Below are 912,034 nucleotides of genomic sequence, written 5' to 3'. Positions count from 1 at the left end.
CAGGACCTCGGCCTGTTCGACTCGCTCACCGTCGCCGAGAACTTCGCGCTCGATGCGGGCTTCCCCGTTCACCAGCTCGGCGGGATCCGGTGGCGCGCTCTGCGTTCACGGGTGGGAAGGCTGCTTGAGCGGCACGAACTCGCAGTGAGCTCCGACACCCTGGTCGGCGCGTTGCGTCCGGCCACCAAGACGATGGTCGCGGTTGTCCGGGCGCTGCAAGACCAGGAGGGCACCGAGCACATCCTGATGCTCGACGAGCCCACCGCAAGTCTGCCCGACGCCGAGTCACGCGCCCTGATGGACACGCTGAGGCGGCGAGCCGCGGCAGGCCAGACGATCGTCCTCGTCAGCCATCGGCTGCAAGAGGTCCTGGCGGTCGCCGACGACTTCACGATCTTTCGTGACGGCCGAGTCGTCAGCCGACTGGAAGCCTCTTCCCCGTCGGAGAACGAGCTCATCGAACTCATGGTCGGTGAGGCTCTGTCCGATGAGGAGGTGAGCCCGGCGACGATATCGGGAGAACGGGTTCTGGAGTTGTCCGCGGTGGTGGCCGGACCGCTGACCGGGCTCGACCTCGAGGTGACGGCAGGTGAGATCGTCGGCCTTGCCGGGCCGCTCGGATCAGGGCGTTCTACCGCCCTCAGCGTGATCTTCGGATCGCACACCCCGTCATCGGGTGAGGTACGTGTCGGTGGGCAGGTCATGACCGGGCGAACCGTCGCGGAGATGATGCGTGCCGGCGTCGCGCTGGTGCCCCAGGATCGCGGACGCGATGCGGCCTGGCCCGCCGCGCCGGTGGCGGAGAACATGACACTCTCGGTTCTCGGCCGGTACTTCTCGGGCTGGATGCGCGATCGCGCATCCAGGGCGGACGCCCGGGACCTGATCGGCCGCTTCGCGATCAAGACGCCATCAGTCGCCGCGCCTCTCTCGGCTTTGTCCGGCGGTAACCAGCAGAAGGTCGTGCTCGCACGCTGGCTGCGTCGAGACCCCACCGTCCTGCTGCTGGATGAGCCGACCCAGGGAGTGGATGTCAGATCGCGCGCCGACATCTACCGACACATCAGAGAGGTGGCCAGTCGAGGATGCGGTGTGCTCGTCGCCTCCTCCGACTTCGAAGAACTCGTCCGCGTGTGCGACCGGGTGGTCGTGCTCGCCGACGGCAAAGCGGGGCCGTCACTACCTGTATCCGGGCTTAGCGCGAACCGGATCACCGAACTCGTTCAGAAGGGAGTCCGGCTGTGATGACGGGCGAGACCGCGTCCTTGGAAGTCGTGACAGACCACCAGTCGGAGCCGGCCGAACGGCGTGGACTCGCTTCTTGGACGGAGGCCGCCGAGCGGTATGCACTGGTCGCCCTCCTAGCGGCGGTCGCGTTGTTCTTCTGCTTGTTCCCCGAAAGCTCCTCTACCTTCCCGACCTCGGCCAATCTGAGGATTCTCGCGGCCAACCAGGCGGTCACCCTGCTCCTGGCGCTGGGCGTGCTGATCCCATTGGTCTGCGGGCACTTCGACTTCTCCGCCGGCGCCGTCGCGGCGGCGTCGTCGGTGGCGTGCGCGGGGATGATGCAGAACCACCACGCCCCGCTCGTTCTGGCGATACTGGTCCCGGTAGCCGCGGGAGCGGCCATCGGCCTGGTCAACGGGGTGGCTGTGGCGATCTTCGAGATGAACGCGTTCGTTTCCACGCTGGCCACGGCCACCCTGCTGGGCGGGCTCATCCAGTGGTACACCGAGGGACAAACGATCAGCACTGACATCGCACAGGGGCTCGTGGAGTTCGGATCGGGGGTCTGGCTAGGAGTCCCGCGTCCGGTCTACCTCGTTGCCCTGATCGCTCTGGCCGCTTGGTACCTACTGAGCCACACCCCCTTCGGGCGGGCCCTGTACGCGATCGGCGAGAACGTGCGCGCCTCCCGGCTGGTCGGCATCCGGACCAACCGAAGCGTCATGCTGACCTTTGTTCTGAGCGGACTGCTCGCGGGAATCGCGGGGGTGGTCCTGACGGCGAGGACCGCAGGAGCCACTGCGGATCCCGGCACGACGATGCTGTTCCCCGCGCTGGCCGCCGTCTTCCTCGGCGCCACTGCCATCCGTCCGGGCAGGTTCAACGTCTGGGGCACCGTCTTCGGTGTCGCTCTGGTCGCCGTCAGCGTCAGCGGGCTCACTCTCGCGGGCGCCGCCGACTGGGTCGACCCGGTCTTCAATGGCGTGGCTCTGGCGGTGGCCGTCGGCCTCTCCAGCTTCCTGCGCCGCCGGAGCACACCGAGTTGATCGCGACCGAACGGCGCGGTGCCCCAGACCGTAGTCGGGTCTGGGGCACCGCGCCGTTCGGGATGCGGCAGCGATCGACTGCTGCTCAGTGAGTGAGAGGCTCGCCGGACAGGTAGCGGACCTCGAGGGCGACGCGAGTAAAGCGCCACCCCGCCTCGGTGCGGCGCACTTCGCAGCGGTACCAGCCGGCTCCGTCGGCGTGCCGGTAGGGGTCCGAGGCGTCCAGCACGTGGGCGGCGATGAGGTAAGACCGTGTAGTGGCGGTGTCCCCGTCGATGGCGATGGCGATGGCGTGATTAGAGCTCACATGGTGGGTGCCCGCGTATCTTCCGAGGCTCTTCCCGACGAAGTCGGCCATGCCCGCTCGGCCGCTGTGGAAGATCGTCGGCGAGATGGACAGCACGCCGTCCTCGGCGTAGGTGTCCGCGTATGCTTCCCAGTCGCGGTCGTCCAGCGCACGGGCGAACTCGATCAGCAGGTCGCTGATGGCCGCGCGGTCGGTCAGCCATCGCAGCTGTTCGGCTGGATCGGTCGGTGGGCTGACGAGCGGCATGAAGTCTCCTCTGTGGTGTCAGCGGGTCGTGTCGAGCCCGGCGAAGGTGTCGGTGACCCAGTCGGCGATGTAGGAGCTGACGTGGGGGAGGTGGTCGAGGCCGATGTGTTCGGCGCCGCCCTCCTCGCGGGTGAAGATCCGCAGTTCGCGCTTGGGGCTGTTGACGGCCTGCTCGTAAGAGCGGCGGGCGTAACGCACCGGGATCTGGCGGTCGTGTTCTCCGTGGCAGATGAGGAACGGCACGGTGATCTGCTCGACGACGCCGTCGAGGTTGACGCCGTCGGCGAAATCGATGAACTCGTCGATGTCGGTGTGGCCCCACACCCACAGGACGTGCTCCCAGTAGTGGGGGACCGGGTGCTCGCCCTCGCGCTGGAGGCGGGCATGCTGGACCGCCCCCCAGTCGTGATTGGCTCCCCAGGCGACGACCAGGGCGAGCCGCTTTTCGAAGGCCGCGGCACGGGGGGCGTAGTAGCCGCCGAGGGACCAGCCGGCGAGGCCGATCCGGTCGGCGCGCACGTCATCGCGGGTTTCCAGGTAATCGACGCAGGCGGTCGCCCACGCCTCGGTGTCGATGCGCGCGGTGAGGTTCTGCATGCGCAAAGCCTCACCCCCGCCGGGGCAGTCGACCATGAGAGTGGAAATGCCTCGCTCGGCGAGTTCATGGGAGAAGCCGGACAGGTACTGGTGCTCCTTCGTGCTGTCCAGGCCGTTCCAGAGGATCATCACGGGTGCAGGCGCCTGGTCCGCTGCGGGAGCCCGGGTGAAGTACGCGGGCAGGCTCGTCTCCTCGTAGGGAATTTCCACGCGGGTGGTCAGCGGGTCGTTGAGCGCGAAGGAACGCTGGAGCAGGTCCAAGCAGCGCTGGTAGGTGGCGAGCCTCTCGGCGGAGTGGGCCCCCTGCATCCGCTCGGCGTTGACGAGGTAGTTCGTCGCGCGGGCGAAGAACTGCCCTGCGGTGCGACGGTGGCCGGCCTTCTCCGCGACCTCGCCTTGCGCGACCAGCGAGTCCGTCAGCTCCGTCCAGACACGCAGGAAATCCCCCGTTCCGGCATCGGTTCCGGCTGCGGCGGCGTCCTTCAGCGGCCGGCAGGCGCGGTCGACCTCGTCGATCGTTCCGCCGCTGTTGAGCGCCGCGACGACGGCAAGATTCCAGACGTAGTTGCCGGGAAAGTACTCGAACACGGATTGTCCTCTCAATGGTGTTCGGTCCGGGGGGAGGACCGGCCGCGGCTCTCGATGAGAGCCGCGGCGATGGTCAGTGGTCTTCCGGGAAGACCGCGTCGCGGATCGACTTGACGCCGCCGTGCGCCGTCATGCCCCCGTCGACGGGGATCTCCGCTCCGGAGATGAAGGATGCTTCGTCGCTGAGCAGGAACAGCACCAGCGGGGCGACCTCGTCGACTGTTCCGGTCCGTCCGAGCGGGGTCTCGTTGACGTTGGCGTCTCGGAACGCGGGAGCGGCGGAGGCCGTCATCGGCGTCTCGATGTAGCCGGGATGGACGGTGTTCACACGAATACCGCGCGCCCCCAGCTCCAGGCAGGCGACCTTGGCGAGGCCGCGCAGCGCCCACTTGCTGGCCGTGTAAGCGGCGGGAAAGTGGGCGGTGGTCGCCGCGACGGAGCCGACGCAGACGATGGATCCACCTGAGGGCATCATCGGCGCGAGCGTCTGGATGCCCAGAAGGGTCCCCGCCACGTTCACATCCATGACCCGCGACAGGTCGGCGGGGGCGAGTTCGGTGATCCGCGCCCGCCAAGTGATTCCGGCGTTGGCGACGAGGCCGTGGACCCGACCGTGTTCGGCCTTCAGATCCTCTGCGAGCTCTTGCCAGCCTGCGGCGTCAGAGACGTCGAGCCTCCGATACGTCGCGCCCGGCAGTTCCTCGGCCGGCGTGTCGCTGAGGTCGACGGCCACGACCGTCGCGCCCTGCGCTGCCAGAAGCCGGGCCTCGGCCGCGCCTTGGCCCTGCCCGGCACCGGTGACCACGACGACCTTGCCTTCCATCCGGCCGGTCACGCCCGCTCCCTCCTGCGGGAGCGGGGGCGGGCAGGACGGACCGGTGGCAGTTCTACGCCGGGCACGATCCGGTTCCGGATCGTGCCGATGCCCTCGACCGTCATCTCGACGATGTCGCCGGGACGCAGCGGCGGCGGATCCTGCTCACCGCGCCGCCCCCAGAGCTCGGCCAGGCAGCCGCCGTTACCGCAGGTGCCAGAGCCCAGGACGTCCCCGGCCCTGATCCAGGTGCCGCGCGAAGCGTAGGACAGCAGATCCTCGAAGGGCCAGCCCATGTTCGACAGAAGATCACGGCCGATGAGGGTCCCGTTGACCGACACGCTCATCTCCAGCTCCAGGAAGCCGTCGGCATCGTGGAAGGGGGCGAGTTCGTCGGCGGTGACCAGCCAGGGTCCGAGGGTGCTCGCGAAATCCTTGCCCTTGGCGGGCCCGAGTGTCACCTTCATCTCGCGCCTCTGGAGGTCGCGGGCCGACCAGTCGTTGAGGATCGTGTACCCGAAAACGTGGTCGCGGGCCTGGTCCGGCGAGAGTGAGGTGCCGTCGAGGCCGACGACCGCGGCCACTTCCAGCTCGAAGTCCAGGACCTGTGAGCCGGGAGGGACCGCGACGTCGTCGTGCGCGCCGACCAGCGCGTAGGGATTCGTGAAGTAGAACGTCGGAGCCTCGTACCACTCGGGCACGACGCCCCCACCGTCGCCGACACTCGCGACCACGCCTTCGACGTGTTCTTCGAAGGCGACGAAGTCGCGCACCGTGGGCGGCTCGAGCGGAGGTAGCAGACGTACGGACTCCAGGGAGACCGGGTCGTTGGCCAACGCGGCATGGCCCGCCGCGAGCGCGGCGGGCAGGCCGGACCTGACCAGGTCGATGATGGTGCGTCCTTCCGGCAGGGCGTGCAGGCCGGCGTCGGAGACGACTCCGGCCTGCACCACCCCGGCGGATTCCCAGGTTGCGAACCGCATCAGGCAGGGGGAGCCGAGAAGAGCGGGTCGGGGGTGTTCCAGAGGGCCTTGGTGATGAGCTCGGTCATCGGCCCGGCGGTGCCCCACTGGTCCTGGTTCTCCGGCTGGCTGATGTCGTAGACGTGCGGGTGCCAGGTGTCCTCGTCGAGGGTCTCGACGCCGTAGGTGTACTCGTGGCCGTTGCCGTGCGGGTCCAGGAAGTACATGAACAGGTTGTCGCCCGCCATGTGCCGACCAGGCCCCCAGATCTTCTCGGCACCGGCCCGGATCGCCCGGCCGCCGCCTCGCATCCACTCCTCGATGCCCCGCATCTCGAAGCTCACGTGGTGCACCGAGGCGTGCGGCGCCCGGGTGATCGCCAGGTTGTGGTGGTAGGGGTTGCAGCGCATGAAGTACATGAGCTCGCCCATGGCGGGGTGCCGAAGCGTGTCGGACAGGTCGAAGCCCAGGTGCCGCTCGTAGAAGGAGCGGGTGCCTTCGGGATTGGGCGAGTTGATGACCGCGTGGGCGAGGCGGACGGGGATGGCCTCGCGCTCCTCGACCTTGCGGTGCTGCCGGGCCTCGACATCAGCCGAGATCTCCACGACGCGGCCGTCGACGTCGAAGAAGCGGAAGCCGTAGCCGCCGCCGGGCGTCTGCAGAGAGCCAGGCTCGGTGATGAGCTGGACGTCAGAGGAAGCCAGGTTCTGGGCGAGGGTGTCGACGTCGTCGGGGGACTCGGAGCCGAAGGCGAGCAGGTCGAGGCGCTTGTCCTCCGACTTGCGGAGCCGGATCACGTACTGCTCGGGGGAGCCTTCGGCGGCGTAGTAGGTGATGTCGCCGTCGGTGCCGACGTTCGTGAGTCCCCAGGTGGACTCGTAGAACTGGCGCTGCTTGTCGTAATCGGGCACGGCGAAGTCGACGTGCCGCAGATGGGTGATCGGCCGCTTGGGCATGATCGTCTCCCGGTTGTCTGAAGGTGGATGGGTGGACTAGGGGCGCTGGCTGACGGTCGCGGCGATGGATCCCATGAGGCCCGGGACGTCGGCGTCGGTGACGTGGGCGAGCTGCCAGGCCACGAGCTGGAGGGAGCCCTCGACGACCGTCTTGACCCGGTCGTAGCGGCGGTCCATGAAGGTGTCGAAGAGGCTCTGGTCCAGGGTGTCGGCGGCGAGCAGGAGCTCGGCCAGGACCCAGGCGTCCTCCAGGCACTGGGCCGCGCCCTGGGCGAGGGTGGGCGGGCAGGCGTGGGCGGCGTCACCGATCAGGATGGTCCGGCCGCGGTTCCACGGACGTTCCACCAGGAGGGACTCGAACCAGGTGTAGTTGATCCGGTCAGGGTCGGTGATGTCGGTGCGGATCTCCTCCCACGCTCCGCCGTAGCCCTCGGCCAGCGCCAGCATGTGAGCGGGCTTGTCGGCGTCGTTGATCGACTCGCGCGGGCGGGCCTCCTCGACGAGGTAGGCGTACATGGTGTCGGCACTGGTCGGGCAGTACCCGGCGATGAAGGCGGGGCCGCCGTAGATGAGGTCGGTGCGCTCGATGTCCTTGGGCCGCTTGGTGTGCACCCGCCAGATGCCCATGCCCGCGGGCTTCGGGCTGACGTCGATGCCGATCAGGCCGCGGACTTTGGAGCGGATGCCGTCGGCGCCGACGACCAGGTCGTACGTGCCGGTGGTGCCGTCGGAGAAGGCGACCAGGACGCCGTCGTCGGTGTCGGTGAGGGCGTCGACGGTGAGGCCGGTGCGAATGGTCGTGCCTGCGGCCTGAGCTTCCTCGTTCAGGATCGCCGACAGTTCGGGGCGGTTCATGCCGAGGGTGGCCGGCAGGTCGTCGCCGCCGGTGCGGGCGTCGGGGATCTCGGCGAGGAGCGAGCCGTCGGGGGCGCGCAGACCGAGGCTCTCGAAGGGGAACCCGACGGCCGAGACCTTGTCCCAGACACCGAGGTCGCGCAGCACGCGCAGCGCGTTCCCCTGAAGGGTGATGCCGGAACCGAGGGCGTTCAGGCTGGGCTTGATCTCGGCGATCTCGACGGCGATGCCGCCTCGGGAGAGCAGGATGGCGAGCGCGGATCCTGCGGTGCCGCAGCCGATGACGAGGACGTTCTCTACTGCTGCCATGGGGGCCTCACTTGACTGCGATGGGGTTTACGGGGGAACCGACCGCGCCGGTGACGGGGATGGGCGCGGCGGTGAGCAGGAATTCGTAGACGCCGTCGGCCGCGCAGTGCTCGGCCAAGGCGTCCAGGTCCCACATCTCGCCGATGAGCAGGCCGATGTGGGGGATTGCGACCTGGTGCAAAGGCTGGAAGGCACCTTCGAACTCGTTCGGGCGGACCTCGAAGCCCCAGGTGTCCGTGGCGATCGCGGCGATCTCGCTGTCGTGCAGCCACTGCGCGGTGGTGAACGACAGGCCAGGGGCGGCGCCTCCCGCGTAGTCACCCCAACCATCGCGCCGGGCGCGTGTGAGCTGCCCGGTGCGCACGAGGACGATGTCGCCGCGGCCGACGACGACGTCCTCCGCCGCGATGACGGCCAGGAGATGCTCGGTGGTGATCGCGAAACCGTCGGGCAGTTCGCCGTCCGTACCGAGGTGGCGTCCTGCGTCCAGGAGGACGCCACGGCCGGTGACGGCGGCGGCCATGTGCTCGATGCCGGTGACCCTGTCGCCGTCCGAAGTGACGACCTGCTCGGCGGCCCTGCCGTTCCAGGCCTTGCCGTGGTCGAAGATGTGGCCGAGCCCGTCCCACTGGGTGGAGCACTGGAGGGGCATGGCGATCACGTCGTCCGCGCCGCCGAACCCGTGCGGGAACCCCTGGTGGCCGAGAACGGCGTCGGCGCCGGTGTCGAGCATGGTGTGCACTGGGTTGGTGCGCCTGCGCCATCCCTTCTGCGGGCCGCCCATCTCGAATCGCTGCGACAGCGAGAACGACACGCCCTGGCGCACGAGTGCCGCCGCCTCGCGGCGCTTGGCCTCATCGAGGTAATTGACGGTGCCGAGCACGTCGTCCTCGCCCCACCGGCCCCAGTTCGAGCATGCGACGGCCGCGGCGGCGATCGCTCCTTCGGGGTCCGCGCGATCCACGATCATGCCTCCAGCCAGGGCGAACGAGGCGGGCACAGATTTGTTTCCAAGGGATTTCCTCCGTTCTGTGTCCCTTATGGTGAGACAAAGAGCACAATCTGGGAAATCGATTCCACTGATGAGCGCATTGGTCAAACTGATGGGAGCGTCATGCAGCTCGCGAGTCTCGACCTGAATCTTCTGGTGGCGCTGCGGGCGCTGCTGGAGGAGCGCAACGTCACGAGGGCCGGTCAGAGGATCGGCCTCAGCCAGCCTGCGGCGAGTGGGGCCCTCAGCCGTCTGCGGAAGCATTTCGGAGACGAGCTGCTGGTCCGCCAGGGCAACGGCTATGAGCTGACACCGCTGGGTGAGTCGCTGCGGATCCGCTCCGCCAGCGCCTACCGGATCTTGGACGAGCTGTTCGCCAGCAAGGCGGAGTTCGACCCGGCGACCGAGGAGCGCGAGTTTCTGCTCTTCGCCTCCGACTACGTGATCGCCGTCTTCGGTATCGAGCTCGCCCGCGTCCTGAGTCTTCGTGCGCCGAACATCCGGCTGAGGTTCGCCAATGTCGATCCGACGATCGTGGAGAACCCCCAGGTCGCGCTGGCCGGCGTCGACGGGATGCTCATGCCGCACGGCGTCATCAGCGGGTTGCCGAGTGCGGACGTGTACGACGACGAGTGGGTGTGCATGGTCGCGGACGACCACCCCGATGTCGGGCCTGTGCTGACGCTGGAGGACCTCAGGCGACTCCCCTGGGTGGCCTATCAGCGGCCCTACGATGCTCCGGTCGTGCGACAGATCGCGATGTTGGGCCTGGAGCCGCAGATCCAGGTATCGGTGCACAGCTTCGTGCTGCTGCCGGAGTTCGTGGCGGGCACGCGCAGGATCGCGCTCATACAGCGCCGACTCGCTGAGAAGTTGCGAGGGAGGGCCCCTGTCCGCCTGCTGCCCTGCCCCTTCGAGGCGGTGCCGGTCAAGGAGGCGTTGTGGTGGCACCCCATCCATGATCACGAGCCGGCGCACATGTGGTTCCGCGAGATCGCGGTGCGAATCGGCAGGGGGCTGCCAACCCTGCAATAAAGTTCTACGAAGTATTGACGTCACATGATGAAAATGTAGAGTGTGGGCCAACCGAGGAACTGGGAGGGCCCATGGCTCGCTTGGCCGACACTGGTCGTGTCGAGTTTCAGACGGATCCGTCCCGCTACCGCCACTGGCGTTTGGCGTTTGACGGTCCTGTTGCCACACTCACGATGGATGTAGATGAACAGGGCGGACTCGTCCCGGGCTACGAACTCAAGCTGAACTCCTACGACCTGGGCGTCGACATCGAGCTGTACGACGCCGTGCAGCGGCTGCGCTTCGAGCATCCGGAGGTCGGCACGGTCGTCGTCACCGGCGGCAAGGAGAAGGTGTTCTGTGCGGGAGCGAACATCCGCATGCTCGCCGCTTCCACCCACGCCTGGAAGGTGAACTTCTGCAAGTTCACCAACGAGACCCGCAACGGCATCGAAGACGCCAGCGCGAACTCCGGCCAGACCTACTTGGCCGCGCTCAACGGCACCGCCTCCGGCGGAGGCTACGAACTCGCGCTGGCGTGCGACCACATCATGCTGATCGACGACCGGTCGTCGATGGTCTCGCTACCCGAGCTGCCACTGCTGGGCGTGCTGCCTGGGACCGGCGGCCTGACCCGGGTCGTGGACAAGCGCCACGCGCGCCGCGACCTCGCGGACTACTTCTCCACCAAAGCCGAGGGCGTGGGCGGCAAGCGGGCCGTCCAATGGAAGCTCGTGGACGAGGCGGTGCCCCGCGGCACGTGGGACGAGTCCGTGGCGAGGAGGGCCGCCGAGCTCGCCGCCAAATCCGACCGGCCCGCAGAGGCCGCCGGAATCGCGCTGCCTCCTCTGCAGAAGACCAGGTCGGCGGACCGTATCGGATACCGGTACGTCGAGGCGTCTCTGGACCACGGACGGGGAGTCGCCGAGATCACCCTGCGCGGTCCGGATGCCGAAGCGCCCGCGGACGCTGCCGCCGTTCACGCCCAGGGCTCCGATTTCTGGACGCTGGCGCTTGCGCGCGAGCTGGACGACCTGATCCTCGATCTGCGAGCGAACGAGTCAGGGCTGGGAACCTGGGTCATTCGCACCCGCGGCGATGCCGGACGGGTCCTGTCCTACGACGCCCTGCTGCTCGCGAACGCCGACGACTGGCTGATCCGCGAGATCACGCTCTACCTGAAGAGGACCTTCAAGCGCCTCGACGTGACGAGCCGCAGCCTCATCGCGCTCATCGACCCCGGTAGCTGCTTCGCCGGCTCCCTGCTGGAGCCTGCGCTGGCCGCGGACCGCTCCTTCCAGCTCACCGGCGTCTTCGAGGAGGTCGACCCCGATGCGGAACCGGCGGCGCTCACCGTCGGCCCGATGAACCTGGGCCCGCTGCCGATGGGCAACGGCCTCACCCGTCTCGCCACGCGCTTCTGGGGTGACCCCGAGGCTCTGGCCGCGGCAGAGAAGTCCGAGGGCGTTCCACTCGCGGCCGCTGATGCCGAGCGGCTCGGCCTCGTCACCTTCGCCCCCGACGACATCGACTGGGACGAGGAGGTGCGGATCGCGATCGAGGAGCGCGTGAGCTTCAGCCCGGACGCGCTCACCGGCCTGGAGGCCAACTACCGGTTCGCCGGTCCGGAGACCGTGGAGACCAAGATCTTCGGGCGTCTTTCGGCCTGGCAGAACTGGATCTTCTACCGCCCCAACGCGTCCGGGTCCGAAGGCGCTTTGCGCAAGTACGGCACCGGCCAGCGCGCCGACTTCGACAGGGAGCGAGTCTGACCATGACGATCAGCGCCGACTACTCCGAGAAGATTCCCAACAACGTCGACCTGCACGAGGACCGTCGGCTCCAGCGGGCCCTGGAGTCCTGGCAGCCCAACTTCCTGTCCTGGTGGGACTCCATGGGCCCGACCCTGCCCACCGAGGACGTCTACCTGCGCACGGCGATCAACGTCGGACGCGAAGGCTGGGCGCACTTCGGCCACGTCGCGATGCGCGACTACCGCTGGGGCATCTTCCTCGCTGAACGCGACCCGAACCGGCGCATCGCCTTCGGCCAGCACAAGGGCGAGGCGGCCTGGCAGCAGGTCCCGGGCGAGTACCGCGCCGACCTTCAGCGCCTCATCGTCATCCAGGGCGACACCGAGCCCGCCTCGGTCGAGCAGCAGCGCAACCTCGGGGCCACCGCGCCAAGCCTCTACGATCTGCGCAACCTTTTCCAGGTCAACGTGGAGGAGGGCCGCCACCTGTGGGCGATGGTCTACCTCCTGCACGCCTACTTCGGCCGCGAAGGCCGGGAAGAGGCCGAGGAACTGCTGCACCGCAACTCCGGCAGCGAGGAGTCCCCCCGGATCCTCGGCGCCTTCAACGAGGAGACCCCCGACTGGCTCTCCTTCTTCATGTTCACCTATTTCACCGACCGGGACGGCAAGTACCAGCTCGGCACGCTGAAGGAATCGGCGTTCGACCCGCTCAGCCGCACCTGCGAGTTCATGCTGAAGGAGGAGTCTCACCACATGTTCGTTGGGACGACCGGCATCGACCGGGTGGTCCAGCGGACAGTCGAACTGATGCGCGAGCACGACACCGATGAGGTCATCGGGCACGGCGGCATTCCCCTCGACATCATTCAGAAGTACCTCAACTTCCACTACTCCGTCTCGCTCGACCTCTTCGGTTCCGAGACCTCCACCAACGTCGCCAACTACTTCACCGCTGGGCTCAAAGGCCGCTGGTCGGAGGAACGCCGCTCCGACGACCACAAGCTCACGCAGGAATCGATCCTGGTCGACGCCGTCGTGGACGGTCGAGCAGGCCAGACCGAGGTGGCCGCGCTGGTCGGTCTCAACACGGACCTTCGCCGCGAGTACATCGGCGACTGCCAGAACGGCGTCAACCGCTGGAACCGTATCCTGGAGGACGCCGGGCTCAGCATGCGGTTCCGTCTGCCGCACGTGGCGTTCAACCGGCAGGTCGGCGCGTTCGTCGGCGTTCAGGCCACCCCTGACGGCTCGCTCATCCCCGCCGACGTGTGGGAGCGCGAGAAGGGCAAGTGGCTGCCCACCGAGGTCGACAGGACCTACGTCCGATCCCTGATGCAGCCGGTTTACGAGCGCGGAAAGGTCGCGGCCTGGATCGCGCCGCCCCGCCAAGGAATCAACGGCAAGTCCTTCGATTACGACTACGTCCACCTCGCCTGAAAGTCGAAGGCCGCACATGAGCGCACCCTTCAACGCCTCCGCCTACCTGCTCGACCGGCATGTCGAGCAGGGCGGCGGCGCCCGGCTCGCCCTCACCGGGCCCGGCGGAGACATCACCTACGCCCAGCTCCACGACCGCGTCGTTCGCACCGCGAACGGTCTGCGCGCCGCCGGACTGCTCCCCGAACAGCGCCTGCTGATGTTCATGGCCGATACCCCGGACTTCGCCGCGGTCTTCCTCGCCGCCATGCGGATCGGCGCTGTTCCCGTCCCCGTCTCCACGATGCTCCACGCCGACGGGCTGGCCGACCTGCTGCGTGACTCGAGGGCCGCCTTCCTCGCCATCACCTCCGCCTTCGCCGCGGTCGCCGAGAAAGCCGTGGCAGAGGCACCCGAACTGCATGCGGTGCTGGTGCCCGATGGCGTCTCACTCAGTGCTTCCGTGCCCGTCCATCGACTGACCGACTTGGCCGCGTCCGAACCGGTGGGAAAGCCTTACGACACGCAGGACGACTCGCCGGCGTTCTGGCTCTACACCTCGGGAACGACCGGCATGCCGAAGGCGGCAATGCACCGCCATGCGTCCATCCGCGTGGTGTGCGAGACCTACGGAGACCAGGTCCTCGGGATCCGACCGGACGACCGCTGTCTTTCCGCCGCCAAGGCGTTCTTCGCCTACGGTCTCGGAAACTCCCTGCTGTTCCCGCTCGCCGCGGGTGCGACGGCCATCCTGGAGTCTGCCCCGTCGCGGCCGGATCTGCTGGTCGAGCGTGCCACGCAATACGGAGCGACCCTCTTCTTCGCCGGACCCACGTTCTTCGCGAACATGCTGCGTGCGGACGTTCCGGCTGATGTCCTTTCCGGCGTGCGCCTGACCACCTCGGCCGGCGAACCTCTGCCCGCGCCGCTGTACCAGCGCTGGACCGACCGCTTCGGGATCGAGATCCTGGACGGCATCGGCATGACGGAGATGCTGCACATCTTCCTGTCGAACAGAGAGGGTGCCGTACGCCCCGGCACGACAGGGCAGGCCGTTCCCGGATACGACCTCCGGATCCTGAACGAGCTCGGAGAAGAAGCCGGCGACGACGAGCCCGGAACGCTCTATGTGCGCGGCGAGTCCACCGCGACCGGCTACTGGTCGCGCTATGACGCCTCACGTGAGGTCTTCCAAGGCGAGTGGCTGAAGACCGGGGACACCTACGTCCGCGATGCGGACGGTTACTACACCTGCCTGGGTCGCACCGGCGACATGATCAAGGCCAGTGGGATCTGGGTTTCGCCGGCCGAGGTCGAGACGCGGCTCCTCGACCACCCGGCCGTCGCGCAGGCGGTGGTCGTCGCAGCACTCGACACCGACGATCTAGAGAAGCCGGTCGCGTACGTGGTGGCCGCCTCTCCGGTATCCGAAGACGAGCTGATCTCCTTCTGCAGAGAGGGGCTTCCGTCCTTCAAGCGGCCTCGCCGTGTGGTGTTCGTGGACTCCGTGCCGACGACCGCGACCGGAAAGGTACGCCGCGTGGACCTGCGCGCAGCGGCAGTCGAAGTCCTTCGCACCCCGGAGGAGAACTCATGAGCATGTTCGCCAGCGACCTCGTCGTCATCGGGGCCGGTCCTGTCGGCCTCTACGCCGCTTACTACGCGGGCTTCCGGGGTTTGAGCACGACGGTCGTGGACGCGCTGCCCGAGGTCGGCGGCCAGATCTCCGCCATGTATCCGGAAAAGCCGATCTACGACATCGCGGGCTTCCCCGCCGTCCTCGGCCGGGATCTGGTCGCAGCGCTGAAGGAGCAGGCCGACCGGTTCTCCCCCGGCTACGTGTTGGGGGAGCGCGCGGACGGCCTCGTACGTGACGACGACGGAGCGCTCACGGTCACCACCGCGGCCGGCACCGCGATCCGGTGCCGGTCCGTGGTGATCAGCGGCGGCATCGGCGCTTTCACGCCTCGCCCACTCCCTGTGGGGGCCGACTGGCACGGACGAGGCCTGTCCTACTTCGTCCCCTCGCTGGAGGCGCACGCCGACCAGGACGTGATCGTCGTCGGAGGTGGAGACAGCGCTTGCGACTGGGCGCTCAGCCTGGCGCCCATCGCTCGGTCGGTCACCCTCGTGCACCGGCGCGGTGCCTTCCGGGCGCATGCCCACAGCGTTGCGCAGGTCATGGCATCCGCCGTTGAGGTCATCACTGACGCGGAGGTCAAGCAGATCGGCGGAACCGGCCAGATCGAACATGTCGAGATCAACGGGCCGGGCGGCTCCATCGTTCGACCCGCCCAGGCAGTGATCGCGGCCTTGGGCTTCACCGCCAATCTCGGTCCCATCCGGCAGTGGGGGATCGACGTGCAGGGAAACCGCCACATCCCTGTCGACACCGCCATGTCCACCAATGTCCCAGGCGTCTTCGCCGCCGGCGACATCACCGACTACCGCGGCAAAGTGCGGTTGATCTCCGTCGGCTTCGGCGAGGCGGCCACGGCCGTCAACAACGCCGCGGTTCTGATCAACCCCGAGGAGGCCTTGTTCCCGGGCCATTCCTCCGACGCGCTACCTGCCCCGGCGTGACCTGAAAGAGGAAAGCACGATGCCGTACGTCATCGCCGCCGCCTGCATCGACGTCATGGACCGCTCCTGCGTCGAGGAGTGCCCCGTCGACTGCATCTACGAGGGGGAGCGCAAGCTCTACATCAACCCTGCCGAATGCATCGACTGTGGGGCCTGCGAGCCCGTCTGCCCGGTCACCGCTATCAGCCAGGACCGGCGGGTGCCTGTTGAACAGAGCGGATTCGTCGCAGACAACGCCCGGTTCTTCGCCGAGCCGCTGCCAGGCCGAGACGAGGCGCTGGGCATGGCGGGCGGAGGCAGCACGCTTGGTCCGCTCGGTGTGGACACCGAATTCGTCACCGCCTACAGGGGGGACTGATGCTCGATGGAATGCCGCTGATCGATGTGCACATGCACGCTGCTCGGCTGCCCACGCTCAAGCCGGCCTGGAAACAGTGGGCCCACGACTTCGGCGACGGCGAGGTACTCGACAAGGTCTACGACGGCGACGGCAGGATCGACCCGAAGCGCTTCGCCGACTACCTCGACGGTGAAGGCGTGGACATCGCGCTGTTGCTGAGCGAGTACAGCCCCAAGGCGACGGGTGTCCAACCGGTCGAGGACCTCCTTCCGCTGACCTCCCATGATCCGGCGCGGATCAAAGCCATCGCGAACATCAATCCGCACCTGCACCATCCGGTCGCTGAGGAACTCCAGCGGCAGCTGGACCTCGGCGCCGTCGCGTGCAAGCTTCACCCCGTCCACGCCGGGGCGGCCGCTAACGACCGGAGCCTGTATCCGGCTTATGAGCTGTGTCAGGCGGCGGGTATTCCGCTTGTCGTCCACTGCGGGACCAGTACCTTTCCAGGATCTAGCAACAAGTTCGCGGACCCTGTGCTTCTGGACGACGTCCTGCGGGACTTCCCGCGTCTGCACATTGCGCTCGCCCACGGCGGGCGCGGTTGGTGGTACGACGCCGCCGCGTTCATGGCGCTGTCGAACGACCATGTGTGGATCGAGCTCTCGGGGCTGCCGCCCTCGCGGCTCAAGGAGTACTACTCCAAGCACAACTGGAACCGCCTCACGCGCAAGATGATCTTCGGTACGGACTGGCCGGGAGTGCCCGGCATCAGCCGCAACGCCCGAGCCGTCGCCGCGCTCTGCCCCGACGCAGAGACCGCCGCTCTGGTTCTGGCAGGGAACGCCGCCCGCGTCTATCACCTTGATTTGGAGAGCTGATGGCGATCTACGCGCTGGGCACGCGTATCCCTGAGATAGATCCGCGGGCCTACGTCCACCCTGACGCCACCGTGATCGGATCGGTCAAGATCCGTGCTGGAGCGTCGATCTGGCCCGGCGCGGTCCTGCGCGGGGACTACGGCTCGATAGAGATCGGAGAGTCCACCTCCATCCAGGATGGGAGCGTCCTGCACACGACCGAGGAATGGCCGACGCTCATCGGTGACCGGTCCGTCATCGGGCACAACGTCCACCTTGAGGGATGTGTGATCGGCGACGACTGCCTGATCGGCTCGGGGTCGATCATCCTGAACCGCGCGCTCGTCGACTCCGGCGGAGCCGTCGGTGCGGCGGCACTCGTGCCGGAGGACGGAAGGGTCCCCGCGGGGCACATCGCGGTGGGCGTGCCGGCTCGGGTGAGGCCCGCGCCTCGCGGCCTGGGGAGTTGGATCAGCGATGCCGTCGCGCTCTACGAGGACAACGCCGAGCGCTACCGGACCGGCCTGCGCCGCCTCGACGAATAGGAAACTCATGCACCAGACCATCGCCGTCGTGGGCGCCGGAACCATGGGCACGGGAATCGCCCAGGTCGCAGCCCTCGCCGGCCATCCCGTACTGCTCATGGACACCGCGCCCGGTGCCGCCGAGCGAGCGGTCGCCCTCATCCGAGAGCAGGTAGCGGCGCTCGTAGAGCGGGGAAAGCTGACTGCGGATCCGGAGACACTGCGCCTTACAGCCGCTGACGATGTCGACGCACTCGCCCCCGCCGACATCGTCATCGAAGCCGTCATCGAGGATCTCGACGTCAAGCGGCGCCTGTTCGCCGAGGTAGAGGCAGTCGTCACGGCGGACTGCGTGCTGGCGAGCAATACCTCCTCCCTCTCGCCCAGCGCCATCGCAGCCGGGGTCGGCCGCCCTGACCGTGTGGTCGGGCTGCACTTCTTCAATCCCGTGCCGAGGATGAGGCTGGTCGAGGTCATTCCAGGGGCCGAGACAACAGAGGCAGTCGTCTCCACCGTGATCGACCTGGTCACAGCGTGGGGCAAGACCGCAGTGCGTGTGGCGCCGACCCCGGGCTTCATCGTCAACCGGATCGCCCGGCCCTATTACGCCGAGGCGTGGAGGCTTCTGGATGAGCGCGCCGCGGCGCCCGAGACCATCGACACGGTGCTTACGGGGGCGGGAGGGTTTCCCCTGGGCCCGTTCGCGCTGATGGACCTGATCGGCCATGACGTCAACGAGTCCGTCACGCGTTCTGTCTGGGAGGCACTCGGCTTCGACGCGCGGTTCACCCCGGCGCCCGCCCAACGGGCCTTGGTCGCGTCGGGGAGACTCGGGCGCAAAAGCGGCCGAGGCGTCTACCGCCATGACGTTGCGCCCCCAGAGCCGGCTCGACCAGCGGACAAGGCGCCGTGCCCCCTTGAAGTCGTCGACAACGGAGCTGCGGATCTGCACGTTCTGCTGGCACGCTCTGGTGTCGCCGTGCTGGACGGCGGGCAGGATGAGCAGACCCTCGTCCTGCCGAGCGGTGCCATCCTCATACGCAGCAAGGGCGTGACCGCTACCGAGCTCGCCGCCGAACACGGCGCTCCGGTGGTTGTAGTGGACCGGACCTTGGATGACGCGACCGCCTCGGCCATCGCGGTGGCGGCCTCTGATTCCTGTCCATCGGCCGCACTCACGGAGGCGACCGGCCTTCTCCAAGCGGCAGGACTGGACGTCTACGTGCTGGACGATATCCCCGGCTTGATCGTGACCAGGACCGTCGCGATGATCGTCAATCTGGCTGTGGAAGTAGTGCAGCAGGGAATCGCGAGCGCCGAGGACGTGGATACGGCCATGCGACTCGGTGCCGGCCACCCGCTGGGCCCGATCGCTTGGGGCGATCGGTGGGGCGCAGGAACGGTGCACGAAGTCCTCGCTGGGCTGCAGCGCTCCTACGGGGACCCACGCTACCGGCCAGGCCCGCTCCTGCGCCGACGCGCCCTCGCCGGAAGGACCCTGGCATGAGCCGCCTGGTTCGCGTCGAACGCGAAGGCTTCTTGTGGTGGATCGGTCTCGACAGGCCGGACAAGCACAACGCGCTGGACCAGGCGATGGTCGCTCAACTGGATGAGGTCCTGACAGAGGCTCGGCGGACCCCGAGCGTCCTTCTCATCCATTCCACGACCCCGGGTGTGTTCGCGGCCGGCGCCGATATCGCCGAGCTACGTGACCGGGATGCCGACGCTGCTCTTCTCGCGATCAACGCGGGGCTCTTCGAACGCCTGGAAGCCCACCGCTGGCCCACCATCGCTCTGATCGATGGCCCTGCCTTGGGTGGCGGCTGCGAACTCGCCATGGCGTGCGACCTTCGGGTGGCCTCGCCGCATGCGGTGTTCGGCCAGCCCGAGCTGTCCCTCGGCATACTCGCTGGCGCCGGTGCCAACTGGCGTCTTCCCCAGCTTGTCGGTCCATCCACCGCTCGACGGATGCTCTTCGCAGGAGCACGCCTGGACGCAGCCGGGGCGCTGCGCGCTGGGCTCGTCGATGAACTCGCCGATGACGGGGCCGACCTGCTCGAACGCGGCAGGACACTCGCCTCCGCCATAGCCAAGAGGTCATGGCGCGCGCTCGAGCTGACGAAGCTGGCCCTTCGCAGTACCCGCCCAGCGACGACCACGTTCGACCTCGCGGCGCAGGCATTGCTGTTCGACAGCGAGGAGAAGCACACCCGGATGACCGATTTCCTGGAGCGGAGAAGACGATGACGCAGGCACTGCGCAGCTACAGCGAAGACCGATGGCAGGAGGGCTCGGGCGAGCCCCGGCCTCTGCTGGACGCCGCCACAGGGGACGAGGTCGCCCTGTTGCCTTCCGCCGGACCCGATCCCGCGGCAATGCTCGCCTACGCCCGCACACACGGCGGACCCGCGCTGCGTGCGCTCACTTTCACGCAACGCGCCTCGGTGCTGAAGGTCCTGGCCAAACACCTGAGCGGTCACCTGGATGAGTTCGCTGCGCTCAGCGCTCGGACAGGAGCGACCCGCCGCGACACCGCAGTGGATGTCGATGGAGGGATCGGCACGCTGGCCGTCTACGCGAGCAAGGGCGCGCGTGAGCTTCCGGATTCCACGGTCCTTGCCGATGGGCCGGTAGAGCCGCTCAGCAGAGGCGGACTGTTCGCAGGCCGACATGTGCTGACCGCGCGTCTCGGCACCGCCGTGCAGATCAACGCCTACAACTTCCCCGTCTGGGGAATGCTGGAAAAGTTCGCGCCGGCCTTCCTCGCCGGCATGCCCTCCGTGGTGAAGCCCGCTGGTCCGACGGCTTACCTCACCGAACTCGTCGTGCGCCGGATCATCGAGTCGGGACTGCTCCCCGAAGGCGCCTTGTCTCTGCTCTGCGCGGGCCCGGCCGGGCTTCTGGAAGCTCTCACCGAGCAGGACACCCTTGCCTTCACCGGATCGGCCGCGACCGCCCTGAAGCTGCGAACGCATCCTGCGGTCGCGGGCCGCGCCGTACCGTTCAACGCGGAGGCGGACTCGCTCAACTGCTCCATCCTCGGCCCGGATGTAGCCCCCGGCGATCCCGAATTCACGCTCTTCGTGGACCAGGTCGCCGAGGAAATGACAGTGAAGGCCGGCCAGAAGTGCACCGCGATCCGGCGAATCCTCGTACCCGAGGATCTGGAGGTTGCGGTGACCGACGCACTCGTCGCACGGTTGGCCGAGGTGGTCGTGGGGCATCCCGCAGCGGAGGGCGTCACCATGGGCCCGCTGGTCGGCCTGGCGCAGCGGGACGAGGTTCGCGCGGCCGTCGCCCGGCTCGCGTCGGAGGCCGTACCGGTTTTCGGAGATCCCGATGTGGTGGAGGTCCGCGGAGCTGATCTTGCTCATGGCGCGTTTATGTCTCCGCTGCTGCTGCGCGCGGACTCGGCAGCGCGTGCACCCCACGAGGTCGAGGCGTTCGGTCCGGTGAGCACCCTGCTGACCTACCGAACGGTGGCCGAAGCCGGAGAAATCGCGGCACGCGGGGGCGGGAGTCTCGCCGGCTCGATCGTGACCGCCGACCAAGGTATCGCGGGCGGACTGGTCACCGCCCTCGCTCCCTGGCACGGAAGGCTGCTCGTCCTGAACCGGAACAACGCCGCCGAATCCACCGGCCACGGAGTGGCGATGCCCCAACTCGTCCACGGAGGCCCGGGAAGGGCAGGAGGGGGCGAGGAACTCGGTGGCCTGAGAGCCGTCCGGCATTATCTTCGGCGTACGGCTGTCCAGGGGCATCCAGACTTCCTGGCCACACTTGCATGAAGCCCGCCCGGTCGCGTGATCCAGGCACGCCTCTCCCTATCCTGGTGCGATCGCGGAACAAGGAGTGTCATCCCCGGCCATGAGCCCAGACGAAGAGATCACGGCTGTCCCTTCCCTCAGCCGTCGCCAGCAGACCGGAGTGAGCAGCGTCCGATCCGTTCTGCTGACGGTTTTCGGCGAGTACGTCCTGCCGCGCGGAAGCACCGCCTGGACCTCGACGCTCCTGCATGTGTTGGCAGGCCTCAACATTGAGGAGAAGGCCGCACGGCAGGCCCTCAACCGGATGGCGGCCAACGGCTGGATCGTGGCGGAGAAGTCGGGCCGACGAGTGCGGTGGGGACTCACCGACCACGGCCGGGCTCTGCTGGCCGAAGGGGCGGAGCGGATCTACTCCTTCGGCCGGGACCGGGAGACCTGGGACGGTCGATGGCTGGTTCTGCTGGCCAGCGTTCCCGAGAGCAAGCGCGAGCTGCGGCACCAGTTGCGGAACGGTCTCACCTGGGCCGGGATGGGCAGCCCGGCGCAGGGAGTGTGGGTCACTCCTCACGCCGACCGCGAGGCCGAGGTCACACAGATTGTTGAGAATCTCGGCCTTGCGGACTCTGTCTCGTCGTTCTGCGGCCCGTTCGCCGCGATGGGCTCAGAGCGCTCGATGGTCAACGAGGCATGGCACCTGGACGAGTTGGCAAAGGAGTACGAGGAGTTCCTCGCTGAGTTCGCGGGTCTGCGCCCCACCGAAGGGGACGGCACTCTCCTGGCCCAGGTGCGCCTGGTGGACTCCTGGCGCCGCTTCCCCCGGCTCGACCCAAGGCTTCCTCCGGACCTCCTGCCCCCGCACTGGATAGGCCTCCGTGCGGCGAACGTCTTCGAGGACCTGCATGATCGCTGGCACCAAGCCGCCCAGGCTCGGTGGTCAGAACTCGCCGACGACTGAAGCTCCAGACAGGTCTTCTCACCGCGAATCGGTGAGGAGGCCTGTCTCGAATATCAGATCGTAGAGTTGCCGAATCTGCTCTCTAAAGATTCTGCGAGCCTTGGGATCGTCCGGCCGGAGGCGCGCTCCATCCCGGGTCAGCACGCCGCCGAAGAGGAATCCCTGCACGCACCAGATGACCGAGTTCATCAGCAGCTGATAGCCGGGCTGGAGTGCAACCTCTGGTCCGACGACCGCGGCGATTCGATTGATGAACTCGTTCCAGCGATCCTCGACCTCAGGTAGGTCGGCGGCATCTCTGAGCCCGCGATGCTGCAAGAGTGCCAGAACATCGGGATGGTCGATGTGGTACTCCATGATCTGTTCAAGATCTCGTCGAAGGTCGCCGCCGCCCTCCTCTCGAGCGCTTGCGATCTTCTCGAGAAGCCTGTTTCTGGACTGGTTGAAATCTTCAATGACCGAGCGATAGATCCCGGGCTTTCCACCGAGTGCCCGCACCTCATGCGGAGTCTCTCCTGCGGCGTCTGCAATCATCTGCACCGAGACAGCGTCGTAGCCCAGTTCGGCGAACAGTCGCAGCGCGACCCGCTCGACTTCCCCTAGTCGAGGGTCTGAGCCAGTGGAGTCGCCTCTCATACGACCAACTTAAATCCACTCCCGATCATCGGGTTCCCAAGAGGCGTACAACATCCGACAAGATCATGTGTTGGGACTGTTCCGCGAAGGGTGTGACTCAGAGAATCTGAGGAGACACTGTGAGCGAGGATTCCCCTGAGATCGTGGAGGCCGGTCTGTCCGGTTCGCGGCAGGACAAGCAGAAGCAGCAGTCGGAGGAGCGGGCGCTGGTGGGCCGGCTGGTCGAGGCGGCCCAGGCCGAAGGGCGGGAACTCGTCGGCCGGGACGGGATGCTGGCGGGGCTGGTCAAGCTCGTGCTGGAGACCGCGTTGCAGGGCGAGATGGACGCCCATCTCGGCCGCGGCCACGGCGAGATCACCGACCCTGGCGAAACGGTCAACCACCGCAACGGAGCCCGGCCCAAAACGGTCGTCACCGATGTCGGGCCGGTCGAGATCCAGGTGCCGCGGGACCGGGACGCCTCGTTCGAGCCGAAGATCGTCCGCAAGCGCCAGCGGCGGCTCGGCGGGGTCGACGACATGGTCCTGTCTCTTTCGGCCAAAGGCCTCACCCACGGAGAAATCTCCGCTCACCTCGCCGAGATCTATGGGGCGGAAGTGTCGAAAGCGACCATCACGACGATCACCGACCGTGTTCTTGAAGGTATGGGCGAATGGCAGAGCCGGCCCCTCGATGCGGTTTATGCCGTTCTGTTCATCGATGCCATTCACGTGAAGATCCGGGACGGGAAAGTCGCGAACCGGCCGATCTACTGGCGCGTCACGCAACCTTGCTGGGGTAACTGGTCCAGGAGCGGATCGGGGAGCTGGCGGCGAAGCTGGTCTTGGGGCGTGCGTGCTGGTTGTGCCAGCGGATGTAGGCGGCGATCGCGGTGTTCTGCTCTTCGTGGCTGCGGTGGTCGGTGCCGTTGAGGGCGAAGTAGCGCAGGGCGGCGAACTCGGATTCGATCCAGTTCAGCCAGGAGCCGTAGGTCGGCAGGAAAACCAGCTCGACGTCGTTGGCGGTCGCCCATGTCCTGACCTCGGGGTGTTTGTGGGGCGAGTAGTTGTCGCAGATCACGTGCAGGCGCTGGCCGGGCCATCGTGCGCGCAAGGACTTGAGGAAGGACAGGAACTCCCGCCATCGCTTCCGGTGCCGGATCCGGTAGTAGATCCTGCCGGTGGCCAGGTCGAGTGCGCCGAGCATGTGCCGGACCCCGTCGTTGCGGTTGAACGTGGCACGCAGCCGGGCCGGATGCCCGGCGGGCCGCCAGGTCTTGCCCTTGCGCGGCATCAGGTTGAGGGGCCCGAACTCGTCCACGCAGATCACCCGCCCGCCCTGCGGCGGGGTGTCGTAGAGGGCCAGAACGGCATGCATCTTGGCGATGAAATCCGGATCGTTGCTGCTCTTCCAGGTCGTGGTGGTCTGCCACGACACCCCGCCGGCCTTCAGGATCCGCCGCAGGTGCTCAACGCTGAGCGACGTGACCAGCCCGATGTTCTCCAGGTGGGCGGCGAGCTTGGCCAGGCTCCACGTGGAGAACGCGGTGATGCCCCACTCGGAGGGGGTCGTCCGGGCGATCAGGCAGATGCGCTCACGCACCCACTCACCGATCCGTCTCGGACGGCCCCCGCTCCATTTTGGGTCCAGCGCGTCGAACCCCCGCTCGTTGAACGCATGCACCACCGAGCGGACATAGTCGTCGCTCACCTGCATCAACGACCGGATCGCAGCCGCCGATTGGCCTTGGGCGGACATCAGGACCACGATCGCCCGCCGCAGCTTCACCGGGTCCTTCGCCGACCGGGTGATCCGCTGAAGCCTCCGGCCCTCCTCCATCGACAACGCACGCACGAACACCTCGGGCTTACGCGCCACGACCACCTCCCAGAACAGGCCTGGGACAAGGCTCCCGCGCCCACCCGCAGAGATCAAATAGCCCAGGAACGTTCAGGGACGAGCCACTACCTCGTCATCGGTGTCACCGCCGACGGGTTCCGGGACATTCTCGGCATCTGGGCCGGCGACGGAGGAGAAGGCGCCAAATTCTGGGCGCACGTCCTGACCGAACTCAAGAACCGCGGCGTGAAAGACGTGCTCATGGCCGTCTGCGACGGGCTCAAGGGCCTGCCGGAGGCGATCAACGGCACCTGGCCGCAGACCGTCGTGCAGACGTGCATCGTCCACCTGCTGCGGCACACGTTCCGCTACGTGCCTCGCCAGCACTGGCCCAGGCTCGCCGAAGCACTCAAACCCGTCTACACCGCCCCGACCGAGGCCGCCGCCCTCGAGCGCTGGTGCGAAGTCGCCGACACCTGGGGCGGCCGCTACCCGGCAATCGTCCGATTGTGGGACAACGCCTGGCCCGAATTCGTACCTTTCCTCGCCTTCGACATCGAGATCCGAAAAGTCATCTGCTCGACGAACGCCATCGAATCGGTCAACGCCCGTATCCGCCGGGCCGTCCGCGCCCGAGGCCATTTCCCCAACGAGCAGTCCGCCCTGAAATGCGTCTATCTGGCGCTGATGAGCCTGGACCCGACCGGCACCGGCCAGGCCCGCTGGGGACGCCGCTGGAAAGCCGCCCTGGGCGCCTTCGACCTCGCCTTCGACGGCCGCCTCACCCGCAACCATCACTGAACAGCAACAACAACCTGTCCCACCATTCGCTAAACAGACCCGGTGCTGTGGTTCGAGCGGATGTGGGTGGGCCTGACCCCGGAGGACCCGCGGTACCGGCCGACGGTGGACGGCGGCCTCTGCCTGGAATTTCATTCCGGTGTCCCGCTGCGGATGCCGGAGGAGACCTTCTCCACCCCGTTCCCCGAGCCGAAGGACCCCGCGCCGGGCGAGATGATCCGCATCGTCTCCCGGTCGGTGCTCGTCCGCGACCTCGATGCCACCCTCCGCCTGCTGTCCACCAACCTGGACTGGGAGCCGGTGGGCTCGGTGGAGTTCCTTCCGGAGGAGGGCGTCCGGCGGGCCCGGCTCGGCTTCGCTCTCGGGCACAGCGCCACCGTCGACCTCATCCAGCCGACCCGCTGGAACTGCGACGCCGGCCGGTATCTGTACACCTGGGGTCCCGGCCCCTACTCCATCCAGATCGCGGTCAACGGCCTGGAGGCCAAGAGCGAGGACCTCAAGGCCCGCGGGACCGGCTTCTCCTGGGTGCCGGACGGCACGGTCGCCGAAGGCCGCCGCCTCCGGGTGGATCCGCGCGACCTCGACGGAACCCTGATCGAGTTCACTGCGTGGGAGCCCGCGACGGCCAGCGTCGGCTGACGGAGCCTCCGGGCCCCGCGCTGGTCGGTCAGGCGGAGCCCGGCTCGGGTTTGGCCCTCAGCGGCCCCGCATGGGGCTGTCCGGAAACGGGGGTGCTGCCTGGCTGCGCCAACGTGTTCTCCCTGGGTAGACGGGCGCGTCTTGACGCGTCCCTTAAGCGATATCTATAGTACAAAAACTGTTAAATCTGTTTAACTGCGACGGGAGAGTGGGATGCCTCTTCAGGACCACATGAAGCTGATCTCGGTTGATGACCACCTGATCGAGCACCCGCGGGTGTGGGAGGACCGGCTGTCGGCCAAGGACCGCGAGGCCGGGCCCCGGATCATCGAGAACGAGAAGGGCCACCAGGTCTGGACGTACGAGGGCCGCATCTACCCGGCTATCGGGCTCAACGCGGTGGCGGGCAAGGATCCGCGGGAGTGGGGCTGGGATCCGGTCCGCTACGACCAGATGATGCCCGGCTGCTACGACCCCGCCGAGCGCCTCAAGGACATGGATGTGGACGGCGTTTACGCCGCGCTGTGCTTCCCCTCCTTCCCGAGGTTCGCCGGCACGCTGTTCCTGGAGGGCGAGGACAAGGGCCTCGCGCTGCGCTGCGTCCAGGCGTACAACGACTTCATCCTCGACGAGTGGAGCGCCGTCGACCGCGACCGGCTGATCCCGCAGGTGATCCTGCCGGTCTGGGACGTCGAGGCGAGCGTCGCGGAGTTGCGCCGGACCGTCGGACTGGGCGCCAAGGGCGTCAGCTTCATCGAGAGCCCCGCGCCTCTTGGGCTCCCGTCTTTCCACACCGACCACTGGGACCCGCTGTTCAGCGCGGTCGAAGAGGTCGACGTGCCCTTGTCCCTGCACTTCGGGACGTCCGGAACCCGCCCGTTCACCGCCCCTGATGCCCCCGAGGCGACGTTCATCTCGCTGATGGGCCTCAACTCGATGAAGGCCCTGGTCGACCTGTGCTTCTCCCCGGTCTTCCACCGGCACCCGAAGCTGCGCGTCTCCCTGGCCGAGGGCGGTATCGGCTGGATGCCCTACCTCCTGGAGCGCGCCGACCACACGTGGGAGCGCCAGCGCTTCTGGCAGGACATCAACCAGGAGGTCCGTCCCTCCGAGTTGTTCCGGCGCAACATCTGGGGCTGCTTCATCGTCGACGGCGTCGGCGTGGACCTGCGCCACTCGATCGGCATCGACCGGATCATGTGGGAGGCGGACTTCCCGCACTCCGACTCCATGTGGCCGAACAGCAGGAAGATCCTCGCCGAGGCCATGGCGGATGTGCCCGACGCCGAGGCGCAGGCCATCGCCGAGTTGAACGCGCGCCACGTCTTCCGGCTGGAGAACTGAGCATGGCCGGCGACGCCGAGCACGACCCGCTCGCCGACGAAGCGGACCTTTTGACGATCAAGGAGGCCCGCGCCCGGGTGGTCGATGAGATCCGCGAGACGGAGCGGCTCCTGGAGACCTCGGCGGGTCCGCGGAGGGAAAGCCTCAACCGTCGCCTGGAAGCGCTCAAGAGAGCCGACGCGCGCTTCACCCGCACGGATGGCGGGGCGTGAAAAGGCTGGGAACCCCGTACAGGTGGTCATGATCGAAAGGCTGGACGGTATGGAACGCATGGTCTTCGCTGAGGAGCACGAGGACTTCCGGGAGGTCGTCGCCCGCTTCTACCGCGAGGAGATCGTCCCCGAGTACGCGGCCTGGGAGGCCGCCGGGGCACCGCCGCGGGACTTCTGGCGGCGGGCGGGCGAACTCGGCCTGCTCGGTCTGCAGATCCCGGAGGAGTACGGCGGCAGCGGTGCGGAGACGTTCCTGCTCAACGTGATCCTCACCGAGGAGTGCCAGGCGGCGGGGGTGGCGCTGGGCGGGCTGCGGGTGCACACCGACATCTGCATGCCGTACTTCCTGCGCTACTGCACCGAGGAGCAGCGCAAGCGGTGGATGCCGCGCCTGGTGTCGGGTGAGGCGGTCGCGGCGCTGGCGATGTCGGAGCCCGGCGCGGGATCGGACGTCAAGTCGCTCACCACCCGGGCCGTCCGCGAAGGCGACCACTACGTCGTCAACGGGGCGAAGACCTTCATCTCGAACGGCTCGTCCGCCGACCTGGTGATCACTGCGGTGCGGACGGGCGCGGAGGGGACCCGCGAGGGCATCAGCCTCCTGGTCATCGAGGCTGACACGCCCGGATTCCACCGGGGCCGCAATCTGCCGAAGCTGGGGCTCAAGGCACAGGACCTGACGGAACTGTCCTTCACCGACGTTCGAGTGCCTGCCGAGAACCTGCTCGGAGAGGAGGGCCGCGGCTTTGAGTACCTGACGGCGAACCTGGCGCAGGAGCGGTTGTCGATCGCGGTGAACAGCCAGGCCGCGGCGGCGCAGGCATTGCGCACGACACTGGATTATGTGCGCGAGCGCAAGGCATTCGGCACCACGGTGGGGGCTTTCCAGAACACCAAGTTCGAGCTGGCCGCGTGCGCTACCGAGGTGGAGGCGGGGCAGGCCCTGCTCGACCGCGCGCTCCTGCTCCACGAACAGGGACGGCTCACCGGCCACGATGCGGCGAAGGTGAAGCTCTACTGCACCGAACTCCAGGGGCGGGTCGTCGACCGCTGCCTGCAACTGCACGGCGGCTACGGCTACATGCTGGAGTATCCGATCACCCGCGCCTACGCCGACGCACGTGTCTCCCGCATCTACGCGGGGTCGAGCGAGGTGATGAAGGTGATCATCGCCAAGTCGATGGGTCTGTGAACCGCGCGGTCAGCCGGCGGCACGCTTCCGGCCCGGCTTGGCCGCGGGGGCTGAGGCCGCCGTCATGGACTGCCACATGACGGCGACGCGCTTGGCGGTCTCCTCCGAGCCGGTGGTGGGGATCAAGTAGACCGACAGCACCAGCCGGATGAAGACCTCCGCGAGCTGCCGCTTGGTCATGGACCCGTCGCGGATGGGCGGCGCGTCGCGCAGCACCGGGTCGAGGAGATCGGTGACGAGGCTGAGCAGCATCCCGACCTGCCGGGTGAGGAGCTCCAGCGCGAACGCCGGCTCGGCCTCGATGAGCTGCATCGTCGCAGGGTGCTCGGTTCGGTAGTCGAGCATCGCCTGGAGGACGACCTCAAGGCGGGCCGCCGGTTCGGGGTTCGTGTCCACCGCGGTGACCAGCGTGTCGCGGATGGCGCGTTCCACGTGGTCGCCGACGGCTTCGAGTACCTGCTCCTTGCTCTTGAAGTAGCGGTACAGGCTGCCCCGGGAGATGCCGGCCTCTTCGCAGATGTCGCTCATCGAGAACTTGCGCACGCCATAACGGGCGACGGCGCGCATGGCACCCTCGATGATCTTGTCTGACATCCCGGTGCTTGAGGTCACTGATCAACAGTACCATCATTATCTGTAGATACTGTGCATTCCTGCTGTGATGAGCGTCAAAGCATTTCAATGGATTCGACGAATTGTGTCAATTATGTGTCGCTCCTCTTGGATCCTGTCCGAATGCTGGGACGTGGCGAGCGTACGGTCCGGCGGATGATGCGGGACTCGGCTGGCGAGGTTCAGGCCAGGCGGCGCGACCCGCCTGTGAACTGGGTGATCTCGGCCTGGCTTTCCCCGGTCTCCTCGTCCGCACCATGAACGGAGAGCGCGGCGCCGTTGAGGAAGTCCCAGACGGCGGCGACGCGCCGGGGGAGCTGTTTGGTTCGGGTGGCCGGGACGAGGAAGGCGGCAAGTCCGATGCGGTACACGAGCTCGGCCAGTTCGGGACCGGTGATGACCCGGGCGCGTACGACCGCGGCCTCATCGATGACCGGCTCCAGCAGATCGGCCATGATGCGAACCGTGTCGGGGAGGCAGCTGTGCAGGAAGGTCAGCCCCAGGTCCTGGTCGAGCCGGATGATCTCCAGCGCCTCTGGACACGCCTCCCCGTAGCCCACGATCGAGTCCATGACGACGCGCAGCCGGTCGGCGGCCCGCGGTCGCGCCGCCACGGCGGCGCGCATGTGCTGCTCCCACCGGTGGAGCGCGTGGTTCGTGAGTGATCCGAGGACGTGGTCCTTCGAGGGGAAGTACCGGTAAACGGTGCCGCGGGAGACGCCGGCACTCTCGCTGATGTCGCTCATGGACATCTTCCGGATGCCTTTGCGGGCGGCGACGCGCATGGCCCCGTCCAGGATGCGGACGACGGTGTCGGCGTCGCCCCGCGGGGTCGTGCTCGGTGGGGTGGGCATGCCCTCGTCCCTTCGACGTCCGGCTGCTCAATCGAGTCTTGAACAGTTTAGACGGTATCTGTTGGTTTTTGCCGCCTTCGGCGATAGTAGGGCAGCGGCGGGCATGGTCGGAAGGGGTGTGGGAGTGGCGTGCTCCAACTCACCCATCGGTGGAGCTTCCCGGAGTTCGGCTGCGCTGAAGGGTGCACGCAGCCATCTCATCTAGACGAATTATACATTTTATGTGTAATCTGTTCCTCATTGCATGATCGTCGATCGTCGTGAAAGGAAGGCCGATGAGGTCTGCCCGTGTACACCGCCATGGCTCTCCGGACGAGGTCGTGGTCGAAGACGTCGCTCCCGCGCCCCTGAACGGGTCCGCCCAGGCGAGGGTGCGGGTGCACGCCGCGGCGGTGAACTTCCCGGACGTGCTCGTCATGGCCGGCAAATACCAGGTCTCGGTCCCGGTGCCCTACACACCGGGCTGTGAGTTCGCCGGAGTGGTCACCGCGGCCGCGCCTGACGGGTCGGGTCCGGCCGTCGGCGACGCGGTCATCGGTTTGGTAACGCACGGGGCGTTCGCCGAGGAGATCGTCATCGACTCCGCGCGCCTGACCCGGATCCCGGCCGGGCTCGGCTGGCACAGGGCCGCGGCCTTCGGAGTCACCTATACGACCGCCTACCACGCGCTGCGCACCGTGGCCGGCGTCAGCCCGGGCGAATGGGTCGTCGTCCTCGGCGCCGCGGGCGGGGTCGGCCTGGCCGCCGTGGACGTCGCGCGCGCCATGGGCGCCCGTGTGCTGGCCGCCGCGGGCGGCGAGGACCGGCTGGAACTCTGCCGTGCCAAGGGCGCGGAGGCGTGCGTGGACTACCGGACCGAGGACCTCAAGACCAGGATCCGCGAGCTGACCGGAGATCGCGCCGCCGTCGTCGTGGACCCCGTCGGCGGCCCCTATTCAGAACCCGCTCTGCGGGCGCTCACCCCGGGCGGCCGTTTCGTCGTCGTGGGTTTCGCGGCGGGGGAGATCCCGCGCATCCCGCTGAACCTGGTCCTGCTGAAGGGCGTGACCATCGCGGGGGTGGAGAACCGCACCATCCTGGAGCGGATGCCCGAAGTGGCGCCGGCGCACCGGGCCGAGGTGCTGCGCATGCTCGTGGACGGGCGGATCGACCCGCACGTGGCCGCCGTCTACCCGTTGGAGAAGGTCGCGGACGGACTTCGCGACGTCGCCGAGCGGCGGGCCGCAGGAAAGATCATCATCGAGATGGCGCCGTGACCGGCGGAGGAGGACCCATGGGGGACCTGAAAGTGGACCAGGTGCTCGTCGAGACCACAGGCGGCATCATGACCATCACCATCGAGCGCCCCGCGGTGCGCAACGCGATCGACCACCGGACCGCGGTGTCGATCGGGGAGGCCCTGGACGAGCTCGACGCCGACCCGAACCTGGCGGTCGCGGTCGTCACCGGCGCCGGCGGGACCTTCTGCGCGGGTATGGACCTGAAGGCATTCGCCGGCGGGCAGCCGCTGCCGCGCACCGAACGCGGCTTCGCGGGCATCGCCGCCCGGCCGCCGCGCACCCCGATCATCGCCGCGGTGGAGGGCTACGCGCTCGGCGGCGGTTGCGAGCTGGCGCTCGCGTGCGACCTGGTGGTGGCCTCCCGGAACGCCGTCTTCGGGCTGCCGGAGGTGAAGCGCGGGCTCACTGCGGGCGCGGGCGGCCTGTTCCGGCTCCCGCGTCGTATCCCTTACCACGTCGCGATGGAGTTGATCCTCACCGGACAGCCGTTCGGCGCCGAACGGGCCGAGCACCTTGGCCTGGTCAACCGGCTCACCGAGCCCGGCGGCGCGCTGGCCGACGCGCTGGCGCTGGCCGGGACCATTGCCGAGAACGGGCCGCTGGCGGTCGCCGCGTCCAAGCGCGTCGTGGTCGAGTCCCAGGACTGGCCGCAGGCCGAGGCGTTCGAGCGGCAGGCCCCGATCCTCGACCCGGTGCGCGAGTCCGAGGACGCGCTCGAAGGCGCGCAGGCCTTCGCCGAGAAGCGGCGCCCGGTCTGGAGGGGCCGGTGAGCACAGCACTGGTGCCCCGCGCCGTCCGGCTGGGCCCGCAGGAGGAACAGCTCCGGGCCGAGGTACGGGCCTTCGTCGCCGAGGAGCTGGCCGCCGGGACCTTCCGGCCCCGCTCCGACAGCTGGCTGACCGGCTGGGACGAGGCGTTCAGCCGCAGGCTGGGCGAGCGTGGCTGGCTCGGCATGACCGTGCCCCGTGCTTACGGCGGACATGACCGGACGGCGCTGGAACGCTACGTCGTCACCGAGGAGCTGCTGGCCGCGGGCGCCCCCGTCGCCGCGCACTGGATCGCCGACCGGCAGACGGCGCCGGCCCTGCTCCACTTCGGCACCGAGGCGCTCAAGACCCGGTATCTGCCGGGCATCGCCGCGGGCACGTGCTTCTTCGCCATTGGCCTCAGCGAGCCGGACGCGGGATCGGATCTGGCCGCGGTCCGCACGCGAGCCGTTCGCGCAGAGGGCGGCTGGCGGCTCACCGGGACCAAGGTGTGGACGAGCGGCGCCCACCACGCACATGCCTTCGCCGTCCTCGCGCGCAGCTCCCCCGCGGAAGGCCGGGACCGCAAGAGCGGGCTCTCACAGTTCGTCGTCGACCTGAGGTCGCCCGGAGTGACGATCCGGCCCATCCGGCTCATCAACGGCGCCCACCACTTCAACGAGGTGGTGCTCGACGACGTCTTCGTGCCCGACGAGATGGTGCTCGGCGTCATCGGCCAAGGCTGGAATCAGGCCACCTCGGAGCTGGCCTTCGAGCGCAGCGGCCCGGAGCGGTACCTTTCGACATTCCCACTGCTCACCGCACTGGTGGGCGCGTTGGCGGACGCGGGGACGGGCCGGGCCGAGCTCGGTCGACTCGTCTCGCGGGTCTGGACGGTCCGGCGCCTGTCCATCTCCGTGGCCGCGGCGCTGGACCGCGGCGAGGTGCCTGAGGTGGCCGCGGCCCTGGTGAAGGACCTCGGCACACGGCTGGAACAAGAGATCATCGACGCCGCGCGGCTGCTCGTCGACGCGCGCCCCGATCCGGGCGCCACCGACGGGCTGCCGCGGCTCCTGGCCGACGCCGTCCTCATGTCGCCCGGCTTCACCCTGCGCGGCGGCACCAATGAGATTCTGCGCGGCGTCGTCGCGCGAGCGATGGGGATGAGATGACCGACGAGCTTCGGCTGCTCGCCGATACATGTGATGACCTGTTCGCCGAGCACGCGACCGGGGGAAATGCGCTCTGGAAGGCGTTGGAGGGCTCCGGGCTCACCCTCGTGTCGGTGGCGGAGGAGGCCGGGGGCGCGGGAGGGACGCTCAGAGAGGCGGCCGTGATCGCCGCGGCGGCGGGTGAGCACGCGGCGGACGTTCCGGTGGGGGAGACCGCGCTGCTGGGGGGCTGGCTCTGCGCGCTCGCCGGGCTCCCGCTGCCGGCCGGGCCACTGACGGCCGAGCTGGCGCGGTTCGACGTGCGCCGGGAGGGTGCGGGCCTGCGGGTGCGGGGAGAGCTGGCGGCGGTGCCGTGGGGACGCGCGGCGCGGACGCTGGCGCTGGTGGACACAGGTGAAGGGTCGGTGGTCGTGTCCCTGCGGCCGGACCGCGATCTCGTGCGTGAGGGGATGAACCTGGCGGGCGAACCGCGGGACGATCTGCGCGTCGACGCGCTGGTGTCGGCTGAGGAGATCGGCACCGTCCCGGGCGGGGCGGTGGTCGAACTGCGGCGCAGGCGGGCGCTGCTGCGGACGGTGCTCACCGCCGGTGCCGCGCGGAGGGTTCTCGCGCTCACCCTGCGGCATGCCGCCGAGCGCGAGCAGTTCGGCCGTCCGCTGTCCCGGTTCCAGGCCGTGCAGCAGCAGGTCGCCGAGCTCGCCGCGGAGAGCGCGGCCATCGGGGCGGCGGCCGACGCGGCGGTCGAGGTCTGCGCCGCCGAGGGCTCCGCGAGCGCTCTGGCGGGGACGGCGGTGGCAGCGGCGAAGGTCCAGGCGGCGAGAGGATCGGGCGTCATCGCACGGATCGCCCACCAGGTGCACGGGGCGATCGGGTTCACCGACGAGCACGTGCTCGGACGCCTCACCACCCGGCTGTGGTCCTGGCGCGACGAGGCGGGCACCGAGGCCGCCTGGGCCGCTGAACTGGGCGAGTCGGTCGTGGCCGCCGGGCCCGGAGGGGCGTGGAGCCTCCTTACCCAAGGAGGCTGACCGTGTGAGGGCGGGGCAGGAGCGTGCGCTCCCGCCCCGCCTTCGCCATGACTCAGGCGGATTCCGGTTCGCTGATCCGGCATCCCTCGGCGTCGTAGCGGTAGATCCCGTGCCCGGTCTTGCGGCCCAGCCGTCCGGCGGCGACCAGGTTCCGCAGGGTGACGGTCGGCTTGAAGCGCTCGCCGAGCGTCTGCTCCAGCGAGGTGAGGATCTTCAGATAGGTGTCGAGGCCGTTGAAGTCGCCGAGCTCCAGCGGGCCCATGGGGAAGTTGAGGCCGAGCCTCAGTGCCCGGTCGATGTCCTCGGCGTCTGCGACGCCCTCCTCCAGCATACGCAGGCACTCCAGGCGGACGATCGCGCTGATGCGGGAGGTCAGGAAACCAGGGCTGTCCTTGCGGCAGACGACGGTCTCCTTTCCGAGGCCGCGCCCGAACTCCACGGCGCGCTGGATCGTCCGTTCGTCGGTCGTGACGCCTTGGACGATCTCGACGAGCCGCATGAGAACGGGCGGGTTGAAGAAGTGCAGCCCGACGACCCGGCCGGTGTCTCCGGGGATCGCGGCTCCGATGGCGGTGATGGACAACTGCGAGGTGTTGGTGCCCAGGAGCGCGTCCGGGGCTGCCACCTTGACCACCTCGCGGAACACGTCGCGCTTCACTTCAAGATCCTCCACGACCGTCTCGACGACCACGTCGGCGCCGGCCGCGCCCGCTGCCAGGTCCGTGCCCGGGTGCAGGCGGCGCCGCACGGCTTCGGCCTCCGCGGCGCTCAGCGTGCCCTTGGCCGTGAACCGCTCAAGGCTCGCCCGGGTGGCGGCTTCGGCGCGAGCCAGCTGTTCAGACGAGGTGTCGATCAGCGAGGTCTCGTGCCCGGCCGTGGCGCACACCTGCGCGATGCCCGCGCCCATGGTTCCCGCCCCGATGACTGCGACCTTCATGGTTCTCCTCCTGAAGCAGGACAGTGGTTGAACAATTTAGATTATATCTGTTTAATTAGTCTCATTGAAGACTAGGCTGGGCTCATGCCTGCCATCGACCCGGTTCCGCACCGGCACCTGCGTCCGGTTCTGCGCGAGCAGATCGAGGCCGCGCGCGCGTCCCGCGCGCTGAGCAGCGATCTCGCCGTCCGCATCTGGGCGCACCGGCCCGAGCTCGCCGAAGCCCAGCTGGCCCTCCTGCGCGCGCTGCACGAGCGCCGCATCCTGGACGGGCGGCTGGCGGAGCTGGTCCGCCTCCGCATCGCCGACATCAACGACTGCCGGGCCTGCAAGGCTGGGCGCAAATCCGACGACGTCACCGAGGATGACGTCCAGGCGCTGTCGGCCGACCGCTCCCGGTTCACCGACCGGGAGGATGCCGCCTTGCGCTTCGCCGAGACGTTCGCCTTCGACCACACCCGGATCGGGGACGCCGACCTGGCCGAGCTGGGCCGGTACTTCTCCGTCCCGGAGATCGTCGAACTCGGCATGTTCGCGGCACAGATGGTCGCCTCGGGCAGGCTCGCCCACGTGCTGCGCGCGTACGCCGACGATGACGTTCCGCCGGTCCTCGGGGCCTGAGGGGCCGTTCCCGGACGTCTCCTCAGGCCCGGCCCGGCTACGGGCGGGGACCGACCGTGTTGCGCAGCGTGCCGATCCGCTCGATGGTCACCTCGACGACGTCGCCGGGTTCGAGATAGCGACCGTCCTCATGGCCCACACCGGCGGAGGTGCCGGTGAACAGGACGTCGCCGCAGGCCAGAGCACTGCGGGCCTCGACGTACTCGACGAGATCACCGACCCCCCATGCCATGCTGGAGGTGCGGTCGGACTGCCGGACCTCCCCGTTCACCGTCAGGCGCAGCTCCAGGTCGGGATGGTCGTCACCGAACTCGTCACGCGTCACGATCCACGGGCCGACTCCGCCCGTGGCGTCCAGCGCCTTGGCCGAGAACATGTCCATCCCGGTGACCGAGCCGCCGAACTGGAGGTCCCGCGCCGAGACGTCGTTGCCGGCGGTGTAGCCCAGGACACTCCGGCTCGGCGCGGATCGGTCGATGGAGGCGGCGCCGATGACAGCGACGAGTTCGGCCTCGTAATCGAGGGCCGAGGTGAGCGCCGGGTAGGAGATCTCCGCGCCGGGCGCCAGCAGTGAGCCGTAGGGCTTCAAAAAGGCTGCGGGCCGCTCGGGCATGGTCAGGCCCAGGCCCGCGACATGCTTGGCGTACGTTGCGCCCACGGCGACGATCTTCGCGGTGGGCTCCACGGGCGCCAGCGTCCGCAGGCCGGCCAACGGCTGCGGCTCCCCGGCCAGGCGGGCGGCTGACCCGGGGTCGCCGGTGAGCGCGGGAGCCCAGGAGGAGAACCCGCCTTCCAGCGGACGGCACGTTCCCTCGTCCAGGTTCAGGACGGCCCAGAACGCGCCGTTCTCCCCGGCGAACCTTCCGATCTTCATCAACGGCTCCTTCATCTCGACGCCGGGCGGGCCGGACGACACCTCGGCCGCATGGCCGGTGGGTGATCGACGGGTCCGCCGCCTAGCGCGCTGCTCCGATCTAGTATGAACAGTTAAGGCGAATATTGACTAAATTGTCCAGTCGTGATCGTGTGTCGCCCGAGCGGCGAAAGGGGAGGTCTGATGGCCCTGCACGGGCTGGAACTGCATCACCGCGCTCTCCGGGTGCCTCCGGAGGCGATGACGGTCCACGTCGATTTCTACCGTGACGTTCTGGGGCTGGCGGAAGCCGCGGACGCCCCTGAGGTCCCGGGGATACCGATCCAATGGCTGGACGCCGCCAACGGCGTCCAGGTCCACCTGTTCGGAGCGGCCGGTACGTCCCGGTACGCGGCACGGCCGGACCGGGATCCGTTCATCTCGCACCTCGCGTTCGGGGTGCCGGACATCACGGAGGCCGTCGAGGACCTCGTTCGGATGGGCGTGCCGCACTGGCACGTCGGCCGGGGCGAGCGCCGCCAGGTCTTCGTGCGAGACCCGTCGGGCGACCTGATCGAGCTGCACCAGTCCGGCCTGTGCCGTTGTGTCAGGACTCCGCGATGAGCGGCCGGCTCGGCCCGCGTACCGACGACGGGACCGACCCCCGCCTCGCCGAGGTCTATGCCAAGGCGGCGGGACTCGCGGGGGGCCTGCCGGAGATGTACCGGGTGCTCGGCCACGCACCTGAGGTCCTTTCCGGCTGGCTCGACCTGGCCTGGAGCCTGCGCGCAGACGCCGCCGCCGACCGGGGGCTGCGCGAGCTGGCCATCCTCCGGGTCTCGGCGCTCATGGGCAGCGACTACGTCTGGCGCAGCCACTGGCGGCCGGCTCTGCGAGCGGGGGTACCCGAGGGAGTGCTCCAGGCCATGCGCGACGGCGGAACGCCCGCGGACCTGACGCTGCTGCAACGGTCCGTCCTCGCGCTGACCGACGACCTCGTCGCCGATGCCGACGTGGCCGACACCACCTGGGCGGAGTTCGTCTCGCTGGTCGACCCGCGCGAGGCGGTGGAACTCCTCATGACGGTCTCGTGGTACTGCTGCGCGGCCCGGATGGCCTTGGCCCTGCGGGTCCCGCTGGAAGACCACCACCACGCGGTGCCGGGGCTCACCAGGACACGGGCCTGACCGTCGGTGCGCGCTTCGGCTGGAGCCTGCTGCCACCGCTCGTCCCTGTACCGGTCTTGTCGTCGGCGCAGCGACCTCCAGGGGTGGCGGAAGGTCGTGTCATGCCTATACTAATTAGACATAATTTGCGCTTTATGTTCTGGAAGGTGGGTCGTGCGATACGCGACATTCGAGGTGGAGACGCCGGTGGGGCCGGTGCGGAGGGTCGGCATCGTCACCTCGGCGGGTGATCTGCTCGACGTGAACCTGGCGTTCGCGCACACGCTCGCCGGACGGGTCGACAGGTCTCGGGCCAGGGCGATCGCGGACGCCCTCGTGCCGGCAGACCTCGCCGTCCTGCTGGCGAACGGAGAAGCCGCCCGGGAGGCGGTGCTCCGGGCGGCCGACCTCACCGACGCCCCCCTGGACGCGCTCAGCGCGGGCGGCGGCCGGCTCATCTACCGACATGAGGAGGTCCGGCTGCTCGCCCCGCTGCCCTCACCGCCCTCCCTGCGCGACTGTGCGGCGTTCGAGCAGCACGTGAAGAACTCCACTAGGGGCAACGTCCCGGCGGAGTGGTACGAGATGCCCGTTTACTACAAGGGGAATCCGCGCTCGGTGGTGGGGACCGGAGCCGATGTCGTCGTCCCCCGGGGAGCCGAGCGCCTCGACTACGAGCTCGAGTTCGCGATCGTCATCGGCCGGGCGGGCCGCGACGTGCCTCCCGAAAGCGCCGCCGCGCACATCGCCGGGTACACGGTCTTCAACGACGTTTCCGAGCGCAGGCAGCAGTTCAAGGAGATGCGCGGCGGACTCGGGCCGGCCAAGGGCAAGGATCGCGACGGCTGGAACGTCCTGGGCCCGTACCTCGTCACCGCCGATGCCTGGGACCCGGCCGAACCGCACACGATGGTCGCCCGAGTGGCCGGTGAGGTGTGGAGCCGGGGCTCCACCGACAGCATCCACCACTCGGTTGCGGAGATCGTGAGCTACCTGAGCAGGGCGGAGGAGCTGCGGCCAGGCGACGTGATCGGCGCGGGCACCGTCGGCTGGGGTTCCGGCCTGGAACTGGGCCGCTATCCGCAGGCGGGCGACCTGGTCGAGCTGGAGATCGACGGGCTCGGCGTTCTCGCCAACCGTTGGGTGGCGGCATGACCGGTGTGCTGGCGGGCCGCACCGCGGTCGTCACCGGGGCGTCGCGCGGGACGGGGCTGGCGATCGCCCTCGCCCTCGCCGCCGAAGGCGCCCGCGTCGGCCTGCTCGCCCGGCCGGGCCCGCACCTGGACTCCGCAGCCTCTCGGCTCGGCGCCGCCGGCCTGCCACTCCCGGCCGATCTCTGCGACCCGGCCGCCGTCCGCGCGGCATTCGCCCTGGTTCACTCGGAGTTCGGCGGCCTGGACATCCTGGTGAACAACGCGGCCATGGCCGAGCCGCACCTGGTCGAGGAGGCCACCGACGCGGAGCTGGCGCGAGAGGTGGGCACGAACCTGCTCGGCCCCCTCTACACCACCCGTGAGGCGGTGCCGCTGCTCAGGGCCTCGAGGTCCCCGCACCTGGTGAACCTTTCCTCTGAGTCCAGTGCCGACCCCTTCCCGTACCTGCTCGTCTACGCCGCGACCAAGGCTGCTCTGGAACGGCTGACCGAGGGCCTGGCCCACGAACTGCGGCCCGACGGCATCCGCTGCACACTGCTGAAGGTCGGGCGGACCGAGACCACCTTCAAGGACGCCTGGGATCCCGAGCGGCTGCGCCGGGCGGTCCTCGCCTGGGAGGAGGGCGGATTCCGGGCCCGGGTGTCGGGCTCGGCCGCGCAGCCGCCGGAACGGGTGGCCGAGGCCGTGCTCTTCGCCGTCACCCGCGAAGGCGGATCGGTCATCGGAGAGCTGAGCGTGCGGTCGTATCCCGACGAGTTCCTTGAGAGGCAACCATGAGTGAAGTACTGTCCGGTGTCCGTGTCCTGGAAGTGGCCATGTGGACATTCGTCCCGGCGGCCGGCGCGGTGCTGGCCGAGTGGGGCGCCGACGTCGTGAAGGTCGAGCACCCGGTGACCGGGGACCCGCAAAGAGGCCTGGTCAACTCCGGATTCCTGCCCTCCGAGCAGGGCGGGCTCGACTACATGATGGAGGTGCCCAACCGCGGCAAGCGCAGCATCGGCATCGACCTGAAGTCCAAGGAGGGGAGGGAACTGCTCTATCGCCTGGCCGAGCAGAGCGACGTGTTCGTGACGAACTTCCTGCCCGCTGCGCGCCGCGCCCTCGGGATCGAGGCCGAGGACATCCGCGCGCGCAACCCGAGGATCATCTACGTGCGCGGGTCCGGGCACGGGCAGCGCGGGCCGGACGCCGAGAAGGGCGCCTTCGACTCCTCGACCTACTGGGCCCGCGGGGGGATCGGGTACACGGTCTCACCGCCCGAGGACCCTTATCCCGTGCGCATGCGTTCGGCCTTCGGCGACGTCATGGGCGGCCTGTCGATAGCGGGCGGGATCGCCGCCGCGCTCTTCAACCGGGAACGGACCGGCGAAGGTTCTGTCGTCGATGTGTCCCTGCTCGGCGTCGCGTTGTGGAATCTATCGGTCGACGTCGCCTCCGCTCCGCTGCGACCGGGGGAGGACGTCTTCAGGTACGACCCGGAGAACCTGGTCAACCCGACTGTCGGCATGTACCGGACCGCGGACGGCCGTCACCTCAATCTCACCCTGCTCCAGTCCGACCGCTACTGGCGCTCGTTCACCGCGTGCCTCGGCCGCCCCGACCTGACCGACGACCCCAGGTTCCGCGACCACGCCTCGCGAGGGGCGAACTCCCGCGAGTGCACCCAGACGCTCAAGGAGATCTTCATGAGCCGGACCCTCGCGGAGTGGGAGGAGGCGCTGGCGGACTTCGACGGTGTCTGGTCGCCGCTGCGCACCCCGCTGGAGGTGCACGACGACCCGGCGGTACGGGCCAACGGACTGATCCGCGAGGTCGTCACGACGAGCGGGCGCACGCTGTCCGTCGCGGCCAACCCGGTGCAGTTCGACGAGACCCCGCCACAGACGGCCGGTGCCCCCGATCACGGCCAGCACACCGAGGAACTGCTCCTGGAACTGGGCCTGACCTGGGAGGAGATCATCGCGCACAAGGACGCCGGGACCATCACCTGAGCGTGCGCGCGAAGCGAAGGGGGCGGGAGCATCTCGATGCTCCCGCCCCCTTCATCATGCGGTCACGTCCGCCCGCACGTCATCGCCTTCGCGTCGCGGCGGTGAGGACCTCTGGCAGGGTGCCGGTGGACGCCTGTGCCCAGGACTCGAAGGAAAGGGTCGCCTCCAGGCCGTGGTCGGTGAGGGCGACGGCGCGCTTGATGTCTCGGGCCAGGGCGGTGGGCAGGGCGGCGAACCGGTCCGCCATGGCGAGAGCCTCAGCCAGGGGATCCTCGTGCACCGCCAGCGCCAGTCCTTGCCGGACCGCCTCTTCGCCGGTGACCGTGCCGCCGGACAGCAGCAGGGCGAGCGCGCGCTCTCGGCCGAGAGCGCGCACCAGGAAATAGGTGGCGCCGCCGCCCGGGTGCAGCCCGATCCGGCTGAAGGTCGCGCTGAAGCGGGTGTCCGGTGCCGCGACGCGCAGGTCGCAGCACATGGCCAGGTTCAGTCCCGCGCCGACGGCGTGGCCGCGGACCGCCGCGATCGTGGGGATCTCCAGGTCCCGCAGGGTGAGGAAGCCCTGATAGACACCGCTCAGCCGGTCGCGGAGCACGCCGACGGGCGGGGATCCGCCGAGGAGTTCGGCAAGGTCGGCGCCGGAGCAGAACGACCGGCCCGCGCCCGTCACGACGAGGGCGCGCGCGTCCGGATCCGACCGCACGGCGTCCGCAGCCGCGAGCAGTTCGTCCCGCATGCGCAGGCTGATCGCGTTGTGCCGGCTCGGATCGTCCAGCGTGAGCAGCCGGACGCCGTTGTCGCGCGCCTCCAGGCGCACAGTCTGCTCGGCCACGGGTGCACTCCTGAGTCAAATAAGACGATATTTGTCATTAATGTATCAGCATGTGCCCTGTGCCGTCCCGGCGGGGGACCGGGCCTATTCCCCTGGCCGAGGCCGCATCACCTGGAGGTCGCGGCCTCGGCCGACTGGCCGCGCAATCGCGTGAGCAGGTCGGCCTGCCGGGCCCTGTACGCACCGACCGACGTCAGTTTGATCTCCTCGTAGCCCCGCACCAGATCGGGCGACTCGGCCAGCTCCAGGAGGACGGGGCGCACGTCGGGACCGGCCGTCTCCAGGGCTTCCAGGATCGTCGCGCGGTACTCGGTGATCAGGCCACGTTCGACCCGCCGGACCTCGGCGAGGCCGAAGGGATCGAGGACGGTGCCCCGGACCCGGCGCGCCTCCCGCAGGAGCCGGAAGACCGGTCGGAACCAGGGCCCGAGGGTGATCTTCTGCTGCATTCCGACGGCGCGCAGGACAGGCGGGTGCAGCCTGTAGGAGACGCGGCTGCCCGCGCCGAACTCGGCCTCGGCCGCAGCTTGGAGGGCGGGGTCGAGTGAAAGCCTGGCCACCTCGTACTCGTCCTTGTAGGCCATCAGCTTGTACAGGTTACGGGCGACTGCCTCGGTAACGGAGGTGGACCCGTTGTGGCGTTCGGCCTCCAGTTTCCGCACTTGCTCGACGTACAGTGCGTAGCTCCGGGCGTAGGAGGTGTTCTGATAGTCGATGAGATCCGGGACACGGAGATCGAGGACCCTGGCCAGCTCCCCGCCTTGTTCCGCCGAGACGAGCGTGCGGACGGAGGCCGCCTCCGGTATAGGACGACGGTCCACGGAGGGTGGGGCCGGTGGGGACAGGACGGCGTCGACCCCCTGCGGATCGGCCACCACCTGGCGCCCCCTGCGGAACGCTTGAAGGTTCCGCTCGACGGCGACCCCGTTGAGCGTGATCGCTCGCTCGATCGAGATGGAGGACAGTGCGAGGGCCCCGGTTTGGAAGGCGGCGCCGAGCTGGAGGACGTTGGCGTACTGGTCGTCGCCGAACAGCCGCTCGGACATCCCGCGCGCGTCCAGGTAGACCGAGCGGGCGACGGCCGCATCGACCGCCGAGCGGATCCGCTCGCGGGAGGGGAAGGACGCCGACGTATCGACGACCATGCGTCCGGTGGGCACCTCGGTCGTGGAGACCACGGCGGTCGTCCGGTCGGCGCGCGCCGCCCGCAGGTGGACGGGGTCGGTGCCGACCAGGGAGTCGCAGGCGAGGTACAGGTCGCACTCGCCGTCGGCGAGCTTGGCGGCTTGCTGCACGACCGCCGAGGTCACCTTGACGTCGGAGACGACCGCGCCGCCCTTCTGCGCCAGGCCGGTCTGGTCCAGGGTGCGCACGTGCCTGCCCTCGACGACGGCGGCGGTGGCCAGCACCTGGGCGAGCGTCACGATGCCGGTGCCGCCGACTCCGGTGATGCGGACGGTGAAGTCCGTGCCGTGCGCCGCCGCCGCTGGATCGGGCAGTGCATCGGCGGGCAGATCCGGCAGATTCAGCACGGCGGCCGGCGCGCCCGGCACCACCGTGATGAAGGAGGGGCAGTCACCGGACAGGCAGGAGTAATCCAGGTTGCACGAAGACTGGTGGATCCGGGTCTTGCGGCCGAACTCGGTGGCGACCGGTTGAACGGACAGGCAGTTGGACTTGGTGCCGCAGTCCCCGCAGCCTTCGCACACCCGCTCGTTGATCATCACCTTGGCGTCCGGGGTGGGCAGCTTTCCGCGGCGCCGCTTGCGGCGCTTCTCGGCCGCGCACTCCTGGTCGTGGATGAGGACGGTCACTCCCGCGACGGCCGCCAGTTCCTCTTGGACCGCGAGCAGGTCGTCGCGGTGCCGGACCTCGACACCACGGGGCAGCGGCCTGCGGCCCGGCCGCGTCGGCGCGTCGGAGGTGATCACGACTTTGGCGGCGCCCTCCAGCAGGAGCAGTGCGGCGATGCGCTCGACGGGCAGCGCGCCCACGGCGTCCTGCCCGCCGGTCATCGCGACCGTCGCGTTGTGCAGCAGCTTGAACGTGATGTTCACGCCCGAGGCGACGGCGGCCCGCACGGCAAGGCTGCCGGAGTGCGTGAAGGTGCCGTCGCCGATGTTCTGGACGAAGTGCTCCTGCTCGACGAACGGCGCCATCCCGATCCACTGGGTGCCCTCGCCGCCCATCTGCGTCAGCCCTACGACGTCGCCGACCTGTGCGGCGTCCATGAACACCGCCATCGTGTGGCAGCCGATGCCCGCGCCGACCAGAGTTCCCTCCGGCGCCTTGGTGGAGGAGTTGTGCGGGCAGCCGGAGCAGAAGTACGGGGTCCGCGCGAGCAGTGGAAGGCTGATGCGTTCGCGCCGCCCGCGCCGCCGCCAAGCGGCGACCGACGGGATCTCGCCGTACGCGCTGAGGCGGCGCGCCAGACCGCGGGCGACGGCGTCGGGGTCGAGTTCCCCCAAGCCGCTGAACAGGGTCACGCCGTCCGGATCGGACTTGCCGTGGACGGAGGGCGCGTCCGTGCTGCCGTAGAGGATCTGCTTGACCGCGGCCTCCACGAAAGCGCGCTTCTCCTCCACCACGACGATCTCGCGCAGCCCCTCGGCGAAACTCCGGATGACGGACGGCTCCACGGGATGGATCACGCCCAGTTTGAGCACGCGAATGCCGTGCTCGGCGAGTGCCGCCTCGTCCAGGCCGAGAGCGTGCAGCGCTTGCTGCAGATCCAGGTAGGGCTTACCCGCCGCGATGATTCCGATGCGGTCGCCGGGCGTGCGGGCGACGATCCGGTTGACGCCGCTTTCTCGCAGGTACTGCTCGGCGAGCGGAAGCCGCACCTCGTACAGGCTGCGTTCCAGCTCCATGAGGTTGCGACCGAGCAGGTGGGCACTGGGCCGGTGCGTGTAGGCCCCATCCGGCGACGGGGGAGGGTTCCACTCGGGGCGCACGACCGCAGTACCGGCGGCGTCGGCGACATTCGTCACCAGTTTCATCGCGGTCCACAGTCCGCTCGCGCGGGACAGCTCCACGGCGTGCGGCCCGAAGTCCAGGACGTCCTGGGAGTCGGCGGGGAAGAAGGTCGGCATGGCCAGGTCGGCGAGTGCGAGCTCCGAGGCGCACGGCACGGTCGAGGACTTGGCCACGGGGTCGTCGCCGACGAAGGCGACCGCACCGCCCGCCGGGCTGGTCCCCGCCAGGTTGGCGTGCCGGAAGGCGTCGCTCGCGCGGTCCAGGCCGGGGGACTTGCCGTACCAGAAGCCGGTCACCCCGTCCGGGACGAGCGCGGCGGCCTCGCCGGCGAGCTGGCTGCCCATCACCGAGGTGGCCGCCAGCTCCTCGTTCAGCCCCGGCCGGTGCACGATGCCGTGGTCGGCGAGCAGCGGCGCGCGCCTGGCCAGCTCCAGGTCGAAGCCGGCCAGGGGGGACCCCTCGTAGCCCGAGACGAAGACCGACGTCCGGCGCCCCCCGCGCCGTTCGTGCCGGACCCGGTCCAGTAGGACCCGGACGAGCGCCTGGACACCGGTCAGGTAGACCGTGCCGTCCGCGCGCGTGTAACGGTCGTCGAGCGTGAAGGGTGCGGGTGCGGATGCGGCTTGCATGGGACATCACCTGGAGTCTGCGTCGACGGGATGAGCTGGTCAACTGGCACAGATGTTGAGCCTTCCAGTGGACAAGGTCAAGAAGACATTGCCCTGGTATGGGCCATTGGCCCACTATGGGATGCATCATCGGATCGGCAGAAGGCCAACGGCACAGCATGGACGCTCTGGACACGGCACTGCTCCGGCTCCTCCTGGAGGAGCCCCGCGCGGGCATGCGCGAATACGCCCGCGTCCTCGGAATCGCCCGGGGCACGGTGCAGGCGAGGCTGGCCCGCCTGGAGCGCGAAGGGGTGATCGCGGGGTATGGGCCGCGCCTCCAGCCGTCGGGTCTGGGCTATCCGGTGCTCGCCTGGGTGAACCTGCACCTGGCGCAGGGCCGGCTCGACGAGGTCGTCGGCCTCATCGAGCGGATGCCCGAGGCGCTGGAGGCGCACACGATCGCGGGAGGGGAGGGAGACCTCATGTGCCGGGTCGTGGCCAGGGACAACGCGCACCTGGAGGAAGTGATCCAGCAGCTTCTCAGGATGCCGGGGGTCGTGCGCACACAGACCCAGATCGTGCTGCGGGAGCGGGTCCGCCACCGCATGCTGCCGCTCGTCGCGCAGTTGGATCGTAGGAGCGCCGCGCCGGACCGCTGACCTGGGACGCCTCCCGTTTGCCCGGGGCATGCTCCGCAACGGATCCGGTCTTTCCGGTGGGCGTGCGGCGCGGGGTCACTTAGCGGGGTGCGCCACCGTCTGTACACCGTTGGCAGGGGGTTCCTGGCCGCGCGACGCGCAGTTGAGGCCGAGCATGGCGCGGGCGAGGTCTTCGGGGTCGGGGGCGGGGGGCAGGGGGGCGGTGGGGGGTGCGGCGAAGGCTTGGAGGAGGTAGCCGATGAGGCGGCGCCAGGAGTCGGGGGCGGCGGTGCGGGTGGCGGCGATGACTCCGGCGTTGGCCATGAGGAGGAGGACGAGGTCTTGTGAGACGAAGTCCTCGCGCAGTCGTCCGGTCGTCTTGGCGCGTTCTACCAGGGTGAGGAAGCCGGTGTAGGCGCGGTGGCGTTCGGTCTCCATGAGGGTGGCGGTGGGGAAGGTCATGGTGAGGAGTTCGGCGAAGCCGCGGTCGGCGGCCTGCATGGCGCTCACCGTTTCGACGTAGCCGGTGAAGCCGTGCCAGGGGTCGGGGTCGGCCAGGGCGGTCTCGACGGCTTCGACGTAGCCGTGCATGGTGTCGGCGAAGACGGCGTCGATGAGGTCCTCGCGGGTGGGGAACCGCCGGAACAGGGTGGCGATCCCGACCCCTGCGGCCCTGGCGACCGAGGCCATCGAGATCTCGATGCCGTCGGAGGCGAAGGCACTGCGCGCCGCGTCGATGATCCTTTCCCGGTTCCGCTCGGCGTCCCTGCGCAGTGGCGTTTCGCGGTGCTCCTGGGCGGGCCGGTCTGCGTCGGGGCGGTCCGAGGTCGTCATGACCTCATCGTAACCAAGCAGCTGGAGAGGGCTTTCCGGATCCTTGCAGGCCTTGCTCGCCGCGATGTTCGTGATGGCGGGCGTGATGAAGTCGACCCAGCCGAAGGACAAGCTCGCCGAGAAGCTGCCCTGGGTGGAGGACTTCTCCACCGGCGCCGTCAGGCTCATCGGCGTCGTGGAACCGGCCGCCGCGCTGGGCCTGATCCTGCCCGCCGCCCCCGGCGTCCTGCCGATCCTGGCCGAAGTCGTCGCCTGGAGCCGTTTCGGCCCCTGTCCCGTCAGAGGGCGGGTGGGGACGCGATCTCCTTGCGGATGATGGGGGCGACCTCGGTGGCGAACAGTTCGAGGGAGCCACGGACCATGGTGGCGGGCAGGCCGCCGAGGTCGATCTGGCCCATGAAGCGGTCGTGGCGGAGGAGGGCGTGCTCGGTGAGGATCTTGTCGATGACCTCCTGGGGGCTGCCGGTCATGAGGGCTCCGTAGGGCCCGGCGGCGTTCTCGAAGTCGGCGGGGCCGATGAGCCAGCCGCGTCCGCCGGGCGTCTTCGGCCGGAGGTATTCGCGGTAGTAGGGGTACAGTTCGCTGCGCGCCTGCTGGGAGGTTCTGCCGACGTAGAAGTGGCTGGTGAGGCCGAAGCGGAGGGCGGCGGGGTCGTGTCCGGCCGCGGCGCCGACCTGGCGGTAGTGCTCGGCCAGCGCGCGGGCGCGGCGGATGTCCCCGCCGATGAGTCCCAGCACCATGGGCAGGCCCAGCTGCGCGGCGCGTTCGATGCTGGCCGGGCTGCCGCCCACGCCGATCCACAGCGGCAGCGCTTCCTGCTGCGGGTAAGGCGGGACGGGCAGATGCCGCATGGGCGGACGGGACGGACCGGCGTAGCTAACGTCGTCGGGCCGGTCGCGGATGGCCAGGAGGAGGTCGAGCTTGTCGGCGAAGACCCGGTCGTAGTCGGCGGGATCGACGCCGGCCAGCGCGAAGGCTTCGAGGAAGGCGCTGCGTCCGGCGATGATCTCGGCGCGTCCGTCGCTGACCAGGTCCAGTGACGCGAAGTCCTGGTGGAGGCGCACAGGGTCGAGGGTCGACAGGACCGAGACGGCGCTGGTGAGGCGGATGCGGGTGGTGGCCTGGGCGGCGGCGGCCAGGGGGATGGCGGGGTTGGCGACGGCGAAGTCGGGGCTGTGGTGCTCGCCGAGTGCGAACACGTCGAGCCCGGCCTGGTCCGCCGCGACCGCGTAGGAGACGATCTCACGGGTGCGGCAGCCCGCGTCGTGCAGTCGCCCGGTGGCCGGGTCGGTCTGCAGGTCGGACAGGGACAGGACGCCCAATTCCATCGGGCCCTCCTTCGAAGCGGGATCTCATTTGCTGATAAGCCCTCCGGAGGGTCCGGCGCGACCGGTCCGGACCGGGTGGGAGGGGCGGCCTCCAGCCCCTCCGCTCCACGGACGAGTTCCGCACAGGCGGAGGGATGGGGGCGTCTGAACGTCAGGGCAGGGTGATCGCGAGCTTGCCGACAGCTCCGGAGACGAAGTCGGCGAAGGCCTGAGGGGCCCGCTCCAGCGGGTAGGTCGCGGTGACCGGCACCCGCAGCACGCCGGTGGCGGCGTCGGCGGCCAGCCGGTCCAGCGTCGCGTGGTCGGGGTAGGCCATGACCGGGACGACCGTCAGGTTTCGTCCCGGCAGCGCCTCGGCGCTCAGCCCGAGGGTGGAGGCCAGCCGACCGCCGTCGGCCACCAGGTCGGCGATCGCCGACCCATCGCCGGCCAGGTGCAGGGCGGCCGCGACGCCTTCGGGCGCGAGTTCCTTGACCTGGGCGGCGAGGTCGCCGGTGTAGTCGACCAGCACGGCCTTTCCACCGCTCAGGTCGTTAACGAAGTCGGCTTCGGCACCGGGACGGGCGGTGGCGATCACGCGGGCGCCCCGGGCCAGTGCGTACTGCACGGCGATCGCGCCTACGCCACCGGTCGCGCCGCAGATGAGGACGGTCTCCCCGTCGGTGGGGGCGACCGCGTCGACGGCGTTCAGCGCCGCCGTCCCGGCCAGGCCCAGCGCGCCGGCCTCGGTCGCTTCGAGGCCGGCGGGGATTCGGGCCAGGCCCACCGCGGTCGGGACACTCACGTACTCGCCCAGCGATCCGGCGCCGAGGGACGGCTTCATCACCACCCCGAACACCTCGTCTCCGACCGCGAATTCGGTGACGCCCTCGCCCAGCTCGGCGATCGTCCCGGCGAAGTCCTTGCCGATCACCAGGGGGAACGTGTGCTCCATCATCCCCTGCAGGTGCCCCGCCGCGGTCGCGGCGTCGAACCCGTTCAGCGAGGAGGTCGCCACCAGCACCAGCACCTCCCCGGTCCCCGGGCGTGGCTCATCGACCTCGGTGACCTGCGGAGCGGCGGGCACGGCGTCCAGCGCGACAGCACGCATCGGATCTCCTCACATCAAGTGGAACGGCCTATCCGTTTCTCTCACCGACTGTAACAGGACAATTGGAGAGGTTGTTCCAATTCGCACGCGATGGGGCCGTGGGAGGTGGGGGCGTTGACGGATGCCCGCGATTTGAACAGAATATGTATTATTCGTTCAATCGGGAGGTCGTCCCTTGTTTCAGTTTCTGCTGAGCGCCGACTTCATGGTGCCCGACCCCGACGCCACCGCCGCCCTGTTCGTCAAGGCGCTGGGCGTCAAAGAGCATCCGCGCTGGCGCCAGGCGTTCGAGGACCACCCTTACGTCGCGCACTTTCTCCGGGTGCACCGCTCGCTCGCGGTGGCGCCGACGAGGATCGAGCCGCAGGGCCATCTGGAGCGGCCCAACCGGGGGGACCCGTTCTTCCCCGAGTTCCTGAAGTCCCTGGAGGACTTCCAGGGGCCGCATCGGCCCATCAAGACCCACTCGCTGGTTCTGCTGGCCGACGACCTCGACGGCCTGGTCTCGCGGCTGACGCGGCGCCGGCTGCCGTTCCGCATCGCGCCGATGACACCCGACATGCCGTGGGTGCGGCTGTGGGTCGGCGTCACGCCGGAGAACCCGCGCTACGAGCCCTCGGTCGACGGGGGTCTGTGCATCGAGGTCCTTCCGGTCGAACCCCTCCAGATGCCTCCCGAGACCTTCGCCGCACCCGAACCGCGCGATCTCGGCCCGGGTGACATGGTCCGGGTGACGGCCCGCGGGGTGCTCGTCCGCGACCTCGACGAAACGCTGCGCCGGTTGTCGGCGAACCTGGACTGGGAGCCCGCAGGGCCGGTGGAGGTGCTGCACGAGGACGGCTGCCGGCGGGCCGAAATGGGCTTCACCCTGCCGCACAGCGCCTCGGTCGACCTGCTGGAGCCCACTCGCTGGGACAGCGAGACCGGGTCCTACCTCAACACCTGGGGGCCGGGGCCGTACTACACCCGGATCTCGGTCAACGACCTCGGCGCGAAGGCCGCCGACCTGGAGTCGCGCGGCACCCCCTTCACCTGGGTGGAGGAGTCAGAGGCGGTGGGCGGGCCGCTGATCAAGGTCGCCCCGGAGGCGCTCGACGGCGCGATCTTCGAGTTCCACGAGCATCGGGCCTGACCCCCGATGCGCGGGGGCAGGGGCGGCGTCCGTCGAGGACACCGCCCCCGCCCGCCTCTGGACATCAGGGAAGCGGCGGAAGCACGCGGAGCCTGGGCACGGACCTGTCGTCCGGGAGGCTCGTGGACCCGCCCACCATCGACCAGAACGCCTCGACCCGCCGGTCGAGGCGATCGGCGAAGGGGCCGGCGTCGTCGTTCGGGACGAGGAAGTCGGAAATGCCGATGCGGATGAGGAGATCGGCGGTGTCCCGGACGGTCAGGTCGCCGGACCGCACCGCGCCGGCCGTCTGCAGGACCGGGGCGAGAGCGAGTTCGATGGCGCTGACGAAGTCATGCATGTGCCGGTTGAGGTAGGTCAGAACGTACCCGGGGTCACGGGCGTAGAGCGCTTGGGACTCGGGAAGCCCGAGGCGCGTGCCGGAGAGGCTGTGCATCACCCAGTGCACGTGGCGGCCGGGGTCGGGTTCGCTGCTCAGCAGCTCCCGCAGCACGATCTCCCAGCGGTGCCGCACGTTCTCGTTCATGCACTCCAGGAGCGCCGCCCGGCTGCTGAAGTACCGGTAGACCGTTCCCCGGGAGACACCGGAGGCGGCGGCCACCGCCCTCATCGACAGCCGCTCCACTCCGCTGACGCTCGCCGCGGAGAGCGCTCCCAGAAGGATGCGCCGGACCACCTCATCCGGATGCCTCTCGCGTGGTGGCAGGCTCAGCATCGTCGCGCCCAATCCCGACTCCCTCCTCACTCGCCCGGGCGCCTTGGGCGCCCGCTTCGCCCTGTCCGTGCGCTCAGGGGTGTGCGGACCGGACAAGTAGGACGAGAAATGTGATTTATGTCGCATGGGCGAGCCTACGGTCCACCTGAGGGCGGGTCAATGCCTGCTGTGACGTCCCGGCCCGGTTCCGGCAGTGTTCCACCCGCTTCCTTGGCGATCCCTGCGGTTCAGGCGTTGACAGAATTAGGCACTATCACCAGTATCTGTCTTATCTGTATGTCGATGGCGGGTGGTGGGTCCACGCGTCCGGTGGCGTGGTGAGGAGTCTTCATGGGCCTGGTCGAAGGCAAGGTGGCGTTGATCACGGGCGCGGGCGGTGTGATCGGCGCGGACACGGCCAGGCTCCTGGCTGAAGAGGGCGCCCGGCTCGTCCTCACCGACCTGCCCACGAGCCGGGTCGCGGAGATCGCCGCGGAGCTGACCGGCCAAGGCCACGAGGCGATCGCACTCGCCGGGGACATCACCGACGAGCAGACCGCAATCACCCTGGTCGCCGGCGCCGTCGAGGCGTTCGGCCGCCTGGACGTCCTGGACAACAACGCAGGCGCGACCTACCTCTCGGGCTCCGACGGGGACCTGCTCGGTACGACCCGAGAGCTGTGGGACACCTCGACCTCGATCAACGTCACCGCACCGATGATGCTCGCCAAGCACGCGGTTCCGGCGATGATCGCGAGCGGCGGGGGCTCGATCGTCAACATCTCCTCCGCGCAGTCGCTGCGCGGCGACGTCCGCAACACCGCCTACGCCGCGGGCAAGGGCGCGCTCAACGCGCTGACCCGCCACATCGCCGTGCAGTACGGGCCGGACGGGATCCGCTGCAATGCGATCGCCCCCGGGCTGATCGTGGGCGAGGAACGGCTGCCGTCCTTCCCGGCACCGGTGCGGGAGATGTTCGAGTCGAACTGCTCGGTGCAGCGCCTCGGCCGTCCGCGCGACATCTCCCACGCGGTCCTCTACCTGGCCTCCGACCTCTCCTCCTACGTGACCGGCCAGGTGCTGACGGTCGACGGAGGGATCACCGACCAGCTCGCGACCGTCGGGCCCACCCGGGCCATGGCGCTGACCGCGATCTCTACGAAGGGTTGACAGCAATGGCGCAGAGCACGCCGACGCCGGCCGAGCTGATGGCCGAGATCAGCGAGTCGTTCAACGCGAGCACGATCGAGAGCCCTTACGAGAAGTTCGCGGAGTACCGCGAGAAGGGCTCGGTCCACCACGGCGACATCCTCGCCGAGTTCGGGACCACGTCGATGGCGGCGGGGTTCAACGGTGAGCGCGACGTCTACTCGGTCTACGGATTCGAGGACTGCCTCGCCGTTCTGAAGGACTCCGAGACCTTTCCCAGCGAGGCCGTCAGTGCCGCGTTCCGCCCGCTGCTCGGCAAAGTGATCACCGGCGTGGACGGCGCGGAGCACACGCGCCTGCGCAAACTCCTCATGCCGGGCCTCGGCCGCGACAACTTCTCCGTATGGGGTTCGACGATCGTCGATCCGGTCCTGCGCCGCCTCGTCGGCGACCTCAAGGACCGGGGTACCCGTGCCGATCTCACGGCATTCGTCGTCGACTTCCCGGTCCGGATCGTCTACGAGATCCTCGGTTTCCCGACGGAGGACGAGGCTCGGTTCCACGACTTCCAGACCAAGGCGCTGACCATTCTCCTCGGCTTCGGCACCACTGACCCGGCCAAGCGGGAGAGGGCCGCCGCCAACCGTGAGCGGGCCATCGCCTCGGTCAAGGCGCTCTACGACGACCTGCTGCCCATCGTTCAGCGCCGGCGCGCCGAAGGCGCGACCGGCAACAGCCTGATCGAGCATCTGCTGCGCACCGAAGTCGAGGGCGAGTCGTTGACCGATGACGAGGTGGTCGTCTTCACACGGTCGCTGCTCCCGGCCGCCGCTGAGACCACGACACGGTCCTTCGGCAACGCACTGGTGCTGCTCCTGAACCGCCCCGACGTCCTGGCACGGGTCCGTGCCGACCGGGGCCTCGTCGACAAGGCGATCACCGAGGCGACCCGCTACGAGCCGGTCTCGGTCATGGCGGCCAGGACGACGGCGAGGGAGGTCGTGCTCGGGGGGGTCACCATTCCCGAGGGCGCGGGGGTCTCCGTCGTGAAGGGGTCGGGTCTGCGCGACCCGAAGGTCTGGCCGGACGCCGACGTCTTCGACGTGGACCGGCGGATGAACAAGCCCAACATCGCCTTCGGCTTCGGGCCGCACACCTGCATGGGGATGATGCTCGCCAAGCTCCAGATGGGCAAGGCGCTGAACCTCCTGCTCGACGAGCTGCCGGACCTGCGGGCCGACGACGAGGCCGAGCCGATGCGGATCCGCGGCGCCAACCTGCGCCAGGCCTCGGCCATCACTGTCCGCTGGGACTGAGACGCGAACCCATTCCTGCGAGGAGGAGCAACACATGACGATGGAGATGGAACGAACGGCCACCGGCCCGATCCTGTCGGACGGGACGCCGCTGGCCGATCTCATCGACCTGGAGCGGCACGAGGTCTCGCTGCGGCTGCTGACGGACCCCGAGGTGTTCCGCCTGGAGCTGGACCGTCTGTTCAGCCGGGTCTGGACCGTCCTGGCCCATGAGACGGAGATCCCGAACGCCTTCGACTACGTCGCACGCGACATCGGTCTCGACCCCGTGATCGTGACCCGGTCGCGCGACGGCTCGATCAACGTGGTGCACAACGTCTGCAGCCACCGCGGCATGCAGGTCTGCCGCGCCGAGGCGGGCAACGAAAAGCAGTTCAAGTGCCCGTACCACGGCTGGAGCTTCAATGAGCAGGGCCGGTTCATGGGCTCGCCCGTCGCGCGGGAGAACATGCACGGTGAGTTCCGCGCCAAGGAGGAGCTGGCTCTGAAGAAGGCCCGCGTGCAGACCTACGCCGGTTTCGTCTTCGCCACCTGGGACCAGGAGGCGCCTCCGCTGGAGGAGTACCTGGGCGAGATCAAGTTCTATCTGGACCTGATGTTCGACCGGACCGAGTCTGGCCTGGAGGTACTGGGCCCGCCGCAGCGCTTCGTCATCCCCGCGAACTGGAAGTGCCCGGGCGAGCAGCACGCCGGAGACGGCTACCACGCGATGACGCTGCACCGCTCGATCAACGAGCTCGGCGGATCGGAGTCCGACGACTCCTCGATGTACGGCATCGACGTCAGCGCCAACGGCCACGGCCTGCGTCTGATCGACCGCCGCAAGGGCAAGTGGAAGAACAACCGGGAGGCCGTGCTCAAGGCGCAGACCCTGCCGCCGTTCGAGAAGCTGCGCACGATCATGCTGCCGCCCGGCTTGACGCCGGAGATGGCCGAGGAGCTCAAGGACAAGCTCACCGAGGACCAGATCAGGGTGCTGGCGGACTACCCTCCGAGCGTCGGCGGGCTGTTCCCGAACATGGGCACCTTCTGCTTCGAGTTCCCGACCCCGATGGGCATGGCGGCGATCATCAGCTGGCACTCCTTCGTCCCCAAGGGGCCCGACGAGTTCGAGTTCGTCAACTGGTTCCTCGTGGAGAAGGACGCGCCGCAGGAGTTCAAGGACCTGATGCGCCGTGCCGCGACGCTGGGACTGGGCACCACGGGCTTCGTGGAGACCGACGACGCCGACACCTGGCCGATGATGACCGAGGCGTCCAAGGGCTTCATGGGCCGTCGCGGCACGATCAAGTACGGGGCGCTGACGGGGGAGGACCAGCCCCTCACCGGCTACTGGGACAAGGGCGAGTTCCCCGGCGGCGGCCACCTGTACCCGGGCTTCACCAAGGACGACTCGCAGTGGAACTGGTGGCTGCGCTGGCGCGACTTCATGCTCGGCGAGCCGTGGGGCCCGGACGCCCACCACTGACCGGAGCCTGCGAGCGAGGAGGAAAGATCATGACCGAGACCATCGAGAAACCGACGCAGGCCCCGCCGCAGGACTTCGGCAAACGCGTCAGCTCCGGCGACCCGCGCTACGCCGAGGTGGTGGACTGGCTGCACGACGAGGCCGCCCTGCTGGATGAGGGCCACACGATCGCGTGGACGAAGCTCCTGTCCGAGGACATCGTCTACCGCGTCCCGGTCCGCCAGACGAGGTTGCGCGACGACACCGCACCGCAGTTCGCGGACAACATGTTCCACTACGACGAGAACCACACGACGCTCACCATGAAGATCCTCAGGCTCGCCACCACGGCCAGCCCGTGGTGTGAGAACCCCGTGTCGCGGTCCCGCCGCCTCATCACCAACATCCGGCTCTTCGAGGGGAGCGCCCCGGAGGAGTTCACCGTGGTCAGCTCACTGCTGATCACCCGCAGCAGGCATTCCGAGCCGCACCCCCGGCTCATGTCCGGGGCGCGCCAGGATGTGCTCCGCCGTGACGGCGACGGCTTCCTCCTGGCCGCCCGCACGCTCTACATGGACCAGAGCACGGTGGGTTTCCCCAATCTGACCGTCATCTTCTGAGTGGAGAAAGAGGAGAGCCCCGGGCGAGCTGCCCGGGGCTCTCAGGGGTTCGGCCTCGCCGAGGGATCAGCCGCCGTCGAAGGCGGCCAGGTCCGCGGGGCGGGACTGGTAGCCGGGGATGTGGAGCCCGCCGTCCACGTGGAGCAGTTCGCCGGTGATGAAGCGGGACATCTCCGAGGCCAGGAAGACCACGGCCGGGGCAATGTCGTGTTCGGGGTCGCCGTTGCGGCCGAGCGGTTTGAGCGCCGCGGAGCGGGCGGCGAAGCCCGGGTCCTCCGCCGCGTATCGGGCGAAGGCCGTGCCCATCGCGGCCGGCGCGACGGCGTTCACCCGGATGCCGTAGCGCCCCCACTCGTGGGCGGCGCTGCGGGTCAGGCCCTGGACCGCGGACTTGGCGACGATGTAGTCGCCGTTCAGCCAGTTGCCGGTCTGGACGTCGATCGAGGTGAAGTTCACGATCGAGCCGCCGCCGCGGGCCGCCATCAGGGGCAGGACGGCCCGCATCGCCCACCAAGCGGCCCACAGTCCCGAGTGCAGCGTCCCGTCGAGCATCTCATCGGTCTTCTGCTCCAAGGGGAGGCGCGGCGACAGGGTGATCGCGTTGTTGACCAGGATGTCCAGCCCGCCGAAGGCCGAGGCCGCCGCCTCGACCGCGGCGAGAACCTGCGCCTTTTCGCGGACGTCGGCCGGTACGACCACGACGTCGTGGTGTTCCGCGCGCAGATCCGCGCAGCGCTCCGCGTCATACTCGGCCACGACGACCTTGGCGCCCTCCGCCACGAAGCTGGTCACCACGCCCCGGCCGATGCCCGCGCCGCCCCCGGTGACCAGGGCGACCTTGCCGTCGAGAAGCGCCATCGGCATCTCCTTCCGAAATCCGTGCAGGAACGGCTGCGGCGTCCGGCCGGAGCCCGGACGCCGCAGGAGTGGCTTACTTGGCGGTGAGACCGGCGTCGATCTTGAGCACGCCGCCCGTGAAGTACCTGCCCGTCGCGTCGTCGGCGAGGAAGAGCACGGTCTCGCTGACGTCGGCGGCGGTGATCATCTCGACGGGGAGGAGGTTGGTCATGTCGCCCAGGACCTCGGCGTTGGCGGCCATGAACGGGAAGGCCTCGGGGTTGTTCAGCATCATCGGCGTCTGCACCCCGGTCGGGGCGATCGCGTTGACGCGGATGTTGTACCGGCCGAGGTAGTTGGCGTACATCTGGGCGAGGCCGATGACGCCGAGCTTGGCCACGCCGTAAGCGTCGTCACCGCCGTTCGCGGTCGTCTTGCCCAGCAGCGCGGCGGAGCTGCTGGTGAGGATGAAGCAGCCGCCCTGGCCGCGCTCGACCATGTGCGGGTAAGCGACCTGGAGGGCGTTGCGGACGCCGCTCAGCATCACTCCGATCCCGACCTCCCACGCCTCGACGTTGTCGCGCTCGTGGGTGTTGAACATGACGATGCCGGCGTTGGCCACGACGGTGTCGATATGGCCGAACTCCGCGACGCCCTGGTCGAAGGTCTTCTTCATGCCGTCGTGGTCGCGCACATCGCACTTGAAGGTCAGCATGCGGCGGCCCGTCTCCTCGACGAGGCGCTTGGTCTCGGCGAGGTCGGCCTCGGTGGCGAGGTCGTAGGGGACGGCGGCGATGTTCTCGCAGATGTCGATGCCGACGATGTCGGCGCCTTCCCCGGCCAGGCGGACGGCGTGCGAACGCCCCTGCCCTCGACCCGCACCGGTGATGAAGACGACCTTGCCTTCCATCCTGCCCATGGGTCAGCCTCTCTTGCCTGATCCCGGCACCGGCCGGGACCGGATGTTCTGGGCTCCGCGACGCGGAGCGAGCCAGAATATACATAAAAAACGAATATTGTACAATCAGTCTCTACCTCCCTACGCTGTCAGGTGAGAGCGGGCGGAACCCGCCGCACGGGCGCGGCCCCGCATGACCCGAGGAGACACATGGACCGGCAGAGGATGCTCATCGACGGTGAGCTGGTGGCGGCCGAAGGCGGCAGAGAATACGAGAACGTCAACCCGGCCGACGAGCAGGTCATCGGGACCGCGCCCGACGCCACGGCCGGGGACGTCGAGCGCGCCGTGGCGGCGGCGCGCCGCGCCTTCGACGACGGCCGCTGGGCCGAGGACGTCGAGTTCCGGCGGCACTGCCTGCTCCAGCTTCAGGAGCGGCTGCGCAAGAACGTCGAGGAGATCCGCGGCGCGCACACCGCGGAGTCGGGAATGCCCGTCAGCCTTGCCCACTCGCTGGGGGTCGACGTCCCGATCGACGGGCTGGGCTACTGGCCCGGGCTGCTCGGGACCTACCAGTGGGAGTACGAGCTTCCGCCCGTGGAGTTCATGGGCGCGAGGTCCAAGCGGGTGGTGCGCAGGGAGGCTGACGGCGTGGTCGGTGCGATCACCCCGTGGAACTACCCGTTCCAGCTGAACCTGACCAAGCTCGGCGCGCCCCTGGCCGCGGGATGCACGGTCGTGCTCAAGGGGGCCCCGGACACCCCGTACTCCGCCACGCTCCTCGCCGAGGCGGTCGCCGCGACCGACATCCCGCCCGGCGTCGTCAACATCATCACGACCCAGGACAACGCCGTCGCCGAGATCCTGACGAAACATGCGGCGATCGACCATGTGACGTTCACCGGCTCGACGCAGACGGGCCGCCTGGTCATGCGCAACGCGGCCGAGACCATCAAGAAGGTCTCCCTGGAGCTCGGCGGCAAGAGTGCCACGATCGTCCTCGACGACGCCGACCTGGCTCAGATCCTGCCCTTCGCGGCGGGCATCGTCTGCATGCACGCGGGCCAGGGATGCGCCCTGATGACCCGGGTGCTGGTGCCGGACGCCCTGATGGGCGCCGCGGCCGAGATCGTCAAGGCGGTCTTCGCCCAGTTCCCCTACGGCGATCCGCGCGATCCGGGCACCATGATGGGCCCACTGGTCAACGCGCGGCAGCGCGACCGCGTCCTCGGCTACATCGAGACCGGGAAGGCCGAGGCGGAGCTCATCGTCGGCGGCGGCCGGCCCGAAGGGTTCGACAAGGGCTTCTGGGTCGAGCCGACGGCGTTCGCGAACGTGCCCAACGACGCGCGGATCGCCCGGGAGGAGATCTTCGGCCCGGTGCTCTGCCTCATCGGCTACGAGGACGAGGAGGACGCCATCCGCATCGCCAACGACTCGCCCTACGGCCTGTCCGGCTCGGTCTTCAGCGCCGACCTCGACCGCGCCCTCGCGGTCGCCAAGCGCATCCGTACCGGGTCGATCGGGGTCAACGGAGGCGGCTTCACCGCTCCGGACACGCCTTACGGCGGCTACAAGCAGAGCGGTGTCGGCCGTGAGTTCGGCGTCGAGGGCCTGGAGGGCTTCCTGGAGACGAAGGCCCTGGGCATTCCCGTCCTCTGACCGGACCTCGGCGGCGCGCGGCGCCCGCTCCGCTCGCCGCCGAGGCACTCCCATATTGAACACTCTTGACGATTCATGTTCAATATGGCTAGATAACTGCTGACTTCGACGTGACGAGGAGAGCCGATGCTCATCGACCTGCACGCCCATCAGCTGACCGCGGGCCTGTTCAACCAGCACGAGCACTGGGGTCCCTTCTGGGACAACGGCCTGCGGATCGGCGACTGGAAGCTCGGCAGCAAGCGCAAGGCGCCCAAGCACCTGGAGGAGATGCTTGAGCGCTGGCAGCCCGAGCCGCGGCTGGCCGCCATCGACGCAGCGGGCATCGACAAGATGGTGCTGTCGATGCCGCTGCACATGGTCGGCTACCACTACGAGACGGACTTCGCGGTCCGGTACGCGGCGAACGCGAACGACTCGATGGCCGAGTTCTGCGAGCACAACCCGGACCGCTTCTACTTCTGGGCGCACGCGCCTCTCCAGGACCCGGTCGCCGCGGCCAAGGAACTGGAGAGGGCCGTCACCCAGCTCGGTGCCCAGGGGCTCATGATGGGCGCCCGGAACTTCGGCGGCCGTGAGGTGTACGACCCGGCCTTCCGCCCGCTGTGGGAGAAGGTCAGCGAGCTGGACTGCCTCGTCTTCGTGCACGGCTACAACCAGTCGGTCACCTGGGGCGAGCAGGCCTGCGACGACCCCTTCGACACCACCTCGATCGTCGGCATGAACAGCGACGAGACGCTCTTCTACTGGTACCTCACCAACGGCGGCGTCTTGGACGACTTTCCCGACCTGAAGGTGCTGATCACCCACGGCGGCGGCTTCGTGCCGTTCCAGCTGGACCGCTTCAACATGACGAACAAGACGATGGCGCCGGACTCCAAGAACAAGAAGGAGCTCATCGAGTACAACCCGAACTTCTTCTACGACCTGGACATCCACAGCCCCTTCATGCGCCGCGCGATCATCGAGGAGGTGGGGGTGTCGCAGGTGCTGTACGGCGACAACTTCTCCGGCGCCGACGTGCACGACGGCGACCTCACCGAAGGGCTCGGCCTGTCTGAGGCCGACCGCGACAAGATCCGGTTCGAGAACGCCCTGCCGCTGCTCAAGCTCCCGGAGTCGGGCATGAACCCGGACGACCTGCGCAAGCAGAGCACGCCCGGCGCGGCGAAGTAGGGCCGGCCATGGAGATCGTCGGCCTGGGCTACATGGGGCTGGAGTCGAAGAACACCGAGGGGTGGCGGACGTACGCGCCCGAGGTCCTCGGCATGGCGGTGCGCCCGTCGGACGGCCCGGCGCTGCTGCTGCGGATGGACGACCGCAACCACCGGATCGCGATCCGCCCCGGAGACCGCGACCGCCTGAGCTACATCGGCTGGGAGCTCCTCAACCGGCCCGCGTGGGAGGAGGCGCTGCAGATCCTCGCCGCCGAGGGCTACGCACCGGAGATCGCCGACCCGGGCCTCCGCGAGGAACGCGCCGTGCACGCGATGGCCTGGATCCACGGCCCCGACGACGTGCGCCACGAGTTCTACTACGGCCACGGATTCGACTCGCACACGTTCCTGCCCGGGCGTCCCCACAACGGGTTCGTCACCGGGGAAGGCGGGTTCGGCCACGTCGTTCTCACCGTCCCGGCCTGGACGGACGAGCTGAACCACTTCATCGAGGACGTCCTGAAGTTCAAGTGGTTCGGATCCGGGGCCGACACCGGCAAACGCCGCTTCTACCGGCCGCGCCGCAACCACCGCACCCACGCCATCGGGTACTCCATCGTCCCGGGCGTGCTCGGTCTCCAGCACGTCGGCATTGAGGTCCACGACCTGGACGATGTCGGCATCGCCTACGACAGGGTGCTGGAGCGCGGCGACCCGCTGATGGCGACGCTCGGGCGGCACACCCAGGACCCGGTGATCTCGTTCTACGCCTTCACCCCGTCCGGTTTCCCCCTGGAGTACATCAACGCGGGCGTCGAGGACAGCGAGGTCCATCCGTTCGTGGAGGGCAAGCCCGAGAGCCTGTCGATCTGGGGACACAAGTTCAACCCCGACGCTCCGAAGCCGAGCACCATGTACTCGGCCGCGGAGTCCGTCACAAGTGACAGTTGAGACGTTTCCTGTGTTCTCTGAAGAGGAAGGACGTGCCCTCATGGTGAGTGCGGTCGGCAAGCCGGGCGTGCGGCTGCGCAGCGCGGTCTCCGCGGTGGAGATCGTCGTGGTGCGCCCGGCCGGAGGCGTCACCCTCCAATGCGGCGGGTCGCCGATGGTCGAACTCGACGACACCGGTGCGCCGGCCGATCCCTCGGGCGAGCAGGTGCAGCTCGGCAAGCGCTACTTCGACGAGGAGGCCGGGCTCGAGGTGCTCTGCACCAGGGCCGGCACCGGCCCGCTGAGCGTGGAAGGACGGCTGCTCCAGGCGCGTGTGCCCCGAGCCCTGCCGTCCTCCGACTGAGGGAGGGCCGATGGACCTCACCCTCCTGCTCGACATGGCGGCCGACGGCGTCGCCGAGCGCGTGGTGCTCGGCGACCGGGCCTCGGGGCTGACGGCGTCGGACCTGCGGAGGCGGGCCGCGGGCGGAGCCGCGGTACTGCGCGACCTCGGCGCGAGTCATCTCGTCTACATCGCGGCGAGCGGAGCGGCCTTCCCGGTCTCGTTGTTCGCGGCGAGCCTGGCGGGCATCCCGTTCGTGCCGCTCAACTACAGGCTGTCCGCCGGGCAGCTCGCCGCACTGGTCGCCGAGAACGAGCCCGCGTTCGTCGTGGGCGACCGGGACGTCCTGGACGCGATCGGGGCTCCGGAGGGCCGCTCCACGACACCGGACGGCTGGCTGGAGCTGGCGCGCGAGCATCCCGGCCCGGCCACGCCGATGCCGAACGACCCCGAGTCGGTCGCGCTGCTGCTCTACACCAGCGGCACCACCGCGGCCCCCAAGGCCGCGGTGCTCCGCCACCGGCACCTGGCGTCCTACGTGCTCACCACGATCGACTTCGCGGGCGCGGCGCCGGATGACTGCGGGCTCGTCGCCGTCCCGCCCTACCACATCGCCGGGGTCGCGAACACGCTCACGAACCTGTACGCGGGCCGCCGGGTGGTCCACCTGGGCCGGTTCAGCCCCGAGGACTGGCTCCGCACCGTGGAGCGCGAGGGGGTCACCCAGGCCCTGGTCGTCCCCACGATGCTCGCGCGGATCGTCGAGCACCTGCGGGAGACCGGGGAGCGCCCGCCCGCCGGGCTGCGCTCGCTCGCCTACGGCGGAGCCCCGATGCCCGCCCGCGTGATCGAGCAGGCCCTGGAGCTGTTCCCCGGAGTCGACTTCACCAACGCCTACGGCCTGACCGAGACCAGCTCGACGATCGCCGTGCTCGGTCCGGACGACCACCGCGCGGCACAGGCGGGTACGAGCCCCGAGGCACGCGCCCGCCTGGGGTCCGCCGGACGGCTGGTGCCCGACCTCGAAGCGCGGATCCTCGGCGCCGACGGCCTGCCGCTCCCGGCGGGCGAGATCGGGCTGCTGTACGTGCGCGGGCCGCAGGTGTCGGGGGAGTACCGGGGAACGGCCGCGGTCGGCTCCGACGACTGGTTCGCCACCCGAGATCTGGCGCACCTCGACGACGAGGGCTACCTGTTCCTCCACGGCCGTGCCGACGACACGATCATCCGCGGCGGGGAGAACGTCGCCCCCGCCGAGATCGAGGCCGTGCTGGAACAGCATCCGGCGGTCGCCGAGTCGGCGGTGGTCGGCATCCCCGACGAGGAATGGGGTCAGCGGATCGCCGCCGTCGTCGTGCCGCACCGAGGGGCGCGGCCCGAGCCCGAGGAACTGCGCACGTGGGTCCGCACCCGGCTGCGGGGGTCGAAGACCCCGGACGTGGTGCGGCTCGTGGCCGCGCTGCCGCGCACCGACACCGGCAAGATCCTCCGCCGCACGCTCGTCCACGAGCTCGGCGCCGTTGACGTCACGATCCCCAGGGAGACCACCCCATGACCATGAAGGTGCTGATCGACTCCGAGAAGTGCTGCGGATACGGCATCTGCGCCGAGATCTGCCCCTCGGTGTTCAAACTGGACGCCCAGGGGTTCGTCTTCGTCGAGGGCGACACCGTTTCTGAGGAGGAGGCACAGGCGGCGATCGAGGCCGCGGACGCCTGCCCCGAAGTCGTCATCACCTTCCAGCAGGCTTGAGAGGAACGCCATGAGCACCAAGACGATGGTCGTCATCGGAGCGGGACCGGGCATCGGTCTGGCCGTGGCCCGGCGGTGGGGCGGCGAGGGATACCGGATCGCCCTCGTTGCCCGGCAGGCCGAGCGGCTCAGCGGGTTCGTGGACCGGCTCGGCGCCGAGGGCGTCGAAGCGGCGGCATTCCCGACCGACGTGACCGACCGGGCGGCGCTGGCCGCGACCCTGACGGAGATCAAGAAGCGCTTCGGCCGGATCGACGCGCTCTACTTCGGCCCCCCGGCGACGTCCGGGACGATGGTCGCCCCCCGCGACTTCACCGTCAAGAACACCTCGATCATGCTCGACCTGGTGACCGCCGCGGTCGCGGCGGTCGAGTTCGTCCTTCCCGAGCTGCTGGAGCGCCGTGAAGGCGCGCTCCTCTTCTGCGTCCCGATGTCGGCCGTGGAACCCGTGCTGTTCAGCGCGAACTACGCGATGGCGTGCGCCGCGCTCCGCAACTACGCGCAGAGCCTGTTCGTCGATGTGCACGCCGAGGGCGTCTCCGTCGGCGTCGTCACGATCGCCGGCCTGGTGGTGGAGGGCGACTCCGAGCGCAGCAAGTCGCTCGCCGCCACGGCCCGCAGGCCGGGCGACCGCGCCTGGGACGAGTACCGCGCCTTCCATGAGGATCTGGCCGCGCATGTGACCTCCGGCGAGGTGGCCGACGCCTTCTGGCGGCTGGCCGCGGACAGCACCGAGGTCGAGGAGATCCTGGGCAATCCGGAGATCTGCGCGCGGCTGCGCGCGCAGGCGCTCGCCGGGACTCCGGCCACATGAGCGCCGTCATCGTCGAGGCCGTCCGGTCCCCGCTCGGCCGCGGCCGCATGGCCAAGGGGGAGCGGCCAGGCGGCTCGCTGTCGGAGCTGCACCCGGTCGATCTGCTCGCGCAGGTGCTGCGGGGGCTCGTCGACCGCAGCGGCATCGACCCGGATCTGGTCGAGGACGTGATCATCGGCTGCGTCTCGCAGGCGGCGGAGCAGGCCTTCACGCCCGGGCGGCTCGCCTGGCTGGGCGCGGGCCTGCCGGACTGCGTCCCGGGCGTCACGATCGACCGCCGGTGCGGGTCCGGCCAGCAGGCGATCGAGTTCGGCGCGCACGGGATCATCGCCGGCGCCTACGGCGCCGTCGTGGCGGGCGGCGTTGAGTCGATGAGCCGGGTGCCGATGGGCTCGGCCCGTCTGGACGCGGACGTCTTCGGTGCAGGAGTCGCCGAGCGCTACGCCCCGGGCCTGATAGGCCAGGGCGTCGCCGCCGAGCTCGTCGCCGCGCGTTACGGGATCTCCCGGGAGGAGATGGACGAGTACGCGGCGCGCTCACACGCGCGGGCCGCGGCGGCCGCGGCCGTCATGGCCCGTGAGATCGTTCCGGTGACTGCGCCCGGCGCCGACGGGGAGGCCCGCGCGGTCGCCTCGGACGAGACCATCCGTCCCGGCACGACCGTCGAGGCGCTGGCGGCGCTGCGCCCGTCCTTCACCGACGCCGCGGCGCTGGGCCGGCATCCGGAGATCACCTGGTCGGTCACGGCGGGGAACTCCTCGCAGATCACCGACGGTGCGGCCGCGCTGCTCCTCATGAGCGAAGAACTGGCCGGACGCCTCGGGCTGCGGCCGCGGGCGCGGATCGTGGCGACCGCGGTCTGCGGCTCGGATCCGGTGATGATGCTGACCGGTCCCATCCCCGCGACCGAGAAGGTGCTGGCGCGGGCGAAGCTGAGCCTTGAGGACATCGACCATGTCGAGGTGAACGAGGCGTTCGCCAGCGTCCCGCTCGCCTGGCAGCGCCATTTCGGCTTCGACGGGGATCGGCTCAACCCGTCCGGGGGCGCGATCGCGCTCGGCCATCCGCTGGGCGCCTCCGGGGCCCGTCTCACGACCACGATGCTCGGCGCCCTGGAGGCTTCCGGGGGCCGGTACGGTCTGCAGACCATGTGCGAGAACGGCGGCATGGCCAACGCGCTCATCATCGAGCGCCTTTGACCCTGCCGCCTGTCGTCCTCTGCTCAGGCGTACTCCTTCGCCGCTCCTTCTGGAGCGGCGGGGGAGTACGCCTTCGCCAGTTCTGCGAGATCCTCGGCGGGGTCGATGAGCCGGGCGATCGGTACGGGCAGGCGATCGGTCATGATGCGGCGCACGGCCCGGACGTCGTCGGCGCGGTTGAAGGCGACGCATCCGACCGGACGCCCTTCGCGGGTGAGCAACGCGGAGAAGGCCCAGCCTTCGACGTCGCCGCGCAAGTTGACCTCGTCGGTCGGCTCCGGCTTGCCGGTGATCTGGATGGTCAGGTCGTACTGGTCGGACCACACCCAGGGGACCTCGGCGAACTCCGCGCTGCCGCCGGCCATGTTCTTCGCGGCGACCTTGGCCTGATGCTGGGCGTTCTGCCAGTGCTCGACGCGCATGCGCCCGCCGAGATGGGGTTGCGGCGCGTTGGCGACGTCGCCGATGGCGAACACATCGGGCACCGACGTTCGGCATCGCCCGTCCACCACGATTCCGTCGGTGACCTCGATCCCCGCAGCGCGGGCGAGTTCGTCGGCGGGGACCATCCCGATGCCCACGACGATGACGTCGGCCAGGTGCTCCGCACCCCCGGAGGTGCGGGCCAGGAGCCCGTCAGGCCCGTGCTCGATCGAAGAGACGGTGACGCCCGTGCGGAAGTCGACGCCGCGCTCGGTGTGCAGGCGCATGTAGAGGCCGGCGAGGGCAGGCGGCAGCAGCCGTTCGAGAGGGGTGCGCTGACCTTCCAGCACGGTGACCGAGCAGCCCAGCGTGATGGCGCTCGCGGCGACCTCACCGCCGATGAATCCGCCGCCGATGATGATCACGCGGGCGCCGGGCCGGAGCCGTGCGGAGATCGCCTGCGAGTCCTCGAGGTTGCGGAGCGTGTGGACACCGGGAAGTCCCTCGGTGCCGGGCAGGGCACGCGGCCGGCCGCCCGTCGCGATGAGCACCTTGTCGTAGGTGAGCCGTTCCCCTGTGGACAGGGCGATGGTCTTGGCCGCGACGTCGAGCGCGGTGGCTGCGACGCCGGTCCTCACCTCGATGTCCTTCTTGTCGTACCAGGCCGGTGGCCGCAGCGCGGTGCGTCCGGGGTCCTCCTCGCCGCGTAGGACGCCCTTGCTGAGGGGCGGTTTGGAGTAGGGGAGGCGCGGTTCGTCGCAGAGCACGACGACGCGTCCCTTGAAGCCCTCCGTGCGCAGTGCCAGCGCCGCGGTCCCGCCGCCGACACCACCGCCGATGACGACGAACGTCTCGGTCACGTTCTCTCCCTCGCTTTCGCCTGTGCTGAACATATTCTCCGACTTGTGTTTAATTATCCTGCTCGGGAGGCCTGAGAAGTCACTCGAAGACGGTGATGACCTTCTCGGGACAGGCTCGCGCGCCCTTGCGGGCGGCCTCCTCCAGTGCCGGGTCGAACTCGCGCCCTCGGCCGGCGATGTAGCCGTCGTCGTCGAGCTCGAAGAGCTCGGGGGCGACGGCCGCGCAGCGTGCGTGGCCCTGGCAGAGGGCGGGGTCGATCTCCAGTCTCACGGAGCCTCTCCAAGGTATTGATACACATCGACTAATATGTGTTTAATGTGTATCAGACGCTGTTCGTGAGGAACAAGCCCGCCAAGGAGTTCTCGATGACCGAGCCGCAGTGCCCTGTGAAGTCCGTCAACCTGGCAGAGCTGCCGATGCAGACGGAGGAGGGACGGGCCGCAGGCTGGCGGACCCTCGTGGAGGCGGGTCCGGTCGCCGACGTGAACGAGGCGTTCATGGCGACGAGTGACAGCGCCGTCCAGTACGTCCTGCAGAACTACGAGCTGTTCTCGTCGGTGCACGCCTACGACATCCTGCAGAGCCCGGTGCCGCAGCCGCCCCTCATGTTCGACCCGCCGGAGCACGTCAGGTTCCGCCGGATCCTCGCCCCCTTCTTCAGTCCGGGCGTCGTGTCGAAGATGTACGGCGGGCTGCGCGAGCAGGTGCGCGAGCTCATCGCGCCGCTCGCCGCCGCGGGGGAGGCCGATGTCTTCGGGGGCCTGGCGGTCCCCTTCCCGACCCAGGTCTTCCTCGAGCTGTTCGGGCTGCCGCTGTCCGACCGCGACCAGCTGATCGAGTGGAAGGACCGCATCATCAAGTCGACCGACGTCCGCGGCCTGGAAGGCGGGGACGCCGAAGCCGGCATCGACCTGATGAGCTACCTCGTCACCAAGATCCAGGAACGCAAGGGTGACACCTCCAACGACGACCTGCTCACCGCCGTCGTCAATGACACCTCGCCCGAGGCGCTCACCGACGAGGAACTGCTCGGCCTGTCCATCCTCATGATCCAGGCGGGCCTGGACACCGTGACGCAGAGCCTGATGTTCATGTTCGCGACCCTCGCACAGCAGCCGGAGCTGCAGGCCCGCCTCGTCGCCGATCCGAAGCTGATCCCGGACTTCATCGAGGAGAGCCTGCGCCTCAATCCGGTCGCCCCCTTCCCGCCGCGCGTCGTCACCCGCGACACCGTGGTCGAGGGCGTCACCGTCCCCGCCGGGAGCCGGATGACGGTCTGCCTGGGCGCCGCGAACCGGGACCCGGGCCTGCACAAGGACCCGGACGAGATCGTCCTCGGCCGCGGAGAGCGGCACTGGGCGTTCGGCGGAGGCCCGCACCGCTGCCTGGGCTCGCACCTCGCCCGCGCGGAAATGCGGCTGGTCCTGGAGGAGTGGCTCAAGCTCGTTCCCTCCTTCTCCCTCAATGACGACGTCGAGCCGCGGATGGTCTGGCCCACGCCGCTGCTGAGCCTCGAAGAGCTCACCCTCGTGTTCCCCCCGGCCTCGGTCTGACGGTGCGCCGCACGAGTCCGCGTCCCCGGTCCCGCGTCCGCGTGGAGCCGACGTGACCCAGCACCTCACCTTCCTGCTGCTCGGCCTCGGCAACGGCGCCGTTTTCGCGGCCCTTGCCGTTGCCCTGGTGCTCACTTACCGCAGTTCAGGCGTGGTCAACTTCGCGACCGGCGGCATCGCCCTGGTCACGGCCTACACCTACGCGATGCTGCGGCAGGGCGAGCTGCTCAGCCCGATTCCCGGAACACCGAAGACGATCCACCTCGGCGCCCCCTGGGACTTCTGGCCCGCCCTGATCGCCTCCGTTCTCGTGGCCGCCGCGCTCGGCCTCGTCCTCCACCTGCTCATCTTCCGGCCGCTGCGCAATGCGCCCCCTGTGGGCAAGGCGGTCGCCGCACTGGGCGTCTCGCTGTTCCTGACGGCGCTGATGGCCGCCCGCATGGGTACCGAGGCCGTCACGGTCGAGGCGGTCTTCCCGACCGGTGTCTGGCAAACGGGCTCGGTGTCGGTGCCGAGGGATCGCGTCTACCTCGCCGCGGCCATCGTCGCCGTCGCCGTCCTGGTCGCCGCGGTCTTTCGCCACACCCGTCTGGGCCGCGCCACGAAAGCCGTCGCGGAGAGCGAGAAGGGCGCGTACGTCAGCGGCGTATCCCCGGACCGGGTGTCGGCCTACAACTGGATGATCAGTTCCGCCGTCGCCGGTCTCGGCGGCATCCTGATCGCGCCGATCGTTCCGCTGACCCCCGTGGCCTACACGATGTTCCTCGCGCCGGCGCTCGCCGCGGCCATCGCCGGGGGATTCACGAGCATTCTCGTGGCCGTCGCCACCGGCCTGGGCATCGGCATGCTCCAGTCGGAGGCCCAGTTCCTGCCGAGCCTGCACGCATGGCTGCCGAGCGCGGGCCTGCCCGAACTCGTGCCGCTCGTCCTGATCCTCGTGGTGCTGGTCGTCCGGGCCGCACCTCTGCCCGGACGGGGCGCCGTCATCACGGCGAACCTCGGCCGGGCGCCGCGCCCGCAAGGACTCCTGTTGCCGACAGTCCTTTCGGCGGCTTGCGGGGTCGCCGGCCTCGTCGTCCTGAGCGGTGATCTGCGAGGCGGCCTGATCGCCACGTTCATCTACGGGATCATCGCCCTTTCCAGCGTGGTCGTGACGGGATACGCCGGGCAGGTCTCGCTCGCGCAGCTCCCTCTCGCGGGCGTGGCCGCCTTCCTTCTGGGCCCGATCACGGTCGGCTGGGGGCTGCCCTTTCCCCTCGCTCCGGTGGTGGCGGCCCTCTGCGCGACCGTCGTGGGCGTGATCATCGGCCTGCCGGCGCTGCGGCTGCGGGGCCTCACAGCCGCGGTGGTCACCTTCGCCCTCGCCGGGGCGCTGGAGGCCGTCTGGTTCCGCAACCTGGACATCGTCGGGGAAGGCGTCGCGGTCAAGGCTCCGTCCCTGCTCGGCCTCGACCTTTCGGCGGGCGGCGGCGCGGACTTCCCTCGGTTCACCTTCGGCCTGGTCTGCCTCATCGTGCTCCTCCTGGTCGGTCTCGGCGTGGCCCGCCTGCGCACCAGCGGCCTCGGCTCGCAGATGCTCGCGGTGCGGGCGAACGAGCGCTCGGCCGCCGCGGCCGGGGTGGACGTCGTCCGGATCAAGATCATCGCCTTCGGTCTCGGCGCCTTCATCGCCGGTCTCGGCGGCTCGCTGCTCGCCTACAAGCTCGGCACGGTCACCTACACCCCCTTTGCGGCGATCACCGGCCTCGCCTTCTTCGGCACCGCCTATCTCGCCGGGATCACCTCGGTGTCCGGAGGCGTGTTCGCCGGGGTGCTGGCCACCGAGGGCCTGATGTACGTCGTGCTGAACCAGGTCTTCACTTCCGGGCACTGGTACGAGGCCATCGGCGCGGTCCTGCTCGTCCTCACCGTGATCATGAATCCTGAGGGGATCATCAGCCAGCTGCAGGGCGCCATCGAGCGGTGGCGGGCCCGGCGCGCCGTTCCTCCTGATGAGCCCACGAGCCCAGACGTACCAGTCGATCCGGGTGGTGCCGTACCGACGGTCATCGGTGCGCCGCTGCTCGTCATCGACGGCCTCACCGTCCGGTACGGCGGCGTGACCGCGGTGGACGGGGTGAGCCTTGAGGTCCACGCGGGTGAGATCGCCGCCCTCATCGGCCCGAACGGCGCGGGCAAGACCACCGCGATCGACGCGGTGAGCGGGTTCGCCGCGGCCGAGGGCTCCGTCCGGCTCGACGGGCGCGAGCTCGGCGGACTGAAGCCCCACCAACGAGTCCGTGCCGGTCTCGGCCGGACGTTCCAGGCGATCGAACTCTACGACGATCTGAGCGTCGCCGAGAACGTCACCGTCGGGCTCACCGCACAGGGCCGCGCGACCGCGGGCGGAGATCCGGTCCGGGAGGTCCTCGCCCTGCTAGGCCTGACCGGCTTCGCGGAGCGCCCGGCGGGGTCGCTGTCCCAGGGGCAGCGACAGCTCGTCTCGATCGCCCGCGCCGTGATCGGCCGGCCGCGGATGCTCCTGCTCGACGAGCCCGCAGCCGGGCTCGACAGCACCGAGAGCCTCTGGCTGGGCGAACGGCTCCGGGCGATCCGCGACAGCGGCATCACCATCCTGCTGGTCGAGCACGACATGGGACTGGTCCTCGGCCTGTGCGACCGCGTCCACGTCCTGAACTTCGGCGGGCTCATCGCCTCTGGCAGCCCGGAGGAGATCCGGGCGGACCCCGCGGTCTCCTCGGCCTACCTCGGTTCCTTCCACTCCGGAGCAGTCGCATGAACGACGTCACCGCCACCGCGCAGTCGCGGCCGGGCACCGGGATCCGCACGCCGGTGCTCGCAGCGATGGGACTCGGCGCGGGCCATGGTCCCGTTCGGGTGATCCGCTCGCTGGATCTGGAGGTGCATCGGGGGACCGTCCTCGGGGTGCTCGGGCCGAACGGCGCGGGCAAGACGACCCTGCTGATGACGCTCGCGGGCCTGCTGCCCCGCCAAGGGGGCTCCGTGCGGCTCGCGGGCACCGAGCTGCCGACCGGGCGGCCCGCGGTGGTCAACCGCGCCGGACTAGTGCTGGTACCGGACGACCGCGCGCTGTTCACCGGCCTCACCGTCCGGCAGAACATCGAGATAGCCCGGCGCCGGGACGCGGCCCTGACGTTCGACGACGTCTTGGACCTCTTCCCGGCCCTGGCCCGGTGCGCGGACCGGGCTGTCGGCTCGCTGTCCGGCGGTGAGCAGCAGATGCTCGCCATGGCCCGTGGGCTCGTGCAGGATCCCAAAGCCCTGCTGATCGACGAGATGAGCATGGGCCTGGCGCCCGTGATCGTCGAAGGGCTGCTCCCGATCGTCCGGCGCATCGCCGACGAGACCGGCGTGGCCGTGGTCCTCGTCGAGCAGCATGTCCGGCTCGCCCTCGAGGTAGCCGATGAGGCTCTCGTCCTCGTCCGCGGAGCCGTCGCGCTCCGCGGTACGGCCCGCGACCTCGCGGCCGCCCCCTCCGCTCTCGAAGCCGCCTATCTCGGGGATGGCGGCGCGGGCAGCGGGCACGAACCGCCGGGCAGCCCTGCCCCGGCGCAACGACAAGAAGACGGGACCGTCTGATGAGAACCACCCCCCGAGCAGGACGCGTGGCCGTGGCCGCCGCCGCGCTGCTGGCCCTGGCCCTGACCGCCGCGTGCGGTGCGGACGCCGGCACCGCCGACGGCACGGCCGACACCCCCGCCGCACCGTTCGACTTCGGCGCCCCCAACGCGGCGACGGGCGCCCCGATCAAGATCGGCTACGTCAACGAGGGCCAGAGCGCCGCCCTCGATACCACCAACGAGGAACGGTCGGCCAAGGCCGTCTCGGACTACGCCAACGCCTACCTGGGCGGCCTGGCGGGGCACCGGATCGAGCTGGTGCCCTGCCAGATCAAGGGCACGCCCTCGGGTGCCCAGGCCTGCGGCAGCAAGTTCGTGCGCGACGGCGTCGTGGCGGTCGTCGGCAGCTCGCCCGGCCAACCCTCCCCGGTGATCCAGCAGCTGGGCACGGCCGGGATCCCGTTCGCGGCCAACCTGCTGGCGGAACAGCAGGCTCTGCGGGCCGAGAACGTCTTCATCTTCGGTAACCCGCTGTCGGTGTTCGGTACTCCCGCCCAGCACGCGAAGCAGCAGGGGTACAAGCGGGCCGCGATCGTGGTCATCGACGTCCCCGGCAGCGCCGCGCCCGCCAAGCAGATCGCGCCCATGATCTTCGGCAACGCCGGGGTGCAGCTCGACGTGGTGCTGGTCCCGCCGGGCACAGCCGACATGACCCCGCAGGTCCAGACCGCGCGGACCAAGAACCCGCAGCAGTGGTTCGTCCTGGGCGACCCGACCTTCTGCTCCACGGCCGCCAAGGCGTTCCAGACCCTCGCGGTCCCCGACGCGCTGCTGTTCGACTCGCGATGCCTCGGCCAGAACGCCGCGAGCGCGCTGCCGGGCATCGAGAAACTGAAGTTCGTCTCGACCTACAGCACCGACCCGGCGGACGCCGACTACGCCCTGATGCAGGGGATCTTCGCCGAGTACGGCGGCGTGGAGACCGACGGCAGCTCCCTCACCGCCTTCCAGGCGATGCTGAGCCTCGTCCGGGCCGTAAATGCCGCGGAACCGACCGAGGTGACACCGGCCTCGGTGGCCGCGGCCCTGAAGTCGGCCCCGGCCGTGGACTACCCGCTGGGCCATGGCATCAAGATCCGGTGCGACAGCCCGCTGGCCGCGATCTCGCCGAACATCTGCTCCACCGGGGGACTGCTCGCCGACGCGGACGCGGACGCCTCGCTCAAGAACTTCCAGGCGATCGACGCCGGACCGCTTTACGCGGCCCCGGCCGCTCCCGCCGAGGACTGATGTGGCGTCCCGCGCGGAGGTCGAGGAGGCCTTCGCGCGGGTCGCGGCCGAACTGGGCGGTCTAGACGCCCTTGTCCACGTCGCGGGCGTGGAGACCCGCGCACCGGCCGAGCAGATCACCGACGCGCAGTGGGATCCGGTTCTCGACGTCAGCCTGCGCGGCGCCTACCCACGCCCGGATCGAGGCGCCCTGCCCACACGAGGAGAGTCCGCGACATGACGTACTCGTCGAGGCGTTCGGCGCCCACGGGCCGGAGATCGTCCTGGAGGAGCAGATGAAGATCGTTCGTTATGCGGTCGGCGGTGTCCCACGCTGGGGGCTCCTGGAGGACGACGACCGTATCCGGCCGATCCGGGGCGCGATCGGTGAGTGGGCGCCGGACTTCGTCGCGTCGGGCTTCCGGAATCTTCCGACCGGGGCCGGGACGGTCGCCCTGCGCGGGGTCCGCCTGCTCGCGCCCATCGAGCCGACCGCGAAGATCCTTGGCGTCGGGGCGAACTACTGGTCCCACCTTGAGCGGCTCGGCCGCACCGAGCGGCCCACCCACCTGGCGTCCTACCTCAAGCCGGTCACCGCGGTGATCGGCCCGGACGACGTCATCCGCAACCCGGCGATCACGCGCGAGCTCGACTACGAGGTGGAGCTCACCGCGGTCATCGGAAGCCCGGTCTCGCCGCTCACCAACGACCCCGTGCCCGCGCTGCTCGGCTACACGGTCGGCAACGACGTGAGCGCGCGCGAGTTCCGCAAGGGCGACAAGGGGCCGGACCTGCTGAGCATGAAGGCCAACGACCGGTCCACGCCGTTCGGCCCGTGGATCGTCACGGCCGACGAGTTCCCGCCGGCCGAGAAGCTCGATCTGCGGATCGTCTGCAGGGTGAACGGAGAGGTCCGCCAAGAGGACACGACGCGCCGGATGCTGTGGGGGGTGCCGGAGATCCTCGGCTTCTTCCGTCCCCGGATCTCGCTCGTCCCCGGCGATGTGGTCCTCACCGGGACGACCTGCGGGGTCGGCTTGGAGGACGGCCGATTTTTGCGGGCGGGAGACCTCGTGGAGACGGAGATCGAGGGCATCGGTGTGCTGCGCAACACCGTCGGCGAGCACGGCGTGCTGGGCTGAACCGGAGGGTGCCCGGCCCGCCGGGCACCCTCGGGAGGGACATCCGGCGGGCTCGTGCCCTCTCAGCGCGGCTTGGTGAGCAGCAGGCAGCCGCCGTGCGGGCCGCCGCCCGCCGCGGCCAGGGCGACCTCTGCGCCATCGACCTGCCGGGCCCCGGCCTCACCCCGGATCTGGAGGCACGCCTCGTAGAGGTGCCCCCACCCGTGCAGGCGGCCTGCTGAGAGCTGGCCGCCGCTGGTGTTCAGCGGCAGCGCGCCGCCCAGGGTGATGTTCCGGCCTCCTTCGACGAACGCCGGCGCCTCGCCCTCGGCGCAGAAGCCCAGGGCCTCCAGCCACACCAGGGTGAGGAAGGTGAACCCGTCGTAGAGCTGGGCGGTGTCGACGTCGGACGGTTTCAGGTCCGTCCGGCTCCACAGGTGCCGGGCGGCGTCCTGCGCCGCCATCTGGGTGGGACGGCGCCACTGGTCCCACTCGGTCCTGGCCGAGACGGCCGAGCCGACGGCCTCGATCGCGACGGCCTGCGGCGCGTCGCCGGCTGTCTCGGCGGCGGAGACGACCAGGGCGACCGATCCGTCGGCGGGGACGTCGCAGTCGTAGAGGCAGAACGGGTCGGTGATCATCCGCGCGCCCAGGTAGTCGTCGATCGTCAGCGGCGCGGTGTAGATCGCGGCGGGGTTGCCGGCGGCGAACCGCCGCGCGTTCACCGCGAGCCAGCCGACCTGTTCGCGGCGGGAACCGGTCTCGTGCAGATAGCGCTGGTAGTTCAGGGCGAGCCAGTTCGCGGCCGAGACCGCGCCGAAGGGCCGGTGCCACTGGAGAAAGCCGGTGACGCCGCCCTGGTCGGCGCCGTTGGTGAGGACCCGTTTGCCGGTGCCCTGCGCGGTGGCCTCCTCGGTGGTGCGGTAGACGAGGACATGCCGGGCCATGCCGGTGGAGACGGCCATCGCCGCGGCCATCACCGGGGTGAACTGGCTCGGCCCCTCCTGGCAGGCGAGGTGCCAGGACAGCTCCAGATCGAGGGCGGACTTCACCCGCCAGGGACTTGGACCGTTGAAGCCGGGGGCGGCGGGGTACTCGCCGGGCCACGCGACGAGGCCGTCGATATCGGCCATGGTCAGGCCGGCGTCGGAGACGGCGGCCCGCGCCGCCTGGACGGTCAGGTCGAGTCCGGAGCGGCCGAGGCGGCGGCCGATGTCGGAGCGGCCGATCCCGGTGATGGCGGTGTCGTACTCGAACTTCGTCACGCTGCGGCTCCGGTGTTCACGTCGGTGTCCGGCTCGAAGAGGGGGAGGAAGACCTCGCCGTGCCGCTCGAACACAACACGGACGCGCTGCCCGATGCGCACGTCCTCCGGATCGCAGTTGATCAGGCGCGTCATGAGCTGGAGTCCTTCCTGCTCGTCCAGCTCCACGATCGCGACGACGTAGGGCGGCTCGATCGCGGGGAGGAACGGCTGGTGGTTGACGGTGTAGCTGAAGACGGTGCCCCGGCCGCTGACCGGCGTCGGCACCGGGGTGTACTCGCCCTTCGGCCCGCTGTCCGGACGCGGCGGATGGATCCAGCGGCCCGTGCCGGGACACCGCTGGACGCGCAAATGCCCGTCCGCACCGGACGTCCAGAAGAAGCCGGTCTCCGGGGTGATTCGGGGGAGGGGGAGTTCCCCGGCCGCGCGGGTCATGCCGTCTCCTATCGGTCGGTCTCTCATGTTCTATACAGTAAAGACTAATTCTGTCATATTTGGCACATTGTAGGTGGGTCTGTTGCGAGCTCTCGTCATCCCCGGGCATGGCGCCGCCCAGGTCCCGACCACGTGGGACGAGCCGGACGAAAGGAGGGAGCGGTGCTGATCGACGTGCGTACCGCGGGCTTCTCGGACTGGCCCGCGAGTTCGACATCGCGGTGCCCTCGACGCGCTACCCGCTCGATCGGGCCGACGACGCCTGGCGGGCACAGGTCGCGGGCCCGCAACGCCAAGGTTCTCGTCGAGGTGGCCGAGGAGCGCTGACAAGGACGCCGGCCCTGGTTCGGCGCAGAGGAGCACCGGACCGCTTGGCGAGCGGCCGCCCTGCCGTGGTCGCAACGACCCACCACCCCCCACTGTTCGGAGGTCAGAAATGAAGCTGATGGAAGGTAGAGCCGGGCTCGTCACCGGAGCAGCCGCGGGTATCGGACGGGCGATCGCGCTCTTGTTCGCCGCCGAAGGCGCCAAGGTCGTCGTGTCGGACATCAATGAGGCCGGCGGCACTGAGACCGTCGATCTGATCACCGCGGCGGGCGGCACAGCGTCGTTCCTGCGCGCCGACGCCTCCGTCGAAGAGGACGCGCGGACGCTCGTCGCCGCCGTCGTGGACCGTTATGGGGCGCTGGATTGGGCGGTCAACAACGCCGGACTGACGGCGCCGGTAGCCCCGGTCACCGAGCAGCAGGGCGAATGGTGGACCAAGGTCCTGTCGGTCGACCTCGTCGGCGTGATGTTCGGTCTGAAGCACCAGATCACTCAGATGCAGGCCCAGGGTCGCGGCGGGGCGATCGTGAACATCGCATCCACCGCCGGGATGACGGGTCAATTCGGGATGTCGCCGTACGTGTCCGCCAAGTGGGGTGTCATCGGGCTGACCAAGACCGCCGCGTTGGAGAACGCCCGCACCGGCATCCGTGTCAACGCCGTCGCTCCAGGTATTACCCGTACCCCCGGCATCGACGCTTGGGCCAGCGAGGTGCCCGACCAGGCCGCCGCCGTGCTGGACCACATACCCGTAGGCCGCGCCGCCGAACCCGACGAGCAGGCCCAGGCCGCCTTGTGGCTGGCCAGCGACAAGGCCTCCTACATCACTGGGATCGCCCTGCCCGTCGACGGCGGCCACACCATCGGCGGCTGACCAACACAGCGCTGCCGTACCACCCGACCGTGCAGGCCGACGGGCATGTGCGCCATCTCGAGCCCACACAGGGTCCCCGGCAAGCGGCCTTGCGCCGCTGACGTCCGACGGGTGGTGCGGCGCGCTGAAGGATCAGAGATCACGCGGTCGGCCCGCGACAGCTCCTCGCCGCCAAGGCGGTAATCGGATAGGGCTGTCCAATTCTGTCGCTATGCTGAATCGGAAAGCCCTTTCCGTTTCTGGGGCCGCGGGGCGGCCCCGCTTCCCGAAGGAGTGCACTATGCCCACGATCGCCATCGTCGGCGCGGGTCCCGGTATGGGCCTGGCCATCGCCCGGACGTTCGGAGCCCAGGGCTTCGATGTCGCGCTCGTCGCGCGCAACAAGGAGAAGCTGGACGGCCTGGTCGCCCGGTTGGGCGCGGAGGGCGTCACGGCGGCGGCGTTCACCGCGGACGTGCTGGACCGGGCGTCGCTCACCGCCGCGCTCGCCGCGGCCGCGGACCGGTTCGGCGGGATCGACGTGCTGGAGTACTCGCCGGCCCCGCAGGTGTCGGACCCGGCCCTGGCCCCGGTGCCTCCGACGGCCGCGTCGCCGGAGAACCTCCAGTCCCAGATCGAGTACTACCTGTACGGCGGGGTGGCCGCAGCCCAGGCGGTGCTGCCCGCGATGCGGGAGGCGGGTGCGGGGACCCTGCTGTTCACCACCGGCGGCGGTTCGGTGAACCCGATCCCGATGCTGGGCAACGTCAACGCGGCGGCGGCCGCCCTGCGCAACTGGGTCCTGAACCTGCACAACGAACTCACCGGCTCGGGCATCTACGCCGCCCACGTCGCGATCGGCGTCTGGATCGGCGAAGGCGGCCCTGCGGGCTTCCCCTCGGCCTCCGCCGAGGAGATCGCCCCTCTGTACTGGGACCTCTACGCCAAGCGCGACCAGGCCGAGACGGTCTTCCTCGGCTGAACGCCGTCCCTGACCCGGCGGTCGGAGCACCTTGCTCCGGCCGCCGGTTCTTTTTGGGCGTGGTCTTCCTCACCCCGATGCCCTCTGCGCTCCGGTCGTGCTGACTGTCTGGTTGAATACTGACCTGTCGGTCAAATTCTGTCCGTTGGGTAAGAGGGGTCCGAAATGCAGCGTCCCACCAGAGCGCAACTGAACGAGGGGATCGTCTCCACGGCCGCCCGGCTCTTCGCCCGGCAGGGATACGAGGCGACGAAGCTCCAGCAGATCGCCGAAGAGATGGGCTACTCCAAGGCGGCGCTCCTCTACCACTTCAAGTCCAAGGAATCCCTGCTCGTCGCCGCCATGGAACCCCCGGCCCTGGCGGCGGAGGAACTACTGGAGGACCTGGAGGGGCTGTCGGCCGGACCCGAGCGCGACATCACGGTGATCACCCGCCTCCTCGACCTGGCGCTGGAGCACCGGGAGCGGCTGATCCTCTTCCTGAGCCTGGCCGGCTCGCTCGGCGGGGCCCCCGAAGCCGAGCGGTTCGCCGAGAGCGCCGACCGCGTTCAGGCGCTCCTCGTCCCGCCCGGCGCACCGTTCGAGCGCCGTGTCCAGGCCGCGCAGATGGAGGGCGGGATGCTCGCGGCGGTGCTGAAGTTCACCGACGTCGACATCGCTGAGCTGCGCGAGCCCCTGCTGCGGGGCGCCCTGCGCTGCATGGGGCTGGCGTGCGCACCCGAATCCGGCGCCTGAGGCGCCCGAACCACCCGTCGCAGACCGAGGAGATTTTCCGTGGCCACACTGCTGTACCGACTCGGAAGGGCATCCTTCCGCCACCGCACGCGCGTGCTCGCGCTGTGGCTGGCGATGCTCGCGCTCGGCGGTGTCGCCGCCGGGCTCCTGCACGGACAGACCTCGGAGCGGTTCACGATCCCCGCCTCCGAGTCCCAGACCGCGCTCGACCACCTGGGCGAACGCTTCCCCGGCGCCCACCTGGACGGCGGTACGGCCAACGCCGTCTTCGCCGCGCCCGAAGGCCGGAAGATCACCCACCCGGACGTCAGAGCGGCGGTCGAGAGCACGCTCCAGGCCGTCCGCGCCCACGACGACCGGGTCGTGTCCGTGAGCGACCCCTATGGGGCCAAGACGCTGTCGGCGGGCCGGACCCACGCGATGGCGCAGATCGGCTACTCGGTCGCGGCCCAGGACGTCGGCGAAACGGGCCGGGAAGCGCTCCAGGAGGCTGCCGCGCAAGCACGCCAGGCCGGCCTCGAGGTGGAGTTCAGCGGGCCGGTCTACCAGGAGAACCCCGGTGTCGGGCCGATGGAGGCCATCGGAGTGCTGGTCGCCTTCGTCGTCCTGTTCATCACGCTCGGCTCCATGGTCGCGGCCGGACTGCCGATCCTCACCGCGCTCATCGGGGTCATGGTCGGCCTGTGCGGCATCCTCGCCGCCACCGGCTTCACCGAACTCAGCTCGGCCACGCCCGTCCTGGCGCTCATGCTGGGGCTCGCGGTCGGCATCGACTACGCGCTCTTCATCGTCTCCCGCTATCGGCAGGAACTCGCTGCGGGACACCCGCACGATGAGGCGGCGAGCCGGGCCGTGGGCACCGCCGGGGGAGCCGTGGTGTTCGCGGGCCTGACCGTCGTCATCGCACTCGTCGGCCTCGTCGTCATCGGAATCCCGTTCCTCACCGCGATGGGCCTCGCCGCGGCCGGGACCGTCACGATCTCCGTCCTGATCGCGTTGACCCTGCTCCCTGCGATGCTGGGATTCGCCGGCGCCCGAATCGGGCCCGCGGCGGCGCGGCACCGGGTGACGCGAGGGCAGCGCTGGGGACGGTTCGTCACAGGACGCCCGGCCCTCGTCCTCTCGGCGGGGCTGCTGGCGGTCGGCGCCATGGCGGTCCCGGCCCTGTCGCTCCAGCTGAACATGCCGGATGACGGCGTCGCCGCCACCGACACCACCCAGCGCGCGGCCTACGACATGATCGAGGAGCGCTTCGGTCCGGGGGCCAACGGCCCGCTGCTCGTCGAGGTGGACACCGGCAAGGGCGGTGCAGGCGTCGCCGCCACGGAGGCGACCCGGATCATCAGCGCGTTCGACGGTGTGGCCGCGGTCGCGCCGCCGACCGTCAACGCCGCCGGGGACACCGCCATCATCGTCGTCATGCCCAAGACCGGCCCGACCGACGAGACGACCAAGGAGCTCGTCACCGCCATCCGGGGCACGGCCGACGACTTCCGCCAGAGCCAGGACGCCGAACTGCGGGTGACGGGACAGGTCGCCGTCAACATCGACCTCTCCGAGGCCGTCGCCGACGCTCTGCCGACCTACCTGCTGGTGGTCGTCGGCCTCGCCATCGTTCTGCTCACCGTGGTCTTCCGCTCCGTGCTGGTCCCGCTGAAGGCCGCGCTGGGCTTCCTGCTGTCGGTGGCGGCCTCCTTCGGAGCCGTGGTCGCGGTGTTCCAATGGGGCTGGCTCGCGGACGTCTTCGGTGTGCACGAGGCCGCCCCGGTCCCCAGCCTCCTGCCGATCATCCTGATCGGTGTGCTCTTCGGCCTCGCCATGGACTACGAGGTCTTCCTCGTCTCCCGCATCCACGAGGCCCACACCCACGGCAGTACCCCGCGTGAGGCCATCGAGGAGGGCATCGGGCACAGCGCAAGGGTCATCACCGCCGCCGCCCTCATCATGTTCGCCGTCTTCGCCGGTTTCGTCATGCTCGACAACCCCATGATCAAGGCGATGGCCTTCGGTCTCGCCGTTGGCGTCCTCGTCGACGCGTTCATCGTCAGGATGGCCCTCATCCCCGCCGCGATGGCCCTGCTCGGCAAAGCCGCCTGGTGGATCCCCCGCGCCCTGGACAGACGCCTCCCGCACCTCGACATCGAAGGCACCGACCTGGAGTCCGCCCTCGCGCCCCCGCTCCCGGACAAGGAACCGGCCGGAACCGTGTGATCGACCGGCGGAGGCGAGACCCACGTCGACCGCGGAGCTCCGGAGGAGGTCCGCGGCCACCACCAAAGGTCGAGTTCCACGCTGCCGCAGACAACAGGACGTTGTCTGCGGCAGGACCCTCCGCTCAGGAGCTCTTGCGGACCGTGGCGGGAACGCCGGGCTAGGCCGTCCGGGGCCGGGCGAGTTCGGCGCGGATCTGCGGGAGCACCTTCGTGCCGAGCAGTTCGATGCCGCGCAGGACATCGCGCTGGGGCATGCCGCCGACGTCCATCTGGAGGATCTGGCGAGTGTGGCTGAGCAGGCCGTGGAGGTGGAGGATGCGGTCGGCGATCTCGTCGGGGCCGCCGGCGAAGACCATGCCGCCGGGGCCGAGGGCCGCGGAGCGGTCGGCCCGGCGCGGGGCCGGGCGGCCCAGTTCGGCCATGCCGTCGGCCATCATGCGGTGCTCGTACTCCAGGTAGGTGGAGCGGGCCTGGGCGCCGGTGTCGGCGACGAAGCCGTGCACGGCGACCGCGATGTCGGCTTGCTCGGCGGGGTGGCCGGCCTGGGTCCAGGCTTTGCGGTAGGCGTGCCCGTACTGGGCCCAGTGCTCGGGTGTGCCGCCGAGGATGCCCAGGAACATCGGGAGCCCGAGTTCGACGGCGCGGTAGACCGAGCCGGGGCTGCCGCCGGTACCGAGCCAGATCTTCAGCGGCTGCTCGGGCCGCGGGAAGATCGTGGCGTTCTGGAGGGGGCGTGTGCGGTGGGGGCCGTGCCAGGTGACGTTCTCGCTCGCGTTGACTGCCATGAGCAGCTCCAGCTTGGAGGCGAAGAGCATGTCGTAGTCGTTCTCGTCGTGGTCGAACAGCGGGAACGTGATGGTGGACGATCCGCGTCCGGCGACGAGTTCGATGCGTCCGGGGGCGAGGGCGGCGGCGGTGGCGAGTTGCTGGAAGACGCGGATGGGGTCGTCGGTCGGCAGGACGGTGACCGCGGTACTGAGCTTGATCCGGCTGGTGGCGGCTGCTGCGGCGTTGATGAGGGAGGTGGGCGAGGACAGCGGCATGGTCCGCATGTGGTGCTCGCCCACGCCGAAGTAGTCCAGCCCGACCTCGTCGGCGAGTTTGATGGCCTCCAGCACGTCGCGGATGGCCTGGGCGGTGGGGCCGCGGCTTCCGTCGGCCTGGCGCGGGGTGTTGCCGAAGGAGTAGACGCCGAGTTCGAAGGTCATGACAGGGTTCCTGGGCCTAGTTGCTGATGGCGGGCATGGAGCGGCTGTAGCGGGGGTCGGTGAGCTGGCCGATGAGGAAGGCGGCGATGTCGGCGCGGCTCATGGCGGAGCCGATCTTGTCGTGGCCGAGGTATCCGGCGCGGATGCGGCCGGTGCCGGGCTTGTCGGTGGGGTTGGTGATGCGGGCGATGGTGTAGTCGAGGCCGGAGCCGGTGATCGCCTCGGTCATTCGGCCCAAGTCGGTGAGGGCGTTGGGGAAGGCCAGGCGGGCCATGACCGGCAGGACGGTGTGCTTCCAGTGCCTGGCATCGCGCGGGTCCGCGAGGGAGGGGGTGGCGAGGCCGATGATCCGCCGGACTCCGGCGGCCTTCATCGCATCGACGATGGTGCGGGTACCGGCGGCGAGCGGCCCGGCCGGGGTGGAGCGCTTCAGCGACGGGCCGAGCGCGCTGACGACGGCGTCGCTGCCGGTGACGGCGCGGCCGACGGCGTCGGTGTCGGACAGCTGACCGGTGATCACGGTCAAGTGGGGGTCGGTGCGGTGCACTTTGGAGGGGTCGCGGGCGAAGGCGACGACATGGTGGCCGTGAGCCAGGAGCTGGTCGACGACCAGGCGGCCGATCTTGCCGGTGGCTCCGAAGACGGTGACGCGCATCAGGGACTCCTAGAAGGGGTGTGCTTTGGGGGCGACGACCCAGGGCAGGGGCACGCCGTGGCGTGCCCCTGCCCTGGGTTTCCTAGAGAGAGTGGGGACCGAAGCGTCCCCAGGCGACGAACGCCGCGGCGACGAGCAGAACGGCGTTGAAGACGATCGCCTGCGGCTCCTTGCGGCGGACGTGAGTGATGATCGCTCCGACCATCACGACCACCAGACCCGAGGCCGCGAGCGGGGTGAGGATCGGGACTATGCCGGTCGCGGCCGGGAGGACCAGGCCGAGCGCCGCGGCGAACTCGACCACGCCGATGAGCCGCACGATCGGGGTGGAGAAGTCCTCGACCCACGGGAGTGAGCCGACGAGCTTCTCGCGGGGCTGGGTGGACTTCATCACGCCGGCCATACCGAACATGGCGGCCAGGATGCCCTGCACTATCCACAGGGTCACGTTCATCGGGGGCTCCTTACAGGAAGGGGGAGAGTGTCAGGAGCAGGTGACGGCGAGCTTGCCGAGGGCTCCGGCGCCGAACGCGGCGAACGCCTCGTGCGCCTGCTCCAGCGGCCAAGCCGCGGTGACCGGCACGCGCAGCGCGCCGGAGGCCGCCAGGTCGGCCAGCATCGTCAGGGTCCGGGCATTGGGGTCGGCCATCACCGAATGCGCGGTGATGTTCTGGCCCGCGACGGCGTCGGGGCCGAAGCCGAGGGTGGAGGCGATCTGGCCGCCCGCCCGCAGCAGACCGGCGAGCTGGGCACCGTCACCGGCCAGGTGCAGCACCGCGTCAACGCCCTCGGGGGCGAGCCTGCTCACCTCTGACTCCAGATCGCGGGTGTAGTCGACGATCTCGGCCTTCGGTGCCAGGCCGGTGACGAAGCCGGCCTCATCGCCAGGGCGGGCGGTCGCGATCACCCGCGCGCCGCGAGCCGCGGCCAGCTGGACCGCGAGCGCGCCGACCCCGCCGGTCGCCCCCGAGACGAGCACCGTCTGGCCCTCACCCAGGCCGACCGCATCGACGCTGCCCAGGGCCGCTGCCCCGGCCAGGCCGAGCGCACCCGCCTCCTGCACCGACAGGCCCTGCGGGATACGGGCGATGCCGTAGGCGGCGGGCACGGTCACGTACTGGGCGAGCGACCCGACCTCCAGGACCGGCTTCATCACCACACCGAACACCCGGTCGCCGACGCTGAAGCCCTTGACGCCCTCGCCGAGCCCGGTGATCGTCCCGGCGAAGTCCTTGCCGAGCACCAGCGGGTACCGGTGCTCCATCGCCCCCTGCAGATACCCGGCGGCGGTCGCGGCGTCGAAGCCGTTCACCGACGCCGACGCCACCGCCACCAGCACCTCCCCCGCCGCCGGACGCGGCGCGTCCACCTCGCGGACCTGCGGGGACGCCGGAACCGACTCCACAGCCAGAGCACGCATGAGATCTCCCAACATCAATCGGAAAGGGCTTTCCGTTTCCTTCGCCGACTGTAACACCTCAACTGGAAAGCTTCTTCCATTTGCGGACTATGATGGGCTGCATGAGCAGCGCCGATGACAACACCCCAGGTCACAGCCTCTGCCCGGGCGGGTCTTCGCTGCGCGTGGACGCGGAACGCAACCGTGAGAGGATCCTCGCGGCAGCCCGTACGACGTTCGCCGCCGACGGGATCGACGTGCCCATGTCTGCGGTCGCCCGCGCCGCCGGGGTGGGCATCGCCACCCTCTTCCGGCGCTTCCCCACCCGCGCGGACCTCCTGGACGCGGTCTTCGCCGACACCATGCGCGCCTACGTCGACGCGGTCGAGACCGCCCTGGCCGACCCCGACCCGTGGCACGGCTTCGCCGGCTACGTACAAGCGGTGTGCGCCATGCAGGCCGCCGACCGGGGGTTCGCCGACGTCCTCACCATGACCTTCCCCGCCGCCGCTCACCTGGAAGAACTACGCGCCCGCGCCTACGACGACTTCCGCAAGCTCATCGACCGCGCCAAGGCCACCGGCCGCCTGCGCCCCGACTTCGCCTCACAAGACCTCGTCATCCTGCTCATGGCCAACGCCGGCGTCATCGCCGCCACCGCCCAAGCCGCTCCCGAGAGCTCCCCTCGCCTCGTCGGCTACATGATCCAAGCCTTTACCGCTCCCCAGCCCGACACCCTCCCGCCTCCACCCGACCCGGACGCCCTCGCCCACGCCATGCTCGGCCTCAACTGCACCCGAACCACCTGAACCACCACTGCCTCCGGAGCGGCCCGGGCCCGCATCGACTCCGTGAACTACGACGCGGCTCCACCCCGAAAGACCCGGCCTCCCGCTCGCGGGCCGCAGCGTGCGCGGCATCAACAGTGATCTAGGCGCAGGGAGATGAAGTGCGATCGGAGCGGTGCCCGGGTCGGAAGGGGCCAGACCCGCCACGACATGGACAGCGGAGCGCCGAGTGCTGCGGCCGAGGGGCTCTCGTCAAGCGTTGGCCGCAGGGGTTGGTGCGGTGGGTGCCTTGATGGGGTCGGGTTGTCTTCCGCTGCGGTTTTGCGGCGGAGGGTCGGGAGGAAGAGGGCGATGGCGGTGGCGATCAGGCCGACGGCGAGGCCGACCCGGGCGCCGTCTTCGGACATGACGGCGTGGCCGGCGGTGAGGGTGATGGTCATCTGGGCGATGACGACGCCGATGACGGCGGCGCCGATGGAGGTGCCGAGGGAGCGCATGAGGGAGTTGAGGCTGTTGGCGGCGGAGGTCTCGCTGCGGGGGACGGCGCTCATGATGAGGGCGGGCATGGCGCCGTAGGCGATGCCGACGCCGGCCCTGATGATCATCTGGCCGTCGACGCCGACAACCCGCCCCTGCGCATCCTGTTCGGCTCCCAGCCCGTCGGCATCGTCACGCACCTCACGCCCAGCGCCTGAAGACCTGGTCCGACTGGGAACACGTCTCCCACGCCGCCCAGGGCTGAGCGCTGCAGCCCCGGCCGTCCTCGCGAAATGCCTCTGCGAGGCCTCGTTGCCAAAGCCGACGGCCGCCTCGGCCTCGACACCCCAGACTGCATCATCGCCGTGCTCGACGCGACTTCGCCAACCAGGGCTGATGCGTTCTCGTGAGTTGGGACGGCGGGGCGGCTGAGCTGGTGTGGGGAGGGTCCCCGGTGAGTGAACGACGAACGCGACCTCCGATGATCTTTGGTGCCTAAGCCAGTCGATCATGAACAGGGGCCGCGTCCGCGTGCCATCTTCCCCGATCGACGTACTCGTTCGCCACCGCGAGGACGTCGTGCTGCCCTGCCCACCCGAAGAGCTCCCCGACCTGCCCGCACTCGCTGACCTGCTGGACGCTCTGCCCGACCCGCGTGACCGTCGAGGACGCCGTTACCGGCTGGGACCGCTGCTGACGTTGTGCCTGCTCGCGGTGCTCGGCGGGGCGACCTCACTCGCGCGCATCACCCGGTTCATCGCGGGCTGCGACCCCGCCCTGCTCACAGCACTCGGACTGCGCCAGGGCGCGGATCTGCCGGCGGCCAGCACACTCGGCCGGCTACTGGCCCGCCTGGACGGCGACGCCCTGGACGAGGCGGCGGGCGGCTACCTCGCCCGGCTGACCGCCGAACACCCCGGCGACCTTCCGCCGGTCGCCATCGCGGTCGATGGCAAGACCCTGCGCGGCAGCCGCACCGACGGCACGGCCGTTCATCTGCTCGCCGCGGCCCTGCACCACGACCAGCTCGTCATCGCTCAACGCCAGGTCGAGGCCAAAAGCAACCAGATCCCGGCGTTCGCCCCGTTGCTCGCCCCGCTCGATCTGGCCGGGAAAGTCATCACCGCTGACGCTCTGCACACGTGCGCCACGAGGCGCCCTGTTATATCCCCGGTTCAGCCGGGAGGAATTGGAGGAATATTCCTGGGATCGATGACTTACCCGGACCCGCGAGGGCGAGGGGACCAGAGCATGTCATTGAGCCTTTTTCATCACAGGGTGAGGGCGGCTTCGCGGTTTTGTAGGACGCTGATGGCTTTGGCGAGGTGGCCGGCGCGGTGGGGGCAGCAGCGGAGTTTGGTGAGGATCTTCCATGACTTGAGCTGTGCGTTCGCGCGTTCGCCTGGGCCGCGGAGCTTGGCGTGGGAGCGGTTGGCCTGCTTCTGCGGGGCGGGCTTGTCCTTGCCCTTGTACGGGACGAGAATCGCCGGGTCGGCGCCTATGTAGCCTTTGTCGGCCAGGACCAGCAGCCCGCAGGTGGTCAGGGCGCGGATGATGCCCCAGTTGCGGGCGGCTGTCAGGTCGTGGATCGAGCCGGGCACAGCACCTGACACCCACACGATCTGCCCATCCGGACCGGCGATGACCTGGAGATTCATGCCGTGTTTCTTGTGTTTGCCGGAGTAGAAGAGCCGGTCGGCGCGCAGCCGGTCGATCGGGATCAGGGTGCCGTCCAGGATCAGATGCCCGAGCCCGTCCTTCTTCGCCCGGGCGAGCGCCTTGTCGAGCTTGGGCGAGCGGGCCGACAGCCTGCCACGACCTCGTTCACGTACCTCCACGCGGTCGTCGTCCCGACCCCGAAACCCGCTCCGAGCTGCTGATACGTCTCACCCTTCTTCAAATACGCGACCGCCATCAGCGCCTGCTGCCCGGGATTCAGCGCCCGGCCCTTGCTCCTCAGCTTCACCCGCTCCCGCCGGACGAGCCCGGCCAGGTAGTTCAGGGTCGAGCGCGACAAAGGCAGCGAAGCACGATAGAACAGCACGTGAAACCTCTGGTTGCGGGGGGCGGAGGTCAGAGACCACCTCTCCTACCAGGGGTTTCTTCACGTCCGCAGCCAGTCACACCACCCGCGATCATGTCGTGATCAGCAGCCCGGACAAGACTGCTGGAAAAGGCTCATTGGATGCGCTGCCCAGAATGCAGGGCTATCGGCTGGAGAGAGACGGCGTACTGCGCTTGTGATCAGGCAAGGCGAAGCACCTACGGGTGCACCGAACCCATTGCTGACCCGCCCTGTCCCTGGATCGGTACGGGTTTCAGGCCTTTGCCACCCGGCTCCCTTCATGCGTAGCGGGACTTTGCCAGGCGATGGTGGGAGAGCGTGCGATAGGACGCGCGATGATCCATGCGTGGAGACGTACGGTCGCTGGACCGGCTGCCGCACGGATCTGAGAGGGTCTTTTGAGAGGGATTGTCGGTGATGCGGTTGGCCGTGTCGGTGAGGGTTGTGTAGCGGCTTGTTGACCCTGGGTGGTGTCTGGGTTGCTGTGGGTGCATGGATGTGGAGGGTGGCCGTAAGGCGTATCGCAGTGATCTGTCCGATGAGCGGTGGGCGTTGGTCGAGCCGTTCATCTCGGCGTGGAAGGCGCGGCATCGGTCGGTTTCGGGGCATTCGGGGCGGTATCCGATGCGGGAGATCGTGAATGCGATCCTGTATCAGGAGCGGACGGGGGTGCAGTGAGCCTTTTTCATCCTGGGTGCGGGTGGGCTGATCACAGCATGGCCGCGGGTTCCCGGAACGGCCTCAAACGATAAGAAGCCCCTGGTAGATGGGTTGATCACCACAACCAACACCCGTCTCGACCAGGAGCTTCGGTGCTGTTCTATCGTGCTGCCGTCGATTTGTCGCGTTCAACGCTGAACTACGTCGCGGGGCTGATCCGTCGGCATCGCAGGGCGATCGGTTCGGCCTGGCGGCTGCTGAATCCAGGCCGGCAGGCGCTGCTGGTGCTGGTCCACCTGCGCAAGGGAGAAACGTTCGCGCAGTTGGGGGCTGGTTTCGAGGTGTCGATCTCGACGGCTTGGCGGTATGTCGAGGAGGTCGTCGCGCTGCTGTCGTCCCGGTCGCCGAAGCTGACACAGGTGCTGCGCCGGGCCGTGCGGGACGGGCTGCACCTGCTGGTCATGGACGGGACACTCATCCGCACCGACCGCGTCGCCGCAGACCGCCCGTACTACTCGGCCAAGCACCGCCACCACGGCGTGAACATCCAGGTCATCGCAGGCCCTGACGGGGAGATCCTGTGGACCTCGGGCGCGCTGCCCGGCCGGACGCACGACCTGACGGCCGCACGGATCTGGGGCATCCTGCGCGAGCTCCACAAGACCGGAATCACTGTCCTTGCCGACAAGGGCTACCAGGGCGCCGAGACCCGCGTGGTGATCACGCCCTACAAGGGCCGCGGCAAACCCGCCTCCCAGAAGCAGGCCAACCGCTCCCACGCCCGCCTGCGCGCACCCGGCGAACGGGCGAACGCCCAGCTCAAGTCATGGAAACTACTCCACCGACTCCGGTGCAGCCCCTCCAAAGCCGGCCACCTCGTCAAAGCCATCGCCGTCCTCGCCAACCGCGAAGCACGATGAAAAAGGCTCAGTGGGAGTACCTGCCGCATGATCTGCCGCCGATGTCGGCGGTGTACTACTACTTCGCGGCGTGGCGGGATGACGGGCTGACGCAGACGATCCATGACCTGCTGCGCTGCCGGGTGCGGGAGAAGGCCGGCCGGGGCGAGGACCCGTCGGGGGTGGCGATGGACTCCCAGACGGTTCACGCCGCGGCAGGGGTCCCCTCGGAGACGACCGGGCTGGATCCGGGCAAGAAGTCCCGGGGCCGCAAGCGCGCCATCGCGACCGACACGCTCGGCCTCATCATCGCGGTGGTCGTGACGGCGGCGAGCGTGCACGACAACGCCGTCGGGATCGAGCTGCTGGACCAGGTCGCGATCGACAACCCGTCCGTGGAGGCGGCGTGGGTGGATGCGGGGTTCAAGAGGCAGGTCGCCGACCACGGCGAGATGCTGGGCATCACCGTGGAGACGGTGCAGCGTGAGCCCGGCACCACGGGGTTCGCTCCGATCCCGAGACGGTGGGTGGTCGAGCAGACGTTCGGCACGCTGATGCTGCATCGCCGGCTGGTCCGCGACTACGAGAAGACCACCGCCAGCAGCCGGGCCCACGTCTACTGGGCCGAGACCGACCGGCTCACCCGCCGCCTGACCGGCACCACCAGCCGCTGGCGCGACCACGACGCTCCGGCCCTTCCCTCCGTCATGGCCGCGTGAGCGACCACCCGCCCCCGCTGCCCGAGCCGCTGCTGAAGCACCTGACCGGCCTGCTCGATGACGCCCAAGCCGAGGTCGACCGGCTCACCGCCGAACTCGAAGCCGCCCACCAGCAGCTCACCCGCCTCGACGTCACCCGCCAGACCCTCCTCGACCTGCTGCCCGCCACCCCGACCGAACCCGACCCGCCGCAACTCCCGCCCGCCTACCAGGACCTCCTCGCCGTTCTGGCCCGACACCCCGACGGCCTGCACGCCCGCGAAGCCTGCCTCGCCCTCGGCCTGCCCCACACCCACAAAAACACCGTCGAAGGCACCCGAGCCAAACTCAAACGCCTCGTCAGCCGAGACCTCGCCAACGAACCCAAACCCGGACTCTTCACCCTCAAAACACCCAAGGCCTAACGGAAAACCCTCTAAGAGCAGCGCGGATCTTCGCCCAGTGACCTGCTATTTTGAGTGTTGGGAACGTGCACCGCTGAGCGAAGCTCCCCTGCAGGTCTCCCGTGAGGGCAATCCCTGACCCTGCCCGCGAACGTGGCGCGTTTCACTCATCTGGAGAGCCCGGGAGCGGACAGGAGGGTCGAGGAGGCTCAGCTTGACGGCGCTGAGGCTGGAGTCCTCCTTCGCGGAAGGGCAGGCGACCTGGGCCGCCTCGGGCCGCAGCGAGGTGGTGAGGGCGACATCGTCGAACCCGAAGCGCGTGGCGAGATCGTCGTCTGCTGCGGTCTCCAGCCAGGCGACCCGCTCCAGGGTTAAGTCGCCGGAGACGAGGCGTTCCAAGGCTGATGGCAGCAGGTCCGGCGCGACCTCGACCAAGAATCCGAGGTTGCCGCGATTGACCCCGAGCGCTGGCACCTGGCGGTCGATCACCAGGCGCATGGCGCCATCGCCTCCCAGTGCGATGACCACGTCCACGCGGGCGAGGAAGTCGGTGTCCGGCACGGTCTCGATACTCTCCGGCATTCGGTGGCGGTCGACGTCCCGCACGAGCAGGCGGACCCGCGCTAGCGGCCGAACGCGAGGATCGTGCCGACTGAACCCCAGACCGGCGTCATTGGGTGCAGATCGACGCCCACTGTGCTTCCCCACAGCTCAGCCGCCATCCGCCCACCTTAGATCGCCGCACTCGCTGTGTCGGCCGCGGTATAGTTCGGCGCGTCGCCGGACGAAGGCGACTCTCTTGGATGCCCGAGGTCAGCGGCTGAAGCCGTCGAGGAGGGCGTTGACGCCCAGGGACCAGCGGCGGTCGATGGCGGTGGGGCTCGTGCCCAGCCGCTGGGCGGTCTCGGCGCCGGCCAGGCCCAGGGCCAGGGCGAGGACGACGTGGGCGACGTCGGTGGGGTCGCCGTGGATCCGGCCGGCGTCGACGCAGCGGGCGACGCGGTCGACGACGAAGCGGCGGACCGACGCGCCAGCCTCCACCTCGACGGGGCCGGGGTCGAAGTCGCTGAATGGCCGAGAGAACATCACCTCGGCGAGCACCGGATTGTCCTGGACGAAGGACCGGCACACGCCCACTGCCTCGATGAGGTCGGTACGGGGGTCGTCGGTGTCGACGAGGGCGCCCAGCCGTCGGCGGAGCAGGCGGAACCCGGCGAAGAACACCTCTCTGACCAGTCCGCTCTTGTCGCCGAACAGCTCGTAGACGGCGGGCGTGGACGTCTCGGCTGCACGGGCCACGCCGCGGGCGGTGAAGCCGCTGACGCCTTCGCGCACAAGGAGGTCGACTGCGGCCGCCAGGACGTGTTCGCGCAGCTCGGCGGTGCGCTGCTTGGGTCTGGGCACGAGCACGATCCTACCGGTTGCCTTGATTTAGTAACATCGTTACGTAACGACGTTACGATTAATGTCAGACGACCGCGCGAGCGAACCCGACCAGGAATGAGGACCGATGGACTTCACGCCGACAGAGTCCCAGCGAGCACTGATCGCGGAGGCAGAGAATGCCGCGGAACCGTGGCGGAACCAGGCGCTCCAGATTCGGCAGCACGGCCTGGACCACGGCGAGTACCGCCCGGATTTCTGGCGAGACTACTGCGCGGCGGGGACCATGGCCGCGCTCGTGCCTGCCGAGCACGGGGGTACCGAGAAGGGGCTTCTGGCCACCGCCTTCGCGATGGAAGCATTCGCCGTTCGCGGCCTGGCACCCACGCTGCCGGTCCTGACCCACGCCGCCGCACGGCTGATCACCGTAGCGGGCTCCGCGGACCTGAAGGCCCGCCACCTTCCTGGGATCGCCGACGGCTCCCTGCTGATCGGACTGGCGTTCACTGAGGCCGAGGCGGGACACAACTTCGCCCGGATGGCCACTTTCGCCGAGCGGGAAGGCGCCCACGTGCGGGTGAACGGCGCCAAGTCCTTTATCTCCGGCGTCGAGATCGCCGACCGCCTGCTCCTGGTCACCCGGTCGCTGACAGCCGAGCAGCGCGCCGAGCACGGGCTCCCGTCGATGGCGGGATTCACCGCGCTGCTCCTCGACCCGGGCGCCGCCGGGGTGACGCTCACCGAGCAGCGACTGGGCGGCCGCGAGGGACTGCGGCAGTGGCACGTGCGGCTCGACGACGTCCGGGTGCCCGCGTCTGACATCATCGGCCTCGAACATCAGGCGATCACCAGCCTGTTCGACGCCCTGAACATCGAGCGCATCCTGTTCACCGCGATCTCCCTCGGATCCGCGGCACACCTGCTCGAACTCGCCGTCGGCCGGGCCCGCTCCCGCACTGTCTTCGGCGACCGGCCCATCGGCTCCTACCAGGCTCTCCAGCACCCGCTCGCCAGGATCGAGGTGCAGTTGAACGCGGCAAGGCTCCTGGCGTACAAGGCCGCCGCGCTGTTCGACGCCGGAGTCGCCTCCGCCGAGGTCGGCGCCGCGGCGAACATGGCGAAGATCATGGCCGCCGACGTCACCTACGCGGCCGCAGACCAGACCCTCCAAACCTTCGGTGCGGAAGGCTGGGACAAGGAGCAGGGTTTGGTCGACCACTACCTGGACGCACGCCTGTTCCGCTCCACCCCCATATCTCAGGAACTCGCCCTCAACTTCGTCGCAGAACACGTCCTCGGCCTCCCCGTCCATCGGCGATCACCGTCGGCCGGGACGCCGTCCTCCTGAAGACCCACGGTGTCCTCCCCCCGCGGAGATAGGCGCGACCTCGGTGCCGAGCAGTTCGAGGGAGCCGCGGTTCATGCGGCGGGGAGACCGACGAGGTAGATCTGGTCCAGGGGCCTGCCGAGTCAGGCGCGCCCGGCGGGCGTCTTCGGCTGGAGGTACTCGCGGTAATAGAGGTACAGATCGCTGCGCTCCTGGATGTTGCCGCCTCCCACGCCCATCCACGGCGGCAACACCTCCTGTCCGATGGTGAGGCGGGACGGGCATGTGCGCATGGGAGGAGGGGACGGGTGAAATCGTCCTGGACGTGCGCGGGTTCGGGGGGCTGGCAGAAGCGAGACGACGCCGGGGCGAGAGGTCCTCGACCCGTGGCCGTCCTGAGGCGAGCTGCTGCTTGAGGATGCCGCCTTCGGCGAGGCCGTTACGCCCGCCCTCGCGCTCGGCCGAAGGCCTCGCCGCGGCTGGATTGAATTGTGCTTTTAGTGATCGCCTATTCGGCCGTCGGCAATGAGGTACATTGCGCTCTGCGCCATGTACCTCATTGCATAATCGGACACTTATCCCAGGTGGTTACCGGGCGAAGTAGTGAGGTCGGACACGTATATTTCACGTGTTCGTATCCTGGCAGAGTGAGGTTCCATATGGCGGTAAGTGCTTTTTCTCAGGAAGGCTCGTCGCTGCCTCTTGCCGGCGTCCGGGTGGTGGACATGGCCGAGGGAAAAGCGGAGATGTGCGGGCGCTACCTCGCCGATCTCGGCGCTGAGGTCATCCGGGTAGAGCCCCCAGGAGGCGCAGCATCACGCTTCCGCGAACCCGTGGTGAACGGTGTGAGCCTCTACTTCGCCACGCGAAACGCAGGAAAGCGTGGAATTGTCCTCGACTTGGAGAAGGTCGATGACCGCGCGCGGCTGCTGCGACTTTTGGAGACCGCCGACATCTTCCTGGAGACCGAGCGGCCGGGGGCGCTGGACGAGTTGGGTCTGGGTGCGCGGACTCTGCGGGAGAGCCTGCCGAGCCTCGTCGTCGTCTCGATCAGCGACTTCGGGCAGACGGGCCCCTACCGGGACTGGGTGGCGACCAACTGGACGCACCTTGCGATGGGCGGTGTCCTGTCCCGTTCCGGGATGCCGGGCAGGCCGCCGCTGATGCCGCCCGGCGGGCTGGCCTACGAGTCTGCCGCGGTGCAGGCCGCGTGGGCCGCCCTGCTCGCCTACACGAACCGGCTGGACACCGGAAGGGGGGACCACGTCGACTGCTCGGTCTACGAGATGACGGCGCAGTCCCTCGATCCCGGTTTCGGCATCGGCGGCTCGGCGACGGGCGGGCGGCCGCCCTACGAAGGACCCCGCGGGCGCCCTCGTCCCGGCCTGCTCTACCCGATCTTCCCCTGCGCGGACGGCCATGTGCGGATCTGCCTGCTCTCCAAGAGGCAGTGGCGAGGGATGTTCGGCTGGCTTGGTGAGCCCGCGGAGTTCGCCGATCCGGAGTTCGACAAGCTCCACGTGCGGTTCAAGGCCGCGGAACGTCTGTACGGGCTTATCGGACGGTTCTTCGCCGAGCGGGGCAAGGAGGAACTCCTCGCGGACGGTCAGCGCCTCGGCGTGCCCATCGCGGCGCTGCTGACGCCGGCGGACGTCCTGCAGAGCGAGCACTTCCTCGCGCGCGGCGGGCTCGCCGACGCGGAGATCGCACCGGGCCTGCGCGGTCGCGTCCCCACGGGATACGCGGAGATCAACGGGGTACGCGCCGGGTTCCGGCACCGTGCCCCCTCGGTAGGAGAGCACACCGCCGAGGTACTCACCGGAGAGGCACCTGCGGACGAAGCGTCCTCCGCCTCTGCCTGGATTCCCGCCGGCACCGAGCGGCGACGGCCGCTGGAGGGACTGCGGGTTCTGGACCTCGGGGTGATCGTGGTGGGCGCCGAACTGGGCCGGCTGTTCGCCGACCAGGGCGCCGAGGTCATCAAGGTGGAGAACAAGGCGTTCCCCGATGGCAGCAGGCAGTCGACGTCGGGTGCGGAGATCAGTCCGTCCTTCGCCTGGGGCCATCGCAACAAGGTGAGCCTGGGGCTCAACCTGCGCTCTTCCGAGGGCGTCGAGCTCTTCAAGCGGCTGGTCGCGGAGTCCGACGTCGTCCTGTCGAACTTCAAGCCGGGGACGCTGGAGTCTCTCGGGCTCGGGTACGAGGTGCTGAAGCAGGTCAATCCGCGTCTCGTCATGGCCGACAGCAGCGCGCTGGGTTCAAGCGGTCCGTGGAGCCGCCGGATGGGATACGGCCCGCTCGTCCGGGCGTCCGCCGGCCTGACAGGTCTCTGGCGCGACCTCGGCGTGGATAACGGGTTCTGTGACGGGGTCACCATCTACCCCGACCACATCGCCGGGAGAGTGGGGGCGGTCGCCGTCCTCGCGCTGCTGATCGCCCGCCGCCGGTCGGACCGGGGCGGCACGGTGAGCGTGTCGCAGGCCGAGACGATCCTCACCCAGATGTCCGACGACTTCCTGCGCGAGTCGCTGGAGCCCGGCTCGTTCCGGCCCCGGGGGAACACCGGTGAGTGGGACGCGCCGCAGGGCGTCTACGCATGCGCGGGAGATGACGAGTGGTGCGCCGTGACGGTGCGGGACGACGCAGACTGGCGTGCGCTCTGCTCCGCCATCGAACGGCCCGACCTGCTCGAGGACGTGCGTCTCGCAGGATCCGCCGGACGGGTGGCGCACCGCGCGCTGGTCGATGAGGCCCTCGGCTCCTGGACCGCTGCCCGCCCGCCCCGTGCGGTGATGACCGGGCTGCAGGCGGCGGGCGTGCCCGCGGGCATGATGCAGCGCGTCGTGGAGTACCTCGACGATCCGCAGTTGCGGGCCCGGGACTTCTTCCGCGAGCTCGACCAGCCGGGGCTCGCCGCACCGCTGCCCACCGAGAACGCGCCCGCCACCTTCCAGGGGCTGGCCGATCCCGAGCTGCGTCCCGCGCCCCGGATGGGGGAGCACACCCGGGAGGTCTGCGCCAAGGTCCTCGGCCTTTCCGACGCCGAGATCGAGTCCCTGCTCGCCTCCGGCGTGCTGGAAGAGCCCGCATGACCGGACGCACGCGGAGGACGGAATCCCGCGAGGAACAGTACGCCTGCGAACGACAGTTTAAGGAGGGGAGACCATGAGCGAGGAAGCGGCGCTGGTGGAACGGCGCGGCCATGTCATGGTGATCACGTTCAACCGGCCGGAGGCGCGTAACGCCGTCGACCTGGCGCTCACGCGCATCGTGGGAACGGCGCTGGACGAGGCCGACACCGACGCGGAGATCCGCGCCGTCGTGCTGACCGGAGCCGGTGACCGGGCCTTCTGCGCGGGCGCCGACCTCAAGGCGGTGGCGCGGGGCGAGTTCAGGAGCGAGGGGCTCCCGGCGCACTGGGGTTTCGCCGGGTGCGTCAAGCACCCGCTGGCCAAACCCGTGATCGCGGCCGTCAACGGCTTCGCGCTCGGTGGCGGCACCGAGATCGCGCTATGGGCCGATCTCGTCGTCGCGGCGGAGACCGCCTCCTTCGGCCTGCCGGAGGTCAAACGCGGCATCATCGCCGGTGCCGGAGGCGCGTTCCGGCTCGCGGCCCAGCTGCCGCGCAAGGTCGCCATGGAACTGGTCCTGACCGGCGAGCCGATCGACGCGCCGACCGCCCTGCGGCTCGGCCTGGTCAACCGGGTCGTCGCACAGGAGAAGGTTCTGACCGAAGCGCTCGCGCTGGCCGAGGCGATCAGCGTGAACGCGCCTCTGGCCGTCCAGGCGTCCAAGCGGATCGCGCGCGGGATCAGCGGCGGCGACGTCGCGGCCGAGGCCGCGGCCTGGGAGCTGACCGCGGTGGAGACCGCGCAGATCATGCGGTCGCGCGACGCCAAGGAGGGTCCGCGGGCCTTCGCGGAGAAGCGCGCTCCGGTGTGGGAGGCCCGATGACGAGCGGAGGAGCGAGGATGAACAGGTCACCGGCGATCGTCGGTCTCGGCATCACGGAGATGGGCAAGGTCTACGGGCGCAGCGCCTCGGACTTCGCGGCGGAGGCGGTCCGTCTGGCCGCCGCGGACGCGGGCGTGGGCCTGCACGAGGTGGACGGCCTGCTGACGAACGCGGGGATCGGCGGCGACATCGGCATCGGGCTCCAGCGCGACCTCGGGCTGCACGACCTGCGGGTGCTGTCGTCCGTCCAGTCGTTCGGGGCGTCCGCGGGCGCGATGGTCCAGTACGCGTCCATGGCGGTGGCGTCCGGCATGGCCGACGTGATCGCCTGCGTGTTCGCCGACGCACCGCTGAAAGAGAAGGTCGCCGGAGGCGCGGCCTACGCGGCGACGTCGCGGACGCCCAGGGGCTGGCGGGGCCTGACGGCCGCTTCGGGCATGCTGGGCGCCAACCCCCAGTACGCGCTGGCCGCCCGCAGGCACATGGAGACGTACGGGACGACGAGCGAGCAGTTCGGTGCGATCGCGGTCGCGCAGCGGGCGTGGGCGGCCAGGAATTCGCTCGCCCAGATGCGGGAGCCGATCACCCTCGCCGACCACCAGGCGTCCCGGTGGATCACCGAGCCGTTCCATCTGCTGGACTGCTGCCTCGTGAGCAATGGGGGCGTTGCGGTCATCGTCACTTCGGCCGACCGCGCGGCGGAGCTGCGGCAGCCGCCCGTGCACGTGCTCGGCTGGGCGCAGGCCCACCCCGGCTACGTCATGGGCCGCGACAGCCGGTTCGGGCTGGTCAGCGGTGCCGCCCAGGCGGGCCCGGCGGCCCTGAAGATGGCCGGCGTCACGCTGGCCGACATCGACGTGGTCGAGCTGTACGACTGCTACACCTACACGGTCCTGGTCTCCCTGGAGGACTACGGCTTCTGCGCCAAGGGGGAGGGCGGCGCGTTCGTCGAAAGCGGAGTGCTCGGCCCGGAGGGGTCACTCGCCGTCAACACGGGTGGAGGACAGCTGTCCTCCTATTACATGTGGGGGATGACACCGCTATCCGAGGCCGTCATTCAGGCCAGGGGACAGGGCGGGGAGCGCCAGGCGCGGCGCAACGATCTGGTCCTGGTCAGCGGGAACGGCGGCATCCTCGACCACCACTCGACCCTCGTCCTCAGCCCACGAGCACACTAGGAGCACAGCGATGACCGTTGGAATCGTGCACCGGGACGCCCAGACCGCGGAGTTCTTCGACGCGGCGGCGCGCGGGGAACTGCTCATCCGCCGCTGCGGTGCCTGCGGTGCCTTCAACGCCCCGCAGGTCCTGGCCTGCGAGCACTGCCAGTCGGACCGGCAGGCCTGGGCCGTGGCGGCGGGCACCGGGACCGTCGTGTCGTGGACCGTGGTGCACGGCCGGGCCCGTGGTGACGCACCGCCCTCCCGCACATCCGTGGCGATCGTCGAGCTGGACGAGGGGCCGTGGCTGCACGCCCGCCTCACCGGACTGGAGCCGGAGGCGATCACCGCGGGCCTGAAGGTGGCGGTCGCGTTCGAGCGGCCCGAGGGCGGCGAGCCCGTCCCGACCTTCCGTCCCCGCTGAGCTGAGAAGGAACGACCATGACCGTAGATCACACAGCCGCCCCGACGTCCGCGGACGTCTCCGAAGTAGAGCTCGTCGCGCTGCTGGACGCGCAGCGGTCGGCCTTCCTCGAGGAGGGGCCGCCGAGCGTACGGGTCCGCCTCGACCGCGTCGACCGGCTGGTACGGGCGGTGCTGACCCACGCCGACGACCTCGTCGCGGCGCTGAACGCGGACTTCGGCAACCGGCCTGAGGCGGCCAGCCTCAGCGCCGACATCCTCGGCTTCCTGCCGTCGGTCTCCGAGATCCGCCGGGACCTGGAGGAGTGGGCGGCGGACGAGCCGGTCCCGGGCTCCGCGGAGCGGGGGACCCCCACCTTCGTCCAGAAGCGTCCCAAGGGCGTCGTGGGGGTGATCGGGCCGTGGAACTTCCCGATCGCGCTCGTGGTGCAGCCCGCTCTCGAGGCGCTAGCCGCGGGCAACCGGGTGATGATCAAGTTCTCTGACGTCCCCGCCCGCACCGCCGCGGTGTTCGCGCGGGCCGTCGCCGAACATCTCGCTCCCGAGGAGGTCACCGTCGTCGAAGGCGGCCTGCGCACCGCGGTCGCCTTCTCCTCGCTCGCGTTCGACCACCTGTTCTTCACCGGCTCGCCGGCGGTCGGCAGGCGCGTCGCGGCCGCCGCCGGGGCTAACCTCGTCCCGGTCACCCTCGAACTGGGCGGGAAGAACCCGGTCGTCGTCGCGTCGGATGCCGATGTCGACACCGCCGCGGAGCGGATCGCGGCGAGCCGGATGATGAACGGCGGGCAGCTGTGCCTATGCCCGGACTACGTGTTCGTCCCGCGGTCCGCGGTGGACGACTTCGTCGCCGCGTACCAAAGGCATATGGCTCGCTATTTCCCGACCTACCGCGACAATCCCGAGGTCACGACGATCGTCAACGACGCCAACTACGCGCGCGTCGCGCACCTCATCGACGACGCGGTCGCCCGAGGGGCGCGGGCCGTCACGGCGGTCTCCGACACCGGCCGCGACAGTGCGGGCAGGCGGATTCCGCCCACGCTGCTCCTCGGCGTGACCGACGACATGGAGGTGGCGCACGAGGAGGTCTTCGGGCCCGTCATCTCGGTGCTGCCCTACGACGACCCGCGCGAAGCGATCGCCTACGTCAACGCCCGTCCGCATCCGCTGGCGGCCTACTGGTACGGCGAGGACACGCCGGAGTTCCGCGAGTTCCTGCGCCTGACGACCTCGGGTGGAGTGACCCGCAACGACATGGCGCTGCACTTTGGGGTCGAAGGAGTCCCCTTCGGAGGCGTCGGCCAGAGCGGGATGGGCGCCTACCACGGCAGGGCGGGGTTCGAGACGTTCACCCACCGGCGCGCCGTCACAGCCAACGCCCTCGGGTTCGGCGTGGCGCCGAGGAGCGTGCCGCCCTTCAGCGGCGCGGCGGTCGCGGCGATGAAGGAGAGGATCGCCGCGGCGCTGGACGGCTGAGGCGGGTCAGAGTGCCAGCGGCGGCCGGTTCTCCGGGGAGCCGAGAGCGGAGACGATCCTCTCGACGACGGAGCCGGCCGCCTCGGCGCCGTCCGCCGGCGGCGCCCATGCGACGCCCACCTCGAGCCGCAGCGCGGGCTCGTCGAGGGGGACCAGCGCGACGCGCGTGCTGTCGAAGATCCGCCGGCTCAGCGAGCTCATCGAGACCACCGTGACATCACGGGAGCGACCGACGAGGGCGGCGAGCTGGACCACGTCGCTGTGCGGGAGCTCCCGGAGCCGCGTGGCTCCGGCCTCGACCAGGTGGCGGCGGAACTCCGCCATGGCGAGCGGCTGGACCTTGGAGGAGCCCACCAGGATCCGGCGCTCGGCGACGTCCTCGATCTTGAGGGTCGGACGTCGGGCGAGCTCGTCATCGTTGCGCAGGGCGATGCCGAAGCGGTACTCGGCCAGCCGGATCGAGGCCAGGCGGGCGTCGCCAAGGGGGAGGTGCACCACGGCCAGGTCGAGCTTGCGGTCCGCCAGCAGGCGGAGCAGCACGGCCGAGGGCTCCAGGGTGATCTCGGGCTCCGACTCTGAGTCGACCTCGTGTGCCGTCTCCAGGACCAGGTCCAGGACCTGGGGCGGCGCCAGCGGCGTCGCACCGATCCGGAGCGGCTCGGGGAGCGGAGGTGCCAGGGCGGGGCCGAGGCGCCGCAGGGCCTCGAAGCGCTCCAGCAGCTGACGGGCCGGTTCGAGGAACCGCCGTCCGAACGCGGTGAGTTCCACCTGGTGGTAGCGGCGGTCGAAGAGATCGGTGCCGAGTTCCTTCTCCAGGTCGCGGATGTGGCGGCTGAGCGGCGAGGGCGTGATGTGGAGCCGCTCCGCCGCCCTGCCGAAGTGCAGCTCCTCGGCCACGGCCACGAAGGAGCGCACGTGCTGGATGTCCATCGTCGCTCAGCGTACCCATGTCGATTCAACGGGTGGCGTCGCCGGCGCGGAAGGGACGTGCTCCATCGAACCTCCCGGGTCGCGGCGGCTATTGAGGATGTTCTTCCTTGAAATCCAAGATCTGCAGGTGGAGGTCCCACAACGGCGCGTCGAGGATGGCACGGCCGAGGTCAACGACTTCGGCGCCGGCGGATCGGACGTCGCCGAGCATCCCGGAGGTGACTCCTCCGGCGAAGGCCAGAACGAGGTCGCCGCGCAGGCCGGCTTCCGTGAGCGCATGGTGGACGTCCGCGAGCATTCGCAGCTCGCCGGTGTCGACCATGACGATCCCGGCCCCGGCACAGGCGGCGTCCAAGGCCTCGGCCACCGAGGCGACCTGGACCGCGACCGGACCGTGGTCCAGGAGGACCGCCGAGTGCACCGCGGCCTTCGGGCCGCCGAGCAGGCCGACGACGTTCTTGTCGACGTAGACGAAGTCGCCGTCCACGAGCCGGGGGGTCACGCCGCCCGCGGCGAGGCCCTCGCGCAGCAGGGGCTTGAGCGGCGCGGGAAGCTTCTTCCAGCCGCCGCACGCTATGCGGAGGCCGTCCGGGCACGCCCGCCTCAGCTCGGCGCAGCGCCGTGCGACACCACCCGCGTAGCCCAGGGGACCGAGCACCCGGTCCTCCGCGGCGGCGAGTTCGGCGGCCGTCCCGACGATCTCCACCAGGGCTCCGCCGGAGGGAATGGACTCGCCTTCCTCCACCAGCACCCGCCATCGCCCTGCGGCCGTTTCGCCGAGGTCCTGGTCGAGCCGGCCGAGTCCGGCGGCGATGCCGGGCTCGGTGGCCGTTACCAGCGCGCGGTGGGTACCCGGAATGTCCTGGAGCAGTTCCTGCGTCAGGTTGCGGAAACGCGGAGGGGCGGTCATCTGTGGTCGTGCTCCTTCTTCATGGACATCCGGGTGCGGAGGATGCCGCGGAGCCTCTCGGCGATGGCTTCGGCGAGCCGCGGTGCGGGCCAGCCGCGGTCCAGGCCCGGGATCAGGACCTCCATGGCGGCCCGGACCTCGTCGTTCGGGCCGGGAAGGCAGACGATGCGGCTGCCCTCGTACTCCGCGACCGCGATGCGGACCCCGTCGCGGACGTGACGGCCGTGGCCGGGCTCGAAGTGGCACAGGTAGGGAGTCGCCGCCTCCGGGTCGAGGAGCAGGGCCGCGTCGACGGTGCGGTCCTTGTCCTCCGCGCCGACCCCTCCCGTGGTCACCACGAGCCCGTGGCCCCGGTGGACGGCCGCCCTGATCGCGCCCGCGATGAGGACGGTGTCGTCGCGCAGCGCGCCGCCGAACTCCGGCAGGAAGCCGGAGGCCTCCAGAAATCCGGTGATCGTCTCCCTGTTGGTGTCGCGGATCTCACCGGCGACGACCTCGCCGCCGGTGGAGAAGATGACGGCTCGGCGGCTGACCCTGGCCGCGATCTGCTCGGCGATCCGTTCGGCGGACCGGAGGGTCTCCTCCATCCGGCCGTCGGCCGCTATCCAGCCGAGGATCCCGTTGGACGCGACGCGCGCGTTCTCGCCTAGGCGCACCCCGCTGATCGAGCCGAGCCGGGTCAGCAGCGCGTCCTGCCGGTCGAGGAGCTGATGCGGGTAGAGGGTCGGCCGCAGGATATCGAATGTCAGCACCCGGTCCAGGTAGTCGGTGACCAGGACCTCCTCCCGCGCCATGTCGAGGACCTCGGCGGCGGCGTCGGCCAGCTCTGACAGGTCGGCGCCGTCGAGGTGGACGTCGGTGATCCGCAGCTCCTTCTTGTCCAGAAGGTCGTAGGAGGCGCTCACTGCAGATCCAGAGGGTCGATACCGCGTTGTTTGAGCCACATGGGGAGAAGCTCCTCTTCCACCTGCCTGTCGACCGCGGGCGCCAGGTCGATCAGATGGCGGGCCATGGACGGGCTGACATTGAGCGCACCGTACGTCCCGTCGAAGACGATGATCTTGTCGGTTCCGCCGCGTTCGACCGCGGTCTCGACCGCCTGGAAGAGGTCGTCCGCCTCAGTCGCATGGTCCAGGAACATCGGGTTGCTGAAATCGTGCCGCATGGCGTCGGCCATCTCGCGGTTGGCGATGATCAGCGGATACAGCATGGCCATGCTGGTGAAGTTCAGCCCGATGAGCGCCTGGTTGAGCACGATCGCCTTGATCGATCTGCTGAAGCCGGCGGCGACCGCCTTCTCGACGGCAACATCGGCGTCCGGCCGGTCGAGGTCGAACCAGTCCACGGCGTTGTAGAAGAGATGACCGAAGATCATGCCTCCGGCGTGGATGTAGTACGGCCACTTTCCTCCGTCGACGACCGCGACGCACTCCTCCACGGCTCGCAGGAGCGTCAGCATCTTCCCGTAGGAGCGGAGGATGTTGGCGATCATCCGGTCGCCGAGGGACCGCAGGTCGTTGTCGGCGTCGACGGCCAGCACTCCGTCGGGAGAGGTCACGAGCGTCGTGCTGAAGGCGAGCTTGGACCGCACGAACTCCGAGTCCGCGATGGCGCGGCCGATGAAGTTGCCGCTGCGCGGTCCCATCGTGATGTGGAAGATCGAGCGCGTCTCCATCCGGGCGTAGGACATCCCGAACGGTTTGGTGATGCGGTCGATCGCGCGGTGCACGTAGACCTCGCGAGGGTCGTCGTAGTGCGCGTGGATGATCCACTTGGCGTCGTAGACCTTGCGCAGCCCGTAGAGGGTGCCCATCGCGGTCTCGATCGCGACCCCCTGGTCCAGCGGTGTCGCACCGCGGACGCGGCCCTCGAAGCGCCGGTCGAGTTCGTAGTACTCGATCAGCTCCTCCGGTTCCTTCGCGCCCAGCCACGCGATCACGACCAGCCGCACCTTCCGGCAGCCGGTCCTGCGTTCGATCTCGTCCTTGATCGCGGTGAGCATCTCGGCGTACGCGTGGCCGCCGAGCATCCCGAACCCGTGCTCGGAGCAGAGCAGGTTCACCGTGTCGTTCTCGCCGATCATGGCCATGTCGACGGAGGCGAGCACGGCCTCCGTCGAGCGGCGGATGGCGGAGACGTCCGGACCTCCGTGGTAGGCGGCGGCGGGGATGTCGGGGAAGAGGTCGCGGACCTGGAGGGAGACCAGACCCGGGATGTCCTTTCCGCGGTCGGCCTGGGGAGGCGGCCCGTAGACCGTCGGCATGACCTCGGGGGGTTCCGCGACGGGGGCGAACGACGGGTTTGCGCTCACGGGGTGCTCCTCGCTTCTCCGCTCCGGGCCGCCCCTTCAGGGGACGCTCCGGAGGATTGCCGTTTGGCGCGGGCCGCGGCCTGCTCGCGGCGCAGGGCGAACAGGGGGTAGGCGTCGGCCGCCGCCTCGTCGATGTCGAGCAGGATCTGCGCGGAGTCGTACCGCCGCACCTTGGATCCGCTCGGGTCCACCTCGTCGCCGGTGCGGGCACGCAGCACCCTGCGCATGGGGACACCGCAGTAGAGCAGGCAGCCGGAGGCCGCCCCGGTCGCCAGGGCCAGTTCCTCAAAGGTCGAGGCGCCGTTCAGCGCCGCGGCGGCGAGTTCCTTGACCTTGGTCGAGCTGCAGAGGCACGCCATCTGGTCAGGGTCCAGGCCGGCTGCCTCGCAGAGGGCGTTCAGCTCGGCCGGATCCACGGATCTGGGGCTCGTGCGCACCTTGCGCGGCACCTCGCGCTCGGCGATCAGCATGGCGTCGTCGTCGCACACGTCGACGCAGCGGAAACAGGCGATGCACTTGTCGTTGTCGACGACCGCGATCTCTTCCTTGCGCGGACCAACCATGGTGATGGCCGCGGTCGGACAGGCGCGTTCGCAGCGGTAGCAGCCGGTGCAGTTGGCATCGACGATCTTGATCTCTTGCCTGACGATTTTCATGGGCCGTCCCAAGCCTGTGGAGGTGCGAGCAATGTAACGGTCATTTACATTGGGGGTCAACGGCGGGCAGGATGGCTTCATGGGGAATGACTCAGTGGCAAGGGCGAAGATCCCGGATGCCCGGCGCTACCATCACGGCGCCCTCGTTCAAGCGATGCACCAGGCCGTGCTCGACGTGATCGCCGAGCACGGGCTCGGCGCGGTGACGATGGCGGAGTGCACTCGGAGGGCCGGAGTGACCGGCGCGGCCCCTTACCGGCACTTCAACGGTCTCGACGACCTGCTGCTCTCGACGGCGCATTCGAGCTACGAGAACTGGAACGCACGCCGAGGGCAGCGCTCGATCGACCTGGACCGGCCACAAGACGCGCTGAACGACCTGATCGTGGACTTCTTCGACTTCGCCAGAGACGAGCCCGGCGCTTTCCTGCTCATCTTCGACAGCGGGTTGCAGCGCCACTCAGCGCTGATCGATCGATGGAGCCGCGAGGGATACGACCAGTTCGTGCAGATCATCTCCGCGATCAGCGGAGCGCCCGTCGAGGAGTGTCACATTCCGGCGCTCGGCGTCATCGCGGTCGTCTTCGGCCACGCCAAGATGGCGCTGGCGGGGTTCTCCCGGGTCTCCGTCGAGAAGGCGGCCGAGCTGTCCATCGCCGCGATCGAGCTGCTCCTGGACGGATTCGGGAGGCGGTACCGATGAGCCCTGCCACGGAGGAGGAGTTCGTCCAGCTCCGGCTGGATCATCATCGGGGTGTCCGGACCGGGGTGGCGGAAGCGGTGTACGCGCCGGGAAAGACCCCCGGTCAGTGCGCCGAGGCCGTGCACGGCCTGCTGCACGGACCGGGTACGGGGCCGGTGATCCTCACCCGGGCCGACCGGGAACAGGCGGAGGCCACACTGAGCCGGAATCCGGGTGGGATGTCGGTGCAGACCGGACCCGACACCGCCGTGCTCACCTGGCGGACGTCTCCCGCCCGCGCAGAACGGGTCCCCGTGCTCACGGCGGGCACAGCCGATCTGCCGACGGCCCGAGAGTGCGAGGCCGTGCTGTCGGCCTACGGGGTCCGTCCCGATCTCGTCTGCGACGTTGGAGTGGCCGGCCTGCACCGGATCCTCGCCGAGGCCGACCGGTTGCGCGACGCCGACCTCGTCCTGGTCGCTGCGGGAATGGAGGGAGCCCTCGCCAGTGTGGTGGCCGGGATGACCGACGCCCCCGTGATCGCGATCCCCACCAGCCCCGGCTACGGGGCCTCCCTGGAAGGCGTGACCGCGCTGCTCGCCATGCACGCCTCCTGCAGCCCGGGGATCACCGTGGTCGGCATCGACAACGGATTCGGAGCGGCGTGCGCGGCGGTGCGCATCCTCAATCTCGGTGCCAGAACCCGCGGCACGACCGAGACCATCACCGGGAGCGGAACATGAACGCACTCACCCATGGCGAAGACTTCCCGCAGGAGGATCTCCGGCGTCGCATCGACCGGCTCGCCGGGCTTCTGCTGGACGCGGACTCGCTGCTGGTCGCGTTCTCCGGGGGCGCCGATTCGGCCTTCCTGCTGGCGGCGGCCGTGCGCACGCTCGGTGCGGGGCGGGTGGCCGCGGCGACCGCCGTGAGCCCCTCGCTTCCGGCCGAAGAGCTGGAAGACGCCCGGCGGTTCGCCGCGGACCTGGGAGTCCGGCATTTCGCCCCGCGCACCCAGGAACTCAGGCGTCCCGGATACGTGCGCAATGACACGGACAGATGCTTTCACTGCAAGGCCGAACTGCTGGACGTCCTCACGCCGCTCGCCGGGGAACTCGGGCTCGCCGCCGTGGCGACGGGAACGAACGCCGATGACGCGCTGGACCCGTTCCGGCCGGGGATCCGTGCCGCCGCCGCTCGCGGGGCGGTGACCCCCCTGCGTGATGCCGGGCTGACCAAGGCCCAGGTCCGCGCGGCTTCCGGGGAGTGGGGCCTCAGGACCGCGGACAAGCCGGCCGCCGCCTGCCTGTCCAGCCGTGTCGCCTACGGCCTCCCGATCACGCCCGCGAGGCTGTCGAGGGTGGGCGCCGCCGAGCGATCGTTGCGCCAGGCCTTGGCGGAGGCGGGCGTTCCCGTCCGCAACCTGCGGGTCCGCGATCTCGGCGACATCGCCCGGGTCGAGGTCGACGCGGAACGGATCCAGGCCGTGGAGGCAGCCGGCGTCCTGCGCGCCGTCACCGGCTTCGAGCACGTCGAGCTGGACCGGCGGGGGTTCCGCAGCGGTTCCCTCAACGAGGGTCGGACCGCGGTGGAGGCGGGATGAGCGTGGGAAGGACCGCCTGGCTCGATGCCACCGGCGGCATCAGCGGCGATATGCTCCTGGGCGCCTGCGTCGACGCTGGCCTGAAGCCCGCCTTCCTCGAACACGTGGTGGAGGCGTTGCGGCTACCCGAAAAGATCACGATCCGAGCGCGGGAGACGCGACGGGCGGGAATGCGCGCCACCCAGGTCAGCGTGGGCACCGAGGACGGGCGGCATGAACGCAGGCTGAGCGACCTTCTCGAGATCCTCGCTCGCGCGGACCTTGACGAGGAGACGCGCGCTCGGTCCGGTGAGGTGTTCTCGGCCCTCGCGGTCGCGGAAGGCCGCGTGCACGGCCTGCCCGCAGACCAGGTGCACTTCCACGAGGTGGGCGCCCTCGACACGCTCGTCGATGTCGTGGGCACGGTCGCCGGGCTGCGGGAACTCGGTGTCGACCGGCTGTACTGCAGCCCGATCGGTCTCGGCGGCGGCCGTGCCGCCACCGAGCACGGCGTGATCCCCATACCGGGGCCGGCGGTGCTGGAGCTGCTCCGCTCGGCGGGCGCCCCCTGCTCCGGCGGTCCGGTCGAGTCGGAGCTGGCGACTCCGACCGGTGTCGCCCTCGCAGTCACCCTCGCGCACTCCTTCGGGCCCATGCCCGTGATGGCCCCTCAGTTCACCGGGGTGGGCGCCGGTGGCCGCGACCACGCGGGCCACCCGAACGTGACCCGCCTCATCATCGGCGCGGAGCCCGGTCCGCAGGGCCCCGCCGGTCAGCACGGCGGAGGCGTGCTGCTGGAGGCCAACGTCGACGACCAGGACCCGCGGCTGTGGCCGCCGACGCTCGCGGCGCTCCTGGACGCCGGTGCCGCGGACGCCTGGCTGACCCCGATCCTGATGAAGAAGGGGCGGCCCGCGCACACCCTCTCGATCCTCTGCGAAGAGAGTCGTACCCCTGCGGTTCTGAGGGTCCTCTTCACGCACACCACCACGATCGGCGTGCGCCGACACGTGGTCGCCAAGACCGCCCTCGCGCGCGAGGAGGTCCGTCTCTCGGTCCTCGGCGGGCAGGTACGAGCGAAGATCGCCTCGCTGGAGGGCGAGGTCGTCAACGTTTCGGTGGAGTACGAGGACGTCGTGGCCACCGCCCGGACCACCGGGCTGCCGCCCAAGCAGGTCCTGGACCTCGCGCGAGCCGAGTGCGCGGATCTTTATCCCGGGTGTCCTGCCTGACGCCCTTCCGCTGCCCGGACAGCCCGAACAGCCCTTGAGAAGGAAGTGCGCCCATGACGGAGGCGATCGATCGACTCGTCGCGATGCTGGACCTGAAGCCGGTGGACCGCGACGTCTACAGCGGTGAGAGCCCGGCTGACCCGGTGCAGCGGCTCTACGGCGGACAGGTCGTGGCCCAGGCGTTGCGCGCGGCATCGGGCACGGTGCCCTCCGACCGCCTTCCCCATTCGCTCCACGGCTACTTCCTGAGTCCGGGTCGCCCGCTCGTCTCGGTGACCTACCGGGTGGATCGGATCCGGGACGGGCGGTCCTTCTCGCACCGGAGAGTGACCGCCTGCCAGGAGGATCGTGAACTGTTCACGACGAGCGTCTCGTTCCACGTACCGGAGGTTGGCTTCGCGCACGAAGACCCTCTTCCGGACGTGCAGGGACCGGAAGCCCTGGTTCCGCTGGAGGAGGAGCTGCGCGATCGGCTCGGGGACGCCGTGCCGCCGCTGTCGCGTTCTGAGGCCTTCGATCTCAGGTACACTGAGCCGCTGCGGTGGTCGCCTCAGGACGTCGAGCCGCTGCCCGGCCGTAGCAGGCTGTGGATCAGGGCGAGAGGAGTGCTTCCCGACGACGAGGTCCTGCACCGATGCCTGTTCGCCTATGTCAGCGACCTGGCCTCGCTGGACGCCGTCCGCCGTCCGCACACGCCGCTCTGGGGGCCGACCAGGTTCACGGTGACGAGCCTCGACCACTCCCTCTGGTTCCACCGGTCCGTGCGCGTCGATGAGTGGCTGCTGATAGACCAGCACTCACCGGTGGCGGGAGAGGGTCGCGGGCTGGCCTCCAGCAAGGTGTTCACTGCCGACGGAACCGTCGTGGCCGGTATCGCCCAGGAGGGACTGTTCCGCTAAGGCCGGGCGGCCCGGATCCGGTCATCACCGGTTCCTTCGCGCCTGCCGGTTCCGCCGGAGGATCTCCCGGGTGTCGAGTTCCTCGTCTCCTGGGAACCGCGGAGCCTGCACGCCGAACGCGGTGGACAGCTCCTCCCACCGCTCCCGCGCGAGCTCGACCACCGGAGGATGGGTGAGGATGTAGAAATCCCCGCGGAGGATTCCCTCCACCGCCCGTCGGCCGACCGCGTCTGCGTCCATTCCCGCGGCCAGGACAGGGTTCGGTTCGGCCGAGCCCAGCCGGGTCGCCACCATGCCCGGGCACAGCACGCTGACACCGATGAACTCGGGCAGTTCCCTGCGCAGCACGTCCGAAAGGCCGAGCACGGCATGCTTGCTGGCCGTGTAGGCCGCGGCGCCCGTGTGGGGGATGCCGAGGCTGTTCTCCGAGCCGGTGTTGAGGATGTGCGCCGGGGTCCCCTGTTCGATGAAACGCCGCCCGAAGACCGAGCACCCCTGCCAAACCCCGACGACGTTCACGTCCAGGACCCGGCGCACCTCCTGCTCGGCGAGATCGACGAGACGCCCCACGGGAGGCAGGACACCCGCGTTGTTCACCATGACGTCCACCCGGCCGAAGGCCTGCCAGGAGTGTTCCGCCAGGGCCTCGACCGCGGCGCGCTCGCGCACGTCGCACTCGACGGCCAGTGTGCGCACACCGATCCTGCCGAGCTCGCCTGCCGTGATCTCGGCGGCACTGCGGTCGACGTCGGCCACCACCACGTGCGCACCGGCCTGGGCGAGTGCCCGGCCGATGCCCGCACCGATGCCGTTCGCACCTCCGGTCACCACGGCCACCTTGTCATCCAGACGCTCCATGGGCATGCTCCTCTCTAAGGTCATGATAGGCAACCTAGTGAGCTATGTCGCCCTCTTGCTTTTATCTGGTCGCCGGTTTCCGGCGGCCGTGCGTCGAGAGCAGGCGCGCCGGCGTCAGTCCGGGAGGGCGGCGCGTGTCATGGAAGCGGCGAGGACGAAGTCGACGATCGGGGTGACGTGCTCGGCGACCTCGTGGCGGGCCTGTTCGCGCTGGTCCTGGGTCATCGACAGGGCGTGCATGAGGACGGCTCCGTAGAGGGCCTCGGTAAAGGATCGCGTGTGGATGCCGGAGGGTAGCTCGCCGCGGTCGATCGCGCGCTGGACCATGCGCTCGGCACCGTCGCGGTGCATGGCGACGATCTTCTCGTGAAAGCGGGCGAAGGTCGCCGGCTCGGTGGAGGCGTCAACTTCGATGCGCAGCGTCACCCATCCGGCGGGGTACAGGAAGTGCTCTAGGAGGGCCGATGCCAGTGCCCGGGTGTCGCCGTGCAGGGAGCCCGTGTCGGTGGCGACCAGGGGCTGGGTGTGGGCCTCGATGGCGTCGAAGAGCAGGTGGTCCTTGGTGGGCCAGCGGCGGTAGAGGGCGGCCTTGCCGACCCTGGCCTGACGTGCGACGGCGTCCAGGGTGAACGCCGCCCAGCCGGTGCGGGCGTACACGTCGAGCGCGGCGGCCAGTACCCGAGGGGTGAGATCGGGGTCGCGCGGACGACCGGGCCCCGTCGTGCCGTCGCCCACCTTCCACCCTCCCCGAGATCGCACACCGAGTATGCCCCATCTATTGCAGACGCAAATCGTCCGTATTATGGTGTGACGGCGATCACCTGGTTATCTAAGTAGTTCTGGTTGCGGGTGTTCGCCGCTCGTCGGATCACCTGCCCGGCCGCGGCGCGCGGCCGTGAGCAGGCGCAGGACAGGGAGGCCGATCATGCACATCGCCATCGATCCCGAGCGCTGTCAGGGGCATGCCCTGTGCCTCATGGCGGCGCCGGATCTCCTCGACTTCGACGAGGAGGCCGGACGCGCCCTGTCGACCGGCGACGAGGTGCCTCCGGGCGGAGAAGCGGCGGCCGGGCGTGCCGCGGCGACCTGTCCCGAGCGTGCTCTCACCGTCCGAGGCTGATCCGTCCCCCCAGCAGACAGGAACCGAACCATGACCGACGTGGACTTCGACCACCACTCACCCGACTACGCGGAGAACTGGCGCGCGATCAACGAGGACCTGCGGTCCACCTGCCCGGTGGCGCACAGCGGGGCGCACGGCGGACTCTGGGTCGTCAGCCGGTACGACGACGTCGCCGCGGTCGCCCACGACGACGCCACCTTCTCCTCCTACCAGGAGCTGCCCGACGGCTCGCGCAACGGAGCCACGATCCCGGCGTCGGCGCTGCGGCAGGTGCCGATCGAGATGGACCCGCCGGAGTTCTTCGCCTATCGCAGACTGCTCACTCCGTGGTTCTCCCCGGGAGCGGCCAAGCAGTGGCGGCCCTACCTGCGCGAGGTCACCACCTTCTGCGTCGACCGGGTCATCGAGACCGGAAAGGCCGATCTGATCGGGGACATCGCCGCCCCGGTGCCGGCCATCCTCACCCTGAAGCTGCTGGGCCTGCCCGTCGAGGACTGGCGGCCCTTCTCCGACGCCGTGCACGCGATGATCCACACGGTGCCGGGCACCCCCGGGAACGAGGCGGCGATGACCGCCATGTTCACCCTGATCGGGCAGATCACCGAGACCATCGCGCGCAGGCGGGCCGAACCCGCCGACGACCTCCTCTCCCACCTGGTGCGGGCCGAGATCGACGGGCGCCTGCTGAGCGACGAGCGGATCCTGGAGATGGTGACGCTGGTGATCTTCGGTGGCATCGACACCACCACCAACCTGATCGGCAGCGCCCTGGAATGGCTGGATCGCAACCCGGCCGAACGCACCAGGTTGCGGGAGCGGCCCGAGCTGATCGCTCCGGCGGGCGAGGAGTTCCTGCGCTACTTCTCTCCCGTCCAGGTGCTGGCGCGCACCGCCACCCGGGACTGCGAGGTCGGCGGGCAGCCCATCAAGGCGGGGGAGCGGCTCCTGCTGTCGTGGGCGTCGGCCAACTTTGACGAAGCCGTCTTCGACCGGCCCGAGGAGGTGGTGCTCGACCGCTTCCCGAACCGGCACCAGTCCTTCGGTCTGGGCATCCACCGCTGCCTGGGCTCCAACCTGGCCCGCGCGGAGTTCGCCGTCGTGCTGGAGGAGGTGCTGCGCCGGCTGCCCGACTACGCCATCGACGCGTCCGGCGCGCGCCACTACCCCACCATCGGGATCGGCAACGGGTGGATCACGCTTCCGGCGACGTTCACCCCGGCGGCACCTGAGGGCTCCGAAGCCCTGGCCTGAGCGGCCCGCTCGACGAAGCGGGCCCCGTCCATCGGCGGCGCTTAGCGCGCCGCCCCCTGAGAAGAGGAAGTGACGTCATGACGACGACCGGGCAGGAAGTGGACCGCACGCGTCCCGCCGTGCATCTGCGGATCGGCGCCGAGCGCCTGGAGAAGGGTTCGGGCGGCGTGTACGAGCACGTCGATCCGGCCACCGGGCAGGTCGACGCGCGGATCCCGCTGGCCGGGGTCGCCGAGGTCGACCAGGCAGTCCGGGTGGCGCATGAGGCGTTCGCGTCGTGGCGGCGGACGCCTCCGGCCGAGCGCCGCCGGCTGCTGGCGCGGCTGGCCGACCTGATCGAGGCCAACGCCGCCGAGTTCACCCGGCGGGGCACGCTCGACAACGGAACGCCGCTGATGGTCTCGGGCGGCTTCGTGCCGATCTCGGCGGAGTGGACGCGGTACTACGCGGGGTGGGCCGACAAGATCTCCGGGGACGTGACGGCCTCGCCCGGCGACACCGGCGAGTTCGGCTACACGCTGCCCCAGCCGTACGGGGTGATCGGCGTGATCATCACCTGGAACGGGCCCCTGGTGTCGCTGGCCATGAAGATCCCGGCGGCGCTGGCGGCCGGGAACACGGTGGTGGTCAAGCCCTCGGAGCTGACGCCGTTCTGCGGTGAGCTGTTCGCCGACCTGGTGGCCGAGGCCGGCATCCCGGCCGGGGTCGTCAACATCCTGCCCGGAACGGCGGAGGCGGGCGCGGCCCTGGTGGCGCACCCGCTGGTGGAGAAGGTGACCTTCACCGGCGGGCCGGAGACCGCCCGCAAGATCCTCTGCGCCTGCGCCGAGCAGATGAAGCCGTCGGTGATGGAGCTGGGCGGCAAATCCGCCAACATCGTGTTCGCCGACGCGAATCTCGACGTGGCATGCGCGCACGGGGTGATCCTGCCGGTGGCGACCATGTCCGGGCAGGGCTGCGCGTTCCCCACCCGGATGCTGGTGCAGCGGGAGATCTACGACGAGGTGATCGCCAGGGTCACCGCGATCGCCGAGACCATCACCGTGGGCGACCCGTTCGACCCCGCCGTCCTGTCCGGGCCGGTCGTCAACGCCGCCGCCGTCGACCGCATCACCACGATGATCGAGCAGGCCGAGGCCGACGGAGCACGCCTGATCACCGGTGGCGGCCGGCTCAGCCTGGACGGGGAGCTGTCCGGCGGGTACTTCATCGCGCCCACCGTCTTCGCCGACGTGGACCCGCACTCCCGGCTCGGCCAGACCGAGGTCTTCGGTCCGGTGCTGTCCCTCATCCCGTTCGACACCGAGGAAGAGGCGATCTTCATCGCCAACACCACCCGCTACGGCCTGTCGGCCTATATCCAGACCGCGGACCTGGGCCGCGCGCACCGCGTCGCCGAGGCCCTGGTCACCGGAGAGGTCCTCGTCAACGGCGCGCCCAACCTCGCAGTGCACCGACCGTTCGGCGGGCTGGGCCTCAGCGGTTTCGGCAAGGAGGGCGGACGCCAGGGTGTCGAGGAGTTCCTCCGGGTGAAGGCCGTCGGCATCGCCATCGCCTGAGGCCGGCCCTGCTCCACCCGGGTCCAGCGCGGCCCGGTCCGCACATCACATGATCACGCAGTGAGGAAGCACCATCATGGAAACAGGTCTGGCAGGCAAGGTCGCCTTCATCACCGGGGCGGCCCGGGGACAGGGCCGCGCGCACGCCGTGCGGCTCGCGGGCGAAGGCGTCTCGATCATCGGCGTCGACATCTGCGCCGACCTCGCGTCGATGGACTACCCGAACGCCTCCCCCGCGGACCTGGAGGAGACGCGGAAACTGGTCGAGGCCGCGGGCGGCGGGATGGTCGCCCGCGTCGCCGACGTCCGTGACCAGGCGGAGCTCAAGGCGGCGTTCGACGCGGGCCTGGCGGAGTTCGGCAGGATCGACATCGTGATTGCCAACGCCGGGATCGTGAAGTACGGCGAAGAGGACCCGGTTGCCGAGTGGCGCGACATCATCGACACCAACCTCACCGGGGTGTGGAACGCCTGCCGGGTCGCGATCCCCGCGCTGATCGAGGGCGGCCGCGGCGGCTCCATCGTCATCACGAGCTCGTCCGCGGGTCTCAAGGGCGTCGGATCACCGCTCGCCGCGTCGCAGGCGTACACGGCGGCCAAGCGCGGCCTCGTCGGTCTCATGCAGGTCTTCGCCAACGACCTCGCACCGCACGGCATCCGCGTCAACACCGTCCACCCGACGGGCGTGCGGACCGGGATGATAGAAAACGACGCGTTCAGGGAGGTGGCCGCGGCGCTCGGCTCCAACCTGTCGGCGATGCAGAACGCGCTGCCGGTCGCCGTCCTCGAACCCGAGGACATCGCCGAGGCGGTGGCCTGGCTGGTCAGCGACCGGGCCGCGTACGTCACCGGCATCACCCTCCCGGTCGACGCCGGCTTCACCGTGCGCTGAACCGGCTCCGACGAGGAGCGGCATCGGACGGATCGTCCTTCTTCCACGCCGGAGGAGGAGGGGCGATCCGCCGGGTCAGTGGCCGGGGTCCGGCGGACCGGTCGCCGCGCTTCCACGCCGGTCGAGGCGCAGGCGAGGCCGAGCATGGCGCGGGCGAGGTCCATGGGGTCGGGGGCGGGCGGCAGGAGTGCGGCGAAGGCTTGGAGGAGGGAGCCGATGAGGCGGCGCCAGGAGTCGGTGGCGGCGGTGCCGGTGGCGGCGGCGTTCACCGCCGACGTGCTGGACCGGGGGCGTCGCTGACGGCGGCCCTGCGCAACCGGCTCCGGAAACCTCCACAACGAACTCATCGGCTCGGGCGTCCACGCCGCCGACGTCGCGGTCGGCGTCTGGATCGGCGAGGGCGGCCCCGGGGGCTTCCTCTCGGCCTCCGCCGAGCAGATCGCCCCCTGTACTGGGACCTCTACACCAAGCGCGACCAGGCCGAGGATGCTTTCCTCGGCGGACTTCGTACCCATCGGAGGCCGGAACACACGTGCTCCGGCCGTCGGCGCCCGAGGCCCGCGCGAGGGATCGGCTGGTGCGGGCCGGAGGCGGTGGGGCTGCTAGCGTCGGGCGGGAGACGACGTGGGTGAGGGGTCATGGCGCAGGAGGGGACGGCCGCCGCAGAGGGCGGTGCGAGCGCGGTCAAGGCGCGGACGGTGCTCGCGGCGTCCCGGGCCGTGGTGGAGCTGTTCATCGAGCAGGGGACGACGGCGTTCACCATCAAGGAACTCGCGCGGCACGCGGGGGTCTCGGAGCGGTCGTTCTACCGGTACTTTCCGCGCAAGGAGGACGTCATCCGTCCGTTCTTCACGGCGGGGGCGGAGCGGATCGCGGCCGAGGTGATCGGCCGCCCGGCGGACGAGCCGCTGGGGACGTCGCTGTCGCGGGCGTGGGCCGAGTCGTGGGCCGTCACTCATGTGGACCGGTTGCGGGCCCTGCACCGGATCTTCCGGGACGAGGAGAGCTTCCGCGCCCAATGGCTCCAGGTGATGACCGACAGCGAGCGCCTGTGGGCCGAGGCCATCGCGGTCCGGCTCGGCATCGACCCGCGCTCGCGTCGCGCCGTCCTGGCGGGGGCGATGGTGGCCACCGCGGCGCGCCTGTCGACGCAGCCGCTCGAAGGGGACACCGGAGAGGAGGGCCCGGAGAAGGTCTTCGCCGACGCCCTGGAAATGCTGGCCCCGGCGCTGTCCGCCGTCACGGAGAAGTGACGCCGTGAGGCACGGGACCCGGCGCGGCGCGCAGGGCCCCGTGCGACAGGTCGGAGGTCAGACCGCGGACCAGCCGTTGTCCACGGGGAGGACGGCCCCGTTGATGTTGCTCGCGGCGTCGGAGGCGAGGAAGACGATCGCCGCGGCGATCTCGTCGGCCTCGCCCAGACGGCCGGAGTTCAGCTTCGCGTAACCGCTGACGGTGCCGGGCCCGAGTGCCGTCGGGTCGGCCCGCATCTCGGTGACCAGGTTGGTGGCGACGCCGCCGGGGGCCACGGCGTTGACCCGCAGTCCCTTGTCCCGGTACATGACGGCCGTCGACCTGGTGAGCCCGATCAACCCGTGCTTGGAGACGGTGTACGCGGTCCCCGCGGCGCTGCCGCGAAGGCCGGCCTCCGACGCGGTGTTGACGATGACGCCGCGCCCGGCGGCGAGCAGGTGAGGCAGCGCGGCGCGGGTCATCAGGAACGGGGCGGTGAGATTGACGCGGAGGACGCGCTCCCACTCGGCGTCGGTGACGTCGCCGATCGCGGACATCGTGTCGTAGACGCCCGCGTTGTTGATGAGGACGTCGAGGCCGCCGAATCCGTCGACGGCCGTCGCGACGGTCCGCGCGACGACGTCCGGGTCGCTCAGGTCGCCGACGGACACCTGGGCGGTGCCGCCGAGTTCCGCGACCTCGCGGGCCACGGTCTCGGCGCGGGCAGGGTCGAGTTCGGCGACGACGACACCGGCGCCCAGGGCGGCGAACCGCAGCGCGGCTGCCCGGCCGATGCCGGATCCGGCTCCTGTGATGAGGACCGTCCGGTGGGTGAAGTCGGCAGTGGGGTTCATCGGATGCTCCGAGATGCGTTGTACGTGGTGGACGCGGGGTCCTGGCGGGGGAGGGCGCCCCGGGGCAGGGGCGCCCCGGGGTCACCTCAGGGGTGCGATGGCGACGGTCTTGGGCCGGATGAACTCCGCGATGCCCTGGTAGCCGCCCTCGCGGCCGAACCCCGACTCGCCCTGCCCGCCGAACGGAGTCCAGGGCTGGACGACCGCGGCGCCGTTGACGTAGACGGTTCCGGCCTCCAGCCGGTCGGCGATGCCGTGGACGCGGGTGACGTCGCGGGAGTGGATGTAGGCCGCGAGCCCGAACTCGGTGCCGTTGGCGATCGCCACGGCCTCGTCGTCGGTGCCGAACCGCATGACGGAGATGACGGGGCCGAACACCTCGTTCTGCGCGAGCGGACCGGCCGGGTCCACGTCGGTGAAGATCGTCGGCTCGACGAAGCTGCCGTTCGCCAGGTCGCCCCCGACGGGGCGGCCGCCGGTGGCCAGCTTGCCGGAACCGTCCTCGCGGGCCTGGTCGATGACCCCCAGGATGCGCTGCTGCGCCGCCTTGTCGATCACCGGCCCGAACAGCACGCCGGGCTGCGACGGGTCGCCCACCGGCAGTGCCTCGGCGGCGGCGACGAGCTTGGCCACCACCTCGTCGTACACGGGGTCCTGCACCAGGACGCGCGAGCCGAGGATGCACGCCTGCCCGCTGAGCGCGGACAGCCCCATCCGGATCGTCTCCGCGGCCGCCTTGTCCAGGTCTGCGTCGGCGAAGATGATGTTCGCAGACTTGCCGCCGAGCTCCATCACCGACGGCTTGAGGTGCTCGCCGCAGGTCGCGAGGATCTTGCGGGCGGTGGCCGGGCCTCCGGTGAAGGAGATCTTCTGCACCTTCGGGTGCGCCACGAGGGCCTGGCCCGCCGCGGCGGTGCCGGGCACCACGGTGATCGCTCCGGCGGGGAGGCCCGCCTCCTCGGCGAGCCGCGCGAACATCTCCGCGGTGAACGGCGTGAACTCCGACGGCTTGACGACCACGGTGTTGCCCGCCGCCAGCGCCGGAACGACCTTCATGCACAGCGACGCGAGCGGAACGTTCCACGTGATGATCGCGCCGATGACCCCGTACGGCTCGGGCTGGCTGTAGGTGAAGTCGGTGCCCTGGACGAAGGAGCCCGAGACCGAGCCCTGGAGCTTGTCGGCCCATCCCGCGTAGTACGTCAGCCAGTTGACGGCGAGGCGCACGTAGCGCGGTCCGCCGATCACCGGGCTGCCGTTCTCCAGCGCGGCGATCCGGGTGAGCTCCGGCTCGTTCTGGAGGATCAGCGCGCCGAGCCGCAGCAGCGCATCCCGCCGCTGGTCGGGGCGCAGGCCGCGCCAGGCCGGGAAGGCCGCGGCGGACGCCTCGACGGCCTCGGCCACCTCGGCGGCCCCCGCCAGCGGAACCCGCGCCTGCACCCGCCCGGTCGTCGGGTTCACGTGGTCGAACACCCCGCCGGACCCGTCCTGCGACTTCTTCTCGCCCAGCCAGAGCCGGACCTCGGGCAGGGACGCGGAACTCGTCAGCGTGCTCACGCGGCACCGCCCTTGAGGACGAGGTTGGCCTCGGCACCGGCCGCGACGGGCCGGCCGGCCTTCGCGGCGAGGGCGACGGCGGCCTCGACGGTCTCGCGGTTGGTCATCGCGGTGGCGCCCGCGGTGTCCTCGACGCCGACCCGCAGGTGGCCGCCGAGCTCCAGCGCGCGCACGGCGATCTCGGAGTCGAGCAGGACGCCTCCCTGGATGCTGACGATCCAGGGCAGGTCGCAGCCCTCCATCATGGAGAGGTACATGTCCAGGGCCTGCCTGGTCGGGGGCAGGCCGAAACCGGCGGTCGGCCAGCGGTCGCCGCCGAGCTGGTACTCGCCGCCGAAGTACAGCTTGATCATGGACCCGGCCGGGAACATGCCCTTGGCCGCGTAGGCGAGGATCCAGCGGAGATTGCTCGGGTCGTAGACGCCGAGGCTCAGCGGGGTGCCGGTACCGCGAGTGAACTCGACCACCTCGTGCGCCGAGGCGTAGTCGGCGCCGCCCTGGACGTGCCGGTTGGGCAGCCCGTCGTCGGTGAGCATGCCGAACTGGGTGAGGCCCGGGTCGAGCGCGGCCATGGTGAGGGCGCCCGCCGCCGCGAGGGCGGGCAGGTGGGCGTTCTTCTCCTCCATGATCCTGTCGCCCGCGAGGTAGTCGTTGTAGACGAAGGCGTCCGGGTACGCCTTGAGCAGTTCGCTCTCCACGTGAACGACCTGCGCCACGGCGTCCTCGCGGGTCTGCCGGAAGTCGTGGTGGTGGTGGACGATCGCCGCGCCCGCGGCCAGCGACTCCGTCGCCTCGTGGATGATCTGCTCGGTCGTCTGCAGAGGCTGGCCCTTGCGCAGCGGGGTGATGGCGGCCTCGATGACGACGGGGCCGGGGGTGGTTGAGCTCATGGAGCGCTCCTCACAGAGAAGGGTGACCGTCCGCGATCGCGATCAAGAAGACCGCTCGACCCGGACGTCGACCGACGCTACCAGCGTATGGCAGTTTCTGCCATGCCTTGGTGGCAGAAACTGCCACCGCCTGATGTCTCCGGCTGCGGAGCGCTGCCGGCCGGTAGGGTTGCGTCTTCGTTGAAGCGTGAGGTCGGTCCGTGGAAATCCAGCAGCTGAAGAGCTTCGTCCTCGTCGCGGAGCACGGGTCGTTCTCCGAGGCCGCCCGGGCCCTGGGGCTCTCGCAGCCGTCCCTGTCGCAGGCGGTGAACCGGCTGGAGATCGAGTTCCAGACGGAACTGTTCGTCCGCACCGCGCGGGGTGCGGTGCTCACCCCGGCGGGGGAGCGGCTGATCGCGCCGGCCCGCCGCGTGCTGGAGTCGGTGGACCTGACGCAGGCGACGGTGGACGCGCTGCACGGGGTGATGACCGGGACGGTTCGGGTGGTCGCCTTTCACTCGTTCACCACCGAGGCCGCCGATGTCATGGCGGCCTTCCGCAAGGCGTTCCCGGAGGTCGTGCTGAGGGTGCACCGGCCGGAGAACGACGACGCCGTCGCGGGCCTCGTCGCTGCGGGCCTCTGCGACGTGGGCTTCGCCCGGGTCGGTGAGGCCGGGCGGACCGGGCACGATGTGGAGATCGTTCCGGTGGCGGTGGAGGAAAGCGTCGCGCTGGTCCCCGCCGGGTCGCCTCTGGGCGGCACCGACCGGCCGATCACCCTGGCCGAGGTCGCGAGCCTCCCGCTCATCGTGGCTCCGCCGGGAGCTGTGGCACGCACCGCCATCGAGAAGCTGTTCGCCGCGAACGGCGTCGACTACCGAGTCGCCGCGGAGAGCGAGCACCACGAGACGAGCCTGGAACTGGTGCGCGGCGGCGTGGGCGCCTACCTCACCACGCGGGGCGGGCTGCCGGGCGGCGCGGGCCGCACGTTCACCGTCCGGCGGCTCTCACCCCGCCGCGAATGGCCCATCGGCCTCATCCACCGGAAGGGCACCCTGCCCCCCGCGGTGGCCGCCTTCGCCGAGACAGCCCTCTCCTTCTTCCAGGCGCGGTCGCCGGAATCGTAGGCGTGCGCAGCCGTCCCCAGGGGGCGGCGGCGCACGCCGTGTTCACTTCCCAGGGCCTCGGTAAGCGAAGAATCCCGACACCGACGCCTCGGCCTGCGCCGTGGCGTTGCGCCGCTGCGCGCCGAGCAGGACGGTGAGCCGTTGCTCCGACCGCCGGGCACGGGCGGCGGACTCCTCGTCGGCGCCGTGCCGGTACGCGGACAGGTCCGCCCGCAGCGCGTCGATCTCGCTGCGCAGCCGTTCGGCCGCCTCGTCGCGGGTCAGCAGGTCGTGGTCGTCTTCGAGCGGCTGGCCGCTGGTGTCGGGCATCTGACCTCCCATAAGCTATTGCTATATGAGCCAGAAGGGTATCTTATATTACTTAGATCACCTAGTTGAGGAGTCCACCCCATGCCTCTCCAGGACCACATGCAGATCGTCTCCGTGGACGATCACCTCATCGAGCACCCCCGGGTGTGGCTAGACCGGCTTCCGGCCAAGTACCGGGACGCCGGGCCGCAGATCATCGAGACGCCGCAGGGCCACCACGTGTGGCGGTTCGAGGACCAGATCCACCCCTACATCGGCCTCAACGCGGTCGCGGGCAAGGAGCCCAAGGACTTCGGGATGGAACCCGTCCGCTACGAGGACATGATCCCGGGCTGCTACGACCCGGTCGCCCGCGTGGCGGACATGGACGTCGACGGCGTCCATGCGGCCCTGTGCTTCCCGTCCTTCCCCGGCTTCGGGGGAGGCGTCTTCCAGCGCGGCAAGGACAAGGACCTCGCTCTGGCCTGTGTGCGGGCGTGGAACGACTTCAGCATCGACGAGTGGTGCGCCGCCGCCCCCGACCGGTATGTCCCGCTGGCGATCCTCCCGACCTGGGACGTCGACCTGTGCGTCGCCGAGGCCGAGCGCGTCGCCGCCAAGGGCGCCCGGACCGTGTCGTTCCCCGACAGCCCCGTCCCCCTCGGCCTGCCCTCCTTCCACGACGACGCCTGGGCGCCCCTATGGCGCGTGTGCGAGGAGACCGGGATGCCGGTCAGCCTGCACTTCGGCTCCAGCAGCTTCGTTCCGGGGTTCTCCTTCAGCGGTTCCCCCGCGGTCTCGACGGGGGATCTCAAGCCCGCCTCGACGCCGTTCGCGGTGGCGATCGCGCTGTTCGCGAGCAACCTGATGTGGTCGACCGTCGACCTGCTGTTCTCCGGGCAGCTGCAGAAGCACCCGGACCTGAAGTTCATGCTGTCCGAGGGCGGCATCGGCTGGATCCCCTACATCGCCGAGCGCTGCGACTACACCTGGCTCCTGCACCGCCACTACCAGGACATCGACTTCGACGCCCGCCCGTCGGAGCTGCTGCGCGAGCACTTCTGGGGCTGCTACATCGACGACCGGTTCGGCCTGGCCAACCGGCACGAGATCGGGATCGACCGCATCTGCGTCGAGGTCGACTACCCCCACTCGGACTCGATGTGGCCCAACAGCCGCAAGGTCATCGCCGAGACCCTCGCCGACATCCCGGACGACGAGGCCCACAAGATCGTCGAACTCAACGCCCGCGAAGTCCTCAACTTCCCGCGCTGACCGGCACGACACGAAAGAACGATCATGAGTACCAGACCGCTTCCGCAGCCGACCCTGGCGAGCGCGGACTTCTGGGCGGCGGGCGCGGACGGCGAACTGCGCGTAGCCCGCTGCACCGACTGTGGAACCTACATGCACCCTCCACTGCCGCGCTGCCGGTCCTGCCGGAGCGCGAACGTCGCGATGACTCCCGTGTCGGGCAAGGGCGTCATCGCCGGGTTCACCGTTAACCACCAGCAGTGGCTTCCGGATCTCCCGCCCCCCTACGTGGTGGCGGTCGTCGCGTTGGCCGAGGACGACGGGGCACGGCTCACGACCAACATCGTGAACTGCGCGCCGGAGGACGTGCACGTCGGCCTGCGGGTCAAGGTGATCTTCGAGAAGGCGGGTGAGGTCCACCTCCCCCTGTTCGAGCCCGACGACGGAGCGCAGGCCGCGCTCGGGGACGGCCCGATCCCGGAACCGCGCGCTTACGCCGCGGCCCTGCGGCCCATGGCGAGCCCGCGCAAGTTCGAGGACAGGGTCGCCCTCACCGGTGTCGGCCAGTCCGCCGTCGGCAGGCGGCTCATGGTCGATCCGCTGTCCCTGACGGTCGACGCGTGCATGGCGGCCGTCGAGGACGCCGGGCTGACGCTGGAGGAGATCGACGGACTGGCCACCTACCCCGGCGCCGCGCCGGGAGGCATGTCCGAGGGCGGGGTGATGGCCCTGGAAGAGGCCCTCCAGCTCCGGCCGACCTGGGTGAACGGAGGCGCCGATACCCCGGGCCAGATCGGCTCGATCACCTCGGCGATGCTGGCGGTCGCGTCAGGGCTGTGCAGGCACGTCCTGTGCTTCCGGACGGTCTGGGAATCCTCCCACTCCGACCTCCTGCGCTCGGGGCGCTGGTATGCGGGCGGCGGCCGTGCGAGCGGCATGATGGAGTGGCGGCTTCCCTTCGGGGCGGCCTCCGCCGCGAACTGGATCGCGATCCAGGCATCGCACTACTTCCACCGCTACGGCGGCGACCGGGAGACGCTGGGCCACATCGCGCTGAACGCCCGCGCCAACGCCGCGCGCAATCCCGAGGCCGTCTACCGTGACCCGCTGACGATGGACGACTACCTCGGGGCACGGATGATCTCCACCCCGTTCGGCCTCTACGACTGCGACGTCCCCGTTGACGGGGCGATAGCTGTGATCGTCTCGGCGGTCGAGACCGTCCCGGACCGGCCCAACCCTCCGGTCCTTGTCGAGGCCGTCGGCACCCAGATCATGGAGCGGCTGAGCTGGGACCAGGACACCCTGACCCACCTGCCCCAGTCCCTGGGGCCGTCCGCCCACCTGTGGAGCCGCACCTCGCTGCGGCCCGCCGACGTCGACGTCGCCGAGCTCTACGACGGGTTCACCTTCAACGCCCTGTCCTGGCTCGAGGCGCTCGGCTTCTGCGGCTTCGGCGAGGCCCGCGACTTCATCGACGAGGGCCGCGGCATCGCCTTGGACGGCCGTCTCCCGCTCAACACCCACGGCGGCCAGCTCTCGGCCGGGCGGCTGCACGGCTACGGCTTCGTCCGTGAGGCCATGCTCCAGCTACGCGGCGAGGCCGAAGGCCGCCAGGTCGACGGAGCCCGCGTCGCCGTCGTCACCGCCGGCGGCGGCGTCCCCTCCGGCGCGCTGCTCTTGCGCGGTGCCCGATGAACCACCGTCTGACAACCTCGAGGAGAAGACCATGACGAAGCCGTTCACCGGGATCAAGGTTCTCGAAGTCGCCGCGTGGACCTTCGTCCCCGCGGCGGGCGCGGTCCTCGCCGATCTCGGCGCCGACGTCATCAAGGTAGAACCGCCGAACGGAGACCCGCAGCGCGCCCTGATGAACCTGCTCGCCCAGTCCGCCGACGGCGGCAAGGTCGCCAACCCGTTCCTGGAGATCCCCAACCGCGGCAAGCGCAGCATCACCCTCGACCTGAACGCGGAGAAGGGACGGGAGACGCTTCTCCGCCTGGCCGAGGAGTCCGACGTCTTCCTCACCAGCTACCTCCCGGCCGTGCGCGCCAAGCTGGGCATCACCGCGGACGACCTGCGCGCGGTCAACCCGAACCTGATCTACGCCGCCGGATCCGGCTGGGGCCGCAACGGCCCGATGGCCGACCAGGGCGCCTACGACCTGGCCGCCGCCTGGGCGTCGTCCTCTATGGCGTTCAAGATGAGCCGTGGCGGCACCGAGCCGATCTTCCAGCCCGCGGCCTTCTTCGACCTCCTCGGCGGCAACACCATCGCCGGGGCCGTCGGCGGCGCCCTGTTCCACCGCGAGCGCACCGGTGAGGCCGTCGACGTCGACGTCTCGCTGCTCAACATGGGCATGTGGGCGCTCAGCCCCGACATCACCGCGGGGCCGCATGTCGGACAGATCGGCGCGCCGCCCCGCGACGCCGCCCCCAACCCCGTCGTCAACAGCTACGCCACCGCCGACGGCCGCTGGCTCTACCTCGTGCTGCTCCAGGCCGACCGGTTCTGGGCCGAACTCTGCCAGACCATCGACCGTCCGGACCTGATCGAGGACCCGCGCTTCACCGACCTGCCGACCCGTGCCGCCAACGCCCGCGAGTGCGTCGCCGAGCTCGACGCGACCTTCGCCCGGCACACCCTCGACGAGTGGCGCACCCGCTTCAAGGACTTCACCGGAGTCTGGGCGCCCGTCCTGTCCCCGGCCGAAGTGCACGACCACGTCCAGGTCTCCCCCAACGGCCTCCTGGCCTCCCTCGAATCCAACGACGGCGCCCCTTTCCGCCTCCCCGTCTCCCCGATGCACTTCGGCGGCGAGCCCGGCACCCCGGAAGGCCCCGCCCCAGAACTGGGCCAGCACACCGAACTCCTCCTCCTGGAGAACGGCTTCGACTGGGACCAGATCACCGCGCTCCGCGAAGCCGGCGCTTTCGGCTGACCTCCGCCCGACCCACCCCCGAGGAGGATTCATGAGCACTGAGCCGACCTACCGGCTCTACATCGACGGCGCCTGGACCGACGGCGACAGCGATGAGCGGATCGACGTCGTCAACCCGGCGACCGAGCAGGTCATCGGCCGGGTGCCGCAGGCGACGGGCGGCGACGTGGCGCGGGCGATCCGCGCCGCGCGCCGCGCGTTCGACGAGGGCCCCTGGCCCGCGATGCCGGTCCGCGAGCGCGCGTCGGCCATGCTCCGCATGGCCGACGCGATGGAGCGGCGGATGCCCGAACTCGTCGAGCTGAGCATCGCCGAGGCCGGGTCCACCCGCGCGCTGGCCGAATCGATCCAGATCGGCGTCCCGATCCAGCACTTCCGCGACATGGCCGAACGCGTCATGTCCGCCTTCGCCTGGGAGCGGCCGGTGGCGCCCACCGCCGGTCCGGGCATCAGCCAGGGCGTGCTGCGCCGGGAGCCGTTCGGCGTCGCCGCGCTGATCTCGGCCTACAACTTCCCGTTCTTCCTCAGCATCATGAAGCTCGCGCCCGCGCTCGCCGCCGGGTGCACCACGGTGCTCAAACCCGCGCCGACGACCCCGCTGGAGTCGCTGGTCCTCGGCGAGATCGCCGACGAGGCGGGACTGCCGCCCGGAGTCCTCAACGTCGTCACCGGGGACGTCGAGGCGGGACGGGAGCTCACCACCCATCCGATGGTGGACCTGGTCAGCTTCACCGGGTCCGACACCGTCGGCCGCCTGGTGTACGAGCAGGCCGCCCGCACCATCAAGAAGGTGGTGCTGGAGCTCGGCGGGAAGTCCGCCACCATCGTGTGCGAGGACGCAGACCTGGACAAGGTGCTGCCCGAAGTGCTGTTCGGCATCACCGTGCACGCCGGGCAGGGCTGTGCGCTCCACACCCGCACCCTGGTTCACCGGTCCCGGCACGACGAACTCGTCGAGAAGATCGTCGGAGCGCTCGGCCACGTCAAGGTGGGAGACCCGGCCCTGCCGGGCACCATGATGGGGCCGCTCATCAGCCGCGCCCAGCGCGAGAAGGTCGAGAACCTCATCCGCGTGGGCGAGAAGGAGGGTGCGCGCATCGCCTTCGGCGGCGGCCGTCCCGCCGGCCTGGACAAGGGCTTCTTCGTGGAGCCGACGCTGTTCACCGGCGTCGACAACGCGATGGCCATCGCGCAGACCGAGTTCTTCGGTCCCGTCGGCACCGTCATCCCCTTCGAGGACGACGCCGACGCCGTCCGCATCGCCAACGACAGCCCCTACGGGTTGGCCGGCTCGGTCTGGGCGGCCGATCCGGCCCGCGCCTACGAGATCGCCAAGCGGGTCCGGACCGGTTCGGTCTCCATCAACGGTGCCGGGGGCATCTCCCCGCACCTGGCCTTCGGCGGCTACAAGAAGAGCGGTATCGGCCGCGAATGGGGCGAGTTCGGCCTCGACGAGTACCTGCAGACCAAGACCGTCAGCTGGGGCGCCCGTTGAACACGATCTCCGAGAAAGGAACACAGATGGGCAGAGTGCAGGACAAGGTCGTCTTCATCACCGGGGCGGCGCGGGGCCAGGGTCGGGCACACGCGCTGCGGCTCGCGCAGGAGGGCGCCGACATCATCGGGGTCGACCTGTGCGCCGACATCCCCACCAACGACTACGCGCTCGCCACACCGGAGGATCTGGCGGAGACCGTCCGCCTGGTGGAGAAGCTCGGCCGCCGCATGGTCGGCCTGAGGGCCGACGTCCGCGACCCCGGCGCGCTGAGGGACGCCGTCGCCCAGGGCGTCGCCGAGCTGGGACGGCTCGACGCGGTCGTCGCGCAGGCGGGGATCTGCCCGCTCGGCACCCAGGACCCGCAGGCGTTCCTCGACGCCGTCGCCGTGGACTTCAACGGCGTGTTCCACGCCGTGCAGGCGGCGCTGCCCCACCTGCCGGACGGTGCGTCGATCGTCGCCACGGGCTCGGTCGCCGGGCTGCTGCCCGGCGGCACCGACAACCCGGCGATGGGCTTCGGCGGCCTCGGCTACTCCTGGGCCAAGCGCGCCGTCGCCTCGTTCGTCCACGACCTGGCCCTCACCCTGGCCCCGCGCGGGATCCGGGCGAACGCGGTGCATCCCACGAACACCAACACCGCGATGCTCAACAGTGATGTCATGTACCGGCAGTTCCGGCCCGATCTGGCACACCCGACCAGGGACGACGCGCTGCTCGCCTTCCCCGCCATGAACGCGATGCCCGTCGGGTTCGTCGAGCCCGAGGACATCGCCGCCGCGGTGCTCTTCCTCGTCTCGGACGAGTCCCGGTTCGTGACCGGCCTGCAGATGCGCGTCGACGCTGGCAGCTACGTCAAGAACCGACCGCAGCAGCCGGTCTTCTGAGCCTGATCAGCGTCTGGATCCGCCTCACCCTCCGTCCGATGGCCGGGGCACTCGTGCTCCGGCCATCGGCATTGTTTCGGGGGCGGCCGTGCAGCCCGATCTTGACAATATGTTGTCGATTCGACAATGTGTTGGCATGTTGTCCGATGCGCATCCGATCGCTGATCTCATTGACGAAGTGCTTCGCACACAGGCCCGGTTGCTGACCGCGACCGCCGACTTCGGGGCGGGGGAAGGGCTGACCGGGGCGCAGCTGCTGGTGCTGACCGCCGTCGTGCGGGGGGACAGGCCGCCGACGGTTCCGCAGATCGCGCGGAGTCTCGGGCACTCCCGGCAGGCGGTGCAGCGGCTCGCGGACGCGTTGGTCGAGATCGGCATGGTCGAGGCCGTCGACAACCCGGATCACAAGAGGGCCCGCTTGCTCGTGCCGACGGAGCGCGGGCGTGCGGCCTACGCGGCGGCCGACGCCGTCAGCCGGACGTGGGCGGCGGAGGTGACCGCCGGGCTCGATCCGGCCGCCCTGGCCGCGGCCACCGCGACGCTCCGCGAGATCAGGACCCGACTGGAGACCGGCACCACCCCCCGGTGACCACACGAGGAGAGCACATGTGGGATTTCAGTACCGACCCTGAGTTCCAGAAGGAACTCGACTGGATGGCGGCCTTCGTCCGGGAGGAGGTCGAGCCCCTCGACCTGCTCTTCCCGGCCGGAGGCGCCCCGTACGACGTGCGCGACGAGGCCGCGCGGGCGATCCTGCGCCCGCTCCAGCAGCAGGTGAAGGAGCGCGGTCTCTGGGCCTGCCACCTCGGTCCCGAGCTGGGCGGAAAGGGCTACGGCCAGCTCAGGCTCGCGCTCATGAACGAGATCCTCGGCCGCTCCTACTGGGCGCCGACGGTCTTCGGCACCGCCGCGCCCGACACGGGCAACGCCGAGATCCTCGCGATGTTCGGCACCGACGAGCAGAAGCGCCGGTACCTCCAGCCACTGCTCGACGGCGACATCGTCTCGGCCTACTCGATGACGGAGCCGCACGCGGGAGCCGACCCGAAGGAGTTCACCTGCCGGGCCCGCCGTGACGGCGACGGCTGGGTGATCGACGGCGAGAAGTGGTTCACCTCGAACGCCCGGTACGCGGAGTTCCTCATCGTCATGGCGGTGACCGATCCCGAGGCCAGGCCGCACGAGCGGATGTCGATGTTCGTCGTCCCGGCCGACACCCCCGGCATCGAGATCAAGCGCAACGTCGCGACGATGGCCGAGCGGGACGAGCTCGACGAGGGTATCCACGGCTACATCCGCTACGACGCCGTCCGGGTGCCCACCGACGCGCTGCTCGGCGGCCCCGGCCAGGGGTTCGCCGTGGCGCAGGCCAGGCTCGGCGGCGGCCGGGTCCACCACGCCATGCGCACCGTCGGCCAGTGCCGCCGGGCCTTCGACATGATGTGCGAGCGCGCCCTCTCCCGGCGCACCCAGGGGGAGCGGCTCGCCGACAAGCAGGCCGTCCAGGAGCTCATCGCCGACTCGTGGATCGAGCTGGAGCAGTACCGGCTGCTCGTCCTCCAGACCGCCTGGACCATCGACAACCTCCCGCACGGGGCGGCCCGGACCCAGATCGCGATGTGCAAGGTCGCGATGGCGAAGGTCTACCACGACATCGTCCGCAGAGCCGTCCACCTGCACGGCTCGCTGGGCACCACGCACGAGACCCCGCTCGCCGCGATGTGGATGAGCGTCCCTTCGCTCGCCCTCGCCGACGGGCCCACCGAGGTGCACAAGACGACGATCGCCAAGCAGAAGCTGCGCGAGTACACCCCCGCGCCCGGCCTGTTCCCCTCAGAGCACCTCCCGCCCAAGCGCGCGGCGGCACGGGAGCGCTACGCCGCCGTCCTGAAGGAGCACGGCCGGTGAGGACCCGCGACGCGCTGGGCCGGCCCGGAGAGCCCGAGGAGATCATCACCACCGCGCTCTACCTCGTGAGCCCGGAGCCCGTCACCACCGGCGCGCCCCTGCACGTGGACGGAGGGCAGTACTGATGTCCGCTAGCACGGCGGAACTGATCGACTCGTTGCGGGCCAGGGCGACCCGCGCCGCGCAGGCATGGGCTCCGGGAGCGCGGATCTCGGAGGTCCGACCGCTGACCGGGGGAGCCTCCAGCCTCACGTTCATCGCGACCGTCGAGGGCGGGCCCGCGCAGGAGCGGTCGGTGGTCCTGAAGGTGGCGCCGCCCGGCCTCGCCCCCGTGCGGAACCGGGACGTCCTCCGCCAGTCGCGGGTGATGTGGGCGCTGCACGGCCGTCCGGGGGTCCGGGTTCCGCGGGTCCTGTTCGAGGACGCCGGGGAACCGCCGGAGATCCCGCCCTTCCACGCGATGTCCCTCGTCCCGGGCGAGTGCGTGGAGCCTGTCTTGGAGGACGATCGCGATCCGGCGGGCCGTCCGACGGTGCGGGCCCGCGCGCTGGACGCCGCCGGGGTCCTCGCCGCACTGCACCGGGTCGTCCCCGCGGACGTCGGCCTGGCGGACGAGCCCGTGGTCTCCCTCGCCGAGGAGATAGACCGGTGGACCAAGGCCTTCGCCACGGTGCCCGCGGACCTGCAAGGCGACTACGAGCGGTGCGCCCGCGCCCTGCACGCGACGATGCCCGCGCCGCTCCCGCCGGTCGTCAACCACGGGGACTACCGGCTGGGCAACACCCTGTGCCGGGGCGACCGGGTCGAGGCCGTCATCGACTGGGAGATCTGGTCGGTCGGCGACCCCCGTGTCGACCTGACCTGGTTCACCTTCTTCACCGACGAGGGCCGCCACCCCGCCGCCCCGTCCGGCGACCCGACGGGCATGCCCACCGGCGGCGAACTCCTCGACGCCTACCTGACCGTCGCGGGCCTCGGCACGCCCCCCGACCTCGACTGGTTCACCGCCCTCACCTATTACAAGGAGGCCGGCGCCACCGCCCTCCTCATCAAGCGCGGCCGCCGCGCCGAGACCATGCACCCCGCCATCCGCCGGATGATCCCCGCCCTCCCCGGCCTCCTCCGCGAGGCCGAACGCATCCTCGACGGCACCGGGCCGCGCCGTCGGCGCTGAGACCCGGAACCGTCCATGGAGGTGAGGCCCACGAGCGCAAAGCTCGTGGGCCTCACCGCCGTTCATGGAGACGTCCTAACGGGTCATCGAGTGTTCGATCACCTTGATCAGGACCTCCTTGACGGATTCGCGGTTGCGGACGTCGCAGAGGACGACCGGCGTGCCCGGGTCGAGGTCCAGGGCGATGGCGATGGTGTCGGGGTCGTAGCGCTCGGCGCCGTCGAAGCAGTTGACGGCGACGATGAACGGCAGGCCGCGCTTCTCGAAGTAGTCGATCGAGGAGAAGCAGTCGGTGAGCCGCCGGGTGTCGGCGAGGACGACCGCGCCGACGGCCCCGATGGCGATCTCGTCCCACATGAACCAGAACCGGGACTGGCCCGGGGTGCCGAAAAGGTAGAGGAGCAGACCTTCGCGGATCCGGATCCTGCCGAAGTCCAGGGCGACCGTGGTGGTCGTCTTGGACTCGACGCCCGAGGTGTCGTCGACGGCGGTGCCGAGGTCGGACAGGTCCTCTTCGGTGCGCAGCGGACGGATCTCGCTGACCGCGCCGACGAGGGTCGTCTTGCCGACGCCGAAGCCGCCCGCGACCACGATCTTGAGCGTGACCGGGTCGTCGGGCTCAGAGACGCCGTAGGCCACTGATCACCTCCCTGAGTAGGTCGTTGCCGGGCCTGCCGTGCCGGGACGGCGGAGCGCCCGTGGAGATCAGGCCCTGAGTTCGGAGATCGCCGAGCAGAACGCGCATCACGCCCAGCGGGAGGTTCAGCTCGTAGGACAGGTCGACCACCGGGATCGGCCGCGCGCACCTCCGCAGGATCGCCATGTGCTCCGGCTCCAGCAGCGAGGGATCGCCCGCCAGACCGGTGGCGCGCACGACCGTGATGAGGTCGAACAGGTCGCCGGTGGACGGGATGCGTCCCTGGACGACCGCGAACGGCCGGACGATAGGGCCGGAATCCTCTTCGAGCCAGTGCTCCTCGGGTGGATCCATAATGCGACTCCTCCTTCGCTCAGCGGGGGTTCAGCCGGGGGTTCACCGAGAGGTGCGGGCCGACGCGCTTGACCATGAGCGTCATCTCGAACGCGACGAGGCCGACGTCCGCGTCGGCGTCGGCGAGGACGGCGAAGCACGCGCCCCTGCCCGCGGCCGTGACGAAGAAGAACGCCGACTCCATCTCGATGACCGTCTGGAGCACCGCGCCGCCGCCGTAGTCCTGGCCCACGCCGCGCGCCAGGCTCTGGAAGGCCGACGCCGTCGCCGAGAGGCGTTCCGCGCTCTCCGCGCTCAGGTCGGCCGACCGTGCCAGCGGGAGGCCGTCGCTGGACAGCACCAGGGCGCTTCTGATCTCGTCGACCCGCTGGGTCAGGTCGTTCAGCAGCCAGTTCAGCGTTTCCACGCCGTCACCCTTCTCTTCCGGGCTCGGTGTTCCGGTTCGCGTCGGTGCGGCCTCCGCGCTGCACGGGGGCCGTGCGCCCGCGCGCCCAGCCGCGCTGGATCGACGACATCCGGGACCGCACCTCCTCGGGCGAGCGCTCCACGACGGGCGTCTCGCGCTCCTCGACCGCCGCGGGCTCGTCGCGGAGTTGAGGGTTGAGGCTGGCCTGGCGGTTGCGGCGGGGGAGCCCGCCGTAGGTGCCCGCGGTGGCCGCGGGCGCCTGCCCGGCCTGCAGAGCGGGAGGCACGGGCGGAGCGGCGGGCGCGGGCACCGGGGCGGGCTCCGCGGCCTTCCAGCGCGCGTCTCTGTCCCGGCGGGGCTCGTCGACGGGTTCGGGCACCGATGTCCTTTCCAGGCGCTCGTCGGCGGCGGGGGGCGGCGGGGTGTCGGGCTCGCCGGAGTCCTTCGCGATGAGGGAGTGGGGGAGGAGGACCACCGCGGTCGTCCCCCCGTAGGCGGACTTGCGGAGCGAGACCTGGATGCCGTGCTGGGCCGCGAGGCGGCCGACGACGAACAGGCCGATGCGGTCGGCGTCGGCGAGGTCGAAGGTGGGCGGCTTGCTGAGCCGTTCGTTGATCTCGGCGAGGAGTTCGGGTTCCATGCCGAGGCCGCGGTCCTCGACCTCCAGCACATAGCCGTGGCCGACGACGTCGCCGCGCACGAGGACGCGGGAGGGCGGGGGCGAGAACGCGGTGGCGTTCTCCGCGAGTTCGGCGACCAGGTGGACGACGTCGGCTACGGCGCCGCCGTCGATCGAGATCGGCGGCATCTGCTCGACCTTGACCCGCTTGTAGTCCTCGATCTCCGACACCGCGGCGCGGACCAGGTCGACGATCGCGATGGGCTTGCGCCAGGACCGGCCGGGCGCGCCGCCAGCCAGGATGATGAGGCCCTCGGCGTGCCGCCTCATGCGGGTGGTGAGATGGTCGACCTTGTACAGGCCGTCCAGGGTCTCCGGGGCGCTCACCTTGCGCTGCAGCTCCTCCAGCAGCTTCAGCTGCCTGCGGACGAGGGACTGATTGCGCCGCGCGAGGTTCAGGAAGATGAGCGCGATGCGCCGCCGTAGCTCCGCCTGGCCGGTGGCCGCTTCGAGCGCGGTGCGCTGGACCTTGGCGAAGGCCTGGCCGACCTGCCCGACCTCGGTGGTCGTGCTGGGAGGGGGCGCGATGGACTCGCTCTCGATGTCGACGTCCTCGTTGCGGCTGAGCCGGTCGACGACGTCGGGCAGCCTCTCGTCGGAGAGCGTGAGGACCGAGCCGCGCAGCGACGTCAGCTCCGCGGCCAGGCGCCTGCCCAGCCGGATCGACAGGAAGCCGCCGCCGAAGACGGTCGCGAGTCCGAGCACGCCGGTGAGGACCAGCCGCAGAATGATGTCGGAGGTCACCTCGTCGGTGAGCGTCGTGATGCCGGTGGACATCTGCAGGAGGACCCGCTGGTGCTCGACCTGGACCTGGGCGGAGGTCTCCTGCCATTCGGCCAGCGACACCGCCGGGCGGGTGCCGGCGATGATCTGGTCCTCCATGCGCTTCAGCCGGACGGCCGCGGGCGTGGCGAGGACCTGCTCCGCGGCGGACCGGCTCTCCACGGGCAGCCGCGGCAGGAGCTCCTGCGCCGTCGCCCGCTGGTGGGCCACGATCGCGGCGAAGAGCCTCCGGTCGGCGGCGGTCGGCCGGCCCTTCGCCATGGCCCCGGACAGCAGCGTCGTCTCATGGGTGATCATGCTCCGGACGCGGGCGAACGTGGTCCCGTCGATGCCCGCCTGGTAGACCTCGGCGGTCACCTTGTTGGGCAGCTGCTCGACGAGCCCGTCGACCTGCTCGATGAGGGCGTCGTAGTCGCCCATCACCGTCCGCCAGTCGACGCCCCGGTCCACCTTCGCGCGGAGCTCGGCCAGCTTCTGGAGCCCGGTGCCGGTCTCGGCGGCGACGGTCTTGAGTTCAGTGCGGGCCCAGCCCTGGAAGTCGTCCGACGCGATCGCCGCGTTCAGCGCCGTGACGGTGGCGTCGGTCTTCGCCCTCTGGGGGGCGAGTCCCGTGCCGCCGGCCGCGCGGTTCGCGGCGACGTACTGGACCGAGACCTGCCGCTCGGTCTCGAGCATGAACAGCGCCGCGCTCGTCGGCGTGATGAGGGTCGTCGACTCCGCCTTGGAACGGAAGTAGTTCAGCCCGTCGCCGACGCTGGTGACCGCGGCGAAGACCCAGACCACCACGAGCGAAGACAGGGGGATCAGCAGCAGCGTGAAGATCTTGAATCGGATGGATCGTTGGTGGGAGCTCATAGCGCCCGTTTCTCGAGGGGGTGCGTTCGTATGGGGAAGAGACACCCGATCCGGACGGGCGCGTTTCGCGAGCGGGCGGCGTGCGGATCTCCTCTCGTCCGGTGTCCGCCCACGCGGTTCCGACGCGATCTCGGGTCTCTTTGAAGAGAAGTTATCTATCTAAGTAACCTTGGTCTGTCAAAGTTTTGCACGGAAAAGTTGCAATAGATGCGATGAATCGGAGTTGATGTTCCTTATGTCCGCAATGCCGAAGTCCCGGCCGGTGGGTACCGGCCGGGACTTCGGTGTTCTGCGCGATCCGCTGCGCACCGCCATGCGGGGCGCCGGATGGATCAGGGTGAGGAGGGCTGCGGGGCGAGCGCCGTCCGCGGTTCAGCCGCGGTCGCGTGTGCGGGCTGCCTGCGGGTCAGGGGAACGAAATTGAGGATCAGGAAAGCGAAGAGCCAGATCAACAGGGTGGTGAGGTGTCCGCCCAGGGTCCGGGCGTCGAAGTAGAGGACGGAGCGGGCGGTCTCCAGGACCGCGGGCATCGGCAGGACGCCGTGGAGCCACTGGAAGAAGGACGGTTCCATCCACACTGAGAGCGCGCCGCCGGAGGCCGGGACGCCCATCATCACCAGGAGGCCGATTGCGGGAACCGCGGCGATCTGTGCCAGTGCCGGGTTGAGCCTGCCGAGCGGGCTGAGCAACCGGGAGAAGAAGACGGTGAACAGGGCGCCGGTATAGGAGGCGAGCGCGCCGAGCCCGATCAGCTCGGGGTGCCCGTCGATCGCGCCGATGATCGGGCCGACCGTCAGCCAGATCGCGAAGCCCATGAACACCGCCCAGCCCCCGGCGACGATCGCGAACGGGCGCGGTCGCATCAGGTGCGGCACCACGGCGCCCGCGACCGGGACGAACAGCACGCCGGAGAGGATCCACCCGAGGGTGAGGTACAGCGTGGACACGCCCGCGCCGTCGGAGGCGGGCAACGGGGCGATGTCCTCCTGCTGGAGCACGACGCCCTTCGCCGCCGCGAACCCGCTGATCACCGTGGTGAGCGTCTGCATCTGGCTGGCGCCGGCTGCACCCGCGACGTAGAGGGCTGCCTGGCCCTTGCCCCGCACGGACGGCCCGGCGTAGGCCCCGGCGACTTCGCGCTTGAGGATCAGTTCTCTGGCCTCGTCCTCAGTGCCAACGGTGCGCAGGTCGAACGCCTCGCCGGTGGCGGCGGTCAGCTGTCCGGAGAGCAGATCCGCCTGGGCATTGGTCGAGGCGATCACGGCGAGCGGCATGTGGTTCGGTCCGGGCTGGTGCATGGCCGTCAGCATGGTGCCGACCATCATCACGACCATGAGGAAGGGGAAGAGCCCGACCAGGACGTACTTGACGGCGGGCGAGGAACCCCTGGAAGGGACGACGGCGTGCTGGCCGCTGGTGGTGGAGGACATACGGGAACCTCGCGGGAGCTCGTGGAGAGATGTGGTGGGAGTGCCGGCCCAGCCGGGGCCGTCAGGCCGTCACGGGGACGGCCGCGGCGGCGGCGTCGGCCGCCTCGTCCGAGGCGGTCTCCTCGTTCTCGGTCAGCAGGTGCTTCGGGCGGCGTCGGCGGCGAAGCGAGTCCAGCAGGACCGAACCGGCCGCGGACACCGCGCCCCACAGCGCGAGGACCAGCAGATGGCCGCTCACCCCGTCACCGCCGAAGTACAGGATCGAGCGCAGCGCCTCACCTGCGGCGGGACCCGGCAGGACTCCGTGCAGCCATTCGAAGAAGCCGGGCATCGCCTTCACCGGCATGCTGAGGTTCGACGCCGGGACACCCAGATACAGCAGGATGAGGACACCGAAGATCGCGCCGAGTCCGCCGACGAGCCGGGTGATGAAGCTCTGCGCCAGCCCGACCGAGAAGATCGTCGCCCAGCCGAGCCCGAGCATCTGCCACGCGTGCCCGCCGACGGCCCCGATGACGACGTCGGCGAGAAACCACACCACGAAGCTCATCAGCGCCGCCCAGACGGCCAGGAACACCGGCATCCGGCGCAGGGTGAACACCTCGGGCGCGCCGTGCGAGACCATGGTCACGACCATGTATCCGGCCAGGACCCAACCGGTGAGGATCATCAGCGCGGAGATGCCCATGCCGTCCTCGGGGGGCAGCGGGGCCAGTTCGCGGTGCTCCAGTTGGAAGCCCTGCTGCGCGGCGATCGCGGTGAAGGTCGCCTGCATCATCGAGGCCTGGCTCATCCCGGCGGTCTGCGCCGTGTAGAGGACGGCGGGGCCGCCCTGCCGGGTCGGCGGCTGGAACGCCGCGCTGATCTCCCGGCGCTGGAGCAGGCTCTCGGCCTCCGGCACGGTCGCGACGACCCGGGCCTCGACAGGCGAGTTCTCGGCGGCGTTGAAGCTGTCGGCGAGAACGGTGGCCTGCCCTCCAGCGCCGACCACGGCGACCGGCAGATCCCGCGGCGTCGGCGCGTGCATCGACGTGGTGTAGACGCTGACCAGCATCATCACGAGCAGGAACGGGATGAGCCCTGCGAAGACGTACAGAACCCCCTGCGGGGGCTTCTTTCGCGTCTGCTCGGCGGGGACGGTCTCCGGCATCGTCATCAAGCGGTCTTTCCGGGCTGGACGAGAATCTTGACGTGCTGGTCCGGGGCGCCGAGGAGGGCCTCGAAGCCGTCAGTGACGGCCCGCTCCAGCGGGATGCGGTCCGAGATGAGGGCTTCGGGCCGGAGGCGGCCGTCGGCGATGGCGGCGATCACCTGGGGGAAGTCGTCGCCCCGGTAGGCCATGCTCCCGGTCATCGAGGACTCGAACAGGAGCGTGCCGGGGTTGAACTCCAGCGGGCGGTGCGGGGCGACGAGGACCGAGCGGCCTCCCTTGCGCAGGACGCCGAGCAGGCCGTCGAGTGCGGGCTTGCCCGCGCCGGACGACTCGAACGAGGCGTCGACGCCCGCGCTGTTCGTCACGTAGCGGGTGATGGCGAGAAGGTCGTCCGACAGGGGGTCGACGACCACATCCGCGCCCTGGGCCTGCGCCGCCGCCCGGCGGGCGGGGTTGGGCTCGCTGACGATGGCGAGTCCGGCGCCCTGGGCCTTGGCCGCCATGAGGACGCCGAGTCCGATCGGGCCCGCGCCGATGACGGCCACGGTCTCGCCGGGACGGAGGCCCGAGCGGCGAACCGCATGCCAGGCGACCGCGAGCGGCTCTATGAGCGCCGCGGCCTCGGTCGTCACGCCTTCCGGGAGGACGTGGACGCGGTGGGCGGGCACGACCACGTTCTCGGACATCCCGCCGCCCCATCCGTTGATGCCGATGAAGCCTGCGTTCTCGCAGAGGTTCGTCTCCCCGCGCAGGCAGGCGGCGCACGTTCCGTCGAAGAGCGTCGGCTCAACAACGACTGGCATGCCCGGTGAGACACCGGTGACGTCCGGCGCGCACTCGGTCACGACGCCGGAGAACTCGTGGCCGATGACGTGGGGCCCGGTCTCCGCCGTCACAGGGTGTGCATACTCCGGCGGGTACGGCGGCTCCTCGTAGAAGTGGAGGTCGGATCCGCAGATCCCGGCCCACTCGATCCTCACCCGGACGGTCCCCGGACGCAGGTCCCGGTCGGGGACCTCCTCAAGGCGAAGATCTCGAGGGCCGTGGAGACGCAGTGCGCGCATGGATGGACTCCTCATCTCCCTGGCGGATTCGGCGCCGGGGCGTCAGTGCTCGCCTGGGGTAATTTTGCAGACAGATGTCTGCGAACATCCTTGATGATAGGTTCGCAGAACACTGTCTGCAAAATCGGGGGTTCTGATTTGCCTGCGCGCCGTGAGAAGGGGGTGCCGGATAACGCGATCCCGGTGATCGCGTACCAGACGCTGCTGCTGGGCAGGCACCGTCATGGGCCCGCTCTCCGCCCCGGCGGCGGCGCGGCCCTGGAACGCAGCGCGGTCATCCTGCTGAGTCGCATACAGGTGCAGGGGCCCATGTCGATCAGGCGGTTGAGCGAGGCCTTCGGGCTGGACGCCTCCACCGTCAACCGACAGGCGAACAGCATGATCCGCGCGGGCCTCCTGGTGCGCATGCCCGACCCGGACGCCGGTATGGCCCGGCTGCTTCGGTTGACTCCAGAGGGGGCGCGCCGCCTCGCGGAGGAGCGCGCGGCGAATGCCCGCAGCCTTGGAAGGGTTCTCGCCGCGTGGACACCGGAGGACACGGCGGTGTTCGCCGAGTTCCTGACCCGGTTCAACCAGGATATCGAGGCGCTCTCCGGTCGGCCGTGGCCCGATCCGGCGGCGGCACCGCGGACCTGATCGAGCGCCTCCGTGTCGCGGCCGGAAACGCATCCGGCGCCGCGGGCTCGGAGGGAGCCCGCGGCGCCGGATGCCGGGCGCCTTCATGAGGCGCTCGGACGGCCCGTTGAGGTGGGCCGTCGGTGCGATCAGCGGTTGCGCCAGACCGGGGGGCGCTTCTCGGCGAAGGCGGTGGCGCCTTCGCGGGCGTCCTCGCTGGTGAGGATGGGCTCGATGATCTTGGCCTGGTGAGTGAATGCCTCGTCGGCGGGCCAGGAGCCGGCGCCGACGATGATCTCCTTGGTGGCGGCGACGGCCATTGGGGCGTTGGCGGCGATGAGGGCGGCCAGTTCGCGGGCCTTCGCCAGGGCCTCGCCGGGGGCGGTGACCTCGGTGACGAGGCCGTAGCGCTCGGCGTCGGGGGCGGTGAGGAACTCGCCGGTGAGGGCGAGCCGCATCGCGACCGAGTAGGGGATGCGGCGGGGGAGGCGCAGCAGGCCGCCCGCGCCCGCCACAAGGCCGCGCTTGACCTCGGGGATGCCGAACTTCGCGTTCTCGGCGGCGACGACGAGGTCGCAGGCAAGGACGATCTCGCAGCCTCCGGCCAGGGCGTAGCCTTCGACGGCCGCGATGACGGGCTTGCGCGGCGGCTGGGAGGTGATGCCAGCGAGGCCTCGCACCGGGTGGACGACATTCTCTCCGGCCACGAAGGCCTTGAGGTCCATGCCGGAGCAGAAGGTGCCGCCCGCGCCGGTGAGGACCGCCGCGGTCAGGTCGTCGCGGGCGTCGAACTCCTCCAGTGCCTCGCCCACGCCGATGCTGACCGCGCGGTTGACCGCGTTGCGGGCCTCCGGCCGGTTGATCGTGATGACGGCGACCCCGTCGACGTGTTCCACCAGGACCGCATCGGACATGCTCTTCTCCTTCGCCACGCCCCAGTGGGCGACCTTCTCATCTAGAAGGCTAACGTAGTAATCTATGTTCTGGATGTCTATCACGGCTCGGTAAGGGAGAGACGCATGGCGCTGATCATGAGCGAGGAGCAGGAGGCGCTCGTCGAGGCGGTGCGCGGCTGGCTCGCCGACCACACGACCCTTGAGCGGGCCAAGGCCGAGGACCCGATCCTGTTCGCCCTCGAAGACCTCGCGGCGCCCGCAGCCCTGGGCCTCACGGGACTCCTGCGGGACGGGGGCACGCACGCGGACCTCGCCCTGGTAGCCGAGGAGCTGGGCCGGGCGGGCTCCCCGCTTCCGCTGGGGCAGGCCGCGCTGGTCTGCGCCGCCCTAGACGAGCTCGGCCTCGCCCCCGCCCTGGCCGACGAGATCGCGGAAGGCCGGATCCTCGCGGTGCCCGCCCTGCCCGACCCCGACGGCGCACCGATCACCGCTGAGCAGGGCCCGGACGGGTCTCTCGTGCTGCGCGGCACCGCCCCGTTCGTCGTCGGCGGCGCCTCCGCCGCCTTGTTCCTGGTCGCCGCGGTCGGCCCTGAGGGAATCCCGGTCCTCGCTCTCGTGGAGGCCCTCGCGCAGCGGCGCACCTCGATCGACCTCACCCGCGACATCGCGAGCGTCGAGTTCGCGGCCACCCCGGTCGCCGCCGGCCGGTGGCACGCGGCCGATCACACCCCGATCACCGACGCCGTGGCGCTGCACCTCGCCGCCGACGCGCTCGGCGCGGCGAGCCGCCTGCTGGACATGACCGTCCGGTACGTCAAGGAGCGCCGCCAGTTCGGCCGGGTGATCGGTGGCTTCCAGGCGGTCAAGCATCACTGCGCCGGGATGGCTTTGGACGTCGAGTCCTCGCGGGAACTGCTGCGCTACGCGGCAGAGGAGCCTGGCGACCGGGTCCGGGTGGCGTCCGCCGTCTCCTACGCCAAGGACGCGTGTTCGCGTGTCGCGGGCATGGCGCTCCAGCTGCATGGCGGCATGGGCTTCACCTGGGAGCACGACGTGCACCTGTTCCTGCGCCGCGTGAAGGCCGATGAACTGCTCGGCGGAACCCCGCGCGAGCACCGCGAGCGACTCGTCACGCTGACGGTTTGAAGGCATCCGCCCGGGGCGTGGTCCGGGCGGAGTAGGGCCCGGTCCCGCGATCGGCGGGACCGGCCTTGAGTTCTCGGGGCGCGAATCGTCTGGGCTGGCTGAGCGCCCCGGGTCACGGTGGATCCCGGGACCGGCCTCATAGGGGCCGGACCGTCCCGGGATCCACCAACACGGGCTTCAGTCCAGGACGTCGAGAACGCGGGTGGCCTCTTCGCCGGCGAGGACGAGTTCGTCAGCGAGTTCGAGGTGCTTGCGCCAGAAGCGTTCGGCCTCGTCGGCCCGGCCCAGCCGGACCAGCTTGATCAGTTTCTCGTAGGCGCGCAGGGCGCGGTGATAGTCCTCGCGGACCTCGCCGTCGACCGGAGGGTTGGCCCGGACGGCCCGCTGGGTCTGCCGCACGATGATCTCGTAGATCAGGCCCGCCATGAGCGCTAGCGTCTGGTTGCCCGACAGCTCGACGAGGCGCAGGTGGAAGACGGCGGAGCCAGTGGCGAAGCGCTCCGGGTCGGCGAGGTTCTGGCGCTCGTCCTCCAGCGCGCTCTCCAGTGCCGAGTACCGCTCCTCGTCACCGGTCAGGGCGAGTAGACGTGCGGCGGCGGGCTCGATGGCGCTCCTCGCCACGTACACGTCGGACAGGGTGGCGGCGCCGAGCTGGAGCAGCAGGCCCGCGGGCCGCGCGACGGCCTCGGCACCGGGCACAGTGATCCGTGCCCCCGTGCGGGAGCCGCGGCGCAGCTCGATCAGGCCCTCCGACTCCAGAACGCGGAACGCCTCGCGCAGGGTGGGCCGGGAGACACCGAAGTGTTCCATCAGTGATGACTCGTGGGGGAGGAAGTCCCCGTCCGACAGTCCGCCTTCCACGATCATCCGGCGCAGCCGCCGTGCGACCAGCTCGCCTGTCTTCGGCGGCCGGACATCGGAGCCGCGCTCCAGTTCGGGCAGTGTCACCGGACCCAATCCCTTCCTCTGGACCCCTGCGGGGCCCTTTCCTCATCTACCTGGTGAACCAGGATAGCTACTCCGGCCGAGGGCCCTTCAGCGAGTGTGCCGCTCCCCGTCCCACTCGAAGCCGCATCTCGCTATGGTAGATAACCTAGTAAACCATGTATGCTTCGTTTGTTCTTAGGAGGTGACCGGGTGAATCCGGATTGGCTGACACGACTGCGGGAGTTCCTCGCCGCGCACTCCGGCAGGCCCCCGCGCGGCAAGAAGGAGCGCCTGGCCTGGGCGCGTGCATTCCACGCGGACCTCACCGACGCGGGACTGGCCGCCCCCGGCTGGCCCGTCGACGCGGGCGGGATGGGGCTGGAGCTTGCCGACCAGCTCGCCTACCACCGCGAGATGACGCGGGCGCGCGCTCCCAAGCACCCGTGCGGGCTGTCCTTCATCGTCGCGCCGACGCTCATCAAGCACGGCACACCCGAGCAGCGCGAGCGGTTCCTGCGCCCGATCCTGCGGGCCGACGAGCTGTGGTGCCAGGGCTTCTCCGAGCCCGGCGCCGGCAGCGACCTGACGGCCCTGGCCACCCGCGCCGTGCGCGACGGCGACGAGTACGTCGTCACCGGGCAGAAGGTCTGGACGTCGATGGGCGACCAGGCCGACTGGATGTTCGCTCTCGTCCGCACCGGCGAGCCCGGTCCGGCCGGGATCAGCTATCTGCTGATCCCCATGGACGCCCCCGGCATCACCGTCCGGCCGCTGCGCGACATCACCGGCGGCGCCCACTTCGCCGAGGTGTTCCTCGACGAGGTCCGCGTCCCCGTCGCCAACCTCGTGGGGGAGGAGAACGGTGGCTGGGCGATCGCCCGCACCAGCCTCGGCCACGAGCGGGCCACCGCGTTCCTCGCCGACGAGTTCCGCTACCGCAGGATCGTCGACGAACTCCTCGCGCTCGCGGGCACGACCGGAGCCGCCGACGACGCCGTCGTCCGGCAGTCCCTCGCCCGGATCGAGGAGGGGGCGCGCATCCTGGCCGCCAACAGCCGCCGCGCGCTCGATACCGTGCTCGACGGCGGTGACCCGGGCGCCGCGGCGTCGGTGAACCGCCTGGTGAAGTCCGAGTTCGAGCAGCTCCTGCACGAGGTCGCGCTGCGCGTGGTCGGCCCAGACGCCGTCCTCGGCAGCGCCGCCGCCGAAGCACCCGAACACGGCCGCTGGACGTACGGCTACCTCATGACGCGCTCGTCCACGATCGGCGCGGGCACCGCCGAGATCCAGCGCAACACCATCGCCGAGAAGGTCCTCGGCCTGCCCTCGCACCGGGGAGGTGCCTGATGTCCGGGCTGGAAGACGAACTGCGCGACACGGTTTCCGCGCTGCTGCGCAAGCGCTGCACGCCCGAGGCCGTCGCCGCCCTGGCCGACGGCCCCGAGCCCTACGACCGCGCCCTCTGGGCGGAGCTGGCGGAGATGGGCCTGCCCGGTCTCGCCGTTCCCGAGGCACTGGGCGGGGCGGGCCTCGGGCTGTCGGCCGCCGTCGTGGTCCAGGAGGAACTGGGCCGCAGCATCGCCCCGGCGCCCACGGTGTCCCTGGCCGCGGTCACCGCCGCCGCCATCACCGCGGGTTCGCGGGGAGAGGCGTGGATCGAGCGCCTGGTGAGCGGCGAGACGGTCGCCGCCGTCGCCGCGGGCCGTACCCCGTCGGGCTGGACGGCCTGTGACGAGGTGAAGGCCGAGCGCGAAGGCGACGCCTGGAGGCTGCACGGCCGAGTCCCCGTCGTCGCCGAGGCGCTCGCAGCCGACGTTCTGCTCGTCGCCGTCGAAGGCGGTGACGGCCTGCTGCTCTTCCTGGCCGCGCCCGCCGAGGTCACCCCCGTCGACTCCCTCGACCCCACCCGCCCGCTCGGCACAGCGGTCTTCGACGGCCCGGCCGAGCTGATCGCCGAAGGCGCGGGGGCCCGCACTGTCCTCGACGCGGCCGAGCGGACCGCGCTGCTCCTGCTCGCCGCCGACGCCGTGGGCGTTGCCGCCGCCGCGACCGACCTGGCCGTCGACTACGCCAAGACCCGGCATCAGTTCGGCCGGGCCATTGGCTCCTTCCAGGCCGTCGCGCACCGCTGCGCGGACATGTTCGTCGCCGTCGAGTCCGCCCGCGCGCTCGTCGCCGCGGCGGCGTCGGCCTGCGACGAGGATGCCCCCGACGCCGCGACCGCCGTCGCCCTGGCCGCCGCCAACGCCCTGGACGCCGCGGTCACCGCGACCCAGGGCAGCGTCCAGGTCCACGGCGGGATGGGCTTCACCTGGGAGCACGTCTCCCACCGGCACCTGCGCCGCGCCAAGGCCGCCGAGGCCCTCATCGCCTTCCCTGACAGGCTGCGCGACCGCGCCACCACGACTCTCCTGAACTCGAAATGAGGAACACCATGCGCGACGCCGTGATCGTCGAAGCCGTCCGCACCCCGGTGGGCCGCCGCAACGGCGGTCTGTCCGGAGTGCACCCCGTGGACCTGTCCGCCCACATCCTCACCTCCCTCGTCGAGCGGACCGGGGTCGCCCCCGAGCTCGTCGACGACGTCATCTGGGGCTGCGTCCAGCAGGTCGGCGAGCAGGCCAACAACATCGCGCGGAACGCGGTGCTGACGGCGGGCTGGCCCGAGTCCGTCCCCGGCACCTCGGTGGACCGCCAGTGCGGCTCGTCCCAGCAGTCGGTGCACTTCGCCGCCGCCGGTCTCGTGTCCGGCCAGTACGACGTCGTCGTCGCGGGCGGCGTGGAGAGCATGTCGCGGGTCCCGATGGGCACCTCCATGATCGACGCCAATCCCTACGGCGACGGGTTCCTCCAGCGCTACGGCATCGCCATGGCCAACCAGGGCGTCGGCGCCGAGATCATCGCGGAGCGCTGGGGCCTCAGCCGGCAGCGGCTCGACGAGTTCTCGCTCGCCTCGCACGAGAAGGCCGCCGCCGCCATCGACGGCGGGCGCTTCGACGCTCAGATCGCCCCGTACACGCTGCCCGACGGCACCGTCGTCGCGATCGACGAGGGCGTCCGGCGCGGCGGGACCGTCGAGGGCCTCGCCAAGCTCAAGACCGTCTTCAAGGAGGACGGCGTCATCCACGCGGGCAACAGCTCGCAGATCAGCGACGGCGCTGCGGGCCTGCTCATGATGACCTCGGAGAAGGCCGCCGAACTCGGCCTCACCCCGATCGCCCGTGTCCACACCGCGGTCCTGGCCGGTGACGACCCCGTCGCCATGCTCACCGCCCCGATCCCCGCCACGGTCAAGGCCCTGAAGAAGAGCGGCCTCAACCCCGAGGAGATCGGCGCCTACGAGGTCAACGAGGCGTTCGCGCCCGTGCCGCTCGCCTGGCTCGCCGAGATCGGCGCCCCCGACAAGGCGCTCAACCCGAACGGCGGCGCGATCGCGCTCGGCCACCCGCTGGGCGGCAGCGGCGCGCGCATCATGACGACCCTCGTGCACCACATGCGCGACAACGGCATCCGCTACGGCCTCCAGACGATGTGCGAGGGCGGCGGCATGGCCAACGCCACCATCATCGAGCTGCTCTGAAAGGGGGGACCTTGTCCGCATCGATCACAGAAGCCCACTGGCTTCCGGGACAGGTGGCCGCGCTCGACGGCACGGCCCCCGAGACCCCCGTCCTCGAATTCCACGAAAGCTGGACCACTTGGGGCGACCTCGCGGCGATCGGCGCGGCCGTGGAGGCCGAACTGGTCCGCCTCGGCCTCGGCCGGGGCGCCCGTGTGGGCGTCGTCCTGGAGAACCGGCCCGAGTCGGTCGCCGTTCTGCGGCTGACCCTCTCCTCCGAGCGCTGCCTGACCTCGTTCAACCCGCTCCAGCCCGCCGAGCGGCTCAGCGCCGACGTGCTGCGCACCGAGGCCCCGGTCGTCTTCGCCTCGGCCGAGGTGTGGACCCTCCCCGGCTTCGCCGAGGCCGTCGCGACCGTGGGCGGTGCGGGCTTCACGCTCGACGGCGTGAAGGTCGCGCCGGTGGACCTGCCGGACGTGCCGGAACGGGGCGAGCCCCGATCGGTGGCGCCCGGGGTCGCGGTGGAGCTCACCACCTCGGGCACCACCGGCACGCCCAAGCGGATCCCGCTGACCTACCGGCAGATCGAGTCGGCCCTCGGCTCCGCGGACGGCCACATGGCCGCGGGCGGAGGCGACCGGGCGCCGTTCACCGGCGGGATCGGCCTGCTCACGACCCCGATGGTGCACATCGGCGGCCTGTGGTCGGTGCTCCACGCCCTGGTGCAGGCGCGCCGCCTGAGCATGCTGGAGCGGTTCACGGTGGACGGATGGCGGGACATGGTCCGGCGCCACCGGCCGAAGGTCTCGGGTCTGCCGCCCGCGGCCATCCGCGCCGTGCTCGACGCCGAAGTGCCCGCCGAGGAACTCGAAAGCCTCGTCGCCATCAACGCCGGGGCCGCGCCGCTGCGCCCCGAGCTCGCGGACGCGTTCCAGGACCGCTACGGCATCGCGATCCTCATCGTCTACGGCGCCACCGAGTTCTCCGGCGGCGTCGCCGGCTGGTCGCTGCGCGACCACCGGACCTGGTGGAAGGACAAGAAGGGCAGCGTCGGCCGTCCCTTCCCGGGGGTGGAGCTGCGCGTCGTCGGCGACGACGGAGCCGCGCTGCCCGCGGGCGAACAAGGCGTGCTGGAGATCAAGACGCCGCAGGCCGGCGGCGACGGCGACTGGATCCGCACCAGCGACCTCGCCCGGATCGACGCCGACGGCTTCCTGTTCCTGGTCGGCCGGGCCGACGACGTCATCATCCGCGGCGGGTTCAAGGTCAGGCCCGCGACCGTCGTCGAGATCATGGAGCGGCACCCCGCGGTCGCCGAGGCCGCGGTCGCGCCGCTGGCCGACGCCCGCCTGGGCCAGGTCCCTGTGGTCGCCTTCGAGACCACCCGCGGCATGGAGACGCCCGCGGAAGACGAGCTGCGCGCCTGGTGCCGCCAGGGGCTGATGCCCTACGAGGTTCCCACCCGTTTCCTTCCGGTCGAGGCGTTGCCGCGCAGCGTCTCGCAGAAGGTCGACAGGGCCGGCCTGCTCGCCCTGTTCCACCCCGAACAGCCCTGAAAGAGGAAGACCATGGAACGCGAGATCTTCGAAGACGAGCACCGGCAGTTCCGCGCGGCCGTGCGCGAGTTCGTCCAGCGCGAGCTGGTCCCGAACGGCGAGAAGTGGGAGAAGGCCGGGCTCGTCGACCGCGAGGTCTTCGTCAAGGCGGCCGAGGTGGGCCTGCTCGGCTTCAACGTCGAGGAGGAGTTCGGCGGCGGCGGTGTCGACGACTTCCGCTTCAACGCGATCATCGCCGAGGAGATGTCCTATGCGCGGGTCAGCGGTCCCGGCTTCGCCCTGCACAACGACATTGTCGCCGGATACCTGCGGCGCCTGGCGAGCCCGGAGCAGAAGCAGCGCTGGCTGCCGCCGTTCGCCGCGGGCGAGGAGATCTGGGCGATCGCGATGAGCGAGCCCGGCGCGGGCAGCGACCTCAAGGGCATCACCACCACCGCCGTCCGCGACGGGGACGAGTGGGTGATCAGCGGCGCGAAGACCTTCATCTCCAACGGAATCAACGCCGACCGGGTGATCGTCGTCGCCAAGTCCGACCCGTCCCCCGACGCGGGGAGCAAGGCGTTCTCCCTGTTCGTGGTCGAGCGCGGCATGAAGGGCTTCGAGCGCGGCCGCAACCTGGACAAGATCGGCCTCAAGGCGCAGGACACCTCCGAGCTGTTCTTCGACGGGGTGCGGGTCCCGCACGCCAACCTGCTAGGCACTGAAGGCCGCGGCTTCTACCACCTGATGGAGAACCTGCCCGAGGAGCGCCTGTCGATCGCGGTCTCCGCGGTCGCCGGGTCCCGGTCGGTGCTGGACGAGACGATCGAGTACGTCAAGACCCGCACCGCCTTCGGCAAGCCCATCGCCTCCTTCCAGAACACCCGGTTCGTGATCGCCGAACTGGAGACCGAGGTCGACATCGCCCAGGTCTATCTGGACCGGTGCCTGGAGCGCGCGGTCGCCGGGACGCTGACGGACGTCGAGGCGGCCAAGGCCAAGTGGTGGACCTCCGAGCTCCAGCAGAAGGTCGTCACCAAGTGCCTCCAGTTGCACGGTGGATATGGCTTCATGGCCGAGTATCCGGTGGCGAAGGCGTTCGTCGACGCACGGATCCAGACGATCTACGGCGGCTCGACCGAGATCATGAAGGAGATCGTCGGCCGCTCGCTCGGCGTCTGACGGAGAGGTTCGAGGAGGAGCCGTCATGGATCTGGAAGAGTTCCGCACCGAAGTCCGCGCGTGGGTCGCCGAACATGCCCCCGACTTCAAAACCCGTTCCGGTGTGCGCAGCCCGGAGGACGAGCACGAGCTGAAGGCGCTGCTGCGCTGGGTCGCCGATCTGTACGCGGCGGGCTACGTCGGCGGCGACTGGCCCGTCGAGTTCGGTGGCGCCAAGGACCACGACCCGATGCACGACGTCGTGGTCCGGGAGGAGATCGCGCGGGCCCGCGCACCCATGCCCGCCTCGGGCAGCGACCTCGCCGCGCACGCGATCATCGGGTTCGGCACCGACGAGCAGCGCCACCGCTACCTGCCGCCCATCCGGGAAGGCCGGGAGCTGTGGTGCCAGCTGTTCAGCGAGCCCGACGCGGGCAGCGACCTGGCGTCCCTGCGCACCACGGCGGTCCGCGATGGCGACTCCTGGGTGGTCAACGGGCAGAAGGTCTGGACGACCAACGGCCACTGGTCGAACCTCGGCTACCTGCTCGCCCGCACCGACCCGGACGCGCCCCAGCACAAGGGCATCAGCGCGTTCGTGGTCGACATGCGGCTGGTCGGCATCCAGGTGCGCCCGCTGCGCGAGCTGACGGGCACCTCGGACTTCAACGAGGTGTTCTTCGACGCCGTGCGGCTGCCCGCAGACGCGATCATCGGCGCTCCCGGGCAGGGCTGGGCCATCGCCAACGCCTCGCTCGCCGAGGAACGGGCTGGAGTCGGCGCGTCGGTCGTCCAGCTCCAGCTCGCTTGGGAGGACCTGGTCACGCTCGCCAAGGCCGTCACCATCGGCGGGCGGCCCGCCGCAGAACTCGACGACGTCCGCCAGGAGCTCGCCAGGTTCCGCACCGAGGTCGACGCCGTCACGATGCTCACCCGGGCGTCGATGGAGCGGTGGGAGGCCAAGCGGGAGAAGGTCACCGACGCGCCCATGTCCAAGCTGATGTTCAGCGAGGTCAACCTGCGGCTCGCCGAGTACGCGCTGTCGCTGCTGGGCGGCCGGGGCGTGCTCGCCGAAGGCGACTCCGGCGCGTTCGACGAGGGCCGCTGGCAGGACGCCTACCTGTACGCGCGGGCCTATACGATCGCGGGCGGCAGCTCGGAGATCATGCGCAACATCATCGCCGAACGGGGACTCGGCCTGCCCCGGGAGGCACGCGCATGAACCTCACGGAGATCGCGGCCCGGCATCCGGACAAGCCCGCGATCGTCATGGCGGGCTCGGGCGAGACCCTCACCTACGGGGAACTCGACGCCGCTTCCGTCCGGGCGGCCCGCTTCCTCGCCGATGAAGGGCTGTCCTTCAAGGACCACGTCGCCCTGCTCTACGGCAACGGGCTCGCCTTCTACCCCGCGGCCTGGGCGTGCCAGCGTTCGGGCCTGTACTGGACGCCGGTCAACCACCACCTCACCGTGGAGGAGGCGGCCTACATCGTCGCCGACTGCGGCGCCCGGATCCTGCTGGCCGACGACGCCTTCGCCGACCTGGCCGCCGAGATCGGGAAGGCCGTGCCCGGCGTCCGGGTCCTGACGGCCTCCGCCCTGGCCGAGGGGGCTGCCGGATATCCGGCCGAAGCACCCGCGGGCGAGCGCGAAGGCACGTACATGTTCTATTCGTCGGGCACGACCGGGCGGCCCAAGGGCATCCTTCCGGCGCTTCCCGGCAATCCGTTCGGTACCGGCCTCCCGATCGACCACAACCTCGGCGCGATGTTCGGGTTCGGCGCGGACACCGTCTACCTGTGCCCCGCGCCGGTCTACCACGCGGCTCCTGCGGGCTGGTCGCTGGGCACGGTCCGCAACGGCGGGACCGTCGTGCTCATGGAGCGCTTCGATCCGGCCGAGACGCTCGCGGCGATCGAGCGGCACCGGGTCACACACGCGCAGTTCGTGCCGACGATGCTCATCCGGATGCTGAAGCTCTCGGGGCGAGGGGCCTACGACGTCACGTCGCTGCGCGTCGTCGTGCACGCCGCCGCTCCGTGTCCGCCGGACATCAAACGCCAGGTCATCGACTGGTTCGGGCCGATCGTGTGGGAGTACTACTCCGGCAGCGAGGGGAACTGCTTCTTCCTCATCGGCTCCGAGGACTGGCTGGCGCATCCCGGGTCGGTAGGCCGGGCGACCATCGGGACCGCCCACGTCTGCGACGACCTGGGCCGGGAGATGCCGGTCGGCGAGGTGGGCACGGTGTGGTTCGAAGGAGTCCCCTTCTTCGCCTACCACAACGATCCCGGCCGGACGGTCGAGGCGCACAACGCCCGCGGCTGGTCGACCCTCGGCGACGTCGGACGGCTCGACGCCGACGGCTACCTGTACCTGGTCGACCGGCGCACCGACCTCATCATCAGCGGCGGCGTGAACATCTACCCGCAGGAGATCGAGAACGTCCTCGCGGCCCATCCGGCCGTCCTGGACGTCGCGATCGTCGGCCTGCCCGACGAGGACCTCGGCCGGCGGGTCCACGCGCTCGTGCAGCCCGTGGACCCGGACGGCGCCGGGCCGGAGCTGGCGGAGGAACTGCTCGCCCACTGCGCCGAGCGGCTCGCGCGGTTCAAGACCCCGCGCTCGGTCGAGTTCGTCGCGGACCTGCCGCGCACCCCCACCGGCAAGCTGCTGCGCCGCGCGCTCACCGGAAACGACACCACAGACAAGGGGAGGACCCCGTGAAGCTCAGCACCACCCTGCCCTACGCGGCCGATCCGCGCACCGTCCTGGAGACCGCCGTGGCGTGGGAAAGGGCGGGCCTCGACCTCGCCTGGGTCGCCGAGGCCTACGGCTTCGACGCCCCGTCCCAGCTCGGCTACCTGGCCGCGCGGACCGAGACGCTCCTGCTCGGCACCGGGATCCTCAACGTCTACTCGCGGACCCCGGCCCTCATCGGGCAGACCGCGGCGGGCATCGACGCGCTCTCCGGCGGGCGCCTGATCCTCGGGCTCGGCGCGTCCGGACCGCAGGTGATCGAGGGCTTCCACGGCCTCCCGTACGCCAAGCCGCTCGCCCGGACCCGCGACGTCGTCGAGGTCGTGCGCAAGACGCTGCGCCGCGAGGCCGTTGTGCACGAGGGCCCGACCGTCACGCTGCCGCTCCAGGGCGGCACCGGCCTCGGCAAGCCGCTCAAGCTGCTGGCGTCGCCGGTCCGCAGCCGGGTGCCGATCCATGTCGCCGCGCTCGGCGGCAAGAACGTCGAGCTCGTCGCGGAGATCGCCGACGGCTGGCTGCCGCTGTTCTTCCTGCCCGAGCGGGCCGCGGAGACCTTCGGCCCGGCCCTGGAGGCCGGAAAGGCCAAGCGCGACGCGTCGCTAGGCGAGCTGGACATCGTCGCCGGGGGCATCCTCGCCATCGGCGACGACCAAGCCGCCCTGCGGGACCTCGCCCGGCCCCAGCTCGCCCTCTACATCGGAGGGATGGGCGCCAAGGGCCGCAACTTCTACAACGACCTCGTCCGCCGGTACGGCTTCGAGGCCGAGGCGGAGAAGATCCAGGACCTCTACCTGTCCGGCCGCAAGAAGGAGGCCGAGGCCGCCGTCCCGGACGAACTCATCGACCAGACGAACCTGCTCGGCCCCGAGGGCTTCGTCAAGGAGCGGCTCGCCGCCTACCGGGCGGCGGGCGTCACCGTACTCAACGTCGACCCCCAGGGCGACGACCCGGCCTCCCTCATCAGCCGCGTCAAGTCCTGGCTGTAGCCGGGCCCCCTGCGTCCTCGTCGAGGCGGTCCTCCGGCCGTATTGCCCGGATGGCGGGCGGTGCCCGGGACCGCGGACCGCGCGATGAGGCGGGCGCGGCGGCTGGTCGGCGGTCGCCGCGACGTTCCGGGGCGGGTGCGTCAGCTCTACCTCGGTGAGGAGGGCAAGGCGCACCCCCTCAGGGGCGATCCCACCGAGGCCACAAAGTGTACCCTTTTCTGGATTTTCACAAGATCCTTGGATTTGATCCAGCGATCTGGCCAAATTAAGCATACTTTTCTCTCCCCATGAGGAGGGTTCGCGACCTATAGTCGGGACCCACCCCCTGGAACACCCGTCCGCCTCCTTTCACCCCATAAGGAGATTCCATGAAGCTTCGGGCCGGTCAGCAGCTCGTCAGCGCCGTCGACACCACCAAGCTGATCGTCGTCCGGGCGCCCGGCGAAGAGGTCACCGTGACCTGTGCCGGGGTCGCCATGCACGACCCTGCGGCCTCCGCCCCCGAGGGCGCCGCAGCCGACCCCGCCCAGCAGGACGGCTCGGCCCTCGGCAAGCGCTACGCCGACGAAGCGCTCGGCATCGAGCTGCTCTGCACCAAGGCGGGCACCGGCACGCTCGCCGTGAACGGCGCGCCGCTGGCGCTCCAGGGGGCCAAGGCCCTGCCTGCCTCCGACTGACCCCCCGTTTCCACCCCACCTCACCGGAGCGTCCGATGAATCTGACGATGCTGCTCGACATGGCCGCCGACGGTTTCGGCGACAGGATCATCGTCGGCGACCGCGAGGCCGGCTTCACCGCCGAGCGCCTGCGGGCCCTCGCGATCGGGGCGGCGAGGGCCGTCCGCGACCAGGGCGCCGACGCGATCATCTACCTGGCGGTCAACGGCCCTGCTTTCCCCGTGGCGATGTTCGCTGCGGCCTACGCCGGGGTGCCTCTGGTCCCCGTCAACTACCGGCTCGGCGCGGACCAGCTCGCCGCGCTCCTGGCCAACCATCCGGGTGCCTACAAGATCGGCGGCGACGGTGGTGTCTCCACCGAGGAGTTCCTCGGTGCGGCCCATGAGGCGGCGGGCGACGAGCCCGAGCCGCTCGACCCGTCGGCCCCGGCCGTGCTGATCTACACCAGCGGCACGACCTCCGCGCCCAAGGGCGTGGTCTTGCGCCACGAGAACCTCGTCTCGTATGTGTTCGGCTCGGTCGAGTTCGCCGCCGCCGAAGCCGACGAGGCCGCGCTCATGAGCGTGCCGCCGTACCACATCGCCGCCGTGTCCAACGTGCTCACGAACCTGTATGCGGGCCGCCGCTTCCTCACCCTCCATTCCTTCAGCGCCCCGGAGTGGCTGCGGCTCGTGCGCGAGCAGCGGGTGACCAACGCGATGGTCGTGCCGACCATGCTCGCCCGCATCATGGACGATCCCGGCCTGGACCGCTCGGTCCCGTCCCTGCGCGCCTTGGCCTACGGCGGCGCGAAGATGCCGCCGCGCGTCATCGAGAACGCGCTCGCGGCCTGGCCCCACGTGGACTTCGTCAACGCCTACGGACTCACCGAGACCAGCTCGACCGTCGCGGTCCTCGGCCCCGAGGACCACCGTGCGGCGTTCACCTCCGACGACCCGGCGGTCCGCGCCCGGCTGAACTCGGCCGGCACCGTGCTGCCGACCGTGGAGCTGGAGATCCGGGACGAGGACGGCGCGATCCTCCCTGCGGGTGCCACCGGGAGGATCTTCATCCGTGGAGACCAGGTCGCAGGCGAATACGCGGGCGTCGGTTCCACCGTCGACGAACGCGGCTTCTTCGACACCCGGGACGCCGGACGCCTCGACGCCGACGGCTACCTCTTCGTCGAGGGCAGGATCGACGACACGATCATCCGCGGCGCTGAGAACATCGCCCCGGCGGAGATCGAGGACGTCCTGATGCGCCACCCGCACATCGCCGACGCGTGCGTCGTGGGCCTGCCCGATGAGGAGTGGGGCCAGCGCCTCGCGGCCGTCGTGGTGCCCGTCCCAGGCGGCGAGGTGAACCCGGACGAGGTCCGCGCCTACGTCCGCGAGCGGCTCCGGTCATCGAAGACTCCCGACACGATCACCTGCTGGCCGGACCTGCCCCGCACACCCACCGGCAAGATCCTTCGGCGCTCGGTGGTGGACGGCCTCATCCCCACCGCGTGAGGACCGTCGGAAAAGGTATCGGCCCCGGCGAGCGTGCTCGCCGGGGCCAATCCCTTCCGGTGCCGAGTGCCGCTCGAGGTGCTCGCGCCGCTCCCCTCGCCCGCCCGCTAGCGCGGCAGGAAGAAGGGGACGTCCTGGAGAGCCCGGAGCGTGTCGTTCAGGTGGGTGCAGGTAGAGGTGCCGGTGAACTCGGCGCGTATACGGGCGCGCAGGTCGGCGAGCGGGGTTCCGGCGAGCCGCCGCGCGGAGGCGAGGGCTCCCGGGCACTCGGTCCATGGCAGTACGCGCGCGGTGGCCTCGCATCGGCTCAGCACGCCGTCGCGGGCCTCAGCGGCCACTGTGTACTCGTGGATGACGGTTTCGGTGCCGTTAGGCAGCACGTAAGAGTCCCGGAAGAGGACGTCGATCGCTGTGCCGCCGGGGCCGGGCGCGACGTCGATCCGGCGCGCCCGGCGCATCGAGTGCGGCGGGAGCGGCGCGTACAAGTGCCAGCCGAGTGGGTCCGCGGGATCGGGCAGCGGCGGTGCGTCCGGGCCGGTGACGATCGGCGGCCGGCCGGTCTCGACAAGGCCGCTCATGAGGGTGCCGTCGGTGACGAAGCCCGCGCACTGGTCGGCGACGAGGCCGAGGCGGTGCCCGCCGGGCGAGGTGTCCAGAGGCTCGTCCCGCGCGGCGGCGGCACCGACCGCGTGCCCGGAGACGAGGGCGGCCACCGGAAAGTCGTCCAGCAGTTGGTAGAGGGGACCTCCAGACCCGGCGAGCCCGGGTTCCGCGGTGTCGAGACGCCGACGGAACCCGGACCCTACGGTGGCCCCCACCAATCCGGCGAGCCCGCGCAGGCCCGGATCGGTGGAGAGGCCGGTGAGGAGCCAGCCGTCGTGGTAGTCCACGTCGGCCCGAACCTCCGCCTCGGCGCGGGTCTCGGTCCCGCCCGAGCCGTTCGTCGCGAGGTCGCGGCCTTTCCCGATGAGGAGAAGGGTGCCGTCGATCCCCGCTGGGCGCAGCATGTCGATCGTCGTGGTCCTGCGCACCGATCCCGGCGCGCGAGGCGGCGTCCCCATGGTCGGTTCGTGGATGCCGTGCCTCGGATGGAGTGGGCGGGGGCGGGTCATGGGGATCCCCTCTTCGGCCGGTTCGGACGCTCTTCCATCCTGTCGTGCCGGTGTGAAATTTGGCAAACACCTAGCTAGCTAGGTGTTCGATGTCCACATCATGTCACCGGGTGAGTGCCTTCTGGCCTGGGATTATCTCTAACCCCTTCCCAAAGTTTTGAATTCATGTACCTTAATACCGTAATCTCCATCACACCCCGGGAGGAACCATGACCACGTACCAGCAGGAGACCGCTTCGGGGCCGCTCGCCGGCCTCGTGGTGGTGGACGCCTCCTCGACCCTGCCGGGTGCCCAGGTCAGCCAGTTCCTTGCGGACTGCGGCGCGGAGGTGATCATGGTCGAGCCTCCCGGCGGTTCCATGGTCCGCCAACTGCCCGGCTGGCCTGCGCTGCTCCGCGGAAAGCGCAGCGTCACCCTCGATCTGCGCGACGCCGCGGATCAGGAAACCCTCCGCGGCCTGCTCCAGGGCGCCGACGTCTTCGTCCACACGCTGCGTCCGGGTACCGCCGAGCGCATCGGGCTCACCGCAGAGGCGCTCGCCGAGAAGTACCCCCGTCTCGTCACCGCCCACATCACCGGCTGGGGTTCGGACTCCCCTTGGCGCGACTACAAGGGCTGGGAGGGCCTGGTCTACGCCAAGACCGGCGCGATGTGGTCCAAGCGGCAGCTCACGCTGCGGCCGGGCCCGGCGTTCGTCACAGCGCCCTACGCCTCCTGGGGTGCCTCACAGGCCGCGATCCACGGGGTACTCGCGGCGCTGCTCGAACGCGACGTCAGCGGACGCGGCCAGGTCGTGGAGTCCGATCTCGTCCGCGGCCTCGGCGCCCTCGAGGTCTACAACTGGTTCTACGAGCTGGTCCTGCACCGCTTCCCCGGTGCCTTCACCCCGATGGACGTCGCCTACGACGACGACGGCATCCCGCAGGCCTACCTGATCTTCGCGCTGCTCATCGCCAGCACCAAGGACGGGACCTGGCTCCAGTTCGCCCAGACCGCGCCCCGGCTCATGCAGGCCTGGCTCATCGAACTCGGCCTTGCCCAAGACCTCGCCGACCCCAAATGGGCCGGCTTTCCGATGCTGCCCACCGCGGAACTGCGCGGCGAGTGGTGGACGACGATGCTGGAGCGGGTCCGCGAGCGGACCTTCGAGGAATGGCAGGAGACCTTCGAGCGCAACCCCGACGTCAGCGCGGAGATCTTCAACACCCCCGACGGCTCCTTCGACCACCCCCAGACCGTCTTCGACGGGCGCGTCCAGGTCGTCGATCACCCGGAGCTCGGCCCGGTCCGGCAGAGCTCGACGCTCATCCACGCCAAGGGCGCCCCTCTCGTACCGCTGCGCCCTGCGCCGTCCGCCGGCGCCGACGACGCCGCGCTGGCCGCCCTGCTCGACGCCGCCGCAGCCCGCCGCGCGACCGGCGCGCCCTCAGACGCACCCGCGACCCTTCCGCTCGAAGGCATCACGATCCTGGAGTTCGGGTCGATGTTCGCCGGGCCGTACGGGACCACGGTGCTTACCGACATGGGCGCGCGGGTGATACACGTCGAGACGCTGGAAGGCGACAACATTCGTAGCCTCGTCGCGTTCCCCGAGGCGGGCGGCGCCAAGGTGATGCAGGGCAAGGAGAGCCTCACCGTCGACCTCGCGACCGCGGAGGGCCTCTCGATTGTGCACGAGCTGGTGCCGCGCGTGGACCTGGTCGTCCAGTGCTTCCGGGGCGACACCGCCATCCGCATGGGCCTGGGAGAGGAGCAGCTGAAGAAGCTCAACCCCGGCCTCGTCTACCTGAACGCCCCCGGCTACGGAACGACGGGCCCCTACGCGGGCAGGCCGGCCTACGCGCCGTCGATCGACGCCACCGCGGGGCTCTCGGCGACCGACGGCGGCGGTGTCCGTGCGTCCTCCGACATGGCCGAGATCAAGCTCCGCGCCGCGTCCCTGCACGCGGCGGGTGCGGTGAACTGCGCCCAGGCCGACGGCATCGCGGCGCTCGCGGTCGGCAGCGGCCTCCTGCTCGGGCTCTACGCCAAGCGTCGCGGCATCGAGCTGCCCGACCTGACCACGACCATGCTGGCCTCGGCGCAGCAGTCGGTGATCGTCCTCAACACCCAGTACGAGGGCCGCCCGGAGCTGGAGCAGGTCGACGGCGACTTCCTCGGGCTGCACGCGCTCTACCGGCTCTACCCGGCGGCGGACGGCTGGGTGTTCCTGGCCACCCCGTACGACCACGAGTGGGCGGCTCTCACCAAGCTGGCGCCCTTCGCGGCGCTCGGCGGCGACGCCCGGTTCACGACGCGGGAGCTGCGCAGGGCGCACGACGCCGAACTCGCCGAAACCCTGGCGGGGATCTTCGCCGGACGGGCCAAGGCCGACTGGGAGGACGAGTTGACCGCCCAGGACGTCGGCTGTGTCGCGGTCACCGAGGAGAACCTCGAATGGGCCATGCAGGACGACGCCTTCTTCGACGCGGGCTACTGCGTCGAGGCCGTCAACCCGATCTTCGACGAGCACCGCAGGCTCGCCCCGATCACCCGCTTCTCCCGATCGCGGACCAAGGCCGACGCCGGCTGCACCCTCGGCCAGCACACCACCGCGATCCTGCGTGAGCTGGGCTACGCCGACGACCGCATCACCGACCTCCAGGAACGCTCCGTGGTCGGCGGCGCCTGACCCGCGAAGGACTCCGGGTGGTCGTCGCGTCCGGGCGGCGACCGCCCCTCGTGCCCCGGTCAGGCCGTCGCGGTCCCGTCGTCGGGTGCGGGCTCCCGGGGCTCAAGGAGAGCCTGGGTCTCCGCGGAGACCGGTGCGGTGATCATCCCGACCCAGGCGTCGACATAGTTGTGCAGCTGGAGCTCGCTGATGCGGTGGCCCGAGCGGGCCTGTTCGCCGAGCAGGTTGAGCACGCTGTTGTACAACTGGACGGTCCGGCCGCGCCGCAGCCGCTCGGGCATGTCGCCGAGTGCTCCGCCGACGAGGTCCTGCATCTCCTCCTGGGTCCAGTCGGCTACGTCGGTCGGCCAGTACTCGGTGTTGGCCCGCGGATCCTCCGACAGCCGGGCCAGGAACGGCACGAACATCTCGCCGTCGCGGATCGACTCGACGAGCGGCCGGACCAGGAGCCAGACCACCGCGCGCGGATCGACATGCCCCTCGGCCCGCGTCTGCTCCAGCAGCGTGTCCCGGCGCTTGTCGAGCCGGCCGCTGCGCCACTGGATCAAGGCGCGCACCAGGCCGGTCTTGGAACCGAAGTGGTACACGGTCACGGAGGCGTTCGACTGCCCCGCCTCCTGCTGGATCTCCTTGATGGTCACGGCTTCGACCCCCTTGGCGGCGAAGAGCCGTTCGGCGGTCTCCATGAGGAGAGCACGGGTGCTCTCTCCTGTCACGTGGCGTCGGCGCGGGGTCGTCATGGGCCAATTCTAATCGAAGGTGATTAGAAAGTCTTGACAGGCCCCGGCCATCTGGAGGAACGTTCTGATTGCACCGATCGCATCGACGGTGACCGACACATCCCTGGAGCACGACATGGCGAAGATGTGGACCAACTCCGGCGACTCCCACTTCCTTGAGCCGGACGACGTCTGGACGGCCCGGCTGCCCAAGGCGCTGGCCGACCTCACCCCCAAGTCGCAGAAGGACCCCGACGGAGAGTGGGAGACCGTCTCGGTCGACGGCCAGACCTTCCGCCGCAAGCTGCCCTCGTCGGCCGCGACGATGTTCATCGAGGAGAGCCACAAGCCGCAGGGCGTCCGCGACCCGCGCGCCCGCCTCGGCGACCTGGACAAGGAAGGCGTCTGGGGAGAGGTGATCTTCCCCAGCCTCGGCATGTGGGCGTCCACCTTCCGCACGCCCGAGCTGCTCAAGGCCTGCATGCGCGCCTCGAACGAGTACGCCCTGGAGGAACTCGTCCCCGTCTCCGACCGCTACGTCGTCACCGGCCAGGTCTCCACGCTGCGCGTCGAGGACGCCGTCTCGGAGATCGAGTGGCTCGCTGAGAAGGGCTTCAAGGCGGTCTTCCTGCCGACCACCCCGCACCCGTCGGCGCCGGACTGGCACCGCAACGACTGGGAGCCGTTCTGGGCGATCTGCGAGTCGGCCGGGATCATCCCCGCCTTCCACATCGGCACCGACCCCGTCGACATGACCAGCGGTGGAGCCGGCCAGGTCTACCGGGGCCCCGGCGGCGCGGTCATGAACTACACCGAGACCACCTTCTCCGGCCAGCGCGCCGCCATGAAGCTCGTCGCCTCCGGAGCCCTCGACCGCCACCCCGGTCTGCGCATCCTCATCTCGGAGGGCGGGGCCACCTGGATCCCGTTCCTCGGCGACCGGCTCCTGGAGGGCTACCGCCAGCACCACATGGCGGTGCGGCCCAAGCTCTCGCGCGACCCGAAGGAGATCCTGATGACCCAGGTCTACGCCTCCTTCCAGCACGACGAGACCGCCGTCGCCGCGCACGACGCCATGGGCTACAAGAACGTCATGTTCGGCTCGGACTACCCCCACATGGAGGGCACGTTCGGCCACACCCAGAAGACCCTCGAAGGGCTCTTCGCGGGCGCCTCGCAGGAGACCGTCCACCGAATCACCCAGGGCGCGTTCTACGAGCTCTTCCCCCAGGTGCCGCCGGTTCCGGCCACGACCGACGCGATCGAGGGCTGAGCGACCTTGAGCACCAGCGGACTGCGCGACGTCGCCATCGTCGGCGTCGGCGCGACGGACTACTACAAGCGCGGCGAGTCCTGGCCGCGCACCACCACCGAGCTGGCGTGCGAGGCGATCCTCGCGGCCTGTGAGGACGCGGGCATCAGCGTCCGCGACATCGACGGATTCGCCTACTACTCCGGCGCGGGCGCCGGATACGGCGAGAAGATGGACACCCCGGACTTCATGGAGACCCTCGGGATTCCCGAGGTCACGTTCACCGCGTCGCTGACCTCCGGTGGCGGCGGGTCGGCCGGCTCCATCGGGCTGGCGAGGGCCGCGATCGTCGCGGGGGACGCCACTCACGTCGTCACGGTGATGGCGCTCCAGCAGGCCAAGCAGCGGCTCGGCACCGTGTTCGCCGCGGTCGCGCCCGACCCCGTCAACTCCTTCCTCCAGCCGAGCGGCCTGGCGGGGCCGGGGCACCTCATGTCCGTCCTGGCACGCCGCCACATGCACCTGTACGGCACCCGCCGCGAGGCGTTCGCCGAGATCGCGATCTCCAGCCGGACCAACGCGCTCACCCGGCCGAAGGCCCGGATGAAGAAGCCGATGACGCTGGAGGACTACTTCAACGCGCGGATGATCGCCGAACCGCTGTGCCTGTACGACTTCTGCCAGGAGACCGACGGGGCCGTCGCCGTCATCACGACGAGCCTGGAGCGGGCCCGGGACCTGCGGCAGAAGCCCGTCCCCGTGGTCGGCGTCGCGCACGGCGGCAGCCGGGACTGGGGCCGCGCCTTCGCCTGGATGGGCATGCCGGACGAGACGTTCGCCTCCGCCGGCAACAAGGCCATCGCCGACCGCCTCTACAAGCAGGCGGGCCTCGGCCCTTCGGACATCGATGTGGCCCTGCTGTACGACCACTTCACGCCGATGGTGCTCATGCAGCTGGAGGACTACGGCTTCTGCGAGAAGGGCGAGGGCGGCGCGTTCGTCGAGTCGGGCGCCATCCGCTACGACGGCGGCTCGCTCCCGGTGAACACCCACGGCGGCCAGCTCTCCGAGGCTTACATCATCGGCATGACCCACATCGTGGAGGGCGTCGAGCAGATGCGCGGCACCGCGATCAACCAGGTGGCGGGCGCCGAGCATGCCCTCGTCACCGGCGGCCCCGCCAGCCTCCCGGTCTCCGGGCTCATCCTCGGAAGGGACTCCTGATGACGACCGCCACCGCGACCGCGCTGCCGAGCGACTACGTTCAGATCACCACGAACCCGATCACCGAGCCGTTTTGGGAGGCCGCCAAGGAGCGGCGCCTGGTCGCCCCCCGCTGCTCGGACTGCGGCACCTTCCGCCTGCCGCCGACACCGTACTGCCCGTCCTGCCAGTCGAAGGCCGTCGACTGGACGGAGCTGTCCGGCGAAGCCGTGATCTACAGCTTCGCGGTGGTCCACGGCTTTCCCGGATACCCCGACATCACGCTGGTGCCGGTCGTCGTCGACCTGCCTGATGCCCCCGGCGCCCGACTGATCAGCAACCTGATCGGCGTCGACCCCGCCACGGTCGAGATCGGCCAGCGCCTCACCGTCGACTTCCACCCCATCACCGGCGGCTGGCTGCTGCCGGTCTTCCGCCCGGCCCCGAAGGACTGACCGCCATGAGCGACCACGACGACAACAGCCTCCACGAGAAGCCCCTGGAGTTCCTCCAGAGCATCGGCAACACCGGCGGCTGGTGCGACGGGCAGGCCATCATCCCCTCCGCCGACGGCACCCACTACGACTGCTGGTGCTCCTGCGGCGAATGGTCCGTCCAGGCCCCGACCACCGAAGAGGGCCTCCACGCCGCCCGCATCCACACCGGAAGCGTCTCGGCATGACCTCCCAGCCGAACCCCGAACCGCACAAGGGCTTCGGCGACCTGGGCGAACGCCCCTGGAAAGCGGCGGGCCTCCCGGCGCACCCAGGGGCGGACCCCGCCGCCTACGGCCGCAGCTGGGAGACGCTCGCCAACGCCCTGTCCGGCTTCCTCGACGCTCTGGCCGAATCCGTCCCCGGCCGAGAAACCGTCGAGGCCTTGGCCGCCGATCTCACCACCTGGTCCGACAAGCTCAAGCCCCTGGCCTCTCCTGAACGCGACCGCGTCTTCGGTCGCCGCACGGACCTCCATGGCCGAGGCCAGTCAATGTCCCCGAAGCTCGTCGTGATCCGCTCCGACCGAGATTCGGTGGAGGGAACGGTCCACTTCGGCTCCTACTTCCTAGGCGGCAACGGCGCCGTCCACGGCGGCGCCATCCCCCTGATCTTCGACGAGATCCTGGGCCGCCTGGCCAACTCCGCGGACCGCCCCCCATCCCGCACCGCCTACCTCCACACCGACTTCCGCTCCATCACCCCCATCGGCCCGGACCTGTCCATCCGCGCCTGGTTCGTCAGCGAGGAGGGCCGCAAACGCATCCTCCGCGCCACCATCCACCACGGCGACACCCTCTGCGCCGAAGCCGAAGGCCTCTTTGTGGCCCTGCGGCCTGGTCAGCCATGACCCGTTCACAGGGGGTCGGTCCACCGGGCAGTCGGGCGCGTCGCTGCGGCTGCTGAGGTGATGGAGTCCCGCGCAATCCGAGGCAGACGCGGTCGTACTCCGGAAGGCACCCGAGGACGAGGGTTGTGTCGTAGGTCACTCTCGCTCATACTTGGTTAACCTAGATGACTTTGAAGCTGAAGTCGTCTTACTTGAGGAGAGCGATGCGCCCACTACGACCCCTCAAAAGGACCTCCTCCCTTCTGGCATCGGCCGTCTTGGCCTCGGCCGCCCTCACTACGGCGGGACCGGCCGAGGCGGCGATCCGCGCCTGCACGGTGGCGGCGGTCCAGAGGCTCGCCCCTGCCGGGACGGCCATCACCGCCGCCGTCCGAACGGCTGGCCCCGACCACTGCCTCGTCGACGGGCACGCCACCGTGGCCTCGCCAGGACCCTGGGATATCAAGTTCCGTTTGGCGCTGCCCGACCGCTTCGCCAAACGGCACTTCTTCTTCGCGCAGGGCGGCTCGGGCGGCGGGATAGTCCCGTGGACCGGTCAGGACGAAGGGAACGCCGCAGCACCTCTGGACTACGACTTCAACGAACTCTTGGGACGGGGCTTTGCCGTCACCTCGATGGACAAGGGCACGTCTCCGCTGCACTCCCTCGACTTCAGCTGGCAGGCCGACCCCGTCCAGAAGCTCAACTGGGACAACCGGGCGCTTGAGACCGTCGCCGCGGTGACCCAGGGCCTGACCCGATCCTTCTATGGGACTCGTACGCTGCACCGGTACGTCTCGGGCTGTTCCGGCGGCGGCATGGGCAGCATCAACAACCTGAGGGTTCACGATGGGCGCCGCTTCGACGGAGTGATCGTTGGATCGACAGTGCCTTTGTCCGCGGCCTCCGCTCTTAGCTGGGCACGGATTCTGAAGCGCATCATCCAGAACCCGGACGGCTGGATTCCGCCTCAGAAGCTCCAGGCCGCGCAGAGCGCCATCCTTGCGGCGCACGATGGCGACGACGGGGAGATCGACGGGATCATCGCTGATGGCCGAGGTATCGCGGTTCGCGACGAACTGCTCTCCGAGGCAGGATTCACCGCTGCCCAGATCGCGACCTTCCGGCTCGTGACCACCGACTGGACCTACCACGGCCTCGACGAGCCCGTGCGCGTGCCTGGCTACAGCGTGACCCGCCCGGCGACCTGGTCGGCGTGGTTCGTCGGAGCCGTACCGCCGCCGTGGAACGTGGCGTCGTTCACCTCTCCGTACGGCTTCCTGGTGGCAGAGTCGTCGTTCCGTGCCACCCTCGGCACCGGTGTCGCAGACCTCGACCTGGACGATCCTGCGGTGCACCGTGCCATTCAGTCCGGCACGGCGGACGGCAGCTCTGACGGCGTCTACGACTTCACGGCGTTTCGCGACTCCGGAGGCAAGCTCCTCACCTACTTCGGCGTCGACGACCCGGCGATCCCCTACGAGTGGAGCGAGGCGATCCAGCGTGGAGCTGCGGCCTACGAGTCGGCCACGCCCGGCCTGGACCGCTGGTATCGCGCCTACCTTGTCCCCGGTTTGATGCACTGCTTCGGCGGCGTCGGCCCCTCCGATGTGCCGGAGCGCATGTTGGACGCCATGGTGAACTGGGTGGAGAAGGGGCGAAAGCCACAGGCGATCACCACCACGCGGGAGACGGACGGCCGCACCTTCATTCTTCGCCCCGAGAGACTCCGACGCCCCACCAAGGGATGAGAACTCAGACAGGACATGCCCACCCGGTGGTCCGATCGACGGCAGCGGCCTTGTCGGTCACATCACCTGGCTAGAAGCGCACGGCCGGCCGAGAGCTTCGGCGGCTGTGCGCTTCCATTACTACGCTCAGCACTCGTCGTGGCCTGGCTGGAGCCCCTGAGTACCGCCCCGACGCACCTCTAGCATAGATTACCTAGTAATCTTTGTGGGTCTTCTATCGGAAAGGCAGCGTGTCATGACGAGTGTCGACCTGGCTTCGTTCATCCTCCGGATCGCGCTCGGCGTCGTCCTCGTCGCGCACGGCTGGAACCACGCTTTCGGTGGTGGTGGGCTAGCAGGCACCGCCGGTTGGTTCGCCTCGATCGGGCTGCGGCCGGGACGGCTCCACGCTCTTATGGCGACCGCGACCGAACTGGGGGCTGGCGCTCTGCTTCTGCTCGGCGTCCTGACCCCGCTGGCCGCCGCGGGTGCGGTCGGCACCATGATGGTCGCCCTGGTCACCGCCCATCTGCGCAACGGCTTCTTTGTCTTCCGCCCCGGCCAGGGCTACGAATACGTACTGATGATCATTTTGGCGGCCTGCGCCACGGGGGCTCTGGGCGGCGGCGCGGTCTCGGTGGACGGTCTCCTCGGACTCGACGACGACCTGCACGGCTGGGCAGGGCTCGTCCTCTCAGCGGGAGCGGGAGGGGCCGGGGCGGTGGCGCTGCTCGCTGTCTTCTGGCGGCCCGCAATGATCGCCGAATCGGAAGCGCGGGACTGAAAGTGAAGGCCCCACCTCGCAACGGAGAGGTGGGGCCGTTCCCATGTCGGTTCCGAAGCTGGGCAGCGGACAGGGGCGCCAAGGCCGTCAGAGTGAAAGCGAAGCGCGGAGCTCTGCGCGGAGCTCGGCCTTCTTGACCTTGCCGAGGGGAGTACGCGGAAGCTCCGTGCGGAGCTCGATGCGCTCGGGTGTCTTTTGGCGGGCCAGGCCGGAGGCAGCGAAGTGGGCGCGAATGGTCTCCAGGGTGGGTGCCGCTCCAGGGCGGGCGACGATGACGGCCGCGACCTTCTCACCGTAGTAGGGGTCGGGGATGGCGACGGCTGCGGCGTCGGCGACGCCGGGGCAGGAGAGGAGGACGTCCTCGACCTCGCGGGAGGAGATGGTCTCTCCGGCGCGGATGATGATGTCTTTGGCCCGGTCGGTGATGGTGAGGTAGCCGTCGGCGTCGAGATGGCCGATGTCACCGGTGCGGAGCCAGCCTTCGGGGAGCCAGGTGTCCTCGTCCAAGGAGTCGTCGAGGTAGCCGACGAACTGCTCGGGGCCGCGGCAGACGACCTCTCCATCGGTAGCGGTCGGGACATCGGTGCCGGCCTCGTCGACGATGCGGACCTCGGTGCCGGGGGTCGGGCGGCCGTCGGTGAACTGGCGCTTGTCCAGAGGGTCGTCGTGGCGGCCGGAGGAGATCGTGGGGTGCTCGGTCGAGCCGTAGGAGCGGAAGGCGTTGATGCCGAGCCGGTCGGCACGGGCGACGAGTTCGGCGGGCACCGTGGCGGCCCCCACCAGGTACTCGCGGAGCGTTCCGAGGGGCGCGCCCGTTTCCAGGGCGTCCAGCAGAGTGGCGAGGTGGATCGGGGTGCCGGAGGTGTAGGTGACGCGGTACTCGGGGATGAGATCAAGCGCTCGGGCAGGGTCCCAGCCGTCGAGTACGACGGTGGGCATCGCGTGCAGCAGAGTCCGGAGAAGACCGCACAGACCGGCCACATGGCCGACGGGGAACGAGGCGAGCTGCACCGTGTTTGCTCCGAAGCCGAGGAAGCCCCGCTGGCCGTCTATCTCCGCGAGTACGGCGGCGTGGGTGTGGCGAGCGCCCTTGGGATCGGCCGTGGTCCCCGAGGTGTAGCAGAGCAGCGCGATGTCGGCGGAGGAGACGGACGCAGGCTCCAGGACCGCGTCCGACTCGAGTTCCGCCCAAGGCAGTGTTCCCTCAGCGGGCTCGCCGACCATCGCGATCAGGTCCAGGGTAGGGGCGGCTTCCCGAAGCGCGGGGATCCGTGAGCTGTACTCCAGGGCCCGCCACCGGTCCGGCAGGACGAGGGCACGGGCCCCGGACTGGCGCAGGACGAAGGCGATCTCGCGCAGCCCGTAGATGTGCACGACGGGCAGCAGCGTGGCGCCGGTGAGGAGGACCGCGGCATAGGCGACGGCGGCCTCAGGGCGGTTGGGCAGCTGGACGGCGACGGTGTCGCCCGGTCCTATGCCGCGCTCGCGCAGCCCTGCGGCCACCCGGGACGCGGCGGCGAGCGTCTGCCCGACAGTGCCCGGCACGATGCCTTCAGGAGTGTCGAACACCAGAGGGGAGCCGGAGTCCGCGGCGGCCGCCGCGAGCAGCCTTCCGGCGAGTGTCGTCGAAACCGAGTCCATGAGAGCGGTCCTTCCCGGGGTGGTGGAGCGGTTGCCGATGAGCACGAAGGAAGAGGTGGCGGGTCCGCGGCCGCACGGCCGCGGACCCGCCGAGGAGAAGCTTCGGGACGTCAGGTCAGGCCGTCCTGACGGCTTCCTGGATGCCGTGGGCGAGGTGCAGGACGAGGTCGGGGTCGGAGATCCCGAGGGCGTTGACCGAGTAACGGCCGACGATTCCGGCCCCTCTGGCGACGAGCTTCTTGGGTACCTCGTCGGGCGTCCCGACGACGGCGAAGGTCTCCAGCACCTCGTCGGGGAGCCGCTCGCCCATGCGCACCCATCGGTCCGGGTCACGCCCGAGGGACATGTGGTGCAGCTCCTCGCCGAGGTCCTCCCAGCCGTGCAGGGCAAGGACGGGAAGGTAGGCCGGAGTGGAGGCGTAGAACGCCAACTGCTCGCGGACCACTTTGGCCGAGGCCGCCCACTCTTCATCCGTCCTTCCGGTGACCATGAAGGAGAGATCGACGATCTCGAAGCCGACGGGGACCGTGCCACCCGCGCCGCGTGCGATCGCCGGGACGGTGACCTCCCGTAGATAGCGCTCGGTGCTGAAGCCGTGGACGAGGAGCCCGTCGGCCACGGCGCCCGCGGTCTCGCACATCTTCGTGCCGACGGCGGCCACGAACACCGGGGGAGGAGGGCACTCCGACGGCGGCGTGAACATCGGCGTCATCAGCGTGTGCGTGTAGAACTCGCCGCGGAAGTCGAGCTTGTCGCCCGTCTCCCAGGCCTTCCAGATCGCGCGCAGCGCGGTGACGAACTCGCGCATGCGCGCTGCGGGCGACGACCACGGCATCGAATACCGACGCTCGATGTGGGCCTTGATCTGGCTGCCGAGGCCGAGGATCACTCGGCCTCCGCTGTAGTCCTGCAACGCCCTCGCCTGCGTGGCCAGGGTCATCGGGGTACGGGCGAAGGCGACGAGGATGTTCGTCATCAGCTCCACCCGCTCCGTCACGCCTGCGGCGACGGTCAGGTGCAGCAGCGGGTCACTGCTGAGCTCCGGGGCGGAGATACCGTCGAGTCCCGCCTCCTCCGCGGCACGGGCGAGGGTCACGGTGTCGGCGAGCCGCTGGCCCGGACCCATGATCGGCAGCGCGATCCTGGGGGAGGTATCAGGCAACGTAGTCATCCCAGTTCTCGGAGAGGTAGTTGAGGAACACCGGACCGACGGACTCGGCGACGAAGTGTTCGCGCGGCTTCGGCTGGACCAGGCGGAACTCCGGATCGGCGAGCGCCGCCATGGGAAAGTCGTGGTGCAGGATCGCGCCCGCGCCGATCAGAACGAAGTCGGCGCCCTTGTCCAGGCACCAGGCGGCATCCGAAGCCGAGCCGATCTTCCCCGCGACGCCGAGCCGTGTGCCGCCTCGTGGCAGGTCGGTGAAGTGTTCGATGAGGAGCCTGCCGCGGTGTTCTTCCTCGTAGGTCTCCTTGAACGCGTCCCACAGGGACATGTCGAGGTAGTCGAGGAGACCGGAGTCCAAGACGTCGGCGGCCACGGTGCGGGCTTCCACCAAGGGGATGCCGTTGCGCTCGGGTGTGAGGCGAAGGCCTAGCTGGAAGTCCGAGCCGGTCGACTCCCGGATGCCGCGAAGGATCTCCAGCAGCATCCTCTTCCGGTTCTCCAGCGGGCCGCCGTAGCGGTCGGCGCGGGTATTGCGGGGGCTGAGGAACTGGCAGACCAGGTAGCCGTGGGCGCCGTGCACCTCCACGCCGTGGAAGCCGGCCTGCTCGGCCCGGACGGCCGCCGCCACGTAATCCGCGACGACCTGCTCCACCTCAGCCGTCGTCAGGGCACGAGCGTCCTTGGTGGGATCGTCCCAGGGCGCGATCACCGGCACTCCGGAAAGCCGGGAGTCCGCCCGTCGTCCGGCGTGGTGGATCTGAAGCGAGGACACACTTCCCGCCTCGGCGATCCCGGCGGCCAGCCTGGCCAGACCGGGCAGGAACCGGTCGTCCCAAGCGGCGAGCTGGCCCGGGAAGGCCTGACCCGCCCGAGACACGTGCGCGGAGCACGTCATGACCATTCCGAACCCGCCCTCGGCCCGCCGGACGAGCCACGTGTACTCGTCCTCTGAGAGCGTTCCGTCGCGGTGGCTCTGCATCGTGGTGAGCGGAGCCACCGCGAACCGGTTCGCCCATTCCGGTCCGTGCGCGAACGCCAGGGGAGAGGAGAGCCCGGCCTTCACGCCGACAGTCACGAGAAGCGCTCGATCTCGTACGCGAGCAGGTCGGTCAGGTTGTCGGCCGGAGGGGTCGGCAACGTCACGGCGGCGTCGCGCGTCGGCAGGAGGACGACGGCGGTGCCGGGGGTGGCGACCTGGCCGCGCTGGTTGGTGCAGGCCAGTTCCAGGTGGACCTCGTGGCGGCCGTCGACGACGGTCTTGTCGACGACCTTTCCGGTTACCCAAATGGTGTCGCCGATGTAGTTGAACTTGCGGTGCTGGCAGGACAGCTTCCACAGCCAGGCGTCATCGCCCATCCAGTCGGTGAGGGCGTGGGTGAGCCAGGTTTCGCGCATCGCGCCGTAGTCGTAGCTCATCGGGATGCCGAGCTCGCGGGCCCGCTCGGGCTCCCAGTGCAGGCGCTGGACGGTGTCGGGGATGTTCCGCGGGTTGGCCGGGTACAGGCCGGGGACCTTGCGCCGGACGCCGCGGGCGATCCCGAAGGCGCCGGGGGCGGTGAGCTGCATGCCCCAGCCGATGTGCCAGGTGACGACGTCGGTCACCGTGAGCGGGCCCTTGACTCGCGGCTGGATCTCGTCGCCGACCTGGACGTCCTCCCAGTACCGGGTCTCGGCGCCGCGTCGGGTCTCGGCGTCGTAGGCGGCGTCGATCTCGGCGAGCTGCTCGTCGGTGTAGGGGCTGGTCAGGTCGATCGGGTCGGCCTTCTTGGCGTTCGCGGCCGAGGTGTGCCGCTCGGCGTTGATCCAAGTGCCGCTCTGGACGCAGTGGATCTCGCCGCGGCCGTTGGCGAACAGGAAGTCGTTGGTCACGTGCGCCGTGCGACCACCGAACTTCGAGGCCTTCTCCTGGACACCGACCTGGGCCCGGACGACGTCGCAGCGGTCACCGAGGACCAGCGGCCGGAACCACTGGAACTCCATGACGGCCTGGTAGGACCCCAGTCCAGCGAACGGGTCGCCCTTGAGCAGCGCCTTCTGCTCCGGGGTCACCGGCGGGGAGGCGTTCTCGCCCATCGTGTACATGAAGTTCGGCGGTGCGATCAGCCCGCCCCAGCGCGTCTTCTTGCCGTACTCCGGATCGCACCACAGCGGGTTGGAGTCCCCGTAGCCGTAGGCGAAGTGCCGGGTGCCGTCCGGGGTCACCTCAAGGTTGTGCGGGCTCAGTGGGCGCTCGGGAATGCCGATCCGCTTGCGGGACCGCTCGAACGCTGCGTCGGTCAGGACGCCGAACTGCTCTTCCGTGCTCACCTGTGCCTCCTCAGTGGGTGTCAGGGGGATTATGTTATAGTTCACTCACTAAGTAAACTAGGTTGGAGGAGAGCGATGGAGTTCGGACTACCCTGGCCCGGCGCTGAGGTCGCCCGGGAAGCCGAAGACGCGGGCATCACCGCCTTCTGCACCGGAGACTTCGTCGACAACGACGCCTACGAGGTGCTGGCCGACATGGTCGCCAACACCCGGACGGCCAAGGTTGGCACGGGGATCGCCTACGCCTTCTCCCGGACGCCCTACGCCCATGCGAGCGCGATACGGACCCTGCACAAGAAGGCGCCCGGACGGCTCTTCCTCGGCCTGGGTTCCGGCGCCTACTCCATCAACCGGGACTGGTTCGGCGTCGAGGCAGACAAACCCGTCGCCCGCATGCGTGACCTCGCCGGGGCCGTCCGCGCCTGGCTGCACGCCGAGAACGGCGCCAAGGTCGAGTACGAGGGCCCCTACTACCGGGTGAGCGCCCGGGTCCAGGCCCCAGTTCTAGGCCGACTGGACGTCCCGGTCCTCTTCGCAGCCTTCAACAAGGGCATGGCCGCCGCGGCCGCCGGCCATGCTGACGGCTTGATCGGCCACGGCCTCTTCACCGATCGTTGGTGGAGGGATATCGTGCGCCCCGCCACCGCGAACGCCCCCGAAGGCTTCACCGAGCACGGCTGGCTGATCACCGCCGTCGACGACGAGGCCCCCGAGCGCGCCATCCGCGACGCCCGCCGCATGGTCGGCTTCTACCTGACGGTGAAGACCTACGACCCCTACGTCGAGCACCACGGCTGGACCGAGGAGGTCGAGCGCCAGCGCGACGCCTTCCGCAAGGGCGACATCGACGGCATGGCCGCCGCCGTCACCGACGAGATGCTCGCGGAGATCACCGTCTGCGGCACCACCGCCGAGGCCCGCGCCCAGCTCGCCAAGCGCCAGGCCGAAGGCTCACTGGCCCGCGACCTGACCTACCTCGCCGCCCCGTCCTTCCTCACCAGCGACCGCCGCCGCGCGACCTACGCCCGCAACAGCCTCGCCCTCCTGGAGGGCTGAGGTGAGCCACGTCGAATGCGTCTTCTCCGACGGCTGCGCCCGCATCACGCTCGCCGACCCCGAGCACGGCAACCCGGTCCACCGGGAGTCGGTGGGAGAGCTGTTCGACGCGGTGCGGAGCGCCCGCCGCGACGGCGCCCGAGTCATCGTCCTTGCGGCGCAGGGCCGGTTCTTCTCCGTGGGCGGTGATCTCGGCGCGTTCGCGCGCAGCGCAGACGTGGCCGATTACATCGATGATCTCGCCGACGCCCTGCACCGCGTGGTCAGCGAGCTGGTCCGTGCCGAGGCGATCGTGGTGTCCGTCGTTCAAGGCCATGTCGCAGGCGCCGGCTTCCCCCTGGCCGCGGCGGCCGACATCGTCGTCGCGGCCGAATCCGCCCGGTTCAGCCTCGGCTACACCAAGGTCGGCCTGAACATCGACGGCGGCGCCAGCATGCTGACGCACACACTCGGCCTCCACCGCATGCTCCGCGTCGCTCTCCTCAACGACACCCTGACGGCGCAGGAAGCCCATGCCGCCGGGCTCATCGCGCGTGTCGTGCCGGACGCGGACCTCGCCAAGACATCTGAAGAACTGGTGGCCCAGCTGCTGCGCGGTCCCGTCGGTGCACTGGCGTCCACCAAGCGCCTCCTGCGCGCCGCAGTAGAACCCGACCCCGAGAGCGTGATGCGCCGAGAGGCCCTGGCGATCCGCCTCAACGCCGCTACCCCCGACGGACGAGAGGGCGTCACGGCGTTCCTCGAAAAGCGCCCGCCCATGTTCGAGTAGAAGATCGGTGAGGTCGGGCGCCGGATCTGTGGCCCCGGCGCCCGACTGTCTCAGCGGACGGAGAAGCCCGCGTCAAGGGCCCATTGGGTGCCGGTGATGTAGTGGGCCTCGTCGGAGACGAGGAAGGCGACGGCGTTGGCTATGTCCTCGGGCTGGAGGATCTGGATCGGCAGGGCGTTCTGCATCTGGGAGACGTTGCTGCCCGCCGCGGCGGCCATCTTCGCCATGGCCGGGTTCATGGTCATGCCGGAGAGGACTCCGGTCGGGTGGACCGTGTTGACCCGGATGGATTCCGGGGCGTACTGGTTGGCGAGGACCTGCATGTAGCCGACGAGGCCGCGTTTGGCGGCGGTGTAGGCCTGAGCGCTGGGCTCGTCGGACGCGGTGCCCTTGAGGCCGGCGCTGGAGCTGACGAGGACGATCGAGCCGCCGCGGCCACCCTCGCGCATTCGGCCGATGGAGGCCTGGACGGTATTGAACGCGCCGGTCAGCAGGACGTCGATGGTGTCCTGCCATTCCCGGACGGGGTCGCGGCTGTCGCCGAAGCGGATCATGCCTGCGTTGGCCAGCACGATGTCGACCCTCCCGAACCGGGCGTACCCGTCCTCGAACGCGGCGCGCAGGCCCTCTGCGTCGCGGACGTCGGCCTTGCGGGCGATCATCGTGCGGCCCTCGCGCTCGACGAGGAGGCGGGTCTCCTCCAGGTCCTCCGGTGAGGCGCACGGGTAGTTGAAGGTCTCGATGTCCGCGCAGATGTCGATGCCGATGATGTCGGCGCCTTCGCGGGCCAGCCGGACGGCGTGGGCGCGGCCCTGGCCGCGGGCGGCCCCGGTGATGAAGGCGACGCGGCCTTCGAGTGGGCTCATGGTTCTTCTCCCGGATGCCGAAAGGTCAGTTCAGGCCGATGGCGATGGACTTCAGGCGGAGGAACTCCTCGAATCCGGCCCGTCCGCCCTCCTTGCCGACGCCGCTGATGCCGATCCCGCCGAAGGGCCGGTGCGCGGCGAGGTTCATGGCCCCGTTGACGAGGACCTCGCCGGTCTCCAGTTCCGCGGCGATGCGGGTGGCCCGCTTGAGGTCCCGGGTCTGGATGTACGCCGAGAGCCCGTAGCGCGTCGCGTTGGCGATCTCGATTGCTTCCTCGTCGGTCTGGAAGCGCGTGATCGCGAGGACGGGGCCGAAGACCTCGTTCTGCGCCAGTTCGGACCGGGGGTCGACGGCTGCGAAGACGGTCGGCTCGATGAAGTATCCGGGCCGGTCGAGCCTGCGGCCCCCGGTCACGAGCGTCGCCCCGTCGGCCTGGGCGCGCTCGATCATGCCCATGATCCGCGAGACCGCCGCCTCGTTGACCACCGGCCCGTTAACTGTCCCGGGATCCAGCGGATCACCGGTCGTGATCGCGCCCGCGAGGTTCCGCACACCCTCGACCACCTGGTCGTAGACGGACGTGTGGACGAGCATCCGCGTCGGCAACGCGCAACCCTGGCCGGTCAGCGCGCCGACGGACATGAACGTGCCGTGGAAGCAGGCGGCCTCCAGGTCGGCGTCCTCCAAGATGATGTTGGCCGACTTGCCGCCCAGTTCCAGGACGACTGGCTTCATCGTGGGCGCGCACGCCTCAAGGATCTTCGTCGCGGTCGCCGGGCCGCCGGTGAAGCTGACCTTCTTGACCAGTTCGTGCGTGACCAGGTGCCGCCCCGCCGCGGCGTCGCCGGGAATTAGGTTGATGACGCCGGGCGGGAACCCCGCCCGCTCGACGAGGTCCATGAACAGCTCGCCGCTGAACGGCGTCAGCTCGCTCGGCTTCACCACGACCGTGTTCCCGGCGGCCACCGCCGGGGGCACCTTCATGGCCAGCGAGATCAGCGGCCCGTTCCAGGTGATGATGACGGCGATGACCCCGTACGGCTCGGCCAGGGTGTACCCGAGCTCACCGTCCTGCAGGGGATTCCCGGTGACGTCGCCGATCATCTTGTCGGCCCACCCCGCGTAATAGCGGGTCCACTCCGAGGCCAGGGGCGGGAATGCCGCACCGCCGGTGACGGATGTGCCGTTGTCGAGGGCGCCGAGCCGGGCGAACTCCGCGGAGTGACCGTCGATGAGGTCCGCCAGGCGCAGCAGGTGGGTGCGGCGCTGCGCGGGGGAGGCGCGCCGCCAGCCGTCGTAGGCCGCGTGCGCGGCTTGGACGGCGCTCTCGACGTCCTTCTCGCCGGCAAGCGGGACGCGGGCATTGGCAGCGCCGGTCGCAGGGTCGATGTGGTCGTGGAAGCCTCCTGCGCCGGTGCCGAGTCGCTCACCGCCGATGTGCAGGTGAACGGCGGGAGGGGTGCGGTCGGTCATGATGCCCTTTCTGGGGTGGCCGGCGCGCCGAGATAGGCCGCTTCGAGGTTTTCGGGGTCCGCGATCAGGTCAGCAGCCGCGCCGCTGAGGACCTGCTCGCCGTGCGCGAGGACGACGGCGGTGTCGGCGGTCTGCAGCGCGAGTGAGACGTGCTGCTCGACCAGGACGACGGAGGTGCCGGTCTCGTCGGCGACCCGGCGGATCACCGGCAGCAGGCCCTGGACGATCACCGGTGCGAGCCCCATGGACAGCTCGTCGATGAGCAGCACCTTGGGGTCCTGGACCAGCGCGCGGCCCAGGGCGAGCATCTGCTGCTCGCCGCCGGACAGGGCTCCCGCGTTGACCTTGAGCCGCTCTCGAAGCCGAGGGAAGAGGTCGAGTACGTCGGCGACCCTGCCGCGCCGGACCGCTGCGAGGCGGAGGTTCTCGGCGACGGTGAGCGTGGTGAACAGCGATCGGTCGTCGGGCACGAGGACCAGGCCCTGCCGGGCGGCCTGCCTGGGCTTGCCGGAGGGCAGATCGGCCCCGTCAACGCGCACGGTGCCTTCCCCGTGCCGGAGCAGACCGGAGAGGGCGAGCAGCGTCGTGCTCTTGCCCGCCCCGTTGGGGCCGAGCAGGGCCAGCACCTCGCCTGCGCCGAGGCGCAGGTCGATCCCCCGGATGACGGGGGCGCGGGAGTACCCGGCGGTCAGGCCGGTCACCTCCAGCCGGGCGGCGGTCATGAGGGGACCTCCTCGGTCTGGGCAGCGGGCTCCGGTGGGTGGGCGCCGCCGAGGTAGGCCGCGACGACGGCCGGGTCGGCCTTGATCTCCTCGGGGGTGCCGACCGCGATGACCCGGCCGAGGTCGAGTACGACGACGCGGTCGCAGACGTCGAGGACGAGGCCCATGTCGTGCTCGACCATCACCACGGTGACGCCGCCGGACCGGGCTGCCCGGAGCCGTTCCCCGAGCCATCGGCTCTCGGCCGAGTCCAGTCCGGCCGCTGGTTCGTCGAGCAGGACGACCTTCGGCCTCCCGGCGAGGGCGCGGGCGACCGAGACGAGCTGGCGGCGGCCCTGGGAGAGTTCGGCGACCGGGCGGTCGGCCACGTCGGTCAGTTCCAGCGTGCCGAAGAGCCGGTCGAGGTCGGGCTCCGGCGCCCTCCCGGCGCCGGCCCGGGAGACTGCGGCGACCGTGCCGACCAGGACGTTCTCCCGCACGGTGAGGTCGTCGTACAGCTCGATGCCCTGGAAGGTGCGGCCCAGGCCGCCCCTGCTGCGCCGGTGCGGGGGGAGCCCGTCGAGCCCGCGGCCGTCGAGCGACACCGAGCCGGTGCAGCGGGCGTAGCCGGACAGGGCGTCGACCAGGGTCGTCTTGCCCGCGCCGTTGGGGCCGATCAGCCCGAGGATCTCGCCTTCGCGGACCTCGAACGACACGTCCTCCAGCGCGACCACCCCGCCGTACCGCACCCCCACGGAGCCGACGGTGAGCACCGCGTTGCCGGGGGGCTCCACCGTCTGGAGGTCAAGGGCCTGCGCTTCCGCCGCGGGTCCGGGGGAAGGCCGCTGCCGGAACCTCGCGGCGAGGTCGTGGAGGGGGCCGACGATGCCCTCGGGATTGCGGATCACGGTGACGACCAGCAGCAGGCCCATCACGATCCCGAAGTAGGTGCCGAATCCGATCCAGCGGTCGAGGGCGAGGAACACGATGCCCCCCGACGCGATGAGGCCCGCCGTGATCCCGCCCGCCACCGAGGAGACGCCGGCCAGGTACACCATCGCGAACAGGCCGATGCCGCCCAGCGCGGTGAACGAGGAGGCTGACGCCACGTTCTGCTGGTAGCCGATCAGCGTGCCGCCGATCGCCGCGATGAAGGAGCCGATGGCGAACGCCGCGACCTTGACGCGGCGCACGTCGATGCCCGCAGCCGCGGCCGAACGCTCGTTGGCCCGCACCGCCAGCATCGATGCCCCGAGCCTGCTGGTGCGCAGCCGCGCCGTCCCGAGCGCGACCAGGGTCAGCACCGCGAGGCAGAGCAGTCCGAAGGCGATGCGGGGATAGCCCTCGCCCGCGCCGATGCCGAGCTCCATCCCGAAAAGTGACGGGGGTTCTATCGGCGCTCCGGTCAGGCCCCCGTTGAAGTCGGCGTTGCGGAACCAGGCGGCCTCCACGGTCACCGCCATCGCGAGAGTGACGACGGCGACCGGCAGGCCGCGCAGGCGCAGCGCGGGCAGTCCGACCAGGACACCGATGGCGGTGGCGATCAGCGCCGCGAGGATCGGGGCGACGGGGAAGGGCAGCCCGGCATCGGTGGTGAGCCGGGTCAGGGAGAACGCCGCCACCCCGGCGACGGCGAGCTGGGCCAGCGAGACCTGGCCCGCGTAACCGGTGACGACGACCTGGGACAGGCCGAGGACGCCGAAGACGAAGCTCGTGATCACCGCGGCGCGCACCGAGCCATCGGTCGCCATGAGCAGGACGACCGCGGGTACGAGCGCGGCAAGGGGCAGCAGCACTCCGCGTGGCCGCGGTGCCCGGCCGAGCGAGGGCGGGAGGAGCGAGCCGCGCCGGGGAAGCCGGTCACCGCGCAGGACGAGCAGTATGAGGATGACGAGCAGGGGGATCAGCTCGGCGGTGCCCGCGGAGGGGAACCAGTCCCAGGTGGCCTGAAGGTAGGTCGCCTCGGACTGGAGCATGCCGATGGCCAGCCCGGCGAGGATCGCCGGGCCGAGCCGGGTGAAGCCGCCTGCCAGCGCCGCCGCCAGGGCGGGGACGATGAAGAGCGTGTAGGACAGCGGGATCAGCGGGACGATGGGCGCGATGAGAATGCCGGACAGTCCGGCGACGACCGAGGACATTGCCCAGTTCATCGCCGCGATCCGGTCTGGGGACAGGCCCGAGACCAGTGCGCCCCGCTCGGACTCCGCGACCGCCCGGGTCGCCAGGCCGAACCGCGTGAACCGGACCGAGAGCGTCAGGGCGACGCCGAGCGCGATCACGATGCCCGCGAACCAGAGCCGGTCGGCGGGCACCCGGACGTCGCCCCAGGTGTAGACCGATCCCGGCAGGATCTCCTGCACGGAGACCGGGTTCGTCCCGACGCGCTGGGCGAGCAGCGCCTGCACCAGCAGCATGACGCCGATGGAGGCCACCGCCTTGGCGACGGGCGAGGCGGCGCGGAGCGGCCGGAACACCAGCCCGTAAAGGAGCAGACCCAGCATGGCCGCGACAGCCAGGGAGACGACGAGGGAGAACAGGAGGGTCTGCGGCGCCCCCAGGCTCAAGCTCTGCTTGAGCCCGGGGACGGGCAGGAGCAGTTCGCCCTTGCGCAGGAAGGCGAAGGTGTAGGCGACGTAGAGGGCGACCGCGCCGGTGGCGAAGTTGACGACGCCGGAGCTGCGGTAGGTGACGACGAGGGCCATGCCGAGCGCGGCGTAGACCGCGCCGCTGCCGAGACCGAGGATCAGGAAGGCCAGGTGTTCGGTCAAAGAGATGGGCGCTTTCTCTTCGAAGGTGCGCAGGGCATCGGGCTCAGCCGAGCAGGTCGACGTTCGACGGCGTGCCCTTGGCGTCGAGGTCGCCGACGAGGACGAAGTTCGCGCAAGGGGCAGGCAGGCCGGGGATCGCCTTGCCGTCGCAGGTCATCGTGGCGCCGTGCGCGAGGGGGACCGGCACGTCCTTCGCCGTGCGGAGCGCCGCGGCGATGGCGTCCTTGGTGGGCTCGCCCTTCAGACCGGCGACCGCCCTGATGAAGCCGAACATGGACTGGAAGCCCGACTGCGCCGCTCCTTCGGTCTTCTGCCCGGGCGCGTACTTCGCCATGACCGCGCGGTAGAGCCTGGACTCGGCGTGGTCGCCGCTGGCGTCGGTCGAGGTCATGAGCTTGGCGCCGTCCATGACGTCGCCCGCCGCCTCGACGGTGGACGAGTCGAGGCAGGGCGTGATCAGCAGCTTGTCGCCCTGGTAGCCGACCGTGCCGAGGCCCTTGAGGGTCGAGGTGCACATGGTGGCGTCGCCGACGACGCCGACGGCTCCGGGCTCACCCTTGAGCCCGGCCGCCACCTGGGAGGTGGCGTCCGGAGTGCCCAGCGGGATCGGCGTGACGGCGATGTCGACGCCAGCGGCCTTGAAGGCGGGCTCACCCATGGCTTTGGCTCCCGCGACGACCGCGGTGTTGTCGGTGACGAAGAGGGTGAAGGACTTGTAGCCGTTCTTGGCGGCGTAGCCGGCCATGCCGGTGAGGATGCCGGGGAAGCCGCCGGTCCAGAAGAACGCCGGGTCGCCCGTCAACTCCGAGCCCGCAGCGCCGTTGTATCCGGTGTAGGAGATTCCGGCTTTGGTGATGATGGGCGCCATCGCGTCGCCCTGGCCGCTGTTGAGGACGACGACTCCGGCGACACCGGCCTCGACCATCTGGTTCGCGCAGCCGGCGGCCGAGGTCGCGTCCTCCTTGCTCTTGCAGATGACGGCCTCGATCGGACGGCCGCTGATGCCGCCCAGGTGCTCGTTCGCGTAGGCGATCGCGGCCTCCGCCGCGATCCGGCCTTCGGGCTGGGAGATCGCCGGCCCGTCTTCGGCGTTGATGATGCCGATCTTGACCGGCGTTCCTTCGGCCTTCCGTCCGGCGAAGGTCCCGTCGGGCGCCTCGGAGAGGGCGGCGTTGTCGGTGGCGACGTCGTTCGCGGCGTCCTCGGCACAGGCGGTCGCGCCCAGAAGGACGGCCGCGACGACGGCCCCGGTGGTGAAGCGGCGCAGGGAGCTGGTGTGCTGCATGGGGGTGGCACCCTTCACGTATGTGACTTAGAACACTAGGTTCACTGGCTGAGGTGAAATTAGACGCTCCATCGCCGCTGTGTCAATGAACGGGCGGGTGCCGAGGGCCGGTTCTGAGGGGTCCGCGGTCAGTGATCGGCGCGGTATCGGCCGCACATGAACAAGTCGATGCTCGACTTCGTGCAGTTCAGCCAGTTGTTGACATCGGACGTCCTTTCGGCGAGATTGGCCGCGACAGCCAGCACGTGCCTTCGAAGGGGGCTGAACCTCTGGAGCGCCGGCTACCGGAGCAACTCCTCCCCAGCGCCACGGATGGGGTCTTCGGGCCATCTGACGATTACCTGCACCCGTGATTGCGTCGATCACTTCAAGCAGCACCACGGCCTGCTGGTCGACGGCATCTTCGGGCGGCCAGCAGCGCAACGCCGACGTCTGGGTGGTCGGCTGCGCCGACAAGATCTCCTACAACTGATCGGCGAAAGCCGCCGAACAGGAACTAATGCCACCAGGTGGTGAGGGCTTCGAGGTGGCGGCGCATGCGGTGGCGGGCCAGGATCTCGTCGCCGTCGAGGAGCGCGCTGAGGACGCGTTCGTGGATGTGCGCGACCTGGGCCGCGGTCTCCTGGGCGGGGAGGGCGGGGATTTGCCCGGCGCTGTGCCGGATCCACAGTTCAGTGAGGATGCGCTGGAAGAGCGTCAGGACGGGGTTGCCCGCGAGTTCGGTGAGTTCGGTGTGGAAAAGGTCGGCGGGGCTCCGGCCGTCGGCCGCAGGCTCGGACGTACGCGCGATCGCGGCGCGCAGCCGGCCGGCCACCTCGGGGTCGGTGCGTCGGGCCATGACCAGCCGGAGCGCGCCGAGTTCGATCGCGTCCCGCACCACCCGCAGGTCCTCACCGGTGACGCCCTGGTAGTCGAGGTACAGCGCCATGGTCTCCACGGTCGCCCCGGGGTCTGGTTCGGCGACGACGAGTCCGCCGCCGGGGCCTCTGCGCGTCCGGGCGACCGAATGGTACTCCAGCAGCCGGACCGCCTCGCGGAACACCGCACGGCTGGCGCCGTAGCGCTCCAGCAGGCCGGCCTCGGACCCCAGGACGGTTCCGGCGGGCAGAGCACCGTCGGAGATCTCGCGGCCCATCTGGTCGGCGAGCACCTCCGCGCGCTTGCCCTCGGGCGGAGGTTCGATCTCCATGGGCCAGACGGCCTCGGTACGGCCGAGCCACTCCTCTACCTTGGCCAGGTGGGCGGTCAGATGAATCTCCGCGAGGCTGGAGTCGCCCGCGATCACCGCGTCGACGATCTGGCCGTGGTCCAGCCGCGCCGTTTCGATGGCAGCCTCGGCCACAGGTCCGCTCGGCACGGTGTACCTGGAGTTGAGCCGGATGAGGATGTCGATGAACAGCCGGAGTGCGGGATTCCCGGACAGCTCGCCGAGCAGCGTGTGAATCGGATCCGACCACCGCTCGGCGGTGTTGTCGTCGTGGGCCGCAGCGCGGAGTCGCGTTACCCCGTCCTCGGTGAGCCGTGCCGCGGCGAGAGCGGCCGCGTGCGGCTCCAGCAGCAGACGGGTGTGCACCACCTGCTCGATCGTGGTGCCCACGTGTCCCAGGTAGATGAGCGCGGCCCGGGTGGGCGCGCTGGTCTCGGGGGCCGTGACGAAGAGGCCGCCTCCCGGTCCTCTGCGCATCGCCGCGACTTGGTGGTGCTCCACCAGTCGCACGGCCTCGCGCAGCACGGACCGGCTCACCCCGAACCGGTCCTGGAGGTGGGGTTCGGCGCCCAGGTTGCGCCCGACGGGCCAGCCCAGGGCGATGACCTCGTTCTCGATCAGGCGGGCGAGCCGGGCCGCGAGCGTCTCGGGACGCATGCCCACCGCCGCCATGATCTGCTCCCTTCCGGGGGTTGAGTGCCCTCAGTTTAGTGGGGAGAGTCCGGTCACCTGCCCGCCTGCCGCTGTGATCCTTCTTATCCGTGTCCCTAATCGTTCGCGTGGCTCGCGGTGCGAAGGGCCGGTCATGGCGCGACAGCGCACGACGCAGTCGTGCAGCAGGGCGCGGCGGTGGTCGTGGTCGGGCAGCGGGATCGTCGGCCTTCGCGGCGTAGAAGGCACTGGCGGGCGACCACGTCCACGCCATGGCGATGATCAGGCCCATCAGGTCGGCGGGGTCGTCCTCGCACACGCGTCCGGCAGCTCGCGCGGCGTCGATGGCGGCGATCTTCGGGCCGTTGGCGGGCTGTTGGCCAGGCGGCCAGTCGGGCGGCGCTCCAGCCGCAGTCGGGTTGCGAGGCACGCCACCACCACTACCTGGCTGGCGCAGAACCCTAAGGTGTCTAACATAGTAAACTATGTTAGACACCTTAGGGCAGACGGCGAGGAGTGGCGCAGTGGGGCTCATTCAGGATCGGGGAATCGAAAGCGGGTCGCGGCTGGATGCGACGCCGTCCCCGCGCGCGGCTGGCGGCACCGTAGGTGGGCGGCCACGGGAGAGGCCCTCGGCGGAGAAGGTCCGGCCGGGGGTGTGGAGCGTTCCGGTGCCGCTGCCCGGTGCGCCCGGGTATGTGCTGGTGTACGTGCTGGAGAGTGACCGGGGGCCGTATCTCGTCGATGCGGGGTGGGATACGCCTGAGGCGCTGGTGGCGCTGGAGGCGGGCCTCGCGGAGATCGGGACTGCGGTGGGCGAGGTCCAGGGCGTGCTCGCGACCCATGCCCACCTCGACCACTTCGGCATCGCGGGGCGGGTGCGCGCGCTCTCGGGCGCCTGGGTCGGGCTGCATCCCGCCGATGTGCCCGTGCTCAGGCACTTCGCGAGCGATCCTGCGGGCCGGGTGGAACGGCTCATGCGCAGGGCGGGGGCACCCGAGGACGCGATTGCGGGAGCCGTGGACAACCTGGGACGCGCCCCTCTCGACCTCCCGATGCCGGACGTCGAGCTGCGCGACGGCGCATGGGCGCCTGTGCCCGGACGACGGCTGCGGACGATCTGGACGCCCGGCCACTCACCGGGCCACCTGTGCTTCTGGGAGGAAGGCCAACGCCTCCTCTTCTCCGGCGACCACGTCCTGCCGCGGATCGTGGCAGGGCTGCCGGAGCCCTCCACGCCGGAGCACGATCCGCTCGGCGACTGCCTCGACTCCCTCGACAAGGTGCGGGACCTGCCGGCCGAGGAGATCCTCGCCGCGCACGAGCACAGGTTCACGGGCCTGCCGGGCAGGGTGGCCGAGATCAAGGAGTTCCACGAGGACCGGATCGCGCGCGCGTTGGCGGCCGTCGGAACCGAGTCCGTGACCGCCTGGGAGGTGGCCGCCGGCGACCTGCGCCGCAGCCGGCCGCTCGCCGACCTGCGTGGCTTCGCGCTGAGTGTCGCCCTGTCGGAGGCGATGGCCTGCCTGAAGCTCCTCGCCCGCCGCGGGCTGGTCGTCGAGCACGGAGGTGCGACGGAACGGTGGTCGAGACCGGGCCTCGGGTAGCGCGGCCCCACCGCTTCGTATGGGTGCCATCAGGCCGTCCCGTCGTGGGGCGGCCTGCTATCCGTGCCAATGCCGAAACCGAACGGCCGGGGACGAAGCCTTCGTCCCCGGCCCGCGGATGCGGAGCGAGGTACTAGCCTCTCCTCGATTCCGAGGTGCCTGGGGTGTGCTCAGGGACGCGGATCAGTCCTTCCTGCGCGACATTCGCGACGAGCCTGCCGGAGCCGTCCGACATCGCGCCCCGGCACAGCGCCCGGCCGCCGCCCGCCCACAGGCCCTCCTGGTCGTAGAACAGCCAGTCGTCGGCCCGGACCGGCCCGTGCAGCCACAGCGTGTGGTCGAGGCTGGCGAACATGATCCGGTCGTCGATGGTCGGCCGGTGCGGGGGCAGCGCGGACGCCAGGAGGAGCAGGTCGGAGGCATAGGCCAGCACACACGTGTGCAGCAGCGGATCGTCCGGCAGCGGGTGCGCGGAGCGGAACCAGAACCGGTGCACGGGAGGATGGCCGCCCTCCGTCGCGGTCCGGCCGGGGCCCGTGGCGAACCGCACTTCGAGCGGCATCTCCCGGTGCATCCGGTCGAACCACTTGCGGGTCTCGGCGTCGGCCAGGGCCAGGGTCTCCTCGGAGGAGACCAGGGTCTCCGGGCCGGGACGCGGCGCCACCGCGGGCTCGTGCCGGTATCCGGGCTCCGGGACGTGGAACGACGCGGTGAGCTGGAAGATCTGCTTGCCGTGCTGGAGGCCGATCGAGCGCCGGGTGCTGAAGCCGGCCCCGTCCCGGGTCGCCTCCACCCGGTAGAGGACGGGCTCGGACGGGTCGCCGGGCCGCAGGAAGTTCGCGTGCACCGAGTGGACCGGACGGTCGGGGGGTACGGTGCGGCCGGCCGCCATCAGCGCCTGGGCCACGACCTCCCCGCCGAACATCCAGGCCGACTCGGTGGGCGTGCCCCGGCCGCGGAACAGGAACTCCTCAAGGCGTTCCAGTCCCAGGATCTCGGTCATGCCCGGTGCCGTGGTCGTCACCGGGGGGCGAAGCGCTGCCCGGCGTCCAGGCGGAGGCACTGGCCGTTGAGCATGGCGTTGTCGACGACCGCGAGGGCGAGCTTGGCGTACTCCTCCGGGCGGCCCATGCGGTGCGGGAAGGCCGCGTCCTTGACCAGGGCCTTGGTGGCCTCGTCCGGGATGGCGGCGGTGGCGCCCGTCGCGAAGAGGCTGGGGGCGATGGCCAGGACCCGGATGCCGAGCGAGCCGAGGTCGCGGGCCATCGTCAGCGCCATGCCCGCGATGCCGGCCTTGGCGGCGGTGTAGGCGACCTGCCCGATCTGGCCCTCGAAAGCGGCGATCGACGACGTCATGATGATGACGCCGCGCTCGTCGTCCTCGGGCTCGTTGCCGCTCATGTGGGACGCGGCGAGCCGGGCGATGTTGAAGCTCGCGACGACGTTCAGGTCGAGGGTCTGCCGGAAGGCGTCGAGGCTGTGCGGGCCCTTGCGCCCCAGGGTGCGCTCGACGGTCCCGCCGCCCGCCGTGGTGACCACGACGTGCAGGCCGCCGAGTTCCGCGACGGCGGCCGCGAAGATGCTTTCAGTGCCCTCAAAGTCGGTGATGTCGACGGGGTGGAACGTCGCCCCGATCTCCTTGGCGACCGTCGCTCCGTCCGAGGAGGGGCGGTCGAGGATGGTGACCGTAGCGCCCTGTGCTGCGAAGAGCTCGGCGGTGGCACGTCCCATGCCGGACGCGCCACCGAAGACCGCGACCTTCTTGTTCTTGATGTCCATGACCTAATCATAGTACTTAGTTCACTATGTTCAGGGCCCGGGGGTGGGTCAGCGCAGCGTCCAGTCCGGCTTGGTGGCCGTGGCCCGGTCGACCTGCGCCATGCCGATGGGGTTGCCGATCTGGGTGTAGGACAGACCGGTGCGCAGGGCCTGGGTGCGTCCGGTGTCCAGGGACTCCCAGATTGCGCGGACGCTCCCCTGGATGGCCGCCGGAGGCTTGGCGGCGATGGCACGGGCGATCTCGTCGCCCCGGGTCCAGAGCCGCTCCTGGTCGACGATCTCGGTGACCAGACCCACCTGGAGCGCGCGGGCGGCCGACATGCGCTCATCGAGCCCGAGCAGGGTCATGCGCAGGACGTCGCTGAGCGGGATGCGGCGGGAGAGGCCGATCGGCTCCAGCGCGGCGGTCATCCCGTAGGTGACGTGCGGGTCGAAGAACGTGGCGTCCTCGGTGCAGATGATGATGTCGGACTCGTTCAGCCAGTAGAACGCGCCGCCGGCGGCCATCCCCTGCACGCAGGCGACCACGGGCTTCCAGACCCGGTTGAGCTTCGGGGACAGCTTCTCGCCCGGGTCGTCCTGGCTCCACAGGTTCGGATGCTGGAAGATGCCCTGCCGGACATCGACCCCGGTGGAGAACGCCCGGTCTCCCGCCGCCCGGAGGACGACGACGTGCACGTCGTCGTCCTCCCGGACGGTCTTCCAGACCGCCGAGAACTCGTCGCACATCGTGTCGTTGAAGCTGTTCAGCGCGTCGGGGCGGTTGATCGTGATGGTGGCGACGTGGTCGGACACCTCGTAGATCAGGGTGGTGAGGTCCATCGGATCTCCGTTTCTCGCGGCGACGTGCGGGTGTCGCCTGGTCTTACGTCAGTGAGCTTGCCGGACGGTGCCCGAAGCGAGCAGTTCCGCCGCGTCGGCGACACCCCACTCGGTGAGCACGGCGGACGAATGGGCTCCGCGCGGCCCCAGATGCCGGGCTGGGGAGGAGGGCGTCTCCGAGAAGCGGGGAGCGGGGGAGGGGACGGGAAAACCGTCGACAGCCGTGTGCGCGGCCCGGGAGCGGAGATGCGGGTCCGAGGGCGCCTCACCCCAGGTGAGGACCGGGGCCGCGCAGGCGTCGCTGTGCTCGAAGCGCTCCGTCCACTCGGCGCGGGTGCGGGTGGCGAAACGGGTCGCGAAGGCGGCGCGCATCTGCGCCCAGCGGTCGCGGTCCCACTGAGCGTCGGCCCATTCTGGGAGGTCGAGGAGACGGACCAGCTCGGCATAGAACTGGGATTCGAGGGCGCCCACCGTGAACCAGCCGCCGTCGGCGGTCTCGTAGATCGAGTAGAAGGGAGTGCCGCCGTCGAGGAGGTTGTCGGCCCTGCGGTCGGTCCATCCGTTGGACTGCCGTTCCGCCCAGATCATCGCGGCGAGGTGGGTGGCGCCGTCGACGATCGCCGCGTCGATGACCTGGCCCCGGCCCGTGGCGCGGGCGGCGTGCATCGCGGCCAGGATACCGACGACGAGGTAGAGGGACCCGCCGCCGAAGTCTCCGACGAGGTTCAGCGGGATGGACGGCGGTCCTTCGGCGGGGCCGATGGCCGCGAGCACGCCGGTCAGGGCGATGTAGTTGAGGTCGTGCCCGGCGGTGCGAGCTCGCGGGCCGGTCTGGCCCCAGCCGGTCATCCGCCCGTAGACCAGCGCGGGGTTGCGCGCGAGGGCGGCCTCAGGCCCGATTCCGAGCCGCTCGGCGACGCCGGGCCGGAAGCCCTCGATCAGGATGTCGGCCTTCTCGGCGAGGCGAAGGACGGCCTCGGCGCCTTCCGGGTGCTTCAAGTCGATCACGACCGATCGGCGGCCGCGGTCGAGGACGTCGGGGAACGCGGGTTCCGTCGGCCTGTCCACACGCACGACGTCGGCGCCCATCTCGGCGAGGAGCATCGCCGCCATCGGCGCAGGGCCTATGCCTTCGAGTTCGAGGACGCGGACACCGGACAGGGGTCCCTCGCTCATCCAAGCCTCCGCAAGATCGAGAACCTAGTAATCATGTGCTGAATCCAGGGGTCTGGAAGCCGGCCGTGTCGCCCGTACGAGGCCGCCATGGGCCACAGCCCCGGTCAAGGTCGGGCCGAGGCGGGAGGCCGGTCCGTACCGTCAGCGGACCGGCCGGGCGTCCACCGCCTGGGCGGGGTCGCCCCGCGGCGGCGGACGGTCAGCGGGGCGCCATCCGGATGGCGCCGTCGAGGCGGATCGTCTCGCCGTTGACATAGGCGTTCTCGATGATGAACTGGGCTGTGTGCGCGTACTCGTCGGTGGTGCCGAAGCGCTGCGGGTTCGGGATCGCCGACGCCAGGGACTGCCGGACGTCCTCGCGGAGCGAGGCGAACAGCGGGGTGTCCATCAAGCCGGGCGCGATGGTGTTCACCCGGACGTTGCGGGAGGCCAGGTCCCGGGCCGCCACGATCGTCATGCCGACGACGCCGCTCTTGGAGGCGCTGTAGGCGATCTGGCCGATCTGGCCCTCGAAGGCGGCGACGGACGCGGTCAGTACGATGGCGCCGCGCTCGCCGTCGACCGGCTCGTTGGCGGCCATCGCGGCGGCGCCCAGCCGCAGCACGTTGTAGGAGCCGATCAGGTTGACCCCGATCACCCGCTCGAATCCGGCCAGGTCACCGGGCTCGCCGTCACGGCCGACCACCCGGATGGCGTTGCCGATCCCCGCGCAGTGCACGAGGGCCCGCAGCGGGCCCGCCTCCCGGGCCGCCGCGATGGCCGCCTGGACCTGCTCGGTGGAGGTGACGTCGGTAGGGACGAACCGCACGTTCTCGCCCAGTTCCTCGGCGACGCCCTGCCCTTGGGAACGGGGCAGATCGGCGATGACGACGTGGGCTCCGGCTTTGGCCAGCCGCTTGACGGTGCCGAGGCCGAGACCTGAAGCGCCGCCGGTCACGAGCGCGCTGATGCTTTCGATGCGCATGTGAGGAACCTCCTGGGAGGGGAAAGGACACGTCCAACATAGACTACTTCGTAAACTATGTGTTGTCCGGCGGTGCGGGATCGGACGTCGGCTGACGGAGTCGTCCGGGGGAATCCTTGGTGTTCGCTTGATTCGGGCATGGGGCGCGTGGTGCTTAGGCTGAGTCATGGCTTCGGAGAGACCGGCCGATGGCGTCGACCCAGACCTGGTGGTCGTCTCAAGAAGGCTGTTCGCGGCTCTCGGATACGACGGCACCAGCGCGGAGATGATTGCCGATGCCGCGGGCGTCGGTGTCGAGGCGATAGCGGCCGCCGGAGGCAAACGCGCCCTCTACGAGGCGGTCATGGAAGGGCTGAGCCAGACCTACCTCAAGCTCTACGAGGAGGCGTTCAGGGACCTTCCCGCTGGTGATCGGGGAAGGCACGAGTGGCTCGACAGGGCCATCGACCTGCATGTGGCGAATCCGGAGCTCGCCTATCTGTGGCAGCATCGCAGTCTGTCCGACGCTCTGGACCTTTCGGACGTCGAGGAGCGCTTCCGGGCTCCGGCACGGCGGCGCCTGCGTGGGCTGTTCGGTCAGGAGTACCCTGACCAGGGCCGGTACGAGATGGTCACCAGCGTCTTCGAGTGGTGCGTCTACGGCTTCGTGGTGGGCGGGATCTTGCATTCCGAGAAGCCGGGCAACCCGAAGGACCCGCGGGAGGTCACGCGGTTCCGCTCGTACATGCACCACCTTCTGGACCTGGTGATCCAGGACCGGGACGCCAGGCGGGCGCCCTGAATCCGCCCGTGACGTGACTCAGCCCGTTGACGTGCCGGTCCGCACCGGCCCCGCCTGGAGGCCGACGAAGCGGCGCACCTGCTGCCAGGCAAGTTCCGCCTGCCGGTCAGGGGGGATCTGCGCCGTCTCCCTGGCCCATGATCGGACGAGTTCCGTCACCCCACCGAGGATGAAGGCGGAGAGCGCCCGGTGATCCTCCGCGGTGAGCTCGTCCCTCCGCTCCTGGATCAGTCGCGTGGCCAGCTCTCCGCAGGCCGGCGCCAACTGCTCGCGCCACAGGTCGATCACGGCCCCGAAGAGGGTGCTCCCGCGCAGATGCTCGTGATGGGCGCTGCGCTCGGCCACCAGGCGGGTGATGGAGGACAGCACGATCGGGACGCCGTCGATCTCCTCGGTCCGGGTGTCGAGCGCCTGCAGCAGATCGCCGCGCAGCGCCGCGATGATCGCTGTATCGCGGTCCTTGAAGTGCTCATAGAAGGCCTGCCTGCTCACCCCGGCCGTCTTGATCAGCTCGGTCACCGAGATCGTGTCGACCGGCCGTTCCGTGACCAGTTCCAGCGCGGTGCGCTCGATGATCCCCCGGACCCGGACAGCCCGCGGATCGGTGCTGCTGCTGCGCCGCGGCATGGAACTCCTGTCGTAGACATCGTTCTTATAAGCGTAGCGTTGATTTCGTAGACGAATGTCCTCAAAATCGGCACAGGCTGGCCCGCGGGATCGTCGCTCGGGGCGCCTGCCTGGCGCAACTCCGTGCTGGGCGAGGTGCTGGCTGTCCGACGGCCGTCGAGGAAGTGCTCGATCGCCCCTGTCATCGGCAATGAAAGGCAACTTAGATAACTTTGTCTCCACCGCAAGTCGGCTGACGAGGAGAGTCCATGAAGCTGAAGGGCAAGGTCGCGCTGATCACGGGCGCGTCATCAGGGATCGGGGCGGCCACCGCCGTGCTCTTGGCCCGAGAGGGAGTGGCCGTCGCGGCGGCGGCGCGGCGCGCCGACCGGCTCGCGCAGCTCGGCGAGCAGGTCGCGGCGGAGGGCGGCACTCTGCTGCCGCTCGAGCTGGACGTCACCGACGAGGAGAGCCGCTCCGATGCGCTGGCCCGAACCGTCGACGAGCTCGGCGTACCCGACATCGTCGTCAACAACGCCGGGGTGATGCTGCTCGGCCCGGTCCTCCGCGCGGACCCGGCCGACTGGCGGCGCATGATCGAGACCAACGTGCTCGGCCTCATGTACCTCAGCCAGAGCGCGTTCCGGCTGATGGCCGAGCGGCGTTCCGGCGACATCGTCCAGGTGTCGTCCGTCGCCGGGCGCAGCGCCGCCGCAGGATCGGCGGCCTACAACGCCTCGAAATGGGCGGTCAACGGGTTCAGCGAGGGCCTTCGGCAGGAAGCACTGCGCTACGGCGTACGGGTGAGCGTCGTGGAGCCGGGCATCGTCCAGACCGAGCTGCCCGACCACATCCCCGACGACCGTACGCGTGCACGCGTCCAGGAGGCTTACACCGCCCTCACCCCGTTGACCGCCGAAGACGTCGCCGAGGCGATCGTCTACGCCGTGAGTCGGCCTCCGCATGTCGCGGTGGGCGAGCTCCTGATCCGTCCGGCGGAGCAGCTGTGACGGGCGTGCGGGCCACCCGGCCGCGGCCCGAGGTGCTGCGCATCGAGCTCGACCGGCCCGATCGCCTCAACGCTCTCGACGTGGACATGGTGGACGCGCTGCACGCGGCGCTCAAAAGTGCGGCCGGCGATCCGGAGTGCCGGGTCGTGGTCCTCACCGGCGCGGGCCGCGGGTTCTGCGCCGGCCTTGACCTTGACGGCTATGGCACGCCGTCGGCATCTGAGGGCAAAGGGGCCGTTCAGTCGGGCCTGATGGTGCAGCGCCACATCTCTGGGCTGGTCCAGCGCATGAGGCGACTGCCGCAACCGATCATCGCCGCGGTGAACGGAGCGGCCGCGGGCGGAGGGTTCGCCCTGGTCTGCGCGGCGGACCTCAGGATCGCCGCACGGAGCGCGGTCTTCGCGGTCTCCTTCATCAAAGTCGGCTTCTCGGGCTGCGACATCGGGACGTCCTGGATGCTGCCCCGGCTGGTGGGGGCGGGCAGGGCGCACGAGCTCATGATGACCGCGAGACGCTTCGACGCCGAGGCCGTCCGCATCGGCCTGCTCGCCGATGCAGTGCCGGACGATGAGCTCCAACGGCGCGTCGACAAGGCGGTCGAGGATCTGCTGGCCGCGCCCCCGCTGTCGCTCTCGCTCACCAAGCAAGGGATGTGGGCCGCGCTGGAGATCCCGTCGTTCGACGTCGCCGTGGAACTGGAGAACCGCCAGCAGGTCCTGACGATGCTCACCGCCGACCAGGGCGAGGCCATGGCGGCCTACCGGGAACGGAGGAGCCCGGAATACCGGGACACGTGAGGGCCGGGTGCCGTCCCGGAGCAGCGGGACGGCACCTTTCCGGTCAGCTCAATCGGAGTAGCTCGGCGTAGTTCGGTTCGCCGGTGTGCGCGAGCAGGCCGCCGTCAACGACCAGGTTCTGCCCGGTGATGTAGCTCGCCTCGGACGAGGCGAGGAAGGAGACGGCGGCGGCGACCTCGGGGGAGAGGCCGGCACGGCCCATCGGGATGTTCCGCCGGAAGACCTTGACCATCGCGGGGGCCTCGAAGGCGCTGCCCGGCCCCGGCTTGCTGTTGATGGGTCCGGGAGCGACCGCGTTGACCCTGACGCCGTCCGCGGCGTAGTCCACCGCCATCTGCCGGGTCAGGTTGACGACCGCGCCCTTGGCCGCGCCGTAGGCGGCGAAGCCGTAGTTGCCGCCCAGGCCGGACGTCGAAGTGGTGTTGACGATCGTGCCCCTGGTCGCGATGAGGTGGGGCAGGGCCGCCCGCGAGCAGTAGAAGACTCCGTGGAGATCGATGCCCAGGACCCGATGCCAGGCCTCGTCTGTCAGGTCGCCTACCCGGGCGACGTTGCCGATGCCCGCGTTGTTGACCAGAACGTCGAGGCGGCCGGTGATCCGTACGGCGGCGTCGATCAGGGCATCGACCTTCTCCCGGTCGGACACGTCGACCGGGAGTGATGTCGCCCGGCTTCCGAGATCCTCCGTGACCTCTTTCAGCCTGGTCTCGTCGAGGTCGGCGAGCACCGTGTGTGCGCCCTCGGCGTGGAAGCGCCGTGCAATGGCCTCACCTATGCCGTTCGCGGCTCCGGTGACGATGACCGTCTTGCCCTCGTGACGCGTGACGTCCATGTCTTCTCCAGCGGTTATGCGTAGTGTGGAACGCATATTACTGGCAGGATCCGCCATAAATCGCGTCAGGGGGTCAGGCCCGACAGGGCCCTCGCGCAGGCAGTGCGGATCATCTCGTCCAGAGCAGGGCCGCGCTCGCCGGCGTTCCGCCATGCGTAGTCGCGCAGTGCGATGTCCAGGGCGGCGGCAAGCATGGCCCCCTCCACTTTGACTTCGAGCACCTCGGGGTCGCGTCCTGAGCGGTTCGCCAGCGCCGTGGCGATCGCGGGAACCGCTTCGCTCGTGGCCCGTGCCCAGACGGCGCGGAGAGAGGGCTCGTCGCGTGCCAGGCGCACCAGGTCGATGGTGAACAGGATCGCTGTTTGGCCTGTGGCGACGAGCCAGGAGGTGTCCGTGAGGACCTCGGCGAGCGGCGCCTCCGCCGACGCCTGCGCCAGATGGTCGGAGAACTTGCCGATCCCGAGCGTGAACAGCGGGGTCGCGCAGTCCTCCTTCGTCGCGAAGTGGCGCCAAAGAGTGCGCTGCGAGATGCCGGCCGCCTCCGCGATCTCCCCGACGGAGGTCGCCTCTACGCCCTGCCTCATGAACAGCCGGACTGCGGCTTCGGCCACCCGTAGCCGCACCGCCTCCTTGTCTGCCTCCGTCAGCCGGGGCCTTCCCGCCATTCTCAACCTCCAATTTATTGCTGAGTGTGCCAGAAATAGGAAAGAGATCAAGGTCCGGGGTAGGTATCGCGAAGTTGCATCAGCCCGGCGACGTCCTGGACCGGGTTGCCCGGCGTTCACGCCGGGGCCGAGCGTTCTAGGACGGGTCCGGTGGCGCGGAGCCGAAGCCGGTTGCCGCGCGGTTCAGGCAATCGCGAACATGCCGCAGGTAGGTGTCGAAGGGCTCGTCGGGCTGCCAGGCATGGTAGGCCGTGGACACGGCCGCGGAGGCGAGGTTGAGCTGAAGGGCCGTGGTGAGCTCTTCGCCGAGGCGGGTGCGGGAAGCGGCCCAGCGGCGCAGGTCGCCGCGGAACTGTTCGCTGAGGTCCTGGCTGGACTGCGCCAGGGCGGGGGAGTTGGCCTTCAGGCGGCGTTGGAGCGGCATGCGGTCGGCGAGGCGCTCGTTGAAGCCGATCATGATCGCGGTGAGCGACGCCCACAGGGGTTCGTCGGTGGGGCGGGTCTCCATGAGCGCTTGCCAGTCGGCGCGTTCTTCGGGGTCCTGGTCGAAGACGACGGCTTCCTTGCTCGCGAAGTAGTTGAAGAACGTCGCCCGGGAGACGTTCGCCGCGGCGGCGATCTGCTCGACGCTCACAGCCTCGTATCCGTGTGCGTCGAACAGGTGTAGGGCGGCGGCACGGATGGCGCGCCAGGCCTCCAGCTTCTTGCGTTCGCGCAGGCTCATCGATCTCCCTTCGCGGCCAGTCTATCTGCTTTGGACGGAGTCGATTTTTAGACTAGATCTAATATTCGGTTAGGGTGGTGTCAGGCGTTCCGCAGGCTACGCGCGGTCGCCGATTCCAGCGCGTTCCGTCGTTCAAGGGGACACATCATGAGCAAGGTCTGGTTCATCACCGGCACCTCCCGCGGCTTCGGCCGCACCTTCACCGAGGCCGCCCTCGAGCGCGGCGACAAGGTCGCGGCGACCGCCCGCGATACCTCCACCCTCGACGATCTGGCCGCCAAGTACGGCGAGGCGATCCTGCCGCTGCCGCTCGACGTCACCGACAAGGCCGCCGTCGGTGCGGCGGTGAAGGCCGCGCACGAGCGGTTCGGCCGCCTGGACGTCGTGGTCAACAATGCCGGCTACGGTCTGTTCGGCATGATCGAGGAGCTGACGGAAGAACAGCTCCGCGCCCAGGTCGAGACCAACCTCTTCGGTGCGTTCTGGGTCACCCAGGCCGTCCTGCCGATCCTGCGCGCCCAGGGCAGCGGCCACATCGTGCAGATCTCCACCATCGGCGGCATCGGCGCCTTCCCCTCACTCGGCGGCTACCACGCCAGCAAGTGGGCCCTGGAAGGCTTCTCCGAATCCCTCGCCCAAGAGGTCGCCTCCCATGGCATCAAGGTGACCCTCGTCGAGCCCGGCGGCTTCGCCACCGACTGGGCCGGCTCCTCCGCCGTACATGCCGCGCCCAACCCCGCCTACGACCACATCCGCCAGGCCATGGCCGCCCGCAGCGGCGACGCCCAGTACGGAGACCCCGCCGCCGCCGGCCCCGCCCTCCTGGAGATCGTCGACGCCGAGAACCCGCCCCTGCGCGTGCTGTTCGGCTCCCAGCCCACCGCCATCGTCAAGCACCTCTACGCCCAGCGCCTGCAGACCTGGTCCGACTGGGAACACGTCTCCCACGCCGCCCAGGGCTGAACGCCGCCGAGTCAGCCTATGCGAGTGAGCTAGGCTCGCGGCCGTCTCGACAGGTGCGGTACCGGCTCTGGTGCCGCACCTAGGTCTCCTTTCTCGCCGCAGCATGAGAGTGCGGCTCTGGTCGGGTATGACCTCGGTGATCGGGCCGAGTGAGCGGGACGCGTTCTTCGTCCGGTCACCGGTTCGAAGGCCGTGCCTCGACGGCAGAGCAGACACGGCGAGGCAGTCATAGACGTTCCGCGTGGGTTCCTACCACGGCGGTGGGCCGGATTCGAGCCCCTCGCCGCCGCTCCATCACAGCGAGGGCGCTCGGATTCGGCATGGCGCCGAGGAATGTCTCGCCCTTCTCTGACGCGGCTGTCGTGGCCATGCGGAAACGGATCACCGTTGTCCTGGCTGGCTGAGGCATGACTCAGAGTTTCAGCGGAGAGCGCGTGCCGGTGGCCTTGAGAGTCGAGATCACTTTTGAGAGGACGGGGTCGTCCACTCCTTGGCCGGGCCCGGGGGAAGCCCAGGCGACGCCCGCTTCGACCCGCACCGAGGGTTCGTCGAGGGGGACCAGGGCGACCCGGGACCGGCTGAAGATCCGCCGGCTCAGGGAGTTCAACGACACCACCGTGACGTCGCGCGAGCGTCCGATGAGGGCCGCGATCTGCACGATGTCCGTGTGCGGCAGTTCGCGGATCCTCTTGGCCCCCGCTCGGGCGAGGTGACGGCGGAACTCCGCCATGACGAGCGGCTGGACCTTCGAGGAGGTCACCAGGATCTGCCGGTCCGCGATATCGGCGATCTTGAGGCTCGGCCGTTTCGCCAGTTCGTCGTCGCCGCGCAAAGCGACGCCGAAGCGGTATTCGGCGAGCTTGACCGACTCCAGGCCGGGGTCACCCGGAGGAAGGTGCACTACGGCGAGGTCGAGTTTCCGGTCCGTCAACTGCTGGAGCAGAGCCGCCGAAGGCTCCAGGACGATCGTGGGCTCGACGTCGTCCTCGGCCTCCCGAGCGATGCCGAGGACGAGATCCAGAACCTGGGGAGGAGCGAGAGGGGTCGCTCCGATCCGGAGCGGCTGCCGAAGTGACGCACCCTGGGATGGGCCGAGACGGCGCAAGGCATCGAAGCGCCCGAGAAGATCTCGAGCGGGTTCGAGGAACTTCTGCCCGAACCCGGTGAGCTCCACCTGGTGATAACGCCGGTCGAAAAGATCGGCGCCCAGTTCCCGCTCCAGGTCGCGAATATGGCGGCTCAGGGGAGAGGGGGTGATGTGGAGCCGCTCCGCCGCGCGGCCGAAGTGAAGTTCCTCGGCCACAGCCACGAAATAGCGGACGTGCTGTATCTCCATTGTTCCCCAGAGTACTCGTCGTGTTCGAAGATCGAGTCCTCGGTCGCGCCGCAGGTCGCTCCTGATCATCGGCTCTGTCGCGGCCGACGTGCCGCCCAGCCATAACCTAGCAAACTAGGTTTGCCCGCTCGGGATCGAGATATCACGGGCCGTCTACCCGGCATGGATTCCGGCCCGACCGACGGAGCCAAGCCTCAAGCGCCGGATTCGGGGGGAACCGGCCATGTCAGCAGGGCGGCCGCCGCGTCGAAGGCGCCGTCCGGATGACCGCTTTCACAAGATCAGGGAACGCCGTCGGGTCCACGCTCGTCCCCTCGGAACTATTGATCGGCGGCCGGTGGCGACCGGCCTCCGACGGTGCGAGATTCGAGGTCCGCGACCCCGCCACCGATCTTCCGATCGCGGGGGTTGCGGACGCCTCTCCAGCAGACGGCCTTCTGGCCCTCGAAGCCGCTGAGGACGCTGCCGCAGACTGGCGTGCGGTCCCACCGATCGAGCGCGGGGAGCTTCTTCGACGCGTGTTCGAGACCATCACCGAGCGCAGGGAGGAATTTGCGCTCGTCCTGTCCACGGAGATGGGCAAACCGATGGAGGAAGCACGGGGAGAGGTGAGATACGGGGCCGAGTTCCTCCGCTGGTTCAGCGGGGAGGCCGTCCGGGTGCACGGCCGTTACTCGGTTGCCCCTGACGGTGCCAGCCGACACCTCGTGCATCGGAAACCCGTAGGCCCGTGCCTGCTCATCACTCCGTGGAACTTCCCCCTTGCCATGATCACCCGCAAGGTCGGACCGGCTCTCGCGGCCGGCTGCACCGTGGTGCTGAAACCGTCGGAGCTGACTCCGCTGTCCGCCCTGCTGACTGCCGAGGTGTTCCAGGCCGCCGGGCTGCCGCCCGGCGTGCTGAATGTGATTACCACCACCAAGGCGGCCTCGGTGGTGACGCCGCTGCTGCGTAGCCACCGCCTGCGCAAGATCTCTTTCACTGGTTCGACCGAGGTCGGGCGCCGGCTCCTGGCGGACAGCGCGGGCACGGTTCTGCGGACCTCGATGGAACTCGGCGGTGATGCGCCGTTCCTCGTCTTCGAGGACGCCGACATCGAAGCGGCCGTGGATGGTGCCATGATCGCCAAAATGCGGAACATGGGCGAGGCGTGCACTGCGGCGAACCGTTTCCTGGTACACGAGAAGGTCGCCGAAGAGTTCGCTGCCGCTCTTGCCATGCGAATGGGCGCGCTCACCGTCGGCCCTGCCGCGGACGAAGGATCCGAGGTAGGACCGCTGATCGATGCGCGAAGCAGAGACAAGGTGCACGGGCTCGTCACAGACGCGTTGGACAGGGGCGCGCGTCTGGTGACCGGCGGTGGACCCCTACCGGGTCCCGGGCACTTCTACGCGCCGACGGTGCTGTGCGGCATCCCGGCCGACGCCCGCCTCATGACTGAGGAGATCTTCGGCCCCGTCGCGCCCATCCTCACCTTCCGTGACGAGCGTGAGGCGATCCGGCTCGCGAACGCCACGCCCTACGGGCTCGCGGCGTACGCCTACACCCGAGATCTGGGACGGGTAACGCGCCTCACCGAGGAACTTGAAACGGGGATGCTCGCCATCAATTCGGGTCTGCTCTCGGACGCGGCGGCTCCTTTCGGCGGCGTCAAGCAGTCCGGGCTCGGGCGCGAGGGGGGCGCGGAAGGGATCGCCGAGTACCTGGAGACGACTTATGTCAGGCTGCCGGGCCCGGTGAGCTGACACATGCGACGCCGCCCGTGGGCGGCGTGCTCGAACCGTGGGCGGGCCTTCGTCTGGGACTGCGAAAGCCCACCCACGTGTGACGGCAGCATGGACCACTGTGGCACCGGTCCTCACCAGGAAAGATCAATCAATAGAGTGTACTCTTAGTGCGATCAGGGTGATTGAAGCGCGGAAATGTGGCTCATTTAGAGTCCTCTTTGGCCTGAGGGTCGACTCCCGGTAGCCCGGTGCCGGGCTCTTCCCGGCGGCCGATCCGCCAGTTCGCTCGTCGCTTTACCGCAGGAGGAACAATGAAGTACACCAAGCTCGGCTCGACCGGCCTGGACATCTCCGCGATCGCCGCCGGTGCCATGACCTTCGGCATACCTGGAGTCGGCTATCCCGAGTGGACGCTCGACGAAGAGGCTTCACGCCCGCTGATCAAGCTGGCCCTGGATGCGGGAATCACCTTCTTCGACACCTCCAATTCGTATTCACTCGGCACCAGCGAGGAGATCCTCGGGCGTGCCCTTGCCGACTACGCCGATCGCGACCGGATCGTCATCGCCACCAAGGTCTATGGCCGCATGCATGACGGCCCCAACGGCCAAGGTCTGTCCCGCAAAGTGATCCTCACCGAGGTCGATCACAGCCTGCGGCGTCTGGGAACCGACTACATCGACCTCTACCAGATTCACCGATTCGATTCGCGCACCCCGCTCGAGGAGACCCTGGAGGCGCTGCACGACGTCGTCAAGGCAGGCAAGGTCCGCTACCTCGGTGCCTCCTCGATGTACGCGTGGCAGTTCGCCAAGGCGCTGTTCCTTCAGCAGGCCAACGGCTGGAGCCGTTTCGTCAGCATGCAGCCTCATTACAACCTCATCAATCGTGAGGAAGAGCGGGAAATGCTCCCCCTGTGCGCCGACCAGGGCATCGGCGTGCTTCCGTGGAGCCCGCTCGCGCGAGGACGGCTCACCCGGGACTGGGATGAGCAGACAGACCGCTCCCGCCGCGACGGGTTCGCCCAACACCTCTATTCCGCGACGGACGTCGCCGATCGGGCGGTCGCAGACGCCGTCGGCTCCGTTGCCGAAGCGCGCGGAGTGCCGCGAGCCCAGATAGCCCTGGCCTGGGTCAGCAAGCACCCGGCCGTCGGTGCCCCCATCGTCGGCTTCTCGAAGCCCTACCAACTCGAGGACGCCATCGCCTCCCTCGACATCACCCTCACCGACGAGGAGATCACCCTCCTGGAGGCGCCTTACGTCCCGCACCCGGTCGTCGGCTTCGGATGACCGGAGCACAGGGTGTCGAAGGTTTCTTCGGGGAGCGGTGCCGTGTTCGTTGAGGTTGGCGGCAGAGCGGCTGGTGTCCTGTGCCCGGTTGCGGGCGAGAGGGCTCATAGGGGGTGTCGCCCCGGTGTCGATGCGTCTGTGTCCAGCATGCAAGCTTGGTCTGAGCGGGCGTACGTCTTCCACGCTGCTCAGGGATGAGTGTCGGCGGCTTGCCGTGCATGGGCCAACGAGCTCGCAGTCGGCTCGGTAGGTGCGGCGCCGCACCTACCGTCGCTTCTTCGTCACGTTGGTCGAGTCGCGCAGGACGAGTTCTCCGTCAGGGATGGTCGGTGCATTCTCGGGGGGTGTCCTATTGAGGTGCGCCATGATCGTCGAGACGAGTGCGGGAACGAAGGCGGAGGGGTCGATGCGGACGGTGGTGAGCGGCGGGCACGAGAGCCCCGCTGCAGCGATGTCGTCCGCGCCGATGACAGCCAGGTCTTCGGGGACGGTGACTCCGGAAGCGCGTGCGGCCTGCAGGAGTGCGAGGGCGACCTCGTCGTTGTAAGCGGCGACGGCGGTGACCTCGGCGGAACGCCAGGCTCGCAGCGACCGCTCGGCTTCTGTTCCGGGCTGTGCGCCGAGGGCGAGCGGCGAGGGCAGGCCGTAGCCCGCGCACACCTGCTGGACCCCGCGCAGTCGCGATTCGGCGAACGTGAACAAGGATGTGTCGGGCACCGTGGCGTACCCGAGACGGGTGTGGCCGGTCTGGATGAGGTGCTCGGCCTGTATCCGGCCGATCATCTCCTGATAGGAGTGCGGCGTCCGGCTGTCATCGCCGAGGCCGAACGTCATATGCGCGATGCCGGCGGCGTCGAGCGCCGCCGAGTCGTCATCGTCGAGGTCATCGACGGTGATGACCAAGGCAGGGGTGACGCTCCTCCACAGGTCGGACAGGTGGCGGTTGGATGTGGCGCGCGGGTGCAGAAGGTAGGTCAGCCCGTGTTCGGCAAGTGCCACGGAGATCGCGTCCATGGCCTGGGCGACGGCCTCGCCCGTGGACCAGTTCGGCATCAGGAACAGGATGATGTCTGAACGGCCTCTGCGCAGCGCCCGCGCTGTGGCCGAGGGCTGGTAGCTCAGCTTTCGGGCGGCGGCGATGACACGTTGGCGGGTGGTTTCCGGGATGGTCTGCCCCGGCGTTTTGTTGAGCACGAAGCTGACGGTCGAGCGCGACACCCCTGCCTCACGGGCGACGTCCGCAATGGTGACGCGCTTGCTCGGCGTCGATTGGCGGGGCATTGCTGGCTCCTGGGTCGTGACACGCGCCGTCCGGCACCGCACCACGATAACGCTCCGGTCGTACCTGTTGACAAAAGACCTATCGGGGTGGGATTGTCCTGGGCACGCTAAATCGATTTAGTGCAAGCATCCCCTGCTCAGTAAGCGGAGAACCCCATGTCCCACCCCGATGGACTCTCCACGCCCGCGCACCGCGAGGCCGAGGGCGCTCAAGACCCGCCCGTCCCGATCAAGGGCCTGCGCCGCCTGATGGGCTGGATCATCCCCGCCAACCTGGGGGTCTTCCTCCTGTGGGGAGCGATCCCCGGCGTTCTGCTGCCGCAGCAGATCACCGTCTTGTTCGGCGAGGATGACAAGGTCGGCGACCTAGCCCTGGTCGCGACTATCGGCGCCCTCGCGGCGATGATTGCCCAGCCCATCGCCGGTCAGGTCTCCGACCGGACGCGCTCGCGGCTCGGCCGCCGGGCGCCGTGGATGGTCCTCGGCGCGCTCGCCGGAGGACTGGCACTTGTCGGGCTGGCCTTCGCCGACTCGCTCGTCGGAGTGGCGATCGCCTGGATGCTCGTCCAGATCTGCTTCAACTTCGCGCAGGGCCCGCTGAGCGCGGTCCTGCCCGACCGGGTCCCGGTCGCGCGCCGCGGCACCTTCGCCGCGCTGACCGGGATCGGCGTGATGTTCGGCGCGCTCGGCGGGCAGATCCTGGGATCGCTGTTCTTCGACAGCGTCACCGCCGGCTACCTCGTCTTCGCCGCGGTCCCGCTGATCGCCCTCGGCCTCTTCACCCTGTTCAACCCCGATCAGCCCAGCACCGAGGCGGCCCCAGAGCTGTTCCGGCTGCGTGACTTCCTGGCCGCGTTCTGGGTCAGCCCGGTCCGGCACCCCGACTTCGCCTGGGCCTTCCTCGGGCGCCTGCTCCTCTACACCGGGTACTTCTCGGTGACCGGATACCAGCTCTTCCTGCTGACCGACTACTTTGACGTCGCCGAGCCCGAGTCGAGGATCCCGATGCTCGGTGCGATCAGCCTCGCCGGAATCCTGATCGCCACCGCGATCTCCGGACCGCTGTCGGATCGCGCGGGACGCCGCAAGCCGTTCGTGTTCGGCTCCGCGATGATCACAGGGCTGGCACTCCTGCTGCCCTGGATATGGCCCGACGTGACGGCCTGGACGCTGATGACATTCGTCTGCGGCTTCGGATTCGGGATGTTCCAAGCGGTCGACACCGCGCTGATGAGCGAGGTCCTGCCTTCCGCGAAGTCGTTCGCCAAGGACCTCGGCGTGGTCAACATCGCCGCCACCTTGCCCCAGACGCTCGCCCCCGGGGTCGCCGGAGCGATCGTTCTCTCGTTCGGCTACGCCGGGTTGTTCCCCGTGGGAATCGCCTTGAGCGTGCTCGGCGCCCTGGCGGTCTGGCCGATCAAGGCGGTGCGGTGATGGCGGCCCCCATGCGGCACGGGCGACTTCGGCGCGTGCTCGTCTGGACGGGCGCGGTGCTCGGCGTCCTCGTCCTCACCGTCGCGGCCCTGGCGTGGTGGTTCGTGTGGGTGCCGACGCCGGACAAGCCCGTTCTGGCGGTCAGGGAGACGAGCGCGTCCATCACCGTCGACGGCAGGCAGCGTCGCTACGTCACGGTTGTCCCCGACTCGCTTCCGGACGGCGCCCCGCTGTGGGTGGTGCTGCACGGGGCGAACAACACGGTCCCGCAGATCCGCGCCTTCACCGGTTACCGCCTGGAGGAACTGGCAGTTGAGAAGGGTTTCGCCGTGGTCTACGCCGAAGGCTACGAGAAGACGTGGCACGACTGCCGCACGGCTACTCCCTACCCCGCCAGGCGTGAGGGCGTCAACGACGTGCACTTCGTCGAGGAACTCGTGGCGACGGTGACGTCCCAGAACCGCCTGGACGCCTCGCGGGTCTACGGCTTCGGCTACTCCAACGGCTCCCACATGCTCTTCCGGATGATCGCGGAGAGCCCGGGGACGTTCGCGGGGATCGTCGCCAACGCCGCCGAGCTCCCCGCTGACGGCAACAACGAATGCACCCCGTGGAACACGCCGGTCCCCGTCATGCTCGTGGAGGGCACCGGCGACCCGGTCAGCCCCTACGACGGAGGAAAGGCCGGCGCGTTCGGGCAGAATCTGGGCCTTGTGCGCTCCGCCGAGGAGAGCGCACTGCTGCTGGCCGGAGTCAACCGGGTCACCGACGGCCCGGTCCGCACGCTCGTCGGTGGAGATCCCGGCGAGGACGGTTCGGTGACGCTCACCGAGTACGGAGCCGGAACCGCGCACCCGGTGCGCCTGTACACCGTCCGAGGCGGCGGCCATATCGTGCCGAATTCGGTCGCCCGGATGCCGCGCATCATGGGCGGCTCCACCGAGCACCTCGACTCCCCACAGGCCGCCGTCGACTTCTTCGAGGGACTTCCCTCCGACAGCCGGACACGAGAAGGATCATGAGCATCCACCACGACACCGACCAGACCCAGGACCCGATGGCGGCGCAGGCCAGACGCATCGTGCAGGCGCTCGATCCCGCCGCGCGGGTGCGGCTCCTGTCGGGCGCGGGCATGTGGTCGACTGAGGAAGCGCCCGGCGCGCCCGCCGTCGTGCTCGCGAACGGGCCGAACGGTGTGGGCAAACAGGTCGCCGACGCCGACCACGTGGGCATCGGCGAGACCGTGCCCGCCACGTGCTTCCCCGCCGGCGCGGCGCTCGGCTCGACCTGGGACGAGGAGCTGCTCGAAGAGGTCGGCGCGGCGATGGGTCGCGAGGCGCGCGCCGAGGGGGTGGGCGTCCTGCTCGGTCCCGGGCTGAACATCAAACGGCACCCGGGCGGAGGGCGCACGTTCGAGTACCTCTCCGAAGACCCGTTCCTCGCCGGGAAGGCGGCGGCGGCACTGGTACGGGGTGTGCAGTCCGAGGGGGTCGGCGCGTCGGTGAAGCACTTCGCCGGCAACAGCCAGGAGACCTCGCGGATGCGCCTGGACTCGGTGATCGACGAGCGCACCCTGCGGGAGGTCTACCTCGCCGGGTTCGAGATCGCCGTGCGCGAGGGGAGGCCGTGGACGGTCATGACCTCTTACAACCTGCTCAACGGCGAGCACACCGGCGAATCGCGTCACCTGCTCGCCGAGATCCTCCGTGGCGAGTGGAGCTTCGACGGCCTGGTCATGTCCGACTGGATGGCGGTTTTCGACCGCGTCGCCGGAGTCAGGGCCGGGCTCGACCTGGAGATGCCCGGAGGCCGTGGCGCCTGGGACGCGCGGGTGCTGCGCGCCGTCGACCTCGGCGAACTCTCCCAGGACGACGTCGACAGGTCCGCCGCACGGGTCGTCGCCCTCTCGCTGCGCGCGGAGCAGGCCCGGGCCGAAGCCGGCCCCGCCGCCGTGGACCGGGACGCCCACCACGCGCTCACCCGACGGGCCGCGGCGGCTGGCACCGTCCTGCTCACCAACGACGGCCTGCTCCCGTTGTCCGCGCTTGGCCGCGTCGCGGTGATCGGAGCCGCCGCCGAACACCCCCGGTTCCAGGGCGTGGGCAGCTCACGCGTCAACCCCTGGCGCACCGAGACCTTGCTCGCCGCGCTGCGCGACCGGTTGCCCGAACTCGCCTACACGCCCGGCTACGATCCGGTCACCGGGACGTCATCGGGGGAGCAGCGGCAGGCGGCCGTGGCCGAGGCGTCGTCCGCCGACGCGGTCGTCCTGGTGCTGGGCGTGCCGGCCGGTCTTGAGGCCGAAGGTGTGGACCGCACCGATCTGGCCTTCCCCTCCGACCTGAACGATCTCGTAGGCGCCGTCGTCGCCGCCAACCCCCGCACGGCCGTCGTGCTCGTCAACGGGGCGCCGTTCGAGCTGCCCTGGGCCGACGAGCCCGCGGCCCTCATCGAGGCATACCTGGGCGGGCAGGCGGCGGGCGCCGCGATCGCCGACGTCCTGCTCGGAGACTCCGAACCGGGCGGCAGACTCGCCGAAAGCCTCCCGGTCCGGGCCGCCGACCTGGCCGCCTCCGCCGGATTCCCGACCACGGCTCCCACCCAGGCCCTGTACCGCGAGACGTCCAATGTGGGCTACCGCTTCCACGACACCTGGGACGTCGCGCCCAGGTTCCCCTTCGGCCACGGGCTGACCTACACCTCGTTCTCGTACGGCACACCGCACGTCACCGGGGAGGGTACCGACCTTGTCGTCACCGTGCCGGTCACCAACACCGGCGCGCGGGCGGGATCGGAGGTTGTGCAGCTCTACGTCCACGACACCGAGTCCACCGTGCACCGGCCCGCGCAGGAGCTCAAGGGATTCGCACGGGTGAGGCTGGCCCCCGGACAGTCGTGCGACGCCGAACTCCGGCTGGACCGCCGCTCCTTCGCCGTCTACGACGTTGCCACGGGATCCTGGCTCGTGGAGACGGGCGGTTTCGAACTGCGCGTCGGCGCCTCCTCGCGCGACATCCGGGCGAGCATCACCGTGCACGTCGAGTCGGACGACGTCATCACGCCCGTACCCGCGCCTTCGGGGCCCGTCGCCACCGGAGAGGAGATGGCGGCGCTCCTTCAGCGCCCCGTCCCGGCTCTCCGCCCGCTCCTGCCGTACACCACGGACTCCACCATCGAGGACCTCGCCCAGACCTGGCTCGGCCGGAGGCTGCGTTCCCTGCTGCTCGTCGCCGTGCGCAGGCAGGTCCCGACCGGCGGCGACCAGGCCACCAAGGCCATGATCGAAGCCGTCCTCGCTCAGATGCCCCTACGGGGCCTCGTTGCCGCAGCCGACGGCCGCCTCGGCCTCGACACCTTGGACCGCATCGTCGCCGTACTCAACGCAACTTCCCCGACCGCCCGCCGAGCCGGAGCCCGGCTCCGGAACACTTCCGCCCAACGGTCTGCATGAGTACCTCCCGCAGGCTCTGAGGCGTGGGCCATGGCCCGCGGGCGGTTCACAGTTTCACCGCCGCGACGGAAAGCATGATCACTCTTGCCCTGGGGGAGCCTCACTACCTTTGGGCAGCCAACCCAATGGCGGCGACGTTTCAGATGCGGTCATCGCGCATCAGTCCTAAGAATCGAAGATCTCTTCGAGGGCATCGGCGAGGGTGGTGTCGTGTTCGTCGAGGATGGCTGCGTATCGGCTGGTGACGGTGAGGTTGCCGTGGCCGGCGCGTTGGCGGACTTTCTGGAGGTCGACGCCTTTGGCGATGGCCCAGCTGATGCCGGTGTGGCGTGCGTTGTAGGGGGTGAACCCTTCGGGGAGACCTACGGCAGCGCGCGCGTTCTCCCAGAACCGGTTCCAGACCTGGGTGCTGAGGAACTCGGTGCCGTCCCGCCGCCAGGTGTCGACTCTCTTGCCGCCCTGGTCTCGCTGTTCGGCTGCGCGTTTCCTTCGCCAGGCGCGTTGGTAGTCGGCTGCGTAGGCCTTGCACTTGGCGCAGTCGCACTTGAGGGAGTAGCGGGCGCCTTTGGTGCCGTGCTCGTAGACCGCCCCTGAGTTCGACACGAGCGGAGGAAGCTCGTCTTCTTGTTCGGCTGGGGGAGTGGGCCGGTGGTAGGCGAACATCCAGTTGGGGAAGAGCAGGTCGTCGGGGCCGATGTCGTGTTCGTCGATGTGTTCCTGGATGGCGTGGCACATGTTCTTGGAGATGGTGAAGCGTCGCCAGTCGCCGTTCTTGGGGTTGGGCCGGGTACCCAGCCGCTGCGGCCGGTGGGGTTGTACTTGGCGGTGATGTAGCTGGTGGAGCGGGTGATGTTGATGAGCTGTTTGCCGAAGTCGAAGTCCCGCGGCCGGAACCCGATCATCTCGCAGCGCCGCGCCCAGGTCGTGATGTTGAGCCGCGCGTACAGTCGCGCCGGCGGATGGGAGAGGGATTCCTCGAACCGCCGCCACTGGTCATGGTCGGCCACGAGGATCGGCTTGCTGGGGGACTGGGGGAGCCGGATGCTCCTGATCGGGTTGTCGCCGCGGTATCCCTCGTCGAGCGCCATCTGGCACATAGCCGACAGCACCTTACGCGTCGCCAGCACGACGCCCTGGGTCACCTCCTGCTCGGGCAGCACCTTGATGAGCAGGTTGTAGAAGGTCTCCCGCCCGATCTCACTGATCCGCAGATGCCCCAGGTAGGGCAGGATGTGGTTCTTGACGGTGTACCCGTAGTTCTGCCGCGTGCCGGCCCCGACCGCATGATCGGGCAGGAACCTCCCCATGCAGAACTCGCGAACGGTCGCCTGCGCCTTCTCCGCAGGACTCGTCTCACCCAGCTGACTCCGGACGTGCCGCTCCTCCTTCTCCGCGACCTCATACGCCCGCACGTGCGAGTCATACGTCCCCGCCGACCGAAACCCCCCGTCAACCGTCTTGTACATCCCGGTGTAGCGCGGCTTCCCGCCACGGCCAACACGCTCAACGACATAGGCCAAACCACGGCCCCTTTCAACAATCTTCTCTAATCCATACCGAACCCGATGCGCGCAGTCCGAGAACCATTGCGCCATCGCAGCCGGGAGGTTGACTTGGACTAGAGCATAGGAATGGAGCGACACTCGATTTGTCGCCTGCCCGCTCGCCGAAATGAGCTGGCTACGGACTTCTGTAAATGAGTGGCTGCATGTGCAGTCCAGTGCAGAAGAACCAGCAGAAAAGTTTATCGACCCGTAACTTCAGGGCCGCTCGGTTCGGAACCGTCCTGGGCGCGTGGGCGAGGCGGCGCCGACCCCGCGGGTGATGGAGGGCTGGAGCGCAGACCGGACGAGCGCAGCGAGTACCGGTTGCGCGCAAGCCCGCGCCCGCGAGGATCGAAGCCGCTGGCCGCGCGCTCCAGAGGAGACTCTGCAGTGAGTCTTCAGCAGTCTCGGTGGAGCGCCCAGAAGTTCTAAACAGCCAGGCCAGTAGCGGCAGGCCAGGCACATGGCAGCTCGGTGAGCTGGTGTTTCAGCGGAGGTCGTTCGGTTCGCTGCCACTGACACCTGGTGACTATGAACATGCTCCGCGCTACTTCTCGGGCTGCAATCAGGTAACACTCACCAGATGATCATCGTTAGTAGCCGTATAGTCGCAGAGTGGTGCCTGAATCCGTGTCTGGCCTGCCTAGCCCCCCGAACAGCGCGGTTATCTCGGCTGGCGAAGTGTTGTCGTCGGCCATGCCTTCTGATGACGCCGGTCCGCAGACGGCTGATCGCTATGACTGGCAAGCTGCTATGGCAGCAGCCGACGGCTTGAAGATGTACGAAGAAGCCCTAGACGACGGCGGTCGGCTGCGACCTGGGTGCGAAGACTGGATTCTGTGTGAATGGCAGGAAGATTGGGTTCTGATCTCTGATCAGGACATCGAGCTGGTTTCTGGTAAACATCGTGATCCCTCTGCCGGTGCCTATACGACCGTCAACAAGCTTGCTGATGACGGAGGCTTGGCGCATCTGTTCAACCGGTGGGCTGCGATGAAGGAGAAACCGTTCTGTCGGCTGGTGACCTCTGGCGGTGTCGGGGCCGGTGAGGCTCAGCAGCTCTTGACCGCGGCTCTCACTCTTCGAACCATGAAGCCACACACCCCTCCTATGACGGAGTTTGCGCACAACACGGTGGTGGAGAAGCTGCGGGATGCGATCGGCGCTTACTGCAAGTCCACCAAGCTTCGATGGACCGGAGATGACGAAGCGCCCGCGGTGCCGGATCGCGAACGTGATGCCGAGACAGCGCGATTCCTGGCGGCTTTGACGATCGACCACGAGCGGATCCACCGTGATCACGTGGAGTATGCAGCGCCGACGATGTTCGTTCAGCCGGTCCTCGACAAGATGGGGGTGAGCGCACCGGCGGCGGCAGTCTGGAAGGCCGTACTGGACGTTTTCCGCAGTCGCATGAGAGGCCGCGGGCCGGTATCTGCCGGAGAACTGCCCACTATCCTGCAGCGCGGCTACACCTTTCAGGGTTTCCCCTCAGACCTCGCCCGGATGCTCAGCAGGCGCAGCATCACCATGCTCGACATCCAGCAAGCGATCGAGGTCGCGGTGAACAGGCCCATCGGTTACCAGCAGCTTCCCGTGCTGCGTCCCTCCTCCCGTCTTGAAGTGAAACTGGAGGCCGGCGGCTGCTCCGTCAACACCCTCGAACGAGCGATGAGCCTGCGCTCGGACTACCGGGATTACTGGAGCGGCCGCGAGAGCGGTGACCCGATGGCCCGGATGGAGCGCCGCCGCCTGGAGAGGCTGCTTCAGCGCATATGCGACCAAACCACTGACGGGCCGAACCTACTGGGAACTCTCTTGTGGAGACGGCTGGAAGAAGCAATCAACAGCCTAGATCCCTCCGTTCTTCCAGCAGGTATGGATCCCGAGCTCGCTATGGGCGGGATCTGTGATCTGACCGACCGGTGCAAGGTGTGGTTCAGCCATCGGTTCGATGTGGACGCCGTCTTGGCGGCCGACAGCGTAGGCGAGGGAACGCGATCATGATCGAACCTGATGCTGAGGAGCTCGTGCTTCTCCGAGAGGATCTCGCCTATCACCAGGCCCGGGTGCTGCTACTGGTGACAGCCGTCTCGGATCTGAAGGAACACGGACGCAAACTCGATGGCCTGACCAAACTGGCCAAGCTCGACTTCCTGCTTCGCTACCCCGCGCTCGCGCCCGACGTCCTAGACCGCCTAGACCGCACGGACCCACGGCTGCATCTTGATGTTGAAGAGACACAGGCACGCACCGAAGTCGAAGCACCGATGACGCGCTACAAGTACGGCCCTTGGGACGACCGCTACTACGCCATCCTTGGCGCGTTGATCGGCCGGGGATTGATTCGCTACACCCGCGCGCGCAAAGGAAGCGTAGCGGTCGCTGCGACCCCCGATGGACGCCGGCTAGCAAGCCAGCTCGCCGCCAGCGAGGAGTGGAGGGAGATTGCCGACCGCAGTGCTGTCATTGCCGAGGTCTCGTCGGGACTCACCGGCAGCGCGCTGAAGAACCTTATCTACGACCGATTGGCTGATCTCATGGACCGTCCCCATCGGCAGGTGATCCGGTGACCACACGCTTTCGGATCGAGACCATCCAGCTGGAGACCACCAACGGTCCGGTCCAATACGTGTTCAGCGCTGACCTCACCGTGCTAGCCGGGCCTTCCGGTGCTGGCAAGACCACACTTCTAGAACTGATCAAGTTCGGGTTCGGCGGCACCGCCACCCTCGCAGAGGTCGCTGAGCTGCACGTCGAGTCGGTTGGCCTGCTCGTTCGGATCGGTGACCACCGGCTACGGCTCACTCGCAGCCTCGACAGGGCGAAGCGCAAAACCGTACGCGTCTTCGATGTGATCGACCAGCAGCAGCTCCCCGACCACCATGTCGGCGCCGGACAACCCAGTCTCAACTCCCTGCTGCTGAACTGCTTCGGCCTACCCGACGACCTCCGAGCTGCCGCCAGCGGCAACAGCACCCGGCCAGGCAACCGCATCACCTTCAACGACATCTTCACCTACCTGTACATCCCGCAGAGCCAGATCAACCGCGACATCGCCTACAGCCGCGAAACCGTCCGAGAACCCAAGCGCAGAGCGGTTTTTGAGCTCCTGTTCGATCTCGTCAGCCCCGACCTGCTCAAACTGCGCTCCGAAATCAACGCTTTGAAGGGTGAGATCGCCGATGCTGAGGCTAGGCGCGACACCGTTGTGCAATTTCTTCGCGACAGCGGCACCAGAAGCCGAGATGATGCCCTGGGTGCCCAGAACGCGGCTGAGCAGACCCTCACCCGGACGCAAAGTCGCCTGGAAGAGCTGCGCGATGCAATCGACCCAGTGCTCGACCGGGAAACCCAGACCCTCCGCGACCTGCTGACCGAAGCCGAACGCGGCTTGGCTGACAGCCGAGCCGCCGCGATCGACCTAGCTCGCCGACAGGCCCATAACAACGCCGAACGAACCCGGGTTCAAACGGACCTCGGTCGGCTCAACCGGATGCGCGATGCGGGCGAGCGCTTGGCCGACATCGAGTTCACCGTGTGTCCCCGATGCATGCAATCCATCAAGAAACGCACGGTTCCTGCGGGGTCATGCCGACTGTGCCTCCAGAGCGATCCGGTCTCCACGCCGACTGAACATGATCATTACGAAGTGCGGCAGCTGACCGAACAGCTTAGCGAGATGAGCATGCAAGAGCGCATTCTCTCTGAACAGCACGCGGTGGTTCTCCGGCTGAGCGAGGAGCGCGAACGTCTCATTTCCTACCTGACCAAGACCCTCGAAGAACGCACCTCGCTCCGCGTCTCCCCGCGACTGCAGGCATTCACCGATCTCTCGAGCCAAGCCGCTGCCGCAGCGGCAAATAAAGAGCGTTGGGAGGCTGTCCTTCGGCAGTGGGATAGCGTTGCAGACCTAGAAGCCGCCGCTGATCAACTTCGCGTTGCGCGAGAGAACTCAAAGAGCAGGCTCAACGCGGCGACCCGCGAGCTCGATGAACGTCGAGCGGAGGTCATCGAACAGGTCAGCGTGGAGTTCGACAAGGCTGTTCGCGACATCGCTATCCCAACGATCACTCAGGCGTCTATCGACCCTGAGAACTACCTGCCCGTCATCAACGGAACGGTCTTCTCCAGCAAGAGCCAATTGGCGGGCGGTGTTACCACCGCCACTCAGATCGCATACTGGTGTTCACTGCTCGCTGTTGCCGTTCGCCGCAACGATACCTTGTACCCGGCCTTTCTTATTATCGACAGTCCGCGCCTCGCCCTCAATACCGCCACGAACGTCGCCGCAGCAATGTATCGAAGACTCACCACGCAGGCTGATGCCCGGCCAGGAAAGCTCCAATTCATCATCGCCGACAACGAACTTCCTGACACGTACCGAGGAAACCAAGCACAGATCGACTTCGACTACGACCATCCCACTGTCAGCACCATCGAGCACCCAGGCCCTGCCCAGGTTGCCCGCATCGCCACCGGGGAACTCGAAGACATTTAGCGTTGATATCGGTTTTGAGTACGAAAACTATATTTCGTATTTTGTTCCCGGCCTGGCGGCCCGCCAGGCCGGCAGCAATGGGGCGTGTGATTATTTTCAGCCAAAAAGACGGCTCTGTGGGCCAGGATTGCCCAACGCAATGCCCGTGCAGGCAACGGCCGCGAATATCGGGCTTGGCACGCATCGCTGGAAGCTCGAATGCACTATCTCCTGGCTTTTGGAATGCGGCCGCACTCTCTGCAAGGTCCGCAACGGACCATGTTTGCAGCCGACATAGTTCTCACAGCCGCACTTGCGTGCTACCGAAGAATCTCTCCGAGTACCCCGTGAGACATGGCCTAAGTAACTCAGCGTTATGGGAGGTCGGTGGCCTCGTGCGGCTCCTGTTGACCGGCGCGCTACCCATAGGGGTCGAAGCTTCGTACCGGATTCGTTAGATCATTTGTTAGATGACCGAAAGGCACTCGGGACGACTGGGCTCCACTAGTCAGCGTCTAGTATTCTTCTGACCTGCTGTTCTATGGATTCGTGTGCAGCCCAAAGGGTCCATGATCTATTTGGGCCGGCTCCAACGAGATCATGAAAATGATCATTAGCCGGGATCTTGGATTGTAGCTCTGACCAGCGGTTTTGGCTGCCGTTGGGACTCTGCCCTGTGGGCCGCGGCGGTAACCGTGTTAGCGAAAAAGTTAGCGGCCTGATCGCGATGGTGATGCGGCGCACCGGGTGTCAGGGAGTGGTCGCGGGTTCGCTGCTGTCCAGGGCGGGGGAGGGGAGGGCGATGAAGGTCTCTCCTCCCTTGCCTGTCGCAGGGGCCATTCTGTTGGTTCTTGGGTGGTTTTGCTGTGGCCTCTGGCCAGGTTTCACGAGTTCGGGTAGAGCCGAGCGGGCTTGAAGTGGTGGCGGGCAAGGTCGGCGCCGAGAGATCGTCTGGCCTGGTGGCCTGGGTGGTGGTCGAGTCGCTACGGTGGTCTCATGAGCGCTCTGCCGGACTGGATGACTCCTCCGCGGGAGGAGGGATGGTTCGCCGAAGATCTCGACCGCCTCGTTGAGGCGCCACGTCACACCGAGCTGATCGATGGAGCACTCGTCTTCATGATGTCGCCGCAGCGGGCCTGGCACGGCCGCCTCGTCACGGCCTTGACCATGGCCTTGATGGAGCAGGCGGGGGAAGGCGTCGAGGTTGAGCGGGAGATGACGATCCGGCTGGACGCGCGCAACCGCCCGGAGCCCGATCTCTTGGTGACGTCCGCGCCCTACGATCCGAACCGCACCTGGTTCGCGCCGCAGGACGTGATGCTGGTCGTGGAGGTCGTCTCACCGGAGTCCGCGCACCGGGACCGCACCGTCAAACTTCGCAAGTACGCAGAGGCGGGCATCCCGCACTACTGGTGCATCGAGGATGAGGGAACGACGCCGGTCGTGAACGTCTATGAGCTGGATGCGCCGACCAGGGCCTACGTGGCCGCCGGAATCTTCCGAGACGTCATTGAGCGTCCTGTGCCTTTCGAGATCAGGCTGGATCTGAAAGGTCTCCTGCCTCGCTCGGCCCCGGGAGAAGCGAGCAGGGACGCTTGACGGCACAGGGCTGTCGCTCCAATCGGCGGCCCGCTCGTCGCCTGTCCCCGAGGGGTGGCGGAGTCGCGCGCAGCGGGTGCCAAGGGGCCGTGCTGCGCGGTCGGCGTTGGCGCTCAGGGCGGACCGTTCATCGCGCAGGGAAGCTCAACCCATGGCGCGGCAGGGCTCGTGAGTAGACTTCTCGCCATGTCGGAGGGGTCGGTGGATGATGCGGACCGCGAGGCGGTCGAGCGTTTCGTGTCGGTGTCTGAGCGTCGGCTGTCTCGTGAGGCGGAGCGGTCTTTGTGGTTGAACCGTGCGGTGGTTGCGGAGTTGGAGTCGGACGCTGATCGTGTGCTGGGGACGGCTCGTCGGAATCTGGAGCGGATGCGGGGAAGGGAGGGGTGGGGGCATAACCCCTGGTTCGTGCGGTGGAGGATCGTTCTGGATTCCGGGGTCGATGCAGTGATCGAAGTGCTTTTGTCGCGCGATCCGGAGGCGGTGGAATTGCGGCAGAACACGCCTTTCGCGGGGGTGCTGGCCCAGGAGGATCGGGAACGCCTCCTTGCGGAGTTCGGCAGGTACTGGGCTCGGGTGAACAAGCGGTCTGCGGAGCCGACCGAGACTAGTGTCGAGGGGTGAAGCGCGAAGAGTTGGACGACCTGCTGATACTGATCAGCAGGCTCGGCGGAGAGATTCTGGTGGTCGGTAGCCAGGCGATCCTCGCGGCGGTTCCGGAAGAGCGGCTTCCCGCTGAGGCGACGGCGTCCGTGGAGGTGGACGTGGCGTTCCTGGATGGTGACGAGGAAAGTCGGACATCGTTGACGGTGCGCTCGGTGAGTACTCGCGCTACCACGAGGAACACGATGTCTACGCTCAAGGCGTTGGGCTGAACACGGCCAAACTGCCCGAGGGCTGGAGGCAGCGGCTTATTCGCTTCGAAGGACTGCCGAATGAGGTCGTCGCCTACGCTCCCGAACCACATGACCTCGCAGCAGCGAAAGCCATTGCAAGCCGAGAGAAGGACGCGACCTACGTCCTGTCCCTGATCGCCGCAGGCATCCTCGACCCGAATATCCTCTCCGAGCGCCTGACCCATATGCCAGCAGAAGTGCCACCAGAGATGGTCGCGCTGGTATGGGGACAGATCGCCCATCTGCGGACCGGCGGCAGTACCACCTCCGCTGAACCGAGTCCCTGAGACACCCTCGAGACCTCCATGCCTTCGCCCAGGAGTGCCGACGGGTTTCGTTGCAGCCGAGCCTGATCTCCTCAGCAGTGAGTCCACGAAATCGGGGAAGATCATGTCCGTCGCACTGGGGGAAGCCCAGCTACCGTCCCGCTCCTACTGACGCACTGACCAGACTCTGCCGGCGCAGTCCGAGATCCAACGCGCGCTGCGGACTACCTGGCGCAACGGTAGCTGGAGGCTGCTCAAGGCTCCGTTCGGGGGCCGGAAGGAACCACCGCGGACGACGTTGCCGCAGCCGCCGGGGCGGCGAAGGACGCGGACGTCGCCGTAGTGGTCGTGGGCGAGCGTACGGGCTGGGTCGGTGACGTGACTGCTGGAGAGCAGGTCGATCGGCAGACCTGCGCCTTCCGGAGACCAGGAGGACCTCATCGCCGCGGTGGTCGCGACCGGGGCACCCACCGCCGTGATCGTCGTCAGCGGTCGCCCGCTGCTGCTCGACCGCATCTGCCGGGGCGCCGGCGCCGTCATCTGGGCGCCGCTGCTCGGCCCCGCCGCCGGGCTCGCCCTCGCGGACGTCATCGTGGGGAACACCGCGCCCGCAGGACGGCTGCCGGTGTCCTTCCCTGCCTCGATCGGGCAGATCCCGGTGTTCCACGGCAGCTGCGTGGGAAGCGGGTATGACACCCCTGGAGGCGAGGACGACTACGGCTACATCGACGGTTCGGCGCGTCCGCTGTTCCCCTTCGGCCACGGTCTCGGCTACGCGCAGTTCGCCTATGGCGATCTCGAGTCCGCCGCGTCCGAGGTCCAGCCGGGAAGCTGGTTCAACGTCACAGTGGAGATCCGGAACACCGGCGACCGTGAGGCGGACGAGGTCGTGCAGCCACGGTAGATGTCCGGAGGGCCCGCACCGGGTGTACCGGTTCGGCCGGCGGACGCACCGGCGCGAATGCCGGCCCATGCCCGGCGCCAGTCCCCGTTCTTGGGGTGGGGTTTGTGGAACCAGCCGGGTTCGCCCGTGGGGTGGTATTCGGTGGTGATGTAGACGGTGGAGCGGAAGCTGACCTGGATGGTCGAGCGTAGCTGTCATCGCGTGCTGAACGAACCCTCCGTCGAAGACGATGAGCGTCTCGCCGTCGCCCGTTACCCGGTAGCTCAGAGGTCGATCTTGAGCGGACGAGGGGACGTGAGCGCAGGAATGCAGTCGGCCGGAAGGGGATCCGTGGAGAAACGCCACGGCCGCCGCCCATCGGCGGAAGCGGCCGCAGCGTTTCCCTCCCTCGGCCGTGCCCGTCCGGATCGACGCGCACGGTGCGCTGCGTCGTCGGTCAGCGCCGGGGGACATCGGCGAGATATTCCTCCCGCAGCGTGCGTTTGAGGATCTTTCCCGCCGCGGTTCGCGGAATCGCCGGGGTGAACTCGAACGACCGCGGTGCCTTGTAGCCGGCGATGAGACTCTTGACGTGGTCGCGCAGTTCCTGCGCGGTGGTCTCGGCGTCGGCGTGCAGAACGACGACACCGTGGACCCGCTCGCCCCACCGCTCGTCGGGCAGCCCGATCACCGCGCATTCCACGACCGCAGGATGCGAGCTCAGCGCGTTCTCCACCTCGGCCGAGTAGACGTTCTCACCTCCGGTGACGATCATGTCCTTGATCCGGTCCACCACGTAGAGGTACCCGGCGTGATCCATGTAGCCGGCGTCGCCGGTCCGCATCCATCCCGCGTCGATCGCAGCGGTCGTCTCGTCCGGCCGGTTCCAGTAGCCCTGCATGACGTGACCGCCTCGCACGACGACCTCGCCCACGCAGCCCGGTCCGGGTTCGGCGCCCGCCGAATCGATGATCTTCACTTCGGTATGCGGGATCGCCCGGCCGGCCGAACGCAGGCGGATCCCTTCGGCGTGGTCCTCCGGAGTCAGGAAGGTCGCCAGGCCCGCCAGTTCGGTCATGCCGTACGCCTGCGTGAACCCCGCACTGGGAAAGGCGGCCATGGCTCGTTTGAGCAGCGTCTCGGAGATCGGTGACGCACCGTAGAGGATGGTCTCGACGCTTCCCAGATCGAAGTCGGCCGTCGCCGGGTCATCGACGATGGCCTGGATCATGGCGGGGACGAGCGTCATTCCGGTGACGCCGTTGCGTTCGATCACTTCCAGCAGCATCCGGACGTCGAAGCTCGGAACCATGACATGCGTGCCGCCGACGAGCAGTTGCACGTTCCAGCCGGTGAAGTCGGCCAGGTGGAACATCGGGGCGACGTGAAGGTACGTGCCGCCGCTTCTGAACAGTGCCCGGCTCGCCCCAGCCCCCAGGGCAGAGGTGACCAGGTTGGCATGGCTGAGCATGACGCCCTTGGGGAAGCCGGTCGTGCCTCCCGTGTAGAAGAGGCCGGCGAGCGCGTCGCCGCCGCGACGCGCGTCGCCGACGGCGTCCGATTCGGCGATCAGCCGCTCGTAGTCGAGCATCCCGTCGGGCGTCGGCCCCTCACCGCAGTAGATCACCGACTTCAGGCCCGGGTGGGCACTGCGCAGTGCGGGAACGAGGGACGCGAAGGCGTCGTCGACCACGAGGACGGCGGTCTGGCAGTCGTCCAGCGAGAAGACGATCTCGGCGGCGCTCCATCGGGTGTTCACCGGGTTCAGGACCGCGTCGGCCCAGGGCACGGCAAGGAGCAGTTCGCTGTAGCGGTCGGAGTTGAGCGCCAGGATCGCGACGCGGTCTCCCGGAGAGACCCCGATGCCCTGGAGTGCTCCGGCGAGCCGCGCGACCCGTTCGCCCACTTCGCCAAAGGTCCGTGCCCGGTTCTTGTAGATGGTCATCACCGCGTCGGGCGTCTGCTGCAGCGAACGGTGAAAGCCCTGTGTCAGATACATGATTACCCTTCCTTCGCGGCACGGCGGTTCACGAGTACGACCCGCCTGCGGACGCCCGTTCCGTCAGCGACGGCATCGGCTCGAATCGTGCGCCGTACGTCCTCGCCAGGTCGTTGCAGCGGGCCGCGAATCCCGGCAGACCGCCGTGATACCGGTCGGCGTACCGGAGCACTCCGCCGGTCCAGACGGGGAAGCCCACGCCGCGGACCGATCCCACGTTCGCTTCGGGAGCCGAGCGGACGACGCCCTCGTCGAAGCAGCGGATGGCCTCCAGCGCCTCGCTGAAGAGCAGGCGCTCCTGGACGTCGGCGAAGGCGATGTCACGTTTGGCGTCGCCGAACATGACGCTCAGGCCGCTCCACAGCCCTCGGCGCCTGCCGCGATCGTCGTAGTCGTAGAAACCCGCGCCGCTCTCTCGACCGGTGCGCGCGCACTCATCGATCAGGCGGCGCAGAATGTGCCAGGTCGTCGATTCCGCGCCGTCGACGGCGCGGCCTTCGCTGATCTCGTCGCGGATCCTGAGCATCAGCGGCAGCGAGAGGTCGTCGAGCAGGGCGAGGGCACCGACGGGGTAGCCCGACTGCGTGGCGGCCCTTTCGATCGAGGACGCGGGGACGCCTTCGGCGAGCAGGAGCAGCGCCTCGTCGAGGAACGCCTGCAGGACGCGGGTGGTGAAGAAGCCGGGCCGGTCGCCGACGACGATCGAGGTCTTGCCCAGCTGCCGGGCGAAGTCGATCGCCTTGGCCAGGGCCTCCTCACCGGTCTTCTCCGCCGTGACGATCTCGACCAGGTCCATCTTGTCGACCGGGGCGAAGAAGTGCATGCCCACGACGTTCTCCGGAGCGGGGGCGCTTTCGGCCAGGCTTGCGATCGTGAACGCGGAGGAGTTGGACAGGACGAGCGTGCCGGGCGCGAGCCGGCCGGCGACGGCCGCCAGCAGGCTCCGGCGCCGGGCACCGTCGTCGAAGGCCGACTCGATCAGGACGTCCACGTCCGTGGGGTGTCCCGTATCGAGGTCGTCGGCGACGACCGTGACGCTCACTCCGGCGTCCGCGCATGCGCGGGCGACTCCTTCGGCGACGGGTCCGCTTCCCAGGACGAGGGCCTTGGACGCCTTGTACCTGGGACGGTCCGACCGCTTGTTCGCCGAACGGCCGATGACCCGAGGATCGAAGAAGGCCACCTCGATGATGTTCGACGAGATCTGGCTCCCGGCGAGCCCGGCGCAGTAACGCGACTCGATGGCCTGCGCGTTGTCGAAGTCGACCTGGGCCCCTTCCACGGCAGCGGCCAGGATGGCCTCGGCCGCCGGGTCGGGTGCTCCCCGCGTCTTCTTGCGCAGCACCGCGGGAAGCGTGGCGAGCAGACTCGCCGTTTGGGCGTCTCTTGGTGCGCCGCCGGGGATGGTGTAGCCCGGCTCGTCCCATGGCTGGACGGCGCGGGAGCCGGAGCCGATCCGGCGCTTCGCCGCGGCCAGGAGGTCGTCGGGTGGCACCACCTCGTCGAGGAGGCCCGCCGACAGAGCGGCGCCGGGGGCGAACCTGGTGCCGGGCAGCAGAAACTCGGCCAGCGCCCGCTCGATGCCGAACATGCGGACGGTGCGGACCGTCCCCCCGGCTCCGGGAAGGAGGCCGAGCGTGGATTCGGGGAGCCCGACCAGGACCCCTGGGTCGTCGACCGCGATCCGGTGGTGACATGCCAGCGCGATCTCCAGCCCGCCGCCGAGCGCCGTTCCGTTGATCGCCGCGACGACCGGACGCCCGAACGTCTCAAGGCGGCGCAGGTCGGCCTTCAGCTTGTTGAGCATGGCCTCCACGGCCGGGACGTCCCCGGGGCCGGCGGCCACGAACGAGGTGAGGTCCGCTCCGGCGAAGAAGGTCTTCTTCGCCGAGGTCAGCACGACTCCTGTGATGGAGTCGCGTTCGGCCTCCAACCGGTCCAGGACCGCCGGGAACTCGTTGGTGAATCGGTGGTTGGCGGTGTTCGTGGAGTGGTCGGGGTCGTTCATCGTGAGCACGACGACGCCGTCAGGGTCGCGGTGCCAATCGAACATGGGGTGCTGAGAAGGCATCTCGGGTGACTCCTTGGGGACCGAAGGTTCGTGGGGTGGCGGCATCGGGGTCATACGCGCTCGATGAGGGTCGCTACGCCCATGCCGGCGCCGATGCACAGCGTGACCACCGCACGGCGGGCGTTCCGTCGCTCCAACTCGTCGACGACCGTGCCGATCAGCATTCCGCCGGTCGCGCCCAGGGGATGCCCCATCGCGATGGCTCCGCCGTTGACGTTGACCTTCTCCTCGGGGATCCGGAGGTCCTTGATGTACTTCAAAGCGACGGCGGCGAACGCCTCGTTGATCTCGAAGAGATCGATGTCCTCGACGTCCAGGCCTGTGGTGGCGAGCAGCTTGCGCGTCGCGGGAGTCGGGCCGGTGAGCATGATCGTCGCGTCCGCTCCCGACGTTGCGGTGCCCACCACCCGGGCTCGTGGAGCCAGGCCGTACCGGGCCCCCGCACGCTCTGAACCGACCAGGACCAGAGAGGCGCCGTCGACGATGCCCGAGGAGTTCCCCGCGTGGTGGACGTGCTCAATGCGTTCGACCCAGTGGTAGCGCTGGAGAGCGACCGCGTCGTAGACCTGCTCGCCGAGCTTCGCGAACGAAGGTGACAGCTTCGCCAGCGATTCCAGGGTCGTCGACGGGCGCATGTGCTCGTCCTGCTCGAGCAGCACCGAGCCGTTGTGATCCCGCACGGGGATGATCGACTTGGCGAAGTGGCCACCAGACCAGGCCGCGGCCGCCCGCTGCTGGGACCGTACGGCGTAGGAGTCGACGGACTCCCGGGTGAAGCCTTCGATGGTGGCGATCAGATCCGCTCCGATTCCCTGGGGGACGTAACCCGTCGCGAGGGCGGTGGCGGGATCCTCGGCCCATGCGCCGCGGTCCGAGCCCATGGGTACACGGGACATCGACTCGACCCCGCCCGCGAGCACGATCGAGTCCCAGCCCGAGCGCACCTTCTGCGCGGCGATGTTCACCGCCTCCAGGCCGGAACCACAGAAGCGGTTGACCTGCAGACCACCGACGGTGTCCGGCAGGCCCGCCGCGAGAGCCGCGATCCTGGGCAGCACGGATCCCTGGTCGCCCAGCGGCGACACGATCCCCAGGACGATGTCGTCGATCGCCGAGGGGTCGAGAACGGGGTGCCTCGCGAGCAGCCCTTCGATGAGACCGACCACCAGCGAGATCGGCTTCACGGTGTGGAGTGCGCCGGTCGGCCGTCCCTTTCCTCGCGGTGTGCGGACGGCCTCATAGATGAAGGCCTCGTTGAGTTCAGTGGACACTGTGTGTTCTCCGTTCTGAGCATCCTCCGGGACAAGTCGGGATGTCGGCCGGGCGGGCGGCGTACCTCGTCCTCATGGCGGCCGTCATGGCGTCAGGCCCATGTCACGCCCGATGATCTCCCGCATGATCTCGTTCGTCCCGGCGTAGATCGATTGCACCCGGGAGTCGACGAACGCCCGCGCGATCGGGTATTCGCGCATGTAGCCGTATCCGCCGTGGAGCTGCATGCAGCGGTCGGCGACTTTGAACTGGAGTTCCGACACCCACCATTTCGCCTTGGCCGCCTGCACGGGGCTGAGCTGGTGCCGAGTGTGCAGGTCGATGCAGCCATCGACGTAGACGCGTGCTATGTCCACCTCGGTCCGCAGCTCGGCGAGCACGAAGCGGCTGTGCTGGAAGGAGCCGACCGATCGCCCGAAGGCCGAACGCGATCGCACGTAGTCGAGCGTTCCGCTCAGCATTCCCTCGGCGGAGGCCGCGGCCATGACCGCGAGCGAGAGGCGTTCCTGCGGAAGGTTGCGCACGAGCTGGAAGAAGCCCTGACCGTCTTCCGGCCCGAGACGGTTGCTCTCGGGAACGCGGACATCGTTGAAGAACAGCTCGCTGGTGTCCTGCCCGTGCAGTCCGAGCTTGTCGAGGTTCCGCCCGCGCTCGAACCCGGACATGTCCCGCTCGATGACGAACAGGGTGAGCCCGCGGTGCCGGTCCTGCGAAGTGCGCGCCGCAACGACGACGAGATCGGCGTTCTGGCCGTTGGTGATGAAGGTCTTCGAACCGTTGATCACATAGTCGGTGCCATCGCGGCGCGCGCTGGTCTTGATGCCGGCCAGATCGCTGCCCGCCTCCGGCTCGGTCATAGCGACTGCGGCGATCGACTCCCCGGAGGTGAGTCCCGGCAGCCACCGAGCCTTCTGCTCGTCGTCGGCCAGCTCCAGGAAGTACGACGCGGCGACGTCGTTCTGCAGCGCGAGCCCCAGGCCGACCGAGGCGTAGCCGGCCCGGGCGAACTCCTCGTCCACGACGGCGCTGAAGCGCCAGTCGTCGACGCCGGCGCCGCCGAACTCGGCAGGCGTTCCGAACATCAGCATGCCGACCTCGCCCGCGGCCCGGTACAGGCTCCGATCGACCAGGCCCGCTTCCTCCCAGTCCTCGTAGTGCGGAGCGACCTCCTTGACGATGAAGGCCTGGACGGTCTCCCGGAACGCCTCATGCTCACCGGTGAAGACGCTGCGTGACGTCGATTCAGCCATGATGGTCCTTTCGTTCTCCGGCCGCGGCGCCCGGGTTCCGCCGCCAAGGGTTCCCGCCGAGGAGGGCGGAGCGGATCTCGTCGCCGTGCTCTCCGGGTACGGGCTGCCGCCGCGGATGAGCGGGGGGCGTCCGGTCGAAACGCGGTGCCGGTGCGGGCTGCGGCACACCGTCGACGTCGATGAAGGTCGCACGGGCCCGGTTGTGGGCGTCCGTCAGTGCCTCCGCGGGCGTGAGCACGGGAGACACGCAGGCATCGGTGCCTTCGAAGATCGCCAGCCACTCTTCGAGCGTTCGGCACTGGATGATCTCGCTGATCCTCGACCTCATCGCCGGCCAGAGGCCGGCGTCGTCGTGGCTTGTGATCCAGTCGCTCTCGAAAGGAACCCCCAGGCCGTTGAGAAAGGCCCGGTAGAACCGGGGCTCGATGGCTCCGACGCTGAGGAAACGGCCGTCGGCTGTGGCATAGACGTTGTAGAAGTGCGCTCCTCCATCGAGCATGTTCGCTGCCCGCCGGTCGATCCACAGTCCGGCGGCCCGCCATGTGTGCAGCATCGTGGTCAGCAGCGCGGTGCCGTCGGTGATGGCCGCGTCGACGACCTGGCCCTCGCCGGTCCTCGTGGCGTGGTGGACGGCCGCCAGGAGACCGAAGGCCAGGAGCATGCCGCCCCCGCCGAAGTCCCCCACGATGTTGAGGGGGATCACCGGTGTTCCCTCGCGCGGTCCGATCGGTTCGAGGGCGCCGACGCGGGAGATGTAGTTGATGTCGTGCCCGGCTCGGTCGGCCAGCGGACCGGTCTGGCCCCACCCGGTCATCCGCGCGTACACCAGTCTCGGATTGACCGCATGGCAGTCCTCCGGCCCCAGGCCGAGCCGCTCGGCTACCCCGGGCCGGTATCCCTCGATCAGGACATCCGCCGAGGTCAGAAGCGTTCTGGCGACGTCGAGGTCCGCGGGGTTCTTGAGGTCGAGCTCGATCGACCGGCGATTGCGGTTGAGCAGGTCGAGCTTCGGCGGTACCGGATTGCCCGCGTGCCCGCCGGGCCGGTCGATCCGGATGACGTTCGCGCCGAGGTCCCCGAGCATCATGGCGGCGAACGGTGCGGGGCCGATGCCCGCCAGTTCGACGACCCGAAGACCCGTGAGAGGGCCTCTACCCGTGCTGCCGGCCGTCACCGGTGCCCTCCACCGCGGCGGAGCACTTGCCTGGCGATCGCGTGCTTGTGCACTTCGGTGGGGCCGTCGTAGAGACGGAAGGCCCTGATGTCGCGGAAGATCATCGCGACCGGGGTCTCGTCGGAGATGCCGATGCCGCCGAGCACCTGCACGCACCGGTCGGCCACCCGGAACAGTTCTTCGGACACCGCCGCCTTGACCATGGAGCTCTCGTGGCGGCCCTTCTCGCCTTGGTCGAGCCGCCAGCATGCCCACCAGATCGCCAGCCGGCACTGCTGGAGCGCGATCTCGTTGTCGGCCAGCATGAAGGACACGCCCTGGTGCTCGCCGATGGGCTTGCCGAAGGCCGTCCGGGTCCGTGCGTGCTCGACGGCGATGGCCTGCGCCCGTTCGGCGGCGCCGAGCCAGCGCATGCAGTGGGTGAGACGGGCGGGCGCCAGGCGCATCTGCGCGTAGCGCAGCGCGTTGCCGACCTCGCCGAGGAGCGCGGACTTCGGTAGCCGCAGCCCCTCGAACCGGACCACGCCATGCCCTTCGACGTAGTTGCGGTCCATCGTCGACATGACCCGTTCGATGACGATTCCCGTCTCGTCACCGCCGCACAGGAAGAGCGTCGGCCCGTGCGGTCCGTGCGGGTTCGGCGGCACGTCGGCCATGATGATCCAGGTCTTCGCGCCCGTCGCCCCGGTGATCAGCCACTTCCTGCCGTTGATCGTGTAGCCGTCGCCGTCGAACTCGGCGGTCGTCGACAGCTGCGCCGGGTCCGAACCGGCGCCGTCCGGTTCGGTCATCGCGAACACCGATCGCTGCCACCCGTCGATGACCGGCTGGAGGTAGGCGGCCGTCTGCTCCTCGTCGGCGATCTTGGCGAGCAGGTACATGTTCCCCTCGTCGGGCGCCGCGCAGTTGAGCGCCACCGGGCCGAGAGTCGACCAGCCGGCGGCCTCGTACAACACGGCCTGTTCCACGTGGGAGGGCTCCCGGCCGCCCAGACGGCGCGGCGCCTGGAAGGTGAGCAGCCCGCGCTTGCGCGCCCGCTCGACGAGCTCGGCGCGCAGGTCGTCGGTCGGGCCGTGCTGGGTCAGCCGGGGATCGGTCTCGTAGGGAACGATCTCCTCGACGACGAAGGCACGGATCTCGTCTCGCAGGGCAGCGACGTCGGAGGGGATGCTGAAGTCGATCATTGTTCTCCGTCCATGAGGTGTGTCGCGCGCTCGAACAGGCGCAGGGTCATCGCGTGCAGCTCTTCGCCGGTGCGCTGTGGTGCCTGGCCGGCGGCCGCGCGGGCATGGGTGCCCTCAAGGACGATGCCGAGCTTGAAACAGGCCAGGACGATGTACCAGGTGAGCGCGTCGATATCCCGGCTGCTGCGTTCCGCGTAGCGGGTGCTCAGCTCGGCCGCTGACGGCAGCCCGGCCGACTCCATGAACGCGCCGCCGAAGATGGTCGGTGCCTGAGGCAGCCGCCAGGTGGCGAGCAGCCAGCCGAGGTCCAGGAGAGGGTCCCCGATCGTCGACATCTCCCAGTCCACGATCGCAGCGATCTCGGTGGAGGACCGGTCGAACATCACATTGGCGCAGTGGAAGTCCCCGTGCAGGATTCCGGCCTGCCACCTGCTGGGACGCCTCTGCTCCAGCCAGGTTGCGACGTCGTCGAGGCGGGGGATGTCCGGGCCGCCGTAGCCGGGGAACCGTCGGTAGGAGTCGAGTTCAGCGAGCCAGCGGGGAACCTGTCGTTCCAGGAAGCCCTCCGGCTTGCCGAAGCCGGTGAGCCCCACGGCCTGGTGATCGACGGTGCCGAGGGTCGCGAGCGCGTCGACGATGTTGAAGGCCATCCGGCGCCTGAGGCTCGGGTCTGCGGCGTGCGGGGCGGGAAGTTCGAGGCTCGGGTTGAACCCCTCGATCGGGTCCATCAGGTAGAAGACCGCGCCGTCCAGCAGCGATGGGTCGTCGCACGAGGAGATGAGTCGGGGATGCGGGACAGGGGTGTCGGTCAGTGCCGCGAGGACTCGGGTTTCGCGCAGGATGGCGTCGTTGCTTCGCGGACGCAGGTGGCGCGGGCCTCGGCGCAGGACATAGCGACGTTCGCCCCGGCGGAACGACACCATGATGTTCTGGGTGCCGCCTCCGAGCGGCCGCACTTCGGTGAGCGGCGCCGAGCCCAGTCCACGACCGTCCATCCATGCGGCGACCGCGAGGAGTTCCCGCTCTGTGAGGCCCGCGGGCGCGGTGGCGATCAAAGCCGGGCCTCCGAGCCGAGGACGGCCGGCTCACCGGCGATGCTCGCGCGCGCGGCCGTGTCATCGGCGTCCTGGATGGTCTTGGCGAGCCCGGCCAGGGTCTCCATGTCTTCGGGGCCGCGGACGCCGATGGAGAACTCGACATCGGTGACGACGTCGGAGAACCGCTCCAGAAGGCGCTGCCCGATCTCGTCGTAGGTTCCGATGACCGCGAACCGATGCAGGACGGAGTCGTCGATGAGCGCCGGGAGTTCCTCCCAGCGCTGTTCCTTCGACAGCAGCTTGGCCTCGCCGGCGAGGTCGCCGAGCCCGAGGTGCTCGAAGGCCACTGCGTATCCCGGGGTGGAGGCGTAGAAGGCGATGCGCGCGCGGGCGTCGCGGACCTTCGGCAGCAGCTCCTCCTCGGTGCGGGCCGAGGCGACCAGCGGCTTCATGCACACCCTGAAGGAATCCAGGCTCCGGCCGGAACGCTGCGCCCCCCGTCGGACGGCGGGCAGCATGACCTCCCGGATGTAGGACGGAGTGCACACCGGATGGGGCCGGATCCCGTCGGCGACCTCCCCTGCCACGGCGCACATTCCCGTGTTCACCGAGGCCAGGTGGATGGGAATGTCGGGGTTCTCGATCGGCCCGGCATCGAACAGCGGCACCATGAGCGACAGGTTGTAGTGCTCACCGGCGAAGTCGAGCGGGGTACCGTTCTGCCAGCAGTTCCAGACGGCGCGCACCGCCTCGACGTACTCTCGCATCCACGGTCCGGGGGCCGACCACGTCATTCCGTAGCGGCGCTGGATGTGGCCCCGCACCTGGGTGCCCAGGCCCAGCGTGAACCGCCCGCGGGAGAGCTTCTGCAGCGTCCACGCGTTCATCGCCATGATCGTGGGGCTCCGCGGGAACGCGATCGCCACGGCAGTGGTCAACCTGAGCCGCTCGGTCCGCTCGGCCGCCAGCGCGAGGACGGTGAACGGGTCGTCCTTCGTCTCCTCGACCGCGAGACCGCCGTAACCCAGGTTCTCCAGTAGTTCGGCGTTCTCGGCGACCGACCAGATGTCCAGTGGCGTCTCCGGTGTCCGAAGACCCGGATCGACTTTTCCCAGCGGGAGCAGGGTCTCCAACCGCATAGAACACTCCTGACGTCGTGATGATTCGTGACACGACGTTAGGAGCGGGACCTATCGGCGGACAGGACCGAATCTGCCGAATCGCTTCACCGATGCGCTCAGCTTCCCGCTGTCCGGTCCTGCGGCCGGAGCCGCTGCGTCAGTTGCTCGCGGTACTGGCTGGGGCTCGACCCCGTCCATTGCCTGAACGCCCGGGTGAAGGCGCGGGCTTCGGCGTAGCCGACCAGCTCACCGATCTGTTGAACGGGCATCGAACTGTTGATGAGCCGCTGTACCGCTATATCGCGGCGAATGTTCTCCTTGATCTCGCGGTAGGAGGTCGACTCTTCGCGAAGCCGGCGGCGCAGTGTCTGCTCGGTGAAATTCAGATGCCGGGCGACCTCCGCCAGTTGAGGGAACTCGAGGGGCAGCGTCCGGGTCCCGAGGAGCAGGGTCCGGACGCGCCTGGCCATGCTGGTCTCGTCCTCTGGAACGACCATGAAGCCGAGCGGCGCCACCGAAAGGAACTTCTTCATTTCTGCGCGCCGCCGGACGACCGGCTGCTGAAGAAAGTCCCGGTCGAAGCACAGCGAGGTCTCCGCGGCGTCGAACACGTGATCGCAGCGGAAGATGTAGCGGAGCTCGTCTGCGTAGGTCACTGGCCTGGGATAGGCGAAAGTCGCCTTTACCAGAGGAGGTGTGGCACCTGCGAGCCAACCGACGAGCCGGTACCAGATGGTCATCCAGAACTCGAGAAAATAGTGCTCGGGATCCAGCTCCGGACGGCTGAACCTGATTCCGAGCCGGATGCAGCCTGCGTCTTCTGTGAGCGTCATCCCCAGAGAGGAGTTGACCAACTGATAGAAGAGAACACCTTTGCGCAGGGCTTGTTCCAAAGATGGTTCGGCCAGTACTCCGTAGGCCATCAGGGCGAAGGTGCCGGGCTTGGCCGGGCGGTCCAGAAAACCCATCAACTCGTCGTCCAGCGCGTACCAGATCAACTGAACGAGACTTGCCAGCTGCTGGACGTCACCACGCCAGCCGGGGTCATCGACCTGCTCTCTGGTCAAGCCTACCTTGGCAAGGAGGAAATCCCCATCTATTCCCCTGTCCTCGGCGGCCCTGATGGTCTCCTTGAAGTAATGCGAGCATGATGTCGGCATCGTTCCATCCGATGATCACATGGCGATATTCGAGATGTCGAACCGTCAGGCGGACAGCCGCCGGTCGTTCGGCATCCACGCCATTCATTCTTTCGATGACCCTATGGCACTCCTCGCGGCACCGTCGTCGCCGGGCGGTGCGGCGCAAGTCGTTCCCGGCGTCCTCGGGTCCGGCTCGACGCTGCGGTGGGGAGACGCGTCCGGGCGGAGGGCAGAGCACGGAAGCCCTCGACCGCACAGCCGGAGATCCCCCTCATCGAGCCCGGGTGCTCGATGGTGGCCCGTGGGCACCGTGACCGATTCGGTGAGTCAAGGGGAGCGGTTCAGTCCTGTCATTGAGAGGTACATCACAGCGATAGTTGCTCCTGTCCATCCTGCGAAACATGCCCTGACGTGGCACTTCGGCGAACTTCGCCGAATCGGTGGATCGCAGCGGAACAGGAGGGAACCCATGCCTGGCTCACCAGAAAGACCACCCATACTCGCGGAGGCGGCCCGCGCGTACGACGGCGACGTGCCCTGTGGCGCGGACTCCGTGGCGGTGAGGGCTCGATGACCGGTGAGATGCGAACGGTGAGCGCACGTCGGCAGGTGCGCGGGAGCCTGCTCCATGCCGCTGAGTCGATGAGCGTCGACGAACTGCGGGCGTTGCAGCTGCGAAGACTGCGGTGGAGCCTGCGGCACGCCTATGAGAACGTTCCGTTCTATCGCAAGCGGTTCGATGAGGCCGGCGTCAGGCCGGAGGACTGTCGCGAACTCACGGATCTGGCCGCCTTTCCCGTCACGACCAAACAAGATCTTCGCGACAATTACCCCTTTGGCATGCTCGCCGTCCCGCGCGACAAGATCGCAAGGGTCCATGCGTCGAGCGGGACCACGGGTGAACCGACCGTCGTCGCCTACACCGCGGACGACATCGTCACCTGGTCGGATCTGGTGGCCCGGTCGATCCACGCGGCCGGCGGGAGGCCGGGCGACATGGTGCACATCTCCTACGGCTACGGCCTGTTCACCGGCGGCCTCGGCGCGCACTACGGAGCCGAGCGGCTGGGCTGCACGGTGGTTCCGGCATCCGGAGGCATGACGGCACGGCAGGTGCGGATCATCAACGACTTCCGGCCGGACGTGATCATGGCGACACCGTCATACATGCTCACGCTGATCGAGGAGTTCGAGCGGCAGGGCCTCGACCCGCGCGAGAGCTCCCTGCGGGTCGGCGTGCTCGGGGCGGAGCCCTGGACCGAGGAGATGCGCGCCGAGATCGAGGAGCGCCTGGACATGGACGCCCTCGACACCTACGGCCTCTCCGAGGTGATCGGGCCGGGCGTGGCCCAGGAGTGCCTTGAGACGAAGGACGGACCGCACATCTGGGAGGACCACTTCCTGCCGGAGGTGATCGACCAGGACACCGGCGCCTCCGTGGCCGATGGCCGGAGCGGAGAGCTGGTCTTCACCTCGCTCACCAAGCAGGCGTTCCCGGTGATCCGTTATCGCACCCGGGACCTGTCGGCCCTCATGCCCGGGACCGCGAGGCCGGCGTTCCGGCGGGTGAGCCGGGTGGCCGGGCGCAGCGACGACATGATCGTCCTGCGCGGAGTCAACCTCTTCCCTTCGCAGATCGAGGAGCTCCTGCTGCGGTCCGCCGACCTGGCTCCGCACTTCCAGCTCGTTCGCTCGAAACGCGGTCATCTCGACGACCTGACGGTGCGCGTCGAGCGCCGTGCCGGCACCTCCGAGCAGCGCGGCGCAAAAGCGGGCGACGAGCTTCGCGCCGCCGTCAAGGCATCGATCGGCGTGACCGTGAAGGTCCAGGTCACCGATCCGTATGTCATCGACCGTTCCGAGGGCAAGATGCGCCGGATCATCGACGAACGGCGCTCCTGAGCCGACGGTCAGCCCACCCTCCCGCATCCGTCTCCCCACCCCCGTTCACCCCCATGATCGGAGTACCGATGACCCTTCAGGAGAGCGCCGCCTCTCGCGTCAATCCCCTCAGACCGGCCATGGCCAGCCTTATCGGCACGGCCATCGAGTGGTACGACTACTTCGTCTACGGGCTCGCCGCCGCCGTCGTGTTCGGCCCGCTCTTCTTCCCCGAGTTCTCGCCCACGGCCGGCACGCTGGCCGCCTTCGCCACCTATTCGGTCGGATTCCTCGCCCGTCCCGTGGGCGGCGTCGTCATGGGGCACTTCGGGGACAGGGTAGGCCGCAAGACGATGCTGGTGACCTCACTGCTGGTCATGGGCACCGCGACCATGTGCATCGGGCTTCTCCCGACCTACTCCACCATCGGGGTCTGGGCGCCGGTCCTCCTGGTGGTCCTCCGCTTCGTGCAGGGTCTCGCGGTGGGCGGCGAGTGGGGCGGAGCTGTGCTCATGGCCGTCGAACACGCACCGCAGTCGCGCAAGGCCTTCTACGGAAGCTTTCCGCAGATGGGCGTGCCGGCCGGCCTCATCCTCGCGAACCTCGTCCTGCTGGGTGTGTCGAACGCGGTCGGCGACGCCGCCTTCCTCGCCTGGGGCTGGAGGCTGCCGTTCCTCGCCAGCGCCGTGCTCGTCATCGTCGGACTCTTCCTGCGGCTGAGCGTCGAGGAGAGCCCTGCCTTCCTCCAGATGACCGAGCAGGAGCAGAGACGGCTTCCGATCATCGATGTCGTCCGCGACCACTGGCGCAAGGTCCTACTGATCTCGGGAGCGTTCATCGGGATCAACGCGGTGGCCTACGTGTTCATGACCTTCCTGCTCACCTACACCACGCAGGTCCTGAAGATGGAACGGAGCACCGTCCTCACCATCAGCCTGGCCGCGGCCGGGGTCTGGCTCCTCGTCACGCCCTGGGCATCGATCCTGTCGGATCGCCACGGACGGCGCCGCGTGCTTCTCAGCGGATCCATCGCCTTGAGCGTGTTCGCGCTCGTCCTGCTCCCGGCGGCCGACACGACGCGCCTGCCCCTTCTCATCGGCGCGGTGCTCGGTCTCGCCGTGACGATGGGTGCGGTGTACGGGCCGATGGCGGCGCTGTTCTCCAGCCAGTTCCCCACACCGATCCGGTACAGCGGCACGTCCCTCGGCTATCAGATCGGCTCGCTCCTGGGAGGCGGCATCGCGCCCACCGTCGCCACCGCGTTGCTTTCGGGCTACGGCTCCAGCACCCCCATAACGGTGTACCTGGTCGGCACCACCGTCATCAGCCTCGGCTGTGTCGCGGCGCTGGTCCGGTCGCAGCCGGACGCCGCCGGGGTCAGCACCTCCGACGCTCACAGGCGAACCGGCGCCACAGGATGACGAACGCGGCCCGATAGAGCGGCTGCGCGCGCATTCGTCAGATCTGTCGCATCATTCAGTCCCTCCGGAAGTGCCTGAGTCTCCGCAGATCCCCATGGCGTGGGGCTCCGTCCGGAAACTCAGGCACTTCCGCGCGTGCAGGTCTTGGGTTCCCCGCGATCTGCGCAACCAGTGTCGTGCTAGGACCGACCGGGGGCGGTGCGGGTGCGGGAGAGCCGGGCGCGGAGCCGGGCTGCGTCCTGGCCGGGAGGAAGGCCATAGGTACTTCGGTACTCGCGGCTGAACTGGGTGGCGCTCACGTAGCCGACCGCCTGCGCGATCTGGGCCGCGGTGGCGTCGCCGGAGGCAAGGAGCCGCCGTGCCTCCTGCATGCGCAGGTGTTTCTGGTACTTGAGCGGGCTCATGCCCGTGGTCGCCTTGAAGTGCCGGTGCAGGCTGGCAGGACTCATCCGTGCGACCGCGGCGATCGCGTCGATGCTGAGCGGCTCCGCGTAGCGTTCACAGATCCATCGCGCCACCTGGCGTACCCGGCTCGTGGTCGAGTCCGCGAGCGACCACCGGCGCAGGACATCGCCGAATGAACCGCGCAGCAGCCGGTAGAGGATCTCGCTTTCGATCCCGGGGGAGAGCGGGCGGATGTCCTCAGGCGTGTCGAGGAGTTCGACCCGGCGGGTGACCGCATCGAGGAGTTCCGGCGTTATCGGTGCCCGGACCTGCCCGGTGACGGCGGCTGGGGTGACCTGGCCGGTCTCGTCCAGTTCGACGAGCAGGTCGGCGACCGCCCGGTCGTCGAGTCGCATGACGGCTGATCGGTAGGGGACCTTCTCCAGGGCGGCGGTGACGGGCAGGTCGATCGTGGTGAGGAGCATTTCGCCGGCCTGCGCGACTTCGCTGAGGTCTCCCGCGGTGGTGCGTTTCGCACCGGCGGCGACGAAGCAGATCATGGGCTCGTACAGCTGGCCGACGGGTTCGGCGGGCTCGTCGACCGCGACCAGGGACAGCCGTGGGATCACGGTGTCCGAGGCCGGTCCCACACAGTGCCGGTCGATTGCCGCGGCGAGACGATCAAGCATTGCGGACTTCTTCCCTGAGAGGATCAGGCAATCCTATGCGACCGCTGCCCCATGCCCTCCGGGCTCCTCGTGCCTAGCGTTGGGAGCATGGAACAACACACGACGGACCTTCCCCATCGGGCTCTGGGCGGTCAGGGCCTGGTGGCCGGGGCGATCGGCCTGGGCACGATGGGCATGACCATCGCCTACGGGGCGCCGGACGAGCGGAGCAGCATCGGCACGATCCGCCGCGCTTACGAGCTCGGTGTCACCCTCTTCGACACCGCCGAGCTGTACGGTCTGGGCACCGGGAGCAATGAGCGGCTCCTCGGCCGCGCCGTGAAGGACTTCCGCGACGACGTCCTGCTTGCCACCAAGTTCGGCTACGACTTCCGCGACCCGTCCCGGATCGCGATCGCCCTGGACAGCCGTCCCGAGCACATCCGCCAGGTCACCGACGCCAGCCTCCGCCACCTCGGCACGGACCACATCGACGTGCTCTACCAGCACCGCGTGGACCCGAACGTCCCCATTGAAGATGTGGCCGGCACGGTCGGAGAGCTGATCGCCGAAGGCAAGGTGCGCTACTTCGGGCTGAGTGAGGCCGGCCCCGACACCATCCGGCGCGCCCACGCCGTCCACCCCGTCTCGGTGCTGCAGACCGAGTACTCGGTGTTCGAGCGGGCTGTGGAGGCCGACGTCCTGCCGGTGGTCCGGGAACTGGGCATCGGCTTCGTGCCCTACTCACCGCTGGGCCGCGGATTCCTCACCGGTGCCGTCAAGCCGGCCGCCGAGTACCCCGCCGACGATATGCGCGGCCAGGACGACCGCTGGCAGCCCGGCAACTACGAGAAGAACGTCGCCGCGGTCCACGCGCTGACCGCCCTGGCCGAAGGCAAGGGCATATCGGTCGCCCGGCTTGCCCTGGCCTGGCTGCTCGCCCAAGGCGACGACATCGTGCCGATCCCGGGCACCCGCAGTCCGCAGCGCCTTGAGGAGAACGTGGCTGCCGCGCAGGTCACCCTCACCGCTGCGGACCTCGGCCGGATCAAGGAGATCCTGCCGCACGGGGCGGCCGGCTCGCGGTACTCCGATGCGATGATGCCGACCTGGCGGTAACGGACGACCAAAGTTGCCGGCCGAATCGCCGATGAGCCGGAGCGACCTGTGCTCGCGGACGTGGCCAGGTCTCCAGCCACGTCTGCCGACCTGGCGAACGCACATCCGGCGCCACCGCTCGCGCGGGGCCGCCTCGGCTCGTCGGCTGTGAGGTTCGAACCGGTTCCACCTCGAACGGCAGGGGTCTCGCCAAGGCCGTGGGCGCATCGGTATGGGAAATTCTCAACCGCGCCGCGCATTCTTTTGATCTGCTTGTTCCGGCGGCCGACGGCTGGAAGGTAAATTCCATGTCAGGCTCCAGAAGCTTTCGTATGCGTCGAAAATTGCGGTCTATCCTGAGGGTAGGGTGAGCGAGTCGGGGGAGTCGAAGTGACCGGGGAAGAAATAGCGCAACGAATCCGGCTGGTGGCGCGCAGGTTCTTCGCGGAACTCGGATACGACGGCACGGACCTGAAGACGATAGCGGATGCCGTTGGGCTGAGCATGGCGGAGGTTCAGTCGGCCAGCGGAGGGAAGAGAGAACTCTACCTCCGGGTATTTCGCGACCTCGTCGACGAGCAGGCAGAGTTCGTCGCCCCTGCTGTCGCGGAATTCACCCAGGATCTCGATGGCGTCATCCGTCTGATCGACAGGTACGTTTTTTACAATATGGAGAACCGCGAACTCCTGGCGTTGTGGGTTCAGCGCTGGCTCTCGGATGCCGCGGACTTCAAAGAGGTCGAGAGGATATTCTGGGCACCGCCGGCCGAGCAGTTGGCCGATGTGATGCGCCCGGCGCTGCGCGAGGATGTGGACGTCTATCCCGCGATCTGGATGATCGTCTGGTCGACCTATGGGTTCCTGACCGGAGGCATGCTGGTCGAGGGCGCTGCGCGCCTTCCGCCTGACTCTCCCGAGGGCCGTCGCCGCTTCCTGGCACAGATCCACCGATACCTCGCCACTCTCGTCCCGTGAGCGCTCCGGCTTCCGGCGGGCGAGGCCTCCGTCGAGATGCAGAGGGAGATGGCCTTGTGGCTCTCAGGGATCCGTGCCTGAGCAAGCGCCTAGGGTAGAGCCGTCGTGTTCGCGAAGGCGTTGAAGTACCGAATCGCCAGCGCGAGCTCCACCGGATTCCGACTGACCGGACCGCCGAGGATCTCCTCCACCTTCGCCAGCCGGTACCGCACGGTGTTCGTGTGGATCTCCAACGCCGCAGCGGCATCGTTGGCGGTGACGTGCGAAAGGAAGCTGAGCGCCGTCTCGCGAAGGCGTGCCGCGGTGACCGTGTCGTCGGCGAGCGGCCCGAGCGTCCGCCGCGCGAACGCCATGGCTGCCTCGGGATCCTTGTCCAGGAGGACAAGGATCTCGACGTCCTCGTAGCACGTCACCGCAGCGGGCGACCCTGTCCGCTCGCAGTGCGCTCGGGCGGCCACGGCCTCGTGATGCGACCGTACGAATCCCGCCAGGCCGGATACGGAAGTACCTACGGTCGCGCGAACCCGCAGGCGACTCAGCAGGGGTTCGCTCCGCAAGAGCGCCTTGAGGTCGAGCGGAGACGTGGAGCTGAGCCAGCACCACAACTCGCGATCGCTGGGCGGCACGGTCAGCGGGTGGTGGGCGCCGACGGTGCGGCTCAGCCGCAGTGCCGCGGTCTCCAGCGTGGAGAGCGAGTCGTGGGTATCCGAGAAGAGGATCAACGCCGTGCTGAACCCGGAGATCGGAAAGCCGCCGAGTTCGGCCGAGACCCGGCTTGCCTCCGGCGCCCGGCCGTCCAGCACATTGAGGATCAACTCGAGGCGGCGAGCCTTCGATCCTTGGCCCAGACGCTTCCGTTCGGCCTCGTAGACCTCGACTGAAGGTCCGACCGACCCGTTGAGCCACTCGCTCGCCCGGCTCCAGAAGAACACAAGGAACTCTGAGGGTTCGACGTCCGGAGGCAGGTCCCCGAGCATCTGGGTGATGTAGTCCCACGTTGATTCGAGAGCCACGCGGTACATCGTGTACAGCGTCGTCAGCGGGATCCTCCGACGCGCGATCTCGGCCGCCAGTTCCGCTGCCGGCTGGACCAGGTGAATCTCGTGCGGCGTACCCAGAAGATCGGACAGGAAGCGGGTCCAGTGCGCTTGCGCGGCACTCCGCATCAGCTGATGCAAATGCGGGTCCGACCCGAGTTCCGGGCACCGCGCAAGAATCGCCGACGCGAATCGCTTCACGCTGGCTTCTGTTGCCTCGTGTCTCAGTTCGGCGCTGACGAAGTTAGCCAGCCAAGCCCTCAGCTCGCCACTTGTTTCGGTCACGTTTCCATTGTCTCGCAATGGACGGTCATGAGGGTTGTGTGTTTACCACAACATCGTTCCGCAACTTGGCTCCAAGGCACGAGATTGTGGTCACACATCTCGGCCAGAGTTGCGTCCGGAAGTCACGTCGCCGCACCCGATGCCGACTACTGACTCCCAGCAGGTCGCAGCGCAGAACGGAGTTGAGACATGGTCGAGCAAGCAGACGTCGTCATCGTAGGCGCCCGATGTGCGGGTTCAGCCGCGGCCGCCGCCTACGCCAAGGCCGGCCGCCGAGTCGTCGTGGTCGACCGGGCGAAGTTCCCCTCGGACGTGCTCTCGACCCACACGATGTTCACAGCCGGGGTGAAGGAGCTCGAGAGGATCGGAGCACTTGATGACGTCCTGGCGCTCCGGCCGCCGGCCGTCACCCGCGCCATCGCCGAGTTCGACAACGGAACCGACGGGCGGGCTACATACGAAGAGGTCTCGGACCCCTCCACGAGCGGCTATCTCGCCATCTCCGTGCCCCGCGTCCAGCTCGACGAGACACTGGTGCGGGCGGCTCGCCGGGCCGGTGCCGACGTGCGCGAGCAGTGCACGGTCACGGGAGTCCGCTGGCGAGGCGGTCGCGCCAGCGGCGTGACCTACCGAGATGCCGAAGGGCGACAGCGCGAACTGGAAGCCCCATTGGTCCTCGGCGCTGACGGACAGCAGTCGACCGTGGCCTCGCTTGTGGGCGCGGAGAGGCCGTACAGGTTCGCCCACAGCAACCGTGGCGCTGTGTACAGGTACGTCGAGGACCCCCTGGCAGACGGGCCGGAGACCACCACGATGTACCACTGGCGGGATGGCACCTCACTTTGCTTCATCTTCCCGACCTCCCGGCCCCGCGAGCTGATCGTCGTCTTCCTCGTCGACCGAGGGGAGATCTCCCTCGCGCGAAGCGACCCCGAGGAATTCTGGCGGCGCAAGCTCGTCGACCACCCGGCCGCGGCGGAGCGGCTCCGCGGATCATCGGGAGGATCCAGGCCCCGGATCACCGAGAACCTCGCTTCCTACTTTCGCCGAGCCACCGGACCCGGGTGGGCCCTGATCGGCGACTCCGGCCACTTCAAGGACCCCGTGCTCGGTCAAGGGATCCGGGACGCCATGTGGGCGGGTCGCACGATCGCCGAGCACACGGCGAAGATCCTGGATGACCCATTTCTCCTAGATCGCACCATGCGGCGGTGGGAGCACGAGCGAGAGAAAGACTGCAAGTTCGCCTACCTCGCGGGCATCCACCAGGGCCGCGTGCAGCGCGAGACATCCGGGATCGTCGCGCTGGTCCCTGCCCTGCACGACCTGCGCCTCCCGTTGGTCGCCGCAGCGGGGGCGCGAGGCCGCGAACTCGGCCGATCGATCGAGCTCACCCGCCTTCTCGCTGCCGTCGCCTCGGCACTTCAGAGGGCGCCGGACCGTGGGGCCGTCATGCGCGACCTCGTCCGAGAAGGGCGACTGGGGGCGAAGATTCTGATTTCGACGCGCCGCCGGGCGTTCCGCGACTCGCGGCAGGTGACCGAGATGGAGACCGCCGAACGGCCTTGGAACGGAGCGGGCTCATGACAGAGCTGATCATCGCAGCGGTCCAGCCGCGCCTCGTGCCAGGCGACGTCGAAGGCAACCTCCGGCGCGTTGAGGAACTCGTGCGCGGCGCGCACGGCCGGCACCGGCCGGACCTCATCGTGCTCCCGGACTCGATGACGTCACCGCAGGGTGGCACAGTCGACGTCGACCGGGTCCCGCGGCACATCGACGGGGCGCCGCTGAACCTGCTGCGGCAACTCGCCGCCGACCTGGGGTGCGCCATCACCGGGGGAGCATTGTCGGTGCGCGGCGGCCACACGTTCCAGACCTACATGCTCGTCGAGCCGGACGGTGTGATCTACCTGCACAACAGGTCCGTGCTGGCTTCGAGCGAGTACGCGTGGTGTCGCGCCGGCACGGCACCGGGTGTGCTGATCAGCGATCTGCTCGGAGCCCAGCAACCCCTGGGACTCGTGTCGGGACCCGAATGGGCCTCTAGCGCTGTGGCCAGGGCACTTCACGAACATCGCGTCGGTCTGGTCGTCGGGGGACTCGACCTGCCGATGAGGCGGGGCAGGCGGAAGGGCGGACGTCGCGCCGCCCGTGAGGCGGCGATCCAGTTCTCCCGTTGCCTCGGAGTCTCGACCGTGATGACCGGACACGCGGCCGCCGGGCTCGGGTCACGCATCTGTTCGCCGGACGGAACCGTCCTGGCCGAGCTCGGTCACGAAGAAGGGGTGATCAGTGCGGCGGTGCCCATAGGACGCCACAGGGTCGCTTCGATTCCTGGAGCAATGTGGCAACCCGGCCCCATCGGGTCGCGCGACCTCGGCACCGGTACCCGCATTGCCGCAGGCGCGGCGACCTACTGGACCCGTTGGGCGCGCAACGACTTCCCATGGCAGGACTCAGCACACAGTGATCTTCCAGACGTCATCCGACCCGACCTCCCCGCAGCGGCGGGATCTCCTCAGCAGAAGGGGGAGACCGACGACTACCTGACCCTGACCGTCGCCAAGCGGCGCTTCCCTGCCGAGGGCGTCGTACATCTCACCCTCCGAGGTCCTGACGGAGCACCACTGCCCGCTTGGCGTCCCGGCGCGCACATCGATCTGCTGCTCGACGATGAGATGGTCCGCCAGTACTCGCTCTGCGGGAACCCCGGCGACCCGCACTACGAGATCGCCGTGCTCCTTGAGCGCCAGGGCCGAGGAGGGTCGGTCCGGGTTCACGACCGACTCGATGTCGGGGAGAAGGTTCGCGCACGGGGTCCCCGCAACCACTTCGAGCTCGAGGATGCCGAGCACTACGTGTTCATCGCCGGCGGTATCGGAATCACACCGATCAAGGCGATGGTCGGTGTCGCGCATGATCGCGGTCGTTCGTTCCGGCTGTTCTACGGCGGTCGATCCGAGGCGAGCATGGCCTTCGCCGACGAGCTCGCCGAGCGGTACCAGGAGAGCGTTCTGCTCCAGCCGGAGGACCGCGACGGACTTCTCGACATTCGGGCGATCCTGACGGATTGCCCGAAGGGAACCCTGGTGTACTGCTGCGGGCCGGAGGCGCTGCTCCGTGCGGTCGAAGCAGAGATCCGGCGGCACCCCTCGCTCGGGTTGCGTCTCGAACGGTTCTCGTCGCTGCCCGCGGACGGCGGCAGTGACGCCCCGATCGAGCTGACGCTCGAGGCGAGCGGCCTGTCCCTCACAGTGCCGGCAGGAACGAGCGTTCTGACCGCGCTGCACGAGGCGGGCGTCGACGTCGACTACTCATGCCAGGCGGGCGTCTGCGGGAGCTGCGAAGTGAGCGTACTCGCCGGAACTCCCGAGCACCGCGACGCGATCCTGACCAGCTCTCAGCCGAACGACCGAATGCTCCCGTGTGTCTCTTGGGCGCGCACGTCCCACCTCACCCTCGATCTCTGATCGGAGACCGAGATGACGACGAGCCCGAAAGGAAGGTCCGAAATGAACAAGCCCAGTGCCTCGCTCCAGGAGGAGCTGCTGGCCGAGCGCGAACTCGCGCCCGATGACTACCAGCGGCTGGTCGAGTCCCGTCTCGACTGGCCGATCGCCGAAGGGCTCAACCTTGCCCATGAGTGCTGCGACCGCTGGGCTTCGGATCCTCAGCGGGTGGCGCTGACCGTGCACCGGCCCGACCGGACGTCGCGCTCGTGGACCTACCGGCAGCTCATGGACGCCTCGTGCGCGCTGGCCAATGTGCTGCATGACGCCGGACTCCGGCGGGGCGACCGGGTCGCGGCGCTGCTCGACCAAGGCGTGGAGGCCTATGTCGGAGCCCTGGCGGCATGGCGGGCAGGGCTGGTCTACGTGCCGCTGTTCGTCGGTTTCGGGGTCGACGCGGTGGCACAGCGGATCGGCACGGCGGAGGTCTCCGCGGTCTTCGTCGACGTGCGATACCGGGACGTCTACCGCGGCGCGTCCGAGCAGCTTTCCGAGAGTCCGCTCGTGCTGACCGTCGCGGCCGCGGAGAGCACGGGCCGTCACGCGTCGGACGTCGACTTCTGGGAGAGCATTCAGGCCGCGGACTCGATCTTTGAGACGGTCGTGACACAGCCTGACGAGTGCGCATCGCTCGTCTTCAGTAGCGGGACGACAGGCGAGCCCAAGGGATGCATGCAGTCGCACTCGGTGGTGCTGCCGCTCCAGAGCTTCCTCCGGCACACCGTGGCCCCGAACGAGGACGAGGTGATCTTCGCGGGAGCCAACCCGGGCTGGTCGTACGGCCTGTACACCGCCGGCCTGATCGTGCAGTCGCTCGGTATCCGGCGGGTGGTCTACACCGGCACCTTCAACCCTGCCCAGTGGCTGCGCGTCATGGAGGAAGAGCAGGTCACCTTCGTGGCGTCGGCGCCGAGCGCGTTCCGGGGACTCATCGAGGCGGCCCGGGCCACCGGGCCGCTTCCCGCATCGGTCCGCGGCGGCATCAGCGCCGGCGAGCAGCTCCTTCCCGTCGTCGCCGACGGTTGGCGAGAGATCGGGGGCGGGCGGCTTCAGGACGGATACGGTTCGAGCGAGGTCGGCATGGTACTCGCCGACCTGGCCTTCACCGAGCCGTCGTCCACAGGCGCGACCCTCAGCGTGGTTCCGGGTTTCGACGTCTCCCTGCTCGACGAAACCGGACAGCCCTCGACCTCCGACGGTGCCATCGCCCTGCGCGACATGCGCTGGCCGCTGCTCGGTTACAGGGGCCTTCCGGAGGTATGGGCCGACAGGTTCGTCGGCCCATACCTGACCACGGGTGACCTCGCCGTCCGGGACGACGAGGGTCGATACGTGGTCGTCGGCCGAGCCGACGACCTGATCGTCACCGCCGGGTACAACGTCGGCCCTGGTGAGGTCGAGAACATCATCCAGACCCTCCCGGGCATCGTCGAGGTGGCGGTCGTGGCGGCGCCGGACGAGCGGCGGGGCTCGGTCGTGCGAGCGGTGATCGTGGTCGACGGGACCGTCTCGAAGGATGCGCTCAGCGACCAGATCCAGGAGGTGGTGCGGGCCCAGTTGGGCCGTCACGCCTACCCGAAGGTGATCGACTACGTCGAGGCCCTTCCACGCACGGAGACCGGAAAGGTCCGCAAGAACGTGCTCCGCTCGCAGCCCGGGGACGGCGCCCGGTGACCGCGGAACTCGACGGCGTCGTCGACCTCTCGGCCCTCCGGCGCTGGCTCGACGTCCAGGGCGTCGGGGAAGGAGAGGTGGCGGACGCACGTCTTCTCACCGGGGGTACCCAGAACCTGCTCGTCCGCTTCCGTCGAGGCGACGACGACCTGGTCCTGCGACGCCCCGGCCGCCGACCGCGGCAGAACGCCAACAAGCTGATCCAGCGTGAGGCCCGGGTGCTGCGGGCTCTCCAGCCGACCGCGGTTCCGCACCCGGAGTTCCTCGCGGTCGGTGAAGACGAGTCGGTGGCCGGCCCCGCCGCCTTCGTCGTCATGCGGGCGGTGGACGGGTTCAACCCCGGCGAGTGCTTGCCGCAGGCGTACCAGAGCCCGGACCGACTGCGATCCATCGCCGACCAAGGGATCACGACGCTCGCAGAGATAGCCAAGGTCGACTACGAGGCATGCGGGCTCGGCGACTTCGGGCGACCAGAAGGGTTCCTGCACCGGCAGGTCGACCGCTGGGCGGCCGAGTACTCGTCCTACCTGGCCGTCCCCGAGTACCGGGGGACACGGCTGCCCGGATTCGACCATGTACGCGACTACCTCGCGACCCGAGTTCCCGCGACGTTCAAGGCCGGGCTCATGCACGGTGACTACCACCTGGCGAATCTGATCGTCGAGGATCCCGGTGGTCGACTGGCCGCGGTGGTCGACTGGGAGATGAGCACGATCGGCGACCCGCTTCTGGACCTGGGGCGCTACCTCGCGATGCTTCCCGACGAGCACGGGGAGATCGTTCCCTCCGCCGAAGTCGCGATGGTCGCCGGAGCGATGTCACAGGAAGAGCTCGTGCTGCGGTACGAGGAATGCGTGGGCCGCTCGGTCGCCGACCTGGACTGGTACGTCGTCCTGGGCGCCTTCAAGCTCGGCATCATCCTCGAAGGCACTTACGCCCGTGCTTCGGCGGGGAAGGCCGACACGAAGGTCGGTCTCATGCTCCACGGTGCCGCCGTCAATCTCTTCGACCGCGCCACCCGAATCGCGCAGGAGGCGGCATGAGCGACCACAGGGACGCGGGGACCTCCCCGTTCAGCGGTTTCGACCTGACCGGCCGCACCGCGCTGATCACCGGTGCGACTCGCGGTCTTGGTCTCGCGATCGCCCGGGCGTTCGCCGGCGCCGGCGCCGACATCGTCGTTTCCAGCCGGAAGGAGGACGCGTGCACGGCGACGGCAGAGGAACTGCGCGCCGACCATGGCGTGAAGGCGTGGGCGATGCCGTGCAACGTGAGCTCATGGGACCAGTGCACTGAGCTGGCCCACCGAGCCGAGCAGGTCACCGGCGGCATTGACGTGCTCGTGAACAACGCCGGCCTGTCGCCCCTCTACCCGAGCCTCGGTGAGATCACCGAGGCCCTGTACGACAAGGTGATCGGGATCAACGTCAAGGGACCGTTCCGCCTCGCCGCCTTGATCGGGGAAGCGATGGTCGCCCGCGGGCGCGGGTCGATCATCAACGTCACCTCCATCGAGAGTGACCATCCATCGGTGTACGCGCTGCCCTACGCGGCCGCGAAAGCGGCTCTCGCCAACACCACGATCGGGTTGTCCCGGGCACTCGGTCCGCACGTCCGGGTCAACACCATCAGTCCCGGACCGTTCCTCACCGACATCTCGAAGGCGTGGGACATGGCGAAGTTCAACGCCGCAGCCGACCAGGCGATCTCGATGCGTCGTGCCGGGGAACCCGGAGAGATCGTCGGCGCGGCCCTCTACCTGGCATCCGACGCGAGCAGCTACACCACCGGAGCGACGATCCGCGTCGACGGCGGCGTCTTCGGCACGCTCGGATGACCGAACGACACTGAAGAAACAAGGAGCACCCCATGACTTGGAGTTTCGAGACCGATCCGGAGTTCGCCGCAGAGCTGGAATGGGTCGACCGGTTCGTGCGCGAGAAGATCGAACCGATCGACCAGTTGGTGCCGGACCCGTATGATGTCGCCGACCCGCTGCGGAACGAGCTGTTCAAGCCGCTTCAGCAGGAGGTCAAGGACCGGAAGCTCTGGGCGTGCCACCTCGGGCCCGAGCTCGGAGGCCCCGGCTACGGTCAGCTCAAGCTCGCGCTGCTGAACGAGATCCTCGGACGGTCCCGGTCGGCCCCGACCGTCTTCGGTACCCAGGCGCCCGACACCGGCAACGCCGAGATCCTCGCGCACTTCGGCACAGAGGGCCAGAAGGAGCGCTATCTGGCCCCGCTGCTCGACGGCCAGATCGTGTCGTGCTTCTCGATGACCGAGCCGCAGGGCGGAGCCGACCCCGAGGTGTTCACGACCAAGGCCACGCGGGACGGCGACTGCTGGGTCATCAACGGCGAGAAGTGGTACTCGTCGAACGCGCGCCACGCCGCGTTCCTGATCGTCATGGCGATCACCAGCCCCGACGCCGAGTACCACCGCCGGTTCTCGATGTTCATCGTGCCGAGCGAGACCCCGGGAATCGACATCATCCGTCACGTCGGGCACACCCCGGGCGTCGACGGGAGCCACGGCTACGTCCGCTACACCGACGTCCGCGTGCCGGCCGACCACGTCCTAGGCGGCGAGGGAGAGGCGTTCGCCATCGCCCAGACCCGGCTGGGCGGAGGACGGATACACCACGCGATGCGCACGGTCGGCCTGGTCCAGAAGAGCCTGGACCTGCTGTGCAGGCGAGCGCTTTCCCGGGTGACGAAGGGCGAGCGCCTGGCGGACAAGCAGAGCGTTCAGCACGCGATCGCGCACTCTTGGGCCGAGCTGGAGTCGTTCCGGTTGCTGGTGCTGCGCACCGCCTGGAAGATCGACCGGTACCAGGACTACAGCCGGGTCCGCGGCGACATCTCTGCGGTGAAGGCTCTGATGCCGAAGTTGCTGAACGACGTCGCGTCGCGAGCGCTCCACCTTCACGGGTCCATCGGGGTGTCCTCGGAAATGCCGTTTCTCGAGTACATCTACGAGGCGTTCACGATGGGCCTGGTCGACGGGCCCACGGAGGTGCACGAAGGAGTCCTCGCCAGGGCCGTCCTGCGCAACTACAAGGCCGATGAAGACGTCTTCCCGCCGTACCACCTGCCGCTGCTCCGCGAGCAGGCCGAGGCCGCGCATCAGGACGTGCTCCTTCGCCATGCCGCGGCCGCGGGCCGGCCCGAGGGGCACGGGGAGGCGTCCCGATGACGACCAAGGCGAGAACCTCGGACCCCGAGAGCGGTGTGCCCGGCCTGGGTCGGACGATGTCCGGGCTGCGACGTGTGTTCGACTCCGGACGAACGCGGAGCCTGTCCTGGCGAACCCAGCAGTTGAAGGGCATCGTCCGCCTCGTCACGGACCACGAGGCCGACTTCGCACAGGCCATCGCATCCGACCTTGGGCGAGGTGCGGTCGACGCCTGGCTGGGCGATCTCGCGCCCGCGAAGACCGAGGCCGAGTACGCGATCAAGCATCTGCGCGGCTGGGCGCGTAACCGGCGTGTCAGTCTCCCGATGAGCCAGCTGCCCGGATCGGGCTGGATTCAGCACGAGCCGTTGGGCGTCGTGCTCGTGATCGGACCCTGGAACTACCCGGTGCTGCTGAATCTCGCGCCGCTCATCTCGGCGATCGCGGCGGGCAACTGTGCGGTGGTGAAGCCGTCGGAACTCGCGCCGGCGACCTCCCTCCTCCTGAAGGGGCTGCTCGGACGCTACGTCGACCCGGAAGCGGTCACCGTCGTCGAAGGCGACGGCGCCACGACGCAGGAACTTCTCGGACTCGGCTTCGACCACGCCTTCTTCACTGGGGGAACAGAGGTCGGACGACGGGTGATGGTCGCGGCGGCTGAGAAGCTGACACCCGTGACTCTGGAGCTCGGCGGCAAGTGTCCCGTGATCGTCGCGGCGGATGCCAAGCTCGGCGTCACCGCTCGCCGGATCGCCTGGACGAAGATGATGAACGCCGGTCAGACGTGCGTTGCGCCCGACTACGTCCTCGTTCACGAGAAGGTCAAGGACGAATTCCTCACGCTGCTCCTCAACGCGATGGAGGAGATGCGCGATCCTGGCGAGACGTTCCAGCGGATCGTCAACGAGCGTCACTTCGACCGGCTTTGTGACTACCTCGCCACCACAACAGGCTCTGTCGTGGCCGGTGGTGAGTACGACAGGCCGACCCTTGGCCTGGCGCCGTCCGTCGTCGTCGACCCTGACCCGGCCGACACGGTCATGACCGAGGAGATCTTCGGCCCGATCCTCCCGGTCCTGTCGTACCGGACCCTGGACGACGCGGTCTCGTTCGTCAACGCGCGGCCGAAGCCACTCGCCATGTACCTGTTCTCGGAGACGTCATCGGTCGAGCAGGCGCTGATCGACCGCATCCCTGCCGGCGGGGTGGTCGTCAACCACGTCGCGATGCACTGCATGGTGCCGCAGCTGCCGTTCGGCGGCATCGGCAACAGCGGCATGGGTGCCTACCACGGCGAATGGGGCTTCCAGACGTTCAGCCACCGCAAGGCCGTGCTGCGCAAGGGGACGCAGCTCGATCCGCAGATCGTCTATCCGCCCTACTCCAGCAGCGACCTCCGACTGCTTCGCAAGCTCTTCTGACCGGCGGCGGGCCGGCCCTTCGAAGACGTGCCAAGAAAGCGAGACACGATGAGTCCGAAGCCGTTCCCAGGGCGATCCGTACGCAAGGCGGCGCTCGACGTCACGCGGAACAACCTGATCGAATACTGCCGCGCCCTGGACGCGGATCAGTGGCTTCAGCCGAGCAAGGCGGAGGGCTGGTCCGTCAAGGACGTCGTAGCCCACCTCGGTGGGAGCTGCCGTGTCATCTTCTCGCCGGGCTCGGCCGCGATGATGACGACGGACGACATCGAGGACTGGAACGAGAAGGCGGTGGCGCAGCGCAGGGAGTGGCCGTCATGGAAGGTACTCGACGAGTTCGAGACCTGGAGCAGGCGCGCCATCACCCTCGGAAACGCCGTGTCTTTGACGCCGATGGCGCATGCCAGGGTCCCGGTGGGCGAGATCGGGACGTACCCGGTCGGCCACCTCATGGCGGGTGCACCGGTCTTCGACCAGTTCACCCATCTTCACCACGACATCGCGCCGGCCGTGGGCCAGACGGCGCCGAGGCCCAGCACCGACCAACTTGAGGTCGCCGTTGCATGGATGGTCGCGGTGCTGGCCAACCAGCTGCGCAAGGCGCCCATGGCGTGGGTCGGGGGCCCGGTCAACCTCGAGCTGACCGGCCCGGGAGGCGCGGCGATGCACATCACGTCGGGCGGCCTGCTCAAGGCGGGGGCCAGTTGGGCACACGCCGCGACGATCACTGCCGGTGCCGAGTCGTTCGTGTCGTGGGGGACGAAGCGAACGGCGTGGAAGGACGGCAAGGTCGAGCTCGGCGGCGACGAGTCTCTGGCGGCCCGAGTCCTGGACGGCATCAATGTCGTCTGAGCGCAGCCACGTTGCCCAAGCACCAAGCGAGAAGGAGACCCAGCGATGAAGGCCCTCGTTCTCCAGGAACTGGTCGGCCCTGCCGGGCTTCACTATGTCGACACCCCGGAGCCGACCGCAGACGACCTGGTGCACATCGACGTCCATGTCGCAGGCGTCAACTTTCCAGACCTCCTGCTGATGAAGGGCATGTACCAGCAGAAGGCTGACCCGCCGTTCATTCCTGGCTCCGAGGTCTGCGGAACCGTGGTCCGAGCGCCGGTCGGCTCCGCCTGGTCCCCGGGCGATCGAGTCTCCGCGCTCACCACTGTCGGCGGCTATGCCGAACGGGTCGCCGTCGATCCGGGCCTTGTCGTCGCCACGCCGTGGCAACTGACCGATGCCGAGGCGACCGGTCTCTTGATCAACCACCAGACCGCCTATTTCTCGCTGGTCATCCGTGGCGGGCTGCAGGCAGGGGAAACCGTCGTCGTCCTCGGCGCCGCGGGCGGTATCGGATCGGCCGCGGTGCAGATCGCGGCGGCTCTCGGTGCGCGCGTCATCGCAGTCGAGAAACGCGAGGGCGTCGAGGAGTTCGTCCGCTCGCTAGGGGCAGGCGACGTCGTGCGGGCCGAGGACGGCTGGGCGGCAAAGGTCACCGAGCTCACGGGCGGCGCGCACCTCGTGATCGACCCGGTCGGCGGGCCGCATCTGGAGGAAGGTCTGAGATCGCTGCGTGTCGGCGGACGCCTGGTCGTCGTCGGCTTCGCCGCTGGAGCCATCCCGACGATCGCCGCGAACCGGTTGCTTCTTCGGAACGTCTCGACGATCGGCGCGGCCTGGGGAGCGTACTTCCTTGCGACCCCTGGTGCGCTCGCGACGGTCGCCGCGGCTCTCGAGGCATTGGTCGAAGACGGCCTGCGTCCTGTGCTGACCGCGACCTACCCCCTTGCGGAGGGACGAGCGGCCGTCGAGCTCCTGGAAGCCGGCGGAGTCGTCGGAAAGATCGCGATCGCCGTCCGCTAGGCCGTGTTCTGGGCCGATCCCATCGCATGGTCGTCTCTCGCGTCCATGATCGGATCCTGGAGTCGGCGGGCCTTCATGGTGCGGCCGCTCGATGGTCGGCCGCACCGCCACCCACCCCCGGCATCTTCGGGTGCCGCATACGGCGCCCAGGAGGGCCCCTCCATGTCCTTCCCCGGACCGACGCGTTCCTCGCGCGGGGGTGTTCGCAAGCATTCCGTGAGCCGGCGGATCAGCATGCTGCTGGTCCTTCCCCTCATTTCTCTCGCCGCGTTGTGGGGTTTCGCGGCACAGCAGAGCCTTGACCAGGCCCTCGAGGAGATCCGCTTCACCTCGGTGGTCGACGACGTCGCCCGGCCGCTCGGAATCCTCGGCGTCGCACTCCAGCAGGAAAGGGCGGCGGCGACCCGCACCCTCGCCATTGGCCCTGGCGAAGAACCCGCGTCCATGCAGCAAGCCGCGGCCGCGACCGACGAACAGCTCGAGGTGTTCCGCAAGACAACGCTGCCCGCGGCACGCGACATCCTCGATCCGGCGGCACTCGAGGCTTTGCGCACCTTCGAGACACGCTTGGGCGGGTTGCAGGAGCTCCGGGATTCCATAGCGTCCTCAGCGATCACGCCGATCGCGGTATTCGACCGGTACTCCGCGCTGTTCGACGGCACCAGCAGGGCTCTCCGAGACCTTGCGTCACATAACGATGCGGGAGTGCTCCAGATCACGGTGACCCTGGTCTCCCTCTACGAAGCCCGTGACCACCTTCTCCGCGAGGACCTGCTGATCACGCTCTTGCCGGCCCGAGGTGGGCGTATGCCGGCCGAGGCGCATCTCCGGTTCACCACGGCGGTCGCCGACCGTGCGCAGGCCACCGAAGCTGCGTTGGCCGGGCCGAGCACCACGGTGCAGCGCATGCTGGAGGAGGTCGTCAACTCCCCAGGACATGCGGCTTACGAGGCCCTGGAAGGTGAGGTCAGCGAGAATCGATCGGTGACCGCGGATGTGATCACCCACTGGCGCGCTCAGGTGCCCGAGCTGGCCGAGCAATGGTGGAGAGCACAGCTCGCCGCCATCGCGGAGCTGGCCGAACAGACGGAGAGCGCCGGGCGTTCGACCGTGGTCCAGCTGGCGATCGTCGGCGGTGTCGGCCTGCTCGCCGTCCTCGTGTCCTTCTTCATGTCGATCCGCTTCGCCAGGCATCTGACGTCGGAACTGCAGGCCCTTCGCGACAACGCACGCCACCTGGCAGAGAAACGCCTGCCCAGCGTCATCGCGGCGCTGAGAAGAGGAGACAAGGCCGACGCCACCGAGCACCCCACCTTCGGCACCTCGCAGATCACCGAGGTCGCCCAGGTCGCCGATGCCTTCACCATCGTCCAGCGCACCGCGATCGACGCCGCGATCGCGGAAGCACGCATCCGGGGCGGGCTCAACCACGTGTTCACCAACCTGGCCTGGCGCAGCCAATCGCTGCTCCACCGCCAGCTGCGCATGCTCGACGCCATGGAGCGGCGCACCACCGACGCCACGGAGCTGGACGACCTGTTCAAGCTCGATCACCTGACGACCCGGATGCGCCGCCACGCGGAAAGCCTCGTCATCCTGTCCGGCGCCACGGCCATGCGCGGCTGGGACGCGCCCGTTCCCTCGAACGACATCATGCGCGCGGCGCTCGGCGAGGTCGAGGACTACGCGCGAGTCGAGATCACCGGCACGACCTCGGCCTCACTCGAGGGCAACGCCGTCGCCGACGTCACCCACCTGCTCGCCGAACTCATCGAGAACGCCACGGTCTTCTCACCACCGAGCACCACGGTGGAAGTCCGTGCCGACCTCGTCGGCAACGGGCTCGCCATCGAAGTCGTCGACCGAGGCGTGGGCATGGACGCCGACGACCTCAAAGCGTTCAACCGCAGGCTCGCCGAAGCACCCGAGTTCGACTTGGCCGAAAGCAACCGCCTCGGCATATTCGTGGTCGCCCGCATCGCCGCCCGCCAGGGCATCAAAGTCACCCTCACCCCTTCGGTCTACGGAGGCATCACCGCAGTCGTCCTCATCCCCGGCACCCTCGTCGTTCAGGCCGGAAACGAGGTACCTCCGCGTGAAGCCCCTGTACGCGCGCCCATCGAGCCGCCGACCGACCAGCCTGCACCCGCGAGATCGCAGAAAGCGGCATCGAGTGGCACGCTGCCTCGGCGAACACGCCGTACACCTCCGCCACCCAGGCCAGTTATCCCACCCGCGCCACAGGCGTCTGCGTCCGACCCCGGCCGCGCCGAAGCCAGCCGCTCGATGCTCACGGCCCTCCAGGCCGGCTGGATGGCAGGCCGCCAGGCCAACGGCAGCAATGGGACGGACGATCCCCGAACCGCATCACCCCAGGAGGACAGATGACGCAGACCAGATACCCCCAGGAACTTCACTGGCTCCTTGACGACCTCGTCCGCCGAATCGGCGAAATCAGACAAGCGGTCCTCGTTTCCCGAGACGGTCTCCTCATCAGCGCTTCAACCGGCATCCCCCAAGGTGACGCGGACCGGCTCGCCGCAGTCTCATCGGGCCTCCACAGCCTGGCAGGCGGTGTACGCGAGCACTTCAGCAAGACCGAAGTCAAACAGACCATCGTCGAGCTGGACGACTCCCTCTACTTCCTGGCAGCCGCAGGAGAGGGAACATGCCTCGGGGTTCTCGCAGACGCCGGAGGCAACATCGGCCTGGTCGGCTACGAGATGGCCACCTTGACTACGAGGCTCCACAAGCACCTGGGAGTCGCCGCCCGGATCACGCGTCCCCACACCTGATCCCGCTGGCCACATCCGCAGTGAGATCACAAGCGATCGACAGCGGGTCGAGGTACCCAGATCAACCGACATCCCGCTCAGCGCCGGGTCTGTTTAGCGAATGGTGGGACAGGTTGTTGTTGCTGTTCAGTGAGCCTTTTTCATCCTGGGTGCGGGTGGGCTGATCACAGCATGGCCGCGGGTTCCCGGAACGGCCTCAAACGATAAGAAGCCCCTGGTAGATGGGTTGATCACCACAACCAACACCCGTCTCGACCAGGAGCTTCGGTGCTGTTCTATCGTGCTGCCGTCGATTTGTCGCGTTCAACGCTGAACTACGTCGCGGGGCTGATCCGTCGGCATCGCAGGGCGATCGGTTCGGCCTGGCGGCTGCTGAATCCAGGCCGGCAGGCGCTGCTGGTGCTGGTCCACCTGCGCAAGGGAGAAACGTTCGCGCAGTTGGGGGCTGGTTTCGAGGTGTCGATCTCGACGGCTTGGCGGTATGTCGAGGAGGTCGTCGCGCTGCTGTCGTCCCGGTCGCCGAAGCTGACACAGGTGCTGCGCCGGGCCGTGCGGGACGGGCTGCACCTGCTGGTCATGGACGGGACACTCATCCGCACCGACCGCGTCGCCGCAGACCGCCCGTACTACTCGGCCAAGCACCGCCACCACGGCGTGAACATCCAGGTCATCGCAGGCCCTGACGGGGAGATCCTGTGGACCTCGGGCGCGCTGCCCGGCCGGACGCACGACCTGACGGCCGCACGGATCTGGGGCATCCTGCGCGAGCTCCACAAGACCGGAATCACTGTCCTTGCCGACAAGGGCTACCAGGGCGCCGAGACCCGCGTGGTGATCACGCCCTACAAGGGCCGCGGCAAACCCGCCTCCCAGAAGCAGGCCAACCGCTCCCACGCCCGCCTGCGCGCACCCGGCGAACGGGCGAACGCCCAGCTCAAGTCATGGAAACTACTCCACCGACTCCGGTGCAGCCCCTCCAAAGCCGGCCACCTCGTCAAAGCCATCGCCGTCCTCGCCAACCGCGAAGCACGATGAAAAAGGCTCAGTGATGGTTGCGGGTGAGGTGGCCGTCGAAGGCGAGGTCGAAGGCGCCCAGGGCGGCTTTCCAGCGCCGACCCCAGCGGGCCTGTCCGGTGCGGGTGGGGTCGAGGCTCATCAGCGCGAGATAGACGCATTTGAGGGCGGCTTAGATTCAGGGAGTCAACGCAACACCCGCTATGGCGAGGGGTTTTGTGTTGGGACGTCCGGCGATATCGGTCGAGGTTCAACGTTCGTTCTGGTCGTGGATTCGTAGAGGCGAGATCATCGACGTCGCTGCCGCTGCGGTCGGCGTGTCGAAGACGGTCGGCTGGCGATGGTTTCGTGAGGCTGGCGGCGTGATGCCTCCACAGTGGTGCGAATGCTCGACTCGTTCTGCTCGGTTGTCGTTTGCGGAGCGGGAGGAGATCGCCTGTCGCCAGGCGGCGGACGAAGGCGTACGAGCGATCGCCAGGGCGATCGGGAGATCGCCGTCGACTGTCAGCCGTGAGCTTGCCCGGGGGACCCGCCGACCGAAGACCGGATACCGGGCGACCGTTGCTCAGGCGCTGGCCGACGAGCGTTCTCGGCGCCCCAAGGTCGCGTTGCTGCGTCGAAATACCCGGCTGGGTACCCATGTCGAGCGGCAGTTGCTGTTGAAGCACAGTCCCGAACAGATCAGCCGGAGGCTGCTGATCGACTTCCCCGACGATCCGGAGATGCGCGTGTCTCGCGAGACGATCTATCAGTCGCTCTACGTTCAGGGACGAGGCGCGCTGAAGCGCGAACTGACGCACTGCTTGCGGACAGGTCGCGCCCTGCGCAAACCCCGGCGCAAAGCCGATGAGCGCCGCAGTCGGCATGCCGGTGCCGTCTCGATCAGAGATCGGCCCGTCGAAGTCGAAGACCGGGCAGTCCCGGGCCACTGGGAGGGCGATCTGATCACCGGGGCCGGGAACGGCTCCGCCATCGGAACGCTCGTCGAGAGGGCGACCGGATTCGTCATGCTGTTGCATTTGCCGCACACCCACAAGGCCCTCGACGTTCAGGAAGCGATGACGGCGACGATGACCCGGCTACCGCGGACCTTGCGCCGCACTCTGACCTGGGACCAAGGGCAGGAAATGGCCAACCACGTCCAAATCGCAGCGGCGACCGACATGGACATCTACTTCTGCGATCCGCATTCGCCCTGGCAGCGCGGGACGAACGAGAACACGAACGGCCTTCTGCGGCACTTTCCGAAATTCACCGACCTGTCCGGATACCACCCGGACTACCTAGAATTCGTCGCCGCAGAGCTGAACAACCGGCCGCGCAAACGCCTCGACTGGCGCAGCCCCGCCGAAGCCCTCAAACAGCTACTCTCAGACCCAGAGATCAATCCACCCGGTGTTGCGCTGGCCAGTTGAATCCACCCAGTGAACCTTTTCCAGTAACCTTTCGCGGCTGCTGGTCACAGCATGGTCGCGGGAGGTGTGGCTGGCGCGGGACGTGAAGAAGCCCCTGGTAGGACGGGTGGTCTCTGACCTCCACACGTCCCCGACCAGAGGCTCCGCATGCTTTTCTATCGTTCTTCGCTGCCGTTGTCGCGTTCGACCCTGGATTACGTGACCGGGCTGGTGCGCCGGCACCGTCAGAAGGTGCGGAGCAAGGGCCGGGCCCTGCCGCCCGGCCGCCAAGCGCTCATGACCGTCGCTTACTTGAAGAAGGGTGAGACGTATCAGCAGCTCGCGGCCGGTTTCGGAGTCGGAACCACGACCGCGTGGCGCTACGTCAACGAGACCGTGATGCTGCTGTCGGCGCGCTCGCCCAAGCTGGAGCGTGCGCTGGCCAAGGCGAAGAAGGACGGGCTTGGCCACCTGGTGCTGGACGGCACGCTCATCGCGATCGACCGGCTGGCCGCCGACCGGCTCTTCTACTCGGGAAAGCACCGGAAACACGGCGTGAACCTGCAGGTCATAGCCGGTCCAGAAGGCCAGATCGTCTGGGTCTCGGGCGCGGTCCCCGGCTCGATCCACGACCTGACGGCGGCCAGGAACTGGGGCGTGATCCGCGCACTCGACGGCTGCGGGCTGCTCGTCCTGGCCGACAAGGGATACACCGGCGCGGGCCCGCACATCCTCACGCCCTACAAGGGCCGAAACAAGCCCGAGGCACAGAAGCAGGCCAACCGCTCCCACGCCAAGCTCCGCGGCCCCGGCGAACGCGCAAACGCGCAGCTCAAGTCATGGAGCATCCTGGCAAGGCTCCGCTGCTGCCCCCACCGAGCCGGCCACCTCGCCAAAGCCATCAGCGTCCTTCAAAACCGCGAGGCTGCCCTCTCAGCGTGGTGAAAAAGGCTCACTGTGCCGTCCAGGGGCGGTGCATATCATAGCTCGTCCGTGATAGTGATAGCGTAAGTCGTCAACATTAGATTCTATAGTGAAAATAGGGCAGAATATCATTTTGCTTGGCCCGTTTCGGGATCTTGAAGGAATGACAATAGGTCATCTATTGCCTCTCTTGACCGTTCGATCTGAATTGGCGACAGTGGAATCACTCCGTGGACGATTTCATTTCTGAAACGCCGAAGGCTTTCGTATTCTTCCATGAACGGCTTCGGAAATATTTCAGCACGTCGAACTTCACTTGAAATGATCGGCCCGTTTCGTGCTCGTCGAATGTTGCGAATATCGAAAGCGGTTCGGATTGCTTTCTCGAGGCTGATCCATTTGGTGATAAAATTTCCTACCTGCTGTTGAATTTCCGGTGAATCATCATATTTAGGGTAGAATTCTTCATATAGCCGATATCGACTTCCATCCTCAGACAGCAGAGAATCAATAATCTGCTCAGCCAGGGGCCGGTCTTCGAAGTTGCCATGAAGGTTCTCCATGTACTTGGAAAGCGCCTCTGGAGTATTTATTTCCTCGCGTGCAAGAAGATTGAAGAGGACGTCAACACGGCCGAGGCCCGATTCATTAACCGATTGGCCAAGACGATTATGTGCTGTCTTGATCAAGTGAGATGCTAGATCGTAGTGGTTTGTGAATCTTTTCTCTTCCTGCACTCTGGCTTCGCCGGCTCGCTGGAGTACCTCAAGAGCAATTTCCCCAGATAGAACTAGCCCATTGAGCTGATCGAGGATTGAGTGCTCATCTTCAGAAAGATTTCCGGCGAGGGGCTTATAGATAAGGTCGTGCTCAACCTCGGACCATGCATGCATTAGGATTGAGGCGACTTGGATCTCGATACCAGCTTGGGAGTAGCGCTTGTCTATCTCGCTTGAAAGATCCTGCTCTCGGAGGGTTACTCGATAGTGAGTTGCAGAGTATCCAGTAAATTTCTTTCCGGGGTTCTTTGAGTCTTCCTTGGGAAATGTAATTTCTTTGCGAACGTGGAATATTTTCTTAATTGACCCACCGACTTGCTCTCGCTCGGCAGGAAAATATAGGGCCACGCGCACTCCGGCCAAATCGACGATGTCGTTGAACATGTCTTCGATGGTTTCATAATTGTTTGCCTCGTGGCGTTGCCTGCATTTTTCTCTAAGTCTGGCTATTGACTTTGCCCGGAAAGTAACGATAGATCTAATTCCCGCCGATTGTAGATTTTCCTCAAGGAGCTGGGCTGCGATTCTGGCAGCTCTATCATAATAATCATACTCTTTAGTGTATCTGCGAATGAATTCATCAATCAAATCCACGTTTGGCTCCTATGCTTAAATATGATGTAGATCCTGCAGCTTAGTCGTTCGCGTCAGCGGACGGTGGGAAAACAGGAGATCGTCTCGGGTGGGAAATCCCATTTCGGACCTAAAGTTCGAATTTTCGAGCTGTCGCTCAGGGACTCCCTGGCTGAGGATGATCAAGTTGGCCATGTATCCAGGTGGCTTTGACAACAGCAGACCAGCATCGCCTTCTGTTAGGAGGCCTACGTGTGGCAATGAGATCTCCTGGTGGGGGCGATGCTCTGACTTGCTGATGGATCGCTTCGCCGAGCTCGAGAGGCGGTGGTGTGGGCGGGTCCGCAGCGAGATTCTGGCTGCGGGCGGCCTTGAGTTCCTGGGCAAAGGTTGCGTCGTCGATCCAGCGAGTCGGCGGCGGCCGTCATCGATGCCCGGCGCGGCCTTCCAGTCGCGGTCGAGGTAAACATCGCGGACGTCCTCATTCTCCTGGCCTCGGAAACACGGGCGATCCGCGCCTACAAGAGCGCGGATTCCAGTGCATCGCATCCGAAGGCCTACCTAAGCGGCAGTGCCGACGCCGTGCGCCACAAACTGCAGGCAGGCGAGGACGCCTTTGTCGCGTCTATCAGCCACGAAGCCGCGTCCGAAGATCGATCTATCAGAGAGAGCCGCTTGTAGGGTCGCAAAGGTTCGAGAATTGAACATCTGTAGCGCACGTGTTCTGTAGCCTAGGATTACGCTATAGGCCCTTGGACGATAGAGTCATCCGCTAAACAGGCTCCGGTGCAGCGCTGAACGCCGGTGGCAACTACTGAACGTCATGGTTTGCGGAGCTCTGCGCTCACGCTTCCGATCGTCAAGCTTGTTACGGTCGTCGCTTGTGATGCGTCTATCTTGTAAGATCATTTGTTAGACGGAGCAAGACCAAAGCAGCGGAGGAGGCTCCACTGGTCGGCAGGATCCGGGTCGCCTACCTGCTGTTTCGTGGACTTTTGTGTAGGGCAGAAGGTCCGTGATCCATTTGGGCCGGCTCCAACGAGATCATGAAAATGATCATCTCCCGCGACCTCGGATTGTAGCTCTGGCCAGGGGCTTCGTCTGTTTTGGGGTCTCTTCCCGGCGGGCCGCCGCGGTAACCGTGTTAGCGAAAAAGTTAGCGGCCTGATCATGGTGGTGATGCGGCTCACCGGGTGTTGGGGAGTGGCAGTGAGTTCGCTGCTGTCCAGGGTGGGGAAGGGGAGCGCGATGAAGGTCTCTCCTTCTCTGCCTACCGCAGGGTTCGTTCTGTTGGTTCTTGGGCGTTTTTGTCGTGCCTTCTGGGTCCGGTTTCGCGAGTTCGGTGGAGCCGAGCGGGTTCGGGTCGTGATCTGAAGGCGGGCGGCGGTGATGCCCTTGGCTGCCGGCTCGGCCCCTCCATCTGCATGGGTGTGGCAGGTCGAGGGGCGCCTGACGTGCTCATCGGCTTGTCTGGTTGGCGCTGCTCGCAGGAAGGGTGTGCTCGCTATACTTCGGGCTATGGCAGCTGCGCTTTCGGAATCGGCCTCGGGCCCGTCGGGCCGGGTGCCTGACAAGAGCCCCAAAGCGATCCGTGCTGCCCTGCTGCCTGAGGAGCGCGGTGACTTCGACCGTGAGTACCGCGGGGTCATGGCCGCTGCCACTGAAGATCTCGATCTCGCTCCGGTCCTTGAGTTCATCGAGCGTTGGTGGCGGGTCGCGGTGCTGTCCATGGACGTCGAGCGCCATCGTGCGGCACTGGACGTCGTTGCCCGCCTTGACCGTGGTGAGCAGGTTCCCACCGGTTCGGCGGTGGACATGATCCGGGCACGGCTCGCCGCCGAAAAGTGACCTACATCGTCGAGGAGACCGACGCGGTCCTCGAAGCGCTCGCCCATGTGCCGACCGACGGCCTTGAGGGCTACCTGGAGCTGCGTGCCTCTCTGGAACTCGCCCCCTGGGGCGGTGAGCCTTACAACCGGAGCAATCCGGCGGCCGCCAATTCCAGGACCATGAGCTTCGCCGATGGCCGGGGCCTGGCCTGGTACCTCATCCTTGAGCATGAAGAAGACGATCAGCGACGTGTCGTCATCGTCGCCATGACCTGGACCGGCTGAAGCCGCGAGCACACCAGTCGCGACGCGGCATCTCTCGCGAGGCGCATCGCCGGGCCCTTCAGACAGAACCACACCAAGCTGTCGTCGCGCTGGGGGAAGCTCAGTCAGGTTCCGGTGCGCAAGTACTCGATCGTGTTCCGCATGCGGTTCGCGAGCCTCCCGGCGGTGTCGCGGTATCGGTTCGCCGATTCCTTCGGCGCGCTGGGACCTCTGGGTGAGCGCGACTTCGATTCGGGAGGTGACCGGGAGGGCTCGTGGCGTGGTGGGTCGCGGTGTGAGGGGGCGCGGGGCGGTGGGGTGTGGATGCTGCGGCTCGGATGTTCGTCGCCATAGCGGACACTCTGCGCTAGCTGGGCTGATGCGCGAAATGCAATGTTCGCTTCAGGTGATGCGGATGAGGCATCATGCCTGCATGGAGCTCAAGACGCTGCGGTGGTTCCTGTCGCTGTGTGACACGGAGAACATGCGGGATACGGCGCTGGCCGAGCGGGTCAACCAGTAGTCGCTGTCGCGGGCGCTGGCGCGACTCGAGGACGAGCTGGGCGTCGAGCTGTTCGATCGGCATGGACGGCGGCTGCGGGTCAATCGGTTCGGGGCGCTCTATCGCGATCACGCGGCGCGGGCCGTCGCCGAGTTGGAGCGGGCGCGGCTGCGGGTCGAAGCGCTCGCGGATCCCGACACCGGGCTGATCCGGCTCGGTTTTCTGCACTCCACCGGGCGATGGCTGGTGCCGGAGGTGCTGCGCGACCACCGGGCCGTCACGCCGGGGATCAGGTTCGAGCTCCGCCAGGGTTTCGGTCGCGAGCTCTACGCCTGGCTGAGCCACGGCGAGACGGACGCCGCGCTCGTCACCCCGCCCCCGGACGACGCGTCCGCCCGCTGGTTCTCCCTCCGCGAGCAGCCGCTGTTCCTCACCCTCCCCGCCGACCACCCCCTGACGTCCCGGCCCGACCTCTCCCTCAGGGACCTGCGAGCGGAACCCTTCATCGCCCTCGGCCCCACCACGGACCTGCGCCGCACCTTCGACGAGATGTGCCGCGAGGCCGGATTCGAGCCGGTCATCGCCTTCGTTAGCAAGGAGATCGCCACGGTCAGGGGCCTGATCGGCGCGGGTCTCGGCGTCGGCGTGCTGCCCGTCCCCGAGCCCGGCGGCGTGGGCAGCACCGTCTACCGCCCCCTGCTCCCGGCCCGCCACCGCCCCATCGGCCTCGCCTGGGACCCCCGCCACGCCCAGACCCCGGCCCTCGCCCGCTTCATCGACCGCCTGACGTACGGCTAGCCCCGCAGCTTTCACGGACGGGGAACCGCCGGGACACGCCGAGGAAACACGCGCGGCCTACCTATATCTGTCAAGCGACAGGAATTAGCCGACGTGCCTTTTCCCCGTGTTCTCCGAGAAGGCGGAAAAAAGACAACGGCGGTCGATTTCGTGCACGGCCGTAATCCACGTCCATTATCGCGGTCGAATTGCCCGGCGGTAATGGAGCCTTCCAAGCCATTAGCCGATAAGATCGAGAAATTCGTTCACCGCCGGATTGGCCCCCTGTCCGGCGTTCGGCCAGCTCACCCCCGACCCCCCTCAGTGGAAGAAGGCCCGAAGAACCATGCGATTCCTCCCCCGACTCCGGACGGGCGCCGTACTGGGCGCCCTGCTGCTGGCCGCCTCGCTGACGGGTTGCGGCTCCGACGCCAAGAACAGCGCGTCCGGCGAAACGATCACCCTCGGCTTCTCCGCCTGGCCCGGCTGGTTCCCGTGGCAGGTGGCGGATGAGAAGGGGCTGTTCGCGAAGAACAACATCAAGGTCGAAGTGAAGTACTTCGACTCCTACACCGACTCGCTCCAGGCCCTCGCCAGCGGCGCGATCACCGCGAACAGCCAGACCCTCAATGACACCCTCGCCTCGGTGTCGGGCGGGGCCAAGCAGACCATCGTTCTGGTCAATGACAATTCGACCGGCAACGACCAGATCATCGCCGCCCCCGGCATCAACTCGATCGCCGACCTCAAGGGCAAGACGGTCTCGGCCGAGCAGGGCACCGTCGACCACTACCTGCTGCTGCTCGCACTGAAGAAGGCCGGGCTCAGCCCGACCGACATCACTTTCAAGCCGCTCACCACCGACGCCGCCGCCGCCGCGTTCGCCGCCAAGAAGGTCGACGCCGTCGGCGTGTTCGCGCCGTTCACCACGACCGCGCTCAAACTGCCCGGCAGCAAGGCGATCGCGACGTCCAAGGACTTCCCCGGCGCGATCCCCGACCACCTCGTGCTGCAGAACTCGTTCGTCTCGGCGCACCCCGAGCAGGTCCAGGGCCTGGTCCAGACGTGGTTCGACACGCTGAAGTGGATCAAGGAGAACCCGGCCGAGGCCATCCAGATCATGGCCAAGCGGGCGGGCGTCTCGGAGTCCGACTACAAGTCCTACGATTCCGGCACCACGATCTTCGACCTGAAGGAGAACGTCTCGGCGTTCGGCACCGGCACCGCGCCGACCAACCTCGACTACCAGGCCAAGGAGATCTCCTCCTTCCTGGTGTCGGCGAAGCTCGCCGACACCGAACCGTCCCTGGACGGCCTGTTCGACGCGAAGTTCGTGGAAGCGGTCAAGCAGTGACCACCGCCCTCAGGCAGCACCGGACGCCGCTTCCCCGGCGGCGTCCGGCCCGCCCCCTTCCGGCGCTGCTCACCCTGGGCGCGCCGGTCCCGCCGCGCGCGGTCTGGCTGCTGCGGGCCGCCTCCGTGCTCGTGCCGTTCACGCTCTGGCTGCTGGTCAGCGAAGCGGGCTGGGTGCAGGCGGAGTTCCTGCCCACCCCGTCCGCGACCTGGTCGGCGGGCTGGGAGATGGCCAAGTCGGGGCAGCTCGCCGACGACGCCTGGGCCAGCTCGTCCCGGATCCTGTGGGGGTTCGGGATCGCGACGCTGATCTCCGTCCCGCTCGGCATCCTCATGGGCGCCTACCGGTCGGCGCACGCCGCGCTGGAACCGGTGATCGGCATCCTGCGCTACCTGCCGGCCAGCGCGTTCATCCCGCTGCTGGTGATCTGGCTCGGCATCGGCGAGAGCTCGAAGATCGCGCTGCTGGTCATCGGCGTCGTCTTCTTCAACACGCTGATGACGGCCGACGTCGTCAAGGTCGTCCCGCGCGACCTGCGGCAGGTCTCGGCGACGCTCGGCGCCCGCCAGAACGAGATCCTGCGCCGGGTGATCGTGCCCTACGCCCTCCCCGGCATCCTGGACGCCCTGCGCGTCAACTTCGCGGTGGCCTGGAACCTCGTCGTCGTCGCAGAGCTGATCGCGGCCGAGTCGGGGCTCGGGTACCGCATCGCCCGCGCGGGCCGGTTCCTCCAGTCCGACAAGATCTTCGCCGTGCTGATCGTCATCGGGATGATCGGGCTGGCGATCGACGTCCTGCTGAGACTCCTCCGCGACCGGATCGGAAGGTGGCAGCCATGAAGCGCCTGGCCATCACGGGTGTCTCCCGTGACTTCGGCGGAGCACTCGCCCTCGACGGCATCTCCCTGGAGGTGTCCGCGGGCGAGTTCGTCTGCATCGTCGGCGCGAGCGGATCCGGCAAGTCGACGCTGCTGTCGCTGATCGCCGGACTCGACGTCCCCAGCCGGGGGACGATCACCCTGGACGGCCTGCCCGTCGAAGGGCCCGGCCCGGAACGCGGCCTGGTCTTCCAGACCGGCGCCCTGTTCCCGTTCCGGACCGTCGAGCAGAACGTGGCGTTCGGCCTCGAACCGCTCAGGATCAGCAAGGCCGACCGGCGCGAACGCGTCGCCTGGTACCTGGCCGAGCTGGGCCTCACCGGCCTGGAGAAGCGGCTGCCCAAGGAGCTCTCGGGCGGCCAGCGGCAGCGGGTCGCGATCGCCCGCGCGCTGGCGTGCGAACCGGAGGTGCTGCTCCTGGACGAGCCGTTCGGCGCGCTCGACTGCCAGACCAAGGACGACATGCAGGTCTTCGTCCGCAAGGTCTGGCAGGACACCGGCACCACGATCGTCATGGTCACCCACGACGTGGAGGAGGCGGTCTTCCTGTCGCAGCGGATCGTGGTCCTGGCGACGTCGCCGGGCCGGGTCGCCGCCGAGCTCCCGATCACCCTCCCCGACCAGCGGGACCTCCCGCTGAAGCTCGCCCCGCATTTCCTCGACCTGCGCGCCAAGGTCGAGAGCCTGGTCCGCGACCACCGCTCGCCCTCCTACGCCTGACCCTCCGGCGGCGCCCACCGTTCCACGGGACGGAACCGTGCCCCCGCCGCCGGAACGCACGAAGAGCCCGCCTCCCCGAGGCGGGCTCTTTCGCGAACGCGGGACGTCAGTGCCGTTCGGCCTGGATGAACCGCGGATCGAACAGGTCGTTCAGCGACGCCTTCATGGGGGAGAGCTGGTTGTCGACCAGGAACTGCGACAGCGACCGCGCCTGGAACGGCAGGCTCGTCTCCGTCGCGGTGTCCGACCGGAATGCCTCGACGTTCTGCTGCAGCGTGAAGATCGAGGTGCCCGAGTCGTAGGAGGTGTAGTCGGCCTCCGACACGCCCGCCCGCTTCGCCATGATCCGCAGCGCCTCGGCCCGGTGCGTCTTGATCCAGTCGAGCGTGTCGAACCAGGTCGAGACCATCGCCTGCACCTTCTCGGGGTGCTTGCGCAGGAACGCCCCGGTGACGACGAGCAGGTCGGGGATCGCCCCCGGGAACTCCTTGGACGTCGCGATCGCCTTGCTGTCCTCGAGCTGCAGGGCGGTCGTCGTGAACGGCGCGAACACCCCGACGGCGTCGAGTTTGCCCTGGTAGAAGGCCTCCGCGGCGGCGTCGGTCGCCATCGGCTCGAACTTGACGTCCTTGAGGCTGAGCCCGGCCCTGCGCAGCGCGAGCGTCAGCAGGTAGTGGTCGACGGTGCCGGCCTCGGCCGCGACCCGCTTGCCCTTCAGATCGGAGATCTTGGTGATGCCGGGCCGGGCGATGATCTGGTCGTTGCCGGTCGAGTTGTCGTTGACCAGGACGGCCGTGAGCCGCGCCCCGTCCGTCACCGCGGTGAGCGTGTCGTTGAGGGTCTGGCTGTTGGCGTCGATGTCGCCGTTGGTGAGCGCGGTCAGGCTGTCGGTGTAGTTGTCGTACCAGCGCAGTTCGAGCTTCAGGCCGTGCGCGGCGAAGAAGCCCTTCTCCTGGGCGACCTGCCAGGGGAACCAGCCGGGCCAGGCGCTGAACCCGAGCGTCACCGGCCGCTCCTCGGCCTCCGGCGTCTGGCCGGGGAGCATCGAGCAGCCGCCGAGGGGGAGCACCGCCAGCAGGACCGCGGCGGTCAGCGACCGGGTGGAACGGAGCATCCTGGCCTCCTAGCGGGCGTTGAAGATCACGCTGTCCAGCAGCGCGATCAGGACGTGTTTGACCGATTCGCGGTCCCGGGCGTCGCACAGGACGACCGGGGTGCGGTCCGCGATGCCCAGCGCCTCGCGGATCTCGTCCAGGTCGAACCGGTCGGAGCCGGGGAAGTAGTTGACGCCGATCGCGATCGGGATCTGCGCCTCCTCGAAGAAGTCGAGCGCGGGATACGCCTGGTCGATGCGGCGCGTGTCGACCAGCACGATCGCGCCGATCGCGCCCTCGATCAGGTCGTCCCAGAGGAACGCGAACCGCTCCTGGCCGGGCGTCCCGAACAGGTACAGCACGATGCGCTCGTCGACGGTGATCCGGCCGAAGTCGAAGGCGACGGTCGTCGTCGACTTCGCCTCGACACCGGTCGTGTCGTCGACGCCCGCCGAGATCGACGTCATCGCCGCCTCGGTGGTCAGCGGCTCGATCTCGGAGATCGCGCCGACGAACGTGGTCTTCCCGACTCCGAAACCGCCCGAGACGATGATCTTCGCCGAGACGATGGAGGTGAGGGTTTCAGAGTGACCGAACACCTTCCCGGATCCTTTCCAGCAGGGCCAGCGAGAGGTGGCCGTTCAGGCCGGCCTGCTCATGGACGGTGAGGTAACGCTCGGCCAGCAGGTCGGCGATCAGCACCCGGGTGACGCCGAGCGGCACCCCGAGGCTCGCGGCGATCTCGGCGACCGACAGGGGCCACTGGCAGACCTCGACGATCCGCCGGCGTTCGAAGCTGAGCGGCGCCGACAGGGCCGCGGGGATGGCGGTGACCAGCGTCTCCACCCGGAGCCGGTCGTCGGCGGGCCGGGTGCGTCCGCCGGTGACGATGAACGGCCGGACGAACTGCTCGCCGGGGCCCTCGTCGGTCGGGACGGGCACGGTCGGGGGAGTGCCCGGCACGGCGGGCTCCGGCCCCTTGCGGTGCTCGACCGTGCCCGGCGGCCAGGGCGGCTCGTCGCGCCGGCCGTCGTTCACCGAAGAACCTCGTTCTTCAGCTCCGCGACGATCTCGGGCGTGAGGAGGGCGCCGAACCGCTCGCACAGCACCGCGATCTCGTGGCCGACCAGGCCCAGATCGCATTCGGTGGTCGCGACGACGCCCAGGCAGCTCCCGTCGGAGATCGACGAGACCAGCAGGAAGCCCCGCCGCATCTCGATCATCACCAGCTTGAGGCCGTCGAACCGGTACCGGTGGGACGCCGTCCGCGAGAGGCTGACGAGCCCCGAGATGATCGCGGCCAGGGGTTCGGCGGTCGGCCGGTCGAGACCGTCCGACATCGCCATCAGCAGCCCGTCGGAGGAGACGGCGACCGCGTCGGCCACCCCGTCGGTCTCCTTCACGAACCGGCCCAGCAGCCAGTTGACGTTGCTGATGTCCTGCGCGGTTTGGGACATGGCGGGGGCTCTCCTCCATCACTGCGGCTCATCGCCGGTGCGGGTGTCGGCGTTGTTGTAGCCGAGCCTGAAGCTGTCCAGCATCTGCCGGACCTCGCCGGGCGTCCGTTCGGGACGCGCCGGGGGACGGGGCTGCTCCGGCGTCGCGGGACGTTGCGCCGCCCCGGCCCGCCGGGTGCCGGGGGTGCGGGGCTGCCGCTTGAGCAGCCCGTTGCGGGTCGTTTTGGGGGCGGCGTGCCGGGGCCCGCCGCCGGGCTGGCCCTTGGCGAGCGGTCCGGCGAGCGGACCGGGCGCGAACGGCGTCCCGCCGGTGGAGCCGGGCGGCTGCGGCGGCATCCCGCCGGAGTACGGCCCGTTCGGCGGTTGCGCCGACAGCGCTCCCGGCGGCACCGCGGGATGGGCTCCGCTGCCGTGGGACGCCGAGTACGCCCCGCTCGTCTGGGAGCCGCCGGGGACGGCCGGGTACGCCCCGCTGCCGCCGTTCTGCGCCGCTCCCGGGTAGATCCCGTTCGGCCCGGTGCCGGGCTGCGCACCGCCCGTCTGGGAGTCGCCGGGATAGACCCCGTTCGGTCCGGTGCCCGGGTTGGCACCGCCGTTCGGCGCGCCGCCCGGGTAGATCCCGTTCGGTCCGGTGCCGGGGTTCGCGGCGCCCGGCTGCGCGCCGTTGGGGGACGCCGGGTGCGCGGGCCCGGAGCCGTTGGACGACGGGTGGGGCCCGCTGCCGTTCTGCCCGGACGTCCGGTCGCCGGGGATCGGCGCGCTCAGGTAGGCACCCGAGGTGTGCGGCCCGACCCCGGCGCTGACCGGCACCTGCTGCCGCGGCGCGGCCGACGGCTTGCCGGGCTGCTCCAGCAGCGACGTCGGGATCACCACGCGGGCGGTGACGCCGTTGAGCGGCGAGTCGTGCAGCCAGACCTTGATGCTGAGCCGCTGCGCGAGCCGGCCGACCACGTAGTGGCCGAGGTCGCGGGTCGGGCTGACCAGGAAGCTCTCCTCGCCGGCGAGCCGGGCGTTCGCGACGGCCATCGCCTCGGCCGCCATCCCGAGCCCCTGGTCGACGATCGCGATGTGGTACTCGTTCCCCGCCGAGCGGGCCTGCACCTCGACGGCGAGGTCCGGCGGCGAGAAGGCCAGGGCGTTCTCGACGAGTTCGGCGAGCAGGTGGGCGATCTCGGCGGCGGCCGCGCCCTGCACCATCGCCTTGTCGGCCCGGCGCAGCGTCACCCGGCGGTAGTCCTCGACCTCCGCGAACGCCGACCGCAGGACGTCGCCGACCGACACCGCGGTCGACCAGCGCCGCGGGCTGTGCTCCCCGGTGAGGATCAGCAGCGATTCGGCGTTCCGCCGCATGCGGGTGGCGAGGTGGTCGAGCTCGAAGAGGTTCGCCAGCTGGTTGGGGTCGGCTTCTTCCTTCTCCAGGGCGGAGATGAAGCCGAGCTGCCGGCGGACCAGGTTCTGGTTGCGTCGGCCGAGGTTGGCGAGGGATTCCGAGGTGTTGTACCGCATGACGGCCTGCTCGACCGCCAGCCGGACGGCCGTCTTCTGCAGGTGGTCGAGCGCCACCGCGACCTCGGCGAACTCGTCGTCCCGCTGGGCGAGGACCGATCCGGCGATCACGTGCTGCATGACGGCGCCGGGGTCGTCGGCCGCCTGGACGCGGGCGACGGCCTCGGGCAGCCGCCGCTCGGCGACGTCGTGGGCCTCGCCGGTCAGCATCGTCAGCGGGCGCATGATCGACCGGAAGGTGTACAGCCAGAGCAGCAGCGCGACGATCAGGCAGGCCAGTGCGAGCAGCGAGTACAGGAACAGGCCGCGGTCGGCGTCGCGGTGGATGCCCGCGACCCGCTGCCGGATGTCGTCGCCGAGGTCCCGCTGGATCTCGCGCAGGTCGTTGCCGATGGTCGTCATCGCGGCCGACCACTGCGGCGAGCTGAGCTTCAGCGGGCTGCCGTCGGCGCCGAGCAGCGCCTTCTGCTCGAAGTTCTCCGCCAGGCCCGCCTGCGACGTCTTGAGCGCCGCGGTCAGGTCGCTCTTGCGCTGCTCGGACGCCGTCTGCCAGAACCGGTCCAGCGCCTCGATCTTGGTGGCGCGGACCTCGGTGAAGCGCAGGTAGTCGTTCTGGGTGAAGTAGCCCTGGGCGAAGACGCCGCTGAGCTGGCTGCGCTCCAGGGCGACGGCCTCCTTGGCCTCACCGAGGGAGTGAAGGCTCTGCAGGTCGCGGCGGAGCGCCTGGTCGCTCTGGCCGAGGTCGCCCTCGGTGGAGAACCCGTTCAGCTTGACGATCGCCGAGGTGTAGAAGTCCAGCATCTCGGTGCGGTTCAGCCGGCCGGAGTCGGCGGAGTCGCGGATGAAGCTGAGCGTGTTGAGCCCGGCGAGCGCGTCGGAGACGGCCCGGGCGCTCGGCGAGGTGCCGCCCGCGATCTGCTGCTTGAGCGACTGCTCGTTGACGTCGGTGGCCCGGCGCTGCGCGTCGACCTGGGAGCGGAACTGCCCGGCGCCGCCGAGCAGAGAGCTGGTCAGGGACCGTTCCCGTTGCAGCGAGTGGATGAGGTCCTGGGCGGACAGTTCGAGGCCGACCAGGCGGGAGACGGCGTCGGCGTCACCGGAGATCCGGACCTGGTCGGCGACGCCGAAGCTCGCGACCGTCACCAGCAGCGAGGTGGGGACCAGCACGATGATCGCCAGCCGGGAGCGGATCGTGCGCCCGCCCCGCAACCATGAGCGTCCCTTCCGGCGGCGTTCGCCAGGCGGAGCCACATCTCCATTCATGTTCCGGATCCCATCTTGTTTCGGACCGACAATCACGAATCGGTGAAGACCTGAATGGCCGTCGCTCTGGTGCACCAATCTAACTGGGCGACCACCAGCCAGAGTAACGATCCGGACGAGTTTTCACACCTCTTTATAACGGCAGTTATGCGGGAATTCGAAAGAAAGGTACGCCAAAATGGCCAGACGTGCTCAGTGAAGTGACTCCGTAGACTTCTCTCGCTTCGTCAGTCGTTAACGGAGCTCCTTTGCAGCGCCGCCGCGACCCCATCCCAGAAACGTTCTCTCGCACGGAGTGACCCGGCGACCACGGAGGCGCACTCACGCCATTTCACGGAGTCCTCTCCGCAGAGATCCGCCACCATCCGCATCGCCATCGGAGTGTGCTCGCCCGCATCCACCTCGATATGGCGGGACAGGTAATCGCGGAACAGCTCCAGACGTCCGTCCGGATCATCGATCGCGGCCACCCGCGAGAACATCTCGGGGATGAGATCTTCCCTGCCGAACGCGAATGCGGCGGCCTTGCAGTGCAGCGGCGCGTTATCGATGACCTGGAAAGTCGCCAGCGTGAACTCGGCCGAAGGAGTGGGGACCGACGCAATGGCGAGCGCGTCCGGCACATTGTTACCGGTGCGTAGGAGTTGCAGCAGATCCAAGATCGGTTTCGTGTCGGCGCCCGATCGCTCCATGGCGGCGAGATAAAGCTCGAAATGGCTCGTGTACCCGCCGGCGAGAGCGTCGCTCTCCTCCACCAGCACGATCTCGTTGACCAGCCGGGTGCTGACGCCCGCGGCCCGCGGCGTCCAGGGGACGTCCACACAGGTCAGCTCGCGCTGCAGCGACTTCAGCAGCGACATGAAGTCCCAGACGGCGAACACGTGGTGGGCCATGAACGTGGCGACGGCCGCGTGGTCGTCGACCATCAGGTAGACGGGGTGGCCCGTGACGGCCTTACGCTCGGCCTCGACCAGGCCGCGCAGCTCGGTGATCCGCGGCGGGTCCTCGGCCCAGGAGTAGCGGGACGGCGCCGTCATCACGCCTCCGCCGCGCGTTCGCGCAGCCGCGACCGCAGGATCTTGCCGGCCGGGTTGCGGGGGATCTCCTCGACGAAGATGAACCGGGTGGGCCGCTTGTAGGCGGCCAGCCGCTCCACGCACAGGCCCACCAGCTCGGCCTCGTCGACGCCCTCCGGCCCGGACGGCTGGACGAACGCGACCGGCGTCTGTCCCCAGTAGGCCGACGGCGCGGGCACCACGGCGACGTCCGCGACGTGCGGCGACGTCCGCAGCGCGTGCTCGATCTCGGCGGGGTAGACGTTCTGGCCGCCGCGCAGGATCAGGTCGTTGCGCCGGTCGACGACCCAGAGCAGGCCCGCCGGGTCGACGCAGCACAGATCGCGCGTGTTGAGCTCGCCGCCGGGGAGGGTTTCGGACGTGGCGGAGGGATTCTTCCAGTAGCCCTTCATCACCCCATCGCCGCTCAGCCGCAGCTCGCCGATCTCCCCGTCGGGGAGGGTCGCGCCGTCGGGTCCGGCCACGCGGGCGACGGTGCCGAGCATCGGGCGTCCCGCGCAGGCCGCGCCGGGGACGGGCGGCGCCGACGGCTTGTCGTCGGGGCGCAGGGTGAGCGCGGGCCCGCCGCCCTCGGTGATCCCGTAGATCGTCTGGAGCCGGCCGCAGAACCGTTCCGCGGCCTCTTCTGCCAGGTCGGACGGCATCGGCGCGGCCCCGTGCAGCACCAGATCGAGGGCGCCGAGGTCGGTCTCGGCCAGCGCCCTGGTCTCGAGGATCAGGCGGATCATCGACGGGACGAGGAAGGTCTGGGTGACCTGCCAGGCGCTCATCGCGGTCAGGCAGCCCTGCGGGGTGAAGCGGTCCAGGACGCACACGGTCGCGCCCGCGGCCAGGTAGTCCAGCGCGATCACCATGCTGCCGTGGAACAGCGGGCAGGCGTTGAGGTAGATGGCCGAGGGGCCGGATCCGACGTCGGCGAGCCACGCGTGGGCGTTGGCCGCGAACGACCGCTGGTCGACCACCACGCCCTTGGGGCGTCCGGTGGTCGCGGAGGTGTGCAGGATCGCGGCCGGCGCGTCGAGCGTCGAGCCGCAGGCCGGAGCGGCCGCGTCGGGCAGCCGCTCGATCTCCTCCAGCGCGACGGCGGGCAGGCCGGGCAGCAGCGCGGCGAGCCGCGTGCGGGCGGCGTCGTCGCCGATCAGCAGCACCGGGTCCAGCGGGGCCAGCACCGCCGCGATCTCGGGGTCGGTGAGCGCCGGGTTGACCGGCGCGGCGACCACCCCGGCGACGGCGCAGGCGAAGTAGGTCTCCAGGATCTCGACGCGGTTGGCGCCGATCACCGCGATCCGGTCGCCGGGCGCGGCCCGCTCGGCCAGCAGCGCGGCCAGCGCGTGGACGTCCCGTTCGAACTCGCGCCACGAGACGTCGCGCCGGACGTCACGCAGCGCCAGCGCGTCGGGCCTGCGAGCGCGGTGCCGTTCGATGAGTGATCCGAGCCACATCTCACCTCGCCCCCTCGAGCAGGTCGGCGACCGCGCGCACGGACGTCAGGCCCGCCAACTCGTCGCCGGTCAGCGGCCGGCCGAGGACGTCCTCGCAGCGCAGCCCGACCCGCACGATCTCGCCGGAGTCGACGCCGCCGAACGCCAGGTCGTCGTCGTCGGACAGCCGGTCGACGACGGCCGCCAGATCGACGCTGTTCTCGATCAGCGCACGGGCCGCGGATCTCGACTCGGAGGATGACACGGAGATCACCTTCTTGGAGGGGGGAGGCTCGGGGAGGGGCTGGTGCGACCGAGCCGTTAGTGAAGAGGCGTGTGGGAGTTCCGGCAATCCGTACGAACCCCAACTTTTTTGCAGATTCCCCCAGATCGCGCCCGAGCCATGCCCCCGTGTCCGGTTCTGTGGCATTTATGGTGGTTGACCGACTGTTTCAGGGCGGTAAACGTTCCTGGCCGGATGTTGCCGCATTCCGGCCACGTGTGGTTTGGTGCGCAGTGCTCCAGGCGAATCAGTGTCCGTTCTAACGGGAGCGCGGATGAACAACCCGGTAACCGCACACCACGACGACCCGACGTTTCTCGTACGCCGTGCACAGCGTGGAGATCTCACCGCTCTGGCCACTCTGCTGCAACAAATCACCCCGTTCATCGAACGCATTTGCCGTCCGATCGCGAGCCAGGACACCCCGGACGCGGTCCAGGAATCCCTGATCGTGATCTACCAGAATCTCGGTGCCCTCGAGAAACCGGCGGCGATCTACTCATGGGTAAGGATCATCGCGCTGCGAGAGGCGATCCGCGTCGCGCGGATCGCGGGACGAGTGATCGCCACCGACGTGATCGAGATCGTCGGCTCGAACTCGCCCCAGCTCGGCACCGAGATCCGTGACGTCCTCGGCCGGCTGACTCCAGAGCACCGGACGATGTTGACTCTCCGTCACGTTCAGGAGTTGGACGAGCAGACGGTGGCGAAATCGCTTGATCTTCCGCTGGGAACTGTCCGGTCACGGCTGTTCCGAGCCCGTCGGGCATTTCGCGACGCATGGGAAGGAGAAGCGGCCGCGGGATAACAAATTCGGTATTGGTGGGAATGTAATCCACTGAACCGGCCTCTGTTATGTCGTGCTGTCTCAACTGACCGATCTCACAACGCGGCATCCCCGGCGGTTCCTGTGGGCGGCCGTCCTGCTGGTCGTCGCCGGTCTGCTGGCCGGCACCGTGGCGTCGCTCGCGATGACCATGGGCCTGGGCGACTACGACGACCCGGCGTCGCCGAGCTCCGCCGCGCGCCGCGACGTGCTCGCCGCCACCGGCATAGACCCCGAACAGGGGTATCTGGTGCTGATCCGGCTCGACCGCGCCCTCGACCCGGCCGGGCCGCCGCCCGCCGAGGTCACCAGGGTCGAAGGGCTCCTCGCGGCACGTCCCGAGGTCCGCTCCGTGCTCACCTACGCCTCCGCCCACGACCCCCGGATGGTCGCGGCGGACCGGCGGTCCACGTTCGTGGCCGCGGCCGTCGGCTCCTTCACCGGGAACCACGAGCGGGACGCCGTCGCCGCCGTCCAGGACGCGCTGAAGGCCGACCCGCTGCTGGCGGGAAAGACCTGGCTGGGCGGGCCGACGACCGCGAACGTCCAGGTCAGCGCCGTCTCCACGATCGATCTGGCGATCGCCGAGACCGCCGCGTTCCCGATCCTGCTGATCCTGCTGCTGTTCGTCTTCCGCGGCGTCGTCGCGGCCGTGCTGCCGCTGATCGGCGCGGTCTGCGCGATCGCGATCGCGATGCTCGGGCTGGCCGCCGTCATGCCGTTTCTCAAGCTCTCGATCTTCGCGCTGAACCTGCTGCTGGCGCTCGGCGTCGGGCTGGCGGTCGACTTCAGCCTGCTGATGGTGTCCCGGTTCCGGGAGGAGCTGGCCGCCGGACGCGACGTCCCGGAGGCCGTGCGCGCCACCGTCGCGACCGCGGGGCGGACCGTCCTGTTCAGCGCGCTCACCGTCGCCGCGGCCCTGGCGACGCTGCTGCTGTTCCCGCAGCGGTTCCTTTACTCGATGGGCCTGGCCGGAGTGCTGTGCACGGCCGCGGCCGCCGCGTTCGCGCTGGTGCTGCTGCCCGCCCTGCTCGCCCTGCTCGGCCACCGGGTGGACCGCTGGGCGCCTCGCCGCCATGGGCTGCCGCCGCGCGGCCGCTGGTACGCCTTCGCGCACGCCGTCATGCGCCGTCCGGTGGTGTTCGGGCTGGCGGCCGCCGCGCTCCTGCTCGCCTGCGGCGTGCCGTTCACCAGGATCGCCTTCACCGGCGTCGACGCGACCGTGCTGCCGTCGAGCGAGTCGGCCGGGCAGGTCAGCCGGGAGCTGGCGGCGGCCTTCCCCGACGCGCCCGGCAGCCCGATCCGCCTGGTCGTCACCGCGCCCGACGACGCCGGGCCCGCCCTCACCGACTACGCGACGCGGGTCCGCGGCGTCACCGGGATCACCGCCGTGGGCGCGCCCGAACGCCTGGCGCCGGGACTCTGGCAGCTCGAGGCCGTCCCGGACGGGCCGCCGCTGAAGGCCGCCGCGCTCTCGGCGCTGGACCGGGTGGCGGCGCTGCCCGCCCCCTACCCCGTCCGGGCGACCGGACAGACCGCCTGGTTCGCCGCCATGCAGGACAGCCTCGGCGCCCACCTCCCCGGCGCGCTGGCCCTGCTCATCGCGACCACCCTCGTCCTGCTGTTCGCGCTGACCGGCTCGCTGCTCCTCCCCGTCAAGGCGCTGATCATGAACGGGCTGTCGCTGTCGGCGGCGCTCGGCCTGCTCGTCCTCGTCTTCCAGGACGGCCGCTTCGAGGACCTGCTGGGCTTCACCGGCCAGGGCGCCCTGGAGTCGACCGCGCCGATCATCCTGTTCGCGCTCGTGTTCGGCCTGTCCACCGACTACACCGTGTTCCTGCTCAGCCGGATCAAGGAGCACCACGACGCCGGGCTCCCCACCCGGGAGGCCGTCGCCGTCGGGCTGGAGCGGACCGGCCGGATCGTGACGATGGCCGCCGTGCTCCTGGCGATCGCGGTCGGCGCCCTCGCCCTGTCCCGGCTGGCGTTCATCAAGGAACTCGGGCTCGGCGCGGCCGTCGCCGTCCTCATCGACGCCACGATCGTCCGTGCGGTCCTCGTCCCGTCCCTCATGGCGATCATGGGCGGGCTCAACTGGTGGGCGCCCGGACCGCTGCGGCGGCTGCACGCACGCCGCGCCGAGCCGATCCCCCTCGTCGTCCTCTCGCCCGATCCGAAGAACACCGAGGTGGTGCAGCTCCGATGACCCTCCACTATCCGCTCGACGCCGTGACGGCCCGCTCCTGGCGCTCGGCCGTCCGGCGGCTGATCCCGACCCCCGCCGCCCACCGGCGCGCCGACGTCGGCCGGGACGCCGCGCGCTCCCTCCTCGGCTGCGACGACGCCACCCTCGACCTGCTCCTCGAAGCCGGGCTGCCCAGCTCCGGCACCGGCGACGCCGCCCGCTTCGACCGGTTCGACCTGATCAACGTCGCGATCTACGGCGGGGCCGGGCGGAGTGTCCCGGAGGCCGCCCAGCGGTACGTGCTCCGGTACGCCGACGGGCGTCCCGATTCGTGGACCGAACCGCGGCGCTGGACGCTCCGCTGGCTGCTGCGCTGCGCCGACCAGACCTGCGAGGGCAAGTGGCGGGTCCGGCTCCCGACGCCGGAACTGTTCGGCGGCTCCCTCACCGACCCGCCCGGCCCCGACCCCCTGGAGACGACCGGACCGTCCGTCCGGATCACCACCGGGGCGGTCACCGCGGGGCACCGCGCCGAGGTCCGCTCCCCGGTCGCCCGCGCCCTGTTCGACGAGGTGCTGACCGAACTGGAGACCGGCCGGCTCCGCTACCAGTGGCTGCCCGCCGACCTCGGCGCCGACCTGCCCGGCGCCGTCGCCAACGGCACCCTCGACTGCGTCGCCGCCGCCCTGCTGCTCGCCGAACGCGGCCGCGAACGGGGCCTTTCGACCCGGACCCGGCGCGGCCGGATGCTCGGCATGATCGCCGTCGACCACGCCTGGGCCGAGATCCGCGACGACGACGGCCGCTGGCTGCCGCTCGACCCGGTCTTCGCGCTGCTGGGCGGCACCGGCAGGACCGGCCCGGCCGCCGCCGCCTTCGCCGCGTTCTGCGCGGGCTCCGTCCCCGGACGGTTCCTGCCGTGGGACGTCGCCGCGGGCGCCCCGCTGGCCGAGCACTCCTGCGGCGCGTGGACCGAGACGTTCCTGGCCTCACCGGCCTGACCGACACCACAGGGGGATCTCATGGCCGACGAGCCGATGGAACTGGAACTGCGGTACCGCGACCTCGCGCCGCTGCGCACGGGGGACGGCCGCGAGACCTACTACGAGATCAACGGCACCGCCGGACCGCACGTCACGGTCGTCAACAACTTCTTCCTGACCGCGCCGATGTGGCGGAACTACACTGGCCGGCTCGCCGAGCGGAACCGGGTCGTCACCTACGACCTGCGCAACCAGGGCGCGTCGACCGCCGACCCCGGCGTGATCGCCTGGACCGACCACGTGGCCGACCTCGGCGCGGTCCTCTCCGCCGCCGGAGCGGACCGCACCTACCTGGTGGGGACGTCGATCTCGGCGCTGATCTGCCGCGACTACGCGCTCGCGCACCCCGACCGGGTCGCCGGGCTGATCCTCGCCGGACCCGTCTGCACGCCGTCGGGGGGGCTGCGGCGGCGGGCGATCACCCGGTCCTGGGCGAACTCGATGGAGCACGGCGGCACCGCCGCGCTCTGGGACCACCTGTACTCGATGGTCTTCGGCGAACCGATGATGCGCGCCCTCGGCACCGCCGGCTACCTGGGGCTGCGGGAGGCGTTCACGGCGCTGCACGCGGCCGACCTCGTCGCGCCGAACCTGCGGTCCTCCCTGGACGCCTCCGACGACCCCGCGCTGCTGGGCGAGCTGACCTGCCCCGTCCTGGTGATCGCGGGGGAGGAGGACCCGCTGTGGAGCCCGGGCGCGCTGGCCGAGACCGAGCAGCTGATCAAGGACGTCAGGACGATCTGGCTGAGCGGCATCGGCCACCTGCCCTACATGGAGGCGCCCGAGGTCTTCGAGCGGGACGTCCAGGAGTTCATCGACTCCGTGGAGGCGCGCGGCGAGCGGGGAACGGTCCCGGTGCTGCGGCGCCTGCTGCGGGCGGTCGCCCCCGGCGCGGCGGACCTCGCCGACCCCGACCTCGACACCGCCGCCCTGGCCTCCCTCGGGCTGGACTCGTGGGGCTATGTCGCGCTGCTGTCGTCGATCGAGCGGGAACTGGGCGTCGCGTGGGATCCGGACGTCCCGATGAGCGCCCTCGGCTCCCTCGCCGCGATCGCCGGGCACCTGGGGGAGCGGCCGTGACCCACCTGCTCACCGGCGCCACCGGTTTCGTCGGCGCGGCGATGGCCCTGGAACTCCTCGACCGCACCCCGGACGACCTGCGCTGCCTGGTCCGCGGCCCCGACGCCGCCGCCGCCACGCTGCGCCTGCACAACGCGCTCAGCCACGCCGCCCGCCTGTACGACCGCGCCGACCTGATCCCCGCTATCGCCGGCCGGACCCGTGCCGTCGCCGGCGACGTGACCGAGCCGGGCTGCGGCGTCGACCCCTCCGCTCTGCCGCCCGTCACCGCGGTGTGGCACGCCGCGGCGTCCCTGCGCTTCGAGGACCGCTACGCCGCCGAGATCCACACCATGAACGTCGTCGGCGCGGGCAACGTCGTCGACCTCGCGAAGGCGCTCGGCGGGCCGCCGCTCAACCACGTCAGCACCGCCTACGTCGCGGGCGCGCGGACCGGCACCGTCACCGAGACGGTCGCCGACCCGGCCGTCCGCACCCACAACCACTACGAGCGCACCAAGATCGAGGGCGAGCTGATCGTCGCCCGCTCGGGTCTCGACTGGCGGATCCTGCGGCCCAGCATCGTCATCGGCCACTCCCGGACCCTCGCCGTCACCTCCTACAGCGGCATGTACGGGTTCCTGAGCGCGCTGCTGGTGTTCCGCCGGACCGTGGAGCGGAACTTCGGGCATCTGCTGCGCTTCAAGGCGATCCCGCTCATCGCCGACCCGGACGCCCCGCTCGACTTCGTCCCCGTGGACCTGGTCGCCCGGGACTCCGTCACGGTGGGCCTGCACGGCCCGTCCGAGACGGTCTACCACCTCACCAACCCGGCCGCGCCGTTCGTCGGCGGCGCGATCGCCGAGCTCTTCGAGTCCACCGGGCTGCGGCCGCCGCGCTACGTCACCGGCGACGGCCAGTTCACCTCGATGGACCGCAAGCTCGACGACGCCGTGGAGTTCTACTCCTCCTATCTCGCCTACGCCAAGACCTTCGACCGGGCCAACACCGACGCCGCCGCGGCGGCCGCCGTTGTCCGCACGGACGCGGAGTTCCCGATGCCGCCCGGCACCGTCCGGCGGTTCGCCGACTGGTACCTCGAGCTGATCCGCGCCGACGGCCGGGTCTCCGCCCCCGCCCGCCAGCTCTTCGCCTACAGAACGGGACGACGATGACACTCACGATCACGGGGCGCGACAAGATGTTCCACCCGGGGCTGATGTTCCAGCGGGCCGCCTACCGCTACCCCGGCACCGCGATCCGCCTCGACAAGCCGCTCGATCTCGCACCCGAGCTGGGCACCTTCCTCAAGTACGAGGACCTGGCGTTCCTGGTGGAGAGCACCGCGGCCAGCCTGCGGGCGCACGGCGTCCTGCCCGGTCAGAAGGTCGCGGTCTACAAGAGCCAGAACGCCGACATCATGCTGCTGGCCTGCGCGATCGCCCGGGTCGGCGCCGTCCCGGCGATGCTCGCGCCCGCCCTGGACGGCGGGACCGTCGCGGAGATGGCCGAGTTCCTGCGGCCCGAGCACCTGATCTCCGACGCGGCCAAGCTGATCGACAGCGACCTGGACCGCAGCACCTGGACGCTCGCGCCGTCCGTGCTGCTGGTGGGGCGGGCCTTCAACGGGCTGCCGCTGCTGCGCGAACGCTACGGGCGGCCGCCCGCCTACCCCGAGACCGAACCGTCCGACGTCATGATCATCACGCACACGTCGGGGACGACGGGGCTGCCGAAGCTCGTCGCCCAGTCCCGCAGCGGGATGCAGGCGCACGTGACGATCCAGCGCCGGATCGCGCGGGTGCTGCGGGTCCGCGAGCCGTACGCGCTGTGCATCTCCTTCGTGCACGCCCGCACGTACTCGGCGCTCGCGATGGGCTTGGAACGGGGGCTGCCGTTCGCGTTCCTCACCGACTCCTCGGTGGGCAGCGTCCGGCGGATGTTCGAGGGCTTCCGGCCGGGCCTGGTGGAGACGCACCCCAACACCTACATCCAGTGGGAGGAGCTGGCCGAGGAGCCGAACGGCCCGCTCTCGCAGGTCAAGTTCTACATCGGCACGTTCGACGCGATCCACCCCCGGACGGTCAAGATCCTGCTGGGCGCCTCGAACCGGCGGCGCGCCATGTACTTCCAGGCGTACGGCCAGTCCGAGACGGGCCCCGTCACCGTCAAGCCGTACTCCCGCTGGCTGTGGACCCGTTCCGAGGGCCGCTGCGTCGGCCACCCGATCCCCGGCGTCACCCGGGCCCGCATCGGCGAGAAGTCCGACGGCCGCATCGGCCCGATCGAGGTCCGCTCCCGCGGCCAGGCCCGCACCTACGTCGGCCAGAACGACCGCTGGCGCCGCAACTTCACCCCCGACGGCTGGTGGGACATGACGGACGTCGGCCACCGCGGCCGCCTGGGCTGCGTCCACCTGCTCGACCGCGAGGTCGACCGCGCGGAACTCCTGGAGAGCGTCCTCAAGGTCGAGGACATCGTCATCAGCCGCATGCCGGAACTCACCGAGGCGATCGTCGTCCCCCTCGACGGCTTCCTCCAGCCGGTCGTCTGCACCCGCCACGACAAGCCGCTGGACCTTCCCCGCTGGCGCGAGGCCGTCGCCGACCAGCCCCCCATGGCCAAACCCCTCCAAGCCCACTGGACCGACCTCCCCACCACCGCCACCTGGAAGGTCAAGCGCCTCGAACTCCGCACGATGCTCATGGAGGCGGGCTACCAAGACGCGGCCCGGTGCTCCGGCCTTCAGGCCGGGGGTGAAGGGCCGCCGCGAGGTCGGGGCCGTCCAGGCCCCCGGTGAGCACCTGCTCTAACCTGGCCGGTTCTGCTGCTCGATGTACTGGCGGAGCAGGGTGAGGGGCGCGCCGCCGACAGTGCCGGCGAGGTAGGAAGCCGACCACGGTTTGTTCGCCCGCCAGTAGTGGGCGGTCAGTTCGGGGAATTCCTGTCCAAGCACGAAAACACCGTGCCTGCCTGTTCTGATGTCGCTGTGGCCGTCCATGGCCCAAGGTTAAGATCGGGGTGTGCGGTTGCGGTACAACTTCCGGCTCTACCCGACGGTCGGTCAACGCGAGGCGTTGGCTCGGGCGTTCGGGTGCGCGCGCGTCGTCTACAACGACGCGTTGCGTGCACGGGAGACCGCACGCCGGGACGGACTGCCGTTCCCCAAGACCGGCGACCTGTCCAGGACGCTCATCACCCAGGCGAAGGCCACGCCGGAGCGTTCGTGGCTGGCCGAAGTCTCATCGGTGGTTCTTCAGCAGGCGTTGCGGGACCTCGATACCGCCTACCGGAACTTCTTCGATGGTCTGTCGGGCAAGCGCCCCCGCATGGGTGCGCCTGGGTACCGGTCGCGGAAGGACACGCGGCAGACGGTCCGGTTCACCGCCAACGCCCGCTGGCAGATCACGACAGGCGGGAGGTTGCGGCTGCCGAAGGTCGGAGACGTGCCTGTTCGCTGGTCGCGTCGTCTGCCGTCGGTTCCGTCGTCGGTCACGGTGATCAAGGATTCGGCGGGCCGGTACTTCGCGTCGTTCGTGATCGACGCCTCGCCGGAACCCTTGCCGGAGACCGATGCGGTGGTCGGTCTGGATCTGGGACTCACCCACTTCGTGATTCTGTCGGACGGTACGAAGATCGAAAGCCCGCGTTTCCTGCGGCGGGCCGAGAAGAAACTGAAGAAGGCCCAGCGGGATCTCTCCCGCAAACAGAAGGGTTCGAAGAACCGGGCGAGAGCACGGGTGAAGGTCGCCCGCGCTCACGCGAAAGTCACCGACGCCCGCCGGGATTTCCACCACCGGCTCTCCACCCTGCTGATTCGCGACAACCAAGCGATCGCCGTGGAAGACCTGGCGGTGAAGGGCCTGGCCCGCACCCGGCTGGCGAAATCCGTGCACGACGCCGCATGGTCGCGATTCGTGACGATGCTGGAGTACAAGGCCGCCCTGTACGGACGGACCGTGGTGAAGATCGGCCGGTTCGAGGCCACCTCGCAAGTCTGCTCGATGTGCGGGGTCAAGGACGGACCGAAGCCGTTGAACGTCCGTGAATGGGAGTGCCCGCACTGCGGGACGGTCCTGGACCGGGACGTCAACGCGGCGGTGAACGTCGCGAAGGCCGCCGGGCTGGCGGTTTCGGCCTGTGGAGCGCAGGTAAGACCGGGAGTGATCCCGGCGCAGCGTGACGAAGCAGAAACCCACTCCAAGCTCACACCCTCACCGGTGTAGCAGGGGAGAATCCCCTCCCTTCAGGGAGGGGAGGAGGTCAAGGCTTGGAACGCATGACCCCCGCCTGAGCACTCCGATTTTCCCCGAGGTCCTAACGCTGCGCGGCGGCGGCCTTCAGGGTCGCTAGAAGGACCTCGGGGGAACTGTCCTTGTCGAGGAAGCGGTAGGCGCCGGCGGCCAGGGCGTAGGCGCAGAGTTCGCTCTGGACGCTGATGGCGACGGTGGGGATCCGGAGTTCGCCGCTGAGGGTGCGCAGGAGCCGGAGGCCGTCGCGTTCGCCCGGGAGGAGGACGTCGACGAGGGCGACGGTGGGGGAGTGCTCGCGGGCGCGCTGGACGGCTCGGGCGGCGCCGCGCTCGGCGGCGACGACCGAGAAGCCGGCGCTGCTGGACAGGAACGCGCGCAGCGCGCCGAGCACGCGCGGGTCGTCGTCCGCGATGAGGACGCGGACGGTCGTCTCGTCGTCGCTGTGCAAGCCGCCTCCCAGCCCGGCCGACGCGTTCCGGAACGGAACGGCGAGACCTCTAGTCGACACTGTCGGGCCTCTCGCGTCGAGAGGTGAATGCCGTAATCTTCCCGCGACAAATGTCCCGAATTGGAGTGTTTGGTTACGGTCCGGGGGCGATCCCCTCACGGATCGCCCACAGCGCGGCCTGGGTGCGTGAGACCAGGCCGAGCTTGCCCAGCATGTTGCTGACATGCGTCCGGGTGGTCCGTTCGCTGATCATCAGAGCCTTCGCGATGTCGCGGTTGGAGTGGCCGCGGGCGACCAGCTCCAGGATCTCGCGTTCACGCGGGGTGAGGACCGCTCCGGTTTCGGCGGGCTGGCGCAGCGACCTGGTCAGCTTGCCGACCACGGCGGCGTCCAGGTGGATCTCGCCCCGGTGCGCCGCCCGGACCGCGACCCCGACCTCGTCGGCGTCGGCGTCCTTGAGCAGGTAGCCGGCCGCGCCGACCTCCAGCGCCAGATGGACGCGCTCGGCCTCGCTGAAGCTGGTCAGCGCGACCACCTCCACCGCCGGGTACAGCTTCTTGATCTCCGCGGTGGCGGCGATGCCGTCCATCCGCGGCATCTCCAGATCCATCAGGACGACGTCGGGCAGCGCCTCCTCGGCGGACAGGAAGCCCAGGAGGTCCAGGGCGTGCCTGCCGTCGGCGGCCTCGCCCACGACCTCGATGTCGTCGAGCATCCCGAAGAAGAGCTGGAGTCCCTTGCGGACGACGTTGTGGTCGTCGACGACGACGACGCGGATCGGCTCGTCGGGACCGCTCATCACATCTTTGTGCATGGCTTGTTCATCACTCCAGGGCTGCGGTTCCCACATCGTCTCGGCCCGGTTCGGGCGGGTGCAAGCACCCCGGGATAACGGCCCGGACGGTGGACCCTCCGGCGGAGCTGGCGATGTCGAGCCGGCCGCCCAGCCGCTCGGCGCGCTCCCGCATGCCGTCCAGGCCCAGATGGCCCGGATGCGGCGCCCCCGGATCGAATCCGACCCCGTCGTCGCCGACCTCGACCGTCAGCGCGGTGTCCTCCTCTCGCAGCCGGACCGTGATCCGGCTCGGCGAGGCGTGCTTGATCGAGTTGTGCACGGCCTCCTGCACGATGCGGAACAGGTCCTGCTCGGGCCGTTCCGCCAGCGGAAGCCGGTCGGGCGGGGCGTCCACCTCGATCGCGATGCCCTCGCGGGCCGCGACCGTGGCGACGTGCCGCTTCACCGCCGCCGACAGGCCCTCCTCGTGGAGCGTGCCGGGACGCAGCTGGAAGATCAGCGCCCGCATCTCCGACAGCGCGCTCTGGGTGAGCGCCCGCAGCTCCGACAGGGTCGGCGCGACGGCGTCCTTGCGCTCCCAGTCCGACCGCTGGACGGCCAGCTCCAGCGCCCGCGTGTGCAGGTTCATCGAGAACAGCGCCTGCGAGACCGAGTCGTGCAGCTCGCGGGCGAGCCGGTGCCGCTCTTCCAGCGCCGCCACCTGGGACGCCTCGTCCAGGATCTCCTTGATGGTCTCGGCGGGCATCGGATCCTCGCGGGTCACCGACGCGATGACGAACCGGGCGCACGCCGGGCCGACCGCCCCGGCCATCAGCGTCTCGACGTGCTGGACCAGCTCGGGATCGGCCTCGGAGTCCCGGTTCGGCGGGACGCCGTGCTCGGTGAACGCCCGTGCCGTCCCGGCCGGGCCGAGGAACCGCTCCGCCAGAATCCGCAGGTCGCCGACCGTGACCCGGCCGTACCAGCGGCGCGTGCCGGTGGTGTCGTCCAGGGCGTCGACGAACACCGCGGCGTCGGCCAGGACGGCGGCACTCGGCCGCTCGGCCAGCGACACCGCGACGTACAGCCCGACGTTGACGAACATGCTCCAGAACATCGCGTGGCTGATCTCGTCCATGCCCGACAGCCCGAACAGCGCCTGCGGGCGCAGCCAGTCCTGCTCGAACAGGCCCTGGTCGGTGAGCGCGCCCGGCAGCCAGCCCGCCTTGTCGAAGGTCGGCAGCAGCAGCGTGTACACCCAGACCGCGAACCCGGCGGAGAGCCCGGCGAGCGCGCCGTGCCGGGTGCCGTACCGCCAGAACAGCCCGCCGAGCACCGCGGGCGCGAACTGGGCGACCGCGGCGAACGACAGCAGGCCGAAACTCACCAGGGGGAGGCCGCTGCCGAACGTCCGGAAGTAGACGTAGCTGGCCACCATGATCACAATGATCGCGGCCCGCCGGACGCCGAGGATCGTCGGCGTCAGGTCGGCGCGCTCGCGGGAGCGGGTGCGCAGCAGCAGGGGCAGGACCAGGTAGTTGGAGATCATCGTGCTGAGCGCGACGGTCTCCACGATGATCATGCCGGTGGCGGTGCTGAGGCCGCCGACGAACACCAGCAGCGTCACCAGGTCCGAGCCCGCCGACAGCGGGATGGCCAGCAGGAACGTGTCGGGGTCGACCGCGCTGTGCGAGCCGAAGCGCAGCAGCCCGCCGAGCGCGATCGGCAGCACGAACAGGTTGATGACCAGCAGGTAGAGCGGGAACAGCCACATCGCCCGCAGCAGGTGCCGCTCGTCGGTGTTCTCCACGAACGTCACCTGCCACTGCCGGGGCAGCAGGATCACCGCGAGCATCGACAGCAGGATCAGCCAGACCCAGGTGCCGTAGGAGCCGCCGTTGCCGCCCGCGGTGAGCATCGCGGCGGTGCGGGGCGTGGCCTCGGCGAGCTCGAACAGGTCGCCGAAGCCGCCGAACACCCCGAACACGACGTACGCGCCCGCGATCAGGAAGATGATCAGCTTGAGCACGGACTCCATCGCGATCGTTGCGACCATGCCCTCGTGCCGCTCGGAGGCGTCCAGGCGGCGGGTGCCGAACCAGATCGCGAACGCCGCCAGCAGGAACGTCAGGTAGAGGCCGGTGTCCTGGACGAACGAGACGTGCGCCAGCTCGTACTTGGTGGGCACCCGCGGATGCAGCCGGATGATCTCGCAGCTGTTGGAGACGGTCTTCAGCTGGAGCGCGATGAACGGCAGCAGCCCCACCACGGTCAGCACCGTCACCAGCGCGCCCAGCGTGGTGCTGCTGCCGTAGCGGGCGGAGATGAAGTCGGCGAGCGAGGTGATGCGGTGCCGCTTGCTGATCCGGATGATCTTCCGGATGACGGCCCACCCGAGCGCGAACATGAGGGTAGGGCCGATGTAGATCGGCAGGAAGCCGAGGCCCGAGGTGGCGGCCTGCCCGACGCCGCCGTAGTAGGTCCACGAGGTGGCGTAGACGGCCAGCGAGAGCGCGTAGACGGTGCCGCTCTTGATGATGCTCCGGCCGGCGGCCGCGCGCCGGTCGACGTAGTAGGCGACGACGAAGAGCGACAGCAGGTAGACCCCGGCGACGACGGTGACGAAGGTGTCTCCCAGCATGCCTACCCCTGACTTCGGCGCGACGTGAGGAGCGCGATCGACACGATGAGGACGGCCCAGCAGGTCAACAGGTAGGCCCAGACGAGCGGGACGCCGAGGAAGAGGCGCCCGTGATCGAAGATCATGAGGAGCGGGGGAGAGAAGAGAAGGAAGCCGAGCACCGCGAGGGCCACGAGACGCGAGGAAAGGCGGTCGTCCCGGCGATTTTCCATGATTCACGGTAAATCTGGGGGCCGCTGTTCTCAAGAGGGAACACCGCGTGATCATCAGAGCTACGTCATTTGACGTAGCGGGGTCGCCGGAACGGCCATCGCGGGGTTCCCCGATTGCGCGGCCGGGTTCGGTCAGGCGTCCGATGCCCCGAACCTCGTTCGGGAGCAACCTTGTGTCAGCCGCCGACAACCGGCCGGCCCGGGTCCCAGCGGGAACCGCAGCGCGAAAGAAGACCCCCCATGCTCGAATCCATCCAGATCATCGGTGCTCTGTGCGTGCTGCTCGCCTACATCGCCGCACAGGTGAAGCTGACCGGGCAGGACTCCTATCCGTATCTCGTCCTCAACGTCGTGGGCTCGGGGATTCTGGCGCTGCTGGCGCTGGACGGCCGCGCATGGGGCTTCCTCCTGCTCGAAGGCAGCTGGGCGATCGTCACCGGCATCGGCCTGATCCGCCGGCTGTTCTCCGCCGAACCCGACATCGAGCAGATCCGCTGGAGCGACGTCGACATCCGGCTCTGACATCCGGCTCAGGAATGCGGGGGGAGCGGGCCGCCACCACAGGGCAGGTGGCGGCCCGCTCCTCTATCGGGGGGATCAGGGGAGGGCGGGGACCGGGCGGAGCAGGGCCGTCCGGTCCTCGCGCAGGATCCGGAGGGTGGTCGGCCGGTCGGGGTAGCAGCGCAGGAACATCTGGGTGAAGTGGGTGCCGTAGTGGAGCGGGTCGCCGCCGTCGAGCGGCGTGAACTCGGCGTCGAAGGAGGGCTCGTGGAAGTAGGCGATCGAGTGGCGCTCGCGGGCCGACAGCTTCGCCTGGTGCGGGGTCGACAGCAGGTCGCCGCCCGTCAGGAACTGCAGGATGTCGCCGGGGAAGGCCGTGATCGTGCCGGGCACGGGAGTGACGTGGTGCCAGGGCTCGACGTCCTCGTACACCCCGGCCGTGGACTCCTCCGGCAGCCAGTTGCGGCCGCGCGGCTCGCCCGGGACCGGCGGCCGGACGTAGAGGCCGCCCGCGTCGTCCTGGACGGTCAGCACGAGCATCCCGTAGTCGGTGTGGACGCCCAGGCCGTGACCGGTCTCCTCGGAGGTCGCGGGGTACCGGAGCGAGCGCAGGTGGTGCCAGCCGTCGCGGGTCAGGTCGAGGAAGACCGACGGGTCCCGGCTCAGGCCCAGCGCGACCAGGGCGAGCACGCGGTCGCCGACGTCCCCGAGGCCCCTCATCAGGGCGGTGATCGTCCGGCGGTGGTGCAGGCCCGGCCAGGGGACGGGGCCGTGGCAGGGGAGCCCGGCCAGGACGCGCGGGTCGTCGTCCGGGACGTCCTTGCAGACGGTGAAGACCTCGCAGTGGTCGGCCTGGCCCGCCGTCATCTCCTCGCCGGAGCCGGCGTATCCGCTGTAGCTGCGGTCGTCGGTGTAGCACCGCTTCGACGACGCCGGGAGCGCGAAGAAGCTGCGGGCCGCGGTCAGCGCGTGGTCGACGGCGGGCGCGGCGGACGGGTCGAGGGTGAGCAGGAACAGGCCGTCGCTGCGCCAGGCGGCGAGGAGTTCCCGGCCGAGGGCACGGTCGGCGGCGCTGCCGGTGACGGTCGCGGGCAGGGTGAACACGCACGGGTCGAACATGGGATCTCTCCGGTGGGATGGGGCTCAGGCGAAGGTGAGCCGGGGGCCGGACCTGACGGTCTCCTCGTAGTCCGCGACCACGCGCTGGTGGTACTTCGGCTCGACGGGGACATAGATCTGGTCGGTGTAGCTGGTCGACAGGACGACGCGTCCCGTCGAGGGATCGGTGAAGTCGGCGATCCGCTCGAACAGCGGGTCGTCGGCCGCCGAAGCGGGGTCGGTGTCGTAGATGACGAAGCCGGGCACGAGCGAGCGCGCCGACTCGTGGAACCGCAGGTGCCGGTCGACGGCGGCCAGGCTCAGCCCGCCCACCAGCGCGACGACCTGCCGCAGCCTCGTCGCCTTGAACCGCCATTCCGCGCCCTCGGGAATGGCGTAGGTGTAGGTCCTGCCCTTCTTGATGTTGCCGGTGACGACCCCGGTGAACGGCCCGGCGGCGGACTGGGCGCCGTCGGGGGCGGCCGGGTCGAAGCCGAGGAGCACGATGTCGGAGCCGAGGTCGGCGGTGGCGATCCGGGTCGTCCGGCTGTGTCCCTCCAGCCGGATGATCTCGGCGGTGGTGAGACCGCGCGGGGCGGCCTCGGCGAGCGTCGCCTTGACGACGCCCTCGATCTGCTCGGCGAGCGCGGCCCCCACGCGGGCCACGTAGTCGCGGGTGCTGGCCGACTCGGCGCGGCTGCGGTTGAACGCGTACTCCAGGTGCGCGACGAACTCGCCGTAGTCGGGCGCGGCCGGTTCCCGGTCGACGCCGAGGACGAGCAGGTCGAGGCTGACGTCGAGTTCGCGGGCGATCGCGACGAGCATCGCCAGCCCCGGCGTGGCCTTGCCGCGCACGTACTGCGACAGGGCCGACTCCGAGATGTGCAGCCGCCGGGCGAACTCGCGCCGGTTGCCGCGGTACCGCTCGTCTAGCAGGCGCCGCAGCACGGAGGCGAACCTGATGTCCTCCATCGGCGGCTCCTTCCGCTCCGGCCTGTACGGCGAGCGTAACCCCGCCGCCCGCCGCGGAATAGAGCGGTCGTGCGGGGGCGGTGAAGGGCTGCTTCGGCGGTGCGGGCCGGGTGGGACGGGAGCGCGCTGGGGGATCTCCGGCGGAAGCACGCGTCGTCTCGGAGGGGCGGTGGTGAAGCGACGACGAAACGGGTCTAGATCGGGGGTGAGGAGAAATCGGACAGGAGGGCCAGGGCAGTGGTGCGGAGGGCGGGGAGGTCGGCTTCGGGGACGCCGGCGACGCGGAGGGCGGCGTCGGCGGTGGCCTCGGCGAGGACATCGGCGTCCGGGCGGTCGCGGCGGATCAGGATGACGGCCTCGACCAGCGCGAACACCAGGTCGGCGCGGACGTCCCGGTCGGGCAGGCCGGTGGTGAGCGGGGCCAGCAGATCGGCGTAGGCGTGCTTCAGCGCGGCCCGCAGCTCGGCGAAGCCCTCGATCCGGTCGGCCTCGGGCAGCAGGTAGAGGGCGCCGAGGTTGTGCGGGCCGGAGCACAGCAGGGCGACGTCGCTGCGGCACAGCGCCCACAGGCGGGCCCCGGCGGGGGCGTCGGCGGCGGCGAGGGCGCGAGCGGCCTCGAGCGACGGGCGGACGGTGCTCTCCAGCAGCTCCGCGAGGATCGCCTCCTTGCCCTTGAAGTAGTGGTACATCGACGCCTGCCGGATCCCGGCGCGCTCGGCGACCTCGCGGGTGGTGGTCGCGGTGTAGCCGCGCACCGTGAACAGCTCGGCGGCCGCCGACAGGACCTCCTCGCGCGGCGACAGCCCCGTCACGGCGCGCTCGACCGCGCGCGGCCTGCCCACCCCTCGCTTCTCCATAGCCACCTCGTCCCGGCCCGCCCGCTCGGCCCGGCCCACCTGCTCGTCCCGGCCCGTCCCATGATCCTGGCACAGCGCGGGCGCGTGCTCGATCCACATGCCCGGTGAGGTGAGCGTTCCGGGTGGGGAACGGAGGGGACGCGCGGGCGGAAACAAGCGGCTCATATCTATCTGTCAACCGACAGGAATTGCCCCCGGGAGCCACGATGTCCCTCACCGCACCGCCGCCGTCCGTCGATCCCGCCGCCGACGCGACCGTTCTCGGTACCTTCGGCTACCGCCAGGAGCTGCACCGCAGCATGGGCCGGTACTCGCAGAAGCCGGTGTCGGTCAGCACGCTCATCCAGAGCGTCTCCTGCTCGCCCTGGTCCAGGGTCACCTTCTGCTTCTCGAAGTAGGGGTCTCCGAGGCGGGGCCACCCATCGGGGCCCTCTTTGACGAGCCGGGCGACCGGCCGCTCCTGTGCCAGGTCGAACCCCATGGGCAGGACGGCGTCGCCGCCCTGGTTCTTGTCCACGAACAGCGTGCCGGACAGCGGCTCCCGGCATTCGGGCACCGCGGTGATCCCGGTGACCCGAACCGGTCCCGGCCGGTTGCCCTCGATCTCCAGCTCGATCTCGGATCTGCCGACATCAACGGCCCCGCGCTTGCGCATGTACTCCCTGCCGGGCAACTCGACGCTCGGGTTCTCGTCGAGTCCGTTGAGTTCGGCCAGATCGGCGAGGTCGATGTGTCCCGCGAACGCCCAGCTCTGGCCGTCGATGATCTGCTGGGTCACCTTGGTCACGCGCAGGGCCTCGCCCGCCGGACGGCTTGCCGGCAAGGGCTCGTTAAGGCGCAGCTCCCTGCTGATGTAGGACTGCCCGACCGTCGCGCCCAAGCTGACCAGCCCGCCGACGAGCGATCCCATCACGATGAAGACGAACTCGCGGGTCTTCCACCAAGGAGGGGAAGGACGTCGGCCCGAACCGCCCCGCCCAGGCGCTCGTCCACTCCCTGCCGCACCCTTACGACGCTTCTTCCCCGCGGCCATGGCACCCCCATCGCGGCCAGATGGCCCCGATCATGGTCCGCCGCAGCACGACACACAAGGTCATGAGACACACCCGCCCCACCCGCACCGGTCCCCGGTGAACGGGCCCCGCCCGCAACGGGACTCCGTTCCGACATTCCTCAAGCCCCTAGCCCCGCGGGAGGTGGTCCTGTCCTCATCTGGTTCGTGGAAGCCCTGCCACTCCTCCAAAGCCGCTGCGTACACTTCCGTGGTTTGTTCAGGGACACGGCCGGTCGGGCCCTGCATCAGGGCCTCCGTGGCATACATGAACTACATGGTGGACGAGCCCCGAGACTTCTGTCCCCTACGTCGCTCAAGCCCTACATGGCAGACATGAAAGACGGTCCTACGGCACCCCAGATAACCTCGGCTCTTGTCGTGGCAGGGCCTCTACCGCAGATGAGCGGAACGCCTGCCGCTCGCCCGGGGTGGAGGGTTTGATGGGCGCATGCCTACCTCCCAGGTTCCGTACTCCGAGCAGGCCGAGTCCTCCCAACGCCGCACGTCCCGCTTCGAGGCGTTCGAGGAGGCCGTGCGCCTCGCTTCGCGGTGGGCGCAGCTCGTGCATCCCCCGAACGCGGGAGGGGATCGGCCCAGCGTGCGGCAGGCACGCGATGTCCTCTACCGGGAGAAGATGCATCTGATCGGCGACGCCGCGAAGCTCCGCGTCGAGGAGCGATGGCCCGGCCTCTTCGACCAGAGCAAGGACAGGGAGGCGTGGGTCGTGGAGATCGCGCTGCGGGTCGCTGTCGAGCTGGGTCTTCCCGACGAGGCACGGACACCGAAACCCGCAACGTCGCACCTGCCGCTCGCCGACAGGGCCGAGCCCGCCGAGGAAGTGGAGCAGATCATGGTGCTGCTGCGGCCCCTGGCGCCCGATGCGATCGAGGACGTGCTCAGGCACGTGACTCGTCGCCTGCTCGAAGAAGACCTGTACAAGAGCGCTGGTGACCCCGCGCACCCCCGGCAGGCGGCGAGTAGGGCCCCACGCCCGTAGGAGGCCTCAGGTCGCCGCGCCGGACGGCCAGCGCGGAGGCATTAGAGCCGGCGGATGCGTTACCACGATCTTGTCAAAACGGGCCTGGACTCCGGGTCGGGTCAATGGCGCTCGCTGGAGTTCATCGGCGGGCCGCAGTACCTCGGTGAGGCCGTCGACGGCGGTGTCCACCGGATCGAGGTCCTGGAGCACGCGCAGCGGTGGGTGTTCACCGATGACGTGCAGATCGGCCTCGCCTACGGCCTGACCGCCGACGGCCTGGACGTCAGCGACCTGCGCTCCGATGAGGTTCTGTCCCGCTATGTCTCGGATCTGGCGGCCGGGACGCTGCCCTGGCAGCGCACCCACGCCGGCTCCTACATCCGCGTGTTCTGGTGGGTGGTCGACGGCCAGTACATAGGCCGCATATCCATCCGGCCCGACCTTAACCCGGGCGAGATGCACGACAACCACATCGGGTACGCCATCCGGCCGACCCGCCGCCGCCAGGGCCACGCCAGCCGGATGCCGGCCGCGGCCCTGCCCCTGGCGTTCGCGCTGGGCGTCGACCCGGTCGTCATCGTCTGCCGGTCGGGCAACCTCGCCTCCCGGCGGGTCGTGGAGAACAACGGAGGCAAGCTCCTGGCGGTCCTGGACGACCGCCACCACTACGTGTGCCACCAGCCGCCCCCCACCTCGCCATGACGGGCTCATCCCCGCCCACGCCGCTGTCGGCTCGCCGTCAGTGCAGGATCAACGCCATGAAGTGCTCGTCGACGAGGTCTCCGTCCACGGCCATGGACGCACGCCGCAGGCCTTCGACCTGAAAGCCGACGCTGCGGTAGAGCGAGATCGCGCGAGCATTGTCGACGCGGACGGTCAGCTCGACCTTCCGGAGCCCGGCGTGCCGGGCGTGCTCCACCGCGGCCTCAAGGAGACGGCGGCCGACGCCGCGGCCCTGGTGCGAGGCCCGCACACCCATGCGCAGCTGCCCGCGGTGCCGCACCCGCGCGAACGGCATCACCTGCACATCGGCCAGGCCGGTCGCGACCGGCCCGTCCCAGTCGACCACCCGGAACGACGACCTCGGCAGCTCCGCGCCACGCTCACCGGGCGCCGCGAGCATGAACGTCGACTCACTGTCCAGCGCATCCCACAGCTCCACCAGCGCCTCGTCGGCCACCAGCGGCCCCACCTTCACTGCCATCCCGCCGCTCCCCTGGTCGTGTCCCCCTAGTGTCGCCGCACCCGGCCGCCATCCTTCCCAGTACCCGCCGATCTACCAGCCAGGCCATCTGCTGCTGGCCGCTGAAAGTGAGGGTGGGCGCCAGGAAATGGTGGTGGGTGCCCAGGGGACGTGGTGGGCGGGGATCGGCACGCGGGCACCATCGTCGCGGGCCCGGGCAGCAGGAGGCCGGAGTCCTGGGGCATGGCGACTGCGCTCAGGTTCGCAGCCTTGTCCGGGTTCGCCTCATCGCAGTCGGGCGTGAGGGTCGCCAGGGCGCCGCCGCCCTGGACCGCCGCGTAGGAGATCTCGTTCTCGTGCATCAGCGACAGCCGGCCCGTGCCCGCCCTGCCGAACCAGCTGGCCGCAGGTCGGCGGCATGGCCGTTCGGGTAAGGGATGTCTGGCGGGTGTGCTGCTGTTCAAGTGGCCGCGGGCGTGAGAATTTCAGTCTGTTTCCATGATCGTCAGGGTCGTGGGCCCGTCGGGTACGGCCCTGCGGTAGGACAGACCGGAGGAGACCCCCTCATGTCCCCCATTGCGCTTCCGTCCCGCCGAAGGCATCGGTGCGGGCCGCTGGCCGCGGTGCTGCTGCCGGTCGCCGCGGCGGTGTTGGTGCCGGCGTCGGCCGCCCACGCGGCGTCGTCCACCACGTGCACCGGTACCAGCCACGTCGTCTACAGTCCCGGCCTGACGCTCACCCCGCAGAACGTCACCGCGACCGAGACCGACACCATCACCTCCTGCATCTCCACCGACCCCACCATCACCGGCGTCATCACCGGCGGCCCGTACTCCTACCCCGTCCCCGGCGCGTCCTGTAACGCCGTCCAGCTCAACCCCGCGGGCGGCACGCTCGTCGTCGCCTGGAACAACGGGCGGACCTCCACCCTCACCGGCCTCATCGGCACCCTCACCAACACCGCGGGGATCCTGCAGAACACCGCCGTCGGCACCGTGACGGCGGGCGAGTTCACCGGCGCCACCGCCGTCATCACCTGGATCTACCCCTTGGTCAACCCGCTGCAATGCCTGCTGCCCGGCGGCCTCACCGTCCAGGACGGCACCACCGCCCTCCAGATCACCGGCCTGTGAACGTGCCCGGATGAGCAACGCGAACGAAGAACCGGGCGGGTGCCGCGTCGCGGAGCACGCTTCGGCCGGTGATACGCGGACCCGGCCTCGCGGTCGCGCGGGCCGGTCCACCACCGCCCACGGCATCCCGGCCCGCGGACCGTCCGCGAACCGGCGAGAAAAGGAGTCCTGATGCGTCTGCGTTCCCTGCTGTCGGCGCTCGCGCTGGCCGGAGGCCTGATCGTGGCGATCGCCGCCCCGGCCTCGGCCCATCCGACCCTGACCGTGACCGCGAGCCCGACCACCGTCCCCGCGGCGACCACGACCACGATCACCATCAGCGGGACCTCCAACGGCAACTACTCCGGCGCCCGCATCGACGTCTCCGCCACCGGCGGGACCGGCGGCACCACCGGGACGCTGCCGTCCTTCACCTCCATCTCCTCCTTCAGCGGCGGCCTCACCTCCGCCACCGAGGTCGGATCGGTCGATCGGCTCGCCCTGCCGAACCTGACCAACGGGCAGGCGTTCAGCTATGACCTGACCGTCACCGTCGACTCCGCCACGGCGGCGGGGACGTTCACCAGCCGTGCCCAGTTCTACACCTCCGGCGGCTCCACCACCGGAGCGGTCAACGGTCCCGTCATCACCGTCACCCCCGCCGCCCCCGACCTGAGCGCCATCAAGCTCAGCTATGGCTACAAGGCCCTCACCCAGACCCTGAACTTCAACGCCTGGGCGTCCAACATCGGCACCGGCACCGCCACCAACGTCACCCTGACCAAGACCGTCAGCCCCTCCGGGCTCCTCACGTCCGCCATCGGCGCCGGATGCACCGGCGGCGCCGACAACGAGACCTGCCCGCAAAGCGACGTCCCGGCCGGCGGCCTGCTGTCGACCACCTTCCCCCGGACCGTCAACCTCCTCGCCCTGGGGAACTACACCGTCACCATGACCTTCGCCACCCCCGGCGACACCGACCCGACCAACAACTCCGCCACCTGGACCTGCACCGTCCTGACCGGCCTCATCGTGACCTGCACCTGACCCACCACACCAGCGCCCCGGGACCCACCGCACAACGGCGGGCCCGGGCGCCCCCACGTCCGATTCACACGCCGGCGACCTGAACGGCGGCTGGGTTCGTTCAGGACGTGGCGGTCGAACCGCGGGCCAGGGGCTACGTGGCGTACATGAACTTGATGTTCCCCCGTTAAACCGGGGGAACATCAGCTGCGGTGTGGTGACCGTCAGGTCGCCGTCGGAGACCCCGCACCCGCCGCACCCCTGGTGCACTCCGGCCAGGTGTTCTTTCTCTGGGCGCCCCTGAACTTTGCCGATCAGCGTCTGTACTTCATGTCGATGGAGGACACCGAAGGCCGTCCCTGGTCCCGGACTACGGCCCTGCTCCCCGTCATCGGAGCGGACGACCCCGTCTCGGCCCGGAGGCCGGCATCCGGCAGCTGCCGCACGCCGAGTACGCGATCCGCTGGGCCCCCGGCCTGCGCCGCTCGAACGGCGCGACCCTGATGCTCCCCGGACAGGAACACCCCACGGTGGAACTGGTACCCCTCTTACGTTCCGCACGAGGGGCGCCGGCTACCTCCACCCGCACTGGATGCACGGCCGCTGGCACGGCGACCTCTCGGTCGGCGCCGAGGAGTTCCCCGTCGCAGACCTCGACAACCTCTCCCTCCACTTGATCCATGTCCAGCAGGTCGTTCGCGCGACCTGGGGAGACCGCACAGGCCTGGGCGTCCTGGAACAACTCGTCATCGGCCGCTGCACCCCGGGAGGCCTCCGTGACTTTTTCGACGGAGCCCCCGCCTGACCTACCCCTTTCCGCGTCGTGGAAGGCCGCAGGCCATCCGTCCGAATACTGATCGGTTCCAAAGCGGCAAGAGATAGGAAAAGGCAACTTACGCCCATCGGAACAGTCCCGCGCCAGGGTCTGTTGAGCTAAGGGTTCCGTTGCGCGATTGGATCACGGCCCCTGTCATGGTGGGTTCCGTGTCGGCGGCGCCGGCTTCGAAGAGAAGCTGGGAACGTGGTGGAGGTTCCCGGCTGGACGGACCGGTGACTCTCGTGAAGTCATGCACGGCGACGCAAGCCCGCGCGTTCCAGCCCCGGCGCCGGCCGACGGGCCCGCTGGAGTGCGGTCATGAGGGTGAGCCATTCGCTGAAGAGACCCGGGCAGTTGCTCCTGCGGTCACTTGCTCGCTGCGGAGGCCGAGCGGGCGATGGCGTGTTCGAGGAGGATCGCCATCACCTGCTTGCTCGATTCGCGGTTGCGCGCGTCGCACAGGAAGATCGGGACGTGGCCGTCGATGTCCAGGGCGGTGCGGATCTCCAGTTCGTCATACATGTCGGCACCGTCGAAGCAGTTGACGCCGATGATGAAGGGGATGCCTTCGGCTTCGAAGAAGTCGATGGCGTTGAAGCAGTCCTCCAGCCTGCGGGTGTCCGCGAGGACCACGGCGCCGAGGGCGCCTCGGGACAGTTCCCGCCACATGAACCAGAAGCGGTTCTGGCCGGGAGTCCCGAAGAGGTAGAGGACGATCGAGGGAGTGATGGTGATGCGCCCGAAGTCCAGCGCCACGGTGGTCGTGGACTTGGCCTCCACCCCTTCGATGTCGTCGACCTCGAGCCCGAGTTCGGAGAGGCGCTCCTCGGTCCGTAGCGGCCGGATCTCGCTGAGCGAGCCGACCATGGTCGTCTTGCCGGCGCCGAACCCGCCCGCGACGAGGATCTTGACCGCGCGAATGGGTGCTCCGTCGGCCATGCCGATCTCAGAGTTCGCGAATTCCATCGAGTACCGCCTGAAGCAGAGAGGTGTCGGGCCGCTCGGTGGAGGGCGGTGCCGATCGGAAGATGAGATGCCCTGAGTTGATCAGGTCGCCGACGAGGACCTTGGTGACGGCCACGAGGAGGTTGAGCTTGCCCGAGATCTCGGCGATCGAGATCGGGCTCCGCTGGCAGAGTTGGAGGATCTCCTCGTATTCCCGGTCGAAGGAGGAGAAGTCGGCTTTCGTGCGCACGGCGGTGACGAGGGTCAGGATGTCGAGTTTGTGCGTGTTGTTGCCGACCCTTCCACGGGTCATGGCGAACGGCCTGACGAGCGGTCCTGGGTCGCCGATGGCCCAGTAATCATCCGGTCGCGTCATGAGCTGTGGCTGGGCTGCTCGATGCTGCTTCGAGGTCTGGTCGAGAAGACCGGCCCCACCTGCTGAACGATCACATTCATCTCGTAGGCCATCATGCCGAGGTCGGCGGTGGCCGAGGCAAGGAGCGCGAGGCAGGCGCCCTCACCTGCCTCGGTGACCACGAGGTAGCCTCCCTCCAGCTCGATCACGGTCTGGTGGACACGCCCCTTGTCGAAGGTGCTGCCCACCGAGCGCGCCAGGCTCCGGAGCGCCGAGGCCATGGCGGCCAGATGTTCCCCGCGTTCCCGGTCCAGGCTGCTCGAACGGCCGATGAGCAGACCGTCGGCGGACAGGACGACGCCGTGCTGGGCGCCGATCAGTCTTTTCATGAGGTCGTCGAGAATCCAGCTCAGGCCCAGTGTCTCGGCTTTGGCCGCGTAGTCCATGATGTTTCTCCGGCTGTTCGTCTGCGTTGGTCAGGGAAGTTCAGGTGAACGACCCCGGCGTGTTCCCCCTGCCCTCAGCCGGTCGTAGCATTTCTGCTGGTCAGTAGCTCGGCGAAGACTTCTTTGGGTTTGAGGTAGCCGAGGATAGCTCGGGGCCGGTTGTTCAACTCGTCGGCGACGGCCTGCAGATAGTCCGGGTCATTGGTGATCGTGGTGCCTTTGGGGAAGTACTCCCGCAGCCATCGGTTCGTGTTCTCGTTCGTGCCGCGCTCCCAGGGGCTGTGGGGGTGGGCGAAGTAGACCGGCAGGTCTGCTTTGAGGGTGATGGATGCGTGGGCGGCCATCTCGGAGCCGCAGTCCCAGGTCAGCGACCTGCGCAGCACCTCGGGCAGGCCCTGGACGGAGTTGATGACTGCCTCGGAGACCGTGGTGGCGTTGCGGGCGGCGAGCGGGACGAGCACGACGAACCGGGAGACGCGCTCGACCAGGGTGCCCACGGCGCTCTTGCCGTCCTTGCCGATGACCAGGTCGCCTTCCCAGTGTCCGGGCACCTGCCGGCCTGCGGCGTCTGCGGGGCGTTCCTCGATCCACCGCATCCCGGCGATCCGCGGAGCCTTGCCGACACGACCGTGGGCGGGCTTGCGGCGGGTGCGGCCCGAGCGCAGGGCCAGGCCCTGGCGGGCGAGCTCCCCCTTGGGCAGCGCGTAGATCCAGGCGTAGACCGCTTCATGAGACACACGAACAGCCTCCTCGCCAGGGTGCTCCAGCGGCAAGCGCCCGGCGATCTGCTGCGGTGACCAGCCCTGCTTGAGCAGTTCGACCACCACCAGCCGCAGGTACGGATCAGCATCCATTCTGCGCGTCTTGGGCCGTTCGCGGTCCGTCGCCGCGGCCCGCTCCGCCCGCTATGCCCGGTACTTCTCCCGGCCGCCGTGCCGGCGGATCTCCCGCGACACGATGCTCGCGCACCGGCCGACCCGTACCGCGATCTGCCCGTTCTCCAGCCCTTCGGCGATTCCCCGGGAAATCTCCTCCCGATCCTCCAAAGTCGGCATTCGACGCACAACCACCACAGCAGATCCCCCCGGCTCGGCTCGCCGAGAGAACTACCAGCCAACAAGATCAATTGCTACGACCGATGGAGGGCAGGCTGACCTGCGGATCCATGTCTCGTGGAGGCCTTATCGCGTGTACTGGCGCGGCGCCTGTGTTAGCGAAAATGTTAGCGGCGGGTGGGCGATTCCTGCGCGGAGTATCGGGTGTCAGGGTGTAGCCGCGTGTTCGTCGCCGTGTCAGGGAATGGAGGGGGAAGCGGAAGCGGTTTTCCTTCCCCGGTCGGCGAAGGGGCGAGCTTGTCGCCTTTGGGTGCTTCTGTCGTGTCAGTTAAGTCGGGTTTCGCGATTTCGGGTAGAGCTGAGCGGGCTCAGGCTGGGGTCTGAGGGTGGGAGAGGGGTGCGGGTGACGCCCTCTACCTGCTGCCTAGGGTGATGTCCAAATCGCTGCCGCATGCATGCTTCGCCACGCTGGGGCTGAATGATCGTGATGCAGTCGGGCATCCTGGTCGTTCCGCTCGGCCGTTCTCTCACCGGCACCAGGTTGATCAGGTTCGGATGGTGCCGGATGAGCGTCCTGGCCATCGGGGGTGCGCTCGCGCGTCCGATCGTCGGCTTCCCCCTGCCCGGGGTGCGGCAGGGGGGCCCAGGGTGGAGGGCACTGGACGCATCCGCTCGACGACAAGCTTGCAGCCGATGTACGTGATTACGTACACTCTTAGGTGGAGGGGATACGATGCACCCGATGTCCGCGAGCGAGTTTCGTTCGAACCTGGCTGCAGCTCTGGACCGCGTCACCGAAGATCTCGACGAGATCATCGTGACCCGGCCAAACCGCGACCCTGCCGTCGTGATCAGCTTGCGTGAGTACGAATCCCTGAAGGAGACGGCGTTCTTGCTCGGCATTCCCGCTAATGCGCGCCATCTCGCCGCGTCCATCCAGAGTCTGCGTGGCGGCCAGGCCGAGCCGCGTGAGCTCATCGAAGACGGGGACCCGGAGTCCGAGTGAAGATCCTCTTCACACCCGAGGCCTGGGAAGACTACCTCTGGTGGCAGCGCAACGACCGTGCGACCCTCAAACGGCTGAACCGGCTGATCGAAGACATCTGCCGCAACGGTTACGAAGGTATCGGCAAACCCGAGCCCCTCCGGCAGAACCTGGCAGGTTTCTGGTCGCGTCGCATCACCGTCGAACACCGCATCGTCTACGCCATCGAAGCCGACACCGTCCAGATAGTCGCCTGCCGCACACACTACGAGTGACCGGACCGAAGCTCTAGAGTACCGGCTGGGCCGTGACCACCGAACCCAGAACCAGGCAAGCGGCTATTGAGCTTCCCCCGTGGTTACGGACAGCTGTGGCCGGGGCCGCAGAAGGACGCGCGTTCGAACGCCCCGGAGGTGCTGCGCAGGCGGTAGACGCGGGCCGCATGCCCGATTCCCGGTTGCGCACTCCCGTCGAGCAGGAGGTGCTCGTCGTCCTCCCAGACGGCCGATTCCCCGAGGACGGGTTCGGGCAGCCGGAAGGTCCGGGACGGCCCGCTCAGGCTGTCCCGGATCAGGACGCGTGCGGGGTCGTCCTCCGCTACGGCGAAGGTCCGGGTGCCTGACGGGGGCACACCAGGTCTGATCGGTATCAATTCCTCCGCTGTCCGGATGTGCTCGTGGCTTCCGTCGACCAGGTCGATGAGGTGGAGTTCCCTCTCCCGACCCCGCCGTCGCGGGGCACGGCTGACGGCGGCGAGGCGGCGGCCGTCCGCGGAGACGGCCTCCGGGCTCTCGTAGGAGCCTTCGCCGAGCGGCAGCCGCGCTCCGCTCCAGGTCACCAGGTGGAGCCCGTACCGGTGCAGGACGATTCCGTGCGGTGTCTCCCAGGCGCTTTTCGGGCCGTGGCAGCACAACATGAAGTCGGGGTCCTCGTGCGCGTCGACGAGTTCGACCGCCTCGCCGTCCCTCCAGGCCGTCAGCATCCCGTCGGCACCGATCACTCCGGCGGAGGGAGGAGCGCCGACGCGCACCGCCGCATGCGCCTGGGTGATGCCCGGATCGGGCACCGCACGGTACCCGTAGCCTTCGCGAACGAGCAGGCCCTCATGGACGAGGATCTCCAGCGCCTCCACCAGCGCGCCGCCGTCGTTCAGCACGGCCTCGTCATATCCGTACGGCCGGTGGAAGCGCAGGATCTCCGCAGGCGAGACGCCCCGGCCCCGCCACGTCGCGGGACGGTCATCGGAGGCCGCCACCGCCGCCTAGCGAAGGGCCCGCAGAGCATCGAGCACCGGCCCTCCCCGGTCGTGCACCCACCACGGACGGTCGAGCGCCCGGCCGCCGCGGCGGCCCTGCGACTCTAGCGGGTGGCCTTGATCGAGCCGAGGAGGGCGCGGAACTGCGGCGCGGACACGGTGAGGTGGCCGCGGTGGACGTGCTTGGAGTCGCGGAGCCCGACGGTAGCGCGACCGAGTCCGGCGACTTCGACGCAGCTCTGGCCTTGGGAGTTGCTGCGGCTGGCCTTCCGCCAGACGGGGGCTGACATCAGATCGTCTCCAGGAGCTTGCGGACCAGGTCTCGCGTCTGGTCTTCCGGCAGAGCGAGGTTCCCCAGCCGGTCGTAGCGGAGCGCGAACGATTCTACTTCCGCGACGTCGGAGACCAGTCTCCAGCCGAACACGGCCTCCGTATAGGCCATCGGCGGGGACCCGTCGCCGAACTGCATCAGCTCGAACGATCCGTCCAGGCCCGCGTGGAATCGTCCGCGCGGAGCGACGCGCAGGCCCACGGTGCCCAGCTCCGACAGCTCCAGCAGGTGGGCGAGCTGGCCGCGCATGATGTCGTGGTGGGCGATGAACCTGTCAAGGACGCCTTCGTCGATGAGCGCCCACAGGTACTGGCGCTGGCCGGACAGGAAGCGCTGCTGGCGTTTCAGGCGGTCGGCGAGCAGCCGCTCCACGTCCTCCTCGCTGGAGCCGCGGGCTCCGCTTCGGTCGCCCGGTGGCGTAGCCGAAGGTCGACGTCGAGGCACCACGACAGGTCCCGGTTGTGCTCCAGCCAGTCCCGCACGGCGTCTTCGACTTTGTGCCGCATGCCGTCGGCCCTACCCGCCGCCTCGACCGAGGCGGCGACTCCCCGCGCTCCCGTCAAGGGCGTTCGCCGGGCGGCCCAGGCCTGCGATGCGGGCCTTGTCGGCTGGGTGAACCAAGCGTACGTTCGGGTTGTCCAAGTGATCGATTGGAGTAGCCGTGGCCGACGGTACACGCGAGCGGATCATCACCGAGTCACTGAGGTTGTTCGCCGAACGGGGGTACGCCGGGACGTCCGTCGCGGCGATCGAGAAGGCGGCGGGGCTGTCGCCGAACTCGGGGTCGCTCTATACGCACTTCGGGTCGAAGGAGCAGGTGATGGCCGCCGCCGTGGACGGTGCCGTCAAAATCGCCGAGGCCGGGTTCGCCGTGGCGCCCATGCTCGCGCTGGACGACCTGGAGGCGGAGCTCACGCTGCTGGCGCGCGGCTCGCTCATGCTCATGGACGGCTGGCGCGACCTCATCCGCGTGATGATGAAGGAATCAGACCAGTTCCCCGCCGTGATGGCCGACGTCCGGGAGCGGCTGTTCGTGCGGTCCTACCGGTTCCTGGTCGGCTGGCTGGCCGAGCGGGCCGTCCGCGAGCAGCTTCCCGAGCAGGACTTCGAGTCCATCGCCACGATCTGGCTGGGCGCCATGGAGAACTACTGGGTGACGACGAACGTGTACGGCCGCCGGCCGTTCGACCTGGACGCCGACAGGTTCGTCCGGCAGTGGGTCGCCACCCTCCTGGTCGCGCTCGGGGCGCGCCGGTGACCGCCCCGGCGTACACGGGCCTCTCCTCGCCCGAGGCCATCGCCGACCCGTACCCGTACTACGCGTGGCTGCGCGAGCACGCGCCCGTCCACCACGACACCGCCGCGGACGTGTGGGTCGTCAGCCGCCACGAGGACGTGATGGCCGTCGTGCGCGACCACGCGCGGTTCTCCTCCCATCAGGGACTGCCGGTCGACAACGACCCGTTCAACCCGAACCCGGCGCCCCCGTGGGCGGCCGTGGTGCTGCGGCGCGTCCAGTCGGTGCGAGTGCTGCTCACCACCGACCCGCCCGACCACACGATGCTGCGCCGCCGCGTCGCCAAGGCGTTCACGCCGCGCCGGATCGCCGCGTGGGAGCCCCGGATCCGGCAGGTCGCCGACGAACTGGTCGCGCGCATGGCCGAGCGCGGCGGCCCCGCCGACCTGGTGCGCGACCTGGCCTCCCCGCTGCCCACGACGATCATCGCGGAGCTGATGGGCATCCCCGCCGAACGCCACCGGGACTTCAAGCGGTGGTCCGACCAGCTCATCGACGGGCTGTTCACCGGCGGCAGCCGCGCCGGGATGATGCGCGGGCTGGCCGCCATCAGCTGGTTCTTCCTCCGGACGGTGCGGCGTCGTCGCCGCGAGCCGGGCGACGACCTCATCAGCCTGCTGACCGCCGAGGGCGACGAGCCGCTGACCGCCCCCGAGCTCGTGACGTTCTGCGTGCTGCTGCTGGTCGCCGGCAACGAGACGACCACCAACCTGGTCTCCAGCGCCATGGCCGCGCTGTTCGCCCGCCCGGAGCAGTGGGCGCGGATCGTCGCCGACCCCTCGCTGGCGGAGGCGGCGGTCGAGGAGGCGCTCCGCTTCGACGGCCCCGCCCAGGGCCTGCTGCGGATCGCCACGACCGACGTCGTCATGGCCGGGGTGACGATCCCGGCGGGCGCGCGGGTCCTGGTGCTGCTCGGCTCCGCCAACCGCGACCCCGCCCGCTGGGAGTCGCCCGACGAGTTCCTGCTGGACCGCCCGAACACCCGCGACCACCTGGCCTTCGGCACCGGCATCCACTACTGCATCGGCCACCTGCTGGCCCGCATGGAGGCCCGCGCCGCGCTGGAGGCCCTCGCCCGCCGCCTCCCCGACCTGTCCCCGGCCGGCCCGCCCACCCGTATGACCAGCCCCGTCCTCCGCGGCCTCCGCACCCAGCCCGTCCGCCTCTCCCCACCATGAACCCGACACCGACCGCCCCGAAACGCTCCCCACCGCGCCGACCGCCCGGACGCCGACCCGCTCAGGTGTTCCACGCCCGCCCCAGCCATAGCAGCCCACACCGCCCTGATAGCCTGCGGCGACTTCGGAGAGTAAAGAGGGTTTTGCCATGGCTCGTGTGCGCTGGTCTGCTTGCGTGGCGATCGGTGCCGCTCTGGTGGCGGGTACGCCCGGGACGGCGTTCGCAGGTACCGGGCTGCCCGCCGATCTGGCGCCCGAGCTGAAGCCGGCCGGGAAGGTCTTCACCTTCACCTCGCCCCGGACGTACCGGCTGTGGCTGACCAAGCGCGGCCAGATCTGCTACCGGATCAAGGTCGGCACCTGCTTCGACACCGCGCCGGGCTGGACGTGGGGGCCCCGCGGCAAGCACGGAGGGGCCGCCGGGGTGTTCCGGGTCGGCGGTAAGGACGTGCTGGTCGGCTCCCTCAGGAGCAAGGTCGGGTCGGGTGCCGTGCTGGTCGGCAAGAAGGCGGTGAAGATCAGGATCCACCGGGCGAGCGGGACGAAGCGGTTCTGGTCGGCGCCGGTGACCGGCCGGGTGAACCTGGCCAAGGCCAAGCTCCGGTTGAAGGGCGTCAAGGGCCGCACCCTGGAGACGATCGGCTTGAACACCCTGGACAGGTACACGAGCCCGACCGTGCAGACCTCTTCCGTGCCGTTCTTCGACTACACCTCCGGCGGGGAAGAGGGCAGGGCGCGGCTTGCGATCGATGGATCCCTGATCCAGCTCACCACGGTCTCGGAATCGCAGGAGGGCACCTCCGAGCGCCTCTACTCCGGAGAGGCGATCACGGCGGCGACCGCGTTCATGCCGAGGTTCTGGTGGTGGGGCGTGGCGGATGAGCGGGTCGCGTCCGCCGAGATCGTCCTGAACGACGGGCGGAGGTTCCCGGTGGTGTTGAAGCCGGTCGGCAGGCTCCAGGGCTACTACGTCCACCTGCCCGAAGAGCGGGGCCTGCGCACTCCTGACAAGGGCGACAAGGTCATCGCCTACGACAACACGGGCAAGCTTCTGGACACCGTCGAACTCGACGACGAATCGTTCCGCCGCCGCTGAGCACCGAAAGCCGCCGAGAGCCTCGGTCGATGCCCTGCTCGTGGTCACTGGTGACGGCCTCGCTCCCGCCGCTCATGATCTGATGTCGATACCGGCGGAGGTGGTGAATGCTCTACGAGATCGTGTTCAGAGGTCTGACGGTTGACCGGGACGATGTCGAAGACGCGCTGATCGAGGAGTTCGCGGCTGAGAGCCAGGAGCCGGTCACGGGAGCGGGGACCGGTACGGGCGGGTGCCACCTGGACCTGGAACTGCCCGACGACCTCATCGAGGACGCTGCGATCGAGCGGATCCAGCGGGTCCTGGCGGAGCTCGACGTCCTGGACGTCGCGCGGATCATCCCCCGCCCGTGACAGTCCGCAACCGGTGAGAGAGGCCCGGCCCCGAGCTCTGCGTCGGAGGCCGCCCTCCCACGCCGGAGCGGACCGATCGGATGGTCCTGGAAGCCGACGAGGTGGTGGATGTCGGCGCGGGCGCGGCCCGCTTCGGTGATCGGGAGGACGCCGCCGTGGACGTGGTCGGAGTTCGTCGCGCGCGGGTCTCGGCCGGACCGGTCGATCGTCTGCGCACGAGTCGGAAGCCGCCCGCCGTCGGGGTCATCTGCAGGGCAGGACGGGGCGCTCGGCGAGGATACGGCGGGCGCGTTCTCTGGAAAGGTTCTTCGAAGTCCAGCCATCGGGCTTTTCCAGGTCGCGGGCGATCTCTTGGAGGACGCAGGAGCGGCGGGGTTCGGGGAGGCGGTCCAGGGCGGGGACGGCGTCGGCGGAGAGGCCGTTGAGATAGGGCACGACGACACGCTCGGCGCGGGCGAGACGGTCGACGTTGCGGGAGGCGATGAAACCGTCGGGGTTGATCAGGCCGAGGAGCAGGAGGCCGGCGGCGCCGGTGGCGGCGACCGCGCGGGGCAGCCAGTTCGCCTTCATCCGGATTCCGGCGACGGTGATCATCACGATGACCAGGCCGAGCCAGAGTTCGAAGGCGTGGACCCACAGGCGCAGACGGGTCCAGCCGGAGGACTCCTCGTAAAGGTAGAGGCGGCGCAGGGCGACCGCGACGACGACCAGCGTCAGCACGCACAGGGCGCCGAGCAGGAGGCGGATCAGGGCCGCGGAGGAGACGGGGCGGTGCCGGACCGCGATGGCGATCACGGCGAGGACCAGCACGGTGACGACGACCAGCTGGAAGAAGCCCTGGCGGGCGTATGAGGAGTAGGACACTCCGGCCGGCAGGGCGGCGTGGTCGAGCAGGACCCGGGCCTGCACCGCGCAGAAGGCCAGAAAGAGCAGGTTGAGGGAGAGGAGCGGCACGGCCCAGGCCCAGCGGCCCGCAGGGGTGCCGGGGGCGGGAGCCAGTTCCTTGAGCCGGGGCGGCGTGATCGTGAGGTAGGCGAAGGCCAGCACCAGGCTGGTGATGATCAGGAACCAGAAGGTGCGCGCCAGGATCGAACCGAGGCCCAGGTCCGGGAGGAGCGCCGAGATCATCTCGCTGAAGGCCGCGTCGGCGCTGGTCAGCAGGGCTCCGAAGACCAGAAGCAGCAGACCGGCCAAGCCCGCCGTGCGGAACGCGGCAGTTCCCGTGCCCCGACCCGCTTTGGCCGCCGAGGCGATGCCCCGGCTGGACCACGGAAGCATGGACACCAACGCGCCCGGCAGGGTCAGCCCTCCGCCGATGACCTCGAACCAGCTCCGTCCGCCGACCAACGCATACGAGAGCAAGGGCAGCGCCAGCGCCGTGGTCAGCACGAGCAGCCAAGGAGCGTCGCGCAGGACGGGCATCAGCACCAGTCCGAGGCCCAGGGTCGCGAAGACCAGCCCGGTGCGGTTGCGCAGGGTCAGCCGGCCGCGCAGGACCGGCAGGAGCGCGAGCACCATGGCGACGGTCGTCAGGGCCGCCCCGATGCCGGGTTTGCCGTTCAGAAAGGTCGCTCCGGCGATTCCGGCCGCGCCGGCCGGCAGGAGCACGCGCAGCGTGGCAGGACCGGAAGGGGCGGGCCAGGCACGAGCGACCCGCTCGTCGGTGTCGTTCATGAACTGGGTCAGGGCCGGCGCGAAATCGCCGGGATGGGGTCCTGGCGCGGACGGTTGCGGCGCGGGTGCGGTCCAGTCGGCGGGCATGGCGGTTCTCCGGTGGTGAAGGGGGATGGTCACACCGATGTGGCAGCCGGTTTCGGTGTCGAGGACGGCGATGGTGCCGTGGTGGAGGTCGACGGCCCAGCGGGCGATGGCCAGGCCCAGCCCGGTGCCGCCGTCGGAGGAGCCTCCCCGGACGAAGCGCTCGAAGACCCAGGGACGCTCGGATTCGGGAATCCCGGGCCCTTCGTCGATCACCTCCAGGACCAGCTCGGTGAGGACGATCGAGGCCCGGACGGTCACGGCGCCGTCGGGCGGGCTGTGCCGGCAGGCATTGTCGACGAGGTTCGCCACGACCTGGAAGAGCCGGTCCCGATCGGCGTGGGCCGTCAGCCCGGCCTGTACCACCAGGACCACGGGCGCGGAGGCGCAGACCTCGGCCAGGAAGTCCCGTACGTCGAAGTGCGTGAGCTCCAGCGGGACCGCTCCGGCGTCGACCCGTGACAGGTCGAGGAGCTGGGTCACCAGGCGTCCGAGCCGCTCGGTCTGGCCGACCGCGCCCTCCAGGACCGCCGGCGTGGCCGGGGTCACGCCGTCGGCAACGTTCTCCAGTACGGCCCGGAGCGCGGTGATGGGGGTGCGTAGCTCGTGGGAGACGTTCGCGACGAACTCGCGCCGCTGCCGGTCGACCTCGGCCAGGTCGGCGGCCATGGTATTGAACGCTTCCCCTAGCTCGCCGACCTCGTCATTGGAGGTGACGCGGACCCTCCGGTCGTACCGGCCGCTCGCCATGGAGCGGGCCGCTGCCGTCATCTCCCGCAGCGGCGCGGTCATCCCGTGCGCGATCAACTGGGTGACGGCCATTGACCCGAGCACAGCGACCGGCAAGGTGATTCGCCCCTTGAAACCGATGTAGTAGCCCCATTTGACGAGCAACGCCGAGGTGAGCGCGGTGAACATCGCGATCACCCCAAATTTGATCTTGATCGACCGCAGCGGGTCGAGCGGGCGCGGCCAGCTCACTGCCGATCCAGCGCGTAACCGACGCCGTGCACGGTCCGGATCCAGGAGGTGCCCAGCTTGCGCCGCAGTGTCTTCACATGGGTGTCGATCACCCGGGAATCCGACGAACCCACCCAGTTCCATACCGCTTCCAGCAGAACGGACCGGGTCATCACGGTGCCGGGATCACGGGCCAGGCAAGCCAGCAGGTCGAACTCCGTCGGCGTCAGATGGAGTTCGGTTCCCTCCAGATGGACCCGCCGCGCGGCTTCGTCGATCTTGAGTTTCTCGTGGGCGACGGCGGCCGTCACAGCTGAGCGGCGCAGCAGGGCCCGGATCCGGGCGACCAACTCCCGCATGCTGAAAGGTTTGGTCACGTAGTCGTCGGCCCCGACGCCGAGGCCCACCAGAAGATCGGTCTCGTCATCGCGAGCGGTCAGCATCAGGACGGGGACCGGCCGGGCCGCCTGCACCTGGCGGCAGACCTCAAGGCCGTCGAAACCGGGCAGCATCACGTCGAGCACCAGGAGATCGGGCAAGAAGGAGGCCGCCACGGTCACCCCGGCGGGACCGTCGGCGGCCGTCGCGACCTCAAAACCCTCGACTATCAGCCGTTCGGCCACTGCCTGAACGATGGTCGGGTCGTCCTCGACGATGAGAATGCGCTGCGCTGCCACGGAGGTGAGCGTATGAGAACCCTGCGGGGGCTTCGTGTGCCGAATGTGGAGATTTGGTGAAGCTCCACGCCCTACGAAGTCAGCGGCGCGGCACCAGGGCGTCGGTGAGGGTCGCACCGGGGGAGCTCAGACTCGGTGCTGAATCCTGAGTTCGAGAGCCGTCTGTCGGTCTCCTGACGGCCGCTCGCCTCGGCACGGATGTCGTGTCGCCGAGTTCGGGAGCCGCCTGGCATCGACGGCGTGGCGGCATACGTGCCGCCGCCGCGCCACGGTGCCCGCCCCGGGGCGTCAAGGTTCACGGGCTGCCTTCTGGGCGGGAGGTCGTCGTGGCACGCAGACCCGGGGCGTCGGGTAGCCGGGTCGGGTGGCGGGGGAGTCGACGCCGATGCGCCCACGCGCGTCGCGGGTGTGACCTGTCCTCCCGGACCTGGCCGCCTTCTTCGCGGGCCGGCCCCGCCGACGGAGCGGCGCGGATCGGGAGGCGGCGCAGTGGGTCTGGGTCCGTGCGCCGGCCGCTTCGGTCAGGGGTGGGGGTGGCCGAAGGAGTCGCAGGCGATGGCGACGATGTGGGGGCGCCAGGCCGAGGGCTTGCCGGCGCGGTGGGCGGCCAGGACGAGCATCGACACGGCCGAGAACGCCGCGGTGATGCGCAGGAGCCGTTCGGGTTCGGGTTCGGGGCCGCTGCCGAAGGCCTCGATGAGGATGCGGGTGTCGCCGCCGGGCGCGTCGCGCGCGTCGGTCTCCAGGAGGGTGTGGAAACCGAGGGTGAGGGAGAGCAGGCCGGGGTGCGCCTGCGCCTGGTCGACGACGGTCTCGATGACGGCCCTGTCCCGCTCGGGCCCCGGCGGCATGTCGTGGACCTGGCTGTAGACGTCCCGCTGGAGCTCCTGGCTGCGCCGGACGACGGCCTCGCGCAGCGCCTCCTTGGACGGGAAGCGGTGCAGGAGACCCGGCTTGGACAGGCCGACGGCGTCGGCGACGGCCCGGATCGACGTCAGGGGGTATCCGTGGCGGGCGAACAGCCCGGCGGCGTGGTCGAGGATGCCCTCGTCGATCTGCTGCCGGAACGCTCTCGTCACGACGGACATCTTGCCTTTCGCCCGAAATTCCGGTAGATCGACCGACCGCTCCGGTCGGTAAGCAGACCGGTACGTCGAGGAGATCAATCATGGCCGGAAGTCTCGAAGGCAAGGTCGCCTTCATCACGGGAGCGGCGCGCGGGCAGGGACGCGCCCACGCGGTACGGCTGGCGCGCGAGGGCGCCGACATCATCGCCGTCGACATCTGCGCGCAGATCGAGACGGCGAACTACGATCTCGCCACCGAGGCGGACCTGGCCGAGACCGCACGGCTCGTCGCCGAGCTCGGCCGGCGCGCCGTCACCCGCGTCGCCGACGTGCGGGAGCGGACCCCGCTCACCGTCGCGGTCGCCGAGGCCGCCGCCGAGCTGGGCGGGATCGACATCGTCGTCGCCAACGCCGGCATCAGCCTCGTCGGGCCCGAGGTGCCGATGATGGGCTGGTTCGACACGGTCTCGACCAACCTCAGCGGTGTCATCAACACCCTGGAGGCGGCGTTCCCGCACCTGCGGGAGAACGCCTCACTGATCTGCATCTCGTCGATGGCGGCGATGATGGAGGGCATGGTGGACAACCCGGCCGCCGGCCCGGGCGGCGCGGCCTACGCCCACTCCAAGCGGGCCGCGTCCCGCCTCGTCCACGACCTCGCGCTCCAGCTCGCGCCCCGCTCGATCCGCGTCAACGCGGTCCTGCCGGGCAACATCGACACCCCGATGATCCGCAACGAGGCCCTGTACCGCCTGTTCCGCCCCGACCTGGAGAACCCGACCTGGGAGGACGCCCAGCCCGGCTTCCAGGCCATGCACAAGCTCCCGGTCCCGACCCTGCAGCCCGAGGACATCTCCGAGGCCGTCCTGTTCCTGGCATCCGACTCCTCCCGCTACGTCACCGGCCTCCAGCTCAAGGTCGACGCGGGAACCCTCGAACGCGCCCGCCGGGTCGATGCTCGCCATGACCGCGCGTGACCTGCTGGCCTTCGCGCGTCGTCTGGTCGAAGACGGGCTGCGGGCGATGCGGGAGCCGCAGGTCGTCCTGCCAGGCATCGGCTGGGGGACGGCCTAGGGGCTGGGCGGGGAGCTCTACGACCTGCCGGGCGGCCCGGCGTTCGGCCACGACGGCAACACGATCGGGCAGTCGGCCGTCCTGCGGATCGATGCGGGCCGCGATCTGTGCGTGGCGGTATTCAGATCCCGTGAAGCGGCGGAGGGTCAGTCCTCGGCGGTGGTGGTCCAGCGGGTCTGCTGGGCGGAGGGGCGGGGCAGGGCGCCCTGGGCGAGGATCTGCTCGTGGATCTGGTCGAGGGCGGTGCGCAGGGAGGGCAGCAGGGCGGGGTCCAGGCCGTCGAAGAACAGCCGCTTCACCAGGGCGGCGTGTCCGGGGGTGGCGTGGCGCAGTGCCGCGGAGCCCTGCGGGGTCAGCACGGCGTCGGTGGCGCGGGCGTCACTGCTCGAAGGGAGGCGGTCCACCAGGCCGCGTGCCTCCATGCGGCGTATCTGATGGGACACGCGGCTGCGCTCCCAGCCGATGCGGATCGCGAGGTCGGTGACCTGGAGCCGTCGGCCGGGGGAGTCCGCCAGGGCGTTGAGGACGTGGAAGTCCTGATGGGAGAGGTCTTCTTCGGCCTGCAGCGCGCGGTTGATCTCGTAGTCGAGCCGCAGTGAGACCCGCATGTAAGCGAACCAGGTCGCCTCCTGCTCGGCGGTCAGCCTGTCGTCGCGCCGACCGGGTGCCGGCTCGGTCGCGCGGTTCCGCTGGTTCTCCGCCTTCGTCATGTGCCCGATACCTCCCGAGTCCGAGTGCTCCGGCCGCGGGCCTGCTGGAAGGCACGGAATTAATTACGTGACACATCACGTTAGACGAAGCATGAAACATCACGCAAGCGGGAGAGTGGAAGAGGGAGGGAGGCGGCGATGACGAAAGCGATCATGACCGGTGACCACGCGGTCGCCCGTGCGGCCGTCCGGCCGGTGGGCGCGGTCATCGACGCTTCCGGCGCCCTGTGCGCCCGCCGCCGCGGTCGATCCGGCCGGGTGGTCACGCCGACCGACGCCGCACGGAACCGCCGCGGGCCGGAGACCGGCGAGCCGCGGACCGACGTCCTGCCGTCCACGCAGGGCTGAGACTTTCGACAGGAGCATCATCATGGGTCAGCTGGACAACAAGATTGCCCTGGTCACCGGTGGCACCTCGGGCATCGGCCGGGCGACGGCGCAGCGGTTCGCCGAGGAGGGCGCGTTCGTCTTCGTCACCGGCCGCCGCCAGGCCGAACTCGACGCCACGGTCGCGATGCTGGGCGACCGCGGCCGGGGAGTACGCGGGGACATCTCCCGCGCCGAGGACCTGGAGGAGATCTTCGCGCGGATCCGCGAGCACGGACGCGGCCTCGACGTGCTGTTCGCCAACGCCGGAGGCGGCTCCTTCGCCGCCCTGCCCGACGTCACCCCGGAGCACTTCGACCGGACGTTCTCGATCAACGTGCGCGGCACGCTGTTCACCGTGCAGAAGTCCCTCGAACTGCTCAACCCGGGAGCGTCGGTCGTCCTGGCCGGCTCGACCGCGGCCACGAGCGGCACGGCGGCCTTCGGCGTCTACGCCGCGAGCAAGGCCGCGATCCGGTCGTTCGCCCGCACCTGGGCGGTGGAGCTGGCCGGACGGGGCATCCGGGTGAACACGATCGTGCCGGGTCCGATCGAGACCGAGGGACTGCGCGGCCTCGCCCCGGATCAGACCGCGGCCGACGCCCTGGTCCGCGAGTTGGGAGAGTCCGTGCCGCTCGGCCGTCCGGGCCGCCCCGAGGAGGTCGCCAACGCCGTCCTGTTCCTCGCCTCCGACCAGAGCAGCTTCGTCACCGGCAGTGAGCTGTTCGCCGACGGAGGCGACGAACAGCACTGAGGCCTGTCTCAAAGCGAGGTCTGGAGCCGGTCGTTGATGATGGCGATGTGGAGGACGGCTTCGTAGCGGGCTGCGAGTTTCTCGTAGCGGGTGGCGAGGTCCGCTCCGGTCACCCGAACGAGTCCGCGGCGCTGGCCGCGGTGGCGGGCAAGAACCTCCTCCTCCTGCCCTGGCGCCGCTGCCACCAGCAGCAACACGCGACACAAGCACTCGAATGCGAAGCGGTCCCAGTGACCTGCTTGAGCCGGGGTGCAGGCGCACGGGTCCCGGAGCTACGCTGCGACCACCGCCACCGCCACCGGTGGCGACGGTCGCAGCGGGCAGGCGGGTCAGGCGGTCTGCACCCAGATCGGCTGCCAGTCTGTGAGGTCGTGGTAGCGGCGGAGCTCGGCGAGGCCGGAGCGGTGAGCACGTTCCCACCGGTTCGGCGGTGGACATGATCCGGGCACGGCTCGCCGCCGAGCGGTGACCTACGTCGTCGAGGAGACCGATGCGGTTCTGGAAGCGCTCGCCGATGTGCGGACCGATGGTCTTGAGGGCTACCTGGAACTGCGTGCCTAGCTGGAACTCGCCCCCTGGGGCGGTGAGCCTTACAACCGGAGCAATCCGGCGGCCGCCGATTCCAGGACCATGAGCTTCGCCGTTGGCCGGGGCCTGGCCTGGTACCTCATCCTTGAGCATGAAGAAGACGATCAACGACGTGTCGTCATCGTCGCCATGACCTGGACCGGCTGAAGCCGCGAGCACACCAGTCGCGACACGGCATGTCTCGCCAGGCGCATTGCCGGGGCGCTTCAGACAGAACCACGATCAAGCTGTCCGTCGCACGGGGGAAGCTCACACCCTGCTGAGACGGCTGGCAGCCGCTCCCGGTCTCACAAGGAATTCGGAGCCGGGACGCACTGGGGCGTCCCGGCCCTTATCCCACAAGGTCGACGGCGTCGCGGCTGAGGCGTTCCGCAGGCGGCCTGGCGTTCCTTCTGCCGGGCCACCACACGCGGTCTCCCACGTCGATGATCAGGGCGGGGATGAGGAGCGTCCGGACCACGAGGGTGTCGAGCAGGACGCCGATGGCCACGATCGCGCCGATCTGGAGGGCCATCACGATCGGCAGGGTGATCAGGGTGGCGAAGGTGGCCGCCAGCACGATCCCGGCGCTGGTGATCACCCCGCCGGTGACCGTCAGGGCGGTCAGGACGCCCTGACGGTGGCCCCGGACGGCGACTTCCTCCCGTGCCCTGGTCATCAGGAAGATCGTGTAGTCGATGCCGAGGGTGACAAGGAACAGGAACCCGTAGAGCGGCAGCGACGGTATGAAGTGCGGATGCCCGAGGAGCTGCATCAGCAGCCCGGCCGCGCCCATCGCCGCGGCGAAGGAGAGGACCACGCTCGCGGCCAGCAGGATCGGGGCGACTACGGCCCGCAGCAGCAGGACCAGCACCGCGAGGACGACCACGAGGATCAGCGGGGGCACGACCAGGTTGTCGTGATGGGAGGCCCGTTCGACGTCGAGGGTGGTCGCGGTCTGGCCGCCGACCAGGGCGCCTGTGCCGTGGAAAGCGTTCCTGAGGCGGTCGACGGTGTCCTTGGCGGCCTCGGAGTCGGGCGGATCGGCGAGGACGGCGTCGATCCTGGCGGTCCGGCCGTCGGCGGAGATCACGGGTGCGCCCACCGAGGCCACTCCGCGGACCTTCGCCGCGCCCGAGACGGCCCCGGCGGAGTCCACCGGGACGATGATCCGCGCCGGCCCGGACGCGCCGCCCGGATAGTGCTGCGCGATGAGTTCTTGCCCGACGACCGATCCGACCTTCTCGGTGTAGGTCTGCTCGGCGGTCAGCCCGGGCCGGAACCCGAGCACGCCGAGGGACAGCACGGCGAGGGCGAGCGTGCTGAGCACCCAGATCCGGCGGGGCCGCCGGTCGACGAGCGCCGCGGCCCGCTCCCAGACCCCGCCCGCCCGGCTCCGCGCCTTCGGAGCCCGGCCCGCGCGCGGCACGAACGGCCAGAACACCCAGCGGCCGAGCAGCACCAGCAGCGCGGGGAGCAGCGTGGTCATCACCGCGAACGCGACCACGATCCCCGCCGCGGCGATCGGCCCGAACCCGCGCACGTCGTTCATCCGCGCGGCCAGCAGGCACAGCATCCCGACCGTGACGGTCCCCGCCGAGGCCAGGATCGCCGGGAACGAGTGCCGGACCGCGACGGCCATCGCGGCGAACCGGTCCTCGTGCCGGTACAGCTCCTCGCGGTAGCGGGCGATCAGCAGCAGTGCGTAGTCCGTGCCGACCCCGAAGACCATGATGAGCATCAGCGCGGTCGCGTCCTCGGTGACCGTGACGCCCGCGTGCTTCCCCAGCAGGAAGACGATCCCGGTGGCGATCTGGCTGGCGAGGCCGACCGCGAACAGCGGCAGGATCCACATGGACGGGCTGCGGTAGGTGATGAGCAGCAGGATCGCGACGACCAGGGCGGCCGACAGCAGCAGTGTCGTGTCGGTGCCCCCGACGGCGTCGGAGATGTCGGACAGGGCCCCGGCCGAACCGGTGACGGCCGTCTCCAGGCCCGGCGGCGCGTCCTCGAGCCCCGCCTTGACCCTCTTGACGACGGCCTCGGGGTCGCCGTCCTTGCGCAGGGGGAAGGAGACGAGGAGGGCCTGACCGTCGGCGCTCACCGCGGTGGGCGCGATCCGGCCGTCCTTGGCGAGGGCGGCGAAGGCCGTCCGGTCTGCGTCGGCCGCGGCCCGGTCGGCCGGGGTGAGCCCCGTGGCGCGGACGTAGACGACCACGGCCTCGGGGGTGTCGGCACCGGGGAAGGCCAGCCGCTCGGCGAGCAGGGCCCGGGTCGCCTCGGAACTGCGCGGCAGCAGCAGCGCGGGGTCCTTGGAGACGATCTCTCCCGACCTGCCGGCGAGGGGTATCAGCAGGGCGGAGACGGCGGTCCACAGCGCCAGGGCGCCCCACGCGAGGAGGCGGAACCGGCTCACGGAGCGGGGCCGGTTCATTCGACGCTTCGCAGGATCTTCTCGATCGCCGCGGTGCGGGACCTGAGCTCGGCCAGGTCGGCGGCGGAACGCTGCTGGGCGTCGAGGGTGGACTCGGCGAGCTGCTCGAACCGCTGGACGAGCTGGCGCAGGTCGTCGGCCTGGTGGGCGCCGAGCTTCTGCTTGCGGGCCTCGAGCCAGCTCGAGATCACGATGCCGATCAGGATGGTGGCGATGAGGAACATGCCCAGGAAGGCGGTCACCTCCGGCCAGGCGATCGCCTCATCGGCGGCGACGGTGTTCACGACTTCTCCTTCAGGGTCAGGGTGGTGACGGCCTCGGCGAGGGTGCTCGCGGTGAGGCGGACGTCGAAGTCGGCGACTTCGTAGTACTTCATGGCTTTGCCGTCCTCGGAGAGCTCGAGGCTGCCGACGATCAGGCCGACGGCCTCCAGACGTTGCAGGTGCATGTGAAGCAGGGGGCGGCTCACACCGATCACGCGGGCGAGGTTGCTCACGTAGTCACGGCCGTTCGCCAGCTCGGCGACGATGCGCAAACGCAGGGGATTGGACAGCGCAGCCAGCATTCCGACCAGCTCGTCGCCGGTCGGCGGAGTGGCTGTCATGTCGCTCCTTCATGTGTAAGAAAACTCTGACAGGTGGAAACATAACATTTCCATCGGAGGTCGGGGAGAGGGCTCAACCCTGAGATGTCCCTGAGTCGACGCGGTCGACGAGCAGCGCCAGGGCGGCCGGGGGACGGGGTCCCGTGGCGGCCCAGATCCATCTTGATCCTGCTCTGTGCCCATCCCGTCAGCAGAATCGTTCTACTCACCACCGACGACATCACCACCGGCACCGACGGCGAGGTGCTCCTGAAGCTCGGAGACCCGCCGACCCCAGTGCCCGAGCCGTTCGCGAGTTTGCTAATCGAGTACGCGGAGGGCCCGGCAATCCGTCAGCTTGGCAGCGATTTCCATCGAGCTACCTCGGCCCTCACCGCAGCGGCTTCATCAGCCTCCCGAGCCCGATCCTCGGGAGAGAGCAGATGGATTGCGAGCTCATCCAAGGCTGAGCTTCCCCGCGAGATGGGGCGGGGTGTGTCGATCTGCTTACGGCAAGAGCTTGGTGAGAAGGGCGCGAAGTTCTTGCGCGCGGTCCGGGCCGAGGACGTCGTCGATGTAGCGCTCCATGCTCTCCAGGGCTTCACGCACTACAGGCATGCGGGCGCGGCCGAGGTCGGTGAGCTGCAGGGCATAGCGGCGTCGGTCGTGCGGGTCCTGGCCGCGGGACACGATGCCGGCCCGGACCAGTTCCTCGATGAGCGATGCGACGGCGGGCTCGGTCAGGTGCAGGTATCGGGCCAGTTGCTCTTGCGGGCAGGGGGCGAGCCGGTCCAGCGCGGGCAGCAAGGCGAAATGGCGGGTGCGCAGGCCGTGCGCCGCGAGCCGATGATCCCCAAGACGGCGCAGGCGGTAGTGGGCTTGAGCTATCAGGTGCTCGATGCTGCGGATGGCGGATGGCCCGTCGTCGGCGACGAGCATGGTCAACAGCGCGGTGAGGCGCCGCCGTTCGAGGTCGGTGAGCGCGGCGGTGACCCGGGCATCGCTGTCGGCGACGGCTTGGCGCATACCGTCCAGGGCGGTACGGCCCGCCTCGGTCAGCGACAGCATGTAGGTGCGGCGGTTGGCCGGGTTGCGAGTGCGGACGATATGGCCCGCCTCTTGGAGCCGATCGAGCAGCCTGACCATGATCGTACGGTTGATGCCGAGTCGGTGGGCGAGGTCCTGCTGGGAGGGAGCGTCCGCGTCGGCGAGGATGTCGAGCACCACGAACTCGCGCGACTGGGGCCCGTCCTTCACGGCGTGAGCGGTGACGGTCGTGAACACGCGGCGCATCAGGTGACCGGTGGTCGCATGCAGCGGTCCGGATTCGTCGTCGACGACGTTTCCTGCCTGGTCGGGCACGAGCCTCACCTCCGGGCGTGATGTTAGCAGGCTGATGCTTCTGTCAGTGATGGTTGCATCAGAATTACTTGGGAAGTTGACAGTTGGAGGAGTGTAGATCTAGGTTCCAGGTGCCAAACCAGCGAAGGGTCTAACGATCATGCACACTGTCGCCGTTCTCGACTCCCACCTCGCCTACATAGAGACCGGGCAGGGCGAGTCGCCCGTGGTGTTCCTGCACGGCAGCCCCACCTCGTCCTACATCTGGCGCAACGTCATCCCGCACGTCGCCGATCGCGCCAAGGTCCTGGCCCCTGATCTGATCGGGATGGGCGCCTCGGGAAAGCCCGACATCGGTTACCGCTTCGCCGACCACGCTCGCTACCTGGACGCGTGGTTCGAAGCCATGGAGCTGAAGGAGGCCGTCCTGGTCGGCCACGATTGGGGCGGCGCACTGGCCATGGACCGTGCCGCACGCCACCCCGACCAGGTGCGCGGCGTCGCCGTCCTGGAGACGTTCCTGCGGCCGCAGATGTGGGCGGAGCTGCCGCAGGACGTGATCGACCATTCCAAGGCGCTGCGCACCCCCGGGCTCGGCGAGCGGCTACTGCTGGAGGAGAATGCCGCCATCGAGTTCGCCCTGCCCCACCCGTTCGCCATCAAGACAGGCCTCAGCCCAGAGGACCACGACGTCTACCGCGCGCCCTACACCGACCCTGCGTCGCGCCTTCCGCTGCTCCAGTGGCCTCGCGAGATTCCCTACGACCGCGAACCGGCCGATGTGGCCGAGCGCATGGACACCTACGGCGAATGGCTCGCCGGCAGCCCCGAGGTGCCCAAACTTCTCCTCACGGTCGAGGAGGGTGTCGGTATCGCCTCCCCCGAGATCGTGGACTGGGCTCGCCGGAACATCGCCGCCCTCGAAATCGAAGGGATCGGACCCGCCGGCCATCAGGCTCCCGAGGACCAGCCCCACGCCATCGGCCAGGCCATCGCCGGCTGGCTGAACCGCCATCACCTCATCTGAGCTGGCCCGGCGCAGCTGCAACGCCACCAGCGCGACCAGCAGCTCGCCAACATCCGCCGTATCCACGGCCCGGAGAAGGAAGCGCTGGGAGTCCTGGCCATTGAGATCGAACTGGTCACAGACCACCCCTCCTGAGCGCACCACCCGGATCGGAACGACCATCCGCGCTATGCCGACGCCACCAGGCCCGCTAACGCGACTTTTCGTTCCGATGCTGGTCGACCCCGTTTCGGGCGGTGCGGATCGCGGGGTCGGTGACTTCGCCGGGCGCACGGTGTCCGATTCCTACAAGACCGCCGTCCATTGCGTCGATACGTTGACCTGCATGAACCTATCTCCAGACCAGATCTTTCGACCTGGTGAGCATGCGTATGACCAGGAGCGGGTGGGGCTCAACCGGGCTGTGGAATCGCGTCCGGCGTGCGTGGTCGGCGTGGCCGGTGAGCAGGACGTGGTCGCCGCCGTGCGGATGGCGGTGGCGCAGGGCCGGGCTGTCGGTGTGATGGCCACCGGCCACAGCCCGTCGGTGGCGGCGGACGGCGCCGTGCTGATCAACACCGGGCGGCTGAACGGTGTCGAGGTGAACCCGCAGGCCAGGTCCGCCTGGGTGGAGGCAGGGACGCGTTGGGGGCAGGTCGTGGAGCGGGCCGCCCCGCACGGCCTGGCTCCGCTCAACGGCTCCAGCCCGAACGTGGGCGCGGTCGGGTACACGACCGGCGGTGGCGCGGGCCTGCTCGGCCGCCGCTTCGGCTTCGCCGCCGATCACGTACGGCGGCTGCGCGTGGTCACCGCCGACGGCCGTCTGCGCGAGGCCGGCCCTGGCAGCGACCCCGATCTGTTCTGGGCGGTGCGCGGCGGCAAGGACAACTTCGGCGTCGTCGTCGGCATGGAGATCGAACTGTTCCCGGTGTCGCGGCTGTACGGCGGCGGCCTCTACTTCCCCGCCGACGCCACCGGCGACGTCCTGCACGCCTACGCCGAATGGACCCGTTCGCTGCCGGAGCACATGGCCTCTTCGGTGCTGCTGGCCCAGAACCCGGACCTGCCCGGCGTGCCGGCGCCGTTGCGCGGCAGGTTCGTCACGCATGTACGGATCGCCTTCAGCGGCACCGAAAGCGGAGAGGAACTGGTGCGTCCGCTGCGGGAGATCGGCTCCACCTTGATGGACACGCTGCGGGACATGCCCTACGCCGAGGTCGGCACCATCCACCACGAGCCCACCGATGCCCCCTACGCGGCCTATGACCGCAACGTGCTCCTGCACGAGATCGGCAAGGACGCGGTCGACACGCTCCTGGCCCACGCAGGACCAGACGCGCAGCCGCCGTTCATCACCGAGCTGCGGCACTTCGGCGGCGCCTACGCCCGCCCGCCCGAGCTCCCCAACTGCGTCGGCGGCAGGGACACGGTGTTCTCCCTGTTCACCGGCGCGACGCCCGCCCCCGGGAGCCGGGAGGCGCGCGACCGGTTCCTAGCGGGCATGCGTCCCTGGAGCACCGGTGGCACCAACATCAACTTCGCCGGTGTGGAGGACACCGACCCGGCCATCGTCCGCACCGCCTACCGGCCCGGCGATTACACCCGCCTGACCGAGCTCAAAGCCGTCTACGACCCCGGCAACGTCTTCCGGATCAACTTCAACATCCCTCCGAAGGGGGCGCCGGCATGACGGCGCGGCCGGATCCGCATCCCAACCTGCACACAACCACAATCACGGGAGGAAGTCTTGCGGGTCGGAATAGGGCTGCCCGCCGCCGTGCCGGACACGGACGCCACGGTCATCGGGAACTGGGCCGCGGAGAGCGAGGAGCGCGGCTTCGCCTCCCTGGGGGTGATCGACCGGCTGGTGTACGACAACCTGGACCCGCTCGTCGCGCTGGCCGCAGCGGCGGCCCGAACTGAGCGCATCGAGCTGTTGACCACTGTCCTCAACGCCGGTTACCGCGGCAACCCCGTACTGCTGGCCAAGCAGATCGGCTCGCTGGAGCGGCTGTGCGCCGGACGACTGACCGTGGGCCTGGGCATGGGCGGTTGGCCCGAGGACTATGCCGCCAGCGATGTACCGGTGACCCGGCGCGGCGCGGCGTTCGAGGCGGGCCTCGCGGCGATGCGCGCCGTGTGGCGCGGGGAGACGACTGGAGCATCCGGCCCGGTCCCCGCCCTCCCTGAAGGCCGTCCCGGACTGCTCCTGGCCGGTCTGGTACCCGCCGGGTTCGCTCGAGCCGCCCGCCTGTCCGACGGCTGGGTGGCCCCGTCCTTCGGCCTGCGAACCCTCGAACAGGGCGTCGAGGCCGTCCACCGGGAATGGACCCGGGCCGCACGCCCCGGACGGCCGCGCATCATCGTCGAGCGCTACTTCTGCCTGGGGCCCGGCGCGGCCCAGACCGCCGAAGCCTACGTGGCGCACTACTACGGCCCCGACTACCTTCCTCACATCCAGCCCGACCTGCTGACCGGCCCCGACCGGCTACGCCTGGAGATCGCCCGCCTGACCGCGGCGGGCGCCGACGACCTGGTACTGCTGCCCTGCTCGGGCGATCCCCGGCAGATCGGCCTGCTCGCCGATGCCCTCGACCAGACGCGCCGGACACCGGCCAAGGAGGCGGCGCCATGAACTCCCACGACCGGAATGACTTGGCCGGTTCCGACCTCACCGATCTGGTCAACGTTGGCCGGGCGGTGGCCGGCTACTTCGCACGCGTCGGGATCACCCGCAGCGCACAGCTGACGGGCAGGGACCCGATCGAGGTGTACGAGCAGATGTCGGCCGCCTGCGGTGAGGCCCTGGACCCGTGCCTGCTCGACACCATCATGTCCGCCGTGGACCAGGCCGAAGGACGACCCGCCCGCCCATGGTGGCACTACACCCCAGAACGCAAACGGCTGCTTACCGCAACCAGACCCACCACCAACGAAGACGCCTAGAACAAGGAACATACAAGACCAGCCCCTGCCCGGGATCGGGACCCGGTCGGGGGCAGGCAGCGTGCACGGCCGGTCACCTGCACCCGCCTGAAGCTACTGGCAGGTACCGCCAATGGCGGTCCACAGCTTCCCCAACCCTTGCACTTCGGGGTGACCGCGAACATCCTCGACAGCCTCGGCGTCACCCGCGAGAAGGTCCGCGAAGCCAGCGCCCGCCTGTTCGAGCCCGCGGTGATCGCCGACGGCGCAGGCCGGGAACGCCGGGTCGTCGGCGACGGCGAAGCCGAACAGGCCACCGCCCAAGCCCGCCGATCGGCCGCCCGGCGCGGCCAGTCCCGGTTCCGGTCCGAGCACGTCCTGTTCTGCCTGGCCGACGACTCCGGGTGCTCGGCCCGCCGCGTCCTCAATGACGCGCAGCCGCCGCAGATCCAGATACCGGGTCCGGCGACGAGTGCCCGGACGAGCCGCTCCATCGCCTTGTCGTCGTTCTGGAACTCCGCGACGATCGCGAGCTCGTCCACTCGTAGTCCGGCGCCGCAGCAAGCGCGTTTCGGGTGGAGTCGGTGAGCGTGCCGGCCTTCAACGCGGCCCGGATGTGGGTGCGGTTGCCGAGGTCGACGGTGAGGAGCGCACGGCCTGTGTGGTCGGAGGTGATTGTCGGGGTAGAGGACGAGGTCGAGGTCGAGGTCGAGGTCGAGGTCGAGGTCGTGGCCGTCGGTGACGGCGCGGGCGACGAGGACGTCGGGGTAGGCGGCTTCGGCCAGGATCGGGCCGGTCGTCCACGTCGCGGGATTCGGCCGAGAACCAGGTCGCGGGCGGCGTTGGGGCGCATGCAGCGGGCTGGGCGGTGCGGCCGCGGACGGCGAGGGCCGGGCGCGGCCACACCGCCACTCCAGCGGCTCTCCAGGCGCGATCACCGGGATTTTTTCGGCGCGCAGGTCGAGCGTGAGTGCCGCGTGCCCGCTCAGGTGATCGCCGGCCTGCCTGTTCGCCGCCGCGACCGTGCTGGGCGGCCCCCTGGACCGCTCGGTAGCACTGACCAGTGCTCGGACCAGGGACTCTCCCGGGTACCGGCCGGGTCGCCGGCGATGAGACTGGCCGCATGATCCCTTGTATCGAGGTCCTCCGCCCATCGCGATCGACAGTCCTCGGACGAACCACCGAACAGGATCCGGCCGTCAGGGCGCCGCTGCCGGGCGCTTTCCGCCGGGATCGATGAAAGGAGCGGGGGTGGACTGGTTCTGGCCGCCGATGGCGTACATGGCGTACCTGACCGGATCATTCGACACGACGGTATGGCCGATCACCGAGCCGGAGGTCCACCAGCGCCCGGTGGCCGCCGCCGAGCGCTCGCTGATCGAGGTCGTCTACGGGGTGATCGCTGCCGAGACGTCCTGCGCGAGGTGCGGAGCGCCTCTGGGTCCGCCTCGCGTCCGCAAGCGCGCCTGGCCGCTCCGGGTCACCGCGCGATGCTCCGGCCCGCGACGGCACCGCCATCGGGCCGACGTTCTCCGCACCTCGGAAGGGCTGCGCACCGGCCCCCTGACGATCACCCGACCGGCCCGGGAGCACCCGTGAAAGTGACCTTCGACTCGGTCCACGCCCTGGTCAGGGCACTTCGACAGGCCGCCGAAGCACATGCCCGCCACAAGGCGGAGCACGGCCATGACGACCCGGGCTGGCCCGCCTGGTACGCGCATCACATGGCCGGTGAGCAGACGGGTGGGGAGGCCGTGCCCCCCGCTGCTCCGCCCGATCGGTTCACCCACCTGCCCCCGCCGATCGCGCTGGAAGACACGATCGCCGGCCACCCAGCCGCTGCTCCGCCCGACCCCCAGGGCGGCCGCGACCCCGACCGCGACTTCCTCCTCCGGTACGGCGGCACGTGACGGCCTAGCGCACCTGCCTGCGGGTAGTGCCCAGGGTCCGGTGAGGATCTCCCGTGGGCCGGCTTACTCTGCACCTCTCGGCAGGGCCGTCCGATCAGCTCGTGCGGTCGCGATGGTGGCTCCGACGATGACGCGGCGCCGGGGATGAATGAGGACTCGGGCTTCTCCCCGGCAGTCCCGGTCGTATCGCAGGGCGCCGGCGACCCGCCGTCCGGCCAGGCGTTTCTCCGGAAGACGGCCGAGAGGGCGGGGCCGCCCTCTCGGCGTTTCGTGATGGTGTCAGCGGCCGGGCGCGCGCTGCGTGACCTCCTGGAGGAACCACTGGTTCCCGTCGGGGTCCTGGAACGACGCGAATGAGCCGTAGCTGGCGCGGTCAGGGTGGAGGCCGGGCACCCGCTCCGCGGTGCCGGGGTGGTGGAACGCCCCGGTGATGTCCCGGAACGGGCCGCTGACCTCGACCCCGCGGTCGGTCAGTTCCCGGCGGGCGGCTTCGATGTCGGTGACGATCAGGTGCAGCCCCAGGTAGGTTCCCGGTGCCGTGGGGGTCAGTCCGTCGCCGAAGATGATCGAGCATTCCGAGCCGGGCGGCGTCACCTGGACGACCCGGTATCCGGCCCGGACCCGGAAGTCCGCGTCGAGACGGAATCCCATCCGGTCGAGGTAGAAGAGCTTCGCGCGGTCCACGTCCGACACCGGCACGACGATGACTTCCAGCTTCATGTCCATGGCTGGGTTCTCCTTTCCGAAGGGGGTCAGCGGGTGGCGAGTGCGGCTTCTTGGATGACGTCCGCGACCAGGCCGGGGTGGGAGACCGCGACGGAGTGCGACGCGGCCACCTCGGTGGTGCGGGCGTGGGCGCGCTGGGCCATGAAGCGCTGGACCGCCACCGGAATGTTCAGGTCCTCCGTGGTGAGAACGGCCCAGCTCGGCTTCTCCCGCCACGCCGCGACCGTGGCCTTCTCCTCCAGCGCCGCCTGGGCGATCGGCCGCTGCGCCGCGGCCATCAGCGCGGCCTGCCGCGCGGGGACGTCCGCGGCGAACTGGTGGCGGAACCTGTCCTGCTGGATGTACAGCTCGGTGCCTGCGGTGCCGTCCGCGTTCGTGACGGGGACCGGGTCCAGCGCGTCGGGCAGCGTGGAGCCGGGGTACCGGTTCGTCAACTGAAGCGCGGTCTCACCCGGGGCCGGCAGGAACGCGGCCACGTAGACAAGCGCCTTGACCTGCCGATTGCCCGCGCCGGCCGCGCTGATCACTGACCCGCCGTAGGAGTGGCCGACCAGGACGACCGGGCCGTCGATGTGCGTGATCAGGCTCCGCAACGCGGCAGCGTCGGAGGCCGGGCCGCGAAGCGGGTTGGCGGCCGCGACCACCGGGTAGCCGTCGCGGCGCAGGTCGGTGATGACGCCGTCCCAGCTCGACCCGTCGGCGAACGCGCCGTGCTCGAGGACTATGGTCGGCTTCGGGCCTCGGTCCGTCGCCCCGTGGGGCGCGGCGCTCGCCATGCTCGCGAGGGGGAGGAGACCGACGGCCGCGACGGCGACCGTCGTGAGGGTACCGGCGATCAGGCGCCGTCCGCTCCGGCTCTTGGTGGTCGACATGGGAGATCACCCTCCAGTGGTTTTCCAGCGGTGTGAACCTTGCGGTCACCACTTTCGACCGCGTGTCTTCGCTTCACATCGGTCATCCGACGCAGCGTCAGATGACCGATGTGCGGAGGCCGGCGCACTGGCCAGAGTGATGGCGTCAGCTCGCTTCTCCTGAGGAGAGATCTTGAAAAGACGGCTTCTGGCGATCGCGGTGTCCGGAGTGGGACTCGCGGCCGCCGTCTACGCACCGGTGAGCGCCGCGACGGCTCCGGCGGACTCCGCCAAAACCCGGTTCACCTGCTCCGCGGGCCACGTGACCGCCCCCGCCGGCACCGAGGTGGAATCGGTGACCGCGGACCTCCTGCCGGCGGGCACCTTCCAGGTGCCCGGAGAACCGCCGCTGGGCGGCTACCCGGTGCCCGACGTCCCAGCCCGGTGCGAGGTGACGGTCACCCTGACCCACCCGGGCGCCGACGACCACGCCACCGTGCGGGTCTGGCTGCCGCGGAGCGGCTGGAACGGGCGCTTCCAGGCCCTCGGTGGTTCCGCCTATGCCGCCGGCGACAGTGGCGGCGGGCTCGCCGCCGCGATCCAGCAGGGGTACGCCGCGGCCACCACCGACGCCGGTGTCGGCGGAGCACTCGACACGAGTTGGGCGCTGAACGACTCCGGTCAGGTCGACACCGCGCTGCTGGAGAACTTCGCCGACCGCTCCCAGCACGAGATGGCTCTCGTCGGCAAGGAGGTCATCGCCGACGTCTACAGTAAGGCCGCCTCCTACTCCTACTGGAACGGCTGCTCGACCGGCGGCCGTCAGGGCTACATGGAGGCCCAGCGCCATCCGGACGACTTCGACGGCATCCTGGCGAACGCGCCCGCCGTCAACTGGAACCAGTTCGAGGTCGCCTCCCTGTGGCCGCAGGTGGTGATGAACGAGAAGCGGACCTACCCGAGCTCCTGCGAGTTCAACGCCTTCAACCAGGCCGCGGTCAAGGCCTGCGACGGGCTCGACGGGATCAAGGACGGCCTGATCGGCGACCCCGGGCGCTGCGACTATGATCCGCGCAAGCTCATCGGCACCAAGGTGGTCTGCGACGGTGCGCAGACCACCATCACCGCGGCCGACGCGGCAGTCGTCCGCAAGATCTGGGACGGCCCGCGCAGCACCTCGGGCAAGCGGCTCTGGTACGGGCTGCCGATCGGCGCCTCCTTCGACTACCTGGCCGCCTCCACCGGGACCGACGGCACGGTCCACGGCGTGCCGTTCCTCGTTCCCTCGGCGTGGGTCTCCACGTTCGTGAAGAAGCAGCCCTCGTTCGACACCTCCAAGCTCACCTACGCCCAGTTCGAAAAGATCTTCCGTCAGGCCCGTGCCGAGTACGACGACGTCATCGGCACCGCCGACCCGGACCTGTCCGCCTTCCGTGACTCCGGCGGCAAGCTCCTCACCTGGCACGGCGGAGCCGACCAGCTGATCCCCACGGCCGGCACGGTCGACTACCGCGAGCGGGTCGAGCGGGCGATGGGCGGATCGAAGCGGGTCGACGACTTCTACCGGCTGTTCCTGGCCCCGGGCACCGCGCACTGCGCCCTGTCCGGCAAGACCGACGACCTCGCGGCGCTGACCGCGTGGGTCGAGGACGGCAAGGCTCCGGACACGCTCCCCGCCACCCTCACCAATGCCGGTGGCGAGACCGTCGAACGCGACCTGTGCCGCTACCCGAAGGTTTCGCGCCACACCGGCCGCGACGCCGCCGACGGCTTCCGCTGCATTCCGGCCGCGCGGCACTGATGCACACGGCGGCCCAGTTCGGCCTGCCGCCCTGGAACACGCGCCGGGGGGTGGTTCAGCGGGGCTGAACCGCGGCGCGCAGGGTTCGAGCCCGCATCCCGGGGGGATGCGGGCTCGAACGTTTTCCCTGGCCCGTCCCCGGCGCCCCCGTACCCGGGCCCCAGCGACGGGTGCACCCCAGGGATCGGCCAGGGAGTCCTCCTGGTCCGCTCGGGTCCCTGATCGGCGAAGGTGATCGATATCGGTTGAAGGGCCCGAGGTCGATCGTCGGGCGGGGAAAGGAATGGGGGCGTTGAGTCAGTCATGATGACGCTGATCGGCCGGGAGAGCGAGAAGGAACAACTGTCCGGCCATGTGCGGGCCGCGGGCGGGCGATCGCTCGTCGTCATCGGAGAGTCGGGGGTCGGCAAGACCGCCCTGCTCGACCACGCGGCCGAGATCGCGGCGCAGGAAGGCCACCTCGTGATCCGGGCGACCGGTGTCGAGGCAGAATCCGACCTGCCCTACGCCGGGCTCCACCAGCTCCTCAGCGCGCTGCTCCCCGACATCGCCCGGCTGGAAGACGGCCGCCGCGCGGTCTTCGACGCGGTGTTCGACGCGGTCTTCGACCGGACGACTGCCGAGCTTCCCTCGGTCATGATGCTCGGCATCGCGCTGCTCGACCTGCTCTCGCGTGTCGCCGCGAAGCGGCCGGTGCTGCTGGTCCTGGACGAGGGCCATTGGCTGGACGGCTCCAGCGCCGACGTCCTCGGGTTCGCGGGCCGACGCATCTCCGCAGCCCCGGTGAAGCTGCTGGTGGCCGTCCGGGCCGACGTCCCCTCGCGCTTCGACGCCGCGGCACTGCCGGAAGTGCCGGTCGGCGCGCTCACGGACGAGGACGCGGCGCTCCTTTTGGACCAGCGCCATCCGGCTTTGCGCAGGCGTGTCCGCCAGGTGGTGCTGGACCAGGCCCGGGGGAACCCCCTGGCACTGCTGGAGTTGCCCGCCCACGTCGCGGGCTCCGACGGCAGGATTCCGGAGGACGCCTTCGGACGGCCCGGCGTGCCGCTACCGAGGCGGCTCCGGCGGCTGTACGGCACTCGCATCGCGGCCCTCACCGACGCGGTCGGTGCGGAACTGCTCATGGGAGCCCTCGACGGGGTCGGGGCGGGCTTGGGCGACCGGAGCCGGGAGCCGTGCTACCGCATGCGCGAGGTCGACGAGGCGGTGGCCTGCGGCCTGCTGGACATCGAGCCGGTCACCGGCGATGTCACCTTCCGGCATCCGCTCGTGCGATCGAGCGTCGTGCAGATGGCCACTCCTGACCAGCGCCGCGCGGCGCACGCGGCCCTGGCGCAGGTGCATCGGGACAACCCCGAGCGTCACGCCGTGCACCTGGGGATGGCCGCGGTCGATCCCGACGGTGAGGTGGCCGAGATACTTGAGGCGGCGGCCGGTGGCGCGACGCGGCGCGGTGGCGCCATCGCGGCCGTGGGTCTGCTGACCCGCGCCGCCGAACTGAGCGAGAGCCCCACCGACCGATCCCGAAGGCTCAGCAGGGCGGCCTTCGTCGCCGGGCACACCGCCCGTCTCGGCCAAGCGCACCGGCTCGTGCTGTCCGACCTTGCCGCAGGGCCGGGCCCGTCCCCGGCCTCGGTCGTGGCCACCGCCAACTTGGCGCTGTTCCAGGACGGTGCCGCGCACTGCACCCACCGGCAGGTCACGGCGGCGATCGAGAGCCTGCGCGACAGTGGGCAGGCCCGCTCCGCCGAGACCATCGACCGTCTCGTGGTCCTCCTGATCACCATCAGCCAGTACGCCGCGGACCACACCCTGTGGGAGACGACCCGGGATCTCCTGGATTCCCTGGGCGATCTGGTGACCGAGAGGTCGCGGATCTACGGCAGCACCTGGAGCGACGTGGTCCGGCACGGGAGCGGATGGTCCGAGCCGCTGGAGCGGGCCGCGGCGAACCTCCAGGACCAGGAGCCCTGGGATGTCACGCGCCTGGCCGTCTCGGCGTACCACCTTGACATCCTGAACCAGTTCCGGCCCCATCTCCAGCGCGTCGTGACGCGCGAGCTGGAGACCGGTGCGGTGCTCAGCGGCATGGTCATGCTGAACCTGATCATGCTGGAGCAGCTGGCGGCCGGCGAGTGGGACGCCGCCGAGGGCACGGCGCAGCGCGCCCTCTCGCTGGAGACCGAGCATGGTCAGGAGCTGCTGGCCCACCAGACCCGCGCTCATCTGGCGCAGCTCGCGGCCTTGCGCGGGCAGGCGGGACGGGCGCGGGAGCTGCAAGCCGTGGTCGACTCCTGGGCCCGGCCGCGCGGGGTCGGGTTCCTGACCCAGATCGTCGATGCCGCAGGTGCGGCGGCCGCGTTGAGTGCCGGTGACTACGAGACCGCTTATCTCCACGCGGTCGAAATCACCCGTCCGGGAACCTTTCAGCCGTGGTCCGGTCAGGCCGCACGCACCCTGCTCGACCTCGTCGAGGCGGCCCTCCACACCGGGCGGGCGCAGGAGGCCCGCCTGCACGCGCTCGCCGCCCGCGACGCCGGCCTCACCGACCTCTCGCCACGCTTGGCCCTGATCACCTACGGGGCGCTGATGATGACCGCCGACGATGAGAAGGAGGCCACCGAAATGTACGAGTGCGCCGAATCCCACCCGGCCGCGGCGCGATTCCCGTTCGAACTGGCCCGGATCCGGCTCGCGCACGGGATCCGGCTCCGCCACGTGCGGGACCGCGCGGCGGCGCGGCGGCTCCTGGTCCGTGCGGCGGAGTCCTTCGAACGGCTCGGCGCCGGCGGGTGGGCGGAGCGGGCCCGGACCGAACTGAGGATCACCGCGGCAGCCCCGCGCGCCTCCACGCTGAACCTGGCCTCGTTGACGTGGCAGGAACGGAGGATCGCCGGCCTGGCCGCCAGCGGAATGACGAACAAGGAGATCGGTACGCGGCTGCACCTGTCGCCGCGGACGGTCGGCTCACACCTGTACCGCATCTTCCCCAAGCTGGGCGTCACCAAGCGGGCCGCGCTGCGCGACGCCTTGAGCTGGGAGGACGAGCTCACCGCATAGGTCTGACCGGAGTGTCTCGGCGTCATCCGACCGATGTGCCGGAACCAGCCCTGAACGACAGTGAGAGACGCGAACGGCTACACAAGGAGGACAAGACGTGATCAGCAGGCGCAGCTTCAGCAAGGCGATCGGTCTGGGCATGGGCGCGGCGACCGGGGTGGCCGGGGTACTGGGCGGCGACTCGGCGGCGGCCATACCCCGGGCCATTCCGATGATCCCCCCGGGCACGCACACCGCCTTTCCGAAATTGAAGCAGGTCCGGGCCGGAGTGCTCGACATCGGCTACGCCGAGCGGGGCCCCGCCGACGGCCCGGTGGTGATCTGCCTGCACGGCTGGCCCTACGACATCCACAGCTTCGTGGACGTCGCTCCGCTGCTGGCCTCGGCCGGCTACCGGGTGATCGTGCCGTATCTGCGCGGCCACGGCACCACCCGGTTCCTTTCATCGACCACCATCCGCAACGCGCAGCAGTCCGCGATCGCGCTCGACATCATCGCCCTGATGGACGCCCTGAGCATCCGCAAGGCGGTGCTGGCGGGATTCGACTGGGGATCGCGCACCGCCGACATCATCGCGGCGCTCTGGCCGGAGCGGGTCAAGGCCCTCGTCTCGGTGAGCGGATACCTGATCACCAACGTCCAGGCGCAGAAGAACCCGCTGCCGCCCAAGGCCGAGCACACGTGGTGGTACCAGTACTACTTCGCCACCGAGCGGGGGCGCCAGGCCATGGAGACCGAGACCCTGCGGCACGACCTGTGCCGGCTGGTCTGGGACGAGGTCTCCCCGACCTGGGACTTCGACGACGCCACCTTCGAACGCACGGCGGCGGCCTTCGCCAACCCCGACTACGCCCCCATCGTGATCCACAACTACCGCTGGCGCCTCGGCCTGTCCGACGGCGAGCTCCGCTACGACCGCTACGAGCGGAAGCTGGCGGCCCAGCCCACCATCAAGGTTCCGACCATCACCCTCGATCCCGACCGGGATCCGTTCCTGCCCGCCGTGGACGGCGCCGCCTACCGGAAGTTCTTCGTCGGCAAGTACGCGCACCGGACGCTCACCGGAATCGGGCACAATCTGCCGCAGGAGGCGCCCACGGCCTTCGCCCAGGCCGTGGTCGACGCCGACCGCCTGTAACGAGCACCACCGAAGGGTCCATGCGGGGCCGGAGGATTCCGGCCCCCGCATGGACCCAGACGGTGCAGCGGATGAGCGAAGAGATTTCGGCCGCGTCCTGCGGCGCCCACGCGACCTCGGCCCGTACTCCGCCGGGCGGGTCAGCGGAGTGCGCGGAATGTCGCCCGGAGGTCGGAGGTGAAGGCCTCGGGGTTCTCGTAGTGGACGAAGTGGCCGCCCTTCAGGTGGGCGTTGACGTTGACCACGTTGAAGGAGCTGCGGGTGGGCCCGTTCTCGAAGGCGGCGATGCGTTCTTCGACGGTGTCGATGCCGGGCGGGTAGGCGTCGCCGAGGAGGAAGGTGAAGCCGGCCGGCGGCTCGACGACGGGCTCACGGTTGTGGGAGGGCACCCACGGGTAGCGCACGGCGTTGCGGTACATGCGGATGGAGCTGCCGATGGACTGTGTCAGCCAGAAGACGGTGGCCTGCGTGAGGATGAAGTCGCGGGGGAAGTCGGCCTCGAAATCGCCCCGCTTGTCGCTCCACTTCTTCCATCGCCGCAGCAGCCAGGCGAGCATGCCGATGGGCGAGTCGTTCAGCCCGTGGGTGAGGGTCGACGCGTCCAGCATGTGGACCGCGACGTGGGAGACATAGGTGCCGACGAGGTTCTCCAGCCCTGCCCGCAGTTCCGGCGAGGCGTCCTCGGGGATCTTGGCGCCGTCGGTCAGATCCCAGAACCGCTCGCCTGCGAACTGGCCCGGAGGCAAGTCGTGCCCGTAGTGCAGGCCGATGATGCTGTCGGCGTACTTGTGGCCGAGCGCGCTTGTGACCAGGGCACCGTAGTCGGAGCCCGCCACCGCGTACTTCTCGTAGCCCAGGACCTCGGTCATGAGCTCGTGAATGATGTCGGCGATCTTCCAGTAGTTGAGATCGCCTCTGGCGACGGGAGTGGACCAGGCGAAGCCGGGCAGGTCCGGCACGATGACGTCGAACGAGTCCGACGGGTCACCGCCGTGGGCGGCCGGGTCGGTCAGGGGGCCGATGAGGCCGTAGCTGAACTCGCCCGGCCAGGGCCAGCCGTGGAGCACGACCAGCGGGATCGCGTTCGGGCCTGTGCCCCGCTCGTACACGAAGTGCACCGGCGTGCCGTCGACCTCGACCTTGTGCTGGTTGTGGGAGTTCAGCCGAGTCTCCTGGGCGCGCCAGTCGAAGCCGTCGGCCCAGTACTCCACCAGCGGCCTGAGGTAGGCGGTGCTGATTCCGTAGTACTCCTCTTCGTTGTCCAGGTCGTCGAAGAAGCGGGTCTTCCTCAGCCGGTCCTTGAGATCGTCCAGGGCGTCCTGGGGGACGTCGATCTTGTACGGCTCCAGCGCTGTCGGCTTGTCGACGTTGCTCACGGCGATCCTTCTTTCGTGTTGGTGTTCGTGGGGTGGCCGCGAGGACGGTCAGACGGTGAAGTCCAGGCGGATCCGGGTCTGGATGAGTTCGGCGATGTACCAGGAGCCGTGGGTCTTGACGAAGCGCGCGTGGTAGTGGCCGAAGCCGTGCATACGCTTGAAGGGGATGGCCTCGGACACCTCGGCGTCCTCGGGCCGGGTGACGATGTCCTCCATCGCCCATACGCCGTAGGCCGTGGTCGGCGAGTCGACGTCGATCTCGTCGGAGAACAGGTGGTGGACCAGGGTGACGCCGGGGCCGCCGCTGGCGCCGACCGTCGCGGCGATCTCCTCCCGGCCGTCCATGTGCAGCCACACCGATCCGTCGGGCTTGTGCGGGGTGAACGTACCGTCGGGTGTGAACAGATCCGTGAGGTCCTGCCAGCGCTGCTGATCGGCGTACCGGACGTAGCGGGCCATCAGCCGACGAAGATCCTCGGTGGTGCCGAGACGCTCAAGAGTGTCCATGATCGACCATCCCTGTGGAGTGACGACGGTCCGAACATCCACCGGCAAGGCGGGTGTGCGGCCGAACCAGCTTTGGACTTGCTGGTCCACTCATCATGCGTCCCAAAAAATGGACTGACAAGTCCATAATAGAGTGACTTGAGACACATCAAGGGTCGGGTGGTGCAGCGGCGCATCGTCGCGGCTGCGGCGCTTCGCCTCGGGAAAGGACCGGGCGTACACCTACCGGGGCGCCGGGCGGCCTGATGACTCTGTCAGGGTCCTGGCCCGGTCCGTGCAGTCGTTTGACGCATTCATCTCGCGGGCGCGGGCGGCTACTTTATGCTGATGACCAGCGTATTGTTCGGCCGGGACGCCGAGGTCCGGGCTCTGACGGAGATGATCGACCGAGTCTCCGACGAGGGCCGGTGCCTCGTCCTTCTCGGAGACCCCGGCATCGGCAAGACGGCCCTGCTGCGCGCCGCCCGGGCGGCTGCGCGCGGTGCGGGTTTCAGGGTCCTGGGGGCGGTCGGCGTGCAGTCCGAGGCGCAGCTGCCGTTCGCCGGGCTGCACCAGGTGCTGCGCCCGCTCGGCATCCGGCCGAACCAGCGCCAGCAGGCCCTGCTGACCGCGTTCGGCCTGGCCGAGGGGGAGCGGCCGGACATCTTCGGCGTCGCGCTGGCGGCGGTGGATCTGATCGAGGCGGCCGCCGCCCAGCAGCCACTCGCCATCCTGGTCGACGACGTGCAGTGGCTGGACGCGCAGAGCCAAGAGGTGCTCACGTTCATCGCACACCGCCGCGCACCTCTGCGGCTCGCCATCATCGGGACCGTCCGGACCGGGTACCCGGGTCCGTTCGTCTCCGCGGGGCTGCCCGAGCTGGCGGTCTCCGGTGTGGACGGCGACGCCGCCGAGGAGATCCTGAGCAGTCTGGCCGGCGTGGCCGGCGTGGCCGACCGGCGCCGCATCAGGGAACAGGCCCAGGGGAACCCATTGGCCCTGCTGGAACTCCCCGAGACCCTCGCCGGGGCAGTCCATCCGGAGGCCCAGGACTGGCAGCCGCTCACCGCCAGGCTGGAGCGGGCGTTCGGCAGCAGGGTAGCCGAGCTGGACCCGGCCGCCCGCGACGCGCTGCTGATCGCGGCCGTCGACCCGGTCGACGACGTGGCCGAGATCCTTTCCGCCACGGCGGTCCTGTACGGGGCCCCGGTCTCCGCCGATGTCTTCCGTCCCGCCGTAGAGGCCGGCCTGGTCCGGGTCGAGCACGGTCGCCTGGAGCTGCGCCATCCGCTGGTGCGCTCAGGTGTACTGCAAGCCGAGACGCTGGAGCGCAGGCACGCCGCCAACGCGGCTGTCGCCGCGGTGCTGGACACCGATCCGTACCGTCGGGCCTGGCACCGGGGGCAGTCCATCATGGGCCCCGACGACGAGATCGCCGACGAGCTGGAGGCGAACGCCTCGGTGGCCGTCGGCCGCGGCGCGGTCATGTCCGCGATCCGCCTGCTGCAGTGGTCGGCGCAGCTGACCGGCGCCTCGGCCCAGCGCGGGCGCCGGCTGCTGGTGGCCGCGGAGCACGCCTTCAGCCTCGGACAGCAGGAACAGGTGGGACTCCTGGTGACCGCCGCGGAGCGGTGCGACCTGTCCGAGCTCGACTGGGCGCGGGCGCAGTGGCTGCGGGAGATCTTCCACGACGGGGTGCCGGGCGACGCCGCGCGGGTGCATCAGCTCTGCGACGCGGCAAGGCAGTCGCATGCGGTGGGCGACCGCGATCTGGCGCTGAACCTGCTGCTGGGGGCGGCACTGCGGTGCTGGTGGGCCGATACCGGGCCCGCCGCGAGGGCCGATGTGGTCTCCGCCGCGAAGTCCCTGGTCGGCGGGGCGGACATCACGCACGACCACCGCTATGTCGCGACGCTCGCGCTCGCCGAGCCCGTGGCCGAATGCGGCGCCGTCATGGACCTGCTGTCCGAGGTCCGGCCCGCGGAGATCGCAGACGGCGATGCCCTGCGGGTCTTCGGCATCGCCGCCACCGCGATCGGTGACCCGGTCCGCAGCCTGACCTTCCTCGGCCGGTCGGAGGCGCTGCTGCGCAGCCAGGGGCGGCTGGCACTGCTGTCCCAGGTGCTCTCGCTCTGTGTCGTCAACCGGCTGGAGACCGGTGACTGGAAGGGTGCGCAGGCCGCAGCCCGGGAGGGGGAGCTGCTGGCGAAGGAGACGGGACAGCCGATCTGGCGTATCGGTGCCCTCGCCTGCGACGCGCTGAGCAGCGCGTTCCGGGGAGATTCGGACCAGGCGCTCAGCTATGCGGCCGAGGTGGAGGCGACGGCGAGTCGGCAGCGGCTGAACCAGCTGCTGTCGATGGCTCAGCTCGCGAAGGGAGCCGCGCTGTCCGCCGCCGGGCGGCACGTTCAGGCGTACCGGGAACTGGCGCGGGCGTTCCGCGCCGACGATCCGAGCTTCCACCAGCGGGAGCGATTCGGCGCTGTGATGTTCCTCGCCGAGGCGGCGGTCGAGGCGGGGCGGGAGGCCGACGCGAGCGCGGTCCTGGCCGAGTTGTCGCAGGTGGCGAACCTGACCCGCGCTCCGCTGCTGGTCGTTCACCTCCGCTATGCTCGGGCCGTGATCTGTGACGACGCCATCGCTGGTCCGCTTTATGCGGACATGATGGACCAGGATTTCGCCGGGTGGCCTTGGGCCGAGGCCTGCGCGAACCTGGCCCACGGCGGCTGGCTGCGACGGCTCGGTCGGCGCGAGGAGGCGGTGGCGGCGTTGCGGCCTGCCGTCGCGGAGCTCGACCGCATCGGTGCCAGGCCATGGGCCGACCGGGCACGGGCCGAGCTCGGGGCAGCCCTGAGTGGGCTCTAGGATGCCGGAGGCGGGCGGGCTGATAGGCAGGGACGGTGAGCTGCGGGTCCTCACCGACATGGTCGACGCGGTCGAGGACGAGGGATCGGCGATCGTCGTCATGGGCGATCCGGGTATCGGGAAGACGTCTCTGCTGCGCGCCGCCGCCGCCCACGGTAAGAACGCCGGTGCCGCCGTGCTGTCGGTCGTCGGCGTCGAAGCGGAGGCACACCTCCCGTTCGCGGGCCTGCACCAGCTGCTGCGACCGGTGCTGGCCGAGACCGACCGGCTGCCGACGCCGCAGCGCGACGCGCTGCACGCCGCGTTCGGCATGCGCCCCTCCGACGCCGCCGAAGGGGCGCCCGAGCCGTTCATGATCGCTCTGGCGACCCTGAACGCGCTGACCGACGTGGCGTCGCAGAAGCCGCTGCTCATCGTGGTCGACGACGTGCAGTGGCTCGACCTGCCCACCCAGGACGTCCTCGGCTTCGTCGCGCGCAGGATCGGCAGCGATCCCTGCGTACTGATCGGGGTGGTCCGCGCCGGGCACGACATCGCGTTCGCCGCCTCCGACCTGCCGCAGCTGAACGTCGGCCGCCTCACCGAGCAGGACGCGCGCGAACTGCTGGACAGGAACACCGCCGACCTGGGGTACGCCGACCGGGAGCGCATCCTGCGGGAGGCGGCCGGGAACCCGTTGGCCCTGACCGAGCTTCCGCTGGCCCTGCGCTCGGCGAGCCGGCTCGCGGCGGAGTACGGGGAGCAGCCGCCGCACTCGCTCCCTCTGACGGCGCGGCTCGAGCGGGCCTTCGCCGCGCGGCTGGGCGATCTGCCGCCGCTCTGCCAGGACGCGCTGCTCGTGGCGGCGGTGGACGACGCCGACGACCTGCGGGAGATCATCGCGGGCGCCACGATCCTCGCCGGGCAGGAGGCGCACGTCGCGGTGCTGGAGGCCGCCGTCACAGCCGGCCTGGTCCGGTTCGACAACCTCTACGCGCACTTCCGGCATCCGCTGGTGCGGGCGGCCGTCATCAGCAAGGAATCGGTCGCCCGCAAACAGGCGGCCCATGCGGCCCTGGCCGAGGTGCTCACCGACGAGCCGTACCGGCGGGTCTGGCACCGGGCGCAGTCGATCGGCGGGCAGGACGACGAAGTGGCCGACGAGATGGAGCGGGCGCACGCCATCCCGCTGCGCCGCGGCTCGGTCTCCGAGGTCATCTGGGCCCTGGAACGGTCCGCTGAGCTCACCACCGACTCGGCCACGCGGGGGCGGAGGCTGATGCTCGCCGCCGAGCACGCCTTCGGCCTCGGCCGCGCCGACCTCGTCGACCAGCTGCTGGAGCGCGCGGGCCGCACCTCGCTGACCCGGCTCGACCAGGTGCGGATGCAGTGGCTCGGGGAGATCTTCCACGACGGAGTGCCCGGCGACGCCGACCACATCCGCACCCTCTGCGAGGCGGCGCAGGAGGCGATCGACGCCGGGGACTCGGCGCTCGCGCTGAACCTGCTCCAGGCGGCCGGGCTGCGCTGCTGGTGGGCCGACACCGGCCCGGAGGCCCGGGCCCTGGTCTGCGAGGTCGCCCGCCGGGTCGACCGCCCGCGCGGCGACGCCCAGCTCACCGCGATCTTCAGCATCGCCGACCCGCTGGGCGAATACCAGACCGTGGCCGACAGCCTGGCGGGCGTGCGGCTGGAGAGCATCACCGACCCGGCCGCCCTGTGGCTCTACGGCATGGCCGCCGCCGCCACCGCGGACCCGGTCCGCTCGGTCGACCTCCTGGGCCGCGCGGAGATCATGCTGCGCCAGCAGGGCAGGCTCGGCCTGCTGTCCCAGGTACTGACGATGAGCGTGAGCGACAGCATGGAGATCGGCGACTGGGAACACGCCTGGGCGGCCAGCGAGGAGGGTCGCCGCCTGGCCGCGGACACCGGGCAGGCGATCTGGGACGCCGGATCGCAGGCGGGGTACGCCATGCTCCTGGCGTTGCGCGGCGACCATGGGAGGTCGCTGGAGATCGCCGCGGAGGTGGAGCGGTCGGCGGCGGGAAAGAAGCTCAGCAACCTGCTGGCCTGCGGGCAGCTCGCACGCGGGTTCGCCTACCTGAGCGCGGGCCGGCCCGCGGACGCCTACCACGCGCTGCGGCGGCTGTTCGACCAGGACGATCCGGCCTTCCACGTGCACGAACGGTTCCACGCCGTCAGCTTCCTCGCCGAGGCCGCGGTGCACGCGGGCCTGGCCGGCGAGGTCCACGAGGTGATCGCCGACCTGGAGTCGGAGGCCGTCACCGTCCGCTCGCCCATCCTGGTCAGGCAGCTCACCTATGCGCGTGCGGTGCTGGCCTCCGACGATGAGGCGGAGGAGGCCTTCCTCGCCGCGCTCAGCGCGGACCTGACCCGCTGGCCGTGGCTGCGGGCCCGGCTCGAACTGGCTTTCGGGCAGTGGCTGCGCCGGCAGCGCCGGGTCGCCGAGGCGCGGCGGCCACTGCATTCCGCGCAGCTCACCTTCGACCTGATCGGCGCGCGGAGCTGGGCCGAGTCGACCAGGGTCGAACTGCGCGCCGCCGGCGGGCGCGGCCAGGCCGCCACCGGGAAGGCCAACGGGCTGTCCTCGTTGACGGCTCAGGAGCTGCAGATCGCCCGGCTCGCCGCTGAGGGTCTGTCCAACAAGGAGATCGGCGAGCGTCTCTACCTGTCGCACCGCACGGTCGGCTCCCACCTGTACCGGATCTTCCCCAAACTCGACGTCAGCACCCGGGCGCAGCTCGCCGCGGTGGTAGGCCCGCAGGATCCCGTCGCCGGCGCCTGACACGGCCGGCGTCGGACACGATGACTGATACAGGGCGGTACCGATACTCATCGATACCCGATGCTGTTCACCGAACGTGCGATTCGATCACCCGGCGTTCGGATACTGCGGATCGGATGCGCAGTCGGATGCCCGACGAGTCTTGACGCCCCCGTACCTAGAGTCGGCCGAGCACGGCCGACCGGCGGTGCACGGGACGGGGAGGAATCAGTGCGCAGGCTCGAAGAGGCACATGTCGGCGACAGGCGCGAGGACGGCTTTCCCCCCTGGCCGTACGAACGGCTCGTACCCGGGCTGCGCGGCCGATGGAGCGAGGGCGAGACGCTGGACCGGCTGGTCGCGGGCGCACGCGCCGGTCGGAGCGGCGTCCTCGTGCTGCGCGGGGAGGCCGGCGTCGGCAAGACCGCCCTGCTCGACCGACTGTGCGGCCGCGCCGCCGGATTCCAGGTCGCGCGGTCGGCGGGCGTAGCGGCCGAGACGGAGCTGGAGTTCGCCGGCCTGCACCGGCTCTGCGCGCCGTTCCTCGACCATCTGCCGCGCCTGCCCGGTGCGCAGGCCGACGCGCTGAAGTCCGCCCTGGGGCTGCGGGGTGGGGACGCCCCGAACCGGCTCGTCGTCGGCCTGGCCGTGCTGGCGCTCCTGTCGGAAGTGGCGCGGGAGCGGCCGCTGGTCTGCGTCGTCGACGACGTTCAGTGGGTGGATCCGGCCTCGAAGCAGGTGCTGGCCATCGCGGCCCGGCGGCTGGCCGCCGAACCGGTCGTGATGGTGTTCACCCTGCGGGAGCCCGACGAGGCGGACCTCGCGACCCTCCCGGAGCTGGTGATCCGCGGCGTCGAGCCCGGCGATGCACAGGCTCTGCTGGAGTGGGCGCAGCCGGGTCCCATGGACGCGCGGGTGCGCGACCGGCTGCTGGCCGAGACCCACGGAAATCCACGTGCGCTGCTGGAGCTGCCGCGCGGCATGGCGGTCGGCGAGTTCGCGGGCGGCTTCGGCTCGGCGAGGTGGCCGGTCGGCCCGGCAGATGTCGAGGCGGACCTCCGCAGCCGTATCGAGACGCTCCCTGGCCGGACCAGGGCGCTGCTGTGGGTCGCGGCGGCGGAACCCCTCGCCGATCCGGTCCTGCTGTGGCGCGCGGCCGGGCTTCTGGGCATCGAGCCCGCGGCGGCCGAACCGGCACGGGCCGAGGGCCTGCTGAGGATCGGTGCCCAGGTCGTCTTCCCGAGTCCGCTGGTGCGCTCGGTGGCCTACCGCTCAGCCCCGGCGGCCGAGCTGCGGGCCGCGCATCTGGCGCTGGCCGAGGCGAGCGGCAGGGACGCGGATTCGGTGCGGTACGCGTGGCATCTCGCCGCGGCCGCGGCAGCGCCCGACGAGCAGGTCGCGGAGGAGCTGGAACGTGCTGCGGGCCAGGCGCAGGCGCGCGGCGGCCTGGCGGCGGCGGCCTCGTACCTGAGGCGTGCGGCGATGCTGAGCACCGAACCCGTCCGGCGGGCGGCCCGCGCGATCGCCGCCGCCGAGGCGGGTCTTCAGGCGGGTGCCTTCGATGCCGCGCTCGGGCTGCTGGCCACGGCGGACACCGGGCAGCTGGACGACCTGCAGAGAGCGCGCGTGACCGTACTGCGCGCCCGGGCCCTGTTGGAGAAGGGCCATGTCCGAGACGCGGCGCCGCGGCTGCTGCTCGCGGCGCAGACGCTGGAGCCGCTCGATTCCCGGCTGGCGCGGGAGGCTTATCTGGAAGCCTGGGCCGCGGCCGCCGGTTCCCCGGCGGCCGGCGCGGCCTTGGCGGAGATCTCTCGCCGTGCGCTGGCCGTGCGGGCGGACGAGGGATCCAGGGGACCGGTCGACCTGCTCTTGGAAGGACTCGCGCTTCCTTTCACGCACGGCCGTTCGGCCGCCGCCCCGTTGTTGCGGCGGGCGGCGGCGGGTTTCGCCGGGAGCGGGGTCACCGACGAAGAGGCGCGCCGCTGGGGCGCTCAGGCGAGTGCGGCGGCCCTCATGGTGTGGGACCACGAGGCCGCCCTCGCGATCATGAGGTGCCGGGTCGGGCTCGCCCGGGAGTCGGGTGCGCTCCCCGCGTTGGCCGGCGGCCTGGACTCTCTGGCCGGGGCGCTGTGCCTGGCCGGAGACCTGCGCGCGGCGGACGCTCCGGCCGCCGAGGCCGACAAGGTCGCGCAGGTGACAGGGTCCAGGGCCGCCCTCGGCGGCGGCCGGCTTCTGCTGGCGGCCCAGCGGGGCCGGGAGACCGAGGCCCGAACGCTGATCGAGGTGACGCTCTCGGAGGCGGCGGAGGACGGGCAGAGCGCCGTTGTGCAGCGCGCACAGTGGGCCACCGCGATCCTCTGCAACGGCCTCGGCCTGTACGAGGAGGCTTTGACGGCGGCTCGTCAGGCCTGCGAGGAGACCCCCGAGCTGTACGTCGCCGACTTGGCCGCGATCGAGCTGGTCGAGGCGGCTGCGAAGACAGACCGACCGGAGGCCGCACAGGCCGCTTTCGACCGGCTCGCCGAGCGGACCGCCGTGGCCGGTACCGACTGGGGGCTCGGGGTGCGGGCCCGGCTGCGCGCGCTGCTGAGCGACGGCGAAGCCGCCGACGAGCTGTACCGCGAGGCGATCGAGCTGCTGTCGCGGACGCGAATGCGTTCTGAGCTGGCCCGCGCGCACCTGGTCTACGGCGAGTGGCTGCGCGGCGGCGGCCGGCGCACGCTCGCGCGCCGCCATTTGCGGTCGGCGTACACGATGTTCGGCGAGTGCGGCATGGAGGCGTTCGCGGCGCGGGCTCGTGGAGAACTGGCCGCTACCGGGGAACGGGTGCGGCCCCGCGCCGACGCGCTCAGCGATCTGAGCCCCCAAGAGGCCGAGATCGTCCGGTTCGCCGTGGCCGGGCGCAGCAACCGGGAGATCGGTGCCCGGCTGTTCCTCAGTCCGCGCACCGTCGAATGGCATCTGCGCAAGGTGTTCATGAAGCTCGGGGTGGGCTCCCGCCACGAGCTGGCGGGTGCGCTGGACGGGACCGGCCGGACGACCATACCGGCCTGACAGGCCATACCGGCGGTGATCGTGGAGTGCGATGTACATCCCTGAATGTAGAGAAACGGTAGCGTGATCTTGTGGGTGGAGACCTTCTGCGGGGTCGTCGGCGTGAGCGCGAGATTCTGGGGTGGCTGGTGGAAGGCGCGCGGGAGGGCCAGAGCGGGGTCCTGGTGGTGCGCGGGGAGGCCGGGATCGGCAAGACGGCGCTGCTGGACGAGCTGTGCGGGCGAGCGGACGGATGCCAGGTGGCACGGGCGGCGGGGGTCGAGTCGGAGATGGAACTGGCGTTCGCCGGGCTGCACCAGCTCTGCGCGCCTTTCCTGAATCGGCTGCCGCGGTTGCCAGGTCCGCAGGCGCATGCGCTGCGGACGGCGTTCGGTCTGCAGGGCGGGCCCGCTCCCGACAGGTTCCTGATCGGGCTGGCCGTCCTGACGCTGTTGTCCGAAGGCGCCGATGAGCGGCCGCTCGTCTGCGTGATCGACGATGTTCAGTGGCTGGACCGGGAGTCGGGCCAGGCACTGGGCTTCGTGGCCCGGCGGCTGGCGGCCGAATCGGTCGCCATGGTGTTCGCGGTGCGCGAGCCCGATGCGGAGAAGAGCCTGCAGGGCCTGCCGGAGCTCGTGGTCCGCGGGCTGGGGCCCGAGGACTCGCGGGCGCTGCTGGAGCGGGCTCGGCCGGGACGCCTGGACGAGCGGGTACGGGACCGGCTCGTGGCCGAAACGGGCGGGAATCCGCTCGCCCTGCTGGAGCTGCTCCGCGGCCTGCCGGCCGAGGAGCTGGAGGGCGGGTTCGGGTCGGCCGGACGGCCGGGGATCATGACCGGCCTCGTGGACGACTGCCGCCGGCGAGTCGAGGCGCTTCCCGCACAGTCCCGGACGCTTCTGCTCGTGGCGGCGGCGGAGCCGCTCGGCGATCCGCTGCTGCTGTGGCGGGCGGCCGACCGGCTGGGCGTTCAGCCCGCCGCGGCCGATCCGGCCGAGGCGGACGGGCTCCTGGCGATCGGGGAGCACGTGATCTTCCGGCACTCCCTCGTACGCACGGCGGTCTACCGGTCGGCCTCGACGGAGGACCGGCGAGCGGCGCACCTGGCTCTGGCCGAAGCGACCGGCAGGGACGCCGACCCCGCCCGGCGCGCCTGGCATCTCGCCGCTGCGGCGGAGGGGCCGGACGAAGAGCTGGCGGCGGAACTGGAGCGCTCCGCCGTTCAGGCTCAAGCCCGTGGAGGACTGGCCGCGGCGGCCTCGTACCTGCAGCGCGCCGTGGATCTCACGGCCGATCCGGCACGGCGGACGGACCGTGCGCTCAACGCCGCCCTGGCGAACGTCCGGGCAGGCGGATTCGACACGGCGCTGGGGCTGCTGGCCACGGCCGAGGCCGCTCCGCTCGACGATTTGCAGCGCGCACGCGTGAGCCTGCTGCACGCCCAGACCCGGTACTGGCGGACCCGCGGCGGCGACGGTGCCCTGCTGCTGTCGCGGGCGGCGGAGACGCTCGAACCGCTCGATCCAGGGCTCGCGCGCGCGACCTACCTCGACGCCTGGTGCGCAGCGCTGTTCGCTGGTGCCGAGATCCGCGGCACCAGCATGGTCGAGATCTCGCGCAGGGCGCTGGCCGCCCCGCGTCCTGAGGGCGCGCCGCGTCCCGCCGACCTTCTCCTTGACGGGCTCTCCCTCGCCCTCACCAAGGGACGGGGTGCGGCGGCGCCCCTGCTGCGCCGCGCGGCCGACGCCTTCGACCACGGGACGGCAACGATCGAGGAGGTCGTCCGCTCGTCCGCGGCGGCCGTCATGGTGTGGGACTACGACACCTGGGCCGAACTTCCGACCCACCAGGTCCGGATCGCCCGGGAGTCGGGCGCGCTGAGCGTCCTGGCCGTCGCCCTCGACGTCCTGGCCCAGGCGCGCTGCGTGGGCGGCGACCTCAGAGGAGCGGCCCTGCTGACCGCCGAGGCCGGCGTCGTGACCCGGACGACAGGCTCACAGATCGCCTCCTACGCCGACATCATGCTCGCGGGCCTGCGCGGCCACGAGGCCGGCGCCCGCAGGCTGTTCGCCGCGACCATCGCGGCGGCGACCGAGGCCGGACAGGGCTGCGCGGCCCAGTACGCCCGCTGGTCCACCGCCGTGCTCTACAACGGGCTGGGCCGCTACGAGGAGGCGCTGACCGCTGCCGAGCAGGCCTGCGCGGAAGCGCCCGAACTCTGGATCGCCGACTGGGCCGCGGCCGAACTGGTCGAGGCGGCCACCAGGACCGGCCGCCCCGAGGCCGCCCGCCCCGCCTTCGACCGCCTCTGCGAAAGCGCCACCGCCGCCGGGACCGACTGGGCCCTCGGCACCGTGGCCCGCCTGCGCGCCCTGCTCACCGACGGCCCCGCGGCCGACGCCCTCTACCAAGAGGCACTCGAACACCTTTTCCGGACCCGCGTCCGCCCCGACCTGGCCCGCACCCACCTCCTCTACGGCGAATGGCTCCGCCGCACCCGCCATCCCACTCCCGCGCGCGACCATCTTCGCCGCGCCCATGCCCTCTTCCTTGAAACGCACATGGACGCCTTCGCCGAACGCGCCCGCCGTGAACTCGCGGCCGCCGGCGAGACGCCGCACCATCCGGTCCCGCACGTCTTCGACACCCTGACCACTCAGGAATCCGAGATCGCCCAGATGGCTGCGGCAGGCCGCACCAACTCCGAAATCGGCACGAGCCTGTTTCTCAGCCCGCGAACCGTCGAATGGCACCTCCGCAAGATCTTCACCAAACTCTCCATCACCTCCCGCCGCGGCCTCCCCGCGGCCCTGGATCAGGCCCGGTCCGGTTTCGCGTCCACGGCCTGACGGAGGCAGGCGGGCGGTCCGGCACCGCTTCGCGGCCAGGCCGGGCGCGGCCCCTGCGTCGCCGGGCAGACGGGCCGCGGACCAGGCCGCAGCGGAGCCGCGCCGGAGCGCGACTCCCGCCTGTGGGTCCGGGTCGAAGTACGCGGAGTTCCGGTGCGGTGTGCGGCCGTCAGCGGGTGCGTCCGCGGAAGGTGCGGCGCACGTCGTCGATCCATCCGTCGGGGATCTCCCAGTACACGAAGTGGCCTCCGCGCGGGTGGGCGGTGACGTTGACGTGGTTGAACCAGGGGGCGCGGGGGCTGTTCAGGAAGTCCTGGACGCGGTTCTCGGTGGTCACGCCCGGCGGGTTCTCGTAGCCGACGAGGGTGATGCCGGTGGGTGCCTGGACCGGCGGGGTGAGATCGTGGGAGGGGGTCCAGGGGTAGCGGTTGGCGTTGGCGTACAGCCGCATCGATGTGCTGATCGAGTCGGTGACCCAGTAGATCATCGCGTGGGTGAGGATCTCGTCCTTGGTGAAGACGTTCTCCACGTCGCCGTCGTTGTCGCTCCAGTTGGTCCAGCGCTCCAGGATCCAGGCGAGCATTCCTGCGGGGGAGTCGCTCAGCGCGTGGCCGAGCGTGCTGGAGTCGAGGCTGTGCACGGCGACGTGCGCGACGAACCGCTTGTGGACGGAGAGGATTCCGGCGCGGATGTCGTCGGGAACGCTTTCCGGGATCGTTTTTCCGCCGGTCAGGTCCCAGGCCCGTTCGCCGTTGAACATGTTGAGGGGGATCGGCGATCCGACGTGGATGCCGTACAGCGAGTCGGCGTACTTGTGGCCGAGCTGAGCGGTGACGAGGGAGCCCATGTCGGAGCCGGTCGCGGCGTACTTCTCGTAGCCGAGGACCTCGGTCATCAGCTGGTGGAACACGTCGGCGATCTTCCAGAAGTTCATGTCCGGATGGTCGGGCAGCGGCGTGGACCAGCCGAAGCCGGGCAGCGAGGGCACGATCACGTCGAACGCCTCGGCGGGGTCGCCGCCGTGGGCGCCCGGATCGGCGAGAGGGTCGATGATCTTGGAGGCGAACCAGAAGGTCCAGGGCCAGCCGTGGCTGATGAGCATCGGCTTCGGGTCCGGGCCGACGCCGGGCTTGCGCATGAAGTGGACCGGCACGCCGTCGACCTCGACCCGGTAGTGCTCGTACCGGTTGATCTCGGCCTCTGCCTTGCGCCAGTCGTAGTCGTCGATCCAGTAGTCGACGAGTTCCTTCAGGTACCGGCCGTTCACGCCGTAGTACCAGTCCTGGTTGCCGGCGTCGACGGCGTAGCGAGTGCGCTCCAGGCGGTTCCTCAGGTCGGTGAGCACCTCGTCGGAGACATGGACGGGAACAGGGGTCAGCGGGAAAGCGCGGGTGGACATTCGGGTGCCTCTCTGTCGGATGGTGCGGTGGCCGAGTGGCCGGTCAGGAGACGATTTCGAGCCGCAGCCGGGTGAGCTCGCATCCGGAGATGCGCCATCGGCCGTCGACCTTGCGGTACGTGTCGTGGTAGTGGCCGAAGCCGTGCATGAAGGAGAAGGGTGCCTCGGGGTGGGCCTCGCGGTCGTGGAAGATCAGGTCCTCCATCGCCCAGACGCCTTCGGCCGTGGTGTCGGAGGTGAAGGTGATCTCGTGCGTGAACAGGTGGTGCACGGGCTGGCCCGCGCCCACCCGGGCGCCGATCGTCTTCGCGAACTCGGCGGCGGTGACTTCGTTGAGGAGGCCGCCGTCGACGCCCCGGAACCGCATCACGGCGTCATCGGTGAAGAGCCCTGCCACCTCCTCCCATCTTTTGGTGTCGGCGTAGCGGGCATAGCGGGCCCTCAGTTCGCGGATCCGGTCGAGGTCGGCATGTGTCGCGGCGTTCATGCGTGTACTCCCTTTCGCCGAGTGCTGCTTCATCTGAGTACGGCAGGCGTCGTGCCTGCGCATCGGTCACGTGACCGTGAGCACATGTGGGTCCGGGGCGAGGGCCCGCCGGATTCGTCAGCGGGATCTGCGAGTCGGGCTCCGCCCTTCAGACTGCGGCGGTGCGGGCTTCCCGCCGGTGCGGGCCCTGGGAACTGTCGGGGATCAGCAGGCAGGACGCGAGTCCGACGAGCCCGGCGCCGGCCAGCAGCAGGAACACCGCGACCCAGCCGCCCTCGCTCGGAAAGCCGCCGGCCCGTGTGGTGGAGGCCAGGACCGTGGTGACGACGGCCGCGCCGACCGCGCCGCCGATGGTGCGGATGTTGGCGTTCATCCCGCTCACGGCACCGGTGTGCTCGGCGGGCACCGCGTGCACGACCAGCGCCGACAGCGCCGACAGCGCGACGCCGAACCCGATGCCCGCCACGGCGAGCAGGAGGGAGATCTGCCATGGCGCCTCGTGGAAGGCCGCGAGCAGCAGAAGGCTGGCCATCACCGGCAGGGAGCCGACGATGAGGAGGATCTTGGCCGGAATCCGGGCGGCGAGCGGCCCGGTCATGATCCCGCTCGCGAACTGGGTGAGCGTCACCGGCAGGAAGATCAAGCCGGCGACGGTGATCGACTGGCCGAGACCGTAGCCGGTGAGGGTGGGCACCTGGAGGAAGGACGGGACGAAACCGAAGACCGAGTACAGGGTGAAACCGAAGAGGAACGAGGCGAGGTTCGCCGTCCAGACCGGGCGCATCCGGAAGACGCGCATGTCGATCAGCGGATGCCGGGAGCGGTGCTCCCACCAGATCCAGAGCGTGCCGACCGCCAGGGCCCCGGCGAGCAGGCCGAGCGTCCGCCCGGACCCCCAGCCCCACTCCTGGCCGAGACTCAGCGGCAGCAGGAGCAGGACCAGCGTGCCGGCCAGCGTCACGATGGCGCCCACGTTCAGCTGCCCGCCCGCGGTCGCGCCGCGGGAGGGCGGCAGGAGGGCGAACACGGCGATCGCCACGAGCGCGTTGGCGAGGGCGGGCAGCCAGAACAGCCACGGGACACCGAGCGCCGAGACGATCGGGCCTGCCGCGAGCACACCGAGCGCCCCGCCGACCGAGCTGACCGCGGCGATCGTGCCGACCGCCATGCCGACCTTGTGCCGGGGCACCAGATCACGCACCAGGCCGAAGGCCAGAGGCAGGGTGGCGCCCCCGGCACCTTGCAGAACCCGGCCGGTGACCAGGACGGGGAGGCTGGTGGCGAGGGCTCCGATCACGCTTCCGAGCGCGAGCAGCGCGAGAACCGCCACGAGCACGCGGTCCTTGCCGATCTGGTCGCCCACGCGGCCCAGCACCGGGGTCAGCACGGCGCTCGCGAGCAGGAAGCCGGTGAGCACCCACCCCACGCCCAGCTGGCTGGTGTGCACGTGATCGCGCAGTGCCTCCAATCCGGGATTCACCACGGACTGGACCAGGGAATAGGAGACCGCGGCGACCGAAAGGAGCAGCAGTGAGGCCCGCAATCCACCCGCGGGGGCGGGGGGACGGGGCGCGGGAAGGACGGCGGAATCCACCGCGCCAGGATTGGATGACATGGTCCAATCTTGCGCCGTCAACATTGGACTGTCAAGTCCAATGTTGCGCGGCGCCCCCGAGGTCTATGCGCTCACGGGCCGAAGTGCGCCGGTCGCCGCGGGCAGCGCCGCCTCCAGGTAATCCGTGCGCCCCGTCCCCTGGAGCATCACCACACCTCCCTGGACGGCCGCCAGAATGCTCCGCGCGCGGGCGCGGGACTCCTCCGGTCCATCGGAGGTCACCGCCTCGACGCCGCGCACGAGGGCCGCCTCCCAGGAGTCATAGAGGGCGGAGATGATCGCGCGGGCCTGGGGCGAGGCCTTGCCCAGCTCGGCGGTGAGGCTGCCCAGCGGGCACCGCCGCCCCAGCTCCGTGTAGTGGTCGAGCACCGCCTTCTGCCATCCCTGCCAGGACTCCCAGGTCGACAGGTCGCCCAGGTACGGCTGCTGCGCCTCCAATACCTGCGCGGCCTCGTACTCGGCCACGGCCGCCAGGATGTCGGACCTGCCCTCGGGAAAATAGTGGAACAACTGGCTCTTGCTCGTCGCCGTGGCCACCCGCACATCGTCGAGCGTCGTCTCGGCGACCCCCTGCTCCCTTATGAGAAGCGACGCGGCCGCGACGATCCGCTGCCGCGTCGCCCGGCCCTTCGCCGTCAGTCCTCTGTTCATGCTTCCAGCATCCCACATATTGGACCTAACGGTCCATCTTGTGGTGCCCGACTCCCCGCAGGGCCCGCGACGCGACCTCATCGACCTCTGGATCACCTCCTGGGAACGGAACCGGTGGGCTCCCTCGGGTCTGCCTGGGTACGCGCCGGCCGCTCCAGGTCCCGGGTACCCGGGGGCGTGCTCCAGGGTCCGGGCAAGTCGTTCTCCCTGGTCCCGCGGGTCCGCCCTCGCGGCACATTGAGTGCGGCGGGCGGCGGTCGCCTGCAGAGGACGGATGGAGGGCATCTCGATGGTCACCGAGATGAGGGAGTGCGCGGGCGGAACCGTGGTTCCCGTGCTTTCGGCGGAACAGGAGGCCCTGCCGCTGCGTGGACGTGAGATCGAGGTCGGCCTGCTCAGCGGGCTCATCGACTCGCTGGCCCGAGGGGAGGGCGGGGCGGTGCTCGTCGAGGGGCCGTCCGGGTCGGGCCGGACCCGGCTGCTCGCCGAGGCTCGCGCAATGGCCCGTGCCGCGGGGGTTTCGTGGTGCCAGGGCGAGCCGGGGCCGGACCGGCGCCCGGTCCCGCTCCGCTCTCTCGTCGACGCCCTGCGCGCTGCGGGCCCCGCGCGGCGCGACGTCCCGGCTTACTGGTGGTGGACGCCGCGGCGTGTCCGCGACACGCTCGCCCGGCGCGCCGGGCAGGGACCTCTGGCGGTCTGCATCGACGACATCGAGCAGTGCGACCCCATGACGCTGTCCGCCCTTCCTGCCCTGCTGCGCGGACTGTCGGAGCATCCGGTCCTGTGGGTGCTGGCCACGGGAACCGCTCCCGGAGGGCCGGTCCCGGCATTGGCGCGCGTCGGGGCGGCGTGCGGACAGCGGATCGGCCTCGGCCCGCTGTCCGACGCCGACGCCCTCGGGGTCGCCGCCGACGTGCTCCGGGAGGAGCCCGACGAGGCGGTGACGCGGGTCGTCCGGCGGGCGCAGGGCGTGCCGCAGTTCATCGTGGAGATGGTCCGGGGGATGGAAGAGGAGGGGTTCACCTTGCGGGCGGGTGCCGCCGAAGCCGTCCCGCGCCGGATGCGGGTCCTCGTACGGCACCGGCTGGGCCGGCTGTCGCCATCGGTGTGCGAGGGCGTGCAGGCGGCGTCCGTACTCGACGGGGACTTCTCCGCCGAGGAACTGGGCGAGCTCGCGGGCATGTCCGCGAGCGGGCCGGCGGTGGCCGCGGAGGCGGTGGCGGCGGGCATCCTGACCGGCACGAACCGACGCCTCGGCTTCTGCCATGACCTGGTCCGAGAGGCGATCTCCGCCGACCTCCCCGCGCCACTGCGCCGTTGCCTGCGGCGTCAGGCGGTGGACGTCCGGCTCATGCGGGGCGGCAGTCCGGTGGACGTCGCCGCGGTACTCGCCGAGACCGCGCTGCCCGGAGACCACAGGGCGGTGGCCCTGCTGCGCGAGGCCGCGGCAAGCCTCGCAGCCACCGACCCGGCTGAAGCATCGGAGCTGAGCCGCGGGGCACTGCGGCTCGCGGGTCCCGAGAGCCCGCAGACCGCGGAGATCATCGGCGAGACCATGGAGCTGCTGTGGCGGGGCGGACGCACCGGTGAGGCCCGGAAGCTCGCCGAGGATGCGCTCTCCGGATTCCTCACCTCGGCGGCGGAAGCCCGGATCAGGCTGGAGCTCGGGCGTCAGGCCGGCCCCATGTCGGCGACGGAGGCGGTCCGCCAATGCCGGATCGGGCTGAGCCTGCCAGACCTGCCGAGCGGGCTGCGGGCCCGGCTGACTGCCGCCGAGGCCCTGCACCTGAACCGGATGGGGGACGTTCCGGGCGCACTGGCCGCCGCGGCGCGGGTCGTCTCCGGGCCCATGACGGACGCCGTGGTGCTCGCCGTGCGTGCCGGAGCAGAGTCGTCCCGGCTGAACCAGGGCGCCGCCTTCGCGTACCTGGACCGCGCGGACTCCCTGGGCCTCCCCGATCCGGCGGAGGCCTGCGGGCGGGCGTTCCTGCTCTCCGCCGTCGGCCGAACGGACTCCGCGTTGCGGGAGGCCGGGGCGGGCTTGGCCGCCGCCGCGCGGAACGGGCAGACGACCGCGGCGCGACTGTGGTCGATGACCCGCGCGCGGCTGCTGCTCGACGCGGGCCGCCTCACCGAAGCGGTGACCGCCTCCGAGTCCGCCCTTGCGTCCGCAGGGGACCTGGGTGCGGGGGACTTCGCCGCCACCACGGCGCGGTACGCGCGCGCCCGTGCCGCCCTGCGCCTCGCCGACACCGACGGCCCGGGCCGCTGCGTCGCCGAAGGCGCCCGGATGGAGGGCGCAGGAAACCCGGTCGTCCGGCAGGCCGGTGCGTGGCTCGCGGCGCTCGCGGCCGATGCCGAAGGCGCCCCGGCCCGCGCCGCCGAACTCGCCCGTCGGGCGTGGGACGGAACCGCGGGACCCGGTGCGCCGCCCGACCCCGCCGACCTCGCCGTGCTCGCGCGGATCGCGCTGCGCGGGGCGATGCCCGATCTGGCGGCGGAGGCCGCGACACGAGCAGCGGTCCTCGACGACGGATTCCCGCTCCTGCGCGGCGTGGCCTTCCACACCCGCGGTCTCGTTACCGGCGCCCCGGACCTCCTCGCCCATGCCGCCGGACTGCTCGCGGACACCGACCGCCCGTTGGTGCGGGCTTGCGCGGCCGAGGACGCGGGCCGGGTGCTCAAGAGCGATCCTGCGGCGCGCGGCCACCTGGAGACCGCCCTTCGCCTCTACGACCAGTGCGGCGCAGACCGCGACGCCGCCCGCGTCCGCAGACGTCTGCGCGCGCTCGGCGTGCGACCTCCGGTCCGGGAGACCGACGGTGAGGCCCGGTGGGGGCTGACCGCGACAGAGGTGCGGATCGCCCGGCTCGTCGCGCAGGGCGCCACCAACCGGCGGATCGCCGAGCGGCTGTTCCTGTCGTCGAACACCGTCGGCACCCACCTGCGGCACATCTTCGTCAAGTGGGGCATCGGCTCGCGGGTGGATCTGGCCCGCCTCGTCCACGCGCACGAGACCGCATGACCGGGCACCGGGGCTCCGGCCCCCTCCGGACGCCGCGTGCCGCCCCGGACCCGGAAGCAGGCGCACCTGCCGGAGGAGACGGAGAGCCGTCCCCCGCGGAGGTCCGCGAGCGGCTGGAGCGGCTGTCCCCTGACGCCGGACGATTGCTGCGGGTGGCCGCCGCACTCGGGCTCCGCATCGAGCCGGAGCAGCTCGCCGACATCACCGCGCGTCCCGTGGCAGGGCTGCTCCGGCCGATGCGGGACGCGATCGCCGCGGGCCTGGTGACCGAGACGGAGCAGGATCTGTCGTTCCGGAACGGCGCGGTGCGCGAGACGGTGCAGGGCACGCTGCCGATCGCCGAGCGGCGGGCGCTGCGGCGGAAGGCCGCGGCTCTGCGGCTGGCTCACGGCGCACCCCTCGCCGCGGTCGCGGAGGCGCTCGCCGAGGCCGCCGAGCCCGGTGAGCCCGAGGCCGTCGCGCTGCTCCAACGTGCGATGCGGGAGCCGGAGGCGGCCCCGGCCACCGTGGCCCGGCTGGCCGTCTGGGCGCTCGGCCTGATCCCGCCGTCCGACCCCTCACGGCCGCGGCTCGTCGCCGATGTGCTGCCGCTCCTCATCCGGGCGGGCGCCCGGGCGGACGCCAGTGAACTCAGCAGGGCGGCGCTGGAGCGGCCCGGGCTGCCCGGTCCGGAGGCCGCGCGCATCCGGCTCGGCAACGCGGCCGTGCAGCCGCAGCCCGCGGAGGCCGTGCGGCGCTACCGGGAGGTCGTCGCGCAGGGCGATGCGCCCGCGCGGCTGAACGCGCGGGCCTTGGCGCTCCTCTGCCGGACCCTGGCGTTCCTAGGGCGCCTGGACGAGGCCGAGGGCTTGCTCACCACCGCGGAACGGGAGGCCTCGGCCTGTGACAGCCGCGCCGCACTGGCGACGGTCCGCGCCGCGGAGTCGCTCCTCCGGGCGCACCGCCAGTACTACGAGGACGCGCTGTCCGGCGCGGACCTGGCGGTCGAGATGGATGCCGGCCCGGCCACCGGGGGCATGGACACCGCCCCGCAGGAAGCGTGGCGCTCATTCCTGCGCGGCCACACAGGGCACGCCGACCTCGCCCTGCGCGAAATGGGAGAAGGACTCGAACGTGCCCGCCGCAGAGGGGACGCCGGGGCCGAGCGGCTGTGGGGCACCGTCATGTGCCGGACGCTGCTCAAGGCCGGCCGGATCGCCCATGCGGCCGACATGGCCGAGGAGTTCGCAGGGACCGACGACCTCGTGGGCTCGCACGGGTCATACGTCGCGGGCCGGGCCGAACTGCTCACCGGGCGTGTCGAGGAGGCACTGGCGCGGGCCGCCGTGCTCAGCCAAGGCGTCGATCCGCTCATCCGCCAGGCGGGCCTGTGGCTGGGAGTCCAAGCCGCCGCCCGCGCCGAGGACGGCGAGAGAATCGCCGCCGCGGCGGACGTCATCGACGGGCTCACCGCCTACATCTCGCGACCGGCCGACGCGGCGGACCCGCCGGTCCTCGTCCGGATCGCGCTGCTCGGCGGCCGTCCGGAGGCGGCCCGGCGCGCCTTGGACCTCGCCGAACTGCGGGAGGCGCGCAACCCGGGCCTACCGCTGTTCGCCGCCGTCGCCGCGCACGCCCGCGGGCTCGTCCTCGACGATGTCGCCGAACTCCTGCGGGCCGTCGAACTGCTCGAGGAGTCGGCCCGGCCGCTGGCCCTGGCGTCCGCACTGGAGGATGCGGGCACCCGGCTCCTCGGCACGGACCGGGACAGGGGAGTCCCCCTGCTCCAACGGGCACTGCGCATTCACCGCGACGCCGGTGCGGACGGCGAGGCGGGCCGGCTGCGGCACAAGCTGCACCGGGCGGGTGTCCGGTCCGGACGGCGCAGCCGCCGCTCCGAACTCGGCTGGGACGCCCTCACCGAGGCCGAACGCCAGGTCGTCGCCGTGATCTCGGAGGGCGTCACGAACCGGGAGGCCGCCGACCGGCTGTTCCTGTCCCATCACACGATCGGGACCCACCTCATGCACGCCTACCGCAAACTCGGCGTCGGCTCCCGAGTGGAGCTGGCCCGGGTCGTTCTCGACCGGGCCGGGCCCGAAGCCCGTCGGCCTGCCACCAGATGAAGCGGCATGGAGTCACGGACGGTCCGGCGCATCCCGGTGGCGGGGCCGCGCGTGACTCACAGCCACATGGCCGATGTGCAGGTCCGGTACCTGGCGTATCCAGATATGACCGCATCCGACCCGGGGTGCTCGGACACCTCGGACACCAGACAGGAATGAGAGATATGAGTGACCAGCGGACGGCCCGTGACCACGGCACCGTCATCAGAGAGTTCCTCGACCTCTTCGCCCGGAAGGACGCCGCCGAACTTGCGCCCTACTTCGCCGAGGAAATCGTCTTCGAGAACTACGGGAGCCCTGTGATCCGAGGCCGGGACCAGGTGGTCGGCCTGTGGGACGGGGTGTTCTCCAGCATGGAGCGCGTCGAGTTCACCACCCTCCGCCAAGCGGTCGATGGCGACACCGTCATCGCCGAGCAGATCCACGGACTCGCCCTGCCCGGCCGCCCCCTCGCCGCGATCAGGAACATGGCCGTCTACCGGATGCGCAACGGCCAGATCACCGAATGGCGCGACTACACCAACGCCGAATACGCACGCACCCTGCTTTAACGCCGCACCCGAGACCCGATCCACAGAAGGAGAGACCATGACCACCATCCGTTTCCACCTCATGTCCGAACTGAAGCCGGACGAGGTGATGGCGGTGCTGACCGACTTCGGTCCAGCGCGCGCAGAGGCGTGGCCGACGATCGACGCCGACCACTTCAAGGTGCACGAGCAGGGAGACACCTGGGCCGTGGTGACCGAGGGCACCGAGTCGGCCTGGGAGCGGGCGCGCTACGAGTGGGATCCCGACGCGCATGAGGTCGTGATCGGCACCGAGGAGTCGAAGCTGTTCGGAGCCGGTGGCGGCTGGCGGTTCAGCATGACACCCGAGGGCGACCTGACCCGAGTCGACATCGAGCTGACCCGCAACCCGACCGCGCTGCGCGGCCGTCTCCTCGCCCTGCTGCTGCCCCTCGCCGGTCCGCCCTCGCTGCGCAAGTCCTTCAAGGGCCCGCTGCGGGGCGTTTGAGGAAGGGGGACCACCGACATGGAGGACGCCATTTCATACCGGTCGGGAGCACCTGTGTCCCGCGACCGGGCGCACACCCTGTTCGCCCAGACCATGGGCCATGTCGCGGCCACGACCGCGGTCTTCGCACTGGGCTCCTACCTGGGCCGCGACGCGGGCGGAGGGGCCGCGATCGCCGCGTTCTTGGGCGCCTTCGGGGCCCTGATCGCGATGCGGTTCGCCACGCGCTCGCTCCCGCTGACGGTGGCGCTGCTCATGGCGTTCGGCCTGCTCATGGGGCTGGCGATGGGCCCGACGCTGGCCTACTACGCCGACGCCGACCCGGACGCCCTCTGGAGGGCCGGCGGTGCGACCTCGCTGTTCGTCGCGGCGACCGGGACGGCCGGTTACGCGACCAGGCGCGATCTGACGGGCGTCGCCCGCGTGTCGTCCTGGGCGCTGCTCGCACTGATCGTGTTCGGGATCGTGCTGGCGTTCGTCAGCATTCCGGGCGGCGCGCTGGTCTACTCGGTGATCGGTCTGGTGATCTTCGCGGCGCTCATCATGGTCGACTTCCAAAGGCTCCGGACCGGGGAGGACACCGAGGCGCCGTTCCTCGCCGCGTCGATCTTTCTCGACGTCCTGAACGTCTTCCTGCTCTTCCTGACCCTCTTCTCGGGCCGGTCGGAGCGCTGAGCAGGGCGTCCGCGCACGGCGGCGGACCCGGGCGGCCGCTTCCCGGCCGCCCGGGTCCGCCGCCCTCGCACAGGTGAGCGGGGTCCCGGCAGCCGCCGGCCCAGCCTGCGGACGTCAGGTCAGGTCTCGTCCCGGCCCTTCGCACCCACACCGTGGGACGCAGGCACGGAGAGTACTCCCTTCAGCTCCTTCCGCGACGAGATGTTCAGTTTCGTGAAGATCTTGCGCAGATGCCATTCGACGGTACGGGCGCTGATGAACATCTGCGCGCCGATCTCAGCGTTGGTGTGGCCGTCGAGTGCCAACCGGGCGACCTGCGCCTCCTGGTCGGTGAGGGTGGCGTCCTCCGGGCGGCGCCGGGCTCTGCCGCCGCAGGCGGACAGCTCCCGGCGGGCACGCTCGGCGAAGGCGTCCATGCCGAGATCGGCGAGGGCGTCATGGGCGGCGTGCAGCTCGGTGCGTGCCTCGGCCGGACGGCCCGCCGCGTGCAGCCACTCGCCGTAGAGCAGCCGGGCGCGGGCGTGGTCCGGCCGGAGCCCCGCCCGCTCCAGCCGGGCGATCGCCTCGTGATGGCAGCCCTCGGTGGTCGTGCCTTCCGAGACGAGTGCGCGGCAGCGAGCGATCAGACCGTCGGCGTGGTCCGTGCCGGCCGGCCCTGCGGCGTCAACGAGTCGGTCCAAGGCCTTGCGTGCCACGTCGGGGCGGCCGGATCGCACCGCGGCCTCGACCGCCTCGGGCAGCGCCCACAGCGACAGGAACAGGGCGGGGGAGGTTTCGGCGGCGTCAAGTGCGTGCGGCAGGGCACGGTCGTGATCGCCCAGCCCGTTGCGCAGGACCGCGGCGGCCCAGTTCACCGCGGTCATCGCCACTTCCTGCCCGTGTGAACGCCCCAGGTAGGCGCCGATCCGGAAATGCGGCCGGGCGAGCGCGGGGTCACCGCGCAGCCCTGCCATGGCGATCCGGGCGTAGGGGGCCAATCGCATCTCGGTGGCCGCGGTGGCCGTCTCGGATTCGACGGCAAGCCGCTCGGCGGCGGCGACCTCACCCATCCAGGCTCTGAGCGTCCCGAGTTCGGCGAGCACGATCGGGAGCTGGTGGACATCGCCGTTCGCACGGGCCAGACCGGCTTGGCGGGTGAGCATGCCCAGCCAGCCGCGCGGATCCCAGAGCGCGCCCGCCGCCGCTTGCACGGGCCAGCCCCAGCGGAGTTCGTCGGAAGTACCGGCGGCCGTCGCGGTGAAGGCGTCGGTGACCTCGCGGAGCCGGGGCAGGGCGGAGCGCGAGCCGTCCAGGACCAGGGCGGCGAGAGCGTCCAGCAGCCGGTCGGGCAGAGCGGGACGCGAGGCGGCCGGGAGCGTGCGGGCGGCGGCGGATATCTCTTTCAGCCCGGGGCCGTCGGTGAGGGCCCCGACGTAGAGCGCGGCCGTCCAGGCGATCAGGTAACCGTCGCGAGCGCGTTCCCGGTCGTGGGGCGCCAGGCGTTCCGCCGCCGACAGGAGCAGGCCGGGGGCCGCGCCGCCTTGACCGGTCAGGAACGCGGCACGGCCCCGCACCTGCTCCAGCCGGGCCGCGTGCGGTTCGGCCAGCGGGCCGGCGAGGACGAGGTGCGAGTGGTCCCGGACGCTGTCGAAGGCGCCGCACCGCAGGCCGTGCTCCGCGGCCGAGAGAAGCCATGCCACACGGCGCTCCGGGTCGGCCGTGAGGGCGGCGGCCCGGCCGAAGAACGCCGAGGCCGCGGCGGGACCGCCGCGTGACCGGGCCTGCTCGGCCGCGCGCACGAGATCGGAGGCCGCTTCCTCGTCCGGTTCCACTACGCTCAGCGCGCGGTGCCAGGCCCGCCAGTCCGCGTCGATGACGGCGTCGGCGAGCGCACGGTGCGCCGCCCGCCGGTCCTGGTCGGTCGCCGCGTGGTAGACGGACGACCGCAGTCGCGGATCGCAGAACCGGATGCGGTCGGCGAAGACCGCCAGACCCGCCTTCTCGACGGCCCGCGGCGCGGTGTGGAGGGGGAGGCCGGACCGCATCGCGGCCCTCAGGACCAGGGAGGTTTCCCCGGTCGGATCTGCCGCGGCCAAGGTCAGCAGTGTCCGGGCGTCCGCGGTCAGGTCGTCGACCCGCGGGTCGTGGAGTTCCGGTGCGAGCGCGCCGGGCAGGCCGAAGCCGCCCGCCAGGTCGACCGGGGAGAGACCTCGCGTGATGCCGAGCAGTTCCGCCGGGTTGCCGCCGGTCTCGGCGATGATGTGGTCGCGGACCCGCTCGTCCAGCGGCCCCGGCATGGTCGCCGCCAGCAGCGCGCGGGCGTCCGGATCGGGCAGGCCGGTCAGCCGCAGGTCGTCCAGGCCCGTCAACTCGTCGTGGTCCGCGCGGGTACCGAAGACCAGGCCGACCGGGATCTCGCCGAGTCGGCGCGCGACGAATCCGAGGACCCGTGCCGAAGCCCGATCCAGCCACTGGTGATCGTCCACGACGCAGAGCAGCGGGCGTTCGGCGGTGGCCTTGGCGAGCAGGGCGAGAACTGCCAGGCCGATGTGGAACCGGTCAGGCTCAGGGCCGGCGGACAACCCGAACGCCAAGTGCAGCGCCTCCCGCTGCGGCACGGTGAGCGCGTCGGCGAACGGCAGCAGCGGCGCGCAGAGCTGGTGCAGGCCCGCGAACGCCAGCCTCGCCTCGTACTGGTGACCGGTGACCCGCAGGACGCGGCAGCCCGCCGCCTGCTCCGCCGCGTACTCCAGCAGCGTCGTCTTGCCCATTCCCCGCTCGCCGCGCACCGCCAGCGACCGGTTCCCACCCGCCCGGACCGTCTCCACCAGATCGTTGACCACCGCCTGCTCTGGTACGCGGTTCCCAAAACGGGCGATATCCGGCCGTCCGGTGGCAGCGGGCTGCCGAGCCTCCTCCTTGATCATGGGATCAGACTCGCCTGTCAGCGTCCGATGACGCCACGGTCATTCGACCACCGGCTGAGCCACTGTCATATGACTGTCTTCAGACGGTGTCGCCCAGCGCGTTCAGCGCATCGCGCAGGGCCGCCCGGGTGGTGATGCCGAGCTTGGGGAAGATCTGGTAGAGATGCGCGCCGATGGTCCGGTGCGACAGGAACAACCGCTCGCCGATCTGCTTGTTCGTCATGCCCGACGCGGCGAGCCGGGCGATCTCCAGTTCCTGCGGCGTCAGGGGCGACCCGGCGCGCGGTTGCCCGGGCGCGCGCAGCTCCCTGCGGGCCCGGTCCGCCCAGGGGACGGCGCCCAGCCGGGTGAAGCAGTCCAGCGCCGCGGCCAGTTCCGTCCGCGCTCGGGGGGTCCGGCCCAGGCGCTCACCGAGTGCGAGCCTGATCCGGGCGGCCTCGAACGCCCAGCGGTCCGAGCCGGGCGTCGCCAGCGCGCGCTCGAAATGCGCGATTCCCGCCTCCCCGGGCGTGGCCAGGCCCTCAGCGCCCGCCACGAGCATGGCGTACCGGCTCGACAGCCGGTCGATCCGCAGCTCCCGCAAGGTCCGGACATGGGCTTCCGCGGCGCCGTCCCGACCGGTGGCGACTGCCGCTTCCACTAGGTCGTAGACGCCCCAGAGCGCATGCGCGGTGTAGGGGGCGAGGGTCCCGGCGGGGGTGATGGCGACCGCCTGGGCGTAGGCGGCTTCGTAGTCGCCTGCACCCAGGCTGACCAGGGTCTGCGCCTGGAGCGCGAAGATCCGGGCGGAGCCGACGCCGCGCCGCGTCGCCCACCGGATGACCTGCTCGGCGAGTGCGTTGCCCGCGTCGGCCTCGCCCCGGCCGCCGTGCAGCAGCAACTGGTTGAACTGGAAATACCACGTGAAGAACGGATATTCGCCCGCGCACAGCGCCAGCGCCTCGTCGACGAGTTTCTGGTCCTCGGCCCATTCGCCGATGAGGAAACTCTCCATGCACAGATGCATGAGCGCGCCCAGATGACGGCGGACCGCCAGGCCGCCGTCCCGGCCGACGCGGACCAGGTCCCAGAGCAGGTCCTGGATCTCGCCGACCCGGTCGAGGTAGACGCCGGCGGTCGCCCCGCGCACGACGAGCATCGGGTCACTCGAGCGGCGGACGGTGTCGTGGAATGCGTCCAGGTGCTCCAGCGCGGAGTGGCCGGTGCGAGCCGGATCGGGGAAGGAGCGGACGGCGAGCGCGAGCACCGGCGGCGGCGCCGGGCGCAGCCGGTCGATGGCGGCGAAGAACGGGGGCCACAGCTCCGGCCGCCCGCCCCACCAGCACACCAGGTGGAGGGTGTGCAGAAGGTCGATGACGGCGGGATCACCGGCGTCAAGGACCGGGCCCGCCCCCTCCACCGCGCCGACCAGGAGCCGATAGACGGTGTCGATGTTGGCGTCGGAGTTGGTGAGCACGTAGGCGGCCGCCGCCGCCGTGTACAGGGTTTCGCTTCCGGTGCTCTCGGCGCGGCGCAGGAGGTCCGAGGAGTTCAGGATGTCGCCTGTGGCCTCCGCTCCGATGTAGGCGGCCTCGGCCAGGCGCCTGCCGCGGGTGACGGCGTCCGGACTGAGCTCGGCGGCGCGGGTGAGCGCGGCGACCGCGCCGACTGCGTCACCCCGGCGGAGTACCGCGTGGCCGGCGTCCTGGAGGAGGCGGGCGACCTTCTCGTCGGCGTCGATGGCCGCCTCGGCCAGATGCCAGGCGCGGTGCTCGGACTGGTCGGGCAGGACGGAGGCGAGGGCGAGGTGTGCGGCACGGCGCTCGGTGAGCGTCGAGGCCGTGACGGCCGCAGACCTGATCAGCGGATGGTGGAACACCAGCCGCCGGGAGGCCGCGTCGATCCGCACCAGCCGGTCGCGTTCCGCGAACGCCAGCGCGCTCAGCCCGGCGGTCTCCTTCTCCGCCGCCGCGCTGAGCGCCCGGAGGTCGCCGGTGCCGTCGAGGGCCGCCATCAGCAGCAGGCGGCGCGTCGGCTCGGGCAGCGCCGTGACCCGGGCGTGGAAAAGAGCCTTGAGGCGCTCGCTGAGCGGGAGTATCGCGGGCAGTTCCTCCTGCGCGGCGCGCTGCGAGTCGCTCAGCTCCAGCGGCAGTTCCAGCAGGGCCAGCGGGTTGCCGCCGGCCTCGGCGACGATCCGGGCCCGCACCCGCGCGGCGATGGCCGGGTAGCGGGCCGAGATCAGCAGGTTGGCCGAGGCGTCGTCCAGGGGCCGCAACTCGTACTCGGCGAGTCCTCCGTGGCCGAACGGGCTCTCGGCACCCGTCCGCGACGCGGCGAGGAAGCCGATCGTGCCGGCGGGCAGCCTGCGGGCGACCGACCACAGCAGGACGGCGCTGGCCCGGTCCAGCCAGGGCAGGTCGTCGACGAGCAGCAGGACGGGCCGCTCCGCCGCGACCTCGCGCAGCAGGTCGAGCGTGGCGTTGACGAGGTGGAGCCGCTCGGGGGACGGCCCCGTCTGGAAGCCGAGAGCGGTGAGAAGGACCGCACGGTGGGCCGGCGCGAGGTCCTTGACCAGGTCCAGCACCGGAAGGAGCAGCTGGTGAAGTCCGGCGTAGGCGATGTCCGCCTCGAACTCGACGCCGTCGGCGCGCAGGACCCGGGTACCGGCCGCGGTGAGCGTCTCGGCGACGGCGTCCAGGAGCGCGCTCTTGCCGACTCCCGCCGTGCCGATCACATGAAGGCCGGGGTTGCGACCGGCTCCCCCCGAGAAGATCTCGCAGAGGCGGCGCACATCCTCGATGCGGCCGACCATCTGGGATCGGGGGATCATGGTTCGCCTCTCCGGACCGCACGCGGGACCACAGTCGTATGACGGATGTGCGGAGCGACGAAAGGCTCCAGACTCGGAGTCAGGCTACAACGACCCCACAGATCACAACTACCTCACAGATCACCAGGAAACCACCAGCATGCTCTTCGTCACCGCCGGATACGAGGACGGCGCTCCCATCCGGATCGCCTACCGGGATCAGGGGAACGGGCGGCCTGTCGTGCTCGTCCACGGCTATCCGCTCGACAGCAGGACCTGGGACCGCCTGACCCCCGTCCTGCTCGCCGCCGGGCACCGGGTGATCACCTACGATCGCCGCGGATTCGGCGCCTCGACCCGAACGGCGGGGGGCTACGACTACGACGCCTTCGCCGCCGACCTCGCCGCCCTGCTCACCGAACTCGACCTGCGCGACGCGGTCCTCGTCAGCCACGGTTCAGGTTCCGGGGACATCGTCCGTCATCTGCACTCCCTCGGCTGCGGGCGCGCCGCGGGAGCCGCCTTCCTGGCAGGACTGGGACCCCATCTGCTGCTGACCGAGCGGAACCCGCACGGCCTCGGCCTCGGCCGGTTCGACCAGATCATCTCCGACGCGCTCCGCGACTCCGACGCCCATCTCCACGAGATCCGGCGCGACTACTTCAGCGCCATCGAGCACGAGGGAGGGCGGCTGGCCCCCGAGGAGTTCGACGCCTTCCTCACGATCGCCGCGTCCGTCTCGCCTCAGGTGCACAGCGCGATCGTCCCCTCGTGGATCACCGATTTCCGCGGTGACTACGCCGCCCTGACCGTCCCCGTGCTCATCGTCCATGGGACCGACGACCGCCTCCTGCCCCTTCGCGGGACCGCCGTCCCCCTGTACGAACTGCTCCCTCGGGCCCGCTATCTGGAGATCCCCGATGCCCCGCACGGCTTGCACTGGACCCACACCGCCGAACTGGCCACGGCTCTTCTGGGCTTTCTCGCCCGCCTGGACGGCTGAGGCGGGGCCGGGTACCGGATGCGGCCGGGTTCCGAGGCCGCGCCGATCCGGATGGGAGTCCGCTCCGCGCCCGCCCGGCCCGGGTGACGCCGCGGGAGATCCCGGCCGGGGATCTCCCGCGGACCTCCGCACGCGGACGCCGCGTCCGGGACGCGCGGAGGACGTGCGCTACGCGGCCCCGTCCGCCTCGGCCGTGGTCTCCAGGACGAAGCTGCGGACGGCGTCCGCGAACAGCGCCGGCTCCTCCACATGGCCCAGGTGACCGCTGTTCTCCAGGATCAGCAGCCGGGAGCCGGGGATCAGCTCGTGCAGTTCGCGTCCCCAGCGCACGCCGCAGATCACGTCGTGCCGGCCCACGATCACCAGGGCCGGCAGCGTCAGGTCCCTGAGCGCAGCGCGGTCGTTGACGACGTCGGGGGCCAGGTCCTCGTCCAGGCCCGAGATGTAGGTGGCCTGGACCGCGTCCCGGAGCGGGGCGTACCGTGCCTCGTCGCCCCAGAAGTCCGCGAAGTATGAGGGCAGCACGCCCTTGGCCACCGCCTCGGCCTCCTCGTCGCTGGAGATGCGGGACATCGCGTCGAACGCGGCCAGCACACCGGGCAGTCCCGGATGGCCCGAGTGCTCCGCCGCGAACTCCTCTACCATGCGACCCGCCTCCGCGGCGTGTTCGGGGCCGGTGACCGGGGAGCCCTCGTACAGCACGACGCCCGCCAGCCTCTCCGGGCGGTGCAGGGCGTGGTGGGCGGCCACGAACGCGCCGTGCGAGTGCCCCAGCAGATGCACCTTCGGGACGCCGAGCCGGTTGATCAGGATCTCCAGGAACCTGCTGTAGCGCTCCCTCGTGTAACCGTGCGGGTGTGAGGGCAGCCGACTGTCCTCCGCGGTGCCGATGGGCTCGACGTACACCATGGTGAGGTGCTCTTCGAGTGCGGGCATCCGCAGATACTCGTAGAAGATGCCGGGGCCGCCGGAGTGCGCCACGCACACCGGGCCGCTGCCGTGGACGTGGTAGCGCTGGACGAGGCCCGCCAGCCGGTAGGCGTGGGTGCCGGGGGAGAGGGGAGCGGTGTGCGCGATCGACGAGTGCATCGGATCTCCGAAGGGTGTGCTGTTCTGACAGGGAGGGGACGCCTGGCGGACGGATCGGTCCGGTCGGCGACGTGGCGCGCCGGGCCCGGCGGCCCGCCTAGGCCGGGAAGTCGGCGGCGGCGCTGATCAGGGCCCACTTCCGCGTCTCCGCGGCGCGGGCCTCACCGGCCTCCAGGGCCGCGGTCACCGCAGCGGCGCCGAGCAGGAGCCGGCGCGGCGGGGCGTCGTCGTTCACGGCGTCGATGAGGATCTCGGCGGCGCGGACCGGGTCACCGGGCTGGGCGCCGTTGTTCTGCGCCCGGTACCGGTTCATGGCGCCGACCGTCTCCTCGTAGTCGGGGCCCACGGGGTGCAGTTCCATCGACGAGCCCTGCCAATCCGTGCGGAAGGCGCCCGGCTCGACGATGAGGACCTTGACGCCGAACGGGGCGACCTCGCCGGCCAGGACCTCGGAGAAGCCCTCCACGGCGAACTTGGCGCTCTGGTAGGCGCCCATGCCCGGGGTGCCGCCGACCCGGCCGCCGAGGGAGGAGAACTGGACGAACATTCCCGAGCGCTGCCGGCGCAGGACCGGAAGGGCGGCCCGGGTGACGTTGACGACCCCGAAGAAGTTCGCCTCGAACTGCGCGCGGAAGTCGTCCTCCGCCATCTCCTCGATCGGCCCGCTGTTGGCATAGCCGGCGTTGTTCACGACGACGTCGAGTCGGCCGAAGCACGCGACGGCAGACCGGACCGCGTGCCGAGCGGCGGACGCGTCCGTGACGTCCAGTGCGGTCGGCAGGACCCGATCGCCGTAGGCCGAGGCGAGATCGGCCAGCCGCTCCGGACGGCGCGCGGTGGCGACCAGGCGGTCGCCGGCCGCCAGGACCGCTTCGGCGAGGGCACGCCCGAAGCCGCGGGACGCTCCGGTGATCAACCATGTACGGGACATGCTCGGACCTTCGTTCTTCGTCGATGTTCCGGATGGTCCGCCGTGCCCGGGTGGGCGGTGCGGGCCCGAGCACGGCGGAGTGTTGCCGTGTCCCAATGTCGTGGTGCGCCGTGGGACGGACATCTGTCGTTTGACTTGCGGTTTTTCGCGGGGTCGGAGACCATTCCTCACCAAGGGCGCCACGGCCTCGGAGGTACTCGACGGAGTCGATCTGAGCGGATGCCGGATGATCGTCACCGGCGGATCCTCCGGGATCGGAGTCGAGACGGTGCGCGCTCGCGGGGGCGGGGGCCGAAGTCGCGATCGCCACCCGCGACCCCGCCGCCGCGGACCCGCTGGTCAAGGAGTTCCGGCACCGGGACCCGCTCGCCGTGGAAGACCTCCAGGTCGAAGGACGTCATCAGGCCGCCGCCCGAGAGAGTGCGCACCGCCCGCCCGTGGGCCTCGGCGCGCGCGGACCACCATGATCGGAACAGTCCCGCTTGAACCGCACCTCCATACAAGTCGGCGGTTCAAACACCACAACCCCTGAACAGATCAGGTGTTGCAACGACCCCTAGAACCCAAGAGCCGGGGCCCTTGTTCGGCCCAGCGGCCCCGACGAGGCGAAAGGCCGCATCCGCCGTAGAGTTGGCGCGAAGATCCGGCGGAACGGATGGGGGCAGAGGCTGTGATCACGAACTGGGCGGGCAACGTCAGGTACGGCGCGAAGCGGATGCACCGGCCGGGGACAGAGGGGGAGCTGCGGCGGATCGTCGCCGGGGCCGACCGGATCCGGGCGCTGGGCTCGGGGCACTCCTTCAACCTCGTCGCCGATACGTCTGGCGATCTGATCAGGTTGGACTCTCTGCCCGCGACGGTCGAGATCGACCGTGACGCCGCGGCGGTGACCGTCTCGGCCGGGACGCGGTATGCCGAGCTCGCGGCCGCGCTGCACGCCGAGGGGCTCGCGCTGGCGAACATGGCGTCGCTGCCGCACATCTCGGTGGCGGGCTCGGTCGCGACCGGAACGCACGGATCGGGGTGCTCGCTGCCGTCGCTGGCGGCAGCTGTGACGGCGCTCGACCTGGTCGGGCCTTCGGGGGACGTGCTGACGCTCACGCGATCCGATGACCGGTTCCCAGGGGCGGTCGTGGCGCTGGGCGCGCTCGGCGTCGTCGTCAGGCTGACGCTCGAGATCGAGCCCGCCTTCGAGGTGGCGCAGACCGTCCGGCTGGACGTCCCGCTGGAGGAAGCCGCGGACGACTTCGACGCGCTGTTCCACTCCGCGTACAGCGTCAGCCTCTTCACCGACTGGCGGGGAGATGGACGGGTCTGGCTGAAACAGCGACTCGACCGTCCCGGCCCCGGCTGGACGGGCGGCCACGCGGCCGACACCCCGCAGCATCCCATCCCCGGCGTCGCGCCCGGTCCGGCGACGCCCCAGCTGGGAGTGCCGGGGCCCTGGCATGAGCGGCTGCCGCATTTCCGGCCCGAGTTCACCCCGAGCGCCGGCACCGAGCTCCAGTCGGAACTGTTCCTGCCCCGGTCACGCGCCCGCGAGGGCTTCACGATCCTGCGTGAGCTGTCCCCGATCTTCAGCGATCTCCTGCACATCTCCGAAGTGCGGACGATCCGGGCCGACGATCTGTGGCTCAGCCCCTGCTACGAGCGGGACACGGTCGCCTTCCACTTCACCTGGAAACCCGTCGCGGTCGACGCCGCGCTGGCCGCGATCGAGGCCCGCCTCATCCCGCTGGGCGGCCGCCCCCACTGGGGAAAGCTGACGACCCTCGCTCCGCAGCCCGTCGCGGCCCTGCACCCGCGCTCGTCCGACTTCGCAGCCCTGGCCCGCGATCTCGACCCCGACGGCAAGTTCGGCAACGCCCTCACCGAAGCCCTGTTCCACCCCTGAATTCCAGGCCCCCGCACCCGGCCGCCGCCGTCCGCCGACTCCGGCTGTCCCATCAGAGGATGGCCTTCCACCACGACGTTCTCGTCACCACCTCCCACTACGCCGGAGCCCTCCTCTGGACCCGCCGCCTTCCACCGGGCCATCCGGACCGAACGCCCCTGACGGCCTTCACGACCGACGGGACGCTCCTGGCCGGCACCGAGAGCCACCCATGACCTGGGGCGGCGGCAGGTTGATCCACGGGCCGGTGCCGTGCAGGTCGTGCCGCCGGATCCGGGTGGTACCTGGCCCCCGGGGGCCTCGGCACCTTTCACCTGGCCTCGCGCACCCGGCCGCTCGTCCGCTTCGGCCTTCCGCGTTCCCAAGGCTCTGGACACGGCTCCTTACGTCAGCGGGGCGTGATATCCAAGATCCTCCCGAACCCCCCAACGGGAGGACACAAGTGAAGAGAGCAATGGCGATGGTGCTGGGATTCGTCCTGGCCTGCCTCGCGCTCGCACCGGGACAGGCCCTCGCGGCGCCCGGCACCGAGACGCGGATCGTGGATCTCGCGGGCGTCGGCCTGCAGCAGTCGAACCCCCAGCCGTGGATCAGTGGGAAGCTGCGTACCGCTTCCGGTGACCCGGTAGCGGGCGCGCAGGTGCGGATCGAGCATCCCGTCGGTGAGCCGGAGTCGGTGCAGGCGGTCGGGACGACCGGTGCCGACGGCTCTTTCGACATCGGTGACTTCACCGGGCCGGCGCCCTGGCCCGCGACGACGGAGCCGTACGCGTTCGACGGGCGGTACCGGGCGCACTTCGCCGGGACCGAGGAGCATGCGGAGTCCTCGGCCGAGGTGGTCCTGGAGAGCGACAAGCGCGCGACGCGCCTCACCCTCGACACTCCTGCGGCCGGCCCCTATGCCGTGGGCTCGATCCTCACCGTGTCCGGCACCCTTGAGCTGGAGCAGGAGGACGGCACCTGGGCGAGGCCCGCGTCGGCCCAGGTCGGCGTCATCACCAGCGCCTACGGCGGCGGCACGAACAGCGGCTCGGCCCAGGTCGTCGACGGCCGGTTCGCCTACGACCTGACGATCCTGAACGAGGTCGACGAAGGCGCCGGGTCGGACGGCGGCCCGTTCCTGGGCGCCATCTACGACGGAGGGTCCGATAACGACTACCAGCGTGTCGTCTGGGGGCCGCTCCGCCCCGTCGTCTCCGACCGGGTGACGGTCGAGGTGAGCCCGCCCGTCCTGGGCACGAACAGCATGATCAGGGTGCACGCCGAGAGCCCCGACGGCACTCCGCTCGCCGGCCTTCCCGCCGAGGTGTACTCCCTCGAGGGCTCCTACCCGTACCCGCTCTTCGAGGCGAGGGGGACCACCGACGCCAACGGCGACTACACGGCGGAGCCGCGGGTCTGGACGGACACCATCAGGGCCTACCGGGTGGAGGTGCTCGGCACGACCGCCCTCCCCGTCACCGTCCCGGTCCTGGTGACCCATGAGATCTCCCTCGTCGGGGTCACCGCGCCGGCCAAGGCCAAGAAGGGCGAGCCCTTCACCGTCGCCGGAGCCGTCCAGTACGTCGGCATCGACTACGAGCCCGTGCCGTACCCGGGCGCCACCGTCACCCTCGCCTGGTCGGTCGACCGCAGGACCTGGCACGACGCCTCCTCACAGACCGTGGGCCTCGACGGCGCCTTCGCGTTCTCCCCGACCGCCACGCGCAACGCCTACTGGCGGGTCACGGCGGGCGGCGACCAGACGCAGCAGGGCCGGGCCTCCACCCCGGCCGTCCGGATCTTCCGGGTCAAAACGAAGAAGTGACCCTTCCCGCCCTTCTCCCGCGAGGAGGGGAGAAGGGCGGGAAGGCATGAGATCGGCGTTCACCCACAGGCCCGGCGGAACGGGCGGGCGGACACGGTCGAGGGCGCACGGTCCTGCGCCGGGTCGTGCTCGGGACGCCGGGGCCGGGCGCGTTCCGCGTCGTCCCGAGGTCACCCCGCAGGACATCCGCCACACTCTGCGCGTTCTGGCTCCGCACCTCCGGGGTGGACCTGATCGCGATTCAGGAGGTTTCCGTCCGGGTGGGGGCGTCAGGGGCGGGGTCCAGAGGATGAGGCCGGATTCTGCGACTCCGGTGAGGAGGGCGCCGGTGGTGGGGTGGAAGGAGAGGTGGACGACCCTGGAGGGGGGCGGGGGGAGGAGTCGGCCTTCGGGGGTGCCGGAGGGCCAGCGCGGGAGGTCGACCGTGTCGGCGCGGGCCACGGCGAGGGTGTCGCCGGAGGAGGTGAAGGCGAGGGCTCCGGCGCCGGCGAGCGGGAGGCTGGAGAGGGCGGAGCCGGTGGCGGGGCCATAGGAGGTGAGGACGTCGCCGCGAGAGACGGCGATCCGGTCGCCGTCGGGGTGGTGGGCGACGGCCTCGATGGGGCCCGCCAAGGGGAACGGGAGGGGCCGCGCGGTCGTGGCGTGCCAGGATCGGGGCCTGCCTCTGTGCAGGGTGGTGAAGGACGCGCCGTCGGGGGCGAACGCCGCGGATTCGGTCCACCAGTCGCCTCGCGCCGGTCGATCTCCGCGGTCGCCGAGAACCCGGCCCGCCGTCCGTTCCACTGGTCCGTGCCGAACCCGTTCACCTCGACGGCCAGCGGCAGCTGCCGGGTGACGCCGTGCAACGTCAGGTCGCCGTCGATGATCCAGCCGTCGCCGGCCCGGCGGATCCCGGTCGAGCGGTAGTCCATCGTCGGATACTTCTCGACCTCGAGGTAGTCGGCGGTGCGCAGGTGCTCGTCGCGCATCGCGTGGCCGGTGTCGATCGACGTCAGGTCGATCGACGCGGTGGCGGAGGAGTCCAGGAGCTCCTCGCCGGTGATGATCGTGACGTCGAAGGCGGTGAACCGGCCGCGCGTCTTACTGATCATGAGGTGGCGGACGGAGAAGGCGATCTCGGAGTGGACCGGGTCGGCCTTCCAGGTGCCGACCAGGTAGTCGGGGATCGCGACGGTCGCGGGGATGGTGCTCATGTCCTCGTCTCCAAAGGTGTGTGGTGCGTCAGGGCTGGAGGTCGGTCACGCCCTTGCCGGACACGATGTCCAGGGGCACCGAGACCTGGTCGTGGGCGATCAGCCAGATGCCGTCTATCTTCCGCAGGCCGTAGGTGACCCTGACCCACATGCCGGCCGCGGCCGTCCCGGTCTTGAGCGTGCCGCTGAGGCGGGCGAAGGCGTGCCCGAAGGCCACGTCCTCGCCCGCGGTGAGGCTCAGGTCGCGGATCTCGTAGGTCACGGTCTCGAAGAACGCGAACACGTTCGCCCAGTTCCGGGCCTTCGCCGCGATCCCGAGGTGCTGGAGCGGAGGCTCGACGTCGAACGACACGACCTCCGCCGTGTAGACGGCGTTCAGCCCCTCGAGATCCTTGTCCCGGAGCGCTTCAACGATCTTGTCGATCTGCCTGCGGATCTGGGCTTCGTCCGCCTCACGCTGCGTGGGCATCGTCATCGGAGTTTCCCTTCGAGGTAGGCCTTTCGGCTTCCGACACCCGAAAATATGACCTCTGGGCTATCTTGTCTAAGATCGATATTGCTATGCGGTTATGTCATGGGAGTCATGATGGAGCTGAACGCGCTCCGGCAGTTCCTGGTGGTCGCCCGGCTGGAGCACCTCAGCCGGGCCGCCGACGAGCTGCGCATCGCACAGCCGTCGCTGAGCCGCACCATCGCCCGGCTGGAGGGCGAACTGGGCGTGCCGCTGTTCGACCGCAGCGGCCGACTCCGGCTGAACGACACGGGAAGGCTCTTTCGCGACCACGTCGAGCGCGCCCTCGGCGAGCTGGAGGCGGGACGACGTGCCGTCACCGAAGCCGCCGGCCGGGGCCTGGGCGCGGTGCGGCTGGCGTCGGAGACCTTCCTGACCCTCACCGGCCCCCTGTCCGCCTTCAAACGCTCCCACCCCGAGGCCGAGATCGGGCTCCACTGGTCTCCGCCCGAGGACATGGCCCGGCGGCTGCGCGCCCAGGAGATCGATCTGTGCGTCGCCTCCCAGCCGATCAACGCCGAGGGGCTGGAAGCGGTGCGCCTGTTCGAAGAGGAGGTCGGAGCGGCTTTTCCCCACGACCATCCGCTGGCGGGCCGTGCGTCGGTGACCATCGCCGACCTCGCCGACCAGCCGTTCATCACAGCCCGCCACGGGCACTGGCTGCGCAGCCTGCTCGACCGGCTCTTCGCCGCCCACGGCCTCACCCCGAAGATCGTGTGCGAGAGCGACGAGCACAGCGCCATCGCCGACCTCATCAGCGCGGGCCTGGGCATCGGCCTCGTGCCCGCCTTCGCCCGCCGCAGTGCCACCCGCGCCCCGCTCGCCTGGATCCCCGTCGACGACCCCGGCGCCCGCCGTACCGTGACCCTCTACTGGACGGCCGACGGCCATCCGTCCGCCGCCGCCCGCCTGATGCGCACCACCCTCACCGACTGGAACTGGATCACCGGCGAACCCCCCTCCCCGTGACCCCGGTTCCTCGCGTACGGCGCCTGGGCGACGTCGGGCCACCGCCGTCCCCGAGCTGCGGATCGCGACGAGCCGTCTGGGCGAGCTCCACGCGGCCGCGCGGAGCGAGCCGCCTCCCGCGTCGGACGTCACCGCGCAGGAGCAGTTCACCGAAGGCTGCTCGAACAGGCCGACGCTGACCGACAGGCTCGCCGGGCGGGTCGGGCCCGTCGTGGTCGGGCCAGGCCGCCAGGTGCCGGATCAGGCGGGTGCGGCCGGGCGGGATGGCGGTGCGGGCCGGACGTCCGCCCGGTGCCCACCGGCCCATGCCCGATCGGTGCGAGCCATTGACAAGGTGAATTTTTATATAAAAACTAGTTTTTGAGATGAGAGACGTCCTGTACCTGGAAGAGATCGAGCAGGCCGAGACCCTGCTCAAGCCGCAGCGCATCGAGGTGCTGCGGCAGCTGGCCGAGCCGCGCAGCTGCACCGAGGTCGCGGAGCGGCTGGACCAGACCCAGCAGCGGGTCTACTACCACGTGCGCAAGCTGGTGGACGCGGGCTTGGCGACCAAGGTCGCCGAGCGGAAGGTCCGCGGCATCCAGGAGGGCGTCTACCAGGCGAGTGCCCGCTCGTACTGGCTGTCGCCGCGGCTGGTCGGCCGGATCGGGCTGCGCCGCACCCGGGACGTGCTGAGCCTGGGTCATCTGCTGGACCTGATGGAAGAGGTCCAGGCCGATGTCGCCGCGCTCGACCCGGCCGCCGGTGAGCTTCCCTCGCTCGGTGTGTCCGGGGAGATCCGGGTACCGGCGGAGCGGCGCCAGGAGTTCTTGACCGACCTGCAGACGGCGCTGCAGGGCCTGTTCACCCGCTACGGCGGCGCCGAAGGCGACGCCTTCAAGCTGGCCGTGGCCTGTTACCCGAAGGAGAGCATCCCCGATGACTGAATCGATGACGTTGCGGGCGCGGGTGTCCGCGCCGCTCAAGACGGTCCGGCACGCCCTGACCGACGCCGCCGAGCTGCGGGTCTGGCTGGCCGAGTTCGCCGAGGTCGACCTGCCGGAACGCTTCGAGTTCTGGGGCCGGCACACGCCCGAGGGCGACGCCCCGCATCAGCGGGTCCTGCACGCCGACGACGGCACGCTGCGGTTCGCGTGGCTGCTGGACGGCGTCGACACGACCGTCGAGATCTCCCTGGCCGAGGAGGGCCCCGACAGCACGATCGTGTCGCTGGCGCAGAGCCACTACTCCATCGAGGAGCAGATGACCGGGTCCAGCATCCGGGGCGTCCTGCAGACGTTCTGGTGCCTGTCCCTGGCCAACCTGGTCGACCATCTCGAGGGCCGCACGCTCAGCGTCAAGGCCGACTTCACCTCCGCGGTCATGCGCGACGAGGTCCTCATCGACGCGCTGCGCGACCAGGTGTACGACTCGCTCATCGACTCGGAGAAGGTCACCGCCTGGTTCGGGTTCCCGATCGGAATCGAGCCGTGGGTCGGCGGCCGCTACTCCATGGGTGGTTTCGAGTCCGGGCACGCCGCGAAGGTCATCGATCTGGAGCCGGGCAGCCGGGTGTCGGTCGACTGGGGTGACGGTCCGGGCATCACCACCTGGGAGCTGGCCGATTCCGACGGCAAGACCCGCCTGACCATCGTGCAGAGCGGGTTCGACGAGCAGAACCCGCCTTACGCCGGCTGGCTGGGCAACGTGTCCGGATTCGCCGAGCTCCGCCGCTACCACGAACTCCCGGACTGGCGGCCGATCTGGCTCGACCCCGCAGCCTGACCCGCACCCCGCCCTCGCCGGGCCCGCCGTCGACCGAAGGCGGGCCCGGCCTCGTCACATGCGGGGCCCTGAGCGGTTGAGGAACCCGCGGACAACCGATGGCGCTGAGGTCGATCATGGCTCTACGAGCCGGTGGTCGGCCGTCTAGGGTGATGGCATGACACGTGGGTTCGAGGTGGTGTGTGAGATCGAGCCGCCGACTCGGCCGGATCTCCGGCGGGTGCGGCACCAGATCGGGGTACTGGACGCCGTCGCGGACGCGTTCTTGATCCCCGACAATCACATCGGGCGGGCGACGGTGTCGAGTGTGGCGGTCGCGCACGAGGTGCAGGCGATGGGAGCGACCGGGATCGCCTGCCTGAACGCCCGCGACCGCAACCTGCTCGGCTTCCAGCGGGACCTGCTGACCGCCGCCGCCTACGGCGTCCAGCGGTTCCTGTTCGTCTACGGCGACAAACCCGCCTCCGGCAACCGCACCGGCGAACTCACCGTCCGGTCGATGCTCGACCAAGCCCGCGCCGCGACCGCCGACCCCGTCTTCGCCGGGCATCCGCGGTTCCAGATCGGTGTCGCCTCCGGCATGCGGCCCCTGCCCGCCTGGAAGCAGCAGGCCGACTTCGTGTTCGCCCAGGTCAGCTACAGCCTCGACGACCTGCTGCGGTGGCGCGAGACCGTCACCATCGACGCACCCGTCTACGCCGGGGTGATGGTCCTGGCCAGCGCGGCCATGGCCCGCAACCTTGCCGCCACCATCCCCGACATCACCATCCCCGACGCACTCGTCCAAGCCGTGGAACACGACCCCGACGCGGGCATCGCCGCCGCATGCGAGCACGTCATGGCCATCCGCGACAGCGGCGCCTTCGACGGCGTCCACCTCGTCCCCGTCAGCCGATACCGCCAGACCGCCGCCCGCCTCGAACCCCTCCTCCGCGAACCTCCCAGAAATCCCCGATGACCTCCGAGGCGCGGACGGGCTTCGCGTCGGGGGTGTCGGCAGACGGTCTCCGAGGTGTTCCGGCTCCGCCGCGACCTCATCGGCATCCACCACGTTCGCAACCGGTGCCGGGCACGCGGCGTCTCCCCGCCGTCGTGTCCGGGCCCCTGCCGAACCTCCACGACCTCGCCGCGAACGACGCCACCACCGCGCTCATCATCAACGTCATCACTCCCGTCGGCCGGTTCCAGCGAGACCTGCAGGTGCTGATCGGACAGGGCGCGCCCACCGCGATCCGCCGGGGACGCTGAGCCGACGAGCATGAAGTGATCGGCGAGGCGGTGCGTCGAGTCGGCTCCGCCTCACCGGCACCCCGTTCATTTCGTGTGACACGTTCCCGACCATGAGAATCGGATACAGCGCATGACAGCTGAGCCCGCTGCGGTCCCGGGTGCTGAGATAGACCGCACTCTTTTCGCCGCGCTGCACGGCGAACTGGTGCCGCACGGATGGCGTGATCCCGCGGAGGCGAGCGAAGACGCCTACAGCCTCTTCTCCAAGAGGTCGCTGGCCATGGGATGGCTCACGGAGGCGCGGGAGGGCGCCGCAAAGATGAGTTGGTGGATGAACGACGCGGATCTGGGCGCGGACTCGGCGTCACGGATTCCGCGGGTCGCCTGGTTTCAGGTGCGGGTGAGCCAGCCGATCTCCTCCGGCCTGCCGCTACCGACGCAAGCCTTCCTGGCCTGTATCGGTGATGTCATGGGCCGGATGGGAACGCTGAACCTGCGGGCGGTTCAACTGCTCCTGCCGGAAGGCCGTCCGGGCGGCCCGGCCGCGGGAGCACCTTTCGGAAACATCGGAGCGCTACTTCAGGCAGCCGACTGGTTCACCGACACCGACCCGCGGAACGAGACAGAGGTACTCGTGACCATGGACAGCGGACAGGACCCGTCGATCCCGGCAGTGGCACCCGGAATGGTGCAGTGGCTTCAAGAATTTCACCAGAACATCTGCGTGTTCGACTCCGTCTCCGTGACGGATGACAGCGAATCGCTCCTGCAGCCCGCCATCGGCGACCATTTCTGGCCCGGCCCTCCCCAGAACCGAGCCGTTTTCCGGTGTGTTCTCGCGGAGTGGTCGCTGGACATCATCGGATGGCTGGCCGCCTTCCTCGCGGAGGCGAGCGTCCAGCACGGCGTCACCACCCCGGTTCTGCTCACCGTCTTGACAAGCTCGGAGAGGTCGTCGTCTCATGCGGGATGTGCGGCCGGCGCCAGAGAGCCGAGCCGGACGACGCGGGCCGTCGAGCCGAGGTCTTCGCCCGAGTGAGGAAGACGAGGGTGACCGTGTCGGCTGGGCGCGACGGACCCGTTCGGCGCGGTTCGGTGCCGAATGGGTCAGGCCTTCCCAGCCGACGACGTCTCCGACGCGCACCGCGGCCTCGTGGAGGCGATCGGCGCCACTTTGCCGGGGAAGGCTCAGATGGGGTCGGGACTGTTCTGTCCTTCTGTTGCCGTGCCGCGCCGAGGCTGGGGAGCCTCGGCGCGGGACGGGGTGCCGGCGGGATCAGGGTGGATGGGATGCGGCGGTGGGAAATGTGCTCTTGTCGGTGATCAGGTGCAGCTGACGATCAGGCCGGTGAGGACGGAGCAGTTGAAGGTGATGGTGTCGTTGGCCGGGTTGGGGTCGTTCGGGGTATTGAAGGTGAAGGTGGCGGTGTAGTTGCCGAGTGCGAGGAGGGAGACGGTGCGGCCGAAGGTGGGGTTGATCGACGCGCCGACGGCAAGGTTGGGGCCCGGGCAGGTTTCGGTGTCGGGTCCGCCGGTGCAGCCGACGCCGGCGCCGCTGGCCAGGAATCCTGACGGGCTGATGGTCTTGGTGACGGTGCGGCCGGTGGCGGTCGCGGTGCCGATGTTCCGCAGGTTCCACTGGAAGACGATCTGCTGGGTGAGCGCGTTGTAGGTCACGCCGATCTTGGTCGCCTGGACGTCGGGCAACGGCTGGGTGACGGTGATGACGGGGCCGGTGGCGGCGCCGGTGGTGGAGCCGCCGGAGGTGTAGAACTGCGCCTTGGGCGTGAACGTGGTCGCGGCGGTGGCGGCGTCGACGGTCAGGGTGAGGGTGTAGGAGAACGCCTGCCCGTTGGTGAGGGCGGGCAGTGCCATCCGGTAGAGGCTGCCGACCTCGGTGCAGGTGACTCCGCCACCGCAGGAGCCGAAGGTCGTGAACGACGTGAGGGCGCCGGGTCCGCCGGTGGAGAAGACGTCGATCCGGGCGCCGGTGTAGTTGCCGTTGGAGGTGCCCGCGACGGTGATCGTGGTCGCGGTGCCCGCGACGACGGTGGTCGGCGCGGCGGTCACGGTGAGCGCGGGGTGGGCGGAAGCGGGCACGGCTACGGCGAGCGCACCGCACAGGGCGAGTGCGAATGCGGCGGCCAGGGCTCTGAACTTCATGGGGGACTTCCTTCTCTTGAAGGGGATGGGGATCGCAGGGGCTCGGCGCCGAGACCGGCCGCCGAAAGTGGTTCCGCGGCGCGGTCTCGGTCACGAAACGTTGCTTCGCGCCACTCTGTGTTGCCGGACGGATTTTCACACGACGCCCGCATGCCCACAAGAGATGAAGAATCCAGAAAATGGAATTTCGTCCGCCAATTTTGGACAATTGCCCGGACATATGGGTGATTGGTGTGGCAGAGCTCCCGCCGTACGGTTTCGGCGCGAGCGCATTCGCTTTCGAGAACGTCGGCCGCCACTCCGTACGACCGGAATCCGTGGGCGGCCGGCGGGTCGGCGGCACAAATCCACGGCCCGGGTCGGCGGGAGGCCGTCCGTGTCGAAAAGCCGTCTCACCGGGGCGGTTACGGTTGCGGGAGATCGGAGCACGTAGCAGCCCGACCGGGTATTCGCGCCGGAGCATGCGAACTTCGCCGTCTGGACATCTCGTTTCAGAGGGTGCTCTGTCCCGCCGGCTCCGCCGTTCGGGGGCGGGTCACAGCCAGTCGTGTTCGCGGGCGTAGCGGGCGGCTTCGTGGCGGGTCCGGGTCTGGGTCTTCTGCATGGCGTTCGACAGGTAGTTGCGGATGGTCCCCTCCGCCAGGTGGAGGCGGGCGGCGGACTCGGCGACGGAGTAGCCGTCGCGGGTGGCGCGCAGGACGTCGATCTCCCTGTCGGTGAGCGGGCAGTCGTCGATGACGGCGAGGGCCGAGACGTCCGGGTCGATCCAGCGCTTGCCCGCGTGCAGGGTCTGGATGACCTCGGTGATGTGGGAGGGGTCGGCGGACTTGCTCACGAAGCCCTGGACGCCGAGTCGCAGCGCCCTGCGCAGGACGCCCGGGCGGGCGTGCCGGGTGAGCATGAGGATCGTCTGGTCCGGGAGCTCGCCGCGGATCTCCGCGACGGCGCCGAGCCCGTCCGTCCCGGGCATCTCCAGGTCGATCACGAGGACGTCCGGCCGGTGCGCCAGCGTGGCCCGGACGGCGGCGGCGCCGTCCTCGGCCTCGGCGAGCACGGTGATGTCGCCTTCGAGCGGCAGCAGTGCCGCGAGGGCCTTGCGCAGCAGGGCTTCGTCGTCGGCGAGCACCACGGTGGTCATCGGGGTCGTCCTTCCTCGCGCCCGGGCGGTCGACGGCCTCCCGGGGGGCTTCCCAGTATTCTCGGCGTTTCCCGGCGGCCGCCAGTGACGCGGCGTCATGGTCTCGCCCGTGGAAACGTCATGCCGGAACGATGACGCTGCGGCACTGACCGGCGGGCCGCGCAGCGGGTGGAATCGACGGCATGTCCACCGAAGCAGTGATCGAAGTCGATCGCCTCCATGTCGCCTACGAAGGCTTCCACGCCGTGCGGGGCCTCTCCTTCCAGGTGCGGCGCGGGGAACTCTACGCGCTCCTCGGCACCAACGGGGCGGGCAAGACCTCGGCCCTGGAGGTCATCGAGGGCCACCGCGCGCCCGCCTCGGGCACCGTCCGGATCTTCGGGCGCGCCCCGCGCGACCGGCGCGCCGTCCGGCCGCGAATGGGGATCATGCTCCAGGAGAGCGGCTTCGCCCCGGACATGACGGTGAAGGAGACCGTCCAGCTCATCGGGAGCCTTTCCGGGCGCGTCGACATCGCCCATCGGGTCGTGGACGTCGTCGGCCTCACCCGCAAGGCCGGGACGAGGGTCTCCCAGCTGTCCGGCGGCGAGAAGCGGCGCCTGGACTTCGCCACCGCGGCCTACGGGTCGCCCGAGCTGCTGATCCTCGACGAGCCGACCACGGGCCTCGACGTGAGCGCCCGCGACGACCTCTGGGAGACGGTGGACCGCCTGCGCGAAGACGGCTCCACCATCGTCCTCACCACCCACTACCTCGAAGAGGCCGAGGAGCGGGCCGACAGGATCGGCCTCATGCACCAGGGCTCCCTGCACCGGGAAGGCACTGTCGCCGAGCTGCGGCGGGCGCTCCCGGCCGAGATCCGCTTCCGGCTGCCGGCCGCGTCCCCGGCCCCTCCCGCGCCCGCGCGCGCGGACGGCGAAGGCGGCTTCCTCATCGAGACCTTCGACCTGCCCGACGACCTCTACGCCCTGCTCCGGTGGGCGCGCGACGCGGGAGTCGAACCGCGCGACCTGGAGGCCGGGCCGACCCGGCTCGACGACGTCTTCCGCTCCCTCGCCGGCCATTAGACCCCGCAGACCCGGAAAGGCCCCGCACATGCTGTCCCTCGCCCGCAGCGAGCTGACCCAGATCCTCCGCAACCGGCTCGTCCTGATCACCGGCTTCCTTCTCCCGACCGTTTCCGCGGCCTTCCTCATCCACCGGCACGAGCTGTTCGCCGATTCCGGCGGCCTCGGCTACATCGCGGCGGTCCTGGTGTTCACCGTGGGAGCCCTCGGGCTCTACTCTTCGGCGGTGACCACGCTGGCGTCCCGCAGGCAGACCCTGTTCCTCAAGCGGCTGCGCTCCACCGCGGCGAGCGACACCGGCATCCTGACCGGGCTGCTGCTCCCGGTCGTCGCCGTCGCGCTGATCCAGGTCACCGCCCTGCTCGCCGTCCTCGCCGTCGTCGCCGACGCCCCGGCCGACCCTCCGCTCCTGGTGGTCGCGGTCCTCGCCGTGCTGGCCATGATGACCGGACTGGGCCTGGCCACGGCCGGGCTCACCACCTCGCCCGAGCACGCCCAGGTCACCACACTGCCCATCGTCCTCGGCACCATCGCCGTCGCCATCTGGGTCGGGATCACCGGAACCGGCGATCTCACCGCGCTCAAGCTGCTGCTCCCCGGCGGAGCCGCCGCCGACCTGGCCGCGGGCGCCTGGAACGGCGGCCTCACCGGAGCCGAGGCGCTGGTCCGGCTGGCCCCGACCCTGGCATGGATCGGTATCGCGGTCACGCTCGCCGTCCGCCTCTTCCGCTGGGAGCCGCGCCGCTGACGACCGGACGGGGCGCGACGGTTACGCGCCGAGAATGGGGACAGGAGCCCGGAAGGGGGTAGGAGAATGGCGTCCGAGCAGGTGGAGGAGACGCAGAGCCGGCTGGTCCACCTCAACCGCGGCCTGGTGTCCGGCTCGATCGCGGCGGTCGGCGCGCTGCTCGTCGCGACCGAGACCAGGTCCGGGCCTGAGGCGCTGCTGCTGGGCGGGGGCCTGGCCGCGACGCTGGTCGTCGTCGACCGGTGGCGCGCGGGCCGCTTCGCCAGGGGCGCGCTCATCGGACTCGTCATCACCGGGCTCGTCTTCCTCGTCGGCGTGCTGGCGGCGGACGCAGCTTCGGCGTCCTACGGCTTCGCCATCGCCGCGACCATCGCCGCCTTCGAACTGCCGCGCCACCGGCGGCCGCTGTTCGCGGGGATCGCGATCTTCGCCGGGGCCGTCATCGCGGTGAAGGTCCTGACGTCGCCCTCCGGGGAAGGGGTGGACACCCTCCTCCGGTACGGCGTCACCTCGCTGTGCGTCGCCGGGGGCGGCTCGGTCCTGGTGATCCTCTCCCACGCGATGAACGACCTCGTCGGGGAGCTGGACAAGGCTCGGGAACGGGAGGCGGAGACCGCCGTCATGCGCGAGCGGGTGCGCTTCGCGGGCGACCTGCACGACATCCAGGGCCACACCCTCCACGTCGTGAAGCTGAAGGTCGCCCTGGCCAAGCGGCTGCTCCGCACGGACCTCGACCGCGCCGCGCACGAACTCGACGAGGTGCACGACCTCGTCGCCGCCACCATCGCCCAGACCAAGGAGCTCGCCTACGCCCAGCGCAGGCTGAACCTCTCGGCCGAGCTGGAGAACGCCAAGAACCTGTTCGAGGCCGCGGGCATCGGCGTCGGCGTCGAGCGCAGGGGCGAGGTCGACCCGCGCGTGGGCGAGGCGCTCGGCCAGGTCCTCCGCGAGACCACCACCAACATCCTGCGCCACGCCGACGCCGCACAGGTCTGGATCACCCTGACCGAGACGGGCATCTCCGTCGCCAACGACGGCGTCCGGCCGGGTGAGGCGCCGCGGCTCAGCGGCCTCGCCACCCTCCGCGACCGCCTCGCCGCCCAGGGCGGCGACCTCACCGTGCACCAGGCGGACGGCGTCTTCTCCACCACCGCCTCCTTCCCGCGCCGAGACGACACCGCGAACGGATGAGCGCGAACTCGGGGACCGAGTTCCCACCGCCGCCTCCAACCGCAAGGAGGAACAAGAGCTCGGCATGCTGTGCCTGCAGATCCTGCAGTCCTGCCTCGGCTACATCGACACCCTCATGATCCAGGACACCCTCGCCCTCACCGAATGGCAGGACGCCCTCACCGACGCCGACCGGCGCGGCCTGACCCTCGTGTTCCACACCGACTGGACCCCGTGCGGCGAGATCCAACTCGACCTCCACAAGCGCCTGACCCTCGGCATTATCGACGGCGAGGAGCCGGCCGTCGCGCCAGAGACCGCAGCGGTCGCCGCGTTTCCCGGGGATCTTGGGAATTCCACCGAATGCGGGCAGTGGCCGTCATACTCTCCCGAAGTGATCTGTCGGAGGTGTCCGGGTATGCGGGGCAGAGTGGTGATCGCCGCGGTGCTGGGCGCGGTCATGCTGGCGGGTGTGAGCGTGCTCGCGGTGGTGCGGCCGTCCTGGCTCGGGGGGACCATCGTGGAGATCCCGGAGGCGGGCGGATGCCCGCGGGAGGGCTGGAAGGCGGAGCCGGTCGCCGATGGGGGCGGCCCGCTGGTCGAAGGTCGGCCCGAGACGGTGCGGCTCTGCTCCTACACCGAGGTCGGCGAAGGCGGTGGCGGTCCGCCGGTCGGAACGCTGCACGGTGTGTGGGCCGACCGGCTGGTGGAGGAACTGAACGGCCTGCCGAGATCGGACTTCGGCAGTGATGGCGAATTCCTATGCGCCGGAGTCGGCGCACCGTATCCGACCCTGGTGCTGACGTCCCCCGGACGGCCATCGCGGGTGATCGGCATCGATCTCGGCGGGTGCGGCGGGGTGTCGAACGGAAAGAGTGTCCGCGCCCATCCGCATAAGGCGCTGAACATGTTCCTGCGGCTCTACAGGGAACAGCGTGTCGCAGAGTCCTCGCCTTCGGACAAGCAGCCGGCCGCCTGCACGAAGGAGCTGCCCCGCGACGAGGCAGGAATAGCGGACGTGCTCTCCGAAGAGACCGTCGGACTTCCTGAGTACCAGAGGTATCAGCCGGGGGAGTTCGCCGCCGTGACGTTCTGCCGCTACCGCGGGTCGGGTGAGCGGCTCGCCCTTGTCGCGTCGGAGAAGGATCGCGGTGACCAAAGCTCCCTCCGCGAGATCCTGTCCCGGTCCGGCGTGAGCCCGTCCGCGATGCGGGACTGGGAACTCGAGCGCGAGTGCCTGGACCGCGGGCGGTTCAGCGGCCTCGATGTGCTGCGCCTGCGAGAGACGACCGGCATGCTGTACGACATCGCGTTCGTCCGCCTCCCCTGCACCGCCACGGTCTCCCCGCTCCAGACCATAGGACTCGAGTTCGATCCGGACCTGAGAACCCTCATCGACGACCGCTTCCACGACTGACTCCGCCGGTCCTCGCAAGCGAGAACACCGGGGGCCAGGAAGCTACTCGGCCGGGGGCGGGGCGCTGCGGGCGCGGTGGACGCAGACGCGGCCACGGCCGCCCGACTGCTGGAGGACAGCTTCGGCCGGGACGTTTCGGTCAACAATGCCGGGGCCACCGGAGGAACGGCACAGGAACCGACCAAGGCCGAACCGGCGACCGTCCGGACGGCCGTGGAGGTCAACGTGATCGGCGTCGTCCGCGTCACCGACGCGATGCTTTCGCTGCTGCGCCGTTCGCGCGGGGATCGTGAATGTCTCCAGCACCGTGGGTTCCCTGACCCGGCAGAGCGCCTAGGGGAAGCTCACGCCCTGTGTACAGCAGCTCGCCGGACACCGTGTACCCACCGACCGCCACGGGATGCGGAGCCACCGACCAGCCGCGGGCGCCTGAGGTCGATGAGCCATGTCGGTGATCCTGGTTCCCTAGAGAACCTCCAACTGCGATTTCCAGCATCCGTCGCCGTACCGATACGAAGGATCTCGCAGGCTCAGTGCGGCCTTGAAACCGTCTTTGCGACCAGCGAGGCTCGACGGGTTGGAGCCGCACGCCAAGTGGTCGGCTCCGGAAGTCCTTCGGGGGTTGACCGGAGCACCGACGAGCACGTCATCGGGGTGGCCGGTGCTGGAAGATCGCTGTCCTCCCGGATGTTGCCCCAGATATGAAGATCAGCGAAGCCTCCCGAGTGAGCGGTGTGAGTGCGAGATCCTTGCGGCACTACGAGGACGAGGGTTTGATCGCCTCTGGTCGCTGCAGTAACGGGTTCCGCGACTACTGCCAGTCCACGATCGATCGGGTGTTCGTCATCCGCTCGCTGCGGGAGTCCGGACTGCCTGTGCGGTTGATCCGGGAAGTTCTGCCTCATCTGACTGATGAACCCGATGCCGGCACGGACATGGTGTGCGCGGAATTCCTGCACGAGGTGCAGAGCTACCGCGATCGGCTGGCGGCACGCATCGCCGTTCTCAGTGACCAGCAGGCGGCACTCGACACCTACCTTCGCGAGGCCCGTCGCACTGACCCATGACAGCTGCTTGACCTTGACGTATGTGTCAACGTCCTACGTTCGCCCCATGGAGATCTACGAGCAGCAGACCGTACGAGCACTGATCCAGGCCTCGCACCGGGGACCGGAGGACCTGACCCTTGCGACCGACCAGCGCCGTCCCGCTCCAGGGTCTGGGGAGTACCTGATCCGCGTCGGTGCCGCCGGGGTCAACTTCGCGGACGTCACGCAGACACACGGAACGTACGCAGGCGGCCCGCAGGCACCGTACGTGGCAGGTTTCGAAGCCGCCGGCGAGATCGTGGGTGTCGGCCCGGACGTCGAGAGCCCGCTTCCGCTCGGCACCCATGTCGTCGGAGCCGGCCCGGGCGCCTTCGCGCAGTACATGACGATGCCGGCCGCGGGTGTCCTTCCCGTGCCGTCCGGCTGGAGCGACGCCGAATCTCTCGGCCTGGTGCTGAACTGGGCCACCGCCCTGGCGGCGCTGAAGCCGTTGGGCGAGATCAAGACCGGTGACGTGGTGCTCGTTCACGCCGCGGCCGGCGGCGTGGGGCAGGCCGCGGTCCGTCTCGCCCGCCACTACGGTGCCCGCGTCATCGCCACCGCGTCCCCGGCCAAGCACACCACCGTCAAGTCACTTGGCGCCGACGAGATCCTGGACAGCCGACACCCCGATCTGGCCGCGGAAATCACCCGCCTGACCGGCGGAGTCGACCTGGTCCTGGAATCGGTGGGCAAGGCCACCTTCGAGACCAGCCTGGCGGTCACCAAACCCTTCACCGGACGCGTCGTCGTGTTCGGCGCCGCCTCGGGCCACGCCACACTGACCACGCACGACCTGGTCTTCACCCACCACATCCAGATCAAGGGCCTGCACATCGGTGCGCTGGCGGCCACAGCCCCGTCGCTCTATCAGTCGCTGCTCGTCGAGATCGAGGCGCTCATCGCCCAAGGCGTGTACCCGCCCGGCACTCCCCAGGTTCACCCCCTGGCCGAAGGTCCCGAGGTGCTGCGGCAACTCGAAGCCGGCCAGACCAGCGGCAAGCACGCCCTCGATCCCTGGCGCTAATCGGTCGGCTCCAGGGTGGGCAGCGGCCCTGGCCGCCGCCCACCCTGATGTGCCGCACACAGTCCCCGGAAGATGGGCCGCCCTCCGTCCATGCCCGCGTGTTCCGCCGTGCCCGTGGAACCTTCGGGGCGGCTCAGTTCGCGTGTGTGGCTGGTTGAGGGACCTTTCTCCGGTCGTGGGACGTGTGTGATCGTGCGCGGCCACTATTGATCCGGATTCGTGTGGTTTGCGGCGGCATGGCTGGCCGCTTTGCGAGAGAGCCGGATGTCGCGTGGCGCGTGTGCTGGACGAGGACGAGCTCGTTGGGAACCGGACGTTGGTCGGGGACGAGCTGGATCAGCTGTCCGGCCGGCGGGGCGTGACGAAGCTCGGGTTCGCGCTGTTGCTGCGGTTCTACGCGCTGAACGGCCGGTTCCCGGCGGGCCGTGCCGAACTTCCCGATCAGGCGGCGCCCATCGGGGCCTCGGCGGCCTTGCCGGTGTCGTCGGCGCCGCAGCCCGAGACGAGCGCGAGGGCCAGGGCGGTGCCGGCGAGGATGGTGAGACGCTCCATTCTGGTTCTCCTTGGTCGGTTGAGCGTGGTGTGACGGTGACGACGGACATGTGCCAGCCGGTCGCGCCGTCGGGGAAGGGCTCGGAGCGCAGCCGAGGCTGGAGCGCGCCGGTCGCGTCCGTGACCCTGGCCTGGATGCGGTGGGTGCCCGGGGAGGCGTCCCAGTCCAGGGACCATTGGCGCCAGGTGTCGGTGCCGGGAACGTCGGCGAGCCGCGCGGTGCGCCAGGCGGTCCCGGTTCGGCGTGATGAACGGCGACAGGCCCTCCAGGCGCAGATCCGCACCCGCCGGGATCGGCGCGGGCAGCACCGGCCGGGGCAGCGCCACCGTCCCGCGCGCGGCCTCCACGCTCCTGCCCGCCCGCAGCAGGCCCGCCAGCCACCCATGCCCGCGGCGAGCGCCAGTGCGCCGCCCGACACCAGCACGAACCGCCGCCCTACCAGACCGCTCCCTGGCACTTCGGCACCATCCCGGCCGGTGACCGAGCCGTCCTTCGGTGGTACGGCCGCGGCGCGCAGCGTGAGCAGGACACCGGCCCCCACCAAGGCGCCCACGAAGGTGGGAGGCACGTCCCACGCAGAGGCACCGGGACGCGTCGCGCACGCGATCACGCCCACGATGGCGAAAGCGGCCAGGGCGCACACGCCGAGGCGGGGCCGGCGCCGGGCCGCCAGCCCGACGAGAACCGACGCGACCGCGATCACCAGGGCGATCCCGGCGAGCAGGACCGCCGCCGCGACGGCCACAACACCGCCGAGCGCACCACTCCATAGGGCCCCTGCTTCGTTCACACCCTCTGTTCGGAGCACGTGACGTCTCGGATTGGCCACCCACGGAAATCCTTCGGGAACTCGGCAGGCCCGCCTTTGGAGCAGCAAAGAAACGGCTGCCCGCGCGAGTACACGATCGCGGCGATGCGCCATGACACCCGCGTTACCAGGGCGATCTCCACGCAGGAGACTTTGACATTCCACGGTCTGGGAGGCGTCGGGCACCGGGACGCTCGGGGCTACCGTCGTGGCATGCATGTTCTGGTGACGGGTGGTGCGGGATTCGTCGGATCGGCCGTCGTCGCCCGGCTGGTGGAACGGGGACACAGGGTCCGCGTGCTGGACGCTCTCCTGCCGGCCGTGCATCCGGAGACGACCTGCGGCCCGCCCGGTGCCGAGTTCCGGCTCGGGGACGTCCGGGACGCCACCGTTGTCGAGTCGGCCCTGGACGGCGTCGACGTGGTGTGCCACCAGGCCGCGATGGTCGGGCTCGGCCTGGATCTGGAGGACGCGCCCGACTACGTCGGCTGCAACGACCTCGGCACGGCGGTGCTCCTGTCGGCGATGGCGAGAAAGAGGGTCACCGATCTCGTCCTGGCCGGATCGATGGTCGTCTACGGAGAGGGCCGGTACCTGTGCTCCCGGCACGGCGCGGTCGCGCCGGGACCGAGGGCCCGCGCCGATCTCGACGCGGGCCGGTTCGAGCCGCCGTGCCCGCACTGCGGCAGGCCCCTGATATCCGCTCTGGTCGGGGAGGACGCCCCACTCGACCCACGGAACGTCTATGCCGCCTCGAAGGTCGCGCAGGAGCATCTGGCTGCGGCATGGGCACGGGCTTCGGGAGGGCGGGCGCTGGTGTTGCGATACCACAACGTGTACGGGCCGGGGATGCCGAAGGACACGCCGTACGCGGGCGTCGCGTCGCTGTTCCGGTCCGCGCTCGCGCGCGGTGAGGCGCCGAGGGTGTTCGAGGACGGGGCGCAGCGCCGCGACTTCGTGCACGTCACCGATGTCGCGGGCGCGAACATGGCGGCCATCGACGCGGTCGGGGAGTTGCCCGAGGGATCGGTCCGGCGCTACAACGTCGGAAGCGGCACCGTGCGCACCATCGGGGAGATGGCCGCGGCGCTCGCCGGCGCCTGGGGCGGGCCGGCGCCTGTGGTGACGGGTGAGTACCGGCTGGGCGACGTCCGGCACATCACCGCGGACTCGGCCCGGCTCCGGCGCGAGCTGGGGTGGCGCGCGCGGACTCCGTTCGAAGAGGGCGTCCGCGCGTTCGCGCGGGAACCCCTGCGCGGTGAGTGACCGCCTGGACCGCGGAGCCCCGGCGCGGGCGGGGACCTCGGCCCCGCTTCCGGCGATCACGATCAGACCCTTTCCTTCCCGAAACCGTGCTCTATCGAATGGAAGGGCGGGTAGGGCGTAGCCCGCCGACGGGGCTCCGTGGCGGCTTCCGGACCGGCCCTTGGCGATCTCGTCTATAGCGTGAGACGTATGAGCGTCGACGTGGTGCTGCCCTGCCTGGACGAGGCGGACGCTCTGCCGTGGGTACTGGCGCGTGTCCCCGCGGGCTGGCGGGCGATCGTGGTGGACAACGGTTCGACCGACGGCTCCGCGGCGATCGCCCGGCGGCTCGGTGCGCACGTGGTCCATGAACCCCGGCGCGGATTCGGAGCGGCCTGCCACGCCGGCCTCCTGGCCGCCACCGCCGAGATCGTCTGCTTCCTGGACTGCGACGGGTCACTGGACCCCGCCCAGCTGGACCGGGTCGTCGGGCCGGTCGCGCGGGACGAGGCCGATCTCGTCCTGGCCTGGCGGCAGCCCGTCTCACGCGGCGCGTGGCCGGTGCACGCCCGGCTCGCCAACGCGGAGCTCGCTCGGCGTCTGCGCGCCCGGACGGGGGCGCCCCTGCACGATCTCGGCCCGATGCGCGCGGCCCGCCGCGCCCGCCTGCTCGCGCTCGGCCTGGGCGACCGGCGGTCGGGCTATCCGCTGGAGATGGTCTTGGCCGCTTCCGCCGCAGGAATGCGGATCGCCGAGACCTCGGTCGACTACCGTCCCCGCAAAGGCAGGTCGAAGGTCACCGGTACGCTGCGCGGCACCCGCCAGGCCGTCACCGACATGCGCACGGTCCTGGCCGCGCCCCTTCCCACCCTGCTGGTCATCGCCAAGGAACCCCGGCCCGGACGGGTGAAGACCCGCCTGACGCCTCCATACACGCCCGAGCAGGCGGCCACTCTGGCCGAGGCCGCCCTCTCCGACACCCTCTCCGTCCTCGGCACGGTGCCGGCGGGTCGCCGGATCCTGGTGCTCGACGGCAGGCCGGGCCCCTGGACGCCGCCAGACTGGCAGGTGGCCACGCAGTCTTCCGGAAGCCTCGACATGCGGCTGGCCGCGGCGTTCGACGCCGCGGCCGACGGAGCTCCTGCCCTCCTGGTCGGCATGGACACCCCGCAGATCCGCGGCGAGGACATCGCGGCACCGCTGGCCCCGGCGGCCCGGCGCGGGGCGGATGCCTGGTTCGGGCCCGCCGAGGACGGCGGCTTCTGGGCCCTCGGCCTTGCCGACCCCCGCGCGGCCCCACCGCTGCTGCTGGGCATTCCCATGTCGACCTGCCGGACGGGCGCGATCCTGCTGGACCGGATGACGGCGGCCGGTCTGCGTGTGCGCCGCCTACCGGTGCTCACCGACGTCGACACCGCGCGGACCGCGGCGGCTGTGGCCCGGACGGCTCCCGAGACCCACTTCGCCGCCCGCTGGCGTGAGTTCGCCGGTGTCACGCGATGAGCGGACGCGCGGCGCTTCCTGCGTGGTCCGGTGACGACCCGTTCACCGCGGCCGTCGCCTCGGGCACGGAACCGTTGTGGCTGCGCGAGCAAAGCGGCCGAACCCACCCGCTGGACGTCGCACGGTGGTTCGGCCCGGCCGAGTCGGCGGATCTGGGGCTGCTGGAGCGCTCGCGCGACGAGGGAGGCCCTGCCCTGGACGTCGGGTGCGGCCCCGGTCGGCTCGTCGCCGCGCTGCTCGCCCTCGGTGTCCCTGCGCTGGGCGTCGACATCGCCTCGGCGGCGGTCGCGCTGGCCCGGGCCCGGGGCGGCGCGGCGGTGCGCCGGTCGGTCTTCGATCCGCTGCCCGCCGAGGGGCGCTGGGCCTCGGTCCTGCTCGCGGATGGCAACATCGGCATCGGCGGAGATCCGTCGCGGTTGATCCGCCGGGTCGCCGATCTGCTGGCCCCCGGCGGGCTCCTGCTCGCCGAGGTGGAGGCCGATGACGTCGACGAATGCCTCACGGTCCAGGTCGAGGACGGCACCGGGCGGTGCGGCCCGACCTTCGCCTGGGCTCGGCTCGGCCCGGACGCGGCGGCCCGCCACGCAGCAGCCTGCGGTCTCACCGAAGTGGAGCGCTGGTCGATCCATGGGCGATGCTTCGCCGCCTTCCGGTCCTGACCGCCTGGCCCGCCGCGACCACGACGGCCGCGGTCCCGAAGACGACGCCGTGGGGCCAGCCGGAGTGAAGGTAGGAGATCTGCGCCGCCACCGGCACGGCCAGCCATTCCCAGCGGCCGTCGAGGACGACGAGCGCGACGATGAGCAGTCCGTACCAGGGATAGGACGGCGTCAACGCCAGCAGCGCGACGCCGGAGACCAGAAGCGCCCCTCGCCAGGGACGCCTGTCGTCGCCGCTCCGCAGCACGTACAGGACGGCCGCTGCCACGACGACTACGGCCGCGCCCGCGGCGAACCTGTCCGGCACGACCAAGCGGATCAGCGCGAATCGGGCCGAAGCCTCCGAGTCGTACCCTTCCTCCGCAAGGTAGCCCCCGAGATATCCGAGCACGCCCTTACCCGACATCAGCGCGTAAGGCAGGTAGACGAGCGCGCAGACGGCCGCCGCCGTCCCGGGCACGACGAGGTCTCCGGGCCGGGGCCTGCGGGCCAGGACGCCCGACATCGCCCCGGGGACCGCCAGGGCGGGCAGGATCTTCGTGGCGATGGCCGCGCCGAGCAGGGCCCCACCCGCCGCCCGGCGGCCACGGGCCGTCGCGGCGAGGCCTGCGACGGCGAGCAGAGCGCCCAGCACGTCGACGTGCGCGTCGTTCACAGCCCACAGCGCCACACCCGGGAACCAGCCCCACAGAGCCGCCTGCCAGCGCCGATCCGGTGGCAGCAGCCGAAGCAGCAGAACGCACAGGACGAGCGCCGACACCGCACCGCCCAGCTGTGCCGCGCGCACGCCGAACCGCCCGCCGAGCCCGTACAGCACAACGAAATAGCCCTGGGCGACGGGCGGGTAGATCGTCGGCACGGACGGCCGGTTCACATGACTGCAGAAGCCGGGCCGGGCACGGCGCAGGTCCCAGCCCTCGCATGCCGGGCCGGGCGGGAACAGTTCGGGGGCCCGCGCGCGAAGCGCCGCCAGCCTCGGGTCGTCCGGAGGGTGGGCGTACGGCGACAGACCCGCGACCTGGACCCGGCCGTCCCACAGATACCGGTAGGCGTCGTCGCTGGTCCGCGGCGGCCGGAGCAGGCCCGTCGCCAGAACCGCGAGGCAGCCGACGAGGACGGCCGCGGTGACGAGCCCCGGCCGCACCCGCCGCAACGCCGCGACAGAACAGCCGAAGAGCACGAGGTCGACCGGATACCACAGGTCGAGCGGGCCCGAGTGCCCGAGCGTCCCGCCGCCGGTGACGGTCCGGGCGAGCGCGAGCACGAGAGCGGCCACCAACACCGGCACGACGGCCACGGCACGCCGGTCTGGAGCGCTCACCCGGCCAGCCTGCCAGCGACCCGGCCCGGGATCCACGATCATGGGTGGCTCTTGGCACTTCACGGGAACGCCATTTCACTTCTGTGCACCGCCGCGGTGATCCGATGAGAACGTGAGGATTCCCACGCCGCCCACCGCGCTGCGCCGCGGTCCGCTGCGCGAGGGCGCGTTCCCGTCCCCGCTGCACGAGCCGCGCACCGCCGTCGCCATCGGTCGCTGGCTCGGCGCGGCGCTCGTGGTCTGCCTGGTCACCGGGCTGATCAGCCACGCCCTGCAGGACTGGCACCTGCCCTTTCCCAGCCGTCCGGTCAACGGCTATCGCTTCACCCAGGGCCTTCACGTGATCAGCGGGACGGCGATGATCCCGCTGCTCGGCGCGAAGCTCTGGACGGTCTACCCGCGGCTGTTCGCGTGGCCGCCCGTGCAGGGCGTACTGCACGGTCTGGAGCGCGCCGGCATCGCGCTCCTGGTGTCCGCGGTGCTGCTGGAGTTGTGCACCGGCCTGGTGAACGCCGTGCAGTGGTACCCGTGGCCGTTCCCGTTCCGGCAGACGCACTTCTGGCTCGCCTGGATCGCGGCGGGCGGCCTGCTCGTCCACCTCGCCGCGAAAGCGCCGCTCATCGCGGCGAACTGGTGGCGCGCACGGGTTCCCGCCGTGCCCGCCCGGCGCGGCTTCCTGTTCAGCGTGGCGGCCGCGACCGGCCTGGTGACCGCGGTGACCGCCGGCCAGACGGTGCCGTGGCTGCGGCGGCTCGTCCTGCTGGCGCCGCGCCGCCCCGACATCGGGCCGCAGGGCCTGCCGGTCAACAAGACCGCCGCGCAGGCCGGAACGACGACGACCCCGGCGGACTGGCGGCTGTCCGTCGACGGGCCGCGCCCGTTCGCCCTGGACCTCGCCGAACTCGCCGCGCTTCCCCAGCGCACCGTCCGGCTGCCGATCTCGTGCGTCGAGGGATGGAGCGCGATGGCCACGTGGACCGGCATCCGCCTCTCCGACCTCCTCGACCGGGCCGGCATCGCCCACGACGCCACGGTGCGCGTCACCTCTCGGGAGCAGCAGGGCGACTACCGCGTCACCGAGATGGCCGCCACGTACGCGCGCGACCCGCTGACCCTGCTCGCGCTGCGCGTCAACGGCGAGATCCTCGCACCCGACCACGGCCACCCGGCCCGGATCATCGCGCCGAACCGGCCCGGCGTGCTCCAGACCAAATGGGTCGACCGGCTGGAAGGGCTGTGATGCGCGGGATCAGGATCGCCCTGCTCATTGCTGGACTCGCCGCCATCGTCTTCGGCTCCTTCGGCCTGCTCCTCGATCCGATCATCGACGTGTGGGGCGTCCTCGCCTGGGCGATCGGAGCGGTCGTCGTCCACGACGGCATGTGGATGCCGTTCACCGCCCTGGTCGGCGCGGTGGTCGCCCGCGACACGGCCGTCCGATACGGCATGGTCGTGGCGGCGGCGCTGACCGCCGTCGCCCTGCCCGTCGTGCTGCGAGAAGGCGACGACCACGGCAACGGCTCGCTGCTGCCGCTGCCCTACACGCGGAACCTCGCGGCACTGCTCGCCTGCTGCGCCGCGGCGGTCGCCGCAGTGGAACTCCTCAGACGCCTTCGAGCCCGTCGAGCGCGTGCGAGCAGACGCAGTCCCTGACCTCCGGCAGGAGCACGACCGCCGCCACCAGGACGTCCCGCATCCGCCCGACGTTCCGGCCGAAGGCCGCGAACACCTCAGCCTGGGTGACGCCCTCACCGTGCTCGACCCCGGCGTCGAGATCGGTGACCAGATTGACCGATGTGTAGCACAGGCCCAGTTCACGGGCCAGGACGGCCTCCGGGTGCCCGGTCATCCCGACGACGGACCAGCCGCTGGCGGCGAACCACCGCGACTCGGCGCGCGTGGAGAACCGCGGACCCTCGATGACCACCATCGTGCCTCCGTCGACCGCCTCCCACGCCGCGCCACGCGCGGCGGACAGCACCGCTTCCCGGCCGGCCGGGCAATAGGGGTCGGCCATCGACACGTGCGAGACCGGCGGAACCGTCCCATCCGAAAGGGGCAGCCCGTCGTAGAAGGTCTGCACGCGGCCGCTCGTCCGGTCGACGAGCTGGTCCGGCACTACCAGCGTGCCGCCGCCGAACTCGGCGCGCAGCCCGCCGACCGCGCACGGGCCCAGCACCTGCGACACGCCCAGCGACCGCAGCGCCCAAAGGTTGGCCCGGTAGTTGATCCGGTGCGGCGGCACCCCATGCTCCCTACCGTGCCGCGGCAGGAACGCCACACCCCGGCCGCCGACCTCCCCGATCGCCACCATGTCGCTCGGCGGCCCGTAGGGCGTCTCCACGACCATCTCTTCCACGCCGTCCATCAGCCCGTACAACCCCGAACCGCCGATGACCCCGACCTCGGCCCGCATCGCACCCCTCTCATGGACCCCCCCGAAGGAGGCACACTAAAGTCCACGTACATCAGCGCCGCCCAGGCGGACTCGCGAAGAACGGGCATCCATGGCCGCATTCTGAACCGGTGATGACCGTCCGGACCAGTTACCCCGGCCCGACGGGCGGTTCCGGGATCTCCACCGGGCTTCTGGGGTGGACGTCCGCGACTGCATCCCGGCGCGTATCTCCCGCCGCTGATAGGTCCCGAACGTGTTGATCGACACGTCCAGGCCGACCCCGTCACGAACGCCGCCGTAACAAGGACGAGCAGGGGCGAGTGCAGTGCCGGCGTGGCCAACGGGGGGTGCCTCACTCCAACCGGTCAAACCATGTCCAGTGCAGGAAACCGGGACAGGCTTCCGTGCTCCTACCCGGTCAGAGGGCGACCGCGTAGGTGGTGGTGTCGGTGTAGATGTGCTTGTTGTTGCCGGCGAACACGTAGGACATCTGGCGGGTGCCGGCGGCGACGGGCCACGGATGCGGGGGAGGAGCCGGTGCCGCCGTCCGGGGACTCCCAGGCGTTCCAGGTGCCGTCGTCGTTGAGGTAGGTCTGGTAGAACTTCCCGTCCAGGCCGGTGATGATCACGCTGGGGGTGCCGAGGGAGTTGACGGCGGCGGCCGGTCCGCACTTGGTCTGGCCGCCCGGGATCTTGGTCCAGGACGTCGCCCAGGCGCCGCCGGTCTTCTTGTTGACGTAGACGGCCTGGTCCTGGCCGACGACGAAGGCGTACAGGGTGCCGTCGGTGGTGAGGACGGCGGCGGGCGGCAGGGTGGTAAGCATGCCACCGGGGATCTCGGTCCAGCTCATGGGGGACTCCTTCTTGCCGAGGTGTCGCGTTGCGGTCAGAGTGCGGTGAAGGTCCAGGTGTCGGTGCCGTTGAGTTCGGTGAGGCCGGTGGTGGTGCAGGCCGTCAGGTCGAGGTTGGCGAAGGTGATGGTCTGGGTGACGGAGGCGCCCGCGAGGGTGCCGGTGGAGATGGTGCCGGTGGAGGTGCCGACTTTGGTGCCGTTGATGTTGGAGAAGCTGTTGGTGTAGTTCCAGGTGCTGGTGGTGGAGTCGTTCCAGTGCAGGGTCTCGGTGCCGGATCCGCCGCCGAAGAAGGTGGTGCAGGACTGGGTGGCGGTGCCGGAGAACGGGCCGGAGAAGCTGGTCAGACCGGGGTGGGTGAGGCTGAGGCAGGTCGTTGCTTCATCGGAGCCGCTGACGGCGACGGTCTGGCTGGTGTTGGTGATGCCGGGCGAGAACGCGACGGTGGTCGTCCCGACGCAGTTCACCAGGGTGAGCGCGGCGGCGGGACTCGCCACGGCGACCACCGCCGCTCCCACCAGGACCAGTGCGGACAGTCCGGCAGAGATGCTCTTCATGGAGATCTCCCTTCAGGAATGGACCGGGAACTCAGGGGGTGTGGTGGCCGGCGCGGCGGCGGAGCTCCTTCTTGTCGGGCTTGCCGGCGTCGGTGAGGGGGATCGCGTCTGTGAGGTCGACGTGGTCGGGTTCGTACATGGGGCCGCGGCCGTCGCGGATCAGGGCGCGCAGGTCGTCGGCCGTGGTGGAGGAACCGGGAGCGAGCACGACCGTGATGTGGACGCGTTCGATGCCGTCCTCGCCGCGGACGCCGTAGACGGCGCTGTGCCGGACATCGTGGTGGGTGGAGAGGAATTCCTCGAGTTCGGTGGTGTACACATGGCCGCCGACGACGGCGATCATGTCCTTGGCCCGGTCGACGACGGTGAGGTAGCCGCCCGCGTCGAGGCGGCCGAGGTCGCCGGTGAGGATCCAGCCGTCGACGAGGGTGGTGGCGGTGAGCTCGGGGTCCTTCCAGTAGCCCTCCATCATCTGGGGTCCGCGCGCGCAGATCTCGCCGACCTCGCCGGACGGCAGCGGCTTGCCGTCGGTGTCGCGGATCTCGACCTTGACGCCGGGCACGAGGCGTCCGGCGGTGCGCAGGACGTCGAGATCGTCGGGGTCGTGCTCGGCGGCGGGCAGCACGCTGATCGCGCCCGCTTCGAACTGGCCGTAGCCGTGCTGGAAGATCCGGCCGAACCGGCGGACGGCCTGCGCGATCCGGACGGGTGAGGACGGGGTGCCGCCGTAGGTGATCTGCTTCAGGCTGGAGGTGTCGGCCGTGCCGGGGTGGTCGAGGAGCTGGTAGAGCAGCGGGGACAGCAGCATCATGTGGGTGATCCGCTCGCGTTCGATCGTCGCGAGGATCTCGGCCGGGTCGAAGGTGTAGTGCAGATGGACCGTGCCGCCCGCGGCGAGGGCGAAGTCGGCGAGGAACCCGGCGGCGTGGGAGATCGGGGTGCACACCAGGTCGCGGGGCGCGTCCCCGGCGAACATGGCGGTCATCCGCGGGTCGAAGGCCGTCCGCTCGAAGGTGCTGCGCACGCCCTTGGGGTGGCCGGTGGTGCCGCCGGAGTGGCGGATGAAGCACAGGTCGCCGGGCTCGGCGAGACTCGGATGCGGGGCGTCGTCCTGCTCCGCGGCGAGCGCGAGCAGATCCTCGCCGGGCGCGCCGTCGCCGGCCGGCCCGAGCACCAGCACCAGTTTCACCGGCGCGAGCTCGGCCAGCCGTGCGACCCGCTCGGCCAGGTTCGGGTCGACGATCAGGACGGTGGTCTCCACGTCCCGCATCATCCTGGCCTGAACATCCGGCGCGAGCCGGTTGTAGAGGTGGTTGTAGTGCGCGCCGAGCAGGTTGACCGCGTACCGGGCGGCGATCGCCTCCGCCAGGTTCCCCGACAGCAGCGTCACCGTGACGCCCCTGTGCACCCCGCGCAGCCAGAGCGCCCGCGCCATCCGGTACACCAGCGCGCGGAACTCCACCGCGTCGAACCGGACGCCGTCCGCCACCAGCACGGGTCCCTCCGGCGCCAGCCCGCCGAGCACCGACTCCACATACGTGCGGAACGCCATACCGATCTCCTCTTCCAATGTCCTCGGGCACCGAGTTCTCGATGCCCACTTCTGATCTCGTTCGGCCGGGGGCTCCGCGCCGTGCGACGGTGCGGACCCCGGGACTGGGGTCAGCAGGTGATGATGAGCGAGGTGAGCGCCGTGCAGTTGGCGGTGTGCGTGTCGTTCCCTGCCGTCGGGTCGGCGGGGGTGCTGGTGGTGCGGGTGGCCGAGGCGGGGAGCGCGCCGAGGCCGAGGAGATTGAGGCGGGCGGTGAACGTGAAGGTGACGGGCGCGCCGGGCAGCGCGGACGTCGCCGACATCTCGTACTCGGTGAAGGAGCCCTGCGCGACGACGGTGTCGGCGAACGCGGCGCTCGACAGCCCGAAGACCCCAGCAGGGCGAGGACCGCCACAACAGCGGCACATCGGAGACGACGTGCTCTGCTCATCGGATTCCCTCCAGAACGCTGCGGTAGGGGCAGAACCGCAACTCTCAGGAATCCTTCTACGACACACCACGCACCACGGATAGCCGGTCTGATCTTGCCTCTCGGCCACTGATTTCAGACACTCCGGCTACTTGCGGAAAGCGTCCTCTCTAAGAGGAGGGCCTGGAGATGTTTCGTCAGGTACCGCCGACTTCGAATTGCCGGAACCTCCAACTGCCGGGCGGCGGCCGCGAGTTCTCGCCGGAGGCTCTCTCGGCGTTGCCGTGCGGTTTCCGACTCGGCCCAACGTGTCCAGCGAGCGAGCCACTCATCGAACCGCTTCGCGTCGAGGCCGGTCGGCACCTCGATCATCGGCATGCCCTCGGGCGCAGGCTCCGGATGCTGGGGCCGCAGCAGCTTCGGAACCACCGCGAGTCACCAGGAATCGAGACCGCGCGCAGTGCGGTTGAGCGGTTCGGCCGCGCGGACCAGTTCGCCCAGGTGGCCGGCGAGGCCGAGTGAAGCATCTCTGATCTTGGGATCTGACGGACCCACAAGGACCGCCTTTCGGTGGAGGGGGCCGCCAGCCCTCCAGAATTCGAAAGAACCCCGTCGTCCACAACGCAGTGGCCCGATTGGGACACCCAGGGTGAGATAACGCTGTCCCGCGAGAAAGCGGGATCCACTTCAGGCGTACAGCGGAGGTCTTGAGGGCTACCTGGAACTGCGTGCCTCGCTGGAACTCGCCCCCTGGGTCGGTGAGCCCTACGACCGCAGCAATCCGGTGGCCGCCAATTCCAGAACCATGAGCTTCGCCGATGGCCGGGGCCTGGCCTGGTAGCCGGGACGCACTGGGGCGTCCCGGCCCTTATCCCACAAGGTCGACGGCGTCGCGGCTGAGGCGTTCCGCAGGCGGCCTGGCGTTCCTTCTGCCGGGCCACCACACGCGGTCTCCCACGTCGATGATCAGGGCGGGGATGAGGAGCGTCCGGACCACGAGGGTGTCGAGCAGGACGCCGATGGCCACGATCGCGCCGATCTGGAGGGCCATCACGATCGGCAGGGTGATCAGGGTGGCGAAGGTGGCCGCCAGCACGATCCCGGCGCTGGTGATCACCCCGCCGGTGACCGTCAGGGCGGTCAGGACGCCCTGACGGTGGCCCCGGACGGCGACTTCCTCCCGTGCCCTGGTCATCAGGAAGATCGTGTAGTCGATGCCGAGGGTGACAAGGAACAGGAACCCGTAGAGCGGCAGCGACGGTATGAAGTGCGGATGCCCGAGGAGCTGCATCAGCAGCCCGGCCGCGCCCATCGCCGCGGCGAAGGAGAGGACCACGCTCGCGGCCAGCAGGATCGGGGCGACTACGGCCCGCAGCAGCAGGACCAGCACCGCGAGGACGACCACGAGGATCAGCGGGGGCACGACCAGGTTGTCGTGATGGGAGGCCCGTTCGACGTCGAGGGTGGTCGCGGTCTGGCCGCCGACCAGGGCGCCTGTGCCGTGGAAAGCGTTCCTGAGGCGGTCGACGGTGTCCTTGGCGGCCTCGGAGTCGGGCGGATCGGCGAGGACGGCGTCGATCCTGGCGGTCCGGCCGTCGGCGGAGATCACGGGTGCGCCCACCGAGGCCACTCCGCGGACCTTCGCCGCGCCCGAGACGGCCCCGGCGGAGTCCACCGGCCTCGCGTCGGTGATCACCCGGTATGGGTGGCCGGACCGCAGGAGATCGCAGATCTGAGCGGCTGGACGAGTGGCGCGCCGAGGTCGGCCTCGGACCGCACGCCGACTACCAGCGGCAGACCCGCAGCCAGTGATGGCGCAAGGCTCCCCGGGACATCCTGCTCGGCACGTCCTCCGACCCTCTCCTGCGAGGGCTCGCCGTGTGGTTCGGCAACATGGCCGGCTCGCCGGTGGCCCTCAGCCCGTGAGGAAAGATCCCTCGCGGCAAGCGCGGCAGACGAAGACGTAGCCCAGCTGACCGCCGAGGTTCATCGCCGTCTCCGCGGACATCCCCTCCTCCAGGTGTGCCGCAAATTCCATCGTGGCGGTGCAGGAGGGGCACACGGGTAGTCGGTCGTCCTCAAGGTAGGAAGGGCTGCCTCCGAGCGACCCGAGCACTTCGCGCTGCTTTCCGAATCGGTCTTCGGGTTCTCTTTTCCATCCCGAGCGTGCGAGGTCGTACGCGTCGGGCTCGATCCCGTCGTCGTCGGCCTCCTCGGGGTCGATCGTGACGATATGAGTGCGGATGGCCGAGGTGGCGGGAAGCAGCGTCACGCCCGCCTCGGGCACGGCCACTGGCAGCAGTCCTTCTTGGGGAAACAGGTAGACCCGGCTCGCGCTGGAGGTCGCCTCCCAGAATTCGCACGCGCCAGGGTTGTTCTGGCACACGAACACCGACAGGACAGCGCCCTCGGCGGGGAGATGGGCGAAGAACTGCAGCGGGCCTCCGCAGCCGCACACGGGCCAGGCGAATCCGGCCGGAGCCAGTGGCACGCCCCCGGTACGCGGGACGTTGGAATCGGCCGGCGCGGGGCCGTCATAGATCATCAGCGCTGCCTGCACATCGAGAGGCTACCGGCCGCCTGTGACAGGTCGGGGGACAAGGCGCCCTCGCACGCGACATCGCGAACGAGGTTTCGCTATCGCCCGGTCAGCCACCGACGCCACGATCGAGCCAAGCTCTCCACGGGGCCTCCACGGCGGCACCCTCCTTCACCACCGGACCCGGGGGTTGGGGAACAACCGTGCGAGATCGTGGGCTAAGTCGTTGCCGGTGAGGTGTGGGTGGGGTTGGCGCTCGGGAAGGATCTTGAAGTCTTGCCGCGGATAACGGAGCTCCAGAAGGCGTCCGGCATCATCGACGCCGCACGCCTGCGCGCCGAGCGGGTGGCCGGCAACGACCGGGTCGCACAGGGTGAGGCCTCGTCGGTGGAATCATTTATCCAGGCAGCCCATGGTGCGTCGGCTCAGCTTGCCGGGCGCGGTCGGTTGGGCGTGGTGATGGCCGGGAGCTTGGCAAGATCGACCTTCATCCGCTCCGTCCCGGATGACATCGACGTCGTCCCGCGGGAGGCCAGCGCCTTCTGGCTCATTCCTCCACCTGCACCGCTGACCTCCGCCGATCTTTTCTGGCCGACCCTGCGGCGCAGGAGAGCCGCAGACGAGATCTCACCGGTCACGATGGACATGATCCGCTTGCGCATCGCCAACCATGTCGTGGTGCTGGCCTCCTTCGAATGGGGCGAGCGGCCGGGCATCAACGCGAGTTCGCCCGATTCCTCCGCCGCGGTGCAGCCCCGGCCACGATGATCACTGCTGTAGCCGAGCCAGGAGGACCGGCGAACTCCTCGGCCAAGGCCTCGCCGTCACCGTCTACGACAGGCCCTGACCCGGCATCCGAGGCAGATGAACGCCAGAGAGACACCCGCGCCCTGACGGTGGCCGGTCATGACCGTGACGGCGGGGCCGTTGTCCCGAGCCCGGCTGTCGGCTCGTCTTGCTGATCGGGGGCTCTCGCAGGGGAGTTGCTAGACGACGTCCTGTGCGGATCCGAGGTGGGCCGCGCCGTCGGTGCTGGGCGGCCCGCCGGACTTGGCCGACTCCTGACGCCGCGCGGCCTGCAGAACGCGGCCGGACCACGTTCGGTCGGGGCAGGTCCAGGCGTCGACGGCGGCCGCAGACCGATGCGGTGACGCGGTCCGTGAGGGAGCACGCTCACCGCTCCAGCACGCACCGCAGACAGCCGTCTCGTCCTCGACCTCGGCACGATCCGAGGACCAGTCCCCCTGGCCTCGCACCGGTGGTGCTTCCCCGCGGGCGTGGAGGCGCATCTTCACGGCTGGGTCGTCAGAAGTCTCGGGTGGTCCACCGCTGACGGCGCCAGCCTGAGCAGGTCTCGAGGAACACGATGGTGTCGGCCTGCGACACGCACAAGGACGTGCTCCCGTTCGGCCGGATCTCGAAATCGCCGGGGCCACCCGCCCCAACCAGCGTCCATTGCCTCGAAGTGGGGAGAACGCACGGTGCGGTCTCCACGAGCGCGCCGTGCGCCTCGATCGGCGCGTACATGCAACGCTCGCCGGACGAAGCGCTGTTGACGAGCTGCAAAGCGGTCGAACTCCATCCCTGCAAGTACCAAATCTGTGCGTACCGCTGGTCGCATGGTGTGGCCTGTACGTGGAAGGTCGTGCCGTCCAGGCAGTCCCACGTCATCGTGTTCACGAGCGTGAATTTCAGCGGGTCGGCCGCGGCGGGCGGCGCGGTCGCCGCCACCGCTCCCGACGCCATCAGCAGCGCACCCAGCACCCGCCCGAAGACCCGTCCCATTGTTCTGGCCCCTTTCGACCCTGCTCCGTCCCCCGAACAGAACCGAACCTAAAGGCGTACCCCGGGAGGCGGCAGGGAGGAATGTCCCGTTTTCTGTCCCGGACTCCGGGTCTATTCAGCTAGAGGCTCTGCTTCATATTCGGTGGTAACGGAGCGTACGCAGCGGATATCCGTGGTTTGTGTTGGTTCTCGATGGCTGAGGGATCAACGCTTCGTTATCGGCAGCTCTCGCGGGGCGGCGGGAAGTGCGCGGATGTCCAGAACGAGGACAGCCACTCTGAGTTACCGCCGGATTCGCAACAGAGCAGACGCCCCGACCAGCCCGGACCGCACAGCGCGGGCCTTCATCACGGGTCACAGTCCTCGCACACCATGCCCTTCCCCCTGGAGGCACGGCTGCGGTGGTCGGCTGGGGCAACGCATGGTCGAAGTCGACCAAAGCGATTTTGTTGCGGAGTCTTGCCTCCCTGCCGATCGTCCGCCTTGCCGATCTTCGACCTGGGCTTGGTGTCACTCGGGTTGAGAGGGGGGCACCCTCTTCTGCGTCCTTCGTGCTGAGATCCGGGGCCCGGCATGCCTACCCGCGGTCCGAACGACCTGCTCCCTATCTGCTGAAGGAAGACATGGGCAACCGAGTCGAGCGACAGCGCAGTGCCTCTCTGACGGGGGATGCGGGCGTGCTGCCCAGCCGGTGCGCGGGCGCGCCGGTCTGATGGGCGGTCTCTGGACTCCGGTTTCTCTGCGCGGTTACCGGCGTTCCTGGCTGCGCGGCGATGTCGTTGCCGGGCTGACGGTGTGGGCGGTGCTGGTGCCGGAGTCCCTGGCGTACGCGACGATTGCCGGTGTCGATCCGGTCGTCGGCCTATATGCGGCACCGGCCGCGCTGCTGCTCTACGCGCTTTTCGGCAGTTCCCGGCATCTGGTGGTCGGGCCGATGTCGGCGACGGCGGCTCTGTCGGCGGCCGTCGTGGGCGGCGTGTCGGGAGGAGGTGGTGGCTTTGCGGCGCTCACCGCCGCGCTCGCCGTCGTCACCGGTGCCGTCGCGGTCCTCGCGGGGCTCGCCCGGCTGGGTTTCCTGTCCGGGTTCATCTCCGAACCCGTGTTGAAGGGCTTCATCGTCGGCCTCGCGCTCACGATCCTCGCGGGCCAGCTACCGAAGCTGTTCGGTGTGCCCAAGGGCGAAGGCGACTTCTTCGAGCAGATCTGGAGCCTGGTCACCCATCTGGGGCAGGCGAACGCCTGGACGACGGCGGTCGGCCTCCTGTCCCTGGTGCTCGTCCTCGCGCTCAAGCGATGGCTGCCTCTGGTCCCGGCCGCTTTGGTCGCCGCCGCCCTGGGGGTCACCGCGGCGGTGCCGTTCGATCTCAAAAGCCATGGTGTCGGGCTGGTCGGCCACATCACCAGTGGGCTTCCCTCGCTCGCCCTTCCCCATCTGCCTATCGGGGAATACCTTGCGCTGGCGGGCGGCGCGGTCGGCGTCGCGCTGGTCGGGTTCGCCGAGGGGCTCGGCGCGGCGAAGACCTATGCCGCGAAGGCCGGGTACGACGTCGACGCGAACCGGGAGCTGCTGGGGCTGGGGGCGGCGAACGTGGGCGCCGGATTCTGCTCGGGGATGCCGGTGAACGGGAGCTTGTCGAAGACGGCGGTGAACGGAGGGGCAGGGGCGCGGTCACAGGTGTCCGGGTTGACCGCCGCCGCCCTCACCGTCGTCACCCTGCTGTTCCTGACCGGCCTGTTCGAGAGCCTGCCGGAGGCGACGCTGGCCGCGATCGTCATCGCCGCCGTCGTCGACCTCCTCGACTTCCCCGCTCTGGCCCGTCTCTACCGGATCTGGACGAGTCGGCTCGGACAGATCTACGGGCCCGCCGCCCGCGCCGACTTCCTCGCCGCGCTCGCCGCTCTCTTGGGCGTTCTCGTGTTCGATACCCTGCCCGGCCTGTTCCTCGGCATCGGCGTCTCCCTGGTCCTGCTGCTCTACCGGGCGTCCAGACCGAATCTCACCGAACTCGGCCGGCTCCCCGGCGGAGCCTGGGTGGACCGGGATCGCAATCCTGAGGCGGAGACGGTGCCCGGCGTGGTGGTCGTCCGGGTCGAGGGAGGGCTGTTCTTCGCCAACGCCGACAGGATCCGCTCCGCCGTCCGCGCCATCGGAGCCCGTGACGACGTGTACGCCGTCGTCCTGGATGCCGGAGTCATTCCGTTCGTGGACGTGACCGCCGCCGAGATGCTCGCCGGCCTGCGCACCGACCTCGGCAGGACGAATGCCGCGTTCGCCGTTGCGCACGATGTCGGCCAGGTCCGTGATGTGATCGGCGAGGCGGACGGACGGGAGCGCGCCCGGCGGACCGTTGACGAGACCGTCGCCGCCGTCTTGCGACCCGACGAGACGTGAGCGCCCGGCAAGTACCCGCGGCTTGCGGCGCTCATGCTCCTCCGGGCGGGGCGTCGCCGTCGTCGCCGCTGCGCGCGTGCTCGCCTTTTCCGAAGGAAACGCGTGATCGGGTTGCCGCTCCCACCGCGTGGGCGCTCCGTTTGCCTCGCGATGGCCTTGGGCTGGGGCGATGGCGGAAATCTGCATGGCAGGGCCTGATCGGATCGAGGAGCTGCTGTGGACGCGATGCCGTCGATGAAGGACCGGACCGACTTCGAGAACGCGGAAAAGGGGTTCGTGGGGACGACGTCAGACAAGACGATCAAGGATGCCGGCGGCCGGGTCGTGTGGGACTTCGGGTCCTATGACTTTCTGGACGGGGCCTGTCCTGAGACGGTGAATCCGAGTCTGTGGAGGCAGTCGCAGCTCACCGCGAAGCACGGCCTGTTCCAGGTCGCCCACGGGATCTACCAGGTGCGCGGGTTCGATCTGTCGAACGTGACGTTCATCGAGGGCGAGAGGGGCGTCGTCGTCGTCGACCCGCTGCTGTCGGTCGAGTGCGCGCAGGCCGCGATCGCGCTGTACCGGGAGCACCGGGGCGACCGGCCGGTGACCGGGGTGATCTACACCCACTCGCACGCCGACCACTTCGGCGGGGTGCGCGGGGTCGTGCCGGAGGGGGCCGACATCCCGATCATCGCTCCGGCGGGGTTCCTGGAGCACGCGGTCTCGGAGAACGTCTACGCCGGGACCGCGATGAACCGGCGGGCGATCTACATGTACGGGGCCGAGCTGTCGCGGGGCGGTGACGGCCAGGTCGGCGCGGGGCTCGGCCAGACCACGTCCACGGGCATGATCTCGCTGATCGAGCCGACGCTCCTGATCACCGAGACGGGTCAGGACGAGACGGTCGACGGTGTCCGGATCGTCTTCCAGCTCACACCGGGCACCGAGGCCCCGGCGGAGATGAACTTCCTCCTGCCCGAGCACCGGGCACTGTGTATGGCGGAGAACGCCACCCACACCCTGCACAACGTGCTGACGCTGCGCGGCGCGCTGGTGCGCGACCCGCGGGTGTGGGCGCGGTACCTGACCGAGGCGATCGAGATGTTCGCGGCCGACTCCGACGTCCTGTTCGCCTCGCACCACTGGCCCACCTGGGGGACGCAGGAGCTGACGGAGTTCCTGTCACTGCAGCGGGACCTGTACGGCTACCTGCACGACCAGACGCTCCGGCTGCTCAACCAGGGCTACACCGGCGTGGAGATCGCCGAGATGATGGAGCTCCCGCCGGCGCTCGCGCGGGCCTGGCACGCGTGCGGCTACTACGGTTCGGTCTCCCACAACGTCAAGGCGATCTACCAGCGGTACATGGGCTGGTTCGACGGCAATCCCGCGCACCTGTGGGAACTGCCCCCGGAGGAGTCGGCGCGCAGGCACGTGCGGGCGATGGGCGGCGTCAAGGCCGTCCTCGACCAGGCCGAGGAGGCGGTCGAGGCCGGTGACCTGAGGTGGGCCGCCCAGCTGCTCAACTACGCGGTGTTCGCCGAACCGTCCGGCACCGCCGCCCGCGAGATGCTCGCGACGGTCTACGACCGGCTCGGCCACGGCTGCGAGAACGGCACCTGGCGGAACTTCTACCTGCAGGGCGCCGCCGAACTGCGCGGGCACAAGCCGCCGAACACGCTCGACACCTCCAGCCCCGACGTCGTCGGAGCGCTGAGCGTCGAGCAGGTCTTCGACTCCGTGGCCATCCGGGTCAACGGCCCCCGCGCCTGGGACACCCGCCTGTCGATCGACTGGAACCTCACCGACGTGAAACAGGAGATCCGGACCAGCCTGGCCAACGGCGTCCTCACCCAGACCAAGGCACACGACGGCACCGCCGCAGACCTCATGGTGACCCTCACCAAGCCGCAACTGCTCGGCCTGGTGGCGAACGGCGACCTCGCCGGACTCCAGACCTCAGGAGACACCGGCGCCCTCACCACCCTGAAGGGACTGCTGGACGAAGGCGACCGGGACTTCGACATCGTCACACCCTGACGGTCCCTCACCTGCCCGCCCGCCGCGACGAACGCGGCGGGCGCCGCCACCTGAAGGAGCGCCGATGCTGGACCGGGGCGGGCTGGTTCGTCCTGGGCGGCGCGACCGCGGTCGTCGCCATCGGGCTCCTGGCCTCCCTCGCCGTGCCGGGCTCCTACCACCTCATGGACAACGACCAGATCTCCGGCCGCACCACACCCGGCCTGGCCGACCTGCTCGCCGCCGCCGGTCGACGACCTGCTCACCCGCCTGGAGACCGTGCTGCCCCAAGGCACTCCGGTCGTCGTGGAGACGACCCGAGGGCGCGTGATCGACGCGGGCGCGACCAGGGCCTAGCGGTCATGCGATGTTCCCTCTGCGGAAGGAGTTGACGGCGTCGATGACCCGCAGATGGAGGTGGTCGGCGCCGATGCGCTCCTCCAGCCCGGTCTCCCGCAGCAGCGTCCGCAGCGGGGTGCGGACCCGGGCCAGGGCGAGGCGCGTGCCGTACTCCTCCAGGTCGTCCAGGACCCGGTGCAGGACTTCGACGCCGGTGGTGTCCATGTCGTACATGGCCTCGGCGTTGACGACCACGAGCCGGACCGGCGGGTCGGCCTCCTGGACCAGACGGCGCAGGTCCTCACGCAGGGTGTCGGCGTTGGCGAAGTACAGCGGCGCGTCGAACCGGTAGACGACCAGACCGGGGAGCGTCTCGGCGTCGGTGAAGTTGGTGATGTCGCGGTAGGCCTCGCTCTCACCTGTCCGGCCCAGGACCGCGGTGTAAGGCATGATCGAGCGCCGCAGCACCTCCAGCAGCGACACCACGACCCCCACCACGATGCCCGCCAACACGCCCAGCACCAGGACGCCCGCCGCGGTGACGGCGGCCATCACCAGGTCGGAGCGGCGCAGCCGCCACAGCCGCCGGAACTCGGCCACGTCGAAGAGACCGACCGCGGTGACGATGATGAGCGCGCCGAGCGCCGCGTGCGGCAGATCCCGCACCAGCGGAAGCAGCGCCGCCGACGTCAGCGCGACGGCCCCGGCCGCGACGACCCCGGCCAGCTGGGTGCGGGCGCCGGAGGAGGCCAGCAGCATGCTGCGCGAGGTGCTGCCGTTCGGCGGGAAGCCCCCGAACAACCCGGAGACGGCGCTGGCGGCCCCCAGCCCGAGGAACTCCTGCCGCGCGTCGGCGTCACGGCCCTTGGCCGCCTCGAGTGCGCGTGACGTCAGCACGGTGCCCGCGTACACCAGCAGCGCGATGCTGGCCGACGGGCCCAGCAGCGCGACGACGTCGGAGGCGCCCACGTCGGGCAGGTGCGGCAACGGCAGCCCGCCGGGCACGGTACCCAGAACGCTCAGGACATCGTCCAGCCCCGCGAGGGCAACGATGCCGGTCGCCAGAGCGAGCGCGATCAGCGGCCCCGGCAGCCGCGGCGCGAAACGCCGCAGGACCAGCAGGACCAGAGCCGTGAGACCCGCGCAGGCCACCGCGGGCCAGCTCACGTCGCCCAGGCAGGTCAGGACGCGTACTCCCTTGACCAGCGCGTGTCCCGTGCCTGCGTCGATCCCGGTCACCTTGCCCAGCTGGCTCAGCACGATGATCAGGGCGGAGCCCGCCAGATATCCGGTGAGCACCGGGGTCGACAGCAACCGCATCAACACCGAGGCCCGCACCAGGTAGCCCACCAGCAGCCAGCACGCGACCATGAACGCCAGCATCGACGCGACGGCCACATGCCGGGCCGGATCCGTCCCGGCCAGCGAAGCCGAGACGCTCGCGACCACGATCGCCACCGACGACTCCGGCCCCACGTTCAGCCCCCGCGTCGGACCGAGCACCGCGTACCCGAGCATCGCGCCGAACGCGGTGTACAGACCCGCCTGCGCGGGCAACCCGGCGAGCTGCGCATAGGCGAAGCCTTGGGGAATCACCACCGCCCACAGCGACAGCGCCGCCAGGACGTCCCCGCGCAGCCAACGCCGCCGGTACCGGCGAAGGGTCACGTACCCGGGTAGCGCCATCTCAGAGGCGCACCCGGCGAGGCTCCGGAACCGTCGGAACGGTCACTCGCAGCGCGACGGCCGCCGGGATGGCAGAGCCGGCAACGGGTGCCTCCGCCTCTGTGAGGATCACCGCTGCCACTCGACCCCGGCCCCGCTGCCTGTCCCGCCCGGCGAACACATCTCGGCCTCCCCGGTTCGACTTCGGCGACCTGACCCTCTGGATGGTCTGCCGCCCGATCGATCTCGGTAAACGGCGGCAGCGGATCATGGGACCCGTCTTGAACATCCCGGCGCTGAAACGAATGTCGTCGCGCCGGCACGAGCTGACTTGAGGCTTGGGGCAGGAGCCCCAGCGACTACGAGCGGCTCCATGACCGCCCGAGTCGAGCACCTGAGCATCACATCCGAACATGTCCGTGCGACGGGTGGAGCTCAGCTGCGCCTGTCGCTGCGGACGGCCGCCTTGGGCGGCTCAGCGGGGGGTGCGGAGGGCGTCGAGGACGGCGGTCAGTTCGGTGATGACGCCCGTGAGGGAGGTGGGGTCGCCGGCCAGGGTGACGGAGCGGAGTTCGTCCGGCTTGGGGAGGCGCTGGACGATGTCGGGCAGGGAGTCGACGAGGCGGGCCTGGATGCTTTCGGGGGTCTGCTCGTTGGCGACGGCGGCGCGGAGGCGTTCGCGCTCGACCTGGAGGAGGTCCAGGTCATGGGCGGCGCGGCCTCGGGTGGCGGCCAGCTCCAGTTCCGCCTCCGCGCGCAGGCGGGCGAGTTCGCGTTCCTGCTCGGCGCACATCAGGTCGGCGGCCGCCTCCTCCGCCTGGCGCTCGCGGCGCAACGTCAGCTTGTGCAGCGCCGTCTCCTGCTCCAGCGCGGCCATATCGCGGGCGTCGTCGTGCTCACGGTGGGTACGGCGCAGATTCTCGGCCGCCTCCGTGTCGAACCGGCGGGCCTCGTTGCGCGCCCGCAGCTCCGCCACTTCCCGCTCGTGCTCGATCCGCTGTGTCTCCTTCTGCCGGGCCGCCTGCATCTCCCGCTCGGAGATCGCCTCTTCGGCGGCGAGTTCGGCGATCCGGGCGATGCGGGCCTGCTCGGAGCGGTAGGGCTTCTGCAGGTTCTTCCACAGCGTGGTGGAGCTGACCACGGCCTCCTTGATCTGCACGGTGACGATCCGCAGGCCCAGCCCCTGGTCGGAGGTGTCCTCGCCCTCGGCGACCGCCCGGAGCCGGGCGGTGAGCTCCTCGATGATGGTCTGCTTGTCGCTGAGCACGTCGCGGACGGCCATCGTGGACACCTTGTCCTTGATGGCGGCCTCGGCCTGCTCCTTGAGCTGGAGGTTGACCAGCCGCATCGGGTCCTCGTTGTCGCTGAAGTCGAGCTTGCGGTAGGCCGTGCCGAAGTCCTGGATGATCCACTGCACGTAGCCCTGCACGAGAACGCCCTGAAGCTCCTGGCAGATGCAGTACGCGTTGATGAGGATGGTCTGCGTGGCCCCCGGAACGACCAGGAACGAGTCGGTGGCCGGGTTGTAGCGGAACGACACCCCAAGCCCGAGGTGCAGCGGCGCCGGCCGCCCCCGGCGCGTGTGCACCACGAACGCGTTCGGCGGCACGACGACCGTCTTCCAGCGCCACCACCCGCTGATCCGCACGTCCACCGGACCGGGACCGCCGGCGGTCCCCGGGGCCGCCACGGCGCGGAACGGAGCGCCGCCCGGTGCGGCGACCTTCGGCGGGACGGGCGGCGCCGCCCGCCGCGACCGCAGATCGCCCTCCAGCATCGCCTGCTGCGCGACCACCTGATCGAGGTAGCTGTTACCGCCCTCTTGCGTCATGCCGCCTCCCGTGTACCGGACCAGTGCCGATATGACGGACATCGCCAACGCCGGGTTCTCTCAGAATCCTCTCGAAAATGACACGACCCGCCGTCAGAGCACCCGGGACACGACTCCGCGCTCTCCAACAGGCGCTTGCACTGCTCACGGCGATGCCGAGGGACGGCCACCTCACCCGCAACCATCACTGAACAGCCCGGCAGTGCCGGGCCGGTGATCCCCATCGGTCCGGTGCTCTCGGCCGAGGATGCCCAGGAGGTGTCGGAGCGGCTCGCCGAGGGGCGCCTCGAACCCGCGTTGCTCGCGACCCGGCTGCGTCTCGGCCGGTGAGCAGGCACTGCCGTGCGGGCCAGCGGGCCGGGGTCGCCGGTGTTGCGTTAGAAAACGGAAATCATTATCGTTTTCGCCCGGAGCGGGTCGTCCACGACCTGCCGCAAGCGAATGCGGGATCATGCGGAAACAGCCCTGGGCGGTACGCCTCCTGCTGGTCAACCAGTTCGGCGTCAACACCGGCTTCTACCTGCTGATCCCGTACCTGGCGACGCACCTCACCGACAGCCTGGGCATGTCCGCGGCGCTGGTCGGCGTGGTGCTGGGCGTGCGCAACCTCAGCCAGCAGGGACTGTTCCTCATCGGCGGCAGCGCGGCCGACCGGCTCGGCGCGAGGCGCGTCATCATCGCCGGGTGCGCGCTGCGGGCCGTCGGCTTCGCCCTGTTCGCCCTCGGCACCTCGCTGCCGGTGCTGCTGGGCGCCGCCGCGCTCAGCGGGGTCGCGGGGGCGCTGTTCAACCCTGCGGTGCGCGCCTACATCGCCGTCGAGTCCGATGACAAGGCCGCGGCGTTCGCACTGTTCAACGTGTTCGCTCAGGCCGGCGCCCTGTTCGGGCCGCTGCTGGGCGCCGCTCCGCTGTTCGTGGACTTTCGCCTCTCCGCGCTGGTCGCGGCCGGAATCTTCACGGTCCTGACGGCGGCGCAGGCGCTGGCGCTCCCGGCCCGCGAAGTGCCGCCGAGAGACACGACGGTGCTGGGGGACTGGCGCCGCTGCCTGACCGACCGGCGCTTCCTCGCGTTCACCCTCGCCCTGAGCGGCATGTTCGCCCTGCAGAACCAGCTCTACCTCGTCCTTCCGCTCGCAGCCCGCGACGCGACCGGCCGCGCGGAGTCGGCCGCGCTGCTCTTCCTCGTCGGCACCGCAGCGACCCTGCTGCTCCAGGTCCGCATCACCCGGCAGCTGTCCTGCACGAAGAACCGGTACGCGGTGATGGCGGCAGGGCTCGCCGTCATGGGCGCCGGGTTCCTCGCCCCCGCGCTCCTGCCCGGCCTCGTTCCGGTGCTGCTCGCGGTCGTCTGCCTGGAGATCGGCGTGATCATCACCCAGCCGTTCGCCTACGCGCTGATCGGCGACGTGGGTGGAGAGCGCCTGTCGGGCACCTACTTCGGTGTCTTCTACCTCGTGTCCGGCGTCGTCGCCGCGGCCAGCACCGCCCTCATCGGAGCAGCGGAGGGCGCGGGCGCCTTCCTCTGCGCGGCCATCGGCCTGCTGTGCGCTCTCGGCGCGCTCGCCATCGGCCGACGTGCCGCGCTGCGGCCTGTCTGAACCCCTTGTTTCCGCTTTCAAGGCGGTCGATCAATGAAGGAATCCCCTGTGAATCACTCTTTCAGCCGACGTCACGTCCTCGGCCTCGGCATGGCGGCGGGCGCGGCCTTGCTCACCGGCTGCGGAGGCCCGCCCTCTTCCTCGTCCAGGTCCGGTGGCCGGTTGCGCGCGGTGTTCGCCGGTGGCGGCGCGACCGAGACGCTCGACCCGCACCTGGCCAACCTGTTCAACGAGGCGGCCCGTACCAAGGCCATGTTCGACAAGCTCGCCGACCTCGGCCCCGACATCGCGCCCGTGCCCCGCCTGGCCGAGAGCTGGGAGCCGAACGCCGACTTCACCATCTGGCGGATCCGGCTGCGCGAGGCCGCGTTCCACAATGGCAAGGCGGTCACCTCCGCCGACGTGCTCGCCAGCTACGCCCGCATCCTCGACCCGAATGCCACTTACCGGGCCAAGTCCAGCCTCGCCCTCATCGACCTCAAGGCCAGCCGGGCGTCCGACGACCGCACCGTCGAGTTCGCCCTGACGAAGCCGTTCGCGGAGTTCCCGAACGTGCTCGCCGCCTTCGGCACCCACATCATCCCCGAGGGCCACACCGACTTCACCGAGCCGGTCGGGTCGGGCCCGTTCTCCTTCGTGTCCTGGAAGCCCGGCAGCTCCGTGCTCCTCAAGGCCAACCCCGCCTACTGGGACGGCGCCCCGCGCATCGCCGAACTGGAAATCCTCATCGCCAACGAGGAGACCGCCCGCATGAACGCGCTCCTGGGCGGCCAGGCCGAATACGCCCACGACCTGTCGCCCGCCCTCGCCCGCCAGCACGAGAACCGCGCCGCGTTCGTCAAGTCGCCCAACAGCGCCATGCAGGCCTTCGCGATGAAGGTCGACCGGCCGCCCTTCAACAACGAGGACCTGCGCGAGGCGATGTTCCTGCTGACCGACCGGCAGCAGCTCGTCGACACCGTCATGCCCGGCGCCGGGCAGATCGGCAACGACCTGTTCGGCAAGGGCTACCAGCACTACGCCGCCGACATCCCCCAGCGTGAGCTCGACCTCGACCGGGCCAAGTCCCTCATCGCCAAGGCCGGTGCCGTCGGCACGACGATCGAGCTCACCACCGCGCCCGTCGCCGCCGGATTCGTCGAGGCCGCCACCGTCTTCGCCGAACAGATCCGCGCCGCGGGCCTGAAAGCGGAGATCAAGACCGCGAACAAGGACACCTACTGGGCCGACATCCTCACCAAGGGTTCCCTGGCGAGCTTCCGCTCCGGCGCGATGCCCATCGAGACCCACATCTCCCAAAGGCTCCTCACCAACTCCACCACCAACGCCACCCACTGGAAGCGGCCGGAGTTCGACGCCCTCTACGACAAGGCCGTCTCCTCATCGAAGGCCGCCGACCGTGACGCCGCCTACCTGGACATGCAGCGAATGCTGCACGCCGAAGGCGGCCTGCTCGTCTGGGGGTTCGCGGACTGGATCGTCGCCACTGCCGACAACGTGAAGGGAGTCGTGTCAGCACCCGCGAACAGCCTCGACTGGGCCCGGTTCGACAAGGTCGAACTGGCTTGATCACCCCCCGGTACGTCGGGCGGCGGCTGGCCCTCGCGCTCGCGCAGGTGGCCGCCGTCGCCTCGGCGGTCTTCCTGCTGTCCGACCTCCTGCCGGGCGACGCCGCCGTCATCATCGCCGGAGACGACCCCGACCCCGAGCGGATCGCCCAGATCCGCCAGGCGCTCGGCCTGGACCGGCCGCTGAGCGAGCGGTTCACCGACTGGCTGGGCGGGCTGCTCCGCGGCGACCTCGGCCACTCCCTGGTCTCCGACCGGCCGGTCAGCGCCATCCTCGGCGAAGCGCTGGGACCCACGCTCCTGCTCGCCTCGGCCACACTCGCGCTCCTCCTTCCCCTGGCAGCGGTACTCGGCGTCGCCGCGGCGCTGCGCGAAGGCGGGAGGTTCGACAAGGCGTTCACCGCGATCGCCGTCGGCCTGTACGCGGTTCCGGAGTTCGCCCTCGCGATCGTGTTCATCACCGCGCTCAGCGGCATCCTCCCGGTGACCGCGCTCGGCGGGCTCACCCCGGCTGCGATGGTGCCGCCCGTCGCGGTGATGCTGGCCCGGCCGCTGTGTTCGCTGAGCCGCCTGGTCCGCGCGGGCATGATCGGCGCGCTGCATGCCGGGTACACCGCCCACCCCGCCCGGCTCGGCGTCCCCGCGCGGCGGGTGCGGTATCTGCACGCGCTGCCCAACGCCGTGACTCCCGCCGTTCAGCAACTCGCCCGGACGGTCGACTGGCTGCTCGGCGGCGTGATCATCGTCGAGGCGGTCTTCGTCGTACCCGGGCTCGGCACGGTCCTCGCCGACGCGGTCGCCGACCGGGACCTGCCCGTCCTGCAAGGACTCGCGCTCGTCTTCGCGGCCACCACGGTCCTGGCGAACCTCACCGCGGACTTCGCCGCCTTCCGATTGGCCCCCCGAGCATGAGACGTCTCCTCCTCACGATCCCGCTGTTCATCGCCCTCGCAGGACCGTGGCTGGCCTCCGACAGCGGCGCCGTCACGGGAACGTCCTATGATCCGGGCGGCGGATGGCTCGGCACCGACTTCGCCGGACGAGACGTCTGGCAGCAGATCCTTCTTGGCGGCCGCACGCTGGTCGTCGTCGCCTTCACCGCGACGGCCGGCGCGTACCTCTTCGGCGCGCTGTGGGGCCTGACCGCGGCGACCGCCCGCAGCCGCCTGGTGGACGAGGCGCTGATGCGACCGCTGGATCTCCTGCTCGCCGTTCCGGCACTGTTCCTGATGCTCTTGCTCGCGACCCTCCTACCCGCCTCGGGGCTGACCTGGATCGTGATGCTCATCCATCTGCCCGACGTCGCGCGGCTCGTACGGGCGACCGCGCTGGAGGCCGCGCACGGCCCGCTCATGGACGCGCTGCGGATGCAGGGCGAGAGCTGGTGGCGCACGACGGTCCGGCACGTCGGAGGCTCGGCCGCCCGGGTCGTGGCGGCCGACGCCGGGACCCGGTTGACCGGGACCCTCTACCTCGTCGCAGCCGCGAGCTTCCTCGGCATCGGCGTGGCCCCCGACGCCGCGGACTGGGCGGTCATGATCGAGCGCAACCGCGCCGGGACGCTGCTCAATCCGTGGGCCGCCCTCGCACCCGCCCTCATGATCATCATGCTGTCGGTCGGGCTGAACCTCGCCTTCGACCGCGCATTGAGGAGCAGGACATGATCAACGTCGCCGACCTGAAGGTCACCCTCAACGGCCGCGCCCTCGTCGACGCAATGACCTTCACCGCGAAGGAAGGGCAGACCATCGCCCTGGTGGGGGCCTCGGGAAGTGGGAAGACCACGACCGGCCTCGCCCTGCTCGGCCAACTCCCACCCGGAAGCGAGATGAGCGGCCGCATCGCGATCGACGGACGGTGGCCGCCGCGCCGCGGTGACGTCGCATATCTGCCGCAGCACCCTTCAACGGTGCTGAACCCGGTGCGCCGGATCGGCTCGGTCCTGCGCGAACTCAGCCGTCTGCACGGAACCTCGGTGCCGGGAGTGCTCGCCGCCGCCAGCCTGCCTGCCGACACGGAGTTCCTCCGCCGGTTCCCGCACCAGCTGTCAGGCGGCCAGCAGCAACGACTCGCGTTCGCCCAGATCCTCCTGGCGGCCCCGAAAGTCCTCGTCGCCGACGAGCCGACGACAGGCCAGGACCCGAGAACCCGCGCAGAGCTGACCGCGACGTTCGCCGCGCTGCCCATCACGACCATCGTGCTGTCGCACGACCTCGATCTCGTCCGGCGCTTGGCCGACCACGTCATCGTCTTGCGCGGCGGACGGGTCCAGGAGGCCGGTCCGGACATTCTGGGCCGGCCGCGCAGCGACTACGCGCGAGCCCTGGTCGAAGCGGCGCGGCCTGTCGAAAACCCCGTCGCGGCAGAGCGGCCGGGTCCACCGATCCTCACGGTGCGCGACCTGACCGCGGCGTATCAAGGTCCCGTCCTGCGCGGCATCGACTTGGACATGGCGGCAGGAGAGAGGCTGGCGATAGTCGGCAGCTCCGGTAGCGGGAAGACGACGCTCGCACGATGCCTCGCCGGCCTGCACCGGCCGACTGCGGGCACCATCGCCCTGCACGGGCAGCGCCTGTCGCTCCGCCGGAACCGCGCCGAACTCGCCCGCGTCCAGTACATCTTCCAGGACCCCCGCGCCACGTTCGCGCCCGGCGGCCGGATCCTTGATCAAGTCGCCAGGACCGCCGTGCGCCTACGCGGCCTGCCGACCGCTGTGGCGGCTCGCGAGGCGGGCGTGCTCCTGGAGAACATGGGCCTCCCGGCCGAGACGAGCGGAAGGCCGGCCCGCACCTTGTCCGGTGGAGAACTCCAGCGGGCCGGCATCGCCAGAGCCGTGCTCGCCGACCCCGACGTTCTCATCTGCGACGAGATCACCTCGGCCCTGGACCCCCTGACCCAGGCCGACATCCTCGATCTCGTCACCGGTCTTCGCACGACGCTCATCCTGATCACCCATGACCCGATCGTCGTGGCACGTTCCGCCCAGCGGGTGATCGCCCTGAAGGAAGGAAGGGCGCTACAAGAGAGGGGCCGGCGACCGGCCGGGGTCGCCGACAGGAGACAGCCCCGGGGTGGATAGCCCCCGTCCGGTGTTCATCATCAGGGCGTCTGCCTACAGAAGATCAGTCTGCGGGCCGGGCGAGCAGGCCCGGTCCATGGTTCATGCGAGCGCGGGGGCTCCCCGGCGGCGTGCACGCGCCGCCGGGGAGCAGCCCCGCCCATGCCCAGAAGGAGGAACCGGTCGGGCGGGACGTTCCGAGGATCAGCGGGCGGAGCTGCGGTCGCCGTACGGCAGAAGTGCCATCTCGCGGGCGTTCTTGATGGCGGCGGCGATCTGCTTCTGCTGCTGGACGGTGACGCCGGTGACACGGCGGCTGCGGATCTTGCCGCGGTCGCTGATGAACTTCCGCAGGAGGTCGGTGTCCTTGTAGTCGATGTAGGTGACGCCGTGAAGTGGATTCTTCTTGGGGCGGGGGCGGCGGTCGCGCGGGTGGCTCATGCGGTCTCCTTGACGTCGAAGAAGGCGGCGAAGGGGTCGTCGTCGGATTCGGGGGATTCCCCGGGCGCCAGGAGACAGGCGTCCAGGAGGCGGTGGATGCGGACGCGGTCGAGGTCGGGGCCGGTGAACACGAGGTGCTGCACCCGGTCGCCGTGCTCGGCGCACCAGTCGAGGTCGGCCGCCAGCGTCCGGGCGGCGGGCAGCTCGTCCCAGGCATCAGAGGGCAGCGCGGCCAGCCAGGTGCCGGCGTCCTCGATGCCGACGACGCCGGCGACGGCGTCCCAGGCGATCATCCGGTCGGGCCGGTTGGCGAGCCAGAAGCGGCCGCGGCTGCGCACGGTCTCGGACGCGAGGGTGTCGGCGGCGTCGAAGAACCGGGCGGGGTGCAGGGGGCGGCGGGCCCGCCAGACGACGGTGTCGACGGCGTCGGTGTGGATGTCGCACGGCAGCAGCGCGGTGGCCGGATCGACGCGCAGGCCCAGTTCGCGGGCGCACAGCGCGGGACCGGTGACCGGCGGCAGCGGGTCGGTGGTGGCGATGACGGGCGTCGCGGGCGCGAGGTGGGAGAGGATCTCCCGGCACAGGTCGAGGTCTTCCTCGGGTACGCCGGGCAGGGGGGCGGGCATCAGCTCGGGCAGCATCAGGGAGGTGGCGTACTCGATCTGCCGCGCCAGGACCTCGGCCACATAGCGGGGATCGCCCGCGGACCCCGCCTTGCCCGCTTCCGTGAGCAGGTCGCCCCGGCACAGGTCTGCGGGCATGTGCTCGGCGTCCAGCGCGGTGAGCACGCCGGTGAGCCGGAGCCGGCCCCTGGCCTCTTCGGCGTGGCCGAGCGCGTCGGCGACCATACGGGGCTCGACGCAGTCCCACAGGTCCACCACCAGCACGGACGCGGTGACGGCGTAGCGCAGCAGCTGCGGGATCAGGTCCTCGCGCACGGTGCACGACACGCAGCCGTGCTCCAGTTCGACTTCGGTCCGCTCGGCGATGTTCCGGGCGTCGCGCACGACGCGCACGATCCGGTCCGCGGTGATGCCGCGCAGATCGTGGTGGATCGCGACCGCGTTCGGCTGCTCGCGCAGCAGCCGGTCGACGACGGCGGCCCGCGCGGGTCCGTGCAGCCCGGCGACCAGGACGACGGGGACGGTCATGACGTAACCTCACTTGCAACGATAATCATTTTCATTATCATGGCATGGCCTGAGACCGGAAAGGACACAAGGTGGCACGAACCGAACTCCGCCCCCTGATCAAGCTGAGATCCACCGCGGGGACGGGTCACACGTACGTGACCCGCAAGAACCGCCGCAACAGCCCCGACCGCCTGGTGCTGCGCAAGTACGACCCGATCGTGCGCAGGCACGTGACCTACCGAGAGGACCGCTAGATGAAACCGGGCATCCACCCGGAGTACCGGCCCGTCGTCTTCCGCGACGCGTCCGCCGACTACGCCTTCCTGACCCGCTCCACCGCCACCGGCGACAAGACCATCGCGTGGGAGGACGGCAACACCTACCCCGTCATCGACGTCGACGTCTCCTCCGCGAGCCACCCCTTCTACACCGGCCGCAACCGCACACTCGACACCGCGGGACGCGTCGAGCGGTTCCGGCAGCGCTACGGGGCCGCCAAATGAGCGCCGTCTGCATGCTCACCGGCACCAAGCCCGGCTTCGGCAAGCGCGTCTCGCACTCCCACCGCCGCACCAACCGCCGGTTCGACCCGAACATCCAGACCAAGCGCTACTTCCTGCCGAGCGAGCGGCGCACCGTGAAGCTCAAGCTGTCGGCGCGCGGCATGAAGACGATCGACAAGATCGGGATCGAGGCGGCCGTCCGCCGCATGCGCGCCCGGGGAGTGAAGGTCTGATGGCCAAGAAGAGCAAGATCGCCGCCGACGTGCGCCGTCGTGAGGTCGTCGCCCGCCACGCGGCCCGCCGCGCCGAGCTGAAGCGGATCATCTCCAGCCCGCACACGTCGCTGGAGATCAAGGCCGAAGCCTCCCGGGAGCTGGCCCGCCAGCCGCGCGACGGGAGCGCGACCCGGCTGCGCAACCGCGACGCCGTCGACGGACGGCCCCGCGGCCACCTGCGCCGCTTCGGCCTGTCCCGCGTCCGCTTCCGGGAGATGGCCCACCGCGGCGAGCTGCCCGGCGTCACCAAGTCCAGCTGGTAAGGAGCCCGCCATGGCAGTCCCCAAACGCAAGAAGTCCCGCAGCAACACCCGCACCCGCCGGGCCCAGTGGAAGGCCGACCGGCCCGCCCTCACCCCGGTGACGGTCGACGGCGAGCAGATCCAGGTGCCGCGCCGCCTGATCCGCGCCTACCAGCGCGGCCTGCTGGCCCGCTGACGGACCGCGTCCCGCACCCGGGCTCCCTCGCGCGCCGAGGGGGCCCGGGCTTCGCCAACGAGAGAGATCCCTTGACCTCACCAGCGCCTGTGCGCCTGCGCTGCCCGTCACCGTTCTGTCCGGGTTCCTGGGCGCGGGCAAGACGACCCTGCTGAACCACGTGCTCAACAACCGCGACGGCCTGCGCACCGCGGTCATCGTCAACGACCTGAGCGAGGTGAACATCGACGCCGACCTGATCCGCGATCTGGCCGATGAGCAGGTCGGTGATGGTCCGGTCGTCGTCCTCGTACTCGCCGAAGGCGAACGTCGCGGCGACGGAGGAGCCTTGTCGCGCACCGACGAGCGGCTGGTGGAGCTGTCGAACGGATGCATCTGCTGCACCTCTCCAGCCTGGTCTTCCGCTCCCCGCGGCCCTTCCACCCCCAGCGCCTGTGGGACCTCATCGGCGAAGGATTCCGCGGTGCGGGCGGCGTCCTGAGGGTGAAGGGCTTCTGCCGTCTCGCGAGCCGTCCCTCCACCGCGGCGTTGTGGTCCCAGGCAGGGCCCGTCATCCGCCTGGAGCCGTTCGCGACCGTCGACGACGCCTCACCCGAAGGCCAGGAACTCGTCTTCATCGGCACCGCGCTGCGGCACGACACGCTGCACGACCGCTGACCGCATGCCTCATCACCGCCCACAGGGATGACGCGCTCTACGGGACGTCATTCGTAGACGAAGTCGGGCTTGTCGATGCGTGCGACGTCCTGCGCGCGGATCTGGTAGACGGGAGGGCCCTGTGGATCGCCCGCGGGCCGCCAGAAGCCGGTGACCTCGATCCAGGTGCCGTCCGCTGGAGCGGGAGCGTCGAGTACTTCCACGGTGAGGGCGACGGCGTCGGCTGCGCAGCAGCTCATCTGGAGACGGCCGACCGCCCATGTGCCGTTCTCGCTGCGGACGGCGAAGCCGGTCAGCTGGACGCTCCTGCCCATCAGCGTGGGCGCCTCGCCGAGCTGTGCCTGGTAGGACCTCTGCAGGAACTCGAAGATCGTCAGGGGCAGCGGATCAGGCTCGCTCGGCAGGAGCGGGAGGTCACTGAGAGCCGCGGGAAGCGGCGCCGGCTGCTCGGCGGCTCGCGAGGCGGTGTACGCGCCGAGTTCGGGCGGCGCGATGGCGAGGATCACCAGGACCGGCAGGCACAGCAGCCATCCGGTGCGCGGCCCGCTGTGGTGATGGCCCGCGTGGTCGTCCGGGCCATGGTCGGGGTCTGCGTGCCAGTCACGCCGCATTCCCGCGGCGCCGAGGGCGAGCAGCACCACGGCGCAGGCGATGAGCGGATACCGCAGGCCGGGCTTGACGTAGTCGGTGACCTGGCCGGTGACGAGCGTGATCCACAGGATCGTGCCGCCGAGCACCAGCATGAGCATGTTCTGGAAGGCACGGGTCACAGGAAAAGGGCTCCGAAGGCAGAGCTGACGGCGACGGCCAGCACGAAGGTGAGGGGGACGAACCGCAGGGCGAAGTCCCGGCCGAAGAAGCCGGTCTGCATGGCGATGAGCTTCAGGTCGACCATCGGGCCGACCACGAGGAACGCGAGCTTGGCGGTGGGGGAGAAGGAGGTCAGGCTGGCCGCGACGAACGCGTCGGCCTCGGAGCAGATCGACATCAGCACGGCGAGCACCGCGAGGACCAGCACTGACGCCCAGGGGATGCCGGCGACCGCGTTCACCCATGCCGCCGGCACGGCGACGTTGATGGTGGCCGCGGCGATCGCGCCGACGATGAGGAAGCCGCCCGCGTGCATGAGGTCGTGCCGGGCGGCCTGGCGGTAGGCGTCCCACTTGCCGCTGTCGTGCGCGGGGGGCGCGGGGATGCGGATCCACTCGGCCTTGCCGAAGCGCAGCCACGCCCATCCGGCGAGCACCGCCACGAGGAGCGAGGCACCGAACCGGGCCGCGACCATGCCGGGCTGTCCGGGGAACGCGACCGCCGTCGCGACCATCACGATCGGGTTGATCGCCGGTGCCGCCAGCAGGAAGGTCAACGCGGCGGCGGGCGCGACCCCGCGCGCCATGAGCCCGCCGGCGACGGGCACGGAGGCGCACTCGCACCCAGGAAGGACGGCGCCCGCGATACCGGCGACGGGAACCGCCGCGGCCCCGTTGCGGGGCAGCAGCCGCTGCCAGGTTCGTGCGGGTACGAACGCGGTGATCGCGGCGGAGAGCGCGACCCCGAACACCAGGAAAGGCAGCGCCTGCACGCAGATGGCGACGAAGATCGTCGCCCATGCCAGGACTGCTTCCTGGGTGAGGACGGGGGCGACGTACGCCCGGATGAGCACCACGATGGAGCCGAGGGCGAACAGCAGCCATACCGCGTCCGAGCCCGGGGAGGAACGCGCGGTTCGGCGGGCGGAAGGGGAGGACCGCTGGGGTCCTTCGAGGCGGTCGGACGCATGGGGGTGTGTCACCCGCCCATGCTCCCACTAACGACAATGAGTTTCGTTACCGTTGTCGGAATTCTGGACAACGTGCTGCGGGCCGAGGGCGTCGAACATGGCGGTCATCTCGTAGGCGTCAACCTCTGGAAGGGGGCCGGCTTGCCGGGCCCCCTTCGTTTCCGCTTCAGATCAGCTGTTGGGGATCAGGGCGGCGAGGGGCAGGGTGCCGCCCATCAGTGCGGAGACGGTCGTGCCGCAGGTGGCGGGGGTGTCGGAGTTCGTGCAGTGGTGGGTGGCGGTGTAGGTGCCGGTGGCGAGGTCCTTGGCCCAGGTGGAGCCGAGATCGCGGAGGCGGGCGGTGTTGGTGGTGGTCGGGGAGCATCCGGCGGCGAGGGTGGCGGCCGGCGTCGGGTTCCCGCTGGCCATGCTGGCGTCGGATGCAGGGGCGGTCCGGACGCGTACGGCAGAACGTGGTGTCGCTGCTCTTCCGTGGGTTGATCAGCCGCTTCGGGACCCGTCGGCGAGCCCTCTTTCCGCCGTGTGCTCAGGAGATCGGGCCACCCCGGCGTCCGGAGGGCACGGCGGCGCCGCGTCGTGCGGTGCCCGTCAGGCGATGAGCCAGAAGAGGAGCCCGGCGGCGAAGGTGCAGGCCACGAGCATGAGGAACAGATTGGCGAGTGCCTTCGCGCGGGAGGTGTGCGAGGCGAGGTGGAGCGTCTCGACGATGTGGGTGGAGAAGGTGGTGAAACCCCCGCACCAGCCCATGCCGGCGATCGCGGCCCAGTCGGTGTGCGGCCCGGCCCCCATGACGGCACCCAGGACCGCCGAGCCGAGAACGTTCACGGTCAACGTCGCCGCAGGAAGCGTCGTCGGCCACTTCGCGCGCAACGCGCCGTCGACGACATAGCGCATCGCGGCACCCAGCGCCCCGGCGAGGACGATCAGCCAGAACGTCACAGCGGCTCCCCATGGTCCGGGCGGGCGCAGGACGCCGGGACAGAGCGGCCAGAGCGCGCCAGCGCGAAGCCGACGGCCCCGGCGAACAGGCCCCCGGCAAGACTGAGCAAGGCGAAGGCCAGGGCCGGGCCGGGACGTCCCGCGCGGACCATCAGGTCGAGCTGTGCCGCCAGGCTGCCATAGGTCGTGTACGCGCCGAACGCCCCGGTGCCGACCGCCAGACGGACGTCGCGGCGCCGCGGCGTCTCCGCGCCGCGCCCGGCCAGCAACGCGGTGAGCAGCGCCAGCCCGAACGCCCCAGTGACGTTGACGAACAGTAGCGACCACGGCCACGCCACACCCGACGGAAGCCGCAACCCCACCACCTCACGCACCCCGGTTCCGAGCGCGCCACCCACCGCGACCAGACCCACCAGCCGCGGCCGAACCCACACGGGAACCCCCATGCCCCGACCCTGCACCCCGCTTCTCCCTCACCTGCCCAAGACACAACACACCCACCGAACTCTTTGCCACCCGCAGCACCCAGACCTCCCTGCTTCCAAGAGCGCACCGCACCTCACGGTTCCGGGGGAACCTCACTCGAAGGTTCCCCGTACCGCGAGGTCGGCGTTCGCCTCAGACCCCGGGTGCCTCGTAGTGCTGTCTGGCGGTCTCTTCGTAGACGTCGGGGATGCCGTCGTGGTCGCGGTCGGCGGTCTCTGCGTCGTGGATGCGGCGGTAAACGCGGTTGCGGGCGCGCAGGACGATCCCGGCGAGGAGGGTGGCGGCGATCGATGCCGTCAAGACGGCGATCTTGACGAGGTCGGCGGTCTCGGGGTGGGCGGGGAAGGCGAGTTCGCCGATGAGGAGGGAGACGGTGAAGCCGATGCCCGCCAGTAGGGACAGCCCGAGGACGTCGGTCCAGGCGAGGCCTTCGTCGAGTTCGGCGCGGGTGAAGCGGGCGACGAGCCAGGTCGCGGCCATGATGCCGATGGGCTTGCCGACGACGAGGCCGACCAGGACGCCGAGGGCGATCGGGTTGCGCAGGGCGTCGCCGAGGCCGGACACGCCGCCGAAGGCGACTCCGGCGGACAGCAGTGCGAAGACGGGGACGGCGAAGCCGGCGGACAGGGGCCGGAAGCGGTGCTCGAAGTGCTCGGCGAGGCCGTGGCCGTCGCCGGGCTCGTCCCGCTCGCCCCGTAGAACGGGGACGGCGAAGCCGAGCAGGACGCCGGCGACGGTGGCGTGGACGCCGGAGGCGTGCACCAGCGTCCAGGTCGCGAACGCCAGGGGCGGGAGCAGCCACCAGGAGCGGATCCGCCGCTGGACCAGCACCGTGAACACCGCCAGCGGGATCAGTGCGCCGAGCAGGGGCAGCGGGGCGAGATCCGCGGTGTAGAAGAGGGCGATGATGACGATCGCGATGAGGTCGTCGACGACCGCGAGCGTCAGCAGGAAGGTCCGCAGGGCGTTGGGGAGGCAGCGGCCCAGGACGGCCAGGACCGCGAGCGCGAAGGCGATGTCGGTCGCCGTGGGGATCGCCCAGCCGTCGCCGGCGCCCGGGGTGCCGGCCGTCACCAGCAGGTACAGGACCGCAGGGACGATGACCCCGCCGCAGGCGGCGGCAACGGGTACGAGCGCCCGGCGGGGGTCGCGCAGGTCGCCGGCGACGAACTCGCGCTTGAGTTCCAGGCCCGCGACGAAGAAGAAGATGGCCAGGAGCCCGTCGGCGGCCCATGTGGCCAGGCTGAGGTCGAGGTGCAGGGCGTGCGGGCCGATGGTGAAGTCCTGTACCGCGGTGTAGGACGACGCCCAGGGAGAGTTCGCCCACACGACCGCGATCACCGCGCCGGCCAGGAGTAGCGCGCCGCCGACCGTCTCGGTCCGCAGGATCTCGGCGATGCGGCGCGCCTCGGGCCAGCTCCCGCGCTGGAAGAGGACCCGCCTGGGCGTGCCGGTGCTGCTGCTCAAGGGAGCCTCCGTCTGGGATCGCGAACAAGACCGCCGACCAGACTTCCCGGCACACCTGCGGTCACTGTACCGGACGAAAGATCACACAAAGCGCACGTAATTGACTATTTCCGGCAAGGTGTGGTGGATCTCGCGCCGGGCTCTAGGATGCGCGTTGGTTTGCCGGGAAGCCTGGTCGGCGAGTCCCTTCGTCGTCTCCGGGAAAGGCCCGCCATGGCGCAGCACCGTCCCGGTCCTTCGCGCGAGCCCTCCGCGCGGATCGCGGGTGCGGTGCTGCGGGAGGTCCGGTGGGGCGGGGGTCGGTGAAGTGGTTCCGGCATCCGGGACGAGTGATCGTCGGGGCTTTCGGGGCCGCGGTGCTCATCGGGACCGGTCTGCTGTGTTTTCCGGTGGCGAGCGCGTCGGGTGTCTCGGCGGGGGTGCTGACGGCGCTGTTCACCTCGACGTCGGCCGTGTGCGTCACCGGTCCGGTGGTGGTCGACACCGGTGAACGGTGTTCGGCGAGGTCGTCATCCCGGCGAGCCGGCCGGACGCCCGTCTACCTGGGGATCTTGCATGCGGTGTCGGCGTTCAACAACGCCGGGTTCGCGGCTTCCCCCTCGCCGACATCGCGATCCTCGCCTCCGCCACGACCGTCGTCCTGGCCGCAGGGGCCTGGCGGTTCGCCCGCCGGGACATCGGCCGCTGAGCTTTGGCGGATTCCTGGACCAAGGAAGAGCCGGTCCGGCCACGCGCGGCCATACACTTGTATGGGATACAGATGTATGGTTGGTTAAACGTTCGTATCGGGGGCGATCACGATGGAGCAGAAATCGGTGAACGAGGATCTGACCGCCAAGGCGCGGATCAGGGACGCGGCACTGGCGGAGTTCGCCCGGCACGGTGTCAAAGGCACGACGGTGCGGGGGGTGGCCGAGGCCGCCGGGGTGTCGGCGGGGCTGGTGCAGCACCACTTCGGCACCAAGGAGGGGCTGCGGGAGGCGTGCGACTCCTACGCACTGGAGACCGTCCGGCGCGTGAAGCGGGAGGCATTCGAGAGCGGCATGGGAGACCCCGGTTTCATGGCCACCGCGGTCGCCGCCGGGCTGCCGATCCAGCGCTACCTCGCCCGTGCCCTCGTCGACGGATCGCCCGCGGCGGCGCGCCTGTTCGACGACGCCGTCGCCTTCAGCGAGCAGCTGCTCGGCGGCGGCGCTCCCGGGATGGCGGAACCGAGCACCGAGGATCTGCATGCGTACGCGGCGGTGATGACCGCGATGAACTTCGGGCAGATGGTCCTGCACGAGCACCTGTCGCGCGCGCTCGGCGTCGACACGCTCAGCACCGACGGCTACCGCAAGGTCGCCCTGGCGATGCTCGACATCAACGACGACCGGCTGATGAGCCCGGAGCTCGTCGCCCACGCGCGCGCCGCACTCCGAGGGCTTCCCCACGCAGGCGCCGATGTCCGCTGATCTGCTCCCCGCCCCGTTGCCGCCCGCGGGGCGAATACCCGGCGCGACTTCGGCCCGTTCCGACGGGCCTCCCTTCGGGCGGATCTCCACCTCCGCCGCCGCCGCCCGCCGCACCGACTCCGACCCGCCCCGGACCGGAGCACGCACACACACCGCGTATCCGCACGCCTCGCGCGCGCCCGCCCCGCCCCGCCCCGGGCCCAAGGCCTGAGCCTCCGGAGGAGGGCGGGCGGCCGCACGCCCCTTCCTTCCTCTTCTCCAGGAGGTTCCACCATGCACGCCCAGCACGTACCCCCCATCTCCGTGTCCGGCCTGACCAAGTCCTTCGGCGCCACCCGTGCCCTCGACGGCCTCGACCTCACCGTGCGGCGCGGCGAGGTGCACGGGTTCCTCGGCCCCAACGGCTCCGGCAAGTCCACGACCATTCGCGTCCTGCTCGGGATGCTGCGCGCCGACGGCGGCGAGGCCGCCCTCCTCGGCGGCGACCCGTGGAAGGACGCAACCGCCCTGCACGAGCGCCTCGCCTACGTGCCCGGCGACGTCACGCTGTGGCCGAACCTCACCGGCGGCGAGGTCATCGACCTCATCGGCCGGATGCGCGGCGGTATCGACAAGCGCCGCAAGGCTGAACTGCTGGAGCGGTTCGAACTCGACCCCCGCAAGAAGAGCCGCACCTACAGCAAGGGCAACCGCCAGAAGGTCGGCCTCGTCACCGCCCTGGCCTCCGACGCCGAACTCCTCATCCTCGACGAGCCCACCTCCGGCCTCGACCCCCTCATGGAGGAGGTCTTCCAAGACTGCGTCCGCCAGGCCCGAGACGCGGGCCGCACCGTCCTGCTGTCCAGCCACATCCTCAGCGAGGTCGAGGCGCTCTGCGACCGCGTCACCATCATCCGCGCGGGCCACACTGTCGAGACCGGCACCCTCGACGAACTCCGCCACCTCACCCGCACCTCCCTCGATGCCGTCCTCGACTCCCCGCCCGACGGCCTCGACACCCACCCCCACGTGCACGACCTCCGCATCGACGGCGCCCGCGTGCGCTGCGAGGCCGACACCGCCCACCTCGGCGAGATCCTCGTCCTGCTCGCCCAGGCGGGGGTGCGCACCCTCACCAGCCGGCCGCCCACCCTCGACGAGCTCTTCCTGCGCCACTACCAGGCCGAGGCCGTCCGATGAACGCGCTCACCGGCACCGCCGGGCTCATCCGGCTAATCCTGCGCCGCGACCGCTTCCTGCTGCCGCTGTGGATCCTGTGGCTCGGTGCCATCCCCGCCGGGTTCACCTCCGCCACCGCGGAGCTGTACCCCACCGCCGCCGACCAGGGCAAGTACGCCGCGACCATCGGCGCCAACCCCACGTTCCTCGCCCTGTACGGGCCGATGTACGACCCGGGGCTCGGCGGGATCGTCGTCCAGCGCGCCTCCCTGATCGCCGTCGTCATCGCCCTCATCGCCGCCCTCACCGTCATCCGGCACACCCGGGCCGAGGAGGAGGCCGGGCGGCGCGAGCTGCTCGGCGCGACCCGGATGGGAAGGGCCGCGCCGCTGGCCGCCGCCCTCGCCGTCACGATGACGGCCTGCGTTGTGGTCGGCGCACTCGCCGCCGCGGGCATGGCATCCCAGGACCTGCCCGCGGCCGGCTCGATCGCCTTTGGGTTGCAGCTCGCCCTGGCCGGAGTGGTCTTCGCCGCGGTGGCCGGGCTCGCCGCCCAGCTCACCATCGGTGCCGCGGCGGCCCGCGGGCTGAGCCTCGCGGTCCTCGGTGCGGCCTTCGTCGTGCGGATGGCCGCCGACAGCGCGGACGGCCTCACCTGGCTCGGGTGGGCGTCCCCGCTCGGCTGGGTGCAGCGCTCGCGCCCGTACGAAGCGGAGCGCTGGTGGACTTTCGCGCTCGGCGCGGCCCTCGCGCTCGCGCTGGCCTGGGCCGCCGCCCGCATGACCGCGCGCCGTGACCTCGGCGCGGGCCTGCTGCCCGACCGGCTCGGCCCCGCCGACGCCTCCCGGGGGCTGCGCGGGCCGTTCTCCCTGGCCTGGCGGCTGCACCGCCGCAGCCTCGCGGGCTGGCTCGCCGGATTCGCCGCGCTCGGCGCGGTCTACGGCGGCTTCGGCGGGAGCGTCGGCGACCTGATCGCCGACAACCCCGAGCTCGGCGACGTGTTCGCCCGCCTCGGCGGCGAGGCCGGGCTCATCGACGCCTACTTCAGCTCCGCGATGGGCATCATGGGCCTCATCGCCTGCGGCTACGCCGTCTCGGCCACCCTCCGCCTGCGCGCCGAGGAGTCGTCCCTGCACCTCGAACCCGTCATGGCCACCCCGACCGGGCGGCTGCGCTGGGCCGCCGCGCACCTCACGATGGCGGCGGCGGGATCGGCGGCGATCCTCGCGGCCGGCGGCCTCGCCGCGGGCCTCGTGCACGGCCTCAGCGCGGGCGGGTCCGGCGAGTCGGTCCGCGTCCTCGGCATCGCCCTGGCCCAGATCCCGGCGGTCTGGGTCCTCGGCTCCGTCGGCACAATCCTGTTCGGAGCGCTGCCCCTCCTCATGCTCGTCGGCGCCGCCCTCGACCTGGACCCGGTCCTGCTCGACCTGTCCCCGTTCGCCCACGTGCCGAAGCTCGGCGCCGGATTCACCGCCGCCCCGCTCACCACCCTGACCGCCGCGGCCTTCGTCCTCACCGCCGTCGGTCTCGCCGCCTTCCGGCGCCGCGACCTGTCCTTCGGCTGAGACCGCACCACATCCGCGTCGGCCGCCCGCTCCCCTTGCCCCGACGGGGGACGGACGGCCGGCTCGCGGCAGGGCCGCGTCTGCGGCCTCCGGGTCCCGCCGTCACCGCCAGGACTCGCGCATATAGCCCTTCGCGCGACGCACCAACTCCGGGTACCGCCCGGACACGTCATGGCTTTCGGAGGGGTCGGTGTCCAGGTCGTACAGCTCGTACCGCCATCCGGGGCCGGGAGGAGTGTAGTTCTCTGCGGGTGCGAACCCGATCGCCTTCCACCGGCCGAACCGCACCGCCGCCGCGGCGTCGCGGCCCCGTCCGTGCTCCAGGGCACGCTGGCGCCGGGTGCTGCCGGCGTGCACGCGCGCCCAGTAAAGGTAAGGACGCTCCGGCAGCGCGCCCTGGCCCGTCAGCGCCGGGCGCATCGACATCCCGTCGAGGCCGGGCGGCACAGGCGCTCCGGCGAGATCCGCGAGCGTGGGCAGCAGGTCGTAGTGCGCGATCGAAGCGGTGCTCCGTTGCCCGGCGGTCGCCGCCAGAAGCCTCGGCGACCAAGCGACGAAGGGGATGCGGATGCCGCCCTCGTACAGGCTGCGCTTGTAGCCGCGGAACGGGCCCGCCGCTGCGAAGAAGTCCGGGTCGACGCCCTTCTCCTCATGCGGTCCGTTGTCGCTGGTGAACACGATGACGGTGTCGTCGGCCAGGCCCAGTTCGGCCACCGTGTCGATGACGCGGCCGGCATAGGTGTCGAGAAGGCTCACCTGGGCGGCGTGCGCCTTGTCGGGGCCGCTCCACTCCTTGTCGGCGTAGGCGCCCAGATCGGGGATGGTCGAAGGTGCGTGCGGCAGGGTCGGGGTGAGCATCAGCAGGAAGGGGGACGACGCGGCGTCGCGCAGGAAGCCCATCGCCCTGTCCATGATCACGTCCGGCCCGTAGAGGTCCCCTTCGTCCCCTTCGTTGCCGTCGAGCGGCACGCTCCGCCTGCCGTCCCACAGCCGCGCGGGGTAGTAGTCGTGGGCGGCGTGGTGGGTCAGGTAGCCGAAGAAGTCGGTGAAGCCGTGCGAGAGGGGATGGTCGGGGCCGTCGCTCTCAGGTCCGAAGCCCCACTTGCCGAACAGGCCGGTGCGGTAGCCGAGGCCGGTCAGCACGGACGCGAACGTGGGGTCGGCGCCGAGCGGGAGGTCCCCGTGGCGTGGCGGGTTGCGGCGCACCGCAGTGTGGCCCGAGTGCAGCCCGGTGAACAGCGACGCCCGGTCCGGCGCGCACACCGGCGAGGAAGCGTAGGCCTGCGTGAACATGAGGCCTTCGGCGGCCATCCGGTCGATCCGCGGCGTCGTGATCTTCCGCTGCCCGTAGGCCCCGATCTCTCCCCAGCCGACGTCGTCGGCCAGGATGACGATGAAGTTGGGACGCCTGACCGCGGCCTGGGACGGCCTCGGAGCGGCGGACTCGGCAGGATGCCGGGGCCACAGCGCCAGCGCTGCCGCACCCGAGGCGACCGCTGCGCCGCCCAGCAGGAGATGCCTTCGCTTGACAGCCGCCTTAGGCAAGGCGTCGCCCTCGCGCAGGCCGGAAGAGGCGGTGCGGCATGATCGCTCCAAGGGAAGGTCCTGTGACGCTCACGCCCCAGGAAAGATGGTTCGCCAAAACAACGCCGACCAGACTTCCCGGCACACCGAAAAAGACCTTATCTCCCGAATCGGCGCAGTGCTGACAGACCGCATGCCTCCGACGACATTCCCGCGGCACAGAGGCAGGTCCGGGTCTGCAGTCTGATCGGCTGCTCAGCCGATGAGGCCGATGGCGGCCGGGAGAGTCAAGGCGAGCGGGATGCCGACGAAGAGGGCCACCGTCCCGCCGGCCCTCGCTGCCGCGCTCGCCTGAGCAGGCGTCGCACCCATGCCCACCAGCACGGCGCGCATCTCGGCGTAGTAGCGGCTCTTGTGCGGGACCGCCATGACGACGACAGGGAAGTAGAGCAGCCCGGCCGATGCCGTCACCGCCAGGCCGAGCCACCGCACACCCACCCCATCAGCGAGCCGCACCCCGGCCAGACCCACGACCAGGTAGGCGGCCCCGGACACCACCTGCAGCCCGACCGCCAGCAGCGCCGCACACCCCGCACCGCCACCGGCCGCCCGCAGAAGAGGCCGCCACAGGACAGGACGAAGACGCCTGCCGGAGAACTCTCCCCACAAGCCGAGGAACAGCAAGACGTAAACCACCACAACCGCCATACGCCCCATCCTCAGCCGGACGGCCTTCCCGTGCCAGGGCCACAGCCCGAACTCCCATGCTGGGCCGACCGCCTGCATCGAGGCCGGCGGGGAACCAGCCACCCGCTGCGCGGCGTCATTTCATCGATCAGGAGGCAGGGGAAGGCGACGAGCGAGATCGCTGCTGCGCGCCCGGTCGCCGGAGGACGAGCCGGGCGCTCTGCAGCCGGCAGGGAAGGTCATCCCCTCCTGAAGGAGGCGCGGGGTGGGCAGGGGCCGCCGGGGAACTGCTGGAGTCGTCCGCCTTGGGTGACTGCCCCGCGCCCTCACCCGCCACCATCAAGAACGCCACCTGCAGCGCCAACCGACGCCAGCCAGGGCTACCGACCCCCAATGAGACACTGCGGGTCCCGGTGGGCCCTGGTGGCAGTGCATATCGCGAAATCTGGCATCTGCCCGGTAGCCGCCAGCAGCCTTTCTAGTGATCGAAGTTGGCGCAACAGCTGTGGTGCAAGTGAGGGTCGGTTGACTACTCCGCCTGGGAAGGTGAGCTGCATCGACAGACAGAATCGAATGCCTGTGGCCAGCATGAACCCTGCAGAGCTGGCCGTCGACCGGCTCGAGCCGGAGAACCGGGCCGGTATCCGCACGGCTGACCAGCAGGGGCGGACAGGCCCGGGCTCAGGACGCGGCGGCCGGATCGGGGAAGGGGCACAGCCCCGGCATTGTGGACGTATTCGCCTGAGGTGAGCCGCCGCATCCCCAGACCGGGAAACGTGACCTGCTCGACGGCCGTCATCACAGCCTCCCGAAGGCCTCAGCCACCCGCATCAGAACGGCCAGTCACGGTGGGAGGCGCACGCCGGGCTCCTCAACGTGACTGGCCATCCCTATTGCTGCTCAAGCCCCGGGGTGGCGCCGGTACCGACTCCGTGATGAGACGGGTCGGCCCGCGCGGGCCGGGAGCGTCAGCGCTTCATGAGGGCGAAGACTCCCCAGCCGAGGTACTCACGCAGGTAGCGCGTGTAGCGGGCGGGCTCGTTGGCGAGTTCGTCCCGTACCTCGGCGGCCATGTCGTCGTCGGGGTTCTGGTCGAGCCAGCGGCGCATGCTGAGCCACTGGGCCGCGGTGTAGCGGTCCCAGCTGTCCTGGTCGGCCAGCATCATCTCCACGACGTCGTAGCCGAGGTCGCCGAACTGCCCGATCAGGCCGTGCAGGGGCAGGAAGTCGGCGATGGCGGTGGCGTGGCAGGCTTTCGCGGTCTCCTCGTCCGGAGGGGTCCGACGCCAGTAGGGCTCGCCGATCAGCATCATGCCGCCGGGGCGGAGGCTGCGGTCGAGCAGATCGACCGTTCCTGCGACGCCGTTTCCGATCCAGGCGGCGCCGACGCAGCAGGCCAGGTCGACGGGCTCGTCGGCGACGTGTCCGGCGGCGTCGCCGTGCACGAACTCGACCCTGTCGGCGACGCCGAGTTCGGCGGCGCGGGCCTGGGCCTGCTCGGTGAACAGCGTGCTGATGTCGACCCCGAGGCCGGTGAAGCCCAGGTCGCGCGCCCAGGTGCACAGCATTTCGCCCGAGCCGCTGGCCAGGTCGAGCACGCGGGTGCCGGGGGCGAGGCGCAGGGCCGCGCCGAAGGCGGCGAGCTTCTCGGGCGTCAGCGGGTCGTGGATGCGGTGGCCGCTCTCGCGGATGGTGAAGATACGGGGAAGGTCCATGACCAGATTCCTTTCCGTCATGCCTTGAAGTTCGGGGACTGCTTGATGGCGCGGCGCAGGCGCGCGCCCTGCTTCTTCGGCCGCTCCAGCTCCGCGCGCAGCCGCGCGTCGGTGCGGGAGGCGGCGTGGGTGTTCTCGCGCTGAAGCCGGTGGTAGCTGTCGAGTCGTCGCCGGGTGAGAAGGCCGTCCTCGACGGCCGCCAGGACGGCGCAGCCCGGTTCGGTGGCGTGGGCGCAGTCGGCGAAGCGGCAACCCTGCGCCAGCTCGGTGATCTCGGCGAAGGCCTGGTCAAGGCCCTCGTCGGCATCGTGCAGGCCCACGCCGCGCAGGCCCGGGGTGTCCAGCAGGACCCCGCCGTGGGGAAGGGGCAGCAGCTCCCGCCACGCGGTGGTGTGGCGGCCCTTTCCGTCGCCGTCGCGTACCGCGCCGGTGGCCAGGCGGTCCTCGCCCAGCAGACGGTTGCCGAGGGTGGACTTGCCCGCTCCCGAAGGCCCGAGCAGGACGACCGTGCCCGACAGGACCGCGTCGAGGACGTCAAGGCCCTCGCCGGTGGCGGCGCTGGTGATCAGCACCTCCACCCCCGGGGCCACCGCGGCCACCTCGGCCGCCGCCGATGCGGCGTCGGCGGAACGGTCGGCCTTGGTGAGCACCACCACGGGCATGGCGCCGCTCTTCCAGGCCAAAGCGAGCATCCGCTCGATCCGCCCGTGCCTGAGCGGGCCGGCGAGCGAGACGGTCACCGCCACGGTGTCGACGTTCGCGGCCAGTACCTGGCCTTGGGAATCGCGCGAGGCCGTGGAGCGGACCACGGCGGTCCGGCGCTCCAGAACCTCGACCACGGTGGCGGAGGACGCCTCGGTGCCCGGACGGACGGCGACCCAGTCGCCGGTGCACGGCGTCAGCCGATCACCGCCGCCCGGGACGACCGCCGCGCGGACGGGCCCGGTCTCGGCGACGACGTCGCACAGGCCGCGCTCGGCCCGCACCACACGGCCCGGCACCAGTCCGGCGGCCCGCGACAGGGTGAAGGAACGCTCACGTTCGGAGTCCCAGCCGTAGTCGGCCAGTGTCAGAACGCGCGTGGGGGAAGAAGAAGGTTGGTGTGAAGTGGGTTGATGAAACAACGTGGAGACCCTTGAAAGGGGGCCTCGCCGGACGGCGGCCGTGCCGGAACCACTCCCCTCAGGGAGGAAGGCAGGCGAAGGTCAGGCAGAGACCCGGAAGGTGAGGATGGTCCGGGCGCCGCGCACAGCGGTCGTCTCCACGACAGACATCAACTCACCTCTCTCATCTCCGTAAGCGACCAGAACGTCACTTCCACCAAAACTGTACCACCCGCCGTGAATGTCGTCTGACCGGTGACGTGGCGCAGGCGGCATCGCTCGGCAAGCCCCGCCTCTACGGAACGGTCGTTTCCGGGACGACCTAAGTCCAGAGCATGAACTTCCCGGTCAGCGCGTCGACGGCTGAGGTCGCACCGTAGATGAGGGCGCCCAGGTAACTGATCGATTCCTCCGGCGTCGCCTCCAGCGCTTTGGCGAGGTCGTCGTCGTGCCCGGTGTCCAGCATCTGCTGGGGATAGTCCGCGATGAAGAGCGACGGTTCGTTCCTGGCTTCTTCCAGCAGTCGGCGCAGTCGCGCGGGTTTCACCTTGGTGGCGATCACGGGGTACTTCGAGATCCCCGCGTGCCGCACCCCGCTGGCGTCCACGAGCCAACGACGGCCCATCAGGTCCCGGTCGGCGTGTGCGCCGAGCGAGGCGCACAGGTGGCCGGTGACGTTGAGCGCCACCCCGGCGCTCAACGTCGAGGCGAGCACCACTACCGCCTTGTTGGCCCGGTAGTCGTAAGGCTGGTCCACTGACTGGGGTTCCTCGATGCCGTGCAAACGTTCCTCATCTTGATCTAGCCGATCTTCATCTACTGTTCTATCGGGCTTCGCCGCCGTCGTCACGTTCGGCCCTGACTCGCCGCCGCGGTCGGCCCCGGCGACGGCTCTGTCAGGGGCGAGCGGCTCTCGGTCTGCCGGTGGCGGGCTGCGTCGACCTGATGCCCGGGGAGGCCGGGCGGGGCGGGCGGTTCAGGAGCGGTCGGGTGGGGGCGCTTGTTGAGGAGGAGGAGACCGGCGATGATGACGAGTCCGCCGATGACCGCTGCCGGCCGGGGGTGTTCGCCGAGCCAGAGGTAGGAGATGCCCAGGGTGGCGACGGGAACGAGGTAGAGGGCCGCGGTGGCGGTGGTGATGCTGAGCCGCGCGACGGCGTACCCCCACGCGACGAAGCCCGCGGCCGAGGGCAGAAGGCCGAGGTAGACGGCGGCGGCGGTCGATCCGGCCGGGGCGTCGAGAAGGGCCCGGAAGGTGCTGGGGGCGAGTGGGACGAGCAGGGCCGTGCCGGCCCAGGTGGCGTAGGCGGCGACTTCCAGCCCGGTGTGACGCCGGAGCAGGGGCTTGATCGTGAGGTGGTAGACGGCCTGGCTGAGGGCCGCGCCGAGGACGGCCCAGGCTGCCGCGGTGTACCCGTGCTCCTTGCCGGACACCGCGATGAGCACCGCGCCGGTGAGCGCGACCAGTGATCCTCCGGCCTTGGCCCGGGTGAGCCGCTCCCCGGCGAAGCACACGGCCAGCAGGGCGCTCATCGCGGGGACGGCGGCCACGATCAGGCTGGCGGTACCGGCGGGCACATGGACCTCGCCCCAGTTCAGGAGCAGTTGGTAGGCGCTCATCCCGGTCACGCCGATCACGGCGATGCGCCAGAGGTCCGCGCGGGCGGGGCGTCTCACTTTCAGCACGGGGGCGGCGGCCGCCAGGGCGGCGGAAGCCACGGCGAGACGCAGGAGGGACAACTGGGCCGGCCCGAGACCGTCCAGGGCCACCCGGATCGCGGGGAAGGCGGAGGCCCACAGCAGCACGGTGGCGGCCAGGGCGAGCAGGGTCTTGTCGAACTTCACCCCATCGAGCTTGCCGGGTAGAATCCATTAGGTCTAGTTACCTTTTATTCCTCTAAACTTAAATGGATCTTTCTTGTTGGATGTTCGCCGCCTCCGCGTGCTGGCCGAGTTCGCCGCTCAGGGAACCGTCGCGGCCACCGCCGAGGTCCTCCACCTCACCGGACCGGCCGTCTCCCAGCAGCTGGCCGCGCTGGAACGGGAAGCCGGCCTGCAGATCCTGGAGAAGCGGGGACGGACCCTGCACCTCACCGCCGCCGGACAGCGCCTCGTCGACCACGCGCGGATCGTCCTCGGCAGCCTCGCCGCGGCGGAGTCGGACCTGGCGGCGCTGCGCGGAGGCGGACACGGCACCGTCCGCATCGCGGCGTTCGCCTCCGCCGCCCGCACCCTCGTCGCCGGCCTGTGGCCGGCCCCCGGCACCGCACCGGACCCCCGGGACCCCGTCCTGCACCTCACCGAACACGAACCCCCCGCCGCCGAAGCCGCGCTCCTGCAACGCCAGGCCGACCTCGCCATCACCCACTCCTACAGCCTGCTCCCGCGCCCCCTGCCGCCCGGCTGCGAACGGCGCGCCCTCTTCGACGAACCGGTCCACCTCGTCATGCACCCGGCGGACGCCGCCAGGCACCACCTCTTCCCAGGCGACCCGGCGGACCTGCGCGACTTCGCCGACGCCCTCTGGCTGCTCCCCGACACCCGCACGGCCTGCCACGAGATGACCCAGCGCGCGTGCGGCGCCGCCGGTTTCGCCCCCAAGGCCGCGGCCGTGGCCGGCGACTTCGCCGTCCTGTCCGCCCTGGCCAGCCGCGGCGCGGGCGTCGCCCTCATCCCGCACATGGCCCTGCCACCGCACCGCCCGGACCTCAGCGTCCACCCCCTGCGCGTCCCCGTGCACCGCAGCATCCACGCCCTGTACCGGTCAGGAACCGCACAGGACCCCGCGATCCGGAACGTCCTCGACCGCCTTCCCACGAGCAGCGGCTGAGACAACACCTCCGGGTCGATCAGGCCCCGAGGTTCCAGCCCTCATCCGGAGCATCGGCAGGGACTTCGACCAGCATCGCCTTCGCTGAACAGACCCGGACGGGACCACCCCCGCGTGCGCGGGGAGCACGGATCGGCTGACGTGGCCGTCTACCGCTACCAGGGACCACCCCCGCGTGCTGGGATGGTCTTTCGATGCGGCAGCCATCATCAGTCTTCGTCGATGCCCGACAGGACTGAGAAGGAAGTGAGGTGGCGCAAGTAGCGGCGGTTGCCACGGATGTCGAGGTCCCCGGTCGCTGTGACGCGCAGTCCTTGGTCGTGTGCTCGGAGGGCTCTGGTGTAGTCCTCACGGATGAGCTCGACACGCACTCTCCGTGCGATGCCGGTGTCGTCGTCGACTCCGTGGATGACGACCTCGCCGGGGCCTGGTCCGTTGTCTCTGGCCAGTCGGATGACATGCCCAGTGACGGTGACTCCGGTTCGGGGTTGCCTCGTTCGCAGGTACTCGGAGGCTTCCTTGAGGATTCGCTGCTGACCTGGTGTGATCCTGAACAGGTCTGGAGCTCGTGTGGTTCCCGAGCGCGGTGAGAGCACGAATCTGACTTGGTAGCTGTCATGTTCGGGCCCGCCGAGGGCAGACAGCGCCGCGAGCTCTGTGGCGTTCGCGACTGGGCGCTCAGCGAAGGCTGCTATCTGCTCAGATCCCTCTGAAACTTTGGACGCCAGGTGCTGCGCTTGGCGGGCTGCGGACAGCATGCGCTGGGAGACTCGACGGCCGAATGGATCCCGAAGAGCGAGCGTGAGCTCTTCTTGCCCGGCGAGCTCACATCGGGTTTGAGGCTCTGGGTAGCCGTCCTCCAAGGGGAGGGACAGGCAGAGTACGAAGCTTCCCGGCTGGGTGGAGAATCGGGCCTTGGCGGCGAAGGTCTCGGCTCTTTGGGAGCGGCGATTGGGCAGGACCAGTGCTGAAGCGCCGGCAGCTGCTGAGGCGGAGGCGACCACTAGCGCGCGCAGCGCGTTGATGGCCGCGAAGGCGAGTTCCAGTGGCGCCTCCCCGGGAGGTAGATCCGGGGTAAGGCGGACGGCGATGCTATCGGCACCGCCGATCACGATGTCGTCGATGACCTCGCGGGGCAGCCGGCGCTCGCTGTAGGCGAGAACCTTCAGAGCCTCTTGAATGCGGTCGGAGAAATCGACCACGTTCTCGCGGACGGGAAGCACGAGCTGGAGGTCGTCGGCGTCGGGACTGCGGGGTCGCCACAGAGTGGTCCGCTGATCTTCGTCTGCAAGCGTCCAGCCTGCGCTACGCAGGTACCTGGTCATCTCCTCCAGGCCAGGCGCGGACATGGCGTCCCTCTCGCGATCGTCTGACATGTTCACAGCTGGTCCCAAACGTTGAAATCGGGTACCGGTGTCGACGTCCTGACGCCGAACGTGCCCAACATCCGTTTCAAGCCATCTTCGTCCAATGCGTTCTTCGCTGGAAGGCATACGACCTGGGTTTGACGGTTGATCGTGGCCGGCCGGCCTTCCAGGGAGACCCAGACGCCATGCCCGACAAGCAGGGTGCCGTCCCTGCCCAATCGGATGCGTTCTCCGTCCTTCGACAGCCCGATCACGGCCAGAATCCGACGAATGGAGTGGTTGCTCTGGCGGAGGACCTCATAGGTATCGACGTCGAGGTCGTAGCTGAAGTCGCCGTTCGCAGTCTTGCGAACCCCGTCCGTCGTCTTGACCTGAACGAGGACGGACGGGCTCCGCGTGCCGTTCAACTCGCCTGGATATGACAGGAAGACATCGGCCTTCTGGAGGTCGAGAGATGTCGGCCGACCGTGGAGGATCCCACATCCCGCTGCAACCGCCTCAAGCCATGCTTCACCGAAGTCGCCTTGCAGCAGGTTCTTATCCTGGGTCCGCACCCTGGGATCATCGCCTGAGCGGGATCGAGCGTGCAGCGAAACCGCTAGATCCGAGAGCCTCACCCGTGATCGACGCGACCAGCAACGCCGCACCAGCGCTCGAGTGCGGCGGCTTCGGTCGGCGCGGTGCGGACGGGTTCGAGGGCTTCGGCGAGCCGGTGCCGGCAGGGCACGTAGCGGAACGTGTCGCGCAGCAGGTGGACGATGCATGTTCGCACGACAGCCTGCGGCCAGGTGCCGTTGATCGCCGGCCGTCCCACTCCGACCGGCCGTGGCCGCCGCCGGTGACGGCGAACTCGCCGTACAGCCGCTTCGGGTCGTCAGGATCGGGCACCTTGATCCGGACTCCTCCGGCCCGGACGGCTTCCCGCAGGGAGCGTTTCGTGATCGCGGGGTGTACAGGATCTTCCCGTGGGCGGGTGTCAGAGGAGGACGTTCAGGGTCGCTTTGTAGCCCGTGGTCGCGGAGCCGGTGACGGTCGCCAGTTGGAGGTCATGGCCGTCGGAGAAGATGGTGTCGGATTCCAGGGTGATGCCGGGGAGGCTCTGGGCGGCGGCGGAGTAGCCGGTGGTGGCGTAGGCCGCTTCGCATACCGCTTCGGGGAAAGCGAGCTGGGTGATTTTGGTGGGGGTGGCGGGGGCCGTGGCGGAGTTCAGGGATGCGTAGATCTCGAAGTGGATGTGGGGCCAGCGGCCCGGGTAGCAGCCGGGGAAGATCGTGGTGAAGCCGAGGGTGCCGTTCTTGTCGGCTTCCTGGACGCCGCGGAGGTAGTTCTGGGCGGTGACGCCCTCGGAGTACATCGAGTAGCGGCCCTCGCGGTCGCAGTGCCAGAGGTAGACGGCGGCGCCTGCCAGCGGCCTGCCGCTGTCGGTGAGGGTGAGTTCGAGGGTGAGGGGGATGCCTTCGGCTGTGCCGACGGAGCCGCCGAAGCTGGTGCGGATGTCGGAGCGGACGATGCCGGAGCGGGTGAGGATGTCGGGGCCGTTGGAACCGTCGGCGGGGTAGGGGCCCGCGGTCTCGTCGGGGATCTCGCCTGCGGCGGACGGTTCGGCGCCGTCGTTCGGTGGGGGAGGTGTTCCGGGGAGGGCGGGCGTGGCCGGGAGAGAAGCGGGGGGCTCCGGTGCGCAGCCGATGAGGCCGGTGAGGACCGCGCCGCCGAGGAAGGTGAGCATGCCGCGGCGGGCGAGGAGGGTCGAGAGGTCATGGGTGAGGCCGCGGTCGTGGGCTTCGGTCATGGGGAGTCCGTTCGTGGTGTCCAGACCGTCAGCTTGGTGAATCGGAGGGTACCGGCGGGGTGGGCGGTCAGGACGGAGGAGCCCAGGGCGATGCCACCCGCCTTGATCTCCCGGTCGGTGGCTTGGTGGAAGGGGACGCCGTTCAGGTAGAGGGTGAGCGACGCGGAGTCGGCGACTGCGGTGAGGACCGATTTCGCGGGGACGGCGACGGAGCGGGACTTCCTGGAGGTGAGGACATCATGTCCCTTGTCGGTCCACTTGCGGGCGAAGCCGCCGCCGTCGCCGCAGATCACGAACTCGTAGGAGAAGGGTTCGCTGCGGCGCAGGACGAAGGAGGCGCACCGGGTGCCGGTGAGGGTGACGGTGGTGCTCACGGCCACGTCGTCGTATTGGTCCTTGGAGATGGCGCAGGAGGTATCGGAGCCGGGCTTGAGGGCGGCGTCGAGGAGGTAGGAGGAAGCGGAGGCACCGGACGTGCGGCAGTAGTCGGGCGCCTGGTAGGTGGCCGGGGCGTGGGCGGTCCACCCCTCCGGGACGCCCGGCGGCAGGGCCGGGCCGGTGGGGGTCGGGGTGCCGGGGCCGGCGGCGGGGGGAGCTCCCGTAGTGCCGGTCTTGTCTGCGCCGTCGGTGGCGAGCGCGTAGCCCAAGGTGGCGACTGTGGCGACGGCCACCGCGGCCGAGACGGCCGCCGCGATCCCGGATCGCGAGCGCTTGCGGCGCGACGGAAGCGTCGGGTCGGAGCGCGGGGCGGCGGACCGTCCGGTGGGCACGGTGTTGCGGGCGGCCCGGCCGAGCAGTGTCCCGGCCAGCAGCCGGCCCGAGTGCGGCCGGTCCGCCGGGTCCTTGGCGAGCAACTGGGCGATGTGCGCTGAGAGGTCGGCGGGGAAACCGGGGATGACCTCGGTGAGCGGTTGCGGTACCGCGTTCAGGTGCTTGTACAGCATGGCGGGCACCGAGTCCGCGACGAAAGGCGGGCGGCCGGATGCGAGGGCGTACAGGAGGCAGCCCAGGGCGTACAGGTCGGCGCGGCCGTCTACGGGGTCGCTGCTGAGCTGTTCGGGGGCCATGTACGAGGGGGTGCCTATGGCGCCCTGGGTGAGCGTGCCGGTGTGGGCGGCGAGGCGGGCGACGCCGAAGTCGCAGATCTTGAGGTCGCCGTCGCGGTGGACCATGACGTTGGCGGGCTTGATGTCGCGGTGGACGACGCCGATCTCGTGGGCGGCGCCCAGGGCGTCGGCGAGCTGGGCGCCGTAGTCCCGCACGATCTCGGGCGGGAGACCGTCCGGGTGCCCGTCGAGGATGCTCTGGAGGTCCTCGCCTTCGAGGAACTCCATGACGATGAACAGCTGCCGGGTCGTCTCGTCGAAGCCGCTGTCGAAGACGAGGGCGACGCCGCGGTGGCGCAGCGGCGCGGCGGCGGCGGCCTCCCGCTCGAACCGCCGCCGGGCGGCGGTGTCGGACGCGCGCTCCCTGGCGAGCACTTTGACCGCGACGGTGCGGCGGAGCCGCAGGTCGGTGGCCCGCCAGACCTCGCCCATCCCGCCCTCACCGACCAGCGCGTCGAGCTGGTAGCGCCCGACGAGAGCGACTCCCTGTGCCATCCCCGACATGTTCGGCCTCCTCGGGCTCCGGAGAAGATCTCCGGCAAGATCATGCCATTTCGGCGGCCGGACCGCGCTGGTCATGGCAGACGAGACCCTCACGTATCGCGATCTCGCGGCCCGGGTCGAGGAGGTAGGACTTCGGGCGGGGCGGCGGCTCGTCCTGCTCAGCGGCACCAACGTCGTCGAGACCGCCGTGTGGTACCTCGCGGCGCTCGCGGGCGGGCATCCGGTACTGATCGGCGGGGTAACGCACGCCGAGGCGCTCGGCGAGATCCACGACCCCGACGTCCTCGTGCCCGGCGACGGCACGACCGTGCACCGGCGCGCGGAAGGACGGCATGATCTTCATCCGGAACTCGCCCTGCTGCTCAGCACATCGGGTTCGACGGGATCGCCCAAGCCCGTCCGGCTCTCGCACGACAGCCTCCGGGCCGACGCCGATTCCATCGCGAGCCATCCGGAGAACAGCCCGGACGACAGGGCGATCACGACGCCGGCCCCACGGCGAAGTCGGACGGTTCGGTGTACGGCACGAAAGATGTTCCCGCGGTTTCACGGACTCGCTGGTGCGGAGATCGGGCTCGGCGGGCGGGCGGTGGTTTCGAACTGGACGGCGTCGATGAACAGAACGGTCTGGACCCCTTGAGTTCTATCGGTGGTTGCGAACGTTCTTGAGGAGGACGTTCGCGTCGGCTGCTGAGCGCCCTGGCTCAGGATTCCTTAGGTCTATGGTTATAAGGACTGTGGCTCTATCTCGGGGGTGATCAAGCCGGGGCAGGTGTTCGACCGGGACTTCGAGTGGCGGCATCTGACGGCGTTCGTGGAGCGGAGGAGCGATCGGCCGCAGTTGGCGGTGGTGAGCGGGCGGCGGCGGATGGGCAAGACGTTCCTGCTGGAGGCGCTGGCGCGGGAGGCGGGCGGGTTCTACTTCGGGGCGACCGAGGCGACCGAGACCGAGTCGCTGATGCTGTGCGGTTCGGCGATGTCGGTGGTGGGCCGTCTGCTGGCCGGGGCCGCGCCGTTGAGGGGACGCGCGAATCTCGAGCTGGTGGTCCGGCCGTTCGATGACCAGATGGCCGCCGGGTTCTGGGGAGCGGCGGATCCGGCTCTGGCCGTTCGGTTGCATGCCGTCGTGGGCGGCACTCCGGCTTACCGGCGCTTCGTGAATGACGACGCGCCGGAAGGCCTCCCGGATTTCGATGACTGGGTGCTGCGGACCGTCCCGGATCCGGGAACACCGTTGTTCCGTGAGGCCCGGTATCTGCTGGACGAGGAGACCGAGGCGCGTGATCCCGGTCTGTTCCACTCGGTGCTGTCGGCCGTCGCCCACGGTCGCTCGTCCCGGGGCGGGATCGCGGATTACATCGGGCGCAAGAGCACCGACATCGGCCACCCGCTCACCGTGCTGGAGGACTGCGGGCTGCTGCGCCGCGACCCGGATCTCTTCCACTCCGGGAAGTCCCACTACCGCATCGCCGAGCCCTTGATCACGTTCTATCAGGTGGTCATGCGCCCCCAATGGGGCTTGCTGGAGAGCGGCCGCGCGGGTCTCGTGTGGAGCGCGGCCAAAGCCCGCTTCGCCTCGCAGGTGATGGGCCCGCACTTCGAGGAGCTCTGCCGACAGTTCGCCGTCACCGACCGCGCCACAGAACTCTGGGGAGATCTGCCGGCGGAGGTGGGCTCGGGCGTCCTCACCGACCACAAGACGCGGGCGAAGCTGGAACTCGACGTCGTCGTCCTCGCCCAGGCCGACCCGGGGGAGCGCAGGAGGGTCCTGTCCATCGGTGAGGCGAAGTGGGGCAAGGTGATGGGAGCATCCGATGTCGCGCGCCTTGCCCGTGCCCGCGACCTCCTCGCTGAACGCGGCTACGACACCACTGGCACCAAGCTGGTTTGCTACAGCGGCGCCGGCTTCGCCGACGATCTCGTCGATCCCCCGGAAACACCGATCCCTGTCGGGATCTCCGACCTCTACTCCTGAGGCACCGATCCGTTGAGGCCCGGGTAAGGGAGGTATGGCTGGTGTGCTGCTGTTCAAGTGGCCCGGGGCGTGAGAATTTCATTCTGCTTCCATGATCGTCAGGGGCGCGGGCCCGTCGGGCACGGCCCAGCGACAGGACAGACCGGAGAAGACCCCTCGTGTCCCCCATCCCGCTCTCGTCCCGCGAAAGGCACAGGTTGCGGTCGCCGGCCGCGGCGCTGCTGCAGAACACCGCCGTCGGCACCGTCACCGCGGGCGAGTTCACCGGCGCCACCGCCGTCATCACCTGGATCTACCCCCTCGCCAACCCCCTCCAATGCCTGATGCCAGGAGGCCTCACCGTCCAGGACGGCACCATCGCCGTCCAGATCACCGGCCTGTGAACCGAAGCGACCGAAGCGAGGAATCGAGCGGGCACCGCATCGCGGAGCACGCTCCGGCCGGTGACACGAGGAGCCGGCCTTGCGGTTCTGCGGGCCGGTCCATCACCGCCCGCGGCATCCCGGTCCGCGGACCGTCCGCGCTCCGGGGAGAAAAGGAGTCCTGATGCGTCTGCGTTCCCTGCTGTCGACGCTCGCGCTGGCCAGCGGTCTGATCGTGGCGATCGCCGCCCCGGCCTCCGCCCATCCGACCCTGACCGTGACCGCGAGCCCGACCACCGTCGTCGCGGGAACGACGACCACGATCACCATCAGCGGGACCTCCAACGGCAACTACTCCGGCGCCCGCATCGACGTCTCCGCCACCGGGGGCACCGGCGGCACCACCGGGTCGCTGCCGTCCTTCACGTCCATTTCCTCCTTCGGCGGTGGCGTCACCTCCGCGACCGAGGTCGGGTCGGTCGACCGGCTGGCCCTGCCGAACCTGACGAACGGGCAGGCGTTCAGCTACGACCTGACCGTCACCGTCGAATCCGGCACCGCCGCCGGGACGTTCACCAGCCGCGCCCAGTTCTACACCTCCGGCGGCTCCACCACCGGAGCCGTCAACGGCCCCGTCATCACCGTCACCCCCGCCGCCCCCGACCTGAACGTCGTCAAGATCAGCTCGGGCTACAACGCCCTCACCCAGGTCCTGACCTTCAACGCGTGGGCGTTCAACATCGGCACCGGCACCGCCACCAACGTCACCGAAACCAAGACCGTCAGCCCCTCCGGGCTCCTCACCTCCGCCATCGGCCCCGGCTGCACCGGCGGAGCCGACAACGAGACCTGTCCCGTGAACGACGTTCCGGTCGGGGGTCTAGCCCAGAGCCCCTTCTCCCGGACCGTCAACCTCCTCGCGCTGGGGACATACACCGTCACCCTGACCTTCGACACCACCGGCGACACCGACCCGAGCAACAACACCGCCAGCTGGACCTGCACCGTCCTGACCGGCCTCATCGTCAACTGCGTCTGACCCACCACAACAGCGCCTCCGGCCCGACCGCACGCCGGGCGGGCCGGGCGCGCCCCGTTCGGTTCACCGGCCGGTGATCTGGAGGGCGGTGCACGACGGCGGCCGCCCGGCGGAACAGTGCCTGATGGTCGGCCTCGCAGGCGACGAAGCAGTCGCCCTGGTCGTCGATCAGGGCCAGGTCGGCCCAGCCGCGGGAGACGACTGCGCGGCGGTCCTGCGCGCGGATTGCCTCGCTGGCGATCCGGGCGACGTCCTCGGGATCGCGTATGGGCATGCTGCCGAAGCCCACGTACACCGGTGGTGTGCCGGCGGCAGCGATCTTCTCCTTCGACGTGATCACCTTGTAGCCGCCGCCGAGCAGATAGGCGTCAGCGAGGAGCCCGGCGACGATCCATAGAGCGAGGTTCATGAAACCTTCTCCTCGCAGGAGTACGGCGGATTCCGGTCGTGTGGGGGCGACTCGCGTGTGCGCGGCCCGGCCCAGGATCGAATGGCCCTGGGCCGGGCCCGCCATGCGTCCGGCGGTCAGCTCGCGACGTCGGCGAGGGCTCCGGGCTCGTAGGAACCGCCCTGGTTGTTCAGGATCACGCCGAGGCGGTTGGTCGCGTTGATCATCGCGACCAGGGAGACCAGCGCGATGGTCTGGTCCTCGTCGTAGTGCTTGCGCACCTGGGCCCAGGTCTCGTCGGACACGCCCTGGTAGGCGTCGGTGATCCGGGTGCCCTCCTCGGTGAGCGCCAGCGCCGCCCGCTCGGCCTCGGTGAACACGGTGGAGTGACGCCAGGTGGCGACCAGGCCGAGCCGGGTCTGGGTTTCGCCGCGAGCCGAGGCGTCCTTGGCGTGGATGTCGGCGCAGAAGCCGCAGCCGTTGATCTGGCTGGCGCGCAGCTGCACCAGCTCCTGCGTCGCCTTGGGCAGCGGCGACTCCTGGATCACCAGGCTGACGGCATAGATCCGCTTGCCGATCTTGGCGCCGATCTCGGTGTCGAACAGGTTGGCACGGGGTTCCATGATCGCGTCCTCACGGGTGCGGTTGTGCGCCGCGCGGATCGTCCGCGCGGCGTCCTGACGACCACCAGATGCCGGTCCTCCGGTTCATGTGACAGGGCGGCGATGTGACGTAGGCCACCGGCGTCGGGTGTCACAAGGCGGGGCGGGGCGGCATCTTGTGTGTGACACGGACGAGAGCGAACAGGCAGGAGCGGGGAATGAGCGAGTGCAGCGAGCGAACCACCGAGGAGCGCCTCGCCCGGGACGGCCGCGTGGACTCCGCCACCGAGACGTTCGTCGCCCACCGCAATCTGCTGTTCACCGTCGCCTACGAGATGCTCGGCTCGGCGGCCGACGCCGAGGACGTCCTGCAGGAGACCTGGCTTCGCTGGGCCGACGTCGACCTCGGCACCGTGCGGGAGCAGCGCGCCTACCTGGTCCGGATCACCACGCGCCAGGCGCTCATCAGGCTGCGGACGCTTCGCCGCCGCAAGGAGTCCTATGTCGGCCCCTGGCTGCCGGAACCGCTGCTGACCGCGCCCGACGTGGCCGAGGACGTCGAACTGGCCGACAGCGTCTCGATGGCGATGCTGCTGGTCCTCGAGACACTCGCGCCGACCGAACGGGCGGTGTTCGTCCTGCGCGAGGTCTTCGACATCTCCTACGAGGAGATAGCCGAAGCCGTCGACAAGACCCCGTCCGCCGTCCGCCAGATCGCACACCGGGCACGGGCCCACGTCGCGGCGCGCCGGCCCCGCGCCGTCGTCTCCCCGGACGAGACCCGCGACGCGCTCACCGCGTTCCAGCGGGCGATCGAAACAGGTGATCTGCAGCGCCTGCTCGACATGATCGCGCCGGACATCGTCCTGCTCACCGACGGCGGCGGGGTCGTGCAGGCCGCGCTGGCTCCGGTCATCGGCGCCGACAGGGTGGCCGATGTGCTGGGCAGGATCGACACCCAGATGGTGCTGCAGCCCGCCCAGGTCAACGGCTACCCGGCGCTCGTCCTCCGACGGGGCGGCGAGATCGACACCGTCATGGCGGTACGCATCGACGACGGCCTCATCACGGGTCTCTACGCCGTGCGCAATCCCGAGAAGCTGTCGCGTATCGACCGGGAGACCGCGGTGAGCCGCTGAGCACGAAGCGAAAGCTCCGCCGACCGCTCCGTCGGGCGGAGCCGGGGGAGAAGCGGCGGCGTGGTCGGGGCTTGGGCAGCAAGGGAACGGCCGGTCACGTCAAGGAGCTTGATGGGGGCTCTTGACGTGACCGGGCGTTCCGGGGTCGGCCGAGGGGTACAGCGGACCACCTGGGCCTGCGCGGAGTGAACCCTTGCTCGGTCATGCCGCGGGGACGAGTACCGGTCATGGGCTTCCTTCCTGGGCAGGACGCTCGCCGGCCGGTCGAGCGTGTTCAAGGAGCTGGTCATAGACCGCCGCCCGGGGATATCGGCCAGGGCGGGCTGGTAGCGCATCCCGAGCAGGTGGACCAGGCCGAACACGATGTCGGAGTAGGAGCCGGTGTCGGTGACCAGGACCTCGGGTCGGGTGCCGCCGTCGCGCCGAAAGGAGACGTCGATCATGTGCAGGGAGTCGCGGACGGTGCCGGTGACGACCTTCCCACCCAGCCCGGCACCCTGGTCGTTGATCATGTTGAGCCAGGTGACGCCCCGTTCGCGCCGAGTGGCTGGTCGTCGACCTCACCGACCCGGAGGCGACGCCCGAGCCCTACGTCCCGGAGGTGGACACGCCCGGTTCGCCCGACCCCGATGACGTGGGCGAGGAGTACGTGTCGGACGGCACGGAGAACCGCGTCGTCGTCGACACCGAGCGCAGGGCGCGGAACTACGACACCTGGTGCGAGACGCAGAAGTCCTGCTACGTGAAGACCACCCGGTTCGCTCACGAGATGAAGATCAACATCACTTACGGCGGCACCGGGAGCGGCGCGCCCAAGGGCAAGCTCGACCTCATCTGGCGCCAGAGCTTCAACGGCCTCTACAGCCGGTACCAGACCGCCCTGAAGCTCGACGGGGCCAGCAGCACGTGGCTCTACGACACCTCTTGGCGCATCGGCCTCGCCCAGCGGAACCCGCCCTACGCCGCGACCGAGTTCGCCAACCTGACGCGGTACCCGGCGCCCGGCGTCTGGATCAACTCGCAGAAGATGGTCTGGATCCCGAGCTAGACGACCATGTACGACCCGTAAGCCTTGCTGACTCATCCTCCCGGCCTCGCATCCCGGTCTTTCCGGGCGCGGGGCCGGACCTATGCCCGGGGTCCGGCTCTGGATGCCGCTGAAGGCCCGGGGCTCCTAGAGCTGCGGCGAGCGGGACTGTTCCGCGAAGAGTGTTACTCAGGGGGCTTGAGGGGACACTTTGGGTGATGGTTCCCTCGAGATCGTGGAGGCCGGTCTGTCCGGTTCGCGGCAGGACAAGAAGCAGGTTCAAAACGAGCAGCGGGCGTTGGTGGGCCGGCTGGCCGAGGCAGCCCAGGCGGAGGGCCGGGAACTGGTCGGGCCCGGCGGGATGCCGGCGGGCTGGTGAAGCTCGTGCTGGAGACGGCATTGCAGGGTGAGATGGACGCCCATCTCGGCCGCGGCCAAGACGTCGGGGGCAAGGCATGAGGTTCGACCGGAAGTGTTGCGCGGTGCTCTCGGCCGGGGTCGCGGCCGTTTCGCTGGCCGTCGTGCCGACCGTGGCGGTGCGGTCCATGAGCATCCTGGGCGGGGCCGATCCCGGCGGTGGGTCCCCGGCGGCGACGGGTGAGCCCTTCGGCACGGTGAAGCAGATCGACGCCGGCGAGCTCAACGTCGGATACGTCGACGCCGGGCCCGCTGACGGCCCCCCGGTGATCCTCCTCCACGGCTTCCCCTACGACATCCACAGCTTCGAGAAGGTCACCCCGATCCTCGCCGGCAAGGGCTACCGGGTCGTCGTGCCGTACCTGCGCGGCCACGGCACGACGACGTTCCGGTCCCCGGACGCGGTGCGCAATGCCGAGCAGTCGGCCTTCGCCGTCGACATCGTGGCCCTCATGGACGCGCTGAAGATCGACAAGGCCACACTGGCCGGATTCGACTGGGGATCGCGGACGGCCGACATCATCGCGGCACTCTGGCCGGAGCGGGTGAAGAACCTCGTCTCCGTGAGCGGCTACCTGATCACCAACCGGAAGGCCCAGAAGGAACCGCAGAAACCGCCGGTGGAGCACACCTGGTGGTACCAGTACTACTTCGCCACGCCCCGCGGGGAGAAGGGCCTCGCCGCCTACCGGCACGACTTCGGCGAATTCGTCTGGAGACTCGCCTCCCCGACCTGGGACTTCGACCAGAAGACCTACGACCGCACCGCCGCAGCCTTCGAGAACCCCGACTGGGTGCCCATCGTCATCCACAACTACCGCTGGCGGCTCAGCCTCGCCGAAGGCCAACCCGCCTACGCCGGCCTGGAAGCGAAACTCGCCACCAGCCCGAAGATCACCGTCCCCACCATCACCGTCGACGCCACCCTCGACCCCTTCGGCGCGGGCGGCAGCGACGCCGCCTACCGTGCCCAGTTCACCGGCCCCTACCAGCACCGCGTCCTGAAGGGCATCGGCCACGACGTGCCCCAGGAGGCGCCCGAGGCCTTCGCCCAGGCCGTCATCGACGCCGGCGAGCTCTGATCTCAGCGGCGGAGGTCAGCAGAGCAGCGCCGCAATCGACTGGACGCCCTCGGCCTTCCGTGAAGGCCTCGGCTTCCGCCTCGACGGCGACACCACGACCGACCGGGGGCTGCAGCATCTGGCATGACCGCGACGGCCTCCTCCACTGGGCGGGAGAGGCCAATGGCGTCGATGGCCCCGACCCGTCCCGCGACAGGAACGGCTCCTTCGTCTCATTCGCCGACCCCGGCGGCAACGAGCGGACACTCCAGCAGGTCATCACTCGTCCCCCCGGTCGCTGAGCCGATCCGCGCGGGTATGCCCGAAGCACGTTCTGCGCGGCAGTCCGCCGACCGGGGGGAACCGGAACATCCTGACCATCGCCCTCCCCGCCGACCGGCCTGCCTCCCTGGCCTGCGGCCGGAAGGCGCCGCCCACCGCAAGTTCTTGGCCGGTGGTACGCGCACCGGACCCTCAGAAAGACCGGGTACGACCTGCCGCAGGAGGCCCCGTACGGCCTTCGGCCAAGCCGTTGACGCCGGTCGTCGCCCGAGCTGATCACGGCCTTGACTCCGCTCCGAGGTTTGACAAGAGGCCAGTGGAACTTTATTTTGGGGGAAATAAAGTTCCACTGGCCTCTTATACGGCCAGGTGGAGCGAATCAGGGGATGAGGGTGATCGGAGATGAGTGAGGAAACCTCAGGCGCGCGCAACGGCGACGGCATGATCCTGGCGCGTACGTTGCTGGGAGGGTCGGGCATCTCCGTGCGGCCGGTCGGCCTGGGACTCATGGGCATGTCGCAGTTCTACGGAGCGGCGGATCCTGACGGCTCGGTCGCCACGATCCGGGACGCGATCGAGGAAGGAGTCGAGCTCTTCGACACCTCGGACTACTACGGGGCGAGCAGCGCCACGCCGGGAGGCCCGGTCGCCGGCTTCGGGCACAACGAGGAACTGCTGGGACGCGCGCTGAAAGGCCGCAGGGACAGGGCGGTCGTGGCGACCAAGTTCTCCGCCCGCCCGACTCCCGAGGGCCGCAGCTTCTTCGACGGCCGCCCTGAGTACGTGAAGGCGGCCTGTGAGGCCAGCCTCGGACGGCTCGGCACGGACCGGATCGACCTGTACTACTACCACCGGCTCGACCCTGCCGTGCCCGTTGAGGACACCGTGGGCGCCATGGGCGAACTGGTCGCCGAGGGCAAGGTCCGGGCGATCGGCCTGAGCGAGGTCGGCCCGGAGATCCTGCGTCGCGCCCACGCGGTTCACCCCGTTGCGGCCCTCCAGAGCGAGTACTCGCTATGGGAGCGCGGCGTCGAGGCCGAGGTGCTGCCAGAATGCCGCCGCCTAGGCGTCACCCTGGTGCCCTACAGCCCGCTGGGACGCGGGATGCTCACCGGAGCCTTCCGCCGGGGGGCCGTGTTCGGTCGCGATGATTTCCGCTCCACTCTGCCGAAATTCCAGGGCGAGAACTTCGAGCACAACCTGCTGCTGGTCGAGGAGCTGGAGCGGTTCGCCGAGACCATCGGAGCCACCGCCGGCCAGATCGCCCTCACCTGGCTACTGTCCCGGCATCACGACATCGTCCCGATCCCCGGTTCCCGGCGCCTGGCCTACGTCCGGGCGAACCTCGCCGCGACCTCGGTCCGGCTCAGCGCCGACGACGTGGCCCGGCTGGACGCGCTGTTCGACCCCGCGCTGGTCAGCGGAGGCCGGTACGGAGCCCTCAACACCTACGCGGACGACGCCGAGGGATGAGGTACCGGAAGCCGTCGCCAACCCGACACCCGAGACGACACAGAGCAAGGAGCATCCCATGAACTACGAAGGCCAGTTCGCCGGAAAGACGGCGCTCGTGACCGGCGCCGGCAGCGGCATCGGGTCCGCCATCGCCCGGCTCCTCGCCGCCCGCGGCGCCAGCGTCGCCCTGGTGGGCCGCCAGGAGGGACCACTCACGGAACTCGCCTCCGAGATCGCCGAGGAGGGCGGTACAGCACTCGCCATCCCCGGCGACGTCTGCGACGCGCGTGCGGTCGCGCACTCCGTCGCCGAGACGGTCCGCCGGTTCGGCGCCCTGCACCTGGCCGTGAACAACGCGGGAACCTCCGGCGTCCACCACGATGTTCCCGACCTCTCCGAGGAAGAGTGGAACAAGACCATAGGAGTCAACCTCTCCGGCGTCTTCTACGGACTGAAGTACCAGATTCCGGCGATCCAGGCCGCAGGCGGCGGCGCCATCGTCAACATCTCCAGTGTCTTCGCCGACCGGGGCCTGTCCCACCGTGCCGCCTACAGCGCGAGCAAGCACGGCCTGCGCGGCCTGACACGCTCCGCCGCGGCCGACTGGGCCCAGCACGGCATCCGGATCAACGAGCTGCAGCCCGGAGTCATCCCGGTGCCCCGCCAACAGGGCAACCCCGAAGAGGTCGCGAAGATCGCCGAGAGAATCCCGGCCCGCCGACTCGGCACGGGAGAGGAAGTGGCCAAAGCGGTCGCTTTCCTGCTCTCCGACGAGGCCTCCTACGTCATCGGCGCCCACCTCGCCGTCGACGGCGGCTTCCTCATCTGACCACCGCCTTCCTCGGGTCGGCCCGTCTTCAGATCCGAGCCCTGGCGCTCCTTTCGACACGCACAGAGAACGAGGCGACATCATCATGAGCAGGACCTGGCTGATCACCGGAAGCTCCCGCGGCCTGGGCCGTGCCATCGCCCAGGCAGTCCTGGAAGCCGGCGACGACCTGGTGGCCACGGCCCGGCGCATCGGTCCACTGAACGACCTCGCCGAGAGGTACGGAGACAGAGTCCGCCTGGTCACTCTGGACGTGACCGACCCTGAGGACTCCCGCCAAGCCGTGAAGGCCGCTGTCGAGGCGTTCGGCAGACTGGACGTCGTCGTGAACAACGCCGGCTACGCCGACGTGGCGTCGATCGAGGACATGACCGACAAGGCATTCCGCGATCAGGTCGACGTCAACCTCTTCGGCGTCGTCAACGTCACCCGCGCCGCGCTGCCGGTCATGCGAGAGCAGGGCGGCGGGCACATCCTCCAGATCTCCTCCGTCGGCGGACGCGTAGGCGGGCCCGGCCTGGGCGCCTACCAGGCGGCCAAGTGGGCCGTCGGCGGCTTCTCGGAAGTCCTGGCAAAGGAAGTCGCTCACTTGGGCATCAAGGTCACCGTCGCCGAGCCGGGCGCCATGCGCACCGACTGGGCCGGCTCCTCCATGGCCACCCCACCGGTCAGCGATCCCTACAAGCCGGTCCTCGAACCCGCCATCGCCCGCCTTCGGGCGGCCGACGGCCACCAGAGCGGCGACCCAGCCCGCATCGCCCGGGTCCTCATCGACATCACCCGGGCCGAGGAGCCGCCGCTGCACCTGTTGCTCGGCAAGGACGCCGTCACCGTCGCTCGGTCTGCTGCCGAGTCGCTGGCCGCGTCGGACGCCGAGTGGCGGCAGGTGAGCGAGTCTGTGTGACTCCGCAGCCGGCACCGCGGCGCGGATCGAGGAAGCCCGGGCTGCCTGGCTCGCCCTCGGGCACGAGCTGGAGGTCGGGGCCGCGCTGGCCGTCAGCTTCCACCGGTGCCGAAGGCTCGATCCGTACTCGCCACACGGCCCAGCGCCCTCTCAAGGACTGTCGAGGCCTCCTGGACGTTGAGGAATGTGCCGGGAGGCCAGGGCACCATCAACTCCCGATGCACCGGCCCTTGGACGATGGGGGGGGAGGAGCCGCGTCGGCCCGTTGCGAGCACGCACCGGCTCAGGAACCGCGCCCTCGCACAGATCCGTCAGCCGCTCCCACAGCGACTCCTTGGCACCCTGCCTCGCGCATGGCGACAACACCTCCCTTCAGCTGCGCCTCCTGCCGCCAGACCGCGCAGCGCACACGAAGTGGCGAACGCAGCCGGGCAGGGCGTGACATCCGCCGACTACTTCGCTCAATCCGCCAGGTGAAGCGCTCAGTCACAGTCATTCGCCTCCACAAATCCGACAACGGCGAACCATAGATGGCTCATTCGGGGTGTTCCGGGGCCAATCAGATGAACCGTTCATGACTCAGGCGCGGCGGCCTCCCCTCGCGGCCGTCTCACGCCGCATCATGGGGGATCCGGTGCCAGTCCGTCTGGCCGGGGCGAAGAGGGGACTACACACGTGCGCTCCGACGAGGTGCCACGCCATTACGTGGTGTCGGGCCGCTGGCCCAAGGCCGAACTGGCCCCCGACTGCCCTGCGGGCGCCCGCTATGGGCTGGAGCTCGCTCGCCGTCTGATGGCCGAGATGACGCTCCAAGGCCTCACCCAGCGAGATGTCGCCGCACGTTCGGGCATAGGCCAGGCCACCATAGGCCGCATCACCCGCGGAGAGGTCTACCCCGATCTCGCCACCCTCGCCCGGCTGGAGACGTCACTGCACGCGCGGCTGTACCCCGCCGACCTTCTGGACGTACCCGGCGGCCCGGCCGGCCCGAGCTGACCGGCCGGGATCGAGCCCGTCATCCGTTGAGGATCCAGGCGAGGTTGAACTTGCGCAGGATGATCGACCGGTTGGCGCCGTTCGGGTTGGTCTCCACCAGCGCGACGATACGGTTGTCGGCCGCACCGCGTCTCGCCGGGTGCCGTTGAGTGCGGGTGGCCGGCCGCGGTAGCGGCCTTCGGCTTCGGCGGTGACGCGGGCGAACGCGGGGCGCTCCAGCGCGGGCGTCTTGGGGTGGGCGCCGGGTGGACACGCGCGAGTGGACGATCCGCACCGGGGCTCCTCGAGGAAGGGGACGGAGCCCCTCCATCCGTCGGAAAGACCTGGCGGGGATCTGAGTGTGAAACCGGCCGTCCGGAGCGGTGTTCCATCGCCCTGCGTCCGGTTTTCCAGGCTGTCGCGGAAGGGGGCGGCGGGGTGTCGCGAAATCTTCTTGATCTTGCCGGGACGGCCTGGCTTCCAGCGTCGGCCCGCCACCCGGGGGCGGTCGAACCTCGTCGGCGACCGTCCGGCCGACCGGTCGTCGACAACGGGTCGGCTATGTCAGTCGGTCGTGCCGGCGTGCACGGCGATGATTCGCCAGCCGTGCGTCTCGTCGTAGAGCCAAGTACGGGTGTAGCGCATCCTGGCCGCGAACGGCTCCCCGGAGACGGCCCCTTCGATGGTGCCGAGAAACCACGTCACTCCGGTGCGCCCCTCGGCGAGCACGGTCAACTCCTCCTCGGCCACCTTCGTCAGCACCTGCGTCCGAGTGCGGTGCAGCTCCAGGTCGTCCGCCTTGGTCGCAACGTTCGCACCGAAGGTGAAGATCAGCCGATCATCCAGCAACCGATCCAGCGCCTCGACATCTCCAGCAAGCTGCGCGGCCTGGAGTCGGCGCTCGGCGTCCCGCAAGTCCTCGATCATGAGGTCCACCCTCCCAGCCGGCGCCGTGTCCAGGCCAGGACGTTCACGCTCGGCTGATCTTCGCAGTCCGATCCAGGGACTCCGCACCGGGCCCGGCACCGAGCTCGGGCGTGGCTTCGGGAGTTCTGGGCCTACTACGAGCGGCGCGGCCTGCCGACCGAGCCGGAGCGGACGCTGGGCCGAGCTCCGAGACGCGGACGACCAGGTCATCAACGTGCTGGACCTGGAAAGCCGCTCCAAGATCGTGCCGAGCCTGGCCAACGAAACCCAGGACGGCTTTCGGGTGCGGGCGGAGAACTCGCAGGGCTGGGGCCCGTGGTCGGCCGGCATGACCGCCGTTCCGGCGGCGGTGCCGGGGTGCGCGATCTGGTCCCACAGGAGCCCGTCGACGAATGCGGTGAAGGCGGGGGCCTGGCGGTCGGGCTCCCGCGCTCCAGTCACTCGGCGGCGAGGTCGACGAACGACCGGCGGACCAGGTTCGCGTGCTCCGGTCGGCGGCCTGTCCGCCCGGCCTCCGGGAGGAGTTCGCGCCTCGCCACGAACAGCGCGCTGTGCTCGGGGTCCACCGCGACCGAGATCCGCTCCGCGACGAGCGCGCCGACATCCTCGATGCCCGCGACCCCCGGGGGGCGTGCAGCGTCCGCCGGTCGGCCTCCAGCAGGTGCTTCGCGGTCGCGACCAGCAGGGCGTCACGGGTCGGGAAGAAGGTGCCCACGGCGCCGAGCGGCCATCCCGGATTCCGTTCGATCGCGCGGTGGGTGAACCCGCGGGGGGACCCTGCGCCGCGAGCACCTCGACCGCGCCCGCGACGATGGCGGAACGGCGATCCACGGAGTCGGCGGGCATGGTCCGCCCAGTGGATCAGCCGACGTCCGCTCCGGCGGCGATGGCGTTCTCCTTCCGGATCACCGGCGGATTCGGGAGGTGGCCGTGGAGTCACGAAACGAGAACGGGAGCTGCTTTTCGGAAGTGCTGGACATTACCGTGGGAGTGCGCCCAGGGCGTCCGCAGGGCGGGGGATCCAGAGCGTCCGTGGAGGAGGACGATCGGTGGGCTCCGAACAGCGCGTTGTCATCGCCGAGTTCTACACGACGGCGGACCGCGTTCTCGTCTTCTTGATCTCTCCGGACGCGGACGAACCCGAATGCGCGACGGTCGAGATCCCCCGGCAGCAGCTCCGTGAGGTCGCGGAGGGTTTCCAGCGCAGACTCCGGACGACATCGGCGGCGGACCTGACGGACGACGCTCTGGTCCGCCTGATGGAACCCGTGGTCAGGTGGGTCCGGCCGGGCGACATGGTGTATCTCGTCCCGCATGACGTGCTCCACACACTTCCCTTGCAGGCGATCGAGGTCGACGGGGTCTCGCTCGTCGACCGGTGCCCCGTCGCGACGGTCCCGAGCGCGTCGGTGCTGCGGTACTGCGGCTTCAAACGGAAGGGAAAGCGGGGGAACGCGCTGATCGTGGCCGCCCCGCCCGACCGGAGACCGCTGGTCTTCGCGCGGGAGCAGGCCCTCACGATCGCGCAGCGCTTCGCCGGGCACGACCTTCTTCTCGGCGGTGAGGCGACCAGGGCGGCGTTGATCGAACGCGCCGGTTCGGTCCCTCGCGATGTACTGCACATCTCGTCGCACGGGGTCTTCGACTCCACGAATCCGCTCAGGTCGGGGATCGAGCTGGCCGACGGGAGGCTGACCGCGGAAGACATCCTCGGCCTCGGCCTCGACGTGAACCTGGTCACCCTGGCGGCCTGCGAGAGCGGTGTGAGCCTCAGACGCCACGGCGACGAGCTCGTCGGCCTGGCTCGGGCGCTGCTCTACGCGGGCTCGCCGAGCGTCCTCGTCTCCCTGTGGCCGGTGGACGAGCTGTCGACGACGATGCTGCTGGACCGGTTCTACGAGAGGCTGGCGAAGGGGCTGGGCAAGGCGCACGCGCTGCGGGACGCTCAGCTGTGGCTGCGCGGCCACACGGTCCGGGACGTCCTGGCGCACGCCGCCGCGACCCGGTCCCGCCTCTCCGACGACGACGTGTCGGCATGCGCCGTGCACCTGGAGGAGGCCGCGCTGCTGGCGATGGTCGGTGACTATCCGGGCGCGGCCCGGACCTACCGGCTGGTCCTGGCGCTGGCCGGCGGGACCGTCGAGCAGCACGAGGCCGCGCACCTCGGCGCCGTGCGGATGGACCTCATCGGGGACGCCGCCGATCCGGCCTTCGACACCCTCGCATTCGCGGACCCGTACCACTGGGCGTCTTTCATCCTGATCGGAGACTGGCTGTGACATCTCGGACCTCGCCGGAGCCCACCGCGCTGGTCTCCGATCTGATGTCCACGGACTTCGGAACGGGTGCGGACGGTTCGGCGGGCGACGGCCGGATCACCGTCGTCGTCGGCGCGGACGGCGCCCCGGTGGGCCTGGCGACCCCGGAGGGCTCAGGGCCCGCCGGGGTGGTCGAGGCTTCCCTGCCCGTGCGGGATCTGCTCACGATGACCGGCCTGCTGGAGTTGCTCAGGGACGGGGCTCCGGCACTCGTCGTGGTCTCGGAGGGCCGTCCGGTGGGGATCGTGCCGGCCGGGACGGTCCGGGCCGAGATCAGGCGGGACGCCGGCCGGCGGGATCCGCGATGGCTGGCCGGTGACTACCGGGCCTACGGGGATCCGGCCCCGACCGGTGACATCCGCATTCGGTGCTCCTGCGGCAGGACCAACGTCTTCGACCGCTTCAGCCGGAAGGAGACCTATCTTTGCGAGAGCGGCGGCCATGACTTCGTGCCCTACTGGGCGGCGTGATGGGCGGGCTGTTCGACACCACGGCCGGCCTGATGGACCGGAGGTCGATGGTCGCCACGTTCGTCCCGCTGGTCCTCTACCTCGTCACGGTGGGCGCCGTGGTGGTGAGCGGAGTCGGCCTGGGGGCGGCGGTCTCGTGGTGGTCGGGACTCGGCACCGACGCGAAGGTCTTCCTGCCGGTCCTCGTCCTCGTCGGGGTGCTTCTGGCGGCGCAGATCATGGCGGCGGTGCTGCCGAGCCTCATGCGGTTGTTCGAGGGCTACTGGGAGTCTCTGCCGCTGGGCGCGGTGCTGGCCCGCCGCGGTCGGCGAAGGCACGACAGCCGATATGAACGGCTCGTGCGGGGCGACCCCCGGCGGCTGCTCTATCCCGTCCAGAAGGACCGGTTCCTGCCGACGCGCCTCGGCAACATCCTCAGGAGCGCCGAGGAGCACAGCGACGAACGCTACGGCATCGCCTCGGTCGTCGCCTGGCCGCGCCTGTATCCCACTTTGCCGGAGCCGTTCCAGCAGTCGCTCGCCGCGGCCTCGGCCGACCTGGAACTCCTGATCGTCATCGCGGCGCTCGGCGTGTCCTTCGCCGCGACCGGGGGAGCGCTCGCCATGGTCCTGCTGCCCTGGTACGGGGTACTCGCCTGCGTCTGGGGCGGCCTGGCGACGGCCTGGCTGGGCTATCTGGCCGCGGTCCGTGCGGCCGAGCCCTACGGGGCGCTGTACCGGGCCGCCTTCGACGTCCATCGCTGGGGTCTGCTGGACGTCATGGGGCTCTCGCGGCCGTCGGGTTACCAGCAGGAGGCCGAACAGTGGCGTCAGCTGAGCAAGCTGTGGGCGCAGGGGAGCGTCGACACCGAGGGCGCGCACCATCTCGGGTATCCGGAGCGAGATACGGCCGCCGAGGCCGAGGCCGAGGCGGAGGCGGGGGCGGAGGCGCCGCCGCCCCCGCCCGAGTCCACGCTGGCCGAGGGCCCGGAGCCGCACGTGCCTGACCTGCCGCAGAGGCGGCCTTCGCCCCCCGGCACGGGCCGGACCCGGAGCGCCGCTCCGGGCAGGATCGCCGCGGCGGTCGTGCTCGGGATCCTGCTCGCGGTGGCGGGCCAGGCCGTCCGGGACCGGCCGAAGCCGGTCCTCGCCGGGCAGGCTCTGCCCGCCTACCGCATTCTGACGGCGTCGGATCTGCGCGGCTCCGGCCGGGAGGCGTTCGTCGACCGCTACCCCCTGCGGCCCGTCCCAGAGGGCGCAAAGGTCACGAGCGGGCTCCTCGGCCCGCCGATCAAGAAGTCCATGATCGCGGGCAAGGGCGTCGTCACGCTCAAGCCGAAGCAGTTCCTGCCCGGCACCGCCGCGCCGGGGGCCGTCGGTTCGCTCCGTGTGATGGGACGGCCGATGCTTCTCATCAAGGACGTGCTGATCCTCGATCTACCGGGAGGCGGGGAGGGGGGCCGGCTGGTGGCGGCGGTCCCGCTGGCGGAGCTCGACCGGCTCCTTGAGAGGTCCTCGACCTCCGAGGTGTACTTCGTGACAGAGTGAGGTCAGGGCTCGCCGACCGTCGGCCTGCCCAGTCGGCGCAGCATGGACGTCACCTCCTGGTAGGTGATCGGTTCTCCCCGCAGGAGCGACTCGTACTCCGCCTCTCTGCCCTCGCGACGCCTGGGCCAGGCGAGGAAATCCTCGGTTTCGAAGTCCCGGAAGCGATCGAAGTCGTGCCGCCTCCAGCCGTGGACGCCGCCTAGGGCCTCTCCCAGCATGTCCAGCGACTGGCGGGCCCTGGCCCGCTCGGCGACGTCGAATCCGCGCCCCGCCTCGCCCCGCGCCGTGAGGAGCTCGGTCAGCCTGTCGTAGGCGGTGTCCATGGTCTTGCGGACCTCCGCCTGCTCGGCTTCGCCTCTGACCAGCCGGCGGTGCGCCTCGTACCGGTCGACCACGGTCCGGTAGTTCTCGACGGCGCTCGCGTCGTCGATGCCCTCCAAGGCCTGCGCGAGGTGGTAGCGAATGGTCATCGAGGGCAGGTCGTACCCGTCGTGGTGAAGGAGCTCCGCGGCGCGCTCGACCTCCTCCCGCGCCGCCCAGACGCTTCCCGCGGCCCAGAGCCGATTGGCCCGCTCGACCGCGGCGGCCGCGGGGTGGTCTCGCCAGAACACCGGAAGCCAGGGCGGGATGAGGAACCATGAGGTGGCCGCCTCACCTGCCTGGGCGCGCAGCCATTCCGGCGCGGCGGGGTCCCCTGCCAGTGACGGCAGCGCCTCCCTGCCCTCGGTCTCCAGCCATTCCCGGAAAACGGGTTCCTGCAGCAGGAACTGCACGGTCTCGATGATCCGGACACTCTGCCGTTCAGGCTTGACCCGGACGATCCACCGGTCGAGCATGGCCTGCTCCGTCTCCACGTCCAGCGTCGCCAGGTCGTTCGCGCTGCTCGTGCCGAGCAGGCGCGAGAGCTGGGACGAGGCGCCGACCGGGTCGCTTCCCTCGTAGACCGCGACGGCGGCGGAGGCCATGTCACGGCACAGGGGCAGAAGGCCGGGGGCGGACGTCAGAGGCCGGACGATCTCCAGCGCCTCGTCCTTCCGCCCGAGGTTGGTGCCGATGATCACCGCGGCGTTCAGTCGCTGCATGACCGCGAAGTGACGGCGCCCCGCGCGCTCGAGGGCGTCGGAGGCCTCCAGCATCGTCGCCGACGACGCCTCAAGGCCCATCATCGCGTGATGGCTCTGCGCCAGCAGGGTCAGCACCCTCCCCCGGGACGCCCAGACGAGCCGTTCCTGTTCCGGCTTCACCGATGCGGGTTCGGCCGCGCACAGGTCCAGGGCCGCCTGCGTCACCGCCACCGCGCCGTCGAGGTAGGTCGTGTGATGCCGCAGCCTGCCCTTGCTGTGCCGGAACCGCCGCTCCAGCACGCGCGAGAGGACGACGATGTCGTTCGCCAAGGACATGTCGGTCCCGGACCGTCGCAGCACCCGGTCCTGGGCCCAGCGCTCCGCGATCGCCCGCTGGTCCTCTGGCCGGGCGTCGCACAGGACCAGGCGATCGGCGGCGCGGTACAGCAGCCCGATCTCCCGGGACCGCGCGCCGGTGACGGCGAGGAGGAGGGCCGTCGGGGGCAGCGCCCAGGCCGCCACAGCCAGGAGCGACCCGTCGCCCGCCACGACTGACGCCGAGACGACGAAGAACCCGAGCGCCAGCAGGGCGTCGATTCCGCCGGTGAAGAGCGTCTGCTGACGCTCGCGGGAATCGCGGAGACGCGGCCACATCGACCAGTCCGAGTCGGCGTCGGTCAGCGCGACCGCGGCCAGGACTCCGGTGGCCAGGCGGATGAACTGGCCCGCCACCACGACCGCCCCGGACACGGCGACGACCTGCCACCGCGGATCCCGGCTCGACTCCGCCCACACGTCCGCGACGCCCCAGGCGCCGGCGACCGCGGCACCCCAGTACAGGAGAGCCGCGAACCTGACGTCCCTGCGCCGGTAGCGGGTGAGCCACCCGGCACGGCGGACGTGGAATCCGGCGAGCGTCACCAGCCATACCGTGTCCCAGACCAGGACCCAGGACAGGGAACCCGAGACGAGCACCCACCCCGGCCACACGATGAGGAAGAGCACGCTGAGCGTGTCGACGACCCGGCAGAACCCTTCGGGAGGGCTGATCAGGTACTCGTTGCCGAGCCAGCGGAGGAGGTCCAGCGTCACGCCGAGCCCGCACCACACCCACAGCGAGGTCGAGTAGGCGTCCTCCAGGATTCCCAGGACGAGCAGCGCGGCCACCGAACTCTCGACGCCGATCCGCACGCGTCCGAGCGCCGCCGCGATCGTGAGGAAGGCCAGGAGATCCCCGGCGCCTGTGGCCGACGCCAGGAGCCAGCAGACGACGCCCCAGAACGGCAGCCGTACGAGCCACATCTCGTCTCTCCTCGCCTCGGCCGCCACGGGCAGGGCACATGGATCCGGGAGCGGAGCCCCGCGTCCATCAAATCCCATGCCGGGGCGCACCAGAACGCCGTGACCGGCACGGATGCCGATAACGGTCCGCCCGATTCCGGGGAGGGACGGCGAACGGGCGCACACCTCCGTGCCACGCCTCACGCGGAACCACGCCTCGACCTGCGAGCACGGCCCTTAGCGGGACTTTTCGTTCCGATGTTCGTCAAGCCCCGTGGTCGCCGTCGGGCTGGAAGCGGGCGAGCTGGCGGCGCAGCAGCTCGGTCTTGGCTCCGGGGTCGTCGATGATGTGGGCGCGGCAGGTGAACTGCACGGCCGCGTAGTAACTGGTCGGCACCCCATCGCGGGCGGGGACGCCGCCGGGGCGCGCCAGGGGCCGGGGATGAAGGCGTAGTCGTCGATGACGCTCAGTACCACGTTCGGGTCGTGGTCGACGGCCTTCCACGCCGGGATGGGCCGGGCCGGGTGGACCAGCAGATCGCTCCTGTCGCAGCGGAAATGGGTGGGCACCACCACCGGAGCCTGCCCGGGCGGGCCGTTGACGCACAGCTGCCCGAAGTCGTGGCCGCCGGCGATCCACGAGCGCCACTCGGCCTCGTCCAGGCTCGTGTCCCAGGGCTGGATGAACATCGTCGCAACTCCTTCGATCAGGCGGTCGGCGGGGTCAGGACAGGGCGAGGAGGCTGACGGCCAGGGCCGCGGCCCCGAGGCCGGCGAGCTGGCCGCGGCCGATCCGCTCGTGCAGCACGCCGCGGGCCAGCAGGACCGTCGCGGCCGGGTACAGGGCGGTGATGACCGCGACGACGGTCAGGTCGCCGCTTCTGGCGGCCAGCAGGAACAGCAGGTTCGCCACCGAGTCCAGTGCTCCGGCGGCCGCCGACATGCCGTAGGCGGGGCGCTCTGGCCCGAGCCGGCGCCACATCAGCGCGGCGGCGCTCAGGGTGAGGGCGGAGGAGACGGTCCTGCCGACGATGAGCGGGGCGACCCCGCTGTCGGCCGGTGCCTGGTGCAGGAACACCAGTTGCAGGGAGATCGCGGCGCCGGCGCCGAACGCCAGTAGCAGGGCGGTGCGCGAAGGCCTGGCCGATCCGGCGCCGGACCCGGCGCTGACCAGCACCACCGCGACCAGCGCCAGCGGGAGGCCGATCAGGGCGGCCGCGGCCAGGTGCTCGCCCTGCAGCAGGCCCACGCTCACCGGCAGGGCCGCCGACACCAGCGCGGTCACCGGCGACAGCACGTTCATCGGGCCTATCGCCAAAGTCCGGTACAGCAGCGCGAACGCCGCCGCCGACGCCACACCCGAGGCCGCACCCCACGCCAGTGCACCCGCGCTGAACGACGCGCCCAGCAGCGGCCACAGCACCAGCTCCACCACCAGGCTCGCCGGAGCCGCGATCATCACCGTGCGCAGCACATGGGCCTTGCGGGCGCCCAGACCGCCGAGGAAGTCCGCGCATCCGTAGGCGAGCGAGCAGCCCAAGGCCAGCACCAAAGCGATCATGACACCCCCCGGAAGTACAATGGAACGACTCCAGGTTATGTCATACCGACCGAACGGGTCCAATCGAACGACCGGAAGGTATATTGGACTGATCGATGGGAGGGTGATGATCAGATGACGGAACCGACCGCGGCTCTGCGCACGGTGGCGGCCAACGTCCGGGCGGCCCGCCAGCGCGCGGGCCTGACCCTGGATGAGCTCGGCCGCCGCGCCCAGGTCAGCAAAGGCGCCCTCGTCGCGCTGGAGAAGGCCCAGGGCAACCCCAACCTCGCCACCCTCGTCCGGCTCGCCGACACCCTCGGCATCTCGGTGTCCGACCTGATGCAGGGACCGCCCGAAGGCCGGGTGCGCGTCGCCGACGCGGCCACCCTCGCGCCCCTGTGGACCGGCGAGCACGGCAGCCAGGCCCGCCTCATGCTCACCACCTCCACCGTCGGCCCCGTCGAGGTCTGGCGCTGGAGCCTGGAGCCTGGCGAGGACTACCCCAGCCACCCCCACCAGGCAGGCGTGGCCGAGACCATCAGCGTCACCGCCGGCCAGATGACCCTCATCGTCGACGGCACCGAACACCCCCTGCACGCGGGCCAGACCGCCACCTTCAACGGCGACGCCCCCCACACCTACCGCGGCACCGGCACCGAAACCTGCCACCTCATCATGACCGTCCACCTGCCCCCCGGCCAGAACACCTGAGCGGCCACCGCACCCTACGAGCTCGTACGGCCCGCTGAGAGCGTCGTGACGCGATCAGTACGGTCCGGCGGCGGGGATCGGATCGTGGCGGTAGTGGGCTGAGGCCGGTGTCGGTTCGGTGACGAGCCGGGTCAGGTCGCCTGGTCAGGCGGTCGGGCTTCGGTGATGTTCTTGTGGACGACACCAATGGAGACCTTCACCCCGGCGGCGATGGCGCGGATGGACTCCCCGCCGGTGGCGGTCGAGGATGGCGGCGCGCTCGTCGTCGAACTCCTAGAGCTACGGCGAGGGGCAAGGTAGGTCCGCGAGGAGGATCGGAACGGCCAGAGCGACAAGCCATTGCGGTTCGTGATGGTTTCGGGAGCGCCGGAAGGGTTCGCGGAATCCTGGTACAGAACACCTCGACCTGGAGCGTCACCCGGCTGGGTTCCTCCGGCCGGGGTCGGCTCTGTCGGACCACATGACAAGAGGCTGGCTAGGCAGCCGTTGGCGAGCGTCTGATCGCGGTGATGAGGAGGTCGGCGAGGGCGTCGGCGTATTGGTGAACGTCGGTCTCGGGGTGCTCGTGGAGGTAGGTGAGCATCGTGTCGATGGCGCCCTGGTAGGTGATCGCCATGACGCGGGCGTCGAAGTCGCGAAGCGAACCCTCCTCTTGGCCGCGGTGGAACAGGGCTTGCTGGCCCTGGTAGGTCTCTTCGTAGTAGTCGGACAGGCCGAGCCGCGGGGTGCCGTCGGCTGCGCGCAGGTTCGTGCTGATCTGCCGGAGCGCCGTTAGCTCCGGGTGGTGCGTAACGCCGAGGTCGGCCGCGCGATGAATCGCGGCGCGCATGACCTCGGGGACCGGATCGGTCAGGACGAGAGCATCGACAAGGCCCTGCCGGAGAGTCACCAGAGTGGCCCTGGCGACCGCTTCCATGAGGCGGTCCTTGTCCGTGAAGTGGTGCGAGACCAGGCCTTTGGAGACCTCGGCCCGCTCGGCGATCCGAGCCAAGGAGGTGTTCTCGTAGCCCAGTTCGGCGATCACCGCCACAGTGGCCTCGATGATCTGCGCCCTCCGCACCTCGTCGCTGAGACGCCTGCGAACGCGCGGTGGGCGAGACTCGCCGTGGGTCATGGTCATACCGTCATTCCTAGCGGGTCTTCGTTGGATACAGGTCAACGGCGTGCTGAACGACGCACCAGGACGAGCATCGCCAGCATCAACAGGGCGATGGCCGCCATCTCGACCCTCATCCATGCCGGAAAGACGCCGGGCAGAGCGGCTTCCACCAGATTCACTACGAGCAGCACCGCAGCGATGATGCCGAGCGCCCGGACCGCCTTGGTGTTGCCCGAGCGGGCGGACCGCAGCCGCACCGGAAGCAGGATGGCGAAAACCAGGACGACCAGTGCGTGCCCCCAGGCCTCGTCGGTCGCCTGCTCTGGGGCCGCGGACGACATGGCGCCCAGCGCCGCGACTGTTCCGATCACGATGGCTACATAGACCGTGACCACCGCACTGACGAACCGGAGTCGACGGGGTTCGCCGACCGCCTTCGTATTGACCATGCGGCCAATATTATTGACCACGCGGCCAATGTCAAGATCGAGCTTGGCCCTCCGCTCCGAAGCTGTCCTCAGCCCCAAAGCAGCTGTGGGTGATGGTGGTGACTGTGGGTGCATCGCAGAAATGACCAGTTCTGCGAGCCTTACGTAGCGAGACTGAGAAGCACCTCACCGAGACCTTGGCCCCTTGCCGTAGGACCGGGAGACCTGGGCCGTCACCGCGACCTGCGGGGCTTCGGTCGTGGTCGACACCTAGCCCTCGACGATGTCCCGCACGACCGCGACGAACCCCCGCTGCTCGCCCGCGTCGGGGCGCGCATTCGAGCGCACCGCGACCCACGACAGGACGTATCGGCCGTACAGCGCGGACGGCTCGCCCCACTTCCCGTGGAAGTTACGCGCCGCCGGGGCCGTCGGGAACTCGTAGACGCTCAGGTCCTCGGTGGTGATCAGCTGCAGGCAGCCCAGGTCCGGACAGTTCTGCGCGGTGTCGTCCCGAGCATCACGCAGCCGGTACCCGGCCGCCTGCAGGCCTTGAACCACCTCGTCGGCCGACAGCGCACCTGCCGGACGGGTCGCGGCGACGCCCTCGTCGAGGCCCTGGGACGGCGCGGCGGATGGGGCGGCCGGCGCGGTCGCCTGCTCGGACGCCACAGAGCAGCCGGCGAGCAACGGCAGGACCAGAAGAGCGGACGACAGGCGCATGCGCCGGACCGTAACAGCATCACCCACAGCTACCTGGCGGCTAATCGCATCTTGTGAGCGGGCACGGATCGCAGTGCCTGACTTGGCGAGGGCACCAGATGCCTAGCCCCAGACCGGTCCGGTCTGTGCCCGCTCGTCCGGGTCGCCGTTGTCGTGATCGGTGGGTGCCGGGTGGATGAGCCTGACTTTGGGAGGACCCTGTCGAGGTCTCGTCCCAGACCGGCCGCCCCGGCATTCTCCTGTCACGGCGGTGGCGGCTGGTGGAGCGTGGTGTTCGTGGTTCGAGCCCGTTCGCAGGGTTGACCTCCCCAACGCGGCCGAGCCACTGAGTTCTCGCGGCAGAAGGAGGCCCTGCGGATCGCTGGGGTCGCGAACGGCTGATCGGATGTCGGGCCGGTGAGTCCTTCGATTAGCGGGCCGCGCGTCTCCGCTGTGGCTGTGAGCTGCACCGATAGTCCGCCTACCCATCACTGGAGGAGAGTTGGCGAAGCTGTTCTGCGGAATCGACTGGGCTGAACGACACCACGACATCGCCATCGTCGACGACTCAGGGACCCGGGTCGCCAAGGCCCGCATCACCAACGACGCCGCGGGCCTGCGCGAGCTGCTGAACCTGCTGGCCAAGGTCGGCGATCACGCTGGCGAACAGATCCCGATCGCGATCGAGAAACCGCACGGTCTGCTGGTCGCCAGCCTCCGCACCACCGGACGGCAGGTGTTCGCCATCAACCCCTACGCGGTGGCGCGCTACCGCGGCCGCCACGGAGCATCCGGCAAGAAATCCGACGAGCAGGACGCGCTAACCCTGGCCAACATCCTGCGCACCGACATGACCGCGCACCGGCCGCTGCCCGCAGACTCCGATCTGGCCCGCGCGATCACCGTCCTTGCCCGCGCCCAGCAAGACGCGGTCTGGGACCGGACCCAGCTCGGCCAGCGCATCCGGTCGCTGCTGCACGACTACTACGCCGCCGCCTTGGAGGCGTTCGGGCACCTGCGCAACGGCGGCGTCACCAAGGCCGAGGCCCGCGTCATCCTCGCCCTCGCGCCCACCCCCGCACGCGCCGCCACCCTCACCCGCGGGCAGATCCGGGCGGCACTCAAGCGCGCTGGCCGAGCCCGCAAGGTCGAGGAAGACGTCGAGCGCCTGCACCAGATCTTCCGCGCCGAGCACATGCGGCTACCCGACCTGGTCGAGCAGGCCATGGGTGATCAGCTCACTGCGCTACTCGGTCAGCTCGAAGCCGCCTGCGCCGCTGAGAAGAATTTGGCCAACGCCGTCGAGGAAGCCTTCACCCAGCACCCCGACGCCGAGATCATCACCAGCTTCCCCGGAGTCGGACCTCTGGTCGGCGCACGGCTCCTGGCCGAGCTCGGCGACGACCGAACCCGCTTCGCCGACGCCCGCGGACTCAAGGCATACGCCGGATCTGCGCCGGTCACCCGGGCCAGCGGACGCTCCAAGCACATCATGAACCGGAAAGTGAAGAACGACCGCCTGGCCGCCGCCGGCTACCTCTGGGCATTCGCCTGCCTCCGCCCCTCACCAGGCGCCAGAGCCCACTACGACCGCCGCAGAGCCTCCAACGACACGCACACCGCCGCCCTGCGACACCTGTTCAACCGCCTCATCGGATGCCTCTACCACTGCCTCCAAACCCGCAGAACCTATGAGGAAACGACGGCGTTCCCACCCCGCCTGGCAGCCGCCGCTTGACACCACAACGTGCTCGGATGTCTGGGGCCACGTTCGGGAGCGGAGGCCGGCTCGGGGTGTCGGGAAATCATGGCGGTCTCAAGGGGTCGATGCATCACCATATGTTGATCTTGCGGTGGTGGAGGACGTGTGCGGGATTACGGGCTCTCGCCTGCTCAGCAGGATGAGATCTGGCGGCGTTGGCGTTCGGGTGAGTGGTTCAACTCGATGAGCCGGGTCGTGGGCGTGCCGATGCAGCATGTGCGGCGGTACCTCGCTCAGACCGGAGGGGTCCGACGCGAGCCGCCGATGCGTCGCGCGGAACACCTGTCGCTGGCCGAGCGGGAGGAGATCTCCCGCGGGCTGGCGGCGGGGAAGTCGGCGCGGGCGTTGGCGGTGAGGCTGGGGCGATCGTCGTCGACGGTCTCTCGTGAGATCGCCCGTAACGGTGGCCGGGCCGCTTATCGGGCGGTGGCCGCCGATGAGGAGGCTCGTCGGCGGGCTCGCCGTCCCAAGACTCCCAAGCTGGCCGCGTGCTCCCGGCTGCGGGCGGTCGTGGAGGACAAGCTCGCTCAGCGCTGGTCTCCTGAGCAGATCTCGCATTGGCTCCGCCTGGCCTTCCCCGACTCGGCCGAGATGCGGATCTCGCATGAGGCGATCTACCTGTCGCTGTTCGACCCGGCACGCGGCCGGTGCATCGACCGGACGCTCACCCAGCGGCTGCGGGCCGGTCGGCCGTTCCGCCACCCCCGCTGCGCCAAGCGGCCCGACGGCCGCGGCGTCATGCGCGACATGGTCTCCATCAGTGCCCGCCCGGCCGAGGTCGACGACCGGACGCTGCCCGGGCACTGGGAAGGGGACCTGGTGATGGGCAGCCGCCCCTCGGCGATCGCCACCCTGGTCGAGCGCACCAGCCGCTACACCCTCCCGGTCGAACTCCCCGACGGCATCAAGGCCCACGACGTCCGCCCCTACCTGACGCGCAGCCTCCAGACCATCCCGCCACGCTCCGCAGATCGCTGACGTGGGCCCGCGGGCGGGAGATGGCCGAACACCAGGCCCTGACCGCTGAGACCGGCATGCAGGTCTACTTCTGCCACCGCCGCAGCCCATGGGAGCGCGGCACCAACGAGAACACCAACCGCCTCCTGCGCCAGTACCTGCCCAAGAACGCCGACCTGCGGCAGCACGGTCAGGCCGACCTCGACTGGATCGCCACCGAGCTGAACAACCGGCCACGCCGCATCTTGGGGTACCGAACCCCGGCCGAGGTCTACGCCGCTCTGGCCGGAGGCGTGGCTACGGAGGTTCGACAAGAGAAGGTCCGATGGGTGATGGCCCTGTCGGATCGCGCCGGGGCAGGGATGTCCCCGGCCAGGCCCCCGTCAGCGTCGATGTGGGCTCCTGTGCGGGGGCGCCCGCTGGCTCATCCGTCGTATTCGCTCCAGTCGAGGTCGAGCGCCCTGAGCGGGCGCAGGACGCTGCGGTCGGTCGCCACGACCGAGACCACGCATTCGTCGTCATCGGCTTCGCCGAAGTCGAACTGGGCGACCAGGCCAGGGGAGACCGCGAACGTCGCGGGGCAGCGCGATCGCAGGAACGGGGAGAGCGGGACGTGCCGCCAGCCGTCGATCATCTGCAGGGCCTGCCGACGGGTCAGGATGGCCTTGGGCCATGCCCGGTAGGGAGCATCAGCGAAGGCCTCATAAAGGGCGAACTGGAGCAGGAACCCGCTGAGAGGTTCGCCTTCCTCGTGCCACACCTCGCGGTCCTCGGAGATCAGTACTCGAGGATCGGTGTCCTGGCCGGAGGCCAGCGCCCAGACGAAGCACCCCTGGTTCTCATCGCCGAAGTGGAGTCGGCCCGCGGCGTCGACCTCGAGCTCGGCGGGAGACCGCAGGAAGTTCTGCCGCCCCATCACGGAGACGTGGCCGCGAGCCAGCGCGTAGAACTCCTGCAACGCTCGCGGCACAGGTATCCCTGCTCCTACCACCTCCGGCGGTATGGAGGCGTCCGGTGTCCGCCGGTACCAGCCGTCGACGAACTCGCGCAGCGCCCGGGGCCGGTCGTCGGCCACATGATCCAACCACGCAATTCCCGGCAAAGCCGCAGGTGGCACCGGGGGACGGACGAGGTCGAGCGCCTCCCAGGACAGAGGCTCGTCGAGCGTGATGTCCGCTGAACGAAAGACGCTCGGGTCACCGCTCCAACCGGAGCGCCTGCACCGGCCCGAACCGGCGCTCAGCAGCCCGTCGGGCGTTCGCACGAACAGGTGATGAGGGAAATCGTGCAGCTTGTCCTCGAGCACTTGGTCGAACCCGGCGGGCACCTCTCCCTTCAGTTCGAACCTTCGATGGCTGCGCACCCCGCTGGCCGCCAGATCGTCGCCGATCCCGGCAATGATCACCAAACCCTCGGAGCCGGTCAGCACCGTCGCGCCTCCCACGGTGAACGACCGCAGTTCCGGGCCGGCGACAGCATTAGCGACACCCTCGTCAACGATCTTCATCCCGAGCAACCTAGCCGCCTCCTACGCCCCTCGGCCACCGCCCACCGCAGGCTCGCCCTCCGCCGACTTACCACTCACCCCGCCGACCGGCCGATACGGTTTCTGCCTGGGATGATGCGCTGATCGTTTGAGACCGCCACCTATTCCCGACAGGGCGGGTCGTCAGTACTTGATTGCGGTAAGGCGCCGCAGTGCGGCATAGGCGGGTGGACCCCACGTGGCCTTGCCGCCTGGGCGGCCGTGGACTCCGGCTTCGCCGATGCTGATGCAGGCGAGGGCTTTGAGCACGGCCAAGCCGCGGGCACGGCGGAGGGTGTCGGCGTCCGGGGTCGGTCGGTAGGCGGCGTGGAATCGGTCGATGGCGCCGTCGGGGAGCAAGATCCACGCGGCGGCGAGGTCGTAGGCGGGGTCTCCCGCGAACATGTCGCCGAAGTCGATCACGCCGCTGATGGTGCCGTCCGTGGTGAGGACGTTGGCCGGATGCAGGTCGCCGTGGAGCCAGAGTGGCGGGCCGTCCCAATGGGGCGCTGCCGCGGCATCGTCCCAGACTGCGCGAACGGCTTCAGGGTCGGAGATCAGCCCGCTCTCGGCAGCCCAGGCGAGCCCGGCGGAGAAACCCTCGGTGTAGTGGGGCAGAGGCCCGCCGTGGTCCCGCCCTGTGGGGGCCTGGTCGGGGGCGGGCTGGTGCAAGGCCGTCAGGAAGGCGGCCAAGGCGTCGGCGGCCGCAGCGCCTCGCGTGACGGGCGCGCGGTCGGCGGGCTCACCCGGCACCCAGGTGGTCACGATCCAACACTGCGGAAACAAAGCCGAGGGTTCGCCGAGCCGCTGCGGGACGGGAACCGGCAGCGGAAGGCGCGCGGCAAGCGAGGGCAGCCAGGTGTGCTCCTTGAGCAGCAACTCCGCCGCGGAATCCGTCGCCCAGGGCAACCGCACGGCGAGATCGTCGCCGAGGCGCCACAGCTGGTTGTCCCACCCACGCGCGCCGAACGTCACGGGCCGATCGGCCAAGTCGGGGTGCTGGTCACGAAGCAGCTCCCGCACCAGCTCAGCGCCGATCTCGACCTCAGCGTGCGTCATACAGGACAACAGTAGTCGGAAGAAAACCGGTCGGTTCCGGGCTGGCGGGAGGCAACAGAGCGATCAGAGTCTCTCGGGGCCTGACGAACATCGGGACGAAAAGTCCGGCTAGGGTCCGCGCTCGCAGGGGATCGCCCCCTGCGCGACCCCGACCCGGACGATGAAGGCGATGAGTAGGTGCGCGTGGCCCTCGGTGGAGGTGACCGACCACGCTCACCTGCCCCGCGGTTCGTCGCTGCGTCGGATCTCCAGGGCCTGCGGGGGAGCGGGACCACGCGGTGCGTTCCGGTTCAGGGGACGCAGAGCCTCCAGTTGTTCGGCGAAAGGGGATCACCGCCATGCCCGTCCGCCTCAGTGCCGGCGGGCTGGGTGCCGTCGGCGCTGTCAGAAGGGTGGTTCGGTGGGGTATTCGCCGTCCCAGGCGGGTTCCGGCGGTTCATCGATCGGCTGTTGGAGGAGTCGTACGGCCTCTTCGATGCGGCCGAGGTCGATGAGGAGCTCGGCACGGCGAGCGCTGCCAAATGTCGGGTACCGGTCGAGGACCGCGGCGGCTTCCTCGGCGCGGCCGGCTTCGGCGAGCACGTCGGACAGAGCGCGGGCCGCGTACCAGGTGTCGCCCTCGGGGTGGGACCGCGCCTCCTCGATCGCCTCGTCGAGCAGGCCGCAGGCGGCCATGAGCGGAAGCCGCATCCGGAAGAACTCCCAGTCCTCCTCGCCGCCGCGGCGAGCCTTGAGGGCATCGAGATGGGCGAGGCCGTCCCGGGGCCGGCCGTGGTCGGCGTACAGGGTGCAAAGAGTGTCGACGATCCAGTCCTCGGCGCCGCCGGGCCGTTCGGCAAGTGAGCGCATCACTTCGATCGCCTCGTCGCCCAGTCCGTGCCGGACCAGGAGCTCGGACAGCGCTACGGCCACATGCCACATCCCGTCCGGTCTGGCACCGAACGTGCGGTAGGCGGCGATCGCGCCTTCCACGTCGCCGCGTTCCTCCAGCACTTCGGCGAGGCGTTGCACGGCGTGCCCGTGGAACTCGGACTCCGCGTAGGCACGCAGTTCCGTGATCCGATCCTGCCTGGCCAGCAGGTCGACCAGCTGGTCACGGCCGTTGACGGACGTGGACTCGCGGGTGTGCAGCAGGGCGATCGCCTCCTCGATCCGGCCCTGGCGTTCCCTGATCGTGGCGAGCAGGCCGACCGCGTTGGACGGTTCCATTCGGAGGTTGGGGCAGCCGGGGTCGTCGCAAGCGGGAACCGCCCCTTCAACCCGGGCCTCCAGCAGGGTCGCTGCTTCCTCGTCCATGCCCGCCGCTTCGGCGACGTCGACCAGGCACTCGGCGACGAACCAGTTCTGGATCCCGGCACGCAGCAGCATGAACGCCTCGCCGCCGCGGCCGTGGCGGGCCAGCAGACGCGCGAAGAAGACCAGCGCCAGCCGGTCACCGGCCTCCGCGTACGGGCGCGACAGGGCGATCGCCTCCTCCACCCGGCCCCAGCCCTCCAGCAGCTCCGCCCGGGCTCGGTCCGCCGGCCACCAGCTCGTGGCGATGTACGGAGCGAGTACCTCCAGCGCCTGCTCACGCCGGCCCCGAAGCCCGAGCAGCCGTGCCCACTCCAGCGCGCAGAACCACTCCCCGCGGCCGGCCTGGAACTCCACTTCCCGCTCATGACCGAGTTCGAGAAGCCGTGACACCAGCAGCGGAGGAATACAGCCCCTCAACGTCCGGGCTCGATGGTCAAGCTCAGCAGCGTCCACGACGACGCACCTTAACCCTCGCCACCGACACGGCCCGCACGTGAGGGCCCGCGCTCGGGTCGGTACGACAGCGCTTCTTGACGGTGGTGGCTTTTCGTGGTGTCGGGTGCGCTTCGGCTGTGGGGTGTTGAGAATCGTTCTAGTTCCGACACCCCACAGCCGAAGCCCGTGCGTGCCTCGGGGGTCATTGGGGGTTTTTGGGAGGTTTGTGGAGGAGGGGTTCGAGGTGGGCGGCGGTCTGGCGGTAGCGGCTGACGGGGATGAGGTGGACGCCGTCGAAGGCGCCGCTGTCGCGGATGGCCAGGACGTGTTCGCAGGCGGCGGCGATGCCGGCGTCGGGGTCGTGTTCGACTGCTTGGACGAGTGTGTCGGGGATGGTGATGTCGGGGATGGTGGCGGCGAGGTTGCGGGCCATGGTCGCGCTGGCCAGGACCATCACTCCGGCGTAGACGGGTGCGTCGATGGTGATGGTCTCGCGCCACCGCAGCAGGTCGTCGAGGCTGTAGCTGACCTGGGCGAAGACGAAGTCGGCGTGCTGCTTCCAGGCGGGCAGGGGCCGCATGCCGGAGGCGACGCCGATCTGGAAGCGCGGATGCCCGGCGAAGACGGGGTCGGTGGTCGCGGCGCGGGCTTGGTCGAGCATGGACCGGACGGTGAGTTCGCCGGTGCGGTCGCCGGAGGCGGGTTTGTCGCCGTAGACGAACAGGAACCGCTGGACGCCGTAGGCGGCGGCGGTCAGCAGGTCCCGCTGGAAGCCGAGCAGGTTGCGGTCGCGGGCGTTCAGGCAGGCGATCCCGGTCGCTCCCATCGCCTGCACCTCGTGCGCGACCGCCACACTCGACACCGTCGCCCGCCCGATGTGGTTGTCGGGGATCAAGAACGCGTCCGCGACGGCGTCCAGTACCCCGATCTGGTGCCGCACCCGCCGGAGATCCGGCCGGGTCGGCGGCTCGATCTCACACACCACCTCGAACCCACGCGTCATACCACCACCCTAAACGGCCGACCACCGGGCACATAGAGCCACGACCGACCTCAGCACCATCGACTGTCCGCGGGATGAGAGCCCGGCGCCGCGGCGGAGCCCCGTCGTCGCCCACATGGGGAACGGCCGGGCGGCCCGGCAGGCGCAATCCGTCCGATTGAGGTTCGTCGCGTACACCCTGACCAGGACATGCCCTGCCCCGCCCACCGGCGCGTCGACACCCGGCCCTCGTCAGCGCGGGCGCGGTCGGCGGTCGACGGCTGTGACGATCAGGTCTATCTCGCCTGCCCCATAGGCGCGTAGCAGGCGGCGGACCGCGAGCGCGAAGGTGATGCCGTCCTCAACGGTGGCGCGTTGGGCCGCGGCGTCGTGTTCGGTCGCGTGGTGGAGCCAGAACTGGCGGGTCTGCAAGGGGCTCCCGGCGCGCGGAGATGCGGGGGCGGGCGGCAGGTCCAGTTCGGCCGCGCCGTAGAGCCGGGTGAGCGTTTGGACGACCCACTGCACGGTGACCCGTTCGGATCTCGCCCGATCGGTGGCCGGCCCGTACTCGTGTTCGGTGTCGACGCCGACGGCATACCGGTGACGCCCGAGACTGTCGATCGGCCTGCCGTCCCCGTCGCTGCGGCGCGGCATCAGTAACCGGCGAACTCGGGATGGCAGGACAGGAGGAACGAGAACATGGCGGTCGCGTCGCGGGTGACGTAGAAGCCGACCATGCCCGTGTTGAACTCCTGCCGCCTCGCGGCGGGCACGCTGATCGCGTCGATGCCGTGAGTCATCAGATGGCCGTTCATCATCGACCGGCCGGTGCGTTTGTTCCCATCGAAGTAGAACTGGCTCAGCGCTGCGAAGAGGAAATAGGCGATCGCCTGCTCGGCCACCCCGTCGATTTCGTCAAGGAGCCAGGTGACGCCGGCCGTGTGGAGTTCCCGCAGGTTCGCGCCACCGGGTTCGGTCGTCGGCGGAAGGTATCGCCCGTGCTCCCCGAGACTCACCCCGGGTGTCAGCATGACGGCGCCTTCGCCGCGGAACGCACCCGACTCCAGGGCCTCGTCACGTGCGATGATCAGGTGAAGATGATCCGAGGTCGCCTTGTCGAGGGTGAACCGGCCGCCGGTGACGAGTTCGAGAAGTTCGCGGGAAGAGTCCGCGAGGGCCAGGACCTGCCGTTCGTCGTTGACTTTGTGCCCGCCCACGGTCACCCCCTCCATGAGGGTCTGCACCTCCGGATAGGTGAACGGATTCCCTTCCAGTTGGGCGGCGTCCCACACGAACTCCGGCATCGACCGGCGGTACCGCCATGCGGCCCGCTCCACGGAGTGAACACCGACCGCCCGCAGCTTCTCGGCCAGCAAGGCCCGATCCCAGGTGAAGCCCAGCGAATTCTCCATCTTCCCCTCCTACACAGATAGGTACAGTGTACCTCCTTGCCGACGCGGTGTCCCGCTGGGAGGTGAGTCTCGGTCAGGCGGCCGATGTTCTGCCTCGGTCTTCCCCCGTTCGAGGAGAAAGGGCAGGGACCGCGCCGGGTTGCGCGGCTATCTGGTCGCGGAACCAGAGGGCGCTGTCCTTGGGGGTGCGGCGCTGGGTCGGGTAGTCGACATGGACGATGCCGAACCGCTTGTGGTAGCCCTCGGCCCACTCGAAGTTGTCGAGGACGGACCAGACGAGGTAGCCGCGCAGGTCGGCGCCCTCGGCGAGGGCGGCGTGGGCGGCCCTGACGTGGGCGTCGAGGTAGGCGACCCGGTCGGGGTCGGCGACCCTGCCGCCTGAGGGCGCCGGATCGTCGAAGGCCGCGCCGTTCTCGGTGATGATCAGGGCGACGTCAGGGTAGTCCCGGGACAGCCTGGTCAGCAGGCCGGTGAGGCCCGCGGGCTCTATCGGCCAGCCCATGGCGGTGCTGGGGCCGCCAGGGTGGACGAATACGAGGTCCTCGCCGCCGGGCCAGGCCGGGTCGGCGGGGGCGCCGGGGGCGCCGGCCACGTACTGCGGGCAGTAGTAGTTGATGCCGAGCAGGTCGATCGGCTGGTGGATCAGCTCGAGGTCGCCGTCGCGCAGATGGCCGAGCCCCGCGTGTCTCTCGACGATCCTCAGCAGCGGCTCCGGCATCTCCCCGCGGAGCGCCGGATCGAGGGACTGCCGGTTGAGCAGCAGGTCGACCCGCTCTGCGGCGGCCGGGTCGCCGAGGGCGGGGGACAGGTTGAGGGTCAGGGCCAGCTCGCGGGCGCCCGCCTCGCGCAACGCCCGCGCGCCGAGGCCGTGCGCGAGCAGCAGGTGGTGGGCGGACCGGAAGGCGTCGGCGGGATCGGTTCCGCCCGGGGCGTGGACGCCGCTGCCGTGGCCGAGGAAGGCCGCCACCCACGGCTCGTTGAGCGTCGTCCAGGTGCGGACGCGGTCGCCGAGCCGGGCGTGCACGGCCTCGGCGTAGGGCGTGAAGCGGAAGGCGGTCTCCCGTGGGCCGCCCCGAATGTTCCGGACAGCGAGCCTTTTTCATCCCTGGTTCGGGCGGGCTGATCACAGCATGGCCGCGCGTTCCCGGTTCGGGCCCAGACGATAAGAAGCCGCTGGTGGATGGGTTGATCACCACAACCAACACCCGTCTCGACCAGGAGCTTCGGTGCTGTTCCATCGTGCCGCCGTCGATGTGTCGCGTTCAACGCTGAACTACGTCGCGGGCCTGATCCGGCGGCACCGCAGGGCGATCGGTTCGGCCTGGCGGCTGCTGAACCCGGGCCGGCAAGCGCTGCCGGTGCTCGTCCACCTGCGCAAGGCGAGACGTTCCCACGAGAATCACCGACTGAAGTTCCTCGCGCTCATCAGGCGTCAAGCCTGGGCACCACCTGGACCATCGTCAAGCCCGCGAACGATGCGAGGGTCGACGTGCCTGCCACCATGCGGGTTCCAGCCCGGCGGCGCCCTGGAACTTCCGTTCGGTCGAGGCCCGTCTCATCCGCGCGCAAGCTGCACGGGAACTGATGTGGGCAGTTGCTCCAGATCAGCGGACGGGACGGAGAGCACGGCGCGCTCGCCTGGAAGCCATGCGAGCGGCACCACGCCGTTGAGGCTTTTGGCACTCGTGGCCTCATCCGGAGTCCACCGGAGCGTGGCCGTGTCACCGCTGCGGACGATACTCGAAGTGCCAGGTGCGCACAGGAGCATCATGATCGAACGGCCGTCCAGGACGCCGGCCGTGAGCTTAAGGTCCGACTGCTTTTGCGTCGACTTCTGTACCGGACTTGATCGGCGCGGACGTGCGCAGTAGGAGCTCTGGGTCGTGGATATCGTGGCCGCGCCAGGTGACGTGGCGATGTCCGTCGAGGAGGCCGAGACAGTCGGCCGTCCGGTGCGTGCTCCGTCCTCCCGCGGCGACGATTCCCTCGGGCACGGGAGCGCACTGCGTTTCACCGCGCAGCCCGACGATGATTTCGTGGATGCGCCGCTCGTCCTAGGTACGCGTCCGGGAGGACGATCGCCTTGACGGTGCCGGTCGGCTCGGGCGCATCGTGTTGAGATGGCGCGCCGAGGGGACGTGGGTTCCCGGGGGACGCGAACGGACGGGAACCGCTCGGGATCTTTCCGGAGGGCGGGAGGCCGGAGGACGCGGAGGCGTTCCTGGCGTAGTCGGTCGCCGGAGCTCGGGTCGAGGTGCGGCGGCCGGCGCTGGGCGGGCGAACGGCCGGGCCCGCGCCGGCCGCCCGGGGGTGGCCGGCGCAGGGCGCGGTCAGCGGAAGGTCTGGCGCATCTCCCCCAGGACGTCGATGCGGCTGACCAGGACGTCGTCGGGGCCGAGGAACCGCTGCGGGACGCGACGGTTGCCCACCCCGGCCGGAGTCCCGGTGAAGATCAGGTCGCCGGGGTGGAGCGGGCACACCGCGCTGATGAACTCCACCAGCTGCGGCACGGAGAAGATCATGTCGCTGGTGCGCGCCGCCTGGACGCTCTCGCCGTTCAGGAGGCACTCGATCGCGAGGTCGTCCCGGTTCGGCACCTCGTCGAGGGTCACCAGCGCCGGACCGGTCGGGCCGAAGCCCGGATACGACTTGCCGAGCGAGAACTGCGGTGGCTTCCCGGTGAGCTGGAGGACCCGCTCGGAGAGGTCCTGCCCGACGGTGAGCCCGGCCACGACCTCCCAGCCCTCGCTCGCGGGCACCCGGTGGCAGGCCGCGCCGATGACGGCGACCATCTCGAGCTCCCAGTCGACGTTGCCCTCGGGCAGCTCGACCTGCGCGTCCGGGCCGACGATGCAGCTGGGGAACTTGGTGAAGAGCAGCGGAATCTCGGGCGGGACGTAGCCGGCCTCGGCGGCGTGCGGACGGTAGTTCAGCGCGACCGCGAAGACCTGCCGTGGCCGCGGGACCGGCGCGTCGAGATCGGCGGTCCGGTAAGGGCTCGCCGCAGGCAGCTCGGCGCTGACGGCCCAGGCCTGGAACGCGCTCCACTCGGTCAGGACGTCCATGGGGTCGGGGCCGAAGCGTCCCGCGGAGGCTTCGGCGATGTCGACCGCGCCGTCCTCGGTGAGCAGGACGGCGCGGTCGGCCAGCGTGGCCAGGCGCATCTGCCCGGCCTCAGTTCGCCGGGCCGTAGAGGTCGCTGGAGAACGGCTCGGTGTCGTGCGCGTCCTTCCAGCTGATCACGTGGTTGCGCAGCGTGCCGATGCCCTCGATCTCCGCCTCGATGCGATCGCCCGGCTGGAGGTAGAAGTCGAACGGGTTCGGCTGCACGGCGGCGACGCCCGAGATGGTGCCGGTGGTGATGATGTCCCCGGCCGTGTAGCCCTGGGCCGAGTGGTAGGCGACCAGGTGCGGGATCGAGATGATCATCTGCTGGGTGTTGCCGGTCTGCCGCCGCTCGCCGTTGACCCGGAGCTCCATCGCGAGCGTGTGCGGGTCGGGGACTTCGTCTTTCGTGATGATCCAGGGGCCGATCGGGCAGAAGGTGTCGATCGCCTTCGAGAAGGAGAAGACGCCCGACTGCATCTCGCGGCGCTGGATGTCACGCGCGGTGATGTCGTTGAAGACCGTGTAGCCGGCGATGTAGTCCTCGGCCTCCTCCGGGCCGAAGAACTTGCCGCTCTTGCCGATCACGATGGCCAGCTCGAGCTCGTAGTCGAGCTCCTTGGTGAGGCCCTCGGGGTACACGATCGGCTGGTCGGGGCCGATGATCGCGTCGACGTTCTGGAAGAAGACGATCCCCTTGTGCACCGGGTGCGACCAGTCGACGGCGGTCAGCTCGTCGTGGTGGTCGGTGAAGTTGCCGGCGGTGTGGAAGAACTTCTTGGGCACGATCGGCGCCTGCAGGGTGACCTCGGCGAGGGGGAACCGGCGTCCGGTCTCCTCGGCCCTGCCTTCCTGCTCGAAGAAGTCGCGCATCGACGGGACGTCGAGCTCGACGACGGCCTCGCCGTCGAGATGGCCGACCCGGCCGTCGTTGAAGGTCACGAGTTTCATGCGGAGTCTCCTGGTAGTCCGATACGGAAGACGCGCAACTGCAGCGCGAGCGTCGAGTAGTAGCCCACCAGCGTGGTGAGCTCCACGACCGTCTCCATGCCGCTCAATGAAACAGCTCGTTCGAAGACGGCGTCGTCGGCGTCGTCGCCCTCGACCAGGGCCCGCACCAGCTCGAGGGCGGCCGCCTCGGCGGGATCGTTGAGGTCGGGTGCCGTGCCCGAACGCACCGCGGCGATCTCCACGTCGGTCAGGCCCGCGGCCCGGCCGATCGGCTCGTGCGCGTAGCGCTCGAAGGCCGAGTCCCACCGTGCCGCGACCGTGAGGATGGCCAGTTCGCGGATCCGGGCGCTGAGCGAGGTCCGGTAGCGGATCGCCGAGCCCAGCTCCTGAAGGGCCGACCCGACCCCGGGTGCGAACAGCATCGCGTTGAAGGGGCCGTTGAGTCTTCCCTGCCCGTCGGTGAGGGCGAAGAGCTGGGGGCCGCCGGCGCGGGGCCCTCCGGTGATCGCGTCGTAGAGGGCGCGCTGGTCGGGGTCTAGCTCACCAGGGGCGAGGCGGGGCAACCGAGTCATGGGCCGAGTCTCGTCCACGCGCCGGACGCGGACGGAGCGCCGTGCCGGGCAATGGCACAGCATCGCCGCTCATTCCAATCATTGGAACCCATGTAGTTTCCATCACACTCCATCGCCTTTCATCGCTCGCATGAACGACTGGCTTGGACTCCATGAACGCGCCGCCCTGGTGGCCGGCGCCGGCGGCATAGGTGCGGCGGCGGCCCTCGGCCTCGCCGGACACGGCGCCCGCGTGACCGTCACGGACGTCGACGAGGAGCGGCTGGCCGCCCTCGCCGAGCAGGCCACGGAGGCGGGCCTGTCGATCAGCACCCGCGCGGCCGACCTCACCGACCCGCAGGGCGCCCGTGCCCTGGTCAACGAGACGGCCGAGGCCATGGGCGGCCTTGACGTCTTCGTCCACGCGGTCGGCATCAACGACCGGCGCCCGGTGCTCGAGACGCCCGACGACGTCTGGGAACGGATCATCGACGTCAACCTCAAGAGCGCCGTGTGGAGTGCCCAGGCGGCCGGCGCCCTGATGGTGTCCGGCGGCTACGGCCGGATCGTCCTGCTGTCCTCGGTCTCCGGACTGCTGGCGCACGCCCACCACGCCCCCTACGCCGTCACCAAGGGCGGCATCAACCAGCTCTGCCGCGTCATGGCGCGCGAATGGGCGCCGCACGGCGTCACGGTCAACGCCATCGCGCCCGGCTACACCGAGACCGACCTGACGCGCGCCTACCTGGACAAGCCCGGCGTCCGCGAAGGCATGGTCGGTCTCGTTCCGGCCGGCCGGCTCGGCACCGCCGACGACCTCGTCGGCCCCCTCCTCTTCCTCTGCTCCACGCAGTCGGTGTTCGTGACGGGCCACGTCATGTACGTCGACGGCGGCCGTACCCTCGTCTGAAAGGCCCGACCCCATGACTTTTCCGCAGCGCTTCACCGACAAGGTCGTCCTGGTCACCGGTGCCGGCACCGGCCTCGGCGCCGAGATCGCCGTCCGGGCGGCCCAGGAGGGCGCCGACGTGGCGATCCACTACCGCAGCTCGGAGTCGGGCGCCCGCCGTACGGCCGAACGGGTCGAGGCCGAGGGGCGCCGCGCCTTCCTCGTCCAGGCCGACATCATCGAATGGGCGCAGATCTCCCGCATGGCCGGGGAGGTCTGGGGCCACTTCGGCCGGGTCGACGTGGCGATCAACAACGTCGGCGACATGGCCAGTGACCAGATGTCGTGGCGTGAGATCACCGAAGAGGCGATCGACCACACGCTCGCCGTCGACCTCAAGGGCACCCTGGTCTGCACCCACGAGTTCGGCTCCCGCATGCTCGAGCAGCCCGAAGGCGGCTCCATCGTCAACGTGGGTTCCACGGTCGTGGTCCGTGGCAGCGCACGGGCTCCGCAGTACGCGGCGGCCAAGTACGGCATCCTCGGCGTCACCAAGTCCTATGCCCAGGCCTTCGCCCCCAAGGTCCGGGTGAACACCTTCGCGCCCGGCTTCATGGAGACCGAGCGCATGCTCAGCCGTGAGGACTATAAGAACGGACGCGGCAAGCAGCTGCGAGAAATGACCCCTATGCACCACATCCCCAAGCCCGAAGAGGTCGCCGGCACCGCCCTCTTCCTCGCGACCATGGACGCCCAGCACATCACCGGCAGCTACTTCGTCGCTGACGGCGGCTACAACATGATCGGAGCCTGACATGCCCGAGCAGCGCATCCTCTTCCTCGACGGCAAGGTCTTCGACGGCTCCGGCGGCCCTGCCGTGCGGGCCGATGTGGTCGTCCGCGGCGAGAAGATCGAGGCGGTCGTCGTCGGTGGCGGCGTGCGGACGGAGCCGGGCGACCAGATCGTCGACTGCACCGGCAAGACCGTCATGCCGGGCATGATCGAGTCGCACTGCCACCTGACCTTCCCCTCGGCCGTCGGCCACCTCGACCCGTCCTTCAACCCGCCGATGGACGTCAGCTTCTTCCATCACCTGCCGTCGCCGGACGAGCTCCTCGAGATCGCGAAGCGCAACGCGCGCATCCTGCTCGACCAGGGCTTCACCAGCGCCTACTCGGCCGGCTCGCTGACCCCCGTGCCGACCGAGGTGATCCTCCGCGATCTGATCAAGGCCGGTGCCACGGCGGGACCGCGGCTGCGGGCCGCGTCGTTCGAGCGCGACAACAACCCGGTGAAGATGGGCCCCGACGGCCCGCGTGAGCAGGGCACGGGGCCGGACGCGGTGCGCTCGTTCATCCGCGAGCAGGCCGCGATCGGCTTCGACAGCGTCAAGCTGCTGCTGAGCAACGACGACGTCTTCTTCGAGGGCGGGTCGATGGTGACCCAGTACAGCCCCGAAGCGGCGAAGGCCGCCGGTGAGCAGGCGCGCGAGTCCGGCGTCTGGCTCAACTGCCACGCCCAGAACCCCGAGTCGATCAAGCTGGCGGTCACCAACGGCTTCCGCTCGATCTACCATTGCTCCTACGCCGACCAGGAAGCGATCGACCTGCTCGACGAGGCGAAGGACTCGATCTTCCTCTCGCCGGCCGTCGGCATCATGTGGGCCAACGTCCACGAAGGCGAGGAGTTCGGGATCGACGCCGCGATGGCCGAAACGATGGGATCGGTGAAGTCGCTCGAGGCGATGACGAGGCTCTACCCCGAGCTGCGCCGGCGCGGCCTGCGGGTGCTGCCGGGCGGTGACTACGGCTTCCCCAACAACCCGATGGGCCGCAACGCCCGCGACCTCGAGCTCTTCGTCGAGCTCTTCGGCTACAGCCCGCTCGAGGCGCTCAAGGCCGCCACCTTCTACGGAGGCCAGGTCCTGGAGCTCCCGGTCGGCCTCCTGGCGCCGGAGTACCTGGCCGACGTCCTCGTGGTGGACGGAGACCCGACGCAGGACGTGACGGTGCTGCAGAACGCCGCGAACCTCGCCGTGATCATGCAGGGCGGCCGGTTCCACAAGCGCGCCGAGCAGCTCACGCGCAGCGCGGCATGAGGCGGATCGAAGGCGTCGAGTACGGCGCCGTCCCGGGCTTCCGCCCGCTCGAACTCGACCTGTACCTGCCCGACGGGGAATCCACGGCGGGCGCCGTCGAGGTGCCGGTGATCGTCCATGTGCACGGCGGTGGGTGGCGGCTCGGTTCGCGCCGGCGCCCGCTGCCGCGCCTGGGCGCGGACTTCTACCCCGCGATGGTGCGGGCGGGTTTCGCGGTCGCGGCGATCGACTACCGGCTCAGCGGCGAGGCGCGCTACCCGGCCGCGGCCGACGACGTCCGCGCCGCCGTCGCGGGCGTCGCCGAGATCATGGCGTCCCACGGGGTCGGCGCGGGGCAGGTGTTCCTCTGGGGCGATTCGGCCGGCGGGCACCTCGCGCTGCTGGCCGCGCTGACCGGGCCCGCCGTGGCCGGGGTCGTCGCGTGGTTCCCGGTCACCGACCTGACCGCCATGCCCGACACCGTCGATCCCGGGACGCGCGAGGCGCTCTTCCTGGGGGCGCCCGCCGCAGACGTACCGGATCTCGCCCGTGAGGCCAGCCCGATCAGCCATGTGCGCGCCGATGCGCCGCCCATGCTGATCATGCACGGCGACAGCGACACCTTGGTGGCGACCACCCAGAGCGTCGACTTCGCCGCGGCCCTGACCGCGGCGGGAGGGTCCGCGGAGCTGGTGCTCGTGCCCGGCGCGAGCCACTTCTGGGACGGCGCCGAGGACGTGGCCGCCCTGCACCGGCGGTCGCTGGACTTCTTGCGGAAGATCGTCGAGTCGTGACCCGTCCGGTGATCCCGGGATTCAACCCGGACCCCAGCGTGGTGCGGGTCGGCGCCGACTACTACCTCGTCACCTCCTCGTTCGAGTACCTGCCGGGGCTGCCGGTCTACCACAGCACCGATCTCCGTGACTGGCGTCAGATCGGTCATGTGGCGACCAGGCCGGAGCAGGTCGACCTCGACCGGATTCCGACGCCCGGCGGGGTCTGGGCCCCGACGCTGCGCTACCGCGACGGCCTCTTCCACCTCATCGTCACCGTCTTCCTCGGCGGCCGGGGCTGCGTCGTCTTCACGGCGGCCGACCCGGCCGGCCCGTGGAGCGACGGCGTGCCCATCCCCGCCGTCGACGGGATCGACCCCGATCTCGCCTGGGACGACGACGGCACCGCGATCGTCACGTTCGCCCGCTATCCCGAGCCGATCCAGCAGGTCCGCGTCGACCTGGCGACCGGCCGGGCTCTCGGGCCGCCCCGTGCGGTCTGGGCGGGCAGCGGTCGCTACGCCCCCGAGGGCCCGCACCTGTACCGCCGTGGCGACTGGTGGTACCTGGTGGCGGCCGAAGGGGGCACGGACCGTGGCCACGCCGTCACGGTGGCCCGCGCCCGCAGGCCGGACGGGCCGTTCGAGAGCTGTCCGGGGAATCCGGTCCTCTCCGCCGCCGGCACCGGCTGGGAGGTGCAGAACCTCGGCCACGCCGACCTGGTCGAGACCGACTCGGGGACGGCGCTCGTCTGCCTCGGGGTCCGGCCGGTGGGCCTGGCGAAGTCGTTCTCGCCCCTGGGCCGTGAGACCTTCCTGGCCGACGTCGACTGGGCCGACGGCTGGCCGAGCGCGCGACTGGCCGAGGTGCCGCCGGGGCCCGCCGAGGAGGTGATCTACGACCTGGGCGCGCCGGACGTGCTGGCCGACCCGGTCTGGATCGCCGTGCGACAGCTGCCGACCGAGGTCGCCGCTCCCACGCCCGGTGGTCTCCTCCTCCGTCGGACCTCCGGTCACACGGGGCTGGACGGCCCGCGACCGGCCTTCGTCGGGCGTCGCCAGCGCCATCTCACGGCCGTGGTGAGCGGTGTCTTCGACGTCCGGGAGGGCCGCGGGGGCCTCGCGTTCCGCAACGCGGAGGACAACCTGGTGGCGCTCGAGGCCCGCGCCACCGGAACCGCGGTCGAGGTCGAGGCGCGGGTCGTGGTGGCGGGATTCGACCGGACCTGGCATGCCGCCCTGCCGTCCGGAGACGTCGAGCTCACCATCGCGATGGCGCCGCCGCCCGACGACTTCGCCGCCGGTGCGGTCGGGGGCGACCGGATCCGGTTGTCCGCCCGGGTGGCCGACGACGAAGTGACCCTCGCCGAGCTGGACGGCCGGCACTGGTGCTTCGAGACCGCCAAGGCGTTCACGGGCCGGGTCGTCGGGCCGTTCGCGGCCGAGGGCTCGGTTCTGGTCCGCCGGCTCCGGTACTCAGGGGGGCCTTGACGTTCCAATCAATGGAGCGGCCAGGTGACGCGGATCGCCGCGGCCGCGACGCTGCGAGGCATGCCGATTCATCCTGAGACCCTCCGTCGCTTCGCGTACATCGAGGGTGTGCCCAGCATGCAGGCCTTCTTCGAGGACCCCCGGTACGCCGAACGGCGGGCCGCGTTCGAGTCCTGGCCGAACTACGAGGTCCCCGACGTCGCGGTGCGCGCGGCGGAGGCGCCCGGACCGCACGGTCCCGTGCCGGTCCGGGTCTACGGCGAGCGTTCAGGGGCGGCCGGGCGGCCCGCCCTGGTCTGGATGCACGGCGGCGCCTTCATGATGGGCGACCTGGACATGCCCGAGGCGGACTGGACCTCGCGGGAGGTGGCGCAGCGTGCGGACGCGGTCGTGATCTCGGTCGACTACAGGCTGTGCCAGAACGGCGTGCACTACCCAGTGCCCCACGACGACGTCGTCGCCGCGGTGCGCTGGGTCCGCGAGAACGCGGCCGAGCTCGGCGTCGATCCCGCGTGGATCTCCGTCGGCGGGGCCAGCGCCGGGGCCAACCTCGCCGCGGGCGCCGCCCTGAAGCTGCGGGACGAGGACGACCGGCCCCCGGCCCACCTGATCTTCGCCTACGGCGTCGCCCATGCGGTCCTCCCGCCGCTCAGCCCCGAGATCGCCGAGCTGATGAACCACGTGCCCCAGGCGCTGCTCTTCCCGCCGGAGATGCACGGCTTCTTCAACCGCACCTATCTCGGCGGCCCGCTCAGCAAGGCCGACGGCTATGCCTTCCCGATCCTGGCCGACCTGCGAGGGATGTGCCCGACGCTGGTGCTCAACGCCGAGTACGACGATCTGAGGGTCTCTGGCGAGGCCTTCGCGGCGGCGCTCGCGGCCACGGGCGTGGACGTGCGCCAGGTGATGGTGCGCTCGGTGCTGCACGGCTACCTCAATCTCGCGGCCACGGTGGGGCCGACCGCCGCCGCGCTGGACCTGATCGCGGCCACGGTCGCCCGGCCCGTCCCGCTCGACGGCTGAGCGCGCCGACGGACCGGCCGTAGGACATCTTCATCCCCGCCGGGGCTCGGGTCGGCACCGCCTTCCCGGCCCTGGCCTGCACCTCTTCACGTCCCGAGCGCCGTCGGCGGCAAGGCCGCACTGGGGGCTCCCAGGGCCCGTGAAATGCCCTGTGCGGCGATCCTTGCCGCGTAGGTGAGCCGACGGGGCTGCGCCTCCCGTTCGGGGAGCAGCACGCCGATCGCGGCGACCGCTTCGTCCCGCTCGTCGAAGATCGGCGCCGCCACCGCCACCAGCGTCTCCAGCTCGGTGCGGCGGAAGATCGCCACCTGCTCCCGCCGGACCTCGGCGAGCGTGCGCCGCATCGCCGAGGCCGGGATCAGCCGCTTGTCCGGTTCGCTGTACAGCGGCCGCGCGAGCAGTTCGTCCTGCACCTCGGCCGGCGCGAAGGCGAGGAGCGCCAGCCCCATGCCCGTCGCGTGCAGCGGCATCTTGCCGCCGACCCGGTAGCGCACCTGGACAGCCCGGTGCGCCGACAGACGCTCGACCAGCGTCGCCTCCAGGCCGTCACGGACCGCTAGCTGTACATGTTGGCGCGTGACCGCTCCCAGGTCGCTCATGAAGGGCAGCGCGGTCTGGCGCAGGCCGTGACCGCGCGGGGCGAGCGAGGCGACCTCCAGGAGCCGCAGGCCGATCGAGTACCGGCCGGCTTCGTCTCGCTCGAGGGCACCCCACTCGAGCAGCCGATTCGCCAGCCGTAGCGTCGTGCTGACCGGAATGTTGCTGAGCCGGCTCAGCTCGCGCAAGGTCAAGTGCCGCCGTGTCGAGTTGAACGCCTCGAGCAGCGAAAGCGCCCGGTCGATCACCGGTTCTCCCTGCGGTGGCCGCTTCCCCCGACGCCGGGTGGAGGCTGTTGTGGTCTCGCTCACGGTGAACGCCTTTCGATGAAGCGTTTCATTCATTGGAAATCATTGCTGACTTGTGTGACTGGCGCCACTCATTGTTCTCCACAAGTCGGGCGAAGGCCCCGACCCGGACAACGCGAGAGGCTTCGATGATCGGCTTCACCTTCAAGCGTCTGGGAGTCAGCGCTCTGGCCCTGGCGGTGGCTGTCGTCTCGCTGACGGCGTGCGGCTCGACGGACAGCGCTGATCCTTCTTCGAGCGACACGCTCACCATCGGCTACGACTCCGACCCGGCGCCCCAGGGCTTCGACCCGCTCCTCTACGGCGCCGGCCAGCGGCTCTTCTACGAATCAACCTACCAATCGCTCTTCGCGGAGGGTGCCGACGGTCAGCCCGTCCCCGAGCTCGCCTCGAGCTTCAGCTACAACAAGGCCAAGACCCAGATGACGCTGAAGATCAGGTCCGGCGTCACTTTCACCGACGGCTCCGCGCTCACCGCCGAGCTGGTCAAGAAGAACCTCGACCGCCGCAGCGACGCCAAGCTCCAGGCCTACTCCGGCTTCGCCAAGGGCGGATCGACCGAGATCAAGAACGTCGAGGCCCCGAGCGCGGACACCGTGGTGCTCACCTTCACCGCCGCGCAGGGGTCGTTCCAGACGAACCTCATGGGCGTCGCCGGGACGATCGTCGGCGAGAAGGCGATCACCGACTCGAGCGTGCTCACCCAGGGCCCGGACGGCTCAGGCCCGTACAAGATGGACACCTCGGTCAAGGGCAGCAGCTACACGATGAGCCGCAAGCCCGGCACGGACGCGAGCGTCTACCCGTTCCAGAAGATCGTCTACAAGCCGTACCTTGACAAGAACGCCCGTCTGAACGCGCAGATCTCCGGCCAGACCGACGTGTCGCTCATCGACACGTCGACGCAGGAGACCGCGGCGTCCAACGGCGTCTCGCTGGTCAAGAACGGCGGCACGATGCTGGACCTGCTGGTCTTCGACAAGACCGGCGCGACCTCGAAGCCGTTCGGCAACAAGGACGTCCGCCTGGCGCTGAGCTACGCGATCGACCGGGAGTCCTTCGTCAAGACCGTGGCGAAGGGCGCCGAGCCGTCGGCGAACGCCTTCCCCAAGTCCTCGGCCGGCTTTGACGCCGCGTTGAACACCGAGTACGCGTTCGACGTCGCCAAGGCCAAGCAGGCGCTGGCCAAGGGGGGCTACCCGAACGGGTTCTCGTTCACCATCACCGCCAGCCCGACCATCCAGGCCTCGCTGGAGTTCCTGCAGAACCAGTTCAAGGCCATCGGCGTCGACATGAAGATCGAGGTCACCACCTCGACCGACAAGCTCTTCGCGGTGGTCAACACCCAGCCGCTGGGCTTCATCCCGTTGACCATGAGCAACGAGGTCGGCGTCACCGCAGGAGTTCTCGTGGGTGGCTTCGCGAACCCGCACAAAGCGCAGAGCCCGGTGATCGGTGCCGCGCTCGGTGCGGCGGCGAACTCCTCCGGCGCGGATGCCGCAGCCGCGCTGAAGAAGCTCAACGGCGCGCTGATCAACGAGGGCTGGCTGATCCCGGTCGCCGAGCAGTTCTCCTACGCCGGTTACGACCCCGAGGTGCTCCAGGCGCCGACCTACCCCGGCATCGACGGCTACCCGCTGCTGAGCTCGTTCAAGCCGGCCGCCTGACCGTTCCCGCCGGCCGGCCGACGATCCGGGGGATCGTCGGCCGACCGGCGGGGCTGCGCCCGGTGCAGTGATCCCCGAAAGGAACCGCATGTTCGCCTACCTCACCCGTCGTCTTGGGCTCGGCGTCGTCACCGTCCTGGTGGCGTCCGCTCTGAGCTTCCTCCTGGTACACGCCTCCGGCGGCAGCCCGGGAGCCATCACCGCCGGGCAAGGGGCGACCGCCGCCCAGATCGCGGCGGAGAACGTCCGGCTCGGCTGGGACCGTCCGCTCGTCGTCCAGTACCTGAGCTGGCTCGGGGATGCAATCCGCAGTGACTTCGGGGTCTCCTTGATCGACGGTCACGGCATCTGGCCGGACCTGCTGCATCGCATACCGGTCACCGCCTCGATGGCGATCTTCGCCACCCTGTTCAGCGGGATCCTGGGCATCGGGATCGGGGTCGCGGCGGCGGTGAACCGGGGCCGGCTCGATCGCGTGATCACGGTGGCCAGCGGGGTCATGCTCTCCCTGCCGCAGTTCTGGCTCGGCATCCTGCTGGTCTATGTCCTCGCGGTGAAGGCCGATCTCCTGCCCGCCACCGGCTATGTCGAGTTCACGGCCGCACCGACGCAGTACTTCCAAAGCCTGGCCCTCCCGGTGCTCGCGCTCGGGCTGACGGGAGCCGCGATCATCGCGCGCACGACCAGGGCCGGCATGGTCAACGCCCTCGAGCAGGAGCACATCCGGACCCTGCGGGCCCTCGGCACGCCGCTGTGGCGGATCCGCTACCTGCACGCGCTCCGCTTCGCGAGTGCTCCGGTGGTGTCGGTGCTCGGCATCCAGTTCATCGCCCTGTTCGGCGGCTCGGTCATCATCGAGCAGCTCTTCGCGCTCCCGGGTCTCGGCCAGGCCGCACAGACCGCGATCGACACCCACGACTTTCCCTCGGTCCAGGGCGTCGTCGTCATCGCGACCGCGGTGGTGGTCCTCACCAACCTGATCCTCGACCTCGTCCTCGCCGCCCTCGACCCGCAGGTACGTGCCGCATGAACACCTTCACCGAACCCGTCCAGCCGTCCGCGGCGCCCGAGCCGACGCCCGGCCGGCGCAAGCCGAAGGCCTCGCTCTACCGCCCCGGCACCCTGCTCGCGATCGCATGGCTGGTCCTGATCATGATCGCCTCGGCGACCGCGCGCGGGTGGGTGCCGTTCCCAGTCGACCACCAGGACCTCACCGACGCCCTGGCCGGCCCTTCGAGCCGGCACTGGCTCGGCACCGACGAACTGGGCCGCGACCTCTTCTCCCGGATCGTCACCAGTGGCTGGATCTCGATCGGCCCTGCGCTGCTGGCAGTGGCGGTGGCCTTCGGCGTCGGCGTGCCGATGGCGCTGCTCGCGGCCGAGCACGGGAGGAAGGTCGAATGGACCTGCAGCCGCATCGCCGAGCTGCTCCTGTCGCTGCCGACCACCGTGATCCTGCTCGCCTTCGTCGGCGCGGTGGGCATCCACGTCTGGGCCATCATGGCCGTCCTCGGGCTGCTGCTGGCCGCACCGGTGTACCGGATCCTGCTCGCGTTGGCCCAGTCGCTGCGCACCCGCCTCTATGTGGACGCGGCGAAGGTGAACGGCGTCGGCTCTCTCCTGGTGAACGTGCGCCACGTCCTGCCCGGCATGGCGACCACGATCGCCGTCCAGGCGGCACAGCTCTTCGCCCTCGGCATCCTGATCGAGGCCGGCCTCGCCTTCATGGGCTACGGGCCGGCCATCCCGGCGCCGAGCTGGGGCGGTCTCATCGGCGGCGCTCAGCAGCACATCTACGACGCCCCCTGGATGATGGTCCCCACCGGCGTCGTGCTCGCGCTGACCGTGATCGCGGCCAACCAGATCGCCGACGCCCTTTCCGGTGAGCGGGAACGGAACGCCCCCGTCCGCCGCCCCGCGCGACGGGCGGCCCGGCTTCCCGTACCGGCTCAGGCCGCCGGTGAGGCGTCCACCCGGGCCGAGGGAGCCCTGCTCGAGGTGCGTGATCTGCGCGTCGGCGTGGTGGAGGGGACGGAACTGGTCACCGGAGTCTCGGTGTCGGTCAGGTCCGGCACCGTCCTCGGCCTGGTCGGCGAGTCCGGATGCGGCAAGACGATGACCGCGCGGTCGCTGATGGGGCTGCTGCCCGACGGTGTCGAGGTCTGCGACGGCTCCATCCGCTTCCAGGGCCGGGAGCTGGTCGGGCTCTCCGACCGGCAGTACCAGGACGTCCGCGGGCGGGACATCGCGATGATCTCGCAGGAGCCGATGGTCGCGCTCGACCCGATGTTCACCATCGGCTATCAGCTCGTCCAGCCCATCCGCCGCTTCCGCGGGGTCGGCCGCGGCGAGGCCCGCCGCATCGCGCTCGACCTGCTCGCCCAGGTCGGCATCGTCGACCCCGCGCGGATCCTGCGCAGCCACCCGCACGCGCTGTCCGGCGGCATGGCCCAGCGCGTCTGCATCGCCCTCGCGCTCACCGGCTCGCCGAAGCTCCTGATCGCCGACGAGCCGACCACCGCCCTGGACGTGACGGTGCAGGCGGAGATCCTCAGCCTGCTGCGTTCACTGGTGCACAACACCGGCCTGTCGGTCGTCCTGGTCAGCCATGACCTCGGGGTGGTGGCGGACCTGTGCGACGACGTCGCCGTCATGTACGCCGGTCAGGTGCTCGAGTCCGGGACCGTGGCCGAGGTCCTGGACCAGGCCGCGCATCCCTACACGGGCGCGCTGATGAGCGCGAACCCCCACATCCCCCAGGGCGAGGCGGTCCCGGACCGGCTGCCGTCGATCCGGGGCACGGTGCCGGCGCCGAAGGACTGGCCCACCGGCTGCCGGTTCGCGAGCCGGTGTCCCCTCTCCACCCATGAATGCCACGAGCCGGTCGCGTTGGCGCCGGCGCACGGCGGCGGAACCGTCCGCTGCATTCATCCGCTGGTCCCGGCTCCCGCCACGGCCGGCCCGAACGAATCCGGAGTCGTCCGATGACCCAGCCGGCCCTCTCTGTGCGGGACCTCGTCGTCCACTACGGACGTCGCCGCGGCACGCCTCCCGCGATCAACGGGGTCGGTTTCGACATCGCGCCGGGCGAGACCCTCGGGCTGGTCGGTGAGTCCGGCTCCGGAAAGTCGACCATCGGCAAGGCGATCCTGGGACTCCAGGCGGCGAGTTCCGGGTCGATCACGTTGAACGGGACGGACATCACGACGGCCTCGCTGCGCCGGCGCCGGGTCAGCGCGGTCCACCTGCGCGCGGTCTTCCAGGACCCCTACTCCTCGCTCAACCCGACCCTGACCATCGGCCAGACCCTGGTGGAGCCGCTCCGGGTGCTGCGGGTCCCGAAGCAGGAGCAGTGGCTGCGGGCCCGAGACGCACTCGAGGCGGTCGGTCTCCCTGCCGACGCGATCGACCGCTACCCGGCGCGGCTCTCCGGCGGCCAGCGTCAGCGAGTGGCGATCGCCCGCGCCCTGGTCTGCGACCCGAAGGTGATCGTGCTCGACGAGCCCGTCAGCGCCCTCGACCTCTCGACCCAGGCGCAGGTACTGAACCTGCTCGCCGACCTGCGCGACCAGCGGCAGCTCGCGCTGCTCTTCATCGCGCACGACCTGGGCGTCGTCCGCTTCCTCTCCCAGCGGGTCGTGGTCCTCTACCGCGGCCAGGTGATGGAGGAGGGCGATGCCGAAGCGGTGACCCAGGACCCGCGGCACCCCTACACCGTGGCGCTGACGGCGGCCGCGCCCGTGCCTCACCCGGCGCAGCAGGCGCGCCGTCGCGCGGCGCGCGAGGCGCTGGGCATCGGCGCGGCCGGGACGGCCGCGGCGGCGCCGGCGGGCTGCCCTTTCGCGAACCGGTGCCCGCTCGCGGTGGACCGCTGCCGCACCGAGCGGCCGCCGCTCACCGGCACCGGCCACGCCTCCGCGGCCTGCCATCGCCTCGATGAGGCCGCCGCGCTCCGCGCATCCCGTTGACCCCGAACCACCTGAGGAGATCGCATGCACCAGTTCCCTGACGCCTTCCTGTGGGGCGTGGCCGGCGCCGGCCACCAGATCGAGGGCGACAACGTGACCAGCGACTGCTGGTTCGCCGAGAACGTGACACCGACCGTCTTCAAAGAACCGTCGGGCAAGGCGTGCGACGGCTGGAACCGTTGGCGCGAGGACGTCGACCTGGCCGTCGCCATGAACCTCAACGCCTACCGCTTCTCCGTCGAGTGGGCGCGCGTCGAGCCCGTCGAAGGCGAGTTCGACGCCGCCGCGCTGGCCCACTACGAGGCGATCGTCGACCATTGCCTCGAGCGAGGGCTGGCCCCGGTCGTCACGTTCCACCACTTCGTCGCGCCGCACTGGTTCGCCGCGCGCGGCGGCTGGCTGGACGCCCAGGCCCCGGAACGGTTCGCCCGCTTCTGCGATCGGGTCATGACGGCGTTCGGTGACCGGATCGCGGTGGCGGTGACGATGAACGAACCCAACCTGCCGCCGATGCTGGCCTGGGCCGGGCTGCCCGACTTCGTCCGGGACCTCGAGCGGGAGACGCTGGAGGCCTGCGCCCGGGCGGCCGGCGTCGAGCGCTACCGCCTCACCAACGTCACGATCGCCGAGGAGGCCGAGGCCCTGTTCGCGGGCCAGGCCGCAGGACACCGTGCGGCTCGCGCGGCGATCAAGGCGCGTCGCGCGGACCTTCCCGTGGGCCTGTCGATCGCGATGGTGGACGACCTCGTCCACGGTGCGGATCCCGGCCTCCGCGACCGCAAGCGCGCCGAGGTCTACCAGCCCTGGCTGGAGATCGCCCGCGAGGACGACTTCGTCGGCGTCCAGAACTACGAGCGGCATCACTACGACGCGACGGGTGCGGTGAACGCCGACGGCACGCCCGCCGAGGGCGGCGTGATGAACCGCACCGACCCGGCGTCGCTCGGCGGCTGCGCGCGGTACGCCCACGCGGTGAGCGGTGTGCCGATCCTGGTCACCGAGCACGGCATGCAGGCGGACGACGACACCGAGCGCGCCGCGTTCATCGAACCGTCGCTCGCGGGCCTGCAGCAGGCGATGGACTCCGGGATCCCGGTGCTCGGCTACTTCCACTGGACCCTGATGGACAACTTCGAGTGGATCTTCGGCTTCGGGCCCAAGTTCGGGCTGCACAGCGTCGACCCCATCACCTTCGAGCGCTCGCCGAAGCCGAGCGCGGGCCGCTACCGTGACCTGGTCGCGGAGCTGCGCCGTGGATGAGGTCTCCACCGTCCGCTTCGAGCATCGCGACGATCCGCTCGGCATCGCGGAGGACCGTCCGCGGCTCTCCTGGCAGATCACCGACCGGCGAGGCGGGCGCCAGGCCGCTTACGAGCTGGCCATCGGCGATGCGTTCTTCCATGTCGACTCGGCCGACTCCGTGCTGGTGCCGTGGCCCGCGACGCCGCTGGCGTCCCGCGAGGCGCGCGAGGTCCGGGTCCGCGTGATCGACGCCGACGGCGAGATCTCCGACTGGAGCGACCCCGTCAGCGTGGAACGCGGTCTCGTCGCCGACGACTGGGCGGCCGCGCTGATCGAGCCGGCCGGAGACGAGCGGGGGCCGGCGGCACTCCTGCGGCGCTCCTTCGTCGCCGACGGCGAGATCGCCCGTGCCCGCCTCTACATCACGGCGCACGGGCTCTACCTCGCCGAGCTCAACGGCGAGCGGGTCGGCGACGACGCCTTCGCCCCGGGGTGGACCAGCTACCGCCACCGGCTGCGCTACCAGACCTACGACGTCACCGCACAGGTGCGCGCCGGTGAGAACGCGATCGGGGTGCAGGTCGCCGACGGCTGGTGGCGGGGCCGGCTCGGGTTCGTGCCCGATCTGCGCGACACCTACGGCGGCTCGCTGGGGCTGCTCGCCCAACTCGAGATCGACTACGCCGACGGCCGGCGTCAGGTGGTCGCCACCGACGAGGGCTGGCGCTCCTCGACCGGGCCGATCCGGTCCGCCGATCTCTACGAGGGCGAGGTCCACGACGCGACGATGGCGCTCCCCGGCTGGTCGCGCCCCGGCTTCGACGACCACGGGTGGGACGGTGTGCGCCGAGGCGAGCGTGACCCGGCCACCCTGGTGGCGCCGTCGGGTCCGCCCGTCCGGGCGGTCGAGGAGCGCGTTCCGGTGGACACGATCACCACCCCGTCCGGCCGTACCGTCTTCGACTTCGGCCAGAACCTGGTGGGGCGGCTGCGCATCCGGGTGCGCGGCCGCCGCGGCGCGACCGTCACCCTGCGCCATGCCGAGGTGCTCGAGAACGGCGAGCTCGCGGTGCGGCCGCTGCGCACGGCCACGGCCACCGACCGGTACGTGCTCGCCGGGGACGCCGGCGGCGAGAGCTGGGAGCCGTCCTTCACCTTTCACGGCTTCCGCTACGCCGAGGTGAGCGGCGACCACGACGAACTCGAGGCGACGGCGGTCGTCTACCACTCGGACATGCGCCGGACCGGCTGGTTCGAGTGCTCCGACCCTTCGCTCAACCGGCTGCACGAGAACGTGGTGTGGGGGATGCGCGGCAACTTCCTCGACGTCCCCACCGACTGTCCGCAACGTGACGAGCGCCTGGGCTGGACCGGTGACATGCAGGTCTTCGCGCCCACCGCCGCCTACCTCTTCGACTGCGCCGGCCTGCTCACCTCCTGGCTGGACGATCTCGCCGCGGACCAGACGCCGGAGGGCGTCGTCCCGCTGTTCGTGCCGCGGATCGACCTCCCGGGCCCGTTCGCCGAGCCTGCTCCGACGGCCGGCTGGAGCGACGCCGCGGTGATCGTGCCCTGGGTGCTCTACCAGCGGTTCGGGGACGCGGGGCTGCTCCGCCGCCAGTACCCGAGCATGCGGGCCTGGGTCGACGGCCTGACCGCGTCCCTGGGGCCGGCCGGCCTCTTCGACAAGCCGGCGTTGCAGCTCGGCGACTGGCTCGACCCGGCGGCGCCGCCGGACGCGCCCTGGCAGGCCGAGACCGACTCGCACCTGGTGGCCACCGCCTACCGCGCGCACGTCGCCGGCCTGCTCGCCCGGATCGCCGAGGTGCTCGGCGAGGAGGCGGACGCCGCCAAGTACCACGAGCTCGCCGACGGGGTCCGGCAGGCGTTCCACGACGAGTACGTGACGCTGGGCGGCCGCATCGCCGCGTCCGGGCAGACCGGTTATGCCCTGGCGCTCGAGTTCGCCTTGCTGACCGACGCCGACCAGCGCGCGCGGGCGGCACGGCACCTCGTCCGGCTGGTGCGGGAGAAGGGCCACAAGGTCGCCACCGGCTTCCTCGGCACCCCGGTGATCTGCGACGCCCTCACCTCCGTGGGCGCGATCGACGACGCGTACCAGATGCTGACCCGGACCGAGTGCCCCTCCTGGCTGTATCCGGTGACGATGGGGGCCACCACGATCTGGGAGCGCTGGGACTCCATGCTTCCCGACGGTTCGATCAACCCCGGCGACATGACGTCGTTCAACCACTACGCCTTCGGCGCGGTGGCCGACTGGATGCACCGGGTGGTCGCCGGGCTCGGGCCAGCCGCGCCGGGGTACCGGTCGCTGCGGGTCGAGCCGCGGCCCGGGGGGCGGATCTCGTGGGCGCGCACCGCGCACCGCACTCCCTACGGCTTGGCCGAGGTCGCGTGGGAGCGGGCCGAGGGTGAGCTCCGCGTCGACGTCACCGTGCCGACCGGGTCGGTCGCGACGGTCGTCCTGCCGGGCCGGGAACCCCGGGAGGTCGAAGGCGGCTGCCATCGCTTCGTGGTGCCGCACCCGGGCCCGGCGGACGACGCCGAATGGCACCCGTCCCCGCCTTTTCCGCTCGACTAGATGCTCACCTGGGTCTTCGTGGATCCCGTGCGGGTGCGGGAGCCACGCTCGGAGGTGAAGTGACCACGGGGAACGGCCTCGGATTCGTCCCGGGGCCGTTTCTGCGTGGCGGGGATCATGCGCCTGAGCTGGGGGAATCGGGCGCACAGGTGTTGATCTTGGTCGGGGGTGGTCGCGGGGCGGTCGCCGGTTCCCGCTGTTCGCCGGCCATGGGCGGGCTAGGGTCGCGATGTGACGACGGCCAGCATCACCGCCCGCTCTGCGGACGGCCTTCGCGCCGAGATGACGGCCCAGCTCCAGGAGCGCCGCTGCATCAGCCGGCCCGAGGTGGCTGCGGCGTTCGCCACGGTGCCCACGGAGAGGTTCTGCCCCGAGGCCGATGTCACCGCGGTTTACTCCTATCTGGATGTGGTCCGGACCAAGTTCGGTGAGGACGGCCGCCGCACCACCTGGCGGACGTCTCGTCATCCCGCTCCTGTTCAAGACCGTCACCCGCTCCATCACGTTCGTCCGCGACGGTGACCACTGCACCGGCCTCGACCCCACCGTGTGCGGGTTCGTGTCGATGCAGGGCGCCGGAGCGCACCCGCCGCACGAGGCTGCGCTCGCCGATGGGGCGGTGACCCTCACGATCGAAGGGCCCCGACCTCGACGACGACGGCCCTGGCCGGTGGGAGTTCGGCGTCTACGGACACGGCGATGACGCAGCCGACCTCGCCCAGGCCCTCCACGACCATGTCCTCGTGTGGAACCGCGACCGCCGCGATGGCCCCGGACCGGACTTCACCCTCCATCCGGCCGGTGCCAGGGTCGCGGCACCGGCCGTCGGACGGTTGTTCCCCAAGGTGCACACGCAACCGGCCATGACCTGGAGGTGAACACCCACGCCCGAGAGCCCATGGGGGAGGAGAGAAGGCACGGTGCCGGTCTACCGAAGCGGGCTGACCGATAGCAGCCCCGGACACCCTGTGGCCGGCTCTGGTGCAGGCGGCTGAGTTCTCTTCGGTGGCCGCCCGAGCCGACCAGGTCGCTTCGCACGAGGGGCTCGCGCTGCTCGAGGACTCCCGGAGGTTCTTCCGCCACGGGCCTGCCCGGAGCGCCGGTGCCCTCACCGTTGAGGACGTTCGCCGGTACAGCGCTCCGCTCCGGCGGCTCACCGCGCCTGATCTTGCCGAATGGCTGGCCCGCTCGGCCGGTCGGGCCGAGAAGCTGATCGAGGGCTCCCCCGCGCGGTCGGCCGAGGCCCTGCGCGACGTCGAGATCTCCGCAGGCCCTCCGGCGGGTTCGTCTCCGCCCTGGACGATGATCTCCCGGCCGTCCCGATGCCGGCGGACCGGTGGCACTAAGAGATCTTCTCGACTCGCAGAATTCTCATTTCAGAAACCTAGCGCACTCGGTTTTTGTCGTGCATGCTGTCCTGACCCACCCCACCGTCCCCGCGGAGTCCGCAATGAGTGCGTCAGCCACCCCCGTACTGGGATCGAGCACAACGAGAGATTCAAGCCGTGACGACCTGCGGGATGACCTGCCCTCCATGCCGCGTGGGCTGATCACGGCCTTGGTGTTCGCAGCGTTCGGCATCTACTTGGCCACGCTCACCCCGACGATCGTCACCCTCGCCATCCGGATCTCCACCATCGCGCCCGAGAACAAGACCGCCGGCCTCGGGGTCGCGATCGGCGCCGGCGCGGTCCTCAGCCTGGTGGCGATGCCCCTCGCGGGCGCCCTGTCCGACCGGACCCGAAGCCGATTCGGCCGGCGTCGGCCCTGGCTGCTCGGCGGCACGGTCGTCGGACTCGCGGGCCTGACGGTGATCGGCCTTGCCGACAGCGTCCTGATGGTCGTGACCGGCTGGGCCATCGCTCAGGCCGGCTACAGCGCCGGCCTGGCCGGTTTCCTGGCTCTGATCCCCGAGCGAGTGCCGGGGAACCGACGTGCCAAGGTCTCTGGGTTGATCGGTTTCGCCACCGCGATCGCGGTGCTGATCGGCATCGCCGGCGCGAGCGAGCTGATCGCCCACCCGTTGGCCATGATGGCCGGACCCGGCGTGCTGGCGCTGGTCACGGCGGCTGTCCTCGCTGCGGTCGTGCGACGGGGCGAGCCGCCGGTCAGCGGCACCCCCGCCCCGCTGACCGGCCGGGAGGTCGCCGGGATGTTCGTGGTCGACCCGCGCAGGTATCCCGACTTCGGGTGGACCTGGCTCAGCCGGCTGTTCGTGGGCCTGGGTATGGCCGGGTTGACGACATACGCCACCTACTTCCTCACCGACCAGGTCGGCTTCAGCCTTGAGGACGCCACCGCCCGGTACGCCACCGCCACCGCCATCACCACGCCGTTGGCCCTGGTGTGCTTCCTGGTGGCGGGCGTCATCTCCGACAAGCTCGGCAGGCGCAAGCCGTTCCTGATCGCCGCGTCGCTCGCCGTCGCCGCAGCGTTGGCGCTCGCCGCCGTGACCCACACCTTCGCCCTGTTCCTGGCCGTCATGGCGTTGTTCACGATCGGCCAGTCGTTCTTCTTCACCGTCGACATCGCCCTGGCCGCCGACGTCATCCCGGACCGGGGACAGGCCGCCAAGGGCATGTCGGTCTACCAGGTCGCCTGCAACGCGCCGAACTCCTTGATCGGCGGCGTGGGCGGTGCCCTGCTCGCCGTTGGAGGCGGCGGCAACTATCCCTTGTTGTTCGGCACCTGCGTGGCCATCGTCCTGATCGGTGGTCTGCTGGTGCTTCGGGTCCGGAGCGTTCGCTGACCATGAGCACCGTCCTTCACCACTCCTGCACCGGGCTGCGCGTCGAGCACGCCCGGCCCGGCGCGCCCGCCCTCACCGGAGCCGCCCGGCCACGCCTTTCCTGGCGACTGCCGGCCGGCACCACCCGGCAGCATGCCTATCAGTGGTCGGCCGGAGACTGGGAATCGCCCTGGATCGAGTCGGCCGACAGCGTCCTTCTGCCGTGGACCGGTCCAGTGCCCGCGCCCGGAGAACGGATGACCTGGCGGGTACGGGTCCGCACCGACCGTGGCATCAGCGACTGGTCCGCCCCCGCAGCCTGGGAACGCGCCACAGCCCACGACGGGTGGCACGCCGAATGGATCGAGCCGCACGAACCGGTGACCGCCGAAGCGGGCAACCGGCCGGCGCAGTTGCTGCGCACCGAATTCACGCTTGACGCGGCGGTGTCGCGGGCCCGGCTGCGATTCACCGCGCACGGCATCATCGAGCTGTTCTGCAACGGCGTGCGCGTGGGCGACCAGGAGCTGACACCCGGCTTCACCGCCTACCGCGCACGGCTGCAGGTCTTCGAGCAGGACGTGACAGGCCTGCTGCGCGAGGGAGGCAACGTGCTCGCAGCGGTGCTGTCGGACGGCTGGTATCGCGGAAGGCACGGCTTCACCCGCAGCGCGAACGGTTTCGGCGAGCGCACGGCGCTTCTCGCCGAGCTCACGGTGAGCCACCCGGACGCCGCGCCGACGGTGATCGGCACCGGTCGCGGATGGGGGTCACGACCCGCCTGGTTCACCGCCGACCTGATGGACGGCCAGCAGGAGGACCGGCGTGCGGCGCACCGCTGGTGGGAGACCGGCGCCTGGGCGCCGGTCCAGGTCGGCGACGAGGACGGGTATGCCCGACGGTCCCGCCTCATCACTCCCGATGCCCCGCCGGTGCGGCGGATCCGGGAGATCGTCCCGGTCTCGGTGACCCGGTCGGCGCACGGATCACACGTCGTCGACCTCGGCGAGAACATCAACGGCTGGATCCGGCTGACCGATCTCGGTCCCGAGGGCACCGAGATCACCCTTGTCCACGGTGAGGCGCTCGCCGCCGACGGATCGGTGACCACCGACCACCTGCGCGCGCCTGACTTCGCCGGGGGTTGGCGGCCGGCCGGGCAGGTCGACACGGTGATCTCCGCCGGCCGTCCCGGAGACGCGTTCGAGCCCCGGCACACCACGCACGGCTTTCGCTATGTGCAGTTCGACGGACATCCCGGCGTTCTGGGTCCAGACGACGTGCGCGGCATCGTGGTGCACACCGACCTGACCGAGACCGGCACGTTCGCGTGCTCCGACGAGCGGGTGGGCAAGCTGCACGAGATCGCGGTACGCAGCTTCCTCGGGAACGCCTGCGACCTCCCGACCGACTGCCCGCAGCGGGAACGCTCCGGGTTCTCCGGTGACTGGCAGGTCTTCCAGCCGTCGGCCGCGTTCACCCACGACATCGCCGCGTTCAGCACCAAGTGGCTGCGCGACCTGGCCGCAGACCAGTGGGACGACGGCACGATCACCAACATCTCCCCGGACCCCGGCGGTTCGTCCCCTTTGGCGGCGACCAACGGCTCCGTCGGCTGGGGTGACGCCATTGTCGAAGTGCCCTGGCAGCTCTGGCGCGCCTACGGGGACCTCGGTGTGCTCGCCGAGCACTATCCGGCCATGCGCGGCTGGGTCGATCGCTGTGCCCGCATCGCGGCAGGGCACCGCCATCCGCAGCGGGCCGCTTCGCACCCGGTCCCGCGAGCCCACGAGAGGTTCCTGTACGACACCGGCTTCCACTTCGGGGAGTGGCTCGAACCCGGCGTCGAACCGAGGCTCGATCCCGGCGCCGACCACGGCATAGTGGCCACCGCCTACCTGCACCTGTCCGCCCGGCGGTTGGCCGACATCGCCGCGCTGCTGGGTCACGACGACGACCGGCGCGTCTACCGGAGCATCGCCGACGGCGCCCGCGACGCATGGCAGGCCGAGTACATGTTGCCCGACGGTCGGCTCACCCGGCCCAGCCAGGCCAACTACGTGCGCGCCCTGGCCTTCGACCTCGTCCCGGCCACCCAGCGGGCGTCGTCCGCGGCCCATCTCGTCGAACTGATCAAAGCAGCGGACTTCCACCTGGGCACCGGATTCCTCACCACCGGGCTCCTGCTCCCCACGCTTGCCGACCACGGTCACGCCGACGTCGCCCACCGGGTGCTCATGTCCACCGGCGTCCCGTCCTGGCTCGAGATGGTCGACCGGGGCGCCACCACGGTGTGGGAACGCTGGGACGGCCTCGACGAGCACGGCGCCGCGCAGATGTCGCTCAACCACTACAGCAAGGGTGCGGTCATCTCGTTCCTGCACACCCACGTCGCCGGCCTGCGGATACTCGCCCCGGGCTACCGGCGATTCCTGGTCCAGCCGATGCCTGGCCCCGACCTGACCTGGGCCCGCGCCGAGCATGAGACCCCCTACGGCCCGGCCTGTGTCGCCTGGAGGAGGACCGGCCACCGGATCGATGTCGAAACCGACGTGCCGCCCGGCACCACCGCCCTGCTACGGCTCCCCGACGGCACAGAAACCGAACTCGCCCCAGGAATCCACCGCACCACAGGAAGAGCGACACCATGAGGACTGTGCCCGCGGCAGCTCGCTCCGGGGCCCTTCGAACCCGCGCCGCACAACCCGGCAGGACCTGCCTCGGCCGTCGTCCTTCGGCTGTCGCAGTTCGAGGCGTCGTTCCAGGCCACCCTCACCCCGGTGCCGGACGGCGCACACGCCGGCCTCACCGCCCATGTGGAGTCGGCTTCATCAGCGTGCCGCTGGGAGCGCTCGCCCACTCGACCGGCGACGAAGCGCACCTCCGTGACATTAACGGCGAAAATGTCGGATGACACAGAAGAAGCCGGCCGGACCTCCGGCCGGCTCCCCTCGATGCACGGTGCGCTACCGTGACAAATATGCCTAGGCGCTCAGCAGGTAGCTACCGTGTAGGAATCGCCCGACGGGAAGCGATCCTGGTAGCCGCCACCCGACACTTCGCCAGGAGCGGCTACCACAAGACCGCGATGACGCGCATCGCCGCCGACGTCGGCATCACCGAGGGCGGACTGCTACACCATTTTCCCTCCAAGAAACACCTGCTGCTCGCCGTCGTCGAACGCCGCATCGTCATCGCCGCGCAATGGATCGACGAGACGAATACCGAGGCGTCCGGTCTCGACGTACTCCGCAAGCTTCTCGAACTGACCGAGCGTCAACTCGCCGAGCCGGGCCTCATGGAACTCTTCGTTCTCGTCTCGGCCGAAGCCGCGAACACCTCCAGCCCGGCCCACAAACTCTTCGCCGAACGCTACGACAACGCCATCAACGGCCTTGCCGCTCAGCTGCAACGTGCCGTGGACAGCGGCGAGTTCCGTCCGGACACAGACTGCACAGCCATTGCCCGTGACTGCATCGCCATCAGCGACGGCCTCCAACTGCAATGGGTTCTCAGCGGCGGCACCATCGACCTACTCGCCGCGACCCACTCCCACTTGGACCGCCTTGCCCGCGCCATCACCACCGACGGCAAGGGGCTCGGAGACCACGTCCCGCAGAACGCGGCCCCAAGCCTCGGACCATCTCCATCGACCTGATCTTCCCCCGGCGGCACGGATGGGGCTGTTCCGTCGTTGAACGGGGACACCGCGGCCGCGGCCGCCATCGCGGCCGAGACCGGCGCTCGCGTCGAATCCGCCGCGGTGGACATCACCTCTGAGTCCGCGCTACGGGAACCGCATGCTTCCGTCCGAGACCAGGTAGGCCCGGCTTGGTGCGGGCGTAGCAACCGGCGCGGACCGCTCGCCGAGACCCTTCTGACCCTCCTCGCGGGGCGCAACGTGCCCGGGATCGCGGCCTACCTTCGCGTCCATCCCCAGACCGTCCGTTACCGGCTGAGGAAGCTCCAGGATCTCTCTGCGGCGACCGTCTAGAGGACCCCGACCGGCGCTTCTCGATGCAGATCGCCTTGCGCGCACGCCTTCTTCTCGACAGGGAGCGGGAACCCTCCCACCTGGGAAATTCCGCAGACTCATCATTAAGTACAACTTCCAAGGACCCGAATCTGACATTCGTTCAGTGCCCGGTGCTGAGCATGCGCTTAGCCTCATCGTGCGCCGGCAGCCCGAGCGAGACGGACGACGAGTACCGAGGGCACTTCGGCCGGCGCACCCTCCAGCGAAGGAAGGCCGCGTGAGATCCCACCCCCCGCGCCGGATGTCGAATCCCGACCCGGAAACCGCAAGAGCCCGAGCCGCCAGGACGGTGGCCCTTCCCACCATGGCCGTAGTCGCTGTGGCGCTGCTTCCGCTCCCGGCGGCCCAGGCCGCCCCGCCGCTGAGCGACCACCTCACCATCACCGCGGCGGGCACTCCCGCCTACCGGCTCGAAGGCGACCTCACCGGCGGCATCAGCGTCACGGACCGCGTCTTCGACTACGAGACCGACAAGGTCCAGGGCACGGCCACCCTCCCCGGGGCGTCCGGAGGCACCGCCACCGTCGACCTCAAGATCAGCCGTAACGGCATCTTCGGCCTGTCCGGTACCTTCGCCCTGAACGACCCGCAGGCGCAGGTGCAGATCACCGCGAACGTCTCCGGCAACGTCACCAGCCCGGTGGACGGGACGATCACCTGGCAGGCGAACGGCACCGTCCGGCGGGGAACCCGGTCCACGACCCAGAAGGTCGGCTTCACCCTGCTCGACCGTCGGCCCGATCCCGGTGACCACGCGATCCGCATCACCCACGCCGGCCAGGAGCGGAGCGCCGTACTCCGGCTGCCCGACGACTACGACGGCACGCCGCGTCCCGTGCTGTTCCACTTCCCCGGCCTGCTCGAAGCCCCCTCGATCGCCGAGTTCTACGGCCGGATGGCCGACTACGCCCAGACCCGCGGTTTCATCATGGTCACGCCCGAGCACTACGGCCAGGGCTGGCAGGGAGTCCCCGCCGGCTCGACGAGCCCTGACGTCGACGACCCGGGCTTCGTCGCCGCGCTCCAGGACATCCTCGTCCAGCGGTTCAACGCCGACCCCGACCGTCTCTACGCCTCCGGCATGAGCAACGGCGGATTCTTCACCAGCAAGATGGCCTGCGAGAACCAGCGCTTCGCCGCGTACGCCCCGGTCTCGGGCCAGCTCTCCGACCAGGCGGCCCGGGACGCCTGCCACCCCGGTCGGCCTGTCCCGATCGCCCTCATCCACGGCGACGGGGACTTCGTCGTCCCCTACGCGCAGGCCCCGGAGTCCGCCGACTTCTGGGCGCGGAACAATGGATGCGCCGCCACCGGCACCGACACCGACCTGCCCGACCTCGACCCCGGCGACAACACCACGGTCACCCGCCGCGACTACCGGGACTGCCCCGCGAGCGCACCCGTGATCCTTTACACGATCGAGGGCGGCGGTCACAACTGGCCCGGCGGCACCCCGTTCCTCGGCCCCTTCCTCGGGGGAACCACCTACGACATCGACGCCAACGCCGTCATCTGGGACTTCGTCTCCCGGTTCCACCTGTAGCGCCGACGGCGCCCGCCGGGCACCGGCCGAAGGACCACACCCGTGCCGGAACCTGAGACGGCGGCTCTGATCTCCGGGGCCGCCGTCGCGGGGCCGGTCGACGGCCAGGGCGATCAGCTGGGCCGTGCACGCCGGATCGGTCAGATGGGGCCGCCGTTCACCGGGCGGGCCCGGAGGAACAGGGACCGGCGCGGCAAGAGGCCCCATCAAGCGCGCCGACACGCTCTCCGCGCAGCGCGGCATCCCGCCGGAGTCGATGGAGGTCCCGGTAGAGCGGTTCCGTCGCCTTCGCCGCCGAGGACACGGCACCGTTCTACGCCGTCCAGATCTTCCCCGGCGACGTCGGCACGAGCGGCGGCTTTCCGCGCGATGAGCACTCACAGATCCTCCACCGCGACGGCCCCCATCGCCGGCCTGCATGCCCCTGGCAACACCACGGCTTCGGTGACGGACCGGGCCTACCCGGCCGGCGGCGCCGGTATCGGCGCGACCGAGGTCTTCGCCCCTGTCGCGGCCGAAATCGCGGCATCCGTCTCCGGTCGCGGTCAGGGCGCCGGTGACGGCGAGTGAGGCCGCGATCAGCAGGCCGAGGAGGGCCCAGGGCACGGCGAGGACGCGCACGCCTTCTCGTCCCGGATGGAAACCCGCCAGCGCGGCCGCGGTGACCAGGGCTCCCAGGAGCGCGCCGATGAGGGTGACCGCGGCGGACTCGAGGACGGCCATCCGGACGACCCGGCCGCGCGTCAGCCCGGTGGCGCGGGCGACGGCGAACTCCGCGCGCCGTTCGGCGGCGGCGACCACGACGGCGTTGATCATCGCGATCGCGGCGTAAAGGCCGGACCTGCCCATCAGGACGGCCACGATCCCCATGGTGCCGCGCTGCTGGACCGCCACCCTGGCGTCGGCCCATGGGCCGAGGGTGCGCACCTCGCCGATCCCGGCGGCGCGGATCCGTGCGGCGACGGCCTGCGGTGATACGCCGGGGGCGATCTGGACCAGGGTCTCGGTCGGCGCTTCGGCGAGCGTCGCGGCGGGAAGCAGGTCGCGCGGCACCAGGAAGTCGTCGCTGCCGTTCTCCAGGACCTCCGGTAGGCGCGCGACGAGGCGCAGTTCGACCTTGCGGGGGCCGATCCGCGCCGTGACCGTGCCGCCCCGCACGCCTTGGGCGGCGAGCCGTGGGCCGATGGCGATGCTGCGGCCGTGGAGTGCTTCCAGGGAGCCGGAGCGCAGGGCGAGGCGGTGGGTGCGCCGGTAGCCGGCGGCGTCGACCGCGGTGATCCCCGCATGGTGGGTCCGCAGGTAGGAGCGGTGGCCCACCCGGTGGCGGGACGTCACCGAAATCTCCACCTGGCTTTGCGGGGAGGCCAGGGAGATACCGGGGATCCGGGGGAGCCGGGCCGCGGCCGCGCCGGTCGACGTGACCACCAGGTAGGCGGCGGTGATGCGCTGGAGGTCGGCGCCGGTGGCGCGGGCGAGCGAGTTCAGCGCACCGGTCAGGCCGGCCAGCAGGCCGACCAGGACGATGACGGGCGCGGCCGTCGAGGCGCTGCGCCGTGTCGCGTCACGCAGGTCGGCCTGCGCCAGCCCGCCGAGAGCGCTCGCCCGCAGCAGCGTCCCCAGGAGCCGGCCGGCCAGGGGAACGGCCAGCGGGCTCAACGCGCTGAGGGCGATCGATCCGAAGACCGAGACGGCCATCGCGATCAGCAGATCCGCCCCGTGCCCTGCCGCAACGAGCACGACGGTCAGGGGCGAGCGCGGACACACCCGACAGCCAGCGGCGGGCGGCCATCACGCGGCTGGCACGCGGGGCGTCGCGCAGGGCGTCCAGCGGGCGCACCCGCGCCGCGCGGTAGGAGGCCGACAGCACCCCGAAGACCGCGACGCCCGTCGCGGAACAGTCCCGGAACCTTCCAGCGCCCGCTGCTCGTCCTGAACCTTGTTCTTGTCCTGCCGCGAATCGGACAGACCGGCCTCCACGATCACGGGGGGATCCTCGCTCATGGCGTCTCCTCGGATTCTCTGAGGCACACCCTTCGCGGAACAGTCCCCGTGGTCGGGGTCACGCTGAGACGTGGTTGCGCAGCGTGCCGAGGCCGGAGATGGACACTTCCACGGTGTCGCCGTCCTGGAGGCGGACCTGGGGATCGCGCCGGTAGCCGACTCCGCCGGGAGTGCCGGTGAGGATGACGTCACCGGGGGTCAGGGCGGTGAACTCCGAGATGGTGGCGATCAGGGTGGGGATGTCGAAGATGAGCTTCGAGGTGTTCGTCTTCTGCATGACCTCGCCGTTGAGGAGGAGCGTCATGTCGAGATCGTGCACGTCGACCTCGTCCGCGGTGACGAGGACCGGGCCGAGGGGGGTCGAGTCGTCCCAGGCCTTGCCCTGCATCCACTGGTGGGTCTTGTACTGGTAGTCGCGCATGGTGATGTCGTTGGCCGGCGTGTACCCGAACACGTGCGCCATCGCCTCGGACGCGGCAATGCGCCGGCCCGCCTTGCCGATCACGACGGCGAGTTCGGCCTCATAGTCGACGAAGGCCGATTCGGGCGGGAGCACGATCGGCCGGTCGTGTCCGATCAGGCTCGACGCGTACTTGGGGAAGAGCACGGGGTATTCGGAGTCCGAGCGCTTGGTCTCGGTGATGTGGGCGTCGTAGTTGAGGCCGACGCAGAAGACCTTCGCCGGCGCGGAGACCACCGGGAGCAGCGTCAGCGAGTCGAGCGGAAGAAGATCACCGCTGGTCGCGGCCTGTGGGAGCCCGGGAAGGGTGGTGGCGTCGATGGCGGACACGTCCGCGAGCGGGGCCACCATGTCTCCGCGGACCTGGCCGACGGCGGGCTCTCCCAGGGCATTGAGGTATGACGCGAAGCGCACGAAGGGTCCTTCTGTCGAGGGGTGACGTTCGCCTGATCGAAGCACACGGTGCTGATCTCTGGGTAGCATGTCCTGCATGACAGGAAGTGCAGGCGGCTACCGTGAACGCAACTCCACGGCCGACCGCGCCCTTGATGTCCTTCTGCTCTTCAGTGAGGAGCAGCGAACTCTGTCGGGCTCCGAGGTGGCCCAGCACCTCGGCGTCGCGCGCTCCACGGGGTACCGCTACCTGCAGAGCCTGACGGCTTCGGGTTTCGTCGAGGAGGTCGACGGGCGCTACGGCCTGGGCCCGAAGATCCTTGAGCTGGCCCGTGTGGCCCGCAGCGGTTCCGGCCTGCTGGAGCTGGCGCGGCCGGTGATGAGCCGCCTCGCCGAACGCACCGAGCAGACCGTCCTGCTGACGCGCAGGTCGGGCAACGTCGTGGTCTGCCTGGACGCCGTCGAGTCGACCCGCCCGATCCGGATCTCCTATGAGCCCGGCCACGTGTTCGCGCTCAACGCGGGCGCTGCCGCGGAGGTGCTGCTCGCGTGGGAGGACGACGCCACGGTGGCGGAGCTTCTCGCGACGGCTACCCTGGAGCGGTACACCGAGCGCTCGGTGACCGATCCCGAAGTGCTGGCGGCCCGGCTCAGGCGCATCAGGGCCAGCGGCGCGGCGGTCTCGCGCGGCGAGGTCGATGCCGAGGTGCTCGGCATCGCGGCCCCCGTCTTCGACGGCAACGGCCGGGTCCGCGCCGCCATCAGTGTCGCGGCGCTCGCCAGGCAGCATCCGGCCGGTTCCGCGGAGCTGCTGGAGGAGGGCGTGCGCAGCGCCGCAAAAGACCTGACCCTCCGGCTCTCGCTCGGCTAGCGGCACAGCCTGCGTCCTGTATTTCAGGACACATTTCCCCGATTTTGGGACTGCTCGATACGGTCTCTTCGTGATCATCGATGCAGCTTCCGGGACACCGCCCCGTGTGCTCGTCGTCGGTGCCGGACCTGTCGGTCTGACCGTGGCGAGCCTGCTGGCGGCGCGTGACGTCCCAGTCCTCGTGGTAGAACGCAAGAGCACGACGAGCGACGAGGCGAAAGCGATCAGCATCGACGATGAGTCGCTGCGCACTTTCGCCGCCTCGGGCCTCGCCGAGACCGTGCTGAAGATCGTGGTTCCGGGCACGGGCACGAGATACTTCGACCGCCGAAACCGGCCGCTCTTCCATGCCGGAGGCCCGAAACCGCCCTACCGGCGCGGTTTCCCGTTCAAGAACCAGTTCGCCCAGCCCGAACTGGAGGCGGCCCTGGTGGCCGCGGTGGAGAAACGGCCCGGGGTCGAGGTGCGCTTCGGCACCGAACTCGTCTCGTACACCGAAGAACCGGACGGGACCGTCACCGTGTACCTGCGCGACGTCGGTTCGGCGCGGATCAGCACGGAGCCGGTGAGCTGGGTGCTGGGCTGCGACGGCGGCCGCAGCACGGTCCGCGAACTCTGCGGGATCGGCATGACCGGGACCAGCCACGAAGAGGTCTGGCTGGTCGTCGACACGGTCGGCGACCACCATCGTGAGCGGTACGGGATGCACCACGGCGATCCCCGTCGCCCGACGGTGGTCGTGCCGGGCCGGGACGGGCGGTGCCGCTACGAATTCCTCCAGCTCCCCGACGAGAGCGTTCGGGGCGAGCGGCCTTCGTTCGACACCGTGCACCGCCTCGTGTCCCGGCACCGGCCGATCACCGAGGACCAGATCGAGCGGTGCACCGCGTACACGTTCAACGCGGTCGTGGCCGACGCATGGCGCGCCGGGCGAGTCCTCCTGCTCGGCGACGCGGCGCACATGATGCCCCCGTTCGCCGGTCAGGGGCTGAACTCCGGCATCCGCGACGCCGCCAATGTGGCGTGGAAGCTGGCCGGGGTCTGGCACGGCGAGTTCGGCGAGCGCGTGCTGGACACCTACGAGACCGAGCGCAAGCCGCACGCGTTCGCGACCGTGCGGTTCTCCGAGCGGCTCGGCCAGATCGTCATGACCACGAGCAGGGTTCGCGCGCTGCTCCGGGACCTGGTGGTCCGCGCGATGCGGCTGACCGCCCGCGGGCGCGGATACCTCTCCGAAATGCGTTTCCGGCCGGTCGCCGTGTACACCGACGGCGTGGTCGCGGGGACGCCCCACGAGCTGACGGGACGGGAGCTGCCGCAGCCGCTGGTGCTGGTTCCCCCCAGCCTGCGACCGCGCCGGGCCGACACGGTGCTCGGGGACGGGTTCGCGATCGTCGGCGTCGACGTCGATCCGGCGGACTGGCACCAGGTGCTCGCGGCCTTCGACGGACGGCTGCGCGCCTCCGCCGTCGACGTCGTGCTGGGAGACCGGATGCCGCGAACGGGAGCCGGGCACGTCTCCGTCGCCGACGCGGACGGCGCGCTCGAAGCCGCGCTCGAAGCGGCCAAGGGCGCTTTCGTGGTGGTCCGGCCCGATCGCTACGTGGCCGCGGTGTTCGCCGCCGGCGAGGCCGCCGCGGTCGCGCGACGGCTCGCGGCCCGGCTGGACCGGGTCGCCGCCCCGGCACCCATGTGACAGCGGCGGAGGCCGGCGCCCGCCGGACTCACGCCCACCAACCAAGAGGAGGTTCTTATGCCCAACGCAAGAGTGCTGATCGTCGGCGCGGGGATCGGCGGGCTCGCGACCGCGATCGCCCTCGCGGACGCAGGCCACGAGGCCACCGTGATCGAGATCCAGCCCACGCTGCACTCCTCGGTCTACGGGGTCGGGATCATCCAGGCGCCCAACCAGCTCCGCGCGCTCGACGCGATCGGCTGCGCCCGGCAGTGCATCGAGCAGGGTTACCCGGCCGAGTTCATGAACCGCATGTACGACATGGACGGGAACCTGGTCAGCACCATCCCCGGACCGAAGATCCCGGGCTTCGACTTCCCGGCGATGAACGGCATCACCCGTCCGCGGCTGCACGCCATCCTCACCGACAGGGCCCGCGCGGTCGGCGCGTCCATCGAGTACGACAAGACGATCACCGAGATCAAGCAGTTCCACGATCGGGCCGAGGTGGGCCTCACCGACGGCACCACCCGGACGGTGGACCTGGTGGTCGGCGCGGACGGCGTGCGCTCGGTGGTGCGCGGCCATGTCTTCGACGCACCGCAGGAGCCGCGGTACACCGGCAAGTCGGTGCTCCGGATCAACATCCCGCGTCTCCCCGAGATGGACGCGATCGTCCGCCAGGAGGGCAGGAACGAGCGCGGCGAGCGGATCGGCGTGGGCATGGTCCCGCTCGCCGAGGACCTCGGCTACCTCTTCGTCAACATCGTCTGGGACCGGGCGGTGCGACCGTCGGGGGACGAGCTGCGGGCGATCCTCAAGCGGGAACTCGCCGGCTTCGGAGGTCCCTCGGGAGTCGTGCGCGACCATTACGTCGACACCGGTGCGGAGATCGTGCTGCGCCCCGAGGAGTGGCTGCTCGCTCCGGCTCCTTGGCACAAGGGCAGGGTCGTCCTGATCGGCGACGCGGCCCACGCCGTCACGCCGAACACCGCGCAGGGCGCGGCCCAGGCCATCGAGGACGGCATCGTGCTGACGGAGTGCCTCGGCGGTGGCCTGCCCCTGGAGCAGGCCCTGACGGCCTACACGCGGCGACGGTACGAGCGGTGCAAGCTGGTCGTCGACTACGGCTACAAGGCCCGTCAGTGGGAGTTCGACCCGACGCCGGACTTCGATCCGCAGGAGATGGGCATCCGCATGCGGCAGTCGCTGATCGAGCCGATCTGACCTGGCGTATAACCCTGGAGTGATGTCTCCCCATTGACGCGAGCCACGAGTATGGTGTCCTACATGACAGGATCTGTGGCTCGCAGCTCCTACCGGGAGCGCAACTCGACGGCCGACCGAGCTCTGGACATCCTGCTGCTTTATACCGATGAGCGGCTGGCGCTGTCCGGAGCGGAGATCGCTCGGCAACTGGGCGTCGCCCGATCCACGGCGTATCGTTATCTGCAGAGTCTGTTGGCGGCGGGCCTCGTAGAAGAGGGGCCGGCGGGGTTCCGCATCGGTCCGCGCGTCTTCGACCTCGCCCGGCTGGCGCGAAGGGGACTCGGCCTGGACACCGCGGCGCGTCCGGTCATGCGGCGGCTGTGCGACGACCTGCATGAGACGGTTCTCCTGACACGCAGGTCCGGCTCGGTCGTCGTGTGCCTCGACCGGGTCGGGAAGGCCGGCCCGGTCCCGCTCTCCTACGAGCGCGGCCACATCTTCCCGATCAACGCCGGGGCGGCGGCGATGGTGCTGCTGGCGTGGGAGGACCAGGACGACATCCGTTCCGTTCTCAGTGAGCAGCCGCTGACGAAGCTGACGAGCCGCACGCTCACCGATCCCGACGAGCTGATGACCCGGCTCAGGCGGATCCGCACCCGGGGCGTCGCGGTCGCGAGCGGAGAACTCGACGAGGGCATCGTCGGAGTGGCGGCGCCGGTGTTCGGCAGGGACGGCGAGGTGCGCGCCGGGGTGAGCGTCGCCGTCCCCGTGTCGCGCCTGACGGCCGCGCGGGCGAGCGAGATGGAGAAGGGCGTCCGTACCGCGGCCGCCGAGATCGCGAAACGGCTCGCCGCCCCCGCATCTTGAGGCTCTTTCCCCGGTACGGCCTCCTGCGAATTGCAGGGCGCCGGGCATGCCCGATCGGATTCGCGGCGAGAGAGATTCCCGAAGATCGATGGCAATGCGAAACCCGTCCAGGGGGTGTCCTGGATCATAGGACAGCCGGACGATCGGGCCGCCGACCGTGATTGGGTGATGTCGGGTCGTTTAACCGACAGGACGAACCGGATAGAGATATTCGCCGAGTGGCGGCCACCGGTTCGCAGCCGAATCACGAGGGGATGAGCTGGCATGGCCATAGTGGAACTGGGACACACCGGCCTTTGGGTCAATGATCTGGGGGTGATGAAGGAGTTCTACACCGGCCTTCTCGGACTTCGGGTGACGGACGAGGACGAGGAATTCGGCATCGTCTTCCTCAGTGCCCGCCCCGAGGTGGAGCATCACGAGTTCGTCCTGCAGAAGGGCCGGACGGCGGCGATCGGGGAGAAGATGCAGCACCAGATCTCGTGGCGGGTCGAGTCTCTGGAGGACATCATCGGATTCCACGAGCGGTTCCGTGAACTCGGCATCGAGGTGCAGCAGGAGGTCACCCACGGAAACGCCTTCGGGATCTACTTCTTCGACCCCGAGGGCAACCGCAACGAGGTCTATCTCAGAATCGACAGGGATGTGCGGCAGCCGTTCCGCAAGACCTTGAACCTCGACCTGCCCGTCGACCAGATCTATGCGGAGGCCGAGCGGCTCCTCGCCGACGGCGGACCGGATTACCAGCCGGTCTCCTGAGCACGGAGCATTTCCGCGAGGCTTCCGCGGCATCCGATCGTGCATCCATTGATTGACCAACGCGTCATTGTGGACCACCACGGTCTGGTCTTGAATCAGTGATATATAAGGCGATCTGCCCGTCGGCAACCGTAAAGTTGGATGGGCACGTTCGTGCCCGGAACGACGAGCGTTGAACAATTCAGAAGTGAAAGGAATACGATGTCCGCAATATCAGGGACGGTCAAGTCCCCCAGCCACAGCCTCCACCACGTCAACTTTCCGACGGTCGACCTCAAGGCCACCCAGGAGTGGTACGGCAGGGTGTTCGGGATGACCCGCGTCGAGCCGGTGAACCCTCCGCCGCGCGGCACCATGCTCCTCACCAACGGCAACTTCGACCTCCACTTCCGCCCGGTCGAGAAGGGCGCGGAGGCCACCGGCCTGATCCACTTCGCGATCGAGGTCGAAGACTGGGACGCGTTCGTCGCGCACCTGGACGAGATCGGTGAGCGGTACATCGAGGAGCCGTTCCGCGGGCACGACCTCTCCAAGACGGGCAGCGTCAGCGACCCGGACGGGCACCGGGTCGAGTTCACCTGGCACCCCGATCGGGAGTGGTGAACCGCATGACGGCACTCGAACGGCTCGCGGTCGGCGTCGGCGACTACGACCACACGCGGGACCTGTGGACCGGCGGCGTCACGAGCGGGGCACTGGAGCTCGACGTGACCGTGGCGGGCTCGCCGGAGGAGGTCTTCTCCCGTTTCCTCGAAGGGGGAGAGTGGGACGCGGCGGAGATGTCGTTCGCGGTCGCGGCCGCGCTGCGGGGGCAGGGCGACGACTCGCTCGTGGTCCTGCCCGTCTTCCCCGCCCGGGCGTTCCGGCACGGGGCGATCTACGTGCGGTCCGACGGCCCCGTCGGCGAGCCCGCCGACCTGGCCGGCCGGCGCGTCGGCATCCCGGCCTGGGCGCAGACGGCCGGGGTCTACGTGCGCGGCCTCCTCGCCTCGGAGTTCGGCGTCGACCCCCGGTCGATCGAGTGGATCCAGGCGGGGGTGGACGAGCCCGGCCGCAAAGAGCCGGTCGAGATCGGTTTCGAAGGCTTCCGGATCCGGTCCGAGCCCGAGGCCACGCTGGACCGGCTGCTGCTGGACGGAGAGGTGGACGCGGTCATCAGCGCGCGTCCGCCGGCGAGCGTCGAGCGGAGGGATCGGCGGGTCAGGCGGCTGTTCAAGAAGCACACCTTCGACGAGATGGAGTACGCCAAGAGGTCCGGGATCTTCCCGATCATGCATGTGCTCGTCGTGCGCCGGGAGTTCCATGACGCCCACCCCGGTTTCTCCTTCGAGCTGGAGCGGATGTTCACCGAGGCGAAGGACCGTTCCATCAGGCGGGCGCTGAGCGCCGTGGTCCCGAGTTACCCGCTGCCCTGGGCCGCGGCGAACGCGGCGCGTGCGCGCGATCTGATCGGCGAGGACTTCTGGCCGTACGGCGTCGAACCGAACCGCCCCACGATCGAGCTGTTCCTCGACCACTGCGCCGACCAGTCGATCACACCCCGCCGGCTCGACGTGGACGAGCTGTTCCTGCGTGCGCCTTCGACGGCGTCGCTCTGAGCGAGAGACAGAGGAGGAAGACCGATGTGCCATACCGAGGTCCCAGAAGGCCAGGAGACGCCCGTCGTCGACCGGTCGGAGGTCCGGGTGCCGGTGGCGGGCGGCGAGGCGATGCCGGGCACGCTCTTCACCGGTGGGCGTGCGGGACCGGGCATCGTCGTCATCGCGGACATCCACGGTCCGAGCCCGTTCTATGAGGCGCTCGCGGCCCGGCTGGCCGGCGCCGGCCACACGGTCCTGCTGCCGGACTACTTCTTCCGCCAGGGCCCGGTGGCGGGGCCTGACCTCGAAAGCGCCTTCGCCCGCCGGGCGCGGCTCGACGAGGCGCGGACGCTGCGCGACCTCGGCGACGCGTGCGGCTGGCTGGCCGAGCGTACGGGCGCGGCCCGCGTCGGGTCGGTCGGATTCTGCATGGGCGGCACGTTCGCGCTGGATCTCGCCTCGGCCCGCGGCGACATGGTCACGGTCGCCTACTACGGCTTCCCGGTGCCCCAGCCGACGATCGTGATGCCGCCGCCCCGCCCGATCGACGTGGTCGAGAGCCAGCGAGGACCGGTCCTCGCCTTCTGGGGCGAGGAGGACCACGGGGTGGGCCTGGACCACGTCCGCGAATATGCCGGCCTCGCCGAGAAGGCCAACCCGGAGTTCGCGTACGAGATCCTCCCCGGCCTCGGGCACGGGTTCCTCGCCAAGGCGCGGATCGACGACCATGCGGACCCGGGCGGCAGGACCTGGCACCGGGTGCTGCACCTGTTCGATGAGCATCTGCGCGGCGGAGGGAGCGCCGCGCGCGCGTGATGGAGGGAGAACGTCGTGGATCACCTTGATCACGACAGCGGCTCCGACGCGGTCGACACGGACACGGCCTCGCCGAGGCGGGGGAGCGGGAGCGCTCTCGTCGAGGTCGGTCCGGTCAGCCGGTTTCTGCGGGACGGCGAACGCGTCGTCACCAAGACGGGCGGGCACGAGATCCTCACGCTCGCCTGCGACGGGGAGATCTTCGCCGTCGGCAACCGCTGCACACACCGGCCCTGGTGGCTCGACACCGGGCGGATCCTGCCGGCGACGTGCGAGATCGAGTGCGCTCTGCACTTGGCGCGGTTCTCGCTGCGCACCGGGACGGACGCCGGCGAGCCCGCCCGGGGGCCCATTCCCACCTACCCAGTGGAAGTGGTCGACGGTGTCGTCTTCGTGCGTCTGCCAGCCCCATAACGGCTTATTCGAATGTTCTGTATATCAGGACATATGTCTTGACTTACAGATCATCGAGAGCCATCGTGTGACCTGGAGCACGTAATCCCCGGCAGTCGCGGAGAGTCGGCCTGATCCGCGGATCAGGCCGGAAGTACCGCCGTTCAGGAGTCGGCCCCAGCAGTTCCCACCCCACCCACCCCAGCTGCTTCTTCTGAAGGGACAACCATGTTCGGAAGCCCACGAATGCGGGTGGCCGCGGTCGCCGGTCCACTGGCGCTGCTCCTCGCGGCCTGCGGCGGTACCAGCGGATCGACGGGGCACGCGAGCGGCCCGTCCGGCGATCCGGTCTCCGGCGGCGTACTCCGGGCGGTGCTCGTCAGCGAGCCCCACAATCTGGACCCGGCGATCCTCCAGAACAACAACCGCGGCCAGGCCCTGCTCGGCAACGCCCTGTACGGAACGCTCCTCACCAACGACCCGGAGACGGGCGAGGTCTCCGGGGACATGGCGGAGGGCTTCACGACGTCCGACAGCGGCAAGACCTTCGTGCTCACCCTGCGCGCCGGGTTGAAGTTCTCCGACGGCACACCGCTGGACGCCGCCGCGGTCAAGTACAACTGGGACCGTCTGAAGGACCCCACGCTCGGCAGCAACTCCATCCAGGACGCCTCGCTCATCGCGAGCACCGAGGTGGAGGACGGCACGACCCTCAAGGTGACGCTCACCCGGCCGACGCCCCGGTTCGGCGGCAACGTCATCCTCTCCTCGCTGGACTGGATCGCCTCACCGGCCGTGCTGAAGAACGGCGCGCAGGCCTTCGACGCCGACCCGGTCGGCGCCGGACCGTTCGCCCTGAAGGACTGGACGCGCGGCGGGGCGCTGTCGCTGACCAGGAACCCCTCGTACTGGAACGCGCCGAAGCCCTACCTCGACGGGATCGACATCACCTTCTCGTCCAAGGCCGACCAGCGGTTCAACAGCCTCCAGGCCGGCGGCGCCGACGTCTCGATGATCGAGGACTGGGGCGTGGTGGCGAAGGCCCGGACGGCGGGCCTTCAGGTCGACGTCGAACCGGTCGGCGGCGGCCAGTACATCGCCCTCAACCAGGCGCGTGCGCCGTTCGACGATCTGGCCGCGCGTCAGGCCGTCAGCGCCGCCCTCGACCTGGACGCGCTCAACCTGGCGATCAACCAGGGCAACGGAGAGGTGGCCGACACCTTCTTCCCCAAGAGCAGCCCGCTCTACAACGACATCAAGCTGCACTCGTACGACAAGGCGAAGGCGCAGCAGATGTTCGACCAGCTCGCCGCCGCGGGGAAGCCGGTGTCGTTCACGTTCACGACCTTCCAGGGCAGCGAGAAGATCGCCGAGGCCGTCCAGGCCCAGCTGAGCCGGTACAAGAACGTGACCGTCGAGGTGGAGGTCGCGGAGTGGGCCGACACGGGCCGCATCCTCGGCAAGCACGACTTCGACGCCACGGTCGCCGCGGTCACCTTCCAGGACCCGGACCCGGCGGTCGCCCGGGCCTTCCTGAGCACGTCGCCGCGCAACTCCGTCGGCATCGACGACGGCCGGCTCGACGACGCGCTCAAGGCCGGAAGCAGCACGGCCGCCGGTGACGCCCGCAAGGACGTCTACACGACCGCCGTCCAGCGGCTGGTGGAGCTCGTCCCCGGCATCTTCTACCAGCGCGAGCCGCTGGTCGCCGTGGCGGGCACGAAGGTCGGCGGCCTCGACCTGTACGGCACGGGCTCCCTCCTGGCCGACGGTCTCTGGCTGAGCAAGTAGGACCGGATGCTCCGGCCTGCCCGGCAGGCCGGAGCATCCGCCCCGGCAGAAATGAAGGCAAGACGTGTACGTGGGAAGAACGGAAACAGTCCGATGTTGACGACGGCGGTCAAGCGGGTCGCGCGCGGGCTCCTGGTGGTCCTCCTCGTGACGATCGCGGCGCAGGCACTGCTGAGCCTCACGCCCGGAGGCGTCGCGGAGGGGATTCTCGGCGAGAACGCGACGGACGAGAACATCGCCGCCCTGAACGCCAAGCTGGGGCTCGACCAGCCGCCCTGGCAGCAGTACCTCGACTGGCTCGGAGGCGCGCTGCACGGCGACCTCGGCAGCTCCCTGGTGAGCCAGCAGCCTGTGCGCGAAGCCATCATCGAGCGCATTCCGGTGACCTTCGAGCTGGCCTTCCTCGGCATGGCGATCGCCCTGGCGGCGGCCACCGTCTTCGCCGTCGTCGGCGCGACGAGGCCGGGCAGCAGGATCGACCGCGCGCTCAACGCGGTGTCGTCGGTGTTCCTGTCCACCCCGGGCTTCGTCGCGGGACCGCTGCTCGTCTACTTCCTCGCGATGCAGCTGCCCGTCTTCCCGGTGCTGGGATGGAAGCCCCTGAGCGACGGACTCGGCGCGAACCTCGGCAGCGCCTTCCTCCCGGCGCTCGCCATCGCCGTCCAGGAGATCGCCGCACTGCACCGGCTGCTCCGCACCGACCTGATCTCGACGCTCGGCGAGGACTTCATCGCCGCGGCCCGCGCACGTGGCATGAGCGGGATGTACGTGATGTTCCGGCACGCGTTCCGGCCTTCGGCCTTCTCCCTCGTCACGGTGCTCGGCATCAACCTGGGGCGCCTGCTCGGCGGGACGGTCATCGTCGAAGTGCTGTTCTCCCTGCCCGGATGCGGCGGACTCCTCGTGCAGTCCATCACCTCTCGGGACATCGTCATGGTCCAGGGCATGGTGACGTTCGTGGCGACGGTCTACGTGCTGATGAACCTCCTGGTCGACTTCAGCTACGGGCTGCTCGACCCTCGCGTGCGGAAGGTGATGACGGCGTGAAGCTCAAAGAAGCCGCTCCCGTCTCCGGCCACGGGGACACCGCCACCGAACCGGTCGGCGTCGCCGCGGAGGCGGAGCCCCGGGTTCCGGCCGGGACGAAGCAAGGGTCGGTCCTGGTCTGGCTCTCCTACGGCTGGCTCGTACTCGCGATCGGCCTCGCGCTGGTCGCGCCGCTCCTCCCGCTGCCGTCCTACTCCGTCCCGGTCGACGTCCCGAGGCTCGGCCCCGGCTTCACGTCGTTCGCGCTGCTCCTCGGCACCGACGACCTCGGCCGCTCGGAGCTGTCCCGGGTGATCTCCGGCGCACAGGTGTCGCTCGTGGTGTCCGCGTGCGCGGGCATGTTCGGGTTCGTCGTCGGCTCCTTCTTCGGGCTGATCGCCGGGTACTTCCGGCGTCACCTGGACACCGGGATCTCCCTGCTGACCGACGTGATGCTCGCCTTCCCCCCGCTCATCCTCCTGCTGGCGATCGCGTCCATCGTGACCCCCAACATCACGACGGTCGTGCTCGCGCTGGGCGTCATCGGCGTCCCGACGTTCGTCCGGCTGGCCAGGGCGAACACCCTGTCCTGGTCGACGCGGGAGTTCGTGCGGGCGGCCCGCAACATGGGGTTCGGCCACCGGCGGATCCTGTTCCGGGAGATCCTCCCGAACGTGCTCCCGCCGCTGGCGGCCTACCTGCCCATCGTCATGGCGTCCATGATCGTCGCCGAGGGGTCGCTCAGCTTCCTCGGCCTGGGCATCCCCGCCCCGCGGCCGTCGTGGGGCGGCATGATCAGCGCGGGCCAGTCGGCCCTGTCCGATTCCCCGCACATCGTCATCGTCCCGTCGATGTGCATCTTCCTCACCGTGTTCGCGCTCAACCAGGTGGGCGACCACCTGCGCGGCCGCCTGGACAGGACGGTGCGGGACTGATGGAGGCGCACATGAACAGCGGTCCGCTGCTGAGCGTACGCGAGCTGCGCACGCACATCCGGTCGCCCCGCGGCGTCGTCCGCGCGGTCGACGGCGTCTCGTTCGACGTCGGCGCCGGTGAGTCCTTCGGGGTCGTCGGCGAGTCCGGCTCCGGCAAGTCGGTCATGGCGCGCACCGTCATGGGCCTGTCCACCCGGCAGACGGGAGTCTCGGGAGAGATCGTGTTCAAAGGACGCGACCTGCTCGCCCTCCCCAAGAGCGAGAGCCGGAACGTCTGGGGCAAGGAGATCGCCATGGTCTTCCAGGACCCCGGCCGTGCCCTGAACCCGGTCGTCCGCGTGGAACGCCAGCTCACCGAGGGAATGCGCAAGCACCTCGGCAAGAGCAGAAGCGAAGCCCGGGGGCGTGCCCTCGAACTGCTCAAGGAGGTCGGGATCTCCGACCCCGAGCGCCGGCTGCACAACTATCCGCACGAGATGTCCGGCGGAATGCGGCAGCGCCTCATGATCGCCATCGCGCTCGCCTGCGAACCCGATCTGCTCATCGCCGACGAGCCGACCACCGCACTCGACGTGACGATCCAGCGGCAGATCCTCGATCTGCTGCGCCGGGTGCAGCGCACGCACGGGATGTCGATGATCCTCATCAGCCACGACCTCGCGGTCGTGGCCGGGCAGACCGACCGGGTCGGCGTCATGTACGCCGGCCGCATCGCGGAAGTAGGCGCGACGAGGGAGGTCTTCCAGGCGCCGCGGCACCGCTACACCGAGGCGCTGCTGAGCACCACTCCCACCCTCGACCACCAGCGGCACGCCCGGTTCCCGCTGATCGACGGCGCGCTGCCCGACCCGACCCAGCCGCCGCCGGGATGCCGGTTCGAGTCCCGCTGCCACGCCGCGTCCAGCGCATGCTCCTCGGACGGGCACCTCGACGTCGTCGCGGTGGGCGAGGGACACCTGGTCTGGTGCATGAACCCGGTCCAGCACACGAATGCGGTTCCTGCAGGAGGAGAGTCCGTTGTCCGGTAGTGGGAACGCGCACCTTCGGGGTGAGAACGCCCTGCTGACGGTGGAAGACCTGGTGGTCGAGTACACCACGGCGGCCGGCACGGTGCAGGCCGTGGCCGGAGTCAGCTTCGACGTCATGCCGGGGGAGACCCTGGGGATCGTCGGCGAGTCGGGATGCGGGAAGTCGTCGACGGGACGGGCGGTCCTCCGGCTCGACCACGGCGCGACGGGACGGATCACGTTCGGCGGCGAACGGGTGGACCAGGTCTCGGAGAAGCGCATGCGCGAGTTGCGCCGCGACATGCAGATGATCTTCCAGGACCCGGTCGCGTCCCTGAACCCCAGGCGCTCGGTGAAGCACATCGTGGCGGAAGGGCTCGTGGCGGCGGGAAGGCCCGCCCGGGAGCAGGCCGAGGTGGCCGCTTCGACCCTGGAGCGCGTGGGCCTGGGGGACGAGCGGTTCACCGACGTCCTGCCCCGCCAGCTCTCCGGCGGGCAGGCCCAGCGCGTCGCGATCGCACGGGCCCTCGCGGTCGGCCCCCGGCTGCTCCTGTGCGACGAGCCGGTGTCCGCGCTCGACGTCTCGGTGCAGGCCCAGATCCTCAACCTGATCGAGGACCTCAAGGCCGAGTACGACCTCACGGTCGTCTTCATCGCCCACGACCTCAGCGTCGTGCGCTCGGTGAGCGACGTCGTGATGGTGATGTACCTGGGCACGGTGTGCGAATTCGGCGATGCACTGGAGGTCTACGACCATCCGGCGCACCCCTACACGCGGGCGCTGCTGAACTCCGTGCCCACCACCGATCCCGAGAATCCGTTCGAGGGACCGGCGCTGGAGGGCGACGTGCCCTCGCCGCTGGACCCGCCCAGCGGCTGCCGCTTCAGCACGCGCTGCCCCCGGGTCCAGGAGGTCTGCCGCGGCGAAAGCCCCCTAATGCGGGAGGTGCGGCCGGGGCAGTACGCGGCCTGCCACTTTCCGCTCGTGGACGGAGAGCCGGCCGAGAGCGCCGTCCCGGACCATCGTGCGGGCATCCGAAAGTCCGAGTGAGGAGCATGTCCATGACCGAAGCACCCGTGGTGCGGGTCGGATTCGCCGACTACGACCACACCCGCGACCTGTGGAACGGCCGGGTGACGTCTCCCGACGTCACGCTGGACTGCACGGTGACGGACAAGGCGGGAGAGGTGTTCGAGCGTTTCGCCGGCGGTGAGTTCGACGCCGCCGAGGTGTCGCTGGCCCGGGTGACCGAGCGGATCGGCGCCGGAGACGGCTCCCTGGTCCTGTTGCCGGTCTTCCTGGTGCGCGCGTTCCGGCACGGCGCCATCTGGGTGGGCGCCGACGCCTCGGAGGATCCGGCCGATCTCGCCGGCAAGCGGATCGGCGTCACCGACTGGGTGCAGACCGGCGGCGTCTTCGCCCGCGGGCTGCTCGCCTCGCGGTACGGGATCAAGCTGGAGGACGTCCAGTGGTGCGAAGGAGGGCTCGACACGCCCGGCGGCAGCGACCGTCCGGTCCGGCGTGAGCCGTTCGACATCACCTCGGTGCGGGACACGTCGCTCGACGCCATGCTCGCCGACGGACGGCTCGACGCCGTGATCAGCTCGGCGCCCCCGGCGAGCTTCAAGGGCCGCAAGAGCCCGGTGAAGCGGCTGTTCGCGAAGTGGACCTTCGAGGAGATGTCCTACGTCGAGGCGACCGGGATCTACCCGATCATGCACGGGCTCGCGGTGCGGCGCGAGTTCCTGGAGGGACGCCCGCAGGTGGCCGACGCCCTGGTACGCCTCTTCACCGAGGCGAAGGACCGGGCCGTCGCCCGTGCGACGCAGGTGTCGGTGTCGATGTACCCGCTGCCGTGGACCACGTCCAACGCGAACCGCACCACGAAGTTCCTGGGCGCCGACGTCTGGCCCTACGGCGTGGAGTCCAGCCGGGTGACGCTGGAGGAGTTCCTCGGCTACGCCGAGCACCAGCGGATCACACCGCGGCGGCTGAGCCTGGAGGAGCTCTTCGCCCGCTGAGACCTCCGGAGGTGGGGACCTCCGAGGATGGGGAAAAGGGGGCCGGTCGGCGACAGCCGACCGGCCCCCCTTCGTTCGCGCCGGATCAGGAAGGTGCGGTCTCACTGGGCTCGGGCTGTGCAGCGCCCTCGCGCCTGCCGAACACGGCGGAGCCGATGAGGGCCGTCGTCACGATGACGAGGCCGCCGCCGAGCAGCGTCCAGCGGGCACCGAAGAACTCACCGACCCAGCCGATCACGGGGGCGCCGAGCGCGGCGCCGCCCTGGGACAGCAGCACGAAGAACGAGGCCGCGCGGCCGCGGAACTCCGGGGGAGTGAACAGCTGCACGCACATCTGGGCACCGGTGACCATCGTCATCGACGAAAGGCCGATGAGCGGCGTCCAGGCGAGGAACGCACCGTAGGACGGGATGAGGCCGCCGACGAAGAGGGCGGCGCCGTTGCAGAGCGCGGCCGCCACGACCACCTTGGCGGTGATCGTCGTCCGCCGGGTCGCCCACATGGCTCCGGCGAACGTGCCGACCGCCAGCATGGAGCCGATCGCGCCGAACCCGTCGGCGCTGCGGTGGAAGACGTTCGTCGCCATCAGCGCCGAGGTGATCTGGAAGTTGATGCCGAAGGTGGCCGCGAACGCCATCACGAAGTAGACCAGAGAGAGGTCCGGGCGGCTGCGCACGTACCGGAGGCCGTCCAGGACCTGGCGGCGTCGCGCTTTCGGCCGGTGGCCGGGGTTCAGGCCGGCCGGGTCGAGGCACTGCAGTGCCACGATCATCGCCGCGTAGCTGATCGCGTTGACGAGGATCGTCCAGCCGGCGGCCGATGCGCTGCCGCCGAGAAGCGCGATCAGGGCCCCCGCTCCGGCGGGCCCGACCATGCGGGCGCCGTTCCACGAGATCGAGTTCACCGCCACGGCGTTGGTCAGCAGCTCGTCGCCGACGATCTCGGGAACGAAGGACTGCCGGGCCGGCGCGTCGAACGCGGAGGCGAGGCCGAAGACGAAGGCGATCACGTAGACGTGCCAGGGATGCGCGGCGCCGGTCACCGCAAGAATTCCCAGCAAAAGCGACGGAACGGCCATCATGAGCTGCGTGCACTGCAGGAGCCGCCGTTTGGAAACGCGGTCGGCGAGCACGCCGGCGATGGGGGAGAGGAACAGCGTCGGCAGGAACTGCAGCCCGGTGGTCAATCCGACCGCCACACCGCTGTTGTCCGTGAGCTGCAGGACGAGCCAGTCCTGGCCTATCCGCTGCATCCACGTGCCGAGGTTGGAGACGAGTCCGCCGGCCACATAGAGGCGATAATTGCGGACGGAGAGAGCCCGCAAGGAGTGAATCAAGAAATCCTCGTTTCGCGCACGGTCGTGCCGCGCCTTCGGGCGCCACTTCGACGCCGCATTCGGGGCGTGCGGCGGACAACGGCGGAATAGAAAAGGAAAGCGACGCGACCGGATCCGGTCGCGTCGCCGCGGGAGTTCTGCGACGCGGGGACAGGGCACCACGTCGCACTTTCTGGATGGTGCGTGGGAACGGGTTCCCAGCCCGGCGGTCCGGGACTCAGGCGGGCGTCACCAGTCGCGATTGCCGTGCCAGGCGATCTCGACCTGGTGGCCGTCGGGGTCGAGGATGTCGCACGACTTGGAGTTGTCCTGCGGGCGGACCTTCATGTCGTACCGCTCGATGCCGAGCTCGTCGAGGTGGGCCATGAACTCGTCCCAGTCGGTCACCTCGATGCAGAAGTGGTACAAGATGGCCCCGGTCCGGTGCTCGAACGTGGAGCGCGGAATCACGACCTCGGGGTAGAGCTCGAAGTGCACATGGAAGTTCCCGTTGCTCATCAGGAGGGTCGTTGGATTCTCGACGAACCTGCTGATGCTGATCGTTTCCAACCCGAACACCTTCGAGTACCAATCGGTGGTCCGCTCGAAATCGGTCACCGGGATGTTGGCGTGGTGCAGGCTGTAGGCGAGCTTTTTGGTCTTGGTGCCGGCGGTCATCGTTTCCCCTCGACGAAATAGGACTCGGTCGCTGCGCAGCGGCCAGGAATTCCACTAAGCCTGAATAACACTGCCGCATCACCGGCGACGGCGTCCATGATTAGTGTCGCAACCTAAGGGTGTCCGCATCACATCTGTCCTGACATGCGCACCAGCGCCCGGACGGCCGGCGTCCGTACCGGACGACGACTCCCGACCGGCCCCGCCTGCGGGCCGGGGCCCAATGTCGTTCAGTTAGGGGTTTGTGCTGGTGGCGTCCGCCGGGTGGTGGAGCGGATCAAGGTCGGTGGGCCGGGCCGGCTGACGGATCCGGTGGGGCTGGGGGCGTTGATCTCGCTGGTGCCCCGGCAGGTGCTGGAGCCGGCGGTGGGGAGTCGGTGCTCCCGACCTTCTGCCCGTTCCGGGCCCGCACGATCGCGCAGAAGGAGCCGGCGGGCAGCGGGGCGACAGCCCGCAGTTCCGGCCCGTCCTGGACAAGATCAGAGTGCTTCGGTCCGGGCCCGGCAGGCCCCGCACCTCCCCTGACCGGGCTCGCGCGGACAAGGCCCACAGCTCTCGCGCCAACCGCCGCGGCGGCCTTGCGCAGGAGCTGGACTCAGTGGTCGGCTCCAGAAATCCTTCAGGGATTGATCATGCTGCGAGTGCGGTGAATGATTCTTCCTGTTGGTCGGTGATCGTGTGCCGGTCGAGTCTGGTCAGCAGATCGTCCAGGTCGGTGGTGGTGAACTTCCACTGGAACGGCTGTGCCGTGGCGTTGTAGCGGTCTTCGAATGCTCGGAGCCGGTTCCGGACTTCGTCGAGGTTCATGAAGTCGTCGGGTGAGACGACCTTGCGCTGCGCGATGGAGAAGAGGGCGGTCAGTTTTACGGGCACGGCGGAACACGCGGGCATGGACGGAGGGCGGCCCATCTTCCGGGGACTGTGTGCGGCACATCAGGGTGGGCAGCGGCCAGGGCCGCTGCCCACCCTGGAGCCGACCAATTAGCGCCAGGGATCGAGGGCGTGCTTGCCACTGGTCTGGCCGGCTTCGAGTTGCCGCAGCACCTCGGGACCTTCGGCCAGGGGGTGAACCTGGGGAGTGCCGGGCGGGTACACGCCTTGGGCGATGAGCGCCTCGATCTCGACGAGCAGCGACTGATAGAGCGACGGGGCTGTGGCCGCCAGCGCACCGATGTGCAGGCCCTTGATCTGGATGTGGTGGGTGAAGACCAGGTCGTGCGTGGTCAGTGTGGCGTGGCCCGAGGCGGCGCCGAACACGACGACGCGTCCGGTGAAGGGTTTGGTGACCGCCAGGCTGGTCTCGAAGGTGGCCTTGCCCACCGATTCCAGGACCAGGTCGACTCCGCCGGTCAGGCGGGTGATTTCCGCGGCCAGATCGGGGTGTCGGCTGTCCAGGATCTCGTCGGCGCCAAGTGACTTGACGGTGGTGTGCTTGGCCGGGGACGCGGTGGCGATGACGCGGGCACCGTAGTGGCGGGCGAGACGGACCGCGGCCTGCCCCACGCCGCCGGCCGCGGCATGAACGAGCACCACGTCACCGGTCTTGATCTCGCCCAACGGCTTCAGCGCCGCCAGGGCGGTGGCCCAGTTCAGCACCAGGCCGAGAGATTCGGCGTCGCTCCAGCCGGACGGCACGGGAAGGACACCCGCGGCCGGCATCGTCATGTACTGCGCGAAGGCGCCCGGGCCGGCTCCGACGACATGGGTGCCGAGCGGAAGCGGGCTCTCGACGTCCGGGCCGACACCCACGATCTCGCCGGCGGCTTCGAAACCTGCCACGTACGGTGCCTGCGGGCCGCCTGCGTACGTTCCGTGTGTCTGCGTGACGTCCGCGAAGTTGACCCCGGCGGCACCGACGCGGATCAGGTACTCCCCAGACCCTGGAGCAGGGCGGCGCCGGTCGGTCGCAAGGGTCAGGTCCTCCGGTCCCCGGTGCGAGGCCTGGATCAGTGCTCGTACGGTCTGCTGCTCGTAGATCTCCATGGGGCGAACGTAGGACGTTGACACATACGTCAAGGTCAAGCAGCTGTCATGGGTCAGTGCGACGGGCCTCGCGAAGGTAGGTGTCGAGTGCCGCCTGCTGGTCACTGAGAACGGCGATGCGTGCCGCCAGCCGATCGCGGTAGCTCTGCACCTCGTGCAGGAATTCCGCGCACACCACGTCCGTGCCGACATCGGGTTCGTCAGTCAGATGAGGCAGAACCTCCCGGATCAACCGCACAGGCAGTCCGGACTCCCGCAGCGAGCGGATGACGAGTACCCGGTCGATCGTGGACCGGCAGTAGTCGCGGAACCCGTTACTGCAGCGACCAGAGACGATCAAACCCTCGTCCTCGTAGTGCCGCAAGGATCTTGCACTCACACCGCTCACTCGGGAGGCTTCGCTGATCTTCATATCCGGGGCAACGTCCGGGAGGACAGCGATCTTCCAGCACCGGCCGCCCTGATGACGTGCTCGTCAGTGCTCCGGTCAGCCCCCGAAGGACTTCCGGAGCCGACCACTCAGCATCCGAGCTTCCCCCGCCGGGACGGACGGCGTGATCAGTGCGCCTGCGGCGGGGTGTTCGTCGGCCCTGAGGCAATGTAGGACGGCGGGCGATCCCGCCGGGGTCGTCGCCCGGTTCGCCGGGTACGGCCGGATCGTTCTGCTCTCCGCGCAGGGCGTGGTCACCCACTCGGACTCCCTGTCCCACGGCACGGCCTTCGCGGCGTTCGAGCAGGCCGTCATGGCCTCCGGGACCGACTGGACGATCCCGCGTCCCGGCGGCTTCGCCTCCAACGCCTACGCCTGGGCGGAGTCCGTCAGGACGGCCCGGACGGTCGCCGCGCCCTTCGGCGAGGTCGGCCTCCCCGTCGTCGACCCCGACGACATCGCGGCCGTGGCCGCGTCCGTGCTCATCCGGCCGGGCCACGAGGAAGCGCGCTACGAGCCGACCGGCCCCACGCCGACCGCCGCACGTGAGCGCGCGGCGGCGATCGCCGCGGTCCTCGGCGCGCCCGTCTCCTTCGTCGAGCAGAGCCGGGAGGAGGTCCGTGAGCAGATGCTCGCCTTCATGCCGGCCCCGGTGGCCGACACCACGCTCGGCACCCCGACCCCCGCGAAGGGACCCCGAGCCCCGACGTCGAGAAGATCCCCGGCCGCGCCCCGGCACCTTCGCCGACTGGGCCCGGCGCGACGCCGCGGTCTTCCGCTGACACCGGGTCGCGGCCCGGTAGAAGAGCGTCGTGACGGCTGCGGCGAGCTCGACTACGAGCCTCGCGCGGCATCCTCCCTTTCGGTCAAGAGCGCGATGCTCGCCGTCGCCGGTCCGCACGAAGAGCTGATCATCGACCGCGACGCCCACGAATCGGTGGTCTCCGGCCTGACGCTCGCCGGGACCAGGCCGCGATGGGGCCGCGGGACTTCGGCAAGATGGGCCCCGGCCCGGAGGCGAGTCACGACGCGTGCCGGCGCGGGGCTCGTCGTCTCGTCGGCGATGTCCAGACGGTTCGCTGGAACCTCGCCTGTCCGGAACAGGCGAGGGCCAGGGCAAGAGATGGATAACGGCGGCTTTCGTCGCGTTCGGTCAGAGTTTTGAGACTTTGGGGATCTCTCCGGGCAGTTCTCCGGAGATGGCTTTCGACGCCTCCCAGTGAGCCTTTTTCATCCTGGGTGCGGGTGGGCTGATCACAGCATGGCCGCGGGTTCCCGGAACGGCCTCAAACGATAAGAAGCCCCTGGTAGATGGGTTGATCACCACAACCAACACCCGTCTCGACCAGGAGCTTCGGTGCTGTTCTATCGTGCTGCCGTCGATTTGTCGCGTTCAACGCTGAACTACGTCGCGGGGCTGATCCGTCGGCATCGCAGGGCGATCGGTTCGGCCTGGCGGCTGCTGAATCCAGGCCGGCAGGCGCTGCTGGTGCTGGTCCACCTGCGCAAGGGAGAAACGTTCGCGCAGTTGGGGGCTGGTTTCGAGGTGTCGATCTCGACGGCTTGGCGGTATGTCGAGGAGGTCGTCGCGCTGCTGTCGTCCCGGTCGCCGAAGCTGACACAGGTGCTGCGCCGGGCCGTGCGGGACGGGCTGCACCTGCTGGTCATGGACGGGACACTCATCCGCACCGACCGCGTCGCCGCAGACCGCCCGTACTACTCGGCCAAGCACCGCCACCACGGCGTGAACATCCAGGTCATCGCAGGCCCTGACGGGGAGATCCTGTGGACCTCGGGCGCGCTGCCCGGCCGGACGCACGACCTGACGGCCGCACGGATCTGGGGCATCCTGCGCGAGCTCCACAAGACCGGAATCACTGTCCTTGCCGACAAGGGCTACCAGGGCGCCGAGACCCGCGTGGTGATCACGCCCTACAAGGGCCGCGGCAAACCCGCCTCCCAGAAGCAGGCCAACCGCTCCCACGCCCGCCTGCGCGCACCCGGCGAACGGGCGAACGCCCAGCTCAAGTCATGGAAACTACTCCACCGACTCCGGTGCAGCCCCTCCAAAGCCGGCCACCTCGTCAAAGCCATCGCCGTCCTCGCCAACCGCGAAGCACGATGAAAAAGGCTCAGTCGTAGACGGCGGCCTTCTTGGAGTACAGCCACTGCTTGTCGAGGAAGGCGGTGCACAGCTGCTTGGCCGCGGCGGCGTCCTCGATGATGAAACCGTGGTCCTGGGTGGTGTCCGGGTAGACGTTCCGCGATCCGACGTAGAACGCCGTGTCGTCCACGAGCACGATCTTGGTGTGCAGACGGTACTTGTAGCCGCCCGGCCAGGTCGCCTCGTCGCCGACCCGCAGCGGCGCGAGCTGGAGGTGCGCGGACAGGACGCGGTGCGCGTGGTCCATCGAGCCCGTCTTCAGCGCGACGCGGCTCAGCAGCGCCGCCACCGGGTACCTGAGGTCCGGGATGTTGGAATAGTCGGGCGCCCCCGGGTTGCTGATCACGATCCTGACCTTGACCGGCGTGTCCGCGGTCATCTTCGCGGCCAGCACATCGAGGAACCGCACGTCGTACAGTGCGTGGTACAGCGGGAAGGCCGCGAAGCCGTTGATGTCCTGCTGCGACAGCACGATCTTCTTCTTCGCCGCGGCGACCAGCGCCCGGAGCGCGTTGGCGTCCGGGTTGACCGTCATGAAGTCGCGGTCGGTGTTGGTCTCGTTGTTCTGTTTGCGGGCCGTGAGGAGCCGGTAGTAGCACGCGGCGGCCTCGATCGCGCGGGCCGGCGGTGCCTCGTAGGAGGACTTGGTGTCCTTCTTCTCTATGCCGTATCCGAGGCTGCCCACGGAAAGCACCTGGAGCGTGCCCGGCTTCTCGGCCTCGACGCCCTCGTAGAGGCTCTGCGCGGCCTCCTCGATCCGGTCGCCGTTCGTGGAGAGCCATGCGCCGTAACCGGCCTCCCCTTCGAGGGTGGCGTTCTCGCACGTCCACTTCCACAGCCGGTCGAGGAACTTCCCTGCGGACAGGGCGGCCGGGCCGCGCAGCGCGATGTCCACGTCCGTGACGGGGGCGCCACCGCCGAAGCCGCGGCTGCCGTACGTGCCGTCCTCGACGTAGAAGTTCGCCATCCAGTTGATGCCGCCGTGGAGGACGAAGACGCCGTCCACGATGAGGAACTTCGTGTGGTTGTAGGAGGAGATGCCGCGCGTGGTCATCGACGCGATGGTGAAGTCGATGACCTTCGCGTCGGCGCCGATGTCCCGCTTCAGCTTGTCGCGGTAGGCCCAGGGCGAGGCCGTCACGTCGAAGCCCGGCACGCCGGTGAGGATCCGCACCTTGAGCCGTCTCTCGGCGACCGCGGCCGCGCGGGCCGCGACCTTCAGCCCGGCGACGATCTCGGCGTGGAACACGCCGTCGGGGAACGGCTCGGAGGGGGAGCCGAAGACGTTCGGCGGGCCGAAACCCGACACGTCCACGCTGCGGCCGGCCCCGGCGACCGCCGCCCGGATCTTGGCGAGCAGCGCCTTGATCCCGGGCTTGTCCGCGCCTTTGGGCACGGGCTTGTCCTTGCTCCAGCCCCAGACGTCCGGCACCTGGGAGATCCATGAGGCCGGATCGTCTTCGGTGCTGTCGAGCTTATTGCCCGACGTGAGCTCCCAGACCACTTCTTCCAGCCCGGGCGAGACCTTCCTCAATTCCGATATCACGGCATCCAGATAGGGTGTTTTCGGCTTTCCGACTTCGTCCTGAGGATAAGGCTGCATGCCTCGCATAATCACACGATCCGCCGCACGCCACCCGCAATCTATAAATTTCTGCATACCTCGAAAAACGCTCCGCTGTGCGGAAAGCCCACCACCGAAAGTCAAGCCCCGGAAGGGCGACATTCACCTGTCCTCGTTATGGCGTCGGCGTAGTGGTACTCGAAGACGGCCTCCGGTGCGTTCGCGGTCTGGCGTATCGAGAGCGTGTACGTCTTGACGTCTGACGCCCGGCCTGCGGCTGTGCACGTGGAGTGGCCCTCGGTGTCGGTCCCGCTCTTGACCTTGGCGATCTTGCTCCCCGGCTCCAGCGGTTCGCCGGTGACGCTGATGCCGACGGGGTCGTCATCGGGCAGGGTGTTCCCCTGGCCGGAAGAACACGCCGTGCCCATCGAGAGCGACACGAGGACGGCCACCACAGCGCTCAACCTCGAGGATTTCCCATGGATCATGAGCGAGAAGACGCCGTTCTGCGCCGAATCCCTCCAAGCGATCTCCGACCGGCCGCGCCAGGCCTCTCATCCCTTCGGATCTGGCATGCCGCACGGTCGGCATCGCGTCCGAGCCCTGATCGACCAAGACGTACTACGCCCCGCCGCCGTCGCCCGCCCGTGAACGGCTCACGCCCGAACGACATGGCGATCACCCGCGCACAGCACTTCGAGAATCCGTGAAGAACACTTCGGGAATCGACAGCGAGACGAAGGGGCGGAACCCACGTTCTATACGTCTTCAAATCCCGCCAATTCACCGCCGAAAACGGCCGTCCGGAGCGTTGTTTTGTCGCCCGGTGTCCGGTTTCAAGGGTCGCGGGAAGGCGGTCCGGCGTGGGGTCGGGAAATCACCTAATCCCGACACCCCAATAGCCATCAGCGCCCCGCATCCGAACCTCTCCTATCGGCCTCGCCCCGCCAGTAGGCGAGGTTGCGCAGGGTGGTGAGGGTGTCGGGTCCCTGGATCCGCTGCCGGTCGGTGAGGAGTTCGGCGAGCGCGGTGGCGGCGCCCGCCACATCCCCGGCCTCGCCCCGCCAGCGGGAGAGCTGGTGCCGGGCTTCGAGAGTGCCTGAGTGGTCGGGGCCGTGGTGGTGGAAGGTGCGGGTGTCCAGGTCTTCGTAAGCGGTGATGGCAGCGTGGACTTGTCCGGTCTGGCCCAGGGTGCGGGCGGCGGTGAACAGCACCGGGTGGACGTCGTCGTGCCACTGCCAGAGGGCTTCGCCGGTCGCGGCGGTGAGGGTGTCGCGGTGGCACGCTGGATGAGGACGGCCGAGACCTGAGGGCAGTGCGAGCGGCGCCCGCCCCCCGCACCGCCGGAATCCAGCGGTGTGGGGGGTTCCTCTTGTTCGTAGGCCGACTCGGCGGTCACAGGTTCGTCGTTGTGCGGCTTGGAGGAGCGTGCGCGCAGATCGCTGGGCAGGCTCTGCGGCTGAGGGCGCGCATCCGTCGGATTTCTGTTGTTTGCTACAAGGACCCTCCAGATGCGGCTGGCGTGCTATGCATTCCTGTTGACGGTAAGCAGCACCGGGGCGGTGACACCGTGCTGGACGTTCGCCTCTGCGAGGAATGCGGCCAGCCATCCGATGATGTCCAGCGACCACTCGGTGAGAACGCATCGGAAAACGGCTCGATTCTTGGGCGGGCCCGGCCAAAAATGGTCGCCGATGGCCCTGGTCGGGCCGCCCGGACGGCCTTCTGGCAGGAGTAGCTGAACTGCCTGGAGGTTCAGAGTTCCCAACCGGCCCATGACATCGTCGATACAGGCCGGGAAGGCTTGCGTTGGTAGCGGCTGGTCGGAGGAGACCGGTTGGGTCACCTGCACTTGGAACCAGGCGACCCGCGGAATCTGTGATGCCGAGTCCGTGCCCAGGCCTGCGTCGTTCATCGCCCAACTCCGTGCTGCGGCGCCCTCCTGCGCCTCCGTGAGCCAGTCCATGGCCAGCGACCTCTTGTCGAAGAGGCTGTAGGCGTCCTCGCTCGCTTCCTCGGGATCACGCCCACCCGTGCGGCACCAGTTCGCCGTGGAGCGAGGCGACAAGAGTACGGACTGCCTCAACACCCGGGATTGCTGTGGGCTCGATCACCATTCGCTTTATCCGATTCTTGTGGTCTGGAACATGTCGCACGTAATGAACGGGGTACCGGTGAGGTAGGGCCGACTCGACGCCCCACCTCACCGATCACTTCATGCTCGCGGACCCGGAGTCACGGCTAATCGCCGTGGGTGCGGCCCTTCGTCAGTACCTGCAGTTGAACGTCACCTCACTGCGCCATGTCACGCGCTTAGTGGTAAAGCACTTTGCCCGGCCCGTGGCGCGTCTGCCAGATCCTGCACCGGACTTCACCTTAGCCTTACCAATGGTGCCCGCCTTTCTCCACGATCCGTCAGAGTAGAGCTGCTGCAGCTCGGTCGTGACGTTCGCATACGGGAACTGCGCGCAGTTTGCAATCGCAACCCAACCGCCATGCCTGGAGGCCTCGCGAGGGGGAGTAGATGACACGTGCACCTCGTCACCCTTGGTAATGAACTTACATTCCTTTCCCCGTTGCCATGCGAATGAGCGGGACTCCACCTCCGGGTCGGCCACCACCGGGAAGACCGGGTGGATCAGGGCCGGGTCGTCCGCGGAGTCCGCGACTACAAGCGATGGCGCCCGGCCCCTCGCGGCGACGGCTTCTGCCTCTCGGTGAAGGCCACCTGCCGGACCCTCGTCTCGCCGCTCAGGCTGTCTGCGAGCGGACGGACTGGGCTGGTGCGAGGGAACCGCCTGGACGTTCAGTGGGCGTTCTCCCATCTTTCGGACATCGAAGATCAGTTCTTGACGCCTCCATGCTGATGCGAGCTTGTCGTTGTTGCTAGTCATTTGCAATAGTGGGGATCATGTCGACCTACTCACTGCCGGATCTGCCCTACGACTACGCGGCGCTCGAGCCCGCGATCACGGGCGAGATCCTGGAGCTGCACCACGGCAAGCACCACGCCGCCTACGTCAAGGGCGCCAACGACACCCTGGAGCAGCTCGAAGAAGCGCGCGACAAGGAGCAGTTCGGCGGTCTGGTCGGGCTGGAGAAGACCCTCGCGTTCAACCTGTCGGGCCACGTCCTGCACTCGATCTTCTGGGACAACCTGTCCCCCGAAGGCGGCGACCGACCCGAGGGCGAACTCGCCGCGGCGATCGCCGAGCAGTTCGGCTCGTTCGAGGCCTTCAGCAAGCAGCTGACGCTGGCCACCCAGACCGTCCAGGGCTCCGGCTGGGGCGTCCTGGGCTGGGAGCCCGTCGGTAAGAAGCTCATCGTCCAGCAGGTCTACGACCACCACGGCAACGTCGGCATCGGCTCCACCCCACTGCTGGTGTTCGATGCCTGGGAGCACGCCTACTACCTGCAGTACAAGAACGTCCGCCCCGATTACGTGGCCAAGCTCTGGTCGCTGGTGAACTGGGCCGACGTCACCGCGCGCTTCGAGGCCGCCCGCGGCTGAGGCCGCCCACGAGCGCGGCGCCGGGCACGTGGTGGGTCGGATCGGATCTTGTCACCTGGAGAAGACCTGACCGGCCCGGCGCCGCACCGACCATCGAGGGCAGGATTCAGCTGCCCTCATCCGCGGACTCGACATCCCGACGGAGAAGGATCGGCCGACGCCCGCATCCTCGGAGTGGTCGCATTCCCGAAGTTCTTGGTTCTTGGGTGTTCTTGTGTACCTGGTGGGCCCGGTTTCGCGGGGTAGAGCCGAGCGGGCTCGGGGGGGGGGGGTGCCGGCCGTGCCGCTGCGGGGCTTCACCGAGCGCACGATCACCTCGGCGGCCGAGCTGCGCCGTGTCCTGGCGGAGGTCAGGAGGACCGGCGTCGCGATCAGTCACGGACAGGTCGAGGTGTTCGCGCAGTCGATCGCCGCGCCCGTCTACAGGCCGGAAGACGCGGTGATCGCCGCGGTGTCCCTCGTCGTCCACGAACGCAGGGGAGACGGGCGGGCGTTCGTGCCCGTGGTCCGTGCGGCCGCACGCGGCATCTCCCGGGCGCTCGGTGCGCCGAGCGCTCTCCGGCAGCCGGAGGGCGCTCGGCGCACCTGATGGAGTCCGGAGAGGTCAGTCCGGGTGTGACGGCCGGGTGAGGGACCTGCCGATGATCTCTTTCATGATCTCCGTGGTTCCCGCGTACAGGGTCCCGACGCGGGCGTCGAGGTAGGCGCGGGCGACGGGGTACTCCCGCATGTAGCCGTAGCCGCCGTGAAGCTGGAGACAGCGGCCGACCACCCTTTGCTGAAGCTCGGTGATCCACCATTTGGCCATGGCCGCGTCCACCTCGGTGAGTTCGCGGCGGACCGCGCCGGCGACGCACCTGTCGAGGAAGGTCCGGGCGATCTGCACCTCGGTCGCCAGTTCCGCCAGGGTGAAGCGGGTCGCCTGAAAATCGGCCACCCGCTGCCCGAACGCGGTGCGCTGGTGGACGTAGTCGATCGTCTCGGCGAGGGTCGCCTCCATGGACGCCGCCGCCGTCACGGTGACGGACAGGCGCTCGCGGACCAGGTGGCTGCGCAGATGACCGAAACCCTCGCCCTCCCGCCCCAGAAGGTTGGCCGCGGGCACGCGCACGTCGTCGAAGAAGAGCTCCGCCGTGTCCTGGGCGAGCAGACCGATCTTGTCGAGCTTGCGCCCGCGCTGGAAGCCGGGCATGTTGCTCTCGACCACCAGCAGGCTCACGCCCCGCGACCCCGCTCCGGGGTCGGTCTTCACCACGACGATGACCAGGTCGGCGAGCGTCCCGTTGCTGATGAAGGTCTTGGCGCCGTTCAGCACATAGTGGTCGCCCTCGCGGCGGGCGGTCGTGGTGATCGCCTTCAGGTCGCTGCCGGTACCCGGTTCCGTCATGGCGATGGCGCCGATCCGCTCTCCCGAGCAGAGTCCTGGAAGCCACTGCTCCTTCTGCTGCTCAGTGCACAGCGCCGCGAGATAGGGGGCGATGAGGTCATTGAAGCCGCAGATGTTCATCACCACGGAGGAGGCGCCGACCCGGCTGAGCTCCTCGTTGACGACGACGCTGAACCGCAGGTCGTCGGTCCCTCCGCCACCGTGGCCCTCCTCGAGTTCGAGCCCGAGCAGACCGGCCGAGCCGGCCCGGCGGAACAGGCTGCGGTCGACGGCTCCGGCGACCTCCCACGCGTCGAGGTTCGGGACGACCTCCCGCGCCACGAAGTCGCGGACGACGGCCCGGAACTCCTCGTGCTCGCGGTCGAAAAGGTCACGTTCCATGGGGCTCTCCTGATCTCTTCGCGGCGTTCCCGGTCACGGCCTTCGCCAGGTGGTGAAGAAGTCGAGCGAGCCCGGATCGGCCAGCACGTCCCGGCTGGCCACGTCCTCGGTCCTGGCCCCCAGCAGGATGCGCTTCGCGGGCACTTCGAGCTTCTTGCCCGTGCGGTTGCGGGGAACCAGGGGCACCTCGGCGATCTGGTCGGGCACGTGGCGCGGGGACAGCTGGGCCCGTAGCGCCGCCTTCAGACGTTCGCGCAGTCCGTCATCGAGAGTGCCGGTGGCCTTGACGAACAGCAGGAGCTCACCCGCTCCGCCTTCGGAGTCCTCCAGATGGACGATGAGGCTGTCCTCGATCTCCGCGAACTCCTCGACGACCGCGTAGAAGTCCGCGGTGCCGAGACGGACGCCGCCGCGGTTGAGCGTCGCGTCCGACCGTCCGGCGATCACGCAGTGTCCTTCGGCCGCGAACCGGACCCAGTCCCCGAAGCGCCACACCCCGGGGAAGTCGGTGAAGTAGGTGGCCGCGTAGCGGCTGCCGTCCTCGTCACCCCAGAACCCGAGCGGCATCGAGGGCATGGGCTGGGTGATGACCAGCTCGCCGAGCTCACCGACGACGGGCTCGCCCTGAGGGTCGAACGCCTGCGCGGCCACGCCCAGGCACGGTCCCGAGATCTCTCCCGCCCAGACCGGCTGCCAGGGGCTTCCCTGCACGACGCCCGTGCACACGTCGGTTCCGCCGGAACCGACGTTGAGCAGGACCCGGTCGCCGAACTGCTCGCGGATCCAGTGGTATCCCTCGACCGACAGAGGGCTCCCGGCGACGCTGAGCTGCCGGAGCCGCGGCAGCCGGAAGTCGGCGCCGGGATGGATGCCGGCCTTCCGGCAGGCCATCAGATAGGGAGGGCCCGCGCCGAGCACACTGGTCCCGGTCTCCTCGGCGAGCCGCCAGAGCCCGCGCAGGTCCGGATGAGCGGGGTCTCCGTCGATCATGACGATGGAGGCTCGGAGCAGCAGGGCGCCCACCAGCGCGTGCCACAGCATCCAGGCCGTGGTCGTGAACCACAGCATCCGGTCGTCTCGCCCCAGATCCCAGCTCAGGGCGTGGTTCTTCAGCTGCTCCAGAAGGATCCCACCGTGTTTGTGCGTGATCGCCTTGGGCTTGCCCGTGGTCCCCGAGGTGAAGAGCACGAACAGGGGATGGTCGAACGGCACCGGTTCGAACCCCTCATCGGGCTCCTCCGCCACGAGGTCGTCCCACGTCGGTGTTCCGTCCGCGCTGAACGGACCGTAGGGGACCGAGACCACGTGGTCGAGCGTGGGCAGGCCGGCGACCAGTTCGGTGACGTCCGCGGCCTTGTCCACCTCACGCACGCCGAACCGGTAGCCGCCGACGGTCAGCAGCACCTTCGGCTCCAGCTGGCCGAATCTGTCGATCACGCTGCGCGCGCCGAACTCCGGTGCGCACACGGCCCACACGGCACCGAGGCTCGCCGTGGCCAGGAAGGCCACTAGCGTTTCGGGGATGTTCGGCAGGTACGCCACGACCCGGTCGCCCCGGCCGACCCCGAGCTTCCGCAGTCCCGCTCGGACCCGGGAGACCTGGTCGCGCAGATCGCCGTAGGTCAGCTCGATGTCCGGACGGGTCTGCGAACGGGCCACCACCGCTACGCGGTCGGTGTCCGCACCGCGCCCCACGGCGTGCTCGGCGTAGTTCAAGGTGGAGCCGGGGAACCATTCGGCTCCCGGCATGGTCCTGCGTCCGAGGACCGCGGTGGGCGGAACATGGGACTTGACCTCGAAGTACTCCCAGATGGAGGACCAGAACCCGGGCAGATCGGTGATCGACCACCGGTGCAGCGCCGGGTAGTCCTCGAAGGCCAGACCGCGTTCGTCGGCCAGCCATCGGAGGTAGTGGCCGATCCGGCTGTTCGCACGAACCTCCGGGTGCGGAGTGCTCAGCACCTCGCTCATTGCGCTTCCGTCCTTCTCAATGCTCGGACCGGCGCGCCGGAGCCCGCTCAGGGCTCGCCGCCGTCGGTCTGAAGATGGGGGTTCGGCCTTGCGGAGCCGTGACCGATGGCGCGTCCGCTCAGAACGGCGGAGCGGACGCGCCATCGGCTCGAGTCGCACGCGGGTACGGGTCATCCGCCCAGGTGGAAGACGGTCTCCGCGTTGGTCTGGTAGAAGGCCTTGAGCTCCGCGGGCGGCACGGGCAGACCGTCCTGGGTCGCGACCTCGTCGGGGACGTACTGGTACGGGTAGTCCATGGCGTACAGGACGCGGTCGGGCCCCAGCACTTCGCGGCAGAACATGATCGCGGGGTTCCAGGCCATGCCGCTGGTGGTGACCCAGACGTTCTCCCGCAGGTAGTCGCTGACCTTCCGCTGGAGCGGCTTCATGAACGGGTAGCGATGGGCCCGCAGGCCGGCCGCGTGCATGTAGTCCAGCCGGTAGAGCCAGAACGGCAGCGCCTCGCCCAGGTGGCCGACGACGATCTTCAGGTTCGGGAAGCGGTCGAAGACCCCCGAGGTGATGATGCGCAGCAGGTGCATGCCGGTCTCCACGGCGAAGCCGTAGATGGCGCCGTCCAGGCCGGCTTCGAGCAGGGGCTCGATCATGCGCCGCGACGGCGTGTTGGGGTGCAGGTAGATGGGCGTGTCCATGGCCTCGGCGGCCTCGAAGATCGGCCAGAACTTCGGGTCGTCGAGGTACTCGCCGTTGATGTGGGAGTTGACGATCACGCCGTTCAGGCCGAGTTCGGTGCGGCCGCGTTCGATCTCCTTGGCCGCGTGCCCGGGATCCTGCGGGGCGATGGCGGTCAGGCCGCTGAAGCGGTCCGGGTGGCGCCCGCACGCTTCGGCCAGCCGGTCGTTGGCGAGGGTCGCGATGGCGACACCGTCGGCGCGGTCGAGGAACTGCGGTCCGGGCGAGGTGATGGAGATGATCTGGCGATCGACGCCCGCGGCGTCCATGTCCGCCAGGCGGTGCTCACCGAGGTCCTGGAGGCGATCGGCGATGAACCGGGCGCGCGGGCTCGGGTCCTGGAGGTAGAAGCCCATGAGGCTGACGAATCCGGGGTCGTCGATCGTGCCCCGGCTGAGGCCGTCGCGCCACAGGGTGATCAGCTCGGGAGGGGCGAACGCCTCTTCGGTGGCGATGCGCAGGTAGGGGCGGTCAGACATCACGGTGCTCCAGAAGGGTGTTCCAGCGGGCGGTGCCGGGGATCTCTCCAGCGTCGTCCAGCTGGACGACGGCCTGCGGCTCCATGCAGGAGAAGACGGACTCCAGGCCGTGGTTGCGGCCCAGCCCGCTCTGCTTGAAACCGCCGAACGGGACGGACATCGGGGAGGCGCCGACGCGGTGGACGTTGATGAAGGCGCTGCCCGCCTCAAGGCGCCGGGCCAGGGCCCAGGCGCGCTCGGTGTCGGTCGACCAGACCGAGGCGGCGAGGCCGAACTCGCTGTCGTTGGCCAGCCGCACGGCCTCGTCCTCGGTGCTGAACGGCAGGATCGGGATGACGGGGCCGAACTGCTCGTCGGCGACGAGGGGCGCCTCAGGGTCGAGGCCGGTGACGATGGACGGGAGGATGAAGTGCCCCTTGTCCCATCCGGCGGGGTCGAGCTTCGTGCCGACGACCGCGACCTTCGCGCCCGAGGCCGCAGCCTCGTCGCGCAGGCCGAGCACGCGCTCGTATCCGGCGCGGGTCGTCACCGGGCCGATCGTGCTCCGTGGGTCGAGGCCGTCGCCGACGACGATGCGCGCGGTGAGCGCGGTGAACGCGTCCACGAACTCGGTGAACCGGTCGGCGTGGACGTAGATGCGCTTGACGTTGTAACAGATCTGCCCGCTCAGCCCGAAGACGCCGGCGACGAGCTCGCGCACCGTCGCGTCGCCGATCTCGGCGTCGCGCAGGACGAGGGCGGCGTCGTTGCCGCCGAGTTCCATGCCGACGTTCTTGATCGTGGCGGCGGCCGAGCGCATCACCTCCCTGCCGGTGGCGATGCTGCCGGTGAACAGGACCTTGCGGACCGCGGGATGTGCGGTGAGCGCGGCTCCGGCCTCGCGGCCCAGCCCCGGAACACTGCCGACCACGCCCCTCGGCAGCGTCCTGGCGAGCAGGCCCAGGACCTCGCTGAGCGCCAGGGGTGCTTCCTCCGGTGGCTTCACGACCACCGTGTTGCCCGCCATGAGCGCGGGTGCCAAGGCCATGAACGCCAGGTAGACCGGGGTGTTCCACGGGGCGATGACCACGACGGGGCCCATCGGGGCGTGCCGTATCGCGGCACGCCCCGAGTAGGCCACCTCGACGGCCGTCTCGGCGTCGATCCGTTCGGCGAGGGAGGCGAAGTACCGCAGGAGGGACGGGGCTCCGGCGACGTCCCCGTGGGACTCCGGCAGGACCTTGCCGACCTCGCGGGTGATGAGAACGGCGAGCCGGTCGACCTCGGTCTCGATCGCGTCCGCGGCCTTGCGGAGATAGGAGGCGCGCTCGGTCGCGGGCAGCGCGGACCAGGAAGGAAACGCGGCGCGGGCGGCCTCCACCGCCAGATCGGCCTCCCTGGTGCCGCCCATGGCGTACTCGCCGACGACCTCCGAGGTCCGCGCGGGGTTGAGCACCGGGGCCAGGGGGGCCTGCACCTCCACGCCGTCGACGAGGATGGGGGCGATCATGATGTGCTCCTTCTGATGAAGTGCTCCAGCGTCACGCCGAGAGCCGGCTCGTCGATGCCGAGCGAGACGATCTCGGAGATGTGGTGGTGGCCCTGGACGTGGGCGAACGCGGGGACGGCGCCGTGGCGTGCGAAGTGGGCCGCGATGACGGCGGCGGCCTGTTCCTGGAAATCCGGCGGGTCGTACTCGGCGACGCCGTAGAGCACGGGCAGGCCGGATTCGACCAGGCCGGCCAGCGGCTCACGGGCCTCATAGAGGGCGGGGTCTCCGCCGTAGTAGGCACGCAGGAGCGGGTTCCGCTCCGCATCGCGCAGGGTGTAGATCCCCGACAGCAGCACCGCTGCCGCCACGTGCGGGGGAGTCCCCCCGTGCCCGGCGAGGTAGCCCGCGACGTGGGAGGCGCCCGCGGAGTGCCCGGCCACCACGATCCTTTCCGGATCGCCGCCGTGGGCGGTGATGTTGTCCCGGATCCACTCCACGGCCGCGGCGACGTCCTGGGAGCCCGACGGCCAGGGATGCGCGGGCGCGAGCCGGTAGTTCACGGTGACTCCGACGAAGCCGCGCTCGGCCGCCCAGCCGCCCACATGGTCGTAGTAAGGGCTGCCCTCGGTGCGCTTTTCGCCGGCGATGAAGCCGCCGCCGTGTACGAAGAGGAGGACGGGGGAGCTCTCGGAGGTCTCGGCGCCGCGATGGACGTCCAGCCGGTGCCGCTCGTCGGTGCCGTAGGCCAGGTCACGCGAGATGACGGGCGCCTGGTAGGTCCGGGAGAGGTGAGCCGGGGCGAACAGCCGGTGCATGGCCTGGACGGTCTCGGGGGTCACCTCGGAAGGGGTCTTCCGGATCGCTTCCGCGTAGCTCATGACGGCAGCTCCTCGTCGGGCACCCAGTTGCCGTGGAAGCCCAGGGGCACCCGCTGGGGAATGTGCACGCGGGCGACCGGCTCGGACAGGTCCTGGGCGTGCAGGATGACGACCTCGGCACAGCTGTCGGCGAGGTCGGAGACATAGGTCATGAGCCACCCGTCGTCCTCGGCGGAGTCCGGGGTCCGGGGGACGAAGACCGCCTCCATGCCGAACCTGGCGGGGCCGTAGGCGTAGCTCTCGGAGGTGCCCTTATCGAGGTCCCGCTTGAGCAGCCTGCTCACCGTGGCGTCGGCCGCCGTCTTGGTCCGGCTGCTGAAGTAGCCGTAGCGGTGCCGGTCGACGCCGATGAGCCGCTCGTCGAGGCGGGGCATCTCGGACGGGGTGTCGTCCAGGCGTTCTAGCGTGGACCGGCCGGTGGACGGGTCGAGGACGAACCGGTCCAGCCGGGCGGGCGCCTCGGTGGGGCCGGTGAAGTCCTTGTGGAAGAGCCGGTCGTAGCTGATCGCGTCGACCGCGACCCGGCCGTCGGGCAGATCGAACGCGCCCAGCAGGTGGAACGCCGCGGTCGGCTCGGTCTCACACCAGACGACCTGGTCGGACGTCCCCTCGCGCGGCAAGAGCCCCCACGCGTTGCGGTGGTCGAAGTCCCACGCGTACGGGAAGTCGTAGCCCTGCGCCTGAAGACCGGCATGCGCCTGGACGGCGCCGTTGTGGAAGACCACGTAGCGCCGGCTGAGGGCCATGTCGTGGATGATCGGCCGGCCGTCCAGCGGGATGTTGACCGACTTGCGGATCTTGCCCTGGGCGTCCAGGACCAGATACCGGGCGTAGGACCAATCCCAGCGGTAGGCGATGCCGTGCAGTTCCCCGGTCAACGGATCGCGGTGGGGGTGGCCGGTCCAGGCCCCGTTCAGGGTGCCCTCGAAGTTGGAGCGGGCCACGGTCTCGAGTTCGTAGGAGAGCTCGAACGGCAGGGAACCGCCCTCCATGAACGCGAACGTGTGGCCGCCCTGCGCGAAGATGTTGGTGTTGCCGTGGTTGTTGCGCGCGTACCGGGGAGCGGGCACCGCCTGACGGGGTCCGGGCACCTCGGGCCACCCGCGGCTGGCCACGACTTGGTCATCGCGTACGAAGCGGTTGCGATACCACTCGGCCCGGCCTTCGCGCAGGCGGACGCCGTGGACCATGCCGTTGCCCGAGAACCAGTTGTAGGTCGCCGGGTTCTCGGGGTCGATCGGGTTCGGGCCGACGCGCAGGAGCCGGCCGTTCAGCTCCGTGGGGATGGTGCCCGTGACCTTCAGGTCGTGAACGGTGATCTCCTGGCCGACCGGGGCGAACGGGCCCTGGAGGAACTGGTTCGGCCGTACGGCGGAGGACTCGTTCAGGGTCGAGGGCGAAGACGACTCGGGGTGGGTCATCGGGGTGGTCCCTTTCAGTGAAACACTGGCGTAACACCCGATCCTTGTTCTCGCTGTGGCTCATGTCACTGGACGCGCAGTCCAGACCTTCCGGCCCGCCTGTACTCCGCATACAATTCGCGGATGCCGCTCCGTGAGTTCATCGCCGGTCTCAAAGCGTCCGGCGAGCCGGTCCCTCCGGTGGGAGATCCCGCCTTTCTGGCCGCCGCCGAGGCCGTGCTCGGTCCCGGCCCGGTGGGTTGGGCGGTGGCGATGGCCGAGCACGGGTTCCAGAAGGTGCTGCGCGCCGTCGAGGAGGAACGGCTGGAGACCTTCGGGCCCAGGCTCGCCGAGGCCATCGAGCGCACGGCGCTGGACCTCCTTCTGGCCCTGCACGAAGGAGTAGGGGCGTTCACGCTCAACGCGGAGGAGCGGGACGTCATCACCTATCTGGCCGGTGAGGACATTCCGTTCAGCAGGATCGTCCAGGGACTGCGGCTGGTGCGCGGCGAGTGGATTCTGGCACTCCTGCAACTGGTGGAGCTGCACAGACCGGCACGCGAGCGCGGCGCGCTGCTGCGCGAGGTCACCCAAGAGGTGACGGACTTCTTCGACGCCACGGTCGACGCGGTGATCAACGACTATCTGGCCGAACGGCAGAGGCTGCTCGCCCGCCGTGCCGCCGATCAGCGGAGCATCGTCACCTCGATCGTCGCCGACGAGTGGGTCACCGACGACACCGCCCGTCAGGTCCTGGGCATCGACCTCGGCCACCACCACCTGGGCCTGATCCTCTGGCAGGACGGTGAGCCGTCCTCGGCGTCAGGGGCGGTGCCGGGCGCGCTCGAGCGGGCCGCCAGGAACGCGGCGGTGGCGCTGCACTGCCCGGCTCCCCTCATGGTGGCGGGGGACGCCGTCCTGTGGGCCTGGCTCAGTTCGCCGGGACCGATCGACGACGGCGGTCTGCCCGTCGACCCGTCCGTCAGAGTCGCCGCGGGCCTTTCCGCCCGCGGCTTGTGGGGATTCCGCCGGACCCACCTCGCCGCGCTCGACGCCTGGCGTGTCGCGGTCTCCTGCGCACAGCGGCCGACGGTGACCCGCTATCGGGACATCGCGCTCGTCGGACTGCTCACCAGTGACCACGAACGTGCCCAGTGGTTCGTCGACGAGCAGCTCGGTTCCCTTGCCGGGGACGACCGCCTCACCGCCGACCTGCGCCGGACCCTGCTCAGCTATCTCGACAACGGGGGCAGCCTGATCCGGGCCGCCGCGGACCTGCACGTCCACCGCAACACCGTCGTGTACCGGCTGCGCCGGGCGGAGCAGCTGCTGGGGCATCCGGCCTCCGCCGGGACCACGGATCTGCACATGGCGCTGCGGCTGGCGGAGGTCCTCCCGAGCCGGCCCGCATAGACCGCGTGGCCATGGAGGGCTTCGGAGCCGGTCAGGGCTTGGCGACCCAGGCGACGTACTTGTGCAGATGGGTGAGGAACCGGCGGCGGACGGCAGGGGAGTCGGCGTAGAGTCTTTTTCCCTCTTCGGCCATCACGCCGCCCTCCAGAAAGCAGTGGATCGACCAGATCATCTCCGACACGGCCGGATGCATGTCCACGTTCGGCTGGAAGGCGGGTTTCAGAAGCTCGGCCGACCGAGACACCGTGGGTGTGCGAAACCGGGATTCGAGATCCCCGAGGTCGGCGGCGTCCGAAAGTCGGCGCTGCATCCAGATCCCCTGGACCTCGGGATGGTCGAGGCAGTATGCGAAATAGGAGTCGATCCAGCGGGTGACACCCTCGGCGTCCGGGGTGAACGCGGCCACCCCGGCAGCCGAATTCAGTCCTTTCGAGGTACCGGCGGGACCGGGAAGAAGGGAAGCCGCAATGAGCCGAAGGCTCCTTCGGGCACGGCCGGGCGCTTGGGCGGGATCGGCCGGACGCGCCGGTAGCCCTCGTCCTGCCGGGGCCGGGTGTCCGGGTCTCCCTTGTTGGGCCAGAACGCCATGGCGCGCTCGGCCTGCGCGGTGATGGTGAGGGACGGGTTCACGCCGAGGTTCGCCGACACCGCGGAGCCGTCGACGACATGGACGCCCGGGTACCCGTACAGGCGGTGGTAGGGGTCGATGACGCCGTGCTCGGAGTCCGCGCCGATGACGCAGCCTCCCAGGAAGTGCGCGGTCATCGGGGTGCCCATGAGTTCGCCGATGTTGCTGCCGGCGAAGCCGTTGATCTCCTCGGCGAGGAGCGCGGCGATCTCCGTGGCCTCTGGAATCTGGGTGGGGTTGGGCGTCCCCTCGCCCTGGCGGGCCCTCAGCAGGCCCCCGCCGATCCCCGAGCCCTTGACGTAGGTGGTCAGGGAGTTGTCGTGGGTCTGCATGACCAGGCCCAGGATGGTCCGCTCCGACCAGCGCCGGTTGGACAGCGAGCGCACCGCGGTCAGCGGATGCCGGGCACAGTGGGCGAGCCAGGCCGGGAAGCGCGGAACGCGCGGGCTGTAGGGCACCTGGAGGATGGCCATCGCGCCCATGGCGTTGGAGCCCCTGCCGTACCGGACGACCTCGACGTGGGTGTCGTCGTTCGGGTGGACGGAGGAGGTGATCGCGACTCCGCGCGTGAAATCCGGGTTCGCACCGTGCCCGGCGCGGTAGTTCCGCGGCGAGGTCTGCGCGCTCACCAGGGCCTCGGAGTTGGTGCGGGTGAGCCTGCCGAGCCGATCGGAGACGTGCGGCAGCCGTCCGCGGCTCCGCATGGTGTGCAGCAGGGTCTGGGTGCCGTAGGTGCCCGCCGCGACGACGACGTGGCCGGCGCGGAACACCTCGCCGGGGGACTTGCCGCGCCGGTTCGTGGGACGGGTCTCGATCCGGTATCCGTCCGCGGCGTCCTGGCCGATCGCGGTGACCGTCGTCAGGGGATGGATGACGGCGCCCGCCTTCTCGGCGAGGTAGAGGTAGTTCTCGTTCAGTGTGTTCTTGGCGCCGTGGCGGCAGCCGGTCATGCACTCGCCGCACTCGATGCAGGCCCGGCGCGCGGGCCCCGCACCGCCGAAGTACGGGTCGGGCGCTTCGGCGCCGGGCTCGGCCTTGGCGGTTCCGTCGGAGTCCCGGCCGTCGCCGAAGAAGACGCCCACCGGGGTGGCGTGGAAGGTGCCGGCGACGCCCATCCGCTCGGCCGCCGCCTTGAGGTGCACGTCGGCGGGGGTGTCCGTAGGGTTGAGGCGGGCGCCCAGCATCCGCCGGGCCTGCTCGTAGTACGGCTCCAGTTCCTCCTTCCAGTCCGTGATGTGCGCCCACTGGCGGTCCTCGAAGAAGGCCGCGGGCGGTTCGTACAGGGTGTTGCCGTAGTTCAGCGAGCCCCCGCCGACGCCCGCTCCCGCCATGACCATGACCTTGCCGAGCACATGGACGCGCTGGACTCCGTAGAGGCCGAGCGCCGGGGCCCACAGGTAGTCGCGCACGTGCCAGGAGTTCTTGGGCAGGCTCTGCGGGGTGAAGCGGCGGCCCGCCTCGAGGACGGCGACCTTGTACCCCTTTTCCGTCAGCCGGAGTGCGGAGACCGAGCCTCCGAATCCGGATCCCACGATGACGACGTCATAGTCGTACGGCATTGCACGCATCTCCTCGAAAATCGGTGGCTCAGCGGAGGCGCAGAGCCTTCATCACGCCCAGGACGCCGCTCATCAGCGCCGCGTAGCGCTCGTCGTCCATCCCAGGAGCGGGCCCGAGCGGCATCAGACGTTGGGTGGCGACCGTCTGCGCTTCGGTGTACTTGACGATGCCCTCCGCGCCGTTGCGGCGCCCGAGCCCTGAATCGCCCATTCCGCCGTGCGGCGCCTGGACACTGCCGTATGCGGCCGCGTAGCCCTCGTTGACGTTGACGGACCCGGTGCGAAGGCGCCCCGCGATGCGACCTCCGCGACGCGCGTCCCTGGTCCAGACGCTGGAGTTGAGTCCGTACGGGGTGGCGTTGGCGAGCTCGACGGCCTCGTCCTCGTCGGCGAACCGGTGGACGGACACGACAGGGCCGAACGTCTCCTCGGCGAACGCGGCCATGGGGGCCTGCACCCCTTCCAGCAGGGTCGGCTCATAGAAGTAGGGCCCCACGTCCGGGCGATGACGGCCGCCCGTCAGCACGGTCGCGCCCTTGGAGACGGCCTCCTCCACATGCCGCGTCACGGTCTCCAGCTGCCGGGGCCCGGCCAGCGAGCCCATCCCGGCCCCGTAGTCGAGTCCCGCACCCAGGCTCAGCGCCCGGGTGCGGGCCACGAAGCGCTCAAGGAACGCGTCCGCGACGGACGCGTGGAGGTAGAGCCGCTCCACGGACTCGCACAGCTGTCCGGCGGAGGTGAAGCAGGCCCTGATCGCCCCCTCGGCGGCCCGGTCGAGGTCGGCGTCCGCGAGGACGAGCAGGGCGTTCTTGCCGCCGAGTTCGAGGGACGCCCCGACCAGCCGGCCGGCGGCCTGCCGCGCGACCGTCCGCCCGGTCCCGGTGGATCCGGTGAAGGTGACGTGGTCGGCGGAGGCGACCACGGCGGCGCCGACGACCGGGCCCTCCCCGATCACGATCTGCCAGACGTCCTCGGGCAGCCCCGCCTCCACCAGCAGCTCGCGCGCCCACAGCACGGTCAGCGCGGCCTGGGTGTCCGGCTTGGTCACGATCGCGTTCCCCGCGGTGAAGGCGGGCAGCGCGTCTCCGACGGCGAGGGCGAGCGGGTAGTTCCAGGGCACGATCTGGCCGACGACCCCCTTGGGCCGACGCGACTCGACCACGTGCGTCAGCATCGGAACCACGCCGCGGTGGCGGCGGGGCCGCAGGTAGGAGGCGGCGCGGCGGCCGTAGTGGCGGGCGGTGCCGAGCGCCCCCTGGATCTCCTCGTGCGCGTGCAGGCGGGTCTTGCCGGTCTCCGCCTGGATCAGGTCGAGCGCCTCGGCCTGCCTGCGCAGGACGAGGTCATGAAACCGCAGCAGCACCGCGGCTCTGTGCCGGACGGGGACCCGCGCCCACGTCCGCTGAGCCCTGCGCGCCCGCTCGAACGCGGCGGAGACGTCCGCGGGGCCGGACTCGGGCAGTTCGGCGAGCGGGTCCCCGGTCAGCGGGGTGCGGCTGACGGTCCGGCCGGAGCCGGGGACGCCCCGGGCGAGCCGCGCCACCAGGGCGGGGGTGACGATGTCGACGGGCGTCCGGGAGCCCGGAGGGGCCACCGGGTTGCCGTCGGCGGGGCGTTCCGTCATGCGGGTACTTCCTTGTCCGAGAGCCGGGCCGCCTTCGTTCCGCCGGGGACGCGGGGCGACGTGGACACGATGCTGGGCTCGGGGAACGGGAAAGTCATTGGTCGCCCCGGCCAAACCTGGGACGGCGCCTGTACCGCGCGTACAGCCGATCGTCCCGGCCCACGGGTGCGTACGTCATTCGTCGTAGGGCCGGTCGGCCGAAAGGCCGGTCAAGCGGAGTCATATGAGCGTTACCGAGCGACGGGGCACCGGCCTAGCGTCGGTTCATCGCGAACCCATCACCCCACCCCGTAGAGCGAGGGATCCATGGACCACACGGTCAGCGGCATGCGCACGGCCCCAGAGGGATACGCCTGGAGCCGGTTCGGCCAGCCCGAGTACACCGACTGGCTGGATGAGAGCCTTTCGTGGAAGAACACCTGTTACATCGGGGACTGGTCGTTCCTGTGGCAGCACCGGATCACGGGCCCGGACGCGCTCACCATGCTCGGCGACATCACGGTCAACAGCTTCGCGAACTTCCAGATCGGCCAGTCGAAGCACGCCATCCACACGAACAAGGACGGCAAGGTCATCCACGAGGGGATCCTGACGCGTTTCGGCGACGAGGAGTTCATGCTGCACGGCCGCGGCGGCTTCTGGGTCGACCACTACCTGAAGCAGACCGACTACGACGCCAAGGTCGAGCGGGACGACTGGTTCATCCTCCAGGTCTCCGGTCCCGGCGCGGTCCAGGTGCTGGAGCGGGTCTCGGGCCAGTCCCACCTGCGCGACACCAGGTTCATGTGGGTGAACACCGTGAACATCGCCGGATACGAGGTCTGGGCGCTGCGCCAGGGCATGGCCGGCGAGATCGGCTTCGAACTGCAGGGGCCGATGGCCGCCAAGCAGGAGGTCTACGACGCGATCGTCGAGGCCGGGCAGGAGTTCGGGATCCGCAAGCTGGGCGCCCGCACCACGATGATCAACCATCTGGAGGCGTGCTTCCCGACCATCGCCACCGACTACATCCCGGCGATCTTCGACGAGGACATGGCGGGATACCGGAAGGTCTTCACCGCCTCGATGCCGGCGTTCGCGCAGCCCGCCTACATCGCCGGCTCCTACGACGGGGCCGAGATCAGCGAGTACTACCGCAGTCCCGTCGAGCTGGGCTGGGCCCGCAACATCAACTTCGACCACGACTTCCTCGGCCGCGCGGCGCTGGAGGCCGAGAAGGCCGCTCCCCGCCGCGTCATGCGGACGCTGGTGTGGAACGGCGACGACGTCGTGGACGTCTTCGCCTCGCTGTTCGCCCAGGGGGAGCACTACCCGTTCATGGACATGCCCCGCGACCAGCGCGGCTTCATGTGGGCGGACAAGGTGACCGTAGGCGGCACCGTCGTCGGGGTCGCGACCTCTCGCGGCTACAGCTACTACTACCGGCAGATGCTGTCCCTGTGCCCGATCGACGTCGCGCACAGCGAACCGGGCACCGAGGTGACGGTGCACTGGGGCGCGCCCGGCGGACCGCAGAAGGAGATCAGGGCGACCGTCGCCCCCGCCCCCTACAAGCCCGACCGGCGTCGCGCGGACCTGCACCAGGCATGACGGGAGACCAGACCGTGCCCAGCACCTTCATTCTCAAGTTCTCCTGTGCGGACACGCCCGGGATCGTCAGCCGGGTCACCACCGGCCTCGTCCGGATCGGCGGCAACATCCAGGAGGCCAGTCACTTCAACGACTCGCTCTCTGGCCGGTTCTTCTGCCGCATCGCGTTCGAGGTGCCGGTCGGAGTGACCGAGACCGTCGTGGCGGAGAACGTCTCGGCGAGCCTCACCCCGCTGGACGCCGCGTGGTCGGTGCGCCGGGCGAACCAGCGGATGCGGGTCCTCATCATGGCCTCGAAGCTCGACCACTGCCTCGCCGACCTGCTCTACCGGTGGCGGATCGGCGAGCTGGACATGGACGTCGCGGGCCTGGTGTCCAACCACCCGCGCGAGGTCTACCGGAACGTCGACCTCGGCGACATCCCCTTCCACCACCTGCCGGTCACCAGGGAGACCAAGCCCGAGCAGGAGGCCAAACTGCTCGCGCTCGTCGACGAGTACCAGGTGGACCTCGTCGTCCTCGCCCGCTACATGCAGATCCTGTCGGACGGCCTGTCGGCCGCGCTGGAAGGCCGGTGCATCAACATCCACCACTCGTTCCTGCCGGGGTTCAAGGGCGCCAAGCCCTACCACCAGGCCTACGAGCGGGGCGTGAAGCTGATCGGCGCCACCGCGCACTACGTGACCGGTGATCTGGACGAGGGCCCGATCATTGCCCAGGACGTCGAGCCGGTGACCCATCGGGACACGCCGGACGCGCTGGTCCGCAAAGGCCGGGACATCGAACGGCGGGTGCTGGCCAGGGCCGTGCGCTACCACCTGGACAGCCGGGTGCTCCTCAACGGCCGCACGACCGTGGTCTTCCCGGACTGACCGTTCCTCGGCGTCCTGGGCCGCTCCGGCACCCCTGCGCACGGGAGCGGCCAGAAGCACCGATCCGGTGCCCGTCCTCGGACGGGCACCGGATCCCGTCGTGGTGTGCAAGGTCAGCGCTCGGCGAGCGACCTCTCCGCGGCCTCGACGACGTTGGTCATGAGCATCGCCCGGGTCATGGGGCCGACTCCCCCGGGCATCGGCGCGAGCATCCGCGCAGTGCCCGCCACGTCCGGGGCCACATCGCCGACGATGCCGGCCTCGGTCCGGGTGATGCCGACGTCGAGGACGATCGCGCCGGGCCGCACATCATCGGCGCGGACCAGCGCGGCGGCGCCGGCCGCCGCGATGACGATGTCCGCCCGCCTGATGTGGGCGGACATGTCGCGTGTCTCCGCATGGCACATCGTCACCGTCGCGCTCTCGGTGTGCCGGGTGAGCAGCAGCGCGAGCGGCCGGCCCACCGTCACGCCGCAACCGACGATGACGATGTCGGCTCCGGTCAGCGGAACGCAGTACCGGCGGAGCAGTTCGACGATGCCCCGGGGGGTGCAGGGCAGCGGTCCGGGCGCGTCGATGACGAGGCGGCCCAGGTTCGTCGGATGCAGGCCGTCGGCGTCCTTCTCGGGGTCGACGCTCTCCAGCACCTGCCCGCGGTCGATGCCCGCGGGAAGGGGCAGCTGGACGATGAGCCCGGTACAGGCCGGGTCGGCGTTGAGCCGGGAGATCGCCGAGAGGACGTCGCCCTGCGAGGCGGACCCGGGCAGGTCGACCCGAAGGGACCGGATGCCGATCTGTTCGCAGTCCCGGTGCTTTCCGGCGACGTAGGAGACGCTGCCCGGATCGTCGCCCACCAGCACGGTGCCGAGGCCGGGACGCGATCCCCGGCCGGCCAGCGCCGCCACCCGTTCCTTGAGCTCCTCCCGGATCATGAGGGCGGTGCCCCTGCCATCGAGCAGGTGCGCGGTGGCCGGTGGCGCCGGGTTGATCATCATGGTGCCCATGAGAGCGGCCTTTCTGCAGGTAGATTGGTCGGGCACGGTGGTGCGGCCGCTGTTCATCGAGGTGCCGTCCACCGCGGAGGCACCCTGCGAGTGCCGCCCGGTCCGACGGTAGGGACGACCCCCCGTCCCGGGCATCGGGCGGATGACGTGACAGGCACGCGGATCACGGAGTGCGAGGTGGCGACAATTGACGTATGAGCCCGAGGACCCCGGCGAGGCCGTGCCGTCGCGCCTCTGGGAGATCGCGCTCGGCGGGCTGCCCGCCGGGATCGCGCTCGTGGACTCCTCCGGGAGGATCCAGTGGATCAACCCGGCGGGCGCGGCCATCATGGGCCGGGCGGCAGGGGACCTGGCCGGAGCCATCGCCCCGTTCCGCCTCATCCGGCGCTCCGCGGAGAACGAAATGCCCTCGGAGACCGGTGAGAGCGTGTGCGCCTGGTCCGCCGGGCCTCAGGACGAGCGTTGGCTCGGCTACCAGGAGGGCGCGCGGGTGCGCCTGGGCGGTGAAGGAACACTGGTCGTCTTCCGGGACGTCACCGAGCAGCAGACCCAGCACCGGAGGGTCGCCGCGCTGGCGAGGACCGCCGCCGGCATGGCCTCGAACGGCTCTCTGGAAGAGGTCCTCGGCGCGATGGCCGCGGAGGTCCAGGTGTCCCCGGGCGTGGCGGGCACCCAGATCATGACGTTCGCCCCCGGAGGCGACCGGCTGCAGCTCATGGGATCCGCCGGGTTCGCCCAGGTGGAGCCGTTCTTCGAACTGCTCATGGCCTCACGGGACCGCGGGGCCGACCTGGCCACTCTCCGCAGCATGGGCGAGCGGCGGCAGTGCGTCCTTCCCGGGCGCAAGGCCGAGATGCTGGCCGATCCGCGCTGGGAGCCGATGCACGACTACGTCTCCCAGCTCGCATGGGAGGACTTCGTCAGCACGCCTCTGATCTCACGGGACAAGCCGCTGGGAGCCCTCAACGTCTACCTGGCGCGCGGCTGCCCGGCGAACCCCGCCATCCTGGAGTTCCTCGAAGCGATGGCCGAGCAGGCCGCGCTGGCGGTCGACTACGCGACGCTCATCGACCAGGAGCGCGTATCGGTCCGCCGAGAGGAGCGCAAACGGCTCGGCCGGGAACTGCACGACTCCGTGGTCCAGCACGTGTTCTCCATCGGGATGCAGGCCAAGGCCCTCTCGGGCATGGGGAAGCGGCTCTCCGATCCGCTCGCCGAACGGGTGCGGGCAGCCGCCGCGGAAGTGACCGGCCTGGTCGACGCCGTCCAACGCGACCTGCGCGGCGTCGTGCTCGCCCTTCAGCCATCGGTGCCGGCCGAACTGGGACTCAGCACGGCCCTCCACACCCTGGTCAAGGGCATCGAGCGCCGCCACGACGTCAGTGTCGACCTGGCCGTGGATCCTCTCGTCGAGACGATGAGCACGCCGGCGTTCGTCGAGGACGTCTACCAGATCGTCAGCGAGGCACTGCACAACGCGGTCAAGCACGCCGCGCCATCAGAAGTGGGCGTCGACGTCGGCTTCGACCGGAGCGCCGGCGTCGTGTGGATCGATGTCGTGGACGACGGGCACGGAGCGGCGGCCGACTCCGCCGGGCCGAGCGGCTTCGGCCTCATCTCCATGCGCGACCGGGCGGGCAGATGGGGAGGCTCCGTCACGATCGCGCCAGAGCGGGAGCACAAGGGAACCCGAGTCAGGGCGGAACTCCGGATCCAGCACGGTGGCGTCCCGGACCCGCAGGAGGGAACCGCGTGAACGAGCAGTCCAGGGACATCACGGTCTTCGTCGTCGACGACCACACGGTGGTGCGCCGCGGGATCGCGAGCTTCCTGGAGTTCGCCGACGACATCAGGCTCGTCGGCGAGGCCGCCGACGGGAGGCAGGCGATGGAGCGGCTCGCCGAGCTGCACGTGCGCGCCCGGCTTCCCGAAGTGGTCCTTCTGGACCTGCAGATGCCCAAGATGGACGGGATCCAGACCACCGCCGCGATCGCGGAGCGGTACCCGGGCGTGCGGACCATCATCCTCACCAGCTACTCCGAGATCGAGCGCGTCCAGGCCGCCCTGGCCCTCGGCGCGAGCGGATACGTGCTCAAGGACGCTTCCCCGGACGAACTCGAGGAGGCGATCAGAGCCTCCCAACGCGACGAGGTCTTCCTGGACCCGGCCGTCGCTCGGCAGCTCACCCAACGGCTCGTCGCCCCCACCCACGGCCTGGCGTCGCTCAGCACCCGGGAACGCGAGGTCCTCGTCCTCGTCGCGAAGGGCCTGTCGAACCGCGCCATCGCCGACCATCTGTCCATCAGCGAGCGCACCGCCCGTACCCACGTCAGCAACGTTCTGTCGAAACTGAACCTCGACTCCCGCACCCAAGCGGCCCTGGTCGCCATCCGTGAGGGCCTCGTCAAGCCCTAGCCACATTCGACCACCGGGACCAGACGGCTCGCCGGCGTTCCGCATCAAGGCCGCAGCGACCACCAGGAATCACAGGCCGAGTATTTCGCGAGCCTGGTGCCCCGCGCGGGCGGGCGAACTCCGGGCGGTCGCCTCCGCTCGGGATCCGGGTGGTATCGAGCAGATCACCGCGGACCTCATCACCCGAATGGCCGACGGCCGCGAAGCCGACCTCGTCTCCGACTTCGCCGTCCCACCCGCGCGCGCACCGCCCTGCGCATCTGGTCGGAAGACCTCCTCCTGCACGGCGACCCCCACCACCGTGACACCGCCTACATGACCGACCTCGTCACCGAGCGCAAGACCACCCGCGCCGACGACCTCCTGAGCGCCCTGCCACACCGGAACGGCCGATCCCTCTCCGACCGATGACGAACCGGCGTCCCCGGCATCCCTCCGCGTGATCGCCGACCACAAGCAACGGTCACCCTCATCGCCAACGCCGCCATCCGCTTCACCCACGAATCCGTCACCTACGCGGACACCGAAATCCCCACCGACCAAGCCATCATGATCCCCCGAGCCGCAGCCAACCGAGACCCGAGCACCTTCCCCCCACCCAGCCCCCCTCCACCCTCCTCTGGCGCCGAAGCCGCCAAATGCGCCCCCCAACCCTCCCGTCCTCCTCTACCCCCGCAGCCAGCCAACCCATAAACCCCACACCAGTCGGCCCCCAACAAGCCTGCACGACGTCCTACGAAGACACCACCGAGATAACGAGCGAACACATAGCCCCCCGATCCCAACCTGACCAAGCTCTACACTGCCCTCAAACCTCCATACCCGGAACATCCACCGAACTCCAGACCCACCCACCAGACGCTTGCAGCTATCGATACTAGGAAATTCCGACTAACTAAATTCGGCGCGTCCGACGCACAAACCCCCAGGTCAGCAAGCCTCGACCCCGCACCCGCGGGAATGCTCCGACCCGTGCGGAGGTCTACCTCGTGCGCCGAGGCTCGACCCCGCACCCGCGGGGATGCTCCGATGTGGCGCGCGCCGGCCCGGGCCCGCAAGCCCTCGACCCCGCACCCGCGGGGATGCTCCTGTCAGCATTCGTGTCGTTCCGCACCGCACCGGGTCGGCCCCGCGCCAGCGGGGATGCTCCTGTCAGCATTCGTGTCGTTCCGCACCGCACCGGGTCGGCCCCGCGCCAGCGGGGACGCTCCGCAGTCGTCCAAGACGACCTGGCAGTGGGACCTGTCGGCCCCGCGCCCGCGGGGATGCTCCGGGCTACGGGGAGAGCCTCGGGGAGGTCGGCGACTCGGCCCCGCACCCGCGGGGATGCTCCGTTCTCCCCGAGTTCCTTGGTCAGGAACGAACGGTCGGCCCCGCGCCCGCGGATGCTCCCGAGGCCAGTCACTTCACCTGCGGCCCGTCCGTGTCGGCCCCGCGCCCGCGGGGATGCTCCGATCCTTCACCCCGACTGGGACGACGTGCGCGTGTCGGCCCCGCGCCCGCGGGGATGCTCCCTGCGCCCATGGCACCCGTTCCACCTCCGGCGGGTCGGCCCCGCACCCGCGGGGATGCTCCGCGCCTACCCATCCACGAGCGGGTCACCATCGGGTCGGCCCCGCGCCCGTGGGGATGCTCCGTTCCAGATTGAGGCGGCTTGCTCCTCGAACCCGTCGGCCCCGCGCCCGTGGGGATGCTTCGGGTGCCGAGGCGCTGTGCACGCGGCTCTGCCCTGCCGGCCGACTCGTCCACCTCGTCCAGGTGGTGTTGTTGCACCGCGCCCTCGGCCACGAGCGCGTGGTCGCGGGGATCGCTGCGGCGCTTGGGGGCGGCGCGCTGTTCGCCGACGTGGTCGCGGTCGAAGCCCGCAAAGCCGTCCAGACCGACCCGCAGGCCGATCCGCACCGGACAGTGGTCGCAGTCCGGGTTGCTGAGCTGCCTGACGACCTCGTCTCCTTCACCCGTAGGGAGCCCGGCAGCCTGCCAGCCGGCACGCGGCTGCTGCCCTTGGTGAGCGCCTATGACCAGCTACTGCGCCGCACCAGTCCGGCACAGGCGGGAGAATTCCGATGAGCAGCTCCTACCTCCAGTCGTCGCGGCTGACTCGTCGGCGTGGCCTCATGGAGCCCGCCGCCGAAGCCGCGAGCGACCAGGCCTGCCGGACGCTGCGGCTGCCGGCCTTGCGCCAGTAGTTCGTCGTCATCGTCATGGCCGGCTGTGGCCTGACGAGTTCCCCGGTCAATGGCCTGCTCGAACGCCGCCGCCCCTTCTCCCTCCGGCGTACTCCGCCTCATCATCCTTCTCGAAACCGCCGTTCCCCTGGCCTTCACCGTCCTTCTCGGTACCGTCCTCGCCTCGATCCCCGTTCTCGCTTGCTCGATCGCCGCAGGCCGCCCGTACCCGTCCCGGACCTGGATTTCGCCCTGGCGCTCGGCGGCGGTCTCCTGGTGGACCTGGCCCCCGTTGACGGACATCATCACCCGCCACAACGCCATCCGTTACGAGTGGCTGTGAGGCGCGAGCGGCCCCGGCCCGCTCCCGGGGCCGGGGGTCGCGTCGTGGTGGTCAGGGGGCGCCCCATGCCGCTCTGGGCGCATACAGCTGTCCGAGACCGGGCCTGGCTTCGCTTCCCGCACGGGACTAGGGTTCCCTTCGGGGCCCAAAGCCGATAGAAGGCGGAATCATCGTGTTCTGGCCAGATGATCGGACGCTCCAGAATCAGTCCTGGTGGTCCCAGGCGGCGTGGGACGACGGGCCGACCTACGGTGCGCTGCTCACGGCCGTGCGCCCGGCGATCCGGGCCGCGCTGCTGCTGGGCCACGATGTCGGCGCCGTCGCCTTCGGCGCAGGCGCCGGAGTCTCCCAGGCCGACGAGTGGCGGGTGGTGCGGCGCGACACGCTCGAACTGGTCTCCGCCATCGACGTGTCGCCGGACAAGCGGGCCGCTGGGCCCAGCGTGTGGCTGGAGGCCGCACCCGCCGTGGACCTGACCGAGCTGCTCGCCGGGCCGTACGGCATCGACTTCGACTTCGGCGTGTTCGGCAGCGACGACCACACCCGAGACGGCACGGTCCCGTCGGCGATCACCACCGCGGTCGCCGACGTCGTCGAGCGCGCGGTGCAGGCGCTCGCGCCGACGATTCCCTCGCGCAGGGACTGGGAGGCCGCCGACAGGCTCCTGCCCAGACAGGCCGGTGGCGGCCTGCTGTGGATCCTGGACCCGGCACGGTGGTACGAGCTCGCGACGGCCACCGACGGGGACCTGCTGCCCCCCGCCGCCAAGGAGGTCGTCCAGGTCGTCGAGGAGCTGGTCGAGGCGCGGGAGGACTTCCTGCGCGGGCAGCTCCTGGCCGACCGGGCGCTGCACGTGCCCGCGTCGGGGCCGGGCCCGGCGAACCTGCGCTTCTTGCTCGGCCGCGAGCGCTTCTGGCCGGGCCGCGCCCACGCCCGCTTCTGGGAGGCCCTGTTCGCCGAGCTCCAGGCGCGGGGCGAGGCGGACCGCCTGTGGGAGCGGCAGCGCCGCGTGTTCACTGCCGACGACGCGCCGACCTGGCTCGACGTGCTGACCGAGCTGCTGCGCCTCGGCGTGGTCAGAGGCGGCCGGCTGTCCACGCCGGGCGATCCGCCGAGCCCGCTGGCGGCGAACGCGCCGACCGGCGACCCGGACAAGAAGGTCACGCTCACCGTGTGGGGCCACGCGACGATCACCCTGTTCCGCGAGACCGTGTTCGCGGACCCCTCGGACGAGCACTCGAACGAGGGGCTGACCGGGAGCGTGGCCTGGGACTACGCGCCAGGTGCCGCGCAGGTGAAACCGGCGGTGATCGTGGTCGCGGGCCGCGGCGTGGCCATCGAGCACACCATCGGCGATCTCGACCAGCGGCCGTGGACGCTGGAGGTCTACCGGGTCCAGGACGACCGGCTCGTGCCACGCCTCGGCGCCCAGATCGACACGACGGCCCTGCTGGCCACCAGCCTGATCGAGCCGCAGCCGAACGAGTGCGTGTTCGACCCTGCCGACGTTGTCCCGCCGGACACGACGCTGTTCCCGCAGGTCATGGTGAAGCCCAAGCCCGACGGGGTCACGCTCGTCTACCCGGTCTCCCAGGGGGTGATCCCCGACGAGCCGTTCGCGCCGGAGGGCACCCCGGTCGTCCCCTGCGTGATCGAGCTGACCGTGAACCCGCTGTCGGGGATCGACGCCTACGCGCTGGACGTGCACTACTACACCGACCTGCACATGAACATCCCCGAGAACGAGATCTTCGAGGGCGGGGCGCATGTCAGCGTCTGGACCACCGGCGACGTCCGCATCGCCTCGTTCCCGAGCGGCAACCGCGACGGCCCGGCGGCCGGCAACCCCTCCGGCGTCACGCGCACCGTCGCCACCGGTCACCTGTTCATCGCCGAATACTGGGGGGCGGAGCCGGTGGGGCCGGGGCTGAACGAGCCCAGCCCGCTGCCCCGGCCGTGGAGCACGGAGCTGCCCACCACACGCTGGGCCGACCTGTTCCCGCCGTCCATCCTGGAGCAGGCGCTGCAGGTGGTGTGGGAGGAGCTGGTCCTGCAGCAGATCCAGGACCTGTTCGAGCCGTTCCGGGAGGACCCGTTCGCGGACGAGGACACCCCGCACCTGGCCTACGACCACGACACGAGGATGGGCACCTGGCGCGACCCGGACTCCGGCGTGCACTGGGTGCTGACCCCGAAAACCCACCGCCACGACGACTTCGGCGCGATGGACGGCCTGTTCTTCGACCTCGCCGACGTGCTGGTGGGGTTCATGCCCTTCGTCGGAGACGCCGCCGACCTCGGCGAGCTGGTCTACGCCTGGCAGACGGGCCGTGACCGCTGGGGCCGCCCGGTCACCGACTTCCAGCTCGCGCTCATGATGATCGGCTCGGCCCTGCCGTTCGTGTCCAGCGGCTTCGTGCGCGGGGCCGGCGAGATCCTGCGCCGCCTGCCCGAGGCGCCGCCGGGCGCGTCGTCGCTCCGGTTGTTCACGCCATCGGGCTGGGCCGACGACTTCCCCGTCGCCGAGGCGGAGGCCGCCCTGGCCCAGCCGAGCGTCCTGCGGGACGCGGGCGTGGCCTCGGGCTCCAAGCGCCGGGCCCGGGATGCGGAGAACCTGGTCAAGGCCCTGGCCGCCGATGGCGCCGACGAGGCCACGTCCGCGATCACGTCGTTCGCGAGCAGGCTCATCGACGAGACGCAGGACGGCTGGCTCACGGTCGACGACCTGGTCAGCGACGACGGCGGGGGGTTCGCCATCGCCTCGCTGCAGACGTCGTACACCCGCTTCCTGCGCAACAACCCGGGCATCGGACCGGTCGAGTGGCTGGAGGCCGTCGATGGCTAGCGGCGCCAAGGTGGTACGCGCTGTGGCCAAAGGCGCCGGGAGGAAGGCCAAGAAGGCCACGTGGACCGCGATCCGTTTCCACGCCCAGACGCGGCCCCGGATCGACGGTCCCGGCAACCCCGGCAAGGTCGTCGGCACCTTCACCGACGAGGAGGTCCTGAACGAGGTCGATGCCATCGCCAGGACTCGCCTGAACGACGTGACGGTCAGCGTCGGCGGCGGCGCGCTGCCGGTCACCGAGGCCCTGTGGCTGGCGGGGATCCGCGAGCACCAGACCGACTGGCTGCTCATGGCCGTCGACGAGATCCTGCGGGAGGCCGGACGGCTGCAGCGGTCGGACCCGTACGGGCTGCTGATCGGCGAGGACTTCGTCGGGAGCGCCAGGGTGAGGCTATCGGCCAAGGAATGGACCCTGCGCATCGTCGAGGCGGTGGTGACCGCCCACGGCCAGGTGGCCGCGCACGGCCTGGACCCGTCGATGCTGCTGGAGAACCCGCTCCGCGCCGCCATGGTGGCCTTCACGCGCAAGCACGTCCGCTGGAACGGGCAGGAGCAGGGCCCCGTCTACGAGCTCATCCAGTCCGTCACCATGAGCGGGCTCCGCTTCGTCGCCGGCGAGCCCGTCCACCAGGTCAGGCTGCTCAAGCTCGACCCGAGGCAGGGGCCCGCCGACGGCTTCGACTCGTTCCTGCCCCACCCCCAGCTGTGGGTGTCGCAGCAGGCGAAGGCCTACAGCACGCCGCGAAAGCACCTTTCCGGCGGCGTCAGCGTGTCCAAGTCCGGCGGCGTCCGGACCGTCTCGGGTCCAGACGCGCTGAAGCAGATCGTCTCGGACGGCATCCGCACCCGGCACACGGACCACTGGGCGCCCGTCCACCCCATCGACCCGTTTCCAGGCGTCGGGAGGCCGACCGACACCACCCTGTGGCGCCCGGTCTCGCCGCTCACCATCGTCACCATCAGCACCCGCCACGTGACGGACTTCACCATCGGGGCGATCACCGGCGGCCTCGGGCGCGCCACCCACCTGGACCTGGACCTGAACACGGCGATGTCCAAGGAGGTGAGGGACCAGCTGGAGCAGATCGCCAAGACCCGGTCCATCCCGCGGTACGAGAAGGTCGCGCTCATCCGCGGCAGGGTGGCCGAGTGGCTCGACGCCTCGATCCCGGATCTCGAGGCCGAAATGCTGGAGTCGTTGGCGGGCAAGAACATCCGCGACGCCGTCGGGCGGACACCGCTGGTGCGCCTGTACGCCGGCCACCAGGTCGCTCGCCGGGATCAGATCTTCCGGGAGGCGGGCCTGATCGCGCCGGAGGAGCCATGAGCCTCGCCGAGGAGCTGGCGGCGCTGGTCGCGCCGCTGATCGACGCGCTCGCCGGCCCGGACGGGGCCGACGCGCTCCTGCGCGAGCTGGGCGTGGTCACGGCGCCCGCGGCTCCGCCGGCGGTGCCCGAGCAGCTCGCGGCCCTCGCCACGACCGCACAGACGACCGTCGATGCGCTGCTGGCGCTGGACGACGAGACCGTGCCCGCCGCCGAACGCACGGCCGGGCTGGTCACGAACCTGGCCGCCCTGGCGGACGCTTTCGCGGACCTGGCCGACTTGGACGAGTCGGCGGTGGCGGACCTGGCGGCGCCGTTCGACGCCCCGGCGCTGTGGTCGTTCCTGGCCGACGCCCTGCCCGGATACCTGCTCACCCGCTGGCTGCGTGATCGGCACGGCACGGCCTACGAGCTGATGCGCCTGGTCGGCGTCGTCAGCGCGGCGGACGGCGCGCCACCCGGCTTCGACCTGGACCGGCTCGCCGCCGCGCTCTCGGATGCGGCGCCCTGGGCCGAGGCCCTCGCCGATCCGGGGGCACTGGCCGGCCCGCTGCGCCGTCGGCTGGACGCGGGCGGGGTCACGGCCGCACCGCCCGCCTGGCCGGTGGGCGGACCCGAGGGCGAGGCGGAGGCGGAGGCGCCCGCGCCCGGTGGTGAGCGGGTGACCCTGTCGCTCCCGGGGAGCCGGCCGGGCGTGCTCGGCCTGACCGGCGCGTTCGAGGCGGTGGACACCGTGGACGGGCCCGGCCTCGCCATCACGGTCGAGGGACTGGACCGCGTCCCCGGCGGCATCGACCTGGGCGGCGGCTGGTCGGTCGCGGCCGACGGCGGGCCCGGGCCCGGCGGCGCCGTGCTCGGCGCCGGGTGGGCCGAGCCGCTCGACGGCGAGGCCGCACTGGACAGCGCCGCGGTGGAGCTGGCCGGGCGCCCGCCGGTGCCGTGGGCGCTGATCGGCGAGCCGGGCGCGACCCGCGTCGAGCTCGCCGCCCTCACCCTCGGGCTCGGCGGCGACTCGCTCATCTCGGCGCCGTCGGTCGTCTTCGAGGCCGGCACGGACGGGCTGCGGCTGGTCATCGTGCCAGGTGACGGCGACTCGTTCCTGGCCTCGCTGCTGGGCGGGGACATCGTCGTGGAGCTGGCGCTGAGCGGACGCTGGTCGTCGGCGGACGGGCTCGGCATCGACGGCGCCGCCGGCCTGACCGTGCGCATCGCCACCAGCATCACCCTGGGGCCGCTGACCATCTCCGGCCTCACCATCGCCCTGTCCGTCGGCGGTGGCGTGATCGCGTTGGTCTTCACCACCGAGATCGGCGGCCACGTCGGGCCGCTGTCCGCGTCGGTGCACGGGATGGGCCTGCGGGTCGAGCTGCTGGACGGGGACGCCGGCGGTCCCGGGACGATCCGGCTCGGCCCGGTCGGCCTGGCCTTCGGCTTCGAGCCGCCCGACGGGGCCTGCCTGAACCTCGAGCTGGAGACCGTCAAGGGCGGTGGCTGCCTGTTCTTCGACCGGGAGCCGGGCCGGTACGCCGGCGTCATCGAGCTGGAAATGCTCGGCGTCGGGATCTGCGCGATCGTCATCATCGACACCGAGGCGCTCCCCTCGGGCGAGTGGTCGATGTTCTTCGCCCTGTTCATCGACCTGCCGGCGATCCAGCTCGGCTTCGGGTTCGCCCTCACCGGCGTGGGCGGGCTGGCCGGGATCAACCGGGACCTCGACAGCGACGCGCTGGCCGCGGCGGTGCGCTCGGGCGGCATGGACACGGTGCTGTTCCCGGCGAACCCGGTCGAGGACGCCCCCCAGGTCATCGCCGAGCTGTCGGCGATCTTCCCGGCCGAGCAGGACCGCCACGTGTTCGGGCCGGTGGTCCGGCTCGCCTGGGGTACCCCGCCGCTGATCGAGGCGGAGCTCGGCATCGTGCTGTCGCTGCCCGACCCGATCACGATCGGCCTCATCGGGTCGGTGACCTCGATCCTGCCCAGCGCGGACACCGACCTGGTCGCCCTGAACCTGGATATCGGCGGTGGGATCGACGCGGCCGCGGGCACCTTGTGGATCGACGCCGAACTGCACGACTCCCACATCGTGTTCTTCGCGCTGACCGGTGGGATGGCCGTGCGCTCGGGCTTCGCCGGCCGGCCGTCGTTCTTGATGGCGCTCGGCGGCTTCCATCCGGGCTTCGACGCACCCGACGACTTTCCCGCTCTGGCACCGCTGTCGCTGGCCATCAGCGCGGCGCCCGTACTGGACATCGGCTTCTCGTGTTACCTGGCCATCACCTCCAACTCGGTCCAGTTCGGCTCGACGTTCCACCTGTCGGCCCAGGTCGCCGGCTTCGGCGTCGAGGGCGGTGCCTCCTTCGACGCGCTGGTCGAGTTCAGCCCGTTCCTCCTGTCGACCCGCCTGGGCTGGTACGTCGTGGTCAGGGCCGCGGGCGTCGACCTGGCCGGGGTCTGGCTGGAGGCGAGCGTCGAGGGACCGAACCCGTGGCTCGTCGTGGGCACCGCCTCGTTCAAGTTCCTCGGCTTCGAGGAGCACGTGCGCATCGACGAGCGCATCGGCTCCAGGCAGCCGGAGTCGGCCGTCGCCCCCGTCGAGCTGCTCGAGGAGCTCACCGCCGCCCTGGCCACCGAGGCCGCGTGGTCCACGGTGGCCGGTACCTCGCCCGGCGTTGTCGTCGCCGGCACCGAGCCGCGCCCGGACGAGTTGGTCGTCCTGCCCGACGGCGTCGTCACCGTCGCCCAGCGAGTCGTCCCGCTCGGCGTTCGCTTGGACAAGGCCGGGGACGCGCCCCTGGGCGTACACGACACGTTCACCGTCGAGCCGGGCGCCGCCGCGCTGACCGGCTCGGGCGCGGTACACGACTGGTTCGCGCCCGGTTACTTCTTCGAGCTGGCCGCCGGCGACCGGCTGTCGTCACCGTCCTTCGAACGCCTGCAGGCCGGGATCGAGTTCGGCGGCGGAGAGATCGTGGCCGGGACGGCACGGCCGGGCACGCTGGAGTTCGAGGAGATCCTGCGTGATCCCGAGCTGGGCGAGGACCGGGTCGACCTGGGCGTGGTGGACATGGCCGGGGACGTGCGCTCCGGCGTCCTGACCATGACCGCCGATGGCGATGCGACGCGCGGCGGGTTCCAGATCGCGGCCGACCCCGAACAGGCCACCATCCAGGGCCCGGCTTACGCGGTCGTCCACCGCGACACCGGCGCGGTCCAGGGCCGCGCCGCCACCTGGTCGGCCGCCCACCAGAGCGAGGTCGGGCGCCGAACCAGCACCGTCGTCGTGCCGAGCTGGGAGGCGCCGCCGTGACCGATCCCGCCGTGACTGATCCCGCCGTTAACGAGCCCGCCATCATCGCCCCGACCTTCCTGCCCTGGCTGCGCTCCGGCCTTGCCGCCCACCTCGATGTGCCCGCACAGGCCGGCCTCGCCCCCGCCGATACCGCGACCATCACGATCACCGTGCGGGCGCGCGGGACCGGGCCGGGCTCCGACACCGACCAGCCGGTGCCCGGCCCGGCCGTGCGGCTGCGTGGCCCGGGCGAGGTGATCGGCCTCGACCCGCGCCAGGTGCTGCGCCGCGACCCCGAGCCGGACACGACCGACGCCGAGCCCCACTACTTCGCCCACGTCGAGCTGGCCTCGCCCGATCTGCCCTGGCGCTTCACCCCGGCTTCGCCCGGGGACGGGCTGTTGCAGCCGTGGCTGGCCCTGGTCGTGGTCGCCGAACGCGACGGGGTGAGCCTGGAACCGGCCGTCTGGCCCGCGCGGGCGCCTGTGCTGCACGTCGAGAACGGACTGGCCGGCGAGCTGCCGGACCTGCGTCATTGCTGGGCCTGGGCACATGTGCAGGCCGACGTCGACCTGACCGGCGGGGTACCCGCCGCCCTGGCCGGGGCGCCCGAGGCGTTCCGGTCCAGGCTGCTGTGCCCACGCCGGCTCACTCCCGGCGGCTCGTGGCTGGCGTGCGTCGTGCCGACCTTCGAAACCGGCCGCCAGGCCGGGCTGGGTGAGGCCGTCACCGGTTCCGGGCCGGCCTGGGACACGGAGACCGATGACGCGGTACGGCTGCCGGTCTACGACTCGTGGCGCTTCTCCACCGGCCCTCGCGGCGACTTCGAGTCGCTGGTGCGCCGCCTGCGGCCACGCGAGCTGCCGGGCAGCGTCGGGCGCCGCGACCTGGACGTGAGCGACCCCGGCGGGGGCCTGCCGAGCGCCCCCGGGACGCTGCTCACCTACGAGGGCGCCCTGCTCGCCCCGGCAGGCGCGGCCCGCCGATGGCCCGCCGCCCACCGGACGCGCATGAAGGACGCGCTGCGCCGGGCGGTCAACAAGCGCCTGGCACCCGGCCCGCACCCGGCACCGTACGACGCCCTGGTCCATGACCCGGTCGTCGGTCCGCCCGCGTACGGGGCGCCGCAGGCCAAGCGGCGTGCCGTGCCGGCCGACGGTGCGGAGCCGGTATGGCTCGGGCAGCTCAACACCGAGCCGCAGCACCGCTCGGTGGCCGGGCTCGGCGCCGAGGTCGTGCGGGCCGACCAGGAGGCGCTGATAGCCGCGGCCTGGCGCCACGCGGCGAAGATGCGGGCGGTGAACCGCACGCTCGGCCGGGCCCGGCTGGCCTGGGAGCTGGGCCGCAAAGCCGAGCCCCGCTTCCAGACCTTCGACGACGCCCGGATCCTTCAGGTGGCGGGGCCCGCCATGGCCCGGCTCACCCACCCGACCTCAGGCACCGTCAGGGGGGCCGTGGCCGCGTCCGCGCTACCCGACGGGCTGGTCTGCGGCGCGTTCCGGCGCCAGACCCGGACCGTACGCGGCTTCACGGTCTCCGGCCTGGGCACGGGAACGCGCCTGCCTGCGACGGCCGCCGTCACCGCCGCCGCTCTCGCCGCACCGATCGAGTTCGCGTCGGCGTGGCGCACCGTGCACACGGCGTTCGGCACCGAAGTGGACGAGCCGCCACCCGATCTCGGCCCGCTGGTCCCCGCAGCGGCCGAGCGCAGGGCGATGATCCGGGCCGCCCGGCGCGACCGCCGGGTCACGCCGGTCCGGCGCCGGGCCCGTGCCATCGATCCCGACCCGGACCCGGGCCCTATCCGGCTGCCCGACGTCGGCGGCGGCGTGCCCGTCGCCACCCTGGTGCCGTACGTACGGGCGGGGCTGGACCCGGCGGGGACGGTCAAGGCGATGGTGGAGACACGCGTCCTGGGCCTGAGCGCGGACCGCACCCACGACGTGCCGCCGCGCGCACGCGCGCACCCGGCCTTCACGACCCCGATGTCGCAGCGGCTGATCGCGCTGTCGGCCGAATACCTGGTCCCGGGGATCGGCGTGATCCCGGACGACACGCTCGGGCTGCTGGAGGTCAACGAGCCGTTCGTGGAGGCGTTCCTGGCCGGGCTCAACCACGAGCTGGGCCGCGAGTTCCTGTGGCGCGAGTACCCCGCTCGCCCCGGCGCCACCTGGGCACGGCGGTTCTGGGACACCGGACCGGGCGGGCCGGCCGACATCCCGCCGATCGGGACCTGGGCGCCGGCCACCTCGCTCGGCGGGCACCGGCCGGAAGAGGCGGGAGGAGCCGGCCTGGTCCTGCTGTTCAAGGGCGCCCTGCCCCGCCGCTACCCGGACCTGCGCGTGTACGCGGTTCAGGCCGTCTGGCGCAACGGCAGGCGCAGGGAGAACAAGAAACACGGCGAGGTCCGCCTGCCCGTGATGGCCGGGCGGCTGGAGAGCGATACCCGCTTCTGGGGGTTCGCCCTCGACGAGGAGGACGCACGCGGCAGCACGGATCCCGACGACGCCCGCCCCGGCTGGTTCTTCGTCCTCGAGCAGCAGCCGGGCCGCACCCGCTTCGGGCTCGACGCGCCCGTCGCGCGTTTCCGGGAGGAACTGCCACCGGCGTCCTGGGCGGATCTGTCCTGGTCGCATCTGGCCCCCAAGGGCGACGATCCATTGCCGTCGTTCGCGGACCCGACCGGGCCGTCCTGGCTGGCCGACGGCGTGAGGCGGCCGGGCAACGGCGGCGAGGACGCCTGGGGCGAGGACGCCGCCGCGATGGCCCGCATCACCCTCCAGCGCCCGATCCGCATGCTGGTCCACGCCGACTCGATGCTCCCACCGCCGCGCCGGCCCACCCCTTTCGCCCGGAGCGGACGATGACCCCCGCCGAGAACCGCACCGACCGACCGGCCGCGACAGGTTCCGGCCGCGGCACGCCGATCGGGATCCGCCCCGGGCCTCGCGGGCCTTTCGGACCCACCGGGCCTGACACGCCCGGGCCGTTCGACCTGGACGTCCCGGACGGGATCCTGGAGCAGCTACCGTTCGCCGCGCTTGACCACGACCTGCCGCTGCTGCTTCTGCCGGTACGGCTGGAGACCCGTTACCGACTCGGCCTCGACCCGCCCGAGCTGCGCATCCGGATCCTCCCCGACCAGGTCAGCATCAACGCGGACACCCCCGCGCCCGGTCGCGTCGAGCGGGAACTGGCCATCGAGTTCTGGCATGCCCGGCTCGCCGCCCAGGACGACGCCGGCCGCCAGGCGGCCTGGCGCACGTTCGCCCGCCGCGTCGGCACCCGGCGGGCCGGATGGCTGGCCCGAGAGCTGCGTCCGGTCCTGCGCGGTCCCCTCGGCGTGCCGCAGTTCCCCGCACCCGTGGAGGCCGGCGAGCGGGCCCCCGCCCGGCCGATGCTGCTGCCCGGCCAGTGGCTGGCGGTCGGGTACGCCTCCGAGGGAATCATCTTCAGCGTGCCGAGCAGGCCGGTCGCCGAGGGCCTGCGGACGGCGCCCGACCCGAACGCCCCGCCGTGGCAGGCACCCGAGAGCGGCCTGGTCACCGACGAGGCCCTGGCCTGGATGTTCGACTACGAACGGGCCGTCGAGGTGGGCATGGCGATAACCGTGCCGCTGACCGGCGCGGCCGCGCAAGCCGCCGACGTCCTACCCGTCCTGCTGGTCGTCGGGGTCGACGCCGAGCTGGAACCGCAGGACGCGGCCGCCCGCCTCGACGCGTTGCTGGCCGCCCACGCCCGCACCGACGGGCTCGCCTTCGTCCCACAGGGCACGCCGACCAACAACACCGAGACGGTGACGGCCGGCTGGAGCGCGCAGGAACGGGCGCTGGCGGACCTTGCCGCCCGTGAGCTGGACCCGGTGGCGGAGGTGCCGGGCGACAACGCCGGACGGCTGGCGAACGCGCTCGGCCTCGCGGACCCGACGACCCTGCGGCGCGCGGCGTTCGGGACCGACCCGGAGCGGGAGCATTCGCGGGCGATGCTGCGCGTGACCTTCGAGGCGGTGCTCGGGACCTTCGCGCGGCAGCTGCTGCGGGTCGGTACGGCCGACGGGCTGCCCCCGACCGCCGCGGACACGCTGCGCGAGTGGTGCACGCACTGGGTCACCGGCGGCGCGTCACTGCCGACGCTGGCGATCGGGCCACAGCCGTACGGGGTGCTGCCGGTGTGCCGCTCGACCATCGCCGACGAGCCGGCGACCACCGCCGGGCACGTCCAGGCGATGGTGTCGCTGCTGCTGGGTCAGTGGCGGGCGGCCTCCGGCACGGTGCCCGTCCTGGACCCGAACCTGATCGACAGCATGGGCGAGGGCGAGCACGAGACCGCCGTGGCGACGATCCTGGCCACCCGGCCGCACCCGGCCCGCCTGTTCCTGCGCTGGATGGACCGGTACTCGAGCCTCAACGAGATCGACGACAAGTTCACCCCGCAGGGCCTTTTCGAGCTGTTCCTGCTGTCGCTCGACGCGGAGCTCAACCCGGCCTTCGACTCGCCGCTCACCGAGATCGCCGCGCTGTACTGGGGCGGAACCCTGCACGACCAGGTCGAGTCGATCGACGAGCAGATCGCGGCCTGGCAGGGGGTCCACGACGGGCTGCCGGCGTTGCTGCTGCAGACCGGCCACGCCGACCTGACCGGCCAGGCACAGGATCTGATCCAGGTCGTGCTGACCCTGCTCGAAGGCTGGCGGCGCCGGCAGAACCCGGTCGCCTCGCTCGGTCTGCCCGTCTACGAGGGTGTCCTCGGCGAGCAGAACACCGAACTGATCGAGGGCGTGCTGGCCTCGACATCGAGCGAGTGGGGCGCTGACGGTGTGGTCCAGGCGCGCGACGCGGGCCCCGGCCACACGGCCGCCGAGTACCTGGCCGACCTGCGCGGCCGCTTCGCGGACCGGACGCCCGACCTGCGGCCTTCGGGGATGGGCGATGACTTCATGGACCGCCGTCCCCTGCTCTACCAACTACTGGCCAACAGCCTGCACCTGGTCCCGGACAACGCCGCCGAGAACACGCGGGTGCTCGCCGCCCTCGATGTGCTGGCCGCCCGCACCCCCGAACAGCTGGACCGGCTCCTGCGCGAGAGCCTCGGGCTCGGCACCCACCGTTTGGACGCCTGGGCCACGTCGATCGCGGCCGAGCGGCTCGGCACGCTGCGTGCGGCCCGGCCGGGCGGCATCCAGATCGGCGCCTTCGGTTGGGTGGCCGGGCTGACCCCCCGCGGCAAAGCGGGCTCCGCCGGGTTCGTGCACGCGCCCTCGATGGCGCACGCGGCGACCGCCGCGGTGCTCCGCTCGGGCTGGCTCGCGCACGGCGACGACGAGCCACTCGCGCCCGCCGCGGTGGACATCCGCTCACACCGGGTACGGGCGGCGGCCTGGCTGCTCGACGGCATCAGGCAGGGCCGGGACCTCGGTGACCTGCTCGGCTACCGGTTCGAGCGGGCACTGCACGAGCTGGGCGCCGACCACCACGTCCGGCCCGTACGGAGGAAAGTGCTCGCCGCCGCCGGAGAGCCGGGCGTGCCCCCCGACGAACCGGTCGACGGCATCTCGCTGCTCGACCTCGACCGCGCCAACGGCCTCGGCACCGTCGAGCGGGCGGTGCGCAGCGCACTGGACGAGATCGAAGCCGCGTTCGACGCCGTCAACGACGTCGGCCTGTTCGAGGCCGTCCACCAGCTCACCGGGGCCGGCTTCGCACGCGCCACCGCCATGCTCGACGCCCTGGCCACCGGCACCAGCGCCCCACCTGAACTGCGCGCCCCCGACATCCCGCGGGCCTCGATCGGAGTCGAACACCGAGTGCTGGTGCTGCTCGACCCGACGGCGCCCCACCCGGGCCGTGGCTGGAAGGCGATCGGCGAGCGGGAGACCATCGCGCCGGCTCTGGGCGCCTGGGCCGCGTCGCTGCTGCCCGACGCGGGCACGGTCGGATTCGCGGCCCGCCCTCCGGCGAGCGACGGCGGCGGCAGCCCGAGCCCGCCGAACCGGCTGACGCTCAAGGCACTCGGACTGTCCGCGCTGGACGCACTGTGGCTGGTCGGTGAGGACCCGGAGCTGGTCCCGGCGCCGTTGGCGACCTTGGCCGCCGGCGCGGCCGGGAGCGCCGGACCTGTCACGGTCGACCCGGCCGCGCGGGGCGACGCGACGGTGTCGCTGGCCGAGTTCACCGTGCTCGCCGTCGAGCTGCGCCGCGCGGTCGAGGCGCTGCGGGTCGCGGACGCCCGCGACCTGCGTCCCGCCCAGGCCGCCGGCGAGGCGGAGACCGACGACCGCGCCGTGCTGGACGCGGCCGCGCGGCTGGTGTCCTCGTTCGACCGGCTCGCCGACGACCTCAGCGACGCGCTGCAGATCGCCACACCCGCCGCGGTCACCCCGGTCGCCGAGCGCATGGCACGCTTCGGGCTGGCCACCGGCAGGCCGCCCGGCGACGTGGCGGCCGCCGCCGCGCTGCAGCCACTGCTCGAGCAGCGGCTCAAGCGGGTCGGTTCCGTGCGGGTCGACCCGGCCGACCCTCGCCCCGGCCTCCAGGGCCGGGTCACCGCCATCCTCGGCGGGCGTGTACCGCTGCTGGGCGTCTTCGAACTCGACCACGGCGCCATCGACCTGACCACGGCGGTCGCCGACCCCGTCGACGTCGACGACTGGCTCGACGCCGCCGGGCGGGTCCGGGCCGACGTCGGGCGACTGGTCACGGCCGGGATGCTCAGCGAGCTGCTCGAGCCCGGCGCCGGTCTGCGCGCGACCGCCGGCCAGAGTCCGGCCGCTCCGGGCGAAGGGTGGGCGGCGACCTCGCTGCCCGCCCCCGGCACCGGCGGCCGGCTGTCGGTGGTCGCCGTGACCGGGCCGGGCGGGCCGCCGGCACCGGGCGCCCGTGCCTGCGGCCTGGTCGTGGACCGCTGGTCAGAGCGGATCCCGCGGACCGAGCAGGTCACCGGGGTCACGTTCCAGTTCGACGCCCCCGGTAACCGCCCGCCCCAGACCTGGCTGCTGGCCGTCCCACCCGACGGCGAGCAGTGGAACCTGACGCTCGTGCTCGACACGCTCATGGAGACGCTGGAGTGGGCCACCCTGCGGGCGGTCGGTCCCGAGAACCTGGTCGACTACGGCCGGGCCGTCCCGACCGTGTTCGTCCCCGGCTCGATCGCGAACTGGCCGAAGGAGGAGGACTGATGACCGGATGGGACCGCGTCGAGGCGATGGTCTGCGACACGGAGTTGTCCGGCGGACTGGAAATGCGCGTAGCCGACCCGCTGTGGCTGCTGGCCCGCCAATGGCAGGTCGGCGAGTTCCACGGCGACGACGCCGCCCAGCCGGCGGCGGCACGCGTCACCGGGCGCAGCGTGCCGCTGGTGTCGTTCAGGGCCGGCTCCTGCCCTCCCGGCGCGGAGACGGCAGGGGTACGCCCGGGTCGGCCGGTGCCGATCCCGGAAGGCCGCCCGCTGGAGACGGTCGCCGAGGCGACCGCCGAGCCCGGTTTCGGCACCGCCCACCTTCACGCGGCGGTACGGGCGGGGCGGCGGCTGACCAGGCTGCTGCACACCGGCGGGCTGCCGGCCGCCGCCGACGCGCTCCGGGCCGAGTTCACGCTCGCACCACCCGACCATGCCGTGACCGCCGGTGGGCTGGGCCGTTCAGCCGCCGAACTACTGGTCCGCCTCGGCCTCGACGGCGCAGGACTGGCCAGGGCCGACCCCGCCCGGGTCACCCGGGCCCTCGCCGCCCGGGTCAGGGGCGACGACCTGACCCGAGCCGAAGCGATCGTGCATGACTGGCGGACCTGGTACCGCGCCCGCGGCGGGTTCGACGGCGAACCCGGCTGGGATGAGGAGCGGGTGGAGTACACCTTCTCCGTCGCCGCCAGAGGCCCGAAAGGCGAGATCACCCTGCGAGCACCCGAACATCGCGGCGGTCACCTGGACTGGCACTCGTTCGACCTGGTCACCGGCGAGCAGCAGGCCCACGGGCTCGACGCGGCCGCGGGCCGGAAATGGGTGAAGACCGCGGTGCCCACGCCCGTGCGGTACACAGGCATGCCGGCATCGCGGCTGTGGGAGTTCGAGGACGGCCAGGTCCACTTCGGCGACCTGGACGCCGGCCCAGCCGACCTGGCCCGCCTGATGGTCGCCGAACTGGCCACCGTCTACGGCGACGACATGTTCTCCATCCCCGTCGCCGTGCCGGTCGGATCGCTCACCGAACTGCGCTCGGTCGAGGTCATCGACACCTTCGGCGGGCACACCACCGTGCCGTCCACGGCGATGGCCGACTCGGGCCCGGGCAAGCCGCCGCAGCGGGCGTGGCGGCTCTTCGAGCTGACCGGCGACGAGGTGAACACCGACCACCCGTCCCCCTGGCTGCTGATCCCGCCCACCCTGGCCGGCGGGCTCGACGGGCCGGTACTGGAACGGGTCGCACTCACCCGCGACGAGGCCGCCAACCTCGCCTGGGGCATCGAGCACCTCGTCGAGGGCCCGCTCGGCCGAGCCGTGGACCGCGCCCGCGCGTTCTCCTCATCGAGCCCTGCCGCGCCGCCCCCGACCGGCGAGCCGGCGGCGCCCGGCGACCGCTGGCGCTACCGGCTGGAAGCGACCGCGCCGCCCTGGTGGATACCGCTGCTGCCCGAGCGAATCGACCCGGACGCGGCCCCCGCAGACCTGGCCGCACAGGTGCGGCTGCGCCGCGCCCGCATGCAGGCGTGGGCGCTGCTGGACCCCGAACAGGTCGGACCCAAGAGCGAACTGCTCGACCCGCGCCGCCCCCGCCTGCTGGCCGAGGAGCAGGTCGCGAAAGACGGGCTCATCGTCGAGCGCGCCTGGCAGTCCGGACGCTGGCACGACGGATCCATGCACGTATGGCTGGCGTACCGCGTCACGCCCGGCCGAGCCGAGCCCTCCAGCGGCACCCGCTGGGATCTCCTCGACCGGACACCGACCGGTCCTCACATCCGTAGGCACCGATGACAAGTCACAGATCCAGGCCGACCAGAAGATCCGCCGCGACTCCCACAAAGCGTCCAGCCCCTGGAGGCCGACATCCGCGCCTGGATCAACGACTGGAACAGCAACTCCCGACCCTTCATCTGGACCAAGACCGCCGAAGAGATCCTTTTGTGGCGACGCGACCGAGTCGGCGCCCAGCCGGGCCGGGACTGGCGCATCACTCGGACGCCGGGGCGCGATACACCCCTTTCTCCTTCGCCGCCCGGCCGATCGAGGCAGGGCCGGACGCCTCGATCGGCACCGTCGGAGACGCCCTGGACAACGCGCTGATGGAGTCCGGATCGGCTTGTTCACGACCGAGCTGATCAAGCCACGACCCGGGCCCTGGAAAGGTCTCGCCGACCTCGAACTCGCCACCGCCGAATGGGTCGACCGGTTCAATAACCAGCGCATCCACTCGGAAGGGACCTTTGCGGACTAGGGATCGGCCGCTCCCGCGGCGGTCTGCTGGGCTAGGGGTGGGACAGGTGTTATCGCTGATGATTGCCGGTGAGGTGGCCTCGAAGGCGAGGTCGAAGGCGCCTCTGGCGGCTTTCCAGCGCAGGCCCCGGCGGGCCTGCCCGGCGCCGGGTCGGGTTCAGGCTCATCAGGGCGAGGTGGACGTAGGTGAGTGCTTCGGCGAGCTTGGGCCAGTGCCGGCGGGGCACGTAGCGGAACGTGTGCCGCAGCAGGTGGACGATGCAGACGATCCCGCCCAGACCAAGGAGAACAGATGACGTCTGCACGACCGTCTGCGGCCAGGTGCCGTTGATCGCCTCAGGCAGGCCCTCGGGCCCGACGCAGACGGCCATGAGCACGTCCTGGACGCCGCGGTTCTTTGGCTCGGTGAGGACGTGCGCCCAGAACCCGGCGCCTTCTCCTCCCTCGCCGTCTCAGATTCCGAGGACGTCCCGGTCCCGAGGGACCTCGATCCCGACCGGCCCGACATCGGCGACCACGGTCTTAGCGCGGGCTCCGTTGCAATGGTCGACGGCCTCTCCCGGGTCGGTGATCTCGCCGTGGCCACGGCCGAGATGGGCGTCCATCCCACCCTGCAACACCGTCTCCAGCACGAGCTTCACCAGCCCGCCGGCATCCCGCCGGGCCCGACCAGCTCCCGGCCCTCCGCCTGGGCCGCCTCGACCAGCCGGCCCACCAACGCCCGCTGCTCGTCCTGCACCTGCTTCTCGTCCTGCAGCGAACCGGACGGACCGGCCTCCACGATCTCGGGGGAATCCCCGCTCATGGTGTCTCCTCAGATTCTCTGAGTCACACCCTTCGCGGAACAGTCCCTCCGTGGAGCCGGCGGGGGCCTTACCGATTCACTCGGCGGTGGCGAGTTCGGCGTGGGAGAGGGTCTTCCAGGGGCCTCGCCGTGGTCCTGGTCGAGCGCTCGGGCGCCGATCCCGCGACCGCCTTCGCTCCGCCGTCGTGGGCGCCGCGATGAACGCCTGGGTCGCCGGCTCGGGAGCGACGTCGCGCCCGAGCCTCTTTGAGGCGTCGGTGAACGGCGGCGCGGAGCCATCCGCACGGCCAAAGATCCCGGCTGGATCTTGTCGTCGCCCTCACCTGGCGTGGAGCACGCGCGCCGGTAGCGTCGGCGCCGTCAGCCGGCCTCAGGAGACGGGAGCGGGACCGATGGGCATTCTGGACGGCAAGAACATTCTCGTGACGGGCGTTCTCACCGACGCCTCGATCGGTTTCCACACCGCGAAGATCGCCCAGGAGCAGGGCGCCGAGGTCATGCTGACGGCGTTCCCCCGGCCGACCCTCACCGAGCGGATCGCCAGGCGGCTGCCCTCGGGCGAGGACGAACCGCCGCCGGTCATCGAGCTCGACGTCACCGACCCCGAGCACCTGGACGGCCTGGAGGCGCAGGTCCGCGCGCACGGCTGGGACCGCGTCGACGGCGTCGTCCACTCGATCAGCTTCGCACCGCAGAACGCGCTGGGCGGCAACTTCCTCGAGACCACCTGGGAGGACGTCGCCACCGCCGTCCACATCTCCACCTACTCCCTCAAAGCCCTCACCATGGCGTGCCTGCCCCTCATGAAGGACGGCGGCTCCGTCGTCGGCCTCACCTTCGACGCCCGCGCCGCCTGGCCCGTCTACGACTGGATGGGCGTCGCCAAGGCGGGACTGGAATCGGCCAACCGCTACCTCGCCCGCTACCTGGGTGGGCAGGGCATTCGGTGCAACCTCGTCGCCGCCGGCCCGATCCGCACCATGGCCGCCAAATCCATCCCCGGCTTCGACGGCATCACCGACGGCTGGGACACCAACGCCCCCCTCGGCTGGGACATCACCGACGTCGTCCCCACCGCCAAAGCGACCGTCGCGTTCCTGTCCGACTGGTTCCCCGCCACCACCGCCGAGATCATCCATGTCGACGGCGGCGTCCACGCCATGGGCGGCCAGTTCCAGCAGGCCTAGCAACCCGAACCGTCCCCCGGCGGTCTACATGACGGGCGGGAGCGCCGCTGCCCGTTGCGGTGCGGATCGTTGAAGCCGATGCAGGTCCGCGGCCCGGGGGGTCGCGGCCCGTGCGATCTTGCTCTGGTCCTACGGACGTTCACGTAGGCTCGGCGGGTGGCCTTCATCGTGGTGTGCGAGGATGACGCGGCAGTCCGCGACCTCCTCAAGCGGGTGCTCGAACACGACGGCCACACCGTCTCGGTGACCGGCACGGCGGACCGCCTGCTGCGGAATCTCGAGCCGGTCCCTGACCTGGTCGTGCTGGATCTGGGGCTCCCGGACGCGGACGGCCGCGATGTCTGTGTGGCGCTGCGGGCCTGCGGCGTCGACGCGCCGGTGCTGATGCTGACCGCCCTGGACGGCATGCATCACAAGGTGGGCGGCTTCGAGGCCGGCGCGGACGACTACGTGACCAAACCGTTCGACGTCCCGGAGCTGCTGGTGCGGGTACGTGCCCTGCTGCGCCGGACGACCGCCGTCACCTCGCCGAGCGGCGTCGTCCTCGATCCGGCGAAACACGTCGTGACCTGCGGTTCGAGGAGCGAGAGCCTGACGCCGACCGAGTTTCGGTTGCTGGGCAGGCTCATCGCCGCGCGAGGCGAGGCGGTGCGCCGTCACGCCTTGGTCGCCGCCGGCTGGCCGCATGGCGCGCAGGTCAGCGACAACACCCTGGACTCCTTCGTCCGTCGGCTGCGGACCAAGCTCGGCGTCCTGGGTGCGGCCGATCATCTGGTGACGGTCCGGGGGGTGGGCTACCGGTGGCGGTGACGGGCTTCCGCGGGAGGGTCGTCGCGCTCACCGTGGTGATCGCGACCGCTGTGGTCGCGGTGCTGGTGGTGGTCTCGCACGTGCTGCTGAGCAGGGTCACCGACGCCGACTCGCTGGACCTGGTGCACACCCGCGCGGAGGCGGTCGCCACGAACGTCACCGTGCGCGGCGGCCGCGTCGTGATGACCGAGAACGGAAACGAGGCGCTGGACACGGTCTCGTGGGTGTACGCCGACGGGCGCCTCATCGACGGGATCGCGCCGGACGGCGGCCTTGACCGCGTCGACGCGCTCGCCGGTTCCCCGCGGTCCCGGACCGTCACCGTTGGCGACCGCCTGCTGTACTCCCTGCCGGTCCCGATCCAAGGCCACCAGGTGGTGGTCGTCGCGGAAGTGGATCTGACGCCCTACGAGGCGTCGGTGCAGCGCGGCCTGACCATGTCATTGATCTTGGGGGTCCTCGCGATCCTGCTCGCGTGCGTCGTCGCCTACCTCGCGGTGCGCCGGGCGCTGCGGGTGGTGCACGACATGGCCGCGCTCGCCGATGAATGGGGCGATCACGAACCCGGCCGCCGGTTCGACCTCGGAATCCCCCGCGATGAGTTCGGGGAACTCGGACGCACCCTCGACCGTCTCCTGGAACGCGTCGAGGCCGCGCTCGCCGACGAACGCCGACTCACCGACGAGATCGCCCACGAGCTACGGACGCCCATGACCGTCCTGCGAGGAGAGGCCCAGCTGGCGCACCTGTCCGGCCGCGAGCTGCCGCCCGACTCGGTTCTGCGGGAGGTCGACCGCCTGGACACGGCCGTCACCATGATCCTTGGCGCCGCCCGGCCGCGGATCGACGGCCTCACCCGCTGCGACCTCCGGGCCGCCGTGCGGCGGGCGATCGCCGGACGTCCCGTCGAACTCGCCGTCCCGGCCGGAATCGACGTCGCCGTGACGGCCGAACTGGTCGTGGCCGTCCTGTCACCCCTGCTGGACAACGGCCTGCGGCACGCGACCTCCCACGTCCAGGTCACAGCGCGACGCCGGCCCGGGAGCGTGATGATCGAGGTCGTCGATGACGGCCCCGGGTTCGATCCGGCGGACGTCGACCGGGCCTTCGAAGCGGGCGTCACCGGCGGCGTCGGGAACGGGCTCGGGCTGGCCGTGGCCAGACGTCTGGCCACGGCCGCAGGAGTCGAGGTCCGGGCGATCGCCGATGGCCACGGCCGCGTCGAGGTGAAGTTCCCCGCGGTCTCGTAGTCAGGTTAACGGCAGGTTCGCCGCGCCAGCCTCTCCACATGACAACGACGAGCACGGCACCCACCCGGCATGGGCGGCTCCTAGCGAACAAGGTCCCCGAGGTCACGGTCTGGTTCTGGGTGATCAAGATCCTCTGTACGACCGTCGGGGAGAGCTTCGCCGACTGGATCAACATGAAGCTGGGCGTCGGCCTGGTGAGCACGGCCTGGATCTTCACCGCGGCCTTCGTGCTGGTGCTGGCCGTCCAGTTGCGGCTGAAGCGGTACGTCCCGTTCCCGTACTGGCTCACCGTGGTCGTCGTCAGCGTCACCGGCACCCTCTACACCGACATCCTGACCGACCAGTACGGCGTGCCGCTGTGGATCAGCTCCGCGGTGTTCTCGGTCCTGCTCGGCGCGGTCTTCGGCGTATGGTGGCTGCGCGAGCGGACTCTGTCGATCCACGCGATCACCACCCTGCCGCGTGAGTCGTTCTATTGGCTGACGGTCCTGGTCACCTTCGCGCTCGGCACCGCCACCGGCGACTGGACCCTGGAGCTCACCGGCTGGAGCCCCGGTGTCTCGGTCCTGCTGCCGCTCGGCCTCATCGCCTCGATCACGCTGCTGTGGAAGTCCGGCGCGAACCCCGTGCTGTCGTTCTGGCTCGCCTACGTCCTCACCCGCCCGCTGGGCGCCAACATCGGCGACTGGCTCGCCTCCCCGAAGACCGCCGAAACCCCTGGCGACCCGACCGGCCTAGCCCTCGGCACCTTCACCACCAGCCTGATCTTCCTCGGACTGATCCTGGCGACGGTCCTCTACCTGACCGCCACGCGCTCGGATGTCACCGAGACCGACGCCGCGGCGCACACCTCGCACACACCCACCGGCCCGCGCAGGGAACGCGTAGGGCTCGTGGGTTGCGGCGTTCTCGCCGTCGCCACCGCGGGCCTGCTGGTCTGGGCGCACGGTCGCCCGCACCTCTCACCGGCGCCGGAGGACGACGCCACCTCCACCGTCCAGCTCGCCCCCGGCCAGGCTGTGAAGAACTTCCCGCCCGACAAGATCGACGAGCTGAAGGCACTCGCGGCAACCTCCCTCAAGGAGGCGCGGTCAGGGAACGCGGCCGGAGCCGACACCGCCGCCAAATCCCTGCGCGACCTCTGGGACGCCGACGAGGAGTCCCTGCGGCCGCTGGACGGCACCGGCTGGACGTTCCTCGACGCGCAGATGGACCGGGTCCTGAAGACCTTCGGCATCGACCACGCCAACCCGCCGATGCCGCCCGCTCAACAGGAGGCCGAACTCGACACCCTCCTCACAGACCTGCGCTGACACCGCCCCGGTTCGCACCGGGCCCCCACCGGCCCGAGCGGCCGACCACAACACCAAGGCCGGTATCGCACTGATCCTCGACGCGGCGGCCGTGTGAGCCGTGCTCAGGCGCGGGGCGCGTACATGATGACGGCGACGCCGGCCAGGCAGACGAGGGCGCCGATGACGTCCCACCGGTCGGGGCGGAACCCGTCGGCGACCATGCCCCAGGCGAGGGAGCCGGCGACGAAGACGCCTCCGTAGGCGGCGAGGATGCGGCCGAAGTTCGCGTCGGGCTGGAGGGTGGCGACGAACCCGTAGACGCCCAGGGCGATGATCCCGGCTCCGGCCCAGATCCAGCCGCGGTGCTCGCGGACGCCCTGCCAGACGAGCCAGGCGCCGCCGATCTCGAACAGGGCGGCGGCGATGAACAGGATGACGGAGCGGGCGACGGTCACGGCAGGGGTTCCTTCGGTCGGGCGGGGTCTGGTGCTCGGCGGCGGAGATGAACGCCGGCCGCTTTCACCGGCTCCGGTCCGCGGCTCCGGTAGCCGGACGGGCGCGGTCTGCAGCCCCTGTTACTCCCCGTAGCGCAGCGTGGTCGCCGGGACTCCGCTGCGCTCCGCGAGCCGGGAGATCTTCATGACGGCCATGCGCACAGGCTAAACCTTCGAGCCGACGCGAAGGTCGAGGCGAAGATCCCACCGCTCGGGGGCGCTCAGGCCGAGGCGCCCGCGCACGAGCAGGAGGCCGTGCTCTGCCCCTGCCGCCCGCGGCAGCCGTCGTCGCCGCACCCGGGCCGCCGCCCGCCCCTGCGCCGCCAGGCGGTGAAGGCGAACACCGCGAGGGCCGCCCCGGCCAGGACCGCGGCGATCAGCGGCATCCGCTCGGCCGGCACCGCGGCACCGGCCCCGGACGGGGCTCCGGCGGCGATCCGGACCGGCAGCGCGCAGCACGCGGCGCACGCCACCGCCGCCGGTACGCCCAGCCCAGTGCCCGCCTTCGACGACGCCGGCTTCCCACTCATGCACGCTCCTCCGGGTTCCGGGCGCCGGGCCGCGGCTCGGCCAGGGGGGTGAAGGGGATAGGGCAGCAGCCGGCCTGGGCGCACTCCACCAGATCGACGCAGCCGACCTCGATCGTCTGCTTCAGCGCCTGCTTGATGACGGTCAGGGCGGCGATGCGCCCCTCGACCTCGATCAGCTTGAGGCGGGCGCGCTCGGCCAGTCCGTCGCCGCGGTGCCGGTGCCCGGCCGTCTCCAGCAGGTCGGCGACCTCCTCCAGCGTGAACCCAGCCGTTGCGCCGCCTTGATCACCCGCAGCACCGTCACCGCCGCGGCGGGGTAGAGGCGATGCCCGCCGAGGGTCCGCTCCGGCTCGGCGAGCAGGCCGCGACGCTCGTAGTAGCGCAGCGTCTGGGCGTTCACCCCCGCCGCCGCAGCCAGCTCGCCCGAGCGCAGCCCTTCATAGCCGCTCACCGCGGCCACCCCGCCGCGACCCGCGCCGCCGCCCCGCCCTCGGCGAGCTCCTGCAGCCCGTCCAAGGCCGCGCCCGCCCCGGCCGGGGCCCGCACCGTCACCACCAGGCCCCGCGCGCCGCCCGAAACGTCGAAACCGAGGAAGCCGCAGCACTCGGCCTCGGCCGCCACCAGTGCTCTCGCCCGGTCGGCCACCTCGCTGCGCAGCTCCAGGTGAAGCAGCAGCGGCTCCCGGCGCCGGCCTGTCAGCGCCTCGGCGAACAGCTCGGCGAACTCACCGAGCCGCGCCCTCATATCCCCGGTCGACAGCGTGCACGCGATCGGCACTTCCGCCGGCCCGTCCGCCCGATCGGCCGGGCCGCACCCGCATCCAGGTCCGCACATGACCGACCCCTGTCCGTCGGGGCCGCCCTGCGCGGCCTCTATTGCGAAGGTAAGCCTGTACCCAGGTGCAGGATGCAACCCTGTCGGCGGCCGACGCCTGCCTGATCGCCGCCCAGGACGGGATCGACCTCGTGAGCCAGTGGGGCGGATGATCGAGCTGCGGGGTCCGTCCGGGCGGGCTCCGGCCGGTGGGTGGTGCGGGCTCAGCGTCCTCGGAGGGGGACGTTGATGTCGCTTGGGTGGTAGGCGCGGACGGCCTGGACCGGTTCCTCGACGGAGAGCTGTCCGTCGCCGTCGGCGTCGATCTGGGCGACGGCCTCCAGGGGCCGGTGTCCTGGACGCCGATGCCATCGGTCAGGCGACTGCGAAGACCGTCCAGGTCTGGCCCTCGCCCCGCTCGGAGAAGAAGGTGGGAATCGTGGTCCCGGACAGGGTCGCCACGCCCATGTACAACCCGACGCCGTTCGGGGGTTTGTTGACGAGCAGGTAGCGGTTGAATGAGGGAGACCACTCCGCCACCCACGTCGTCTCTCGGTCCGAGCAATGGGTGATGTCGGCGTAGGTTCTGCTGATGTCGGCCGCGCCCAGGCAGGCGTCGGGCTCGTCCGGATCAGAGGCATCCCGGCGGATATCGAAGCCCCACGTGCAGCCACCCGGACCCTGGGATCCGGGGCATCTGACCGTCCATGTCTGCAGGGCATTCCCGTTGCACGTGGTGACGAAGGCGTACCCGAGGAAGGGGCTGGAGGCGAGGCACCTGCCGACCATGTCCCGGAACTGGTAGCGGCCTTTGTGGATGAACAGAACGTTCGGATCGGAGGCCGAGGCGGCAGCGCCCGGCGGAGCGGCCACGAGCGCCGACAGCACCGGCAGCCCCGCGCACAGCACTCTTTTCAGCATCCTGCGCCCGAGCAGACCACGGATGGTTGACATCGACACCTCTCACATCTCCGGACGGGGGACCGACCACCCGGGACCGCGTGACCGCTCCGGACCGAAACGACACTAGGCACGCCACTGCTCACTGGCCCGGGACACATGTCCCGTTCCCGTCCTTCGCCGCCGGGACCCCGGAACCCGCAGGGAGCAGGACCAGGCTCCGGGTGTTCCGAGGATCCGGCGGCCTTGAAGGCGGCTTCACTGTCGGCGGAGCGGGTATCGGCGGATCCGGCCGGTCGTCTTCACCTCCGGTGGTCCTCGCGCTCGCCGGGGCCGATGTCCCTTCCGGGTGGGACACCGGTCCCGGCAGCCTGTCCTGGACGGGTCCCGGCCGATGCCTCGCCGGGAGCACTCCCGGGCCGACAAGATGGAGGAGCGATGAGGAGAAGTTCCGGACCTGGCGCGCGGACGCGGCGGATCGCCGCACACGCGGCCTGCGGCGCGCTGCTGGGCGCCGCTGTGATGGCCGCCGCGCAGCCCGCGACCGCACGAGAGCCGTCCGAGTTCATCATGCAGAACGCCATGACCTGGGACTGCCTGGACGCCACCACAGTGAACGCCCAGGTCACCTTCTGCGACCAGAGGAACGCGCAGACCTGGGACGGCTATCTGCTCGGCGGCGCCCCCGGATGGCTCTTCTACAACGCCGACTACCATCACGAGTTCTGCCTGGTGGCCAGGTCGATCACGCCCGGCGCACAAGTAGACGTCCTGCCCTGCTCCACGGTCACCGACTACGGGCAGTACTGGTTCACCACGCCGCCGAATGCGAGCGGGACCAGAGAACTCAGGCCCAGCAGCGGCGCCTTCACCACCCCGCCCAAGTGCCTCGCCCAATCCTGGTACGGCACCGCCGCCGTCATCGAAGTGTGCGACGGCTCCCGCTGGCAGCAATGGGCCTTGCGCGAGATCTGATTCCAGACCGTGTCGTTGAGCCCCGCCCACATCGGCGGCCCCGGCCCAGGCCGCCGCAGTTCAGTGGCCGCCGCAGCACGTCGCGACGGCCGCTGACGCATCGAAGAACAAAAGGCTCCGGGACCAGGCGCTCGGCGGGCACGCGCACCCAGGACAAGCGCGACGCAATGGTGAAGACCTTCACCGCCATGACCGACGGCATCGTCCGCGCCCCTGAAGGAGGGCCGGTTCCGAAACCGGTGTCGCGAAGGCGCGACACCGCCCTACAGTGATCATGCCCGCGCGCCGGGAGCGTCTCGCCCGCTCGTCCGCCGCGCCGTCCGTTTCCCGTCGGGCACGACCGTCGTAGGCGGCGTCTCCGAGCTCCCGCCGCGGACTTCGCGGGCTCGCGTGCGTTCGGCACGCATCGGGACGGGAGGCGGAGCATGGCGGCGGGACACATGGAGACGGCCCTGCGGAGGGTGCATCTCTGCGCGGAGAACGGGTTCTTCGAGCTTGATCTGTCGGGCTTGGGCCTCGCTGAGGTGCCCTTCGGCATCGGGAACGAATGCAGGCGGCTGAGGCGCCTGAACCTCAGCGGGAACCGGATCCAGACGGTGCCACCCGACCTCGCCGGGATCAGGACGCTGCGCGAACTCGATCTGAGCGGGCAACGAGATCACCCGTCCGCCGCAGGCGCTCGGCGCGCTGACCGGGCTCACCAGGCTCGACCTGCACGGGAACGGGCTGACGGCGCTTCCGGGCTCGATCGGGGAGCTCACCGCCTTGACCTCCCTCGACGTGGCACGCAACGCGCTCACCGGCTTGCCGTGGTCCCCGCGGTCCCTCACCGCGCTCGACCGGCTCGAAGTGAGCGCGAACCCCTTCGGTGAGCTGCCGGACGTGATCGCCGAACTGCGTGCGCTCACCACGCTGGGGGCCGCTCATCTCGGCCTTTCCGCGGTGTCTTCGTTCCTGGCGTCCCTCACCGGCCTCACCCACCTGGACCTCGCCGGGAACACGCTGACGGAAGTGCCGGAGTGGCTCTTCCGGATGCCGCGCCTGGCCACGCTGTTCCTCGACCGCAACCTCCTCACGGCGCTGCCCGAAGACGTCGACGGCCCCGGGGCGCTGACCCGCCTGTCGCTCTACGACAACCGGCTCACGGCACTCCCCGCCTGGCCGGCTCGCGCCGTCCGGCCGATCGGCCTGGACGTCAAGGGCAACCGCCTTGAACGTCTGCCCTCCCCGCTCGACTCGCGGCGGCTCCTCGCCGACCGAAACCTGCCCGCGCGCGGGCATGCGCCGAGCCCGCCGGAGCACGGCCCGGCCGCCGGCGCCGACGTCCCGGCGCCGCGCCCAGAGGAGGCACTCGACTCCCTGCGCGCCGCCCTCCAGCGGGCCCACCGGAGCGCGGGCAAGCCCGGCCTGCGGCGGCTCGCGGCGGAGGCGGGAACCACCGCGTCCCGCGTCCACGCGACGCTGCACTGCCGGACGCTCCCGCCCTGGACCTCGGTGGCGACGCTCGCCCCACTGCTCGGCGCGGACCCGGCGGACGTGCGCGCGGCGTGGGAGGAGGCGGCCGCGGAGGAGGCCCCGCCGCCTCTCCTGCACCCGCTGGACGCGCATCCCGGGACGGGTCCGCCGGCCCTGCCGCACGTCGGCGGTCCCGTCGGCCGCGAAACGCTTCGGGAGGAACGGTTCCTGCACGCTTCGGCCGTCGGCTCCTGGTACGGCGACTGCGGCGCGCAGATGCCCATCGCCCTCGGCGAAGAGCCCTCGTCCCTCGCGTTCGCGCCCGACGGCTCCACGCTGTTCGCCGCGACGTCCTATGGACTGCAGGCCTGGGACGTCGAGACGGGACGCCGGTCGAAGCGGCGCACGATCGAGCGGGACCGGGCCGTCCGCCGGTTCTCCGTCCATCCGGACGAGCCACTGGCGGCGGTGCTGGCCGAGAGCTGGGTCTGGGACCGGCGGCTGAGCAGGAGCGGGCATCGGATCTTGACCTCGCCTCTCGCCCTGCGCCTGTGGCGGACGGACAAGACGACGCCCGTCACCGAGCCGTGGGAGGTCGGCAAGGACTTCGGGCGCTTCGTCCTGCGCCGGGACGGGCTGATCGCGGCGCGGCACACCGGCGAACGGCTGCGGATGTGGGACCCGCGCACCGGCCTTCCGGCGGGCCCGTGGCTCGGCCTGAGCCGCAGGGACCGCAAGGACCGCCGGCTGCGGACGTTCGGCGTGGACGCGGACGACGCCCTGCTGGCGATCGGCCAGGCCCCGCACGGCCTCTTCTCGGCGGTGTGGGCGGATCCGACCTCGTCGCCGCGGCCCGTGCTCACGCCCCTGCGGGATCTGAAGCACGCCTCGAACGTGCTGCTGTCCCCGGCCGGGGACACCACGGTGACCCTCACCCCGACCGGGCGAGGCCCGGCGATCGCCGCGCTGTGGGATGTGCGCACCGGCCGCCGGACCGCCGGGTGCGAGGTCGATGCGGAACTGGCTCCGCTGGGGTTCCACCCTGACGGCGCCGTCGTCGTCCTGGGCGGGTACTACGCGAGGCCGGGCCTCGTGCTGTGGGACACCGCGACGGGATTCCTCGGCCACCCGCGCGGCGCACGCACCGGCGCGCAGACCGGCCGCGCGGCCTTCCGCCCCGACGGCCGCGTCCTGGTGACCGTGTCCTCGGCCACTCGCTACGGCCACTTCCAGGTGTGGAAGGCCGAAGAGCCCATCGGCTCCGCCCTCGCCGGGCACCGAGGCCCGGTGACCGCGGTGGCGGCGGGCGCGGGACTGGTCGCCACGGCCGCGCGGGAGGACGCCGTGCTCCTGTGGTCGGCCGCCTCGGGCGCTCCCGCAGGAAGGATCGAAGCGGGCGACGTCACCGCCCTCGCGTTCCTCGACGGCGACGCGGTCCTCGCCGCGTTCCGCGCCGACGGCACCGTCGGCCTGTGGAATCCGGTGACGGGCACGCAGGCCGGGCCGCCGCTGGCGGGCCACGCCCCCTGCGAGCGGCCCCCCATGGCGGCCCAGCCGGACGGGACCTTCCTGGCCGTGGCCGACGCCCCCGTGGGAACCGAGAGCGCCGTCTGGCTCTGGGACACCGCCTCCGGCGAGCCCGTCGACGTCCTCGGCACCCGCGACAGGGCGACGGCGCTGGCCTTCTCTCCCGACGGCCGGACCCTGGCCACCGTGTCGGGAAACCTCCTGCGCCTGTGGGACGTGCGCACCGGCACGCGCGTATGGGACCCGGCCTTCACCGGCCCCGCCTTCCCGCTCCTGGCCTTCACCCCCGACGGCGGCACGCTCGCCACGGCCGGATCCGACGGCGTCCTCCTGTGGGACGCCGCCACGGGCGACCCGCGCCTGCGCGTCCCCCTGCCGCCCCCCACCGCCCTGGCCTTCACCTCCGACGGCCTCCTGTCCACCGGGCATCGCGACGGAACCGTCCTGCTGCACTCGGCGGAGACCGGGGCCCCCGTCGGCGGCCCCCTCAAGGCGGGCCACGCCGAAGTCACCCACCTGGTCCCCGCCCTCGGCCCGCTGAACCGCCTCCTCACCTGTACCGCCGACCGCGTTTATCGCCTCTGGCACCGCCCCGCCGGACCTTGAGGCAGCGCTGCCCGCCACCTCCGGACCTGGGTCACGGGTCCGGCAGGAACGCGCGTCCCCAAGCGAACCGCGCATGGTGAGGTCCCTGCGGTCCGGGGATCGTGCCGGGGACAGGGGAGCGGTCTCCGCCTTCGGGCAGGCCGAGATCGCGGTGACGCAGCGTCGGAATGGCCTGGGGTCGGGGCGCGCTGCGTGCGGCCGGAGCCGATTTCTTCGATCTGGTGCTGTTGGACCTTGGTCTGCCGGACGTCGACGGTGTCGAGGTGTGTCGTCGGCTGCGCGGGATTCAGCCGGGTTGTGTGCTGGTCATGCTGACGGCGCGGCAGGACGAGATGGACGTCGTGCTCGGTCTGGAGGCGGGGGCGGACGATTACCCGACCGAGCAGTTCGGGTTCGCCGCCCTGCTCGCGCGGATCCGCGCACCTGCGCTGAGGTGCGCCGAACCCTCCGGCGTCCGCGCGGATCTCCGTCGGCGACCTGGTGGTGGACACCGCGGCCCGCCGCTGCACGGTCCTCGGCCGCCGAGCGATGGGACGCCGTACTCCCCGGGATCGTCACCCTGCGCGGTCACGGCTACCGGCTGGAGGGCCCGGGGGACCGGCCCGTCACAGCTCCCGCAGGATCGTGACCGAGGGCCTGCGGGCCAGTCGCACGGTCGCCGCCGACACCGCGGCGAGCGCGGCGACGGTCACCGCCGCGACGGCGGCCAGGTAGGGCCAGGGCACCGCCAGTGCGGCCGGTGGCGGGTCGAACACGCCGGTCAGGACTTTGACGAGCATCTGCGACAGCAGCCATCCGAGGCCCGTCCCGGCCGCGAGTCCGCAGGCGGTCAGCACGGCGGTCTCGGCGAAGACGAATCCGCGCAGCTGCCGGGTGTCGGCGCCGAGCGCGGTGGCGATGGCGAAGGTCCGCCGTCGCTCGGTGAGCCCGAGCGCGAGGACGAGCCCGCCGGACGCCGCGGCGAGCAGCAGCGCGAAGGCCAGTTCCACCCGGGTGAGCCCGGCCAGGTCGACGGCGGTGAGGCTGGACCCGGTCGTGGCGCGCGCGGTGGTGAGGTCGGTGACGGTCGCCGAGGGGCCGAGCCCGGCCTGGACCCTGCGGGCGACGGCGGCCGGGTCCTTGCCGCCGGTGTCGATGAGGAACGCGCCCACGGCGTCGCTGCCGGTGCGCTGGGCGACGTAGGTGGCGTTGGCGACGAAGAAGCTGTCCTTGGGCGCGGTCGGGAACTCGTTGACGACCCCTGCGTAATGGAAGGGGACGGTGGTGAGCTGCTTGGTCCTGCCGTCCTGGAGCCGCAGGTTGAGCAGGTCACCGGGCTTGAGCTGGAAGTCGTGGACGGTCTCGGCGGACACCAGGACGGAGTCGGGCCTGGCGGCCAGCACGGACATGAGGTGCCGGGCGGTTCCTCCGGTGAAGTAGGCGTCCTGGAGGGAGGTGGCGCGGGCGACGGTGCCCGGCCTGACCCCGTACAGGTCCTGGAGGTCGGCGCCGACGTAGGCGAAGCGGTGCTGGACGGGCTCGACCGTGGGCACTCCGGCGATCCGGGCGATCCGGGCGGCTTCACCCGGTCCGGCGACGGTGCCGGGGGACTGGGTGACGGTGACGTCGGCGCCGTTGGTGAGCCGTGCGTCCACCTCGGCCTGCTGCCGGTAGGTGGCGTTGAAGGTCGCGGTGGAGCCGGCGAACGCGACCGCGACGGCCAGCAGCACGACCGCGCGCGACAGGGTGCCGCGCCGCCGGGACAGCCCTGCGGCGACGATGCCGGAGAGCCCTCCGGCGACGGGCTTCAGCCCCGTGGCGACGAACCGCCGGCCCCGGCCGAGCAGGAGGTCCGCCAGCCGCCACGCGAGCAGCGCGCCGCCCGTCCACAGCAGCGCGGGTCCGGCGAACGCCCAGTACGAGACGGAGATGGCGGGGACGCCTTCGGGCGCGAGCACGAGCCGGTAGCCGTTGCGGCCGGTCAGCAGGAAGACCGCGGCGGCGAGGCCGAGGAGGATGAAGTCGAGGCCGTACCGGGTCCAGCGCGGGGCCGCGATGCGGCCGACCGGTGTCCGGCCCTGGGCGACGGTGGTCTCCCGCAGGTCGCGTCGGGCGGGCAGCAGCACGGTGACCGCGGCGATGGCCATTCCGGCCAGGGCCGCCCCCGCCGTCCAGGCGAGGGAGGCCGCCGGGGTGGCGCCGAACCCCGCCGCGCCGAACGCCCACCGGCCGACCAGCGCGGCTCCGGCGAGGCCGAGGAGGCTGCCCGCGACGCCGACCACGGCGGCCTCGACGGCGGCCAGCGCGAGCAGCGTCCTGGCCGACGCGCCGCGCGCCCGCAGGAGCGCCTGCTCGGCGCGGCGGCGGGGTGCGCCGGTCGCGGTGAGGGCGGCGGTGAGCAGGCCCGCGAGGACCGCGCCGGGCAGGCCGAGGAACAGGAAGAGCACCTGGGAGTAGGCGGCGTCGCTCCGCGCGGCGTCGAGGGAGGCGCCGAGGTTGTCTCCGACGGTCGCGGCGCCGGAGGTGGCGGCTTCGAGGTTGTGCGCGACGGCGGTGCTGCGGGTGTACGCGGCGGCGGGGTCGGCGGGCAGCCGGTGCGTCCGCGCGGCGTGGATCTGGGCGGCGACGAGGTCGGGCCGGGCCGCGGCCAGCGGGTCGAACACCTGGTGCCAGGTCGACTGCGGGAGCAGCAGGACGTTGTCCGGGGGCGCGACGGGCTGCGCGCCTACCGGGGCGCCGACCTTCTGGAACAGCGAGTCGGCCTGCGGCAGGTCGACGACGCTGGTGATCCGGACCGGGACGCCGGGCAGTCCCTGACGGCCGATGGTGACGGTGTCGCCGGGCCTGGCGTGCAGGTTCGCGGCGGTCTGCTGGGCGAGCATCACTCCGTTCCCCGGTCCGGCGAGGGTGCGCACGGCGGCCGGGAAGAGCTGCCGGTAGGTGTCCGGGACGCCGAGGACGATGCCGGGTCCCGTCGTTTGGGTGGTCGTGCCGCCGCTGGACAGCCCGCTGGTGGTGGCGAATCCGACGGGGACCGCCGCGGGCGTGCCCGGTGCGGAATCCACCGCGGCCAGTACCGCGGCCGGGTCGGCGCCGGGGGCGACCGCGACCTGCCAGTCCACCGCCACGCTCGCGGCGGCCCGGGATGTCATGGTCGCCTTCGACGCGGCGAGGAACGCGCCGAGCGAGGCGAGCAGTGCCACCGCGACGGCGATGCCCGCGGTCGTCGCGGCAAGGCGGGCAGGGCGGCGGCGCAGCAGTCCGCGCAACCAGATCCAGATCATGACGGTGCCCCCTTCCCGGGGCCGGGTGCGGCGATGAGCGTGCCGTCCCGCATCGTCCAGCGTTCGGTGAAGCGGTCGAGTACGGCGGGGTCGTGGGTGCTGATGACGAGGGCCGCGCCGAGTTCGTCGGCGGCGTTCAGCAGGACGGTGATGACGCGGTCGCCGGTCTGGTGGTCGAGTTGGCCGGTGGGCTCGTCGGCGAGGATCAGGGCGGGCCTTCCGGCCAGGACCCGGGCGACCGCCGCGCGCTGGGCCTGGCCGCCGGACAGCTCCTCGGGGAGCTTCGCGGCGAGGTCGGCCGCCTGTAGCCGCCGCAGCACGTCGCCCGCCGCGCGCAGTGCGGTCTGCTCGGGCGTCCCGCCGAGGATCAGCGGCAGCGCCACGTTCTCGCGCACGTCCAGGTCGGGCAGGAGGCTGGGCCCCTGGAAGACCAGGCCGACGGTGCCGGGCCTGCCGTGCGGGGGGCCGCCGAGCCCGGACCAGGAGATCTCGCCCGCGGTGGGCTCGTCGAGCCCGGCGAGCAGGTGCAGCAGCGTCGACTTCCCCGATCCGGAGGGGCCGGACAGTGCGATGCGGGCGCCGGGCGGCACGGTGCAGGAGACCCGGTGCAGCGCGACGGTCGCGGCGCGGCCCGACCCGAAAGTGCGGGCCAGACCGGTGCACCGGACGACGGCGTCATCCGCGGGCCGTTCTGTCATGGGGGAGGAGGTGTCTTTCATGGCGTGACCTTCCCGTCGCTGAGCCGGATCACCCGGTCGGCGGAGGCCGCGACCGCGGGGCTGTGGCTCGCGACGAGGACCGCGGTGCCGAGGGCGGCGCGGTGCAGCAGCAGGTCGAGGATCTGGGCCTCGGTGACGGAGTCGAGTTCGCCGGTCGGCTCATCGGCCAGCAGGACGGCCGGGTCGGCCGCGAGAGCGAGGGCGAGCCCTGCCCGCGCCGCCTCCCCGCCGGACAGCTCGGCCGGGCGGGCGTGGGCCCGCGTGGTGAGCCCGACCGCTTCCAGGAGCCGGTCGGCGTCCGGCCCCGGCTTGCGGGAGGGCAGCTTGCGGCACAGGGCGAGGTTCTGTGCGACGGTCAGGTGCGCGAGCAGGTTCCCGGACTGGAAGAGGACGCCGACGTGGTCCGCCCGCAGCCGTGCGCGGACCGTCTCGGGCCGGTGGCTCATCGGCTCGCCCGCGATCCGGACGGTGCCGCCGTCGGGTTCGTCAAGCCCGGCCAGGCAGGCCAGGAGTGTCGACTTGCCCGAGCCCGACGGCCCGGCGACGACCGCGAACTCACCGGCGCCGACGGTCAGGGACACCCCGCGCAGTGCGAGGGTCTCCTCGTCGCCCGCCCGGAAGAACCGGTACAGCGACTCGGCTTCCAGGGCGGCGGTCATGGTGCCCACTGCACCGAGTCCGTGATCGTCCGCCACGGGTCCACGTTGTCGGCGCCGACCGGTCCGGACAGGGTGAGCACGGCCTCGTGGCCGCTCTTCCAGAACGTGTAGTGCTCGACCGCGTCGGTGACGGCCTTGCCGGTCACCGCGTTGGGCGTCGACTTCTCCTGATAGGTGATCAGGATGGCCGGGCCCGCCTTGCGCTGGGCCTGGGACACTTGCCCCCCGGAGAACCCCTGGGCGGACGCCTTGATCTTGGCGATCTCTGCCTGGGCGGTGGCCGTGGTCGGGGCCGACGAGGCTGAGGCGGCCTCGATCCGGACGGTGTTGAGCTTGTCGGTGAAGACCGTGGCCTGCCCGTCCTGGGATTGCGCCCACCCCTCGGGCACCTTCACGGTGAAGGTGCCACCCGGGACGGTGAACGGCACATAGACCTGGTTGTCGGGGATGTCGCCGGGCGGGTTGACCTCCGGCGAAGGCTTGTCCTGCGCGGCAGAGGCCGTCGCGTTAGGGGATCCGGGCTGGCAGGCGCTCAGGGTGATCACCGCCGTGAGACCCAGGGTGAGGCAGGCGAGCCGCCTGGGGAGAGTGATCATGACCGCTCCTGAGGGAGAAGGCTGATTGGTCGTTACAAAACCGACGTTAGGCACCGGTGGGATAGCGCCCCCTTCGCGGCAGGAAAGCGCCCGGTAAACGCCGGAAGCCGCCTTCGCGCAGGCCGGCGCTCATCGGGCCGGTCGGTGGCCGGAAGGAGAGCCCGTCAACTGCACGAGGTGAGGCCGTCCGGCCCGAGAAGGAGGGTCCGGTCGGTGTAGGTCTCGATGAGGTCGAGCTGGTGGCTGATGACGAGGAGCGCCGTGCCGCGGTCGGTGCGGAGCCGGGAGAGCATGGCCATGATCTCGTGACCGGTGTCCGGATCGAGGGCGGAGGTGATCTCGTCGCAGAGCAGGTAGTCGGGTCCCGCGGCCAAAGCGCGGGCGATGGAGACCCGCTGTCGCTGTCTGCCCGACAGCTCGGCCGGACGGCGGTCGGCGAAGTCGGCGGGGAGGCCGACCTGGTGCAGCAGCTCGGCCACCCGGTCGTCCAGGTCGGGTCCGCTGATCCCGCCCAGGCGGGAGAGCGGTCGGGCGAGGGTGGCGGCGATGGTGCGGGCGGGGTTGAGCGCGCCCAGGGGGTTCTGCGGGACGAACTGGATCCTGCGCCGCTCCTCTGGAGCCCGCCGCCGCGCTCGAGCGGGAAGGGCGGCGCCGTCGAGGTGGAGCGTCCCGCCGTCGGGCCGGTGCAGCCCGGCGAGGACCCGCAGGAGCAGGGTCTTGCCGGTGCCGGACGGTCCGGTCACCCCGACGGCCGATCCCGGCGACACCTCGAGGTCCACGCCGGAGAGCACCCGGTTCCCGCGGAAGGCGACGTCGATCCGCCGTGCCGTGAGGCCCCCGGTCGGTGCCGGGGAGGGTTCCGCCGGAGTCCGTCGTTCGGCGATCCGATGCCGAGAGGACGTCGCCCGCGCGAGCGCGACCCGCCGCTGCTGGCCGCCGGAGATCGTCTGGACGCGCCGGTCGAGCAACCCGTCGCCGGTGGGCTGGCGGCAGGCGCGCAGCAGATCCTCGACGGCCTCCGGCGAGGCCGGGCGGAGGGTTTCGGCGACGGGGCGCCGCACCTTCATGCGGGGGTTGAGGGCGGAGCCGGGGTCCTGCCCGACGCGGCCGACGCGGGTGCGCCTCAGGTCGTGGTCGCGATCGCCGTCCAGTAGAAGAGCGGGTTGTAGCGCCGTGACCTCAACTGCACCACCAGGCTCACCAGGAAGACCCCGAAGAGCACGACGGTGGTCAGGAAGTATCCGATCTTCAGGGTCTGCGCGAACAGATCGCCTGCGGTCTCCCCCAAGGTCGTCGCCGCCACCTTCATGATCCAGAAGACCAGTGTGACGGCGGGCAGCTTCTTCGCCATGGAGGCCGCGGTGTGCGGCCCTTCTCGAATCGATGGACAAGTCATGCCTCCACCGTCGTGCCCGCCGCCTGAACACATCCTGAACGCCGCCCTCCGACCGTCGCGGGCTCGTCAGGTGGTGCGGGCGGCGGGGAGCAGCAGGGTGAACGTGGTGGGGGAGGAGGCGGTGAGGGTGAGGCGGCCGTTCTCGGCTTCGGCCAGGGTGCGGGCCATGGCCAGGCCGATGCGGTGGCCCTCGCGGGTGGGGGTGCGGCGGAAGAAGGTTTCGGTGTCCTCGGCGCCGACGTCGCCTTCGTCGGAGACGTCCAGGGCCAGCGCGCCGGAGGCGTCCCTGACGGTGACGGTGACCGTGCCGGAGCCGTGCCGGGAGGCGTTGTCGAGCAGGACGGCGAGGATCTGGCGGACCGCGGGGGAGGACGCGGTGCTGGGAGGGGCGTCGCGCTCGACGCGGACGCGCAGCGGCCGGGAGTGCGCGGCGAGATCGCGGTGCCAGGTGTGCTCGATCTCCTCGGTGAGCGCGGCCACGTCGAGCGGCCTCCCCTGCCGGGGCGCGTCCCTGGCCAGGGCGAGGAGGTCTCTGATCGTGTCCTCCAATCGGTCGACCGTCTCGATCGCCTGGGCGAGCGCCCGGTCGCGGTTCGCGGTGGGTCCGTCGAGAGCGGCCTCCAGGCGCAGTTTCAGGCCGGTGAGCGGGGTTCTCAGCTGGTGTGAGGCGTCGGCGGAGAAGGCCCGCTCCCGGGTGATCAGGCCGTTGATCCGCGCCGCGGTGGCGTTCAAGGCGGCCCCCGCCTCGTCGACCTCGGGGATGCCGCTGGGACGGGTGCGGACGCTGAAGTCGCCCTCGCCCAGGCGGGCCGCGGTCATCGCGAGGTCCTCGATCGGCAGCGCGAGCCTGCGGGCTTGGCGGCGCGCGAGCAGCCAGGTCAGCCCTGCCGCCACGCAGGCGGTGCCGAGCATGAGCAGCCAGGTCAGCCCGATCTGACCGGACACCTCCCATCGGGACTCGGCGGCGCGTACGACGGCGATGGCGCTCTCGTCCCCGGCGACCGGGATGGTGACGACGAAATCGGAGCCGCTGTCGGTGCTCGTCACCCTCCCGCCCAGAGCGCTGCGCACAGGTTCGTCGCCGACTTCGGGGCCCGTCCCCCTGATCTTGCGCCCGGACCGGTCGTAGAGGCCGAGGAAGACGTCGGATTCCGTCTCCGGCAGCACGGCTCCGGCGCCGCCGTTCACCACCGCCAAGGTCGCCTGGGTGGCCATGCGCTCCAGTTCGGCGCGTTCGTCGGCGATGAGGTAGCGGGCCACGCCGACCGCCAGCGGGATGCCGAACAGGCTGATCGCCAGCATCGACGCCAGCACGCTCAGGCTCACGATGCGTCTGCGCACTCGGCCCTCCTGCTGGTTCCTCGAGTCTGACGCTCACCTGATCGCGGGCACGTTGCGTACTCTGCAACCTACCGTGCGCTGTTCTTCGGTGAAGCGTGCGCGGTGGTGTCAGGCCCGGCGCGCGCGGCGCAGTTCGAGTGCGACCGGGACGGCGGAGACGACGACGATCAGGCAGACCACCGGCAGCAGGTACCGGTCGACGCCCGGGATCGTGCTGCCGAGGAGGAATCCAGCGATGATGAGGCCGACCGTCCACAGCAGCCCGCCGAGGATCTGCCAGAGCGCGAAGGCCCGGGCGGGCACGCCCAGGGCGCCGGCCATCGGGTTGAGCACCGTCCGCACGACCGGGACGAAGCGGGCGAGGACGATGGCTTTGCCATGGCCGTAGCGGGTGAGGAGTTCCTCGGCTCTGGCCATGCCCCGGTGGAGCTGCCTGTTTCCCGTCCGGTCGAGCAGAAGGCGCCCGCCGCGGCGGCCGATGACGAAGCCCGTCGGCGCGCCGATCAGTGCTCCGGCGACGGCCGCGAGCAGGACCCATGGCAGCGACAACGGCGTGGTTCCGGTGGCGGTCGTCGTGCACAGCAGGCCCGCGGTGAACAGCAGCGAGTCACCGGGCAGGAAGAAGCCGATCAGCAGACCGGTCTCGGCGAAGAGGATCACGGCGACGCCGACGGTGCCGAACGCGGTGATCATGGCTTGGGCGTCAAGTGGGTTCAAAGCGAGCGCGGACATCCGAGCTTCCTGTTCGGTTCGGGATCGCGCTCAAGCTAGCCACCCGGAGGTTAGCGCCCGGCCAACCCACGGGCACGCAGCCCCCAAACGCGCGGTTCCGGCAGACGCCGGTGCTCCGCCCCCGCATCGGAGCCCTGGTCAGGCGCTCGGGCCAGGGCCGCGCTGCCGCCGTGTCCAGACGCGCAGCGTCAGCTTGATCACCACGGGTGCGATGAGCGCCACGGCGAAGAGGCGGAGGCCCTGCACGCTGGAGACGAGGGGGACGTCGGCGTGCATCGAGGACGCGGTGGCCAGGACCGCGTTGATGCCTCCGGGGGTGGTCGCCAGGTAGGAGTCGGCGAACGGTATGCGGGTGAACCGGGAGACGACCCAGGCCAGCGTTCCGCAGGCGGCGCTGACGATGACCGTGCACAGGAGGGTGGCCGGAAGGATCCGCCGCAGCCTCCAGACGGTCCGGCGGGAGAAGCGAAGGCCGACCTCGAGGCCGACCGTGGTGAACAGCACCGTCCGCAGCGCCCCTTGGGGTGCGAATCCGTGTGCGAGTCCGGTGACGGTGACCAGAGCCGCCATCAGCATGGGCCCGAGCGTGGCGGGGCTGGGCAGCCGCAGGACCCTTCCCGTGATCTGGCCCGCCACGGCGATGCCCGCGAGCACAAGGAGACCGTGCAGCTGGTCCGGGCCGCTCACCAGGGGCCAGGAGGTGCCTGCGGGCGCGCCGCCGGGCGCGGGACGAGGAGCGGACAGGAACCAGCTCAGCAGCATCGGCGTGCTGACCACGATCAGGACGAGCCTCAGGTACTGCATGAATGCCACCTGCCGCCCGTCCGCCCCGAGGTCCTCCGCGGACGCGATCGCGGCGGCGGACCCTCCCGCCGTCATCCCGAGGGTCGCGGTGGCACGGTCCATTCCGTTGAAGCGCACCATGAACCAGGCCGCCGCCTGGCAGATGACCAGCGTCGCCAGGGTCACCGTGACCAGCGGCGCGGCCTCGCCGACGACTTCGCTGAGCGCCGAGGTGTCCAGGTAACTGCCGATCAGCACGCCGAGGAGGGCCTGGCAGCCACGGCTCAGGATCGCGGGCGGGCGGTGGTCGCGCACCAGTCCGTTCAGCGCGGCGAGCATTCCGCAGGCCAGCGGCATGAGCAGGTGGGGCGACGGGATGACGGGTTCGCCGAGTTCGCCGAGTTCGCCGACCGCCGCCATGGCCGCCAGGATCGCACCCCACACCAGAAAGTCGAGGCTCCGCTGCCGCACATGGCTCCAGGAGCACCTTGGGATAGACATGCCGGTGACGCTAAGAGATCAATGATTAGCGTTCGGTTAACATCGGTGGGCTGGGCGGAGCCCGGGAACGGCCTGAGCCTTCGTCGTGGGTGGTCGCTTGGATCAGTGCGCGAGGATTCTCGCCGGGTTGTCGACCACAAGACGCCGGAAGACGTCGTCGCCGAAGCCGAACCGGGTGAGCATGCCGGGAATGAACTGTGGGAACCGGGTGAACCCGTAGTACCCGTAGGACTTGCCGTGCGCCTTGGTGGTCGTGTCGTGCCCGAGGACGATCTGTCCGGCGTATCCGGCGCGGAGCAGGTCGACCAGTCCCTTCATCCGATCGAAGTCGTCGGGCAGGATGGCGGTGGTGGCCGACCAGGAGTCGAAGCCGATGTTGGCCCCGCGGTCGAGGATGGTCCGCTGGAGCTCGGTGGAGATGTTCCGTGCCGCGTTCATGTCGCCCATGTAGGTGGTGAGGGCGTCCCACGGGCGCAGGAACGAGTCCATGTGGATCATCACCAGGCGGTCGGGGGCCATCCCCGTGCCGAGTGCCGCATCGACGCCCTGCAGCACCTGGGCGTGGGACATCGGGAAGGCCGTGTGCACCTGGAGGCTGAGACCGGTCGCGGCGGAGATGCGCCCGAGCGTCCGGAGCGTCGCGACCTCCGTCTCTTGCAGCTCCGCCGAGGGGTCCATCGAGGACAGCGCGCATTTGAGGAACCCCGGACGGATGCCGGTGTCCTCGACGCCCTCCTCCACCTCACGGGTGAAGAACTCGAAGAGCGCCTTCTCGTCCATTGCCGCGAACTCGGCGGGGCGGCAGTCGGCGACGTAGAGGCCGGTCGCGAAGATGACGTGGACGCCGGAACGCTCCGAGGCGGCGCGCAGGTCCCGGACGTCGCCGCGCAGTCCGATCGGCGAGGCGTCGCAGATCGCGCCGCCTCCCACTTCCTTGAAGAAGCCCAGCTCCGCCGTCGTGTAGTCCACGTCGCCGGTGGTGCGGCACTGGCTGGAGGAGACGGCCCCTGCTTCGCGTAGGAACGCGAGGTTGTCCGTTCGCAGCTCGAGCATCTCCGGGGGAAGTTCCGGCGCGCCGTACCGCTTGATGAGCGCCGCCATGAGGGAGAGGTCGGCGTTCAGGTGTTCGTGCATGCTGGTGAAGCCGAGGGAGCCGGGGTCCACGTCGCCCCGGACCGTCGTCACAACGCTCATGTTCTTTCCGCTTCCGTTCGTGGTTCCATGCGTGGTTCTTGTCCGGCGGTGGTGCGCTGTCAGGAGGGCCGGGAGCCGTACCGGCCGCGGAGGACGAAGCGCTGGACCTTGCCGCTGGGGGTCTTGGGCAGCCGGTCCAGGTAGTGGACGGCCCGGGGGTAGGCGTGCGCGGCGAAGCGCCGCTTCACGAGTTCCTGGAGTTCCGCGGTCAGCCCGTTCGACGCGGTGCGGCCCTCGGCCAGGACCACGCAGGCGTGCAGGACCTCTCCGCGGAGCTCGTCGGGGACGCCGATGACGGCGACGTCGGCGACCGCCGGGTGGGTGATGAGAACGCTTTCGACGTCGAACGGGCCGATGCGGTAGCCGGCCATGATGACGACGTCGTCGTCCCGGGCGGTGAAGAAGAAGCAGCCGTCCTCGTCCTCGCGCCCTGTGTCGGCGGTGAGGTACCAGTGGCCGTCGGGAGTGAAGCGCTCGGCGGTCTTGTCCGGCGCGTCCGTGTAGCCGGCGAACCACAGGAGCGGGCTGCCGTCGGTGCCGATGGCGATCTGTCCGTCCACGATGCCCGCGGTGAAGCCGGGGAGCGCGCGTCCCATGGAGCCGGGTTTCACCGGGGCGCGGACGGCGTCGTGCCAGCCGTTGGCGATGACCATGCCGAGCTCGGTCTGCCCGTAGTGGTCGCGGACCTCCACGCCCAGCGCCTCGCGCGACCATTGCGGGACGTCGGGAGTGAGGGGTTCGCCCGCCGACGAGGCCCGGCGCAATCGGATGCCGCGCACCGACGGGTCCTTGCTGAGGCCGCGGTAGACGGTGGGGGCGGCGGCGAGGTTCGTGACCGCGTACCGGCGGAGTACCTGGACGGTGACCTCCGGTGAGAACCCGGCGCGCAGCAGCAGACTGGCCTTGCCCAGGGCCAGCGGGCCGAGGATCGCGTAGTACAGGCCGTAGGCCCAGCCGGGGTCGGCGGCGTTCCAGAAGACGTCGTCATCGGTGACGTCGAGGCCGTACCGCAGGTAGGAGCAGAAGGCGGCCAGCGCGCGCACGGGCACCGGAACCCCCTTGGGCTGCCCGGTCGTGCCGCTGGTGAACAGCTGCACGAGGGTCCCGTCCCCGCCCACGGCCACGGCACCGGCGAAGGGCGGGTGCGCGGCCACCAGGTCGTCGAACGCGGAGCCGCCCTCGATCACGTCGAGCCCGTCGAGGGAGTCGATCTTGTGGCGCTGGTCGGGATCCGCCACGATCACGCGGGCGCCGCTCGCGCGGACCCGGAACTCGATCGCGGGCGTGGCGAAGGCGGTGAACAGCGGCACGTGGACGGCGCCGAGCCGCCAGATGCCCAGCAGGGCCACGACGAGATCGCGGCTCTTGCCCATGAGCACGGCGACGCCGTCACCGCGGCCGACGCCGCGCTCGGCCAAGGCGGTGGCGAACCTGCGCGACGCGTCGGCCAGTTCGCCGTAGGTCAGGTCACGGGCGGACAGATCCGGCTCGATCACGGTGAAGGCGACGGCCTCCGCTGGGTGCCCGTCGCACAGCAGTTCGGCTGCGCGGGCGTCCGGAGCCCCGAACCGGGCGAGCCAGCGGTCGACATCGGTCGTGGGAAGGGTCATGCGATGGTCCTCGGTGATCGTGAACACTCGGCGAGTGGTGTGCGTCACCTTCATTCCAGGAAAGACCGATCTACGACACCCTCCGAAGAGGGTGCCTACAGGCCGGGCCAGGCCGGGTGGATCTGCTCGACGCGGTCGCGCCGGGTGTACATGTCCCAGTAGAGGTCGGCGAGGTCGTCGGGGTCGACGACGGGGAACTGCCCGCCGCCGAACGGCTGGTCCGCGTCGGGTGCGTCGGCGCGGGCGGCGGCGGCCGACTCGGCGGCGGTCCGGACCCCTTCGCTGCGGTCGATGGCCGCGGCGACCGACAGGGTGCCGGCGTAGACGCCCTTGTCGGCGAGTTCGCCGTTGAGGGAGTAGAGGTAGCTGCGGGCGGCGGCCATGACGACGCCCGGGCCGCTGAGGTAGGGCACCGGCTGGGCCGCGGAGGCACCGGTGGTCATCAGGACCGCGCCGTCGCCGCGCTCGATCATCTCGGGCAGCACGGCCCGGAAGATCTCCACCGGGGTGAGCAGGAGCAGCGGGATGAGCCGCTCCAGGTAGGCCGCCTCCAGCGCGGTCGCGGCGGTGAAGGTCAGACCGGGGTTGACCGGCCCGTACTCGACGACGTCGATCCGGCCGAAATGGGCGCGGATCGCGTCGACGAGGGCGTGGGCCTGGCCGGGTTCTGCGAGGTCGGCGGGGAAGGCGGCGGCTTCGACGCCCTCGTCCGCCAGTCGCGCGACGAGGTCGGCCAGGCGGTCCTCGCGACGCGCCACCAGGGCGACGCGGAAGCCTTCACGGCCGAAGCGCCGGGCGACGGACACGCCGAGACCGGTGCCGGCGCCGAAGACGGCGATCACTTTGGACATGGGGATTCTCCTTGCGGCCGGATAAACTTGACCCATGGGTCAAGTTAGTGGTGCCAAGCTAGCAGCAAGTTGACCCGGTGGCCAAGTTAGTGTGGCCGAAGGACGCGGCACTGGGACGGGCGGCCTCACCGTCGCGCCGTGACGGGCTCCACCCGACCTGAACGCGGGCGGTGCCCGGAGGGCCGGGAGGCCACGGCTCCCTGCCCGCGCACCCTCTTCCGGGAGTGGTGTGTCCGGGGTCGTCTGCCGATAGTTGGGTGCGAGGCGGTGATCAGGCGCCCGAGCGGTGCTCCCGCTTCCGTGGCGCGACCTTTCCGCGCACTGATGCGCGTTGAGGTGCGGCCGTGTCCCGTGATCTCTGTGGCACGGGCCGGGCCGATCCCGCCGCCCCTGATCCCTCGCGGATCGGATCGAGGAGGAGACAGTGATGAGTGACCAGGCCGCACCCGCCCTGCACGTGCCCGCCCGTGACATTCCCGTGCCCGGATCGGTGAGCCAGGAGGCCGCGGGCCTCCTGGCGATGGGGGTGCTGCAGCCGCCCACGCAGTGGCCGCCCGTGGAAGACCTGGAGGCCTGGCGTGCCCTGGTCGCCGAGAAGGCCGCCATGGTGCCGGCGGAGGCGCCCGGCCCGATGGTGGCCTCGTGTTTCGGCACCGCCGAGACCGGTGTCGGCGCCCGGACCGAGGTCATCGACGTCGACGGGGTCCGGATCCACACCGCCGTCCCCGAGGGAGCCGCGCCCGATGACCGCCGGGTCTATCTCGCCATCCACGGCGGTGCCTGGATCGGCGGCGGCGGAGATCTCTGCCGGCTCGGGGCCGCGATGACGGCGGGTGCGATCGGTGCGCGCGTGTGGGCGGTCGACTACCGGATGCTGCCCGACCACCCCTTCCCGGCGCCCCTGGACGACTGCCTGACCGCCTACCGGAGACTTCTGGAGGAGTACTCGCCCGAGGAGATCATCGTCGGCGGAGTCTCGGCGGGCGCCAACCTCGCGGTCGCGCTGCTTCTGCGAGCACGGGACGAGGGACTTCCCCTGCCTGCCGCGGCCGTGGTGGAGACCGTGCCCGCCGACCTCACCGCCGTCGGCGACACCTACGCGACCAACAAGGGAGTGGACACCTCCTTCGTGGACGAACTGGGCCCCATCTTCCAGCTGTACTCCAACGGCCACGACCTGCGGAACCCGTATCTGTCGCCGCTGTTCGCCGACTTCGGCAAGGGTTTTCCCCCGGCCATCCTGACCAGCGGCACCCGCGACTTCCTCCTGTCGGACACCGTCCGGCTGCACCGCAGGCTCCTCGCGGCCGGCGTGCCCGCGGACCTGCACGTGTTCGAGGCCGCGCCGCACGCCATGTTCCTCGGCCTCGCACCGGAAGACCACGAACGTGCCCGAGAGGTGCGCGCGTTCGCCGAGCGGCACTGGCCTTCGGCGAGCTCCGAATGACCCGCAGGCTTCGCCGGGAACGGCCGGCGCACGACCTCGTGGCCGCGAAGGCGCGGTCACGAGCCCGTACGAACAGGAACAGTGAATGAAGAGCGTCATCGTGACCGGCCCCGGCAAGCTCGAAATCGCCGAAGTGCCCATCCCTCAGGTGGGTCCGAGGGACGTCCTGGTGAAGATGAAGGCCTGCGGCATCTGCGGCGCGGACCCGCACGCGCTCGCCGAGGGCGGCATTCCGGCCGGTGCGAGCGCGACCCCGATGGGGCATGAGCCGGCGGGCGAGATCGTCGAGGTCGGCGCCGAGACGTCCGGCCTGCGTCCGGGTGACCGCGTGGTGATCGACCCGACTCTGGTGACCGACTCGATCACCGGCGGGGGAGGCCCGCAGGGGGCGCTCAGCGAGTACCTGCTGGTCCGTGAAGCCGCTCCGGGGGTGAACGTCGCCGTCTTCCCCGAGCATGTGCCGTGGCACGTCGCGGCGCTCGCCGAGCCCCTGGCCGTCGCCCGCAGGTCCGTCGACCGCACCCACCCGCGCCCCGAGCACAAGGCCGTCGTCTTCGGTGCGGGCCCGGTGGGCCTCGGCGCGCTGCTCGCGCTCAAGCACCACGGTGTGTCGCACGTGGTCGTCGCCGATGTGCAGCCCAACAGGCTGGACAAGGCGCTCGCGCTGGGCGCGGACGCGGTCATCAATTCCGCCGAGCAGGACGTACGGGCGCGTCTGGTCGAACTCCACGGGGAGGGGACGGACGCCTTCGGCCGCACCGGGCTGCCCGGGACCGACCTCTATCTGGACGCCGCGGGCGTTCCCGACGTGCTCCGCACGGTGTTCGCGGGACCCAAGCTCGGCGCCGTCCTCGGCATCGTCGCCATCCATCGGGATCCGTTCCCGGTGGACTTCCAGATGCTGATCCCCTCGGAACTGACGATCGTCCACTCGATGGGGCATCCCACCGAGATGTTCTCGGTCATCGACGACATCGCGGCCAACACCGACGCCTGCTCCGCGATCGTGAGCGACCTGATCCCCTTCTCCGAGGTGGAGCGGGCTTTCGACCTCGCGGGCCGCCCGGGTGCGACGGACAAGGTCGTGGTCACCTTCGAGTGAGTCGCTTCTGAGGTGATCGCCCGGTCCGGCCCGCGACGTGCGGTCGCATGACGGTCGGCGGTGTGGGGGACCGGCACCGTAAGGCCTTTCGGGGAATCGTCGCCGAAGGCCTTACGGGTGATCCTGCGATGGTCGTCGACCTATCGAGATGAGCACTTGCCTTTTGGGCGCGGAGGGCTCCTAGAATGCAGCCATGTCCCCTGGAAGTGGCGTACCTCACATGAAGGCGGAGAAGCGTCCCTGCGCCCAGGAGCGGGCGCAGGAGGCGTTTCTCCCGCCCACGGCGGTCTTGGAACAACTCGAGGCTTCGCTCCGGATGATCAAACGCCGCACCGACGTCTCGCTCGCCTTCGCCGGGCAGATGGCGGAATCCGGCGCCGTGCGGCTCTCGCTCTTCGAAGGCCCGACCGCAGGCGCCCTGCGGGGTGTCGAGGTGGAGTCCGGCCACGGTCTCGGGGGCCGGGCCGTCGAGCTCTCCCGGAGCATCGCGGTCGGCGATTACCTGACCTCGCCGAGGATCACCCACCGGTACGACAGATTCATCAGCGCGGAAGGACTGCATGCGATGGTCGCCGCCCCCGTGATCGTCGGACGGAGGCCGGTGGCCGTGGTGTACGGCGCCTTCCGCGAGGCGCGAGAGATCGGTGGCCGGATCCAGGACGCCATGGCCGGTGAAGTGCGTGCGCTGGAGCAGCGCCTCGCCGTGCTCTCGGCGATGGAGGCGGGATTCACCGACCCCGCCGAGACCGCCGCGACCCTCCGGATGCGGGAGCGGATCCGCGACACCTACGGCGACCTGCGGACACTCGCCGGACGCGTCTCCGACGCCGCGGTCCAGGCGGAGATCCTGCGCATCGGCGGTCGGCTGCTGGACGGCGAGGCCGACGCACCGGGCCTGAGCACGCTCAGCCGTCGCGAGCGCGACGCCGTCGCGCTCGCCTCCCGCGGACTCACCAACCAGCAGATCGGCGAGGCGCTCGGCCTCAGCCCCGGCACGATCAAGAGCTACATGAAGTCGGCGATGCGCAAGCTCGGGGCCGCGACCCGTCTGGAGGCGGCCATCCTCGCCCGCCGTACCGGCCAGATCCCCTGACCGGCACGCCCCGTCGCAGGGGGAGACCTCCCGCGCCGGACCGCCGGGCGTGGGAGGCTCCGCGGTAGGCGCTATCGGTCTGCCGCGCTCCCCGGGCCGTCGTTCCCGCGTCCCCAGCGTCCGTCGACGAACGCGCGGAGTTCCCGGGTGCGGTCCTCGGCCTCGGGCGCGAACATGAACATCACGTGCGTCGCCGCCTCGAAGACGTGCAGGTCGGCGGCTATCCCGGCGGAGCGCAGAGCGCGGTGCATGCGGACGGTGTTGGACAGGAACAGGTCGCGGGTGCCGCTCTGCAGGAAGGTGGGCGGGAAGCCCTTGGTGAAGTCGCCGAAGAGCGGCGACACGTACGGGTCGGTGAGGTCGTGGCCGCCCGCGTAGAGGAGGTTCGCGGGCATCAGCCGCGAGGTGAGCGCGGTGTCGACGCCCAGAAGGGTGCTGAAGGTGTCCCCGGACTCGGTGAGATCGAGTTCAGGGGTCATCAGCACGACCGCGGCGGGCAGCGGCAGCCCCTCGTCCCGGGCGCGCAGGACCATCGCGGGAGCGAGGTTCCCGCCCGCGGACGCCCCGCCCACGATGATCCGCTCCGGCGGGTGTTCGCGCAGCAGGGCCCGGTAGGCGGTCAGGCAGTCGTCGACGCCCGCGGGGTAGGGATGGTCCGGCGGCATCCGGTAGTCGACCGCCCAGACCTTCGCCCGCACCAGGCCCGCCATGATCCGCCCCATGGCGGCGCAGCTCTGCCCGCCTCCCCACAGCAGGGCGCCGCCATGAACCTCCAGGTAGACGGCGTCGTCCACGACGTCGCGCGGGGTGATGACGTGGACACGCACCCCGTCGACGTCGATCTCCTCGACGTCGGCCTCCACCTGGTCGGCCATCATGCGCAGACCGGCGAGGCCGCCCTCGTCCATCCGCGCGACGACCGCGCGCCAGGCGTCGACGTCGTCGAGCGGCGGCCACTCCGGGTTGGCGGGGCCGGGGTGGGCCAGTTGCGCCTGCGCCTGCGGGCTCAATCCCACGGGGATCGGAATCTCACGGGCCGGTACGCGCAGCACCGGTCCGGTTTCTGCGTTCTCCACGGGTCTCCTCGGGCTCTCACTTCGGGATGGGATCGTCCGCGCGGGACCGGGTGGCGTGCCCCTCCGGGGTCCAACGGGATCTCCGCCAGGATTCGTCGAGCGCTCATCGCGTCGCTACTCCTGAAAGAGGGTGGTACGCCCGGCCACCCCCATCCGGGGGTGGCCGGGATCCGGGTTCGGGGCCGATGCTCGGCGTCCCAGTGGAAAGCGAGGACGGCATGGCTGCTGAAGAAACATCCCGGAACCTGCACCTACCCGCACGTGAGGTCCGCGTGCCCGCGTCGGTCAGCCCCGAGGCACAGGCATTCCTCGCCCAGGGGCGGATGCCCTCGCGGCCCTACCCGCCCTTGACCGATCTCGACGCGTGGCGCGCGGCCATCGCCGAGACGGACGCGGCGATGCAGGCGATGTTCGAGATGCGCGCCTCCCGGGTGGGCGCCGAGGTCGAAGAGATCGACGCGAACGGCGTGCCGGTGTACTCCATCACCCCGCACGGGATCTCCCCCGACGATCAGCGGGTCTATCTCGACATCCACGGCGGCGCCCTCATCCAGGGCGGTGGCGTGCCCTGCAGACTCAACGGCGTCGCCACGGCCGGTCAGGTCGGGGCCCGGGTGTGGGCGGTGGACTACCGGATGGCGCCGGACCACCCTTACCCCGCGTCACTCGACGACTGCGTCGCCGCCTACCGCGCTCTCCTGGACCGCCACAGCCCCGACCAGGTGATCGTCGGAGGAGGCTCGGCGGGAGCCAACCTCGCGGCGGCCCTCCTGCTGCGGGCGCGGGACGAGGGGCTGCCGCTGCCCGCGGCGGCGGTGCTCCTCACGCCCGAACTCGACCTGACTGAGTCGGGGGACTCCTTCCAGACCCTCGCGCCCGTCGACATCGTCGGCCACCTCAGCCTGATGCCCGTCAATCTCCTGTACGCCGACGGCCACGACCTCACCGACCCGTACGTGTCTCCGCTCTTCGGCGACTTCACCAAGGGCTTTCCGTCGACCTTCCTCAGCGCGGGCACCCGCGACGTCTTCCTGTCCAACGCCGCCCGCATGCACCGCGCGCTGCGCGAAGCCGGGGTGCCCGCCGACCTCCACCTCGTCGAAGCCGCGCCGCACGGCGGCTTCTTCGGCACGGCGCCCGAGGACGCGGCACTCGACCGGCAGATCCGCCTCTTCACGGACTCCCACTGGCCGCGTTGAGGAGAGCCGAGCAGCGCACAGGGACCCACCCAACCCGCACCGCAACGAGTCCGAACCGTCGAGAGCCGGTTGGGCCTTTACAGAGCGGGGCGGGAAGGTGATCCTCCGGAGAGGTCCCGGGCCTGAGGAGGTCGATCGTGCGCCTGCGGCGGATGGTGATGGCTTGTGCGTTGCTCACCGCTGTGCCGGCGGTTCCCGGGACGGCCGCGCACGCGGCTCAGGAGTCCTCCTACATCACCGATGAGCAGGGTCGGGTTCTGATCCTGCACGGGTTGAACACCGCGAGCAGCGCCAAAGGGGCGGGCGGCCTGCCGTGGATCGGGGAGGCGGACGTCGCCCGCGAGCGGGAACTGCTCGGCTCGAACATCGTCCGGTATCTGATCCAGTGGAAGAACGTCGAGCCGGAACCCGGAGTGTACGACGAGGCGTATCTGGACGCGGTCGCGGAACGGTTGCGCTGGTATCGCGGGCAGGGCATCCACGTCGTCCTCGACATGCACCAGGACCTGTACGGTCCCGCCGCCTGCCAGGGGCAGGGCAACGGCGCTCCCGCGTGGGCCACGATCACCGACGGCCTGTCCTGCACCCCGCAGAAGCCCTGGTTCCTCAGCCTCCTCCAGCCCGCCGTCCTGCGCGCGTACGACAACTTCTGGAACCACACCGGTGCCCATCCGGAACTGGGCGAGCGCTACACCGCGATGTGGCGGCACGTCGCCGACCGGTTCAAGGACGATCCCGCCGTCCTCGGCTACGACCTGATGAACGAGCCGTTCGGCGGGAGCCGCCAGTTCGGCTTCTTCGAAGGCCCCGTCCTGACCCCGTTCTATCAGCGGATCATCGACGCGATCCGCGAGGTCGACGACGGTACCTGGATCTTCGTGGAACCGCAGGCCGTCGGCGTCGGGCAGGGCACCCCCAGCAGCCTCGGCCGCCTCCTCGGCGACCGCATCGCCCTGGCGCCGCACTTCTATCCCGCCGCGCTCTACGTGAACCGTTCCTACACGGGGCTCACCAAGAGCGCCGTCCAGGCCGAATTCGTCGCATGGCGCCTGAGCATGACGGCCTTGTCCCGCGACCTCGGCCGGCCCCTGTGGCTGGGCGAGGTAGGCGCGATCGGCGCGTCCGTTCCCGGCGCGGCCGACTACACCGGCGACTGGCTGACGTTCGCCGACGACCTGAGGATCGGCTGGGCCTACTGGTCCAATGACACCGCGACCGACGGCACCGGCATCGACACCGGCGTGGGCCCCATCGACGAGAACGGTCTCACCCGGATCGGACGGGTCATGGCCCGCCCCTACCCACGGGCGATCGCCGGCCTCCCCGTGTCGATCAAGGCGACCGCCGTGAAGTTCACGCTCTCCTGGCGGTCCAACGGGGCGACCGGACCCACCGAGATCTGGCTCCCGCCGTCCTTCGGCGCCGACCCGAAGATCACGAGCACCGCCTCCGCCCGGTGGGACCCGGCGACCCGAATACTGCTCGTCGACGGGACGGGCGGCGCGGTGCAGACCGTCGCGGTGGGCTGACCAGGGCGATGCCTCACCTGATGACCCGTGCCGGTCTTCTGTAGCAGGTGAGGGTGACCGATCTCGGCCGGCAGGCGTCCGCCCCATCCGGGGACGGCGCTCACGGAGCGGCGGTGAGGCGTCCCATCACCGTGTAGGCCTGCTGCGAGGTCAACGGACCTGCGGGGAGCGGTCGTGCGGCTTGGGCTCGCAGACCGTCGAGCATGAGAGCGACGGCGCGGCGCCACGCGTCGGGGGCGGTGCCGGCGGCGGCGCGTGCCAGCAGTGCGTTGGTGCCGAAGATGAACAGCAGGTCTTCGCCGGTGTAGTCGGGGCGGAGCGCACCGGCCTGCTGAGCCCTCGCGATGAGATGGGTGGCGGCGACCTGGATGCGGCCGCAGACGTCCATCAGGCGCTCAGCGTCGGGGTAGCGGCCGGTGACCACGTCGCTGATGGCGGGGTCGGTGGCCTGCAGCTCGCACACCCCCTCGACGTAGTAGGCGAATCCGTCCCAGGCGTCCGAGCAGGCCAGCGCCCGTTCGGCCACCCCGTCGAGACGGTCGACGGCGAGGTCGGCCACGACCTCGTTGATGAGCGCCTCGCGCCCGCCGAACAGGTTGTAGAGCGTTCCGTGGCTCACCCCGGCATGGCGCGCGATCTCCTTCAGCGGGACCTGGAGCCCGCGTTCCCGGAAGAGCTCGATCGCGGCCGCCCGCAGCTTCTGCGCGTTTCGTTGGGCGTCGGCCCGCATCCGGTGTCCCTCCTGGTCATGGGTAGAACCCTAGTGTCGCGGCCACGCCGTCATTAACCTGGCCCAAGGGTCAAGTTGATGTCGGCTCGGTAATCAGATTGACCCATAGGTCAACTTATGGCCGCTGCGAAAAGAATCCTCCAGAGTGATCGCGCTTTCGGCGCCGGTGCCGGTCTTGGCGTGTCCGTCGTCCGTCGCTTCGGCCGCGAAGGCTTTCGCCTCGCCCCGGTGGCCCGCCGCAAGGACCGCCTGGCCGCGCTCGTCGCGCAGCTCGCGGAAGAGGACATCGAAGCCGTTGCCTTCCCTGTTGGCAACCCATGCCCTACCTCAGATAAGGGGCTGATGTCGCCTACCTGAACCTGCTCATGGTGAGACTGCGGTGCCTGGCGTCAGGGGGCGGGGATGGCGGTGGGGGCGTCGAGGTCGTTGAAGGCGTCGGCGTAGCGCTGGGTGAGGGCGAGGGAGATGTCTTCGCGCTGCCAGGCGCTGCCGGTGAGGGTGGCGAGCCACAGGACGAGGCCGTAGACGGTGCTGGCGCGGTAGGAGGTCCAGGCTTGCTCGGCGGTCGGCCTTTCCTCCTCGGGGACGTCCAGGGACGTGCGGTAGACCTCGATCAGCTCGGCCTCGTGAGCGCGGCGATCCTCGGTGGTCACGGCTCCTTGGAGAAAGTAGCCGACGTCCAGCGACCAGTGGCCGCGCCGGAGCATCTGCCAGTCCAGGAATCCGATGTCGTCGCCGGGCAGGACGTAGGTGTTGCCGATGTGGGCGTCTCCGTGCAGGAGGGTCTGCGGCCCGGTGGCCAGGGTGCGGACGTAGCTCTTCCACAGGAGGATGAGGTCCATCGGCCGGTAGGCGCGGACCGGGCCGGGGACGGCGTCGCCTGCCATGTCGAAGGCCAGGGGGATGACGCCGGCCATGAGCTCGTCCATCTCTTCGGGCCACGGAGTGTAGAGCTCGACCCAGGACAGTGCTGCACGCTCGGTGAGCCGGGTGTTCCAGAACGTGCTGTGCAGGCGGGCCAGCGCGCGCATCCCGGCGGCGGCCTGGGCGGGGGTGAGGGGGCGGGTGGAGTCGCGGGGGTCGGCGCCGCGGGCGGACAGGTCCTCCATCACCATGATGAAGTTCTGACCGGGCTCGTCGATCAGCGACAGGTGGACGGCCGGGTGGTCGACCGGCAGGGCCATCCCCGACAGGAACAGGCGCGGCTCGTGGAACAGGCCGCTGGTCGCGGCGGTGAGTTCGGCGTGGGCGGGGTCGACCGCTTTCACGAAGACCGTGTCCGGCCCGGACCCGGCCGAGTAGGTCAGGCCCAGGCGGGCCCGCCGGTTGGTGCCGTCATCGCGCAGCACGACCTTCACCTCTGACACCACCGCGCCCGGGTGGGACGCCGCCAAGGCGTCCGTCATCCACTGCGCGGTGATCAGGTCCAGGTTCACCGGGATGCTCTGCCCGCCCTCGCCCAATGCGTCCTCCTCGGAAACCGAACGACCGGACCCTGAACACTAGCAAGTAAGTGTTCACTCAACAATGGTCCTGGGGGGCGGAGGACATCGAAGCGCGACGGCGGCGCGGCGATGAACGGCCCGCGACGAGGATCGGTACGGGAATCGGCGGTAGGCGGGCTTCGGCGTCGGTCCGATGACGGTCGGAGCGCAGGCACAGGTGGTCCGGCCGTCGTCGATGAGGCGAAGCCGCGGTCAGGAAGACCGAGTGACCTCGGGGCCATGCCGACCGAGGCTCGCCCGGCTTGACGATCGCGCGGTATCACGCCTGGCCATCGGCCGCTCCCGCTGTTCGGTGAGCGCGCTCAGAGGAACAAGGACCGGTGCAGCATGGCCCGGATCCGCTTACGGTTCTCCTCGCCCGCGTCGCCCTCGGCGTCGTGCATCGCGCCTTCCGCCATCTGGTAGGCGAGGATCACATCGCAGACGAAGACGTCCGGGCGCACCACTCCTTCAGCGCGGCCCGCCTCGAGGAGGGGGACGAAAGCGGCGGCGGTACGGCCCGCGAGCGAGGAGAACCACGAGGCCCCTGCCTGGGAGAGCATGTGGGCGATGCCTCCGTGGGCGAACTGCAGGTCGAGGACGAAGTCGAACAGCTGGACGACGGCCGAGGGCCGGCCCGTGAGTTCCGCGGCCCGTTCCTCGATCCAGGCCACGTTGTCCTCGAAGACCGTCGCGGCGAGTTCCTCACGCGTGGCGAAGTTGCGATAGAGGGTCGTCCTGCTGACGCCCGCCGTTCGGGCGACCTCTTCGAGCGGAACATCGAGCCCGTGCTCGGCGAACGTCTTGCGGGCGGCATCGAGAAGCCGTGCGCGATTGCGCACGGCGTCGCGTCGGGGAGCCCGCTCGGGGTCCTGGGACATTCCCCAAGGATAGCTTGCCGGTAATCCGTACGTTGATGTACGTTTCGTGCACCGAGGCCGTCGCGCATTGCGCGGCCCGTCTTCCCGGCCGGCCCTGCCCTGTTCCACCGCGATCAGCGGTCAAGGCCCGCCGTGCGCCCTTGGAGGGATCATGTCGAAACTTGCCGGCAAGACCGCTGTCGTCACGGGCGGGTCCTCGGGCATCGGGTTGGCGATCGCGAAGCGGTTCGCCGACGAAGGCGCGCACGTGTACGTGACCGGTCGCCGGAAGCCGGAGCTCGACGCGGCGGTCGTGGCGATCGGGGAGAACGCGACCGGCGTTCAGGCCGACGTGTCCGACCAGACCGCGCTCGACGCCCTCTACGCCGGGATCACCGCGGACGGGCGGCGGGTGGACGTGGTGGTGGCCAACGCGGGCGGCGGCGGGCTGTCCCGGCTCGAGGACGCCACCCAGGAGTACTTCGACGGGATCTTCGGCACGAACGTCGCGGGGACGCTCTTCACGGTGCAGAAGGCGCTGCCGCTGTTCAACGACGGTGGCTCCGTCATCCTGCTGTCCTCGATCGGGGCGGACAGCGGTAGCGAGTACTTCGGCGTCTACGCCGCGGCCAAGGCGGCCGTGCGCTCCCTGGGCAGGACCTGGGCCAACGAGCTCAAGGGCCGCGGCATCCGCGTCAACACCATCTCGCCCGGGGCGATCGCGACTCCGGCCCTCGCCGCGGCGGCACCCGACGCCTCCGACACCGAGGGTTTCTTCACGATGATCGGCACCGGCGTGCCCCTCGGACGCGTCGGCGACCCCGCGGAGATCGCCTCCGCGGCCCTCTTCCTGGCGACCGCCGAAAGCAGCTACATCACCGGGACCAACCTCTACGTCGACGGCGGCTCCGGACAGATCTGAGGTGCGCCGGATGCTGAACGACCCTGAGAAAGGAAAAGGGCATGCCCGCGTGGGACCACCACACTGATTTTCTCGTCGTCGGCAGCGGCGGCGGCCTGGCGGGCGCGGTGACGGCGAGCGCCGCGGGCCTGGACGTCCTGGTCGTGGAGAAGTCCGCGTTCCTCGGCGGATCGCTCGGGATCTCCGGCGGTGTCCTGTGGCTGCCGGACAACCCGGTCATGAAGCGCCACGGCCTTGAGGACTCGCTGGAGAACGCGCTCGATCACTTCGCCTCCGTGGTCGGCGACGCTGAGAAGATCGGTCCCGCCTCGTCGCTCGCGCGTCGTCGCGCCTACGTCACCGCCGGCGCGGACATGGTGCGCCTTCTGGAGAAGGAGGGCGTCGAGTTCGCGTTGTGCGACGGGAACAGCGACTATTACGCGGAGATCCCCGGGGTCGAGGGCGCGGTGGTCAACGGCCGCGCGATCGAGGCGACGCTGTACGACACCGGGAGGCTCGGCCCGCTCGGCCGGAGGCTGCGTCCCGCGATCGCCGCCCCGCTCGTGGTCAGGACCGCGGAGGCCGGCGCGCTCACCCTCATCAGGGTCAGCCTGCGGAGCCTGGGCAAGGCCGTCCGCATCGGCGCCCGTACGGCCTTCGCGGCGCTGCGGCGCAAGCGGATGACGTCGAACGGCGGAGCGTTGACCGCCCAGCTCCTGGACGTGCTCCTTCGGCGCGAGGTTCCGATCTGGACCGAAGCGTCCCTGGAGGAACTGGTGGTGGAGGACGGCCGGGTGGTGGGAGCCGTCGTCAAGCGCGAGGAACGAACGGTGCGGGTGGGAACGCGCGCCGGAGTCCTGATCGCGTCCGGCGGCTTCGCTCGTAACGCCGGGATGAGGACGCGGCACGGCGGCGGCCAGCCGGCGGACGGGACCTACACGCTGGCCAATCCCGAGGACACCGGAGGCCCGATCGGCCTGGCGGTGGAGCTCGGCGCGGCCACGGACCTCATGGACGAGGCCTGGTGGGTTCCGGTCTTTCACAAGCTCGACGGAACCCTGGGAATGGTCCTGCCCGAGCGGTTCCGGCCCGGATCGATCATCGTCGACGGTCACGGTGAGCGCTACTTCAACGAGGCCGAGTCCGCGATGGAGGCCGGACGCCAGATGTACCGCAGACAGGCCGAGACCGGTGCGGGAGTGCCCTCCTGGCTGATCCTCGACGCCCGGCACCGCGCACGCTACCTGCTCGGGATGATGCCACCCGGCATCACGCCCAAGAGCTGGATCGAGCGCGGTCTCATCAAGCGCGCCGACACGATCGCCGGGCTCGCCGCGAAGTGCGGCATCCCGCCGGAGACGCTCAAGGACACGGTCGAGCGGTTCAACGCCTTCGCCGCCGACGGCGTGGACCAGGACTTCCACCGCGGACGCGGGGCCCACGAGCGGTCCCAGGGAGATCCGACCCACGGTCCGAACCCCTGCCTCGGACCGGTGGGCAAGGCACCGTTCTACGCCGTCGAGATCTTCCCCGGCGATGTCGGCACGAGTGGCGGCCTTCTGTGCGACGAGCACTCACGGGTCCTCGACGGCGAGAGTCTCCCCATCCCCGGACTGTACGCCACCGGCAACGCCACGGCCTCGGTGATGGGCCGGGCCTACCCGGCCGGCGGCGCCAGCATCGGCGCGACCTGTGTGTTCGCCCACGTCGCGGGCGAACACGCGGCATCCGTCTCCGGCTGACCCGGGCGCCGCCGGCACCGAGGTCTCGGTGAGGGCAGGACGAAGGCTCCCGGCACGCCTCACGAGGCGTGCCGGATGCTTGTGGCCGCTCAGCCTGTTGAACCTACGGGCCGGAGATCCCGGCGAGGACCCGGCCGCGATCTTCGATGCTCTTCCCGAGACGCACCAACAACCTGTCCCGCCCTCGGCCAACAGGCCCCCTCGCGGCCCGGTCGGCACCGGCGGGATCCGCCGGGGGCCGACCGAGAGGAGAGGCGACTCAGCTGGTGGGCGGCGTCAGGAGGCGGTGTCGCCGGAGTGGCCGTGGGCGCGGCCGGTGGCGAAGCCGACGGGGGCTCCGATGCCGATGGTCACGGGCTGCGGAGCGCTGCCGCAGCACGAGTCCGCCTCCGCGGCGGCAGGCTCGGGCGCGCAGGCCGTGCCGCAACCGGCCTCGGCGCCGGGGAGCAGGTCCTCGGTGATGAGGCCGGTGGAGCAGACGCCGGTCTCGGGCAGGTCGAGGTGGACGGCGTCGGCGGCCTCGCGGTCGCCGGCGAGGGCGGCGACGACGGAGCGGACCTGCTCGTAGCCGGTGGCCATGAGGAACGTCGGGGCGCGCCCGTAGCTCTTCATGCCGACGATGTAGAAGCCCTTCTCGGGCTGGGCGAGGTCGCGTTCGCCGTGCGGGGGGACGGTGCCGCAGGAGTGGAAGTTCGGGTCGATCATCTCGGCGATGCCGATCGGAGCCTCGGTGGCCGGGTCCAGGGAGACGCGGACCTCGCGGAGCATGGCGAGGTCGGGCCGGAATCCGGTCGCGGCGACGACCAGATCGGCGGTCAGCGTCCGGGCGCCGTCGGGGGTCGATCCGGTCACGTCCACGCTCTCGGCGCCGTCTGCGAAGCCGGTGATGGTGAAGGAGCGGACGAGGTCGATCTCGCCGCCGTCGACGGCCTTCTTCAGCCGGGTGCCGAGCGCGCCGCGAGCGGGCAGGCCGTCGGCGTCGCCGCCGCCGTACAGGCGGGCGACCGAAGCGTTCCGGACGGCCCAGGTGATCCGGGTGCCGGCCTCTTGTGCGGCGAGTTCGGCGAGGGCGAGCAGGGTGTTGGCGGCCGAGTGGCCCATGCCGACGACGAGGGTGTGCTTCCCGGCGAACCGTTCCCGGTCGCGGCCGAGCACGTCGGGCAGCGGGCCGGTGATGCGGGGCGCGGCCTCGTCCTCGCCGGGTGCGGCGAGGCCGGAGTGGCCGAGGGGGTTGCGCTGTCCCCAGGTGCCGGACGCGTCGATGACGGCGCGAGCGGTCACGTCCTGGACGGTGCCGTCGGCGTGGCGGACGCGGACGAGGAGCGGGCGCCCGTCGCGGCCGATCGTGCGGGTGGTGTCGACGCCCTGACGTGTGACGGCCAGTACCCGCGCGCCTGTGCGGATACGTCCGGCCAGCGCGGGGACGGCGGCGAGCGGCGTGAGGTAGTCCCGGACGAGGTCCGCGCCGGTCGGCAGCACCTCGGGCTCGGGCGCCGTCCAGCCCTCGGCCTCAAGGAGGCGGCGGGCGGCGGCGTCGACGTCGTACCGCCACGGCGAGAACAGCCGCACATGCCCCCAGTCGGCGACGGCCGCGCCTACCGTCTCCCCGGCCTCGAGGACGAGGAAGCCGAGCCCGCGCTCGGCGAGGTGCGCGGCGGCGGCGAGCCCGACGGGTCCCGCCCCGATGACGACGACCGGCGGTTCGCCGTCCGGCGCGGTGTCTTCGACGCATCCGCACCCGGCGTCGGTCTTGGCCTGGGTGACGGTGACGGTGGGGTCGAGCGCCTGCTCGGCGTCGGTGCAGCACGCGCTGACGCCGCAGCAGCCGCCCTGCTCACCCGGTCCTGCGAGGTCGGTCATGATCGTCTCCTTCGATCTCGGTAGGTCAAAGACGCGAGCGCAGCGCCGCGGTGACGACGCGGTCCCGGTGGGCGGCTCGACGGCAGGCGGCGGTGCAGACCTGGCTGCCGCGGCGCTCGTTGTACGTGGTGTTCTCGACAGGGTTCGCGCGGGTCCAAGGCCGGGTGATCCGTGCTGGCAGCGTCCCCACGATCATCTCCTGATTCGAAGTCTGTCTAAGTAGCTTCGAGTTTGCCTTTCTGGATAGATGGATGTCAAATTAGAAGCATGTCGAAGTTCCTGGAGCTGGAAGACGTCTCGGCCGCGGCGTGCTGCGCCCCGCTGAGCGGCCCGATCCTGGGCGAGGACGAGGCCGCCGAGCTGGCGCGCGTGTTCAAGGCGCTGTCCGACCCCGTGCGCCTGCGCCTGCTGAACCTGATCGCCGCGAGCGAGGGCGGGGAGGCCTGCGTCTGCGACCTCACGACCCCGTTCGACCTGTCCGGCCCGACGATCTCCCACCACCTCAAGGTCCTGCGCCAGGCGGGGCTGATCACCGGCGAGCGCCGCGGGACCTGGGTGTACTACCGCGTCGTCCCCGACGCGATCACCCGCCTGTCCACCTTGTTCGCCCTCCCGGCCTCGGCCTGACCGCACTCCCCACGGTCCGGCCGCGGGCCGGGCCGAACCCCGTCGCCAGTAGCACCGCGTCGACGTTCAAGCGCGGACGGCTGCGCACGAGCACGCCCCGCCCCGAGCCGCTGCCGCCGCACGCTCTCCTGCTCATGATCCATCCTCCGGAATCTCGGTGCTGCGCCGCAGGTCTGCGATGGGGGTGAAGGGGATCGGGCGGCATCCGGCCTGGGCGCACTCCACCAGGTCGGCGCAGCCCGCGTCGATCGCCTGCCGCAGCGCGCCCGAGATCACGGTCAGGTCGACGATGCGCTCCTCGACCTCGATGAGCTTCAGGCGGGCCCGCTCGGACAGGCCATCGCCGCGGTGCCGGTGGCCTCCAGAAGGTCGGCGACCTCCTCCAGCGTGAACCCGAGCCGCTGGGCCGCTTTGATCACCCGCAGCACCGCCACCGCCTCCACCGGATGAAGGCGGTGCCCGCCCAAGGTCCGCTCCGGTTCCGCGAGCAGGCTGCGCCGCTCGTAGTGGCACAGTGTCTGGGCGTCCACGCCCGCGGCCAGCTCACCCGACGGCAGCCCCTCGTGCCCGCTCGCCGCGGCCACCTGCGCGGCCGACGCGCTGCCCTCGGCCAGTTCCCGGAGCCCGTCCAAAGCCGCTCCCACCTCCGCCGGCGCCGTCACCACCAGCCCCTCCTCGGTAGCCGCGAGGTCGAAGCCGACTGACGCGCAGCACTCGGCCTCGGCCGCGAGCGACGCCCTCGCCCTCTCCTCTACATCGCCGCGCAGCTCCCGCGTCAGCGCCAGGGCGAACAGCTCCTCGAACTCGCCCAGCCGCGCCTTCATGGCCCCGGCCGACAGCGTGCACCCGATCGGCCCCTCCATTGGCTCCGGCACCTGACTGTACGGGCCATCCCCGCATCCAGGTCCGCACGTCACCCACCACTCTCACGCTGGACCACTCTCAGGAGGCCCCCTCCAGCAACGGTAAGCCTGGACTTGCGTACGGGGCTCCGCACAGCCCCATGCATCCCTGATGATCTACATGCGCTCTGGACCCTACGCGGACTCGGCACCGTGCCCGAGAGCGATCTGGTTGATGTGGTGGGCGAGGTCGAAGTCCATGGCAGTGAGTCTGTGGCCTGCGTCGTGTGTGGTGGTGACGAAGCGGATGCGTTGCCAGGTGATATGGATGTCGGGGTGGTGGCCAACTTCTCGGGCCTTGGCGGCCACGTAGGTCGCTAGATGGATGCATTCGTGCCAGGTGTGGGCGAAGGTGCGGGTGATGGTGTCGCCTTCGCGGGACCAGCCGGGGAGGGTGGCGAGGCGGTCGGTGATTTCGGAGTCGGTGAGGGGGACGAGGTCGGCCACGGTTGTCTCCTGGGGAGTTAGGCGATGGCGGCGATGATGTCGCCGAGGTCGCGTCCGGCAGGGGTGGAGGTCCAGGCGGCGGCGTGGGTGGGGAGGGCCAGGAGTTCTCGGCGGAGGCGGGCTGAGCCGGTGTCGGTGACGAGTGTCGCGGTGGTTGTCGCGATCTCTACGACGCGTTCGGGTTCGGGGATGGCGGCGAGGGCGGCGGCTTGGCGGGCGAGGAAGACGCCGTTGTCTCGGCGGGCGGTCGTGGGGGCGGAGTGCAGGAGGCGGTCCCAGATGCGGATGGCCTCGTGGTGGGCTCCGAGGCGGACGTAGGCGGTGGCTCGTTGGACGTCGATGTAGCCGGGGGTGCGGCGGCAGGAGTTGCCCCAGGGGTATTCGTCGTCGACCTGGTCGAGGAGGGCTTCGGCGGCGTCGAGGGCGCGGTCGGTGGACGCGCGGTCACCGAGGAAGGCGTGGCCGTGGGCTTGGTGGACGAGGCCGAGGACGCGGACTTTCGGGGAGAGGCGGGTTTCGTCCGCGAGGGCCGCAATGGCGTAGTCGAGGACCATGTGGCGGTCGTTCAGGTCGATGGCGAGCATGGCCTTGTTGGTGAGGGCGTAGCTGATGAGCTGGGGGTCGGCTGAGCGGTGGGCCATGTCGAGGGCCGCGTTGCGCCACTGGGCTGACTTCTCCAGGTCGCCGGCGTCCTGGTAGAGCCAGCCGAGGAGGCTGGAGTAGGCGACGCCTGCTCCGAGGAGACCTTGGCGGACGGGGGCGTCGGCGGCTCGGGTGAGTTCGTCGATCAGGCGGGCCTGGGTGTCCACGGTCGGGATGAGGTGGCGCGGGCCGAGGAACATGTCGGCCTTGTAATGGCCGGGGAGTTGTTCAAGGAAGTACATGACGAGCTCCGGTGCGACGGGGCCTCGATGCGGCTCGTGGGGAACGGGCTCGGCGATGCCCACGACGGTCCCGGGCGCCCGTGGCGGTGCTTGTTCGGTGGCGGCCGTCGAGGGGCAGGCGAACAGGTCCTCTTCCGCGACGTCGAAGGCTGCTGACAGAAGGATCCGGTAGCGGGGGCCGGGCTTGTGGCGACCGGTCTCCCAGTCGCTCCGGATCATGTGGGTGAGGGACTTCGCCGACGGCAAATCCGACCGCTGGCGCTTCAGCTCGGCGGCCAGGTCGGCCTCGACCCATCCCCGGGCCCGGCGTTCGTCCGTCAGTCGTTTCGCCCACTGCGGCAGCATCCCGCCAGCGGCCATCGCGCGCACCTTTCGCGAGTGGTGGAGGCAGGTAGGCGCCGGTTTCTCCGCGCGCCTACCTCCGTCTCCTCAGTATCACCATGACGTCGAGCCTGTGTCGGCAATTGACTGGACGTGCACATAAAGCTACCGAACGCGCTCGCGACCCGGCTCTCTGCCTGATCGCGACGGCAGCTCTTCCGCTGCCTCTGGAGGACGTCCATGGCCCCGTTTCCAGCAGTCGCAACGCATTGGCACGTCTCGACGCCACGTCGCGCCGCCTCTGACGCGGACCGGCTCACGAGAGAGCAGGCGCTGTTCCGTATGCGGCAATGGGTCGTGTCCGAACACCGGAGAACGGGGGACCCGAGGTGCCGGACTGCGCTCGCCTGGCTTGAGGCCGGTTGGACGACCGCGCCACTCGCCTCCGGCGTCTATGCCGCTTTCGCGTGCTCATGCCCCGCCGGCCCCGTAACCACTTCTCGCCGAAGGAGCCGTCGATGAACACCCCTCAAGCCCGGTCGTCACCAGCCAGCCGGGAGACGAACGCAGGAGGCGACACGACCATGAACACCGCCAGCGCGGGATCGGAGATCGGGTGGCAGTCCGCTACTCCTCCCGGGGCTCTGCGCTTCACGTTTCCCGGCGTCCCCGCACAGGTCCGGGAGGCGCGCAAGCTCGTCGAGAAGCTGTTCGCCGGAACCGGGCGAGAGGACGACGCCGGGCTCATCATCGACGAACTCGCCAACAACAGCATCCTGTACACCCGAAGCGGCGAGCCCGGCGGCTGGTTCGGCGTGGAGCTCGCCTTCGGAACGCTCGTCCGCATCGGGGTCGTGGACCTCGGCGGAGCCGGATGGCTGATCGGAGAAGCCCGCCCTCGACGAGACGACACCCGGGCAGGGGACGACTTCGCAGGGCTGGACGACCCGGACCTCGACGGTATTTCGCTCGGCGGACGCGGCCTGAGCATCGTGGCCCGCCTCGCCGTCACCACCGGAGCCTGCGGCAGCGACGACCGAGGCCACTTCGTCTGGGCCGACCTCGCCCTTCCCTCCGACACCGAACGCACCACGACGAAGACACTCGCGCTCCTCGTCCCGTAGGGGAGGCCCAGCCTGTTGCTACCAGGCTGGCCCTCCTTGCGGCTCAGGATACGAGGAAGCACCCGCGCGAAAGGCTCTGTCTCGCCGGCCCTGGCTGGAGAGACGGAGCCTCTTCTCCGAGCCGGTTGGCGGCAAACGCGCATCGGGGGCGCAGGCGGTCGGATCGATGGACGGATCGGTGAACGGTTCGGAGGCCGAACTATGATCCGGCCCCTTAACGGCGGGCAGAAGCGCTGGTAGGACGCGTCTGCAACCCGTGATGTGCCCCGCTGATTCCGGACAGCTCTATTTGCGGTCAGTTCACGCTGAGAGCTGGGATTTCAGGTACTCGGTGTGGACCTGGACCGGGCTCTTGTTGCCGATTGCCGAATGCCGTCGCCTGGGATTATACCAGAGCTCGATGTATTTGATGATGTCCCGGCGTGCGTGTTCTCGTGTGGGATATTCCGTCCGATGGACGCGCTCGTTCTTCAGTGCGGCGAAGAAGGATTCCGCGAGTGCGTTATCCCAGCAGACTCCGGTCCGCCCGGTCGATTGCCGTAGCCGGAGGTGCCGCAGGGTGTCGGCGAACTGCCTGGACATGTAATTGCTTCCGCGGTCGCTGTGAAATATCGCGCCTTCGGCCAGCCGGTGGTTTCGGGCCGCCATGCCGATCGCCTTCTCGATCAACGGGGTCTTGTAGTCCTCGCCGATCGCCCAGCCGATGACGGCTCTGGAATAGCAGTCGATCACCGTTGCCAGATAGATCCAGCCCTCCCATGTTTCGACGTAGGTGATGTCGCCGACGAGTTTTTCGCCGGGGGCGGACGCGGTGAAGTCGCGCTGCACGAGGTCGGGTACGTGGTGGGCCTGGCCGTCCCGCTCGGTCAGGCCGACGCGCCATGGCCTGGGCTGGCAGGGCTCCAGCCCCAGCTCCCGCATGACCGAGCGGACGAGCTCCGGCCCGGCGGGCACGCCCTGCTCCACCAGATCGGTGTGGATCCGCCGATAGCCGTACGTCCCATCGGAGACGTCGAAGAAGTGTTTCACCCACGCCTTCAGCTCATCGCGGCGCCGCGCAGTCGCGGACTCCGGCCGACTCTTCCATTCGTAGAATCCCGAGCGCGAGACACCCAGCCATGCGCACATCTGGACGATTGCCGGCGATCTATCGCCGACGACGACCGAAGGGTTGGCGTACTCCGCGTCGATGAACTCGTACCTCGAGGTCACCGCTGCTCCCGCGCGAAGTACAACGCCGCTTTTTTTACGAACTCGAGCTCCATCTTGAGTTCCTGGATCTCGCGTTCCTGCTCCTTCAAACGCACCCGCTCATCGAGCGTCAAAGGCGCCTCTTCCCCGGCATGCTCACGCCGGTACGCACCCACCCAATTCGCCAGAGTCCCGGCATTGATGCCTAGTTCCTTCGCGACCTGCGCGATCGGACGGGAAGAATCCACCACCAACCTGGCGGCTTCCTGCCGATACTCAGGAGAGTAATTCCTCTTCGAACGAGCCAAATCACTTACCTTTCCGGACTACCCCATTCTAGTGGGGCCACTGTCCGGAACCTTCGGGGCGGCTCACCGTCCGATGGTGCACCCGCATTCATCCAGCAAGATGCTCATGAATGCTTGATCGAGCCCTCAGGGTTGCGTTTCCGCGTCACGAACGACCCCTGTCCGACCCTTCTCCGCTGCTCGCTCTCCGGCCGTGAGATCACCAGTCTGCCTCTTCCCTGTCCGACGGGCCCTGTTCCTGCTGCTGTGGATGTGGGGTGCTGACGGCCGTTGAACGCCCGCCGAACCTGCGCGGTGGGTATGGGCCGAAGCGTCACCAGGCCGTCAGCGGATGAAGCTCTGCCGATCTCCTTCGAGCGCTGGGGCGGGCCGAATCGGTTCGGTAAAGGTCCACCGGCTGGTGTCCAGATTCGGGGACCGCGCAGGTGCTTTATCTGTGAAGGCACGGTCCGGCGCCTTCACGGGTTCGGATGGCGGAGGCCGCTCCATGACGCGCAGGATCGTTTCGGCTCATCGGATCCGTTCGGCCTCGCGTTCGCCGTTCCGGGCGTCGGCCGAGGCGGCGGTGAGGGACGCCGAGCGGGTGACGTCGCGGGATGCCGAGATCATGCGCGTGGTGTGGGAGCACCGGGTGCTGACCACCGGGCAGCTCGCGGCGATGTTCTCTCTAGGCGTCCCGTTGACGGATCACGGATGAGCCATATCATCACGATATGGCGATTGATTCTGATTGCGGAATGGATGTGGCGGGGCTGGCGCCTGCGGCGGCGTTGTTCCACTCCCTGGCCGATCCGGTGCGGCTGGCGATCGTGCGGCGCCTGGCAGAGGGTGAGGCGCGGGTGGTGGACCTGACCCGGCAGCTCGGGTTGGCGCAGTCGACGGTGTCCAAGCACCTGGGCTGCCTGCGCGGCTGCAAGCTGGTGGACTACCGAGCCGAGGGACGCCAGTCGTTCTACTTCCTCGCGACGCCGGAGCTGCTGGACCTGCTGCGCTCGGCCGAGCAGCTCCTCGCCGCCACCGACCAGGCCGTGGCGCTGTGCCCGACCTACGGCACCGGCGGTACCGGCGAGGTGGGCTCGTGCGAGCCGTCCGAGGTGACGGCGTGAGCGTGCTGTCCCTGGGGCCGTCCCCGCGGCGGCGGGCGGTGCTGGCGCGCAGGGTGCGGCTGCTGGTCGCCGCGACGATCACCTACAACGTGGTCGAGGCGATCATCGCGCTGACGGCCGGGACCGTCGCGTCGTCCGGGGCGCTGGTCGCGTTCGGCCTGGACTCGGTCATCGAGGTCGCCTCCGCCGCGGCGGTCGCCTGGCAGTTCTCCGCCCGGGACCCGCTCGTGGTGGAGCGGCGGGAGAAGCGCGCGCTCCGGATCATCGCGATCTCCTTCTTCGCGCTGGCCGCCTATGTCGCCGCCGACTCCGTTCTCGCCCTCGTCGGCGGAGGAGAAGCAGAGCATTCCGATGTCGGGCTCGTGCTCGCGGCGCTGTCGCTGGCGATCATGCCCGGCCTGTCCTACGCCCAGCGCCGTGCCGGGCGGGAGCTGGGGTCGGCGAGCGCCGTCGCGGATTCCAAGCAGACCCTGCTGTGCACGTACCTGTCCGCCGTGCTCCTGGTCGGACTGGCCGTCAACAGCCTCTTCGGCTGGTCGTGGGCGGACCCGATCGCCGCCCTGGTCATCGCCGCGGTCGCGGTCAAGGAAGGCCGCGAAGCCTGGCGCGGCGACGCCTGCTGCGCCGTCCCTGTCCGGCCCGGCGCCGTCGAGGCAGGTTCGTGCGAAGGCTGCCCGCCGAACTGCGACTGCTGCTCCTGACCCCGGGCCGCCGCTCCGACGTTCTCGCCGTTGCCCGGACCTCGCGGTCCCGGGCACCGGTGCGAAGCGTCAGACCCCGAGTTCCTTGATCAAGCCTTCGATGCGGGTCTTGATCTGGTCACGGATGGGGCGGACGGCTTCTACGCCTTGGCCGGCGGGGTCTTCGAGGGTCCAGTCGAGGTAGCGCTTTCCGGGGAAGACCGGGCAGGTGTCGCCGCAGCCCATGGTGACGCACACGTCGCTCGCTTGGACGGCGTCGACGGTGAGGACCTTGGGGGTCTCGTGCGAGATGTCGATGCCGACCTCCGCCATGGCCTCGACGACGGAGGGGTTGACGGTGTCGGCGGGGGCGGAGCCTGCGGAGCGGACCTCTACGGTGTCCCCGGCGAGGTGGGTGAGGAAGGCGGCGGCCATCTGGGAGCGGCCCGCGTTGTGGACGCAGACGAACAGGACACTGGGCTTGCCGGACATGGTGTGGCCTTTCAGGGTCGGGGCGTTGCGGCGAGGTCGGGTTCGGTGAGGAGTTCGCGGAGCCGTTCCGGCGGTGCGGACGTGGACGCGGCCCACGGCGTGGGAGGCGAGCAGGGCCGCCGCCATCTGGGGGCGGCCGACGTTGCGGGTGCAGACGAACGAGATCTCGGGCACGGCCTTGGGGGCGTGGCCCTGGGCTTGCGCGAGGGCGGTCAGGCGTTGCCCGGCGAAGCGTTGCCGCTCCCGGCGAAGCGGCGCCGCAGCGCCAGTGAGACGTAGACCAGCGCCACCAGGACCGGCACCTCGATGAGGGGCCCGACGACCCCGGCGAGCGCTTGGCCGGACGTGACCCCGAACGTCGCGATCGCCACCGCGATGGCGAGCTCGAAGTTGTTGCCCGCCGCGGTGAACGCGAGGGTGGCGGTGCGGTCGTAGGGCAGGCCGATGGCCTTGCCGAGGAGGAACGTGCCGAACCACATGATCGCGAAGTAGGCGAGCAGCGGCAGGGCGATCCGTGCGACGTCCAAGGGCCGGGAGGTGATGGTCTTGCCCTGGAGGGCGAACAACACGACGATCGTGAACAGCAGCCCGTACAGCGCCCCCGGCCCGATCTTCGGCAGGAAGCCGTTCTCGTAGCGCTCGCGGCCGAGCTCGCGCTCGCCGAGGTGACGGGTCAGGAAACCGGCGACGAGCGGGATGCCGAGGAAGACCAGGACGTTCGCGGCGATCTTCCATGGCGAGATGTCGAGGGATTCGCCTTCGCCCAGGCCGAGCCGGCCGGGCAGCAGGTCGAGGTAGAACCAGCCGAGCAGCCCGAACGCGAGCACCTGGAACACCGAGTTCAGCGCGACGAGGACGGCGGCGGCCTCGCGGTCCCCGCAGGCCAGGTCGTTCCAGATGATCACCATGGCGATGCACCGGGCGAGCCCGACGATGATCAGCCCGGTGCGGTATTCGGCGTGGTCGGGCAGGAAGAGCCAGGCGAGGGCGAACATGACGGCGGGGCCGATGAGCCAGTTGACGACCAGCGAGGAGAGCATGAGCTTGCGGTCGCCGGTGACGGTGTCGAGCCGGTCGTAGCGGACCTTCGCCAGCACCGGGTACATCATGATCAGCAGGCCGAGCGCGATCGGCAGGGAGATCCCGCCGATCTCGACCTTGGCGAGCACGTCGTTAAGTCCGGGGACGAGCCGTCCGAGGCCGAGCCCGGCGGCCATCGCCAGCAGGATCCACACCGCGAGGAACCTGTCGAGCGTGGACAGCTTCGCGACGACCGACGCCTCGCCGTCCCCTGTCGCGGTCTTCTGGGTGACGGACATCAGCAGGACCTCCGGCGGCCGGTCTCGGCGGTCCGCCGCGCGGTCGCGGCGAGGTCGCCCAGCACGCCGGACAGCTCTTCGATGACCTCGGGCCGCAGCCGGTAGTAGGTGAACCGGCCGCACGGCTCGGTGTCGACGACGCCGGCCTCGCGCAGCACCTTCATGTGGTTCGACAGGTTCGTCTGGCGTGCTCCGGTCTCGGCGACCAGGTGCGTCGTGCACAGCGTCTCGCGGGCGAGCAGCGTGATGATCCGCATCCGCAGGGGGTCGGCCAGGACCCGCAACAGATCAGTCTGGACTGATGTCAGCATAAACTGATGTTATCAGCCTGTGCTGATAACAACGTCTGGGCGTCGATTGATAGGCGCCGCCGCTGAGGATCGCGGGTGTAAGACCTGCTCCCGCACCAGCCACGGCGGCGACGGCGTCGCGCCCGTCACGACAGCGCCGACTCGCGGCAACCGCACCCGCCTGTGAGCATCCCCCCGTTTGACGGCCAGGGCGATGTTCCCCCAGGTTCACCACGCGTACGTGCGCCGCTTTCCGCGGCGACGTGGGACGGGCGAGGGCGGGGATCGAAGGTCTCATGGTGGTTCCCGGCCCGTGTGTCACACGGTGGCGTGTTGTGCGGTGTCGGTGTCGGTGTCGGTGTCGGTGGAGGGCTGGTGGGTGATGCCGTGTTGTTCGTCTTCGGGGCGGCCCTTCTCGGGGAGCAGGAAGGTGATGGCGAGGAAGGTGATCAGCAGGCAGGCTTGGACGAGGAGGGCGTGGTGGAATCCGGTGGTGAAGTCGCCGGTTCTGGCTTGAGCGAAGAACACCGAGCCGAAGATCGCGACGCCGATGGACCCGCCGATCGCCTGGACCGCGGACAGGATGCCGGAGGCCGATCCGATCTCGTCGTCGTCGACGGCGGCCAGGATGAAGCTGAACAGCGCGGCGATCACCATGCCGGCGCCGATGCCCGCGATCGCGATGCCGGGAGCGATGTCCCAGATGGAGAAGGAGGCGGTGGTGAGGCCGTCGAGTTCGAACCACAGGACGGCCGCGCCGGCCAGCTGGACCAGGGAGCCGATCTGCAGGACCTTGCGGCCGATCTTGTCGGCGAGGAACGCGCCGCTGAGCGCGCCGCCGATCGCCGTTCCGATCGCGAGGGGCAGGTTGCCGAGGCCCGCCTCGCCGGCGGTGAAGTGCCGGCCGATCTGGAGGAACAGGGTCAGCACGAGCTGGGTGCCGATGAGCCCGCCGAAGAACAGGGCGATGCCGCCGAGTCCGACGGTGAAGGCGGGCTTGCGCAGCAGGGCCGGGGCGATCAGTGCCTGGCGGCCCGCGGCGGCGGTGCGGCGCTGCTGGTAGGCGAACACGCCGAAACCGATCACCGAGGCGGTCACGCACAGCCAGGTCCACAGCGGCCAGCCGTCCTCCTGCCCCTGGTTCAGCGGCAGGACCAGCAGGGCGCAGGACGTCACGACCAGGGCCGCACCGGTCAGGTCGACCCGGACGGTGCGGTCGCCCGGCTTCTTGGGCACGAACTTCGCGGCGGTGATGAGCGCGGCGATGCCGATGGGCAGGTTGATCAGGAACACCGACCGCCAGCCCAGGCCGAAGAAGTCTCCCTCGATGAGGAAGCCGCCCAGGACCGGGCCGATGATGCCGCCCAGGCCGAGGACCGGGCCGAAGATCGCGAAGACCTTGGTGAGCTCGGGGCCGGAGAAGTTCTCCCGCAGCAGTCCCAGCCCCTGGGGCAGCAGCATCGCTCCGGCGGCGCCCTGCAGCAGGCGGAAGGCGATCAGCGCCCCGATGCTCGGCGCGATCGCGCACAGCAGCGACGCCGCGGTGAAGGCCGCCAGGCCGACCAGGAAGATCGGGCGCCGCCCGTACCGGTCGCCGAGCCGGCCGCCCAGGACGAGACCGGCGCCCAGGGTGAGAGCGTAGCCGCCGATCACCCACTGCAGTCCGACGGAACCGGCGCCCAGGGACTTCTCCAGGTCCGGGCCCGCGACGTTGACGATCGAGGCGTCCAGCAGGTCCATGATCTCCGCGACGATCATTACCACGAGGATCAGCCAGCGCCACCGATAGGGCTCGGCCGCCTCGCGGGAAGCCGGGGACGGATCACGCGACACTAGAAACCTCCATCATGAAGTAACTTCGTGGTGAAGGTAGTTCGGTGGCGATAGGTTGTCAAACGACTACGACGAGAAGGACGAGGGCAGCATGAGCGAGCCGCTCCAGCCGCAGTACGAGCGGCTGCTGGAGAGCCTGCGCGGCTACGGCGCCACCTACCGGGAGTTCAGCCGCAGGTTCGCCGCCTGGCTGGGACTGCACTCCACCGACGCCGAAGCCCTCCTGCAGATCCTCGGCGCCGAGGAACGCGGGCAGCCGCTGTCCCCCGCCCGCCTCAGCGAGCGCGTCTCCCTGTCCTCGGGGGCCACCACCGCCCTGCTCAACCGGCTGGAACAGGCCGGGCACGTCGTCCGCACCCGGGAGCACACCGACCGGCGGATCGTCACCCTGCACAGCAGCGAACGCGTCCAGCGCCTCGCCGACGACTTCTTCGGACCCATGTCCGGCCGCGTCGACACCGTCATGTCCGCCTACCCACCCGACCTGCTCGACCGGTTCGAGACCTTCCTCGCCGACCTGCGCGCCACCATGGACGCCCAGCTCGCCGCCGACCCGCCCGGCCCGCCCGCGGAACGCTGAACCGGCCCAGACCGGCCGCCTGGTCACGCCTCCGTACAACGTGGGCCGACGGACGGTGGAGAAGGCGCTGGTGTCGGGTGGCCTGAGCCGCCCATCCCCCAGACGCCTAGCTCCACGGGTCGTCGGAGATGACGAGGTGGTCGATGCCTTCCTGGGCGGGGGCGGGAAGAAGGCGGGGGCCGTCGAGGCGTTGCCCGTAGCCGTCGCCGGGGGTCCATTCGATGCTGGTGGGTCGGTGACCGCTGCCCGTGCGGCAGAACTCTTCGAGGACGGCGCGCACCTGCGGTGCCGGAAGGGCGCACCGGGGGTCGTGGTACGGGGGCGTCTGCAAGGGATTGCGTACGTGCGGGTCGGTGCTGGGCGGGCAGGAGCCATCGGAGAGCCACCAGACGTGCTCGGGTTCGCCCGGATCGATGTGCAGCCCGCTCTCAGCACGGGCCACCCACAGGAAGGCCCCGTACCCGGTCATGGCATTGAACGCGACCATCAGGCAACTGTCGTAAGACCACTGATAGAGGTCGCGGTCGGGAGCATCGAAGACGAAGGACGCCACGGTGCCGCCGTAGGGGCGGTTCAGCTCGGGGAGCTTCGCGAACGCCTCCAAGACCTCGGGCGGCACCTGTTCGTTGCCGGGTTCGGGCGACCCAGGCGGCCGGAGGTCGGGAAGGTCGCCCATCACCTCACCGATCAGCTTCTCCGCCCGCTCCCACGAGACGGAGAAGTACCGCGACCTGTCCATCTCGACGTGCAGGTTCAAGAGCCGGTCCTTCATCATCCGAACTGCTCCGGCTGAGGCCCCGCCGAGTTCCTTGATCGGCCTCGCTGATCAGCCGGCCGTCGGATCCTAGCCGGGCGGTGCTGGGAAGACCGCCAGAGGCCGCCCTCCCGCGGAGGCCCGCACGGGGGCGGGCAGGCGGGGATCCGGGCCGCCGGGATCCCCGCCGCACGACTCAGACCACCAGGTCGGCCGCGGTCCCGTCGGTCTGCGGTCGGCGGCCGCGCAGGACAGAGGCGCCGACCAGGAGCGCGCCCGAAGGCGAGCCGGCTGGCCGGCACGGCGCCACCCGGCTGAACGTCGCGAACGACCAGGTCATGGGCCTGGGCGGGCTCGTCGTGCCGGGCACGCCGCAGAGCCGTTGCCCGCATGACCCGAGGTGTTCCGTCGAGTGCCGCGGCGCACTCGACGGAACACCTCGGGTCCCTGGTTCCGGCTAGACGGCGTCCGGTACGGCGACGGGGCTCAAGCGGGGGTCTTCGACATCGTCCGTTCCCTGAGGGCGCACCCGGATGAACAGGGCGACGAGCAGTGCCACCGCGGTGGCGATCGCGACCATCGCGAAGACCGTGTTGTATCCGGCGCGCGAGCTGAAGTGCGTGCCTTCTATGAGGAACTGGGACAGCAGCACGGTGCCGATCGAGCTGCCGACACCGGCGAAGGCGGTCTGGGTGACCATGTAGACGCCCTGGGCCTCGCTGGTGTTGGCGTCCGGGGCGCCTTCGACGACCAGGTTCGGCAGCGAGCTGAGGATGAAGCTCGTCGCGCCGGTCAGGACGATCTGCGAGATCACGAATCCTACGAGGCTGTCGAGCAGGAGTGCGGAGAGCGCGGCGGCCGCGATGCCGAGGAACGCGCCGATGACGAAGGCGTTGCGCGAGCGGTTGTTCCGGGAGATTCGGCCGCTGAGCGGGGAGAGCACGAATCCGATGAGTCCGATGCCGAACGAGAGCGCGCCGGCGGTCCCGGCGCTGAGCCCGAATCCGACGGGCGCCGACTCCGGAGACTGCATGATCATCTGGCCGACGAATCCCGAGACGCCCAAGGTGCCGAACGAGACGAGGGCCGAGGCGATCAGGGTCAGGCCGAGCTTGCGGTTGAGGAAGAACCGGATGTTGATCAGCGGAGCGTCCACGCGGAGTTCCCACGCGACCCACAGGGCCAGGATCACCAGGCCGCCCAGGATGAAGCCGATCGTCTTGCCGCTGGTCCAGCCCCACTCGCTGCTCTCGTGGACGCCGTACAGAGCGAGCCCGATGCCCGGGGCGAACAGGACCCCGCCGAGCCAGTCGATCCGCTCGAGGCCCGACTTGAAGACGGGCCGCGGCAGGAAGCAGGCGCCGATGGCGCTGACGGCCGCGAGGGCGGCGGCGACGACGAAGGTGTAGTGCCAGCCCCAGGCGTCGACGATGTTGCCCGAGACGACGTTGCCGGCCGCCCCGCCCCACATCGCCGCGCCCGCGACGACGGCGACGGCCACCGGAAGGCTCTTCCTGGGGACGGTCTCCCGAAGGACTCCGATGCAGAGCGGGATGAGTCCGCCGGCGAGGCCCTGGATCGCCCGTCCGACGATGATCATCGCAAGGCTGTCGGCGGCGAGGCTGACGAGAGAGCCGATGGTCGAGGCGGCGAGGACCACGATCAGGAGGTTGCGGCGGCCGAAGGCGTCGCCGAGCTTGCCGCTGATGGCCGCCGAGGCCGCGCCGACCAGGAGGAAGCTCGTGAGGATCCACCCGGCATTGCCGGGAGTGGTGTCGAAGTGCTCGATGATCTCCGGCAGCGCCGTGTACATCATCGTCGACTCGAACGAGCTGACGATGGCCGCGAGGATCAGGATCCCGATGGTGAACGGGAGAGGGCGCAGTGGCCGGGCATCGGCTTCTGCCGGGGTGGTGAGTGACATCTCCGCCGCTTTCGTCTGGGGGTCTGCGCCCTGCGCCATGCCTGCACAGAACGCTTGCGTGCTACGTGGGGATCTCCGACACTGTTCTGTTGAACAGAACGTATGATCGGTACAACGTCCAGAGTGTGATCGGGACAACAATCGCGTGTCAAGCCTCGGTTCCGAATTTCGTGCGCCGAGCATGGGGGATGGGGTTGTCCTTGACTGTCGGACGGGTCTTGCGCGACCCTGGATCCCATCTAAAGTAACGAACGTTCCCTTGTAGGAAACGACGACTGTCCCGCCCTCCGTCCATCCCGGGTCCGAAGGCCTGATGGCAGGCGAACCGGCGCCGGTGTGTCGCCGGGGATGCCGCCCGTTGAGCTCGCACGCTCGCGTCCTCCCTCTCAGCGGAGGCGCGGATCAGGAGCGCCCATCGACGCTCGTGAGCGAGGTGGAGGCGGCTACACCCCTGACCGGGGGGTCCGCTCCATGTTCAGCGGATCGCAGGAGCGGGATCGTGGACATCGGAACACAACGAGCAGACCTGATTCGTCATCTCCCGACACCACCCGCAAAGGGAACACATCATGACCACCACCTCCACCCGGATCACGGCCCGTCCCTCGACGATGAGGTCCGTGCGGACAGGCCCCGTCGGCATGGTCGAGGTCGTCGAGCTGGACCGGCCCGTCTGCGGTCCGCGCGACGCGGTCGTGCGGATCCGGGCCTGCGGCATCTGCGGCACCGATGCCGAGTTCCTGCGCATGGGAGGCATACCGTTCGGCCCCGGCGGGTCGATGATTCCGCTGCACCTCGGCCACGAGGCCGCAGGGGAGATCGTGGAACTGGGCGCGGAAGTGACCGATTTCCAGACCGGGGACCACGTCGTCGTCAGCGGCCATGGCCACCCGTCGGGGCTGATCGGCTGCGGGGGCGCCCTGGGCGGCATGCGCGAGTACCTGCTCGTCGAGGACGCCGCCTCTGGCGCGAACCTCGCCACGGTGCCCGCCGACCTGCCCTTCGACATCGCCGCGCTGAACGAGCCGATGGCGGTGGCACTCCACTGCGTCAACCGCTCCGAGGCCCGACCCGAAGACAAGGTCGTCGTGTTCGGCGCCGGGCCGATCGGGCTCGGCGTGCTCATCTGGCTGAAACTGCGCGGAGTCGAGAACGTCGTCGTCGCCGACGTGCGCACCGAACGGCTCGGAACTGCCCTCCGCCTCGGTGCCGACGCCGTCATCGACTCCGGCGCCGAGGACGTGACCGCGCGCCTGACCGACGAGCACGGCGGCGCCGTCAACGCACTCGGGCAATCGCGCGCCGCGACCGACATCTACATCGACGCGGCCGGTGCGCCTGCCGTCTTCGACGCCGTCATCGCGGCCGCGAAGTGGAAGGCGAAGATGGTCATGGTCGCCGTTCAGAAGCCTTCGGCCACCATCGACCTCGCCGGCATGCTCCGCAGTGAACTGACCCTCATCGCCTCCCAGGGCTACCCCACCGAGATCTTCGAGGCCGCACCGGCCCTCGCCGAGCACCGCGAGAAGTTCGCCCACCTCATCAGCCACCGCATTCCCTTCGACGAGGTCGACCGGGCCTACGCCCTCGCCCTCACCCCCGGCGCCGCCGAAAAGGTCATCGTGACCTTCGACGATCCCCGCTGATCCGAGAGACCTCGGCGGGCACCGGCTCCGGTCTCCTCGGGAAACCCACGGAGGAGACCGGACGGGCTCGCCGACCGCGCGGACCTTCACCGGCACCTGCGCTGGGCGAGATTCGAGGTGAGCCGGGTCATGGCCGGACGCGAAGTGGCGGCTCCGTCATGGCGTTCGGTGCCGGACGTTCGATGGCCTATACCGAGGTCTCCGTGTCGGTGCCGCCGACGGATAGGCCGCCCCGCTCCAGAAGATCATGAAGGCGGATCATCATTGATCGGAACTTGACCCGCCCTTCCGGTGTCTGCGCGGTCAAGGGCGGGCCGCCGTTCGTCGGGATGCCCTGCATGAAGAACCCATATATGCACCAGCCGCCTACGGTGTGGACGAGTTCGTAATCCGGGTTGTCACTTGTGGACATTCCGACGATGGCCGCCGCGCGTCGTACCGCGGGATCCCTGAAACGGGCTTCGATGTCTTGCAGATCGGCCGCATCGGCCATCATCCGATGATGCCAGATCGCGGCGATATCGAGATGGTCGAAGTAGTATTCGACGATCTCCTCCGTGAAGCGCTGCAGTCCTCGGAGTCCGGGGGTGAAGGTCTTCTCGACCTCATCGAACAGAAGCATCTGCTCGTCAAATGAGGTCTGGAGGATTCTGTGGTACAGCCCGCTTTTGCCGCCCATGGATTCGATGGTCGAACGATCGACCCCGGCGGACTCCGCAATCATGTCTGCGGTCGCGCCATCGTATCCCAGCGAGGCGAACAGCCGAGCGGCGGCCTGCGTGACCCGGTCGTCATCTGGGACTTCGGTCATGAGGCCATGGTAAGACCTGCGCCGGTAAATTCCTGGCCCGGTATCCGAAAATGGTTCATAATTTACTTGCGATGGAAATTCGAGATTCCGTCCCTGTGTGTTCCGTGTGCCGTGCCGGATCTCTTTCGAGTAAGGAATCTCCATTAATGGGCATGGCCTGCCGGTGGGTGAACATCCCGGGTCTCTTTCCCCGTACCGTGCCATATCCCTACCGGGGAGGAACAGGTTCCCCGCGGGCTGGCCAACCGTCATGCGCGGCCGCGGTCGGCCGCGTCCATCCGGCTTCCACCGGACCGCCGACGTCCTCGCCGGGTCGGTTCTGGGAGCGGCGGAGCAGCGTCCGTCTGAGAGGATCTTCGCGGTGGTCATTTCAACCTTTTGAACCACATTTGCGACCGTAAGATGAGGCCGAACGGAACTGGACCTTGGAGCGCTCGATGGTGCGGAGCAGCCGGGGAGCCGTCGCGGTCTCCGCGGGAGACGGGTGGCACCTTTCCGCGCAGGACGAGCCGGGCTCCGAGGAACCGGTGTCCGACGACGTGACCATGCCCTCGCGCTTCGTCCAGGCGATGGCGGCGCGCCCCTTGCTCGACCGCTGATCAGCGCTCCGAGCCGCGCCTGCTCCTTCCCTCGCCACAACTACCCAAGGGCTCATCGATCATGCAGCGCCTCCGCTTCCACGGCATCGGACGGTCTCCGATGGCCGCCTCCACGCTCCGTCCGGTCTCCCGGCAGGACGAGGAATGAGCCTGGGCGTCATCGGGCAGGCCGCGGGCCTGTTCGCCGTCACCAACATCGACGACATCCTGATCCTGGCGCTGTTCTACGCCCAGGCGACCGGGCGGGCCGGCGCGGGCCGCCGGATCGTGATCGGCCAGTATCTCGGCTTCGCCGCGATCCTCGGTCTCGCGATCGCCGCCGGGTTCGGCGCGACGTTCCTGCCCGATTCGGCGCTGCCCTATCTGGGGCTGCTGCCCCTCGTCCTGGGTCTGAAGGCCGCCTGGCAGGCAGGGAAGCGCGACGGCCGAGACGACGGCGACGACGAGACGGGGGCGAAGGCTGCAGGCCCCGGCATCCTGGGGGTCGCCGCCGTCACCCTGGCCAACGGCGGCGACAACCTCGGCGTGTACGTCCCGGTGTTCGCCAACGCCGGGATCGGCGGGACGGCCGTGTACGCCGCGGTGTTCCTCGCGTTGATCGCCGTGTGGTGCGCGGCGGGCCGGTTCTTCGCCACCCGCCCGCTCATGGCCCGTGCGCTCACCCGCTGGGGCCACCTCCTCCTGCCTGTCGTCCTGATCGGCATCGGCCTGCTCATCCTCATCGAAGGCGGGGCTTTCGGCCTCGGCCACTGACCGTTCCGGCCCCGGCCTTCTCGTCCCCGACCGACGAGGTCGACCAAGCCGCCCCAGGCCGTCCTTCCCGGCGCACGCCCCGGCGCTCCAGCCCGCTCTTGCCCACCACCTGGCGCGTGGGAGTCCTCACCGTCGGTGCCACGGTAGTCTGCGCGGGCGTGGTGCTGATGCTCCTGCCAGGTCCAGGGATCTTCACCGTGATCATGGGTCTGCCGTCCTGGCGACCGAGTTCGTGGGGGCGCAGCGCGCTCTGAGCAAGGCCCGAGCCGCTGCGGCACGCGCCGAGGACAGGGCCCTGCCCCCGGGTACCCGTCGCCGAGCCCGGCCCTGGCCATGGGCGGCAGGCCTCGTCTTCGCCGGTCTGCTGGTGGCCCGCCTCCACGTGACGGGCCTCCGACCACCTGGTGCCCCGACCGGAACCGGGGCGACACCACCTGACCGATCCCCGACCGCAACGGAACCTGGATATATGCGAAGGTCAGCCTGCCCGTCCTGTACGCCTCGATCCGAGGCTCGATCGGGATGACGAGGGCCGCGAGCCTGAGCCGGTGCCTGTCTCTACAGCGCACCCGACGCGTCGGCCTCGGGCCGCTTCCCGCCCTGGCCCTGGTGCTGCTCGTGCTCACCACCGTCGACGTACTGCTGTTCGGGGGACGACACGCAGGCGACCAGTCGGTCTTCAGCGACGGACTCCCCGCGCGGACCGGCATCGGGCACACCGTCTGGAGAACGGTCGTCATGGGAGGCCAGTACTGGCTGATCGGGACGGCCGCGGCGCTGGCGACCGCGTGGGCGGCCTGGCGGGCACGCAGCGTGCGGCTGCTCGTGTGCGGCGGCCTCTGGCTGGTCGCCACCGAGCTGATCATCCGAACCATGCAGCTCGCACTGGGCCGTACCCCGCCCCTGGACGGCGTGGACGAACTGTTCTCCGGCGCCGCATCGTTCCCCTCCGGGCACGCGGCCAACGCGGCCGCCTGCCTGACGTTCATTCCCGCGATCCTGGCGGCCTCCCGTCGGCTCCAGGTGGTGGCGCACGGATGGGCGCTGCTGGTCGCCGTCGCCGTGGTCACCCTCGGCTACCACTGGCCCACCGACGCCGTCGCCGGATGGTCGCTCGGCATCGTGCTCGCCTGGCTGGGTCTGCGCATCGTCTTCCGGGTGGAGCGCCCTCGACCCGCCGTGCGTCCGGTCAGACCGCCGTCCAGCGGGTGATCTGGCGCACGTACTCCTGGTACTCGTGCAGGGCGGCGGCGACGATCGCGGCGATCTGGGTCGGGTCGGAGTCCAGGTGGAGTTGCATGAGGACGTGGTGCGGGCCGTCCGGAGGAACGATGGCGGCCACCAGCGAGAGGTCGATGAGCCCGGCACGCTGAGCGGCCTCGAACGACCCGGCGGCCGTCCGCGGAGCTTCGCCGAGTACCGCTTCGGCGACATGGCGGTTGATCATGAACGCCTGGTCGAGGAGCAGCGACAGAATGCGCTCGACGACGAGCCCGGTCGCCGGGTCCAGGTCCCAGCGCACAGTGTCGACCGGGCCGAGCGACCTGAGCTGGCCGATCGACCTGCGCATCGTGATGAGGCGATGCCGGATGGCGCCGTGATCCACGGGCGGGGAAGACGGCTCGGAATCCTGGCCCCGGCCCGGCTCACGCCCCGCCACGACGGCATCGGCCGCGCTGCTCGATGTGGTCATGCCCGCACGGTCGCATATCCGCGCGGTCGAAGTCCTGGAGCGGTCCCGATGACCGGAACGCGCAGGAGTCCGCTAGTGCCACAGGGCCGGGAGGTTCCGCAGGTGGCGGCGCATGCGGTGCTGGGCGAGCGCCTCGTCGCCGGCGAGCACGGCGTCGACGATCTTGCCGTGGACGTGCCGGAGGTCCGTCGCGGGGACGAGGACCGCGGACGGGTCGGTGCGTCCGTGCCCTGCCCACAGCTCGGTGGTGATGCGGAGGAACAGGGTGAGGACCGGGTTGCCGGTCAGGTCGGCGAGTTCGGTGTGGAACAGGTCGCCGAAGCCGTCCTCTCCGGTGCGGTCGAGGGACGCGCAGAGGCGGGAGGCGGCTTCGGGGGACGGCATGGTGGTGCTGACGGCCTGTACGCAGCCCAGCTCGATCACCTCCCGGACCGCCCCCAGGTCGTCGGGGCTCATGCCCTGACAGTCGAGGTAGAGCGCCATCGTGTGGATGCTCGCCGTCGGGTCGGGCGCCAGGACGACGAGTCCGCCGCCGTTCCCGCGGCGCATCCGGGCGACGCTGTGGTGCTCGAGGATGCGGATGGCCTCGCGGAGGACGGCACGGCTGACGCCATAGCGGGTCAGGAGATCCGATTCGGCGCCGAACACCGCGCCGACCTGCAGTCCGTCGCTGACGATGTCGTCGTGCATCCGGCCGGCGACGACCTCGGCGAGTTTGCGGCCGTTGTCGTCGTCCGGGTCGGGGTCGGCCGGCCGGGACCGCATCCGCGGGGACGGGCGGCGGACCCGGTGCGCCAGCAGCCATGCCCCGAGTTCGTCGAGGTGCGCGCCCAGCCGGGTCTGCGCGGCCGCCGCGTCTCCGGCGATCACCGCTTCGACGATCTCGGCGTGGCGGTCGATGGCGGCGGTTCTGGCCGCCTCCACCGCGGACTTCGAGGTGCGCTGGGACGTCTGGGCGTAGCGGGAGGTCAGCCGCGCCAGGACCGCCACGAACAGCTGGAGCACGGCGTTCCCGGAGAGCCGGGCGAGCAGGACATGGAAGTCGGCGGAGGTGGGGTCCTCGGTACGTGACCGTTCCCGGCGCATCTTCGCCCGCAGCTGTTCGACGCCCTCCTCGGTCAGTCTGTCCGCGGTGAGCCGGGCGGCGAGCGGCTCCAGCAACTGCCGCGCGCGGAGCAGGTCCTCGATGCTGGTTCCCACGTACTCCAGGTAGATCACCAGTGCGCGGGTGGCCGGGGAGACATCGGGAACGCAGACCTCCAGACCACCGCTGGGGCCGCGCCGCATGCGCGCGACGTGGTGGTGTTCGAGCAACCGGATCGACTCGCGCAGCACCGACCGGGACACCCCGAACTGCTCGCGCAGTTCGGCTTCCGTGCCGAGGATCTCGCCGACCGGCCATCCCCGCTCGATGATCTCTTCCTCGAGACGGCGGGCGATCTGCGTCGCGAGCTTCTCCGGCCCTGTCGGTGCGGGAGTCGCCCGTCCGGTGATCGTCATCAGGCCGCTCGCTCCCATGCTCGTCGAGATGCGCCCAAGGGTAGCCCATTTCCATGCCTTTCCGGTCAGCGGAACGGACGCCGGTGGAATTCCGAGCCCGCTGTTAGCTTGGCGGTCGGTTCATTCTCGAGAGGAGCGGATATGGGAATTCGATCGCTCGGATACGTGCGACTGCAAGCTCCGGACACGGCGGCTTGGAAAGTGTTCGGAGAGGACTTCCTCGGTCTCATGCGAGTGGAGGGAGACGATCCGGAGTCCGTCTACTTCCGCTTGGACCACTATCCGCCCCGGTTGGTGGTCTCGCCCGGGGACGAGCCGGCGATGACGGCGATGGGCTTCGAGGTCATGCACGAACGCGACCTGGCCGAGGTCGCGGCCGCCGTCGAGCGCGAGGGCATCAAGGTGACGGCGGGCACCGAGGCCGAGTGCGCCGAGCGGCGGGTCAACGGGTTCGTTCGCTTCCAGGACCCCGCGGGCAACCCGGTCGAGCTGTTCTACGGCCCCGTCCTCGATCATGTCCGTCCCTGGACCCCGCTGGTGACCAGCGGGTTCGTCACCGGTGACATGGGGATGGGACACGTCATCGTGACCGCCGAGGACGTGGCGCAGGAGTTCGACTTCTACACGCGGGTGCTGGGGTTCGTCGAGCGCAACACCGCGGGCCCGACCTATTTCATGGGGTGCAACGCGCGGCACCACACCTTCGGCATCGCCCCGCGGCCGGGGCCGGGTCAGCTCGTCCACATCATGGTCGAGGCCGGCAGCCTCGACGACGTCGGGCTCGCCCTGGACCGGGCGGCCGACCTCGACATCCCCATGATGAACACGCTCGGCAAGCACACCAACGACCACATGGTGTCGTTCTACGTCTACTCGCCCGAGTTCTACGCCATCGAGTTCGGCTGGAACGGCCTGCGGGTCGAGCGGGAGGAGCCGACCTACGAGATCACCGAGGGCGCGTTCTGGGGGCACAAGTTCACGCCGCCCCCGGCCCCGTAGCCCGGAGGAGGGTGAGGCCGGAACGGATGCCGGGACCCGCGAGGGAGTCCCGGCGTCCGTTCCGGCTTTCCGGCGTGCGTCGGCGGCGCCGACCGCGGACGGACATGCCGGAGGGGGCGCGGAACCCGCGCCCCCTCCGGCATCGTCCGACCGGTTCAGTCCCGCCAGAGGAAGCGGTCCGCGACCCGGTGGTGGTTGTAGATGGTCATCTCCTGCTCCTCGCTCAGCCGGTGCCCGTCGAAGCTCGGGGAGTGCATGCCCACCGTGACCTCCTTGGCGTTCATGAGGTCCTGCGTGAAGATCTCACCGAGGTCGGCGTCCCGGAAGTCCTCGAAGAACTCAGGCTGGAAGTCGGTCTTCTTGTCGTAGTCGGCGACCGGGATCTGGTCCAGGCTGAAGATCTCGAAAAGGCAGCTGTCCGGGTCGTTGCCGTTGGGGCGGGCCCGGTAGCCGAACACCGAGCCCTGGTTGGGCAGCAGGATCGTGTTCGGGAACACGTTCCATGCCGTCCCGGCCTCCGCCCACTGCTCGGGGGTGATGTCCGGCCAGTCGTATCCCTCCGCGATCGACAGGTCCCGGTAGAGCTGCATGAAGTACTGGCCGGCGGTCATCCCCTCCGGCACCTCCGCGGTCTTGAGCGCCTCGGCGGCCCGCCGGCTGCGCTCGTTCTCCAGGCCCCGCATGTCGTCGGCGATGTACTGCACGGCCAGCGCGACGCTGAGCCGCTCGTCGGTGACGCCCTCGGTGTCCCGGACGCTCGGGTCCTTGGCGGAGTCCTCGGTGACCTCGCTCTTCTTCTTGCCGACGCTGGAGTAGTGCGCGTGCCGCTCGTAGGCCGTCGTGGGCGACCAGACGCGGTTCTCCAGCTCCTTCAGCGAGGCGATGTTCGTGTTCGACTTGTCGAAGCGGAAGAGCTGCGGATGAGTGCCCGGCACGTGGTACGCCTCGAGGAAGCCGTCCAGCGCGGTCTTCCAGTTGCAGGGCAGGATCACGCCCTTCATCCACCGGTACCGCATGTGCTCGAACTGGAACGGCGCGAAGATCCGCGGGATCGGATCGAGGTACTCGAGGAGGGGCCGGGCGTCCGGGTCCATGGTGATGAACACGAACCCGCCCCATTGCTCGGCCCGCACCTGGACCAGGCCCAGATCGTCGTCCGACCGCGGCACGAACTCCTCGCGGTCGAGCACCAGGCGGATCGAGCCGTCGAGGTTCCAGCGCCAGCCGTGGAACGGGCAGATGAGCGAGCCGACCCGTCCCCGCCCCCGGGCGAGACGGGTTCCGCGATGCCGGCACGCGTTGTGGTAGGCGCGGATCGAGTCCTTGGACTCGCGCACGATCAGGATCGAGTGGGAGCCGATCTCGTACTCGACGAAGCAGCCGACGCCCGGCAGCTCCTCCAGGCGGCAGGCCATCAGCCAGGCCCGGCCGAACACCCTCTCGAGCTCCAGCTTCTGGAACTCCGGATCGAGGTACCGGTCCTTCGGCACGTAGGCACGGGCGAGCCGGTACTTCTCCGGAACCTGCTCCGGGGGGACGTCGCCGTCGAACCACGGCGTCTCACCGCGGAGTCTGGGTTCGAGAACCTTGGCCAACTCAACTCACTCCTTCGCTACTGGTGGATCTGCTGGCGGGGGTCAGCCCGCGTCGGGCCCGGCGACCTCGACGCCGTCGGCGCGCCGCACCACGTGGATGCAGTTGCCCGGGCATCCGTCGGCGGCGTCGACCACGTCGAGGCGCAGGCGGTCGAGCACGTCTGCCTGAGCGCCTTCTCCCTTGAGCAACTTCTGGTCGTCGAACTCCTTGACGTAGGCCAGGCCGTCGTCGCCGAACTCGAAGACCTCGGGCGCGTACTGCACGCACAGCCCGTCGCCCGTGCACAGCTTCTGGTCGATCCATACGCGCACGTCATCGCTCATGAGCTTCAACCTCCTCGTCCCTCGAATGGTCTGCGCGGCTCGGCGCACACCCGGGAATTGCTTCCCGAGCTCCCGATAAGCCGCTTGCGGCCGACATATATCCGCCACGGAACCGGCGTTGCTGAGACTTTCCAACGCGCGCCGCCGAAACGTCCACCGCCCGTCCCATCAGGTGGAATTAATGGTGCGGTTCCGGCGCGGGCGAGTCCTACCCTCGCCGTATCACCGCGCTATCCGATATCGGATCGGCGGGGTGGCGAGTCCCGGTCGGCGGCCCAGGGACTCTCGGTCCCCCCACACCCCGAGGCCGCCCGTTTCTCCTGTAGGAGGGCCCTAATGTCGGAACCACGTCAAGCAGTGATCGGGGGCGGTGCGGCCCCAGGCTCGGGCTGGACCCCGAGGCTCGTGCTGTCGACGCTCTTCCTGGCCATGATCCTCGAGGCGCTGAGCCTCGGCGCCACCATGGTCTCCATCGGTCTGCCGGAGATCCTCAAGGAGTTCCCGACGACCCAGGGCGGCTGGCTGACCACCACCTACTTCCTGTCCGGCGCGATCGCCTGCCCGCTGCTCGGGAAGGCCGCCGACCTGTTCGGCAAGCGGCGCGTCCTGATGGTCGCGCTCCTGCTCTCCGGCGCAGGCGCCCTCATCTGCGCGGTGGCGCCGACCTTCGGTGTCCTGCTGGTCGGACGGGCGCTCCAGGGCCCGGTCCTGGCGACGCTCTCGCTCATCCCCTCGCTGATCCGGGACGTCTATCCGCCGAGGCAGGCGGTCCTCGCGTCGAGCATCACCATCACCGGACTCGGCGTGTTCGCGCTGTTCACGCCGCTGTTCATCGGCTGGCTCATCGAGAGCTCCGGGTGGCGGGGCCTCTTCTGGTTCGACACCGTGTGGACGCTCGCGCTGTGCGGGGCGATGCTGCTCGTCACGCCCGAGTCGAAGCTGCGGCAGCAGGCACGGCTGGACGTCCTGGGCGGCGCCCTGCTCACCGGCGGCGTCCTGGCGGTCCTGCTCTACGTCAGCATGGGGCGCAGTTGGGGCTGGCTGTCCGGGAGGGAGCTGTTCCTCCTGCTCATCGGCGCCGTGCTGCTCGCGTCCTTCCTCCTGCACACGCGCCGGGCGCAAGATCCGATCGTGAACCTGTCGCTCTTCCGCCGCAAGCCGCTGCTCCTCGTCGCCATCGGCGGCGCGATCGGCTACGGCATCTCCATCACGATCAGCCAGGTGCTCCCGCTGCTCGCGCTGACGCCGAGGGAGGCCGGGCACACCTACGGGCTCGGGCTGACCACGGTCGAGTACGCGGGCATCGGCACGCCCCACGCGCTGATGACGGTCGCGGCGGGCCTGCTCGTCGGCTTCTTCGTGCCGCGCGGCCGGCATCCGCAGATCTTCCTGTTCCTGGGGCTCGCCGGATGGGCGGTCGGAACCCCGCTGCTCATCTTCCTCAACGACAGTTTCGGTGAGCTCTTCCTCGCCGCGGCCGTGCTCGGCCTGTCCAACGGGCTGGTGAACGCGGCGGTGCCGAACATCGTCATGCGCGCGACACCGGCCGGTGACCAGGGTTCGACCGCGGGCACGGTCCAGCTCTGCCAGACGGGGTTCTCCGCGGTCACGCCCGTGGTGATGTTCGCCGTGCTCGCGCCGCACGCCACGCTCCTCACCGGGGGCGGGGTGGTCTACGCCGAGCAGGGCTTCCGGATCTGGCTGGTGGTCACCGCGGTCCTCGCGCTGGCGATGCTCCTGATCGGGACGGTCCTGCTGCGCGAGCGCCGCGGCGAGTCCGTGCAGGAGTTCGTCGCCGACCGGCCCGGTGCGGCCGCGAAGTCCGCGCCCCAGCCGGCCGGAGCGGGCGCCGAAGGCCCCGCCGCGGGCTGACGCGGCGACCCGTCCACGATTCCAGCACCGGGCCGACGGGTGCGTCCGCCCACGAGCGGGGGCGCCCGTCGGCCTCATCACTCCCAGGGAGGCCGGCCTGTGGCCGCGACCATCACCACTGACATCCTCATCATCGGCGCGGGCCCGGTCGGGCTCTACGGCGCCTACTGCGCGGGCTTCCGCGGCCTGCGGACGGTCGTCGTCGACGCGCTGCCGCAGTGCGGCGGCCAGATCACCGCGCTGTACCCGGAGAAGGAGATCCGCGACATCGCCGCAGTACCGGGTTCGCGTGGGCGGGAGGTGGTCGCGGCGCTGAAGGAGCAGGCCGACGCCTTCGGTCCGCGGTACCTGCTCGGCAAGCAGGCGGTCGGGCTCGCCCACGCCCCCGGGGGCCGCCCGCGGGTCACGCTCTCCGACGGCGCCGTGATCGACGCCGGCGCGGTCGTGCTGACGGCGGGGATCGGCACCTTCACGCCGAGGACGTTTCCGGCCGGGGAGGAGTTCCTCGGCAGGGGGCTGAGCTACTTCGTCCCGGATCCCGCGGAGTACGAGGACCGGGACGTGCTCGTCGTCGGCGGCGGGGACAGCGCCGTGGACTGGACGCTCGCCCTGCACCCCATCGCCCGCTCGGTGACCCTCGTGCACCGGCGGAGCGCGTTCCGGGCGCACGCCGCGAGCGTGCGCGAGGTGCACGGATGCGGGGCCGAGATCGTCCTCAACGCCCAGGTCGAGGCGCTCGTCGGCGACGACCGGCTGCGCGAGGCGCACCTGCGGGTCGACGGCGAGGCGGACGTCCAGGTGCGCAAGGCCGACGCGGTGGTGGCGGCGCTCGGCTTCGTCAGCAACCTCGGGCCGCTCCTCGACTGGGGCCTGGCGCTGGATCGGCGCGCCATCGTCGTGGACACCCGGATGCGGACCACGGTGGACCGGGTCTACGCGGCCGGCGACGTCACCGCCTATCCCGGCAAGGTCCGGCTGATGTCCGTCGGGTTCGGGGAGGCGGCCACCGCGGTCAACAACGCGGCCGTCGTCCTCGACCCCGCGCTGTCGCTGTTCCCCGGGCACTCGACCGAATCCACCTGACCCGGCCGGAACCATCGCAAAGGCCGCCGGCCCGGGATCCTCCCGGGCCGGCGGCCTTTCCGGCGTCCGCTAGCCCTCGCCGGCGAGGTCGAGGGCGGCGATGTAGGAGAAGGCCATCGACGAGCCCACCGGCCCGCCCGCGCCCGGGTAGATCCGGCCCGACATCGGGGCCATCGTGTTCCCGGACGCGTACAGGCCGCCGATCACCGAGCCGTCGGCGCGCAGGACGCGCGCGTGGTCGTCGGTCCGCAGACCGCCCTTGGTGCCGAGGTCGGACAGCACGATCGGGACCGCGTAGAACGGCGCCTCGCCGACCACGCCGAGGCACGGGTTCGGCCCGTCGGTGTGCGGCGCCACCTGCTGCGCGATCATGAGGTCCCAGGGCGCCTCGCCACGCTGGAAGTCCTCGTCCTTGCCGCTCTGGGCGAACCCGTTGAACCGCTCGACCGTCTCGGTGAGTGCGCCCGCGGGCACCCCGATCTGCGCCGCGAGTTCCTCGAGCGTGTCCGCCCGCTTCAGGACGCCCGCCTCGAGGAACCGTTCGACGTCGAACCAGCCGCGCATCGACGGGGCGACGGGCAGTCCCTCGAACGCCTTCTCGTTGGCGATCTGCCGCTGGTCGAACACCCAGTACGTGGGGATGTGGGACACCTCGGACTCGCGCTGCATCCGGAGCATCTCGTGGCCGGCCCGGTCGTAGGGCAGCCGCTCGTTCATGTAGCGCCGTCCTGCGGCGTTGACGAAGACGCCGCTCCACACCGAGGTGTAGAAGACCGGGCGCGAGCCGGGGACGACGAGGCCGGGCGCGAACCAGGACTCGTCGAGCAGGTGGGTGTCCGCGCCGATCGCCATGGCCGCCTCCAGGGCGCCGCCGGTGTTGCCCGGGGCGCCCTGGGTCCACTCGTCGGTGATCCCGGGCTGGTACCGCCCGCGCAGCTCGGCGTTGCGCTCGTAGCCGCCGGCGGCCAGGATCACGCCCTTGCCGGCGCGCAACCGCACGGGCACGCCCTCGCTCAGCGCCTCCACCCCGACGACCGAGCCCTCTTCGACGATGAGGCTCCGCAGCTCCGTGTTCACCCGCACCGTGCCGTTCCCGGTCTCCATGAACGCGAGCAGCGCGCGGCCGATCAGCGCCTGTCCGCCGGACATGACGGGATCGATCTCGGCGCCCCAGCGCTCGGTCCAGATGGGCCTGCGCACCAGGGGCTCCAGGTCGCCGAGGAGGGAGCGCTGGAAGTCCGGCGGGAAGATCGTGCGCCCCTCGGCCAGGCTGCCGGGATGCTCGGGGAAGTAGTCCGGCACGCCGAGCCACTCGAACCACTGGAACAGCGGGTTCTTCTCCAGCTCGTCGATCATGCGGGGCCCGGCCGTGAGGAAGGCCTCCCGCAGGCTCGCCGGCGAGTCGTCGCCCACGATCGCGTCGAGGTACACCCGGCCGAGGTCGATGTCGTCCCGCACCCCGGCGCGCAGCTCGGCGGCGTTGCCGGGAAGCCAGATCCCGGCCCCCGAGTACGCCGTCGTGCCGCCCACGTACTCGGTCTTCTCGATGACCAGCGTGCGCAGCCCGCGGGACGCGGCCGCGTAGGCGCCGATGAGGCCCCCGCCCGACCCGACGACGATGACGTCGTAGTGCTCGGATTCGGCTGTGCCGCTCATGAATTGTCCTTTCCCGGCTCGAGGCCGGCATTCGAGAGCGCTTCGAGGTGCGCGAACGTCTTGGTGCCGGTCTCGCCCAGTTCCATGATCTCCACGAAGTGGCCCAGTTCGGCCCGCATGTCGAGGTAGCCGAAACGGAGGCCGCCGCTGTCGCCGAACTGCTTCCAGCTTCTGCCGCCGGCGGCGACGATCGCCGAGGCCTCGTCGAAGTCGTCGACGAGGAATCCCAAGTGGTGCAGGGTCGCCGGTTCGCCGGGCCGGATGGCGTCCCGGTAGAGATCGACCGAGCCGCTGACCGGCCGGATGATCTCCAGATTGGTTCGGCCCGCGTTCACCAGGGCGACGTCGATGACCCATTCATCGGCCGGTTCGCCGTCCACCACCACGAAATCGGATCCACCGGATCCGGGATCCTTATCGCCGCCGACGAGTGCGGACCGGTAGTGCTTGATGCACTCGACGGTCCCCAGTCTTGATTCGAGGTAGGACGCTGCTGCGTCGATATCGTCGGTCACATAGCCGAGTTGCTGGAAATTTCGGAAGAGATCGCTCAACGATCGCATTCTGGAACCTGTTCCCGGCGTGGCCCGCCGTGCTGAAGGGGTTCGGTATCGCTGCTTTACCGGCACTCTTCCCTTTGCGCTCCGGACGGTCCACCGCGCGTCCCATCGAGCGGAACCGGCCGCGCCTCCGTCGGCCCCGGCGCTGTGCGGCAGGTCACAGGGGACCCTTGACAGGTATGCCGCCGGATGTGACGGTGGTCACCGAACAGGACACTGATTAGCCTTCAGAGTCCGGTGCTTGAGCAGTAGAGGTGCTGTGAGCTGCCTCGAGCACTGTAATAGGGCACTGATTGGGAAGGGTGGCAGTCATGTCATCGACCTCGACACGAGGTGCTTCGATCACATCAGCGGAGTCGGTCATCGATCATGCGGGGATGCGCGCGACCCCGGCCGCGGGCGAGCGCACCGTCCTGGGCCGGATCGCCTCGGTCATGGAGGCGTTCAACGACGGGCACAAGGTGCTGAGCCTCGGCGACCTCAACGAGCACACGCACCTGCCGAAATCCACCTTGCACCGGCTGGCCGACCAGCTGTGCCAGGTCGGCTGGCTCGAACGCGCCTCCGGGGGGTACCGCGTCGGCATGCGGCTGTTCGAGCTGGGCAACCTCGCGGTCGAGGGGAGCCGGCTCCAGGAGGTCGCGCTTCCGCACCTGCAGGCCCTCGCGGCCAAGGTCGGGATGGCGGTGCAGCTCGCCGTGCTCGACACGGTCGACGTCGTGTACCTCGAGCGCGTCATGGTCGGTCCGCTCCGGCTGCCCACCCGGCGCGGAGGAAGGAAGCCCGCCTACTGCACCGCGCTGGGAAAGGCGATGCTGGCCTTCGACGAGGAGGCGGCGCAGGCGGCGGCCTCCGCGCGGATGCCGAAGTGCACGCCCAGGACGATCGTGGATCCGTCCGCCCTGCGCACCGAGCTCCAGCGGATCCGCGAGGCCGGCATCGCGTTCGACCGCGGCGAGGCGTTCGACAACCTGGTCTGCGTGGCCGCGCCCATCCGGCGCTCCGGCCGCGCGATAGGGGCGGTCTCCGTCACCGGGCTGGCCGGCCGGATGCGATGGAACACGACGACCGAGGCCGTGCGGGGCACCGCGGCGGCGATCTGGAACGCCACCTACAGCGTCCAGGGCGCCGCGGGCGCCTGGACCTGATCCGCCCCCCTCCGCCGCCCGTGGGGGAAACCCTCGTGCTAACGCGAAGACCGCCGCGAACCGCCCGGTTACGCGTGCGGAGGACCCTGAAGGCGCCGCCGAGCCCCTCGCCGCCGCCGATCCCCCGTCACGGGGTGCGGTCGCGAGGAGCTCGGAGCCGGCGTCCGGGTCAGCGGTGGATCCAGCCCGCGTCGTGCCAGTACGTCTCCAGGTTCGCCATGGGCTCGGGCCACGTCTCGGTGTAGGTGACGCCCTCCGGCCCGGCCGTCATGATGTACGGCGTCCCCGCCCTGCTGATCCAGAATTCGCCGGGACCGACGGTCCGGCTGCCCTCTTCCCCGTCCTTTCCCCAGGCGACATGGAACCGCCCGGCGAACACGACGATCAGTTCGTCGAGGTTGTGGTGGTGGCGGGGGACCGCGAAGTCCGGGGCGCAGCGCAGTCCGTTGATGTTGAAGGATCCGTCGACCCGCGTCGAGATCCACATGTTGCCCGCGAATGTTTTCGCCATGTCGACGGGGGCATCGGCGAGCAGTCCGCCGCCGGCCCAGAGATAAGAGGGCATGTCCTGCTCGACCGGCAGTTCCATCCAACCCTCATCGGACACCAGACTGAAGTTCTCGATCGTCACGCCGCCATTATGTCGATGGCCTTGGAGTGCGTCCCGATGCCGTTCCGTTGACTGGAATCCGATCGGCGGTGCGGTTCCGTCCCACCACATGGAATGCGGGCGCGACGGAAACCGCTCAGGTGCGTACGTTCGCGGTGTGAATCTTATCTTCGGTGACCTGTTGAGCGATGCGGATTGGGTTCCGATGAACCTCGATCAGCAGAGCTTTCCGAGCTACTTCTGGAAGGACGGCGGTCTGCTGGCCGACGCCCCTGTGGATTTCGCCGCGACGTTCGACGGCGCGATGTGGGTGAGCACGGCGCCGATCGACCTTCCGCGCTTCAACCGCAACCCGCTGCGGGTGGTACCGCATTTCACGGTGCCCCGCCACCACCACAATGTCGACGAGATGCTCTTCGTCCTGGCCGGCGAGTACAGCATCGAGTACGACGACGAGGGAGGGTCGAAGACGGTCCGGGTAGGGCCGGGGGAGATCTTCCTCAGCCGGGCCGGCACGCCGTACACGATGACCGCGGGACCCGAGGGCGTCACCTACATCGAGACGTGGCCGAGGCCGGTGACCGAGCTGGAGACGGTCTGGCACGACCGCGGCTGGGTCCGCAGGTGAGGGGGCCGCGATGACGGAACTGACGCATGACGGCACCCGCAGGACCGTCGAGACGCCGAAGGGGACACTGCACTACCACGAGGCGGGCGAAGGCCCGCCCCTGCTCCTGCTGCACGGATCGGGACCGGGGGTCAGCGGCTGGGCCAACTACCGGGACAACCTGCCGGTCTTCGCCGAGCACTTCCGGACGCTCGTCCTGGACTTCCCGGGATTCGGCAAGAGTCACTCCTGCGAGGGCAACCCGATGGCCGCCGCGCTGCCGGCGGTCCTGGACTTCCTGTCCGCCCTCTCGCTCGACGCCGTCCCGGTGGTGGGCAACTCGATGGGCGGGAACATCGCCGCCCAGCTGGCGGCCCGGCACCCCGAACGGGTGAGCAGGCTCGTCACCATCGGCGGCGTCGGGCTGCCGGTGTTCAGCCCGTCGCCGCCCGAGGGGATCAAGCTGCTCGTTCAGTTCGTCGAGGATCCGACGCGGGCACGGCTGATGGCCTGGATGGAGTCCATGGTCTACGACACCGCCCTCCTGACGGAGGAGTTCGTCGAGATGCGGTGGCGGGCCGCCTCGGATCCGGCGGCGCTCGCCGACATCCGGAAGCTGTTCAACGCCGGGTCGCTGGCCGCGATGCGCGACCGGGGCCCCGGCGCCGTCGCCCAGGTCGAACTGCTCACGTCGATCAGGGCGCCGACCCTGGTCGCCTTCGGGCGGGACGACCGGGTGACCCCGCTCGACAGCCTCCTCGTCCCGATGCGCCTCATCCCGAAGTGCGAGGTGCACGTGTTCCCCGACTGCGGTCACTGGGCGATGATCGAGCGCAAGGACGAGTTCGAGAGCGTCGTGCTCTCCTTCCTGCTGCGCGACCTGAAGTGACCTGACAAGACGACGAGCACCGGGTGTCCCCTCGCGGGCCCGGTGCTCGTCGTCGTTCACGGTGTCCCGCACGCCCCTTGCTTATCGCTGTTTTAGTTATATCATTTGTTCAAATATGCTGTTTTGATACCGATGATCATGGAGGCTCGCATGTCGGACAACGGGGCGACGGCCGTCAACGGGCCGGAGGCGGGACCCCGGCTCCCCGAGGGGGACTGGCTCGGGACGCCCCATCTGAGGTTCGAGCGCCACGGGGCGTTCGCGCGCGTGGTCGTGGATCGGCCGGAGGCGCGCAACGCGCTCACCCCGGCGATGTACTTCGGCATCCGCTACGCCGTCCGCGTGGTGGACGCCGATCCGGACCTCGCGGGCCTGCTCATCACCGGGGTGGACGACGTGTTCATCCCCGGCGGCGACCTGGGCAAGAAGGCGGGGGACAACTGGCTGCACCTCGGGGGAGTCCCGGGCGCGATCGACGTGGTCCCCTTCGACGTCCTCCGCCAGAGCGTCAAGCCGGTCGTCTCGGCCGTCAACGGGATCTGCCAGGGCGGCGGGCTGATGATCGCGCTGTGCTCGGACCTCGCCGTGGTGAGCGATCGCGCGACGTTCCGGGTGCCGGAACTGCTGCGCGGCATCTCCGACACCTACTACGCGCAGGTGCTGGTCCGCCTCCTCGGACCGGTGCGGACGCGCGACCTGATGCTCACGGCGCGCACCCTCACGGCCGAGGAGGCACTCGACTGGGGCCTGGTCAGCCGGGTCGTCCCCCATGACGAGCTGATGGCGAGCGCGACGGAGATCCTCGCCGAGTGCTGCAAGACCGCGCCGCTGGCCCGCCGCGACATCAAGCGGGTGCTCGACCAGTACGTCGGGCTGCACGACCGGGTCGCGATGTTCGACAGCCTCCAGCGGCCCGAGTCACGGGAGGGCTTCGCCGCCTTCATCGAGAAGCGGTCTCCCGACTGGGTGCACGCCGACCTCGCGGCCGCCCAGCCGAAGAAGTGACGCCGCGGGCGGGCATCGACGTTCCCTGGAGTCTCCGGCCGCGCGGTCCCGTCCGTCGATCGCCGGTCCGGCGGCCCGGTTCGGTGCGCCGCACCAGCACGATCGACGCGACCTGGCCCGGCGGCCGGGGCGCCGGGACGGTCCTCACAGGTCGGGCCCGCGACCTGCGCACCCCGGCCGAGGGCGAGCCCCGCGTGGTGGCCGAGGCGTCGATGCGGGTGAACGTCGGGACGGACCGGCGGATCACCGAGGTCGTCACGGATCCCGGCGCCCCCGGCACCGCAGCCCTCGTCGGCGGGCCGAGCCAGAGCGGATACCGCGCGCTCCTGGCGGGGGCGGTGCCCGGCGAGATCACGGCGGCGACGCCGCTGCATCTGCTGCTCGACGACGTCCCGGGCGCGGCGCTGGTCTCGGGGGTCGCGTTCCGCTGCTGGCACGGCGGACCGGTGCCGGCCGTCCCGGTGGACCGCTCACGGCTGCCCCGCGAGGGCGCCTGCATCGGCTACCAGCCGGGTTCCAGCGCGCTGGAACCCGAGGAGCACCTCCGCTGGACGCGGCGGACCGCGCGGGCGGACGAGGTCGACTCCGGCGAGGACGCCATGGCCTGGCATCCCCTCCGGATCCTCCGGGAACCGTCCCTGCGCCGGTCGCGCCGCATCGACGTCTGGACGGCCGGTGACACCGTCCACGTCGACGCCTTCTTCCAGGACGCCGCGGCGCTCCCAGGCGGCGGAAGGCAGGTGGTCCACGAGTACACCCTGACCGCCGAGGCCGACCGCGCCACCGGGATCTTGCGTGCGCTCACCCCGGTGCCGAGGGTGCTGCCGCACCACGAGTGCCCGCTGGCGGTGGTCACCGCCGCCCGGGTGGTGGGCCTGCCCCTCGCCGGGCTCCGTCCCGCCGTGCTGCGGGAGCTGCGGGGCACCGCGGGATGCACCCACCTCAACGACACCCTCCGCGCGCTGGCCGATGTGCCGGCGCTCGCGGAAACGCTCACGGGCACGGCCGGCGGCCGACGACCCGGATCCGAAGGAGAAGCATGAGTTCAGCCGTCATCGTCAGCGCGGTGCGGACGCCCATCGCCACGTCGTTCAAGGGAACGCTCCGGGACACCTCCGCCGAGGAGCTGGCGACCGTGGTGCTGAAGGCCGCCATCGCACGGTCGGCCCTCGCCCCCGAGGACATCGACGACGTCATCCTCGCCGAGGAGCTGGCCGGAGGGGGCGACATCGCACGCTACGCGGCGGTCGCCGCGGGTCTCATCGGCGTGCCCGGCCAGTCGGTCAACCGGCACTGCGCGGGGAGCCTCGCCGCGGTCGGCAACGCGGCGGGCAGCATCGCGGCGGGCATGGACCGGGCGGTGGTCGCGGGCGGCACCCACGCCGCGTCGATGAACCCCGGGCTGTCGTGGCGGGTGCCCGGCTCGGCGGAGCCGCGCATCGGCTACCACCCGACCTTCCCGTACTACGAGGGCGCCACCGACGATGTGGCGGTCTCCGTCGGCTGGAACACCGCGCGGGAGGCGTCGATCTCCCGGGCGGAGATGGACGCCTGGGCGAAGCGCTCCCAGGACCGGGCGATCTCCGCGATAGACGCCGGGGTCTTCGCCGACGAGATCGTGCCCGTGGACGTCGTGGTCGACGGCACGCCGACCCGGTTCGCGGTCGACGAGCACCCGCGGCGCGGCTCCACGCTGGAGAAGCTGGCGTCGCTCAAGCCGCTGCGGCCCGGGATCGAGGGCTTCAGCATCACCGCGGGCAACGCCAGCGGAGTGAACGACGCGGCCTCGGCCCTGGTGCTCACCAGCGCGGAACTCGCCGCCGAGCGCGGTCTGGCGCCGCTGGCCCGCGTCCGCGCGTGGGCCGCGATCGGCGTCGCGCCGCACCGGACCGGGATGGGCGGGGTGGAGGTGATCCCGCTGGTGCTGAAGCGGGCCGGGCTGAGCGTCGCGGACGTCGACCTCTGGGAGATCAACGAGGCCTTCGCCCCGGTGCCGATCGCGGCCTGCAAGCTGCTCGGCCTCGACGAGGAGAAGGTCAACATCTACGGCAGCGGATGCAGCCTCGGCCACCCCGTCGCCGCGTCGGGCGCGCGGATGCTCACCACCCTCGCGCACGAGCTGCGCCGCAGGGGCGGCGGTGTCGCCGTGGCGGCGATGTGCGCGGCCGGCGGCCAGGGCGGCGCCGTCGTGATCGAGGCGTAGATGGGGACCACGACGCGGAGCGGAGCCCGGGTCGCGCTGGTCACGGGGGCGAGCGAGGGCATCGGCCGGGCGGTGGCCGAGCGGCTGGCACGGGACGGGTACCGGGTCGCGATGGCCGCCCGGCCTTCGGCGAAGCTCGAACGGGCCGCGGCCGAGGTCGGCTCCGGCGCCTTCGCCGTCGGGTGCGACCTCACCCGTCAGCGGGACGCCGAAAAGGCGGTGGCCCAGGTCGAGGCGCACGCGGGCCGGATCGACGCGCTGGTCAACTGCGCGAGCGCGACGCGGTTCGGCACCGCGCTGTCCCTCACCGACGAGGAGTGGGTGACCGGGTTCGAGGTCAAGGTCTTCGGCGCGCTGCGCCTGATCCGGGCGGCCTGGCCGCTGCTCGCGGCGTCCGGCGGCGCCGTCGTCAGCATCGGCGGGATCGGGGCGCGCACCCCGCGTGACGCGACCGCGATGTCCGGGCCGCTGAGCGCCGCGCTGCTGGCGCTCACGAAGGTCTTCGCCGACCGGGGCCGGGCGGACGGGATCCGGGTCAACGCGGTGAATCCCGGCGCGGTGCGGACCCCCCGGTTCACCGCGATGCTGGAGCGGCAGGCCGCGGAGCGGGGGCTCGCGCTGGAGGAGCTCGTCGCGGAGATGGTCCGGCGGGACGAGATCACCAGGCTCGGCACCCCGCAGGACATCGCGGGCGTGGTCGCGTTCCTGCTCTCCGCCGAGGGTGAACTCTTGCACGGTGCGATCGTCGACGCCGACGGCGGCCGGACCAAGGGCATCTGAATTCCGGCCGGCGCGCGGTGCCCCTCCGCGCGCCGGCCGGTCCTCATCCCGCCGGACGGCCGCCGCTGCTCAGCAGGATCTGCCCGACCACGTTCGACGAGCCGGGCGACGCCAGGTAGAGGATGTTGTCGGCGATCTGCTCGGCGGTCGCGTACCCGGCCGCCGTGGCCCGGATCTGCGCGCGGAGCTCGGCCGGCTTCCGGCCGGCCATCGGGGTGTCCACGGGGCCGGGGGCCACGACGTTCAGGCGGACGCCGAACCTGGCGAGTTCCTTGGCCGCGGACTGCGCCAGCGCGTGCGCCCCCGCCTTCGCGGCCACATAGTGGGCCAGGCCCGGCGTCGCCGCGAAGGCCGAGGACGAGCCGACCGTGACGATCGTGCCGCGACGAGCGGGCACCATGATCCGGGCCGCGGCGCGCAGCACATGGAAGGTCCCGTCGAGGTTGACCGCCATGATCCGGCGCCAGCGGTCGTCGGACAGCCCGCGCAGGACGTCGGCGGGTTCGCCCTCCCGCATCGCGCGGCTCATCTCCTCGGCCGCGGCCGGATCGTCCAGGCCCGCGGTGTTGACCACCAGATCGAGCCCGCCGTGTTCGGCGGCGACACCGTCGAAGCAGGCGTTGACGGCGTCGGGATCGGTCACGTCGAGCAGCGCCGCCGTCCCGTTCGCCACGCGTTCGGCGACGCCCCGCGCCCCCGACGGGTCGAGGTCGGCCACGATGATCGCCGCCGCGCCTTCGGCCCCGAGCCGGGACGCGACGGCGGCGCCGATGCCGGACCCGCCGCCGGTGACGATCGCGACCGCGCCCTGGAAGCGGCCGGGGATGAAGCCGGTCATCGGCCGCTCTCCGTTCCGCCGGGGAGTCGGCGGTAGGTGACCGCACGCTCCTCGGCGCCGGGGAACAGGGTCAGCTCCGCCGCGACGCGCTGGCCGACGGCGATGTCCGCGCCGCTCTCCCCGAGCAGGATCCCCGGCAGCCTGGGCCCCTCGTCGAACTCGACGAGGGCCACGACGTAGGGGACGAGCGAGGCGAACGCCGGGACGCTGGGGTGGTGCACGACGATGTGGCTGTAGACGGTGCCGGTGCCCGCGACGTCGGCGAACTCCGTCGGGCCCGCGCAGCGGTTGCAGCGCTCCAGAGGGCGCGGCAGCCACGTCCCGCAGTCCGTGCAGCGGCAGAGGGCGAGGCGGCCCTCGCGGGTCGCCTCCCAGAAGCCGATGCTGTCGGCGTCGATGAGGGGTGCGGGCGGCGCCGGTACGTGCTTCGTCATCGCGGTCTCCTGCTCGGTGGTCTCGGTCCGGCTCAACGCGTCCCCTCCCAGATCAGGGCGCCGCCGGACGGGCCGGCGCCCGCGGTGACCAGGGCGCGGCGGGCGCCGGGCACCTGGCGGTCGCCGGCGTCGCCGCGCAGCTGGAGCGCCGCCTCGTAGTGGTGGTTGAGCCCGTGGAGGTAGCCCTCGGACAGCAGGCCGCCGTGCGGGTTGACGACGACGTCGCCGCCGTAGGTCGCCCGGTTCTCGCGGAAGAAGGCGCCGGTCTCGCCTTTCCCGCAGAAGCCGTAGTCCTCGAAGGTGGCCATCACGGTGCCGGTGAAGCAGTCGTACATGCAGGCGACGTCCATGTCGGCGGGGCGCAGGTCCGTGCTCGCCCACAGGCGCTTGGACGCGTATGCGGAGTACATGTCGGACAGATCTGGGAAGTTCGTCCAGGAGCCGCCGTTGGTGTGGGCCTCGCCGAAGCCCGCCATCCGGATCGGCTCGTGGCGCAGGTCCCGGGCGCGGTCGAGGGTCGTCACGACCAGGGCCACCGCGCCGTCGGTCTCCAGGCAGCAGTCGTAGAGCCGGAACGGCTCGCAGATCCACCGGGCCGACAGGTAGTCGTCCATGTCGATCACCTTGCGCTGCATGGCGTGCGGGTTGGCGGCGGCGTGCCGCCGCATGGTGATGGCGATCTCGCCGAAGTCCTCGTCGGTCGTCCCGTAGACGTGCTTGTGCCGCTGGGCGAACATCGCGATCCACATGGGCGGGATGACGTAGCCGTTGAGCGCCGAGAACTGGAGTTCGCCGCGCATCGCCAGCGCCGGGCGCTCCCCGCGGCCGTACCGGTTGCCCGACCGTCCGTTGAGCGACCGGAAGACCACCACCGTGTCGCAGATGCCGGCCTGGACGGCGGCGAACGCCTGTCCCATGACCGTGACGGCGAGGTTCCCGCCGCCGTGCACGTCGGCGGCGAGCCCGAGGTCGAGGGCGCCGATCGCCCTGCCGAGGTCGGTGGCGGAGGCCGAGTCGTTGGTGTGGAAGTCGACGATCCCGTCGACCTCGTCACCGCGCAGGCCCGCGTCGTCCAGTGCCGCGCGGGCCGCCGCCGCGGCCATGGCCAGCGGGGTCTGCCCGGAGGCCTTGCTGAACGCGGTCCGGCCGATGCCCACCAGGGCCGCTTCACGTGTCCGCATCCTCTTCCTCTCACCTAGCTATATTGCCTATCCAATATAGATGAGTAAGATGATTGTCGGTAGGGCGGCGGCGTTCCGCACGATAGGTCCCCCGAGCCAGGGGAGGCGGCGTGCGGTTCCGCTGGGCGGGACGGCCGCCGCCCGCATCGGTGAAGGGGAGGAAAAGTGCGCGCTGCGCGTTGCGAGGTCTACGGAAGCCCGGCGGAGATCGTCGTCCGCGAGGTCCAGGATCCGGAGCCCGGCCCCGGCCAGGTGCTCGTCGACGTGGAGGCGGCCGGGGTCAACTTCCCCGACCTGCTCTTCGTGGCCGACCGCTACCAGGTGTCGGCGCCCCTTCCGTTCACGCCGGGAAGCGAGTTCGCCGGTCGGGTCGCCGCGTTGGGCGAGGGGGTGGAAGGGCTCTCCGTGGGGGACGCCGTCCACGGCTCCGTCTTCACCGGCGCGATGGCCGAACGGCTCGTGGCGCCCGCGGCGTCGGTCTCGCCGATCCCCGAGGGCCTGTCGATGGAAGAGGCCGCCGCGTTCCGGGTCACCTATATGACCGGCTACCACTCCCTGGTCACCGCGGGGAGCCTGCGGCCCGGCGACTGGGTCGTGGTGCTCGGCGCGGCGGGCGGCGTCGGCACGGCGACGGTCGACATCGCCGTCCGGCTCGGCGCCCGGGTGATCGCGGCGGCGTCCTCGGCCGAGCGGCTGAAGGTCTGCGCCGCCCTCGGCGCGGAAGAGGTCGTCGACTACACGAGCGAGGACCTCAAGGCGCGGATCAAGGAGATCACCGGCGGCGGCGCCGACCTCGTCGTCGACCCCGTCGGCGACCGCTGGGCCGAACCGGCGCTGCGCGCCCTGCGCTGGGGCGGCCGGTTCGTCTCGGTCGGCTTCGCCGGTGGCGAGATCCCCCGCATCCCGCTCAACCTGGTCCTGCTCAAGAACATCACCGTCCGCGGCATGGAGCTGCGGACGTGGAACGAGCGCTACCCCGAGGAGACCGCGAAGGGGCGGGCTGAGCTGGCGCGCCTGGTCGAGGACGGCATGCGGCCGGCGGTCTCGGAGACGCACGACCTCGACGGCGTCGCCGTCGCGCTCCAGCGGGTGGCCGACCGGCTGCCCACCGGCAAGGTGGTCATTCGGACCGTCCGCTGAGCGGCGCGGTCCAGACAGAAGGAGACGAGATGGCAGACTCGGTAGTGCTGGAACAGCGTGGCGGCATCCTGGTCATCACGATCAACCGTCCCGAGGCCAGGAACGCCCTCGACCGGGAGGCGTCGCTCCGCATCGCCGCCGCGGCGGACCGGCTGGACGCCGACGACGAGCTGCGCGTGGGCGTGCTGACCGGCGCGGGCGGGGCCTTCTGCTCGGGAATGGACCTCAAGGCGTGGATGACCGGGGAGACCCCGAACATCGAGGGCCGGGGCTTCGGGGGAGTGACGGTCACCCCGCCGCGCAAGCCGCTGATCGCCGCGGTCGAGGGCTGGGCCCTCGCGGGCGGCTTCGAGCTGATGCTCGCCTGCGACATGGTGGTGGCGGCGGAGAACAGCAGGTTCGGCGTCCCCGAGGTCAAGCGCGCCCTGGTGGCGGGGGGAGGCGCCGCGATGCTCCTGCCCCGCCGTATCCCGCAGGCCATCGCCATGGAGTTCCTGCTGACCGGGGAGCCCGTCACCGCGCGGCGCGCGGCCGAACTGGGCCTGGTCAACCGGATCACCCCGGAGGGCGAGGCGCTGGCGGGCGCGCTGGAGCTCGCCGCGGCGGTCGCCGCGAACGGCCCGATGGCCGTCGCGGTGACCAAGGAGATCGCGGTGGTGCAGACGGACTGGACGCTGGAGGACGGCTGGCGGAACAACGCGGAGCTCTGCGCCCCGGTCTTCGCCTCGGCCGACGCCAAGGAGGGCGCCGCGGCCTTCGCGGCCAGGCGCACGCCCGTCTGGCAAGGCCGGTAGCACCCACTTTTCAGGATTCACCAGTTGATCGCCTCCCGTCCGGTGCACGGAGCCCGGCGGGCGGCAGGACAGGCCAGGGAGTCGTTGTGAAGCTTCGAATCGGTCAGGCGCTCGTGAGCGCGGTCGACGACACGTCCGTGGTCGTCACCCGGAGCGGTGTGGAGGAGGCCCTGCTGACCTGCGGCGGGGTACGCATGGTCACCGCGGGGGAGACGGTGCCGGGCGCGGAGGCGGACCCGGCGCAGGCCGCGGGCACCGTACTCGGCAAGCGGTACTCCGACCCGGCGGGACGGATCGAGGTGCTCTGCACCAAGAGCGGCACCGGCACCCTCGCGTTGGACGGGGAACCACTGGGCCTGCTCCAGGCCAAGCCCCTGCCCGCGTCGGACTGAGCGGGGCGACATGAGACTGATGACGCTTGTCGGCATGGCCGCCGAAGGGTTCGGGGACCGCGTCGTGGTGGGCGGCAGGACCACCGGTTTCACCGCCGCGGGCGTCGCGGCGCGGGCGGGATCGGGTGCCGCGCTCGTGCGCGAGCGCGGTGCCGACGCGATCGTGTACCTGGCGGTCAACGGGCCGGCCTTCCCCGTCGCGCTGTTCGCCGCGGACCTCGCGGGCGTGCCGCTGGTCCCGCTGAACTACCGGCTCGGCGAGCAGCAGCTGGAGGCGCTCCTGGCCAAGCACCCCGACGCGCTCGTGATCGCCGACCCACGAGGGCTGGAGCACCTGCGGAGATGCGGAAGGGACGGCATCACTCCATCCGAGTGGCTCGCGGAGACCGAGGCGGACCGCGGAGGCGTCGCAGCGGACGACGCCGACCCGGACGCCGTCGCGGTCGTCATCTACACGAGCGGGACCACCTCGGAGCCGAAGGGCGTCCTGCTGCGGCACAGCAACCTGGTCTCCTATGTGCTCGGCTCGGTGGAGTTCGCCTCCGCCGGCGGGGAGGACGCGGCTCTCGTCAGCGTGCCGCCATACCACATCGCGGCCGTCGCCAACGTGATCACCAACCTGTTCGCCGGACGGCGCAGCCTGGTCCTCGAGGCGTTCGCGCCCGAGGAATGGCTGCGCTCGGTGCGGGAGGAACGGGTGACGAGCGCGATGGTCGTGCCGACGATGCTCGCGCGGATCATCGAGAGCGACGCGGACAAGGCGGTCCCCTCGCTGCGGTCGCTCGCCTACGGAGGCGCCCCGATGCCGGGCGCCCTCATCGAGCGGGCGCTGACCGTCTGGCCGGAGGTCGGCTTCGTCAACGCCTACGGGCTGACCGAGACGAGCTCCACCATCACGGTGCTGGGACCGGACGAGCACCGCGCGGCCCTGGCGTCCGAGGACCCGCGGGTGCGGGCGCGGCTGGCCTCGGCCGGCCGGGCGCTGCCCGGCGTCGACCTGGAGATCCGTGACCACGAGGGCAGGGCTCTCGGGCCGGGCCGGACCGGCCGGATCTGCGTCCGAGGGGCCCAGGTGTCGGCCGAGTACGCGGGCATCGGGCGCGCGGTGGACGCCGACGGCTTCTTCGACACCCGAGACGAAGGCCGCCTCGACGAGGACGGGTATCTGTTCATCGGCGGCCGGGTGGACGACACCATCATCCGCGGCGCGGAGAACATCGCGCCCGCCGAGATCGAGGACGTGCTCCTGCGCCACCCGGCGGTGACGGACGCGGTGGTGTTCGGCGTCTCCGACGAGGAGTGGGGCCAGCGCGTCGAGGCGGCCGTGGTCATCCGGGCCGGAGCCTCGGCCGACGAGGAGGAACTGCGCGCCTTCGCGCTGCGGACGCTGCGCTCCAGCAAGACCCCGGACCGGATCTGGCTCCTCCCGGAGCTGCCCCGCACCGAGACGGGCAAGCTGCTGCGGCGCAAGATGCCGGAACTCGTCGGCTCGGCCCCGGGCGCGGGCGACTGAGCACCGGAAGCCGAACGGCCTCCCCGCAAGACGCGGGGAGGCCGTTCGGCTTCCGGAGTCCTTCCGGCTAAACGATCAGTGAGAGGACGCGTTCGTGGTGTTCGGAGGTGGAGCCGTACAGGAGTTCGTCCACCTTCGCACGGCGCAGGTAGAGGTGCAGGTCGTGCTCCCAGGTGAAGCCGATGCCGCCGTGCGTCTGGAGCGCCTCGCCGGCCAGCGCGCTGATGCCCTCGCCGGTGAACGCCTTGGCGGCGCTGGACGCGAGCGAGGCGTCCGGGACGCCGGCGTCGAGTGCCATGGCCGCGTAGTAGATCGCGGCGCGGGCGCCCTTGAGCGTGGTCAGCATGTCGGCGACCTTGTGCTTGACCGACTGGAAGCTCCCGAGCTGCCGGTCGAACTGCTTGCGCACCTTGACGTAGTCGACCGTCATCTCCAGCAGCCGTTCGCCGACGCCGAGCGCGTCGGCCGCGGTGACGACCGCGGCGGCGTCGAGCAGCCGCCGGATCTCGGCGGGGTCGGCGGAGACCACCTGGGCCGACGGGACGAACACGTCGTCGAAGACGACGTCGTACCAGCCGCGGGTCTCGTCGAGGGTCCTGCGGCGCTCGGGCTCCGCCGCGGCGGCCTCCAGGAGCACGAGCCGCGCCGCGTCGCTCTCGAAGTCGGCGACCACGAGGAACCAGTCGGCGGAGCCCGCGGAGTGCACCGCGGTGGCCCTGCCGTTCAGGACGAGCCCGTGCGGCGCGCGAGCGGCCGACACCCTGCCGTGGTGGACCAGGCTCGCCTTCTGGCCGCGGGCCGTCAGCCCCCGCACGGCCTCGGCGGCCTTCGGCGAGTCGGACCGGGAGAGGACCGACGCGGTCAGCGCGGTGTCGACGAACGGACCGGGCGCCACCGCGCGGCCGAGTTCCTCGGCGACCAGGCAGAGCTCCACCAGCCCCTGGCCCGCTCCTTCGTGCTCCTCCGGCACGGCCAGGCCCGTCCAGCCGAGTTCCGCGCCGCGCCGCCACAGCTTGTCGTCGACGTCCCCGCCGCTCTCGGCGAGCGCGCGGACCAGCGCGGGCGGGCATGCGGCGGCGAGCATGCTGCGGGAGACCTCGCGAAGCGTCGCCTGCTCCTCGGTCGGCTCGAAGTCCACGTGATCGCCCTCTTTCTCTTGCGGTGGCGCCCGGCAGTTGCGGGCTAGTATATCGCTAAAGCAGAATAATCATCTTACCAATTGTACCCTTAGGCAAGGAGAGGTCATGGGAGACCCCTACGAGACCGTGGTGTTCGAGGTCGCGGACCACGTCGCCACGGTCACGCTCGACCGGCCGGACAAGCTCAACGCCTTCAACAACCAGATGATCGCCGAGTTCCGGGACCTCTGGACGAGGGTGCGCCGCGACGACGACATCCATGTCGTGGTGCTCCGGGCCGCCGGAGACCGGGCGTTCTGCACCGGGCTCGACGTGGGCGAGGGCCTCGACCTGGCCGAGAACGTGTGGAGCCAGGAGGACCCCGGCAGCGGGCTCGGCCCGAAGCAGAACAAGGTGTGGAAGCCGGTCGTCGCGGCGGTGCACGGCATGGTGGCCGGCGGCGCGTTCTACTGGCTGAACGAGTGCGACATCGTGATCGGGGCCGACGACGCGACGTTCTTCGACCCGCATGTCTCCTACGGCCTGACCTCGGCGCTGGAGCCCATCGGCCTGGCGCGCCGGATCCCGCTCGGCGAGGCCCTGCGATGGGCGCTGATCGGCCTCGACGAGCGGATGTCGGCCGCTCGCGCCCGGGAGATCGGCCTGGTGTCCGAGCTCGTCCCCTTCGCGCAGCTGTGGGAGCGGGCCGACGAGATCGCCCGGATCATCGCCGCGAAGCCGCCGGCCGCGATCCAGGGGACGGTCAAGGCCATCTGGGAGACCCTGGACCTGGACCGGGAGACCGCGCAGTCGGTCGGCTGGAACTACACGACGGTCGGCAACCCGATCGGCAAGGCGCAGGTGTCGCGCGACGGGTTCGTCAAGCCCCGGTGGACACTGCGCTGAGCGCCGTGCCGAGCGCACAGCGGCCCTCCGAGGCACCACGTGCTCCGGAGGGCCTCGCCCCTCAGGAATGCCGCGCGATCTCCGCGGCGAGGAGATCCTCCAGCGTCTCGGCCGCCGGAGCGGGCAGCTCGACCGGCGCGTCCCGGGTGGGCAGCAGCACCACCGCGGTGCCCGGCGTGGTCTGCTCACCGCGCTGGTTCCAGCAGCCGATCTCGACGTGGACCTCGTTGCGGCCCTCGGTCCGGACCTTGTCCACGACCCTGCCGCGCACCCAGGTCGTGTCACCGAGGTAGTTGAACCCGCGGTGCTCGCAGCGGAGCTTGAACAGCCAGGCGTCGTCGCCCATCCAGTCGGTGAGCGCGTGGGTCAGCCAGGTCTCCCGCATGGCCCCGTAGTCGTAGCTCATGGGGATGCCGAGCTCGGCCGCGCGCTCAGGGTCCCAGTGCAGCCTCTGGACGGTGTCGGGGATGTTCCGCGCGTTGCGCGGGTAGAGCCCCGGCGCCTTCCGCCGGATGCGCCGGGCGAGCCCGAACGCGCCGGGCGGGGTGAGCTGCATTCCCCACCCGATGTGCCACACCACCACGTCGGTGACGGTCAGCGGTCCTTTGACCCGCGGCTGGATCTCGTCGCCGACGGCCACGTCCTCGAAGTACCGGGGGGTGGCGCCCCGCCGCGTCTCGGCGTCGTAGGCCGCCTCGATCTCCGCCAGCTGCTCGTCGGTGTAGGGGTCGAAGGAAAGCGGCTTCTTCTCCTTGGCCCGGTCCCGCGACGTGTGGCGCTCGGCGTTGATCCACGTTCCGCGCCGGACGGCGACGATCTCGCCGTCCCCGTTGGCGTAGAGGAAGTCGTGGGTGACGTGCGCGGCGCGTCCGCCGAAGCTGCTCGGCTTCTCCTTGACCCCGACCTGGGCGCGGACGACCCGGCACCGGTCCCCGGCGCGCAGCGGACGGTGGTACTCGAACTCCATGGCCGCCTGGTAGGAGCCGAGACCGGCGAACGGATCGCCCTTCAGCAGGAGCCGCTGCTCCTCGGTGAGCGGCGGCGCGGCGCTCTCGCCCATCGCGTAGACCATGTTCGGCGGCGCGATGAGCGCGCCCCACCTGGTCTTCTCGCCGTATTCGGGATCGCAGTACAGCGGGTTGCCGTCGCCGTAGCCGTAGGCGAAGTGGCGGGTGGCGTCCGCGTTGACCTCGGTGATGTGCGCGGGATCCGTGCGCAGGGGGATGCCGATCCTGCGCCGGGATCGTTCCAGCGCCTGGTCGGTGAGGACGCCGAAGCTCTCGCTACCGTCGTTCGTCAAGGGATTCTCCTGTCGGCGAGAGCTGCGGGACGTCCGGTGCCGGATCGGCCGGGTGGTCGGCGAAGAACCGGTCGCGGACCAGGGGCCGGCTGACCTTCAGCGAGGGCGTGCGGGGGAGCGCGTCGACGACCTTGAGGGTCACCGGGAGCTGGTAGCGGGTGAGCCTGCTCGCGAGGAAGGCCATGAGCTCCTCGGCGGTGGTGGGCCGCGAGACCGTCACCGCGGCGACGGGCACTTCCCCGAGCCGCGGATCGGGCAGCCCGATCGCGGCGGCCTCGGCCACCGAGGGATGCCGGCAGAGGGCGTCCTCGATGACCGCGGGTGGGATCTTGAAGCCCCCTCGGTTGATGGCCTCGTCGGCGCGCCCGTGGATGAACAGGAACCCGTCCTCGTCGACGGCGGCGAGATCGGTGGTGCGCAGCCAGCTCCCGTCCGCGCCGGGGAGCTGCCTCCCGCGGGCCTCCAGCAGGCCGATCGCGCCGGCGGTCAGGACCGCGGCGGTGTCGCGGTCGACGATCCGCAGCTCGATCCCGTGGTGGGCCCGGCCGACGCTGCCCCGCTTCGCGCCGCCCCACTCGACCTTGTCGGCGAGCGTCCAGCCGGCGATCGCCCCCGCGAACTCGGTGGCGCCATAGGTGCCCAGTACGGGAACGCCGTAGCGCTTCTCGAACTCCTCCGCCAGCTCGGGCGGCAGCGGGGCGCTCCCGGAGCCGATGGCGCGGACCCCCTTGAAGACGTCCAGCGGTACCTGGGCCTGGAGCACCATGCGCAGCGCGGCGGGCGCCAGGCGGACGAAGCCCGGCCGGTGCCGCCGCACCAGCTCCACCCAGGCGTCGACGTCGAACTTCTCCATCAGCGCGATGCCCCGGCCTTCGAGGACATAGGCGATGGCGAAGTACAGGCCGCTGATATGGGCCAGGGAGGCCCACAGGATCGCGGGCCTGCCTCGCAGCCGGGGGGCGGTGTCCCCGAGGTCGGTCCCGGCCGCCCGGAACGCGGCGACCATCCTGTCGTAGGTCAGTTCGATCCGTTTGGGCCGGCCGGTGGTCCCGCTGGTCATCATCAGCACCGCGATGTCGTCTGCGGACCTCAGCGCGGGATTCGCGGTCCACGCGACGGGCTGCGCGCCCAGCGCGCGGTCAGAGCCTGTCCGCAGCGCGATCGCGCCGCACCTCTCGGCCGCGGACAGGGTGGCCGGGCGGGCCCAGTCCTGGTCCTCGGCGATGAGCACGTCCGGCGCCAGGTCGACGATGTCGGCGGCCAGCCCGTCGTCGCCCAGCTGCGGGCTCAGCGTGACGAGCTGGCGCCCGGTGCCGATGGTCGCGACGGCGGCGGCGACCGGTCCCGGGCGGTTGCGCAGGATGACGCCGACCCGCCGCGCACCGGGGTGCGCGCCGAGCAGGGATTCGAGGTCGGTGATGGCGTCCGAATAGAACGACCAGGGGAGGGTCTGCTCGCCGAACGCGATGGCCGACGCGGTCGGATCCAGCGCCAGCACCTCCCCGATCCGGCGAGTGAGCAGCAGGCTGTCGCGATGCGCAGCGTAGGTCGATGGATCCCGGTTGGTCATGCTGTCCTTCCAACGTCGCCTTATAGAGCTATATTAGTTAGCTCATTGTCTGTTAGCTTGACAGTCCCGGGGTCGCCGGCCCGGGGTTGCAGGATAAGGTACAATCAGCTAACTAAAGAAGGAAAGTAGCCTGAGTTAGCGAGAGCGCGGCAAAGATCACTGCGGCCGCGCCTCCTGGCGGAAGGACCTTCCCGAGTGTTGAGGCAGGTGGGTGCTGTGCCGGAGTTGAACGATGAGGAGCGTGCGCTGCGCGACGCGGTCCGTTCCTTCTTGGAGAAGAAGGTCGCGCCCGACGTCGCCGCGCACGAGCGCGCACGGACGTTCCCGTGGGAGCTGCTCCCGCAGCTCTACGAGTTCGGCTACGTCCGCGGCGGCGTTCCGGAGGCCGAGGGCGGCGACGAGCTGTCCATGATGATGCAGGCGATCCTCATGGAGGAGGCCGGCCGCTGCTGGGGATCGCTGCGGACCACCGTGAACGTCCAGGGCATGGTCGCCCGCACGCTCTCCGCCGCGGCCGATGCCGGACAGCGCGCGCGCTTCCTCGCGCCGCTCCTGGAAGGCCGCCGCTTCGGCTGGTTCGGCCTGACCGAACCCGACGCCGGATCGGACGCGGGCGCGGTGCGGACCGTCGCCCGGAGGAAGGGCGACGGCTACGTCGTCAACGGGAGCAAGATCTACATCACCAACGCGCTCGGCTGTGACTTCGGCATCCTGTTCGCCCGCGTCCTCGAGGAGGACGGCACGGATCGCGGCGTCACGGCGATCCTCGTCGACGCCGCCGAGTCCCGGTTCGGCGTGCACGACATCCCGCACATGCCGCTGCGCTCGACCACGAGCTGCGAGCTCACCTTCGACGACACCGTCATTCCGGCCGCGAACGTGCTCGGGGATCTCGGGGGCGGCCTGTCGCTGGCCATGAAGGCCGTCAACGTCGGCAGGCTGAACATGGCGATGGGCGCCGTCGGCCTGTCCCAGGCGTGCCTGGAGGAGGCGATCCGGTTCTGCCGGCAGCGCGAGCAGTTCGGCAAGCCGATCGCGGCGTTCCAGCTGGTGCAGCAGATGGTCGTGGAGATCGCGACGCTCACCGAGACGTCCCGCCTGCTCGGCCACCGCGCCGCGCGCGCCCTGGACGCCGGCGAGCCCGGCCGCTACGAGTGCTCGATGGCCAAGCTCTACTGCGGCGAGTCCGCCGGCCGCGCCGCGACGCTGGCGCTCCAGGTGCACGGCGGCGCCGGCCTCATGGAGGAGTCCCCGGTCGAGCGGTACTTCCGCGACGCGCGCGAGGCCACCATCCCCGAGGGCACCAGCCAGATCCAGATCCTGCACCTGGGCAAGGCCCTGCTCGGGCACTCGGCGCTGCGCTGACCGGAGGAGAGCCCCCATGTCGACACCGGCACAGACACAGACGGACCAGGACGTCCTGGTCCGCAGCGAGGACGGCGTCCTCGTCATCACCCTCAACCGGCCCGCGCAGCGCAACGCCGTGAACGCCGCGGTCTCCCGGGCCGTCGCGGCGGCGCTCGACCTGCTCGACGGATCTCCGGACCTGCGCGTGGGCGTGCTGCACGGCAGCGGCGCGACCTTCTGCGCCGGGATGGACCTGAAGGCGCACGCCGCGGGGGAGCGCGCAGCCGACCCGGTGCGCGGCTTCGCGGGCCTCGTGGAGGCCCCGCCCGCCAAGCCGCTGATCGCGGCGGTCGAAGGCTGGGCGCTCGGTGGCGGGTTCGAGATCGCCCTGGCCTGCGACCTGATCACCGCCGGGCGGGGAGCCAGGTTCGGGCTCCCCGAGGTCAAGCGCGGCCTGGCCGCGCGCGGCGGCGGGGCGTTCCGGGTGCCCCGCAGGCTCCCGCACATGATCGCGATGGAGCTGCTCATGACGGGCGCGCCGATCGACGCCGAGCGCGCCGCCGGATTCGGCCTGGTGAACCGCGTCGTGGACGACGGCGCCGCCCTCGACGCCGCGCTGGAGCTGGCCCGGGAGATCGCCGCCAACGCCCCCATGTCGGTGCGCGCCTCCAAGCGGGTCGCGATCGACTCGGCGGAGTGGCCGCTGGAGGAGTGCTTCACCCGCCAGCGCGAGCACCTCGAACCCGTCTTCGCCTCGGAGGACGCCGCAGAGGGCGTGGCCGCCTTCCGCGAGCGGCGCGCACCCGTCTGGCGGGATCGGTGACCACGCCCGAGGCCCCGCCGCAGGCGCTCTCCGGCATCACCGTCGTCTGCCTGAGCGCGATGGGCCCGGCGCCGTTCGCGTGCATGCTGCTGGGCGATCTCGGCGCACGGGTCATCAGGATCGACCGGCCCAACGGAGGTGAGCCGCTCACCGGGCTGCGCGCCGAGGACGACCCGCGCACCAGGGGACACCGCTCGATCGGCATCGACCTGCGCGGCGACCAGGGGCGCGCGCTGCTCCTGCGGCTGCTCGAACAGGCCGACGTCTTCATCGAGGGGATGCGGCCGGGCGCCGCCGAGCGGCTGCGCCTCGGACCGGCGGACCTCCGGGCCGTCAACCCGCGCCTCGTCTACGGCAGGGCCACGGGCTGGGGCCAGACGGGGCCGCGCGCGCTCCAGGCGGGCCACGACATCAACTACGCGGGGCTGGCGGGCGCGGTCTTCCCCCTGGGGCCGCCCGACGCGGCGCCGCAACCGCCGCTCAACCTGCTGGCCGACTTCGGCGGAGGCGGTGCCTACCTCGCGCTCGGCGTCCTCGCGGCGCTCCTCCAGCGCGGGGAGACGGGACGCGGCCAGATCGTCGACGCGGCCATGGTCGACGGCGTCGCCTCGCTGACCGCGATGCTGCACGGGATGCTCGCCGGCGGCGTGTGGCGCGACCGGCGCGGCGACAACCTCCTGGACGGGGCGGCCCCGTTCTACCGGACCTACGGCACCTCCGACGGCGGGTTCATGGCCGTGGGCGCGCTGGAGCCGCAGTTCTACGCGCAGCTGCTCGGTCTGCTCGGACTCGCCCCGGCGGACTGGCCGCAGCACGACAGGGCCCGGTGGCCCGAGCAGCAGCGCGCGCTCGCCGCGCTCTTCGCCTCCCGGACCCGCGCGGAGTGGGAGGCGGTGTTCGACGGCTCGGACGCCTGCGTGACCCCGGTGCTCTCGCTCGCGGAGGCCGCCGCCTCGGCGGAGCTGCGGGAGCGCGGCACCTACGTCGAGTGGGGCGGCATCCCGCAGCCCGCTCCGGCGCCCAGGCTGTCCGGCTCCGCCGTCGTGGAGCGCGACCGGGCGGGCTGGTGCCGGCACACCGACGAGATCCTCGCGGAACTCGGCCTCACCGGCGCGGAGATCGCGGAACTGCGCGACGGCGAGATCGTCGCCTGACGGCGGACGACCGCGGGAAAGAAGAGAACTCCCATGGAAGAGAAGGAGGTGGTCCCATGCGCGACGCGGTGATCGTGGACGCGGTGCGGACGCCGATCGGGCGCCGCAACGGTGCACTGAAGGGCGTCCACCCGGTCGACCTGGCGTCGGAGGTGCTGAAGGCACTGGTACGCCGCAACGACCTGGACCCCGAGCAGATCGAGGACGTGATCTGGGGGTGCGTCACCCAGATCGGCGACCAGTCGACCAACGTGGCGAGGCTCGCCGTGCTCGCCGCCGGATGGCCCGAGGGCATCCCCGGCGTCACGCTGGACCGCGCCTGCGGATCCAGCCAGCAGGCGGTCCACTTCGCCGCGGCCAGTGTGATCGCCGGCCACAACGACATGGTCGTCGCGGGCGGGGTCGAGTCGATGAGCCGGGTGCCTATCGGCTCGGCGCGCAACACCGGTGAGCCCTTCGGCCCCCGCGTCCGGGAGCGGTACCAGCGGGACGCCTTCAGTCAGGGCCTCGGCGCGGAGGAGATCGCCCGCCGCTGGAACCTGTCCCGCACCGAACTCGACGCGTTCGCGCTGGACTCGCACCACCGTTCGGCGGCGGCCACCGACGCCGGCGCCTTCACCGGCCAGCTGGTCCCCATCACGGGCCCGGACGGTGTGCTGACCTATGACGAGGGCGTCCGCCGCGACACGTCGCTGGACCGGCTCGCGGGGCTCAAGCCCGCCTTCCTCGACGACGGCGTCATCCACGCGGGCAACAGCTCCCAGATCTCCGACGGCAGCGCCGCGCTGCTGATCACCACGAGCGAGCGGGCCGCCGAGCTGGGCCTGCGCCCGCTGGCGCGGTTCCACTCCGGCGCCGTCGCGGGCGACGACCCCGTCACGATGCTGACCGCGCCGATCCCGGCGACCGCCAAGGTGCTCAAGCGCGCGGGCCTGGGCATCGACGACATCGGCGTGTTCGAGGTCAACGAGGCCTTCGCGAGCGTGCCGCTGGCCTGGGAGATCGAGACCGGGGCCGAGCACGAGCGGATCAACCCGCTCGGCGGGGCGATCGGGGTCGGCCATCCCCTGGGCGCGTCGGGAGCGATCCTCATGACCCGGATGATCCACCACATGCGCGACAACGGCCTCCGCTACGGCCTGCAGACGATGTGCGAGGCGGGCGGCATGGCGAACGCCACGATCCTCGAACTGCTCTGACCCGAGCTGCGGCCCGAACGGCCCCCTTCCCCTCCGAACCCCCGGGAGTTCTCATGCGACTCGAATCCGTCTCGGCCCTCGTCACCGGAGGCTCGTCCGGCCTCGGCCTGGCCACGGTCCGCAGGCTGCTCGCCGCCGGCGCCTCGGTGTGCATCGCCGACCTGAACCCGCCCTCGGACGCCGACCTCGCCGGACTCGGCGAACGCGTCCTGTTCGGCAAGACCGACATCGCGGACCCCGAGTCCCTGACCCGCACGCTGGACGCCGCGGAGTCCGCGCACGGCCCCCTCCGCGCGGCGGTCCACTGCGCGGGCCGGGGCGGCGACCGGGTCCGCATCCTGGACCGCGACGGCGAACCCGGCGCGCTCGACACCTTCACCGAGGTCGTCCGCGTCAACCTGATCGGCACCTACAACGTCCTGCGGCTCGCCGCGGCGCGGATCGCCCGGTCGGAGCCGGTGGACGGCGAGCGCGGCGCGATCGTGCTCACCGCGTCGGTCGCCGCCTTCGACGGCCAGATCGGCCAGACGTCCTACACCGCCTCCAAGGCGGGCGTCCACGGGATGACCCTCGTGGCGGCACGCGATCTGGCGAGCCGCCAGATCCGGGTCAACACGATCGCTCCCGGCGTGTTCGACACCCCGATGCTGGCCCGGCTGCGGCCCGACATCCGGGAGGCGCTGGAGAAGACGGTGCCGCATCCCAGCCGGCTGGGCGCCCCCGACGACTACGCGCACATGGCGCTGAGCCTGCTGGAGAACCCGTACGTGAACGGCGAGACGATCCGGCTCGACGGCTCGATCCGGATGGCGCCGAGGTAGGCACCGCTGGAAAGGGGCGGGAGGCCACCGCGTAGCGCGGTGGCCTCCCGTTTCCGTCTCAGCGCGCCTGGATCTTGCGGAAGTCCCAGCTGGCGAGCTTCTCGGGGGTGAGGCGCAGCCACGCGTGCCGCCCGTCGACGAGGAACTCGTCCTGGCCGAGGTACTTGCGGGCGAAGAGCAGTTCGGGCACGTCGAGCCCGGCGTCGGGCTCGCCCGTGCGCGGCACCTCGCCCACCTGCTCGACGCGGCCGGAGAGCTCGACGCCGCGCAGCTCACCGAACTCCACGCCCGCGTCGATGACGACCGCGACCCGCGGATCCTTCGCCAGGTCGGTCCAGCGCTGGCTCTTGACGATCGAGTTCAGCCAGAGCGAGGTGCCGTCCCACACGAACCACAGCGGCGACACGTGCGGCCGGCCGTCGCCGCCCGTGGTGGCGACCCGGCAGGTGCGTTCGGCGGCGAGGAAGGCGTCGACCTCTTCGGGCGACATGGCGATGGCACGGCCGCGCCGCTGGGTCTTGGGGGTGGTCATGGTGTCCTCCTCGGGGGCGGGGTGTAGGTGAGGAATCCGGATTCGCCGGGTTGGGCCGCGGCCTGCCGGGTGTTGCGGGCGAGCGCCTGGCGCAATGCTGCCAGGTGCGCCTCCAGGCCGCCGCGCTCGGCCCCCGCCGGGAGCGCCGCCAGCCGCCCCTCGGCCAGCGCGATCTCCTCGCGCAGCCGCGCGCCGGATTCGCCGAAGGTCAGCAGGTCATGGTCGTCCTCGGCGTCACGAGGCCGTTCGTGCTCCATACCCTCACCGTCTCCCAGATCGTTGTCAGATAGCTCAATAGGTTATATGATACAACTCACCATACGGAAGGATGTGACATGCCTCTCCAGGATCACATGCAGATCATTTCGGTCGACGACCACCTCATCGAGCATCCCCGGGTGTTCACCGACCGGCTCCCGCGCAAGTTCCTCGACCAGGGGCCCCGGATCGTCGAGGACGACAAGGGCAGCCATGTGTGGCACATGGAGGACAACGTCTTCCCCTATATCGGGTTGAACGCCGTCGCCGGCAAGGAGCCGAAGGACTACGGCCTTGAGCCGCTGCGCTTCGACGACATGATCCCCGGGTGCTACGACCCGGTGGAGCGCGTCAAGGACATGGACCTCGACGGCGTCCAGGCCGCCTGTTGCTTCCCCTCCTTTCCCGGTTTCGGCGGGCGGGTGTTCCATCGCGCGAAGGACCGGGACCTGGCTTTGGCCTGCGTGCGGGCATGGAACGACTTCAGCATCGAGGAGTGGTGCGCGTCGGCCCCGGAGCGCTACGTGCCGCTCGCGCTGATCCCGATGTGGGACATCGACCTCGTGGTCGCCGAGGTGCGCCGGGTCGCCGCGATGGGCGCCCGCACCATCTCCTTCCCCGACAGCCCGGTGCCGCTCGGCCTGCCCTCTTTCCACTCCGACTACTGGGGCCCGCTGTGGGACCTGTGCGAGGACACCGGCATCGCCGTCAGCCTGCACTTCGGATCGGGCAGTTTCGTCCCCGGGTTCTCGGCGTCGGCGTCCGCGCTCGCGCCGAACGCGGGCGGATCGGCCTACCAGTCGGTCTCCGTGCGCTACAACACCGAGCCGGGCGAGGCCCCGAAGGACGAGGCGCCCACCGCGGTCTCCTTCGTGCTCTACTCGACGAACCTCATGTGGTCGACGGCGGACCTGGCGCTGTCCGGCCAGTTGCAGAAGCACCCCCGCCTGAAGTTCATGCTCTCCGAGGGCGGGATCGGCTGGCTCCCCTACATCGCCGAGCGCGCCGACGCCGTGTGGGAGCGCCACCGCTACTACCAGCCCATCGACTTCGACACCCGCCCGAGCGAACTGATCAAGAAGCACTTCTGGGGCTGCTACATCACCGACGAGTTCGGCATCAAGAACCGGCACGAGATCGGGGTCGACCGGATCTGCGTCGAGGTCGACTACCCGCACTCCGACTCGCTGTGGCCCAACAGCCGCAAGGTGATCGCCGAGTCGCTGGCCGACGTGCCGGACGACGAGGCGCACCGGATCGTCGAGCTGAACGCCCGTGAAGTCCTCAACTTCCCCCGTGTCTGAGCCGACCGTGCGGCCCGTCCGCCCGGAGCCCCAGCCCACGCTCGCCAGCGCGGAGTTCTGGGCCGCGGGCCGGGACGGCGTCCTGCACATCACCCGCTGCGCCGACTGCTCGGCGTACACGCATCCGCCGCTGCCGCGGTGCCGGGTCTGCCGGAGCCCGCACGTGGCGCTCGCCCCGGTCTCCGGCCGCGGTGTCGTCGCGGGCTTCACCGTGAACCACCAGCAGTGGCTGGCCGACTTCCCGCCTCCGTACGTCGTCGCCATCGTGGCGCTGGAGGAGGACGAGGGGGCCCGGCTCACCACGAACATCGTGGGCTGCGAGGTCGAGGACGTCCACGTGGGCATGGCGGTGCGGGTGCTGTTCGAGAAGGTGGGCGAAGTTCACCTCCCGCTCTTCGAGCCCGATCCCGACCGCCGCGGCGAGACGCTCCGCGTACCGGAGCCGCGCGACGTGTCCGCCGCGCTGCGGCCGATGGCGTCACCGGTGAAGTTCGAGGACAGGGTCGCGCTCACCGGCGTCGGGCAGTCGAAGGTCGGCCGGCGGCTCATGGTCGACCCGGTGTCCCTCACCGTCGACGCCTGCCTGGCCGCCGTGGCCGACGCGGGGCTGGAGCTGAAGGACATCGACGGGCTCTCCACCTATCCCGGCCGCACCGGGGCGCCGGGCATGTCGGAAGGCGGGATCCCGCCGGTCGTCGAGGCGCTCCAGCTCACCCCGACCTGGATCAACGGTGTCGGGGACACCCCGGGCCAGGCGGGCGCGATCATCGCCGCGATGCTCGCGGTGGCGTCCGGACTGTGCCGCCATGTGCTCTGCTTCCGGACGGTCTGGGAGTCCTCGCACACGGCGCTGGTCAGGTCCGGGGCCTGGGACGCGCCGCCGGCCCGCGCGACCGGGATGATGGAGGAGCGGGCGCCGTTCGGCGCCATGTCCGCCGCCGGGTGGATCGCGATGCAGACCTCGCACTACTTCCACAGGTACGGCGGCGACCGGTCCATGCTGGGCTGGGTGGCGGTGACCGAACGGGACGGCGCCGCGCGCAATCCCGAGGCCGTCTACCGCGACCCCCTCACCCTCGACGACTACTTCGCCGCCCGGATGGTCTCGACCCCCTTCGGCCTCTACGACTGCGACGTGCCGGTCGACGGCGCCGTGGCGGTCATCGTCTCGGCGGCCGAGACCCTGGCGGACCGGCCCCGGCCGGGCGTCCTGGTCGAGGCGGTCGGCACCCAGATCATGGAGCGGCTGAGCTGGGACCAGGACACCCTCACCCACGAGCCGCAGACCTTCGGGCCGGCGAAGCACCTGTGGAGCCGGACGTCGCTGCGGCCCGACGACGTCGATCTCGCGCTCCTCTACGACGGGTTCACCTTCAACGCGGTGTCCTGGCTGGAGGCGCTCGGCTTCTGCGAGCCGGGCGGCGCGCGGGACTTCATCGACGAGGGGCGCGGGATCGCGCTCGGCGGCCGGCTGCCGCTGAACCCCCATGGCGGCCAGCTGTCCGCCGGCCGGCTGCACGGATTCGGATTCGTGCGGGAGGCGATGCTCCAGCTGCGCGGGGACGCGGGGGAGCGCCAGGTACAGGACGCCGGGACCGCGGTCGTCACGACCGGCGGCGGCGCACCGGGGAGCGCGATCCTGCTCAGGCGCGCGTGAACCCGCCCGGAAAGCTGAACAGAACCAAGGAGTGAAACCATGCTGCAACCCATGACCGGGGTGCGGGTGCTCGAAGTCGCCCAGTTCACCTTCGTTCCATCGGCCGGCGCCGTGCTCGCCGACTGGGGCGCCGACGTCATCAAGGTCGAGCACGCGGAGCGCGGCGACGGCCAGCGCGGCCTGACCCAGGTGCTCGGCCTGGACGCGATCGTCGAGGGGAGCAGGTTCTCGCCCATCGTGGAGGCCCCGAACCGGGGAAAGCGCAGCGTCGGCCTGGCCCTGGAGAAGCCCGAGGCGCTGGAGATCCTGCACGAGCTGATCCGGCAGAGCGACGTCTTCCTGACCAACTTCCTGCCCGACGCCCGCGCGAAGCTGGGCATCGAGCTGGAGGACGTCCGGAAGGTCAATCCCGACATCATCTATGTGCGCGGCTCCGGCTTCGGGCAGCGCGGACCCGAGGCGGGCAAGGGCGGATACGACGCCACCGCCTTCTGGGCCCGGGGAGGCAGCGGGGCCGGATCCACGCCGGCCGACGCGGACCGCCTCGTCGCGATGCCGGCCGGAGGCTACGGTGACAACCTCGGCGGCATGACGATCGCGGGAGGCGTCGCGGCGGCCCTGTTCGCCCGCGCGACGACCGGGGAGACCTCGGTCATCGACGTGTCGCTGCTCGGCGTGGGGGCGTGGGCGACCCAGTTCACCGCGAACCTCGCCCTGATGGCCGGCGGCCCGCCGCCGCGACCGCCGGTGCCCCGGCACGGGTCGGCCCGCAATCCGCTGGTCGGCTCCTACCGGACCTCCGACGACCGGTGGTTCATCTTCTCCATGCTCCAGCCGGGCCGGTACTGGGCGGAGTTCTGCGAGATCGCGGGGCGTCCGGAGCTCGTCGCCGACGAGCGGTTCGACACGGTCGAGAAGCTGATGGCGGGCGCCCCGCAGGCGGCCGAGATCATCGCGGAGATCGTGCGCGGGAAGACCTACGACGAGTGGCTGGCGCTGTTCGAGGGCATGGAGGGCCAGTGGGCCACGGTCCAGGACCCGTGGGGGGTCGCCAACGACGTGTCCCTGCGGGCGAACGGCATGATCCGCAGTGTGCGGGACGTCGACGGCGTGGAGCGCGAGCTCATCTCGAACCCGGTCCAGTTCGATGAGACGCCCGTCGAGCTGCGGCGCGGTCCGCAGTTCGCCGAGCACACCGACGACATCATCCGCGGTCTCGGCCGGACCGAGGAGGAGCTGATCCAGCTCAAGATCGCCGGCGCCATCACCTGACCCTTCCCGCCGCGAACCGACCGCACCGCGCCGGTGCGCCGGCGGCGCCCGCGCCGGTCTCCGGTGCGGTGCGGTCGCATGCCCTGTGGAAACAGGTAGATCTTACGACTGAAATGATTGAATGGGAGTTTCGATTATGCCGATTGCGGAATCGGGACCGTCGGCCAAGGCGCCACCGGTCCTCGAGGTCAGCGGGCTGAACGTGGAGTTCGCGACGCCCGACGGGCCGATCCGGGTGGTGGAGGACGTCGACCTGACGATCCCCCGGGGAACCACGGTCGGCCTCGTCGGCGAGTCGGGCTCGGGGAAGACGGTGACCTCCCTTGCCGTGATGGGGCTGCTCCCGAAGGAGACGGCCAGGGTCACCGGGTCGATCCGGCTGTCCGGGCGGGAGCTCGTCGGCATGGGCGCCCGGGAGCTCTCCGACATCCGCGGGGCGCGGATGGCGATGGTCTTCCAGGAGCCGCGCCGCAGCCTGGACCCGGCCTTCACCGTGGGAGACCAGATCGCCGAGGTGCTGCGCCGGCATGAGCGCCCCGGCCGCAGGGCCGCCGGCGAGAAGGCCGTCGCCCTCCTCGACCGGGTCGGGATCGCCGACGCCGGGCGCAGGGCCCGCGCCTATCCGCACGAGTTCAGCGGCGGCATGTGCCAGCGGGTCATGCTCGCGATCGCACTGGCCTGCAAGCCGGAACTGCTGATCGCGGACGAGCCGACCACGGCCCTGGACGTCACGGTGCAGAAGGACATGCTCGACCTGATGAACGAACTCCAGGCCGAGCTCGACGTCTCGATCCTGTTCATCACGCACGACCTGGGCGTGGTCGCCCAGATGTGCGACTGGGTCAACGTCATGTACGCCGGGCAGGTCGTCGAGTCGACCCCGATGGAGCGCCTCTTCCGGCGTCCCGGGCACCCGTACACCGAGGGCCTGCTCGCCGCGGTCCCGGAGACGACGCCCAAGAACGGGCGGCTGCGCGCCATCCCCGGCATCGTGCCCGCCCCGGCCGACTGGCCCGTCGGCTGCCGGTTCGCCCCCCGCTGCGGCCACGTGCACGCCGAGCCGTGCGAAAGCGGCCCCGTCACCCTGACGCCCGACGAGCGGGGCCGCTCGGTGCGCTGCGTGCGCGGCGACGAGATCACCCTGAAGGGAATCGAGGAATGAGCGCCCTTTTGCAGGCCGAACTGCTCGGCAAGAGATACCGGGTCCGAAGAGGAATGCCCGGCCGTCCGGCCCGGTACTTCGACGCGGTCAAGGACGTCTCCTTCGAGATCGGACGCGGGGAGACGCTCGGCATCGTGGGCGAGAGCGGCGCGGGCAAGTCGACGGTCGGGCGGCTGGTGCTCCGGCTGGTCGAGGCCGACACCGGGGCGATCCGCTACGACGGGCAGGACCTGCGCGAGCTGTCCGGGCGCGGCATGCGCTCGATGCGCAGCCACATGCAGATGATCTTCCAGGACCCGTTCAGCTCGCTCGACCCGCGGATGACGGTCGGCGCGGCCGTCGCCGAGCCGCTCCGCCTGCACAAGGGGCTCAAGGGCGCCGAGCTGGAACACCGCGTCCTCGACCTGCTCCAGAGGGTCGGCATGCGCGCGGACCACCTGGACCGCTACCCGCGGGAGTTCTCCGGCGGCCAGTTGCAGCGCATCGCGATAGCGCGCGCGCTGGCCACGGACCCGGAGTTCATCGTCTGCGACGAGCCGGTCGCCGCGCTGGACGTCTCGATCCAGGCGCAGGTGCTGAACCTGCTGCTCGACCTCCAGGCCGAGCGCGGCCTGAGCTATCTGTTCATCTCGCACGACCTCTCGCTCGTCCGCTTCCTCGCGCACCGCGTCGCGGTGATGTCGCAGGGCGCGATCGTCGAGACGGGGACGGCCGAGGAGATCTTCGCCGAACCCGCGCACGCCTACACCCGCAAACTGCTGTCGGCCATCCCCGAGCCGCGACCGACGCGGGTGTCCCGCTGGCCCGGGTCCGCGGGCGCCGACGATGCCGTGACCCACCCCCACCTCACCTGACGGAGGCGTCATGTTGATGCTCGCCGTGCGCCGGCTCGTCAGCGCCGTGCCGCTCCTTCTCGCCATCAGCCTGCTGGTGTTCCTGCTGCTCGACCTGATGCCGGGCGACGCCGCCGCGACCCTCGCGGGGGAGAACGCCTCCGCCGAGCAGATCGCCGAGCTCCGCGGACGGCTCGGCCTCGACCAGCCGGTGCTGCTCCGCTACTGGGACTGGCTCACCTCGGCCGTGCACGGAGACCTCGGCCAGTCGCTCTTCAGCTCCCAGTCGGTCACCGACACCGTGCTGGAGCGGCTCCCGGTCACCGCCTCGCTCGGTCTCGCCGCGCTGCTCCTCGTGGTCGTCATCGGCCTGCCGCTGGGCATCTTCGCGGCCCGCCGCCCGGGCTCCGCCGTCGACCGGCTGCTCAGCGCGTTCGCCTCGCTCGCCATGGCGCTGCCCCCGTTCGTCGTCGGCCTGGTCCTGGTGCTGCTGTTCGCGGTCAACCTCGGCGCGCTGCCCGCGACGGGCTACGTACCGCTGTCCGAGGGCGGCCTGGGCGGCTGGCTGCGCAACCTCGTCCTCCCGGCCATCGCGGTCGCGGCCATCCCGGTCGCGGAACTGGCCCGCCAGACCAGGGGCGCGCTCGTCGATGCCCAGAGCAAGGACTACATCCGCACAGTCCGGGCGAAGGGGGTCCATGAGCGCTCGGTGCTCCTCAAGCACGCCCTGAAGAACGCGGGCGTGCCGATCGCGACGGTGCTGGGCCTCCAGGTCAACCGGCTGCTCGCGGGCAGCGTCACCGTGGAGTTCGTCTTCGCGATGCCGGGATTCGGCGCCCTCGCGGTCAACGCCGTGATCCAGCGGGACCTGCCCATGATCCTCGGCGTGGTGCTGACCAGCGCGCTGATCGTCGTGGTGGTCAACATCCTGACCGACCTGTCCTACGGATTCTTCAACCCCCGACTCAGAGCCTGATGGGACGGATCAATGAAGCTCAAGAGCGCGGAGGCCCCCGCCCTCCGCAAGCCCCGGGCGCCGCGCGGGCGTGTGCTGCGGCACCTGATGACCGACCGGGCCGCGGCCGCCGCCGCGGCCTTCCTCCTGGTGCTCGCGCTCGTCGCGCTGTTCGCGCCGTGGATCGCCACGCACGATCCGGACCGCCAGAACCTGGCGCTGCAGTTGCAGGGACCGTCCGGCGACCACTGGCTGGGCACGGACAACTTCGGCCGGGACCTGTTCAGCCGCCTGGTCTCGTCGACCAGGGTGACGCTGCTCGCCGTGCTGGAGGCCCTGGTGCTGGCGTCGGTCCTGGGGGTCCCGCTCGGCCTGCTCGCGGGATACGCGGGCGGTGCGGTCGACGCCGTGCTGAGCCGGGTCTCGGACGCGATCCTCGCGCTGCCGCCGCTCATCCTGGCGATCGCCATCGTCGGCATCCTCGGCCCGGGACTGACCAACGCCATGCTCGCGCTCGGCATCGTGCTGGCGCCGCCCCAGTTCCGGCTGGCGCGCGGGGCGGCGCAGTCGGTCTCGTCGGAGACCTACATCGAGGCGTGCCGCTCGCTGGGCTGTTCCCCGTGGCGCATCCTCTGGCGGCATGTGCTGCCCAACGCCGGCTCGCCGCTGCTCGTCCAGATCAGCTTCGCGGCGGGCGTCATCGTGATCGCGGAGGCGAGCCTGAGCTTCCTGGGCCTGGGCGTCCAGGCTCCCCAGTCGAGCTGGGGCACGCTGCTGCGCGACGCGTTCGACCACATCTACGACTCGCCGTACTCGCTCGCGGCCCCGACCGTCATGGTCGCGCTGACGATCCTCTCCTTCTCCACCCTCGGCGACGCCCTGCGCGACGCGCTCGAAGGCCAGGGCGGCGGTCGTTCCAGGTCCGACCAGGAAAAATCTTAAAGAGATATATGATTTCGTTCAGTAAGCTACTAGTGTCCACCGCGACGGAGCCGACACCCCGCCCGATACGGGCGCTCTGGATAAGAGGACTCTCATGAGAAGAACAAGCGAGCGATTCGGCGGGATCGCCGCCGCCGCGGCGCTGCTGCTCTCGCTGGCCGCCTGCGGCGGCGGCACGGACGGCGGCTCCGCAGGGGACGGGACGGCCGACCCGAACGGCGTGCTGAACGTCGGCTACACGATCGCGGCGCCCCCGATGGACCCGCACAAGGCGCCCAGCGACGTCGCGCAGTTCAGCTACTCGTCCCTGGTCTACGACCGGCTGACCAGGATCGAGCCGGGCCTCAAGCTCGCGCCGATGCTCGCCGAATCGTGGGAGTTCGCCGCCGACGGCATGGCGGTCGACTTCAAGCTGCGCGCAGGGGTGACCTTCAGCGACGGCGCCGCCCTCGACGCGGCGGCGGTGAAGGCGAGCCTGGACCGGGCGTTCAAGGATCCGGAATCCACGGTCGCGCCCAAGTTCACCATGGTCGACTCGGTGGAGGCCGTCGACGCGTCCACGGTCAGGATCCGCACCAACCGCAAGGCGGCCGACCTGCCCTACCTGCTGGCCGGCACCGGGGCGTCGATCATCTCCCCGAAGGCGCTGCAGAACCCCGACCTCGACGTGAAGCCGGTCGGCTCGGGACCTTACGTGCTCACCGACCTGAAGCTCGGGGAGGCGGCGACCTTCCAGCGCAGGGACGGCTACTGGAACCCCGACGACGCCAAGGTCGAGACGATCAAGATCGTCGGCCTGACCGACGACAACGCGCGGCTCAACGCGCTGCGCTCGGGACAGGTCGACCTGATCGCCTCCAAGCTCGGCCAGGCGAACCTGACGTCCAAGCTCGGATCGGGCTTCGACTTCTACAGCTATCCGGCGGGTGCGACCTACGCCCTGCTCCTCAACACCGGCAACGAGCCGCTGGACGACCCCAAGGTCCGCCAGGCGCTCAACTACGCGGTGGACCGGCCCGCCATCAACGAAGGTCTGCTGAACGGCTACTGCGCGCCGGGCGTGCAGCCGCTCACCGCGGGGACCCGGGGCTACCTGAAGAACCCGGCGGCGCCCTACGGCCGTGATCTGGCGAAGGCCAAGCGGCTTCTCGCCGAGGCAGGGCACCCCGACGGCTTCGAGATGGACATCCTCATCGGCTCCGGCCTCCAGCCGCAGACCGAGATCACCACCGCGCTCCAGGCGCAGCTGGCCGAGGTCGGGGTCAAGGCCGACATCCGCGAGGTCGACCCCGGGCAGTTCGCGACGCTCTACAGCCAGGACGACTACGACAGCCTCATGACGACCCGGCTCGGCAGCGCGACGCCGATCTCGACGCTGTCGACGAACTTCCTGAACAAGCGCTACTTCCCCGGCCCCGTGCCGGCGGAACTGACCGAGAGCATCGCGGCGGCCTCCGACCCGACGGCGCCCGAGGCCGACGTCACCGCGGCACTGGAGAAGTTCTCGTCGGTCGCGAACGAGCAGGCGCTGGACGTCTTCATCTGCGACCTGCCGACCCAGATCGCCTACAACGACAAGGTCGTCGGCGCGAAGGACATGGGCGTCGCGTACTACACGGGCGTGCTCGACCTGCGGGCCGTCAGCGTGACGAAGGACTGACCCATCGGAGGGCGAGGCCGTCCGGGACCACCTGAGGAGCAAAGACGATGTCGACCACCGTCCCGTCGGACCGTCCGATCCGGCACTCGACCGGCGCGCCGGTCAACCTCCGGGATCTCGGCGGGCTCGCCCTCCGGGGAGGCGGCCTCACCCGCTCCGGGGTGCTGTACCGCGGGGACGCGCCGCTTCCCGGCGACGCGGTCCCCGCGGACCTGCCCGTCTGGCCTCCGGCGGCGCTCGTCGACCTGCGCGGAGACCGCGAGGTGGCCCGCGCCGGGCCGCCCTGGGGCGGGGCCGAGGTGGCCCACCTCCGGCATCCGGTGCACGCCGCGATGATGCCGGAGAACATCCGGGGGCGGGGCGACCTGGGGGAGATCTACTCCTTCATCGTCCGGTCGGTGCCCGAGCGGGTGGCCGGGGCGGTCGCGGCGGTGATGGGCCACGACGGCCCGGTCCTGGTCTGCTGCGCCGCGGGCAAGGACCGGACGGGGATCGTCACGGCGGCGCTGCTGCTCGCCGCCGGGGTGGCGGCGGACGCCGTGGTCGCCGACTACCGGGCGAGCGCCGCCAACATGCCCGCGCTGGAGCGTCGATGGCTCGCCAAGGGGCTGCGGACCGAGCGGAGCAGACCGCTGCCCTCGCACTGGGACCGCACGCCCGAGGACGCCATCGCGAGGGTCGTCGAGGTGTTCGAGTCGCACCCGGGAGGGGCGGGCGGCTGGCTCGTCCGGCACGGCGTCTCCGAGCGGCTCGTCGAGCGGTGGCGGGACCGGTTCGCGGGGTAGGCGCGGCGCTCACCGGAACGGCTGATCCCTTGACCATGTGATCGCGGTCATATTAGTATTCAATCTCATTAGTTAACTAATTGTTCTTTACGGTGCGGGTATGGCGGGGCCAACCGACCGACGGATCCAGGGAGCCGACATGGGCAAACTCGACGGCAGGGTCGCGGTGATCACCGGGGCGGCCCGAGGGCAGGGCCGCAGCCATGCGCTGGCGTTGGCGGCGGAGGGCGCGGACATCATCGCCCTCGACATCTGCGCGGACATCGAGACCAACGAGTACCCGCTCGCGACGCCGGCCGATCTCGAAGAGACGAAGAGCTCCGTCGAGAAGCACGGGCGCCGCTGCCACACCGCGCTCGCCGACGTGCGGGAGGCCTCGCAGCTGCGCGCGGCGATCGACGAGGGCGTGCGCGCATTCGGACGGCTGGACGTCGTCGTCGCCAACGCCGGCATCTGCCCGCTCGGCGGGGGCCTTCCGCCGCAGGCGTTCATCGACGCCGTGGACGTCGACCTGGTGGGCGTCATCAACACCGTGAGCGCCGCCTACCCCCACCTGGTCTCCGGCGCGTCGATCATCGCGACGGGCTCGGTGGCGGCGATGACCAAGGGCGCCACGGACAACCCGGCGCACGGTCCGGGCGGCGCGGGCTACTCCCACGCGAAGAAGGGCGTGGCGCGCTACATGCACGACCTGGCCCTGCAGTTGGCGCCGGTCTCGATCCGGGCGAACGCGATCCACCCGTGCAACTGCAACACCGACATGCTGCACAGCGCCCCGATGTACCGGGTCTTCCGACCCGACCTCGCGGAGCCCACGCGCGACGAGGCGGTGCAGGCGTTCTACCTCAACCAGAAGATGCCCGTCCCGTGGGTGGAGCCGGAGGACATCAGCAAGGCGGTCGTCTTCCTCGCCTCCGACGACGCCCAGTACGTCACCGGCCTGCAGATGACGATCGACGCGGGCGCGGCGATCCCGCACAAGCCGGCGCTCGCCGGTTCCTGATCCGCAGAACGAGAGGAAACGCGATGAAGGTCCTCATCGACCTGGCCAAATGCTCAGGGCATGCCCGGTGCTACGACAAGGATCCCGAGCTGTTCCAGATCGACGACATGGCGTACGCGCTCAGGGCCGAGTTCGAGGTGCCGCAGGGTGCGGAGGAGGCCGCGCGCAAGGCCTCCGCCGCCTGCCCGGAACGCGCCATCCGCCTGGAGTAGCGCAGGCGCCGCGCGTCGGGGGCGCGTAGACGGCGCTCGTTCCTCACCTCCCCACCTCACGCATGGAGCGAAACATGAGTCCCACTCAAGAGAACACCGCGGGCTGCCCCGTCCACACCTACTCGCCGCTGGAGCTCCGCCCCATGGGGGAGTGGACGCAGTTCTATGACGAGCTGCAGGCGGAGGCGCCGGTCATCAAGAACACCTTCGCGCAGGGCTATTACGTCCTCACCCGGCACGAGGACATCCTCGCCGCCTACCAGGACCACGAGACCTTCTCCACCGAGGCGGTCACGGTGCTGGAGCCGAACCCCACCTACAAGTGGATTCCGCACATGATCGGCGGCGACGAGCACCGCCAGTGGCGGCGCGAGCTCGGCCCGTTCTTCTCCCCCCGGGCCATCGAGAAGCTCGACGACAGCGTGCGCGCCACGGCCCGGGAGATCATCGACTCCATCGCGGCCGCCGGTTCCTGCGATCTGGTCGAGGACTTCGCCCTCCGATTCCCCACCGCGATCTTCCTCAAGCTGATGGGCCTTCCCGAGAAGGACGTCGACCAGTTCATGCGGTGGGAGGACGACCTCAACCACTCGCTCGGCGACCCGGAGGAGGTGACGCGGCGCCGTCTGGCGGCGATGCAGGCGGTGCGGGCGTACTTCCTCACGCTGATCGAGGACCGGCGGGTGAACCCCCAGGACGACCTGATCACGCAGGCCCTCGCGTTCGAGGTCGACGGCCGGCCGGTGACCGACGACGAACTCCAGTCGTACTGCCAGTTCATGTTCATGGCCGGACTCGACACCGTCGCCGCGGCCCTCGGCTACTTCTTCCACCACTTCGCCACCCATCAGGAGGACCGGCAGCGGATCGTCGACGACCCGGCGCTGATCCCCTCCGCGATCGAGGAACTGCTGCGGGCCACCGCGTTCGTCATCCCCTCCCGCAAGGTCACGAAGGACATCGAGGTGGCGGGCTGCCCCATCGCCGCGGGCTCCATGGTGCAGCTGCCCCTCAAGATGTCCAGCCGGGACGGGGCCGCGTTCGAGGACCCCACCGAGATCAGGCTCGACCGGACCCCGAACAACCATCTCGCCTTCGGCGCGGGACCCCACCGCTGCCTGGGCTCGCACCTCGCCCGGCGCGAACTGCGGATCGCGTTGGAGGAGTGGCACAAGACGATCCCCGAATACCGTCTCGGGGAGGGCGCGGAGATCGTCGAGTTCGGCCGCAGCTCCGGGCTCAACACCGTCCCGCTGGTCTGGGACGCCCAGCGGGCCTGAGCGGTCCACCGCGCAGGAGAGAACCCGGGTGCCGCACGCGGCACCCGGGTTCGGTCGTCTCAGCGGGCACTCCAGATGATGCTCTTGGAGAGCAGGAACTCGTCGAGGCCGTACTCGCCGCGCTCCAGGCCGAGGCCGCTCTGCTTGTAGCCGCCGAACGCGGTGTGCGGGCTGGTGGGGTTCCCGCCGCCGTTGATGGAGACCGTGCCGGTGCGGAGGCGGGTGGCCAGGCGGTAGGCGTCGGCCGGGTCGGCCGACCAGACACCGCCGCCGAGCCCGAACTCGCTGTCGTTGGCCAGGCGGACCGCCTCGTCGTCGTCCTTGAAGGGGATGACGACGCCGACGGGGCCGAAGAACTCCTTCTGCGCGACGGTCATCCGGTTGCCGACGTCGACGAAGAGGGTCGGTTCCACGAAGAAGCCCCGGTCGAGCCCCGCGGGCCGGCCGCCGCCGAAGGCGAGGCGGGCGCCCTCGTCGCGTCCGGACCGGATCAGGCCCTCGACCTTCGCCCGCTGCGCCGCGCTGATCAGGGGTCCCATCGTGGTCGCGGGGTCGGCCGGATCTCCGACGGTCACCTGATCGAGGGCTTCGGTCATCAGGCCGACGAGTTCCGCCGCCCGGGACTCGTGGACCAGGGTCCGCGTCAGCAGGGAGCAGCCCTGTCCGGCGTGCGTGGTCATGCCCACGATCGTGCTCCGCACCGCGCGCGTCAGGTCGGCGTCCTCGCGGATGATGTTGGCGGATTTGCCGCCCAGCTCCAGGACCACCTTCTTCAGGGTCGGCGCGGCCTGGGCGTAGACCAGCCTGCCGACGGTGTCGGAGCCGGTGAAGCTGACGATGTCCACGCCCGGGTGGCTCGTGAGGGCCTGCCCTGCCGCGGCGTCGCCGGTGACGATGTTGAGCACGCCGGGGGGCAGGCCGGCCTCGTCCGCGATCTCGCCGAGGACGAAGGCCTCAAGGGGAGTGGTCGGCGCCGGCTTGAGGACCACGGTGCATCCCGCGGCGAGCGCGGGCGCGAGCTTCAGGATGTTGAGGAACAGCGGGAAGTTGTAGGCCGAGATGAGCGCGGCGACGCCGTAGGGCTCGCGGCGGACCACGCCCTGGGAGATGGCCGGGCCGATCGTGGGCGGCATGGGCTTCTCGAACGGGAACTGGAGCATCACCCGCTCGGCCATGTCACGGAAATGGTGAAGGGGAACGGCGACCTGGAGCGTGTCGGCGAGCGCGCGGGTGGACCCGGCCTCCCGGACGGCGAGTTCCTTGAGCGCGTCGGCGCGCCGGTCCAGCGCGTCGGCGAACCGGAGCATCGCCGCGGAACGCTCCCGGACGCCGAGCCGGGGCCACGGTCCTTCGTCGAACGCCCGCCGCGCGGCGGCGACCGCCCGGTCCACGTCCGAGACGGTGGCCTCGGGAACGGAGCCGATGACCTCTTCGGTCGCCGGGTTCAGCACGGTGAGGACGGCGTCGCCGTCGCTCCGGCACCACTTTCCATCGATGTACAGGGGGTAGGTCAGCATGCCGAGATCCTTGTTCGATCAGAGAATGTCCCGGCGTGCTCGAACCCGATTCCGGGCAGGCCGAAATAGGCCGAGCGCACGGGAACGTTTCAAGGGGGCGGCTGAGGGCAGCCGAAAAGACCTTGCGCGTCACCTCTGGTGAGTGACGTGCTATTTAGGGCGATTTATGGCTATTTGGTCAGGAGAAAAGATCAACGACCGGCTTCGTCCTGAGATCATCCTTGAGGAGGTACTGGGCCGCGGCCTCCATGTGGGAGCGCCACAGCTCTTCGGCCCCCTCGGCGTCCTTTTCGGTGATCAGGCGGATGAACTTCCGGTAAGAGCGAATGGCGCGCTGGAAGCGCTCAGGGGTGTCGTGCTCCCCGTAGCCCGAGGCGATGCGGGTCCGGAGGTGGGTGGCGACGATGTCCTGGAGGACCGCCCCCTGCAGGGCGAGGGTCCTGTTGCCGCAGTTCTGCAGGATGAGCTCGTGGAAACGATAGGTCAGGCTGGACCAGACGTCGGGGTCGGGAACGAAGGTCTCCTGCGCGTCGACCTCGGCCTCCAGCGCCTCGACCACCCGCGAGAGGTCGGCGATGACCTCGTCGGTGCGGTTCTCGGCGAGGAGCCGGGCGCAGGCGGGCTCGGAGACCATCCGGGCCTGGTAGACGTCGTCGATCGTGGTGCCCTCCACCTGGAGGATCACGCCGATGTACCGGGCGGCGACCGAGATGTCGGGAGCCATGACCTGGGCTCCGCCGCGGCTGCCCCGGCGGACGTTGATGAGCGTCTCCGCCTCCAGGATGCGGAAGGCCTCACGAAGTGTCGGACGCGAGACGCCGAACTGCTCCATGAGCTGGATCTCTGGAGGAAGGGTCTTGCCCGGCTTGAGTTCGCCCCGGACGATCTGGCGACGAAGGTGAGTCGCGATCAGTTCAGCGGTCTTGGGCGCGCGAAGTACCGTACCGACCTGCCGGCCTGAGCCGCTCGTCACACTCATGATGGGCATCCTCGCTCGTCATTGTCTTCAATCATCAAACCTATCATGCTGTTTCCACCGGCAATTGTCGGTCAGCCGCCTCCCTTGGGTGTGAAACGCAACGCACCGTCGAGGCGGATGGTCTCACCGTTGAGGTAGACGTTCTCCGCGATGTGCTGCGCGAGTTGCGCGTATTCCTCGGCGCGCCCCATCCGCTTGGGGAATGGCACCGCCGCGCCCCAGTACGCGTCGAGCTGCACGGGGTCCGCGTCGCCGAAGGCGGGCGTGAGGAACGTGCCCGGGGCGATGGTGACCACCCGGATCCCGACGGGTGCGAGGTCTCGGGCGAGCGGCAGCGTCATGGCGGTGATCCCGCCCTTGGCGGCGGCGTACGCGGCCTGGCCGATGGTGCCGTCGAAGGCGGCGATCGAGGCCGTGTTGATGATGACGCCCCGCTCGCCGTGCTCCAGGGGCTCGGTGCGGGCCATCGCGGCGGCGGCCAGTCGGTCGATGTTGTAGGTGGCGCCCAGGAAGAGGTCGATCGGCTTGGTGAAGGACGCCTGAGGGGCCGGCCGGCTCTCCCGGTCCAGGGTCCGCGGGCCGCCGCGTCCGCCGTGCGCGACGACGGCGATGCGCAGCGGGCCGAGTCCGGCGGCGGTGTCGATCGCGGACCGGACGCTGTCCTCGTCGGTGACATCGGTCTGGACGAAGACCGCTCCGTCGCCGAGTTCGTCCGCGACGGTCTTGCCCTTGGCCTCGTCGAGGTCGCAGATGACGACCTTCGCGCCGGCGGCGTGCAGGCGCCGGACGGTCGCGCCGCCGAACCCGCCTCCGCCACCCGCGACGAGGGCCACCGCGTCTCTGATGTCCATGGCTCTTCTTCTTTCGCGATGAATCAGTGTGTAATCATCACTCTATCATTAGAGTTGAATGAGTTCACTATACGGATGTTAGGCTCCCTTCGGAGCGACATCAGGAGAGGGCCCGTGATGAGCATCGGCTTCACCGAGGACCACGAGCACCTGCGGGAACTCGTCCGCCGGTTCCTTCAGGCGCGGTCTCCGAGCCACGAGGTCCGGCGGCTGATCCGGGACGGGCTCGGCCGCGACGACGAGGTCTGGTTCCAGATGGCCGGGCAGCTCGGCCTCCAGGGGATCGCGATCCCGGAGGAGTACGGCGGATCCGGCTTCGGCCCGACGGAACTGGGGATCGTCCTGGAGGAGATGGGACGCGTCCTGCTGGTCGCGCCGTACTTCTCCACCGTCGCCCTCGCCGGGCAGACCCTGACCGCGTCGGACGACGAGGAGGCCAGGCGGCGCTGGCTCCCGGGCATCGCGGACGGTTCGCTCACCGCCACCCTCGCCGTCGCCGAGCACGGCGGAACCGGCGCCCGCACGGAGATCGCGACGATCGCGGAGCCGGCCGGGGACGGCTGGGCGCTGACCGGGACCAAGCTCTTCGTCCTCGACGGGCACACCGCCGACCTGCTGCTCGTCGTGGCACGGGCCGAGGACGGCATCGGCCTGTTCGGGGTCGAGGGCGACGCCGCCGGGGTCGTGCGCACCGAGCTCGAGTCGCTGGACCTGACCAGGGGCATGGCCGAGGTCGTCCTCGACGCGGCGCCGGCGATCCGCGTCGGCGGAGACCGGCCCTCCGGCGGATGGCTGCCGCGGGTCCGCGACCTCGTACTGGCGTCCCTGGCCGCGGAGCAGATCGGGGGAGCGGCGCGCTGCCTCGAACTCGCCGTCGAGTACGCCAAGGTCCGCGAGCAGTTCGGCAGGCCGATCGGCTCGTTCCAGGCGGTCAAGCACAAGTGCGCCGGCCTGCTGATCGAGATCGAGGCGGGCCGGTCGGCCGCCTACCACGCGGGCTTCGCCGTCGCCGAGCCCGGCGCCGAGGGCGCGGCGGCGGCGGCCCTGGCCAAGGCGTACTGCTCGGAGGTGTTCACGCATGCCGCCAAGGAGTGCATCCAGATCCACGGAGGCATCGGCTACACCTGGGAGCACGACGCCCACCTCTTCCTCCGGCGCGCGAAGTCGTCGGAGCTGCTGTTCGGCACCCCGGCGCGGCAGCGCGCCAGGTTCGCCGACCTGGTCGAGATCTGAGGACGGGACGATGACCCTTCAGGAACGCGCGAACCCCGCGCCCGCGGAGACCGGCGAGGAGTTCCGGACGAGGCTGCGCGCCTTCTTCACCGACCACCACCCGGGCCGGGCGCCGAAGGACCCCGCCGAGCGGTTCGCCTGGAACAGGCGCTGGCTGGCGACGATGTTCGACCACGGCTACGCCGGTCCGGGCTGGCCCCGCGAGTTCGGCGGGATGGAGCTGTCGTTCGCCCACCAGGTGATCTACCAGGAGGAACTCGCCCGCGCGCGGGTCCCGGGGCCGCTGGGCACCGGTCTGGGCATCGTCGCCCCGACGATCATCAAGTACGGCACCCGGGAGCAGCGGGACCGCTGGCTGGGCCCGATGCTGCGGGGCGACAAGGTCTGGGCGCAGGGGTACTCGGAGCCGGGCGCGGGCTCCGACCTGCCGTCCCTGCGGACCACGGCCCGCAGGGACGGCGACGAGTACGTCGTGAACGGCCAGAAGGTCTGGACGACGCACGCCGGCGACGCCGACCTGTTCTTCACCCTCGTCCGCACCGGGACCCCGCAGAGCAGGCAGAAGGGCATCACCTATCTCGTCGTCGACGCCCGCGCGCGGGGCGTGCAGGTCCGGCCGCTGCGCGACCTGACCGGCGGCCACGCCTTCGCCGAGGTCTACTTCGACGACGTGCGGGTGCCGGTGGCGGACCGGATCGGCGAGGAGAACGAGGGCTGGCCCCTCGTCCGCACGAGCCTGGGGCACGAACGTGCCGCGGGCGCCATGAACCAGGCGGCCCTGTACCGCAGGGTGCTGACGGAGCTGGAGGACCTCGCCCGCGAGCGCGGCCTGCTCGCCGACCCCCTGGTCCGCGCCCGGTTCACCGACCTGGAGATCCAGGTCCGCATCATCCGCTACAACGCGCAGCGGATCATCTCCGACATTCTCGCCAAGGGAGAGCCCGGAGCCGCCTCCTCCGTCTCCCGCCTGCTCATCAGCGCGTTCGAGCAGGAGATCCACGAGTTCGCGCTCGACCTGCTCGGCCCCGCTGCGCTGCTCGGCAAGTCGGCGGCGCAGTCGGTGCAGCGGTCGCGCTGGCTCCACGGGTTCCTGCGGACCCGCGCCTCGACGATCGGCGCGGGCACCCGGGAGATCCAGCTGAACACCATCGCCGAACAGGTGCTGGGCCTGCCGCACGACCCGGCGATGCCCCCGCGCTGACCGGCACCGAAGAGGAGAAGAAGAGCATGAAGTTCGAGTTCAGCCCTGAACTGGAGGCCTACCGGGCCGAGGTCCGGGCCTTCGTCGCCGAGCACTCGCCCGGCATCCGCCCGCACACCGGAGTGCGGGCACCCGAACCGGACCAGGTGCCGGCGATCCGGGCCTGGATCGCGCGGCTCTACGCGGCCGGCTACCTGGGGCAGAGCTGGCCGGTGGAGCACGGCGGACGTCCCGAAGCCCGCCCCGAGCACGGGTTCATCGTCGCCGAGGAACTCGCGCGCGCCCGCGCGTGGGGCGAGATCGGAGCGGGCGCCCTGGCTTCCGGAGCGCTCCTCGCGTTCGGCACGCCGGAGCAGAAGGCGCGCTTCCTTCCGCGGATCAGGTCCGGCGCCGACCTGTGGTGCCAGATGTTCAGCGAGCCGGAGGCGGGCAGCGACCTCGCCGCCCTGCGCACCAAGGCCCGGCTCGAAGGCGACCACTACGTGGTGGACGGCCAGAAGGTGTGGACGACCAACGGCCACCACGCCGACATGGGCTACCTGCTGGCGCGCACGAACCAGGACACCGCCAAGCAGGCGGGCATCACCGCCTTCGTCGTCGACATGCGCACGCCGGGCATCGACGTGCGGCCCCTGCGTGAGATCACCGGGACGAACGACTTCAACGAGGTCTTCCTGGAGAACGTGCGCATCCCCGCGGACCAGGTGATCGGCAAGGTCGACGACGGCTGGCGCGTCGCCAACGTCAGCCTCGGCCACGAGCGCAGCGGCGTCGGCGCGCGGGCGGTGGAGCTCTACGCCCAGCTCGACGACCTCGTGGAGCTGGCCCGGCGGACGACGGTCCGCGGGCGTCCCGCCCTGGAGGACGCCGCGACGAGGCAGCGCCTCGGGCGGCTCGCGACCCGGGTGCACGTCACGGACATGATGAGCAAGGCCGTCAAGTCGCGGATCGTGGGCGGCACGGAGGACGCCGCCGACGCGCCGCTGGCCAAGGTCTTCTACAGCGAGGTGAACCTGGCCGCCGCCGAGCTCGGCGTCGAACTCCAGGGCGTCGACGGCCTCGCGGTGGAAGGGGACCCGCACGCGTACGCGGACGGGTGGTGGCAGGACGCGTTCCTCTACTCCCGTGCGTACACGATCGCCGGAGGGGCGAACGAGGTGCTCAAGACCGTCGTCGCCGAGCGCGCCCTCGGACTTCCCCGGGACAAGCGATGACGGCGGTGGCGCGGGGCCCGCGAGGGTACGGCATGCCCTGGCGGGGCGCGGAAGTGGCGCGCGCCGCCGAGCAGGCGGGCATCAGCGCGTTCTGCAGCGGCGAGTTCGTCGACCACGAGGCGTACTCGATGCTGGCCGAGATGGCGATCTGCACGGAGCGGGCCGAGATAGGGCCGGGCATCGCCTACGCGTTCGCGCGCACCCCGTACGCGCACGCCGCGGGGATCCGCAGCGCCTGGCGGCACGCCGAGGGCCGGGTCTTCCTCGGCCTGGGCTCCGGCGCCTTCCGGATCAACCGCGACTGGTTCGGCGTGGAGGCGGACCGGCCGGTGGCGCGGATGTCCGACCTCGTCGGCGCGATCCGCGCCTGGCTGCACGCCGAGAACGGCGCTCCCGTCCGCTACGAGGGCGAGTTCTACCGGATCGACGCGACGGTGGGCGCGCCCGTCCTGGGCCGCATCGACGCGCCCGTCCTCCTCGCCGGGTTCAACAAGGGGATGGCGGCGGCAGCGGCCAGGGTCTCCGACGGCGTGATCGGCCACGGCCTGTTCACCCGGACCTGGTGGGACGACGTGGTCCGGCCCGCGCTGGAGAAGGGCGCCGCCGAAGCCGAGCACGACAGGGCGCCGCTGGAGCACGGCTGGGTGATCACCGCGATCGACGACGCGGACCCGGAACGGGCCGCCGAGGACGCCCGCCGGATGATCGCCTTCTACCTGACGGTGAAGACCTACGACCCGTACGTCGAGCACCACGGGTGGACGGCCCAGGTAGCAGAGATCCGCGAGGCGTTCGCCCGGCGGGACTTCGCCGCGATGGGCAGGGCCGTCACCGACGACATGCTCGACGCGGTCGCCGTTTACGGCTCGACCGCCGACGGACGTGCCGCACTCGCGCGCCGGGGGGACTCCCTGCCCCGCGACATCGCCTTTCTCGCGCCGCCCTCGTTCCTGGTGAGCGAGCGCCGCGGCCGGCGTTACGCGCAGGCGAGCCTCGCTCTGCTCGGCGACGGGACGGGGGAGCCCGCATGAGGTTCACCGTCGACTATCCCCTGCACACCGTCGGGTACGACCCGGCCCTCGTGGGCGCGCCCGGGATGACCCGGGTCGCCCGGACCGTCGAGGAACTCGGCTTCGACGCGCTCGCGTTCAGCGAGCATCCCGCCCCGCCCCACAAATGGGTCGAGACGGGCGGGCACGAGTCGCTCGACCAGACCTCGGCGCTGGCCTTCTGCGCCGCGGTGACCACGCGGGTGCGGCTGATGACCTATCTGCTCGTCCTGCCCTACCACCACCCGCTCCTCGCCGCGAAGGCGCTCAGCACGGTCGACCTCCTCTCGGACGGCCGGGTGACCGTCGTCGCCGGAACCGGCTACCTCCGCTCGGAGTTCCTCGCGCTGAACACCGACCTGGAGCGTCGCAACGAACTCTTCGACGAGGGCCTGGAGCTGATGCGCGCGGCGTGGTCCGGAGCCCCGTTCTCCCACGAAGGCGGCCACTTCAGCGCCCGGAACACCGCCTCCCTGCCCCTGCCGGCCCAGGCGGGCGGCCCGCCCGTCCTGATCGGCGGCAACAGCGCGCGAGCCCGCGCCCGCGCGGCCCTCAACCAGGGCTGGAGCCCCCTTCTCGTGAGCCCGGAGGCCGCAAAGGCCTCCCGGACCGCCGGAATCGGCACGATCGAGGAGCTCGCCGCGAGGATCGCGGAGGTACGGGAGAAGGCGGCCGCCCACCACGGCGACGGCTCGGCCCTCACGATCCAGGCGCACACCCCGCAGACCGGCTTCCTGCTACGCGGCGGCTCCGTGGAGGAGCATCGCGACCACCTCGGCCGCCTCACCGACGCGGGCGTCGACGCCTTCGTCGTCCGCCCACCCGGCGACACCGTGCAGCGCACGGTCGACGCCCTCCACACCTACGCCGAGGCTTTCCTCCCCTGACCGGCGCGCGACAAGAGACCGAAGGGAACCGCCGATGGGATCCATCCACAGATCCGCCCACCTCGACGTCACGGCCGACGAGGCCTGGGACTTCCTGGACCGCTACACGCGGTCGGAGGTACACGTGTTCTCCATGTGCCGCGCCGAGCGGCAGGAGGGCGAGTACCGCGTAGTCACCCTGCACGACGGCACGGAGCTATGGGAGCGAAACGTGACCGTCGATCCAGAGCGCCGCCGCGCGACCTACACAGTCCCGGGCCTCAACGGCGCGGAACACCACCACGCGGAGATGCGCATCGAGGCCGAAGCAAACGGCCGAACCCGCCTCATATGGGTCACCGACCTCCTCCCCGACCACCTAGCCGAAGACCGCGCCGACACCTACGACACCCTCTTCGCCGAACTCGTGACCGCCATCAACACCTTCGCTCCGGGCACCCGACGCTAGCCCATGCGGCCGGTGTGTCGGCGACGACGGCAGAAGCGCACCGCAGCAGGATGCCTCAGATCAGGGGATTCGACGGAAAGTGAGCGTGTCGCCGGTGCGGACGCCGAGCATGTTCAGCTTCACCTTGGTGACGAGGCGCTGCTTCGTGCAGGTGTAGCGGGATCCGTCGGGGACGAGGTACTCGCGAACCCCTTTGCGGAGTTCACCGGCGAGTGGGGTGGTGTCACCGTCGGACGTCGAAGTGGCGTTCCCACGTGCGGACGTGTCCTTGAAGGACAGGAGCTTCGCCGTCGAGGACACCCCGATCTGAAGCTTGCCCCGGTACACGACCTTCCAAGAGGTCGGTCCCGTAGCGGCGAAGGTTCCGTGGAACATGAGCGGCTTGGATCCGGTGAACGTGAAGAAGGCCTTCTTCTTGCCGATGGTCAACCGGACGCCCGATGCGCCGGACCGGTCGATACGGTCACCGTCGTCGGAACGGTAATAGCCCTTGACGGAGACCAATCGCCACTTGCCCACCACACAGCCGGTGGCCTCCCGCGCTTCGGCGGGGATCGCCGGGACGACCGTTGCGAGGAGCACGCCCAGGGCGAACGCGCGCCGTACGAATACGGGGGCCATCGGGTCTCCAGGGGCTAGAGGTGGATGAGGGCTACCGCCGAGCTTCGCACGGTCGGATGCCACGGTGCATAACGATCAGAAGCGGGCGGCTATTGACGACGGCCTGTTCGTGGAGTGGTGGTGGGGCCTCCAGCGCGTGTGGGGTCTCGGGAAGGCTGGAAGAGATAGAGGCTAATTAGGTATATGAATTCCCTCAGTAACCCGCAATGATGTGAGGTGTGACACAGCCGTGCGGTGCGGCTGTGCTGAGAGAGGACTGTGCCTTGGGTATCCGGAAGAGACGGTTCGGTGCGGTGGCGGTCGCGCTGAGCCTGCTGGTGTCGGCCTGCGGGGGAGGCGGCACCGCCGCGCCGCGGACCGGGGAGGTCGACCGGTCGGCCGAACTGAGGGTCGGCATCAACGTGCCGGCGCTGCCGATCGACCCGCACAAGGGCGGCAGCGACGTCGCGCAGTTCACCTACGCGTCGCTGGTCTACGACCGGCTCACCAAGATCGACCCCGGGCTGGAGCTCGAACCGATGCTCGCCACCTCGTGGACGTTCGCCGAGGACGGCCTGTCCATCGACTTCCGGCTCCGCGAAGGGGTGACGTTCTCCGACGGCGCCGCCCTGGACGCGGCGGCCGTGAAGGCGAGCCTCGACCGTGCGGCGTTCGATCCGGAGTCGACCGTCGCGCACCGGTTCGTCTCGATGGAGTCGGTCGAGGTCACCGGGCCGCTCGCGGTCCGGATCCACACCAAGCGCAAGGCCGCGGAACTCCCCTACCTGCTCGCCGGCACGGCGGCCTCGATCGTCTCGCCCAAGGCGCTCGGCAACGCCGATCTCGACGTGCGCCCCGTCGGCTCGGGCCCCTACGAGCTGACCGAGCTGAAGCTCGGCGAGCTGGCCGTCTTCCAGCGCCGCGACGGCTACTGGAACCCCGAGGACGGCCGAGCGAAGACGCTCAGGCTCCTCGCCATGACGGACGACAACGCCCGTCTCAACGCCCTCCGCTCAGGCCAGATCGACCTCGCCTTCGACCACGTGGGCATGGCCGCGAAGGCCGACGCCCTGGGCGAGGGCTTCAAGACCTTCGCCTATCCCCCCGGCAGCTCCTTCGCCCTTTTCCTCAACGGGAGCAAGCCCCCGCTCGACGACGTCAAGGTGCGCCAGGCGCTCAACTACGCCATCGACCGCGAGGCGATCAACAAGTCCCTGCTCGGCGGCTACTGCAAGACCAACGTCCAGCCCCTGCCCGAGGGCGTCCCCGGCCACCTCGCGACCCCGCCCGTCGACTACGCCTACGACCCGGCCAAGGCCAAGGCGCTCCTCGCCGAGGCGGGTCACGCCGACGGCTTCTCCATCGACCTGCTGTTCGGGTCAGGCCTGTCCCCGGAGAGCTCGATCGCGACCGCCCTCCAGGCCCAGCTCGCCGAGGTCGGGGTGAAGGTCACGATCGACCCGCAGGACATCTCCCAGATCGCCGCGCTCTACACCAAGAACGGATACGACAGCTACCTGCAGTACCGCCTCGCGAACGCGACGCCGATCGTCACGCTGTCGTCGAACTACCTGAGCCCGCGCCTGTACCCCGGCAAGGTCCCCGCCGAGTTCGCCGAGAGCCTTGAGGCGGCCTCCGACCCCAACGCGACCGAAGCGGACGTCACCGCGTCCCTGGAGAAGGCCTCGGCCGTCGCGAACAGCGAAGCCTTCGACCTCTACCTGTGCCAGCCGCCGACCATGATGATGTTCAGCGACGCCGTAGTGGGCGCCGACGAAATGGGCGCCTCCTACTACACCGGCACCTTCGACCTCCGCAAGGTAGGCCTCCTGGGCTGACCCCAAGAACGGCTCCCGCCCAGGACGCCCCCTGGGCGGGAAGCCCAATCGCGCACCCGGAAACGCTCACCGAATCCGTGCGCCCCGCCCCTCGATCCATATCCGACGGCCCCCGAACCGCTGAGTATCCATACTGCACGGGTTCCGCCGCGTCGGTGATGAGATCGGGTGTTTCACCACCGGGTTCGACCCGTACTAGAAGGTCCAGCAGCCGCTTCCGCCGATGCTGGCGCCTGGGATGAGGAAGATCCATTCGATGGGGATGAAGAGGTGGATGTCGCAGTAGGGGGCCCAGCCATGCAGATACGGCCCTTTATCGTCCCAGCCGATGTACGTGCCGCTCTTCACGGCGGTGATCGCGGTTTCCGGGGCGTTCAGCTTCCTGAGCTTGGCGATGATCTCGTTGCGCTCCGCCTCGGTGGGCTTCGCGGGCCCCCGGACCTGGGAAGTGCTCTTGCGCTCGGGCTCGGGCGCCGCTTGGGCCGGGGCGGCGTTCAGCGTCAGCACTCCGGTGAGGGCCAGCATGGCGGCGGCGGCGCCTACGCGGTGGTTTCTCATCCGCCGACTATGCGCCGCATTCGCCATCGAATTCTTGTCAGTACCGGCATGAATCGCCTACCGAGAAACTGCGTGGTTCTTGACATTCGACAGGAAATGTACATCGGGGATGTGCTGGAAGGCGGGGGATGGCGTGACCGGCGAGGCCCGTCTGTTCTCGGGAGCCTTGCCGTAGTGGGTCGCGATATCTCGGCTATTCGCGTGAGTCCCCGTGGTTCCCCGGTCATCTTGCGACCGAAGCCTCGACCATGGTCACAGAACTCGCGGACGAACGCGATCCTTTCGTGTGGCGACGCGACGAGAACGGGGGCATATTCGGTGGCGCGGAAGGCGACGGCGTGCTCGGCGGCGAACGCCTCGACCGCGCCGGAGCTGTTTCCGGGTGCTGCTCCGCCCCGAGGGAGCCGGTGCGATCACGCGTGAAGTGCGCTGTGCTGACCCGCCCGCTTCAGAGGCGGAGTGTGGGAGGCCAGGATCGTTCCCGACCTCCACATGGGTGATGATCCGGGTGAGAGGCGAGCCGTTCGTCGAGGTCAGGCCGTCACACGTTCGGCGCGGCCTGCTGCTCGGCGACGATCTCGTAGACCTGGATGCGGGGGAGGGGGTCGCGGACGAGGGTGTCGGAGAAGTTCATGTCGCCTGCGGCGGCCTTCCGGATGCGGGCGACCACCTCCGCGGGGGTTCCCTCGATCTCGTAGTGGGCGATGTAGGGGTCACCGGGTTCGGCGGGGGCGTAGCGGCAGGCGGCGACGACGCCGTCGATGGCCAGGAGCTCCGGCAGGTGCACCTCGTCGTACCAGCGGTCGAACTCAGCCAGGATGTCCGGGTCGCGGCTCACGGGCTGGGCCTCGACGTGCAGGATGGTCTTCGTCATGGGTCCTCCTCGGTGGGGCATGGCGAGCAGCGGAACCGCGCTGCGATCCCGCTGCCCGCTGGATGGTGCGCCGCTGTCTAGTGCAGGCCGCCGTCGACGCGGATCAGCGCGCCCGTCGTGTAGCTGGACGCGGGGGAGGCCAGGTAGAGGGCCGTGGAAACGACCTCCTCCGGGGATCCCGGGCGTCCTGCCGCGTTCTTCCACGTGCGCTGGCTCTCGTCGGGCCAGTGCTTGGCGATGTCGGTCAGGAAGGGACCGGCCGACAGGGTGTTCACGCGCACCTTCGGCGCGAACTCGCGGGCGAAGACCGAGGTGAGCGCGTTCAGGCCCGCCTTGGCTCCCGCGTACGGACCGAACCGCGGCGTCGGGAACAGGGCGCCGCTCGACGACACATTGATGATCGAGCCGCCGTCTCCGTCGAACATCCGCTGCCCGATGAGCGAGGCGAGCCGGAACGGGCCCTTGAAGTTGACCCCGATCACCTTGTCGAAGAGGTCCTCCGACGTCTCGGCCGAGGAGGGCGCGAGCGGGGACATGCCCGCGTTGTTGACCAGGATGTCCAGCTTCCCGAAGTGCGAGTACGCCTGCTCGACCAGCGCGTCGCACTCCTCCCAGCGCCCGACGTGGGCCGCCACGGGGAGCGCGCGCACGCCGAGCGCCTCGACCTCCTCGGCGAGCGCCTTGCAGTTGTCGAGCTTGCGGCTGGCGATCACCACGTCGGCGCCCGCGTGCGCGAAGCCGAGGACCATCTCGCGTCCCAGCCCGCGGCTTCCGCCGGTGACCAGCGCGACCTTGCCGGTGAGATCGAAGAGCTCCGCGGGGGTCTTGGCTGCGGTCACAGTCCGTACTCCTTGAGGACGGCGGCGTGGCGCTCGCGGGCCTGGGCCCGGCGGGTCGGCACGTGCTCGGTCGGGAAGAGGCCGGGCGCGGGCCGGTAGCCCTTCAGGATCTGCTTGGAGAGCGACGCCTTGTGCACCTCGGTCGGGCCGTCGGCCAGGGCGAGGTGGGGCACCGCCGCCCACCACTCGCCGAGCGGGGTCTCGTGGGTCACGCCCAGCGAGCCGTGCAGGTGCAGGGCCTTCTGGATGATGTCGTGCTGCAACTGGGCCGTCGCCACCTTGCACATCGCGATGTACGGGCGGGCCGCTCCGTGCGGCTCGTTGTCGATGACCCAGGCCGTGTGCAGGACGAGCAGCCGGAACTGCTGGAGCTGGATCGCCGACTCGGCGATGAACCCCTGGACGAACTGGTGCTCAGCGAGGGTCTTGCCCTGGGACCGGCGGGAGAGCGCGCGCTCGCACATCATGTCGAAGGCCCGCTGGGTCTTGCCCACGGTCCGCATCGCGTGGTGCACCCGGCCGCCGCCGAGACGGGCCTGGGCGACCTTGAAGCCCTCGCCCGGCTCGCCCAGCATCGCGTCGAGCGGCACCCGCACCTGGTTGTAGCGGATGTAGCCGTGGATGCCCTCGTCGAGCTCGTCGCGCTCGTTGATCGTGCCGACGTTGCGGAGGATCTCGACGCCGGGGGTGTCGGTCGGCACGACGAGCATCGACATGCGCTCGTGCGGCTTGGCGTCGGGGTCGGTCACCGCCATGACGATCAGGAAGGACGCGTAGCGGGCGTTCGAGGAGAACCACTTCTCGCCGTCGATGACCCACGCGTCGCCGTCCCGGTATGCCCGGCAGACGAACTCCTTCGGGTCGGCGCCGGCGTGCGGCTCCGTCATCGAGAAGGACGACACGATCGTGCCGTCGAGCAGGGGCTGGAGGTAGCGCTTCTTCTGCTCCTCGGTGCCGAACAGCGCGAGGATCTCGGCGTTGCCGGTGTCCGGGGCGGCGGTGCCGAAGACCGTCGGGGCCCAGTAGGACCTGCCGATGATCTCGTTCATCAACGCGAGCTTCACCTGGCCGAAGCCCGCGCCGCCGAGCTCCGGACCGAGGTGGCAGGCCCACAGGCCCTGCGCCTTCACCTGTTCCTGGAGCGGCTTGAGGATGGCCCGCGCGGCCTTGTTCTCGGTGTCGTACGGGTCCCCGCCGTGCGGGAAGAGGAGGTCGAGGGGCTCACACTCCTCGCGGACGAACCGCGCCATCCAGTCCAGCTTCTTCTGGAACTCCGGATCGGTCGAGAAATCCCACATGCGCAACTCCAGCGTCTTGAATCGTTTAACTAAATACTAGAAGATAGCTGATTGTCAGATCAAGGGCGCTGGAGCCGAGAGGGGTTGGGGCAGATGGCGGTCCGCCAGGTGGACGAGGTGTTGCTGGCCGAGCTGAGGGAGCGGGTGGCCGCGTCGGCACGCGGTTGGCGGCCCGGCGCGGAGGTCGCGGGCCTGCGCCCGCTGACCGGCGGCACGTCCAGCCTGACCTTCGTCGTCGACGTCGCGGAGGCCGGGCGCGACGACGCCTCCCTCGTGCTGAAGGTCGCGCCGCCCGGACTGGCGCCGGTCCGCAACCGGGACGTCCTCCGCCAGGCGCGGCTGCAGAAGGCGGTGCAGGGAAGGAGCCGGTCGCTGGCCCCCGACGTGCTCTTCGCCGACGCGGGGGCACCGCCCGAGGTCCCGCCGTTCATGGCGATGAACCTGGTCCCGGGAGAGTGCCTGGAGCCGGTGCTGCTCCCCGAGGAGCAGCGGCCCGCGCCCGCGACGGTGCGGGCGCGTTACCTCGACGCCGCCGGAGTCCTCGCCGACCTGCACCGGATCGACCCCCGGGACGTCGGCCTGGCGGACGAGCCGGTCGTCGGCCTCGCCGCGGAGATCGACCGGTGGACCCGCGCCTTCGCGACCCTGCCCGAAGAGCTGAGCGGCGACTACCTCGCCTGCGCGCAAGCCCTGCACGCGACGATGCCGGAGCCGCTGCATCCCGTGGTCAACCACGGGGACTTCCGGCTCGGCAACACACTGTGCGAGGGCGACCGGCTCAACACCGTCATCGACTGGGAGATCTGGTCGGTCGGCGACCCCCGCGTCGACGTGACGTGGATGGAGTACTTCACGGACGGCTCCGGGCATCCGGCGATCGCGCCGGGCGCACCCGCCGGGACGCCGTCGGGGCCCGAACTCGTCGGGGTCTACGAAGCGGCGATCGGCCGGAGCCTGCCGGACCTCGACTGGTTCCGCGCGCTCACCCGCTACAAGGAGGCCGGTCTCACGGGCCTCCTCCTCAAACGCGCCGACAAGGACGGCCGGCGCGTCACCGACGCCCTGGGCCGGATGCGCCCCGCGCTCCCGGCGCTGCTCAAGGAGACGCTGGACCTGGTCGGCCGCTGACCGCGCCGAGGTCCCACCCCGAAACCCACCCCGGAAGGAGCAACGATGTTCGAGGGCCACCTCTTCCAGAACGCCTACCTCACGAGGGACGTCGACAAGGCGGTCGCGGAGTTCACCGCGCGCGCCGACGTCCGCGCCATCAGGCAGGTCGAGATCCCCTACCAGGTGACCACCGCCGACGGCGTCAAGGACCAGGCCAACAAGCTCGCCTTCATCTGGGTCGGCGACCTCCAGTACGAGTTCGTCCAGCCGCTGGTCGACACCGTGGGGATCTACACCCCGCTGCTCCCCGCCGACGACGGGCTGAGCTTCCACCACACCTGCTCCCGCGTGCCGGACTGGGCGGACTTCCGCCGACGCGTGGACGCGCAGGACCTCCCGGTGGTGATGGAGGGAAAGGTCGAAGGCGCCCTCAACTTCCTCTACCTCGACGCCCGCGACACCATCGGCCACTACCTGGAGTACATCTGGATGACCGACGAACACTGGACGGCCACCGGCGGCCGCGGAGGCCCGCAGAACCGCGCCGCGCCGGCCCACGTGAACCGGCCCGCGCGGCGCGGGCCTGACTCAGAGGGCCGCACGTTCAGGGATGCGGCCTGGAGCCTGGTGCCACTCGTACGATCGGGGGGTGCGGACTCTTGTGCTGTGGGATGTCGATCACACGCTTGTCTCGATCAAGGGGCTTACCCGGGAGATCTACGGCGGGGTGCTGCTGTCGTTGACGGGGGTGGAGTTGGCGACGATGGCGGTGATGGGTGGCCGGACGGAGCGGGCGATCATCACAGATGTGCTGCGGGTGCATGGGCTGGAGGTGGATGCGGAGCTTGTGGAGGCGGTGGCGGAGGCTGTTTCGCGGGAGTACGTGGTGCGGAGCGCGGAGATTGCGGGCCGGGGGTTCGTGCGGGAGGGGGCGCGCGAGGTGCTGGGTGTGCTGGCGGGGCGGGGTGATGTGGTGCAGTCGTTGCTGACGGGGAACACCGAGGCGATCGCGCGGACGAAGCTGGGGGCGTTCGGGCTGGCGGAGTTCGTGGACTTCTCTGTGGGGGCTTATGGGATGGACGATCTGGATCGGCCGCCGTTGGTGAAGCTGGCGCGGGAGCGGGCGGCGGCGAAGTACGGGGAGATGTTCGACGAGGAGTCGACGGTTCTGATCGGCGACACCTTGGACGATGTGCGGGCCGGACGCGAGGGAGGAGCCCGGGTCGTGGGCGTGGCGACCGGCACCAGCACCGTTGATGAGCTGAAGAGGGCGGGCGCGGATCACGTGCTGGCTGATCTGTCCGATACCGCCACGACAGTGCGGGCCGTGCTTGATCTCAGCGGGCCATGAGGCGTTCGACGACTTTGCGCACGCCCGGGGAGTCATAGCCGTCCAGGGTGCGGAGGAGTTCGCGGAGGCGGCCATCGACGCGGGCTGAGCCGATGCGTCGGGTGATGGCGTGCGCCTGGTCGGCGAGCTCGGCGGCGTGCTCGGGCTCTCCCGAGCGGGCGTAGGCGGTGGCGAGGCGGATCTTGTAATGCGCGAGGTCTCGGACGTGATGGGGGTGCCGGGTCTCGATCAGGCGAATCGCCTCGGTGGTCGCGGTGATCGCGGATGCGGCGTCGCCCAGATCGAGGTGGCAGGCGCCTTGCTGTGCGGTCATCTCCAGGGTGCTGATGTAGCCGGCCCATTGCGGGGGCTCGCGGCTTGCTCCACGACTGTCCAGCGCGGTGGTGGCCTGGTCGAGGCGGCGCTTGCAGTCTTCGTCTTCGCCGAGCCGGGCGTGGGCGCGGGCGGCGCGGGTGTGCAGGATCGCGACGGCTTGTGGCTGGGCGTCGGCGGTGGCCAGGTCCGCTCCGGCTTTGGCGAGGGAGAGGGCTTTACGTGGATTGTCCTGATAGAAGGCGCTAAGGCTGAGGTAGCCCATGACGTGGGAGGCCAGGCTGAGGTCGTCTATCTCGTAGGCAGAGTAGAGAGCGGCACCGAGATAGCGGTTGGCGTCGCCGTGCCGGTTGGCGTCGACTGCCAGCCATCCGGCCATCTGGGAGAGTCCCGCGATGGAGCCGAAGAGCCTTCGCTCGGATGACAGGCCGATCGAACCGTGGTTGAAGACGCGGGTAGCGGCGGAGACGTGTTCGCCGACCGTCCGGCAGAGCGCGTTGCCGCCTTCGGCCGCTTCGCGCCGATAGAGGTCCGCAAGGAGCCGTTCGGCCTCGTCGACGGTAAGCCGCGCACGAGCGACGTCCCCTCCGACTGAGAACGGGGACTGCACCAGCAGCGGCACGTAGCCCGGCGCCGCGGCCTCCTGCGCGAACAGCAGGTCCTCGGGGATGCCGAACGCCACCGAGTAGGCGCGTTGCCATTCGGTTCCGGGACGGTGGTCGCCGGCCTCCCAACCGCGGATCATCCGGATCATGGACTCGACCGGCGGATAGACGGTTCCGGCAGCGCGGTGAAGCTCCCGAGCCAGCGCGCGCTGGGTCCAGCGGCGAGTGTTCCGTTCGGCGCGCAATCGATCCCCAGCTGAACCGCGCATCCATGCCCCCGATCACCGTGGTCTGGGCCGCCGACCGTTCTGCTGTGGACCTTGTCCTCCCAGTGTCCTCTAGCGGCCCACCCAGGAGCGGTCATCTACTGGAAGTGACCGAAAAGAAACTCACCGCGATGACCGCAACGGCCCCGGCCCGCTGTTCGAGCAGCGGGGAACCCGGGGCCTTGGCCGGACACTGGAGGTCTGACCCATGTGTCATGCTACGACCGCGCCACCCCGGCCCGCTGAAACGCGCGCCCTTCGAGAGGCGCTCGCCCTGCTGAAGGCGCGCTTCCCCGGCGCGCTGATCTGGTTCGGCAACGCCACCGGGCACTTCTGGGCGCTCACCGATGACCGTCTCGTCGAAGCGCTCACGCCCGCAGACCTCGCCAGGCGACTCGAAGCCGGACGAGCCGCCGTATCCGCCCGCCAGGTCGCGCCGCCTTCGTGGTCGGCCCAGGCCCTCCATCCGGCGTACGGCCGGTGACCGCGCCCATGCCCGACGAGGAGGACGGCTGCCTCTCCGGTGAAGAGGTCGGCCGCCTCGACCTCCGGGCCGACGCCCGAGCGCCGCGCCTGGTCCGGCGCTGGCTGCGCTCCTTCGTCGACGACGCAGGCACCCTGGAACTGCTGGCCTCGGAGGTCGTCACCAACTCGGTGCTGCACGGCCCCGACGCCGTCATCAGCGTCGTCCTGCGCCGCAGCACCAAGACGATCCGCTTCGAATGCACCGATCAGGGACAGGGAACCCCCACGGGCAGGAACGCCGCCGAAACCGACGAGGACGGCCGAGGTCTCCTGCTCCTGTCCGCCCTCGCCCGTACCTGGTCCGCCGAGACCACCATGACTGGAACGACCGTCTGGTTCGAACTCGCCCCGTCCTGACATCCCGGGGGTGCTCCCGGCCCGTACACGGGCCGGGAGCACCCCCGGTCCTCAGGTTTGAGGGCGGCGCGGGGCGGGGTCAGGGGCTGACGCGGGCGACGAGGCGGCCTTCGACGGTGCCTTTTTCGAGGCGGTCGAGGCCCTCGTTGAGGGCCTCGAACGGGATCTCGGAGTGGACGGGGGCCAGGTCGCCCGAGGCCATGAGGGCGTAGACGGCGGCCATGTCGTCCAGGGTGCCGCCGAAGGAGCCCAGCAGGTCCTTCTCGCGGAGCAGGACGGCGAGGTTGATCGTGCCCAGCGGCTTGCCGACGCCGACCTGGACGACGCGGCCTCCGAAACGGACGGCTTCGAGGGCGGGCTGGGTGGTGTCGTATCCGGCGTAGTCGACGATGAGGTCGAAGTCCTTGCCGCGCCACTCCGCCGCGTCGGCGACGACGGACGAGGCGCCGACGCTCTCGGCCAGGTGCCAGACGTCGCGCTTCGGCTCGGCGACGTGCACCTCGGCGCCGTGCAGGACGCCGATCCTGGCGCCGATCTGGCCGAGGCCGCCGATGCCGATGACGCCGACCTTCATTCCCGCGCGCACCTGGCCGCGTCCCACGATCGCGTGGTGGGCGGTCAGGCCCGCGTCCGTGCCCACGGAGCCGAGGGCGAAGTCCAGGCCGTCGGGAAGGGCGGTCAGGTCGGAGGCGGGGGCGAGGTGGCGTTCGGCGTAGCCGCCCTGGCGGGTGTAGCCGGGGATCGTGCCGGTGCGCGGCGTCGCCCACACGCCGACGCGGTCGCCGGTCTTCCACTCGGTCACGTCCGGTCCGACGGCCGAGACGACTCCGGCGATCTCGTGGCCGAGGGTCAGCGGCACGAACGCCAGCGCCTGCTTCGCGGCGGGATGGTGCATGATCGAGATGTCGGAGTGGCAGAGGCCCGAGGTGCGGACGTCGACGACGACCTCGCCCGCGCCCGGAACCGGGTCGGGCACCTCGACGAGTCGCAGCGGCTTGCCGGTGTCGGTGAACTGCCAGGCCTTCATGGTCTTGCTCCGTTTCGGTGGTGGTCCGGTTCGTGGGAAGGGCCGGTCCCGCGCGGGGTCGGTCCGTCCTGATGGACGCTGCGCGGTGCGGTCAGGCGTCGACGGGGACGGGACCGGCCGAGGCCGGCGCGGTCTCCTGGACGGCGGCGCGGTCGCGGCGGGCGGACGGGATCGTCGCGGCGATGACGGCGGACAGCAGGGCGACCCCGGCGCCGATCGCGAGGCCGACCCGGAAGCCGTTCTCCGAGGTGAGCGTGTAGCCGCCTGCGGAGATGGTCAGCTGGGCCAGCACGACGCCGATCACCGCGGATCCGACCGAGGTGCCCAGCGAGCGCATGAGGGTGTTGAAGGCGTTGGCGGACGCCGTCTCGGTCAACGGGACGGACCCCATGATCAGGGCGGGCATCGCGCCGTAGGCCAGCCCGACACCGCTGTTGATGATCATTACGGCGATCATGAGCCCCCACGCGTGGCCCATCAGCAGCAGGCAGGCGCCGTACCCGACGGCGAGGACCAGGACGCCGCAGATCAGGGTGAACTTGGGGCCGCGGGCGTTGGAGAGCTTGCCGCCGAAGGGGGAGACGACCATCATCATGATGCCGCCGGGCGCCATCCACAGGCCCGCGGCGAGCATCGACTGGCCGAGGCCGTAGCCGGTCTCGGCGGGGAACTGGAGCAGCTGCGGCACGATCAGCAGCGCCGCGTACATGCCGAACCCGACGAAGATCGAGGCGATGTTCGTCAGCAGCACGCGGGGGCGCGCGGTGGTGCGCAGGTCGATGATCGGCTGCCGGGTGCGGACCTCCCACACGCCCCACGCCAGCAGGACGACGAGGGCGGCGGCGAACAGGCCGAGCGTCGTCGCCGAGCCCCAGCCCCAGTCGGCGCCCTTGGAGACGGCGAGCAGCAGGGAGACCAGGCCGATGCCGAGGCCGACCGCGCCGGGGTAGTCGAAGCGCTCGCCCTTGGCGGCGGCGGGGACGTCGGGGATCGTCAGCCAGATCAGCACGCCGATGCCGAGGGCCAGGACCGCGGACGCCCAGAACAGCACCCGCCAGTTGGCGTACTCGGCGACGGCCGCGGCGATCGGCAGGCCGAGGCCGCCGCCGATGCCCATGGACGCGCTGACCAGCGCGATGGACGAGCTGAGCTTCTCCTGCGCGACGACGTCGCGCAGCAGGGCGATGCCGAGCGGCACCATGCCCATGCCGACGCCCTGGAGGCCGCGTCCGACGATCATGGGGATGATGGACGACGCCAGCGCGCAGACCACCGAGCCCGCCACGAGCGGCACCGCGCACGCGAGGAGCATGCGCCGCTTGCCCAGCAGGTCGCCGAGGCGTCCGGTGACGGGCACGCAGACGGCCCCCACGAGCAGGGTGACCGTGATGACCCAGGTGGCGTTGGACGCGGAGGTGTGCAGGATCTTCGGCAGTTCCGCGATGAGCGGGGTCACCAGCGTCTGCATGATGGCGGCCGTCGTGCCGGCGAGGGCCAGGGTGGCCACCACGCCGCCTGAGCGCGCCGATGATCGGGGAGTCTTCATTCGGTGTTCCTCGTGACCGTGAGTCCGGCCTGCGCGGACGAGCCCGCAGGGCGGAAGTCGGGCGTGTATGTATGATGCATATGTCTTGTATCATGCATATGACCTTGGCGGCGTGGCCCGCGACGTCACGGAGTGCGTGGGTCTTCTCACAGCGCCACCGAAGCCGGAAAACCGCGCACGTCGCGCCCCGATGGATTACAGCCGAATTCCGCCGGACCGCCGGCAGCCGTCGGACGGGCTTCGCGGGACGTCAGAGCTCGAGGTGGGCCAGGACGGCGAGGACACGGGGCGTCCCTTTCGGATGAGGTGGAGGTGCTCGTGGTGTTCCGCTCTCCACGATGCCGTCCGGGCGATCCCGCGAACACGGAGCGTGCCCCGATCAGTGGTGTAGCGGGCTGCACCTCGTGTGCGAGGCCCCCTAAGAGGCCGGTGGATCGGGGGAGGGGCGGACGAGGCCGGTCCGGTAGGCGATGACGACGAGCTGGGTGCGGTCGCGGGCGCCGAGTTTGGTCATGGCGCGGTGGATGTGGGTGCGGACGGTGAGCGGGCTGAGGGTGAGCCGGTCGGCGATCTCGGTGTTGGTGAGGCCTTGGGCGGCCAGGGCCATCATCTGGCGTTCGCGGGTGGTGAGGTCCGCGAGGTCTGCCGGCGGTTCGGTGGGGGGTGGTTGCGGGCGGGAGAGGAACTGGCCGATGAGGGCGCGGGTGGCGGTGGGCGACAGGAGGGAGTCGCCCGCTGCGACGGTTCGGAGGGCGGCGATGAGGTCGTCGGCGGAGACGCCCTTGCCGAGGAAGCCGCTGGCGCCTGCGTAAAGGGCCTGGGCGACGTATTCGTCGGTTTCGAAGGTGGTGAGGATGAGGATGCGGGTGGCGGCCAGGTCGGGGTCGGCGCAGATGGCGCGGGTGGCGGCGAGCCCGTCGGTGCCGGGCATGCGGATGTCCATGACGATGACGTCGGGTCGCAGCGTGCGGGCCTGAGTGACGGCGGTCCGGCCGTCCGCGGCCTCGCCGACTACGTCGATGCCGGGGACGGCGTCCAGGAGCATCCGGAAGGTGGTGCGCAGGAGGGCCTGGTCGTCGGCGAGCAGGACGCGGATGGTCGGGTCGGTCATCGGGCCTTCTGTCAGGTGGTGTGTATGGGCAGTTCGGCGGTGACGGTGTAGCCGCCGCCGGGGTCGGGTCCCGCGTGCAGGGTGCCTCCGGCGGTGCGGGCGCGCTCGCGCATGCCGATCAGCCCGAACCCTCCCCGCCCCGGCGCCGCGGTCGCCAGGACGGGGCCGTCGTCCTGCGCCGCGCCGTTGGTGACGGCGAGGGTGAGCCGGTCGGCCCCGTAGGTGAGGCGGACCGTCGCGGTCGTGGTGGCGGCGTGTTTGGCGACGTTGGTGAGGGCTTCCTGGATGATCCGGTACGCGGTCAGGTCGATGCCGGGCGACAGGGGCCTCGGCGTTCCGTCCACGCGGACGCCGACATCGAGGCCGGCGGCGGCGAAGGAGCCGGTGAGGTCGGCGAGCCGGTCGAGGCCGGGCGCGGGCTCCAGCGGCGAGTCCTGCTCGGGGGAGGCGTCGTCCTGGCGGAGCAGCCCGACGGTGGCCTTGAGCTCGCGCAGCGCGGTGGTCGTGGTGGCCGACAGTTCGGTGAGGAACCGCTCGGGGTCCCCGGTGCCGGTGCGGGCGAGGTAGGCGCCGGTGGTGGCCTGGGCGGAGGCGAGGGTGAGGTGGTGGGCGACGACGTCGTGGAGTTCGCGGGCGATGCGCAGGCGTTCCTCGGCGACGCGGTGGCGGGCCTCGTCCTCGCGGGTCTTCTCGGCGTACTCGGCGCGGGCTTCGACGGCCTCCAGATAGGCGGCGCGCAGCCGGGCGGTGGAGCCGATGACGACGGGCAGCAGCAGGCACAGGGCGGGGTTGATGGTGGTCAGCGGCCAGGGGTAGGCCGCGCGGTGCCCGAAGAACGCCGCCGGGATGATGACGAGCGCGCAACCCGCGCAGTACAGCGCCGCCGTCCGGCGGGAGGAGCGGGTGGACAGCTCGTACAGGGCGACCATGACGGGGGCGAGCAGCAGCGGGGTGAGCAGGCAGCCGATCCCGGCGGACGCCCCCGCGCACATCGCGGTGACCGCGACGACGGGGCCGGGCAGGCTGCGGCGCCACAGCAGCGCGAGCGAGGCGACGGCCGCCAGGACGCCGACCCACCAGCCCGACAGGTCAGGGGTGTAGGAGACGCTGCTGTAGAACGCGGCGGGCCCCGAGATCGCGCACAGCAGCGCGACCAGGACCGTGTCCACCCTTCGGGGGTGCCGCTCGGCATAGCGGCGCCAGCCGGTCCGGCTCGTCACACGCGTTCTCCCTTCTCCGCTCATGATCGTTCACCTGGGGCGGAAGGTCGAGGAGGCCCGCCCGCGCGAGGCGATCGCGCGGGCGGGCCGGGAACGGCCGCGACGGTCAGGTCAGCACCTGGTCGGCAGCAGTGCCCGCGTCTCCGCTCTCGGCGGCGGGTTCGGCGGGTGCCGGGACGGCGGCGGTGAGGGCTTCGCCTTCGATGTCGACCTTCGGCAGGATCCGGTCCAGCCGGCGGGGCAGCCACCACGCCTTGTCGCCCAGGAGCGCGAGCACGGCGGGCACGAGCGCCATCCGGACGACGAACGCGTCGAGCAGGACGGCCGCGGCCAGCCCGAGCCCGATCATCTTGATGAGGGCCATGCCGCCGCCGACGAAGCCGGAGAACACCGCGATCATGATCAGGGCGGCGGCGACCACCACGCGGGCGCTGTGCCGGAAGCCCGACACGACCGCCGGGCGCGCGCCTTCGCCGTGGCTGTAGGCCTCCCGCATCCGGGACACCAGGAACACCTCGTAGTCCATCGCGAGGCCGAACACGATCCCGATGAGGATGATCGGCATGGTGCTCATGATCGGGCCGGTCTGGTTGAGGCCGATCAGGTCCGCGGCCCAGCCCCACTGGAACACCGCCACGACCACGCCGAGCGAGGCCAGCACCGACAGCAGGAAGCCCAGCGCCGCCTTGATCGGCACGAGCACCGACCGGAACACCACGAGCAGGAGCAGGAACGCCAGCCCCAGCACGACCGCCAGATACGGGATGAGCGCGCCCTGCATCTTCGCCGCGACGTCGATGTCGACCGCGGTGGTGCCCGACACCAGGAACCGCGCGCCCGTGCCGGCCTGGGTGGCGGCCCGCTGGTCGCGGATGGTGTTCACCAGGTCCGCGGTCTGCTCGCTGGTCGGCGACGTCGACGGGGTCGCGGTGAACGTCGCGGTGTCGCCCGCGGGGTTGAAGCGGGCGGTGGAGACCTCGACGATCCCCTGCGTCGCGGCGATGCCCGCGGAGATCCGCTTGACGTCCTTCTTGGGCGTCGCGGAGTCCTTCACGTCCACCACGATGGTGAGCGGCCCGTTGAAGCCCGGACCGAACCCGTCGGCGAGCTCGTCGTAGGCGCGGCGCTCGGTCGTCCGCGTCGACTTCGACTCATCGCCCTGCATGCCGAGTTGGAGGTCCATGACCGGCAGCGCGATGACGCCCAGGCCCACGATGGAGGCGAGCAGGACCAGAAGCGGACGGCGCAGCACGAACCGCGCCCAGCGAGCTCCGCCGTTCTCCCTGCTCCTGCCGACGCTGCTCGGGGTGAAAGTGCCGTTCTTGATCGCCTTGCGCGTCTTGCGGGACAGGACGGCGTTGGGGAGGAACCCCAGGAGGGCGGGCACCATGGTCAGGGCGACCAGCACCGCCAGGCCGACCGTCGCCGCCGCCGTCAGGCCCATCTTCGTCAGGGTCGGCACCCCGACCACCGTCAGCCCGGCCAGCGCGATGATCACCGTGAGGCCGGCGAAGACCACGGCCGATCCCGCCGTGCCGACCGCGAGCCCGGCCGCGTCCTTCGGCGCCAGGCCGCGGCCGCGCTCCTCCCGGTAGCGGGAGACCACGAACAGGGCGTAGTCGATCCCGACCGCCAGCCCCAGCATCGACGCCAGGCTGCTGGAGGCCGTCGACAGGCCGAACACCCCGCCCAGCGCCATGATCGCGACCATGCTGATCCCGACCCCGAGCAACGCCGTCAGCAGCGGCAGGCCGGCGGCCGCCAAGGATCCGAACGTCATCAGCAGCACCAGCGCCGCGATGCCGATGCCCAGCATCTCCGTCGTCCCGCCGGCGGACTCCGAGGACAGCAAGGACCCCGCGACGTCCACCGTCAGGCCGGCCGAGCGCGCCTCGTCGACCACCTCCTGGAGGTGGTCCTTCGTCGCGTCGGTCAGCTCGCTCTTCGCTTCGCTGTAGACGACCGTCGCATACGCCGTGGAGCCGTCCGGGCTCACCGTCCCGGCCGCGAACGGGCTCACCGCGCCGGTGACCTGGTCGCCCTGCCCCGCCTCGGCGACCGCGTTCTCGATCACCGCGCGGTTGGCCGACGCCGTCACCGTCTGGCCGTCCGGCGCCACGAACACGATCTTCGCCGTCGCGCTCCCCGCGGCGTCCGCGTTCCCCGGGAACCGCTCGCCGAGCAGCTCATAGGCGTCCTGCGCCTCGATGCCGGGCATCGACCCCGTCTCAGGCGGGGCCTCCGACGCCTTCGTCGAAGCGAAACCGGTCAGGCCCAGGACCACCGCCCACAGCACCGCGACGAGCCACCGCCATCGGAACGACAGGCGGCCCAGGCGATCAAGGAAAGTAGCCATCGGTGAAGCACTCCACATCTCTCGGGTACTCCACCACCCTCGCCCGATCGCTCCGTTCCGTAATCGTGCAGATGCAGGCACCTCCACTACGTAGATCGCAGTAGGTCCGTGCGCCTCAGAGTTCCCGGCGCCGGAAGACGACCGTGGCCGCGGTCGGCAGGGCGGTCGCGAGCAGGAGCCCTGTCGCGACGGGCCACAGGGTGCGGTCGGCCGGTCGCGCGCCCGTGGCCACCGCGTTCGTCAGCTGGGGAGCCCGGCGTCGGAGGGTTCATCGAGCCGGGCGGAGCACGGGCCCCGGCTCACGCGGCGAAGGGCGTCACCGAAGGTTCGGTGACGCCCTTGGGCATGCGCGAAGCGGGGGTGGAGGTGGTGCGGACCGGTCGGCGGAGTCATGGCGCCGAACCGGTGGAGCGGTGCCACCGCGTCGGGTGCTTCGCGGAGCGGCCTCGTCCGGGGAAGGCCGGCGGAGGTCCGTCCCCGGTGGCCGGGTCTCCTACGGTTCCAGGGAGAGGGTCCGCCCGGGGCAGACGTTCACGGCCTCCCTGGCGCGGCCGATCTCGGCGTCGGTCCGCGGGTCCGGGCGCAGCACGATGACGGTCCCGTCGTCGTCGTTCTGGTCGAAGGCCTCGGGGTCGACGAGGACGCACTGGCCCGCGCCGACGCAGCGGTCCTGCTGGGCGATGATGCGCATGGTCACCAGGCCACCTTCAGTTCGTAGACGCCGTAGTTGGGGCCGTTCTCCTTGAAGGGGATCTCGTCGAACGGCACCGCGAGGCGCAGGGTCGGGATCCGGCGCACGACGGTGGCCAGGACGATCTCCAGTTCGAGGCGGGCGAGGTTCTGGCCGAGGCACTGGTGCGGCCCGAATCCGAAGGCGAGGTGGTTGCGCGCCATGCGGGTGAAGTCGATGTCGTCCGGCTCCGGGAACACCGTGGCGTCGCGGTTGGCCGTGTTCGTCAGGCCGAAGACGCCCTCGCCGGCGCGGACCAGCACACCGCCGATCTCGACGTCCTCGGTGGCCAGTCGGGCCGCGCCGATCTCCGCGATGGTGAAGTACCGCAGCAGCTCCTCCACCGCACCGACCGTGAGCTGCGGGTCGTCGCGCAGGGCCTGCAGGTGCTCCCGCTTGTCGAGCAGCGTGGCCACCGACAGGGAGATCATGTTCGCGGTCGTCTCGTGCCCGGCGATCAGCAGCAGGAAGCCGACCGACACGGCCTCCTCCGGCGCCATGCCGGCGGCGAGCTGGCGGCTGAGCAGGTCCTCGCCGGGGGATTCGATCTTGCGCTGCACGAGGCCAGCGACGTACTCCTTGAGTCGGCCGTACGCGGCTCCCCGCTCCTCGGGAGTGGTGTCGGCGCGGATGAAGTCCGCGCTGTTCTCCTGGAAGAAGTCGTGGTCGGCGTAGGGGACGCCGAGCATCTCCGAGATGACCATGGACGGCACCGGCAGGGAGAGCGCCTCGACGAGGTCGACTTCCGAGGGGCCGGCGAGCATGGCGTCGATGGCCTCGTCGACGATCTCCTGGATGCGCGGGCGCCACGCGGCCAGACGGGTCACCGTGAACTCGCCGACGATCGAGCGCCGCAGCTGGGTGTGGTCCGGCGGGTCCATCTCGATCAGCTGCTGGCGGTGCCCGCTCATGTAGGGGCTGTGGCTCGGGTGCCGGGGGTCCCGGCGGTCCGAGCTGAACCGGGTGTCGCTGAGCATGGCCCTGACGTGTTCGTGCCGGGTCAGCAGCCACAGCTCGCGGCCATCGGTCAGTTTCACCCGGCTGATCGGCGCCTCGGCCTGCAGCTCCACATGCTCTTTGGGCGGGTTGTACGGATCGGGCCGCCTCAGCGAAATCGTCGCCTTCGTCATACGGTACTCCCAGGGGTGGAACGTAAGTGGAAGAAATTCGTCCGGTTGCTGGAGGGTAAGCCCAGTCACATCCCGTTGTCCACATCGAGACCCGAATCACAGTCCGAGCGTCGTCGCTCGATGACGAGGAGTGCCCAAGTGGCCGTATTGCGCGCCGACGCTCGCCGGAACCGCGATCTGATCATCGCCACGGCGAAGGAGATCTTCGTCGAGTCCGGCCTGGACGTGCCCATGGAGAACATCGCCCGGCGCGCCGGTGTAGGTGTCGGCACCCTGTACCGGCGTTTTCCCGATCGCGGCGAGCTGATCGCGGCGGTCGCCGCACAGGTCTTCGGCTCCGTTCTCACCGATCTGCGGGCCGCGCGGGACGAGGAACCGAACGCCTGGGAGGCGTTCACCAGGCTCGTCACGCGTTCGGAGGACCTCCGGGTGACCTGGCACCTGGCGTTCCCGTCGGGCCGTGCGTGGACGATGGTGCACGCCGCGCCGGAGTCGCGCGACGTGCACCGCGACATGATGGCGGCCCTCGACGAACTCGTACGGGACGCCCAGGCCGAGGGCTCCATCCGGGCCGACGTCGGCCCGGGCGACGTGCTCATCCTCGTGTCCATCGTGCTCGGGACCCACCTGGCCTCGTCCGACCCCGCGGGGCAGGTGCGCTCGGAGCGCTCACTGCTACTGGCCCTGGACGGGCTGCGCGCCGTCCCTGGCAGCGTCCTGCCCGGGGCTCCGGTGTCGACGGAGGAGCTGGGCTGGTCGGTCGCGGAAGGCGACTTCGACAACGCGTGAGCTCTCCGGGCGGCGGCCGATGCGCCCCGCCCGGCCCGGCACGCCTCACCACCGCGCGACCGGACGGCCGGCTCCCCGCCCCGTCCGGTCGCTTCGGCGTACCCGCTGCTTGACACGTAGTGCGACGCGCCCCACACTGACTTCGTTGAAGGGATCGCTCGTTCCGTTGAACGGAGCAGTCTCCGGGTGAAGGTAGCCCGCTGCCGGTAACACCTGTCCTGTCCCGGCCCGCCCTTCCATCGAGGACAAGAATTGAGGGAGAAGAAGTGACCTTCGTGGTGACGCAGGCATGCGTCGACATCCAGGACAAGAGCTGCGTTCAGGTGTGCCCGGCCGACTGCATTTACGAGGGCGGCCGGATGATGTACATCAATCCGGACCAGTGCATCGACTGTGGCGCCTGCGAGGAGGTGTGCCCCGTCTCCGCGATTCGCTACGACGGCGACGTGACCGGCGCGGACGAGCAATTCGTGGACTTCAACGCGGAATTCTTCGAGGGCATGGACGTCAAGGGCGCCCGCAAGCTGGGCAAGATCGACCGCGACGTCGAGTTCGTCGCCGCGCTTCCGCGCAAGGCCGGCTGATGGGGCGCGCGCTCAAGGTCGCCGTCGTCGGGTCCGGTCCCGCCGGCGCGTTCTGCGCCGAGATCCTGGCGGACGAGGCAGGCCAGGACGTCTCCATCGACGTGTTCGAACGCCTGCCCACCCCGTTCGGGCTGGTCCGCTACGGCGTCGCACCCGACCACCAGAAGATCAAGTCGATCGTCGGCTCGCTGGGCGAGATCTTCGAGTCGCCCAAAGTGCGGTTCCTCGGCAATGTGACGGTCGGTTCGGACGTCACGGTCGAGGAGCTCCGGGCGCATTACGACGCGGTCGTGCTCGCGGTAGGGGCGCCGCTCGACCGCCCCCTGGGCGTGGAGGGCGAGGGCCTCCGCGGGGTCATCGCGGCGCGCAATTTCGTGTCCTGGTACAGCGGGCACCCCGACGCGACCTTTGACACCTCCCTTCTCGCGGCGGATCGCGCGGTCGTCGTCGGCGTCGGGAACGTCGCACTCGATGTGGCGCGCATGCTCGTCCGCACGCCGGACGAGCTGCGCCGCACCGATGTGCCGGCGCATGTCATCGAGGCATTGGCCGGCCATCGCGTGCGCGAGATCTGCGTCGTCGGGCGCCGCGGGCCGGAATTCGCCAAGTTCACGAACAAAGAGCTGCTGGAACTGGCGGAGGTCGAGGGCGCGGACGTCATCGTCGACCCCGCGGAACTGGTCCTTTCGGAGGAGCGGCAGGCCTACGTGGCGGGCAGGCCCCCGGTCAAGCGCCTGCTGGCCACGCTCCAGAAGATCGCGGACCGGAAGCCGCAGGGGCGATCACGCTCCATCCGCTTCCTGTTCGACAGGACGCCGGTGGGCTTCGTCGGCGAATCGTCGGTGGGCGTGATGCGCCTCGCCCGCACGTCGGACCCCACGATCGTCGAGGACCTCGGGGCCGGCCTGGTCCTGCCCGCCGTCGGCTACCGCAGCGTGCAGATCACCGGGGCGCCGTTCGACGACGGGATCGGCCGGATCCCGCATCGCGACTCGCGCGTGACGGACGGGGACGAGGTCGTCGACGGCCTCTATGTGGTCGGCTGGGTCAAGCGCGGGCCGAGCGGCGTGATCGGCACGAACCGGCTGTGCGCGAGCGAGACCGCGGCGGCCGTCCTGGCGGACGCCGCGGCCCTCCGCGCGCCGGAGGGCGGTGCGGGGCCGATCGACGATCTGCTGGAGTCCCGCGGCGTGCGGGTGGTGGACTGGAGCCGGTGGAGGGCGATCGAGACCGCCGAGCGCGAGCTCGGCGCGGCCTGCGGAAGAGAGCGGGTCAAGCTCTACGACCGCGCGGAGATGCTGGTGGCCGCCGGAATCGCCTGAGCGCGGCCTCGCGCGCGCCGCGCGCGGCGCGCCCCTTGGCGAGATGAGCCTCCCCGGGTCTGGAGAACGAGTGCCAGGCCCGGGGAGGCACGGTCATGTCCGCGAGATGGTCCGCGGAATGGGAAACGGCTCGGCCGAGGCCATTGGATGTTGTACCGGTCGCACGACCGAGCTGCCTCTCGATGTGCCTTCCGAGCCACGGCCCCGACGAGGACCGGCACATATCCGGAAGAATTTCTTCCGCTTGCAGCCCTGGTCGGAGCCCTGACGCCCGCGCGGTCATGGTGAATCGGCATAGGGTGGTCGCCTATTCTTCGACGAGCCTCCGATACGCATCTCCGGGCCGGTGTGAATGGCCGGCGAGTGACGAAGCGCCCATCGGATGGTCAAGGCATATGCCACGGATTCCTGCTACTGTTTGGTTCAAGAGAACTGCCATTCGGTTGTGGGGGATAGCCCTCGCCTGGCCTCCGGCTGGACGGACGTCCGCGCGGCGGTGCCGGTCGGCGTGGAGGAGGAGCAGAGGCGTGGAGACGCAGGCAAACGAGGTCGTCGCGGACGCTCCAGACCGCCAACGGCACCCCCTGGCCCGGGGGATCGAGATCATCACGCTGATGGTCGACAGCGGCAAGCAGACCTACGGGGTGCGGGAGCTCGCGAGCCGCCTCGGCGTCAGCGCCAGCACCGCGCACCGGCTCCTGGGCAATCTGGAAGACCTGGGCATGGTGGCCCGCACCCCCGCGGGCAGCTACCGGCTGGGCATGGAGTTCCTGCGGCTGGCCTGGACCACCAACACCCGCTTCCCGATCCGCGAGGCCGCCAACGACATCCTGGCCGGCCTGACCGAAAGCAGCGGCGAGTCGTCGTTCTTCGCCGTCTACAACGACCAGCGCCGGCAGTTGATGTTCGCGGTGTCCGTGGAGTCCCCGCATCCGCTGCGCTACACCGTTCCGCAGGGCGTCTGGCTTCCGCTGCACGCGGGCGCGAGCGGGCTGGCGATCCTGGCGTTCCTGCCGCCGGAGACCCAGACGGAGATCGTGCAGGCCGGTCTGGAAGCCCTCACCGAGCGGACCCTCGTCAACGCCGATCGGCTGGCCGAGCGGCTCGCCCAGATCCGCAGGGACGGCTGCGCCATCTCCCATGGAGAGCGGATCGACGGCGCGATCGCGGTCGCCGCCCCGGTGATGGGCCCCGCGGGCGTCGTCATCGGCGACGTCGGCATCACCATCCCCGAGACCCGGTTCAATGCCACCACCACCTCGGAGCTCACCGTCCTGGTGAAGCACTCCGCGGAACTCCTGACGCGCCGCTTCACCGGAGCCGAGGCCCATCTCGAAACGCGGTGACCGAACGCGTCCCACGACGGGCCTGAGCCCTCGGGACAGAGGACGAAGGCGTCCTCGGAAGCGAGCCGATCCGAGGATCGCTCGCTTCCGAGGACGCCTTTCGCGCTTGCCGAAGGGCCGGCGGCCGCGGACGGGTGTCAGCCCTCCGCGACGAGCGGGATCATGACGAGGGTCGTGAGGTCGAGGGTGTCGCTCATGCCCAGCCCGGCGGTGAACAGCCTGTCCAGCGCTTCGGTGGCCGAGCCCTCCACCTCGTAGATCGTGGTGTACCGGTGCGGGCCGTCGGGGGCGCTGTCGGCGGCCCGGTAACGGCGGGCGGCGACGAAGCCGGGAAGGGCGAGGATCTCGGGGATGTGGGTGCCCCAGTACCACTCCTTGAACTCCGCGTCCTTGCCTTCGACCGGGTTGGTCAGCGCGAGCAGGGCCTCGCGCTTCGGCTGGGATTCGGTCATCGCGGATCACTCTCCATGGATTCGGTGGTGAAGCCCCAGGGGACCCCGAGGCTGGTCGCCGCGTCGGTCACCAGGGCCGTGTCCGAGCGGTGCGCGATGCGCACGCCCTCGGCGTCGAGGTGCCTCGCGGCTCGGTCGAGATCGGCCACCTTCCACGTGATCGCGTGGTAGGCGTCCAGTGGGCCCGGCGCGGGCGCCGTGCCGGGGTCCGGTGCGGCCAGGTGGAAGACGGCGTCGGCGAGCGGCACGTACGGCCCGGAGACCCGGCGCAGGTCGTCGCGCCCGGTGCGGACGACCTCGCCGCCGAGCACGTCCACCAGGAGATCGGCCACGCGCTCCGGGCGGTGGGTCAGGACGGTGTGGTACGCGGCGTGCTCGATGCCGAGAGGGTCGGCGTCGTCCGCCTCCGGGAGCGTCCACCCCTCGGCCACCCTCGGATCGAGGGGGAAGGGGAACGTCTCGAAGAACCGGTACCGCAGGCCGGCGTCGTCCTCCAGGGTGTGGAACGGGGAGAAGCCGCCCGGCCACTCGTCGGCGTCGAGGAGGTCGCCGCGCGAGTCGACGAGCCGGAAGCCCTGGGCGCGCAGCTCCTTGTACAGCTCCTTGACCCCGTCGACGTACCAGCCGGTCGTCTTCAACCGCGGCGTGGCGACGTCCGGGTACCGCTGGACCCCGCCGGTGAGGTACAGCTTCGGGGCGAGGCTGTCGATGAGCACGTCGCCGATCGAGGTGAACGTCGAGTACCCGACGGAGTGGCCGGGCGCGGGCGGCTCCGGCATGACGACGGCGAAGTTGGTGCTCGGGCGGCCGAAGACCCGGGCGAAGAAGTCCTCGGCCTTCGCCAGGCTCGGCACGTGGATCGTGGGGTGGTGCAGCATCCGCACCCGGTACGGACGTTCGGTTCCGGTCACCGGCTCTCCTTCAGTGCTCTTCGGTCCGGCTTAAGCGCTAGGACGCGCTGACGGGCTCGGTCGCGGGGGCGAAGGCGCCGTTGTAGTCCTCGGTCGAGGTCATCTCACCGAGGATCTCGTGCAGCTTGCCGCGGCCGCCGGGGTTGAGGAGGAACTTGCGGACCTTGCCCTCGACGTTGGCGCCGTAGTAGTGGCTGTGCTCGGCGGAGAAGATCGACTGCGGGGCCAGCGTCTCGACCATGGTCATCCACTGGTCCTCCTGCGCGGCGGTCGGCTCGAACAGGTCGAAGCCGTGCTCGCGGGCGTGCACGAGGGTGCCGGTGATCCAGTCGACCTGGTCCTGGGAGTACCGCGGGTAGTTGCCGCCGCCGGCGCCGTGCGGACCGCCCGGGAAGAAGAAGTTCGGCAGCCGGTGGGCGCTGAAGCCGGCGAAGTCCGACGGCCCGTCCTCCCAGTCGGTGCTGAGGTCGAGGCCCTCACGGCCCTTGACGCCCATGCGGGTGAGCGCGCCGGTGCCGAAGTCGAAGCCGGTGGCGAAGACGATGATGTCGTACTCGCGGTGCTTCTCGGTGGTCTCGATGCCGGTGGCGTCGACCCGCACGAACGGGGTCTCCTTCAGCGAGATGAGGGAGGCGTTCGGCTTGTTGAAGGACTCGAAGTAGTCCGTGACGAACGGCGGGCGCTTGGCGCCGAAGAGGTGGTCCTTCGGGATCAGCCGCTCGGCGGTCACCGGGTCCTTGACGATCGCCCGGATCTTGCCCGCGAGGAAGTCGCAGAACTCGAGGTTGACCTCGCGGTTCGTCGTCATGTCGTAGTAGTTCGACGTGAGCTTGGCGAAGCCGGGGCTCTTCCAGATCTTCTCGTAGAAGGCCTGGCGCTCCTCGGGGGAGTCCGCGGTGGAGAACTTTCCGGCGGGCTCGTGCATGAAGCCGGTCGGCGAGGTGGTGAGGATCTTGACGACGTCGTCCCAGTTGTCGCTGAGCCACGCCTGGCGCTCGTCGGTGAGCGGCTTGTTGTTGAGCGGGGTGGTCCAGGTGGGGGTGCGCTGGTAGAGGTCGACCTGGGCGACGGTGTCCACGATCGCGGGCAGCAGCTGGGCGCCGCTCGGGCCGTTGCCGATGATGGCGACGCGCTTGCCCGCGAAGTCGACGGGGGTGTGCGGCCACGCGCCGGTGTGGTGGGCCTGCCCCTGGAAGTCGGCGAGGCCGTCGATGTCGGGGTAGTTCGGGACGGACAGGCCGCCGGTCGCGGAGATGATCCAGCGGGCCCGGACGACGGAGCCCTTCGCGGTCCTCACCGTCCACACGTGCGCGGTCTCGTCGAAGTCGGCGGAGACGACCTTCTCACCCGTCCGGATGTGCTGCCGCAGGTCGAAGCGGTCCACGACGTGGTTGAGGTAGCTCTCGATCTCAGGCTGGGTCGCGAACTCCTCCTTCCAGCGCCACTCGTCGAAGAGCTCCTTGGAGAAGATGTACGCGTAGGTGTAGCTCTCTGAGTCGAACCGCGCGGACGGGTAGCGGTTCCAGTACCAGACACCGCCGACGCCGTCTCCCGCCTCCAGCGTCTGCGCGGAGAAGCCGGCGTCGAGCGCGCGGTAGAGCGCGTAGATGCCGACCACGCCGGCACCGATCACCAGAACTTCGACGTCGACGTCGTGGTCGTGCTGTCCAGCCATCTTGATCATTCCTCCTCAGTGCCTGCCGTCCTGACGGCAGGGCGTTATCTAAGCACAAGTGCTGAAAAAAGCCAATGCTTACCGGATTTAGCTGGTCAGACCGGCTCTATGGGCATTGATACTTATGAGCACATGTGATTAGATCCAGCGGCTATCACCTTGGAGGAGCATGATGAGCAGCACCCCTGACTTCCGATTCGACGGACGCGTCGCCGTAGTGACCGGCGCGGGACGCGGCCTCGGCCGCGCGCACGCGCTGCTGCTCGCCGAACGCGGCGCGAAGGTCGTCGTCAACGACCTGGGCGGGACCAAGGAGGGCGAGGGCAGCGACAGGGGGCCGGCCAACGACGTCGTCGCCGAGATCACCGCCAAGGGCGGCACCGCCGTCGCCGACACCAGCGACGTGGGCTCGGAGCAGGGCTGCCACGCTCTCGTGGACACCGCGGTCGCCGAGTTCGGGCGGGTCGACATCATCGTGAACAACGCGGGCATCTCCCGCTTCGCCACGTTCCCGGAGGCCGACGCCGACAATCTCGAGCGCACCCTCGACGTGCACCTGCGCGGCACCTGGCACACCACCCGCGCCGCTTGGCCGCACATGGTGAAGCAGGGCTACGGCCGCGTGATCACCACGACGTCCACCGGCATGTTCGGGCTCCCCGACAACCTCGCGTACGCGACGGCCAAGGGCGCCCTCATCGGGTTCACCCGGAGCCTCGCGATGGAGGCCGCCAAGCACGGCATCCTCGTCAACTGCCTCGCGCCGAACGCGATCACCCGCCCGAGCACGTCGGCGGCGAAGCCGAACATCACCACGACCCCGCAGGACGAGGCTCAGCTCCAGGCGATGCGCACCGAGCTGGTCGCGCCGATGATGGCCTACCTCGCGCACGAGGACTGCCAGGTCAACGGCGAGATCCTCGTCGCCGGCGCCCGTCGCTTCGCCCGCTGGTTCCTCGCCGTCACCCCCGGCCACGCCACCGAGGGCGACCCGACCATCGAGGACATCGCCGAGCACTGGGCCGAGATCAACGACCAGACCGGCTACTACATCCCGGAGAACCTCTACGACTGGGCGGGCCGCTTCATGCGCCCGTAGCGTCCCGGACGGCTGCGCAGGGCGTCACCGGGCACTTCGGTGACGCCTTTTCGCGCGCCCGGGATCGGACTCGGTCGAGGAGACCGTTCCGGCGAGCTTCCACGGCCCGTCCGGGCCGTCGCGGTACTCGACCCGGAACGGCTTCGTGCGGAAAGGCCCATCAAGACCGTCAGTCGGGCGCGGCCCGGGGGTCGGTCGGGGTGAGCTGGAGGATGGGGATGGCGCGGCCCGCGCGGGCGGCCTGCTCGCGGTAGACGGCGTAGACGGGGAAGACCTGGTCGGCGAGTTCCCAGAGCCGTTCGCGTGCCGCCTCGTCCCGGACGACCTGGGCGCGGAACGGCAGGCCGTTGAACAGGACGCCGGGGTGGGCGCGGGCGTTGTGGCACCAGGCGGGGTCGGTCGGCGCGCCCGCGAACGAGGCGACGACGGTGATCCGGTCGCCGTCGTGGAAGTAGATGACGGTGTTCCGGCGGACCGCGCCGGTGCGGGCGCCCCGGGTCTGCAGGAGGCCCGTCGGGAGCAGGAGTCCCAGGCCGAGGCGGTTGCGGGTCAGCCTCATCAACGCGACGTCGGCCTTCCACATGCCCCTTCGGGCGAAGAGCCATCGCGCGGCCCGGCCGCCGAGAAGCCTCACGTAGACCCGGTAGAGCACGCCGCGCGGGACTCGCGGGTCGACGTGCGGAACGGCGTCGCGCGCTGCCATGGGGCCTCCCGGAGCGAGGAGCATGGGTCCTGTGCGAAGGGTAGGCCCGCCTTCTGGCGGGCCCCTTGGGCCCCCGCCGCGGGGCTCGGCTCCCGCCGGGGTCAGTCGGGCTTGCCCGCTCGCGGGTCGCGCTCGGCGACCGGGGCGGCGAGGCCGGCGCTGAGGTACATGACGAGGTCCTCGATGAGGACGTCGATGTCGGCGGGCAGGTGGGCGCGCTTGCGCTGGGAGGTCTGGTAGCGGGCCAGGGCGTGGACGGCGCTCGTGAGGGTCACCCACCAGCGCTCTTCCAGCACGGCCTCGGGGACCTGCGGTGCGAGGCGGCCGAGCAGGCTACGCAAGGTGATCACCGAGCCGCCGGTGTGCACGTCGCCGAGGCTCTCGTAGCCGCCCTCCTCGGTGATGTAGAGGGAGAGGAAGGAAAGGTAGTTGTTGTCCGGCTGGATGTGGATGGCCAGCGGGCGGACGAAGGCGCTGACGACGTCCTGGAGCGTGGGCACGGTGCCGCCGAGCAGGAGGTCGGTGACCGTCTCGGTGCGGTGGTCCTCGCTCTGGGCGCCGCGGAACTCCATGATCGCCTTGACGATCTCCTCGCGTTCGCCGAAGTGGTACTGCACGGCGGCGTGGTTGCGCTGGCCGGCGGCGAGGCCTATGTCGCGCAGCGGCACCGCGGAGATGCCGCGCTCGGCGAAGAGCCGCTCGGCCGCCAGGAGGATCGCCTGCCGGGTCGCCTCACCGCGGTTGTTCTTGCGCTCTCCGCCGGTCCGGGCGCTGCTGCGCCGCACGGACCGCTCAGGGGAGGGTGGGGACATGATCCATCAATCTACCAGGACGGCGGGGGAGGCAGAGGGTGCGATGGACGAGGGCCCGGCCGCCCGGACCGGCGCGGCCGGGGCAAGCCGGACCCTCGTCGCATCGCCGCTTTCAGGGGGTGCGCCGGTGGCCTTCGGGGAATCCCGTCATGCCCGCGTCGAGCTCCAGGCCGAGCACGTTGAACGCGGTGCAGTGCATGTCGTAGGTGCCCACGGTGAACACGAAGTCGAGGAGCTGCGCCCGGGAGAACTGCGCCTCCAGCTCACTCCAGGTGGCGTCCGCGATGTTCTTGGCGCCGTACTGCTCGTCGACGGCCCGGACGATCGCGGCGTCCGGCGCGGACCACTCGGCCGCGTCGGGGCCCTCGGACAGCGCGTCGATCTCGGCGTCGGTGAGGTACCCGCCCGCGCGGCTCATCCGCACGTGCTGCGCCCACTCGTACTCGCCGAACCCGAGCCAGGTCGTCCGGATGATCGCCATCTCGCGCACCCGGTCGGAGAGCGTGGAGTGGCGCAGGTGGTTGGAGAAGGGCATCCAGCCGCGGATGAAGTCGGGATGCCAGGCGTAGATGCCCAGGATGTTGGACTGCGGCCGGGTCGCCGGACCGGGCGCGGCGGCCTGGCCGCCGGGCACGTGGGCGCGGAGCACGGAGAAGGCCTCGTCGACCTCCTCGGTCCAGTCGTCGACGGGACGGGGCGGGATACGCCGCTGGTTCATGTGATCACCCAATGAAGGAACCGCCGTTGACACTGATGGTCTGGCCGGTCACGTAGGAGGCCTCGTCGGAGGCGAGGTAGGCGACCGCGGCGGCGATGTCCGCGCCGGTCCCCATCCGCCCGACGGGGATGTACTTGGCCATGTCCTCGGCCGACGGCATGGCGCCCGCTGCGCGCTTCTTCTGCACGCTCGGGGTGTCGATCGAGGAGGGGGCGACGGTGTTGACGGTGACGCCCGTCTTGGCGAACTCGACGGCGAGGGCCTTGGTCAGGGCCATCTGGCCGCCCTTGGACGCCGCGTAGTGGGCCATCCGCGGGGCGCCGCGCTGCGCGCTGGAGGAGGAGATCAGCACGACCCGCCCCCAGCCCGCCTCGACGAGATCGGGGAGCGCGGACTGGACGACGTTGAACGTCCCGGTCAGGTTGATCGCCAGCGTGGCGTTCCACTGCTCCAGCGTCATGTCGAGGAAGGACTGCTGCAGGGCGACGGCGGCGTTGGCCACGACGGCGGCCGGCGGCCCGAGTTCGGCGCGGGCCTCGGCGAGCGCCGCGTCGACCGCCGCGCGGTCGCTGACGTCGGCGCGGTAGCCGCGGGCGACCCCGCCGGCCGCCTCGATCGACTTGGCGGCCTGCTCGGCGGCTCCGTCGACGACGTCGAGGATGGCGACCTTGAACCCGTCCTGCGCGAGGCGCTCGGAGATCGCCAGGCCGATGCCCGCGGCTCCTCCGGTGACGACGGCGACGCGGCCTGCGCTCGTCATCGGCCACCTCGCGGAACGGGCGGGAAGGTGTGCGCCTTGGTCATCGAGATACGTCCCCAATCTTTCCCTAGCTTGCCTCGAACAACGAAACGTGTGTTCTGTTGTTGAGGATCTGCCCAGAATGGCGTGACACAGAGTGAGATGTCAAGCTCTCGTAGGTGGGGGATCCGGGCGTCCGCGCAGTACTTCGTTGACACTGGGGCGACGGGTGGCCAGAATGGGAATGTTGCGTTATATGGACCGCCTGTTCTCTTTAAGAGAAGTCGCATGGCGCGCGCCCCCATCAACCCAGACCCCGAAGGACCCGGACGATGACCGAAGCCGCTGCCCACCGCCACGTAGTCATCGTCGGCGCGTCGCTCGCCGGGACGAGGACCGCGCAGAGCCTTCGGACCCTCGGCCACACCGGCCCCATCACCCTCATCGGGGCGGAGGCCGAGCTGCCCTACGACCGCCCGCCGCTGTCGAAGAGCCTGCTCAAGGGGGAGTGGTCGCAGGCGTCGGTCGACGAGATCCGGCTGGCCGGCCCCGCCGAGTTCGCCGAACTGGCGGTCGAACTCCGGCTCGGCGCCGCCGCGGTCGGCCTCGACACCGCGGCCCGGTCCGTGCGCCTCGGCGACGGCACGACCGTGCCCTACGACGTGCTGGTGATCGCCACCGGGGCCGCCGCCCGCCCGTCCCCGTGGCTTCCGGAGGGCGTCCACCAGCTGCGGACCCTGGACGACGCGCGGTCGATCGCCGCGCGGCTCGCGCTCGGGGAGCCCGTCGTCGTGGTCGGCGGCGGCTTCATCGGGACCGAGATCGCCGCCGCCGCGCGCGGATACGGCTGCGCCGTCACGATCGTCGACCCGGTGCCGGAGCCGATGGCGCGGCTCGTCGGACCGGAGATCGCGGGCGGCCTGGTCGACCTGCACCGCCGCAACGGCACCGAGACCCGGTTCGGCGCCGGCGTCGTGGGGATCGAGGGCACGCCGGGGGAGCTGACCGTCGAACTCGACAACGGCGAGCGCCTCCCGGCCTCCACGGTGGTCGTCGGCATCGGTTCCGTCCCCTCGACGGGCTGGCTCGCCGGCTCGGGCCTGAACCTCGACAACGGCGTCGCCACGGACGGCTTCCTCCGCGCCCTCGGCGCCGACGACGTCTATGCGGTCGGCGACGTCGCCCACTGGCCCCACCCGGGCCGCGGCCACGGCGTCCGCGCCGAGCACTGGACCAACGCCAGCGACCAGGCGCGCTACGTCGCCGAGGCCATCACCAAGGGCCTTCAGGACGCCTACGAGCCCACCGACTACGTGTGGTCCGACCAGTACGACTGGAAGGTCAACGCCTTCGGCCGCCGCGACCCCGAAGGCACCTCCCTCGTCATAGGCGACCTCGCGGAGAACGGCAAGGTGGCCGTCATCCACGCCACCGCCACCGGCGCCGCCTGCGGGGCCGTCACCGTCAACTGGGTCCGCGCCCTCAACCAGGCCCGCCGCCTCCTCCCCGCGGCCACCCCGGCCCAGGACATCGCCAACGCCATCCAGAAACTCCTCTGACCGACACCCCCTTGTCCCGGGGCCGCTCCTAGAAGTGCCCCGGGCCGCCGATCCCGCGCGTCCGCCGGGCTTCCCGCCTCCTGAGGCGGTATCCCTTGGCCATGGGGAACACGGCCACCGCACAGAGGGCCGCCTGGGAGGATCTGCCATCGCCGCTTCGTGAAGCGGTCGCCGCGACCGGAGTTCCCCGCGACGCGGTCACCTCATACGCGGTGGCGTTCGCGGGCTACTGTGCCCGCTGCCCCGCCCCGCCCGCCGTCCCGAATCTGCGCCCCTACCAGGCGAGGGCCGCCGCCGCGGCCCTCCACTGGGTGCGGCACCGCACCGGGTGGTGACGGGGGGGCTCCAGTAGGCCTCACCGGCCCCAGGGGGAGGGCGGCACCCGGCCGCTTCTGCTCAACGGCGGGTGGTGAGGAAGTCCAGGATGGTGTGGTTGAGGGTGGGGGCGTCCGTGTAGGGGATGGCGTGGTGGGTGAGGGAGGGGAGGACGCGAGTGCGGGCGCCGGGGAGGAGGCGGGTGGAGGCGGCTGCGACGCGGCGGGCGTCGTGGGCCCGGCCGCGTCCGGCGAGGAGGACGAGGGCGGGGACGGCGAGGGAGCGCAGTTCGCGGCGGGTGAAGCGGCGGGCGGGGACGATCCGGGTGCCGGGGAACTCCGCCGCGAGGCCGTAGAGCCGCACCCACGCGGGTTCGAGGGGGACGCCGCCCGTCTCCCACGCCAGGAACTCCTCGGCGCGGCGGGCGGTCGGGCGCAGCAGCAGCGGGAGCGCGCGCAGTAGGTAGCCGGCCCGGAAGCCGGCGAGGCACTGGGTGGGGTCGAGCAGGACGAGCGAGCGCACCCGTTCCGGGCTGCGCAGCGCGTACGCCAGGGCGATCCAGCCCCCGTAGGAGTGGCCGCAGAGGTCGGCGCGGCGCAGGCCGAGGCCGGTGAGGACGGTGTCGAGCCAGCCGAGGAGGTCGGCCGCGGTACGCGGGCGGCCCGCGCCGGGCGTGCTCCGGCCCGGCTCACCGATCCGGTCGACGGCGTAGACGCGGCGGGTCCGTCCGAGTTCCGCCGCGTTCGCGAACCAGACGGCCGAGGTGGCGCCGCCGCCGTGCAGCAGCACGAGCGGTTCGCCGTCGGGCGGGCCGCAGACGGCGACCCGCGTCGTGCCGTGGTCGGATTCGACCTCGACGGTCTCCACGGGCGTTCCCCACAGGCCCAGCACGGCGTCGTACGCCGCGCGGAAGCGGGCCGGGTCGTCGGCCACGAATTCTCCTCCGATATCTCGCCTGCCAAGTATCTCGCTCAACGAGATAATATGCGCGGGACACCGGAAGGGGTAGGCATGGGCGATGCTGAACGCGGGATGCCGGTCGTGCACGGGCTGCGGGCCGTCACCGTCGACCTGCACCTGCTCGGGGCCGCGTTCGCGCACCGCCACGGCCTCCATCCGACCGACCTGCGCGCGCTGATCGCCCTGCTCGACGCCGCGCGCTCGGGCGCCCCCGCGACCCCGGGCCGACTCGGCGCCGCGCTGGGCCTGAACTCGGCGGGCACGACCGCCCTCCTCGACCGGCTGGAGCGCCTCGGCCACATCCGCCGCGCGCGCGACCCCCGGGACCGCCGCCGCGTCCTCATCGAGGTCACCGGGCAGGCCACCGCCCTCGGCGAGGACTTCTTCGCCCCCGTGATCTCCGACGCCCTGACCGCGCTGGCCGCCTACTCCGACGCCGATCTCGCCGTCGTCCTCCGCTTCCTCACCGACATCCAGGCCGTCGCCGACGCCCACCGCCCCGAGTAGCGCACGTCCCGCGACCGCGGGGTACCGGGTCCGGACGGCCGGTGCCCTGCGGCCCTCGCCGCTCAGGGGCGGTGGTGCAGGGGGAGACGGAGGACTAGGCGGGCTCCGGGGACGCCGTCGGCGCGGTCGGTGGCGAGCAGGGTTCCGCCGTGGGCTTCGGCGATCTGGCGGGAGATCGGCAGGCCCAGGCCGCTGCCGCCCGGGTCGGCGGCGCGGGCGTCGGGACGGCGGAAGAAACGGTCGAAGACCTTCTCCCGGTCGGCGGCGGGGATGCCGGGGCCGTTGTCGATGACCTCCAGCACGGCGTGCCCGTCATCGGTGGTGAGGCGCACGTCGATGTGGGAGCGGGTGTGGCGTTCGGCGTTGGCCAGCAGGTTGTCCACCAGGCGGGTGAGGCGGATCTCCGAGGTGTCCACCACGATGCCGGGTGTCAGGTAGGTGGTGGTCGTGGTGGCGGGGTCGCGATGGGCGATCTCGGTGCGCAGCAGGCGGGCGAGGTCGATCGGCTCGGTCGCCGCGGGCGCGCCGGACTCCAGACGGCCCAGCTCCAGGAGGTCGCTGATGATGTCGCCGAGCCGTTCGGCGTCGTGCAGGGCGGCCTGGAGGATCTCGTGGGGGTCGCAGTCGGGGTCGGCGAGGGCGTCTTCCAGCCTGGTCCGCAGGCCGGTGAGGGGGCTGCGCAGGTCATGGGAGGTGTCGGCGACCGCCTGGCGCTGATGCCGCACCATCTCCTGCAGCCCTTCGGCGAGGTGGCGGTGGTGGGCCTCGGCGTTGCGCAGCCGCTGGTTGAGCTCCTGCAACTGCCCGGTCTGGGCGAACAGCTGCGCCTCGACCGCGGCCGCGTGCGACAGTCCGGCACGGGAGAACTCCGACCTGCCCCGCCCGTGCATCGAGTCGACGAAGGAGGTCACCTCCTGCAGCCGCACGACCAGGCCGCAGATCTCACCGTCGCGGTTCCTCACCGGGCAGTTGGCCGAGGTCCAGTACCTCTCCTCGAACGTCCCTCCCGCGCCCGCCGTCTCGATGTCGTAGCGCTGCATCAGCGTGATCTCGGCCCCGCACTCCCCGCCGGCCACCGCCCGCTCCATCGACTCCTTGAGCGCCTGCTTGCCGTGCTGCCAGGTCCTACTCGGGAACACCTCGAAGGCGGGACGGCCGACGCACTGCTCGCGCGACCGGCCGAACAACTCCTCATGGGCCCGGTTCACCGCGACGAACCGCAGATCCGTCGACAGCACCGCCAGTGCGACCGGAGCGGCATCGAACACGTCGAAGAAGTCCATCTCGTCCATCACGACCCCCGGGCATCACCGCCGCGATTTCTGGGGACCCGGGCTCCGGCGCGGCGTTCCAGCGGCATGTGCGGGGCCCCGAAGATCGACCATCGCATGAACAACTCTCCCTGGAAGTTCCCGTGTTCAGGCCCGCGAACGCCCAGGCGGCGGCACCGCCATGGCAAAAACCGCCCCGCCCCGGGGAACCTCGCCGTGGCTTCGGGAACCAGGGCCTGCGCACCGGTCACAGCCGGGTGGCCGCGCGATCTCAGGACCAACGGGGCCGGCCCGACGGGGCCCGGCCGGTGCGTTCTTCGAGGACGACGGCGTCATCCCGTGGTGACCCCCGACCTGTCGTGATCAGGCCGGCGGCCGGGCGTGCGCAGGGCGGCGAGGGCGTCGCGGGCGACGGACATGAGGGCGTCGAGGGCGTCCCGGGTGCCGACGAGGTCCGTGATGTGGGCGTCGAGCTTCGCGCGCTCCTGTTCCATCCGGTCCAGGGCGGCCACGGAGTGGTCCTCGCTGGGAGCGTCGACGCAGGGCAGCAGCTCGGCGATGGTGCGGCTGGACAGTCCCGCCGCGTACAGGCGCTGGAGGAACAGCACCCGTTCCACCGCGGGGCCGGCGTAGCGGCGCTGGCCGCTGGTGGTGCGGGTGCTGTGCAGCAGGCCCTGCTCCTCGTAGTAGCGCAGCGACCTGACACTCACCCCGGTGCGGTCCGCGAGCTCACCGATCCGCATGGCGTCCTCCCGTCGAACAATCGAAAGATCTCGGTCACATAGCTTGCATCTGACGTCAATGTGAGGTTTTAGCGTAGCCGAAGGACGGGCTCGCGAGCAGGGTCCGCGACTTCGAACGAAGGGCTTCGCATGACCACGACCACCGCACCGAGCACGCTGCTCACCGGATACCGCCTCGGCGGGCTGACGCTGCCCAACCGGGTGGTGATGGCCCCGATGACGCGGGCGCGCGCCGCCGCCGGAGGACTGGCGACCGCGTCGATGGCCGCCTACTACGCCCAGCGCGCCACCGCCGGGCTGATCGTCAGCGAAGGGGTCCAGCCGAGCCTGATCGGCCAGTCGAGCCCGGGCACCCCCGGCCTGCACACCGACGCGCAGACGGACTCGTGGCGCCAGGTGACCGCCGCCGTGCACGCCAACGGCGGCCGGATCTTCGCCCAGCTGATGCACGGAGGCCGGGTCTCGCATCCGGACACCACGGGAGCGCAGCCGGTCGGGCCCTCGGCCGTGCCCGCCGTCGGCGCCGTGTTCACCCCGGCAGGTCCGCGGCCCGCGCCGGTGCCGCGGGCGCTGGAGACCCACGAGGTGCCCGAACACGCAGGCTCCTATGCGGACGCCGCCCGCCGCGCGGTCGACGCGGGCTTCGACGGGGTGGAACTGCACGGCGCGAACGGCTACCTGATCTCGCAGTTCCTCTCGTCCAACGCCAACCTGCGCACCGATCGCTACGGCGGCTCGGTGCGAAACCGGATCCGGTTCGCCGTCGAGGCCGCGACCGCCACCGCCGAGGCCGTCGGCGCCTCCAGGACCGGGATCCGCCTCTCGCCCGGCGCGGCCTTCTGGGGCGTGGCGGAGGACGACGTCCTCGGCCTCTACACCGCCTTGCTCGGCGAGCTCGCCCGCCTCGGACTCGCCTACGTCCACCTGGAGGCGACGGTGGACGAGCCTTCCCTGCTCGCCCTGCGCCGGGCCTGGCCGGGCACGCTCATCATGAACCCGGTGATGCCGATGGGCGCGGCGCAGACCGACCTCGCCGCGGCGGAGCACTGGCTCGGCCTCGGCGCCGAGCTGATCAGCTTCGGCCGCGCCTATCTCGCCAATCCCGACCTCGTCGAGCGCCTGCGCACCGGCGCCCCGATCGCCCCGGCCGACGAGGCCACCTTCTACCAGGGCGGCGACGAGGGCTACCTGACCTACCGGCCCTACGAGCGCACGGCCGCCACCCTCGCTCGGTGAAGGTGCGGCACCGTACCGGGCGGTGACGGCGACGTGCGAAGGGCCCGGTCCGCTGGATGGTCGGACCGGGCCCCGAAGATCCGGAGACGTGCGGCGGGTTACGCGACGCGTTCCTTCTGGGGGGTCGCGATGACGACGCGGTCGGCGATCAAGGACTCCAGCTCCGCTTCGGGGATGCCGAGTTCGCCGACGAGGATGTCGAAGGTGTCGCCGCCGAGGGCCGGGGGGTAGGTCGGCGGGACGTCTTCGGTGTCGACGAAGCGGATGGGGGTCGCGACGTTCTCGAAGGAGGCCTCGTCGCTCTCGACGAGGACCATGCTGCCGTCCTTGGCGGCCCGGGCGTCGGTGAGCGCTTCGAGGACGTTCTTCACCGAGGCGACGGGAACGGATGCCTCGGCCAGCAGGTCGATCCATTCGGCGGCGGGGCGCTCGGCGAACCGCGCCTCCAGGATCTCCCAGAGCGCCTCCTTGTTCCTGAGCCGGCTCGCGGCGTCCAGGAAGCGCTCGTCACCGACCAGTTCGCCGACGCCCAGGACGCGGCAGAGGCCCTCCCACATCCGCGGCGTGTTCGCGGTGACCACGAACTCCCGCCCGTCGCCGCCCCGGAAGGAGCGGTAGGTGGCGATCGAGTCGTGGCCGGCCCCCTGCGGGCCCGGGGCAACACCCTTGAGCGAGGTGTAAAGGGCCTGGTAGGACAGCATGGAGAGCTGGCCGCGGAGCATCGAGACGTCGATGATCCTGCCCCGGCCCGTCTTGTGGCGGGCGTCGAGGGCGGCGAGGAGGCCGATCACGGCGTACAGGCCCGCCACGACGTCGCCCGCCGGGATCCCGAGCCGGGCGGCCGGGGATCCGGGATGGCCGTTGAGGCTCATCACCCCGCTGAGCGCCTGCACGATCATGTCGTAGGCCGGCCGGTCGCGCAGCGGCCCGTCCTGTCCGAAGCCGCTGATGGAGGCCCAGATGAGCGCGGGCTGCTCCGCGGTGATCGTCTTCGGATCGATGCCGAGGCGCGCGGTGACCCCCGGCCGGAAGTTCTCGATGACCACGTCGACGCGGGAGATCAGGCGCTTCAGCACCTCGAGGCCCCGTGGCGACTTCAGGTTGATCGCAACGCTTCGCTTGTTGCGATTGTTGGCGAGGAAGTAGGCGGTCTCCCCGAGCACCGTCGGCCCGACGATCGCCCGGCTCGAATCGCCGTCGAGGGATTCGACCTTGATGATCTCCGCGCCCAGGTCCCCCAGCAGCTGGGTCGCCGAAGGCCCGGAGAGAAAGGTGGTGAGATCGAGGACGCGCAGGCCTTCCAGCGGCGGGCGCTCGATGATCGTGGTCATGCCGCCTCGAAGATGTGGATCGTGCACGCGCCGTGGTCCAGTCCGGCGGTGCCGCCGCCGGTGACGTGCGTCAGGGCCCAGCGCGCGTCCGTGACCTGCCGCGCGCCGGCCTGGCCGGTGAGCTGCCAGAACGCCTCGGCGACCTGGGCGACGCCGCTCGCGCCGACCGGGTGGCCCTTGGCGAGGAGGCCGCCGCTCGGGTTCACCACGACATCGCCGCCGAAGGTCGTCCTGCCGTCGCGCAGGAGCGCCACCGCGCTCTGCTTCTCCGTCAGGCCGAGCGCCTCGTAGTAGACGAGTTCGGCGATCGAGAACGCGTCATGCGTCTCGATCATGTCCAGCTCGCCGGGACCGATCCCGGCCTGCGCGTAGGCGTCGTGCGCCGACTCGTAGGTGATCTCCGGCTTCGTCATGTCCCGGTACCCCTCGGCGACCTGGCCCGAGTGCAGGACCGACGCCGCGACCCGCATGCCGCGCGGAGTGCCCAGGCGGTTCCTGGCGCGCTCGGAGGCCAGCACGATGACGGCGGCGCCGTCCCCGGTCGGGCAGCACATGAGCAGGGTCAGGGGATCGGCGATGGACCGCGCCGCGAGGACCTCCTCGACGGTGACTTCCTTGCGGAACTGCGCGAAGGGGTTCAGCGCGCCGTGCCTGCGCGCCTTCACGCTGACCAGCGCGAGGTCCTCGACCGTCGCCTCGGTGTCGTGCAGGTAGCGGGTCGCGCGCATCGCGTAGACGGCCGGCATGACGATGCCCTGCTTGACCTCGCGGTCCTCGGGGGACAGCGGCAGGGTGCCTCCGCCGAACTGCGTCAGCTTCTCGACGCCGATGACGACGGCGACGTCGATGAGGCCCTGGCCGATGGCCATCCACGCCTCGTGCAGCGCGGTCGCGCCGCCCGAGCAGGCGTTGTCGATGTTGACGGTGGGGACGGTGCCGAGGCCGATCTCCTTGGTGATCCGCTGGCCCGTCATCATGCCGCCGTAGGCGTGGCCGACGTAGACGGCGTCGACGTCGGACTTCTGGACGCCGGCGCTCTGGAGGGCGTCGATGAGCGGCGACACCGCGAGACCCACGTAGGAGGAGGTCCGGTGCTTGCCGAAGGGGATCATCGCCGCCGAGACGACGTACACGTTCTCAGTCATGGGGGTCTTCCTTGATCAGTCGTCGGCGGCGGGGGCGAAGAACCAGCCGTCGCCGTCGACCCCGAGGGCGACGCGGACGTCGGGCTGGAGGGGCGCGCCGTCCTCGCGGAGATCGGCGAGCGTGCGCACGCCGTCGTCGAGGTCCACGTAGCCGATCGGGCGGACGTCGGTGCCGCCGACGTGGAGCCGGGTGAAGGAGTACAGGACCCCGGTCGCCGGGAGCGCGATGCGCGAGACGTCACGGCTGACGCACGTGCTGCACGCGACCCGGGTGCCGATCATCGTCTGGCCGCACTGCGCGCACAGTGTCCCGACGAGGCGCGGGCCTTCGGGGAAGTCGCCGAGGAGGCTGTCGCTCTCCAGGTCGGCGATGGGCGCGGAGATCTGCGCCTCGGGTTGGACGGTCATGCCGCTCCTTCGTGTCTTCTATTCGGGGGCGACGCGCTCGATGGACCGGGTCGGGCACACGGTGATGGCCATCTTGATCTTCTCGTCGCTGTCGCCGTGCGGATCCGTGACGACCGCGATGTCGGAGTCATCGAGGTCGAAGGTGTTGGGTGCGTAGAAGGTGCACTGCCCGGAGCCCATGCACCGGTCGCGGTCGACCGTGATCTCGGCTGCCATCAGTTGCCCTCCCGCTCGGTGTAGGTGAGGTGGAGGGTGTTGTGGCCGCGGAACTTGTAGCTGGGCATGACGTCCCAGCGGCGGTCGCCGGCCGGGCCGTGGTGCTCCTCGGACAGCTCGATGCGCTCGGTGCGCTCCAGCAGCCGCCGGAGGGAGAACACCGCTTCCGCGCGGGCGAGCGGGGCGCCGGGGCAGGTGTGGATGCCGCGGCCGAACGCGAGGTGCTGCCGGGCGTTAGCGCGATTGACGTCGAACTCGGCCGGGTTGTCGAAGACCCGCGCGTCGCGGCCCGCCGCGCCGTGCAGGAGCATGACGACGGTGCCGGGCGCCAGGTCGAGACCGCCGATGCTGGTCGCGACCTTGGTGAGGCGGAACGAGCCCCGGATCGGGGCCTCGATCCGCAGGACCTCCTCGATGAACTTCGGGATCAGCGCCGTGTTCTCGCGCAGCAGGTCCTGGAGCGGCTGGTCCTCGGCGAGCCGGGCGAGGGAGATGCCGAGCAGCTGGACCGTCGTCTCGTTGCCGGCCGCGAAGAGGTTCGAGGCGATCCGGGCGACGTCGATCGGCTCGGGGAGCGTGCCGTCGGGGAAGGTGGCCAGCGCCATCCCGGTGAGGATGTCTTCGGTGGGGTTCGCGCGCCGCTCCTCGATCTTCTCGATGAAGTAGCCGTACAGCCGCTCGAGGGTGTTGTGGTGGGAGGTCTGCAGCTTCAGGTTCCCGAGGACCGGTCCCTTGGTGGCCAGCAGTTCGATCAGCATCGGGTGGTCGCTCTCGGGCACCCCGAGCAGGTCGGCGACCGCGAGGATGGCGTACCGCTTCGCGTATCCCCAGATGAACTCGCTCTGCCCCGCGGGCAGGAGCTCGTCGAGGAAGCGGTCCGCGGTGACCTTGAGGAACTCCTCGTTCTCCTTGAGCCGCTTGGGCGTGATCAGGCCCATCAGCAGCGCCCGGTGATCGGTGTGCATCGGCGGGTCGAACGTCACGATCTGGTCGTTCTGCGGGAAGTGCTCCCGGTACTGCTCGAGGAGCTCCGTCAGATCGTCGCCGACGAGCTCGAACGGGAGGTCCAGGACGGGCCCGCCGGTCCGGTTGATCGAGGAGTAGATCTCCGGGTGGTGGTAGACCTTCAGCGCCTCCTCGTACCCGGTGACGATCACGACGCCGTACTTCGACTCGCGCCACACCGGGTGGTTGGCGGTCATGTGATCGAAGTAGGGCGCCGTGTTCTCGGCGACCTCGGCGTCGGTGAAGAAGTCGATCGCCGTCGGGTCGATCTCCACGGTGCTCATCCGTACCCCTTTCCTGGAAGGTGTGTGTTCCGGCTCTGCGACCGAGCCGTCACCCCTTAAGTCATACCGGCTCCCCGTCGTTTCGTTCTACCGAACACACGTACGGTTGTGCGCTAGACATAGAATGATCCCATCTGTACCGAGTGTCAAGGAGTGCCGTCTTCTTGCGGCCCCCATGTGCCGCTGGCTGAGCCGTTGACAGACGCTTCCGGGCGCGGGCAGAATCCTCCGAGTGTTGCGTTGTAGCGTTCTGACGTTCTGTTAGACGTGATGGACTTCGGGTGGCGAGACCTCCTGGAAGACAGGGAGCATGAGATGACAGACGACCTCGGGCCCGATCCGCTCGCCCCTTGGCTGCGTAAGATCGGGAACGCGCACGACGCCGCCCGCCACGCCGAAGAGGCCCAGTGCCGCGGCTCGGTGGCGCTCATCGACGAGGCGGCCCGCCTGCGCGGCGTGGCCCAGGTCAAGCTCGGAAGGGCGATCTCGCTCGAACGCGAGGTCGAGACCCGACCCGCGGTCCTCAAGCAGCGCCGGGAGGCGGCCGAGGCGGAGAAGCGCGACTGGCAGCGGCTGGGCATGGCGGAAATGCCCGACGGCCACGGCGGCGTCGAACTCGAGGTGCAGATCGGCCTGCACGGCCGCTACGCGCACGGCGGCGACGTGATCAAGTACGACGCGCACGGCGTCCACAACACCCATCTCGACGGGCTCGCGCACATCGGCGCGGATGCCAGCTGGCACGGCCCCATCCCCGCCTCGGCCTCGGAGACCGACGAGGACACGATGGTCAACTGGGCGCAGCACGGCATCGCGACCCGCGGCGTGCTGCTCGACGTCACCGCCGTCCGGGGCGTGGAGTGGATCGCCGCGGAGGAACCGGTGACGGCCGCCGAACTGGACGCGGCGGTCGCCGCGGCGGGCGTGACGCTCGAACCGGGCGACGCCCTGATCATCTACCAGGGCCGCGACCGGTACGAGGCCGCGGGCCACGTGTACCCCAGCGGCGCCGCCGCCGTCCGCCGTCCCGGCATCGGCGAGGACGGCGCCCAGTGGATCGCGGAGCAGGACCCCGGCCTGGTGCTCTGGGACTTCCACGACGCGCGCGACAACCCGTCCGGCTCGCTCGAAGTGCACAACCTGATCTACGCGATCGGGCTCTGCCTCGTCGACAACTGCCTCCTCGGCCCCGCCGCCGCCCAGCTGAAGGCCGCGGGCACGTCGACGGGCCTGCTCGTCGCCGCGCCGACGGCGATCCACCGGTCCACCGGCGTGCTGATCAACCCGCTCCTCCTGTACTGAGGCGCGTGAACCCGGTCTGGCACCGGCCCGAGGGGCCGGCGCCAGACCTTTTGCTATGTCCCATTGATCGCAAGCGTGGCAATGCCTTGGTCGTGAAGGAGTAGGTCGATGCTCATAGGAGTGACCCGCGAGCAGACGGGGGAGACGCGCGTCGCCGCGACGCCCGCCACCGTCCGTCAACTCGTCGGGCTGGGATACGACGTGGTGGTCGAGGCCGGGGCCGGTGCGCTCTCCGCGTTCACCGACGCGGCGTACATCGAGGCCGGGGCCGGAATCGGCACCGCCGAGGACGGGTGGGGCGCGGACGTCGTCCTGCGCGTCAACGGTCCGGCGGTCGGCGAGGCGGGCAGGCTCAAGGAGGGCGCGCTGCTGATCTCGACGCTCGCTCCGGCGCTCAATCCCGATCTCGTGGACGAGCTGGCGGCACGGGATGTCACGGCGCTGGCGATGGACGCGGTGCCGCGGATCAGCCGGGCCCAGTCCCTCGACGTCCTGTCGAGCATGGCGAACATCGCCGGCTACCGGGCGGTGGTGGAGGCCGCGCACGAGTTCGGCCGTTTCTTCACCGGTCAGGTGACCGCGGCCGGCAAGGTGCCTCCGGCGAAGGTGCTGGTCGCGGGTGCCGGTGTGGCGGGGCTGGCCGCGATCGGTGCGGCTTCCAGCCTGGGCGCCATCGTGCGGGCGACGGACCCGCGCCCTGAGGTGGCCGAGCAGGTGAAGTCCCTGGGCGGGGAGTTCCTGCCCGTGCTGGTCGACGAAGAGGCCCAGCAGTCCAGCGACGGCTACGCCAAGGCGACCTCGGAGCTCTACGACGAGGCCGCGGCGAAGCTCTACGCGGACCAGGCCGCCGACGTCGACATCGTCATCACCACCGCGCTGATCCCCGGCCGTCCCGCGCCGAGGCTGATCACGGCGGCCGATGTGGCCGCGATGAAGCCGGGGTCGGTGATCGTGGACATGGCCGCCGCGATGGGCGGCAACGTCGAGGGCAGCGTCCCCGGCGAGAAGATCGTCACCGAGGGCGGCGTGACGATCCTGGCCTACACCGACCTCGCGGGCCGGCTGCCCACCCAGGCCAGCCAGCTGTACGGCACGAACATCGTCAACCTGCTGAAACTGCTCACACCGGACAAGGACGGCGAGGTCGTCCTCGACCTGGACGACGTCGTCCAGCGCGGCATGACCGTCGTGCGCGCCACCGGGTGGGGGCGGAGCGAGACGCTGTGGCCGCCGCCCCCGGTCCAGATCAGCGCCGCCCCCGCCGCGGCGCCCGCCCAGGCGGAGGCACCGGTCGGGCGGGAGAAGAAGCCGCTGTCGGCCGCCGCGAAGCTCGCCATGGTCTTCACCGCCACCGGCCTGTTCGGCCTGGTCACCGCCTTCGCGCCAGCCCCGATCCCGCAGCACTTCACCGTGCTGACGCTGGCCGTCGTGATCGGCTACTACGTGATCGGCAAGGTCCACCACGCCCTGCACACGCCCCTGATGAGCGTCACGAACGCCGTCTCCGGCGTGATCGTCGTCGGCGCGCTCGTCCAGGTCGGCCTCGACGTGCCGCTGATCCAGGTCCTCGCCGGGGTGGCGATCCTGCTGGCCTCCATCAACATCTTCGGTGGCTTCGCGGTGACCCGGCGCATGCTCACCATGTTCAGCAAGGGGAACTGACGTGTCCGCAGCCTCGATCGCCACCGCGGCGTACCTCATCGCCGCGCTGCTGTTCATCCTGTCCCTCGCCGGACTGAGCAGGCACGAGACCGCGAAGCAGGGCTGGGCCTACGGCCTCGCCGGCATGGTCGTCGCGCTCGCCGCCACCACCGGGCTGGTGCTGCACGACAGCACGGTGCGCGGCACGACCGCGCTGGTCCTCACCGTCGCGCTCGTCATCGGCGGCGCCATCGGGCTGTGGCGGGCCCGGGTCGTCCAGATGACGGGGATGCCCGAGCTGATCGCGCTCCTGCACTCGTTCGTGGGGCTCGCCGCCGTGCTGGTCGGCTGGGCGTCGTACATCGAGGTCGAGGACCAGGGGCTCGGCCACTTCACGGGCGCGCTGCTGCGCATCCACCACGCGGAGGTGTTCGCCGGGATCTTCATCGGCGCGGTCACCTTCACCGGCTCGATCGTCGCTTACCTGAAGCTCAGCGCGAAGATGAAGTCGGCGCCGCTGGTGCTGCCCGGCAAGAACCTCCTGAACCTCGCCGCGCTGCTCGCCTTCGCCGTGCTGACGGTCTGGTTCGTGATCGACCCTCAGTTGTGGGCCATCATCGTGGTGACGGCGATCGCGCTGCTGTTCGGCTGGCACCTGGTCGCCTCGATCGGCGGCGGCGACATGCCCGTCGTGGTCTCCATGCTCAACAGCTACTCCGGCTGGGCCGCGGTGGCCAGCGGCTTCCTGCTGTCCAACGACCTGCTCATCATCACCGGCGCGCTCGTCGGCTCCTCCGGCGCCTACCTCTCCTTCATCATGTGCAAGGCGATGAACCGCTCCTTCCTGTCCGTCATCGCGGGCGGCTTCGGCATCGAGGCGCCCAAGGGCACGGACGGCGGCGAGCAGGGCGAGCACCGGGAGATCTCCGCGGAGGAGACGGCCGACCTGCTCCTGTCCGCCTCCAGCGTCGTCATCACCCCCGGTTACGGCATGGCCGTCGCCCAGGCCCAGTACCCGGTGGCCGAGCTGACCCGCATCCTGCGGGACCGCGGCGTCGACGTGCGGTTCGGCATCCACCCCGTGGCCGGCCGCCTCCCCGGCCACATGAACGTCCTCCTCGCCGAAGCCAAGGTGCCCTACGACATCGTGCTGGAGATGGACGAGATCAACGACGACCTCGCCGCCACCGACGTCGTCCTCGTCATCGGCGCCAACGACACCGTCAACCCCGCCGCCATGGACGACCCCTCGAGCCCCATCGCCGGCATGCCCGTCCTGCGCGTGTGGGACGCCGCCCACGTCGTCGTCTTCAAGCGCTCCATGGCCAGCGGCTACGCCGGCGTCCAGAACCCCCTCTTCTTCCGCGACAACACCACCATGCTCTTCGGCGACGCCAAGACCAGAATCGACGAGATCGTCGGCGCCCTCGCCGCCGTCCCCGTCTGACCCCGGCCTGGCAACGGACAGGTGCTCCTCCCAGCGCTGGGAGGAGCACCTCACCACACGGGTCGCGGATGGGTGCCGGGCTGAACACTCGACAGCCGGCAGGTCAACACCCCGGGCAGGGGTTCCTTGCGGCCCGGGGCCGGGCCGCAAGGAAGGGGTCAGCGGGACAGGAGGCCGGAGAGGGCGGAGCCGAGGCCGGCGGCCCCGGCGGAGGTCGCGGCCCGCCAGGCGATCATGTGGTCGGGGCGGACGAGCAGGGCGCCGTCCTCCTCGACACCGCAGACCGCTCCGTAGTCGCCGTAGGAGTCCTCGTAGTCGCAGCCCAGGCCGATCGTGCGGACACGGACGGGGACGCCGAGGACGGCGGCGGCCTTGGCCGCGGCCTCCTGCCAGGCCGCGCCGCGCGGGCCCGTCAGCAGGGTGAAGCCGCCCTTGCCGCACAGGTCGAACAGCGCGACGCGGCGCTGGTCCCTGGTCAGCCAGACGTGCGGGAGGTGGCGGCCCGGGTGCGTCGAGGCGTGGTGGTAGACCTCCTCGTCGCGCGGCGCGGGCGGCTCGGCCGCGCCCTCGTCGAGGATCGCGCTCGACCGGTAGCGCTGGTTGGTCTCCACACCGTGCGCGTTGAAGCCGATGAGGGTCGCGTGCATCGCCTTCTCGAACGCGCGGCGCCGCCCGGTGCCCTCCGGGGTGGCCTCCTCAAGACCGGCGACGGCGCGCGCCATCGTGTGCTCGTCGGGCGCGGCGGGCAGGTCGAGCGCCTGGAAGAGCCCCGGGATGAGCGCGTTGCTCGTGCCCGCGCGCTTCACGATCTGCTCCGCGACCGGGACGCGTTCGGCCCGGTAGGTCTCCAGCAGTTCCGGACCGGCCTGCCCGCGCAGGACGAGGGCGAGCTTCCAGCACAGGTTGTAACCGTCCTGGATGGAGGTGTTCGAGCCGAGCCCGTTCATCGGCGGGTGCCGGTGCACGGCGTCGCCCGCGCAGAACACCCGGCCCTTCATGTTGTCGGTGGCGTACACGTGGTTGATCGACCAGATGGACACCGACTCGATCTTCACCGGGACCGTGTCGTCCCCGATGAGCCGGTGCGCGATCGCGACGGCGTCGTCCTCGGTGAGCTCGGGACGTCCTTCGGCCTCGTCGTACCCCCACACGCCGATCCACCGGTCCCACGGCCGGACCATGCGCAGGACGCCGATGCCGAGCCCGTCATGGCCCGCGCCGGACTGGAGGAACCAGTACATGTCACCCGGACGGTGCTCGACCAGCCGGGTGAGGTCGGCCTCGAACACGATGTTGACGGAGCCGCCGCCGCCCATCTCGCCTACCAGGGGCAGGCCCAGCTTCTCCATGACCAGCGAGTTGCCGCCGTCCGCGCCGATCAGGTACTTGCTGCGGATGCCGTACTCCGCGCCGGTGACCTTGTCGGCGACGAGCGCGGTGACGCCGTCGGCGTCCTGGACGAAGTCGACGAGCTCGGTGTTGAAGCGGACCGACGCGCCCCGGGAGGCCGCGGCGTTGATCAGGATCGGCTCCAGCAGGTCCTGCGGCAGGTCGCACAGGGAGCAGGGGCTGGCCAGGTCGTGCTCGGCCTGGAAGTGCGGGTGGGTGTACCAGGTGCGCAGCCTGCCGAACTCGCGGCCCGCGAGGCTGGTGGCGTACACGTGCTCGCCCATGAGGCGCTGGGGCGTCGCGGCGGCGGCCGCCTTGTCCTCGAGCCCGAGGTCGCGCAGCACCTCCATCGCGCGCTGGTTGGTGATGTGCGCCCGCGGCGTGTTGGACACGCCCGGGTACTTGTTGACGACGATGCACGAGACACCGTAGGAGGCGAGCAGGGCGGCGGCGGACGCGCCGGCCGGGCCCGCGCCGACGATGAGTACCTCGGTCTCGGCCGCGGCGGAAGGGGTGGTCACCGGTCGTTTCCTTTCGGGGAGGTCAGGTGTTGCGGACGAAGTCGATGACCAGCCGGTTGAACTCCTCGGCGTGCTCGATCATCGCCCAGTGGCCGCAGCGGTTGAGCAGCACGAGCCGGGAGTCGGGGACGTTCGCGACGAGGGCCAGCGAGTGCTCGAAGGACACGACGCGGTCGTCGCGGCCGTGGACGAACAGGGAGGGCGCCTTGATCCCGGGCAGGTCCTCGGGCCGCACCCACGTCGGGACGGGCGCGCCGTGGGGCAGCCCGGCCACGTAGTTGGCGAGGTGGTCGGGACGGGCGAGGGCGGCCTCCGACCGGGCGGCGCACAGCTCCGGGGTGGCGAAGCGCGCCTTGTCGTAGACCATGATCTCGACGAGCCGCCGCATGTTCTCCGGGCTCGCGTCCAGATACGCCTGGATGAGGACCTTCAGTCCCTCCGAAGGCCCGTCGCCCGGCCCGAACAGCTTCGGCGCCATGGTGACCGGCGGGCCCATGGTGACCAGGTGCGAGATCCGGTCCGGGTGCTGGACGGCGAGCCGCAGCGACGTCTGCCCGCCCATGGAGTTGCCGACGAACGCGGCCCGGTCGATGCCGAGCGCGTCCATGAACTGGATCGCGGCGTCGACGTGGTCGAGCCGGTCGACGGTGCAGGCGTCGGAGTCGCCCCAGCCGGGCATGTCGACGGCGTACACGTGGAAGTGCTCGGCGAGGGATTCGATGTTGCCGGAGAAGTTGCTCCAGCCGGTCGCGCCCGGCCCGCTGCCGTGCAGCAGGATCACGGGGTGGCCGGAGCCCGCCTCGTAGTAGCGCAGCTTCCAGTCGCGGGTCTGGACGGTGCGGGCCGCGTCGGCCTTGGTGAGTGCCATCGGGGATTCCTTTCGTGGGTCGGGCGGGGCGTCAGGCCTGGAGCAGCGCGCTCACGACCTCCGGCGGCCGGTGGCCCCAGGAGCTGAGCTCGTCGAAGTGCTGGACCTTCCAGGTGGCCTCGTCGATGACGAGCCCGCCCCAGCCGAACTCGACGTTGAACCCGGACGGCGTGCGGACGTAGAAGCTGAACATCCGGTCGTTGGGGTGCATCCCGAGCGTCATCTCGAACCGCTGCCCGGCGTCCATGCACCGGTCGTAGGCGCGGCCGACGTCGAGCATGTTCGCGGCCTCGACCATGAAGTGGTGGATCCGCTTGGGGAACGGCATCCCGGCGAAGGCGAGCGAGTGGTGGCGCTCGTTGCAGTGCAGGAACACCACGCTGGCGACGATGCCGGGCTGGATCTCCTCGTCGATGAAGTCGCTGACGGCGAAGCCGAGCAGGTCGGTGTAGAAGGCGAGGAGGTCCGCGCGCTCGGCCTCCTGCTCGGTGAGGACGACGTGGCCCGCGCCGCCCCGCCCGGTCACGAACCCGCCGAGCAACCGCTCCGACGCGAACGGCGCGGGGGCGTCGGCGAGGCCGACGACGAGTTCGATCCGGTTGCCCAGCGGGTCGGCGGTGACGGCGATCCGCTCGACCTTGCGGGCGGCGGCCAGCGCGGCGTCGCCCTCGGCGACGGTGACGCCCGCCGCGCGGAGCCGGGCGACGAGCGTGTCGAGGGCGGCGGCGCCGGCGACCGCGTAGCCGCTGGCGGCGAGGTCGTCGGCGGGGCCGCGCTCGCAGATCCAGCGGTGGGCCTTGGCGTCCATGCGGAGGGTCAGGGAGTCCGCGGTGCGCTCGCCGATCTGCATGCCGAGCAGGTCGACGGCGAACCGCTCCCAGTCGGCGAGGTCGGCGACCTCGTAGACGACGTAGGCGAGTTCGTTCACGCGGGTCATGGAACGTTCCTTTCTGCGGGGTGGGTGCGAGGGTGTCAGGCGGGGACGGCGAGGCCGTGCAGGTCGCAGGCCGCGACGAACCGGTCGGGGCGCACGGCGACGGCGCGGACGCCGAAGCCGCGCAGCCACGCGCCGAGGACGCCGTCGAGGTCGACGATCTCCGCCTCGGTCTCGGTGCCCTTGCCGACCGGGCGGACGGCGAGGTAGCGGGCGCCGAGCGCGTCCCATCCGGCGCGTTCGGCCGGGTCGAGCAGCTCGCGGGGGTCCACGTCGTCGCCGAGCAGGACGAAGCCGTCGCCGAGGAGGTCGTCGAGCGGCGCGACCCGGCCGCGCGGGTCGGCGGCGGCGGGCTGGGGCAGCATCCGGCCGACGACGCCGTCGCCGAGCGGGCCGCGCAGCCAGCCCGCGGTGAGGACGGGCGGCTGGATGAGCGGGGGCTCGGGGGCGTCCTCGCCCTCGGGCGGCGCGGGCTGAGCGGCCCCGTCGCCCTCCAGCCGCACGATCCGGCCGAGCTCCTCCGACATCTCGATGAACCCCGCGACGTTCGGGCGGCGCTCGGCCTCGTAGGTGTCGAGGAACGCCTCGGGCAGGTCGCCGCGCAGCACCCGGGCGAGCTTCCAGGAGATGTCGTGGGCGTCGCGCATCCCGGACTGCATGCCCGAGCCGGCCCAGGGGGCCATGAGGTGGGCCGCGTCCCCGACGAGGAAGACCCGGCCGGTGCGCCAGCGGTCGACCATCCGCGAGTGGTGCTTGTAGAAGGCGTGCTGGTGGATCTCCACGTCGTCCTCGGTGATCCCGAGGTTCTTCAGCAGCGGCCACACCTCGGCGGAGGTGGGGAAGTCGGCGGGCGTCTCCTCGGGGCGCAGCGGCAGCTCCCAGCGGTGGTTGCCGCGCGCCAGGGCGATGTCGACGACGGGGCGGTCGGGGTCGCACCAGAAGGTGAGCAGGTTCCGGTCCGGCCACCAGCGCTTGACGCGGCAGTCCACGACGAGCCAGGTGGTGTCGAGGGTGCCGCCCTCCAGCCGGGCGCCGACCAGGGCGCGGGTGGGGCTGCTGCCGCCGTCGCAGGCCAGGGCGTACCGGACCCGGACCGAGGTCTCGGCACCCGTCGCGGTGTCGCGGGAGGTGACGGTGACGCCGGTCGCGTCCTGGGCGAGGGCGACGACCTCCGCGCCGTAGCGGACCTCGATCCGGTCGGCGAACCGCTCGGCGCAGGCGCGCAGGGCGGCCTCCATGACCGGCTGGTAGATGCTGTAGAAGCGGGTGCCGCCGCCCAGGGTCGAGGGCGGGAACCCGACGCCGAGCAGGACCTCCCCGTCGTAGGTGATCCAGCGCAGGGCGCGCATGGGGTCCATGTCCTTCTTCAGGATCTCGTCCATGCCGAGGGCCTGGAAGATCCGCATCGTCCAGTCGTTGACGGTCACGGCGCGGGCCCGGGGGTGGATGTCGCGGTCGCGTTCGAAGGCGATCGCCGAGACGCCGTGGGCGCCGAGGGCGTTGGCGGCGACGACGCCGCTCGGCCCGTATCCGATGATCGCGATTTCCGCGTCGAAGTGCTCGGTCATGTGCGTACTGCTCTCATGGGGTGGCGGAGCGGAGTTTTGTACTGAACGACCGGTACAAAACTTGTGCGGCACAGCTAACGTCGCTGGAACGGCCCTTGTCAAGCCCCCGTTAGACTTCGGCCGTGGAGATCCCCAAATACGCCCTGAACAAGCGGGGCCGCCGCTCGCGGGAGGAGATCCTCGACGCGGCCTCCCGGATGATGTCCACCCGGGGATACGCCGCCACCAGCCTCGCCGACCTCGGCCGGGAGACCGGGCTGCCGAAGAGCGCGATCTACCACCACTTCGACTCCAAGGCGGGCCTGCTCGCCGCGGTCATGGAACGCGGCGCGCGCGGCTTCTTCGACGACCTGGCGCGCGGCCACGCCGAACTCCCGCCCGGGGGCACCTCGCGGGAGCGGCTCGGCTGGTACCTGCGCCGCACCGGCCGGGTCTTCACCTCGCGCGAGGAGTTCCTGCGGCTGTTCATCCTCCTGCGGCTCAGCGAGGAGGCCCCCGAGGTCGCCCGGATCGTCACCGAGGTGCGGATCGAGGGCCTCGTGCACATGCACGACATGATCAAGTCGGCGTTCGCCCCCGACGGCGCGGACGCCGCCGAAGCCGTCGCCGACGCCCTGTCCGGCTTCGGCGTCTCGTCCTTCGACGGCGCCTTCATCGCCGTCCACACCGACCCGGGCCGCACCACCGACGCCGAGATGGACCTCCTCACCGAGGCGATGGCCGCCCTCGGCGAGGCCCGCGTCGCGGCCTTCCGCGCCCGGCAGTCCTCCTGATCCACCGGCCGCCGGGCGGGACGCCGTCAGTCCGGGGTGCGGCGGAAGGCCGTGCGGTGGTCGCTCGGGCGTCGGCCGGTGCGGGCGAAGGCTCGCTGCCGCGCAGCCACCACGCGGAAGTCTTCGCCGGGATCTTCGTCGGCGCGGTCACCTTCGGTGAGCCGGGCTTGCGCACGGGCGGACACGGCGAGGGCCGGCCATCCGGGGCGCTCGCCGGAGGGCGCGGCGGCCGTGGAAAGCCGAAACGGCGGCCGTCGCGCTCGCGCACGACGGCCGCCGGTCACAGACGGGGAACGCCCGGGTCAGGCGGGGACGCCCGCGTTGGAGATGGGGCCCAGCTGGCCGCCGTCGAGCTTGAGCTGCTGGCCGGTGACCCAGCGGGACTCGTCCGAGGCGAAGTACAGGACGGCCTCGGAGACGTCGCGGGCAGGCAGCCACGGGACGCCCATCGGGGACTTGGTCACCAGGGCGGGGATCATGTCCTCGCGGTTCGGGTTCTCCACATCGGGGCGGAAGGCGTTGTACATGAACTCGTTGTCCATCATGCCGGTGTCGACATTCGTCGGGTGCACGACGTTCACGCGGATCTGCTGCCCGGCGTAGACGCGGGCGAGGTCGTGGCCGAGGCGGCCGACGTGGCGCTTGGCGTGCGCGTAGCCCAGGCCGCCCGCGCCGGCGGCGTCGACGGTGCCGGGGAGCAGGGCCGCGGTCGAGCCCGTCAGGATCACCGAGGCGCCCGGCTGCAGGTAGGGCATCGCCGCGGAGACGGCGTTGATCACACCGACCAGGTTGACCTGCACGACGTCCATGAACGCCTGCGGGGTGTCCAGGCCCATCGTCAGGATGCCCGCCTGGGCGATCACGATGTCGAGCTTCCCGAACTCGGCGACGCCCTGGTCGACGGCCGCCTGCAGTTCGGGCAGCGAACGGACGTCGCCCTTCGTGAAGAGGATGCGGCGGCCGAGCGCCTCGACCTGGCGGATCGTCTCCGCCATGTCGTCCTTCGTCGCCAGCGGGTACGGAACGGTGCTGATGTCCTCGAAGAGATCGACGGCGATGATGTCCGCGCCCTCCTCAGCGAGGCGGACGGCATGGCTGCGGCCCTGGCCCCGTGCGGCGCCGGTGATGAAGGCGACCTTGCCTTCGACGCGTCCGGACATGAAGAACCTCCTGGGAAATTTCAGTGGAGAACCGGCCGGTCCCGGGACCGGCCGGTGAGATCAGGGGAAGGTCAGACGAGCGGTTCGTACCCGGACGGGATCTCGTCCAGGATCACCGTCTTCGACTCCAGGTAGGGGAGCAGGCCGTCCCGGCCGCCCTCACGCCCGACGCCGGACTGCTTGAAGCCGCCGAAGCCCATCCGCGGGTCGGTCCGGTAGCCGTTGTGGCCGACCGTGCCCGCGCGCAGGCGGCGGGCCGCCCGGTAGGCGCGGTCGACGTCGTTGGTGAAGACCGTCGCGTTGAGGCCGAAGACGGTCTCGTTCGCCAGCTGAATCGCGTGCTCCTCGTCGTCGGCGGGGATGACGCTGAGCACCGGGCCGAAGATCTCCTCCTGGGCGATCGTCGCCTGGTTGTCGACGCCCGAGAAGACGGTCGGCTGGATGTAGAAGCCGCGCTCGAAGTCGGGGCGGCCGCCGCCGGTGACGAGCTTCCCGCCCTCGGCGAGGCCCTTCGCGATGTAGCTCTCCACGCGGTCGCGCTGGCGTTCCATGGCCAGCGGACCGAGCTGGGAGGCGGGGTCGTAGGGGTCGCCGACGCGGACGGAGCCGAAGAAGGCGCCGAGGGCCTCGGCGAACTCGTCGTGGCGGTGCCGGCTGACGATGATCCGGGTCAGCGACGAGCACACCTGGCCGTTGAGGACGCACTCGGCGTCCGCGAGCGACCTGGCCGCGGTCTCCAGGTCGTAGTCGTCGAAGATGACGGCCGGGGACTTGCCGCCGAGCTCCAGGGTGTAGCGGGCCATCCGGTCGCCGCAGATGCTCGCGATGCGCCGGCCGACTCCGCTCGAACCCGTGAAGGCGACCTTGTCGACGCGCGGGTCGCGCACGAGCTGCTCGGAGACCTCGCGGTCCGCGGTGAGCACGTTGAGGACGCCGGCGGGCAGGCCGATCTCCTCGGCGACCTCGGCCAGCACGTACGCCTCGCCCGGCGCTTCCGGCGGGGCCTTCAGGACGATGGTGCAGCCGGCCAGCAGCGCGGGCGCGACCTTGTACGCGGCCAGGGACATCGGCGTGTTCCACGCGACGATGGCGCCCACGACGCCGATCGGCTCGCGGACCACATTGCCGAAGGCGCCCTGCAAAGGCCGGTGGCGAACCTCGAACGGGAAGTCCGCGGCGAGATCGGCATAGTAGTCGTAGTGCGCGCCGACCCGCTCGATGGACGCCGACGACATCGTGTGCAGGACGCCGACCTGGCGCGTCCACAGATGGCTCGCGTCGGCGGCCCGGCGGCGCAGCCCGTCGGCGATCTTGCGCAGCCACTCGGCGCGTTCGGCGGGCGCCAGCAGGGGCCATTCCGACCGGTCGAAGGCGGTGCGCGCGGCGGCGATGGCCTTCGCCATGTCCTCCGGGCCCGCCTCGGCGACCCGGTAGTAGAGCTCCTCGGTCGTGGGATCGATGATCGCGAACGTCGAGGACGTCGTCGGCGCCACCCACTGACCGCCGATGAAGAGACGGTCCGGGTGGCTGAGCGGCAGCGCCCGCTCCCGCGCGGAGAACCCCGCGCCCCCAGATTCCACGGTGCCGACAGGGCTGGACATCGAACCTCCGATTCCGGGCTTGCAGGACTTCCGCGGAAGCAGCCCGGTGTTTCGCATAAGAGAACAATCGTTACTTTAGACAGTGTAGTGGAGGTCACGCAAGGGAGTGCGTGCGGGCACCCAGGGGTCGTGACGGCCTCTGACCCGTAGGTTGAGGGGTGAGGTGTGCGACGAGGCTTGACATGTGGTGTTGGCCGGATCACACTCGCTACGTTGTAGCGATCGCATGTTCTGTATAGCAGAACGGCCCGTGGAATCGAGCTTCCACTCCCCACACCGATGCATTGTGCATGCACATCGCAGTGCGAGACCCCCGGAGAAAGCGCGAAGATGTCAACCACCACCCCGGCAGCAATAGATCCGCGCCCCTTGCGGCCCCTCCCGTTCGTCATCGGGATCCTGATCGTCGCCGCCATCGTCAGCTCGTTCGAATCGACCATGATGTACACGGCGCTGCCGGACATCATCAAGGACTTCGACACCACCCCCGGCGACGCGGGATGGGTCCTCACCAGCTTCCTCCTGGTGGGCGCGGCGTCCGCGGCCATCAGCGGCAAGCTCGGGGACGCCTTCGGCCGCCGCAACGTCCTGATCGTCGTGCTCGCGGCCTCGATCATCGGATCGGTCATCAGCCTCGCGGCCGGCAGCCTCGAAATGATCATCGCCGGCCGGGCGATCCAGGGGCTCGCCGGCGGGCTGATCCCCCTGTGCATCGGCGTCCTGCGCGAGAACGTGCCCCAGAAGAACCTGCCCGTCGCCGTCGCCGTCGTCGCGGGTGCGGCCATGTGGGGAGGCGCGGCCGGCAACATCGTCGCGGGCAACATCGTCGACGCCTGGGGCTGGCACTACATCTTCGTGGTGGCCGCCGCTCTCGCCGCCGTCAGCGCGATCGGCGCGTGCTTCCTGCCCAGCCCGATCTTCAAGGCGGGCCTGGAGAAGGTCGACTGGTTCGGCGGCGTGCTGTTCGCCCCGGGCATCGCGCTGGTCCTGTACGGCATCCACGAGAGCAGCGAGTGGGGCTGGACCAGCGGCGAGACCATCGGCTTCGTTCTCGGCGGCCTCGTGGTCCTCGCCGCCTGGGTCGGCTGGGAGCTTCGCGTCGACGTCCCGCTGATCAACATCCGCTTCTTCTTCGACCGCAAGCTCGGCCTGACCCTTGTCGCGACGGCCCTGGTCTCCTTCGGCACCCTCGGCGTCTCGGGCTTCATCGGCCAGATGGTCTGGCAGACGCCCGAGAGCGCACCGGTCGGCCTCGGCCTCAGCGCCAGCAACGCCGGCGCCCTGTCCTTCGGCATCGGCCTCATCGGGTTCATCCTCTCCCCGCTCAGCGGCCGGATCTCCCGCAACGGCCGGTCCCACCGGGCCTTCATCATCGGCTCGACCCTCGGTATCATCGCGGCCGTCCTGTCCGCCATCCTGCTCGACACGATCGTCGGCTTCGTGATCGCGCAGATCGTCCTCACCGGCGCGACGGGCTTCATCCTCAGCTCGCTGCCGAACCTGATCATCGAGGGCGTCCCGGAGGCCAACACCAGCGAGGCGCAGGGCGTCTACATGGTCACCCAGACCGCCTTCGCCGGCATCGGAGCCTCGATCGGCACCGTCCTGCTCTCCCAGCACCTCGTCGAGGGGACCGCGTTCAGCTCGCGCGCCGGATACACCACGGTGTTCGCGATGGTGGCGGTGGCGGCCGCGCTGGCCCTGGTCGCCGGACTCTTCATGCGCACCGGCTCTGAGAAGTCCCCGGAGGGCGCCGGCACGAACGCGAACCCGCTCACCGACGCGGTCGCCTAGGCACGCGGAGAGCGATCACCAGACTTCGAAGGCACCGGGCGAACAGCCCGGTGCCTTCGAGCGCCCATGCCGTCACGACCCGCCGGTCGGCGCCGCGGTCACCGGTGCGGGAAAAGGCCGGTTTGCAAGGCTCTCGACATCAGAATTGAAGCGCCGCAGATACTCGGCGAATGCCGAGATGTCATCGGAGCTCCACGGGAGGAGCACCCGCTCGAGCCCGCGGATGTTCGCAGCCCGCTCCCCGGAAAGGCGCCGCTCGCCCTCGGGGGTCAGGCACAGTAGGCGCGCGATTCCTCCCTCAGGGTCGTTCGCATGCGCGAGCAGGCCCGAACGGATCATGCTGTTCGTCTGGCGATTGATCGTGGACAGATCGAGTCCGAAGACCTCGCTCAACCGCCTGATCGACATGGGTCCCTCCGCCTGAATCCGGCTGAGTACCGCGAAGGCGCTGCGGTCCAGGCAGGGTAGATCGCTCGGACGAAGCGTACGCCCGCTGCGGTGCCTCCCCAACAGCAGTGTCTCGTACTCGATCACCGATATCGCGTCGTCCATCAAACCTCCCTGCAACTCCTGCAAAGTGCATGATACATGCTATATGCATGATGCAAGTAATGATGAATGGGGTGGGTGAGGAATGTAGGAGAGCGCCTCGTTGATGCGACCGGTCGGCCGACCCGGCATCGAACGCGGCAAACTTTCTTGCCCCTGCAGACCAAAGCTGATCGGCTGGAGATGAGGTCCATTATGGAATGCTCAAACCGACGTCTTCGATTCCGAACTCCCCGACAAGGCCCGAGCAGTCGCGAACGGAGACGGCCTTGAGCCGCCCGGGCACGCCCTTGACGCCGAGGCCGTCCAGGATGGACGCGAAGCCGATCGTGGCTGTCGGCTCCCCGATCACGCCGACAAAGTGCTCTTGAGCACGCGTATGTGCGCCGCTTTCGGCGGTGACGTGGGACGGGGAGGGCGGGGCGCCAGGCCCTCGGTGCCCCGCTCTTTACGGTGGATTTCCGACCGGCCTTCTCCGGCTTCGGTGCGTCGGCGGGTTCCGTGCTCTCCAAGGCCTGGCCTTCGGTGTCCGGTTTCGCGTCTGTCCCGTAATCGCTCGGAAACCGGGGGATGATTCAGTGGGGCGACGCTGACACGGCATCCGAACCCGGCAGTGCCATCTTGGGGATATGTCAATACCCTTGCTTGATGCTGTCTTTATGGGATTAGGGAACTTCGGGGCGGAAATTAGCGCCAGATGAGAATTCTGTGTCAGATGGAGTGTTTAATATAAGAGGGTGGGGATATCGGGAAGAGGGCGTATGCAAGATTCTCGAGAGTTGGTTCGGTCGGAGCTCGTGCGCGCCGCGGTTCACCTGTTCGCCGAACTGGGATTCGACCAGACGAGCCTGCAGATGGTGGCTGACGCGGCCGGTGTTCCCGTGGCTGTCGCCCGTCGTGAGTTCGGGGACAAGACTCAGCTCTATATGGCGGCTTTTCGCGCAGTGGCGATCAATGAGCAGTCGGTGGCCGAGAAGATTTCTGCAAACTTCACGTACGATAGAACCGGCCTGTACCATCTGGTCGATGAAGTTCTCGAATATGCCCTGGATAATCCCGACGCCACTGCATTGTGGATGCAACGGACGATGTCCGATGCTGCGGATATAACAGAGATCGAGAAAATGTATTTCTCTCCCAACTTCCAGAACGGGCGACGGCTGGTAGCGAGGGTAATTCGCGAAGACATTGATGCCGAATTCGCGCTCTGGACCATCATGTGGTGCGTGCGCGCCTTCGTTAGAGGAGGCATCCTCGACGAACAGGGACAGCGAGTCGGTAAAGATGATCCGCGAACCATGATTCGGTTCCGCACATATCTTCACAGCCTGGTCGACCTTTTCACCACACCGTCTTTGCGACACACTTGAGCGCGTGGCGGCTGTGCGGGTTGCGTACTGGGCGGCTACGCGACCTTCTCCACGTTCGTCACCGACGCCGAGTCCTCCATCCAGGCCGGCGGCCCCGCGACGGGCCTGCTGTACCTGGCGGTCGCCGCGGTGAGCGGGCCGGCCGCGGTGACGGTGACGGCCCGGCTCACACGCCCGGCCGGCCGGCCGCTCGCGTCCAGGGGGGCGGTGATGTGATGCTCCCCCTGGACGGGCACCGAGGTTGAGGGAGATCCGGTTCGGCGACTGTCCGAAGGGGATCGTTCGTCGTGCCCAAGCCCTGTCCGCCGGAGTTCCGGCGGCGTGCTCTGGGCCCTGCTGGAATCGGGGCGTGGACGCCGGTCGAGGGTGACCGGAAGCTGATCGGCGACAAGGCCGGGTCGACCGGTCCGGGTTCCGCGGTGCTGTTGGAGTTCGATGAGATCGAGGGCCGGTTCCCGGCTTATCCCGAAGAGGTGCCGCGGGCGGCGTCCGAGGCCGATGAGGAGGCGCTGGCGGAACTCAACGTTCAACGAATCACGCCATCAAGCGACCCAAGGCACAGTCCAGGGCGAGTCGGGCGAGTGGTCAATCGGCCGGCCGGTCGGCCACCGCGGGTCCTCCACCCGGTCGGCCGGGTGCGGTGCGCAGGTCTTCGAGTTGCCGGTCCAGGAGCTCGGCCATGACGGCTCGGGTGGTGTGGGGGGTGTCGGAGCGGGCGATGAGGAGCGCGGCCTCGAAGATGGCGGCGATGAGGAGGTGGGCGCGTTCCTCGAGGTGTTCGGGGGAGGTCAGCCCGGCATCGGCTGCGGCGACGAGCCCTTGGCGCAGGAGGCCGAAGCCGCCGCCGTCGGCGTCGATGGAGCGCCAGCGGGACCAGCCGAGGACGGCGGGGGCGTCGATGAGCGCGATCCGCCGGTAGGACGGCTCGCTGCATGCGTTCAGGAAGAAGCGGCTGCCTGATCTCAGGGCCTCGATGGGATCGGATCCCGGTTCGACGTCGCCCAGCAGCCGTTCGCTCATGTGATGGCACAGGTCGGTGTAGACGGCCGCGAGGATCTCGGTCTTGTCGCGGTAGTGGTGGTAGAGCGCGCCTTTGGACACCCCTGCCTTCTCGGCGATCTGGTCGAGGCTGGTGCGGTCGTATCCATGCCCGGTGAACAGGTCGCATGCGGCGGCGACGATGGCCTGTTTGGTGGTGTCAGAGCGCTCTGATTGCTGGCGTCGCATGTCCCGATCCTAGACGGCGAGTACCCATCGCCATCGACAAACCGACCGGCGGTATGTAAAGTCCGGGGAATGAACATCGCGATCATCGGCGGGACCGGCACCGTCGGCACCCCTCTCCTGACCTGGCTCTCCCGGTCCGGCGCGCACGTGACGGCGCTCGCCCGGACCCCTGACTCCGCCCGGCGTGTCCGCGCCGCGGGCGGAACGCCCCTGCTCGGCGATCTGGACGACGGCGAGGCGATCGGGCGGCTGATCGCGGACGCCGACTCGGTGCTGCTCCTGACCGCCAACACCCCCGGCCAGCTCGACCAGGAGATCCGGGTCATCGACGTCAACGCCTCCACGCGGCGGGCACCGGTCGTGAAGGTCTCGGTGCCGGCCGCGTCCGCGGACTCACCTCTGGCGATCGCCCGGACCCACCACGCGGCCGAGGAGCATCTGCGCGGCTGCGGCGTCGACCACATGATCGTGCGGCCTGGCTGGTTCATGCAGAACCTCCACCTGGTCGCCGAGCGGGCCGGCCGCACGGGCGTGCTCGCCCTGCCGATCGGCGACGGCCCGATCGCGGCCGTCGACGCCCGCGACATCGCCCACGTCTGCGGCGTCCTGCTCACCGAACCGTCCCGGTTCGCCGGACGCGACCTGCACGTGGTCGGCGCCCAGGACGTGACCGGCACGTCGATGGCGGCCGCCCTCAGCCGGGCGGCCGGCCACGACCTCTCCTTCCGCGACATCTCCCGCCAGGAGTTCCAGCGGTCGCTGGTCGAGGACGGCCACGGGGAAGACCTCGTCGACGACCTCGGCTTCCTCTACGACGTCGTGATCCGCAACGGCTTCCTGGCCGGGCCGAACGACTCCGTCCACGAGATCACCGGCCGGTCCGCCCTCACCTTCCCGTCCTTCGCGCAAGAGCACACGGAGTGGTTCGCATGACCGCGATGCCCCGCATCGGCCTCTGGTACGACCTGCGCAACCCTGAACCGTCGCGGCTGACCTTCACCGAGCTGTACGGGGCCGTCCTCGAGCAGATCGCCTGGGCCGAATCCCTCGGGATCGGATCGGCCTGGTTCAGCGAGCACCACTTCGCCGCCGACGGCTACGTCCCGTCCCCGCTCGTGTTCGCCGCCGCCGCGGCCCAGCGCACGACCACGATCAGGCTCGGCACCAACCTCATGCTGGCGCCGCTGCACGACCCGATCCGGCTCGCCGAAGACGCCGCCGCCGTGTCGCTGCTGTCCGGGGGCCGCTTCGACCTGGGCGTCGGCCTCGGCTACCGGCACGTCGAGTACGCGGCCTTCGGGAAATCGCTCGGCCACCGGCCCAGCCTGCTCACCGAGGGCATCGACATCATCCGGCAGGCGTGGTCCGGACGGGAGATCAACGCCGTCGGCCGGCGCTACGACGTCTCCGGCGTGAAGGTCCGTCCGGTCCCCGAACAGCCGCCCCGGATCCTCATCGGCGGGATCGCCGAACCGGCCATCCGGCGGGCCGCCGCCCTCGGTGACGGATTCCTGTCCATGGCCGACTCCACGATCCCGGCCTACCTCGACGCCGCCCGCTCCCTCGGCCGCGCCCCGCAGGTCTTCGCCGCCCAGTGGGCGATCGTCGCCGACGACCCCGAACGGGAGTGGGCGCGGGTCGGCGACCACGCGCTCTACCAGATGAACACCTACATCGACTGGGGCAATGAGGGCCCGGCCTCACCCACTCCCCGCATCGAGGACCGGCACGCCCTCCTGGCCGGCGGCGCCTATGAGGCATGGGATCCGTCGACGGCCGCCACGAGGATCCTCGACCTGATCCGCACCTACCCAGACATCCAGGACATCCACTTCTGGGCGCAGCTGCCCGGTGAGACCCCCGACAGCGCCGCCGCCCGCATCGAGGTTCTCGCCCGCAAGGTCGTGCCCGCCGTCGCCGCCGCGCTCCAGGCCGACCCTGCGGACCAGTGATCGTCGACGGCCTGACCGAGTGCGGGAGAGCGGGGGCTTGATGGGTGGACGGGCGCGAGTCCATGAGCGAGCGCACCATCAAGGCCGGCAAGTACACCGGCCAGGATCCCTCGGTCGTCTCCGTCTACCGGGTGCTCGCCGACGCCGACGAACAGGCCGCCGACCCCGCTACCCGAGCGCCGCCGGCCGGCGTCGGTTTCTGTACTCGGACACCTCGAAGGCCGGTCGGACCAGATCACCTCGACGGCGTGGGTCGCGGGTGCCGCGGCATTTCCGGATGTGCTCCGAATCCGGATGTATCCCGAAAGATCGGTGATGCTCGATACGGCCGGAGAACAGCGGTGTCGGTCGGAGCCGTGTCGCGGTGAGGACGAGGTCGGCAACGGCTTGGGATCTGCTGTGCGGTGGCCAAGCGATGACGGTCGTGACGGCCGGTGCGTCCGGCACGGGCACGACGGCATGATCGTCGCGTAGCTGGATGCGGAGCGACTCGGGTACGACCGCGCAGGCCAGCCCGAGCGCGATCAGTTGGCACAGTTGGGTATGGTCGCGCACCTGCGGGCCGGGGCCGTCCGGATAGCCGCCGTCCCGTCCAGGCCGGCGCGGCAGGGGCAGGTTCGTCAGGGTGGTGACCTCGGCCAACGGCACGTGCGCCCGATCGGCGAGGGGACGCCCCGCGGGCAGGACCACGACCTGCCGTTCGGTGTGCAGATCCGCGGTGTCGAATCCGGCTGTCGTGTCTAAGGCCGGTGGAGCAGAGCAACGTCGGCCCGCCCGTCGCGCGGCAGACCTTCCGGCTGGCCTGGCCCGCACAGCATCACCTCGACCGCCGCGGCGCCCGGTTCGGCGGCGTAGGCGTGCAGCAGCTTCGACACCAGTTCGCTGGACGCTCCGCGCTCGGCTGGCGCATCGGTGTGGGCGCGCGCGATCGGCGGCGCCGCGACACCGCGGTGGCGAAGCTGCGCGCGGCCGGGACCGATGCGTTCGGTGTGCCGCCCGACGTGACCGACGACGCGAGCGTGGCCGCGGCGGCCGAATTGATCGCCGACCATGCCGGAGGGCTCGATGTCCTGGTCAACAACGCCGCCGTCACCGGCGGTATGCCGCAGACACCGACCACGGTCGCTCCCGCGACCGTGCGAGCCGTCGTGGAGACCAATGTGAGCGGGGTCATCCGGGTCACCAACGCGATGCTGCCGATGTCGCGCGCCTCGGCCGCACCGCGGATCGACAACATGTCGAGCAGCGTCGGCTCGCTCGCCCTGCACACCACACCCGGCATCGGCCTGGGCCAGGTTCCCGCCGCCTACTCGGCCTCGAAGACCTTCCTCAACGCCCTCACCGTCCACTACGTCACGGAGCTGGGTGACACCAACATCCTGATCAACTCCGGCTGTCCCGGTTTCACCGCCACCGACCTCAACGGCTTTCGCGGCGTCCGTACACCGCGACAGGGTGCGGCCATCGCGATTCACCTCGCGACCCTGCCCGACGACGGGCCGACCGGCGGATTCTTCGACGACGCCGGAACGGTGCCCTGGTGACGGGCACACCGGTGCCCACCGTTCCCGTTCTCGAGGTCGGCCGCGCGTCGTGCGTCGCAGGAGAATCCCTAGCGGGGGCGTCGGTGCCTCACTACCCGCTCTGCCGGTGTCGAGTCCGGTAGCGGCTGACGTTCACGGCATTCGCGCACCGAACGCTGCAGAAGTGCCGGCGGCCGTTGCGCGAGGTGTCCAGGAAGACGAGCGGACATCCACTGCGCCCGCAGCGGCCGAGCCGTCCGCCGGCACCGTCCGCGATCAGGTGGGCGAGTCCGGCGGCGGTGAGTGCCTTGACCCGCGCGGGAAGGGGCGCGTGCAAGGGGGCGTAGTGGAGGTGGTGGGCGAGGCCGTCGTGGCTGACGAGGCGAGGGTGGCAGTCCGCGGCGATGAGGAGGGCGTCCACCAGGGTCGCCTGCTGCGCTGACGTGGTCTCGAAGACCGGCCGGAGCCGGAGCGTCCACTGCCGGAGGTCTTCGACCATCGCGTCGTCGGCGGTCGCCTGATGAACGTCATGGCCGCTCAGCAGGTCGGTCAGCCATGCGGCGTGGGGTGAGGGCTGGTTGACCAGGTCCGCAGCTATGTGGGCTCCCGCCGCGGTGTAAGTGTTGAACTGCACAAAGCCATTACAGCATCGTGAGCCCATGGACTCGAACATGGGGACGGTCAAAGCGGGGAGCGCCCGCGTCGGTGACGGGGAGCCCGCCTTCGGGCGGGGAATGGCCAGTGGTCTGATAGCGGTGGTCATGTGGGGACTTGCGCCGGTCGCCACCCGCGCGGTCGTCGCCGACGTGGCGCCGCTGCATCTTGCCGCGCTGCGCACGCTCATCGCGGGCGTCGCCCTGCTGCCGTGGTGCGTACCCGTGCTGAGGCGACTCGACCGAGCCACCGTGGTCCGCCTCGTCGCCGCCGGCCTCCTCGGCATGGTCGGCTACAACCTGCCTGTGGCCCTCGGTATCCAGTGGCTGCCGGCGTCGACGGCCGCATTGATCCTGGCGACCGAACCGATCTGGATTCTGGGCCTCGGCCGGGTCTTCCTGGCCGAATCCGTCTCCGCCCGGGCGTGGGGCGGGTCCGCTGTCGCCTTGACCGGGATCGCCGTCCTCGCCGGTCCGAACGCCCTGCATGCCGAGTCCGGAGGCCGCACACTCGAGGGCTTCGGTCTGGTGATGCTGGGCACCGCGCTCTTCGGGGCCTACACCATCGTGCTGCGCCCGCTCAGCCTCACCCTCGGCCCTCTGGCGGCCACCGCGGCCTCCACCGCGGCCGGAGCCGTCCCATACCTGGCACTCACCTGGATGATCCCCGCGCACCAGCTCGCTGCGCTGCCACGGGCGGCCTGGGGCGAACTGGCCTTCCTCGCCCTCGGCAGCACCGTGGCCGGCATGCTGCTGTGGAACCTGGCCGTGGCCCGCTCGGGAAGCAGCCGGGCCGGCCTTCTGCTCTTCCTGGAACCTCTGGTCGGCGTCATCGGGGGCATCACTCTGCTCGGCGAACGCCTCTCGCCCGGAAGCGCCGTCGGCGGGGTCCTCATCACACTCGGCGTGACGATCGCCTGGACGGCTCAGCGTCGAGCGGGCACGGGATGAGGAATCCCGTGCCCGCCCGGCCCCTGCGGTCCGGCTGCTCCCACGAGGCCATCGCCGGTTCCACCTGCTCGGCCACGACGATTCGCGACCGCCGTGACGAGTAGGCCGGCCTCGGTGAGGAGGTGCCGTCACCGCAGCAGCGACTGCGTCGCGGGGGACACGCGCGAGCAGACGATCCGCGCCGACGGCTCCTCGGAGAAGGACGGAGTCCTCTCCTGCCCGTCGGGAGAACCTGTCATCGATCAGAGCCCGGAAACGGGCGCGCGGAGCGGTGTTCTGCTGCCCAGCGTCCGATCTTCCAGGGTGGGGAGGACGGCTTCGGCGGGGCACCGGGAAGCCTTCTGATCCCGACACCTGGCGAGGGCGGCTCAGCCCGCTTTGGGGCTGTGGACTCTCTCGGGTGCGGGGGGCCGGTCGTCGGCCGCGGGTTCGATGAAGCCCTTCTGGAGTTTGCGGAGTGCTTCGTCGACGACGGTGTGGGGTTCGTGGGTGCCGGGGGGTTGTGCGGCCCACCAGCTCATGGCGGCCATGGTGGTGGTGCTGATCGCGGCGCTCAGGACGTCGGCGAGGGGGGGCCAGGCGTCGGCGGGCAGGCGTTCGGCGAGGAAGTCGCGGTTGATCTGGGTGCCGAGCCGGACCCGTTCGGACACCGCGAGTTCGGGAGTGGCCGCGACCAGACGCACGGCCGCGCGCAGGTGGCCGGTCTCGGCGGCCATGTCCTGCAGGGAGGAGCAGATCGCGCGCCGCAGCACGTCCATGGGGTGCTCGCCGGGGTCGGCGGCCTCCAGGAAGGCTCTGCGGTCGGCCAGGGCGCGTTCGATCGGGCTCCACACGATGTCGGCCTTGGCGGGGAAGTAGCGGTGCAGGGTGCGGACGCTGACGTCCAGTTCCCGGGCGAGGTCGGCCATCGTGCACTCGGAGTATCCGCGCTCGGCCAGCAGCGCCACGGCGGCGGGGCTGAGCGAGGCCACGGGGTCTGTCGCCCGCCGGGGCCGCCCGCCGCGGTTGGGTCCAGCGTTCGTCACGGTCATGAGTCTAGGGTGCGGTTTTGGCAGAGTCTGTCAAAACATGCGGGTCCGGTCCGTCCGGTCCTCTTCCCGTGAAGGAGTTCCTCATGTCCGACAAGGTCATCGTCACCGTCGGTGTCGGCGGTATGGGCGAGGCGATCACCCGCCGGGTCGGCTCCGGCGCCCGGGTGCTGCTGGCCGACTACGACCAGGAGCTGCTGGCCCGGGTCCACGCCGATCTGGAGGGCGACGGCTACGACGTCACCACCGCGGTCGTGGACGTCTCCTCCCATGCCTCGGTCGCCGACCTCGCTCAGGTCGCGGCCGGTCTCGGGCCGGTGACGCAGCTGATCCACACCGCCGGGGTGTCGGCGGCCAAGTCCAGCGCGGCCGCGATCCTGGCGGTCGACCTGGCCGGGGTGGCCTACAGCGTCGAGGAGTTCGGCAAGGTCATCGCCCCGGGAGGGTCCGGGATCGTGATCGCCAGCATGGCCGGGACGCTGGGCGAGCCGCAGCTCACCCCCGAGAGGGAGAAGGCGCTGCGCGTCATCCCGGCCGACGATCTGCTGTCCCTGCCCTTCCTCAATTCCGACCTCGTCGAGTTCCCCACCCACGCCTACGTCGTGTCGAAGCGGGCGAACCAGCTGCGCATGGCGGCCGCGGCGCTCGACTGGGGACGGCGCGGGGCCCGGATCAACTCGATCAGCCCCGGCATCATCTCCACCCCCCAGGGCCGCGACGAGCTCGCCGGGGAAGCGGGCGCGTCGATGCGCGCGATGATCGACGGCTCGCCGGCCGGGCGCATGGGCACCCCCGGCGACATCGCCGCCGCCGCGGCCTTCCTCCTGGGCCCCGACGCCGCCTTCATCACCGGCACCGACCTGCTCGTCGACGGAGGCGCAGTCGCCGCGATCCGCCTCAGCGCGGCCCGGTCGGCCCACCGCGGCTGACCGGCACGCGACCGCACCGCCTCTTCGGGAGATCTCATGGAAAAGACAGCACCCGCGGCACGTTCTCAGCTGATCGTGGGAACGCTGGCGTTCGCGGGCATCATCGGGGCGATCATGCAGACGATCGTCGTGCCGTTCATCGGCGAGCTGCCGGCCCTGCTGGGCACCTCGGCGTCCAACGCCTCCTGGGTGGTGACCGTGACGCTCCTGGTCGGCGCGGTCGCCACGCCCGTCTCCGGCCGCCTCGGCGACCTGTACGGGAAGAAGCCACTGCTGCTGGCGAGCACGGTCCCGCTCATCGCAGGGTCCGTCGTCTGCGCCCTGTCCACCGCGCTCGTCCCGATGGTCATCGGCCGCGGCCTGCAGGGCCTGGGAGTCGGGATCATCCCGCTGGGCATCAGCATCCTGCGCGACGTCATGCCGCCCGCGAAGCTGGGCGGGTCGATCGCGCTGATCAGCGCCTCCCTGGGCATCGGCTCGGCCCTCGGCCTGCCGCTCGCCGCGGCCGTCGGCGAGCACGCAGACTTCCACGTCCTGTTCTGGGGCACCGCCGCCCTGGCGACCCTCGTCCTGGCCCTCATCTGGTGGCTCATCCCCTCCACCCCGACCACCGCGCAGGGACGCTTCGACCCGATCGGCGCCCTCGGCCTCAGCGCCGGTCTGGTCTGCCTGCTCCTGGGGATCTCCAAGGGCGCCCAGTGGGGCTGGACCAGCACCGCCACCCTCGGCGCGCTCGCCGCCGCCCTGATCATCCTGCTCGCCTGGGGCGCCTTCGAGCTGCGGCACCCCGACCCGCTGGTCGACCTGCGCTCCACCGCCCGCCCCCAGGTCCTGATGACCAACATCGCCTCCGTCGTCGTCGGCTTCGCCCTCTACGTGCAGAGCCTGGTCGCGATGCAGCTCCTGCAACTGCCCGCGGAACTCGGCTACGGTCTGGGCCAGTCCATGCTCGCCGCCGGCCTGTGGATGGCCCCGGCCGGCCTGGTCATGATGGTCGTCTCTCCGCTCGGCGCCAGGCTCTCCGCAGCCCGCGGCCCCAAGACCACCCTCGCGGTCGGAGCGCTCGTCATCGCCGCCGCCTATGGCGCCCACCTGACCCTCATGGGCTCGGCTCCCGGCGTCATGATCGCCGCGTGCCTCTGCACCACCGGCGTCGCCTTCGCCTACGGCGCCATGCCCGCCCTCATCATGGACGCCGTCCCGCAAAGCGAGACCGCCGCGGCCAACAGCTTCAACACCCTCACGCGGTCCATCGGCACCTCCGCGTCCGCCGCCGTCATCGGTGTCGTCCTGGCCCAGATGACCACCACCGCAGGCGGCCGCACCCTGCCGTCGGAGGCGGGCTTCCAGACCGCGCTGGCCATCGGCGTCGGCGCCGGCCTCCTGGCCGCGCTTCTCACCCTCGCCATCCCCTACCGGCGCGCCGCCCCGGCCACCGAACCGGCCGAACACTTCACCACCGCCGCCTGATCCCGACCGCCAGTCGGCTCCCACGCAGTCCCACCGACCCGAAAGCGCAACCGATACCACTCACACCTACGACCCCGAGCTCATGCACGTCATCGCGGCCGGCTTCAGCCGGCCGCGCCCGGTAGCCGCACGCGGCGACTGGGCCCTGCGCGCGAACGCCGAAGCCGGACCGGCAAGGTTCAAGGAGCACCTGCCCGACCGGCCGGACGTGGCACGCACCGACCACCACATCCCCTCCTAAGATCCTGCGACGCGCGGCATAGCGGCCCAGCGGCCCGCGGACCTGGTCGAGGCGGATGGTGTGCCGCGACATCGCGTCGAGCGGCCCGTGGGTGGCGCGGGTGTCGGTGCGCCACAGGCGGGTGTCGCCCAGATCGGCGATGCGCGGCGTGAGCTTCCTCCCGTGGCACGGACACCAGCGAGGTGGTGGTCAGGTGCTTCGCGCGGACGGCCGGTGGAGCCGCTCGTAGTCATTGGGGCGGTGCGTTCCGAGGTTGGAAGAGCCCAGGCCGTTCGAGGTTCGGCTCTGATCGGGAGGGGTGGTCATGTCCGACCGCGGAGGCCGCGTCGGCGCGGGGTCGACTCCGGCGCAGGGGCGACCTTCCGGCATGAACGCGAACCCATGCGATGAACCGCGGGGAGCGGCCGACGGAAGCGGCGGGAAGATGCGGAACTCGACGACCCACCGGGACGGCGTCGCGATCCCGGTGCCCCGCGGCGGCCCGGGGGCCGAGGGCGGAGCACCGGTGGCGGGGCTGTTGAAGGAGCCGGGCCGATCAGGCTCGAGCCGCGGCCCCGGGAGATGCGGCTCCCGGCCGACTGGGAACTCCATCGGCACGAGCCGCAACGCGGGACCGGCCGGCCGGGAGGGACAGGCGTCAGCGGCTTGCGGTGGATCCGTTCACCTCAGGGTCGTGAAGTACGCGGTGCGGGTCGGGAAATCGATGTAGACGTCAGCGGAGCCGCCGAGGACCTCGCCGGAGAACTCCGAGTTCGTGGACCACCGTCGGCTCGTCTGTGCGGGGTCGAGGCCGGTGGCCAGGCGGGGGCCTGGTGCCGGGGCCGCCTTGAGCGTCCAGGTGTACCGTTCGCGCAAGTTCCTGGCGTTTTCGTCGGTGAGTACGACGACCGCCTCGAACCGGAAGTCCGTCGGCCCTGGAACGGAGCCGCGGGTGTCGACGCCGAGCGCGTCCTCGGTCCACCGGGCCGCGGAGATCGCCCCGAGCCCGGGAAAGGACTCCGTGACGGCGGCGGTGTCCGTCAGCACCGGTGACGGCGACTGTGACTTGGCCACCGCCCGCGGCGCGCTTCCGCCAACGCCGCAGGCGGCGGTGAGCATGAGCAGCACCGCTACCGCGCCGGCGCCTTCGGCCAGTTTCGTCCGCACGTCCTTGGAACGTGAGGTGCCGCCCGATCGTTCCTCGGTCCGCTCGTCGGCAGGGCCGTGCCGCAGTCGAGCGGCCCGGTCACCGAGCGGCCGACGCGGTCCTCGTCCGGCACCTGCCCGCGGCGGCGCATGGTGGACGGGCTCCGGGGGTCTCGCGCGGGGCATGGCACGGCTGGGTGCGGCGGGACACACGTCCCGTGCGCTCGGGGCCGGGCCGGTGCGATCGTGAGGGGTCATTACACCCCAGGCAGAGGAGATGCCGTGGTCATTCCCGTTCTGGCCTCCCTACCGCTCCTCGCCGCGGGCGGCTTCATGCTGTGGCTGGCCGCCGTGAGCCTGTGGGAGCTGCTGAAGGGGCCGAGCCATCGGAAGGTCGAGTGCGCTCGGCTGCCGTACGAGGACGAGCGGCAAGGGGTGCGGCTCGTCGGCAGGGCCGGCCCGGGACCGGACGGTCCGCTCAAGGCTCCGATCTCGGGCAGACCCTGCGTGTGGTGGTCGGTGCGCAGCCATGGCGAGCCCATGTCCCAGGGCTCGTCGGGGGACAAGCGGCCGTCGCTCCCCTCCGGCCACCGGACGTCCTCGGTCCCGTTCGCCGTGGCCGACGACAGCGGGGAGGCCCTGGTGCCGATCGGCGAGCTGACGGTCGGGGGCGTCGAGCACGGCCGCGAGCGCAGGAGCAGCCACCCGGACCTCCAGCGCGTCGTCCTCGTGGAACGGGAGGCGATCCTTGAGGTCGGCGCCCTCATCGACGTGTTCGGGCGTCCCGACCACGGCTCGCCCGGAGTCCAAGCGGTTCTCGCGGACGATCTCAGGGTCGGACTCGCCACCGGTCACTCCGCCGTCCGCAGCGGCATCGGCCATATCCTGCTCAGCCTGGTCATCGCCGCCGCGTGCTTCGGATGCGCGACCCTCCTGCTGTCCCTCCTGTGGATCACCTGAGCCGTTCTCCACGCGAGCCCGCCCTCGCCCTCCTCGTCGGGAACCGACACCGGTGCCCGCCGGGTGCGGGTGCCGCCGACCACATCGGACGCCGAGCACGATTCCCCGGACCACCGGCATCAGCGCGATGACGCCACCGGCCGGCCAGCCCACTACCAGGACAAGCCACCACATCGAAGACCTCCCCGAAAGCGATCGGCCATCGTCTCGCTGGATCGGCAAGGCGGAGCGATCAACGTGACCGCCCCAGGTCGAATTCGGCGTCCAAGGCTTGGGCGAGCCGCCGGAGGAGCGGGACGGTCGGAAGGGTGCCGCCCGCTTCAAGGACCGGCAGGGCCGGCCGGGTCATTCCCGCCCGTGCCGCGACGGCGGCCTGGGAGAGACCCGGATCCTCGCGCCGCTTGCGCGCCCACTCGGCCAGCTCGTAGGCGAGCCGGGCCCCTTCGTAGCCCTGGGAGACCTCTTCGGTGTCCCGCTCAGCGCGCTCCCGGTTCCTGTGCCGGCTCATCTCGGCTCCTGTCGTAGATCTTCTCGCGCGCACCGCCCGGTCGACCCGCTTCTGTTCGCTGCGCCGCGTCTTGGTGAAGACCGTCAGCAGCACGGCCCGTCTTTCGCTCGTCAGCCAGTAGGTGACGCGGGCCTCGACGCCCAGGATCGCCGGACGCAGCTCCCAAACCTTTCCCTTCAGGTGACCGGCGTACGGAAAGCCGAGCGAAGGCCCCTTGGACGCGAGGAGGCCGCGGTAGAAGAGAGCTCGGCCATAGGCCTTGTCGGCCTGCGGTCATCGGGATTCGGCCGCGGAGGCGGAGGCTCGCGCTGGTCGTGGCGGCGAGGGCGTCGTCCGGACGGGCGCTGTCCTTCGGCGTCGCCGCGGTGTGGGACGGGCGCAGCCCGTTGCCGGTGTCGGCCGGTGCTCCAGCGGCCACCTCGCTGAAACTCGACCGTCGTCTGGCCGATTGCCGTGACCGGCTGAACTCTTTACTCAGAGGAGTGGATTCGCTACATTAAGTCGTCATGGCCGTACTCAGAGATCGCAAATACCAGCAGTGGTTCAGAGGTGCCGATACCGACGGCGACGGGGTCATCACTCGGCAGGACGTCCTGCGGATGGGCGAGCGTTACATCGCCGCCCGTAGCGCCGGGCCGGAGTCCGAGACCGCGCAACGGCTCATCCGGGGGCTCGACGCGTTCTGGACTCAAGTGATCGCACCGATGGACCAGGACGGCGACGGGAGGATCGATCTGCGGGAGATGACCGAGGGGTTCCGGCAGGCCCTGACCGACCCTGCCCGGTACCCGCAGCAGATCCAGTCGGTGGCCGACTGCTACTTCGACCTCATCGATCTCGACGGCAACGAGAAGATCGACCGCGAGGAGTTCCAGCAGATCTTCGGTCTGGCCGGAGACCTCCCCTTCGAAGACTGCACCGAGGTCTTCAACGCTCTGGACCTGGACGGCTCGGGCACGCTGGACCGCGCCGAGTTCCACCGGGCGCTCGCGGAGTTCTTCTACGGCGACGACCCCGACGCCCCCGCCAACCACTTGTTCGGCAGGGTCGTCGGCTGACGGAGCCACGTCCGGCCGGGATGCCCGGTTCCCGGCGGTTGCGGACGGCGGCGGCAAGACGCGCCAGGACATCTTGAGCGGGTGAGGGCCTTCCGGGGCCGGTGTGGATCGCGACGTCCCATCGGCCCCTCGGTTCGCCGGCCCCGTCGCGACGTGCTCCCCGCCCGGCATCCTCGTTCTCGCGGGGAGGAGCGTTCGGGACCCGGCTCATCATCGTTGCGTTCGCGGCCGGGCGCCGCTATCGCCCATCAAGACCGGGTGGTGAGAAGGCGAGCACCTCGGGAAGGGGGCCGTCGTAGCGCTCGACGTCGACCAGCGCGCTGAGCGCACTCGGTCCTTGGGACAGTCGCGAGCACGGCCGGTCCGCCGTGAGGACGTTCGGATTGCTGTGGCGGTCCAGAGTTCCGCGCCGGCCGGGCCGGACCGGATCCCACCACGCTCCCGTGGACAGTTGCACGACGCCCGGCATGACGTCGTCGGAGAGGACCGCGCCCGCCAGACAGCTGCCCCGGTCGTTGTAGACGCGTACGATCATGCCGTTCTCGATGCCGCGCGACTCGGCGTCCAGCGGATTGATCGTCGCGGGCTCACGACCGCGGATCTTCGAATCAAGGCTGTGGCCGCCGTTGTCGTATTGGCTGTGCAGGCGCGAGGCCGGCTGATTCGAGATCAGGTGGAGCGGGTACCGGTCCGACAGGTCGGCCCGAAGCCACTCCGTCGGCTCGAACCACATCGGATGCCCGGCGCAGTCGTCGTAGCCGAACGAGTCGATCTTCTCGGAGAAGATCTCGATTCGGCCCGACGGCGTCGGCAGGGGGAAACGCAGCGGATCCGTGCGCAGGTCCTCGAAGCTGCCGGGAAACGGCCCGGTGGACGGCGGCAGCGCGGCGGTGGAGACGCGCCAGAACTCCTCGAAGCCCGGCAGGGCGGCATCGCCGCCGAGTTCGGCCCTCGTCTGCTCGTACAGGTGCCGGACCCATGCGCTCTCCGAGCGTGACTCGGTGAACTCCCGCTCGTATCCGAGCCGGGAGGCCAGGGCTGCGAAGATCTGGTGATCGGTGCGCGACTCGCCGGCGGGCTCGCGGACTTTCGGCATCGCGACGATGTGGGGGTCGGAGAATCCGGCGGCGAAGTCGTCGCGCTCCAGGCTGGTCGCGACGGGAAGGACGATGTCCGCGAACTTGGCCGAGGTGTTCCACCAGGCTTCGTGGACCACCACCGTGTCAGGGACCTGCCACGCGCGGGCCAGCCGATGGAGATCCTGGTGGTGGTGGAACGGATTCCCCCCGCACCAGTAGACCAGGCGAAGCTCGGGCAGGGTGAGGCGCCGGCCGTCGTAGTCGATGACCTTCCCCGGATGCAGCAGGGCATCGGCGATCCTCGCCACCGGGATGAACTCCGCGACGGGGTTCGCAGCCGCCGGGACGGTCGCCACGAAGGGGCGGTCAGGGGCGACGCCTGTCGCGTCCATCGTCGCGTAGCCCGCGCCCCAACCGCAGCCGGGCCGGCCCATCGAGCCCGCCATGGCGGCCAGTACGACGGACATCCAGATCGGTTGCTCGCCGTGGTCCGCCCTCTGCACCGCGTAGTTGACCATGATGAGAGAACGCCGGGTGGCGAGGCGGCGCGCGAGGTCGGTGATCACGTCACGATCGATGCCCGTGATCATCTCCGCCCAGGCGGCGTCCTTGGGGAGGCCATCGACCTCGCCGACCAGGTAGGCGGCGAAACGGTCGAACCCGACGCAGCACCGGCGAAGAAAGTCCTCATCGTGCCACCCGTTGACCAGCATCGTGTGGGCGATGCCGAGCATCGCCGCGGTGTCGGTGCCCGGGACGACGGGCAGCCACTGCGCGTCGAGGAAGCCGGCGGCATCACTGCGGATGGGGCTGATGCTCACGAACCGGACCCCGGCCTCGCGGCACCGGCGCTGCAGGTCCCGCGTCTGGTGCCTGGCCAGCCCACCAGGGTTGATCTGGCTGTTCTTGAGGGCGAGCCCTCCGAACGCCACCACGAGCTCACAGTTCTCCGCTATCTCGTCCCACATCGGCATCCGCGACTGGTAGCTCCACGGATGACCGCCGATCACGTGGGGGAGGACGACCTCCAACGCCGCGGTGCTGTAGGTGTTGCGCGAATCGGTGTATCCCCCGCCCAGCGCCAGGAACCGGTGGAGCTGACCCTGCGCGTGGTGAAACCTGCCCGCACTCGCCCAGCCGTAGGATCCGCCGAACACCGCGCTGTCTCCGTGCGCTGAACGAACCCGGCGGAGTTCATCGCTCACCAGGGTGATCGCCTGGTCCCAGCTCACCTCCACGAAAACGTCCTCGCCCCTGGCCGTGCCGTGGGCGCGCGGCTCGCCGTTCAACCAGCCCTTGCGCACCGCGGGGCGCAGCACACGAGCGCGGTCGTCGGCGGCCACCACCATTCCGGGGCCGATGGGCGACGGCGTGGGGTCATCGGGCTTCGGCTCGATCCGCACCAACCGGCCGGAATCGACCACGGCGATATAGCTGCCCCAGTGCGTCGCGACCGACCTGCGCTGTTCCGTCATGCGTCGACTCCACTCTGAAGGTCCCCCCGGCCGGGGCGCGGTCGTTCACGTTGCGGGGCGGCGTGCCACGAAGGGCCGGCCTCCCTCGGCCTCGGCACACCCCAAGGACAACCCACCGACCACGATCAGCGAAAGGGCGGGCGCACAAAGTAACCGAAGTGTCACTCCGAAGTGGCGCACGGCGCCGGACCCGAGCATCCGCACCGCCCTCGCCCTCCGTCGCGCCGCCGGTCGGCAGGGCGGAGCGTCGCAGGCCGCGGAATCCCCTCGGGCGGACGAGGTGGTGGTCCGAGACCGCTCGCCCTTCGCGGTTCATCGACGCCAGGCGGCGGACTCGTCGCGCCGGAGCCTGCTGATGATCTCGACGCGGTCGCCGGGGACGCGGACGACGGTCACCTCGACGGGGCGGCCCCCGCGGACGACTGCCTGACGGCGGTCGGCGAGCTGGTCGCGAACGTCGTCCGGCACGGCGGCGGGGGAGCGGTCGCGCTGTGGTCGCTTCCCGGGAGGGGCGGGGTCCTCCGGTCGTTCGGCGGGGAACGGGATCGGGCTGAGGAGGTGGCGGGCCCGGAGGGAAGGCGGGAAGTCCACAGCCGCTGGATCGGGTGGGTGACGTGCTCGGTGCGGACGGGAACAGGCCGAGAGCCGCACCCGGTGCGTGGGCGCGGCTCTCGGCGATCGGCTCCCCAACCCCCGGAAGGGAGCCGAGCCGGGGGGTCAGTAGCGTCCGCTGCGGGTGCGGCCGCCGCGGACGCCGGCGACGATGCCGACACCGACCGCGGCCAGGCCGACCTGGAAGACCAGCTCGATCCAGTCGATGCCGTCCGTGGTGGCCACGCCGACGCTCTGGGCCAGCGCGGTACCGAGCAGTGCGGCGACGATACCGACGCCGATGGTCAGCAGGACGCCGATCGACTGCCGACCCGGCAGCACCAGCCTGCCCAGCATCCCGACGATGGCGCCGATGACGATGGCGGTGATGATCCCTGCGACGGTCATGTGTCCTCTTCCTCAAGACGAAATTTGGTAATCCGTTTATGCCCGACATGCCATTAGATTAACCATTTAGTGGCTAAGAGAGACGTGTGTCACGTAATTTTCATGGACGGCAAAAATTGCCCTTACTCATCGAGCGCAGCGCATATCACCAGCTCAGGATCGCCTTCTCGGTGGCGGATCCACCCCTGCGCGGTCCCCAGCGCACACTCTCCGTGCTCACTCGCGCCGCAGGGAAAGAAGAGATCTCCCGCCCCGCTATCCGGTACGGGGCACATCTTGTGCAAATCATCGCCGCTCCCTGCCCGCCATTCTCCGGCCGGCACCCCCGTCGTTCTCCCGGCCCCGTGCCCTCGGAAACGGCGGCTCAGTCGGGGAAGAAGCCTCACCTTCGACCGTGCCGGGGCAGGGGGCGGCCGACGTGCGGTGTCGGCGGCGCACGGACTCGACCTCCCCGGGCGGCGCCCGAAGCTCGGCGGACCCGCCCTGCTCCCGCCTGGTCCGGCAGCCGTCGTGGCGGCGTTCACCGGACGGGCCAGACGTCCGTCCGGTGAGCGCTCGGCGGGACTCCTTCTCGCGGTGCTCCTCGATACCCGGTCGGGCCGGGATCGGGGGAGGCTCGGGCTTCTCAGGCCGGTTCTTCGGTCGAGTGGGAGTCGGTGAGCGTGAGTGCGCCGCCTGCCGCGATCAGGCCGACGACCACCGCCAGGACGGCGTAGGTGATCCGCTCTCCGTGGAAGAACGACGCCACGAGCTCGCTGCTCCAGGTGCCGGCGGGCAGTCGCGTGGTGACCAGTGCGGCGATCATGGTGCCGATGACGGCGGTGCCGACGCTGGTCCCGACCTCCTGGGCGGTGTCGTTGAGCGCGGCGCCGATCGAGGTCCGGTTGGCCGGCATCGCGTCGACGAGGGCGATGGCGCAGATCGTCATGACGGTGCGCAGCCCGACGGTCATCACGACCATGGAGACCGCGATGGCGGGGTACCCGTGGTCGACGCCCCAGGCGAGACCGGCCAGCGAGCCGGCCAGGCAGACGGCGCCGATCAGGCAGGCGACGCGATGGCCGAAGGTCTTCGCGAGCCACTCCGACAGGGGCGTCGCGGCGATCATCGTCACGATGAGCGGGAGGTTCGCCAGGCCGGCCCGCACGGGGCTCCACCCGTAGGCGTACTGGAAGTGGAGGATCAGCCCGAACATCACGCCGGCCATCGCGATGGACGTCCCGATCTGCGCGATGGCGGCGCCGCGGACGGTGCCGCCGGAGAAGAGGCGCAGGTCCAGCATGGGCGACGCGCTGCGGCGCTCGTGCCGCACGAACGCGGCGGCCGAGGCCACGGCGCCGAGGACCGACGCGATTGTGATCGCGGAGAGCCAGCCGTTCTCGACGCCGCTGGTCAGCGCGTAGCAGGCGAGGCCGATGGCGGCGACGCTCAGCGCGGCGCCGGGCAGGTCGAGCCTGTCGTCGGTCAGATCCTCCGGCCGGTCGGCCGCGACGCCGAGCCGGACGCCGATGGCCGCGATCAGCGCGATGGGGGCGTTGACGATCAGGAGCCACTCCCACCGCACGTGGGCCAGGGCGGTGCCGCCGAGCAGCGGGCCGAGGATGAATCCGGACATGCCGACGATGATCATCAGGGTCATCGCGCGCATGCGCAGTGCCTGGTCGTCGAAGAGCCGGAAGACCAGGGAGTTGGTGATGGGCGCCATCGCCGCGGCGGCGATGCCGAGCCCGGCTCTCAGGGCGATGAGCTCCCCGGCGGTCGTGACGGCGACGACGCACAGGCTCATCAGGCCGAACACGGCGAGGCCGACCAGCAGCACGCGCCGGCGCCCGAGGCGGTCGGCCATGGATCCCGCGGTGAGCAGCAGCCCGCCGAAGGTCAGGGAGTACGCCCCGGTGACCCACTGCAGCGCCGTCGTGCCGCCACCGAGATCGCGGCCGATCGTGGGGAGCGCGATCGAGAGCAGCGTGTTGTCGACCATCTCGACGAAGAAGGCCAGGCAGAGCGCGGCCAGGGGGATCCACGCGGCGCGCAGGGACGGATACGTGCGCGGCGTGGCGGGGGCGGTGACGGCGGTCACGGTGGTCTCCTCTCGGGGCGTCGCCGATCATCGAACGACGTTCGATAACATAGAACAACGTTCGATGATGTGCAAGCTGTGGTTGAATGGGGGTCATGGCCCGTCCGCGAACACGCTCCGTCGATGGTCCGCCCCGAGAGCGGCAGCGTGCCTCGCACTCCATGGAGGCCGTTCTCGCCGCGGCCGTGGGCCTGCTCGACGAGGCGGGTCCCTCGGCCCTGACGTTCCGGGCCCTGGCCACCCGGCTGGGCACTGGAGTCGGCAGCATCTACTGGTACGTCGCGAGCAAGGACGAACTGCTCGACCGCGCCACCGACCACGCGGTCGGCGAGGTGCTGGCCGCCGTCGAGGCGCAGCCGGGCGGCGATGACCCGATCGCCGACCTGCGCGCGATGGCCGTCGCCCTGTTCGACGTGATCGTGGACCGGCCCTGGCTGGCGGCCTACTTCATGCGCAACACCGACGTCCAGGACAATTCGCTGCGGCTGTACGAGAAGCTCGGCCAGCAGATGCTCCGCCTCGACCTCACGCCGCGGCAACGGTTCCACGCCGTCTCGGCGGTCGTGGGTGTCGTCGTCGGCACCGCGGCCGACCTGGGCGCGGAACCACCCCAGGAACTGCTCGACGGCAGCGTGAACCGCGAGGAGTACCTCGGCCGTTTCGCCGACACCTGGCGGGCCCTCGACCCCGCCGAATACCCGTTCGTGCACCAGATCGTCGACGAGTTCGCCGGCCACGACGACCGGGAGCAGTTCCTCGCCGCCCTGGAGCTCACCCTGGCAGGACTCCGCCTCCAGGCCGAAGCCTGACCGACACCCTCCGCCGACGGCACCCGGCCCCTCCCGGCCGAGCGGTGATCGTCAGACGTCCGAAGCGCGTCTCACCGGTCATCGAACCGACGCGCACCTCGGGGGCGGCCGCCCCGCCCCTCGTGGAGGGACCACTGGCCGGTGGCGGGGCGGCCGCGGGTCACTCGAAGGGTGACGGGTCGCCTGCGCCGTGGCGGAGGATCACCGGTTCGCCTAGGGAGAAGTCGACGACGGTGGTCGGGACGGCGCCGCATTCGCCGGAGTCGATGACGGCGTCGATCGTGTGGTCGAGGGTCTCCTTGATCTCCCAGCCCTGGGTCATCGGTTCGGTCTCGTCCGGCAGGAGCAGAGTGCTCGACAGGAGCGGTTCGTCGAGTTCGGTCAGCAACGCGTGGGTGACCTTGTGGTCGGGGATCCGCACGCCGACCGTCTTCTTCTTGGGGTGCAGCAGGCGTCGCGGGACTTCTTTGGTCGCGGGGAGGATGAAGGTGTAGCCGCCCGGCGTGGCCGCTTTGATCGCCCGGAACACCGAGTTGTCGATCTGCACGAACTGCCCGAGCTGGGCGAAGTCCTTGCACACGAGGGTGAAGTGGTGCCCCTCGTCCAGCCGCCGGATCTCCCTGATCCGCTCGATTCCGCGCGGGTTCCCGAGCCGGCAGCCCAGTGCGTAGCAGGAGTCCGTCGGGTAGGCGATCAGCCCGTCCGCCCGCACGAGATCCACGATCTGCCCGAGCAGCCGAGGCTGCGGGTTCTCCGGGTGCACATCGAAGTACTTGGCCATGACGCACAGCCTAGGCCGATCCGCCGACCGCCGACCGCCGACCGCCGACCGCCGACCGCCGACCGCCGACGGGCGAGGGGCGAGAGGCCGACGGACCCGCCGACCGCGGGCCGGAGTCCGCTGCCTGCGACGGCGTTCAGCCCGTCCCGCGTCCCGGGCGAACCCGTCCCGCGACGCCATGCCGCATGAGTATCCGCACGCGTGATCTCGAGTACGCGGACTCAGGGCGGGCGGTCGCCCGGCCGCGAGACTCGGGGTACCCGAGCAAATGGAGAGAACCGTGCGCCTGTACCGCGGCACCGAGCGAGCCGTCACCACCGTGTCCCGTCCCGTGAAGGTTCGCGTCGGCGCGGCCGCGCTCGCGGGTGCCGCCGCTCTCGCGGCGCTGACCGGGTGCTCGGGGCTCGAGTACCGGGAGGGCATCTGCGACACCGGTGAGTACCCCGCCCTGTCCGTGGGCGGCACCGGTTCCGCCTGCTTCCCGGAGGGGGCGGAGCCCGAGGCCGGGTTCGCGCGCTACCCGGAGGGCAAGGTGCCGCAGGAGGTCGGCGACGAGTGGGACGTCTACTGGGACACCCACACGCTCGACGACAACGGCGACATCATCGCCGCGCCCGACCAGGACTGACCCCACGAGGGCTCCGCACCGGATGCCCGGCCCGTCCGCCCTTTCCTCGTCGTTCCCGACCCCGACGGCCCCGGACAGACCCGGCTGATGATGTCGCTGGTCCGCGGGTTCGCGGCCGCCGTCGGTCCGACGGTCACGCCGACCAGGGGCGGCATGTCGCTGCGCTGGGCACGCCGTACGCTCGCGCTGGTCGACCGCGGAATCATCACCGCGCTAGGGCCGGTCCGCGCCCTGGACCACCTCACCACCCTGGTCACGGCCATGAGCGAGGACCTGCTCCTCGCCGCCGTCCACGAGCGGCTCCGCCCGCTGATGGAGCAGCCTCCGCAGCGCCGCTCACAACTGGTCCCCAGACGGTGAGCCAAGACTTCTTCCGCTCGCCGGTCACCACGATGGCCCCGAACCAGCTGGCTCGGCGAGCCGGGCTCACCGAGGCCGTCATCGAGATCGTGTCGGAGACCGGCCCCGAGAACCTCCAGATGCGCGAGGGCGCCGAGCGCTCCGGCGTCGCCCTCGGTACCGCCTACCGGTACTTCTCCTCCAAGGACCACCTCCTGGTCGCCGCCTGGGCCGACCGGCAGGGCCGCCTCACCGACCGCGTGATGGCCGAGATGAGCGGCCGCGGCGCCAAGTGCGCGGAAGACATCGCCTGCGAGCTCGTCCTGGCCTTCGTCGAACGCGAGATGCGCGCCTTCCAGCGCAACCCGAACTTCGCCCGCCTGGCCGTCCGCCTGGAGACGCCCAGCGACCCCTACGTCAGCGAGACCCTCGCCGAAACCCTCCGCAACCTCGCCGACGTGACCCGCCACACCCTCCAAGGCCACCGACCCGCCCCTTGCCGCCGGACGGGCTGCGCACTGCCGAGGACGATGAACAGGCCGTCCGCTTCGGCCTCGCCGGCGGGCCCCGGCCCGGCCGGAGCGCCGTGCGCCCCGTTCATCGCAGTCCCGTGAGTGGTCTCGCGTACCACATCGGACAAGACCTGATAAAAGTGATTGCGGTCTTTTCCGAAAATGGCGATCATTGACGCTTGGACGCGTTCTTGCCTAGTTTATTCGGTATGGGAAACGGGACGGTGGCCCGTCGAACGGGCCGCAATGGATTGTACCGTCTGACACTTTTCACGGTGGTGGTCGCCGTGGTCCTGACGTCCGCCGTGGTCGGCTGGCGGGAGGCCTCCGCACTGAACTGCGAAGGCCCGCACTGGCCGCGGACCGGCGATGTGGACGTCACCGACATCGCGGACGCGGACCGCTATTCGATCGAGATCTGGTTCGAGCTGACCGAGGAGGAGCTGTGCTCCCTCCAGCGCCTCGACGATTATCTCGAGGTGGGCGTCGACATTTACGGATTCACCGTTCCGGCGGAATGGGATGACTACACGATCGACACCGATCTTCCGGACGCGGTCAAGGACGTCGCGCTCGATGACGACGCGAACGAACCGCATCCCGGCGTGACCGGAACCGACACCGACGATCTCAAGGCCGGTGCGCGGTACCACGTCTCGTTCGGCTGGAACGAGCCCCTTCAGGACGGCGTGACGGCCGAGGCGGTGCTGCACTGGGTGCCGAGCCACTGGGCCGGAGAGTCCTCGGTCCTGGGCTGGAAACAGAAGATCAGGGAGGAGGCCTCCTGCGTCGTGGGCCTGAACAAGGACCCCGGCTGGTGCGTCTTCCCCGACGAGCGGCCGGGCATCGCGATCCCGCTGATGAGCGACGCCAAGTTCACCGGCGGCTTCGTCCGGGACCGGGTGCCGATCACGACGCGTTCGTACAGTTGGGTGCCCGAAGGCGCGGACCGGGCGCTGCTCACTCACCACGAACCCCCGGGACCCGACGACGCACCGGTCGTGCGCCCCGCCGAGCCCGATGACACCTCGCCCGCCCCGGCCGACTCCGCAGATCCCGCCGACTCCGCCGACCCCGGCGATTCCGCTGACTCCGCGGATCCCGCCGACGCGGCCGACGCCGACCCCGCCGAGCCCGAGGACCTGCCGGTGGCCGAGCCCGCCGAGCCCACCGCACTCGGCCCCGTCGCCACGGTCGAGGGCGACGGGTACTGGCAGGCGGCGACGGACGGCGGCGTGACGGAGTACGGCGCGGCACAGTCGTACGGTTCGGCTCCGGACGAGGGCATCGAGGTCGACGACATCGTGGGGATGGCCCGCACCCCCACCGGCGAGGGGTACTGGCTCGTCGCCGCCGACGGCGGTGTCTTCTCCTTCGGTGACGCCGAGTTCTACGGTTCGATGGCGGACGAGCCGCTGAACGAGCCGGTCACGGGCATCGCCTCCACCGCGGACGGGGGCGGCTACTGGCTCGTCGCGAAGGACGGCGGTGTCTTCTCCTTCGGCAACGCGGAGTTCTACGGCTCCATGGCCGATGAGAGCCTGAACGCGCCGGTCCGGGCGATCGCCCCCACCGCCTCGTCGGAGGGCTACTGGCTGACGGCGGAGGACGGCGGTGTCTTCTCCTTCGGTGATGCCGAGTTCTACGGTTCGATGGCGGACGAGCCGCTGAACGGGCCTGTGGTCGACATCGACGCCACCCCGACCGGGGGCGGCTACTGGCTGACGGCGGAGGACGGCGGTGTCTTCTCCTTCGGTGACGCCGAGTTCCACGGTTCGATGGCGGACGAGCCGCTGAACGGGCCCGTCACGGGCATGGCCCCGACCGCGGACGGGGGCGGGTACTGGCTGGGAGCCTGCGACGGCGGGGTGTTCGCACTTGGGAACGCGGAGTTCCTGGGATCGGATCCGCGGTACACGTGCGGCGGATCCTGACCTCAGGGAGGGAAGACCAGCACGGACAGGACGCCCCTGTTGTCGGCCAGGCAGGGATCGCCGTCGTTGACGCGGAGCCGGACGGGGCCGGGGGCCTCGGCCGTGAGGTCGGCCAGCCGGTTCACGGGCACTACGGGGCCGTCGCCGATGCGGGCGAGAAGGGCCCCGTAGGGGGCGCCCGCATGGACCTTGCAGTCGGCGGCGGCGGAGATCCTCCGGTCGACGGCGGGGCTGTAGCCTTCGGGGCCGACCGGTGGGTACATGCGGTAGTCCACGGTCCAGGCGCCTCCCTCGGTCTGGATCCGCACGGTCTCGCCGACGGTCGCAGAGATCCCGGTCGCCTGCCAGCCCGCGGCGGACTGCACGGGCACGGTGGACCGCCGCACGGATGCCGAAGGGGCCGCCGTCGCGCCCGCCGAGGGATCCCGCTCCGGCTGGCCGCCGATAACGACGACCGCCGACGCGCCGAGGACGAGCGCCCCGACCGCGCACCCCGCTAGGCCCCAGCGTCCCGGACGGCGGCGGCGACGGGTGAGACCGCCGACCGCCCGGGAGAGTTCCGCGGTGCCACGGGCCTGCCACGACCGTCCGTATTGGGCCGCGACCGCGGGCAGCGCCTCCAGCGCCTCCGCCGGATCTCGGCCGTCCAGCGCCGCCAGCGCGGCCAAAGGCCCTTTCCGCACCGGGCCCGGCACGCAGGCCAGGGCCAGCCGGACCGGGTCGTGTGCCGAGGAGGCGGGTGCCCCCCGCGCCTCCCAGCCGGCCACTTTCACCTCGCCCGCGTCGGTGACGAAGACGTTGTCCGTGCTCAGCCCTGGATGCGGCCCCGCCGCCGCGAGGGCCAGCAGACACGACCGCAGGACGACCAGTGCGGCGTCCGCGGAGACCGGCCCGTGGCGCGCGAGTATCCCCGACAGCGCGGCCCCGGCCACATCCTCGGTGAGCACGGCGGCCACGTCGCCCCCGGGGCCGGGAAACCAGGCGATCCACCGGACCAGGTGCGGGTCGTCGAGGGCGAGCAGGCGCCGCGCGTCCGCCTCGAACGCCGCGCGCGCGTCCGCATCCGGGAGCCGGACATAGGTCAGCCGGGCGCTCACCCGCACCGACCGCGCGTCCAGAGTGGGCCCGGTCTCGCGGAGGCCCGGCACCCGCCATCGCGGCGAGCTCATCGCAGCGCCTCGACGCACCCGCTCACGGCCCATCCGGCCTCCCAGTGCCGGGAGGGGTTGCCGACCTGCTCGACGACCAGGACCTGGCTGTCGCGCACGGTGCCGACCTCGGTGCCGCCGACGCGGGTGGTGTAGAGGCTCACGATCTGGTCCGGGGAGTCATTGGTGACCCTCAGCAGATAGGTCTTGCCGCGCTCCAGCGCGATCTCCCGCTCGAACTGGAACCGGGTGAAGCCGTTGTTCTCGCCGAGGTCGGGGCGGTTCACCGACACGTCGACGGACCCGTCCTCCGCCCAAAGCCGGATCTTGAGCGGGTGCGGCGCCTCGAGGCTGGTCAGCGTTTCGTCGAGCCCTGCGATCACGCTCACCGCTTTGATCGCGTGCGCCCGCGCGACGAAGGAGCCCTGGATCAGGCCGCCGGGTTCCAGCGGCACGGCGATCTGCGCCGCGACGTCGTACGCGCAGTACGGCTCGCCGCCCTTGGAGGCGGCCGGGGCGAAGAAGACCAGGCCGTCCAGGACGCACACGCAGACGAGGGCCAGGGCGACCAGCAGGCCGGACCGGATCGCGCTGAGCCGGGACCGGATCTCGTGGCGGTGGCGGTACCAGGACTGGAGCCGCCAGGCCGCGAAGACCGTCGCGAACACCGTCAGCCAGACCGCGGCCCCGGTGAGGTAGTCGTCGACCAGGAGCCCGGCGAAGATCCCGGACGATCCGATGAGGATGCCGAGCACCGGCATGAAGAAGGCCGGGGTGGGGGCGCGCAGCGGGACGACCCTGGGCAGGGCCGCCTCCCGGCTCCGGCACAGCCAGGCGAGCTCCCCGTCCTGGTGCAGTTCCTGGAGCGACACGACGACGTCCCTGCCGTCCTGCCGGTCGACGACGATGCCCACCGGAAAGGACCGGCCGGCCAGCAGGAGCGCGCCGAACCGGGGGCCGGTCTTCGCGCCGACACGGACGAGGTACCGCCCGCGGTCGGCCTCCTCGAACCGCTCGAACTCATCGGCGCCGCCGAGTGGGCGGATGTCGGCGAGCGACCCGACCACGGTCCTGGCTTCCGGGGCGTCCTCCGGCCACCAGGTGAGCGCGGCCCCGATCCGGCGCTGTGCCGCCGACAGCGCTCCCCAGGGGTGGCGCAGCGCCCCGGAGACGGGGATCTTCTCTTCGAGGAGGAGCAGCGCGATGCCGAGCCGTGCGACGGTGTCGGTCACCGTGGCGCGCCGGGACACGACGCCGCCGCGCACGGCGGCGTCCACCCGGACGGGCCGGTCGGCCTCGACGAGTTCGAGCGCGGTCAGCACGAGCCGTTCCCCCAGGACGAGCCCCGACCCCGTCCTGCGCCCGCCCTCCCTCGTCTCGACGGTCACCCGCGCCAATCGCTGGTCGATGATCTCCATGCAGGTCCGCCTCTCCTCGTCCGCGTAGGACCCCCGTCCTCTGCTGTGTTGGACGTGACGGACGCCGATTTCGGTGGCCCTCAGGACGGAGGTGGCTCTCCGGAGCCGAAAACGGTGCAGCCGAAAGGGAGGCACCACAGGTCGGCGGGCGAGGAAGGCACAGCGGTGCGGGATCGGGGGCCGCCGTGCGGTGGGGGAGGGCGCGCTCCCAGGCGCCCGGCGGCGTCGATCGACGCCGCCGGGCCCCGGGGGCGGGTCACAGGTTGCAGAAGATGCTTTCGATGAACTCCTCGTCGTAGTTCACGTCCGTGGCGCGGCGCTGGTCGGAGTAGGACCAGGTCAGGCTGCGCTTGCCGTCCGCGGAGTGGACCGACCAGGTCCGGTAGCCGGGGATGCTGCCGTCGTGCCAGTAGACGTACTTGCCGCACCAGGTCGAGCGGAACATGCCAAGGCCCGCGTACTTGCTGCCCTCGCCTGTGTAGACGAGGCTGGTCTTCATCTGGTCCGCCGCGGCGGTCCCGGTGATGGTTCCGTTCAGCAGGTTCTTGAAGAACGTGTTGACGTCGGAGACGGTGGAGATCATCTGGCCGCCGGGGGCCCACCTTGAGGCGTTCTGGTCGGTCACCTCCACCGTGCTGGAGCCGTTCCACCAGTACCCGCGCAGCCGCACCGAGGAGATGGCGGTGCCCGTCGGCACGGAGGTCCCGCTCAGCTGGAGCGGGCTGAGGATGTCCCGGTACAGGGCGTCGGCGTAGGTGTAGCCGGTGACCCGCTCGATGATCATGCCGATGACCAGGTAGTTGCTGTTGGAGTAGCTGTACCGGGCGCCGGGGCTGAAGAGCGGGGCGTGGGCGTTCACGATCGCCAGGAGCTGCGGGTAGGTGTACCCCTGGGACATCGTGGTGGAGAAGTCGGGCAGGGCGTCGGTGAAGTTGTACAGACCGCTGGTATGTCGCAGCAGCATCCGCAGGGTGATGGAGCCGCCTCCGTTGACACCGGGCAGATAGGTGGAGACCGGGTTGTCCAGGGATACTCTGCCCGCTGCGGCGAGCTTCATCAGTTCCGCGGCGGCGAAGGTCTTGGAGACGCTCGCGATGCGCGTCCGCGCGTCCTGCGGGGGGCCGTAGGCGAAGCCGATCCTGCCCAGCACCGAGTCGCTGAGTTCGGCGACGGCTCCGCCGCCGCCGTGCGCCAGCGCGGTATGGAACACGGTGTTCTGCACCATCGCCTTGGCCAGGTCGATGTTGTTCCCCGCCTCACGGCTCATCGTTCCGATGAACAGCTCGCGACCGCCCTCGGTGTACCCCTGCGCGGTGATCAACCGGGCGCCCAGCCGCAGCGCCTTCAGGTTCAGCTCGCCGTGGGTGAACCCGTACCACCAGCCGGGCGTGTACCCGGTGGTGTTGCGGAGCATGATCCCGTTGAAGCTGCCGTCGCCGTTGCGGCTCGCGTCGACGATCCGTGCGCCGTTCTGGCGGATGACGTCGTTGATGTTGCCGACTCCGCCGCCGAGCCACCACCACCACTGGGCGGAACTCTCCGACATGAGCATGTCGAACCGGCGGACGCCGCCGTCGTCGAACGGGCGGATCCGGGTCGGTCTCGCGCCCGGCGTCGCCTGCTGGCGGTCGAACATGTAGTTCGTGTCGCCGTAGTACCACCACCAGGCGCGCGCGCCGGCGCCGGTGTTGTCCAGCGTCCCGACGGCGAACCGCCAGCCGCCGGAGGTCCAGTACCGGCTGATCGACACCGGCCGCTGGCCGTAGGCGTTGGCATAGTTCAGCACCTGGGCCTCGGTGAGGCCGTACCACAGGGCCCAGCCCGACACCCAGTAGGAGCCCGCGTTCTCGACGAGGGTGGCCGTGAAGCGCACCTGCGAGCCGGGCTGGACGGCGACGTCGCTGATGCGGGCGCCGATGTCGATCGCGTAGTCGTAGATCTCCTCCGCGGTCCAGCCGTTGACGGTCCACCACCTCGTCGGCGCCGTGTTGAGCTGGTCGTCGCCGTAGCCCTCGTCCACCACGCGTGCGGCGCTCGCCGGTCTGGGCGTCGTCGCCTTGACGATACGGCCCCCCGAGGAGGCATCGTCGATGACGGGCGCATCCGATCCGGCCTCCGGAGGGCCGGCGGTGCTCTGCGCCTGGTGCACCCCGAGCGGGCCGGAAGGCCCCGGCGGTGCAGCCGTGGCGGGGCTCGCCAGCCCCAGAGGCAGCACCAGGATCATCAGCAAGGACAGAACACGTCGTCCCACGGAAGCCGCCTTTCATCGATGATCGGCGCTGTCAGCATGGCGAGCGGTCACTCACTTGGCTTCGTCGGACAGGACGACTTTCGCCCCGACTTTCGGCCTCCCGCATCAGCCTGCGGCGAACCCGGCCGGCCGGGTCGGGCTCCACCCCGCCACCATCCACCTCCGCCTCCGCTGCGCGACGGGTGACCCCGCATCCACGAAGCGACTCCGGCGCCAAGAGCCGCCCTCCCAAGACGGGGCCCACCTCCGCCGACGCGGCGTGGACCTGACCTGAGTCTCGGAGCGCTCAGCCGGGACAGGCCATCCCGATCGGCGGCATCGCGGTCCGCTGGGGCTTCCGCCACCCCGCGGACTTCGGTCGCGCCCTCCGCCACTCCTCCACGTCCACGACCACCGCCACCACGCCTGGCGAGACGACTGACAGATCGTGCCCGGAGCCGCCTCGTGCTCGCCAGGGGCTCTGACGGGCGGGATCTTGTCCCTGCGGTCCCGAACTTCCCTGAGCCTGTTTCCGTCTACGTGATCGACTTCGCTGGACGCGTTTCGACGTTCTTCATGGAGGTTTTGTGACGAGTGCGCTTCGTCCGGGCGACCCGCGGCAACTGGGCCTCTATCACCTTCATGGACGTCTTGGCTCAGGCGGCTTCGGGGTCGTGTACGAGGGTTACGACGCCGACGGCAAAAGGGTCGCCATCAAGACCCTGCACGATTCGCAAGAGGCTCAGCGTGCCGAGTTCCGGAGCGAGGTCCGGGCCTGGCTCCTGGTGAACAGACCGGTCTGCGTCGCGTCGTTGCTCTCCGCGGACTTCGACGGGCCGATCCCCTTCGCGGTGAGTGAGCATGTGGCGGGGCCGCATCTGAAGCAGGCCGTCGAGCACAACGGCCCGCTCGCCGCGGCGGAAGTGCGAAGGCTGGCGATCGGGATGTCGGCGGCGCTGGTCACGATCCACCGCGCGGGAGTGGTCCATCGGGACCTGAAGCCGGAGAACGTCCTCCTCAGCCCTGACGGCCCCCGCGTCGTGGACTTCGGCATCGCCCGGATCGAGAGCCACGCGCCGACCGAGGGCCCGGTCAAGGGCACATTGCGCTATATGCCGCCGGAGCGCTACCGCGGCGAGCGCGGGGACGACAGAGTGGACGTGTGGGGGTGGGGAGCCCTCGTGTGGATGGCCGCCAACGGGCGCCACGCCTTCGACGCCGACAACCGGTATGCGATCGCGTCCCGGGTCGGCGAGCACCACCCCGACACCACGATGCTCGCCGAGCCGCTCAGGTCGCTCGTGTCGGAGGCGCTGTCCAAGGATCCGGCGAGCCGCCCGACGGCCGAAGAGATCCTGGAGCGCCTCACGGGTACCTCGGATCCCGCGCAGGCGGCGAAGCACGCGGTCCCGGCGCTGACGCCGACGCCCGCCACGCAATCGGCCGGGGAACTCGCCGAATCGGTGTTCGCCGGCCTCGACCCGGGAGCGCAGGAGGCCGTGCCGAGGGTGCTGCTGCGGCTGGTCACCCGCAGCGAACACGCGGACGAGGCGTTGCGCTCCGCGACTCGTGCGCAGTTCGACGACGGCAGCACCTCCCCGGCGGTCCTGGATCGGCTCCTGCACGCCTTCACCGACCAGGGGCTCCTCCTCTGGGACGACCAGCGCGAGGAGCCGACGGTGACGCTTCGCAGCGCCGCTCTCATCCGGGCCTGGCCCCGTCTCGCGGAGTGGGCGAAAGCAGAGCAAGACGGACTCGCGGTCCACCAGGGCATCACCGCCAGGACCACGAGCTGGGTCGAGCGGGGCCGCAGGAAGAGCGACCTGCTTCAAGGTCCGGCACTCGCCGAGGCGCAGTCCTGGCTCGCCGACCGCCGCCACCTGGCCCTCAACACCGCGGAGAAGGCCTTTCTGGATTCCGGCGCGGCCCTGGCCCGGCGGCGGAACCGGATGCGCACCGTGCTCAGCGCCGCCCTCGCCGTTCTGCTCCTGGCCGCCACCGGCGCCGCGGCCGTCGCCATCGTCCAGGGCCGGACCCTGGAGGAGCAGAACCGGACGGTCGCCCGGCAGCGTGACGAGGCTTATGGCTCCAGGGTCGCCAACCTCTCGGTGTCGACGCGCCGCACCGATCCCGTCACCGCCAAACGCCTGGCGATCGCCGCCGCGAGCCTGTCGCCCGGGGGAACCGACGCGCACCATGCCCTGCTCACCCTCTTCCACCAGTGGGAGAGGGCGACCATCCCGGCCCCGGACCTGGGCGAAGGGTGGTCGCTGGTCAATTCGTCCGAGAACATCCAGGTATGGGGGCAGGGTGACGCGATCAAGGTCGTGGACGGTGACACGGGCACGGTGGCGAACGCCTTCACCGTCCCGGGCGGGCCGATCGACACCTCGTCCGCGAACGCGATGGACATCTCCGGGGACGGGCGCTTCATCTCCCTCGTCCAGGAAGGGAACGAGCTGCGGGTATGGGATCTCCGCACCGGGCAGCCCGGCCCCATCGCCTTCCATCCGGCGGAACCCTACGCGGGACTCGACTCGACCGGAGCCCGCCTGATCACCCTGGAGAAGGATCGGGCACTCGTCTACGACGTCGCCACGGGAGAACGCCTGCTCAAGATCCCGCATCGGGTGGAGGCCGCGATCCTCGGCCCCACCAGCGTGTTCGCCTACCGGGAAAGGTCCCTGGAGCTGTGGCCGATGAACGGGAAGAAGGCGATCAAAGGCCGCTCCGCCGAGCAGAAGTACGGTTACAGCGCAATGGGGTTGAGTCCGGACCGGAAGACCTTCGCCATCCGCGACGGCGACAAACGGCTCCGTCCTCGCCGTCCGCGGCGTCGAGGAGATCGCGCTGTGGGACACGGCGAGGCACGTTCGGACCGCGACGCTGCCCCTCTCCGTCGATGAGCGCCTGGACCCCGACGTGTTCGCGTTGTCGAAAGACGGAGGCCTCCTGGCGAACTCCCATCAGAACGGCGACATCGACATCTGGGACACCCGCGCCCAGGCCAAGAAGATCACCCTGCGCACAGGCGAACAGATCGATCCACGGCGCAACGCGGTCGCGTTCTCCCCGGATCTCCGCACGCTCGTCAAGGTCGGCCAGACAGGTGAGGGCATCCCCTCGATGGAACTGTGGGACCTCGGCACCGGGACGCGCCGGGCCGCCGCCACGGGCCGCAAGGGCAGCGGCTCCTACGGCCTGCCGAAGATCGTGTTCGGGCCCAACGGCGGCGTGCTCACCGGCCCGGACCAGGGCGTCATCGACCTGGACACCGGCCTGCACATCATCGAGCCCAACCAGAACCTGCCGGAAATGGGGGCGATCAGCAAGGATCGCCTCGTCGCGGCGCAGCCCGGGATCCTCGACACCAAGGTCAAGCTGTGGGACGGGAACGACATGTCCCGCCCGCCGACCGACGTCGGCTTTGGCGTGAAGCTCGACACGTCCATCGCCTTCTCCCCGAACGGAAGGGTGCTCGCGGTGACCGACAGGCACGGCCAGATCCGCCTCTGGGACGTCCAGGCACGCAGAACCCTCGGGCCCCCGCTCACTTCCTTCTACTCCCGCAGCACGGACTGGTCCCCCATCCAGGTCGTCGCCATGGCCTTCGACTCCGTCGGAACCCGGATCATGGCCACCGACGACGAAGGCCGCCTGCGCACCTACCTCATCGACCCCGCCGAACTGAAAGCCGCCCTGTGCGCCGAGGTCGGCCCACTCTCACCCACCGACTGGAAGTCTTACATACCCCCCGCCGTCCCCTACCGCCGAACCTGCTGACACCCGGCAGCCCGAGCACCTCCGAGACCGCGCACTGAGCCTCCCACCCATCCTCTGAGCTTCCCTGAAGTACACCTGTACGCCGGCAGCGTCCAGGTCGACGCCGGCACCTTGAAGTTCGTCTCCGCGGGCTACGACGGGGAGGCGGAAGCCAGGCTGGACGCCGCACTACCGCAAGGCGCGATCACGGTGCGCCTGACCGCGCAGCGCACCGATTCGGAGTCCTGCGAGAGCAGATTGAAATGGAAGAGCATCGGGCTCGACGCCCAGGGCTGTGGCCCTGCCCGATCCCCGTTCTCCGGGACCGCCCGCCTTGCCGCGGCCCAAGCCGAGAACGATTCCGTGGACCACCGCCCATAGCCGCGACCACCCGCAAACGAACGGACGGCTGGGTGTGTGCAGGCGTTGACGGGGCGGACGCGCGCAAGGTGGAGGCGGAGCTCGTCCCGCTGGTGGAGGAGATCGGCAGGATGGCCGCGCACGCGTTGCGGCCCGGCCTCGACCCCGTGCCGACCGCATGGATCTTGCTCCGGGCCTAGGTGGGGCGGGGGCCGGGGAGGGCGCGGAGGAGGCGTTCGGCGAGGGAGGTCAACATGGTGAGTTCGGCGGGGGAGAGGGCGGAGAACCAGGTGTCGAGGGCGGCGAAGTCGGACGGGTCGCGGTCGCGCCAGTAGGCGTCCGCGGCCTCTGTGGCGACCAGGACGCGGCGGCGGCGGTCGGCAGGGTCGGGCTCGGTGCGCAGGAAGCCCTTGCGGGTGAGGGCAGTGACGATCTGGGCGGCGTTCTGGTGGGTGGTGCCGAGGGCGCGGGCGGCCCCGGTGACCGACGGGCCGTCCATGGCCTTGACGACGGTGAGCAGGGCGGCCTGCTGGGTGGTGAGGCCGTCGGCGCGCAGGCGCTCGTCCATCAGGGTGTGCAGGCGCTGTCCGGTGGTCAGCAGGACACGGAACGCCCGCACGGCGGGGTCGAGGCCGGGTTCCAGGCCGGGTGAGGGCTTCCCAGAGGTCTCCATGCCGCCTATGCTAGCCGAAAAGCGCAATATATTGCGAAAGGTGGGCCCTGGTGATCTGCCTCCTCCCCAACTGCGGCTATATCTCCGAGACGTCCCGGATGCTGGAGATCGGCAAGGCGCTGGCCGAGCGCGGCGCGGCCGTCCGGATCGCCGTGCACGGTGGCGCCCACACCCGACTCCTCGACGCCGCCGGTGTCGGCTACGACCAGGTCGGTCCCGTGATGGACGACCGGCGCGGCGCCGCGTTCGTCCAGTCCGGGATCGGCCTCGGCCCGCCCGGCCAGAGCATGTACTCCGACGACGAGCTGCGGGCCTACGCCCTGGCCGAGGCCGCCTACTTCCGGGAGCACGGCGTCACGGCCGCCGTCAGCGGGTTCACCCTGACCACGCTGCTGTCGACCCGGCTCGCCGGGATCCCGCTGATCACCGAGCACGCGGGGAGCTGGGTGCCGCCCGTCTTCGAACGGGGGCTGCTGCCCGCGCCGACCTCGGTCCACGGGATGCCGGGCTTCGTCCCGGGGCCGATCGCGCGGCGCCTGGTCGCCCGGCGGCTGCCGTCGCTGCGGCTGTACTGCGGGGGGTTCGACCGGATCGCCGCCGAACTGGGCGTCGAGCCCGTGCCGAGCATGCCGGCGCTGCTGCTCGGCGATCTCACGCTGGTCCCGGAGATTCCCGAGGTGGTCGGGATCCCGGCGGCGGAGATGGCGGCGTGGCGTCCGGGACGCGGCTACCGGCCCGGCACCGCGCTGCGGTACACCGGGCCGCTGTTCGCCCACCTCGACGTCCCGGTGCCCGAACCCGTCGCCCGGTTCCTCGACGGGCCGGGCCCGCTCGTGTACGTCGCGCTCACCTCGACGCCGCCCGCCCTGGTCCGGGACGTCGTGCGGGCGGTGCGGGACACCGGAGCCCGGGTGCTGGTCGCGGCGACCGTCCACGACCTGGACGACCTCGCCGGTGACCGGGTCGCGGTCGGGCCCGTGCTGCCGAGCCACGAGATCATGCCGCACGCCGACCTCGCCGTCGTCACCGCGGGGCAGGGCAGTCTCCAGACCGCGATGGCCTGCGGCGTCCCGGCCGTCGGGATCCCGCTCCAACTGGAGCAGGACCTCAACGTCGTCCTGCTGGAACGGCTCGGCGCCGCCCGCAGGGTCGCGCCGTCCGCCATCGGCTCCCGGCTGGGACCGCTGGTCCGCCGGATGCTCGCCGACGACCGGTACCGCGAGGCGGCCCGCCGGATCCAGCGGCTCTACGACACCGCCGACGGCCCGGGAGCGGCCGCCGACGCCATCCTGTCCTTCCTCGTCACCACGGAGGTCTCCCGATGAGAACCCGTCTCGTGATCGCCCTCGCCTCTGTCTCGGCCGCCATGCTCACCGCACCGCCCGCCTCAGCCTCCGGCCATCTGCTGACGGGCATCGCGTACGTGGACCAGTACACGCCGCCCGGTCCCGCCGACCGGAAGGAGGTGTCGGTCGACTGCCCCGGCACCAAGGTGGTCGTGGGAAGCGGGTTCACCATCTACAACGGGAACCTGCGGGTCGTGGCCGAGAGCGTCGAGGTCACCGAGCACGGTGTCACCGTCACCGCGCACGAGGATGAGACCCTGAGCGCTCCCGACTGGGGCCTGCGGGCGCGCGCCACCTGCGCGAACCGGCCGCCCGGCCACCAGATCCTGACGGTGCCGTCGCCGACCGGCGGTGGACCGTCCATCCCCGGCGTGGCCGCCTGCCCGGACGGCAAGGTCGTGACGGGCGCCGGTTTCATCCTGCCCGCGACCGGCGGCGAGCTGACCCTCACCCGTCTCATTCCGTCGTCGAAGACCGTCAGCGCGCTCGTGCATGAGGACGACACCGGTCTGGCCCCGAACTGGTTCTTCCGGGTGACGGCGATCTGCTCCTACCCGCTCCAGGGCCTGAGGGTCGTCACCGACGACCGGGACCACGACGTCGACTACCAGGACGAGATCGTCGAATGCCCGCAGCCGGGATTCGCGCTGAACCCGTCCGGATACTTCGACGGAGGAGGCGGCGACGTCCGGTTCTCCAACTTCAACGCCGTCTCCCTCCCCGGCGCGAACTTCGGCAGCCCCACCGATTTCCACCTCGCCGCCATCGGTGGCAGCGTCGACTCGGACGGCGCCCGCCTGCCCTTCGAGATGACCGGCATGGTCACCTGCGCCGACGCCACCCTCTGACACCGCACCCCGCCCCGGACATACGCGACACCGGCCAGTCCGACATGTGCTTGATGGCCACCGTCGCAGGCGATGCGATGCGATGCCGGCCGACTGGCCCTGACCTTCCGCCGAGGCATCAGCCTCCGGCGAGCCTCCCGCGCAGTTTCTCCCACACCGGCCCGCTGAGCGTGAGCACCGCCCCGTGCCGATTCTTGGAGTCCCGCACGGCGACGGTCAGGGGGTCGTCCGCGTGGCCGGGAAGCGGAAAGGCCGGTCGGCGGGAGACCTCGACGCAGTTGCCGCCGTTGTTGCCGCTGTGGCTGCTCTTTCGCCAGAAGAAGGACTCGGCGCTCACTGCGGACGCACCTCCTGAAGATCGCGCCTCACGACGAGGCGAACTCTGCCGCCACTTGACGCAGCAGGCTCAAGGTCTGTTCTGGTCCCAGCGCCTGGGCGCGCAAATAGTCGAACATCAGCCTATATCGGTCGAGCTCTTCAGGCTTCTGCGTGTAGAGGGCGCCGATCTGGTGTTCCAGGTAGACCTTGTCCGGGTCGGTGGGCTCGGTGAACTTGAGGTACATGAACGAACCGTGCATCGCGCTGTGCGCGCCGACGTCGAATGGGAGCACCTGAAGCGTGACGTTGGGGCGGCTTCCCAAGGCGATGAGTCGCTCGATCTGTTCGTGCATGACCGTGCGGTTTCCGACGATGCGGCGGATCACCGCTTCGTTCAGCACCATCCACGCGCTCACAGGATCGTCGCCGGTGAGCCGGCTCTGGCGGGTCGCGCGGATCGCCACCGTGTCGTCGATGTCCGACTCGGGGTAGGGCGCCGGTGCGGTCGACATGATCGCTCGGGCGTAGCCGTCGGTCTGCATGATTCCGGGAACGAGTTCGGATTCGTAGCCCTGGATCTCGCACGCCGACGACTCCAGCACTACGTAGATCTGGAACCACTCGGGGATGGCACCCGAGTAGCTGTGCCACCAGTCCGGCTCGCCCGCGCTCTGGGAGAGCGCCAGAAGCGCGTGGCTCTCCTCGTCGCCGAGCCCGTAAAGCTCGACGAGTCTTCGCACGTCGCGTTGGAGCAGGCGGCTCTTGTCGTTCTCGATCCGGTAGAGCTTGCTCTCGGCCCAGCCCATTCTCTCGGCCACGGTCTCCTGGCTCAGCCCGGCCCTGACCCGCTGCTCCCGCAGTTCGCGCGCAAGCCTGGCGCTGGCGACGGTTGGTACGTGTTTGCTGCGAACCATCCGCTTCGTCTCCTCGAAAAATCACTGGCTTTAAATAAAAGCCTTCATTTAGGCGTCTTCATGCATCACACTCGGAGCGTAGCGAGGGTGTCGCTCTTCGGCTTGGGAACTGGGAAGTTCCGGGCGGTGCACGCTGCCCTGATCCGTCTTCCTGATCCTGGAGTGGCGATGACGATGCCCCGGGCGGATTCCGTCCCGTCGAAGGTGACGCGGTTCCTTCTGCTCAGTGAGCTGTGCCGGCGTCTCGGCGAGCACGGCTGTACCTCTTACCTGGTGAACCCGGCTTCCGGAGGGGCGGTGCTGCGGGTGTCGGTGGCCGGTGCGGGAGGGGGCTGGCTGGCGGTCGCGGCGGTCGAGCGGCCCGAGGGGTGGGCGTACGCGTGGGCGGGGCGTTGGGGGCCCGCGCAGCAGTGCGAGCGCATCGCGCGGCATTTGGCGCGGGCGGTGGCGGCGTGACGGGGCGGCGGGCCGAGACGGTCCTGCCGGGAGTGCCGGAGGCGGCGGCGGTCGCGCGGCGGTGGCTCGCCGGTTTCCTGGGCGCCGCCCATCCGGTGGTGGACACGGCGGTGCTGCTGCTGTCGGAGGTGTTCGCCAACGCCTGTCTGCACAGCCGTTCTGGGGAGCCCGGCGGCACGGTCGTGATCCGTGCCGAGGCGGCCGGGTGTGGAGTCCGCGTCGAGGTCGTCGACGAAGGCGGGTGGCCGGGGCCGCTCTCGGTCGCGGACCCGGGGTCGGGGGCCGAGAGCGGTCGCGGCCTGTGGCTCCTTGACGCACTCGCCAAGGAGTGGAACGCCGAGAACCTGCCCGACGGTGGGCGGCGCGTCGCCTTCACCGTCGAGGCGGGCGTGGTGCTCCGGAGCGGCGGCTCATGGCCGTCCAGTACCGGTTGCGCTGTTCCGGCCAATCCTCGCGGGAGGCGAATTCGGTGAGAAGCGGCAGTGGCGTACGGGAACCGGGCAGCGCCGCGAACCCGTCGAGTTCGACGGCGGTCGGCGAGGCGATGTACAGGATGCGGACCGCCTCGATGCTCGGTGCCTGGGCCGGGGTCTGGTGCAGGCAGTAGAGGGTGTCGTCGAATGTCGCGGCGGCCGGGCCCGTCGCGCCCGCCGCGTTCGGCACCTGGAGATCGGGCTGCCAGTCGCTTCCGTCGAACACCGAGTACCACAGCGGTGCGCTCGGGATGTTCTCCCATCCGTCGTGCAGCACGTAGAGGGCGTCGTCGAAGACGACGGCCGCGGGCGATCCGCTGATCCCGACATCGCTCACCCGCTGGGGGTCCGACCACGAGGCGCCGTCGAACCGGACGAACCACAGCGCCCCGTCGCCGCCCAGCTGGTCGGAACCCGAGCCCTGGTAGAAGCAGTACAGCAGGTCGCCGTACGTCACGGCGGTGGGCCGTCCGGTCATCTGCACGCCGGGAACGCGTGTGTTGGGCTGCTGCCACACCGACCCGTCGTGGCGGATGCACCACATCCCCTCGTGGCTTCCGGTGCCGGCGCCCTTGTAGAGGCAGTAGAGGGAGCCGTCGTAGACGGCGAGGGCGGGGCCCGCTGTGACACCGACCCATGGGATGTTCGTATCGGTCTGCCACGTCTGTCCGTCGAAGACGGAGCACCACAGGTCGGTGTCGGTGTCGGTGCCGGGCCCCTGGTGGGCGACGTAGAGCCGGCCGTCGAACTCCGCCGCGGCCGGCGATCCGGTGATCTGCACACCGGGCACCTGCTGATCCGCCGACCAGTTCGCACCGTCGAAGACGCAGTAGTGCAGGGTCCCGTCCAGATCCCCCTGGTAGAAGCAGTAGAGCGCGTCGCCGAACACCGCGAGAGCCGGCGCCGCCGAGGTGGTGAGCGTGCCGACGGGGCTGTCGGCCGACCAGGCGTCCCCGTTCCACGTGAGCGCCGTCAGCCGCCCGAAGGACGGGAACTTGAACCCGAACACGGCGCAGTCGGCGCTGCCGAAGAAGTCGCTGATCCCGTTGATGTGCAGGCGTGACATGATCTCGCCCGGATACGAGAAGCCGAAGGGCTCGCCCTCCTGGTATCCGCCGCCGAGCTCGCCCGTCTGCGAGCCGTCGGCGAAGGTGAACGAGAAGGCGTTCGGGATCTGGCTGCCCAGGCCCGCGGCGACGGTCACCTGGCTGGAGTTCGTGAGGTCGAAGACACCGCCGTGCGGCGGCTGGTCGCTGCCTCCGTTGGAGTCCCCCATGCGCGGGGTCTGCGTGATGCCTCCCGGACCTCCTCCGCTGGGGTAGGTGACCTGTGCCGCGTCGATGCGGTCCCCGCCCCAGACGGCGATCCGGGTGATCGGCTCGGTCGGGGTCTGGGCGGGATCGATGCTGATGGGGCCGCTGTCGTCGCAGGTGCCGATCGGGTCGCTGTAGATCTCCCGGTCGAGATAGGGCGTGACGGGCGTGGGATACACGGACGGATCCAGGTAGGGCCACACCGCGACGAGGTCCGTCACCCCGAGGGTCATCTGGCGGACGTAGCGGTTGACGGAGGCGAACGGCTCGCATTCGTGGTCGTCGGGGAGGGTGTCCAGGGTGATCTGCTGGAGGCCCTGCTTGTAGTACTGGTTCGCGTAGTCCGAGTATGTTTCGATCTGTTTCGTCAGCTTCTGCTGAACCTTCTGCATCTGGGCGCCGTTCCAGCCCCAGGTCTGCCCGAAAAGGACGCCGTCGCGCAGCAGGACCAGGTGCAGATTGGCCGCCTGGGCGAACAGCGGCAGGAGATTCACCTCGTAGCCGGACTGCTGGAAACTCGGCATGTCATGGTCGAAGAACGCGTCGGCGGCGATCCAGTAGTCCGCGATCACCGGGTAGTCCTGCGTGGGTACCGCCTGAAGGTAGTCGGCCAGGTCGTTCTGCAGTCCGTTGAGCGTGTCCTCGACGGACTGGTAGATCTCCTGTTCGATCCGCTGGTCGATCAGTTGAGCGGTCTGCTGGACGATCTGCGTCCACGGGCTGATCCCCGTCAGCGACGGGGCCCAGAACACGTAGACGATGCCGCTGAGGAGATTGCCGACCTCGGGGACGAAGCCCAGGGCCGTCGCTGTGATGATCTCCGCCATGGCACTGTAGGGAGGACTCGGCTCGAGGTCGGCGGGGCCGTTGTCGTCGTAGTAGTTGTCGGTGCAGGAACTGCTGAGCGGCAGGGTCACGCTCCAGCCTTCGGACAGGGGGCCGAACGTGATGCGCACGGCCTCGCCGCTGTCGTAGTCCTCCTCTTCGATGTCGCACTGTTTGTCGGTCCGTCCCCAGGTCTCTCCGCTCGCGTCGACGCAGGAGATCGTCCAGAGGTCGCTTCCGCCGCTTCCCGTCTCGATGGAGAAGGGCGTGAGGATACTGTCGCCGTTCGACAGTTCCGGCGCCGAAGTCGACTGCGTCGCGTTCCAGGCGTGCGACACACTGACATTGGTGATGGGCCCTCCGGTCTTGTTCGTGACGATGCACTGCATGCTGCCCTGCCAGCTCATGGCGCCATTCCCCCTCCGTTGAGATCGGTGTGTCCGGTTCATGGCAGGGAGAGGGCTGCGCCCCTGTGCCGCCGGTGAGACGCGGCAGCCAATGTTCCTTATGTGAAATTCGGGTGGCCCGTGCCGCAGGTCGTTGATCTTCCTGCCCCGGCTCGCCGGGGATGATGCGCGATCGGGCTCCGCCCTCGCACCGTCGCCCTCGTAGGCCGCCAGCGCGACCCCTCATGAGAGGTCGACGGCAAGAAGCGGACCGACGCAACATGCGACCAGCCCGCCGTACGGGCCGATGAGCAGCACCGGCAGGAACTGCACGCCCACCACCGGCCAGAGCGCCGTCCCCGACCCGCTCAGCTGTAGCACCAGCCACGCCTGGGCCACAGCCTGCATCCACCTCCCGGACTGCGGAGAGGTGTTGTGGGCGAAGTGGGGCCTGGGGTCAGGTGAAGGTGCGGCGGTAGGTCTGGGGGGTGACGCCGGTGGTGCGTTTGAAGCGGTCGCGGAAGGTGGTGGCTGAGCCGAAGCCGACCTGGTCGCCGATGCGTTCCACGGAGTGCTCGGTGGTTTCGAGGAGGTGCTGAGCCTGGTGGATGCGGGCTCGGTGGAGCCATTGGAGGGGGGTGGACCCGGTCTGGTCGCGGAAGCGCCGGATCAGGGTCCGGGTGCTGGTTCCGGCTCGTGCGGCGATGTGGGCGAGGGTGAGGTCGCGGGCCAGGTTCTCCTGGAGCCAGGTGAGCAGTTCCTCCAGTTCGGAGCCCTGCGGGGTGGGGGCGTGGTCGTGGACGATGAACTGCGCCTGGCCGCCCTCCCGTTCGAGCGGCATCACCGACAGGCGGGCGGCGTGGGCGGCGACGGCCGAGCCGTGGTCGCGGCGGATCATGTGCAGGCACAGGTCCAGGCCCGCGGCGGCGACGGCCGAGGTGAGGAACCGGCCGTTGCCCACATAGAGGACGTCCGGGTCGACGTCGAGGGCCGGGTACATGGAGGCCAGCAGCCCGGCGGCATTCCAGTGGGTCGTGACGCGTCGGCGGTCAGCGGATCCAGTCGGACTCTACGTAGCCTTGCAGGACGTAGGAGGCCTGCTCCGGGAGGTCGGCGGAGAGGTCCGGGGCCGTCGAGGTGGGGTGCCAGGGGATGGTGGGGAGGCCGCCGGGCTCGCTGCCGAAGGCGTAGATCAGACCTGCCTCGTGCCGTGCGCCTGAGAGGTAGGTGACCCTGATCAGCTCGCCGCGAAACAGTTCCCGGGTGGAGAACGACAGGAGATCCATCGACCTTTCGATGATCATGCGTGCTTTGCCGTACTCGCCGACCCTTTCCAATACGTCGATTCTCCACCGTGTCGGCCAGCCATCGATGATCTTCGATGCCGTGGCGCGATCTATGATCGCGCGCGCTCCGACGAAGGCGACCGTGAGATCCTCCAGCAGAACGTCAAGGGCGGAATCCTCGTCGAGTTCCGCGCAGGTCCGGTCGAAGAGTTCGGACATGCCTACCCTGTCACCGAGGCGGGCAAGATAGATCAGGTGCTCGGAGACGACGTCGACCACGGTGGAGCCGTCCGCGTCGGCGGGCGGGGAGTACAGCCGAGCGGCCTCCTCCGTAGCGCCGGCGCCCGCCAGCAGAAGCGCCAGCCGAAGACGGTAGCTGCCATCCGGGGCAGAGGTGCGACGGTAATGCGAAGGCTCCGGTAGATGGGCGCGCAGCAGCTCCGCGGCGGACGCGGTCTCGCCGATCTCCTCCAGGTGGGCGACCAACGACATGATCGCCGTTCGGGCGGGGACCGAAGCTCCGAACCACCGGTCCTCCCGCGGACACAGCCACTGCACGGCCTTCGCGTGCTCACCGTGGGCGATGAGCCGCGAGACGACGTCGGCGGTCACTCGATGGTCCGGCGGAGGGAACTCCTCCACGCAGCCGACGAGCTCTTCGATCCGCTCCAGACGGCAGAGCAGCTCCATGATCGCGATCTGGACCTTCGGGTCCCACTGCGCCGAGGACGCCCTGCGGAGCCAGTCGAGCGCCGCCGCCGGACGTCCAGCCCGGAGCAGGACGTCAGGTGGGCTGCCCCGGCGCCATGCCAAGTCCACCGGAAGGTCGCTCGGCCGGCTGTCGAGGCACAGATCCGCGACCGGCTCCTCCGGAGGGAACAAGGCGACGGCACGCTCATGACCGCCCAGACTCTCTTCAAGACAGGCGAGTCTCAACCTGTGCGGAACATCGGCGAAATCAACGGGATCCTCCTCCGCCCCGGGAGCGCGGCGAGGCTTCGAGCCGTGCACCGCCGCGCGCGCGGCCTCCACCGCCTTCCTCTCGGCGACCGCTCCACCGCGCTCGGCCCATCGATAGGACAGTTCCCAGAGCGCGGAACTCCGGCGCAGCAGGCCGGCCTGGGTCCACGGATTTGAGAGGAACACGTACCGAATGGCGAGGTAGAGCACGCCGGCCACGAGGAAGAGCCATACAGCCGCGGTCGGCGAGAACACCGAGATCATGGCGAACGCGGTCATCGCCGCGTTGTAGGCGATGGGGAACACCCAGTCGTCGTCGGCCGGGGCGGGCCACGGGTGCCTCAGGTTCGGGACGTCCTCCGCGAAATAGGCCGGCGGGAACCGTGCCATCTGGTCGATCTTCTCCCGCGCGTACTTGGAGACCGGTCTTGGACTCCCGTCGGCCGCGGTGCTCCAGAAAAGGGTGGAAAGGCGGCGGTATCCGCGCAGGCCCGCGTCCAAGGCGATCCTGTCGCGGTCCGAGTTCTCCGTCGCCCACTCGCGGAGGACGTCCCAGAGTTCCGGGCTGATCGGGGCGTCGCGGTGGTCCTCGTAGTGGTAGACGAGGTAGTCGGCGGGATGGAACAACGGAGGTCCGTCCGTCGGTTCCCGGACGGGCACCGGTTGCAGGGCTCCAGGGATGTCGGAGGGCCGCAGGATCCGGGCGATGTACGCCTCGAAGGCGTCTTGCCAGCCGAGCAGTTCCCGCGCGGTGAGGTAGCCGGGTACGGCGCGGCGCAGGAACTCGGTGTCCAGGGGCGACTTCACGCCCACCTGGCCCGCGTCCAGGACCGCTCGAATGATCGCCTTGGGCACGGGCCCGGCGGTGCGGAACTGCTCGACCTGGACGATCCCGCCGGCGAGGTGCAGCGCCAATTCGCCGGATTCGCCCTCGGCCTCGATCGCCTGCCTGATGCGGCTGTCGTGCTCGGCCGCCTGCCGAACGGCCACGAAGTCCGCGGAGGAGAAGTCCTTCTGGACGTCGATGGCGAGGTCCGGAGACAGAAGCGCGCTCGTGGCCGGGGATATATCCCGGTCGCGCAGCCTGTCCCACTCCCTGGTCCACATCGTGGCGACGACGGCGACGGAACGGGGGTGCGTTGCGTCGAGCTCGTAAAGGAAGGATCGCAGGAGCGCGGCGGCCCGTCCCCCCGCCTCGCCGTGGAAGATGTGCTTGGCCGCGTCATCCAGCCAGATGACGGTGCGCGGGCCGATCCGGCGGTCGCGGAGTGCCGCGACGAGCTCGTCCGGGTGGAGCGGCCGGAACAACCGCCAGTCGGGAAAGCACTCCGTGACCGCCTCGTAGGCGGCACGGGACTTCCCCACATACGGCAGGCCCAGCAGCACCACGAAAACCGGCTCGAACTTCGCCTGTCCCAGCCTTTCGCGCAGCTCGCGGTCGTGTTCGCGAGGCACGTAGTAGGGCAGGGCATCGGCCGGCGCGTCCGCCGTCCTGATCGCCGGACTCACTTGGAGGTCCCGGACCGGCTTCCATTCCCCGAGCGGCCTGCCCACGTGAGCGGTCTCGTGGGCCTTCGCCGCGGCGGGCAGCATCGGGAGGGCGTCCGCGGAGGTACCGAGGACGTCCCACCAGGCGGCGGCGTCGGGCAGGTTGTCGATCAGCGTGATGGGCACGATCGTGAGATCGGAGGCGCCCTGGCGGGGCGCGTGCTCGGACACGACCCCTACGACGTGGCCGCCCGCGATGACGGCCGCACCGGACATCCCCGACCAGGGAGTACCTGCCAGTGTGCTGCCGGAAGCCGGGAGCCGTTCCTGGTCGGGAGTGTGCGTGGTCCGCAGGGTCCGCAGCCCGGGACCCGGGATCTGGAAGACCGGGATGCGGCCTGACACATGGGCCTGGTACCGCACCCGTTGGGTGCCCTTGCCGCGCTCCATGAACGCCGGGAAGCCCACCGCGTGGCAGTCGTCAAGCGTGGCCGCCCGGTCGCCGCCCCCGCTGATCCGCGCGAACCCGACCGGGGGCAGCGGACCCGCGTCCTCGTCGAGCGCGAGGAGCGCCAGGTCGGCGTGGCCCGGATCTCCGGTGAGCCGGGTCGTGGCCGACCAGGTCTGCTTGGTCCCGTCGGGCAGCAGGTGGCGGACGGTGATGCGCAGGGTCCCGGCGGGAATCGCGTGCTGGGACGTCAGTACGTGGCGGCCGTCGATGAGAAGACCTGAGGCCTGCTCCCACCGGCTGCGGCCCTCGGCGGTCCGCCACATCGCGAGGACCTCGACGAACCTGTGCTCGATCGCGTCGATCATCGCGCCGCGCACTAACCCGGTGCGGAGTCCGAGCCGCCCGAGACCTTCAGCTCGCCGTCGGGGCCGGTCGGCGTGCCCAGCACGACCGTGACCTTCTGCACCTTGTCGTGCTCGATCTTCCCCGTGGCGCCGGTCTCGATCACCCAGATCTTGACCTTGCCGGTGCCCTCGCCGATCTTCTTGATGCCGACCTGGAACTCCAGCGTCACTTGCTCGACGGGAAACCGGATGTCGGCGTCCGCGCCCGCCAGCGCGGCGGCGCGCAGCTCTTCCCGCACTTTCTCGATCACTTCGACGAGCCCGAGTTCAGCCACGCGTGTCCTCCGCTTCACGGACGGCCGGGAGCCCGATCATAACCAGGGAAACCGGCACATGAAGGTGGATCGCCGTCATGCGCCGGTCGACGCCCGCGAGGAGGTCAGGACGCGGCTGCCTCCCGGGCGAGGAAGCGCTCGACCGGTCAGCAGGGCTGCTCTCCATCTGCCTGGGTGCGGCAGATGGGAGGCCCTGCGGTGCCGATCGGGTTGGCCGTCGCACTACTCGAGGGAAGGCGTGCTATCAATCCTTCGCGCTTTGGCGGCTCCGCTCTCGGAACCGGTCTCGAGTTCCTCAGGTCGGGTGCCCGAAGCCAGTCCCAAGGCCGCCACGCTTGCCCCCGCGGCCCGGCTCATCAATACCGCCAAACGCGGGCTGCTGGACTTCCGGCACGAGGCCGCGGCGGTCAACGCCGCCGACGGCTACGCCCGCGTCACCGGCGGGCTCGCGGTCGCCGCGGTGACCGGCCGCCCCGGCTTCGCAAACGGCTTCGCCGGCATACGGTCCGATGCGCCGCACTCTCCGCTCTGTCTTGTCGCTGAGCTCGGTTTCGTCCGTTGGCGGACCCTCGATGAGGTCGCCGTGCGCAGTTTCGCGCAGACCAGCAGAGCGGCATCGCCCGGGTCGCCGGTCCTCGGACATTCCTTCCGCTCCCGCCCTGGCGATCCGCGCTCACCGCATGAGCGGCCGTCGCGGCCCCGAGCGCAAGCCCACACCCGAAGCCCTCTTCGCCCGGTTCAGGGTTCGGCCAGATGGCCGATGAGGGCTTCGCGGGGGACGTCGGCCGAACCTGGACGGCTTTGGTGCCCGTCACCCCGACCAGCCGCCGTCGTGTTCACCACACCGGCGTTCGCCGACTCCTCGGTTCTGATCCCCGTGACGACCCCGCCGGCGCGCACTCCGTGATGCCGCAGCTCGACCGTGTCCCCAACTCGTCCTCCGGCGGCCCGACGGCTTCCCGTCCGCCGCGGCGCGGACCCTCCACACGACGATCCGGATCGGTTCCGCGGCATGACGAGCGGCTGCGCGACGGTTCGCTGAACAGACCCGGATCGCCCCGCCCGCGATCGCGTTGCGGGCTTCATCCGGTCCCGGGTGCGCTCTGTCAGCGGCGCTTCACGCGGACGAAGGTGGACAGGGTGCTGAACACGCTGCCGTAGGCGGAGGCGCCGAAACCGCCGGTGCACTTGAAGGTCGTGCTCGCGGAGAAGTAGCCCTTGGCGTTGGTGCGGCGGCGGCCCAGGTCGTAGATCTGGGTGCCGTTCTTACCGCAGGTGTAGGCGACGGCGACCCGCCTGCCGCCCCAGCCGCCGGCGTCCTTGGAGCCGCCGTCGGAGGTGCCGACGCGGCGGACGAGGCGGCCGCTGAGGACGATGGCCTGACCGGGGCTCGCCGTCTTCCGGTTGGTCTTGATGCCGGTGAACCGGGCGGTGCGGTAGAGCCGGAGGGCGGGGCTGTACTGCTCGTTGTGGTAGGCGTCGCCGGGGTAGTGCAGCCGCCACCAGCCTTCGCCGTCGCCGACGGGGAACTCGAACTCGGGGCTCATCTCTGTCGCCGAGGTGGTGCCCGCCTGCTTCCACTGCCCGTTCGGGCTGTTCTTGTACTCGACCCGCACACGCTTGGTCGGCTGGGGCGAGAAGAGGAAGTACGGAGCCCTGCTGTACGCGATGCCCTTGACGACGCTGTACTCCTTCCAGCCGAAGTCCTTGCTCGGCTGGTACCAGGCGAACGTCACGTCCCTCAGTTGGAGCTCCAGCTCGTCCGCGCGCCGCTCGGCGGAGGCGGGCGCGGCCCACACGAGCGGCAGGGCCAGCACGACGGCGGCCAGAACATGCCCGTGCATCCCGCACCTCCAGGGGTGAACCGGGAAATTCTCGCGATCACTCTAAATCTCGCCTACGGGAAGATCAAGACGAAGAGGCGCACGAGCCCGCGCCACCACTGGCCGGACGCCTGCCCGGACGGCCTCAGCCGTACGGCCACCGTCTTGCGAACCGTCCCCGAATGCCACTGTCCAGTGACGGAATGTGACGGGTGGGGTACTTCAACACCGCGGGTCCGTGTGATCCGGCGCTGCATTACATGCTGCCGACCGAACCGCTGCTGCCCTACGCGCGCGAGCTGATCGAGATGGAACGGTATTTCGTCGTCCATGGGCCGCGGCAGAGCGGCAAGACCACGGCGCTGCGCGCCCTGGCCCGGACGCTGAACGCGGAGGGCCGGGTGGCGGCGGTGTGGCTGTCGTGTGAGAACGGAAAGGTGGCGGGCGATGACGTCGGCTGGGGCGAGTCGCTCGTATCTGCGGTGCGCTCCGCTGGACGTGCTGTGTGCGCCGCAGGTTCGCCCGGATCCCGGTCGGCCGGCCCGGCTCGGTCAGGTCGTCCAGCCGCCGGATCTCCCTGATCCGCTCGATTCCGCGCGGGTTCCCGAGCCGGCAGCCCAGCGAGTAGCACGAGTCCGTCGGGTAGGCGATCAGCCCGTCCGCCCGCACGAGATCCACGATCTGCCCGACTAAACGAGGCTGCGGGTTCTCCGGGTGCACATCGAAGTGCTCGGCCATGACGGACGGCCTAGGGCAGATCCGCCCTCCGGGAAGGAGTTCGCGAGTCCGGCGGCTGCGGAACCGACCGGCCAAGGATGATCTGGCCGTGGCGGCGGTGCGGCCGGGCGGGCGGGCGCATGAGTATCCGCGCACGCGATCTTGAGTAGGAGCGCTCAGGGCGGGGCGGGCGCCCGGCCGCGAGACTCGGGGCAACCGAGCAAGTGGAGAGAACCATGCGTCTGCACCGCGGTACCGGACGGGCCACCGCCGCCGCCTCCCGCCCCGTGAAGGCCCGCGTCGGCGCGGCCGCGCTCGCGGGTGCCGCCGCCCTCGCGGCACTGACCGGGTGCTCGGGGCTCGAGTACCGGGAGGGCATCTGCAGCGCCGGCGAATATCCCGCTCTGTCCGTGGGAGGCACCGGTTCCGCCTGCTTCCCGGACGGGGCGGAGCCCGAGGCCGGGTTCGCGCGTTACCCCGACGGCAAGGTGCCGCAGGAGGTCGGCGACGAGTGGGACGTCTACTGGGACACCCGCACGCTCGACGACAACGGCGACATCATCGCCGCCTCCGACACGAACTGACCCCGCGGACCTTGTCCGTCTCTTCGAAGGCGAGGCCGGCCGCGCCGAGGGCGATGGTCGAAGGGATGCCCGGTCCGCCGGTGAGGGAGGACCGGGCGTCGGGCCTATGCGAGGTCGAAGCGGTCTAGGTTCATCACCTTGGTCCAGGCTGCGGTGAAGTCGCGGACGAACTGCTCTTGGGCGTCGTGGGAGGCGTAGACCTCGGCGAGGGCTCGGAGCTGGGAGTGCGCGCCGAAGACGAGGTCCACGGCGGTGGCGGTCCATTTGGGTTCGCCGGTGACGCGGTCGCGGCCGTCGAAGACGTTTTCTTCGGCGGTGGACGGCTTCCACTCCGTGGACATGTCGAGCAGGTTGACGAAGAAGTCGTTGGTCAGGGTCTCCGGGCGGTGGGTGAGGGCGCCGTGGGCGGACTGCCGGAAGCCGGTGTTCAGGGCGCGCATGCCGCCGATCAGGACGGTCATCTCGGTGGCGGTGAGCGTCAGCAGGCTGGCGCGGTCCAGCAGGAGCGTCTCCGGCGACAGCTTCTCTCCCTCACGGACGTAGTTGCGGAACCCGTCCGCCCTGGGCTCGAGCACGGCGAACGACTCCACGTCGGTCTGCTCCTGCGAGGCGTCGGCGCGGCCCGGTGCGAACGGGACGGTGATGTCGTGCCCGGCGTTCTTCGCGGCCTGCTCGACGGCCGCGCATCCGCCCAGGACGATCAGGTCCGCGAGCGAGACGCGCGTCCCGCCGGACTGCGCGCCGTTGAAGTCCTGCTGGATCCGCTCAAGGGTCCGCACAGTCTCGGTCACCTCGGGCAGGTCGTTGATCTCCCAGCTCCGTTGCGGTTCGAGCCGGATCCTCGCCCCGTTGGCCCCGCCGCGCTTGTCGGTGCCGCGGAAGCTCGCCGCCGCGGCCCAAGCGGTGGTGACCAGTTGGGAGACGGACGGTCCCGAGGCGAGGATCGTGGCCTTGAGGGAGGCGATGTCGGCGTCGGCGACGAGTTCGTGATCGACGGCGGGCACCGGATCCTGCCACGGCTGGGGCTCGGGGACCCAGGGGCCGAGGTAGCGCGAGAGGGGTCCCATGTCGCGGTGCAGCAGCTTGTACCAGGCCTTGCCGAACGCCTCCCTGAGCTCGTCCGGGTTCTCGTGGAAACGCCTCGCGATCGGCGCGTAGACCGGATCGAACTTCAGCGCGATGTCCGAGGTCAGCATGATGGGAGCGTGCCTTTTCGCCGGATCGTGGGCGTCGGGCACGGCACTTCCGGCCGCCGGATCGGTGGGCGTCCACTGCTTGGCGCCGGCGGGGCTCGTGGTCAGCTCCCAGTCGTAGCCGAACAGGTGGTCCAGGTACCCGTTGTCCCACTTCGTCGGCTCGGTGGTCCATGCGCCCTCGAGCCCGCTGGTGAGCGCGTCGCCGCCCTTGCCGGTGCCGTGCACGTTCTTCCAGCCGAGACCCTGCTGCTCCAGCGGGCATGCCTCGGGCTCCGGGCCGATGTACTGAGGATCGACCGCGCCATGGCACTTGCCGAACGTGTGGCCGCCGGCGATGAGCGCGACGGTCTCCTCGTCGTTCATCGCCATGCGCCCGAACGTCTCGCGGATGTCCCTGGCGGACGCCAGCGGATCGGGCTCGCCGTTGGGCCCCTCCGGATTGACGTAGATCAGGCCCATCTGCACGGCGGCCAGGCTCCCGGTGAGCTCCCTGTCTCCGCTGTAGCGCTCGTCGCCGAGCCAGGTGTCCTCGGGCCCCCAGAAGATCTCCTCGGGTTCCCAGATGTCCTCTCGCCCGAAACCGAATCCGAAGGTCTTGAACCCCATCGATTCCAGGGCGCAGTTGCCGGTGAAGACCAGGAGGTCGGCCCAGGAGATCTTCCGGCCGTACTTCTGCTTGACCGGCCAGAGCAGGCGCCGCGCCTTGTCGAGGCTCGCGTTGTCCGGCCAGCTGTTGAGGGGGGCGAACCGCTGGGCGCCCCGGCCGCCGCCGCCCCGGCCGTCGTCGATGCGGTAGGTCCCCGCGGCGTGCCAGCTCATCCGGATGAAGAGCGGCCCGTAGTGGCCGTAGTCGGCGGGCCACCAGTCCCGCGAGTCCGTCATCAGAGCGAGGACGTCCTGTTTCAGCGCGTCGAGGTCGAGCGTGGCGAATTCCTCGGCGTAGTCGAAGTCCTCACCCAGCGGACCGGACCGCGCACGGTGCTGATGGAGCACCTGAAGGTCCAGCTGATCCGGCCACCAGTCCCGGTTCCCCCTCGGCCGCGTCCGCGTGACCTCTGGGGAGGGGATTACCGGGTTCTCGCTCTCGCTCCGGGACACGTCAGTCCTTCTCTCTGCTCGGTGTTTCCGTCGCCACGACCGCACGCATGGGCGCTGGTGATCGGTCCCGCGCCGGACTTCGCATGATCGCTCATCGCAGAGAGCATCGCCATGGGAACACTCGGTGAAACCGCCTGCGGCTTCGCTCGATCCGTCGCCCGGCGCTACTCCCGGTCGGCGCGGCCAAACGTGGCTGTGCTGCGCCCCGCGCTCGTTCGCAGGCGCCCGGCCTCCCGCGGTGCCGGAGCGGCCGCGTGACAGTACTCTTCGTGTCAGCATGGTGACCGGAAGGAGTGTGGTGCGCGTGAAGTACTTCAACACCGCTGGTCCCTGCGACCCGGAACTGCATTACATGCTGCCGGCCGGACCTCGGCTGCCGCAGGCGCGTGAGCTGATCGAGATGGACCGGTACTTCGTCGTCCACGCACCGCGCCAGACGGGGAAGACGACCACGCTGGGGGTGCTGGAGCTTGAGCTCAGGGCGGAGGGCTCCGCGGTCGCGCTGACCGTGTCGTGCGAGGCGGCCTCTGTTGCCGGGGACGACTTCGGTGCGGCCGAACTGGTCCTCCTTGACGACCTGCGTGAAGCCGCTCGGAGTGCGGGGCTGGAGGGGGCGGAGCTGCCGCCTGAGCCTTGGCCGGAGGCTGCGCCGGGCGCCCGGCTGGGTGCGGCGCTCAGTGCTTGGGCGGCCCGGTGTCCGCGGCCGCTCGTGTTGTTCTTCGACGAGATCGACGCGATGCGAGGGCAGAGCCTGCTGTCGGTGCTGCGGCAGCTCCGCAACGGCCACAACATGCGCCCGAAGCGCCATCCGTTTCCCAACGCGGTGGCGCTGTGCGGCCTGCGGGATGTCCGCGACTACAAAGCCGCGTCCGGTGGTGAACCTTCCAGGCTGGGGACGGCCAGTCCGTTCAACATCTCGGTGAGGTCGCTGCGGATGGGTGACTTCACCTGCGAGGAGGTCGCCGGGCTGTACGCCCAGCACACGGCCGCCACCGGGCAGGAGTTCCGCCCCGAAGCCGTCGCCCGGGCGTTCGAGGTGACCTGTGGTCAGCCTTGGCTGGTCAACGCGCTCGCCTATGAGATCACCCGCGAGATGCGGATTCCGCCGGAAGATCCGATCACCGCCGAGCATGTCGATCAGGCCAGGGAACGGCTGATCCGGGCCCGCGCCACCCATCTGGACTCCCTCGTCGCCAAGCTCCAGGAACCTCGGGTCCGGCGGGTGATGGAGCCGATGATCGCCGGCACCTTCTCCTACGCCGACGACACCTTCGACGACGATGTCAGCTATGTCCGGGACCTCGGCCTGATCGCGCAAGGGCTTCCGCTGCGGGTGGCCAATCCGATCTACCGTGAGGTGGTCCTGCGGGTGCTCGGTGGCCCGGCCGAGAGTTTCGTGCTGGCCGAGCCGCGGAGTTTCGTCCTGCCCGACGGGCGTTTCGATCTGCCGCGTCTGCTCCGGGAGTTCACCGGTTTCTGGCGTGAGCACGGAGAGGTCCTGGTCCGGGGCACGGTCTACCACGAGGCGGCCTGCCACATCGTGCTGATGGCCTACCTGCAGCGTCTGGTCAACGGCGGCGGCTACCTCGACCGCGAGTACGCCACCGGAACGGGGCGCTTGGACGTCCTCATCCGCTGGCCGTATCAGGGCCCCGATGGCGACCGCCGGGTGCAGCGTGAGGCGCTGGAGGTGAAGCTGTGGCATCCCGGCCGCCCCGACCCGCACGACCAGGGCCTGGAACAGCTCGACGGCTACCTCGACCGGCTCGGTCTGGACACCGGCGTCCTCGTCGTCTTCGACCGCCGCCCGCAAGCCCCGGCCTGGCACGAGAGAACGACCCTCGGTTCCGCCGCGACGCCCCGGGGCCGCAAGGTCACCGTCCTGCGCGCCTGATTCGCCGGCCGGTGAAGTCCTCTCCGACGAGCGGCGACCTTACTGCGTAAAGGGCGGGGTCGGTTCGGCTGGAAGTAGTGGGGCGGCTGCCTGCTCGGGCGCCGGCATGAACGGGCTCTCCTCGACGGCGCCACCCTCGACCGGAGCATGGCCGACGCCCGTAAGGCGGGCCTGCTTGGTGGGTCGAGGAGATGCGGCGGGCGTACGGGTGGTGCCCCTGATGCCCTTGCGCAGGTGCGCGGCGGCGCCCTGGCCTGGGGGGAGGAAGGCTCGCCCGCCTCGCTGAGCTGTGTGCCGCGTGTCGTGTGGTCGAGCAGGCGGGTGCTGGATCCGCTGTTCAGGGCGGCGGAGCTGCCTGCTCGGCGCGATCGGTACGGGGCAAGGGCCGCGCAACCGGGGGTTGCTCGTGTTCGGCGGAGGCCGCTGCCCGCACCTTGGGGACGTGCCTTGGGCGTGGGCCCGGGTCGTCGGTGCCCAGGATCGCGGGGCCGCCCGGAGCGGTTCAGGAGGTGAGGTGGGACCAGACCCATTTGCCTTTTGGGGGTGTGGGGGTGTGGCCGCAGGCGGTGCTGAGGGACTGGACGATCGGGAGGCCCCAGCCGCCGCCGTGGTCCCAGGCGTCTTCGGGGGCCGCGTCGATGGAGGTGAGGGTGAGGGCCGCGGTGGCGCGGGGGAGCGGGGCGCGGGGGCTCGGGTCCCAGACGCGGAAGAGGATGCCGCGCGGGTTCTGGACGTGGCGGAGGTGGAGGCGGAGCTCCGCGCCGGGGGCCGCTTCGACGGCGTTGGCGAGCAGTTCCGAGGCGACGATGAGTGCATTGTCTAGAATGTCGGTCATATTCCATTTTGTAAGGCGTTGGGAAATGAGCGTGCGGGCGAGTCCGGGCGTCGCGGGAGATGCCAGAAGCGTCAGGAAGAGATCGTCTTGGGTCATGAGCTGTGCCTTTGTTATCCCAGGTCAGATGGGTGTAGAACTGGGCTGATCGTCGCAGCGGGTGACTTCCCGACTGCGATTTCCGCGCCAAAGGGAAACCGCGGAGGAAGAATGGCCGGCAACCGGGAACCGCTCGACCCGCGCGAGTCGATGTGGCACTGGCTCGCGTTCCAGCTGCGCTATCTGCGCGAGTCCAACGAGCTGACCCTCGACCAGGTCGGGGCGCTGATCGCCGCCGCCAAGTCGACGGTCTCCAACATCGAGGCGGGCCGCCTGCGCATCGACGAGCGCCAGGCCTTCAGGCTCGACCAGCGCTACGGCACGGGTTTCCTGCTCCAGCTGCTGCTCTACTACGCCCGCATGAACCACACGCCGGCCTGGATCGAGCAGTACACGAAGTACGAGGCGGAGGCCCGCGTCCTCAAGGTCTACAGCGGCTCCACGATCCCGGGCCCGCTCCAGACCGAGGGCTACATGCGGGGACTGCTCGCCACCGGCGTGGCCGCCGACGACGCGGAGAAGGTGGCGGCGCGCATCGCCCGCCAGGAAGCCCTCCTCTGCCGGGAGGACCCGCCCTGGATCTGGGTCCTGATGGACGAGGCCGCCATCAAGAACCCGATCGGGGGCAGGCAGGCGCTCCGTGACCAGCTGAAGCATCTGCTCGATTTGACGGAGGGCCCCCGCATTTCGGTGAGAATCCTGTCGGAGGAGTGCGGCGGCCATCCGGGGGTCTCCGGTATCTTCCGCATCATCAGCCTGGAGACGCGCGAGGTCGCCTACGCCGGTGCCCAGAAGGGAGGCCGACTCATCGAGGAACCGCTTGAAGTGCGCGAGTTCGAGCTGGCCTTCGACCGGATCGGCGGAGTGGCTCTCAACCAGGTCATGTCCCAGGCTCTGATCGAGAAGAGACTGAAGGAGCTATGACACAGCCCATCTGGCGCAAGAGCTCGTACAGCACCACCGGAAACGACGAGATCTGTGTAGAGCTCGCCCGCGTTTCGTCCGGAATCGGCGTCCGCGACTCCAAGAACCCCGAGGCCGGCCCCCTTACCCTCACCGCCCGCCAATTCGCATCCCTGACCGCCCGCGTCAGGTCCACCCGCCTCTCCTGACCCCTGAGCCGGGAGGCCCCGCCCTCCCGGCTCCTCCTCTCCGGCGAGCGCAGACCTTACTGCGTAAAGGCCGCGGGTCGGGCCCGATGGTCCTCACCTCGCCGCCCGCGGGCGGGGGCGTTGGAGCGCTCCTCCGTGCTCCGGGGTCAGCGCGCCGCCGGGTGAGGCATGTACAGGCAGAGGGCGCAGCGGCAGCCGCGCTGCGCGAGGTGGACCTCCTCGACTTCGTCCGGGGTGAGGTCGGACAACGGGATGTGGTCCCGGTCGTCGTGCAGGCCGTCCTCTTCGGCGCGGAAGACGTTCCCGCGCAGGGTCACGTAGGACGACTTCGCGACGAGGTCGGCGCGGACCGGTCTCCCCGCTTCGAGGACGAGCCCGCGCTCCTCGGCCATCCTGCCGAAGAGTTCCCAGTACGCGTGGAGCGCGTGCCCGAGCCAGTGCGACCAGAGGTGGGCCGAGCGGGAGCAGCATCCCGCGGGGTTGCTGAACATCCAGCTCACTTCGTCGCCGTCCACGTCGTAGAGCGGGTCGTCCTTCGGCTCGCCCTCCAGATACCGGTACACGGGACTCTTGGCGTTGAGGGAGGCCTCGACCCAGATCTCGTCCAGCGCCTTGTCCCAGACCGACGCGGCCCACCCCTCCCGGTCCCCGTCCCCGGACAGCCGCACCGACAGCCCCACAGCACCCATGAAGCCCCCTCTATCTCCGTGTTCCGTGTCCGGAGAACGCTAGGGGCCGCTCCGCCGCCGCGTAAGGGCGCCGAGTCCCGTGGACGTCCCGCATGCCCGCAGGACAAAGACCCGGACAGCGGCCCTCAGCCCCTCGGGAACGTTCGGCTCGCGGGCGCGACCCCCGCGGGGCCCGCCGACGCGTACGGCCGTCACCGCGGGCACGGTGACGGCCACATGCGTGGCGCCGGTCGCGAGGGGGTGGATCAGCCCCCCGCGTTGAGGCGGTTCGCCAGGCGGGTGGCGTTCATGTGGGCGATGGCCTCGATGGAGATCATGGGGTTCACGCCGGAGGAGGTCGGGAAGCAGGAGGCGTCGGCGACGACGATGTTGGGGACCTCCCAGGTGGCTCCGTCGGGGTCGGTGGCGCTGGTCGCGCGGTCGCCGCCCATGCGGGCGGTGCCCATGATGTGCAGCGCGGCGATCGCGCAGCGGCCGGGTTCCAGGCCGGCGGCGTCGCAGGAGGCGATGAACTCGTCGTAGGTGCTTCGTCGTCCCGGCTCGTAGGACGGGCCCGCCTGGTGGGCGGAGGAGATCCGGCGGGCTCCGGCGGCCTCCAGGATGCGGGTGGCGCCCTCGATGCCCTTGCGCAGGTGGGCGGCGTCGTAGTCCGACAGCCGGTAGTGCGGGACGGGCTCGCCGTCGCGGGCCACCTTGACCTCGCCGTGGTCGCGGTCGCGGGTGATGACGCCGATGCCGCCCGTGTGGGCGAGGTCCTTCATCGCGGCGAGGTGGGCGGCGCCGCCGCGCCAGTTCATGAAGCCCTGGAGCGAGCCGGGGTTGCCCGGCCCGGTCTCGTAGATGACGCCGTACCCGTTGCCGTCGAGGTCGCTGTCCTGCTTGGAGTACCGGGTCTGCATCCCGCCCTCCCACGGGCTGATCTTCTCGTCGAACAGGCCCCACACGGCGGTGGCGGGGTGCAGCCGCAGGTAGCGGCCGATGGCGGGATCGGTGAGCCCGGAGCGGCGCAGCAGCGCCGGGGTCTGGATGGCGCCCGCGGCCACGACGACGGCACGGGCCCGCACGGTCACCGTGTGGCCCGCGGTGGTGACGCCGCGCACGCCGACGGCACGGCCCTGCTTCACCTCGATGGCCCGGACGTCGGTGTCGATGACGAGCCGGGCCCCGGCGGCCTCGGCGTCGGCGAGCCATGTCTTGGCGACCGACTGCTTGGCCCCGAGCCGGCAGCCGTAGCCGCACCGCCCGCAGTCGGTGCCCATGTCGCAGCCCACCACGTTGCGGGGCATCGCGTCGACGTGCCAGCCGAGGGCGCGCAGGCCGCGCTCCAGGACCTGGTCACGGGCCGAGGGATCGCTGTGGTCGGTGTTCACCGAGAGCCGCGTCAGCACCGCGTCGGTGGATCGGGTGAACTCCTCCTGCGCGAACTGCTCGGCGCCCAGCGCGGCCCACTCGGCGCGGACGCCGTCGGGGGTGGGGAAGGAGGTCGTCCAGTTGACGACGGTGCCGCCGCCCAGGCACGAGCCCGCGACGAGCGCGACCTGGCCCTCGGCGGTGGAGGCCGGGCCCGCCGCGTAGAGACGGCTGAGCCCGCCGAGCTCCTGCCCGTCGAAGTCGGCGTCGTCGTAGTAGCCGCCGCGCTCCAGGACGACCACGTCGAGGCCCGCGGCGGCCAGGACCCCGGCCGCGGTGCCGCCGCCCGCGCCGGATCCGACGATGACGACGTCGCAGTCGTACGTGGTGTCGGCGGACGGCGACACGGGGGAGAGCTTCGGGCGCGGGGCGGACTCCAGCGTCCCCAGCGGGCCGGGGTACCCGATGGCGTCCCAGACCGGCGAGGTCCCGGTCGGGCCCGGGGCGAGCAGGTAGGAGGAGGCGGCCAGGCCGCGCAGGGACTGGAACAGCACCCGCTTGAACTCCGAGGGCGAGTCGCCCAGCCCCAGCAGGACGCGTTCGCGGTCGGCGGCCGGCAGCCGCGAGAACCGGCGTCCGCCCGTGCCGAGGACCAGTCCCATCGCCCGCGTGTCCCACAGGGACAGCAGCGTTCCGAGCTGCTTGCGGTCCTTGGCGCGGGGCTGGCCGCCGGCCAGCGCCTCGGCGATGTCCACGGCGCCCAGCGCGCTGGCGGACGGGATCGCCGCGCCGTCGCCGGGGGCGAAGGTGTCGCAGATCGCGGTGAGCGCGGCCCGCTGACGGGTGTCGAGTGTCATGGTCTAACGTTCCTTGTCGCCGAAGTAAGCCCGCTGGATCTGATCCCGGTCCTCCCGGAGATCGGCCGCGGCGCCGGTGAGCGCCACCCGGCCGTGATGGAGCACGACGGCCTCGTCCGCCACGCTGAGCGCCTGGTCGATGTGCTGCTCCACGAGCACGATCGCCGTGCCGTCCTCGTCGGCGAGCCGCCGCAGCTCGGGCAGGATCTGCTGCACCGCGACCGGGGACAGGCCCATGCTCAGCTCGTCGATGAGCAGGACCTTCGGCCGCAGCAGCAGGGTCTTGGCGATCGCGAGGAGCTGTTGCTCGCCTCCCGACAGCAGGCCGCAGCGCCGGTTCAGCAGCGGCCGCAGGCGCGGGAACCGGTCGAGCGCCGGGCCGTATCCGCCCTTGGCCTTGGCCAGCCGGAGGTTCTCGGCGACGGTGAGGCGGTGGAAGACGCCCCGGTTGTCCGGGATCAGGCAGAGCCCCGCCCGGGTGGCGCGCTCGACGCTCCCGGTGATGGGGGTGCCGACGGCGGTCACCGTCCCGGCGAGCGCCGGGAGCAGGCCGGTGGCCGCGCGCAGCGTGGTGCTCTTGCCCGCGCCGTTGGGGCCGAGCAGCGCCAGGATCGAGCCGGCCGCGACCCGCAGGTCGATGTCGCGGATGGCGGGCATCCCGCGGTAGCCGGCGCTGAGGCCGCGGATGTCCAGTGCGTCGGTCGTCACGGGGTCACCGGGCTTCCCAGGTAGGCGGCGATCACCTGGTCGTCGCCGCTGACGTCGTTCGGTGTGCCGGAGGCGATGATCTTTCCGAAGTCCATGACGTAGACCCGGTCGCAGACCTCCATGACCAGCGTCATGTCGTGGTCGATCAGGAGCACTCCCGGGCCGGAGTCGGCGATCCGGCGCAGTTCGCGCCCGAACTCGGCGCTCTCCTCGGTGTCCAGACCCGCGGCGGGCTCGTCCAGCAGCAGCACGCGGGTGGCGCCGACCAGGGCCCGTGCCACGCCGGCGAGCTTCTGCTGCCCCAGGGACAGCTCGTCGGGCCTGCGGTCGGCCATCGCCGCCAGGCCCACCAGGCTCAGGGCCTGCCGGATCTCCGCGTCGGCCCGGTGCCGGCGCCGTCCGAGGTCGGCGAGCACGCCGCGCAGGCCGGTCGGGTCGACCGAGACGGCGAGGTTCTCCGCCAAGGTCAGGTCGGTGAACAGCTCCCCGGACTGCCAGGTCCGGGCGAGTCCGAGGCGGCGGCGCCGATGCGCGGGCGCCGAGTCGAGCCGGACGCCGTCGAGCTCGATCGTGCCGGTGCAGGGCGCGAAGCCGGTGACGGCGTCGACGAAGGTGGTCTTCCCCGCGCCGTTGGGCCCGATCAGGCCGACGATCTCGGCGGGGCGGACCTCGATGTGCACCTGGTCGTTGGCCCGGACGCCTCCGTACCGCACGGAGATGTCCCTGGTGCGGAACAGCGGGCTCAGGTCATCGGGCATCGGCGGACTCCGTTGCGTGGGCGGCGGCCGGCGGCTGCGCGGGGGACCGCCGGGCACGGCGGATGAGCAGCCATTCGGGGACGGCGCTGCGGTGGGGCGCGAAGACGACCACGCGCAGCAGCATCGCGGCCGCCACGACGAGCGTGTAGTAGTGGCCCAGGTCGATCGTCTGGGTGAACACCAGGTACAGCAGCCCCAGCGGTCCGGCGACGCCCGCGAGGACCGCGCCGGACAGGCGGGTGATGTCGCCGACGTAGGTGGTCGCCAGGACGGCCAGGCCGACGAGGACGGTGAACGAGGCGGACGAGAGCTGGCCGTGGCTGTAGCCGATCAGGCAGCCGCCGATCCCCGCCAGGAACGACGCCAGCGCGAAGCCGAGCAGTTTGACCGCCGGGACGTTCACGCCCGCCGCCGCCGCGGCCCGCTCGTTGGACCGCACGGCCAGGAACGCCCGCCCGGTGGCCCCGGACAGCAGCCGCGCCACGGCGATCAGCAGCGCCGCCACGACCACGAGGACCATGAAGGAGAACTGCAGCGTGATGAGGTCGGTGCCCTGCCGCACGGCCAGCGAGAACCCGAACAGGGACGGTTCGGCGATCAGGTTGCCCGTGTAGGGCGTCAGGGCCGGATTGTTGAAGACGAAGCTCTGGATCGCGAGCGCCGCCGCGATGGTCGCGACCGCGAGCTGCGCGCCTCTGATGCGCAGCGCCGGCACGCCGACCACGATCCCGAGGGCCGTCGCGGTCAGCGCCGCCAGCGGCATCGCCAACGGGAAGGGCAGGTGCAGGTTCGTCGTCAGCTTCGAGAGCGCGAACCCGGCCGCGCCGGCGAAGGCCATCGTGGTCAGCGAGATCTGGCCCAGATAGCCGGTCAGCAGCACCACCGACGCCGCGATCAGCGTCAGGATGATCGACATCACCAGGCTGAAGCGCCACTGGCCGGTGGTGAGCACGATGGCGAGCGCCGTCGCGGCGATGAGCGCCGCGATCCCGAGCGGCTTGAACCGCGGCACCCGCACCGGCTGCTGCGCCCCGGTGTCGCGGGCGCCCCGTTCGGGAATGCCGCGGCCGAGCAGGAACAGCGCCACCACGACGATGACGAACGGGATCGCGTCACCGATGCCGGCCTGCGCCCACGACGGCCACCAGCTCTTGGCCGTCAGGAACAGCAGGATCTGCTGGACCGAGCCGAGGGCCAGACCGGCGCCGCAGGCGACGCCGATCGACGTCAGCCGGCCCACGAGCGCGACGGCGAGGGCCGGGACGACGTAGAGCATGTAGCTGGTCGGGTCCAGGCCGCCGATGGCCGGCGCCGCCAGGATCACGATCAGCCCGGACGCGAAGCCCGTCGCCCCCCACATGAACGCGGCGAGCCTGTCGGGCGAGTAGCCCATCAGGCGCAGCGCCTGCTCGTCCTCGGCGCCCGCCCTGGTGGCGATGCCCATCCTGGTGAACCGGAAGTAGCCGGCCAGGGCGAGCGCCACCGCGATCGCGGCCGCGGCGAGGATCAGGTTGCTCACCGCGATCGTGGTCCCGCCGAAGGTGACGACCTCCGACGTGAGCGCCGGGAGCGGGATGAGGCTGCTCGGATCCGCGCCGAGGGTCTCGGTGTCGAACCGCAGCGGGACCAGGGCCTGGATGAACAGCATCACGCCGACCGACGCGACGACCTGGCCGAGCTCGGGGGCCCGGCGCAGCGGACGGAACACCAGGAGGTGGGCCAGCAGGCTCCACAGGAGCCCGCCGGCCGCGCCGATGAGCACCGCCGGCCACACGTCCATCGGGCCTGAGCCCAGCTGGACGCTGCCGACCGGCAGGACGAGCACGCCGTTCGTGCGCAGCCCGGCGACCTGCCACACCGCCCACAGCGCCACCGACCCCTGGGCGAAGTTGATGACGCCGGTGGCGACGTAGAGGCTGACGAGGGACACGCCGAGCACCGCGTAGACGGCTCCGGTGGAGAAGCCGATGACGGCGAATTGCAGAAGATCGTTCATGGGGGTTCAGTCGCTCAGCTTGCGCCGGGGATGTTCGCCATGATCGCCGGGAGCGGGGTGATCCAGTCGCCGGTGACGGGCTTGAGCGTCAGGTCGTCCTGCACGGTGAACAGGAGCATCTGCGTGGTGCAGTTCGGCGTGGTGGCCTTGCCGCAGGTGATCTTGGGTCCGAGGAAGGTGTCGAAGTCCTTCAGGCCCTGGAGCGTGGACAGCACGGTCGCGCCCGTCAGGTTGTCGAGCGAGGGCGCGGCGGCCAGGGCGCGGGCGAAGTCCACGACGGTGGCGAACTGGGCGTAGGCGTAGAAGTCCGGCGGACCGCTGGTCTTCGACACGTACTCGGTCGCGACCTTGAGGTTGTCGACCGCCGCCTTGGGCGCGTACTTCTCCGTACCGGGCAGCCACACGGACGAGTACAGGGTCGCTCCGGGCGCGTCCGCCGGGTCCGACTTGATGAAGGCCGTGCACGCGGCGACGAAGACGGAGCCCGAGTAGCCGACCGACCGCAGGTTCTTGATCAGCTGGGTGCAGATCGAGGCGTTCGGCGAGGCGATCAGGCCCGCGACGTCGGGCTTGGTGGAGGCGATGGTGGCCGCCAGGGCGCTGAAGTTCGGGTTCGTGGGCGAGAAGTACAGGCCGGTCGCCTTGATCCCGATGGCCTTGGCCAGCGGGATCAGCTGGGTCTCGACGGTCTTGTGGGACGAGGGGGTGTCCACCAGCGTCAGCGTCGCCGACGTCTTGCCCTCGGCCTTGAACCCCTGCAGGGCGCCGACGAGGAACGACGCCTGCGGCGAGCCGAGGAAGACGCGTCCGGACGCGGTGCTCCCGGTGGTCTGGTCGAACGGGATCTGGCCGACCAGCGGGATCTTGGCCGCTTCGAGGATGCCGATGCCGGCGCTGGAGCTGAGGTTGAAGCCGTCGAAGGCCGCGACGACGCCTTCCTGGACGAACTTGTTGGCGCAGCCGATGGTGGACTCAGGAGTGCCGTCGACCGAGCAGGACTCGACCACGATCGGACGCCCCTTGACGCCCTTCAGCTCCTTGGCGATGTAGCTCACGGCCGCGTCCATGCCGGACTTCACCGCGGGGACCGCCACCGCGCCCTTGTCCGGGTTGAACAGGCCGACCTTGATCGGCTCGCCCGTCAGGGTCGGCTCGTCGGAGGGCTGGTCGGCGCCGCCGCAGGCGGCGGCGGCCGTGAGCAGGAGGCCCATCCCGGCGCTCAGCAGAACTCGCGACAGGGCCGAGCCCTTGTGCGTGGTCGGTTTCATCGAATGCCCTCGCATCTCTGGTTCGCGTGCGCCTGCCAGGGAGACCTGGCAGGCCCGCGGCTCAGGGGGGTGTGAGCCGTGTCACGCGGGGCCGAACCTAATTTAAGAGTGAGATTGACGTCAACCTCTACCTTGGGGAATTCTGCCTCTCCGAAGCGGCTGGTAGGGTCGGCGTTTCCCGTGATCATCGAGACGAGGTGTCGGCCATGCCCGAACCCGCCGCCGAGACCGACGGCGCGCGCCGGGCGCGCACCCGTGTCGACCGGCGCCGCGAGACCACGCCGCAGCGTCTGCGCGACGCGGCGCGGGTCGTCTTCGAGCGGGACGGCTTCCACAACGCCCGGCTCGCCGACATCAGCGCAGAGGCGAAGGTGGGAGCGGGGACGCTCTACAACTACTACCGGTCCAAGCACGATCTGCTGTTCGAGCTGATGAAGGAAGTTTCGGCAGATCTGACCGGAATTGCTCCGGACCATGTCAGCTCCCAGCAGGACCCCGTCCGCCGCATCGAAGAGGTCAACCGGGTCTACATCGAGGCGTTCCGGCGCAACGCCCACGTGCTGCAGGCCGTCTACCAGGCGCGCGACGAGGACGAGCGGCTCCAGGCCCAGTGGGGCGAGGTCGCCGACCACTTCCAGAGCAGGGTCACCCGCGCGATCGCCGAGTGGCAGAAGGCCGGCGTGGCCTACCCCGATCTGGACCCGCGCCACACCGCCCACGCCCTGACCCTGATGGTCGAGCGCGTCGTCATGGCCTGGTCCTACGAGGGCGTCGAATACGACGCCCAGACCCTGATCGCCACCATCAACAAGATCTGGATCCGCGCCCTGGGCCTCCCCGGCACCACCCCGCGCACCCTCGCCGAGTAGACCCCGGCGAATGGTCGTCGCGTGGTGGCGTGGGTGCGGGTGCGGGTGCGGCGCCCGGCCTGCCAGGCATGGGTGAACCTCACGAAGAGTCACCGCCCGTCGCGGATCATGCCCCTGGGCGGAACCGATCCGATCTGGGCGGTCGAGTCCGGCGGATCGTGCCTGCGGACTGTCGGTGCCGGTCGCTAGGTTCTCTGGTGAAGATCGTGTCGGCCGGATCCGCCTCCTTGCGGGGGGAACGGTCGGCGGAGCGCCGCGGCAGGAGATGCCGCGGTGCGGCGTGCCGCGGATCCCCCGCCCTGCGGCCGCCGGGCCTGACCCCGGAGAGAGCTCCGGGGCGCCGAGTCATGGGCAGTGCGCAGGCGCCGCGGCAGCGGGCCGTCGTGCGAGGGGAGAACCAGTGAACGAGACCATCGACGACCCGTCCGAAGGCGGAACCGCCCAGGAGCTGAAGGCGGGCGCCTACCTGCACCCGGACACCGCCGACCCGGGTGCGGGCGTTCCCATCACCGCCCGTGCCTACCGGCGGCCCGGTCTTCCCGGGCGCACGGTCGTCCGGCTGGTTCCGGAGCGGATCGGCGCGGCCGAGGACGCCGCGGCCGCCTTCCACGGACTGGAGCGATTCGGGCCCGCCGAGGTCGTCGGGTTCGGGGCGAGCCGGAGCCTGGCGTTCCCCGGGTGGGCGCTGGTGCATCATCCGCAGGACGCGTCCCGCGCGCTCGCGCTGCTCCCGGAGATCGACCGGTTGTCCGGCCTGGCGGCGGCCCGCCCGCGGGCCGCCCTCGACGGGTTCCTCGCGCTCGGCGAGCGGATCGCCGAGTCGCTGCCGCACCTCCTGCCGACGTACTTCGAGCGCGCGGCCAGGGAGTTCGTGGCCGCCGGGCAGCCCGCCTGCGCGGTCCGCATGTTCACCGCGGCCCGCAAAGCCGAGGACGTCCACGGCCTGCCGATCGACTGGGACAGGCTCGACGAGGTCTTCACGGAGTTCTCCCTGACAGGGGTGCTTCCTTCGGTGTCGCTCTCGGACCACTCCCGGGCACTCGCCTTGCGCCTTCCCGCGGACGAGGCCTTGGCGCGGTACCTGCGCCTCGCCGTGCGGCGGACGTCGGGCGGCGTGCCCCCGGCGGTGTCGATGGTCACCGACCTCCGGCGGCTCGCGAAGGCCGCGTCCGCGGACACCGGCCGGATCGAGTGCGACCACCTCGCCGAACTGCTGACGTTCCCGGCCACCGCGCTCGCACCGCAGAACTGGTGGACGAAGCAGCGGACGACGCTGAAGGCGCTGGCCAGGGAACGCCCCGAGGTCCGCCGCGTCCTGCTCGACCTCACCCCGGCCGTCCTGCGGCATCTCACCTTCCGCGCCACCTGGCGCACCAGGACCGGGCTCGTCGAATCCTGGATCGGCGTCCTGGAGGAGAGCGGCGCCACCTCGCTGCTCGCGGACGGGGCGGCGGGCGAGGACGTCGAGGGCGGCGCGCTGGGCTTCCTCGAAGGCGTGCTGGAGGCGCTCGGTGAGGACTTCTCCAGGAGGTCGATCCTCCTGGAGGCCCTGATCACGCCGATGGCGGGCCGGTTGCGGACCGAGATCGCCGAGCGGGGCGCTCCCTTGGCGTGCCCCGGGAACGTCGACCTGCTCGACCTGCTGCTCGGGCTCGGCCTGCCCGTCGCCGTTCCCACCTGGCGCGGGGTGGACCTCACCGCATGGACCCGGGACGAGAACCGCCGTGATCTCGCCGCGCTGTGCGCCGACGAGCGCTTCGCCGAGAGCCTTCGTTACGCGGTCAGCAGGGCGCACCACCACGGCAGCGAGCACGAGAGGATCCTCTACGCGTCGGCCGCGCTGCGCCCGCACCTGCGGGGCCTCGCCCTGGAGCGGGCGCGGCACGCCGCCGAACCCGCGCTCCCCACGTGGGGCGCGCTCACGAGAGTCCAGGAGCTCCGCCCCGAGATCCTGCGCACCGCCGGTGCGGAGGCGCGCACCGCGCTGCTGTCGGTGGACCCCGCCGGCCTGCTGGCCAGGACCCTGCGCGGCGGCCTGTTCGCCGAACTCGTCTGGCCCGCCCTGGAGGAGGCCATGGCCGAGCTCTTCCCGCCGCGCGGCGCGGGCGATCCGCTGATCGCCGAGGAGTGGCCCTACCTGGTCCTGGCCGGAGACAGACGCGCCATGGTCCTGGACGGCTCCGGGGTCGTCCTCGACCACGAGCTGCGGGCGCCCGCCCGCCGCCCGCTCGGCTTCCGCTTCGTGGACGGTCGGCTGCTCGTCCAGTGGCGGGCCGTGGACGGCGAGATCTCCGGGTACTGGCACACGGAGCCCCACCGGGTGCTGCGCCTGGCGGGCGACCACCTCAACGGCCAGATCCTGAACGGCCCCTGGAGGTCCCCGCAGATCAGCCTGGACGCGCCGGACGGAGGCCGGCTGACCGGCACGTCGGTGATCCGGCCGGGAAAGGCGGCCGCGCCCGGCTCGGCCGAGCTCGTCTCGGACGGCGAGGCGTTCTGGGCGCGCGTCCCGCAGCCGGAAGGACCCGCCTGGCACAGGCTCGACCCGGGCACCGGGCGGCCCGCCGAGCCCGGCATGCCGGACTTCTTCGCCGCGCCCGGCGAAGCCTTCCTGGACGGCTTCCTCGCGCCCTTCCCCGAGCTGGGCCCGACCCCGGTCGGCGCGGTCGTCGGCGGGCTGTTCGGGCAGCGCACCGTCCGGCTGCCCGACGGCACCGCGCGCGGCGAGGACCTCGCCGGCCGCACCACCCCGGCGCTGGCCGGATACGGCACGCTGTGGCCGCTGACCCTGCCGGGCGACGACGCGCCGCGTGCGCTCGCCCGCGACGGAGAGGGTGAATACGGCCGCTGCCGCCTGATCGGCCCGGACGGCCTCGTCCTCGCCGACACCCTGCTGTCCGGCAGGCTCAAGGAGCGGTTCCGCATTCCGCCGGCGCACTACTGGGTCCGGCTCCGGCCCCGTGACGAGAGCGGATCGAGGGCGCTGCGCCGGGTCGACCGGGACCTCGCCGCACGTCTCATGGCGGGGCCGGAGGAGGCCGTCGAGGAGCGCGTGCGCGCCGAACTGCCCGGGGTGGGCGACGCGGTGCTCATCGAGGGCATCGCGAACGCCGTCGCGGACGCGATGCGGATGGCCGCCCGGCTGACGGAGGTGAAGGAGCACGTCGACGGGCTGCTCGAGCCGGTCCCCGGCGTTCCCGCCGAGCGTCCGGCATCGCCCGAAGACCAAGCGGTGTTCCGTGCCGTCGACGGTCTGCGCGAGGACCAGAGCGGCCGCTCTTTCGGGGGTCGGCCGGCCGAGACCGCGCACCTGCTGTGGAGGCTCGCCGGGTTTCGGGAGGGCAGGTACGGCCCGGTCGGCGCGTGGATCGAGCTGCCCGTCCAGGACCTCGACCTGACCTGGGCGCCCGACGCCCTCGCGGCCTTCACGCTGCTGGCCGCGTCCGGGATCGTGCCGGAGCCCAACCGGGCCGCCCTGCGGGAGCTGCTCGCCCTGCTCGACGCCGCGGGTCTCGTCGACGCCGATCCGGCGGCCTGGCGGCTGTTCAGGGTCCGGCCGGGGACGGCGGAGGCCGAGCGCGCGCCCCGCCGCGGGTACCAGCGCGAGGGAGGGGCGTTCTTCGCCGTCGTGGGAGAGGAGAAAGGGGCGATCGACGCGCCGACGGAGTACTGGGCGGTCTGCCATGATCCGTCGGGTGGGTTCGAGGCGCCGGGGGAGTACGAGGTCCTGAAGGTGCTCCCTTATGCCGAGTGCACGACGGGCGTCCCCATCGCGGAGACGCTGGCGCTGCTCGACGCGCAGGGGCCCGCCCCGTGGCACGCCGCTTCGGCCAAGGAGTTCGCGAGGCTGACCGGGGCGACGCCGACGATCGCCGGGCTCGTGGTGTCCGGCCTCATCGGCCTCTCCGGACGCACAAACTCCTCCCAGCTCGACGGGGTGCGCAAGGTGCTCGGCCCCAATGCCGCCGAGATCGCGGCCGCCCAGTCGTCCCTGCGGACCCTGCCGGGGAAGGTGCGCCGCGCGCTCGTCGGCGCGCTGCTGCCCGCCGAACCCGCGCTGCTGTGGAGCCGGGGCCCGGACGTGGCCGCCGCCGCCGAGGTGTGGAACGGGAGCGTCCCCTGGCGCACGATGGTGCCCGAGGACCTCCTCACCACCGCGGAGCAGGTGTTCGGAACCGGGACGGGGGCGCAGCGCCACCTGCGCGCGGTGCTCGACCCGGCGAACGCCCCGAGCCTTTCGCTGGACGTGGAGTTCCTGCCGCGCGGCTACGGTTTCGAGCCCGTTGTCCGGGAGGGGTTCACCGCGGCCGTGCTGGAGTCCTCGGTGCGGACGCTGGCCTGGCTGGCGCACCGGCTGCCCGCGGGCGACCGGCTGCGGACGCTGCTCCCGGCGGGGCTCGCCGCTGTGCGCGAGCGCCTCGCCCACCCCGGGCTCGTCCTCGGGCTGCCGGACCAGATCGACATCGCGGACTTCAAGAAGGCGGTGGGAGAGGCCCCCGAGGAGGAGGGCGACGGATGGGAGCGGTACGGCGCGATCCTCCTCAAAACCGGCGTCTCCCGGTACCGGCCCGGCCTCCTCGTCGCGCGGCTGGCGGACGAGCCGCGGTTGCCCCTGCTGCGCGGCGAGCCGCATGCCGTCGAGATCGCCTTCCGGACGGCGCTCGACGAGCGTTTCGCGGCGCTGCTCGCCGACCCGGGCGACCCCGCCGAAGGCGACCGGCTCAAGGACGGCATCTGGTGGCCCCAGGACCCGTCGAGGTCCGTGCCCGAGGTCGTGGCCGAGGCCGCCGAGCGGTACGGCGTCTCCCGGGACGCCGCGGCGGTGTACCTCATGCTGCTGGCGATGCCCGACCCGACCGACCGCCACACCGCCCGCTGGACCGGGTGGCGGCCCGCCCGCCTGGCCGCGGCCCGCAAGGAGCTCGCCGCCACCGACCTCGTCGCGATGGTCCGCCGCCCGAAGGCGGGCCGCGGCCTGTTCCTGCCCTGCCCGTGGGCCGAGGCCGACGGCCCCCGGGTGCCGATGGAGGAGTGGAAGCAGGCCCTCTACCCCTTCTCCGCCCGCGGCACCGCCCCGCTGACCGCCGTCGTCCCCACCGAACCCGTCGCCGACGTGTACCGCCGCGCCTGGCGCCGGATCGCCGAAGGCGACCGGCCCCGCTTCACCGACCAGGAACCCCCACCCGGGACTCCGGCCCGCTGACCCGGCCCCGGACCCGCACCCGGGCGTCGGCGGGCAGAAGGTGGCCGGTGCCATCCCGAGTGGGCGGCGCCGACGACCTCCCAGCGGCGGTAGACGGGGTCGTCGGGGCGGAGGGCGGGCGTGCGCACGTCGGTCTCGGACTGCACATGGAAGACCGGCGGCCCGTCCTCGCGCGCCGGGGCCGGCCCGACGATGTGGGCGAACTTGACATGCAGCCATTTGGCTGCCTAAATTAAAGGCAGCCGAGAGGCTGCATATCGGTGGTGGAGACCCGGGGGTGTGAGAGCCGGAATGGACGAGGTGTTCAAGGCGCTGGCCGATCCGAGCAGGCGTGCGCTGCTCGACGCGCTCAACGTCCGCAACGGGCAGACGCTGCGCGAGCTGTGCGCCGGGCTCGACATGGCCAGGCAGTCCGTGAGCAAGCACCTCGCCGTGCTGGAGGAGGCCGGGCTCGTCGCGACCGTGCGGCGGGGGCGGGAGAAGCTGCACTACCTCAACGCCGCGCCCGTGCACGAGATCGCCCACCGGTGGATCAGCCGCTACGACCGCGCCAGGGCCGACGCCCTGGCGGACCTGAAACTTGCGCTGGAGGAGACCACGATGGACGCGCCGACCTTCGTCTACACCACCTACATCCGCACCACCCCGCAGAAGCTCTGGCAGGCGCTGACCGAGCCCGCCTTCACCCGCCGCTACTGGGCCACGGAGTTCACCACGGACTGGTCCGTCGGCTCGCCGATGGCCTGGGACAACCACGGCGTGCCGATCAGCGACCCGGAGCAGGTCGTGCTGGAGGCCGAGCCCTACAGCCGCCTCTCTTACACCTGGCACACCATCACCCCCGAACTCGCCCAGCGCTTCGGCTGGGACGACGAGCTGCTCGCCCGGCTGTCCGCCGAGGCCCGCTCGAAGGTCACCTTCACGATCGAGGAGACGGGCCAGGTCGTGAAACTCACCGTCGTGCACGACGGCTTCGAGGCCGGCTCGCGCATGGCCGAGATAGTCGCCCACGGCTGGCCGGGCGTGCTGGCGAGCCTCAAGACACTGCTGGAGACCGGCGAGCCGCTCCCGGACGACTCCTGACCTTGCCGACCGGCAGCGCGTCTCCGGCTCCTCGGCCAGGACGATCCGAGGAGTCGGGGGCCGGAACGGCGGCCACCGGCCGGCCCGCGCTCCGGTGGCGACGGTGCCGGGCGCCCCGGTCGAGGTGGGGAGTTCCTCGAAGCCCTCACATCGGGGCCGTCCGATGTCATCGTCCGAGGCGACCGGCCCGGTCTGCGCAAACCGGGCCGCCGCCCCGGCCGGGCGGCCACCTCGAAGATCACGGCTCCGATTCTCCGCGCAGGCCATGGTGCGGGGTCAGTCCCCTGGGGACAGGAAGAGGGCTTCGGCGTCCAGGAGGGTCTCGGCGTCGCGGAGGATGTCGTCGTCGATGGCGGAGCGGGCGCGGAGGCGGGTCAGCTCGTCGCGTTTGATGTCGAGGACCGCGGTGCGCAAGGCCAGGGCCGTGTCGGGATCGTCGGCGCCCGTGACCTGCGTCAGGTGGTCGGCGGAGTCCTCGGCGATGCGGGCGGCGGGCAGGCGTGCGGCGCGGGTGATGAGGGGGAGGGTGGGGCCGAGGACGGCGGGGGTGAGGGTGAGGGTGGCGACGGTGATGAAGGGGGATGCGGGACTGGCCCGGGACCGCGACGCACGTTCCCTGCGCGTCATAGGTGAAGCCGTGGTAGCCGCACACGACGGTCGCCGCCGACCGCAGCGTCATCCCGTCGGGAACGCGGCGGCGACCTCCACAAGCGCAGCCCGACCCGGTACCGCCCGTCCGCGCCGCGTTCCAGCGCGCCCCACGCCACCAGGGCCGCCGCCAGCCGGTGCGCCGTCGGCAGCGGCAGCCGGGCCCGCCGCGCGATCTCCGTCAGCGACAGCTCCGCGTGCTCGACCCCGAACGCGCCGAGCACGTCGAGCAGCCGGGACGCCGCCGTCCGCGGCTCCCCGCCCCCATCCATCGAACCACCTCCCCGTCGCCGCCGCGTGGGTCTACTCGCGCGGGCGCAGGAGCGCGGCGAGTGTTTTCAGGGCGTCCTTGGCCTGCTGGATCTCCGCCGGGTCGGCGGTGCCGATCAGGGCGGTCAGGGCCGTGTCGATCTCGGCGGGCGGGCGCGCCTCGGCGCGGGCCAGGGCCTCGGCGGTGAGGCGCACGAGGGTGCGGCGGCGGTCGCCGGGGTCGGTGACGATCTCGACGGCGCCGACCTCGCGCAGCCGGGAGACGTAAGCCGAGACCTGGCTCTGCGGCAGCTGGACGCGGGCGGTGACGTCGGTGATCGAGCTGCCGGGGTGCTCGGCGATGTCGAACAGGACGGTGCGGGCCAGCATGCCGAGCCGGTGGAACTCCGGATCCGGCATCGACTGCTCGCCCAGCCGCATCAGCTTGCGGCCCAGATGGAAGACCTCGAACCCGTCCATGCCCGAAGATTACAGCAGAAGTAGATGCATCAAGACTTGATATAACTCGCCGTGGCGGGTTAGCCTCCTCGCCGTGCTGCTTCGACTTCTCCCCCCGCTCCTGCGCCCGCACCGGCGGGCGCTGGCCGCGATCACGCTGCTCCAGCTCGCCCAGTCCGTCGCGGCGCTCGCCCTGCCCGACCTGGGCGCGGCCCTCATCGACGATGGCGTCCTCCAGGACGACCAGGGGTTCATCTGGCGTACGGCAGGCTGGATGGCGGCTGCCGCGCTCGTCCAGCTGGCCTGCGCGGCCGGCGCCGTGGTTCTCGCGGCCCGGGTGGCGGCCGAACTCGCCGGACGGCTCCGGACCGACCTCTTCGCGCACGTCCAGGGCTGGTCGGCGCGGGAGACGGCCCGCTTCGGCGCCGCCTCGCTGCTCACCCGGACCACGAACGACGTCCAGCAGGTCCAGACCCTCGTCCAGCTCACCCTGTCGTTCATGGTGACCGCGCCGCTGATGTGCGCCGGCGGCGTCGTCTTCGCACTGGCGCAGGACCTGCCGCTCTCGCTGCTGATCCTCGTGCTCACCCCCGTGCTGGGCGGATCCGTCCTCGGCGTCCTGCGCGCGATGACGCCGGTGGCGGTACGGCTCCAGCGGGCGCTCGACGGCGTCAACCGCATCCTGCGCGAGCAGATCGCCGGGCAGCGGGTGATCCGGGCCTTCGTCCGGGAGGAGCACGAGCGCGACCGGTTCGCGGCGGCGAACGCCTCCTATACGACGGAGTCCCTGCGGCTCGGCCGCCTCATGGCGCTGCTCCACCCGGTGGTGACGGCGGTCGCCGGCGTCACCGGCGCGGCGGTGGTGTGGTTCGGCGCGGGCCGGGTCGAGGCGGGCGCCATCGGCCCCGGCGCCCTGTCGGCCTTCCTCGGCTACGTCCTGCAGATCCTCGGCGCCGCGATCATGTCGACCTATCTGCTCCAGCAGTGGCCGCGCGCGCAGGTCTGCGCCGCGCGCCTCCGCGAGGTGCTCGACACCCCGACGAGCGTGCCCGAGCCCGCGCATCCGGTGCGGGAGTTCGCCGCGCCGGGCCGGGTCGAGCTGCGCGGCGCGGGGTTCGGGTACCTGGGCGCGCAGGAGCCGGTGCTGCGGGACATCGACCTGGTCGCCGAGCCCGGACGGACGGTCGCGGTCATCGGCGGGACGGGCAGCGGCAAGAGCACCCTGCTGAGCCTGCTCGTCCGGCTCGCCGACGTCACCGAGGGGGCGGCGCTCATCGGCGGCGCCGACGTGCGCGACCTCGATCGCGCAACGCTCAGCCGGGCGGTCGGCCACGTGCCCCAGCGCGCCTTCCTGTTCGCCGGGACCGTCGCCTCCAATCTCCGCTTCGGCGCGCCCGACGCCTCGGACGCCGACCTGTGGCGCGCGCTGGAGGTGGCGCAGGCGCGCGACTTCGTCGCGGCCCTGCCCGGCGGCCTGGACTCGGCGGTCGCCGCGGGCGGGACCAACTTCTCCGGGGGGCAGCGCCAGCGCCTGACGATCGCCCGCGCGATCGCCGCCAAGCCCGCGGTGCTCCTCTTCGACGATTCCTTCTCCGCGCTCGACTCCGCCACCGAGGCCCGGCTGCGGGCGGCGCTGGCGCGGGAGACCGCGGGCACCACGGTGATCGTCGTCGCCCAGCGGGTGGGCTCGATCCGCGACGCCGACCGGATCGTCGTGCTCGACGCCGGGCGGGTCGCCGGCACGGGGACCCACGCCGAGCTCCTGGCGGCGAACCCGGTCTACCGGGAGATCGTCCTGTCCCAGCGCACCGAGGCGGAGGCGGCATGAGCGGCACCCTGCGCCGGGTCAGCGGGTTGCTGGCCGCCGAGCGCCCGCTGATCGCGGGGATCATCGCGGCGGGCGCGGCGAGCGTCGCGCTCACCGCGGCCGGGCCGCTGCTGCTCGGCCGGGCGACGGACCTGGTCGTCGAAGGCGCCCTCGCGGGGGGACTCGACCGCGGCGCCCTCGCCGGGGTCCTGCTCGCCGCCTGCGCGGTCTACGCCGCGGCGGGCCTCTGCGCGGTCGTGCAGGCGAGGGCCGCCAACCGTGCGGTGCAGCGCGTCCTGCGCCGGCTGCGCGAGGCCGTCCAGGCGAAGACCGCCCGGGTGCCGCTCCGCCACTTCGACGCACAGCCGCGTGGCGAGGTGCTGAGCCGGGCCACCAACGACGTCGACAACCTGGGCACCGCCCTGCAGCAGGCGCTCGGCCAGCTCGTCGTTCCGCTGTTCAGCGTCTTCGCGATGCTCGGGGTGATGTTCTGGCTGTCCTGGCCTCTCGCGCTGTTCTCCCTGGTGACCGCGCCGCTGTCCGTTCTCATCGCCGCGAAGCTGGCCGGGCGGGCGCGCCCGGCCTACGCCGGCCTGTGGCGGCACACCGGAGAGCTCACCTCCCGCGTCGAGGAGGCCTTGAACGGGCACGCGCTGATCCGGGCCTACGGCCGGCAGGAGCAGATCCGCGCGCGGTTCGAGGATGGGAATGCCGAACTCGTCCGCAGCACCAGGACGGCGCAGGCGCTCTCGACCGTGATCCAGCCCGTCATGATGTTCGCGAGCAACCTCAACTACCTCGTGATCGCGGTCGCCGGCGGTCTCCTGGTCCTGTCGGGCGGCCTGACCGTGGGGGGCGTGCAGGCGTTCTTCCAGTACTCGCGCCAGTACAGCCAGCCGTTCTCTCAGCTCGCCGGGATGATCGGCATGGTCCAGTCCGGCCTCGCCTCCGCCGAGCGGGTCCTCGCCCTGCTCGACGTCCCCGAGCAGGACCCGGATCCGGCGCGCCCGGTGCGGCCCGACGGGCCGGGGCGCGTGGTGTTCGAGCGCGTCTCCTTCGGCTACTCGCCGGACCGCCCGCTCCTGCGGGGCCTGGACCTGGTCGCCGAGGCCGGCCGGACCGTCGCGATCGTCGGACCGACGGGGGCGGGCAAGACGACGCTCGTCAACCTCCTTCTGCGCTTCCACGAGCTCGACGGAGGGCGCATCACGCTCGACGGCGCCGACATCGCCCGGATGACCCGCGCCGACCTGCGCTCTCGGATCGGCATGGTCCTCCAGGACACGTGGCTGTTCGGCGGCACCATCGCCGAGAACATCGCCTACGGCGCGCACGGCGCCACCCGGGATCAGGTCGTCGCCGCCGCGCGGGCCGCCCACGCGGACCGGTTCGTCCGCACGCTGCCGGACGGCTACGACACCCGCCTCGACGACGAAGGCTCCTCCCTCAGCGCGGGGGAGATGCAGCTCCTCGCGATCGCCCGGGCGTTCCTCGCCGATCCGGCCATCCTCGTGCTCGACGAGGCCACCAGCTCGGTCGACACCCGCACCGAGAGCCTGGTCCAGGAGGCGATGGCCCGGCTGCGCGCGGGCCGGACCGCCTTCGTGATCGCCCACCGGCTGTCCACGATCCGCGACGCCGACACCATCGTGGTGCTGCGCGACGGCGCCGTGGCCGAACAGGGCGGGCACGACGAGCTCCTGGCCGCAGGGGGCCTCTACGCAAGCCTCTACGCCGCCCAGTTCGCGGCTCCTTGACCCGCCGCCCCCTGTTGCGGGGAGGCAGGTGCTGTTACGGTACTCAACCGCATTGGTAATGCGCATTAGTTATCGCCCGGCGCCCCTAGGGTGCGGGGCGGCCCGCCCCTTTCGAGTACCTGAAGGTCCCCATGACGCTCACCCCAGCCGACCGGCCGTCGCCGGCCGTACCGCCCGCCGAAGGGCCCCCGGGCAAGGCGGGTCCCGAGGACGCCGGTCCCGCTTACGTCCGCCTGCTGATCCTCGCCCAGTTCGGCGTGTTCATGGCCCTGGTGACGCCGATCGCCATCTCCCTGGCGATCCGGGTCGAGCAGCTCGCGCCCGACCACGAGGAGTACCTCGGCTACATCATCGGCACGGGCGGGCTGACCACGGTGGTGGCCGCCCCGCTGGTCGGCATGCTCAGCGACCGCACCCGCAGCCGGCTCGGCCGCCGGAGCCCGTACCTGATCGCCGCGACGGCCGTCGGCGTCGCCGCGCTTCCGGTCCTGGCCCTGGCGCCGAGCGTCCCCGTGCTCGGTCTCGGTTGGGTCCTGGCCCAGCTGGGCTGGGGGACCGTGCTGCCGCTCCTCCTGGCCTCGCAGGCCGACCGGCTGCCCGAGGCGCAGCGGGGCAAGGTCTCCGGGCTGGCCGGGGTCGTGCAGCAGCTCGCGCCGGTGGCGGGCGCCCTGATGGGCGGGGCGTTCGCGGGGAGCAACCTGCTGCTGTTCCTCGTGCCCGGCACGATCGGCGCGGTGTCGATGGTCCTGTTCGTCGCTCTCGTGCGCGAGCCGGACTCCCGCGGACGGGGCGATGACCTTCCGCCGATCACCGCCGCCTCCTTGGCGCGAACCTACGTGTTCGACCCGCGGCAGAACCCGGACTTCGCGTGGAACTGGCTCGGCAAGTTCCTGTTCATGGTCGGGCTCACCTTCAACACGACGTTCACCGCGTTCTTCCTCGCCGACCGCATGGGCGTGCGCGTCGAGGAGGTGTCCGGCACCATCGCGGTGCTCGCGGGCGGCGGCATCTTCGCCACGATGCTGGGCGCGCTGGGCGGCGGCCTGCTGTCCGACCGGCTCCGGCGCCGCCGGATCTTCGTGCTGGCCGGCGGCGGCGTCTTCGCACTGGGCGTCACCGTCATGGCGCTGGCGCCGGGCATGCCGCTGATCATCGCCGGAGCGATCCTGGGCAACTTCGGGCTCGGCGTGTTCGCGGCCGTGGACCAGGCGCTCATGCTCGACGTGCTGCCGGACCGGGAGACCGACGCGGGCCGTTTCGCCGGCATCTACAACTTCTCCACCACGATCGCCCAGGGCCTCGCCCCGCTCATCGCCCCGGCCCTCCTCGCCGTCGGCGCGGCCGACGGCGAGCGGAACTACACGCTGCTCTACCTCGTAGCCGCGGCCTTCACCCTGCTCGGCGGGCTCGTCGTCGCCACGAGGATCACGTCCGTGAGGTGACCGGCTCCCGCCGCCGTCAGGGCGCGTCAGGTGGACTCGCGCAGCACGATCCGGGGGTCGATGTCGCTGCCCGGGTCCGCGCGCCGCTCGCCCGCCAGGGCCGCCACGACGGCGGCGGCCCGGCGCTCGACCACTTGGCGCAGGTCGAAGCTCACGGAGGTGAGCGGGGGAGCGGTGAGGCGCGCGGCGGCGATGTCGTCGGCGCCGATGACCGCCATGTCGCCGGGCGCGGCCAGGCCGTGCGCGCGCATGCCCGCGAGCACGGCCATCGCCGTCTCGTCGTTGAAGGCGCACACCGCGGTCACCCCGTTCTCGCGCCACCGCCCGACGGCTTGCGCTCCGCTGTCGAGGTCCAGGCTCACCGTCAGGGCCAGGGGCGGTTCGGCGCCCGCGTCGGCGCAGGCCGCGACGGCCCCTTGCAGGCGTTCCTCCGCCATGGGGAACAGTCCGGGGTGCGCGGGCAGGGCGTAGCCCAGTCTCCGGTGCCCGTGCGCGATGAGGTGCTCGGCCTGGAGCCGGCCGACCGGCTCCATCATGGGCGCGTCCCTGTCGGGCAGGGTCGGCAGGACGACGTCGGCGCCCGCGCGGTGCAGCGCCTGCACGGTGTCGGCGTCGAAGGCGCCGAATCCGACGACGGCCGAGGCGCTGACCGCCGCGCACACGTCGGGCAGAGACCGGCCGTGCGCCCCGGCGAGGTGGGTGACCAGGTTCAGGTTGTGCTCGGCGAGAGCCGAGGCCAAGCCTTCGATGAAACTGCTGATGCCCTGGCCGATGGGCAGGTCGGGCACGGCGAGCAGGACGATGTCGCTGCGTCCGGCGGCCAGCGCCCGGGCGGAGGCGTGCGGGCGGTAGTCGAGCTGCCGGGCCGCTTCCAGCACGCGCCGCCTGGTCTCCTCCGGGATCGTCTGGCCCGGCCGGTTGTTCAGCACGAAGCTGACCGTCGTCTGGGAGACGCCGGCGGCGCGGGCGACGTCGGAGCTGGTGGGGCGTTTGGCGGGTCGCGTCATGGCCTTCTCATCGCAGGGGCGCCGATCTTCGGCGTCGCCCCATCGTAGGACCTGCCGGTGCGCGCTCGCCCGCACTCCCAGGCCGGTCGAGCACCCCGTGCACGGCAGGTGACGGCGCTGTTGCGAACCCGTGTCTTGCCTCTCCCACGAGCCCGGTCTACCATGCTAATCCGCATTACTAATGCGAATTAGTTCCGTCCCGAAGGCCCCATCCCCGACCCAGGGCCCGCCCCCACAGGGAGTTCCATGTCCATCTCGGCCAGACCGCTCTTCCAGCGGTCCCGGATCCTCACCGCCACCGTCGCGGCGGCGGCGCTGCTCACCACGGCGGCGTGCGGCGGAGCAGAGTCCGATTCTTCGGACACATCGGCGAGCACGAAGCTCGCTCTCGCCATCCAGTCCGCCCCGAGCTCCTTCGAGGTGACGCGGCTCGACGGAGGGCAGGCCGCCTATGTCTGGGCCTCGCTCTACGACACGCTCCTCTACACCGACGAGCAGGGGCGGATCCAGCCGAACGCGGCCGAGTCCTACACCTACTCCGAAGACCGCGAGACCCTGACGTTCAAGATCCGCTCGGGTATGAAGTTCAGTTCGGGCGCCCCGGTGAACGCCGTGGCCGCCAAGGCGAGCCTGGACGCGATCCGCGAGACCCCCGGCCCGAGCCAGTCCTACCTCGCGTCGGTCAAGGCGGTCGAAGCGCCCGACGACCTGACGCTGGTCCTCAAGCTGAAGGCCGCCGACGACTCCCTGATCACGTACCTGGCCGGAAGCAGCAGCGTGATCGCCGACCCGGCGGCGATGAAGCAGCCGAACGCCGCGACGGACCCCGTCAGCTCCGGCCCCTACATCCTGGACAAGGCCGCGACGGTCAGCGGCTCGACCTACACGCTGAAGAAGCGCAAGGACTACTGGAACCCCGACCTCTACCCGTTCGACACGATCCAGGTCCGGGTCATGCCCGACCGGGCGGCGGTGGTCAACGCGCTGCGCGCCGGCGAGCTCAACGCCGGCACCGTCGACTCCTCCCAGGTCGAGGCCCTGAAGTCGGCCGGCCTCGGGCTCAAGCAGATCAAGGCGAGCACGGTGGCGACGCTGTTCCTCGCCGACCGCGCGGGCAGCAAGCTCAAGCCGCTCGGCGACCTGAAGGTGCGCCAGGCGATCAACATGGCGTTCGACCGCGCCAAGCTGGTCCAGACCGTCCTGCGCGGCTCCGGGCTGCCCACCGCCCAGCTCTTCAACCCGAAGGGCACCGCCTACGACGCCGCGCTGGACGAGCGCTACCCCTACGACGTCGCGGGCGCCAAGAAGCTGCTGGCCGAGGCCGGGTACGCGGACGGCTTCGCCGTCACGATGCCGAGCTTCGTCACCACCAAGCCGCTCGAGCCCTTGATCGCCCAGAGCCTGGCCGACATCGGCGTCAAGGTGACGTGGGAGTCGGTGCCGATCCAGCAGCAGTTCACCGCGCTGGGCTCGGCGAAGTACCCGATGTACTTCGGCATCTACGGGCTCGACCACGACCCGCTGCTGGTGGACACCTACACCACGCCCGGCACGCCCACCAACCCGTTCAAGTCCGCCGACCCCGAGCTCACCGAGCTGCTCGGCGAGGCGGACACCGTGGCGGACCCCGCCGGGACCTACAAGAAGATCACCCGGTTCTTCGTGGAGGAGGCCTGGTTCGCCCCCGTCATGGACATCGGCACCAACTGGGTGACCGCCAAGGGGGTCGAGTACCTCGGCGACGGTTCCTCGGCCGCCATCACCGTCCGGTCCTTCGGCACCTCCGACTGAACACGATCCGGGCGGCCCCGGCCGGGGCCGCCCGGACCACGCAAGACCCGAAGGAAGCCACATGCTCCGCTACGTGCTGCGCCGCCTGTTCTCCGGACTGGTGCTCGCGGTCCTCGTCACCCTCATCACGTTCCTTCTGCTGGTCCCGTCCTTCGACGACGTCGTGGGCAGCCGGATCGGTCTCAGCGCGACGCCGGAGGCGATCGCGGCGCTGAAAGCCGACATGGGTCTGGACCGGCCGGTGATGGTCCAGTACCTCGACTGGCTGTCCGGTGCCGTCCGCGGCGACCTGGGCGCCTCCTTCTTCTCGGGAGAGCCGGTCAGCCGTACCGTCGGGCAGCACCTCGGCGTGACCCTGTCGATCGTCGTCGTCACGCTGCTGCTCACGGTCGCCGTCAGCATCACGCTCGGCGTCCTGGCCGCCTCGCGCGGCGGCGCGGTCGACAAGATCACCCAGGCGGCCTCCCTGACCGGCCACCTGGTGCCCAACCTGCTCATCGCGATCGGCCTGGTCTACCTGCTGGCGATCAAGGCGAAGCTGCTGCCCGCCACCGGCTTCACCCCGATGAGCGAGGACCCGGTGGCCTGGGCGCGGACCATCACCATCCCGGTAGTCGCGCTGCTGGTCGGGAGCGTCGCGGGCCTCACCGCGCAGGTGCGCGGGACCATGATCGGCGAGTTGCGCAAGGACTACGTCCGCACGCTGCGCACCCGCGGGATCTCCCACCGGTCGGTGGTGCTCAGGCACGCGCTGCGCAACGCGGCGGGACCCGCGCTGACGGTCCTGTCGTTCGAGTTCATCGCGCTGCTGGGCGGCGCGCTCATCATCGAGAAGGTGTTCGCGATCCCGGGCTTCGGCAGCTTCGCCTTCGACGCCTCCCTCCAGGGGGACGTGCCCGTGATCATGGGCATCACGCTGTTCGCCGTGCTCCTCGTCGTCACCGTCAACCTCGCCGTCGACCTCGCGAACGGCTGGCTCAACCCGAAGGCGAGGATCTTTTGACCGCCGACACCTCCCGCGTGGAATCCGCGGCCGCGGCCGGCTCCGCCGCGCAGCCGCCGGCGCGCCGGGCCTCGGCCGCGCGCAGGCTCCTCCGCGACCCGCAGGCGGTCGCCACCGCGACCCTGGTGCTCCTGATCGTCGCCCTGGGACTGCTCGCGCCGGTGCTCGCCTCGCACGGTCCGAACGCCTCCTCCCTCGACCACATCGACGCCGGATTCGGCACACCGGATTACCCGCTGGGCGGCGACCACAGCGGCCGCGACATCTGGGCGCGGCTGCTGCACTCCATCAACACCAGCGTGGTCTCCGCGCTCATCGGCGCCGGCATCGCCCTGGCCGTCGGCGTGACCGCCGGGCTGGTCGGCGGCTACTACGACCGGGCGCGCTCGGCGACCGAGTGGACGTTCAGCCTCATCATGACGTTCCCCGGGCTGCTGCTGCTCATCGTCCTCATGCCGCTGACGGGCGGCGACTTCCGCGTCACCATGGCCATCTTCGGTGTGCTGCTGTCGCCCGGCATCTACCGGATCGTGCGCAACCAGGTCGTCGGGGTGAAGAACGAGCTGTTCGTCGACGCGGCCCGGGTGTCCGGGCTGACCGACCTGCGCATCCTGGCCCGCCACGTGCTGTCCGCGGTGCGCGGCCCCGTGATCGTCGCGGCGGCGTTCCTGTGCGGTTCGTCCATCGGCGTCCAGGCGGGCCTGGCCTTCCTGGGCGTCGGACCGGCCAGTACCCCCAGCTTCGGGTCCATGGCCGCCGAAGGCTTCCAGAACCTGTACATCGCCCCCTTGCAGATCCTCTGGCCCAGCCTGGTGCTCGGCACCATGACCGCCTCGCTCGTCCTGTTCGGCAACGCGCTGCGCGACACCCTCGAAGGCGCCACCCCCAAGCCCGCGAAGAACGCGCTGCCCAAGGCGGCCCCCGCGCAGGCGGGAGACGATGCGGCGGGAGAGGACGCGCCGGCTGCGCTGCTCACCGTGCGGGACCTGGCGATCGCTTACCCGACGCCGTCGGGGGAGCTCAAGGAAGTGGTCAGCGGGGTGGACCTGCGGCTGGAGACCGGGGAGACGCTCGGGCTGGTCGGAGAGTCGGGCTCGGGCAAGACCCAGACGGCGTTCGCGGTCCTGGGCGTGCTGCCTCCGGAGGCGGTCGTCACCCGGGGCTCGATCCGCCTGAACGGGCGCGAGCTGGTCGGGCTGGGCGAACGGGAGCTGCGCGGGTTGCGCGGCAAGACCATCGCCTACGTCCCGCAGGAACCCATGTCCAACCTCGACCCCTCCGCCACGGTCGGGTCACAGCTCGTCGAAGGGCTGCGCGCGGCGAGCGGGATCTCGCGGCAGGAGGCCCGCGAGCGGGTTCTGGCGCTTCTCGCGCGGGTCGGCATCCCCGACCCGGAGCGCACGTTCCGCAGCCACCCGCACGAGATCTCCGGCGGCATGGCGCAGCGGGTGCTCATCGCGGGTGCCGTGGCCTGCCGCCCCGTCCTGCTGGTCGCCGACGAGCCGACGACGGCGCTCGACGTCACCGTGCAGGCCGAGATCCTCGACCTGCTGCGGGACCTGCAGGAGGAGATGGGCATGGCGGTGCTGATGGTCACCCACAACTTCGGCGTGGTCGCCGACCTGTGCGACCGCATCGCCGTCATGCGCGAAGGACAGGTCGTCGAGACGGGGACGGCCATGGAGATCTTCCACCGGGCCCGGCACCCCTACACGAAGCTGCTCCTGGACTCGGTCCTGGACGAGGAGACCGTGCGGACCGACCCGCCCCCCGCGGCGGTCCCGGCCGCCCCGGTGGCCGGCGGCACGGGGAAGGAGACCCGATGACCACGCCTCTGCTCGAAGTGCAGGACCTGCGGCTCGCCTATCCCGGCCAGGGCTTCCGGGCCCGTCCGGTGGAGATCCTGCACGGGGTCTCCCTGACCGTGGCGCAGGGCGAGACGCTCGGTCTCGTCGGCGAGTCCGGCTCGGGAAAGACGACGATCGGCCGGGCCCTGCTCGGGCTGGCCAGGCCCAGCGGCGGCCGCATCGTCTTCGGCGGCCGGGACATCACCCGGCTCCCCGCCAAGGAACGGCGCTCCCTGGCCCGCGACCTTCAGGTCGTCTTCCAGGATCCCTACACCTCGCTGAATCCCTCGCTGACGGTCGGCGACATCCTGAGCGAGCCGCTCGTCGTCCAGGGGACGCGCCCGAGCGACGCCCGCAGGAGGGTCGGCGACCTGCTCGACCAGGTCGGGCTGCCCGCCGACGCCGCCGAGCGGCTGCCCCGGGAGTTCAGCGGCGGCCAGCGCCAGCGCGTGGCCATCGCGCGGGCGCTGGCCCCCGAGCCCCGGCTGATCGTCTGCGACGAGCCCGTCTCCGCGCTCGACCTGTCGACCCAGGCCCGCGTGCTGGACCTCCTCATCGACATCCAGCGCCGTACGGGGGTGGCCTACCTGTTCATCTCGCACGACCTGGCCGTGGTCCGCCACATCAGCCACCGCGTGGCCGTCCTGTACCGCGGTGACCTGGTGGAGACCGGGCCCGCCCCGCAGGTCACCTCAGCGCCGGAGCACCCCTACACCCGCCGCCTCGTCCTGGCCTCGCCGGTCGCCGACCCGGTGGAGCAGGGCAAGCGCCGCGCCGAGCGGCGCCGCCTGGCCGAGGCCGGTTCACCAGCGAACGAAGGAAGCAGCACGTGAGCGAGACGCTCCGCACGAGCATCACCCCCGGCCAGGTCTGGCTGGACACCAAAGGAGAGCGGATCCAGGCCCACGGCGGGTCGATCCTGTATCTCGACGGCACCTTCTACTGGTACGGGGAGAACAAGGAGAAGACCCTTCCCGGCAGCGGCATCTGGCACTGGGGCATCCGCCTGTACGCGTCCCGGGACCTGTACAACTGGGAGGACCGCGGGCTGATCATCCCGCCGGAGCCGGACGACCCCGCGAGCCCCCTGCACCCGGCCCGGATGGTCGACCGGCCGCACATCGTCCAGGACCGGCGCACCGGGAGGTTCGTGTGCTGGATCAAGATCATGGGCGAGATCCAGGAATCCACCGTGCTGGTCGCCGACGCGATCGAGGGGCCGTACAAGATCGTCCGCACGGGCCTGCGCCCGCTCGGGATGAGCGCCGGCGACTTCGACCTCGTCGTCGATCCGACCGACGGCAAGGGCTACTACTACTTCGAGCGCGTCCACAGCGAGCTCATCTGCGCCGACCTCACCGAGGACCACACCGACGTGACCGGCTACTACTCCACCCACCTCCCGCGGTCCCGCCCGCCGTTCGTCCGCGAGGCCCCCGCCTACTTCCGCCGCGGCGCCAAGCACTATCTGTTCACCTCGGGCACCTCGGGGTACTTCCCCAACCCGAGCGAGGTCGCGGTCGCCGACACCTACCACGGCCCCTGGACCGTGCTGGGCGACCCGCACCCGGGTGACGGGACCGGCACCTCCTACCGGTCCCAGATCTCCTCGGTCTTCAAGCACCCCCACAAGAAGGACCTCTACATAGCGCTGGCCGACCGGTGGCTGCCCGAGGTCCCGGTCGAGATCTGCGCCCGCGTCCTGGAGAGCCTGTCGGCGGCGCCGGCTCCGATCGACGGACCCGCCGAAGCCCCGGCCCAGGCCCCGGCGGATCCCGGCCCCGGCGTGAGCGAGGAGCAGGCCAAGGCGCGAGCCGCCTTCATGGATCCCGACACCTCGATCGCGGACTACGTCTGGCTCCCCGTCCGCTTCGACGGCGACACACCCCGCATCGACTGGCACGACGAATGGCGCATCGAGGACCACGACTGATGGACATCTCCAAGATCCTCACCGACCTCACCCTCGCCGAGAAGGCGGCGCTGCTCTCGGGCTCGCGCGCCTGGGACACGGCACCGGTCGAACGGCTCGGCATCCCGTCGGTCATGCTGACGGACGGCCCGCACGGCCTGCGCAAGCAGGACCCCGCCGCCGAGCGGTTCAGCCTCCACGCGAGCGTGCCCGCCACCTGCTTCCCGACCGCCGCTGCGCTGGGCTCCTCCTGGGACCCCGACCTGCTCCTCCGGGTCGGTCAGGCGCTCGGCGACGAGAGTCTGGCCGAGGGCGTGGCCGTTCTGCTGGGGCCGGGCGTCAACATCAAGCGGTCGCCGCTGTGCGGGCGGAACTTCGAGTACCTGTCGGAGGACCCCGTCGTCAGCGGCCATCTCGGTGCGGCGCTGGTGCGGGGGGTGCAGAGCCGGGGCGTGGGAGCCTCGGTGAAGCACTTCGCCGCCAACAACCAGGAGACCGACCGGATGCGCGTCAGCGCCCAGGTCGACGAGCGCACCCTGCGGGAGATCTACCTGGCCGCCTTCGAACACATCGTCACCGTCGCGCAGCCGTGGACGGTGATGGCGGCCTACAACAAGGTCAACGGTGTGCACGCCGCCCAGCACCCGTGGCTGCTCACCGAGGTCCTGCGCGAGGAGTGGGGCTTCGACGGCCTGGTGGTCTCGGACTGGGGCGCGGTCTCCGATCCCGTGGCCGCGGTCGCGGCGGGGCTGGACCTGGAGATGCCGACGACGAACGGCACCAGCGCGGCGCGGCTCGTCGAAGCCGTCGAGACCGGCCGGCTGGACGAGGCGGTCCTGGACCGGGCGGTGCGACGGGTGCTGGAGCTCGTGGACCGCGCCGCGCGGGCCCGCACGGGCGCCGTCGTCGACTTCGAGCGGCACCACGCCCTGGCCCGGCGGGCGGCGGCCGAGTCCGCGGTCCTGCTGAAGAACGAGCGCGGGATCCTGCCGCTGGACCCCGGGGCGGACATGACCGTCGCGGTGATCGGCGAGTTCGCCAGGACGCCGAGGTTCCAGGGGGCGGGCAGTTCCCTGGTCACCCCGACGCGGGTCGACAACGCCCTGGACGCCCTCATCGAGGCGGCCGGGCCGCACCTCAAGGTCACCTACTCACCCGGATTCGCCCTCTCGGGCGCGGAGGACGGGGCGCTGCGGGCCGAGGCGGTCGCCGCCGCGACGGCGGCCGATGTCGTCGTGGTGTTCCTCGGGCTGCCCGAGGGCGAGGAGACCGAGGGGACCGACCGCGAGCACCTCGGCCTGCCGGGCACTCAGCTCCGGCTGCTGGAGGCCGTGGCGCGGGCCAACCGGTCCGTGGTCGTCGTCCTGGCGAACGGCGGCGTCGTGGAGACCGCGAGCTGGGACCACCGGGCCCGCGCCGTCCTGGAGGCCTGGCTCGGCGGGCAGGCCGGCGGTGGAGCGGTCGCCGACCTGCTGTTCGGGCGGGTCAATCCCTCGGGCCGGCTCGCCGAGACGATCCCGGTCCGGCTCCAGGACAACCCCAGCTACCTGGACTTCCCCGGGAGCGAGGGCATCGTGTCCTACGGGGAGCGGCTGTACGTCGGATACCGCTACTACGACGCCAAGGGCCTGGAAGTCGCCTACCCCTTCGGGCATGGCCTGTCCTACACCACCTTCGCCTACTCCGATCTGGACACCGCGGTCGAGGGCCAGGGCGACGACGTCGTCGTCCGCGTGCGGCTGACGCTCACCAACACCGGTCCCGTCAGAGGCAGGGAAGTGGTGCAGGTCTACGTCGGCGATCCGGTCTGCTCGGTCGACCGGCCGGTCCGGGAGCTCAGGGCTTTCGCGAAGGTCGGGCTCGTGCCCGGGGAGTCCGCGCCGGTCGAGTTCGAGCTCCGCGCCCGCGACCTGTCGTTCTTCCATCCCGCCCGAGGCCGCTGGACGCTGGAGTCCGGTGACTTCGAGATCGCCGTCGGAGCCTCCTCCCGCGACCTCCGGCTGACCGCCTCCGTGGCGGTCGAGGCCCCGGCGTACGCGGCCCCCCTCACGCTGGAGGACCCGGTCGGGCAATGGCTCGGCCACCCGGAGGGCGGCCCCCTGCTCCGCGAGGCGGTCCAGACGATGGAGGGGTCGGGCATCGCACACGATCCCGACATCCTCCGCATGGTCGAGGCGCTGCCGTTGAGCAGGCTGGTCGCCATGGGCGGCGGCCGGCTGGACACCACGCGGATCGACAGTTTCCTCACGGGCCAGTCGGCCTGATGCAGCGCGCAGAATCTAAGGAAGTCACGCTTTCATGATCCGTATTTCGTTCAACGACGGCTGGGAGACCCGGCCGAAGGTCAACCCGTTCGCCGAGCTGTCAGGCACGTCAGTGGAGTTCCGCCCCGTGACGCTGCCGCACGACGCGATGATCGGGCAGGACCGGGTGGACCCGCAGGGCGCCGCCACGATGGAGAACGGGGCGGGAGCCTATTTCCCCGGCGGGACCTTCGAGTACCGCAAGACCTTCTCCGTGCCCGAGGAGCACCGCGGCAAGCGGATCTTCCTCGAGTTCGAGGGCGTCTACCGCGACGCGACGGTCCACATCAACGGCGACTACGCCGGGCAGCGCCCATACGGATACTCGCACTTCCACATCGACGCCGACCGCTACCTGCGGTTCGGCCAGGACAACGAGATCCGCGTCGAGGCCCGCGCCCACCGGGACTCGCGCTGGTACACCGGTGCCGGGATCTACCGCGACACCTGGATGCTCATCGGCGAGACCGCCCGCATCGCCCAGGACGGCGTCCGCGTCACGACGCCGGACATCGACCGCGACCGGGCGGTGGTGGAGGTCGAGGCGAGGATCGAGAACGACTCCCTCGCCATCCGGACCCTGGACCTGGCCGTCGAGATCCGCGACGCCGCGGGAGCCGTCGTCGCCGCCGACGTCGCGAAGGTCACGGTGCTGCCCGGCGAACCGGCGATCGCCCGGCCGCGCCTCTACGTCTTCGATCCCGCCCTGTGGGGCACCGGGTCCCCGTCCCTCTACACCTGCGCCCTGAGCCTGCGTGAGGAGGGAGCGGAAGTGGACACCGAGACCGTCGCGTTCGGCATCCGCACGTTGCAGCTCGATCCCCGCTTCGGGCTGCGGATCAACGGCAGGCCGGTCAAGCTGCGGGGCGCGTGCGTGCACCACGACAACGGCGTCCTGGGCGCGGCCACCTTCGCCCGCGCCGAGGAGCGCAGGGTCGAGCTGCTGAAGGACGCCGGGTTCAACGCCATCCGCATGTCCCACCACCCGATGAGCACGGCGATGCTGGACGCCTGCGACCGCCTCGGCGTGCTGGTGATGGACGAGGCGTTCGACATGTGGACCTCGGCCAAGAACGAGTTCGACTACAGCCTGAACTTCCCCGAATGGTGGGAGCGCGACATCGAGGCGATGGTCGCCAAGGACGTCAACCACCCCAGCGTCATCATGTACTCGATCGGCAATGAGATCCCGGAGGCGGGCTCGGCCGCCGGGGCCGCGTGGGGGCGCAGGCTCGCGGAGAAGGTCCGCTCCCTGGACGGCACCCGGTTCGTCACGAACGGCGTCAACAACATGCTCGCCGTACTGCCGGAGGTGCTGAAGTCGAGGCGGCAGAGGCAGGCCGCGGAACCCGCGGCGGAGGGCATCAACACCGTCATGGCCGACGCCGGCGACATGATGAACATGGTCGGCGCCTCCGGGCTGGTGTCGGAGCGCACCGCCGAGTCCTACGCGGTGCTGGACGTCGCCGGGATGAACTACTCCGAGAGCCGCTACGCCCTCGACGAGGAACTCTTCCCGAACCGGATCATCGTGGGGGCCGAGACCTTCTCCACCCACATCGACGGCAACTGGAAGCTGGTCGAGCGGTACGGCCACGTCATCGGGGACTTCACCTGGACCGGCTGGGACTACCTGGGCGAGGTCGGCATCGGCAGGCCGCAGTACCTCTCGCCCGAATCCCCGCGCCCGGTCCACGTGGCCCCCTATCCCGCGCTGCTCGCCGACTGCGGGGACCTGGACATCACCGGTCACCGGAGGCCCGTCTCCTTCTATCGGGAGATCGTCTTCGGCCTGCGGTCCGCGCCCTACATCGCGGTGCGGCGGCCGCAGCACCACGGCAAGACCTGGGGCGGGAGCCCGTGGGCGTGGAGCGACGCCGTCTCCAGCTGGACCTGGCCCGGCTTCGAGGGCGAGCCCATCACCGTCGAGGTCTACGGCGGCGCCGACGAGGTGGAACTCCTCGTCAACGGCGCCTCGCTCGGCCGGAGGCCCGTGGGGGCCGAGCAGCGCTTCCGGACGGAGTTCGAGACCGCCTACGCGCCCGGGGAACTGGTGGCCATCGCCTACCGGGACGGCGCCGAGTCGGGACGCCACGTCGTGCGGTCCGCGCAGGACGGGCTGCGCCTGCGCGCCGAAGCCGACAGGCCCGTTCTGGCGAGCGAGGGCGGCGACCTCGCCTACGTCGCCTTCACCCTGACCGACGAGCACGGAACGGTCCACACCGCGGCCGACCGCCCGGTGCGCGTGGAGGTCTCCGGGGCAGGGGTCCTGGCCGGCTTCGGCACCGCCGTCCCGGCGACCGAGGAGCGCTTCGACGCGACCGAGCGCACCACCTACGAAGGGCGCGCCCTCGCCGTTCTGCGCCCGACCGGCACCGGGAAGATCCGCCTGCGCGCGGCGGCGCCGGGGTGCGAACCGGTCGAACTGCTCGTGGCCGTCGAATGACCGGCGCGGCAGAGAACCCCGACCAGCACCTGACCGGAGAGACGACCATGATCGACCGAGAGGCCGTGGTCCGCCGCCACACCGTCGAGCTGACCGCGCCCGATCCCGCGCACGTCCTGACGGTCGGCAACGGCGACTTCGCCTATACCGCCGATATCACCGGGATGCAGACCTTCCTCGCCTTCCACGACCAGGCCGCCGCGCAGGCGGAGCGGCGCCTGGCGGTGAACACCGCGACGATGGCGACGTGGGGCTGGCACGCCATGCCCAATCCCGAAGGGTTCGTGCTCGACGACGCGATGTCGACCTACGAGTCCGCGCGGGGGCCTGTGCGGTACCCGGACAGGTTCGACATGGCCGCGGCGTTCGGGGGCGAGGTCGCGCCGGAGTACCGCGCCGGGACGTGGCTCCACCTGAATCCCCAGCGGCTGGACCTGGGCCGGATCGGGCTGGTGCTGCGGCCGGAGGCGGGCGCGGCGCCGGAGGAGGACCCGGCGGCGCTCGTGAACCCGCGCCAGCGCCTCGACCTGTGGACGGGCGTCCTGGAGAGCGTCTTCACGTACGCGGGCCGCGAGGTGCGCGTCACCACGGTCGCCGACCCCGACCGAGCCAGGGTCGCCTTCCGGGTGGAGTCCGACCTGCTCGCCGACGGCAGGGCCGCCGTCGCCGTCCGGTTCCCCTACGCCAGCGACGGCTTCTTCCAGACCTCGGACTGGTCCTCGCCGGACACGCACCGCACCACGCTGGAGCCTCTCGGCGAGGCCGCCTGCCGGTTCGGCCGCGTCCTGGACGACACCGAGTACACGGTGCGCCTGGACCGGTCGTCGGGGACCGTCGAGCCTTCCGGCATGCCGCACGAGTTCGCGGTGACCGCCTCCGCTTCCGTGCTCGAGCTCGTCGCGTCGTTCGGGCCGGGTGATGGCGCCGACCTCGGCCGTGCGGGCTTCGCCGGGATCAGGGCGGCAGCGGAGGCGTCCTGGCGCGGCTTCTGGACCTCGGGCGCGGCGATCGACTTCGCGGGCAGCACCGACCCGCGGGCCGGCGAGCTGGAGCGCCGGGTGGTGCTGTCGCAGTACCTCACCAAGGTGAACTGCGCCGGCACGAACCCGCCGCAGGAGACCGGGCTGATCACCAACTCCTGGCAGGGCAAGTTCCACCTGGAGATGCACTGGTGGCACGCCGCGCATTTCGCCGTCTGGGGCCGCCCGGAACTCCTCGAACGCAGCATGGACTGGTACCTGTCCATCCTGGACTCAGCCCGCGCCACCGCCCGCAGGCAGCACTACGCCGGCGCCCGCTGGCCCAAGCACGTCGGCCCGGACGGCAGGGAGAGCCCGAGCGACATCGGGGCGCTGCTCATCTGGCAGCAGCCCCACCCCCTCTACCTCCTGGAGCTGCTCCACCGAGCCTCCGGCGGGACGGAGCGGGAACGGCTGGTCGTCCGCTTCGCCGAACTGGTCGAGGAGACCGCGCTGTTCATGGCCTCCTTCGCAGAGGAGCGCGACGGAGTCTGGCACCTGCCCGCGCCGCTGCTGCCCGCCCAGGAGTTCTACGACGCCAAGACGACCGAGGACCCCGCCTTCGAACTCGCCTACTGGTGGTGGGGCCTGGAGATCGCCCAGCTCTGGCGCGAACGCCTCGGCAAGGACCGCGACGACCACTGGCGGCGCGTCCAGGACGGCTTGGTGAAGCCCCACCAGCGAGAAGGCGTCTACACGGCGATCGCGACCGAGCCCTACCTGAAGCGCGACGACCACCCGTCGCTGCTGTGCGCGCTCGGCGTCGTGCCCGCCACGCCCCTGGTCGACCCGGCCGTCATGGAGGCGACCCTGCTCGACGTCCGCGACGACTGGCTGTGGGACACCGCCTGGGGCTGGGACTTCCCCGTCATGGCCATGACCGCCGCCCGCGTCGGCCGCCCGGACCTGGCCGTCGACGCGCTCCTTGCCGACCGCGCCAAGAACCGGTACCTGCCCACCGGCCACACCCCCCAGATAGGCAGCCTCCTGCCCGTCTACCTCCCCTCCAACGGAGCCCTCCTGTCCGCCGTCTCCCTCATGGCCGCGGGCTGGGACGGCACGGAGACCCCGAGCCCCGGCTTCCCCAAGGACGGCACCTGGACCGTCCGCCACGAAGGGTTCACGCCATGGCCGTGACCACGAAGGTGACCGGGCCGAGGTTCGAGCAGGTCCGGGAGCCGCTGGGGATCGGCACCGCGCGCCCCCGGCTGTCCTGGCGCACCGAGACCGCCATCCCGGACTGGATGCAGACCGCCTACGAGGTGGAGGCGCGCGGCGAGAGGGTGCGGGTGGAGGCGTCGGACTCGGTCCTGGTGCCCTGGCCGTTCGCGCCGCTGGCCTCCCGCGAGCGCGTCGAGGTCGCGGTCCGGGTGGCCGGGCCGTCCGGAGATCTCTCGCCCTGGACGCGCGCGGAGGTCGAGGCGGGCCTGCTGGGCGCGGACGACTGGGAGGCGCGGTTCGTCGGTCCCGGCGAGGGGTCGCTGCTGCGGACGGAGTTCGCGTCCGGCCCCGGCCTGGTGTCGGCCCGCCTGTACGCGACGGCCCTGGGGGTCTACGAGGCCGAACTGAACGGCGAACGGGTCGGCGACCACGTGCTGGCCCCCGGCTGGACCAGCTACCACCACCGGTTGCGCTACCAGACCTACGACGTCACCGGGCTCGTCCGCGACGGCGCCAACTGCCTGGGAGCGGTGCTCGGCGACGGTTGGTACCGCGGCCGGCTCGGATACGAGGGGAAGCGGGCCCTGTACGGCGACCGGCTCGCGCTGCTGGCACAGCTCGAACTTGCCTACGGGGACGGCACGGTCCGCCGGATCACGACCGGCGCGGGCCGGTGGCGGGCCTCCTCGGGCCCGCTGCTGTCCACCGACCTGTACGACGGCGAGGCCTACGACGCGAGGCGGGAGCACGCAGGCTGGTCCGAGCCCGGGTTCGACGACGCGGCCTGGTGGCCCGCCGAGACCGTCGACCACGACCTCGCCACCCTGGTCGCCCCGACCGGACCACCGGTGCGCGTCACCGAGACCCTCGCGCCCGTGGCCACGCTCACCTCCCCTTCCGGGAGGACGATCCTGGACTTCGGGCAGAACCTCGTCGGCAGGCTCCGGATCACCGCCTCCGGTGCGTCGGGGGACAAGGCGGTGCTCCGCCACGCCGAGATCCTCCAAGGCGGCGAACTGTGCGTGGAGCCGCTGCGCACGGCGGAGGCGACCGACACCTATGTCCTGCGCGGCGGCGGGATCGAGGAATGGGAGCCGCGCTTCACCTTCCACGGCTTCAGGTACGCCGAGGTCACCGGTCCGGTGACCGGAGCCGTCGCCCTGGTGTGCCACTCCGACCTGGAGCGCACCGGCTGGTTCGGCTGCTCCGACCCGCTCGTCGAGCGGCTGCACGAGAACACGGTCTGGGGGATGCGCGGCAACTTCCTCGACGTGCCCACCGACTGCCCTCAGCGTGACGAGCGCCTGGGCTGGACCGGCGACATCCAGGTCTTCGCGCCGACCGCGTCCTTCCTGTACGACAGCGCGGGATTCCTGCGCTCCTGGCTCGCCGACCTGGCGGCCGAGCAGGCCCCGGACGGCGCGGTGCCGTCCGTCGTCCCCTTCGTCGTGAACGTGCCGACCGCCGCGGCGGCCTGGGGGGACGCGGCGGTGATCGTTCCCTGGACGCTCTACCAGCGGTACGGCGACCTCGGCGTCCTGGAGGCGCAGTACCCCGGCATGCGCGCCTGGGTGGACCATGTGGCGGGCCTGGCGGGCGAAGGCCTGCTGTGGGATTCGGGATTCCAGTTCGGCGACTGGCTGGACCCGGCGGCGCCACCCGGGCGTGCCGACGCGGCCAGGACCTACCCCGAGATCGTCGCGACCGCCTACTTCGCGCACTCGGCGGACCTGGTGGCCGGTACCGCGCGACTGCTCGGCCGGACCGAGGAGGCCGCGCACTACGGGACGCTGGCCGCGCGGATCCGCCGGGCGTTCCAGGACGAGTACACCACCGCTTCCGGCCGCCTGCTGTCGGACTCCCAGACCGCCTACGCGCTGGCGCTGCGGTTCGGGCTGCTGTCGGGGGAGGAGCAGCGGAGGCACGCGGGCCGGCGCCTTGCCGACCTGGTGCGGGGCGGCGGCCACCGGATCGCGACGGGCTTCGTCGGAACCCCGCTGATCTGCGACGCCCTCGCCGAGACCGGCTTCCTCGACTCCGCCTACCGGCTGCTCCTGCAGCAGGAGCGCCCGTCGTGGCTGTACCCGGTCACCCAGGGCGCGACGACGATCTGGGAGCGCTGGGACAGCCTCCTGCCCGACGGGACCGTCAACGCAAGCGGCATGACGTCCTTCAACCACTACGCGTTCGGCGCGGTCGCCGACTGGCTGCACAGGACCGTCGCCGGCCTGGCCCCCGCCGAGCCCGGATACCGCCGACTGCGCGTGGCCCCCCGGCCGGGCGGCGGCCTCACCCACGCCTCCGCGCGCCTGCACACCCCCTACGGTCCCGCCGCCTGCCGCTGGGCGATCAGCGGCGAGTGGCTCTCCGTCGAGGTGACGGTCTCGCCCAACACCTCGGCCGAGGTGGGCCTGCCCGACGGCACCGAGCACACGGTCGGCTCGGGCGTCCACCGCTGGACCGTCCCGTTCGCCGACCAGGCCGCCGAGCGGTCGCCGCTCACCCTGGACAGCACCCTCGGGGAGGTGGCGGACCGGCCCGGCGCGATGAAGCTGGTCACCGACGCGATCGTGGCCAGGATGCCGGAGATCGCCGAAGCCGTCGGCATCGGCTTCGGCTCCGCGCCGCAGAACGCGAGGCTCAGGGACGCGCTGCAGAGGCTCCCCGGAGCCGAGCCGATCCTCCACGACGTGGAGGCCGCCTTCGCGGACCTCGGGAGCGGCCGTGGATGAGAACGGATCCTCCCGCGAAGGGGCCGGCGCATGGTCCTGACCCAGGCGCCGCCGGGATTCCTGTGGGGCGCGGCCACCGTCTCGGATCCGGCGTCCGGCGACCCCGAGGACCTCTGGCTCCTCGCCGGAGCGGGACTGAACGCCTGCGGGCTCGTCCTGTCCTGGGACCGCGTCGAACCCGAACCGGGCCGCTTCCGCGCGGACGCGCTCGCCCGGTACCGCACGGCGATCGGCAAGGCGCTGGAGTACGGGCTCGCACCCGTCGTCACCCTGCACGACCGGGCCGCACCGCGATGGTTCACCGACCTGGGCGGCTGGTCGGCGCCGTCGGCGGCCGGTCGCTTCGCGCGCTACGCCCGCGAGGCCGCCGGGATCCTCGACGGCGTCCGCTGGATCTGCACCATGCGGGCGCCGGCGAACGCAAGACGGCATGGCGACCTCCCCGAGAGGATCGCCGAGGCCCACCATGCGGCCGCGGTGAGCCTGCGGGAGCGCACGCGCGCCGCCGTCGGCTGGACCGTGGCCGTCCGGCGGCCCGGCGGACCGCGCGGTGTTCCCGCGGAGCCGGACGGCCTCGCGGACCGGTGGCTCGAACACGCGCGCGGCGACGACTTCGTGGGGGTCGCCTACGCCTCCGGACCGGCCCACGGCAGGCCGGTCTCGCGTCCTCGGTCCGGCGGGGCGGACGGCCCCGGGCGGTCCGAGACGCTCGACGCCGTCGTGCGGCACACGGCCGAGGTGACCGGCCGGCCGATCCTCATCACCGACGACGGTGTCCCCACGGCCGATGACGCCCTGCGGGTCACCGTGACCTCCCGGGCCTTGCGCGGGCTGCTCGGCGCCGTCGCGGACGGCGCCGACGTCCGCGGATATCTGCACCGGACGGCGCCCGAACACGGCGAAGGCCACCCCGGCGACTGCGGGCTGATCGCCTTCGACCGCAGGACCGGCGCACCCAGGCCCAGGCCGAGCCTCTACTGGCTCGGCGACGTCGCCCGCCGCGGCCATCCCTGATCCTCTCTACCCAAGGAACCCCCATGAACGACTCGGCATCGCGCACGGAACTCGCGGCGCTGCACCAGGTCCTCGTCGAGTCCGCGCTGGTCGCGTGGACCGCGGGCAACGTCTCGGCCCGGGTCGGCGACGACCGCTTCCTGATCAAACCGAGCGGCGTGCCGTACGAGCGGCTCACGCCGGAGTCGATGGTGCTGTGCGACCTGGACGGGCATCCGGTCGCCGCGGGCCTGAAGCCGTCGTCGGACGTGTTCGCGCATGCCTACGTGTACCGGCATCGTGCGGATGTGGGCGGTGTGGTGCACACGCATTCGACGTATGCGACGGCGTGGGCGGCGCGGGATGAGGCGATCCCGTGTGTGCTGACGGCGATGGCGGACGAGTTCGGCGGGGAGATCCCGGTGGGCCCGTTCGCGCTGATCGGTGGTGAGGACATCGGCAGGGCGATCGTGCAGACCCTGGAGGGGCATCGCAGCCCGGCGGTGCTGCTGCGCAACCACGGGGTCTTCACGATCGGCGGGTCGGCGCGGGAGGCGGTGAAGGCGGCGGTGATGTGCGAGGACGTGGCCCGGACGGTGCACTTGTCCCGCCAGCTGGGGGAGCCGCTGGCGATCCCGCAGCCCGACGTGGACTCGCTGTACGACCGCTACCAGAACGTCTACGGCCAGTGACGGCCCCGAAAGAGAAGGAGGCCGTGATGGCTGAGCGCGAGATCTGGTTCCTGACCGGGAGCCAGGGCCTGTACGGGGAGGACACGCTCCGGCAGGTCGCCGACCAGTCCAAGGAGATCGCCGACCGGCTGGGCGGGTCTCTGCCGGCGCGGCTCAGGTGGCTGCCGGTGCTGACGGACGCGGCGGCGATCCGGCGGGTGTTCCTGGAGGCGAACGCCGACGACTCCTGTGTGGGTCTGGTGGCGTGGATGCACACGTTCTCCCCGGCGAAGATGTGGATCTCGGGCCTGGACGCTTTGGCGAAGCCGTTCCTGCATCTGCACACGCAGGCGAATGTCGAGCTGCCGTGGGGCACGATCGACATGGACTTCATGAACCTGAACCAGGCCGCGCACGGTGACCGGGAGTTCGGGTTCGTGCAGGCGCGGTTGAACGTGCCGCGCAAGACGGTGGCGGGGCATGTGTCCGACCCCGTTGTGGCGTCGCGGGTGGAGGCGTGGGCGCGGGCGGCGCTGGGCGTGGCGGAGCTGCGCACTCTGCGGCTGGCGCGCTTCGGTGACAACATGCGCGACGTGGCGGTGACCGAGGGCGACAAGGTCGAGGCGCAGCTCAAGCTGGGGGTCTCGGTGAACACCTACGGGGTCAACGACCTCGTGGGCGTCGTCGACGCGGTCCTCGAGGGGGAGATCACGACCCTGGTCGCCGAGTACGAGGACCTGTACGACGTGGCGCCCGAGCTGCGGGCGGGTGGTGAGCGGCACGCGTCGCTGCGCTACGGGGCGCGGATCGAGCTCGGGCTCAGGAGCTTCCTCCAGGCGGGCGGCTTCGGGGCGTTCACGACGAACTTCGAGGACTTGGGCGGCCTTCGCCAGCTTCCTGGCCTGGCCGTGCAGCGTTTGATGGCCGACGGGTACGGGTTCGGCGGTGAGGGCGATTGGAAGACCGCGACGCTGCTGCGCACTCTGAAGACCGCGGCCACCGGCCTGGCCGGGGGCACCTCCTTCATGGAGGACTACACCTACAACCTGGTGCCGGGCTCGGAGCTGATCCTGGGCGCGCACATGCTGGAGGTCTGCCCGAGCATCGCGTCGGCGAGGCCGTCGCTGGAGATCCATCCGCTGGGCATCGGCGGCCGGGAGGACCCGGTCCGGCTGGTGTTCGACGCGGACCCCGGCCCCGCCGTCGTCCTCGGCATGGCCGACATGGGGGACAGGTTCCGGCTCGTCGCCAATGAGATCGAGGTCGTCGCGCCGCCGGAGCCGCTTCCGGCGCTGCCGGTGGCGCGCGCGGTGTGGAAGCCGCTGCCGAACCTGCGCACGTCCACCGAGGCGTGGCTGACCGCCGGCGGCCCGCACCACACGGTGCTGACGGCAGCGCTCGATTCCGAGGTTCTGTGCGACATGTCGGAGATGTTGGGCGTGGAGCTGCTCACCATCGGTGCCGACACCACCCCGCGGCGCTTCGCGCAGGAGATCCGCTGGAACCAGGCCTACCACCGCCTGGCCCAGGGCTTCTGACCTTAACGGCCTCGATACTCCCCGGGGTGCGCACTCAGTGCCCGAGGGCGCGCCCCGGGGTTCCAGGAGACAACACACATGAGCACCCAGCCCCGTTACACCGTCGGCGTCGACTACGGCACCCTGTCCGGCCGGGCCGTCGTCGTCCGCGTCGCCGACGGCGCCGAGATCGCCTCGGCCGTGCACGAGTACGCGCACGCCGTCATGGACCGGGCCCTGCCCGACGGCACCGCGCTCGGCCCGGACTGGGCGCTCCAGTCGCCCGCCGACTGGCTCGAGGTGCTGCGCACCGCGGTGCCCGAGGCCGTCGCCGCCTCCGGGGTCGACCCTGCGGACATCGTCGGGATCGGCACGGACTTCACGGCCTGCACCGTGCTGCCGACGACCGAGGACGGCACCCCGCTGTCCGATCTGTTCCCGGGTCGTCCGCACGCGTGGCCGAAGCTGTGGAAGCACCACGCCGCCCAGGAGCACGCCGACCGGATCAACTCGCTCGCGGCCGAACGCGGCGAATCCTGGCTGCCCCGCTACGGCGGCAAGATCTCCTCCGAATGGCAGTTCGCCAAGGGCCTCCAGCTCCTGGAAGAAGACCCCGACCTTTACGCGCGCGCCGACCGGTGGATCGAGGCCGCCGACTGGATCATCTGGCGGCTCACCGGCGTCGAGACCCGCAATGTCTGCACCGCCGGATACAAGGGCATCTACCAGGACGGCTACCCGTCGCCGGAGTTCCTGTCCGCGCTGAACCCGGGTTTTGCGTCCTTCCCCGACAAGCTCGCCAACGAGCTCTCGCCCCTCGGCGGCCTCGCCGGGAGGCTGAGCGTCGAGGCCGCGGCCTGGACGGGCCTGCCCGAGGGCATCGCCGTCGCGGTCGGGAACGTCGACGCGCACGTCACCGCCGCCGCGGCGGACGCGGTCCGCCCCGGCCAGATGGTCGCGATCATGGGCACCTCGACCTGCCACATCATGCCCTCGGACCGGCTCGCCGAAGTGCCCGGCATGTGCGGCGTCGTCGCCGACGGGATCGTGCCCGGCCTGTGGGGCTACGAGGCGGGCCAGTCCGGTGTGGGCGACATCTTCGCCTGGTACCTCGACAACCAGGTCCCCGCCTCCTACCACCGGGCGGCCGAGGAGGCAGGGATCAGCCTGCACGAGCACCTGACGAGGCTGGCCGCCGCCCAAGAGGTCGGCCAGCACGGCCTGGTCGCTTTGGACTGGCACAACGGCAACCGCTCGACCCTGGTCGACCACACCCTCTCGGGCCTGATCGTCGGCCAGACGCTGGCCACCCGCCCCGAGGACGTCTACCGCGCCCTCATCGAGGCCACCGCCTTCGGCGCCCGCAACATCGTCGAGACCTTCGAAAAATCAGGCGTCCCCGTCGAAGAGTTCATCATCGCCGGCGGCCTGACCAAGAACACCTTCCTCATGCAGACCTACGCCGACATCCTCAACCGCCCCCTGTCCGTCATCGGCTCCACCCAAGGCCCCGCCCTCGGCTCCGCCATCCACGCCGCCGTCGCCGCGGGCGAATACGGCGACATCGTGACGGCGTCGGCCGCCATGGGCCGCCGCGAAACCGCCGTCTACACCCCCGACCCAGCTCGCGTCACCGCCTACGACGACCTCTACGCTCTCTATCTCACCCTCCACGACACCTTCGCCGACGGCACCGTCATGCACCGCCTCCGCGCCCTCGGCAGAACCCGCGCGGTTCCTGCCGGAAACGGCTGAGGAGACAGGGCGGCGTTCACCGACGTGGCTGAGGCGGGGCCGCCCTCGCCGCCTGTCCGCCGCGCACAAGGCGCAGCGCCGCGCCTGTCGGTCCGTCGCGGAGGCGCCGTCCGGACCATCGGGCGCGGCGGATCGGTGCAGTCGGCGCAGGGCGAGTGCGATCTGGAGCCTGAGCCGCCCCGGCGGGTCCTGCACGGTCCAGCCGAGCCACCGCTCACTCTGGTTCAGCCGTTCCTGGAGCGTGGAATGGTGCAGGTTCACGGACGCGGCGGCGGCCCGGACGCTCACCGCGACGGTGTAGGCCTCCAAGGCCGCGGCGACCCACGGTGCCCGCCGCGACGCGGCCTCCAGCGCGCGCACATCGGCGCAGACGGGTGTGCGCGGGCCGACCGCGTCGGAGAGACGATGAGGCCGCCCAGGCGGGCGGCGTGAACGATCCGCGGCCCCGGGTCGAGATCGTCGCCCTCCGCGGTGAACCGCAGGGCCGTGCGTGCCGCGGCCAGGGAGTCGGGAAGGTCGAGGACCCCCGCGTCGGGGCCGACCCCGCACCGGCCTTCGGGCTCGGGGGCACCGGCGGGCTTCACCCGCGTCCCGCCGTCGGCGAAGACCACGACCCGGCCTAAGGCGCCCAGGCCCAGCCGTTCGGCGGCTCGCCTGCGCGTCCGCTCCGGGGCGCCCCGGTCGAGCAGGATCTCGGTGAGCGCCGCGTCGCCGTCCGCCGCCGAGCGACCGCGGGTGCGGTCGAGTAGCCCGCGGGCCGCCGCCGAAATGGGCGATCACCTGGACCGCGGCGCCGGCGTCCGGATCGAGCGCCGCCAGCCTTCCCGCCAGCTCCTTCATCGGGTCATCGTGTCCCGGGCCGCCTGTGCACCGATCGGCTCGGGGACCTCAGGCGCCGAGCAGGCGGCGCAGCCAGTGGAGCCGGGCCTCCCGGGCCGGCGGGGAGCGCGGCACCGCGGTGTCGAAGCCATGGAAACCGCCAGGCCAGGCGTGCAGTTCGGCACGGCCTCCCGCCCTCCAGATCGCGGACGCGTAGGGACTGACGTCCGCGCGGTCGGCGTCGAGGAGCGCCGACCAGCCGACCTCGTTGGCCGCGCGGTCCCAGGTGTCCACCCCCGCCATCTGGTGGGCGGACGGTGTGTCGTTGCGGGCGTCGAGCATCGGGCAGTTGAGCAGCTGGCCCGCGAGGGCGGGTCCCCCGCGGTCGCGCGCCATCAGGGCCAGCGCCGCCGCGGTGCCGCCGCCCGCGCTCGATCCGGCGACGACCAGCCGGTCGGGGTCGAGCCCGAGCTCCGGCGCATGCTCGGCCACCCAGATCAGGCCCGCGTAGCAGTCCTCGACGGGGCCGGATGCGGGTGCTCGGGAGCCAGCCGGTACTCCACCGACACCACCGCGGCGCCCGCGCCCGCGGCCAGCTCCAGTGTCTCGGACAGCCCCGACCGGCTGTGCCCCGACATCATCCCGCCGCCGTGCACTAAGAACAGCCCCGCACCGGACGGTCCGCCGTCTCCGGACGGCACAGCACGAGGAGGACGTCCGGAGCCCCTTGTGGCCCCGGCACCCGACGTTCATCCACCGTGAAGGCGCCGCCGCGCTCCAGATCCCGCGAGGACAGCCGCATGTACCCGTCGAGCTCGCGCGCCCGCACGATCGGATCGGGCGACAGCGGTGCCGCGGCCAGCCTGGCCCGCGGCGCGGCCAGCGCGGCCCCGAGCTCAGGATCGAACGGCACCGCAGGCCCCACACGCGACATGGTCATCATCCCTCCGAACACCTGTGAGCGGCCCATCCTCGTCGCCCGGCCCGAGCGGATCCCCCCCCGCCTTCCGCCGGGCGTTCCCCGCCTTCCGCCGGGCGTTCCCCGCCTTCCGCCGGTCGCCGTCCCGCGGACCGGTCCGCGGGACGCGCGGGGCTCTCCGGGCATCTCCACGACGTCCGGTGAACGCGGCCTCATTCTCGGTCCGGAGGGTGCAGCAGACCGACGAGTTCGTTGAGTACGGCCTTGGTGCGCTCGACCCGCACCGGGTCGAGATCCCGCATGGCGTTCGCCAGCGCGGCGTCTATGTTCGCGGGCGGCCGCGCACCGGTGCGCCGAAGGGCCGCGGCGGTGAGCCGCACCAGGGTCCTGCGGCGGTCCAGCGGGTCTGCGGCCGTCTCCACGACGCCGTCGTCGCGCAGCCGGGTCACGCATGCCGACACCTGGCTCTGCGGGAACCTGACGCGGGCGGTGATCTCGGAGATGGAGCTGTCCGGATTCTCGGCGATGTCGAACAGAACGGTCCGGGCCGGCCCGCTGAGCTGCCGAAACCCGGTCTCCGGCATCGACTGCTCGCCGAGCCGCATCAGCGTGCGCCCCAGCTGGAAGAGCTCGAATCCGTCCATGCGGCAAGATTACAGCAACAACGATGCATCTACTCTTGATATAAATCTGCTGCCCGGTTACCGTCGTCGCGGCGGCCCGCCCCCTGCGGGGAGAGACGCCGCTGGAGACACGGCGTCGCGGGACCGCGCCGAACCTGAGGAGGACGACCATGGGAATGGTTCGCTGGGGAGTCGTGGGGCCCGGTGAGATCGCGGCGGGGTTCGCCGAGGCGATGCGGTGGGTTCCCGACGGGGAGATCGTCGCGGTGGCCTCGCGCTCGGCCGAGAGGGCCGCGGCCTTCGGGGACAGGTTCGCCGTCGCGCGCAGATATGGCGACTACTCCGCGCTGGCCGCCGACCCCGAAGTCGACGTCGTCTATGTGGCGACGCCCGCGTCGCGGCACGAGCAGGACACACTCGCCCTGCTGGAGGCGGGCAAGCACGTGCTGTGCGAGAAGCCCTTCGCGCTGGACGCCGGGCAGGCCCGGCGGATGGCCGAAGCGGCGCGGAGGCGCGGGCTGTTCCTGATGGAGGCGATGTGGAGCCGCTTCCTGCCCGCGTACCGGACTCTGACCGAGGTGCTCGCAGACGGCCGGATCGGCACGCCGCTCCTGGTGGAGGCGGATTTCGGGATGCGGTGGCCGGTGCAGCCGGAGCACCGGCTCTTCGACCCGCGGCGGGGCGGCGGCGCGCTGCTCGATCTGGGCGTCTACCCCGTCCAGCTCTGCTCGCTGGTGCTGGGCCCGGTCGAGCACGTCGTCGCCGACGGCCTCATCGGCGAGACCGGCGTCGATGAGCAGGTGGCCGCGGTGCTCCGGCACGGCGGCGGCCGGCTCGGCGTCGTCAAGACCGCGATCCGCACCGTCATGACGTGCACGGCCCGCATCGCCGGAACCGACGGTTCGATCGACCTCCCGGCGTTCATGCACTGCCCCGAAGCGCTCACCGTCACCACCCGCACCGGTGGGACCGAACAGATCGACGCCTCCTACGAGGGCAACGGGCTCCGGTTCGAGATAGCCGAAGTGCACCGCTGCCTCGCCGAGGGCCTGACCGAGAGCCCCGTGATGCCCATCAACGAGACCATCGCGATCGCCGCCGCCCTCGACGCGATCCGCGCCCAGGTCCTCCTCCACGACGCGCGCTCCGCCCCGCCATCGGGCACCCGCACCCTCACCCCCTGACGACCGGCCACCCTTGACGAAAGGCCCCGCGATGACGCACCCCACCCTGGACTTCTATGCCGACCCCGATTCGGGCGCCTGGGAGGAGATCGGCTTCGACCCCTACCCGGCGGGCCGCCCGCCCGTCGACGTGCCGCTGGTTCGGCGCCCGCCGGTCCTGGCCCTGCGCGACCTGCGTGAGCGCTATGACGCGGTCGTGGTGGGCAGCGGGGCCGGAGGCGGTGTCGCCGCGTATGTCCTGGCCCGGAGCGGCGCATCGGTCCTCGTGGTGGAGCGCGGCTCCTGGTTCGGCGCCCGCGACCTGCCGGCCGACCATGTGCGCAACCACCGGTTCTTCTTCGGCGGCGACCTCGACACGCCTCCCGGCCATCCGCGGGCCGTGCCCGACGGCGACGGCGAGACCGCCGTGACCTACGACGACCTGCGCTACCACCACAACGCGATCACCGTGGGCGGCGGCACCCGCTTCTTCGGCGCGCAGGCCTGGCGGTTCCTGCCCGACGACTTCCGGATGGCGTCCCTGTACGGGGTCCCGGAGGGGTCGGCGCTGGCGGACTGGCCGATCACCTATGACGACCTCGAACCCTTCTACGACAAGGTCGAATGGGAGCTCGGGGTGGCCGGTCGCGCCCACCCCGAAGAAGGATCCCGCAGCCGCGACTACCCCATGGGCCCGTTCCCGCCGACCGCCGAGGCCTCCGTGCTCGCGGCCGGCGCCGAGTCCCTCGGGTGGACCGCAGGAGCGGTTCCGCTGCTGCTCAACACCGAACCCCGAGGCGGCCGGAACGCGTGCATCCGCTGCGGGCAGTGCGTCGGCTTCACCTGCCCCGTGGACGCCCGCAACGGTACCCACAGCACCGTCCTGCCCCGCGCTTTCGACCACGGCGCCGACCTCATCACCGAAGCGCAGGTCACCCGGATCTCCGACGACGGCACCGTCGAGATCGCGGACGGTCGCACTTCCCGAACCCTGCACGCCGGACGGATCGTCCTCGCCGGCGGCGCCGTCGAGACGCCGCGGCTGCTGCGGATGAGCGGCCTGGGCAACGACTGGGTCGGCGACTGCCTTCAAGGCCACCTGTACGCCAACGTGTTCGGCCTGTTCGATTCGGATGTCCACGATGGTCTCGGCCCCGGGCCCTCCGTCGCGACCCGGCGCTTCTCCCACGGCAACGAAGGCGTGGTCGGCGGTGGCCTGCTCGGCCACGACTTCGTCAAGATCCCGACCATGCACTACGCCCTGGGCCTGCCCGCGGGCGTCGACCGGTCAGGCCCCGACGCGCGCGCCGCCCTGGCCCACGGCTACCGGCGCACCATCAACATCCAAGGCCCCGTCCACGAGATACCGACGCGCGAGGCGCGCGTCCGGCTGTCCTCCACCGTCACCGACCGCCTCGGGCTGCCCGTCGCCCGGCTCGAAGGCCTCCAGCATCCCGAGGACCTGCGCACCTGCGAGTTCCTGTCCGGCAAAGCCGAAGAGTGGCTGCGCGCTTCCGGCGCCACCCGTACCTGGCGAATGGGAGCGCCGGCCAGGGGGCTGTCCGGCGGACAGCACCAGGCGGGCACCGCACGCATGTCGGCCTCGCCCCGGCACGGGGCCACCGACCCGAACGGCAGGCTCTGGGGAACCGACCGCATCCACATCGCCGACGCCAGCCTCCACGTCACCAATGGAGGCGCCAATCCCGTCCTCACCATCATGGCCCTCGCCTGGCGCACCGCCGCCCACACGGCCGCCACCGGCTGAGGCCGCGACGCGACCGGCGCGGACGCGCGCGACGGCTCTGCAGAAAGGAGGCCAGGGGCGGGGACCGATGAGGTTTTCGGGGCGTGGCCGTCTGTATGTGCGGGATCGACTTACGGGAGGTCGGCACGATGCGGAAACTGATCTTCGGCAGGAACGTGACGGTGGACGGCTACATCGCCGCGACCGGCGACGACATCGGGTGGAGCGGGGGAGGGGGGCCGGACTCGTCGCCGAGCGAGGAGCTGTTCCTGGTACGAGCAGATGCGGGCGGGTGAGCTGTCGCTGTACGGGCGCAGGCTGTGGGAGGCGATGAGCTCCCACTGGCCGACCGGCGACCGGCGGCCCGGCGCCACCCCGGCGGAGATCGCGTACGCGCGGCTCTGGCGGGAGATGCCGAAGGTGGTGTTCTCCTCGACGAGTACGCGATCGTCACCCACCCGGTGCTGGTGGGCGGCGGCACGCCGTTCTTCACCGCGCTCGGCGGCTGGGCGGACAGATCCGGGTGGTTACTTGGACTCCATTCGACCCAGCGTGTGGGAGTGACCGGCGAGCGCGGCCTGCGCGGTCTCCCAGTGGGTGTGGTCGATGCCGGTGATGTGGCGGAGGTAGGCGAGGGTGACCTGCCGGACGAGGGCGACGCGGCCGGGGTGTTCGTCGGTGGTTTCCGCCGCTTCGTAGCCCGCGATGCCGCCGAGGGAGTGCTGGCCGCCGTAGACGGTGAGCAGGCTCTTGCCTCCGGGGCTGAGCGTGTACGGGTCGGTCGTCCAGGACGGTCCCCGGGTGGAGAGGGGGAGTTCGTCGTGGTCTCCGGCGACGACGAGTCCGGGCGCGGTGATGTGGGAGAAGTCCTGGCCGTGCAGCCAGGGGGCCATTTCGAGGGCGAAGGGGGTCAGTTCGTCGCCGCCCTTGCCGGCGGTGGCGAGCTGGATGCTGGCCATGACCCGGCGGTCGGACATGTCGTGCGCGGTGCCGGTGGTCGGGTCTGTGACGCGCAGGCCCACGAGGACGCCCGCGGTCTGACCGCCGAAGGAGTGCCCCGCCGCGACGATGCGACTGCGGTCCACCCGGCCGGCCAAGCCGGGCACCGAGGCCTCCAGACGATCGAGTTCGTCGAGGATCTGGCCCATGTCCTGCACGCGGTATCGCCACAGGTGGGGCTTGCGGGGATCGTCGGCGGAGATGCCGAAGCGCCGGGAGTCGAGGTGGGTGGCCTGGATCACCACGAAACCGTGGGATGCCCAGTGATCGACCAGGGGCGCGTAGCCGTCCAGATGCGAACCGAATCCGTGGGCGAACAGCACGATCGGCAGATTCGTGCCGGTGACCGGCGCGGAAACACGTACGGGCAGGTCCTCGCCGCGATACGGCGCGGGAAGCACGACTGGTTTGACCGACACGGTCGGGTTGGACGGGGGGTCGGTGAGGCCGGTGATCTGGTTCGCGGTCATTCTCGCGTGCTCCTTCGTCGGGATCTTCGTGCGCCGGCAGGGCTACCCGGGTGGGGCCGTGGTGAGGCGCACGTCGGTTACGCTAAAACCTGACGTTGACGTCAGCGGCAAGTAACGTGACGGAAGCCACACAGGAGACGAGATGCGCGTCGGAGAACTCGCCGCCCGGACCGGCGTCAGTGTCCGGGCGCTGCGCTATTACGAGGAGCAGAACCTGCTCGGCGCCGAGCGCAGCCCCAGCGGCCAGCGCCACTACCCTGAGAGCGCGGTCGACCGGGTCCGGCTCATCCAGCAGTTGTACGCCGCCGGACTGTCCAGCAAGACCATCGCCGAACTGCTGCCGTGCGTCATCGACGGCCGTGCCACCCCGGCTCTGCTGGAGCGGCTGGCGACGGAACGCGAGCATGTCGACCAGCGCATCACCGATCTCCTGCACGCCCGGGACCGGCTCGACTCGGTCGTCACCGCCGCCACCAGCAACATGCTCACCGGCACCTCCTGCCAACGGGGAGGCCCCGCCTCCGTCCAGAACGGCCCGCGAGGAGGATCGGTACAGGAATTAGCGGTAGCGGGCGGGCGTCGGTGACGGTCGGGGTGCGGGCCTAGGTGGTCTGTTCGTCGGCGTCGGCGAGGGCGCGGTGGACGGAGGGGTGATTGCCGGTGTTCTTGCCGGTCCGATGGTGAGTTTGGTGGCGATCTCGGGGACAGGGACGCCTTTGTCGCGCGGGCGAGGGCGCCACCGCCTCGCAGAACTGGTCATTTCTGCGAGACGCCCACAGTCACCACCGTCACCCACGGCTACTTCGGGGCTGGGGCCGCGTTCGGGGGAGTTCTATTAGCAGGGTCAACGGGGTCATTGTCTCTGGGAGAGGGCCTCGGCTCGCTCGGATTCGGTAGCGAAGTGGGTGCGTAGGTTCTCGAGTTCTGAGGCGCCGGTCTCCTGCTCGCGCTGCTGCTGGAAGGAGTGCCATGGGCCGTCCTCGCCCAGAAACGCTTCTGCCCGACGCCGGCCGAGCCGGTCGTCCAGGTACAGGAGTGTGCCCATTGCGGAGCTTTGGTCGTAGTCCAGATCGGCGCGCGGGAGATAGCGCTCCAGATAGGCGACGAGGATCTCGGCGTCCGCGTCCTCCCCGAACCTGGCCAGCGCGACGCAGTACGCGGACCCCGCGTAGGGGCCCTCACTGGCCAGGAGCAGTTCCCCCAGCCGTGCCCGGAAAACGGTCCGGCGGTCGATCGCGATCAGGTAGGCCGCCACCAACCGTGGCCGCCAGCCGCTGTCCAGCAGCAGATCCAGGCTTCTGTCGGAGATCCACCGCGCGTCCCGCTTCAGAGATCTGAAGAAGGCCTTTCCCAGCCCCGGCCAGAGCCCCGCGAGCAGCTTCAGGTACCGCGGATTCCACTGCGGCCAGACGACGTAACGCTGGACCGCCAAGATCCCCCGCCAGTTCTCCCGCAGCCCCCACCCCCGTGTCGTCCCGATCCCGGAGACATGCCGCATCAGCTCTTCGCGGTCGGCCCGCTCTTCACCCTCCACCGAGGCATCGTCCGTCACCGGCATCCAGCCCCACAAGGCCGGGACACGGGTGCTGAGCAACAACCGAACGGCCCGTCACCGATCAGCAAGCCCCGGCCATGCTGATCGGGCACGACATGTAGGCGTTCTGCTCCCAAACGTGGCCTCAGCCGCCGGCGAGGGGTACCGGCGGGCCCGTCCGGTCATGCCGTCCGCTGAACGTGGTGCTGGGTCAGCCGGGCATCGGGGTCGGCGGCTGCGGGGAGGCGTCGTCGTTCCCGCAGAAGGCCAGTCCTTCGGTGATCACGTGCTCCAGGGAGATCTTCGTGCCGGGGGTCTGGGGGTCGTCGGCCTGGATGGGCGCGGGGTCCGGTTGGTGGCGCCGGGCCGCGTCGTTGAGCCCGTAGGTCGTGCCGTCAACGGTGAAGGTGACCTCCTCGTCCTCGCACGCCAGATCGCCTTCCTCGACGGTGAAAGGCCACGGGTCGACCTCTCCCTTGAGAAGGGTGACGCTTCCCGCGCTGGTGGCCTCGCCCGTACCGGCCAGGAGAAGGCCGCACCCGGACAGGGCCATGGCGGAGGACGCGATCAACAGGGGGATCCAAAGTTTCACGCGGCCGATCCTCTCGCATCCCCGATCACGGCCCTCTCCCAAAGCCGTCCCCAGCCCCAAGTAGAGCGTCTGCGCCGGCTACATGGCGGCCGGCGTCACGTTCGGGAGCGGAGGGCCTGGTCGAGACGCGGGCCTTTCCCGGGGGGGGTGATGCTGACCCGATACGAGAGGAGGCGATGAGCACGGACCGAAGGCGGGATACGGTCCCGTCGACGATCGGGGGCCGTCCGATCACCGCCGCGATGAACGCGGCCTTGTCGCCGTCCGGCGGCCTGGCGTCGGTCATGGTCGTCGGTCCTTCCGCAGCTGGCGGCGGGCTACCAGAACCGACGACGCGGCGGCGGATTTCTGATCGGTGAAGCGGCGGCCTCCCGCGCGGGCGCGCGGGAGGCCGGGCCGATCTTCAGTTGCCTCCCTTGCTGGTCCAGCCGTAGAGGTCGGCGCCGTGCATATGGACGTAGTCGGCCAGGCCGTCGGCGTCGAGGTCGGGGAACAGGACGCTGGAGAGGGTGGCGCCGTTCACGCCGACCGCCCAGGTGCCGCGGTTCTGCCAGCCGCCTCCGGTGTCGCCCCCTCGGTTCAGCCAGACGTCGACCGCGCCGTTGTCGGCGACCTTCAGGTAATCGGCGCGCCCGTCGCCGTCCACGTCGGCGAACCGCACATTGGCCGGGCTCGCACCGCCCACGCCGACCGCCCAGACGCCCACGTGAGACCAGGACGGCTTGCCGCCGTTACCGGGGGTGTTCCGCCACGCCTCGACGGCTCCGTTGTCGGCCATGACCAGGTAGTCGTCGCGGCCGTCGCCGTCGATGTCGGAGAACCGGATCCGGGTACCGGAGGCGCCCGTGCCGGGGGCGATCCTGCCCCACGACGACCACGAGGGGACGCCGCCGTTGCCGGGGGTGTTCAGCCACGCGTCCACCTCGCCCGCGGCACCGACGAGGAGGTAGTCGTCGCGGTCGTCGCCGTTGACGTCGGCGAGCACCGTCCGGCCCGGGTTCCCGGTGCCGGGCGCCAGGACCTGGAAGGTTCCCCTGGCGGGAAGGGCCGGGAGGTTGGGCGCCGGGTTCGGAGCGGAGCTCAGCGCCCCCTCGACCTTGCCGCCGGTGACGCGGACCGGATCGTCCCAGCCGTCGCCGTTCATGTCCGCGAACGCCGTGGACGAACCGGCCGCGGCGGGCTCGGCGGGGATCGCGGTGCCGAGGCTGACCCACTGGTTCGGGCCGTCGTAGCGCCAGGCCCGCAGTGAGCCGTCGGCGCCGGCGAGCGCGTAGTCGCCGTCGCCGTCGGCGTCGAGGTCCGCCAGGCGCAGGGCCTCGCGAGATGCACCGGCGGCGCCGACCGCCATCGCGCCGAGCGAGGACCAGGACGGCCTGCCTCCGTCACCGGCGGTGTTGCGCCAGACCCGCAGCGCCCCGTCGTCGGCGACGGTCACGTAGTCGTCGCGGCCGTCGGCGTCGAAGTCGGCGAACCGCACGGTGGATCCGGCCACCCCGGTGCCGGAGGCGATCTCCCCCCAGGAATACCAGGACGGGACGTCGTCGTCCCCCGGAGTGTTCAGCCAGGCGCGCGCCTTGCTGTCATCGGAGACCACCACGTAGTCGTCGCGGCCGTCGCCGTTGACGTCGGCGAGCCGCAGCCGCGCGCCGGTGTCGCCGACGCCCGGCGCGATGACGCCGGCGGAGGTGAACCGCGGCGTCCCGGAGGAGTCCCGGGCGTTCCGCCAGGCGGTGAGCCTCCCGTCGTCCCCGACGAGCACGAGGTCCGCCGCGGCGTCGCCGACGACGTTGGCGAACACCAGGCGCCCGGCGGGCGCCCCGGCCATGGCCTGGACGCTCGCGGAGAACCCGGTCCCGGTCCCGGCCCGCACCGCGACGGCACCGCCGGAGACGGCCACCCGGTCGGCGCGGCCGTCGCCGGTCACGTCCGCAAGGTGGACGTCGGCGATCTCCGCGGCGGCGGAGGCGGGCATTTCATAGATCTTGCCGTGGTTCGTCCAGCCGCCGGGGACCTCCTCGGCGGGCACGGCGCAGTCGCTTCCCGGGGCGGAGCCCGAGGGCAGGGCCGTCGAGGTGATGATCCCGTCGTCGAGGGCCTGGTAGAACGCCTTGGCGAAACCGTTGGCGATCTTGGCGTGGCCGTCGTTGTCGGGGTGGAGCTGGTCGGCGAGGTCGGCCGTGGTGATCGAGGGGAGCTCGGCCAGCCGGACCCGCTTGCCGTCCTGCTCCATCGCCCTGATGAGCGGGCGGATCGCGTTGTTGTAGGCGGTGACCCGCGGGCCGACGTCCGTTTTGGTGGACGGCGGCAGCGTTGAGACCAGCACCGTGGTGCCGGGGCGGAGCGCGAGCAGCCGGTCCACGAGCGACACCAGGCGCTGGGGCGCGCCCGCGACGTCGTGGTTCTGGTTCAGGTCGTTGGTGCCCGCCATGAGGGCGATGACGTTGGGCCGGTACGACGGGACCGAGCAGTCCGCGACATAGCGGATCTGGTCGATGCGCGCGCCGGGGTGGCCCTGGTGGTCGGCGTCGGTGCCCGACCCCCTGACGGTGCCGACGAAGTCCAGGTCGCCGGCCGAGTTCAGCTTGGCGTACAGCCGGGACCGGTAGCCCGCACCGGACGAGCTGCCCCAGCCCGCGGTGATCGAGTCGCCGAGCGGCATCACCGACAGGCCCGGCGCCCGGTGGCCGATCCTGCCCAGCTCGATGTCGATCGCCTCCGGCAGATCGGTGCCGATGGTCCGGAACGCCACCCGCAGGTAGGCGGCGATGGTCCGGATCGGGGCCGACGCCCACGAACCGAGCCACTCGACGAACGACCAGATCGCCTCACCGATCGCGGTGAACATCGCCGCGGAGTTGGCCTTGGCGAACACGGTGATCCATTCGGTGCCCAGCCCGAGCGCCGTCCCGACGATGATCGCGGCGAACATCGTCCCCCAGAACTTGAGGGTGGTGGTGTCCTCCCCGGAGAGCTTCGCGGCGACGAAACGGGCGGTGCCCAGGGCCGCCGCTCCGGCGAGCCCCTTGCACACGTAGGCGTTCTCGGTCAGCGCGAAGCATCCGATCAGCGCGATCCCGCCCGCGGCGAATCCCGCGGCGGCCGTGATCATCTGGTTGACGTACGGCTCCGCCATCGCCTGGAGTTCGTCGGCGGGGATCACCAGACGCAGCCCGGTGTCGGTGATCTCCATCGTGCCCGGCACATGGTCCGGAAGGTCGAGCGGCGGAAGCCCGCCGGCCGGAGCCCCCGCACCCAAGGGCGGCTCCGGGGCGGCGCGCATGTCGTCGAGGAACGCGTCGAGCGCCATCGAATCGTAGGCCTGGGCGAACGCGGCCTCGGCCGCAGGACGATCGAAGTCCGCGATCGGGACGTCGAGGACGAAGTCGCCCGCCGGTGCCGCGACCGCGGGCCGAGGCACCACGACCGCCTCCCCCGCGATCACGGCGCCCACCAGCGCCACGACCACCGCCGCGCACCGCCACCGCCGCCGGAGTGCGAATACCTTTCCCACAGCCACCTACCTGTCTGAATCTCGCGGTGATCCCACAGAAAGATGATCAAGTCGGTAAATGTCCACATAGTGAACTAAATGCCAAGCAAGAGCTGCGGTGCGGTGGCGATGACCGCACCGCTGGGCGACGAGGAAAGCCCGCAGCCGTGAGTCGGTCCTCTCCTCGGGTGCCTCCGTCCCCGGGTCGGTGGGGAGCGCGCACGGAGAGGGCGGAGCCCTGGATCAGAGGTCGTCGACGCCGAAGTCCTCGGCGAGGTCGTCCCAGGGGACGGCGAGGATCTGGGGGACGAGGTCGGGGTGGATGTGGGACGGGCTCGGGTCCTGGAACCAGACGATGATGAGCTCGGTCGTCAGGTGGAGGAAGTCGGACGATCTGGGCTTGGAGGTGCCGGGGCCGGTGAAGAGTCCCTCGCACTGGAGTGGCGGGAGCACCTCCATGGGGCCGAGGAACTCGTCGGGTCCGTAGCTTCCGACAGTGCGGGCCCACGGAGGTGTGATGCGCGGCGGCTCCACGATGTGCACGGCGCGGGGCGGGTTGCGTTCCTTGAGTCTCTGGAGCTTGCGGTCGTTGAGGTAGCGGCAGGGTGCGCCCTCGATGAGACCTCCGTAGGTCTGGGTGATCGTCAGGTCGGTCAGCCGCAGCGTCAGTCGCCCGTTCGTGATCTCCGCGATCGGCGGTATCCGCACCTTGCCTCCCTCGGGTCGTCCGGTGGGCGTCAGTTGCGGTCGACGACGCAGGGGGCGCCGATGTCGCAGAAGACGTGGACCATGTATTCGGATGGGTCGCCTATGCGGCCTGGGGTCAGGAAAGGTGGGCCGGTCGGGGTGCCGTTGCTGCGGACGACCATTTCCTCGTCGGTGCCGTCGACGATCAGGGAGAGGACGAGTTCCCACTCGTAGTTCCAGCTGGAACTGGTGCCGAAGATGTCGAAGACGAGCAGTTCTCCCATGGCCAGGCTGACGGCCTTCTCGTTGAAGTAGGGCCCGCCGGGCTTTCCGGTGCCGTAGGCGTCCTCGGCGTAGGTGAGGAGCCGGGGCCGGTCGGAGTCCAGCAGGATGACGCCCGACTCGATCTCGCCGGAGCCCGCGGTGCCCTGGTCGAGCAGCGCCTCCCGCGGCGGGGTCCGCTCCGACAGGATGCGCGCGCTGATCTCGGTGATCTGGACGGGCTCGTCGCGGTGCCCCGTCAGCCGGAGCTTGAACCGGGCGCTGGACGCCCCGCACCGGTCGGTGCACCCGTCGGGCTGGATGCGCCGGCTGAACTGGAGACCGCCCAGGTCGTCGGCCATGTCCCAGAGGGTCATGCCCGACGTCCTGTCGGTACCCGCGGTCTCGATGGCCTCGATGTCCCGCTCCGCGAGCGGATCCCGGAAGATCCACTGGTTGTCCAGGTCGTCCCAGGAGTCCTCGATCCGCACCCGCAGCGGCGGATCCTCCGCCAGCTCGCGCGTCCGCGCCGTCTCCTTGGCCTTCTCGCCCTCGACCTGCAGCTGCGGTGCGCGGTGCTCGTTCCACGCGATGGTCGCCACACCGATGACGACGGGCACGAGGACCGCGCCGACGTAGCGCAGCCAGCGCGGCTCCGGGCGCTGCGGAGGCCCGCCCGTCCCGCGATGGCCGTTTCCCGGATAACGGCCGGGCGGCTGCGGGGCGTGCCATTGTTGCCGACCCTGCGGTGGCCTTCTCGGATCAGGCGGGGGAAAAGCCATGCGGCAACACTACTTCAGTTCCGGTGCGCGCCCGCGAGTTCTGCGGAGGCCGCATTTTTCCATTACCGGTCGGCCGGATCACGCATTTCGGGAAGTGACTCTCCCCCGTGGTACCGGGGCGGCCCGCTCGCGATTCCGTTTCCCGTGGCGGCGGGTGCTCGGTACCGCGACCGAAAGCCCCGAGCACCTCCTCGTGCTACCGGGGTACCGCTCCGGGGTTGGCTCCCCGGTGTGATGTTCCGCTACCGGCCGTCTTCCTACCTTCGGCTCGTCATCACGGACGAGACTGGGGGAGGCGGACGAATGCGCCGGATCGGGACATGGCTGGGCACCGTTGTACTGGCCGCGCTGATCAGCGGCACGGTGGGATGGGCTTCGGCGAGCGGCGTGAGCGCGTCGGTCGGACCGCTTCCCGGGGCCGGCGCCTGGCTGGCGGACGACCTCGTGGCCGGAAGGCTGGACCCGGCGACGGCCGCCCCGTCCGAGGTGGCGGCCTTCTTCGCCGAGCTCACCGGAGCCCAGGGGCAGAGACTGGCCGAAGAACATCCGCTGGTGGTCGGCAATCTCGACGGCGCGCCCGTGCGCCTGCGCTACGCGGCCAACGCGTCCGCGGGCGACCAGGTACTGGCGTACGACCCGCGCGGGCGCGGACTGGTCGCGCGGGTCGTGGGCGATCTCGACCATGCCGCCCACGTGGCGGTGATCGTCCCGGGCTCGGACATCGACGCCTCCAGGTTCGACCGTACGGTGCGGTGGGCCACCGACCTCCAGGAGCGGGCGGGCGACGACACGGCCGTCATCGCCTGGGCCGACTACACCACCCCCTCCGGCATCGGCCTGGAGATGGCGACGGGCCGGCTCGCCGAGGCGGGCGCCCGGCGCCTGACCCGGCTCACCGAGGGCCTGGACGCGGTCGGCCGCCCCGACCCCTCGCTCTTCTGCCACAGCTACGGCTCAGTGGTCTGCGGCCTCGCCGCCGACGACGTCGACGCCTGCGACATCGTGGTCATGGGCTCACCCGGCATGCGCGCGGACGACGTCACCGCGCTCGGCACCGACGCCCGCGTCTGGGCGGCGAAGGCCCCGGACGACTGGATCGACCGCGTGCCGAACGTCGAACTGCTGGGCCTGGGCCACGGCGCGGACCCCGCCTCGCCCGGCTTCGGCGCGAACGTCCTGCCCGCGGACGACGTTCCGGCGCACAGCGCGTACTTCACCCCCGGCACCTCCACCCTGACCGCGTTCGCGGCCATCGCGGGCGGTGGCCTGTCATGAGGGCCGGCACGAAGCTCGCCGCCCTCGGCGCCAGGCTCGACGAGCGAACCCCCGCCCATCGCGACCGCGCCGTCGACGGCCTGCGCGCGCTGGCCCTGCTGGCCGTCCCGACCGGCCACTGGCTGGTCGGCGGCTTCACCCTCGGCCCCGACGGCGGCCTGCGCAACGCCAGTCCGCTGACGACGTTCGCCGCGCTGGCCCCGGCCAGTTGGATCCTCCAGATGCTGGGCGTCTTCTTCCTGGTCGGCGGCTACTCTTCCGGCCTGTCCTACCGGCGCCGCGACGGCTCCGCCGGACGGTGGACGGCCGGTCGCCTCCGGCGCCTGGGCCGGCCGGTCGTCGGCGTCATGGCGGTATGGGCGCTGCTGCTTCCCCTTCTCCATCACGGCCTCGGCGTGCCGGTCTCCACGCTGCACACCGCCTCGACCCTCGTCGTCCAGCCCCTGTGGTTCGTCGGCGTCTACGCCGTGGTCACGGCCCTCACGCCGTACTGCGTCCGCGCGTCCGCGCGCCTCGGCAGCCTGGCCGCGGTCCCGCTGATCGGCTCGGTCGCGGTGGTCGACCTCCTGCGGTACGGCCCGTACGCGGACGCGACGCCGTCCTGGCTGGGTCTGCTCAACGTGCTGCCGGGCTGGATGTTCGCCTACCAGCTGGGCGTGTCCTGGGCGGACAGGCGGCTGGGCCGCGCCGGGGCGTGGCTGCTGCTGGCGGGCGGCACGGCGCTGTTCGCCACGCTGCTGCTCGCCTTCCACTATCCGATGTCGATGGTGGGCGTGCCCGGCCAGGCCCGCACCAACTCCCACCCGCCGTCCCTGCTCGTCCTCGCGCTCGCCGCCGCCCAGTCCGGCGCGGCGATCCTGCTGCGCGACCGGCTGGCCCGGCTGCTGAAGCGGCCCGCCCTGTGGGTCCCGGTGGTGGTCGTCAACCTTTCGGCGATGACGATCCTGTGTTGGCACCAGACGGCGATGCTCGCCGCGGCCGTCCCGGGCTCGTACGCCGGCCGGATTCCCGGACTGACCGAGGCGCCGGACACGGCGGGCTGGATTCTTGCGCGGGCGGCCTGGCTGCCGGTCTTCGCCGGGCTGCTCGCGGTGATCGTCAGGTTCGCCCGGCCGCTGGAGAGCCCGTGGGAACGCGCCGGGACGGCCCGCCGCGTGGCGGCGTGCATACTGGCGGTGGCCTTCGGCTGCTTCGCCCTGGTGGTCTGATCGGTGCGCCCGCGCTCCGGACGCCATGGCGAAGGTCCACCACGACGCAAGGGGAGGGAGGCGGAGCCCGTGCCGACAGTGAAGGAAGGCCCCCGCGCGCTGTTCGCCGAGGCTTCGCGGTGGTGGGTGCGGCTGCTGCCGTGGGGCGTCGCGTTCGTGCTCTGCGTCACCCTGCTTCCCACCACCGTCAACGTCCTCGCCGCCGACTACGGCCTGAACGGCGGCGTCGCGAGCGCACTGGCCGTCGCGCAGACCGTCCCGCTGCTGCTCGCCGTCGTCCGCCCGCTGCAGGCCTGGTACGTGATCTTCGCCGCGGACGTCGCCGGAGCGCTCGCCCTGCTCACCGTCGAAGCCGGGGCAGGGCTCGTGTGGCCGTTCCCGCCCATGGAGATCATCGGGTACATCGGCCTCTGCCTCGCCCTGGGCCTCCGTGAGAGGCACCGGACCCTGCTGGCCGTGTGGCTGGCGACGGTGAGCGCGACCGTCGCCCTGGAGTTCGCGGCGCCCGATGGCGCGAGCCGGAGCGGCATTCTGCTCATCATCCTCAGCGGCGTCGCGCTCCTGCTCGCGGGTGCGCTCCGTGAGCAGTACGAGGTGAAGCGCCGGCTCGTCGCCCAGGAGGCGATCAGCGAGGCCGAGCGCGAGCGGCGCACCCTGCTGGAGGAACGCGCCCGCATCGCGCGCGAACTGCACGACGTGGTGGCGCACCACATGTCCGTCATCACGATCCAGGCGGACACCGCCGCCTACCGCCATGAGGGCGTTCCGCCGGGAGTGCGGGACGAGCTGGCGTCCATCGCGGCGACCGCGCGCCGGTCGCTGAACGAGATGCGGCGCCTGCTCGGGGTGCTGCGCGAGGAGCCGCGCAGCGAGCTCGCGCCCCAGCCGGGTCTACGGCAGATCGGGCAGCTGGTGGAGGCGACGGCACGAGCGGGTGTGCCCGTGGAGTTCGGGCCCTGCGACACCGAGGTGTCCGAGGCGGTGGGGCTGACGGCGTACCGTATCGTCCAGGAGGCCCTCGCGAACGTCGTGCGGCACGCGCCGGGCGCCCCGACCCACGTGTCGGTCTCGGAAGAGGGGGAGCGGCTCACCATCGTGGTCGTCAACGGCCCACCGCCGAGCCCGCCCGCCGCGCCGCTCGAGGCGAACGCGACCGGGCACGGCCTCGTCGGCATGCGCGAGCGGGTGCGGCTCATCGGCGGCACCGTCGACGTGGGGCCGCTGCCCGACGGCGGTTTCCGGGTCGCAGCCCGACTTCCCCTGGCCGAAAGGGACCTCACGTGACGACCCGCGTCATCGTCGTCGACGACCATGCCATGGTGCGGGCGGGTTTCACCGCGCTGCTGTCCGCCCAGAGCGACATCGACGTGGTGGGCGAGGCCCCCGACGGCGCGCAGGGCGTCGAACTGAGTCGGCGCACCCATCCCGACGTCGTGCTGATGGACGTGCGCATGCCCGAGATGGACGGTCTCGAGGCCGCTCGCCGCCTCCTGGCCCCGCCTCCCGGCGTGACCCACCGGCCGCGCGTCCTGATGCTCACGACCTTCGACGTCGACGACTACGTCTACGAGGCGCTGCGCGCGGGCGCGAGCGGCTTCCTGCTCAAGGACGCGCCGCCGGCCGACCTCATCGCGGCGGTGCGGATCGTGGCCTCGGGCGAGGCGCTGCTCGCCCCGTCGGTGACCCGCCGCCTCATCGAGGACATCGCGAGTCGGCGCCCCGCCGTGTCCAGGGGCAAGCCCGCACAGCGGCTGAAGGGCCTGACCGAACGCGAGACCGAGGTCCTCGCTCTGGTGGCCCGCGGCCTGTCCAACACCGAGATCGCCCAGACCCTGATCCTGGCCGAACAGACCGTGAAGACCCACGTCAGCCGCATCTTCACCAAGCTCGACCTGCGCGACCGCGCCCAGGCCGTGGTCTTCGCCTACGAATCGGGCCTGGTGATCCCCGGCGAGTAGGCACCGGAGGACGAGGTCGCCGCCGGGCCTTCAGACCGGGTGGCCCCACCTCACCGCAGCCGCGGCGGAGCCGATCATGCTCAGAAGGCGAGGCCGTCCCAGGTGATCTCCAGATGGAAGGGTTCGGGAAAGTCGATGCCGGTGCCCCGGCTTGGGCGGCCGGGGCACCGGTCGGTCAGTCGCCGCCTCGGTTGAGCCAGGCGGTGAGGGCGCCGTTGGAGGCGATCTGGACCCAGTCGGCCCGGCCGTCGCCGTCGATCTCCGGGAGGGCGACGCGGCCGCCGGTGCCGGTGGCGATCTGGCCGCGGTCGGTCCAGGTGGGGGTGCCGGTGTTGAGCCAGGCCCGGGGGACGCCGTCGGGGTCGAGGGCGATGTAGTCGGCGAGGCCGTCGGCGTCGAGGTCGGCGAACTCGATCTGGGCGTTGGCGCGGGCCGGCAGATCGGTGAGGATGCGGCCGCCCTCCTGCCAGCCGTTGTGGCCGGGGGAGTCGCCGCCGCGGTTGTACCAGACGTCGACGTACTGGTTGAAGTCGACGAGGCGGACGTAGTCGGCGCGGCGGTCGCCGTCGAGGTCGGCGAACCGGATCTTGTCGAGGTGGACCGGGGTGCCGAGGCCGTAGTTCGGGCGCGGCTCCCAGCCCTGGTGCCAGCCGGACGCGTCGGTGGTGTCGCCGCCGCGGTTGAGGTACACGTCGATGCCGTTGTCCTCGCGGACGACGACGTAGTCGTCCTTGCCGTCGCCGTCCATGTCGGCGAAGAAGACCCGGTCGGGGGCCGTGCCCGCGCCCTGGGCGATCTCGGCGCGGTACACCCAGCCGCCTCCGCCGGGCCCGTCGCCGCCGCGGTTCAGCCAGACGGTCGCCGCCCCGGTCGGCGAGAGCCAGACGTAGTCGTCCTTGCCGTCCCCGTCGAGGTCGGCGAACTTCAGGGCGTCGGCGAGGTCGGGGTTCCCGGGCAGACCGGCGGCGATGACGCCCTGGGGCGCGTAGCCGTTGCGCTCCGAGCACAGCGAGGTCATCGTCATCGGCCCGGGTTCCTGGACCCAGCCGAGGGCGAGCACGTTCTTGATGCCCGGCCCGAAAGCGTCCGCGAGTTTGCGGTAGCCGCCGTCGTTGGGGTGCACGACGTCGTCCAGGTCGGCGAGCGTGAGCGCCGGTTCGACCAGGAGGACGCGGTCGCCGCGGGCGGTGCGCTGATCGATCATCGGGGCGATCGCCGCGTTGTAGGCGCTGATGCGCGCCTGGATCGCGGGGTCGGCCGACGGCGTCAGCAGCGAGACGACGATCGCCACACCCGGCGATCCGGCGAAGATCTGGTCGATGAACGCGCTGAGCCGGGCCGGAGCGTCGGCGACGTCGACGTCGCGGACCATGTCGTTGGTCCCGGCCATCAGCGTGACGATGTTCGGCCGCATCCCGGGGACGGCGTCGGACGCCTCCTGCCGGATCTGGTCGATCGTGTAGCCGGGCCAGCCCTCGTGGTCGCGGTCGGGGATGCCCACGCCGGTGCAGCGCTCGCCGACCAGGTCGCGCTTGGCGATCGGCGACCACGGCAGGGCGGCGCCGCCCAGGCCCAGATCCTCCAGGGTGATCATGCCGACATCGTGCTGGATCTCGTCGCGCGCGCCGGAGGAGTCGCTGCTGTTGAGGCCCTGGGTGATGGAGTCGCCGAGGGGCATGAGCCGGGTCGACTCGGGGACCAGCCCCGGCAGTCGCTGCCTTGCGTAGACGACGCGGTGGTCGGAGTCGGGCACCTGGTCGTCGTGGTTGTAGACGCTCGCCTGCTGGACGCCGTTCTGCACGGCCTGGGCGTCGTCGGTGACGAAGTAGTCCAGCCGGCCGCCGTTGTCGTGCGTGGGGACGCCGGCCGGAGTGGTGATCCGCAGTGCGCCCGTCGGGTAGCCCGCGCGGCCGGCCAGGGTGTCGGGGTCGACGTTGAAGTCGCCGCCGACGGTCCAGTTGTACTGCACGTTGCGGTCCTGCGCCCACGTGTTCACCGCGTTGCCGATGGCGCCGAGCAGGACCGCGGAGTCACCGCCGCCGCCGCTCAGTCCGTGCACGGTGAAGTACCAGTGGGCGCCGTACCGCACGCCCAGCGCGGTGCGCCCGGCGTCGACGGGGTTCTGCACCACGTTCACCTCGTCGGGCTCGTCCTGGAGCACCATCGCGAGGTTGACGCGGCCGCCCTGGCCGTTCTGCGTGAGCAGGAAGTAGACGTGGCGGCGGTACCGGGTGGAGCCCGGCGTCCAGATGGAGTGCTGGACCGTGTGGGTGTGGATCGCGCCCTGGGAGTCGACGGTCGTGCGGACGATGCCGGGCTGCGCTTCGGCGCTGCCGGGAGGACCGGAGCCCGCCTCCTGGAGCATCATGATCGGGACGAGCCGGGCATAGCGCGCGACGTAGTCGGGCCACTTGCTGCTGTTCGGCGCGCTCGCGGTGCCGCCGCGCATGTTCCAGCTGAACAGCGGGGTGCTCAGCAGGGGCTTGTCGGCGGCCAGCACGGGGGTGGCGGGCAGGAGCGCGACCAGCAGGGACGCGAGCAGCGTCAGGGCGGTCGCGAGGGCGACGGTGTGCCTGCCGCGCCGGGCCGGGTGCGTGATCACTGGTCGCCTCCGTTGTTCAGGTAGCCGACCAGGGAGCCGTTCGGGGCCATCACGATGTAGTCGACGCGGCCGTCGCCGTTGAGCTCGCCGAACATGATCCGGTCGATGGCGTCACCGGTGCCGTGGGCGTACAGGGTGAGCGTGCTCCAGCCGAAGCGGGTCTCCGCGCCGGGGGTCTCGCCCTGGTTCTCGTAGGCGTAGAGGCTGCTGTCGTCGCTCAGCAGGAGGTAGTCGTCGCGGCCGTCGCAGTTGACGTCGTGGATCTCCTGCCGTCCGAAGTCCGCGGGCAGCGGGACGCCCTCGCGGACCTTGCCCCAGGGGGACCAGCCGCCTCCGCCGGGGCCGTCTCCACCGTCGTTGCGCCAGCCCTGGACCGGGCCGGTGTACTGGAGGGTGAGGTAGTCGTCGTCCCCGTCGCCGTCCAGGTCGGCGAAGTGGATCTGGTCGGCGGCCACGCCGGTGCCCTGGGCGACCTGGCCGACCGGGGTCCAGCCGGGAGTGATCCCGCCCGTCCCGGTGAGGTCGCCGCCGTTGTTAACGTAGCCGTCGATCGCGCCGTCGTCCTTGATGACGAGGTAGTCGTCGTCGCCGTCCCGGTCGAGGTCGGCGAACCTGACGCGCGCGGGCGGGTATCCGGCGCCCAGGGCGATCCGCCCCATGTAGGCCCAGCCTCCGCCGCCGGGCATGTCGGTGCCGTTGTTGCGCCACGCCCGGATGCCGCCGATCTCGTCGAGCAGCAGCAGGTCGTCGTCGGCGTCGCCGTCGACGTCGGCGAGCCGGAGCAGCGCGGTGTCGGTGACGTGCGGGACGCCCTGCCCGATCGTGCCGCTCGGGATCCAGCCGTTCCGGTCGGTGCACACGGCCGCCGCGGCGGCGGACGCGGACGGCGCCGTCAGGCAGGCCGCGAGCGAGGCCGCCGCGGCCAGCACCGCGGCCGGGCGGCGGCGCAGGCGTTCGCGGACGGTTCTGCCGGGCGGGCGAGCGGAGAGGCTCTCTCCAGTTCGCATGGCGAGGCTTCCTTTCGGGGGGACGAAGCCGGTACCAGGGGTCGCCATGCTAGGCACTGCGATCAGCGAAATCTAGAAACTCCTGTTACAAGATCGTAGCCGCGATGGCCGCCTCGTCGCGGTGCCGGGCGTCGCCGGGCCTGAGCTGGGAGAGCTCGTTCACCAAGCTCGACGCTCTGCTCAAGGTCTGACGAGGCCGCCCGCACCCACCCCGCAAGGGCGACGCCGGACTCTGCGCTGCCGTGCTCAGGCCCTGCTGCGCGGCGTGCTGAGGGTGAGCGCCGCGGGGGTGAGTGCCGCGGTAAGGCTCCGGTGATCCGATTCGGGAAGTCCGCCCACGGCGTCGGCCAGGTCGGTGAGAAGGTCGGCGACGAGTTCTTCGGCCAGGGCGGACGGGTCGGCGGAAGGGCCGAGTTTGCTGCGGGCGGCCGCGGCGCGCGGCGGGGTGAGCCGTTCGACCGCGGCCGTCAGCAACCAGGCCGGCACCGCGCCGGACGGGGGAACAAAGGGGCGGGACCCGTTGTAGCGGACGTCCTCGGCGAAGTCGGGATGCTTCACCTTCAGCACGGGACGCGGCCCGCGTTCCCCTGCGCTCCAGGGCCGGTCGGGCTTCAGGACATAGCCCTCGGCCCGATTGCCGGGCAGCTCCGGGAGGCCTAGCGCACCGGGCACCAGCGTCGGGAAGTCCACCGGCAGCTCGCGTAGCTCATGGCGGGCTCCGCGCGCTACCAGCGGCACGCACTCCAGCCCCGTGCCGGAGGCCAGCCCGGCCAGCTCGGCACGGCTCATCCAGCGCAGCCCCGACGGCGTGCGAACGGCCCCGTCGAACGCCAGCCAGACGAGATCGGGGGCGTACCAGACGCCGGTCTGCACGGCCCCGACCTCCTCCACGACCGCCACCTCCGGGTGCGGATAACCGCCTCCCGCCAGTTCCCCGTAGAGGACGACCTCTCGTCCCGCGGTCCGTGCCGCCGCCGCGGCCGCCGTCGCCAGCACGGGCCAGATCCGCGCCAGCCCGAAGAACGCCGCGAAGCGCTCCTCGTCCAGCGGTCCCCGCCGCCCCGCGGCCCGCACCGTCCTGCCGTCGCTCACCAGCGCCAGATGCGCCCCGTGCACCTTCTCCTCCGCCACCCACGCCCCACCCGGCAGCGCCCCCTCCCCGAAACGCTGCGCGATCTTCGGATACCGCACGCTTCAGCCCCCGTCCGTCGGCCCACTGCTCGCCGCCCACCCTCACAGCACCCGCGGGCACGATCAATCCGTTTTCCGCCCTCCGCGGATGCCACGAGCTCGCGGTCGCGGGCAGCCCCCGGCACGGCTCGCCGTCGCGCGGTGGGACCGCTCGCGGGAGGGACGAGGGTCGGTGGGGGCTTCGGGATCGGGTCGTGCGTGCTCCCAGGGCCGGGATCGTCTGCGTCGGGCGGAGCCGACCGGCGGTCCGCGGCTGCGGCGGACCGCCGGTCGGGGGAATCGCGACGCGGGCGCTCAGCGGGCGGGGAGCAGGGAGAGCACCCTGTCATAGGTGCCGTCGGACACGGCGTAGCGGAGGGGCTGCACCTTTTCGACGAGGATCTCGTGCGCGTCCGGCCGGGTCCACAGGAGACTCATCGCCTCGGTGAGGAAGTCGTCCAGGGGCATCGCCGCCTCGACGTTCTCCTGGTTCATCAGCGTGGTGCGGACGGCGGGCGGTACCAGCTCGATCACCTGGACGGAGGTTCCGGCGAGCTGGACGCGCAGGGCCTCGCCGAAGGAGTGGACCGCGGCCTTGGTGGCGCTGTAGGTGGGGGTGAGGGGCAGCGGTACGAACGCCAGGCCCGAGCTGACGGTGAGGATCGCGGCCTGCTCGCGGGTCGCCAGGTGCGGCGCGAAGGCGTAGACCATCCGGATGGTCCCGAGGAGGTTCGCGGCGATGGTGTCCTCCGCGACCTTCAGGGACCGCCCGTCGAGCACGTCCTCGGGCAGCATGATGCCCGCGGCGTTGACGACGACGTCGAGGCCGGGGTGGGCGGCGAGGCGGACCGCGTCGTCGAGCAGGATCTCGGCCGATCCGGCCTGGATGAGCAGGGGCGGAAGCCCGCGCAGGTCGGCGAGCGCCGGGCTCGCGTACGGCGCGGCAGGGTCGGTGCCCGCGAGGTGGCCGCGCGCCCTGACGGACAGGGCGGAGGAGGTCGGCGCCGGATCGACCTGCGCCTTGTCCACGAGGCTCGACCCGCTCATGGTGAGGTCGGCCGAGGGGTTGGCATCGATCAGTACCCGCAGGGGTTCTCGGCACGGTCCGCCCGCATGAGCCGCGGGGACCGCCCGGTCCGCGGAGCGGGCCGGTCCCGGCCGATCGGCGACGGCCGCAAGCCGATTCCAAGCGTTCTGCAATGGCGGGAGGCAGAATCGACGTCATACGAAACACTGGAGGTTTCGATGAACGCCGCGCGCTTCACGGCGCTCCTGCTGGCCCTGACGGTGACGGCCACCGGATGCCAGGCCAAGGGGTATGCGAAGCCGATCGAGACGCCGAGCCGCACCGCCGTCCAGCGCTGACCGCGAGCGGGTGCCGGCCGGCTGGTGAACCCCGCAGCGCAGCCCCCTGACCGGACCGCTCTCGCGAACGATCCGGCTCTGATCTGCCTCCCGGTACGGGAACACGCTCCGGCGGGGCGCGGTGGACGGGACCCTCGTCTTGTCCTCAGGAGATGATCGGGGCGGGGGAGCTCGTGACGGGGAAGCTACCGGTCACGGTGATGACGTCGTTCTTCTTGATGGCGCCGAGGCAGCCGAGGGAGACGGCCGCGACGGTCAGGTTGGGGGAACCGGTGAGGGTGAGGATGCCCGTGCTGTTGTTGTAGGTGCCGTTGACCTGCCCGGTCTGGCTGCTCGCTCCGCCGGATCCGTCGATCTGCGTGACGCACAGTCCGCCCAGGGAGCTCGTCTTGAACGAGACACCGGTGACGGCGACCGCCCTGACGGGCGGGAACGGGGAGATGACATAGACCTCCCACGCGCCGAGGAACGTGTTCGGGGTCAGGGTGAAGGTGGGAGGCATGGTGCCGGTGCACCCGCTCGGCGTGACGGCCAGCCCGTCGACGACCGGGTCCGCCCCGCTCCCGGACGTGTGCAGGGTTCCGCCGGCATGAGTGGAGGAGCAATTGATGGTGAGGCCGTTGGTGACGTCCTGAATGGTGAGGTTGGCGGAGGAGGCCGTGACCGGGCCGGCACCCGTCGCGGTCCAGGCGGTGACGCTGGTGCTTATCGGAAGGAAGTTCCCGATCGCCATGGCGGGGGAGCCCACGGCGAGTGCCATGGAGCCGGCGGTGGCGGTCGAAAGGGCGAATCTGCGCAGCATGAAGTGACCCTTCCTGCGGGGTGGGACGGCGATCGGGCCCGTAGCGCACGGTGATCGAAGAGAACCAACGAGAAATCGATCACTTTCGTCGAGTTTATATATGCGGTCCGTGGCCGACAACGGATCCGTGCGGCGAGACATGGCCACCGCGGAACTCTGTGTGCGGATGAGTAAGCAGCGGCGCTCTCTCATACCGCCCGTGATGGTTCCCGAATTTTCTCAGGGAACAAAGGTGAACCGCGGGAAATAGGGTGGACCCGGGGTTCTACGGGTGCGGGAGGGTGGCCGCAGGAAGTGCTGAGGGCCTGGACGAGGGGGAGGACCCAGCCGTCGCCGTGGTACCGGGATTCCTCGAGCGCGGCGTCGATGGCGGCGACAATGAGTGCATTGTCCAGAATGCCGGTCTTATTCCATTCTGTAAGGCGCTGGGAAATGGGCGTACGGGCGAGTCAGGGCGTCGCGGGAGATGCCAGAAGCCGGTCCCCTCGCCCTCACCGCCCGCCGGTTCGCGTCCCTGGCCGCCCGTGTCAGGTCCGCCCGCCTGCACTGACCCCCGAGTCGGGAGGCGCCCGCCCTCCCGGCTTCTCCGACGCCGCACCGCGAAGCCTCCGGCCCCTTCGCCGTAGCGGCGACGTCATGATCGTCAGTCCGGTTACAGTGCTCTCCTGGTGGTCCGGGTGGCTTCGGGAGGGGCGCGGGTGCGGGTGAAGCGGGTGCTGGGTCTGCTGTTGGTGGCATCGGTCGGGCTTGTGTTTCTCGTGTTGTATGTCCCGGCGCCGTCGCCCCGGCCGGTCGAGGTGGGAGCGTCGGGGTGCCCGGAGCGGCCGTACACCGCGCGGGGAGCGTCGGGGCTCTACGACATCGTGGCGTGGAGCCCGGGGTACACACGGGATCTCGTGCGGGACGGGGCCGTGGAGGCGGTGCTCTGCACGTCGGCGTTCGCGGCCTGGCCGGATCCGCTGCGGATCACCCGCGGCGTGCCCGAACTGGAGCGCGCCCTGGACCATCTGCCGCACAGCGAACCGTTCCGCTCCGCCCTCTTGCCCGGCTTTCCCGAAACCAACCTCGTCCTGACCTATCCGGACGGCGAGCGCGCCGTGCTGTCGTTCGACTTCAACTTGGGCGAGGTCGCCGCGGACGGCGCGGTGCGCGCCGGCGCCTCGGCCCTGACCCGCCTGTTCGCCCGGCTGTGGCGGACCGAGCACGCCGCCGCAGACCCCGCCGACGTCGAGCCGCCCCCATGTCCCGTCATGGACCACCTGATGGCTCCGTTCGCCGGAGCCCTCGTGCCCGGCATCGTCCGCGGCATCTGGCGTGACAAGGGCCCCGTCCTGCCCCTCCCTCCCGCCGTGGTCCGCGCCTGCCGCTACGTCCCCGACGGCGACCGCCTGGTCCTGCGCGCCACCCTCGACGTCCGCACCGACCTCCCGGCCCTCGCCGCCGCCCACAGGGAAGGCCTGCGCGGAGCACCCCGCCGCTGCCTCAACTCCTCAGCCCGCAAGCCCCCCGCCACCGTCGACGTCATCCTCTTCACCGACCCGACCTCCCGCACCGCCACCTCGACGATCCTCCACCTCCCCTGCCCGACCCCGGTCCTCCACTACCCCTCCGGCAGCCCCCCGTCGCCACCCCTCACCACCCTCCTCTCCCGGCTCCCCACCTGACCTCCGACGACGCCCGGACGGCGTCCTCGCCGCCTTCGCCCGACACCACGACCGCCTTACTGCGTGAAGTCCGCGGGTCGGTTCGGCGGGAAGGAAGCGGAGGCCGCGCTGCCGGGAGTGCTCGGGTCTCTCGCTACGGCAGGCCTGCCTTGTCGAGGAAGCCTTGGAGGGCCGACTTGCGTTTGTGGCGGAGGCGGAGGGCGACGAGTTCGCGGGTGAAGGCTGCGAGACCGTCGGAGCGTTCGGCCAGGAGGTGGGCCTCGGCGAGGAGGTCGGCGGCGTGGGAGTAGCGCCATTTGCCCGTGCCGGAGATGGTGGTCTCCGCGGCGTCGAGGAGGACGGGGATCGCGTCGGCGGGGTGGGTCTCGGCACGGCTTCTGGCGGCCGCGAGGAGGGCCGATCCGGACATGCCGTGGTCGAGGGCGGCGCGCCAGGCGGCTTCGGCCTCGCCTTCCAGGAGCAGGATCTCGATGAGCGTCGTGTGTCCGGAGCCGCCCGAGCGGCTGAGCAGCTCGGGGACGAGGGACAGCGCCCGCACCCGCCAGCGCGGCCAATGGTCGCCCGCGGCCTCGACGACCGCCTTGTACGTCGTGTCCATGGGCAGGTCGGTGAAGACCGGCCAGAGCAGCTCCACCGCGCCCCTGCGGTCTCCCGCCCGGACATGGCATCGCGCGGCCAGCTCGCGCAGTCCCCTCAGGTCGCGCCACACGGTCCAGTCCCGGTGGGGGCCGGGGTCCTTGAAGCGCTCCAGGTGGCCGCGGATCCAGCCGATCGCGTCGGCGTCCCTGCCTTCGGCCGCCAGCGCCTCGGCGATCCGCACGATCTCCGCGAGGACGGGTTCGCGGTCGCCCAGCAGGGCGATCAGCCCGTCGGCGCCGCCGTCGTGCTCGGCGAGGTGCGTCCGGAGCCTCGCCAAGGTCTCCGAGTCGAGCTCCAGCTCCTCGTCGGACTCCTGACGCGCCATCGCCCGTTCGACCCGGACCCGGTAGCGGGCCATCCCCTCGGGGCCGAGAGCGTCGGCGTAGGCGGGCAGGGCGTCGGCGAACAGCGCGTCCGCCTGGTCCACCATGCGGTCGGCGAGGGCGACCGGGTCGGGATGGCCGGCGGCGCACGCGGTCTTGTGGACCTCCCTCGTCTCGGCCAGCATCGTCTGGATGAGGTGCTCGGAATCCGAGACGTGCGGGACGAGCGCGTCGATCGCGTACTCGGTCAGCTCGATCGCGACCGGCGCGAGTCCTCCGGCGGTCAGCGCGGCCAGCTCTTCGAGGACCTCCTCGAACCGGGCGAGGGCCGGGTCGCCGTCCGCGTAGGTCGAGTACTCGTAGCGCGGCGCGGTGAGGACGCCCATCGGGACGGCCAGGCGATGGCGCAGCCGTTCGACGTCAACGACCGCGCCCGGGTCGGCGCCCGCCGCGACCTCCAGTCTCGTGCGCAGCACCGGGTCCGCCGCGGCGGCCTTCATCAGCTCCGCGGCCAGCCACTCCGGGTCCTGGGCGGCCAGGAAGTCGCGCAGACGGGCGTCGGTGATCTTCTCGGGCGCGTCCGGGAGGGGCAGCGGCCCGTCCTGCGCCAGCCAGGCCAGGGCGGTCGCGACGCCGTGCTTGCACAGGCCGCCGTCGTCGCCCATCGGGCAGGTGCACAGTGTTGACAGCCCGTCGGCCTGAAGGGCCACCCGCACTTCGTAGGGTTTCGTGCCGTTCACCCTGGCGGTCGTGCCGGTCGCGGTCACCGAGAGGTTCCCGACCTTGCCGCGGGCGAAGTAGACCCTTCCCCGGCTGAAGGTCCGCTCGCCGGCCCTGGCCCGAATCCACTCTTCGGTCACCCGCGCACGCGCCATGGCAACCCATGCTGCCGCAGCTCCCACGAAACCGCCGGAACAATACGAAAATCCCGAAACGACGGACGTGTCGACGGCCAGCGCGAAGCGGTCGGCGGCGAAGGGAGGCGCCTGCGCGGAACACCCCGCCGCTGCCTCTACCTCCGGCCCTCAAACGCCCCTTCCGCCGCCACACCCCCGCGACCTCAAGGTGGCCGTGCCGCGCGCCTGACCCGCCCGGCCCGACCGGGTCAAGGCGGCGGTGAAGCGGACTTCGGGCCGTGGACGTCGGGGCGAAGGCGGGTCGGACGGTTTCGATCACGCGGGTGCGGGTGGCTTAGCCGTAGGCGTGCAGGAGGGTGCCGACGGGGCCGAAGCGGGAGACGAGCGGCCCGATCGGGACGGGGAAAGGCGGATATCGTGGGGCGCCCCCCGGGGGAGATGCCCCGGCCAGAGCGCCGTCCAGGAGGACCACCGTGACCGGATCCGATCGGGTCTCCAGGCTCTCCAGGCCGTGGTCGCTGTGCGCGCTCGCGCTTGTCGTCGGCCTTGCGGGCGGGGCGCTGACGTCCTTCGGGCAGAGCGTGCTCACCGGCGGCTGGCACGCGCTGGTGAATTCGGCCGCTCCGTGGGTGATGGTCGCCTTTCTTGTCGGTTCGTGTGCCCGGGGGCGCTGGCGCGGCGCCGTCGTGGCGGGCCTCCTGTCACAAGCCGGCCTGGTCGCGGGGTACTACGTCACCTCGGAGCTGCGCGGCTACGCCGCCGGCACGACGTCCGTGCTGATCTGGATCGCGGCGGGCACGATCGCGGGACCGGTGTACGCCGCCGCCGGGTCGCTGCTCGCCGACGGACGGCGCCGCATCCGCGCGACGGCGGCGGGCGTCACGGGCTCGGTCTGGATCATGGAGGGGCTGAACTTCCTGTCACTCGCGTCGGACGCGAACTCCAACAGCGGCCCGGGCAGAACCGCCGCCTGGTGCTATCTCCTGATCGGCGTCCTGCTCCCCGTGGCCCTCGCCCGCTCAGCGCGCGATCGGGCCTACGCCCTGCCCGCACTTCTCTGCGGCGCGGCCGCCGCCACCGCCGCAGCCGTCCTCATCAACAGGGCCTTCCTTCTCTGATGACGCCCGCCCCGAAGCCGCTCGCAGCTCCCGCCGGGGAGACAGGGCGCTCCGAGGTCTGTTCAGTCAAGGCGGAAGGCGTTGACCAGTGTGTGAGGCGGTGGGGAGCGACGCCGAGGCGAGGAGGGTCGGTTTCCCGGCGCTGGGGGAGGCGGGCTCCGGGTGGCGGATCGGGCTCCCCGGGGGCGCTTGAAGGTGAGGGTGACGGCCGTGGGCCGCGCACCGACGCCTACGGCCGCAGCAGGACACCGGCGGAACGGGCCGCCTGGGACCTCGCCGCAGATCTCCTCCGCCACGGCCGTCGCGACCTCCACCGCGAAGCGGATGCGCCCGTCGAGGGAGCCGCCGTAGCGGCCGTTCGCCGTTGCCCGCCGGGAACCGGTGCGGAAGGTGGTCCGTTGCGGGGAGGCATCTGGCGCCTGGTCCGTTTTCGTGCGAGTCCGGGTGTTCCGGGACCTTCGCCGTCGCGTGGGCCGTGCCGGGGGAGGGGTCAGGGCTGTGCGGGGCTGCGGCGTTTGCGGGGGGTGGCGGAGCGGGGCGGCTGGGCGCGCATGTGGTCGCGTACGCGGGTCATGATGTCGCCGAGGTGGGTGACGTCGTCGTTGGTGAGCGGGTCGAACAGCAGGGTGCGTGAGAGTCGGACGTGGCCGGGCAGGACGGTCTGGAACAGGGTGCGGCCGGTGTCGGTGAGGGTGACGAGGGTGGCGCGGTCGTCGTCGGGGGAGGGGCCGCGGGTGATGAGGCCGGCTTTCTCCAGTAGGCCGGCCTGGTAGGTGAGGCCGCTGCGGCTGTAGACGACGCCGTCGGCGAGCTGGGTCATGGTGAGCGGGCCGGGGGCGTGGTACAGGCGTGCGATGAGCTGGAACTGGACGTAGGTGATGCCGCCTTCGGCGCGCAGCTGCTGTTCGACGGAGTGCTGGAGGAGGCCGACGGCTTCCAGCAGCACGAAGTAGGCCTCCAGTTGGCGAGGTTCGAGCGGCGGGACGTCGCCGTCGGTTTCGTCGGCGGTCGTGGCGTCGTGGTCGTTCATGCTCGCACTGTACATGCTTCGAACTCGAAGCACTGTGACGATCATCACCGGGCTCGGGGTGGTGCTTCATATTCGAAGCAAGTTAGGTTCTCTCTCATGCTTCAAATTCGAAGCAACCACGGAGGAGAGATCATGAAGGCAGTGCGGTACCACGCCCACGGCGGCGGCGACGTCCTGGTCCATGAGGAGGCGGCCCGTCCCGTCCCCGCGAAGGGGCAGGTGCTGGTGCAGGTCGCGGGGACCTCGTTCAACCCTGTGGACGTCGCGATCCGCGCGGGCTTCCTGCAGCAGGTCTTCCCCCTCACCTTCCCGCACGTGCCCGGGATCGACGTCGCCGGGACCGTCGCCGAAGTCGGGGCGGAGGTCATCGGCTGGAAGATCGGTGACGCGGTGGTGGCGTTCCTGCCGATGAACGCCGACGGGGCCGCCGCGCAGTTCGTCGCGGTTCCGGCCGAGCTCCTGGCGGCCGCCCCTGGCACGGTGGACCTGGCCGACGCCGCCGCGCTGCCCGCAGTCGGGCTGACGGCCTGGCAGTCGCTGTTCGAGCACGCGGAGCTGGCCGCCGGGCAGAGCGTGCTGGTCAACGGTGCGGGCGGCGCCGTCGGCGGGTACGCCGTGCAGCTCGCCGCGAAGGCGGGAGCGAAGGTGACGGCGACGGCGAGCAAGCGCAGCGCCGACCGGGTGGGCGGGTTCGGCGCGCACCGGGTCGTCGACCACACCGCCGTCCCGCTGACCCGGGCGGTCGCCGGGGACCGGTTCGACGTGGTGCTGAACCTGGTGGACACCTCACCGGAGGAGACCGCCGACCTGGTCGGCCTGGTCGCCGACGGCGGAGTCTTCGTCAGCACCACCACCCCCGGTTCGGACGATCCGGCACGAGGGGTGCGGGCGGTGCGGGTGTTCGCCCGCAGCGATTCCGCCCGGCTCGCAGAGCTGGTCGCCCTCGTCGACGCCGGCGAACTGCGGATCGACGTGGCGGCCCGGCGTCCCCTGGCCGACCTGGCCCTCGTCCACGCCGAGGCCGCCGCCGGAATGCTGCCCGGCAAGACCGTCCTCGTCCCCTGACCCCGCCCTTTCCCGCACGGCCCTTCGCATCAAGGAGAACCTCCATGTCCTTCGCCCTCGACCCGCAGGTCGCCGAAGCCCTCGCCCCCGGCGCCGCCGCCATGGCTGACCCGCCGCCGGCCCACATCGAAGTCGGCCGGCTCGACCTCTTCCGCGACGAGGACCTCACCTACGCCCTGCGCCTGTCCCAGGCCGGCGTGCCGGTCGAGTTCCACCTCCACCCCGGCGTCCCCCACGAGTTCGAAGGCATCGCCCACGCCTCCGACATCGCCCGCCGCGTCATGGCCGACCGGATCCGCGTCCTCTCCGCCTTGTGACCCACCGCCGCGCCGGGACCGGCGCCCGACGGACTTTCGACCTGTGAAGGAACCTGTGAAATGACGACCGCGTTCGACCCCTTCGACCTGTCCGGCCTCCCCCTCGCGAACCGGATCGCGATGGCCCCGATGACCCGCAGCCGCGCCCACGGGCCGAGCGGCAGCCCCACCGACCTGACCGCCCGTTACTACGCCCAGCGCGCCACCGCCGGGCTGATCATCACCGAGGGGATCCAGCCGTCGGCGGTCGGCCAGGGCTACCCGAACACTCCCGGCCTGCACACCGAGCAGCAGATCGCGGCCTGGCGGACGGTGACCGACGCCGTCCACGCGGAAGGCGGTGTGATCTTCGCGCAGCTCATGCACACCGGCCGGGTCGGCCACCCCAGCCTTCTGCCCGACGGCCTCACCCCGGTCGGCGCCTCCCCGGTCGCCGCCGCAGGCCAGGTCTACACCGCCGACGGCCCGCGGGACTTCGTCACCCCACGCGAGCTCACCGACACCGAGATCACCGCGACCATCGCCGACTTCGCCGCCGCCGCCCGAAGCGCCGTCGCCGCCGGGTTCGACGGGGCCGAGGTGCACGGCGCCAACGGCTACCTGCTGCACCAGTTCCTGTCCACCAACGCCAACCGGCGCACCGACCGCTGGGGCGGAAGCTCCGCCAACCGGATCCGCCTGACGGTCGAGACCACCCTCGCGGTCGCCGACGCCATCGGGGCGCACCGCACCGGCCTGCGCATCTCCCCGGCGAACGCCTTCAACGACATCACCGAAGACGACCACCGAAGCACCTACCAGGCGCTCATCGACGCGCTCGACCCGTCCGGCCTCGCCTACCTGCACATCTCCGAAGCAGGCGACCGCGACCTCACCCTGGAGCTGCGCAAGCGCTGGAACGGCGCCCTCATCCTCAACCCCCACACCCCCGGGACGATCACCGGCCCCGACCAGCTCGCCCTGATCACCGACGGCACCACCGACCTGATCAGCTTCGGCGGCCTGTTCCTGGCCAATCCCGACCTGCCCGCCCGCCTCGCCGCGGGCGGTCCCTACACGGCCCCCGACCCCGCCACCTTCTACGGCGGCGACCACCGCGGCTACACCGACTACCCCGCCCTCACCGCCTGACCTGCCCGCACCACCACGTCCGCGGCCCTCGCCGGACCCCCGGCGAGGGCCGGGCCATCCCGGTCGCACTCGCAAAGGCCCCGCCGCGGCGCGAAGCACACCGCCCGCACGAGCAGGCAACTGAGAAATGCGTCCATCTCGCGCTGCTGGGACCCGACCCGACCGGCACGGGTCAGGCCCACTGGGGACGACGCTGAAAAGCAGCCCCGGGCGCTTTCGACCTCGCCTTCGACGGCCGCCTCACCCGCAACGATCACTGAACAGCAACAACGACCTTCCCACCGTTCGCCGAACAGACCTGGGTGGGGGCGCGGGAGAGTCTGCCTCCGGCTTGATACATGCCGATAAGGGAATATCATGGGGCCCATGGCACGAGCAGCGACGACGTCGGACGTCTTCAACGCGATCGCCGAGCCGCAGCGCCGGGAGATCCTGGTACTGCTGCGCTCGGGTGAGCGGCCGGTGACCGAGCTGGCCAGGGAACTGGGAATGACCCAGCCGGGTGCGTCCAAGCACCTGCGGGTGCTCCGGGAAGTGGGGCTGGTTCGGGACCGCAAGGCGGGCAAGCAGCGCCTGTACGGCCTTGACGCCCGGGGGCTGCGGCCGGTCCACGAGTGGACCGGCGGGTTCGAGCGGTTCTGGCACGAGAGCTTCGACCGGCTGGACGCGTACGTGCAGGACCTGAAGCAGGCAAGGCAGGAGGATGGCTGATGAGCGAGATGGGACGGGGAGCGTCCGCGACGGCCGACCGCGAGGTCGTGATCTCCAGGGTCATCGACGCCCCGCGAGAACTGGTGTTCGAGGCGTTCACCGAAGTCCGGCACCTGTCGCGGTGGTGGGGACCGGAGGGGTTCACCACCACCACCCGGGCGTTCGAGTTCCGCGTCGGCGGGGAGTGGGACTTCGTGATGCACGGACCGGACGGGACGGACTACCAGGAATGGATCACCTGGCGGGAGATCGCCCCGCCGGAGCGGATCGCGCTGCTGCACGGTGAGTCCCGCGACGACCCGAACGCCTTCGAGTCGATCCTGACGTTCACGCCCGACGGCACGGCGACCCGCATCGAGATGCGCACGGTGTTCCCCACCAGGGAGCTGCGCGACGAGGCGGTCGAGAAGTACCACGCGATCGAGGGCGGCCGGCAGACCTTGGGCAACCTGGCCGCCTACGTCACCGAGATCGTTCGGAAGGGAGCGGAGGGCTGATCCGATGATTCTGCGTCCGGCCGTCGGTCTCCTCGCGCACCGGCGATCGAATCCGACCGAGCGTCCGCGCGACCTTTTGCCCAGGCACGACCACTAGATGGAGTTCACGGTGTCGAATACCACCTGCCATATGTCGATCTCGCTGGACGGCTTCGTCGCCGGACCTGACCAGAGCCGTGAGGCCCCCCTGGGAAAGCGGGGGCAGGAGTTGCACGGCTGGCACATCGGCGACCCGCGGGCAAACGACGCGGACAAGATCGCGAACGAGTGGCTGATGCGCCCGAGGGGCGCCTACGTCATGGGCCGCAACATGTTCGGCCCGGTCCGCGAAGACTGGGACGAGGACTGGTCGGGCTGGTGGGGTGCCGAACCGCCCTATCACGCGCCGGTGTTCGTACTGACCCACCATCCCCGTGATCCGATCCCGATGGAAGGGGGGACGACGTTCTACTTCGTGACCGACGGCTTCGACGCCGCGTACTCCGCTGCGTGTCAGGCCGCAGGCGGCAAGGGCGTGGACATCGCCGGTGGTGCCTCGGCCGTCCGGCAGGCACTGGCAGCCGGGGTGATCGACGAACTCACCCTCGACATCGCGCCCGTTCTGCTCGGCTCCGGCGAGCGGATCTTCGACGGGATCGACTTCGACTTCGAGCCCGTCGAGGTGCTCCACTCCCCACTGACCACCCACATCCGCTACCGCCGCACCACCTGACCGTCGGACCCGCCACCGCGCCGCGCAGCAGCCCGGTCGTTCGATCTAGGCGTTCGCCTCCCCGCCTGCGTGTAGTGGTCAGGGCAGAGGCCGAACGGCTCGGCTCGACCCGGCTGGAGAACCTCGACCGGAAGGCCGATCGGTCGCGCGTGCACCTGGCGTTCACGTCGGCCGGAGCCGACCGGCGGTCCGCGTCCGCGCGGATCGCCGCTCACCCCTCTGCACCAGGAAGAAAAGCATGTGGGCGGCATGAACGGACGTCCGTCCGAAGCCTCACCCGTGGTCGCGCCTCGCCGACGGGGACCGGAGCCCCTCGCGGGGCCCGCCGCAAACGCCTAGTGCTGTTCGTCGCCGCCGTCGGCGAAGAGTTCGCTGCCGGTGACGAAGCTGCTCTGGTCGGAGGCGAGGAACAGCACCGCGTTGGCGACTTCCTCGGGCCGTCCCGGGCGGCCGAGCGGCACGGAGTCGCCCAGCTGGCGGACGAGTGCGTCGGCCGAGGCCTCGTCCGGAGCCAGCCCGCGTAGCCCCTCGGTCTCGATCGGGCCCGGCACGATCGTGTTCACGCGGATGCCCCGGTCGGCCAGTTCCACCGCCCAGGTACGGGCGAACGACCGGATCGCGGCCTTGCTCGCGGCGTAGACGCCGAACGCCGCCGTGCCGCTGGTGGCCGCGGTCGAACCGGCCAGGATGACCGACGCCCCCGGGTTGAGCAGCGCAAGGGACTTCTGCACGGTGAACAGCGTGCCGCGCACGTTGATCGAGAACGTCTCGTCGAAGTGCTCGGGGGTGACGTCGGGCAGAGCGGCGAACGACCCGCCGCCGGCATTGGCGAACAACACGTCGAGGCCGCGTCCGTGCCGGCGGATCTGCGCGAAGATCTCCTCGAGGTCCTCGGCGCGGGATACGTCCCCGCGCACTCCCCGGCCGTTGCCGCCCAGCGTCTTGACCGTCGCGTCGAGCTCGGCCTGGCGGCGGCCGGTGACGAAGACGAACGCGCCCTCGTCGGCGAACCGCTGTGCCGTCGCCCGGCCGATTCCCGAGGTGCCGCCGGTGACCAGGGCGATCTTGTCGTCCAGTTGACCCATGATGATGCTCCTGTCGACTGTCTCAGCCCTGCGTGGACCGCAGGACTTTGGTCCGTAGCCGGCTCGCGGTGGATCTGTGCGGCGTCGCATGGCGGGACAACGGTCTGGGACCGCAGCGTGCGCTCGTCGCCGGGACGTTCCCGCCGACGGACCCGGCCTTGCACGACGGCGTCTCCTACGTCCGCGTCCTCGGCCTCACCACCCGGGGCCCTACCCTCCAGATCGCCAACCCGATCTACCGGGAGGTCATCCTGCGGGTGCTCGGCGCGCAGGTGGAGAGCATGGGCTAGCTCAAGGAGCCGAACGGCGGCCGCACCGGTCCGTCGTCAGCGGGGAAGGCCTGACCAGACCCAGCGGAGGAGGAGCGGGACGGCGTACGGCACGAAGGACGTCGGGAAGAGGGAGCCCAGGAGCCCGATCGTCGTCGCCGCCCGGATCTCGCCGCCCTCGTGACCAATGGGTCGAACCCGCCCGTCGCCCACCGGGGCTCGTCGCTCTGGTCCTCGCCCCCGTGGGACGACGGCCACGCGGCTCCGGTGGCCCTGCGCCTAGGCTCTGACGTGGGGTGTGCCGGGGCGGTCGTAGACTCGGTGGCACGATGCGCATGATTCGGAGGGCGGGGTCGCACGGGCTGGTGATCCGCAAGTCGCGGTTCGTCTGCACGCTGGCCCGGGTGCGTACCGAGGCCGAGGTGGCGGAGTTCCTGAGCGGTCATCGGCGTGCGCATCGTGACGCCTCTCATAACTGCACGGCCTATGTGCTCGGTGAGCGGGGCGAGATCACCAGGAGCAGCGATGACGGGGAGCCAGCCGGGACGGCGGGGATCCCGATGCTGGAGGTGCTGGTGCGGCGGGGGTTGACCGACACGGTCGCCGTGGTGACGCGGTATTTCGGCGGGGTGAAGCTGGGTACGGGCGGTCTGGTGCGCGCCTACGGGGAGGCGGTCGCGGCGGCGGTGGACGCGGTCGGGGTGGTGGAGCTGTGCCCGGTGGTGACGGTCACGGTGCGGGTGGAGCACGCGCTGGCGGGCCGCTTTCTGGGTGATCTGCATGGTCGGGGTCATCAGCCGGGCGAGGTGCGCTACGGCGTCGGCGTGGAGGCCGAGGTGGCGGTGCCGGTCGAGGACCTGGACGGGTTCGAGGCGTGGGTCGCCGGGGTCACGGCGGGCAGGGCGTCGATGGAACGCGGCGCCACGGGCTACGTGGAGATCCCCGTCACCGACTGAGGCGGGGGCGTTTCGGCTGCTCGACCGTCCGGAGACCACCGGGACGCGGAGGGCGAGCCATCCGGTGAGCAGCGCGGCGCCGGCCCCGTCGATCGGATCGTGGGACGCGGCGTTCGGCCTCGGTGTGATCGCGCGACTTCCCGCACGCGCCCCTACCGGGAGAGGATGGGGCGACGGCCGGACTTCTGGGAGGCGTGAGTGCGGACGGGGCTGGAGATCGCCGGGCGTTACCGGGTGGAGGAGAAGCTGGGGCAGGGCGCGTTCGGCGAGGTGTGGACGGCCGAGGACCTGCTCAGGGAGCGGCGGGTGGCCGTCAAGTTCCTGCACCGGCATGTGGCGGATTCCGAACCGCTGTGGTTGAGCAAGTTCCGGCAGGAGGCGCGGATAGCCGTCCGGCTGAACCACCCGGGGGTCACGTCGGTCGAGGACTTCGGCGAGTACGACGGGCAGTGGCACCTCGTCATGGAACTCCTCGACGGCAGGGATCTCGGCCGTGAGATCGCAGGGCATCCGCAGGGCCTGGAGCCCGGCCGGGCGGTGCGGCTGGTCGAGCAGGTGGTGCGCGCCCTGCGCGCCGCCCACGAGCACGGGATCGTGCACCGCGACCTCAAACCGGGCAACCTCATGCTCCTGGCGGGCGACCGGATCAAGATCTGCGACTTCGGCATCGCCCACATCGCCGAGGCGACCGCGAGCCACAGCATCGACGGCCGCCAGGTCGGCACACCCGCCTACATGGCTCCCGAACAGTGGCTGGGGCAGCCCGTCGACCACCGCACGGACCTCTACGCGGTCGGTGCCATCCTGCACACCCTCCTCACCGGCGCCCCTCCCTTCCCCGGCCCCACCGTCACCGCCTTCATGGGCCAGCACCTCACTCTCCCCCCACCGCCCGTCACCCACTCCGACATCCCCGCCCGCCTCTCCGACCTCATCCAGAACCTCCTCCACAAGGACCCCGCCGATCGCCCCGACCACACCTTTGTGCTCAACGCCCTGGCCGCTTCGGCCGAGCCCGCGGATCCATCCGCGGCGGATCGCCCACCGGCCGGCGGCATCGAGGCCGCCCGCTACTGGTTCGTCAAGACCATCGAGACGGAGGACGAGGACCAGGCGCCGAGGGCGATGCTGAACCTGGGGCTGCTGGAGTGGGGACAGGAGAACCACGAGGCGGTGCGTTCGTGGCTGGCGAGGGCGGCGGATTCGGGGCACTCCTACGCGGCTCCGTTGGCGATGCACAACCTGGCCATCCTGGAGCGCGACCACGGCGGAGACACGGAAGTGGCCCGCTCCTGGTTCGTCAAGGCGATCGAGACCGAGGACGAGGACCAGGCGCCGAGGGCGATGCTGAACCTGGCAATGTTCGAGTGGGGGCAGGGAGATCTGGGAGCGACGCGCTCGTGGCTCCTGAAGGCCGCGGACTCCGGGCACTCCTACGCGGCTCCGTTGGCGATGCACAACCTGGCCATCCTGGAGCGCGACCACAGAAGCACGGATTAGCGGCCCGGCACGGTCGTGCGCGGCCTCCAGCCGGTACCTCACGGTCGCCGTAGGCGCGGCGCTCCGGCGGTCACGCCGACCACGGCCGGGCCGCAGGCATCCGTGTTCGATTCCGCGGGCCGGATCGACTCACGACCGGTTCGGACGCGAACTACGGCATCAGATCACCTGGCTTCCCGGATCCCAGGAGACCAGGATCCGGGCCTTGTCCGATCACCGACCGGGCGCTAATTTTCGAGAGTCAGATTCCTGTTATCGTTCCCGGGAGTGGGCATGCCGCAGCCGGTCGTGACCTTGCACCAGGACGTGGTGGCCGAGTTGACGGGGCCGGGAGGCGACTTCGAACTCGAACAGGTGACGGTCGGCGGGCTGGAGTTCCGCGCTTTCAAGCGGGCGCCCGCGAACCTCGGGGACTTCTTCGCCGAGGCGGGGTCCGCCTTCGGGGAGCGCGTCCTCCTCGTCCAGGAAGGGCGCGAGCACACGATCGGAGAGCTGCTCGGCGCGGCCCGGAGGCTGGCCGCGTCGCTGCGGGACGAGTTCGCCGTCGCCGCGGGGGACCGGGTCGGCATCGTCATGCGCAACCGGCCCGAGTACCTGGTCTCCCTGTTCGCGGTGGCCCGCGCCGGCGCCGTCGCCGTGCTGTTCAACAGCCGCGGCTCGGCCGCCGAACTCCGCGCCGCGACCGACGACGTCCCGTGCTCGGTCGTCATCGCCGACGAGCCCAGGGCGGGGAGGCTCGCCGAAGGAGGCTGCGCCGTGCCGGTCGTCGTGGTGCGCGAGTCCGGTGGGCCCGGTGGGCCGCTCGATTACGCGGCGCTCGCCGGGACGGACCGCCGCGAGGCCGAGCCCGTGCCCGTCGACCGGGATGCTCCGGCCTGGATCCTGTTCACCTCCGGCACCTCCGGAAGGGCCAAGGGCGCGGTTCTCACGCAGCGCAACGTCGGCAACATGATCGCGAACATGAGGTTTCTGAAGGAATCGGGCATCGAGCTCAACTCGCGCCTCCACGGGGTACCCGCCGACGTCCTCAGGAAGCACCTTCCCCCGCCGGTGTCCCTCCTGGTGTATCCGCTCTTCCACGTCTCCGGGCTGAGCGTCCTGATGACGGCCCTGCTGAACGGCGGCAGGACCGTCGGCCTGCGCCGCTGGGATCCGGTCGAGGCGGGCCGACTGATGATCGCGCACAGGGTGACCCTGCTGTCCGCCCCGCCGCTCGCCCTGCACGACCTGCTCTCCCTGCCCGACGCGGCCGAGGTGCTGGGCGGCCTCGTCCAGATCGGCGCGGGCGGGCAGGCCACCCCGCCCGGCCTGGCCCGACGGATGAGCGAGAGCGCGCCGGACGCCGCGCAGGGCGGCGGCTGGGGGATGACCGAGACCGTCGCGACGGTGTGCAGCATCGCGGGGCCGCTGGTCCAGGCGCGCCCGGGGGCCGCCGGCCGCGTCATCCCGATCATGGACGTGCGCGCGGTGAACGAGGAGGGCCTGGTCCTGTCTTCGGGCGGCACCGGAGAACTCGAAGTGCGCGGGGTCCTGGTCATGAGCGGCTACTGGGGCCTGCCCGAGGCGACGAAGGCGGCGTTCGACGGCGAGTGGTACCGCACCGGAGACCTCGGGCACGTCGACGCCGAGGGCTTCGTCCACGTGATCGACCGGATCACCGACATGGTGATCAGCGGCGGCGAGAACATCTACTGCGCCGAGGTGGAGAAGGTGCTGTCTCTCGTGGACGATTTCGTCGAGGTCGCCGTGTTCGGCGTCCCGGATCTTCGGCTGGGCGAGCGGACCATCGCGGCGATCCGCCCGCGTGCGGGCGCACCGACCTCCCAGGAGGAGGTCAAGGCCCTCGTGGGCGAGGCACTCGCCGACTACAAGGTGCCCAGCGAGGTCGTCTTCCTCGCGGAGCCCTTCCCCCGCACCGCTACGGGCAAGGTGCTGAAGGCGGAACTCCGCGCGGCGTTCCTGACCGGCGCGACCTGACCTCCAGGCGGTGCGAGCGCGCTAGCCGGGCCTGCCGGATTCGGGGAGCATGTCGATGTAGACGTCGGCGATGCGGTAGATCTCGGCGTAGCTGCCGTCGTGATAGGCGGCGTTGACCAGCTGGCTGGAGATGATCGACCAGAGCATGATCGCGGTGTCCTGGGTGGTGGGGGTGCCCAGGACGTCCATGTCCCGCGCGAGGAGGCGCTGGGCGTTGCCGGCGATGGCCGTGCGGATCGGATCCACTTCCACGTCGTTGCTGCTGTAGAGCAGCATCAGCAGCTTGAAGAAGCGGGGCTGTCGCTCGAAGGCGCCGATGACCGCGTGCACCCGGGCGCGGATGCGGTCCTTGGCGGCGCTGGACGCCGGGGCGATCTGATCGGCGCTGATGTTCGCCAGCCAGTCCTGGAGGACGACGGCGTAGAGATGGTCCTTGGAGACGAAGTAGCGGTAGAGCGTGCCCTGTGCGACCCCGGCCCGCTGGGCGACCTCGCTGATGCGGATCTGCTCGTAGTCCTGGTCGGACAACGCCGACAGGGCCGCGTCGAGGATCCGCCGCCTGCGCTTCAGCTTGTAGGCGGGCATCTCCTCGGTGTCCATCGAGTGCCGCTGAGGCGCCGCCGCCATGTCCTCCACGACTCCCCTCCCACCGGGTTCCCCGGGCCCCGAAGTGAAAATGATAGTCCCATTCCGGATCACCTCCAGGACCGTGTGAAGGGCGTCGCGCGGCCTTCCTGATCCTCTCGGCCCGACAACCACTGCTACGAGGCGGTGGACGCCATCACCCGCCACGTCACACAGGGTGGTACGTGCGCCAGACCGAGTCGGCGGTGGGCGCGTGCCAGCACTCGCTGAGTCTGAGGCGCGCGCCGATTCCGGTGCGGGTGACGCAGGGGAACCCCCCGAGGATGAAACCACCGAACTCGGGCATGGGTTTGAACGCCCAGGTGTGGTCGACGGTCACTCCGAGACAGGGGCCGAGGTAAAGGCGGTCGTGTTCCTTCCCTGGCGTGGCGTTGTAGTCCCTGTCCAGGCAGAGCCCGGTGTCGGCGTGGACGATATTGAGCACCTGGTAGCCGCCCCCCACATCACAGCTGGGAATCTGCTCGTCGCCGAGGCACGTGAACACCCAGTCCTGGTCCGCGCCGCCGGTGCAGCCCGCGGAGTAGACGAAGGAGCGGCCGAGGATCTCGACCGCCTCGATGCAGGTGCCGTCGACGACGCTCGTGATCTGGACCGTCCGCCCGATCGGCGCATAGGCCACCGCTCCCGTCGCCCCGACCACACTCGACCCCACCACGAGCGATATCACCACGAGTACCCTTACGGCACTCCGCCTCACCCGCTCCGCCGGCCGACCGCGCAAGACCATCACCACCCTTCGGAGACCTACGCGGCCTCGACGCCGCGACGAGCGGCACGTTAACCACCCGCGTCCGTGGGCCGAAAGGGCACACTGTCCCGGCCACGCCCGGCATCCCGGGACAGCGCGCCCTGCGGGTCCGGCCAGAGCCGGTGGCGGGAGCGATGAGCCGGCGTGGCCGCACGCCCGCGACCGCCGCGAGATGTTGCGGTGGCCTCCCTTCAGGGGGCGCGGACGATGGCCTCGCGCAGGTCGTCGGCGATCCCCGCTCCGCCGGTCGGTTCGGCCCGGGGGATGCGGCGGGCGGCGGCTGCGGGTCCGGGCTCACGTGGACGGGTCCCGTCCGGCGGCCGGGCGGAGGCCGGTCAGGCCCGGTCGGGGCTGCGCGGGGCGCGGACGCCGTCGAGCAGGACGCGTAGGTAGGCCTCGACGCGGGCGGGTGGTTCGGGGGCGAGGCCGAGGGCGAAGACGGTGCCGCAGACCAGGTGGTGCAGGTCTTCGTCGGTGAGGTCGGCGCGGAGCGCGCCGCTGTCGCGGGCTCGGTCGACGACCGTACGGGTGAGGTCGCCGAACTCTCTGCGGAGCGCGGTGGTCTCGGGGAGCACGTCGTCGGCCGGGAGGGCGGCGATGACCTCGGCGAAGGCCGCGTCGGCCAGTTGCCCGTCGAGCAGGCCGCGCACGAGGACCTCCACCGCGGTCCGCGCGTCGTCGTGCGAGGCCGCGGTGCGGGCACCGTCCAGGACCGCGGCGAACGCGGGGGCGGCGAGCGCCTCCAGCAGCGCCCGCCGGGTGGGGAAGTGCCGGTAGGCGGTTCCCACGCCCATGCCGGCGCGGCGGGCCAACTCGTTGAGCTGCAGCGACAGGTCCCCCGACGCGACGGCCCGGCGAGCCGTCTCGAGAAGGAGATCTCGGTTGCGGAGGGCATCGGCGCGCTGCGGTGACATGAGCCGATCCTAGCCAACCCGGATTCTTAATCCGGTTGTGCGGGAGAGGTCGTGAACGGCACCGCGGCGCGGGGCGCCGCAACCCCCGGCGCCCCGCGCCGAACGCCGCCACTCACCGGGCGGCGCCTGCCCGACGTCCGCACCCACCGACGCACTGCGGGGGTGGCGGTGACGGCGGTGGCGGATCCGGGATGAACCCGAGTGGAGCCCGTGTGGCTGTTCGGCGCGTGCGGGGGGAGTCCGGCCGGATCCTCGACGTGTTCGAGGGACCCGCCTGCCCCGGCTGGATCCGGACCGTAGGGCCCGACGGTAAGACCCGCCCGGACGAGTGCCCTCAATGCTGCTCACTGTCGGCTCGAGGCGCGCCGTGGGGGCTCAGGTGGTGATCATGGCGTCCATGAGGCGTTCGCAGGCGGCCGAGCAGGTGCGGCAGGAATCGGCGCAGAGTTGGCAGTGGGCGTGGTGGCCGGCGTGCTCGGCGCATTCGTCGGCGCAGGTGTCGCAGGCGACGATGCAGGATCTGAGCTGGGCCACGCTGAGGCCGGCGTCATAGCCGGTGTGGCGCGAGAGGACCTTGGCCGTGGTGTCGCAGATGTCGGCGCAGTCCAGGTTGGTGCGCACGCATTTGCCGAGCATCGCCAGGTCGGGCTCGCTGAGGCACGCGTCGGCGCACGCCGTGCAGGCCTGCGCGCACTCGATGAGCGCGCTCACGGTGTCGGCCATGAGGTCGCGGTCGAGGGTGATGTCGGCCGGATAGGTCCTGATCATTTCAAGGACGGGCATGACGATCTCCGTTCACATAGAACGTCCCACAAGGCCGGAAGTACCCCTCTAGCCAATTGTGAAACTCTCATATTGAGAAGCTGGAGGGGATGGCGTCGCGGAGGGTGGCGACGGTGTAGATGAGGAGAGGGCTGCCACCCATGAGCGAGTGCGCGGTGGCACGGGTGCCGTCCGGGTGCGTGGAGATGGGCGGAATGCGCGACGGTGCCCGGAGCCTCGGCGCCCGCGTCCGGCAGGACTTCGGTCGCTACATGACCGAGGCCGCCGAGTCGGCCGCGTTGGTCGGTACGGCGACTGGCTGCGGGGCCGGCTGGAGAGCGGCTCAGGGTGCCGTTGGGCCGGGGCGGGATGCCGTGGTGGTGAGGGCGATGAAGGCGTCGGCGATGCGGTGGACTTCGGGGAAGCTGGTGTCGTAGGTGAGGGCGGCTTGGGCCAGGGAGTGCAGGATGGCCATGAGCATGACGGAGGCGTCGTAGGAGTCGGTCACGCCGGCGGCGTGGAAGTCCTGCGCAAGTAGGCACTCCGCGTGCGAGGCGACCTCGGCGAGGACATCGTGGACCGCAGGGTCCGGAGCCGAGTACAGGAGCAGGTTGAGGAGGAAGAACTGCGGCTGGGCCTCGAACGTCTCCAGAGCGGCCGAGGTGCGCGCGCGGACGCGTTCTGAGGGCGCCAGATCGTCGAAGGGGAGGAGGAACCGGCTGGTCCGGAACCATTCGCGGATGACGATCGCATAGAGATGGTCCTTGGAGGGGAAATGCCGGTAAAGCGTTCCCGGCGCCATCTGGGCGCGTTGCGCGATCTGTGAGACGTGGATCTGCTCATAGGGCTGTTCGGCGAGAGCCTCCGTGGCGACCCGCACGATGAGGTCCCGTCGCGCCTGCTTCGCGCTGGACCGCTTCTCGTCCTCGGCGGGCCTGGGCGGCGGTTCCGCGGAACGGGCAGGCCGTGTCCGCGTGAGGCTCTCCGGCGCAGTGCACAGGTCGATGAACCGGGTGATGCGACGGTGGGCGGTGGAGAGCGGCATCTCGTGGATGATGACTCCGGTGAGAAATGACCGCATGAGTGCCTGAAGGGTGACCGCGGCGTCGTAGGGAGAAGAGACTCCGCAGGCGGCGAATCCCCGGGCGTACAGCTGACGGGTCCGCGCGCTCAACGCCGACATTTCCGCCCGGACCTCGCGCTCTGTGCTGGTGGAGAGCAGGAGTTCGAGTCTGAAGAACTGTGGCTGCCGCTCGTAGGCGCCGATGACGGCCCGGGCACAGGCGTGGACCTCGCCGGGCTCGGCTGAGGTCACGGCCCGTTGCAGCTCGCGTTCGGCCCACCGGCGCAGGACGACCGCGTACACCTGGTCCTTGGACGCGAAGTAGCGGTACAGGGTGGCCTTGGCCATCTCGGCGTGCCGCGCCACGTCATCGACCTTGATCTGCTCGTACTCCTGATCCTGGAGGATCTCCAGGGCGGCCTCAAGGATTCGCTCGTAGCGCACCTGCTTGAACGCGGGAGCCCGCATCTCGGCGTCCCGTGAACGCTCCCATGCCCGGTCGGCCATGATCCCCTCCGGCTGTCCGGCTCACCCACAGTTCGCGAACCCGAGTCTCATTCTATATGTGATCAACCGGGCGCTGTCTCCCTCGCGGTGTCCATCGGGAACGGTTCACCAAAACACAGGACTCCCGGGCCGCACATATCACCAGCCGATAGCACCTAAAGTGCTTATGCATGAGCTGAGAGTGATAGGTGTAACCTGGTATTGAACTTGGATCTGGAGTCTCGTACGGTGTGTGTTCCCCGACACATCTCGGGATCCCCGGCTTCGGCGCGATGCGCGTGCGACGCCTCCGAGGAGGACCCATGACCGATCCGTGCATGACGATCAACGGCCTGCCCGTTCCGGCGAAGGCGACGTTCGAGGTGATCGATCCGGCGACCGCCGAAGTCTTCGCCCAAGCCCCCGACTGCGGCCGTGAGCAGCTCGACCTCGCCATGTCCAGCGCGAACGCCGCGTTCGGGCAGTGGCGGCGTGACGATGACCGCCGCCGTGAGGCACTGCGTTCAGGCGCTGCCGAGCTGTACGCCGACATCGAGCGGATCGCCGGTCTGCTGACCCTGGAGCAGGGCAAGCCGCTGGAGGACGCCAGGATGGAGGTGATGGGCGCGGCGTACTGGCTGAACCACTTCGCCGACCTGAAGCTTGCGCGCGAGATCGTCCAGGACGACGAGAACGGCTTCGCCGAGGTCGTCCGGCGGCCGCTGGGCGTGGTCGCGGCCATCACCCCGTGGAACGTCCCGGTGACGCTCGCAGCCTGGAAGATCGCCCCGGCGCTGCGGGCGGGCAACACGATGGTGCTCAAGCCGTCGCCCTACACCCCTTTGTCGACCCTGGCGATGGGTGAGGCGCTGGCGCGGGCCTTGCCGCCCGGAGTCCTGAACGTCGTGTCCGGCCTTGAGCCCCTGGGAGCGCAGATGACGGCCCACCCTGTGCCGCGCAAGGTGAGCTTCACCGGCTCCACCCCGACCGGCATGGCCATCGCGCGCACGGCCGCCGACGACCTCAAGCGGCTGACCCTGGAGCTGGGCGGCAACGACCCGGCGATCCTCCTGGACGACGCCGACCCCGAGGTGATCGCCGAGAGCCTCTTCTGGGGTGCCTTCGCCAACAACGGGCAGGTCTGCCTCGCCGTCAAGCGGGTCTACGCGCCGGAGGGCATCTACGCCGACGTCGTCGAGGCGCTCGCCGAGCGGGCCCGCACCGTCAGGGTCGACGCAGGGACAGTCGACGGCGCACGGCTGGGGCCGATCAACAACCGGCCGCAGTTCGACCGGGTGGCCGGACTGGTCCGGGACGCGCTGGCCAAGGGCGCTCGGGCCGCGGCGGGCGGCGCTCCCCTCGACCGGCCGGGCTACTTCTTCGCACCGACGATCCTCGCCGACGTGTCGGAAGGCCTGGCCATCGTCGAGGAGGAGCAGTTCGGTCCCGCCCTGCCCGTCATCGCCTACCGCGACCTGGACGACGTGATCGCCCAGGCCAACAGCGGACCGTACGGGCTTACCGCCTCTGTGTGGTCACCCGACATCGCCCGGGCCCGCGCCGTCGCCACCGAGCTGGAGTGCGGGCAGGTCGCCATCAACGCGCACGGCACGGGAGCCCGCCCCGATCTGCCGTTCGGCGGCGTGAAGCACAGCGGTATCGGCGTTGAGAACGGCGTCTGGGGCCTGCACGGCTTCACCGACGTCCAGACCGTCGTCTCCCCGGCCATCCCACAGCGCTGATCTTCACCAAGGAGTGACCCCCATGGACCTGTTCACCACCGCCCACCCCTTCACCACCGGCGTCGACATCTCCTCCGACGAGTTCTGGAGCAAGCCGTTCGACGAGCGGGACAAGGCCTTCGCGCGGCTGCGCGCCGAGGCCCCGGTCAGCTGGCACCCGCCCGTCTCTTACCCCGCCCCGCACGGCGAGCAGGGCTTCTGGGCGGTGACGCGGGCCGCGGACATCACCACCGTCAGCATGGACAGCGAGACGTTCCAGTCCCGCAACGGCTTCACCCTCGACCCGATCGGCGCCTCCGCCGCGGGCGGATCGTTCTTCCTGGCCATGGACCCGCCCGAGCACAGCAGGTACCGCAGCCTGGTCAGCGCGGCGTTCACACCCAAGCAGATCAAGAAGATCGACGACCGGATCGCCGCGAACGCCCACCTGATCGTCGACGACTTGATCGGTGCGGGTGAGGTCGACTTCGTAGAGGCATGCTCCAGCCGACTGCCCATGGAGACGGTCTCCGACATCGTCGGCGTGCCGGCCTCAGAGCGCAAGCGGGTCGCGCAGGCGGCGGAGAACCTGTTCGGTGCGGGCGAGGCGCACAGGATGGCGCCCGAGGAGGCGGTGAACCTCAAGATGGAGGAGGCGATCTACCTCTACTCCCTGGCCAAGGACCTCGCGGCCCACCGCCGCGCGAACCCCGCCGACGACCTGCTCACCAACCTGGTGCAGGCCGAGATCGACGGGCACGGCCTCACCGACGACGACATCGGCGCGTTCATGCTGCTGATGGCGACCGCCGGCAACGACACCACCAAGCAGACGACCAGCCACACCATGCTCAGCCTGGCCGCGCATCCCGAGCAGCGCGACTGGCTGATGAAGGACTTCGACGGCCGCATCATGGGCGCGATCGAGGAGTTCGTCCGCCACGCCACCCCCGTCATGACCTTCACCCGCACCGCCTCGCGTGATGTCGAGCTGAACGGCGCGCAGATCGCCGCCGGGGACAAGGTGGCGATGTTCTACTGCTCGGGCAACCGCGACGAGAGCGTCTTCGACAACGCCGCGGCGTTCGACCTGTCCCGGCCCCGCTTCCCCCGCCACGTCGCCTTCGGTGGCGGTGGCACCCACTTCTGCCTCGGCAACGGCGTCGCCAAGGTCCAGCTCCGCTCCATCATCGGCGAACTGCTGCGCCGCCTGCCGGACATCACCTTCGGCACCCCCGTGGCGATGAAGAGCAACTTCGTCAACGGCATCGAGTCCCTGCCCGCGCACGTGGGCTGAGGGAAGATCAGGGAGACATCCATGCTGATTCACGTCGACTTCGCCAAGTGCACCGGCCTGGGCATCTGCGAGTCGCTCGCTCCGGACTTCTTCGAGATCGACGAGGACGGAAGGCTCCTCGTCCCGCGCGCCGACCTCACCGGCATCACCGACGCGGAGCTGGCCGACGTCCGTGACGCGGTCGTCGCCTGTCCCACCGCCGCGCTGCGCCTGGCCGAGGATACGTCCGAATGAGCGACCGTAAGCCCCTCGTCGTCGTCGGAGCCTCGCTGGCGGGCTTGCGCGCCGTTGAGAGCGCGCGGGCCTCCGGGTACGACGGTCCCATCACCTTGATAGGGGCCGAGCCCCACCTTCCCTACGACAGGCCGCCGCTGTCCAAGGCGTTCCTCGAAGGCAAGACCGACGTCCCGATGTTCCGTGAGGAGGCCACCTACGCGGCCGAACTGGGCGTCGAGGTCATGCTCGGCGCGCCCGCGGACAGGCTCGACCCCGATGAGGACATCGTCTGGGTGGGCGGCGAGCCGGTCGAGTTCTCCGCGCTCGTCGTGGCGACCGGAGCGTCCGCCCGCATCCCGGAGGCGTGGGCGGCGATCCCGGGCGTCACCTGCCTGCGCGGCCTGGACGACGCCCTCGCGGTGAAGTCCGCGCTGGAGTCCGGGGCGCGGGTCGTCGTCATCGGCGCGGGATTCATCGGCTCCGAGGTCGCCTCGGCCGCCCGCCACCACGGCTGCGCCGTCACCGTGCTGGAAGCGCAGCCCGCACCGCTGGCCAGGGCCGTTGGCACGGATCTCGGGCACGCGCTGGCGGCCGTCCACGTGAACAACGGCACCGACCTGCGGCTCGGCACCGCGGTGCGGGCGATCCACGGGACGGGGCGTGTCGAGTCCGTCGAGCTCGACGACGGCACGCTGCTGCCCGCCGACCTCGTCGTCGTCGGGATCGGTGCGAGCCCCGCCACCGCTTGGCTGCGGGGATCGGGTGTCGCCCTGCACGAGGTGGATGGCGGGATCCTGTGCGATGAGCACCTCGCCACTTCCCGGCCGGGCGTGTACGCCGCGGGCGACGCCGTCCACTGGCCCAACGCGCTCCTCGACCAGGAGCTCGTCCGGCTGGAGAACTGGACCAACGCCGCCGCCCAGGGCGGCGCGGCGGGCCGCAACGCCGTCCAGGCCGGCGATCCCCAGCGCTACGAGACCGTCCCGTACGTCTGGAGCGACTGGTACGACACCCGCATCCAGCTCATCGGGCACCCCGCCGAGGACGAGGTCAAGATCGTCTCCGGCGAGGTCGGAGGGGAGCGCCTGATCGTTCTGTACCGGTCCGGCGACCGGCTCGCGGGTGCTTTCACCCTCAACGAGCCCGGCAAGATCATGAAGTACCGGCGGCTCATCCACCGGCGCGGCACCTGGGACGAGGCTCTCGCCCTGTTCCCCGCGTGACCCGCGCCCCTTCTCCCCACCCCGACGTCCTGCCGGAGGCAGCACCCATGACCACTTCCCTGAGCGCCGTTCTGCGGGACCCGGCCGGCCCGTACTCTCTGGAGACCCTCGAACTCGACGAGCCCGGCCCCAGCGAGGCCCTCGTCCGCGTCGTCGCCTCGGGCCTGTGCCACACCGACCTGATGGGACGCGCCGGCGTGCTGGGCGAGCACTTCCTGCCCGCCGTCCTCGGCCACGAGGGCTCCGGCGTCGTCGAGAAGGTCGGGCCCGGCGTCACCGACTTCGCGCCCGGCGACCACGTCGTCCTCAGCTTCGACTCCTGCGGCACATGCCCAGGCTGCCTCGCCGGGCGTCCCACCGACTGCACCGGCTTCGAGGCCCGCAACCTCAGCGGCCTCACCGCCGACGGCCGCCGTACCGCACGCGACGCCCGAGGCGAGCCCGTCACCAACCGGTGGTTCGGCCAGTCCTCCTTCGCCCGGTACTCCCTGACGACGGTCCGGAACATGGTGAAGGTCGAACAGGATCTGCCCCTGGAGCTGCTCGGGCCGCTCGGCTGCAGCATCCAGACCGGCGCCGGATCCGTCCTCAACGCGATGCGGCTCGCCCCCGGGCAGTCCCTCGCCGTCTTCGGCGCGGGCGCGGTCGGCCTGTCGGCGATCATGGCGGCCCGCCTGTCGGGTGCGAGCGACATCGTCGCGGTCGACCTCAACCCCGCCCGGCGCGACCTTGCCCTGAAGCTCGGCGCCACTCGCGCCGTCGACGGCGGCGACGCGGACGTCGTCGGGGCGGTCACCGGGGGCGGAGGAGGGCTCGACTTCAGCTTCGACACCACCGGAGTCAGCGCGGTCATGGCCAACGCCGTGCGCGTGCTGAACCGGCCGGGTACCTGCATCCTCGTCGGCGCGGGCATGGACATGCTCACCCTGCACCCGGCCGAACTGACCGGTAAGACCGTCACCTATCTCTACGAGGGCGGCGCCGTCCCACAACTGTTCATCCCCCGCCTCATCGAGCTGTGGCGCCAGGGCGTGTTCCCCTTCGAGGAGCTCATCACCCGCTACCGGCTCGACGAGATCGACCGGGCAGAGGCCGACGCGATCGCGGGCACCGCGGTCAAACCCGTCCTTGTCATGCCCTGATCCCTCACGATGTGCAGCCCTCGCGGAACACCGCGGGGGCCACTCGTCATGCCCGGTCCCCGGAGAGGCGGTAAAGTATCGAAACAAGGTTCTGAACTAACGCCATGATCAGGGACGGGAGTGCCCATGACAGCACCCGACGCGCGCCAGGAATTGGATCTGCGCGGCCTCCTGCGCCAGGTCGAGGCGAGCGGCACCAGGCCGCACCGGTTCTGGCTGGCGCCCAAACCCGGACAGCAGGAACGGTACGAGCGCATCCTCGTGGCGGCGATCGAGATCGCCCGCGAGAAGGGATACGACGCCGTGCAGATGCGTGCGGTCGCCGCGCGGTCGGAGGCGTCGCTGGCCACGGTGTACACCTATTTCACTTCGCGGGACTATCTAGTGTTCTGCGCCGTGGTCGGCTGGTCCTCGCTCGCCCGCTGGCGGGCCGGCCAGGAGGCCGACCAGGGCGGCACGCCCGAAGAGCGGATCATGGCGGTGTGGGCGCGTCTGGCGTACGTCTGGCTCGACGAGCAGCGACTCCTCGAGACCTGGGCGCGGTCGATGATGACGCGCGACACCCGCGTCGCCGACGCGATCCGGAACACCGACTGGCTGTATTGGGCTGGCGACGTCAGCGAACTCGACATCGCGGAGGAGCTCAAGGACCACCTCACGCTGGCCAACGAGCTCTTCTTCGCGGGCGTCGTCCGCTGGGCGTTCGGCCAGGCCGACCTCGACACGGTCCTCGACCGGGTCCTGGCGTTCGCCCGCCGGCCGCTGGAAGCCGCCGCGGTGAGGTCCTGACGGGAGTGGCCGGAGCCGTCCCGGCGGGCGGCGACGGCCTCCGCGGCATTCGCCGCGGAGGCCGGGGGAGCCGTGAGGATCAGGCTTCGCGTACCGCGAGGGGCGCCGGTGCCGCCACGGCGGCGGAGCGGCGGAAGACGGTGAACGCCACGCCTATGGCTATGACGATCACCGCGATCAGGTATCCGAGCGTGAGAGCCCAGGCTCCGGCCGTGGGCGCGGTGGTGCCCGGGACGACGTCGGAGGAGATGAGCGAGGACGCCGCGGCCGTGCCGACCGCCATGAGGAGGTTGCGCACGACCTGGGCGGTACCGATGAACGCGCCGGTGTTCTCGGCGGGCACGGACTCCACCAGCATGTTGTAGATGGCCGCGAGAAGGAACGCCGCGGCCACGCCCATCAGCACGATCGCGGTCCCGACGACGGGCACCTCCTTGTTGAGCGGGCTGCGCAGCAGCAGAAGGATCGCCACCAGCGCGATCCCTCCCGCGATGATCGACAGCAACGCGCCGCCATGCCGGGCGGCGAACTTGCCGGCGAGCGGTGAGAGCGCGAAGCCGATGACCGCGCCGAGCATGCTGATCCCGCCGAACTGCGTGGCGCTCAGGCCCGCGCCCACCGGCAGGTCCGCCGGCAGCTGCGCGGCGAGCGGCGAGATGATCGAGGACACCGACAGCAGGCCGAGGCCGCTGAAGACGACGACGAGCATCGTCCGGGAGATCTTGGCGTCGATCATGAGGCGCAGGTCAACGATCGGGTCGGACGTCCGCAGCTCCCACCACACCCAGACGGCCAGCAGTACCGCGCCGATCCCGGCGGTCGCCAGGACGGCCGACGAGCCGAAGCCCTTGCCGTTCGCGGAAGTGAGCCCGTACAGGACGAGGGACAGCGCGGGCGTGAGCAGAGCGGCTCCGACCCAGTCGACACGGCCGGAGCCATCGGCCGAGCCGGGGGAGTTCGGCAGGGTCAGGACACAGGCGAGCAGGGCGAGGAGGGCCAGGCCGCCCGCTGCGGCGAACATCAGGCGCCACTGCCCGGCGTCGATGAAGATGCCCGCGACGAGCATGCCGAGGCCGCCGGACAGGGTCGCGGTCGCGGTGATGATGGAGACGACGACGGGCACCCGCTTTTCGGGCATGGTCTCACGGGCTATGCCGATGAGCAGCGGGATGATGCCCGCACTCGTGCCCTGCAGGGCGCGCCCGGCGATGAGCGCGGGCAGCGTGCCGAACACGATGCTGACGACCGAGCCGAGCAGCGACAGCGTGAGGAGCACGACCAGGACGCGGCGGCGTCCGTAGAGGTCGCCGAGCCGTCCGGCGACGACCGCGGAGACGGCGCCGACCAGGACGAAGATGGTGATGATCCAGGAGACGGCGACGAGGTCGGCCTGGAAGTGCTCGGCGAAGAACGGGATTCCGCCGAGCACCATCGACTGCTCGAAGATGCCGGCGCCCTCGATGAGCATCATCGTGAGCAGGACGGCGAGGAACGGTCTCGCCTTGGGGGCAGGGGCGTTCACGAAGTCTCCCTTAGTGGGGTGGGGTGGGCCGCGAGCGCGTGCGCAGATGGCTCGCGAGCGGTGAGGGAGTGGCACGCCGAAGAGGCGGCGAAGTCGAGGCGCGGGGAGAGAAGCCGATCATGACGATGGATCCGGCTAACTGAGCTGAAGTTTGTGAATGATTCGATCGTGTGTCAAGGGTGCTACCACCCTTTCGTCCTGAGGTGGCAGGTCGGGGGAAGTCTGGCTTGACGGTCGACATGCCCTGTGGGTAGCGTCACAAAACATGATTCAGAACGAAGTTACAGCACAGGCTTCGGACGTAGGTTTCGATCCCGCGCAGTTCGACGGCAAGTGGCGGATGGCCCGTGCGGCCTCGACGATCCTCGACCCCGAGACGGGCGAGATGAAGCAGGAGCCGATCCTCGACCAGTGGGCGGAGAACCGCACGGACGGAGACGTCATCACCTACACGATCGGCGTCCAGATCGCCGAGAACCTGACCGTGCACATGGGCTACACCGTGAAGATCAACGACCCCCAGTGGGTGCCGTACACGGTCGTGAAGATCGACGGCGACCCGGATGACCCCCGCATCGCGCCGGGCGACCTGCTCAAGGGCGGCATGGTCCTCGGGCAGCCGATCGCGTGGATCAAGCACGTGTACGTCGACCCGCGCACCCAGTTCCGCATCACCAAGAACCTCGACGGCACCGCCCAGTACGTCCTTCAGCGCCGCCTGTCGGAGGACTTCCAGATGCTCTACGGCCATGTCCTCACCCCGGACGGCCGCCTGGAGATCGACAAACACTTCTACCGCGAATCCGACTGATCCGTGCCCGGACCCGCCTCCGCAGGCGCACTGGAATGGGGCGTCAAAGCCGGGTTCCGCCGCTACGTGCAGGGCCTGCCCGACGGGTTCTGCGACGTCTCCACCGAGATCGACCTCCCCGGCGGCGGCAGATTCGGCTTCCCCCTCACCGGCGCCGAAGGCTCCCCGCCGTTCCTGCTCCGCTTCACCGGCACGGTGACGTTCCGGGGGCACGGCGGCCTCCTGTCGGTCACGATCACCGAGCCCTGGCTGTTCCTCCGCGGCGGCGCCTGGACCCTGACGGTCCGCGCGGCCTCAGGAAGGCTCCCCCTGGCCGTCGGCCGCCCGTCCGCATCGTCCGCACGCCGCGTCCCCGTCGCCCTCACCGCCGAGGGCGCCGCCCTGTTCGGCGGGAACTACCCGGCCGCCGAGCCGATGGACGACCTCGTCCTCCGACTCCCGACAGAAAGCAGACCACCCCATGTCGCATGAAGTCCTGCACGCGCTGCCTTCGGCGCAGAACACCCAGATCGCCGAGCAGGTCAAACGCGCCTACGCCGCGCTGCGCCCCGACCACGACGTCGTCCGCGTCGAGTTCCCGTTCGGCGGTCCGGGCTGGATGACCCTCAAGTACGACCTCACCCGCGAGTTCTACAACGACCCGCGGTTCAGCATCGAGAAGATGACCGAGCTGGACGACTACCCGCGCATCCGGCAGACCGAGAAGAGCGCCACCGCCTCCTTCCTCCAGTACGACGGAGCCAAGCACCAGTCCAAGCGCGCGGTGCTGATGAAGCACCTCACCGTCAAGCGCGTCATGAAGCTGCGCCCGCAGACCGAGCGGATGGTCTTGGCCGCGCTCGAGGAGTTCGAGGCCCAGGGCAACCCCGCCGACGTCACCGACGTCATCGGCCGGATGCTTCCGATGAAGGTGCTGTGCGCACTCCTCGGCTCCCGCGACCTGGATCGCGAGGTCATGGAGGCGTCCTACTTCCTCGTCGACTCCCGCGCCCAGACGATGGAAGAGGTGAGGCAGGCCTACCAGACCATCACCGGCTTCTTCAACGAGCTGTACGAGGACAAGAAGCGCAACCCCGACGACGGCCTGATGAGCACCCTCATCCACGACACCGAGTCCGGTAGGTGGACCGAGGAGGAGCTGCGCGGCCTCGGCTTCACCCTGCTCGCCGCCGGGCACGATGCGACCGGCAGCATGCTCAACGGCATGCTCGAATGGCTGTCCTACGAGCCCGACCTGTACGCGCGGCTGCGCAGCGAGCCGGAGGCGTTCCCCCGCGCCCTGGAGGAGCTGCTGCGCTGCACCACCGTTGGGATCGGCGTCGCCCGCGGCAGGATCGCGCTCGAGGACATCGAGATCGGCGGTGTGCAGATCAAGGCCGGCGATGCCGTCGGCGGCAACCTCGTCGCCTCCCACCACGACCCGGACGTCTACCCGAACCCGGACGTGCTCGACATCGACCGCGTCGACCCGGCCCCGCACATGGCGTTCGGGTACGGCCCGCACGCCTGCGTCGGTGCCCAGCTCGCCCGCATGGAGATCACCGTCGCGCTCCAGGCCATCCTCCGGCGCTACAAGACCTTCACCAACGTGCTGCCCGCCGAGGGCTGGCGCGAGCGGCGCGGCATGAAGGGCCCGCAGGAGCTCGTCGTGCGCTGGGAGAAGGGGTGACGCACGGCGTCACCCGCATCGGATGAGGAACGGAAGGACACAGGGGAAATGAAGATCACGATCGATGAGAGCCGCTGCATCGCGGCGGGCAACTGCGTGCTGGAGGCCATGGACCTCTTCGACCAGCGCGACGAGGACGGCATCGTCGTCGTCCTGGACGACAGCCCCGAGAGCGCCGAACTCCAGGCCGCCGCCCGCAAGGCCGCGGCGGTCTGCCCGGCCAACGTCATCGTCATCTCCGAGTGACGCGATGAAGAGCACCATGATGGACACGCCCCTCGGCGTCGCGGCGATCCTGCGGCACGGGGCGCGCTGGCACTCCGGCCGCAAGGTCGTGACGATGACCGGGCCGGGGGAATGGCGGGAGTCCGCGTTCGCGGAGGTCGCGGGCCGGGCGGCGCAGCTCGCGCACGGCCTCCAGGCCCTGGGCGTGACGGGCGACCAGCGGGTCGGCACGTTCATGTGGAACAACCAGGAGCACCTGGAGGCGTACCTCGCCGTCCCGGCGATGGGCGCGGTGCTGCATACGGCGAACATCCGGCTGTTCCCCGACCAGCTGATCCACACGATCACCGAGGCCGAGGACCAGATCCTGATCGTCGACGAGTCCCTCGTCCCCACCCTCGCGCCGCTGCTGGACCGGCTGCCGACCGTCCACACCGTGATCGTCAACGGGCGGATCGACCCCGCGCGCTTCGAACGGAGCGGCAAGAACGTCATGGCGTACGAAGACGTCCTGGCCAGGCGTCCGACCGAGCGGGCCTGGGTCGACGGCGACGAGCACGACGCGGCCACCATGTGCTTCACCACGGGCACGACCGGAAACCCCAAGGGCGTCGCGTACTCGCACCGCTCGATCGCCGTCCACTCGATGTCGCAGGGCACCTACAACGCCGTGACCCTCGGGTTCGACGACCGCAGTCTCATCGTCGTGCCGATGTTCCACGCCAACGCCTGGGGCTACCCCTACACGTGCTGGTGGTTCGGCGCCGACGTCGTGCTGCTCGACCGGTTCATGAACGCCGGCAACATCGTCAGGGCCGTGGAGGAGCAGAAGGTCACCTTCGCCAACGGCGTCCCCACGGTCTGGAACGACGTCCTGAGCACGGTGCGGGCGGAGCCGGACCGCGATCTGGCCTCTCTGCGGATGGTCATCGTCGGTGGCGCAGCCCTGGCGCGCCCCCTGGTGGAGGGCTTCGAGCAGTTCGGCATCCGGCTCGTGCAGGGCTGGGGCATGACCGAGACCTCACCCTTGGTCACCGTCGCCAAGTCCCCGGAGGGCGCCGAGCCGGAGACGGAGATGTCGCTGCGGCTCTCGCAGGGCCGGATCCTGCCGGGCGCGGAGATCCGGCTCGTCCACCCCGAAACGCTGGAGATCCTGCCCGCCGACGGGGAGGCGATCGGCGAGTTCGAACTCCGCGGGCCGTGGATCACCGGCCGCTACCTAGGCGACGAGGGCACCGACAAGTTCCACGACGGATGGCTGCGCACCGGCGACATCGGAACCCTCGATGAGGAGGGGTACGTCCGGATCACCGACCGGGCCAAGGACGTCATCAAGTCCGGTGGCGAATGGGTCTCCTCCGTCGAGCTGGAGAACGCCATCTCCGCGCACCCCGACGTCACGATGGCCACGGTCATCGGCGTTCCCGACCCGAAGTGGGACGAGCGCCCCTGCGCCGTAGTCGTCGTCCGTGAGGGCGCCGACCTCGACGGCGAGGCCCTGCGCGCGTGGCTGACCGGCAGGGTCGCCCGCTGGTGGATCCCCGAGTACTGGTCGTTCGTTCCGGAGATCCCGCTGACCAGCGTCGGCAAGCTCGACAAAAAGGTGCTGCGGCAGCGCCAGAGCGATGGCGCCCTGCCCGTACTCCGCCTCACCACCCCCCTCCCCCGCGACACGCCTGACCACCAGGTGTGATTCGAGCCCGGCATGAAACGAGAGAATCCATGTCTGACATCGCCTACGTCATCACCGGCGCCGGAGAGCTGACGGCCGTGCCGGCCGCCGACACCACTGCGGTCAAACCCGGCTACGCCGTGGTGGAGGTCGCGTTCTGTGGCATCTGCGGGTCCGACGTCGAGTCCTACCGCAAGGGCATTCCCCTGCCCCCGTCGATCTCCGGACACGAGTGGGGCGGAACCGTCATCTCCGTGGGGGAGGGGGTCGAGAGCCCGGCTCCCGGTGACCGCGTGTCCAAGACCTCCGCTCCATCTTGCGGGAAATGCCCCCTGTGCCGAGCCGGGCATCACGCCGACTGCGACCGGTTCTCCGCGAGGGCCGCGTCGTCCTCGCCGGCCACCCATGGCGCCTACACGCGGTTCGTCCAGGTGCCCGCTTCCACGTTGGTGAAGCTCCCGGACAACGTCACCGACGAGCAGGGCGCCCTGGTCGAGCCCGCGACCGTCGCTCTGCACGGCGTCCGACTGCGCCAACCGGGCCTGGGCGGCACCGCCCTCGTCTTCGGCCTCGGTGTCATCGGGCTCTTCGCGGTGCAGCTCGCGAGCCTGTCCGGTGCCGTGAACGTCGTCGCCGTCGACCCGGACCCGGTCCGGCGCGACGCCGCCCTCGGCTTCGGGGCCGTCGCGGCGTTCGCGCCCGATGACCCCGCGCTCCAGCAGCGCCTCATGGACCTGACCGACGCTCGCGGAGCCGACGTCGCCTATGAGTGCTCCGGCCAAGCGTCCGTGCTGACCAGCGCGGTGCCTCTGATGCGCAACGGTGGAGCGCTCGTCCTCATCGGCGCCGGGATGGAGCCGGTCCAACTGGTTCCGGCGCTGTGGCTGAGCAAGGGCCTTGACGTTCAGACGTCTCTGGCGCACACCCGCGACGAGTTCGACATCACCGTCACCCTGCTGTCCCGCGGCCTGCTGAAGACCAAGGGCATGACCGGCACCACCGTCGGCCTGAGCCGCCTCCCCGAGGTCTTCGCCGACCTGGCGAAGAAGGCGACCTCCCTCAAGGTCCTCGTCGATCCCCGTGGCTAGCCCGGTGCCCGGCTCGGGAACCCCGGGCCGGGCACCCCATGCCGTAGGGCGTGGGTCTGGCCGTCGTGCCGCCAGGTCAGCGGGTGTCGGTCGAAGTCGCTGCGGGCCGAACCGGCGGTGAGGTGGGCGTCGGGGACGCGGATTTCTGCTGCCAGAACTCCTCCCGTTGAGCGGAGCCGGCTGCGCGGGAGTCGGGGTCGGCGAGCAGATGGGCTCGGGGTCTCGGCCTCGCGAGTGGGCGGCAGATCGCGGACGATTCGCCGAGGCGTCTTGATCGCCTACCTCCACGGCAATGCCTCGACCTTTTTCGCCCTCGGCTCCTGGGCGCTTTCAGGGCGGCCGGCAGTCCGAGTGCGTCGACCGCGATGCGCTACCTCGGCCTCTTCATGCCCGGGGTCGCGCGCCCGCAGGGAGTGCTCGTTCTGGACGGGGTGGGCGGCCTTGCGCGTGCGGCGGGCGGATGAAGGAGTGGAAGATCATTCACATTTGAGGCGACATGGCTTAGGTTGTGTGACAGTCGTCACAAAGGACACGAAACCATGCGTGCTGCCGCGATTGTCGTCCTTCTTCTGAGTGCCCTTCCGGTGGGCCTGACCGTTTCGTCGGCGAGTGCCGCGCCCGAGGTTCGGGTCGCCGCGGCCGATGCCGTGAGCTGGACCGGACCGTTGAGCACACGTGGCCGGTACGTCGTGGACGCCGGAGGGAACCGGTTCAAGCTTCGGTCGGGGAACTGGCACGGTGCCAGTGGCACCTGGACGGGGAGCGGGTCGGATGAGGATCCCGCGAACAACCACGCGGGGGAGGTGTCGCATCGGGTGCCGCTCGGGCTCGACCGGGTGCCGATGGGAGAGATCGTCGATGACTTCAAGGCGCTCGGGCTCAACAGCGTCCGGTTGCCGTTCTCGGACGAGATGATCCGCGACGAGCGGCCCGTCACGGGGCTGGCCGCCAACCCCGCGCTGAACGGCCTGCGCCCGCTGGCCGTGTTCGACCAGGTGGTGAACGCCCTCACCGCCGCGGGCCTGGGCGTCATCCTCAACAACCACACCACGACCACCCGCTGGTGCTGCGGTGTCGACGGCAACGAACGGTGGAACAGCGGCCAGACCGTCCAGCAGTGGCTCGACGACTGGGCCTTCATCGCCGCCCGCTACCGCGGCAACACCCGTGTGGTCGGCGCCGACCTGCGCAACGAGGTCCGCCGGGACGTCTGGGACGATCCGAACTGGGGCCTGGGCGACGCCCACGACTGGGCCGCGGCCGCCCAGCTCGCCGGCGACCGCATCCTCAAGGACGCCAACCCCGACCTGCTCATCATGATCGAAGGGATCAACTGGGCGGGCATCCCCGTCGACGGCTTCTGGCACGACCGCCCGCTCCTCAAGCCCGTCCGCACGCTGTCCCACACCCTGGTCAGGTCGCACAAGGTCGTCTACGCGGCCCACTTCTACAGCTACACGGGCCCCCAGCACAGCGGCGCGACCGGCACCGGCGAGACGACCGACGCCCGGTACCGCGACCTCGGCCGCGCCGACCTGTTCACCGTCATGCGCGACACCGCCGGGTACGTCACCGAATCCGACCGGCACTACACCGCGCCCGTGTGGATCAGCGAGTTCGGCATCGGCAAGGACGCGACCGGCGCCGACCGGACCTGGTTCGCGAACACCGTGGACTTCCTGATCGACAACGATCTCGACTTCGCCTACTGGCCCGTCGTCGGCGATCACGTCAACGACCAGGGCAACCAGTGGGGCCTCGTCCGCTACGACACCGCGGGCGGCGCCCGCTCCGTCACCGACGCCGACGACTGGCGCGGCCCGCACTGGCGGCGCCTGATCGCCGCCACCGGTCTGACCGGCCAGGTCCCCGCGACCCGCACCTGGTCGATGCTGCGCGCCCAGCACACCGACGCCAACGCGTCCCTGCGCGCCGCCGCCGACTGGGACGGCGGCGCCCGCAAGCTCACCTGCCCCGACGACCAGCGGCTCATCGGCATCAGCCAGCGAGGCCAGGGCGCGCTGTGCACCGACGCCACCGCCGCCGACCTGTGGCAGTCCGGCACGACCGCCACCCGGATCAACGCCCAGAACTCCACCACCGACTGGGCCTCCGGCTACACCAAGTACCAGTGCCCCACGGGCCAGTTCATGATCGGGTACAGCGTCCGCGGCGTCCGTCTCTCGGCCGTCCTGTGCGCCCCCGCCCGCCTCCCCCTCGCCGGAACGGGCCGCACCCTCTGGGACGACCGCGGCGACACCCGCCCCGCAAGCGGCGAAGGCGGCGACTACGCCTCCGGCTACTACAAGGCCCAGTGCAACGCCGACGAGTACGCCGCAGGCATCGCCTTCACCACCGCCTGGTCCCGCCCCGGCACCCCCGACGCCCTCTACTGCCGCCACCTCTGACCCCGACCACCCGGAAGAAGAGCCACCGGTCCGGCGGCTTCCCCCGTTACGCCGACCCGCGCTCCCCCATGGCCCGCGCGTCACCGGGGCGGCCCGGATGGCCGCACCCCGGCGACGCGATCACCGGGTCAGGACAGCGGGACGTACGCCACGTGGATGCCGTTCGCGAGGAGGTCGCACCAGACCGTGGAGGTGCCGGGCGCCCACACGGGGAATCCGTCGTGGCGGTACTCGTAGCCGTTGTCGAGCCGCTTGCAGGTGATGGCGGCCTGGAACCTCGAGTTCCCGTCGCCCTGGCAGGTGACCGAGGCGCCCTTGTGGCCGCCCGCACCGGTGATCTTGACGTAGGTGCAGTTTCGACGTCGCCGCGTTCACGCTGTCGCCGATGTCGGCCGAACGTACGCCCGCCCACATCCGGGCGGCCGACACCGAGGACTACTGGCTCGTCCTCGTGCACGGCAGCCCGATCGGCTTGGCGCAGCGCCGCAACAGCGCCCTCATCGCCGCCGGGAGATGACGCTCTTGAGCACGTCCGCCCCCATGGAGTGCGAGTTCCACGGAGACGGGCGATCCTCACGGCCGACCCTGATGCGGCTCCCGGGGGCCGGGGTGCCGCTCCCCCGCGAAGGAGTCGACGGCCCGCTCGCCACGCGCCTGCCCACCCGGACCGGAACCGGAGCGCTCCTCGCCTCGTACCTGGCCGGCCTGCGGGCCACCGCGGCGGAGTGCACCGGCCCCGAACTGCGCCGCCTCAGCGCCACGGCCCTCGACCTGGCCCACACGTTCCTCGCCGCCCGCGTGGACGGTCCCGCGGACCTCCCGACCGAGACCCGGCAGCGAGTGCTGCCGGCCCGCGTCGACTCCTTCATCGACAGCCACCTGACCGACCCCGACCTCGGCCCGGCCGTCATCGCGACGTCCCACAACATCTCCGTCCGCCTCCTGCACACCCTGTTCGAACGGCATCCCGAGACCGTCGGCGCGACGATCCGGCGCCGCCGCCTCGAACGGGCGAGAGCAGACCTCACCGACCCGCGCCTCCGCCGCAGCACGATCGCCGAGATCGCCCTCCGCTCGGGTTTCCGCCACCCGGCGGACTTCAGCAGGACCTTCCGCCGTGCCTACGGCACGACCCCCGGTGACTTCCGCCGAACCTCCAAGCCGCCCGCCCCCTTACCGGCCCGCCCCTCCCGGCACCCTCTCCGTCCCCGACGACCTCGCCCAGGTTCTCGTGACCGAGGATCTTGCCCTCCTCGACTCCGGGGGAGGTCCTGGCCCGGTCTAGAGTCTTCGTGGGCGGGCGCGGATGTGGAACGCGCCGCACGTCGTCCCCCTGGAGGAACGCAGTGAGCGAAAGCGACCGGACGTTGGTGGAATCCGGACTGACCGTCTGTCTGTCCTTCGACTTCGACGCGCTGAGCGGGTGGGTCGCCGGCTCGACGAACCCCGCGGACGTCTCCCGTGGTGAGTTCGCCGCCGTCGCGGTGCCCCGCGTCCTCGACCTCCTCGACCGGCACGGCATCGAGGCGACCTTCTTCGTCCCCGGCCACACCGCGCTGGCCTATCCCGCGCAGGTGCTGGACATCCAGCGTCGCGGGCACGAGATCGGGCATCACGGCTGGGCCCACGAGGCCGCGGCCGAATTCAGCGACGAGGAACAGCGCGAGATCTTCCGCAAGGGCGCTGAGGCCCTGGAGAAGGTGACGGGGGAGCGCCCGGTCGGTTACCGCGCGCCCCGGGGAAGCTACAACGCGACCTCGATCGACATCCTTCTGGAGAACGGCTTCCTCTACAACTCGCATTTCAGCGCGTCGGACTTCCGTCCTTACTACCTGCGGCAGGGCGACCAGTGGTCCGAGGCCGGCGAGTACGTCTTCGGTCGCACCGTCGATCTCGTCGAGATGCCGTTCGCATGGCACATGGACGACTTCGTGCACTTCGAGTTCTACGCGGGCTTCGCCACCACGCTCAACGCGCCGTCGGCGGTGCGGGAGGCCTGGCAGGGCGAGTTCGACTACGCCTACCTGCACGAGCCCGGGGGAGTCGTGGTGATCTGCATGCACCCCGAGGTGATCGGGCGCGGCTCGCGCATCTCCATGCTCGACGCGTTGATCGGCCACATGAAGCGCCGGCCGGGCGTGCGCTTCGCGCGGATGCGCGATCACGCCGCCGCATGGCGGGAGGCCACGCCGGTCGAAGCCTGGCTGGCCTCCGACTCACCCCTGGTGCCCAGGCCGTTCCAGAACCGGCCCTGACCGGGAGATCCGGTCGGCGATCAGGGTGGTGATGGCGGACGTGGGTCGTTTGCACCTTGCAGGTGCGCTCTGCGAGGATTTTCGGTCATCGGTAAGGAATCAGCTCCTTCCGCGGCGCTCACACGATGACATCGACGTCCGGCGGCCTGCCGTAGGACATCAGGGAAGGCCACCACACATGCCGACTGCGTCACGGGTGCGCCGCTTTGGTTGACACCCACCTCGCGCGGACGCGATTCCTCGATCGCAGCGACGAGCGGGACGCACTGGATCGACTGGTCGCGGGGACTCGCGCGGGCCGCAGCGGAGTGCTGGTCCTCCGTGGTGAGGCCGGAATCGGCAAGACGGCGCTGCTCGGTTATCTGTCGGGCGGCGCGGAAGGATGCCGGATCGTGCGGGCGTCGGGCGTCGAGTCCGAGATGGAACTCGCCTTCGCCGGGCTGCACGCATTGTGCACACCGGTGCTCAAGCATCTCGATCGGCTGCCCGCGCCCCAGCGGGCCGCGCTGCGCACGGCGTTCGGCATGAGCGCCGGTCCGCCCCCCGATCGGTTCCTGGTCGGTTTGGCGGTCTTGAGCCTGCTGGCCGAGGTGGCGGAAGAGCAGCCTCTGATCTGCATCATCGACGATGTGCAGTGGCTCGACCTGGTGTCGGTGCAGACCCTCGCGTTCGTGGCGCGCCGTCTGCTCGCCGAACGGATCGGACTGGTGTTCGCGCTGCGCACCTCCGCCGAGAAGCACCACCTCGAAGGGCTGCCGGAACTCGTCATCGAGGGCCTGGCCGCCCCGGACGCCAGCCAGCTGCTCGACGCGGTGGTCCCCGGACGGCTCGACGCGCCGGTGCGCGACCAGATTCTCGGAGAGGCCGGCGGTAACCCGCTCGCGCTCGTCGAACTGGCACGCAGCGGGAAGCAGATCGCGGCCGCGGGCGGATTCGGGCTGCCGATGAAGATGCCCCTGACCAGCCGGATCGAGCAGGGCTTCGTCGACCAGCTGGAGCCGCTCCCCGCGGAGACCCGGCGCCTGCTCCTGCTGGCGGCGGCGGAGCCCGTCGGTGACGTGACGCTCCTGTGGCGCGCGGCCGAACGGCTCGACATCGGGCTGGGGGCGGCCCTGCCGGCCGAGGAGATCGGCCTGATCGAGATCGGCACGCGCGTGCGGTTCCGTCATCCGCTCGTCCGTTCGGCGGCCTACCGCGTCGCGACCGCGTCCGAGCGGCGTGAGGCTCACCGAGCGCTCGCCCACGGCACCGACGCGCACCTCGACCCCGACCGACGGGCCTGGCACCGCGCTCGCGCGGTCGCAGGCCCCGACGAAAGTGTGGCCGGTGAACTGGAGCGGTCCGCGGACCGGGCGTATTCACGCGGTGGGCTGGCGGCGGCCGCGGCGTTCCTGCAACAGGCCGCCCTGCTCACGCCCGACCCCGCGGCGCGGGCCGAGCGCTCACTCGCCGCGGCCCGGGCGAAGCTCGACGTCGCCGACACGGCGGCCGCATCGAGCCTCTTGGCGGCCGCGAGTCTCGAGCCGATGGACCCGTTCCGGCGCGCGCGCCTGGACCTGCTGCGAGCGCAGATCGTGTTCGCCGAGCAGCGGGGCCGCGACGCGCCGCCGCTCCTGCTCAACGCGGCCAAACGGCTCGATCCCCTCGATCCCGCGATGGCCCGGGAGACCTACCTCGAAGCCATGGCGGCGGCGGTGTACGCCGGGCGCCTCGGCACCGGACCGGACGAGCGGGAGGTGGCCGAGGCAGCGCGCGCGGCGAACCACACGCTGGGGCCGGGCGCGACCGACCAGCTCTTCGGCGCCCTGGTGACGCGGTTCACCGACGGCTACGAGGCGGCGGTCCAGCCCCTTAGGAGGGCCCTGCGCCTGTTCGGCGAACCCGACGCCAGCAGCGCGGACCGGCGGTGGATGTGGCTGGCGTGCCGCCTGGCCCAGGATCTGTGGGACGACGATCTCTGGCACGAGCTCGCGACCTGCGGTGCCCGCGTGGCGCGCGAGACCGGCGCGCTGCACCTGCTCCCGAACGTGCTGAACCACCTCGCCGCGCTCAACATCCACTGTGGAGCGCTGGAGACCGCGGAGTCGGCGGTCGAGGAGACCGACTCGATCGCCGAGGCGACCGGAATGCCGCCCCTCAAATTCGGGGCGGCCATGCTGGCCGCCGTGCGGGGGGATAAGCACGAGGCGCTGGCCTTGTTCGACTGGGGGCGGCGCAACGTGACGGCGCGGGGCGAGGGCTCGGCGATCGCCAGGCTCTGGTGGCTCACCGCGCTGCTGCACAACTCGCACGGAGACTACGGCGAGGCGCTCGCCGCCGCCCGTCGGGCCAACGAGCACGAGGACCCCATCTTGCACAGTTGGGCCCGGGTCGAGCTGATCGAGGCCAGCGTCCGCAGCGGCGGGCCGCTGGAGGAGGCGAACTCGGCGCTGGATCGCCTGACCCGGGTCACCCGGGCGAGCGGCACCGAATGGGCACTGGGGATCGAGGCCCGCTGCCGTGCCCTGCTGACCAACGATGAGGCGCTCTACCAGGAGTCCCTCGAACGGCTCGGGCGTAGTCGCGCGGTGACCGACCTCGCGCGCAGCCGACTCGTCTTCGGCGAGTGGCTCCGCCGCGAGAACCGGCGGATGGACGCGCGCGAGCACCTGCGCACCGCCCACGAGATGTTCAGCCGGATGGGCGCGAGCGCGTTCGCCGAGCGCGCTCGCCGCGAGCTGTGGGCCACCGGCGAGACGGCGCGCAAGCGGACGACGGAGAACTTCAGCGAGCTCACCGCTCAGGAAACCCAGATCGCCCACCTCGCCGCGCAGGGGCGCACGAACCCGGAGATCGCCGCACAGCTGTTCATCAGCCCGCGCACGGTGGAGTACCACCTCGGCAAGGTGTTTCCGAAGCTGGGCATCAGCTCGCGCAAGGAACTGCGCAGGGTGCTCCCCGGGATGGAGGGCGCCGCGTCCAGCTGAACGACGCAGTCCCTCATCGCGTTCACCGCGGGCTCATACGGGCCCTGGCCGCTTCCATCTCCTCGTCCCGGCCGTCGCCGACCCGGGGAACCAGGTCGACCTCAAAAGAGTCGGCGGGCACATCGAACTCAAGGGCGATGTCGTCGCGGGCCATGGCCGGACACGCCCACTCGGCCTGAGGGTTTCAGCGTGGTGGAGCGCTCGTCGAAGAGGTCGGTCACGTGGCTAGAGTTCCCCTGTGGCCGCAACCGGAGTGCGCTGGGGGAGACGTCTCGGTCCGGTGGCCTTCGGGGTCGCCGTCGGGATCGCGCTGACCGTCATTCTCATGGCATGGCCGCAACGCACGCTCGTCCAACGTGAAGATCAGCCATCGACCCTTCGCTACCGGGACGGGTTCACGCATCACCTGGGTCTTTATCGCGAACGGACGCTTTTTGGCGAGTCGTACCACCTGGTGATCGGCAGCGACCCGAGCCTCTCCTATGGGCACCGGGTCGAGATCGGCGCCGGCGGGAGTCTCGGAGTCCGGGCGACCGACTGGACGTCCGCCGGAGTGCGCGTTCGCTTTACGACCGGGCATGAGCTGTTCGTCCCCGCAGCCCTGTTCATCAGCGGACGATGAGCGGACGGCCTGTCCGGTCGGGGCCGGCTCGGCCAGAGGTCGTCACCGACCAGGGCGCCTGCGCGCCGGTCGCCGCCCTTTGAGCGTGCGACCGGAGTCGGCCGCCGGCCGGGGATTGCCGGTGATCATGGATGCGTCGAAGATGGCCGCGCGACGTGGCGGTCAGGAGGCCTTGGGTGTACCTGGTGGAGTTCGAGGAGATCCTGGAGGCGGTCGGCGGGAGGATCGGCAGGTGGGTCGAGAAGCGTGATTCCGCAGACCTGCTGCTGCGCGCGGGAGTGCGTGACGCGGAGGCCCTGCAGTCCGTCGTTCAGGCCATGCCGCGATCGAGGCGCGGCGTCCCACCTCGCGAACCGTGGCTGCGGGCCGTCACCATGGCGGGCCTGCTCTTCTACGCGCGGCACGTCGCCGGCGGGGACGAGTCCGACGCACGCGAAGCCGAGCGTCTGCTGGATACGGCACGCGAGCGCGGCGGTGCGGAGCCACTCCGAGCGAAGGCCGAGATCGACGCTGCGGCCCTCGAACCTCCGGTCCTCGGCAACGCCAAGAACCTCGACCCGCTGAACAGGAGGGCGATCCTGACACCGCAGGACGCCCCGCTGGCGTGGATCGATGAGAACGCCGCGTTGCTGCGGCACGCGATGGCGGCGGGTGGCGGACTCGACCTGCGCGTTTACGAGAGCAACCTGATCAGCTTGCTGAGCGCCCGCTACGGGCGCACCGGGCACCTCGACGACCTGGGCGAGGCGATCGAGCTGGCCGAGTCGCTCGTGGAACGCACCGAGCCCGTCCACGACGCCTATGCCCGCCGGCTGTCCTCACTCGCGTGGCTGCGACAGCTGGCGTTCACGGGAAACGGCGACCCCGAAGCGTTCGACGAGGCCGTGAAGCTGTTGCGATCCGCCGTACGGCACACCCCCGCCGACCACGAGGATCACGCGATGCACCTGGCGAACCTCGGCCGGAGCCTGAGGCTCTACCACCAGACGATTCCCGGCCCGGAGGTCATCGCGGAGTCCGTGGAACTACTGGAGCGGGCGGTCGCCGCCACAGCGGATGACGAGCACCCATCGACGCACGCCACCCGGCGGGGGGAACTCGCGGTCGCCCTGGCGGTGTCCTTCGCCGAGTCCGGCGACCCGGCGCACCTGGAAGCGGCCACCCAGCGGATCCACGAGGCATGGGCGCTGACCCCCGGCAACGACCACAACATTCCGGATCGCCTCTATGAGATGAGCTGGATTCACCGGCTGCGCTACGAGGCGGGCGGGCACCCGGCCGACAAGAGGACGGCCAGGAGGGCCGCCAAGGCCCTACGGAAGGTCGTCCCGCGCGGAGACCCGCTCCGTGAGCAGGCTCAGCGGATCCTTCGAGAGATCTAGAGCCTGGTGCGAACTCCGGCTTGCGGCGGTGTGCCGCGACGGTGCGGCTCACCGATCGGGCCCGCGGTCGTCCGGCACACGGTGGCCGACCGCCGTGGAGGGCCGGGAGCGGCGCGGGATCCGTACTCCTGTCCGGGTGTCGCCTCGGCTCGGCAGCGCTGATGATCGGTTGCCGCCGGCCGGGTCTCGGGAGAGCACTCGGAGCCTGACACTGGATCGAGGTTCCGACCCAGGCCAGGGCACTGCGCCAGGATCCCAACGTCACCAGAGCCGAGCACACCCCCACCCGCCCGGCCCCCTGTTCCCCGCCGAGGAGACCGCCGGGCCCGGGTCGATCATCCGGGCCCCGGGCCGACGGACGCGACAGGGGTCAGGTCTCCAGGGCGCGGCGGAGGAACTCGTCGCGGGTGGCGGCGGAGGCCTGGGCGATCGCGGACTGGGAGGCGGCTTCGAAGCCGTGGTAGCCGCCGCCCCACAGGTGGAAGTCGACGTTGACGCCTGCCTGGGACAGGCGCAGGGCGTAATCGATCGCCTCGTCGCGGAAGGTCTCGACCGAGCCGACGTCGAGGTAGGTGCGGGGGAGGCCGGACAGGTCCTCGGCGCGGGCGGGGGCCGCGTAGCAGGAGACGGCTTCGGTGCCGCGGCGGTCGCCGAGCAGGGCGGTCCAGCCGAAGAGGTTGTCGTCGCGGTCCCAGACACCCTCACCGTCGAGCATGCGGGAGCTGGGCGTCGTCATGCGGTCGTCGAGCATCGGGCAGATGAGGACCTGGTGGGTGAGGCGGGGGAAGCCGCGGTCGCGGGCCAGGAGCGCGGTCCCCGCCGCGAGGCCGCCTCCGGCGCTTCCCCCGAGGATCATCAGGCGTTCGGGATCCGCGCCGAGCGCGGCGGCGTTGCCGGCGAACCAGCGCAGCCCCGCGTAGCAGTCCTCGACGGGCGCGGGGTCGGGGTGCTCGGGCGCGAGCCGGTACTCGACGGAGACCGCGACGGCCAGCCCCTCGGCGACGTACCCGACGAAGCCCGCCAGGCCCACGTGCCGGGTGCCCATCACCATGCCGCCGCCGTGGACGTGGTAGATCCCCGGCAGCGGGCCGGTCTCCCGGGCGGGCCGCAGGACCGTGAGGGCGATCTCCGGGGCGCCTTCGGGCCCGGGCACGGTCAGTTCCTCGACGACGACGGCTCCGCCGGCCGTCAGGTCGGTCTCCGGCATACCGGGGAGGCCGGAGGCGATGAGATCGCGCAGCGCGCCGAGGGTGTCGGCGCCGAGCGGCGGCATCACCGCGCGCTGAGCCTCGATCACCGGCACCAGCTCGGGGTCGAAGGGCGGACGGGACGGGGTGGTCTCTGACATGGAATGCTCCTTCCTCGAAGCCGAAAGCCTCGCCGATCGCGGACGGGACGGGCACCCGCCATCCGTCGCGAGGGCGGCGTCCCGCGCCCGCCACCCGGCGCGCCGGCGCTTCGGCATGCCGCGGCGTCTGGCGTTCTCCCCGGTGAAGCGGTATCGATGGGCGGGACGGTGCGGCTCGCGGGAAGGGGCTCCATGCACGATCTCATCACGAGGCTGGCGGTCGTCGACGGCGACGCGGCCAGCGCCCTGCGCGTGATCTCGCACTTCGACGCCCTGCTCGACCGGAAGGCCTCGGTCTCGGCCCTGCTGCGGGCCGCCGCCGCCCTCACCGCGTCGGGCGCCGGAGTGCACGACGCGGCACTCGGACTGCGGCTGCGCGTCGACGCCCAGGGCAGGCCCGCGGCCGACGACGGAAGGCACGGCCCACCGGCCGCGGCCCCGTCCGCGCGCTGCGAGCGGACCACCGTCTGGCTGGAGCGCGACGGAGACCCGGGCCCGCTGGACGACCTCGTCCTGGAGCGGTGCGCCCGCAGCGTGCACGCGGTCGTCCAGGAGACGCGCACCGGTCATCCGGCGGTGGCCGCGGTCCGGCTGGCGTGCGATCCGGCGTCCACGCCCGTGGACCGCGCCGAAGCCTTGCGCCACCTCGGCCTGCACGGCGACCTCGTCGTCGTCGCCACGCCCGTCGGCGCGGCGGCGGAGCTGCCTCCCGGTCCGATCATCGACGGCCGCCGCGTCGCCCTGGTGCGGGCCGAACAGGTCGACGGCCTGCTCAGCGCGTCCGTTCCGGCGGGGCTCGTCCGCTGCACCGCCGCCGACCTGCCCACCGCGCACCGCAACGCGGGCCTGGCGCTGCGGCTCGCCGTCGATCCCGCCGATGGCGGCCCCGCCCACGTCTGGTTCGACGACCTGGGCAGTCTCGCCGCCCTCGCCGAGCGCTTCGACCCGGCCGAGGCCGCGGCCGTCCCCGACGTCCGGCTCCTGGAGAGCCTCCGCGCCGAGCGCCCGTGGGTCACCGGCCTCCTGGACACCCTGCTGAGCCACGGCAGCCTCCGCCAGGCCGCCCGCCGCCAGCATCTCCACCACTCCACCCTCGGCCAGCGCGTCGCCTGGCTCGAAGCCCGCCTCGGCTACCCCATCCTCTCCCCGGCGGGCCACGCCCGCGCCGCCACCACCCTCCTCCTCTGGCGCATCGCCACCTCACCCCACCCCCCGGCCACCGCGCGCTAGGCGGGGTGGATCCGTGCGCGCCGCCTCGAGAGCCGCTTCGGCGCGTGAGATCAGGATGAGGACGGCGCTCTTGAGCGGCGTCGTCAGGGAGAACCCGGCCCATCCGTCGGTTCCTTCGGCAAGACGTCGCGCTCGACCCCGAGTTCGGGCGGCTGCTCCTGGAGTTCTGTGCCCGCTGCGGCGCTCACCAGGGATGAGCGGGGCCCGGCGGTGCCGCGGATCACGCGGCATCGCCGGGGCGAGGAGCCGAGGGCGATCCTGCCCGCCGGGCCGAGCCGGACAAATGCCGCACAGCGGACATTCTTCAGGTGGCCCTGTCCATGATTCCCGTTATGCTGCTTGATTCCCGCACATCGCGCAGTGCCAGCACCGAAGAAGTAAGAAGGCTCTTTTCTCAATGCCGCCACGTCACCGGAGAAACGAAAAGCAGAACGTTGCGCAACCGGCCGTCCGCGAGTCGGCGGGGTTGCCGGTCGCCTGGCTGGACGAGGCTCCCGCCGGCATCTGGTTCGTGGGGTGCCACGGCGGAGCCGGCACCACCACGCTGTCCCACACCGCCCACGAAGCCAGGGACGGGGGCAGGTGCTGGCCGATTCCCCACACCGGCGCGGTCAAGGTCGTGCTGG

The 912,034-nt window shown here is 70.5% G+C and carries 832 protein-coding genes and 24 pseudogenes (2 of these 856 running past the window's edge); 479 read left to right on the top strand and 377 right to left on the bottom strand.

Translation table 11 applies throughout. The features are described from left to right. Positions 1-1,245 carry the 3' portion of a sugar ABC transporter ATP-binding protein gene (locus EDD29_RS28110; RefSeq protein ID WP_170201614.1) on the top strand. The gene continues 261 nt to the left of window position 1, outside the view, so the window shows 1,245 of its 1,506 coding nt (coding positions 262-1,506); its start codon lies beyond the left edge, outside the window; the stop codon is at positions 1,243-1,245. After that, positions 1,245-2,273 carry an ABC transporter permease gene (locus tag EDD29_RS28105; RefSeq protein WP_123670733.1) on the top strand — a complete coding sequence of 343 codons (1,029 nt, stop codon included), beginning with the start codon at positions 1,245-1,247 and terminating at the stop codon, positions 2,271-2,273. The genes EDD29_RS28110 and EDD29_RS28105 overlap by 1 nt, the downstream gene beginning before the upstream one ends. An 85-nt stretch (positions 2,274-2,358) precedes the next feature. Here EDD29_RS28105 and EDD29_RS28100 read toward each other — a convergent pair whose 3' ends face one another. From EDD29_RS28100 to EDD29_RS28070, 7 genes are all read right to left on the bottom strand, one after another. Beyond that, positions 2,359-2,826, bottom strand: a complete 468-nt coding sequence (locus tag EDD29_RS28100; RefSeq protein WP_123667266.1) for a nuclear transport factor 2 family protein — start codon at positions 2,824-2,826, stop codon at positions 2,359-2,361. An 18-nt stretch (positions 2,827-2,844) separates the two neighbouring features. Continuing rightward, on the bottom strand, positions 2,845-4,011 hold the full coding sequence (locus EDD29_RS28095) for an alpha/beta hydrolase family protein (RefSeq protein ID WP_123667265.1): 1,167 nt from the start codon (positions 4,009-4,011) through the stop codon (positions 2,845-2,847). 73 nt (positions 4,012-4,084) lie between these two features. Further along, positions 4,085-4,846, bottom strand: coding sequence for an SDR family NAD(P)-dependent oxidoreductase (locus EDD29_RS28090; protein ID WP_211359953.1), 762 nt, complete (start codon positions 4,844-4,846; stop codon positions 4,085-4,087). Then, positions 4,843-5,808 carry a fumarylacetoacetate hydrolase family protein gene (locus EDD29_RS28085; protein ID WP_123667264.1) on the bottom strand — a complete coding sequence of 322 codons (966 nt, stop codon included), beginning with the start codon at positions 5,806-5,808 and terminating at the stop codon, positions 4,843-4,845. Before EDD29_RS28085 ends, EDD29_RS28090 begins: the two co-directional genes overlap by 4 nt. Continuing rightward, on the bottom strand, positions 5,808-6,743 hold the full coding sequence (locus EDD29_RS28080) for a VOC family protein (RefSeq protein WP_123667263.1): 936 nt from the start codon (positions 6,741-6,743) through the stop codon (positions 5,808-5,810). Before EDD29_RS28080 ends, EDD29_RS28085 begins: the two co-directional genes overlap by 1 nt. A gap of 36 nt (positions 6,744-6,779) precedes the next feature. Continuing rightward, a complete protein-coding gene (locus EDD29_RS28075; RefSeq protein WP_123667262.1) occupies positions 6,780-7,907 on the bottom strand; it encodes an FAD-dependent oxidoreductase in 1,128 nt (375 codons plus the stop codon). A gap of 7 nt (positions 7,908-7,914) precedes the next feature. Further along, positions 7,915-8,877, bottom strand: a complete 963-nt coding sequence (locus EDD29_RS28070) for a cyclase family protein (protein ID WP_123667261.1) — start codon at positions 8,875-8,877, stop codon at positions 7,915-7,917. Positions 8,878-9,021: 144 nt separating this feature from the next. Between EDD29_RS28070 and EDD29_RS28065 the strand changes: the two genes are divergently transcribed. The 12 genes from EDD29_RS28065 to EDD29_RS28010 all read left to right on the top strand — a co-directional run bounded on the left by EDD29_RS28065 (position 9,022) and on the right by EDD29_RS28010 (position 22,110). Then, positions 9,022-9,933, top strand: a complete 912-nt coding sequence (locus EDD29_RS28065; protein ID WP_123667260.1) for a LysR family transcriptional regulator — start codon at positions 9,022-9,024, stop codon at positions 9,931-9,933. Positions 9,934-10,004: 71 nt separating this feature from the next. Beyond that, on the top strand, positions 10,005-11,684 hold the full coding sequence (boxC, locus tag EDD29_RS28060; RefSeq protein WP_123667259.1) for a 2,3-epoxybenzoyl-CoA dihydrolase: 1,680 nt from the start codon (positions 10,005-10,007) through the stop codon (positions 11,682-11,684). A 2-nt stretch (positions 11,685-11,686) separates the two neighbouring features. Next, the gene (gene boxB / locus EDD29_RS28055; RefSeq protein WP_123667258.1) at positions 11,687-13,105 is read left to right on the top strand and encodes a benzoyl-CoA 2,3-epoxidase subunit BoxB; all 1,419 of its coding nucleotides are present in this window, start codon (positions 11,687-11,689) and stop codon (positions 13,103-13,105) included. Between the two features lie 16 nt (positions 13,106-13,121). Continuing rightward, positions 13,122-14,681, top strand: coding sequence for a benzoate-CoA ligase family protein (locus tag EDD29_RS28050; protein WP_123667257.1), 1,560 nt, complete (start codon positions 13,122-13,124; stop codon positions 14,679-14,681). Beyond that, on the top strand, positions 14,678-15,667 hold the full coding sequence (locus tag EDD29_RS28045) for an NAD(P)/FAD-dependent oxidoreductase (RefSeq protein ID WP_211359952.1): 990 nt from the start codon (positions 14,678-14,680) through the stop codon (positions 15,665-15,667). Before EDD29_RS28050 ends, EDD29_RS28045 begins: the two co-directional genes overlap by 4 nt. A 19-nt stretch (positions 15,668-15,686) precedes the next feature. Next, a complete protein-coding gene (fdxA, locus tag EDD29_RS28040) occupies positions 15,687-16,025 on the top strand; it encodes a ferredoxin (RefSeq protein ID WP_123667255.1) in 339 nt (112 codons plus the stop codon). Continuing rightward, positions 16,025-16,885, top strand: a complete 861-nt coding sequence (locus EDD29_RS28035; protein WP_123667254.1) for an amidohydrolase family protein — start codon at positions 16,025-16,027, stop codon at positions 16,883-16,885. Before fdxA (EDD29_RS28040) ends, EDD29_RS28035 begins: the two co-directional genes overlap by 1 nt. Continuing rightward, the gene (locus EDD29_RS28030) at positions 16,885-17,409 is read left to right on the top strand and encodes a gamma carbonic anhydrase family protein (RefSeq protein WP_123667253.1); all 525 of its coding nucleotides are present in this window, start codon (positions 16,885-16,887) and stop codon (positions 17,407-17,409) included. The genes EDD29_RS28035 and EDD29_RS28030 overlap by 1 nt, the downstream gene beginning before the upstream one ends. Before the next feature lie 7 nt (positions 17,410-17,416). Continuing rightward, entirely contained in the window at positions 17,417-18,895 is a 1,479-nt protein-coding gene (locus tag EDD29_RS28025) for a 3-hydroxyacyl-CoA dehydrogenase (RefSeq protein WP_123667252.1), read from the top strand. Next, complete coding sequence (locus EDD29_RS28020; protein ID WP_123667251.1) at positions 18,892-19,635, top strand: enoyl-CoA hydratase/isomerase family protein; 744 nt, start codon at positions 18,892-18,894, stop codon at positions 19,633-19,635. Before EDD29_RS28025 ends, EDD29_RS28020 begins: the two co-directional genes overlap by 4 nt. Continuing rightward, a complete protein-coding gene (gene paaZ, locus EDD29_RS28015; RefSeq protein ID WP_123667250.1) occupies positions 19,632-21,176 on the top strand; it encodes a phenylacetic acid degradation bifunctional protein PaaZ in 1,545 nt (514 codons plus the stop codon). The genes EDD29_RS28020 and paaZ overlap by 4 nt, the downstream gene beginning before the upstream one ends. 79 nt (positions 21,177-21,255) lie before the next feature. Then, positions 21,256-22,110: a PaaX family transcriptional regulator gene (locus tag EDD29_RS28010; RefSeq protein ID WP_123667249.1), complete on the top strand. Its 855-nt coding sequence runs from the start codon at positions 21,256-21,258 to the stop codon at positions 22,108-22,110. 18 nt (positions 22,111-22,128) lie between these two features. Here EDD29_RS28010 and EDD29_RS28005 read toward each other — a convergent pair whose 3' ends face one another. Then, a complete protein-coding gene (locus EDD29_RS28005) occupies positions 22,129-22,746 on the bottom strand; it encodes a TetR/AcrR family transcriptional regulator (RefSeq protein WP_123667248.1) in 618 nt (205 codons plus the stop codon). 155 nt (positions 22,747-22,901) lie between these two features. Between EDD29_RS28005 and EDD29_RS47175 the strand changes: the two are divergent. Then, a pseudogene (locus tag EDD29_RS47175) lies at positions 22,902-23,498 on the top strand (transposase); the annotation flags it as partial. A gap of 7 nt (positions 23,499-23,505) precedes the next feature. On the opposite strand, the gene EDD29_RS27995 reads toward EDD29_RS47175, so the two are convergent. Beyond that, the gene (locus EDD29_RS27995) at positions 23,506-24,603 is read right to left on the bottom strand and encodes an IS630 family transposase (protein ID WP_246053064.1); all 1,098 of its coding nucleotides are present in this window, start codon (positions 24,601-24,603) and stop codon (positions 23,506-23,508) included. Positions 24,604-24,690: 87 nt separating this feature from the next. Between EDD29_RS27995 and EDD29_RS27990 the strand changes: the two are divergent. From EDD29_RS27990 to EDD29_RS27970, 5 genes and pseudogenes are all read left to right on the top strand, one after another. Continuing rightward, positions 24,691-25,365 (top strand): annotated as a pseudogene (locus EDD29_RS27990) (IS256 family transposase); the annotation flags it as partial. Positions 25,366-25,407: 42 nt separating this feature from the next. Further along, the gene (locus EDD29_RS27985; protein ID WP_123667247.1) at positions 25,408-26,007 is read left to right on the top strand and encodes a VOC family protein; all 600 of its coding nucleotides are present in this window, start codon (positions 25,408-25,410) and stop codon (positions 26,005-26,007) included. A gap of 213 nt (positions 26,008-26,220) precedes the next feature. Then, positions 26,221-27,351, top strand: a complete 1,131-nt coding sequence (locus tag EDD29_RS27980; protein ID WP_123667246.1) for an amidohydrolase family protein — start codon at positions 26,221-26,223, stop codon at positions 27,349-27,351. 2 nt (positions 27,352-27,353) lie between these two features. Next, positions 27,354-27,563, top strand: a complete 210-nt coding sequence (locus EDD29_RS27975) for a hypothetical protein (RefSeq protein WP_123667245.1) — start codon at positions 27,354-27,356, stop codon at positions 27,561-27,563. Positions 27,564-27,591: 28 nt separating this feature from the next. Then, positions 27,592-28,755: an acyl-CoA dehydrogenase family protein gene (locus EDD29_RS27970; protein WP_425454989.1), complete on the top strand. Its 1,164-nt coding sequence runs from the start codon at positions 27,592-27,594 to the stop codon at positions 28,753-28,755. Between the two features lie 9 nt (positions 28,756-28,764). On the opposite strand, the gene EDD29_RS27965 is transcribed toward EDD29_RS27970, so the two are convergent. Beyond that, positions 28,765-29,367 (bottom strand): TetR/AcrR family transcriptional regulator, encoded by a 603-nt coding sequence (locus tag EDD29_RS27965; RefSeq protein ID WP_148086115.1) that lies wholly within the window; start codon positions 29,365-29,367, stop codon positions 28,765-28,767. A 182-nt stretch (positions 29,368-29,549) separates the two neighbouring features. Continuing rightward, entirely contained in the window at positions 29,550-30,221 is a 672-nt protein-coding gene (locus EDD29_RS27960; RefSeq protein ID WP_123667243.1) for a TetR/AcrR family transcriptional regulator, read from the bottom strand. Positions 30,222-30,496: 275 nt separating this feature from the next. Here EDD29_RS27960 and EDD29_RS27955 point away from each other — a divergent pair, with 275 nt between their 5' ends. The 4 genes from EDD29_RS27955 to EDD29_RS27940 are packed head-to-tail and all read left to right on the top strand — an operon-like array spanning position 30,497 to position 34,447. Next, the gene (locus EDD29_RS27955) at positions 30,497-31,477 is read left to right on the top strand and encodes an NADPH:quinone oxidoreductase family protein (RefSeq protein WP_123667242.1); all 981 of its coding nucleotides are present in this window, start codon (positions 30,497-30,499) and stop codon (positions 31,475-31,477) included. A 17-nt stretch (positions 31,478-31,494) separates the two neighbouring features. Further along, a complete protein-coding gene (locus EDD29_RS27950) occupies positions 31,495-32,271 on the top strand; it encodes a crotonase/enoyl-CoA hydratase family protein (RefSeq protein ID WP_123667241.1) in 777 nt (258 codons plus the stop codon). Then, positions 32,268-33,419: an acyl-CoA dehydrogenase family protein gene (locus tag EDD29_RS27945; protein ID WP_123667240.1), complete on the top strand. Its 1,152-nt coding sequence runs from the start codon at positions 32,268-32,270 to the stop codon at positions 33,417-33,419. The genes EDD29_RS27950 and EDD29_RS27945 overlap by 4 nt, the downstream gene beginning before the upstream one ends. Further along, the gene (locus tag EDD29_RS27940; RefSeq protein ID WP_123667239.1) at positions 33,416-34,447 is read left to right on the top strand and encodes an acyl-CoA dehydrogenase family protein; all 1,032 of its coding nucleotides are present in this window, start codon (positions 33,416-33,418) and stop codon (positions 34,445-34,447) included. Before EDD29_RS27945 ends, EDD29_RS27940 begins: the two co-directional genes overlap by 4 nt. Positions 34,448-34,499: 52 nt before the next feature. On the opposite strand, the gene EDD29_RS27935 is transcribed toward EDD29_RS27940, so the two are convergent. Further along, positions 34,500-35,384: a 3-hydroxyacyl-CoA dehydrogenase family protein gene (locus EDD29_RS27935; protein WP_123667238.1), complete on the bottom strand. Its 885-nt coding sequence runs from the start codon at positions 35,382-35,384 to the stop codon at positions 34,500-34,502. Between the two features lie 84 nt (positions 35,385-35,468). Between EDD29_RS27935 and EDD29_RS27930 the strand changes: the two genes are divergently transcribed. Beyond that, entirely contained in the window at positions 35,469-36,005 is a 537-nt protein-coding gene (locus EDD29_RS27930; RefSeq protein WP_123667237.1) for a carboxymuconolactone decarboxylase family protein, read from the top strand. Between the two features lie 37 nt (positions 36,006-36,042). Here EDD29_RS27930 and EDD29_RS27925 read toward each other — a convergent pair whose 3' ends face one another. Beyond that, complete coding sequence (locus EDD29_RS27925; RefSeq protein WP_123667236.1) at positions 36,043-36,879, bottom strand: fumarylacetoacetate hydrolase family protein; 837 nt, start codon at positions 36,877-36,879, stop codon at positions 36,043-36,045. A gap of 183 nt (positions 36,880-37,062) precedes the next feature. Here EDD29_RS27925 and EDD29_RS27920 point away from each other — a divergent pair, with 183 nt between their 5' ends. The 5 genes from EDD29_RS27920 (at position 37,063) to EDD29_RS27900 (ending at position 41,169) form a co-directional block, all read left to right on the top strand. After that, positions 37,063-37,482 (top strand): VOC family protein, encoded by a 420-nt coding sequence (locus EDD29_RS27920; RefSeq protein WP_123667235.1) that lies wholly within the window; start codon positions 37,063-37,065, stop codon positions 37,480-37,482. Further along, positions 37,479-38,045 (top strand): carboxymuconolactone decarboxylase family protein, encoded by a 567-nt coding sequence (locus EDD29_RS27915; protein ID WP_123667234.1) that lies wholly within the window; start codon positions 37,479-37,481, stop codon positions 38,043-38,045. The genes EDD29_RS27920 and EDD29_RS27915 overlap by 4 nt, the downstream gene beginning before the upstream one ends. Before the next feature lie 153 nt (positions 38,046-38,198). Continuing rightward, entirely contained in the window at positions 38,199-39,179 is a 981-nt protein-coding gene (locus EDD29_RS27910; protein WP_123667233.1) for a fumarylacetoacetate hydrolase family protein, read from the top strand. Further along, positions 39,176-39,955 (top strand): SDR family oxidoreductase, encoded by a 780-nt coding sequence (locus EDD29_RS27905; protein ID WP_148086114.1) that lies wholly within the window; start codon positions 39,176-39,178, stop codon positions 39,953-39,955. Before EDD29_RS27910 ends, EDD29_RS27905 begins: the two co-directional genes overlap by 4 nt. After that, the gene (locus EDD29_RS27900) at positions 39,952-41,169 is read left to right on the top strand and encodes a CaiB/BaiF CoA transferase family protein (RefSeq protein WP_123667231.1); all 1,218 of its coding nucleotides are present in this window, start codon (positions 39,952-39,954) and stop codon (positions 41,167-41,169) included. The genes EDD29_RS27905 and EDD29_RS27900 overlap by 4 nt, the downstream gene beginning before the upstream one ends. Before the next feature lie 79 nt (positions 41,170-41,248). On the opposite strand, the gene EDD29_RS27895 is transcribed toward EDD29_RS27900, so the two are convergent. Beyond that, a complete protein-coding gene (locus EDD29_RS27895) occupies positions 41,249-41,998 on the bottom strand; it encodes an enoyl-CoA hydratase-related protein (protein WP_211359949.1) in 750 nt (249 codons plus the stop codon). Positions 41,999-42,105: 107 nt separating this feature from the next. Continuing rightward, positions 42,106-45,603: an indolepyruvate ferredoxin oxidoreductase family protein gene (locus tag EDD29_RS27890; RefSeq protein WP_123667230.1), complete on the bottom strand. Its 3,498-nt coding sequence runs from the start codon at positions 45,601-45,603 to the stop codon at positions 42,106-42,108. A gap of 158 nt (positions 45,604-45,761) precedes the next feature. Here EDD29_RS27890 and EDD29_RS27885 point away from each other — a divergent pair, with 158 nt between their 5' ends. Beyond that, positions 45,762-46,244 carry an Lrp/AsnC family transcriptional regulator gene (locus EDD29_RS27885; RefSeq protein ID WP_123667229.1) on the top strand — a complete coding sequence of 161 codons (483 nt, stop codon included), beginning with the start codon at positions 45,762-45,764 and terminating at the stop codon, positions 46,242-46,244. Between the two features lie 75 nt (positions 46,245-46,319). Here the strand turns inward: EDD29_RS27885 and EDD29_RS27880 are convergent, their stop codons facing one another. After that, a complete protein-coding gene (locus EDD29_RS27880; protein WP_123667228.1) occupies positions 46,320-47,057 on the bottom strand; it encodes a TetR/AcrR family transcriptional regulator in 738 nt (245 codons plus the stop codon). A gap of 52 nt (positions 47,058-47,109) precedes the next feature. On the opposite strand from EDD29_RS27880, the gene EDD29_RS27875 reads away from it, so the two are divergent. Beyond that, positions 47,110-47,373 carry a DoxX family protein gene (locus tag EDD29_RS27875; protein WP_246053062.1) on the top strand — a complete coding sequence of 88 codons (264 nt, stop codon included), beginning with the start codon at positions 47,110-47,112 and terminating at the stop codon, positions 47,371-47,373. Here the strand turns inward: EDD29_RS27875 and EDD29_RS27870 are convergent. Together EDD29_RS27870 and EDD29_RS27865 are read right to left on the bottom strand one after the other, a co-directional pair. Continuing rightward, a complete protein-coding gene (locus EDD29_RS27870; RefSeq protein ID WP_123667227.1) occupies positions 47,336-48,385 on the bottom strand; it encodes an LLM class flavin-dependent oxidoreductase in 1,050 nt (349 codons plus the stop codon). The two genes, EDD29_RS27875 and EDD29_RS27870, sit on opposite strands and share 38 nt — an antisense overlap. Positions 48,386-48,536: 151 nt before the next feature. Beyond that, positions 48,537-49,475 carry an NADP-dependent oxidoreductase gene (locus EDD29_RS27865; RefSeq protein WP_123667226.1) on the bottom strand — a complete coding sequence of 313 codons (939 nt, stop codon included), beginning with the start codon at positions 49,473-49,475 and terminating at the stop codon, positions 48,537-48,539. A gap of 175 nt (positions 49,476-49,650) precedes the next feature. On the opposite strand from EDD29_RS27865, the gene EDD29_RS27860 reads away from it, so the two are divergent. Next, a complete protein-coding gene (locus EDD29_RS27860) occupies positions 49,651-50,607 on the top strand; it encodes a VOC family protein (RefSeq protein WP_123667225.1) in 957 nt (318 codons plus the stop codon). A gap of 64 nt (positions 50,608-50,671) precedes the next feature. On the opposite strand, the gene EDD29_RS27855 is transcribed toward EDD29_RS27860, so the two are convergent. After that, a complete protein-coding gene (locus EDD29_RS27855; RefSeq protein ID WP_170201613.1) occupies positions 50,672-51,334 on the bottom strand; it encodes a TetR/AcrR family transcriptional regulator in 663 nt (220 codons plus the stop codon). Positions 51,335-51,652: 318 nt separating this feature from the next. Between EDD29_RS27855 and EDD29_RS27850 the strand changes: the two genes are divergently transcribed. Genes EDD29_RS27850 through EDD29_RS27835 form a run of 4 tightly spaced genes read left to right on the top strand, consistent with a single transcriptional unit; the run spans position 51,653 to position 55,833 of the window. After that, on the top strand, positions 51,653-52,471 hold the full coding sequence (locus EDD29_RS27850; protein ID WP_123667223.1) for an SDR family NAD(P)-dependent oxidoreductase: 819 nt from the start codon (positions 51,653-51,655) through the stop codon (positions 52,469-52,471). 5 nt (positions 52,472-52,476) lie between these two features. Further along, positions 52,477-53,766, top strand: a complete 1,290-nt coding sequence (locus EDD29_RS27845) for a cytochrome P450 (protein WP_123667222.1) — start codon at positions 52,477-52,479, stop codon at positions 53,764-53,766. 34 nt (positions 53,767-53,800) lie between these two features. After that, positions 53,801-55,234 (top strand): aromatic ring-hydroxylating oxygenase subunit alpha, encoded by a 1,434-nt coding sequence (locus EDD29_RS27840; protein WP_211359948.1) that lies wholly within the window; start codon positions 53,801-53,803, stop codon positions 55,232-55,234. A gap of 29 nt (positions 55,235-55,263) precedes the next feature. Beyond that, positions 55,264-55,833 carry an aromatic-ring-hydroxylating dioxygenase subunit beta gene (locus EDD29_RS27835; protein WP_123667221.1) on the top strand — a complete coding sequence of 190 codons (570 nt, stop codon included), beginning with the start codon at positions 55,264-55,266 and terminating at the stop codon, positions 55,831-55,833. Between the two features lie 66 nt (positions 55,834-55,899). Here EDD29_RS27835 and EDD29_RS27830 read toward each other — a convergent pair whose 3' ends face one another. Both EDD29_RS27830 and EDD29_RS27825 read right to left on the bottom strand, forming a co-directional pair. Then, entirely contained in the window at positions 55,900-56,691 is a 792-nt protein-coding gene (locus tag EDD29_RS27830; RefSeq protein ID WP_123667220.1) for an SDR family NAD(P)-dependent oxidoreductase, read from the bottom strand. 73 nt (positions 56,692-56,764) lie between these two features. Further along, positions 56,765-57,589 carry a mycofactocin-coupled SDR family oxidoreductase gene (locus tag EDD29_RS27825; RefSeq protein ID WP_123667219.1) on the bottom strand — a complete coding sequence of 275 codons (825 nt, stop codon included), beginning with the start codon at positions 57,587-57,589 and terminating at the stop codon, positions 56,765-56,767. Between the two features lie 189 nt (positions 57,590-57,778). On the opposite strand from EDD29_RS27825, the gene EDD29_RS27820 reads away from it, so the two are divergent. The 8 genes from EDD29_RS27820 (at position 57,779) to EDD29_RS27785 (ending at position 65,425) form a co-directional block, all read left to right on the top strand. Continuing rightward, positions 57,779-59,230 carry an aldehyde dehydrogenase family protein gene (locus EDD29_RS27820; RefSeq protein ID WP_123667218.1) on the top strand — a complete coding sequence of 484 codons (1,452 nt, stop codon included), beginning with the start codon at positions 57,779-57,781 and terminating at the stop codon, positions 59,228-59,230. Positions 59,231-59,356: 126 nt separating this feature from the next. Beyond that, a complete protein-coding gene (locus tag EDD29_RS27815; RefSeq protein ID WP_123667217.1) occupies positions 59,357-60,406 on the top strand; it encodes an amidohydrolase family protein in 1,050 nt (349 codons plus the stop codon). Positions 60,407-60,414: 8 nt separating this feature from the next. Continuing rightward, positions 60,415-61,338: a VOC family protein gene (locus EDD29_RS27810; protein WP_123667216.1), complete on the top strand. Its 924-nt coding sequence runs from the start codon at positions 60,415-60,417 to the stop codon at positions 61,336-61,338. A gap of 40 nt (positions 61,339-61,378) precedes the next feature. Further along, positions 61,379-61,681, top strand: coding sequence for a hypothetical protein (locus tag EDD29_RS27805; RefSeq protein ID WP_123667215.1), 303 nt, complete (start codon positions 61,379-61,381; stop codon positions 61,679-61,681). A gap of 10 nt (positions 61,682-61,691) precedes the next feature. Continuing rightward, positions 61,692-63,215: a class I adenylate-forming enzyme family protein gene (locus EDD29_RS27800; protein WP_123667214.1), complete on the top strand. Its 1,524-nt coding sequence runs from the start codon at positions 61,692-61,694 to the stop codon at positions 63,213-63,215. Further along, on the top strand, positions 63,212-63,412 hold the full coding sequence (locus EDD29_RS27795; RefSeq protein WP_211359947.1) for a ferredoxin: 201 nt from the start codon (positions 63,212-63,214) through the stop codon (positions 63,410-63,412). The genes EDD29_RS27800 and EDD29_RS27795 overlap by 4 nt, the downstream gene beginning before the upstream one ends. A gap of 10 nt (positions 63,413-63,422) precedes the next feature. After that, entirely contained in the window at positions 63,423-64,226 is an 804-nt protein-coding gene (locus tag EDD29_RS27790; RefSeq protein WP_123667213.1) for an SDR family NAD(P)-dependent oxidoreductase, read from the top strand. Next, entirely contained in the window at positions 64,223-65,425 is a 1,203-nt protein-coding gene (locus tag EDD29_RS27785; protein ID WP_123667212.1) for a thiolase family protein, read from the top strand. The genes EDD29_RS27790 and EDD29_RS27785 overlap by 4 nt, the downstream gene beginning before the upstream one ends. Before the next feature lie 23 nt (positions 65,426-65,448). Here EDD29_RS27785 and EDD29_RS27780 read toward each other — a convergent pair whose 3' ends face one another. Both EDD29_RS27780 and EDD29_RS27775 read right to left on the bottom strand, forming a co-directional pair. Continuing rightward, positions 65,449-66,708: an NAD(P)/FAD-dependent oxidoreductase gene (locus EDD29_RS27780; protein ID WP_170201612.1), complete on the bottom strand. Its 1,260-nt coding sequence runs from the start codon at positions 66,706-66,708 to the stop codon at positions 65,449-65,451. A 79-nt stretch (positions 66,709-66,787) separates the two neighbouring features. Continuing rightward, positions 66,788-66,979: a ferredoxin gene (locus EDD29_RS27775; protein ID WP_123667210.1), complete on the bottom strand. Its 192-nt coding sequence runs from the start codon at positions 66,977-66,979 to the stop codon at positions 66,788-66,790. A gap of 95 nt (positions 66,980-67,074) precedes the next feature. Between EDD29_RS27775 and EDD29_RS27770 the strand changes: the two genes are divergently transcribed. Genes EDD29_RS27770 through EDD29_RS27745 form a run of 6 tightly spaced genes read left to right on the top strand, consistent with a single transcriptional unit; the run spans position 67,075 to position 74,254 of the window. Beyond that, positions 67,075-68,262: a cytochrome P450 gene (locus EDD29_RS27770; RefSeq protein ID WP_148086113.1), complete on the top strand. Its 1,188-nt coding sequence runs from the start codon at positions 67,075-67,077 to the stop codon at positions 68,260-68,262. Positions 68,263-68,314: 52 nt separating this feature from the next. Then, positions 68,315-71,041 carry a branched-chain amino acid ABC transporter permease/ATP-binding protein gene (locus EDD29_RS27765; protein ID WP_123667208.1) on the top strand — a complete coding sequence of 909 codons (2,727 nt, stop codon included), beginning with the start codon at positions 68,315-68,317 and terminating at the stop codon, positions 71,039-71,041. Then, entirely contained in the window at positions 71,038-71,862 is an 825-nt protein-coding gene (locus EDD29_RS27760) for an ABC transporter ATP-binding protein (protein ID WP_123667207.1), read from the top strand. Before EDD29_RS27765 ends, EDD29_RS27760 begins: the two co-directional genes overlap by 4 nt. Continuing rightward, positions 71,862-73,133 carry an ABC transporter substrate-binding protein gene (locus EDD29_RS46495; protein ID WP_123667206.1) on the top strand — a complete coding sequence of 424 codons (1,272 nt, stop codon included), beginning with the start codon at positions 71,862-71,864 and terminating at the stop codon, positions 73,131-73,133. The genes EDD29_RS27760 and EDD29_RS46495 overlap by 1 nt, the downstream gene beginning before the upstream one ends. Before the next feature lies 1 nt (position 73,134). Next, positions 73,135-73,353, top strand: a complete 219-nt coding sequence (locus EDD29_RS46490) for an SDR family oxidoreductase (protein ID WP_211359946.1) — start codon at positions 73,135-73,137, stop codon at positions 73,351-73,353. Positions 73,354-73,408: 55 nt separating this feature from the next. Then, positions 73,409-74,254: a fumarylacetoacetate hydrolase family protein gene (locus tag EDD29_RS27745; protein ID WP_123667204.1), complete on the top strand. Its 846-nt coding sequence runs from the start codon at positions 73,409-73,411 to the stop codon at positions 74,252-74,254. A gap of 62 nt (positions 74,255-74,316) precedes the next feature. Here EDD29_RS27745 and EDD29_RS27740 read toward each other — a convergent pair whose 3' ends face one another. Next, complete coding sequence (locus EDD29_RS27740) at positions 74,317-75,498, bottom strand: thiolase family protein (protein WP_211359945.1); 1,182 nt, start codon at positions 75,496-75,498, stop codon at positions 74,317-74,319. Continuing rightward, positions 75,495-75,959 (bottom strand): Zn-ribbon domain-containing OB-fold protein, encoded by a 465-nt coding sequence (locus tag EDD29_RS46485; protein WP_211359944.1) that lies wholly within the window; start codon positions 75,957-75,959, stop codon positions 75,495-75,497. Before EDD29_RS46485 ends, EDD29_RS27740 begins: the two co-directional genes overlap by 4 nt. A 135-nt stretch (positions 75,960-76,094) precedes the next feature. On the opposite strand from EDD29_RS46485, the gene EDD29_RS45780 reads away from it, so the two are divergent. The 5 genes from EDD29_RS45780 (at position 76,095) to EDD29_RS27720 (ending at position 81,040) form a co-directional block, all read left to right on the top strand. Further along, complete coding sequence (locus tag EDD29_RS45780) at positions 76,095-76,259, top strand: hypothetical protein (RefSeq protein WP_170201611.1); 165 nt, start codon at positions 76,095-76,097, stop codon at positions 76,257-76,259. Between the two features lie 109 nt (positions 76,260-76,368). Next, a complete protein-coding gene (locus tag EDD29_RS27735) occupies positions 76,369-77,133 on the top strand; it encodes an SDR family NAD(P)-dependent oxidoreductase (RefSeq protein WP_211359943.1) in 765 nt (254 codons plus the stop codon). A gap of 280 nt (positions 77,134-77,413) precedes the next feature. Further along, the gene (locus EDD29_RS27730; RefSeq protein ID WP_123667202.1) at positions 77,414-78,094 is read left to right on the top strand and encodes an SDR family NAD(P)-dependent oxidoreductase; all 681 of its coding nucleotides are present in this window, start codon (positions 77,414-77,416) and stop codon (positions 78,092-78,094) included. 165 nt (positions 78,095-78,259) lie between these two features. After that, positions 78,260-78,829, top strand: a complete 570-nt coding sequence (locus EDD29_RS27725) for a TetR/AcrR family transcriptional regulator (protein ID WP_123667201.1) — start codon at positions 78,260-78,262, stop codon at positions 78,827-78,829. 39 nt (positions 78,830-78,868) lie between these two features. Then, entirely contained in the window at positions 78,869-81,040 is a 2,172-nt protein-coding gene (locus tag EDD29_RS27720) for an MMPL family transporter (protein ID WP_123667200.1), read from the top strand. A 160-nt stretch (positions 81,041-81,200) separates the two neighbouring features. Here EDD29_RS27720 and EDD29_RS27715 read toward each other — a convergent pair whose 3' ends face one another. The 4 genes from EDD29_RS27715 to EDD29_RS27700 form a co-directional block, all read right to left on the bottom strand. Continuing rightward, entirely contained in the window at positions 81,201-82,250 is a 1,050-nt protein-coding gene (locus EDD29_RS27715) for an LLM class flavin-dependent oxidoreductase (protein WP_123667199.1), read from the bottom strand. A 16-nt stretch (positions 82,251-82,266) separates the two neighbouring features. Further along, complete coding sequence (locus EDD29_RS27710; protein WP_123667198.1) at positions 82,267-82,905, bottom strand: NAD(P)-dependent oxidoreductase; 639 nt, start codon at positions 82,903-82,905, stop codon at positions 82,267-82,269. 82 nt (positions 82,906-82,987) lie between these two features. Further along, entirely contained in the window at positions 82,988-83,359 is a 372-nt protein-coding gene (locus tag EDD29_RS27705; protein WP_123667197.1) for a DoxX family protein, read from the bottom strand. 30 nt (positions 83,360-83,389) lie between these two features. Then, entirely contained in the window at positions 83,390-84,325 is a 936-nt protein-coding gene (locus tag EDD29_RS27700) for an NADP-dependent oxidoreductase (protein WP_211359942.1), read from the bottom strand. Positions 84,326-84,426: 101 nt separating this feature from the next. Here EDD29_RS27700 and EDD29_RS27695 point away from each other — a divergent pair, with 101 nt between their 5' ends. Continuing rightward, positions 84,427-85,113, top strand: coding sequence for a TetR/AcrR family transcriptional regulator (locus EDD29_RS27695; RefSeq protein ID WP_246053060.1), 687 nt, complete (start codon positions 84,427-84,429; stop codon positions 85,111-85,113). Between the two features lie 110 nt (positions 85,114-85,223). Here EDD29_RS27695 and EDD29_RS48025 read toward each other — a convergent pair whose 3' ends face one another. Further along, a complete protein-coding gene (locus tag EDD29_RS48025) occupies positions 85,224-85,769 on the bottom strand; it encodes an MFS transporter (protein WP_342774445.1) in 546 nt (181 codons plus the stop codon). 310 nt (positions 85,770-86,079) lie between these two features. On the opposite strand from EDD29_RS48025, the pseudogene EDD29_RS48240 reads away from it, so the two are divergent. Beyond that, positions 86,080-86,655: pseudogene (locus tag EDD29_RS48240) on the top strand (transposase family protein); the annotation flags it as partial. A 185-nt stretch (positions 86,656-86,840) separates the two neighbouring features. On the opposite strand, the pseudogene EDD29_RS27680 reads toward EDD29_RS48240, so the two are convergent. Next, positions 86,841-87,613 (bottom strand): annotated as a pseudogene (locus tag EDD29_RS27680) (transposase family protein). 513 nt (positions 87,614-88,126) lie between these two features. On the opposite strand from EDD29_RS27680, the gene EDD29_RS27675 reads away from it, so the two are divergent. The 4 genes from EDD29_RS27675 to EDD29_RS27660 all read left to right on the top strand — a co-directional run bounded on the left by EDD29_RS27675 (position 88,127) and on the right by EDD29_RS27660 (position 90,316). After that, positions 88,127-88,312 carry a transposase gene (locus EDD29_RS27675; protein WP_211359941.1) on the top strand — a complete coding sequence of 62 codons (186 nt, stop codon included), beginning with the start codon at positions 88,127-88,129 and terminating at the stop codon, positions 88,310-88,312. A 134-nt stretch (positions 88,313-88,446) separates the two neighbouring features. After that, positions 88,447-89,214 carry a transposase family protein gene (locus EDD29_RS27670; protein WP_123662701.1) on the top strand — a complete coding sequence of 256 codons (768 nt, stop codon included), beginning with the start codon at positions 88,447-88,449 and terminating at the stop codon, positions 89,212-89,214. Next, positions 89,211-89,912 (top strand): IS5 family transposase, encoded by a 702-nt coding sequence (locus EDD29_RS27665; RefSeq protein WP_170201610.1) that lies wholly within the window; start codon positions 89,211-89,213, stop codon positions 89,910-89,912. Before EDD29_RS27670 ends, EDD29_RS27665 begins: the two co-directional genes overlap by 4 nt. Further along, entirely contained in the window at positions 89,909-90,316 is a 408-nt protein-coding gene (locus EDD29_RS27660) for a hypothetical protein (RefSeq protein ID WP_123667192.1), read from the top strand. Before EDD29_RS27665 ends, EDD29_RS27660 begins: the two co-directional genes overlap by 4 nt. Before the next feature lie 45 nt (positions 90,317-90,361). On the opposite strand, the gene EDD29_RS27655 is transcribed toward EDD29_RS27660, so the two are convergent. Next, positions 90,362-90,856 carry an NAD(+)/NADH kinase gene (locus tag EDD29_RS27655; RefSeq protein WP_246053058.1) on the bottom strand — a complete coding sequence of 165 codons (495 nt, stop codon included), beginning with the start codon at positions 90,854-90,856 and terminating at the stop codon, positions 90,362-90,364. 252 nt (positions 90,857-91,108) lie between these two features. Further along, positions 91,109-91,699 carry a TetR/AcrR family transcriptional regulator gene (locus EDD29_RS27650; protein ID WP_123667190.1) on the bottom strand — a complete coding sequence of 197 codons (591 nt, stop codon included), beginning with the start codon at positions 91,697-91,699 and terminating at the stop codon, positions 91,109-91,111. 106 nt (positions 91,700-91,805) lie between these two features. On the opposite strand from EDD29_RS27650, the gene EDD29_RS27645 reads away from it, so the two are divergent. Beyond that, entirely contained in the window at positions 91,806-93,026 is a 1,221-nt protein-coding gene (locus tag EDD29_RS27645) for an acyl-CoA dehydrogenase family protein (RefSeq protein WP_123667189.1), read from the top strand. A gap of 122 nt (positions 93,027-93,148) precedes the next feature. On the opposite strand, the gene EDD29_RS45770 is transcribed toward EDD29_RS27645, so the two are convergent. Then, a complete protein-coding gene (locus EDD29_RS45770; protein ID WP_170201609.1) occupies positions 93,149-93,298 on the bottom strand; it encodes a hypothetical protein in 150 nt (49 codons plus the stop codon). A 366-nt stretch (positions 93,299-93,664) separates the two neighbouring features. On the opposite strand from EDD29_RS45770, the gene EDD29_RS27640 reads away from it, so the two are divergent. The 5 genes from EDD29_RS27640 to EDD29_RS27620 all read left to right on the top strand — a co-directional run bounded on the left by EDD29_RS27640 (position 93,665) and on the right by EDD29_RS27620 (position 100,018). Continuing rightward, positions 93,665-96,097: a CaiB/BaiF CoA transferase family protein gene (locus tag EDD29_RS27640; protein WP_123667188.1), complete on the top strand. Its 2,433-nt coding sequence runs from the start codon at positions 93,665-93,667 to the stop codon at positions 96,095-96,097. 73 nt (positions 96,098-96,170) lie between these two features. Continuing rightward, entirely contained in the window at positions 96,171-96,959 is a 789-nt protein-coding gene (locus EDD29_RS27635; RefSeq protein ID WP_123667187.1) for a crotonase/enoyl-CoA hydratase family protein, read from the top strand. Positions 96,960-96,976: 17 nt separating this feature from the next. Beyond that, on the top strand, positions 96,977-98,137 hold the full coding sequence (locus EDD29_RS27630) for a thiolase family protein (RefSeq protein ID WP_123667186.1): 1,161 nt from the start codon (positions 96,977-96,979) through the stop codon (positions 98,135-98,137). A 10-nt stretch (positions 98,138-98,147) separates the two neighbouring features. After that, positions 98,148-98,543 carry a Zn-ribbon domain-containing OB-fold protein gene (locus EDD29_RS27625; RefSeq protein WP_123667185.1) on the top strand — a complete coding sequence of 132 codons (396 nt, stop codon included), beginning with the start codon at positions 98,148-98,150 and terminating at the stop codon, positions 98,541-98,543. Between the two features lie 17 nt (positions 98,544-98,560). Further along, entirely contained in the window at positions 98,561-100,018 is a 1,458-nt protein-coding gene (locus EDD29_RS27620; RefSeq protein ID WP_123667184.1) for an aldehyde dehydrogenase family protein, read from the top strand. A 6-nt stretch (positions 100,019-100,024) separates the two neighbouring features. Here the strand turns inward: EDD29_RS27620 and EDD29_RS27615 are convergent, their stop codons facing one another. The 5 genes from EDD29_RS27615 to EDD29_RS27595 all read right to left on the bottom strand — a co-directional run bounded on the left by EDD29_RS27615 (position 100,025) and on the right by EDD29_RS27595 (position 104,825). Further along, complete coding sequence (locus tag EDD29_RS27615) at positions 100,025-100,948, bottom strand: LysR family transcriptional regulator (RefSeq protein ID WP_123667183.1); 924 nt, start codon at positions 100,946-100,948, stop codon at positions 100,025-100,027. An 88-nt stretch (positions 100,949-101,036) separates the two neighbouring features. Then, entirely contained in the window at positions 101,037-101,858 is an 822-nt protein-coding gene (locus tag EDD29_RS27610) for a beta/alpha barrel domain-containing protein (RefSeq protein ID WP_123667182.1), read from the bottom strand. Continuing rightward, complete coding sequence (locus EDD29_RS27605; RefSeq protein WP_123667181.1) at positions 101,855-102,763, bottom strand: molybdopterin-binding protein; 909 nt, start codon at positions 102,761-102,763, stop codon at positions 101,855-101,857. Before EDD29_RS27605 ends, EDD29_RS27610 begins: the two co-directional genes overlap by 4 nt. Beyond that, a complete protein-coding gene (locus tag EDD29_RS27600; RefSeq protein ID WP_123667180.1) occupies positions 102,760-104,169 on the bottom strand; it encodes a hypothetical protein in 1,410 nt (469 codons plus the stop codon). Before EDD29_RS27600 ends, EDD29_RS27605 begins: the two co-directional genes overlap by 4 nt. After that, positions 104,166-104,825, bottom strand: a complete 660-nt coding sequence (locus EDD29_RS27595; protein WP_170201608.1) for a 4Fe-4S dicluster domain-containing protein — start codon at positions 104,823-104,825, stop codon at positions 104,166-104,168. The genes EDD29_RS27600 and EDD29_RS27595 overlap by 4 nt, the downstream gene beginning before the upstream one ends. 154 nt (positions 104,826-104,979) lie before the next feature. On the opposite strand from EDD29_RS27595, the gene EDD29_RS27590 reads away from it, so the two are divergent. The 5 genes from EDD29_RS27590 to EDD29_RS27570 are packed head-to-tail and all read left to right on the top strand — an operon-like array spanning position 104,980 to position 109,220. Beyond that, positions 104,980-105,528 (top strand): TetR/AcrR family transcriptional regulator, encoded by a 549-nt coding sequence (locus tag EDD29_RS27590; RefSeq protein WP_170201607.1) that lies wholly within the window; start codon positions 104,980-104,982, stop codon positions 105,526-105,528. After that, positions 105,525-106,250: a nickel pincer cofactor biosynthesis protein LarB gene (gene larB / locus EDD29_RS27585; RefSeq protein WP_123667177.1), complete on the top strand. Its 726-nt coding sequence runs from the start codon at positions 105,525-105,527 to the stop codon at positions 106,248-106,250. Before EDD29_RS27590 ends, larB begins: the two co-directional genes overlap by 4 nt. Then, positions 106,247-107,110 carry an ATP-dependent sacrificial sulfur transferase LarE gene (gene larE / locus EDD29_RS27580; protein WP_123667176.1) on the top strand — a complete coding sequence of 288 codons (864 nt, stop codon included), beginning with the start codon at positions 106,247-106,249 and terminating at the stop codon, positions 107,108-107,110. The genes larB and larE overlap by 4 nt, the downstream gene beginning before the upstream one ends. Continuing rightward, positions 107,107-108,321, top strand: coding sequence for a nickel pincer cofactor biosynthesis protein LarC (gene larC / locus EDD29_RS27575; RefSeq protein WP_123667175.1), 1,215 nt, complete (start codon positions 107,107-107,109; stop codon positions 108,319-108,321). Before larE ends, larC begins: the two co-directional genes overlap by 4 nt. A 53-nt stretch (positions 108,322-108,374) precedes the next feature. Further along, positions 108,375-109,220 (top strand): acyl-CoA thioesterase, encoded by an 846-nt coding sequence (locus EDD29_RS27570; RefSeq protein ID WP_123667174.1) that lies wholly within the window; start codon positions 108,375-108,377, stop codon positions 109,218-109,220. A 24-nt stretch (positions 109,221-109,244) separates the two neighbouring features. Here EDD29_RS27570 and EDD29_RS27565 read toward each other — a convergent pair whose 3' ends face one another. Beyond that, entirely contained in the window at positions 109,245-110,078 is an 834-nt protein-coding gene (locus EDD29_RS27565; RefSeq protein WP_170201606.1) for an SDR family NAD(P)-dependent oxidoreductase, read from the bottom strand. A 114-nt stretch (positions 110,079-110,192) separates the two neighbouring features. Then, positions 110,193-110,813: a TetR/AcrR family transcriptional regulator gene (locus EDD29_RS27560; RefSeq protein WP_246053055.1), complete on the bottom strand. Its 621-nt coding sequence runs from the start codon at positions 110,811-110,813 to the stop codon at positions 110,193-110,195. A 190-nt stretch (positions 110,814-111,003) separates the two neighbouring features. On the opposite strand from EDD29_RS27560, the gene EDD29_RS27555 reads away from it, so the two are divergent. The 5 genes from EDD29_RS27555 (at position 111,004) to EDD29_RS27530 (ending at position 116,156) form a co-directional block, all read left to right on the top strand. Beyond that, positions 111,004-111,198, top strand: coding sequence for a ferredoxin (locus EDD29_RS27555; RefSeq protein WP_123667172.1), 195 nt, complete (start codon positions 111,004-111,006; stop codon positions 111,196-111,198). A 30-nt stretch (positions 111,199-111,228) separates the two neighbouring features. Next, positions 111,229-112,452 carry a cytochrome P450 gene (locus tag EDD29_RS27550; RefSeq protein WP_123667171.1) on the top strand — a complete coding sequence of 408 codons (1,224 nt, stop codon included), beginning with the start codon at positions 111,229-111,231 and terminating at the stop codon, positions 112,450-112,452. Positions 112,453-112,529: 77 nt separating this feature from the next. Then, positions 112,530-114,011 carry an aldehyde dehydrogenase family protein gene (locus EDD29_RS27545; RefSeq protein ID WP_123667170.1) on the top strand — a complete coding sequence of 494 codons (1,482 nt, stop codon included), beginning with the start codon at positions 112,530-112,532 and terminating at the stop codon, positions 114,009-114,011. 76 nt (positions 114,012-114,087) lie between these two features. Further along, the gene (locus EDD29_RS27540; RefSeq protein WP_123667169.1) at positions 114,088-114,903 is read left to right on the top strand and encodes a mycofactocin-coupled SDR family oxidoreductase; all 816 of its coding nucleotides are present in this window, start codon (positions 114,088-114,090) and stop codon (positions 114,901-114,903) included. Positions 114,904-115,541: 638 nt separating this feature from the next. Then, entirely contained in the window at positions 115,542-116,156 is a 615-nt protein-coding gene (locus tag EDD29_RS27530) for a TetR/AcrR family transcriptional regulator (protein ID WP_123667167.1), read from the top strand. 57 nt (positions 116,157-116,213) lie between these two features. On the opposite strand, the gene EDD29_RS27525 is transcribed toward EDD29_RS27530, so the two are convergent. From EDD29_RS27525 to EDD29_RS27515, 3 genes are all read right to left on the bottom strand, one after another. Further along, positions 116,214-116,990, bottom strand: a complete 777-nt coding sequence (locus EDD29_RS27525) for an SDR family NAD(P)-dependent oxidoreductase (protein ID WP_123667166.1) — start codon at positions 116,988-116,990, stop codon at positions 116,214-116,216. An 81-nt stretch (positions 116,991-117,071) separates the two neighbouring features. Continuing rightward, positions 117,072-118,547 (bottom strand): aldehyde dehydrogenase family protein, encoded by a 1,476-nt coding sequence (locus EDD29_RS27520; RefSeq protein ID WP_211359939.1) that lies wholly within the window; start codon positions 118,545-118,547, stop codon positions 117,072-117,074. After that, complete coding sequence (locus tag EDD29_RS27515) at positions 118,544-119,437, bottom strand: 3-keto-5-aminohexanoate cleavage protein (RefSeq protein WP_123667165.1); 894 nt, start codon at positions 119,435-119,437, stop codon at positions 118,544-118,546. The genes EDD29_RS27520 and EDD29_RS27515 overlap by 4 nt, the downstream gene beginning before the upstream one ends. A gap of 200 nt (positions 119,438-119,637) precedes the next feature. On the opposite strand from EDD29_RS27515, the gene EDD29_RS27510 reads away from it, so the two are divergent. Beyond that, a complete protein-coding gene (locus EDD29_RS27510) occupies positions 119,638-120,543 on the top strand; it encodes a LysR family transcriptional regulator (protein ID WP_123667164.1) in 906 nt (301 codons plus the stop codon). A gap of 42 nt (positions 120,544-120,585) precedes the next feature. Here the strand turns inward: EDD29_RS27510 and EDD29_RS27505 are convergent, their stop codons facing one another. Beyond that, positions 120,586-120,852: a hypothetical protein gene (locus EDD29_RS27505; protein WP_123667163.1), complete on the bottom strand. Its 267-nt coding sequence runs from the start codon at positions 120,850-120,852 to the stop codon at positions 120,586-120,588. A gap of 81 nt (positions 120,853-120,933) precedes the next feature. Here EDD29_RS27505 and EDD29_RS27500 point away from each other — a divergent pair, with 81 nt between their 5' ends. From EDD29_RS27500 to EDD29_RS27460, 9 genes are all read left to right on the top strand, one after another. After that, positions 120,934-122,106 carry an amidohydrolase family protein gene (locus EDD29_RS27500; protein ID WP_123667162.1) on the top strand — a complete coding sequence of 391 codons (1,173 nt, stop codon included), beginning with the start codon at positions 120,934-120,936 and terminating at the stop codon, positions 122,104-122,106. 24 nt (positions 122,107-122,130) lie between these two features. Continuing rightward, on the top strand, positions 122,131-123,783 hold the full coding sequence (locus EDD29_RS27495; RefSeq protein ID WP_123667161.1) for a thiolase C-terminal domain-containing protein: 1,653 nt from the start codon (positions 122,131-122,133) through the stop codon (positions 123,781-123,783). A 31-nt stretch (positions 123,784-123,814) separates the two neighbouring features. Then, positions 123,815-125,026 carry a CaiB/BaiF CoA transferase family protein gene (locus tag EDD29_RS27490; protein ID WP_123667160.1) on the top strand — a complete coding sequence of 404 codons (1,212 nt, stop codon included), beginning with the start codon at positions 123,815-123,817 and terminating at the stop codon, positions 125,024-125,026. A 31-nt stretch (positions 125,027-125,057) separates the two neighbouring features. Further along, positions 125,058-126,521, top strand: a complete 1,464-nt coding sequence (locus EDD29_RS27485; RefSeq protein WP_123667159.1) for an aldehyde dehydrogenase family protein — start codon at positions 125,058-125,060, stop codon at positions 126,519-126,521. 26 nt (positions 126,522-126,547) lie between these two features. Continuing rightward, on the top strand, positions 126,548-127,408 hold the full coding sequence (locus EDD29_RS27480; RefSeq protein WP_123667158.1) for a mycofactocin-coupled SDR family oxidoreductase: 861 nt from the start codon (positions 126,548-126,550) through the stop codon (positions 127,406-127,408). A gap of 178 nt (positions 127,409-127,586) precedes the next feature. Next, positions 127,587-127,997 carry a MarR family winged helix-turn-helix transcriptional regulator gene (locus EDD29_RS27475; protein WP_170201605.1) on the top strand — a complete coding sequence of 137 codons (411 nt, stop codon included), beginning with the start codon at positions 127,587-127,589 and terminating at the stop codon, positions 127,995-127,997. A 17-nt stretch (positions 127,998-128,014) separates the two neighbouring features. Next, positions 128,015-129,316, top strand: a complete 1,302-nt coding sequence (locus EDD29_RS27470; protein ID WP_123667156.1) for an acyl-CoA dehydrogenase family protein — start codon at positions 128,015-128,017, stop codon at positions 129,314-129,316. Beyond that, complete coding sequence (locus EDD29_RS27465; RefSeq protein WP_123667155.1) at positions 129,313-129,441, top strand: SDR family oxidoreductase; 129 nt, start codon at positions 129,313-129,315, stop codon at positions 129,439-129,441. Before EDD29_RS27470 ends, EDD29_RS27465 begins: the two co-directional genes overlap by 4 nt. Beyond that, entirely contained in the window at positions 129,441-130,490 is a 1,050-nt protein-coding gene (locus EDD29_RS27460) for a phosphotransferase family protein (RefSeq protein WP_123667154.1), read from the top strand. The genes EDD29_RS27465 and EDD29_RS27460 overlap by 1 nt, the downstream gene beginning before the upstream one ends. 75 nt (positions 130,491-130,565) lie before the next feature. On the opposite strand, the gene EDD29_RS27455 is transcribed toward EDD29_RS27460, so the two are convergent. The 7 genes from EDD29_RS27455 to EDD29_RS27425 form a co-directional block, all read right to left on the bottom strand. Next, entirely contained in the window at positions 130,566-131,129 is a 564-nt protein-coding gene (locus tag EDD29_RS27455) for a GTP-binding protein (protein WP_123667153.1), read from the bottom strand. Next, positions 131,110-131,481, bottom strand: a complete 372-nt coding sequence (locus EDD29_RS27450; protein WP_123667152.1) for a DUF742 domain-containing protein — start codon at positions 131,479-131,481, stop codon at positions 131,110-131,112. The genes EDD29_RS27455 and EDD29_RS27450 overlap by 20 nt, the downstream gene beginning before the upstream one ends. Before the next feature lie 19 nt (positions 131,482-131,500). Next, entirely contained in the window at positions 131,501-131,887 is a 387-nt protein-coding gene (locus EDD29_RS27445; protein ID WP_123667151.1) for a roadblock/LC7 domain-containing protein, read from the bottom strand. 4 nt (positions 131,888-131,891) lie between these two features. Beyond that, positions 131,892-134,204, bottom strand: a complete 2,313-nt coding sequence (locus tag EDD29_RS27440) for a sensor histidine kinase (protein ID WP_123667150.1) — start codon at positions 134,202-134,204, stop codon at positions 131,892-131,894. Between the two features lie 332 nt (positions 134,205-134,536). Beyond that, positions 134,537-135,634: a YhgE/Pip domain-containing protein gene (locus EDD29_RS27435; protein WP_123667149.1), complete on the bottom strand. Its 1,098-nt coding sequence runs from the start codon at positions 135,632-135,634 to the stop codon at positions 134,537-134,539. Positions 135,635-135,695: 61 nt separating this feature from the next. Beyond that, on the bottom strand, positions 135,696-136,790 hold the full coding sequence (locus tag EDD29_RS27430; RefSeq protein ID WP_123667148.1) for an ABC-2 transporter permease: 1,095 nt from the start codon (positions 136,788-136,790) through the stop codon (positions 135,696-135,698). Next, entirely contained in the window at positions 136,790-137,851 is a 1,062-nt protein-coding gene (locus EDD29_RS27425; RefSeq protein ID WP_170201604.1) for a 2,3-butanediol dehydrogenase, read from the bottom strand. Before EDD29_RS27425 ends, EDD29_RS27430 begins: the two co-directional genes overlap by 1 nt. A gap of 162 nt (positions 137,852-138,013) precedes the next feature. Between EDD29_RS27425 and EDD29_RS27420 the strand changes: the two genes are divergently transcribed. Further along, positions 138,014-138,487 carry a MarR family winged helix-turn-helix transcriptional regulator gene (locus EDD29_RS27420; protein WP_246053053.1) on the top strand — a complete coding sequence of 158 codons (474 nt, stop codon included), beginning with the start codon at positions 138,014-138,016 and terminating at the stop codon, positions 138,485-138,487. Positions 138,488-138,615: 128 nt separating this feature from the next. Here EDD29_RS27420 and EDD29_RS27415 read toward each other — a convergent pair whose 3' ends face one another. After that, complete coding sequence (locus tag EDD29_RS27415; protein ID WP_123670723.1) at positions 138,616-139,380, bottom strand: crotonase/enoyl-CoA hydratase family protein; 765 nt, start codon at positions 139,378-139,380, stop codon at positions 138,616-138,618. A 105-nt stretch (positions 139,381-139,485) separates the two neighbouring features. On the opposite strand from EDD29_RS27415, the gene EDD29_RS27410 reads away from it, so the two are divergent. Beyond that, complete coding sequence (locus EDD29_RS27410) at positions 139,486-140,508, top strand: acyl-CoA dehydrogenase family protein (RefSeq protein ID WP_211359938.1); 1,023 nt, start codon at positions 139,486-139,488, stop codon at positions 140,506-140,508. A 177-nt stretch (positions 140,509-140,685) separates the two neighbouring features. Here the strand turns inward: EDD29_RS27410 and EDD29_RS27405 are convergent, their stop codons facing one another. Further along, positions 140,686-141,456 carry a FadR/GntR family transcriptional regulator gene (locus EDD29_RS27405; RefSeq protein ID WP_246053051.1) on the bottom strand — a complete coding sequence of 257 codons (771 nt, stop codon included), beginning with the start codon at positions 141,454-141,456 and terminating at the stop codon, positions 140,686-140,688. A 189-nt stretch (positions 141,457-141,645) separates the two neighbouring features. Here EDD29_RS27405 and EDD29_RS45765 point away from each other — a divergent pair, with 189 nt between their 5' ends. The 10 genes from EDD29_RS45765 (at position 141,646) to EDD29_RS27360 (ending at position 153,606) form a co-directional block, all read left to right on the top strand. Beyond that, a complete protein-coding gene (locus EDD29_RS45765) occupies positions 141,646-142,782 on the top strand; it encodes an acyl-CoA dehydrogenase family protein (protein WP_211359937.1) in 1,137 nt (378 codons plus the stop codon). Further along, the gene (locus tag EDD29_RS45760) at positions 142,782-143,861 is read left to right on the top strand and encodes an acyl-CoA dehydrogenase family protein (protein WP_170201602.1); all 1,080 of its coding nucleotides are present in this window, start codon (positions 142,782-142,784) and stop codon (positions 143,859-143,861) included. The genes EDD29_RS45765 and EDD29_RS45760 overlap by 1 nt, the downstream gene beginning before the upstream one ends. 8 nt (positions 143,862-143,869) lie before the next feature. Further along, positions 143,870-145,015: a thiolase family protein gene (locus EDD29_RS27395; protein WP_123667145.1), complete on the top strand. Its 1,146-nt coding sequence runs from the start codon at positions 143,870-143,872 to the stop codon at positions 145,013-145,015. Positions 145,016-145,026: 11 nt separating this feature from the next. Further along, entirely contained in the window at positions 145,027-146,550 is a 1,524-nt protein-coding gene (locus EDD29_RS27390) for a class I adenylate-forming enzyme family protein (protein WP_211359936.1), read from the top strand. Positions 146,551-146,562: 12 nt separating this feature from the next. After that, positions 146,563-147,711: an acyl-CoA dehydrogenase family protein gene (locus tag EDD29_RS27385; RefSeq protein WP_123667144.1), complete on the top strand. Its 1,149-nt coding sequence runs from the start codon at positions 146,563-146,565 to the stop codon at positions 147,709-147,711. Between the two features lie 25 nt (positions 147,712-147,736). Beyond that, on the top strand, positions 147,737-148,912 hold the full coding sequence (locus EDD29_RS27380; RefSeq protein WP_123667143.1) for an acyl-CoA dehydrogenase family protein: 1,176 nt from the start codon (positions 147,737-147,739) through the stop codon (positions 148,910-148,912). Further along, on the top strand, positions 148,909-150,417 hold the full coding sequence (locus tag EDD29_RS27375; RefSeq protein ID WP_123667142.1) for an AMP-binding protein: 1,509 nt from the start codon (positions 148,909-148,911) through the stop codon (positions 150,415-150,417). The genes EDD29_RS27380 and EDD29_RS27375 overlap by 4 nt, the downstream gene beginning before the upstream one ends. Beyond that, a complete protein-coding gene (locus EDD29_RS27370) occupies positions 150,414-151,436 on the top strand; it encodes an LLM class F420-dependent oxidoreductase (protein ID WP_123667141.1) in 1,023 nt (340 codons plus the stop codon). Before EDD29_RS27375 ends, EDD29_RS27370 begins: the two co-directional genes overlap by 4 nt. Positions 151,437-151,804: 368 nt before the next feature. Continuing rightward, complete coding sequence (locus EDD29_RS27365; protein WP_123667140.1) at positions 151,805-152,113, top strand: hypothetical protein; 309 nt, start codon at positions 151,805-151,807, stop codon at positions 152,111-152,113. 35 nt (positions 152,114-152,148) lie between these two features. Next, on the top strand, positions 152,149-153,606 hold the full coding sequence (locus EDD29_RS27360; RefSeq protein WP_123667139.1) for a class I adenylate-forming enzyme family protein: 1,458 nt from the start codon (positions 152,149-152,151) through the stop codon (positions 153,604-153,606). A gap of 107 nt (positions 153,607-153,713) precedes the next feature. Here EDD29_RS27360 and EDD29_RS27355 read toward each other — a convergent pair whose 3' ends face one another. Beyond that, positions 153,714-154,667, bottom strand: coding sequence for a DUF2889 domain-containing protein (locus EDD29_RS27355; protein ID WP_211359935.1), 954 nt, complete (start codon positions 154,665-154,667; stop codon positions 153,714-153,716). 260 nt (positions 154,668-154,927) lie between these two features. Between EDD29_RS27355 and EDD29_RS27350 the strand changes: the two genes are divergently transcribed. Beyond that, the gene (locus tag EDD29_RS27350) at positions 154,928-157,390 is read left to right on the top strand and encodes a CaiB/BaiF CoA transferase family protein (protein ID WP_123667137.1); all 2,463 of its coding nucleotides are present in this window, start codon (positions 154,928-154,930) and stop codon (positions 157,388-157,390) included. 59 nt (positions 157,391-157,449) lie between these two features. Here EDD29_RS27350 and EDD29_RS27345 read toward each other — a convergent pair whose 3' ends face one another. Then, positions 157,450-158,130, bottom strand: a complete 681-nt coding sequence (locus tag EDD29_RS27345; RefSeq protein WP_123667136.1) for a TetR/AcrR family transcriptional regulator — start codon at positions 158,128-158,130, stop codon at positions 157,450-157,452. Between the two features lie 88 nt (positions 158,131-158,218). Between EDD29_RS27345 and EDD29_RS27340 the strand changes: the two genes are divergently transcribed. From EDD29_RS27340 to EDD29_RS27310, 7 genes are all read left to right on the top strand, one after another. Continuing rightward, a complete protein-coding gene (locus tag EDD29_RS27340; protein WP_211359934.1) occupies positions 158,219-159,382 on the top strand; it encodes an amidohydrolase family protein in 1,164 nt (387 codons plus the stop codon). A 6-nt stretch (positions 159,383-159,388) separates the two neighbouring features. Further along, the gene (locus tag EDD29_RS27335; protein ID WP_123667134.1) at positions 159,389-160,585 is read left to right on the top strand and encodes a thiolase C-terminal domain-containing protein; all 1,197 of its coding nucleotides are present in this window, start codon (positions 159,389-159,391) and stop codon (positions 160,583-160,585) included. Then, the gene (locus tag EDD29_RS27330) at positions 160,585-161,019 is read left to right on the top strand and encodes a Zn-ribbon domain-containing OB-fold protein (RefSeq protein WP_123667133.1); all 435 of its coding nucleotides are present in this window, start codon (positions 160,585-160,587) and stop codon (positions 161,017-161,019) included. Before EDD29_RS27335 ends, EDD29_RS27330 begins: the two co-directional genes overlap by 1 nt. 5 nt (positions 161,020-161,024) lie before the next feature. Further along, on the top strand, positions 161,025-161,246 hold the full coding sequence (locus EDD29_RS27325) for a hypothetical protein (protein WP_123667132.1): 222 nt from the start codon (positions 161,025-161,027) through the stop codon (positions 161,244-161,246). Further along, a complete protein-coding gene (locus tag EDD29_RS27320) occupies positions 161,243-161,908 on the top strand; it encodes a PaaI family thioesterase (RefSeq protein WP_211359933.1) in 666 nt (221 codons plus the stop codon). Before EDD29_RS27325 ends, EDD29_RS27320 begins: the two co-directional genes overlap by 4 nt. A gap of 257 nt (positions 161,909-162,165) precedes the next feature. Next, positions 162,166-163,638, top strand: coding sequence for a tannase/feruloyl esterase family alpha/beta hydrolase (locus EDD29_RS27315; protein WP_170201601.1), 1,473 nt, complete (start codon positions 162,166-162,168; stop codon positions 163,636-163,638). A 235-nt stretch (positions 163,639-163,873) separates the two neighbouring features. Next, on the top strand, positions 163,874-164,401 hold the full coding sequence (locus EDD29_RS27310) for a DoxX family protein (RefSeq protein ID WP_123667130.1): 528 nt from the start codon (positions 163,874-163,876) through the stop codon (positions 164,399-164,401). A gap of 87 nt (positions 164,402-164,488) precedes the next feature. Here the strand turns inward: EDD29_RS27310 and EDD29_RS27305 are convergent, their stop codons facing one another. From EDD29_RS27305 to EDD29_RS27290, 4 genes are all read right to left on the bottom strand, one after another. Then, positions 164,489-166,042, bottom strand: coding sequence for a class I adenylate-forming enzyme family protein (locus tag EDD29_RS27305; RefSeq protein WP_123667129.1), 1,554 nt, complete (start codon positions 166,040-166,042; stop codon positions 164,489-164,491). A 115-nt stretch (positions 166,043-166,157) separates the two neighbouring features. Further along, positions 166,158-167,204, bottom strand: coding sequence for a TIGR03617 family F420-dependent LLM class oxidoreductase (locus EDD29_RS27300; protein ID WP_211359932.1), 1,047 nt, complete (start codon positions 167,202-167,204; stop codon positions 166,158-166,160). After that, entirely contained in the window at positions 167,197-168,282 is a 1,086-nt protein-coding gene (locus EDD29_RS27295; protein WP_211359931.1) for an NADH:flavin oxidoreductase, read from the bottom strand. Before EDD29_RS27295 ends, EDD29_RS27300 begins: the two co-directional genes overlap by 8 nt. Beyond that, positions 168,279-169,514: an FAS1-like dehydratase domain-containing protein gene (locus tag EDD29_RS27290; RefSeq protein WP_123667127.1), complete on the bottom strand. Its 1,236-nt coding sequence runs from the start codon at positions 169,512-169,514 to the stop codon at positions 168,279-168,281. The genes EDD29_RS27295 and EDD29_RS27290 overlap by 4 nt, the downstream gene beginning before the upstream one ends. A 75-nt stretch (positions 169,515-169,589) precedes the next feature. Between EDD29_RS27290 and EDD29_RS27285 the strand changes: the two genes are divergently transcribed. Both EDD29_RS27285 and EDD29_RS27280 read left to right on the top strand, forming a co-directional pair. Continuing rightward, complete coding sequence (locus EDD29_RS27285) at positions 169,590-170,570, top strand: LLM class flavin-dependent oxidoreductase (RefSeq protein ID WP_123667126.1); 981 nt, start codon at positions 169,590-169,592, stop codon at positions 170,568-170,570. Between the two features lies 1 nt (position 170,571). Beyond that, positions 170,572-171,339: an enoyl-CoA hydratase/isomerase family protein gene (locus EDD29_RS27280; RefSeq protein WP_123667125.1), complete on the top strand. Its 768-nt coding sequence runs from the start codon at positions 170,572-170,574 to the stop codon at positions 171,337-171,339. A gap of 50 nt (positions 171,340-171,389) precedes the next feature. Here EDD29_RS27280 and EDD29_RS27275 read toward each other — a convergent pair whose 3' ends face one another. Genes EDD29_RS27275 through EDD29_RS27255 form a run of 5 tightly spaced genes read right to left on the bottom strand, consistent with a single transcriptional unit; the run spans position 171,390 to position 178,433 of the window. Further along, positions 171,390-172,205, bottom strand: a complete 816-nt coding sequence (locus tag EDD29_RS27275; protein WP_123667124.1) for a mycofactocin-coupled SDR family oxidoreductase — start codon at positions 172,203-172,205, stop codon at positions 171,390-171,392. Positions 172,206-172,230: 25 nt separating this feature from the next. Further along, positions 172,231-173,679 (bottom strand): aldehyde dehydrogenase family protein, encoded by a 1,449-nt coding sequence (locus tag EDD29_RS27270; protein ID WP_123667123.1) that lies wholly within the window; start codon positions 173,677-173,679, stop codon positions 172,231-172,233. Then, on the bottom strand, positions 173,676-174,401 hold the full coding sequence (locus tag EDD29_RS27265) for an ABC transporter ATP-binding protein (RefSeq protein ID WP_123667122.1): 726 nt from the start codon (positions 174,399-174,401) through the stop codon (positions 173,676-173,678). The genes EDD29_RS27270 and EDD29_RS27265 overlap by 4 nt, the downstream gene beginning before the upstream one ends. Continuing rightward, positions 174,398-177,148: a branched-chain amino acid ABC transporter permease/ATP-binding protein gene (locus tag EDD29_RS27260; RefSeq protein WP_123667121.1), complete on the bottom strand. Its 2,751-nt coding sequence runs from the start codon at positions 177,146-177,148 to the stop codon at positions 174,398-174,400. Before EDD29_RS27260 ends, EDD29_RS27265 begins: the two co-directional genes overlap by 4 nt. A gap of 43 nt (positions 177,149-177,191) precedes the next feature. Continuing rightward, a complete protein-coding gene (locus EDD29_RS27255; protein ID WP_123667120.1) occupies positions 177,192-178,433 on the bottom strand; it encodes an ABC transporter substrate-binding protein in 1,242 nt (413 codons plus the stop codon). Positions 178,434-178,782: 349 nt separating this feature from the next. Between EDD29_RS27255 and EDD29_RS47810 the strand changes: the two genes are divergently transcribed. Next, positions 178,783-178,905, top strand: coding sequence for a hypothetical protein (locus EDD29_RS47810; RefSeq protein WP_281280950.1), 123 nt, complete (start codon positions 178,783-178,785; stop codon positions 178,903-178,905). A 24-nt stretch (positions 178,906-178,929) separates the two neighbouring features. On the opposite strand, the gene EDD29_RS27250 is transcribed toward EDD29_RS47810, so the two are convergent. Then, the gene (locus tag EDD29_RS27250) at positions 178,930-180,312 is read right to left on the bottom strand and encodes a FadR/GntR family transcriptional regulator (RefSeq protein ID WP_123667119.1); all 1,383 of its coding nucleotides are present in this window, start codon (positions 180,310-180,312) and stop codon (positions 178,930-178,932) included. Positions 180,313-180,962: 650 nt separating this feature from the next. Between EDD29_RS27250 and EDD29_RS27245 the strand changes: the two genes are divergently transcribed. Continuing rightward, a complete protein-coding gene (locus EDD29_RS27245) occupies positions 180,963-181,898 on the top strand; it encodes an MBL fold metallo-hydrolase (protein ID WP_246053049.1) in 936 nt (311 codons plus the stop codon). 133 nt (positions 181,899-182,031) lie between these two features. On the opposite strand, the gene EDD29_RS27240 is transcribed toward EDD29_RS27245, so the two are convergent. The 5 genes from EDD29_RS27240 to EDD29_RS27220 all read right to left on the bottom strand — a co-directional run bounded on the left by EDD29_RS27240 (position 182,032) and on the right by EDD29_RS27220 (position 186,639). Then, complete coding sequence (locus tag EDD29_RS27240; RefSeq protein ID WP_123667117.1) at positions 182,032-182,901, bottom strand: acyl-CoA thioesterase; 870 nt, start codon at positions 182,899-182,901, stop codon at positions 182,032-182,034. 17 nt (positions 182,902-182,918) lie between these two features. Further along, complete coding sequence (locus EDD29_RS27235; RefSeq protein WP_123667116.1) at positions 182,919-183,677, bottom strand: SDR family NAD(P)-dependent oxidoreductase; 759 nt, start codon at positions 183,675-183,677, stop codon at positions 182,919-182,921. A 48-nt stretch (positions 183,678-183,725) separates the two neighbouring features. After that, positions 183,726-184,499 carry an enoyl-CoA hydratase/isomerase family protein gene (locus EDD29_RS27230; RefSeq protein ID WP_123667115.1) on the bottom strand — a complete coding sequence of 258 codons (774 nt, stop codon included), beginning with the start codon at positions 184,497-184,499 and terminating at the stop codon, positions 183,726-183,728. A gap of 48 nt (positions 184,500-184,547) precedes the next feature. Further along, a complete protein-coding gene (locus EDD29_RS27225; RefSeq protein WP_123667114.1) occupies positions 184,548-185,675 on the bottom strand; it encodes a CaiB/BaiF CoA transferase family protein in 1,128 nt (375 codons plus the stop codon). A 199-nt stretch (positions 185,676-185,874) separates the two neighbouring features. After that, entirely contained in the window at positions 185,875-186,639 is a 765-nt protein-coding gene (locus tag EDD29_RS27220; RefSeq protein ID WP_123667113.1) for an SDR family NAD(P)-dependent oxidoreductase, read from the bottom strand. Between the two features lie 166 nt (positions 186,640-186,805). On the opposite strand from EDD29_RS27220, the gene EDD29_RS27215 reads away from it, so the two are divergent. Continuing rightward, a complete protein-coding gene (locus tag EDD29_RS27215; RefSeq protein WP_123667112.1) occupies positions 186,806-187,420 on the top strand; it encodes a TetR/AcrR family transcriptional regulator in 615 nt (204 codons plus the stop codon). A gap of 18 nt (positions 187,421-187,438) precedes the next feature. Here the strand turns inward: EDD29_RS27215 and EDD29_RS27210 are convergent, their stop codons facing one another. Then, the gene (locus EDD29_RS27210) at positions 187,439-188,047 is read right to left on the bottom strand and encodes a TetR/AcrR family transcriptional regulator (protein ID WP_123667111.1); all 609 of its coding nucleotides are present in this window, start codon (positions 188,045-188,047) and stop codon (positions 187,439-187,441) included. Positions 188,048-188,295: 248 nt separating this feature from the next. Between EDD29_RS27210 and EDD29_RS27205 the strand changes: the two genes are divergently transcribed. After that, positions 188,296-189,036 carry an SDR family NAD(P)-dependent oxidoreductase gene (locus EDD29_RS27205; RefSeq protein WP_123667110.1) on the top strand — a complete coding sequence of 247 codons (741 nt, stop codon included), beginning with the start codon at positions 188,296-188,298 and terminating at the stop codon, positions 189,034-189,036. Next, complete coding sequence (locus EDD29_RS27200; protein ID WP_123667109.1) at positions 189,033-189,833, top strand: enoyl-CoA hydratase/isomerase family protein; 801 nt, start codon at positions 189,033-189,035, stop codon at positions 189,831-189,833. The genes EDD29_RS27205 and EDD29_RS27200 overlap by 4 nt, the downstream gene beginning before the upstream one ends. 43 nt (positions 189,834-189,876) lie before the next feature. On the opposite strand, the gene budC is transcribed toward EDD29_RS27200, so the two are convergent. The 3 genes from budC to EDD29_RS27185 form a co-directional block, all read right to left on the bottom strand. Next, complete coding sequence (gene budC / locus EDD29_RS27195) at positions 189,877-190,665, bottom strand: meso-2,3-butanediol dehydrogenase (RefSeq protein WP_123667108.1); 789 nt, start codon at positions 190,663-190,665, stop codon at positions 189,877-189,879. Between the two features lie 65 nt (positions 190,666-190,730). Further along, positions 190,731-191,330 (bottom strand): TetR/AcrR family transcriptional regulator, encoded by a 600-nt coding sequence (locus EDD29_RS27190; protein WP_123667107.1) that lies wholly within the window; start codon positions 191,328-191,330, stop codon positions 190,731-190,733. Between the two features lie 136 nt (positions 191,331-191,466). Then, entirely contained in the window at positions 191,467-192,054 is a 588-nt protein-coding gene (locus EDD29_RS27185) for a TetR/AcrR family transcriptional regulator (protein ID WP_123667106.1), read from the bottom strand. 147 nt (positions 192,055-192,201) lie between these two features. On the opposite strand from EDD29_RS27185, the gene EDD29_RS27180 reads away from it, so the two are divergent. Next, positions 192,202-193,017, top strand: coding sequence for an SDR family oxidoreductase (locus EDD29_RS27180; RefSeq protein ID WP_123667105.1), 816 nt, complete (start codon positions 192,202-192,204; stop codon positions 193,015-193,017). Between the two features lie 412 nt (positions 193,018-193,429). Here the strand turns inward: EDD29_RS27180 and EDD29_RS27175 are convergent, their stop codons facing one another. After that, a complete protein-coding gene (locus EDD29_RS27175) occupies positions 193,430-194,422 on the bottom strand; it encodes a LysR family transcriptional regulator (protein ID WP_123667104.1) in 993 nt (330 codons plus the stop codon). Between the two features lie 194 nt (positions 194,423-194,616). On the opposite strand from EDD29_RS27175, the gene EDD29_RS27170 reads away from it, so the two are divergent. Together EDD29_RS27170 and EDD29_RS27165 are read left to right on the top strand one after the other, a co-directional pair. Further along, entirely contained in the window at positions 194,617-196,098 is a 1,482-nt protein-coding gene (locus EDD29_RS27170) for an NAD-dependent succinate-semialdehyde dehydrogenase (RefSeq protein WP_123667103.1), read from the top strand. Positions 196,099-196,391: 293 nt separating this feature from the next. Then, positions 196,392-197,372 carry an aldo/keto reductase gene (locus EDD29_RS27165; RefSeq protein ID WP_123667102.1) on the top strand — a complete coding sequence of 327 codons (981 nt, stop codon included), beginning with the start codon at positions 196,392-196,394 and terminating at the stop codon, positions 197,370-197,372. A 264-nt stretch (positions 197,373-197,636) separates the two neighbouring features. Here the strand turns inward: EDD29_RS27165 and EDD29_RS27160 are convergent, their stop codons facing one another. After that, positions 197,637-198,653 carry a LacI family DNA-binding transcriptional regulator gene (locus EDD29_RS27160; RefSeq protein ID WP_123667101.1) on the bottom strand — a complete coding sequence of 339 codons (1,017 nt, stop codon included), beginning with the start codon at positions 198,651-198,653 and terminating at the stop codon, positions 197,637-197,639. A 156-nt stretch (positions 198,654-198,809) separates the two neighbouring features. Here EDD29_RS27160 and EDD29_RS27155 point away from each other — a divergent pair, with 156 nt between their 5' ends. Genes EDD29_RS27155 through EDD29_RS27145 form a run of 3 tightly spaced genes read left to right on the top strand, consistent with a single transcriptional unit; the run spans position 198,810 to position 203,538 of the window. Further along, the gene (locus tag EDD29_RS27155; RefSeq protein ID WP_123667100.1) at positions 198,810-200,087 is read left to right on the top strand and encodes an MFS transporter; all 1,278 of its coding nucleotides are present in this window, start codon (positions 198,810-198,812) and stop codon (positions 200,085-200,087) included. After that, positions 200,087-201,109, top strand: coding sequence for a CE1 family esterase (locus tag EDD29_RS27150; RefSeq protein WP_123667099.1), 1,023 nt, complete (start codon positions 200,087-200,089; stop codon positions 201,107-201,109). The genes EDD29_RS27155 and EDD29_RS27150 overlap by 1 nt, the downstream gene beginning before the upstream one ends. Continuing rightward, complete coding sequence (locus tag EDD29_RS27145; protein ID WP_211359930.1) at positions 201,106-203,538, top strand: beta-glucosidase; 2,433 nt, start codon at positions 201,106-201,108, stop codon at positions 203,536-203,538. The genes EDD29_RS27150 and EDD29_RS27145 overlap by 4 nt, the downstream gene beginning before the upstream one ends. Before the next feature lie 165 nt (positions 203,539-203,703). Here EDD29_RS27145 and EDD29_RS47170 read toward each other — a convergent pair whose 3' ends face one another. Then, positions 203,704-204,273, bottom strand: a complete 570-nt coding sequence (locus tag EDD29_RS47170) for a site-specific integrase (RefSeq protein WP_123667098.1) — start codon at positions 204,271-204,273, stop codon at positions 203,704-203,706. A gap of 464 nt (positions 204,274-204,737) precedes the next feature. After that, positions 204,738-204,845, bottom strand: a pseudogene (locus tag EDD29_RS48235) (tyrosine-type recombinase/integrase); the annotation flags it as partial. A gap of 933 nt (positions 204,846-205,778) precedes the next feature. On the opposite strand from EDD29_RS48235, the gene EDD29_RS27130 reads away from it, so the two are divergent. The 8 genes from EDD29_RS27130 to EDD29_RS27100 all read left to right on the top strand — a co-directional run bounded on the left by EDD29_RS27130 (position 205,779) and on the right by EDD29_RS27100 (position 213,224). Further along, positions 205,779-207,089, top strand: a complete 1,311-nt coding sequence (locus EDD29_RS27130; RefSeq protein ID WP_148086111.1) for a hypothetical protein — start codon at positions 205,779-205,781, stop codon at positions 207,087-207,089. After that, entirely contained in the window at positions 207,086-207,655 is a 570-nt protein-coding gene (locus EDD29_RS46480; protein WP_211359929.1) for a hypothetical protein, read from the top strand. Before EDD29_RS27130 ends, EDD29_RS46480 begins: the two co-directional genes overlap by 4 nt. Next, a complete protein-coding gene (locus EDD29_RS27120) occupies positions 207,652-209,583 on the top strand; it encodes an AAA family ATPase (RefSeq protein WP_123667096.1) in 1,932 nt (643 codons plus the stop codon). Before EDD29_RS46480 ends, EDD29_RS27120 begins: the two co-directional genes overlap by 4 nt. A 975-nt stretch (positions 209,584-210,558) precedes the next feature. Further along, positions 210,559-211,161, top strand: coding sequence for a Uma2 family endonuclease (locus EDD29_RS27115; RefSeq protein ID WP_123667095.1), 603 nt, complete (start codon positions 210,559-210,561; stop codon positions 211,159-211,161). A 186-nt stretch (positions 211,162-211,347) separates the two neighbouring features. Further along, entirely contained in the window at positions 211,348-211,782 is a 435-nt protein-coding gene (locus EDD29_RS27110; protein WP_123667094.1) for a DNA-binding protein, read from the top strand. Further along, complete coding sequence (locus EDD29_RS27105; protein WP_123667093.1) at positions 211,779-212,033, top strand: hypothetical protein; 255 nt, start codon at positions 211,779-211,781, stop codon at positions 212,031-212,033. The genes EDD29_RS27110 and EDD29_RS27105 overlap by 4 nt, the downstream gene beginning before the upstream one ends. Then, positions 211,958-212,341, top strand: a complete 384-nt coding sequence (locus EDD29_RS48230; protein ID WP_425455014.1) for a DUF6036 family nucleotidyltransferase — start codon at positions 211,958-211,960, stop codon at positions 212,339-212,341. Before EDD29_RS27105 ends, EDD29_RS48230 begins: the two co-directional genes overlap by 76 nt. Positions 212,342-212,702: 361 nt before the next feature. Beyond that, positions 212,703-213,224, top strand: coding sequence for a glycoside hydrolase family 3 C-terminal domain-containing protein (locus EDD29_RS27100; protein WP_123667092.1), 522 nt, complete (start codon positions 212,703-212,705; stop codon positions 213,222-213,224). A gap of 436 nt (positions 213,225-213,660) precedes the next feature. On the opposite strand, the gene EDD29_RS27095 is transcribed toward EDD29_RS27100, so the two are convergent. The 9 genes from EDD29_RS27095 to EDD29_RS27055 all read right to left on the bottom strand — a co-directional run bounded on the left by EDD29_RS27095 (position 213,661) and on the right by EDD29_RS27055 (position 225,471). Continuing rightward, on the bottom strand, positions 213,661-215,202 hold the full coding sequence (locus EDD29_RS27095) for a long-chain-fatty-acid--CoA ligase (RefSeq protein WP_123667091.1): 1,542 nt from the start codon (positions 215,200-215,202) through the stop codon (positions 213,661-213,663). Between the two features lie 28 nt (positions 215,203-215,230). Continuing rightward, positions 215,231-217,273: an enoyl-CoA hydratase-related protein gene (locus EDD29_RS27090; RefSeq protein ID WP_123667090.1), complete on the bottom strand. Its 2,043-nt coding sequence runs from the start codon at positions 217,271-217,273 to the stop codon at positions 215,231-215,233. Positions 217,274-217,323: 50 nt separating this feature from the next. After that, positions 217,324-218,544 (bottom strand): acetyl-CoA C-acetyltransferase, encoded by a 1,221-nt coding sequence (locus EDD29_RS27085; RefSeq protein ID WP_123667089.1) that lies wholly within the window; start codon positions 218,542-218,544, stop codon positions 217,324-217,326. An 84-nt stretch (positions 218,545-218,628) separates the two neighbouring features. Then, positions 218,629-219,795 carry an acyl-CoA dehydrogenase family protein gene (locus EDD29_RS27080; RefSeq protein ID WP_123667088.1) on the bottom strand — a complete coding sequence of 389 codons (1,167 nt, stop codon included), beginning with the start codon at positions 219,793-219,795 and terminating at the stop codon, positions 218,629-218,631. Next, complete coding sequence (locus EDD29_RS27075) at positions 219,788-220,969, bottom strand: CaiB/BaiF CoA transferase family protein (protein ID WP_123667087.1); 1,182 nt, start codon at positions 220,967-220,969, stop codon at positions 219,788-219,790. Before EDD29_RS27075 ends, EDD29_RS27080 begins: the two co-directional genes overlap by 8 nt. Further along, positions 220,966-222,153 (bottom strand): acyl-CoA dehydrogenase family protein, encoded by a 1,188-nt coding sequence (locus EDD29_RS27070; RefSeq protein WP_123667086.1) that lies wholly within the window; start codon positions 222,151-222,153, stop codon positions 220,966-220,968. The genes EDD29_RS27075 and EDD29_RS27070 overlap by 4 nt, the downstream gene beginning before the upstream one ends. After that, on the bottom strand, positions 222,150-223,208 hold the full coding sequence (locus EDD29_RS27065) for a phosphotransferase family protein (protein ID WP_246053047.1): 1,059 nt from the start codon (positions 223,206-223,208) through the stop codon (positions 222,150-222,152). The genes EDD29_RS27070 and EDD29_RS27065 overlap by 4 nt, the downstream gene beginning before the upstream one ends. Then, positions 223,205-224,329: a TIGR03617 family F420-dependent LLM class oxidoreductase gene (locus EDD29_RS27060; RefSeq protein ID WP_123667085.1), complete on the bottom strand. Its 1,125-nt coding sequence runs from the start codon at positions 224,327-224,329 to the stop codon at positions 223,205-223,207. Before EDD29_RS27060 ends, EDD29_RS27065 begins: the two co-directional genes overlap by 4 nt. A 98-nt stretch (positions 224,330-224,427) precedes the next feature. After that, entirely contained in the window at positions 224,428-225,471 is a 1,044-nt protein-coding gene (locus EDD29_RS27055; RefSeq protein WP_123667084.1) for an AraC family transcriptional regulator, read from the bottom strand. A gap of 552 nt (positions 225,472-226,023) precedes the next feature. Here EDD29_RS27055 and paaK point away from each other — a divergent pair. Together paaK and EDD29_RS27045 are read left to right on the top strand one after the other, a co-directional pair. Then, positions 226,024-227,355 (top strand): phenylacetate--CoA ligase PaaK, encoded by a 1,332-nt coding sequence (paaK, locus tag EDD29_RS27050; protein WP_211360349.1) that lies wholly within the window; start codon positions 226,024-226,026, stop codon positions 227,353-227,355. A 68-nt stretch (positions 227,356-227,423) separates the two neighbouring features. Then, on the top strand, positions 227,424-228,755 hold the full coding sequence (locus EDD29_RS27045) for an MFS transporter (protein WP_123667083.1): 1,332 nt from the start codon (positions 227,424-227,426) through the stop codon (positions 228,753-228,755). A gap of 179 nt (positions 228,756-228,934) precedes the next feature. On the opposite strand, the gene EDD29_RS27040 is transcribed toward EDD29_RS27045, so the two are convergent. Then, positions 228,935-229,828, bottom strand: coding sequence for an AraC family transcriptional regulator (locus EDD29_RS27040; protein ID WP_123667082.1), 894 nt, complete (start codon positions 229,826-229,828; stop codon positions 228,935-228,937). 87 nt (positions 229,829-229,915) lie between these two features. Here EDD29_RS27040 and EDD29_RS27035 point away from each other — a divergent pair, with 87 nt between their 5' ends. Both EDD29_RS27035 and EDD29_RS27030 read left to right on the top strand, forming a co-directional pair. Further along, the gene (locus EDD29_RS27035; RefSeq protein ID WP_123667081.1) at positions 229,916-230,926 is read left to right on the top strand and encodes an aldo/keto reductase; all 1,011 of its coding nucleotides are present in this window, start codon (positions 229,916-229,918) and stop codon (positions 230,924-230,926) included. 369 nt (positions 230,927-231,295) lie between these two features. Beyond that, positions 231,296-231,880, top strand: a complete 585-nt coding sequence (locus EDD29_RS27030; RefSeq protein ID WP_148086110.1) for a TetR/AcrR family transcriptional regulator — start codon at positions 231,296-231,298, stop codon at positions 231,878-231,880. Between the two features lie 89 nt (positions 231,881-231,969). On the opposite strand, the gene EDD29_RS27025 is transcribed toward EDD29_RS27030, so the two are convergent. Beyond that, entirely contained in the window at positions 231,970-233,202 is a 1,233-nt protein-coding gene (locus EDD29_RS27025; protein WP_148086109.1) for a PucR family transcriptional regulator, read from the bottom strand. A gap of 189 nt (positions 233,203-233,391) precedes the next feature. Here EDD29_RS27025 and EDD29_RS27020 point away from each other — a divergent pair, with 189 nt between their 5' ends. The 12 genes from EDD29_RS27020 to EDD29_RS26965 all read left to right on the top strand — a co-directional run bounded on the left by EDD29_RS27020 (position 233,392) and on the right by EDD29_RS26965 (position 248,667). Next, positions 233,392-234,789, top strand: a complete 1,398-nt coding sequence (locus EDD29_RS27020) for an NAD(P)/FAD-dependent oxidoreductase (protein ID WP_123667078.1) — start codon at positions 233,392-233,394, stop codon at positions 234,787-234,789. Beyond that, positions 234,786-236,672 (top strand): 2Fe-2S iron-sulfur cluster-binding protein, encoded by a 1,887-nt coding sequence (locus EDD29_RS27015; protein ID WP_123667077.1) that lies wholly within the window; start codon positions 234,786-234,788, stop codon positions 236,670-236,672. The genes EDD29_RS27020 and EDD29_RS27015 overlap by 4 nt, the downstream gene beginning before the upstream one ends. Before the next feature lie 42 nt (positions 236,673-236,714). Continuing rightward, positions 236,715-238,385 carry an acetate--CoA ligase gene (locus tag EDD29_RS27010; protein ID WP_170201597.1) on the top strand — a complete coding sequence of 557 codons (1,671 nt, stop codon included), beginning with the start codon at positions 236,715-236,717 and terminating at the stop codon, positions 238,383-238,385. After that, positions 238,382-239,428: a phosphotransferase family protein gene (locus EDD29_RS27005; RefSeq protein ID WP_123667075.1), complete on the top strand. Its 1,047-nt coding sequence runs from the start codon at positions 238,382-238,384 to the stop codon at positions 239,426-239,428. The genes EDD29_RS27010 and EDD29_RS27005 overlap by 4 nt, the downstream gene beginning before the upstream one ends. Then, a complete protein-coding gene (locus tag EDD29_RS27000; protein ID WP_123667074.1) occupies positions 239,425-240,222 on the top strand; it encodes an SDR family NAD(P)-dependent oxidoreductase in 798 nt (265 codons plus the stop codon). Before EDD29_RS27005 ends, EDD29_RS27000 begins: the two co-directional genes overlap by 4 nt. A 32-nt stretch (positions 240,223-240,254) precedes the next feature. Beyond that, positions 240,255-241,580, top strand: coding sequence for an acyl-CoA dehydrogenase family protein (locus EDD29_RS26995; RefSeq protein WP_123667073.1), 1,326 nt, complete (start codon positions 240,255-240,257; stop codon positions 241,578-241,580). Then, positions 241,577-242,980 carry an aldehyde dehydrogenase family protein gene (locus EDD29_RS26990; protein WP_123667072.1) on the top strand — a complete coding sequence of 468 codons (1,404 nt, stop codon included), beginning with the start codon at positions 241,577-241,579 and terminating at the stop codon, positions 242,978-242,980. The genes EDD29_RS26995 and EDD29_RS26990 overlap by 4 nt, the downstream gene beginning before the upstream one ends. Positions 242,981-243,028: 48 nt before the next feature. Then, positions 243,029-243,832, top strand: a complete 804-nt coding sequence (locus EDD29_RS26985) for a maleylpyruvate isomerase family mycothiol-dependent enzyme (RefSeq protein WP_123667071.1) — start codon at positions 243,029-243,031, stop codon at positions 243,830-243,832. Positions 243,833-243,877: 45 nt separating this feature from the next. Further along, positions 243,878-244,837 carry an NADPH:quinone oxidoreductase family protein gene (locus EDD29_RS26980; RefSeq protein WP_123667070.1) on the top strand — a complete coding sequence of 320 codons (960 nt, stop codon included), beginning with the start codon at positions 243,878-243,880 and terminating at the stop codon, positions 244,835-244,837. Between the two features lie 234 nt (positions 244,838-245,071). After that, the gene (locus tag EDD29_RS26975) at positions 245,072-247,225 is read left to right on the top strand and encodes a sensor histidine kinase (RefSeq protein ID WP_170201596.1); all 2,154 of its coding nucleotides are present in this window, start codon (positions 245,072-245,074) and stop codon (positions 247,223-247,225) included. Then, positions 247,222-247,632, top strand: coding sequence for a roadblock/LC7 domain-containing protein (locus EDD29_RS26970; RefSeq protein ID WP_123667068.1), 411 nt, complete (start codon positions 247,222-247,224; stop codon positions 247,630-247,632). The genes EDD29_RS26975 and EDD29_RS26970 overlap by 4 nt, the downstream gene beginning before the upstream one ends. A 267-nt stretch (positions 247,633-247,899) precedes the next feature. Further along, on the top strand, positions 247,900-248,667 hold the full coding sequence (locus EDD29_RS26965; protein WP_123662701.1) for a transposase family protein: 768 nt from the start codon (positions 247,900-247,902) through the stop codon (positions 248,665-248,667). Positions 248,668-248,674: 7 nt separating this feature from the next. Here EDD29_RS26965 and EDD29_RS48225 read toward each other — a convergent pair. Beyond that, positions 248,675-248,818 (bottom strand): annotated as a pseudogene (locus EDD29_RS48225) (IS256 family transposase); the annotation flags it as partial. A 49-nt stretch (positions 248,819-248,867) separates the two neighbouring features. Here EDD29_RS48225 and EDD29_RS26955 point away from each other — a divergent pair. Beyond that, complete coding sequence (locus EDD29_RS26955; protein WP_425454988.1) at positions 248,868-250,061, top strand: IS30 family transposase; 1,194 nt, start codon at positions 248,868-248,870, stop codon at positions 250,059-250,061. 147 nt (positions 250,062-250,208) lie between these two features. Further along, complete coding sequence (locus tag EDD29_RS26950; RefSeq protein WP_123667067.1) at positions 250,209-250,985, top strand: transposase family protein; 777 nt, start codon at positions 250,209-250,211, stop codon at positions 250,983-250,985. A gap of 107 nt (positions 250,986-251,092) precedes the next feature. On the opposite strand, the gene EDD29_RS26945 is transcribed toward EDD29_RS26950, so the two are convergent. Beyond that, the gene (locus tag EDD29_RS26945) at positions 251,093-252,337 is read right to left on the bottom strand and encodes a GTP pyrophosphokinase (RefSeq protein ID WP_123667066.1); all 1,245 of its coding nucleotides are present in this window, start codon (positions 252,335-252,337) and stop codon (positions 251,093-251,095) included. 1,497 nt (positions 252,338-253,834) lie between these two features. On the opposite strand from EDD29_RS26945, the gene EDD29_RS26940 reads away from it, so the two are divergent. The 7 genes and pseudogenes from EDD29_RS26940 (at position 253,835) to EDD29_RS26915 (ending at position 258,639) form a co-directional block, all read left to right on the top strand. After that, complete coding sequence (locus EDD29_RS26940) at positions 253,835-254,164, top strand: DUF6247 family protein (protein WP_123667065.1); 330 nt, start codon at positions 253,835-253,837, stop codon at positions 254,162-254,164. Beyond that, positions 254,161-254,430, top strand: a complete 270-nt coding sequence (locus EDD29_RS26935; protein ID WP_123667064.1) for a hypothetical protein — start codon at positions 254,161-254,163, stop codon at positions 254,428-254,430. Before EDD29_RS26940 ends, EDD29_RS26935 begins: the two co-directional genes overlap by 4 nt. 505 nt (positions 254,431-254,935) lie before the next feature. Beyond that, positions 254,936-255,013, top strand: a pseudogene (locus EDD29_RS48220) (LysR family transcriptional regulator); the annotation flags it as partial. A gap of 51 nt (positions 255,014-255,064) precedes the next feature. Further along, on the top strand, positions 255,065-255,709 hold the full coding sequence (locus tag EDD29_RS26930; protein WP_170201595.1) for a LysR substrate-binding domain-containing protein: 645 nt from the start codon (positions 255,065-255,067) through the stop codon (positions 255,707-255,709). Positions 255,710-256,034: 325 nt separating this feature from the next. Further along, the gene (locus EDD29_RS26925) at positions 256,035-257,042 is read left to right on the top strand and encodes an ABC transporter substrate-binding protein (protein WP_123667062.1); all 1,008 of its coding nucleotides are present in this window, start codon (positions 256,035-256,037) and stop codon (positions 257,040-257,042) included. Beyond that, a complete protein-coding gene (locus EDD29_RS26920; RefSeq protein WP_123667061.1) occupies positions 257,039-257,881 on the top strand; it encodes an ABC transporter permease in 843 nt (280 codons plus the stop codon). The genes EDD29_RS26925 and EDD29_RS26920 overlap by 4 nt, the downstream gene beginning before the upstream one ends. After that, complete coding sequence (locus EDD29_RS26915) at positions 257,878-258,639, top strand: ABC transporter ATP-binding protein (protein ID WP_123667060.1); 762 nt, start codon at positions 257,878-257,880, stop codon at positions 258,637-258,639. Before EDD29_RS26920 ends, EDD29_RS26915 begins: the two co-directional genes overlap by 4 nt. A 106-nt stretch (positions 258,640-258,745) precedes the next feature. Here EDD29_RS26915 and EDD29_RS26910 read toward each other — a convergent pair whose 3' ends face one another. The 8 genes from EDD29_RS26910 to EDD29_RS26875 form a co-directional block, all read right to left on the bottom strand. After that, entirely contained in the window at positions 258,746-259,753 is a 1,008-nt protein-coding gene (locus EDD29_RS26910) for an ABC transporter substrate-binding protein (protein ID WP_123667059.1), read from the bottom strand. Between the two features lie 9 nt (positions 259,754-259,762). Beyond that, entirely contained in the window at positions 259,763-260,332 is a 570-nt protein-coding gene (locus EDD29_RS26905) for a GTP-binding protein (RefSeq protein ID WP_123667058.1), read from the bottom strand. Beyond that, positions 260,316-260,771: a DUF742 domain-containing protein gene (locus tag EDD29_RS26900; protein ID WP_211359927.1), complete on the bottom strand. Its 456-nt coding sequence runs from the start codon at positions 260,769-260,771 to the stop codon at positions 260,316-260,318. The genes EDD29_RS26905 and EDD29_RS26900 overlap by 17 nt, the downstream gene beginning before the upstream one ends. Continuing rightward, positions 260,768-261,190, bottom strand: a complete 423-nt coding sequence (locus tag EDD29_RS26895; RefSeq protein WP_123667056.1) for a roadblock/LC7 domain-containing protein — start codon at positions 261,188-261,190, stop codon at positions 260,768-260,770. The genes EDD29_RS26900 and EDD29_RS26895 overlap by 4 nt, the downstream gene beginning before the upstream one ends. Before the next feature lie 18 nt (positions 261,191-261,208). After that, on the bottom strand, positions 261,209-263,905 hold the full coding sequence (locus EDD29_RS26890; protein WP_170201594.1) for a sensor histidine kinase: 2,697 nt from the start codon (positions 263,903-263,905) through the stop codon (positions 261,209-261,211). Between the two features lie 281 nt (positions 263,906-264,186). Continuing rightward, complete coding sequence (locus EDD29_RS26885; protein ID WP_123667054.1) at positions 264,187-264,996, bottom strand: DUF3050 domain-containing protein; 810 nt, start codon at positions 264,994-264,996, stop codon at positions 264,187-264,189. Continuing rightward, positions 264,996-266,477, bottom strand: coding sequence for a class I adenylate-forming enzyme family protein (locus EDD29_RS26880; RefSeq protein ID WP_123667053.1), 1,482 nt, complete (start codon positions 266,475-266,477; stop codon positions 264,996-264,998). Before EDD29_RS26880 ends, EDD29_RS26885 begins: the two co-directional genes overlap by 1 nt. Before the next feature lies 1 nt (position 266,478). Next, the gene (locus EDD29_RS26875) at positions 266,479-266,721 is read right to left on the bottom strand and encodes a phosphopantetheine-binding protein (protein ID WP_148086107.1); all 243 of its coding nucleotides are present in this window, start codon (positions 266,719-266,721) and stop codon (positions 266,479-266,481) included. A 292-nt stretch (positions 266,722-267,013) separates the two neighbouring features. Between EDD29_RS26875 and EDD29_RS26870 the strand changes: the two genes are divergently transcribed. From EDD29_RS26870 to EDD29_RS26845, 6 genes are read left to right on the top strand one after another with little or no spacing between them, the layout of a single operon-like run. Further along, a complete protein-coding gene (locus EDD29_RS26870) occupies positions 267,014-267,547 on the top strand; it encodes an RNA polymerase sigma factor (protein WP_123667051.1) in 534 nt (177 codons plus the stop codon). Between the two features lie 52 nt (positions 267,548-267,599). After that, a complete protein-coding gene (locus tag EDD29_RS26865) occupies positions 267,600-269,771 on the top strand; it encodes an MMPL family transporter (protein ID WP_123667050.1) in 2,172 nt (723 codons plus the stop codon). Beyond that, a complete protein-coding gene (locus EDD29_RS26860) occupies positions 269,768-270,751 on the top strand; it encodes a transglutaminase-like domain-containing protein (RefSeq protein ID WP_123667049.1) in 984 nt (327 codons plus the stop codon). The genes EDD29_RS26865 and EDD29_RS26860 overlap by 4 nt, the downstream gene beginning before the upstream one ends. A gap of 21 nt (positions 270,752-270,772) precedes the next feature. Beyond that, positions 270,773-271,873 (top strand): alpha/beta fold hydrolase, encoded by a 1,101-nt coding sequence (locus tag EDD29_RS26855; protein WP_123667048.1) that lies wholly within the window; start codon positions 270,773-270,775, stop codon positions 271,871-271,873. Continuing rightward, complete coding sequence (locus EDD29_RS26850) at positions 271,870-273,027, top strand: SDR family oxidoreductase (RefSeq protein WP_123667047.1); 1,158 nt, start codon at positions 271,870-271,872, stop codon at positions 273,025-273,027. The genes EDD29_RS26855 and EDD29_RS26850 overlap by 4 nt, the downstream gene beginning before the upstream one ends. Next, complete coding sequence (locus tag EDD29_RS26845) at positions 273,024-274,652, top strand: AMP-binding protein (protein ID WP_123667046.1); 1,629 nt, start codon at positions 273,024-273,026, stop codon at positions 274,650-274,652. Before EDD29_RS26850 ends, EDD29_RS26845 begins: the two co-directional genes overlap by 4 nt. A 9-nt stretch (positions 274,653-274,661) precedes the next feature. Here EDD29_RS26845 and EDD29_RS26840 read toward each other — a convergent pair whose 3' ends face one another. After that, positions 274,662-274,808 carry a transposase gene (locus EDD29_RS26840; RefSeq protein WP_211359926.1) on the bottom strand — a complete coding sequence of 49 codons (147 nt, stop codon included), beginning with the start codon at positions 274,806-274,808 and terminating at the stop codon, positions 274,662-274,664. A gap of 67 nt (positions 274,809-274,875) precedes the next feature. Between EDD29_RS26840 and EDD29_RS26835 the strand changes: the two genes are divergently transcribed. Beyond that, complete coding sequence (locus EDD29_RS26835) at positions 274,876-276,078, top strand: RNA-guided endonuclease InsQ/TnpB family protein (protein WP_123667045.1); 1,203 nt, start codon at positions 274,876-274,878, stop codon at positions 276,076-276,078. Between the two features lie 91 nt (positions 276,079-276,169). Here EDD29_RS26835 and EDD29_RS45745 read toward each other — a convergent pair whose 3' ends face one another. From EDD29_RS45745 to EDD29_RS26815, 4 genes are all read right to left on the bottom strand, one after another. After that, entirely contained in the window at positions 276,170-276,553 is a 384-nt protein-coding gene (locus EDD29_RS45745) for a response regulator (RefSeq protein ID WP_170201593.1), read from the bottom strand. 133 nt (positions 276,554-276,686) lie between these two features. Then, the gene (locus EDD29_RS26825) at positions 276,687-277,352 is read right to left on the bottom strand and encodes a response regulator (protein WP_123670711.1); all 666 of its coding nucleotides are present in this window, start codon (positions 277,350-277,352) and stop codon (positions 276,687-276,689) included. Between the two features lie 25 nt (positions 277,353-277,377). Further along, positions 277,378-279,969 (bottom strand): histidine kinase, encoded by a 2,592-nt coding sequence (locus EDD29_RS26820; protein ID WP_123667043.1) that lies wholly within the window; start codon positions 279,967-279,969, stop codon positions 277,378-277,380. Positions 279,970-279,971: 2 nt separating this feature from the next. Next, entirely contained in the window at positions 279,972-280,181 is a 210-nt protein-coding gene (locus EDD29_RS26815; protein WP_123667042.1) for a hypothetical protein, read from the bottom strand. A gap of 240 nt (positions 280,182-280,421) precedes the next feature. Here EDD29_RS26815 and EDD29_RS26810 point away from each other — a divergent pair, with 240 nt between their 5' ends. Continuing rightward, on the top strand, positions 280,422-280,703 hold the full coding sequence (locus tag EDD29_RS26810; RefSeq protein WP_123667041.1) for a CBU_0592 family membrane protein: 282 nt from the start codon (positions 280,422-280,424) through the stop codon (positions 280,701-280,703). Positions 280,704-280,778: 75 nt separating this feature from the next. On the opposite strand, the gene EDD29_RS26805 is transcribed toward EDD29_RS26810, so the two are convergent. The 4 genes from EDD29_RS26805 to EDD29_RS26790 form a co-directional block, all read right to left on the bottom strand. Further along, entirely contained in the window at positions 280,779-281,801 is a 1,023-nt protein-coding gene (locus tag EDD29_RS26805) for a 2-oxoglutarate and iron-dependent oxygenase domain-containing protein (protein ID WP_123667040.1), read from the bottom strand. A 24-nt stretch (positions 281,802-281,825) separates the two neighbouring features. After that, the gene (locus tag EDD29_RS26800) at positions 281,826-282,752 is read right to left on the bottom strand and encodes a helix-turn-helix domain-containing protein (RefSeq protein WP_123667039.1); all 927 of its coding nucleotides are present in this window, start codon (positions 282,750-282,752) and stop codon (positions 281,826-281,828) included. 194 nt (positions 282,753-282,946) lie between these two features. Next, positions 282,947-283,708, bottom strand: coding sequence for a TetR/AcrR family transcriptional regulator (locus tag EDD29_RS26795; RefSeq protein ID WP_211359925.1), 762 nt, complete (start codon positions 283,706-283,708; stop codon positions 282,947-282,949). Between the two features lie 175 nt (positions 283,709-283,883). Next, positions 283,884-284,519, bottom strand: coding sequence for a hypothetical protein (locus EDD29_RS26790; RefSeq protein WP_123667038.1), 636 nt, complete (start codon positions 284,517-284,519; stop codon positions 283,884-283,886). A 592-nt stretch (positions 284,520-285,111) separates the two neighbouring features. On the opposite strand from EDD29_RS26790, the gene EDD29_RS26785 reads away from it, so the two are divergent. Then, complete coding sequence (locus EDD29_RS26785) at positions 285,112-285,660, top strand: hypothetical protein (protein ID WP_123667037.1); 549 nt, start codon at positions 285,112-285,114, stop codon at positions 285,658-285,660. Positions 285,661-285,714: 54 nt separating this feature from the next. After that, positions 285,715-286,344: a GNAT family N-acetyltransferase gene (locus tag EDD29_RS26780; RefSeq protein WP_123667036.1), complete on the top strand. Its 630-nt coding sequence runs from the start codon at positions 285,715-285,717 to the stop codon at positions 286,342-286,344. 37 nt (positions 286,345-286,381) lie between these two features. Here EDD29_RS26780 and EDD29_RS26775 read toward each other — a convergent pair whose 3' ends face one another. Then, positions 286,382-286,846, bottom strand: coding sequence for a GNAT family N-acetyltransferase (locus EDD29_RS26775; protein WP_123667035.1), 465 nt, complete (start codon positions 286,844-286,846; stop codon positions 286,382-286,384). 545 nt (positions 286,847-287,391) lie between these two features. On the opposite strand from EDD29_RS26775, the gene EDD29_RS26770 reads away from it, so the two are divergent. The 3 genes from EDD29_RS26770 (at position 287,392) to EDD29_RS26760 (ending at position 289,768) form a co-directional block, all read left to right on the top strand. Continuing rightward, a complete protein-coding gene (locus EDD29_RS26770; protein ID WP_148086106.1) occupies positions 287,392-287,958 on the top strand; it encodes a hypothetical protein in 567 nt (188 codons plus the stop codon). 171 nt (positions 287,959-288,129) lie between these two features. Further along, the gene (locus EDD29_RS45740; RefSeq protein WP_123667033.1) at positions 288,130-288,984 is read left to right on the top strand and encodes a DUF11 domain-containing protein; all 855 of its coding nucleotides are present in this window, start codon (positions 288,130-288,132) and stop codon (positions 288,982-288,984) included. 571 nt (positions 288,985-289,555) lie between these two features. After that, positions 289,556-289,768: a hypothetical protein gene (locus tag EDD29_RS26760; RefSeq protein WP_123667032.1), complete on the top strand. Its 213-nt coding sequence runs from the start codon at positions 289,556-289,558 to the stop codon at positions 289,766-289,768. A 378-nt stretch (positions 289,769-290,146) separates the two neighbouring features. Here the strand turns inward: EDD29_RS26760 and EDD29_RS26755 are convergent, their stop codons facing one another. From EDD29_RS26755 to EDD29_RS26740, 4 genes and pseudogenes are all read right to left on the bottom strand, one after another. After that, on the bottom strand, positions 290,147-290,746 hold the full coding sequence (locus EDD29_RS26755) for a GTP-binding protein (protein WP_123667031.1): 600 nt from the start codon (positions 290,744-290,746) through the stop codon (positions 290,147-290,149). Next, on the bottom strand, positions 290,727-291,101 hold the full coding sequence (locus EDD29_RS26750) for a DUF742 domain-containing protein (RefSeq protein ID WP_123667030.1): 375 nt from the start codon (positions 291,099-291,101) through the stop codon (positions 290,727-290,729). Before EDD29_RS26750 ends, EDD29_RS26755 begins: the two co-directional genes overlap by 20 nt. Continuing rightward, positions 291,098-291,526, bottom strand: a complete 429-nt coding sequence (locus tag EDD29_RS26745) for a roadblock/LC7 domain-containing protein (RefSeq protein WP_123667029.1) — start codon at positions 291,524-291,526, stop codon at positions 291,098-291,100. Before EDD29_RS26745 ends, EDD29_RS26750 begins: the two co-directional genes overlap by 4 nt. Before the next feature lie 74 nt (positions 291,527-291,600). Further along, a pseudogene (locus EDD29_RS26740) lies at positions 291,601-292,581 on the bottom strand (IS30 family transposase). A gap of 742 nt (positions 292,582-293,323) precedes the next feature. Here EDD29_RS26740 and EDD29_RS26735 point away from each other — a divergent pair. Beyond that, positions 293,324-293,587 carry a type II toxin-antitoxin system Phd/YefM family antitoxin gene (locus EDD29_RS26735; protein ID WP_246053044.1) on the top strand — a complete coding sequence of 88 codons (264 nt, stop codon included), beginning with the start codon at positions 293,324-293,326 and terminating at the stop codon, positions 293,585-293,587. Continuing rightward, positions 293,584-293,841, top strand: coding sequence for a Txe/YoeB family addiction module toxin (locus EDD29_RS26730; RefSeq protein WP_123667027.1), 258 nt, complete (start codon positions 293,584-293,586; stop codon positions 293,839-293,841). The genes EDD29_RS26735 and EDD29_RS26730 overlap by 4 nt, the downstream gene beginning before the upstream one ends. A gap of 83 nt (positions 293,842-293,924) precedes the next feature. On the opposite strand, the gene EDD29_RS26725 is transcribed toward EDD29_RS26730, so the two are convergent. The 3 genes from EDD29_RS26725 to EDD29_RS26715 form a co-directional block, all read right to left on the bottom strand. After that, complete coding sequence (locus tag EDD29_RS26725) at positions 293,925-294,821, bottom strand: hypothetical protein (protein WP_123667026.1); 897 nt, start codon at positions 294,819-294,821, stop codon at positions 293,925-293,927. A gap of 104 nt (positions 294,822-294,925) precedes the next feature. Beyond that, positions 294,926-295,111, bottom strand: coding sequence for a DUF397 domain-containing protein (locus EDD29_RS26720; protein ID WP_123667025.1), 186 nt, complete (start codon positions 295,109-295,111; stop codon positions 294,926-294,928). Then, positions 295,111-295,596 carry a DUF5753 domain-containing protein gene (locus EDD29_RS26715; RefSeq protein WP_281280949.1) on the bottom strand — a complete coding sequence of 162 codons (486 nt, stop codon included), beginning with the start codon at positions 295,594-295,596 and terminating at the stop codon, positions 295,111-295,113. The genes EDD29_RS26720 and EDD29_RS26715 overlap by 1 nt, the downstream gene beginning before the upstream one ends. A gap of 217 nt (positions 295,597-295,813) precedes the next feature. Here EDD29_RS26715 and EDD29_RS26710 point away from each other — a divergent pair, with 217 nt between their 5' ends. From EDD29_RS26710 to EDD29_RS26695, 4 genes are all read left to right on the top strand, one after another. Next, positions 295,814-296,410 (top strand): TetR/AcrR family transcriptional regulator, encoded by a 597-nt coding sequence (locus EDD29_RS26710; RefSeq protein ID WP_123667023.1) that lies wholly within the window; start codon positions 295,814-295,816, stop codon positions 296,408-296,410. Further along, on the top strand, positions 296,407-297,627 hold the full coding sequence (locus EDD29_RS26705; protein ID WP_123667022.1) for a cytochrome P450: 1,221 nt from the start codon (positions 296,407-296,409) through the stop codon (positions 297,625-297,627). The genes EDD29_RS26710 and EDD29_RS26705 overlap by 4 nt, the downstream gene beginning before the upstream one ends. Before the next feature lie 175 nt (positions 297,628-297,802). After that, positions 297,803-298,723, top strand: a complete 921-nt coding sequence (locus tag EDD29_RS26700; protein WP_123667021.1) for a hypothetical protein — start codon at positions 297,803-297,805, stop codon at positions 298,721-298,723. A gap of 107 nt (positions 298,724-298,830) precedes the next feature. Then, the gene (locus tag EDD29_RS26695; RefSeq protein WP_123667020.1) at positions 298,831-299,076 is read left to right on the top strand and encodes a hypothetical protein; all 246 of its coding nucleotides are present in this window, start codon (positions 298,831-298,833) and stop codon (positions 299,074-299,076) included. Between the two features lie 243 nt (positions 299,077-299,319). Here the strand turns inward: EDD29_RS26695 and EDD29_RS26690 are convergent, their stop codons facing one another. The 3 genes from EDD29_RS26690 to EDD29_RS26680 form a co-directional block, all read right to left on the bottom strand. Next, positions 299,320-301,815 carry a DUF4153 domain-containing protein gene (locus EDD29_RS26690; RefSeq protein WP_211359923.1) on the bottom strand — a complete coding sequence of 832 codons (2,496 nt, stop codon included), beginning with the start codon at positions 301,813-301,815 and terminating at the stop codon, positions 299,320-299,322. Beyond that, positions 301,812-302,471, bottom strand: a complete 660-nt coding sequence (locus EDD29_RS46470) for a response regulator transcription factor (RefSeq protein ID WP_211359922.1) — start codon at positions 302,469-302,471, stop codon at positions 301,812-301,814. Before EDD29_RS46470 ends, EDD29_RS26690 begins: the two co-directional genes overlap by 4 nt. 521 nt (positions 302,472-302,992) lie before the next feature. Next, a complete protein-coding gene (locus EDD29_RS26680) occupies positions 302,993-303,550 on the bottom strand; it encodes a TetR/AcrR family transcriptional regulator (protein ID WP_123670708.1) in 558 nt (185 codons plus the stop codon). An 89-nt stretch (positions 303,551-303,639) separates the two neighbouring features. On the opposite strand from EDD29_RS26680, the gene EDD29_RS26675 reads away from it, so the two are divergent. Beyond that, on the top strand, positions 303,640-304,515 hold the full coding sequence (locus tag EDD29_RS26675) for a mycofactocin-coupled SDR family oxidoreductase (protein WP_123667018.1): 876 nt from the start codon (positions 303,640-303,642) through the stop codon (positions 304,513-304,515). A gap of 243 nt (positions 304,516-304,758) precedes the next feature. On the opposite strand, the gene EDD29_RS26670 is transcribed toward EDD29_RS26675, so the two are convergent. Further along, positions 304,759-305,322 carry a MarR family winged helix-turn-helix transcriptional regulator gene (locus EDD29_RS26670; RefSeq protein ID WP_123667017.1) on the bottom strand — a complete coding sequence of 188 codons (564 nt, stop codon included), beginning with the start codon at positions 305,320-305,322 and terminating at the stop codon, positions 304,759-304,761. A 138-nt stretch (positions 305,323-305,460) separates the two neighbouring features. On the opposite strand from EDD29_RS26670, the gene EDD29_RS26665 reads away from it, so the two are divergent. Continuing rightward, positions 305,461-305,670, top strand: coding sequence for a hypothetical protein (locus EDD29_RS26665; protein WP_123667016.1), 210 nt, complete (start codon positions 305,461-305,463; stop codon positions 305,668-305,670). Between the two features lie 22 nt (positions 305,671-305,692). Further along, the gene (locus EDD29_RS26660; protein WP_123667015.1) at positions 305,693-306,442 is read left to right on the top strand and encodes an SDR family NAD(P)-dependent oxidoreductase; all 750 of its coding nucleotides are present in this window, start codon (positions 305,693-305,695) and stop codon (positions 306,440-306,442) included. Positions 306,443-307,361: 919 nt separating this feature from the next. Here EDD29_RS26660 and EDD29_RS26655 read toward each other — a convergent pair. The 4 genes from EDD29_RS26655 to EDD29_RS26640 all read right to left on the bottom strand — a co-directional run bounded on the left by EDD29_RS26655 (position 307,362) and on the right by EDD29_RS26640 (position 311,388). Continuing rightward, positions 307,362-309,425, bottom strand: a complete 2,064-nt coding sequence (locus tag EDD29_RS26655) for an MMPL family transporter (RefSeq protein ID WP_170201592.1) — start codon at positions 309,423-309,425, stop codon at positions 307,362-307,364. A gap of 14 nt (positions 309,426-309,439) precedes the next feature. Next, complete coding sequence (locus tag EDD29_RS26650) at positions 309,440-309,727, bottom strand: hypothetical protein (RefSeq protein WP_246053042.1); 288 nt, start codon at positions 309,725-309,727, stop codon at positions 309,440-309,442. Then, a complete protein-coding gene (locus EDD29_RS26645) occupies positions 309,724-310,047 on the bottom strand; it encodes an ArsR/SmtB family transcription factor (RefSeq protein WP_123667013.1) in 324 nt (107 codons plus the stop codon). The genes EDD29_RS26650 and EDD29_RS26645 overlap by 4 nt, the downstream gene beginning before the upstream one ends. A 486-nt stretch (positions 310,048-310,533) precedes the next feature. Beyond that, positions 310,534-311,388, bottom strand: a complete 855-nt coding sequence (locus tag EDD29_RS26640; protein WP_246053040.1) for a MarR family winged helix-turn-helix transcriptional regulator — start codon at positions 311,386-311,388, stop codon at positions 310,534-310,536. Positions 311,389-311,527: 139 nt separating this feature from the next. Here EDD29_RS26640 and EDD29_RS26635 point away from each other — a divergent pair, with 139 nt between their 5' ends. From EDD29_RS26635 to EDD29_RS46465, 7 genes are all read left to right on the top strand, one after another. After that, entirely contained in the window at positions 311,528-312,394 is an 867-nt protein-coding gene (locus EDD29_RS26635; RefSeq protein WP_123667011.1) for a haloalkane dehalogenase, read from the top strand. Positions 312,395-312,797: 403 nt separating this feature from the next. After that, positions 312,798-314,063 (top strand): FAD-binding oxidoreductase, encoded by a 1,266-nt coding sequence (locus EDD29_RS26625; protein ID WP_211359920.1) that lies wholly within the window; start codon positions 312,798-312,800, stop codon positions 314,061-314,063. A 57-nt stretch (positions 314,064-314,120) separates the two neighbouring features. Then, the gene (locus tag EDD29_RS26620; RefSeq protein WP_170201591.1) at positions 314,121-315,008 is read left to right on the top strand and encodes an LLM class flavin-dependent oxidoreductase; all 888 of its coding nucleotides are present in this window, start codon (positions 314,121-314,123) and stop codon (positions 315,006-315,008) included. Next, positions 315,005-315,319 carry a helix-hairpin-helix domain-containing protein gene (locus EDD29_RS26615; protein ID WP_123667009.1) on the top strand — a complete coding sequence of 105 codons (315 nt, stop codon included), beginning with the start codon at positions 315,005-315,007 and terminating at the stop codon, positions 315,317-315,319. Before EDD29_RS26620 ends, EDD29_RS26615 begins: the two co-directional genes overlap by 4 nt. A 150-nt stretch (positions 315,320-315,469) precedes the next feature. Further along, on the top strand, positions 315,470-315,886 hold the full coding sequence (locus EDD29_RS26610; protein WP_170201590.1) for a Clp protease N-terminal domain-containing protein: 417 nt from the start codon (positions 315,470-315,472) through the stop codon (positions 315,884-315,886). A 663-nt stretch (positions 315,887-316,549) separates the two neighbouring features. Next, a complete protein-coding gene (locus tag EDD29_RS26600; protein ID WP_123667007.1) occupies positions 316,550-316,897 on the top strand; it encodes a hypothetical protein in 348 nt (115 codons plus the stop codon). After that, on the top strand, positions 316,894-317,208 hold the full coding sequence (locus tag EDD29_RS46465; RefSeq protein WP_211359919.1) for a hypothetical protein: 315 nt from the start codon (positions 316,894-316,896) through the stop codon (positions 317,206-317,208). Before EDD29_RS26600 ends, EDD29_RS46465 begins: the two co-directional genes overlap by 4 nt. A 279-nt stretch (positions 317,209-317,487) precedes the next feature. On the opposite strand, the gene EDD29_RS26590 is transcribed toward EDD29_RS46465, so the two are convergent. Together EDD29_RS26590 and EDD29_RS26585 are read right to left on the bottom strand one after the other, a co-directional pair. Continuing rightward, positions 317,488-317,934, bottom strand: coding sequence for a VOC family protein (locus EDD29_RS26590; protein WP_123667006.1), 447 nt, complete (start codon positions 317,932-317,934; stop codon positions 317,488-317,490). A gap of 26 nt (positions 317,935-317,960) precedes the next feature. Beyond that, complete coding sequence (locus EDD29_RS26585; protein ID WP_170201589.1) at positions 317,961-318,806, bottom strand: alpha/beta fold hydrolase; 846 nt, start codon at positions 318,804-318,806, stop codon at positions 317,961-317,963. Positions 318,807-318,978: 172 nt separating this feature from the next. Here EDD29_RS26585 and EDD29_RS26580 point away from each other — a divergent pair, with 172 nt between their 5' ends. The 3 genes from EDD29_RS26580 (at position 318,979) to EDD29_RS26570 (ending at position 324,784) form a co-directional block, all read left to right on the top strand. Further along, positions 318,979-320,586: a tannase/feruloyl esterase family alpha/beta hydrolase gene (locus EDD29_RS26580; protein ID WP_123667005.1), complete on the top strand. Its 1,608-nt coding sequence runs from the start codon at positions 318,979-318,981 to the stop codon at positions 320,584-320,586. Positions 320,587-320,889: 303 nt separating this feature from the next. Further along, the gene (locus EDD29_RS26575) at positions 320,890-323,646 is read left to right on the top strand and encodes a helix-turn-helix transcriptional regulator (protein ID WP_211359918.1); all 2,757 of its coding nucleotides are present in this window, start codon (positions 320,890-320,892) and stop codon (positions 323,644-323,646) included. Between the two features lie 97 nt (positions 323,647-323,743). Further along, the gene (locus EDD29_RS26570) at positions 323,744-324,784 is read left to right on the top strand and encodes an alpha/beta fold hydrolase (protein ID WP_123667004.1); all 1,041 of its coding nucleotides are present in this window, start codon (positions 323,744-323,746) and stop codon (positions 324,782-324,784) included. A gap of 140 nt (positions 324,785-324,924) precedes the next feature. Here EDD29_RS26570 and EDD29_RS26565 read toward each other — a convergent pair whose 3' ends face one another. Continuing rightward, entirely contained in the window at positions 324,925-326,160 is a 1,236-nt protein-coding gene (locus tag EDD29_RS26565; RefSeq protein WP_123667003.1) for an epoxide hydrolase family protein, read from the bottom strand. Between the two features lie 48 nt (positions 326,161-326,208). Beyond that, positions 326,209-326,667, bottom strand: coding sequence for a nuclear transport factor 2 family protein (locus tag EDD29_RS26560; protein WP_123667002.1), 459 nt, complete (start codon positions 326,665-326,667; stop codon positions 326,209-326,211). 327 nt (positions 326,668-326,994) lie between these two features. Between EDD29_RS26560 and EDD29_RS26555 the strand changes: the two genes are divergently transcribed. From EDD29_RS26555 to EDD29_RS26540, 4 genes are all read left to right on the top strand, one after another. After that, a complete protein-coding gene (locus EDD29_RS26555) occupies positions 326,995-329,511 on the top strand; it encodes an AAA family ATPase (RefSeq protein ID WP_211359917.1) in 2,517 nt (838 codons plus the stop codon). Then, entirely contained in the window at positions 329,501-332,296 is a 2,796-nt protein-coding gene (locus tag EDD29_RS26550) for a helix-turn-helix transcriptional regulator (RefSeq protein ID WP_211359916.1), read from the top strand. Before EDD29_RS26555 ends, EDD29_RS26550 begins: the two co-directional genes overlap by 11 nt. A gap of 210 nt (positions 332,297-332,506) precedes the next feature. After that, positions 332,507-335,329: an ATP-binding protein gene (locus tag EDD29_RS26545; protein WP_211359915.1), complete on the top strand. Its 2,823-nt coding sequence runs from the start codon at positions 332,507-332,509 to the stop codon at positions 335,327-335,329. Between the two features lie 71 nt (positions 335,330-335,400). Then, the gene (locus EDD29_RS26540) at positions 335,401-338,154 is read left to right on the top strand and encodes a helix-turn-helix transcriptional regulator (protein WP_211359914.1); all 2,754 of its coding nucleotides are present in this window, start codon (positions 335,401-335,403) and stop codon (positions 338,152-338,154) included. Positions 338,155-338,323: 169 nt separating this feature from the next. Here EDD29_RS26540 and EDD29_RS26535 read toward each other — a convergent pair whose 3' ends face one another. The 4 genes from EDD29_RS26535 to EDD29_RS26520 form a co-directional block, all read right to left on the bottom strand. Continuing rightward, positions 338,324-339,553, bottom strand: a complete 1,230-nt coding sequence (locus EDD29_RS26535; protein WP_123666998.1) for an epoxide hydrolase family protein — start codon at positions 339,551-339,553, stop codon at positions 338,324-338,326. Positions 339,554-339,596: 43 nt separating this feature from the next. Next, the gene (locus EDD29_RS26530) at positions 339,597-340,040 is read right to left on the bottom strand and encodes a nuclear transport factor 2 family protein (protein ID WP_170201588.1); all 444 of its coding nucleotides are present in this window, start codon (positions 340,038-340,040) and stop codon (positions 339,597-339,599) included. Positions 340,041-340,188: 148 nt separating this feature from the next. After that, positions 340,189-341,655: an MFS transporter gene (locus tag EDD29_RS26525; protein ID WP_211359913.1), complete on the bottom strand. Its 1,467-nt coding sequence runs from the start codon at positions 341,653-341,655 to the stop codon at positions 340,189-340,191. A 63-nt stretch (positions 341,656-341,718) separates the two neighbouring features. Beyond that, entirely contained in the window at positions 341,719-342,306 is a 588-nt protein-coding gene (locus EDD29_RS26520; protein ID WP_170201587.1) for a TetR/AcrR family transcriptional regulator, read from the bottom strand. A 334-nt stretch (positions 342,307-342,640) separates the two neighbouring features. Between EDD29_RS26520 and EDD29_RS26515 the strand changes: the two genes are divergently transcribed. The 5 genes from EDD29_RS26515 to EDD29_RS26495 all read left to right on the top strand — a co-directional run bounded on the left by EDD29_RS26515 (position 342,641) and on the right by EDD29_RS26495 (position 349,128). After that, positions 342,641-345,331 (top strand): helix-turn-helix transcriptional regulator, encoded by a 2,691-nt coding sequence (locus EDD29_RS26515; protein WP_170201586.1) that lies wholly within the window; start codon positions 342,641-342,643, stop codon positions 345,329-345,331. Next, positions 345,328-347,436 (top strand): helix-turn-helix transcriptional regulator, encoded by a 2,109-nt coding sequence (locus EDD29_RS26510; protein WP_148086105.1) that lies wholly within the window; start codon positions 345,328-345,330, stop codon positions 347,434-347,436. Before EDD29_RS26515 ends, EDD29_RS26510 begins: the two co-directional genes overlap by 4 nt. A gap of 164 nt (positions 347,437-347,600) precedes the next feature. Further along, positions 347,601-347,987 (top strand): nuclear transport factor 2 family protein, encoded by a 387-nt coding sequence (locus tag EDD29_RS26505; protein ID WP_123666994.1) that lies wholly within the window; start codon positions 347,601-347,603, stop codon positions 347,985-347,987. Between the two features lie 37 nt (positions 347,988-348,024). Then, positions 348,025-348,453 (top strand): SRPBCC family protein, encoded by a 429-nt coding sequence (locus EDD29_RS26500; RefSeq protein ID WP_123666993.1) that lies wholly within the window; start codon positions 348,025-348,027, stop codon positions 348,451-348,453. Positions 348,454-348,507: 54 nt separating this feature from the next. Continuing rightward, positions 348,508-349,128 (top strand): Bax inhibitor-1/YccA family protein, encoded by a 621-nt coding sequence (locus tag EDD29_RS26495; protein WP_211359912.1) that lies wholly within the window; start codon positions 348,508-348,510, stop codon positions 349,126-349,128. A 119-nt stretch (positions 349,129-349,247) separates the two neighbouring features. Here the strand turns inward: EDD29_RS26495 and EDD29_RS26490 are convergent, their stop codons facing one another. Next, a complete protein-coding gene (locus EDD29_RS26490) occupies positions 349,248-351,950 on the bottom strand; it encodes a helix-turn-helix transcriptional regulator (protein WP_170201585.1) in 2,703 nt (900 codons plus the stop codon). A gap of 163 nt (positions 351,951-352,113) precedes the next feature. Beyond that, complete coding sequence (locus EDD29_RS26485) at positions 352,114-354,843, bottom strand: helix-turn-helix transcriptional regulator (protein ID WP_123666990.1); 2,730 nt, start codon at positions 354,841-354,843, stop codon at positions 352,114-352,116. 139 nt (positions 354,844-354,982) lie between these two features. Between EDD29_RS26485 and EDD29_RS26480 the strand changes: the two genes are divergently transcribed. Then, positions 354,983-355,825 (top strand): alpha/beta fold hydrolase, encoded by an 843-nt coding sequence (locus tag EDD29_RS26480; RefSeq protein WP_123666989.1) that lies wholly within the window; start codon positions 354,983-354,985, stop codon positions 355,823-355,825. A 168-nt stretch (positions 355,826-355,993) separates the two neighbouring features. Here the strand turns inward: EDD29_RS26480 and EDD29_RS26475 are convergent, their stop codons facing one another. Together EDD29_RS26475 and EDD29_RS26470 are read right to left on the bottom strand one after the other, a co-directional pair. Beyond that, positions 355,994-356,914: an alpha/beta fold hydrolase gene (locus tag EDD29_RS26475; protein ID WP_123666988.1), complete on the bottom strand. Its 921-nt coding sequence runs from the start codon at positions 356,912-356,914 to the stop codon at positions 355,994-355,996. Positions 356,915-357,011: 97 nt separating this feature from the next. Beyond that, a complete protein-coding gene (locus tag EDD29_RS26470; RefSeq protein WP_123666987.1) occupies positions 357,012-357,845 on the bottom strand; it encodes an oxidoreductase in 834 nt (277 codons plus the stop codon). Positions 357,846-358,500: 655 nt separating this feature from the next. Here EDD29_RS26470 and EDD29_RS26460 point away from each other — a divergent pair. The 3 genes from EDD29_RS26460 to EDD29_RS26455 all read left to right on the top strand — a co-directional run bounded on the left by EDD29_RS26460 (position 358,501) and on the right by EDD29_RS26455 (position 361,546). Next, positions 358,501-359,739, top strand: a complete 1,239-nt coding sequence (locus tag EDD29_RS26460; RefSeq protein ID WP_123666986.1) for an FAD-binding protein — start codon at positions 358,501-358,503, stop codon at positions 359,737-359,739. A gap of 59 nt (positions 359,740-359,798) precedes the next feature. Next, entirely contained in the window at positions 359,799-359,954 is a 156-nt protein-coding gene (locus EDD29_RS45735) for a hypothetical protein (protein ID WP_170201584.1), read from the top strand. Positions 359,955-360,181: 227 nt separating this feature from the next. Next, positions 360,182-361,546: a hypothetical protein gene (locus EDD29_RS26455; RefSeq protein ID WP_148086104.1), complete on the top strand. Its 1,365-nt coding sequence runs from the start codon at positions 360,182-360,184 to the stop codon at positions 361,544-361,546. 269 nt (positions 361,547-361,815) lie between these two features. Here EDD29_RS26455 and EDD29_RS46460 read toward each other — a convergent pair whose 3' ends face one another. Both EDD29_RS46460 and EDD29_RS26445 read right to left on the bottom strand, forming a co-directional pair. After that, on the bottom strand, positions 361,816-362,739 hold the full coding sequence (locus EDD29_RS46460; RefSeq protein WP_211359911.1) for a YceI family protein: 924 nt from the start codon (positions 362,737-362,739) through the stop codon (positions 361,816-361,818). Between the two features lie 28 nt (positions 362,740-362,767). Beyond that, positions 362,768-363,214 (bottom strand): YybH family protein, encoded by a 447-nt coding sequence (locus EDD29_RS26445; RefSeq protein WP_246053038.1) that lies wholly within the window; start codon positions 363,212-363,214, stop codon positions 362,768-362,770. Between the two features lie 108 nt (positions 363,215-363,322). On the opposite strand from EDD29_RS26445, the gene EDD29_RS26440 reads away from it, so the two are divergent. From EDD29_RS26440 to EDD29_RS26415, 6 genes are all read left to right on the top strand, one after another. Next, positions 363,323-364,219 (top strand): LysR family transcriptional regulator, encoded by an 897-nt coding sequence (locus tag EDD29_RS26440; RefSeq protein WP_246053036.1) that lies wholly within the window; start codon positions 363,323-363,325, stop codon positions 364,217-364,219. A 365-nt stretch (positions 364,220-364,584) separates the two neighbouring features. Beyond that, on the top strand, positions 364,585-365,145 hold the full coding sequence (locus EDD29_RS26435) for an ArsR/SmtB family transcription factor (RefSeq protein WP_123666983.1): 561 nt from the start codon (positions 364,585-364,587) through the stop codon (positions 365,143-365,145). After that, positions 365,138-365,983 (top strand): SRPBCC family protein, encoded by an 846-nt coding sequence (locus tag EDD29_RS26430; RefSeq protein WP_123666982.1) that lies wholly within the window; start codon positions 365,138-365,140, stop codon positions 365,981-365,983. The genes EDD29_RS26435 and EDD29_RS26430 overlap by 8 nt, the downstream gene beginning before the upstream one ends. A 157-nt stretch (positions 365,984-366,140) precedes the next feature. After that, a complete protein-coding gene (locus EDD29_RS26425) occupies positions 366,141-366,941 on the top strand; it encodes a methylenetetrahydrofolate reductase (protein ID WP_123666981.1) in 801 nt (266 codons plus the stop codon). Between the two features lie 104 nt (positions 366,942-367,045). Beyond that, a complete protein-coding gene (locus EDD29_RS26420) occupies positions 367,046-367,231 on the top strand; it encodes a hypothetical protein (protein WP_123666980.1) in 186 nt (61 codons plus the stop codon). A gap of 112 nt (positions 367,232-367,343) precedes the next feature. Beyond that, the gene (locus EDD29_RS26415) at positions 367,344-368,252 is read left to right on the top strand and encodes a hypothetical protein (protein ID WP_123666979.1); all 909 of its coding nucleotides are present in this window, start codon (positions 367,344-367,346) and stop codon (positions 368,250-368,252) included. Positions 368,253-368,536: 284 nt separating this feature from the next. Here the strand turns inward: EDD29_RS26415 and EDD29_RS26410 are convergent, their stop codons facing one another. Both EDD29_RS26410 and EDD29_RS26405 read right to left on the bottom strand, forming a co-directional pair. Continuing rightward, positions 368,537-369,376, bottom strand: coding sequence for a DUF11 domain-containing protein (locus tag EDD29_RS26410; RefSeq protein ID WP_123666978.1), 840 nt, complete (start codon positions 369,374-369,376; stop codon positions 368,537-368,539). Positions 369,377-369,911: 535 nt separating this feature from the next. Beyond that, positions 369,912-370,514, bottom strand: a complete 603-nt coding sequence (locus tag EDD29_RS26405; protein WP_123666977.1) for a response regulator transcription factor — start codon at positions 370,512-370,514, stop codon at positions 369,912-369,914. A gap of 182 nt (positions 370,515-370,696) precedes the next feature. On the opposite strand from EDD29_RS26405, the gene EDD29_RS26400 reads away from it, so the two are divergent. From EDD29_RS26400 to EDD29_RS26350, 9 genes are all read left to right on the top strand, one after another. Then, positions 370,697-371,581, top strand: a complete 885-nt coding sequence (locus EDD29_RS26400) for an ABC transporter ATP-binding protein (protein WP_123666976.1) — start codon at positions 370,697-370,699, stop codon at positions 371,579-371,581. Positions 371,582-371,609: 28 nt separating this feature from the next. After that, positions 371,610-372,329: an ABC transporter permease gene (locus EDD29_RS26395; RefSeq protein WP_123666975.1), complete on the top strand. Its 720-nt coding sequence runs from the start codon at positions 371,610-371,612 to the stop codon at positions 372,327-372,329. 66 nt (positions 372,330-372,395) lie between these two features. After that, on the top strand, positions 372,396-373,520 hold the full coding sequence (locus EDD29_RS26390) for a sensor histidine kinase (protein WP_123666974.1): 1,125 nt from the start codon (positions 372,396-372,398) through the stop codon (positions 373,518-373,520). A gap of 64 nt (positions 373,521-373,584) precedes the next feature. Continuing rightward, entirely contained in the window at positions 373,585-374,916 is a 1,332-nt protein-coding gene (locus EDD29_RS46455) for a hypothetical protein (protein ID WP_211359910.1), read from the top strand. 701 nt (positions 374,917-375,617) lie between these two features. Then, positions 375,618-375,983 carry a MerR family transcriptional regulator gene (locus EDD29_RS26375; RefSeq protein ID WP_123666973.1) on the top strand — a complete coding sequence of 122 codons (366 nt, stop codon included), beginning with the start codon at positions 375,618-375,620 and terminating at the stop codon, positions 375,981-375,983. A gap of 46 nt (positions 375,984-376,029) precedes the next feature. Beyond that, positions 376,030-377,031: an NADPH:quinone oxidoreductase family protein gene (locus EDD29_RS26370; protein ID WP_123666972.1), complete on the top strand. Its 1,002-nt coding sequence runs from the start codon at positions 376,030-376,032 to the stop codon at positions 377,029-377,031. 1,574 nt (positions 377,032-378,605) lie between these two features. Further along, positions 378,606-379,658, top strand: coding sequence for an NAD-dependent epimerase/dehydratase family protein (locus EDD29_RS26360; protein ID WP_123666970.1), 1,053 nt, complete (start codon positions 378,606-378,608; stop codon positions 379,656-379,658). Between the two features lie 189 nt (positions 379,659-379,847). Then, on the top strand, positions 379,848-381,140 hold the full coding sequence (locus EDD29_RS26355) for a glycosyltransferase family 2 protein (protein ID WP_123666969.1): 1,293 nt from the start codon (positions 379,848-379,850) through the stop codon (positions 381,138-381,140). After that, positions 381,137-381,799, top strand: coding sequence for a methyltransferase domain-containing protein (locus tag EDD29_RS26350; RefSeq protein WP_123666968.1), 663 nt, complete (start codon positions 381,137-381,139; stop codon positions 381,797-381,799). Before EDD29_RS26355 ends, EDD29_RS26350 begins: the two co-directional genes overlap by 4 nt. Here the strand turns inward: EDD29_RS26350 and EDD29_RS26345 are convergent. After that, positions 381,741-383,120: a glycosyltransferase 87 family protein gene (locus tag EDD29_RS26345; protein ID WP_170201583.1), complete on the bottom strand. Its 1,380-nt coding sequence runs from the start codon at positions 383,118-383,120 to the stop codon at positions 381,741-381,743. The genes EDD29_RS26350 and EDD29_RS26345 overlap by 59 nt on opposite strands. Positions 383,121-383,232: 112 nt before the next feature. On the opposite strand from EDD29_RS26345, the gene EDD29_RS26340 reads away from it, so the two are divergent. Further along, on the top strand, positions 383,233-384,360 hold the full coding sequence (locus EDD29_RS26340) for a molybdopterin-dependent oxidoreductase (RefSeq protein WP_246053034.1): 1,128 nt from the start codon (positions 383,233-383,235) through the stop codon (positions 384,358-384,360). Then, positions 384,360-384,773, top strand: coding sequence for a hypothetical protein (locus EDD29_RS26335; protein WP_211359909.1), 414 nt, complete (start codon positions 384,360-384,362; stop codon positions 384,771-384,773). The genes EDD29_RS26340 and EDD29_RS26335 overlap by 1 nt, the downstream gene beginning before the upstream one ends. On the opposite strand, the gene EDD29_RS26330 is transcribed toward EDD29_RS26335, so the two are convergent. The 7 genes from EDD29_RS26330 to EDD29_RS26300 form a co-directional block, all read right to left on the bottom strand. After that, complete coding sequence (locus EDD29_RS26330; RefSeq protein WP_123666966.1) at positions 384,724-385,536, bottom strand: S-methyl-5'-thioadenosine phosphorylase; 813 nt, start codon at positions 385,534-385,536, stop codon at positions 384,724-384,726. The two genes, EDD29_RS26335 and EDD29_RS26330, sit on opposite strands and share 50 nt — an antisense overlap. A gap of 392 nt (positions 385,537-385,928) precedes the next feature. Beyond that, on the bottom strand, positions 385,929-386,369 hold the full coding sequence (locus EDD29_RS26325) for a DUF8189 domain-containing protein (protein WP_123666965.1): 441 nt from the start codon (positions 386,367-386,369) through the stop codon (positions 385,929-385,931). 35 nt (positions 386,370-386,404) lie between these two features. Next, positions 386,405-386,926, bottom strand: a complete 522-nt coding sequence (locus tag EDD29_RS26320; protein WP_123666964.1) for a hypothetical protein — start codon at positions 386,924-386,926, stop codon at positions 386,405-386,407. Positions 386,927-386,957: 31 nt separating this feature from the next. Further along, complete coding sequence (locus EDD29_RS26315) at positions 386,958-388,478, bottom strand: AMP-binding protein (RefSeq protein WP_123666963.1); 1,521 nt, start codon at positions 388,476-388,478, stop codon at positions 386,958-386,960. Between the two features lie 110 nt (positions 388,479-388,588). Continuing rightward, complete coding sequence (locus EDD29_RS26310; RefSeq protein ID WP_123666962.1) at positions 388,589-388,885, bottom strand: hypothetical protein; 297 nt, start codon at positions 388,883-388,885, stop codon at positions 388,589-388,591. A gap of 870 nt (positions 388,886-389,755) precedes the next feature. Next, a complete protein-coding gene (locus EDD29_RS26305; RefSeq protein WP_211359908.1) occupies positions 389,756-390,583 on the bottom strand; it encodes an MMPL family transporter in 828 nt (275 codons plus the stop codon). 219 nt (positions 390,584-390,802) lie between these two features. Continuing rightward, positions 390,803-391,447, bottom strand: a complete 645-nt coding sequence (locus tag EDD29_RS26300; protein WP_211359907.1) for a YwqG family protein — start codon at positions 391,445-391,447, stop codon at positions 390,803-390,805. A 228-nt stretch (positions 391,448-391,675) separates the two neighbouring features. Between EDD29_RS26300 and EDD29_RS26295 the strand changes: the two genes are divergently transcribed. Beyond that, the gene (locus EDD29_RS26295) at positions 391,676-392,194 is read left to right on the top strand and encodes a hypothetical protein (RefSeq protein WP_148086103.1); all 519 of its coding nucleotides are present in this window, start codon (positions 391,676-391,678) and stop codon (positions 392,192-392,194) included. 537 nt (positions 392,195-392,731) lie between these two features. On the opposite strand, the gene EDD29_RS26290 is transcribed toward EDD29_RS26295, so the two are convergent. Next, positions 392,732-393,211 (bottom strand): RICIN domain-containing protein, encoded by a 480-nt coding sequence (locus EDD29_RS26290; RefSeq protein ID WP_123666959.1) that lies wholly within the window; start codon positions 393,209-393,211, stop codon positions 392,732-392,734. A 712-nt stretch (positions 393,212-393,923) separates the two neighbouring features. Here EDD29_RS26290 and EDD29_RS26285 point away from each other — a divergent pair. Then, entirely contained in the window at positions 393,924-395,603 is a 1,680-nt protein-coding gene (locus EDD29_RS26285; RefSeq protein ID WP_123670695.1) for a SulP family inorganic anion transporter, read from the top strand. A gap of 225 nt (positions 395,604-395,828) precedes the next feature. After that, positions 395,829-397,628, top strand: coding sequence for an alkyl/aryl-sulfatase (locus tag EDD29_RS26280; protein ID WP_211360343.1), 1,800 nt, complete (start codon positions 395,829-395,831; stop codon positions 397,626-397,628). Positions 397,629-397,967: 339 nt separating this feature from the next. Here EDD29_RS26280 and EDD29_RS26275 read toward each other — a convergent pair whose 3' ends face one another. Further along, a complete protein-coding gene (locus EDD29_RS26275) occupies positions 397,968-399,632 on the bottom strand; it encodes a SulP family inorganic anion transporter (protein WP_123666958.1) in 1,665 nt (554 codons plus the stop codon). A gap of 454 nt (positions 399,633-400,086) precedes the next feature. Next, positions 400,087-401,442, bottom strand: a complete 1,356-nt coding sequence (locus EDD29_RS26270; protein WP_123666957.1) for an SPFH domain-containing protein — start codon at positions 401,440-401,442, stop codon at positions 400,087-400,089. A 451-nt stretch (positions 401,443-401,893) separates the two neighbouring features. On the opposite strand from EDD29_RS26270, the gene EDD29_RS26265 reads away from it, so the two are divergent. The 5 genes from EDD29_RS26265 to EDD29_RS26245 are packed head-to-tail and all read left to right on the top strand — an operon-like array spanning position 401,894 to position 407,686. Then, positions 401,894-403,039, top strand: a complete 1,146-nt coding sequence (locus EDD29_RS26265; RefSeq protein ID WP_123666956.1) for an MFS transporter — start codon at positions 401,894-401,896, stop codon at positions 403,037-403,039. Between the two features lie 48 nt (positions 403,040-403,087). Continuing rightward, complete coding sequence (locus EDD29_RS26260) at positions 403,088-404,608, top strand: ABC transporter substrate-binding protein (RefSeq protein WP_246053032.1); 1,521 nt, start codon at positions 403,088-403,090, stop codon at positions 404,606-404,608. Further along, on the top strand, positions 404,605-405,519 hold the full coding sequence (locus tag EDD29_RS26255) for an ABC transporter permease (RefSeq protein ID WP_123666954.1): 915 nt from the start codon (positions 404,605-404,607) through the stop codon (positions 405,517-405,519). Before EDD29_RS26260 ends, EDD29_RS26255 begins: the two co-directional genes overlap by 4 nt. After that, the gene (locus EDD29_RS26250; RefSeq protein ID WP_123666953.1) at positions 405,516-406,271 is read left to right on the top strand and encodes an ABC transporter permease; all 756 of its coding nucleotides are present in this window, start codon (positions 405,516-405,518) and stop codon (positions 406,269-406,271) included. The genes EDD29_RS26255 and EDD29_RS26250 overlap by 4 nt, the downstream gene beginning before the upstream one ends. Beyond that, complete coding sequence (locus tag EDD29_RS26245) at positions 406,268-407,686, top strand: ABC transporter ATP-binding protein (RefSeq protein WP_123666952.1); 1,419 nt, start codon at positions 406,268-406,270, stop codon at positions 407,684-407,686. Before EDD29_RS26250 ends, EDD29_RS26245 begins: the two co-directional genes overlap by 4 nt. Positions 407,687-407,869: 183 nt before the next feature. Here EDD29_RS26245 and rpsR read toward each other — a convergent pair whose 3' ends face one another. Next, positions 407,870-408,106 (bottom strand): 30S ribosomal protein S18, encoded by a 237-nt coding sequence (gene rpsR, locus EDD29_RS26240; RefSeq protein ID WP_123666951.1) that lies wholly within the window; start codon positions 408,104-408,106, stop codon positions 407,870-407,872. Then, a complete protein-coding gene (locus EDD29_RS26235; protein WP_123666950.1) occupies positions 408,103-409,257 on the bottom strand; it encodes a CobW family GTP-binding protein in 1,155 nt (384 codons plus the stop codon). Before EDD29_RS26235 ends, rpsR begins: the two co-directional genes overlap by 4 nt. A 71-nt stretch (positions 409,258-409,328) precedes the next feature. Here EDD29_RS26235 and rpmG point away from each other — a divergent pair, with 71 nt between their 5' ends. The 7 genes from rpmG (at position 409,329) to EDD29_RS46450 (ending at position 411,112) form a co-directional block, all read left to right on the top strand. Then, positions 409,329-409,493, top strand: coding sequence for a 50S ribosomal protein L33 (gene rpmG, locus EDD29_RS26230; RefSeq protein WP_123666949.1), 165 nt, complete (start codon positions 409,329-409,331; stop codon positions 409,491-409,493). Next, positions 409,494-409,742, top strand: a complete 249-nt coding sequence (locus tag EDD29_RS26225) for a type B 50S ribosomal protein L31 (RefSeq protein ID WP_123666948.1) — start codon at positions 409,494-409,496, stop codon at positions 409,740-409,742. After that, on the top strand, positions 409,739-409,975 hold the full coding sequence (rpmB, locus tag EDD29_RS26220; protein ID WP_170201582.1) for a 50S ribosomal protein L28: 237 nt from the start codon (positions 409,739-409,741) through the stop codon (positions 409,973-409,975). Before EDD29_RS26225 ends, rpmB begins: the two co-directional genes overlap by 4 nt. Then, positions 409,975-410,280, top strand: a complete 306-nt coding sequence (gene rpsN / locus EDD29_RS26215) for a 30S ribosomal protein S14 (protein WP_123666946.1) — start codon at positions 409,975-409,977, stop codon at positions 410,278-410,280. The genes rpmB and rpsN overlap by 1 nt, the downstream gene beginning before the upstream one ends. Before the next feature lie 10 nt (positions 410,281-410,290). Further along, the gene (gene rpmF / locus EDD29_RS26210; protein WP_123666945.1) at positions 410,291-410,455 is read left to right on the top strand and encodes a 50S ribosomal protein L32; all 165 of its coding nucleotides are present in this window, start codon (positions 410,291-410,293) and stop codon (positions 410,453-410,455) included. A gap of 160 nt (positions 410,456-410,615) precedes the next feature. Further along, positions 410,616-410,936, top strand: a complete 321-nt coding sequence (locus EDD29_RS26205; protein ID WP_281280947.1) for a GTP-binding protein — start codon at positions 410,616-410,618, stop codon at positions 410,934-410,936. After that, positions 410,825-411,112, top strand: coding sequence for a CobW C-terminal domain-containing protein (locus EDD29_RS46450; RefSeq protein ID WP_211359906.1), 288 nt, complete (start codon positions 410,825-410,827; stop codon positions 411,110-411,112). The genes EDD29_RS26205 and EDD29_RS46450 overlap by 112 nt, the downstream gene beginning before the upstream one ends. A 47-nt stretch (positions 411,113-411,159) precedes the next feature. Here the strand turns inward: EDD29_RS46450 and EDD29_RS26200 are convergent, their stop codons facing one another. The 6 genes from EDD29_RS26200 to nhaA all read right to left on the bottom strand — a co-directional run bounded on the left by EDD29_RS26200 (position 411,160) and on the right by nhaA (position 415,784). Continuing rightward, positions 411,160-411,882: a TIGR03943 family putative permease subunit gene (locus EDD29_RS26200; RefSeq protein ID WP_123666944.1), complete on the bottom strand. Its 723-nt coding sequence runs from the start codon at positions 411,880-411,882 to the stop codon at positions 411,160-411,162. After that, a complete protein-coding gene (locus EDD29_RS26195; protein WP_246053030.1) occupies positions 411,879-412,904 on the bottom strand; it encodes a permease in 1,026 nt (341 codons plus the stop codon). Before EDD29_RS26195 ends, EDD29_RS26200 begins: the two co-directional genes overlap by 4 nt. A 159-nt stretch (positions 412,905-413,063) precedes the next feature. Then, positions 413,064-413,300 (bottom strand): hypothetical protein, encoded by a 237-nt coding sequence (locus EDD29_RS26190; RefSeq protein WP_123666943.1) that lies wholly within the window; start codon positions 413,298-413,300, stop codon positions 413,064-413,066. A gap of 180 nt (positions 413,301-413,480) precedes the next feature. Beyond that, positions 413,481-413,831, bottom strand: a complete 351-nt coding sequence (locus EDD29_RS26185; protein WP_123666942.1) for a fluoride efflux transporter FluC — start codon at positions 413,829-413,831, stop codon at positions 413,481-413,483. Next, on the bottom strand, positions 413,828-414,277 hold the full coding sequence (locus EDD29_RS26180; RefSeq protein ID WP_123670692.1) for a fluoride efflux transporter FluC: 450 nt from the start codon (positions 414,275-414,277) through the stop codon (positions 413,828-413,830). The genes EDD29_RS26185 and EDD29_RS26180 overlap by 4 nt, the downstream gene beginning before the upstream one ends. A gap of 172 nt (positions 414,278-414,449) precedes the next feature. Beyond that, positions 414,450-415,784 (bottom strand): Na+/H+ antiporter NhaA, encoded by a 1,335-nt coding sequence (gene nhaA / locus EDD29_RS26175; RefSeq protein ID WP_123666941.1) that lies wholly within the window; start codon positions 415,782-415,784, stop codon positions 414,450-414,452. 493 nt (positions 415,785-416,277) lie between these two features. Here nhaA and EDD29_RS26170 point away from each other — a divergent pair, with 493 nt between their 5' ends. The 4 genes from EDD29_RS26170 (at position 416,278) to EDD29_RS26155 (ending at position 419,961) form a co-directional block, all read left to right on the top strand. Beyond that, complete coding sequence (locus tag EDD29_RS26170; protein WP_123666940.1) at positions 416,278-416,472, top strand: hypothetical protein; 195 nt, start codon at positions 416,278-416,280, stop codon at positions 416,470-416,472. 127 nt (positions 416,473-416,599) lie between these two features. Next, positions 416,600-417,238 carry a TetR/AcrR family transcriptional regulator gene (locus EDD29_RS26165; RefSeq protein ID WP_281280945.1) on the top strand — a complete coding sequence of 213 codons (639 nt, stop codon included), beginning with the start codon at positions 416,600-416,602 and terminating at the stop codon, positions 417,236-417,238. A 273-nt stretch (positions 417,239-417,511) separates the two neighbouring features. After that, entirely contained in the window at positions 417,512-418,417 is a 906-nt protein-coding gene (locus EDD29_RS26160) for an ABC transporter ATP-binding protein (protein WP_123666938.1), read from the top strand. Beyond that, a complete protein-coding gene (locus EDD29_RS26155) occupies positions 418,414-419,961 on the top strand; it encodes an ABC transporter permease (RefSeq protein WP_123666937.1) in 1,548 nt (515 codons plus the stop codon). Before EDD29_RS26160 ends, EDD29_RS26155 begins: the two co-directional genes overlap by 4 nt. Before the next feature lie 102 nt (positions 419,962-420,063). Here EDD29_RS26155 and EDD29_RS26150 read toward each other — a convergent pair whose 3' ends face one another. The 6 genes from EDD29_RS26150 to EDD29_RS26125 all read right to left on the bottom strand — a co-directional run bounded on the left by EDD29_RS26150 (position 420,064) and on the right by EDD29_RS26125 (position 426,835). Continuing rightward, the gene (locus tag EDD29_RS26150) at positions 420,064-421,506 is read right to left on the bottom strand and encodes an arylsulfatase (protein ID WP_170201581.1); all 1,443 of its coding nucleotides are present in this window, start codon (positions 421,504-421,506) and stop codon (positions 420,064-420,066) included. A 234-nt stretch (positions 421,507-421,740) separates the two neighbouring features. After that, positions 421,741-422,193, bottom strand: coding sequence for a hypothetical protein (locus tag EDD29_RS26145; RefSeq protein ID WP_123666935.1), 453 nt, complete (start codon positions 422,191-422,193; stop codon positions 421,741-421,743). A 947-nt stretch (positions 422,194-423,140) separates the two neighbouring features. Further along, positions 423,141-423,887: an SAM-dependent methyltransferase gene (locus tag EDD29_RS26140; RefSeq protein ID WP_123666934.1), complete on the bottom strand. Its 747-nt coding sequence runs from the start codon at positions 423,885-423,887 to the stop codon at positions 423,141-423,143. A gap of 17 nt (positions 423,888-423,904) precedes the next feature. Beyond that, the gene (gene rsgA / locus EDD29_RS26135) at positions 423,905-424,888 is read right to left on the bottom strand and encodes a ribosome small subunit-dependent GTPase A (protein WP_246053028.1); all 984 of its coding nucleotides are present in this window, start codon (positions 424,886-424,888) and stop codon (positions 423,905-423,907) included. Positions 424,889-425,312: 424 nt separating this feature from the next. Further along, positions 425,313-425,747, bottom strand: a complete 435-nt coding sequence (locus tag EDD29_RS26130; protein ID WP_170201579.1) for a DUF2000 domain-containing protein — start codon at positions 425,745-425,747, stop codon at positions 425,313-425,315. A gap of 89 nt (positions 425,748-425,836) precedes the next feature. Then, entirely contained in the window at positions 425,837-426,835 is a 999-nt protein-coding gene (locus EDD29_RS26125; protein ID WP_123666932.1) for a DMT family transporter, read from the bottom strand. A 73-nt stretch (positions 426,836-426,908) separates the two neighbouring features. Between EDD29_RS26125 and EDD29_RS26120 the strand changes: the two genes are divergently transcribed. Continuing rightward, entirely contained in the window at positions 426,909-427,820 is a 912-nt protein-coding gene (locus EDD29_RS26120) for a LysR family transcriptional regulator (RefSeq protein WP_123666931.1), read from the top strand. Between the two features lie 209 nt (positions 427,821-428,029). Here the strand turns inward: EDD29_RS26120 and EDD29_RS26115 are convergent, their stop codons facing one another. The 5 genes and pseudogenes from EDD29_RS26115 to EDD29_RS26100 all read right to left on the bottom strand — a co-directional run bounded on the left by EDD29_RS26115 (position 428,030) and on the right by EDD29_RS26100 (position 432,577). Continuing rightward, positions 428,030-429,196: a hypothetical protein gene (locus tag EDD29_RS26115; RefSeq protein WP_246053438.1), complete on the bottom strand. Its 1,167-nt coding sequence runs from the start codon at positions 429,194-429,196 to the stop codon at positions 428,030-428,032. A gap of 2 nt (positions 429,197-429,198) precedes the next feature. Then, the gene (locus tag EDD29_RS26110; RefSeq protein WP_246053026.1) at positions 429,199-429,741 is read right to left on the bottom strand and encodes a DUF4365 domain-containing protein; all 543 of its coding nucleotides are present in this window, start codon (positions 429,739-429,741) and stop codon (positions 429,199-429,201) included. 80 nt (positions 429,742-429,821) lie between these two features. After that, a pseudogene (locus EDD29_RS47165) lies at positions 429,822-429,998 on the bottom strand (transposase); the annotation flags it as partial. Between the two features lie 165 nt (positions 429,999-430,163). Next, positions 430,164-430,976, bottom strand: a complete 813-nt coding sequence (locus tag EDD29_RS26105; protein WP_211359904.1) for an intradiol ring-cleavage dioxygenase — start codon at positions 430,974-430,976, stop codon at positions 430,164-430,166. Next, positions 430,973-432,577: a serine/threonine-protein kinase gene (locus tag EDD29_RS26100; RefSeq protein WP_170201578.1), complete on the bottom strand. Its 1,605-nt coding sequence runs from the start codon at positions 432,575-432,577 to the stop codon at positions 430,973-430,975. Before EDD29_RS26100 ends, EDD29_RS26105 begins: the two co-directional genes overlap by 4 nt. A gap of 82 nt (positions 432,578-432,659) precedes the next feature. On the opposite strand from EDD29_RS26100, the gene EDD29_RS26095 reads away from it, so the two are divergent. From EDD29_RS26095 to EDD29_RS26080, 4 genes are all read left to right on the top strand, one after another. Beyond that, positions 432,660-433,226, top strand: coding sequence for an acyl-CoA synthetase family protein (locus EDD29_RS26095; protein WP_170201577.1), 567 nt, complete (start codon positions 432,660-432,662; stop codon positions 433,224-433,226). A gap of 114 nt (positions 433,227-433,340) precedes the next feature. Then, positions 433,341-434,561, top strand: a complete 1,221-nt coding sequence (locus tag EDD29_RS26090) for an ATP-binding protein (RefSeq protein ID WP_211359903.1) — start codon at positions 433,341-433,343, stop codon at positions 434,559-434,561. Between the two features lie 158 nt (positions 434,562-434,719). Beyond that, entirely contained in the window at positions 434,720-434,944 is a 225-nt protein-coding gene (locus EDD29_RS26085; RefSeq protein WP_148086102.1) for a hypothetical protein, read from the top strand. 163 nt (positions 434,945-435,107) lie between these two features. Further along, complete coding sequence (locus tag EDD29_RS26080) at positions 435,108-435,962, top strand: DUF11 domain-containing protein (RefSeq protein ID WP_123666926.1); 855 nt, start codon at positions 435,108-435,110, stop codon at positions 435,960-435,962. On the opposite strand, the gene EDD29_RS46445 is transcribed toward EDD29_RS26080, so the two are convergent. Next, positions 435,949-436,371, bottom strand: coding sequence for a glycosyltransferase (locus tag EDD29_RS46445; RefSeq protein ID WP_211359902.1), 423 nt, complete (start codon positions 436,369-436,371; stop codon positions 435,949-435,951). The two genes, EDD29_RS26080 and EDD29_RS46445, sit on opposite strands and share 14 nt — an antisense overlap. Before the next feature lie 116 nt (positions 436,372-436,487). Continuing rightward, positions 436,488-436,973 carry a carboxymuconolactone decarboxylase family protein gene (locus EDD29_RS26070; RefSeq protein WP_123666925.1) on the bottom strand — a complete coding sequence of 162 codons (486 nt, stop codon included), beginning with the start codon at positions 436,971-436,973 and terminating at the stop codon, positions 436,488-436,490. A gap of 197 nt (positions 436,974-437,170) precedes the next feature. On the opposite strand from EDD29_RS26070, the gene EDD29_RS26065 reads away from it, so the two are divergent. After that, positions 437,171-438,091, top strand: a complete 921-nt coding sequence (locus EDD29_RS26065; protein WP_123666924.1) for an RNA polymerase sigma-70 factor — start codon at positions 437,171-437,173, stop codon at positions 438,089-438,091. Here EDD29_RS26065 and EDD29_RS26060 read toward each other — a convergent pair. Then, positions 438,028-438,618 (bottom strand): annotated as a pseudogene (locus EDD29_RS26060) (Tn3 family transposase); the annotation flags it as partial. The gene EDD29_RS26065 and the pseudogene EDD29_RS26060 sit on opposite strands and share 64 nt — an antisense overlap. 74 nt (positions 438,619-438,692) lie before the next feature. Between EDD29_RS26060 and EDD29_RS26055 the strand changes: the two are divergent. From EDD29_RS26055 to EDD29_RS44990, 7 genes and pseudogenes are all read left to right on the top strand, one after another. Next, complete coding sequence (locus EDD29_RS26055; RefSeq protein ID WP_123666922.1) at positions 438,693-439,139, top strand: hypothetical protein; 447 nt, start codon at positions 438,693-438,695, stop codon at positions 439,137-439,139. 190 nt (positions 439,140-439,329) lie between these two features. Then, positions 439,330-439,550: pseudogene (locus tag EDD29_RS45730) on the top strand (IS256 family transposase); the annotation flags it as partial. 23 nt (positions 439,551-439,573) lie between these two features. Next, positions 439,574-440,617 carry an alpha/beta fold hydrolase gene (locus tag EDD29_RS26050; protein WP_211359901.1) on the top strand — a complete coding sequence of 348 codons (1,044 nt, stop codon included), beginning with the start codon at positions 439,574-439,576 and terminating at the stop codon, positions 440,615-440,617. Positions 440,618-441,280: 663 nt separating this feature from the next. Beyond that, positions 441,281-442,351, top strand: coding sequence for an aldo/keto reductase (locus EDD29_RS26045; RefSeq protein WP_246053022.1), 1,071 nt, complete (start codon positions 441,281-441,283; stop codon positions 442,349-442,351). A 58-nt stretch (positions 442,352-442,409) separates the two neighbouring features. After that, a complete protein-coding gene (locus EDD29_RS26040) occupies positions 442,410-443,162 on the top strand; it encodes an SDR family NAD(P)-dependent oxidoreductase (protein WP_123666921.1) in 753 nt (250 codons plus the stop codon). An 85-nt stretch (positions 443,163-443,247) separates the two neighbouring features. Continuing rightward, on the top strand, positions 443,248-444,066 hold the full coding sequence (locus EDD29_RS26035) for an oxidoreductase (protein WP_123666920.1): 819 nt from the start codon (positions 443,248-443,250) through the stop codon (positions 444,064-444,066). Between the two features lie 675 nt (positions 444,067-444,741). Continuing rightward, a complete protein-coding gene (locus EDD29_RS44990; protein WP_148086101.1) occupies positions 444,742-445,062 on the top strand; it encodes a helix-turn-helix domain-containing protein in 321 nt (106 codons plus the stop codon). Between the two features lie 543 nt (positions 445,063-445,605). Here EDD29_RS44990 and EDD29_RS26025 read toward each other — a convergent pair. Beyond that, positions 445,606-445,968: a nuclear transport factor 2 family protein gene (locus tag EDD29_RS26025; protein ID WP_123670685.1), complete on the bottom strand. Its 363-nt coding sequence runs from the start codon at positions 445,966-445,968 to the stop codon at positions 445,606-445,608. 437 nt (positions 445,969-446,405) lie between these two features. After that, entirely contained in the window at positions 446,406-446,534 is a 129-nt protein-coding gene (locus EDD29_RS47805) for a hypothetical protein (RefSeq protein WP_281280944.1), read from the bottom strand. A 483-nt stretch (positions 446,535-447,017) separates the two neighbouring features. Between EDD29_RS47805 and EDD29_RS26020 the strand changes: the two genes are divergently transcribed. From EDD29_RS26020 to EDD29_RS26010, 3 genes are read left to right on the top strand one after another with little or no spacing between them, the layout of a single operon-like run. Continuing rightward, positions 447,018-448,247 carry a CHAT domain-containing protein gene (locus tag EDD29_RS26020; protein ID WP_123666918.1) on the top strand — a complete coding sequence of 410 codons (1,230 nt, stop codon included), beginning with the start codon at positions 447,018-447,020 and terminating at the stop codon, positions 448,245-448,247. Beyond that, complete coding sequence (locus EDD29_RS26015) at positions 448,244-448,756, top strand: hypothetical protein (RefSeq protein WP_123666917.1); 513 nt, start codon at positions 448,244-448,246, stop codon at positions 448,754-448,756. Before EDD29_RS26020 ends, EDD29_RS26015 begins: the two co-directional genes overlap by 4 nt. Further along, positions 448,756-450,282 carry a hypothetical protein gene (locus EDD29_RS26010; protein ID WP_123666916.1) on the top strand — a complete coding sequence of 509 codons (1,527 nt, stop codon included), beginning with the start codon at positions 448,756-448,758 and terminating at the stop codon, positions 450,280-450,282. The genes EDD29_RS26015 and EDD29_RS26010 overlap by 1 nt, the downstream gene beginning before the upstream one ends. A 2-nt stretch (positions 450,283-450,284) precedes the next feature. On the opposite strand, the gene EDD29_RS26005 is transcribed toward EDD29_RS26010, so the two are convergent. The 4 genes and pseudogenes from EDD29_RS26005 to EDD29_RS25995 all read right to left on the bottom strand — a co-directional run bounded on the left by EDD29_RS26005 (position 450,285) and on the right by EDD29_RS25995 (position 454,188). Next, positions 450,285-452,648: a hypothetical protein gene (locus EDD29_RS26005; protein WP_123666915.1), complete on the bottom strand. Its 2,364-nt coding sequence runs from the start codon at positions 452,646-452,648 to the stop codon at positions 450,285-450,287. A gap of 244 nt (positions 452,649-452,892) precedes the next feature. Then, entirely contained in the window at positions 452,893-453,000 is a 108-nt protein-coding gene (locus EDD29_RS47160) for a hypothetical protein (protein ID WP_246053020.1), read from the bottom strand. A 104-nt stretch (positions 453,001-453,104) separates the two neighbouring features. Continuing rightward, positions 453,105-453,317, bottom strand: a pseudogene (locus EDD29_RS48020) (FMN-binding negative transcriptional regulator); the annotation flags it as partial. Positions 453,318-453,351: 34 nt separating this feature from the next. Further along, on the bottom strand, positions 453,352-454,188 hold the full coding sequence (locus EDD29_RS25995; RefSeq protein ID WP_123666914.1) for an EamA family transporter: 837 nt from the start codon (positions 454,186-454,188) through the stop codon (positions 453,352-453,354). A gap of 114 nt (positions 454,189-454,302) precedes the next feature. Between EDD29_RS25995 and EDD29_RS25990 the strand changes: the two genes are divergently transcribed. Then, positions 454,303-454,881 (top strand): helix-turn-helix domain-containing protein, encoded by a 579-nt coding sequence (locus EDD29_RS25990; RefSeq protein ID WP_123666913.1) that lies wholly within the window; start codon positions 454,303-454,305, stop codon positions 454,879-454,881. Positions 454,882-455,356: 475 nt separating this feature from the next. Here the strand turns inward: EDD29_RS25990 and EDD29_RS47800 are convergent, their stop codons facing one another. From EDD29_RS47800 to EDD29_RS25975, 3 genes are all read right to left on the bottom strand, one after another. Then, positions 455,357-456,001, bottom strand: a complete 645-nt coding sequence (locus EDD29_RS47800; RefSeq protein WP_170201575.1) for a TetR/AcrR family transcriptional regulator — start codon at positions 455,999-456,001, stop codon at positions 455,357-455,359. Between the two features lie 35 nt (positions 456,002-456,036). Further along, positions 456,037-456,429 carry a hypothetical protein gene (locus EDD29_RS25980; RefSeq protein WP_123666911.1) on the bottom strand — a complete coding sequence of 131 codons (393 nt, stop codon included), beginning with the start codon at positions 456,427-456,429 and terminating at the stop codon, positions 456,037-456,039. A gap of 249 nt (positions 456,430-456,678) precedes the next feature. Next, on the bottom strand, positions 456,679-457,131 hold the full coding sequence (locus tag EDD29_RS25975) for a hypothetical protein (RefSeq protein ID WP_123666910.1): 453 nt from the start codon (positions 457,129-457,131) through the stop codon (positions 456,679-456,681). Between the two features lie 481 nt (positions 457,132-457,612). Between EDD29_RS25975 and EDD29_RS25970 the strand changes: the two genes are divergently transcribed. Together EDD29_RS25970 and EDD29_RS48215 are read left to right on the top strand one after the other, a co-directional pair. Then, positions 457,613-458,848, top strand: coding sequence for an IS110 family RNA-guided transposase (locus EDD29_RS25970; RefSeq protein WP_123666909.1), 1,236 nt, complete (start codon positions 457,613-457,615; stop codon positions 458,846-458,848). A gap of 129 nt (positions 458,849-458,977) precedes the next feature. Next, positions 458,978-460,113, top strand: a pseudogene (locus EDD29_RS48215) (IS30 family transposase); the annotation flags it as partial. 140 nt (positions 460,114-460,253) lie between these two features. Here the strand turns inward: EDD29_RS48215 and EDD29_RS25960 are convergent. The 10 genes from EDD29_RS25960 to EDD29_RS25905 form a co-directional block, all read right to left on the bottom strand. Next, positions 460,254-461,336 (bottom strand): hypothetical protein, encoded by a 1,083-nt coding sequence (locus tag EDD29_RS25960; protein ID WP_148086099.1) that lies wholly within the window; start codon positions 461,334-461,336, stop codon positions 460,254-460,256. A 162-nt stretch (positions 461,337-461,498) separates the two neighbouring features. Then, positions 461,499-462,413, bottom strand: a complete 915-nt coding sequence (locus tag EDD29_RS25955) for an aminoglycoside phosphotransferase family protein (protein WP_123666907.1) — start codon at positions 462,411-462,413, stop codon at positions 461,499-461,501. Positions 462,414-462,797: 384 nt separating this feature from the next. Then, complete coding sequence (locus EDD29_RS25950; RefSeq protein ID WP_211359900.1) at positions 462,798-464,063, bottom strand: tetratricopeptide repeat protein; 1,266 nt, start codon at positions 464,061-464,063, stop codon at positions 462,798-462,800. A gap of 283 nt (positions 464,064-464,346) precedes the next feature. Further along, positions 464,347-465,147 (bottom strand): methylenetetrahydrofolate reductase, encoded by an 801-nt coding sequence (locus tag EDD29_RS25945; protein WP_123666905.1) that lies wholly within the window; start codon positions 465,145-465,147, stop codon positions 464,347-464,349. A 231-nt stretch (positions 465,148-465,378) separates the two neighbouring features. Beyond that, positions 465,379-465,780, bottom strand: a complete 402-nt coding sequence (locus EDD29_RS25935) for a hypothetical protein (RefSeq protein ID WP_123666903.1) — start codon at positions 465,778-465,780, stop codon at positions 465,379-465,381. Then, complete coding sequence (locus EDD29_RS25930; protein ID WP_123666902.1) at positions 465,780-466,538, bottom strand: Fic family protein; 759 nt, start codon at positions 466,536-466,538, stop codon at positions 465,780-465,782. The genes EDD29_RS25935 and EDD29_RS25930 overlap by 1 nt, the downstream gene beginning before the upstream one ends. Before the next feature lie 73 nt (positions 466,539-466,611). After that, positions 466,612-467,616, bottom strand: coding sequence for a family 1 glycosylhydrolase (locus EDD29_RS25925; protein WP_123666901.1), 1,005 nt, complete (start codon positions 467,614-467,616; stop codon positions 466,612-466,614). A 1,252-nt stretch (positions 467,617-468,868) separates the two neighbouring features. Beyond that, positions 468,869-469,702 (bottom strand): fumarylacetoacetate hydrolase family protein, encoded by an 834-nt coding sequence (locus EDD29_RS25915; RefSeq protein ID WP_123666900.1) that lies wholly within the window; start codon positions 469,700-469,702, stop codon positions 468,869-468,871. Positions 469,703-469,712: 10 nt separating this feature from the next. Beyond that, positions 469,713-470,594: a fumarylacetoacetate hydrolase family protein gene (locus EDD29_RS25910; protein ID WP_123666899.1), complete on the bottom strand. Its 882-nt coding sequence runs from the start codon at positions 470,592-470,594 to the stop codon at positions 469,713-469,715. Then, positions 470,591-471,166 (bottom strand): carboxymuconolactone decarboxylase family protein, encoded by a 576-nt coding sequence (locus tag EDD29_RS25905; protein WP_123666898.1) that lies wholly within the window; start codon positions 471,164-471,166, stop codon positions 470,591-470,593. The genes EDD29_RS25910 and EDD29_RS25905 overlap by 4 nt, the downstream gene beginning before the upstream one ends. A 130-nt stretch (positions 471,167-471,296) precedes the next feature. Here EDD29_RS25905 and EDD29_RS25900 point away from each other — a divergent pair, with 130 nt between their 5' ends. Genes EDD29_RS25900 through EDD29_RS25875 form a run of 6 tightly spaced genes read left to right on the top strand, consistent with a single transcriptional unit; the run spans position 471,297 to position 477,398 of the window. Next, positions 471,297-472,055, top strand: a complete 759-nt coding sequence (locus tag EDD29_RS25900) for an SDR family NAD(P)-dependent oxidoreductase (protein WP_123666897.1) — start codon at positions 471,297-471,299, stop codon at positions 472,053-472,055. Between the two features lie 13 nt (positions 472,056-472,068). Beyond that, positions 472,069-472,848, top strand: a complete 780-nt coding sequence (locus EDD29_RS25895; RefSeq protein WP_123666896.1) for an SDR family NAD(P)-dependent oxidoreductase — start codon at positions 472,069-472,071, stop codon at positions 472,846-472,848. Position 472,849: 1 nt separating this feature from the next. After that, positions 472,850-474,133, top strand: a complete 1,284-nt coding sequence (locus EDD29_RS25890; protein WP_123666895.1) for an amidohydrolase family protein — start codon at positions 472,850-472,852, stop codon at positions 474,131-474,133. Beyond that, on the top strand, positions 474,130-474,906 hold the full coding sequence (locus EDD29_RS25885; protein WP_123666894.1) for an alpha/beta hydrolase: 777 nt from the start codon (positions 474,130-474,132) through the stop codon (positions 474,904-474,906). The genes EDD29_RS25890 and EDD29_RS25885 overlap by 4 nt, the downstream gene beginning before the upstream one ends. Next, positions 474,903-476,375, top strand: a complete 1,473-nt coding sequence (locus EDD29_RS25880; RefSeq protein WP_123666893.1) for a glycoside hydrolase family 43 protein — start codon at positions 474,903-474,905, stop codon at positions 476,373-476,375. The genes EDD29_RS25885 and EDD29_RS25880 overlap by 4 nt, the downstream gene beginning before the upstream one ends. 60 nt (positions 476,376-476,435) lie before the next feature. After that, entirely contained in the window at positions 476,436-477,398 is a 963-nt protein-coding gene (locus tag EDD29_RS25875) for an alpha/beta hydrolase (protein ID WP_123670684.1), read from the top strand. 86 nt (positions 477,399-477,484) lie between these two features. On the opposite strand, the gene EDD29_RS25870 is transcribed toward EDD29_RS25875, so the two are convergent. After that, the gene (locus EDD29_RS25870) at positions 477,485-478,243 is read right to left on the bottom strand and encodes an IclR family transcriptional regulator (RefSeq protein WP_246053013.1); all 759 of its coding nucleotides are present in this window, start codon (positions 478,241-478,243) and stop codon (positions 477,485-477,487) included. A 188-nt stretch (positions 478,244-478,431) separates the two neighbouring features. Here EDD29_RS25870 and EDD29_RS25865 point away from each other — a divergent pair, with 188 nt between their 5' ends. From EDD29_RS25865 to EDD29_RS25835, 7 genes are all read left to right on the top strand, one after another. Continuing rightward, complete coding sequence (locus EDD29_RS25865; RefSeq protein ID WP_123666891.1) at positions 478,432-479,970, top strand: ABC transporter substrate-binding protein; 1,539 nt, start codon at positions 478,432-478,434, stop codon at positions 479,968-479,970. 88 nt (positions 479,971-480,058) lie between these two features. Next, positions 480,059-481,000 (top strand): ABC transporter permease, encoded by a 942-nt coding sequence (locus EDD29_RS25860; protein ID WP_123666890.1) that lies wholly within the window; start codon positions 480,059-480,061, stop codon positions 480,998-481,000. Beyond that, on the top strand, positions 480,997-482,958 hold the full coding sequence (locus EDD29_RS25855) for a dipeptide/oligopeptide/nickel ABC transporter permease/ATP-binding protein (protein WP_123666889.1): 1,962 nt from the start codon (positions 480,997-480,999) through the stop codon (positions 482,956-482,958). Before EDD29_RS25860 ends, EDD29_RS25855 begins: the two co-directional genes overlap by 4 nt. Beyond that, entirely contained in the window at positions 482,955-483,938 is a 984-nt protein-coding gene (locus EDD29_RS25850; RefSeq protein WP_123666888.1) for an ABC transporter ATP-binding protein, read from the top strand. The genes EDD29_RS25855 and EDD29_RS25850 overlap by 4 nt, the downstream gene beginning before the upstream one ends. Positions 483,939-483,962: 24 nt before the next feature. After that, positions 483,963-485,198, top strand: a complete 1,236-nt coding sequence (locus EDD29_RS25845) for a family 1 glycosylhydrolase (RefSeq protein ID WP_123666887.1) — start codon at positions 483,963-483,965, stop codon at positions 485,196-485,198. Next, positions 485,191-487,782 carry a glycoside hydrolase family 78 protein gene (locus EDD29_RS25840; RefSeq protein ID WP_123666886.1) on the top strand — a complete coding sequence of 864 codons (2,592 nt, stop codon included), beginning with the start codon at positions 485,191-485,193 and terminating at the stop codon, positions 487,780-487,782. The genes EDD29_RS25845 and EDD29_RS25840 overlap by 8 nt, the downstream gene beginning before the upstream one ends. A gap of 231 nt (positions 487,783-488,013) precedes the next feature. Further along, a complete protein-coding gene (locus EDD29_RS25835; protein WP_123666885.1) occupies positions 488,014-488,304 on the top strand; it encodes a hypothetical protein in 291 nt (96 codons plus the stop codon). Between the two features lie 104 nt (positions 488,305-488,408). On the opposite strand, the gene EDD29_RS45725 is transcribed toward EDD29_RS25835, so the two are convergent. Further along, the gene (locus EDD29_RS45725; protein ID WP_170201574.1) at positions 488,409-488,576 is read right to left on the bottom strand and encodes a hypothetical protein; all 168 of its coding nucleotides are present in this window, start codon (positions 488,574-488,576) and stop codon (positions 488,409-488,411) included. 740 nt (positions 488,577-489,316) lie between these two features. Between EDD29_RS45725 and EDD29_RS25830 the strand changes: the two genes are divergently transcribed. The 6 genes from EDD29_RS25830 to EDD29_RS25805 all read left to right on the top strand — a co-directional run bounded on the left by EDD29_RS25830 (position 489,317) and on the right by EDD29_RS25805 (position 496,659). Continuing rightward, positions 489,317-490,531, top strand: a complete 1,215-nt coding sequence (locus tag EDD29_RS25830; RefSeq protein ID WP_170201573.1) for an MFS transporter — start codon at positions 489,317-489,319, stop codon at positions 490,529-490,531. Between the two features lie 2 nt (positions 490,532-490,533). Then, a complete protein-coding gene (locus EDD29_RS25825) occupies positions 490,534-493,161 on the top strand; it encodes a family 78 glycoside hydrolase catalytic domain (RefSeq protein WP_123666883.1) in 2,628 nt (875 codons plus the stop codon). 329 nt (positions 493,162-493,490) lie between these two features. Then, complete coding sequence (locus tag EDD29_RS25820; protein ID WP_123666882.1) at positions 493,491-494,168, top strand: TetR/AcrR family transcriptional regulator; 678 nt, start codon at positions 493,491-493,493, stop codon at positions 494,166-494,168. A 36-nt stretch (positions 494,169-494,204) separates the two neighbouring features. Next, positions 494,205-494,504: a helix-turn-helix domain-containing protein gene (locus EDD29_RS25815; protein WP_123666881.1), complete on the top strand. Its 300-nt coding sequence runs from the start codon at positions 494,205-494,207 to the stop codon at positions 494,502-494,504. 346 nt (positions 494,505-494,850) lie between these two features. After that, positions 494,851-496,089: a CE1 family esterase gene (locus EDD29_RS25810; protein ID WP_148086098.1), complete on the top strand. Its 1,239-nt coding sequence runs from the start codon at positions 494,851-494,853 to the stop codon at positions 496,087-496,089. A 369-nt stretch (positions 496,090-496,458) separates the two neighbouring features. Further along, complete coding sequence (locus EDD29_RS25805) at positions 496,459-496,659, top strand: hypothetical protein (protein WP_123666879.1); 201 nt, start codon at positions 496,459-496,461, stop codon at positions 496,657-496,659. A 60-nt stretch (positions 496,660-496,719) separates the two neighbouring features. Here the strand turns inward: EDD29_RS25805 and EDD29_RS48210 are convergent. Both EDD29_RS48210 and EDD29_RS25795 read right to left on the bottom strand, forming a co-directional pair. Further along, a pseudogene (locus EDD29_RS48210) lies at positions 496,720-496,905 on the bottom strand (FtsX-like permease family protein); the annotation flags it as partial. Between the two features lie 1,243 nt (positions 496,906-498,148). After that, on the bottom strand, positions 498,149-498,964 hold the full coding sequence (locus tag EDD29_RS25795) for a fumarylacetoacetate hydrolase family protein (RefSeq protein WP_246053009.1): 816 nt from the start codon (positions 498,962-498,964) through the stop codon (positions 498,149-498,151). A 76-nt stretch (positions 498,965-499,040) separates the two neighbouring features. On the opposite strand from EDD29_RS25795, the gene EDD29_RS25790 reads away from it, so the two are divergent. The 15 genes from EDD29_RS25790 to EDD29_RS25720 all read left to right on the top strand — a co-directional run bounded on the left by EDD29_RS25790 (position 499,041) and on the right by EDD29_RS25720 (position 513,894). Beyond that, a complete protein-coding gene (locus EDD29_RS25790) occupies positions 499,041-499,814 on the top strand; it encodes an IclR family transcriptional regulator (protein WP_123670682.1) in 774 nt (257 codons plus the stop codon). A 70-nt stretch (positions 499,815-499,884) separates the two neighbouring features. After that, positions 499,885-501,510 (top strand): bifunctional 3-(3-hydroxy-phenyl)propionate/3-hydroxycinnamic acid hydroxylase, encoded by a 1,626-nt coding sequence (locus tag EDD29_RS25785; protein ID WP_246053007.1) that lies wholly within the window; start codon positions 499,885-499,887, stop codon positions 501,508-501,510. 57 nt (positions 501,511-501,567) lie between these two features. Beyond that, the gene (locus tag EDD29_RS25780) at positions 501,568-502,716 is read left to right on the top strand and encodes an FAD-dependent monooxygenase (protein ID WP_123666878.1); all 1,149 of its coding nucleotides are present in this window, start codon (positions 501,568-501,570) and stop codon (positions 502,714-502,716) included. A 63-nt stretch (positions 502,717-502,779) separates the two neighbouring features. After that, entirely contained in the window at positions 502,780-503,565 is a 786-nt protein-coding gene (locus EDD29_RS25775; RefSeq protein WP_123670680.1) for an IclR family transcriptional regulator, read from the top strand. 264 nt (positions 503,566-503,829) lie between these two features. Then, on the top strand, positions 503,830-504,324 hold the full coding sequence (locus EDD29_RS25770) for a VOC family protein (protein WP_123666877.1): 495 nt from the start codon (positions 503,830-503,832) through the stop codon (positions 504,322-504,324). A gap of 201 nt (positions 504,325-504,525) precedes the next feature. Further along, on the top strand, positions 504,526-504,927 hold the full coding sequence (locus EDD29_RS25765) for a VOC family protein (RefSeq protein ID WP_170201571.1): 402 nt from the start codon (positions 504,526-504,528) through the stop codon (positions 504,925-504,927). A 5-nt stretch (positions 504,928-504,932) separates the two neighbouring features. Then, on the top strand, positions 504,933-505,922 hold the full coding sequence (locus tag EDD29_RS25760) for a substrate-binding domain-containing protein (RefSeq protein ID WP_123666875.1): 990 nt from the start codon (positions 504,933-504,935) through the stop codon (positions 505,920-505,922). Positions 505,923-505,946: 24 nt separating this feature from the next. After that, entirely contained in the window at positions 505,947-506,720 is a 774-nt protein-coding gene (locus EDD29_RS25755; protein WP_123666874.1) for a dienelactone hydrolase family protein, read from the top strand. Between the two features lie 15 nt (positions 506,721-506,735). Then, complete coding sequence (locus tag EDD29_RS25750) at positions 506,736-507,134, top strand: Rieske (2Fe-2S) protein (protein WP_123666873.1); 399 nt, start codon at positions 506,736-506,738, stop codon at positions 507,132-507,134. Positions 507,135-507,341: 207 nt separating this feature from the next. Beyond that, positions 507,342-508,904: an ABC transporter substrate-binding protein gene (locus EDD29_RS25745; RefSeq protein ID WP_123666872.1), complete on the top strand. Its 1,563-nt coding sequence runs from the start codon at positions 507,342-507,344 to the stop codon at positions 508,902-508,904. A gap of 93 nt (positions 508,905-508,997) precedes the next feature. Then, the gene (locus EDD29_RS25740) at positions 508,998-509,951 is read left to right on the top strand and encodes an ABC transporter permease (RefSeq protein ID WP_123666871.1); all 954 of its coding nucleotides are present in this window, start codon (positions 508,998-509,000) and stop codon (positions 509,949-509,951) included. After that, positions 509,948-510,865 (top strand): ABC transporter permease, encoded by a 918-nt coding sequence (locus tag EDD29_RS25735; RefSeq protein ID WP_123666870.1) that lies wholly within the window; start codon positions 509,948-509,950, stop codon positions 510,863-510,865. Before EDD29_RS25740 ends, EDD29_RS25735 begins: the two co-directional genes overlap by 4 nt. 11 nt (positions 510,866-510,876) lie before the next feature. Then, on the top strand, positions 510,877-511,893 hold the full coding sequence (locus EDD29_RS25730; RefSeq protein ID WP_123666869.1) for an ABC transporter ATP-binding protein: 1,017 nt from the start codon (positions 510,877-510,879) through the stop codon (positions 511,891-511,893). Further along, positions 511,883-512,923: an ABC transporter ATP-binding protein gene (locus tag EDD29_RS25725; RefSeq protein WP_211359899.1), complete on the top strand. Its 1,041-nt coding sequence runs from the start codon at positions 511,883-511,885 to the stop codon at positions 512,921-512,923. The genes EDD29_RS25730 and EDD29_RS25725 overlap by 11 nt, the downstream gene beginning before the upstream one ends. 11 nt (positions 512,924-512,934) lie before the next feature. Then, a complete protein-coding gene (locus EDD29_RS25720) occupies positions 512,935-513,894 on the top strand; it encodes a substrate-binding domain-containing protein (RefSeq protein ID WP_123666867.1) in 960 nt (319 codons plus the stop codon). 85 nt (positions 513,895-513,979) lie between these two features. Here EDD29_RS25720 and EDD29_RS25715 read toward each other — a convergent pair whose 3' ends face one another. The 5 genes from EDD29_RS25715 to EDD29_RS25690 form a co-directional block, all read right to left on the bottom strand. Continuing rightward, entirely contained in the window at positions 513,980-515,389 is a 1,410-nt protein-coding gene (locus EDD29_RS25715; protein ID WP_281281031.1) for an MFS transporter, read from the bottom strand. Between the two features lie 69 nt (positions 515,390-515,458). Beyond that, a complete protein-coding gene (locus tag EDD29_RS25710) occupies positions 515,459-515,887 on the bottom strand; it encodes a VOC family protein (RefSeq protein ID WP_123666865.1) in 429 nt (142 codons plus the stop codon). Positions 515,888-516,517: 630 nt separating this feature from the next. Beyond that, entirely contained in the window at positions 516,518-516,778 is a 261-nt protein-coding gene (locus tag EDD29_RS25700) for a hypothetical protein (protein ID WP_211359898.1), read from the bottom strand. Positions 516,779-516,868: 90 nt separating this feature from the next. Then, positions 516,869-517,870 carry a zinc-binding dehydrogenase gene (locus EDD29_RS25695; protein WP_123666864.1) on the bottom strand — a complete coding sequence of 334 codons (1,002 nt, stop codon included), beginning with the start codon at positions 517,868-517,870 and terminating at the stop codon, positions 516,869-516,871. 46 nt (positions 517,871-517,916) lie between these two features. Further along, positions 517,917-518,282: a MerR family transcriptional regulator gene (locus EDD29_RS25690; protein ID WP_123666863.1), complete on the bottom strand. Its 366-nt coding sequence runs from the start codon at positions 518,280-518,282 to the stop codon at positions 517,917-517,919. A gap of 142 nt (positions 518,283-518,424) precedes the next feature. Here EDD29_RS25690 and EDD29_RS46440 point away from each other — a divergent pair, with 142 nt between their 5' ends. Together EDD29_RS46440 and EDD29_RS25680 are read left to right on the top strand one after the other, a co-directional pair. Then, the gene (locus EDD29_RS46440) at positions 518,425-519,465 is read left to right on the top strand and encodes a Rossmann-fold NAD(P)-binding domain-containing protein (RefSeq protein WP_148086097.1); all 1,041 of its coding nucleotides are present in this window, start codon (positions 518,425-518,427) and stop codon (positions 519,463-519,465) included. Positions 519,466-519,657: 192 nt separating this feature from the next. Then, positions 519,658-520,425 (top strand): transposase family protein, encoded by a 768-nt coding sequence (locus EDD29_RS25680; RefSeq protein WP_123662701.1) that lies wholly within the window; start codon positions 519,658-519,660, stop codon positions 520,423-520,425. Positions 520,426-520,432: 7 nt separating this feature from the next. Here the strand turns inward: EDD29_RS25680 and EDD29_RS25675 are convergent, their stop codons facing one another. The 4 genes from EDD29_RS25675 to EDD29_RS25660 all read right to left on the bottom strand — a co-directional run bounded on the left by EDD29_RS25675 (position 520,433) and on the right by EDD29_RS25660 (position 523,994). Beyond that, positions 520,433-521,998, bottom strand: a complete 1,566-nt coding sequence (locus EDD29_RS25675) for a phospholipase D-like domain-containing protein (protein ID WP_170201569.1) — start codon at positions 521,996-521,998, stop codon at positions 520,433-520,435. Positions 521,999-522,168: 170 nt separating this feature from the next. Beyond that, positions 522,169-522,492, bottom strand: coding sequence for a hypothetical protein (locus EDD29_RS25670; RefSeq protein WP_148086096.1), 324 nt, complete (start codon positions 522,490-522,492; stop codon positions 522,169-522,171). Between the two features lie 441 nt (positions 522,493-522,933). Beyond that, a complete protein-coding gene (locus EDD29_RS25665; protein ID WP_123666859.1) occupies positions 522,934-523,242 on the bottom strand; it encodes a hypothetical protein in 309 nt (102 codons plus the stop codon). A gap of 311 nt (positions 523,243-523,553) precedes the next feature. Further along, positions 523,554-523,994, bottom strand: a complete 441-nt coding sequence (locus EDD29_RS25660) for a hypothetical protein (protein WP_148086095.1) — start codon at positions 523,992-523,994, stop codon at positions 523,554-523,556. Between the two features lie 942 nt (positions 523,995-524,936). On the opposite strand from EDD29_RS25660, the gene EDD29_RS25655 reads away from it, so the two are divergent. Both EDD29_RS25655 and EDD29_RS25650 read left to right on the top strand, forming a co-directional pair. Then, entirely contained in the window at positions 524,937-525,539 is a 603-nt protein-coding gene (locus EDD29_RS25655; RefSeq protein WP_246053436.1) for a superoxide dismutase, read from the top strand. A 280-nt stretch (positions 525,540-525,819) separates the two neighbouring features. Beyond that, positions 525,820-526,128, top strand: a complete 309-nt coding sequence (locus EDD29_RS25650) for an IclR family transcriptional regulator domain-containing protein (RefSeq protein ID WP_211359897.1) — start codon at positions 525,820-525,822, stop codon at positions 526,126-526,128. Between the two features lie 15 nt (positions 526,129-526,143). On the opposite strand, the gene EDD29_RS25645 is transcribed toward EDD29_RS25650, so the two are convergent. The 6 genes from EDD29_RS25645 to EDD29_RS25620 form a co-directional block, all read right to left on the bottom strand. Then, positions 526,144-527,307, bottom strand: a complete 1,164-nt coding sequence (locus tag EDD29_RS25645) for an acyl-CoA dehydrogenase family protein (protein WP_123666856.1) — start codon at positions 527,305-527,307, stop codon at positions 526,144-526,146. A 33-nt stretch (positions 527,308-527,340) separates the two neighbouring features. Next, positions 527,341-529,278 carry an acetoacetate--CoA ligase gene (locus EDD29_RS25640; protein WP_123666855.1) on the bottom strand — a complete coding sequence of 646 codons (1,938 nt, stop codon included), beginning with the start codon at positions 529,276-529,278 and terminating at the stop codon, positions 527,341-527,343. Between the two features lie 170 nt (positions 529,279-529,448). Further along, positions 529,449-530,489, bottom strand: coding sequence for an amidohydrolase family protein (locus EDD29_RS25635; protein ID WP_123666854.1), 1,041 nt, complete (start codon positions 530,487-530,489; stop codon positions 529,449-529,451). Next, entirely contained in the window at positions 530,482-531,978 is a 1,497-nt protein-coding gene (locus EDD29_RS25630; RefSeq protein ID WP_123666853.1) for an aldehyde dehydrogenase family protein, read from the bottom strand. The genes EDD29_RS25635 and EDD29_RS25630 overlap by 8 nt, the downstream gene beginning before the upstream one ends. Continuing rightward, positions 531,975-532,838, bottom strand: a complete 864-nt coding sequence (locus tag EDD29_RS25625; protein ID WP_123666852.1) for an alpha/beta hydrolase — start codon at positions 532,836-532,838, stop codon at positions 531,975-531,977. The genes EDD29_RS25630 and EDD29_RS25625 overlap by 4 nt, the downstream gene beginning before the upstream one ends. Further along, positions 532,835-534,259, bottom strand: a complete 1,425-nt coding sequence (locus tag EDD29_RS25620) for a carotenoid oxygenase family protein (protein WP_123666851.1) — start codon at positions 534,257-534,259, stop codon at positions 532,835-532,837. The genes EDD29_RS25625 and EDD29_RS25620 overlap by 4 nt, the downstream gene beginning before the upstream one ends. A gap of 123 nt (positions 534,260-534,382) precedes the next feature. Here EDD29_RS25620 and EDD29_RS47135 point away from each other — a divergent pair, with 123 nt between their 5' ends. Further along, positions 534,383-535,651, top strand: a complete 1,269-nt coding sequence (locus EDD29_RS47135) for a PucR family transcriptional regulator (RefSeq protein ID WP_123666850.1) — start codon at positions 534,383-534,385, stop codon at positions 535,649-535,651. Positions 535,652-535,682: 31 nt separating this feature from the next. Here the strand turns inward: EDD29_RS47135 and EDD29_RS25610 are convergent, their stop codons facing one another. Genes EDD29_RS25610 through EDD29_RS25600 form a run of 3 tightly spaced genes read right to left on the bottom strand, consistent with a single transcriptional unit; the run spans position 535,683 to position 539,462 of the window. Beyond that, complete coding sequence (locus EDD29_RS25610) at positions 535,683-536,057, bottom strand: hypothetical protein (protein WP_123666849.1); 375 nt, start codon at positions 536,055-536,057, stop codon at positions 535,683-535,685. A 14-nt stretch (positions 536,058-536,071) separates the two neighbouring features. Continuing rightward, positions 536,072-537,847: a GMC oxidoreductase gene (locus EDD29_RS25605; RefSeq protein ID WP_425454987.1), complete on the bottom strand. Its 1,776-nt coding sequence runs from the start codon at positions 537,845-537,847 to the stop codon at positions 536,072-536,074. A gap of 19 nt (positions 537,848-537,866) precedes the next feature. Continuing rightward, on the bottom strand, positions 537,867-539,462 hold the full coding sequence (locus EDD29_RS25600; protein ID WP_123666847.1) for a succinic semialdehyde dehydrogenase: 1,596 nt from the start codon (positions 539,460-539,462) through the stop codon (positions 537,867-537,869). A 327-nt stretch (positions 539,463-539,789) separates the two neighbouring features. Here EDD29_RS25600 and EDD29_RS25595 point away from each other — a divergent pair, with 327 nt between their 5' ends. Next, positions 539,790-541,052, top strand: coding sequence for an aminomethyltransferase family protein (locus tag EDD29_RS25595; protein WP_123670678.1), 1,263 nt, complete (start codon positions 539,790-539,792; stop codon positions 541,050-541,052). Next, positions 541,049-541,924 (top strand): formyltetrahydrofolate deformylase, encoded by an 876-nt coding sequence (purU, locus tag EDD29_RS25590; protein ID WP_123666846.1) that lies wholly within the window; start codon positions 541,049-541,051, stop codon positions 541,922-541,924. Before EDD29_RS25595 ends, purU begins: the two co-directional genes overlap by 4 nt. 113 nt (positions 541,925-542,037) lie before the next feature. Here purU and EDD29_RS25585 read toward each other — a convergent pair whose 3' ends face one another. Then, complete coding sequence (locus EDD29_RS25585; RefSeq protein WP_123670677.1) at positions 542,038-542,916, bottom strand: bifunctional methylenetetrahydrofolate dehydrogenase/methenyltetrahydrofolate cyclohydrolase; 879 nt, start codon at positions 542,914-542,916, stop codon at positions 542,038-542,040. Positions 542,917-543,115: 199 nt separating this feature from the next. Between EDD29_RS25585 and EDD29_RS25580 the strand changes: the two genes are divergently transcribed. The 11 genes from EDD29_RS25580 (at position 543,116) to EDD29_RS25530 (ending at position 564,277) form a co-directional block, all read left to right on the top strand. After that, positions 543,116-544,684 (top strand): sensor histidine kinase, encoded by a 1,569-nt coding sequence (locus EDD29_RS25580; RefSeq protein ID WP_123666845.1) that lies wholly within the window; start codon positions 543,116-543,118, stop codon positions 544,682-544,684. After that, a complete protein-coding gene (locus EDD29_RS25575; RefSeq protein WP_211359896.1) occupies positions 544,681-545,343 on the top strand; it encodes a response regulator in 663 nt (220 codons plus the stop codon). Before EDD29_RS25580 ends, EDD29_RS25575 begins: the two co-directional genes overlap by 4 nt. A gap of 1,758 nt (positions 545,344-547,101) precedes the next feature. Further along, entirely contained in the window at positions 547,102-547,413 is a 312-nt protein-coding gene (locus EDD29_RS25570; RefSeq protein ID WP_148086094.1) for a hypothetical protein, read from the top strand. After that, on the top strand, positions 547,410-547,532 hold the full coding sequence (locus EDD29_RS47795) for a hypothetical protein (RefSeq protein WP_281280940.1): 123 nt from the start codon (positions 547,410-547,412) through the stop codon (positions 547,530-547,532). The genes EDD29_RS25570 and EDD29_RS47795 overlap by 4 nt, the downstream gene beginning before the upstream one ends. Positions 547,533-547,581: 49 nt before the next feature. Next, complete coding sequence (locus EDD29_RS25560; RefSeq protein WP_123666842.1) at positions 547,582-547,854, top strand: hypothetical protein; 273 nt, start codon at positions 547,582-547,584, stop codon at positions 547,852-547,854. A gap of 172 nt (positions 547,855-548,026) precedes the next feature. Beyond that, positions 548,027-550,699 carry a protein kinase family protein gene (locus EDD29_RS25555; RefSeq protein WP_123666841.1) on the top strand — a complete coding sequence of 891 codons (2,673 nt, stop codon included), beginning with the start codon at positions 548,027-548,029 and terminating at the stop codon, positions 550,697-550,699. A 22-nt stretch (positions 550,700-550,721) separates the two neighbouring features. Then, positions 550,722-552,026, top strand: a complete 1,305-nt coding sequence (locus EDD29_RS25550; RefSeq protein WP_123666840.1) for a hypothetical protein — start codon at positions 550,722-550,724, stop codon at positions 552,024-552,026. After that, on the top strand, positions 552,023-555,331 hold the full coding sequence (locus EDD29_RS25545) for a DUF6603 domain-containing protein (protein ID WP_123666839.1): 3,309 nt from the start codon (positions 552,023-552,025) through the stop codon (positions 555,329-555,331). The genes EDD29_RS25550 and EDD29_RS25545 overlap by 4 nt, the downstream gene beginning before the upstream one ends. Next, positions 555,328-558,180, top strand: coding sequence for a hypothetical protein (locus EDD29_RS47790; protein WP_123666838.1), 2,853 nt, complete (start codon positions 555,328-555,330; stop codon positions 558,178-558,180). The genes EDD29_RS25545 and EDD29_RS47790 overlap by 4 nt, the downstream gene beginning before the upstream one ends. Then, entirely contained in the window at positions 558,177-562,487 is a 4,311-nt protein-coding gene (locus EDD29_RS25535; protein ID WP_123666837.1) for a hypothetical protein, read from the top strand. Before EDD29_RS47790 ends, EDD29_RS25535 begins: the two co-directional genes overlap by 4 nt. Beyond that, positions 562,487-564,277 carry a hypothetical protein gene (locus EDD29_RS25530; protein WP_123666836.1) on the top strand — a complete coding sequence of 597 codons (1,791 nt, stop codon included), beginning with the start codon at positions 562,487-562,489 and terminating at the stop codon, positions 564,275-564,277. The genes EDD29_RS25535 and EDD29_RS25530 overlap by 1 nt, the downstream gene beginning before the upstream one ends. Before the next feature lie 196 nt (positions 564,278-564,473). On the opposite strand, the gene EDD29_RS44985 is transcribed toward EDD29_RS25530, so the two are convergent. The 4 genes and pseudogenes from EDD29_RS44985 to EDD29_RS45710 all read right to left on the bottom strand — a co-directional run bounded on the left by EDD29_RS44985 (position 564,474) and on the right by EDD29_RS45710 (position 565,541). After that, a complete protein-coding gene (locus tag EDD29_RS44985) occupies positions 564,474-564,713 on the bottom strand; it encodes a hypothetical protein (RefSeq protein WP_148086093.1) in 240 nt (79 codons plus the stop codon). Between the two features lie 73 nt (positions 564,714-564,786). Further along, positions 564,787-565,119 (bottom strand): annotated as a pseudogene (locus EDD29_RS25525) (transposase); the annotation flags it as partial. A 69-nt stretch (positions 565,120-565,188) separates the two neighbouring features. Further along, positions 565,189-565,377 (bottom strand): transposase, encoded by a 189-nt coding sequence (locus tag EDD29_RS25520; protein ID WP_123666834.1) that lies wholly within the window; start codon positions 565,375-565,377, stop codon positions 565,189-565,191. Further along, on the bottom strand, positions 565,374-565,541 hold the full coding sequence (locus EDD29_RS45710) for a hypothetical protein (RefSeq protein WP_170201568.1): 168 nt from the start codon (positions 565,539-565,541) through the stop codon (positions 565,374-565,376). Before EDD29_RS45710 ends, EDD29_RS25520 begins: the two co-directional genes overlap by 4 nt. Before the next feature lie 392 nt (positions 565,542-565,933). On the opposite strand from EDD29_RS45710, the gene fabI reads away from it, so the two are divergent. From fabI to EDD29_RS25500, 4 genes are all read left to right on the top strand, one after another. After that, entirely contained in the window at positions 565,934-566,728 is a 795-nt protein-coding gene (gene fabI / locus EDD29_RS25515) for an enoyl-ACP reductase FabI (RefSeq protein ID WP_123666833.1), read from the top strand. A 156-nt stretch (positions 566,729-566,884) separates the two neighbouring features. Then, positions 566,885-567,538 (top strand): response regulator transcription factor, encoded by a 654-nt coding sequence (locus tag EDD29_RS25510; RefSeq protein WP_123666832.1) that lies wholly within the window; start codon positions 566,885-566,887, stop codon positions 567,536-567,538. After that, a complete protein-coding gene (locus tag EDD29_RS25505) occupies positions 567,529-568,788 on the top strand; it encodes a sensor histidine kinase (protein WP_123666831.1) in 1,260 nt (419 codons plus the stop codon). The genes EDD29_RS25510 and EDD29_RS25505 overlap by 10 nt, the downstream gene beginning before the upstream one ends. 38 nt (positions 568,789-568,826) lie before the next feature. Further along, positions 568,827-570,101: a COG4705 family protein gene (locus EDD29_RS25500; RefSeq protein ID WP_123666830.1), complete on the top strand. Its 1,275-nt coding sequence runs from the start codon at positions 568,827-568,829 to the stop codon at positions 570,099-570,101. Positions 570,102-570,205: 104 nt separating this feature from the next. Here the strand turns inward: EDD29_RS25500 and EDD29_RS25495 are convergent, their stop codons facing one another. From EDD29_RS25495 to EDD29_RS25470, 6 genes are all read right to left on the bottom strand, one after another. Next, entirely contained in the window at positions 570,206-570,538 is a 333-nt protein-coding gene (locus tag EDD29_RS25495) for a YnfA family protein (RefSeq protein WP_123666829.1), read from the bottom strand. A gap of 260 nt (positions 570,539-570,798) precedes the next feature. Then, positions 570,799-571,107: a hypothetical protein gene (locus EDD29_RS25485; RefSeq protein WP_148086091.1), complete on the bottom strand. Its 309-nt coding sequence runs from the start codon at positions 571,105-571,107 to the stop codon at positions 570,799-570,801. Next, on the bottom strand, positions 571,104-571,343 hold the full coding sequence (locus EDD29_RS47785) for a hypothetical protein (protein ID WP_281281030.1): 240 nt from the start codon (positions 571,341-571,343) through the stop codon (positions 571,104-571,106). Before EDD29_RS47785 ends, EDD29_RS25485 begins: the two co-directional genes overlap by 4 nt. Further along, a complete protein-coding gene (locus tag EDD29_RS47780; protein ID WP_281280939.1) occupies positions 571,280-571,558 on the bottom strand; it encodes a MerR family DNA-binding transcriptional regulator in 279 nt (92 codons plus the stop codon). Before EDD29_RS47780 ends, EDD29_RS47785 begins: the two co-directional genes overlap by 64 nt. Then, complete coding sequence (locus tag EDD29_RS25475) at positions 571,555-571,851, bottom strand: hypothetical protein (RefSeq protein ID WP_148086090.1); 297 nt, start codon at positions 571,849-571,851, stop codon at positions 571,555-571,557. Before EDD29_RS25475 ends, EDD29_RS47780 begins: the two co-directional genes overlap by 4 nt. Before the next feature lie 444 nt (positions 571,852-572,295). Then, on the bottom strand, positions 572,296-572,874 hold the full coding sequence (locus EDD29_RS25470; RefSeq protein ID WP_148086089.1) for a hypothetical protein: 579 nt from the start codon (positions 572,872-572,874) through the stop codon (positions 572,296-572,298). 384 nt (positions 572,875-573,258) lie between these two features. Between EDD29_RS25470 and EDD29_RS25465 the strand changes: the two genes are divergently transcribed. From EDD29_RS25465 to EDD29_RS46430, 3 genes and pseudogenes are all read left to right on the top strand, one after another. Beyond that, a complete protein-coding gene (locus EDD29_RS25465; protein WP_123666825.1) occupies positions 573,259-573,795 on the top strand; it encodes an RICIN domain-containing protein in 537 nt (178 codons plus the stop codon). 657 nt (positions 573,796-574,452) lie between these two features. Then, positions 574,453-577,383 (top strand): leucine-rich repeat domain-containing protein, encoded by a 2,931-nt coding sequence (locus EDD29_RS25460; RefSeq protein WP_425455013.1) that lies wholly within the window; start codon positions 574,453-574,455, stop codon positions 577,381-577,383. A 167-nt stretch (positions 577,384-577,550) separates the two neighbouring features. Then, positions 577,551-577,742, top strand: a pseudogene (locus tag EDD29_RS46430) (response regulator); the annotation flags it as partial. 246 nt (positions 577,743-577,988) lie between these two features. Here EDD29_RS46430 and EDD29_RS25450 read toward each other — a convergent pair. From EDD29_RS25450 to EDD29_RS25395, 12 genes are all read right to left on the bottom strand, one after another. Beyond that, entirely contained in the window at positions 577,989-580,646 is a 2,658-nt protein-coding gene (locus tag EDD29_RS25450) for an ABC transporter permease (RefSeq protein ID WP_123666823.1), read from the bottom strand. After that, entirely contained in the window at positions 580,643-581,344 is a 702-nt protein-coding gene (locus EDD29_RS25445) for an ABC transporter ATP-binding protein (RefSeq protein ID WP_123666822.1), read from the bottom strand. The genes EDD29_RS25450 and EDD29_RS25445 overlap by 4 nt, the downstream gene beginning before the upstream one ends. Positions 581,345-581,361: 17 nt before the next feature. Further along, the gene (locus EDD29_RS25440) at positions 581,362-582,024 is read right to left on the bottom strand and encodes an ABC transporter ATP-binding protein (RefSeq protein ID WP_123670676.1); all 663 of its coding nucleotides are present in this window, start codon (positions 582,022-582,024) and stop codon (positions 581,362-581,364) included. Continuing rightward, complete coding sequence (locus EDD29_RS25435) at positions 582,021-582,620, bottom strand: hypothetical protein (protein WP_123666821.1); 600 nt, start codon at positions 582,618-582,620, stop codon at positions 582,021-582,023. Before EDD29_RS25435 ends, EDD29_RS25440 begins: the two co-directional genes overlap by 4 nt. Before the next feature lie 164 nt (positions 582,621-582,784). Further along, entirely contained in the window at positions 582,785-583,747 is a 963-nt protein-coding gene (locus EDD29_RS25430) for an ATP-binding cassette domain-containing protein (RefSeq protein ID WP_342774479.1), read from the bottom strand. Then, positions 583,744-583,971 (bottom strand): COG4705 family protein, encoded by a 228-nt coding sequence (locus EDD29_RS25425; protein WP_211359895.1) that lies wholly within the window; start codon positions 583,969-583,971, stop codon positions 583,744-583,746. The genes EDD29_RS25430 and EDD29_RS25425 overlap by 4 nt, the downstream gene beginning before the upstream one ends. Before the next feature lie 111 nt (positions 583,972-584,082). Next, positions 584,083-585,357 carry a sensor histidine kinase gene (locus tag EDD29_RS25420; protein WP_211359894.1) on the bottom strand — a complete coding sequence of 425 codons (1,275 nt, stop codon included), beginning with the start codon at positions 585,355-585,357 and terminating at the stop codon, positions 584,083-584,085. 108 nt (positions 585,358-585,465) lie between these two features. Then, entirely contained in the window at positions 585,466-586,089 is a 624-nt protein-coding gene (locus EDD29_RS25415) for a DedA family protein (protein WP_123666820.1), read from the bottom strand. Positions 586,090-586,227: 138 nt separating this feature from the next. Continuing rightward, positions 586,228-587,373 carry an AbrB family transcriptional regulator gene (locus tag EDD29_RS25410; RefSeq protein WP_170201566.1) on the bottom strand — a complete coding sequence of 382 codons (1,146 nt, stop codon included), beginning with the start codon at positions 587,371-587,373 and terminating at the stop codon, positions 586,228-586,230. A 102-nt stretch (positions 587,374-587,475) separates the two neighbouring features. Continuing rightward, positions 587,476-588,567 (bottom strand): phosphotriesterase family protein, encoded by a 1,092-nt coding sequence (locus EDD29_RS25405; RefSeq protein WP_123666819.1) that lies wholly within the window; start codon positions 588,565-588,567, stop codon positions 587,476-587,478. A gap of 59 nt (positions 588,568-588,626) precedes the next feature. Continuing rightward, complete coding sequence (locus EDD29_RS25400; protein WP_123670672.1) at positions 588,627-590,177, bottom strand: AMP-binding protein; 1,551 nt, start codon at positions 590,175-590,177, stop codon at positions 588,627-588,629. A gap of 95 nt (positions 590,178-590,272) precedes the next feature. Continuing rightward, a complete protein-coding gene (locus tag EDD29_RS25395) occupies positions 590,273-591,028 on the bottom strand; it encodes an SDR family NAD(P)-dependent oxidoreductase (protein ID WP_123666818.1) in 756 nt (251 codons plus the stop codon). A gap of 427 nt (positions 591,029-591,455) precedes the next feature. Here EDD29_RS25395 and EDD29_RS25390 point away from each other — a divergent pair, with 427 nt between their 5' ends. The 3 genes from EDD29_RS25390 to EDD29_RS25380 all read left to right on the top strand — a co-directional run bounded on the left by EDD29_RS25390 (position 591,456) and on the right by EDD29_RS25380 (position 594,670). Beyond that, complete coding sequence (locus tag EDD29_RS25390; protein ID WP_123666817.1) at positions 591,456-592,475, top strand: alpha/beta hydrolase; 1,020 nt, start codon at positions 591,456-591,458, stop codon at positions 592,473-592,475. An 85-nt stretch (positions 592,476-592,560) separates the two neighbouring features. Continuing rightward, a complete protein-coding gene (locus EDD29_RS25385; protein WP_123666816.1) occupies positions 592,561-593,577 on the top strand; it encodes a zinc-dependent alcohol dehydrogenase in 1,017 nt (338 codons plus the stop codon). A 220-nt stretch (positions 593,578-593,797) separates the two neighbouring features. Then, positions 593,798-594,670 (top strand): helix-turn-helix transcriptional regulator, encoded by an 873-nt coding sequence (locus tag EDD29_RS25380; RefSeq protein WP_123666815.1) that lies wholly within the window; start codon positions 593,798-593,800, stop codon positions 594,668-594,670. A 71-nt stretch (positions 594,671-594,741) separates the two neighbouring features. Here the strand turns inward: EDD29_RS25380 and EDD29_RS25375 are convergent, their stop codons facing one another. Then, positions 594,742-595,746, bottom strand: coding sequence for an alpha/beta hydrolase (locus EDD29_RS25375; protein WP_123666814.1), 1,005 nt, complete (start codon positions 595,744-595,746; stop codon positions 594,742-594,744). A gap of 218 nt (positions 595,747-595,964) precedes the next feature. Here EDD29_RS25375 and EDD29_RS25370 point away from each other — a divergent pair, with 218 nt between their 5' ends. Then, positions 595,965-596,945 (top strand): alpha/beta hydrolase fold domain-containing protein, encoded by a 981-nt coding sequence (locus tag EDD29_RS25370; protein ID WP_123670671.1) that lies wholly within the window; start codon positions 595,965-595,967, stop codon positions 596,943-596,945. Positions 596,946-597,082: 137 nt separating this feature from the next. Continuing rightward, the gene (locus EDD29_RS25365) at positions 597,083-598,474 is read left to right on the top strand and encodes a cellulase family glycosylhydrolase (protein ID WP_246053005.1); all 1,392 of its coding nucleotides are present in this window, start codon (positions 597,083-597,085) and stop codon (positions 598,472-598,474) included. A 100-nt stretch (positions 598,475-598,574) separates the two neighbouring features. On the opposite strand, the gene EDD29_RS25360 is transcribed toward EDD29_RS25365, so the two are convergent. Then, on the bottom strand, positions 598,575-599,204 hold the full coding sequence (locus EDD29_RS25360) for a TetR/AcrR family transcriptional regulator (RefSeq protein ID WP_123666813.1): 630 nt from the start codon (positions 599,202-599,204) through the stop codon (positions 598,575-598,577). A gap of 117 nt (positions 599,205-599,321) precedes the next feature. Between EDD29_RS25360 and EDD29_RS25355 the strand changes: the two genes are divergently transcribed. Further along, a complete protein-coding gene (locus EDD29_RS25355; RefSeq protein WP_211359893.1) occupies positions 599,322-599,561 on the top strand; it encodes a hypothetical protein in 240 nt (79 codons plus the stop codon). 32 nt (positions 599,562-599,593) lie between these two features. Here EDD29_RS25355 and EDD29_RS25350 read toward each other — a convergent pair whose 3' ends face one another. Together EDD29_RS25350 and EDD29_RS25345 are read right to left on the bottom strand one after the other, a co-directional pair. Next, positions 599,594-600,667 (bottom strand): phosphotransferase, encoded by a 1,074-nt coding sequence (locus EDD29_RS25350; RefSeq protein WP_211359892.1) that lies wholly within the window; start codon positions 600,665-600,667, stop codon positions 599,594-599,596. A gap of 344 nt (positions 600,668-601,011) precedes the next feature. Beyond that, entirely contained in the window at positions 601,012-601,569 is a 558-nt protein-coding gene (locus EDD29_RS25345) for a TetR/AcrR family transcriptional regulator (RefSeq protein ID WP_123666812.1), read from the bottom strand. Between the two features lie 151 nt (positions 601,570-601,720). Here EDD29_RS25345 and EDD29_RS25340 point away from each other — a divergent pair, with 151 nt between their 5' ends. Both EDD29_RS25340 and EDD29_RS25335 read left to right on the top strand, forming a co-directional pair. Next, positions 601,721-602,470: an SDR family NAD(P)-dependent oxidoreductase gene (locus EDD29_RS25340; protein WP_123666811.1), complete on the top strand. Its 750-nt coding sequence runs from the start codon at positions 601,721-601,723 to the stop codon at positions 602,468-602,470. 41 nt (positions 602,471-602,511) lie between these two features. Continuing rightward, positions 602,512-604,191, top strand: coding sequence for an FAD-binding protein (locus tag EDD29_RS25335; protein ID WP_123666810.1), 1,680 nt, complete (start codon positions 602,512-602,514; stop codon positions 604,189-604,191). A gap of 276 nt (positions 604,192-604,467) precedes the next feature. Here the strand turns inward: EDD29_RS25335 and EDD29_RS25330 are convergent, their stop codons facing one another. Both EDD29_RS25330 and EDD29_RS45695 read right to left on the bottom strand, forming a co-directional pair. After that, the gene (locus EDD29_RS25330) at positions 604,468-606,051 is read right to left on the bottom strand and encodes an FAD-dependent oxidoreductase (RefSeq protein ID WP_123666809.1); all 1,584 of its coding nucleotides are present in this window, start codon (positions 606,049-606,051) and stop codon (positions 604,468-604,470) included. Positions 606,052-606,076: 25 nt separating this feature from the next. Further along, positions 606,077-606,241 carry a hypothetical protein gene (locus EDD29_RS45695; protein ID WP_170201565.1) on the bottom strand — a complete coding sequence of 55 codons (165 nt, stop codon included), beginning with the start codon at positions 606,239-606,241 and terminating at the stop codon, positions 606,077-606,079. A 77-nt stretch (positions 606,242-606,318) separates the two neighbouring features. On the opposite strand from EDD29_RS45695, the gene EDD29_RS25325 reads away from it, so the two are divergent. Further along, positions 606,319-606,678 carry an ArsR/SmtB family transcription factor gene (locus EDD29_RS25325; RefSeq protein ID WP_123666808.1) on the top strand — a complete coding sequence of 120 codons (360 nt, stop codon included), beginning with the start codon at positions 606,319-606,321 and terminating at the stop codon, positions 606,676-606,678. 132 nt (positions 606,679-606,810) lie between these two features. Here the strand turns inward: EDD29_RS25325 and EDD29_RS47120 are convergent, their stop codons facing one another. The 4 genes from EDD29_RS47120 to EDD29_RS25310 all read right to left on the bottom strand — a co-directional run bounded on the left by EDD29_RS47120 (position 606,811) and on the right by EDD29_RS25310 (position 609,271). Then, positions 606,811-606,954: a hypothetical protein gene (locus EDD29_RS47120; RefSeq protein ID WP_246053001.1), complete on the bottom strand. Its 144-nt coding sequence runs from the start codon at positions 606,952-606,954 to the stop codon at positions 606,811-606,813. Between the two features lie 38 nt (positions 606,955-606,992). Beyond that, positions 606,993-607,541 carry a MerR family transcriptional regulator gene (locus EDD29_RS47115; RefSeq protein ID WP_246052999.1) on the bottom strand — a complete coding sequence of 183 codons (549 nt, stop codon included), beginning with the start codon at positions 607,539-607,541 and terminating at the stop codon, positions 606,993-606,995. Positions 607,542-607,715: 174 nt separating this feature from the next. Next, a complete protein-coding gene (locus EDD29_RS25315; protein WP_123666807.1) occupies positions 607,716-608,027 on the bottom strand; it encodes a 4a-hydroxytetrahydrobiopterin dehydratase in 312 nt (103 codons plus the stop codon). Positions 608,028-608,044: 17 nt separating this feature from the next. Beyond that, complete coding sequence (locus EDD29_RS25310) at positions 608,045-609,271, bottom strand: helix-turn-helix domain-containing protein (RefSeq protein WP_123666806.1); 1,227 nt, start codon at positions 609,269-609,271, stop codon at positions 608,045-608,047. Positions 609,272-609,816: 545 nt separating this feature from the next. On the opposite strand from EDD29_RS25310, the gene EDD29_RS25305 reads away from it, so the two are divergent. Continuing rightward, the gene (locus tag EDD29_RS25305; RefSeq protein ID WP_123666805.1) at positions 609,817-610,356 is read left to right on the top strand and encodes an ATP-binding protein; all 540 of its coding nucleotides are present in this window, start codon (positions 609,817-609,819) and stop codon (positions 610,354-610,356) included. 300 nt (positions 610,357-610,656) lie between these two features. On the opposite strand, the gene EDD29_RS25300 is transcribed toward EDD29_RS25305, so the two are convergent. Further along, a protein-coding gene (locus tag EDD29_RS25300) for an IS3 family transposase (protein ID WP_123666804.1) occupies positions 610,657-611,855 on the bottom strand; the annotation gives its coding sequence in 2 pieces (ribosomal slippage) (positions 610,657-611,606 and positions 611,606-611,855; 1,200 coding nt in all). Positions 611,856-612,592: 737 nt separating this feature from the next. Between EDD29_RS25300 and EDD29_RS25290 the strand changes: the two genes are divergently transcribed. Continuing rightward, positions 612,593-612,961: an ArsR/SmtB family transcription factor gene (locus EDD29_RS25290; RefSeq protein ID WP_246052998.1), complete on the top strand. Its 369-nt coding sequence runs from the start codon at positions 612,593-612,595 to the stop codon at positions 612,959-612,961. After that, positions 612,958-613,662, top strand: a complete 705-nt coding sequence (locus EDD29_RS25285) for a cation efflux transmembrane domain-containing protein (protein WP_123666801.1) — start codon at positions 612,958-612,960, stop codon at positions 613,660-613,662. Before EDD29_RS25290 ends, EDD29_RS25285 begins: the two co-directional genes overlap by 4 nt. 69 nt (positions 613,663-613,731) lie before the next feature. Here EDD29_RS25285 and EDD29_RS25280 read toward each other — a convergent pair whose 3' ends face one another. From EDD29_RS25280 to EDD29_RS25265, 4 genes are all read right to left on the bottom strand, one after another. Continuing rightward, complete coding sequence (locus EDD29_RS25280) at positions 613,732-614,133, bottom strand: arsenate reductase ArsC (protein ID WP_123666800.1); 402 nt, start codon at positions 614,131-614,133, stop codon at positions 613,732-613,734. A 212-nt stretch (positions 614,134-614,345) separates the two neighbouring features. Further along, positions 614,346-615,452, bottom strand: coding sequence for an ACR3 family arsenite efflux transporter (gene arsB, locus EDD29_RS25275; protein ID WP_123666799.1), 1,107 nt, complete (start codon positions 615,450-615,452; stop codon positions 614,346-614,348). Continuing rightward, complete coding sequence (locus EDD29_RS25270) at positions 615,452-615,763, bottom strand: ArsR/SmtB family transcription factor (protein ID WP_123666798.1); 312 nt, start codon at positions 615,761-615,763, stop codon at positions 615,452-615,454. Before EDD29_RS25270 ends, arsB begins: the two co-directional genes overlap by 1 nt. Positions 615,764-616,060: 297 nt before the next feature. Continuing rightward, a complete protein-coding gene (locus EDD29_RS25265) occupies positions 616,061-617,575 on the bottom strand; it encodes an MFS transporter (RefSeq protein ID WP_123666797.1) in 1,515 nt (504 codons plus the stop codon). Positions 617,576-617,666: 91 nt separating this feature from the next. Here EDD29_RS25265 and EDD29_RS25260 point away from each other — a divergent pair, with 91 nt between their 5' ends. Further along, positions 617,667-618,155, top strand: coding sequence for a MarR family winged helix-turn-helix transcriptional regulator (locus EDD29_RS25260; RefSeq protein ID WP_123670668.1), 489 nt, complete (start codon positions 617,667-617,669; stop codon positions 618,153-618,155). Positions 618,156-618,261: 106 nt separating this feature from the next. On the opposite strand, the gene EDD29_RS25255 is transcribed toward EDD29_RS25260, so the two are convergent. The 3 genes from EDD29_RS25255 to EDD29_RS25250 form a co-directional block, all read right to left on the bottom strand. Next, positions 618,262-618,912 carry an Imm1 family immunity protein gene (locus EDD29_RS25255; RefSeq protein WP_170201564.1) on the bottom strand — a complete coding sequence of 217 codons (651 nt, stop codon included), beginning with the start codon at positions 618,910-618,912 and terminating at the stop codon, positions 618,262-618,264. A 193-nt stretch (positions 618,913-619,105) separates the two neighbouring features. After that, positions 619,106-619,249 carry a hypothetical protein gene (locus EDD29_RS45690; protein WP_170201563.1) on the bottom strand — a complete coding sequence of 48 codons (144 nt, stop codon included), beginning with the start codon at positions 619,247-619,249 and terminating at the stop codon, positions 619,106-619,108. A 117-nt stretch (positions 619,250-619,366) separates the two neighbouring features. Beyond that, complete coding sequence (locus tag EDD29_RS25250) at positions 619,367-620,872, bottom strand: MFS transporter (protein WP_211359891.1); 1,506 nt, start codon at positions 620,870-620,872, stop codon at positions 619,367-619,369. A gap of 530 nt (positions 620,873-621,402) precedes the next feature. On the opposite strand from EDD29_RS25250, the gene EDD29_RS25245 reads away from it, so the two are divergent. Continuing rightward, positions 621,403-622,479 (top strand): zinc-dependent alcohol dehydrogenase, encoded by a 1,077-nt coding sequence (locus tag EDD29_RS25245; protein WP_211359890.1) that lies wholly within the window; start codon positions 621,403-621,405, stop codon positions 622,477-622,479. 187 nt (positions 622,480-622,666) lie between these two features. Here the strand turns inward: EDD29_RS25245 and EDD29_RS45685 are convergent, their stop codons facing one another. Then, entirely contained in the window at positions 622,667-623,290 is a 624-nt protein-coding gene (locus tag EDD29_RS45685; protein WP_170201562.1) for a TetR/AcrR family transcriptional regulator, read from the bottom strand. Positions 623,291-623,727: 437 nt separating this feature from the next. On the opposite strand from EDD29_RS45685, the gene EDD29_RS45680 reads away from it, so the two are divergent. The 4 genes from EDD29_RS45680 to EDD29_RS25225 all read left to right on the top strand — a co-directional run bounded on the left by EDD29_RS45680 (position 623,728) and on the right by EDD29_RS25225 (position 625,854). Next, entirely contained in the window at positions 623,728-623,889 is a 162-nt protein-coding gene (locus tag EDD29_RS45680; RefSeq protein ID WP_170201561.1) for a hypothetical protein, read from the top strand. 144 nt (positions 623,890-624,033) lie between these two features. Beyond that, positions 624,034-624,642: a cadmium resistance transporter gene (locus EDD29_RS25235; protein ID WP_123666793.1), complete on the top strand. Its 609-nt coding sequence runs from the start codon at positions 624,034-624,036 to the stop codon at positions 624,640-624,642. A gap of 116 nt (positions 624,643-624,758) precedes the next feature. After that, positions 624,759-624,896, top strand: coding sequence for a PGPGW domain-containing protein (locus EDD29_RS48205; RefSeq protein ID WP_170201560.1), 138 nt, complete (start codon positions 624,759-624,761; stop codon positions 624,894-624,896). Positions 624,897-625,164: 268 nt separating this feature from the next. After that, positions 625,165-625,854 (top strand): phosphatase PAP2 family protein, encoded by a 690-nt coding sequence (locus EDD29_RS25225; RefSeq protein WP_123666791.1) that lies wholly within the window; start codon positions 625,165-625,167, stop codon positions 625,852-625,854. Here EDD29_RS25225 and EDD29_RS25220 read toward each other — a convergent pair. Then, entirely contained in the window at positions 625,832-626,335 is a 504-nt protein-coding gene (locus EDD29_RS25220; protein WP_211359889.1) for a hypothetical protein, read from the bottom strand. The two genes, EDD29_RS25225 and EDD29_RS25220, sit on opposite strands and share 23 nt — an antisense overlap. A 72-nt stretch (positions 626,336-626,407) precedes the next feature. Next, positions 626,408-627,835 (bottom strand): FadR/GntR family transcriptional regulator, encoded by a 1,428-nt coding sequence (locus EDD29_RS25215; RefSeq protein WP_123670666.1) that lies wholly within the window; start codon positions 627,833-627,835, stop codon positions 626,408-626,410. Positions 627,836-627,976: 141 nt separating this feature from the next. On the opposite strand from EDD29_RS25215, the gene EDD29_RS25210 reads away from it, so the two are divergent. Continuing rightward, entirely contained in the window at positions 627,977-628,834 is an 858-nt protein-coding gene (locus EDD29_RS25210) for a VOC family protein (protein WP_123666789.1), read from the top strand. 155 nt (positions 628,835-628,989) lie between these two features. Here the strand turns inward: EDD29_RS25210 and EDD29_RS25205 are convergent, their stop codons facing one another. Together EDD29_RS25205 and EDD29_RS25200 are read right to left on the bottom strand one after the other, a co-directional pair. Next, positions 628,990-630,429, bottom strand: a complete 1,440-nt coding sequence (locus tag EDD29_RS25205; protein ID WP_123666788.1) for an aromatic ring-hydroxylating oxygenase subunit alpha — start codon at positions 630,427-630,429, stop codon at positions 628,990-628,992. 42 nt (positions 630,430-630,471) lie between these two features. Then, positions 630,472-630,753 carry a ferredoxin gene (locus EDD29_RS25200; protein WP_123666787.1) on the bottom strand — a complete coding sequence of 94 codons (282 nt, stop codon included), beginning with the start codon at positions 630,751-630,753 and terminating at the stop codon, positions 630,472-630,474. A 336-nt stretch (positions 630,754-631,089) separates the two neighbouring features. Between EDD29_RS25200 and EDD29_RS25195 the strand changes: the two genes are divergently transcribed. Further along, on the top strand, positions 631,090-632,625 hold the full coding sequence (locus tag EDD29_RS25195; RefSeq protein ID WP_123666786.1) for an MFS transporter: 1,536 nt from the start codon (positions 631,090-631,092) through the stop codon (positions 632,623-632,625). 99 nt (positions 632,626-632,724) lie between these two features. Then, complete coding sequence (locus EDD29_RS25190; protein ID WP_123666785.1) at positions 632,725-633,708, top strand: NAD(P)/FAD-dependent oxidoreductase; 984 nt, start codon at positions 632,725-632,727, stop codon at positions 633,706-633,708. A gap of 69 nt (positions 633,709-633,777) precedes the next feature. Here EDD29_RS25190 and EDD29_RS25185 read toward each other — a convergent pair whose 3' ends face one another. Then, positions 633,778-635,364: an FAD-binding protein gene (locus EDD29_RS25185; protein ID WP_123666784.1), complete on the bottom strand. Its 1,587-nt coding sequence runs from the start codon at positions 635,362-635,364 to the stop codon at positions 633,778-633,780. After that, on the bottom strand, positions 635,361-635,918 hold the full coding sequence (locus EDD29_RS25180; RefSeq protein WP_211359887.1) for a VOC family protein: 558 nt from the start codon (positions 635,916-635,918) through the stop codon (positions 635,361-635,363). Before EDD29_RS25180 ends, EDD29_RS25185 begins: the two co-directional genes overlap by 4 nt. A gap of 383 nt (positions 635,919-636,301) precedes the next feature. On the opposite strand from EDD29_RS25180, the gene EDD29_RS25175 reads away from it, so the two are divergent. Continuing rightward, positions 636,302-637,072 carry an IclR family transcriptional regulator gene (locus tag EDD29_RS25175; protein ID WP_170201559.1) on the top strand — a complete coding sequence of 257 codons (771 nt, stop codon included), beginning with the start codon at positions 636,302-636,304 and terminating at the stop codon, positions 637,070-637,072. 169 nt (positions 637,073-637,241) lie between these two features. Here the strand turns inward: EDD29_RS25175 and EDD29_RS25170 are convergent, their stop codons facing one another. Beyond that, a complete protein-coding gene (locus EDD29_RS25170; RefSeq protein ID WP_123666781.1) occupies positions 637,242-637,703 on the bottom strand; it encodes a cupin domain-containing protein in 462 nt (153 codons plus the stop codon). Between the two features lie 160 nt (positions 637,704-637,863). On the opposite strand from EDD29_RS25170, the gene EDD29_RS25165 reads away from it, so the two are divergent. The 6 genes from EDD29_RS25165 to EDD29_RS25140 all read left to right on the top strand — a co-directional run bounded on the left by EDD29_RS25165 (position 637,864) and on the right by EDD29_RS25140 (position 643,166). Next, entirely contained in the window at positions 637,864-638,310 is a 447-nt protein-coding gene (locus EDD29_RS25165) for a cupin domain-containing protein (RefSeq protein WP_211359886.1), read from the top strand. Between the two features lie 10 nt (positions 638,311-638,320). Further along, a complete protein-coding gene (locus EDD29_RS25160; protein WP_123666779.1) occupies positions 638,321-639,178 on the top strand; it encodes an alpha/beta fold hydrolase in 858 nt (285 codons plus the stop codon). A 150-nt stretch (positions 639,179-639,328) separates the two neighbouring features. Beyond that, on the top strand, positions 639,329-640,183 hold the full coding sequence (locus EDD29_RS25155; protein ID WP_123666778.1) for an enoyl-CoA hydratase/isomerase family protein: 855 nt from the start codon (positions 639,329-639,331) through the stop codon (positions 640,181-640,183). Between the two features lie 83 nt (positions 640,184-640,266). Next, positions 640,267-641,226: a DUF2889 domain-containing protein gene (locus tag EDD29_RS25150; RefSeq protein ID WP_123666777.1), complete on the top strand. Its 960-nt coding sequence runs from the start codon at positions 640,267-640,269 to the stop codon at positions 641,224-641,226. Continuing rightward, complete coding sequence (locus tag EDD29_RS25145) at positions 641,223-642,386, top strand: thiolase family protein (RefSeq protein ID WP_123666776.1); 1,164 nt, start codon at positions 641,223-641,225, stop codon at positions 642,384-642,386. Before EDD29_RS25150 ends, EDD29_RS25145 begins: the two co-directional genes overlap by 4 nt. Further along, the gene (locus EDD29_RS25140) at positions 642,387-643,166 is read left to right on the top strand and encodes an SDR family NAD(P)-dependent oxidoreductase (protein WP_123666775.1); all 780 of its coding nucleotides are present in this window, start codon (positions 642,387-642,389) and stop codon (positions 643,164-643,166) included. It abuts the gene before it with no gap. 43 nt (positions 643,167-643,209) lie between these two features. Here the strand turns inward: EDD29_RS25140 and EDD29_RS25135 are convergent, their stop codons facing one another. From EDD29_RS25135 to EDD29_RS25125, 3 genes are read right to left on the bottom strand one after another with little or no spacing between them, the layout of a single operon-like run. Continuing rightward, positions 643,210-644,004, bottom strand: a complete 795-nt coding sequence (locus EDD29_RS25135) for an SDR family NAD(P)-dependent oxidoreductase (RefSeq protein ID WP_123666774.1) — start codon at positions 644,002-644,004, stop codon at positions 643,210-643,212. After that, positions 644,001-644,474 (bottom strand): Zn-ribbon domain-containing OB-fold protein, encoded by a 474-nt coding sequence (locus EDD29_RS25130; protein ID WP_246052996.1) that lies wholly within the window; start codon positions 644,472-644,474, stop codon positions 644,001-644,003. The genes EDD29_RS25135 and EDD29_RS25130 overlap by 4 nt, the downstream gene beginning before the upstream one ends. Further along, complete coding sequence (locus tag EDD29_RS25125; RefSeq protein ID WP_211359885.1) at positions 644,471-645,619, bottom strand: thiolase C-terminal domain-containing protein; 1,149 nt, start codon at positions 645,617-645,619, stop codon at positions 644,471-644,473. The genes EDD29_RS25130 and EDD29_RS25125 overlap by 4 nt, the downstream gene beginning before the upstream one ends. A gap of 165 nt (positions 645,620-645,784) precedes the next feature. Between EDD29_RS25125 and EDD29_RS25120 the strand changes: the two genes are divergently transcribed. The 4 genes from EDD29_RS25120 to EDD29_RS25105 all read left to right on the top strand — a co-directional run bounded on the left by EDD29_RS25120 (position 645,785) and on the right by EDD29_RS25105 (position 649,458). Next, the gene (locus EDD29_RS25120; RefSeq protein ID WP_123666773.1) at positions 645,785-646,759 is read left to right on the top strand and encodes an NADPH:quinone oxidoreductase family protein; all 975 of its coding nucleotides are present in this window, start codon (positions 645,785-645,787) and stop codon (positions 646,757-646,759) included. Positions 646,760-646,788: 29 nt separating this feature from the next. Further along, positions 646,789-647,553: a crotonase/enoyl-CoA hydratase family protein gene (locus EDD29_RS25115; RefSeq protein ID WP_123666772.1), complete on the top strand. Its 765-nt coding sequence runs from the start codon at positions 646,789-646,791 to the stop codon at positions 647,551-647,553. A gap of 86 nt (positions 647,554-647,639) precedes the next feature. Next, positions 647,640-647,945 carry a hypothetical protein gene (locus tag EDD29_RS25110; RefSeq protein WP_123666771.1) on the top strand — a complete coding sequence of 102 codons (306 nt, stop codon included), beginning with the start codon at positions 647,640-647,642 and terminating at the stop codon, positions 647,943-647,945. A 19-nt stretch (positions 647,946-647,964) separates the two neighbouring features. Continuing rightward, positions 647,965-649,458 (top strand): class I adenylate-forming enzyme family protein, encoded by a 1,494-nt coding sequence (locus EDD29_RS25105; protein ID WP_211359884.1) that lies wholly within the window; start codon positions 647,965-647,967, stop codon positions 649,456-649,458. A 67-nt stretch (positions 649,459-649,525) separates the two neighbouring features. Here EDD29_RS25105 and EDD29_RS25100 read toward each other — a convergent pair whose 3' ends face one another. Next, positions 649,526-650,596, bottom strand: coding sequence for an acyl-CoA dehydrogenase family protein (locus EDD29_RS25100; RefSeq protein ID WP_123666769.1), 1,071 nt, complete (start codon positions 650,594-650,596; stop codon positions 649,526-649,528). Between the two features lie 106 nt (positions 650,597-650,702). Between EDD29_RS25100 and EDD29_RS25095 the strand changes: the two genes are divergently transcribed. Beyond that, entirely contained in the window at positions 650,703-651,482 is a 780-nt protein-coding gene (locus EDD29_RS25095) for an enoyl-CoA hydratase/isomerase family protein (protein WP_123666768.1), read from the top strand. 61 nt (positions 651,483-651,543) lie between these two features. Here the strand turns inward: EDD29_RS25095 and EDD29_RS25090 are convergent, their stop codons facing one another. Beyond that, positions 651,544-652,782 (bottom strand): FAS1-like dehydratase domain-containing protein, encoded by a 1,239-nt coding sequence (locus EDD29_RS25090; protein ID WP_123666767.1) that lies wholly within the window; start codon positions 652,780-652,782, stop codon positions 651,544-651,546. Continuing rightward, positions 652,766-654,352 carry a class I adenylate-forming enzyme family protein gene (locus tag EDD29_RS25085; protein WP_123666766.1) on the bottom strand — a complete coding sequence of 529 codons (1,587 nt, stop codon included), beginning with the start codon at positions 654,350-654,352 and terminating at the stop codon, positions 652,766-652,768. Before EDD29_RS25085 ends, EDD29_RS25090 begins: the two co-directional genes overlap by 17 nt. 216 nt (positions 654,353-654,568) lie before the next feature. Between EDD29_RS25085 and EDD29_RS25080 the strand changes: the two genes are divergently transcribed. The 5 genes from EDD29_RS25080 to EDD29_RS25060 are packed head-to-tail and all read left to right on the top strand — an operon-like array spanning position 654,569 to position 659,696. Then, on the top strand, positions 654,569-655,717 hold the full coding sequence (locus EDD29_RS25080) for an acyl-CoA dehydrogenase family protein (RefSeq protein WP_123666765.1): 1,149 nt from the start codon (positions 654,569-654,571) through the stop codon (positions 655,715-655,717). 16 nt (positions 655,718-655,733) lie between these two features. After that, positions 655,734-656,522, top strand: a complete 789-nt coding sequence (locus EDD29_RS25075) for a crotonase/enoyl-CoA hydratase family protein (RefSeq protein WP_123666764.1) — start codon at positions 655,734-655,736, stop codon at positions 656,520-656,522. Continuing rightward, positions 656,519-657,676: a CaiB/BaiF CoA transferase family protein gene (locus EDD29_RS25070; protein ID WP_246052994.1), complete on the top strand. Its 1,158-nt coding sequence runs from the start codon at positions 656,519-656,521 to the stop codon at positions 657,674-657,676. The genes EDD29_RS25075 and EDD29_RS25070 overlap by 4 nt, the downstream gene beginning before the upstream one ends. 56 nt (positions 657,677-657,732) lie before the next feature. Then, positions 657,733-658,875 carry a thiolase family protein gene (locus tag EDD29_RS25065; RefSeq protein WP_123666763.1) on the top strand — a complete coding sequence of 381 codons (1,143 nt, stop codon included), beginning with the start codon at positions 657,733-657,735 and terminating at the stop codon, positions 658,873-658,875. Between the two features lie 53 nt (positions 658,876-658,928). Beyond that, positions 658,929-659,696, top strand: coding sequence for an SDR family NAD(P)-dependent oxidoreductase (locus EDD29_RS25060; protein WP_123666762.1), 768 nt, complete (start codon positions 658,929-658,931; stop codon positions 659,694-659,696). Positions 659,697-659,754: 58 nt separating this feature from the next. On the opposite strand, the gene EDD29_RS25055 is transcribed toward EDD29_RS25060, so the two are convergent. Further along, positions 659,755-660,228 (bottom strand): pyridoxamine 5'-phosphate oxidase family protein, encoded by a 474-nt coding sequence (locus EDD29_RS25055; protein WP_123666761.1) that lies wholly within the window; start codon positions 660,226-660,228, stop codon positions 659,755-659,757. Then, entirely contained in the window at positions 660,225-660,485 is a 261-nt protein-coding gene (locus EDD29_RS25050) for a hypothetical protein (RefSeq protein WP_123666760.1), read from the bottom strand. The genes EDD29_RS25055 and EDD29_RS25050 overlap by 4 nt, the downstream gene beginning before the upstream one ends. A 78-nt stretch (positions 660,486-660,563) precedes the next feature. Here EDD29_RS25050 and EDD29_RS25045 point away from each other — a divergent pair, with 78 nt between their 5' ends. From EDD29_RS25045 to EDD29_RS24990, 12 genes are all read left to right on the top strand, one after another. Then, on the top strand, positions 660,564-661,790 hold the full coding sequence (locus EDD29_RS25045) for an amidohydrolase family protein (protein ID WP_123666759.1): 1,227 nt from the start codon (positions 660,564-660,566) through the stop codon (positions 661,788-661,790). Then, positions 661,783-663,447, top strand: a complete 1,665-nt coding sequence (locus EDD29_RS25040) for a thiolase C-terminal domain-containing protein (RefSeq protein ID WP_123666758.1) — start codon at positions 661,783-661,785, stop codon at positions 663,445-663,447. The genes EDD29_RS25045 and EDD29_RS25040 overlap by 8 nt, the downstream gene beginning before the upstream one ends. 39 nt (positions 663,448-663,486) lie before the next feature. Next, positions 663,487-664,719 (top strand): CaiB/BaiF CoA transferase family protein, encoded by a 1,233-nt coding sequence (locus tag EDD29_RS25035; RefSeq protein WP_123666757.1) that lies wholly within the window; start codon positions 663,487-663,489, stop codon positions 664,717-664,719. 136 nt (positions 664,720-664,855) lie between these two features. Next, complete coding sequence (locus EDD29_RS25030; protein ID WP_123666756.1) at positions 664,856-665,881, top strand: ABC transporter ATP-binding protein; 1,026 nt, start codon at positions 664,856-664,858, stop codon at positions 665,879-665,881. Then, on the top strand, positions 665,878-666,735 hold the full coding sequence (locus EDD29_RS25025; protein WP_123666755.1) for an ABC transporter ATP-binding protein: 858 nt from the start codon (positions 665,878-665,880) through the stop codon (positions 666,733-666,735). Before EDD29_RS25030 ends, EDD29_RS25025 begins: the two co-directional genes overlap by 4 nt. 10 nt (positions 666,736-666,745) lie before the next feature. Further along, positions 666,746-667,690, top strand: a complete 945-nt coding sequence (locus EDD29_RS25020) for an ABC transporter permease (RefSeq protein ID WP_123666754.1) — start codon at positions 666,746-666,748, stop codon at positions 667,688-667,690. Between the two features lie 12 nt (positions 667,691-667,702). Beyond that, on the top strand, positions 667,703-668,611 hold the full coding sequence (locus EDD29_RS25015; RefSeq protein ID WP_123666753.1) for an ABC transporter permease: 909 nt from the start codon (positions 667,703-667,705) through the stop codon (positions 668,609-668,611). A 94-nt stretch (positions 668,612-668,705) separates the two neighbouring features. After that, positions 668,706-670,271 carry an ABC transporter substrate-binding protein gene (locus EDD29_RS25010; RefSeq protein WP_123666752.1) on the top strand — a complete coding sequence of 522 codons (1,566 nt, stop codon included), beginning with the start codon at positions 668,706-668,708 and terminating at the stop codon, positions 670,269-670,271. 47 nt (positions 670,272-670,318) lie between these two features. Next, positions 670,319-671,056, top strand: a complete 738-nt coding sequence (locus EDD29_RS25005) for a tyrosine-protein phosphatase (RefSeq protein WP_123666751.1) — start codon at positions 670,319-670,321, stop codon at positions 671,054-671,056. A gap of 139 nt (positions 671,057-671,195) precedes the next feature. Continuing rightward, a complete protein-coding gene (locus EDD29_RS25000; RefSeq protein ID WP_123666750.1) occupies positions 671,196-672,059 on the top strand; it encodes a mycofactocin-coupled SDR family oxidoreductase in 864 nt (287 codons plus the stop codon). A 23-nt stretch (positions 672,060-672,082) separates the two neighbouring features. Beyond that, entirely contained in the window at positions 672,083-672,271 is a 189-nt protein-coding gene (locus EDD29_RS24995; protein ID WP_123666749.1) for a ferredoxin, read from the top strand. Positions 672,272-672,345: 74 nt separating this feature from the next. Beyond that, the gene (locus tag EDD29_RS24990; RefSeq protein ID WP_123666748.1) at positions 672,346-673,551 is read left to right on the top strand and encodes a cytochrome P450; all 1,206 of its coding nucleotides are present in this window, start codon (positions 672,346-672,348) and stop codon (positions 673,549-673,551) included. 59 nt (positions 673,552-673,610) lie between these two features. Here EDD29_RS24990 and EDD29_RS24985 read toward each other — a convergent pair whose 3' ends face one another. From EDD29_RS24985 to EDD29_RS24975, 3 genes are all read right to left on the bottom strand, one after another. Continuing rightward, positions 673,611-675,068, bottom strand: coding sequence for an aldehyde dehydrogenase family protein (locus EDD29_RS24985; RefSeq protein ID WP_123666747.1), 1,458 nt, complete (start codon positions 675,066-675,068; stop codon positions 673,611-673,613). 178 nt (positions 675,069-675,246) lie between these two features. Next, the gene (locus EDD29_RS24980; protein ID WP_123666746.1) at positions 675,247-676,047 is read right to left on the bottom strand and encodes a FadR/GntR family transcriptional regulator; all 801 of its coding nucleotides are present in this window, start codon (positions 676,045-676,047) and stop codon (positions 675,247-675,249) included. Between the two features lie 71 nt (positions 676,048-676,118). After that, positions 676,119-676,898: an SDR family NAD(P)-dependent oxidoreductase gene (locus EDD29_RS24975; RefSeq protein ID WP_123666745.1), complete on the bottom strand. Its 780-nt coding sequence runs from the start codon at positions 676,896-676,898 to the stop codon at positions 676,119-676,121. Positions 676,899-677,015: 117 nt separating this feature from the next. Here EDD29_RS24975 and EDD29_RS24970 point away from each other — a divergent pair, with 117 nt between their 5' ends. The 6 genes from EDD29_RS24970 to EDD29_RS24945 are packed head-to-tail and all read left to right on the top strand — an operon-like array spanning position 677,016 to position 682,930. Next, complete coding sequence (locus EDD29_RS24970) at positions 677,016-678,131, top strand: acyl-CoA dehydrogenase family protein (RefSeq protein WP_123666744.1); 1,116 nt, start codon at positions 677,016-677,018, stop codon at positions 678,129-678,131. Between the two features lie 10 nt (positions 678,132-678,141). Further along, positions 678,142-679,332: an acyl-CoA dehydrogenase family protein gene (locus EDD29_RS24965; protein WP_123666743.1), complete on the top strand. Its 1,191-nt coding sequence runs from the start codon at positions 678,142-678,144 to the stop codon at positions 679,330-679,332. 26 nt (positions 679,333-679,358) lie between these two features. Beyond that, positions 679,359-680,546: an acyl-CoA dehydrogenase family protein gene (locus tag EDD29_RS24960; RefSeq protein WP_123666742.1), complete on the top strand. Its 1,188-nt coding sequence runs from the start codon at positions 679,359-679,361 to the stop codon at positions 680,544-680,546. A gap of 32 nt (positions 680,547-680,578) precedes the next feature. After that, a complete protein-coding gene (locus tag EDD29_RS24955) occupies positions 680,579-681,577 on the top strand; it encodes an LLM class flavin-dependent oxidoreductase (RefSeq protein ID WP_123666741.1) in 999 nt (332 codons plus the stop codon). Then, a complete protein-coding gene (locus tag EDD29_RS24950; protein WP_123666740.1) occupies positions 681,574-682,482 on the top strand; it encodes a TIGR03619 family F420-dependent LLM class oxidoreductase in 909 nt (302 codons plus the stop codon). Before EDD29_RS24955 ends, EDD29_RS24950 begins: the two co-directional genes overlap by 4 nt. A 34-nt stretch (positions 682,483-682,516) precedes the next feature. Further along, on the top strand, positions 682,517-682,930 hold the full coding sequence (locus EDD29_RS24945; protein WP_123666739.1) for an SRPBCC family protein: 414 nt from the start codon (positions 682,517-682,519) through the stop codon (positions 682,928-682,930). A 60-nt stretch (positions 682,931-682,990) separates the two neighbouring features. Here EDD29_RS24945 and EDD29_RS24940 read toward each other — a convergent pair whose 3' ends face one another. Continuing rightward, positions 682,991-683,551 (bottom strand): hypothetical protein, encoded by a 561-nt coding sequence (locus tag EDD29_RS24940; protein WP_123666738.1) that lies wholly within the window; start codon positions 683,549-683,551, stop codon positions 682,991-682,993. Between the two features lie 263 nt (positions 683,552-683,814). Here EDD29_RS24940 and EDD29_RS24935 point away from each other — a divergent pair, with 263 nt between their 5' ends. Beyond that, positions 683,815-685,368, top strand: coding sequence for an ABC transporter substrate-binding protein (locus EDD29_RS24935; RefSeq protein ID WP_148086087.1), 1,554 nt, complete (start codon positions 683,815-683,817; stop codon positions 685,366-685,368). 195 nt (positions 685,369-685,563) lie between these two features. Here EDD29_RS24935 and EDD29_RS24930 read toward each other — a convergent pair whose 3' ends face one another. The 4 genes from EDD29_RS24930 to EDD29_RS24915 form a co-directional block, all read right to left on the bottom strand. Further along, positions 685,564-685,926, bottom strand: a complete 363-nt coding sequence (locus tag EDD29_RS24930) for a hypothetical protein (RefSeq protein WP_148086086.1) — start codon at positions 685,924-685,926, stop codon at positions 685,564-685,566. A 541-nt stretch (positions 685,927-686,467) separates the two neighbouring features. Further along, on the bottom strand, positions 686,468-686,800 hold the full coding sequence (locus EDD29_RS24925; protein WP_123666735.1) for a DUF4286 family protein: 333 nt from the start codon (positions 686,798-686,800) through the stop codon (positions 686,468-686,470). 77 nt (positions 686,801-686,877) lie between these two features. Further along, the gene (locus EDD29_RS24920) at positions 686,878-687,639 is read right to left on the bottom strand and encodes an SDR family NAD(P)-dependent oxidoreductase (protein WP_123666734.1); all 762 of its coding nucleotides are present in this window, start codon (positions 687,637-687,639) and stop codon (positions 686,878-686,880) included. Continuing rightward, complete coding sequence (locus tag EDD29_RS24915; protein WP_123666733.1) at positions 687,636-688,937, bottom strand: acyl-CoA dehydrogenase family protein; 1,302 nt, start codon at positions 688,935-688,937, stop codon at positions 687,636-687,638. Before EDD29_RS24915 ends, EDD29_RS24920 begins: the two co-directional genes overlap by 4 nt. A gap of 93 nt (positions 688,938-689,030) precedes the next feature. On the opposite strand from EDD29_RS24915, the gene EDD29_RS24910 reads away from it, so the two are divergent. From EDD29_RS24910 to EDD29_RS47110, 3 genes and pseudogenes are all read left to right on the top strand, one after another. Next, positions 689,031-690,065 (top strand): phosphotransferase family protein, encoded by a 1,035-nt coding sequence (locus EDD29_RS24910; RefSeq protein ID WP_123666732.1) that lies wholly within the window; start codon positions 689,031-689,033, stop codon positions 690,063-690,065. A 45-nt stretch (positions 690,066-690,110) separates the two neighbouring features. Continuing rightward, positions 690,111-690,464: pseudogene (locus EDD29_RS48200) on the top strand (VOC family protein); the annotation flags it as partial. Positions 690,465-690,696: 232 nt separating this feature from the next. After that, entirely contained in the window at positions 690,697-691,398 is a 702-nt protein-coding gene (locus EDD29_RS47110) for an HAD family hydrolase (RefSeq protein WP_246052990.1), read from the top strand. On the opposite strand, the gene EDD29_RS24895 is transcribed toward EDD29_RS47110, so the two are convergent. Next, the gene (locus tag EDD29_RS24895) at positions 691,385-692,455 is read right to left on the bottom strand and encodes an NsdA family TPR-like regulatory protein (protein WP_148086085.1); all 1,071 of its coding nucleotides are present in this window, start codon (positions 692,453-692,455) and stop codon (positions 691,385-691,387) included. The two genes, EDD29_RS47110 and EDD29_RS24895, sit on opposite strands and share 14 nt — an antisense overlap. A gap of 334 nt (positions 692,456-692,789) precedes the next feature. Between EDD29_RS24895 and EDD29_RS24890 the strand changes: the two genes are divergently transcribed. Together EDD29_RS24890 and EDD29_RS24885 are read left to right on the top strand one after the other, a co-directional pair. Then, positions 692,790-693,065, top strand: coding sequence for a hypothetical protein (locus EDD29_RS24890; protein WP_123666729.1), 276 nt, complete (start codon positions 692,790-692,792; stop codon positions 693,063-693,065). Next, complete coding sequence (locus tag EDD29_RS24885; RefSeq protein WP_148086084.1) at positions 693,062-693,463, top strand: ATP-binding protein; 402 nt, start codon at positions 693,062-693,064, stop codon at positions 693,461-693,463. The genes EDD29_RS24890 and EDD29_RS24885 overlap by 4 nt, the downstream gene beginning before the upstream one ends. Positions 693,464-693,542: 79 nt before the next feature. Here the strand turns inward: EDD29_RS24885 and EDD29_RS24880 are convergent, their stop codons facing one another. The 7 genes from EDD29_RS24880 to EDD29_RS24850 all read right to left on the bottom strand — a co-directional run bounded on the left by EDD29_RS24880 (position 693,543) and on the right by EDD29_RS24850 (position 702,583). After that, positions 693,543-694,490: an alcohol dehydrogenase catalytic domain-containing protein gene (locus EDD29_RS24880; protein WP_123666727.1), complete on the bottom strand. Its 948-nt coding sequence runs from the start codon at positions 694,488-694,490 to the stop codon at positions 693,543-693,545. 91 nt (positions 694,491-694,581) lie between these two features. Further along, positions 694,582-696,036, bottom strand: a complete 1,455-nt coding sequence (locus EDD29_RS24875; RefSeq protein ID WP_123666726.1) for an MFS transporter — start codon at positions 696,034-696,036, stop codon at positions 694,582-694,584. Between the two features lie 418 nt (positions 696,037-696,454). Next, the gene (locus EDD29_RS24870; protein WP_123666725.1) at positions 696,455-697,147 is read right to left on the bottom strand and encodes a response regulator; all 693 of its coding nucleotides are present in this window, start codon (positions 697,145-697,147) and stop codon (positions 696,455-696,457) included. A gap of 11 nt (positions 697,148-697,158) precedes the next feature. Next, positions 697,159-698,367, bottom strand: a complete 1,209-nt coding sequence (locus EDD29_RS24865; RefSeq protein ID WP_211359882.1) for a sensor histidine kinase — start codon at positions 698,365-698,367, stop codon at positions 697,159-697,161. A 106-nt stretch (positions 698,368-698,473) separates the two neighbouring features. Then, positions 698,474-700,723, bottom strand: a complete 2,250-nt coding sequence (locus tag EDD29_RS24860; protein ID WP_123666723.1) for an MMPL family transporter — start codon at positions 700,721-700,723, stop codon at positions 698,474-698,476. A gap of 493 nt (positions 700,724-701,216) precedes the next feature. After that, positions 701,217-701,414 carry a ferredoxin gene (locus EDD29_RS24855; RefSeq protein ID WP_123670662.1) on the bottom strand — a complete coding sequence of 66 codons (198 nt, stop codon included), beginning with the start codon at positions 701,412-701,414 and terminating at the stop codon, positions 701,217-701,219. A gap of 2 nt (positions 701,415-701,416) precedes the next feature. Further along, positions 701,417-702,583, bottom strand: coding sequence for a cytochrome P450 (locus EDD29_RS24850; RefSeq protein ID WP_123666722.1), 1,167 nt, complete (start codon positions 702,581-702,583; stop codon positions 701,417-701,419). A 138-nt stretch (positions 702,584-702,721) separates the two neighbouring features. On the opposite strand from EDD29_RS24850, the gene EDD29_RS24845 reads away from it, so the two are divergent. The 4 genes from EDD29_RS24845 to EDD29_RS24830 all read left to right on the top strand — a co-directional run bounded on the left by EDD29_RS24845 (position 702,722) and on the right by EDD29_RS24830 (position 706,624). Continuing rightward, complete coding sequence (locus EDD29_RS24845) at positions 702,722-703,372, top strand: TetR/AcrR family transcriptional regulator (protein WP_211359881.1); 651 nt, start codon at positions 702,722-702,724, stop codon at positions 703,370-703,372. Between the two features lie 266 nt (positions 703,373-703,638). After that, positions 703,639-703,956, top strand: a complete 318-nt coding sequence (gene fdxA / locus EDD29_RS24840) for a ferredoxin (protein ID WP_123666720.1) — start codon at positions 703,639-703,641, stop codon at positions 703,954-703,956. Beyond that, positions 703,956-705,278 (top strand): FAD-dependent oxidoreductase, encoded by a 1,323-nt coding sequence (locus EDD29_RS24835; RefSeq protein ID WP_123666719.1) that lies wholly within the window; start codon positions 703,956-703,958, stop codon positions 705,276-705,278. Before fdxA (EDD29_RS24840) ends, EDD29_RS24835 begins: the two co-directional genes overlap by 1 nt. 527 nt (positions 705,279-705,805) lie before the next feature. After that, positions 705,806-706,624 (top strand): IclR family transcriptional regulator, encoded by an 819-nt coding sequence (locus EDD29_RS24830; RefSeq protein WP_170201557.1) that lies wholly within the window; start codon positions 705,806-705,808, stop codon positions 706,622-706,624. Between the two features lie 137 nt (positions 706,625-706,761). Here the strand turns inward: EDD29_RS24830 and EDD29_RS24825 are convergent, their stop codons facing one another. From EDD29_RS24825 to EDD29_RS48195, 4 genes and pseudogenes are all read right to left on the bottom strand, one after another. Then, a complete protein-coding gene (locus tag EDD29_RS24825; RefSeq protein WP_123666717.1) occupies positions 706,762-707,076 on the bottom strand; it encodes a DUF4286 family protein in 315 nt (104 codons plus the stop codon). Continuing rightward, entirely contained in the window at positions 707,073-707,987 is a 915-nt protein-coding gene (locus tag EDD29_RS24820; protein WP_123666716.1) for a VOC family protein, read from the bottom strand. Before EDD29_RS24820 ends, EDD29_RS24825 begins: the two co-directional genes overlap by 4 nt. A 37-nt stretch (positions 707,988-708,024) precedes the next feature. Next, positions 708,025-709,662 (bottom strand): flavin-containing monooxygenase, encoded by a 1,638-nt coding sequence (locus tag EDD29_RS24815; RefSeq protein WP_123670661.1) that lies wholly within the window; start codon positions 709,660-709,662, stop codon positions 708,025-708,027. A gap of 44 nt (positions 709,663-709,706) precedes the next feature. Further along, positions 709,707-709,751 (bottom strand): annotated as a pseudogene (locus tag EDD29_RS48195) (KxYKxGKxW signal peptide domain-containing protein); the annotation flags it as partial. A gap of 83 nt (positions 709,752-709,834) precedes the next feature. Between EDD29_RS48195 and EDD29_RS24805 the strand changes: the two are divergent. Then, the gene (locus tag EDD29_RS24805) at positions 709,835-710,761 is read left to right on the top strand and encodes an SDR family NAD(P)-dependent oxidoreductase (RefSeq protein WP_123666715.1); all 927 of its coding nucleotides are present in this window, start codon (positions 709,835-709,837) and stop codon (positions 710,759-710,761) included. 169 nt (positions 710,762-710,930) lie between these two features. Here the strand turns inward: EDD29_RS24805 and EDD29_RS24800 are convergent, their stop codons facing one another. From EDD29_RS24800 to EDD29_RS24785, 4 genes are all read right to left on the bottom strand, one after another. Then, positions 710,931-711,464, bottom strand: a complete 534-nt coding sequence (locus EDD29_RS24800) for a nitroreductase/quinone reductase family protein (RefSeq protein ID WP_170201556.1) — start codon at positions 711,462-711,464, stop codon at positions 710,931-710,933. Between the two features lie 101 nt (positions 711,465-711,565). Next, the gene (locus EDD29_RS24795) at positions 711,566-712,276 is read right to left on the bottom strand and encodes a TetR/AcrR family transcriptional regulator (protein ID WP_123666713.1); all 711 of its coding nucleotides are present in this window, start codon (positions 712,274-712,276) and stop codon (positions 711,566-711,568) included. A 112-nt stretch (positions 712,277-712,388) separates the two neighbouring features. Continuing rightward, entirely contained in the window at positions 712,389-712,994 is a 606-nt protein-coding gene (locus EDD29_RS24790; RefSeq protein ID WP_123666712.1) for a carboxymuconolactone decarboxylase family protein, read from the bottom strand. A gap of 4 nt (positions 712,995-712,998) precedes the next feature. Further along, entirely contained in the window at positions 712,999-713,754 is a 756-nt protein-coding gene (locus EDD29_RS24785; RefSeq protein ID WP_123666711.1) for an SDR family oxidoreductase, read from the bottom strand. A 311-nt stretch (positions 713,755-714,065) separates the two neighbouring features. On the opposite strand from EDD29_RS24785, the gene EDD29_RS24780 reads away from it, so the two are divergent. Next, positions 714,066-715,292 (top strand): NAD(P)/FAD-dependent oxidoreductase, encoded by a 1,227-nt coding sequence (locus EDD29_RS24780; protein WP_123666710.1) that lies wholly within the window; start codon positions 714,066-714,068, stop codon positions 715,290-715,292. Positions 715,293-715,393: 101 nt separating this feature from the next. Beyond that, complete coding sequence (locus EDD29_RS44980; protein WP_148086083.1) at positions 715,394-715,627, top strand: hypothetical protein; 234 nt, start codon at positions 715,394-715,396, stop codon at positions 715,625-715,627. A gap of 61 nt (positions 715,628-715,688) precedes the next feature. Here EDD29_RS44980 and EDD29_RS24775 read toward each other — a convergent pair whose 3' ends face one another. Next, positions 715,689-716,540 carry an alpha/beta fold hydrolase gene (locus EDD29_RS24775; protein WP_123666709.1) on the bottom strand — a complete coding sequence of 284 codons (852 nt, stop codon included), beginning with the start codon at positions 716,538-716,540 and terminating at the stop codon, positions 715,689-715,691. A 78-nt stretch (positions 716,541-716,618) separates the two neighbouring features. On the opposite strand from EDD29_RS24775, the gene EDD29_RS24770 reads away from it, so the two are divergent. Next, a complete protein-coding gene (locus EDD29_RS24770) occupies positions 716,619-717,074 on the top strand; it encodes a MarR family winged helix-turn-helix transcriptional regulator (RefSeq protein WP_170201555.1) in 456 nt (151 codons plus the stop codon). A gap of 62 nt (positions 717,075-717,136) precedes the next feature. Here EDD29_RS24770 and EDD29_RS24765 read toward each other — a convergent pair whose 3' ends face one another. Both EDD29_RS24765 and EDD29_RS24760 read right to left on the bottom strand, forming a co-directional pair. Further along, the gene (locus EDD29_RS24765) at positions 717,137-718,366 is read right to left on the bottom strand and encodes a sensor histidine kinase (protein WP_123666707.1); all 1,230 of its coding nucleotides are present in this window, start codon (positions 718,364-718,366) and stop codon (positions 717,137-717,139) included. Between the two features lie 311 nt (positions 718,367-718,677). Beyond that, positions 718,678-719,088 (bottom strand): MerR family transcriptional regulator, encoded by a 411-nt coding sequence (locus tag EDD29_RS24760; protein ID WP_123666706.1) that lies wholly within the window; start codon positions 719,086-719,088, stop codon positions 718,678-718,680. A 129-nt stretch (positions 719,089-719,217) separates the two neighbouring features. Between EDD29_RS24760 and EDD29_RS24755 the strand changes: the two genes are divergently transcribed. Next, positions 719,218-720,324, top strand: coding sequence for an alkene reductase (locus tag EDD29_RS24755; RefSeq protein WP_123666705.1), 1,107 nt, complete (start codon positions 719,218-719,220; stop codon positions 720,322-720,324). Between the two features lie 98 nt (positions 720,325-720,422). On the opposite strand, the gene EDD29_RS24750 is transcribed toward EDD29_RS24755, so the two are convergent. The 5 genes from EDD29_RS24750 to EDD29_RS24730 are packed head-to-tail and all read right to left on the bottom strand — an operon-like array spanning position 720,423 to position 724,713. Further along, complete coding sequence (locus EDD29_RS24750) at positions 720,423-721,655, bottom strand: CaiB/BaiF CoA transferase family protein (protein ID WP_123666704.1); 1,233 nt, start codon at positions 721,653-721,655, stop codon at positions 720,423-720,425. After that, entirely contained in the window at positions 721,652-722,800 is a 1,149-nt protein-coding gene (locus tag EDD29_RS24745) for a thiolase family protein (protein WP_123666703.1), read from the bottom strand. Before EDD29_RS24745 ends, EDD29_RS24750 begins: the two co-directional genes overlap by 4 nt. 15 nt (positions 722,801-722,815) lie before the next feature. Continuing rightward, on the bottom strand, positions 722,816-723,208 hold the full coding sequence (locus EDD29_RS24740; RefSeq protein ID WP_123666702.1) for a Zn-ribbon domain-containing OB-fold protein: 393 nt from the start codon (positions 723,206-723,208) through the stop codon (positions 722,816-722,818). 18 nt (positions 723,209-723,226) lie between these two features. Further along, a complete protein-coding gene (locus tag EDD29_RS24735) occupies positions 723,227-723,424 on the bottom strand; it encodes a ferredoxin (RefSeq protein ID WP_123666701.1) in 198 nt (65 codons plus the stop codon). Then, a complete protein-coding gene (locus EDD29_RS24730) occupies positions 723,424-724,713 on the bottom strand; it encodes a cytochrome P450 (RefSeq protein ID WP_123666700.1) in 1,290 nt (429 codons plus the stop codon). The genes EDD29_RS24735 and EDD29_RS24730 overlap by 1 nt, the downstream gene beginning before the upstream one ends. 315 nt (positions 724,714-725,028) lie before the next feature. Between EDD29_RS24730 and EDD29_RS24725 the strand changes: the two genes are divergently transcribed. From EDD29_RS24725 to pntB, 3 genes are all read left to right on the top strand, one after another. Further along, complete coding sequence (locus EDD29_RS24725) at positions 725,029-726,015, top strand: cyclase family protein (RefSeq protein ID WP_170201554.1); 987 nt, start codon at positions 725,029-725,031, stop codon at positions 726,013-726,015. A gap of 108 nt (positions 726,016-726,123) precedes the next feature. Further along, complete coding sequence (locus EDD29_RS24720; RefSeq protein WP_123666698.1) at positions 726,124-727,677, top strand: Re/Si-specific NAD(P)(+) transhydrogenase subunit alpha; 1,554 nt, start codon at positions 726,124-726,126, stop codon at positions 727,675-727,677. A gap of 1 nt (position 727,678) precedes the next feature. Continuing rightward, positions 727,679-729,103, top strand: a complete 1,425-nt coding sequence (pntB, locus tag EDD29_RS24715) for a Re/Si-specific NAD(P)(+) transhydrogenase subunit beta (protein WP_123666697.1) — start codon at positions 727,679-727,681, stop codon at positions 729,101-729,103. A 158-nt stretch (positions 729,104-729,261) separates the two neighbouring features. On the opposite strand, the gene EDD29_RS24710 is transcribed toward pntB, so the two are convergent. Genes EDD29_RS24710 through EDD29_RS24695 form a run of 4 tightly spaced genes read right to left on the bottom strand, consistent with a single transcriptional unit; the run spans position 729,262 to position 734,383 of the window. Continuing rightward, positions 729,262-731,013 carry an FAD-dependent oxidoreductase gene (locus EDD29_RS24710; protein ID WP_123666696.1) on the bottom strand — a complete coding sequence of 584 codons (1,752 nt, stop codon included), beginning with the start codon at positions 731,011-731,013 and terminating at the stop codon, positions 729,262-729,264. A 22-nt stretch (positions 731,014-731,035) separates the two neighbouring features. Next, a complete protein-coding gene (locus EDD29_RS24705; RefSeq protein ID WP_123666695.1) occupies positions 731,036-731,881 on the bottom strand; it encodes an alpha/beta fold hydrolase in 846 nt (281 codons plus the stop codon). 31 nt (positions 731,882-731,912) lie between these two features. Next, positions 731,913-732,818 (bottom strand): VOC family protein, encoded by a 906-nt coding sequence (locus EDD29_RS24700; RefSeq protein ID WP_123666694.1) that lies wholly within the window; start codon positions 732,816-732,818, stop codon positions 731,913-731,915. A gap of 35 nt (positions 732,819-732,853) precedes the next feature. Then, positions 732,854-734,383: a bifunctional 3-(3-hydroxy-phenyl)propionate/3-hydroxycinnamic acid hydroxylase gene (locus EDD29_RS24695; RefSeq protein ID WP_123666693.1), complete on the bottom strand. Its 1,530-nt coding sequence runs from the start codon at positions 734,381-734,383 to the stop codon at positions 732,854-732,856. 122 nt (positions 734,384-734,505) lie between these two features. On the opposite strand from EDD29_RS24695, the gene EDD29_RS24690 reads away from it, so the two are divergent. Continuing rightward, positions 734,506-735,156, top strand: coding sequence for a TetR/AcrR family transcriptional regulator (locus EDD29_RS24690; RefSeq protein ID WP_211359880.1), 651 nt, complete (start codon positions 734,506-734,508; stop codon positions 735,154-735,156). Between the two features lie 302 nt (positions 735,157-735,458). Here EDD29_RS24690 and EDD29_RS24685 read toward each other — a convergent pair whose 3' ends face one another. Both EDD29_RS24685 and EDD29_RS24680 read right to left on the bottom strand, forming a co-directional pair. Next, the gene (locus EDD29_RS24685; RefSeq protein WP_123666692.1) at positions 735,459-736,316 is read right to left on the bottom strand and encodes a mycofactocin-coupled SDR family oxidoreductase; all 858 of its coding nucleotides are present in this window, start codon (positions 736,314-736,316) and stop codon (positions 735,459-735,461) included. A 71-nt stretch (positions 736,317-736,387) separates the two neighbouring features. Further along, entirely contained in the window at positions 736,388-737,917 is a 1,530-nt protein-coding gene (locus EDD29_RS24680) for an aldehyde dehydrogenase (RefSeq protein ID WP_123670659.1), read from the bottom strand. Between the two features lie 369 nt (positions 737,918-738,286). Between EDD29_RS24680 and EDD29_RS24675 the strand changes: the two genes are divergently transcribed. Beyond that, on the top strand, positions 738,287-739,711 hold the full coding sequence (locus EDD29_RS24675) for an MFS transporter (protein ID WP_211359879.1): 1,425 nt from the start codon (positions 738,287-738,289) through the stop codon (positions 739,709-739,711). Positions 739,712-739,783: 72 nt separating this feature from the next. Here the strand turns inward: EDD29_RS24675 and EDD29_RS24670 are convergent, their stop codons facing one another. After that, positions 739,784-740,263, bottom strand: a complete 480-nt coding sequence (locus tag EDD29_RS24670; RefSeq protein ID WP_123666690.1) for a MarR family winged helix-turn-helix transcriptional regulator — start codon at positions 740,261-740,263, stop codon at positions 739,784-739,786. A gap of 190 nt (positions 740,264-740,453) precedes the next feature. Next, positions 740,454-740,612: a hypothetical protein gene (locus EDD29_RS45670; protein ID WP_170201553.1), complete on the bottom strand. Its 159-nt coding sequence runs from the start codon at positions 740,610-740,612 to the stop codon at positions 740,454-740,456. A 445-nt stretch (positions 740,613-741,057) separates the two neighbouring features. Between EDD29_RS45670 and EDD29_RS24665 the strand changes: the two genes are divergently transcribed. Beyond that, the gene (locus tag EDD29_RS24665; RefSeq protein WP_170201552.1) at positions 741,058-741,630 is read left to right on the top strand and encodes a TetR/AcrR family transcriptional regulator; all 573 of its coding nucleotides are present in this window, start codon (positions 741,058-741,060) and stop codon (positions 741,628-741,630) included. A 35-nt stretch (positions 741,631-741,665) separates the two neighbouring features. On the opposite strand, the gene EDD29_RS24660 is transcribed toward EDD29_RS24665, so the two are convergent. Together EDD29_RS24660 and EDD29_RS24655 are read right to left on the bottom strand one after the other, a co-directional pair. Continuing rightward, positions 741,666-741,866 (bottom strand): hypothetical protein, encoded by a 201-nt coding sequence (locus tag EDD29_RS24660; RefSeq protein ID WP_123666688.1) that lies wholly within the window; start codon positions 741,864-741,866, stop codon positions 741,666-741,668. 349 nt (positions 741,867-742,215) lie between these two features. Continuing rightward, positions 742,216-742,857 (bottom strand): TetR/AcrR family transcriptional regulator, encoded by a 642-nt coding sequence (locus tag EDD29_RS24655; RefSeq protein ID WP_123666687.1) that lies wholly within the window; start codon positions 742,855-742,857, stop codon positions 742,216-742,218. Between the two features lie 69 nt (positions 742,858-742,926). Between EDD29_RS24655 and EDD29_RS24650 the strand changes: the two genes are divergently transcribed. Then, complete coding sequence (locus EDD29_RS24650) at positions 742,927-743,790, top strand: NmrA family NAD(P)-binding protein (protein ID WP_123666686.1); 864 nt, start codon at positions 742,927-742,929, stop codon at positions 743,788-743,790. Further along, on the top strand, positions 743,787-744,809 hold the full coding sequence (locus tag EDD29_RS24645) for an LLM class flavin-dependent oxidoreductase (RefSeq protein WP_123666685.1): 1,023 nt from the start codon (positions 743,787-743,789) through the stop codon (positions 744,807-744,809). The genes EDD29_RS24650 and EDD29_RS24645 overlap by 4 nt, the downstream gene beginning before the upstream one ends. 168 nt (positions 744,810-744,977) lie before the next feature. Here EDD29_RS24645 and EDD29_RS24640 read toward each other — a convergent pair whose 3' ends face one another. Further along, positions 744,978-745,622, bottom strand: coding sequence for a LysR substrate-binding domain-containing protein (locus EDD29_RS24640; protein WP_211359878.1), 645 nt, complete (start codon positions 745,620-745,622; stop codon positions 744,978-744,980). Between EDD29_RS24640 and EDD29_RS24635 the strand changes: the two genes are divergently transcribed. Beyond that, positions 745,559-746,353 carry an SDR family NAD(P)-dependent oxidoreductase gene (locus EDD29_RS24635; RefSeq protein ID WP_246052986.1) on the top strand — a complete coding sequence of 265 codons (795 nt, stop codon included), beginning with the start codon at positions 745,559-745,561 and terminating at the stop codon, positions 746,351-746,353. The two genes, EDD29_RS24640 and EDD29_RS24635, sit on opposite strands and share 64 nt — an antisense overlap. A 91-nt stretch (positions 746,354-746,444) precedes the next feature. Here the strand turns inward: EDD29_RS24635 and EDD29_RS24630 are convergent, their stop codons facing one another. Beyond that, on the bottom strand, positions 746,445-746,966 hold the full coding sequence (locus tag EDD29_RS24630) for a CGNR zinc finger domain-containing protein (protein WP_123666683.1): 522 nt from the start codon (positions 746,964-746,966) through the stop codon (positions 746,445-746,447). Between the two features lie 25 nt (positions 746,967-746,991). Between EDD29_RS24630 and EDD29_RS24625 the strand changes: the two genes are divergently transcribed. Next, the gene (locus EDD29_RS24625; RefSeq protein WP_123666682.1) at positions 746,992-747,936 is read left to right on the top strand and encodes a DMT family transporter; all 945 of its coding nucleotides are present in this window, start codon (positions 746,992-746,994) and stop codon (positions 747,934-747,936) included. A gap of 368 nt (positions 747,937-748,304) precedes the next feature. Here EDD29_RS24625 and EDD29_RS24620 read toward each other — a convergent pair whose 3' ends face one another. Continuing rightward, complete coding sequence (locus EDD29_RS24620; RefSeq protein WP_170201551.1) at positions 748,305-748,961, bottom strand: TetR/AcrR family transcriptional regulator; 657 nt, start codon at positions 748,959-748,961, stop codon at positions 748,305-748,307. Positions 748,962-749,050: 89 nt separating this feature from the next. On the opposite strand from EDD29_RS24620, the gene EDD29_RS24615 reads away from it, so the two are divergent. The 3 genes from EDD29_RS24615 (at position 749,051) to EDD29_RS45665 (ending at position 751,604) form a co-directional block, all read left to right on the top strand. Then, positions 749,051-749,893, top strand: coding sequence for an SDR family oxidoreductase (locus tag EDD29_RS24615; RefSeq protein WP_123666680.1), 843 nt, complete (start codon positions 749,051-749,053; stop codon positions 749,891-749,893). A gap of 36 nt (positions 749,894-749,929) precedes the next feature. Further along, positions 749,930-751,363, top strand: coding sequence for an MFS transporter (locus tag EDD29_RS24610; protein WP_123666679.1), 1,434 nt, complete (start codon positions 749,930-749,932; stop codon positions 751,361-751,363). Positions 751,364-751,445: 82 nt separating this feature from the next. After that, entirely contained in the window at positions 751,446-751,604 is a 159-nt protein-coding gene (locus tag EDD29_RS45665) for a hypothetical protein (protein ID WP_170201550.1), read from the top strand. 660 nt (positions 751,605-752,264) lie between these two features. Here EDD29_RS45665 and EDD29_RS24605 read toward each other — a convergent pair. After that, positions 752,265-752,750 carry a hypothetical protein gene (locus tag EDD29_RS24605; protein WP_123666678.1) on the bottom strand — a complete coding sequence of 162 codons (486 nt, stop codon included), beginning with the start codon at positions 752,748-752,750 and terminating at the stop codon, positions 752,265-752,267. 261 nt (positions 752,751-753,011) lie between these two features. Between EDD29_RS24605 and EDD29_RS24600 the strand changes: the two genes are divergently transcribed. After that, positions 753,012-753,689: a hypothetical protein gene (locus tag EDD29_RS24600; RefSeq protein WP_123666677.1), complete on the top strand. Its 678-nt coding sequence runs from the start codon at positions 753,012-753,014 to the stop codon at positions 753,687-753,689. Between the two features lie 232 nt (positions 753,690-753,921). Here the strand turns inward: EDD29_RS24600 and EDD29_RS24595 are convergent, their stop codons facing one another. Together EDD29_RS24595 and EDD29_RS48190 are read right to left on the bottom strand one after the other, a co-directional pair. After that, positions 753,922-754,197: a helix-turn-helix domain-containing protein gene (locus tag EDD29_RS24595; protein ID WP_148086082.1), complete on the bottom strand. Its 276-nt coding sequence runs from the start codon at positions 754,195-754,197 to the stop codon at positions 753,922-753,924. A gap of 60 nt (positions 754,198-754,257) precedes the next feature. Beyond that, a pseudogene (locus tag EDD29_RS48190) lies at positions 754,258-754,446 on the bottom strand (type II toxin-antitoxin system RelE/ParE family toxin); the annotation flags it as partial. A gap of 257 nt (positions 754,447-754,703) precedes the next feature. Here EDD29_RS48190 and EDD29_RS24590 point away from each other — a divergent pair. Continuing rightward, positions 754,704-755,255 carry an EF-hand domain-containing protein gene (locus tag EDD29_RS24590; protein ID WP_123666675.1) on the top strand — a complete coding sequence of 184 codons (552 nt, stop codon included), beginning with the start codon at positions 754,704-754,706 and terminating at the stop codon, positions 755,253-755,255. 238 nt (positions 755,256-755,493) lie between these two features. On the opposite strand, the gene EDD29_RS24585 is transcribed toward EDD29_RS24590, so the two are convergent. The 4 genes from EDD29_RS24585 to EDD29_RS24570 all read right to left on the bottom strand — a co-directional run bounded on the left by EDD29_RS24585 (position 755,494) and on the right by EDD29_RS24570 (position 760,888). After that, the gene (locus EDD29_RS24585; RefSeq protein WP_123666674.1) at positions 755,494-757,809 is read right to left on the bottom strand and encodes a molybdopterin-dependent oxidoreductase; all 2,316 of its coding nucleotides are present in this window, start codon (positions 757,807-757,809) and stop codon (positions 755,494-755,496) included. A 312-nt stretch (positions 757,810-758,121) separates the two neighbouring features. Then, complete coding sequence (locus EDD29_RS24580; protein ID WP_123666673.1) at positions 758,122-758,400, bottom strand: hypothetical protein; 279 nt, start codon at positions 758,398-758,400, stop codon at positions 758,122-758,124. Between the two features lie 126 nt (positions 758,401-758,526). Further along, positions 758,527-758,808 (bottom strand): GlsB/YeaQ/YmgE family stress response membrane protein, encoded by a 282-nt coding sequence (locus tag EDD29_RS24575; protein WP_123666672.1) that lies wholly within the window; start codon positions 758,806-758,808, stop codon positions 758,527-758,529. Between the two features lie 625 nt (positions 758,809-759,433). Then, positions 759,434-760,888 carry an MFS transporter gene (locus EDD29_RS24570; protein WP_123666671.1) on the bottom strand — a complete coding sequence of 485 codons (1,455 nt, stop codon included), beginning with the start codon at positions 760,886-760,888 and terminating at the stop codon, positions 759,434-759,436. A gap of 161 nt (positions 760,889-761,049) precedes the next feature. On the opposite strand from EDD29_RS24570, the gene EDD29_RS24565 reads away from it, so the two are divergent. Beyond that, the gene (locus EDD29_RS24565; protein ID WP_123666670.1) at positions 761,050-761,697 is read left to right on the top strand and encodes a TetR/AcrR family transcriptional regulator; all 648 of its coding nucleotides are present in this window, start codon (positions 761,050-761,052) and stop codon (positions 761,695-761,697) included. Between the two features lie 160 nt (positions 761,698-761,857). On the opposite strand, the gene EDD29_RS24560 is transcribed toward EDD29_RS24565, so the two are convergent. Continuing rightward, entirely contained in the window at positions 761,858-762,478 is a 621-nt protein-coding gene (locus EDD29_RS24560; protein WP_123666669.1) for an L-threonylcarbamoyladenylate synthase, read from the bottom strand. 280 nt (positions 762,479-762,758) lie between these two features. Here EDD29_RS24560 and EDD29_RS24550 point away from each other — a divergent pair, with 280 nt between their 5' ends. From EDD29_RS24550 to EDD29_RS24535, 4 genes are all read left to right on the top strand, one after another. Beyond that, entirely contained in the window at positions 762,759-763,106 is a 348-nt protein-coding gene (locus EDD29_RS24550) for an SCO0607 family lipoprotein (RefSeq protein ID WP_211359877.1), read from the top strand. A gap of 87 nt (positions 763,107-763,193) precedes the next feature. Then, on the top strand, positions 763,194-763,466 hold the full coding sequence (locus EDD29_RS24545; RefSeq protein WP_123666668.1) for a hypothetical protein: 273 nt from the start codon (positions 763,194-763,196) through the stop codon (positions 763,464-763,466). Beyond that, entirely contained in the window at positions 763,463-764,059 is a 597-nt protein-coding gene (locus tag EDD29_RS24540) for a TetR family transcriptional regulator (protein WP_246052984.1), read from the top strand. The genes EDD29_RS24545 and EDD29_RS24540 overlap by 4 nt, the downstream gene beginning before the upstream one ends. A gap of 173 nt (positions 764,060-764,232) precedes the next feature. Next, positions 764,233-765,891 carry a hypothetical protein gene (locus EDD29_RS24535; RefSeq protein ID WP_123666666.1) on the top strand — a complete coding sequence of 553 codons (1,659 nt, stop codon included), beginning with the start codon at positions 764,233-764,235 and terminating at the stop codon, positions 765,889-765,891. A 2-nt stretch (positions 765,892-765,893) separates the two neighbouring features. Here the strand turns inward: EDD29_RS24535 and EDD29_RS45660 are convergent, their stop codons facing one another. From EDD29_RS45660 to EDD29_RS24520, 3 genes are all read right to left on the bottom strand, one after another. Further along, positions 765,894-767,060, bottom strand: a complete 1,167-nt coding sequence (locus EDD29_RS45660) for a serine/threonine-protein kinase (protein WP_170201548.1) — start codon at positions 767,058-767,060, stop codon at positions 765,894-765,896. Then, positions 767,057-768,457, bottom strand: coding sequence for a hypothetical protein (locus tag EDD29_RS24525; RefSeq protein ID WP_123666665.1), 1,401 nt, complete (start codon positions 768,455-768,457; stop codon positions 767,057-767,059). Before EDD29_RS24525 ends, EDD29_RS45660 begins: the two co-directional genes overlap by 4 nt. Before the next feature lie 256 nt (positions 768,458-768,713). Continuing rightward, positions 768,714-770,708, bottom strand: a complete 1,995-nt coding sequence (locus EDD29_RS24520) for a serine hydrolase domain-containing protein (RefSeq protein ID WP_148086081.1) — start codon at positions 770,706-770,708, stop codon at positions 768,714-768,716. A 566-nt stretch (positions 770,709-771,274) separates the two neighbouring features. On the opposite strand from EDD29_RS24520, the gene EDD29_RS24515 reads away from it, so the two are divergent. The 3 genes from EDD29_RS24515 (at position 771,275) to EDD29_RS45655 (ending at position 775,009) form a co-directional block, all read left to right on the top strand. Beyond that, a complete protein-coding gene (locus EDD29_RS24515; RefSeq protein ID WP_123666663.1) occupies positions 771,275-773,593 on the top strand; it encodes a serine/threonine-protein kinase in 2,319 nt (772 codons plus the stop codon). Positions 773,594-773,618: 25 nt separating this feature from the next. Then, the gene (locus EDD29_RS24510) at positions 773,619-774,470 is read left to right on the top strand and encodes a WD40 repeat domain-containing protein (RefSeq protein WP_148086080.1); all 852 of its coding nucleotides are present in this window, start codon (positions 773,619-773,621) and stop codon (positions 774,468-774,470) included. A gap of 392 nt (positions 774,471-774,862) precedes the next feature. After that, entirely contained in the window at positions 774,863-775,009 is a 147-nt protein-coding gene (locus tag EDD29_RS45655; protein WP_170201547.1) for a hypothetical protein, read from the top strand. On the opposite strand, the gene EDD29_RS24500 is transcribed toward EDD29_RS45655, so the two are convergent. After that, positions 775,006-775,482 (bottom strand): MarR family winged helix-turn-helix transcriptional regulator, encoded by a 477-nt coding sequence (locus tag EDD29_RS24500; RefSeq protein WP_123666660.1) that lies wholly within the window; start codon positions 775,480-775,482, stop codon positions 775,006-775,008. The two genes, EDD29_RS45655 and EDD29_RS24500, sit on opposite strands and share 4 nt — an antisense overlap. 50 nt (positions 775,483-775,532) lie before the next feature. Here EDD29_RS24500 and EDD29_RS24495 point away from each other — a divergent pair, with 50 nt between their 5' ends. Then, the gene (locus tag EDD29_RS24495) at positions 775,533-776,807 is read left to right on the top strand and encodes a glycosyltransferase (RefSeq protein ID WP_123666659.1); all 1,275 of its coding nucleotides are present in this window, start codon (positions 775,533-775,535) and stop codon (positions 776,805-776,807) included. Further along, the gene (locus EDD29_RS24490; RefSeq protein ID WP_148086079.1) at positions 776,804-777,676 is read left to right on the top strand and encodes a hypothetical protein; all 873 of its coding nucleotides are present in this window, start codon (positions 776,804-776,806) and stop codon (positions 777,674-777,676) included. Before EDD29_RS24495 ends, EDD29_RS24490 begins: the two co-directional genes overlap by 4 nt. A gap of 118 nt (positions 777,677-777,794) precedes the next feature. On the opposite strand, the gene EDD29_RS24485 is transcribed toward EDD29_RS24490, so the two are convergent. Together EDD29_RS24485 and EDD29_RS24480 are read right to left on the bottom strand one after the other, a co-directional pair. After that, positions 777,795-778,013, bottom strand: coding sequence for a DUF397 domain-containing protein (locus tag EDD29_RS24485; RefSeq protein ID WP_123666657.1), 219 nt, complete (start codon positions 778,011-778,013; stop codon positions 777,795-777,797). Between the two features lie 28 nt (positions 778,014-778,041). Continuing rightward, positions 778,042-778,908 carry a helix-turn-helix domain-containing protein gene (locus tag EDD29_RS24480; protein ID WP_123666656.1) on the bottom strand — a complete coding sequence of 289 codons (867 nt, stop codon included), beginning with the start codon at positions 778,906-778,908 and terminating at the stop codon, positions 778,042-778,044. A gap of 168 nt (positions 778,909-779,076) precedes the next feature. On the opposite strand from EDD29_RS24480, the gene EDD29_RS45650 reads away from it, so the two are divergent. Continuing rightward, entirely contained in the window at positions 779,077-779,364 is a 288-nt protein-coding gene (locus EDD29_RS45650) for a hypothetical protein (protein WP_170201546.1), read from the top strand. Continuing rightward, the gene (locus EDD29_RS24475; RefSeq protein ID WP_170201545.1) at positions 779,361-779,837 is read left to right on the top strand and encodes an ATP-binding protein; all 477 of its coding nucleotides are present in this window, start codon (positions 779,361-779,363) and stop codon (positions 779,835-779,837) included. The genes EDD29_RS45650 and EDD29_RS24475 overlap by 4 nt, the downstream gene beginning before the upstream one ends. On the opposite strand, the gene EDD29_RS24470 is transcribed toward EDD29_RS24475, so the two are convergent. The 5 genes from EDD29_RS24470 to EDD29_RS24455 all read right to left on the bottom strand — a co-directional run bounded on the left by EDD29_RS24470 (position 779,737) and on the right by EDD29_RS24455 (position 787,225). Further along, positions 779,737-782,382, bottom strand: a complete 2,646-nt coding sequence (locus tag EDD29_RS24470; protein WP_170201544.1) for an insecticidal delta-endotoxin Cry8Ea1 family protein — start codon at positions 782,380-782,382, stop codon at positions 779,737-779,739. The two genes, EDD29_RS24475 and EDD29_RS24470, sit on opposite strands and share 101 nt — an antisense overlap. A gap of 222 nt (positions 782,383-782,604) precedes the next feature. Then, positions 782,605-782,769: a hypothetical protein gene (locus tag EDD29_RS45645; RefSeq protein ID WP_170201543.1), complete on the bottom strand. Its 165-nt coding sequence runs from the start codon at positions 782,767-782,769 to the stop codon at positions 782,605-782,607. 49 nt (positions 782,770-782,818) lie between these two features. Beyond that, positions 782,819-783,361, bottom strand: coding sequence for a GlxA family transcriptional regulator (locus EDD29_RS24465; RefSeq protein WP_211359876.1), 543 nt, complete (start codon positions 783,359-783,361; stop codon positions 782,819-782,821). 49 nt (positions 783,362-783,410) lie between these two features. Continuing rightward, entirely contained in the window at positions 783,411-786,911 is a 3,501-nt protein-coding gene (locus tag EDD29_RS24460; RefSeq protein WP_148086078.1) for a S1 family peptidase, read from the bottom strand. An 11-nt stretch (positions 786,912-786,922) separates the two neighbouring features. Then, a complete protein-coding gene (locus tag EDD29_RS24455) occupies positions 786,923-787,225 on the bottom strand; it encodes a trypco2 family protein (RefSeq protein ID WP_123666652.1) in 303 nt (100 codons plus the stop codon). Between EDD29_RS24455 and EDD29_RS48185 the strand changes: the two genes are divergently transcribed. Then, on the top strand, positions 787,140-788,132 hold the full coding sequence (locus tag EDD29_RS48185; protein ID WP_425454986.1) for a thiamine pyrophosphate-binding protein: 993 nt from the start codon (positions 787,140-787,142) through the stop codon (positions 788,130-788,132). The two genes, EDD29_RS24455 and EDD29_RS48185, sit on opposite strands and share 86 nt — an antisense overlap. Positions 788,133-788,331: 199 nt before the next feature. Here EDD29_RS48185 and EDD29_RS24445 read toward each other — a convergent pair whose 3' ends face one another. Further along, positions 788,332-789,069, bottom strand: a complete 738-nt coding sequence (locus EDD29_RS24445; RefSeq protein ID WP_123666650.1) for a hypothetical protein — start codon at positions 789,067-789,069, stop codon at positions 788,332-788,334. 239 nt (positions 789,070-789,308) lie between these two features. Here EDD29_RS24445 and EDD29_RS47105 point away from each other — a divergent pair, with 239 nt between their 5' ends. Continuing rightward, a complete protein-coding gene (locus EDD29_RS47105; protein WP_246053758.1) occupies positions 789,309-789,629 on the top strand; it encodes a hypothetical protein in 321 nt (106 codons plus the stop codon). Positions 789,630-789,660: 31 nt separating this feature from the next. Here EDD29_RS47105 and EDD29_RS47100 read toward each other — a convergent pair. Continuing rightward, positions 789,661-789,786 (bottom strand): annotated as a pseudogene (locus EDD29_RS47100) (L-threonylcarbamoyladenylate synthase); the annotation flags it as partial. A gap of 215 nt (positions 789,787-790,001) precedes the next feature. On the opposite strand from EDD29_RS47100, the gene EDD29_RS24435 reads away from it, so the two are divergent. After that, on the top strand, positions 790,002-790,349 hold the full coding sequence (locus EDD29_RS24435; RefSeq protein ID WP_123666648.1) for an SCO0607 family lipoprotein: 348 nt from the start codon (positions 790,002-790,004) through the stop codon (positions 790,347-790,349). A gap of 104 nt (positions 790,350-790,453) precedes the next feature. Here EDD29_RS24435 and katG read toward each other — a convergent pair whose 3' ends face one another. Next, entirely contained in the window at positions 790,454-792,688 is a 2,235-nt protein-coding gene (katG, locus tag EDD29_RS24430) for a catalase/peroxidase HPI (protein ID WP_246052981.1), read from the bottom strand. A 253-nt stretch (positions 792,689-792,941) separates the two neighbouring features. Here katG and EDD29_RS24425 point away from each other — a divergent pair, with 253 nt between their 5' ends. Continuing rightward, complete coding sequence (locus EDD29_RS24425; protein ID WP_211359874.1) at positions 792,942-794,537, top strand: ATP-binding protein; 1,596 nt, start codon at positions 792,942-792,944, stop codon at positions 794,535-794,537. Between the two features lie 502 nt (positions 794,538-795,039). Here the strand turns inward: EDD29_RS24425 and EDD29_RS24420 are convergent. Beyond that, complete coding sequence (locus EDD29_RS24420; RefSeq protein WP_123666646.1) at positions 795,040-795,372, bottom strand: ATP-binding protein; 333 nt, start codon at positions 795,370-795,372, stop codon at positions 795,040-795,042. Positions 795,373-795,579: 207 nt separating this feature from the next. Here EDD29_RS24420 and EDD29_RS24415 point away from each other — a divergent pair, with 207 nt between their 5' ends. After that, the gene (locus EDD29_RS24415) at positions 795,580-796,392 is read left to right on the top strand and encodes a helix-turn-helix domain-containing protein (protein ID WP_123666645.1); all 813 of its coding nucleotides are present in this window, start codon (positions 795,580-795,582) and stop codon (positions 796,390-796,392) included. Then, on the top strand, positions 796,389-796,580 hold the full coding sequence (locus tag EDD29_RS24410; RefSeq protein ID WP_123666644.1) for a DUF397 domain-containing protein: 192 nt from the start codon (positions 796,389-796,391) through the stop codon (positions 796,578-796,580). Before EDD29_RS24415 ends, EDD29_RS24410 begins: the two co-directional genes overlap by 4 nt. Positions 796,581-796,726: 146 nt before the next feature. Here the strand turns inward: EDD29_RS24410 and EDD29_RS24405 are convergent, their stop codons facing one another. From EDD29_RS24405 to EDD29_RS24380, 6 genes are all read right to left on the bottom strand, one after another. Beyond that, positions 796,727-797,269 carry a hypothetical protein gene (locus tag EDD29_RS24405; RefSeq protein WP_148086077.1) on the bottom strand — a complete coding sequence of 181 codons (543 nt, stop codon included), beginning with the start codon at positions 797,267-797,269 and terminating at the stop codon, positions 796,727-796,729. A gap of 245 nt (positions 797,270-797,514) precedes the next feature. Then, complete coding sequence (locus tag EDD29_RS24400) at positions 797,515-799,476, bottom strand: FAD-dependent oxidoreductase (protein WP_123666642.1); 1,962 nt, start codon at positions 799,474-799,476, stop codon at positions 797,515-797,517. A gap of 3 nt (positions 799,477-799,479) precedes the next feature. After that, positions 799,480-800,184: an ABC transporter ATP-binding protein gene (locus EDD29_RS24395; RefSeq protein WP_211359873.1), complete on the bottom strand. Its 705-nt coding sequence runs from the start codon at positions 800,182-800,184 to the stop codon at positions 799,480-799,482. Next, positions 800,181-800,942: an ABC transporter ATP-binding protein gene (locus tag EDD29_RS24390; protein ID WP_123666641.1), complete on the bottom strand. Its 762-nt coding sequence runs from the start codon at positions 800,940-800,942 to the stop codon at positions 800,181-800,183. Before EDD29_RS24390 ends, EDD29_RS24395 begins: the two co-directional genes overlap by 4 nt. Further along, the gene (locus EDD29_RS24385; protein WP_123666640.1) at positions 800,932-802,938 is read right to left on the bottom strand and encodes an ABC transporter permease; all 2,007 of its coding nucleotides are present in this window, start codon (positions 802,936-802,938) and stop codon (positions 800,932-800,934) included. Before EDD29_RS24385 ends, EDD29_RS24390 begins: the two co-directional genes overlap by 11 nt. Before the next feature lie 14 nt (positions 802,939-802,952). Next, positions 802,953-804,206: an ABC transporter substrate-binding protein gene (locus tag EDD29_RS24380; RefSeq protein ID WP_123666639.1), complete on the bottom strand. Its 1,254-nt coding sequence runs from the start codon at positions 804,204-804,206 to the stop codon at positions 802,953-802,955. Positions 804,207-804,412: 206 nt separating this feature from the next. On the opposite strand from EDD29_RS24380, the gene EDD29_RS24375 reads away from it, so the two are divergent. Together EDD29_RS24375 and EDD29_RS24370 are read left to right on the top strand one after the other, a co-directional pair. Continuing rightward, a complete protein-coding gene (locus EDD29_RS24375) occupies positions 804,413-805,075 on the top strand; it encodes a TetR/AcrR family transcriptional regulator (protein WP_123666638.1) in 663 nt (220 codons plus the stop codon). A 400-nt stretch (positions 805,076-805,475) separates the two neighbouring features. Then, positions 805,476-810,278, top strand: coding sequence for a DNA-binding protein (locus tag EDD29_RS24370; protein WP_123666637.1), 4,803 nt, complete (start codon positions 805,476-805,478; stop codon positions 810,276-810,278). Positions 810,279-810,310: 32 nt separating this feature from the next. On the opposite strand, the pseudogene EDD29_RS48180 reads toward EDD29_RS24370, so the two are convergent. Then, a pseudogene (locus EDD29_RS48180) lies at positions 810,311-810,472 on the bottom strand (alpha/beta hydrolase domain-containing protein); the annotation flags it as partial. Positions 810,473-810,557: 85 nt separating this feature from the next. Here EDD29_RS48180 and EDD29_RS24365 point away from each other — a divergent pair. Then, positions 810,558-811,361 (top strand): ArsR/SmtB family transcription factor, encoded by an 804-nt coding sequence (locus tag EDD29_RS24365; RefSeq protein WP_246052978.1) that lies wholly within the window; start codon positions 810,558-810,560, stop codon positions 811,359-811,361. A 238-nt stretch (positions 811,362-811,599) separates the two neighbouring features. Here EDD29_RS24365 and EDD29_RS46420 read toward each other — a convergent pair whose 3' ends face one another. The 3 genes from EDD29_RS46420 to EDD29_RS24350 are packed head-to-tail and all read right to left on the bottom strand — an operon-like array spanning position 811,600 to position 812,738. Continuing rightward, positions 811,600-812,040, bottom strand: coding sequence for a Rieske 2Fe-2S domain-containing protein (locus tag EDD29_RS46420; RefSeq protein ID WP_211360333.1), 441 nt, complete (start codon positions 812,038-812,040; stop codon positions 811,600-811,602). Beyond that, the gene (locus EDD29_RS24355) at positions 811,985-812,281 is read right to left on the bottom strand and encodes a helix-turn-helix domain-containing protein (protein ID WP_123666635.1); all 297 of its coding nucleotides are present in this window, start codon (positions 812,279-812,281) and stop codon (positions 811,985-811,987) included. The genes EDD29_RS46420 and EDD29_RS24355 overlap by 56 nt, the downstream gene beginning before the upstream one ends. Positions 812,282-812,312: 31 nt before the next feature. Further along, complete coding sequence (locus EDD29_RS24350) at positions 812,313-812,738, bottom strand: MarR family winged helix-turn-helix transcriptional regulator (protein ID WP_123666634.1); 426 nt, start codon at positions 812,736-812,738, stop codon at positions 812,313-812,315. Positions 812,739-812,811: 73 nt separating this feature from the next. On the opposite strand from EDD29_RS24350, the gene EDD29_RS24345 reads away from it, so the two are divergent. From EDD29_RS24345 to EDD29_RS24335, 3 genes are all read left to right on the top strand, one after another. Beyond that, on the top strand, positions 812,812-814,545 hold the full coding sequence (locus EDD29_RS24345) for an ABC transporter ATP-binding protein (protein ID WP_123666633.1): 1,734 nt from the start codon (positions 812,812-812,814) through the stop codon (positions 814,543-814,545). Continuing rightward, the gene (locus EDD29_RS24340; protein WP_123666632.1) at positions 814,542-816,281 is read left to right on the top strand and encodes an ABC transporter ATP-binding protein; all 1,740 of its coding nucleotides are present in this window, start codon (positions 814,542-814,544) and stop codon (positions 816,279-816,281) included. The genes EDD29_RS24345 and EDD29_RS24340 overlap by 4 nt, the downstream gene beginning before the upstream one ends. A gap of 131 nt (positions 816,282-816,412) precedes the next feature. After that, on the top strand, positions 816,413-817,723 hold the full coding sequence (locus EDD29_RS24335) for an MFS transporter (protein WP_123666631.1): 1,311 nt from the start codon (positions 816,413-816,415) through the stop codon (positions 817,721-817,723). Between the two features lie 26 nt (positions 817,724-817,749). Here EDD29_RS24335 and EDD29_RS24330 read toward each other — a convergent pair whose 3' ends face one another. Beyond that, positions 817,750-818,730, bottom strand: a complete 981-nt coding sequence (locus EDD29_RS24330; protein ID WP_123666630.1) for a LacI family DNA-binding transcriptional regulator — start codon at positions 818,728-818,730, stop codon at positions 817,750-817,752. A 246-nt stretch (positions 818,731-818,976) separates the two neighbouring features. On the opposite strand from EDD29_RS24330, the gene EDD29_RS24325 reads away from it, so the two are divergent. From EDD29_RS24325 to araB, 13 genes are all read left to right on the top strand, one after another. Beyond that, the gene (locus EDD29_RS24325; RefSeq protein WP_123666629.1) at positions 818,977-820,521 is read left to right on the top strand and encodes an ABC transporter substrate-binding protein; all 1,545 of its coding nucleotides are present in this window, start codon (positions 818,977-818,979) and stop codon (positions 820,519-820,521) included. 61 nt (positions 820,522-820,582) lie between these two features. Beyond that, the gene (locus EDD29_RS24320) at positions 820,583-821,524 is read left to right on the top strand and encodes an ABC transporter permease (RefSeq protein ID WP_123666628.1); all 942 of its coding nucleotides are present in this window, start codon (positions 820,583-820,585) and stop codon (positions 821,522-821,524) included. Then, positions 821,521-823,350: a dipeptide/oligopeptide/nickel ABC transporter permease/ATP-binding protein gene (locus tag EDD29_RS24315; RefSeq protein ID WP_246052975.1), complete on the top strand. Its 1,830-nt coding sequence runs from the start codon at positions 821,521-821,523 to the stop codon at positions 823,348-823,350. The genes EDD29_RS24320 and EDD29_RS24315 overlap by 4 nt, the downstream gene beginning before the upstream one ends. Continuing rightward, the gene (locus EDD29_RS24310; RefSeq protein ID WP_123666627.1) at positions 823,347-824,204 is read left to right on the top strand and encodes an ATP-binding cassette domain-containing protein; all 858 of its coding nucleotides are present in this window, start codon (positions 823,347-823,349) and stop codon (positions 824,202-824,204) included. The genes EDD29_RS24315 and EDD29_RS24310 overlap by 4 nt, the downstream gene beginning before the upstream one ends. Further along, positions 824,201-825,304 (top strand): family 43 glycosylhydrolase, encoded by a 1,104-nt coding sequence (locus EDD29_RS24305; RefSeq protein ID WP_123666626.1) that lies wholly within the window; start codon positions 824,201-824,203, stop codon positions 825,302-825,304. Before EDD29_RS24310 ends, EDD29_RS24305 begins: the two co-directional genes overlap by 4 nt. Beyond that, positions 825,304-827,547 carry a glycoside hydrolase family 3 C-terminal domain-containing protein gene (locus EDD29_RS24300; protein WP_123666625.1) on the top strand — a complete coding sequence of 748 codons (2,244 nt, stop codon included), beginning with the start codon at positions 825,304-825,306 and terminating at the stop codon, positions 827,545-827,547. Before EDD29_RS24305 ends, EDD29_RS24300 begins: the two co-directional genes overlap by 1 nt. 34 nt (positions 827,548-827,581) lie before the next feature. Then, a complete protein-coding gene (locus tag EDD29_RS24295) occupies positions 827,582-830,032 on the top strand; it encodes a glycoside hydrolase family 2 TIM barrel-domain containing protein (protein WP_123666624.1) in 2,451 nt (816 codons plus the stop codon). Beyond that, positions 830,029-832,188 carry a hypothetical protein gene (locus EDD29_RS24290; protein WP_123666623.1) on the top strand — a complete coding sequence of 720 codons (2,160 nt, stop codon included), beginning with the start codon at positions 830,029-830,031 and terminating at the stop codon, positions 832,186-832,188. The genes EDD29_RS24295 and EDD29_RS24290 overlap by 4 nt, the downstream gene beginning before the upstream one ends. Beyond that, complete coding sequence (locus EDD29_RS24285; RefSeq protein ID WP_123666622.1) at positions 832,179-834,944, top strand: alpha-L-rhamnosidase; 2,766 nt, start codon at positions 832,179-832,181, stop codon at positions 834,942-834,944. The genes EDD29_RS24290 and EDD29_RS24285 overlap by 10 nt, the downstream gene beginning before the upstream one ends. Positions 834,945-834,974: 30 nt before the next feature. Then, a complete protein-coding gene (locus EDD29_RS24280; RefSeq protein WP_123666621.1) occupies positions 834,975-835,958 on the top strand; it encodes a family 1 glycosylhydrolase in 984 nt (327 codons plus the stop codon). 23 nt (positions 835,959-835,981) lie between these two features. Beyond that, positions 835,982-836,629 carry an L-ribulose-5-phosphate 4-epimerase gene (locus EDD29_RS24275; RefSeq protein ID WP_123666620.1) on the top strand — a complete coding sequence of 216 codons (648 nt, stop codon included), beginning with the start codon at positions 835,982-835,984 and terminating at the stop codon, positions 836,627-836,629. Between the two features lie 26 nt (positions 836,630-836,655). Then, positions 836,656-838,146 carry an L-arabinose isomerase gene (gene araA / locus EDD29_RS24270; protein ID WP_123666619.1) on the top strand — a complete coding sequence of 497 codons (1,491 nt, stop codon included), beginning with the start codon at positions 836,656-836,658 and terminating at the stop codon, positions 838,144-838,146. A gap of 78 nt (positions 838,147-838,224) precedes the next feature. Continuing rightward, complete coding sequence (gene araB, locus EDD29_RS24265) at positions 838,225-839,880, top strand: ribulokinase (protein WP_123666618.1); 1,656 nt, start codon at positions 838,225-838,227, stop codon at positions 839,878-839,880. Positions 839,881-840,042: 162 nt separating this feature from the next. Here the strand turns inward: araB and EDD29_RS47775 are convergent. Then, positions 840,043-840,240 (bottom strand): annotated as a pseudogene (locus EDD29_RS47775) (helix-turn-helix domain-containing protein); the annotation flags it as partial. Between the two features lie 68 nt (positions 840,241-840,308). Between EDD29_RS47775 and EDD29_RS47090 the strand changes: the two are divergent. After that, a complete protein-coding gene (locus tag EDD29_RS47090; protein ID WP_246052972.1) occupies positions 840,309-840,503 on the top strand; it encodes a hypothetical protein in 195 nt (64 codons plus the stop codon). A gap of 265 nt (positions 840,504-840,768) precedes the next feature. Here the strand turns inward: EDD29_RS47090 and EDD29_RS24255 are convergent. From EDD29_RS24255 to EDD29_RS24250, 3 genes and pseudogenes are all read right to left on the bottom strand, one after another. Next, positions 840,769-841,337 (bottom strand): annotated as a pseudogene (locus EDD29_RS24255) (alpha/beta hydrolase). 17 nt (positions 841,338-841,354) lie between these two features. Beyond that, positions 841,355-841,633, bottom strand: a complete 279-nt coding sequence (locus EDD29_RS48015; protein WP_170201542.1) for a hypothetical protein — start codon at positions 841,631-841,633, stop codon at positions 841,355-841,357. 197 nt (positions 841,634-841,830) lie between these two features. Continuing rightward, positions 841,831-842,262 (bottom strand): MarR family winged helix-turn-helix transcriptional regulator, encoded by a 432-nt coding sequence (locus EDD29_RS24250; protein WP_123666617.1) that lies wholly within the window; start codon positions 842,260-842,262, stop codon positions 841,831-841,833. Positions 842,263-842,411: 149 nt separating this feature from the next. Between EDD29_RS24250 and EDD29_RS24245 the strand changes: the two genes are divergently transcribed. The 3 genes from EDD29_RS24245 (at position 842,412) to EDD29_RS48175 (ending at position 845,447) form a co-directional block, all read left to right on the top strand. Beyond that, the gene (locus EDD29_RS24245; RefSeq protein ID WP_211359872.1) at positions 842,412-843,425 is read left to right on the top strand and encodes a Gfo/Idh/MocA family protein; all 1,014 of its coding nucleotides are present in this window, start codon (positions 842,412-842,414) and stop codon (positions 843,423-843,425) included. A gap of 31 nt (positions 843,426-843,456) precedes the next feature. After that, positions 843,457-845,172, top strand: coding sequence for a GMC oxidoreductase (locus EDD29_RS24240; RefSeq protein WP_123666615.1), 1,716 nt, complete (start codon positions 843,457-843,459; stop codon positions 845,170-845,172). 128 nt (positions 845,173-845,300) lie between these two features. Beyond that, a complete protein-coding gene (locus tag EDD29_RS48175) occupies positions 845,301-845,447 on the top strand; it encodes a hypothetical protein (protein ID WP_246052970.1) in 147 nt (48 codons plus the stop codon). Positions 845,448-845,678: 231 nt separating this feature from the next. Here the strand turns inward: EDD29_RS48175 and EDD29_RS24230 are convergent, their stop codons facing one another. Continuing rightward, positions 845,679-846,620, bottom strand: coding sequence for an alpha/beta hydrolase family protein (locus EDD29_RS24230; protein WP_123666614.1), 942 nt, complete (start codon positions 846,618-846,620; stop codon positions 845,679-845,681). 142 nt (positions 846,621-846,762) lie between these two features. Between EDD29_RS24230 and EDD29_RS24225 the strand changes: the two genes are divergently transcribed. Continuing rightward, the gene (locus EDD29_RS24225; RefSeq protein ID WP_123666613.1) at positions 846,763-847,206 is read left to right on the top strand and encodes a MerR family transcriptional regulator; all 444 of its coding nucleotides are present in this window, start codon (positions 846,763-846,765) and stop codon (positions 847,204-847,206) included. Positions 847,207-847,473: 267 nt separating this feature from the next. On the opposite strand, the gene EDD29_RS24220 is transcribed toward EDD29_RS24225, so the two are convergent. The 5 genes from EDD29_RS24220 to EDD29_RS24200 form a co-directional block, all read right to left on the bottom strand. Beyond that, positions 847,474-848,178, bottom strand: a complete 705-nt coding sequence (locus EDD29_RS24220; protein WP_148086076.1) for a DUF6000 family protein — start codon at positions 848,176-848,178, stop codon at positions 847,474-847,476. 187 nt (positions 848,179-848,365) lie between these two features. Continuing rightward, positions 848,366-848,746 (bottom strand): DUF2511 domain-containing protein, encoded by a 381-nt coding sequence (locus EDD29_RS24215; RefSeq protein ID WP_148086075.1) that lies wholly within the window; start codon positions 848,744-848,746, stop codon positions 848,366-848,368. A 403-nt stretch (positions 848,747-849,149) separates the two neighbouring features. Beyond that, positions 849,150-852,257 (bottom strand): FG-GAP-like repeat-containing protein, encoded by a 3,108-nt coding sequence (locus EDD29_RS24210; protein WP_148086074.1) that lies wholly within the window; start codon positions 852,255-852,257, stop codon positions 849,150-849,152. A 222-nt stretch (positions 852,258-852,479) separates the two neighbouring features. After that, entirely contained in the window at positions 852,480-852,944 is a 465-nt protein-coding gene (locus EDD29_RS24205; protein ID WP_123666609.1) for a hypothetical protein, read from the bottom strand. Between the two features lie 29 nt (positions 852,945-852,973). After that, complete coding sequence (locus EDD29_RS24200) at positions 852,974-853,966, bottom strand: hypothetical protein (protein ID WP_148086073.1); 993 nt, start codon at positions 853,964-853,966, stop codon at positions 852,974-852,976. Between the two features lie 303 nt (positions 853,967-854,269). On the opposite strand from EDD29_RS24200, the gene EDD29_RS24195 reads away from it, so the two are divergent. From EDD29_RS24195 to EDD29_RS24180, 4 genes are all read left to right on the top strand, one after another. Beyond that, positions 854,270-855,241 carry an alpha/beta hydrolase gene (locus EDD29_RS24195; RefSeq protein ID WP_123666607.1) on the top strand — a complete coding sequence of 324 codons (972 nt, stop codon included), beginning with the start codon at positions 854,270-854,272 and terminating at the stop codon, positions 855,239-855,241. After that, positions 855,238-856,449 (top strand): acyltransferase family protein, encoded by a 1,212-nt coding sequence (locus EDD29_RS24190; RefSeq protein ID WP_123666606.1) that lies wholly within the window; start codon positions 855,238-855,240, stop codon positions 856,447-856,449. The genes EDD29_RS24195 and EDD29_RS24190 overlap by 4 nt, the downstream gene beginning before the upstream one ends. Positions 856,450-856,518: 69 nt before the next feature. Beyond that, a complete protein-coding gene (locus tag EDD29_RS24185) occupies positions 856,519-857,733 on the top strand; it encodes a sensor histidine kinase (protein WP_123666605.1) in 1,215 nt (404 codons plus the stop codon). Continuing rightward, the gene (locus EDD29_RS24180) at positions 857,730-858,407 is read left to right on the top strand and encodes a response regulator (protein ID WP_123666604.1); all 678 of its coding nucleotides are present in this window, start codon (positions 857,730-857,732) and stop codon (positions 858,405-858,407) included. The genes EDD29_RS24185 and EDD29_RS24180 overlap by 4 nt, the downstream gene beginning before the upstream one ends. Positions 858,408-858,582: 175 nt before the next feature. Here EDD29_RS24180 and EDD29_RS24175 read toward each other — a convergent pair whose 3' ends face one another. From EDD29_RS24175 to EDD29_RS24155, 5 genes are all read right to left on the bottom strand, one after another. Next, positions 858,583-861,009, bottom strand: a complete 2,427-nt coding sequence (locus tag EDD29_RS24175) for an FG-GAP-like repeat-containing protein (RefSeq protein ID WP_123666603.1) — start codon at positions 861,007-861,009, stop codon at positions 858,583-858,585. After that, positions 861,006-862,016 (bottom strand): FG-GAP repeat domain-containing protein, encoded by a 1,011-nt coding sequence (locus tag EDD29_RS24170; protein ID WP_170201541.1) that lies wholly within the window; start codon positions 862,014-862,016, stop codon positions 861,006-861,008. The genes EDD29_RS24175 and EDD29_RS24170 overlap by 4 nt, the downstream gene beginning before the upstream one ends. Positions 862,017-862,262: 246 nt before the next feature. Then, a complete protein-coding gene (locus EDD29_RS24165) occupies positions 862,263-863,207 on the bottom strand; it encodes an RNA ligase family protein (RefSeq protein ID WP_123666601.1) in 945 nt (314 codons plus the stop codon). 294 nt (positions 863,208-863,501) lie between these two features. After that, a complete protein-coding gene (locus EDD29_RS24160; protein ID WP_281280932.1) occupies positions 863,502-864,386 on the bottom strand; it encodes an SDR family NAD(P)-dependent oxidoreductase in 885 nt (294 codons plus the stop codon). A 310-nt stretch (positions 864,387-864,696) separates the two neighbouring features. After that, entirely contained in the window at positions 864,697-865,353 is a 657-nt protein-coding gene (locus EDD29_RS24155; RefSeq protein WP_123666599.1) for a hypothetical protein, read from the bottom strand. A 758-nt stretch (positions 865,354-866,111) separates the two neighbouring features. Here EDD29_RS24155 and EDD29_RS24150 point away from each other — a divergent pair. After that, entirely contained in the window at positions 866,112-867,017 is a 906-nt protein-coding gene (locus EDD29_RS24150) for a hypothetical protein (protein ID WP_170201540.1), read from the top strand. 133 nt (positions 867,018-867,150) lie between these two features. On the opposite strand, the gene EDD29_RS24145 is transcribed toward EDD29_RS24150, so the two are convergent. Continuing rightward, positions 867,151-868,854: an SWIM zinc finger family protein gene (locus tag EDD29_RS24145; RefSeq protein ID WP_123666597.1), complete on the bottom strand. Its 1,704-nt coding sequence runs from the start codon at positions 868,852-868,854 to the stop codon at positions 867,151-867,153. Between the two features lie 455 nt (positions 868,855-869,309). Between EDD29_RS24145 and EDD29_RS24140 the strand changes: the two genes are divergently transcribed. After that, complete coding sequence (locus EDD29_RS24140; RefSeq protein WP_123666596.1) at positions 869,310-869,954, top strand: DUF6518 family protein; 645 nt, start codon at positions 869,310-869,312, stop codon at positions 869,952-869,954. 490 nt (positions 869,955-870,444) lie between these two features. Here the strand turns inward: EDD29_RS24140 and EDD29_RS24135 are convergent, their stop codons facing one another. Continuing rightward, positions 870,445-870,984: a MarR family winged helix-turn-helix transcriptional regulator gene (locus EDD29_RS24135; RefSeq protein ID WP_123666595.1), complete on the bottom strand. Its 540-nt coding sequence runs from the start codon at positions 870,982-870,984 to the stop codon at positions 870,445-870,447. 132 nt (positions 870,985-871,116) lie between these two features. Here EDD29_RS24135 and EDD29_RS24130 point away from each other — a divergent pair, with 132 nt between their 5' ends. From EDD29_RS24130 to EDD29_RS24100, 7 genes and pseudogenes are all read left to right on the top strand, one after another. Continuing rightward, complete coding sequence (locus EDD29_RS24130) at positions 871,117-872,049, top strand: NADP-dependent oxidoreductase (RefSeq protein WP_123666594.1); 933 nt, start codon at positions 871,117-871,119, stop codon at positions 872,047-872,049. A gap of 44 nt (positions 872,050-872,093) precedes the next feature. After that, a complete protein-coding gene (locus tag EDD29_RS24125; protein ID WP_123666593.1) occupies positions 872,094-872,366 on the top strand; it encodes an alpha/beta hydrolase in 273 nt (90 codons plus the stop codon). A 60-nt stretch (positions 872,367-872,426) separates the two neighbouring features. Then, positions 872,427-873,497: an alkene reductase gene (locus EDD29_RS24120; protein WP_123666592.1), complete on the top strand. Its 1,071-nt coding sequence runs from the start codon at positions 872,427-872,429 to the stop codon at positions 873,495-873,497. Positions 873,498-873,583: 86 nt separating this feature from the next. Then, a pseudogene (locus tag EDD29_RS48170) lies at positions 873,584-873,757 on the top strand (IS256 family transposase); the annotation flags it as partial. Between the two features lie 106 nt (positions 873,758-873,863). Then, entirely contained in the window at positions 873,864-874,208 is a 345-nt protein-coding gene (locus tag EDD29_RS24110; RefSeq protein ID WP_123670654.1) for an ArsR/SmtB family transcription factor, read from the top strand. Next, positions 874,208-874,705, top strand: coding sequence for an SRPBCC family protein (locus tag EDD29_RS24105; protein WP_123666590.1), 498 nt, complete (start codon positions 874,208-874,210; stop codon positions 874,703-874,705). The genes EDD29_RS24110 and EDD29_RS24105 overlap by 1 nt, the downstream gene beginning before the upstream one ends. 97 nt (positions 874,706-874,802) lie before the next feature. Then, a complete protein-coding gene (locus EDD29_RS24100; protein WP_246052969.1) occupies positions 874,803-875,417 on the top strand; it encodes a dihydrofolate reductase family protein in 615 nt (204 codons plus the stop codon). A gap of 335 nt (positions 875,418-875,752) precedes the next feature. Here the strand turns inward: EDD29_RS24100 and EDD29_RS24095 are convergent, their stop codons facing one another. After that, positions 875,753-876,502 (bottom strand): SDR family NAD(P)-dependent oxidoreductase, encoded by a 750-nt coding sequence (locus EDD29_RS24095; RefSeq protein WP_123666589.1) that lies wholly within the window; start codon positions 876,500-876,502, stop codon positions 875,753-875,755. 68 nt (positions 876,503-876,570) lie between these two features. Between EDD29_RS24095 and EDD29_RS24090 the strand changes: the two genes are divergently transcribed. From EDD29_RS24090 to EDD29_RS24075, 4 genes are all read left to right on the top strand, one after another. After that, positions 876,571-876,792 carry a hypothetical protein gene (locus EDD29_RS24090; protein WP_123666588.1) on the top strand — a complete coding sequence of 74 codons (222 nt, stop codon included), beginning with the start codon at positions 876,571-876,573 and terminating at the stop codon, positions 876,790-876,792. Between the two features lie 308 nt (positions 876,793-877,100). Continuing rightward, the gene (locus tag EDD29_RS24085; protein WP_123666587.1) at positions 877,101-877,727 is read left to right on the top strand and encodes an IMPACT family protein; all 627 of its coding nucleotides are present in this window, start codon (positions 877,101-877,103) and stop codon (positions 877,725-877,727) included. Between the two features lie 198 nt (positions 877,728-877,925). Continuing rightward, positions 877,926-879,227 (top strand): serine/threonine-protein kinase, encoded by a 1,302-nt coding sequence (locus EDD29_RS24080; RefSeq protein WP_123666586.1) that lies wholly within the window; start codon positions 877,926-877,928, stop codon positions 879,225-879,227. 273 nt (positions 879,228-879,500) lie between these two features. Further along, positions 879,501-881,204 carry a class I adenylate-forming enzyme family protein gene (locus EDD29_RS24075; RefSeq protein WP_123666585.1) on the top strand — a complete coding sequence of 568 codons (1,704 nt, stop codon included), beginning with the start codon at positions 879,501-879,503 and terminating at the stop codon, positions 881,202-881,204. Positions 881,205-881,225: 21 nt separating this feature from the next. Here the strand turns inward: EDD29_RS24075 and EDD29_RS24070 are convergent, their stop codons facing one another. The 5 genes from EDD29_RS24070 to EDD29_RS24050 form a co-directional block, all read right to left on the bottom strand. Continuing rightward, positions 881,226-881,831, bottom strand: coding sequence for a TetR/AcrR family transcriptional regulator (locus EDD29_RS24070; protein ID WP_123670652.1), 606 nt, complete (start codon positions 881,829-881,831; stop codon positions 881,226-881,228). A 166-nt stretch (positions 881,832-881,997) separates the two neighbouring features. Then, positions 881,998-882,519 (bottom strand): RICIN domain-containing protein, encoded by a 522-nt coding sequence (locus EDD29_RS24065; protein ID WP_148086072.1) that lies wholly within the window; start codon positions 882,517-882,519, stop codon positions 881,998-882,000. Between the two features lie 413 nt (positions 882,520-882,932). Then, positions 882,933-883,511 carry a TetR/AcrR family transcriptional regulator gene (locus EDD29_RS24060; protein ID WP_123666583.1) on the bottom strand — a complete coding sequence of 193 codons (579 nt, stop codon included), beginning with the start codon at positions 883,509-883,511 and terminating at the stop codon, positions 882,933-882,935. 375 nt (positions 883,512-883,886) lie between these two features. Further along, positions 883,887-884,294, bottom strand: a complete 408-nt coding sequence (locus tag EDD29_RS24055; RefSeq protein WP_123666582.1) for a four-helix bundle copper-binding protein — start codon at positions 884,292-884,294, stop codon at positions 883,887-883,889. Positions 884,295-884,616: 322 nt separating this feature from the next. Continuing rightward, entirely contained in the window at positions 884,617-885,843 is a 1,227-nt protein-coding gene (locus EDD29_RS24050; RefSeq protein WP_123666581.1) for a TetR/AcrR family transcriptional regulator, read from the bottom strand. 302 nt (positions 885,844-886,145) lie between these two features. On the opposite strand from EDD29_RS24050, the gene EDD29_RS24045 reads away from it, so the two are divergent. The 6 genes from EDD29_RS24045 to EDD29_RS24020 all read left to right on the top strand — a co-directional run bounded on the left by EDD29_RS24045 (position 886,146) and on the right by EDD29_RS24020 (position 892,210). After that, positions 886,146-887,564, top strand: coding sequence for an aldehyde dehydrogenase family protein (locus EDD29_RS24045; protein ID WP_123666580.1), 1,419 nt, complete (start codon positions 886,146-886,148; stop codon positions 887,562-887,564). Between the two features lie 22 nt (positions 887,565-887,586). Further along, entirely contained in the window at positions 887,587-888,840 is a 1,254-nt protein-coding gene (locus tag EDD29_RS24040; RefSeq protein ID WP_123666579.1) for a cytochrome P450, read from the top strand. 21 nt (positions 888,841-888,861) lie between these two features. Beyond that, positions 888,862-889,074, top strand: a complete 213-nt coding sequence (locus tag EDD29_RS24035) for a ferredoxin (protein ID WP_123666578.1) — start codon at positions 888,862-888,864, stop codon at positions 889,072-889,074. Then, entirely contained in the window at positions 889,071-890,279 is a 1,209-nt protein-coding gene (locus tag EDD29_RS24030; RefSeq protein ID WP_123666577.1) for an NAD(P)/FAD-dependent oxidoreductase, read from the top strand. Before EDD29_RS24035 ends, EDD29_RS24030 begins: the two co-directional genes overlap by 4 nt. A 47-nt stretch (positions 890,280-890,326) precedes the next feature. Then, positions 890,327-891,421 (top strand): NAD(P)-dependent alcohol dehydrogenase, encoded by a 1,095-nt coding sequence (locus tag EDD29_RS24025; RefSeq protein WP_123666576.1) that lies wholly within the window; start codon positions 890,327-890,329, stop codon positions 891,419-891,421. A 126-nt stretch (positions 891,422-891,547) separates the two neighbouring features. Further along, entirely contained in the window at positions 891,548-892,210 is a 663-nt protein-coding gene (locus EDD29_RS24020; protein WP_123666575.1) for a TetR/AcrR family transcriptional regulator, read from the top strand. Positions 892,211-892,289: 79 nt separating this feature from the next. Here EDD29_RS24020 and EDD29_RS24015 read toward each other — a convergent pair whose 3' ends face one another. After that, positions 892,290-893,732, bottom strand: coding sequence for an MFS transporter (locus tag EDD29_RS24015; protein ID WP_123666574.1), 1,443 nt, complete (start codon positions 893,730-893,732; stop codon positions 892,290-892,292). A 265-nt stretch (positions 893,733-893,997) separates the two neighbouring features. Here EDD29_RS24015 and EDD29_RS24010 point away from each other — a divergent pair, with 265 nt between their 5' ends. The 11 genes from EDD29_RS24010 to EDD29_RS23965 all read left to right on the top strand — a co-directional run bounded on the left by EDD29_RS24010 (position 893,998) and on the right by EDD29_RS23965 (position 906,826). Further along, positions 893,998-894,543 (top strand): hypothetical protein, encoded by a 546-nt coding sequence (locus EDD29_RS24010; protein WP_148086071.1) that lies wholly within the window; start codon positions 893,998-894,000, stop codon positions 894,541-894,543. A gap of 3 nt (positions 894,544-894,546) precedes the next feature. Next, entirely contained in the window at positions 894,547-895,014 is a 468-nt protein-coding gene (locus EDD29_RS24005) for an HtaA domain-containing protein (RefSeq protein ID WP_123666572.1), read from the top strand. After that, complete coding sequence (locus EDD29_RS24000; protein WP_123666571.1) at positions 895,004-896,212, top strand: cytochrome P450; 1,209 nt, start codon at positions 895,004-895,006, stop codon at positions 896,210-896,212. Before EDD29_RS24005 ends, EDD29_RS24000 begins: the two co-directional genes overlap by 11 nt. A gap of 48 nt (positions 896,213-896,260) precedes the next feature. Beyond that, complete coding sequence (locus EDD29_RS23995; RefSeq protein WP_123666570.1) at positions 896,261-896,458, top strand: ferredoxin; 198 nt, start codon at positions 896,261-896,263, stop codon at positions 896,456-896,458. A gap of 4 nt (positions 896,459-896,462) precedes the next feature. After that, positions 896,463-898,130, top strand: coding sequence for a long-chain fatty acid--CoA ligase (locus EDD29_RS23990; RefSeq protein ID WP_123666569.1), 1,668 nt, complete (start codon positions 896,463-896,465; stop codon positions 898,128-898,130). A 29-nt stretch (positions 898,131-898,159) separates the two neighbouring features. Next, entirely contained in the window at positions 898,160-899,197 is a 1,038-nt protein-coding gene (locus tag EDD29_RS23985; RefSeq protein ID WP_123666568.1) for a zinc-dependent alcohol dehydrogenase, read from the top strand. Between the two features lie 803 nt (positions 899,198-900,000). Further along, complete coding sequence (locus EDD29_RS23980) at positions 900,001-901,605, top strand: glycoside hydrolase family 5 protein (protein WP_211359870.1); 1,605 nt, start codon at positions 900,001-900,003, stop codon at positions 901,603-901,605. Between the two features lie 385 nt (positions 901,606-901,990). Next, positions 901,991-902,122 (top strand): hypothetical protein, encoded by a 132-nt coding sequence (locus tag EDD29_RS47770; protein WP_281280930.1) that lies wholly within the window; start codon positions 901,991-901,993, stop codon positions 902,120-902,122. After that, positions 902,119-902,955 carry a helix-turn-helix domain-containing protein gene (locus EDD29_RS48165; RefSeq protein WP_425454985.1) on the top strand — a complete coding sequence of 279 codons (837 nt, stop codon included), beginning with the start codon at positions 902,119-902,121 and terminating at the stop codon, positions 902,953-902,955. The genes EDD29_RS47770 and EDD29_RS48165 overlap by 4 nt, the downstream gene beginning before the upstream one ends. Continuing rightward, positions 902,952-903,860, top strand: coding sequence for a polysaccharide deacetylase family protein (locus EDD29_RS23970; RefSeq protein ID WP_170201539.1), 909 nt, complete (start codon positions 902,952-902,954; stop codon positions 903,858-903,860). The genes EDD29_RS48165 and EDD29_RS23970 overlap by 4 nt, the downstream gene beginning before the upstream one ends. A gap of 206 nt (positions 903,861-904,066) precedes the next feature. Next, on the top strand, positions 904,067-906,826 hold the full coding sequence (locus EDD29_RS23965; protein WP_123666565.1) for a helix-turn-helix transcriptional regulator: 2,760 nt from the start codon (positions 904,067-904,069) through the stop codon (positions 906,824-906,826). Positions 906,827-906,848: 22 nt separating this feature from the next. Here EDD29_RS23965 and EDD29_RS47765 read toward each other — a convergent pair whose 3' ends face one another. Next, complete coding sequence (locus EDD29_RS47765) at positions 906,849-906,980, bottom strand: hypothetical protein (RefSeq protein WP_281280929.1); 132 nt, start codon at positions 906,978-906,980, stop codon at positions 906,849-906,851. Positions 906,981-907,064: 84 nt separating this feature from the next. On the opposite strand from EDD29_RS47765, the gene EDD29_RS23960 reads away from it, so the two are divergent. Together EDD29_RS23960 and EDD29_RS23955 are read left to right on the top strand one after the other, a co-directional pair. Continuing rightward, positions 907,065-907,448, top strand: a complete 384-nt coding sequence (locus EDD29_RS23960) for a hypothetical protein (RefSeq protein WP_211359868.1) — start codon at positions 907,065-907,067, stop codon at positions 907,446-907,448. A 176-nt stretch (positions 907,449-907,624) separates the two neighbouring features. Beyond that, a complete protein-coding gene (locus EDD29_RS23955; RefSeq protein ID WP_123666564.1) occupies positions 907,625-908,830 on the top strand; it encodes a tetratricopeptide repeat protein in 1,206 nt (401 codons plus the stop codon). Between the two features lie 370 nt (positions 908,831-909,200). Here the strand turns inward: EDD29_RS23955 and EDD29_RS23950 are convergent, their stop codons facing one another. Beyond that, complete coding sequence (locus tag EDD29_RS23950) at positions 909,201-910,178, bottom strand: alpha/beta hydrolase fold domain-containing protein (protein ID WP_123666563.1); 978 nt, start codon at positions 910,176-910,178, stop codon at positions 909,201-909,203. A gap of 192 nt (positions 910,179-910,370) precedes the next feature. Here EDD29_RS23950 and EDD29_RS23945 point away from each other — a divergent pair, with 192 nt between their 5' ends. Together EDD29_RS23945 and EDD29_RS23940 are read left to right on the top strand one after the other, a co-directional pair. Next, the gene (locus EDD29_RS23945) at positions 910,371-911,408 is read left to right on the top strand and encodes a LysR family transcriptional regulator (protein ID WP_170201538.1); all 1,038 of its coding nucleotides are present in this window, start codon (positions 910,371-910,373) and stop codon (positions 911,406-911,408) included. A gap of 397 nt (positions 911,409-911,805) precedes the next feature. Further along, positions 911,806-912,034, top strand: the start of a protein-coding gene (locus EDD29_RS23940; RefSeq protein ID WP_148086070.1) for a DUF6668 family protein. Its footprint extends 350 nt past the window's final position; only the first 229 of its 579 coding nucleotides appear in the window; it begins with the start codon at positions 911,806-911,808; its stop codon lies off the right edge, out of view.

Origin of the sequence: Actinocorallia herbida (genome assembly GCF_003751225.1) — a bacterium.
GTDB lineage: Bacteria > Actinomycetota > Actinomycetes > Streptosporangiales > Streptosporangiaceae > Actinocorallia > Actinocorallia herbida.
This window is presented reverse-complemented; position numbering and strand designations above follow the sequence as displayed.

Bases quoted from the DNA above. Each gene is read 5' to 3' on its own strand.
- EDD29_RS28105 (WP_123670733.1), top strand. From the start codon at position 1,245: ATGACGGGCGAGACCGCGTCCTTGGAAGTCGTGACAGACCACCAGTCG.
- EDD29_RS28100 (WP_123667266.1), bottom strand. From the start codon at position 2,826: ATGCCGCTCGTCAGCCCACCGACCGATCCAGCCGAACAGCTGCGATGG.
- EDD29_RS28085 (WP_123667264.1), bottom strand. From the start codon at position 5,808: ATGCGGTTCGCAACCTGGGAATCCGCCGGGGTGGTGCAGGCCGGAGTC.
- EDD29_RS28080 (WP_123667263.1), bottom strand. From the start codon at position 6,743: ATGCCCAAGCGGCCGATCACCCATCTGCGGCACGTCGACTTCGCCGTG.
- EDD29_RS28075 (WP_123667262.1), bottom strand. From the start codon at position 7,907: ATGGCAGCAGTAGAGAACGTCCTCGTCATCGGCTGCGGCACCGCAGGA.
- EDD29_RS28070 (WP_123667261.1), bottom strand. From the start codon at position 8,877: ATGATCGTGGATCGCGCGGACCCCGAAGGAGCGATCGCCGCCGCGGCC.
- EDD29_RS28065 (WP_123667260.1), top strand. From the start codon at position 9,022: ATGCAGCTCGCGAGTCTCGACCTGAATCTTCTGGTGGCGCTGCGGGCG.
- boxC (WP_123667259.1), top strand. From the start codon at position 10,005: ATGGCTCGCTTGGCCGACACTGGTCGTGTCGAGTTTCAGACGGATCCG.
- boxB (WP_123667258.1), top strand. From the start codon at position 11,687: ATGACGATCAGCGCCGACTACTCCGAGAAGATTCCCAACAACGTCGAC.
- EDD29_RS28050 (WP_123667257.1), top strand. From the start codon at position 13,122: ATGAGCGCACCCTTCAACGCCTCCGCCTACCTGCTCGACCGGCATGTC.
- EDD29_RS28045 (WP_211359952.1), top strand. From the start codon at position 14,678: ATGAGCATGTTCGCCAGCGACCTCGTCGTCATCGGGGCCGGTCCTGTC.
- fdxA (WP_123667255.1), top strand. From the start codon at position 15,687: ATGCCGTACGTCATCGCCGCCGCCTGCATCGACGTCATGGACCGCTCC.
- EDD29_RS28035 (WP_123667254.1), top strand. From the start codon at position 16,025: ATGCTCGATGGAATGCCGCTGATCGATGTGCACATGCACGCTGCTCGG.
- EDD29_RS28030 (WP_123667253.1), top strand. From the start codon at position 16,885: ATGGCGATCTACGCGCTGGGCACGCGTATCCCTGAGATAGATCCGCGG.
- EDD29_RS28025 (WP_123667252.1), top strand. From the start codon at position 17,417: ATGCACCAGACCATCGCCGTCGTGGGCGCCGGAACCATGGGCACGGGA.
- EDD29_RS28020 (WP_123667251.1), top strand. From the start codon at position 18,892: ATGAGCCGCCTGGTTCGCGTCGAACGCGAAGGCTTCTTGTGGTGGATC.
- paaZ (WP_123667250.1), top strand. From the start codon at position 19,632: ATGACGCAGGCACTGCGCAGCTACAGCGAAGACCGATGGCAGGAGGGC.
- EDD29_RS28010 (WP_123667249.1), top strand. From the start codon at position 21,256: ATGAGCCCAGACGAAGAGATCACGGCTGTCCCTTCCCTCAGCCGTCGC.
- EDD29_RS28005 (WP_123667248.1), bottom strand. From the start codon at position 22,746: ATGAGAGGCGACTCCACTGGCTCAGACCCTCGACTAGGGGAAGTCGAG.
- EDD29_RS27980 (WP_123667246.1), top strand. From the start codon at position 26,221: ATGCCTCTTCAGGACCACATGAAGCTGATCTCGGTTGATGACCACCTG.
- EDD29_RS27975 (WP_123667245.1), top strand. From the start codon at position 27,354: ATGGCCGGCGACGCCGAGCACGACCCGCTCGCCGACGAAGCGGACCTT.
- EDD29_RS27970 (WP_425454989.1), top strand. From the start codon at position 27,592: ATGATCGAAAGGCTGGACGGTATGGAACGCATGGTCTTCGCTGAGGAG.
- EDD29_RS27960 (WP_123667243.1), bottom strand. From the start codon at position 30,221: ATGCCCACCCCACCGAGCACGACCCCGCGGGGCGACGCCGACACCGTC.
- EDD29_RS27955 (WP_123667242.1), top strand. From the start codon at position 30,497: ATGAGGTCTGCCCGTGTACACCGCCATGGCTCTCCGGACGAGGTCGTG.
- EDD29_RS27950 (WP_123667241.1), top strand. From the start codon at position 31,495: ATGGGGGACCTGAAAGTGGACCAGGTGCTCGTCGAGACCACAGGCGGC.
- EDD29_RS27940 (WP_123667239.1), top strand. From the start codon at position 33,416: ATGACCGACGAGCTTCGGCTGCTCGCCGATACATGTGATGACCTGTTC.
- EDD29_RS27935 (WP_123667238.1), bottom strand. From the start codon at position 35,384: ATGAAGGTCGCAGTCATCGGGGCGGGAACCATGGGCGCGGGCATCGCG.
- EDD29_RS27930 (WP_123667237.1), top strand. From the start codon at position 35,469: ATGCCTGCCATCGACCCGGTTCCGCACCGGCACCTGCGTCCGGTTCTG.
- EDD29_RS27925 (WP_123667236.1), bottom strand. From the start codon at position 36,879: ATGAAGATCGGAAGGTTCGCCGGGGAGAACGGCGCGTTCTGGGCCGTC.
- EDD29_RS27920 (WP_123667235.1), top strand. From the start codon at position 37,063: ATGGCCCTGCACGGGCTGGAACTGCATCACCGCGCTCTCCGGGTGCCT.
- EDD29_RS27915 (WP_123667234.1), top strand. From the start codon at position 37,479: ATGAGCGGCCGGCTCGGCCCGCGTACCGACGACGGGACCGACCCCCGC.
- EDD29_RS27905 (WP_148086114.1), top strand. From the start codon at position 39,176: ATGACCGGTGTGCTGGCGGGCCGCACCGCGGTCGTCACCGGGGCGTCG.
- EDD29_RS27900 (WP_123667231.1), top strand. From the start codon at position 39,952: ATGAGTGAAGTACTGTCCGGTGTCCGTGTCCTGGAAGTGGCCATGTGG.
- EDD29_RS27890 (WP_123667230.1), bottom strand. From the start codon at position 45,603: ATGCAAGCCGCATCCGCACCCGCACCCTTCACGCTCGACGACCGTTAC.
- EDD29_RS27885 (WP_123667229.1), top strand. From the start codon at position 45,762: ATGGACGCTCTGGACACGGCACTGCTCCGGCTCCTCCTGGAGGAGCCC.
- EDD29_RS27880 (WP_123667228.1), bottom strand. From the start codon at position 47,057: ATGACGACCTCGGACCGCCCCGACGCAGACCGGCCCGCCCAGGAGCAC.
- EDD29_RS27870 (WP_123667227.1), bottom strand. From the start codon at position 48,385: ATGGAATTGGGCGTCCTGTCCCTGTCCGACCTGCAGACCGACCCGGCC.
- EDD29_RS27865 (WP_123667226.1), bottom strand. From the start codon at position 49,475: ATGCGTGCTGTCGCGCTGGACGCCGTGCCCGCCGCTCCGCAGGTCACC.
- EDD29_RS27850 (WP_123667223.1), top strand. From the start codon at position 51,653: ATGGGCCTGGTCGAAGGCAAGGTGGCGTTGATCACGGGCGCGGGCGGT.
- EDD29_RS27845 (WP_123667222.1), top strand. From the start codon at position 52,477: ATGGCGCAGAGCACGCCGACGCCGGCCGAGCTGATGGCCGAGATCAGC.
- EDD29_RS27840 (WP_211359948.1), top strand. From the start codon at position 53,801: ATGACGATGGAGATGGAACGAACGGCCACCGGCCCGATCCTGTCGGAC.
- EDD29_RS27835 (WP_123667221.1), top strand. From the start codon at position 55,264: ATGACCGAGACCATCGAGAAACCGACGCAGGCCCCGCCGCAGGACTTC.
- EDD29_RS27830 (WP_123667220.1), bottom strand. From the start codon at position 56,691: ATGGCGCTTCTCGACGGCAAGGTCGCCCTGGTCACCGGGGGCGGCGCG.
- EDD29_RS27825 (WP_123667219.1), bottom strand. From the start codon at position 57,589: ATGGGCAGGATGGAAGGCAAGGTCGTCTTCATCACCGGTGCGGGTCGA.
- EDD29_RS27820 (WP_123667218.1), top strand. From the start codon at position 57,779: ATGGACCGGCAGAGGATGCTCATCGACGGTGAGCTGGTGGCGGCCGAA.
- EDD29_RS27815 (WP_123667217.1), top strand. From the start codon at position 59,357: ATGCTCATCGACCTGCACGCCCATCAGCTGACCGCGGGCCTGTTCAAC.
- EDD29_RS27810 (WP_123667216.1), top strand. From the start codon at position 60,415: ATGGAGATCGTCGGCCTGGGCTACATGGGGCTGGAGTCGAAGAACACC.
- EDD29_RS27805 (WP_123667215.1), top strand. From the start codon at position 61,379: ATGGTGAGTGCGGTCGGCAAGCCGGGCGTGCGGCTGCGCAGCGCGGTC.
- EDD29_RS27800 (WP_123667214.1), top strand. From the start codon at position 61,692: ATGGACCTCACCCTCCTGCTCGACATGGCGGCCGACGGCGTCGCCGAG.
- EDD29_RS27795 (WP_211359947.1), top strand. From the start codon at position 63,212: ATGACCATGAAGGTGCTGATCGACTCCGAGAAGTGCTGCGGATACGGC.
- EDD29_RS27790 (WP_123667213.1), top strand. From the start codon at position 63,423: ATGAGCACCAAGACGATGGTCGTCATCGGAGCGGGACCGGGCATCGGT.
- EDD29_RS27785 (WP_123667212.1), top strand. From the start codon at position 64,223: ATGAGCGCCGTCATCGTCGAGGCCGTCCGGTCCCCGCTCGGCCGCGGC.
- EDD29_RS27770 (WP_148086113.1), top strand. From the start codon at position 67,075: ATGACCGAGCCGCAGTGCCCTGTGAAGTCCGTCAACCTGGCAGAGCTG.
- EDD29_RS27760 (WP_123667207.1), top strand. From the start codon at position 71,038: ATGAACGACGTCACCGCCACCGCGCAGTCGCGGCCGGGCACCGGGATC.
- EDD29_RS46495 (WP_123667206.1), top strand. From the start codon at position 71,862: ATGAGAACCACCCCCCGAGCAGGACGCGTGGCCGTGGCCGCCGCCGCG.
- EDD29_RS27745 (WP_123667204.1), top strand. From the start codon at position 73,409: ATGAAGATCGTTCGTTATGCGGTCGGCGGTGTCCCACGCTGGGGGCTC.
- EDD29_RS46485 (WP_211359944.1), bottom strand. From the start codon at position 75,959: ATGAGAGACCGACCGATAGGAGACGGCATGACCCGCGCGGCCGGGGAA.
- EDD29_RS27735 (WP_211359943.1), top strand. From the start codon at position 76,369: ATGAAGCTGATGGAAGGTAGAGCCGGGCTCGTCACCGGAGCAGCCGCG.
- EDD29_RS27730 (WP_123667202.1), top strand. From the start codon at position 77,414: ATGCCCACGATCGCCATCGTCGGCGCGGGTCCCGGTATGGGCCTGGCC.
- EDD29_RS27725 (WP_123667201.1), top strand. From the start codon at position 78,260: ATGCAGCGTCCCACCAGAGCGCAACTGAACGAGGGGATCGTCTCCACG.
- EDD29_RS27715 (WP_123667199.1), bottom strand. From the start codon at position 82,250: ATGACCTTCGAACTCGGCGTCTACTCCTTCGGCAACACCCCGCGCCAG.
- EDD29_RS27710 (WP_123667198.1), bottom strand. From the start codon at position 82,905: ATGCGCGTCACCGTCTTCGGAGCCACCGGCAAGATCGGCCGCCTGGTC.
- EDD29_RS27705 (WP_123667197.1), bottom strand. From the start codon at position 83,359: ATGAACGTGACCCTGTGGATAGTGCAGGGCATCCTGGCCGCCATGTTC.
- EDD29_RS27700 (WP_211359942.1), bottom strand. From the start codon at position 84,325: ATGCGTGCTCTGGCTGTGGAGTCGGTTCCGGCGTCCCCGCAGGTCCGC.
- EDD29_RS27695 (WP_246053060.1), top strand. From the start codon at position 84,427: ATGAGCAGCGCCGATGACAACACCCCAGGTCACAGCCTCTGCCCGGGC.
- EDD29_RS27675 (WP_211359941.1), top strand. From the start codon at position 88,127: ATGGATGTGGAGGGTGGCCGTAAGGCGTATCGCAGTGATCTGTCCGAT.
- EDD29_RS27665 (WP_170201610.1), top strand. From the start codon at position 89,211: ATGAAAAAGGCTCAGTGGGAGTACCTGCCGCATGATCTGCCGCCGATG.
- EDD29_RS27645 (WP_123667189.1), top strand. From the start codon at position 91,806: ATGGACTTCACGCCGACAGAGTCCCAGCGAGCACTGATCGCGGAGGCA.
- EDD29_RS45770 (WP_170201609.1), bottom strand. From the start codon at position 93,298: ATGCGCACATGCCCGTCCCGCCTCACCATCGGACAGGAGGTGTTGCCG.
- EDD29_RS27640 (WP_123667188.1), top strand. From the start codon at position 93,665: ATGGCGGTAAGTGCTTTTTCTCAGGAAGGCTCGTCGCTGCCTCTTGCC.
- EDD29_RS27635 (WP_123667187.1), top strand. From the start codon at position 96,171: ATGAGCGAGGAAGCGGCGCTGGTGGAACGGCGCGGCCATGTCATGGTG.
- EDD29_RS27630 (WP_123667186.1), top strand. From the start codon at position 96,977: ATGAACAGGTCACCGGCGATCGTCGGTCTCGGCATCACGGAGATGGGC.
- EDD29_RS27625 (WP_123667185.1), top strand. From the start codon at position 98,148: ATGACCGTTGGAATCGTGCACCGGGACGCCCAGACCGCGGAGTTCTTC.
- EDD29_RS27620 (WP_123667184.1), top strand. From the start codon at position 98,561: ATGACCGTAGATCACACAGCCGCCCCGACGTCCGCGGACGTCTCCGAA.
- EDD29_RS27615 (WP_123667183.1), bottom strand. From the start codon at position 100,948: ATGGACATCCAGCACGTGCGCTCCTTCGTGGCCGTGGCCGAGGAGCTG.
- EDD29_RS27610 (WP_123667182.1), bottom strand. From the start codon at position 101,858: ATGACCGCCCCTCCGCGTTTCCGCAACCTGACGCAGGAACTGCTCCAG.
- EDD29_RS27595 (WP_170201608.1), bottom strand. From the start codon at position 104,825: ATGAAAATCGTCAGGCAAGAGATCAAGATCGTCGATGCCAACTGCACC.
- EDD29_RS27590 (WP_170201607.1), top strand. From the start codon at position 104,980: ATGCACCAGGCCGTGCTCGACGTGATCGCCGAGCACGGGCTCGGCGCG.
- larB (WP_123667177.1), top strand. From the start codon at position 105,525: ATGAGCCCTGCCACGGAGGAGGAGTTCGTCCAGCTCCGGCTGGATCAT.
- larE (WP_123667176.1), top strand. From the start codon at position 106,247: ATGAACGCACTCACCCATGGCGAAGACTTCCCGCAGGAGGATCTCCGG.
- larC (WP_123667175.1), top strand. From the start codon at position 107,107: ATGAGCGTGGGAAGGACCGCCTGGCTCGATGCCACCGGCGGCATCAGC.
- EDD29_RS27570 (WP_123667174.1), top strand. From the start codon at position 108,375: ATGACGGAGGCGATCGATCGACTCGTCGCGATGCTGGACCTGAAGCCG.
- EDD29_RS27565 (WP_170201606.1), bottom strand. From the start codon at position 110,078: ATGGAGCGTCTGGATGACAAGGTGGCCGTGGTGACCGGAGGTGCGAAC.
- EDD29_RS27555 (WP_123667172.1), top strand. From the start codon at position 111,004: ATGCACATCGCCATCGATCCCGAGCGCTGTCAGGGGCATGCCCTGTGC.
- EDD29_RS27550 (WP_123667171.1), top strand. From the start codon at position 111,229: ATGACCGACGTGGACTTCGACCACCACTCACCCGACTACGCGGAGAAC.
- EDD29_RS27545 (WP_123667170.1), top strand. From the start codon at position 112,530: ATGACGACGACCGGGCAGGAAGTGGACCGCACGCGTCCCGCCGTGCAT.
- EDD29_RS27540 (WP_123667169.1), top strand. From the start codon at position 114,088: ATGGAAACAGGTCTGGCAGGCAAGGTCGCCTTCATCACCGGGGCGGCC.
- EDD29_RS27530 (WP_123667167.1), top strand. From the start codon at position 115,542: ATGGCGCAGGAGGGGACGGCCGCCGCAGAGGGCGGTGCGAGCGCGGTC.
- EDD29_RS27525 (WP_123667166.1), bottom strand. From the start codon at position 116,990: ATGAACCCCACTGCCGACTTCACCCACCGGACGGTCCTCATCACAGGA.
- EDD29_RS27515 (WP_123667165.1), bottom strand. From the start codon at position 119,437: ATGAGCTCAACCACCCCCGGCCCCGTCGTCATCGAGGCCGCCATCACC.
- EDD29_RS27505 (WP_123667163.1), bottom strand. From the start codon at position 120,852: ATGCCCGACACCAGCGGCCAGCCGCTCGAAGACGACCACGACCTGCTG.
- EDD29_RS27500 (WP_123667162.1), top strand. From the start codon at position 120,934: ATGCCTCTCCAGGACCACATGCAGATCGTCTCCGTGGACGATCACCTC.
- EDD29_RS27495 (WP_123667161.1), top strand. From the start codon at position 122,131: ATGAGTACCAGACCGCTTCCGCAGCCGACCCTGGCGAGCGCGGACTTC.
- EDD29_RS27490 (WP_123667160.1), top strand. From the start codon at position 123,815: ATGACGAAGCCGTTCACCGGGATCAAGGTTCTCGAAGTCGCCGCGTGG.
- EDD29_RS27485 (WP_123667159.1), top strand. From the start codon at position 125,058: ATGAGCACTGAGCCGACCTACCGGCTCTACATCGACGGCGCCTGGACC.
- EDD29_RS27480 (WP_123667158.1), top strand. From the start codon at position 126,548: ATGGGCAGAGTGCAGGACAAGGTCGTCTTCATCACCGGGGCGGCGCGG.
- EDD29_RS27470 (WP_123667156.1), top strand. From the start codon at position 128,015: ATGTGGGATTTCAGTACCGACCCTGAGTTCCAGAAGGAACTCGACTGG.
- EDD29_RS27460 (WP_123667154.1), top strand. From the start codon at position 129,441: ATGTCCGCTAGCACGGCGGAACTGATCGACTCGTTGCGGGCCAGGGCG.
- EDD29_RS27450 (WP_123667152.1), bottom strand. From the start codon at position 131,481: ATGGATCCACCCGAGGAGCACTGGCTCGAAGAGGATTCCGGCCCTATC.
- EDD29_RS27440 (WP_123667150.1), bottom strand. From the start codon at position 134,204: ATGAGCTCCCACCAACGATCCATCCGATTCAAGATCTTCACGCTGCTG.
- EDD29_RS27435 (WP_123667149.1), bottom strand. From the start codon at position 135,634: ATGTCCTCCACCACCAGCGGCCAGCACGCCGTCGTCCCTTCCAGGGGT.
- EDD29_RS27430 (WP_123667148.1), bottom strand. From the start codon at position 136,790: ATGACGATGCCGGAGACCGTCCCCGCCGAGCAGACGCGAAAGAAGCCC.
- EDD29_RS27425 (WP_170201604.1), bottom strand. From the start codon at position 137,851: ATGCGCGCACTGCGTCTCCACGGCCCTCGAGATCTTCGCCTTGAGGAG.
- EDD29_RS27415 (WP_123670723.1), bottom strand. From the start codon at position 139,380: ATGTCCGATGCGGTCCTGGTGGAACACGTCGACGGGGTCGCCGTCATC.
- EDD29_RS27410 (WP_211359938.1), top strand. From the start codon at position 139,486: ATGGCGCTGATCATGAGCGAGGAGCAGGAGGCGCTCGTCGAGGCGGTG.
- EDD29_RS45760 (WP_170201602.1), top strand. From the start codon at position 142,782: ATGTCCGGGCTGGAAGACGAACTGCGCGACACGGTTTCCGCGCTGCTG.
- EDD29_RS27395 (WP_123667145.1), top strand. From the start codon at position 143,870: ATGCGCGACGCCGTGATCGTCGAAGCCGTCCGCACCCCGGTGGGCCGC.
- EDD29_RS27385 (WP_123667144.1), top strand. From the start codon at position 146,563: ATGGAACGCGAGATCTTCGAAGACGAGCACCGGCAGTTCCGCGCGGCC.
- EDD29_RS27380 (WP_123667143.1), top strand. From the start codon at position 147,737: ATGGATCTGGAAGAGTTCCGCACCGAAGTCCGCGCGTGGGTCGCCGAA.
- EDD29_RS27375 (WP_123667142.1), top strand. From the start codon at position 148,909: ATGAACCTCACGGAGATCGCGGCCCGGCATCCGGACAAGCCCGCGATC.
- EDD29_RS27365 (WP_123667140.1), top strand. From the start codon at position 151,805: ATGAAGCTTCGGGCCGGTCAGCAGCTCGTCAGCGCCGTCGACACCACC.
- EDD29_RS27360 (WP_123667139.1), top strand. From the start codon at position 152,149: ATGAATCTGACGATGCTGCTCGACATGGCCGCCGACGGTTTCGGCGAC.
- EDD29_RS27355 (WP_211359935.1), bottom strand. From the start codon at position 154,667: ATGGGGACGCCGCCTCGCGCGCCGGGATCGGTGCGCAGGACCACGACG.
- EDD29_RS27350 (WP_123667137.1), top strand. From the start codon at position 154,928: ATGACCACGTACCAGCAGGAGACCGCTTCGGGGCCGCTCGCCGGCCTC.
- EDD29_RS27345 (WP_123667136.1), bottom strand. From the start codon at position 158,130: ATGACGACCCCGCGCCGACGCCACGTGACAGGAGAGAGCACCCGTGCT.
- EDD29_RS27330 (WP_123667133.1), top strand. From the start codon at position 160,585: ATGACGACCGCCACCGCGACCGCGCTGCCGAGCGACTACGTTCAGATC.
- EDD29_RS27325 (WP_123667132.1), top strand. From the start codon at position 161,025: ATGAGCGACCACGACGACAACAGCCTCCACGAGAAGCCCCTGGAGTTC.
- EDD29_RS27320 (WP_211359933.1), top strand. From the start codon at position 161,243: ATGACCTCCCAGCCGAACCCCGAACCGCACAAGGGCTTCGGCGACCTG.
- EDD29_RS27310 (WP_123667130.1), top strand. From the start codon at position 163,874: ATGACGAGTGTCGACCTGGCTTCGTTCATCCTCCGGATCGCGCTCGGC.
- EDD29_RS27305 (WP_123667129.1), bottom strand. From the start codon at position 166,042: ATGGACTCGGTTTCGACGACACTCGCCGGAAGGCTGCTCGCGGCGGCC.
- EDD29_RS27285 (WP_123667126.1), top strand. From the start codon at position 169,590: ATGGAGTTCGGACTACCCTGGCCCGGCGCTGAGGTCGCCCGGGAAGCC.
- EDD29_RS27275 (WP_123667124.1), bottom strand. From the start codon at position 172,205: ATGAGCCCACTCGAAGGCCGCGTCGCCTTCATCACCGGGGCCGCCCGC.
- EDD29_RS27270 (WP_123667123.1), bottom strand. From the start codon at position 173,679: ATGACCGACCGCACCCCTCCCGCCGTTCACCTGCACATCGGCGGTGAG.
- EDD29_RS27265 (WP_123667122.1), bottom strand. From the start codon at position 174,401: ATGACCGCCGCCCGGCTGGAGGTGACCGGCCTGACCGCCGGGTACTCC.
- EDD29_RS27255 (WP_123667120.1), bottom strand. From the start codon at position 178,433: ATGCAGCACACCAGCTCCCTGCGCCGCTTCACCACCGGGGCCGTCGTC.
- EDD29_RS27250 (WP_123667119.1), bottom strand. From the start codon at position 180,312: ATGGCGGCGGTGGGCATGCGTCCCGAGACGCTCGCGGCCCGGCTCGCC.
- EDD29_RS27240 (WP_123667117.1), bottom strand. From the start codon at position 182,901: ATGACCGAGATCCTGGGACTGGAACGCCTTGAGGAGTTCCTGTTCCGC.
- EDD29_RS27235 (WP_123667116.1), bottom strand. From the start codon at position 183,677: ATGGACATCAAGAACAAGAAGGTCGCGGTCTTCGGTGGCGCGTCCGGC.
- EDD29_RS27230 (WP_123667115.1), bottom strand. From the start codon at position 184,499: ATGGACCTCACCACCCTGATCTACGAGGTGTCCGACCACGTCGCCACC.
- EDD29_RS27225 (WP_123667114.1), bottom strand. From the start codon at position 185,675: ATGAGCGAGGGACCCCTGTCCGGTGTCCGCGTCCTCGAACTCGAAGGC.
- EDD29_RS27220 (WP_123667113.1), bottom strand. From the start codon at position 186,639: ATGCGCATCGAAAGCATCAGCGCGCTCGTGACCGGCGGCGCTTCAGGT.
- EDD29_RS27215 (WP_123667112.1), top strand. From the start codon at position 186,806: ATGGCTTCGGAGAGACCGGCCGATGGCGTCGACCCAGACCTGGTGGTC.
- EDD29_RS27210 (WP_123667111.1), bottom strand. From the start codon at position 188,047: ATGCCGCGGCGCAGCAGCAGCACCGATCCGCGGGCTGTCCGGGTCCGG.
- EDD29_RS27205 (WP_123667110.1), top strand. From the start codon at position 188,296: ATGAAGCTGAAGGGCAAGGTCGCGCTGATCACGGGCGCGTCATCAGGG.
- budC (WP_123667108.1), bottom strand. From the start codon at position 190,665: ATGGACGTCACGCGTCACGAGGGCAAGACGGTCATCGTCACCGGAGCC.
- EDD29_RS27190 (WP_123667107.1), bottom strand. From the start codon at position 191,330: ATGGCGGGAAGGCCCCGGCTGACGGAGGCAGACAAGGAGGCGGTGCGG.
- EDD29_RS27185 (WP_123667106.1), bottom strand. From the start codon at position 192,054: ATGAGCCTGCGCGAACGCAAGAAGCTGGAGGCCTGGCGCGCCATCCGT.
- EDD29_RS27180 (WP_123667105.1), top strand. From the start codon at position 192,202: ATGAGCAAGGTCTGGTTCATCACCGGCACCTCCCGCGGCTTCGGCCGC.
- EDD29_RS27175 (WP_123667104.1), bottom strand. From the start codon at position 194,422: ATGATCAGGAGCGACCTGCGGCGCGACCGAGGACTCGATCTTCGAACA.
- EDD29_RS27170 (WP_123667103.1), top strand. From the start codon at position 194,617: ATGACCGCTTTCACAAGATCAGGGAACGCCGTCGGGTCCACGCTCGTC.
- EDD29_RS27165 (WP_123667102.1), top strand. From the start codon at position 196,392: ATGAAGTACACCAAGCTCGGCTCGACCGGCCTGGACATCTCCGCGATC.
- EDD29_RS27160 (WP_123667101.1), bottom strand. From the start codon at position 198,653: ATGCCCCGCCAATCGACGCCGAGCAAGCGCGTCACCATTGCGGACGTC.
- EDD29_RS27155 (WP_123667100.1), top strand. From the start codon at position 198,810: ATGTCCCACCCCGATGGACTCTCCACGCCCGCGCACCGCGAGGCCGAG.
- EDD29_RS27150 (WP_123667099.1), top strand. From the start codon at position 200,087: ATGGCGGCCCCCATGCGGCACGGGCGACTTCGGCGCGTGCTCGTCTGG.
- EDD29_RS27145 (WP_211359930.1), top strand. From the start codon at position 201,106: ATGAGCATCCACCACGACACCGACCAGACCCAGGACCCGATGGCGGCG.
- EDD29_RS47170 (WP_123667098.1), bottom strand. From the start codon at position 204,273: ATGTGCCACGCCATCCAGGAACACATCGACGAACACGACATCGGCCCC.
- EDD29_RS27130 (WP_148086111.1), top strand. From the start codon at position 205,779: ATGCCTTCTGATGACGCCGGTCCGCAGACGGCTGATCGCTATGACTGG.
- EDD29_RS46480 (WP_211359929.1), top strand. From the start codon at position 207,086: ATGATCGAACCTGATGCTGAGGAGCTCGTGCTTCTCCGAGAGGATCTC.
- EDD29_RS27115 (WP_123667095.1), top strand. From the start codon at position 210,559: ATGAGCGCTCTGCCGGACTGGATGACTCCTCCGCGGGAGGAGGGATGG.
- EDD29_RS27110 (WP_123667094.1), top strand. From the start codon at position 211,348: ATGTCGGAGGGGTCGGTGGATGATGCGGACCGCGAGGCGGTCGAGCGT.
- EDD29_RS27095 (WP_123667091.1), bottom strand. From the start codon at position 215,202: ATGTATCTGACACAGGGCTTTCACCGTTCGCTGCAGCAGACGCCCGAC.
- EDD29_RS27090 (WP_123667090.1), bottom strand. From the start codon at position 217,273: ATGCCTTCTCAGCACCCCATGTTCGATTGGCACCGCGACCCTGACGGC.
- EDD29_RS27080 (WP_123667088.1), bottom strand. From the start codon at position 219,795: ATGGCTGAATCGACGTCACGCAGCGTCTTCACCGGTGAGCATGAGGCG.
- EDD29_RS27070 (WP_123667086.1), bottom strand. From the start codon at position 222,153: ATGATCGACTTCAGCATCCCCTCCGACGTCGCTGCCCTGCGAGACGAG.
- EDD29_RS27060 (WP_123667085.1), bottom strand. From the start codon at position 224,329: ATGCGGTTGGAGACCCTGCTCCCGCTGGGAAAAGTCGATCCGGGTCTT.
- EDD29_RS27055 (WP_123667084.1), bottom strand. From the start codon at position 225,471: ATGCCGACATCATGCTCGCATTACTTCAAGGAGACCATCAGGGCCGCC.
- paaK (WP_211360349.1), top strand. From the start codon at position 226,024: ATGACCGGTGAGATGCGAACGGTGAGCGCACGTCGGCAGGTGCGCGGG.
- EDD29_RS27045 (WP_123667083.1), top strand. From the start codon at position 227,424: ATGACCCTTCAGGAGAGCGCCGCCTCTCGCGTCAATCCCCTCAGACCG.
- EDD29_RS27040 (WP_123667082.1), bottom strand. From the start codon at position 229,828: ATGCTTGATCGTCTCGCCGCGGCAATCGACCGGCACTGTGTGGGACCG.
- EDD29_RS27035 (WP_123667081.1), top strand. From the start codon at position 229,916: ATGGAACAACACACGACGGACCTTCCCCATCGGGCTCTGGGCGGTCAG.
- EDD29_RS27020 (WP_123667078.1), top strand. From the start codon at position 233,392: ATGGTCGAGCAAGCAGACGTCGTCATCGTAGGCGCCCGATGTGCGGGT.
- EDD29_RS27015 (WP_123667077.1), top strand. From the start codon at position 234,786: ATGACAGAGCTGATCATCGCAGCGGTCCAGCCGCGCCTCGTGCCAGGC.
- EDD29_RS27010 (WP_170201597.1), top strand. From the start codon at position 236,715: ATGAACAAGCCCAGTGCCTCGCTCCAGGAGGAGCTGCTGGCCGAGCGC.
- EDD29_RS27000 (WP_123667074.1), top strand. From the start codon at position 239,425: ATGAGCGACCACAGGGACGCGGGGACCTCCCCGTTCAGCGGTTTCGAC.
- EDD29_RS26995 (WP_123667073.1), top strand. From the start codon at position 240,255: ATGACTTGGAGTTTCGAGACCGATCCGGAGTTCGCCGCAGAGCTGGAA.
- EDD29_RS26990 (WP_123667072.1), top strand. From the start codon at position 241,577: ATGACGACCAAGGCGAGAACCTCGGACCCCGAGAGCGGTGTGCCCGGC.
- EDD29_RS26985 (WP_123667071.1), top strand. From the start codon at position 243,029: ATGAGTCCGAAGCCGTTCCCAGGGCGATCCGTACGCAAGGCGGCGCTC.
- EDD29_RS26980 (WP_123667070.1), top strand. From the start codon at position 243,878: ATGAAGGCCCTCGTTCTCCAGGAACTGGTCGGCCCTGCCGGGCTTCAC.
- EDD29_RS26975 (WP_170201596.1), top strand. From the start codon at position 245,072: ATGCTGCTGGTCCTTCCCCTCATTTCTCTCGCCGCGTTGTGGGGTTTC.
- EDD29_RS26970 (WP_123667068.1), top strand. From the start codon at position 247,222: ATGACGCAGACCAGATACCCCCAGGAACTTCACTGGCTCCTTGACGAC.
- EDD29_RS26950 (WP_123667067.1), top strand. From the start codon at position 250,209: ATGCTTTTCTATCGTTCTTCGCTGCCGTTGTCGCGTTCGACCCTGGAT.
- EDD29_RS26940 (WP_123667065.1), top strand. From the start codon at position 253,835: ATGGCAGCTGCGCTTTCGGAATCGGCCTCGGGCCCGTCGGGCCGGGTG.
- EDD29_RS26925 (WP_123667062.1), top strand. From the start codon at position 256,035: ATGCGATTCCTCCCCCGACTCCGGACGGGCGCCGTACTGGGCGCCCTG.
- EDD29_RS26915 (WP_123667060.1), top strand. From the start codon at position 257,878: ATGAAGCGCCTGGCCATCACGGGTGTCTCCCGTGACTTCGGCGGAGCA.
- EDD29_RS26910 (WP_123667059.1), bottom strand. From the start codon at position 259,753: ATGCTCCGTTCCACCCGGTCGCTGACCGCCGCGGTCCTGCTGGCGGTG.
- EDD29_RS26895 (WP_123667056.1), bottom strand. From the start codon at position 261,190: ATGTCCCAAACCGCGCAGGACATCAGCAACGTCAACTGGCTGCTGGGC.
- EDD29_RS26885 (WP_123667054.1), bottom strand. From the start codon at position 264,996: ATGACGGCGCCGTCCCGCTACTCCTGGGCCGAGGACCCGCCGCGGATC.
- EDD29_RS26880 (WP_123667053.1), bottom strand. From the start codon at position 266,477: ATGTGGCTCGGATCACTCATCGAACGGCACCGCGCTCGCAGGCCCGAC.
- EDD29_RS26870 (WP_123667051.1), top strand. From the start codon at position 267,014: ATGAACAACCCGGTAACCGCACACCACGACGACCCGACGTTTCTCGTA.
- EDD29_RS26860 (WP_123667049.1), top strand. From the start codon at position 269,768: ATGACCCTCCACTATCCGCTCGACGCCGTGACGGCCCGCTCCTGGCGC.
- EDD29_RS26855 (WP_123667048.1), top strand. From the start codon at position 270,773: ATGGCCGACGAGCCGATGGAACTGGAACTGCGGTACCGCGACCTCGCG.
- EDD29_RS26845 (WP_123667046.1), top strand. From the start codon at position 273,024: ATGACACTCACGATCACGGGGCGCGACAAGATGTTCCACCCGGGGCTG.
- EDD29_RS26825 (WP_123670711.1), bottom strand. From the start codon at position 277,352: ATGAGCGGTCCCGACGAGCCGATCCGCGTCGTCGTCGTCGACGACCAC.
- EDD29_RS26820 (WP_123667043.1), bottom strand. From the start codon at position 279,969: ATGCTGGGAGACACCTTCGTCACCGTCGTCGCCGGGGTCTACCTGCTG.
- EDD29_RS26815 (WP_123667042.1), bottom strand. From the start codon at position 280,181: ATGGAAAATCGCCGGGACGACCGCCTTTCCTCGCGTCTCGTGGCCCTC.
- EDD29_RS26810 (WP_123667041.1), top strand. From the start codon at position 280,422: ATGCTCGAATCCATCCAGATCATCGGTGCTCTGTGCGTGCTGCTCGCC.
- EDD29_RS26805 (WP_123667040.1), bottom strand. From the start codon at position 281,801: ATGTTCGACCCGTGCGTGTTCACCCTGCCCGCGACCGTCACCGGCAGC.
- EDD29_RS26800 (WP_123667039.1), bottom strand. From the start codon at position 282,752: ATGGAGGACATCAGGTTCGCCTCCGTGCTGCGGCGCCTGCTAGACGAG.
- EDD29_RS26795 (WP_211359925.1), bottom strand. From the start codon at position 283,708: ATGTGGATCGAGCACGCGCCCGCGCTGTGCCAGGATCATGGGACGGGC.
- EDD29_RS26790 (WP_123667038.1), bottom strand. From the start codon at position 284,519: ATGGGATCGCTCGTCGGCGGGCTGGTCAGCTTGGGCGCGACGGTCGGG.
- EDD29_RS26785 (WP_123667037.1), top strand. From the start codon at position 285,112: ATGCCTACCTCCCAGGTTCCGTACTCCGAGCAGGCCGAGTCCTCCCAA.
- EDD29_RS26780 (WP_123667036.1), top strand. From the start codon at position 285,715: ATGCGTTACCACGATCTTGTCAAAACGGGCCTGGACTCCGGGTCGGGT.
- EDD29_RS26775 (WP_123667035.1), bottom strand. From the start codon at position 286,846: ATGGCAGTGAAGGTGGGGCCGCTGGTGGCCGACGAGGCGCTGGTGGAG.
- EDD29_RS26770 (WP_148086106.1), top strand. From the start codon at position 287,392: ATGTCCCCCATTGCGCTTCCGTCCCGCCGAAGGCATCGGTGCGGGCCG.
- EDD29_RS45740 (WP_123667033.1), top strand. From the start codon at position 288,130: ATGCGTCTGCGTTCCCTGCTGTCGGCGCTCGCGCTGGCCGGAGGCCTG.
- EDD29_RS26760 (WP_123667032.1), top strand. From the start codon at position 289,556: ATGCACGGCCGCTGGCACGGCGACCTCTCGGTCGGCGCCGAGGAGTTC.
- EDD29_RS26755 (WP_123667031.1), bottom strand. From the start codon at position 290,746: ATGGAATTCGCGAACTCTGAGATCGGCATGGCCGACGGAGCACCCATT.
- EDD29_RS26750 (WP_123667030.1), bottom strand. From the start codon at position 291,101: ATGACGCGACCGGATGATTACTGGGCCATCGGCGACCCAGGACCGCTC.
- EDD29_RS26745 (WP_123667029.1), bottom strand. From the start codon at position 291,526: ATGGACTACGCGGCCAAAGCCGAGACACTGGGCCTGAGCTGGATTCTC.
- EDD29_RS26735 (WP_246053044.1), top strand. From the start codon at position 293,324: ATGTCCGCGAGCGAGTTTCGTTCGAACCTGGCTGCAGCTCTGGACCGC.
- EDD29_RS26720 (WP_123667025.1), bottom strand. From the start codon at position 295,111: ATGTCAGCCCCCGTCTGGCGGAAGGCCAGCCGCAGCAACTCCCAAGGC.
- EDD29_RS26695 (WP_123667020.1), top strand. From the start codon at position 298,831: ATGCTCTACGAGATCGTGTTCAGAGGTCTGACGGTTGACCGGGACGAT.
- EDD29_RS26675 (WP_123667018.1), top strand. From the start codon at position 303,640: ATGGCCGGAAGTCTCGAAGGCAAGGTCGCCTTCATCACGGGAGCGGCG.
- EDD29_RS26670 (WP_123667017.1), bottom strand. From the start codon at position 305,322: ATGACGAAGGCGGAGAACCAGCGGAACCGCGCGACCGAGCCGGCACCC.
- EDD29_RS26665 (WP_123667016.1), top strand. From the start codon at position 305,461: ATGACGAAAGCGATCATGACCGGTGACCACGCGGTCGCCCGTGCGGCC.
- EDD29_RS26660 (WP_123667015.1), top strand. From the start codon at position 305,693: ATGGGTCAGCTGGACAACAAGATTGCCCTGGTCACCGGTGGCACCTCG.
- EDD29_RS26645 (WP_123667013.1), bottom strand. From the start codon at position 310,047: ATGACAGCCACTCCGCCGACCGGCGACGAGCTGGTCGGAATGCTGGCT.
- EDD29_RS26635 (WP_123667011.1), top strand. From the start codon at position 311,528: ATGCACACTGTCGCCGTTCTCGACTCCCACCTCGCCTACATAGAGACC.
- EDD29_RS26615 (WP_123667009.1), top strand. From the start codon at position 315,005: ATGAACTCCCACGACCGGAATGACTTGGCCGGTTCCGACCTCACCGAT.
- EDD29_RS26590 (WP_123667006.1), bottom strand. From the start codon at position 317,934: ATGGACATGAAGCTGGAAGTCATCGTCGTGCCGGTGTCGGACGTGGAC.
- EDD29_RS26585 (WP_170201589.1), bottom strand. From the start codon at position 318,806: ATGTCGACCACCAAGAGCCGGAGCGGACGGCGCCTGATCGCCGGTACC.
- EDD29_RS26575 (WP_211359918.1), top strand. From the start codon at position 320,890: ATGATGACGCTGATCGGCCGGGAGAGCGAGAAGGAACAACTGTCCGGC.
- EDD29_RS26560 (WP_123667002.1), bottom strand. From the start codon at position 326,667: ATGGACACTCTTGAGCGTCTCGGCACCACCGAGGATCTTCGTCGGCTG.
- EDD29_RS26555 (WP_211359917.1), top strand. From the start codon at position 326,995: ATGACCAGCGTATTGTTCGGCCGGGACGCCGAGGTCCGGGCTCTGACG.
- EDD29_RS26535 (WP_123666998.1), bottom strand. From the start codon at position 339,553: ATGTCCACCCGCGCTTTCCCGCTGACCCCTGTTCCCGTCCATGTCTCC.
- EDD29_RS26530 (WP_170201588.1), bottom strand. From the start codon at position 340,040: ATGAACGCCGCGACACATGCCGACCTCGACCGGATCCGCGAACTGAGG.
- EDD29_RS26525 (WP_211359913.1), bottom strand. From the start codon at position 341,655: ATGTCATCCAATCCTGGCGCGGTGGATTCCGCCGTCCTTCCCGCGCCC.
- EDD29_RS26520 (WP_170201587.1), bottom strand. From the start codon at position 342,306: ATGAACAGAGGACTGACGGCGAAGGGCCGGGCGACGCGGCAGCGGATC.
- EDD29_RS26510 (WP_148086105.1), top strand. From the start codon at position 345,328: ATGACCGGGCACCGGGGCTCCGGCCCCCTCCGGACGCCGCGTGCCGCC.
- EDD29_RS26505 (WP_123666994.1), top strand. From the start codon at position 347,601: ATGAGTGACCAGCGGACGGCCCGTGACCACGGCACCGTCATCAGAGAG.
- EDD29_RS26500 (WP_123666993.1), top strand. From the start codon at position 348,025: ATGACCACCATCCGTTTCCACCTCATGTCCGAACTGAAGCCGGACGAG.
- EDD29_RS26485 (WP_123666990.1), bottom strand. From the start codon at position 354,843: ATGATCCCCCGATCCCAGATGGTCGGCCGCATCGAGGATGTGCGCCGC.
- EDD29_RS26480 (WP_123666989.1), top strand. From the start codon at position 354,983: ATGCTCTTCGTCACCGCCGGATACGAGGACGGCGCTCCCATCCGGATC.
- EDD29_RS26475 (WP_123666988.1), bottom strand. From the start codon at position 356,914: ATGCACTCGTCGATCGCGCACACCGCTCCCCTCTCCCCCGGCACCCAC.
- EDD29_RS26470 (WP_123666987.1), bottom strand. From the start codon at position 357,845: ATGTCCCGTACATGGTTGATCACCGGAGCGTCCCGCGGCTTCGGGCGT.
- EDD29_RS26460 (WP_123666986.1), top strand. From the start codon at position 358,501: ATGGGGGCAGAGGCTGTGATCACGAACTGGGCGGGCAACGTCAGGTAC.
- EDD29_RS45735 (WP_170201584.1), top strand. From the start codon at position 359,799: ATGGCCTTCCACCACGACGTTCTCGTCACCACCTCCCACTACGCCGGA.
- EDD29_RS46460 (WP_211359911.1), bottom strand. From the start codon at position 362,739: ATGAGCACCATCCCCGCGACCGTCGCGATCCCCGACTACCTGGTCGGC.
- EDD29_RS26445 (WP_246053038.1), bottom strand. From the start codon at position 363,214: ATGACGATGCCCACGCAGCGTGAGGCGGACGAAGCCCAGATCCGCAGG.
- EDD29_RS26440 (WP_246053036.1), top strand. From the start codon at position 363,323: ATGATGGAGCTGAACGCGCTCCGGCAGTTCCTGGTGGTCGCCCGGCTG.
- EDD29_RS26435 (WP_123666983.1), top strand. From the start codon at position 364,585: ATGAGAGACGTCCTGTACCTGGAAGAGATCGAGCAGGCCGAGACCCTG.
- EDD29_RS26430 (WP_123666982.1), top strand. From the start codon at position 365,138: ATGACTGAATCGATGACGTTGCGGGCGCGGGTGTCCGCGCCGCTCAAG.
- EDD29_RS26425 (WP_123666981.1), top strand. From the start codon at position 366,141: ATGACACGTGGGTTCGAGGTGGTGTGTGAGATCGAGCCGCCGACTCGG.
- EDD29_RS26415 (WP_123666979.1), top strand. From the start codon at position 367,344: ATGACAGCTGAGCCCGCTGCGGTCCCGGGTGCTGAGATAGACCGCACT.
- EDD29_RS26410 (WP_123666978.1), bottom strand. From the start codon at position 369,376: ATGAAGTTCAGAGCCCTGGCCGCCGCATTCGCACTCGCCCTGTGCGGT.
- EDD29_RS26405 (WP_123666977.1), bottom strand. From the start codon at position 370,514: ATGACCACCGTGGTGCTCGCCGACGACGAAGCCCTGCTGCGCAAGGCC.
- EDD29_RS26400 (WP_123666976.1), top strand. From the start codon at position 370,697: ATGTCCACCGAAGCAGTGATCGAAGTCGATCGCCTCCATGTCGCCTAC.
- EDD29_RS26395 (WP_123666975.1), top strand. From the start codon at position 371,610: ATGCTGTCCCTCGCCCGCAGCGAGCTGACCCAGATCCTCCGCAACCGG.
- EDD29_RS26390 (WP_123666974.1), top strand. From the start codon at position 372,396: ATGGCGTCCGAGCAGGTGGAGGAGACGCAGAGCCGGCTGGTCCACCTC.
- EDD29_RS46455 (WP_211359910.1), top strand. From the start codon at position 373,585: ATGCTGTGCCTGCAGATCCTGCAGTCCTGCCTCGGCTACATCGACACC.
- EDD29_RS26375 (WP_123666973.1), top strand. From the start codon at position 375,618: ATGAAGATCAGCGAAGCCTCCCGAGTGAGCGGTGTGAGTGCGAGATCC.
- EDD29_RS26370 (WP_123666972.1), top strand. From the start codon at position 376,030: ATGGAGATCTACGAGCAGCAGACCGTACGAGCACTGATCCAGGCCTCG.
- EDD29_RS26360 (WP_123666970.1), top strand. From the start codon at position 378,606: ATGCATGTTCTGGTGACGGGTGGTGCGGGATTCGTCGGATCGGCCGTC.
- EDD29_RS26355 (WP_123666969.1), top strand. From the start codon at position 379,848: ATGAGCGTCGACGTGGTGCTGCCCTGCCTGGACGAGGCGGACGCTCTG.
- EDD29_RS26350 (WP_123666968.1), top strand. From the start codon at position 381,137: ATGAGCGGACGCGCGGCGCTTCCTGCGTGGTCCGGTGACGACCCGTTC.
- EDD29_RS26335 (WP_211359909.1), top strand. From the start codon at position 384,360: ATGCGCGGGATCAGGATCGCCCTGCTCATTGCTGGACTCGCCGCCATC.
- EDD29_RS26330 (WP_123666966.1), bottom strand. From the start codon at position 385,536: ATGCGGGCCGAGGTCGGGGTCATCGGCGGTTCGGGGTTGTACGGGCTG.
- EDD29_RS26325 (WP_123666965.1), bottom strand. From the start codon at position 386,369: ATGAGCTGGACCGAGATCCCCGGTGGCATGCTTACCACCCTGCCGCCC.
- EDD29_RS26320 (WP_123666964.1), bottom strand. From the start codon at position 386,926: ATGAAGAGCATCTCTGCCGGACTGTCCGCACTGGTCCTGGTGGGAGCG.
- EDD29_RS26315 (WP_123666963.1), bottom strand. From the start codon at position 388,478: ATGGCGTTCCGCACGTATGTGGAGTCGGTGCTCGGCGGGCTGGCGCCG.
- EDD29_RS26310 (WP_123666962.1), bottom strand. From the start codon at position 388,885: ATGTGCCGCTGTTGTGGCGGTCCTCGCCCTGCTGGGGTCTTCGGGCTG.
- EDD29_RS26290 (WP_123666959.1), bottom strand. From the start codon at position 393,211: ATGGGACGGGTCTTCGGGCGGGTGCTGGGTGCGCTGCTGATGGCGTCG.
- EDD29_RS26285 (WP_123670695.1), top strand. From the start codon at position 393,924: ATGGGCGGTCTCTGGACTCCGGTTTCTCTGCGCGGTTACCGGCGTTCC.
- EDD29_RS26280 (WP_211360343.1), top strand. From the start codon at position 395,829: ATGCCGTCGATGAAGGACCGGACCGACTTCGAGAACGCGGAAAAGGGG.
- EDD29_RS26275 (WP_123666958.1), bottom strand. From the start codon at position 399,632: ATGGCGCTACCCGGGTACGTGACCCTTCGCCGGTACCGGCGGCGTTGG.
- EDD29_RS26270 (WP_123666957.1), bottom strand. From the start codon at position 401,442: ATGACGCAAGAGGGCGGTAACAGCTACCTCGATCAGGTGGTCGCGCAG.
- EDD29_RS26265 (WP_123666956.1), top strand. From the start codon at position 401,894: ATGCGGAAACAGCCCTGGGCGGTACGCCTCCTGCTGGTCAACCAGTTC.
- EDD29_RS26250 (WP_123666953.1), top strand. From the start codon at position 405,516: ATGAGACGTCTCCTCCTCACGATCCCGCTGTTCATCGCCCTCGCAGGA.
- EDD29_RS26245 (WP_123666952.1), top strand. From the start codon at position 406,268: ATGATCAACGTCGCCGACCTGAAGGTCACCCTCAACGGCCGCGCCCTC.
- rpsR (WP_123666951.1), bottom strand. From the start codon at position 408,106: ATGAGCCACCCGCGCGACCGCCGCCCCCGCCCCAAGAAGAATCCACTT.
- EDD29_RS26235 (WP_123666950.1), bottom strand. From the start codon at position 409,257: ATGACCGTCCCCGTCGTCCTGGTCGCCGGGCTGCACGGACCCGCGCGG.
- EDD29_RS26225 (WP_123666948.1), top strand. From the start codon at position 409,494: ATGAAACCGGGCATCCACCCGGAGTACCGGCCCGTCGTCTTCCGCGAC.
- rpmB (WP_170201582.1), top strand. From the start codon at position 409,739: ATGAGCGCCGTCTGCATGCTCACCGGCACCAAGCCCGGCTTCGGCAAG.
- rpsN (WP_123666946.1), top strand. From the start codon at position 409,975: ATGGCCAAGAAGAGCAAGATCGCCGCCGACGTGCGCCGTCGTGAGGTC.
- rpmF (WP_123666945.1), top strand. From the start codon at position 410,291: ATGGCAGTCCCCAAACGCAAGAAGTCCCGCAGCAACACCCGCACCCGC.
- EDD29_RS46450 (WP_211359906.1), top strand. From the start codon at position 410,825: ATGCATCTGCTGCACCTCTCCAGCCTGGTCTTCCGCTCCCCGCGGCCC.
- EDD29_RS26190 (WP_123666943.1), bottom strand. From the start codon at position 413,300: ATGGCCAGCGGGAACCCGACGCCGGCCGCCACCCTCGCCGCCGGATGC.
- EDD29_RS26180 (WP_123670692.1), bottom strand. From the start codon at position 414,277: ATGGGGGTTCCCGTGTGGGTTCGGCCGCGGCTGGTGGGTCTGGTCGCG.
- EDD29_RS26160 (WP_123666938.1), top strand. From the start codon at position 417,512: ATGCACGCCCAGCACGTACCCCCCATCTCCGTGTCCGGCCTGACCAAG.
- EDD29_RS26155 (WP_123666937.1), top strand. From the start codon at position 418,414: ATGAACGCGCTCACCGGCACCGCCGGGCTCATCCGGCTAATCCTGCGC.
- EDD29_RS26145 (WP_123666935.1), bottom strand. From the start codon at position 422,193: ATGGCGGTTGTGGTGGTTTACGTCTTGCTGTTCCTCGGCTTGTGGGGA.
- EDD29_RS26140 (WP_123666934.1), bottom strand. From the start codon at position 423,887: ATGGACCTTCCCCGTATCTTCACCATCCGCGAGAGCGGCCACCGCATC.
- EDD29_RS26115 (WP_246053438.1), bottom strand. From the start codon at position 429,196: ATGTCAGACGATCGCGAGAGGGACGCCATGTCCGCGCCTGGCCTGGAG.
- EDD29_RS26105 (WP_211359904.1), bottom strand. From the start codon at position 430,976: ATGACCGAAGCCCACGACCGCGGCCTCACCCATGACCTCTCGACCCTC.
- EDD29_RS26100 (WP_170201578.1), bottom strand. From the start codon at position 432,577: ATGGCACAGGGAGTCGCTCTCGTCGGGCGCTACCAGCTCGACGCGCTG.
- EDD29_RS26095 (WP_170201577.1), top strand. From the start codon at position 432,660: ATGGCAGACGAGACCCTCACGTATCGCGATCTCGCGGCCCGGGTCGAG.
- EDD29_RS26080 (WP_123666926.1), top strand. From the start codon at position 435,108: ATGCGTCTGCGTTCCCTGCTGTCGACGCTCGCGCTGGCCAGCGGTCTG.
- EDD29_RS46445 (WP_211359902.1), bottom strand. From the start codon at position 436,371: ATGAACCTCGCTCTATGGATCGTCGCCGGGCTCCTCGCTGACGCCTAT.
- EDD29_RS26070 (WP_123666925.1), bottom strand. From the start codon at position 436,973: ATGGAACCCCGTGCCAACCTGTTCGACACCGAGATCGGCGCCAAGATC.
- EDD29_RS26065 (WP_123666924.1), top strand. From the start codon at position 437,171: ATGAGCGAGTGCAGCGAGCGAACCACCGAGGAGCGCCTCGCCCGGGAC.
- EDD29_RS26050 (WP_211359901.1), top strand. From the start codon at position 439,574: ATGAGGTTCGACCGGAAGTGTTGCGCGGTGCTCTCGGCCGGGGTCGCG.
- EDD29_RS26045 (WP_246053022.1), top strand. From the start codon at position 441,281: ATGAGTGAGGAAACCTCAGGCGCGCGCAACGGCGACGGCATGATCCTG.
- EDD29_RS26040 (WP_123666921.1), top strand. From the start codon at position 442,410: ATGAACTACGAAGGCCAGTTCGCCGGAAAGACGGCGCTCGTGACCGGC.
- EDD29_RS26035 (WP_123666920.1), top strand. From the start codon at position 443,248: ATGAGCAGGACCTGGCTGATCACCGGAAGCTCCCGCGGCCTGGGCCGT.
- EDD29_RS26025 (WP_123670685.1), bottom strand. From the start codon at position 445,968: ATGATCGAGGACTTGCGGGACGCCGAGCGCCGACTCCAGGCCGCGCAG.
- EDD29_RS26010 (WP_123666916.1), top strand. From the start codon at position 448,756: ATGGGCGGGCTGTTCGACACCACGGCCGGCCTGATGGACCGGAGGTCG.
- EDD29_RS26005 (WP_123666915.1), bottom strand. From the start codon at position 452,648: ATGTGGCTCGTACGGCTGCCGTTCTGGGGCGTCGTCTGCTGGCTCCTG.
- EDD29_RS25995 (WP_123666914.1), bottom strand. From the start codon at position 454,188: ATGATCGCTTTGGTGCTGGCCTTGGGCTGCTCGCTCGCCTACGGATGC.
- EDD29_RS25990 (WP_123666913.1), top strand. From the start codon at position 454,303: ATGACGGAACCGACCGCGGCTCTGCGCACGGTGGCGGCCAACGTCCGG.
- EDD29_RS47800 (WP_170201575.1), bottom strand. From the start codon at position 456,001: ATGACCATGACCCACGGCGAGTCTCGCCCACCGCGCGTTCGCAGGCGT.
- EDD29_RS25980 (WP_123666911.1), bottom strand. From the start codon at position 456,429: ATGGTCAATACGAAGGCGGTCGGCGAACCCCGTCGACTCCGGTTCGTC.
- EDD29_RS25975 (WP_123666910.1), bottom strand. From the start codon at position 457,131: ATGCGCCTGTCGTCCGCTCTTCTGGTCCTGCCGTTGCTCGCCGGCTGC.
- EDD29_RS25960 (WP_148086099.1), bottom strand. From the start codon at position 461,336: ATGAAGATCGTTGACGAGGGTGTCGCTAATGCTGTCGCCGGCCCGGAA.
- EDD29_RS25955 (WP_123666907.1), bottom strand. From the start codon at position 462,413: ATGACGCACGCTGAGGTCGAGATCGGCGCTGAGCTGGTGCGGGAGCTG.
- EDD29_RS25945 (WP_123666905.1), bottom strand. From the start codon at position 465,147: ATGACGCGTGGGTTCGAGGTGGTGTGTGAGATCGAGCCGCCGACCCGG.
- EDD29_RS25935 (WP_123666903.1), bottom strand. From the start codon at position 465,780: ATGCCGCGCCGCAGCGACGGGGACGGCAGGCCGATCGACAGTCTCGGG.
- EDD29_RS25930 (WP_123666902.1), bottom strand. From the start codon at position 466,538: ATGGAGAATTCGCTGGGCTTCACCTGGGATCGGGCCTTGCTGGCCGAG.
- EDD29_RS25915 (WP_123666900.1), bottom strand. From the start codon at position 469,702: ATGCGCCTGGCCACGCTGGCCGACCGCGCCGTCCTGCTCACCGAGGAC.
- EDD29_RS25910 (WP_123666899.1), bottom strand. From the start codon at position 470,594: ATGAAACTCGTGACCTTCAACGACGGCCGGGTCGGCCATCTCGACGGC.
- EDD29_RS25905 (WP_123666898.1), bottom strand. From the start codon at position 471,166: ATGACTCGGTTGCCCCGCCTCGCCCCTGGTGAGCTAGACCCCGACCAG.
- EDD29_RS25900 (WP_123666897.1), top strand. From the start codon at position 471,297: ATGAACGACTGGCTTGGACTCCATGAACGCGCCGCCCTGGTGGCCGGC.
- EDD29_RS25895 (WP_123666896.1), top strand. From the start codon at position 472,069: ATGACTTTTCCGCAGCGCTTCACCGACAAGGTCGTCCTGGTCACCGGT.
- EDD29_RS25890 (WP_123666895.1), top strand. From the start codon at position 472,850: ATGCCCGAGCAGCGCATCCTCTTCCTCGACGGCAAGGTCTTCGACGGC.
- EDD29_RS25885 (WP_123666894.1), top strand. From the start codon at position 474,130: ATGAGGCGGATCGAAGGCGTCGAGTACGGCGCCGTCCCGGGCTTCCGC.
- EDD29_RS25875 (WP_123670684.1), top strand. From the start codon at position 476,436: ATGCCGATTCATCCTGAGACCCTCCGTCGCTTCGCGTACATCGAGGGT.
- EDD29_RS25865 (WP_123666891.1), top strand. From the start codon at position 478,432: ATGATCGGCTTCACCTTCAAGCGTCTGGGAGTCAGCGCTCTGGCCCTG.
- EDD29_RS25860 (WP_123666890.1), top strand. From the start codon at position 480,059: ATGTTCGCCTACCTCACCCGTCGTCTTGGGCTCGGCGTCGTCACCGTC.
- EDD29_RS25855 (WP_123666889.1), top strand. From the start codon at position 480,997: ATGAACACCTTCACCGAACCCGTCCAGCCGTCCGCGGCGCCCGAGCCG.
- EDD29_RS25850 (WP_123666888.1), top strand. From the start codon at position 482,955: ATGACCCAGCCGGCCCTCTCTGTGCGGGACCTCGTCGTCCACTACGGA.
- EDD29_RS25845 (WP_123666887.1), top strand. From the start codon at position 483,963: ATGCACCAGTTCCCTGACGCCTTCCTGTGGGGCGTGGCCGGCGCCGGC.
- EDD29_RS45725 (WP_170201574.1), bottom strand. From the start codon at position 488,576: ATGGAGGGTGAAGTCCGGTCCGGGGCCATCGCGGCGGTCGCGGTTCCA.
- EDD29_RS25830 (WP_170201573.1), top strand. From the start codon at position 489,317: ATGCCGCGTGGGCTGATCACGGCCTTGGTGTTCGCAGCGTTCGGCATC.
- EDD29_RS25825 (WP_123666883.1), top strand. From the start codon at position 490,534: ATGAGCACCGTCCTTCACCACTCCTGCACCGGGCTGCGCGTCGAGCAC.
- EDD29_RS25820 (WP_123666882.1), top strand. From the start codon at position 493,491: ATGCCTAGGCGCTCAGCAGGTAGCTACCGTGTAGGAATCGCCCGACGG.
- EDD29_RS25810 (WP_148086098.1), top strand. From the start codon at position 494,851: ATGGCCGTAGTCGCTGTGGCGCTGCTTCCGCTCCCGGCGGCCCAGGCC.
- EDD29_RS25805 (WP_123666879.1), top strand. From the start codon at position 496,459: ATGAGCACTCACAGATCCTCCACCGCGACGGCCCCCATCGCCGGCCTG.
- EDD29_RS25790 (WP_123670682.1), top strand. From the start codon at position 499,041: ATGACAGGAAGTGCAGGCGGCTACCGTGAACGCAACTCCACGGCCGAC.
- EDD29_RS25780 (WP_123666878.1), top strand. From the start codon at position 501,568: ATGCCCAACGCAAGAGTGCTGATCGTCGGCGCGGGGATCGGCGGGCTC.
- EDD29_RS25775 (WP_123670680.1), top strand. From the start codon at position 502,780: ATGACAGGATCTGTGGCTCGCAGCTCCTACCGGGAGCGCAACTCGACG.
- EDD29_RS25770 (WP_123666877.1), top strand. From the start codon at position 503,830: ATGGCCATAGTGGAACTGGGACACACCGGCCTTTGGGTCAATGATCTG.
- EDD29_RS25765 (WP_170201571.1), top strand. From the start codon at position 504,526: ATGTCCGCAATATCAGGGACGGTCAAGTCCCCCAGCCACAGCCTCCAC.
- EDD29_RS25760 (WP_123666875.1), top strand. From the start codon at position 504,933: ATGACGGCACTCGAACGGCTCGCGGTCGGCGTCGGCGACTACGACCAC.
- EDD29_RS25755 (WP_123666874.1), top strand. From the start codon at position 505,947: ATGTGCCATACCGAGGTCCCAGAAGGCCAGGAGACGCCCGTCGTCGAC.
- EDD29_RS25745 (WP_123666872.1), top strand. From the start codon at position 507,342: ATGTTCGGAAGCCCACGAATGCGGGTGGCCGCGGTCGCCGGTCCACTG.
- EDD29_RS25740 (WP_123666871.1), top strand. From the start codon at position 508,998: ATGTTGACGACGGCGGTCAAGCGGGTCGCGCGCGGGCTCCTGGTGGTC.
- EDD29_RS25730 (WP_123666869.1), top strand. From the start codon at position 510,877: ATGAACAGCGGTCCGCTGCTGAGCGTACGCGAGCTGCGCACGCACATC.
- EDD29_RS25720 (WP_123666867.1), top strand. From the start codon at position 512,935: ATGACCGAAGCACCCGTGGTGCGGGTCGGATTCGCCGACTACGACCAC.
- EDD29_RS25710 (WP_123666865.1), bottom strand. From the start codon at position 515,887: ATGACCGCCGGCACCAAGACCAAAAAGCTCGCCTACAGCCTGCACCAC.
- EDD29_RS25700 (WP_211359898.1), bottom strand. From the start codon at position 516,778: ATGCCCGCGTGTTCCGCCGTGCCCGTAAAACTGACCGCCCTCTTCTCC.
- EDD29_RS25695 (WP_123666864.1), bottom strand. From the start codon at position 517,870: ATGGAGATCTACGAGCAGCAGACCGTACGAGCACTGATCCAGGCCTCG.
- EDD29_RS25690 (WP_123666863.1), bottom strand. From the start codon at position 518,282: ATGAAGATCAGCGAAGCCTCCCGAGTGAGCGGTGTGAGTGCAAGATCC.
- EDD29_RS25660 (WP_148086095.1), bottom strand. From the start codon at position 523,994: ATGGACTGGCTCACGGAGGCGCAGGAGGGCGCCGCAGCACGGAGTTGG.
- EDD29_RS25645 (WP_123666856.1), bottom strand. From the start codon at position 527,307: ATGGAACGTGACCTTTTCGACCGCGAGCACGAGGAGTTCCGGGCCGTC.
- EDD29_RS25640 (WP_123666855.1), bottom strand. From the start codon at position 529,278: ATGAGCGAGGTGCTGAGCACTCCGCACCCGGAGGTTCGTGCGAACAGC.
- EDD29_RS25635 (WP_123666854.1), bottom strand. From the start codon at position 530,489: ATGTCTGACCGCCCCTACCTGCGCATCGCCACCGAAGAGGCGTTCGCC.
- EDD29_RS25630 (WP_123666853.1), bottom strand. From the start codon at position 531,978: ATGATCGCCCCCATCCTCGTCGACGGCGTGGAGGTGCAGGCCCCCCTG.
- EDD29_RS25625 (WP_123666852.1), bottom strand. From the start codon at position 532,838: ATGAGCTACGCGGAAGCGATCCGGAAGACCCCTTCCGAGGTGACCCCC.
- EDD29_RS25620 (WP_123666851.1), bottom strand. From the start codon at position 534,259: ATGACCCACCCCGAGTCGTCTTCGCCCTCGACCCTGAACGAGTCCTCC.
- EDD29_RS47135 (WP_123666850.1), top strand. From the start codon at position 534,383: ATGCCGCTCCGTGAGTTCATCGCCGGTCTCAAAGCGTCCGGCGAGCCG.
- EDD29_RS25605 (WP_425454987.1), bottom strand. From the start codon at position 537,847: ATGCGTGCAATGCCGTACGACTATGACGTCGTCATCGTGGGATCCGGA.
- EDD29_RS25600 (WP_123666847.1), bottom strand. From the start codon at position 539,462: ATGACGGAACGCCCCGCCGACGGCAACCCGGTGGCCCCTCCGGGCTCC.
- EDD29_RS25595 (WP_123670678.1), top strand. From the start codon at position 539,790: ATGCGCACGGCCCCAGAGGGATACGCCTGGAGCCGGTTCGGCCAGCCC.
- purU (WP_123666846.1), top strand. From the start codon at position 541,049: ATGACGGGAGACCAGACCGTGCCCAGCACCTTCATTCTCAAGTTCTCC.
- EDD29_RS25585 (WP_123670677.1), bottom strand. From the start codon at position 542,916: ATGATCAACCCGGCGCCACCGGCCACCGCGCACCTGCTCGATGGCAGG.
- EDD29_RS47795 (WP_281280940.1), top strand. From the start codon at position 547,410: ATGAGCAGCTCCTACCTCCAGTCGTCGCGGCTGACTCGTCGGCGTGGC.
- EDD29_RS25560 (WP_123666842.1), top strand. From the start codon at position 547,582: ATGGCCTGCTCGAACGCCGCCGCCCCTTCTCCCTCCGGCGTACTCCGC.
- EDD29_RS25545 (WP_123666839.1), top strand. From the start codon at position 552,023: ATGAGCCTCGCCGAGGAGCTGGCGGCGCTGGTCGCGCCGCTGATCGAC.
- EDD29_RS25535 (WP_123666837.1), top strand. From the start codon at position 558,177: ATGACCCCCGCCGAGAACCGCACCGACCGACCGGCCGCGACAGGTTCC.
- EDD29_RS25530 (WP_123666836.1), top strand. From the start codon at position 562,487: ATGACCGGATGGGACCGCGTCGAGGCGATGGTCTGCGACACGGAGTTG.
- EDD29_RS45710 (WP_170201568.1), bottom strand. From the start codon at position 565,541: ATGAGCGGGGATTCCCCCGAGATCGTGGAGGCCGGTCCGTCCGGTTCG.
- fabI (WP_123666833.1), top strand. From the start codon at position 565,934: ATGGGCATTCTGGACGGCAAGAACATTCTCGTGACGGGCGTTCTCACC.
- EDD29_RS25500 (WP_123666830.1), top strand. From the start codon at position 568,827: ATGACAACGACGAGCACGGCACCCACCCGGCATGGGCGGCTCCTAGCG.
- EDD29_RS25485 (WP_148086091.1), bottom strand. From the start codon at position 571,107: ATGAGTGGGAAGCCGGCGTCGTCGAAGGCGGGCACTGGGCTGGGCGTA.
- EDD29_RS25475 (WP_148086090.1), bottom strand. From the start codon at position 571,851: ATGAGGGCGCGGCTCGGTGAGTTCGCCGAGCTGTTCGCCGAGGCGCTG.
- EDD29_RS25470 (WP_148086089.1), bottom strand. From the start codon at position 572,874: ATGTCAACCATCCGTGGTCTGCTCGGGCGCAGGATGCTGAAAAGAGTG.
- EDD29_RS25465 (WP_123666825.1), top strand. From the start codon at position 573,259: ATGAGGAGAAGTTCCGGACCTGGCGCGCGGACGCGGCGGATCGCCGCA.
- EDD29_RS25450 (WP_123666823.1), bottom strand. From the start codon at position 580,646: ATGATCTGGATCTGGTTGCGCGGACTGCTGCGCCGCCGCCCTGCCCGC.
- EDD29_RS25445 (WP_123666822.1), bottom strand. From the start codon at position 581,344: ATGACAGAACGGCCCGCGGATGACGCCGTCGTCCGGTGCACCGGTCTG.
- EDD29_RS25440 (WP_123670676.1), bottom strand. From the start codon at position 582,024: ATGACCGCCGCCCTGGAAGCCGAGTCGCTGTACCGGTTCTTCCGGGCG.
- EDD29_RS25435 (WP_123666821.1), bottom strand. From the start codon at position 582,620: ATGATCACTCTCCCCAGGCGGCTCGCCTGCCTCACCCTGGGTCTCACG.
- EDD29_RS25425 (WP_211359895.1), bottom strand. From the start codon at position 583,971: ATGGCGAAGAAGCTGCCCGCCGTCACACTGGTCTTCTGGATCATGAAG.
- EDD29_RS25415 (WP_123666820.1), bottom strand. From the start codon at position 586,089: ATGTCCGCGCTCGCTTTGAACCCACTTGACGCCCAAGCCATGATCACC.
- EDD29_RS25410 (WP_170201566.1), bottom strand. From the start codon at position 587,373: ATGTCTATCCCAAGGTGCTCCTGGAGCCATGTGCGGCAGCGGAGCCTC.
- EDD29_RS25405 (WP_123666819.1), bottom strand. From the start codon at position 588,567: ATGAGCGTTGTGACGACGGTCCGGGGCGACGTGGACCCCGGCTCCCTC.
- EDD29_RS25400 (WP_123670672.1), bottom strand. From the start codon at position 590,177: ATGACCCTTCCCACGACCGATGTCGACCGCTGGCTCGCCCGGTTCGGG.
- EDD29_RS25395 (WP_123666818.1), bottom strand. From the start codon at position 591,028: ATGTCCAAAGTGATCGCCGTCTTCGGCGCCGGCACCGGTCTCGGCGTG.
- EDD29_RS25390 (WP_123666817.1), top strand. From the start codon at position 591,456: ATGAGTGACCAGGCCGCACCCGCCCTGCACGTGCCCGCCCGTGACATT.
- EDD29_RS25385 (WP_123666816.1), top strand. From the start codon at position 592,561: ATGAAGAGCGTCATCGTGACCGGCCCCGGCAAGCTCGAAATCGCCGAA.
- EDD29_RS25380 (WP_123666815.1), top strand. From the start codon at position 593,798: ATGAAGGCGGAGAAGCGTCCCTGCGCCCAGGAGCGGGCGCAGGAGGCG.
- EDD29_RS25370 (WP_123670671.1), top strand. From the start codon at position 595,965: ATGGCTGCTGAAGAAACATCCCGGAACCTGCACCTACCCGCACGTGAG.
- EDD29_RS25360 (WP_123666813.1), bottom strand. From the start codon at position 599,204: ATGCGGGCCGACGCCCAACGAAACGCGCAGAAGCTGCGGGCGGCCGCG.
- EDD29_RS25355 (WP_211359893.1), top strand. From the start codon at position 599,322: ATGGCCGCTGCGAAAAGAATCCTCCAGAGTGATCGCGCTTTCGGCGCC.
- EDD29_RS25345 (WP_123666812.1), bottom strand. From the start codon at position 601,569: ATGTCCCAGGACCCCGAGCGGGCTCCCCGACGCGACGCCGTGCGCAAT.
- EDD29_RS25340 (WP_123666811.1), top strand. From the start codon at position 601,721: ATGTCGAAACTTGCCGGCAAGACCGCTGTCGTCACGGGCGGGTCCTCG.
- EDD29_RS25335 (WP_123666810.1), top strand. From the start codon at position 602,512: ATGCCCGCGTGGGACCACCACACTGATTTTCTCGTCGTCGGCAGCGGC.
- EDD29_RS25330 (WP_123666809.1), bottom strand. From the start codon at position 606,051: ATGACCGACCTCGCAGGACCGGGTGAGCAGGGCGGCTGCTGCGGCGTC.
- EDD29_RS25325 (WP_123666808.1), top strand. From the start codon at position 606,319: ATGTCGAAGTTCCTGGAGCTGGAAGACGTCTCGGCCGCGGCGTGCTGC.
- EDD29_RS47115 (WP_246052999.1), bottom strand. From the start codon at position 607,541: ATGGAGGGGCCGATCGGGTGCACGCTGTCGGCCGGGGCCATGAAGGCG.
- EDD29_RS25310 (WP_123666806.1), bottom strand. From the start codon at position 609,271: ATGGCCGCTGGCGGGATGCTGCCGCAGTGGGCGAAACGACTGACGGAC.
- EDD29_RS25305 (WP_123666805.1), top strand. From the start codon at position 609,817: ATGAACACCGCCAGCGCGGGATCGGAGATCGGGTGGCAGTCCGCTACT.
- EDD29_RS25290 (WP_246052998.1), top strand. From the start codon at position 612,593: ATGGATGTGGCGGGGCTGGCGCCTGCGGCGGCGTTGTTCCACTCCCTG.
- EDD29_RS25280 (WP_123666800.1), bottom strand. From the start codon at position 614,133: ATGTCCGGCAAGCCCAGTGTCCTGTTCGTCTGCGTCCACAACGCGGGC.
- arsB (WP_123666799.1), bottom strand. From the start codon at position 615,452: ATGTCCGTCACCCAGAAGACCGCGACAGGGGACGGCGAGGCGTCGGTC.
- EDD29_RS25270 (WP_123666798.1), bottom strand. From the start codon at position 615,763: ATGCTGACATCAGTCCAGACTGATCTGTTGCGGGTCCTGGCCGACCCC.
- EDD29_RS25260 (WP_123670668.1), top strand. From the start codon at position 617,667: ATGAGCGAGCCGCTCCAGCCGCAGTACGAGCGGCTGCTGGAGAGCCTG.
- EDD29_RS45690 (WP_170201563.1), bottom strand. From the start codon at position 619,249: ATGACCTGGTCGTTCGCGACGTTCAGCCGGGTGGCGCCGTGCCGGCCA.
- EDD29_RS25250 (WP_211359891.1), bottom strand. From the start codon at position 620,872: ATGGCGCAGGGCGCAGACCCCCAGACGAAAGCGGCGGAGATGTCACTC.
- EDD29_RS25245 (WP_211359890.1), top strand. From the start codon at position 621,403: ATGACCACCACCTCCACCCGGATCACGGCCCGTCCCTCGACGATGAGG.
- EDD29_RS45685 (WP_170201562.1), bottom strand. From the start codon at position 623,290: ATGACCGAAGTCCCAGATGACGACCGGGTCACGCAGGCCGCCGCTCGG.
- EDD29_RS45680 (WP_170201561.1), top strand. From the start codon at position 623,728: ATGGTGCGGAGCAGCCGGGGAGCCGTCGCGGTCTCCGCGGGAGACGGG.
- EDD29_RS25235 (WP_123666793.1), top strand. From the start codon at position 624,034: ATGAGCCTGGGCGTCATCGGGCAGGCCGCGGGCCTGTTCGCCGTCACC.
- EDD29_RS25225 (WP_123666791.1), top strand. From the start codon at position 625,165: ATGACGAGGGCCGCGAGCCTGAGCCGGTGCCTGTCTCTACAGCGCACC.
- EDD29_RS25220 (WP_211359889.1), bottom strand. From the start codon at position 626,335: ATGACCACATCGAGCAGCGCGGCCGATGCCGTCGTGGCGGGGCGTGAG.
- EDD29_RS25215 (WP_123670666.1), bottom strand. From the start codon at position 627,835: ATGACGATCACCGGACGGGCGACTCCCGCACCGACAGGGCCGGAGAAG.
- EDD29_RS25210 (WP_123666789.1), top strand. From the start codon at position 627,977: ATGGGAATTCGATCGCTCGGATACGTGCGACTGCAAGCTCCGGACACG.
- EDD29_RS25200 (WP_123666787.1), bottom strand. From the start codon at position 630,753: ATGAGCGATGACGTGCGCGTATGGATCGACCAGAAGCTGTGCACGGGC.
- EDD29_RS25195 (WP_123666786.1), top strand. From the start codon at position 631,090: ATGTCGGAACCACGTCAAGCAGTGATCGGGGGCGGTGCGGCCCCAGGC.
- EDD29_RS25185 (WP_123666784.1), bottom strand. From the start codon at position 635,364: ATGAGCGGCACAGCCGAATCCGAGCACTACGACGTCATCGTCGTCGGG.
- EDD29_RS25175 (WP_170201559.1), top strand. From the start codon at position 636,302: ATGCGCGCGACCCCGGCCGCGGGCGAGCGCACCGTCCTGGGCCGGATC.
- EDD29_RS25160 (WP_123666779.1), top strand. From the start codon at position 638,321: ATGACGGAACTGACGCATGACGGCACCCGCAGGACCGTCGAGACGCCG.
- EDD29_RS25155 (WP_123666778.1), top strand. From the start codon at position 639,329: ATGTCGGACAACGGGGCGACGGCCGTCAACGGGCCGGAGGCGGGACCC.
- EDD29_RS25145 (WP_123666776.1), top strand. From the start codon at position 641,223: ATGAGTTCAGCCGTCATCGTCAGCGCGGTGCGGACGCCCATCGCCACG.
- EDD29_RS25140 (WP_123666775.1), top strand. From the start codon at position 642,387: ATGGGGACCACGACGCGGAGCGGAGCCCGGGTCGCGCTGGTCACGGGG.
- EDD29_RS25135 (WP_123666774.1), bottom strand. From the start codon at position 644,004: ATGACCGGCTTCATCCCCGGCCGCTTCCAGGGCGCGGTCGCGATCGTC.
- EDD29_RS25125 (WP_211359885.1), bottom strand. From the start codon at position 645,619: ATGCGGACACGTGAAGCGGCCCTGGTGGGCATCGGCCGGACCGCGTTC.
- EDD29_RS25115 (WP_123666772.1), top strand. From the start codon at position 646,789: ATGGCAGACTCGGTAGTGCTGGAACAGCGTGGCGGCATCCTGGTCATC.
- EDD29_RS25105 (WP_211359884.1), top strand. From the start codon at position 647,965: ATGACGCTTGTCGGCATGGCCGCCGAAGGGTTCGGGGACCGCGTCGTG.
- EDD29_RS25095 (WP_123666768.1), top strand. From the start codon at position 650,703: ATGGGAGACCCCTACGAGACCGTGGTGTTCGAGGTCGCGGACCACGTC.
- EDD29_RS25085 (WP_123666766.1), bottom strand. From the start codon at position 654,352: ATGACCAACCGGGATCCATCGACCTACGCTGCGCATCGCGACAGCCTG.
- EDD29_RS25075 (WP_123666764.1), top strand. From the start codon at position 655,734: ATGTCGACACCGGCACAGACACAGACGGACCAGGACGTCCTGGTCCGC.
- EDD29_RS25065 (WP_123666763.1), top strand. From the start codon at position 657,733: ATGCGCGACGCGGTGATCGTGGACGCGGTGCGGACGCCGATCGGGCGC.
- EDD29_RS25060 (WP_123666762.1), top strand. From the start codon at position 658,929: ATGCGACTCGAATCCGTCTCGGCCCTCGTCACCGGAGGCTCGTCCGGC.
- EDD29_RS25055 (WP_123666761.1), bottom strand. From the start codon at position 660,228: ATGACCACCCCCAAGACCCAGCGGCGCGGCCGTGCCATCGCCATGTCG.
- EDD29_RS25050 (WP_123666760.1), bottom strand. From the start codon at position 660,485: ATGGAGCACGAACGGCCTCGTGACGCCGAGGACGACCATGACCTGCTG.
- EDD29_RS25045 (WP_123666759.1), top strand. From the start codon at position 660,564: ATGCCTCTCCAGGATCACATGCAGATCATTTCGGTCGACGACCACCTC.
- EDD29_RS25035 (WP_123666757.1), top strand. From the start codon at position 663,487: ATGCTGCAACCCATGACCGGGGTGCGGGTGCTCGAAGTCGCCCAGTTC.
- EDD29_RS25030 (WP_123666756.1), top strand. From the start codon at position 664,856: ATGCCGATTGCGGAATCGGGACCGTCGGCCAAGGCGCCACCGGTCCTC.
- EDD29_RS25025 (WP_123666755.1), top strand. From the start codon at position 665,878: ATGAGCGCCCTTTTGCAGGCCGAACTGCTCGGCAAGAGATACCGGGTC.
- EDD29_RS25020 (WP_123666754.1), top strand. From the start codon at position 666,746: ATGTTGATGCTCGCCGTGCGCCGGCTCGTCAGCGCCGTGCCGCTCCTT.
- EDD29_RS25015 (WP_123666753.1), top strand. From the start codon at position 667,703: ATGAAGCTCAAGAGCGCGGAGGCCCCCGCCCTCCGCAAGCCCCGGGCG.
- EDD29_RS25010 (WP_123666752.1), top strand. From the start codon at position 668,706: ATGAGAAGAACAAGCGAGCGATTCGGCGGGATCGCCGCCGCCGCGGCG.
- EDD29_RS25005 (WP_123666751.1), top strand. From the start codon at position 670,319: ATGTCGACCACCGTCCCGTCGGACCGTCCGATCCGGCACTCGACCGGC.
- EDD29_RS25000 (WP_123666750.1), top strand. From the start codon at position 671,196: ATGGGCAAACTCGACGGCAGGGTCGCGGTGATCACCGGGGCGGCCCGA.
- EDD29_RS24995 (WP_123666749.1), top strand. From the start codon at position 672,083: ATGAAGGTCCTCATCGACCTGGCCAAATGCTCAGGGCATGCCCGGTGC.
- EDD29_RS24990 (WP_123666748.1), top strand. From the start codon at position 672,346: ATGAGTCCCACTCAAGAGAACACCGCGGGCTGCCCCGTCCACACCTAC.
- EDD29_RS24985 (WP_123666747.1), bottom strand. From the start codon at position 675,068: ATGCTGACCTACCCCCTGTACATCGATGGAAAGTGGTGCCGGAGCGAC.
- EDD29_RS24980 (WP_123666746.1), bottom strand. From the start codon at position 676,047: ATGAGTGTGACGAGCGGCTCAGGCCGGCAGGTCGGTACGGTACTTCGC.
- EDD29_RS24975 (WP_123666745.1), bottom strand. From the start codon at position 676,898: ATGGACATCAGAGACGCGGTGGCCCTCGTCGCGGGTGGCGGAGGCGGG.
- EDD29_RS24970 (WP_123666744.1), top strand. From the start codon at position 677,016: ATGAGCATCGGCTTCACCGAGGACCACGAGCACCTGCGGGAACTCGTC.
- EDD29_RS24965 (WP_123666743.1), top strand. From the start codon at position 678,142: ATGACCCTTCAGGAACGCGCGAACCCCGCGCCCGCGGAGACCGGCGAG.
- EDD29_RS24960 (WP_123666742.1), top strand. From the start codon at position 679,359: ATGAAGTTCGAGTTCAGCCCTGAACTGGAGGCCTACCGGGCCGAGGTC.
- EDD29_RS24955 (WP_123666741.1), top strand. From the start codon at position 680,579: ATGCCCTGGCGGGGCGCGGAAGTGGCGCGCGCCGCCGAGCAGGCGGGC.
- EDD29_RS24950 (WP_123666740.1), top strand. From the start codon at position 681,574: ATGAGGTTCACCGTCGACTATCCCCTGCACACCGTCGGGTACGACCCG.
- EDD29_RS24945 (WP_123666739.1), top strand. From the start codon at position 682,517: ATGGGATCCATCCACAGATCCGCCCACCTCGACGTCACGGCCGACGAG.
- EDD29_RS24940 (WP_123666738.1), bottom strand. From the start codon at position 683,551: ATGGCCCCCGTATTCGTACGGCGCGCGTTCGCCCTGGGCGTGCTCCTC.
- EDD29_RS24930 (WP_148086086.1), bottom strand. From the start codon at position 685,926: ATGAGAAACCACCGCGTAGGCGCCGCCGCCGCCATGCTGGCCCTCACC.
- EDD29_RS24925 (WP_123666735.1), bottom strand. From the start codon at position 686,800: ATGACGAAGACCATCCTGCACGTCGAGGCCCAGCCCGTGAGCCGCGAC.
- EDD29_RS24915 (WP_123666733.1), bottom strand. From the start codon at position 688,937: ATGTGGGATTTCTCGACCGATCCGGAGTTCCAGAAGAAGCTGGACTGG.
- EDD29_RS24910 (WP_123666732.1), top strand. From the start codon at position 689,031: ATGGCGGTCCGCCAGGTGGACGAGGTGTTGCTGGCCGAGCTGAGGGAG.
- EDD29_RS24895 (WP_148086085.1), bottom strand. From the start codon at position 692,455: ATGATCCGCGGTTGGGAGGCCGGCGACCACCGTCCCGGAACCGAATGG.
- EDD29_RS24890 (WP_123666729.1), top strand. From the start codon at position 692,790: ATGTGTCATGCTACGACCGCGCCACCCCGGCCCGCTGAAACGCGCGCC.
- EDD29_RS24880 (WP_123666727.1), bottom strand. From the start codon at position 694,490: ATGAAGGCCTGGCAGTTCACCGACACCGGCAAGCCGCTGCGACTCGTC.
- EDD29_RS24875 (WP_123666726.1), bottom strand. From the start codon at position 696,036: ATGAAGACTCCCCGATCATCGGCGCGCTCAGGCGGCGTGGTGGCCACC.
- EDD29_RS24870 (WP_123666725.1), bottom strand. From the start codon at position 697,147: ATGACCGACCCGACCATCCGCGTCCTGCTCGCCGACGACCAGGCCCTC.
- EDD29_RS24860 (WP_123666723.1), bottom strand. From the start codon at position 700,723: ATGGCTACTTTCCTTGATCGCCTGGGCCGCCTGTCGTTCCGATGGCGG.
- EDD29_RS24855 (WP_123670662.1), bottom strand. From the start codon at position 701,414: ATGCGCATCATCGCCCAGCAGGACCGCTGCGTCGGCGCGGGCCAGTGC.
- EDD29_RS24850 (WP_123666722.1), bottom strand. From the start codon at position 702,583: ATGACGAAGGCGACGATTTCGCTGAGGCGGCCCGATCCGTACAACCCG.
- EDD29_RS24835 (WP_123666719.1), top strand. From the start codon at position 703,956: ATGGGGCGCGCGCTCAAGGTCGCCGTCGTCGGGTCCGGTCCCGCCGGC.
- EDD29_RS24825 (WP_123666717.1), bottom strand. From the start codon at position 707,076: ATGACCGAATCCCAGCCGAAGCGCGAGGCCCTGCTCGCGCTGACCAAC.
- EDD29_RS24815 (WP_123670661.1), bottom strand. From the start codon at position 709,662: ATGGCTGGACAGCACGACCACGACGTCGACGTCGAAGTTCTGGTGATC.
- EDD29_RS24805 (WP_123666715.1), top strand. From the start codon at position 709,835: ATGAGCAGCACCCCTGACTTCCGATTCGACGGACGCGTCGCCGTAGTG.
- EDD29_RS24800 (WP_170201556.1), bottom strand. From the start codon at position 711,464: ATGGCAGCGCGCGACGCCGTTCCGCACGTCGACCCGCGAGTCCCGCGC.
- EDD29_RS24795 (WP_123666713.1), bottom strand. From the start codon at position 712,276: ATGTCCCCACCCTCCCCTGAGCGGTCCGTGCGGCGCAGCAGCGCCCGG.
- EDD29_RS24790 (WP_123666712.1), bottom strand. From the start codon at position 712,994: ATGAACCAGCGGCGTATCCCGCCCCGTCCCGTCGACGACTGGACCGAG.
- EDD29_RS24785 (WP_123666711.1), bottom strand. From the start codon at position 713,754: ATGACGAGCGCAGGCCGCGTCGCCGTCGTCACCGGAGGAGCCGCGGGC.
- EDD29_RS24780 (WP_123666710.1), top strand. From the start codon at position 714,066: ATGACCGAAGCCGCTGCCCACCGCCACGTAGTCATCGTCGGCGCGTCG.
- EDD29_RS44980 (WP_148086083.1), top strand. From the start codon at position 715,394: ATGGGGAACACGGCCACCGCACAGAGGGCCGCCTGGGAGGATCTGCCA.
- EDD29_RS24770 (WP_170201555.1), top strand. From the start codon at position 716,619: ATGGGCGATGCTGAACGCGGGATGCCGGTCGTGCACGGGCTGCGGGCC.
- EDD29_RS24765 (WP_123666707.1), bottom strand. From the start codon at position 718,366: ATGGACGAGATGGACTTCTTCGACGTGTTCGATGCCGCTCCGGTCGCA.
- EDD29_RS24760 (WP_123666706.1), bottom strand. From the start codon at position 719,088: ATGCGGATCGGTGAGCTCGCGGACCGCACCGGGGTGAGTGTCAGGTCG.
- EDD29_RS24755 (WP_123666705.1), top strand. From the start codon at position 719,218: ATGACCACGACCACCGCACCGAGCACGCTGCTCACCGGATACCGCCTC.
- EDD29_RS24750 (WP_123666704.1), bottom strand. From the start codon at position 721,655: ATGACCACGATCATCGAGCGCCCGCCGCTGGAAGGCCTGCGCGTCCTC.
- EDD29_RS24745 (WP_123666703.1), bottom strand. From the start codon at position 722,800: ATGACTGAGAACGTGTACGTCGTCTCGGCGGCGATGATCCCCTTCGGC.
- EDD29_RS24740 (WP_123666702.1), bottom strand. From the start codon at position 723,208: ATGACCGTCCAACCCGAGGCGCAGATCTCCGCGCCCATCGCCGACCTG.
- EDD29_RS24735 (WP_123666701.1), bottom strand. From the start codon at position 723,424: ATGGCAGCCGAGATCACGGTCGACCGCGACCGGTGCATGGGCTCCGGG.
- EDD29_RS24730 (WP_123666700.1), bottom strand. From the start codon at position 724,713: ATGAGCACCGTGGAGATCGACCCGACGGCGATCGACTTCTTCACCGAC.
- EDD29_RS24725 (WP_170201554.1), top strand. From the start codon at position 725,029: ATGACAGACGACCTCGGGCCCGATCCGCTCGCCCCTTGGCTGCGTAAG.
- EDD29_RS24720 (WP_123666698.1), top strand. From the start codon at position 726,124: ATGCTCATAGGAGTGACCCGCGAGCAGACGGGGGAGACGCGCGTCGCC.
- EDD29_RS24705 (WP_123666695.1), bottom strand. From the start codon at position 731,881: ATGGCACTCACCAAGGCCGACGCGGCCCGCACCGTCCAGACCCGCGAC.
- EDD29_RS24700 (WP_123666694.1), bottom strand. From the start codon at position 732,818: ATGACCCGCGTGAACGAACTCGCCTACGTCGTCTACGAGGTCGCCGAC.
- EDD29_RS24695 (WP_123666693.1), bottom strand. From the start codon at position 734,383: ATGACCGAGCACTTCGACGCGGAAATCGCGATCATCGGATACGGGCCG.
- EDD29_RS24685 (WP_123666692.1), bottom strand. From the start codon at position 736,316: ATGTCCGGACGCGTCGAAGGCAAGGTCGCCTTCATCACCGGCGCCGCA.
- EDD29_RS24680 (WP_123670659.1), bottom strand. From the start codon at position 737,917: ATGTCCAGCCCTGTCGGCACCGTGGAATCTGGGGGCGCGGGGTTCTCC.
- EDD29_RS24670 (WP_123666690.1), bottom strand. From the start codon at position 740,263: ATGGACGACGCGATATCGGTGATCGAGTACGAGACACTGCTGTTGGGG.
- EDD29_RS24655 (WP_123666687.1), bottom strand. From the start codon at position 742,857: ATGCGACGCCAGCAATCAGAGCGCTCTGACACCACCAAACAGGCCATC.
- EDD29_RS24650 (WP_123666686.1), top strand. From the start codon at position 742,927: ATGAACATCGCGATCATCGGCGGGACCGGCACCGTCGGCACCCCTCTC.
- EDD29_RS24645 (WP_123666685.1), top strand. From the start codon at position 743,787: ATGACCGCGATGCCCCGCATCGGCCTCTGGTACGACCTGCGCAACCCT.
- EDD29_RS24625 (WP_123666682.1), top strand. From the start codon at position 746,992: ATGGACTCGAACATGGGGACGGTCAAAGCGGGGAGCGCCCGCGTCGGT.
- EDD29_RS24615 (WP_123666680.1), top strand. From the start codon at position 749,051: ATGTCCGACAAGGTCATCGTCACCGTCGGTGTCGGCGGTATGGGCGAG.
- EDD29_RS24610 (WP_123666679.1), top strand. From the start codon at position 749,930: ATGGAAAAGACAGCACCCGCGGCACGTTCTCAGCTGATCGTGGGAACG.
- EDD29_RS45665 (WP_170201550.1), top strand. From the start codon at position 751,446: ATGCACGTCATCGCGGCCGGCTTCAGCCGGCCGCGCCCGGTAGCCGCA.
- EDD29_RS24595 (WP_148086082.1), bottom strand. From the start codon at position 754,197: ATGAGCCGGCACAGGAACCGGGAGCGCGCTGAGCGGGACACCGAAGAG.
- EDD29_RS24590 (WP_123666675.1), top strand. From the start codon at position 754,704: ATGGCCGTACTCAGAGATCGCAAATACCAGCAGTGGTTCAGAGGTGCC.
- EDD29_RS24585 (WP_123666674.1), bottom strand. From the start codon at position 757,809: ATGACGGAACAGCGCAGGTCGGTCGCGACGCACTGGGGCAGCTATATC.
- EDD29_RS24575 (WP_123666672.1), bottom strand. From the start codon at position 758,808: ATGACCGTCGCAGGGATCATCACCGCCATCGTCATCGGCGCCATCGTC.
- EDD29_RS24565 (WP_123666670.1), top strand. From the start codon at position 761,050: ATGGAGGCCGTTCTCGCCGCGGCCGTGGGCCTGCTCGACGAGGCGGGT.
- EDD29_RS24560 (WP_123666669.1), bottom strand. From the start codon at position 762,478: ATGGCCAAGTACTTCGATGTGCACCCGGAGAACCCGCAGCCTCGGCTG.
- EDD29_RS24545 (WP_123666668.1), top strand. From the start codon at position 763,194: ATGATGTCGCTGGTCCGCGGGTTCGCGGCCGCCGTCGGTCCGACGGTC.
- EDD29_RS45660 (WP_170201548.1), bottom strand. From the start codon at position 767,060: ATGAGCTCGCCGCGATGGCGGGTGCCGGGCCTCCGCGAGACCGGGCCC.
- EDD29_RS24525 (WP_123666665.1), bottom strand. From the start codon at position 768,457: ATGGAGATCATCGACCAGCGATTGGCGCGGGTGACCGTCGAGACGAGG.
- EDD29_RS24500 (WP_123666660.1), bottom strand. From the start codon at position 775,482: ATGGAGACCTCTGGGAAGCCCTCACCCGGCCTGGAACCCGGCCTCGAC.
- EDD29_RS24490 (WP_148086079.1), top strand. From the start codon at position 776,804: ATGAGAACCCGTCTCGTGATCGCCCTCGCCTCTGTCTCGGCCGCCATG.
- EDD29_RS24480 (WP_123666656.1), bottom strand. From the start codon at position 778,908: ATGGTTCGCAGCAAACACGTACCAACCGTCGCCAGCGCCAGGCTTGCG.
- EDD29_RS45650 (WP_170201546.1), top strand. From the start codon at position 779,077: ATGACGATGCCCCGGGCGGATTCCGTCCCGTCGAAGGTGACGCGGTTC.
- EDD29_RS24470 (WP_170201544.1), bottom strand. From the start codon at position 782,382: ATGAGCTGGCAGGGCAGCATGCAGTGCATCGTCACGAACAAGACCGGA.
- EDD29_RS45645 (WP_170201543.1), bottom strand. From the start codon at position 782,769: ATGCAGGCTGTGGCCCAGGCGTGGCTGGTGCTACAGCTGAGCGGGTCG.
- EDD29_RS24465 (WP_211359876.1), bottom strand. From the start codon at position 783,361: ATGTACCCGGCCCTCGACGTCGACCCGGACGTCCTCTATGTGGGCAAC.
- EDD29_RS24460 (WP_148086078.1), bottom strand. From the start codon at position 786,911: ATGATCGACGCGATCGAGCACAGGTTCGTCGAGGTCCTCGCGATGTGG.
- EDD29_RS48185 (WP_425454986.1), top strand. From the start codon at position 787,140: ATGTCGGCGTCCGCGCCCGCCAGCGCGGCGGCGCGCAGCTCTTCCCGC.
- EDD29_RS24445 (WP_123666650.1), bottom strand. From the start codon at position 789,069: ATGCACGGGCATGTTCTGGCCGCCGTCGTGCTGGCCCTGCCGCTCGTG.
- EDD29_RS47105 (WP_246053758.1), top strand. From the start codon at position 789,309: ATGCTGCCGACCGAACCGCTGCTGCCCTACGCGCGCGAGCTGATCGAG.
- EDD29_RS24435 (WP_123666648.1), top strand. From the start codon at position 790,002: ATGCGTCTGCACCGCGGTACCGGACGGGCCACCGCCGCCGCCTCCCGC.
- EDD29_RS24420 (WP_123666646.1), bottom strand. From the start codon at position 795,372: ATGACCGACATTCTAGACAATGCACTCATCGTCGCCTCGGAACTGCTC.
- EDD29_RS24415 (WP_123666645.1), top strand. From the start codon at position 795,580: ATGGCCGGCAACCGGGAACCGCTCGACCCGCGCGAGTCGATGTGGCAC.
- EDD29_RS24410 (WP_123666644.1), top strand. From the start codon at position 796,389: ATGACACAGCCCATCTGGCGCAAGAGCTCGTACAGCACCACCGGAAAC.
- EDD29_RS24405 (WP_148086077.1), bottom strand. From the start codon at position 797,269: ATGGGTGCTGTGGGGCTGTCGGTGCGGCTGTCCGGGGACGGGGACCGG.
- EDD29_RS24400 (WP_123666642.1), bottom strand. From the start codon at position 799,476: ATGACACTCGACACCCGTCAGCGGGCCGCGCTCACCGCGATCTGCGAC.
- EDD29_RS24390 (WP_123666641.1), bottom strand. From the start codon at position 800,942: ATGCCCGATGACCTGAGCCCGCTGTTCCGCACCAGGGACATCTCCGTG.
- EDD29_RS24385 (WP_123666640.1), bottom strand. From the start codon at position 802,938: ATGAACGATCTTCTGCAATTCGCCGTCATCGGCTTCTCCACCGGAGCC.
- EDD29_RS24380 (WP_123666639.1), bottom strand. From the start codon at position 804,206: ATGAAACCGACCACGCACAAGGGCTCGGCCCTGTCGCGAGTTCTGCTG.
- EDD29_RS24375 (WP_123666638.1), top strand. From the start codon at position 804,413: ATGCCCGAACCCGCCGCCGAGACCGACGGCGCGCGCCGGGCGCGCACC.
- EDD29_RS46420 (WP_211360333.1), bottom strand. From the start codon at position 812,040: ATGACGCTGCGGTCGGCGGCGACCGTCGTGTGCGGCTACCACGGCTTC.
- EDD29_RS24355 (WP_123666635.1), bottom strand. From the start codon at position 812,281: ATGGATGGGGGCGGGGAGCCGCGGACGGCGGCGTCCCGGCTGCTCGAC.
- EDD29_RS24350 (WP_123666634.1), bottom strand. From the start codon at position 812,738: ATGGACGGGTTCGAGGTCTTCCATCTGGGCCGCAAGCTGATGCGGCTG.
- EDD29_RS24340 (WP_123666632.1), top strand. From the start codon at position 814,542: ATGAGCGGCACCCTGCGCCGGGTCAGCGGGTTGCTGGCCGCCGAGCGC.
- EDD29_RS24335 (WP_123666631.1), top strand. From the start codon at position 816,413: ATGACGCTCACCCCAGCCGACCGGCCGTCGCCGGCCGTACCGCCCGCC.
- EDD29_RS24330 (WP_123666630.1), bottom strand. From the start codon at position 818,730: ATGACGCGACCCGCCAAACGCCCCACCAGCTCCGACGTCGCCCGCGCC.
- EDD29_RS24325 (WP_123666629.1), top strand. From the start codon at position 818,977: ATGTCCATCTCGGCCAGACCGCTCTTCCAGCGGTCCCGGATCCTCACC.
- EDD29_RS24320 (WP_123666628.1), top strand. From the start codon at position 820,583: ATGCTCCGCTACGTGCTGCGCCGCCTGTTCTCCGGACTGGTGCTCGCG.
- EDD29_RS24310 (WP_123666627.1), top strand. From the start codon at position 823,347: ATGACCACGCCTCTGCTCGAAGTGCAGGACCTGCGGCTCGCCTATCCC.
- EDD29_RS24300 (WP_123666625.1), top strand. From the start codon at position 825,304: ATGGACATCTCCAAGATCCTCACCGACCTCACCCTCGCCGAGAAGGCG.
- EDD29_RS24295 (WP_123666624.1), top strand. From the start codon at position 827,582: ATGATCCGTATTTCGTTCAACGACGGCTGGGAGACCCGGCCGAAGGTC.
- EDD29_RS24290 (WP_123666623.1), top strand. From the start codon at position 830,029: ATGACCGGCGCGGCAGAGAACCCCGACCAGCACCTGACCGGAGAGACG.
- EDD29_RS24285 (WP_123666622.1), top strand. From the start codon at position 832,179: ATGGCCGTGACCACGAAGGTGACCGGGCCGAGGTTCGAGCAGGTCCGG.
- EDD29_RS24280 (WP_123666621.1), top strand. From the start codon at position 834,975: ATGGTCCTGACCCAGGCGCCGCCGGGATTCCTGTGGGGCGCGGCCACC.
- EDD29_RS24275 (WP_123666620.1), top strand. From the start codon at position 835,982: ATGAACGACTCGGCATCGCGCACGGAACTCGCGGCGCTGCACCAGGTC.
- araA (WP_123666619.1), top strand. From the start codon at position 836,656: ATGGCTGAGCGCGAGATCTGGTTCCTGACCGGGAGCCAGGGCCTGTAC.
- araB (WP_123666618.1), top strand. From the start codon at position 838,225: ATGAGCACCCAGCCCCGTTACACCGTCGGCGTCGACTACGGCACCCTG.
- EDD29_RS48015 (WP_170201542.1), bottom strand. From the start codon at position 841,633: ATGTCGCGTGTGGGGCCTGCGGTGCCGTTCGATCCTGAGCTCGGGGCC.
- EDD29_RS24250 (WP_123666617.1), bottom strand. From the start codon at position 842,262: ATGGACGGATTCGAGCTCTTCCAGCTGGGGCGCACGCTGATGCGGCTC.
- EDD29_RS24245 (WP_211359872.1), top strand. From the start codon at position 842,412: ATGGGAATGGTTCGCTGGGGAGTCGTGGGGCCCGGTGAGATCGCGGCG.
- EDD29_RS24240 (WP_123666615.1), top strand. From the start codon at position 843,457: ATGACGCACCCCACCCTGGACTTCTATGCCGACCCCGATTCGGGCGCC.
- EDD29_RS48175 (WP_246052970.1), top strand. From the start codon at position 845,301: ATGCGGAAACTGATCTTCGGCAGGAACGTGACGGTGGACGGCTACATC.
- EDD29_RS24230 (WP_123666614.1), bottom strand. From the start codon at position 846,620: ATGACCGCGAACCAGATCACCGGCCTCACCGACCCCCCGTCCAACCCG.
- EDD29_RS24225 (WP_123666613.1), top strand. From the start codon at position 846,763: ATGCGCGTCGGAGAACTCGCCGCCCGGACCGGCGTCAGTGTCCGGGCG.
- EDD29_RS24220 (WP_148086076.1), bottom strand. From the start codon at position 848,178: ATGCCGGTGACGGACGATGCCTCGGTGGAGGGTGAAGAGCGGGCCGAC.
- EDD29_RS24200 (WP_148086073.1), bottom strand. From the start codon at position 853,966: ATGGCTTTTCCCCCGCCTGATCCGAGAAGGCCACCGCAGGGTCGGCAA.
- EDD29_RS24195 (WP_123666607.1), top strand. From the start codon at position 854,270: ATGCGCCGGATCGGGACATGGCTGGGCACCGTTGTACTGGCCGCGCTG.
- EDD29_RS24190 (WP_123666606.1), top strand. From the start codon at position 855,238: ATGAGGGCCGGCACGAAGCTCGCCGCCCTCGGCGCCAGGCTCGACGAG.
- EDD29_RS24170 (WP_170201541.1), bottom strand. From the start codon at position 862,016: ATGCGAACTGGAGAGAGCCTCTCCGCTCGCCCGCCCGGCAGAACCGTC.
- EDD29_RS24155 (WP_123666599.1), bottom strand. From the start codon at position 865,353: ATGCTGCGCAGATTCGCCCTTTCGACCGCCACCGCCGGCTCCATGGCA.
- EDD29_RS24145 (WP_123666597.1), bottom strand. From the start codon at position 868,854: ATGGCGCGTGCGCGGGTGACCGAAGAGTGGATTCGGGCCAGGGCCGGC.
- EDD29_RS24135 (WP_123666595.1), bottom strand. From the start codon at position 870,984: ATGAACGACCACGACGCCACGACCGCCGACGAAACCGACGGCGACGTC.
- EDD29_RS24130 (WP_123666594.1), top strand. From the start codon at position 871,117: ATGAAGGCAGTGCGGTACCACGCCCACGGCGGCGGCGACGTCCTGGTC.
- EDD29_RS24125 (WP_123666593.1), top strand. From the start codon at position 872,094: ATGTCCTTCGCCCTCGACCCGCAGGTCGCCGAAGCCCTCGCCCCCGGC.
- EDD29_RS24120 (WP_123666592.1), top strand. From the start codon at position 872,427: ATGACGACCGCGTTCGACCCCTTCGACCTGTCCGGCCTCCCCCTCGCG.
- EDD29_RS24110 (WP_123670654.1), top strand. From the start codon at position 873,864: ATGGCACGAGCAGCGACGACGTCGGACGTCTTCAACGCGATCGCCGAG.
- EDD29_RS24105 (WP_123666590.1), top strand. From the start codon at position 874,208: ATGAGCGAGATGGGACGGGGAGCGTCCGCGACGGCCGACCGCGAGGTC.
- EDD29_RS24100 (WP_246052969.1), top strand. From the start codon at position 874,803: ATGGAGTTCACGGTGTCGAATACCACCTGCCATATGTCGATCTCGCTG.
- EDD29_RS24095 (WP_123666589.1), bottom strand. From the start codon at position 876,502: ATGGGTCAACTGGACGACAAGATCGCCCTGGTCACCGGCGGCACCTCG.
- EDD29_RS24085 (WP_123666587.1), top strand. From the start codon at position 877,101: ATGCGCATGATTCGGAGGGCGGGGTCGCACGGGCTGGTGATCCGCAAG.
- EDD29_RS24075 (WP_123666585.1), top strand. From the start codon at position 879,501: ATGCCGCAGCCGGTCGTGACCTTGCACCAGGACGTGGTGGCCGAGTTG.
- EDD29_RS24070 (WP_123670652.1), bottom strand. From the start codon at position 881,831: ATGGCGGCGGCGCCTCAGCGGCACTCGATGGACACCGAGGAGATGCCC.
- EDD29_RS24060 (WP_123666583.1), bottom strand. From the start codon at position 883,511: ATGTCACCGCAGCGCGCCGATGCCCTCCGCAACCGAGATCTCCTTCTC.
- EDD29_RS24055 (WP_123666582.1), bottom strand. From the start codon at position 884,294: ATGCCCGTCCTTGAAATGATCAGGACCTATCCGGCCGACATCACCCTC.
- EDD29_RS24050 (WP_123666581.1), bottom strand. From the start codon at position 885,843: ATGGCCGACCGGGCATGGGAGCGTTCACGGGACGCCGAGATGCGGGCT.
- EDD29_RS24045 (WP_123666580.1), top strand. From the start codon at position 886,146: ATGACCGATCCGTGCATGACGATCAACGGCCTGCCCGTTCCGGCGAAG.
- EDD29_RS24040 (WP_123666579.1), top strand. From the start codon at position 887,587: ATGGACCTGTTCACCACCGCCCACCCCTTCACCACCGGCGTCGACATC.
- EDD29_RS24035 (WP_123666578.1), top strand. From the start codon at position 888,862: ATGCTGATTCACGTCGACTTCGCCAAGTGCACCGGCCTGGGCATCTGC.
- EDD29_RS24030 (WP_123666577.1), top strand. From the start codon at position 889,071: ATGAGCGACCGTAAGCCCCTCGTCGTCGTCGGAGCCTCGCTGGCGGGC.
- EDD29_RS24025 (WP_123666576.1), top strand. From the start codon at position 890,327: ATGACCACTTCCCTGAGCGCCGTTCTGCGGGACCCGGCCGGCCCGTAC.
- EDD29_RS24020 (WP_123666575.1), top strand. From the start codon at position 891,548: ATGACAGCACCCGACGCGCGCCAGGAATTGGATCTGCGCGGCCTCCTG.
- EDD29_RS24010 (WP_148086071.1), top strand. From the start codon at position 893,998: ATGATTCAGAACGAAGTTACAGCACAGGCTTCGGACGTAGGTTTCGAT.
- EDD29_RS24000 (WP_123666571.1), top strand. From the start codon at position 895,004: ATGTCGCATGAAGTCCTGCACGCGCTGCCTTCGGCGCAGAACACCCAG.
- EDD29_RS23995 (WP_123666570.1), top strand. From the start codon at position 896,261: ATGAAGATCACGATCGATGAGAGCCGCTGCATCGCGGCGGGCAACTGC.
- EDD29_RS23990 (WP_123666569.1), top strand. From the start codon at position 896,463: ATGAAGAGCACCATGATGGACACGCCCCTCGGCGTCGCGGCGATCCTG.
- EDD29_RS23985 (WP_123666568.1), top strand. From the start codon at position 898,160: ATGTCTGACATCGCCTACGTCATCACCGGCGCCGGAGAGCTGACGGCC.
- EDD29_RS47770 (WP_281280930.1), top strand. From the start codon at position 901,991: ATGTCGGCCGAACGTACGCCCGCCCACATCCGGGCGGCCGACACCGAG.
- EDD29_RS48165 (WP_425454985.1), top strand. From the start codon at position 902,119: ATGACGCTCTTGAGCACGTCCGCCCCCATGGAGTGCGAGTTCCACGGA.
- EDD29_RS47765 (WP_281280929.1), bottom strand. From the start codon at position 906,980: ATGGCCCGCGACGACATCGCCCTTGAGTTCGATGTGCCCGCCGACTCT.
- EDD29_RS23950 (WP_123666563.1), bottom strand. From the start codon at position 910,178: ATGTCAGAGACCACCCCGTCCCGTCCGCCCTTCGACCCCGAGCTGGTG.
- EDD29_RS23945 (WP_170201538.1), top strand. From the start codon at position 910,371: ATGCACGATCTCATCACGAGGCTGGCGGTCGTCGACGGCGACGCGGCC.